The 910578-nt window shown below is 60.5% G+C and carries 813 protein-coding genes, 19 tRNA genes, 1 other RNA gene, 62 pseudogenes and 3 riboswitches (1 of these 898 cut by a window edge); of the genes and pseudogenes, 493 read left to right on the top strand and 402 right to left on the bottom strand.

Going from position 1 to position 910578, the window contains the following annotated elements:
* The first annotated feature begins 134 nt into the window (after positions 1 to 134).
* From acs to argR, 7 genes are all read left to right on the top strand, one after another.
* Positions 135 to 2090: an acetate--CoA ligase gene (gene acs / locus GJU48_RS18365; RefSeq protein ID WP_056861684.1), complete on the top strand. Its 1956-nt coding sequence runs from the start codon at positions 135 to 137 to the stop codon at positions 2088 to 2090.
* A 678-nt stretch (positions 2091 to 2768) separates the two neighbouring features.
* On the top strand, positions 2769 to 3554 hold the full coding sequence (locus GJU48_RS18360; protein WP_094950486.1) for an ABC transporter substrate-binding protein: 786 nt from the start codon (positions 2769 to 2771) through the stop codon (positions 3552 to 3554).
* A 91-nt stretch (positions 3555 to 3645) separates the two neighbouring features.
* Positions 3646 to 4335 carry an ABC transporter permease gene (locus GJU48_RS18355; RefSeq protein ID WP_094950487.1) on the top strand — a complete coding sequence of 230 codons (690 nt, stop codon included), beginning with the start codon at positions 3646 to 3648 and terminating at the stop codon, positions 4333 to 4335.
* The gene (locus GJU48_RS18350; RefSeq protein ID WP_094950488.1) at positions 4332 to 5030 is read left to right on the top strand and encodes an ABC transporter permease; all 699 of its coding nucleotides are present in this window, start codon (positions 4332 to 4334) and stop codon (positions 5028 to 5030) included. Before GJU48_RS18355 ends, GJU48_RS18350 begins: the two co-directional genes overlap by 4 nt.
* A 1-nt stretch (position 5031) precedes the next feature.
* Positions 5032 to 6144: a succinylglutamate desuccinylase/aspartoacylase family protein gene (locus GJU48_RS18345; RefSeq protein WP_094950489.1), complete on the top strand. Its 1113-nt coding sequence runs from the start codon at positions 5032 to 5034 to the stop codon at positions 6142 to 6144.
* A 27-nt stretch (positions 6145 to 6171) separates the two neighbouring features.
* Positions 6172 to 6936, top strand: coding sequence for an ABC transporter ATP-binding protein (locus tag GJU48_RS18340; RefSeq protein WP_003214336.1), 765 nt, complete (start codon positions 6172 to 6174; stop codon positions 6934 to 6936).
* A 247-nt stretch (positions 6937 to 7183) separates the two neighbouring features.
* Positions 7184 to 8164 (top strand): transcriptional regulator ArgR, encoded by a 981-nt coding sequence (argR, locus tag GJU48_RS18335; RefSeq protein WP_094950490.1) that lies wholly within the window; start codon positions 7184 to 7186, stop codon positions 8162 to 8164.
* Here argR and GJU48_RS18330 read toward each other — a convergent pair whose 3' ends face one another.
* Positions 8165 to 13210 (bottom strand): dermonecrotic toxin domain-containing protein, encoded by a 5046-nt coding sequence (locus tag GJU48_RS18330; RefSeq protein WP_094950491.1) that lies wholly within the window; start codon positions 13208 to 13210, stop codon positions 8165 to 8167.
* A 305-nt stretch (positions 13211 to 13515) separates the two neighbouring features.
* On the opposite strand from GJU48_RS18330, the gene GJU48_RS18325 reads away from it, so the two are divergent.
* From GJU48_RS18325 to astE, 7 genes are all read left to right on the top strand, one after another.
* The gene (locus GJU48_RS18325; protein WP_094950492.1) at positions 13516 to 14736 is read left to right on the top strand and encodes an aspartate aminotransferase family protein; all 1221 of its coding nucleotides are present in this window, start codon (positions 13516 to 13518) and stop codon (positions 14734 to 14736) included.
* Between the two features lie 257 nt (positions 14737 to 14993).
* A complete protein-coding gene (aruF, locus tag GJU48_RS18320; protein WP_094950494.1) occupies positions 14994 to 16013 on the top strand; it encodes an arginine/ornithine succinyltransferase subunit alpha in 1020 nt (339 codons plus the stop codon).
* Positions 16014 to 16061: 48 nt separating this feature from the next.
* A complete protein-coding gene (astA, locus tag GJU48_RS18315) occupies positions 16062 to 17087 on the top strand; it encodes an arginine N-succinyltransferase (RefSeq protein ID WP_094950495.1) in 1026 nt (341 codons plus the stop codon).
* Positions 17084 to 18553: a succinylglutamate-semialdehyde dehydrogenase gene (gene astD / locus GJU48_RS18310; protein WP_176462923.1), complete on the top strand. Its 1470-nt coding sequence runs from the start codon at positions 17084 to 17086 to the stop codon at positions 18551 to 18553. Before astA ends, astD begins: the two co-directional genes overlap by 4 nt.
* A gap of 173 nt (positions 18554 to 18726) precedes the next feature.
* Positions 18727 to 20073 (top strand): N-succinylarginine dihydrolase, encoded by a 1347-nt coding sequence (astB, locus tag GJU48_RS18305; protein WP_094950498.1) that lies wholly within the window; start codon positions 18727 to 18729, stop codon positions 20071 to 20073.
* 23 nt (positions 20074 to 20096) lie between these two features.
* Positions 20097 to 20387, top strand: coding sequence for a hypothetical protein (locus GJU48_RS18300; protein WP_003214319.1), 291 nt, complete (start codon positions 20097 to 20099; stop codon positions 20385 to 20387).
* Between the two features lie 11 nt (positions 20388 to 20398).
* Positions 20399 to 21403 carry a succinylglutamate desuccinylase gene (gene astE, locus GJU48_RS18295; RefSeq protein WP_094950499.1) on the top strand — a complete coding sequence of 335 codons (1005 nt, stop codon included), beginning with the start codon at positions 20399 to 20401 and terminating at the stop codon, positions 21401 to 21403.
* A 162-nt stretch (positions 21404 to 21565) separates the two neighbouring features.
* Here astE and GJU48_RS18290 read toward each other — a convergent pair whose 3' ends face one another.
* Positions 21566 to 22075 (bottom strand): 6,7-dimethyl-8-ribityllumazine synthase, encoded by a 510-nt coding sequence (locus tag GJU48_RS18290; protein WP_032879834.1) that lies wholly within the window; start codon positions 22073 to 22075, stop codon positions 21566 to 21568.
* 113 nt (positions 22076 to 22188) lie between these two features.
* Positions 22189 to 22358: riboswitch (FMN riboswitch) on the bottom strand.
* A 191-nt stretch (positions 22359 to 22549) separates the two neighbouring features.
* Between GJU48_RS18290 and ltaE the strand changes: the two genes are divergently transcribed.
* The 8 genes from ltaE to mgtE all read left to right on the top strand — a co-directional run bounded on the left by ltaE (position 22550) and on the right by mgtE (position 30290).
* On the top strand, positions 22550 to 23554 hold the full coding sequence (ltaE, locus tag GJU48_RS18285; protein WP_094950500.1) for a low-specificity L-threonine aldolase: 1005 nt from the start codon (positions 22550 to 22552) through the stop codon (positions 23552 to 23554).
* 146 nt (positions 23555 to 23700) lie between these two features.
* A complete protein-coding gene (alaS, locus tag GJU48_RS18280; protein WP_094950501.1) occupies positions 23701 to 26319 on the top strand; it encodes an alanine--tRNA ligase in 2619 nt (872 codons plus the stop codon).
* 97 nt (positions 26320 to 26416) lie between these two features.
* Entirely contained in the window at positions 26417 to 27658 is a 1242-nt protein-coding gene (locus GJU48_RS18275) for an aspartate kinase (RefSeq protein ID WP_094950502.1), read from the top strand.
* A 175-nt stretch (positions 27659 to 27833) separates the two neighbouring features.
* Positions 27834 to 28022 (top strand): carbon storage regulator CsrA, encoded by a 189-nt coding sequence (csrA, locus tag GJU48_RS18270; RefSeq protein WP_003175645.1) that lies wholly within the window; start codon positions 27834 to 27836, stop codon positions 28020 to 28022.
* 62 nt (positions 28023 to 28084) lie between these two features.
* Positions 28085 to 28175: transfer RNA gene (locus tag GJU48_RS18265), tRNA-Ser, on the top strand.
* A 108-nt stretch (positions 28176 to 28283) separates the two neighbouring features.
* Positions 28284 to 28360, top strand: a tRNA-Arg gene (locus tag GJU48_RS18260).
* 72 nt (positions 28361 to 28432) lie between these two features.
* Positions 28433 to 28509 (top strand) — tRNA-Arg (locus tag GJU48_RS18255).
* A 338-nt stretch (positions 28510 to 28847) separates the two neighbouring features.
* Positions 28848 to 30290 (top strand): magnesium transporter, encoded by a 1443-nt coding sequence (mgtE, locus tag GJU48_RS18250; RefSeq protein ID WP_094950503.1) that lies wholly within the window; start codon positions 28848 to 28850, stop codon positions 30288 to 30290.
* Between the two features lie 102 nt (positions 30291 to 30392).
* Here mgtE and GJU48_RS18245 read toward each other — a convergent pair whose 3' ends face one another.
* The 3 genes from GJU48_RS18245 to GJU48_RS18235 form a co-directional block, all read right to left on the bottom strand.
* A complete protein-coding gene (locus GJU48_RS18245; protein ID WP_003193592.1) occupies positions 30393 to 30719 on the bottom strand; it encodes an Arc family DNA-binding protein in 327 nt (108 codons plus the stop codon).
* A gap of 393 nt (positions 30720 to 31112) precedes the next feature.
* A complete protein-coding gene (locus GJU48_RS18240) occupies positions 31113 to 31292 on the bottom strand; it encodes a PA3371 family protein (RefSeq protein WP_094950504.1) in 180 nt (59 codons plus the stop codon).
* A 10-nt stretch (positions 31293 to 31302) separates the two neighbouring features.
* Positions 31303 to 31527: a hypothetical protein gene (locus GJU48_RS18235; RefSeq protein WP_094950505.1), complete on the bottom strand. Its 225-nt coding sequence runs from the start codon at positions 31525 to 31527 to the stop codon at positions 31303 to 31305.
* Between the two features lie 323 nt (positions 31528 to 31850).
* On the opposite strand from GJU48_RS18235, the gene GJU48_RS18230 reads away from it, so the two are divergent.
* A tRNA-Arg gene (locus GJU48_RS18230) sits at positions 31851 to 31925 on the top strand.
* Positions 31926 to 32201: 276 nt separating this feature from the next.
* Positions 32202 to 33587: an MFS transporter gene (locus GJU48_RS18225; RefSeq protein WP_094950513.1), complete on the top strand. Its 1386-nt coding sequence runs from the start codon at positions 32202 to 32204 to the stop codon at positions 33585 to 33587.
* 61 nt (positions 33588 to 33648) lie between these two features.
* Here the strand turns inward: GJU48_RS18225 and GJU48_RS18220 are convergent, their stop codons facing one another.
* From GJU48_RS18220 to flgA, 4 genes are all read right to left on the bottom strand, one after another.
* Positions 33649 to 34398, bottom strand: coding sequence for a flagellar brake protein (locus GJU48_RS18220; RefSeq protein WP_094950514.1), 750 nt, complete (start codon positions 34396 to 34398; stop codon positions 33649 to 33651).
* Between the two features lie 96 nt (positions 34399 to 34494).
* On the bottom strand, positions 34495 to 34965 hold the full coding sequence (locus GJU48_RS18215) for a flagella synthesis protein FlgN (RefSeq protein ID WP_094950515.1): 471 nt from the start codon (positions 34963 to 34965) through the stop codon (positions 34495 to 34497).
* A 48-nt stretch (positions 34966 to 35013) separates the two neighbouring features.
* Positions 35014 to 35340, bottom strand: a complete 327-nt coding sequence (gene flgM / locus GJU48_RS18210) for a flagellar biosynthesis anti-sigma factor FlgM (protein ID WP_094950516.1) — start codon at positions 35338 to 35340, stop codon at positions 35014 to 35016.
* Between the two features lie 142 nt (positions 35341 to 35482).
* A complete protein-coding gene (flgA, locus tag GJU48_RS18205; RefSeq protein WP_094950517.1) occupies positions 35483 to 36241 on the bottom strand; it encodes a flagellar basal body P-ring formation chaperone FlgA in 759 nt (252 codons plus the stop codon).
* Between the two features lie 80 nt (positions 36242 to 36321).
* Here flgA and GJU48_RS18200 point away from each other — a divergent pair, with 80 nt between their 5' ends.
* Together GJU48_RS18200 and cheR are read left to right on the top strand one after the other, a co-directional pair.
* Entirely contained in the window at positions 36322 to 37254 is a 933-nt protein-coding gene (locus GJU48_RS18200) for a chemotaxis protein CheV (protein WP_094950518.1), read from the top strand.
* A 44-nt stretch (positions 37255 to 37298) separates the two neighbouring features.
* Positions 37299 to 38126 carry a protein-glutamate O-methyltransferase CheR gene (gene cheR, locus GJU48_RS18195; protein WP_094950519.1) on the top strand — a complete coding sequence of 276 codons (828 nt, stop codon included), beginning with the start codon at positions 37299 to 37301 and terminating at the stop codon, positions 38124 to 38126.
* A 358-nt stretch (positions 38127 to 38484) separates the two neighbouring features.
* On the opposite strand, the gene GJU48_RS25390 is transcribed toward cheR, so the two are convergent.
* A complete protein-coding gene (locus GJU48_RS25390) occupies positions 38485 to 38679 on the bottom strand; it encodes a hypothetical protein (protein WP_256671160.1) in 195 nt (64 codons plus the stop codon).
* 318 nt (positions 38680 to 38997) lie between these two features.
* On the opposite strand from GJU48_RS25390, the gene flgB reads away from it, so the two are divergent.
* Genes flgB through flgE form a run of 4 tightly spaced genes read left to right on the top strand, consistent with a single transcriptional unit; the run spans position 38998 to position 41942 of the window.
* The gene (gene flgB, locus GJU48_RS18190) at positions 38998 to 39405 is read left to right on the top strand and encodes a flagellar basal body rod protein FlgB (RefSeq protein WP_016973699.1); all 408 of its coding nucleotides are present in this window, start codon (positions 38998 to 39000) and stop codon (positions 39403 to 39405) included.
* A 3-nt stretch (positions 39406 to 39408) separates the two neighbouring features.
* Positions 39409 to 39852: a flagellar basal body rod protein FlgC gene (gene flgC, locus GJU48_RS18185; protein WP_016973698.1), complete on the top strand. Its 444-nt coding sequence runs from the start codon at positions 39409 to 39411 to the stop codon at positions 39850 to 39852.
* Positions 39853 to 39868: 16 nt separating this feature from the next.
* Positions 39869 to 40594, top strand: a complete 726-nt coding sequence (gene flgD, locus GJU48_RS18180; protein WP_094950521.1) for a flagellar hook assembly protein FlgD — start codon at positions 39869 to 39871, stop codon at positions 40592 to 40594.
* Positions 40595 to 40625: 31 nt separating this feature from the next.
* Positions 40626 to 41942, top strand: a complete 1317-nt coding sequence (flgE, locus tag GJU48_RS18175; RefSeq protein ID WP_094950522.1) for a flagellar hook protein FlgE — start codon at positions 40626 to 40628, stop codon at positions 41940 to 41942.
* Between the two features lie 462 nt (positions 41943 to 42404).
* Here the strand turns inward: flgE and GJU48_RS18170 are convergent, their stop codons facing one another.
* A complete protein-coding gene (locus GJU48_RS18170) occupies positions 42405 to 45299 on the bottom strand; it encodes a ribonucleoside-diphosphate reductase subunit alpha (RefSeq protein ID WP_094950524.1) in 2895 nt (964 codons plus the stop codon).
* Positions 45300 to 46147: 848 nt separating this feature from the next.
* On the opposite strand from GJU48_RS18170, the gene GJU48_RS18165 reads away from it, so the two are divergent.
* Entirely contained in the window at positions 46148 to 46873 is a 726-nt protein-coding gene (locus tag GJU48_RS18165; protein ID WP_094950525.1) for a response regulator, read from the top strand.
* Positions 46870 to 48480, top strand: coding sequence for an ATP-binding protein (locus GJU48_RS18160; protein WP_094950526.1), 1611 nt, complete (start codon positions 46870 to 46872; stop codon positions 48478 to 48480). The genes GJU48_RS18165 and GJU48_RS18160 overlap by 4 nt, the downstream gene beginning before the upstream one ends.
* A 90-nt stretch (positions 48481 to 48570) precedes the next feature.
* Here GJU48_RS18160 and GJU48_RS18155 read toward each other — a convergent pair whose 3' ends face one another.
* Positions 48571 to 49287, bottom strand: a complete 717-nt coding sequence (locus GJU48_RS18155) for a 4'-phosphopantetheinyl transferase family protein (RefSeq protein ID WP_094950527.1) — start codon at positions 49285 to 49287, stop codon at positions 48571 to 48573.
* A 138-nt stretch (positions 49288 to 49425) separates the two neighbouring features.
* Here GJU48_RS18155 and GJU48_RS18150 point away from each other — a divergent pair, with 138 nt between their 5' ends.
* The 3 genes from GJU48_RS18150 to GJU48_RS18140 are packed head-to-tail and all read left to right on the top strand — an operon-like array spanning position 49426 to position 51773.
* Positions 49426 to 49734 carry a hypothetical protein gene (locus tag GJU48_RS18150; protein ID WP_094950528.1) on the top strand — a complete coding sequence of 103 codons (309 nt, stop codon included), beginning with the start codon at positions 49426 to 49428 and terminating at the stop codon, positions 49732 to 49734.
* A gap of 18 nt (positions 49735 to 49752) precedes the next feature.
* A complete protein-coding gene (locus tag GJU48_RS18145) occupies positions 49753 to 50430 on the top strand; it encodes a response regulator (protein ID WP_017138377.1) in 678 nt (225 codons plus the stop codon).
* Complete coding sequence (locus GJU48_RS18140) at positions 50427 to 51773, top strand: ATP-binding protein (protein WP_094950529.1); 1347 nt, start codon at positions 50427 to 50429, stop codon at positions 51771 to 51773. Before GJU48_RS18145 ends, GJU48_RS18140 begins: the two co-directional genes overlap by 4 nt.
* Before the next feature lie 1100 nt (positions 51774 to 52873).
* Here the strand turns inward: GJU48_RS18140 and GJU48_RS18135 are convergent.
* A pseudogene (locus tag GJU48_RS18135) lies at positions 52874 to 53857 on the bottom strand (AraC family transcriptional regulator); the annotation flags it as partial.
* A 339-nt stretch (positions 53858 to 54196) separates the two neighbouring features.
* On the opposite strand from GJU48_RS18135, the gene GJU48_RS18130 reads away from it, so the two are divergent.
* The 3 genes from GJU48_RS18130 to GJU48_RS18120 all read left to right on the top strand — a co-directional run bounded on the left by GJU48_RS18130 (position 54197) and on the right by GJU48_RS18120 (position 57243).
* The gene (locus GJU48_RS18130) at positions 54197 to 55531 is read left to right on the top strand and encodes a dicarboxylate/amino acid:cation symporter (protein ID WP_094951985.1); all 1335 of its coding nucleotides are present in this window, start codon (positions 54197 to 54199) and stop codon (positions 55529 to 55531) included.
* Between the two features lie 138 nt (positions 55532 to 55669).
* Positions 55670 to 56656: an XdhC family protein gene (locus tag GJU48_RS18125; protein ID WP_094951986.1), complete on the top strand. Its 987-nt coding sequence runs from the start codon at positions 55670 to 55672 to the stop codon at positions 56654 to 56656.
* Positions 56653 to 57243 carry a nucleotidyltransferase family protein gene (locus tag GJU48_RS18120; RefSeq protein ID WP_094951987.1) on the top strand — a complete coding sequence of 197 codons (591 nt, stop codon included), beginning with the start codon at positions 56653 to 56655 and terminating at the stop codon, positions 57241 to 57243. The genes GJU48_RS18125 and GJU48_RS18120 overlap by 4 nt, the downstream gene beginning before the upstream one ends.
* 177 nt (positions 57244 to 57420) lie before the next feature.
* On the opposite strand, the gene rne is transcribed toward GJU48_RS18120, so the two are convergent.
* Positions 57421 to 60594, bottom strand: coding sequence for a ribonuclease E (gene rne, locus GJU48_RS18115; RefSeq protein WP_155296064.1), 3174 nt, complete (start codon positions 60592 to 60594; stop codon positions 57421 to 57423).
* A 759-nt stretch (positions 60595 to 61353) separates the two neighbouring features.
* Between rne and rluC the strand changes: the two genes are divergently transcribed.
* The 3 genes from rluC to GJU48_RS18100 are packed head-to-tail and all read left to right on the top strand — an operon-like array spanning position 61354 to position 63967.
* Positions 61354 to 62313: a 23S rRNA pseudouridine(955/2504/2580) synthase RluC gene (gene rluC, locus GJU48_RS18110; RefSeq protein WP_032886795.1), complete on the top strand. Its 960-nt coding sequence runs from the start codon at positions 61354 to 61356 to the stop codon at positions 62311 to 62313.
* On the top strand, positions 62300 to 62962 hold the full coding sequence (locus GJU48_RS18105; RefSeq protein WP_094952761.1) for an HAD-IA family hydrolase: 663 nt from the start codon (positions 62300 to 62302) through the stop codon (positions 62960 to 62962). Before rluC ends, GJU48_RS18105 begins: the two co-directional genes overlap by 14 nt.
* Positions 62963 to 62983: 21 nt before the next feature.
* On the top strand, positions 62984 to 63967 hold the full coding sequence (locus GJU48_RS18100) for a S49 family peptidase (protein ID WP_094952762.1): 984 nt from the start codon (positions 62984 to 62986) through the stop codon (positions 63965 to 63967).
* Between the two features lie 133 nt (positions 63968 to 64100).
* Here GJU48_RS18100 and GJU48_RS18095 read toward each other — a convergent pair whose 3' ends face one another.
* A complete protein-coding gene (locus tag GJU48_RS18095) occupies positions 64101 to 64679 on the bottom strand; it encodes a Maf family protein (RefSeq protein WP_094952763.1) in 579 nt (192 codons plus the stop codon).
* A 105-nt stretch (positions 64680 to 64784) separates the two neighbouring features.
* Here GJU48_RS18095 and GJU48_RS18090 point away from each other — a divergent pair, with 105 nt between their 5' ends.
* The 21 genes from GJU48_RS18090 (at position 64785) to GJU48_RS17990 (ending at position 83316) form a co-directional block, all read left to right on the top strand.
* Positions 64785 to 65315 (top strand): YceD family protein, encoded by a 531-nt coding sequence (locus GJU48_RS18090; protein ID WP_032886799.1) that lies wholly within the window; start codon positions 64785 to 64787, stop codon positions 65313 to 65315.
* A 13-nt stretch (positions 65316 to 65328) separates the two neighbouring features.
* Positions 65329 to 65511 carry a 50S ribosomal protein L32 gene (rpmF, locus tag GJU48_RS18085; protein WP_008152339.1) on the top strand — a complete coding sequence of 61 codons (183 nt, stop codon included), beginning with the start codon at positions 65329 to 65331 and terminating at the stop codon, positions 65509 to 65511.
* Between the two features lie 4 nt (positions 65512 to 65515).
* Entirely contained in the window at positions 65516 to 66526 is a 1011-nt protein-coding gene (gene plsX, locus GJU48_RS18080) for a phosphate acyltransferase PlsX (protein ID WP_094952764.1), read from the top strand.
* Positions 66527 to 66644: 118 nt separating this feature from the next.
* The gene (gene fabD / locus GJU48_RS18075; protein WP_094952765.1) at positions 66645 to 67583 is read left to right on the top strand and encodes an ACP S-malonyltransferase; all 939 of its coding nucleotides are present in this window, start codon (positions 66645 to 66647) and stop codon (positions 67581 to 67583) included.
* 32 nt (positions 67584 to 67615) lie between these two features.
* Positions 67616 to 68359, top strand: coding sequence for a 3-oxoacyl-ACP reductase FabG (gene fabG, locus GJU48_RS18070; protein WP_015885432.1), 744 nt, complete (start codon positions 67616 to 67618; stop codon positions 68357 to 68359).
* A 191-nt stretch (positions 68360 to 68550) separates the two neighbouring features.
* Positions 68551 to 68787, top strand: coding sequence for an acyl carrier protein (gene acpP / locus GJU48_RS18065; protein ID WP_094468504.1), 237 nt, complete (start codon positions 68551 to 68553; stop codon positions 68785 to 68787).
* Positions 68788 to 68930: 143 nt separating this feature from the next.
* Positions 68931 to 70175: a beta-ketoacyl-ACP synthase II gene (gene fabF, locus GJU48_RS18060; protein WP_094952766.1), complete on the top strand. Its 1245-nt coding sequence runs from the start codon at positions 68931 to 68933 to the stop codon at positions 70173 to 70175.
* A complete protein-coding gene (gene pabC / locus GJU48_RS18055; protein WP_094952767.1) occupies positions 70175 to 70990 on the top strand; it encodes an aminodeoxychorismate lyase in 816 nt (271 codons plus the stop codon). Before fabF ends, pabC begins: the two co-directional genes overlap by 1 nt.
* Position 70991: 1 nt before the next feature.
* On the top strand, positions 70992 to 72188 hold the full coding sequence (gene mltG / locus GJU48_RS18050; protein WP_155296063.1) for an endolytic transglycosylase MltG: 1197 nt from the start codon (positions 70992 to 70994) through the stop codon (positions 72186 to 72188).
* A gap of 19 nt (positions 72189 to 72207) precedes the next feature.
* Positions 72208 to 72840, top strand: a complete 633-nt coding sequence (tmk, locus tag GJU48_RS18045) for a dTMP kinase (RefSeq protein ID WP_094952769.1) — start codon at positions 72208 to 72210, stop codon at positions 72838 to 72840.
* Positions 72833 to 73822, top strand: a complete 990-nt coding sequence (locus tag GJU48_RS18040) for a DNA polymerase III subunit delta' (protein ID WP_094952770.1) — start codon at positions 72833 to 72835, stop codon at positions 73820 to 73822. The genes tmk and GJU48_RS18040 overlap by 8 nt, the downstream gene beginning before the upstream one ends.
* 77 nt (positions 73823 to 73899) lie before the next feature.
* Positions 73900 to 74685, top strand: coding sequence for a TatD family hydrolase (locus GJU48_RS18035; RefSeq protein WP_094952771.1), 786 nt, complete (start codon positions 73900 to 73902; stop codon positions 74683 to 74685).
* A gap of 445 nt (positions 74686 to 75130) precedes the next feature.
* On the top strand, positions 75131 to 75799 hold the full coding sequence (locus GJU48_RS18030) for a TetR/AcrR family transcriptional regulator (protein WP_094952772.1): 669 nt from the start codon (positions 75131 to 75133) through the stop codon (positions 75797 to 75799).
* 139 nt (positions 75800 to 75938) lie between these two features.
* A complete protein-coding gene (locus GJU48_RS18025) occupies positions 75939 to 76907 on the top strand; it encodes a GTP 3',8-cyclase MoaA (RefSeq protein ID WP_094952773.1) in 969 nt (322 codons plus the stop codon).
* Positions 76908 to 77026: 119 nt separating this feature from the next.
* Complete coding sequence (locus tag GJU48_RS18020; protein WP_094952774.1) at positions 77027 to 77632, top strand: DUF4823 domain-containing protein; 606 nt, start codon at positions 77027 to 77029, stop codon at positions 77630 to 77632.
* 16 nt (positions 77633 to 77648) lie between these two features.
* Positions 77649 to 78209, top strand: coding sequence for a DUF1285 domain-containing protein (locus GJU48_RS18015; protein WP_094952775.1), 561 nt, complete (start codon positions 77649 to 77651; stop codon positions 78207 to 78209).
* A 70-nt stretch (positions 78210 to 78279) separates the two neighbouring features.
* Positions 78280 to 78993 carry a GntR family transcriptional regulator gene (locus GJU48_RS18010; RefSeq protein ID WP_094952776.1) on the top strand — a complete coding sequence of 238 codons (714 nt, stop codon included), beginning with the start codon at positions 78280 to 78282 and terminating at the stop codon, positions 78991 to 78993.
* Positions 78990 to 79991 carry an ADP-ribosylglycohydrolase family protein gene (locus tag GJU48_RS18005; RefSeq protein ID WP_094952777.1) on the top strand — a complete coding sequence of 334 codons (1002 nt, stop codon included), beginning with the start codon at positions 78990 to 78992 and terminating at the stop codon, positions 79989 to 79991. The genes GJU48_RS18010 and GJU48_RS18005 overlap by 4 nt, the downstream gene beginning before the upstream one ends.
* Before the next feature lie 194 nt (positions 79992 to 80185).
* A complete protein-coding gene (locus tag GJU48_RS18000; protein ID WP_094952778.1) occupies positions 80186 to 81652 on the top strand; it encodes a purine-cytosine permease family protein in 1467 nt (488 codons plus the stop codon).
* Positions 81645 to 82562 (top strand): PfkB family carbohydrate kinase, encoded by a 918-nt coding sequence (locus GJU48_RS17995; protein WP_094952779.1) that lies wholly within the window; start codon positions 81645 to 81647, stop codon positions 82560 to 82562. Before GJU48_RS18000 ends, GJU48_RS17995 begins: the two co-directional genes overlap by 8 nt.
* Positions 82563 to 82587: 25 nt before the next feature.
* Positions 82588 to 83316 (top strand): class I SAM-dependent methyltransferase, encoded by a 729-nt coding sequence (locus tag GJU48_RS17990; RefSeq protein WP_094952780.1) that lies wholly within the window; start codon positions 82588 to 82590, stop codon positions 83314 to 83316.
* A 257-nt stretch (positions 83317 to 83573) separates the two neighbouring features.
* Here the strand turns inward: GJU48_RS17990 and GJU48_RS17985 are convergent, their stop codons facing one another.
* From GJU48_RS17985 to GJU48_RS17975, 3 genes are all read right to left on the bottom strand, one after another.
* Positions 83574 to 83840 (bottom strand): hypothetical protein, encoded by a 267-nt coding sequence (locus GJU48_RS17985; RefSeq protein ID WP_094952801.1) that lies wholly within the window; start codon positions 83838 to 83840, stop codon positions 83574 to 83576.
* A gap of 51 nt (positions 83841 to 83891) precedes the next feature.
* Positions 83892 to 84236, bottom strand: a complete 345-nt coding sequence (locus GJU48_RS17980) for a hypothetical protein (RefSeq protein ID WP_094952800.1) — start codon at positions 84234 to 84236, stop codon at positions 83892 to 83894.
* A gap of 85 nt (positions 84237 to 84321) precedes the next feature.
* On the bottom strand, positions 84322 to 85518 hold the full coding sequence (locus GJU48_RS17975; protein ID WP_094952799.1) for an MFS transporter: 1197 nt from the start codon (positions 85516 to 85518) through the stop codon (positions 84322 to 84324).
* Positions 85519 to 85706: 188 nt separating this feature from the next.
* Here GJU48_RS17975 and GJU48_RS17970 point away from each other — a divergent pair, with 188 nt between their 5' ends.
* From GJU48_RS17970 to GJU48_RS17945, 6 genes are all read left to right on the top strand, one after another.
* Positions 85707 to 86186 carry a GNAT family N-acetyltransferase gene (locus GJU48_RS17970; RefSeq protein WP_094952803.1) on the top strand — a complete coding sequence of 160 codons (480 nt, stop codon included), beginning with the start codon at positions 85707 to 85709 and terminating at the stop codon, positions 86184 to 86186.
* 238 nt (positions 86187 to 86424) lie between these two features.
* A complete protein-coding gene (locus GJU48_RS17965) occupies positions 86425 to 87246 on the top strand; it encodes an SDR family oxidoreductase (RefSeq protein ID WP_094952798.1) in 822 nt (273 codons plus the stop codon).
* Positions 87247 to 87278: 32 nt separating this feature from the next.
* Entirely contained in the window at positions 87279 to 88259 is a 981-nt protein-coding gene (locus GJU48_RS17960) for a substrate-binding domain-containing protein (RefSeq protein ID WP_094952797.1), read from the top strand.
* Positions 88256 to 89755 (top strand): L-arabinose ABC transporter ATP-binding protein AraG, encoded by a 1500-nt coding sequence (gene araG, locus GJU48_RS17955; RefSeq protein WP_094952796.1) that lies wholly within the window; start codon positions 88256 to 88258, stop codon positions 89753 to 89755. The genes GJU48_RS17960 and araG overlap by 4 nt, the downstream gene beginning before the upstream one ends.
* A gap of 17 nt (positions 89756 to 89772) precedes the next feature.
* Positions 89773 to 90738, top strand: coding sequence for an L-arabinose ABC transporter permease AraH (araH, locus tag GJU48_RS17950; protein WP_094952802.1), 966 nt, complete (start codon positions 89773 to 89775; stop codon positions 90736 to 90738).
* 186 nt (positions 90739 to 90924) lie between these two features.
* Positions 90925 to 91728: an IclR family transcriptional regulator gene (locus GJU48_RS17945; protein ID WP_094952795.1), complete on the top strand. Its 804-nt coding sequence runs from the start codon at positions 90925 to 90927 to the stop codon at positions 91726 to 91728.
* On the opposite strand, the gene GJU48_RS17940 is transcribed toward GJU48_RS17945, so the two are convergent.
* Entirely contained in the window at positions 91729 to 92781 is a 1053-nt protein-coding gene (locus GJU48_RS17940) for an NAD(P)-dependent alcohol dehydrogenase (protein ID WP_094952794.1), read from the bottom strand.
* 213 nt (positions 92782 to 92994) lie between these two features.
* Here GJU48_RS17940 and GJU48_RS17935 point away from each other — a divergent pair, with 213 nt between their 5' ends.
* Positions 92995 to 93885, top strand: coding sequence for an AraC family transcriptional regulator (locus tag GJU48_RS17935; RefSeq protein ID WP_094952793.1), 891 nt, complete (start codon positions 92995 to 92997; stop codon positions 93883 to 93885).
* 192 nt (positions 93886 to 94077) lie between these two features.
* On the opposite strand, the gene GJU48_RS17930 is transcribed toward GJU48_RS17935, so the two are convergent.
* Positions 94078 to 95742 (bottom strand): electron transfer flavoprotein-ubiquinone oxidoreductase, encoded by a 1665-nt coding sequence (locus GJU48_RS17930; protein WP_094952792.1) that lies wholly within the window; start codon positions 95740 to 95742, stop codon positions 94078 to 94080.
* A gap of 507 nt (positions 95743 to 96249) precedes the next feature.
* Between GJU48_RS17930 and GJU48_RS17925 the strand changes: the two genes are divergently transcribed.
* From GJU48_RS17925 to GJU48_RS17860, 14 genes and pseudogenes are all read left to right on the top strand, one after another.
* Complete coding sequence (locus tag GJU48_RS17925; RefSeq protein ID WP_094952791.1) at positions 96250 to 96999, top strand: electron transfer flavoprotein subunit beta/FixA family protein; 750 nt, start codon at positions 96250 to 96252, stop codon at positions 96997 to 96999.
* Between the two features lie 16 nt (positions 97000 to 97015).
* The gene (locus GJU48_RS17920; protein ID WP_094952790.1) at positions 97016 to 97945 is read left to right on the top strand and encodes an electron transfer flavoprotein subunit alpha/FixB family protein; all 930 of its coding nucleotides are present in this window, start codon (positions 97016 to 97018) and stop codon (positions 97943 to 97945) included.
* 79 nt (positions 97946 to 98024) lie between these two features.
* A complete protein-coding gene (locus tag GJU48_RS17915) occupies positions 98025 to 98834 on the top strand; it encodes a substrate-binding periplasmic protein (protein WP_094952789.1) in 810 nt (269 codons plus the stop codon).
* Between the two features lie 9 nt (positions 98835 to 98843).
* Positions 98844 to 99206 carry a DUF4398 domain-containing protein gene (locus GJU48_RS17910; protein ID WP_083357227.1) on the top strand — a complete coding sequence of 121 codons (363 nt, stop codon included), beginning with the start codon at positions 98844 to 98846 and terminating at the stop codon, positions 99204 to 99206.
* Positions 99203 to 100018, top strand: coding sequence for an OmpA family protein (locus tag GJU48_RS17905; RefSeq protein WP_094952788.1), 816 nt, complete (start codon positions 99203 to 99205; stop codon positions 100016 to 100018). The genes GJU48_RS17910 and GJU48_RS17905 overlap by 4 nt, the downstream gene beginning before the upstream one ends.
* A gap of 239 nt (positions 100019 to 100257) precedes the next feature.
* A pseudogene (locus GJU48_RS17900) lies at positions 100258 to 101679 on the top strand (aminotransferase-like domain-containing protein); the annotation flags it as partial.
* A gap of 104 nt (positions 101680 to 101783) precedes the next feature.
* Positions 101784 to 102275, top strand: coding sequence for a translation initiation factor 2 (locus GJU48_RS17895; protein ID WP_094952786.1), 492 nt, complete (start codon positions 101784 to 101786; stop codon positions 102273 to 102275).
* A 160-nt stretch (positions 102276 to 102435) separates the two neighbouring features.
* Complete coding sequence (locus GJU48_RS17890; protein WP_094952785.1) at positions 102436 to 102690, top strand: YkgJ family cysteine cluster protein; 255 nt, start codon at positions 102436 to 102438, stop codon at positions 102688 to 102690.
* A 54-nt stretch (positions 102691 to 102744) separates the two neighbouring features.
* Entirely contained in the window at positions 102745 to 103350 is a 606-nt protein-coding gene (locus GJU48_RS17885; RefSeq protein ID WP_094952784.1) for an START domain-containing protein, read from the top strand.
* Between the two features lie 103 nt (positions 103351 to 103453).
* Positions 103454 to 103690, top strand: coding sequence for a hypothetical protein (locus GJU48_RS17880; RefSeq protein WP_025854180.1), 237 nt, complete (start codon positions 103454 to 103456; stop codon positions 103688 to 103690).
* 213 nt (positions 103691 to 103903) lie between these two features.
* The gene (locus GJU48_RS17875; RefSeq protein WP_003193463.1) at positions 103904 to 104245 is read left to right on the top strand and encodes a ribonuclease E inhibitor RraB; all 342 of its coding nucleotides are present in this window, start codon (positions 103904 to 103906) and stop codon (positions 104243 to 104245) included.
* Between the two features lie 422 nt (positions 104246 to 104667).
* Entirely contained in the window at positions 104668 to 106077 is a 1410-nt protein-coding gene (locus GJU48_RS17870; RefSeq protein ID WP_094952783.1) for a circularly permuted type 2 ATP-grasp protein, read from the top strand.
* A gap of 4 nt (positions 106078 to 106081) precedes the next feature.
* A complete protein-coding gene (locus tag GJU48_RS17865; RefSeq protein WP_094952782.1) occupies positions 106082 to 107032 on the top strand; it encodes an alpha-E domain-containing protein in 951 nt (316 codons plus the stop codon).
* Entirely contained in the window at positions 107029 to 107832 is an 804-nt protein-coding gene (locus tag GJU48_RS17860) for a transglutaminase family protein (protein WP_094952781.1), read from the top strand. The genes GJU48_RS17865 and GJU48_RS17860 overlap by 4 nt, the downstream gene beginning before the upstream one ends.
* Positions 107833 to 107970: 138 nt before the next feature.
* Here GJU48_RS17860 and GJU48_RS17855 read toward each other — a convergent pair whose 3' ends face one another.
* On the bottom strand, positions 107971 to 108777 hold the full coding sequence (locus GJU48_RS17855) for a c-type cytochrome (protein WP_094950384.1): 807 nt from the start codon (positions 108775 to 108777) through the stop codon (positions 107971 to 107973).
* A 648-nt stretch (positions 108778 to 109425) separates the two neighbouring features.
* Between GJU48_RS17855 and GJU48_RS17850 the strand changes: the two genes are divergently transcribed.
* The 3 genes from GJU48_RS17850 to GJU48_RS17840 all read left to right on the top strand — a co-directional run bounded on the left by GJU48_RS17850 (position 109426) and on the right by GJU48_RS17840 (position 113736).
* A complete protein-coding gene (locus tag GJU48_RS17850) occupies positions 109426 to 110631 on the top strand; it encodes an acetyl-CoA C-acetyltransferase (RefSeq protein WP_094950381.1) in 1206 nt (401 codons plus the stop codon).
* A 16-nt stretch (positions 110632 to 110647) separates the two neighbouring features.
* On the top strand, positions 110648 to 112795 hold the full coding sequence (locus tag GJU48_RS17845; RefSeq protein ID WP_094950380.1) for a 3-hydroxyacyl-CoA dehydrogenase NAD-binding domain-containing protein: 2148 nt from the start codon (positions 110648 to 110650) through the stop codon (positions 112793 to 112795).
* A gap of 215 nt (positions 112796 to 113010) precedes the next feature.
* The gene (locus GJU48_RS17840) at positions 113011 to 113736 is read left to right on the top strand and encodes an amidotransferase (protein WP_094950379.1); all 726 of its coding nucleotides are present in this window, start codon (positions 113011 to 113013) and stop codon (positions 113734 to 113736) included.
* Here the strand turns inward: GJU48_RS17840 and GJU48_RS17835 are convergent.
* The 3 genes and pseudogenes from GJU48_RS17835 to GJU48_RS17825 form a co-directional block, all read right to left on the bottom strand.
* On the bottom strand, positions 113733 to 114704 hold the full coding sequence (locus tag GJU48_RS17835; protein WP_094950378.1) for a magnesium and cobalt transport protein CorA: 972 nt from the start codon (positions 114702 to 114704) through the stop codon (positions 113733 to 113735). The genes GJU48_RS17840 and GJU48_RS17835 overlap by 4 nt on opposite strands.
* Positions 114705 to 114787: 83 nt before the next feature.
* Positions 114788 to 115486: pseudogene (locus tag GJU48_RS17830) on the bottom strand (lysophospholipid acyltransferase family protein); the annotation flags it as partial.
* 212 nt (positions 115487 to 115698) lie between these two features.
* Positions 115699 to 116391, bottom strand: a complete 693-nt coding sequence (locus tag GJU48_RS17825) for a crotonase/enoyl-CoA hydratase family protein (protein ID WP_094950376.1) — start codon at positions 116389 to 116391, stop codon at positions 115699 to 115701.
* A gap of 336 nt (positions 116392 to 116727) precedes the next feature.
* Between GJU48_RS17825 and GJU48_RS17820 the strand changes: the two genes are divergently transcribed.
* Positions 116728 to 116817, top strand: a tRNA-Ser gene (locus tag GJU48_RS17820).
* 133 nt (positions 116818 to 116950) lie between these two features.
* Here the strand turns inward: GJU48_RS17820 and GJU48_RS17815 are convergent.
* The 8 genes and pseudogenes from GJU48_RS17815 to GJU48_RS25380 form a co-directional block, all read right to left on the bottom strand.
* Positions 116951 to 118144 (bottom strand): Arm DNA-binding domain-containing protein, encoded by a 1194-nt coding sequence (locus GJU48_RS17815; protein ID WP_094950375.1) that lies wholly within the window; start codon positions 118142 to 118144, stop codon positions 116951 to 116953.
* 463 nt (positions 118145 to 118607) lie between these two features.
* Positions 118608 to 119018: a hypothetical protein gene (locus GJU48_RS25385; RefSeq protein WP_256671159.1), complete on the bottom strand. Its 411-nt coding sequence runs from the start codon at positions 119016 to 119018 to the stop codon at positions 118608 to 118610.
* On the bottom strand, positions 119015 to 119605 hold the full coding sequence (locus GJU48_RS17805; protein ID WP_094950372.1) for a hypothetical protein: 591 nt from the start codon (positions 119603 to 119605) through the stop codon (positions 119015 to 119017). Before GJU48_RS17805 ends, GJU48_RS25385 begins: the two co-directional genes overlap by 4 nt.
* Positions 119606 to 120060: 455 nt before the next feature.
* Positions 120061 to 120252 carry a hypothetical protein gene (locus GJU48_RS24955; RefSeq protein WP_178119778.1) on the bottom strand — a complete coding sequence of 64 codons (192 nt, stop codon included), beginning with the start codon at positions 120250 to 120252 and terminating at the stop codon, positions 120061 to 120063.
* Positions 120253 to 120277: 25 nt separating this feature from the next.
* Complete coding sequence (locus GJU48_RS17800; RefSeq protein ID WP_176462921.1) at positions 120278 to 122995, bottom strand: toprim domain-containing protein; 2718 nt, start codon at positions 122993 to 122995, stop codon at positions 120278 to 120280.
* A gap of 12 nt (positions 122996 to 123007) precedes the next feature.
* Complete coding sequence (locus GJU48_RS17795) at positions 123008 to 123241, bottom strand: hypothetical protein (protein WP_094950367.1); 234 nt, start codon at positions 123239 to 123241, stop codon at positions 123008 to 123010.
* A gap of 76 nt (positions 123242 to 123317) precedes the next feature.
* Entirely contained in the window at positions 123318 to 123689 is a 372-nt protein-coding gene (locus GJU48_RS17790; RefSeq protein ID WP_094950366.1) for a hypothetical protein, read from the bottom strand.
* Positions 123689 to 123784, bottom strand: a pseudogene (locus tag GJU48_RS25380) (ogr/Delta-like zinc finger family protein); the annotation flags it as partial. The gene GJU48_RS17790 and the pseudogene GJU48_RS25380, both read right to left, overlap by 1 nt.
* Positions 123785 to 123820: 36 nt before the next feature.
* Between GJU48_RS25380 and GJU48_RS17785 the strand changes: the two are divergent.
* Positions 123821 to 123958: a hypothetical protein gene (locus GJU48_RS17785; protein WP_155296062.1), complete on the top strand. Its 138-nt coding sequence runs from the start codon at positions 123821 to 123823 to the stop codon at positions 123956 to 123958.
* A 10-nt stretch (positions 123959 to 123968) separates the two neighbouring features.
* Here the strand turns inward: GJU48_RS17785 and GJU48_RS17780 are convergent, their stop codons facing one another.
* The 25 genes and pseudogenes from GJU48_RS17780 to GJU48_RS17670 all read right to left on the bottom strand — a co-directional run bounded on the left by GJU48_RS17780 (position 123969) and on the right by GJU48_RS17670 (position 136661).
* The gene (locus GJU48_RS17780) at positions 123969 to 124442 is read right to left on the bottom strand and encodes a YmfL family putative regulatory protein (RefSeq protein WP_094950363.1); all 474 of its coding nucleotides are present in this window, start codon (positions 124440 to 124442) and stop codon (positions 123969 to 123971) included.
* Positions 124443 to 124471: 29 nt separating this feature from the next.
* Complete coding sequence (locus GJU48_RS17775) at positions 124472 to 124687, bottom strand: DNA-binding protein (RefSeq protein WP_094950362.1); 216 nt, start codon at positions 124685 to 124687, stop codon at positions 124472 to 124474.
* Between the two features lie 75 nt (positions 124688 to 124762).
* Positions 124763 to 125407: pseudogene (locus tag GJU48_RS17770) on the bottom strand (phage late control D family protein); the annotation flags it as partial.
* Positions 125404 to 125568: pseudogene (locus tag GJU48_RS17765) on the bottom strand (phage tail protein); the annotation flags it as partial. The pseudogenes GJU48_RS17765 and GJU48_RS17770, both read right to left, overlap by 4 nt.
* Positions 125569 to 125649, bottom strand: a pseudogene (locus GJU48_RS25375) (GpE family phage tail protein); the annotation flags it as partial.
* 70 nt (positions 125650 to 125719) lie between these two features.
* Positions 125720 to 126073, bottom strand: a pseudogene (locus GJU48_RS17760) (phage major tail tube protein); the annotation flags it as partial.
* Positions 126003 to 127235 carry a phage tail sheath protein gene (locus GJU48_RS17755; RefSeq protein ID WP_155296060.1) on the bottom strand — a complete coding sequence of 411 codons (1233 nt, stop codon included), beginning with the start codon at positions 127233 to 127235 and terminating at the stop codon, positions 126003 to 126005. The pseudogene GJU48_RS17760 and the gene GJU48_RS17755, both read right to left, overlap by 71 nt.
* A 91-nt stretch (positions 127236 to 127326) precedes the next feature.
* Entirely contained in the window at positions 127327 to 128070 is a 744-nt protein-coding gene (locus tag GJU48_RS17750; protein WP_155296059.1) for a phage tail protein I, read from the bottom strand.
* The gene (locus GJU48_RS17745; RefSeq protein WP_094950349.1) at positions 128070 to 128981 is read right to left on the bottom strand and encodes a baseplate J/gp47 family protein; all 912 of its coding nucleotides are present in this window, start codon (positions 128979 to 128981) and stop codon (positions 128070 to 128072) included. Before GJU48_RS17745 ends, GJU48_RS17750 begins: the two co-directional genes overlap by 1 nt.
* On the bottom strand, positions 128978 to 129322 hold the full coding sequence (locus GJU48_RS17740; RefSeq protein ID WP_094950348.1) for a GPW/gp25 family protein: 345 nt from the start codon (positions 129320 to 129322) through the stop codon (positions 128978 to 128980). Before GJU48_RS17740 ends, GJU48_RS17745 begins: the two co-directional genes overlap by 4 nt.
* Positions 129319 to 129897 (bottom strand): phage baseplate assembly protein V, encoded by a 579-nt coding sequence (locus tag GJU48_RS17735; protein WP_094950347.1) that lies wholly within the window; start codon positions 129895 to 129897, stop codon positions 129319 to 129321. Before GJU48_RS17735 ends, GJU48_RS17740 begins: the two co-directional genes overlap by 4 nt.
* Positions 129898 to 130107: 210 nt before the next feature.
* Positions 130108 to 130338, bottom strand: a pseudogene (locus GJU48_RS17730) (phage virion morphogenesis protein); the annotation flags it as partial.
* Complete coding sequence (locus GJU48_RS17725; RefSeq protein ID WP_094950344.1) at positions 130328 to 130810, bottom strand: phage tail protein; 483 nt, start codon at positions 130808 to 130810, stop codon at positions 130328 to 130330. The gene GJU48_RS17725 and the pseudogene GJU48_RS17730, both read right to left, overlap by 11 nt.
* Positions 130807 to 130989 (bottom strand): annotated as a pseudogene (lysC, locus tag GJU48_RS25000) (Rz1-like lysis system protein LysC); the annotation flags it as partial. The gene GJU48_RS17725 and the pseudogene lysC, both read right to left, overlap by 4 nt.
* The gene (gene lysB, locus GJU48_RS25370; protein WP_094950383.1) at positions 130907 to 131350 is read right to left on the bottom strand and encodes an Rz-like lysis system protein LysB; all 444 of its coding nucleotides are present in this window, start codon (positions 131348 to 131350) and stop codon (positions 130907 to 130909) included. The pseudogene lysC and the gene lysB, both read right to left, overlap by 83 nt.
* Complete coding sequence (locus GJU48_RS17715; protein WP_094950343.1) at positions 131347 to 131550, bottom strand: hypothetical protein; 204 nt, start codon at positions 131548 to 131550, stop codon at positions 131347 to 131349. The genes lysB and GJU48_RS17715 overlap by 4 nt, the downstream gene beginning before the upstream one ends.
* The gene (locus GJU48_RS17710; protein ID WP_094950342.1) at positions 131547 to 132392 is read right to left on the bottom strand and encodes an N-acetylmuramidase domain-containing protein; all 846 of its coding nucleotides are present in this window, start codon (positions 132390 to 132392) and stop codon (positions 131547 to 131549) included. Before GJU48_RS17710 ends, GJU48_RS17715 begins: the two co-directional genes overlap by 4 nt.
* Positions 132389 to 132667 carry a phage holin family protein gene (locus GJU48_RS17705; protein ID WP_094950341.1) on the bottom strand — a complete coding sequence of 93 codons (279 nt, stop codon included), beginning with the start codon at positions 132665 to 132667 and terminating at the stop codon, positions 132389 to 132391. The genes GJU48_RS17710 and GJU48_RS17705 overlap by 4 nt, the downstream gene beginning before the upstream one ends.
* 1 nt (position 132668) lies before the next feature.
* A complete protein-coding gene (locus tag GJU48_RS17700) occupies positions 132669 to 132977 on the bottom strand; it encodes a putative holin (protein WP_155296058.1) in 309 nt (102 codons plus the stop codon).
* Positions 132978 to 133004: 27 nt separating this feature from the next.
* Complete coding sequence (locus GJU48_RS17695; protein ID WP_094950340.1) at positions 133005 to 133217, bottom strand: tail protein X; 213 nt, start codon at positions 133215 to 133217, stop codon at positions 133005 to 133007.
* Entirely contained in the window at positions 133217 to 133678 is a 462-nt protein-coding gene (locus GJU48_RS17690; RefSeq protein ID WP_094950339.1) for a head completion/stabilization protein, read from the bottom strand. The genes GJU48_RS17695 and GJU48_RS17690 overlap by 1 nt, the downstream gene beginning before the upstream one ends.
* Positions 133675 to 133971 (bottom strand): hypothetical protein, encoded by a 297-nt coding sequence (locus GJU48_RS17685; protein WP_094950338.1) that lies wholly within the window; start codon positions 133969 to 133971, stop codon positions 133675 to 133677. Before GJU48_RS17685 ends, GJU48_RS17690 begins: the two co-directional genes overlap by 4 nt.
* A gap of 98 nt (positions 133972 to 134069) precedes the next feature.
* The gene (locus tag GJU48_RS17680) at positions 134070 to 134768 is read right to left on the bottom strand and encodes a phage terminase small subunit (RefSeq protein ID WP_094950337.1); all 699 of its coding nucleotides are present in this window, start codon (positions 134766 to 134768) and stop codon (positions 134070 to 134072) included.
* Positions 134769 to 134779: 11 nt separating this feature from the next.
* On the bottom strand, positions 134780 to 135787 hold the full coding sequence (locus GJU48_RS17675; RefSeq protein WP_094950336.1) for a phage major capsid protein, P2 family: 1008 nt from the start codon (positions 135785 to 135787) through the stop codon (positions 134780 to 134782).
* 43 nt (positions 135788 to 135830) lie between these two features.
* Positions 135831 to 136661, bottom strand: coding sequence for a GPO family capsid scaffolding protein (locus GJU48_RS17670; RefSeq protein WP_094950335.1), 831 nt, complete (start codon positions 136659 to 136661; stop codon positions 135831 to 135833).
* Positions 136662 to 136816: 155 nt separating this feature from the next.
* Here GJU48_RS17670 and GJU48_RS17665 point away from each other — a divergent pair, with 155 nt between their 5' ends.
* From GJU48_RS17665 to GJU48_RS17655, 3 genes are all read left to right on the top strand, one after another.
* Positions 136817 to 138574: a terminase ATPase subunit family protein gene (locus tag GJU48_RS17665; RefSeq protein WP_069551523.1), complete on the top strand. Its 1758-nt coding sequence runs from the start codon at positions 136817 to 136819 to the stop codon at positions 138572 to 138574.
* Positions 138574 to 139596: a phage portal protein gene (locus GJU48_RS17660; RefSeq protein WP_094950334.1), complete on the top strand. Its 1023-nt coding sequence runs from the start codon at positions 138574 to 138576 to the stop codon at positions 139594 to 139596. The genes GJU48_RS17665 and GJU48_RS17660 overlap by 1 nt, the downstream gene beginning before the upstream one ends.
* Before the next feature lie 1325 nt (positions 139597 to 140921).
* Positions 140922 to 142481 carry a diguanylate cyclase gene (locus tag GJU48_RS17655; RefSeq protein WP_094950332.1) on the top strand — a complete coding sequence of 520 codons (1560 nt, stop codon included), beginning with the start codon at positions 140922 to 140924 and terminating at the stop codon, positions 142479 to 142481.
* Between the two features lie 359 nt (positions 142482 to 142840).
* Here the strand turns inward: GJU48_RS17655 and GJU48_RS25365 are convergent.
* Positions 142841 to 143002, bottom strand: a pseudogene (locus GJU48_RS25365) (short-chain dehydrogenase); the annotation flags it as partial.
* A gap of 344 nt (positions 143003 to 143346) precedes the next feature.
* Here GJU48_RS25365 and GJU48_RS17650 point away from each other — a divergent pair.
* Together GJU48_RS17650 and GJU48_RS17645 are read left to right on the top strand one after the other, a co-directional pair.
* On the top strand, positions 143347 to 144321 hold the full coding sequence (locus GJU48_RS17650; RefSeq protein ID WP_094950327.1) for a hypothetical protein: 975 nt from the start codon (positions 143347 to 143349) through the stop codon (positions 144319 to 144321).
* Positions 144322 to 144711 carry a hypothetical protein gene (locus GJU48_RS17645; RefSeq protein ID WP_155296057.1) on the top strand — a complete coding sequence of 130 codons (390 nt, stop codon included), beginning with the start codon at positions 144322 to 144324 and terminating at the stop codon, positions 144709 to 144711.
* A gap of 33 nt (positions 144712 to 144744) precedes the next feature.
* Here the strand turns inward: GJU48_RS17645 and GJU48_RS17640 are convergent, their stop codons facing one another.
* The 5 genes from GJU48_RS17640 to GJU48_RS17620 form a co-directional block, all read right to left on the bottom strand.
* Positions 144745 to 145785, bottom strand: coding sequence for a DMT family transporter (locus GJU48_RS17640; protein ID WP_094950325.1), 1041 nt, complete (start codon positions 145783 to 145785; stop codon positions 144745 to 144747).
* A 68-nt stretch (positions 145786 to 145853) separates the two neighbouring features.
* On the bottom strand, positions 145854 to 146189 hold the full coding sequence (locus tag GJU48_RS17635; protein ID WP_094950324.1) for a hypothetical protein: 336 nt from the start codon (positions 146187 to 146189) through the stop codon (positions 145854 to 145856).
* Between the two features lie 101 nt (positions 146190 to 146290).
* Positions 146291 to 146644 (bottom strand): gamma-glutamylcyclotransferase family protein, encoded by a 354-nt coding sequence (locus tag GJU48_RS17630; RefSeq protein ID WP_094950323.1) that lies wholly within the window; start codon positions 146642 to 146644, stop codon positions 146291 to 146293.
* Positions 146645 to 146966: 322 nt separating this feature from the next.
* A complete protein-coding gene (locus GJU48_RS17625; RefSeq protein ID WP_094950322.1) occupies positions 146967 to 147545 on the bottom strand; it encodes a DUF4337 domain-containing protein in 579 nt (192 codons plus the stop codon).
* Between the two features lie 54 nt (positions 147546 to 147599).
* Positions 147600 to 148484: a LysR family transcriptional regulator gene (locus tag GJU48_RS17620; protein WP_094950321.1), complete on the bottom strand. Its 885-nt coding sequence runs from the start codon at positions 148482 to 148484 to the stop codon at positions 147600 to 147602.
* A 92-nt stretch (positions 148485 to 148576) separates the two neighbouring features.
* Here GJU48_RS17620 and GJU48_RS17615 point away from each other — a divergent pair, with 92 nt between their 5' ends.
* Positions 148577 to 149545 (top strand): NAD(P)H-binding protein, encoded by a 969-nt coding sequence (locus tag GJU48_RS17615; protein ID WP_094950320.1) that lies wholly within the window; start codon positions 148577 to 148579, stop codon positions 149543 to 149545.
* Here the strand turns inward: GJU48_RS17615 and GJU48_RS17610 are convergent.
* Complete coding sequence (locus GJU48_RS17610) at positions 149532 to 149888, bottom strand: DUF2784 domain-containing protein (protein WP_094950319.1); 357 nt, start codon at positions 149886 to 149888, stop codon at positions 149532 to 149534. The genes GJU48_RS17615 and GJU48_RS17610 overlap by 14 nt on opposite strands.
* A 105-nt stretch (positions 149889 to 149993) precedes the next feature.
* Positions 149994 to 150089, bottom strand: a pseudogene (locus GJU48_RS17605) (helix-turn-helix domain-containing protein); the annotation flags it as partial.
* 238 nt (positions 150090 to 150327) lie between these two features.
* Between GJU48_RS17605 and GJU48_RS17600 the strand changes: the two are divergent.
* Positions 150328 to 151017, top strand: coding sequence for an HAD-IA family hydrolase (locus GJU48_RS17600; RefSeq protein ID WP_094950317.1), 690 nt, complete (start codon positions 150328 to 150330; stop codon positions 151015 to 151017).
* 75 nt (positions 151018 to 151092) lie between these two features.
* On the opposite strand, the gene GJU48_RS17595 is transcribed toward GJU48_RS17600, so the two are convergent.
* Positions 151093 to 151839 carry a 3-oxoacyl-ACP reductase family protein gene (locus GJU48_RS17595; RefSeq protein WP_094950316.1) on the bottom strand — a complete coding sequence of 249 codons (747 nt, stop codon included), beginning with the start codon at positions 151837 to 151839 and terminating at the stop codon, positions 151093 to 151095.
* A gap of 106 nt (positions 151840 to 151945) precedes the next feature.
* On the opposite strand from GJU48_RS17595, the gene GJU48_RS17590 reads away from it, so the two are divergent.
* Positions 151946 to 152869 carry a LysR family transcriptional regulator gene (locus tag GJU48_RS17590; RefSeq protein WP_094950315.1) on the top strand — a complete coding sequence of 308 codons (924 nt, stop codon included), beginning with the start codon at positions 151946 to 151948 and terminating at the stop codon, positions 152867 to 152869.
* Positions 152870 to 152916: 47 nt separating this feature from the next.
* On the opposite strand, the gene GJU48_RS17585 is transcribed toward GJU48_RS17590, so the two are convergent.
* The 3 genes from GJU48_RS17585 to GJU48_RS17575 form a co-directional block, all read right to left on the bottom strand.
* The gene (locus GJU48_RS17585; RefSeq protein WP_094950314.1) at positions 152917 to 153645 is read right to left on the bottom strand and encodes an aspartate/glutamate racemase family protein; all 729 of its coding nucleotides are present in this window, start codon (positions 153643 to 153645) and stop codon (positions 152917 to 152919) included.
* A gap of 13 nt (positions 153646 to 153658) precedes the next feature.
* Complete coding sequence (locus GJU48_RS17580) at positions 153659 to 155188, bottom strand: NCS1 family nucleobase:cation symporter-1 (RefSeq protein ID WP_094950313.1); 1530 nt, start codon at positions 155186 to 155188, stop codon at positions 153659 to 153661.
* A 466-nt stretch (positions 155189 to 155654) separates the two neighbouring features.
* Complete coding sequence (locus GJU48_RS17575) at positions 155655 to 156389, bottom strand: phosphoadenylyl-sulfate reductase (RefSeq protein ID WP_003214958.1); 735 nt, start codon at positions 156387 to 156389, stop codon at positions 155655 to 155657.
* A 151-nt stretch (positions 156390 to 156540) separates the two neighbouring features.
* Here GJU48_RS17575 and thrH point away from each other — a divergent pair, with 151 nt between their 5' ends.
* Positions 156541 to 157158 (top strand): bifunctional phosphoserine phosphatase/homoserine phosphotransferase ThrH, encoded by a 618-nt coding sequence (gene thrH, locus GJU48_RS17570; protein WP_094950312.1) that lies wholly within the window; start codon positions 156541 to 156543, stop codon positions 157156 to 157158.
* 119 nt (positions 157159 to 157277) lie between these two features.
* Here the strand turns inward: thrH and GJU48_RS17565 are convergent, their stop codons facing one another.
* The 6 genes and pseudogenes from GJU48_RS17565 to rloA form a co-directional block, all read right to left on the bottom strand.
* The gene (locus tag GJU48_RS17565) at positions 157278 to 157634 is read right to left on the bottom strand and encodes a helix-turn-helix domain-containing protein (RefSeq protein ID WP_094950311.1); all 357 of its coding nucleotides are present in this window, start codon (positions 157632 to 157634) and stop codon (positions 157278 to 157280) included.
* Positions 157634 to 157936 (bottom strand): type II toxin-antitoxin system HigB family toxin, encoded by a 303-nt coding sequence (locus tag GJU48_RS17560; RefSeq protein WP_094950310.1) that lies wholly within the window; start codon positions 157934 to 157936, stop codon positions 157634 to 157636. The genes GJU48_RS17565 and GJU48_RS17560 overlap by 1 nt, the downstream gene beginning before the upstream one ends.
* A 226-nt stretch (positions 157937 to 158162) precedes the next feature.
* Positions 158163 to 159506, bottom strand: a complete 1344-nt coding sequence (pabB, locus tag GJU48_RS17555) for an aminodeoxychorismate synthase component I (protein ID WP_094950309.1) — start codon at positions 159504 to 159506, stop codon at positions 158163 to 158165.
* A 95-nt stretch (positions 159507 to 159601) separates the two neighbouring features.
* Positions 159602 to 160576, bottom strand: a pseudogene (locus tag GJU48_RS17550) (alpha-L-glutamate ligase-like protein); the annotation flags it as partial.
* Positions 160576 to 162108 (bottom strand): osmotic stress tolerance membrane protein RloB, encoded by a 1533-nt coding sequence (gene rloB, locus GJU48_RS17545; RefSeq protein WP_094950307.1) that lies wholly within the window; start codon positions 162106 to 162108, stop codon positions 160576 to 160578. The gene rloB and the pseudogene GJU48_RS17550, both read right to left, overlap by 1 nt.
* Positions 162109 to 162113: 5 nt before the next feature.
* Entirely contained in the window at positions 162114 to 162650 is a 537-nt protein-coding gene (rloA, locus tag GJU48_RS17540; protein ID WP_094950306.1) for a retropepsin-like aspartic peptidase RloA, read from the bottom strand.
* A gap of 271 nt (positions 162651 to 162921) precedes the next feature.
* Between rloA and GJU48_RS17535 the strand changes: the two genes are divergently transcribed.
* The 6 genes from GJU48_RS17535 (at position 162922) to prpD (ending at position 171380) form a co-directional block, all read left to right on the top strand.
* Entirely contained in the window at positions 162922 to 163644 is a 723-nt protein-coding gene (locus tag GJU48_RS17535) for a GntR family transcriptional regulator (RefSeq protein ID WP_064453641.1), read from the top strand.
* Positions 163641 to 164534 carry a methylisocitrate lyase gene (gene prpB, locus GJU48_RS17530; protein ID WP_021491517.1) on the top strand — a complete coding sequence of 298 codons (894 nt, stop codon included), beginning with the start codon at positions 163641 to 163643 and terminating at the stop codon, positions 164532 to 164534. Before GJU48_RS17535 ends, prpB begins: the two co-directional genes overlap by 4 nt.
* 41 nt (positions 164535 to 164575) lie before the next feature.
* Entirely contained in the window at positions 164576 to 165703 is a 1128-nt protein-coding gene (gene prpC, locus GJU48_RS17525; RefSeq protein ID WP_094950305.1) for a bifunctional 2-methylcitrate synthase/citrate synthase, read from the top strand.
* A gap of 183 nt (positions 165704 to 165886) precedes the next feature.
* On the top strand, positions 165887 to 168481 hold the full coding sequence (acnD, locus tag GJU48_RS17520; RefSeq protein WP_094950304.1) for a Fe/S-dependent 2-methylisocitrate dehydratase AcnD: 2595 nt from the start codon (positions 165887 to 165889) through the stop codon (positions 168479 to 168481).
* A 10-nt stretch (positions 168482 to 168491) separates the two neighbouring features.
* Positions 168492 to 169682, top strand: a complete 1191-nt coding sequence (prpF, locus tag GJU48_RS17515) for a 2-methylaconitate cis-trans isomerase PrpF (protein WP_094950303.1) — start codon at positions 168492 to 168494, stop codon at positions 169680 to 169682.
* Between the two features lie 213 nt (positions 169683 to 169895).
* On the top strand, positions 169896 to 171380 hold the full coding sequence (prpD, locus tag GJU48_RS17510) for a 2-methylcitrate dehydratase (protein ID WP_094950302.1): 1485 nt from the start codon (positions 169896 to 169898) through the stop codon (positions 171378 to 171380).
* A gap of 122 nt (positions 171381 to 171502) precedes the next feature.
* On the opposite strand, the gene GJU48_RS17505 is transcribed toward prpD, so the two are convergent.
* Both GJU48_RS17505 and GJU48_RS17500 read right to left on the bottom strand, forming a co-directional pair.
* On the bottom strand, positions 171503 to 172822 hold the full coding sequence (locus GJU48_RS17505) for an ABC transporter ATP-binding protein (protein ID WP_094949553.1): 1320 nt from the start codon (positions 172820 to 172822) through the stop codon (positions 171503 to 171505).
* Between the two features lie 14 nt (positions 172823 to 172836).
* Positions 172837 to 174582: an ABC transporter permease gene (locus tag GJU48_RS17500; protein WP_094949554.1), complete on the bottom strand. Its 1746-nt coding sequence runs from the start codon at positions 174580 to 174582 to the stop codon at positions 172837 to 172839.
* A 340-nt stretch (positions 174583 to 174922) separates the two neighbouring features.
* On the opposite strand from GJU48_RS17500, the gene GJU48_RS17495 reads away from it, so the two are divergent.
* Positions 174923 to 175135 carry a hypothetical protein gene (locus tag GJU48_RS17495; RefSeq protein WP_155296056.1) on the top strand — a complete coding sequence of 71 codons (213 nt, stop codon included), beginning with the start codon at positions 174923 to 174925 and terminating at the stop codon, positions 175133 to 175135.
* 69 nt (positions 175136 to 175204) lie between these two features.
* Here GJU48_RS17495 and GJU48_RS17490 read toward each other — a convergent pair whose 3' ends face one another.
* The 5 genes and pseudogenes from GJU48_RS17490 to GJU48_RS17470 all read right to left on the bottom strand — a co-directional run bounded on the left by GJU48_RS17490 (position 175205) and on the right by GJU48_RS17470 (position 180676).
* Complete coding sequence (locus GJU48_RS17490) at positions 175205 to 175933, bottom strand: alanyl-tRNA editing protein (RefSeq protein WP_094949556.1); 729 nt, start codon at positions 175931 to 175933, stop codon at positions 175205 to 175207.
* Positions 175934 to 175935: 2 nt separating this feature from the next.
* Entirely contained in the window at positions 175936 to 176928 is a 993-nt protein-coding gene (locus GJU48_RS17485; protein ID WP_094949557.1) for a serine O-acetyltransferase, read from the bottom strand.
* Positions 176929 to 176965: 37 nt separating this feature from the next.
* The gene (locus tag GJU48_RS17480) at positions 176966 to 177880 is read right to left on the bottom strand and encodes a PLP-dependent cysteine synthase family protein (protein WP_094949558.1); all 915 of its coding nucleotides are present in this window, start codon (positions 177878 to 177880) and stop codon (positions 176966 to 176968) included.
* Positions 177881 to 177895: 15 nt separating this feature from the next.
* A pseudogene (gene moeB, locus GJU48_RS17475) lies at positions 177896 to 179747 on the bottom strand (molybdopterin-synthase adenylyltransferase MoeB).
* Positions 179748 to 179782: 35 nt separating this feature from the next.
* Entirely contained in the window at positions 179783 to 180676 is an 894-nt protein-coding gene (locus GJU48_RS17470; RefSeq protein ID WP_176462902.1) for a DMT family transporter, read from the bottom strand.
* A 160-nt stretch (positions 180677 to 180836) separates the two neighbouring features.
* Here GJU48_RS17470 and GJU48_RS17465 point away from each other — a divergent pair, with 160 nt between their 5' ends.
* Positions 180837 to 182261: an aminotransferase-like domain-containing protein gene (locus GJU48_RS17465; protein WP_094949634.1), complete on the top strand. Its 1425-nt coding sequence runs from the start codon at positions 180837 to 180839 to the stop codon at positions 182259 to 182261.
* A gap of 99 nt (positions 182262 to 182360) precedes the next feature.
* Here the strand turns inward: GJU48_RS17465 and ppsR are convergent, their stop codons facing one another.
* Positions 182361 to 183179: a posphoenolpyruvate synthetase regulatory kinase/phosphorylase PpsR gene (gene ppsR / locus GJU48_RS17460; RefSeq protein WP_094949561.1), complete on the bottom strand. Its 819-nt coding sequence runs from the start codon at positions 183177 to 183179 to the stop codon at positions 182361 to 182363.
* A gap of 178 nt (positions 183180 to 183357) precedes the next feature.
* Here ppsR and ppsA point away from each other — a divergent pair, with 178 nt between their 5' ends.
* The 8 genes from ppsA (at position 183358) to GJU48_RS17420 (ending at position 191497) form a co-directional block, all read left to right on the top strand.
* A complete protein-coding gene (gene ppsA / locus GJU48_RS17455; RefSeq protein WP_094949562.1) occupies positions 183358 to 185733 on the top strand; it encodes a phosphoenolpyruvate synthase in 2376 nt (791 codons plus the stop codon).
* Positions 185734 to 185839: 106 nt separating this feature from the next.
* A complete protein-coding gene (locus GJU48_RS17450; protein WP_094949563.1) occupies positions 185840 to 186829 on the top strand; it encodes an alpha/beta fold hydrolase in 990 nt (329 codons plus the stop codon).
* 230 nt (positions 186830 to 187059) lie between these two features.
* The gene (rraA, locus tag GJU48_RS17445) at positions 187060 to 187551 is read left to right on the top strand and encodes a ribonuclease E activity regulator RraA (RefSeq protein ID WP_094949564.1); all 492 of its coding nucleotides are present in this window, start codon (positions 187060 to 187062) and stop codon (positions 187549 to 187551) included.
* Between the two features lie 25 nt (positions 187552 to 187576).
* On the top strand, positions 187577 to 188572 hold the full coding sequence (locus tag GJU48_RS17440) for a zinc transporter ZntB (protein ID WP_094949565.1): 996 nt from the start codon (positions 187577 to 187579) through the stop codon (positions 188570 to 188572).
* An 86-nt stretch (positions 188573 to 188658) separates the two neighbouring features.
* Positions 188659 to 188904, top strand: a complete 246-nt coding sequence (locus tag GJU48_RS17435) for a hypothetical protein (protein ID WP_005790375.1) — start codon at positions 188659 to 188661, stop codon at positions 188902 to 188904.
* Positions 188905 to 188906: 2 nt separating this feature from the next.
* On the top strand, positions 188907 to 189731 hold the full coding sequence (locus tag GJU48_RS17430) for a mechanosensitive ion channel family protein (RefSeq protein ID WP_003175519.1): 825 nt from the start codon (positions 188907 to 188909) through the stop codon (positions 189729 to 189731).
* Positions 189732 to 189818: 87 nt separating this feature from the next.
* Complete coding sequence (gene sigX, locus GJU48_RS17425) at positions 189819 to 190409, top strand: RNA polymerase sigma factor SigX (protein ID WP_094949566.1); 591 nt, start codon at positions 189819 to 189821, stop codon at positions 190407 to 190409.
* 107 nt (positions 190410 to 190516) lie between these two features.
* A complete protein-coding gene (locus GJU48_RS17420; protein WP_094949567.1) occupies positions 190517 to 191497 on the top strand; it encodes an OmpA family protein in 981 nt (326 codons plus the stop codon).
* 60 nt (positions 191498 to 191557) lie between these two features.
* On the opposite strand, the pseudogene GJU48_RS17415 reads toward GJU48_RS17420, so the two are convergent.
* From GJU48_RS17415 to GJU48_RS17400, 4 pseudogenes are all read right to left on the bottom strand, one after another.
* Positions 191558 to 192016, bottom strand: a pseudogene (locus tag GJU48_RS17415) (SAM-dependent methyltransferase); the annotation flags it as partial.
* Between the two features lie 170 nt (positions 192017 to 192186).
* Positions 192187 to 192348, bottom strand: a pseudogene (locus GJU48_RS17410) (MFS transporter); the annotation flags it as partial.
* Between the two features lie 203 nt (positions 192349 to 192551).
* Positions 192552 to 193127, bottom strand: a pseudogene (locus GJU48_RS17405) (ANTAR domain-containing response regulator).
* Between the two features lie 13 nt (positions 193128 to 193140).
* Positions 193141 to 194363 (bottom strand): annotated as a pseudogene (locus GJU48_RS17400) (CmpA/NrtA family ABC transporter substrate-binding protein).
* Between the two features lie 261 nt (positions 194364 to 194624).
* On the opposite strand from GJU48_RS17400, the gene sctC reads away from it, so the two are divergent.
* The 4 genes from sctC (at position 194625) to GJU48_RS17380 (ending at position 198241) form a co-directional block, all read left to right on the top strand.
* Positions 194625 to 196088: a type III secretion system outer membrane ring subunit SctC gene (gene sctC, locus GJU48_RS17395; protein WP_155296055.1), complete on the top strand. Its 1464-nt coding sequence runs from the start codon at positions 194625 to 194627 to the stop codon at positions 196086 to 196088.
* 198 nt (positions 196089 to 196286) lie between these two features.
* Positions 196287 to 196688, top strand: a complete 402-nt coding sequence (locus GJU48_RS17390) for a winged helix-turn-helix domain-containing protein (protein WP_094949569.1) — start codon at positions 196287 to 196289, stop codon at positions 196686 to 196688.
* On the top strand, positions 196681 to 197136 hold the full coding sequence (locus GJU48_RS17385; RefSeq protein WP_094949570.1) for a transglycosylase SLT domain-containing protein: 456 nt from the start codon (positions 196681 to 196683) through the stop codon (positions 197134 to 197136). The genes GJU48_RS17390 and GJU48_RS17385 overlap by 8 nt, the downstream gene beginning before the upstream one ends.
* Before the next feature lie 85 nt (positions 197137 to 197221).
* Complete coding sequence (locus GJU48_RS17380; protein ID WP_094949571.1) at positions 197222 to 198241, top strand: quinone-dependent dihydroorotate dehydrogenase; 1020 nt, start codon at positions 197222 to 197224, stop codon at positions 198239 to 198241.
* Positions 198242 to 198367: 126 nt separating this feature from the next.
* On the opposite strand, the gene rmf is transcribed toward GJU48_RS17380, so the two are convergent.
* A complete protein-coding gene (gene rmf, locus GJU48_RS17375) occupies positions 198368 to 198583 on the bottom strand; it encodes a ribosome modulation factor (RefSeq protein ID WP_002553055.1) in 216 nt (71 codons plus the stop codon).
* A gap of 532 nt (positions 198584 to 199115) precedes the next feature.
* Between rmf and rlmKL the strand changes: the two genes are divergently transcribed.
* Entirely contained in the window at positions 199116 to 201386 is a 2271-nt protein-coding gene (gene rlmKL / locus GJU48_RS17370) for a bifunctional 23S rRNA (guanine(2069)-N(7))-methyltransferase RlmK/23S rRNA (guanine(2445)-N(2))-methyltransferase RlmL (protein ID WP_094949572.1), read from the top strand.
* Positions 201387 to 201536: 150 nt separating this feature from the next.
* Positions 201537 to 203966: a sensor domain-containing diguanylate cyclase gene (locus GJU48_RS17365; RefSeq protein WP_155296054.1), complete on the top strand. Its 2430-nt coding sequence runs from the start codon at positions 201537 to 201539 to the stop codon at positions 203964 to 203966.
* Between the two features lie 57 nt (positions 203967 to 204023).
* On the opposite strand, the gene dacB is transcribed toward GJU48_RS17365, so the two are convergent.
* Positions 204024 to 205484 carry a D-alanyl-D-alanine carboxypeptidase/D-alanyl-D-alanine endopeptidase gene (gene dacB, locus GJU48_RS17360; RefSeq protein WP_094949574.1) on the bottom strand — a complete coding sequence of 487 codons (1461 nt, stop codon included), beginning with the start codon at positions 205482 to 205484 and terminating at the stop codon, positions 204024 to 204026.
* Between the two features lie 236 nt (positions 205485 to 205720).
* On the opposite strand from dacB, the gene GJU48_RS17355 reads away from it, so the two are divergent.
* Complete coding sequence (locus GJU48_RS17355) at positions 205721 to 206077, top strand: YggL family protein (protein ID WP_155296053.1); 357 nt, start codon at positions 205721 to 205723, stop codon at positions 206075 to 206077.
* 37 nt (positions 206078 to 206114) lie between these two features.
* Here the strand turns inward: GJU48_RS17355 and GJU48_RS17350 are convergent, their stop codons facing one another.
* Entirely contained in the window at positions 206115 to 207305 is a 1191-nt protein-coding gene (locus GJU48_RS17350) for a benzoate/H(+) symporter BenE family transporter (RefSeq protein ID WP_094949576.1), read from the bottom strand.
* A gap of 226 nt (positions 207306 to 207531) precedes the next feature.
* Between GJU48_RS17350 and GJU48_RS17345 the strand changes: the two genes are divergently transcribed.
* Positions 207532 to 208296 carry a GntR family transcriptional regulator gene (locus GJU48_RS17345; RefSeq protein WP_094949577.1) on the top strand — a complete coding sequence of 255 codons (765 nt, stop codon included), beginning with the start codon at positions 207532 to 207534 and terminating at the stop codon, positions 208294 to 208296.
* 140 nt (positions 208297 to 208436) lie between these two features.
* Here GJU48_RS17345 and guaD read toward each other — a convergent pair whose 3' ends face one another.
* The 4 genes from guaD to xdhA are packed head-to-tail and all read right to left on the bottom strand — an operon-like array spanning position 208437 to position 214547.
* On the bottom strand, positions 208437 to 209741 hold the full coding sequence (guaD, locus tag GJU48_RS17340; RefSeq protein WP_094949578.1) for a guanine deaminase: 1305 nt from the start codon (positions 209739 to 209741) through the stop codon (positions 208437 to 208439).
* Between the two features lie 14 nt (positions 209742 to 209755).
* Complete coding sequence (xdhC, locus tag GJU48_RS17335; RefSeq protein WP_094949579.1) at positions 209756 to 210595, bottom strand: xanthine dehydrogenase accessory protein XdhC; 840 nt, start codon at positions 210593 to 210595, stop codon at positions 209756 to 209758.
* A gap of 12 nt (positions 210596 to 210607) precedes the next feature.
* Positions 210608 to 213106: a xanthine dehydrogenase molybdopterin binding subunit gene (gene xdhB / locus GJU48_RS17330; RefSeq protein ID WP_256671158.1), complete on the bottom strand. Its 2499-nt coding sequence runs from the start codon at positions 213104 to 213106 to the stop codon at positions 210608 to 210610.
* Positions 213099 to 214547: a xanthine dehydrogenase small subunit gene (gene xdhA, locus GJU48_RS17325; protein ID WP_094949581.1), complete on the bottom strand. Its 1449-nt coding sequence runs from the start codon at positions 214545 to 214547 to the stop codon at positions 213099 to 213101. Before xdhA ends, xdhB begins: the two co-directional genes overlap by 8 nt.
* 280 nt (positions 214548 to 214827) lie before the next feature.
* On the opposite strand from xdhA, the gene GJU48_RS17320 reads away from it, so the two are divergent.
* From GJU48_RS17320 to GJU48_RS17285, 9 genes and pseudogenes are all read left to right on the top strand, one after another.
* A complete protein-coding gene (locus tag GJU48_RS17320; protein WP_094949582.1) occupies positions 214828 to 215487 on the top strand; it encodes a GntR family transcriptional regulator in 660 nt (219 codons plus the stop codon).
* Positions 215488 to 215489: 2 nt separating this feature from the next.
* Positions 215490 to 218978, top strand: a complete 3489-nt coding sequence (smc, locus tag GJU48_RS17315; protein WP_094949583.1) for a chromosome segregation protein SMC — start codon at positions 215490 to 215492, stop codon at positions 218976 to 218978.
* 274 nt (positions 218979 to 219252) lie between these two features.
* Complete coding sequence (gene zipA, locus GJU48_RS17310) at positions 219253 to 220116, top strand: cell division protein ZipA (RefSeq protein WP_094949584.1); 864 nt, start codon at positions 219253 to 219255, stop codon at positions 220114 to 220116.
* 87 nt (positions 220117 to 220203) lie between these two features.
* Positions 220204 to 222564 (top strand): annotated as a pseudogene (ligA, locus tag GJU48_RS17305) (NAD-dependent DNA ligase LigA); the annotation flags it as partial.
* A gap of 57 nt (positions 222565 to 222621) precedes the next feature.
* Entirely contained in the window at positions 222622 to 223788 is a 1167-nt protein-coding gene (locus GJU48_RS25360; RefSeq protein WP_094949586.1) for a zinc-binding metallopeptidase family protein, read from the top strand.
* Positions 223789 to 224008: 220 nt separating this feature from the next.
* Positions 224009 to 224105, top strand: an RNA gene (ffs, locus tag GJU48_RS17300) — signal recognition particle sRNA small type.
* A 426-nt stretch (positions 224106 to 224531) separates the two neighbouring features.
* A pseudogene (locus tag GJU48_RS17295) lies at positions 224532 to 225461 on the top strand (N-acetylmuramidase family protein).
* Between the two features lie 156 nt (positions 225462 to 225617).
* Positions 225618 to 226664, top strand: a complete 1047-nt coding sequence (locus GJU48_RS17290) for an N-acetylmuramidase family protein (protein WP_094949589.1) — start codon at positions 225618 to 225620, stop codon at positions 226662 to 226664.
* A 1-nt stretch (position 226665) separates the two neighbouring features.
* Positions 226666 to 227256, top strand: a complete 591-nt coding sequence (locus GJU48_RS17285) for a hypothetical protein (protein ID WP_094949590.1) — start codon at positions 226666 to 226668, stop codon at positions 227254 to 227256.
* Positions 227257 to 227332: 76 nt separating this feature from the next.
* On the opposite strand, the gene GJU48_RS17280 is transcribed toward GJU48_RS17285, so the two are convergent.
* Together GJU48_RS17280 and GJU48_RS17275 are read right to left on the bottom strand one after the other, a co-directional pair.
* Positions 227333 to 228235 (bottom strand): DUF2167 domain-containing protein, encoded by a 903-nt coding sequence (locus GJU48_RS17280; protein WP_094949591.1) that lies wholly within the window; start codon positions 228233 to 228235, stop codon positions 227333 to 227335.
* A 60-nt stretch (positions 228236 to 228295) separates the two neighbouring features.
* Positions 228296 to 229159: a LysR family transcriptional regulator gene (locus GJU48_RS17275; protein WP_094949592.1), complete on the bottom strand. Its 864-nt coding sequence runs from the start codon at positions 229157 to 229159 to the stop codon at positions 228296 to 228298.
* Between the two features lie 102 nt (positions 229160 to 229261).
* Between GJU48_RS17275 and GJU48_RS17270 the strand changes: the two genes are divergently transcribed.
* A complete protein-coding gene (locus tag GJU48_RS17270) occupies positions 229262 to 230221 on the top strand; it encodes a DMT family transporter (RefSeq protein WP_094949593.1) in 960 nt (319 codons plus the stop codon).
* Here the strand turns inward: GJU48_RS17270 and GJU48_RS17265 are convergent.
* Entirely contained in the window at positions 230135 to 230506 is a 372-nt protein-coding gene (locus GJU48_RS17265; protein ID WP_094949594.1) for a VOC family protein, read from the bottom strand. The genes GJU48_RS17270 and GJU48_RS17265 overlap by 87 nt on opposite strands.
* Before the next feature lie 54 nt (positions 230507 to 230560).
* Positions 230561 to 231322 carry a substrate-binding periplasmic protein gene (locus tag GJU48_RS17260; RefSeq protein ID WP_094949595.1) on the bottom strand — a complete coding sequence of 254 codons (762 nt, stop codon included), beginning with the start codon at positions 231320 to 231322 and terminating at the stop codon, positions 230561 to 230563.
* 133 nt (positions 231323 to 231455) lie between these two features.
* On the opposite strand from GJU48_RS17260, the gene dnaX reads away from it, so the two are divergent.
* The 5 genes from dnaX (at position 231456) to GJU48_RS17235 (ending at position 237227) form a co-directional block, all read left to right on the top strand.
* Positions 231456 to 233534 (top strand): DNA polymerase III subunit gamma/tau, encoded by a 2079-nt coding sequence (gene dnaX, locus GJU48_RS17255; protein WP_094949596.1) that lies wholly within the window; start codon positions 231456 to 231458, stop codon positions 233532 to 233534.
* Between the two features lie 44 nt (positions 233535 to 233578).
* On the top strand, positions 233579 to 233917 hold the full coding sequence (locus tag GJU48_RS17250) for a YbaB/EbfC family nucleoid-associated protein (protein WP_094949597.1): 339 nt from the start codon (positions 233579 to 233581) through the stop codon (positions 233915 to 233917).
* Between the two features lie 167 nt (positions 233918 to 234084).
* Positions 234085 to 235119, top strand: a complete 1035-nt coding sequence (locus GJU48_RS17245; protein WP_094949598.1) for an NADP-dependent oxidoreductase — start codon at positions 234085 to 234087, stop codon at positions 235117 to 235119.
* A gap of 66 nt (positions 235120 to 235185) precedes the next feature.
* On the top strand, positions 235186 to 235788 hold the full coding sequence (gene recR / locus GJU48_RS17240) for a recombination mediator RecR (RefSeq protein WP_094949599.1): 603 nt from the start codon (positions 235186 to 235188) through the stop codon (positions 235786 to 235788).
* A gap of 290 nt (positions 235789 to 236078) precedes the next feature.
* Positions 236079 to 237227, top strand: coding sequence for an acyl-CoA dehydrogenase family protein (locus tag GJU48_RS17235; RefSeq protein ID WP_094949600.1), 1149 nt, complete (start codon positions 236079 to 236081; stop codon positions 237225 to 237227).
* Positions 237228 to 237350: 123 nt separating this feature from the next.
* Here GJU48_RS17235 and GJU48_RS17230 read toward each other — a convergent pair whose 3' ends face one another.
* Together GJU48_RS17230 and fnr are read right to left on the bottom strand one after the other, a co-directional pair.
* Positions 237351 to 237899 (bottom strand): adenine phosphoribosyltransferase, encoded by a 549-nt coding sequence (locus tag GJU48_RS17230; RefSeq protein ID WP_094949601.1) that lies wholly within the window; start codon positions 237897 to 237899, stop codon positions 237351 to 237353.
* Positions 237900 to 237980: 81 nt separating this feature from the next.
* Positions 237981 to 238715, bottom strand: coding sequence for a fumarate/nitrate reduction transcriptional regulator Fnr (gene fnr / locus GJU48_RS17225; protein WP_094949602.1), 735 nt, complete (start codon positions 238713 to 238715; stop codon positions 237981 to 237983).
* A gap of 69 nt (positions 238716 to 238784) precedes the next feature.
* Between fnr and GJU48_RS25760 the strand changes: the two genes are divergently transcribed.
* Together GJU48_RS25760 and GJU48_RS17215 are read left to right on the top strand one after the other, a co-directional pair.
* Positions 238785 to 239051, top strand: a complete 267-nt coding sequence (locus GJU48_RS25760) for a hypothetical protein (RefSeq protein WP_155296051.1) — start codon at positions 238785 to 238787, stop codon at positions 239049 to 239051.
* On the top strand, positions 239032 to 239346 hold the full coding sequence (locus GJU48_RS17215) for a hypothetical protein (RefSeq protein WP_371923427.1): 315 nt from the start codon (positions 239032 to 239034) through the stop codon (positions 239344 to 239346). The genes GJU48_RS25760 and GJU48_RS17215 overlap by 20 nt, the downstream gene beginning before the upstream one ends.
* Before the next feature lie 6 nt (positions 239347 to 239352).
* On the opposite strand, the gene hemN is transcribed toward GJU48_RS17215, so the two are convergent.
* From hemN to ccoN (GJU48_RS17140), 15 genes and pseudogenes are all read right to left on the bottom strand, one after another.
* On the bottom strand, positions 239353 to 240735 hold the full coding sequence (gene hemN, locus GJU48_RS17210) for an oxygen-independent coproporphyrinogen III oxidase (protein ID WP_094949603.1): 1383 nt from the start codon (positions 240733 to 240735) through the stop codon (positions 239353 to 239355).
* Between the two features lie 103 nt (positions 240736 to 240838).
* On the bottom strand, positions 240839 to 241522 hold the full coding sequence (locus GJU48_RS17205; RefSeq protein WP_094949604.1) for a sulfite exporter TauE/SafE family protein: 684 nt from the start codon (positions 241520 to 241522) through the stop codon (positions 240839 to 240841).
* The gene (gene ccoS, locus GJU48_RS17200; protein ID WP_017735332.1) at positions 241515 to 241727 is read right to left on the bottom strand and encodes a cbb3-type cytochrome oxidase assembly protein CcoS; all 213 of its coding nucleotides are present in this window, start codon (positions 241725 to 241727) and stop codon (positions 241515 to 241517) included. The genes GJU48_RS17205 and ccoS overlap by 8 nt, the downstream gene beginning before the upstream one ends.
* A gap of 22 nt (positions 241728 to 241749) precedes the next feature.
* On the bottom strand, positions 241750 to 244200 hold the full coding sequence (locus GJU48_RS17195) for a heavy metal translocating P-type ATPase (protein ID WP_094949605.1): 2451 nt from the start codon (positions 244198 to 244200) through the stop codon (positions 241750 to 241752).
* A gap of 103 nt (positions 244201 to 244303) precedes the next feature.
* Positions 244304 to 244843 (bottom strand): FixH family protein, encoded by a 540-nt coding sequence (locus GJU48_RS17190; RefSeq protein ID WP_094949606.1) that lies wholly within the window; start codon positions 244841 to 244843, stop codon positions 244304 to 244306.
* Positions 244844 to 244874: 31 nt separating this feature from the next.
* Positions 244875 to 246290, bottom strand: coding sequence for a cytochrome c oxidase accessory protein CcoG (gene ccoG, locus GJU48_RS17185; protein WP_094949607.1), 1416 nt, complete (start codon positions 246288 to 246290; stop codon positions 244875 to 244877).
* Positions 246291 to 246497: 207 nt separating this feature from the next.
* Positions 246498 to 246611 (bottom strand): annotated as a pseudogene (locus tag GJU48_RS25355) (VapC toxin family PIN domain ribonuclease); the annotation flags it as partial.
* A gap of 106 nt (positions 246612 to 246717) precedes the next feature.
* Entirely contained in the window at positions 246718 to 247695 is a 978-nt protein-coding gene (gene ccoP / locus GJU48_RS17175) for a cytochrome-c oxidase, cbb3-type subunit III (RefSeq protein WP_094949609.1), read from the bottom strand.
* Positions 247692 to 247877, bottom strand: coding sequence for a CcoQ/FixQ family Cbb3-type cytochrome c oxidase assembly chaperone (locus tag GJU48_RS17170; protein WP_003183474.1), 186 nt, complete (start codon positions 247875 to 247877; stop codon positions 247692 to 247694). Before GJU48_RS17170 ends, ccoP (GJU48_RS17175) begins: the two co-directional genes overlap by 4 nt.
* A gap of 5 nt (positions 247878 to 247882) precedes the next feature.
* Positions 247883 to 248491: a cytochrome-c oxidase, cbb3-type subunit II gene (gene ccoO, locus GJU48_RS17165; protein WP_003193167.1), complete on the bottom strand. Its 609-nt coding sequence runs from the start codon at positions 248489 to 248491 to the stop codon at positions 247883 to 247885.
* Positions 248491 to 249928 (bottom strand): annotated as a pseudogene (gene ccoN / locus GJU48_RS17160) (cytochrome-c oxidase, cbb3-type subunit I). The gene ccoO (GJU48_RS17165) and the pseudogene ccoN (GJU48_RS17160) overlap by 1 nt, the downstream one beginning before the upstream one ends.
* Before the next feature lie 467 nt (positions 249929 to 250395).
* Positions 250396 to 251343, bottom strand: coding sequence for a cytochrome-c oxidase, cbb3-type subunit III (ccoP, locus tag GJU48_RS17155; RefSeq protein WP_094949611.1), 948 nt, complete (start codon positions 251341 to 251343; stop codon positions 250396 to 250398).
* On the bottom strand, positions 251340 to 251540 hold the full coding sequence (locus tag GJU48_RS17150) for a cbb3-type cytochrome oxidase subunit 3 (protein WP_094949612.1): 201 nt from the start codon (positions 251538 to 251540) through the stop codon (positions 251340 to 251342). Before GJU48_RS17150 ends, ccoP (GJU48_RS17155) begins: the two co-directional genes overlap by 4 nt.
* A gap of 3 nt (positions 251541 to 251543) precedes the next feature.
* On the bottom strand, positions 251544 to 252152 hold the full coding sequence (ccoO, locus tag GJU48_RS17145; protein ID WP_094949613.1) for a cytochrome-c oxidase, cbb3-type subunit II: 609 nt from the start codon (positions 252150 to 252152) through the stop codon (positions 251544 to 251546).
* Between the two features lie 10 nt (positions 252153 to 252162).
* Entirely contained in the window at positions 252163 to 253587 is a 1425-nt protein-coding gene (ccoN, locus tag GJU48_RS17140) for a cytochrome-c oxidase, cbb3-type subunit I (protein ID WP_094949614.1), read from the bottom strand.
* 79 nt (positions 253588 to 253666) lie between these two features.
* Here ccoN (GJU48_RS17140) and GJU48_RS17135 point away from each other — a divergent pair, with 79 nt between their 5' ends.
* Positions 253667 to 254353 carry an alpha/beta family hydrolase gene (locus tag GJU48_RS17135; protein WP_094949615.1) on the top strand — a complete coding sequence of 229 codons (687 nt, stop codon included), beginning with the start codon at positions 253667 to 253669 and terminating at the stop codon, positions 254351 to 254353.
* A 114-nt stretch (positions 254354 to 254467) separates the two neighbouring features.
* Here GJU48_RS17135 and GJU48_RS17130 read toward each other — a convergent pair whose 3' ends face one another.
* Together GJU48_RS17130 and GJU48_RS17125 are read right to left on the bottom strand one after the other, a co-directional pair.
* Entirely contained in the window at positions 254468 to 256033 is a 1566-nt protein-coding gene (locus tag GJU48_RS17130; RefSeq protein ID WP_094949616.1) for a methyl-accepting chemotaxis protein, read from the bottom strand.
* Positions 256034 to 256039: 6 nt separating this feature from the next.
* Positions 256040 to 256885 (bottom strand): CPBP family intramembrane glutamic endopeptidase, encoded by an 846-nt coding sequence (locus tag GJU48_RS17125; protein ID WP_256671157.1) that lies wholly within the window; start codon positions 256883 to 256885, stop codon positions 256040 to 256042.
* A 412-nt stretch (positions 256886 to 257297) separates the two neighbouring features.
* Here GJU48_RS17125 and GJU48_RS17120 point away from each other — a divergent pair, with 412 nt between their 5' ends.
* The 5 genes and pseudogenes from GJU48_RS17120 (at position 257298) to rfbA (GJU48_RS17100) (ending at position 262335) form a co-directional block, all read left to right on the top strand.
* The gene (locus GJU48_RS17120) at positions 257298 to 258158 is read left to right on the top strand and encodes a DMT family transporter (protein WP_094950236.1); all 861 of its coding nucleotides are present in this window, start codon (positions 257298 to 257300) and stop codon (positions 258156 to 258158) included.
* Between the two features lie 681 nt (positions 258159 to 258839).
* Positions 258840 to 259736 (top strand): dTDP-4-dehydrorhamnose reductase, encoded by an 897-nt coding sequence (gene rfbD, locus GJU48_RS17115; RefSeq protein WP_094950237.1) that lies wholly within the window; start codon positions 258840 to 258842, stop codon positions 259734 to 259736.
* Between the two features lie 2 nt (positions 259737 to 259738).
* On the top strand, positions 259739 to 260596 hold the full coding sequence (rfbA, locus tag GJU48_RS17110) for a glucose-1-phosphate thymidylyltransferase RfbA (protein ID WP_155296097.1): 858 nt from the start codon (positions 259739 to 259741) through the stop codon (positions 260594 to 260596).
* Positions 260587 to 261448: pseudogene (rfbD, locus tag GJU48_RS17105) on the top strand (dTDP-4-dehydrorhamnose reductase). Before rfbA (GJU48_RS17110) ends, rfbD (GJU48_RS17105) begins: the two are co-directional and overlap by 10 nt.
* A gap of 2 nt (positions 261449 to 261450) precedes the next feature.
* A complete protein-coding gene (rfbA, locus tag GJU48_RS17100; RefSeq protein ID WP_094950238.1) occupies positions 261451 to 262335 on the top strand; it encodes a glucose-1-phosphate thymidylyltransferase RfbA in 885 nt (294 codons plus the stop codon).
* 305 nt (positions 262336 to 262640) lie between these two features.
* Here rfbA (GJU48_RS17100) and GJU48_RS17095 read toward each other — a convergent pair whose 3' ends face one another.
* Together GJU48_RS17095 and GJU48_RS17090 are read right to left on the bottom strand one after the other, a co-directional pair.
* On the bottom strand, positions 262641 to 263537 hold the full coding sequence (locus GJU48_RS17095) for a DMT family transporter (protein ID WP_094950240.1): 897 nt from the start codon (positions 263535 to 263537) through the stop codon (positions 262641 to 262643).
* A 64-nt stretch (positions 263538 to 263601) separates the two neighbouring features.
* The gene (locus GJU48_RS17090; RefSeq protein ID WP_371923426.1) at positions 263602 to 265164 is read right to left on the bottom strand and encodes a methyl-accepting chemotaxis protein; all 1563 of its coding nucleotides are present in this window, start codon (positions 265162 to 265164) and stop codon (positions 263602 to 263604) included.
* Between the two features lie 452 nt (positions 265165 to 265616).
* On the opposite strand from GJU48_RS17090, the gene aceK reads away from it, so the two are divergent.
* From aceK to GJU48_RS17065, 5 genes are all read left to right on the top strand, one after another.
* Entirely contained in the window at positions 265617 to 267332 is a 1716-nt protein-coding gene (gene aceK / locus GJU48_RS17085; protein ID WP_094950242.1) for a bifunctional isocitrate dehydrogenase kinase/phosphatase, read from the top strand.
* A gap of 99 nt (positions 267333 to 267431) precedes the next feature.
* Entirely contained in the window at positions 267432 to 271343 is a 3912-nt protein-coding gene (gene hrpA / locus GJU48_RS17080; protein ID WP_094950243.1) for an ATP-dependent RNA helicase HrpA, read from the top strand.
* Between the two features lie 338 nt (positions 271344 to 271681).
* Positions 271682 to 272803 carry a beta-ketoacyl-ACP synthase III gene (locus GJU48_RS17075; protein ID WP_094950244.1) on the top strand — a complete coding sequence of 374 codons (1122 nt, stop codon included), beginning with the start codon at positions 271682 to 271684 and terminating at the stop codon, positions 272801 to 272803.
* Between the two features lie 61 nt (positions 272804 to 272864).
* Positions 272865 to 273479, top strand: a complete 615-nt coding sequence (locus tag GJU48_RS17070; protein ID WP_094950245.1) for an RNA polymerase sigma factor — start codon at positions 272865 to 272867, stop codon at positions 273477 to 273479.
* Positions 273473 to 273706 carry an anti-sigma factor family protein gene (locus GJU48_RS17065; protein ID WP_094950246.1) on the top strand — a complete coding sequence of 78 codons (234 nt, stop codon included), beginning with the start codon at positions 273473 to 273475 and terminating at the stop codon, positions 273704 to 273706. Before GJU48_RS17070 ends, GJU48_RS17065 begins: the two co-directional genes overlap by 7 nt.
* 68 nt (positions 273707 to 273774) lie before the next feature.
* Here GJU48_RS17065 and GJU48_RS17060 read toward each other — a convergent pair whose 3' ends face one another.
* On the bottom strand, positions 273775 to 275097 hold the full coding sequence (locus tag GJU48_RS17060) for a putative porin (protein ID WP_094950247.1): 1323 nt from the start codon (positions 275095 to 275097) through the stop codon (positions 273775 to 273777).
* A gap of 282 nt (positions 275098 to 275379) precedes the next feature.
* Here GJU48_RS17060 and GJU48_RS17055 point away from each other — a divergent pair, with 282 nt between their 5' ends.
* Entirely contained in the window at positions 275380 to 276504 is a 1125-nt protein-coding gene (locus GJU48_RS17055) for a GNAT family N-acetyltransferase (RefSeq protein ID WP_094950248.1), read from the top strand.
* 25 nt (positions 276505 to 276529) lie between these two features.
* Here the strand turns inward: GJU48_RS17055 and GJU48_RS17050 are convergent, their stop codons facing one another.
* The 4 genes from GJU48_RS17050 to GJU48_RS17035 form a co-directional block, all read right to left on the bottom strand.
* The gene (locus GJU48_RS17050) at positions 276530 to 278362 is read right to left on the bottom strand and encodes an ABC transporter ATP-binding protein (protein WP_094950250.1); all 1833 of its coding nucleotides are present in this window, start codon (positions 278360 to 278362) and stop codon (positions 276530 to 276532) included.
* Positions 278363 to 278456: 94 nt separating this feature from the next.
* Positions 278457 to 279020 (bottom strand): peptidylprolyl isomerase, encoded by a 564-nt coding sequence (locus GJU48_RS17045; protein WP_094950251.1) that lies wholly within the window; start codon positions 279018 to 279020, stop codon positions 278457 to 278459.
* Positions 279021 to 279023: 3 nt separating this feature from the next.
* Entirely contained in the window at positions 279024 to 279827 is an 804-nt protein-coding gene (locus GJU48_RS17040; RefSeq protein WP_094950252.1) for an alpha/beta fold hydrolase, read from the bottom strand.
* A gap of 14 nt (positions 279828 to 279841) precedes the next feature.
* Positions 279842 to 280765, bottom strand: a complete 924-nt coding sequence (locus GJU48_RS17035; protein ID WP_094950253.1) for a LysR family transcriptional regulator — start codon at positions 280763 to 280765, stop codon at positions 279842 to 279844.
* A 49-nt stretch (positions 280766 to 280814) separates the two neighbouring features.
* Here GJU48_RS17035 and GJU48_RS17030 point away from each other — a divergent pair, with 49 nt between their 5' ends.
* The 3 genes from GJU48_RS17030 to GJU48_RS17020 all read left to right on the top strand — a co-directional run bounded on the left by GJU48_RS17030 (position 280815) and on the right by GJU48_RS17020 (position 282950).
* Complete coding sequence (locus tag GJU48_RS17030; protein ID WP_094950254.1) at positions 280815 to 281129, top strand: 3-phosphoglycerate kinase; 315 nt, start codon at positions 280815 to 280817, stop codon at positions 281127 to 281129.
* A gap of 151 nt (positions 281130 to 281280) precedes the next feature.
* Positions 281281 to 281880 (top strand): FMN-dependent NADH-azoreductase, encoded by a 600-nt coding sequence (locus GJU48_RS17025; RefSeq protein ID WP_094950255.1) that lies wholly within the window; start codon positions 281281 to 281283, stop codon positions 281878 to 281880.
* 203 nt (positions 281881 to 282083) lie between these two features.
* Positions 282084 to 282950 (top strand): carboxylate/amino acid/amine transporter, encoded by an 867-nt coding sequence (locus GJU48_RS17020; protein WP_094950256.1) that lies wholly within the window; start codon positions 282084 to 282086, stop codon positions 282948 to 282950.
* 45 nt (positions 282951 to 282995) lie between these two features.
* Here GJU48_RS17020 and GJU48_RS17015 read toward each other — a convergent pair whose 3' ends face one another.
* Positions 282996 to 284294, bottom strand: coding sequence for a mechanosensitive ion channel family protein (locus GJU48_RS17015; RefSeq protein ID WP_094950257.1), 1299 nt, complete (start codon positions 284292 to 284294; stop codon positions 282996 to 282998).
* 193 nt (positions 284295 to 284487) lie between these two features.
* On the opposite strand from GJU48_RS17015, the gene GJU48_RS17010 reads away from it, so the two are divergent.
* On the top strand, positions 284488 to 285834 hold the full coding sequence (locus GJU48_RS17010; protein WP_094950258.1) for a DEAD/DEAH box helicase: 1347 nt from the start codon (positions 284488 to 284490) through the stop codon (positions 285832 to 285834).
* 50 nt (positions 285835 to 285884) lie between these two features.
* On the opposite strand, the gene GJU48_RS17005 is transcribed toward GJU48_RS17010, so the two are convergent.
* Positions 285885 to 286160 (bottom strand): hypothetical protein, encoded by a 276-nt coding sequence (locus GJU48_RS17005; protein WP_094950259.1) that lies wholly within the window; start codon positions 286158 to 286160, stop codon positions 285885 to 285887.
* Between the two features lie 155 nt (positions 286161 to 286315).
* Here GJU48_RS17005 and GJU48_RS17000 point away from each other — a divergent pair, with 155 nt between their 5' ends.
* On the top strand, positions 286316 to 286705 hold the full coding sequence (locus GJU48_RS17000) for a transcriptional regulator (protein ID WP_094950260.1): 390 nt from the start codon (positions 286316 to 286318) through the stop codon (positions 286703 to 286705).
* 54 nt (positions 286706 to 286759) lie between these two features.
* On the opposite strand, the gene GJU48_RS16995 is transcribed toward GJU48_RS17000, so the two are convergent.
* From GJU48_RS16995 to GJU48_RS16985, 3 genes are all read right to left on the bottom strand, one after another.
* A complete protein-coding gene (locus GJU48_RS16995; protein WP_155296049.1) occupies positions 286760 to 287671 on the bottom strand; it encodes a DUF6279 family lipoprotein in 912 nt (303 codons plus the stop codon).
* A gap of 66 nt (positions 287672 to 287737) precedes the next feature.
* Positions 287738 to 288460, bottom strand: coding sequence for a TorF family putative porin (locus GJU48_RS16990; RefSeq protein WP_094950262.1), 723 nt, complete (start codon positions 288458 to 288460; stop codon positions 287738 to 287740).
* Positions 288461 to 288680: 220 nt separating this feature from the next.
* A complete protein-coding gene (locus tag GJU48_RS16985) occupies positions 288681 to 288860 on the bottom strand; it encodes a hypothetical protein (RefSeq protein WP_003193095.1) in 180 nt (59 codons plus the stop codon).
* Between the two features lie 322 nt (positions 288861 to 289182).
* On the opposite strand from GJU48_RS16985, the gene GJU48_RS16980 reads away from it, so the two are divergent.
* The 3 genes from GJU48_RS16980 to GJU48_RS16970 all read left to right on the top strand — a co-directional run bounded on the left by GJU48_RS16980 (position 289183) and on the right by GJU48_RS16970 (position 292111).
* Complete coding sequence (locus GJU48_RS16980) at positions 289183 to 290019, top strand: CvfB family protein (RefSeq protein WP_094950263.1); 837 nt, start codon at positions 289183 to 289185, stop codon at positions 290017 to 290019.
* A gap of 52 nt (positions 290020 to 290071) precedes the next feature.
* On the top strand, positions 290072 to 290470 hold the full coding sequence (locus GJU48_RS16975) for a DUF2177 family protein (protein WP_094950264.1): 399 nt from the start codon (positions 290072 to 290074) through the stop codon (positions 290468 to 290470).
* Positions 290471 to 290668: 198 nt separating this feature from the next.
* Entirely contained in the window at positions 290669 to 292111 is a 1443-nt protein-coding gene (locus GJU48_RS16970; protein ID WP_094950265.1) for an NCS1 family nucleobase:cation symporter-1, read from the top strand.
* Here the strand turns inward: GJU48_RS16970 and GJU48_RS16965 are convergent.
* Positions 292023 to 292546 (bottom strand): annotated as a pseudogene (locus GJU48_RS16965) (YbfB/YjiJ family MFS transporter); the annotation flags it as partial. The gene GJU48_RS16970 and the pseudogene GJU48_RS16965 sit on opposite strands and share 89 nt — an antisense overlap.
* 342 nt (positions 292547 to 292888) lie before the next feature.
* On the opposite strand from GJU48_RS16965, the gene ptrR (GJU48_RS16960) reads away from it, so the two are divergent.
* Both ptrR (GJU48_RS16960) and GJU48_RS25500 read left to right on the top strand, forming a co-directional pair.
* Positions 292889 to 293782, top strand: a complete 894-nt coding sequence (gene ptrR / locus GJU48_RS16960; protein ID WP_094950266.1) for a putrescine utilization regulator PtrR — start codon at positions 292889 to 292891, stop codon at positions 293780 to 293782.
* A gap of 142 nt (positions 293783 to 293924) precedes the next feature.
* The gene (locus GJU48_RS25500; RefSeq protein ID WP_256589246.1) at positions 293925 to 294047 is read left to right on the top strand and encodes a PA1414 family protein; all 123 of its coding nucleotides are present in this window, start codon (positions 293925 to 293927) and stop codon (positions 294045 to 294047) included.
* Positions 294048 to 294413: 366 nt separating this feature from the next.
* Here GJU48_RS25500 and GJU48_RS16955 read toward each other — a convergent pair whose 3' ends face one another.
* From GJU48_RS16955 to speB, 4 genes are read right to left on the bottom strand one after another with little or no spacing between them, the layout of a single operon-like run.
* Complete coding sequence (locus GJU48_RS16955) at positions 294414 to 295796, bottom strand: sodium:solute symporter (RefSeq protein ID WP_094950267.1); 1383 nt, start codon at positions 295794 to 295796, stop codon at positions 294414 to 294416.
* A gap of 35 nt (positions 295797 to 295831) precedes the next feature.
* Positions 295832 to 297343 (bottom strand): purine-cytosine permease family protein, encoded by a 1512-nt coding sequence (locus GJU48_RS16950; RefSeq protein WP_094950268.1) that lies wholly within the window; start codon positions 297341 to 297343, stop codon positions 295832 to 295834.
* Positions 297344 to 297364: 21 nt separating this feature from the next.
* A complete protein-coding gene (locus GJU48_RS16945) occupies positions 297365 to 297787 on the bottom strand; it encodes a YybH family protein (RefSeq protein ID WP_094950269.1) in 423 nt (140 codons plus the stop codon).
* Entirely contained in the window at positions 297787 to 298737 is a 951-nt protein-coding gene (speB, locus tag GJU48_RS16940) for an agmatinase (protein WP_083357426.1), read from the bottom strand. The genes GJU48_RS16945 and speB overlap by 1 nt, the downstream gene beginning before the upstream one ends.
* Positions 298738 to 298942: 205 nt before the next feature.
* Here speB and GJU48_RS16935 point away from each other — a divergent pair, with 205 nt between their 5' ends.
* From GJU48_RS16935 to GJU48_RS25755, 8 genes are all read left to right on the top strand, one after another.
* Positions 298943 to 299836, top strand: a complete 894-nt coding sequence (locus GJU48_RS16935) for a LysR family transcriptional regulator (protein ID WP_094950270.1) — start codon at positions 298943 to 298945, stop codon at positions 299834 to 299836.
* Between the two features lie 5 nt (positions 299837 to 299841).
* Complete coding sequence (locus GJU48_RS16930; RefSeq protein ID WP_094950271.1) at positions 299842 to 300447, top strand: tRNA-uridine aminocarboxypropyltransferase; 606 nt, start codon at positions 299842 to 299844, stop codon at positions 300445 to 300447.
* Positions 300448 to 300664: 217 nt separating this feature from the next.
* Entirely contained in the window at positions 300665 to 301567 is a 903-nt protein-coding gene (cysM, locus tag GJU48_RS16925; protein ID WP_094950272.1) for a cysteine synthase CysM, read from the top strand.
* Positions 301567 to 302919 carry a 23S rRNA (uracil(1939)-C(5))-methyltransferase RlmD gene (rlmD, locus tag GJU48_RS16920; protein ID WP_094950273.1) on the top strand — a complete coding sequence of 451 codons (1353 nt, stop codon included), beginning with the start codon at positions 301567 to 301569 and terminating at the stop codon, positions 302917 to 302919. The genes cysM and rlmD overlap by 1 nt, the downstream gene beginning before the upstream one ends.
* A 150-nt stretch (positions 302920 to 303069) precedes the next feature.
* On the top strand, positions 303070 to 305313 hold the full coding sequence (gene relA / locus GJU48_RS16915) for a GTP diphosphokinase (protein ID WP_094950274.1): 2244 nt from the start codon (positions 303070 to 303072) through the stop codon (positions 305311 to 305313).
* Positions 305314 to 305468: 155 nt separating this feature from the next.
* Positions 305469 to 306302, top strand: a complete 834-nt coding sequence (gene mazG, locus GJU48_RS16910) for a nucleoside triphosphate pyrophosphohydrolase (protein WP_094950275.1) — start codon at positions 305469 to 305471, stop codon at positions 306300 to 306302.
* Between the two features lie 25 nt (positions 306303 to 306327).
* A complete protein-coding gene (locus GJU48_RS16905; protein WP_003230516.1) occupies positions 306328 to 306873 on the top strand; it encodes a DUF2058 domain-containing protein in 546 nt (181 codons plus the stop codon).
* A gap of 43 nt (positions 306874 to 306916) precedes the next feature.
* Positions 306917 to 307036 carry a DUF2058 family protein gene (locus GJU48_RS25755; RefSeq protein WP_155296048.1) on the top strand — a complete coding sequence of 40 codons (120 nt, stop codon included), beginning with the start codon at positions 306917 to 306919 and terminating at the stop codon, positions 307034 to 307036.
* Positions 307037 to 307133: 97 nt separating this feature from the next.
* On the opposite strand, the gene GJU48_RS16895 is transcribed toward GJU48_RS25755, so the two are convergent.
* The 4 genes from GJU48_RS16895 to purM form a co-directional block, all read right to left on the bottom strand.
* The gene (locus tag GJU48_RS16895) at positions 307134 to 307322 is read right to left on the bottom strand and encodes a hypothetical protein (RefSeq protein WP_064453511.1); all 189 of its coding nucleotides are present in this window, start codon (positions 307320 to 307322) and stop codon (positions 307134 to 307136) included.
* Between the two features lie 376 nt (positions 307323 to 307698).
* Positions 307699 to 308412 carry a DUF3108 domain-containing protein gene (locus tag GJU48_RS16890; protein WP_094950276.1) on the bottom strand — a complete coding sequence of 238 codons (714 nt, stop codon included), beginning with the start codon at positions 308410 to 308412 and terminating at the stop codon, positions 307699 to 307701.
* An 8-nt stretch (positions 308413 to 308420) separates the two neighbouring features.
* Complete coding sequence (purN, locus tag GJU48_RS16885) at positions 308421 to 309071, bottom strand: phosphoribosylglycinamide formyltransferase (protein WP_094950301.1); 651 nt, start codon at positions 309069 to 309071, stop codon at positions 308421 to 308423.
* Positions 309072 to 309082: 11 nt separating this feature from the next.
* Positions 309083 to 310141, bottom strand: a complete 1059-nt coding sequence (gene purM, locus GJU48_RS16880; RefSeq protein WP_094950277.1) for a phosphoribosylformylglycinamidine cyclo-ligase — start codon at positions 310139 to 310141, stop codon at positions 309083 to 309085.
* 355 nt (positions 310142 to 310496) lie between these two features.
* On the opposite strand from purM, the gene GJU48_RS16875 reads away from it, so the two are divergent.
* From GJU48_RS16875 to GJU48_RS16855, 5 genes are all read left to right on the top strand, one after another.
* Complete coding sequence (locus GJU48_RS16875) at positions 310497 to 311537, top strand: DUF2066 domain-containing protein (protein ID WP_094950278.1); 1041 nt, start codon at positions 310497 to 310499, stop codon at positions 311535 to 311537.
* Positions 311538 to 311579: 42 nt separating this feature from the next.
* The gene (locus GJU48_RS16870; protein WP_094950279.1) at positions 311580 to 312653 is read left to right on the top strand and encodes an AI-2E family transporter; all 1074 of its coding nucleotides are present in this window, start codon (positions 311580 to 311582) and stop codon (positions 312651 to 312653) included.
* 203 nt (positions 312654 to 312856) lie between these two features.
* On the top strand, positions 312857 to 313561 hold the full coding sequence (hda, locus tag GJU48_RS16865) for a DnaA regulatory inactivator Hda (protein ID WP_017134884.1): 705 nt from the start codon (positions 312857 to 312859) through the stop codon (positions 313559 to 313561).
* A gap of 213 nt (positions 313562 to 313774) precedes the next feature.
* A complete protein-coding gene (locus GJU48_RS16860) occupies positions 313775 to 314419 on the top strand; it encodes a C40 family peptidase (protein ID WP_094950280.1) in 645 nt (214 codons plus the stop codon).
* Positions 314420 to 314563: 144 nt separating this feature from the next.
* Positions 314564 to 315103 carry a C40 family peptidase gene (locus GJU48_RS16855; protein WP_094950281.1) on the top strand — a complete coding sequence of 180 codons (540 nt, stop codon included), beginning with the start codon at positions 314564 to 314566 and terminating at the stop codon, positions 315101 to 315103.
* A gap of 64 nt (positions 315104 to 315167) precedes the next feature.
* Here GJU48_RS16855 and GJU48_RS16850 read toward each other — a convergent pair whose 3' ends face one another.
* Positions 315168 to 316481 carry a PQQ-dependent sugar dehydrogenase gene (locus GJU48_RS16850; RefSeq protein WP_094950282.1) on the bottom strand — a complete coding sequence of 438 codons (1314 nt, stop codon included), beginning with the start codon at positions 316479 to 316481 and terminating at the stop codon, positions 315168 to 315170.
* Positions 316482 to 316580: 99 nt separating this feature from the next.
* A riboswitch (cobalamin riboswitch) is annotated at positions 316581 to 316828 on the top strand.
* A gap of 79 nt (positions 316829 to 316907) precedes the next feature.
* On the opposite strand from GJU48_RS16850, the gene cobO reads away from it, so the two are divergent.
* The 13 genes from cobO to GJU48_RS16785 all read left to right on the top strand — a co-directional run bounded on the left by cobO (position 316908) and on the right by GJU48_RS16785 (position 328231).
* Positions 316908 to 317519, top strand: a complete 612-nt coding sequence (gene cobO, locus GJU48_RS16845) for a cob(I)yrinic acid a,c-diamide adenosyltransferase (RefSeq protein WP_094950283.1) — start codon at positions 316908 to 316910, stop codon at positions 317517 to 317519.
* Positions 317516 to 318904 carry a cobyrinate a,c-diamide synthase gene (locus tag GJU48_RS16840; RefSeq protein ID WP_094950284.1) on the top strand — a complete coding sequence of 463 codons (1389 nt, stop codon included), beginning with the start codon at positions 317516 to 317518 and terminating at the stop codon, positions 318902 to 318904. Before cobO ends, GJU48_RS16840 begins: the two co-directional genes overlap by 4 nt.
* On the top strand, positions 318901 to 319551 hold the full coding sequence (gene bluB, locus GJU48_RS16835) for a 5,6-dimethylbenzimidazole synthase (RefSeq protein ID WP_094950285.1): 651 nt from the start codon (positions 318901 to 318903) through the stop codon (positions 319549 to 319551). The genes GJU48_RS16840 and bluB overlap by 4 nt, the downstream gene beginning before the upstream one ends.
* On the top strand, positions 319548 to 320456 hold the full coding sequence (cbiB, locus tag GJU48_RS16830) for an adenosylcobinamide-phosphate synthase CbiB (protein ID WP_094950286.1): 909 nt from the start codon (positions 319548 to 319550) through the stop codon (positions 320454 to 320456). The genes bluB and cbiB overlap by 4 nt, the downstream gene beginning before the upstream one ends.
* Entirely contained in the window at positions 320449 to 321438 is a 990-nt protein-coding gene (cobD, locus tag GJU48_RS16825; protein WP_094950287.1) for a threonine-phosphate decarboxylase CobD, read from the top strand. The genes cbiB and cobD overlap by 8 nt, the downstream gene beginning before the upstream one ends.
* On the top strand, positions 321435 to 322886 hold the full coding sequence (locus tag GJU48_RS16820) for a cobyric acid synthase (protein WP_094950288.1): 1452 nt from the start codon (positions 321435 to 321437) through the stop codon (positions 322884 to 322886). Before cobD ends, GJU48_RS16820 begins: the two co-directional genes overlap by 4 nt.
* A gap of 64 nt (positions 322887 to 322950) precedes the next feature.
* Positions 322951 to 323472 (top strand): bifunctional adenosylcobinamide kinase/adenosylcobinamide-phosphate guanylyltransferase, encoded by a 522-nt coding sequence (gene cobU, locus GJU48_RS16815; protein ID WP_094950289.1) that lies wholly within the window; start codon positions 322951 to 322953, stop codon positions 323470 to 323472.
* Complete coding sequence (gene cobT / locus GJU48_RS16810) at positions 323469 to 324524, top strand: nicotinate-nucleotide--dimethylbenzimidazole phosphoribosyltransferase (RefSeq protein ID WP_094950290.1); 1056 nt, start codon at positions 323469 to 323471, stop codon at positions 324522 to 324524. Before cobU ends, cobT begins: the two co-directional genes overlap by 4 nt.
* Positions 324521 to 325096, top strand: a complete 576-nt coding sequence (cobC, locus tag GJU48_RS16805) for an alpha-ribazole phosphatase family protein (protein ID WP_094950291.1) — start codon at positions 324521 to 324523, stop codon at positions 325094 to 325096. The genes cobT and cobC overlap by 4 nt, the downstream gene beginning before the upstream one ends.
* Before the next feature lie 2 nt (positions 325097 to 325098).
* The gene (locus GJU48_RS16800; protein WP_094950292.1) at positions 325099 to 325827 is read left to right on the top strand and encodes an adenosylcobinamide-GDP ribazoletransferase; all 729 of its coding nucleotides are present in this window, start codon (positions 325099 to 325101) and stop codon (positions 325825 to 325827) included.
* A 42-nt stretch (positions 325828 to 325869) separates the two neighbouring features.
* The gene (locus GJU48_RS16795; RefSeq protein ID WP_083357456.1) at positions 325870 to 326274 is read left to right on the top strand and encodes a MarR family winged helix-turn-helix transcriptional regulator; all 405 of its coding nucleotides are present in this window, start codon (positions 325870 to 325872) and stop codon (positions 326272 to 326274) included.
* A 52-nt stretch (positions 326275 to 326326) separates the two neighbouring features.
* Positions 326327 to 327532, top strand: coding sequence for an MFS transporter (locus GJU48_RS16790; protein ID WP_094950293.1), 1206 nt, complete (start codon positions 326327 to 326329; stop codon positions 327530 to 327532).
* A gap of 150 nt (positions 327533 to 327682) precedes the next feature.
* Positions 327683 to 328231, top strand: a complete 549-nt coding sequence (locus GJU48_RS16785; RefSeq protein ID WP_094950294.1) for a glutathione peroxidase — start codon at positions 327683 to 327685, stop codon at positions 328229 to 328231.
* A gap of 64 nt (positions 328232 to 328295) precedes the next feature.
* Here the strand turns inward: GJU48_RS16785 and GJU48_RS16780 are convergent, their stop codons facing one another.
* The 4 genes from GJU48_RS16780 to GJU48_RS16765 form a co-directional block, all read right to left on the bottom strand.
* Complete coding sequence (locus tag GJU48_RS16780) at positions 328296 to 329600, bottom strand: OmpP1/FadL family transporter (protein ID WP_094950295.1); 1305 nt, start codon at positions 329598 to 329600, stop codon at positions 328296 to 328298.
* Positions 329601 to 329746: 146 nt separating this feature from the next.
* On the bottom strand, positions 329747 to 330229 hold the full coding sequence (locus tag GJU48_RS16775; RefSeq protein ID WP_094950296.1) for a hypothetical protein: 483 nt from the start codon (positions 330227 to 330229) through the stop codon (positions 329747 to 329749).
* Positions 330230 to 330509: 280 nt separating this feature from the next.
* Positions 330510 to 330734, bottom strand: coding sequence for a hypothetical protein (locus tag GJU48_RS16770; RefSeq protein WP_071482924.1), 225 nt, complete (start codon positions 330732 to 330734; stop codon positions 330510 to 330512).
* 443 nt (positions 330735 to 331177) lie between these two features.
* On the bottom strand, positions 331178 to 331483 hold the full coding sequence (locus GJU48_RS16765; protein ID WP_094950297.1) for a hypothetical protein: 306 nt from the start codon (positions 331481 to 331483) through the stop codon (positions 331178 to 331180).
* Positions 331484 to 331940: 457 nt separating this feature from the next.
* On the opposite strand from GJU48_RS16765, the gene GJU48_RS16760 reads away from it, so the two are divergent.
* Positions 331941 to 332264, top strand: coding sequence for an SEL1-like repeat protein (locus GJU48_RS16760; protein WP_094950298.1), 324 nt, complete (start codon positions 331941 to 331943; stop codon positions 332262 to 332264).
* A gap of 175 nt (positions 332265 to 332439) precedes the next feature.
* Entirely contained in the window at positions 332440 to 333804 is a 1365-nt protein-coding gene (gene rmuC, locus GJU48_RS16755) for a DNA recombination protein RmuC (protein ID WP_176462920.1), read from the top strand.
* 96 nt (positions 333805 to 333900) lie between these two features.
* Here rmuC and GJU48_RS16750 read toward each other — a convergent pair whose 3' ends face one another.
* The 3 genes from GJU48_RS16750 to GJU48_RS16740 form a co-directional block, all read right to left on the bottom strand.
* Positions 333901 to 337371, bottom strand: coding sequence for a hybrid sensor histidine kinase/response regulator (locus GJU48_RS16750; RefSeq protein ID WP_094950300.1), 3471 nt, complete (start codon positions 337369 to 337371; stop codon positions 333901 to 333903).
* A 198-nt stretch (positions 337372 to 337569) separates the two neighbouring features.
* Positions 337570 to 337953, bottom strand: a complete 384-nt coding sequence (locus GJU48_RS16745; RefSeq protein ID WP_094951587.1) for a YbaN family protein — start codon at positions 337951 to 337953, stop codon at positions 337570 to 337572.
* Positions 337954 to 337973: 20 nt separating this feature from the next.
* Positions 337974 to 338561, bottom strand: a complete 588-nt coding sequence (locus GJU48_RS16740) for a UPF0149 family protein (RefSeq protein WP_094951588.1) — start codon at positions 338559 to 338561, stop codon at positions 337974 to 337976.
* A gap of 275 nt (positions 338562 to 338836) precedes the next feature.
* Between GJU48_RS16740 and recQ the strand changes: the two genes are divergently transcribed.
* Positions 338837 to 340963, top strand: coding sequence for a DNA helicase RecQ (recQ, locus tag GJU48_RS16735; RefSeq protein WP_094951621.1), 2127 nt, complete (start codon positions 338837 to 338839; stop codon positions 340961 to 340963).
* A gap of 121 nt (positions 340964 to 341084) precedes the next feature.
* Positions 341085 to 341519 (top strand): MarR family transcriptional regulator, encoded by a 435-nt coding sequence (locus GJU48_RS16730; RefSeq protein ID WP_094951589.1) that lies wholly within the window; start codon positions 341085 to 341087, stop codon positions 341517 to 341519.
* A gap of 94 nt (positions 341520 to 341613) precedes the next feature.
* Here the strand turns inward: GJU48_RS16730 and GJU48_RS16725 are convergent, their stop codons facing one another.
* On the bottom strand, positions 341614 to 343803 hold the full coding sequence (locus GJU48_RS16725) for a patatin-like phospholipase family protein (RefSeq protein ID WP_094951590.1): 2190 nt from the start codon (positions 343801 to 343803) through the stop codon (positions 341614 to 341616).
* A gap of 84 nt (positions 343804 to 343887) precedes the next feature.
* Here GJU48_RS16725 and GJU48_RS16720 point away from each other — a divergent pair, with 84 nt between their 5' ends.
* A complete protein-coding gene (locus GJU48_RS16720; protein WP_094951591.1) occupies positions 343888 to 344175 on the top strand; it encodes a SelT/SelW/SelH family protein in 288 nt (95 codons plus the stop codon).
* On the opposite strand, the gene GJU48_RS16715 is transcribed toward GJU48_RS16720, so the two are convergent.
* Entirely contained in the window at positions 344108 to 345055 is a 948-nt protein-coding gene (locus GJU48_RS16715; protein ID WP_256671156.1) for a DMT family transporter, read from the bottom strand. The two genes, GJU48_RS16720 and GJU48_RS16715, sit on opposite strands and share 68 nt — an antisense overlap.
* A gap of 109 nt (positions 345056 to 345164) precedes the next feature.
* Positions 345165 to 345914, bottom strand: a complete 750-nt coding sequence (locus GJU48_RS16710; protein ID WP_094951594.1) for an AraC family transcriptional regulator — start codon at positions 345912 to 345914, stop codon at positions 345165 to 345167.
* 152 nt (positions 345915 to 346066) lie between these two features.
* On the opposite strand from GJU48_RS16710, the gene GJU48_RS16705 reads away from it, so the two are divergent.
* On the top strand, positions 346067 to 346876 hold the full coding sequence (locus GJU48_RS16705) for a UDP-2,3-diacylglucosamine diphosphatase (RefSeq protein ID WP_094951595.1): 810 nt from the start codon (positions 346067 to 346069) through the stop codon (positions 346874 to 346876).
* A 112-nt stretch (positions 346877 to 346988) separates the two neighbouring features.
* On the opposite strand, the gene GJU48_RS16700 is transcribed toward GJU48_RS16705, so the two are convergent.
* The 3 genes from GJU48_RS16700 to phhA form a co-directional block, all read right to left on the bottom strand.
* Complete coding sequence (locus GJU48_RS16700; protein WP_094951596.1) at positions 346989 to 348182, bottom strand: amino acid aminotransferase; 1194 nt, start codon at positions 348180 to 348182, stop codon at positions 346989 to 346991.
* Positions 348182 to 348538 carry a 4a-hydroxytetrahydrobiopterin dehydratase gene (locus GJU48_RS16695; protein ID WP_017134918.1) on the bottom strand — a complete coding sequence of 119 codons (357 nt, stop codon included), beginning with the start codon at positions 348536 to 348538 and terminating at the stop codon, positions 348182 to 348184. Before GJU48_RS16695 ends, GJU48_RS16700 begins: the two co-directional genes overlap by 1 nt.
* A gap of 99 nt (positions 348539 to 348637) precedes the next feature.
* Positions 348638 to 349429, bottom strand: a complete 792-nt coding sequence (gene phhA, locus GJU48_RS16690) for a phenylalanine 4-monooxygenase (protein WP_094951597.1) — start codon at positions 349427 to 349429, stop codon at positions 348638 to 348640.
* A gap of 257 nt (positions 349430 to 349686) precedes the next feature.
* Between phhA and GJU48_RS16685 the strand changes: the two genes are divergently transcribed.
* The 36 genes and pseudogenes from GJU48_RS16685 to GJU48_RS16515 all read left to right on the top strand — a co-directional run bounded on the left by GJU48_RS16685 (position 349687) and on the right by GJU48_RS16515 (position 383402).
* On the top strand, positions 349687 to 351249 hold the full coding sequence (locus GJU48_RS16685) for a sigma-54-dependent transcriptional regulator (RefSeq protein ID WP_094951598.1): 1563 nt from the start codon (positions 349687 to 349689) through the stop codon (positions 351247 to 351249).
* A gap of 311 nt (positions 351250 to 351560) precedes the next feature.
* The gene (locus tag GJU48_RS16680) at positions 351561 to 352301 is read left to right on the top strand and encodes a flagellar basal body rod protein FlgF (protein ID WP_094951599.1); all 741 of its coding nucleotides are present in this window, start codon (positions 351561 to 351563) and stop codon (positions 352299 to 352301) included.
* Positions 352302 to 352372: 71 nt separating this feature from the next.
* Positions 352373 to 353158: a flagellar basal-body rod protein FlgG gene (gene flgG / locus GJU48_RS16675; protein ID WP_094951600.1), complete on the top strand. Its 786-nt coding sequence runs from the start codon at positions 352373 to 352375 to the stop codon at positions 353156 to 353158.
* Between the two features lie 53 nt (positions 353159 to 353211).
* Positions 353212 to 353907: a flagellar basal body L-ring protein FlgH gene (gene flgH / locus GJU48_RS16670; protein ID WP_094951601.1), complete on the top strand. Its 696-nt coding sequence runs from the start codon at positions 353212 to 353214 to the stop codon at positions 353905 to 353907.
* A gap of 27 nt (positions 353908 to 353934) precedes the next feature.
* Entirely contained in the window at positions 353935 to 355023 is a 1089-nt protein-coding gene (locus tag GJU48_RS16665) for a flagellar basal body P-ring protein FlgI (RefSeq protein WP_094951622.1), read from the top strand.
* Positions 355024 to 355027: 4 nt separating this feature from the next.
* Entirely contained in the window at positions 355028 to 356296 is a 1269-nt protein-coding gene (flgJ, locus tag GJU48_RS16660) for a flagellar assembly peptidoglycan hydrolase FlgJ (RefSeq protein WP_094951602.1), read from the top strand.
* A gap of 10 nt (positions 356297 to 356306) precedes the next feature.
* Complete coding sequence (flgK, locus tag GJU48_RS16655) at positions 356307 to 358352, top strand: flagellar hook-associated protein FlgK (RefSeq protein WP_094951603.1); 2046 nt, start codon at positions 356307 to 356309, stop codon at positions 358350 to 358352.
* Positions 358353 to 358366: 14 nt separating this feature from the next.
* Positions 358367 to 359406: pseudogene (flgL, locus tag GJU48_RS16650) on the top strand (flagellar hook-associated protein FlgL).
* A 276-nt stretch (positions 359407 to 359682) separates the two neighbouring features.
* The gene (locus GJU48_RS16645) at positions 359683 to 360612 is read left to right on the top strand and encodes a ketoacyl-ACP synthase III (RefSeq protein ID WP_094951605.1); all 930 of its coding nucleotides are present in this window, start codon (positions 359683 to 359685) and stop codon (positions 360610 to 360612) included.
* 266 nt (positions 360613 to 360878) lie between these two features.
* Positions 360879 to 361777, top strand: a pseudogene (locus GJU48_RS16640) (flagellin domain-containing protein).
* A gap of 71 nt (positions 361778 to 361848) precedes the next feature.
* Positions 361849 to 362061: pseudogene (locus tag GJU48_RS16635) on the top strand (flagellar protein FlaG); the annotation flags it as partial.
* Positions 362061 to 362213 (top strand): annotated as a pseudogene (locus tag GJU48_RS25350) (flagellar filament capping protein FliD); the annotation flags it as partial. The pseudogenes GJU48_RS16635 and GJU48_RS25350, both read left to right, overlap by 1 nt.
* A 139-nt stretch (positions 362214 to 362352) precedes the next feature.
* Positions 362353 to 362742 (top strand): flagellar export chaperone FliS, encoded by a 390-nt coding sequence (gene fliS, locus GJU48_RS16630; RefSeq protein WP_094951609.1) that lies wholly within the window; start codon positions 362353 to 362355, stop codon positions 362740 to 362742.
* Between the two features lie 25 nt (positions 362743 to 362767).
* The gene (gene fliT / locus GJU48_RS16625) at positions 362768 to 363064 is read left to right on the top strand and encodes a flagellar protein FliT (RefSeq protein WP_094951610.1); all 297 of its coding nucleotides are present in this window, start codon (positions 362768 to 362770) and stop codon (positions 363062 to 363064) included.
* Positions 363065 to 363234: 170 nt separating this feature from the next.
* Entirely contained in the window at positions 363235 to 364710 is a 1476-nt protein-coding gene (locus GJU48_RS16620; protein ID WP_094951611.1) for a sigma-54 dependent transcriptional regulator, read from the top strand.
* 110 nt (positions 364711 to 364820) lie between these two features.
* Positions 364821 to 366032: a sensor histidine kinase gene (locus tag GJU48_RS16615; RefSeq protein WP_094951623.1), complete on the top strand. Its 1212-nt coding sequence runs from the start codon at positions 364821 to 364823 to the stop codon at positions 366030 to 366032.
* A 7-nt stretch (positions 366033 to 366039) separates the two neighbouring features.
* Positions 366040 to 367419, top strand: a complete 1380-nt coding sequence (locus GJU48_RS16610; protein WP_094951612.1) for a sigma-54-dependent transcriptional regulator — start codon at positions 366040 to 366042, stop codon at positions 367417 to 367419.
* Positions 367420 to 367549: 130 nt separating this feature from the next.
* Positions 367550 to 367879, top strand: a complete 330-nt coding sequence (fliE, locus tag GJU48_RS16605) for a flagellar hook-basal body complex protein FliE (protein WP_017134937.1) — start codon at positions 367550 to 367552, stop codon at positions 367877 to 367879.
* A 16-nt stretch (positions 367880 to 367895) separates the two neighbouring features.
* Complete coding sequence (fliF, locus tag GJU48_RS16600) at positions 367896 to 369671, top strand: flagellar basal-body MS-ring/collar protein FliF (protein WP_094951613.1); 1776 nt, start codon at positions 367896 to 367898, stop codon at positions 369669 to 369671.
* Complete coding sequence (fliG, locus tag GJU48_RS16595; protein WP_094951614.1) at positions 369664 to 370680, top strand: flagellar motor switch protein FliG; 1017 nt, start codon at positions 369664 to 369666, stop codon at positions 370678 to 370680. The genes fliF and fliG overlap by 8 nt, the downstream gene beginning before the upstream one ends.
* A gap of 10 nt (positions 370681 to 370690) precedes the next feature.
* Positions 370691 to 371455 carry a flagellar assembly protein FliH gene (fliH, locus tag GJU48_RS16590; protein ID WP_094951615.1) on the top strand — a complete coding sequence of 255 codons (765 nt, stop codon included), beginning with the start codon at positions 370691 to 370693 and terminating at the stop codon, positions 371453 to 371455.
* Entirely contained in the window at positions 371445 to 372803 is a 1359-nt protein-coding gene (gene fliI, locus GJU48_RS16585) for a flagellar protein export ATPase FliI (protein ID WP_094951616.1), read from the top strand. Before fliH ends, fliI begins: the two co-directional genes overlap by 11 nt.
* A gap of 3 nt (positions 372804 to 372806) precedes the next feature.
* Positions 372807 to 373256: a flagellar export protein FliJ gene (fliJ, locus tag GJU48_RS16580; protein ID WP_094951617.1), complete on the top strand. Its 450-nt coding sequence runs from the start codon at positions 372807 to 372809 to the stop codon at positions 373254 to 373256.
* 210 nt (positions 373257 to 373466) lie between these two features.
* Positions 373467 to 373772 (top strand): STAS domain-containing protein, encoded by a 306-nt coding sequence (locus GJU48_RS16575; protein WP_094951618.1) that lies wholly within the window; start codon positions 373467 to 373469, stop codon positions 373770 to 373772.
* Positions 373769 to 375487 (top strand): fused response regulator/phosphatase, encoded by a 1719-nt coding sequence (locus GJU48_RS16570; RefSeq protein WP_094951619.1) that lies wholly within the window; start codon positions 373769 to 373771, stop codon positions 375485 to 375487. The genes GJU48_RS16575 and GJU48_RS16570 overlap by 4 nt, the downstream gene beginning before the upstream one ends.
* A gap of 30 nt (positions 375488 to 375517) precedes the next feature.
* Positions 375518 to 375850, top strand: a pseudogene (locus GJU48_RS16565) (Hpt domain-containing protein); the annotation flags it as partial.
* Positions 375851 to 375942: 92 nt separating this feature from the next.
* Positions 375943 to 377265: a flagellar hook-length control protein FliK gene (locus GJU48_RS16560; RefSeq protein ID WP_094953910.1), complete on the top strand. Its 1323-nt coding sequence runs from the start codon at positions 375943 to 375945 to the stop codon at positions 377263 to 377265.
* A 213-nt stretch (positions 377266 to 377478) separates the two neighbouring features.
* The gene (fliL, locus tag GJU48_RS16555) at positions 377479 to 377979 is read left to right on the top strand and encodes a flagellar basal body-associated protein FliL (RefSeq protein ID WP_094950747.1); all 501 of its coding nucleotides are present in this window, start codon (positions 377479 to 377481) and stop codon (positions 377977 to 377979) included.
* Positions 377980 to 377988: 9 nt separating this feature from the next.
* Positions 377989 to 378957 carry a flagellar motor switch protein FliM gene (gene fliM, locus GJU48_RS16550; protein WP_094950748.1) on the top strand — a complete coding sequence of 323 codons (969 nt, stop codon included), beginning with the start codon at positions 377989 to 377991 and terminating at the stop codon, positions 378955 to 378957.
* A gap of 55 nt (positions 378958 to 379012) precedes the next feature.
* Positions 379013 to 379480, top strand: coding sequence for a flagellar motor switch protein FliN (gene fliN, locus GJU48_RS16545; protein ID WP_094950749.1), 468 nt, complete (start codon positions 379013 to 379015; stop codon positions 379478 to 379480).
* Between the two features lies 1 nt (position 379481).
* Entirely contained in the window at positions 379482 to 379922 is a 441-nt protein-coding gene (fliO, locus tag GJU48_RS16540; protein WP_094950750.1) for a flagellar biosynthetic protein FliO, read from the top strand.
* Positions 379922 to 380665 carry a flagellar type III secretion system pore protein FliP gene (fliP, locus tag GJU48_RS16535; RefSeq protein WP_094950751.1) on the top strand — a complete coding sequence of 248 codons (744 nt, stop codon included), beginning with the start codon at positions 379922 to 379924 and terminating at the stop codon, positions 380663 to 380665. The genes fliO and fliP overlap by 1 nt, the downstream gene beginning before the upstream one ends.
* Before the next feature lie 4 nt (positions 380666 to 380669).
* Positions 380670 to 380939: a flagellar biosynthesis protein FliQ gene (fliQ, locus tag GJU48_RS16530; RefSeq protein ID WP_003214552.1), complete on the top strand. Its 270-nt coding sequence runs from the start codon at positions 380670 to 380672 to the stop codon at positions 380937 to 380939.
* Positions 380940 to 380943: 4 nt separating this feature from the next.
* The gene (gene fliR, locus GJU48_RS16525) at positions 380944 to 381729 is read left to right on the top strand and encodes a flagellar biosynthetic protein FliR (protein ID WP_094950752.1); all 786 of its coding nucleotides are present in this window, start codon (positions 380944 to 380946) and stop codon (positions 381727 to 381729) included.
* A 3-nt stretch (positions 381730 to 381732) separates the two neighbouring features.
* Positions 381733 to 382869 (top strand): flagellar biosynthesis protein FlhB, encoded by a 1137-nt coding sequence (gene flhB / locus GJU48_RS16520; protein ID WP_094950753.1) that lies wholly within the window; start codon positions 381733 to 381735, stop codon positions 382867 to 382869.
* Between the two features lie 329 nt (positions 382870 to 383198).
* A complete protein-coding gene (locus GJU48_RS16515) occupies positions 383199 to 383402 on the top strand; it encodes a cold-shock protein (RefSeq protein WP_094950756.1) in 204 nt (67 codons plus the stop codon).
* A 46-nt stretch (positions 383403 to 383448) separates the two neighbouring features.
* Here GJU48_RS16515 and GJU48_RS16510 read toward each other — a convergent pair whose 3' ends face one another.
* Positions 383449 to 383712, bottom strand: coding sequence for a DUF6124 family protein (locus tag GJU48_RS16510; protein WP_094950757.1), 264 nt, complete (start codon positions 383710 to 383712; stop codon positions 383449 to 383451).
* A 404-nt stretch (positions 383713 to 384116) separates the two neighbouring features.
* On the opposite strand from GJU48_RS16510, the gene flhA reads away from it, so the two are divergent.
* The 14 genes from flhA (at position 384117) to GJU48_RS16440 (ending at position 398213) form a co-directional block, all read left to right on the top strand.
* A complete protein-coding gene (flhA, locus tag GJU48_RS16505) occupies positions 384117 to 386231 on the top strand; it encodes a flagellar biosynthesis protein FlhA (protein WP_094950758.1) in 2115 nt (704 codons plus the stop codon).
* A gap of 11 nt (positions 386232 to 386242) precedes the next feature.
* A complete protein-coding gene (gene flhF, locus GJU48_RS16500; RefSeq protein WP_094950759.1) occupies positions 386243 to 387559 on the top strand; it encodes a flagellar biosynthesis protein FlhF in 1317 nt (438 codons plus the stop codon).
* Positions 387560 to 387664: 105 nt separating this feature from the next.
* Positions 387665 to 388498 (top strand): flagellar synthesis regulator FleN, encoded by an 834-nt coding sequence (gene fleN / locus GJU48_RS16495; protein ID WP_094950760.1) that lies wholly within the window; start codon positions 387665 to 387667, stop codon positions 388496 to 388498.
* Complete coding sequence (fliA, locus tag GJU48_RS16490; protein WP_094950761.1) at positions 388495 to 389235, top strand: RNA polymerase sigma factor FliA; 741 nt, start codon at positions 388495 to 388497, stop codon at positions 389233 to 389235. Before fleN ends, fliA begins: the two co-directional genes overlap by 4 nt.
* Positions 389236 to 389403: 168 nt before the next feature.
* Positions 389404 to 389778, top strand: a complete 375-nt coding sequence (locus GJU48_RS16485; RefSeq protein ID WP_005790040.1) for a chemotaxis response regulator CheY — start codon at positions 389404 to 389406, stop codon at positions 389776 to 389778.
* Between the two features lie 18 nt (positions 389779 to 389796).
* Entirely contained in the window at positions 389797 to 390585 is a 789-nt protein-coding gene (locus GJU48_RS16480; RefSeq protein WP_094950762.1) for a protein phosphatase CheZ, read from the top strand.
* An 11-nt stretch (positions 390586 to 390596) separates the two neighbouring features.
* A complete protein-coding gene (locus tag GJU48_RS16475) occupies positions 390597 to 392825 on the top strand; it encodes a chemotaxis protein CheA (RefSeq protein ID WP_094950763.1) in 2229 nt (742 codons plus the stop codon).
* Positions 392826 to 392873: 48 nt separating this feature from the next.
* Positions 392874 to 393986, top strand: a complete 1113-nt coding sequence (locus tag GJU48_RS16470; protein WP_094950764.1) for a protein-glutamate methylesterase/protein-glutamine glutaminase — start codon at positions 392874 to 392876, stop codon at positions 393984 to 393986.
* The gene (locus GJU48_RS16465; RefSeq protein WP_094950765.1) at positions 393986 to 394726 is read left to right on the top strand and encodes a flagellar motor protein; all 741 of its coding nucleotides are present in this window, start codon (positions 393986 to 393988) and stop codon (positions 394724 to 394726) included. Before GJU48_RS16470 ends, GJU48_RS16465 begins: the two co-directional genes overlap by 1 nt.
* A gap of 15 nt (positions 394727 to 394741) precedes the next feature.
* Entirely contained in the window at positions 394742 to 395629 is an 888-nt protein-coding gene (motD, locus tag GJU48_RS16460; protein ID WP_094950797.1) for a flagellar motor protein MotD, read from the top strand.
* Between the two features lie 51 nt (positions 395630 to 395680).
* A complete protein-coding gene (locus tag GJU48_RS16455; protein WP_017134961.1) occupies positions 395681 to 396469 on the top strand; it encodes a ParA family protein in 789 nt (262 codons plus the stop codon).
* Complete coding sequence (locus GJU48_RS16450) at positions 396469 to 397257, top strand: CheW domain-containing protein (RefSeq protein ID WP_094950766.1); 789 nt, start codon at positions 396469 to 396471, stop codon at positions 397255 to 397257. The genes GJU48_RS16455 and GJU48_RS16450 overlap by 1 nt, the downstream gene beginning before the upstream one ends.
* 80 nt (positions 397258 to 397337) lie before the next feature.
* On the top strand, positions 397338 to 397820 hold the full coding sequence (locus tag GJU48_RS16445; protein WP_003236843.1) for a chemotaxis protein CheW: 483 nt from the start codon (positions 397338 to 397340) through the stop codon (positions 397818 to 397820).
* Complete coding sequence (locus GJU48_RS16440; RefSeq protein ID WP_094950767.1) at positions 397821 to 398213, top strand: DUF2802 domain-containing protein; 393 nt, start codon at positions 397821 to 397823, stop codon at positions 398211 to 398213.
* 9 nt (positions 398214 to 398222) lie between these two features.
* Here the strand turns inward: GJU48_RS16440 and GJU48_RS16435 are convergent, their stop codons facing one another.
* Complete coding sequence (locus GJU48_RS16435) at positions 398223 to 398456, bottom strand: hypothetical protein (protein WP_178119792.1); 234 nt, start codon at positions 398454 to 398456, stop codon at positions 398223 to 398225.
* A gap of 125 nt (positions 398457 to 398581) precedes the next feature.
* On the opposite strand from GJU48_RS16435, the gene GJU48_RS16430 reads away from it, so the two are divergent.
* The 3 genes from GJU48_RS16430 to yegS all read left to right on the top strand — a co-directional run bounded on the left by GJU48_RS16430 (position 398582) and on the right by yegS (position 400500).
* Positions 398582 to 398908: a hypothetical protein gene (locus GJU48_RS16430; protein ID WP_094950770.1), complete on the top strand. Its 327-nt coding sequence runs from the start codon at positions 398582 to 398584 to the stop codon at positions 398906 to 398908.
* 33 nt (positions 398909 to 398941) lie between these two features.
* A complete protein-coding gene (locus GJU48_RS16425; RefSeq protein WP_094950798.1) occupies positions 398942 to 399487 on the top strand; it encodes a hypothetical protein in 546 nt (181 codons plus the stop codon).
* Between the two features lie 92 nt (positions 399488 to 399579).
* Positions 399580 to 400500 carry a lipid kinase YegS gene (gene yegS / locus GJU48_RS16420; protein ID WP_094950771.1) on the top strand — a complete coding sequence of 307 codons (921 nt, stop codon included), beginning with the start codon at positions 399580 to 399582 and terminating at the stop codon, positions 400498 to 400500.
* On the opposite strand, the gene GJU48_RS16415 is transcribed toward yegS, so the two are convergent.
* The 3 genes from GJU48_RS16415 to GJU48_RS16405 all read right to left on the bottom strand — a co-directional run bounded on the left by GJU48_RS16415 (position 400459) and on the right by GJU48_RS16405 (position 402843).
* Positions 400459 to 401118 carry a response regulator transcription factor gene (locus GJU48_RS16415; protein WP_094950772.1) on the bottom strand — a complete coding sequence of 220 codons (660 nt, stop codon included), beginning with the start codon at positions 401116 to 401118 and terminating at the stop codon, positions 400459 to 400461. The genes yegS and GJU48_RS16415 overlap by 42 nt on opposite strands.
* On the bottom strand, positions 401115 to 402008 hold the full coding sequence (locus GJU48_RS16410; RefSeq protein ID WP_094950773.1) for a sensor histidine kinase: 894 nt from the start codon (positions 402006 to 402008) through the stop codon (positions 401115 to 401117). The genes GJU48_RS16415 and GJU48_RS16410 overlap by 4 nt, the downstream gene beginning before the upstream one ends.
* A gap of 385 nt (positions 402009 to 402393) precedes the next feature.
* The gene (locus tag GJU48_RS16405; protein WP_176462928.1) at positions 402394 to 402843 is read right to left on the bottom strand and encodes a hypothetical protein; all 450 of its coding nucleotides are present in this window, start codon (positions 402841 to 402843) and stop codon (positions 402394 to 402396) included.
* Between the two features lie 534 nt (positions 402844 to 403377).
* Between GJU48_RS16405 and GJU48_RS16400 the strand changes: the two are divergent.
* Positions 403378 to 404304, top strand: a pseudogene (locus GJU48_RS16400) (chemotaxis protein CheV); the annotation flags it as partial.
* Positions 404305 to 404344: 40 nt separating this feature from the next.
* A complete protein-coding gene (locus tag GJU48_RS16395; protein WP_094950775.1) occupies positions 404345 to 405151 on the top strand; it encodes an MOSC domain-containing protein in 807 nt (268 codons plus the stop codon).
* 64 nt (positions 405152 to 405215) lie between these two features.
* Here GJU48_RS16395 and ppnP read toward each other — a convergent pair whose 3' ends face one another.
* From ppnP to GJU48_RS16355, 8 genes and pseudogenes are all read right to left on the bottom strand, one after another.
* Complete coding sequence (ppnP, locus tag GJU48_RS16390; protein ID WP_094950776.1) at positions 405216 to 405500, bottom strand: pyrimidine/purine nucleoside phosphorylase; 285 nt, start codon at positions 405498 to 405500, stop codon at positions 405216 to 405218.
* Between the two features lie 63 nt (positions 405501 to 405563).
* On the bottom strand, positions 405564 to 406106 hold the full coding sequence (locus tag GJU48_RS16385; protein WP_094950777.1) for an exonuclease domain-containing protein: 543 nt from the start codon (positions 406104 to 406106) through the stop codon (positions 405564 to 405566).
* A 79-nt stretch (positions 406107 to 406185) separates the two neighbouring features.
* Positions 406186 to 408114, bottom strand: coding sequence for an acetyl/propionyl/methylcrotonyl-CoA carboxylase subunit alpha (locus GJU48_RS16380; RefSeq protein ID WP_094950778.1), 1929 nt, complete (start codon positions 408112 to 408114; stop codon positions 406186 to 406188).
* A gap of 110 nt (positions 408115 to 408224) precedes the next feature.
* Positions 408225 to 408992 carry an enoyl-CoA hydratase/isomerase family protein gene (locus tag GJU48_RS16375; protein WP_094950779.1) on the bottom strand — a complete coding sequence of 256 codons (768 nt, stop codon included), beginning with the start codon at positions 408990 to 408992 and terminating at the stop codon, positions 408225 to 408227.
* Positions 408989 to 410146, bottom strand: a complete 1158-nt coding sequence (atuD, locus tag GJU48_RS16370) for a citronellyl-CoA dehydrogenase (RefSeq protein ID WP_094950780.1) — start codon at positions 410144 to 410146, stop codon at positions 408989 to 408991. The genes GJU48_RS16375 and atuD overlap by 4 nt, the downstream gene beginning before the upstream one ends.
* A 37-nt stretch (positions 410147 to 410183) precedes the next feature.
* A pseudogene (locus GJU48_RS16365) lies at positions 410184 to 411770 on the bottom strand (acyl-CoA carboxylase subunit beta); the annotation flags it as partial.
* 3 nt (positions 411771 to 411773) lie between these two features.
* Positions 411774 to 412646 (bottom strand): SDR family oxidoreductase, encoded by an 873-nt coding sequence (locus tag GJU48_RS16360; RefSeq protein ID WP_094950782.1) that lies wholly within the window; start codon positions 412644 to 412646, stop codon positions 411774 to 411776.
* Between the two features lie 12 nt (positions 412647 to 412658).
* Entirely contained in the window at positions 412659 to 414437 is a 1779-nt protein-coding gene (locus GJU48_RS16355) for an acyclic terpene utilization AtuA family protein (RefSeq protein WP_094950783.1), read from the bottom strand.
* A gap of 153 nt (positions 414438 to 414590) precedes the next feature.
* On the opposite strand from GJU48_RS16355, the gene GJU48_RS16350 reads away from it, so the two are divergent.
* Together GJU48_RS16350 and GJU48_RS16345 are read left to right on the top strand one after the other, a co-directional pair.
* Positions 414591 to 415214, top strand: coding sequence for a TetR/AcrR family transcriptional regulator (locus GJU48_RS16350; protein WP_094950784.1), 624 nt, complete (start codon positions 414591 to 414593; stop codon positions 415212 to 415214).
* A gap of 93 nt (positions 415215 to 415307) precedes the next feature.
* Positions 415308 to 416096, top strand: a complete 789-nt coding sequence (locus tag GJU48_RS16345) for a substrate-binding periplasmic protein (RefSeq protein ID WP_094950785.1) — start codon at positions 415308 to 415310, stop codon at positions 416094 to 416096.
* A gap of 32 nt (positions 416097 to 416128) precedes the next feature.
* Here the strand turns inward: GJU48_RS16345 and GJU48_RS16340 are convergent, their stop codons facing one another.
* Positions 416129 to 416680 carry an RNA polymerase factor sigma-70 gene (locus GJU48_RS16340; protein WP_027603895.1) on the bottom strand — a complete coding sequence of 184 codons (552 nt, stop codon included), beginning with the start codon at positions 416678 to 416680 and terminating at the stop codon, positions 416129 to 416131.
* Between the two features lie 300 nt (positions 416681 to 416980).
* Here GJU48_RS16340 and GJU48_RS16335 point away from each other — a divergent pair, with 300 nt between their 5' ends.
* Together GJU48_RS16335 and GJU48_RS16330 are read left to right on the top strand one after the other, a co-directional pair.
* Positions 416981 to 417733 carry a thioesterase II family protein gene (locus tag GJU48_RS16335; RefSeq protein WP_094950786.1) on the top strand — a complete coding sequence of 251 codons (753 nt, stop codon included), beginning with the start codon at positions 416981 to 416983 and terminating at the stop codon, positions 417731 to 417733.
* 51 nt (positions 417734 to 417784) lie between these two features.
* Positions 417785 to 430681 (top strand): non-ribosomal peptide synthetase, encoded by a 12897-nt coding sequence (locus GJU48_RS16330; RefSeq protein WP_094950787.1) that lies wholly within the window; start codon positions 417785 to 417787, stop codon positions 430679 to 430681.
* Between the two features lie 95 nt (positions 430682 to 430776).
* On the opposite strand, the pseudogene GJU48_RS24945 reads toward GJU48_RS16330, so the two are convergent.
* A pseudogene (locus tag GJU48_RS24945) lies at positions 430777 to 430923 on the bottom strand (IS5/IS1182 family transposase); the annotation flags it as partial.
* A gap of 736 nt (positions 430924 to 431659) precedes the next feature.
* On the opposite strand from GJU48_RS24945, the gene GJU48_RS16325 reads away from it, so the two are divergent.
* Together GJU48_RS16325 and GJU48_RS16320 are read left to right on the top strand one after the other, a co-directional pair.
* The gene (locus GJU48_RS16325; RefSeq protein ID WP_094950788.1) at positions 431660 to 432295 is read left to right on the top strand and encodes a lytic polysaccharide monooxygenase auxiliary activity family 9 protein; all 636 of its coding nucleotides are present in this window, start codon (positions 431660 to 431662) and stop codon (positions 432293 to 432295) included.
* Positions 432296 to 432335: 40 nt separating this feature from the next.
* Positions 432336 to 433334, top strand: a pseudogene (locus GJU48_RS16320) (chitinase); the annotation flags it as partial.
* A 267-nt stretch (positions 433335 to 433601) separates the two neighbouring features.
* Here GJU48_RS16320 and dsbG read toward each other — a convergent pair.
* The 3 genes from dsbG to dsbD are packed head-to-tail and all read right to left on the bottom strand — an operon-like array spanning position 433602 to position 436917.
* Positions 433602 to 434363 (bottom strand): thiol:disulfide interchange protein DsbG, encoded by a 762-nt coding sequence (gene dsbG, locus GJU48_RS16315; RefSeq protein WP_094950790.1) that lies wholly within the window; start codon positions 434361 to 434363, stop codon positions 433602 to 433604.
* On the bottom strand, positions 434339 to 435184 hold the full coding sequence (locus GJU48_RS16310) for a TlpA disulfide reductase family protein (protein WP_094950791.1): 846 nt from the start codon (positions 435182 to 435184) through the stop codon (positions 434339 to 434341). Before GJU48_RS16310 ends, dsbG begins: the two co-directional genes overlap by 25 nt.
* Positions 435184 to 436917 carry a protein-disulfide reductase DsbD gene (gene dsbD, locus GJU48_RS16305; protein WP_155296046.1) on the bottom strand — a complete coding sequence of 578 codons (1734 nt, stop codon included), beginning with the start codon at positions 436915 to 436917 and terminating at the stop codon, positions 435184 to 435186. Before dsbD ends, GJU48_RS16310 begins: the two co-directional genes overlap by 1 nt.
* 176 nt (positions 436918 to 437093) lie before the next feature.
* Between dsbD and GJU48_RS16300 the strand changes: the two genes are divergently transcribed.
* The 5 genes from GJU48_RS16300 (at position 437094) to GJU48_RS16280 (ending at position 441909) form a co-directional block, all read left to right on the top strand.
* On the top strand, positions 437094 to 437789 hold the full coding sequence (locus tag GJU48_RS16300; RefSeq protein ID WP_094950793.1) for a response regulator: 696 nt from the start codon (positions 437094 to 437096) through the stop codon (positions 437787 to 437789).
* Entirely contained in the window at positions 437789 to 439108 is a 1320-nt protein-coding gene (locus GJU48_RS16295; RefSeq protein WP_094950794.1) for an ATP-binding protein, read from the top strand. The genes GJU48_RS16300 and GJU48_RS16295 overlap by 1 nt, the downstream gene beginning before the upstream one ends.
* A gap of 124 nt (positions 439109 to 439232) precedes the next feature.
* Positions 439233 to 440000: an N-acetylmuramoyl-L-alanine amidase gene (locus GJU48_RS16290; protein ID WP_094950795.1), complete on the top strand. Its 768-nt coding sequence runs from the start codon at positions 439233 to 439235 to the stop codon at positions 439998 to 440000.
* Positions 440001 to 440188: 188 nt separating this feature from the next.
* A complete protein-coding gene (locus GJU48_RS16285) occupies positions 440189 to 441601 on the top strand; it encodes an aspartate aminotransferase family protein (RefSeq protein ID WP_094950796.1) in 1413 nt (470 codons plus the stop codon).
* An 83-nt stretch (positions 441602 to 441684) separates the two neighbouring features.
* On the top strand, positions 441685 to 441909 hold the full coding sequence (locus tag GJU48_RS16280) for an MbtH family protein (RefSeq protein WP_028617283.1): 225 nt from the start codon (positions 441685 to 441687) through the stop codon (positions 441907 to 441909).
* 105 nt (positions 441910 to 442014) lie between these two features.
* On the opposite strand, the gene GJU48_RS16275 is transcribed toward GJU48_RS16280, so the two are convergent.
* From GJU48_RS16275 to minC, 8 genes are all read right to left on the bottom strand, one after another.
* Positions 442015 to 443361 (bottom strand): amidohydrolase, encoded by a 1347-nt coding sequence (locus tag GJU48_RS16275; RefSeq protein ID WP_094951469.1) that lies wholly within the window; start codon positions 443359 to 443361, stop codon positions 442015 to 442017.
* Between the two features lie 16 nt (positions 443362 to 443377).
* The gene (locus GJU48_RS16270; protein ID WP_094951468.1) at positions 443378 to 445543 is read right to left on the bottom strand and encodes a mechanosensitive ion channel family protein; all 2166 of its coding nucleotides are present in this window, start codon (positions 445541 to 445543) and stop codon (positions 443378 to 443380) included.
* 72 nt (positions 445544 to 445615) lie between these two features.
* Positions 445616 to 445783: a hypothetical protein gene (locus GJU48_RS24940; protein ID WP_178119777.1), complete on the bottom strand. Its 168-nt coding sequence runs from the start codon at positions 445781 to 445783 to the stop codon at positions 445616 to 445618.
* 222 nt (positions 445784 to 446005) lie between these two features.
* Positions 446006 to 447295 (bottom strand): M18 family aminopeptidase, encoded by a 1290-nt coding sequence (locus GJU48_RS16265; protein WP_094951467.1) that lies wholly within the window; start codon positions 447293 to 447295, stop codon positions 446006 to 446008.
* A 98-nt stretch (positions 447296 to 447393) separates the two neighbouring features.
* Positions 447394 to 448029: an RluA family pseudouridine synthase gene (locus tag GJU48_RS16260; RefSeq protein ID WP_094951466.1), complete on the bottom strand. Its 636-nt coding sequence runs from the start codon at positions 448027 to 448029 to the stop codon at positions 447394 to 447396.
* A 96-nt stretch (positions 448030 to 448125) separates the two neighbouring features.
* The gene (gene minE / locus GJU48_RS16255; RefSeq protein ID WP_003175252.1) at positions 448126 to 448380 is read right to left on the bottom strand and encodes a cell division topological specificity factor MinE; all 255 of its coding nucleotides are present in this window, start codon (positions 448378 to 448380) and stop codon (positions 448126 to 448128) included.
* A gap of 3 nt (positions 448381 to 448383) precedes the next feature.
* Entirely contained in the window at positions 448384 to 449196 is an 813-nt protein-coding gene (gene minD, locus GJU48_RS16250; RefSeq protein WP_057011745.1) for a septum site-determining protein MinD, read from the bottom strand.
* 200 nt (positions 449197 to 449396) lie between these two features.
* Positions 449397 to 450134: a septum site-determining protein MinC gene (minC, locus tag GJU48_RS16245; protein WP_094951465.1), complete on the bottom strand. Its 738-nt coding sequence runs from the start codon at positions 450132 to 450134 to the stop codon at positions 449397 to 449399.
* A gap of 118 nt (positions 450135 to 450252) precedes the next feature.
* Here minC and GJU48_RS16240 point away from each other — a divergent pair, with 118 nt between their 5' ends.
* Together GJU48_RS16240 and GJU48_RS16235 are read left to right on the top strand one after the other, a co-directional pair.
* Positions 450253 to 451188, top strand: coding sequence for a lipid A biosynthesis lauroyl acyltransferase (locus GJU48_RS16240; RefSeq protein ID WP_094951464.1), 936 nt, complete (start codon positions 450253 to 450255; stop codon positions 451186 to 451188).
* A 30-nt stretch (positions 451189 to 451218) separates the two neighbouring features.
* Complete coding sequence (locus tag GJU48_RS16235) at positions 451219 to 452340, top strand: patatin-like phospholipase family protein (RefSeq protein ID WP_155296045.1); 1122 nt, start codon at positions 451219 to 451221, stop codon at positions 452338 to 452340.
* Positions 452341 to 452450: 110 nt separating this feature from the next.
* On the opposite strand, the gene GJU48_RS16230 is transcribed toward GJU48_RS16235, so the two are convergent.
* The 7 genes from GJU48_RS16230 to puuE all read right to left on the bottom strand — a co-directional run bounded on the left by GJU48_RS16230 (position 452451) and on the right by puuE (position 459708).
* Entirely contained in the window at positions 452451 to 453236 is a 786-nt protein-coding gene (locus GJU48_RS16230) for an outer membrane protein OmpK (RefSeq protein WP_094951462.1), read from the bottom strand.
* A 440-nt stretch (positions 453237 to 453676) separates the two neighbouring features.
* The gene (locus GJU48_RS16225) at positions 453677 to 455020 is read right to left on the bottom strand and encodes a nucleobase:cation symporter-2 family protein (protein WP_094951461.1); all 1344 of its coding nucleotides are present in this window, start codon (positions 455018 to 455020) and stop codon (positions 453677 to 453679) included.
* Between the two features lie 194 nt (positions 455021 to 455214).
* Entirely contained in the window at positions 455215 to 456516 is a 1302-nt protein-coding gene (locus GJU48_RS16220; RefSeq protein ID WP_094951460.1) for a urate hydroxylase PuuD, read from the bottom strand.
* 51 nt (positions 456517 to 456567) lie between these two features.
* Positions 456568 to 457071, bottom strand: coding sequence for an ureidoglycolate lyase (locus GJU48_RS16215; RefSeq protein WP_094951459.1), 504 nt, complete (start codon positions 457069 to 457071; stop codon positions 456568 to 456570).
* Between the two features lie 124 nt (positions 457072 to 457195).
* Positions 457196 to 458191, bottom strand: coding sequence for an allantoicase (gene alc / locus GJU48_RS16210; RefSeq protein ID WP_094951458.1), 996 nt, complete (start codon positions 458189 to 458191; stop codon positions 457196 to 457198).
* Between the two features lie 78 nt (positions 458192 to 458269).
* Positions 458270 to 458785: a 2-oxo-4-hydroxy-4-carboxy-5-ureidoimidazoline decarboxylase gene (uraD, locus tag GJU48_RS16205; RefSeq protein WP_094951457.1), complete on the bottom strand. Its 516-nt coding sequence runs from the start codon at positions 458783 to 458785 to the stop codon at positions 458270 to 458272.
* Positions 458782 to 459708 (bottom strand): allantoinase PuuE, encoded by a 927-nt coding sequence (gene puuE, locus GJU48_RS16200; protein WP_094951456.1) that lies wholly within the window; start codon positions 459706 to 459708, stop codon positions 458782 to 458784. The genes uraD and puuE overlap by 4 nt, the downstream gene beginning before the upstream one ends.
* A gap of 389 nt (positions 459709 to 460097) precedes the next feature.
* Here puuE and uraH point away from each other — a divergent pair, with 389 nt between their 5' ends.
* A complete protein-coding gene (uraH, locus tag GJU48_RS16195; protein ID WP_094951455.1) occupies positions 460098 to 460451 on the top strand; it encodes a hydroxyisourate hydrolase in 354 nt (117 codons plus the stop codon).
* Positions 460452 to 460912: 461 nt separating this feature from the next.
* On the opposite strand, the gene GJU48_RS16190 is transcribed toward uraH, so the two are convergent.
* The 3 genes and pseudogenes from GJU48_RS16190 to GJU48_RS16180 all read right to left on the bottom strand — a co-directional run.
* The gene (locus GJU48_RS16190) at positions 460913 to 461548 is read right to left on the bottom strand and encodes a LysE family translocator (protein ID WP_094951453.1); all 636 of its coding nucleotides are present in this window, start codon (positions 461546 to 461548) and stop codon (positions 460913 to 460915) included.
* A 67-nt stretch (positions 461549 to 461615) separates the two neighbouring features.
* Positions 461616 to 462977 (bottom strand): NCS2 family permease, encoded by a 1362-nt coding sequence (locus GJU48_RS16185; protein ID WP_094951452.1) that lies wholly within the window; start codon positions 462975 to 462977, stop codon positions 461616 to 461618.
* Between the two features lie 197 nt (positions 462978 to 463174).
* Positions 463175 to 463582 (bottom strand): annotated as a pseudogene (locus tag GJU48_RS16180) (MarR family winged helix-turn-helix transcriptional regulator); the annotation flags it as partial.
* A gap of 81 nt (positions 463583 to 463663) precedes the next feature.
* On the opposite strand from GJU48_RS16180, the gene GJU48_RS16175 reads away from it, so the two are divergent.
* Both GJU48_RS16175 and GJU48_RS16170 read left to right on the top strand, forming a co-directional pair.
* On the top strand, positions 463664 to 464830 hold the full coding sequence (locus tag GJU48_RS16175; RefSeq protein WP_094951450.1) for an aminotransferase-like domain-containing protein: 1167 nt from the start codon (positions 463664 to 463666) through the stop codon (positions 464828 to 464830).
* 10 nt (positions 464831 to 464840) lie between these two features.
* Positions 464841 to 465443, top strand: coding sequence for a glutathione S-transferase family protein (locus GJU48_RS16170; RefSeq protein WP_094951449.1), 603 nt, complete (start codon positions 464841 to 464843; stop codon positions 465441 to 465443).
* 298 nt (positions 465444 to 465741) lie between these two features.
* Here the strand turns inward: GJU48_RS16170 and GJU48_RS16165 are convergent, their stop codons facing one another.
* The 6 genes and pseudogenes from GJU48_RS16165 to GJU48_RS16140 form a co-directional block, all read right to left on the bottom strand.
* Positions 465742 to 466113: a glutathione S-transferase N-terminal domain-containing protein gene (locus GJU48_RS16165; protein WP_094951448.1), complete on the bottom strand. Its 372-nt coding sequence runs from the start codon at positions 466111 to 466113 to the stop codon at positions 465742 to 465744.
* Between the two features lie 102 nt (positions 466114 to 466215).
* The gene (gene folE / locus GJU48_RS16160; protein ID WP_024076633.1) at positions 466216 to 466761 is read right to left on the bottom strand and encodes a GTP cyclohydrolase I FolE; all 546 of its coding nucleotides are present in this window, start codon (positions 466759 to 466761) and stop codon (positions 466216 to 466218) included.
* An 86-nt stretch (positions 466762 to 466847) separates the two neighbouring features.
* Positions 466848 to 466949, bottom strand: a pseudogene (locus GJU48_RS16155) (GTP cyclohydrolase I FolE); the annotation flags it as partial.
* Positions 466950 to 467027: 78 nt separating this feature from the next.
* Positions 467028 to 467585 carry a Smr/MutS family protein gene (locus GJU48_RS16150; protein WP_083357563.1) on the bottom strand — a complete coding sequence of 186 codons (558 nt, stop codon included), beginning with the start codon at positions 467583 to 467585 and terminating at the stop codon, positions 467028 to 467030.
* Between the two features lie 75 nt (positions 467586 to 467660).
* Positions 467661 to 467981, bottom strand: a complete 321-nt coding sequence (locus GJU48_RS16145) for a hypothetical protein (protein WP_094951447.1) — start codon at positions 467979 to 467981, stop codon at positions 467661 to 467663.
* Positions 467982 to 468123: 142 nt separating this feature from the next.
* Positions 468124 to 468714, bottom strand: coding sequence for a cysteine hydrolase family protein (locus tag GJU48_RS16140; RefSeq protein ID WP_094951446.1), 591 nt, complete (start codon positions 468712 to 468714; stop codon positions 468124 to 468126).
* A gap of 239 nt (positions 468715 to 468953) precedes the next feature.
* Here GJU48_RS16140 and prmB point away from each other — a divergent pair, with 239 nt between their 5' ends.
* Positions 468954 to 469862, top strand: a complete 909-nt coding sequence (prmB, locus tag GJU48_RS16135; protein ID WP_094951445.1) for a 50S ribosomal protein L3 N(5)-glutamine methyltransferase — start codon at positions 468954 to 468956, stop codon at positions 469860 to 469862.
* Positions 469863 to 469997: 135 nt separating this feature from the next.
* Here the strand turns inward: prmB and GJU48_RS16130 are convergent, their stop codons facing one another.
* On the bottom strand, positions 469998 to 470804 hold the full coding sequence (locus GJU48_RS16130) for a hypothetical protein (protein ID WP_094951444.1): 807 nt from the start codon (positions 470802 to 470804) through the stop codon (positions 469998 to 470000).
* Positions 470805 to 470903: 99 nt separating this feature from the next.
* Entirely contained in the window at positions 470904 to 471590 is a 687-nt protein-coding gene (locus tag GJU48_RS16125; RefSeq protein WP_256671155.1) for an alpha/beta hydrolase, read from the bottom strand.
* A gap of 417 nt (positions 471591 to 472007) precedes the next feature.
* Here GJU48_RS16125 and aroC point away from each other — a divergent pair, with 417 nt between their 5' ends.
* The 4 genes from aroC (at position 472008) to GJU48_RS16105 (ending at position 475275) form a co-directional block, all read left to right on the top strand.
* The gene (gene aroC, locus GJU48_RS16120) at positions 472008 to 473099 is read left to right on the top strand and encodes a chorismate synthase (RefSeq protein WP_094951442.1); all 1092 of its coding nucleotides are present in this window, start codon (positions 472008 to 472010) and stop codon (positions 473097 to 473099) included.
* A gap of 6 nt (positions 473100 to 473105) precedes the next feature.
* Positions 473106 to 474266, top strand: a complete 1161-nt coding sequence (locus GJU48_RS16115; RefSeq protein WP_155296044.1) for an MFS transporter — start codon at positions 473106 to 473108, stop codon at positions 474264 to 474266.
* Complete coding sequence (locus GJU48_RS16110) at positions 474263 to 474793, top strand: 1,2-dihydroxy-3-keto-5-methylthiopentene dioxygenase (RefSeq protein WP_094951441.1); 531 nt, start codon at positions 474263 to 474265, stop codon at positions 474791 to 474793. Before GJU48_RS16115 ends, GJU48_RS16110 begins: the two co-directional genes overlap by 4 nt.
* Before the next feature lie 212 nt (positions 474794 to 475005).
* Complete coding sequence (locus GJU48_RS16105) at positions 475006 to 475275, top strand: response regulator transcription factor (protein WP_094951440.1); 270 nt, start codon at positions 475006 to 475008, stop codon at positions 475273 to 475275.
* Positions 475276 to 475354: 79 nt separating this feature from the next.
* Here the strand turns inward: GJU48_RS16105 and GJU48_RS16100 are convergent, their stop codons facing one another.
* Positions 475355 to 475633 (bottom strand): DUF3509 domain-containing protein, encoded by a 279-nt coding sequence (locus GJU48_RS16100; RefSeq protein WP_048721059.1) that lies wholly within the window; start codon positions 475631 to 475633, stop codon positions 475355 to 475357.
* Positions 475634 to 476029: 396 nt separating this feature from the next.
* Here GJU48_RS16100 and GJU48_RS16095 point away from each other — a divergent pair, with 396 nt between their 5' ends.
* From GJU48_RS16095 to GJU48_RS16075, 5 genes are all read left to right on the top strand, one after another.
* A complete protein-coding gene (locus GJU48_RS16095) occupies positions 476030 to 477865 on the top strand; it encodes a long-chain-acyl-CoA synthetase (RefSeq protein ID WP_155296043.1) in 1836 nt (611 codons plus the stop codon).
* Positions 477866 to 477950: 85 nt separating this feature from the next.
* A complete protein-coding gene (locus GJU48_RS16090) occupies positions 477951 to 478466 on the top strand; it encodes an ankyrin repeat domain-containing protein (protein ID WP_094951437.1) in 516 nt (171 codons plus the stop codon).
* A 41-nt stretch (positions 478467 to 478507) separates the two neighbouring features.
* On the top strand, positions 478508 to 479038 hold the full coding sequence (locus GJU48_RS16085) for a hypothetical protein (RefSeq protein ID WP_094951436.1): 531 nt from the start codon (positions 478508 to 478510) through the stop codon (positions 479036 to 479038).
* 68 nt (positions 479039 to 479106) lie between these two features.
* Entirely contained in the window at positions 479107 to 479298 is a 192-nt protein-coding gene (locus tag GJU48_RS16080; protein WP_094951435.1) for a PLDc N-terminal domain-containing protein, read from the top strand.
* A gap of 417 nt (positions 479299 to 479715) precedes the next feature.
* Positions 479716 to 481803, top strand: a complete 2088-nt coding sequence (locus GJU48_RS16075; protein ID WP_094951434.1) for an LTA synthase family protein — start codon at positions 479716 to 479718, stop codon at positions 481801 to 481803.
* A gap of 53 nt (positions 481804 to 481856) precedes the next feature.
* Here GJU48_RS16075 and GJU48_RS16070 read toward each other — a convergent pair whose 3' ends face one another.
* The gene (locus GJU48_RS16070) at positions 481857 to 482009 is read right to left on the bottom strand and encodes a DUF3309 family protein (protein ID WP_015885095.1); all 153 of its coding nucleotides are present in this window, start codon (positions 482007 to 482009) and stop codon (positions 481857 to 481859) included.
* 328 nt (positions 482010 to 482337) lie between these two features.
* Here GJU48_RS16070 and GJU48_RS16065 point away from each other — a divergent pair, with 328 nt between their 5' ends.
* Entirely contained in the window at positions 482338 to 483153 is an 816-nt protein-coding gene (locus GJU48_RS16065; RefSeq protein ID WP_094951433.1) for an SDR family oxidoreductase, read from the top strand.
* A gap of 231 nt (positions 483154 to 483384) precedes the next feature.
* Positions 483385 to 483576, top strand: a complete 192-nt coding sequence (gene csrA / locus GJU48_RS16060) for a carbon storage regulator CsrA (RefSeq protein ID WP_094953534.1) — start codon at positions 483385 to 483387, stop codon at positions 483574 to 483576.
* Between the two features lie 7 nt (positions 483577 to 483583).
* Here the strand turns inward: csrA (GJU48_RS16060) and GJU48_RS16055 are convergent, their stop codons facing one another.
* The 5 genes from GJU48_RS16055 to mnmC form a co-directional block, all read right to left on the bottom strand.
* Complete coding sequence (locus GJU48_RS16055; protein WP_053257215.1) at positions 483584 to 483811, bottom strand: YheU family protein; 228 nt, start codon at positions 483809 to 483811, stop codon at positions 483584 to 483586.
* A gap of 74 nt (positions 483812 to 483885) precedes the next feature.
* A complete protein-coding gene (locus tag GJU48_RS16050) occupies positions 483886 to 485070 on the bottom strand; it encodes an osmoprotectant NAGGN system M42 family peptidase (RefSeq protein ID WP_094953533.1) in 1185 nt (394 codons plus the stop codon).
* 174 nt (positions 485071 to 485244) lie between these two features.
* Positions 485245 to 486990, bottom strand: coding sequence for an N-acetylglutaminylglutamine synthetase (gene ngg / locus GJU48_RS16045; protein ID WP_094953532.1), 1746 nt, complete (start codon positions 486988 to 486990; stop codon positions 485245 to 485247).
* A 3-nt stretch (positions 486991 to 486993) separates the two neighbouring features.
* A complete protein-coding gene (locus GJU48_RS16040) occupies positions 486994 to 488766 on the bottom strand; it encodes an N-acetylglutaminylglutamine amidotransferase (protein WP_094953531.1) in 1773 nt (590 codons plus the stop codon).
* A 143-nt stretch (positions 488767 to 488909) separates the two neighbouring features.
* Positions 488910 to 490901: a bifunctional tRNA (5-methylaminomethyl-2-thiouridine)(34)-methyltransferase MnmD/FAD-dependent 5-carboxymethylaminomethyl-2-thiouridine(34) oxidoreductase MnmC gene (gene mnmC / locus GJU48_RS16035; RefSeq protein ID WP_094953530.1), complete on the bottom strand. Its 1992-nt coding sequence runs from the start codon at positions 490899 to 490901 to the stop codon at positions 488910 to 488912.
* Between the two features lie 304 nt (positions 490902 to 491205).
* Here mnmC and pap point away from each other — a divergent pair, with 304 nt between their 5' ends.
* The 3 genes from pap (at position 491206) to GJU48_RS16020 (ending at position 495170) form a co-directional block, all read left to right on the top strand.
* A complete protein-coding gene (pap, locus tag GJU48_RS16030; RefSeq protein WP_094953529.1) occupies positions 491206 to 492720 on the top strand; it encodes a polyphosphate:AMP phosphotransferase in 1515 nt (504 codons plus the stop codon).
* A gap of 81 nt (positions 492721 to 492801) precedes the next feature.
* Positions 492802 to 493986 (top strand): thiolase family protein, encoded by a 1185-nt coding sequence (locus tag GJU48_RS16025; RefSeq protein ID WP_094953528.1) that lies wholly within the window; start codon positions 492802 to 492804, stop codon positions 493984 to 493986.
* A gap of 227 nt (positions 493987 to 494213) precedes the next feature.
* Positions 494214 to 495170, top strand: coding sequence for a DMT family transporter (locus tag GJU48_RS16020; RefSeq protein ID WP_094953527.1), 957 nt, complete (start codon positions 494214 to 494216; stop codon positions 495168 to 495170).
* 307 nt (positions 495171 to 495477) lie between these two features.
* On the opposite strand, the gene GJU48_RS16015 is transcribed toward GJU48_RS16020, so the two are convergent.
* A complete protein-coding gene (locus GJU48_RS16015; protein ID WP_094949883.1) occupies positions 495478 to 496866 on the bottom strand; it encodes a class II fumarate hydratase in 1389 nt (462 codons plus the stop codon).
* Positions 496867 to 497058: 192 nt separating this feature from the next.
* On the opposite strand from GJU48_RS16015, the gene GJU48_RS16010 reads away from it, so the two are divergent.
* From GJU48_RS16010 to GJU48_RS15980, 7 genes are all read left to right on the top strand, one after another.
* Entirely contained in the window at positions 497059 to 497577 is a 519-nt protein-coding gene (locus tag GJU48_RS16010) for a DUF2059 domain-containing protein (protein WP_094949882.1), read from the top strand.
* Between the two features lie 6 nt (positions 497578 to 497583).
* Positions 497584 to 497877 (top strand): BolA family protein, encoded by a 294-nt coding sequence (locus tag GJU48_RS16005; protein WP_094949881.1) that lies wholly within the window; start codon positions 497584 to 497586, stop codon positions 497875 to 497877.
* 111 nt (positions 497878 to 497988) lie between these two features.
* Positions 497989 to 498930 (top strand): oxygen-dependent tRNA uridine(34) hydroxylase TrhO, encoded by a 942-nt coding sequence (gene trhO / locus GJU48_RS16000; protein WP_094949875.1) that lies wholly within the window; start codon positions 497989 to 497991, stop codon positions 498928 to 498930.
* Between the two features lie 37 nt (positions 498931 to 498967).
* Positions 498968 to 499570 carry a DsbA family protein gene (locus GJU48_RS15995; RefSeq protein WP_176462909.1) on the top strand — a complete coding sequence of 201 codons (603 nt, stop codon included), beginning with the start codon at positions 498968 to 498970 and terminating at the stop codon, positions 499568 to 499570.
* Complete coding sequence (locus tag GJU48_RS15990) at positions 499563 to 501398, top strand: ABC transporter ATP-binding protein (protein ID WP_094949873.1); 1836 nt, start codon at positions 499563 to 499565, stop codon at positions 501396 to 501398. The genes GJU48_RS15995 and GJU48_RS15990 overlap by 8 nt, the downstream gene beginning before the upstream one ends.
* A 71-nt stretch (positions 501399 to 501469) precedes the next feature.
* The gene (locus tag GJU48_RS15985) at positions 501470 to 503944 is read left to right on the top strand and encodes an EAL domain-containing protein (protein ID WP_094949872.1); all 2475 of its coding nucleotides are present in this window, start codon (positions 501470 to 501472) and stop codon (positions 503942 to 503944) included.
* A gap of 78 nt (positions 503945 to 504022) precedes the next feature.
* The gene (locus GJU48_RS15980; protein WP_371917655.1) at positions 504023 to 504802 is read left to right on the top strand and encodes a TenA family transcriptional regulator; all 780 of its coding nucleotides are present in this window, start codon (positions 504023 to 504025) and stop codon (positions 504800 to 504802) included.
* A gap of 22 nt (positions 504803 to 504824) precedes the next feature.
* Here GJU48_RS15980 and GJU48_RS15975 read toward each other — a convergent pair whose 3' ends face one another.
* Both GJU48_RS15975 and lldD read right to left on the bottom strand, forming a co-directional pair.
* Positions 504825 to 505751 carry a GGDEF domain-containing protein gene (locus GJU48_RS15975; protein ID WP_083357601.1) on the bottom strand — a complete coding sequence of 309 codons (927 nt, stop codon included), beginning with the start codon at positions 505749 to 505751 and terminating at the stop codon, positions 504825 to 504827.
* Between the two features lie 251 nt (positions 505752 to 506002).
* Positions 506003 to 507160, bottom strand: a complete 1158-nt coding sequence (lldD, locus tag GJU48_RS15970; protein ID WP_155296042.1) for an FMN-dependent L-lactate dehydrogenase LldD — start codon at positions 507158 to 507160, stop codon at positions 506003 to 506005.
* Positions 507161 to 507261: 101 nt separating this feature from the next.
* Here lldD and GJU48_RS15965 point away from each other — a divergent pair, with 101 nt between their 5' ends.
* The 3 genes and pseudogenes from GJU48_RS15965 to GJU48_RS15955 all read left to right on the top strand — a co-directional run.
* A complete protein-coding gene (locus tag GJU48_RS15965; protein ID WP_094949868.1) occupies positions 507262 to 508146 on the top strand; it encodes a LysR family transcriptional regulator in 885 nt (294 codons plus the stop codon).
* Positions 508147 to 508233: 87 nt separating this feature from the next.
* A tRNA-Asn gene (locus tag GJU48_RS15960) sits at positions 508234 to 508309 on the top strand.
* 134 nt (positions 508310 to 508443) lie between these two features.
* Positions 508444 to 508557 (top strand): annotated as a pseudogene (locus GJU48_RS15955) (sigma-70 family RNA polymerase sigma factor); the annotation flags it as partial.
* A gap of 59 nt (positions 508558 to 508616) precedes the next feature.
* Here GJU48_RS15955 and GJU48_RS15945 read toward each other — a convergent pair.
* Complete coding sequence (locus GJU48_RS15945) at positions 508617 to 509321, bottom strand: TetR/AcrR family transcriptional regulator (RefSeq protein WP_094949863.1); 705 nt, start codon at positions 509319 to 509321, stop codon at positions 508617 to 508619.
* 120 nt (positions 509322 to 509441) lie between these two features.
* On the opposite strand from GJU48_RS15945, the gene GJU48_RS15940 reads away from it, so the two are divergent.
* Positions 509442 to 510659 carry an MFS transporter gene (locus tag GJU48_RS15940; RefSeq protein WP_094949862.1) on the top strand — a complete coding sequence of 406 codons (1218 nt, stop codon included), beginning with the start codon at positions 509442 to 509444 and terminating at the stop codon, positions 510657 to 510659.
* 269 nt (positions 510660 to 510928) lie between these two features.
* A complete protein-coding gene (locus tag GJU48_RS15935) occupies positions 510929 to 511795 on the top strand; it encodes a DNA/RNA non-specific endonuclease (RefSeq protein WP_094949861.1) in 867 nt (288 codons plus the stop codon).
* A gap of 33 nt (positions 511796 to 511828) precedes the next feature.
* On the opposite strand, the gene GJU48_RS15930 is transcribed toward GJU48_RS15935, so the two are convergent.
* The 4 genes from GJU48_RS15930 to GJU48_RS15915 form a co-directional block, all read right to left on the bottom strand.
* Positions 511829 to 512008 carry a DUF1289 domain-containing protein gene (locus GJU48_RS15930; RefSeq protein WP_094949860.1) on the bottom strand — a complete coding sequence of 60 codons (180 nt, stop codon included), beginning with the start codon at positions 512006 to 512008 and terminating at the stop codon, positions 511829 to 511831.
* 32 nt (positions 512009 to 512040) lie between these two features.
* Positions 512041 to 512949, bottom strand: coding sequence for a CDF family Co(II)/Ni(II) efflux transporter DmeF (gene dmeF / locus GJU48_RS15925; protein WP_094949859.1), 909 nt, complete (start codon positions 512947 to 512949; stop codon positions 512041 to 512043).
* On the bottom strand, positions 512946 to 513221 hold the full coding sequence (locus GJU48_RS15920; RefSeq protein WP_083357626.1) for a metal/formaldehyde-sensitive transcriptional repressor: 276 nt from the start codon (positions 513219 to 513221) through the stop codon (positions 512946 to 512948). The genes dmeF and GJU48_RS15920 overlap by 4 nt, the downstream gene beginning before the upstream one ends.
* Before the next feature lie 76 nt (positions 513222 to 513297).
* A complete protein-coding gene (locus GJU48_RS15915) occupies positions 513298 to 514515 on the bottom strand; it encodes an MFS transporter (RefSeq protein WP_094949858.1) in 1218 nt (405 codons plus the stop codon).
* Positions 514516 to 514859: 344 nt separating this feature from the next.
* On the opposite strand from GJU48_RS15915, the gene GJU48_RS15910 reads away from it, so the two are divergent.
* From GJU48_RS15910 to GJU48_RS15890, 5 genes are all read left to right on the top strand, one after another.
* Positions 514860 to 516071, top strand: coding sequence for a YeeE/YedE family protein (locus tag GJU48_RS15910; protein ID WP_094949856.1), 1212 nt, complete (start codon positions 514860 to 514862; stop codon positions 516069 to 516071).
* Between the two features lie 22 nt (positions 516072 to 516093).
* Entirely contained in the window at positions 516094 to 516969 is an 876-nt protein-coding gene (locus tag GJU48_RS15905) for a LysR family transcriptional regulator (protein ID WP_094949855.1), read from the top strand.
* A 110-nt stretch (positions 516970 to 517079) separates the two neighbouring features.
* Positions 517080 to 517505, top strand: a complete 426-nt coding sequence (locus GJU48_RS15900) for a VOC family protein (RefSeq protein ID WP_094949854.1) — start codon at positions 517080 to 517082, stop codon at positions 517503 to 517505.
* Positions 517506 to 517644: 139 nt separating this feature from the next.
* Positions 517645 to 518187, top strand: a complete 543-nt coding sequence (locus GJU48_RS15895) for a cysteine hydrolase family protein (protein ID WP_094949853.1) — start codon at positions 517645 to 517647, stop codon at positions 518185 to 518187.
* Positions 518188 to 518191: 4 nt separating this feature from the next.
* A complete protein-coding gene (locus GJU48_RS15890; protein WP_094949852.1) occupies positions 518192 to 519175 on the top strand; it encodes a GlxA family transcriptional regulator in 984 nt (327 codons plus the stop codon).
* Here GJU48_RS15890 and GJU48_RS15885 read toward each other — a convergent pair.
* Positions 519146 to 519313 (bottom strand): DUF2986 domain-containing protein, encoded by a 168-nt coding sequence (locus GJU48_RS15885; protein ID WP_094949851.1) that lies wholly within the window; start codon positions 519311 to 519313, stop codon positions 519146 to 519148. The two genes, GJU48_RS15890 and GJU48_RS15885, sit on opposite strands and share 30 nt — an antisense overlap.
* 349 nt (positions 519314 to 519662) lie before the next feature.
* On the bottom strand, positions 519663 to 520541 hold the full coding sequence (gene cynR / locus GJU48_RS15875) for a transcriptional regulator CynR (RefSeq protein ID WP_094949892.1): 879 nt from the start codon (positions 520539 to 520541) through the stop codon (positions 519663 to 519665).
* 111 nt (positions 520542 to 520652) lie between these two features.
* Between cynR and GJU48_RS15870 the strand changes: the two genes are divergently transcribed.
* The 4 genes and pseudogenes from GJU48_RS15870 to GJU48_RS15855 form a co-directional block, all read left to right on the top strand.
* Positions 520653 to 521294, top strand: a complete 642-nt coding sequence (locus GJU48_RS15870; protein WP_094949846.1) for a carbonic anhydrase — start codon at positions 520653 to 520655, stop codon at positions 521292 to 521294.
* Between the two features lie 179 nt (positions 521295 to 521473).
* Entirely contained in the window at positions 521474 to 521944 is a 471-nt protein-coding gene (gene cynS / locus GJU48_RS15865) for a cyanase (RefSeq protein ID WP_094949845.1), read from the top strand.
* 77 nt (positions 521945 to 522021) lie between these two features.
* Positions 522022 to 522261 (top strand): DUF2790 domain-containing protein, encoded by a 240-nt coding sequence (locus tag GJU48_RS15860; RefSeq protein ID WP_094949844.1) that lies wholly within the window; start codon positions 522022 to 522024, stop codon positions 522259 to 522261.
* Between the two features lie 69 nt (positions 522262 to 522330).
* Positions 522331 to 523512: pseudogene (locus GJU48_RS15855) on the top strand (amidohydrolase family protein); the annotation flags it as partial.
* A 36-nt stretch (positions 523513 to 523548) separates the two neighbouring features.
* On the opposite strand, the gene GJU48_RS15850 reads toward GJU48_RS15855, so the two are convergent.
* Positions 523549 to 524583: an alpha/beta hydrolase family protein gene (locus GJU48_RS15850; RefSeq protein WP_155296041.1), complete on the bottom strand. Its 1035-nt coding sequence runs from the start codon at positions 524581 to 524583 to the stop codon at positions 523549 to 523551.
* Positions 524584 to 525220: 637 nt separating this feature from the next.
* On the opposite strand from GJU48_RS15850, the pseudogene GJU48_RS25345 reads away from it, so the two are divergent.
* Positions 525221 to 525358, top strand: a pseudogene (locus tag GJU48_RS25345) (GNAT family N-acetyltransferase); the annotation flags it as partial.
* Between the two features lie 61 nt (positions 525359 to 525419).
* Here the strand turns inward: GJU48_RS25345 and GJU48_RS15845 are convergent.
* The 4 genes and pseudogenes from GJU48_RS15845 to GJU48_RS15830 form a co-directional block, all read right to left on the bottom strand.
* Positions 525420 to 525752: a DUF6124 family protein gene (locus tag GJU48_RS15845; protein ID WP_094951521.1), complete on the bottom strand. Its 333-nt coding sequence runs from the start codon at positions 525750 to 525752 to the stop codon at positions 525420 to 525422.
* A 546-nt stretch (positions 525753 to 526298) separates the two neighbouring features.
* A pseudogene (locus GJU48_RS15840) lies at positions 526299 to 526397 on the bottom strand (DUF1028 domain-containing protein); the annotation flags it as partial.
* Between the two features lie 10 nt (positions 526398 to 526407).
* Entirely contained in the window at positions 526408 to 526818 is a 411-nt protein-coding gene (locus GJU48_RS15835; protein ID WP_003207327.1) for a RidA family protein, read from the bottom strand.
* Positions 526819 to 526842: 24 nt separating this feature from the next.
* A pseudogene (locus tag GJU48_RS15830) lies at positions 526843 to 526995 on the bottom strand (FAD-dependent oxidoreductase); the annotation flags it as partial.
* A 68-nt stretch (positions 526996 to 527063) separates the two neighbouring features.
* Between GJU48_RS15830 and GJU48_RS15820 the strand changes: the two are divergent.
* Both GJU48_RS15820 and GJU48_RS15815 read left to right on the top strand, forming a co-directional pair.
* Positions 527064 to 527717, top strand: a complete 654-nt coding sequence (locus GJU48_RS15820) for a DUF1028 domain-containing protein (RefSeq protein ID WP_155296039.1) — start codon at positions 527064 to 527066, stop codon at positions 527715 to 527717.
* Positions 527714 to 528379: pseudogene (locus GJU48_RS15815) on the top strand (M20/M25/M40 family metallo-hydrolase); the annotation flags it as partial. The gene GJU48_RS15820 and the pseudogene GJU48_RS15815, both read left to right, overlap by 4 nt.
* Positions 528380 to 528556: 177 nt before the next feature.
* Here GJU48_RS15815 and GJU48_RS15810 read toward each other — a convergent pair.
* Positions 528557 to 529795, bottom strand: a complete 1239-nt coding sequence (locus tag GJU48_RS15810; RefSeq protein WP_094953249.1) for an acyl-CoA dehydrogenase family protein — start codon at positions 529793 to 529795, stop codon at positions 528557 to 528559.
* A 271-nt stretch (positions 529796 to 530066) separates the two neighbouring features.
* Between GJU48_RS15810 and GJU48_RS25340 the strand changes: the two genes are divergently transcribed.
* From GJU48_RS25340 to GJU48_RS15795, 4 genes are all read left to right on the top strand, one after another.
* Positions 530067 to 530492: an ABC transporter substrate-binding protein gene (locus GJU48_RS25340; protein ID WP_256589313.1), complete on the top strand. Its 426-nt coding sequence runs from the start codon at positions 530067 to 530069 to the stop codon at positions 530490 to 530492.
* Positions 530493 to 530513: 21 nt separating this feature from the next.
* Entirely contained in the window at positions 530514 to 530990 is a 477-nt protein-coding gene (locus GJU48_RS25335; RefSeq protein WP_256589314.1) for a type 2 periplasmic-binding domain-containing protein, read from the top strand.
* A 138-nt stretch (positions 530991 to 531128) separates the two neighbouring features.
* The gene (locus GJU48_RS15800) at positions 531129 to 531431 is read left to right on the top strand and encodes a type II toxin-antitoxin system RelE/ParE family toxin (protein WP_094953251.1); all 303 of its coding nucleotides are present in this window, start codon (positions 531129 to 531131) and stop codon (positions 531429 to 531431) included.
* A gap of 1 nt (position 531432) precedes the next feature.
* Positions 531433 to 531813 (top strand): addiction module antidote protein, encoded by a 381-nt coding sequence (locus tag GJU48_RS15795; RefSeq protein WP_094953253.1) that lies wholly within the window; start codon positions 531433 to 531435, stop codon positions 531811 to 531813.
* Positions 531814 to 532062: 249 nt separating this feature from the next.
* Here GJU48_RS15795 and gudD read toward each other — a convergent pair whose 3' ends face one another.
* Both gudD and GJU48_RS15785 read right to left on the bottom strand, forming a co-directional pair.
* Positions 532063 to 533388, bottom strand: coding sequence for a glucarate dehydratase (gene gudD / locus GJU48_RS15790; RefSeq protein WP_094953254.1), 1326 nt, complete (start codon positions 533386 to 533388; stop codon positions 532063 to 532065).
* Between the two features lie 19 nt (positions 533389 to 533407).
* The gene (locus tag GJU48_RS15785; RefSeq protein WP_094953255.1) at positions 533408 to 534769 is read right to left on the bottom strand and encodes an MFS transporter; all 1362 of its coding nucleotides are present in this window, start codon (positions 534767 to 534769) and stop codon (positions 533408 to 533410) included.
* Positions 534770 to 535118: 349 nt separating this feature from the next.
* On the opposite strand from GJU48_RS15785, the gene GJU48_RS15780 reads away from it, so the two are divergent.
* The 6 genes and pseudogenes from GJU48_RS15780 (at position 535119) to GJU48_RS15755 (ending at position 540822) form a co-directional block, all read left to right on the top strand.
* Positions 535119 to 535829 carry a FadR/GntR family transcriptional regulator gene (locus GJU48_RS15780; protein WP_094953257.1) on the top strand — a complete coding sequence of 237 codons (711 nt, stop codon included), beginning with the start codon at positions 535119 to 535121 and terminating at the stop codon, positions 535827 to 535829.
* A 24-nt stretch (positions 535830 to 535853) separates the two neighbouring features.
* A pseudogene (locus tag GJU48_RS15775) lies at positions 535854 to 536531 on the top strand (tRNA (adenine(22)-N(1))-methyltransferase); the annotation flags it as partial.
* A gap of 288 nt (positions 536532 to 536819) precedes the next feature.
* Positions 536820 to 537365: an ATP phosphoribosyltransferase regulatory subunit gene (locus tag GJU48_RS15770; RefSeq protein WP_094953262.1), complete on the top strand. Its 546-nt coding sequence runs from the start codon at positions 536820 to 536822 to the stop codon at positions 537363 to 537365.
* Between the two features lie 92 nt (positions 537366 to 537457).
* Positions 537458 to 537748, top strand: coding sequence for a DUF3144 domain-containing protein (locus GJU48_RS15765; protein ID WP_094953264.1), 291 nt, complete (start codon positions 537458 to 537460; stop codon positions 537746 to 537748).
* Positions 537749 to 537975: 227 nt separating this feature from the next.
* Positions 537976 to 540033 carry a methyl-accepting chemotaxis protein gene (locus tag GJU48_RS15760; RefSeq protein ID WP_094953268.1) on the top strand — a complete coding sequence of 686 codons (2058 nt, stop codon included), beginning with the start codon at positions 537976 to 537978 and terminating at the stop codon, positions 540031 to 540033.
* Between the two features lie 162 nt (positions 540034 to 540195).
* The gene (locus tag GJU48_RS15755; RefSeq protein ID WP_094952124.1) at positions 540196 to 540822 is read left to right on the top strand and encodes a glutathione S-transferase family protein; all 627 of its coding nucleotides are present in this window, start codon (positions 540196 to 540198) and stop codon (positions 540820 to 540822) included.
* Between the two features lie 57 nt (positions 540823 to 540879).
* Here GJU48_RS15755 and GJU48_RS15750 read toward each other — a convergent pair whose 3' ends face one another.
* The 4 genes from GJU48_RS15750 to GJU48_RS15735 all read right to left on the bottom strand — a co-directional run bounded on the left by GJU48_RS15750 (position 540880) and on the right by GJU48_RS15735 (position 542742).
* Positions 540880 to 541041 (bottom strand): hypothetical protein, encoded by a 162-nt coding sequence (locus GJU48_RS15750; protein ID WP_155296037.1) that lies wholly within the window; start codon positions 541039 to 541041, stop codon positions 540880 to 540882.
* A gap of 134 nt (positions 541042 to 541175) precedes the next feature.
* A complete protein-coding gene (locus tag GJU48_RS15745; protein ID WP_094952126.1) occupies positions 541176 to 541526 on the bottom strand; it encodes a hypothetical protein in 351 nt (116 codons plus the stop codon).
* A 326-nt stretch (positions 541527 to 541852) separates the two neighbouring features.
* Positions 541853 to 542218: a LysE family translocator gene (locus tag GJU48_RS15740; protein ID WP_094952129.1), complete on the bottom strand. Its 366-nt coding sequence runs from the start codon at positions 542216 to 542218 to the stop codon at positions 541853 to 541855.
* A gap of 68 nt (positions 542219 to 542286) precedes the next feature.
* The gene (locus GJU48_RS15735) at positions 542287 to 542742 is read right to left on the bottom strand and encodes a VOC family protein (protein ID WP_094952130.1); all 456 of its coding nucleotides are present in this window, start codon (positions 542740 to 542742) and stop codon (positions 542287 to 542289) included.
* Positions 542743 to 542753: 11 nt separating this feature from the next.
* Between GJU48_RS15735 and GJU48_RS25750 the strand changes: the two are divergent.
* A pseudogene (locus GJU48_RS25750) lies at positions 542754 to 543000 on the top strand (BPL-N domain-containing protein); the annotation flags it as partial.
* A 255-nt stretch (positions 543001 to 543255) separates the two neighbouring features.
* Here GJU48_RS25750 and GJU48_RS25905 read toward each other — a convergent pair.
* The 3 genes and pseudogenes from GJU48_RS25905 to GJU48_RS15725 form a co-directional block, all read right to left on the bottom strand.
* Positions 543256 to 543960 carry a methyl-accepting chemotaxis protein gene (locus GJU48_RS25905; protein ID WP_408003437.1) on the bottom strand — a complete coding sequence of 235 codons (705 nt, stop codon included), beginning with the start codon at positions 543958 to 543960 and terminating at the stop codon, positions 543256 to 543258.
* 387 nt (positions 543961 to 544347) lie between these two features.
* Positions 544348 to 544911 (bottom strand): annotated as a pseudogene (locus tag GJU48_RS25900) (MCP four helix bundle domain-containing protein); the annotation flags it as partial.
* 600 nt (positions 544912 to 545511) lie between these two features.
* Entirely contained in the window at positions 545512 to 545739 is a 228-nt protein-coding gene (locus GJU48_RS15725; RefSeq protein ID WP_155296036.1) for a hypothetical protein, read from the bottom strand.
* Positions 545740 to 545949: 210 nt separating this feature from the next.
* Here GJU48_RS15725 and GJU48_RS15720 point away from each other — a divergent pair, with 210 nt between their 5' ends.
* Together GJU48_RS15720 and GJU48_RS15715 are read left to right on the top strand one after the other, a co-directional pair.
* Positions 545950 to 546183: a hypothetical protein gene (locus GJU48_RS15720; RefSeq protein ID WP_034136025.1), complete on the top strand. Its 234-nt coding sequence runs from the start codon at positions 545950 to 545952 to the stop codon at positions 546181 to 546183.
* Positions 546184 to 546269: 86 nt separating this feature from the next.
* Positions 546270 to 546569, top strand: a complete 300-nt coding sequence (locus tag GJU48_RS15715; RefSeq protein ID WP_094952132.1) for a hypothetical protein — start codon at positions 546270 to 546272, stop codon at positions 546567 to 546569.
* Positions 546570 to 546648: 79 nt separating this feature from the next.
* Here GJU48_RS15715 and GJU48_RS25330 read toward each other — a convergent pair.
* Positions 546649 to 546920 (bottom strand): annotated as a pseudogene (locus GJU48_RS25330) (DUF6124 family protein).
* Between the two features lie 345 nt (positions 546921 to 547265).
* Between GJU48_RS25330 and GJU48_RS15710 the strand changes: the two are divergent.
* From GJU48_RS15710 to GJU48_RS15690, 5 genes are all read left to right on the top strand, one after another.
* Complete coding sequence (locus GJU48_RS15710; protein ID WP_094952133.1) at positions 547266 to 547835, top strand: nucleotidyltransferase family protein; 570 nt, start codon at positions 547266 to 547268, stop codon at positions 547833 to 547835.
* A 223-nt stretch (positions 547836 to 548058) separates the two neighbouring features.
* Entirely contained in the window at positions 548059 to 548499 is a 441-nt protein-coding gene (tspO, locus tag GJU48_RS15705; RefSeq protein ID WP_094952134.1) for a tryptophan-rich sensory protein TspO, read from the top strand.
* Positions 548499 to 549416 (top strand): alpha/beta hydrolase, encoded by a 918-nt coding sequence (locus GJU48_RS15700; protein WP_155296035.1) that lies wholly within the window; start codon positions 548499 to 548501, stop codon positions 549414 to 549416. Before tspO ends, GJU48_RS15700 begins: the two co-directional genes overlap by 1 nt.
* A gap of 73 nt (positions 549417 to 549489) precedes the next feature.
* Positions 549490 to 549714, top strand: coding sequence for a hypothetical protein (locus GJU48_RS15695; RefSeq protein ID WP_094952138.1), 225 nt, complete (start codon positions 549490 to 549492; stop codon positions 549712 to 549714).
* Complete coding sequence (locus GJU48_RS15690; RefSeq protein ID WP_094952139.1) at positions 549711 to 550208, top strand: GNAT family N-acetyltransferase; 498 nt, start codon at positions 549711 to 549713, stop codon at positions 550206 to 550208. The genes GJU48_RS15695 and GJU48_RS15690 overlap by 4 nt, the downstream gene beginning before the upstream one ends.
* Before the next feature lie 49 nt (positions 550209 to 550257).
* Here GJU48_RS15690 and GJU48_RS15685 read toward each other — a convergent pair whose 3' ends face one another.
* The 3 genes and pseudogenes from GJU48_RS15685 to GJU48_RS15675 all read right to left on the bottom strand — a co-directional run bounded on the left by GJU48_RS15685 (position 550258) and on the right by GJU48_RS15675 (position 553031).
* Complete coding sequence (locus GJU48_RS15685) at positions 550258 to 551022, bottom strand: ABC transporter ATP-binding protein (protein WP_094952140.1); 765 nt, start codon at positions 551020 to 551022, stop codon at positions 550258 to 550260.
* Positions 551019 to 552023 (bottom strand): FecCD family ABC transporter permease, encoded by a 1005-nt coding sequence (locus GJU48_RS15680; RefSeq protein WP_094952141.1) that lies wholly within the window; start codon positions 552021 to 552023, stop codon positions 551019 to 551021. Before GJU48_RS15680 ends, GJU48_RS15685 begins: the two co-directional genes overlap by 4 nt.
* Positions 552020 to 553031, bottom strand: a pseudogene (locus GJU48_RS15675) (ABC transporter substrate-binding protein). The gene GJU48_RS15680 and the pseudogene GJU48_RS15675 overlap by 4 nt, the downstream one beginning before the upstream one ends.
* A 117-nt stretch (positions 553032 to 553148) precedes the next feature.
* Positions 553149 to 553342, bottom strand: a riboswitch (cobalamin riboswitch).
* 116 nt (positions 553343 to 553458) lie between these two features.
* On the opposite strand from GJU48_RS15675, the gene GJU48_RS15670 reads away from it, so the two are divergent.
* The 3 genes from GJU48_RS15670 to GJU48_RS15660 are packed head-to-tail and all read left to right on the top strand — an operon-like array spanning position 553459 to position 556385.
* Complete coding sequence (locus GJU48_RS15670) at positions 553459 to 553893, top strand: hypothetical protein (RefSeq protein ID WP_242151280.1); 435 nt, start codon at positions 553459 to 553461, stop codon at positions 553891 to 553893.
* Positions 553890 to 555356 (top strand): ATPase domain-containing protein, encoded by a 1467-nt coding sequence (locus GJU48_RS15665; RefSeq protein ID WP_094952143.1) that lies wholly within the window; start codon positions 553890 to 553892, stop codon positions 555354 to 555356. Before GJU48_RS15670 ends, GJU48_RS15665 begins: the two co-directional genes overlap by 4 nt.
* Positions 555357 to 555365: 9 nt before the next feature.
* On the top strand, positions 555366 to 556385 hold the full coding sequence (locus tag GJU48_RS15660) for a sensor histidine kinase (protein ID WP_094952144.1): 1020 nt from the start codon (positions 555366 to 555368) through the stop codon (positions 556383 to 556385).
* A 193-nt stretch (positions 556386 to 556578) separates the two neighbouring features.
* On the opposite strand, the gene GJU48_RS15655 is transcribed toward GJU48_RS15660, so the two are convergent.
* Entirely contained in the window at positions 556579 to 557970 is a 1392-nt protein-coding gene (locus tag GJU48_RS15655; protein WP_094952145.1) for an aldehyde dehydrogenase family protein, read from the bottom strand.
* 76 nt (positions 557971 to 558046) lie between these two features.
* Between GJU48_RS15655 and ptrR (GJU48_RS15650) the strand changes: the two genes are divergently transcribed.
* Positions 558047 to 558943, top strand: a complete 897-nt coding sequence (gene ptrR / locus GJU48_RS15650; RefSeq protein ID WP_306109965.1) for a putrescine utilization regulator PtrR — start codon at positions 558047 to 558049, stop codon at positions 558941 to 558943.
* Between the two features lie 106 nt (positions 558944 to 559049).
* Here the strand turns inward: ptrR (GJU48_RS15650) and GJU48_RS15645 are convergent, their stop codons facing one another.
* Complete coding sequence (locus GJU48_RS15645) at positions 559050 to 559259, bottom strand: hypothetical protein (RefSeq protein WP_094952147.1); 210 nt, start codon at positions 559257 to 559259, stop codon at positions 559050 to 559052.
* A gap of 110 nt (positions 559260 to 559369) precedes the next feature.
* A complete protein-coding gene (locus tag GJU48_RS15640) occupies positions 559370 to 560566 on the bottom strand; it encodes an amino acid aminotransferase (protein WP_083357714.1) in 1197 nt (398 codons plus the stop codon).
* A 343-nt stretch (positions 560567 to 560909) separates the two neighbouring features.
* On the opposite strand from GJU48_RS15640, the gene uvrB reads away from it, so the two are divergent.
* The 10 genes from uvrB (at position 560910) to GJU48_RS15590 (ending at position 568441) form a co-directional block, all read left to right on the top strand.
* Positions 560910 to 562925 carry an excinuclease ABC subunit UvrB gene (gene uvrB, locus GJU48_RS15635; RefSeq protein ID WP_083357715.1) on the top strand — a complete coding sequence of 672 codons (2016 nt, stop codon included), beginning with the start codon at positions 560910 to 560912 and terminating at the stop codon, positions 562923 to 562925.
* 217 nt (positions 562926 to 563142) lie between these two features.
* Positions 563143 to 564624 (top strand): glutamate--tRNA ligase, encoded by a 1482-nt coding sequence (gltX, locus tag GJU48_RS15630; RefSeq protein WP_017737872.1) that lies wholly within the window; start codon positions 563143 to 563145, stop codon positions 564622 to 564624.
* Between the two features lie 147 nt (positions 564625 to 564771).
* Positions 564772 to 564847 (top strand) — tRNA-Ala (locus GJU48_RS15625).
* A 78-nt stretch (positions 564848 to 564925) separates the two neighbouring features.
* Positions 564926 to 565001, top strand: a tRNA-Glu gene (locus tag GJU48_RS15620).
* Between the two features lie 50 nt (positions 565002 to 565051).
* Positions 565052 to 565127, top strand: a tRNA-Ala gene (locus GJU48_RS15615).
* 78 nt (positions 565128 to 565205) lie between these two features.
* Positions 565206 to 565281 (top strand) — tRNA-Glu (locus GJU48_RS15610).
* A 284-nt stretch (positions 565282 to 565565) separates the two neighbouring features.
* The gene (locus tag GJU48_RS15605; protein ID WP_094953198.1) at positions 565566 to 566105 is read left to right on the top strand and encodes a TetR/AcrR family transcriptional regulator; all 540 of its coding nucleotides are present in this window, start codon (positions 565566 to 565568) and stop codon (positions 566103 to 566105) included.
* 15 nt (positions 566106 to 566120) lie between these two features.
* Positions 566121 to 566954, top strand: coding sequence for an alpha/beta hydrolase (locus GJU48_RS15600; RefSeq protein WP_094953200.1), 834 nt, complete (start codon positions 566121 to 566123; stop codon positions 566952 to 566954).
* Positions 566955 to 566991: 37 nt separating this feature from the next.
* Complete coding sequence (locus tag GJU48_RS15595) at positions 566992 to 567426, top strand: acyl-CoA thioesterase (protein WP_094953202.1); 435 nt, start codon at positions 566992 to 566994, stop codon at positions 567424 to 567426.
* Positions 567427 to 567481: 55 nt separating this feature from the next.
* Complete coding sequence (locus GJU48_RS15590; protein ID WP_094953204.1) at positions 567482 to 568441, top strand: tRNA dihydrouridine synthase; 960 nt, start codon at positions 567482 to 567484, stop codon at positions 568439 to 568441.
* Between the two features lie 36 nt (positions 568442 to 568477).
* On the opposite strand, the gene GJU48_RS15585 is transcribed toward GJU48_RS15590, so the two are convergent.
* Positions 568478 to 571756: an EAL domain-containing protein gene (locus GJU48_RS15585; protein ID WP_094953209.1), complete on the bottom strand. Its 3279-nt coding sequence runs from the start codon at positions 571754 to 571756 to the stop codon at positions 568478 to 568480.
* A 66-nt stretch (positions 571757 to 571822) separates the two neighbouring features.
* On the bottom strand, positions 571823 to 572713 hold the full coding sequence (locus tag GJU48_RS15580) for a LysR family transcriptional regulator (protein WP_094953211.1): 891 nt from the start codon (positions 572711 to 572713) through the stop codon (positions 571823 to 571825).
* A 147-nt stretch (positions 572714 to 572860) separates the two neighbouring features.
* Here GJU48_RS15580 and leuC point away from each other — a divergent pair, with 147 nt between their 5' ends.
* The 19 genes from leuC (at position 572861) to GJU48_RS15485 (ending at position 591961) form a co-directional block, all read left to right on the top strand.
* Positions 572861 to 574279 (top strand): 3-isopropylmalate dehydratase large subunit, encoded by a 1419-nt coding sequence (gene leuC, locus GJU48_RS15575; RefSeq protein WP_094953213.1) that lies wholly within the window; start codon positions 572861 to 572863, stop codon positions 574277 to 574279.
* Positions 574280 to 574289: 10 nt separating this feature from the next.
* Positions 574290 to 574934, top strand: a complete 645-nt coding sequence (gene leuD, locus GJU48_RS15570; RefSeq protein ID WP_094953214.1) for a 3-isopropylmalate dehydratase small subunit — start codon at positions 574290 to 574292, stop codon at positions 574932 to 574934.
* A 137-nt stretch (positions 574935 to 575071) separates the two neighbouring features.
* Positions 575072 to 575836 carry a class I SAM-dependent methyltransferase gene (locus GJU48_RS15565; RefSeq protein WP_094953215.1) on the top strand — a complete coding sequence of 255 codons (765 nt, stop codon included), beginning with the start codon at positions 575072 to 575074 and terminating at the stop codon, positions 575834 to 575836.
* Positions 575837 to 575888: 52 nt separating this feature from the next.
* Entirely contained in the window at positions 575889 to 576971 is a 1083-nt protein-coding gene (gene leuB, locus GJU48_RS15560; protein ID WP_094953216.1) for a 3-isopropylmalate dehydrogenase, read from the top strand.
* A gap of 64 nt (positions 576972 to 577035) precedes the next feature.
* Complete coding sequence (asd, locus tag GJU48_RS15555; RefSeq protein ID WP_094953218.1) at positions 577036 to 578148, top strand: aspartate-semialdehyde dehydrogenase; 1113 nt, start codon at positions 577036 to 577038, stop codon at positions 578146 to 578148.
* 236 nt (positions 578149 to 578384) lie between these two features.
* The gene (locus tag GJU48_RS15550) at positions 578385 to 579395 is read left to right on the top strand and encodes an aspartate-semialdehyde dehydrogenase (protein WP_094953103.1); all 1011 of its coding nucleotides are present in this window, start codon (positions 578385 to 578387) and stop codon (positions 579393 to 579395) included.
* Positions 579396 to 579556: 161 nt separating this feature from the next.
* Complete coding sequence (locus tag GJU48_RS15545) at positions 579557 to 582178, top strand: FimV/HubP family polar landmark protein (protein ID WP_155296034.1); 2622 nt, start codon at positions 579557 to 579559, stop codon at positions 582176 to 582178.
* 231 nt (positions 582179 to 582409) lie between these two features.
* Positions 582410 to 583234 carry a tRNA pseudouridine(38-40) synthase TruA gene (truA, locus tag GJU48_RS15540; protein WP_094953101.1) on the top strand — a complete coding sequence of 275 codons (825 nt, stop codon included), beginning with the start codon at positions 582410 to 582412 and terminating at the stop codon, positions 583232 to 583234.
* A gap of 64 nt (positions 583235 to 583298) precedes the next feature.
* Positions 583299 to 583931, top strand: a complete 633-nt coding sequence (locus GJU48_RS15535; RefSeq protein WP_094953100.1) for a phosphoribosylanthranilate isomerase — start codon at positions 583299 to 583301, stop codon at positions 583929 to 583931.
* Positions 583932 to 584176: 245 nt separating this feature from the next.
* The gene (gene accD / locus GJU48_RS15530) at positions 584177 to 585097 is read left to right on the top strand and encodes an acetyl-CoA carboxylase, carboxyltransferase subunit beta (RefSeq protein WP_094953099.1); all 921 of its coding nucleotides are present in this window, start codon (positions 584177 to 584179) and stop codon (positions 585095 to 585097) included.
* Positions 585094 to 586401 (top strand): bifunctional tetrahydrofolate synthase/dihydrofolate synthase, encoded by a 1308-nt coding sequence (folC, locus tag GJU48_RS15525; protein WP_094953098.1) that lies wholly within the window; start codon positions 585094 to 585096, stop codon positions 586399 to 586401. Before accD ends, folC begins: the two co-directional genes overlap by 4 nt.
* Complete coding sequence (locus tag GJU48_RS15520; RefSeq protein WP_094953097.1) at positions 586385 to 587050, top strand: SPOR domain-containing protein; 666 nt, start codon at positions 586385 to 586387, stop codon at positions 587048 to 587050. The genes folC and GJU48_RS15520 overlap by 17 nt, the downstream gene beginning before the upstream one ends.
* 258 nt (positions 587051 to 587308) lie before the next feature.
* Complete coding sequence (locus GJU48_RS15515) at positions 587309 to 587866, top strand: CvpA family protein (RefSeq protein WP_003192538.1); 558 nt, start codon at positions 587309 to 587311, stop codon at positions 587864 to 587866.
* Between the two features lie 41 nt (positions 587867 to 587907).
* Positions 587908 to 589413, top strand: coding sequence for an amidophosphoribosyltransferase (purF, locus tag GJU48_RS15510; RefSeq protein WP_094953096.1), 1506 nt, complete (start codon positions 587908 to 587910; stop codon positions 589411 to 589413).
* Positions 589414 to 589478: 65 nt separating this feature from the next.
* On the top strand, positions 589479 to 590690 hold the full coding sequence (locus tag GJU48_RS15505) for an O-succinylhomoserine sulfhydrylase (protein WP_094953095.1): 1212 nt from the start codon (positions 589479 to 589481) through the stop codon (positions 590688 to 590690).
* An 11-nt stretch (positions 590691 to 590701) separates the two neighbouring features.
* Positions 590702 to 591466: an SDR family oxidoreductase gene (locus GJU48_RS15500; RefSeq protein WP_094953094.1), complete on the top strand. Its 765-nt coding sequence runs from the start codon at positions 590702 to 590704 to the stop codon at positions 591464 to 591466.
* Positions 591467 to 591573: 107 nt separating this feature from the next.
* Positions 591574 to 591649: transfer RNA gene (locus GJU48_RS15495), tRNA-Val, on the top strand.
* A gap of 54 nt (positions 591650 to 591703) precedes the next feature.
* Positions 591704 to 591780, top strand: a tRNA-Asp gene (locus GJU48_RS15490).
* 104 nt (positions 591781 to 591884) lie between these two features.
* A tRNA-Asp gene (locus GJU48_RS15485) sits at positions 591885 to 591961 on the top strand.
* A gap of 232 nt (positions 591962 to 592193) precedes the next feature.
* Here the strand turns inward: GJU48_RS15485 and GJU48_RS15480 are convergent.
* A complete protein-coding gene (locus GJU48_RS15480) occupies positions 592194 to 593477 on the bottom strand; it encodes an NAD(P)/FAD-dependent oxidoreductase (protein ID WP_094953093.1) in 1284 nt (427 codons plus the stop codon).
* 184 nt (positions 593478 to 593661) lie between these two features.
* On the opposite strand from GJU48_RS15480, the gene GJU48_RS15475 reads away from it, so the two are divergent.
* From GJU48_RS15475 to pcp, 5 genes are all read left to right on the top strand, one after another.
* Positions 593662 to 593738 (top strand) — tRNA-Val (locus GJU48_RS15475).
* A gap of 735 nt (positions 593739 to 594473) precedes the next feature.
* Positions 594474 to 594899 carry a GNAT family N-acetyltransferase gene (locus tag GJU48_RS15470; RefSeq protein WP_094952254.1) on the top strand — a complete coding sequence of 142 codons (426 nt, stop codon included), beginning with the start codon at positions 594474 to 594476 and terminating at the stop codon, positions 594897 to 594899.
* A 240-nt stretch (positions 594900 to 595139) separates the two neighbouring features.
* Positions 595140 to 595856: a DUF969 domain-containing protein gene (locus GJU48_RS15465; RefSeq protein ID WP_094952256.1), complete on the top strand. Its 717-nt coding sequence runs from the start codon at positions 595140 to 595142 to the stop codon at positions 595854 to 595856.
* A complete protein-coding gene (locus tag GJU48_RS15460) occupies positions 595853 to 596803 on the top strand; it encodes a DUF979 domain-containing protein (RefSeq protein WP_094952253.1) in 951 nt (316 codons plus the stop codon). The genes GJU48_RS15465 and GJU48_RS15460 overlap by 4 nt, the downstream gene beginning before the upstream one ends.
* Positions 596804 to 596810: 7 nt before the next feature.
* Positions 596811 to 597449 (top strand): pyroglutamyl-peptidase I, encoded by a 639-nt coding sequence (gene pcp / locus GJU48_RS15455; RefSeq protein ID WP_094952252.1) that lies wholly within the window; start codon positions 596811 to 596813, stop codon positions 597447 to 597449.
* A 15-nt stretch (positions 597450 to 597464) separates the two neighbouring features.
* On the opposite strand, the gene GJU48_RS15450 is transcribed toward pcp, so the two are convergent.
* The 5 genes from GJU48_RS15450 to GJU48_RS15430 all read right to left on the bottom strand — a co-directional run bounded on the left by GJU48_RS15450 (position 597465) and on the right by GJU48_RS15430 (position 601153).
* Positions 597465 to 597689, bottom strand: coding sequence for a hypothetical protein (locus GJU48_RS15450; RefSeq protein WP_094952251.1), 225 nt, complete (start codon positions 597687 to 597689; stop codon positions 597465 to 597467).
* A gap of 209 nt (positions 597690 to 597898) precedes the next feature.
* Entirely contained in the window at positions 597899 to 599299 is a 1401-nt protein-coding gene (locus tag GJU48_RS15445; RefSeq protein ID WP_094952250.1) for a heavy metal sensor histidine kinase, read from the bottom strand.
* Positions 599296 to 599967, bottom strand: coding sequence for a heavy metal response regulator transcription factor (locus GJU48_RS15440; RefSeq protein ID WP_094952249.1), 672 nt, complete (start codon positions 599965 to 599967; stop codon positions 599296 to 599298). The genes GJU48_RS15445 and GJU48_RS15440 overlap by 4 nt, the downstream gene beginning before the upstream one ends.
* Before the next feature lie 42 nt (positions 599968 to 600009).
* Positions 600010 to 600270 carry a DUF2790 domain-containing protein gene (locus GJU48_RS15435; protein ID WP_094952248.1) on the bottom strand — a complete coding sequence of 87 codons (261 nt, stop codon included), beginning with the start codon at positions 600268 to 600270 and terminating at the stop codon, positions 600010 to 600012.
* A gap of 112 nt (positions 600271 to 600382) precedes the next feature.
* Positions 600383 to 601153, bottom strand: coding sequence for an alpha/beta fold hydrolase (locus tag GJU48_RS15430; protein WP_094952247.1), 771 nt, complete (start codon positions 601151 to 601153; stop codon positions 600383 to 600385).
* 217 nt (positions 601154 to 601370) lie between these two features.
* Here GJU48_RS15430 and GJU48_RS15425 point away from each other — a divergent pair, with 217 nt between their 5' ends.
* The gene (locus tag GJU48_RS15425; protein ID WP_094952246.1) at positions 601371 to 602048 is read left to right on the top strand and encodes an HAD family hydrolase; all 678 of its coding nucleotides are present in this window, start codon (positions 601371 to 601373) and stop codon (positions 602046 to 602048) included.
* 18 nt (positions 602049 to 602066) lie between these two features.
* Here GJU48_RS15425 and GJU48_RS15420 read toward each other — a convergent pair whose 3' ends face one another.
* The 3 genes from GJU48_RS15420 to csrA (GJU48_RS15410) form a co-directional block, all read right to left on the bottom strand.
* Positions 602067 to 602363, bottom strand: a complete 297-nt coding sequence (locus GJU48_RS15420) for a hypothetical protein (RefSeq protein WP_094952245.1) — start codon at positions 602361 to 602363, stop codon at positions 602067 to 602069.
* 93 nt (positions 602364 to 602456) lie between these two features.
* On the bottom strand, positions 602457 to 602720 hold the full coding sequence (locus GJU48_RS15415) for a hypothetical protein (RefSeq protein ID WP_094952244.1): 264 nt from the start codon (positions 602718 to 602720) through the stop codon (positions 602457 to 602459).
* Positions 602721 to 602927: 207 nt separating this feature from the next.
* Positions 602928 to 603122, bottom strand: coding sequence for a carbon storage regulator CsrA (gene csrA / locus GJU48_RS15410; RefSeq protein ID WP_003192511.1), 195 nt, complete (start codon positions 603120 to 603122; stop codon positions 602928 to 602930).
* A 262-nt stretch (positions 603123 to 603384) separates the two neighbouring features.
* On the opposite strand from csrA (GJU48_RS15410), the gene GJU48_RS15405 reads away from it, so the two are divergent.
* Positions 603385 to 603750 carry an SPOR domain-containing protein gene (locus tag GJU48_RS15405; RefSeq protein WP_094952243.1) on the top strand — a complete coding sequence of 122 codons (366 nt, stop codon included), beginning with the start codon at positions 603385 to 603387 and terminating at the stop codon, positions 603748 to 603750.
* A 27-nt stretch (positions 603751 to 603777) separates the two neighbouring features.
* On the opposite strand, the pseudogene GJU48_RS15400 reads toward GJU48_RS15405, so the two are convergent.
* From GJU48_RS15400 to GJU48_RS15390, 3 genes and pseudogenes are all read right to left on the bottom strand, one after another.
* Positions 603778 to 604461 (bottom strand): annotated as a pseudogene (locus GJU48_RS15400) (endonuclease); the annotation flags it as partial.
* 4 nt (positions 604462 to 604465) lie between these two features.
* Complete coding sequence (locus GJU48_RS15395) at positions 604466 to 604717, bottom strand: DUF1654 domain-containing protein (RefSeq protein WP_094952241.1); 252 nt, start codon at positions 604715 to 604717, stop codon at positions 604466 to 604468.
* A 169-nt stretch (positions 604718 to 604886) separates the two neighbouring features.
* Positions 604887 to 605975: an asparaginase gene (locus GJU48_RS15390; RefSeq protein ID WP_094952240.1), complete on the bottom strand. Its 1089-nt coding sequence runs from the start codon at positions 605973 to 605975 to the stop codon at positions 604887 to 604889.
* A 553-nt stretch (positions 605976 to 606528) separates the two neighbouring features.
* On the opposite strand from GJU48_RS15390, the gene GJU48_RS15385 reads away from it, so the two are divergent.
* The 7 genes from GJU48_RS15385 to GJU48_RS15355 are packed head-to-tail and all read left to right on the top strand — an operon-like array spanning position 606529 to position 613496.
* The gene (locus GJU48_RS15385; protein WP_094952239.1) at positions 606529 to 607488 is read left to right on the top strand and encodes a sugar ABC transporter substrate-binding protein; all 960 of its coding nucleotides are present in this window, start codon (positions 606529 to 606531) and stop codon (positions 607486 to 607488) included.
* Positions 607489 to 607545: 57 nt separating this feature from the next.
* Positions 607546 to 609099: a sugar ABC transporter ATP-binding protein gene (locus tag GJU48_RS15380; RefSeq protein ID WP_094952238.1), complete on the top strand. Its 1554-nt coding sequence runs from the start codon at positions 607546 to 607548 to the stop codon at positions 609097 to 609099.
* Positions 609096 to 610073, top strand: a complete 978-nt coding sequence (locus GJU48_RS15375; protein WP_094952237.1) for an ABC transporter permease — start codon at positions 609096 to 609098, stop codon at positions 610071 to 610073. Before GJU48_RS15380 ends, GJU48_RS15375 begins: the two co-directional genes overlap by 4 nt.
* 3 nt (positions 610074 to 610076) lie before the next feature.
* Positions 610077 to 611099: a LacI family DNA-binding transcriptional regulator gene (locus GJU48_RS15370; RefSeq protein ID WP_094952236.1), complete on the top strand. Its 1023-nt coding sequence runs from the start codon at positions 610077 to 610079 to the stop codon at positions 611097 to 611099.
* A 23-nt stretch (positions 611100 to 611122) separates the two neighbouring features.
* Positions 611123 to 612040: a ribokinase gene (gene rbsK / locus GJU48_RS15365; RefSeq protein WP_094952235.1), complete on the top strand. Its 918-nt coding sequence runs from the start codon at positions 611123 to 611125 to the stop codon at positions 612038 to 612040.
* The gene (gene rbsD / locus GJU48_RS15360; RefSeq protein ID WP_094952234.1) at positions 612037 to 612441 is read left to right on the top strand and encodes a D-ribose pyranase; all 405 of its coding nucleotides are present in this window, start codon (positions 612037 to 612039) and stop codon (positions 612439 to 612441) included. The genes rbsK and rbsD overlap by 4 nt, the downstream gene beginning before the upstream one ends.
* Before the next feature lie 26 nt (positions 612442 to 612467).
* Entirely contained in the window at positions 612468 to 613496 is a 1029-nt protein-coding gene (locus tag GJU48_RS15355; RefSeq protein WP_094952233.1) for a nucleoside hydrolase, read from the top strand.
* A gap of 34 nt (positions 613497 to 613530) precedes the next feature.
* Here the strand turns inward: GJU48_RS15355 and GJU48_RS15350 are convergent, their stop codons facing one another.
* On the bottom strand, positions 613531 to 613743 hold the full coding sequence (locus GJU48_RS15350; RefSeq protein ID WP_015884938.1) for a hypothetical protein: 213 nt from the start codon (positions 613741 to 613743) through the stop codon (positions 613531 to 613533).
* 172 nt (positions 613744 to 613915) lie between these two features.
* Between GJU48_RS15350 and GJU48_RS15345 the strand changes: the two genes are divergently transcribed.
* Both GJU48_RS15345 and GJU48_RS15340 read left to right on the top strand, forming a co-directional pair.
* Entirely contained in the window at positions 613916 to 614221 is a 306-nt protein-coding gene (locus tag GJU48_RS15345) for a hypothetical protein (RefSeq protein WP_094952232.1), read from the top strand.
* 144 nt (positions 614222 to 614365) lie between these two features.
* Complete coding sequence (locus tag GJU48_RS15340; RefSeq protein WP_094952231.1) at positions 614366 to 614686, top strand: I78 family peptidase inhibitor; 321 nt, start codon at positions 614366 to 614368, stop codon at positions 614684 to 614686.
* Positions 614687 to 614760: 74 nt separating this feature from the next.
* Here GJU48_RS15340 and GJU48_RS15335 read toward each other — a convergent pair whose 3' ends face one another.
* Both GJU48_RS15335 and GJU48_RS15330 read right to left on the bottom strand, forming a co-directional pair.
* Entirely contained in the window at positions 614761 to 614973 is a 213-nt protein-coding gene (locus GJU48_RS15335) for a cold-shock protein (protein ID WP_003234260.1), read from the bottom strand.
* A 289-nt stretch (positions 614974 to 615262) separates the two neighbouring features.
* The gene (locus GJU48_RS15330; RefSeq protein WP_094952230.1) at positions 615263 to 615577 is read right to left on the bottom strand and encodes a hypothetical protein; all 315 of its coding nucleotides are present in this window, start codon (positions 615575 to 615577) and stop codon (positions 615263 to 615265) included.
* A gap of 368 nt (positions 615578 to 615945) precedes the next feature.
* On the opposite strand from GJU48_RS15330, the gene thrS reads away from it, so the two are divergent.
* The 9 genes from thrS to GJU48_RS15285 all read left to right on the top strand — a co-directional run bounded on the left by thrS (position 615946) and on the right by GJU48_RS15285 (position 623401).
* Entirely contained in the window at positions 615946 to 617868 is a 1923-nt protein-coding gene (gene thrS / locus GJU48_RS15325; protein WP_024076468.1) for a threonine--tRNA ligase, read from the top strand.
* Complete coding sequence (gene infC, locus GJU48_RS15320; protein ID WP_172979313.1) at positions 617868 to 618419, top strand: translation initiation factor IF-3; 552 nt, start codon at positions 617868 to 617870, stop codon at positions 618417 to 618419. The genes thrS and infC overlap by 1 nt, the downstream gene beginning before the upstream one ends.
* A 60-nt stretch (positions 618420 to 618479) precedes the next feature.
* On the top strand, positions 618480 to 618674 hold the full coding sequence (gene rpmI, locus GJU48_RS15315) for a 50S ribosomal protein L35 (RefSeq protein WP_002553160.1): 195 nt from the start codon (positions 618480 to 618482) through the stop codon (positions 618672 to 618674).
* Positions 618675 to 618703: 29 nt separating this feature from the next.
* On the top strand, positions 618704 to 619060 hold the full coding sequence (gene rplT / locus GJU48_RS15310) for a 50S ribosomal protein L20 (protein WP_053257052.1): 357 nt from the start codon (positions 618704 to 618706) through the stop codon (positions 619058 to 619060).
* A gap of 109 nt (positions 619061 to 619169) precedes the next feature.
* Positions 619170 to 620186 carry a phenylalanine--tRNA ligase subunit alpha gene (gene pheS / locus GJU48_RS15305; protein WP_094952229.1) on the top strand — a complete coding sequence of 339 codons (1017 nt, stop codon included), beginning with the start codon at positions 619170 to 619172 and terminating at the stop codon, positions 620184 to 620186.
* 26 nt (positions 620187 to 620212) lie between these two features.
* The gene (pheT, locus tag GJU48_RS15300) at positions 620213 to 622591 is read left to right on the top strand and encodes a phenylalanine--tRNA ligase subunit beta (protein ID WP_094952228.1); all 2379 of its coding nucleotides are present in this window, start codon (positions 620213 to 620215) and stop codon (positions 622589 to 622591) included.
* A 3-nt stretch (positions 622592 to 622594) separates the two neighbouring features.
* Positions 622595 to 622897 carry an integration host factor subunit alpha gene (gene ihfA, locus GJU48_RS15295; protein WP_002553164.1) on the top strand — a complete coding sequence of 101 codons (303 nt, stop codon included), beginning with the start codon at positions 622595 to 622597 and terminating at the stop codon, positions 622895 to 622897.
* Entirely contained in the window at positions 622878 to 623234 is a 357-nt protein-coding gene (locus tag GJU48_RS15290; RefSeq protein ID WP_003219935.1) for a MerR family transcriptional regulator, read from the top strand. Before ihfA ends, GJU48_RS15290 begins: the two co-directional genes overlap by 20 nt.
* Before the next feature lie 90 nt (positions 623235 to 623324).
* A tRNA-Pro gene (locus GJU48_RS15285) sits at positions 623325 to 623401 on the top strand.
* Between the two features lie 16 nt (positions 623402 to 623417).
* Here the strand turns inward: GJU48_RS15285 and GJU48_RS15280 are convergent.
* From GJU48_RS15280 to GJU48_RS15255, 6 genes and pseudogenes are all read right to left on the bottom strand, one after another.
* Positions 623418 to 623834: a hypothetical protein gene (locus GJU48_RS15280; RefSeq protein ID WP_155296033.1), complete on the bottom strand. Its 417-nt coding sequence runs from the start codon at positions 623832 to 623834 to the stop codon at positions 623418 to 623420.
* Positions 623835 to 624033: 199 nt separating this feature from the next.
* Positions 624034 to 624513 (bottom strand): hypothetical protein, encoded by a 480-nt coding sequence (locus tag GJU48_RS15275; protein ID WP_094953493.1) that lies wholly within the window; start codon positions 624511 to 624513, stop codon positions 624034 to 624036.
* A gap of 262 nt (positions 624514 to 624775) precedes the next feature.
* Positions 624776 to 624922, bottom strand: a pseudogene (locus GJU48_RS15270) (IS66 family transposase); the annotation flags it as partial.
* 263 nt (positions 624923 to 625185) lie between these two features.
* On the bottom strand, positions 625186 to 625395 hold the full coding sequence (locus tag GJU48_RS15265; RefSeq protein WP_094953858.1) for a hypothetical protein: 210 nt from the start codon (positions 625393 to 625395) through the stop codon (positions 625186 to 625188).
* Between the two features lie 752 nt (positions 625396 to 626147).
* Positions 626148 to 626510 (bottom strand): annotated as a pseudogene (locus GJU48_RS15260) (IS3 family transposase); the annotation flags it as partial.
* Positions 626504 to 627266 (bottom strand): annotated as a pseudogene (locus GJU48_RS15255) (IS3 family transposase); the annotation flags it as partial. The pseudogenes GJU48_RS15260 and GJU48_RS15255, both read right to left, overlap by 7 nt.
* Positions 627267 to 627447: 181 nt before the next feature.
* On the opposite strand from GJU48_RS15255, the pseudogene GJU48_RS15250 reads away from it, so the two are divergent.
* A pseudogene (locus GJU48_RS15250) lies at positions 627448 to 627579 on the top strand (ATP-binding protein); the annotation flags it as partial.
* Positions 627580 to 627614: 35 nt separating this feature from the next.
* On the opposite strand, the gene GJU48_RS15245 reads toward GJU48_RS15250, so the two are convergent.
* The 9 genes and pseudogenes from GJU48_RS15245 to GJU48_RS15210 all read right to left on the bottom strand — a co-directional run bounded on the left by GJU48_RS15245 (position 627615) and on the right by GJU48_RS15210 (position 638621).
* Complete coding sequence (locus GJU48_RS15245) at positions 627615 to 629867, bottom strand: fimbria/pilus outer membrane usher protein (protein ID WP_256671153.1); 2253 nt, start codon at positions 629865 to 629867, stop codon at positions 627615 to 627617.
* An 85-nt stretch (positions 629868 to 629952) separates the two neighbouring features.
* On the bottom strand, positions 629953 to 630684 hold the full coding sequence (locus GJU48_RS15240; RefSeq protein WP_094953714.1) for a fimbrial biogenesis chaperone: 732 nt from the start codon (positions 630682 to 630684) through the stop codon (positions 629953 to 629955).
* Positions 630685 to 630758: 74 nt separating this feature from the next.
* Positions 630759 to 631361 carry a fimbrial protein gene (locus tag GJU48_RS15235; RefSeq protein ID WP_094953713.1) on the bottom strand — a complete coding sequence of 201 codons (603 nt, stop codon included), beginning with the start codon at positions 631359 to 631361 and terminating at the stop codon, positions 630759 to 630761.
* Between the two features lie 194 nt (positions 631362 to 631555).
* Positions 631556 to 632203 (bottom strand): response regulator, encoded by a 648-nt coding sequence (locus GJU48_RS15230; RefSeq protein WP_094953712.1) that lies wholly within the window; start codon positions 632201 to 632203, stop codon positions 631556 to 631558.
* 23 nt (positions 632204 to 632226) lie between these two features.
* Entirely contained in the window at positions 632227 to 635400 is a 3174-nt protein-coding gene (locus tag GJU48_RS15225; RefSeq protein WP_094953711.1) for a hybrid sensor histidine kinase/response regulator, read from the bottom strand.
* 83 nt (positions 635401 to 635483) lie between these two features.
* Positions 635484 to 636074, bottom strand: a pseudogene (locus GJU48_RS15220) (EAL domain-containing protein); the annotation flags it as partial.
* A 45-nt stretch (positions 636075 to 636119) separates the two neighbouring features.
* Positions 636120 to 636284, bottom strand: a pseudogene (locus tag GJU48_RS25325) (IS3 family transposase); the annotation flags it as partial.
* Between the two features lie 27 nt (positions 636285 to 636311).
* Positions 636312 to 637133, bottom strand: a pseudogene (locus GJU48_RS15215) (ATP-binding protein); the annotation flags it as partial.
* A 411-nt stretch (positions 637134 to 637544) separates the two neighbouring features.
* On the bottom strand, positions 637545 to 638621 hold the full coding sequence (locus GJU48_RS15210; RefSeq protein WP_094951523.1) for an aldo/keto reductase: 1077 nt from the start codon (positions 638619 to 638621) through the stop codon (positions 637545 to 637547).
* A 131-nt stretch (positions 638622 to 638752) separates the two neighbouring features.
* Here GJU48_RS15210 and GJU48_RS15205 point away from each other — a divergent pair, with 131 nt between their 5' ends.
* Both GJU48_RS15205 and GJU48_RS15200 read left to right on the top strand, forming a co-directional pair.
* The gene (locus tag GJU48_RS15205; RefSeq protein WP_094951524.1) at positions 638753 to 639430 is read left to right on the top strand and encodes an ABC transporter ATP-binding protein; all 678 of its coding nucleotides are present in this window, start codon (positions 638753 to 638755) and stop codon (positions 639428 to 639430) included.
* Complete coding sequence (locus GJU48_RS15200; RefSeq protein WP_094951525.1) at positions 639427 to 640218, top strand: ABC transporter permease; 792 nt, start codon at positions 639427 to 639429, stop codon at positions 640216 to 640218. The genes GJU48_RS15205 and GJU48_RS15200 overlap by 4 nt, the downstream gene beginning before the upstream one ends.
* Here the strand turns inward: GJU48_RS15200 and GJU48_RS15195 are convergent.
* The gene (locus GJU48_RS15195; RefSeq protein WP_155296032.1) at positions 640175 to 641269 is read right to left on the bottom strand and encodes an L-idonate 5-dehydrogenase; all 1095 of its coding nucleotides are present in this window, start codon (positions 641267 to 641269) and stop codon (positions 640175 to 640177) included. The two genes, GJU48_RS15200 and GJU48_RS15195, sit on opposite strands and share 44 nt — an antisense overlap.
* Positions 641270 to 641282: 13 nt before the next feature.
* Positions 641283 to 642056, bottom strand: coding sequence for a glucose 1-dehydrogenase (locus GJU48_RS15190; RefSeq protein ID WP_094951527.1), 774 nt, complete (start codon positions 642054 to 642056; stop codon positions 641283 to 641285).
* Positions 642057 to 642203: 147 nt separating this feature from the next.
* On the opposite strand from GJU48_RS15190, the gene GJU48_RS15185 reads away from it, so the two are divergent.
* From GJU48_RS15185 to GJU48_RS15155, 7 genes and pseudogenes are all read left to right on the top strand, one after another.
* A complete protein-coding gene (locus tag GJU48_RS15185; RefSeq protein ID WP_094951528.1) occupies positions 642204 to 643088 on the top strand; it encodes a LysR family transcriptional regulator in 885 nt (294 codons plus the stop codon).
* Between the two features lie 104 nt (positions 643089 to 643192).
* Positions 643193 to 643825, top strand: a complete 633-nt coding sequence (locus tag GJU48_RS15180; protein WP_094951529.1) for a glutathione S-transferase family protein — start codon at positions 643193 to 643195, stop codon at positions 643823 to 643825.
* A gap of 34 nt (positions 643826 to 643859) precedes the next feature.
* Positions 643860 to 644777: pseudogene (locus GJU48_RS15175) on the top strand (LysR family transcriptional regulator); the annotation flags it as partial.
* A 10-nt stretch (positions 644778 to 644787) separates the two neighbouring features.
* Positions 644788 to 645654, top strand: a complete 867-nt coding sequence (locus tag GJU48_RS15170; RefSeq protein ID WP_155296031.1) for a LysR family transcriptional regulator — start codon at positions 644788 to 644790, stop codon at positions 645652 to 645654.
* 79 nt (positions 645655 to 645733) lie between these two features.
* Positions 645734 to 646663, top strand: a complete 930-nt coding sequence (locus GJU48_RS15165; protein WP_094951532.1) for a pyridoxamine 5'-phosphate oxidase family protein — start codon at positions 645734 to 645736, stop codon at positions 646661 to 646663.
* A 63-nt stretch (positions 646664 to 646726) separates the two neighbouring features.
* Positions 646727 to 646864, top strand: a complete 138-nt coding sequence (locus GJU48_RS15160; RefSeq protein ID WP_155296030.1) for a hypothetical protein — start codon at positions 646727 to 646729, stop codon at positions 646862 to 646864.
* Positions 646816 to 647091 (top strand): annotated as a pseudogene (locus GJU48_RS15155) (Rid family hydrolase); the annotation flags it as partial. The gene GJU48_RS15160 and the pseudogene GJU48_RS15155, both read left to right, overlap by 49 nt.
* An 80-nt stretch (positions 647092 to 647171) precedes the next feature.
* Here the strand turns inward: GJU48_RS15155 and GJU48_RS15150 are convergent.
* From GJU48_RS15150 to GJU48_RS15140, 3 genes and pseudogenes are all read right to left on the bottom strand, one after another.
* A pseudogene (locus GJU48_RS15150) lies at positions 647172 to 647471 on the bottom strand (fumarylacetoacetate hydrolase family protein); the annotation flags it as partial.
* Between the two features lie 83 nt (positions 647472 to 647554).
* Entirely contained in the window at positions 647555 to 648976 is a 1422-nt protein-coding gene (locus GJU48_RS15145) for an efflux transporter outer membrane subunit (RefSeq protein ID WP_094951552.1), read from the bottom strand.
* Positions 648976 to 649770 (bottom strand): helix-turn-helix transcriptional regulator, encoded by a 795-nt coding sequence (locus tag GJU48_RS15140; RefSeq protein ID WP_094951535.1) that lies wholly within the window; start codon positions 649768 to 649770, stop codon positions 648976 to 648978. The genes GJU48_RS15145 and GJU48_RS15140 overlap by 1 nt, the downstream gene beginning before the upstream one ends.
* A 491-nt stretch (positions 649771 to 650261) precedes the next feature.
* Here GJU48_RS15140 and GJU48_RS15135 point away from each other — a divergent pair, with 491 nt between their 5' ends.
* Complete coding sequence (locus tag GJU48_RS15135) at positions 650262 to 656531, top strand: non-ribosomal peptide synthetase (protein WP_094951536.1); 6270 nt, start codon at positions 650262 to 650264, stop codon at positions 656529 to 656531.
* Between the two features lie 315 nt (positions 656532 to 656846).
* Here GJU48_RS15135 and GJU48_RS15130 read toward each other — a convergent pair whose 3' ends face one another.
* From GJU48_RS15130 to pmrG, 3 genes are all read right to left on the bottom strand, one after another.
* Complete coding sequence (locus GJU48_RS15130) at positions 656847 to 658364, bottom strand: ArnT family glycosyltransferase (RefSeq protein WP_094951538.1); 1518 nt, start codon at positions 658362 to 658364, stop codon at positions 656847 to 656849.
* A gap of 25 nt (positions 658365 to 658389) precedes the next feature.
* Positions 658390 to 660045, bottom strand: a complete 1656-nt coding sequence (gene arnT / locus GJU48_RS15125; RefSeq protein WP_094951539.1) for a lipid IV(A) 4-amino-4-deoxy-L-arabinosyltransferase — start codon at positions 660043 to 660045, stop codon at positions 658390 to 658392.
* Positions 660046 to 660231: 186 nt separating this feature from the next.
* Complete coding sequence (gene pmrG, locus GJU48_RS15120) at positions 660232 to 660909, bottom strand: lipopolysaccharide core heptose(II)-phosphate phosphatase PmrG (RefSeq protein WP_176462958.1); 678 nt, start codon at positions 660907 to 660909, stop codon at positions 660232 to 660234.
* A gap of 276 nt (positions 660910 to 661185) precedes the next feature.
* Here pmrG and GJU48_RS15115 point away from each other — a divergent pair, with 276 nt between their 5' ends.
* The 4 genes from GJU48_RS15115 to GJU48_RS15100 all read left to right on the top strand — a co-directional run bounded on the left by GJU48_RS15115 (position 661186) and on the right by GJU48_RS15100 (position 666872).
* Positions 661186 to 661854, top strand: coding sequence for an ABC transporter ATP-binding protein (locus GJU48_RS15115; protein WP_094951541.1), 669 nt, complete (start codon positions 661186 to 661188; stop codon positions 661852 to 661854).
* A 1-nt stretch (position 661855) separates the two neighbouring features.
* Positions 661856 to 664318, top strand: a complete 2463-nt coding sequence (locus GJU48_RS15110) for an ABC transporter permease (protein WP_094951542.1) — start codon at positions 661856 to 661858, stop codon at positions 664316 to 664318.
* Positions 664308 to 665372, top strand: coding sequence for a lipocalin-like domain-containing protein (locus GJU48_RS15105; RefSeq protein ID WP_094951543.1), 1065 nt, complete (start codon positions 664308 to 664310; stop codon positions 665370 to 665372). The genes GJU48_RS15110 and GJU48_RS15105 overlap by 11 nt, the downstream gene beginning before the upstream one ends.
* A gap of 132 nt (positions 665373 to 665504) precedes the next feature.
* The gene (locus tag GJU48_RS15100; RefSeq protein ID WP_371923424.1) at positions 665505 to 666872 is read left to right on the top strand and encodes a hypothetical protein; all 1368 of its coding nucleotides are present in this window, start codon (positions 665505 to 665507) and stop codon (positions 666870 to 666872) included.
* A gap of 51 nt (positions 666873 to 666923) precedes the next feature.
* Here the strand turns inward: GJU48_RS15100 and GJU48_RS15095 are convergent, their stop codons facing one another.
* A complete protein-coding gene (locus GJU48_RS15095) occupies positions 666924 to 667595 on the bottom strand; it encodes a sterol desaturase family protein (protein ID WP_094951545.1) in 672 nt (223 codons plus the stop codon).
* A gap of 330 nt (positions 667596 to 667925) precedes the next feature.
* On the opposite strand from GJU48_RS15095, the gene GJU48_RS15090 reads away from it, so the two are divergent.
* From GJU48_RS15090 to GJU48_RS15065, 6 genes are all read left to right on the top strand, one after another.
* Positions 667926 to 668849, top strand: coding sequence for a substrate-binding domain-containing protein (locus GJU48_RS15090; RefSeq protein WP_094951546.1), 924 nt, complete (start codon positions 667926 to 667928; stop codon positions 668847 to 668849).
* Between the two features lie 64 nt (positions 668850 to 668913).
* A complete protein-coding gene (locus tag GJU48_RS15085; protein ID WP_094951547.1) occupies positions 668914 to 670422 on the top strand; it encodes a sugar ABC transporter ATP-binding protein in 1509 nt (502 codons plus the stop codon).
* Complete coding sequence (locus GJU48_RS15080; RefSeq protein ID WP_094951553.1) at positions 670388 to 671380, top strand: ABC transporter permease; 993 nt, start codon at positions 670388 to 670390, stop codon at positions 671378 to 671380. The genes GJU48_RS15085 and GJU48_RS15080 overlap by 35 nt, the downstream gene beginning before the upstream one ends.
* Positions 671381 to 671406: 26 nt before the next feature.
* The gene (locus GJU48_RS15075; RefSeq protein WP_094951548.1) at positions 671407 to 672486 is read left to right on the top strand and encodes an alcohol dehydrogenase catalytic domain-containing protein; all 1080 of its coding nucleotides are present in this window, start codon (positions 671407 to 671409) and stop codon (positions 672484 to 672486) included.
* Position 672487: 1 nt separating this feature from the next.
* A complete protein-coding gene (locus GJU48_RS15070) occupies positions 672488 to 674020 on the top strand; it encodes an FGGY-family carbohydrate kinase (protein ID WP_094951549.1) in 1533 nt (510 codons plus the stop codon).
* Positions 674021 to 674150: 130 nt separating this feature from the next.
* Complete coding sequence (locus GJU48_RS15065) at positions 674151 to 674876, top strand: SDR family oxidoreductase (RefSeq protein WP_083357830.1); 726 nt, start codon at positions 674151 to 674153, stop codon at positions 674874 to 674876.
* Here the strand turns inward: GJU48_RS15065 and GJU48_RS15060 are convergent.
* The 15 genes from GJU48_RS15060 to GJU48_RS14990 form a co-directional block, all read right to left on the bottom strand.
* Positions 674873 to 675877, bottom strand: coding sequence for a LacI family DNA-binding transcriptional regulator (locus GJU48_RS15060; protein ID WP_094951550.1), 1005 nt, complete (start codon positions 675875 to 675877; stop codon positions 674873 to 674875). The genes GJU48_RS15065 and GJU48_RS15060 overlap by 4 nt on opposite strands.
* 58 nt (positions 675878 to 675935) lie before the next feature.
* Complete coding sequence (locus tag GJU48_RS15055; RefSeq protein WP_094951551.1) at positions 675936 to 676799, bottom strand: LysR family transcriptional regulator; 864 nt, start codon at positions 676797 to 676799, stop codon at positions 675936 to 675938.
* A gap of 238 nt (positions 676800 to 677037) precedes the next feature.
* Positions 677038 to 677313, bottom strand: coding sequence for a hypothetical protein (locus GJU48_RS15050; protein ID WP_176462947.1), 276 nt, complete (start codon positions 677311 to 677313; stop codon positions 677038 to 677040).
* A gap of 92 nt (positions 677314 to 677405) precedes the next feature.
* Positions 677406 to 678806, bottom strand: a complete 1401-nt coding sequence (locus GJU48_RS15045; RefSeq protein WP_094951317.1) for an amidase — start codon at positions 678804 to 678806, stop codon at positions 677406 to 677408.
* Positions 678803 to 680071, bottom strand: coding sequence for a Zn-dependent hydrolase (locus tag GJU48_RS15040; protein WP_094951318.1), 1269 nt, complete (start codon positions 680069 to 680071; stop codon positions 678803 to 678805). Before GJU48_RS15040 ends, GJU48_RS15045 begins: the two co-directional genes overlap by 4 nt.
* A 13-nt stretch (positions 680072 to 680084) precedes the next feature.
* On the bottom strand, positions 680085 to 680780 hold the full coding sequence (locus tag GJU48_RS15035) for an ABC transporter ATP-binding protein (protein WP_094951319.1): 696 nt from the start codon (positions 680778 to 680780) through the stop codon (positions 680085 to 680087).
* A complete protein-coding gene (locus tag GJU48_RS15030; RefSeq protein ID WP_094951320.1) occupies positions 680780 to 681529 on the bottom strand; it encodes an ABC transporter ATP-binding protein in 750 nt (249 codons plus the stop codon). The genes GJU48_RS15035 and GJU48_RS15030 overlap by 1 nt, the downstream gene beginning before the upstream one ends.
* A complete protein-coding gene (locus GJU48_RS15025) occupies positions 681526 to 682536 on the bottom strand; it encodes a branched-chain amino acid ABC transporter permease (RefSeq protein WP_094951321.1) in 1011 nt (336 codons plus the stop codon). Before GJU48_RS15025 ends, GJU48_RS15030 begins: the two co-directional genes overlap by 4 nt.
* A 1-nt stretch (position 682537) precedes the next feature.
* The gene (locus GJU48_RS15020) at positions 682538 to 683398 is read right to left on the bottom strand and encodes a branched-chain amino acid ABC transporter permease (protein WP_094951322.1); all 861 of its coding nucleotides are present in this window, start codon (positions 683396 to 683398) and stop codon (positions 682538 to 682540) included.
* A gap of 58 nt (positions 683399 to 683456) precedes the next feature.
* Positions 683457 to 684659, bottom strand: coding sequence for an ABC transporter substrate-binding protein (locus tag GJU48_RS15015; protein WP_094951323.1), 1203 nt, complete (start codon positions 684657 to 684659; stop codon positions 683457 to 683459).
* Between the two features lie 229 nt (positions 684660 to 684888).
* On the bottom strand, positions 684889 to 685656 hold the full coding sequence (locus GJU48_RS15010) for a FadR/GntR family transcriptional regulator (protein ID WP_094951324.1): 768 nt from the start codon (positions 685654 to 685656) through the stop codon (positions 684889 to 684891).
* A 109-nt stretch (positions 685657 to 685765) separates the two neighbouring features.
* Entirely contained in the window at positions 685766 to 686527 is a 762-nt protein-coding gene (locus GJU48_RS15005) for an alpha/beta fold hydrolase (protein WP_094951325.1), read from the bottom strand.
* A gap of 102 nt (positions 686528 to 686629) precedes the next feature.
* On the bottom strand, positions 686630 to 688045 hold the full coding sequence (locus GJU48_RS15000) for an efflux transporter outer membrane subunit (protein ID WP_094951326.1): 1416 nt from the start codon (positions 688043 to 688045) through the stop codon (positions 686630 to 686632).
* Positions 688038 to 690011 (bottom strand): MacB family efflux pump subunit, encoded by a 1974-nt coding sequence (locus GJU48_RS14995; protein WP_094951327.1) that lies wholly within the window; start codon positions 690009 to 690011, stop codon positions 688038 to 688040. Before GJU48_RS14995 ends, GJU48_RS15000 begins: the two co-directional genes overlap by 8 nt.
* 1 nt (position 690012) lies before the next feature.
* Complete coding sequence (locus tag GJU48_RS14990) at positions 690013 to 691185, bottom strand: efflux RND transporter periplasmic adaptor subunit (protein ID WP_094951328.1); 1173 nt, start codon at positions 691183 to 691185, stop codon at positions 690013 to 690015.
* Positions 691186 to 691441: 256 nt separating this feature from the next.
* Between GJU48_RS14990 and GJU48_RS14985 the strand changes: the two genes are divergently transcribed.
* The 4 genes from GJU48_RS14985 to GJU48_RS14970 all read left to right on the top strand — a co-directional run bounded on the left by GJU48_RS14985 (position 691442) and on the right by GJU48_RS14970 (position 695513).
* Positions 691442 to 691924: a sigma-70 family RNA polymerase sigma factor gene (locus GJU48_RS14985; protein WP_094951329.1), complete on the top strand. Its 483-nt coding sequence runs from the start codon at positions 691442 to 691444 to the stop codon at positions 691922 to 691924.
* Positions 691925 to 692043: 119 nt separating this feature from the next.
* Positions 692044 to 693381: a lysine N(6)-hydroxylase/L-ornithine N(5)-oxygenase family protein gene (locus GJU48_RS14980; RefSeq protein ID WP_094951330.1), complete on the top strand. Its 1338-nt coding sequence runs from the start codon at positions 692044 to 692046 to the stop codon at positions 693379 to 693381.
* A gap of 66 nt (positions 693382 to 693447) precedes the next feature.
* On the top strand, positions 693448 to 694668 hold the full coding sequence (locus GJU48_RS14975; protein WP_094951331.1) for a putative DNA modification/repair radical SAM protein: 1221 nt from the start codon (positions 693448 to 693450) through the stop codon (positions 694666 to 694668).
* On the top strand, positions 694665 to 695513 hold the full coding sequence (locus GJU48_RS14970) for a TIGR03915 family putative DNA repair protein (RefSeq protein WP_094951332.1): 849 nt from the start codon (positions 694665 to 694667) through the stop codon (positions 695511 to 695513). The genes GJU48_RS14975 and GJU48_RS14970 overlap by 4 nt, the downstream gene beginning before the upstream one ends.
* A gap of 81 nt (positions 695514 to 695594) precedes the next feature.
* Here the strand turns inward: GJU48_RS14970 and GJU48_RS14965 are convergent, their stop codons facing one another.
* The 8 genes from GJU48_RS14965 to ctlX all read right to left on the bottom strand — a co-directional run bounded on the left by GJU48_RS14965 (position 695595) and on the right by ctlX (position 702042).
* On the bottom strand, positions 695595 to 696035 hold the full coding sequence (locus GJU48_RS14965; protein ID WP_141240559.1) for a hypothetical protein: 441 nt from the start codon (positions 696033 to 696035) through the stop codon (positions 695595 to 695597).
* A 114-nt stretch (positions 696036 to 696149) separates the two neighbouring features.
* Entirely contained in the window at positions 696150 to 696647 is a 498-nt protein-coding gene (locus GJU48_RS14960) for an Lrp/AsnC family transcriptional regulator (protein WP_029296543.1), read from the bottom strand.
* A gap of 4 nt (positions 696648 to 696651) precedes the next feature.
* A complete protein-coding gene (locus tag GJU48_RS14955) occupies positions 696652 to 697491 on the bottom strand; it encodes an ABC transporter ATP-binding protein (RefSeq protein ID WP_256589264.1) in 840 nt (279 codons plus the stop codon).
* Between the two features lie 3 nt (positions 697492 to 697494).
* Positions 697495 to 698208, bottom strand: a complete 714-nt coding sequence (locus GJU48_RS14950) for an ABC transporter permease (RefSeq protein WP_094951334.1) — start codon at positions 698206 to 698208, stop codon at positions 697495 to 697497.
* A complete protein-coding gene (locus GJU48_RS14945; protein ID WP_094951335.1) occupies positions 698205 to 698906 on the bottom strand; it encodes an ABC transporter permease in 702 nt (233 codons plus the stop codon). Before GJU48_RS14945 ends, GJU48_RS14950 begins: the two co-directional genes overlap by 4 nt.
* A 124-nt stretch (positions 698907 to 699030) precedes the next feature.
* A complete protein-coding gene (locus GJU48_RS14940; protein ID WP_094951336.1) occupies positions 699031 to 699810 on the bottom strand; it encodes an ABC transporter substrate-binding protein in 780 nt (259 codons plus the stop codon).
* Between the two features lie 247 nt (positions 699811 to 700057).
* Positions 700058 to 701104, bottom strand: coding sequence for an ornithine cyclodeaminase (locus GJU48_RS14935; protein WP_094951337.1), 1047 nt, complete (start codon positions 701102 to 701104; stop codon positions 700058 to 700060).
* A gap of 11 nt (positions 701105 to 701115) precedes the next feature.
* Complete coding sequence (ctlX, locus tag GJU48_RS14930) at positions 701116 to 702042, bottom strand: citrulline utilization hydrolase CtlX (RefSeq protein ID WP_094951338.1); 927 nt, start codon at positions 702040 to 702042, stop codon at positions 701116 to 701118.
* Positions 702043 to 702327: 285 nt separating this feature from the next.
* On the opposite strand from ctlX, the gene GJU48_RS14925 reads away from it, so the two are divergent.
* Entirely contained in the window at positions 702328 to 703221 is an 894-nt protein-coding gene (locus GJU48_RS14925) for a GNAT family acetyltransferase (protein WP_094951339.1), read from the top strand.
* A gap of 136 nt (positions 703222 to 703357) precedes the next feature.
* Here GJU48_RS14925 and GJU48_RS14920 read toward each other — a convergent pair whose 3' ends face one another.
* The 5 genes from GJU48_RS14920 to GJU48_RS14900 form a co-directional block, all read right to left on the bottom strand.
* Complete coding sequence (locus GJU48_RS14920; protein WP_094951340.1) at positions 703358 to 704377, bottom strand: branched-chain amino acid aminotransferase; 1020 nt, start codon at positions 704375 to 704377, stop codon at positions 703358 to 703360.
* 224 nt (positions 704378 to 704601) lie between these two features.
* A complete protein-coding gene (gene lpdA, locus GJU48_RS14915; RefSeq protein WP_094951341.1) occupies positions 704602 to 705981 on the bottom strand; it encodes a dihydrolipoyl dehydrogenase in 1380 nt (459 codons plus the stop codon).
* 3 nt (positions 705982 to 705984) lie between these two features.
* A complete protein-coding gene (locus GJU48_RS14910) occupies positions 705985 to 707250 on the bottom strand; it encodes a dihydrolipoamide acetyltransferase family protein (RefSeq protein ID WP_094951342.1) in 1266 nt (421 codons plus the stop codon).
* The gene (locus GJU48_RS14905; protein ID WP_053256985.1) at positions 707251 to 708309 is read right to left on the bottom strand and encodes an alpha-ketoacid dehydrogenase subunit beta; all 1059 of its coding nucleotides are present in this window, start codon (positions 708307 to 708309) and stop codon (positions 707251 to 707253) included.
* 1 nt (position 708310) lies between these two features.
* Positions 708311 to 709546, bottom strand: coding sequence for a 3-methyl-2-oxobutanoate dehydrogenase (2-methylpropanoyl-transferring) subunit alpha (locus tag GJU48_RS14900; RefSeq protein ID WP_094951343.1), 1236 nt, complete (start codon positions 709544 to 709546; stop codon positions 708311 to 708313).
* Between the two features lie 194 nt (positions 709547 to 709740).
* On the opposite strand from GJU48_RS14900, the gene GJU48_RS14895 reads away from it, so the two are divergent.
* The 4 genes from GJU48_RS14895 to GJU48_RS14880 all read left to right on the top strand — a co-directional run bounded on the left by GJU48_RS14895 (position 709741) and on the right by GJU48_RS14880 (position 713658).
* Positions 709741 to 710223, top strand: a complete 483-nt coding sequence (locus GJU48_RS14895; RefSeq protein WP_083357856.1) for an Lrp/AsnC family transcriptional regulator — start codon at positions 709741 to 709743, stop codon at positions 710221 to 710223.
* Positions 710224 to 710369: 146 nt separating this feature from the next.
* Positions 710370 to 710606, top strand: a complete 237-nt coding sequence (locus GJU48_RS14890; RefSeq protein ID WP_141240560.1) for a hypothetical protein — start codon at positions 710370 to 710372, stop codon at positions 710604 to 710606.
* A 177-nt stretch (positions 710607 to 710783) separates the two neighbouring features.
* Positions 710784 to 712409 (top strand): methyl-accepting chemotaxis protein, encoded by a 1626-nt coding sequence (locus GJU48_RS14885; RefSeq protein WP_094951344.1) that lies wholly within the window; start codon positions 710784 to 710786, stop codon positions 712407 to 712409.
* 25 nt (positions 712410 to 712434) lie between these two features.
* Positions 712435 to 713658 carry an HD-GYP domain-containing protein gene (locus GJU48_RS14880; protein WP_094951345.1) on the top strand — a complete coding sequence of 408 codons (1224 nt, stop codon included), beginning with the start codon at positions 712435 to 712437 and terminating at the stop codon, positions 713656 to 713658.
* Here GJU48_RS14880 and GJU48_RS14875 read toward each other — a convergent pair.
* A complete protein-coding gene (locus tag GJU48_RS14875; protein ID WP_094951346.1) occupies positions 713655 to 714518 on the bottom strand; it encodes an MBL fold metallo-hydrolase in 864 nt (287 codons plus the stop codon). The two genes, GJU48_RS14880 and GJU48_RS14875, sit on opposite strands and share 4 nt — an antisense overlap.
* Positions 714519 to 714613: 95 nt before the next feature.
* Here GJU48_RS14875 and GJU48_RS14870 point away from each other — a divergent pair, with 95 nt between their 5' ends.
* From GJU48_RS14870 to GJU48_RS14850, 5 genes are all read left to right on the top strand, one after another.
* Entirely contained in the window at positions 714614 to 714949 is a 336-nt protein-coding gene (locus GJU48_RS14870) for an ArsR/SmtB family transcription factor (RefSeq protein ID WP_017136253.1), read from the top strand.
* Positions 714950 to 714997: 48 nt separating this feature from the next.
* On the top strand, positions 714998 to 716242 hold the full coding sequence (locus tag GJU48_RS14865) for an NAD(P)/FAD-dependent oxidoreductase (RefSeq protein WP_094951347.1): 1245 nt from the start codon (positions 714998 to 715000) through the stop codon (positions 716240 to 716242).
* Positions 716243 to 717049, top strand: a complete 807-nt coding sequence (locus tag GJU48_RS14860) for a sulfite exporter TauE/SafE family protein (protein ID WP_094951348.1) — start codon at positions 716243 to 716245, stop codon at positions 717047 to 717049.
* Between the two features lie 191 nt (positions 717050 to 717240).
* Positions 717241 to 718887: an MFS transporter gene (locus tag GJU48_RS14855; RefSeq protein ID WP_094951350.1), complete on the top strand. Its 1647-nt coding sequence runs from the start codon at positions 717241 to 717243 to the stop codon at positions 718885 to 718887.
* Positions 718884 to 720038: an HlyD family secretion protein gene (locus tag GJU48_RS14850; protein ID WP_094951351.1), complete on the top strand. Its 1155-nt coding sequence runs from the start codon at positions 718884 to 718886 to the stop codon at positions 720036 to 720038. The genes GJU48_RS14855 and GJU48_RS14850 overlap by 4 nt, the downstream gene beginning before the upstream one ends.
* 74 nt (positions 720039 to 720112) lie before the next feature.
* Here the strand turns inward: GJU48_RS14850 and GJU48_RS14845 are convergent, their stop codons facing one another.
* From GJU48_RS14845 to GJU48_RS14815, 7 genes are all read right to left on the bottom strand, one after another.
* Entirely contained in the window at positions 720113 to 720970 is an 858-nt protein-coding gene (locus tag GJU48_RS14845) for an aldose 1-epimerase (RefSeq protein ID WP_094951352.1), read from the bottom strand.
* Positions 720971 to 720983: 13 nt separating this feature from the next.
* On the bottom strand, positions 720984 to 721859 hold the full coding sequence (locus tag GJU48_RS14840) for an SMP-30/gluconolactonase/LRE family protein (protein WP_094951353.1): 876 nt from the start codon (positions 721857 to 721859) through the stop codon (positions 720984 to 720986).
* A gap of 30 nt (positions 721860 to 721889) precedes the next feature.
* Positions 721890 to 722714, bottom strand: coding sequence for an NAD-dependent epimerase/dehydratase family protein (locus GJU48_RS14835; RefSeq protein WP_094951354.1), 825 nt, complete (start codon positions 722712 to 722714; stop codon positions 721890 to 721892).
* 199 nt (positions 722715 to 722913) lie between these two features.
* Positions 722914 to 724176, bottom strand: coding sequence for an OprD family porin (locus tag GJU48_RS14830; protein WP_094951355.1), 1263 nt, complete (start codon positions 724174 to 724176; stop codon positions 722914 to 722916).
* Positions 724177 to 724354: 178 nt separating this feature from the next.
* A complete protein-coding gene (copD, locus tag GJU48_RS14825) occupies positions 724355 to 725212 on the bottom strand; it encodes a copper homeostasis membrane protein CopD (RefSeq protein ID WP_094953588.1) in 858 nt (285 codons plus the stop codon).
* Positions 725213 to 725215: 3 nt separating this feature from the next.
* Positions 725216 to 725581, bottom strand: coding sequence for a copper homeostasis periplasmic binding protein CopC (gene copC, locus GJU48_RS14820; protein ID WP_094953587.1), 366 nt, complete (start codon positions 725579 to 725581; stop codon positions 725216 to 725218).
* A gap of 18 nt (positions 725582 to 725599) precedes the next feature.
* Positions 725600 to 726043 carry a GNAT family N-acetyltransferase gene (locus GJU48_RS14815; protein WP_094953586.1) on the bottom strand — a complete coding sequence of 148 codons (444 nt, stop codon included), beginning with the start codon at positions 726041 to 726043 and terminating at the stop codon, positions 725600 to 725602.
* A 293-nt stretch (positions 726044 to 726336) separates the two neighbouring features.
* On the opposite strand from GJU48_RS14815, the gene GJU48_RS14810 reads away from it, so the two are divergent.
* Entirely contained in the window at positions 726337 to 726957 is a 621-nt protein-coding gene (locus tag GJU48_RS14810; RefSeq protein ID WP_094953585.1) for a TetR/AcrR family transcriptional regulator, read from the top strand.
* 118 nt (positions 726958 to 727075) lie between these two features.
* Here GJU48_RS14810 and preA read toward each other — a convergent pair whose 3' ends face one another.
* From preA to hydA, 3 genes are all read right to left on the bottom strand, one after another.
* Complete coding sequence (gene preA, locus GJU48_RS14805) at positions 727076 to 728350, bottom strand: NAD-dependent dihydropyrimidine dehydrogenase subunit PreA (protein WP_094953584.1); 1275 nt, start codon at positions 728348 to 728350, stop codon at positions 727076 to 727078.
* On the bottom strand, positions 728350 to 729717 hold the full coding sequence (locus tag GJU48_RS14800) for an NAD(P)-dependent oxidoreductase (protein WP_094953589.1): 1368 nt from the start codon (positions 729715 to 729717) through the stop codon (positions 728350 to 728352). Before GJU48_RS14800 ends, preA begins: the two co-directional genes overlap by 1 nt.
* A gap of 153 nt (positions 729718 to 729870) precedes the next feature.
* The gene (gene hydA, locus GJU48_RS14795; RefSeq protein WP_094953583.1) at positions 729871 to 731310 is read right to left on the bottom strand and encodes a dihydropyrimidinase; all 1440 of its coding nucleotides are present in this window, start codon (positions 731308 to 731310) and stop codon (positions 729871 to 729873) included.
* 590 nt (positions 731311 to 731900) lie between these two features.
* Between hydA and GJU48_RS14790 the strand changes: the two genes are divergently transcribed.
* On the top strand, positions 731901 to 733388 hold the full coding sequence (locus tag GJU48_RS14790) for an NCS1 family nucleobase:cation symporter-1 (protein ID WP_094953582.1): 1488 nt from the start codon (positions 731901 to 731903) through the stop codon (positions 733386 to 733388).
* Between the two features lie 174 nt (positions 733389 to 733562).
* On the top strand, positions 733563 to 734846 hold the full coding sequence (locus tag GJU48_RS14785) for a Zn-dependent hydrolase (RefSeq protein ID WP_094953581.1): 1284 nt from the start codon (positions 733563 to 733565) through the stop codon (positions 734844 to 734846).
* Between the two features lie 323 nt (positions 734847 to 735169).
* Here the strand turns inward: GJU48_RS14785 and GJU48_RS14780 are convergent, their stop codons facing one another.
* From GJU48_RS14780 to GJU48_RS14770, 3 genes are read right to left on the bottom strand one after another with little or no spacing between them, the layout of a single operon-like run.
* Positions 735170 to 736588, bottom strand: coding sequence for an efflux transporter outer membrane subunit (locus GJU48_RS14780; RefSeq protein ID WP_094951476.1), 1419 nt, complete (start codon positions 736586 to 736588; stop codon positions 735170 to 735172).
* Entirely contained in the window at positions 736572 to 737738 is a 1167-nt protein-coding gene (locus GJU48_RS14775; RefSeq protein ID WP_094951477.1) for an efflux RND transporter periplasmic adaptor subunit, read from the bottom strand. The genes GJU48_RS14780 and GJU48_RS14775 overlap by 17 nt, the downstream gene beginning before the upstream one ends.
* Positions 737728 to 740949 (bottom strand): efflux RND transporter permease subunit, encoded by a 3222-nt coding sequence (locus GJU48_RS14770; RefSeq protein ID WP_094951478.1) that lies wholly within the window; start codon positions 740947 to 740949, stop codon positions 737728 to 737730. Before GJU48_RS14770 ends, GJU48_RS14775 begins: the two co-directional genes overlap by 11 nt.
* Positions 740950 to 741163: 214 nt before the next feature.
* Here GJU48_RS14770 and GJU48_RS14765 point away from each other — a divergent pair, with 214 nt between their 5' ends.
* Positions 741164 to 741574 carry a PA0061/PA0062 family lipoprotein gene (locus GJU48_RS14765; protein ID WP_094951479.1) on the top strand — a complete coding sequence of 137 codons (411 nt, stop codon included), beginning with the start codon at positions 741164 to 741166 and terminating at the stop codon, positions 741572 to 741574.
* Here GJU48_RS14765 and GJU48_RS24935 read toward each other — a convergent pair.
* On the bottom strand, positions 741571 to 741732 hold the full coding sequence (locus GJU48_RS24935) for a hypothetical protein (RefSeq protein WP_176462951.1): 162 nt from the start codon (positions 741730 to 741732) through the stop codon (positions 741571 to 741573). The two genes, GJU48_RS14765 and GJU48_RS24935, sit on opposite strands and share 4 nt — an antisense overlap.
* A gap of 211 nt (positions 741733 to 741943) precedes the next feature.
* Here GJU48_RS24935 and GJU48_RS14760 point away from each other — a divergent pair, with 211 nt between their 5' ends.
* Positions 741944 to 742606 carry a peptidase C39 family protein gene (locus GJU48_RS14760; RefSeq protein ID WP_094951480.1) on the top strand — a complete coding sequence of 221 codons (663 nt, stop codon included), beginning with the start codon at positions 741944 to 741946 and terminating at the stop codon, positions 742604 to 742606.
* 136 nt (positions 742607 to 742742) lie between these two features.
* Here GJU48_RS14760 and pbpG read toward each other — a convergent pair whose 3' ends face one another.
* Together pbpG and folD are read right to left on the bottom strand one after the other, a co-directional pair.
* On the bottom strand, positions 742743 to 743666 hold the full coding sequence (pbpG, locus tag GJU48_RS14755) for a D-alanyl-D-alanine endopeptidase (protein WP_094951481.1): 924 nt from the start codon (positions 743664 to 743666) through the stop codon (positions 742743 to 742745).
* Positions 743667 to 743875: 209 nt separating this feature from the next.
* Positions 743876 to 744730 carry a bifunctional methylenetetrahydrofolate dehydrogenase/methenyltetrahydrofolate cyclohydrolase FolD gene (gene folD, locus GJU48_RS14750; RefSeq protein WP_094951482.1) on the bottom strand — a complete coding sequence of 285 codons (855 nt, stop codon included), beginning with the start codon at positions 744728 to 744730 and terminating at the stop codon, positions 743876 to 743878.
* Positions 744731 to 745004: 274 nt separating this feature from the next.
* Between folD and GJU48_RS14745 the strand changes: the two genes are divergently transcribed.
* The 4 genes from GJU48_RS14745 (at position 745005) to GJU48_RS14730 (ending at position 745484) form a co-directional block, all read left to right on the top strand.
* Positions 745005 to 745081: transfer RNA gene (locus GJU48_RS14745), tRNA-Arg, on the top strand.
* 32 nt (positions 745082 to 745113) lie between these two features.
* Positions 745114 to 745189: transfer RNA gene (locus GJU48_RS14740), tRNA-His, on the top strand.
* Between the two features lie 57 nt (positions 745190 to 745246).
* Positions 745247 to 745331: transfer RNA gene (locus tag GJU48_RS14735), tRNA-Leu, on the top strand.
* Between the two features lie 77 nt (positions 745332 to 745408).
* A tRNA-His gene (locus GJU48_RS14730) sits at positions 745409 to 745484 on the top strand.
* Positions 745485 to 745541: 57 nt separating this feature from the next.
* Here the strand turns inward: GJU48_RS14730 and GJU48_RS14725 are convergent.
* Positions 745542 to 745907: a hypothetical protein gene (locus GJU48_RS14725; RefSeq protein WP_141240565.1), complete on the bottom strand. Its 366-nt coding sequence runs from the start codon at positions 745905 to 745907 to the stop codon at positions 745542 to 745544.
* Between the two features lie 144 nt (positions 745908 to 746051).
* Here GJU48_RS14725 and tig point away from each other — a divergent pair, with 144 nt between their 5' ends.
* The 7 genes from tig (at position 746052) to GJU48_RS14690 (ending at position 755635) form a co-directional block, all read left to right on the top strand.
* Entirely contained in the window at positions 746052 to 747362 is a 1311-nt protein-coding gene (gene tig / locus GJU48_RS14720) for a trigger factor (RefSeq protein ID WP_094951483.1), read from the top strand.
* 91 nt (positions 747363 to 747453) lie between these two features.
* On the top strand, positions 747454 to 748089 hold the full coding sequence (clpP, locus tag GJU48_RS14715; protein WP_094951484.1) for an ATP-dependent Clp endopeptidase proteolytic subunit ClpP: 636 nt from the start codon (positions 747454 to 747456) through the stop codon (positions 748087 to 748089).
* 112 nt (positions 748090 to 748201) lie between these two features.
* On the top strand, positions 748202 to 749485 hold the full coding sequence (clpX, locus tag GJU48_RS14710) for an ATP-dependent Clp protease ATP-binding subunit ClpX (protein WP_017136464.1): 1284 nt from the start codon (positions 748202 to 748204) through the stop codon (positions 749483 to 749485).
* Between the two features lie 192 nt (positions 749486 to 749677).
* On the top strand, positions 749678 to 752074 hold the full coding sequence (lon, locus tag GJU48_RS14705; protein WP_094951485.1) for an endopeptidase La: 2397 nt from the start codon (positions 749678 to 749680) through the stop codon (positions 752072 to 752074).
* Between the two features lie 148 nt (positions 752075 to 752222).
* Positions 752223 to 752495 carry an HU family DNA-binding protein gene (locus tag GJU48_RS14700; protein WP_003174819.1) on the top strand — a complete coding sequence of 91 codons (273 nt, stop codon included), beginning with the start codon at positions 752223 to 752225 and terminating at the stop codon, positions 752493 to 752495.
* 231 nt (positions 752496 to 752726) lie between these two features.
* Entirely contained in the window at positions 752727 to 754601 is a 1875-nt protein-coding gene (locus GJU48_RS14695) for a SurA N-terminal domain-containing protein (RefSeq protein WP_094951486.1), read from the top strand.
* A 143-nt stretch (positions 754602 to 754744) separates the two neighbouring features.
* Positions 754745 to 755635 carry a DUF2242 domain-containing protein gene (locus GJU48_RS14690; protein ID WP_256671151.1) on the top strand — a complete coding sequence of 297 codons (891 nt, stop codon included), beginning with the start codon at positions 754745 to 754747 and terminating at the stop codon, positions 755633 to 755635.
* A gap of 289 nt (positions 755636 to 755924) precedes the next feature.
* Here GJU48_RS14690 and GJU48_RS14685 read toward each other — a convergent pair whose 3' ends face one another.
* Together GJU48_RS14685 and GJU48_RS14680 are read right to left on the bottom strand one after the other, a co-directional pair.
* A complete protein-coding gene (locus tag GJU48_RS14685; protein ID WP_094951492.1) occupies positions 755925 to 756959 on the bottom strand; it encodes an AraC family transcriptional regulator in 1035 nt (344 codons plus the stop codon).
* Between the two features lie 4 nt (positions 756960 to 756963).
* Positions 756964 to 758094, bottom strand: coding sequence for a carbon-nitrogen hydrolase family protein (locus GJU48_RS14680; protein WP_094951493.1), 1131 nt, complete (start codon positions 758092 to 758094; stop codon positions 756964 to 756966).
* Positions 758095 to 758305: 211 nt separating this feature from the next.
* Here GJU48_RS14680 and GJU48_RS14675 point away from each other — a divergent pair, with 211 nt between their 5' ends.
* Complete coding sequence (locus tag GJU48_RS14675) at positions 758306 to 760345, top strand: NADPH-dependent 2,4-dienoyl-CoA reductase (protein ID WP_094951494.1); 2040 nt, start codon at positions 758306 to 758308, stop codon at positions 760343 to 760345.
* Positions 760346 to 760402: 57 nt separating this feature from the next.
* Positions 760403 to 761293 (top strand): 1-aminocyclopropane-1-carboxylate deaminase/D-cysteine desulfhydrase, encoded by an 891-nt coding sequence (locus GJU48_RS14670; protein ID WP_094951495.1) that lies wholly within the window; start codon positions 760403 to 760405, stop codon positions 761291 to 761293.
* On the opposite strand, the gene GJU48_RS14665 is transcribed toward GJU48_RS14670, so the two are convergent.
* The 3 genes from GJU48_RS14665 to GJU48_RS14655 form a co-directional block, all read right to left on the bottom strand.
* The gene (locus GJU48_RS14665) at positions 761283 to 761840 is read right to left on the bottom strand and encodes a cytochrome b (protein WP_094951496.1); all 558 of its coding nucleotides are present in this window, start codon (positions 761838 to 761840) and stop codon (positions 761283 to 761285) included. The two genes, GJU48_RS14670 and GJU48_RS14665, sit on opposite strands and share 11 nt — an antisense overlap.
* A gap of 94 nt (positions 761841 to 761934) precedes the next feature.
* Positions 761935 to 762774: a phosphonoacetaldehyde hydrolase gene (phnX, locus tag GJU48_RS14660; RefSeq protein WP_155296029.1), complete on the bottom strand. Its 840-nt coding sequence runs from the start codon at positions 762772 to 762774 to the stop codon at positions 761935 to 761937.
* 29 nt (positions 762775 to 762803) lie between these two features.
* Positions 762804 to 763913: a 2-aminoethylphosphonate--pyruvate transaminase gene (locus GJU48_RS14655; protein ID WP_094951500.1), complete on the bottom strand. Its 1110-nt coding sequence runs from the start codon at positions 763911 to 763913 to the stop codon at positions 762804 to 762806.
* A gap of 113 nt (positions 763914 to 764026) precedes the next feature.
* Between GJU48_RS14655 and GJU48_RS14650 the strand changes: the two are divergent.
* Positions 764027 to 764866 (top strand): annotated as a pseudogene (locus GJU48_RS14650) (LysR substrate-binding domain-containing protein); the annotation flags it as partial.
* A gap of 116 nt (positions 764867 to 764982) precedes the next feature.
* The gene (locus tag GJU48_RS14645) at positions 764983 to 765690 is read left to right on the top strand and encodes a YebC/PmpR family DNA-binding transcriptional regulator (protein WP_034120341.1); all 708 of its coding nucleotides are present in this window, start codon (positions 764983 to 764985) and stop codon (positions 765688 to 765690) included.
* Between the two features lie 121 nt (positions 765691 to 765811).
* On the opposite strand, the gene GJU48_RS14640 is transcribed toward GJU48_RS14645, so the two are convergent.
* Both GJU48_RS14640 and zapE read right to left on the bottom strand, forming a co-directional pair.
* A complete protein-coding gene (locus tag GJU48_RS14640) occupies positions 765812 to 767107 on the bottom strand; it encodes a protein kinase (RefSeq protein ID WP_094953336.1) in 1296 nt (431 codons plus the stop codon).
* A gap of 39 nt (positions 767108 to 767146) precedes the next feature.
* Positions 767147 to 768256 carry a cell division protein ZapE gene (zapE, locus tag GJU48_RS14635; protein ID WP_094953332.1) on the bottom strand — a complete coding sequence of 370 codons (1110 nt, stop codon included), beginning with the start codon at positions 768254 to 768256 and terminating at the stop codon, positions 767147 to 767149.
* A 215-nt stretch (positions 768257 to 768471) separates the two neighbouring features.
* Here zapE and GJU48_RS14630 point away from each other — a divergent pair, with 215 nt between their 5' ends.
* From GJU48_RS14630 to GJU48_RS14600, 7 genes are read left to right on the top strand one after another with little or no spacing between them, the layout of a single operon-like run.
* On the top strand, positions 768472 to 768972 hold the full coding sequence (locus GJU48_RS14630; protein ID WP_446033294.1) for a Csu type fimbrial protein: 501 nt from the start codon (positions 768472 to 768474) through the stop codon (positions 768970 to 768972).
* Positions 768966 to 769511 carry a spore coat protein U domain-containing protein gene (locus tag GJU48_RS14625; RefSeq protein WP_094953328.1) on the top strand — a complete coding sequence of 182 codons (546 nt, stop codon included), beginning with the start codon at positions 768966 to 768968 and terminating at the stop codon, positions 769509 to 769511. The genes GJU48_RS14630 and GJU48_RS14625 overlap by 7 nt, the downstream gene beginning before the upstream one ends.
* Positions 769512 to 769529: 18 nt before the next feature.
* Entirely contained in the window at positions 769530 to 770063 is a 534-nt protein-coding gene (locus GJU48_RS14620) for a Csu type fimbrial protein (RefSeq protein WP_094953334.1), read from the top strand.
* A 5-nt stretch (positions 770064 to 770068) separates the two neighbouring features.
* The gene (locus tag GJU48_RS14615) at positions 770069 to 770566 is read left to right on the top strand and encodes a Csu type fimbrial protein (RefSeq protein WP_094953326.1); all 498 of its coding nucleotides are present in this window, start codon (positions 770069 to 770071) and stop codon (positions 770564 to 770566) included.
* A gap of 27 nt (positions 770567 to 770593) precedes the next feature.
* Entirely contained in the window at positions 770594 to 771379 is a 786-nt protein-coding gene (locus GJU48_RS14610) for a fimbrial biogenesis chaperone (RefSeq protein ID WP_094953324.1), read from the top strand.
* A gap of 41 nt (positions 771380 to 771420) precedes the next feature.
* Positions 771421 to 773814, top strand: a complete 2394-nt coding sequence (locus GJU48_RS14605; RefSeq protein WP_094953322.1) for a fimbria/pilus outer membrane usher protein — start codon at positions 771421 to 771423, stop codon at positions 773812 to 773814.
* A 16-nt stretch (positions 773815 to 773830) separates the two neighbouring features.
* Positions 773831 to 774820, top strand: coding sequence for a Csu type fimbrial protein (locus tag GJU48_RS14600; protein WP_371917712.1), 990 nt, complete (start codon positions 773831 to 773833; stop codon positions 774818 to 774820).
* Here the strand turns inward: GJU48_RS14600 and GJU48_RS14595 are convergent.
* On the bottom strand, positions 774817 to 775554 hold the full coding sequence (locus GJU48_RS14595; RefSeq protein WP_094953321.1) for an anti-sigma factor family protein: 738 nt from the start codon (positions 775552 to 775554) through the stop codon (positions 774817 to 774819). The two genes, GJU48_RS14600 and GJU48_RS14595, sit on opposite strands and share 4 nt — an antisense overlap.
* The gene (locus GJU48_RS14590; RefSeq protein ID WP_094953320.1) at positions 775551 to 776057 is read right to left on the bottom strand and encodes a sigma-70 family RNA polymerase sigma factor; all 507 of its coding nucleotides are present in this window, start codon (positions 776055 to 776057) and stop codon (positions 775551 to 775553) included. The genes GJU48_RS14595 and GJU48_RS14590 overlap by 4 nt, the downstream gene beginning before the upstream one ends.
* 145 nt (positions 776058 to 776202) lie before the next feature.
* On the opposite strand from GJU48_RS14590, the gene GJU48_RS14585 reads away from it, so the two are divergent.
* Both GJU48_RS14585 and GJU48_RS14580 read left to right on the top strand, forming a co-directional pair.
* The gene (locus GJU48_RS14585) at positions 776203 to 777285 is read left to right on the top strand and encodes a catalase family peroxidase (protein WP_094953312.1); all 1083 of its coding nucleotides are present in this window, start codon (positions 776203 to 776205) and stop codon (positions 777283 to 777285) included.
* A complete protein-coding gene (locus GJU48_RS14580) occupies positions 777282 to 777830 on the top strand; it encodes a cytochrome b (RefSeq protein WP_155296028.1) in 549 nt (182 codons plus the stop codon). Before GJU48_RS14585 ends, GJU48_RS14580 begins: the two co-directional genes overlap by 4 nt.
* On the opposite strand, the gene GJU48_RS14575 is transcribed toward GJU48_RS14580, so the two are convergent.
* Positions 777827 to 778978: a M14 family metallopeptidase gene (locus tag GJU48_RS14575; protein WP_094952523.1), complete on the bottom strand. Its 1152-nt coding sequence runs from the start codon at positions 778976 to 778978 to the stop codon at positions 777827 to 777829. The genes GJU48_RS14580 and GJU48_RS14575 overlap by 4 nt on opposite strands.
* 464 nt (positions 778979 to 779442) lie before the next feature.
* On the bottom strand, positions 779443 to 779793 hold the full coding sequence (locus tag GJU48_RS14570; RefSeq protein WP_094952524.1) for a DUF6124 family protein: 351 nt from the start codon (positions 779791 to 779793) through the stop codon (positions 779443 to 779445).
* A 130-nt stretch (positions 779794 to 779923) separates the two neighbouring features.
* Here GJU48_RS14570 and GJU48_RS14565 point away from each other — a divergent pair, with 130 nt between their 5' ends.
* Positions 779924 to 780559 (top strand): LexA family protein, encoded by a 636-nt coding sequence (locus GJU48_RS14565; RefSeq protein ID WP_094952525.1) that lies wholly within the window; start codon positions 779924 to 779926, stop codon positions 780557 to 780559.
* Here the strand turns inward: GJU48_RS14565 and GJU48_RS14560 are convergent.
* Genes GJU48_RS14560 through GJU48_RS14545 form a run of 4 tightly spaced genes read right to left on the bottom strand, consistent with a single transcriptional unit; the run spans position 780556 to position 786083 of the window.
* The gene (locus tag GJU48_RS14560) at positions 780556 to 782481 is read right to left on the bottom strand and encodes an acetyl/propionyl/methylcrotonyl-CoA carboxylase subunit alpha (protein WP_094952526.1); all 1926 of its coding nucleotides are present in this window, start codon (positions 782479 to 782481) and stop codon (positions 780556 to 780558) included. The two genes, GJU48_RS14565 and GJU48_RS14560, sit on opposite strands and share 4 nt — an antisense overlap.
* The gene (locus GJU48_RS14555; RefSeq protein ID WP_094952527.1) at positions 782478 to 783284 is read right to left on the bottom strand and encodes a gamma-carboxygeranoyl-CoA hydratase; all 807 of its coding nucleotides are present in this window, start codon (positions 783282 to 783284) and stop codon (positions 782478 to 782480) included. The genes GJU48_RS14560 and GJU48_RS14555 overlap by 4 nt, the downstream gene beginning before the upstream one ends.
* 15 nt (positions 783285 to 783299) lie before the next feature.
* The gene (locus GJU48_RS14550; RefSeq protein WP_094952528.1) at positions 783300 to 784907 is read right to left on the bottom strand and encodes a carboxyl transferase domain-containing protein; all 1608 of its coding nucleotides are present in this window, start codon (positions 784905 to 784907) and stop codon (positions 783300 to 783302) included.
* Between the two features lie 12 nt (positions 784908 to 784919).
* Positions 784920 to 786083 carry an isovaleryl-CoA dehydrogenase gene (locus tag GJU48_RS14545; protein WP_094952529.1) on the bottom strand — a complete coding sequence of 388 codons (1164 nt, stop codon included), beginning with the start codon at positions 786081 to 786083 and terminating at the stop codon, positions 784920 to 784922.
* Positions 786084 to 786233: 150 nt separating this feature from the next.
* Here GJU48_RS14545 and GJU48_RS14540 point away from each other — a divergent pair.
* Positions 786234 to 787316: pseudogene (locus GJU48_RS14540) on the top strand (AMP-binding protein); the annotation flags it as partial.
* A gap of 45 nt (positions 787317 to 787361) precedes the next feature.
* Complete coding sequence (locus tag GJU48_RS25320; protein ID WP_371923446.1) at positions 787362 to 787814, top strand: AMP-binding enzyme; 453 nt, start codon at positions 787362 to 787364, stop codon at positions 787812 to 787814.
* A gap of 888 nt (positions 787815 to 788702) precedes the next feature.
* Here GJU48_RS25320 and GJU48_RS14535 read toward each other — a convergent pair.
* The 3 genes from GJU48_RS14535 to GJU48_RS14525 form a co-directional block, all read right to left on the bottom strand.
* A complete protein-coding gene (locus GJU48_RS14535; protein WP_094952540.1) occupies positions 788703 to 789602 on the bottom strand; it encodes a hydroxymethylglutaryl-CoA lyase in 900 nt (299 codons plus the stop codon).
* Positions 789603 to 789618: 16 nt separating this feature from the next.
* Entirely contained in the window at positions 789619 to 790011 is a 393-nt protein-coding gene (locus tag GJU48_RS14530; RefSeq protein ID WP_094952532.1) for a MerR family transcriptional regulator, read from the bottom strand.
* Positions 790012 to 790099: 88 nt separating this feature from the next.
* Entirely contained in the window at positions 790100 to 791035 is a 936-nt protein-coding gene (locus tag GJU48_RS14525) for a LysR family transcriptional regulator (protein WP_094952533.1), read from the bottom strand.
* A 165-nt stretch (positions 791036 to 791200) separates the two neighbouring features.
* Between GJU48_RS14525 and GJU48_RS14520 the strand changes: the two genes are divergently transcribed.
* The gene (locus GJU48_RS14520; protein ID WP_094952534.1) at positions 791201 to 792430 is read left to right on the top strand and encodes an acyl-CoA dehydrogenase; all 1230 of its coding nucleotides are present in this window, start codon (positions 791201 to 791203) and stop codon (positions 792428 to 792430) included.
* Between the two features lie 130 nt (positions 792431 to 792560).
* Here GJU48_RS14520 and GJU48_RS14515 read toward each other — a convergent pair whose 3' ends face one another.
* Positions 792561 to 793889 carry a substrate-binding domain-containing protein gene (locus tag GJU48_RS14515; protein WP_094952535.1) on the bottom strand — a complete coding sequence of 443 codons (1329 nt, stop codon included), beginning with the start codon at positions 793887 to 793889 and terminating at the stop codon, positions 792561 to 792563.
* Positions 793890 to 794005: 116 nt separating this feature from the next.
* Entirely contained in the window at positions 794006 to 794818 is an 813-nt protein-coding gene (xthA, locus tag GJU48_RS14510) for an exodeoxyribonuclease III (protein WP_094952536.1), read from the bottom strand.
* A 170-nt stretch (positions 794819 to 794988) separates the two neighbouring features.
* On the opposite strand from xthA, the gene GJU48_RS14505 reads away from it, so the two are divergent.
* The 7 genes from GJU48_RS14505 to GJU48_RS14475 all read left to right on the top strand — a co-directional run bounded on the left by GJU48_RS14505 (position 794989) and on the right by GJU48_RS14475 (position 806012).
* Positions 794989 to 795639: a GNAT family N-acetyltransferase gene (locus GJU48_RS14505; protein ID WP_094952537.1), complete on the top strand. Its 651-nt coding sequence runs from the start codon at positions 794989 to 794991 to the stop codon at positions 795637 to 795639.
* 64 nt (positions 795640 to 795703) lie between these two features.
* Positions 795704 to 797431 carry an autotransporter assembly complex protein TamA gene (locus GJU48_RS14500; protein ID WP_094952538.1) on the top strand — a complete coding sequence of 576 codons (1728 nt, stop codon included), beginning with the start codon at positions 795704 to 795706 and terminating at the stop codon, positions 797429 to 797431.
* Positions 797431 to 801114 carry a translocation/assembly module TamB domain-containing protein gene (locus GJU48_RS14495; RefSeq protein WP_094952539.1) on the top strand — a complete coding sequence of 1228 codons (3684 nt, stop codon included), beginning with the start codon at positions 797431 to 797433 and terminating at the stop codon, positions 801112 to 801114. Before GJU48_RS14500 ends, GJU48_RS14495 begins: the two co-directional genes overlap by 1 nt.
* Before the next feature lie 232 nt (positions 801115 to 801346).
* Positions 801347 to 801820: a MarR family winged helix-turn-helix transcriptional regulator gene (locus tag GJU48_RS14490; RefSeq protein WP_094952918.1), complete on the top strand. Its 474-nt coding sequence runs from the start codon at positions 801347 to 801349 to the stop codon at positions 801818 to 801820.
* Positions 801817 to 803268, top strand: coding sequence for an efflux transporter outer membrane subunit (locus tag GJU48_RS14485; protein ID WP_094952917.1), 1452 nt, complete (start codon positions 801817 to 801819; stop codon positions 803266 to 803268). Before GJU48_RS14490 ends, GJU48_RS14485 begins: the two co-directional genes overlap by 4 nt.
* Positions 803269 to 803283: 15 nt before the next feature.
* Positions 803284 to 804483: an HlyD family secretion protein gene (locus GJU48_RS14480; RefSeq protein WP_094952916.1), complete on the top strand. Its 1200-nt coding sequence runs from the start codon at positions 803284 to 803286 to the stop codon at positions 804481 to 804483.
* Positions 804483 to 806012 carry a DHA2 family efflux MFS transporter permease subunit gene (locus tag GJU48_RS14475; protein ID WP_094952915.1) on the top strand — a complete coding sequence of 510 codons (1530 nt, stop codon included), beginning with the start codon at positions 804483 to 804485 and terminating at the stop codon, positions 806010 to 806012. Before GJU48_RS14480 ends, GJU48_RS14475 begins: the two co-directional genes overlap by 1 nt.
* A 124-nt stretch (positions 806013 to 806136) precedes the next feature.
* Here GJU48_RS14475 and lpxH read toward each other — a convergent pair whose 3' ends face one another.
* Positions 806137 to 806886: a UDP-2,3-diacylglucosamine diphosphatase gene (lpxH, locus tag GJU48_RS14470; RefSeq protein WP_094952914.1), complete on the bottom strand. Its 750-nt coding sequence runs from the start codon at positions 806884 to 806886 to the stop codon at positions 806137 to 806139.
* Positions 806883 to 807386 (bottom strand): peptidylprolyl isomerase, encoded by a 504-nt coding sequence (locus tag GJU48_RS14465; RefSeq protein ID WP_016977438.1) that lies wholly within the window; start codon positions 807384 to 807386, stop codon positions 806883 to 806885. The genes lpxH and GJU48_RS14465 overlap by 4 nt, the downstream gene beginning before the upstream one ends.
* Positions 807387 to 807648: 262 nt before the next feature.
* Here GJU48_RS14465 and GJU48_RS14460 point away from each other — a divergent pair, with 262 nt between their 5' ends.
* Both GJU48_RS14460 and cysS read left to right on the top strand, forming a co-directional pair.
* Positions 807649 to 809349: a glutamine--tRNA ligase/YqeY domain fusion protein gene (locus GJU48_RS14460; RefSeq protein ID WP_094952913.1), complete on the top strand. Its 1701-nt coding sequence runs from the start codon at positions 807649 to 807651 to the stop codon at positions 809347 to 809349.
* A gap of 21 nt (positions 809350 to 809370) precedes the next feature.
* A complete protein-coding gene (gene cysS / locus GJU48_RS14455; RefSeq protein WP_094952912.1) occupies positions 809371 to 810759 on the top strand; it encodes a cysteine--tRNA ligase in 1389 nt (462 codons plus the stop codon).
* A 661-nt stretch (positions 810760 to 811420) separates the two neighbouring features.
* On the opposite strand, the gene GJU48_RS14450 is transcribed toward cysS, so the two are convergent.
* Positions 811421 to 811963 (bottom strand): dihydrofolate reductase family protein, encoded by a 543-nt coding sequence (locus tag GJU48_RS14450; protein ID WP_094952910.1) that lies wholly within the window; start codon positions 811961 to 811963, stop codon positions 811421 to 811423.
* 239 nt (positions 811964 to 812202) lie between these two features.
* On the opposite strand from GJU48_RS14450, the gene GJU48_RS14445 reads away from it, so the two are divergent.
* Positions 812203 to 812661, top strand: a complete 459-nt coding sequence (locus GJU48_RS14445; RefSeq protein WP_094952909.1) for an HIT family protein — start codon at positions 812203 to 812205, stop codon at positions 812659 to 812661.
* A gap of 363 nt (positions 812662 to 813024) precedes the next feature.
* Complete coding sequence (locus GJU48_RS14440; RefSeq protein WP_155296027.1) at positions 813025 to 816693, top strand: hypothetical protein; 3669 nt, start codon at positions 813025 to 813027, stop codon at positions 816691 to 816693.
* 22 nt (positions 816694 to 816715) lie between these two features.
* Here the strand turns inward: GJU48_RS14440 and GJU48_RS14435 are convergent, their stop codons facing one another.
* From GJU48_RS14435 to GJU48_RS14405, 7 genes and pseudogenes are all read right to left on the bottom strand, one after another.
* Complete coding sequence (locus GJU48_RS14435) at positions 816716 to 817078, bottom strand: Na+/H+ antiporter subunit G (protein WP_094952907.1); 363 nt, start codon at positions 817076 to 817078, stop codon at positions 816716 to 816718.
* Positions 817075 to 817353 carry a K+/H+ antiporter subunit F gene (locus GJU48_RS14430; protein ID WP_094952906.1) on the bottom strand — a complete coding sequence of 93 codons (279 nt, stop codon included), beginning with the start codon at positions 817351 to 817353 and terminating at the stop codon, positions 817075 to 817077. Before GJU48_RS14430 ends, GJU48_RS14435 begins: the two co-directional genes overlap by 4 nt.
* A complete protein-coding gene (locus tag GJU48_RS14425) occupies positions 817350 to 817838 on the bottom strand; it encodes a Na+/H+ antiporter subunit E (RefSeq protein ID WP_094952905.1) in 489 nt (162 codons plus the stop codon). The genes GJU48_RS14430 and GJU48_RS14425 overlap by 4 nt, the downstream gene beginning before the upstream one ends.
* Positions 817835 to 819517, bottom strand: coding sequence for a monovalent cation/H+ antiporter subunit D (locus tag GJU48_RS14420; protein WP_094952904.1), 1683 nt, complete (start codon positions 819515 to 819517; stop codon positions 817835 to 817837). Before GJU48_RS14420 ends, GJU48_RS14425 begins: the two co-directional genes overlap by 4 nt.
* On the bottom strand, positions 819514 to 819858 hold the full coding sequence (locus GJU48_RS14415; RefSeq protein ID WP_094952903.1) for a Na+/H+ antiporter subunit C: 345 nt from the start codon (positions 819856 to 819858) through the stop codon (positions 819514 to 819516). Before GJU48_RS14415 ends, GJU48_RS14420 begins: the two co-directional genes overlap by 4 nt.
* Positions 819858 to 822779, bottom strand: a complete 2922-nt coding sequence (locus GJU48_RS14410; protein WP_094952902.1) for a monovalent cation/H+ antiporter subunit A — start codon at positions 822777 to 822779, stop codon at positions 819858 to 819860. The genes GJU48_RS14415 and GJU48_RS14410 overlap by 1 nt, the downstream gene beginning before the upstream one ends.
* Positions 822780 to 822990: 211 nt before the next feature.
* Positions 822991 to 823918, bottom strand: a pseudogene (locus GJU48_RS14405) (DMT family transporter).
* Positions 823919 to 824010: 92 nt separating this feature from the next.
* Here GJU48_RS14405 and GJU48_RS14400 point away from each other — a divergent pair.
* The 11 genes and pseudogenes from GJU48_RS14400 (at position 824011) to GJU48_RS14350 (ending at position 834998) form a co-directional block, all read left to right on the top strand.
* Positions 824011 to 824574, top strand: coding sequence for a helix-turn-helix domain-containing protein (locus tag GJU48_RS14400; protein WP_094953129.1), 564 nt, complete (start codon positions 824011 to 824013; stop codon positions 824572 to 824574).
* A gap of 154 nt (positions 824575 to 824728) precedes the next feature.
* The gene (locus tag GJU48_RS14395) at positions 824729 to 825925 is read left to right on the top strand and encodes an SfnB family sulfur acquisition oxidoreductase (RefSeq protein ID WP_094953128.1); all 1197 of its coding nucleotides are present in this window, start codon (positions 824729 to 824731) and stop codon (positions 825923 to 825925) included.
* A 12-nt stretch (positions 825926 to 825937) separates the two neighbouring features.
* Positions 825938 to 826300 (top strand): acyl-CoA dehydrogenase, encoded by a 363-nt coding sequence (locus GJU48_RS14390; RefSeq protein ID WP_155296025.1) that lies wholly within the window; start codon positions 825938 to 825940, stop codon positions 826298 to 826300.
* A pseudogene (locus GJU48_RS14385) lies at positions 826300 to 827678 on the top strand (LLM class flavin-dependent oxidoreductase). Before GJU48_RS14390 ends, GJU48_RS14385 begins: the two are co-directional and overlap by 1 nt.
* A 174-nt stretch (positions 827679 to 827852) precedes the next feature.
* Positions 827853 to 828755, top strand: coding sequence for an acyl-CoA synthetase family protein (locus GJU48_RS14380; RefSeq protein WP_094953125.1), 903 nt, complete (start codon positions 827853 to 827855; stop codon positions 828753 to 828755).
* Positions 828752 to 829522, top strand: a complete 771-nt coding sequence (locus GJU48_RS14375) for an ABC transporter ATP-binding protein (RefSeq protein ID WP_094953123.1) — start codon at positions 828752 to 828754, stop codon at positions 829520 to 829522. Before GJU48_RS14380 ends, GJU48_RS14375 begins: the two co-directional genes overlap by 4 nt.
* A complete protein-coding gene (locus tag GJU48_RS14370; protein ID WP_094953122.1) occupies positions 829522 to 830403 on the top strand; it encodes a branched-chain amino acid ABC transporter permease in 882 nt (293 codons plus the stop codon). The genes GJU48_RS14375 and GJU48_RS14370 overlap by 1 nt, the downstream gene beginning before the upstream one ends.
* Positions 830404 to 830407: 4 nt before the next feature.
* The gene (locus GJU48_RS14365; protein WP_094953120.1) at positions 830408 to 831457 is read left to right on the top strand and encodes a branched-chain amino acid ABC transporter permease; all 1050 of its coding nucleotides are present in this window, start codon (positions 830408 to 830410) and stop codon (positions 831455 to 831457) included.
* Positions 831458 to 831479: 22 nt separating this feature from the next.
* Positions 831480 to 832820 (top strand): ABC transporter substrate-binding protein, encoded by a 1341-nt coding sequence (locus GJU48_RS14360; protein WP_094953118.1) that lies wholly within the window; start codon positions 831480 to 831482, stop codon positions 832818 to 832820.
* 3 nt (positions 832821 to 832823) lie between these two features.
* The gene (locus GJU48_RS14355) at positions 832824 to 833591 is read left to right on the top strand and encodes an ABC transporter ATP-binding protein (RefSeq protein WP_094953116.1); all 768 of its coding nucleotides are present in this window, start codon (positions 832824 to 832826) and stop codon (positions 833589 to 833591) included.
* A 12-nt stretch (positions 833592 to 833603) separates the two neighbouring features.
* Positions 833604 to 834998 (top strand): FAD/NAD(P)-binding protein, encoded by a 1395-nt coding sequence (locus GJU48_RS14350; protein ID WP_094953114.1) that lies wholly within the window; start codon positions 833604 to 833606, stop codon positions 834996 to 834998.
* Positions 834999 to 835104: 106 nt separating this feature from the next.
* Here the strand turns inward: GJU48_RS14350 and GJU48_RS14345 are convergent, their stop codons facing one another.
* The 4 genes from GJU48_RS14345 to GJU48_RS14330 are packed head-to-tail and all read right to left on the bottom strand — an operon-like array spanning position 835105 to position 839716.
* A complete protein-coding gene (locus tag GJU48_RS14345; protein ID WP_094953112.1) occupies positions 835105 to 836355 on the bottom strand; it encodes an efflux RND transporter periplasmic adaptor subunit in 1251 nt (416 codons plus the stop codon).
* Positions 836345 to 837823, bottom strand: a complete 1479-nt coding sequence (locus GJU48_RS14340; RefSeq protein WP_094953110.1) for a TolC family protein — start codon at positions 837821 to 837823, stop codon at positions 836345 to 836347. Before GJU48_RS14340 ends, GJU48_RS14345 begins: the two co-directional genes overlap by 11 nt.
* Positions 837816 to 839015 carry an ABC transporter permease gene (locus GJU48_RS14335; protein ID WP_094953108.1) on the bottom strand — a complete coding sequence of 400 codons (1200 nt, stop codon included), beginning with the start codon at positions 839013 to 839015 and terminating at the stop codon, positions 837816 to 837818. The genes GJU48_RS14340 and GJU48_RS14335 overlap by 8 nt, the downstream gene beginning before the upstream one ends.
* Positions 839012 to 839716, bottom strand: a complete 705-nt coding sequence (locus GJU48_RS14330; RefSeq protein ID WP_094953106.1) for an ABC transporter ATP-binding protein — start codon at positions 839714 to 839716, stop codon at positions 839012 to 839014. The genes GJU48_RS14335 and GJU48_RS14330 overlap by 4 nt, the downstream gene beginning before the upstream one ends.
* A 360-nt stretch (positions 839717 to 840076) precedes the next feature.
* Between GJU48_RS14330 and GJU48_RS14325 the strand changes: the two genes are divergently transcribed.
* A complete protein-coding gene (locus GJU48_RS14325) occupies positions 840077 to 840829 on the top strand; it encodes a TetR/AcrR family transcriptional regulator (protein WP_094953104.1) in 753 nt (250 codons plus the stop codon).
* Positions 840830 to 841475: 646 nt separating this feature from the next.
* Here GJU48_RS14325 and GJU48_RS14320 read toward each other — a convergent pair.
* Together GJU48_RS14320 and GJU48_RS14315 are read right to left on the bottom strand one after the other, a co-directional pair.
* Positions 841476 to 842537: an FUSC family protein gene (locus tag GJU48_RS14320; RefSeq protein WP_094950587.1), complete on the bottom strand. Its 1062-nt coding sequence runs from the start codon at positions 842535 to 842537 to the stop codon at positions 841476 to 841478.
* Positions 842538 to 842711: 174 nt separating this feature from the next.
* Complete coding sequence (locus GJU48_RS14315; protein ID WP_094950588.1) at positions 842712 to 844328, bottom strand: NADP-dependent glyceraldehyde-3-phosphate dehydrogenase; 1617 nt, start codon at positions 844326 to 844328, stop codon at positions 842712 to 842714.
* A 148-nt stretch (positions 844329 to 844476) separates the two neighbouring features.
* Between GJU48_RS14315 and GJU48_RS14310 the strand changes: the two genes are divergently transcribed.
* The 5 genes and pseudogenes from GJU48_RS14310 to GJU48_RS14295 all read left to right on the top strand — a co-directional run bounded on the left by GJU48_RS14310 (position 844477) and on the right by GJU48_RS14295 (position 848821).
* Positions 844477 to 845340, top strand: coding sequence for a Dyp-type peroxidase (locus GJU48_RS14310; protein ID WP_094950589.1), 864 nt, complete (start codon positions 844477 to 844479; stop codon positions 845338 to 845340).
* A 51-nt stretch (positions 845341 to 845391) separates the two neighbouring features.
* Positions 845392 to 845536 (top strand): annotated as a pseudogene (locus GJU48_RS25490) (EscU/YscU/HrcU family type III secretion system export apparatus switch protein); the annotation flags it as partial.
* The gene (locus GJU48_RS25485) at positions 845521 to 845655 is read left to right on the top strand and encodes an OprD family outer membrane porin (RefSeq protein ID WP_306109971.1); all 135 of its coding nucleotides are present in this window, start codon (positions 845521 to 845523) and stop codon (positions 845653 to 845655) included. The pseudogene GJU48_RS25490 and the gene GJU48_RS25485, both read left to right, overlap by 16 nt.
* 604 nt (positions 845656 to 846259) lie before the next feature.
* The gene (locus tag GJU48_RS14300) at positions 846260 to 847636 is read left to right on the top strand and encodes an MFS transporter (protein ID WP_094950592.1); all 1377 of its coding nucleotides are present in this window, start codon (positions 846260 to 846262) and stop codon (positions 847634 to 847636) included.
* Positions 847637 to 847693: 57 nt separating this feature from the next.
* Positions 847694 to 848821, top strand: coding sequence for an MFS transporter (locus tag GJU48_RS14295; protein ID WP_094950593.1), 1128 nt, complete (start codon positions 847694 to 847696; stop codon positions 848819 to 848821).
* 5 nt (positions 848822 to 848826) lie between these two features.
* Here GJU48_RS14295 and GJU48_RS14290 read toward each other — a convergent pair whose 3' ends face one another.
* Positions 848827 to 849348, bottom strand: a complete 522-nt coding sequence (locus GJU48_RS14290) for a DUF3087 domain-containing protein (RefSeq protein ID WP_094950594.1) — start codon at positions 849346 to 849348, stop codon at positions 848827 to 848829.
* Between the two features lie 118 nt (positions 849349 to 849466).
* Between GJU48_RS14290 and GJU48_RS24920 the strand changes: the two genes are divergently transcribed.
* Together GJU48_RS24920 and GJU48_RS14285 are read left to right on the top strand one after the other, a co-directional pair.
* A complete protein-coding gene (locus GJU48_RS24920) occupies positions 849467 to 849643 on the top strand; it encodes a hypothetical protein (protein ID WP_176462926.1) in 177 nt (58 codons plus the stop codon).
* 15 nt (positions 849644 to 849658) lie between these two features.
* Positions 849659 to 849856 (top strand): DUF6021 family protein, encoded by a 198-nt coding sequence (locus tag GJU48_RS14285; protein WP_094950595.1) that lies wholly within the window; start codon positions 849659 to 849661, stop codon positions 849854 to 849856.
* Between the two features lie 64 nt (positions 849857 to 849920).
* On the opposite strand, the gene GJU48_RS14280 is transcribed toward GJU48_RS14285, so the two are convergent.
* Positions 849921 to 850157, bottom strand: a complete 237-nt coding sequence (locus tag GJU48_RS14280) for a DUF6555 family protein (RefSeq protein WP_094950596.1) — start codon at positions 850155 to 850157, stop codon at positions 849921 to 849923.
* A gap of 120 nt (positions 850158 to 850277) precedes the next feature.
* Between GJU48_RS14280 and GJU48_RS14275 the strand changes: the two genes are divergently transcribed.
* Complete coding sequence (locus GJU48_RS14275) at positions 850278 to 851111, top strand: arylamine N-acetyltransferase family protein (RefSeq protein ID WP_094950597.1); 834 nt, start codon at positions 850278 to 850280, stop codon at positions 851109 to 851111.
* 369 nt (positions 851112 to 851480) lie between these two features.
* Here GJU48_RS14275 and nuoN read toward each other — a convergent pair whose 3' ends face one another.
* The 22 genes from nuoN to GJU48_RS14160 form a co-directional block, all read right to left on the bottom strand.
* Entirely contained in the window at positions 851481 to 852944 is a 1464-nt protein-coding gene (gene nuoN, locus GJU48_RS14270; protein ID WP_094950601.1) for an NADH-quinone oxidoreductase subunit NuoN, read from the bottom strand.
* 7 nt (positions 852945 to 852951) lie between these two features.
* On the bottom strand, positions 852952 to 854484 hold the full coding sequence (gene nuoM, locus GJU48_RS14265; protein ID WP_064452906.1) for an NADH-quinone oxidoreductase subunit M: 1533 nt from the start codon (positions 854482 to 854484) through the stop codon (positions 852952 to 852954).
* 46 nt (positions 854485 to 854530) lie between these two features.
* A complete protein-coding gene (gene nuoL / locus GJU48_RS14260; RefSeq protein WP_094950602.1) occupies positions 854531 to 856384 on the bottom strand; it encodes an NADH-quinone oxidoreductase subunit L in 1854 nt (617 codons plus the stop codon).
* Positions 856381 to 856689, bottom strand: a complete 309-nt coding sequence (gene nuoK, locus GJU48_RS14255) for an NADH-quinone oxidoreductase subunit NuoK (protein WP_003174727.1) — start codon at positions 856687 to 856689, stop codon at positions 856381 to 856383. Before nuoK ends, nuoL begins: the two co-directional genes overlap by 4 nt.
* Positions 856690 to 856691: 2 nt before the next feature.
* Positions 856692 to 857195: an NADH-quinone oxidoreductase subunit J gene (gene nuoJ, locus GJU48_RS14250; protein ID WP_003219561.1), complete on the bottom strand. Its 504-nt coding sequence runs from the start codon at positions 857193 to 857195 to the stop codon at positions 856692 to 856694.
* Positions 857196 to 857204: 9 nt separating this feature from the next.
* Positions 857205 to 857753 carry an NADH-quinone oxidoreductase subunit NuoI gene (gene nuoI, locus GJU48_RS14245; RefSeq protein ID WP_094950603.1) on the bottom strand — a complete coding sequence of 183 codons (549 nt, stop codon included), beginning with the start codon at positions 857751 to 857753 and terminating at the stop codon, positions 857205 to 857207.
* Positions 857754 to 857764: 11 nt separating this feature from the next.
* Positions 857765 to 858772 carry an NADH-quinone oxidoreductase subunit NuoH gene (gene nuoH, locus GJU48_RS14240; protein WP_083357964.1) on the bottom strand — a complete coding sequence of 336 codons (1008 nt, stop codon included), beginning with the start codon at positions 858770 to 858772 and terminating at the stop codon, positions 857765 to 857767.
* A complete protein-coding gene (gene nuoG, locus GJU48_RS14235) occupies positions 858769 to 861483 on the bottom strand; it encodes an NADH-quinone oxidoreductase subunit NuoG (protein WP_094950604.1) in 2715 nt (904 codons plus the stop codon). Before nuoG ends, nuoH begins: the two co-directional genes overlap by 4 nt.
* Positions 861484 to 861618: 135 nt before the next feature.
* Positions 861619 to 862974, bottom strand: coding sequence for an NADH-quinone oxidoreductase subunit NuoF (nuoF, locus tag GJU48_RS14230; protein WP_094950605.1), 1356 nt, complete (start codon positions 862972 to 862974; stop codon positions 861619 to 861621).
* Positions 862971 to 863468, bottom strand: coding sequence for an NADH-quinone oxidoreductase subunit NuoE (gene nuoE / locus GJU48_RS14225; RefSeq protein ID WP_094950606.1), 498 nt, complete (start codon positions 863466 to 863468; stop codon positions 862971 to 862973). Before nuoE ends, nuoF begins: the two co-directional genes overlap by 4 nt.
* Before the next feature lie 2 nt (positions 863469 to 863470).
* On the bottom strand, positions 863471 to 865255 hold the full coding sequence (nuoC, locus tag GJU48_RS14220) for an NADH-quinone oxidoreductase subunit C/D (protein WP_094950607.1): 1785 nt from the start codon (positions 865253 to 865255) through the stop codon (positions 863471 to 863473).
* Between the two features lie 72 nt (positions 865256 to 865327).
* The gene (locus GJU48_RS14215; RefSeq protein ID WP_094950608.1) at positions 865328 to 866002 is read right to left on the bottom strand and encodes a NuoB/complex I 20 kDa subunit family protein; all 675 of its coding nucleotides are present in this window, start codon (positions 866000 to 866002) and stop codon (positions 865328 to 865330) included.
* Positions 866003 to 866012: 10 nt separating this feature from the next.
* Positions 866013 to 866426 (bottom strand): NADH-quinone oxidoreductase subunit A, encoded by a 414-nt coding sequence (locus GJU48_RS14210; RefSeq protein WP_003219575.1) that lies wholly within the window; start codon positions 866424 to 866426, stop codon positions 866013 to 866015.
* Positions 866427 to 867075: 649 nt separating this feature from the next.
* Positions 867076 to 868401 (bottom strand): isocitrate lyase, encoded by a 1326-nt coding sequence (gene aceA / locus GJU48_RS14205; protein ID WP_094950621.1) that lies wholly within the window; start codon positions 868399 to 868401, stop codon positions 867076 to 867078.
* Positions 868402 to 868910: 509 nt separating this feature from the next.
* Positions 868911 to 869648: a secretin N-terminal domain-containing protein gene (locus GJU48_RS14200; protein WP_094950622.1), complete on the bottom strand. Its 738-nt coding sequence runs from the start codon at positions 869646 to 869648 to the stop codon at positions 868911 to 868913.
* Positions 869649 to 869853: 205 nt separating this feature from the next.
* Positions 869854 to 870276: a GNAT family N-acetyltransferase gene (locus tag GJU48_RS14195; protein WP_094950623.1), complete on the bottom strand. Its 423-nt coding sequence runs from the start codon at positions 870274 to 870276 to the stop codon at positions 869854 to 869856.
* A complete protein-coding gene (locus GJU48_RS14190) occupies positions 870269 to 871435 on the bottom strand; it encodes a ribosomal protein uL16 3-hydroxylase (RefSeq protein WP_094950624.1) in 1167 nt (388 codons plus the stop codon). The genes GJU48_RS14195 and GJU48_RS14190 overlap by 8 nt, the downstream gene beginning before the upstream one ends.
* Positions 871436 to 871520: 85 nt before the next feature.
* Positions 871521 to 872891 (bottom strand): adenylosuccinate lyase, encoded by a 1371-nt coding sequence (gene purB / locus GJU48_RS14185; protein ID WP_094950625.1) that lies wholly within the window; start codon positions 872889 to 872891, stop codon positions 871521 to 871523.
* 123 nt (positions 872892 to 873014) lie between these two features.
* Positions 873015 to 873638 carry a high frequency lysogenization protein HflD gene (gene hflD, locus GJU48_RS14180; RefSeq protein WP_094950626.1) on the bottom strand — a complete coding sequence of 208 codons (624 nt, stop codon included), beginning with the start codon at positions 873636 to 873638 and terminating at the stop codon, positions 873015 to 873017.
* Positions 873635 to 874759, bottom strand: coding sequence for a tRNA 2-thiouridine(34) synthase MnmA (gene mnmA / locus GJU48_RS14175; protein ID WP_094950627.1), 1125 nt, complete (start codon positions 874757 to 874759; stop codon positions 873635 to 873637). Before mnmA ends, hflD begins: the two co-directional genes overlap by 4 nt.
* Positions 874760 to 874818: 59 nt before the next feature.
* Positions 874819 to 875265 carry an NUDIX hydrolase gene (locus GJU48_RS14170; RefSeq protein ID WP_094950628.1) on the bottom strand — a complete coding sequence of 149 codons (447 nt, stop codon included), beginning with the start codon at positions 875263 to 875265 and terminating at the stop codon, positions 874819 to 874821.
* A 226-nt stretch (positions 875266 to 875491) separates the two neighbouring features.
* Complete coding sequence (locus GJU48_RS14160) at positions 875492 to 877717, bottom strand: NADP-dependent isocitrate dehydrogenase (protein ID WP_094950629.1); 2226 nt, start codon at positions 877715 to 877717, stop codon at positions 875492 to 875494.
* A 493-nt stretch (positions 877718 to 878210) separates the two neighbouring features.
* Between GJU48_RS14160 and icd the strand changes: the two genes are divergently transcribed.
* Positions 878211 to 879467: an NADP-dependent isocitrate dehydrogenase gene (icd, locus tag GJU48_RS14155; protein ID WP_094950630.1), complete on the top strand. Its 1257-nt coding sequence runs from the start codon at positions 878211 to 878213 to the stop codon at positions 879465 to 879467.
* 75 nt (positions 879468 to 879542) lie between these two features.
* Here the strand turns inward: icd and cspD are convergent, their stop codons facing one another.
* Complete coding sequence (gene cspD / locus GJU48_RS25480; protein WP_094950647.1) at positions 879543 to 879845, bottom strand: cold shock domain-containing protein CspD; 303 nt, start codon at positions 879843 to 879845, stop codon at positions 879543 to 879545.
* Between the two features lie 224 nt (positions 879846 to 880069).
* On the opposite strand from cspD, the gene clpS reads away from it, so the two are divergent.
* On the top strand, positions 880070 to 880438 hold the full coding sequence (clpS, locus tag GJU48_RS14145; RefSeq protein ID WP_060755656.1) for an ATP-dependent Clp protease adapter ClpS: 369 nt from the start codon (positions 880070 to 880072) through the stop codon (positions 880436 to 880438).
* Between the two features lie 29 nt (positions 880439 to 880467).
* Positions 880468 to 882738 carry an ATP-dependent Clp protease ATP-binding subunit ClpA gene (gene clpA / locus GJU48_RS14140; protein ID WP_094950631.1) on the top strand — a complete coding sequence of 757 codons (2271 nt, stop codon included), beginning with the start codon at positions 880468 to 880470 and terminating at the stop codon, positions 882736 to 882738.
* Positions 882739 to 882965: 227 nt separating this feature from the next.
* Here the strand turns inward: clpA and infA are convergent, their stop codons facing one another.
* The 3 genes from infA to aat form a co-directional block, all read right to left on the bottom strand.
* The gene (gene infA / locus GJU48_RS14135) at positions 882966 to 883184 is read right to left on the bottom strand and encodes a translation initiation factor IF-1 (RefSeq protein WP_002553999.1); all 219 of its coding nucleotides are present in this window, start codon (positions 883182 to 883184) and stop codon (positions 882966 to 882968) included.
* A gap of 100 nt (positions 883185 to 883284) precedes the next feature.
* Positions 883285 to 883992 carry an arginyltransferase gene (locus tag GJU48_RS14130; protein ID WP_094950632.1) on the bottom strand — a complete coding sequence of 236 codons (708 nt, stop codon included), beginning with the start codon at positions 883990 to 883992 and terminating at the stop codon, positions 883285 to 883287.
* 56 nt (positions 883993 to 884048) lie between these two features.
* On the bottom strand, positions 884049 to 884729 hold the full coding sequence (aat, locus tag GJU48_RS14125) for a leucyl/phenylalanyl-tRNA--protein transferase (protein WP_094950633.1): 681 nt from the start codon (positions 884727 to 884729) through the stop codon (positions 884049 to 884051).
* Positions 884730 to 885226: 497 nt separating this feature from the next.
* Between aat and GJU48_RS14120 the strand changes: the two genes are divergently transcribed.
* The 6 genes from GJU48_RS14120 to cysG are packed head-to-tail and all read left to right on the top strand — an operon-like array spanning position 885227 to position 892726.
* Positions 885227 to 887632 (top strand): DNA translocase FtsK, encoded by a 2406-nt coding sequence (locus tag GJU48_RS14120; RefSeq protein WP_094950634.1) that lies wholly within the window; start codon positions 885227 to 885229, stop codon positions 887630 to 887632.
* 54 nt (positions 887633 to 887686) lie between these two features.
* The gene (gene lolA, locus GJU48_RS14115; protein ID WP_094950635.1) at positions 887687 to 888310 is read left to right on the top strand and encodes an outer membrane lipoprotein chaperone LolA; all 624 of its coding nucleotides are present in this window, start codon (positions 887687 to 887689) and stop codon (positions 888308 to 888310) included.
* 27 nt (positions 888311 to 888337) lie between these two features.
* Entirely contained in the window at positions 888338 to 889660 is a 1323-nt protein-coding gene (locus GJU48_RS14110; protein ID WP_094950636.1) for a replication-associated recombination protein A, read from the top strand.
* The gene (gene crcB / locus GJU48_RS14105) at positions 889660 to 890034 is read left to right on the top strand and encodes a fluoride efflux transporter CrcB (RefSeq protein WP_034120232.1); all 375 of its coding nucleotides are present in this window, start codon (positions 889660 to 889662) and stop codon (positions 890032 to 890034) included. Before GJU48_RS14110 ends, crcB begins: the two co-directional genes overlap by 1 nt.
* A gap of 16 nt (positions 890035 to 890050) precedes the next feature.
* Complete coding sequence (gene serS, locus GJU48_RS14100; RefSeq protein WP_094950637.1) at positions 890051 to 891331, top strand: serine--tRNA ligase; 1281 nt, start codon at positions 890051 to 890053, stop codon at positions 891329 to 891331.
* On the top strand, positions 891332 to 892726 hold the full coding sequence (gene cysG / locus GJU48_RS14095) for a siroheme synthase CysG (protein ID WP_094950638.1): 1395 nt from the start codon (positions 891332 to 891334) through the stop codon (positions 892724 to 892726).
* Between the two features lie 121 nt (positions 892727 to 892847).
* On the opposite strand, the gene GJU48_RS14085 is transcribed toward cysG, so the two are convergent.
* The 6 genes from GJU48_RS14085 to tusD form a co-directional block, all read right to left on the bottom strand.
* A complete protein-coding gene (locus GJU48_RS14085) occupies positions 892848 to 893843 on the bottom strand; it encodes a glutathione S-transferase family protein (RefSeq protein ID WP_094950639.1) in 996 nt (331 codons plus the stop codon).
* An 88-nt stretch (positions 893844 to 893931) separates the two neighbouring features.
* Positions 893932 to 894933, bottom strand: coding sequence for a glycosyl transferase family protein (locus tag GJU48_RS14080; protein WP_094950640.1), 1002 nt, complete (start codon positions 894931 to 894933; stop codon positions 893932 to 893934).
* A complete protein-coding gene (locus tag GJU48_RS14075; protein ID WP_094950641.1) occupies positions 894930 to 895265 on the bottom strand; it encodes a TusE/DsrC/DsvC family sulfur relay protein in 336 nt (111 codons plus the stop codon). The genes GJU48_RS14080 and GJU48_RS14075 overlap by 4 nt, the downstream gene beginning before the upstream one ends.
* The gene (tusB, locus tag GJU48_RS14070) at positions 895262 to 895540 is read right to left on the bottom strand and encodes a sulfurtransferase complex subunit TusB (RefSeq protein WP_094950642.1); all 279 of its coding nucleotides are present in this window, start codon (positions 895538 to 895540) and stop codon (positions 895262 to 895264) included. Before tusB ends, GJU48_RS14075 begins: the two co-directional genes overlap by 4 nt.
* Entirely contained in the window at positions 895540 to 895890 is a 351-nt protein-coding gene (tusC, locus tag GJU48_RS14065) for a sulfurtransferase complex subunit TusC (RefSeq protein ID WP_094950643.1), read from the bottom strand. Before tusC ends, tusB begins: the two co-directional genes overlap by 1 nt.
* A gap of 1 nt (position 895891) precedes the next feature.
* Positions 895892 to 896284 carry a sulfurtransferase complex subunit TusD gene (gene tusD, locus GJU48_RS14060; protein ID WP_094950644.1) on the bottom strand — a complete coding sequence of 131 codons (393 nt, stop codon included), beginning with the start codon at positions 896282 to 896284 and terminating at the stop codon, positions 895892 to 895894.
* Positions 896285 to 896441: 157 nt separating this feature from the next.
* Here tusD and GJU48_RS14055 point away from each other — a divergent pair, with 157 nt between their 5' ends.
* Positions 896442 to 897623, top strand: coding sequence for a CaiB/BaiF CoA transferase family protein (locus tag GJU48_RS14055; protein ID WP_094950645.1), 1182 nt, complete (start codon positions 896442 to 896444; stop codon positions 897621 to 897623).
* A gap of 100 nt (positions 897624 to 897723) precedes the next feature.
* Here the strand turns inward: GJU48_RS14055 and GJU48_RS14050 are convergent, their stop codons facing one another.
* Both GJU48_RS14050 and GJU48_RS14045 read right to left on the bottom strand, forming a co-directional pair.
* The gene (locus tag GJU48_RS14050; RefSeq protein WP_056861886.1) at positions 897724 to 898218 is read right to left on the bottom strand and encodes a SprT family zinc-dependent metalloprotease; all 495 of its coding nucleotides are present in this window, start codon (positions 898216 to 898218) and stop codon (positions 897724 to 897726) included.
* 128 nt (positions 898219 to 898346) lie between these two features.
* Complete coding sequence (locus GJU48_RS14045; protein ID WP_094953776.1) at positions 898347 to 898949, bottom strand: Yip1 family protein; 603 nt, start codon at positions 898947 to 898949, stop codon at positions 898347 to 898349.
* A gap of 265 nt (positions 898950 to 899214) precedes the next feature.
* Between GJU48_RS14045 and ttcA the strand changes: the two genes are divergently transcribed.
* Together ttcA and GJU48_RS14035 are read left to right on the top strand one after the other, a co-directional pair.
* Entirely contained in the window at positions 899215 to 900039 is an 825-nt protein-coding gene (gene ttcA / locus GJU48_RS14040; RefSeq protein WP_094953775.1) for a tRNA 2-thiocytidine(32) synthetase TtcA, read from the top strand.
* 67 nt (positions 900040 to 900106) lie between these two features.
* On the top strand, positions 900107 to 900778 hold the full coding sequence (locus GJU48_RS14035) for a DNA-3-methyladenine glycosylase I (protein ID WP_094953774.1): 672 nt from the start codon (positions 900107 to 900109) through the stop codon (positions 900776 to 900778).
* Positions 900779 to 900874: 96 nt separating this feature from the next.
* On the opposite strand, the gene GJU48_RS14030 is transcribed toward GJU48_RS14035, so the two are convergent.
* The 3 genes from GJU48_RS14030 to arsC are packed head-to-tail and all read right to left on the bottom strand — an operon-like array spanning position 900875 to position 902230.
* Positions 900875 to 901282: a DUF2069 domain-containing protein gene (locus GJU48_RS14030; RefSeq protein WP_094953773.1), complete on the bottom strand. Its 408-nt coding sequence runs from the start codon at positions 901280 to 901282 to the stop codon at positions 900875 to 900877.
* Complete coding sequence (wrbA, locus tag GJU48_RS14025; protein ID WP_094953772.1) at positions 901266 to 901880, bottom strand: NAD(P)H:quinone oxidoreductase; 615 nt, start codon at positions 901878 to 901880, stop codon at positions 901266 to 901268. Before wrbA ends, GJU48_RS14030 begins: the two co-directional genes overlap by 17 nt.
* Positions 901877 to 902230: an arsenate reductase (glutaredoxin) gene (gene arsC, locus GJU48_RS14020; protein WP_094953771.1), complete on the bottom strand. Its 354-nt coding sequence runs from the start codon at positions 902228 to 902230 to the stop codon at positions 901877 to 901879. Before arsC ends, wrbA begins: the two co-directional genes overlap by 4 nt.
* 116 nt (positions 902231 to 902346) lie before the next feature.
* Here arsC and GJU48_RS14015 point away from each other — a divergent pair, with 116 nt between their 5' ends.
* Positions 902347 to 902808 carry a TlpA disulfide reductase family protein gene (locus GJU48_RS14015; protein ID WP_094953770.1) on the top strand — a complete coding sequence of 154 codons (462 nt, stop codon included), beginning with the start codon at positions 902347 to 902349 and terminating at the stop codon, positions 902806 to 902808.
* Between the two features lie 130 nt (positions 902809 to 902938).
* Here GJU48_RS14015 and GJU48_RS14010 read toward each other — a convergent pair whose 3' ends face one another.
* From GJU48_RS14010 to GJU48_RS13995, 4 genes are all read right to left on the bottom strand, one after another.
* A complete protein-coding gene (locus tag GJU48_RS14010; RefSeq protein WP_094953769.1) occupies positions 902939 to 903343 on the bottom strand; it encodes an META domain-containing protein in 405 nt (134 codons plus the stop codon).
* Positions 903340 to 903780 carry a hypothetical protein gene (locus GJU48_RS14005; RefSeq protein ID WP_094953768.1) on the bottom strand — a complete coding sequence of 147 codons (441 nt, stop codon included), beginning with the start codon at positions 903778 to 903780 and terminating at the stop codon, positions 903340 to 903342. Before GJU48_RS14005 ends, GJU48_RS14010 begins: the two co-directional genes overlap by 4 nt.
* A 71-nt stretch (positions 903781 to 903851) precedes the next feature.
* A complete protein-coding gene (locus GJU48_RS14000) occupies positions 903852 to 904841 on the bottom strand; it encodes a 2-hydroxyacid dehydrogenase (protein WP_094953767.1) in 990 nt (329 codons plus the stop codon).
* Between the two features lie 40 nt (positions 904842 to 904881).
* A complete protein-coding gene (locus GJU48_RS13995; RefSeq protein WP_094952297.1) occupies positions 904882 to 907635 on the bottom strand; it encodes a response regulator in 2754 nt (917 codons plus the stop codon).
* A 205-nt stretch (positions 907636 to 907840) separates the two neighbouring features.
* On the opposite strand from GJU48_RS13995, the gene GJU48_RS13990 reads away from it, so the two are divergent.
* Together GJU48_RS13990 and GJU48_RS13985 are read left to right on the top strand one after the other, a co-directional pair.
* A complete protein-coding gene (locus tag GJU48_RS13990) occupies positions 907841 to 908566 on the top strand; it encodes a response regulator transcription factor (RefSeq protein WP_094952296.1) in 726 nt (241 codons plus the stop codon).
* Complete coding sequence (locus tag GJU48_RS13985; RefSeq protein WP_094952295.1) at positions 908553 to 909923, top strand: sensor histidine kinase; 1371 nt, start codon at positions 908553 to 908555, stop codon at positions 909921 to 909923. Before GJU48_RS13990 ends, GJU48_RS13985 begins: the two co-directional genes overlap by 14 nt.
* Before the next feature lie 3 nt (positions 909924 to 909926).
* Here the strand turns inward: GJU48_RS13985 and GJU48_RS13980 are convergent, their stop codons facing one another.
* Positions 909927 to 910442: a DUF2062 domain-containing protein gene (locus GJU48_RS13980; RefSeq protein WP_094952294.1), complete on the bottom strand. Its 516-nt coding sequence runs from the start codon at positions 910440 to 910442 to the stop codon at positions 909927 to 909929.
* Between the two features lie 135 nt (positions 910443 to 910577).
* On the opposite strand from GJU48_RS13980, the gene GJU48_RS13975 reads away from it, so the two are divergent.
* Position 910578, top strand: partial view of a DNA internalization-related competence protein ComEC/Rec2 gene (locus GJU48_RS13975; protein WP_094952293.1) — a 1-nt sliver only. The gene runs 2225 nt beyond the window's last position; a 1-nt sliver of its 2226-nt coding sequence is all that appears in the window; its start codon straddles the right edge of the window (only 1 of its three bases is visible, at position 910578); its stop codon lies beyond the right edge, outside the window.

The raw sequence follows: 910578 nt of genomic DNA, 5'->3' as shown, positions 1-910578 counted from the left end.
GGGCCAGAGCCGCATACGGGCATAGCAGGGCAATGTGTAGGGGCTTGTTACTACCATCGTCGAATGGTTCTATGGGGCAGCCCCGGCTACAACAGGGGCCATACAACAACAACTATGTCACCGAGGTAAGAAAGATGAGTGCGGCTTCCCTGTACCCCGTTCGCCCCGAAGTAGCAGCCAACACGCTGACCGACGAGGCGACCTACAAGGCCATGTACCAGCAGTCGGTGGTCAACCCCGATGGTTTCTGGCGTGAGCAAGCCAAGCGCCTTGACTGGGTCAAGCCTTTCACCGCGGTCAAGCAGACCTCTTTCGACGACCACCATGTCGACATCAAATGGTTCGCCGATGGCACCCTGAACGTTTCCTACAACTGCCTGGACCGTCACCTCGCCGAGCGTGGCGATCAGGCGGCGATTATCTGGGAAGGCGATGACCCTTCCGAAAGCCGCACCATCACCTACCGCGAACTGCATGAAGAAGTCTGCAAGTTCGCCAACGCCCTGCGCGGCCAGGATGTGCACCGCGGCGACGTGGTGACTATCTATATGCCGATGATCCCCGAAGCCGTGGTCGCCATGTTGGCGTGTACCCGCATCGGTGCGATTCACTCCGTGGTGTTTGGCGGCTTTTCGCCGGAAGCCCTGGCCGGTCGCATCATCGACTGTAAGTCGAAGGTGGTAATCACCGCTGACGAAGGCATCCGCGCGGGTAAGAAAATTCCGCTGAAAGCCAACGTCGACGACGCGCTGACCAACCCGGAAACCAGCAGCATCCAGAAAGTCATCGTGTGCAAGCGCACCAATGGCAACATCAAGTGGAACCAGCACCGCGACATCTGGTACGAAGACCTGATGAAAGTGGCGGGCACCGTGTGTGCACCCAAAGAGATGGGCGCCGAAGAGGCGCTGTTCATCCTGTATACCTCCGGCTCAACCGGCAAGCCTAAAGGTGTGCAGCACACCACCGGCGGCTACCTGCTCTACGCAGCCCTGACCCACGAGCGTGTGTTCGACTACCGCCCGGGCGAAATCTACTGGTGCACCGCCGACGTCGGCTGGGTCACCGGCCACACCTATATTGTCTACGGCCCACTGGCCAATGGCGCGACCACGCTGCTGTTCGAAGGCGTGCCGAACTACCCGGACATCACCCGTGTCGGCAAGATCGTCGACAAGCACAAGGTCAATATCCTCTACACCGCGCCCACTGCGATCCGCGCGATGATGGCTTCGGGCACCGCTGCTTGCGAAGGCGTGGATGGCAGCAGCTTGCGCTTGCTCGGTTCTGTCGGTGAGCCGATTAACCCGGAAGCGTGGGACTGGTACTACAAGAACGTCGGCCAATCCCGTTGCCCGATCGTCGACACCTGGTGGCAGACCGAAACCGGCGCCACCCTGATGAGCCCGCTGCCGGGTGCTCATGCACTCAAGCCGGGTTCGGCGGCGCGGCCATTCTTCGGTGTGGTGCCGGCGTTGGTGGACAACCTCGGTAACATCATCGAGGGCGCTGCCGAAGGCAACTTGGTGATCCTCGATTCGTGGCCAGGCCAGGCGCGTACGCTGTACGGCGACCATGACCGTTTCGTCGATACCTACTTCAAGACCTTCCGTGGCATGTATTTCACCGGTGACGGTGCTCGTCGCGATGAAGATGGTTACTGGTGGATCACCGGCCGTGTGGATGACGTGCTTAACGTGTCCGGCCACCGCATGGGCACCGCCGAGATTGAAAGCGCCATGGTTGCCCACCCGAAAGTCGCCGAAGCGGCGGTGGTGGGTGTGCCGCATGACATCAAGGGCCAGGGCATCTATGTGTATGTCACGCTCAAAAATGGCGAAGAGCCGAATGAAGCGCTGCGCCTGGAGCTGAAAAACTGGGTGCGCAAAGAGATCGGGCCGATTGCTTCGCCGGATGTGATCCAGTGGGCGCCGGGCTTGCCGAAGACGCGTTCGGGGAAAATCATGCGCCGTATCTTGCGCAAGATCGCTACGGCTGAGTATGACGGGTTGGGGGATATCTCCACGCTGGCGGACCCAGGTGTGGTGGCGCATTTGATTGAGACGCACAAGACCATGAACGTCGCGTAAGGCGAGGTTGATGGGACAGGGCCCCATTCGGCGTGAGCTGGATGGGGCTTTTTTGTGGAATTCAGAGTGTGGGAGCTGGCTTGCCTGCGATAAGGGTGGGTCAGGCAACAATGGGCTAGCTGACAGGCCGCTATCACAGGCAAGCCAGCTCCCACAGTTGGAATGTATTTGCAGGCTGGCTGAAGCCGTGGTCTGACAGACCTGCATAACCCTCAAGCCAATAAATATCGACTTACCTGGTTGGATATTTCTGAATGTTACCGAGCACACTAAATGTGTAACCCCACGCCCAAACATGAGGCAAAGTGCTACGCCCATGCCCCGAAAACCCACGGTTTAGACACCCTCAGAAATAAGATTAAACGCCAGACTTGCCGTGCTAGAAGGGTTTGCGAATAATAGGCCCGCAATTTGCAGCATCAATAGGTTTAATGTCTTTTGTCTCTGCATAAAAAGCGGGGGCTGTCAATGTGCTGGAACCGCTTTCTCGGTGCTTCTGTAAATTGTTGTCGCATTGAGGAAATATCGGCTTCCGGCCTGTCGTTAGAATGCCGATCACTCGCTCGTCGTCTCCTGTATCAATTCGGGGTAGGACGCAGCACCGCTATTCGGTTTCACTTAAGTCGCATCGTGGGCCACGGCTCATTCTGCTTTTTGCCCTACCGATGGAGTCCCAAGATGAAGAAACTTGTGCTGTTGGGCGCCCTGGCGCTGTCCGTGTTGTCCATGCAGGCCTTCGCTGATGAAAAGCCCCTGAAGATTGGTATCGAAGCGGCTTACCCTCCGTTTGCCTCGAAGGCGCCGGATGGCAGCATCGTCGGTTTTGACTACGACATCGGCAACGCCTTGTGCGCAGAGATGAAGGTCAAGTGCGTCTGGGTTGAGCAAGAGTTCGACGGCCTGATCCCTGCGCTTAAAGTGCGCAAGATCGATGCGATCCTGTCGTCCATGTCCATCACTGACGACCGCAAGAAGTCCGTGGACTTCACTTCCCGCTACTACCTGTCCCCAGCGCGCCTGGTGATGAAGGAAGGCACCACCGTCAGCGACAGCCTGGATGAACTCAAAGGCAAGAAGATCGGTGTGCAGCGCGGTTCGATCCACGATCGTTTCGCCAAGGAAGTTCTGGCCCCTAAAGGCGCCACCGTGGTTCCTTACAGCTCGCAGAACGAAATTTACCTGGATGTGGAAGCCGGTCGCCTCGACGGCACCGTGGCTGACGCTACCTTGCTGCAAGACGGTTTCCTGAAGACCGACGCAGGCAAAGGCTACGCGTTTGTGGGCCCACAGTTCACCGACGTCAAATACTTCGGTGAAGGCATCGGTATCGCGGTACGTAAAGGCGACAAGGCCGACCTGGACAAGATCAACGCTGCTATTGCTGCGATCCGTGCCAACGGCGAATACAAGAAAATCCAGGACAAATACTTCGACTTCGATATTTACGGCGCTGACCTTAAGTAACTCGTCCTAGCTGTCTGTCCAGAATGGCGCAAGCAACAGAATTCCTGCGGTTTGCGCCATTTTTTCATCCCCCTTTTCGAGGACCTGAATCATGTTGAAAGGCTACGGGGCCGTCATCCTCGATGGCGCATGGTTGACGCTTCAGCTCGCCTTGTCGTCCATGGCCTTGGCGATCGTTCTGGGTCTGATCGGGGTCGCGTTACGCCTGTCGCCGGTGCGTTGGTTGGCCTGGCTGGGTGACTTGTACTCCACGGTGATCCGCGGGATCCCTGACTTGGTGCTGATCCTGCTGATTTTCTACGGCGGTCAGGACTTGCTGAACCGCGTCGCGCCGCTGCTTGGCTATGACGACTATATTGACTTGAACCCCTTGGCCGCCGGTATCGGCACCCTGGGTTTCATCTTTGGCGCCTACCTCTCGGAAACCTTCCGTGGCGCCTTCATGGCCATTCCCAAGGGCCAGGCCGAGGCCGGCCTTGCGTATGGCATGAGCAGTTTTCAGGTGTTCTTCCGGGTGATGGTGCCGCACATGATTCGGCTGGCGATCCCTGGGTTTACCAACAACTGGCTGGTACTCACCAAGGCCACCGCGCTGATTTCAGTGGTGGGCCTGCAAGACATGATGTTCAAGGCCAAGCAGGCGGCAGATGCCACCCGCGAGCCTTTTACCTTCTTCCTCGCAGTGGCGGCGATGTACCTGGTGATCACCAGCGTGTCGTTGCTGGCCCTGCGCTATCTTGAGAAGCGCTACTCGGTAGGCGTAAGGGCGGCTGATCTATGATCTTCGACTACAACGTCATCTGGGACGCCATGCCGCTGTACCTCGGCGGCTTGGCAACCACCCTGAAATTGCTCGCCATTTCGCTGTTCTTCGGCCTGCTCGCCGCCTTGCCTCTGGGCTTGATGCGTGTGTCCAAGCAGCCGATCGTCAACGGCTCGGCCTGGCTCTACACTTATGTGATTCGCGGCACGCCGATGCTGGTGCAGCTGTTTTTGATCTACTACGGCCTGGCCCAATTCGAAGCCGTGCGCGAAAGCTTCCTCTGGCCGCTGCTGTCCAGCGCCACGTTCTGCGCGTGCCTGGCCTTTGCGATCAACACCAGCGCCTACACCGCCGAGATCATTGCCGGTAGCCTCAAGGCCACCCCTAATGGCGAGATCGAAGCGGCCAAGGCCATGGGCATGTCGCGCTACAAGCTGTACCGCCGCATCCTGCTGCCGTCGGCCCTGCGCCGCGCGCTGCCGCAGTACAGCAACGAAGTGATCATGATGTTGCAGACCACCAGTCTGGCGTCCATCGTCACCTTGATCGACATAACCGGTGCCGCGCGCACGGTGAACGCCCAGTTCTACCTGCCGTTCGAAGCCTATATCACGGCCGGCGTGTTCTACCTGTGCCTGACCTTTATCCTGGTACGCCTGTTCAAGTTGGCCGAGCGCCGCTGGCTGAGCTACCTGGCGCCACGGAAGCACTGATATGGAACGTATCGATCACCGGTTGCCCTGGGGCCACCTGGGCTGCGAGCGCCAACTGAGCGTGTTTCGTTTCGGCAAGGGCGAGCGCAAGGCCTACATCCAGGCCAGCCTGCACGCCGACGAGTTGCCCGGCATGCGCGCGGCCTGGGAGCTGAAAAAACGCCTGAGTGAACTGGAACAGCAAGGCGCCCTCAACGGGGTGATCGAGCTGGTGCCGGTGGCCAACCCAATGGGCTTGGGCCAGCTGTTGCAAGGCAGCCACCAGGGGCGTTTCGAGGTCGGCAGCGGCAAGAATTTCAACCGTGATTTCGTTGAGTTAAGCGAGCCGGTTGCCGCGCTGCTCCAAGGCAAGCTGGGCGATGATCCGCATGCGAATGTGCGCATGATCCGCCAGGCGATGAGCGATGCGCTCAGTGCATTGCCCGAGCCGAGCAGCCAGTTGCAAGGCATGCAGCGCGTTCTGCTGAGCCACGCCTGCAGCGCCGATATCGTTCTGGACCTGCATTGCGACGCCGAAGCCGCGCTGCATATGTACGCGCTGCCCCAGCATTGGCCGCAGTGGCGCTCGCTGTCGGCGCATTTGAATGTGAAAGTCGGCCTGCTGGCCGAAGACTCCGGCGGCAGCTCGTTTGATGAGGCGTGCTCGCTGCCGTGGTTGCGTCTGTCTCGGGCGTTCCCCGAGGCGCAGATTCCGCTGGCGTGCCTGGCGACGACCCTGGAACTGGGTGGCCAGGCCGACACCGGCCGCGATGAGGCGATCTTCCACGCTGAAGGCATCTTGGCGTTCCTGGCCGAGCAAGGCTTGATCAAAGGTGAATGGCCCGCGCCGCAGCACGAACCTTGCGAAGGCTTGCCCTTTGAAGGCACCGAATTGTTGTTCGCCCCCCATGCCGGCGTAATCAGTTACCTGCGTAAAGCCGGTGACTGGGTGGAGGCCGGCGAGCCGATTTTTGAAGTAATTGACCCTCTGGAAGACCGCGTGAGCATCATCCGCGCGGGCACCTCGGGGGTGTTGTTTGCCGTTGAACGGCTACGTTATGCCCAAGCGGGTTTCTGGCTGGCCAAGGTGGCGGGGCGCGAAGCGCTGCGTCACGGGCGCTTGCTCAACGACTGACCACCTGTTTTTGTGAGAACCGACCGCATGTACAAACTTGAAGTCCAAGACCTGCATAAACGCTATGGCAGTCATGAAGTGCTCAAAGGTGTGTCCTTGGCCGCCGCGGCCGGTGATGTGATCAGCATCATCGGTTCCAGTGGTTCGGGCAAAAGTACCTTTTTGCGCTGCATCAACCTGCTCGAGCAACCCCACGCCGGCAAGATTTTGCTCAACAACGAAGAGCTGAAACTGGTGGCCAACAAGGACGGCGCCATGAAGGCCGCCGACCCCAAGCAACTGCAACGCATGCGTTCGCGCCTGTCGATGGTGTTCCAGCATTTCAACCTGTGGTCGCACATGACTGCGTTGGAAAACGTGATGGAAGCGCCGGTGCACGTGTTGGGCATGTCGAAGAAAGACGCGCGAGAGAAGGCCGAGCACTACTTGGCCAAAGTCGGCGTGGGCCATCGTAAGGATGCGTTCCCCGGCCACATGTCCGGCGGCGAGCAGCAGCGCGTGGCGATTGCCCGTGCGCTTGCGATGGAGCCTGAGGTAATGCTGTTCGACGAACCGACCTCGGCGCTCGACCCGGAGCTGGTTGGCGAAGTGCTCAAGGTCATGCAGGACCTGGCCCAGGAAGGCCGCACCATGGTGGTGGTGACCCACGAAATGGGCTTTGCTCGTGAAGTGTCCAACCAACTGGTGTTCTTGCACAAAGGCATCGTCGAAGAACGTGGCAACCCGCGCGAAGTGCTGGTGAACCCGCAATCGGAGCGGTTGCAGCAGTTTCTGTCCGGCAGCCTGAAATAATCAAGACTGCTTTTGTGCACCGAGTTAGTGCATGCTTGGCAGCTCGGAAGTTGACTTCGGTCCCTGTGGGAGCTGGCTTGCCTGCGATAGCGGTGTATCAGTAACCGATGTGCCAACTGCCCCACCGCCATCGCAGGCAAGCCAGCTCGCACATTTTGATCTTCATTAGCTTTAGAGATTTGTGTTGGTTTCCGGGCTAGCATTGGCCTTTGTCTTCATTACCGTTCTTCGCTTCGGATAGCATTCCATGACCGCCCACAAAATTGGTTTCCTGATTTGGCCCAGCACAAAAGCCCTGACGCTTGCGCTGGCTGAGGAGGCCTTGCGCGTTGCTCAGCGGGTGCATCCGGACGTGGTCTACGAGTTGTCGTTTCTGCTCGCAGAGCCTGCCATTGAAGGCGCCTGGCAATTGCCGGGCGAGCCGTGGGCCGGCAAGCTTGAAGGCTTCCAGAAACTCTTCCTGCTCGCGGACGAACCGCCCACCGTCATCGCCTCCCAGCTAAGCACTGCGCTCAAGCAGCTTGTGCGGGCAGGTTGCGTGATCGGCGGCTTGTCGGCCGGGGTGTATCCGCTGGCTCAGTTGGGCTTGCTCGACGGCTACCGCGCCGCCGTGCACTGGCGCTGGCAGGATGACTTTGCCGAGCGTTTCCCCAAGGTTATCGCCACCAGCCATCTGTTCGACTGGGACCGTGATCGCCTGACCGCCTGTGGCGGCATGTCGGTACTTGACCTGTTGCTGGCGGTATTGGCCCGTGACCACGGTGCTGAGCTGGCCGGCGCGGTGTCCGAAGAGCTGGTGGTGGAGCGCATCCGCGAAGGCGGCGAACGCCAGCGTATCCCGCTGCAAAATCGCCTGGGTTCCAGCCATCCAAAGCTGACCCAGGCGGTTCTGTTGATGGAAGCCAACATCGAAGAGCCGCTGACCACCGACGAAATCGCCCAGCACGTGTGCGTGTCGCGACGACAGCTTGAACGGATCTTCAAGCAATACCTCAACCGCGTTCCCAGCCAGTATTACCTGGAACTGCGCCTGAACAAGGCGCGCCAGATGCTCATGCAAACCAGCAAGTCGATCATCCAGATCGGCCTGTCGTGTGGCTTCTCTTCGGGGCCGCACTTCTCCAGCGCCTACCGCAACTTCTTCGGCGCCACCCCACGTGAAGACCGCAACCAGCGACGCAGCAGCAGCCCCTTCGAGCTGTCGTCAGTGCCTTCCGAGCGCGGCTGATTACTCCTCCATCGGCGTCGGGCCCACGAACACCAAGGGCACGCCTTGATCATCCACTGTGGCGGCCTCTACCTGAAAATCGATGCCGGTGCGCAGGTAGTGTTGCCTCAGATACTGCAGGCTTTGCGGTGACAGCGGGTTGCCGCTGAAATCGCTGTCCTCGCCATAGGCCGCTGTCGATTCCAGCAGGTCGGCCGGAATGTCGCTGATCAAATTGTCGCTCAGGTCCACCGTTTCCAGTTCCTGAAGACTGAACAGGCCGTGAGGTACCGCGCTGATCCCGCTATTGCGTAGATGAAGCGCCTTCAATTCATGCAGTTTGCTGACGTCAGGTGCCATGCCCAGTGGGTTATTGCTCAGGCTGATGTACTCAAGCTGGGTCATGTCGCTGAGCATATTGATGTCTGGCGCGGTCAACGTGACCCGGCTGTCTTCAAGGTTCAGGATGGACAGCCTCGGCAGGTGCGCGAGTGTTTGCGGCAGCTTGCCGAGCATGCATTGGTTGAGGGTCAGTGTTTCCAGGTGAGGGAAGCATCTGAGCGTGCCATCAACCCCGTTGGTGACGCCGCTGCCGTTGATTTCGAGGTTGGTGACATGCTCGAACCTTGCGCTCAGTTCAGGCAGCGGGCCCAGGGTCGATGTTTCAATGGCCACTGAATGGGTGAATTCACTGTCCAGGCTTTCTTGGTCCTCCTCACTTTCGCGACGCCAAGCGTCTTCAAGCAAGGTCTTGAAGTTCTGGCGTGCCAGTTGCTCCAGCGCGGCAGTCTGTTCGTCAAGCGGGATGCCTAGGGTGGGATGGCGCGCGGGGATGTTCAGGGCCCATTGCTGAAGGTCGGTGCCCAGTTGCGCGTATTCGGCTTCAAGGCGCGTGAGTGTCGGGGCGACGGCGTCCATGTCGCCGGGCATACGAAAGATGAACCGGTCCGCTTCAGTCTCCAGAAAGGTCGGGTACAGGTTCATGACCCTGGCACGCTCCGCGCTGGGCGCCTGGGCGGCGAAAAACGCGCCCTGGTTTTGGCAGTAGGCCTTGACCCGCTGCAGGGTGGTCCGAGTGAGTGGGTTACCGGACAGGTCGAACTTTTGGGCGGTCTCGGGCGTCACGCTGAACAGGCTCTGGGGTAGCTCGGCGATTTGGTTGTCGCTCAGCAAGATGGCCTGCAACTGCGGGTGATCCAATACGCCATTGGGCAGGCGGTCGATGTCGGTGGACGACAGGTCCAACAGGCTCAGGTTGGGCATGGCCTGCACATCGGGTACCAGGCCCAGCGGATTGTTGTGCAGGTCCAGCGCGTGCAGGCCGGTCATGGCGTTCAATCGGGCCTGGCTTTGCCCGGTGAGGGTAATGTTGCAGTCGCTCAGGATCAGGCTGTTCAGATCGGGCCGCGTGCTGATGTAGGGCGGCAAGTCTTCCAGCGCAATCGAGCGCAGTTCCAAGTGGCGAAGCCAGGGAAAACGCTGCAAAAACCCTTCGATTCCTTGCAGGTGGGGGCCGCCGATCACGGACAACAGTGACACATGCTTCAAGGTTGAGCCGGGGTCCGGCAGGTCGGTTAAGCCCGGGGCATTGAGCCTCAGGGTATAACCATTGGGCGAGCCATCCGTAAAGTACTGGTCGCGCGGGGTTTCCTGACGCCAGCACTCTTCCAGTTGTGCGGCTATCAGGTGGCGGGTCCTTTGCTCGTAATCCCGTCGCTGAGGCGTCATTGCAAGCTGGGTTTCGGGGTCGATAGCGGGGATGGCTTGCTGCCAGGTTTGCAGGTTTTGGCGCAATACCTGGCGCTCCGCGCGTAGGAGGGCGAGCTCATTGCTGGCGCCGCCTGGTTGCGCTTGCATGTGTTCGAGTGCGTTCTGTATTTGCGCATCGTCAAGCGTGGGAAACAGATCGCGTACCTGCGCAAGCAGCGACGGCGGTCCATCAGCGTGCTCAGCCAGGACCGGGTAGCCCTCCATGCCGCCCAGCAGCTTCATGATGCCCGGGTCGTAAGTCGGTTTGCGAAGGGGGTCTGCACTGAGCAGTTCGCGCAATTGATTGCGTGCCAGGGCGTGTTCTCGAATACGCCGGCGCAGGCGTACGCCTTGATCAATGCCCAGTTGAAGGGTTTGGCGTTGCGCCTCGGGCAGTGCGCCGAGGATCGCCGAGTAAAGATCGGTGGGCTTGGTGAGTGCGCCGTTGTCGTCAGGCCATGTGTATTCGCCGGTTTCGCTGCGTACCAACGTGCGCACGATCGGCGCCTGGGCAGTGCCGACCTGATCGCGCAGCAGGCCGTTGGCCGAATAGTCCCTGACCTGAAGGCGCACCTGCGCAGGCCATCCCGGCAGTTGGGGCAGCGAATGCAGGGCCAGGCGCTCGGTGTCCCAGGTGGCCGCGCCAAAGTGCAAGCCTTCGTAGGCGCGGCAAACGCGTACTTCGGCCCACGCATCGCGTGCCGACTGGTTCAGGCGTTGGGGCGTGCGTTGGTTGTCCAGTTCTGCCAGCTCCTCGGCTGTGGCGTGGTCCAGCAGTTTTTCCGCGACGCTGGCCGGCAGCCCAGGGGCGGCATCCATCAGGCGCTGTGCCCTTGGATTACGGGTGGCTTGCAGGGGCGCGTAGTGTGATTCGAACAACGACATGCGCTTTTCTTGGGCAATCGCCGCAAGTTTTTTTCGCAAGTGGGTGGCGCGTGTGTCCAGGCTCAGGCGCGAATCACCCACGTCTGCGCCAAACGCTTGAGCGGCATCTTGCGGGGGCAGTTGGGTGAGTATCGCCTTGAGCAGATCGCCATTGTTCAAATGGCTTTCGAGGATCCGGATGGAGGGCAGTTGGTTGTCGCCAAACGTCCAGGCGGTTTGCCCTTGGGCGTCGATAAATTGCAAGCTGCGGGTTTGCGGCCAATAGCCCTGGCCGGTCAATAACTGCAGGTTGGCCTGTGGGTCGACCTTGCCGTACACCTGCGGGTCATCGCTGTTGAGCTGGTCGATCTGGGTTTGAAGCGCGCGGTCGACGCGCAAGCGGTCCAGGGTATCAATCAGCAGGGCCGGGGGCTTTTCACTGTTGACGTGCATCTTGCGTAGCGCCGCTTCGTCGACACCGCTGATGTTCAGCGCCACCGTCTGGTCAGCCTCGCTGATGCCTTCCACGCTGTGCCCCAAGCGCCGCAAAAGGGTTTGTCGGCCCCATTGCAGCGGTTGTTCCAGCTCCGTGTGCCAGGCGCCATGGCCGTTGTGACGCACGTGCGGGCGGTAGGCGTGAGGGCGCGAAGGATGCGCGATGCGCTGGGTGTTGGACGCGGGGTCTGTTTCCACGTTGTAGACCTTGTTGTCCAGTTTCAGCAGGTTTGCGCGCGGGTGTTGGAACAGCCCCGATGGGTCGCGGTAGCTGCCCTGCGGCACGCTGATCGGTTGTTCGTAAGCGCTGAGGTCGGGTTTCCAGTAGAGGGTGCGGCCGTTGGCGAGTTTTACCGGCTTGAAGCGGTCGATGAAGTCGATGACGCTCTGGGGCAGGACCTTGCGAAACTCGGCGATGGCAATCGTACCGCCCACGGCGAAACCACCCAGTTGCACCAAGGCGTCGACCGCCCCCAGCAGGTGCCCGACGGCCTCACTGTGCACGCCTTCGCTCCAGTCGATGATCCCTTCGAACACCTCATCCAGCAATTGGTAGGCCATATAGCCGAGCATCAATTCGCCGGCAAACGGCACGAAGGGCGCAATGATCAAGGCAGCGGCTTGCAGGATTGAGGAGGCGACGTTGACGAATGAATCCCAGAGTACCCAACGGGCATTGCGGTCCACGGTTGCCGTGGCGACGGCGGTGGTGCGGCCGTCGTTGAGGATCTGATTGAGTGTGCGCTGGTATTGATGTCGCTCCAGCCCGCCGCTGCGGGGTGTGGCGACAAAGCGCACGCGTGGGTTGTCTGTGGGCGCTTCATACCAGGTCGGCAAGCTGCTGCCGTGTACATGGGGGTGCCAGGTGACTTTGGCCAGCAGTTGGCCCAGGTTGGCGAAAAAATGCCCGCGTTGGTCATGGGCGACAAACCGGCTGAAAAACCGTTGGTAGCCTTCATCGCGCAACTGGCGCACCAGCTCTTTTTGCATCGCCTGGGAGGAGGCATATTCCTTGATCGGGTGCTTGGGGTCGCCGGGCACATAGGCGACCACCCGCGCCGCCGAACGGCTGGTCTCAAGGTCAGGCGCAAACACGATGATGCCGGGCAGGTCGGCGCCCATCAGGCTCAGGTCGTGATAGCGCAGTGCCTGGCCGTCGAGGCGCATGCCGGCCAGGCCGTCGAGCAGGCCTTGGATCAAGCGAAAATAGTCCAGCTGGATGTCGCCGGTGATCAAGGCCCAGTGCAGTGCGGCTTGCAGCTCGGCCTTGTGGCTGTTCTCAACCTTCAGGCGCAAGGCGGCTTCGGCGACCGGTTCGTTCAAGCCCAGTTGCTCTCGCAGGTAGCTCGCATACAGCGCGCCGATGTCGAGGTCGCGGCACAGCTGGGTAAAGGCGTGGATCGACAGCCCCTTTTTGATGGCTGGCAAGGTGTCGAAGTGGCCCCTGGCGTCGGGGCGGGTGATGAAGGTCGACACCGCTTCATAGGCGTCTGCCTGGGTTTCCTTGGCTTCAAAGTTGTGCAGCACGGCCTCCAGCAGTGACACGGTCCAGGTGCGCGCGGCTCCCGAGTGGATCGGCAGACCAGGCAGTGTTTGCGGGACATAGAGGCGCAAGAAGGTATTTTTGACGTCCAGGTCCAGGCCGAACTGCGTCTTGAGGGCCAGGGTGAGGATCGGTTCGGCAAAGTCTTGGGCATTGAGCACGTTGGCCAGGGCGTGTTCGACGGTGTTTTGGGCGCTCCAGTGGGCGGTGGCCAAGCGCTTGAGTTCGCCCAGGTTGTCGGGGCTGGCGCTGCGCACCGATTGAGGCAGGCGCACAACACTGTTGCCCAAGGCTTGGCGGCGGCGCAGGGAGGTTTCGCCGAGCCAGCGCGGTAGCGCGTTTTTCAGCGGGGCGTAGTGGTTGTCGGGCTGGTTCGGGGGCGCGGCTTGCAGCGTTTGTTCAGTAGCGTCGGGCATGGTGCCAATCCTTGAGCGTGATGAAAGGGCTCCAGTTAATCGGCGCACGACCCTTTCGGGGCGCTACAGGTTTATCGCAATCGACAGGGGTTGATCTGATCCCGGCGCGTTGTGCCGAAACATCCGCCGCTGGTTTACACTGCGCCATTGCGACGCAATATGTCGCATTGCCGTAAACCCGCGTAAAACCGGGGTTGGCGCTATAAGAAGTTGTCGCTTGGCGACAAGGTGGCGCTGAAAACTGTCCTTACAATCCCTGCATCGCCCGCCAGTTCCAGGCAGGCGTTCCTCTTCAGGAGACTCCGATGTCCGTTGAGCAAGCCCCGGTGCAACGTGCCGATTTCGACCAGGTCATGGTTCCCAACTATGCACCTGCCGCCTTTATCCCCGTGCGTGGCGCAGGTTCGCGCGTCTGGGACCAGGCCGGCCGCGAGCTGATCGACTTTGCCGGCGGCATCGCGGTTAACGTATTGGGCCACGCGCACCCGGCGCTGGTCGGTGCGCTGACCGAGCAGGCCAACAAGCTGTGGCACGTTTCCAACGTCTTCACCAATGAGCCGGCCCTGCGCCTGGCACATAAGCTGATCGACGCCACCTTTGCCGAGCGCGTGTTCTTCTGCAACTCCGGCGCCGAAGCCAACGAGGCCGCGTTCAAGCTGGCTCGTCGTGTGGCGTTCGACCGTTTCGGTACTGAGAAGTACGAGATCATCGCCGCGCTGAACAGTTTCCACGGTCGTACCCTGTTCACCGTCAACGTCGGTGGCCAGTCGAAGTACTCCGACGGTTTCGGGCCTAAAATCACCGGCATTACGCACGTTCCTTACAACGACCTGGACGCGCTGAAAGCCGCCGTGTCTGACAAGACCTGCGCCGTGGTGCTGGAACCGATTCAGGGCGAAGGCGGCGTGCTGCCGGCCGAGCTGGCTTACCTGCAAGGTGCCCGCGAGCTGTGCGACGCCAACAACGCGCTGTTGGTGTTCGACGAAGTGCAAACCGGCATGGGCCGCAGCGGCCACCTGTTCGCTTACCAGCACTACGGCGTGGTGCCGGACATCCTCACCAGCGCCAAGAGCCTGGGCGGCGGTTTCCCGATTGCCGCCATGCTCACCCGTGAAGACCTGGCCAAGCACTTGGTGGTCGGCACCCACGGCACCACCTACGGCGGTAACCCGCTCGCGTGCGCGGTGGCAGAAGCGGTGATCGACGTGATCAATACCCCAGAAGTGCTGGCCGGCGTGAATGCCAAGCACGACCTGTTCAAGGCGCGCCTGGAACAGATCGGCGAGAAGTACGGCATCTTCACCCAAGTGCGCGGCATGGGCCTGCTGATTGGTTGCGTGCTCAGCGATGCGTTCAAAGGCAAGGCCAAGGACGTGTTCAACGCGGCCGAGAAAGAAAACCTGATGATCCTGCAAGCCGGCCCCGACGTGGTGCGTTTCGCCCCGAGCCTGGTGGTGGAAGAGGCGGACATTCAGGAAGGCCTGGACCGTTTTGAACGTGCTGTGAAGACGTTGACGCAAGCCTGATTGACCGTTCGGCGCCTGAGTGATCGGGCGTCGAGCAAAAATTCTATATGCCGGACCGAATCAAATGTGGGCGCCAATTTCTGTGGAAGCTGGCTTGCCTGCGATGCAGACAACTCGGTGCATTTGTTAAACCGAGTTGATGCTATCGCAGGCAAGCCAGCGCCCACAAAAGACTCCCCACATTGGATCTGTGTGAGCCCAGATCCTGTGTCCGGCATTTTTCCCTCTGTGAGTTTTTCGAGTTAAGGAGTGACACCATGCTGGTGATGCGCCCCGCGCAAATGGCTGATCTGGGCGAGGTACAGCGTCTGGCTGCGGACAGCCCGATTGGTGTCACCTCCTTGCCGGATGATGTGGAACGCCTAAGCGACAAGATCTCCGCCAGCGAAGCGTCCTTCGCGGCCGAGGTCAGTTTCAACGGTGAAGAAAGTTATTTCTTCGTGCTCGAAGACACCTCAACCGGCAAGCTCGTCGGCTGCTCGGCCATTGTGGCCTCGGCCGGTTACTCGGAGCCGTTCTACAGCTTTCGTAACGAAACCTTCGTGCACGCCTCCCGCGAGCTGAAGATCCACAACAAGATCCACGTGCTTTCCCAGTGCCACGACCTCACCGGCAACAGCCTGCTCACCAGCTTCTATGTGGAGCCTGCGCTGGTCGGTTCGCCGTGGTCGGAACTCAACTCCCGTGGCCGCCTGTTGTTCGTCGCCAGCCACCCCGAGCGCTTTGCCGACTCGGTGGTGACCGAGATTGTTGGCTACAGCGACGAGAACGGTGATTCGCCGTTCTGGGACGCCATCGGCCGCAATTTCTTCGACCTCAACTACGCCGCCGCCGAACGGCTGTGCGGGCTGAAAAGCCGCACGTTCCTCGCCGAACTGATGCCGCATTACCCGATCTACGTGCCGCTGCTGCCGGACGAAGCCCAGGAAGCCATGGGCCAGGTGCACCCGCGTGCGCAGATCACCTTCGACATCCTGATGCGTGAAGGTTTTGAAACTGATCATTACATCGACATCTTCGACGGCGGCCCAACGCTGCATGCACGGGTCTCGGGCATTCGCTCGATTGCCCAGAGCCGCGTGGTGCCGGTGAAGATCGGCGAGATGGTCAAGGGGGCCGGCCGTCAGTACCTGGTGAGCAATGCGCAGTTGCAGGATTACCGCGCGGTGATGCTGGACCTGGACTACGCACCCGGCAAACCGGTGACGTTGGACCTGGAAACGGCCGAAGCCCTGGGTGTTGGCGAAGGTGCCAGTGTGCGCCTGGTTGCTGTTTAAAAAAGAGTTTCGCGGGTGGCTGCAAAGCGGCCCGTTTGAGGAGATAGCATGATCGTTCGTCCCGTACGCAGCAGCGATTTACCGGCCCTGATTGATCTGGCGCGCAGCACCGGCACCGGCCTCACCACCTTGCCGGCCAACGAAGAGCGCCTGACCCACCGAGTGGGCTGGGCCGAGAAAACCTTTCGCGGCGAAGCCGGGCGCGGCGATGCCGACTACCTGTTCGTGCTGGAAAACGACGAAGGCCGTGTGGTGGGTATTTCTGCCATTGCCGGTGCCGTCGGCCTGCGCGAGCCTTGGTACAACTTCCGGGTCGGGCTGACCGTCAGCGCCTCCCAGGAGCTGAATATCTACCGCGAGATTCCGACGCTGTTTTTGGCCAACGACCTCACCGGTAATTCCGAGCTGTGCTCGCTGTTCCTGCACGCCGATTACCGCAACGGCCTCAATGGCCGCATGCTGGCCAAGGCGCGCATGTTGTTTATCGCGGAATTCCCGCAGCTGTTCGGCAACAAGATCATTGCCGAGATGCGCGGCGTGTCCAACGAGGCCGGGCGTTCGCCGTTCTGGGAAAGCCTGGGCCGGCACTTCTTCAAGATGGAATTCAGCCAGGCCGACTACCTCACCGGTGTGGGCAACAAGGCCTTTATCGCCGAGCTGATGCCCAAGTTTCCGCTGTACAGCTGCTTCCTGTCTGAGGACGCGCGCAATGTGATCGGCAAGGTGCACCCGGATACCGAGCCGGCGCTGAGCATGCTCAAGAGCGAAGGGTTCAGCTACCAGGGCTATGTCGATATTTTCGACGCTGGCCCGGCGGTGGAGTGTGAGACCAGTAAAATCCGTGCGGTGCGCGACAGCCAGTCGCTGGTGTTGGCCATCGGCACGCCGGGGGACGACGCCACGCCGTTCCTGATTCATAACCGCAAGCGCGAGGAGTGCCGCATCACGGCCGCTCCGGCCCGGCTGGCGGCAGGCACCTTGGTGGTCGATCAGCAGACCGCCAAACGCCTGCAACTGGTGGTGGGTGATCAAGTGCGTGCTGTTGCGTTGTCTGCTGCTCGGGAGTCGAAATAATGAATTCGCTGTATATCGCAGGTAGCTGGCTGGCTGGCCAGGGTGAACTGTTTGAATCGCGCAACCCCGTCACCCAGCACGTGCTGTGGGCCGGCAATGGCGCCACTGCCGAACAGGTCGAGTCGGCGGTGCAGGCCGCGCGCCAAGCGTTCCCCGGCTGGGCCCGGCGCCCGCTGGAAGAGCGCATCAGCGTGCTGGAAACCTTCGCCGCCACGCTGAAAAGCCGCGCCGATGAAATCGCCCGCTGCATCGGTGAAGAAACCGGCAAGCCGCTGTGGGAGTCGGCCACCGAAGTCACCAGCATGGCCAACAAGATCGCGATCTCGGTGCAAAGCTACCGCGAACGTACCGGCGAGAAGAGCGGCCCGCTGGGCGACGCCACTGCCGTGTTGCGCCACAAGCCCCACGGTGTGGTGGCGGTGTTCGGCCCTTACAACTTCCCGGGCCACTTGCCGAACGGGCATATCGTCCCGGCGTTGCTGGCGGGCAATACCGTGCTGTTCAAGCCGAGCGAGCTGACCCCTAAAGTCGCCGAGCTGACCGTGCAGTGCTGGATCGAAGCCGGTTTGCCGGCGGGCGTGTTGAACCTGCTGCAAGGCGCGCGCGAAACCGGTATCGCCCTGGCGGCCAACCCAGGTATCGACGGGTTGTTCTTTACTGGTTCCAGCCGCACCGGCAATCACTTGCACCAACAATTCTCCGGGCGCCCGGACAAGATCCTTGCGCTGGAAATGGGCGGCAACAACCCACTGGTGGTCGACGAAGTGGCCGACGTGGATGCGGCGGTCTACACCATCATCCAGTCAGCGTTCATTTCTGCCGGCCAGCGTTGCACCTGTGCGCGTCGCTTGCTGGTGCCGGAAGGCGCCTGGGGCGATGCGTTGCTGGCGCGCCTGGTGGCGGTGAGCGCGACGATTGCAGTCGGTGCGTTCGACCAGCAGCCGGCGCCGTTCATGGGCTCGGTGATTTCCCTCGGTGCGGCGAAAGCCTTGATGGACGCCCAGCAATTGATGTTGGCCAATGGCGCCGTGGCGCTGCTGGAAATGACCCAGCCCCAGGATCAGGCCGCGTTGCTGACCCCAGGCATTATCGATGTGACCGGCGTGACCGAGCGCGAAGATGAAGAGCTGTTCGGCCCGCTGTTGCAGGTCATCCGCTACGCTGACTTTGCTGCGGCCATCGCTGAGGCCAACAACACCCAGTACGGTTTGGCCGCGGGTTTGTTGTCCGATTCCGAATCGCGCTACCAGCAGTTCTGGCTGGAAAGCCGCGCCGGGATCGTCAATTGGAACAAACAACTGACCGGCGCCGCCAGTACTGCGCCGTTCGGTGGGGTAGGGGCCTCGGGCAACCACCGCGCCAGTGCTTATTACGCGGCGGATTATTGCGCGTACCCGGTGGCCTCGCTTGAGACCCCGAGCTTGGTGGTCCCAGCAACGCTGACCCCAGGTATAACGCTGAAGTGAAGGTGACACTGATCTAATGTGGGAGCTGGCGTGCCTGCGATGGCATCACCTCGGTCCAGTTGAAAGACCGAGTCGTCTGCATCGCAGGCAAGCCAGCTCCCCCACTTGATCGGGTTACAGATAGAGATCTGCACTAGATGCCTATAAAAACAGATGTTCGTGGAGCCTCGCCGATGAAATCCTATGAAGTCAATTTTGACGGTCTAGTGGGGCCGACCCATAACTACGGCGGTTTGTCCTACGGCAACGTCGCGTCCCAGAGCAACAGCCAGCAGTCTTCGAACCCGAAGGAAGCGGCGTTGCAGGGCCTGCAAAAAATGAAAGCGCTGATGGACATGGGCTTTGTGCAAGGCGTGCTGGCACCGCAGGAACGTCCTGACGTAGCCGCCCTGCGCAACCTCGGCTTCAGCGGCAGCGATGCCCAAGTCATCCAGCAAGCCGCCAAGCAAGCCATGCCGCTGCTGGTCGCCAGCTGCTCGGCGTCGAGCATGTGGGTGGCCAACGCCGCCACGGTCAGCCCGAGCGCCGACACGGCGGATGGTCGCGTGCATTTCACTGCCGCCAACCTCAACTGCAAATACCACCGCAGCATCGAGCACCCGACCACCAGCCGCGTGCTGGGGGCGATGTTTGCCAATGGCAAACACTTCGCCCACCACGCCGCATTGCCGGCGGTGGCGCAGTTCGGCGACGAAGGCGCGGCCAACCACACGCGTTTCTGCCGTGACTATGGCGAGGCGGGCGTCGAGTTCTTCGTGTTCGGCCGCAGTGCGTTCGACACCCGTTACCCGGCGCCGCAGAAATACCCGGCGCGCCAGACCCTTGAAGCCTCCCAAGCCGTCGCGCGCTTGCACGGCTTGAAGGACGACGGCGTGGTCTACGCCCAGCAGAACCCATCAGTGATCGATGCCGGTGTGTTCCACAACGACGTGATTGCGGTGGGCAACGGCGAGGTGCTGTTCTATCACGAGGACGCCTTCCTCAACACCGAGCAGATGCTCGCTGAGTTGCACGGCAAGTTGGGCAAGCTGGGCGGCAACTTCCAGTCGGTGTGCGTGCCGCGCGCCCAGGTCAGCGTCGAGGACGCAGTGCGTTCCTACTTGTTCAACAGCCAGTTGCTGACCCGCGCCGACGGCTCGATGCTGCTGATCGTGCCGGAAGAATGCCGTGCCAACGAGCGCGTCTGGCAGTACCTGCAAGGCCTGACAGCGTCCGGCGGGCTGATCCGCGAAGTAAAGGTGTTCGACCTCAAGCAAAGCATGCAGAACGGCGGTGGCCCGGCGTGCCTGCGCTTGCGCGTAGCGTTGAACGAAACGGAACTGGCGGCGGTGAATCCAGGCGTTATCATGACGGCGCCGTTGTACGACACGCTGACCCAATGGGTCGACAAGCACTACCGCGACAGCCTGCGCGAAAGCGACCTGGCTGACCCGCAATTGCTGCTTGAGTGCCGGACGGCACTGGATGAACTGACGCAAATCCTTAAACTGGGCTCGGTTTATCCTTTCCAGATCAATTAATTCCGCACGGCTGAGAACTATTTATGACCACCGACACCCTGAAACTGATCCTTGAAGACACCGACGGCACCCAGCTGGAAACCTCCTGCACCCGCGTCGCCGTGGTCTGGCAGGGCAAAGAGATCTGGATCCAGCACGACGGCCGCGGCCAACTGCTGATCGGTGTAGACGTGGAAGAAGGCGACGCCGAGTACGCCAACCTGCTGATGCGCCCACTGGCCACCAATCTGATGAGCCTGCAACTGGAAATGGAACCGGCTGATGTCGAAGGTGATGACGACGATCACGTCCACGGCCCTGGCTGCAACCACTAAGGAAGCTGCTTATGCTCGCCCTCGGCAAACTGCTTGAACTGACCCTCGCCGGTCGCGAACCGGCGCAAAAAATTCAACTGACTGTCGACGGCGTGCAGATGCGCTGGCTCAGCGAGGGCGCGCTCGCAGTGCGCCCGCCTGAAGTGAAGGACAACGGCGGCGACCTGCTGCTGTCGTCCGGCATCCATGGCAACGAAACGGCGCCGATCGAACTGCTCGATCGCCTGTTGCATGGCATCGCCCGTGGGGAGATTAAACCCCGCTCCCGTATTCTGTTCCTGTTCGGCAACCCCGAGGCCATGCGCCGCGGCGAGCGTTACCTCGAATTGGACGTCAACCGGCTGTTCAACGGCCGCCATGAACAAAACATCGGCCCGGAGGCCATGCGCGCCGCCGAGCTTGAGCAACTGGCCCGCACCTTCTTCAGCCTGCCTGGCCGTTCGCGCCTGCATTACGACCTGCACACCGCCATTCGCGGCTCGAAGATCGAGCAGTTCGCCCTGTACCCGTGGAATGAAGGCCGCCAGCACTCACGCCACGAACTGGCGCGCCTGTGCGCCGCCGGCATGCAAGCGGTGCTGTTGCAGAACAAGACCTCGATCACCTTCACCGCGTTTACCTACGAACAACTGGGGGCCGAAGCCTTCACGTTGGAATTGGGCAAGGCGCGGCCGTTCGGGCATAACCAGGGCGTGGATGTTTCCCGCCTGGAGGCGCGCCTCAAGCACATCATCGAAGGCTCTGAGCCTGCGACCGAGAGCCTGGATGGCCTGCAGCTGTTTGCCGTGTCGCGTGAAGTGATCAAGCACAGTGATGCGTTCTTGCTGCACCTGCCGGCGGATGTGGAAAACTTTTCGCCATTGGCCAAGGGCTATCTGCTGGCTGAAGACGTGGCCAAGACGCGTTGGGTGATCGAAGAGGAGGGCGCGCGCATCATTTTTCCCAACCCTAAGGTGAAGAATGGTTTGCGTGCTGGGATATTGATTGTGCCGACCACGGACGCTGGCCTGGCATAAATCTCAAGGCTTGATCGGATCCAACTGTGGGGGCGGGCTTGTGTAAGAGCTGGCTTGCCTGCGATAGCATCACCGCGGTGTGACTGACACACCGAGGTGACTGCATCGCGGGCAAGCCCGACTCCCACACAAGCCCCTCCCACATTTTTTTTGCGGTGTTGCTTAAACCGCTACAGCGCGCGGTTCACTGCGACGGATAGCGCGGACCTTGTGCAGCGTATCGGCGCAGGTGCGTGCAGCTTCCTGGCCCTTGTGCACAAAGTGCTCGTAGAAGAACGTGGTGTGCTCGCTGCCGGCGTGGAAGTGATGCGGGGTCAGGGACACCGAGAACACCGGCACTTCGGTTTCCAACTGCACCTGCATCAGGCCGCTGACCACCGATTGGGCGACGAATTCGTGGCGGTAGATGCCGCCGTCCACCACTAGCGCGGCGGCAACGATACCGGCGTAACGGCCGGTCTTAGCCAGCAGCTTGGCGTGCAGGGGCAGTTCAAAGGCGCCGCCGACTTCGAAGAAGTCGATGTCCGATTCCTGGTAGCCCTGGGCGATCATTTCGGCGAGGAAGCCTTTACGCGATTGGTCGACAATATCCTTGTGCCAGCAGGCCTGGATAAACGCGACACGCTCGCCGTGATGGTTTTTGCTTTTGCTGTCGATTGCGGTGGGTTGCATGTTCTGACTCCTGTTTAAGAAAAAAACAGGGCGTTATGAATCGAATGGGATTTAAGGGTACGAAGCGCTGCGTCATGCAAGCATGAACCCGGCGCGCGGCCCTTAGGTGCCAATCCCGTTCTCTCTTCATCCGGACTATGACCGTCGGCCCCGGGATCACACCGGGTCTGCTGACCTTGTCGCCGTCCTGCGTGAGCAGTTCGAGGCGCCAAGCGCTCGCGGGCTATGCACATTGCGTGCAATTACCGCCGGTGGGGAATTGCACCCCGCCCTGAGAACGTTGCCGCCAGAACCCTGGTGGCGGAGAGTTTTTAACATGGTTTTTCAAAAACTGCACGATTGCCGCATCGATAACCTATATCGGTTTGTTTGGTTGGTATTCGATTGAAGTAACGTGGGGCTTGATATTGCGTGGCTTTGCCCGCAGTAATCATCCATAAAAGGAACTTATTTAACCCATTAGAGGCTTGTTTCATGTCTGTGATCGACCTGCGTAGCGACACCGTGACCCAACCCACCCCCGGCATGCGTGACGCGATGGCCAGTGCCGCCAGCGGCGACGACGTCTACGGCGAAGACCCGAGCGTCAACCACCTGGAGGCCGAACTGGCCAAGCGCCTGGGGTTCGAGGCGGCGTTGTTCGTGCCCACCGGCACCATGAGCAACCTGTTGGCGTTGATGGCTCACTGTGAGCGCGGCGAGGAGTACATCGTCGGGCAGCAGGCTCATACCTACAAATACGAAGGCGGTGGCGCGGCGGTGCTGGGCTCGATCCAGCCGCAGCCGCTGGAAGTACAGGCGGACGGCTCGCTGGATCTGGACCACGTGCTGGCAGCGATCAAACCCGACGATTTCCACTTCGCCCGCACCCGTCTGCTGGCGTTGGAAAACACCATGCAGGGCAAAGTGTTGCCGCTGGAATACTTGGCGAAGGCGCGTGCGTTTACCCGTGAGCATGGCCTGTCTTTGCACTTGGATGGCGCGCGAATCTACAACGCGGCGGTCAAGCTTGGGGTGGATGCGCGGGAAATCGCCCAGCATTTCGACTCGGTGTCGGTGTGCCTGTCCAAAGGCCTGGGTGCGCCGATCGGCTCAGTGTTGTGCGGCTCGGCGGCGTTGATCGCCAAGGCGCGTCGCCTGCGCAAGATGGTCGGTGGCGGTATGCGCCAGGCCGGCTCCCTGGCGGCGGCGGGGCTGTATGCGTTGGATCACCAGGTGCAGCGCCTGGCCGATGACCACGCCAATGCGCAGTGGCTGGGCGATGCGTTGCGCAAAGCCGGCTTTGAGGTGGAACCGGTCCAGACCAACATGGTGTATGTGCAGGTCGGTGATCGGGCGCAGGCCTTGAAGGCATTTGCTGCTGAGCGCGGGATCAAGCTGAGCGCCGCGCCGCGTCTGCGCATGGTCACGCATCTGGATGTCAGCCGGGCGCAGATTGAGCACGTCGTGCAGGCATTTGTCGATTTTTCGCAGAAATGACCGTGCCCGCCGTCTAATTGAGCGTTTCTATCGTATAAACACGCTGTACCACCGGCAAAGGGCCGATATAATGCGGCCCTTTGCCGTCGCTCCGTCTGATGATGTTGCGCACTGGCCTTTGGCCGCAGCCTCCGTGGAAGAACCTAATGAAAAGCGCAGAAATCCGTGAAGCCTTCCTTCGCTTCTTCGAAGAGCAAGGCCACACCCGTGTAGCCTCCAGCTCCTTGATCCCAGGCAATGACCCAACCCTGCTGTTCACTAACGCGGGGATGAACCAGTTCAAGGACTGCTTCCTGGGCCAGGAAAAGCGCGCGTATACCCGCGCGACCAGCAGCCAGAAGTGCGTACGCGCCGGGGGCAAGAACAGCGACCTGGAAAACGTCGGCTACACCGCTCGCCACCACACTTTTTTCGAGATGCTGGGTAACTTCAGCTTCGGCGACTATTTCAAGAAAGATGCGATTACGTTCGCCTGGACCTTCCTGACTGGCGTGCTGAAGCTGCCGAAAGAAAAGCTCTGGGTCACCGTCTACGCGACGGACGACGAAGCGTATGACATCTGGACCAAAGAAATCGGCGTTCCAGCTGAGCGCATGATTCGCATCGGCGACAACAAGGGCGCCCCTTACGCCTCCGATAACTTCTGGACCATGGGCGATACCGGCCCGTGCGGCCCGTGCACCGAAATTTTCTACGATCACGGCGCCGACATCTGGGGCGGCCCACCGGGCTCGCCGGAAGAAGATGGCGACCGTTACATCGAAATCTGGAACAACGTGTTCATGCAATTCAACCGCACCGCCGATGGCGTGTTGCATCCGCTGCCGGCACCGTCGGTTGACACCGGCATGGGCCTGGAGCGGATCAGTGCGGTGATGCAGCACGTTCACTCCAACTACGAAATCGACCTGTTCACCAACCTGTTGAGCGCGTCTGCCGCAGCCATTGGTTGCGCCAACGAAGGCCAGTCTTCGCTCAAGGTGGTGTCGGACCATATCCGTTCCTGTGGCTTCCTGATCGCCGACGGCGTACTGCCGTCGAACGAAGGCCGTGGCTATGTGTTGCGCCGTATCATTCGTCGCGCCTGCCGTCACGGTAACAAGCTGGGCGCTACCGGTAGCTTCTTCTACAAAATCGTTGCCGCGCTGGTGGCCGAGATGGGCGATGCCTTTCCGGAACTCAAGCAGCAGCAGGCCAACATCGAGCGTGTGCTCAAGGCTGAAGAAGAGCAGTTCTCCAAGACCCTGGAACACGGCTTGAAGATTCTCGAGCAGGACCTGGCTGAGCTCAAAGGCACTGTGGTGCCGGGCGACGTGGTGTTCAAGCTGTATGACACCTACGGTTTCCCGATGGACCTGACCGCCGACATCGCCCGTGAGCGCGAGCTGACCGTCGATGAGGCGGGTTTTGAGCGTGAGATGGAAGCCCAGCGTGTACGCGCGCGTTCCGCCAGCTCCTTTGGTCTGGACTACAACACCTTGGTCAAAGTTGATGTGCCGACCGCGTTCACCGGTTATCAGGCCACGGCAGGCTCGGCCAAGATCGTGGCTATCTATAAAGATGGCAAGTCGGTTGACGTGTTGAGCGAAGGCGAAGAGGCGGTGGTGGTGCTTGACCAGACGCCGTTCTACGCCGAGTCCGGTGGCCAGGTGGGTGATTGCGGCTTCCTGAGCTCGACGTCCGGTCGTTTTGAAGTGCGCGACACCACCAAGACCGGCGGTGCGTTCCTGCACCACGGTGTGTTGGTGTTGGGTAACCTGACGGTCGGCGCGCCAGTCGACACGCAGGTTGATGCCGACGTGCGGCATGCAACTGCTTTGAACCATTCTGCCACTCACTTGCTGCACGCCGCGTTGCGTCAGGTGTTGGGTGAGCACGTGCAGCAGAAGGGTTCGTTGGTCGATAGCCAGCGCCTGCGCTTTGACTTCAGCCACTTTGAAGCGATCAAGCCTGAACAGATCAAGGCGCTGGAAGAGATCGTCAACGCTGAAATCCGCAAGAACACCCCGGTGGAAACCGAAGAAACCGATATCGAAACCGCCAAGAACAAAGGCGCCATGGCGCTGTTTGGCGAGAAGTACGGCGACGAAGTGCGTGTACTGAGCATGGGCGGCAGCTTCTCGGTGGAGCTGTGTGGCGGTATCCATGCCAACCGTACCGGCGACATCGGCCTGCTGAAAATCATCAGCGAAGGCGGTGTGGCCTCCGGCGTACGTCGTATTGAAGCGGTTACTGGTGCTGCGGCCCTGGCCTACCTCAATGCGGCCGAAGAACAACTCAAGGAAGCGGCCGGCCTGGTCAAGGGCAGCCGCGACAACCTGATCGACAAGCTGTCCGCCGTACTGGAACGCAACCGCGCGCTGGAGAAACAGCTGGAGCAGTTGCAGGCCAAGGCAGCCAGCGCGGCGGGCGACGATCTGTCGGCCTCGGCGCTGGACGTCAAGGGCGTGAAAGTCCTGGCCGTACGCCTGGACGGTCAGGACGGCAAGGCGCTGTTGGCCTTGGTCGATCAGTTGAAGAACAAGCTCGGCCGCGCAGTGATCCTGCTCGGCGGTGTCCATGAGGAAAAGGTCGTTCTGGTTGCCGGTGTAACCAAAGACCTGACTGGCCAACTCAAGGCCGGTGATTTAATGAAGCAAGCCGCTGCGGCAGTGGGCGGGAAGGGCGGTGGTCGTCCGGACATGGCGCAAGGCGGTGGTGTAGACGCCGGCAGCCTGGACGCGGCCCTGGCCCTGACCGTGCCGTTTGTCGAAGCCGGTATTTAAGGCGCTATGGCTGAGCCCGTGGTCTAGTCATGGGCTCGTTCGGTTGCTGGAATATTTGTTTATTGGGCGCCCCTTTACGGGCTGAGGCGGCTTAGAAATGGCTTTGATCGTACAGAAATTTGGAGGCACCTCGGTCGGCTCTGTCGAAAGAATCGAGCAGGTCGCCGACAAGGTTAAGAAATTCCGCGACGCCGGCGACGACTTGGTGGTGGTGCTGTCAGCCATGAGCGGGGAGACCAATCGCCTGATCGATCTGGCCAAGGCAATCAGCGGTGATCAACAGCCGCTGCCGCGTGAGTTGGATGTGATCGTGTCCACTGGCGAGCAGGTGACTATCGCCTTGCTGGCTATGGCGCTGAATAAGCGCGGTGTGCCGGCAGTGTCCTACACTGGCAGTCAGGTGCGCATCCTCACCGATAGCGCACATACCAAGGCGCGCATCCTGCAGATTGATGATCAGAAAATTCGTACTGATCTCAAGGCTGGGCGCGTGGTAGTTGTAGCAGGCTTCCAGGGTGTGGACGAACACGGCAACATCACGACCCTTGGGCGTGGTGGTTCGGACACCACCGGTGTGGCGCTGGCAGCGGCCCTCAAGGCGGATGAATGCCAGATCTATACCGATGTGGACGGCGTGTACACCACCGATCCGCGCGTGGTGTCCGTGGCCCAGCGCCTGGACAAGATCACCTTTGAAGAGATGCTGGAAATGGCCAGCCTCGGTTCCAAGGTGTTGCAGATCCGCGCGGTGGAGTTCGCCGGCAAGTACAACGTTCCGCTGCGCGTATTGCACAGCTTCAAAGAGGGTCCGGGCACCCTCATTACTATTGATGAAGAGGAATCCATGGAACAGCCGATCATTTCCGGCATCGCTTTCAATCGCGATGAAGCCAAGCTGACGATCCGTGGCGTGCCGGATACCCCGGGCGTGGCCTTCAAGATCCTCGGCCCTATCAGCGGTGCGAACATTGAAGTCGACATGATCGTGCAGAACGTTTCGCACGATAACACCACCGATTTCACCTTCACCGTGCACCGTAACGAGTACGATGCGGCGGAACGGATCCTGCAGAACACCGCGAGCGAGATCGGCGCCCGTGAAGTGGTCGGCGATACCAAGATTACCAAGGTGTCGATCGTGGGTGTGGGCATGCGTTCCCATGCCGGCGTTGCCAGCCGCATGTTCGAGGCGCTGGCCAAGGAAAGCATCAACATCCAGATGATCTCCACGTCGGAAATCAAAGTCTCGGTGGTGATCGAAGAGAAGTACCTGGAACTGGCTGTACGCTCGCTGCATACCGCTTTTGAGCTGGATGCTCCGGCCCGACCGGGCGAGTGATGCGATGCCAGGAAGGCGCGGCTTACCGCGCCTTTCATTTTTTTGCCGGGCGCATGTTCTTTTTGGTGCGCTCGACAATACTTAGGCGAGTAGGGCTGTGACCTTTGGGTTGCAGTTCGAAGGCCTTTTTTTTGCAGACTGTTGTTCCTGAACTGAAATGCGTGAGGAGAAAGGTATGCTGATTCTGACTCGTCGTTGCGCAGAAAGCCTGATTATCGGTGATGGCGAAATCACCGTGACCGTGCTCGGCGTCAAAGGCAATCAAGTACGTATAGGGGTTAACGCTCCGAAAGAGGTAGCGGTCCACCGCGAGGAAATCTACCTGCGGATCAAGAAAGAGAAGGACGAAGAACCAAGCCTTTAATTTTTATCGTTTTTTATGTTTGCAAACGGGGATGAACGTGGTTAATATACGCCCCGTGTTGCGGAGAGCTGGCCGAGTGGCCGAAGGCGCTCCCCTGCTAAGGGAGTACACCTCAAAAGGGTGTCGGGGGTTCGAATCCCCCGTTCTCCGCCATTATTTGCTTAGTACGTTGCAATCTGGTTTTTTCGGTAAGTTGTTGAAATTGCTCGAAAAAATAGCTTTACATAGAGATTGAACGGCCTATAATGCGCGGCAACAAATGCACTCGTAGCTCAGCTGGATAGAGTACTCGGCTACGAACCGAGCGGTCACAGGTTCGAATCCTGTCGAGTGCACCATTTAAGAGTCAGTTGCAGCGATGCAGGTGACTCAGCTTCAACCAGTTGTGATCTGGTCTAAAAACACAATCTGCACTCGTAGCTCAGCTGGATAGAGTACTCGGCTACGAACCGAGCGGTCACAGGTTCGAATCCTGTCGAGTGCACCATACAAACAAAAAGCCCGCCTAGTGCGGGCTTTTTGCCGTCTGGGGTTTGTGTAGGGTTTCATCTTTTTCTCCAGCGCCATGTGTTTTCCTTTCAGCCTGCGTCGTCGCAATTCTATATGCAGCCGATGTTCAGCTTTGGCTCGCAAGCGCTTGTTCTTTCCAGTTTTTTAACGTTTAAAACGGACGCAAGGTGTATCATTGCGCCCGTCAGCCCCGCCGGGGCTTGTGGAATACCTCCATGGACTTACCCAGTAGTTACTCAGTACCCCGTTTTTCCAATCATGAATTGACTGATTGATCCTTCCGGCGTGCCCCGCTGCTGGGAGTGGAGTTCGCCTATGACCGAAGTAGAAGTAAAGAAAACACAAGACAGCCTGCAGGATCGTTTGGCTCAAGTTATCGAGCTGCTGCAGCGCCAGCGCGTGGTCGAAGACCTCACGCACCGCCAGGAAGGTCCGCATCACGACCGCGTCGAAAACCTGGTGCACCGGCAAAACCTCGTCGAGTTGCAGCGCAAGCTCGACGACCTGCACTCCGCCGACGTCGCCTATATCCTCGAAGCCTTGCCGCTGAATGATCGACTGACCCTTTGGCAGTTGGTCAAGGCTGACCGCGATGGCGATATCCTGCTCGAAGTGTCCGACTCGGTCCGTGAAACCCTGATCGCCGACATGGACGATCACGAGCTCCTCGCTGCGGCCAGGGAAATGGACGCCGACGAGTTGGCCGACTTGGCCCCCGAGCTGCCCCGTGATGTTGTCCATGAGCTGATGGAGGCTCTCGATAGCCAGCAGCGTGAGCGTGTGCGTTCAGCGCTGTCCTACGATGAGGATCAGGTCGGCGCGTTGATGGACTTCGAGATGGTCACCATCCGCGAAGACGTCAGCTTGGAAGTGGTATTGCGTTACCTGCGCCGCCTCAAAGAATTGCCCGGTCACACCGACAAGCTGTTCGTGGTCGACTACGAAGGCATTCTTAAGGGTGTGTTGCCGATCAAGCGTTTGCTGGTGAATGATCCTGACAAGAAAGTTGCGGATCTGATGGCCAGCGATACCGTGAGTTTTCACCCGGATGAAGACGCCTATGAGGCGGCGCAGGCATTTGAGCGTTATGACTTGATCTCCGCGCCGGTGGTCGACAAGAACGGCAAGCTGATCGGCCGTTTGACCATCGATGAAATGGTCGACTTGATCCGTGAAGAGAGTGAAACCGAAGTCCTCAACATGGCGGGTCTGCGTGAAGAGGAAGATATTTTTGCGTCGGTCTGGCGTTCCCTGCATAACCGCTGGGCGTGGCTTGCGATCAACCTGATCACCGCCTTCATAGCTTCACGTGTGATCGGGCTGTTTGAAGGCTCCATCGAGAAGCTGGTGGCCCTCGCAGCGCTGATGCCGATTGTGGCCGGTATCGGCGGCAACTCCGGTAATCAAACCATCACCATGATCGTGCGCGCGATGGCGCTGGATCAGGTGAGTACCGCTAATTCCTCGCGCCTGCTGCGCAAAGAGTTGGCCGTGGGCCTTATCAACGGCCTGGTGTGGGGTGGTGTGATCGGTGTGGTCGCCTATTTGCTCTATGGCAGTTGGTCACTGGGCGTCGTGATGACGGCCGCCATGACCCTCAACCTGCTATTGGCGGCGCTGATGGGGGTGCTGATCCCCATGACCCTGGCGCGCCTTGGGCGCGACCCGGCGATGGGCGCCAGTGTGATGATCACCGCCATGACCGACAGTGGTGGCTTCTTCATCTTCCTGGGCTTGGCGACGATCTTCCTGCTCTGATCCCTTCCCGCGGGAGCAAATCTGCTCCCGCTTTGCTTCTTCTACTCAAATCCCAAGCAAAAAAAAGCCAGCACAGGGCTGGCTTCGGCTTTCAGTTGCAGATCAATTGGCTTCTGCGGCCGCCTCAACGTCGTGCGCAATAAGCGAGACGAGAGCATTTTGCTGGCGGTGGGAGAGCTGACGAAAACGCTGCAGCAGTTCGCGTTCGTGCAGTGACAGCTCTGGGCTGTCCAGGCGCATGCTCAACTCTTCTCCCAGCGCACCTTCCTGAATGAGGCTTTGTTCGAGGCGCGCGATGATTTCGGAGTTCATGCTGCGGTGATGATTGCGAGCCACCTCGGCAATGCGTTCCCGCATTCCGTCTGGCAGACGTACGACGAACTTGTCAGCCGTACGGCTGGAATAAATTGCCTGTTTCAATGGGCGCATATATTTAACCGGTTAGTTCAGGGGAGCGGTTTTTGGAATTGGCCGCAAGATGAGTGTTAAGACAAGGCTCACGACCAAAGTTCAACCCGAATTGCAAAGAGGCCGCATCATGCCTCAGATTTGACATTTCCTTGGCGTCAATTCTGTGACAAATATTGAACCGACTAAAGGCTTTATGCCAGCACTCATTTGCATTTTTGCGGACTGGTTTGAAAACTTTTCAACGAGTGATTCCGCGACGGAACTTCTCGTAAGTCCAGGCCACAACAGGGTTTGAGGCCGCACATCCTATAGCAATATGGCCTTTTGCCCTCGCATTTAAGACTAGTGGCAATTTGCCGATTTGCTAGGGCGTTGCGACATAAGGTAGGAAGGGGTGACGCGAGGAGGTTCTTAGCGCAGCACAGGATCGAATTTGATACGGCGCCCAACGATCAGCGTCAGAACCAGCAAACCAGCGAAGACGCCGGCGGCTATGAGGGCTGTTGTTTGGCCGTCTTGAGAGGGTGTGCTCAGGCCAAATAGGCCGGCTGCCAGGGTCAGGCACAGGAATAACCAGGCGGGTTTCGTCATAAAGGCTTCCTCAGAAAACCCAGTGTTCAGAGACGGGGGCTGCCTGAGTGTCTTGGGCCACACGAATCGGCGACTGCACAGTGGGGTTCATCACCGCCAATTGCGGACGCTGTTGCAGGTGGTGAGGCACCGGCTGGCTGATTTGCGCGACGTCATCTTGGGTTGCTTGAAAATGGAACATGACCAGTGCAGCCAGGGCCACAGCGTTGAGGCTTAACAGTAGGGCGCTGTTCATGTTCTTGTTCTCCGCAGTGGCTGGGCCGAATGGTTTTGTAGGATAAGTATTGCAGGTCCCGTGCCAATCTTTTATATCAATAAAAGCAATAAGTTAGGTGTTATTTTTAGTCATGCTACGTTGCAATTTGCAATGCGGCTATTTTGCAGGAGTGCAATTTGCACGATAGCGCCAAGTGCCCGGGTTTACTCGGCGAAACTGTAATCCCCACGACAAGGATCGGCCTACACTCAAAAAGCCAACGGACGACATGACAAAACCGACCTCGGCCGTTAACATGCACGCCGTCCGTCGCTGCGCTTTTGGCCCGATGGCTGTCATTTGTCCCAGTAGCTCAATTGGATAGAGCATCCCCCTCCTAAGGGGAAGGTGGCGTTCGAACCGGCCCTGGGACACCAAATTCAACGCTGAAAAGCCCCGTACAGATTGCTCTGGCGGGGCTTTTTTGTGGGTGCTCGTCAAACACCGGTCGAACCTTGCCGGCGATCGGTGTTCACAGCAGGTGCGCGATGTATTTATCGCCATCTTTGTACCTTGCACGCGGCCAGGCAACGTCTGAGCTATTAAGCAAAATATTCCCCGGATACCGATTTATCGCCTGTCCGGACCCGGCAACCCCGGACTATCATGCCGATAGCCCTGTCACCCACTGCAAGGAGCCGCTCGGAACGCCGATGCGCCAAATCTGGAAATCTTTTCGAGCCCTTTATTTCGCCTCCTTGATGATGCTGATCGGCTCCGGCCTGCTCAGTACTTACCTGGCCCTGCGCCTCGCTGCCGACCATGTCGACAGCCTGTGGGTGGGTGCGCTGATGGCGGCCAACTACTTTGGCCTAGTGCTGGGCGGCAAGATCGGGCACCGCCTGATCGCCCGGGTCGGGCATATTCGCGCGTATGCCACCTGTGCCGGGATTGTCGGTGCGGCGGTGTTGGGCCATGGCCTGATTAACTGGCTGCCGGCCTGGATCGTGCTGCGGATGATCGTGGGCCTGGGGATGATGTGCCAGTACATGGTCATCGAAAGCTGGCTCAATGAGCAGGCGGACGCCAAGCAGCGTGGCGTGGTGTTCAGTGGCTATATGATCGCGTCCTATCTCGGCCTGGTACTGGGCCAGTTGATCCTAGTGATGCACCCCGAGCTCGGTCTCGAGTTGCTGATGCTGGTCGCCCTGTGTTTTGCGCTGTGCCTGGTGCCGGTAGCCATGACCCGGCGGATTCACCCGGCGCCCCTGCATCCTGCGCCGATGGAGCCGCGCTTCTTTATCAAACGTGTGCCGCAGTCACTGAGCACGGTGTTGGGCGCAGGGTTGATCGTCGGTTCGTTCTACGGTTTGGCGCCGCTCTATGCCTCGCAGCAAGGCCTGACCACCGAGCAAGTCGGTCTGTTTATGGGTAGCTGCATTTTTGCTGGGCTGTTGGTGCAGTGGCCGTTGGGTTGGTTATCGGACCGCTATGATCGAGCCTTGCTGATTCGTTGCTTTGCCTTGTGCCTGGCGGTGGCTGCATTGCCGTTGGCGGTGTTGACCAAAGTGCCTTTGGAAGTGCTGTTTGTGGCCGGGTTCCTGTGTTCCCTGGTGCAGTTCTGCCTGTATCCGCTGGCGGTGGCGTTTTCCAATGACCATGTTGAAGGCGATCGTCGGGTCTCGCTGACCGCCATGTTGCTGGTGACCTACGGCATCGGCGCAAGTATTGGGCCGCTGTTGGCCGGTGTGGTCATGAAGCTGTTCGGCAGCCACATGCTGTATGCGTTTTTCAGCCTGTGTGCGTTGATCCTGGTGTGGCGTATCCGGCCGAAGGCGGTGACCAACCTGCATCAGGTGGACGATGCGCCGCTGCACCACGTGGCGATGCCCGACAGCATGTCCAGCTCGCCGCTGGTGGCGTGCCTGGACCCGCGAGTAGACGAAGCCGTGGTACAGGAGCAAATGCAGACCGTTGTCCCGGACCCAGAGCCTGAAGCTGATCCGCAACAACCGGCGGATGAGCCGGCTTTTGAAGGTCCGCCGGAGCCTCTGGGGCCGGACGAGCATCCTCATGACTTGAGCAGGGCACGCCCCTGAAAGCAAAAACGGGCAGATCCCATCAGGATCTGCCCGTTTTTTTTGCCGCGACCTTTAAGGCTTAAAGGTCGTCGTCTTTGTCAAAGCGCCGCGCTTCACGCTGCAACTGGTACACAAACCGCTCCACCTGCCGTTGCACCAGGCCGCTCATGTTGTGGAAGCGCACACCGGCGAATGTGGTGTTGATCTTGTCTTCGAGGTGCAAGTAACGCAGCTCGACGGAGGTGGTCATGCTGCCGAAGGGCAGGGCGGCGATAAAGCGATCGTAGACCTGGCCCAGTTGCAGGCGCTCGGAAATATCGCCCTCAAAGCGCAATTTGCAGCCGGTGGCGGAGATATCCAGCAACTTGCCGCTGATCGGCGCCTTGAGTTTCTCGCCACCCAGCTCGATGTTGACCAATTGCGCCAGCTTCAAGGCGGCGCGAAAAGCATTGCGACGCTGATGGTAGACCACTTCGTCGGGCATGCTGCCGGTGTAGATGCGATGGCCGTCTTTTTCGCTAATGGTCAGCGTGCCATTGCTTTCCCAGGCGACGCGTACGCCGTCATGAAAGCCTTCGATGCGGAACGGTTCGCCATTCTCAAGATAGCGTTCACCGTCGCGGGGGATCATTTCGTCCAGGGCCAGCGTCTTGCTGTCCCGGTCAACGTCCACCAAGTAGCTTTGGAAGCGCTGGCTGCGTTCGTGGAAAGTGATGATCAGCGGATCATGGCTTTCTTGCAGCATGCGCAACGTGCTGGCGATTTCCAGAGGCGTGGTGAGCACCTTGGGTGGCTGCGGGGCATCTTCCGCATTAAGGGCGTTGAACACGGTTCTTCCATCTCCAGACAAAATACGACTACACGCAAGAACCGGCATTTTGCCAGCATGTAGCGCGCCTTGGATAGGGCGCGCTGTAAACCAGTGTCAGGCCTGGCTGCGGGTGCTTGGCTTGACCAGGCGCGAGGTTGAGCCTTGGGCGTTGTAAAGGGCCGGAGGCTCTCCGCCGTGAAGTATGCGCAACTGGTTGGCGGTCGTGGCTTGCTGCAGCTGGATCGACTGACCGTTGAGCAGGTTGGCGTCCTGGCACTCGGTGAGCAATTGGTTCAGTGCGGTGCTCTGCGCCAGCAACTGATCGCCGACTGAGGAGTGGCTAGCCAGTTGTGCGAGGCCGTCGTGATCAGCCGGTAGGCCGAGGCTGATGAGAATCTCGCTGCGCTTTTTGCCATGCTGCTCCAGCAGCACAATCAGCGACTGCTTGCGCGCCAGAATTTCTTCCAGCAAGCGCATGTCCCGGCCATAGAGTGCCAGGGATTCTTCTTTCAGCAGCTCGAGCAAATGTTGCGTCGGCGCCAGATCATCAATGATCAGTTCAAGCAAATGTTCGTCGTGGTGCATGGCTGGCCTTGGGTTTTAAGCGTCCAAAAGCCCTGCGCAGGCCTTTGCCTAGCGCTCGGCTTCGAAGTTAAGCAGCTTGCTGGCTACACGGTTGCTGTCGACTTTATAGCTGCCATCGGCGATTGCCTGTTTCAACTCGGCCACGCGGGCTTTATTGACAACCGGTTGGTCGCGCAGCGAGTCAGTGACCTTCTGCAACTGTTGAGCCTCATTGCTCAGGTGTACCGATTCCCCGCTTTGGCTGGCGCTGGCCTGTTCGGTCTTGGCGGCGGGCGCTGGCTGGGCCTTGGCTTCTACGCTGTCCTTGGCACCGCTGGTGCGCGTATTGCCGGGCAATGCCGGGGTGTTATTCAAACGACTGAAATCGATGACCATGATAAAAAAACCTCTGGGTATTTGGACGCTTGCCATGTTTTCGGCCATACCCGAACAAACTTTAGGCTCGAATGACAATAAACCTGTACAGGTCGACATCCAACGCACAGTGTAGGAAAACCTGACGCTTGATACCAGTGATCTATAAAGCTACCTCGACTTGGCCCGGCGCGGTAACTTGAGCCTTGATCACGCGATTGGAGTTGAGGTTCTTGACTCGTATCTGTTCGCTCATCCCTCCGTTGGACAGCGCTTCGCCCGGCATCTTTACCATCAGCCCGCCACTGCTGGCCGAAATCACCACTTGGTCACCCTTGCGAATCACTTCAGCCTGTTCCAGGTGGACGAGCGTTATCACCTGGTCGGTGACCATTGGTCGGGTTAGTTTTTGCCCGACGGCTTGGTCCACAGAGGTGAGGTAGCCCTGGCTGATCAGGCTTATGTCCCGTTCGCGCAGCGCAACGTCTTCAAAACCGATGATACCGGTGCGTTTGAGCGGGCGTGTGACGACCACTACATCGCGGAACAGCTTGACCTGGGCCGGTACGAATACGGTCCAGGGCGAAGCGCCGTCGCAACGCACTTTTACCGTCACGCGGCCGATCGGCTGGGCGGGGCTTTCCAGGGTGGCTGTCAATTCCTTGTCGCACATTGGCATGCGTAGGCGCGGGTCCAATTGGCTGACCTGGATTTCATAACGGCCAGGCGTCTGAGTGGTCGCCAAATAATCTTCTACAGTGAACTCAAGAAAGCCTTGAGTGACGCCGATAAGGAGATCAGGCAAGGTGACATTATCTGCACGGGCCGCCGTGCCCGAGCTCAAGGCGAGCAACGCCATCGTGACGCAGAGCAATCTGCGGTACCGTGGCAGGCGTCGGGAAACTGTCGTTTTAAAGTTCATAAATCAATAAATAGCAAAGCTCGTGCCGTTTTGTGTTGGGTACGCTTCGTACCTCTAGGTTTTGGCGTAGGAGTCTGGGCATGGCAGGAGTAATGGATTCAGTAAACCAGCGCACACAGCTGGTAGGGCAGAATCGCCTGGAGTTGTTGCTGTTCCGCCTCGATGGCAAGCAGCTGTATGGCATTAATGTGTTTAAAGTGCGGGAGGTGCTGCAGTGCCCCAAACTGACGATCATGCCCAAGTCCAGTCCGGTGGTATGTGGCGTGGCCAACATCCGTGGTGCGACCATCCCCATTCTTGATCTGGCCTTGGCCACCGGTTCTGCAGGTTTGCAGGACCGCCAGAGCCCGTTCGTGATCATTACCGAATACAACACCAAGACCCAGGGTTTCCTGGTGCGCTCGGTGGAACGCATCGTCAACATGAACTGGGAGGAGATCCATCCGCCGCCCAAGGGCACCGGCCGCGATCACTACCTCACGGCGGTGACGCGGGTCGATAACCAGTTGGTCGAAATCATCGACGTGGAGAAAATCCTCGCCGAAGTGGCGCCGACCTCGGAATCCATTTCGGTGGGTGTCGTCGACGCTGAGACGGCGCACAAGGCGATCTCGTTGCGCGTGCTGACCGTGGACGACTCCTCGGTCGCGCGCAAGCAGGTGAGCCGTTGCCTGCAAACCGTGGGTGTGGAAGTGGTGGCCCTCAACGATGGTCGCCAGGCCTTGGATTACCTGCGTAAGCTGGTGGATGAAGGCAAGAAGCCGGAAGAAGAATTCTTGATGATGATCTCCGACATCGAGATGCCGGAAATGGATGGCTACACGCTCACGGCCGAGATTCGCAACGATCCACGCATGCAAAAGTTGCATATCATCCTGCATACTTCGTTGTCGGGTGTATTCAATCAGGCGATGGTCAAGAAGGTCGGTGCTGATGACTTTCTGGCCAAATTCCGCCCTGATGACCTGGCATCCCGGGTAGTCGACCGGATCAAGGCAGCAGATCATGGCTAAGGGGCTTTTTCCCTGGCGGTCTTACGATTTTAGAGGCGGTATCAGTGTCTACGGGTAATTTGGATTTCGAACAGTTCCGGGTCTTCCTGGAAAAAGCCTGTGGCATATTGCTTGGTGAAAACAAGCAGTACCTGGTATCCAGTCGTCTCAACAAACTGATGGAGCAGCAGGGCATCAAGTCCCTGGGTGAGTTGGTACAGCGCATCCAGGGCCAGCCGCGCAGCGGGCTAAAGGAAATGGTGGTGGATGCCATGACCACCAACGAAACCCTGTGGTTTCGCGACACCTACCCCTTCGAAGTGCTCAAGAACAAAGTGCTGCCGGAAGCCATCAAGGCCAGCCCGGGCCAGCGCCTGCGCATTTGGTCGGCCGCCTGTTCCTCAGGGCAGGAACCGTACTCGATCTCGATGTCCATCGACGAGTTCGAGCGCACCAACATGGGCCAGCTGAAGGCTGGGGCGCAAATTGTCGCCACTGACTTGTCGGGCTCTATGCTCACCAACTGCAAGACCGGCGAGTACGACAGCCTGGCCCTGGGCCGTGGTTTGTCACCGGAACGCCTGCAACGTTTCTTCGACCCGAAAGGGGCCGGGCGTTGGGCGGTCAAGGCGCCGATCAAGAGCCGAGTGGAGTTTCGCTCGTTCAACCTGCTCGATAGCTATGCCAGTCTGGGCAAGTTCGACATGGTGTTTTGCCGCAACGTACTGATTTACTTCTCGGCTGAAGTGAAGAAAGACATCCTGTTGCGTATCCACGGTACGCTCAAGCGCGGTGGTTACCTGTTCCTCGGTGCATCCGAAGCACTGAATGGTCTGCCGGATCATTACCAAATGGTGCAGTGCAGTCCCGGTATCATTTACCAAGCCAAGTGATCGGCGCTGGAGCATAAAAAACGGGAGGCCCGCAAAGGCCTCCCGTTTTTTATGCGCTCAAAGTGTTGACGACACCTGGTCGTCGTCACTCAGGGCCTGAGCGTCATTCGGATATTTCCCAGGGAAAGACGATGAACACCGCTGGGAACCGCCTCATTGAAAATACCTAGCCGCCCGGCTGTGTCGGAGGCGGAGGCGGTGAAGGTTGCTCGCCCGGTTTGCGGCGAGGCTTGGGTAATGTTCTGGACATTGACGGTGCTTATCCGCAGACCGTTCATCGTCATATATAGGCTCGAACCATCGGAGGTTGGGCCGCCTCCAATCACATCAAAGCTGAAATCATACGTGCGCCCTGCAGTCACCTGCACGGGACGGGTAATGATTCGCCGCCGAGGACGCTGCTGCTCAATGTCAGATAGATCATGTCGCCGGCTTGGACGGGGAAATCGAGCGTCAACTTGGCGCTGTCGCCGAGAATAAGCAGGGTGTTCAGATTCGGGATGGGGACCACTGAATCTTGTTCGTTAAATTTTGGAGGCGGAATGTTCAACATTTTTAACCTCTGCCAGGCACGGTGGGACGTCTGCTAATAAGGCATTCGAGGCGACGTACAGCGCAACTGTCAGAAATGACAGTGCAGACAAGTGGTCACTCAACAACCTCGACGTTCGCCTCTCACCGTTGCCGCCGCCAGTAAAGCGGCAACCGCCATTGCCGCTTTACTGGCGCCACGCGGAAGACCGTTGCCGCTTTTCTGGCATTGCCGCTGGCAAACATCCCGCAACCCCTTGAATTACGGGCCTTAAGGGAATTGGCATGCGCCTTGCTATAACCCAGATACGAAAAGCAGGTCAGCCTAAAGGTTTCCGCCATGAGCATCAGCTTCGATAAAGCGCTCGGTATCCACGAACAAGCCCTGGGCTTCCGCGCCCAGCGTGCTGAAGTCCTGGCCAACAACATTGCCAACGCCGATACCCCGAACTACAAAGCTCGGGACTTGGACTTCTCCGCCGTGCTCGCCGCACAGCAGGACAAGAACAAGAACGGCACCTTCGCCTTGAATATGACCAATAGCCGTCATATCGAAGCGCAAGGCCTGAGCAGTGGCGACGAGTCGCTGCTGTATCGCACGCCGATGCAGCCATCGATCGACCAGAACACCGTCGACGCCCAGCTGGAGCAATCGGCCTACGCCGAGAACTCGGTGAACTTCCAGGCCAGCTTCACCCTGCTCAACAGTAAATTCAAAGGGCTGATGTCAGCCCTGCGTGGAGAGTAAGCCATGTCTTTAGCCAGTGTTTTCAATATTGCCGGCAGTGGCATGAGCGCGCAGACCACGCGCCTGAACACCGTCGCCAGTAACATCGCCAACGCCGAGACCGTGTCTTCGAGCATTGACCAGACCTACCGCGCCCGTCACCCGGTGTTTGCCACCATGTTCCAGGGTGGCCAGAGCGGCGGTAGCGATTCACTGTTCCAGAACCAGGATGCGGCGGGCCAAGGCGTGCAGGTGCTTGGTGTGGTCGAAGACCAGAGCAACCTGGAAGCCCGTTATGAGCCTAACCATCCCGCCGCGAACGAAAAGGGTTATGTCTACTACCCCAACGTCAACGTGGTCGAGGAAATGGCCGACATGATTTCCGCCAGCCGCTCGTTCCAGACCAACGCGGAAATGATGAACACCGCCAAAACCATGATGCAGAAGGTCCTGACCCTGGGTCAGTGATAAGGGGCGCCAAATAATGGCCATCGTTGATACCACTAACAACACGGCAGTCCAGAACCTTTTTAACGCCAAGGTCAAGACTGCGACGGACAACAGCGGTGTCGGTGCTGCTTCCAAGGCCGCGACGGGTAACCAGTCGCTCGGCAAGGACGCATTCCTGCAACTGCTGGTGACCCAGCTCAAAAACCAGAACCCGCTGTCGCCTCAGGACAACGGTGCGTTCGTGGCGCAACTGGCACAGTTCAGCAGCCTGGAAGGCATCAACACCCTGAACGACTCGGTGAATGCGATCTCCAGCAACTTCAGTTCGTCGCAAGCGCTGCAAGCGTCGTCGCTGGTGGGGCGTTCGATCATCACCCAGACCGACAAGGCCATGGTTGATACCAGCAAGAGCATGACCGGCTCAGTGGCGGTGACGGCGGCGACGGGCAACGTCTCCGTGAAGATCACCGACAAGGACGGCAACGTGGTACGCACCCTCGACATGGGTGCGCAGAGTGCCGGCGATGCCAGCTTTATCTGGGATGGCAAGAACGACAAAGGTGAGGTCGCGCCTGCTGGCACTTACACCTTCAATGCCACCACCAAGAGCGACAAGGGCGACTCGGTTGCCCTCGCTACTTCGCTGCCAGCCACGGTAACCAGCGTGACTTTGAGCAAGACCGGCGGCGAAATGCTGCTCAACCTTGCTGGCGGCATGGGCAGCGTCAAGCTGTCGCAAATTCAGACTATCGGTACATAGAGCCGGCTAAATACGGCAGAGGGAGAGAAACATGTCTTTTAATATCGGCCTTAGCGGCCTCTATGCGGCCAACAAACAACTGGACGTGACCGGCAACAACATCGCCAACGTTGCGACCACTGGCTTCAAGTCGTCCCGTGCGGAATTCGCGGACATTTACGCGGCCTCCAAGCTGGGCACCGGCCAGAACAGCATCGGCAATGGTGTGAACCTGGCGGCGGTGTCTCAGCAGTTCACCCAGGGCGACGTTAACGGCAGTGGCGGTATTCTGGACATGGCGATCCAGGGTGGCGGCTTCTTCGTACAGAAGGGCAGCGACGGTTCGCTGGAATACACCCGCAGTGGTGCTTTCCGTGCTGACAAAGACGGCTATATCACCAACAACACCGGCACCTCGCGTCTGCAGGGTTATGCCGCGGATGAGAATGGCAAGATCACTAAGGGCGGCCTGGTCGACCTGCAACTGAACCTGTCGAACCTGCCACCGAAGGCCTCCACCAAGGTGGACTCCAGCAGTAACCTGAACTCCTCGTCGCCGGTGATCGATCAGACCAAGAACCCGTTTGATCCAACCAAGTCCGAGACCTTCACCACGCAATACAGCACCACATTGTACGATTCCCAGGGCAACGCACACCCGATGGTGCAGTACCTGGTGAAAACCGATGCCAACCAGTGGCAGGCCTACACCTTGATCGATGGCCGCAATCCTGATGGTTCGGCCCCTACCGGTACTGGTGCTGGCGTGACGGCGCCTGTGCCGTCGACCTTGAGCTTCGATGGTGCCGGTAATCTCAAGAGCATCGTGACCGGGGGGGTTGCCGGTAACACCTTGACCATCAAGGATTGGGTGCCTGGCACGGTGACCGATGGCGTATGGAAGGCTAACGATGCGACGGCGAACAAAGACGGCATCGCCATTAACATGGGCACCGTCACCCAGTACAACTCGGCCAGCTACCGTAACCCACCGGTTACCGATGGCTACGCCACCGGCCAGATCACCGGCCTGAAGATCGATGGCAGCGGTGTGCTGTTCGCCACCTTCAGTAACCAGCAGAGCAAGGCTATCGGCCAGATCTCCCTGGCCAGCTTTAACAACGAGCAGGGCTTGCAGCCAGCCGGCGGCACTACCTGGAGAGAGACTTTCGCGTCGGGCCAGCCGGGTTACGATTCCCCGCAATCCGGTACCCTGGGTTCGATCGTGGCCAACTCCCTGGAGAACTCCAACGTCAACCTGACCAGCGAGCTGGTGGACCTGATCAAGGCCCAGAGCAACTACCAGGCGAACGCCAAGACCATCTCCACCCAGAGCACCATCATGCAGACCATCATTCAGATGACCTGATATCGTCGCTCAAGTACCAGCGCACACAAAAAAGGCCCCTCGATCGAGGGGCCTTTTTTGTGTGCGCTACTTAGTCATTTACTGCTTGTTTCACCTTACCCCGATGCGGGAACGCGTAACGCCAATTTCGCCACTTATGAGCCAACGGACGAACGTCGTCCAGCGACTATAGGGGTAAGTAAATGGCGGGCTATGCACTGTGGGAGGGAAGCGCGCGTGGAGCGCGTGGTTTCGACGCGGCTGGCGAGCGGTAAGCTCGGTGTCGTGGCCTATGATCGCCACTCGATGGCGGTCATCGATGGGCGAGTGGAGTTGTGGGGAAGACGAGGTGGCGCGCCGAAGCAGGGTATTGCGTACGCGTTCCTCTAGGGGCGAGAAACGAAAAAGCCCGATAAGCCCCATGCAATCAGGGTCTATCGGGCTTTTTCAATCCAGGGCGTTCAAGCCCTGGATTGGCTCAGCTTATTGGCAAGCTTCGCAATCCGGCTCATCAATCGCGCAGGCCTTTGGCACAGGTGCCGGGCCGGCTGGCGCTGCGAGTACCGAATCATCACCGTGGTTGCCGCTGGACACTGCGTTCAGCTTACCGGTGTTGATGGTCGACTTCTCGGTGCTGGTCGCGGCCAGGGCACGGAGGTAGTAAGTGGTTTTCAGGCCACGGTACCACGCCATGCGGTAGGTCACGTCGAGCTTCTTGCCCGAAGCGCCGGCGATGTACAGGTTCAGCGACTGAGCCTGGTCGATCCACTTCTGACGACGGCTGGCGGCGTCAACGATCCACTTGGTGTCCACTTCGAAGGCAGTTGCGTAGAGCTCTTTGAGTTCTTGCGGGATGCGCTCGATCTGTTGCACCGAACCGTCGTAGTACTTCAGGTCGTTGATCATGACCGAGTCCCACAGGCCGCGGGCTTTCAGGTCGCGAACCAGGTACGGGTTGATCACGGTGAATTCGCCCGACAGGTTCGATTTCACATACAGGTTCTGGTAGGTCGGTTCGATCGACTGCGATACGCCGGTAATGTTGGCGATGGTCGCGGTCGGTGCGATGGCCATGATGTTGGAGTTACGAATGCCTTTCTGCACACGGGCACGTACCGGCGCCCAGTCCAGGGATTCGTTCAGGTCAACGTCGATGTACTTCTGGCCACGTTGCTCGATCAGGATCTGTTGCGAATCCAGCGGCAGGATGCCTTTGGACCACAGTGAACCCTGGAACGTCTCGTAGGCACCGCGCTCGTCGGCCAGGTCGCAGGAAGCCTGGATCGCGTAGTAGCTGACCGCTTCCATGGACTTGTCGGCGAACTCGACCGCAGCATCCGAACCGTAAGGAATGTGCTGCAGGTACAAAGCGTCCTGGAAGCCCATGATGCCCAAGCCAACCGGACGGTGCTTGAAGTTGGAGTTCTGCGCCTGTGGTACCGAGTAGTAGTTGATGTCGATAACGTTATCGAGCATGCGAACGGCGGTGTTCACGGTGCGTGCAAGCTTCACGGTGTCCAACTTGCCGTTGACGATGTGGTTCGGCAGGTTGATCGAGCCCAGGTTGCAAACGGCGATCTCGTCCTTGTTGGTGTTCAAGGTGATCTCGGTGCACAGGTTCGAGCTGTGGACCACGCCGACGTGCTGCTGCGGGCTACGCAGGTTGCACGGGTCTTTGAAGGTCAACCATGGGTGGCCGGTTTCGAACAGCATGGACAGCATTTTGCGCCACAGGTCTTTGGCCTGGATGGTCTTGAACAGCTTGATCTTGCCCGGGTACTGGGACAGCGCTTCGTAGTACTCGTAACGCTCTTCGAAGGCCTTGCCGGTCAGGTCGTGCAGGTCTGGCACTTCGGATGGCGAGAACAGGGTCCACGGGCCGTCATCGAAGACGCGCTTCATGAACAGGTCAGGGATCCAGTTGGCGGTGTTCATGTCGTGGGTACGACGACGATCATCACCGGTGTTCTTGCGCAGCTCGATGAACTCTTCAATGTCCATGTGCCAGGTTTCCAGGTAGGCACACACAGCGCCTTTACGCTTGCCACCCTGGTTAACCGCAACGGCGGTGTCGTTGACGACTTTCAGGAACGGTACAACGCCCTGGGACTTGCCGTTGGTGCCCTTGATGTACGAACCCAGTGCACGCACCGGGGTCCAGTCGTTACCCAGGCCGCCGGCGAATTTGGACAACATGGCGTTGTCGTGGATCGCGTGGTAGATGCCCGACAGGTCATCCGGCACGGTGGTCAGGTAGCAGCTCGACAGCTGTGGACGCAGGGTGCCGGCGTTGAACAGGGTCGGGGTCGACGACATGTAGTCGAAGGACGACAACAGGTTGTAGAACTCGATGGCGCGGTCTTCTTTGTTCTTCTCTTCGATCGCCAGGCCCATGGCCACACGCATGAAGAACACTTGCGGCAGTTCGAAGCGGATACCGTCCTTGTGGATGAAGTAACGGTCGTACAGGGTTTGCAGGCCCAGGTAGGTGAACTGCTGGTCGCGCTCGTGGTTGATCGCTTTACCGAGTTTTTCCAGGTCGAAAGTGGCCAGGATCGGGTTCAGCAATTCGAATTCGATACCCTTGGCGATGTAGGCAGGCAGGGCCTTGGCGTACAGGTCGGCCATTTCGTGGTGAGTGGCGCTGTCGGCCACGCCCAGGAAGCCCAGGCCTTCGGCACGCAGGGTGTCCATCAGCAGGCGCGCGGTCACGAACGAGTAGTTCGGCTCACGTTCAACCAGGGTACGGGCGGTCATCACCAGGGCGGTGTTGACGTCGGTCAGGGCCACGCCGTCGTACAGGTTCTTCAGGGTTTCGCGCTGAATCAGGTCACCGTCAACTTCTTCCAGGCCTTCGCAGGCCTCGGTGATGATGGTGTTCAGGCGGCCCAGGTCCAGCGGTGCAAATGTACCGTCAGCCAGGGTGATGCGGATCGACGGGTGAGCTTGTACGGCAGCTTCTTCGGCCGGGGAGCGCACGGCGCGTTCTTTGGAACGGGCGTCACGGTAGATCACGTAGTCGCGGGCTACTTTCTGCTCGCCGGCACGCATCAGGGCCAGTTCAACCTGGTCCTGGATTTCTTCGATGTGGATGGTGCCGCCCGATGGCATGCGACGCTTGAAGGTTGCGCTGACTTGTTCAGTCAGGCGGGCAACGGTGTCGTGGATGCGCGACGAGGCAGCAGCGGTGCCGCCTTCAACTGCAAGAAACGCTTTGGTGATGGCGACGGTGATTTTGTCATCGGTGTAAGGAACGACAGTGCCGTTACGCTTGATCACGCGCAGTTGGCCCGGTGCGGTGGCGGACAGATCCAGGTTCGAATCAGCGGCCTGCGGCACGGAGCCTTGCGGGTTCTCGCGAGTTGTGTCGGTTTGCATGGGGGGTTGTCTCCACATTCTATATTTATTTGGGCACCATCACGGTGCCCACCGTTCCGTCCTGAAGCACTTACAGCAGGCCTGGGCCTGGCATAACAACTTCGGGACAGGAGGAAGGGAGCTCATCGCGCCGCTTCCATGCCGAAGTCTTCGGTTCGGGCCTTGAAGCACCCTTCGCCGTATTCCTGGTGGGTGACAGTTGCTCGCTTCGAACACTGCAACACCCGTACCGCTTTCTGCCGTTGAGGCTGGAAAACGGCTGCCATCCGCGTGCGCGGTTTGGGCTTTGAAAAAATGTTTTGGTTCAACCAAACGGGAGCAAGAAAGCACTTGAGTTTCTTGTCTGATCTGTGTTTGGTTTTTCGCTTAAAACCCTACATGTAGGGTTTTTTTAGCGCCGAGCTACAAGATAATGCGTTTTCAGGGGCTTAGCAACGCACTACCTGTGGATAACGCTGTGGGTAAAATGTGTATGAAACGTGGAACGCCCGTGTAGGCCGCAGTACTGCTGGATTGCGCCGTTTGTCACCGAATATTCCAAGGTAAAAACAGTCGATTGGAATTTTGAGGGCGCGAACCCTACCACAAAAAAACCTGATCACCGAATGGATTTCCCGGCTTGTGCTGGAGGGTTGGCCCATGGCTACAATCGGACTACTGACAGGCGTTGTTATGCCCTCAAAACATTACAAATAAGGTGCGGCGGGTGAGCGAGTTGGCCAACCAATCCCTTTATAAAAATGAGGATCACCCGTGCAGGCGTTGTTATGCCCTCAAAACATTACAAATAAGGTGCGGCGGGTGAGCGAGTTGGCCAACCAATCCCTTTATAAAAATGAGGATCACCCGTGGAGCAAGAAGCCTGGCAAATATTGATTGTCGAGGACGACGAGCGATTGGCCGAGTTGACCCGTGATTATCTGGAGAGCAACGGCCTGCGGGTGTCGGTGGAGGGCGACGGCGCCCTGGCGGCGGCGCGCATCATTGCGGAGCAGCCTGATCTGGTGATCCTCGACCTGATGCTGCCCGGCGAAGACGGCCTGAGCATTTGCCGCTCAGTACGCGAACGCTATGACGGCGTGATTCTGATGCTGACCGCGCGCACCGACGACATGGACCAGGTGCTGGGCCTGGACATGGGCGCCGACGACTACGTGTGCAAACCCGTGCGCCCGCGCTTGTTGCTGGCGCGTATCCAGGCCCTGCTGCGGCGCAGCGAGCCGGCGTTGCCCGTCGCCGTGGAAAACCAGCGCCGCCTGCAATTCGGCCCGCTGGTGGTGGACAACGCCCTGCGCGAAGCCTGGCTGCACGAGGGTGGCATCGAGCTGACCAGTGCCGAGTTCGACCTGTTGTGGCTGCTGGTGGCGAACGCCGGGCGCATCCTGTCCCGCGAGGAAATCTTCATTGCGCTGCGTGGCATCGGCTACGACGGCCAGGACCGCTCCATTGATGTGCGCATCTCACGCATTCGCCCAAAAATTGGCGACGACCCGATCCACCCGCGCCTGATCAAGACCATTCGCAGCAAAGGCTACTTGTTCGTCCCCGAAGCCGCTGCCGACATGCCGTTGTGAACTCGATCTTCCTGCGCATCTACGGCGGCATGTGCGCGGCGCTGATCCTGGTCGCGCTGCTCGGCGTGCTGGCCTTGCACCTGCTCAATGAGGTGCGCAGTGGCCAGTACCGTGAGCGCTTGGCCCACGGCACCTTTGCGCTGATGGGCGACAACCTGCAACCCATGAGCCCCATCGAACGCCAGCGCGCGCTGGCAGTGTGGGAGCGCTTACTGGGTATCCCGCTGGAGTTGCGCACACTGGCTGATGCCAAGTTGGACCTGAGCCAACGCAACCGCCTGCAACGCGGCCAGGTGCTGGTGGAGCAGACCGGGCCGCATGCGGCGCGCGTGTTGCGCCTGGTCAGCGAACCGGAGCAGTTGGTACTCGCGGGCGAAGTGCAGCAGATCAGCGAACAGCTGGCCCGCGCGACGATTTACCTGCTGGCTGACGAACTGGTGCGCTTCCCGGTCGCCGAGCAGCCGCAAACGCTGGCCGACATTAAGCAGGCCAAGGGCTTTGGTTTTGACATGCACCTGATCACCCTGGATCAGGCCGACATGGACGATGACCAGCGCCGCCGGGTTGCGGAAGGCGACACGGTGATGGCCTTGGGCAAGGGCGGCGATTCGATCCGCGTGTTTGCCGGCATGGTCGGCACGCCGTGGGTGCTGGAAATCGGCCCGCTTTACCAAATGAACCCTTACCCGCCGCAGTGGTTGATCCTGATTGCCTTGATCAGCCTGACCCTGATCGGCTTGATCGTGTATTTATTGGTGCGCCAGCTCGAGCGGCGCCTCAAGGGCCTGGAAGCGGCGGCCACGCGCATTGCCAAAGGCAACCTGGAGGTGCGCGTACCGGCGCGCGGCGCCGACTCGGTGGGGCGCCTGGCCGCTGCTTTTAATGGCATGGCCGAGCACCTGCAGCAATTGCTGGCGATCCAGCGTGAACTGGTGCGCGCGGTGTCCCACGAACTGCGCACCCCAGTGGCGCGCCTGCGCTTTGGCCTGGAGATGATCGGCGACGCCGCCACCCCCGAGGCGCGGCGCAAATACATGGACGGCATGGACAGCGACATTCAAGACCTGGATGGCCTGGTTGACGAAATGCTTACTTACGCACGCCTGGAGCAAGGCGCGCCGGAGCTGAGTTTCCAACGGGTCGACCTCAACGCGCTGCTCGATCAGGTGATCGGCGAATTGTCACCACTGCGCCCGCAGGTCACGGTGACTCGCGGCGTTTGTTTGTCTTCCGCGCATTGGGATGACGCCTGGATCGACGCCGAGCCGCGCTACCTGCATCGCGCCCTGCAAAACCTGGTGAGCAATGCGATGCGCCATGCTCAGGGCCACGTGTTGATCAGTTATCAGGTGGGCCAGGTGCGTTGCCGCATCGACGTGGAAGACGACGGCCCCGGCGTGCCGGAAAGCGCCTGGGAGCGGATCTTCACGCCGTTCCTGCGCCTGGACGACAGCCGCACCCGCGCCTCGGGCGGGCATGGCCTGGGCTTGTCGATTGTGCGGCGGATTATCTATTGGCACGGCGGGCGGGCGTTGATCAGCAAGAGCAACAACCTGGGTGGGGCGTGCTTTAGCCTGAGTTGGCCCAGGGATCAGGAGAAACCCTGACACCGCTATCGCAGGCAAGCCAGCTCCCACAGTTTGAAAGTGTGAACCCAATCAAATGCGGCAGCCGGGCTTTCCCGCGATGGCGGTAAATCAGGCGCCGATAGCCACCAGGCTCAACAACTGCTCCCCATCCACCACAAACTGCCCCTCTAATTCGGTGCCATGGCACCACTGCGCCGACAGGTCGGTCAGCAACCGCAACCGCACATGCCCAGCCACCGACCACTCCAACACCTCGGCATGCTCAAAGTAAAAACGCTTCTGCACAATCGGGTAGAGCGCCTTGAACAGGCTTTCCTTGACCGAAAACGTCAGCGTCACCAACAAGGCGAGCTGCTCGCGCGGCACGCTTGCCATGCGCTGCATTTCCTCAGCCGTAAGAATTTCCCCGGCCAGGCGTTCCGCCCGTTCCAGTGTCAGCACATTCTCCAAGTCTATTCCCAGCCCACGCCATTGCGTCTTGTGCCCGACAATCGCCGCCGCATGCCCGGTGCTATGGGTGATGGAGCCGCTGATGTGCCCAGGCCATACCGGCGCACGGTCTTCGCCGATGGCCGGCACGCAGTCCAAGTGGTCGAGTTGTTGCAATGCCGCACGGGCGCACAGGCGGCCAGCGAGGAACTCGGCCTGGCGCTTGGCCACCGAACGCTGGATGCTGGCCGGCGGCGGCACCGCGCAGCGCTGGAAATCACCGGCCTCTAATAAAGCTGGATCGAATCGGGTGCTCAGAAACACCGTGCCCGGTAACGGGACGGGCAGCGGCCAATGGGCATCGAGTGGGGTGCAGCAAGCAGGTAGGGGCGTCATGCGCGGTATTTTGCGTCAGTTGGCGCGCCAGTGGATAGCCCGTAACGGTTCAGGCCAGGTTCAGAGCCTGTTCAGGGGGAGTTCAGGGGCGCTTGCGTAGTCTGGCTTCAACAGCCAAAACGCGTAGAGGTAAGCACCATGACTGCGATCAAACAGCTGATGTTGGCGTTAACCATGCTCAGTGCCACTGCCGGGGTCCAGGCTTCGGACAGCGCTTTTGCAGGCTTTGGTGGCGAGAAAACCAAGAAGTCCAGCAACCTGATCCAGCGTGTCAGCTTCGAAGACGCGGGCAGCCAGGCCGCACCGTGGGGCCAGTCCCTGGGGCTGACCAGTCCGCAGCCAGGCTACCGCACCGGCTACGAACACCTGACGAGCCAATACAATGGCATTAAACTGCGCCCGCAAGACTTGCAGGGCCGCTATGATATCCCCCTGTCGGACAGTTGAATTGCCTTGGAGAGCCTTATGAAATTGCTGGTCGTGGAAGATGAGGCGCTGTTGCGTCATCACCTGTTCACCCGCCTGACCGACAGCGGGCACGTGGTCGAGGCCGTGGCCAATGCCGAGGAAGCCCTGTACCAGACCGGGCAGTTCAACCATGACTTGGCCATCATCGACCTGGGCCTGCCCGGCATGGGCGGCCTGGACCTGATCCGCCAACTGCGCAGCCAGGCCAAGACCTTTCCGATCCTGATCCTCACCGCGCGCGGCAACTGGCAGGACAAGGTCGAAGGCTTGGCGGCCGGCGCCGATGACTACGTGGTCAAGCCGTTCCAGTTCGAAGAGCTGGAAGCGCGCATGAACGCTTTGCTGCGCCGCTCCAGCGGGTTCACCCAGTCGACCATCGTCGCCGGGCCCTTGCTGCTGGACCTCAATCGTAAGCAGGCGTCCCTGGATGAGCAGCCTTTGGCGCTGACCGCCTATGAGTATCGGATTCTCGAATACCTGATGCGTCACCATCAGCAAGTTGTCGCCAAGGACCGCTTGATGGAACAGCTCTACCCCGATGACGACGAGCGTGATCCGAATGTGATCGAAGTGCTGGTCGGGCGCCTGCGCCGCAAGCTGGAAGGCCCGGCCGGGTTCAAGCCGATCGACACCGTGCGCGGCCTGGGTTACCTGTTTAATGAGCGCTGCCGTTGATACGCTCGTTACGTGTGCGCTTGATGCTGGCGGCCACCACCCTGGCCGTGCTGTTTATGCTGGGCTTATTGCCCGCGATGCAAGGTGCGTTCAGCCTGGCGCTGCAGGATTCCATCGAGCAGCGCTTGGCCTCGGACGTTACCACGCTGATTTCCGCCGCGCGGGTCGACAACAACCGCCTGCTGATGCCGGCGCAGTTGCCGGATGAACGCTTCAACCTCACCGACAGTCGCCTGCTCGGCTATATCTACGACCGTGAAGGCCATCTGGTCTGGCGTTCGCGGGCGACCCAGGAAGAAAACATCAACTACAAGCCGCGCTATGACGGGCGCGGGAATGAGTTTGCGCGGATCCGCGAGGCCAATGGCCAGGAGTTTTTCGTGTATGACGTCGAGGTCAGGCTGCTGGGCGGCAAGAGCGCGGCGTTCAGTATCGTCGCCCTGCAACCGGTACGCGAATACCAGCTGACCCTTGAAGGCCTGCAAGAAAACCTCTACCTGGGTTTCGGCGCCGCCTTGCTGGTGTTGCTGACGCTGCTGTGGCTGGGCCTCACCTGGGGCCTGCAGGCCCTGCGGCGCCTGAGCCAGGAACTTGACCAGATTGAAGGCGGCACCCGCGAAAGCCTGACCGAAGAGCACCCGCGCGAACTGCTGCGCCTCACCGGTTCTCTGAACCGTTTGCTGCACAGCGAGCGTGAGCAGCGGGCGCGCTACCGCGACTCCCTCGACGACTTGGCCCACAGCCTGAAAACCCCGCTGGCGGTGTTGCAGGGCGTGAGCGAAGACATGGCCCAGCGCCCCGAAGAGCGCGGCCAGGCCTGGGTGTTGCAATCGCAGATCGAGCGCATGAGCCAGCAGATCGGCTATCAATTGCAGCGCGCCAGCCTGCGCAAAAGTGGCTTGGTGCGCCACCAGGTGCGCCTGGAGCCGGTGCTGCAAAGCCTGTGCGACACGTTGGACAAGGTCTACCGCGACAAGCGCGTGACGGTGACCTTCGATTTGCCGCCAGAGTGTGATTTGCCGATCGAGAAGGGCGCCTTGCTCGAGATGCTCGGCAACCTGCTGGAAAACGCCTACCGCCTGTGCCTGAGCGAAGTGCACATCAGCCTGACGGAAAACCTCGAAGGCACTGAGCTGTGCATTGAGGATGATGGCCCTGGCGTGCCGCCCGATCAGCGTGCACGGATTCTGCAAAGGGGCGAACGGCTTGACCGTCAGCACCCGGGGCAGGGCATTGGTTTGGCGGTGGTCAAGGACATCATCGAAAGCTACAGCGCGCGGCTGACCCTTGGGGATTCGCCACTGGGTGGCGCGGCGTTCAAGATTCACTTTCCGGCTGTTTGATCTTTATTGCCTGGGCGGGCCTCATCGCAGCATGGGTATCTACGCAACTTTTTGTGTTGGGCAGTTTTGGGGGCTGGCTTGCCTGCGATGGCATGGTATCTACGCAACTTTTTGTGTTGCGCTAAGCTTTTGACGGGGTTTTTAGGTAGATATGAGTACATATCCGTTGCTGCGGTAACGGCGGCTATTGGTTCCGCCCTTACGGCGGGTCACTTTTGGAAAAGAGCCCCAAAAGTAACCAAAAGGGCTCTTGCCCCACCACTCGGTGCCTCGCCTAGGCTCGGCATGCCCTCACTCCGGCTTGAATCCGTGGGCCGCCGCCATGGGCCATCCTTGGCCCATCGCGGCTAACCCGGCGTCCTGCCGGGTTACCCACGGATTCAAGCCTGCGTTCGGCCATCGTGGTTTAACGGGGCGCCTCAGATCAAGATCAAGATCAAGATCAAAAGCAAGAGCACGGCGGCCTAGTAGCCGACCTGAGTGGTAGAAGCAAAAGCAGGCAAACAGAGCAGAAGCAGAGCAGAAGCAGAGCACCACCATACTGATGTAATGAATCCCAATGTGGGAGCGGGCTTGCTCGCGAAGGCGGTGTGCCCAGTGAAGTGTCTGCATCGCAGGCAAGCCAGCTCCCACATTAGATTGAGTTCAGTTTCAAATATCAGGTCGGCTGTCAGGCCGCCTCGGTTTTGCTTTTGATTTAACCACTCAGGTCGGCTACTAGGCCGCCGTGCTCTTGCTTTTGATCTTGATCTTGATCTTAGGCGCCCCGTTAAACCACGCTGGCCGAACGCAGGCTTTGGAGCGGGGTAAACCGGCAGGACGCCGGTTTAGCCGCGATGGGCCAAGGATGGCCCATGGCGGCGGCCCACGGTCCAAAGCCGGAGTGAGGGCACACCGAGCCTAGGCGAGGTGCCGAGTGGTGGGGCAAGAGCCCTTTTGGTTACTTTTGGGGCTCTTTTCCAAAAGTGACCCGCGTAAGGCGGAACCCATAGCAGCCGTTACCCAAATAACGGATATGTACCCAGCGCCCCCGCGACAACCAAAGAATCAACCCATAAAAAGATGTGTAGATACCTATGCTGCGATGGGGCCCCATCCCCCCGATACGCCCCCGGCGTCAATCCAGTCCACTTCTTGAACGCCCGATGAAACGCCGACGGTTCGGAAAACCCCAACTGTTCGGCAATCTCCTGCAATGACAAATCCGCCCGCCCCAAATGGTAGATGGCGATGTCCCGCCGCAACTCATCCTTGAGCGCCTGAAAGCTGGTGCCTTCTTCACGCAAATGCCGGCGCAGGGTTTGTGGGCTGATGTGCAGGTGCTGCGCGACGGCTTCCAGGTCCGGCCAGGGCGTGCGGTCGCGGCTCAGCAAGCGGCGCAGTTGGCTGCTCAGGCTGTCGCCTTCATCCGGCCGCGACAGCAGGTCGGCGGGCGAGCGCTCAAGAAAGTGCTTGAGGGTGCGTTCGTCCTGCAATAGCGGCAGGCTCAGGTAGCGCGCCGGAAACACCAGGCTGCTGTGCGGCGCGCCGAACACCTGAGGGCAGGGGAAGAGCAGGTCATATTCGCCAGCATGCGCCGGCATCGGGTAGCTGAAAGTGGCCTGGTGCAGCCGAATACGCTGGCCGATCAGCCAGCTGCCCAGGCGATGCCAGATCACCAGCAGGCATTCGCTGAGGAAATGATCCGGGTCCCACAGCTGCGAATCGTCCAGGCTCAGGCGGGCCATGTCGCCTTCTCTTGTCAGCTGCCAGCGCGGACCCTGTGGGAATAGGCTATAAAATAATAAGCCGCGTTCCAGAGCCTTCTCCAGGGTGCGGCAGTGAATCAGCGCGTGGCACATCATGGCGAAGGTGCCGCGTTTGCTTGGGCCTTCGGCAAACCCCAGGTATTCGTCGTCCAGCGCCAGCCAGAGCATTTGCAACAGCCGGGTAAATTGCTCGGGGGCGATGCGGGCGCGTGGCTCGGTCAACAGTTCCGGGGTGATACCGGCCTGCAACAGCAGGGGCGAGTAATCGTAGCCCGCCCGACGCGCCCCGCCGAGGGCGGCCCGCGCGTAGTGACTGGCGATGGTACGTTCACGCATGTGAGGGCCTCGTCCATGGAGTGGCGGATGGTAGCCACCCGAGGGCGGGGCGACAAGGCGGATATCCGCCAAATTGTAGGACGAGATCAGAGAGCGTGGCGGGTTTCCGCCAGCTTCTTGGTAGCCCTGACGGGGGCATTCAACCCCTCAGCCCTGATGTCTAAAGGCCTTCAGGGTTTTTAAGCAAAGTGGCACGGCGTTTGCGATAAAGATCACAGCGCAGGAATGTTCTTACAGACCTCGCAAACAACAAATCCCTCCAGTGCAGGAGGGTTCGCAATTCAAGTGTCGTGGGCAATGGCGGATCTTTGCCACACGGTGCGATTGAGGAACTTTGCAATGACGACTCGTCAGCCAATCTACAAATCCCTGTATTTCCAGGTGATCGTTGCAATCGTTATCGGTATTTTGCTCGGTCACTTCTACCCGCAGACCGGCGTGGCCCTCAAGCCACTGGGTGACGGGTTCATCAAACTGATCAAAATGGTCATCGCCCCGATCATCTTCTGCACCGTTGTCAGCGGCATCGCTGGCATGCAAAGCATGAAATCGGTCGGCAAAACCGGCGGCTACGCGCTGCTGTACTTCGAAGTTGTTTCCACCATCGCCCTGCTGATCGGCCTGGTCGTGGTCAACGTTGTGCAACCGGGCGCCGGCATGCACATCGACGTGGCTACCCTGGATGCCTCCAAAGTCGCTGCCTACGTGACTGCCGGTGCAGACCAGAGCGTGGTTGGCTTCATCCTCAACGTGATCCCGAACACCATCGTCGGCGCCTTCGCCAACGGTGACATCCTGCAAGTGCTGATGTTCTCGGTGATCTTCGGTTTCGCCCTGCACCGCCTGGGCGCCTATGGCAAGCCGGTCCTGGACTTCATCGATCGCTTCGCTCACGTGATGTTCAACATCATCAACATGATCATGAAGCTCGCGCCAATCGGTGCCCTGGGCGCCATGGCGTTCACCATCGGCGCCTACGGTGTAGGTTCCCTGGTGCAGCTCGGCCAGTTGATGATCTGCTTCTACATCACCTGCATCCTGTTCGTGGTCGTGGTGCTGGGCGCTATCTGCCGCGCACACGGTTTCAGCGTGTTGAAGCTGGTTCGCTACATCCGTGAAGAGCTGCTGATCGTTCTGGGTACTTCCTCCTCCGAATCCGCACTGCCACGCATGCTGATCAAGATGGAGCGTCTGGGCGCGAAGAAATCCGTAGTAGGCCTGGTGATCCCGACCGGCTACTCGTTCAACCTCGACGGTACTTCGATCTACCTGACCATGGCTGCCGTGTTCATCGCCCAGGCGACTGACACCCACATGGACATCACTCACCAGATCACCCTGCTGCTGGTGCTGCTGCTGTCCTCCAAAGGCGCTGCTGGCGTGACTGGTTCGGGCTTCATCGTACTGGCTGCTACCCTGTCGGCTGTCGGCCACCTGCCGGTTGCTGGCCTGGCGCTGATCCTGGGTATCGACCGCTTCATGTCTGAAGCCCGCGCACTGACCAACCTGGTGGGTAACGCCGTTGCCACCATCGTTGTGGCCAAGTGGGTCAAGGAACTGGACACCGACAAGCTGCACAGCGAGTTGGCATCCGGCGGTACTGGCATCTCCGACACCCGTCCGGAAGATGACCTGGGTGTGGCCGAAGGCCCTGCTCCTGCTGCTGTGAAGTAAGGGGCTGATGGCGTGAACTGACGCCGAAGTTACCCACAAACGCCCCGACTTGTTCGGGGCGTTTGCGTTTCTGCTGGGTCACTTTTTGCATGTTTTGATTTACATTCAGTGAGTAGTTCATTTGCTGCAGGAGTCTTGATGGACAGTGTGGATCTGAATGTCTTGCGCAGCGTGCTCGACTGGCGCCGTGCCGGGCACCGCGTGGTGCTCTACAGCGTGGTCCAGACCTGGGGCAGCGCGCCGCGTCCGCCGGGGGCGATGTTGGCCTTGCGTGGCGATGGCGTGGTGATTGGCTCAGTGTCCGGTGGCTGCATCGAGGATGACTTGATCGCACGCTTGCAGGATGGCCGCTTGCCTGAGGATGGGCCGCCGGTGCAGTTAGTGACCTATGGCGTTACCCGCGATGAGGCGGCGCGTTTTGGCTTGCCTTGCGGTGGCACTCTGCGCCTTACAGAGGAGCGGGTGGATGACTGGCGTTGGGTCGCGCAATTGCTGGAGCGTTGCGAAGCGCATGAAATCGTCGCCCGAGAGCTGGACCTGGTCACGGGCCGCGTGAGCTTGGTCGGTGCGAGCAAAACCGATGTCGTGACCTTCGACGGCGAACGCCTGCGGGCCATTTACGGGCCGCGTTGGCGACTACTGTTGATCGGCGCCGGGCAGCTGTCGCGCTACGTGGCTGAGATGGCGCGGCTGTTGGATTTCGAGGTGCTGATCTGTGACCCGCGCGAAGAGTTCGTCTATGGCTGGGAAGAGCAACACGGCCGCTTTGTGCCGGGCATGCCGGATGAGGCGGTCTTGAATATCCAGACGGATGAGCGCACGGCCATCGTCTGCCTGACCCACGACCCACGCCTGGATGACATGGCGCTGCTGACGGCGTTGAATTCCACCGCGTTCTACATCGGTGCCCTCGGTTCGCGGGTCAATACGCAAAAGCGCCGGGAAAACCTGACGGCGCTGGGTTTGTCGGCGGAGGCGATTGCACGTTTGCATGGGCCGATTGGTTTGCACATCGGCAGCCATACTCCGTCCGAGATTGCGTTGTCGTTGATGGCGGAAATCGTCGCCATCAAGAATGGCGTGGCACCGACGCAGAAAAAGCCGCTGCCGGTAGTGGCTGAATGACCGTTACCGCGATTGTGCTGGCGGCCGGGCAGGGCAGTCGTTTTCGTGCCGAAGCGGGGGCTGATAAGGATAAGTTGTTGGCCGACTGCGTAGGCTTGGATGGCGTGACGCGACCGGTGATCGAGCAGGTGCTATTGAATTTACCTGAGCGTGTTGTAACGCGCTGGTTGGTGACCTCGCCGGACCGGCCCGAAGTGATTCGCCTGGCGCGGGCCTACGGTTGTGAGGTGTTGCTGCTGCACTCAGTTGGGATGGGCGATAGCATTGCGGCGGCGGTCGCAGCCAGTGGTGAGTCTGATGGCTGGTTGGTGGTGTTGGGGGATATGCCGTTTATCCAATCTTCTAGTATCGAAAGGGTGGTTGATGCGCTGGCAGCAGATGGCATCCGTGTGCCGGTGCAGGCGGGTGAATACGGGCATCCAGTGGCGTTTGGCCGGGCGCTTGGGCCATCCTTGATGGCGCTGAACGGGGATCGCGGCGCCAAGCCGTTATTTGCCTGTGCGACGGTGAGTGAGGTCCAGGTTAGCGATCCTGGCGTGCTTTGGGATGTGGACCTACCGCAGATGCTAAGTTTCCACGTGGACTGAATGTGGAGCTTGCGAAAGCGGTGGGTCAGTCAACATCAATGTTTGCTGGGCCGACGTCATCGCGGGCAAGCCCGCTCCCACAGTTGAGTGCATTTCAAATCAATATAGCGGTGTGTTCAGCCCCATAAAAAAGCCCCGCCTGATCACTCAGGCGGGGCTTTTTAGTGGCTGATGGAATCAGACGAGGGGTTTAGGCTCGTGTTCTGCTTCCAAAGCCTTTGGGGCGTGTTCAACCACTGTTTCAGCAACCGGGGCTGGTGCCTCGATTACTTCGACAGCGGCCGGTGCTGCTGCGGCAGCTGCTGCGGCTGCCTCAGCTTCCTTGCGACGGCGACGCACTTCACGTGGGTCGTTCGGCGCGCGGCCGTTTTCGGTCAGGGCGCTGGCAGGTGCTGCTTCGACCACCGGGGCGGCGACTTCGGCAACCACTGGCGCTTCAACCACTGGCGCAGGCTCGGCAACCACAACCGGAGCGGCTTCAACCACTTCGGCAACCGGTGCCGGCGCTTCTTCTACCACGGGGACAGCGGCTGGCGCTTCAACTGCAGCGGCTGGTTCGGCAGTCCACTGGAAGGCGGTCTGTTCTTCGCGAACTTCACGCACTGCCGGGGCGGCTTCTTCAACAACCGGCGCTTCAACCACGGGCTGAGGCTCAACCACCGGTGCAGGCTCGACAGCAGCCACTTCCACTTCTGGTTGGGTTTCGCGAACCGGTGCAACTTCCACTTCCGTAACCACTGGGGCTTCGATTGGGGTAGTTGCTTCAACAACCGGCGCTTCTACCACTGGGGTTTCAGCCACCGGTGCTTCTGGGGCTTCTACCGCAACAGTTTCTTCAACGGCAGCTGTGGCGCGTTCAGCTTGCTCGTGCGCCTGGGCTTCAGCCGGTGCGCTGATGACCGAGCTGGCAACGGCAGCCGTTACCGCCAGGCCGGCAGCCAATTCGGTGCCAGTTGGTTCGGTGGTGGCGGCTTCTGCGTTTTCGCCGGTCTCTTCCGAGCCTTCGATCACGTTACCGTTGGCATCACGTTGACGCTCGCGACGGTTGCTGCGACGACGCTGGCCACGGGAGCGGCGGCGTGGACGATCGCCTTCGGCGTTGTCCTGGCCATCTTCCTGCAGTTGCTCTTCGCCGGTCAGCACTTCGTCTTCTTCGCTGGCAGCAGCTGCTTGCTCGGCGCGTGGTTGACGCTCTTCACGCGGTGGGCGCGGTTGGCGCTCTTCACGTGGGTCGCGTTCTTCACGCGGCTGGCGAGCCGGGCGTTCTTCACTGGCAGCTTCGCCAGCTACGGCAGGCGCTGCGTCCAGTGGCTCGCGCAGTTCACGTACACGTTCTTCACGCTCGCCACGTGGCTTGCGGTCTTCACGGGGTGCGCGTGGAGTGCGTGGTGCGCGCTCTTCACGCGGTGCACGTTCTTCGCGGGCTACGGTTGGGGTTTCTTCACGGGCTTCGCGAGGTGCGCGTTCTTCACGTGGTGCACGTTCTTCACGGGGCACGTTCTTCCGCGGCTTGCGCTCTTCGTCACGGCGACCGTTGCGGTTACGGCTTTGCTGACGGCCGTTGCGACGCTCTTCGTTGCGCGCCGGGCGCTCGGTGGCTGGTTTTTCAACCACAACCGGAGCCGCGGGCTCTTCTTTAGTTGCGAACAGGCTAACCAGAGACTTCACCAGGCCTTTGAACAGGCTTGGCTCAGGCAGGGCGGCCGGCGCGGCAACCGGGGCGGCGACTTCAGCAGGCACCGGTGCGTTGGCGCGAGCTGGCGCCGTCTTCACCGCGGCTTCCTGGCGAACCAGAGTGCGGGTCGCGGCGGCTGGCTGGACTTCTTCGACTTCGGCAGCGGCAGCCGCGATTTCGTAGCTGGACTGGCCGCTGTGAGCTTCCGGGCTGTCATCACGCAGGCGCTGCACTTCGAAGTGCGGCGTCTCGAGGTGATCGTTCGGCAGGATGACGATACGGGCACGGGTGCGCAGTTCGATCTTAGTGATCGAGTTGCGTTTTTCGTTAAGCAGGAAGGCTGCAACCGGGATCGGCACTTGCGCGCGGACTTCGGCAGTGCGGTCTTTCAGGGCTTCTTCTTCGATCAGGCGCAGGATCGCCAGGGACAGCGATTCAACGTCACGGATGATACCGGTGCCGTTGCAACGCGGGCAGACGATGCCGCTGCTCTCGCCCAAGGATGGGCGCAGGCGCTGACGGGACATTTCCAGCAGGCCGAAGCGCGAGATGCGGCCAACCTGTACGCGGGCACGGTCAGCTTCCAGGCATTCGCGGACTTTCTCTTCCACGGCGCGCTGGTTCTTGGCCGGGGTCATGTCGATGAAGTCGATCACGATCAGGCCGCCGATGTCACGCAGGCGCAGCTGGCGGGCGATTTCTTCAGCCGCTTCCAGGTTGGTCTGCAGGGCGGTTTCTTCGATGTCGCTGCCTTTGGTCGCACGCGCCGAGTTGATGTCGATGGACACCAGGGCTTCGGTCGGGTCGATCACAATGGAGCCGCCGGAAGGCAGTTCGACCACGCGCTGGAAGGCGGTCTCGATCTGGCTTTCGATCTGGAAACGGTTGAACAGCGGAACGCTGTCTTCGTACAGCTTGATCTTGCTGGCGTACTGCGGCATCACCTGGCGGATGAAAGTCAGGGCTTCGTCCTGGGCTTCAACGCTGTCGATCAGCACTTCGCCGATGTCCTGGCGCAGGTAATCGCGGATGGCGCGGATGATCACGTTGCTTTCCTGGTAGATCAGGAACGGCGCGGAACGATCCAAGGACGCTTCTTTGATAGCGGTCCACAGTTGCAGCAGGTAGTCGAGGTCCCACTGCATTTCTTCGCTGCTGCGGCCAAGGCCGGCAGTGCGAACGATCAGGCCCATGTCGGCCGGTGCGATCAAGCCGTTCAGCGCTTCACGCAGTTCGTTGCGCTCTTCGCCTTCGATGCGACGGGAGATGCCGCCGGCACGCGGGTTGTTCGGCATCAGGACCAGATAACGGCCAGCCAGGCTGATGAAGGTGGTCAGGGCGGCGCCCTTGTTGCCACGTTCTTCTTTTTCGACCTGAACGATAACTTCCTGGCCTTCGCTCAGGACGTCTTTGATGTTCACGCGGCCTTCAGGGGCTTTCTTGAAGTATTCGCGGGAGATTTCTTTGAGGGGCAGGAAGCCGTGGCGCTCGGAGCCGAAATCGACAAAGGCAGCCTCAAGGCTCGGTTCGATGCGAGTAATACGGCCTTTATAGATGTTGGCCTTCTTTTGCTCGCGTGCACCGGATTCGATGTCCAGGTCGTAGAGGCGTTGGCCATCTACCAGTGCAACACGCAACTCTTCGGGTTGAGTTGCGTTAATCAGCATTCTTTTCATGTTGTACCGTCGGTTTCCGGGCTGCCGGAAACGGCGTTCGGCACACACGACTTCTCACGGTCGGTGTCAGGTGCGTCAAGAGTGGTTGGCCACTCCAGTGTCCAGCAATAACGAGCCAATTGGGCCGGTATCGCGACGGACGCGTCCTGCTTGTTAGCGGTGGTGACAAAGGCACCACTTCAACAAAAGCTAAGGTCAGGAGGAGGAATCAACCGGCGACTGTGGACGAGATGAAGCGTCTAAATATAAGCCTAGTGCTACACGGTCCGACGGTTGTGCATCTCCACCCTACACGTATCCCTGATAATTCGGGTGCTGCCGCGCGCAGAATCCGCAGCGGGTTGGCATTTACCGTGTTCTCCAATGGGGAGTCCACGCTCATGGCTAAACAAGACTAGGTGTGGGCGACTGCGCTCTCACTCAGCTCTTAACAGGCGTTGTTTCCGAAGCATTCGCCATGGTCTGGCTCAAGACTGACTGCACTTTGTGAACTGGCCGTAAATATCGGCGCAGAACGCGAGTATTCACTCTGCTTTCTGCACTCGCTTCAGGCCTCATGTCACCTGCGCTTGTTACAATCTCGAGCCTTTCACGATGGCGAAAGCCCCGTAGGACGGCCTCGCGTCCTGATGAATTGCGATGGTCAGGGCCGGCAGTTTGCCGCAAGTCCTCTGTCCAGGCCGCTTTTGGCGGCGTTCGCGACTATAGCAGCAATGATTAAGTGCTTCAATTCCATAAAAAATTGTTATCATCGCCGCCATGACGACTACCGCCCCCCAGACCCCCAGCGTCCAGCTGCTCGAGGTCTCGCCGGAATATGCCGGCCAACGCATCGACAATTTTCTCCTGGCCAGGCTCAAAGGCGTGCCCAAGACCCTGATTTACCGCATCTTGCGTAAAGGCGAAGTGCGCGTGAACAAGGGCCGGATCAAGCCCGAGTACAAGCTGCAGGCGGGCGATATCGTTCGCGTGCCGCCGGTGCGCGTGCCTGAGCGTGACGAGCCCGTGCCGCTGGCCCAAGGCCTGTTGCAGCGCCTTGAAGCCTCGATTGTCTTCGAAGACAACAAGCTGATCGTGATCAACAAGCCGTGCGGCATTGCCGTTCACGGCGGCAGCGGCCTGACGTTCGGCGTGATCGAAGCCTTCCGCCAGTTGCGCCCGGATGCCAAGGAACTGGAGCTGGTCCACCGCCTGGACCGCGACACTTCCGGCCTGCTGATGATCGCCAAGAAGCGCAGCATGTTGCGTCACCTGCACACCGCCCTGCGTGGCGATGGTGTGGACAAACGCTACATGGCGCTGGTGCGTGGCAACTGGGCCAGTTCGATCAAGAGCGTTCGCGCGCCGTTGCAGAAGAGCAACCTGCGCTCCGGCGAACGCATGGTCGAAGTGGACGAGGAGGGCAAAGAAGCCCTGACCCTGTTCAAGGTGCTGCGCCGCTTCGGCGATTTCGCCACCCTGGTCGAGGCCAAGCCGGTGACCGGCCGCACCCACCAGATTCGCGTGCACACCTTGCACGCAGGCCACTGCATTGCTGGCGATACCAAATACGGTGACGAGGATTTCTCCAAGGAAATCCGCGACCTGGGCGGCAAGCGCCTGTTCCTGCATGCCTACATGCTGACGGTTCCACTGCCGGATGGCGGTGAGTTGAAACTGCAGGCGCCGGTCGATGAGATGTGGGCCAAGACCGTGGAGCGATTGAGTGTCGCACCTTGATTACAAGCTGCTGATCTTCGACTGGGACGGCACCCTGTGTGATTCCATTGGTCGGATCGTTGAATCAATGCATGTCGCCTCGACCCGGTCGGGCTTCGCGTTGTGCACTGATCTGGCGGTGAAAGGCATTATCGGCCTGGGCTTGCCTGAGGCGATACGTACCTTGTACCCCCAGATCAGCGACGCTGAACTGGTGACCTTTCGTGACCATTACGCTGACCACTACATTGCGCTGGAGGCCACACCTTCGCCGTTATTCGACGGTGTAGTGCAGTCGCTGGAAGCGTTCCGCGCCGAGGGTTATCACCTGGCCGTGGCCACCGGTAAGGCCCGTCGCGGGCTGGACCGGGTGCTGAAGGCTCACGGTTATGAAGATTATTTCGACATCACCCGTGCAGCGGATGAAACCGCCAGCAAACCCCATCCTCTGATGCTGGAGCAGATCCTGGCGCACTGCGGCGTAGCGCCGCGCCAGGCCTTGATGGTGGGCGACGCCTCCTTTGACCTGATGATGGCGCGCAACGCCGGCATGGACAGTGTCGCGGTCAGCTACGGCGCCCAGGCTGCCGAGGCCTTGCAGCAGTACGAGCCGAGGCTGACGATTGATCATTTTTCTGAACTGCAGGCCTGGCTAAGCCGGGCCCAATAAGTCTTTGCTGGGGTTAATGGCATGAGTGACGAGTGGAAAGCGCCCGAAAAGGCCGAGAGCGGTGATGACAAAAGCTGGAAGCTGCTGGAGAAGACTCTCCTGGCCGGCGTCCAGGAGCAGCGTCGTTCGCGGCGTTGGGGGATTTTCTTCAAGCTGCTGACCTTTGTTTACCTGCTCGGCATGCTGGCGCTGTTCAGCCCGCTGATGGACATGGAAAAAAGCGCCACCCGTGGCAGCAACTACACCGCCTTGATCGAAGTGCGCGGGGTGATTGCCGACAAGGAGTCCGCCAGTGCCGACAATATCGTCAGCAGCCTGCGCGCCGCGTTTGAAGACCCCAAGGTCAAAGGCGTTATTCTGCGTATCAACAGCCCGGGTGGCAGCCCTGTGCAGTCGGGCTATGTGTATGACGAGATTCGCCGTCTGCGCGCATTGCATCCGGATACCAAGCTTTACGCGGTGATTTCCGACCTCGGCGCCTCAGGTGCCTATTACATCGCCAGCGCCGCTGACCAGATCTATGCCGATAAGGCCAGCCTGGTTGGCTCCATCGGTGTGACGGCGGCCGGTTACGGCTTTGTCGGCACCATGGAGAAGCTCGGTGTGGAGCGTCGCACCTACACCTCGGGCGAGCACAAGTCCTTCCTCGACCCGTTCCAGCCGCAAAAGGCTGATGAAACCCAGTTTTGGCAGGGCGTACTCGATACCACCCATCGTCAGTTCATCGCCAGCGTGAAGCAGGGGCGCGGCGATCGTCTGAAGGACAAAGACCATCCGGAGTTGTTCTCCGGTCTGGTGTGGTCGGGCGAGCAGGCGTTGCCGCTGGGTTTGATTGATGGCCTGGGCAGTGCCAGTTCGGTGGCGCGGGATGTGATTGGCGAGAAAGAATTGGTGGATTTCTCGGTTGAGGAGTCGCCGTTTGATCGCTTCTCCAAGAAGCTTGGCGCCAGCGTGGCGGAGAAATTGGCCCTGTACATGGGCTTTCAGGGCCCGACCTTGCGCTGAGATCCAGCAGGCGCAGAGTTTCAAGTGTGGGAGCGGGCTTGCCCGCGATAGCGGTTTGTCAGCTGGCATTTATAGCGGCTGGCCGAGCGCTATCGCAGGCAGGCCAGCTCCCACATTTGGTTTTGTGGTGGGTTTAAGGGATCTGCACGCCTTCAGCCAGCAACATATCCACTAGGCGAATCAGTGGTAAGCCTATGAGGCTGGTGGCATCCGGCCCTTCAGTGCTCTGAAACAGGCTCACGCCCAGCCCTTCAGCCTTGAAGCTGCCGGCACAGTCATAAGGCTGCTCGGCGCGCAGGTAGCGCTCAATGCGCTCCACGTCCAATACGCGCATGTGTACCGTAAACGGCACGCAGTCGACCTGGCAGTGCCCGGTCTCGCTGTTAAGCAGTGCCAGGCCGGTGAGGAAGGTCACGCGCTTGCCGCTGGCTGCCAACAATTGTTCGCGGGCATTTTCGAAGGTGTGGGGCTTGCCGATGATCCGGCCGTCGAGCGCGGCCACCTGGTCCGAGCCAATAATCAGATGCCTTGGATGGCTGTGGGCAAGGGCGCGGGCTTTCTCTTCGGCCAGGCGTTTGACCAGCTCGATGGCGGACTCATTTTCGCGGTGGCTTTCGTCGATGTCCGGCGAGCTGCAGATGAACGGCAGGTGCAGGCGGCTCAGCAATTCCCGGCGGTAAACCGAGCTGGATGCGAGTAATAAAGGCAGCATGGGCGTCTCCTTAAGGCAGTTGGAGATTCTAGCGAGGCGACCCGCTGACGCACAGGGCTGAATTTCCTTTGACATGGCTGGGTGCATCCCTATAATGCTGCGCCTATGTTGAATGACCCGATTCCACCTCACGTTGACCCGCGCAAATTGGCAGATCGTGGCACTTCCCTTCAAGGTGAATTGCTGCTGGCCGATTTGGAGAGACTCTGCGACCCGCTTTCCGACACTGTCGGTACGGTGCAGGCCAAATTCGTTTTTGAACGAGATGAACGTAAGTCTGTGGTAATCCACAGTTTTATCGACACCGAAGTCAAAATGGTTTGCCAGCGTTGTCTTGAGCTGGTCACCCTGCCGATTCACAGCGAATGCAGTTACGCTGTGGTGAAGGAGGGTGCGAATACCCAGTCGTTGCCGAAAGGTTATGACGTGCTGGAACTGGGCGAAGATCCTTTGGATCTGCATGCACTGATCGAGGAAGAGCTTCTGCTCGCCTTGCCCATTGTGCCTGCTCATCATCCGGAAGAATGCCAGCAGCCGGAGGGTCTCGATGACGAGGCCGAGCCGAGCGAGGACGAGGTAACGCGGTCCAACCCGTTCAGTGTATTGGCGCAGTTAAAGCGTGACCCAAACGTTTAGGAGTTAATCAATTATGGCTGTTCAGCAGAACAAAAAATCCCGCTCTGCCCGTGACATGCGTCGTTCGCACGACGCCCTGACGGCGAGCACTCTGTCTGTAGAAAAAACCACCGGTGAAATTCACCTGCGTCACCACGTATCGCCAGAAGGCGTATACCGTGGCCGTAAAGTGATCGACAAGGGCGCTGACGAGTAATCACTTGTCTGCTCAAGTCATCGCGATTGACGCAATGGGCGGGGACTTCGGTCCCCGCAGCATTGTTCAGGCTTGCATTGCCAGCCTGGCTGCTACGCCCTCGCTGCACCTGACCCTCGTCGGTCAACTCTCCCTTCTTGAAGAACTGATTGCCAGCCATCCGGCGGTGGATCGCGCGCGCCTGACGATTACGCCGGCCAGCGAAACCATCAGGATGGACGACAAGCCGGCGACAGCCCTGCGTGGCAAGCCTGACTCTTCAATGCGGGTGGCCCTTGAGTTGCTGCGTGATGGCAAGGTGCAAGCCTGTGTCAGTGCGGGCAATACCGGGGCGTTGATGGCGTTGTCGCGGCATGTGCTCAAGACGTTGCCCGGTATTGATCGGCCGGCGATGGTCGCGGCGATTCCTACGCAGAAAGGCTACTGCCAACTGCTGGACCTGGGCGCGAACGTCGATTGCAGTGCCGAGCATTTGTTTCAGTTCGCCGTGATGGGCTCGGTGGCTGCCGAGGCGCTGGGCGTGAACCGACCGCGGGTGGCGTTGCTGAATATCGGCACTGAGGACATTAAGGGCAACCAGCAGGTCAAGCTCGCCGCCACCTTGTTGCAAGGTGCGCGGGGCTTGAACTACATCGGCTTTGTCGAAGGTGACGGCTTGTACCGGGGCGAAGCCGATGTGGTGGTGTGCGACGGGTTTGTCGGCAATATCCTGCTCAAGTCCAGCGAAGGCCTGGCGACCATGATTGCCACGCGTATCGAGGCCTTGTTCAAGCAGAACCTGGCCTCACGCCTGGTCGGCGCCCTGGCGCTGCCGTTGATGCGTCGCTTGCAGGCTGACCTGGCGCCGGCGCGGCACAACGGTGCGAGCTTTCTGGGGTTGCAGGGCATTGTCGTTAAAAGCCACGGTTCGGCGGGCGTGCAAGGCTTTCAAAGTGCGATTGCGCGGGCGTTGATCGAGATCCAGGAAAACCTGCCGCAACGCTTGCACGGCCGTCTTGAGGACTTGTTGCCTTAGGCGAATCGGCCCGGGAGTGCTTAAATGTGACCGGCCAGTTCAATTGACCATCCAATCTGTTTTCTCTCAAAATCGGGAGTGCGCATTTTTGACGACCAGATCATTAGGGGCTTGTTACATGTCTACATCCCTCGCATTCGTCTTTCCAGGGCAGGGTTCGCAGTCCCTCGGCATGTTGGCCGAGCTGGGCGCGCAACATCCGCTGATCCTGGAAACTTTCAAGGAAGCTTCCGATGCCCTGGGTTACGACCTATGGGCGCTGACCCAGCAGGGGCCGGAAGAGCAACTCAATCAAACCGATAAAACTCAGCCGGCCATCCTGACCGCTTCGATCGCCCTGTGGCGCTTGTGGCTGGCCGAAGGCGGCGCGCGCCCGGCTTACGTGGCCGGTCACAGCTTGGGCGAATACAGCGCCCTGGTGGCCGCAGGCAGCCTGACCTTGGGTGAAGCGGTCAAGCTGGTCGAGCGTCGTGGCCAACTGATGCAGGAAGCCGTGCCGGCCGGGCAGGGCGGCATGGCCGCTATCTTGGGCCTGGACGATGCTGTGGTGATCGAAGCTTGCGCCGAAGCGGCCCAAGGCGAAGTGGTCAGCGCGGTGAATTTCAACTCCCCTGGCCAGGTGGTGATCGCCGGTGCCAAGGCGGCGGTTGAACGTGCCATCGAAGGCTGCAAGGCCCGTGGCGCCAAGCGCGCCCTGCCATTGCCGGTCAGCGTGCCGTCCCACTGCGAGCTGATGCGCCCGGCCGCTGAGCGTTTTGCCGAGTCCATCGCCGCCATCAACTGGCAGGTGCCGCAGATCCCGCTGGTGCAGAACGTCAGCGCGGCCGTTGCCGCCGACCTCGACACCCTCAAGCGCGACCTGCTCGAGCAACTCTACAAGCCTGTGCGCTGGGTTGAGTCAGTGCAGACCCTGGCCGCCAATGGCGCTACCACGCTTGTCGAGTGTGGCCCGGGCAAAGTCCTGGCTGGCTTGAACAAGCGCTGCGCCGACGGCGTGTCGACTGCCAACCTCAATACCCCGGATGCCTTTGCTGCCGCTCGCGCGGCACTGGCCTGAATCCCTGATCCCCGAACTTAGGAGAAGCCTGCATGAGTCTGCAAGGTAAAGTTGCACTGGTTACCGGCGCCAGCCGTGGCATTGGCCAGGCGATCGCCCTGGAACTGGGCCGTCAGGGCGCCGTTGTTATCGGCACTGCCACGTCCGCCTCGGGTGCCGAGCGTATCGCCGCCACCTTGAAGGAAAACGGCGTTCAGGGCACCGGCCTTGAGCTGAACGTGACCAGCGATGAGTCGGTTGCCGCTGTCCTGGCTGAAATCACTGCACAGTTCGGCGCGCCGGCTATTCTGGTGAACAACGCCGGTATTACCCGCGACAACCTGATGATGCGCATGAAAGACGACGAGTGGTACGACGTGGTCGATACCAACTTGAACAGTCTGTTTCGCCTGTCCAAGGGTGTTTTGCGTGGCATGACCAAGGCGCGTTGGGGTCGAATTATCAATATTGGCTCCGTAGTGGGTGCCATGGGCAACGCAGGCCAAGTAAACTACGCGGCGGCTAAAGCCGGTCTGGAAGGTTTCAGCCGTGCATTGGCCCGTGAAGTCGGCTCGCGGTCGATTACGGTCAACTCGGTGGCCCCAGGGTTCATCGACACTGATATGACCCGCGAACTGCCCGAAGCACAGCGTGAAGCGCTGCTGACGCAGATTCCGCTGGGCCGTCTGGGCCAGGCTCAAGAGATCGCAAATGTGGTCACTTTCCTGGCATCCGACGGTGCGGCATACGTGACTGGGGCTACAATCCCGGTGAACGGCGGGATGTACATGAGTTAAATTGTGACGGATCGCTTCAAAAAAATGTCATACGAGCTGTCTAAAATCCGTTATAAAGCTGCAACTTAATTTATAGGCAGGTGGCGGACCGGGTACAGGGTGAAGCTTTCAGTTGAAAAGCTGAAATGGCTTTCTATACACTTACCCACTGGCCAGCTGCCTGAATTTGTCCATTAGGAGTTAAACAAGGTATGAGCACCATCGAAGAGCGCGTCAAGAAAATCGTTGCCGAGCAACTGGGCGTCAAAGAAGAAGAAGTGACCAACACTGCTTCCTTCGTAGAAGACCTGGGTGCCGATTCCCTTGACACCGTTGAGCTGGTGATGGCTCTGGAAGAGGAATTCGAGACCGAAATCCCGGACGAAGAAGCTGAAAAAATCACTACTGTTCAAGCTGCTATCGACTACGTTACGAACCACCAGGCGTAATAGTTTGTAGTCGTCGCTTGCTGTTAGGGAAAAACCGCACTGCTGTAACGGCGTGCGGTTTTTTCTTTAGCTCTGATGAGACTTTTGCTCTGATGAAGCGTGAGCGCTAGCGAAGTGTCGTCATCAAGAAAAAGGAGAGTGCTGTGTCGCGTAGACGCGTCGTAGTCACCGGTATGGGTATGTTGTCGCCACTGGGTACGGATGTGCCAAGCAGTTGGCAGGGCATTCTGGCTGGCCGCAGTGGTATCGGTCTGATCGAACACACGGACCTTTCTGCCTATTCCACCCGTTTTGGCGGCTCGGTAAAGGGCTTCAATGTCGAGGAATATCTCTCGATCAAAGAGTCCCGCAAACTCGACCTGTTCATTCAATACGGCCTGGCCGCCGGTTTTCAGGCGGTGCGTAATGCCGGCCTGGAAGTCACCGACGCCAACCGTGAGCGCATCGGCGTGGCCATGGGTTCGGGTATTGGCGGTTTGACCAATATCGAAGAAACCAGCCGCACGCTGCACGATTCCGGCCCCCGTCGAATTTCACCGTTCTTCGTCCCGGGCTCGATCATCAATATGATTTCCGGTTTCCTGTCCATCCACCTCGGTGCACAGGGGCCTAACTACGCCATTGCGACGGCGTGCACCACGGGTACGCACTGCATCGGCATGGCAGCACGCAACATCGCCTATGACGAAGCTGACGTGATGATCGCCGGTGGTGCCGAGATGGCCGCCTGCGGCCTGGGCATGGGCGGCTTCGGCGCGTCCCGTGCGCTGTCGACGCGCAACGACGAGCCGACCCGTGCCAGTCGTCCGTGGGACAAGGGCCGTGACGGCTTTGTACTGTCCGACGGCGCCGGTGCGCTGGTACTGGAAGAGTTGGAGCACGCCAAGGCGCGTGGTGCCACGATCTACGCGGAGCTGATCGGCTTTGGCATGAGCGGTGATGCCTACCACATGACCTCGCCACCGTCCGACGGTGCCGGTGCTGCGCGTTGCATCACCAACGCCTTGCGCGATGCGAAGGTCAACGCCGACCAGGTGCAGTACATCAACGCCCACGGCACCTCGACCATGACCGGCGACCTGGCGGAAGCCGAAGCCATCAAGTCGGTGTTCGGTGAGCACGCCTATAAGCTGGCGGTCAGCTCCACCAAGTCCATGACCGGCCACCTGTTGGGTGCGGCGGGCGCGGTCGAGGCAATCTTCAGTGTGATGGCCATCAAGGATCAGGTCGCTCCGCCGACCATCAACCTTGATGAGCCGGACGAAGGCTGCGACCTGAACTTCGTGCCTCACGAAGCGCAGCCGATGCCGATCGACGTGGTGATCTCCAACTCGTTCGGTTTTGGTGGCACCAACGGTTCCCTGGTGTTCCGCCGGTTCACGCAGTGATGCACAGCTGGGTCGACGGTCAGCCAGCGGACAACGTGCCCCTGAAAGATCGCGGCCTGGCGTACGGTGATGGGGTGTTTGAAACCATCGCCGTCAAGGCCGGGCAGCCTGTGCTGCTCGACCGTCACCTGCAACGCCTTGACGAGGGTTGCAGGCGCCTAGCCTTGGTTACGGACCCAAAGCTTGTCCGTAACGAAGTGCTGGCGTATGCCGCCGCCCTTGGCGACGGTGTTCTCAAATTGATCCTCACCCGCGGCGACAGCTTGCGCGGTTATGGCATCAACCCAGGCGCCCCGGTGCGCCGTCTCTTGCAGGGCAATCCGCCCGCTACTTATCCCCCCGCGTATGGAACCGACGGCATCCGCCTGTTTCCGTGCGCCACCCGCTTGGCCGAGCAGCCGTTGCTCGCCGGTCTCAAGCACCTTAATCGCCTGGAACAAGTGATCGCCCGCGCCGAGTGGCAGGACGTTGAGCACGCCGAAGGATTGATGCTGGATATGTCCGGGCGCGTCATCGAGGGCGTGTTCAGCAACCTGTTCCTGGTGCGCAACGGCGTGTTAACGACCGCCGATCTGAATCGTTGCGGGGTCGCCGGAGTCATGCGCGCCGAGATTCTGGCCCAGGCTCAAGCACTTGGCATGCCGCTGGACGTGGCCGACATTAGCCTTGAGCAGTTGCAGCAGGCCGACGAGGTTTTTGTTTGCAACAGCGTCTATGGCATTTGGCCGGTGCGTGGCTGTGCTGCGATGAGCTGGCCGGTTGGGCCGCTCACCCGTAAACTGCAGGCCATTGTTCGCGCGCTATTGGATATTTGAGTTGATACGAAAACTGGTTTTACTGCTGCAGATCGGCCTGGTCTCGGCAGGCTTGCTGCTGGGCTTCTCGGCCTGGAAGCTTGACTCTGCCTTGAAGCAGCCCCTGAATCTGACCCAGGAACAATTGCTCGATGTACCGGCGGGGTCGACCCCGACGGGGACTTTCAATCGCCTCGAAGCCGAAGGCGTGCTTGATGATGCCTTCTGGTTGCGCCTGTACTGGCGTTTCAACCTCGACGGCCAGCCGCTGCACAGCGGCGAATACCGCATGACCCCCGGCCTCACCGCCGAAGGCCTGATCGGCCTGTGGCAGCGCGGCGAAGTGGTGCAATACAGCCTGACGTTGGTGGAGGGCTGGAACTTCCGCCAAGTGCGATCGGCCCTGGCCAAGCATGAAAAGATCGTGCAGACCCTGTCTGGCCTGAGCGACAGCGAAGTGATGGATAAGCTCGGCCACCCTGGCGTGTTCCCCGAAGGGCGGTTCTTTCCTGATACCTACCGCTTCGTGCGCGGCATGACCGACGTCGAATTCCTGAAAAAAGCCTACAACCGCCTGGACGATGTGCTCGCTCAAGAGTGGAGCAAGCGCGCCGCTGATGCGCCCTACACCGACCCTTACCAAGCGCTGATCATGGCTTCCCTGGTCGAGAAAGAGACCGGCGTGCCGCAAGAGCGCGGGCAGATCGCGGGCGTCTTTGTGCGGCGGATGAAGATCGGCATGCTGCTGCAAACCGACCCAACGGTGATCTACGGCTTGGGTGAACGCTACAACGGCAAGCTGACCCGTGCGCACCTCAAGGAAGCCAACCCCTACAACACCTACATGGTTGCCGGCTTGCCGCCGACGCCGATCGCGATGGTCGGCCGCGAGGCGATCCATGCCGCGTTGAACCCGGTGCCGGGCAGCAGCCTGTATTTCGTCGCCCGTGGCGATGGCAGCCATATTTTCTCCGATGACCTGGATGCGCATAATGCCGCCGTGCGTGAGTTTCAGCTCAAGCGCCGCGCCGATTACCGTTCCAGCCCGGCGCCAGTGGTGAAACCACCGGAAGACGCGTCGCCCCCTGCTGATGCACCGGCGCAAGCACCGGTGAAACCCCGGGACGCGTCGCCCCCTGCTGATGCACCGGCGCAAGCACCGGGTGAAACGCCCGCCGAGCCTGCGCGGGACACCGCCGCGCCGCAAAGCCCGCAATGACTCTGACTAAGGACCGCCTGTGACTGGCTTGTTTATTACCCTGGAAGGCCCGGAAGGCGCCGGCAAAAGCACCAACCGCGATTACCTGGCCGAGCGCTTGCGTTCGCAGGGCGTCGAGGTGGTGTTGACCCGTGAGCCCGGCGGCACGCCGCTGGCCGAGCGCATCCGTGAAGTGCTGCTGGCCCCAGGTGAAGAACAGATGAACCCGGACACCGAGCTGCTGCTGGTGTTTGCCGCCCGCGCCCAGCACCTGGCCGAAGTGATCCGCCCAGCCCTGGCACGTGGCGCCGTGGTGATCTGTGACCGTTTTACCGATTCGACCTACGCCTACCAAGGCGGTGGCCGCGGCTTGTCCCTGGCGCGCATCGCCACCTTGGAAACGTTCGTCCAGGGCGAATTGCGCCCTGACCTGACGCTGTTGTTCGATCTGCCGGTGGAAGTGGGCATGGCTCGCGCCAGTGCCCGGGGGCGCCTGGACCGTTTCGAACTGGAAGGCCAAGTCTTCTTCGACGCCGTGCGCACTGCGTTCCTCCAGCGTGCCGAGGCTGAGCCTGCGCGTTATCACCGGTTGGACGCGTCCCAGCCCCTGACGCAGGTACAGCAGGCCATCGACGCCCTATTGCCGACTCTGCTGGAGCGTGCCCGTGGCTGAAGCCTATCCGTGGCAGGACAGCCTCTGGCAGCAACTGGCCGGCCGTGCTCAGCACGCCCACGCCTATCTGCTGCATGGGCCGGCGGGTATCGGCAAGCGTGCCTTGGCCGAGCGCTTGATGGCCAGCCTGCTGTGCCAGCGCCCGGTCAGTCTGGAAGCCTGCGGTGCTTGCAAATCCTGCCTGCTGCTCAAGGCCGGCAGCCACCCTGATAACTACCTGCTGGAACCCGAGGAAGCCGACAAGGCGATCAAGGTCGACCAGGTGCGTGACCTCGTCAGCTTTGTGGTGCAGACCGCGCAGATGGGCGGGCGCAAGGTGGTGCTGATCGAGCCGGTGGAGGCGATGAACATCAATGCCGCCAACGCCTTGCTCAAAAGCCTCGAAGAACCGTCGGGCGATACCGTGCTGTTGCTGGTCAGCCACCAGTCCAGCCGCTTGTTACCGACCATTCGCAGCCGCTGCGTGCAGCAGGCTTGCCCGTTGCCTAGCGAAGCCATGAGCTTGCAGTGGCTGGCGCAGGCGCTGCCGGAGTGCTCCGAAGACGAACGGGTTGAACTGCTGATCCTGGCCGCAGGTTCACCGCTCGCGGCCGTGAAGCTGCAAGCCCAAGGCGTGCGCGAGCAACGGGCTTTGGTCGTGGATGGCGTGAAAAAGCTGCTCAAGCAGGAGTTGTCCGCGACACAACTGGCCGAAAGCGCCTGGAAGGATATTCCGTTGCTGCTGCTGTTTGACTGGTTCTGTGACTGGTCGAGCCTGATCCTGCGCTACCAGTTGACCCAGGATGAAAGCGGCCTGGGCCTGCCGGACATGCGTAAGGTGGTGCAGTACCTCGCGCAGAAAAGCGCGCAAGACAAAGTGCTGAACATCCAGGACTGGATTCTGGCCCAGCGCCAGAAGGTCCTGGGCAAAGCCAACCTCAACCGCGTGCTGTTGCTCGAAGCATTGCTGGTGCAGTGGGTCGGCTTGCTCGGCCGGCGTTAATTTCCGTGGCCGACGGTTGTATCGTTGGCCAGACACGTTCCGTGGCTCACCTTTACCGGACTAAGTTGTAACTTCCTATGCTCGTAGATTCCCATTGCCACCTTGATCGCCTCGACCTTGCCCAGCACGGTGGCTCCCTTGACGCTGCCCTTGAAGCGGCGCGCCAGCGTGGAGTAGGGCACTTCCTGTGCATCGGCGTGAGCGCCGAGAACGCCGCCGACGTCAAAGCGCTGGCTGATCGTTATGCCGATGTCGATTGTTCGGTGGGCATCCACCCGCTGGATCTCAAACCCGGTGAAGCGCCGGCCCTGGATTGGCTACTGGGTGAACTCAACCACCCACGCGTGGTGGCGATTGGCGAAACCGGCCTGGATTACCACTACGAGCCCGAAGCCGCCCAATTGCAGCAGGCATCCTTCCGCCTGCACCTGCAAGCCGCCCAGCAAACCGGCAAGCCGGTGATTGTCCACACCCGGGGCGCCCGCGCCGACACGCTCACGCTGCTGCGCGAAGCCGCATTGCCACAGGCTGGCGTGCTGCACTGCTTCACCGAAGACTGGGACATGGCCAAGGCCGCGCTGGACCTGGGCTTCTACATTTCCCTGTCGGGTATCGTCACCTTCCGCAACGCCGACGCCCTGCGTGACGTGGCGCGCCAGGTGCCGGCCGACCGCCTGCTGGTGGAAACCGATTCGCCGTACCTGGCGCCCATCCCCCATCGTGGCAAGCCGAACCTGCCGGAATACGTGCGGGACGTGGCGGATTACCTGGCGATGCTGCGCGGCGAATCCTACGAGCGCTTTGCCGAGCAGACCACCGAGAACTTCAAGCGCCTGTTCCCGCTCGCCCACGTTGCCGGCTGATAAGGCCTAATCGCAGGCAAAAAAAACCCGGGTTCTGGGGGGGGAATCCGGGCTAAGACCATTAGGAGTAAAACAAGAGTACGCAGTCCGTCGGTACCCAGGTCGACGCGTCACTTGGGGGAGATGTCACGTCGACAGTTCAAGTATTGATCAGTATCCCGTTCAGTCCAGTCGCATCTGATCGTTTTTTAAACAGATTTGGAATACGCGCGCTTCGCTTGAGTTCTCATTGAGCAGGTGCACGGCGCCCTTGGGCACGTCTCGTTTCTGACTGATATCAATGAAATCGTTGGCGTGCTGAAGCTAAAGTGCGTGACGGGTTCACATAGACGTTGCCCAACGACTGTTCAGTCGGGATAATCCCTCGTACTGGGTAAATCGTATCGTCATGTAGCCGTGGCCATGCACAACCCTCCTAATATTCACCTCTGCAGACCTCTCCCTCATGCAAAAAGAACCCCGTAAGGTCCGTGAGTTTCGCCGCCGTGAGCAGGAAATTCTCGACACCGCACTCAAGTTGTTCCTCGAACAAGGTGAAGACAGCGTCACCGTCGAGATGATTGCGGATGCCGTGGGTATCGGCAAAGGCACGATCTACAAGCATTTCAAATCTAAGGCCGAGATCTACCTGCGCCTGATGCTCGACTACGAGCGCGACTTGAACGAGCTGCTGCATTCGGCCGATGTCGACAAGGACAAGGAAGCCCTGTCCCGGGCCTACTTCGAGTTCCGCATGCGTGACCCGCAGCGTTACCGCCTGTTCGATCGCCTGGAAGAGAAGGTGGTCAAGGGCCATCAGGTGCCGGAAATGGTCGAGGAGCTGCACAAGATCCGCGCCTCGAACTTCGAGCGCCTGACTCTGTTGATCAAAGGCCGCATCAGCGAAGGCAAGCTTGAAGACGTGCCACCGTATTTCCACTACTGCGCTGCCTGGGCCTTGGTGCATGGCGCCGTGGCGCTGTACCACTCGCCGTTTTGGAGCAATGTGCTGGAAGATCAGGAAGGCTTCTTCCAGTTCCTGATGGACATCGGCGTGCGCATGGGCAACAAGCGTAAGCACAGCGCCGAGCTGCCAAGTGCTGAGCCCAAGAGTGGCGAAACCCCCGCGACTTAAGCCGTTCCCGACACTACTGGCGCAATGATTTACTGCCAGTTGCAGTACCCCAGGAATATACTCAGGCAAGGACCTTGCTAAAAGTTGATTTATAAGTCAGCTTTTAGCGCGCCCGAACAATCCTCTGCCGGAGTGATCCATGATCGTTGATCGTCAAGGCAGGCGGTTTCGCAATTTGCGGATCAGCCTGACCTCAGCCTGCAATTACGCGTGTACCTACTGCGTGCCTAACGGCAAGCGGCTGGTGGCTGCCCAGGACGAGCTCTCGGCCGAAGCCATGGCCCGTGGCGTGGCGTATCTGATCGAAGCGGCGGGCATCGAGCGCCTGCGCATCACTGGCGGCGAGCCGCTGGTCAGTCCTAAATTGGAAGCCTTCATGCGCGCGGTGGGTGGGATGGGCCTCAGTGATATCAGCCTGACCACCAACGGCCAATTGCTCGCACGCAAGCTGCCATTGCTGGTAGAGGCCGGCATCCGCCGCATCAACGTCTCCCTCGACACCCTGGACGCCGACGCCTTCCGCACCATTGCCCGTGGCGGCGACCTGGCCACCGTGCTCGATGGCATGGACCAGGCCCGCGCTGCCGGGATCAAGATCAAAGTGAACATGGTGCCGTTGCGCGGGCAGAACCTCGACCAGGTCATGCCGCTGCTCGACTACTGCCTGGAGCGTGGCTACGAGCTGCGCTTTATCGAGCTGATGCGCATGGGCCATCTGGCCAAGGACTCCAACGCGTTCCTGCAGCAATTCGTCAGCTTGCAGCAACTGCTCAGCCTGATCGGCGAACACCACGAATACCTGCAAGCCAATGCGCCGGTCGACGCCACGGCAGTGCGCTACGAAGTGCCGGGCAAGGGCTTCTTTGGTGTGATAGCCAACGAAAGCGTGCCGTTCTGTCGTACCTGTTCGCGGCTGCGGCTGTCGTCCACGGGTTGGTTGCATGGTTGCCTGTCGTCGAGCAACCGTCACTACGTCGGCGACCTGCTCGACCAGCCGCGCCACCAGGCGCTGCCGGCCTTGCAGGGTTTGTTGATGAAGGCGCTGGGTGACAAACAGGAAGTGGCCTTCTCCGGCGGTGCGACCATCATGAAAATCATTGGCGGCTGACGCCGAGTCTAATGTGACGCCGAGTCTCAAGCTTGAAGCTAATATCTGCTCCGCTGGCGCGGATTCTGCATCTCACGCCCATTCGCCGGTTTTCCGTCACCGGCTTCTGGAGGATTAGGATGCGAAGTCTGGTTTTGTTGCTGGCGTCATTGACGCTGAGTGGTTGCATGACCGTCAGCGATATGGCCGAAGGCACCCGCTATCAGATGAGCGACGCCGGGTTGCTGGACCACAGTGATACGCGCCGCACCGCGTCGATTCGCATACAGCCGGACTCTTTTGTGTTTATCGCCCAGGGTGTGTTTGTGCCGCCGGGCAGCGCCTATCCGCGCCCTAACGTGGTGGCTGAGGAAGCCTTCAACGGTTTCGTCGAATATTTCCCGATGGTGCGTCGCGCCCACAAGCCTGAAGGCCTGGAACAGGCCATGTCCGAAGCCCGCGCGGCGGGTGCGCATTACCTGCTGTATTGCCGCTTCGCGGCAGCCGATGACCGTATCGGCAATACCGACGAGTGGACCGATCAACAGGCCCTGGACCGCGTCGGGATCGACACTGGCGTCATTCAGATCATGTTGATCGAGACCAGCACCCAGTATTTGATTGATACTGCACGTATTCGCAGTCGTGGCGGTTTACTGACGTTCCACGACAACAAGCCAGAAGATCTGATTGCCCGCCCACTGGCGCAGTACGCCCGGAGCCTGCTGGGTATGAGTAATCAGTAAGCCAGAGGAGCGCCCGATGACCGATTCCGCCAAGGCCAATGACCTATTGGCCCAACTGCCCAAGGGCAAGGGGCCGGCACCGGTACACCTGTGGAACCCGGATTTTTGCGGCAACATCGACATGCGCATCGCCCGCGACGGCACGTGGTTCTACCAAGGCACGCCGATCGGGCGTAAGTCGATGGTCAAGCTGTTCTCCAACATCATCCGCCGCGATGGCGATGATTACTTCCTGGTCACGCCCGTGGAAAAGGTCGGCATCAGCGTCGATGATGCGCCGTTTGTCGCGGTGACCCTGGAGGTCGAAGGGCAGGGCGAGAGCCAAGTACTGCGCTTCAGCACCAACGTTGACGATCAAATCGAAGCCGGCCTCGAACACCCGCTGCGTGTCGTCATCGACCCAGTCACCCAGGAACCGGCGCCGTACCTGCGGGTGCGCACCAACCTTGAAGCCCTCGTGCACCGCAACGTGTTCTACCAACTGGTGGAGCTTGCGGTCAGCCGTCCGATCAACGGTCAGAACTGGCTGGGCGTCTGGAGCGGCGGTGAGTTTTTCCGCATCGGCCTGGAACCCTGAGGCCGGCTTTTTCATCCTCCTGAAATAATGTGCTTGCTGTCATTAGGCGCTTTCGGTTATCAGTTTGTACATGATTAGACATGTCCGATTTGATAAGAAAAAACGCGTCGTCGACGAGCTCATCCGCCGTATCGAGGGTGGAGTGATGGCCGACGGGTTCCTGCTGCCGGGCGAGCATCAGTTGGCCGAGGAATTCGCGGTCAGCCGTGGCACCCTGCGCGAAGCCTTGGCTGAGCTCAAACGCCGCAACTACATCGCCACCCAGAGCGGCGTAGGTTCCATCGTCACCTTTGACGGCATGGTCCTCGACCAACGCAGCGGCTGGGCCCAGGCTTTGGCTGACACCGGCGCGCAGGTGACCACCGACATCCTGCGCCTGGACGCCGTGACCCGTCCGGACCTGTTCAGCCGTTTCGGCAGCGACCAGTTCATCGCCCTCGACCGCCGTCGGCGCACCACTGACGGCACGGCCGTGTCGCTGGAGCGCTCGCTGATGCCCGCCACCGGTGGCCTGGAAAGCCTGCCCCGCGTCGGCCTGATCGACAACTCCCTGACCATCACCCTGGCGGCCTACGGCTACATCGGTGCCGAAGGTGACCAATGGATCGGCGCCGAGCCGCTGAGCGACGAAGACGCCGAGTTGCTAGGCCGTCCGGCCGGCACGGTATTTCTCAAGGCCTCGCGCACCACCTACGACCGTCGCGAGCGCTTCATGGAGTACGTCGAAAGCCTGCTCGACCCTCTGCACTTTCGTCTGCATCTGCAGTTTGGAGCTTCAAAATGACCGCGGAAAATCGCGCGCTTGGCGCCTTCTACGGCTTGGCCTTGGGCGACGCTCTGGGCATGCCCACCCAGTCCTTGAGCCGCGAGCAGGTGCAGCAGCGCTTCGGGGCCATCACCGGCCTGGAGGACGCCGATGGCGACCAACCGATTGCGCCGAATATGCCGGCCGGTTCGATCACCGATGACACTGAACAGGCGATCCTGGTCGGCGAGTTGCTGGTCGAAGGCAAGGGCAAGATCGAACCGACCGTGCTCGCCCAACGCCTGATCGACTGGGAAGCGGTGATGCGCGCCAAGGGCTCCCAGGATTTGCTCGGGCCATCGACCAAGCGCGCCATCGACATGATCCTCGCCGGCCACACCCCGGAAGAATCCGGGCGCTACGGCACCACCAATGGCGCCGCGATGCGTATCACGCCGGTGGGGATCGCCGCCGATGTCAGCGACCCGGCGCAGTTTATCCAGGCCGTGATTCAGGCCTGCCAGGTCACCCATAACACCACGCTGGGTATCTCCAGTGCGGCGGCGGTGGCCGCGGTGGTCTCGGCCGGCATCAACGGCGTGGACCTGGGCGAAGCACTCAACATTGGCACCCAGGTTGCCCAGCAGGCCGAACGCCACGGCCACTGGATTGCCGGTGGACGCATTTCCACGCGAATCAGTTGGGCACGGACCTTGAGCGTCGGCAGCGGCGACAAGGCCTTGTTTGCCGACCTGCTCTACGAATTGATCGGCACCTCCGTCGCGTCCCAGGAATCGGTAGTGGTCTCGTTTGCCCTCGCGCAACAAGTGGCGGTGGGTGCGATGAATGCCTTTGAGGCCGTGTGCCTGGCCGCCAGCCTTGGCGGCGACACCGACACCATCGCCGCGATCCTCGGCGCGATGTTGGGCGCGTGTTTGGGCATGCAGTGCTGGCCTGAGGCGATGATTGAACAGGTCAAGCAGGTCAATGGCCTGGATTTGCAGGCGCTGGTGCAAGGGCTGCTCGAAATTCGATAAGCGCCGCAGGCAAACAGGTGGGAGCGGGCTTGCTCGCGAAATCGGTGTATCAGGTGGCCTATCAGTTGGCTGAACCACCGCTATCGCAGGCAAGCCAGCGCCCACATTGAGCCCAGTTTGAGTCAGGACGACCGATTGAAGCTTTGACTATCTGCCACAACCACAACAATACAGGCACCAGGAGCATCTCCCTCATGAGCACCCCGTCTAGCGGCCAAAGCGCCGGGCAATTGGAAACACGCGGTATCGAACCGGTCCCTGAAGGCGAGTGTAACGGCCATCCGCTGCAGCTGTTCTGGGTGTGGTTCGCGGCCAACATCAGCATCCTCGGCTTGCCGCTCGGCGCGACCCTCGTGGCCTTTCGTGGCCTGGCGATCTGGCAGGCGATCATCGTCGCGATCCTCGGCGCCGCCGGCTCTTTCGCCGTGGTGGGTATCATCTCGATTGCCGGTCGTCGCGGGCGTGCACCAAGCCTGACGCTGTCGCGCGCCATCTTCGGCGTGCGCGGCAATATCGGCCCCACCTTGGTCTCGCTGATGTCGCGCCTGGGCTGGGAAACCGTCAACACCACCACCGCCGCGTTTGTTTTGCTGTCGTTGTGCTCGATCCTGTTCGGTTCGCCGGTCGAGGCAAAAAGCGCACCGGTGCTGACGCTGATCTTCATTGCCATTTTCGTGCTGCTGACCCTGTCCGTCTCCGGCCTCGGCCACGCCACCTTGTTGGTCATCCAGAAGTGGGCCACCTACGTGTTCGGCGCGCTGAACATTCTGGAGGGCGGCTTCCTCTGCGCCACCATCGACTGGAGCGCGGTGTTCAATGCCACCCCGGCGCCGTTGAGCGCAATGATCATCGGCGTCGGCACCATGGCTGCCGGCACCGGCATCGGCTGGGCCAACGCCGGTGCCGACATGTCGCGCTACCAGCACCGCAGCGTCAAAGCCGCACGCCTGGTGGCATCTGCCGCGTTTGGCGCGGGCATTCCGCTGGTGCTGCTGATCACCCTCGGCGGCCTGCTGTCGGTGGGCAACAACGACCTGGCCTCGGCCACTGACCCGATCATCGCGATCCGCGACATGCTGCCCACCTGGATGGCCGTGCCGTACCTGATCACCGCGTTTGGCGGGCTGTTGCTGTCGAATAACCTCTCGGTGTACTCGGCGGGCCTTACCACCTTGACCCTCGGCTTGAAGGTCAAGCGCGTGCACGCGGTGATCGTCGACATCGTGGCGATCTTCGCCGGCTCGATTTACTTCATGCTGATCGCCGACAGTTTCTACGGCCCCTTCATCACCTTCATCTCGCTGCTGGCCGTGCCGATCACCGCGTGGGTCGGCATCTTCGTGGTCGACCTCATCCACCGTCACTACTACAGCCCCCAAGACCTGCTGGACGTGAGCCCCAGCAGCGCCTACTGGTATCGCGGCGGTGTGGAATGGCGTGCATTCGGCGCCTGGGCGATAGCGATTGTGCTGGGTTTTTGTTTCACCACCATCGGCACCACCGCCGAAAATATCTGGTTCGCCGGGCCGTTGTCCTACTCGTGGCTGGGCCATAACGGCCTGGGCTGGATCGTCACCTTCCTGGTGGCCGGCGGGATTTATGCGCTACTGGGCGGCGCGGCTGACCGTCGTCCGGCTTTAGTCGAGAGCCCTAATGTCTAGATTGCTGCACACCGGCCAGGTCATCGTCGACCTGGTGATGGCCCTCGACACACTGCCTGCGACCGGCGGCGACGTGCTGGCGCAATCCGCCAGCTTCGAAGCCGGCGGCGGCTTCAACGTAATGGCTGCTGCCCGGCGCAATGGTTTGCCGGTGATTTACCTCGGCCGGCATGGCAACGGCCGTTTCGGCGACCTGGCGCGCGCAGCGATGCAGGCTGAAGGCGTGGAAATCGCGCAGGCGGCCAGCGACGGCAAGGACACCGGTTTGTGTGTGTCGCTGACCGAGGCCACCACCGAACGCACGTTCATTTCGCATATCGGCGCTGAAGGGGAGTTGAGCGCCGAGGATTTGGCCCGCGTGGTGCCGCGCGCGGACGACTATGTGTACGTCAGCGGCTACAGCCTGTTGCTTGAAGGCAAGGCGCAGGCGTTGCTCGATTGGCTGCTGGCGCTGCCGCGTGAAATCACGGTGGTGTTCGACCCGGGGCCGCTGGTCAAAGCGCCGGATTCGGCGTTGATGGTTGCCTTGCTGCCGCGTATCGACATCTGGACCAGCAATGGCCCCGAAGCCCTGGCGTTTACTGGTGCGAGGACGTTGGCCGAGGCGCTGCTTGAACTTAATCGCCACCTGCCGGCTGAGGCACTGCTGGTGGTGCGCGATGGGCCGAATGGGTGCTGGGTGAGCCACCAAGGCCAGGCCGAGCATGTGCCGGGTTTCAAGGTGACAGCGGTGGACAGCAACGGCGCGGGGGATGCCCATGCCGGTGTGTTTCTTGCGGGGTTGGCCAAGGGGTTGCAACCTTCACAAGCAGCGCGTCGCGCGAATGCTGCCGCGGCGTTGGCGGTGACACGCTGGGGGCCGGCGACATCACCGGGTACTGACGAAGTGGATGCGTTGTTGGCAGAATAGGGCCTTCTTAGCAGGGAATGAGCCCATGACCCAGAATATCTACGACACCCCGGCCTTCTTCGAGGGCTACAGCAAGATGGGCCGCTCGGTCGAAGGCCTGGCCGGTGCGCCGGAGTGGCCTGCCTTGCAGGCACTGCTGCCGCCGATGCGTGGCTTGAAAGTGGTGGACCTTGGCTGTGGCTACGGCTGGTTCAGCCGCTGGGCCGAGGAGCAGGGCGCCGCGCAGGTGCTCGGGTTGGACGTGTCGCACAAGATGCTGGCGCGGGCCAAAGAGATGACCTCTGCGCCGACCATCACTTATGCAATCGCCGACCTGGAACAGCTCGACCTACCTGCCGGCGCATTCGATCTGGCCTACAGCGCCCTGGCCTTCCATTACATCGTCGACCTCAAAGGGCTGTTTGCGCGCATACACCAGGCGCTGGTGCCCGGTGGGCGGCTGGTGTTTTCCATCGAACACCCGATCTTCATGGCGCCGCGCAATCCTGGGTGGCTGGTGGATGATCAGGGCCGTAAGAGTTGGCCGGTGGATGGTTACCAGTTGGAAGGGCCGCGGGTGACCAACTGGCTGGCCGATGGCGTGATCAAGCAGCATCGTACCTTGGGCACGTTGCTGAATTTGTTGATTCAGGCGGGGTTTACGCTGAGTCATGTGCAGGAGTGGGGGCCAAGCGAAGCGGACCTGATTGCTCGGCCCGAACTGGCGGAAGAGCAAGAGCGCCCAATGATGCTGCTGGTGTCGGCTCAACGCTGATTTGGGCCTCAATGTGGGAGCGGGCTTGCGCGAGGBTGAAGTGCGCCCCAGAAGTTGGACACTCGTCCAACTCCTGAGGCTTTTCATGAGCAAATACACGACGCAGTTCAAGCTTTCCGCCATTACCACTTTCCTTGAGCAGGGCCGAGGCTTTCGCCGCATAGCCGCTCAATTCCAAATGGATCCCACCTTGCTTCGTCGTTGTTAGCCAGCTTTGCGCAGCGCTTCAATCAACGGGCCAGACCAGACAAAATGGATCACTGAGAGCCTTCACCGTCCAGCTTGCGTGCCTCGTCAACGCCCGAGGCGGTCAGCTTGATCGGCAGGTTTAACGAATATTCACCGGCGTCGTCGGTGGTCACATGCCCATCCTTGATAAACCCACGGTCCTGCAGGAACGCCAAGACACTGGCCACCTCCTTCTCGCCGCGGTAGTTATCCAGCACCTCCTTGCCCAGGCCGTTAGGGTGGGCGTGCAGCAGGCGGGTGAGGACTTCTTTCTCAAGGTTTCTATCGACGTTCATGCGTACCTCTTCACTGGGAAATGATCGGGTGTTCGTCTTGCGTTCGATGTATCAAGGCGCAGGTTGTTTTGGCGAGCCAGGAACATTGGAGTCGTCACCGGTGTTGATTTTTGGCTGGTTAACACTCGGCCCCATTTTGCCGTTGCCGACCGCAGCGGGCGCCTGGCGTTGGGTGTCATTGCCCTGGGTGCGAGGGTCAGCGCCGGGTTGGATGATCGCGCCACCATTGGTATCCATGCCGGTGCCCATCGAATCCTGAGATTCCTGGGTGGCAGGATTCGGTGGGCTGCCGACCGGGTCAGTCTTGCCGGTCGAGGAAGTGGCCGCAAACGCGTTCAGCGAGGCGGCAGACAACAGGCCCGTGAGGGCGAGGGCGGCAAACTTGGAATTCTTCATGAGGGTGTCTCCATATGATTAATGTCCTTACCCTTTATTGGTCCGCCCGGCCTTCGCGTTCGTGCCTTGATGGCGACGAACGGTATTAGCTCACCTGTAAGATTTTATGTGCTGAAAGATGGCGCCTGATCAGGCGGGCCGCGGTGATTAGCCAGTTCAACGCGGCGATGACCAATAGGCTGAGCATCAGCACGGGCATGCCGTAGTCGACGATGATCTTGCCCGCCAGCCAGGGAAACCCGAACACGCCGACAAAGTACGCCAGGCTGAACAGCAGCAGCGCTTGTGACGTGGTTCCGGCTGGCGCTTCGTTGGCTACCAACCCATTGATCACCGAATACGTCAGGCCGTATCCAATCCCCAGCGTGGCAGCGGCCAGCAAGTAGCTGAGATTACCGCTCACGCCAAACGCAAACAGTGCGATGGCCCCGAGCATGATCCCGGACAACACACAGGCGGCCCGGTAGGCATCACGCTTGACCACGAACCCCGCGATCAACAGGCGGCTGGTGATCGCAGCACTCAGGAACCCCGCGAAGAACAGCGAATAGTCCAACCCGTGCGCGGCCGCGTAACTGGTCTGGAACGACGAAAGCCCACCAAACACGCAACCTCCCAGGCCGACCATCAAGATCGCGAACCCCGCCTTGGAGGACAGCACGCGACGGCTGGCGGCCCAGGAAATCCTCGACGCCGGCACATTCGCGTGCTGCTTGAGTTGAGCGCCCATGCGCCAGAACATCACCACCCCGGCAAGGCTGGCCACCCCGGCGATGTAGAACGCCGTGGTCAGGGGCAGGTCCAGCGCACTGGCAGCGCGCCCGAGCAGCGGGCCGGAGCCGATCCCGCTCAACATGCTGCCCGACAGCAGGGCAAAGTACTTGGCTCGCTGCTGGGGCTCCACCAACAGGCTCACGATGATCGGGCCCAAGGTGTAGAACACGCCCCAGCCCAACCCCAGGGCCAGCCCGAACACCATTAAGCCTTGGCCAAACCCCGGCATCAGGGCAAAACCCAGGCAGGCCACCACCAGCAATACACCCATCCCCGCAATGGCTCGCGCCGCGCCCAATGCATCGGCCAAATGCCCGGAGAACACCACCGCCACGAAGGTGCTGAGCATCGCCATGGAAATCACACTGCCGGCGTCGTGCTCATTACCGCCGCGCGAATGAATCAGCAGCGACAGCAGAAACGTCGAGCCGTAGGACAGTGACAGCAGGAAGCTGGCGAGGCAGAACAGGGCGAAGGTCTTCGCGCCCACCGTAGACGGGGTGTGCATGAGCGAGTCTCGAATTGTTGGATTTATGCCCTCTGTTTACCACGCGTGGCCAAGCGGATTGTTCTGTGGTTGGTGGTGCTCGGATTACTGTTCGACGGAGTAAAGCGCGCGGGCCCCGCGAAAATGCACTGCAATCAGTCATCAAAGCGCCTTAGTATGTGGCCTTTGAAATTGCCCAAGGCCCGCCCATGACCATCGAGATTCGCCCTGCCGTGCCCAGCGATGCTGCGCAGATCCTGACGTTCATCACCGAGCTTGCCGAATACGAAAAAGCCCGGCATGAAGTGATCGCCAGTGTCGTGGACATCGAGCGCAGCCTGTTCAGCGAGGGCGCCACTGCCCATGGCCTGATCTGCTCGCGAGACGGTTTGCCGATTGGTTTTGCGGTGTTCTTTTTCAGTTACTCCACGTGGCTGGGCAGCAACTCCCTATACCTCGAAGACCTGTACATCAACCCCGAGCAACGCGGCGGCGGGGCGGGCAAAAAGTTGCTGCGCCACCTGGCGAAGATCGCCTGCGACAACGGTTGCGGGCGTTTTGAGTGGAGCGTGCTGGACTGGAACGAACCGGCGATTGCGTTCTACAAATCCATCGGCGCGCAGCCGCAGGAAGAGTGGGTGCGTTACCGCATGGAAGGGGATGCACTGCGCGATTTCGCCCAGGGCTGAATTCACCCTTCCACGCACACCGAAGATCAAATGTGGGCGCTGGCTTGCCCGCGATAGCGGTGGTTCAGCCAATGATTTATTGCCTGACCCGCCGTATTGGCGAGCAAGCCCGTTTCCACATTTTTTTTGGCTTTGTTTCACTATATGGGATGCAAATTTATATATTGAGATATTTCAAATGATGGGTTTATAGTCGGCAGCATCAGCACTCACTACCAAAAATAAAACAGGTGAAGCGATGCAGCCCCAACCGTTGTCATTACCCGCCGTGCCCGAACCTACCTACGGCGAGCGGCTGAAGAACAAAGTGGTGATCATCACCGGTGCTGCCCAAGGCATTGGCGAGGCGATCGTCGCCTGCTTCCAGGCCCAGCAGGCGCGCTTGGTCATCGCGGATATTCAGGCTGAAAAAGTCGAAAAAGTCGCCGCACACTGGCGCGAACGCGGCGCCGAGATCGTCGCGCAAGCCGTCGATATCACCTCTAAAGAGCAATGGCAGTCGCTGGTCAACCTGGCCATCGAGCGTTTTGGCCGTGTGGATGTGCTGGTCAACTGCGCTGGGGTCAATGTGTTCCGCGACCCGTTGGAAATGACCGACGAAGATTGGCGCCGTTGCTTCGCCATCGATCTCGACGGCGCCTGGTTCGGTTGCCGCACAGTGCTGCCGCACATGATCGAGCAGGGCATCGGCAACATCATCAACATCGCCTCCACCCATTCCAGCCACATCATCCCCGGCTGCTTTCCCTATCCGGTCGCCAAGCATGGCCTGCTCGGGCTGACCCGCGCCCTCGGCATCGAATACGCGCCCAAGGGCATCCGCGTGAATGCCATCGCCCCGGGCTATATCGAAACCCAGCTCAACGTCGATTACTGGAACGGTTTCCCCGACCCCCACGCCGAACGGCAACGCGCCTTCGACCTGCACCCGCCCAAGCGCATCGGCCAGCCGGTTGAGGTGGCGATGTCGGCGCTGTTCCTGGCGACCGACGAGGCGCCCTTTATCAATGCAACCTGCCTGATGATCGATGGCGGGCGTTCTGTGATGTACCACGACTAAAAACGTTTCCAATAACAAGAAGGAGGTGGTTCATGTTCAAGAAAACACTCGGCGCCTTGGCGCTCGCTGTTGCCTTTAGCGGCTTTGCATCTGCCGAAGAAGTGAAGATCGGCTTCCTGGTCAAGCAAGCCGAAGAACCTTGGTTCCAGACCGAATGGGCTTTCGCCGAAAAAGCCGGCAAGGACCAGGGCTTCACCGTGATCAAGATCGCCGTGCCGGATGGCGAGAAAACCCTTTCCGCTATCGACACCCTCGCGGCCAACGGCGCCAAAGGCTTCGTCATCTGCCCACCGGACGTGTCCCTGGGCCCGGCGATCATGGCCAAGGCCAAGCTCAACGGTTTGAAAGTGCTGGCGGTGGACGACCGTTTCGTCGACGCCAAAGGCAAGCCCATGGAAGACGTGCCTTACGTCGGCCTGGACGCCTACAAGATCGGCCAGAAACAAGGCGAAGCCATGGCCACCGAAGCCAAGCGTCGCAACTGGGACTGGAAAGACACCTACGCCGTCATCAACACCTTTGACGAGCTGGAAACCGGTAAGAAACGCACCGACGGTTCGGTAGAGGGCCTCAAAGCTGCCGGCCTGCCCGCCGACCACATCTTGTTCAGCGCACAGAAAACCCTCGATGTGCCGGGCAGCATGGACTCCACCAACTCGGCGCTGGTGAAACTGCCGGGCACCGCGAAAAACCTGATCATTGGCGGCATGAACGACAGCACCGTATTGGGCGGCGTGCGCGCCACCGAGAGCGCCGGTTTCAAGGCGGCCAACGTGATCGGCGTCGGCATCAACGGCACCGACGCCATCGAAGAGCTGAAGAAAACCGACACTGGCTTCTACGGCTCGATGCTGCTGAGCCCGGACGCTTCGGGCTATAAAACCGCCAGCGCGATGTTCGAGTGGGTGACCAAAGGCACTGAGCCGGCCAAGTTCACCGCCTTGGACAACGTGACCCTGATCACCCGCGCCAACTTCAAGGAAGAGTTGAGCAAAATCGGTCTGTGGAAATGAGCGGCGCAGCCCTGCGTTTCAACGGCATCGGCAAGGATTTTCCCGGGGTCAAAGCCTTGGCGCAGATCAGCTTTGAAGCGCGGCCGCACTCGGTACACGCGCTGATGGGTGAGAACGGCGCGGGCAAGTCGACGCTGCTGAAAATCCTCGGCGGCGCCTACATTCCGAGCAGTGGCACGGTGCAGATCGGCGAGCAGACCATGGCCTTCAAAAATGCCGCCGACAGCATCGCCAACGGTGTCGCGGTGATCCACCAAGAGCTGCACTTGGTGCCGGAAATGACCGTGGCCGAGAACCTGTTCCTCGGGCATTTGCCATCGCGTTTCGGCGTGGTCAATGGCGGCCAGCTGCGCAAGCAGGCGCTGGCCTGCCTCAAAGGCCTGGCCGATGAAATCGACCCGCAGGAGAAGCTCGGGCGCCTGTCCCTGGGCCAGCGCCAACTGGTGGAAATCGCCAAGGCATTGTCCCGTGGCGCCCATGTGATTGCGTTCGATGAACCCACCAGCAGCCTGTCGGCACGCGAAATCGACCGCTTGATGGCGATCATCACGCGCCTGCGTGACGAGGGCAAAGTGGTGCTGTACGTGTCGCACCGTATGGAAGAAGTGTTCCGCATCTGCGACGCCGTCACCGTGTTCAAGGACGGCCGCTTCGTGCGCACCTTTGACGACATGGCCGCGCTGACCCATGACCAGTTGGTGACCTGCATGGTCGGTCGCGATATTCAGGACATCTACGATTACCGCCCACGTGAGCGCGGCGAGGTGGCGCTCAAGGTCGAGGGTTTGCTCGGCCCGGGCTTGCGTGAAGCGGTCAGCTTGCAAGTGCACAAAGGCGAGATTCTCGGCCTGTTTGGTTTGGTGGGTGCCGGGCGCACTGAGCTGTTTCGCTTGCTCAGCGGGCTGCAACGCGCCACCGCCGGGCAGTTGGAATTGTTTGGGCAAACCCTGCAACTGCATTCGCCCCGCGATGCCATCGCCGCCGGCGTGCTGCTCTGCCCGGAGGACCGCAAAAAGGAAGGCATCATCCCGCTGTCCAGCGTGGCTGAGAACATCAACATCAGTGCGCGCGGTGCCCATTCCACCTTTGGCTGGCTCCTGCGTGAAGGCTGGGAGAAGGGCAACGCCGACCAGCAAATCAAGGCCATGAAAGTCAAAACGCCGAACGCCGAACAGAAAATCATGTACCTGTCCGGCGGCAACCAACAGAAAGCCATTCTCGGCCGCTGGCTGTCGATGCCAATGAAGGTGCTGCTGCTCGATGAGCCGACCCGTGGCATCGATATCGGCGCCAAGTCGGAGATCTACCAGATCATCCACAACCTAGCGGCCAGTGGCATTGCGGTGATTGTGGTGTCCAGCGACCTGATGGAAGTGATGGGCATTTCCGACCGTATCGTGGTGATGAGCGAAGGCGCGCTGACGGGCGAGTTGAACCGCGACCAGGCGGATGAAGCACGGTTATTGCAACTGGCCCTTCCGCGCACGCGGGCTTGAAGAATTCGAGGTGAATGATGTCCCAGGTAAAAACAGCAAAAGGCTTCTGGCCAGGTTTCAACCAGCGCAAGTTTTTGGATGAATGGGTGATGCTACTCGCTGCGTTGAGCATCTTTGTGCTCAGCGCGTTGTTTATCGATAACTTCCTCTCGCCGCTGAACATGCGCGGGCTGGGCCTGGCGATTTCCACGGTCGGGATTGCCGCGTGCACCATGTTGTTCTGCCTGGCGTCGGGGCACTTCGACTTGTCGGTGGGCTCGGTGATCGCCTGTGCCGGCGTGGTGGCGGGGATTGTGATTCGTGACACCGACAGCATGGTGCTCGGCGTGTCGGCGGCGTTGGCCATGGGCCTGGTGGTGGGGCTGATCAACGGCATTGTGATCGCCAAGCTGCGCATCAATGCGTTGATCGCCACCTTGGCGACCATGCAGATCGTGCGGGGCCTGGCCTACATCTTCTCCAACGGCAAGGCCGTCGGTGTGATGGACGAACGCTTCTTCGTGTTCGGTAACGGCCAACTGTTGGGCGTACCGGTGCCGATCATCATCACCGTGCTGTGCTTTGTGTTCTTCGGCTGGTTGCTCAACTACACCACCTACGGGCGCAATACCATGGCCATCGGTGGTAACCAGGAAGCCGCGTTGCTGGCTGGGGTGAACGTTGATCGCACCAAGATCATCATCTTTGCCGTGCACGGTTTGATTGGTGCTTTGGCTGGGGTGATCCTCGCCTCGCGCATGACCTCGGGCCAGCCGATGATCGGGCAGGGCTTTGAGCTCACGGTGATTTCCGCCTGTGTGCTGGGCGGTGTCTCGCTGAGCGGCGGCATCGGCATGATCCGCCATGTGATTGCCGGGGTGTTGATTCTGGCGATCATCGAGAACGCGATGAACCTGAAGAACATCGACACCTTTTACCAGTACGTGATCCGCGGTTCGATCCTGTTGCTGGCGGTGATTATCGACCGTATGAAGCAACGTTAAAGTCTGCCCTGTGGAGATCAAAATGTGGGAGCTGGCTTGCCTGCGATGAGGGCGTATCAGCCGGTATATGGGTTGGCTGACACGCCGCTATCGCAGGCAAGCCAGCTCCCACAATGGATCTCCTCTGTTCAGGAAGGCTGCATTTGCCATAATGGCGCCGTTTTCGTACTTCCCAATAGGCCCGATATGCAGGAAAACGCCCACACTCCCGTCAAAGACGCCGCGCCCACCGGCACCCAGACCCTGCTGCGTGGCCTGGGCGTGGTGCAAGCGGTGGCGGCCGGTGCGCGGGATCTGAAAGAGATCGCCCGGCGCATCGGCACTACCCGCAGCACCACACACCGCCTGGCCAGTTGCCTGGTGGAGGAGCGTTACCTGCGCGTGGTGCCGCAAGTCGGTTACCTGCTGGGGCCCAAGCTGATTGAGCTGGGCTTCCAGGCCCGTGAAGAACTGCCGCTGGTCAGCCTAGCCGTGCCTTACCTGGATGAGCTGTCGGCGCTGACCGGCGACACCATCCACTTGGCGATTCGCGAATACGACGACGTGCTTTACCTGCACAAGAACCCCGGCCGCAACGGCCCGGAAATGCGCTCGCGGGTCGGTCATCGCATGCCGCTGGCGCGCACGGGTGTGGGCAAGGCAATGTTGCTGGATGACTCGGTGCAGGAGTGGCAGCGCCTGTATGAAGCCAGCCTGCCGGCCGCAGGCAAGAGCCAGCAATGGCCTCAGCACCCGGAGCAATCCTGGGCGCAGTTCGAGCAGCGCATGCGCGAATACGTGGTGGGCGGTTATGCGTTCGATCTGGAGGACAACGAACCGTCGATCCGTTGTGTGGCGGCACCGGTGCGCGATGCCAGCCGGCGAATCGTCGCCGGCATCAGCATCGCCAGTACCGTGCCCTACATGCCGCTGGAGAAAATGGCCGAGCTGATCCCTGTGATCAAACAGGTCGCAGCGCGGCTGTCAGCGGAGTTGGGCGCGAAGGCCTGATCAGGCCTTCAAGGTCGCCATGTCGATGACAAAGCGGTACTTCACATCACCAGCGATCATGCGGGTGTAAGCCTCGTTGATCTGGCGAATATCGAGCATTTCGATGTCGCAGGTGATGTTGTGCTCGGCGCAGAAGTCCAGGACTTCCTGGGTTTCGGCAATGCCGCCGATCAACGAACCGGCCAGCATTTTACGCCCCAACACCAGCTTGGCCGCGTTGACCGGTGGATCGACCGGCTCGATCAGGCCGACCAGGATGTGCACGCCGTCAAAGCGCAGCACATCGAGGTAGGGGTTCAGATCGTGCTGCACCGGAATGGTGTCGAGCAGGAAGTCAAAGCTGCCGGCGGCGGCTTTCATCTGGTCGGCGTCGGTGGACACGATCACGTGGTCGGCGCCCTGGCGACGGCCTTCCTCAGCCTTGCTCGCGGAGCGGGTGAACAGCGTGACTTCCGCGCCCATCGCCTTGGCGAACTTGATGCCCATGTGGCCCAGGCCGCCCATGCCCAGCACGCCGACTTTGTCGCCCGCTTTCACGCCGTAGTGCTTGAGTGGCGAGTAGGTGGTGATGCCTGCACACAGGATCGGTGCGGCGCTGGCCAGGTCGAGCTTGGCCGGGATCTTCACCACGAAGTGCTCGCTGACCACGATGCTGTCGGAGTAGCCGCCCATGGTGTTGCTGCCATCAACCCGGTCCGGGGTGGCGTAGGTCATGGTCGGGCCTTCGAGGCAGTATTGCTCCAGGTCTGCATGGCAGGCGTCGCAGTGGCGGCACGAGTCAACCATGCAGCCTACGCCGACCAGGTCGCCGACTTTGTGCGCGGTGACGCTGGCGCCGACGGCGGTGACTTTGCCGACAATCTCGTGGCCCGGCATCAGCGGGTACACGGCAATGCCCCACTCGTTGCGTGCCTGGTGGATGTCGGAATGGCACACGCCGCAGTAAAGGATCTCGATGGCCACGTCATCGGCGCGCGGGCTGCGGCGTTCGAAGGACATGGGGGCGAGGGGAGTGGTCGCCGACTGGGCGGCATAACCGATGGCGGTGTACATGGTGAAAACCTCGCAAAAGCAGTGACAGGTAAGGCGGGCCATTCTCCGCGCCACCCCCTGACGCGGCCATGGCGATTGCTCCGAACCTCATGCCTATTCGTCCGGCAGTGCCCCTGGATTGGATTCATCCGCCCCAAGACCTGCGATGATGCTCCTTATCCGCCCCAAGACCTGCGATGATGCTCTCATCCCTTTTTCGCGAAGTTTTTTGCCATGTTGTTGACCCGCCATCTCGACGCCAACGCCACGCTGGTGGCCTTGATAAAAGGGCTTACGCCCCGCGACGGTTTTTCCCCGACCCACCTGCCGGGTGTGAAGGTCTTGCGCGCCAGTTGCGACGTGGCGCGTGGGCCGCAGATCTATGAACCAAGCCTGATGATCGTCGCCCAGGGCAGCAAAGTCGCCTACCTGGGCCCGCGTACGCTGGAGTATGGCGCTGGGCATTACCTGATCCAGGCGATGCCGGTGCCGTTTGAATGCGAGACGTTTGCCCTGCCGAATGCGCCGCTGTATGGCGTGACGGTGGGCATCGACCGTGTGGTGCTGGGCGAGTTGGTCATGGCCATGGGCATCCAGGCCGGGCCGCCGCCGACCGCGCAGACCCTGGAGTCGATGAGTTCGGTGGTGTTGGATGAGGCGATGCGCGGTTGCGTCGAGCGGCTGTTGCAGTGCCTGCACGATCCGCTGGAAAGCCGGATCATGGGCCCGGCGCGGGTACGCGAATTGTTGTTCACCGCGTTGCGCGGGCCGCAGGCCGATGTGCTGCGGGCGTTGGTGGAACAGCAGGGGCAGTTTTCGCGGATTGCCACGTCATTGAATCACCTGCATGCCCATTACGCCGAGCCGCTGAATATCGAGACCTTGGCGGGTTATGCGCACATGAGCGCGTCGACGTTTCATGAGCACTTCAAACGCTGCACGTTGTTGTCGCCGGTGCAGTACCTCAAGCGTTTGCGTTTGCTCAAGGCGCAGCAGTTGTTGCTGGTGGACGGCCAGAGCGTGGCGCAGGCGGCGCACAGCGTGGGGTATCAGAGTACGTCGCAGTTCAGTCGCGAATATAAGCGCTATTTCCTGCGTAATCCGGGTGAAGAGCGCGCGGCCTAGGTTCTGTTGATACAACTCGGTCAATCTGGGAGCTGGCTTGCCTGCGATGGCATCAGCTGAGTTTTACTGACAGACCGAGTCGCCTGCATCGCGGGCAAGCCCGGCTCCCACAGAAAGCGGGTCCCACATTCGATTTATGCCGACCATAAAAAAGGCTCCCGGTCTGGGAGCCTTTCAGGTCAAGCAATCGACTTACATATTCGGGTAAGTCGGCCCACCCGCGCCTTCCGGCGTCACCCAGGTGATGTTCTGCGAAGGGTCCTTGATGTCACAGGTCTTGCAGTGCACGCAGTTCTGGGCGTTGATCTGGAAGCGCTTCTCGCCGTCTTCCTTTGTGATCACTTCATACACGCCGGCCGGGCAGTAGCGCTGCGCCGGTTCATCGTAGAGCGGCAGGTTGGTGCCGATCGGGATGCTCGGGTCTTTCAACTTCAAGTGGCACGGCTGTTCTTCTTCGTGGTTGGTACCGGAGATGAACACCGAGCTGAGCTTGTCGAAGCTCAACTTGCCGTCGGGTTTGGGGTAGTCGATCTTGGTGCTGTCCTTGGCGAGCTTCAGGCAGGCGTAGTCCGGCTTGGTGTCGTGCAAGGTGAACGGCATTTTGCCGCCGAGGATGTTCTGGTCGAACCAGTTGAAGCCGGCGCCGATGATCGGGCCGAATTTGTGCATCGCCGGGCCGAAGTTGCGGCTGGCGAACAGCTCTTCGTAGAGCCAGCTGGCTTTGAAACTCTCGACGTAGTTGGTCAGTTCGTCGCCGCCTTCAGACTCGGCGAACAGGCGCTCGGCCACGGCGTCGGCAGCGAGCATGCCGGACTTCATCGCGGTGTGGCTGCCTTTGATCTTGGCCACGTTCATGGTGCCCAGGTCGCAGCCGATCAAGGCGCCGCCTTTGAAGACCATTTTCGGCAACGAGTTGATGCCGCCTTTGGCCAGGGCCCGCGCGCCATAGCTGATACGCTTGCCGCCTTCCAGGTACTGGGCCAGTACGGGGTGATGCTTGAGGCGCTGGAACTCATCGAACGGCGACAGGAAGGTGTTGCTGTAGGACAGGTCGACGATCAAGCCCACGACCACTTGGTTGTTTTCCAAGTGATAAAGGAAAGAGCCGCCGGTGTTCTCGTTGCTCATGATGTCCAGCGGCCAACCGGCGGTGTGCACCACCAGGCCAGGTTGGTGCTTGGCGGGGTCGATTTCCCAGATTTCCTTCAGGCCGATGCCGTAGTGCTGGGCATCGGCGTCGCTGTCCAGGTTGAAGCGCTGGATCAGTTGCTTGCCGATGTGGCCACGGCAGCCTTCGGCGAACAGCGTGTACTTGCCACGCAGTTCCATGCCCGGCGTGTACACGCCTTCTTTTGGATGGCCTTCACGGTCGACGCCGAGGTCGCCGGTGATGATCCCGCGCACCACGCCGTTTTCGTCGAACAGTGCTTCTTGAGCGGCGAAGCCTGGGTAGACTTCCACACCCAGGTTCTCAGCCTGTTGGGCCAGCCAGCGGCACAGGTTGCCCAGGGAGATGATGTAGTTGCCTTCGTTGTGCATGGTCTTGGGCACAAAGAAGTCAGGCACCTTGGTGGAGGTGTCGGCGCTGCGCAGTACATAGATGTCATCACGCACTACAGGGGTGTTGAGCGGGGCGCCGAGTGCTTTCCAGTCCGGGAACAGTTCGTTCAGGGCGCGGGGTTCGAACACCGCACCGGAGAGGATATGCGCGCCGACTTCGGAGCCTTTCTCGACCACGCAGACGCTGATTTCTTTACCGGCTTCGGCGGCCTTCTGCTTCAATCGGCAGGCGGCAGACAGGCCTGCCGGGCCAGCGCCGACGATGACCACGTCGAATTCCATGTATTCGCGTTCCACAGGCTATCTCCTACTCAAGGCTCAACAGGCTTTTTTTTCTAATGGGTGGAGGTTCGGTGTCGCCTCGCAGCAACGGCAAGACCCACCTTTCTCTCTAGGTGGCGCATTATATCTACACCACTGGCAGCGTCCAATACAAACGTTTGTTTGAATTGCTTGGAAGCTAGGTAAATCAAAGCAACGCGGCTTATGACTGGCTATTTTGGCGTATTGACCAGAATAGGTGTTCCGGTCAATATACGGTCGGTTTTGCGCTTACCGTAGGCAGACAGCAGGTTTCAAGAGCACGTCCAAAAGCAAGACAGGTGACGCGCGCCTAAACGATGGCGCGCAGTTTACACGCTGCGATAAAGAATGACCCCTCAGTCACCCCTGACGAACGGTCATCATTTCCCCATCGCTGAGTCACTTGCCGAGGTTTTTGGAGGTGCCCTTGTGTGCCGATGAGCATCAACCGCCAGGTTCGCCTAGGCGACTTTCTTTTCACCGGAGAGTAACGAGGAATCCATGAAGGTTCTTGTAGCTGTCAAACGCGTTGTCGATTACAACGTGAAAGTTCGCGTCAAGGCGGACAATTCCGGCGTCGACCTCGCTAACGTCAAGATGTCGATGAACCCGTTCTGCGAAATCGCTGTGGAAGAAGCCGTACGCCTGAAAGAGAAAGGCGTGGCGACTGAAATCGTCGTGGTTTCCATCGGCCCTACCACTGCTCAAGAGCAGTTGCGTACTGCCCTGGCACTGGGCGCCGACCGCGCTATCCTGGTTGAGTCGGCTGAAGAGCTGACCTCCCTGGCCGTTGCCAAGCTGCTCAAAGCCGTTGTCGACAAGGAACAGCCTCAACTGGTGATCCTCGGCAAACAGGCGATCGACAGCGACAACAACCAGACTGGCCAGATGCTGGCTGCGCTGACCGGTTACGGCCAGGGCACCTTTGCCTCCAAAGTCGAAGTGAGCGGCGACAGCGTAGCTGTTACCCGTGAAATCGACGGCGGCGCACAAACAGTTTCGCTGAAACTGCCGGCCATCGTGACCACCGACCTGCGTTTGAACGAGCCGCGCTACGCGTCCCTGCCAAACATCATGAAAGCCAAAAAGAAGCCGCTTGAGTCGGTTACTCCAGAAGCTTTGGGCGTTTCTACCGCCTCTACCAACAAGACTGTGAAAGTTGAAGCACCGGCTGCACGCAGCGCGGGCATCAAGGTCAAGTCTGTTGCTGAGCTGGTCGAGAAACTGAAAAACGAAGCGAAGGTGCTTTGAATTGGGGAGCCTAACCATGACTATCTTGGTAATCGCAGAACACGACAACAAAGTGTTGGCCCCGGCCACACTCAACACCGTAGCCGCTGCCGCTAAAATCGGTGGCGACATTCACGTGCTGGTAGCCGGTCAAGGCGCTGGCGCCGTGGCTGAAGCCGCTGCGAAAGTCGCTGGCGTGAGCAAAGTACTGCTGGCCGACAACGCCGCTTACGCTCATCAACTGCCGGAAAACGTTGCTCCGCTGGTTGCAGAGCTGGGCGCTGGCTACAGCCACATCCTGGCAGCTGCCACGTCCAACGGCAAAAACATCCTGCCACGCGTTGCCGCGCAGCTGGACGTTGACCAGATCTCCGAGATCATCTCGGTTGAAAGCGCTGACACCTTCAAGCGCCCGATCTACGCCGGTAACGCCATTGCCACCGTGCAATCGACTGCTGCGATCAAAGTCATCACCGTGCGTGCCACCGGTTTCGACCCGGTTGCTGCTGAAGGTGGTTCGGCTGCCGTTGAAGCCGTCTCCGCTGCCCACGACGCTGGCACTTCCAGCTTTGTTGGCGAAGAGCTGGCCAAGTCGGATCGCCCAGAGCTGACCGCTGCCAAGATCGTCGTTTCCGGCGGTCGCGGCATGCAGAACGGTGACAACTTCAAGCACCTGTACGCCCTGGCCGACAAGCTGGGCGCTGCGGTCGGCGCTTCCCGCGCGGCCGTCGACGCAGGTTTCGTACCCAACGACATGCAGGTCGGCCAGACCGGCAAAATCGTTGCGCCACAGCTGTACATCGCCGTCGGTATCTCCGGCGCGATCCAGCATTTGGCCGGTATGAAAGACTCCAAAGTGATCGTAGCGATCAACAAGGACGAAGAAGCACCGATCTTCCAGGTGGCTGATTACGGCCTGGTTGCGGACTTGTTCGAAGCCGTACCTGAGTTGGAGAAGCTGGTCTAATCCAGCGGCTTCACTTATAAAGAGCCCGGTCTTTGGACCGGGCTTTTTTTTGCGCCTTTTTTAACCTGGAGAAACCGCCATGGACCTGCGTCCCGTATTGCTAGCCCTGTCGCTACTGCCGAGCCTGACGCTGGCCGCCGGCAAATGTGAGCGCCTGGTGATCACCGGCAGCCCGGACGCACCGCCCTTGCTATGGCGCGACCCGCAAGACCCGACCCACCTGATCGGCGCCACCGCTGATGTATTGCAACAAGTGGCCAAGGACCTCGGGCTTAAACTTGACCTGCTCTACGGCGGAAAACGCTCCCTGGCCCTGGATGAAGTGCGCAGCGGGCGCATGGACATCCTCGCCGATGCGCCGCTGAACCTGGGCGAGTTGGAAACCCTCGACTATATCCACCCGGCGTTGATGCAGATCGACTATCTGGTCTGGACGCGCAAGGATTCGGCGCTGGTCTACACCTCGGCCGCCGACCTGCACGGCCACAAGGGCGCGGTCTCGGAACGTGCACGTTTGAGTGCCGACTTCGAAGCGTTCGCCGGCCTGCAACTGAGCCTGCAACGCCTGCCCAGCCTCACGCCAGCCTTCCAAAAACTGTTGCTCGGCGAAGTGGACTACGTCCTCGCCGGGCGTTATTCCGGCATGGCCATGGCCCAGACCTTGGGCATGAGCAATGACCTGATCGCGCGCGAAGTACCCATTGATCAGCCCGGCCTGTACCTGGCGATTTCCCACAACTCCGCCTGCAATGACCCATGGCTGCGCGGACAGCTGGCTAAAAAGATGACAGAATTGGCCGCGTCCGGTGTGGTGCAAGCGGCAACGCAGCGCAACCTCGAGCGCTGGAAGGCGCAATTGCAGCAACCCGTCGGCACCCCAGCAAAGTAAGGATCTACAGTGACTATTCGACCTCTTTTCGCGGCCCTCGCCGTTGTCGCTTTGGCGGGATGTGCAGCCGATCCTGCGCCGAATGAACAAATACGCCTCACCCAGCAAGCCTTGGAGCAAGCCAGCGCCGTGGGTGCCAGCACCGATGATTCGCCAGAGCTGAAACTGGCCGAAGACAAGTTCGCCAGGGCCAAGGCCAACATGGCCGACGAATCCTATAAGCGTGCGCGCATGCGGGCCGAACAAGCTGAGCTGGATGCGCGCCTCGCCGAAGCCAAGATTCTGACCCAGAAAAGCCAGGAGCAACTGAACGTGCTCAACACCCGCATCACCCGCCTGCGCAAGCAATTGCAGTTGGGAGAAGCCCAATGAGCCCGATGATCCGTGGTTTGAGCTGTGTGTTGCTACTGAGCAGCGCCGCCTTGGGCGGTTGCGCCAGCCAGGCCAATAGCGAGCAAGCGTTGGAGCAGGCCGGCAATGACTTCCAGGCGGTCAAGGAAGACGCCAACGTGTTGCGCTTTGCGCCCAAGGATGTGATTCGCGCCGGTGAATCCCTGGCCCGCGCCGATCGCTTGTCCAGCTATTGGGGCAGCGGCGCCGACGTGGTGCATTACGCTTACCTGAGCCAGCGCTACAGCGCGATCGCCCGCGAACACACCGAACAGGGGCTTAATGCCGAGCGCGGCACCAAGCTCGAACTGGAACGCCAACGCCTGCAACTGGCCCTGCGTGAAAACAAGCTGGCCAGTGTGCAGCAGCAGGGCAAGTGGCTCGAAGAGCAAATCGCTAGCCTGACCACCACCCAGACCAATCGCGGCTTGGTGATGACCTTGGGCGATGTGCTGTTCGACACCGGTGAGGCGGAACTGGAAAACTCGGCCAACCGTACTGTGCTGAAGATCGTGCAGTTTTTGCAACTGAACCCCAAGCGCGTAGTGCGCATTGAGGGTTACACCGATAACACCGGTGGTGAGCAGGAAAACCTCAAACTGTCCCGCGACCGCGCGCAATCGGTGGCCGATGTGCTGATGGACCTGGGGATCGACGAAAAACGCATCCAGGTCGAAGGCTATGGCGACCAGTACCCGGTCGAAGCCAACGCTTCCGAACGTGGCCGTGCGCAGAACCGTCGGGTGGAAATTGTGTTCTCCGATGAGAAGGGCCAGCTGGGCGCCGCGCGCTAAGGCCCGGCACGGTCTTGTGTGGGAGCTGGCTTGCCTGCGATAGCATCACCTCGCTGAGCCACAGTCCACCCAAAGCAAACCCGATCGCTGATCGGGTTTTTCATGTTCAACACCCCTACAGTTTTTTCTATCACTGCCGCTCGTGCTCGACTATTCTCGCAACTGTCCCCGTACACTTCTAAACTGTGCCGGTATGTTTCACACAAAAATAAAATACCCGTGAAATCGAGTGCTGCGTCATGACCAATCTGTTGCTCTACCAACGTATCGCCCAGCAACTGGCTGAGGACATCCGGCGTGGTGTCTATCAGCCCGGTGAGCGTGTGCCCTCGGTGCGCAAAATGAGCTCCCAGCTCAACGTCAGCCACGCCACGGTGTTGCAGGCTTACGCCAACCTGGAAGACCAGGGGCTAATCCGGGCGCGGCCGCAATCGGGCTACTACGTGCACCAGACGCCTGCGCTCACGGCGCCGACGCCGGACATCGCACGGGTCGAGCGCCCGGGCTTGGTCACCCGCAGCAGCATCATCCAGCAAGTTTTGGTCGAGTCGCGCCGCGAAGGCGTCTTCCCGTTGGGCGCCGCCGTGCCGAGTGTGGATTACCTGCCGGTACGCGCGCTGCACCAGCAACTGGCCAAGGTCACGCGCTTCCAAAGCCCGCGGGCATTCAGTTACATGTTCAGCCCCGGTTTTGAGCCGCTGCGCCGCCAAGTGGCGATTCGCATGCGCGACGCCGGCGTGGTGGTCGACCCCTCCGAAGTGGTGATCACCCACGGCTGTGTCGATGCGTTGCAGATGTCGTTGCGCGTGCTGACGCGTCCGGGTGATTTGATCGCCGCAGAATCACCCACCTATTACGGCTTGCTGCAACTGGCCGACTTGCTGGGCCTCAAAGTCATCGAGATCCCCAGCGACCCGTCCACCGGCATGAGCCTTGAGGCCCTGCAACTGGCGGCCAACCAGTGGTCGATCAAAGCGCTGGTGTTGACCACGCGCCTGAGCAATCCCCTGGGCGCGACCATGCCTGAGGAGCGGCAGAAACAGTTGCTGCGCCTGGCCTCGGATTTCGATATCCAGATCGTCGAGGACGATATCTACGGTGAGCTAATGTTCGAGTTGGGCCGCACTAAGGCCCTGAAAGCCTATGACCGCCTGGACCGGGTGATCTACTGTTCGAGTTTCTCCAAGACGTTGTCACCCGGCGTGCGCATCGGCTGGATGATCGCCGGCAAGTACCAGCAGGAAATCCAGCGATTGCAGATGTTCAGCACCCACTCGGCGTGCAGCGTCACCCAGATGGGCGTCGCGGCCTATCTGGAAAATGGTGGTTATGACCGCCACCTGCGCTACATCCGCCAGGAATACCGCAAGAACCTCAGCGCTTTCCAGCTGGCGGTGCAGCAGTACTTCCCCGAAGGCACACAGATGACCCGCCCGAACGGCGGCTTTATCTTGTGGGTCAGTTTGCCCGGGCGCGTCAATACCCAGGAACTGCACGTGCGCGCATTGCAGCAGGGCATCAGCATTGCACCGGGGGTAATTTTTAGTAACACAGAACAGTTCAACCACTGTATTCGCCTCAACTGCGGCACGCCGTGGAACCGCGAGGCAGAACGGGCCCTGATGACGTTGGGGATGCTCGCCAGCCAACTGTGCCAAGAGACAGCGGTAAAGGGACAGTATCGATCGCTGGCTGATCTCCAGGCTTGTCAGGCCGCGCACAACAAGCGAGCATATGGCCCTCTGCCGTTAATGCTGTAGGCGATATGACCTCTATTTTTCGCGCTGCTGTGGTGATTGGCCTGTTAAGCCTGTGTAACGTTGGCACCGTGCTGGCGGCGGCTCCCGTGACCAAAAGCACGCCCGCGGCCAGTACCGAGCAAAAGACCCCAGCGAAGAAACCGGCCCCGGCTAAAAAAGCCCCGGTCGCCAAGAAGAAAGCCGCGAAGGTCAAAAAGCGCGCACCGATTGCGAGCAAATCCAAGTCGGCCCGTGAAGTGGCCCAGACTAAACTGCCATCGGCCCAGTTGGACCTGTCTTTGCCCTCTGAGATGGTCAGGCACTTGCAGCCCATCGGCACCATGCCCAAACCCAAGAGCGTGCCGTTGTTGCCGCCCATGTTTGGCGAAAAGCCTACCGACGACAGCGCGTTCCAGATCAACGGGCGCCTGCTCAGCAACGAGATGAAGCTGCAACTGCGTAACGAAGAGCGGCGCGATATCGAAGGCGCCGCGCTGGATTTCGAATTCAAGCAATAATTTTCCCGCAAAGGTGACGTCGCCCACTGACCATCTGTCGCAGACTGGTCGGTCACTTTTGTTTTGTGCGAAAAACCCCTGTTAGACCATTTTAAAACGGCTGTTTAAGGGCGTACTCTAGCCCGGCCATCCACATTGAGTCGTCGAGGACCTGCTGGTCATGAAATGCCGTGAAGGCTGTGGCGCATGCTGCATCGCCCCCTCCATCAGTTCGCCATTGCCGGGCATGCCCCATGGCAAACCGGCGGGCGAACGCTGCTTGCACCTGTCGGTCGAACAGCTATGCCAGCTGTTTGGCCAACCGGAACGCCCAGCGGTGTGCAGTGATTTCAAGGCGGATCTGGATGTCTGTGGCACCGACCAAGCCGATGCGATCCGGTTGATCGGCTGGTGGGAGCAGATGACGGCGGCTTGATGGGCTTTACTTTCGGAACTTACTTTCAGAACGTCGACAATAAGGAATACAACAATGGGTTCGCTGAAACGAATGGCTGTGCTGTGCGGTTTTACGGTGTTGTTTGCTGCCACTGCCCAGGCTGAGGATTGGCAAGTCGCCAAGGACGAAGACGGTATCAAGGTGTCCCTGAGCGAAATTGCCGGTTCCAAATACAAGGCGTATCGCGGTGTCACCTTGATCAAGGCGCCAGTGGCCAAGATCCAGGCCCTGCAGGAAGACGTGGCCGGTGCCTGCTCCTGGATCCACGAATGCAAATCGCAAAAACTGCTCAAGACCGAAGGCGACAAGAGCTGGACCTACACCCAGTTCAAGGCACCGTTCCCGGTGACCGACCGTGATTCGATCCTCGAAATCACCACCTCCAAGGCCGCCGACGGCACCGTGACGCGCAAACTGCTGGAAGTGCCGACCTACCAGCCGGAAGTCAAAGGTTACGTGCGAGTGGCCCAGGTAGACGGTTATTGGAAACTGGTGCCCAAAGGCGACAACCAGACCGAAGTGACCTACCAGGTGCACACCGAGCCAGGCGGCAGCGTGCCATCGTGGCTGGCCAACAAGTTTGTGGTGGACGCGCCGTTCAACACCTTGAAAGCCTTGAAAGAACACGCTGAAAAATAAGCGCAGTTGATCCGGTGCCTCCGGACATGAGTGGAACGTTTGCCGAGCCCTCAAGGTCCAGATAGTTGTAAGCCCACACACGGGTTTTATCGAGGAGGCACCGATGCAAAAGTGGCAGATTACCTTCGTTGATGATCACGGCGTAAAGTCCGTCGAGCAGTTCACCTGCGACCAGAAGCCCAGCCTCGAAGATGCGGCGCACATGATTCGCAACAAGCTTGTACCTGTGGCCGCCGAACTTGACCTCAATGACCTGGAAGGCCGTAAACCCGAGCCTACGGTCAAGATTCTGAAAGACCAGAACAGCATTCAAATCCTCGACATATCGCCTGCCGCCTGAACATTCTCTGTATGCCCTTCAAGCGCCTCTGGTGGAGGTGATAGCTTCGCGCTACTCTGCAAGTGAGATCAGCGAATGAATCGCTAAGGTCTGGTCTTGTCAGCTACATGCTTGTTTTCCCACGGTGTCGTTAATGCCGTAGCACCGGCGCCAGCAGGGCGCGGTCTTCGGGAAGCACGGAAAGTCTATCCATCAGTTTGAGGAGGACGTTTCATGAGCACAGCCTATCAAGAAGACATCAGCACCAACGTATTGCGCCGCATGAAAGAGGGCGGCTTTGACTTCTCACGTTTTCACCCCATCGAGTTCTACGCCATATTCCCGGATGAGGAACGGGCGCGCAGGGCTGCGGGTCGATTTCGTGGGGAATCCCTGAATGCCCAGGTCAGCGCGCGCGATGATGGCGCCTGGTACCTGGAACTGAGCAAAATCATGTTCGCAACCTACGACGGCATAGGAGACTTCGAGCAAGACTTTGAGGCGGTGGTCGAGCCTTTGGGCGGGATCATCGAGGGATGGGGCGTCAAGCAGGAGGTGCGTGGGTTACCGATGTAATTCACTGCACAGAGCAGAATGAGAAACGCAGCGTATCGGCTGACCTTTGGGTCGGCCGATTTTGTTTGTGCTGTAGGAAAACTCTCGGAACTTGCAGCGTGTTTTCTCGCACCAAAAAAAAGCCACCCAAAGAGGGTGGCCTAAAGGGAAGATCGGTTCGCTGAAGCTGTAGGACGCATCCTGTTCAGCCGATGGGGATGATTATCCGCAGGCGTGGGCGGGCAGTGAAATCAACTCTGACTATGCTGTTGATAGTCAAAGCCCGCATTGTGATGAAGCGCGGCACACGACGGCGGGCATTCTGCGCACCAGGACGGTGCGTATAGATCCCGATGGCAATTCAACTCACTGATTTTTAAGTGTTTATGCCGATGGCACGGGCTTTGCGATAGTTCAAACGCCCGGGTGACAAGGAGTACGGCATGACCCGCACTTATTACGATGAAATGTACGACGGGGCAGGGCAGGTCCGCCCCCATTACCGCGAGTTCGCCCGCTGGTTGGCCGAAACACCGGCCGAGCTGCTGGCTCAGCGCCGGCGCGAAGCCGATTTGCTGTTCCATCGCGCCGGCATCACCTTCACCCTTTACGGGGACGAGCAGGGCACCGAGCGCCTGATTCCTTTCGACACCATCCCGCGCAGCATTCCGGCGAGCGAATGGCGGATCGTCGAGCGCGGCTGCATTCAACGGGTCAAGGCGCTGAACATGTTTCTGGCCGACCTGTACCACGAGCAACGCATCATCAAGGCCGGGATCATCCCTGCCGAACAGGTGCTGGCCAACGAACAATACCAGCTGGCCATGCAGGGCCTGGACTTGCACCGCGGTCTGTATTCCCACATCTCCGGCGTCGACCTCGTACGTGATGGCGACGGCACCTACTACGTGCTGGAAGACAACCTGCGCACGCCGAGCGGCGTCAGCTACATGCTCGAAGACCGCAAGATGATGATGCGCCTGTTCCCCGAACTGTTCGCCGCCCAGCGCATCGCGCCCATCGACCACTACCCCAACCTGCTGCTCGACACCCTGAAAAGCTCAAGCCCGCTGGATAACCCCAGCGTGGTGGTGCTGACCCCGGGGCGTTTCAACAGCGCGTTTTTCGAGCATGCCTTCCTGGCCCGGGAAATGGGCGTGGAACTGGTGGAAGGCGCCGACCTGTTCGTGCGCGATGACCGCGTGTTCATGCGTACCACCGACGGCCCCAAGGCGGTCGATGTGATCTACCGTCGCCTCGACGACGCGTTCCTCGACCCGCTGGCCTTCAATCCGGACTCCATGCTCGGCGTGCCCGGCCTGCTGGCGGCGTATCGCTCGGGCAATGTGGTACTGGCCAACGCGATTGGCACCGGGGTGGCGGATGACAAATCGGTGTACCCCTTCGTCACCGAGATGATCCGTTTTTACCTGGATGAAGAGCCGATCCTGAAGAACGTTCCTACGTTTCAATGCCGCAAGCCCGACGAACTGTCTCACGTGCTGGCCAACCTGCCAGATCTGGTAGTCAAGGAAACCCAGGGTTCCGGCGGCTACGGCATGCTGGTCGGCCCCGCGTCCACCCAAGCGGAAATCGAAGCCTTCCGTGCGCGTATCAAGGCCAAACCTCACGCCTACATCGCGCAGCCGACCCTGTGTTTATCCACCTGCCCGACCTTCGTCGAAAATGGCATCGCACCACGCCATATCGACCTGCGGCCGTTCGTGTTGTCCGGCAAGGAAACCCGCGTAGTGCCCGGTGGTTTGACCCGCGTGGCCTTGCGCGAAGGCTCGCTGGTGGTCAACTCCTCCCAGGGCGGCGGTACCAAAGACACTTGGGTGGTCGAGGACTGATGCCATGTTGAGTAGAACTGCCTCGGATTTGTACTGGATGTCGCGCTACCTGGAGCGCGCGGAAAACCTCGCGCGCATGCTCGATGTCAGCTATTCGTTGTCGCTGATGCCGCAGGATGGGCGCGGTGATGGCCTGCATGAATTGGCGATGCCGCTGCTGATCACCGGCACCCTCGATGATTACCACGAACGCCACGGCGAACTGCATGCCGAGCGCCTGCTGCACTTCTTTGCGTTGGACGCGGCCAACCCGGCGAGCATCTACAGTTGCCTCGGCGCCGCGCGGGCCAGCGCCCATGCGGTGCGTGGGCGAATCACCGCCGACATGTGGGAAAACATTAACGCCACCTGGCTGGATATTCGCGATATCGCCCAGCAGGGCCTTAGCCGCTACGGCATGAGCCGGTTCTGTGAATGGGTCAAGGAACGTTCGCACCTGTTCCGTGGCGCCACCTACGGCACCATCATGCGCAACGACGCTTTTCGTTTTATTCGTCTGGGCACCTTCATCGAGCGCGCCGACAACACCCTGCGCCTGCTGGATGCGCGCTACGAAATGGCCGGCGACCAAGCCGCCGCCGTCAGCGACGGCACGGCCCACGCCTACTATCAGTGGAGCGCCTTGTTGCGCGCGTTGTCATCGTTCGAGGCCTACACCGAGATCTACCGTGACGCGCCGGGCGCCAGGCAAGTGGCGGAACTGCTGTTGTTGCGCGCCGACGTGCCGCGCTCGCTACGGGCGTGCAGCGAAGAGATCGATCAGATCCTCGCCAGCCTGCCCGGCCTCAACGGTCGCCCGGCCCAGCGCCTGGCCGCCGAGATGGACGCGCGCCTGCGCTTCACCGCCATCGATGAAATCCTCGAGGAAGGCCTGCACGCCTGGCTGACCGACTTTATCCCCTTGGTGCGCCAGCTCGGCGACGCCATCTACAGTTCCTACCTGGAGGCCGCATGAGACTCTCCATCAGCCACGAAACCACCTACCACTACGAAGACCAAGTGCGCGCCAGCATCCAATACCTGCGCCTCACGCCTCACGACAGCGAACGCCAGCACGTGCTCAGTTGGCAGCTGGACTTGCCGCGCCCGGTGCGCGCCCAGGTCGACCCGTTCGGCAACATCCTGCATGTGCTGACCCTCGACGAACCCCACGACGCCATCATCATCGGCGCCCGTGGCCAGGTGGATATCGATGAATTGCGCGAGGCCGAACACGAGAGCCAGTCGGCGTTTCCGTTCTTGCGCAGTACGCGCCTGACCGAGCCCGATGAGGCCTTGCGCCTGTTCGCCGAGCTGCATTGCCATCAACGTCGCGACCGCAGCGCGTTGATCGACCTGATGCACGCGCTCAACCAGTCGATGGTCTACACGCCCGGCGCCACCGAAGTTGACACTTGCGCCGCCCAGGCCTTCGCAGGGCGCGCGGGCGTGTGCCAGGACCACACCCACGCGTTCCTGGCCTGTGCACGCAGCCTGGGCATTCCTGCGCGGTATGTGTCGGGGTATTTGTACACGGAGGACAGCACCCACCTGGCCAGCCACGCCTGGGCCGAAGCCTGGCTGGATGACGCGTGGTACAGCTTTGATGTGACCAACCAACTGGCGCGGCCCGAGCGGCATCTCAAACTGGCAGTGGGCTTGGACTACCTCGACGCCTGCCCGGTACGCGGCATGCGCCGTGGCGGTGGGCATGAGCAGATGCATGCCAAGGTGTTCGTGGCGCCGACGCCGGTGCTTTCGGTGCAGCAGCAATAACCGTCTTTACCGGCGAAGTTGATCGAGGGTGGGAGCTGGCTTGCCTGCGACGCCTGCCCATTTGTAGCTGACCCACCGCCATCGCAGGCAAGCCAGCTCCCACAGTGAGCGGTGGTGTTTTCAGAACGTTTGCAAGGCTCACGGCTGCTGTTTACGCCCCGCCATATGCTTCAAATACCCCACCAGCAGGTCCAGCTCGCCATCCGGCAACACACTGGCAGCAAACGCCGGCATCTTCGCCTGTGGCCAATGCCGCATGCTTTGCGGGTCGCGGATATAACGCTTGAGGAAATCCCCGCTGAAATACTCAGTCGGGTTATAGGGAATATTCAGGTCTGGCCCCACCTGCGCATCGCCTGCGCCATTAAGGCGGTGGCAGGCCAGGCAGTTTTTCTGGAACAACGCAAAACCCTGGTTGACCGGGTCATTGGCGGCCAACTTCGGGTCTGGCAACAACGCCGGAAAGCGCTCGGCCACGGTCTTCAATTGCTTAATTCCAGAGATCTGGAACGGCCACTGCTCAGGGCTGATATGGCCGGCCTGCGGATCGGTCCACACCAGGTAAAACGGCCCGGCACTCGGCTTGCCCGCCGCCAACGCAGGCCATGGATGGGCAGGGTCTTCCACCGCCAACCAAGCACGGGCGCCACGATTTTCAAGCAAGGGCGCAGCCGTCAGCTCAGCGGCGAAGCCATCCAGGGCCACGGCTTGCAGGTGGTTTTCAGGCTTCAAGCCTGGAAGCAGAGACGCCAGTGGCACCGCGCGATAAGTCATGTTGCGCTTGTAGGAAACGTCATCAACGACCTGCACCGTCTGCGCATCCGGGTGCTTGAGTAGATCAGCGGTCTGCCAGGTCTTGTTGGCGTGATCCAGCTCTATAGTCAATTGCGCAGCCGAAGCGGGCAAGGCGAGCAGCAGGGCGAGGACGGCAAGGATTGGTTTCAAGAAGAGAGCCCGATGGTGGGTGGCGATGCGGCCCACGATACCGGAAATCCGCATGTAAAAAGACAGCCCCTGTAACAGGATCGCTATACGCAATGTCCCGGCAGGTGCTGCCAAAAGCTGTAGTCCTGGTGCAATGAGTGCCCGGAATGTGTGGATCGAGTCGTCACCCAATAATCTTGGTTAAATTGGGCAAGATCAGAATCAGTGTGGTGGCGAAGAGAATAAGTCCCGCCTGACGTACTTTCGAATGTTTGAACATGGCTGACTGCCTTTTGTTGTTATTCCTGAGCGTCAAATGCGGGCTGGTAATTTTCAGTATCGCAACGTGACGTGTCGCTTTTCTTACAGCTGCTCCAGCAAAACCCGGCAGCAACTTCCTACTAAGTGAACCTTAGAGCCCTCGTTCTTATTGCCTTAGATCCATTTCATATCAGCTAATCAGCATTTCTACTTAAAAAGGCATGAGGCATACCGCCATCTTGGCGCCAATGCCTTGGCTAGACCGCTAAAACGATTAACCCGAGGTATCCCATAGCACCCTACCGTTCGTCCGAGCGTGAGGGTCAAAAGCAATGAGCGCATCGGTCATTGAAACCGTGTCAATCGGGCCTAAGGTAGGGGCACACACGCACAGCGTTCGAGGATGTCATGACTCAAGCTTTGATCTTTGATGCGATACGCACGCCCCGGGGCAAAGGCAAGGCCGACGGCGCCCTGCACAGCGTCAAACCGGTAAACCTGGTGGCGGGCTTGCTCACCGCGCTGGCCCAGCGCAGCGACCTTGATACACGCCAGGTGGATGACATCGTCCTCGGTTGCGTGACCCCGGTGGGCGACCAGGGTGCCGACATCGCCAAAACCGCCGCGCTGGTGGCCGACTGGGACGTCAGCGTTGCCGGCCTGCAGATCAACCGCTTCTGCGCCTCAGGCCTGGAAGCGTTGAACCTCGGCGCGATGAAAGTGCGTTCCGGCTTTGAAGACTTGGTGGTGGTCGGCGGCGTTGAATCCATGTCGCGGGTGCCCATGGGCAGCGATGGCGGCGCCTGGGTGCTCGACCCGCACACCAATATGCACAGCCACTTCACGCCCCAAGGCATCGGCGCGGATTTGATCGCGACCCTGGAAGGTTTTACCCGCCAAGACGTCGACGCCTTCGCCCTGCATTCCCAGCAGAAAGCGGCCAGGGCACGCGCAGACGGTGCCTTCAACAAGTCGCTGATCGCGGTGCAGGACCAGAACGGCATCGTGCTGCTGGACCACGACGAATTCATCCGTGGCGACTCCACCCTCGAAGGCCTCGGCAAGCTCAAGCCAAGCTTTGAAATGATGGGGCAGATGGGCTTCGACGCGACGGCGTTGCGGGTCTACAGCCATGTGGAGCGCATCAATCACGTGCACACACCCGGCAACAGCTCCGGCATCGTCGACGGTGCCGCGCTGATGTTGATCGGCTCCGAGGCCCGTGGCCGCGAACTGGGCCTGCAGCCGCGAGCGCGGATTGTCGCCACAGCGGTGACCAGCACCGACCCGACCATCATGCTCACCGGCCCGGCACCGGCCACGCGCAAAGCCTTGGCCAAGGCCGGTTTGCGTGTGGAAGACATCGACCTGTTCGAAGTCAACGAGGCGTTTGCCTCAGTCGTCCTCAAGTTCATCAAGGACATGGGCATCGACGCCGCTCGGGTCAACGTCAACGGCGGCTCCATCGCCATGGGCCACCCGCTGGGCGCCACGGGCTGCGCGATCCTCGGCACCCTGCTCGACGAACTGGAAGTGCGCCAGCAGCGCTACGGCCTGGCCACCCTGTGTGTCGGCGGTGGCATGGGCATCGCCACCATCATCGAACGCCTCTGAGCCCAAGGAACCTGTCATGACCGAAGCCATTCGTTACGAAAAAGGCCAGGACCAGATCGTGGTGCTGACCCTCGACATGCCCGGCCAGAGCGCCAACACCATGAACGCCGTGTACCGCGAGGCCATGGCGGCCACCGTGGCGCGCCTGGAAGCGGAAAAGGATGACATCGCCGGTGTGGTTATCACCTCGGCGAAGAAGACCTTTTTTGCCGGCGGCGACCTCAATGAATTGATCAAAGTCGATAAGGCCCATGCAAAAGTTTTCTACGACAGCGTGTTGGTGCTGAAGGCACAATTGCGCCGCCTGGAAACCCTCGGCAAGCCGGTGGTGGCCGCGATCAACGGCGCGGCACTCGGTGGCGGCTGGGAGATTTGCCTGGCATGCCATTACCGCGTCGCACTGGACGACAAGTCGACCCAGCTCGGCTTGCCGGAGGTCACCCTAGGCCTGTTGCCGGGCGGCGGCGGGGTCGTGCGTATGGTGCGCATGCTGGGGCTGGAAAAGGCCTTGCCGTATTTGCTGGAAGGCAAAAAAGTGCGGCCGCAGCAGGCGTTGCAGGCGGGATTGATCCATGAATTGGCGGCGGATCGCGATGAGCTGCTGGCCAAATCTCGGGCCTGGATTCTGGCCAATCCTGAGGCCAAACAACCGTGGGACAACAAGGCCTATCAGATCCCCGGCGGCTCGCCCTCACACCCAAAAGTAGCGCAGATGCTGGCGATTGCACCGTCGATTTTGCGCAGCAAAACCCATGGCTGCTTCCCGGCCCCGGAGAAAATCCTCTGCGCCGCCGTGGAAGGTGCCCAGGTGGATTTCGACACCGCGCACCTGATCGAAACCCGCTACTTCACCGAACTCGTCACCGGGCAGGTGGCGAAAAACATGATCGGCACCTTCTGGTTCCAGCTCAACGAAATCAACGCCGGCAGCTCGCGGCCACAAGGTTTTGCGCCGTACATCACGCGCCAAGTCGGTGTGCTTGGCGCGGGGATGATGGGCGCGGGCATTGCCTATGTCAGCGCCTGTGCGGGCATCGAGGTGGTGCTCAAGGATATTAACGTGGCGGCGGCAGAGAAGGGCAAGGCACATTCGGCCGCGCTGCTGGATAAGAAAGTCAGCCGTGGGCAATTGACCGCCGAACAGCGGGAAATCACTTTGGCGCGGATTCATCCTACGGCGTCTGATGCTGACCTGGCCGGCTGCGACCTGATCATCGAAGCCGTATTCGAAGACCGCGAACTTAAGGCCAAGGTCTCGACCGCCGCTCAAAGCGTGGTCGGCACCGACGCCGTAATTGCCTCCAACACCTCGACCTTGCCCATCAGCGGCCTGGCGAAAGCGGTGCCTGATCAAGGCAAGTTCATCGGCCTGCATTTCTTCAGCCCGGTCGACAAGATGCCGCTGGTGGAAATCATCAAGGGCGCCCACACCCGTGACGAAACCCTGGCTCGGGGTTTTGATTTCGTACTGCAAATCAAGAAAACCCCGATCGTGGTAAACGACAGTCGCGGCTTCTTCACCTCGCGCGTGTTTGGCACCTTCACCAACGAAGGTATCGCCATGCTCGGCGAAGGCGTGGCCGCGCCGATGATCGAAACCGAAGCGCGCAAGGCCGGCATGCCGGTGGGGCCGTTGGCGGTGTCGGATGAAGTGTCGCTCAGCTTAATGAGCCACATCCGACAGCAAACCGCGAAGGATCTGCAGGCCGAAGGCAAGCCGCTGCCGACGCATCCGGCGACAGTGGTCATTGACCTGTTGGTGAACGAATACAAACGCCCCGGCAAGGCGGCGGGCGGCGGCTTTTACGACTACCCCGTCGGTGGGCAGAAACACCTGTGGCCCGAGTTGAAAACGCGGTTTGAACAGCCCGAGAAACAGATTTCGCCACAGGATGTACGCGACCGCTTGCTGTTTATTCAGGCTATCGAAACCGTGCGCTGCGTGGAGGAGGGCGTGTTGATGTCCACGGCTGACGCCAACGTCGGCTCGATCTTCGGCATCGGCTTTGCCGCGTGGAGTGGCGGCGCGCTGCAGTTTATCAATCAGTACGGCCTGAACGACTTTATCGCCCGGGCGCGGTACCTGGCTGAGCAGTATGGGGAACGGTTCTCGCCACCGGCATTGCTACTGGAAAAAGCGGCACAAGGAGAAATATTCGGCTGACCGAAACGCCCTATCCTGCCCGATAGAGAACCACTGTGGGAGCGGGCTTGCCCGCGATAGCGGTATGTCAGCCACTGCATAGGTCGGCTGATATGACGCCATCGCAGGCAAGCCCGCGCCCACCGTGAGTCACTTGGCGGGACTTGCTTTGCAGGTACATTTCAAGGCAGGCTCTGGGGTGTGCATTATTCCCATCACCGTGTCAGGTATTTTTTATGTCGCTACGCGTCTGTATCCTGGAAACCGATATCCTGCGTCCAGGCTTGATCGATCAATACCAAGGGTACGGGCAGATGTTCAAGCGCCTGTTCTCCAAGCAACCGATTGCCGCCGAATTTGTCGTCTACAACGTGGTGCAGGGTGAATACCCGTCGGATGAAGAAGTGTTTGACGCCTACCTCGTCACCGGCAGCAAAGCCGATTCCTTCGGCACCGACCCGTGGATCCAGACCCTCAAGACCTACCTGCTCCAACGTTACGAGCGCGGCGACAAGTTGCTCGGCATCTGCTTCGGCCACCAACTGCTGGCACTGCTGCTGGGCGGCAAGACCGAACGCGCCGGGCAAGGCTGGGGCATCGGCATCCACGACTACAAACTTGATGCCAAGGCGCCATGGATGAGCCCGGAAGTGGACGAGTTGACGCTATTGATCAGCCACCAGGACCAGGTGACCACCTTGCCGGAAAACGCCACGGTCATCGCTTCCAGCGCTTTTTGCCCGTTCGCTGCGTACCACATCGGCGACCAGGTGCTGTGCTTCCAGGGCCACCCGGAATTCATCCACGATTATTCCCGCGAGCTGCTGGAGATTCTTCAGACAACGCTGGGCGAAAAGGTCTACACCAACGGCGTCGCCAGCTTGGCACGTGACCACCACGGCGTCACCGTGGCGGAATGGATGATGCGCTTTGTCGCGCACAAGCCGCAGGCTTCAGCTTAAAGCCAGCCCGAACGCTTGAAGCTGGCCCACAAACTGGTGCAGCCCACGGCGATAAACCCGAGCACCGCAAAATAGCCGTAGTGCCATTGCAGCTCGGGCATATTCTGGAAGTTCATCCCATAAATCCCCGCTACTGCGGTGGGGAATGCCAGGATCGCCGCCCACGCGGCGAACTTGCGCTGCACCACGCTTTGGCGCGACGCCTCCAGCAACACACCAATCTCAATGGTCTGGCTGGCGATATCGCGCAGGGTGGTGAGGTCTTCCATCTGCCGCGTCACGTGGATCTGCACGTCACGGAAATACGGGCGCATATTCTTGTCGATAAACGGGAAGCTCAGCTTCTGCAGCTCCTGGCTGATCTCCACCATCGGTGCCACATAACGTTTGAGCCGCAGCACGTCGCGGCGCAGGCCGTGGAGGTTCTGGATATCGCGCTCGCTCAGCGAGCTGCACAGCACGTTACGCTCCAGCTCATCAATTTCGGCGTGGATTGCTTCGCTCACCGGCTGGTAGTTTTCGGTGACGAAATCCAGCAGCGCATAGAGTACGAAATCTTCACCGTGCTCGAGCAGCAGTGGCCTTGCCTCACAGCGTTGGCGCACAAAGCCGTAGGACGCCGAATGACCGTTGCGGGCAGTGATGATGTAGCCGTTGCCGGCGAAAATATGGGTTTCGATAAACACCAGCTTGCCGTTCTCGCGCACTGGTGAATAGGTGACGATAAACAGCGCATCGCCGAAGGTTTCCAACTTCGGGCGGCTGTGTTTTTCCAGCGCGTCTTCGATCGCCAGTTCATGCAAGTTGAACTGGCGTTGCAGGTTGGCCAGCTCCTGGGCGTTGGGCTCTTCCAGGCCGATCCACACAAAGTGGTCGGGTTTGGCAGCCCAGGCTGCGCCTTCGTCGAGGGTGATATCAGTGACTTTCTTTCCGGCGCTGTAAACGGCCGCCGCAACAACTCTACCCATGGTGCTGATCGCTTCTTATTAGGAGGACAGGTGTTGGGCAGCTTAGCTCGAATGGCGTTCCATTGTTGCTCTTGCAGTGCCGTCATCTGCGCAATGCATTCATCCATCTGCGCCTGACACGCCTGCATCAACGCCGGGATGTCATCCGGAGTCAGTCCCACGGTAGGAATCGGCGGCAACGAACGTATGAGCACATCACCACTGTTCCAACGATTAAGCTGCATATGCGTGACGTAATTGCTGACACACACCTGCACGATCGGCACACCTGCAGCAATCGCCATATGGAACGCGCCTTTCTTGAACGGCAACAACCCTTTGCCCAAGTTGCGCGTGCCTTCCGGGAACACCCAGATCGAGGTGTCTTCGTGCTGCAAGGTATGCGTGGTCGTGAGCATCGCGCGGCGCGCCTTTTGCGCATTGCCACGGTCGATCAGTACATTGCCCGCCAGCCAGAACAATTGGCCGAACAGCGGCACCCATTTCAGGCTCTTCTTGGCGATACACACCGTGCGATGCGGCACCACAGTGCCCAACACAAACAGATCGTAGTTGGACTGGTGGTTAGCGAGGATCACGCACGTGCCCGGTTTGTTACGCAGCGAGTCGATATCCGCCTTCACGTTCAGCCGCAATATCCACATCGCAGGCAGCCCGTAGAGGCGAGCACACAGGCGACTGTTGTCCGGATTGAACGGCCGACAGATACCCAGCAACACGCCCAGCACACCCGCGACCATAAAGTGCAGGCCCATCAACAACATACGTAACAGAAAAAGCATCGACACGGCCCATCTGGACAAAAGGTGGCGCAGTGTACGGATGTGCACTGTATTCGGCAATTGCCCCTACAGACGTAGGAGATAGGCGATGTTTAAGCACATGTTTCAACGTGTGCCGGCAAAGCCCGGCTAGAGCGGTTAAGGATGTTTCCGAATTTTTTGTAAGAAAAGCCCGACTCATGGTCGGGCTTTGGCGCAGCAGCTATAAAGCATCAGCTTAGGTTGTGGCCCTGATCCTGAATGATTGCATCATCCAAGGCTTCCAGCAGCGCCTTACGTACCTTCAACTTGGTGTGCTTGTGGGCGTTCATGTTGATCTTCTTCAACTGACGCGCCGCTGCCAGGGCCGCCGCGTGCAATTCCTCCGGTGCTACCACCTTATCCAGGAAGCCAGCGCCCAAGGCGCCTTGCGGGTCAAACATCTCGGCATTGATCACCGAACGATGAAACGCCGACTTACGCAGCCGATCCCGCGCCAGCTCAATACCGGCGTGGTGCATGGTCATGCCGATCGCCACTTCATTCAGGCCGATGCTGAACGGGCCTTCCACGCCAATCCGATAATCGGCCGACAACAGCAGGAACGCACCCTTGGCCACCGCATGCCCAGGGCACGCCACAATCACCGGGAACGGGTGCGACAACAGGCGACGCGCCAACGTCGAGCCCGACGTCACCAGGCTGATAGCCTCTTTAGGGCCGGCCGTCATCACCTTCAAATCATAACCACCGGACAGAATCCCCGGCGTCCCGGTGATGATCACCACCGCCCGATCCTTCTCGGCCTGATCCAGTGCCGTATTAAACTCACTGACCACCGCCGGAGAAATGGCATTCACCTTGCCGTTGCTCAAGGTCAGGGTCGCGATACCGTCTTCGAGGTGGTAGGCAATCAACTCACTCATGACGCGGTTCCTTGTAGGACTTGTTATAGATAGGCTGTTTATAGAAGCGCATGCGCAGACGTTACCCACCACGCCCGCCCCGGTAAAGCGCCGTGACTGACTACCCAGTCAGGCTTTTGCCGCATCCCCAAGGGTAGACGGCCCGGAGCCGGGCGCAGCCGCCGCCCCGAACGCGTACCGCCGATGCCCGAGAATGGCAGATTCACCGCCCCTTGCTGGGTGGGTAATGGCATAACCGTCTAACCGCATGAAAATTCTGAAAAAAACCTTTGCCATCAGAAAGGCTTTCGACTACATTGGCGCGCCTCGACAGACTGAACTAGTTTGACGAGATACGGTGAAGTGTCCGAGTGGCTTAAGGAGCACGCCTGGAAAGTGTGTATACAAGAAATTGTATCGAGAGTTCGAATCTCTCCTTCACCGCCAAATTTTAAAAGACTAAACCCCTGAAAACGTTAAAGTTTTCAGGGGTTTTGTGTTTTCAGAGGGTCAAAAAAGGCCCATATGGGAACATCCATGGGAACACGGGCTGCTGGAATACCCGCGTTGGAACCCCGCTTTACGGGGCTTCGTCTCCACCTGGTGGCTGTATGCCCAGAGCGTGTTGCAGCATGCCGATGACGTCCGGCCCGTCTTCGTTGATCCACATGCCGTAGTGTTGTCGGATCATGTTTGCGCTGGTGTGGCCCATCTGCTCTGCAATCCAGTCGACTGAGGCCACACCCGTGGTCAGCAGCTGGCTCGCGTAGGTGTGTCGGCATTGACCAGGGCCGCGATAGCGAACACCGGCCGCTCTCAAGTGCGCTTTGAAGAACCTGTCCCTCACGACAAAGTCGCTGACGTGCGGCAGGCCACTCTTGGTGTTCAGGAATACGAAGTGCAGCTTGTGCTTGCGGATTGTCTTGTTGTCCCGCTCGACGACGTCGACCGTGTCCACGGTCTTGAGCTGGTTGATCGCGTCCAGCTTGCGTAGGGCATCCCACGCAGGTTCCAGCAGACGCACCTTGCGCGTAGAGCGTCGAGTTTTCGTCACGCGATAAGCCCCGCGCACCTTGGACCGGCGGAAAGTCACCGTCCCCTGTTTCAGATCGACGTCCTCCCAGGCCAGCGCGATGGTCTCCGACACCCGTGGGCCTGCCCAAATCATGAACTGCACCATCAGCAGCTCCTGGGTACGGCTGGTGTGCGTTTCGAGGATTTGCTTGATCTCCGCTCTGGTGAACGGGTCCGGTGCCTCTGGATCGGGAAGGCGAACGAATAACCCCTCAGTTGGGTCGTGTGCGACCTTCTTCCGGGTGCGGTAGAGCCGGAACACTTGGCGCACATTGCTGATGATGTCACGGATGGTCTTGTTCTTCAGCCGCTTCGACAGCGGTCCCTGAATCCACTCTTGCAGGTCCAGATGGTCAATCTGATCGATCTGAACGTCTCCCCAGCGCGGCCGTACATGCACCTCGGCCTTGTTCTTGTATCCGCGAAAGGACGTCGCGGCCACGCTGTTGCTCTTGATCGTCAGCCAAAGGTCCAAGTAATGCCCGAAGCTGTTCTCGGCCAGCTTGGTCGACTCGGGAAAATGCCGGCGGTAATCGAAGGTGCCAGCCTGTATTTCGTACTCGATCACCGTCACCAGGCGCTTTGCATGCTCCCTGTTGGCCGGCGTGTTGCCGCCGGGCACCAGCTCCCGGCACAGCTCGCCATTGAAACGAAAATAGACCCGTACCGAATTGCCACGGGCCTCTACGCCATCTGCCATATGCGTCCCCACGCGATGTATTGAAAGATCCAGCGTGCTGGAAGAAAAAAGGCCCGTCGCCGGGCCTGATGTATTGCGGTTTTAGTGTTGCCGATCACTGCTGGCGAAGTAACCAGAACAAGTTGGCACTTTTTCTAGGTGGCGGTGTGACCCCGGCTAGGGCCTCTTCGGCCCTACGCTTGGCGTTCGCAGCCTGGCGCGCTTTGCTGCACTTCTGGTGGTTGCCGTGGGCGCGGGACCTGCCGCACTGGTCACAGACGCCGGTTAGTTCGAGGTTCCAGGGGAAGGATTTACCGTTGTTCATGGAAAACCCCGTCACATCCTAAACGATTGGTGAATGAGCTCCGGCCGGGCCGTATGCTCTGCCGATTTCGCGCCGTCAGCCTGAATCTCGCAAACGAACCGGTGCCGCTCCCGGTTGGGCTCCAGGGGAAGGATTTACCGTTGTTCATGGAAAACCCCGTCACATCCTAAACGATTGGTGAATGAGCTCCGGCCGGGCCGTATGCTCTGCCGATTTCGCGCCGTCAGCCTGAATCTCGCAAACGAACCGGTGCCGCTCCCGGTTGGGCGCAGTCAGTGCATTGGTCAGGCCTGGCACGACTCCTGCGCATCGTTCGTTGGCGTAAGGGCCGCTCCAGCTATCAGCCTTCACCACCTGGCAATCTGTGCGGGTCGAATCCGTGCACAGGTAAAGCAGCAGGAAAACAGTCATGACCGTTGCTCCAGCTTCGCCACGCGTGCGGCCTCGTATTCGCTCGTCAGTATCTCTACCGCGCCTGGCGTAAGGGCCGCTCCAGCTATCAGCCTTCACCACCTGGCAATCTGTGCGGGTCGAATCCGTGCACAGGTAAAGCAGCAGGAAAACAGTCATGACCGTTGCTCCAGCTTCGCCACGCGTGCGGCCTCGTATTCGCTCGTCAGTATCTCTACCGCGCCGTCTATCCACCCGCAGGATGGTTTTCCAGCGGCTACGTTGGCCAGGTGCTCGGCTTCATTGATTTGAAAGCCCAGGTGAAAATACGCGGTGCCGTCGAGTTCAAATTTGATCCCGCCACTCATGAGCAAGTTCCCAGTGTTAACCCCCAACCGCTGCCAATATTCATGGGAGCTGAGGCGTTTTGGGCAGTGCTCTGCCCACAAGGCAACCAGGCGTTCATGCTCAGCCCGAATTGCTGCGCGATCCTCCTTGGACATGCCTTTGGCAAGCTTGGCGGTGCTGCGCAGTGAGCGGTAACCGTAGTCATCAGGACGGCACCAGTGCGCATCCAGCTCAGCACCACCGCTGAGTTTCACGCCACCAGCGAAGTGGGAGGTAATGTCTCGCATTGGTGCGACCTTACCGCCGAAATGCACGCCCAGCGCGGTCAGTAGAGCGCTGAAAGCATCCTTCATGACGTAAAAGCTCCGAACAATAGCGACGGTCGAAGGCTCGCTGGACTTGTAGAAGAAGTCAGACATGATCACTAACTCCTTCATTACGGCCATCCGCTGCCACCGACAGGGGAGTTCCGCGACATACCGCCAGGCGCTGCACTGGGTCGAGTTCCAAATTCGTTCATGCCTGCCAGCTCATGGCCGCGACTCCACGAGATAACTTCACCGCCATCTACTTCTTTCGGCACAGCAGAACCTTGGGTACCACGGATCACAATGGTGTCGTATCGCGGTGTGGTAGCCTCTGCATTGCCGCCTTTGGGTTGATTCACTTGCATGGTGCTTCTCCTTTGGGTGGTCGGTGTCGGGGGTTGCAGCCCCTCGACACCACCTTCTTACTGGCTTTCGCCGGTTGGGTTTTGCTTCCGCACCAGGTGCAGTAGCAGGTTTTCAAACTCGACAACTTCATCTGTTGCTGACTGCCATTCCAGGACTGCCTGTATTTGTTCTCGGCTGCACCCCAGCACTAGAAGCTCCTGTTAGCTCATCAAGAAGGTTTTGCCGGCACCTGCTTCGCCTTCGATATGCAGGAACGGGAAGCTGTGATGTTCCGCGCGGATTCGGTCGGCGTGCAGTGCACCGAGCCACCAGGCCATTGCGACAACCCCTTTCGTGCCAAATACGGTGTAAAAGTCATCAAATTGAATCGCTGTTTTCAGTTCGTTTTGCATCGTGCTGCTCCTGTTGTTGCGGTGGTTACACGCCCTGGAAAACCCAGCAGCGAATGGTTTTCGGTTTGTCGAATGCGTCGACCTGGCGCGCCGAGTTGACGGGCTTGTTCGATTCCAGAAACTTGGGTGACTTGCTGGTCTTCAGCAGGCGTTTCAGGTCGCTCAGCGGCGGCACTTGCTGGCGTTTATTGGCGGCCATTTCCACAAACTCGTTGAGGTTCACGGCGATCAGCCCATCGCGGCGCGCATGGTTCAACGCGGCTTTCTCATCCATGCCATTGAGGAATTCGTACAGGTCCCAAAACTCGCGCACGGTCGGGTGGTCGGCATTGATTGCCTGCTGCCGCTCCAGGGCCATGCGGTTAATTTCGGCGTGGGCGAGGGCCTTGCGGCGATCGCCGAGCGGCACGACGCCGGCCAATGCGTCCACCAGGCTGCGCAGTTGGGCGTGGTTCTTGGCGATACGCACGGTGCGCACGCCAGGCAGGGCCAGTAACTCCTGTTCGTAGCCGGAGGTGTTTTCCTCCAGCAGCCGCATGGTTTCGGCTTCGCGTTGCAGCGCCTTGACCAGGAAGCCGCTGATGCTGTCCATCGGCATGCGCTCCAACTGCTCGGCGTACTGCTTGGTCTCCGGCGTGTGGTGCTCGCGTGTCAGGTGGACGTGGCAGATACGCTGCAGGATGGGTTCTGACGCGTTTACCGGGTTGTTCTGCGCGATCAGCAGGGCGGCGCGGAACGGTGGTTCGTGGGTGTCGTTGCCGTTGTTTTTCACGCCGGTTGAGCGAACGCTGCGGCCGTTGTAGGCAGTTTTAAGTTCGTCCCAGTCGAAGTGTTTAACCGGCTGGCCTTCCTTCTGTTCACGCTCTGACTCGATCAGCACCACCGGCAAGTTGCTGACCTGCGAGAAGTTGCGCGCACGGCTGGCGGCGGTCGCTTTGGACGGGTCGAAGCCTTCGTAATCAGTACGCCCGACTGCCTTCCACAGCAGCTCCACCAGGGTGGTTTTGCCCGAGCCGGCTTCGCCAACCAGTTCCAGGAACATCAGTGACTTGTGGATCTGGCGGATCTGCTCGGCGTGCAGCGCGCCCAGCCACCAGGCCAGCACTACCAGCCCCTGCACACCAAAGCAGCGCCAGTAGATGTCGAACCAACCTTCGTTGTAGGTATTGAGGTCGGTGTTGATGTGCAGCACCGGCGACTGGCTCTGCGACTTGATGCTCAGCTTGCCGAGGTCAAAAAAGTCTTCCTTGTTGCGCACCTGTACCTTGCCGCCGTGAAAGGCCAGGTCGTTGAAGACATAGGCTCCATGGTCGCGGCTGTAGCCAATCCATTCGATGGTATTGACGGTTTTGAGGTTGTCGAGCTGGGGCGCCAGAATCCGCTTCAGCTGCTGGGCGCTGCCTTCAAACATAGCGCCGTTGGAGACGTTAAGGAGGCGATTTGCGAACTCGGGTGCCGACGTGAGTTGCTTGGCCGTGAACGTGCTTTTGATGGCCGGCCCCTGTGGGCGCTCGATACGGAAGTAGTACCAGGCTTCATCTGTCAGGTCGTTACGCATGTAATACAACGCCTGGAAATTGCAGTTGGCGATGCTGGTCACCGATCCCGACTGGCGCAGAGCCTTGTAGCGCCTCTGTTCATCCGTGAGCAGCTGATCCTCATGACGATCTGAGCTTTCTAGATCGCCCATGGCGCGGTCGTACTTATCAAGGTCCAGCCGAAACCAGTACAGGCGCTTGCGGAATGAAAAGTTAAATTCCTTGCGCTCGTCGCGCAGGTAGATGAGAAACCCCTTTTCCTCAGCCGAGTCAGCCAGGAGCAAATCGCCGTGGTGGCGGGCCTCTCCACGGTCGTGCTCAATCAGCTCGGCGCGCTTGTCGTCACCCTCGATCGACTTCCACCGCAGGTGCAGGTCGTTCCAGTCAACCTTTTTACCATTGGGTTGCGGGATCACCGCCGCCTTGCAGGTGAAGCCCAGGTCGCGCGCTTCCTTCGCCCAGCGGCGCATGTTGGCCTTAGCGACAGGCTCGTTATCCAATGCCCACACAAGTACCGGTAGGCGCCTGTCGGCGTCGTGGCGCAGCTTGGCCAGGGCCTTGAGTGAGTCGATAGGGCAGGGGGCGCTGGACATCATCGACACGGCTGGCACTTCGTTGTGCACCAGTGCGATGGAGTCGAAAATCCCCTCTACGATGAACAGCTCGTCGACTTCCAGCAGGTCGACGCTCGGCGGACACCACCAGACGCCTTTGTATCCAGTCAAGCCTTCACCGGTTGGGCGGAAGCGCGCTTTCATCTTGCCGAATCGGTCTGGCCGATCTATCAAACGCTCCCAGTAGCCACCTTTCTCCAAGGCGAAACGCACCGTGGCGCTACCGATGTTTAGCCGGCCATCCCAGTAGTTGTCCTGGGTGAACCAACCGGCGATCAGCTCAAACTTGAAGCCCCGCGCAAACTCAAGGTAGGCGCGTGCCGTCGCAAGCGGGTTATCCGGCGTCGACTGGGCAGTCTTGCTCCAGTCGTTGAACAAGTCGTCGTAGACGTCCTTCACGTGAACACGGTGGTCGCACTTTTCCGGTCGTCCGCAGATCAGTGTCCAGGGCGAATCGTAGAAGGTGTACAGGGTCTTCTGGCCGCAGGCAGGGCAAACACCCTTACGCATGTAATTGGTGTTGGCCATGTGCTTGAGCTGGTAGTCCCGCTCAATGCGTTGAATGACGTCGGCTCGCAGCCTTTGTTCCATTTCCATCGTGGCTTACTTCGCTTCGTCGAGACTGTGTTTAAGGGCGCCAATCAGGCTTTTTCGTGCAGCCAACCCAGGGAAAGCCACCAGCAACGAGCCATGCCGCAAACCCTCGGGGATCAAGCGAAAGCGGTCGTCATACCAATGCTCGTTGAACAGCAACGCGTACTGCGCACGGAGCTCAACGAGTAGTGCCTCGGCCTGGTCGCGGGGCAGTTTTGCGGTGATGGCGATGTCGATTTCCATGGTCCACCTCGGATTGCGGGCAAAGCTCACCCAAACCCATTGGGGATGGGGCAGGGCGGGGGGTTAAAAGGGAGCGTTACTGAGGGTGTGGCTTGTGTACGGCGTTGCGCTGGTCGAGCAGTTTCTGCGGCAGAAACCTAGCCGACATCGGGAAGGCTTTGCCGGCGAGAACGTCCACTAAGAGGACACGAGTGCTGTCAGCCCCACTGGCCCAGTCGATGCCGATCCAACGGCGCTTCTTGATCACCTGCAATTCAGTCCAGGCGTTGTGGACAAGTTTTGGTGCCATGAATACGGGCACTTCCAATGCAAGGGTCAGGTGGCGAATACAACGATCGAACAACAGATCGGAATCCACCAGGTGTTCTGCCTCATGGCGTTGCAGGTAAGCGAAAGCAGCGTGTTGCATGCTGCTGCGGTAGTCATGAGTCTGTTGATCGAGGTTCATCACGCACGCTCCATTTCCAGTTGGTCCAGCAGATCGGGCTGATCGTTTGCCGTTTTCATTGCCTGGCGACGAATGACCACATCTGCCTGCTGCAACGTCTGCAGGAGCGGCATGAAGCACTGGAGAAAGTCATGCGTGGTCGAGACGCGACATTGCTGACCGACAGAGGGGCGCCCGCACTGGTAGTGAGTGCCGAAGACATCCGCTTTGCTGTTGACGACGTAGCGACCGCGTTGAAAGAGATCAAGGCGCGGCTTGGCAAGGGCTGATGGCAAGAACTCACTGGACGGCTCCTTGGCTATAAAGCTGGATCGTCGCGAACACTTCTGCGTAGCGGGCCGACATGTAGGTGATTAGGGCAGCGATGATCGCGTCGGCTTCACGCCTTTCGATCACTCCGTCATCCAGGGCGGCAGACATGATCTGGTCTACCTTGCCCCGCTGGGCCGAGGCCTTGAGCGAGCGGCTGTACAACTCCACGTTGTCCAGGTTCTCCGGGACGCTCAGGGGTACGAACATGCCGCCGTACATTGAAGCGATGTAATCGGCCAAGAACGTGGTGCCAGCGACTTGTTCCAGGCGGTGGATGTGTTCGTCGGTCAGCGGGCGACTGCCGGCGTTTTCGTAGGCCTGGTTGTCGAATTTCTTCAGCGGCATACCGAGGTCAGCCGAGGCGTAAGACCGACCGCCTGGGTAGGCGCCGATAACGGCCATAACTACGCTCTTTCTGCTGTCTAGAACTGGGCGTTTCATCTTCTGGTTTCCCCTTGGAGCCAGAGGCCCTAGTTTGTAATCACGCCATCTTTTTTGATGCCGAGCAAAACGGCGGCGCGATGAGCTTCACCGCGCAGACATTTCTTCTGCCCGTTCAGCACGGCGTAAACGGTTGAAGGGTGAAGGTCGTATTGAATGGCAAAGTCCTTGACGGACATGCCTCTCAATTCCAGGCGGGTTCTAGCGGCCTGGCATGCTTGCTCGGGTGCGTAGGTGGCGTGCATAGTTCGGATTCGTGTGATTTCGCGTGATGATGTGGCGATTTTGTCCCTGATAATTGGGATAGCCTAAGGTGGTACAAGGTCCAGGCCGCTGGCCGTCTTGCCGCCACCCGCCGGCAGGCACAACAGGCAACCCGCTTTCACGCTGGCCACCGCGTCGAATTCCTCGCCCAGACGGCTGATCAAGTTGGCGTCGGACTCGTTGGCCTGGTCGAGCTGCAGGATGGGCAATCCGTCGAGGGCGCCTGCGATGGTCGCGGTCAGACCGTTGCCTACGGCGATATCGCCCAGGACGTCGCCGAGTGTGGTGTTGCTCCAGCTACGCTCCCGTTTGGTTTTCAAGCCCTTGCGCAGGTCTGCCGATCGAGCACGGATGCTGAGTACGTCCGGCGCGCCACTATGTTCGGTTTCGTCGACGGTGTAGGTGCCCTTGTCCACCAGTCCGGTGTCGCTCCAACCCAGCCACAACCGCAACACCGCGCCCTTGGGGGGAATCGCCAGCAGGCCGTCGTGGTCGCTGAGGGTGATGCTGAGTTGGTCTGCCTCAACGCCGCGGTTGTCGGTCAGCTCCAGGCCCATCAGACGAGGGCTGATCAGTTGGGCGATGTCCAGACCGTCGACGGTGAGCCGGAAGGCGGGCACCGGGTAGGCCGCGTCACGAACGTACCGCTCGGCCGTGCTGCGCACGTAGCCTGTGACCTTGGAGATTACCGATTCGATCACAGCAGGCCTCGCAGAATGTTGACGCCGATGCTGGTACCGGCACCGAGAAGGTCGATGCGGTCATCGTCGGTGCGCTTCAGGCTCAGGGTGAACTCGATACGCCGTGGCGTGCCGTCGCTGAAAAAGATTGTCTTGTTCTCGCTCAGGCTCTCGATCACCCAGCGCCAGTCCATCAGTTCTTGCAGGCCCAACTGATCCATGTCAGCCGGTGCCCAGTGAAAAATCACGGCCAGGTCGGCCATGGCGTCCTCTACGCAACGAGGGATGCGTCCGTCTTCATCGATTTCTGTAGCAAAAAACCGGACACCTTGTGGCGTCGCCCATTTCAATGGTCTCGTGACGGCCACGCACGACGACTTCCACGGCGCTGACTTCGCCTGTGTCGTCCTGCTCAAATGCGCCGGTAAAGCGCAATGCCACGCCCGACGCATTCACCATGGCGAACTGTTTCAGGCTGATCAGATCCAGGCCGCCGGTTTTCCATTCGAACTGGATACCGTCGTCGGAGAAGCCCAAGTCAGCTTTGACCGGGCCGTTCATGCCGCCGCCGCGATAGGCTTCCATCTTGCGGCCAAGGGCGGGCAGGGTGACGGACTTAACCACGCCTCTGTAGATGTTGGCGTCGTTGAAGAGCATGAGGTTTTTCAGTTTGCGTGGCATAGCCATAGCGGTGTTCTCCGGGTGTTTGGCATGGGGTTAACTCCCCTTGCGGGGAGACCCGGTTCAGCTGTTGATCTGGCTGGCGAACGTCATCAGATAGCGGTCGGTGATCCTTGAGGGTGTCTTTATCGTTGATGTCCTCCGGGTACCAGCAACTGCCACCGATCAGGTAGCCCTGGGCAATCAATTCGCGGAACTTCGCGTTGATGCCTTCGATGATGTCGCGCACCAGGGAGGCGTGCATGGGCTTGTCCACAGCCCACATGTGCGCCTCGGCCATGGTGTCGGCGAGGATCTGCGCGGTTCGGGTGTAATTTTCGAAGGCGAACAACGGATCGTCGCTGCACGTACGGCTACCCCAGAAGCGAAACCCGCCCTCGTTGATGAGGGTGGTGACTTCATTGCTGTTGAGGTAGTTGGCGTCGGTGGCCGGGTTCTGCAGATCCCAGAACACGTCGGCGCTGATGCCGGTGACGCCGTTGACTGCGACGTTGGAGAGAGTCTTGTGCCAGCCGGTTTCCTGATCGATCTTCGCTCGCAGGCCGAGGGCGCGCGCCACTGCCGACGCGGCAACAGTCTTGCTGATGACGGTGTCCCAGTTGAGGAAGTCCGGCCAGATCACCATCAGCTCGCGAGCGCCGAAGTTCTCGCGGTAGGCGACCACCTCTTCCTTGGTTTTGCAGTTCCAGGCATGGACGTAGGCGAAGGCGCGCAGGTCCTGGGCAACGGATACCAGGGCGGTGGCCACCGGCAAACTGTCGAGACCTGGCACACCGAGGATGCGCGGCGTCATGCCCACGCGGGCCTTGGCAGCAAGCAGGGCTTTCATGCCGGTGTATTTGCCGTCGGCAGTGGTGGTACCGATCAATGCGCTGATGGTGGTCGCTTCGTCAGCGCCTTCCTTGACCCGCACCACGATGGCGTAGGGCTTTGTCTGGTCGTCAATGGCTTGCAGACTGGTCGCCAGGGTACCTTTGACGCCGGCTTTGCCAATCGCGGCTCGAACACTGGTCAGCAGGACAGGCGTGTCCAGCGGGAACATAAGTGGGTCAGCATCTTCAGCCGTGCAAACCAGGCCGATGACTGCGGTGGGGATGGTGCGAATGGGGCGGGTGCCGTCGTTGAGTTCGATGACCCGCACGCCGTGGAGATAGTCTGAACCGGCCATGGGTGGTTGCCTGCGCTGTGATGGAATGACAGTGCACAGGCTGCCGCGCGCGCGCCGGTTGGGCGAGCGCGCAGGCTTGTAACGGGTGGCCCTACAGGTTGATGCGCGGTGACGTTACTGACGCTGCTGCATTTATGCCGACAGCCAAGAGTGTGTCGATGGAGTGTTCCCGCCCGGCAGCGCCGATGTAGCAGGCAAGGTCGATGACGCCGGGGCTCGGCGGGTAAACGTTGACGGTGTCGATGGATTCTTCTCGGCCGGCCGCGCCGATGACGCCCGTGGTGACGATGTCCCGCAGTACTGGCGGGTAGACGTCGATTTCATCGCCCTCGTAAACGCTGGCGAAGACGTTCATCACTCCGGTGGTTTCAAGGCTGATAGCCAGGCCGGTCAGGTGGCGGGTGACTGGCCTGGCGTCATCGATCAGCCAGGTCAGCTCCTGGTACATCTCTTCGGTGATACCGGTTTCCAGAACGCCGACTTTGATGGCGAAGGTGCCTGGCACACCGAGTGGGGTGGTTTGCCACCATTCCAGTACTTCGATCAGATAACCGAGCGGCTCAACCACGCGGCGCAGGGCGCCGATGGTGCCCTTGCGAGAGTGGATGAAGTGGGATGAGCGAATGGCAGACCGTTTCGCGGCCTCGGTCCATTTGCTATCCCAGCGATCAACCGAAAAAGCCCAGGCCAGATATGGCAGCAGTGCAAGCGGGCAAGTGTCGGGGTTGCAGAGCTGGCGCAGAGGGATGGGCACGCGCTGAATTTGCGCGAGTGCTTGCGCTGCTTGGCGTTCCAGTGGCGTGGCGTTTCCCGGCAGCAGCTGCTGGGCGCCCATTACTCGATACCTCGCGTGACAGTCGTGCCGGTGCAATACGGCGCCTGAGCTTTGGTCGCAACGATATCAACCCAGTCTTCCAGCTCGACCTTGCGGACACCTTCAACGTGCAAGGCCGCGTGAATGGCCGACTCTGACACTTCCATACCGAGGCGACGGCGTTGGCTGACGTAAGCCTGCAAGCGTGTTTCGGCTGCGGCAAGAATCGGTTCCGACTCAGGCCCGCTGGACAGGAGGTAAAGTTTTGCTTTGACCTGGTAACGGACGATTTCAGCGCCCTGGACGGTCAAGCGGTCGGCCACCGGGCGGCGGTCATCGTCGCTGACATAGGCGCTGACGGCGGCAAGCAGATCCGCAGACGCCGTGCCATCGCCGAGCAACGATTGCACGGTGATGACGGCAACGGCAGGCGAGGGGCTTTCTGCGGTGGCGTCAGCAACCCGGCCATCTGCCCCACGCGCGTGGAAAATGTAGCTGTTGCGCGGGCCGGCGGTGCTCAGGCCTTCCCATGCCATTTGCGCCCGCTCGCGTAGGCTGTCGTCGGCCTCCATGAGCCTGGGCACGGGCGGCACCGCCGATGCCTTGCCTTCCTGGATGACCAGCCGCTTGACGTTGAAGTTGGCAGCCAGCTGTTCTAGATCAGCATCACGGGCGGTGGCGAGCAGGTTGGCCAGGGAGGCTTCATTGACACGCTGCCGCCACACGGTTTCGCGGTAGGCGTTCTCTTGCAGCAGCTTCGCCAGCGGCTCCGACTCCATGTCGAGGCGCGCGGCGATCATAGGCTGTTCCTCAACCGGCCACAGGCTGATCATGTAGGCCTTACGCTCGGCCAGGATCAGCTCGAAGTCGATCTGCTCGACGATCTGCGGCGGTGGCAGTTGGCTGAGGTCGATGGCTGCGAAGCTGTTCATACACTGCCTCCCAGTTGCAGCGGAATGCTCATGCTGAACGCTTCATTGCTGTCCACTACGCTGCCCTCCAGATCCAGCTCCGACTTGCCTTGAAGGCTGGCACCGCGAAACTGAACACGGCTGAGGCTGATACGAGTCTCCCAGCGCATCAATGCCATGACCGTGGCCGAGTATGCCCGTAGGCGGGTGACGTCGTTGAAAGGATGGTCAATCAGCTCGGGCAGTAGGCTGCCGTATTCGCGGCGCATTACGCGGGTGCCAATACGGGTGGTGAGGACGTCGGGAATGGACTGGGCGATATGGTCCAGAGTGCCGATGGCGCCGCCGGTTTCTCGGTTCATGTTGGTATAGGCCTCCCGGACTGGTCGGTGCCCTGTTTGACGCCAGAGGTCAGGTGATTGACCAGGCTGACGCCCGCCGCGACCACGTCTTCCGAAACGTCTACCCGGCCGACTACGTTCTGATTGCCGGTCTGGTTGTAGTCACCCAGGTGATTGATGGGGCCGATGATGTTGATTCCGCCCTTGCTCACCAGGCTGGTGGTTCCGCTGCTGGGTAGTGTTGCGTTGAGGTGATGAGCGACGCTGTCGTACTCGATCACGGCGCCATCGGCGTAGGTGCGGCGATGCAGACCGGCGCGGTCGCCGTTAGCCGGGATGTGTTCGCTGAATACGCCGGTTACGACGATACCGTTGGCGAGCTGGCCGGAGGGACTGAACAGCATCACCTGTTCGTCGAGTGTTGGCGGGTCCCACTCACGATCAGAACCGGCGCGCAGGGCAAGCCATGGCAGCCAGGCGGTGGTCAGCTCTCCGGTTTTTACTTTCACGCGCGGGGGCTTCATCTGCACGGCGGCGATGACGCCGAAGCGGATGAGGTTTTCAAGCATGCGAGAGAGGGCGGCGAAGTCGTTCATGGCGCCGATGGTGTAGAGTTCGTCGCGCGCACGAAAGAGGTAACGACTTGTAGCAAGTCGTATTACAAGGTTGAAAGTCTAACGGACTGATGGGGGAGTTATGAAGGGATATATTAACGAGAGAAAGTTCAAAACGGCTCAAGGCTTTTTAGAGGCACTTGCTCCCTGGTCCAAAAGTATAAAGAGTGATGACTATATTTTTGTGGGCACTTTGAACATCGCTAACTTTCGACGAACCCGGCCCTGCTTTCCGCGCAGGTTCCGCTGCTTACGTGGCGCAAACTTGCTCCCGTCCGGGTTTTCCTGCGCCATCACGCGCTTCTGCTGATTGCGGCGCAGCACCTGGCCGATGCTCCGCGCCAGCTTGCTGCGTTCGCCTGGCTCCAGCCGATCCATCAGCACCGCCGCCCAGGTCTCCAGTGCTTCCAGTTTATTCGCCATCCGGCACTCTCCACTCACTGGTGTTGCCCTGTGCCCCAGGCCTCCAGTTCGGATCGAGGTAGCCCGCTACGTACTGTGGTTCGTTCGGGTGCTTCACGGTGGTGTTGCCCTGGTCATCCTTGCCGACCACAACCTTCTCTGTCAGTGGCAGGGTGATGCTGAGGTCCACTTTGCTATTGTCGAGGATGTCGGCTTCGAACTGAATGCCGTCTTTGACCTTGTCTAGGTTTTCCAGCAGCTCAGACTGATTGACGCTGAGCCAGCCCAGGATGGGCAGAATCACGCTGTCGGGGTGACCGGCGAACTCGGTGAGGATGATCTGCAGATCAAAGCTGTATTCAAACGACAGGGTATGTGCGGCCGTGCAACGGACCTTGCCGTTGTCGATGAATATCAACAGACGGTCGGGGTCGTGCTTGAAGTCGGCGACGGTGGCCAGCAGGTGAGCACGCAGGCTTTCGGGTTTGTTCATGGTTGTGCCTGCTGGTGTTTGTAGACCATGTCGACCTGGGCGGCGCAATCAGCCCAAGCCGTTTCGGCGCGGTCCTGGTCGGTGAGCTGGTCGCCGTTACTGCGCGGGCTGGTCGCGGGGAGGACGCACGGCACCACGGCCGGACAGCCAGTCACGGTAAGCTGCGGCGCCGGTGAGGGCGGGGCGCTCGCGCAGCCGGCGAGCAGCGTCAGGCAAAGGCTGATCAGCCCATTTCTGAAGGTCGTCATTTTCAAGTTTCAGTTCCTCTATGGTTCTCTCGCGCTTCGCCAGACCCAGGCGCAGTTGGTCTTGCTGGCTGCGTAGGAGGCTCTGTGCATTACGTTCTTGTTTCAGGGTGTCGGTGAGTGTGTTGACGGTCACCAGGTTGCGGTCGGCGTCCTTGCGGGCCGTGTTGGCCGTATCCTTTTCACGTTCGGCTTGGCCTTCGGCAACGTCGATGCGCTGTTGCTGACCCCATATCAGCAGCACCAGGGCACCCAGCAGAGCGAAGCCGTATAGGGCCTGGCGCAGGGTGCTCACGCGCGGTACCAACCGAGTTTGTTCATGGCGGCGGTGTCGAGCTGCTTGATGGGGCCGCGCACGATCACGGCCCGGGCGCCGTTCATTATTTGGATGGATTCAGCCAACAATTCCATGTCGTCCTGTTCGGTCGACTCCGGCACCACTAGTAGGTCACCGTCCTGCACGCGTAATTTCTGCAACGCTTCGAAGTCGATCATGCCGCCACCCCTTGCCCGCACTCGCAGCCGGCGTGCCGCTCGTAGGCGCGCTGGAGCTTGGTGTCGTAGAGATTGCGCAGGTAATCCGGCCCGTTGTAGAGCTTGGCGAACTCGGCCCATTTGCGGGCTTTGAGGGCCTTGTGTAGCACCGGGTCGGTTTCGATGAAGCGGGTAAAGGCGTCGAGCTGCTGCGATTCGCCGGCACTCATCGCCGCCACAAATTCCTGCACGCTGGCATAGCCGAGTCGCTTCCAATGGAACCCCATGATCTGGAAGGCACCCCAGGAAGCCGACTCCAAGGCGGCGGTGTCATCGATCAGGCGGGCCATGGCCAGCCGCTGGTGTTCGGCCGTACCGCCGATGTATCCACCCGGCTTTGGGTTGACCAGGGCAGGATTGGCGGTGGCGAGTTGATCGGCGTGACGTTTGAGTTCTGCCGGGTCATCGCCTGCGTTTCGAGCGGTGGCGAGCTGGCGGTACATGATGTGCCTTTCGAACAGGATCACTGGCTTGCCGTTGTCGAGGAAGCCCTTGCCCTTGGATTCCACCTCATTGACCGTGTAGATGCTCGCCAGCGGTACGCCGAGACGTTCTGCAGCGACCACCAGGTCGTGGTTGCGCAGCAGCTGGGCGCAGTCGCCGCCGGCAAGGCTGGTCTGGGTTTTGGTGCCGGCGACTCCATCGGCGACTAGGCCGACTTTTACCTGGTATGCGCGCACGGCGGATTCAGTGGCATCGCCGTAGTGCCCATCCGGTATCAGGTTGGCGCCGTTCTTTACGAGGTTCTTTTGCAGCATCAGCACCGCTTGCGAGCGGTCGCCGTGGCGTAGGGTGGTGGTCATGCGCTGGGCCTCAACAGGGCGGCGACGTTGCCGCCTGAACGGAAAATAAGGATGCAGAGCAGCACGATGGCAGCTGTCTGCCCGAGGCTGGTGGGCTGACGCTCCAACAGGATCTCCAAACCGCAGATGCACAACGTGGCGCCAAACAGGCTTGCCAGCAGCGAGATACTGCGCCGGTACCGCGCATCACCTCGGGTGTAGCAGGCCAGGCGCAGGGCACTCAGCAGGTAGGCGATTGCCGCGATCAACTGCACGGCCAGTTCGATGTTCTGCATATCAGGTGCCCCCTCTGATGCGACGCCAGATGTCCCAGATGTCCGCCTTTTCCACCCAAACCATCAGTTTGATGCTGATCGGGATGACCACCAAGGCACAGACCATGGGCGCGAACAAATAGCCCACGCCGGCCGACAGGAACAGTGAGCCCAGCCGTTGCCAGACTTTGAGATCACGCTTGGTACTGGTAACAAGCCAGGCGCCGAGGATGGCGCCGAATAGCGCCCCGTCGTCGATGACGGGCGTCACGGTGGACAGGCCCAAACCAATGAGCAGACCAGTCACAACGCTGGAAGTCGGATCAGCCATGGTGTGGGTTTCCTTGATTGCAGAGGGTCAGTTCCATAGCTGCACCATCTGCCGCTGAGGCGCGCTGGTTTGGGCTTCGGGCATATTGACGACAAGGCCTTGCGGCAGGATTGGGCCGTGGTCGGCCAGGCCGGGGTTGGCCTCAAGCACTGTCTCGGTGACGCCCGCGGTGCGTCCGTAGAACCGCCAGCAGAGGGCGTCTACGGTTTCATTTTGATTGGTGCGAATGGATGTGGGCATTAGATCAGCTCCACGGTGGTGCGGCTCAACCCGAGGAAGTCACGGACTGCCCAGCGCAGATCGCGGCGGTAGTCGTCGATGGTCGGTGTGACTTCCTCAGCTTTGCTGTTGCCAGTGTTGGTCGCGCTGTAGTCGCGGTAGCGCTCGCAGACTTCGGCGCCGGTACCGGCTTCGATAGCGCGGCGGTAGAGGTGTGCTTTTACTGACACATCCTTGATGCGGTCACCTGGAACGTCGTCCAGCGTGGCGTAGCCAGCAGCCTGTTGAGTTGCACGCCATTCGCCCAGTTCGCGGTTGAGGTTGATGGCTGCGGCGATCACGGCAGTTTCAAGACGCGCTGGCGTGACACTATTGTCGATGCGCAGAGTGGCACGCAGCTGCTCAAGATCAATTGAGGGCCAGAACGGGTCGGTGTTGATGTGACCGCCGGTAACTGGGCCACTGGCTACGAAGGCACTCAAGAGGAAGGGCCTCGGATGTCTGCGAGGGTAACTTCGCGCAGGATCTGCTGCCGTGTGAATTCGGGGTGTTGCGTACAGAGACGGTCCATCGCTCGCAGGGCGTTGCGGTTCACCAGCCCACGTTCTTGCGAGTCGGCCGGCATGATGGAGCCTTTCACAATAGTGCCGGTGCAGACGGTGCGGTCGTAAGCCTCTGTCTCGGCCACGTACTGTTCAGCCGCAGCAGCCAAGCGCCGTTCAGATTCCGTTGGAGTGAAAACACTCTGGTAGAGGTTGGCAAAGGCGGTGTTCATGACTGCTCCGATAGATCGCCGGTGATCGGGGCTTCACGTTCAGGAGGAGCGGCCTGGCCGATCCGCCCCGAGCCGGCGGGGTGCGTGGGGACGCTCGGTTAGCTGCTAGTGGCAGCGAGTTTGTTTAGCAGGCGGTCTGCCCGCTCCAGATCTTTCTTGCCGCCGCATGCATCGTGCAGGGCGATGGCTTGTTTTAGCAGGTCGACACCAGCCTGAACCTGACCAGGTTGGCCGGGTTTTTCTTCGGTGATGCCCTCCAGCGTGGCGCGACCAAGAGCCAGGAACAGCTTGGCGCGGGCCTGGTCGGGCATGTCTTCGGATTCGGTCAGCTCGGCCGTGCGGTGCAGGATTGCCAAGTCGAACGGCTCATTGACCTTCTGAGCCTTAAACGCCGCCGTGGCGACTTCTTCGGCTACCAGGCACCCCAGTGTGCGAGCGAAACGGTCAGGCATGACCATCTTGTGTTTCAGCACGTAGGTTGCGATATCAAGGCCGCCCGTAAAGTCGCCGGCATCGAAGCGCCATACCATGACCGTGGTCATCACCTCGTCTTGCGCGCCCTGACCGGCCTCCAGCACTCCCTGAACGTAAGGGATGTAGTCGGGCAGCAACTGGCGCTTGAGTTCGGCTTTGCCCTGGTTTGACTGCACCTGTTTCAGGCGCAGGCGATCCTGTAGCAATTGGTTGAGCTGGTGCTCGTAAGCCGTGGCGCCGGCCATGGTTTGAGTCGGCTCAACGGCTGCCGCCTCCAGGGCGGCAGTGACACGTTGAAAGTGACGACGGCAAGGATTGGTCATGGTCGGTCGCCTTATGCCAGTTCGATGTTTTCAGCGAGCGAGGCACATTCCAGGTCTTCAATGACGTAGGCGTCATTCACCGACTCGTAGTTTTCGATGCGGTCGCGTTTGGCATTGTCGACGACGGTGCGGCGACGGCTGCCTTCCTGCCAGTAGATCGAGAGGTTTTCCAGCTTGGTGACCAACAACCCGCGTGGTGGGAAGTAAGGCACGCGGACTGCCGGCAGGTTGCCGATGCGTTTCTGGCTGGTGACGATGTCAGCGGCCAGCATTTCGGTCGGGGCATGGTCTTTGTTGATGATTGGGAAGTACTTGTCGGCCAGCAGTTGGCGACCGCAGATCACCACCAGGTCGGGATCTTCCTGGTACCACGGGGCAATAAACTCCTGGACCATGCTGAATACCAAGGCGTCAAGGTTCGCGAAGTCCTTGCCGGCGCCGATGGTGATTTTGCCGGAGCCTTCGACCACCTCTTTCATGACGCGGGCAGCGTTTTCGGCGCGCATTTTTTGCAGCCAACCAATGTTGACGTCCTGGCGCAGCGGATTGGTGGCGGGGTTGGAGGTCGCGGCGCGACTGGCGCCGTTCCAGCCGATCAGAATGCGGTCCAGCGCCTGGCGTTTCAGGATGGCGTCACGAATACGGGCCTGGAAGTCAGGGAACTTGGCCCAGGCATCGAGCTTGCTGTAGCGCAGGTGGGTGTCAAAGTTGGTCTGCGAGCAGAAGTAACCACGGTCATCGAGCGTACTGATGTCGCTGGTTTCGCGATCTTTGGTGTTGGTGTCAGTGGTGCCTGCGTTCGGCCCGCCAATGCCCATGCCGATCTTTTCGCCCATCTGCTCGGCGACGCCGTAGATGTTGATGGCGCTCAAGAACTGACTGGATTCTTGCATTCGAGTTTCCAGGGTCTGGGTGACGCTGGGAGCAGTGGCAAATTTGGTGGTGACATCAGGTACGCCGTGGAGCTTGGCCAGTTGGCCCAGATAGGCGTTGAAGACGGTACGGGTATCGTTGCGCATGGTGGCTGTCCTTCGTTATTCGGGGGCTGTGGTGGGCTGACTGTCAGCAGTCGGTCACGACCTGGTTATCGCCGCCGGATACCTGGGGGCGTTCCTTTTGGCTGTGGTCTTGGGTGCTGGAGAGCTTGGTTTTCAGGTCGCCCAAGTCTTTGCTGAGCTGATCAACCTTGGTTTTCAGCTCCCCGGAGAACTTCTTCTCGGCGGCCAATTGCTCCGGCAGATCCTTGACGTGTTCGGCCAGGGTTTGCACGGCTTCGCCGATCTGGCTGAATTCGGAGTCGTCTTTGGCTTGTTTGCCGGTGAGCAACGCCTTGACGGTGCTGAGCAGTTGGGTGCCGATGCCTGGTTTTTCTTCGAACTCTTCGAAGGTCAGTTCGGTCTCGACCGCCTCGGTGAACATGGAGGTCGCGGAGTAGTGGCGATCCTTGAACGGGCTGGAATCTGGCTTTTGCGCGGAGAAGGCCAGCACATCGGTTCCCAGGCTGGCGGGTGAGTCAGTTACCGCCAGACCTACGATGTAGGCTTCCCCGGTATCGGAGAAGCTGTCGTCGATCTCAATCGAGGTGTAGATCTTCTGCCTGGCCTTGTTCATGGCGATCAGGTCGGGGGTTGGCTCAACCTGGGCGAACAGGGCCAGTTTTTTCTGGCCGTTGACTTCTACTTCTTCGGTCTTGACCGCCAGCACGTCGCCGTATGCTTTGAAAGGGCTATCGGGCAGCAGGCTGCGGAAGTGTTCCAGCCAGATGCGGGCGCCATAGGTCGCTGGATTGAAGTTCCTGGCAGCCTGTTCCAGCCAGCTGCGTTTGATGGTGCGTTTGTCCGAGGTAGCGCCCTCGACGGCGACACGGAACCAATTACTGCGAAATTTCTTCATGCCGGGAATCCTCAATGCGTTGGGCGCTAAGTGCGTTGCAATGAGGGGCATGGTCGTGACGCGCGCGAGTTGCGGCAACGGGACGGGTTTGTAAGGAGGGCAGCTACAAGGGCCGGTGCTACTGACTCGCAGGCGCGGGCGGCAGCATCGCGGCCATGACTACGACTGAACTGCTCCCTATCGATCCCCGGCGCCAATCCAAGTTTCTGTATTGGATGGGCTGGCGTATCTGCGAGATTGCCGAGGCTACGGGCGAGAAGGAAAAAACGCTACACAGCTGGAAGGCCCGCGACGAATGGGACCGGGCTGATAACGTCGAGCGTATCGGCGGGGCGCTGGAAGCGCGGCTGGTGCAGCTGATTCTCAAAGAGGGTAAGAGCGGCGGTGACTTTAAGGAAATTGACCTGCTGCACCGTCAGCTGGAACGCCAGGCCAGAATCCAGCGCTTTCAGGGTGGCGGTACCGAAACCGAACTCAACCCGAACCTGGCTAAGCGAAACGAAGGCCCGAAGAAAAAGACCCCGAAAAACGACATTAGCGAAGAGCAGATCGAGCTGCTGCGCGAAGCGTTTATCGACGGCTGTTTCGACTATCAGAAAGACTGGTACCGGGCCGGCAACCAGCGCACCCGCGTCATCCTCAAAAGTCGGCAGATCGGCGCGACTTACTACTTCGCTCGCGAGGCGTTTCTTGATGCGCTGGAAACCGGGCGCAATCAGATCTTCCTGTCTGCGTCGAAAAACCAAGCCTATCTGTTTCGCGGGTACATCCAGGCATTTGCCCGCGAGGTCATCGGTGTCGAGCTGACGGGCGATCCCATCGTATTACCCAACGGCGCCGAGCTGTTTTTTCTCGGAACCAATGCGCGTACCGCCCAGGGCTACCATGGCAATTTCTACTTCGACGAATTCTTCTGGACGTTCAAGTTTGAGGAGCTGAACAAGGTTGCCTCGGGCATGGCGATGCACAAGAAGTGGCGCAAAACCTACTTCTCGACGCCGTCCAGCATGGCCCATGAGGCCTATACCTTCTGGACTGGCGAGCGCTTCAACAAGGGCAAGCCAGCGGCTCAACACACCAAGGTCGACGTTTCCCACGGGGCGCTCCAGCAGGGGCGGTTCTGCGAGGACCGCTTGTGGCGGCAGATCGTCACCATCCTAGACGCTGAACACGGCGGCTGTGACCTGTTCGACATTGAGGAGCTGCGCCGGGAGTACAGCCCCGAGGCGTTCGCCAACCTGCTGATGTGCGAATTTGTGGACGATGGGGCGAGCATTTTCCCCCTGGCGTTGTTGCAGAGCTGCATGGTCGACAGCTGGGTTGAGTGGGCTGAGGACTACAAGCCGTTCGCCATGCGTCCGTTCGGCGACCGCCAGGTCTGGATCGGCTACGACCCCGCCGAAACCGGCGATTGTTCCGGCCTGGTGGTGGTCGCGCCTCCCCTGGTACCGGGTGGCAAGTTCCGCGTGCTGGAGCGGCATCAGTTCCGGGGCATGGACTTTGCGGCCCAGGCGGCATTTATCAAAAGCGTTTGCGACCGCTACTGGGTGACCTACATCGGGATAGATGTCACCGGGTTGGGTAGCGGCGTGGCGCAGCTGGTGCGCCAGTTCTTCCCGGCGGTGACCACCTTCAGCTATTCGCCCGAAGTCAAAACGCGTCTGGTGCTCAAGGCCTATGACGTGATCCACAACGGCCGGCTGGAGTTCGACGCCGGATGGACCGACATGGCGCAGTCGCTGATGGCGATCCGTAAGACCGTCACCGCAGGCGGGCGCCAGTACACCTACACCGCAGGGCGCAACGACAACACCGGCCATGCCGACCTGGCCTGGGCGCTCTTTCACGCATTGCACAACGAGCCGCTTGAGGGGCAGACCGCCTCCAACACTGGGCGGATGGAGATTTTTTGATGACCGAACTACACGCAAACTCTGGCCTGGTGCCAACCACAGCAGCGCCAGGGCAGGGCATGCAAGTGTTCAGCTTTGGCGAGCCGACACCCGTGCTGGGCAGTCGCGAGGTCTTCGACTACCTGCAATGTTGGTACAACGGGCGGTGGTACGAGCCGCCCTTGTCGCTTGATGGCCTGGCCCGTTCTGTCGGGTCTAGTGTTCATTTGCATTCGGGCCTGATGTTCAAGCGCAACCTGTTGAGCAAGACGTTTATTCCGCACCCCATGTTGTCACGGGCTGCGTTCGAACAGTTCGCCCTGGACTGGCTTTGCCTGGGAAATGGGTACCTTGAAGCGCGGCGCTCGGTGCTCGGCGGCACCCGGCAACTGGTGCCACCGCTGGCGAAGTACATGCGGGCCGGCCCGGAAGGGCGTTATTACCAGGTGCAAGGCTGGAAGGATGAACACCAGTTTGAGCCGGGCAGCATTTTTCACCTACGAGAAGCGGATCTGCACCAGGAGATTTATGGCTTGCCGGAGTGGATCAGTGCCTTGCAGTCGGCCTTGCTCAACGAGTCGGCCACGTTGTTCCGCCGCAAGTACTACGAGAACGGTAGTCACGCCGGCTTCATTCTCTACATGACCGACGCCGCGCAGACGGAAACCGATATCGACGCTTTGCGCAAGGCGCTCAAAGACTCAAAGGGACCGGGGAATTTTCGCAACTTATTTGTGTATTCACCCACCGGCAAGAAGGACGGAATTCAACTGATCCCGGTCAGTGAGGTCGCGGCCAAGGATGAATTCAATTCGATCAAAAACCAGACCCGTGACGATGTACTGGCCAGCTTGCGCATTCCGCCGCAGTTGATGGGGATCGTTCCGCAAAACGCAGGGGGCTTTGGATCGATCAGGGAAGCGGCACAGATTTATGCAGCGAATGAGATAGAACCGATTCAGACACGTATGCAGCAACTGAATGACTGGATCGGGGAGAACGTCATCCGCTTCAAGCCCTACGAAATTGGCGGGGAGGCTTAAAAGCCCCCCTGCGCAGTAAACGAGGCGACGAACCTGTGCGCTAACACAGGTCCGACGCTGAATCTGAAGCCCAGAATGAGACCAAGGAAATTTGCTTTTGGTTGTTTTCTACCATTTATGGATATGCAGCGTGTTTGACTAATCCGTGTCGGGTGATGCGATCTCGCATGGAGGCGATGAGGCGCAGTAGGGCAAGCAGGCTAGCGCTGCACCAGATTGGTGCGATGACCTGTCAGGCGCAACGTTTCCACCTGGCGCGCGCCGTCGTCCCCCCACCTCGCCTGCGGGCTAAATGGGTCGTTTTTTCTGCGCACCTGCGGACCACTCGCGGCGGTTCAGGCTGGGCGCTTGCTTGGCGTTGTGGGGTGGTCAAAAGCCTGCGGAACCCTGCACCAAGGGGGTGTTTCTTCGAAAGGTCTGGTGGCTTTGCTGTGCCGGTAGAGGGGGGGGTATCTCAAAAAGAGTAATTTCGGTAATCACCTATTGGAAATGCGCTGGAGGCCGCGTATTCCGTGGGGTTTGGTATTACAAAAAGGAGTAACAGAGAAGTAATTGAAAAGGTAATTTTTTGACAAGTAATTGTTTTTAAAGGGTTTTTATAAAGGTGAGAATTACATTTATAAAGAGTAATCAGATTACTTCAATATTACTTAAAGATTACTTTTTGCTCTAAACACAAAACCCTTTATTTTCAATGGCTTGAGAGATAAAAACGGTCAAGATTACTTATGTTACTCTTTTTTTGCCCCCTCCATACCCAGAGGCTAAGCCCCCTATACGTGTGATGCGCACGCGTACTGAGGTGCTTGCTGATGCTCGTGGGAATGGCGTGGGAACACTTTTGCGCGACTGGCACCGCTGGAGCCCTTGTATTCCGGGGCCTCGGCTGCGAGATTGCGGGTGCGGGTACTTTCGAATCTCTCCTTCACCGCCACATTAAGTAAACACAAACCCCCGGTTTTCCTAGAGAAAGCCGGGGGTTTGTGGTTTCTGGCACCTGAAAAAAAGGCCATAAAGGCTCAATGTGGGGACTGGCGGTATTTCTTCTGAACTGTCCTCAGACATGTCTGCGCGATAGGTCCAGAATGGGTTAACAGCCTTCCTTACTAAAGGCCATAAAGGCTCAATGTGGGGACTGGCGGTATTTCTTCTGAACTGTCCTCAGACATGTCTGCGCGATAGGTCCAGAATGGGTTAACAGCCTTCCTTACTTGTTGAGCGGGCTGTCCGTCAAAACTGATTGACCCCCCCACCTACACATTCAAGGGCGATTCACACAGCATCGAAATCGTTTGTAATCCATCCGCCTACCCGGACTGCGTAAAATGACCACTCGACCGAAGCCTAAGCTCAATCTACGCATTCTGATTCTTATCTTTGTACTGCTTGCTGCAATCGCGACCCTCGCCAACAGCTTCTGGGTGATGTTCAAGATTCAGAAGCAGGAGTTGATTGAGAATGCGCTGCAAGTGAACAAAGCCTACGCCTCTCGGATCGCCAAGAGTGTCGAACAGGTGCTCAATTCCGACCTCGACAAATTGAAGTATGGCTCAGTCGTCATCGGCAAAGCGTTTGAAGATAAGCACGCTTTGGCAGAAGAAACGCAGCGGTTGTTTGGGCAGGATGCCAGTTTCAACTCCGTACTTGTCGCCGACTCAACGGGAACTATTATTGCGTCAGCTCCCGAAAGCTTTCGCCTCAATGGCCGGGTTTTGCAACACAAGGAGCCACTCAACCTTCGCGTGCCGAGAATCAGCAACGCCTTTAAGTCCATAGCAGGCAATCTGGTGATCTTTATCAACCAGCCCGTATTTGGCACGAAAGGAGAGTACTTGGGCCTGATAGGGGGCAGTGTTCAACTTGAGCAAAAAAATACGCTCCAGGCCATGATGGACACAAATGTGCGTAAGGATGGCGCGAATGTCTATCTAGTCGACAGCAGCCGTCGGGTGCTTTATCACAGCCGTCCCGAACAAATCGGAGACATCACTGGAAAGAGCGTGATCGCCGATGCGGCACTTAGCCAGGACGCAGGTGTTTTACAGGCTGCGGATGAAAATGGAGTGGAAATGCTCGCGGGCTTCGCCAAAGTGCCGAGCAGCGGCTGGGGGGTGATCTCGCAGCAGCCACTCGAAAATATACACGCTGTTCTACGTCAGACAATGGTCAAGGTTGCGTTGGGCACAGCCCCACTTGCCTTTTTCGGAATCGTTTTGATCTGGTGGCTGGGAGCGCGGATCTCAGCGCCGCTGTCCAGGCTCGCCGATTGTGCCAAGCGACTGGACACCCCCGACAGCTACGACCTTATCAGTGCAGTACCGGCGCACTATTTCGAGAGTTGGCAGATTCGCAGGGCGTTGCTGCTTGGCGCCACCCTGTTACAGGAGAAGATCGGCAAGCTTAACCTGCAAGCACAAACCGATGCGCTGACCGGGCTGGCCAACCGCCGGGCGATGGAAGATGTCCTGTTGCGTTGGCAAGATGCTGACAGAGCGTTCGCAGTTGTTTCCATGGACATCGACCACTTCAAACGGGTGAACGATACATTTGGCCATGGTGTGGGCGATCAAACGCTGAGGGCTATCGCAGAACTGATGCAGCACAACTCAAGGTCTAACGACTTGCCCTGCCGGGTCGGTGGGGAAGAGTTCGTATTGTTATTGCCCAATAGTTCGCTTCAAGCGGCAACGGATGTCGCAGAGCGGCTGCGTGCCTCGATCGAAGCCGCAGAGATCGTTACTGTCGGGCACATCACTGTTTCGCTGGGCGTCGCGCTATGGCAACCGGGAGGAGATTCGGTATCCGTTGTGCTTGAGAGGGCTGACAAGTTGTTGTACCAGGCCAAGCAGGGCGGTCGTAATCGCGTGGTGGCGCAGCAGCCTTGATGGCGCGCGTGATCTGCAGGGGAGCACGCTGTTTTGGAAAAGCGGCACTATTACCTCTCGACACGACGGCCACCGACTCGCCCGTCTTCAGCAAGAGGCTGGAATGGGTTTGCCGGCAATGGCTGGCCCTCACCATCATCGACTTTGTGCAATCACACCACTCATGTAGGTCTTGTTGTATGAGTCAGGTCTGAATCGAGGGCAGGCCCCAGCAGGTGTACGCAGGCTAGTGTATAGACGAGCCGTTGAATTCTAAAGCGGGTGCTGTGGCATCAAATGCGAGACAAACAAAACCCCTGGTTTCGGGAGAGGCCAGGGGTTTTGTGATTTCTTTGGTTTGAAAACGTGGTGTTCTTAGATCATGCGCGCGGCATATCCATCCGCCGCGCTATGACATCCAGCAAGTCGCAACCGTCTCGCAGGGGAATTGAACACAGCAGGGCAAAGTCACTGAGCACAACCACATCACTACTTATTTCACTACGTAGTGCAAGATTCTCCATAACTTGAGTAACAGATTTGAACAATCTCGCTCAGATCCACGCAATTCCCTTGAATGATGGGGGGGAGGTGGTCAGCCGGAACCTGCAATCAAGTCACTGAGCACAACCACATCACTACTTATTTCACTACGTAGTGCAAGATTCTCCATAACTTGAGTAACAGATTTGAACAATCTCGCTCAGATCCACGCAATTCCCTTGAATGATGGGGGGGAGGTGGTCAGCCGGAACCTGCAATCGTAGGCATGCGCCTCGATTGAAGTAGTCTCTTTCTGAAACGTCAAAACCACCCCTGTACGCGTCTTACCTCCGCTATGGCGCCTTCTTATAGTCGTGCGCCTCAGTCACTTGGAGGTGCACGCATGCAGGGACCCTACGCATTTATCAATGAACGACCGCAGCCTTATCCGCTGCTCAAACTAAGCCTGGCGCTTGATCCGCATACACAGACCAAATTCGACACCCTCAACCAGCACATCCGTAACACGCTGGTGTTGCCTGGGCAGTTGGTGATCATCGGGGATAGCCGAACTGCCGCTTGCACCGCTGAAGAGGCGCAGCTGACGCGTTCGGCGCTGAATATAAAACTCGCCCTGTTGGCATACTCCGCAACCGACCAGTTCCTGATCAAAAACTATGATCAGTTGCAGGCCATCTTGTCCTATTCGTCCGTTGGTATCGGCAGTGCCAGCAGTGCTTGGAGCAAGCACTTGGCGCAAGTGGAGAAGACCCTTATGGAAATCGAGGATTTGCATCAGCAGTACTTGAGAAAGGGCACCACGCGGGCGCGGGAGGAGTTTCTGGTTAAGCGTAGAGCGCTGTTTGCGAGGTTGGATAGCCAACTCTCGGGGATGGCGCGCTTTGGTACGGGGTTGAGAAACCAAGGTTCGATTAAAAAGATGCTGGGGATTTCCAGTAAAAGCTACTGGCAGCATGGAGAAATTCGGGGGTATGAGGAGCGGGTCAAGCGATTAGCCAAGGCTTCGCAGGTGTTGAAGACGGGGACTTACATTGGTATAGCGCTGGATGTTGGGGCGACGGCGTTGGAGTTATCGGAGGCGTGTTCCACTGGGCGTGAGCAAGCGTGTATGCAGGCGAAGTATGTTGAAGGGGGTAAGTTGGTAGCCGGAGTTACCGGTGCTGCCGTTGGCGGGAGCGTTGGGGCCGGTATCGGTATAAGCGCCTGTGCGATTGTTTTTGGCATACCTACAGCTGGTGCTGGAGCCTTGGCATGTGCAATCGTAGGAGGTGCAGCAGGTGGGTTCGCCGCGGGGGCGCTCGGAAGCGGACTGGCGGAAAGCGCAGGCAAGTTTCTCTACAAAACTGTGAGGAATTAAATGGTCTGGCTATATCTGGGCATGTGTTCCCTTATCCTCATGCTGCTTAGCATCCCGCTCACCTTTTACGTCATGTTCAAAAAACTCGATGCAGCAGAGCGCTACGTGCAACACAGCGACTATGTAATCGGGCACAGGCACACTTTTCGTAATGCTCATTTTGAGGGGCGGCACGTACGTGTAGTCGCCATGGCTATCATTATTCTTATCCCCAAAGTGCTTCAGTGGCGGCATTTGGTACAGAAAGTGCTTCAGTGGCGGCATTTGGTACAGGTTGAGGATGTTGAAAAAATCCCACGACACCTCAAGTTTTGGATGGTCATTGCGCCAGTTGTCGCGGTTATATCAATCATAGGTATGGCTATCAGCTGGTTCTTTATAGAAAACTAATCCGCCCTGTATACGGGCGACGCTCTGTCGCCCTCAATGCCTATGCCGATGATGCACATCTGGAAAATGCGCATGGCTATGCCGCATCACACTATGAACATGCACATGACTATGCGGCTGCGCCGGGTCCCACTCAAACCCATGCTCATGCTGATGATGCTCATCATGCACATGCCGGTGCCCGTGTTCCGTCGCCTCATGCAGATGCTCATGGGCATGCCGCTCCGTCAGGTGCAGCCACACGCCCACGGCCATTAACGCCGATGCAATCCAGAACGCCAGCGTCACTGACTCCCCGAAGGCCAGCAAGGCCACCGCAGCGCCGAGGAACGGCGCCGTCGAGAAGTACGCCCCGGTGCGCGCACTGCCCAGCCCGCGCAGCGCCAGCACAAACATGACCAGGCTGATGCCATACCCCAAAAACCCCACCAGCAAGATAGGCGCGAGCTGCGCCGCGCCCGGCATCTGCGCCCCGAGGTACAGCGCCAAACTGCAATTCACCGCCCCGGCAATCAACCCTTTGGCGCCAGCGATAAACAGCGCGTCCGACGCAGACACTTTGCGCGTCAGGTTGTTATCAATCCCCCAGCACAAACAGGCCACTGCCACGGCAACCGGGCCGATCCAGTCCTGGCTTACGCCGCCGCCGTCGGACCATGACAGCACCACGCCGCCCACTACTATCGAGATCATCCCAAGGATGATGCGCCGGTCGGCGTTTTCTCTGAACACCAGCCAGGCGATAACGGCGGTCAGCACCGATTCAAGGTTGAGCATCAGGGAGGCGGTCGCGCCTGCGGTGCGGGTCAGGCCGAACATCAATGCAACCGGCCCGAGGATGCCGCCGAACGCGATGGCGCCGATCAGCCACGGCCATTCAGATTGCGTCAGCCCGGTGGGTTTCCAGCCGCGATCACGAATAAGGCGCACAGTGGCAAGGCCGATGCCGCTACCGAGGTAGAGCAGGCCAGCGAGCAACACGGGCGAGAGGCCCAGGCCGAGGCTTTTGGCGAGCGGGGTGCTGGCGCCGAAAAGGGCGGCTGCGGCGAGTGCGTAAACAATGCTGAGGTTCATGGGCCGTCCTCGGAAGTCAGGCCCATGATACGTCGCTTGCCAGGGTCAGCGCCCTGACAACTTCCTACTTACTGCGCGTTTTTCAGCTTGATCACATCACCCGAGATCTTGGTGGTGTAACCATTCAGTACCCAGGCCCAGAACCATTTTTCCTGCACTTGGGTGTTGATCAGCGCGTCGCCGCCTTTGGCCTTGATGGCCGCATCCTGGGCGCGCACGAAGCGGCTGTTCTGACCGATCGGGATGATGCCGAGCAACATAACGCCGGTGGCGCTGCCTTCACTGTGGCCCAAAACGGTGTATTGGCTGCTGTCGTACTGCGGGGATTTGATGGCGGTGCCGGTGCAGCCTGAGAGCGCGAAACCGAGAACAGCTGCTGCAACCACTTTACTGACGTACTTCACTGGGTAACTCCATGGGCAAAAATCGAGATCCAATTCTCGAAGGGGCGCCACTCTAATCGCCGTACTGGCAGATTGAAATAAATTACCTGCAAGTTTCATCTTCAAGCCTGCACGTACACCCAAGCCGTCAGGCCCGAAGCCAACGCCACTGACACGCGCTTGTAGTCCGACACTTCATACGCATCCGCCGCCGCCAGTTCCTGCTCGTTGATCTGAAAGACCATGCCTTCAACACTGGCGGCTTTTTCCTCAGTCGGCGCGACAATCGGGTGGTGGGTCTTGCCGCTGGTGGCCAGCACTTCGGGGTCGGTGATTTCTACCCAGCTTTGCGAGTAGCCGAGCATCGCGTCGTGCTGGCCGACTAATTCGCGGCCGAAGTTGGCGAGTTGCACGGCTTTGTCCTGCAGGGTGCCGTAGGAAAATAACAGCACGGGGAATTGGGTGGAGTGTTCCATGGGTATTCCTTGAGAGGGGCTGTGCTGGACGTTAGGCGTTTTACTATATAGCGATGTGATGGCAGAGCCCAACGTTGAAAACACCGAAGAGCACATGTGGGAGCTGGCTTGTTGTGGCAAGCCCGCTCGCCACAACAGGCCTGCTCACACATTTTTGACCGCGTTCGGTCTGTGCTGGACGTTAGGCGTTTTACTATATAGCGATGTGATGGCAGAGCCCAACGTTGAAAACACCGAAGAGCACATGTGGGAGCTGGCTTGTTGTGGCAAGCCCGCTCGCCACAACAGGCCTGCTCACACATTTTTGACCGCGTTCGGTCAGTTAGAGGTGCAGCCAGGCTAGGCTGCCTAGGGCCACTGCGACGGTGCCGGCGGTGTAGGACATGCGTTTGAGCCATTCCTTGCGCGTGAGCAACGTAATCGCCGCCAACGAAATCGCGATCTGAATCGCGGTCATCGCCTGGGCCCAGCGGTGGTGCTGGTGCAGGGCTTCCTCGGATTTCTGATCCCACTCCTTGGAGGTGGCCTCAAGCCTCTCGGCCTGTTTGCGCACTTCTTCCTTCTGGCCCTTGTAACGCTCGATCTCATCCTTGTAATGCGCGGCATCCACGCCGGGAATGTGGGTGGCCAGTTCAGCCAGGTTTTGTCGGCTGGATTTGGCCTGGTAGTAATTCCACTGGTTGGCGGCTTCGGTCTTGCTGATGGCGGCGTTGTTCTTGTCCATCGCCGCTTCGCTTTCGGTGGAGCCGGCCTGGTAGCTGAGCATGGCGCCAAGGGTGGCCATCAGGGCGGTCATCACGGCGATACGACTGGCGAAATTGTCACCGCGCCCGTGCGCATGTTCGGTGGTGTGTTCGATGTGTTTTTCGTGGGGGCTGGGGACTTCGAAGGCTTCGGACATGGGGGCGTCTATGAAGGGGCTGAGGGAGTCTGATTCTTCACCAGCGAAGCTGTCTCAAGCCTGTACGTAACGCTGCAAACCTGCCACCAGCGCATCAAAGGTCACGCGGCAGCGCGGGCTGTTGCGCAGGTCTTCGTGCATGGTGACCCAGGTGTCCATCTTGAACGCAAAACCGTCCGGCAATACCCGGTGCAGGCGCGGGTTCTGCTTAGCCAGTTGCACCTGGCAGCCGCCGATACCGGCACCGGCGCGGATCAGCGCCAGTTGCGCCAGGTCGCTGTCGCTGCTGATGGCGAAGGCGCTGCGTTCAAAGCCCTTGATGGCCAGGCTGCGGATGAAAGCGCTTTCCTGGTCGAAGCCGATCACCGAATGGTTAACCAGGTCCTGCATCTGAAGCGGCATGCCATGCTGTTGCAGGTAATCATCGCGGGCATGCAGGCCCACTTCAATCAAGCCGACACGCCGCGCCAGCAGTTGCTCCTGGCTGGGCCGGACCATGCGCACGGCGATGTCGGCTTCCAGTTGCAGCAGGTCGATCAGGCGGTTGGTCAGGATCAGTTCAACCCGCAGGTGCGGGTGTTGGCGGCGCAGTGCGGTGATGATCGGCGGCAGCACTTCCACACCGACGACTTCACTGGCGGAGACCCGCACTACACCGCGCACTTCATCGCCTTGGGCGGAAGCCGCGCGTTCCAGGGCGGCGGCGGTGCGCTCCATGGTTTCGGCATGGGCGCGCAAAGTGTGGGCGACGGCGGTGGGCAGCAAGCCTTGCGGCGAACGGGTGAACAGCACCACGCCCAGCGACGTTTCCAGCGCAGCAATATGCCGACCGACCGTAGGCTGTGTGATGCCGAGCTGGCGTGCGGCCCCCGACAACGATCCTTCCTTGAGTACGCCGAGGAACGACCGGTAAAGCTCCCAACCAATATTCGTTGCCATGCATAAATGTATAGCGGCTGGATGCTCTTCGGTAATTTATCTATAGCAGTGCCGCACACAAAATGGCCTCACCAACAACGTGGGAGAAGGTCATGAGCAAGGTTCTGGTATTGGGTGCAACCGGCGGGATTGGCGGCGAAGTGGCCCGGCAGTTGAGCGCGGCAGGCTGGGAGGTGTGTGCACTGACCCGGAATGTGGACAAGGCTCGCCGTGAGAATGCGGCGTTGTCCTGGCTCAAGGGCGATGCGCTCAATCGTCAGGAAGTGCTCGCCGCCGCCCGTGGCTGTGAGGTGATCGTGCATGCCGTCAACCCGCCGGGCTATCGCAATTGGGCCGAACTGGTGATGCCGATGATCGACAACACGATTGCGGCGGCCATCGCCGAAGGCGCAACCATCCTGTTGCCCGGCACGGTCTACAACTTCGGGCCGGATGCATTTCCTGTGTTGCACGAGGGCTCGCCGCAACACCCTCAGACCCGCAAGGGCGCGATCCGTGTGCAACTGGAGCAGCGTTTAGAGCAGGCTTCTCGGCAGGGCGCGCGGGTGTTGATCGTGCGGGCGGGGGACTTTTTTGGCGCCAGGGTGGCCAACAACTGGTTCGCCCAAGGTTTGGTCAAACCCGGCAAACCCGTGCACGCCATCAGCTACCCAGGCGCGCCCGGTGTGTTGCATCAATGGGCGTACCTGCCGGATGTGGCGCGCACGATGGTCGAGTTGATTGAGCGCCGGGCGACCCTTGAGGCGTTTGCGCGCTTTCATATGGCGGGGCATGAGGACGTGGATGGCGCGCAGATGGTTCAGGCGATCCAGCGGGTGGTGTTGCGTAGGTCTGGCCATCAGCCCCGCGTAGGTCGTTTCCCGTGGTGGCTGATGAAATTGATAGCGCCCTTTGTCGTGACCGTCCACGAGATGCAGGAAATGCGCTACCTGTGGCAAACCCCGTTGCGCCTGGATAACCAGCGCCTGGTGGACACCTTGGGCCGTGAGCCCCACACACCACTGGATCAGGCGGTAGAAGCTACATTGGCCGACCTGGGCTGCCTGCCTACGCCCGCCTGATCAAGCGCACATACACCGCGATGTTGATCAGCAACACCAGCGCCCCAAGTGCCAATTGAATGTTCGGGGTCAGCCCAGCCGGGTAGATCAGCGTGAGGATGTAATGCTCGATAAACCCGCCGCCATAACCGTCTTGCCCTGCGAGGTGACGCAGCAGGTTTTCCCAGCGGGTCAGCGGGCAGGGCAGGTGGAACACTTCCACGGCCACACCCCAGGCTGCAGCGGGCACGTGCAGCCACATGACCGGCCGCCATTTGAGCGCCAGCAATCCGCCGAACAGCACGAACAGGATGAAACACAGGTGAAACAGCACCAGGCTGTCGGCGGCTACGCGATAGAGCATGTGTGGGTTCGCTTTTAAGGTTGGCAGGCGTCAGGCGCCAAGTGGTTCCCGCTGATTTTAACGCGTGGGCAGCGATAATGAGGGCGCCGATTGGCTTGAGTAACGCTATAGCTCCAGTTGAGTGGCGTTGATGCCAAACGCTTTGGCTATCTTTTCCCGCGTTGCCCGGCGAGGTTTGTTCACTGCCTCTTGTTGGGCGAGCGGGTGCTTCCCAACGTTAGCCGGTCTCCCGAGGCCCACTGATCGAAGCTGTTGCTGCATGTAAGCTTTACTTCGTAAACGTCTTCGGCGCTCGCCTTTGTCGCGCGCGTTTGCCCACCGCTGCTTTGGCGTAGTTGATCAGTGTGGGTATCAATACCGAGCCGCAAAGGTTGCTTGCAGGTAACCTGGGCCGTTATTGTGCTGAAACCTTTTAGTCCTTCCCCAAGGTTCTGTTGTGATGAATGCACCGCGTACCGCAGTCGGTCCAATCAAGGCCGTGATTTTTGATATGGACGGGTTGTTGCTGGATACCGAAGGCATCTACACCGAAGTCACGCAGATCATCGCCGAACGCTACGGCCGCACCTATGACTGGGGCATCAAGCAGCACATCATCGGGCGTGGGGCCCAGGACTTGGCCGACTACGTGGTCAAGGCGCTGGACCTGCCGATTACGCCGGCTGAGTTTCTGGAAATCCGCGAACCGCTGATGAGCGAGCGTTTCCCCAAGGCCCTGGGCATGCCCGGCGCCGAAGCGCTGGTGCGGCACTTGAAGGCGCATAACATTCCGATTGCGGTGGGCACCAGTTCGTCGCGCAACTCGTTTGGCCACAAGACCACATTGCACCGCGAATGGTTTGGCCTGTTCGGTACCATCGTCACCGCTGACGACCCGGAAGTCGGTGCCGCCAAGCCTGCGCCGGACATCTTCCTGACCGCCGCACGCCGCCTGGGCGTTGCGCCAGAAGACTGCCTGGTGTTCGAAGATTCGCCGTTCGGTGTCACCGCCGCAAAAGCCGCCAACATGACCGCCATCGCCGTGCCCGATGAAGCCATGGCCGACAGCAAATACCACCACGCCGACCAGATCATCCGCAAACTCGCAGACTTCGACCTGGCCGCGTATGGCTTGCCACCCATGGCCTGACAAATGTGGGAGCTGGCTTGCCTGCGATGGCGCTCTTGAGGACGCTATCGCAGGCAAGCCAGCTCCCACATTGGGTTATGCGCTGAAGCCACCATCAATGGTCAAGCTGGCCCCAGTGATATACCCCGCCTCAGGTCCCACCAGATAAGCCACAAAACTCGCAATTTCCTCCACCTGCCCATAACGCCCCACCGCCATCAACCCGATCAACGTCTCGGCAAACTCACCGCTCGCCGGGTTCATGTCCGTGTCCACCGGCCCAGGCTGCACATTGTTAATGGTGATGCCGCGCGGCCCCAAGTCCCGTGCCAGGCCCTTGGTCAACCCCACCAGCGCCGCCTTGCTCATCGCATACGGCCCGCCCCCGCCAAACGGCATGCGCTCGGCATTGGTGCTGCCGATGTTGATCACTCGGCCACCTTCACCCATATGCTTGGCCGCTTCCTGAGTGGCGATAAATACACTGCGCACATTGATCGCCAGAGTCTGGTCGAAGTCTTCCAGCTTGAAATCTTCCAGTGGCGCGATGGCCAGCACACCGGCGTTGTTCACCAGGATATCCAGGCGCCCAAACGCTTCGACGGTGGCGTTGACCGCATTGCGGATCGCCGTGGCATCCGCGCTGTCGGCCTGGATCGCCAAGGCTTTGCCGCCGGCGCTGATCACGCTGTTCTGCAGCTCTTCGGCTTTTGCGGCCGAGCTGACGTAGGTAAAGGCGACGGCTGCGCCTTGCGCGGCGAGGCGCTTGACGATGGCAGCGCCAATGCCGCGGGAACCGCCTTGGATCAAGGCGACTTTGCCAGTGAGGTTGTGTGTGGTCATGTCGATCTCCAAGTAGTTGATGGGTCGAGTATCGACTTCACCCACCCAACCCGGTAGACCGTGATTGCTATAGTCTGTGTAAACCAAAAGTTTAGAATGAGCTGATATGGAAAGCTTTGGCAGTATCGAATGTTTCGTGCGCAGCGCCGAAGGCGGCAGCTTTGCCGAAGCCGCCCGGCACCTTAGCCTGACCCCGGCGGCGGTGGGTAAAAGCGTCGCCAAGCTGGAAGCGCGCCTGGGTGTGCGCCTGTTCCAACGCAGCACCCGACGCCTGACCCTGACCGAAGCCGGCAAGCTGTTCCTCGAAGAAGTCAGCGCCAGCCTCACCACCATTCAGAATGCCGTAGCTAACCTTGCCAGCGCCGAAGGGCGGCCGGTGGGCACGCTCAAGGTCAGCATGGGCACGGTGTTCGGCAATCGTTATGTGGTGCCGTTGCTGGCGGAGTTCATGCGGCGCTTTCCGGATATCAGCCCCGACTGGCATTTCGATAATCGCCAGGTCGACCTGATCGGCCAAGGCTTCGATGCCGCCATCGGCGGTGGTTTTGAACTGCCCCAAGGCGTGGTGGCGCGCAAGCTGTCCCCCGCGCATCGGGTCTTGGTGGCGTCCCCGGATTACTTGGCGCGACGCCTGCCGGTACACGCGCCCGAAGATTTATCGCGGTGCCTGGGCATCCTGATCCGCTCTCCGCAAACTGGCCGCGTGCGTACCTGGCAGCTCACCGGCCCGGAACGTGAACAACGCCCGCTGGTGCTCAAGCCGCGCATGACCATGAGCGATTCCGAAGCCGCCTGCTGCGCCAGCGCCCAAGGCCTGGGTATCGCGCTGGTGAGCATGCCGATGGCCATGCCGTTCTTCGACAGCGGCGCATTGGTACGGGTGTTGCCCGACTGGTACGTCGACGACGGCAGCATCTCTCTCTACTACGCCGAACACAAACTGCTGCCCGGCAAGACCCGCGCGTTCGTGGAGTTCATCATCGAGCAGTTTGTCGAGCAGAAACTGGGGCAACGGTTCAGCGCGATTTGATCACGGCGCCCCGGAGCCGGGCTTGCCCGCGATGCAGACGCCTCGGTCTACCTGCCGAACATACCGGGCCAACCAATGACCTTCTTTGGCCTCGGCGCCGCATACGTCCTGATCTTCGACGTCGACAACCCCAGCCGCACCAGCGATTCAGCAATCGTCACCGCCGCCGTCACCCCATCCACCACCGGCACGCCGGTGCGCTGGCGAATCTGCTCATCCAGCCCGGCCATGCCGCCGCAGCCCAGGCAGATCACCTCGGCCTTGTCCTCACGGATAGCCAATTGCGCCTGGCGCACGATGGCTTCCATGGCCGCCAGCGGGTCTTCTTCCAGCTCCAGCACCGCCATGCCGCTGGCGCGCACCGAGGCGCAGCGCTCATACAGGCCCGCAAGTTTCAGCCGGTCTTCGATCAACGGCACGGTGCGGTCCAGCGTGGTCACCACCGAATAGGCATGGCCCAAAAACATCGCTGTGCTGGCCGCCGCTTCGGTGATGTCCACCACCGGCACGCTCAATAACTCCTGCAAACCTTCACGGCCATGTTCGCCATAGCCGGCCTGGATCACTGCATCAAACGGCTGATCGTAGGCCATCACCCGATCCATCACGGCGATAGCGGCCAGGTAGCTTTCAAAATTGCCCTCCACCGACTCGGCGCCAAAGTACGGAGTAAGCCCGACGATCTCAGTGCCCGGCGAGGCCACGGCCCGTGCCTGCTGGGCGATGGTTTCGGTGATGGATTCGGTGGTGTTGACGTTGACCACGAGGATGCGCATGGAATGTCCTTGATTAATGACTGACGTTATCGACTGCAATGCTTTCGCCGCTGACATCGGCGTAGAACGCTTGGCGCTTGGCAATCAGCCGGTACAACAGCCCTGCAATACCGGCGCCAAACAACCAGGAAAACGGTGCCACACTGGCAAAGCCGGGCAGCAGCGCCAACAGAATCGCGATCACTGCCGCAGGCACAAACGCCGCTACCGCGCGCAAATTGACGCCGCGGCTGTAGTAATAAACCCCCTTCGGGTCTTCGCTATACAACTGCAGCACGTCCACCTGATTTTTACGGATCAGCCAGTAATCGACCATGATCACCCCGTACAACGGCCCCAGCAGTGCGCCCAGGCCGGAGAGGAAATACACGATCACCAGCGGGCTGTTGTAGAGGTTCCACGGCAGGATCAGCACCGCCAAGGTGGCGCTGATCAACCCGGCGCGACGGAAGTTCAGGTACTTGGGCGCCAGGTTGCTCAGCACAAACGCCGGGGCAACGAAGTTGGCCATGATGTTCACCGCCACGGTGACGATCAGGAACGCCAGGCAGCCCAGCACCAGGAAGAAGGTGTTGGGGATGGCCGCGATGATTTCGGTCGGGCTTTCGATGACCCGGCCATTGAGTTGGAACTGCCCGCCGCACAGCAGCACGGTAATTGCGGCAAACACCAGGATATTCACCGGCAAGCCCCAGAAATTGCCGACCAGGATGGTCTTGCGGCAGGGCGAGGAGCGGGCGAAGTCGCAAAAGTTGAGGATCAGCGTGCCGTAGATGGTCAGCCACAACGCGCCACCGGCAAAGATATTGCGCCACATCTCGCCGCCGCTCAGCGGCTCGCGTATTGACCAGGCAATGTTGCCGTCGACCTGCAAGTACATCCAGCCGGCCAGCGACGCGACGGTCACTAGAATCACCGGCCCGGCGAACGCTTCATAACGGCGCACCATTTCCATGCCGTAAGCCAGGATCGCCAACTGCACCAACCAGATCGCCACGAAACACGCCCAGCCCAAGGTGGATAAACCCAGGATCGAGTTGTGGTCATACTCGGCAAACCCCGGATGAATCGCCGACAACAACACGCGAAAAACCACCGAGGCCAAGTAGGTCTGGATACCAAACCAGGCAATCGCAATCACCGCGCGAATCAACGCCGGAATCTGCGCGCCGTGGATGCCGAAACTGATGCGGCTGATCACCGGGAATGGCACCCCGGTCTTCTGGCCCATAAACCCCGACAAGTTCATGAAGAAGTACACCAGCGCCGCGCCAATCCCCAGCGATAACAGAATTTGCCAGCCGCCAAGCCCCAATGCATACAGGCCGATGGCAAATGAATAGTTGGCGATGTTGTGCACGTCGTTGGTCCACAACGCAAAGATGCTGTAGCGCCCCCAACGTCGGCCTTCGGTCTTGGTGGGCGCCAGGTCCTTGTTGTGCAGGCGCGGGCTGAGCACCAGCGGGCCGGGGCTTGCCGGCTCGGGGTTCAGGGCGGAGGAGGGCAGATCCAGTGCGATGTTATTCGAGAGGCGTGTACGCATTCCGGCAGGCTCCGGCGCATCTTCGGCAGCGCCTCAGATGGCAAAGTGTATGTATGTTTTGTATTTATTGTATACAAGACGCGCTTCACCTTAAGCCACATGCGTGCCAGTTTTCGGTCTATCAAAACCGTGAGTAATTTCCTTTTTGTTAGATGTTCAAATAACTGACTGAATTAAAAGCGATATAAATTGACCGTTTGAACAGGTATTTATTTTTCGCTGGAAAAGCGCTCTATTCAAGAGGCAAAAAGCATGCGGGGATGGGTGTTACGTTTTGGTGCGAAAGAACATGGATTGCACACATAAATGGCACCGATGGTTACATTGATGTGTACAAGATTTACATCCACCACAAAGCAAATGTGGGAGCGGGTGCCCGCGATAGCGGTGTATCAGCCAACTCCTCATTGACTGACACCCCCTCATCGCGGGCAAGCCCGCTCCCACATTTTTACTGCACTCAATCTCAGGCCTTGCTGATGATATTCCCAGCGTGCAACCCGCATTCCTTCTGCGTAGCTTCTTCCCACCACCAGCGGCCCTCACGCTCGTGCTGGTTCGGCAATACCGGGCGGGTGCAGGGCTCGCAGCCGATGCTGATAAACCCGCGTTCATGCAAGCTGTTGTACGGCAACTCGAGCATGCGGATGTAACCCCAGACTTCCTCGCTGGTCATCTGCGCCAGCGGGTTGAATTTGTACAGGGTGCGCTCGGGCGTGGAGAACGCCGTATCAATTTCCAATGCCGCCACCTGGCTGCGGGTGCCGGGGCTCTGGTCACGGCGTTGGCCGGTGGCCCAGGCGCTCACGCCGGACAGTTTGCGTCGCAGCGGTTCGATCTTGCGCACGCCACAACATTCGCCATGGCCGTCCTTGTAGAAACTGAACAGGCCCTTTTCCTTGACGAAAGGTTCCAGCTTGCTCTGGTCCGGCGAAATCAGCTCGATGTCGATCTTGTAAAACTCACGCACCTGCTCGATGAACCGGTAGGTTTCCGGGTGCAGGCGGCCCGTGTCGAGGCTGAACACCTTGACGTTCTTGTTCAGCTTCCAAGCCATGTCTACCAGCACCACGTCCTCGGCACCGCTGAAGGAAATCCACAGGTCATCGCCGAACTGGCTGAACGCCAGCTTGAGAATGTCCTGGGCGGATTTGTTGGCATAAGTCGCGGCGAGTTCAGCGACGTCGAAGGCTTGGTTCATCAGGACGGTTCCTACAGGTCAGTGGCGCTGAGCGCTCTATAGGGGAGCGATGGTATCAAAATCCGCCCTGCGTTGCGGCGGCCAGCTTGAATCGCTAGAGTTCGGCAGTCCTTTTGCTCGCTCAACTAACAACATCTAATGGGAGTGTCTTGTGGAAATTGCCTGTCTCGACCTGGAAGGGGTGCTGGTTCCGGAAATCTGGATCGCCTTCGCCGAAAAAACCGGTATTGAATCCCTGCGGGCCACCACCCGCGACATTCCCGACTACGACGTGCTGATGCAGCAGCGTCTGCGCATCCTCGACGAGCACGGGCTGAAGCTCGCTGACATTCAGGAAGTGATCGCCACCCTCAAGCCGCTGGACGGCGCCATCGAGTTCGTCAACTGGCTGCGCGAGCGCTTCCAGGTGGTGATCCTGTCAGACACCTTCTACGAGTTCTCCCAACCGTTGATGCGCCAGCTGGGCTTTCCGACCTTGCTCTGTCACCGCCTGATCACCGATGAAAACGATCGGGTGGTGAGCTACCAACTGCGCCAGAAAGACCCGAAGCGCCAATCGGTGCTGGCGTTCAAGACCCTCTACTACCGCGTGATCGCCGCTGGCGACTCCTACAACGACACCACCATGCTCGGCGAAGCTGACCGTGGGATCTTGTTCCATGCGCCGCAGAATGTGATTCGCGAGTTCCCACAATTCCCGGCAGTGCATACGTTTGAGGACTTGAAGAAAGAGTTCATCAAGGCGTCGAATCGGGCGTTGAGCCTTTAGAGCATCAGTGCTACTGATGGCCCTATCGCAGGCAAGCCAGCTCCCACCTTGGGATCGTGTTCACACAGTTCAAAATGTGGGAGCTGGCTTGCCTGCGATGGGGCCAGCTCAGGCGCCGCCTAAACCCCTGCCAGCAACCGATCATAAGGAATACTTAAACCTTCATGCAGGCGCTTGATCATCGCCAAGCTCAACTTGCGCTTGTGATTCAGCACTTCGGACACTCGCCCGCTTGTACCTATAAAGGGCTCAAGGTCACGGGCGGTCATACCCAATTGCTCCATGCGAAATTTAATCGCTTCCACCGGGTCCGAAGCCGGCATTGGATAGTGCTCGGCCTCGTACTTCTCAATCAGGACTGCGAGTATTTCCAGCTCGTCACCCTCAGGCGAGCCGATTTGCGCGCCCCATAGCTGCTCGACGCGTGCGAGCGCCGCAGTCAGGTCTTCCTGGGTATGAATAGGTTTGATGTTCATCACACGGTCTCCGCGTTGATCTGGTCGTATTGCACATGGGTTCCCGCAAAACGTATGAACCCCAGCTGTCGCTGATAATCGATCGCCATGACCACTCGATACTTGTTGCCACCCACGTTGAACACCACCCTGCCACCTTTGAGAATACTCGCGGTTCTGAGCTCTGCCTTGAGGGCTTGTGGTGTTTGGTAAGTGGTTTTCTCCATATGACGATACAGCTCGACCATCGGCGTTTTGGCATCGCCATAAGCTGGGTGGCTTTCCCAGAATATTCGTAAGGTAGAGAGAGCGATTATGCGCATCGCTTTAATCTCCCATTTTGGGAGATCATAGGTGCGGTTGGGTGGATATGCAATCGCGGAAATAATTTCTGACGAGTAGGCAGTCGCTTCATGTGATCCTTCACAAACGGCGGGGGGCGGTAGGGGCTGGACGCTATCCTGCAGCCCACGCGTCGTCCACGACCCTTCTGATTCAGGTTTTTTCGGCTGCTCGGTTCTGCGTCTGAAAGTCAGGAAGGGCTGGGTGCTACAAGCCTTCCAAAGTTTGTAACAACACCCGCACCTTCGTCAGCGATTCCTGATACTCCGCCTCCCACTGCGAATCCGCCACGATCCCGCCGCCGCCCCAGCAGCACACCTGGCCATCCTTGACCAGCAGGCTGCGAATCGCGATGGAGCTGTCCATCTCGCCGCGCACGTCCAGGTACACCAACGAGCCGCAGTACAAGCCGCGTCGAGTCGGCTCCAGCTCGTCGATGATCTGCATGGCACGGATCTTCGGCGCGCCAGTGATGGAGCCGCCGGGGAAGCTGCCGGCGATCAGGTCGAGGGCGTCTTTGTCGTCGGCCAAGGTGCCGGTGACGCTGCTCACCAAGTGGTGCACGTTGGGGTAGCTTTCCAGGCTGAACAACTCCGGCACTTTTACCGAGCCGGTGCGGCAGGTGCGGCCGAGGTCGTTGCGCAGCAGGTCGACGATCATCAGGTTCTCGGCGCGGTCTTTGGGGCTGGCCAGCAGTTCGGCGGCGTTGGCTGCGTCTTCTTCGGGCGTCAAACCGCGCGGGCGGGTGCCTTTGATGGGGCGGGTTTCGACGCGGCGCTGGCTGATGTGTACAAAGCGCTCCGGCGACAGGCTCAGCACTGCACCGTCGTCCGGCAGGCTCTGGAACCCGGAAAACGGCGTAGGGCAGGCCTCACGCAAGGCGCAGTAAGCCGCCCACGGATCGCCGACGCACGGCGCACGAAAGCGCTGGGCAAAGTTGACCTGGTAGCAGTCGCCGGCCTGGATGTAATCCTGAATGCGCACGATGGCTTGCCGGTAAGCTTCGGCGGTCAGGTCTGGGGCCATGGGGCCGTTCAGTTTGAAACTCGCCGGGAGGTTGGCAGCTTCAGCGTTGAACAGCGCAATCAGGCGTTGTCGCTCGCTGTCAGCAAGCGAGGGGTGAAACACCAACTGGCTGGTTTGCGCCTGGTGATCGCTGATCAGCGCCCAGGCATACAGCCCAAAGCGTGCATCCGGCAGGTGCAGGTCATCCACCGCCAAGTGCGGCATGTGTTCCAGGTGGCGGCCGAAGTCGTAGCTCAGGTAACCGATCAAGCCGCCAGCGAACGGCAACTCATAACCAGCAGGTAAACCCGCTTCACCCAACTGCGTGAGGTTTTCGCGTAGGCGTTGCAGGAAATCACTGCCGTTTTCGTCAGACCGAACCGTTAGCGTTTCCACCGGCCAGGCGCTGAGCAGGTCATAACGACCGCGCTCGGCAGTCGGGCGGCCGCTGTCGAGCAGCACCGCGCCGGGGGCGTGGCGAATCGCCGTAAAATACTCGGCGGGGTTGGCCCGGTAGGGCAGCGGGTGTACGGAACAGGTCGACATGCGGGGTGGATCAGCCGTTGGCGCGAGGGAGGCGATTGTAGTCCCCCGTAGGCCTTGGTCCTAGAGGGGATGTCGACGATAGGCAGATTGAGGGCCTGTCGTGGGGTTCCAAACATCGCCTGCACGAATTTAACCCGTTCTTCCGGCGTTTCTGTCACGCCCGCAGCCTTCAATTCTTCCAACCGCGCTTCCACCGCATGGGTACGCAACGTCAGGCCGCAGTCGTTGGCAATCTGGATATTCAGCCCCGGCCGCGCATTCAGTTCGAGGATCAGCGGGCCTTTTTCCTGGTCCAGCACCATGTCTACGCCGATATAACCCAGCCCGCACAGTTCATAGCAACTGGCCGCCAGCTTCATGAAACCGTCCCAGTTGGGCAGTTGCACGCCATCCACGGCGTTGGTGGTGTCGGGGTGTTTGGTGATGATGTTGTTCAGCCAGGTGCCGCGCAACGTCAGGCCGGTGGCCAGGTCGACACCCACGCCAATCGCGCCCTGGTGCAGGTTGGCCTTGCCGCCGGACTGGCGCGTCGGCAAGCGCAGCATGGCCATCACCGGGTAGCCCATCAGCACAATGATGCGGATGTCCGGCACGCCTTCGTAGCTGATGCTCTTGAAGATCTGGTCGGGCACCACGCGGTATTCGATCAGCGCACGATCGCGGTGGCCGCCCAAAGAATACAGGCCGGTGAGGATGCTGGAGATCTGATGTTCGATTTCTTCATGGCTGATGATCTTGCCGGACACCGTGCGATAGCGCCCTTCAAAACGGTCGGCCACCACCAGGATGCCATCGCCGCCGGCGCCTTGGGCCGGCTTGATCACGAAGTCGCTGCGCCCACCGATGATCTCGTCGAGCTTGTCGATTTCCTTCTCGGTGGAAATGATCCCGTACATCTCCGGTACATGGATGCCGGCCGCCATGGCACGTTCCTTGGTGATGATCTTGTCATCCACAATCGGATACAGGCTGCGCTTGTTGTACTTGAGCACGTAGTCGGCGTTACGCCGGTTGATGCCCATGATCCCCCGCGCTTCGAGAGCCTTCCAGGTCTTCCAGAAGCCGAACATTACGAGTCAGCCTTGAGGAAGGCCTTGAAACGCACCAACTCGGTCAGGCGGTAGCCGCGATAACGCCCCATGGCCAGCATGAAACCCACCAGGATCAACAGGATCGCCGGGAAGGTGAACACAAAGTAGATCAGTTCCGGCACGCTCATGATGATGTGCGCCAGCGACGCGGCGAACAGCGTACCAATCGCCACTTTCAGCGCATGGTTGGCGCCGCGTTCTTCCCAAGTGATCGACAGGCGTTCGATGGTCATGGTCAAAATCACCATTGGGAACAGTGCCACCGACAGCCCACGCTCCAGGCCCAGCTTGTGGCTGAACAGGCTGATGGCGGCAATCAGCACCACCACGAAGGTCAGCACCACCGAAAGCCTGGGCAGCATCTGCAGCTTCAAGTGTTCCAGGTATGACCTGAGGGACAGCCCCAACGCCGTAATAATGGTGAACAGCACAATCCCGAAGCCCAACTGCGTCTCTCGGAACGCCAGGGCGATCAGCACTGGGGTAAAGGTGCCGAGGGTCTGCAGGCCGATCAGGTTGCGCAGAATCAGGATCACCAGCACGCCAATCGGGATCATCACCATGATCATGAAGGTCTGCTGGGTTTGCAGCGGCAGGCCGTACAGCGAGTATTCGAGGAAATTGGCGTCGGTATTTTCGTCGGTCAGCTTGGCCAGACGAATGGCGTTCATTTCGCTGTTGTTCAGGCTGAACGTCACCATGGCTTTCTTGCCGCCATCGACCGTGATCAGGTTTTCATCGCCGGTCCACCATAGCAGGCGGTCGGCGGGCAGGCCTTGCTCACCGGTTTCCGGGTTGAAGTACAGCCAGTCATTGCCGTTGAAGCTGCGCAGCCACAGTTCTGGGGTTTGCGGCTGGTCGGCGACGAGGCGGATGGTGTGGACTTTTTCCACCGGCACGTGGGCGATGGACAGCAGCAACTCGACGATTTTGGCTTTGTGTGGCGTCGACGGGTCGCCCGCCAGCAGCAGTTTCACATTGTCGTCGTTGAGGTTGTTGGTGCGCTTGATCGCTTCGGTAATAAACGTCTCGACGTCAGCCGAGTGCTGGCGGATCGGCGCCAGCAGGGCTTCGGCGGCGATCTTTTCCGGGCCTTCCACGGCGATGCTGTCGCGGAAGGTCGGGCCTTTGACTTTGACCTTTTCGCCGCTGTAACGCTTGGTCAGCACCAGGCGGTAATACAGCGTCTGGTTGCCCTTGGCGCGGCGGGCCGACCAGGTGACCTTGCGGTTGCCGTCGGTGCGGTTGACGCTCACGCCGTAGTTATTGGAGATGAAACTCTCGTTGAGGCTGACGAAGTCGCGGCTCAGGGGCGGCACGAACATCGAGACCTTCACCGGGTCTTTGGGGTTGGCGACGAACTCGACTTTGGCGTCGATGTTCCACAGGTCGTCGGTGGCGTCCTCGGTGACGGGAATCCCCAGCACGAAAATCTGGTAGGCGGTGACCGAAATACCCAACACCACCAGGATGGTGATCAGGATTTTCAGGTGCAGGGTCAGAGAGCGCATTCGGTTTACTCGGCGGTATGAGCGTCAGCGGCGCAGGCAGGTTTGCCCGCTGCGTATTTAAGACTGGGGTCGACCAGCGCATCAAAGCGTTTCAAGGCTTCGGAGCCGATCAGCAGCGGGTATTGGAATGCGCTGCGGTCAGTCAAGTTCACTTCGATGCTGCGTAAAGCAGTGCCCATGCAGATGTCCAGGGCGATCACTGGGCGGGCGGTGTAGTTCTTGTCCTCATCGGGGTCATAGTCACCGGCGCGGCGCTTGATCTTGCTGACGCGGGCCAGGGGGCGTTCGATGGGGTGGGAATGGGCGGTGTCGATGGCCAGGTAGAAGCGTACCCAGGATTCACCGTTGCGCTTGAAACGCTTGATATCGCGGGCGCTCAGCGAGGCGGTCTTGGCGCCGGTGTCGAGTTTGGCCGCGACTTCCAGGTCAATGCCCGCCAGTTTCGCGTATTCATTCAGGCCATACACGGTCTTCTCGGCGGCAACGCCAAGGCTCGGTAGGCACACTAGGCAAAACACTAGAAGGAAGGGCTTGAGTCTCATAGATCCTGAGGCGGTGCAGTGCGATGTTTATTCAAGGCGACTGGCATTGCTGCGCAAACTCCCTCGTGCGCCGTTTCATCAAGTGATGTCAGGCAAAAGCGGCGGGCATTCTAACATGATGCTTTTTTGGCGCCAGCGCTGGCAGGCGGCCATGCCCCGATGAGGTGCAGACGGGGTTATTAGACGATTGTCGACAATGTGTATTTATTCTTTGACTAATAGGGGCTGATTGGCTAGTTTTTGCCACATTGCTTTTAAAGGTGTCGACAATATGCTGGATCAGCTGGAAACCCCAGTGGTGGCGCAAGACGATTCCCAGACCATGTCCGAGAACGTCTTCCGGCGTATCCAGGCCGCGATCGTCAAGGGCGAGATCGCCCCCGGCAGCAAGATTTCCGAGCCGGAGTTGGCGCGCACCTACGGCATCAGCCGCGGGCCGTTGCGCGAAGCGATCCACCGCCTGGAAGGCCAGCGCCTGCTGGTGCGCGTGCCTCACGTTGGCGCGCGAGTGGTGTCCTTGAGCCACGCCGAGCTGATCGAGCTCTATGAAATCCGCGAATCCCTGGAAGGCATGGCCTGCCGTTTGGCCGCCGAGCGCATGACCGACGCGGAAATCGAAGAGCTGCGCCAGGTGTTGCACACCCACGAACGTGACGAAGCGTTCCAAGCCGGCCTGGGCTACTACCAGCAGGAAGGCGACTTCGATTTTCATTACCGGATAATTCAAGGCGCCGGTAATCGCACCCTGACCCAAATGCTTTGCGGTGAGCTGTACCAATTGGTGCGCATGTACCGCATCCAGTTCTCCGCCACCCCTAATCGTCCACGCCAGGCCTTTGCCGAGCATCACCGCATTCTTGACGCGATCGCCGATCGCGACGGTGAACTGGCCGAACTGTTGATGCGCCGCCATATCGGCGCCTCCAAACGCAATATCGCCCGTCACTTCCCGGACGGTGCCCCCCAGACAGCCACTCAGCGAGGTGAGTCATGAGTTCCAACAATAAAACCACTCCAGGCCAGCGTTTCCGTGATGCAGTCGCCAGCGAACATCCATTGCAAGTGGTGGGCGCGATCAACGCCAACCACGCGCTGCTGGCCAAACGCGCCGGTTTCAAGGCGATTTATCTGTCGGGTGGCGGTGTAGCCGCGGGTTCCCTCGGCGTGCCGGACTTGGGGATTACCGGCCTGGATGACGTACTCACCGACGTGCGCCGCATCACCGACGTGTGCGACCTGCCGCTGCTGGTGGACGTGGACACCGGCTTCGGCTCCTCGGCCTTCAACGTGGCGCGCACGGTCAAGTCGATGATCAAGTTCGGCGCCGCCGCCATTCATATCGAAGACCAGGTCGGCGCCAAGCGCTGCGGTCATCGCCCGAACAAAGAAATCGTGTCCCAGCAGGAAATGGTCGACCGCATCAAGGCCGCCGTGGATGCGCGCACCGATGACAGCTTCGTGATCATGGCTCGCACCGACGCCCTCGCCGTCGAAGGCCTGGAGTCCGCCCTGGAACGCGCCGCCGCCTGCATCGAAGCCGGCGCCGACATGGTCTTTCCGGAAGCCATCACTGAGCTGGAGATGTACAAACTCTTCGCCTCCCGCGTGAAGGCGCCGATCCTGGCCAACATCACCGAATTCGGCGCGACCCCGCTGTACACCACCGAACAGTTGAAATCTGCCGATGTTTCCATCGTGCTGTACCCGCTCTCGGCCTTTCGCGCCATGAACAAGGCCGCCGAGAACGTCTACACCGCGATCCGTCGCGACGGCACCCAGCAGAACGTGATCGACACCATGCAAACCCGCATGGAGCTTTACGATCGCATCGACTACCACACCTTCGAGCAGAAGCTCGACGCGCTGTTCGCCGCGAAAAAGTAAAGAACGGCTTCCCTGAATAACTACAAAATTGGAGAAGAACCATGGCTGAAGCAAAAGTATTGAGTGGTGCCGGCCTGCGTGGCCAGGTGGCCGGGCAGACCGCACTGTCGACCGTGGGCCAGGCCGGTGCCGGCCTGACCTATCGTGGTTATGATGTGCGCGAACTCGCCGCCGATGCGCAATTTGAAGAAGTCGCCTACCTGCTGCTCTACGGCGAGCTGCCGACCAAAGCCGAACTGGCCGCCTACAGCAACAAGCTGAGCAAACTGCGCGACCTGCCCCAGGCGCTGAAAGAAGTGCTGGAACGCATCCCTGCCGACGCCCACCCGATGGACGTAATGCGCACCGGTTGTTCGTTCTTGGGCAATATCGAGCCCGAGAAAGACTTCAGCGTGCAACGTGATGTCACCGACCGCCTGCTCGCCGCCTTCCCGGCGATCATGTGCTACTGGTACCGCTTCAGCCACGACGGCCAGCGCATCGACTGCGTGACCGACGAGCCGAGCATCGGCGGCCACTTCCTGCACCTGCTGCATGGCAAGAAGCCGAGCGAGCTGCACGAGAAGGTCATGAACGTGTCGCTGATTCTCTATGCCGAGCACGAATTCAACGCATCGACCTTTACCGCTCGCGTGTGTGCCTCGACCCTGTCCGACCTGTATTCCTGCGTCACCGCCGCCATCGGCTCGCTGCGCGGCCCGCTGCACGGCGGCGCCAACGAGGCGGCGATGGAAATGATCGAGCGTTTCGGCTCGGCTGAAGAAGCCGTCGAAGGCACCCTCGGCATGCTGGCGCGCAAAGACAAGATCATGGGCTTCGGCCATGCGATCTACAAAGACAACGACCCGCGTAATGAAGTGATCAAGGGCTGGTCGAAAAAGCTCGCTGACGAAGTGGGCGACACGGTGCTGTTCCCGGTCTCGGAAGCCATCGACAAGACCCTGTGGGAGCAGAAGAAACTGTTCCCCAACGCTGACTTCTACCATGCCTCGGCGTACCACTTCATGGGCATCCCGACCAAGCTGTTCACACCGATCTTCGTGTGTTCGCGCCTCACTGGCTGGGCCGCGCATGTGTTCGAACAGCGCGCCAACAACCGCATCATCCGTCCAAGCGCCGAGTACATCGGCGTAGAGCAGCGCAAGTTCGTGCCAATCGAACGTCGCTGAATGGGATGAGCTGAGCACTTTGGCAAATGTGCTGTTCTGTGGGAGCTGGCTTGCCTGCGATCGAATCACCCAGGTGTACCTGTCACACCGCAGTGATGCCATCGCAGGCAAGCCAGCTCCCACAGAAAGCCAGGCCAGTGTCGACAGTCCACCCTGTGAACCTACCGTGACCGAGTCCTGACGATGAACACTGAATTTCGCAAATCGCTCCCCGGCAGCCGCCTGGATTTCTTCGACGCCCGTGCGGCTGTCGATGCAATCACCCCAGGCGCCTACGCCACCTTGCCTTACACCTCACGCGTACTCGCGGAGAACCTGGTGCGCCGCTGCGACCCGGCCACGCTCAATGCGTCCCTGAGCCAACTGATCGACCGCAAGCGCGACCTCGACTTCCCATGGTTTCCGGCGCGCGTGGTGTGCCACGACATCCTCGGCCAGACCGCATTGGTCGACCTCGCCGGCCTGCGTGATGCCATCGCCCTGCAAGGCGGTGACCCGGCCCAGGTCAACCCGGTGGTGCCGACCCAACTGATCGTCGACCACTCCCTGGCCGTCGAAGCCGGTGGTTTTGACCCCGACGCGTTCGAGAAAAACCGCGCCATCGAAGACCGTCGCAACGAAGACCGTTTCCACTTTATCGAGTGGACCAAAAAGGCCTTCAAGAACGTCGACGTGATCCCACCGGGCAACGGCATCATGCACCAGATCAACCTGGAGAAAATGTCCCCGGTGATCCAGGTGCGCGATGGCGTGGCCTTCCCTGATACTTGCGTCGGCACCGACAGCCACACGCCGCACGTAGACGCCCTGGGCGTGATCGCCATCGGCGTCGGCGGCCTCGAAGCTGAGAGCGTGATGCTCGGCCGTGCCTCGTGGATGCGCCTGCCGGAAATCATCGGCGTGGAGCTCACCGGCAAGCTGTTGCCCGGCATCACCGCCACCGACATGGTGCTGGCGCTGACCGAGTTCCTGCGTAAACAAAAAGTGGTCGGCGCGTGGCTGGAGTTCTTCGGCGAAGGCGCCTCCAAACTGACCCTGGGCGACCGCGCGACCATCTCCAACATGGCCCCGGAATACGGCGCCACGGCGGCGATGTTCTACATCGACCCGCAGACTATCGCCTACCTGAAACTCACTGGCCGCGAAGACGAACAAGTCACCCTGGTGGAGCAATACGCGCGTCACACCGGCCTGTGGGCGGATGACCTCAAGGGCGCGCAGTACGAGCGTGGCCTGACCTTCGACCTGTCCAGCGTCGTGCGCAACATGGCGGGGCCGAGCAACCCGCACGCCCGCGTCGCCACCAGCGACCTGGCGGCCAAGGGCATCAGCGGCCAGTGGGACGAAGTGCCGGGGCAAATGCCCGACGGCGCGGTGATCATTGCCGCCATCACCAGCTGCACCAACACCAGTAACCCGCGCAACGTGATCGCTGCCGGCCTGCTGGCGCGTAACGCCAACAAGCTTGGGCTGACGCGCAAGCCGTGGGTCAAATCCTCGCTGGCACCGGGTTCGAAAACCGTGGCGATGTACCTCGACGAAGCGGGCTTGACCCACGAGTTGGAGCAGCTGGGTTTTGGTGTCGTGGCATTCGCCTGCACCACCTGCAACGGCATGTCCGGCGCACTCGACCCGGTGATCCAACAAGAAATCATCGACCGCGACCTGTACGCCACCGCCGTGTTGTCGGGTAACCGCAACTTCGACGGACGCATTCACCCGTACGCCAAGCAAGCGTTCCTCGCTTCGCCGCCATTGGTGGTGGCCTACGCGATTGCCGGCACCATCCGTTTCGACATCGAAAAAGACGTGCTTGGCCTCGACGCCAACGGCAAGGAAATCCGCCTGCAAGATATCTGGCCGAGCGACGAAGAGATCGACGCGGTGGTCAAGGCCTCGGTCAAGCCGGAGCAGTTCCGCGCGGTCTACATCCCGATGTTCGCGATCCACGAAGACACCGGCCCCAAAGTCGCGCCACTGTACGACTGGCGCCCGCAAAGCACCTACATCCGCCGCCCGCCGTACTGGGAAGGCGCGTTGGCCGGTGCGCGCCCGCTCAAGGGCATGCGCCCGCTGGCGGTGCTGCCGGACAACATCACCACCGACCACCTGTCGCCGTCCAACGCGATCATGCCGGGCAGCGCTGCCGGTGAATACCTGGCGAAAATGGGCCTGCCGGAGGTCGACTTTAACTCCTATGCGACCCACCGTGGCGACCACTTGACCGCGCAGCGCGCGACCTTTGCCAACCCGAAACTGTTCAACGAAATGGTCCAGGAAAACGGCAAGGTCAAGCAGGGTTCCCTGGCGCGTATCGAGCCGGAAGGCCAGGTCACGCGCATGTGGGAAGCCATCGAAACCTACATGGAGCGCAAGCAGCCGCTGATCATCATTGCCGGCGCCGACTACGGCCAGGGTTCGTCCCGCGACTGGGCGGCCAAGGGCGTACGCCTGGCCGGTGTGGAGGCGATTGCCGCCGAAGGTTTTGAGCGTATTCACCGCACCAACCTGGTGGGCATGGGCGTGTTGCCGCTGGAGTTCCTGCCGGGTACCGACCGTCACACACTGAACATCGATGGCAGCGAAACCTATGACGTGGTCGGCCAACGCACCCCGCATGCGCAGCTGACCTTGGTGATCAACCGCAAGAATGGCGAACGTGTCGAGGTGCCGGTGACGTGCCGCCTGGACACCGCCGAAGAAGTGTCGATCTACGAGGCGGGCGGCGTGTTGCAACGTTTTGCCCAGGACTTCCTGGAATCGGCGGCGACCGCCTGAGAGGTTAACCATGGCACATGCAGCGCAAATTAAGATCCCCGCCACCTACATGCGTGGCGGCACCAGCAAGGGCGTGTTTTTCAGCCTCAAGGACCTGCCCGCTGCCGCGCAGGTGCCGGGTGCCGCGCGCGATGCCTTGCTGTTGCGGGTGATTGGCAGCCCCGACCCCTACGACAAGCAAATCGACGGCATGGGCGGCGCCACTTCGAGCACCAGCAAAACCGTGATCCTGGCCAAGAGCACCCGCGCCGATCATGACGTGGACTACCTGTTTGGCCAGGTCTCGATCGACAAGCCTTTTGTCGACTGGAGCGGCAACTGCGGCAACCTGTCGGCAGCGGTGGGGTCGTTCGCCATCAGCGCCGGCCTGGTCGACCCGGCCCGAGTGCCCCGCAACGGCGTGGCCGTGGTGCGGGTCTGGCAGGCGAATATCGGCAAGACCATCATTGCTCACGTGCCGATCACCGACGGCACGGTGCAGGAAACCGGCGACTTCGAACTCGACGGCGTGACCTTTCCCGCCGCCGAAGTGCAGCTGGAGTTCATGGACCCGGCGGCGGAAGAAGAGGGCGGCGGTGGCTCGATGTTTCCCACTGGCAACCTGGTCGATGACCTTGAAGTGCCCGGTGTCGGCACCTTCAAGGCGACGCTGATCAACGCCGGCATTCCGACGATTTTCATCAACGCTGAAGACCTCGGCTACACCGGCACCGAGCTGCAAGGCGCAATCAACAGCGACCCCAAAGCCCTGGCGATGTTCGAGACTGTGCGGGCCTATGGCGCATTGCGCATGGGCCTGATCAAGCACCTCGACGAAGCCGCCCAGCGTCAGCACACGCCGAAGGTCGCGTTTGTGGCCAAACCTGCCGATTACGTGGCGTCCAGTGGCAAGGCGATCAAGGCCGGTGATGTGGATTTGCTGGTGCGCGCGCTGTCCATGGGCAAGTTGCACCACGCCATGATGGGCACGGCGGCGGTGGCGATTGGCACAGCGGCGGCGATATCCGGCACCTTGGTGAACCTCGCCGCCGGTGGTGTTGAGCGCAATGCGGTGCGCTTCGGGCATCCGTCGGGCACCTTGCGTGTCGGTGCTGAAGCGACTCAAGTGAACGGTGAATGGGTCGTTAAAAAAGCCATCATGAGCCGCAGCGCGCGAGTCCTTATGGAAGGCTTCGTCCGCGTCCCAGGCGACGCCTTCTAACAGCTTGCACCGACCCCATGTGGGAGCGGGCTTGCCCGCGAATGCGGTGGACCAGTCACCTTATGTGCGACTGACAGATCGCCATCGCGGGCAAGCCCGCTCCCACACGCAATGGTGGTATCCGCACGACCAAGGCAGGCAATCAGACCTGCCACACCACGATCAACCCTGACCCTGAGGATGGAACAACCCCTAACTGTTTGGAGAACTGCCATGAGCGCCAACGTCGACCAGAACAACCGCCCCGACTACGACCAGGTCCTGCAGGACATCGCCGATTACGTCCTCAATTACCGCATCGAGTCCCGGGACGCCTTGGACACTGCCCGCAACTGCCTGATGGACACCCTCGGCTGTGGCCTGCTGGCCCTGCGTTTCCCGGAGTGCACCAAGCACCTGGGGCCGATCGTCGAGGGCACCGTCGTCCCGTTCGGCGCGCGCGTGCCCGGCACCTCGTTCCGCCTGGACCCGGTCAAAGCCGCGTGGGACATCGGCTGCATTGTGCGTTGGCTCGACTACAACGACACCTGGCTCGCCGCCGAATGGGGTCACCCTTCGGATAACCTCGGTGGCATCCTCGCCGTGGCTGATCATCTTTCGCAAAAGCGTGTGGCCAATGGCGACGCACCGCTGACCGTGCGCGCGGTGCTGGAAGCGATGATCATGGCCCACGAAATCCAAGGTGTGATTGCCCTGGAAAACGCCTTCAACCGCGTCGGCCTTGACCATGTGCTGCTGGTGAAAGTCGCCTCCACGGCGGTCACGGCCAAGCTGATGGGCGCCAACCGCGAGCAGTTGCTGGCTGCGTTGTCCCACGCGTTTGTCGATGGCCAGGCACTGCGTACTTATCGGCATGCGCCGAACGCCGGCTCGCGCAAATCCTGGGCGGCAGGCGATGCATCCAGCCGTGGCGTGCGCCTCGCGGATATCGCCCTGCGCGGCGAGATGGGCATTCCTGGTGTGTTGAGCGCGCCGCAGTGGGGTTTCTACGACGTGCTGTTCAGCCACACCAACAAGGACCTGGCGCTCAAGCCTGAAGACAAACGCGCGTTCAGCCTGTCCCAGCCCTACGGCACCTACGTGATGGAAAACGTGCTGTTCAAGATCAGCTTTCCCGCCGAGTTCCATGCACAAACCGCCTGCGAAGCGGCGGTGACGTTGCACCCACAGGTCAAAGATCGCCTGGCTGACATCGAACGCATCGAGATCACCACCCACGAGTCGGCGATTCGCATCATTTCAAAGGTCGGGCCACTGGCCAACGCCGCCGACCGCGACCACTGCCTGCAATACATGACCGCCGTACCGCTGGCCTTTGGCAATCTGGTGGCCGAGCAGTACGAGGATGAATTCCACGCCGCGTATCCGATCATTGATGAGTTGCGCGACAAGATGGTCATCGTCGAAGACCCGCGCTACAGCCGCGAATATCTGGAGGCGGACAAGCGCTCTATCGCCAACGCGGTGCAGGTGTTTTTCAAGGATGGCACTCACACCGAGCAGGTCGCGGTGGAGTACCCGATTGGGCATCGTCGGCGTCGGGTGGACGGCATTCCGTTGCTGGAAGACAAGTTCAAGGCCAACCTGGCCACGCGGTTTACCGCGCAGCGCAGTGGGGAGATTTTTGCGTTGTGCAAGGATCAGGCGCGGCTTGAGGCCACGCCGGTTAACCGGTTTGTAGATCTGTTCGTTATTTAGAAGGCACTACAAAACTAATGTGGGAGCGGGCTTGCTCGCGAAAGCGGAGTGTCAGGCAATTCTGAAGTGCGCAAGCCACACAAGCCTGTTCCCACCTTTGGATGGGTGGTGGCCTCAGGTAATTACATACTGCCTTCCACATCATCCAGGCTAAATGTCTCGGTGTGGTCGTCATACGAAAAAATCTCCGCATACCGCCCCCACGCCACCACGCTTTCCAGGGTTTTTTCCACAAAAGCTTCGGTCATCGAGTCTTCCAATTCCTGCTCGAAGCGTACCCGTGGCGCCCGATGCCCGCTGCGTTCCAGCAGCACGTGATGAATGCGCGCGGCCAACGGCACGTGCCGGATCAAGTGCTCGGCAAACAGGGTTTTGCGTTCCTGGGTGCCGTAGTCGGCGAACAGCTTGCCGGCGTCGGTGAGGGTGATGTCGGCGCCCTTGAGTTCGGCAAACCCCAAATGCTCAAGCATCTCCGCCACTGGGAACAGGTCGTCCACTTCCAGCAGGCGCCGTTCGGCAACCGTCGGCAAACCGGCGTGGCCGTTGTAAGGCTCGGCGGCCAGGGTTTCGATCAGGCCGGCCATCAGGTTGGTGGACACTTCCGGCAGCAGGCTGCCCATTTTCAACTCGGGTATGCCTTTGGCATCTGCGCTGCGCCGGTCGGTCATCAGCGCATAGATGTCATCGACCATTTGCCGGAAGGTCGGGTCCAGGCGGTTGCGCGGGTGCGCGAACGGCACTTTGATTTCGGCGACCACACGGCCGGGGTTGGACGACAACACCAGGATGCGGTCGCACATCAGCACCGCTTCTTCGATGTTGTGGGTCACGATCAGGATGGACTTGATCGGCAGCTGTTTGCCGCTCCATAAATCCAGCAAGTCGGTACGCAGGGTTTCGGCGGTGAGCACGTCCAGGGCGGAGAAGGGTTCGTCCATCAGCAGCAAGGTCGGGTTCACCACCAGGCCGCGGGCAAACCCCACGCGCTGGCGCATGCCGCCGGACAACTCACGCGGGTAGGCGTTTTCAAAGCCGTCTAGGCCGATCAGGTCGATGGCGGCCAGGGCGCGGCGGCGGCTTTCCTTGCGTTCGACCTGCAAGGCTTGCAGGCCGGCCTCGACGTTTTCCAGCACGGTCAGCCAGGGGAACAGCGCAAAGGTCTGGAACACCATGGCCACGCCTTCGGCCGGGCCGTGCAATGGCACGCCGTTATAGAGGACTTCGCCCGACGACGGCTGAATCAGCCCGGCGATGATGCGCAACAGCGTGGACTTGCCTGAGCCGGAGCGGCCGAGCATGCCGACGATCTCGCCTTCGTGCAGGCTCAAATCCACGCCGCTGAGTACTTGCAGTTCGTCTTTGCCTTTGCCGAAGACGCGGTTGACGTTTTTCAGCGAGTAGATTTTCGGCGTATCAGCAGCGTGTTCGGTAGAGGTATTCATCACAGCGAATCCCATCAATTCAGACGAAGTTTGTTTTCAGCCAAGGCGTACATCGGCCGCCACACGGCGCGGTTGAAGGCCACCACGAAGATCGACATCACCACCACGCCCAAGGCGATCTTGGGGAAGTCGCCGGCGGCGGTGGTCTGTGCGATGTAGGCACCCAACCCGTGGGCGACCACGTTGTCCTGGCCCCAAGACACGTACTCGGAAACGATACTGGCGTTCCACGCGCCGCCCGAGGCGGTAATGGCACCGGTGACGTAGTAGGGGAAGATCCCCGGCAGCATCACCTTGCGCCACCACAGCCAGCCGCGAATGCGGAAGTTGGCGGCGGCTTCCTTGAAGTCATTCGGGAACGCGCTGGCCCCGGCGATCACGTTGAACAGGATGTACCACTGGGTGCCCAGCACGATCAGCGGGCTCAGCCAGATGTCGGGGTTGAGCTTGTAGTGCAGGATCACGATGACGAACACCGGGAACAGCAGGTTCGCCGGGAACGCGGCAAGGAACTGCGCCAGCGGCTGGATTTTTTCCGCAAGGCTTGGGCGCAAACCGATCATTACACCCAAAGGCACCCAGATCAGCGAAGCGATCAGGATCAACCCGGTGACCCGCAGCAGCGTGATCAAGCCCAGTACAAACACGTGGCCGACCTCGGCGAAGGTCACCTCGGTGCCGACGTACAGCACGATGTGGTACAGCGCATAGGCGGCCATCAGCGCAATCAGTGTGCCCCACACCCAATCGATCACTTTCGAGGTTGCCGGTGTTTGCGCCGGCAGCGCCTTGAGTGCACCGCCCGCGAGGCTGAAGCGTTTGTTGCCGAGGCGGCTGATGGCGCGCGTGATCGGGCGCAGGATGCGCTGGACCACGCGCGTGCGTTGGATCAGGTTCAGCACCCAAGACTGCGGCGCGGCGCCCTGGGAGGCGGTGTTTTCCATGCGGAATTTGTCCGCCCAGGCCACCAAGGGGCGAAACAGGAACTGGTCGTACAGCAGGATCACCACCACCATCGCCAGAATCACATACCCCACGGCGTGCAGGTCTTTCTGGGCAATCGCCAGGGCCAGGTACGAACCCACGCCCGGCAAGGTGATGGTCTTGTCGCCGACGGTGATGGCTTCGGAGGCGACCACAAAAAACCAGCCGCCGGACATGCTCATCATCATGTTCCACACCAGCCCAGGCATGGCGAACGGCACGTCGAGCTTCCAGAACTTTTGCCAACCGGAGAGGCGCAGGTTGGTCGACACTTCCACCAGGTCATGGGGCAGCATGCGCAGCGACTGGTAGAAGCTGAACGTCATGTTCCAGGCCTGGCTGGTAAAAATCGCAAAGATCGCCGCGAACTCGGCGCCCAATACACGCCCGGGAAACAGCAGCAGGAAAAACGTCACAGTAAAGGAGATGTAACCCAGCACCGGCACTGATTGCAGGATGTCGAGCACCGGCACCAGCAGCTTCTCGGCGCGCCGGCTTTTGGCCGCCAGGGTGCCGTACAACAGCGTAAAGATCAGCGCCGCGACCATCGCCGCGAGCATGCGCAACGTGGTGCGCATCGCGTACTCCGGCAGGTTGGCCGGGTCGAGGGAAATGACTTCACTTTGCAAGGTGGCGATAGGCGCCCAAGTCTCGCGGGCGGTGATGGAAAAAAACAGTAGAAAGCCGATCACCAGGGGCAGGGCGACCAAGTCCCAGCGGTTGGGCAGCAAGCGCAGCGTGGACGCCGGTAAATAGTGACGGAACACTCTGTTCATAGGCAGTCAGTCCTGCAGCGTTCAGGTTCAGGGGCGTGGTGGGGAGTGAGCTTAGCTGCCGCACGAATGCCCCACCGAGAAGGATGGGCGCTGTTTTCGTGAGTCAGGGGCAACGCGGCGTTGCTGGCGGGATTGTACGTTTCTGAATGTTACAAGCACATAAATTTGCTGTCAGTTCCCTGTACGAACTGCGTCTAAGGCGTGGGTGTTTCAGCTGCGCGCCCGTTACGCAAGCCGCCAGACATAGCCGTTTTTTTGCCTATGAAACAAATAGCTACTCACACTTCCTACAGCCTCGGAACCCTCTTTCAGATATATGCCAATCAGGTAAGCAGACGGCTTGCAACTGCAGGCCTCTGGTAATCGGCAATTGCGAATTCACCCGAGCAATGAGCCAGAAGCGTCTGCTCCTCGCGGTATTGAAGAACTCATGCAGGAGAACGTACAGCTTCAGGCCGGGCTTGATCAGATGGACGTTCAGTTCAAAGCAGTGGTTTCGCAGCTCCAAGAGCAGATCAAGGCGTTGAGTAAGAAAATCAGCGAGCAGAAGTAGTAGGGCTTGGCATCGCATCAGCCAGCATGGGGCACCCTCCCCATGCTTGAGCGTGCTGGCATCAAGCTTTCACTCAAACCGCAGAATCACCCGGCGGTTGTGTTTGCTCTTCTTCTCGATCTTCTCGCAGAACACTCGGCCGATTTCCTCGGTATTGATCACATGGGTGCCGCCGCAGGGTTGGATATCAATCCCGGTAATGTCGATCACCCGTACCGAGCCTTGGATCACCGGCGGTGCAACTGCCTGGGTGCGCGTGATCTGCAACAGGGTTGAATACTCCGAGGCCGGCATCGACAGCGTTTTTACTGCGTGGGCCTGTTCGATCAATGCATTGAGGTCGCGGGTGATGCTGTCTTTGTCGAGGGTCATTTCCGGTAGGTCGAAATCCAGTCGACCCTTGTCCGCGCTGATGCTGCAGCCGGTGACGGGCGCATCAATGATCGAGCACAGCAAGTGCAGGCAGGTGTGCATCTTCATGTGCTGGTAGCGGCGCTCCCAGTCCAGGCTCGCATCCACCTGCACCCCGGCGGTCAACTGCTCAGGGCAATGTTCCACCTGATGCCAGATGATTGAGCGCAGCACCGGGTCGCGCACGGTGCCGACCACCTCGACACGCGTGCCATCGGCCAGGGTGAGGTAGCCGGTGTCTCCCGGCTGGCCGCCGCCGGTGGGGTAAAACAGCGTGTGCTCTAGGGCGATGCCGTGTTCGCTGATGGCAATCACCCGGGCGCTGAAGGCGTTCTGGTAGGGCGCGCTGTCGAACAGCGCCAGGGTTTCCATGGTGTGCACGGACATGTTCAACCTCCGACAATCAGTGGGCTGGCTTGCAGCAGGTGGCGCACCATCGCGCTCAAGCCAGGGGGGGAGAGCAGGGTGATTTCAAATTCCGGCCCGCAGACTTTCAGGTTCAGCGGCAGGCGTGGCAGCTGTTCGCCGATGTCGAGGCGACACAGGCGAAATTGCAGGTGGTGGCGCTCTTTCACCGTGGGTTCGAGCATCAGCCCCTTCAAAGGGTGAAAGTCGGCGTCCAGCACCGTGACCTTGTGGCTGGCGCTGACTTCGCCGACTACGTGCAAACGCTCATCCAGGGCGAAGGCGCCGAGGTAGTTGCTGTGGTCGGTTTCGGCGTTTTTCTGCAGCTGGACCTGGTTGACCACCTTGACCTTGGTGCCTGCCGGCACGTCCTGGGTGATGACACACGAGGGGCTGATAAAGACGTTGTCGCCGATCAGCACATACCCCAGCACCCGGGCGCCGGAGCCGACTTCGACATTGTTGCCCAAGCGAGGGTGGCGTTTGCCGTCCGGGTTGTTGGCAATGCCCCGGGCGCCGAGGGTGACGCCGCAGAGGATGTAGCAGTCGTTGCCGATCTCGCAGGTTTCGCCGATCACCGTGCCGTAGCCATGGTCCAGCACAAAGCGCCGGCCGATACGCGCTGCGGGGTGAATCTCGGCGCCGGAATGGATTTTGCCCTGGTTGCTGAGCTTGAGGGCGATGCGCGAAAACACGCCGTTGGTCTGGTCAGGAAAATTCCACACCAAGTGCGCGAGGCGGTAAAACAGCACCGCCTTGAACGAGGCGTAGGATTCCAGGATCAACTCGCCGCGCCCGCGTGATGCCGGGTCGCGATAGGCGTAGGCGATCAAGTCTTCAGCCACCGCTTGGGCGGCGTTCTGGATCAGCGGCGCCAAGTGCGGTTCCAACTGCTTCATCTGCGCCGGCGTCAGGGTCTTGATGAGGTGGGTGAGCAACTCATCGTGCAGCTGTTGCATGTCGATAAAGCCTCCCATGGAGGCACCCCCGCATTCTGGATGGTTGGGAAACCGGTTATTCGAAACTGGGCAGGTAGCTGTCAGCATTGTCATAGACCATGGTCAACACCACCGTTTCGGGCGGCAGTTCGGGGGCGAGTTGGGCGATGGCGACCATGTTGGCGGCCGAGGACAAGCCCAGGCTGATGGCGTCGGTACGCATGATGCGTTTCATCATGTCGATGCACGCCTGGCGCGAGACCTTGAGCATGCCGTCGATCACGTTCACGTTGAGAATGCTCGGGATCAAGCCAATCGACAGGCCCTGGATATGGTGCGGCGCGTGCTGGTCTTTCAGCAGGTCGCACTCCTCTGGCTCCACGCCCATGACGCGCATGGCCGGCCAGGCGGCCTTGAGGGTTTCGCCTATCCCGGTGATGTGGCCGCCGGTGCCGATGCCGCTGACGAAGTAGTCCACGCGCCGCTCACCGAAGGCGCTGAGGATCTCCGGTGCGGTGGTGTCGCGGTGGGTTTGCGGGTTGGCGCGGTTGCGTTGCTGGTTGAGCATCACGTAGCTGGGGTTTTCCAGCTGCAGTTCCATGCACTTTTCGCCGTGGGAGTTGTTCCCCAGGCGGCTGTCCGACAGCACCACCTTGGCGCCGTACAGGCGCAGCAGTTTCTGCTTTTCGGGGCTGTAGTTGTCGGGGATCACCAGTACCACTTTGTAGCCCAGTACGTTACCGGCCATCACTAGGCCGATACCGGTGTTGCCACCGCTGGGTTCGATGATGGTTTGCCCGGAATCACGCATCAACACGCCCCGGCGCTCGGCGTCGAGGATCATGCCCAGAGCGATGCGCGCCTTGTGGCTGCCTCCGGGGTTGAGGGATTCCAGCTTGGCGTAGACCTCGATGCCGAGGTCTTCGGAAAACTGCGCCAGACGCACAATCGGCGTATGGCCGATGACGTCGAGAATGGAGTTATGCAACATCGGTCAGCCCTCGGCTCAGTACAACGGCATGTCGGGTTCGACGTCGCGAACCCAATGTTTCATGCCACCCTGCAGGACCTTGGTGTTGGCAAAACCGGCGGCCAGTAAGGTACTTGCGGCTTGCTCGGCACGGGTGCCGGCGTAGCAGATCAGGTAGTGGGTGTTGTCGCGGCTGAGGCTGTCGAGTTGCCCATCCAGTTCGGCCAGGGGGATATGCACCACGCCCGGCAATTTGCACACTTCCAGTTCGCTGGCATCGCGCACATCCAGCAACACGTCGGCGCTGCGGTGGTGGTCGAGCACTTGCTTGAGCACGCGGGGCTTGATGTAGCGTTCTTCGGCCAGGGTAGGTTGGCTCGGGATGGCATCGGCGCAGACCGCTGGCGCCACGGTTTCGCTGTGGCGCAGCTCCGAGCAGCACGGGCAGTCGGCGCGGCGCTTGAAGCGCACTTCGCTGAACTTCATCGCCAGTGCATCAAAGCGCATCAGCCGACCGGACAACGGCTCGCCAATACCGATCAGCAACTTGATGGCTTCGGTGGCCTGGATCATCCCGACCACGCCCGGCAATACGCCGATCACGCCACCGGCGCTGCAGTTGGGCGCCAGTTCGGCCGGCGGCGCTGATGGGAACAGGCAGCGGTAGCACGGCCCACCCTTATAGTTGAGCACGCTGATCTGCCCGTCGAAGCGGTAGATGGCGCCGTATACCAAGGGCTTGCCGAGTTGTACGCAGGCGTCGTTGACCCGATAACGGGTGTCGAAATTGTCGGTGCCGTCGATCACCAGATCGTAGGCGCCGACCAATTCCAGGGCGTTGTCGGCATTGAGCGCGGTGTTGTGCGCGTTGATCTGGATGTGCGGGTTGAGGTCTTGCAGGCGCTGCTTGGCGGACTCGACCTTGGGCATGCCCAGGGTGCTGTTGCCGTGGACGATCTGGCGTTGCAGGTTGCTGCTTTCCACCACATCAAAGTCCACCAGGCCCAGGGTGCCGATGCCGGCCGCCGCCAGGTACAAGCTGATGGGCGAGCCCAGGCCGCCGGTGCCGATGATCAATACCTTGGCTTTTTTCAGGTTCAACTGACCTTCGCGGCCAACACCTGGCAGGGTGATGTGGCGTACGTAGCGTTGTACCTCTTCGTTGCTAAGCCCGTTCGCCGGAGGTAGCGAGCAGCACTTCGATTTTGGCCTTTGCCGGCAAGGGCTCGTCGGCGCCGATCAGTTCTTCCTCGGCAGTGAACAGGAAGTGTTCCTTGAGCTGGTTGTTCTTCTCGTGAAACAGATGGGCTCGTAACTGTGGGTGGCTGCTGCAGAGGTTTTCAATGACTTCGCGCAATGTCGATCCGGTGCTCTCAAGGGTCGATTCCGGCAGCTTGGCCACGCGAACCAGAATATCGGGGAAAGAGACAGCGTTCATGGACAACTCCGTGTGCAGGTCGTTGAAGGGTTGAGGAGCGAAATGCTTGCCATCCCAGGCAAACAGCTTTGAGCCCAGGGCGTGGCCCTGGCGAACGTCCACCACCAAATAGCTGACGGGGTAGATCGGCTCACCCAGGAACAGTGCCTTGTCCTGGTCTTCGTCACTGAAATAGGCGCCCACATCCGGGTGCGAGTGATAGATCACCATCACCGGGTTCTCACTGCGAAACGCCTTGTTCATCAGTAGGGTGTCAGCCACGGAAAAGGTGTAGCCGTTGGCCGCGCTGCGCGGGTACATCTCGGGGTTCTTGCGGTGCAGCTCGTTCTGAATATTGCTGCCCAGGTACACGCTGCCGTCGGCGAAGACAAAACCACAGCACTCCTCGGGGTAGCTGCGGCTGGCGTGGGCGTAGATCTGTTCCAGGGCTTCGGGGCGGAGGACGTCCATGTTTCTCTCGCGTTGCTGGGTGAGGGGTGAAAGGGTCAATTTTTCTTGGCCAGGAGTTTTTCAACCGGCAACTTGGTGATCGCAAAGCCGGCCAGCAGGATGGCCGAGTACAGCATCAAGTCGCGGGAAATTTCCACGCCTTCGTACCAGGCGCCGATGATCACCGCGAACACCGGGAAGATGATGAATACGAACGACAGAATGATCGGGCTCAAGCGCTTGAGGAGCATGAAGTACACGATAAAGCCGCCCACCGATGCCACCAGCCCCAGGTAGAACAACGCGCTCCAGGACCGCAGGGTGATGTTTTCGAAGGTCGGCGTTTCAAACCACAGGCCGGCCACGAACAGCATCAACCCGGCAATGCCGATGGGCAGGGTGTTGTAGGTGATCACGCTGATGGCGCTGCCTTTTTGCTTGGTGATGACATAGCACAAGGCATGCATGATCGCGGCGGTCAGAATCGCCAGTACTCCGAAGAACTCGGCGTGGTCCAGGTGCAGGCCCTGGCTCTTGATGATCATGTAAAGGCTGCCGAAACCGATGCCGATGCCGACCACCTGGGAAAAGTAGATGCGCTCACGCAGGAACAGCGCGGAAAAGATCAGGATGAACACCGGCATGCAGCTGAACAGCAGCGCAGTCAGGCCGGACGAGACATGCATCTCGCCGTAGTTGAGCAGGTAATAAGGAACGCTGAAGTAGGAAAGGGTCACGAAGACGAAAAACCAGCGGCTTTCTCGCGGGAACAGAATCGGCTCGCGTCGCACCAGGGCAAAACACAGGAATAGCGGGAAGGCGATCAAGAAACGCAGGCCCGCCGATGTCAGCGGTGGCACGCTTTCGACGGCGATCTTGATCCCCAGCCACGTGGTACCCCAACTCAGGCACACGATAAGAAACATCATGCTGGTGACCAAGCCGGCCAACCACTGTTTCTGAGTTTTTGTTTTTGTTGTGTTTTCAAGAACGGCGGACATTGGCATCGTTTATTGCTTCCCTGAGCCGGAATTGAACTCTATATTGACTGTGTATTAAGTTGTTTCATTCGGTGATTGAACCCGTAAAAGCACACTATTAGGGCGAATGATGACTGTCAAAACAAATATTGACATGGTGTCAATTATGCGTGAGGGGTTGTCCAGCGGTCAGGGCGTGAAGTACAAGCGCCTGTCCGATGTGATGGAGCGGGGCATCCTCGAAGGCTTGATTGAACCCGGACGAAAACTGCCGCCCCACCGGGTGCTTTCCGACAATCTGGGTGTGACCATTGGCACCATCAGCCGCGCCTACGGTGAGTTGGAACGCCTGGGGTTGGTGGTGGCGCGGGTGGGTGACGGCACATTCGTGCGCAAGCGTGGGATGGAGCGCCAACGCGATGAAGGCTTTCGCAACGTCAGCGAGGAGCCACGCCATTACTTCGACATGAGCCGTAACATGCATATTCCTGGGCTGGAGACGGTGTTTCTGGCCCAGAGCTTCCAAACCTTGTCGACCAATACCAAGTTCCTCCAGGACATCAGCGCCTACACCCCGGATGCCGGGTTGCCGCGCTACCGTGAGGCTGGGGCGCAATGGCTGGTACAGCGTGATTTTCATCCGATTCCGGAGCAGGTTATCTGCGTCAATGGCGGCCAGCATGGCTTGCTCTGCGCGATGATGGCGTTGCTGCGGGCGGGCGATACGGTGGTGACCGAGCAGCTTACCTATCCTGGGCTGATCACGGCTGCGCGCATGCTCGGCGTGCGGCTGATCGGCCTGGAGATGGATGACGAAGGCGTGCTGCCGGGCGCGCTCGATGAAGTCTGTCGTAATCATCGGGTGTCGGCGTTGTACTGCACGCCTACCATCCAGAACCCGACCACGGCCGTATTGTCGGTCGCGCGCCGGGAAGCCCTGGTTAAAGTGTGCCGCGAGCACAACCTGCTGATTCTTGAGGATGAAGCCCACGGCGTATTGGTAGAAGACCGGCCGCCGCCCCTCAGCCATTTCGCGCCTGAGCGTACGATTTTGATCAGCAGCCTGAGCAAGGCAGTGTCCGCCGGCTTGCGGGTGGGCTATGTGCATGCGCCACCGGCGCTGGTCAGCCGCATTTCGGCGGCCTTGCGCTCGACCTGTTGGATGGCCACGCCGGTCACCCTGGAACTGGCGACCCAGTGGATCGAAAACGGCACGGCAGAGTACCTGCTACGCCAGCAGATCAGCGAAATCAGCCGCCGTAAAATCTTGGTGCAGGACCTGTTGGCGGGCCTGGAATACCGCACTCACCTTAATAGCCCGCACTTCTGGATTGAAGTACCGGAGCCTTGGCGCGCGTCGGAAATCGAGGCGGAGCTCAAGCAGAATAATTACCTGATCGCCACCGCCGAAGCGTTTGCCGTAGGGCAGACGGCAGTGCCGCAATTTATTCGGGCGAGTATCTGTAATACGTCGGGGGATGATCAGTTGTTGCGGGCGGGGTTTGATGCGCTGGCGACGGCGTTGGGGCAGGGTGGGGACAGGTTTCACCTGTAGACGCTGGCTCTTTGTGACGAACGGGCTTGTCGTGGCAAGCCCGCGGGCCACAAATAAGTTGCTCAGCCCGCTTGCCACAGGAAATTCATAGTCGTTGGCTTATTTGAAGCGCCGCTCCACGCCTTTCTCCACCAAAATCTTCGCCGAAATCTCTTCCACCGAAAAATGCGTGGAATTGATGTGCGCAATATTCTCGCGACGGAACAGATTTTCCACCTCGCGTACTTCGAACTCGCACTGGGCGTAGCTCGAATAGCGGCTGTTGGGCTTGCGCTCGTTACGGATGGCGGTGAGGCGGTCCGGGTCGATGGTCAGGCCGAACAGCTTATGCTGGTGCGCGCGCAGGGCGGCCGGCAGCGTCAGGTGTTCCATGTCGTCCTCGGTCAGCGGGTAGTTGGCCGCGCGAATGCCAAACTGCATGGCCATGTACAGGCACGTCGGCGTCTTGCCGCAGCGGGACACGCCCACCAGGATCAAATCGGCTTTGTCGTAGTAGTGAGTGCGGGCGCCGTCATCATTGTCGAGGGCGAAGTTCACCGCCTCGATACGCTCCATATAGTTGGAGTTGTGCCCTATGGAATGGGACTTTCCTACGGAATAGGAGGAGTGTTCACTCAGCTCCTGTTCCAGCGGCGCCAGGAACGTGGAGAAAATGTCGATCATGAAACCATTGGAGGTTGCAAGGATCTCACGGATGTCTTGATTGACGATGGTGTCGAAAATGATCGGTCGAAAACCGTCTTTTTCAGCCGCCAGATTGATTTGTTGTACCATGGCCCGCGCTTTATCCACGTTGTCGATATAGGGCCGCGTGAATTTGGCGAAGGTAATGTTTTCGAACTGTGCGAGCAGGCTCTGACCCAATGTTTCGGCTGTGATGCCGGTGCCGTCGGAGATAAAGAAAGCAGATCGTTTCATTTGAGCCCTAGGCCTTAAGCTGATGGCGAATCTTGGATATGATAGGCGCGATTTTGCCGTCCCGCAGTGGGCCGCATTCTCACTTATTTTCCAGGTCCAGGCCACAAGCGCTGGCGTTTGCTCCTACTGAGCCGCCGGCGTCCTGAGCTTTTCCAACACAGAAAGTGGAGAGATCACCTTGGTAGAGTACGTAGTTTCCCTCGATAAGCTCGGCGTCCATGATGTAGAGCATGTGGGGGGCAAGAACGCATCCCTCGGCGAGATGATCAGTAATCTTGCAGGCGCTGGTGTCTCGGTGCCTGGTGGTTTCGCCACCACGGCTCAGGCTTACCGCGATTTCCTCGAACTCAGCGGCCTCAATGCTCAGATCCACGCCGCGCTGGACGCCCTGGACGTCGATGACGTCAATGCCCTGGCCAAGACCGGTGCCCAGATCCGTAAATGGATCATGGACGCCGAGTTCCCCGAGAAGCTCAACGAAGAAATCCGCACCGCCTTCGCCACGCTGTCGGCCGGTAACCCGGACATGGCCGTCGCCGTGCGCTCCTCGGCCACAGCCGAAGACTTGCCGGACGCCTCTTTTGCCGGCCAGCAAGAAACCTTCCTGAATATCCGTGGCGTCGAAAACGTAATCCGCGCCGCCAAGGAAGTGTTTGCCTCGCTGTTCAACGACCGCGCCATTTCCTACCGCGTACACCAAGGTTTCGACCACAAACTGGTGGCTTTGTCTGCCGGCGTGCAGCGCATGGTGCGTTCGGAAACCGGCACCGCCGGCGTGATGTTCACCCTGGACACCGAATCGGGCTTCCGTGACGTGGTATTCATCACCGGCGCCTACGGCCTGGGCGAAACCGTCGTACAAGGCGCGGTCAACCCGGACGAATTCTACGTCCATAAACACACCCTTGAGGCTGGCCGCCCGGCCATCCTGCGCCGCAACCTGGGCAGCAAAGCCATCAAGATGATCTACGGCGACGAGGCCAAGGCCGGTCGCTCGGTTAAAACCGTTGAAGTCGACAAGGCCGAGCGCGCGCGTTTCTGCCTGACTGACGCTGAAGTCAGCGAATTGGCCAAACAAGCGATGATCATCGAAAAGCACTACAAGTGCCCGATGGACATCGAGTGGGCCAAGGACGGTGACGACGGCAAGCTGTACATCGTGCAGGCGCGGCCTGAAACCGTGAAAAGCCGCACCTCGGCCAATGTCATGGAACGTTACTTATTGAAAGAAACCGGCACCGTGCTGGTGGAAGGCCGTGCCATCGGCCAGCGCATCGGCGCCGGCAAGGTGCGGATCATCAAGGACGTGTCCGAAATGGACAAAGTCCAGCCAGGCGACGTGCTGGTCTCCGACATGACCGACCCGGACTGGGAACCCGTGATGAAACGCGCCAGCGCCATCGTCACCAACCGTGGCGGGCGTACGTGTCACGCGGCGATCATCGCCCGTGAGCTGGGCATTCCGGCGGTCGTCGGTTGCGGCAATGCCACCCAGCTGTTGAAAGATGGCCAGGGCGTGACGGTATCCTGCGCTGAAGGCGACACCGGTTTCATCTTTGAGGGTGAACTGGGCTTCGACATCAAGCAAAACTCCATCGATGCCATGCCTGACCTGCCGTTCAAGATCATGATGAACGTCGGTAACCCGGACCGTGCCTTCGATTTCGCGCAGTTGCCGAACGCTGGTGTGGGCCTGGCCCGTCTGGAGTTCATCATCAACCGCATGATCGGCGTGCACCCCAAGGCCCTGCTGAACTACGACGGCCTGCCGCCGGACATCAAGGAAAGCGTCGACAAGCGCATCGCCGGTTACAACGACCCGGTGGGCTTCTACGTCGAGAAACTGGTGGAAGGCATCAGTACCCTGGCGGCGGCGTTCTACCCGAAAAAGGTCATCGTGCGCCTGTCGGACTTTAAGTCCAACGAATACGCTAACCTGATCGGCGGCAAGCTTTACGAGCCGGAAGAAGAAAACCCGATGCTGGGCTTCCGGGGCGCCTCGCGTTACATCAGCGAAGCCTTCCGCGATTGCTTCGAGCTTGAGTGCCGTGCCCTCAAACGCGTGCGCAATGAAATGGGCCTGACCAACGTCGAAATCATGGTGCCGTTCGTACGCACCCTGGGCGAAGCGAGCCAGGTGGTCGACCTGTTGGCGGAAAACGGCCTGAGCCGTGGCGAAAACGGCCTGCGCGTAATCATGATGTGCGAACTGCCGTCCAACGCCATCCTGGCCGAGGAGTTCCTGGAATTCTTCGACGGCTTCTCCATCGGCTCCAACGACCTGACCCAGCTGACCCTGGGCCTGGACCGTGACTCAGGAATCATCGCCCACCTGTTTGATGAGCGTAACCCTGCGGTCAAGAAGCTGCTGGCCAACGCCATCCAGGCCTGTAACAAGGCCGGCAAGTACATCGGTATCTGCGGCCAAGGCCCTTCCGACCACCCTGACCTGGCCAAATGGCTGATGGAGCAGGGCATCGAAAGCGTCTCGCTGAACCCCGACTCCGTACTGGAAACCTGGTTCTTCCTCGCAGAAGGCCAAGCGTCCGCCTAAGGTCGACGCGTCAAAAGTGCCGGTCACTCGCCAAGGGTGACCGGCATTCTTATCTGTACTGGGCGGAACTCCTTACGGACGCCGCCCTTTTTTGTGCAAGAGCATTATGCAAAGCAGCAGCAACCTGTTTCCCGTCGCCCTGATCAGTGCTGAACGTCGCGGCGACCTGAGTGAAGATGTTTACCGCCTCAAACCCGGTAACAGCCCAGACGGCACCGTCGAGTTGGCCGTGACCCGTTTGGGCCTGGCCGATGTCCCGGAAAACCGGGGCGCGCCGGTCATTTTGTTGCACGGCAGTTTTTCCAATCGGCGTTTCTGGTACTCGCCCAAAGGCATCGGCCTGGGCGCTTACCTGGCGCGCCAGGGGTTTGATGTGTGGATCCCGGAAATGCGCGGGCATGGTCTTTCCAAGCGTAACAAGGACTACGCCAGAAATCGTGTCGCCGACTACGCGCGTTACGATTTACCGGCGATTGGTGCGTTTGTGCGTGAGCAAAGTGCGCAAATTCCGCATTGGATCGGGCATTCCCTGGGCGGCACCGCCTTGGCGGCGGCCCTCGGTGGTCAACACCTTGGCGCGCCGGCAGTGGCCTCGGTGGCGTTGTTTGGCTGCCAGGTCAGCCGTACCCATTGGCCGTTGAAAATTCCACCGGTGGAGTGGACCAGCCGTTTGCTCTTGAAACGCTTTGGCGAAGTGTCGGGCACGCGGCTTAAGCGCGGTCCCGAGGACGAGCCGGCGGGCGTGATGATTGAAGCCATGCGCTGGAATGGCCTGTTCGGTCGCTTTGGCGATGGAAAGCAAGATTGGTGGAAAGGCCTGGCCGACGTCGACGTGCCGCTGTTGGCGGTGAGCGCGGCGGGCGACCGGCAGGATCCGGATTGGGCGTGCCGCAAGTTGTTTGAGCAGGTCGGTTCCGAGCATCGCCAATACCTGTGCCTGGGGCGCCAGCAGGGCTTTAGCGGTGATTTCGGGCATGTCGAGATGCTGGTCAGCAAAGCCGCCCAAGCTGAGGTGTGGCCGATGGTGGCGCGATGGTTGAAAGATCCGCTGACACCTTTAACCGGGGCACACGCCGAAGTACTTGCAGGGGTTTGAACAAGCGCTCTACCAAGGGCGTTTCACTCGGGAGTGGTTGCGGCTAAGATATGACGCGTTAAACGCTTCTGGTCATATTTAGTCGCGCAGTGCCTATTGCGTTGCGCCGAGGTGAGTCTGATCATGGCGGCCGCCAACGGGTGAACCCTTAAAGAATGCCTGTTGCGCCACGTTTTTCTGATGTACACCGTGGGATGTTCGACCTCTTTTTTGACGACAGGAGTTTCTCGATGAACCATTACGTGACGCCCGACTTGTGCGACGCCTACCCCGATCTGGTGCAGGTGCTTGAGCCGATGTTCAGTAATTTCGGCGGCCGAGACTCCTTTGGCGGCGAAATCGTCACCATCAAATGCTTCGAGGACAACTCCCTGGTCAAGGAGCAGGCCGACCAGCCGGGCGCAGGCAAGGTGCTGGTGGTCGATGGCGGTGGTTCCCTGCGTCGCGCGTTGCTGGGCGACATGATCGCCGAGAAAGCCGCCAAAAACGGTTGGGAAGGGCTGGTGATCTACGGTTGCATCCGTGATGTCGATGTCATTGCCCAGACCGACCTGGGTGTGCAAGCGCTGGCGACGCACCCGATGAAAACCGACAAGCGCGGTATTGGTGATTTGAACGTGGTAGTGACCTTTGCCGGCGTGACTTTCCGCCCGGGTGAGTACATCTACGCCGACAATAATGGCGTGATCGTCTCGCCAAGCCCGCTGAAAATGCCTGAATAAACCGCAGTAACCGATAGGGGTGAGGATGTTCGAGGAAGAAAACGCGCAATGGGGGCTGGTGCATGCCCTGGTGCTGGACGGTAAAGGCGGTGCGCGTTCGATTGCCCGGACTGAGCTCGACGACTTGCAACTGCAGCCCCAGGAAAGCCTGTGGCTGCATTGGGATCGCAGCCATCCTCAGACCCAGACCTGGCTGCGCAAATCCAGTGGCTTGAGTGAATTCGCTTGCGACTTGCTGCTGGAGGAAAACACCCGCCCGCGCCTGTTGCCGCTGCCGGATGCGCAATTGCTGCTGTTTTTGCGTGGGGTCAACCTCAACCCGGGCGCCGAGCCCGAAGACATGGTTTCGGTGCGTATCTTTGCTGCGGCCAGTCGCGTGATTTCTCTGCGCTTGCGCCCGCTGCGCGCCACTGATGAGCTGCTGGTGCAACTGGCAGACGGCAAGGGGCCAAAAACCGCGTCGGAACTCATCCTTTATATGGCGCAGTACCTGACCAACAAAGTGCAGGATCTGGTCACTGATTTATCCGAAATCGTCGATTTTGAGGAAGAAAAAATTGATACCGACGAACGGTATACTCCGGAGCATGGCAGCGTTTTGCAGATCCGTCGGCGAGCGGCGGGCCTCAAGCGTTTCCTGGCGCCACAGCGGGATATTTTTGCCCAACTGACGCGGATCAAATTGCCGTGGTTCTGTGACGACGATGCCGACTATTGGAATGAATTACACAACAGCCTGACCCGCTACCTGGAAGAGCTCGAATTGGCTCGGGAGCGCGTGGGGCTTGTACTTGAGGCCGAAGACCGGCGCTTGAGCGTGCGCATGAATCGCACCATGTACCGCTTCGGGATCATCACTGGGATCTTCCTGCCGATGAGTTTTCTCACCGGTTTGCTGGGTATAAATGTGGGCGGTATTCCGTTCTCCGCCAGCCCGTATGGCTTCGTGATTGCGTGCCTGATGATGGTGGCCGTTGCGTTGGGGCAGTGGTGGTTATTTCGACGATTGCGCTGGGTTTGACCTGAATGTGAGCTGAACGTACCAAGGGGCCCATGTGACCCCAAGAATTTAACCCTCGTCTTTTAAATCACTTGCGAGAGGTCTTTATGCACGATCCGTTCGAACAGTCTTTGCGTGACATGCTGAATGCTTCGCCGTCCAACCGGGACGACGATGCCTGCCTGGGCCGCGTGTTGAAAACCGCCAACCGTCAGGTAGGGGCGGGAGACCTGTTCGGTCTGCTCGGTCGTTGGTTGCCGGCGTTGATGATGGCCCTGAACAATGGTTCGGCCCACGTTTCGCCGGTTTCCCGTCGTAAACCTCTTGCTCGCACTGCTGATAAGGCTGATTGAATATGGAACTTGATCTCTGGACCCAGAGCCTGGTCACTGCGATGACCGCATTGTGGACCAAGGTGGCGAATTTCATTCCAAACCTGTTTGGTGCTCTAGTCTTGGTATTGCTGGGCTTTGTCGTGGCCAAGTTGCTCGACACCCTGCTGTCCAAATTACTCGCCAAACTCGGTCTGGACCGCTTGATGGCAGGCACCGGCCTGACCAAGTTGTTGGGCCGTGCCGGGTTGCAAGTGCCGATCTCGACCCTGATCGGGAAGATCGTCTACTGGTTCGTTCTACTTATTTTTCTGGTTTCTGCGGCTCAGTCCCTTGGACTTGAGCGAGTTTCAGCTACGCTCGATATGCTGGCGCTGTATTTGCCGAAAGTGTTCGGCGGCGCGCTGGTGTTGCTGGTAGGCGTTTTACTGGCGCAATTAGCCAATGGGCTGGTGCGCGGGGCGGCTGAAGGCGTGGGTCTGGACTATGCTGCGGGCCTGGGGCGAATCGCCCAGGGGCTGGTGATCATCATCAGTATTTCCGTCGCGATCAGCCAGTTGGAGGTCAAAACTGACCTGCTCAACCACGTGATTGTGATTGTTTTGATTACCGTTGGTCTGGCCGTTGCGTTGGCCATGGGGTTGGGAAGCCGGGAAATTGCCGGTCAGATTCTTGCGGGAATCTATGTGCGTGAGCTGTATCAGGTTGGGCAACAGGTGCGTGTGGGCGAGGTCGAAGGGCAAATCGAAGAGATCGGTACCGTGAAGACAACGGTGCTGACCGATGACGGTGACCTGGTGTCACTGTCCAACCGGATTCTCCTCGAGCAGCAGGTCAGTAGCCGCTAACCCGGAAAATCCTGCTAATGTACGCCGCCGCAAACCCGGGTGACCGGGCTGTAGCGGACATTGACCTGACTGTCGGCACGACTTGTTTTGAATAAAGCCCAAACGCTGTCCACGCGCTATGACCCCCGTGAGCTCTCTGATGAGGAGTTGGTCGCGCGCGCGCACACGGAGCTGTTTCACGTAACACGCGCGTACGAAGAATTGATGCGCAGATATCAACGCACTCTGTTCAACGTTTGTTCAAGGTATTTAGGGAACGATAGAGATGCGGATGATGTCTGTCAGGAAGTGATGCTCAAGGTGCTGTACGGCCTGAAGAACTTCGAGGGCAAATCGAAGTTCAAAACATGGCTCTATAGCATCACGTACAACGAGTGCATCACGCAGTATCGTAAGGAACGGCGAAAGCGTCGCTTGATGGACGCTTTGAGTCTGGACCCCCTTGAGGAAGCGTCTGAAGAAAAGGCGCCGACACCCGAGGAAAAGGGCGGACTTGATCGCTGGTTGGTGCATGTGAATCCGATTGACCGTGAAATTCTAGTGCTACGATTCGTCGCAGAGCTGGAGTTTCAGGAAATTGCTGACATCATGCGCATGGGTTTGAGTGCTACAAAAATGCGTTACAAACGTGCTCTTGATAAATTACGTGAGAAATTTGCGGGCGAGACTGAAACTTAGTGCGTGGCAAATATCTCTTACGTGTAGGCAAGTTCTGTTAGACTTGTCGCCGAGTTGTCCCCCGGTTTGTGGGACTGCTTTACAATCACCAGATGGGGATTTAACGGATGAAACTGAAAAACACCTTGGGCTTGGCCATTGGTACTCTTATTGCCGCTACTTCTTTCGGCGCACTGGCACAAGGCCAAGGCGCAGTTGAAGGCCAGCTGTTCTACAAAAAGCAGTTCAACGATAGCGTCAAGCACATCGAAGACGGCTACAACCCTGGCGCCAGCATCGGTTACTTCATTACCGACGACGTGTCGGTTAACCTGAACTACGACACCACCAACCACACCCGTTCGAACGACGGTACTGGTAACCAGAAGATCAAAGGTGACACTGGCAGCGTGACTGCTCAGTACCACTTCGGTCAGGCCGGTGTTGACTCCCTGCGTCCATACGTAGAAGGTGGTTTCGGTCACCAGAGCCGTACCAACGTTAAGGTCGACGGCCACAGCGGTCGCGATCAGTCGACCCTGGCTATCGCTGGCGCTGGTGTGAAGTACTACTTCACCAACAACCTGTTCGCACGTGCTGGCGTTGAGTCTGACTACAACCTGGACAACGGCAAGTGGGATTACTCCGCACTGGTCGGCCTGGGCGTAAACTTCGGCGGTAACGCTGGCGCAGTTGCTCCAGCTCCTACCCCAGCACCAGCTCCAGAGCCAGTTCCAGAGCCAGAAGCTCCGGTTGCTCAGGTTGTTCGTGTTGAGCTGGACGTTAAGTTCGACTTCGACAAGTCGGTTGTTAAGCCTAACAGCTACGGCGACGTGAAAAACCTGGCCGACTTCATGGCTCAGTACCCAACTACCAACGTAGAAGTTGCTGGTCACACTGACTCCATCGGTCCAGACGCCTACAACCAGAAGCTGTCCCAGCGTCGTGCTGACGCTGTTAAGCAAGTCCTGGTTAAAGACGGCGTAGCTCCTAGCCGTGTTACTGCGGTAGGTTACGGCGAATCCCGCCCAGTTGCTGATAACGCAACTGAAGCTGGCCGCGCTGTTAACCGTCGCGTAGAAGCGTCGGTTGAAGCTCAAGCTCAGTAATTACTGAGTGGTAGAAAAAAGCCCGGCTTAGGCCGGGCTTTTTTTCGTCTGCAATTTGTCTCAAGCGCTGGCTGACACCGCAACCCGGGCCGCCTGATCAGTGGCGGCCACACGGCCGATCACCAGGATAGCCGGGCTCTTCAAGGCAAACGCCTGCGCATCCGTATGCATGTGTGCCAGTGTGCTGCGGCATTCGCGCTGCTGGGGCAGCGATGCATTTTCGATCATCGCCACCGGCATATCCGCTGCCATTGCGCCATCGAGCAGTTGCTGACGAATCTCCTCAAGCTTCGCCACGCCCATATACACCACCACCTTCGTTCCGCCCTCGGCCAGTGCACGCCAGTTCAGGCTGCTGTCGTCTTGGGTATGTGCCGTGACCAGCGTTACGCCTCGGCTGATACCGCGCAACGTCAGTGGAATGTCGCAATTTGTGGCCCCCGCCAGGCCCACCGTAATCCCGTTGACCCACTCCACCGACACACCGCGTTCGCGCAGCCACATGGCCTCTTCGCCACCACCAGGCCGCGCTGCTGAGTGGTCAAGTGCAGGTCGGCGGCAATCTGCACCGCCAGTGGGCCCACGCAACGTCAGTGGAATGTCGCAATTTGTGGCCCCCGCCAGGCCCACCGTAATCCCGTTGACCCACTCCACCGACACACCGCGTTCGCGCAGCCACATGGCCTCTTCGCCACCACCAGGCCGCGCTGCTGAGTGGTCAAGTGCAGGTCGGCGGCAATCTGCACCGCCAGTGGGCCCAACAGGTACCAGACCATGAAGCTCAGGTCGAAATACAGGAACTCGGCAAACAGGGTCGGGGTGTGCCCGGATTTCCAGAAGCTTGATTTCATCACGCACCTCAACGGTTGGGAGTCTTGTAAGAAGGCCGGCTGATGGAACCGCCGGTTCAGGCCGCCCCACCGGCCCCATGCGCTGGGGCCAAAACGAAAAAACGCCGCCACCGGGTTTGCGGGGGCAAACCGGATGGGCGACGTCTTTGTCGTAGAAGGGGCAACCGCCGTTGGTTACCTGTGGTGAATGTGGCTGCGCCAGATCAGCCTAGCAACTCACTCATGGCGATAATCTGCTCCGCCACCTGGATCAGTTTCTGTTGGCGGCTCATGGCCTAGCGGCGCATCAGCGTGTAGGTTTCTTCTTCATTGCAGTGCTTCATTTTCATCAGCATGCCTTTGGCCTGCTCGATGCGTTTGCGCTCGGCGAGTTGCTGATCACGGGCCTGGAGCTGGGCGCGCAGAGCCTGGTCGCTTTCAAAGCGGGCCATGGCCACGTCCAGGATCGGCTGCAGACGCTGGGCCTGGATGCCTTCGAGGATGTAGGCACTGACGCCGGACTTGATCGCCCGGCGCTTTACGTTCGGGTCGTGCTCGTCGGTAAACATCACGATCGGCCGTGGTTGATCGCGGCTGACCAGCACCACTTGCTCCATGACGTCGCGCCCGGGTGACTCGGTATCGATCAGGATCACGTCCGGATGCACCGTTTCGACGTGCGCGGGCAGGTCGATGGTCAGGCCGGACTCATCGATGACCTCGAACCCGGCCTCGGTCAGCGCGGCTTTGAGGCGTCCGACTTTGCGCGGGGTATCGTTGATCAACAGGATTCGCAACATATCATTCTTCCTGTCAGCGCAGCGCCTGGCGGTTGGCGTGGTCCGCCATGGCGTGCAGGCGGAAGCTGCGGGCGTAGGCGGCAGGGTTGGAGCCGTCCCAAATTTCGCCGTCGATCAACTGGCTGCTGCGCATGTCCTGGGCGTTTGCTGCAACCCCGACGGCGGCGGCTTGGCGATACAGGTCCAGTTGCTGCACCTGACGCGCGACGCCCAGGTAGTCCGGGTCTTCGCGCAGCAAGCCCCAACGTCGAAACTGGGTCATGAACCACATGCCGTCGCAGAGGTAAGGCAGGTTCACCTCGCCATCACCGAAAAACCTCAGCGCGTGCGGGTCTTGCCACTGGTTGCCGAGGCCGTCGTCATAGGCGCCCAACAGGCGTGGCTCGATGCAGTCGAGCGGCGCATCGAGGTAGTCGCGGGCGCTGAGTAATTGCGCGGTGGAGCGCCGGTTCTCCTGGCTTTCTTCGATAAAACGGCTGGCTTCGAGAATCGCCATTACCAACACGCGCGCGGTGTTTGGGTATTGATCGACGAAGGCCTGGGTGCAGCCTAGAACCTTTTCCGGATGGTTCGGCCAGATCGCCTGGGTGGTCGCCAGCGTGAACCCTTGGTTTTGCTTGACCGCGCTGGCACACCAAGGCTCGCCGACACAAAACCCGTCGATGCGCCCGGCTTGCAGGTGCGCGACCATCTGCGGTGGCGGCACCACCACGCTGTCGACGTCCTGCAAGGGGTGAATGCCTTGGCTCGCCAGCCAGTAATACAGCCACATGGCGTGGGTGCCTGTGGGAAATGTCTGGGCGAACGTCAGTTTTGTTCGGCTTTGGTGCACGTGGCGGTCCAATGCCTCAGGAGTGGTCACGCCTTGCTGTTGCAGGCCGTGGGACAGGTGATGCTCTGGCCGTTCTGGTTGAGCCCCATCAGCACGGCCATGTCGGTCGGCGCAACGCCGCCGATGCCCAGGTGCACGGCATAAACCAAGCCATACAGGCTGTGGGCGGCGTCCAGTTCACCGCTGACCAGTTTGTCGCGCAGGTTGGCCCAGGAGGATTGGCGCTCGAGGTTCAGTGTCAGCCCGTAGGGTTGCGCGAAGCCTTGGGTGGCGGCGACCACCAGTGAGGCGCAGTCGGTCAGCGCCATGAAACCCAGGTCGAGGCTGCTCTTTTCCGGGGCGTCACTGCCGTTTACCCAGGCCAGCGGATTATTCACCGGGCTGTTGCCGACCGAATCGTTCATCAACACCTACCGTTTCTCAAAAAAAAGCGTCGTTACCGTTGATGGGCTGCGCTGGGATAGCGATGCAGGCCATTGCAGGGTACGACGCCTTTGTCTGTAGGCCTGCTTCGAGGTTGATGCAGGCTTTGATACTGAGTCCGTAGCAAAGCACATGCCACGGGCAGGCTGGCGCGGGCTGCCGTCAACTTTCCATCAAGATTGAAACTCGGCTGCCTCCCAGTATGGCCGCCTCTTTGCGCCAGACTGTCAGGAACACCCACGGTGTCTATCGATTCTACAGCCATGATCAGCTACCACGGGTTGCATCGCTGGTTGCTGTGTTTGGCACTGTTGTTGGCAATCACGCCCGCGTTGGGGGAGAACTACCAGGCGCGGGATGAGAGCTTGCACACCTTTTTCACTGCGCTGTCGGTGCCTTTGGGCGTACCCATCGTGGTCAGTCGCGAGGTGGCGCGTAGAACCCTCTCCGGGTCATTCGACCTGGAGGCGGCGCAGCAGACCCTGGAGGCGGTCGCCGAGCAGCAAGGCCTGATTTGGTACAGCGACGGGCAGGTGCTTTACCTCTATGGCGCCGGCGAGGCAAAAAGCACGGCGGTGGCGCTGCGGCATATCTCGGTCGACAGGTTGCGTGGGTTCATGCGCCGTTCGGGCCTTGATGAATCACGCTACCCGCTCAGGGAGAGCGGGGCGCGGACGTTCTATGTGTCCGGGCCACCGAACTATGTGGACCAAGTACTGCACCTGGCTCAACTGATGGACAAGCAGCGCGCGCAGATGCGCGTCGGCAAACAAACCTTCGGCGTGGTGCAGGTATTCAACACCCATGTGGCAGATCGTCAGTACGCCATGGGCGGCGACAAGGTCAATGTACCGGGCATGGCCTCGATGATCGAAACCGTGTTAGCCAGTGAGCAGAAAAATGACAAACAACGCCCGCCAAGCCTGCTGGCCGACAAAAGCTTGGTGGTGATGGCTTACCCTGACTCAAACAGCCTGTTGATCAAGGGAAAACCTGACCAGGTGAAGGTCATTGAGGAGCTGGTGGCGGAGCTCGACAAGCCGAAGCGCCCGATTGAGGTGTCGTTATGGCAGGTCGATGTTTACCGTAGCGAATTCGAGAAGATGGGCGCGGCCTGGGCTCAGGAAACCAACACCGGTGCTTCGGTAACGCGCGTTATGGAACCGTTGGACGATAACCGCTTGATGGCACAGCTCGGTGTGCTGGAGCGCCGGCGCAAAGCCAGGGTTACGGCGTTTCCCGTGACCCTGACCCAAGAGAATGTCCCGGCGGTTTTCCAGGATAACCATACGTTTTACCTGCCTGGGCCTGGAGAAAAAAGCGCTGAATGGCAGCCTTTACGTTATGGCACCGAAGCCAGTGTGCTACCGCGTTTTGCCGAAGCGAATCAGATCGAAATGCAGCTGACCATCAAGGATGACCGTCAGTTGGACCGCAAGCTCAAGCCCGGCTCAGCAGGGGCGGTGGGGCGAGTGGGAATCAGCACGGTGGTTCGTGTGCCTCCGGGCAGGCGTCTTTGGCTGGGTGGTTTTCGACGAGGGGACGAGGTGGCCAGCGGCAGTCGACGCGCTGAGGTGCGGCTGTTTGTGATCCAGGCACGGGCGATTGGGAGCGAATTGAAGATGCTCGCCGGCGCCGTCGGGCCGCCGCCATTGACGCAGAGCCAGTACGAGCGTGTGCAACGTGCGTTTGTGGTGAAACCTTGAGCCGCTTCTGAACGATTTCCTGAGCCCTTGTTGTTTCTGGTGATGAAAAATCCTACGCGGTGCGTGCCGAAAGCCTCGATTACATCGGCCTTTTCCTACCGCCGTTTGCGGCTCTGGTTTTTATAGTCGTGAGGTTGCCGTATCGGCCGTTTCTGGAAACAGGGAATTCAATGTCAGTAGTCGGATGCAGAGGTGTGTATGACCCTCGTGAATGATGGGCCGACGGCCTCACGGGTTTTTGCCGGATGGACCTTGTATGGCGATGGCCGGTTGACCGGTGAAGGCGTGGATACTCAGTTGCCGCCCAAGGAGTGGCATGTGTTGCGGCTGCTGTTGGCGTCCGATGGCGTACTGATGACCAAGGATCGTTTGCTTGAGTTGGGCTGGCCTCGTGGGGATGTCGCAGAGGAGTCACTCACTCGCTGCATCTATGCGCTGCGTAAGCACCTTAGGAAGGACAAGGACTTTATCAAGACGATCTATGGCAGAGGCTATCGCTTTACGTGTGCCGTGAAAGTCGAGCAGCACGAACCGCACCAGTCTGAACGGGCGCGCGCGCAGTACATCTGTTCGGCGTGTGGCCAGGTGGCCCATGATTAAGCGATTGGGCAAAGGGTTACTGTTGAGTGTGCTGGTGGGCAGCCATCAAGCCTGGGCCAGTTGCTGGGATGAGGTGGCCAGCCGCTACGACATCGAGCCGGAGCTGTTACAAGCCATCGCTGTCGTGGAGTCGGGCGCTCGTGCGCAGGCGATCAACCATGGCAACAGCGATGGCTCCCGAGATATCGGCCTGATGCAGATCAACAGCATGCACCTGCCCCGTCTGGCCAAACAGGGCATTACCGAGGAGCGGCTGCTGAGTGAGCCGTGTTTATCGGTCGAAGTGGGCGCCTCGATCCTTGCCGAGTTTATCCAGCGCTTCGGTTACAACTGGACAGCCGTAGGCTCCTACAACGCGGGGCCGGCACCTGAGCGTGAGGCGCTGCGCCTGCGTTATGCAGAAAAAATCTGGGCGCAGTATGAGGCGTTGGTTGCACAACGGCATTGACGATTGGACGGCGCACCTCGCACCTGGCGCGCCACCCCGGCTATAATCGGCGCCACCTTTCGCCGCCTCCGAGTCTAGCCCGCCCATGTATACCCTGGCCCGCCAGCTGTTGTTCAAACTCTCCCCGGAAACCTCTCACGATCTGTCCCTGGACTTGATCGGTGCCGGTGGCCGCTTGGGGCTCAATGGGCTGGTATGCAAGGCCCCGGCGAAGATGCCGGTGTCGGTGATGGGGCTCGATTTTCCTAACCCCGTCGGGCTGGCTGCCGGCCTGGACAAGAACGGCGCGGCCATCGACGGCTTTGCGCAATTGGGTTTCGGTTTTGTTGAAATTGGCACCGTGACGCCACGGCCGCAGCCCGGCAACCCTAAACCTCGGATCTTCCGCTTGCCGGAAGCCGAGGCGATCATCAACCGCATGGGCTTCAACAACCTGGGCGTCGATCACCTGCTGTCGCGGGTTCACGCCGCGAAATACAAAGGCATTCTGGGCATCAATATCGGCAAGAACTTCGATACACCGGTAGAGCGTGCCGTTGATGACTACCTGATTTGCCTGGACAAGGTCTACGCCCACGCCAGCTACGTTACCGTCAATGTCAGCTCGCCGAACACCCCGGGCCTGCGCAGCCTGCAGTTTGGCGACTCCCTCAAGCAGTTGCTCGAAGCGTTGCGCCAGCGCCAGGAAGACCTGGCCGTGCGCCATGGCAAGCGTGTGCCGCTGGCTATCAAGATCGCCCCGGACATGAGCGACGAAGAAACCGTGCTGGTCGCCCAGGCCCTGGTGGATTCGGGCATGGACGCGGTGATCGCCACCAATACGACCTTGAGCCGAGTCGGCGTTGAAGGGCTCGCCCATGGTGATGAAGCCGGCGGGCTGTCGGGCGCCCCGGTGCGCGACAAGAGCACCCACACCGTCAAGGTGTTGGCGGCTGAGTTGGCGGGGCGCTTGCCGATCATCGCCGTGGGCGGCATCACCGAAGGCAAGCACGCGGCTGAGAAGATCGCTGCCGGCGCCAGCCTCGTGCAGTTGTACACAGGCTTTATTTACAAAGGCCCGGCGTTGATTCGCGAATCGGTGGACGCGATTGCAGCCTTGCGCTGATTGATCAGCCAATAAAAAGGGCTCCCTAAAGGAGCCCTTGGGCCGAAGCCCGCCGCCCTGATGGGGCGTGCGTGGTTAAGTCGTTACATAATCTTCAAGGTGGTGTGTCGGATTAAGTGCCCTGTATTAGCCGACGGCGTGAAGTTCGTTGAGTCTGTGGATCCCCGCAGTGCCGGTCATACCGTCCCAATTGTCGCCGCGTCCTTCTCGCCAGCCATTGATCCAGGCTTGGCGTACCGACGGTAGAGTAAATGGGCAAAGCTCACGGGACTTTCCATGAACGCCATACTGATATCCGCGTAAAAATGCTCTTTCCAACGGATCACGCTTAAGTCTTCTCATAGGGTGTTTCCCTCACTTGTTGACTGTGTAGATATCCTTCGGCCTCGTCCGAGGCCGGGCAGAGTTTTTCTGCCGTTGGTGGGCTCGCTGCCGGCGTGGCGAGCCTATGTGTCGGCGCCGTTACGGCGCCAACCTGTGTTGAGTTCTAACCAATAGGTCACATGGATTCAATGATCGTTTTGTCATAAGCACGTAACGATAACGATGCTATAGCCATAAGCTGGGATGGCTTTTCGCCCCTTTTATTGGGCAAACCCAGCTATGATGTGCCCTGCAAAGAGGATGGGTTTAATCCTTTAGTGAGAATGCCCGCTCGTTGCAGTCGGTTATTATTCGACGAAGGGTCGGAATATTTCTTTTTGTTGCAACCAATTATTTATCTGCCCCGGAAATTTTGGCCCAAGGGCCCGGCAGCCGGGGTGGAACGGCACATTCGTGCCACGCGAGCACTCTTCAAGAAAAGTGCTTGATTGAAAACCGAGCCGGCGATGCGTCGCCCGTTCATTTATTGCTGAAAAGCCTGGAATGCCCCATGTCGGACCGTTTTGAACTCTTCCTCACCTGCCCCAAGGGCCTCGAAGGCCTGCTGATCGAGGAAGCCGTCGGGCTTGGCCTTGAGGACGCCCGCGAGCACACCTCGGCCGTGCGCGGCATGGCCGACATGGAAACCGCCTACCGCCTGTGCCTCTGGTCGCGCCTGGCCAACCGCGTGTTGCTGGTGCTCAAGCGCTTCCCGATGAAGGACGCCGAAGACCTCTACTACGGCGTGCTGGACATCGAATGGGCCGACCACATGGTCTCGGACGGCAGCCTGGCGGTGGAATTCAGTGGCCATGGCTCGGGCATCGACAACACCCACTTCGGCGCGCTGAAGGTCAAGGATGCGATCGTCGATAAGCTGCGCACCCCGACCGGCGAACGTCCGTCCATCGACAAGATCAACCCGGACCTGCGCATCCACCTGCGCCTGGACCGAGGCGAAGCGATTCTGTCCCTCGACCTGTCCGGCCACAGCCTGCACCAGCGCGGTTACCGCCTGCAGCAGGGCGCGGCACCGTTGAAGGAAAACCTGGCAGCGGCAATCCTGATCCGCGCCGGCTGGCCGCGCATTGCGGCCGAAGGCGGCGCGCTGACTGACCCGATGTGCGGCGTCGGCACCTTCCTGGTCGAAGGCGCGATGATTGCCGCCGACATGGCGCCTAACCTCAACCGCGAACTGTGGGGCTTCACCACCTGGCTCGGCCACGTCCCGGCGCTGTGGAAGAAGCTGCACACAGAGGCCAGCGAGCGTGCCGCCATCGGCATGAACAAGCCGCCATTGTGGGTCCGTGGCTACGAAGCCGACCCGCGGTTGATCCAGCCCGCCCGTAACAACATCGAACGCGCAGGCCTGAGTCACTGGATCAAGGTGTACCAAGGTGAAGTCGGCACCTTCGAGCCGCGCCCGGACCAGAACCAGAAAGGCCTGGTGATCTGCAACCCACCTTACGGCGAGCGCCTGGGTGACGAAGCCAGCCTGTTGTACCTCTACCAGAACCTCGGCGAGCGTTTGCGCCAGGCGTGCATGGGTTGGGAAGCCGCCGTGTTCACCGGCGCACCGGACCTGGGCAAGCGGATGGGCATCCGCAGCCACAAACAGTATTCGTTCTGGAACGGCGCCTTGCCGTGCAAACTACTGCTGATCAAGGTCAACCCGGACCAGTTCGTCACCGGCGAGCGTCGCACCCCGGAACAGCGCCAGGCCGAACGTGAGCAAGCCGCTTACGACCAAGCCCCGGTTGAGCCGCAAGAGCGTCAGTACAACAAGAACGGTAACCCGATCAAGCCAGCCCCGGCCCCGGCCCCGGTAGTCGAACAGGCACGCTTGAGCGAAGGCGGGCAGATGTTCGCCAACCGCCTGCAGAAGAACCTCAAGCTGCTGGGCAAGTGGGCCAAGCGTGAAGGCGTGGATTGCTACCGTGTGTACGATGCCGACATGCCGGAGTACTCCATGGCCATCGACCTCTACCACGACTGGGTGCACGTGCAGGAATACGCCGCGCCGAAGTCCATCGACCCGGAAAAAGCCTCCGCACGCATGTTCGATGCCCTGGCCGCGATTCCCCAGGCGCTGAACATCGACAAGAGCCGCGTGGTGGTCAAGCGTCGCGAACGCCAGAGCGGCACCAAGCAATACGAGCGCCAGAGCGCCCAGGGCAAGTTTACTGAAGTGAGCGAAGGCGGCGTGCAGTTGCTGGTCAACCTCACCGACTACCTGGACACCGGCCTGTTCCTCGACCACCGCCCGATGCGCATGCGCATCCAGAAAGAAGCGGCCGGCAAGCGTTTCCTCAATCTGTATTGCTACACCGCCACCGCCAGTGTGCACGCAGCCAAAGGCGGCGCGCGCAGCACCACCAGCGTCGATTTGTCCAAGACCTACCTGGACTGGGCGCGTCGTAACTTCTCGCTCAATGGTTTCTCTGACAAGAACCGTCTGGAGCAGGGTGACGTGATGGCGTGGCTGGAAGCCAGCCGCGATGAGTTCGACCTGATCTTCATCGACCCGCCGACTTTCTCCAACTCCAAGCGCATGGAAGGTATCTTCGACGTGCAGCGCGACCACGTGCAGTTGCTCGACCTGGCCATGGCCCGCCTGGCACCGGGCGGCGTGTTGTACTTCTCGAACAACTTCCGCAAGTTCGTGCTTGAGGACAACCTCAGCGAACGCTATGCGGTCGAGGAAATCAGCGACAAGACCCTGGACCCGGATTTCGCGCGTAACGCGAAGATCCACCGGGCCTGGAAAATCACCGCACGCTGATCGCTGCACCAAGTTGAAACAAAAAAGCCGCAGGCCTGGTGTATTCCAGTCTTGCGGCTTTTTTACGCTGGTCAAACCGTGGCCTCATGGCTATAACTTAACGCCTAGCCAAAGTGACAGCCCCGCACGCTGGCGTTGTGAGTGTTGCCTATGCCGATGCATGCCGTACGCCCGAAAATCCTTGGCTTTATCAGTGAACAGGCGTCAGCTTGGCTGGTGGCATTGGTGGTGTTACTGGCAGGTGGCGCGCTGACGCTCATCGTCGCCTGGGCCACTGCTAACCTCCACCAGCAACAGGTTCGCCAGCGCTTCCAGTTGCTGGTCAACGAGCGCTACACCCGTCTTCAGGAACGCTTTGAAGACCAGGAACAACGCCTGGCGAGCCTGCAGCGTTTCTTCGTCAACTCCAGTGACGTGTCCCGTGCAGAGTTTGATGGGTTTGCCCAACCCTTGCTGCTGCGCGCCCGCGCCTATGCCTGGGCGCCGCGGATATCGCGCGATCAACGTAGTGCGTTTGAACAAGAGATCTCGCGCCAGCGCGGCGCCCCTTTCGCCATCCGTGAATTGAACGCGTCAGGCGAATTGGCGCCGGCCCCCGAGCGCGATGAATACGTGCCTGTGCTGTACAGCCAGACCCAAAGCCTGCTGGGCTCGCCGCTGGGCTTTGACCTGCTGGCTCAGCCGCTTCGGCGCTCGGCCCTTGAGCGCGCGCAAAAAAGTGGCAAGCCTGCGGTGTCCCAGCCCATGCAACTGGTGGGCGTGGAGCCGGCGTATGCTGCCGGCGTTTTGCTGGTGGCGCCTGTCAGTAAGCTACCCACGGCTGAACCCGGCGGCTTTGTGATGGCGGTGATCAGCATGCGCCAACTGATGGCCGATGGTTTGCCCAACCCCAACCGCGACAACTTGGTGATGCAGATCGTCGATACCTCAGACACCCAGCAGCGCGTGCTGTATGCGTCGAGCAATGCGGTCGGCGCCAGCGATCTCACTGCTGCGCGCCGTCTCACCCTCGGCGACCACGTGTATGCCCTGACTGTGCAAGCCAGCCGGGTCTTCGACCAGGCCAACCACTCCTCGATGAGTACTATCCTGACCATGGGCGGGTTGCTCAGCCTGCTGCTCAGCGCGTTGCTGTATGTGTTGGTCAGCCAACGCCAGCGCGCACTGAAACTGGTGGAGCAGCGCACCGAGCAGTTGCGCCTGCGTGAGCAGGAGCTGCGCGGGGCCCATGGGCAATTGCGCAGCGTGCTGAATGCGGCCACCCAGGTCGCGATCATTGCCACCGATTTGCGCGGTGTGATCAATACGTTCAATGCCGGCGCCGAGCTGATGCTGGGCTACAAGGCCGAGCAGGTACTGGGTTGCATGACCCTGGAGAGCCTGCACTTGGGCGCTGAACTCGAAGCGCGCTCCGCCACTTTAAGTGTGACCATGGGCAAGCGCATCCCGCCGAGCCAGGCGATGCTGGTGGAGAGCCCAGACAACCTGCACGAGGCCCGAGAGTGGACGCTGTTGCGCGAAGATGGCAGCCGGTTGACGGTGAACATGCTCGGCACCGTGTTGCTCGATGACCATGGTTTGTGGGTCGGGCACTTGGCGATTTACCTGGATGTCACCGAGCAGAAACGTGCCTACGAGGCCCTGGCGGCGCGGGATCGTCTGCTGAAAAAACTCAGCGCCCACGTGCCCGGCGGGATCTTCCAGTTCACCCTCGAACCCAAGGGCAACGGGCGCTTCATCTATGCCAGCGATGGCATGCGCGATATCTATGAAATTGAAACCGGCCTGTTGCAGCAGGACGCAAGCAAGGTCTTCGAGCGCATCCATCCGCAGGATGTGGAGCGGGTTCGCTTGTCCATTCGCTTGTCGGCGTTGCAGTTGAGCCACTGGCGCGAAGAGTACCGCGTGTTGTTGCCGCAACGCGGCCTGCGCTGGATTCGCGGCGAAGCCACGCCGGAAGAATTACCTGGGGGCGGTACGCTGTGGTATGGCTACGTATCGGATATTTCTGATCTCAAACGGGTGGAGGAAGAGCTGCGCGCGCTGTCGATCACCGACTCGCTGACGAGCATCCATAACCGGCGTTATTTCCAGGATCGCCTCAAGGCCGAGATACTCAGGCTCAACCGCACTTCTGGGATGCTGTCGTTGATCATGTTCGATATCGACCACTTCAAGCGTATCAACGACCAGTACGGGCACGCCGTGGGCGATGGGGTGTTGCAGGAGGTGTGCAATCGCATCAGTCAGCGTTTGCGGCGCACCGATGTGTTTTGTCGCCTGGGTGGCGAAGAGTTCGTGGTGCTATGCCCGCACACCGATGGTGACCAGGCATACAGCCTGGCGGTGGAGTTGTGGCAATCGCTGCGCAGTGCACCGATGGACGCGGTCGGCACCGTGACCGCCAGCTTCGGTGTGGCCAGTTGGCGGGTCGATGAAGGCATTGATGGGCTGCTGTTGCGCGCGGACTCGGCGGTGTATGTGGCCAAGCAGGCGGGCAGGGATCGGGTGGAAGCGGAGCGACTTAGGGCTTGGGAGCTGGCTTGCCTGCGATTGCAGCGTGTCAGTCAACGCATCTGATACTGATACACCGCTATCGCAGGCAAGCCAGCTCCCACCTTTGATCTGTGTTGCCTTTTAAAGCACCGGTGCCGCCGCCGTCAGCTTCGGCTGGCGATACACGTCTAGCAGCACCTGATCCAGCACCGACGACGCACCCCACGGTTTCGAATCGTTGAGGATCGCCACCACCACCCAGGTATTGCCGTTGTTGTCGCGGCTGAACCCGGCGATGGCGCGCACGGTGTTCAGGGTGCCGGTTTTGACGTGGGCTTCGCCGCGCATGGCGGTGGTCTTCAGGCGTTTACGCATGGTGCCGTCGGTGCCGGCAATCGGCAGCGAGCTGATGTATTCGGCGGCGTACGGGCCTTTCCAGGCGGCTTGCAGCATGGCCGCCATCTCGCGGGCACTGACCCGTTCGGCGCGCGACAGGCCGGAGCCATTCTCCATCACCAGGTGCGGCGCGGTGATGCCTTTCTTCGCCAGCCACTGACGTACCACGCGTTGCGCCGCCTTGGCATCGTCGCCATCGGCATCGTTACGGAACTGCGCGCCCAGGCTCAGGAACAGCTGCTGGGCCATGGTGTTGTTACTGTATTTGTTGATGTCGCGGATGATTTCCGCCAGGTCCGGGGAAAACGCCCGAGCCAGCACTTTGGCGTCCTTGGGCACTGGCGCCTGGATATCACGGCCTTGGATAGTGCCGCCCAATTCCTTCCAGATCGCACGCACGGCGCCGGCGGTGTAGGTGGCGTGATCGAGCAGTGACAGGTACGTCTGCGAACTGCAGCCATCGCCCAACTGGCCGCTGACTGTCACGGTGACGCTGCCATCGGCGGCGGTAACCGGGCTGTAGCGCACGTCGCCGGTGCACTGCTTGGCGTTGGAGACTTTGACTTGGTTGTCGATGCGGATGCTCGCAATCGGCGGTTCGACCGACACAATCACCCGGCCAGAGTCATTGCGGGTCACGAAGCGCAGCGCCTTGAGGTTGACCAGCAGGGCGTCGGGCTTGACCAGGAACGGTTTGTTCTCGTCGTTGCCGTCGTCATTGAATTCGGGCAATTGCGGCTGGTTGAAGAAGCTGCGGTCCAGCACCAGGTCGCCGGTGACTTGCTGCACGCCATTGGCGCGCAGGTCGCGCATCAGCAGCCAGAGTTTTTCCATATTCAGCTTGGGGTCGCCGCCGCCCTTGAGGTACAGGTTGCCTCGCAACACGCCACCGTTGAGGGTGCCGTCGGTGTAGAACTCGGTTTTCCACTGGTGGTTGGGGCCGAGCATTTCCAGGGCCGCGTAGGTGGTGACCAGCTTCATCGTGGAGGCCGGGTTCACCGACACGTCGGCGTTGAACACGGTTGGCGTGCCGGGGCCGGTGAGGGGCAGCATCACCAGAGACAGTGCGGTGTTTTGCAGCTTGGCTTTCTGAAGAGCCTGCGCAACGTTGGGTGGCAAGGTGTTGTTGATCGGGGCGGCAGAGACGGAAAGGGCCAGTGGTAGAAAAAAGCCGGCCAGTAGTGCTGAGCGAAAAGATTTGATCATAAAGAATAAAACCCTACTGCTGAGGAGGGTGAAAAAGGCGAGGGGTATGGAAGAAAATCCCTCATTGGTCACGAAAGTGTCGGCATTATGCCCCAAGGTGGTTCCAGTTGTAGCTGAACGATAGCGGGTATTACGCGTTTTTTTGCAGACAGATAGCCGCCTGTCCCAGAGAGTCGGGCAAACCTTGCCTTAAACTGCTAAAGTGCCGCCCGTTATTACTTATGAGGATTGTTCCAATGGCGACTAACCGTTCCCAGCGTCTGCGCAAAAAACTGTGCGTTGATGAATTTCAAGAGCTGGGTTTCGAACTGAACCTGGACTTCAACGAAGGCCTGAGTGAAGAAGCTATCGACGCTTTCCTCGAAGCATTCATCAAAAAAGCCATGGAAGCCAACGGTCTGGGCTATGTCGGCGGCGATGACTTCGGTCTGGTTTGCCTGCAGAAGCGTGGCTCGGTTTCCGAAGAGCAGCGTGCTGCTGTCGAAGCTTGGCTGAAAACCCGTTCCGAGCTGACCAAGGCTGAAGTCAGCCCGTTGCTGGACGTGTGGTATCCGGAAAAGCCGATCAACGCGGCAAACAACGCGGCTAAGTGATACTGAAAAAAACGGCGACCTGAGGGTCGCCGTTTTTTTATGCCTTGCGCCAGTTCAGAATCAACAGCGTCAACACCCCCGCCACAATCCCCCAGAACGCCGAACCGATGGAAAACAGCGTCAAGCCTGACGCGGTGACCATAAAGGTGATCAGCGCCGCTTCCCGTTCCTTCGGCTCATTCATGGCGATGCTCAAGCCATTGATGATCGAGCCAAACAACGCCAAGGCCGCAATCGACAGCACCAGCTCCTTTGGCAGTGCTGCGAACAACGCCGCCAACGTCGCGCCAAATACGCCCGCAATCCCGTAGAACACCCCGCACCATACAGCCGCCGTATAGCGTTTGTTGCGGTCTTCGTGGGCATGCGGCCCGGTGCAGATGGCGGCGCTGATCGCTGCCAGGTTGATGCCGTGGGAGCCGAACGGCGCGAGCACCAGCGAGGCCAGGCCGGTGGCGGTGATCAGCGGCGAGGCGGGCACGTTGTAGCCGTCGGCGCGCAACACGGCGACGCCGGGCATGTTCTGTGAGGTCATCGCGACCACGAACAACGGGATGCCGATACTGATGGTCGCCGCCAGCGAGAAGTGCGGGGTGGTCCACACCGGCGTTGCTACTTCGAGGTGAAAGCCGCTGAAATCCAGCAGCCCCATCAGGCCCGATAGCAGCGTGCCGATCACCAGCGCGGCCAGTACCGCATAACGCGGCGACAGGCGCTTGATGATCAGGTAGGTGAAAAACATCCCCAGGACCAGCCCGGTGCGATGTTGCGCGGCGACGAATATCTCACTGCCGATCTTGAACAGAATCCCCGCCAGCAACGCCGCCGCCAGCGACGACGGAATGCGCTTGACCATTTTTTCGAAGCTGCCGGTCAGCCCGCAGAGTGTCACCAGCACCGCGCAGGTGATGTAGGCGCCAATCGCCTCGCCGTAACTCACGCCGCCCAGGCTGGTGATCAGCAGCGCCGCGCCAGGCGTAGACCAGGCGACGGTGATCGGCGTGCGATAGCGCAGGGACAGGCCGATGCTGCACACCGCCATGCCGATGGAGAGGGCCCAGATCCACGAAGAAATTTGCGCAGTGGTCAAGCCGGCGGCTTGCCCGGCCTGGAACATCAGGACCAGGGAGCTGGTGTAGCCGGTCATCATGACGATGAAGCCGGCGACGACGGCCGACGGGGAGGTATCGGCCAGCGGGCGCAAAGGCGCTTGGGTGGCGTCGGTCATGAGGCGCTGTTCCTTTTACCTGGGTGTTTGCCGGTGAAGGCGCAGATTCAAGCCTAAACTCAAACGTAACTACTCATTGCAATACAGCCGACGCCGCAAACAGCCGTACAGTGTGTTGGCGCACTGGGTTGTGTACAATGTGCCGTGTTTTTAGGTGATACTTGCCAGCGACACGCGCTTGCCGTATTACCGTTAATTCGCCGCCGTTCTCCAAACCCGAGTGCCCATGAACGAACAGTTGCAACCTCTCAAGAAACAACCGCGAGCCGGCAAGGCCGGTCGCACCGGAATCCAGGACGATATCGTCTACGCGCATATCTTCGAGGCCATCCTTGAACAACGCCTGGCGCCCGGAACCAAATTGAGTGAAGAGGCACTGGGCGAAATCTTCGGCGTCAGCCGCACCATCATTCGCCGCGCGCTGTCGCGCCTGGCCCATGAAGGCGTGGTATTGCTGCGGCCCAATCGTGGTGCGGTGGTGGCGAGCCCAAGTGTCGAAGAAGCACGTCAAGTGTTCCTGGCTCGGCGCCTGGTTGAGCGGGCGATCACTGAATTAGCGGTGCAGCACGCCACGGCTGAACAACTGGCCGAATTGCGCCAGATGGTCAACGACGAGCGCGACAGCTTCTCGCGCGGCGACCGTGGTGCGGGTATCCGCCTCTCCGGTGAGTTCCACCTCAAGCTGGCCGAAGCGGCGAAGAACGCGCCACTGATCAGCTTCCAGCGCAGTTTGGTGTCCCAGACCTCGTTGATCATCGCCCAGTACGAAAGCGGCAACCGCTCGCACTGCTCCTACGATGAACACACCCAACTGATCGACGCGATCGAAGCACGCGACGCGGTGCTGGCGGTGAATTTGATGATGCACCACATGGATCACATCGACAGCAAGCTCAACCTCGATGAGGAAAGCGCGTCGGATGATTTGCATGCGGTGTTCTCGCATCTGTTGCAGACCAAGAAGCCCGGGCGTTCTTCGGTAAAACTGTAACCCCGATCAAAAATGTGGGAGCTGGCTTGCCTGCGATGGCATCACCGCGGTGTACCTGATACACCGCGGTGCCTGCATCGCGGGCAAGCCCGGCTCCCACACAAGCCAGCTCCCACAATTGTTTTGTGTTGTGGCTGAAATTAGCGTTGATGCACGAGATTGCCGGCTGCGTAGGTCTGCAGAATCGCCCGATCATCCCCCAACGTCATCAACACAAACAACGTCTCGGCAATGTTATTGGCCTGCTTCAAGCGATAGCTGAGCAGCGGCGTGGCGTTGTAATCCAACACCAAAAAGTCCGCATCGGTGCCCGGCTGCAACGTGCCGATCTTATCTTCCAATCGCAGTGCCCGCGCGCCGCCCAAGGTGGCCAGGTACAGCGACTTGAACGGGCTCAACCGCGCGCCCTGCAACTGCATGACCTTGTAGGCTTCGTTCAGGGTTTGCAGCAGCGAGAAGCTGGTGCCGCCGCCCACGTCGGTGCCCAGGCCCACATTCAGCTTGTGCTTCTCGGCCATCGGCAGGTTGAACAAGCCACTGCCGAGGAAGAAGTTCGAGGTCGGGCAGAACGCCACCGCCGAACCGGTCTGCGCCAATCGCGCGCATTCGTCGTCGCACAGGTGCACGCCGTGGGCAAACACCGAGCGTTCGCCCAGCAGTTTGTAGTGGTCGTACACGTCCAGATAGCCTTTGCGCTCCGGGAACAGCTCTTTCACCCACTCGACTTCCTGCAGGTTTTCACTGATGTGAGTCTGCATGTACAGGTCCGGGTATTCGCCCAGCAGTTGCCCGGCCAGGGTCAGTTGTTCCGGCGTGCTGGTCGGTGCGAAACGTGGCGTCACCGCATAGTGCAAACGGCCTTTGCCATGCCAGCGTTCGATCAGCGCTTTGCTTTCCTGGTAGCCGGATTCGGCGGTGTCGGTCAGGTAGTCTGGCGCGTTGCGGTCCATCATCACCTTGCCGGCGATCATGCGCAGGTCGAGTTTCTCGGCCGCTTCAAAAAACGAATTGACTGACTGCGGGTGCACGCTGCCGAACACCAGCGCGGTGGTGGTGCCGTTGCGCAGCAGTTCCTTGATGAAGATATCCGCGACTTCTTCGGCGTGGGCCTTGTCGGCGAACTGGCTTTCGCACGGGAACGTGTAAGTGTTGAGCCAATCCAGCAATTGCTCGCCATACGCACCGACCATGCCGGTTTGCGGCAGGTGGATATGGGTGTCGATCAGGCCTGGGGTGATCAACGCATCCTGGTAATGGGTGACCTCGATGTCGGCGGGCAGCGTCGGCAGCAAATCGCTGGCGTGGCCCAAGGCGCTGATCTGACCGTTATCGATCACCAGCAGGCCGTCTTCGAAGTATTCATAGGACGCTTCGATCCCCACTTCAGCAGGGTCGGCGATGCTGTGCAGGATGGCGGCACGGTAGGCTTTGCGAGTCAAAGGCATGGTGATCTCAATGTTTAGATAGCTTGGCTGCGGCGCGAGGCCGGCAGCAGTTTGGCAATGGGTTCGGCGCTCGCGGTGTGCTGGCCGAAGTTCGCGTTATAGGTGGCGATGATTTCGCCGGCGATGGAGATGGCGATCTCCACCGGTAATTTGCCCTTCACCTCGGTGAGGCCCATCGGGCAGCGCATGCGTTGCAGTTGTGCGGCGTCGAAGCCGCGATCACGCAAGCGGTGTTCGAACTTGACCCGTTTGGTCTTGGAACCGATCAAGCCGAAGTAGGCAAAGTCATTGCGTTTGAGCAGGGCGGCGGTGAGTTCCAGGTCCAGCGCATGATTGTGGGTCATGACGATGCAGTAACTGCCCACCGGCAAGTCGGCAATTTCATCGACCGGCTCTTCGCTGACGATTTTACGCACGCCCTGGGGGATATGTTGCGGAAACTCGAGGTCTCGGGAATCGATCCAGCGTACCCGGCACGGCAGGCTCGCCAACAGCGGTACCAGCGCACGGCCGACATGGCCGGCGCCGAACACCGCAATCTGCGCCTGCACCTGGCCCATGGGTTCGAACAGCAGCACGGTCACACCGCCACAGCACTGGCCCAGGCTTGCGCCGAGGCTGAAGCGCTCCAGGTGGGTGTTCTGCTGGCCGCGCACGAGCATGTCGCGGGCAATCTGCATCGCCTTGTATTCCAAGTGCCCGCCACCGATGGTGTCGAAGGTCTGCGCGGCGCTGATCACCATCTTCGAGCCGGCATTGCGCGGCGTGGAGCCGAGCTCTTCGATGATGGTCACCAGCACGCAGGGTTCACCCTGGTTCTGCAGGTCGGCGAGGGCGCTGATCCAGTTGTTCATAGTCACCTCCAGTCAGATCGTTCCCACGCTCCGCGTGGGAATGCATACCGTGACGCTCTGCGTCACAAGAGCGGACGCAGAGCGTCTCAGCGGACGCAGAGCGTCCATGGCGGCATTCCCACGCAGAGCGTGGGAACGATCGACCGCCTTCGCAGCGGTCAACTGCCGCATCTGCTCACACCCCCACAACACCCTTTCCGGTGTCGCCGGCGCATCAATCTTGGGCTGATGGCGATACTCACCCAAACTCGCCACGGCATCCTTGATCGCGCACCACGAGGCAATCCCGAGCATAAACGGCGGCTCGCCCACGGCCTTGGAGTGGAACACCGTGTCTTCGGGGTTCTTGCGGTTTTCCACCAGCTTCACGCGCAAATCCAGCGGCATGTCAGCCACGGCCGGGATCTTGTAGCTGGCCGGGCCGTTGGTCATCAGCTTGCCTTTGTTGTTCCACACCAGCTCCTCCATGGTCAACCAGCCCATGCCCTGGATAAAGCCGCCTTCGACCTGGCCGATGTCGATGGCCGGGTTCAGCGAGGCGCCTACGTCATGGAGGATGTCGGTGCGCAGCATCTTGTATTCACCGGTGAGGGTGTCGACGATCACTTCGCAACAGGCCGCGCCGAACGCGAAGTAATAGAACGGCCGCCCTCGCGCCTGGCTGCGGTCGTAGAAGATTTTCGGGGTCTTGTAGAAGCCGGTGCTCGACAATGAGACCTGGGCGAAATACGCCTGCTGGATCAGGCTCTCAAAGGTCAGGATCTGATCGCGCACGCGCACATGGCCGTTGTGGAATTCCACGTCCGCTTCGCTCACGTCGTACTTGCGCGCGGCAAATTCCACCAAGCGTTGCTTGATGGTTTCGGCGGCGTTCTGCGCAGCCTTGCCGTTCAGGTCGGCACCGCTGGAAGCCGCCGTTGGCGAGGTGTTGGGCACCTTGTCGGTGTTGGTGGCGGTGATCTGTACGCGGTCGATTTCGACTTGGAACACTTCGGCCACCACCTGCGCAACCTTGGTGTTCAGGCCCTGGCCCATCTCGGTGCCGCCGTGGTTCAGGTGGATGCTGCCGTCGGTGTAGATGTGGATCAGCGCGCCGGCCTGGTTCAGGAAGCTGGCGGTAAACGAAATACCGAACTTCACCGGCGTCAGCGCCAGGCCTTTTTTCAGGATCGGGCTATGGGCGTTGTACAGGCGGATCGCTTCGCGGCGCTCGGCGTATTGGCTGCTGGCCTCAAGCTCGGCGGTCATTTCCTCGAGCATGTTGTGCTCGACGGTTTGGTGGTAGTGGGTGACGTTGCGCTCGGTCTTGCCGTAGTAGTTGGCCTTGCGCACCGCCAACGGGTCCAGCGCCAGGTGGCGGGCGATGGCGTCCATGACTTCTTCGATGGCGACCATGCCTTGCGGGCCGCCGAAGCCGCGATAGGCGGTGTTGGACGCGGTGTTGGTCTTGCAGCGATGGCCGTTGACCGTGGCGTCACCGAGGTAATAAGCGTTGTCGGCGTGGAACATCGCGCGGTCGACAATCGAGTTCGACAGGTCGGGCGAGCAGCCGCAGTTACCCGCCAGTTCCAAGTTAATGCCGTGCAGGCGGCCGCTGTCGTCGAAGCCCACGTCGTATTCGATATAGAAGGGGTGACGCTTACCGGTCATCAGCATGTCTTCGACGCGCGGCAGGCGCATTTTGGTCGGCTGGCCGGTGAGGCGCGCGACCACCGCGCACAGGCACGCGGGGCTGGCGGCCTGGGTTTCCTTGCCGCCGAAACCACCGCCCATGCGGCGCATGTCGACCACGATTTTGTTCATCGACACGTCGAGCACTTCGGCCACCAGCTTCTGCACTTCGGTGGGGTTTTGCGTGGAGCAGTAGACGATCATGCCGCCGTCTTCAGTGGGCATCACCGACGAGATCTGGGTTTCCAGGTAGAAGTGTTCCTGGCCGCCGATGTGCAGCGTGCCCTGGATACGGTTTTTTGCCGTTGCCAGCGCGCCCACCGAATCACCGCGTTGGTGGGTGTGGCTGTCGAGCACAAAGTGCTTGTTACGCAAGGCCTCGACCACGTCCAGCACCGGCTCCAAGTCTTCGTATTCGATCACCGCAGCCATGGCGGCTTTGCGCGCGGTTTCGAGGTCGCGGGCGGCCACGGCCAGCACCACTTGGCCGACAAACTGCACGGTGTCGATAGCCAACAACGGGTCGCCTGGCATCAACGGGCCGATGTCTTTCAGGCCCGGCACGTCTTCATGGGTGATAGCGATGCGCACGCCATCAAAGGCGTAGCAGGGCGCGGTGTCGATGCTGATGATCCGGGCGTGGGCACGGTCGGACATGCGCGCATACAGGTGCAACTGATTGGGGAATTCCAGGCGGTCATCGATGTACTGCGCCTCACCGCTGACGTGCTTGGCGGCGCTGTCATGCTTGACGCTGCGCCCGACTCCGGAGGTCAGGTCCTGGGCAAACAGCTCGGCCAGTTCGGCCTGGGTTTTAACGACGGCGTGATGGTTAGACATAAGCAGTCACCCGAGTCTCGATGTGCGGCGTTTGCAGTTCGATGAAGTATTTGCGTAGCAGGTTCTGTGCGCTGAGCAGGCGGTATTCCTTGCTGGCGCGGAAGTCTGACAGCGGGGTGAAATCCTCGGCGAGGGCGGCGCAGGCTTTTTCCACGGTGGCGGCGTTCCAGGTGGCGCCGACCAATACTGCTTCGCAGCTTTTCGCGCGTTTGGGCGTGGCGGCCATGCCCCCGAAGGCGACGCGTGCCTCGTTGATCACGCCGTTCTCGATCTTCAGGTTGAAGGCCGCGCACACGGCGGAAATGTCATCGTCCAAGCGCTTGGAAACCTTGTAGGCGCGGAACAGCGAATGGCCCTTGGGCACGATGATTTTCTCGATGAACTCGCTGTCCTGGCGTGCCGTGACGCGGTAATCGATGAAGTAGTCTTCCAGCGCCAAGGTACGGCGCACATTGCCCTTGCACAGCACGATCTGTGCGCCGAGCGCGATCAGCAGTGGCGGCGAATCACCAATCGGCGAGGCGTTGCCGATGTTGCCACCCAAGGTGCCCTGATTGCGGATTTGCAGGGAGGCGAAGCGGTGCAGCAAGTCGCCGAAGTCCGGGTATTCGTGGTGCAGCGCGCTGTAGCAGTCGGACAGCACAGTGGCGGCGCCGATTTCCAGGCGGTCGTCGAAGTTTTCGATGCGCTTCATCTCGTCGATATTGCCGACGTAGATCATCACCGGCAGCGTGCGGTGGAACTGCGTGACTTCCAGCGCCAGGTCGGTGCCGCCGGCCAGCAGCCGGGCTTGCGGGTAGGCGTCGTAGAGGTCGGCCAGGTCGGCGACGGTCAGTGGCACCAGGCAGCGCTTGTCGCCGCTATTGAGTTCGCCGGTTTGCGTCGGCGCGATGGCTTTGAGGCGCGCGATGGTGTCGGCCTGGCGGCTGTCGAACTGGTCCACCGGTTTGTTGCAGCAAGCCTGTTCGGCGGCGGCGAGGATCGGGCGGTAGCCGGTGCAGCGGCACAGGTTGCCGGCGAGGGCTTCGTGGGCTTTTTGGCTGTCGGGCGCGTCGCTGTTCTTTTGCAGGGCGAACAGCGACATCACGAAACCTGGGGTGCAAAAACCGCATTGCGAGCCGTGGCACTCGACCATGGCCTGTTGCACGCTGTGCAGTTGGCCTTGATGCTTGAGGTCTTCGACGCTGATCAATTGTTTGCCGTGCAACGACGACACAAACGTCAGGCACGAGTTGAGGCTGCGGTAACGAATCTGCTCCGCGCCTTGCGCGTCAGTGTGCAACTCACCGACCACCACGGTGCACGCGCCGCAGTCGCCGCTGGCGCAGCCTTCCTTGGTACCGGATTTGCCCAGGTGCTCACGCAAATAGTTGAGCACGGTCAGGTTGGGGTCCAGGGCGTGCTCACTACGGAGTTCCTGGTTAAGTAAAAACTGGATCACGGAAGGCCTCGCAGACTCATTATTGTTGTTAACCGCTTTGCGCCGAATCTAGTCATGTCTGACTTTTCGGTCAATGATTTTCTGACCGTAAGGTCAAGAAATTGCGATCGCAACACTTTCAATTATGGTTCAGTCTTCTGGAACCGGCGTTTTTGGCGGTGTGTGGGTTTTCAGCGTTGCTTATTTCATGCCAAATTCGCCCTGGTGGGCGTAGCGCCATCAGCCAGCCAATGCGCTACACTGCCGCGCTTGTATAGATAGAAGATTCTGAAGGGAAAACATGACGTTCAAGGCGCCGGACAGTCTCGCCGAGCAAATTGCTCACCACCTCGCCGAACGTATCATTCGCGGCGATCTCAAGCCTGGGGAACGGATCCAGGAACAGAAAGTCACGCTGGCATTGAATGTCAGCCGTGGTTCCGTGCGTGAAGCCTTATTGATCCTCGAACGCCGCCACCTGATCGCGATTCTGCCGCGCCGTGGCGCCCATGTGACCGAGCTGACCGCGCACAAGGTGCAGAGCCTGTGCACGTTGATGGGCGAGTTGTACATCCTGCTCGGTAACGCCGTTGCCGACGGCTGGCAGACCCAGGCCGACATGGCGCCGTTCCTGCAGATCCAGCAGCGCTTGATCGCCAGTTTCGAACGCCAGGACATCCGCGCCTTCGTCGAAGAAAGCTTCAACGTGATGCGCGCCGCTTACCCCTTCGCGAATAACCCGTATTTGCAGGAAACCGTCGAGAACCTGCAGCCGGCGATGAACCGTGCCTATTACCTGGCGCTGGATCAACGCAAGGCCGAGATGAGCGAGTACCTGGCGCTGTTCGCGCAGCTGCTCGCCGCCGTGCTGGCGCGTGACCTGGTGCAGATTCGCCAGGTACTGTCGGCCTATGGCCAGCGCAGTTGCTCGCTGGTGATTGCTGCGTTGGCGGACGCCTAAGCGTGCGGCTCAAGTGCATCAAACTGGCGGGGTTCAAATCCTTCGTCGACCCCACCACGGTGAACTTCCCCAGTAACATGGCGGCAGTGGTGGGGCCCAATGGCTGCGGCAAGTCGAACATCATCGACGCCGTACGCTGGGTGATGGGCGAGAGCTCGGCAAAAAACCTGCGCGGCGAGTCGATGACCGACGTCATCTTCAACGGCTCCACCAGCCGCAAACCCGTGAGCCAGGCCAGTATCGAGCTGGTGTTCGACAACTCCGACGGCACGCTGGTCGGCGAGTACGCGGCCTACGCGGAAATTTCCATTCGCCGCAAAGTGACGCGTGACAGCCAAAACAGTTATTTCCTCAATGGCACCAAGTGCCGCCGTCGCGACATCACCGATATCTTCCTTGGCACAGGGTTAGGCCCGCGCAGCTACTCGATCATCGAGCAGGGCATGATCTCCAAGCTGATCGAAGCCAAGCCCGAAGACCTGCGTAACTTTATCGAAGAAGCCGCCGGCATCTCCAAGTACAAGGAGCGCCGCCGCGAAACCGAAAACCGTATCCGCCGCACCCACGAAAACCTTGCCCGCCTGACCGACCTGCGCGAAGAGCTGGAGCGTCAACTTGAACGCCTGCACCGCCAGGCCCAGGCCGCCGAGAAGTATCAGGAATACAAAGGCGAAGAACGCCAGCTCAAGGCGCAACTCTCGGCCCTGCGTTGGCAGGCGCTGAATGATCAGGTCGGCCAGCGCGAAGCGATCATCGGTACCCAGGAAATCAGCTTTGAAGCGCTGGTGGCCGAACAGCGCAATGCCGACGCCAGCATTGAGCGCCTGCGTGACGGCCATCATGACTTGTCCGAGCGCTTCAACTTGGTGCAGGGGCGCTTCTATTCGGTGGGCGGCGATATTGCCCGGGTCGAGCAGAGCATCCAGCACGGCCAGCAGCGCCTGCGCCAGTTGCAGGATGATTTGAAGGAAGCCGAACGCGCGCGCCTGGAGACCGAGTCGCACCTGGGCCACGACCGCACCTTGCTGCTGACCCTCGGCGAAGAGCTGGATATGCTCACCCCCGAGCAGGAAGTCACCAACGCCGCCGCCGAAGAAGCCGCCGCCGCCCTGGAAGAATCCGAAACCACCATGCACGGCTGGCAGGAGCAGTGGGACGCTTTCAACCTGCAATCCGCCGAGCCCCGCCGCCAGGCTGAGGTGCAGCAGTCGCGCATCCAGCAGTTGGAAACCAGCATGGAACGCCTGGCTGAACGTCAGCGCCGTCTGCAGGAAGAGCGCGTATTGCTCGCCGCCGACCCGGAAGACGCAGCGATCATGCAGCTGAGCGAGCAACTGGCTGAAAGCGAAATGACCCTGGAAGAGCTCGAAGCCAGTGAAGAACAGCAAGTGGAGCGCCTGGAGCAATTGCGTCAGCAACTGCAGCAGGCGAGCCAGGGGCAGCAGCAGGCCCAGGGCGATTTGCAGCGGTTGAATGGGCGCTTGGCGTCCCTTGAAGCCTTGCAGCAAGCCGCGTTGGACCCGGGCACCGGCACGGCTGAGTGGCTGCGCGACCAACATCTGGCCGAGCGCCCACGCCTGGCCGAAGGCTTGAAGGTTGAGGCCGGTTGGGAGCTGGCGGTGGAAACCGTGTTAGGCGCCGACCTGCAGGCCGTGCTGGTCGATGATTTTGGCGGCTTTGACCTGGCCGGCTTTACTCAGGGCGATCTGCGTTTGCTCAGCCCGGCGGCCGATGGCACTCGGGTGCCGGGCAGTTTGCTCGATAAAGTTGACGCGGCGATTGATCTGTCGCCGTGGTTGGGCCACGTCAAACCGGTGGATTCCCTGGAACAGGCCCTGGCTCAACGCGGTCAGCTGGCGGCCGGCGAAAGCCTGATCAGCCGAGATGGCTACTGGGTTGGCCGGCACTTTTTGCGCGTGCGCCGTGCCAGCGAAGCGGAAAGCGGCGTATTGGCGCGTGGCCAGGAAATCGTCAGCCTGATTGCCGAGCGTGAAGAACGCGAAGCGACCCTGGAAAGCCTGGAAACCGAACTGCAAACCCTGCGCGCCACCCAGCGCCAGCAAGAGACCGGCCGCGAACACCTGCGCCGTCTGTTGCAGGACGAAGCGCGCCAGCAAGGCGAACTTAAAGCCCAGCTGTCGGCGAGCAAGGCCAAGGTCGAGCAACTGTCCCTGCGCCGCACCCGCCTCGACGAAGAAGTGGCGGAGATGGGTGAGCAGCGCGCTCTGGAACACGAACAAATCGGCGAAGCGCGCCTGCAATTGCAGGAAGCGCTCGACAGCATGGCGCTCGACACCGAGCAGCGCGAACTGCTGCTGGCCCAGCGCGACAGCCTGCGCGAACGCCTCGACCGCGTGCGCCAGGAAGCCCGCCAGCACAAGGACCATGCCCACCAACTGGCAGTGCGCCTCGGCTCGCTGCAAGCTCAGCACACGTCCACGCGCCAAGCCCTTGAGCGCTTGGAGATGCAGTCCGAGCGCCTCACCGAAAAGCGCGAGCAACTGAGCCTCAACCTGGAGGAGGGCGAAGCGCCGCTGGAAGAGTTGCGGCTCAAGCTTGAAGAGTTGCTCGACAAGCGCATGACCGTCGACGAAGAACTCAAGACCGCGCAGATCGCCCTGGAAGATGCCGACCGTGAACTGCGTGATGCAGAAAAACGCCGGACCCAGGCCGAACAACAATCCCAGTTGATTCGCGGCCAGCTCGAACAACAGCGCATGGAATGGCAAGCCCTGACCGTGCGCCGCAAGACCCTGCAAGACCAGTTGCTGGAAGACGGCTATGACCTGCACGGCGTGCTCAATACGCTGACCGCCCAGGCCAACGAGAAAGACGCCGAAGAAGAACTTGAGCGCATTGCTGCACGTATCCAACGGCTCGGCGCGATCAACCTCGCCGCCATCGATGAGTACCAGCAGCAGTCCGAGCGTAAACGTTATCTGGATGCCCAGAACGCCGACTTGGTGGAAGCCCTGGACACCCTGGAAAACGTGATCCGCAAGATCGACAAGGAAACCCGTAATCGATTCAAAGATACCTTTGATCAGATTAATGGCGGTTTACAGGCGTTATTCCCGAAAGTTTTTGGTGGTGGCAGCGCTTACTTGGAACTGACAGGCGAAGATCTACTCGATACAGGGGTAACGATCATGGCGCGGCCTCCAGGTAAGAAGAACAGCACCATCCATTTGCTGTCCGGCGGCGAGAAGGCACTGACGGCATTGGCCCTGGTATTTGCGATCTTCAAGTTGAACCCCGCACCGTTTTGCATGCTCGACGAAGTTGACGCCCCGCTGGATGACGCTAACGTTGGACGCTACGCTCGGTTGGTTAAAGAGATGTCCCAGACGGTGCAGTTCATCTATATCACCCACAACAAGATCGCCATGGAAATGGCTGATCAGCTGATGGGTGTCACGATGCACGAACCGGGTTGTTCGCGTTTGGTGGCGGTGGATGTCGAAGAAGCGATGGCGATGGTCGACGCCTAGCAGCAGGTTGTGAGCGCAAAGCTGCAAGTGAGTTGGCTTTGAGCTTGAGGCTTGTAGCTTAGGGCTCGTAGCTCACAGTTATTAAGATGGCAGATCCACACATTTCGCGCCAACTGTGTAAAGTTATCTTAGGTCGTGCTAGTTTATTGTCAATTCCTCGTATACGTGGGCAAAACGTCAGTCAGAACATAGAGTTGGCGCCACGTTTTAAAGCGGTTTGCACGGTGCTAAACCCCTTATTTTTCAGCATTTTTTTATAGAGGCACGGGATTACATGGAAATCGGTCTGCGCGAGTGGCTGATCGTCATCGGCATTATTGTCATTGCCGGTATTCTTTTTGATGGCTGGCGCCGCATGCGCGGTGGCAAGGGCAAGCTCAAATTCCGTCTGGACCGCAACCTGTCCAACCTGCCCGACGATGACGGCAGCGCCGAGTTGCTGGGGCCGCCTCGTGTGCTGGATACCCATAAAGAGCCGCAACTGGACGAACACGACTTGCCGTCGATGAGCGCGCCGGTGCGTGAAGCCCGTGAACCCTCGTCCAAACGTGGCAAGCGCGGTAGCGCTGCGGTGGCCGAGCCGCATCAAGGCGACCTGAACCTGGGCGTCGATGACGGCCCGAGCTTCAGCAGCCGTGATGACGACTTTCCCGATGAAACCCCGACTAAGAGCGCGCCGCGCCAATCGGTCAACGATCAGCCGGCCGCCCAAGAAGTCTTGGTGATCAGTGTGATCTGCCGCGACGCCGCCGGTTTCAAAGGCCCGGCTCTGTTGCAGAACATCCTGGAAAGCGGCCTGCGGTTTGGCGAGATGGATATTTTCCACCGCCACGAAAGCATGGCCGGTAACGGTGAAGTGCTGTTCTCCATGGCCAACGCGGTCAAGCCGGGCACCTTCGATCTGGACGATATCGACCTGTTCAGCACCCCGGCCGTGAGCTTCTTCCTCGGCCTGCCAGGGCCGCGTCACCCGAAACAAGCGTTCGACGTGATGGTGGCCGCGGCCCGCAAGCTGTCGCAGGAATTGAACGGCGAGCTCAAGGACGACCAACGCAGCGTCCTGACTGCCCAGACCATCGAACACTACCGTCAGCGCATCGTTGAGTTCGAACGTCGCGCCCTGACACAAAAACGCTGAGGCTTGGTCTTCAGCGTTGTCAGTAGAATAAGCGCATTAACATATTGAGCAGCTTCGGCTGCTCTTTTGCTTTCTGAGAGAACACCCATGACCGCCGCCCATACCCGCATCCTCCAATTGCGCGCTGAACTGGATCAGCACAACTACCGTTACCACGTCCTCGACGAGCCGAGCATTCCGGACGCCGAGTACGACAGGCTGTTCCATGAGCTCAAAGCCCTCGAAGCCGAGCACCCGGAGTTGGTAACGCGTGAATCACCGACGCAGCGGGTTGGCAGTGCGGCGCTGTCGGCGTTCACTCAGGTGAAGCACGAAATTCCGATGCTCAGCCTGGGCAACGCGTTTGATGAAACCACCCTGCTCGAATTTGATCGCCGGGTGACCGAAGGGCTCGACTTGCCGGTGGGCGATCTGTTTGGCGGTGGCGCGGTGGTGGAGTACAGCTGCGAGCCCAAGCTGGATGGCCTGGCGGTCAGCCTGTTGTATCAAGACGGCGAACTGGTGCGTGGCGCCACGCGTGGCGACGGCACCACCGGTGAGGACATCAGCGTCAACGTGCGCACGGTGCGCAATATCCCGCTGAAGCTGCACGGCACGGGCTGGCCTGCGACCCTGGAAGTGCGCGGCGAAGTGTTCATGTCCAAGGCCGGTTTCGAGCGGCTGAACGCCTCGCAGCTGGAAGTCGGCGGCAAGACCTTTGCCAACCCACGTAACGCCGCCGCCGGCAGCTTGCGCCAGTTGGATTCGAAGATTACCGCCAGCCGCCCGCTGGAATTCTGCTGCTATGGCATTGGCCAGGTAACGGCGGATATCAGCGATACCCATATCGGCAACTTGAAGCAGTTGCAGCAGTGGGGCATGCCGATCAGCCACGAGTTGAAGCTGGCCAAGGGCATTCAGGAATGCCTGGACTACTACCGCGATATCGGCGAACGGCGTAATAGCCTGGGTTATGAAATCGACGGCGTGGTATTCAAGGTCAACAGCATTGCCTCCCAGCGTGAACTGGGCTTTCGCGCCCGCGAACCGCGCTGGGCCATTGCGCATAAATTCCCGGCCATGGAAGAGCTGACCGAACTGCTCGACGTGGAATTCCAGGTCGGCCGTACCGGCGCCGTAACGCCGGTGGCGCGCCTCAAGCCGGTCAAGGTCGCCGGTGTGACGGTCTCTAACGCCACCTTGCACAACATGGATGAAGTCGCGCGCCTGGGCCTGATGATCGGCGACACGGTGATCATCCGCCGCGCCGGTGATGTGATCCCGCAGGTGGTGTCGGTGGTCACCGAGCGCCGCCCAGAAGACGCTCGCGCGGTGCAGATCCCCGAGCGCTGCCCGGTGTGCGGTTCCCATGTGGAGCGCACGCAACTGGTCAAGCGCAGCAAGGGCAAGGAAACCGTCAGCGAAGGCGCGGTGTACCGCTGCGTCGGGCGTCTGGCCTGTGGTGCGCAACTCAAGCAGGCGATTATTCACTTCGTCTCGCGCCGTGCCATGGACATCGACGGCTTGGGCGACAAGACCATTGAGCAGTTGGTGGATGAAAAACTCATCGGCTCGCCGGCGGATCTCTACACGCTCAAGTACGAGCAGATCATCGACCTGGAAGGCTTCGCCGACATTTCCAGCAAGAAGCTGATCACCGCCATCGAAAACAGCAAGACCCCGACCCTGGCGCGCTTTATCTACGCCCTGGGCATTCCGGACGTGGGCGAGGAGACCGCCAAGGTGCTGGCACGCTCCCTGGCGTCCCTGGAACGCGTGCAGAAGGCCTTGCCTGAAGTGCTGACGTACTTGCCGGACGTGGGTTTGGAAGTGGCACACGAGATTCACAGCTTCTTCGAAGACAGCCACAACCAAGAGGTGATTGGCGCGCTGTTGTCGCCGGATGAATGCGCGCTGCAATTGCAGGATCAGGGCGACCTGAGCGCCGAGTTCGCTGCCAGCACCACCTTGGGCGGCCTGCTCGACAAGCTGCACGTGCCCAGCGTCGGGCCGGGTGCCGCGCAGAAACTCGCGGACAAGTTTGGTTCCCTGGAAGGCGTGATCAAGGCCGACTGGCTGGACATGCGCCAGGCGCTGCCTGAGAAGCAGGCCAAGGCGGTGCGCGATTTCTTCGATAACCCCGACAACGCCAACCACGCCCTGGCCATCGAGCAGCAGCTTAAGGACTTCGGCATGCACTGGCAGAGCGAGAAGAAGGTCGTCGAAGGCTTGCCGGAAGCCGGGCATACCTGGGTGCTGACCGGCTCCCTGGAACTGATGAGCCGCGATGTGGCCAAGGACAAGCTCGAAAGCCTGGGCGCCAAGGTGGCGGGTTCGGTGTCGGCGAAAACCCATTGCGTGGTGGCCGGGCCGGGCGCGGGTTCTAAACTGGCGAAGGCCACCGAGTTGGGGCTCAAGGTCCTCGACGAAGAAGCGTTCGTCGCGTTCCTGGCCCAGCACAACATCACCGCACCGCGATTGCGGGCGGAATATGATCTAGTCTTGGTCACCCAGGGAGAGATCGCCATGTTCCGCTACTTCGAGCAACTCAGTTCGCGCATCGCCGCACCGTTCATGGCCGAGTCTTCGCGCAACAGCAAGGTGTGGCAATGCCGTTGCGGCCAAGCCCTGTTCTTTCGCAACAGCCAGTGCCTGGCCTGCCAGGCGCTGCTGGGCTACCAGCCACAACAGAGCCGATTATCGTCCCTGCAACCTGGCCCGGTCGCCGACACCTGGCTGGCGGACGACAACCTTGCTGCCGGCGCCTTCCGTCGCTGTGCCAACCTCGACACCCCGGCAGCCTGCAATTGGCTGATTCCGGCCCATAGCACCGCACCGCTGTGCGTGGCCTGCAGCCTCAATCGCACCATCCCCGACCTGTCCGTCCCGGAAAACCCCGATCGCTGGCGCAAAGTCGAAACCGCCAAGCGCCGGCTGGTGGCGCAACTGATCAGCCTGGGCCTGCAAGTGGTGCCCAAAAGCGTTGACGAAGACACTGGCCTGGCCTTCGACTTCGTCGGCATTGACCTTGGGGGCAACGCGCCCACCACTGGGCATGCCAACGGCTTGATCACCCTCGACATCAAGGAAGCCGATGACGCCCACCGCGAAAAAATCCGTGTGCAAATGCGCGAACCCTACCGCACCTTGCTGGGGCATTTTCGGCATGAAGTTGGGCATTACTACTGGGACCGGCTAATTGCCAATAGCCATTGGCTTGAGCCCTTTCGCAACCTGTTCGGCGACGAACGCGCCAGTTATGCCGAGGCGCTCGAGCGCCACTACCAGAACGGCCCGCGCCCGGATTGGCAGCAAACCTGTGTCAGCGCCTACGCCACCATGCACCCGTGGGAAGACTGGGCCGAAACCTGGGCCCACTACCTGCACATGATGGACGCCGTCGACACCGCCCTGGGCTTTGGCATGAGCGCCCGTGAGATGGACCTGGATTACCAGCCGTTTCCCCTCAGCACCCTTTACGATCCCGAACACCCCGGTGGCGCGGCGTTCCTGTCATTCGTCAATGCGTGGATCGAACTGGCCGGCATGCTCAACGAGCTGTCGCGCAGCATGGGCCAGCCGGATTTCTATCCCTTTGTGTTGCCGCCGGCGGTGATTGCCAAGCTGCACTTCATTCACTTGGTGATCCAGGAAGAGGGCGGCAGGGCGGATGAGGTATTACAGGCCCAGTGATCAAAATGTGGGAGGGGTGACATTCAAGGCTATGGCAAGTGCTGAAGGGCGGATGAGGTATTACAGGCCCAGTGATCAAAATGTGGGAGGGGTGACATTCAAGGCTATGGCAAGTGCTTGAGCCCCTTCATATTTTAATCCGGCATCAACGGTTGTAACTTCCGATCAGATCGGTACAATGGCGCGGCTTGCCGAGAGGCTAGCGTCGTTATGGTGACCCCATCGGTCCCCCCGCAACGATTACCCGTGAACCTGGTCAGAGCCGGAAGGCAGCAGCCACAGCGGGAACATTGTGTGCCGGGGTGTGGCTGGTGGGGTTGCCTCCATAACGCTCTCCTTGCAGATCCCCCTATTCCATTTCTTATAGTTTTTGCCGGCATTCACTGCCTGCGAATCGATTTGTGCTGTGCGCTCAAGAACGATCACCTGCGCTGAAGGGTGGCATACTTCGGGTTCGGTCTCTGAAACGACGTATGCGTCAGATGAAAATCTCTAAATGAATGAAGCGTGGCCCCGTCTTCACTGGCTTTCGAGGATGTATGCACCCTGAACATTTTGATTTAGCCAGCCCCGTTTTCCAATACGTTGTGGAAACCTTGGCGCTTTTCACAACGTTCAATCTCATTGCTGGACAACGCCGAGCCACCTGCTAGCGTCAGTCATGCGTATTTTTTAAAAATGACTGTGATGCTGGAGTAGTAAAGAAGTGATGGCACTCACTTTCCTTAACAAGGATGATTGCCATGCCCAGCCTCCAAGCTTTACCCAGTCTTATCAGTGCTTCCGTTGGCACGCCAGGCAAGGCCCGCAATGTGCCTGCTGATGTTCAAAACATTCAACGCCTGTTTAATCTGATCACGCCCCAATCCGCTTCGCGGTTAGTGGAGGACGGCAAGTGCGGCCCCTTGTTGGTCCAGCGCATCAGCGAATATCAGTTAAATCGTATCAAGGTTGCCAAACCCGACGGGGTGATTGACCCGGCAGGCCGAACGTTCAACAGCTTGGTTGAGGATGCGCGCAAGGCGAGTCTTGATACCCAAACCAGTGAAACGCCCGCTGCCAAGGTTAATCAGGGCCTTGAGCGCACCTCGGCGCCGATCCAAGCTGTTCCAGACAAACAGCAGTTGGTAACGCAGGCCACGTGCGATGGTGGCGTGAACCTGACTGACGCTGACTAGCCTGGGCGTTCCGGGTTCGGGCCAGCGGGAATGCCGATGATCGCGTATGAGCGGCACATCTTTCACAAGTACACCAAGAATAAATACGACAGGAGCCATCCCCATTTGTCGGCCCCTTATCTGACCAAGGCCGACATGCAATGGCGGACCAATAACAAGGACCAGGCGACAGCATGGCGGACACTGGTCGATGCGTTTAAGTTGGATCAGCAGGCGGCGCTGATGTCGGCCTCCTATGGCATGTTTCAGATCATGGGTTTTAACTATGCCGCTTGTGGTTACAAGAACGTGTTCGATTTTGTCACCGCGATGAAGCTCAATGCCAGCCAGCAATTGAAGGCGTTCGTCGGGTTTTGCAGCAAGAACCCGGCCTTGTTCAAAGCCATGAAGAGTAAGAACTTTGCTGGCATGGCCAGCAACTACAATGGGAGCGACTATGGCGATTACGACAAGCGAATCCAAAAAGCTTTTGAGGCGTTTGAACGAAAAAAATAGCCGCGCATGCTGGCTGTCTCACAACGCTCGACACCCCTACTGGACAACTTAAAAGCATCTTGTTAGCGTGCGCCGGCCACTTGTTTCAAGGTGTAACAAGTGTGCTGGCTTGATATTGAAGTGCCATCACTTCTTTAACTAACAAGGATGTCTGTGATGAAAAGCCTGCAAGGGTTGCCCCGTCTTATCAGTGCATCGGTAGGCGCGCCCGGTAAAGCGCGCAACTTGCCTGCCGATGTTCAGTGCATCCAGTATTTATTCAATTTGATCATTCCCAAGATGGGCTTTACGCTCGCCGAAAACGGCAAGTGCGACGGCCAGCTGGTGCAATGCATCAGCCAATATCAGTTTCGCCATCTCAAGTACGCGCACCCCGATGGGGTGATCGACCCCACGGGTCGGACCTTCAACAGCCTGATCGAAGAAGCGGTGAAGGTGCCGGTGAAAGCCTTCCCGACGATGCGCATCCCGAGCTTTCTCAACGTGTTCGGCAATAACAATGGCGACGCCGTGCAGGCCACGGTCAATGTGTACCTGGACCGCATGCGCGCGATGGTCGAGGCCGAGCGGCGTAACCGGCAATTGATGCTCCAGGCCACGTGTGACGGGGGGATGATGCTCACCGAGAGCGACTTCCAGAACGCTGCCACGCAGTTGGGCAGCGGTATTTCGGTGAATATCATCAAGGCCTTCGCGACCGTGGAATCCGGCGGGCGCTCCGGTTTCGGGCCGGCCAAGTTGCCGGTGATCGCTTTTGAAGGGCACCTGTTTCGCAAATACACCAAGCATATCTACGACCAGGCGCACCCGTTGCTGTCCTACCCTTACGTGAAAAAGGCCGGCCCGCAGTGGCAGGCGAATAACAAGGATCAGACCAAGGCGTGGGAAACCATGGCTACCGCGTTTGCCCTGGACCAGGAAGCGGCGTTGATGTCGGCGTCCTGGGGTATGTTTCAAATCATGGGGTTCAACTACACCTCCTGTGGTTACAAGACGGTGTTTGAGTTCGCGGCGGCATTAAAGATTAATGCCGGTAATCAACTAAAGGCTTTCCTCGGTTTTTGCAGCAAAAGCCCGGCGTTGATAAAGGCTATGAAAGACAAAGACTATGTCGCCATGGCGCGTAACTATAACGGCAAGGATTACGGCGACTATGACAGCCGTATCAAAAAGGCCTACGAAGCACTGGAAGGGAAGAAATAAGATGACCCGTTTTTTAGCGATTGGTGTGTTGTCGTTATGTGCCGTGGCGCCCGTGTTTGCCGACGCCACCGCGTTGCACTCGGGTAAGTACGAAGGGTTGATGCTGGCGGTCACGCCGCAGCATCAGGTCGAAGGTTATTACGCCGAAGAGCTGGGCGAGGGCGTGACTCGCAGCTGCGCGTTCTACCTGCAAGGCCCGCCCGAAGCGCTCACCACCTGGCTCGATGAGGCTTACCCCGGCAGCGTCGCGCCTTCCTCCGACGGCGTGATCCTGACCGTGGAGCAGGGCCGTCAGCATCCGGGCTGCCTGAGCGTGCTGATGCCGGAAATCGCCACCGGCCTGGACCTGACTCAAACCGCCAGCAACCCATGGATCGGCCTGGTGACGGTGACTGCCGAAAAGGCCTCCCTGCTGGAAAAGCCTGGCGAGACTGCGGGCAAACACCCGTACATCGTCAAGGATGATGTGGTCGGGGTGCTGGCCTTCAAGGATGGCTGGGCTCAGGTTGAGTTCACCAATGCCAAGGACCATACGTTTACCGGCTGGATCAGCCAGGATCAATACAGTCGCTTGTCTGCACCAAAAAACTGAGCCAACCCTCTGCCAATGAGCCAACCCTCTACGCCGCAACGTGTTATGCACGTTGCGGCGTTTTTATATCCGGGGTTCAGGCCTTGTTGCGGTTGAACAGCTTGCGGATCACAGCGAGCAGCGCCACCACGCCGATCACCAGAAACTTCTTCGCCGCCAGCAGGAATATGCCGATCTTGGCAAACAACCCGGCCTTGGCCGCTATCCCGCCCGCGACCAAAGCCGCCAGACCGTAAGTGGCAAGTTTGTCGGTCTTCGGGTTGAAGTCCGTGTACAGGTTGCCATCGGTAAAGTTGGTAAAGGCCAAGACCTTGGGCATTTCCTGCTGGATGGTGGCCAGGTCGGCCATGGCGGCGACGGCGTTGAGTTCCAACACGCCTTCACGGCCCAGCACGCGGATGCTGTAGTTGAGGGTGGTCTGCTGGGCGTCGTCGGCCTTAAGCTCGCGTGCCCAATACATCTTGTGAGTGGTGTCGTCGTAGCGCGGCGGCTCGGCCCAGCCGAGCAGGTGCAGGCCCGCGTAGCCTTGTTTCTGGCGCTGTTTGTTGTCTTCTTCGTCTTCTTCCTGCATTTGCTGGAGCAGTTCGGCGTAGTCGATTTTCGCCGCGTCCTCGTCGGAAACGTGCCCGTCAGCCTTATAGCTGACGATCACACCCCAGCCGCGTTCCGACAACGGGCTGACGGCTTTTGGCACGATCATGCCCAAGGTCTTGAAGCCGGGCGGGTTACCCCAACCATCGGTCAGCAAGCGCTCGGTGTCGGCGGGGTCGAGGTAGTAGAACTCATTGTTGAGCTTGAGGGTTGCAATGCCACTGGGCAGCGTGACTGTGCCGGTCTTCTGCTTGAGAGAGGCGAGGAAGTGTTCGGCCGTTTCGGCGGGTGCGCTGGCTTCTTCGGGCACAGGCGCTGGGGCAGCCAAAGCGGGTATGGCAGACAGGCTCAGCGCGGCCGCCGCCATCAACGTGCGGAGGTAATTCATGGTAGTCCCTTACATTTTGAATTAATTTCGCGGGAGAATATCTGAAATTCGCTGCGTGAGTTAGCCAAACGTCTCGCGCAGCAGCCCGGCAAACGCATCCCGTGCCAAGTGCCGCTGGGTGTCCTTGTGCCAGAACAGCAGGTTATCCACGGCCTGCAGTTCCTCAAATCGATAAGACGCCAACTGATTCGCCTGCTCATAGCGGGCCAGGATGCCTTCCGGCGCCAACGCTACGCCAATCCCGGCGCTGACGCAGCCGATGATCGTGCCCCAGCTGGCATAGCTGGCGATGCTTGGCTTGAAGTCATGGGGCTTGACCCAGTTTTCCAGCGCCGCGCGATAGGGGCAGCCGGGCGGCCAGACCAGCAACGTGCGCCCGGCCAGGTCTTCGGCGTTGTTGATCGGTGCACTGGACGCGCTGGCGATCAGCACCAGGCGTTCGCTGTAGACCACGCTGTGTTCGAGTTTGGCGCGTTTGCCACCCGAGGCCACCAGCGCCACGTCGAGGCGGTGATGTTGCAAGTCGTCCAGCAGTTGTGCCCAGGCGCCGGTGACCAGTTCGAGCGAGACGTCCGGGTAACGCCGATGGTATTCCGCCAGCAGCGGCGGCAGGCGGCCGCTGGCGCTGGACTCGACGGCGCCGATGCGCAAGGTGCCACGGGGAATGGCGTTGGCGTCCACGGCGCGTTTGGATTCGTCCACCAGTGCCAGGATGCGTTCGCAATAATCCAGGAAGATCTCACCGGCGGCACTGATCGCCAGCCCGCGGCCCGCACGAATAAACAGCGGCGTGCCCAACTCACTTTCCAACTGCTTGATCCGCGTGGTGATGTTGGACGGCACGCAATGCAAGTGCAGGGCGGCCTGGGCCACGCTGCCGGTTTGCGCCACGGCTCGCACCATTTTCAGTTGGGCCAGTTCCATTGCTCAGTTCCAGTGATTTCAGAAGTCAGAAACGCTTAATTGTCCTGCGCCGTGCCCGGGCCAAGACTGGCGGCATTCCTTCTCAGTTGCCGGACGCCGTCGATGAATACCCCGTCACCCGTAAAGCTTACGCTAGTCATCGCCAGCGTCATCCTCTGTTGGGCCTATTCGCCGATTGGCGTGCACATAGGCTTGCACAGCTACAGCCCCGGCCAGCTGGCGCTGCTGCGGTTTCTGATTGCGTCGGTATTCATGGGCGGCGTGGCCTTGGTGGTGGGCATCGGCCGGCCGCGCTGGCGGGACATGCCGTGGCTACTGGTGCTGGGTTTCTTCGGCGTTTTTTTGCACCACACCAGCCTCAATTACGGGCAGCAGTGGGTGACGGCGGCGGCGTCGAGTGTGCTGGCGCAGTCGGCGCCGCTGTTCAGCGTATTAATCGCGTTTTTCTGCTTGAAGGAGCAGGTCAGTGCCTGGCGTTGGGGTTGTGTGTTGCTGGGCCTGCTCGGCGTGTTGGTGGTGATCTGGGGTGATCATGGCGTGGCGGATATGGACCCGCGCGGTCTGCTGATTCTGGTGGCGGCAGTGTCGTGGAGCCTGTACTTCGTGATCCAGAAACACTACGCCCATCGCTATAGCCCGCTGACCATGGCGTGTTACATGGTGTGGGCGGGCACGCTGATGCTGTGTGTGAACCTGCCAGGCTTGCCAGCCGCCGTAGCGCGGGCACCGCTGCCGGAAAACCTGTCGGTGTTGGTGCTCGGTATCTTTCCCAGCGCCTTGGCGTATGTGGCCTGGGGGTATGTGTTGAAGCATGTCGAGGTCAGCCGCGCATCGGTGGCGATGTACCTGATTCCGCCAGTGGCGATGGTGATGGCTGCGACACTGTTGGGTGAGCACATTGCCGTGCAGGTGATGCTCGGCGGTGTGATGGTGCTGGCCAGTATCGCGGCCATCAGCCTGGAAGGCCGTTGGCGGTCAATCGCTCAGGCTGAACGCGCGCAGCCGGTGGCCGTCGAGGTCCTGGGCGACAAAGGTGTAGCCGAAATCCACAGGGGCCGGTGACTGAATAATCGTCGCGCCGCATGCTGCCCATTGATCATACAGCGCATCGACACCAGCCTGGTCTGGCAGTAAGAAGCCCACTTCGCTACCGCCGCCGGTCATTTGCGCCGCCGGCTCCACGGTGTGCCGCGACCACAGCCCCAGCTTCACGCCGTTGTCGAGGATGAACAGGGCAAACGTCGGGTTGAGCTCCACCGGCGGCTTGCCCAGCAGGCGGCTGTAGAAGTTGGCGCTGGTGGCCGGGCTGTCGACATACAGCAGGAAGTAGTGGGCGACGGTGTTCATGCAGGCTCCTTGAGAACAGGCGGTTAAGTGCGCCCAGTCTATAAGGCGGTGCTGTCAGTTCTTGTCAGGAGTCGGCAGGGGTTGCGGATCTTCCCCGGTGTAAAGCTTGATGATGTCATCGATTTCGCCGGACATTTTCATCCGCAACAGCGTGCGCAAGATCCGCTGCACCGGCACGTTCGGGTCATTGCGCACGATGCAGCCCAGGCTTTGCTCGTCGATCACTGCAACCTTGTGCAGCCGCTTATCCTGGGGCATCTTCAGGTTGAAGCGGTCCAATATCCATTCGTTGATCACCGCGTATTCGAAACGCCCGGCCACCAGCTTGTGCAGCACCAGCTCTTCGCTGCGCGAGTCGTCGCGGGTCAGTTGGCCTTGGGCGAAGAGGGGGGCGAGGGCGGCGTAGTGGTAATTGAGTACGGTGCCGATTGGCTGAGGGGCCAGCAAGGTGACCTCTACTGGCTGCTCACGAGCGCTGACCAGCACATTACGCAGCACCATCAGCGGCACGCTCCAGGTGTAATCACCGGACAGGTTGTCGACCCAGGCCTGGGCGACATAACAGCGCACATCAATGTCGCCGTGCTCCATGGCATTGGCGATCCGCGCGCGGGCCAGGACGTGGAACTCGGCCGGGCGTTCGACCTGAGTGGCCAGGCTTAACATCACGTCATACAAAATGCCCTGGGTCGGCCGGTTGTCCTCAATCTGGGCCATGGGCATCCCCCAGCTGTCGGAAACCGAGAAGCGCAACGGCGCGGGTGCCGCGAGGCTGGCAAGGGAAATCATCCATAAGGCGCCCAGGACTACGCGCATACACTCTCCGGGTTCAGGCCTTTGTGGGGCCATTCAGGCAAGCTTAGTCAGATTAGACGAGCGTGCCGGATGCAATTTCCCCCTTGCTCCGCTAGCATTACCGGCTTCCGCTTCCCAGTTGCGACGGTTTTCGATGAGTTATCAGGTTCTTGCACGTAAATGGCGTCCGCGCTCGTTCCGCGAAATGGTCGGCCAGACCCATGTGCTCAAGGCTCTGATCAATGCCTTGGACAGCCAACGGCTGCACCACGCCTACCTGTTCACCGGTACTCGGGGGGTGGGCAAGACCACCATTGCACGCATCATCGCCAAATGCCTGAACTGTGAAACCGGCATCACCTCCACGCCTTGCGGCACCTGTTCGGTGTGCCGGGAAATCGATGAAGGGCGTTTCGTCGACCTGATCGAGATCGACGCCGCCAGCCGCACCAAGGTCGAAGACACCCGCGAGCTGCTCGACAACGTGCAGTACGCGCCGAGCCGTGGCCGCTTCAAGGTCTACCTGATCGACGAAGTGCACATGCTCTCCAGCCATTCCTTCAACGCCTTGTTGAAAACCCTGGAAGAGCCGCCGCCCTACGTCAAATTCATCCTGGCCACCACTGATCCGCAGAAACTTCCTGCAACGATTTTGTCGCGGTGCCTGCAGTTCTCCCTGAAAAACATGACCCCCGAGCGTGTGGTCGAGCATTTGACCCACGTGCTGGGTGTCGAGAACGTGCCGTTCGAAGACGACGCCCTGTGGTTGCTCGGCCGCGCTGCCGATGGTTCGATGCGCGATGCCATGAGCCTCACCGACCAGGCCATCGCCTTTGGTGAAGGCAAGGTCATGGCCGCCGATGTGCGCGCTATGCTCGGCACCCTCGACCACGGGCAAGTCTTCGACGTGCTGCACGCGCTGATCGAAGGCGACGCCAAGGCGTTGCTCGAGGCCGTGCGCCACTTGTCGGAGCAAGGCCCGGACTGGAACGGCGTGCTCTCGGAAATTCTCAATGTGCTGCACCGCGTCGCCATCGCCCAGGCCTTGCCTGAGGGTGTCGACAACGGCCATGGCGACCGCGATCGCGTATTGGCGTTGGCCCAGGCATTGCCGGCCGAAGACGTGCAGTTCTACTACCAAATGGGCCTGATCGGTCGCAGGGACTTGCCCCTGGCACCGGACCCGCGCGGTGGCTTTGAAATGGTCCTGCTGCGAATGCTGGCGTTCCGGCCGGCTGATACGGCAGACGCACCGAGACAGCCGCTAAAGCCAGTGGGGATCAGCCAGGCCACAGTTGATTCCGCCAAACCAGTGGCTGGCGCGGCGGTGGTTGCGCCAGTAGTGGCTGCGCCTGCGCCGGTTGCGCCGGTTGCGCCTGAGCCTGAGCCTGAGCCCGAGCCTGTAGCTGTCGCGCCTGTGGTCGCACCGGAACCGGTGATCGAGCCCGAGCCCGAGCCCGAGCTGGCCGCGGTGGTCGATTTGCCGTGGAACGAGCCTGTAGAGGCTGAAGCCGAACTGCAGCCTTTCGTCGAGCCGGTGCTTGAGACAGCCGGTGAACAGCCCGACTTGACGCCAATGCCAACGCCGACGCCGGACAGTGTGGTGCCCGCCGCGCCCGAGTGGGTGTCCGCCCCAGTGCCGGAGCCGACCGTTGCCCAAGTCGAAGCCGCCACCCCAGGTATTGACCTCGACGACGAGCCGCCGCTGGACGAAGACTACATCGAGCCGGACATGGATTCGGCCTACAGCTACCTGGACGACCTGGCCAGCGAGCACACCGCTGAACCGGCGCCTGAGCCCGAAGCCGAACCCGCTGCGGCCCCGGCCACCGGCCTGGCGTTGCAGTGGCTGGAGTTGTTCCCGAAACTGCCGATCTCCGGCATGACCGGCAGCATCGCGGCCAACTGCACCTTGATCGCCATCGAAGGCGACCACTGGCTGTTGCACCTGGACCCGGCTCACAGCGCACTGTTCAACGCGACCCAGCAGCGCCGGCTCAACGACGCGCTGAACCAGTACCATGAGCGCACGCTGACCGTCGCCATCGAGTTGATCAAGCCTGAGCAGGAAACCCCGGCCCAGGCCGCGTCACGCCGACGCATCAACCGCCAGCGTGACGCAGAAAATTCGATCCAGGCGGATCCGCTCATCCAGCAAATGATGCAACAGTTCGGTGCGGTCGTCCGTCACGATACTATTGAACCTGTCGAAGCCCCGGTGGCAGCGTCATAACACCGGGCTACTAACTTGATCCACGTACTTTTGAGGTGATTCCCATGATGAAAGGTGGCATGGCCGGCCTGATGAAGCAGGCACAGCAGATGCAGGAAAAGATGGCCAAGATGCAGGAAGAACTGGCCAACGCCGAAGTCACCGGTAAAGCCGGTGGCGATATGGTCAGCGTGGTGATGACCGGCCGTCACGACATCAAGCGCGTGAGCATCGACCCGAGCGTGTTGCCAGGCACCAGCGAAGATGACCTGGAAATGCTTGAAGCGCTGTTCGCCGCGGCCGTCAACGATGCCGTGCGCAAGATCGAAGCCAACAGCCAGGACAAAATGTCCGGCGTGACCGCTGGCATGCAACTGCCGCCGGGCATGAAGCTGCCGTTCTGATCGGCTGCCAATAGCTAGACTCAAATGCCAGGCCTCGCGCCTGGCATTTTTGTCTCTGGCGAGCGGGCTTGTCGAATCGGCGCACCGCCTCGTCACTCGAGCTGAACCTCGGTCGAGTCAGCGTGGTCTGCACCCTATACCGATGGATTCGATAAAGGAGCCTCCTCATGCCTCAAGAACCAATTCTCAACCAGCGCATCGTCCTGGTCTCGCGCCCGCAAGGTGCGCCGACCCCGGAAAACTTTCGCCTGGAGCGTGTGAATCTGCCGGAGCTGGCAGACGGCCAGGTCCTCTTGAAAACGCTGTACTTGTCCCTCGACCCGTACATGCGCGGCCGTATGAGCGACGCACCGTCCTACGCCGCGCCGGTGGAAATCGACGAAGTGATGACCGGTGGCGCTGTCAGCCGTGTCGAGCAGTCGCGGTCTCCGAAATTTGCAGTGGGCGACCTGGTGGTCGGCTCCACCGGCTGGCAAAGCCACAGCATTTGCGATGGCCGCAACCTGATGCCGGTGCCCAAGGGCCTGCTCAGCCCGTCGATGGCGTTGGGTGTGCTGGGTATGCCGGGCATGACCGCGTACATGGGCCTGATGGACATCGGCCAGCCCAAGGCCGGGGAAACCCTGGTGGTCGCGGCGGCGTCCGGTGCAGTGGGTTCAGTGGTGGGTCAGGTGGCCAAGCTCAAGGGCTTGCGTGTGGTAGGGATCGCCGGTGGCGCGGACAAGTGCCGCTACGTGGTGGACGAGCTGGGGTTTGACGCCTGCATCGATCACAAGAGCGCCAACTTCGCCAATGAGCTGGCCCTGGCGTGCTTCGAAGGCGTGGATATCTATTTCGAAAACGTCGGCGGCAAGGTGTTCGACGCGGTGCTGCCGCTGCTTAACCCCAAGGCTCGGGTGCCCCTGTGCGGCTTGATCGCCGGCTACAACGCCCATGAAGCGCCCAGCGGGCCTGACCGCTTGCCGGCGCTGCAACGCACCTTGCTGACCAAGCGCGTGCGCATCCAGGGCTTTATCGTGTTTGACGACTATGGCGATCGCCAGCCGGAATTCCTCAGCGCCATGGCGCCATGGGTGCGCGATGGCAAGATCAAGTTCCGCGAAGACGTGGTCGACGGCCTGGAGCAGGCGCCCGAGGCCTTTATCGGTTTGCTCGAGGGGCGCAACTTCGGCAAGTTGGTGGTACGCGTCGCGCAGGATTGACCATTTGACGCTAATCCGAGGCGCGGGTATAAACCGCGTCTCGTTGTTTTGTCGGACCATTCGCTCATGAGCTTCAGCCCCCTGATTCGCCAACTGATCGACGCCCTGCGCACCTTGCCAGGCGTGGGCCAGAAAACCGCCCAGCGCATGGCGCTGCAACTGCTGGAGCGTGATCGCAGTGGCGGCACACGGTTGGCCCAGGCCTTGAGCCAGGCCATGACCGGTGTGGGCCACTGCCGCCAGTGCCGCACCCTCACCGAAGAAGACCTTTGCCCGCAATGCGCTGACACACGCCGCGATGACACGCTGCTGTGTGTGGTCGAAGGGCCGATGGACGTGTACGCGGTGGAGCAAACGGGTTATCGCGGGCGCTACTTTGTGCTCAAAGGGCACCTGTCGCCGCTGGACGGCCTGGGGCCAGAGGCGATCGGCATTCCGCAACTGGTGGCGCGTATCGAAGAACAGGGCACGTTCACCGAAGTGATCCTGGCGACCAACCCGACCGTGGAAGGTGAGGCAACCGCGCATTACATCGCCCAGTTGCTGAGCAATAAAGGCTTGATTACCTCGCGTATCGCCCATGGCGTGCCGTTGGGTGGTGAGCTGGAGTTGGTGGATGGCGGGACGTTGGCGCATTCGTTTGCGGGTCGCAAACCGATCGCGCTTTAAAGAACAACACAGTCCAAAATGTGGGAGCTGGCTTGCCTGCGATGGCGGTGGATCAGGGACATTGATGTCGCCTGACACGCCGCTATCGCAGGCAAGCCAGCTCCCACATTGGTTTTGTGTTGCAAGTGGCCTGGTGCCTGCGATGGCGGTGGATCAGGGACATTGATGTCGCCTGACACGCCGCTATCGCAGGCAAGCCAGCTCCCACATTGGTTTTGTGTTGCAAGTGAGCTCTTGAAAACCAAGCAAGCGCTTGGTAAGTTCGCTCTACCTCACCGTGGAGCTTGCCGATGTCTGCCTATCAGGACTACTTCGACCCCGGCCACCAATTGGTCCGCGACAGCGTGCGCCGTTTTGTCGAGCGCGAGATGTTGTCGGGCATTGAGCAATGGGAGGAGGCGGAAAGCTTTCCCCGTGAGCTGTACCTCAAGGCCGGTGCGGCGGGGATCCTGGGCATCGGTTACCCCGAAAGCCTGGGCGGCAGCCATGAAGGTGATCTGTTCGCCAAGGTCGCCGCCAGCGAAGAATTGATGCGCTGCGGTTCCGGCGGTGTGGTAGCCGGCCTGGGTTCGCTGGATATCGGCCTGCCGCCGGTCGTCAAATGGGCGCGCCCCGAGGTGCGTGAGCGTGTTGCGCCCCAGGTCTTGGCCGGCGAAAAGATCATCGCCCTGGCCGTGACCGAACCCGGCGGCGGCTCCGATGTGGCCAACCTGCAAACCCGCGCCACCCGTGACGGTGAGCATTACCGCGTGAGTGGCAGTAAAACCTTTATCACCAGCGGCATCCGTGCCGATTTCTACACCGTGGCTGTACGCACCGGCGGGCCGGGCTTTGGCGGCATCAGCTTATTGCTCATCGAAAAAGACACGCCGGGTTTTACTGTCGGCCAACCGCTGAAGAAAATGGGCTGGTGGGCGTCGGACACGGCTGAACTGTTCTTCGATAATTGCAAGGTGCCAGTGGGCAACCTGATTGGCGTCGAGAACATGGGCTTTGCCTGCATCATGGGCAACTTCCAGAGCGAGCGCCTGGCCCTGGCGTTGATGGCCAATATGACCGCGCAGCTGGCGCTGGAGGAAAGCCTCACGTGGGCCGCCCAGCGCGAAGCCTTCGGCAAGCCCATCGGCAAATTTCAGGTACTCAAGCATCGGTTGGCGGAAATGGCCACTGCGGTGGAGGTCTCGCGGGAATTTACCTACCGCCAGGCGGCGAAGATGGCGGCCGGCAAGAGTGTGATCAAGGAAATTTCCATGGCCAAGAACCTGGCCACCGACACCGCTGACCGCGTGACCTACGACGCCGTGCAGATTCTCGGCGGCCAGGGCTATATGCGCGGCAGTCTGGTGGAGCGGCTGTACCGCGACAACCGCATCCTCTCCATCGGCGGCGGGACGCGTGAGGTGATGAATGAAATCATCAGTAAGCAGATGGGGCTTTGATCGGTGGTGCTCTTTCGAACGCTATCGCAGGCAAGTCGAATCGTCGCACCTCAGCTCCCACAGGTGGCCGGGTTCCAATGTGGGAGCCGGGCTTGCCCGCGATAAGGCCCTAACAGACGACCTTTAACGCTCAGTCAGCGCAAACTGCGTCAGGCAAAACGTCGGAATCCCCATGTCTTCCAGGCGCCGCGAGCCACCCAGCTCCGGCAAATCGATAATTGCCGCCGCTTCGAAGATCTTCGCCCCCATGCGCCGCACCAGATTTGCCGCGGCGATCAAAGTACCGCCCGTGGCGATCAGGTCATCGAACATCAATACCGAGTCGCCTTCACACAAGCTGTCTGCGTGCACTTCAAGGAAGGCTTCGCCGTATTCGGTCTGGTAACCCTCGGCTAGCACGTCAGCTGGCAACTTGCCCTGTTTGCGGAACAGGATCAGCGGTTTGTTCAGTTGGTAGGCGATGATCGAACCGATCAGGAAGCCACGCGCATCCATCGCGCCGATATGGGTGAAGTCGGCTTCGACATAACGCTGGGCAAAACTGTCAGCGACCAGGCGCAGGGCGCGCGGCGATTGGAACAGCGGCGTGATATCGCGAAAGATCACCCCTGGCTTGGGGAAGTCGATGACAGGGCGGATCAGGGATTTGATGTCGAACGAATCGAAGGTCATCGTCGAAGAGTCCTGGGAGCGGAAAACGGACTCGAAGTATACCTGCGGCCTCGCCGATTGGCGCGGCCGCAAGCGTCTGGATCAGACCTCCAGCGAGCCCCCGGCCAGCGCACACAGCTGGATCGGGTCAAGGATGTGTACTTCCTTGCCTTCGGCGGCAATCAGCTCGTTCTGCTGAAAACGGGTGAATACGCGGGACACGGTTTCCACCGCGAGGCCCAGGTAATTACCGATTTCATTGCGCGACATGCTCAAGCGGAACTGGTTGGCCGAGAACCCACGGGCACGGAAACGTGCCGACAGGTTGACCAGGAACGTGGCGATGCGCTCGTCGGCGGTTTTCTTCGATAACAGCAGCATCATCTGCTGGTCGTCGCGAATTTCGCGGCTCATCACGCGCATCAGTTGGCGACGCAACTGTGGCAATTGCAGGGCCAGTTCATCCAGGCGCTCGAAGGGGATTTCGCACACCGAAGTCGTCTCCAGCGCTTGGGCCGACACCGGGTGAACCTCGGTGTCCATGCCCGACAGCCCAACCAGTTCGCTGGGCAGGTGGAAACCGGTGATCTGCTCTTCGCCGCTGTCGCTCAGGCTGAACGTCTTTAATGCCCCCGAACGCACTGCATAAACGGAATCGAATTTGTCGCCCTGGCGGAACAGAAACTCGCCTTTTTTCAGCGGGCGGCCGCGTTTAACGATGTCGTCCAGCGCTTCCATGTCTTCCAAATTCAACGAAAGTGGCAGGCAGAGGGGAGCCAGGCTGCAATCCTTGCAGTGAACCTGGCTGTGAGCGCGCAGTTTAGCTGGCTCGGACATTTCTTAAATCCTTGTGGGAAAACACACATAAGACGTAAGGGTAACGCACTGGGGGGCGATCAGGCCAGCGTGTACAAAAAAGCAGCAGGGTATAAAGATTTTGAGAAAATAGTCGATAAGGAGCTATCGATCATGAACTCGGAGGTTCAAGAGATGCTTCCCCTTAGTACTGAACTCGCCTCTCGCACTTTGATTCAGAAGCTGCCCGAGACGACCAAAAAAGAGCCAGCTCAGAGCGACGCGATCAAGCCCGCTGCTGAAGAGTCCAACCCCGCAGTGTCGGGCCACCGGGTCGGTGACCATTTCCGGTGCGGCGATGAAAGCGGCAGCGGCTGAAAAAACGTCTAACAGTGATATTGACGACAGCGGCCTGTCTGACACCGTCAAAAATCTGCTGAAGATGATTCGCGAGATCAAAAAACAGATTGCCGAGAAACAAGCCGAAATGGCTGCGGTGATGGCTGACAGAAGTCTTAGCCCTGAGCAGGCCCAGGCCAAGGCGGCCAGCCTGCAATCTGCCTTGGCTGGGCTGCAGAGCGCGCTGGGCACTGCCCAGGCGTCCCTGTCCAAGGCGATGAAAGACATGAGCGCTGAGACTGCGGCCAAGACCGCCAGCCTGGCAATGAAGTAACTGCCCTCAGATCACCCGCGAGAAGCGCTGCCTGTTCTGATGCTCCAGGTAGGCATCGAACACCATGCACACCGAGCGCACTAACAAGCGCCTGGCGGGCAGTACGCGAATGCCCTGTGCGTCCAGTTCGATCAGCCCGTCTGCGGCCATTGTCTCCAGTTGCGGCCATAGTTCGTCGAAATAGCCGCGAAAATCGATATTGAAAGTCTGTTCGACCTGCTCGAATCTCAGGCTGAAATTGCAGATCAACTGCTGAATGACCTCACGCCGTAACCGATCGTCCGTGGTGCACACCAGGCCACGGCTGGTAGCCAGTTGCGCGCCGGCCAAGGCGTTCTGGTAATGGTTGAGGTCGCTGCTGTTCTGGCAGTACAGGTCGCCGATCTGGCTGATCGCCGACACGCCCAGGCCAATCAAGTCGCAATGCCCGTGGGTGGTATAGCCCTGGAAGTTGCGTTGCAGCGTGCCTTCTTCCTGGGCGATGGCCAGCTCATCATCCGGCAGGGCGAAATGGTCCATGCCGATGTAGCGATAGCCGGCGCGGGTCAACTGCTCGATGGTGGTTTGCAGCATCAACAGTTTTTCCGCCGGGGAGGGCAGGTCGTCGGTGTTGATGCGCCGCTGCGGCATGAAGCGTTCCGGCAGGTGTGCGTAGTTAAATACCGACAAACGATCCGGTTGCAGGTTGATCACTTCTTCAACGGTGCGCGCGAAGTTGATCGGCGTTTGCTTGGGCAAGCCGTAGATCAGGTCGATGTTGATCGAGCGAAATTGCAGGGTGCGCGCCGCATCAATCACTGCGCGGGTTTCTTCCAGGCTTTGCAAGCGGTTGACGGCGCGCTGGACCTCGGGGTCGAGGTCCTGCAGGCCGATGCTCACGCGGTTGAAGCCTAGCTCGCGCAGCAGGCCCATGGTTGCCCAGTCGGCTTCACGTGGGTCGATCTCGATGCCGTAGTCGCCCGAGTCATCGTCGAGTAAGTTGAAATGCTGACGCAGGCTTGCCATCAACTGGCGCAGTTCGTCGTGGCTGAGAAAGGTCGGCGTACCACCGCCGAAGTGCAACTGCTCCACCGGTTGTTTCGGGTCGAGGTGGCAGGCTACCAGCTGGATTTCCTGCTCCAGGCGTTGCAGATAGGCCTGGGCGCGGCCACGGTCCTTGGTGATGACCTTGTTGCAGGCGCAGTAGTAGCAAATGTTCGCGCAGAACGGCACGTGCACATACAGCGACAAGGGGCGCACGGCCTTGCGGCTGTCGCGCAGGGCATGGAGCAGGTCGAAAGTGCCGACCTGGCTGTCGAATTGTACGGCGGTGGGGTAGGACGTGTAGCGCGGCCCCGCCAAGTCGTAACGGTGAATAAGATCTGTGTCCCAACGAATGGCGTCGAGCATGCGGGCGGTCCCCGGGATTGGCTAGTGGGCCGAGTCTAGGGGCGTGGCGGGTATGGCATCTTGATTTGCATCAACGGGGAGCGGCGCTATGCCACATGGCCTTTTAATGGCCCATTAGCCAGTGCTGGTGTGGACCTGGCAACGTCCAGATACCGAACAGGATCACCAACAGTCCCCCGGCCACGCGCACACTGCGTTTGCGCAACAACGCCGTAACGCGCTCGGCGGCCAGCCCGGTAGCCAGCAACACCGGCCATGTGCCGAGTCCGAACGCCAGCATCAGCAATGCACTGTCCAATGCATTCCCCTGGCTCGCGGCCCACAGCAGCGTGCTGTAGACCAACCCGCACGGCAGCCAGCCCCACAGCGCGCCCAGCAGTAACGCGCGCGGCAGGCTGGACACCGGCAGCAAACGGTTGGCGACGGGCTGTATGTAGCGCCACAGGCCGCGCCCGAGGCTTTCAATACGGGTGAGCCCGCTCCACCAGCCGGCCAGGTACAGGCCCATGCTGATCAGCAGCAAGCCGGCGAGCACGCGCATGAACATCGCCGCCGGGCTGTTGGCCACCGCCCAGCCGGCCAAGCCTATCAATAACCCGGCAGCGGCATAGCTGAGGATGCGACCCAGGTTGTACGCCAGCAGCAGGCGAAAGCGGCGGCTGCGTTGCTCCTTGGGGATCGCCAGGGTCAGCGCGCCCATCAGCCCACCGCACATGCCCAGGCAGTGGCCGCCGCCCAGCAGGCCGAGGATGAGTGCGGAGACCAGCAGCGGCGCCAGTTCAAGCATGGGGCGGGTCTTTGGGCGGTTGCTCTGGCCCGTTGGCTTCGTCGACAGCCGCCAAGTGATTCGGGTCCTGGTCGTCGAACAGCACGCTGTGGGCAGGGCCGTCGAGGTCGTCGTACTGGCCGCTGTCCACTGCCCAGAAGAAGATGTAAATGGCCACGCCCACTAACAGCAGTGCCGCCGGAATCATCACGTATAGAGCTGGCATCTGCACTCCATGCCCGCGCGGCTCAAGCCGGCAACGGGCGGTTTACTAAAGTGGCGCTTTTAGCCGGCGCGCTCGGCAGGCGAGTCAGGCGTAAGGCGTTGAGCACCACGGTCAACGAGCTGAGGGACATGCCGATCGCCGCCCAGATCGGGGTGATCCAACCGAGCGCGGCAAACGGCAGCATAAGGCCATTGTACAGCCCGGCCCACAGCAGGTTTTCGATGATTACCCGCCGCGTGCGCCGCGCCAGGGTAAACGCCTGCACCAGCGCGTCGAGGCGGTTGGACAGCAGCACGGCATCGGCGCTGGTTTTTGCCAGGTCGGTGGCCGAACCCATCGCCACGCTGATATCGGCGGCGGCGAGCACCGGCACATCGTTGACGCCATCGCCGAGCATCAGCACCTTGCGGCCTTCCTTGTGCAGTTGTTGCAGCACCTGCAGCTTGTCGTCGGGGCGCAGGCCGCCGTGAGCTTCGTCGATGCCCAATTCGGCGGCGACACTGGCGACCATCGGCGAGCTGTCCCCCGACAGCAGCAACGTGCGCCAGCCCCGCGCCTTGCACGCGGCCAGCAGGGCAGGCGCGTCGCTGCGCAGGCGGTCATCGAGCACAAACCAGGCGAGGGCGCCGTTACGGTCGCCGAGCAGCAGCCATTGGCCGGCCTCGTCCGGTGACGCGGGGATCGGGCAACCGCTCAGTTCGCAGACAAAACCGGGCTGGCCGATACGCAACGGGCGCTCACCCACGCAGCCTTCCAGGCCCAGGCCGGGGAAACTCAGAACCTCTTCAGCCGCCAGCGGCGCTCGGCCGAAGGCGCGGGCAATCGGGTGTTCGGAGCGGTTTTCGAGGGCGGCGGCGAGGCCCAGGCATTCATCGCTGTTCAGTGCGCTCAAGGGCCGGATCGCACGTAACGCCAGGCGGCCTTCCGTCAGCGTGCCAGTCTTGTCGAAAATCACCGTATCGATCTGGTTCAAGCCTTCCAGCACATGGCCACGGGTCAGCAATAGCCCGAGGGTGTGCAGGGTGCCGGTGGCGGCGGTGAGGGCGGTCGGCGTGGCCAGCGACAGCGCGCACGGGCAGGTCGCTACCAGCATCGCCAGCACAATCCAAAATGCCCGCGACGCGTCCAGTTCCCACCACAACAGGCCGATCAATACGGCGGCGATCAGCGAACACAACAGGAACCACTGCGCGGCACGGTCGGCGATTTGCGCCAGGCGCGGTTTCTCGGCCTGGGCGCGTTCCAGCAGGCGCACGATGGCGGACAGGCGTGTGTCATGGCCCAAGGCGCGCACCTCGACGGTCAGCGCGCCTTCGACATTGAGCGTGCCGGCGGTGACCGCATCGCCCACGTGGCGTGGTTGCGGCAGGTACTCGCCGGTGAGCAGCGATTCATCAACGCTCGACTGGCCATCGAGGATCACCCCGTCCGCAGGCAATACCGCGCCGGGATGCACCAATACGCGATCACCCACGGCCAATTCGCTGAGCAGAATGCGTTCGCTCTGGCCATCCTGTTTGAGGCGTAGGCACGAGGCGGGTAACAGGTTGACCAACTGCGCGGTGGCGGCGGCCGTGCGTTCCCGCGCTCGGCGCTCCAGGTAGCGGCCGGCCAGCAGGAACAGCGCGAACATGCCCACTGCGTCGAAATACAACTCGCCGACGCCGGTGATGGCGGTCCAAATGCCCGCCAGGTACGCGCCGCCAATCGCCAAGGACACCGACACATCCATGGTCAGGTGGCGCGTGCGCAAGTCACGCAGGGCACCTTTGAAGAAGGGTGCACAGCTGTAGAAGACGATGGGCGTGGTCAGAAACATCGCCACCCAGCGCAGGATCACGTGCAGCTCGGGGCTCAGGTCGACATTGAATTCCGGCCAAGTGGCCATGGTCGCCATCATCGCCTGGAACCACAGCAACCCTGCCACACCCAGTTGGCGCAGGGCCAGACGGTTCTCGCCAGCCAGTTGCTCGGCGGCGCGATCCGCCTGGTAAGGGTGGGCGGCATAGCCGATGTGGCGCAGCTCGCTGAGCAGTTGGCTCAACGGCAATTGCCCGTCGGCCCAGCGCACGTGCAGGCGGTGGTTGGACAGGTTCAGCCGCGCCTCGGCCACAGCGGGCAGGCTGCGCAGGTGTTTCTCGATCAGCCAGCCACAGGCGGCGCAACTGATGCCTTCCATCAACAGGATGGTTTCGGCAAGGTCGCCGTCGTGGCGCACAAAGGGTTTTTGCACGTCGGCGCGGTCGTACAGCGCCAGTTCATCGACCAGTTGCACCGGCAGCGCCTCGGGGTTGGCTGAGGCTTCGCTGCGGTGTTGGTAATAGCTGTCCAGCCCACCGGCCACGATGGCCTCGGCCACCGCCTGGCAACCCGGGCAGCAGAGTTCGCGGCGCTCGCCGAGGATTACGGCGGTAAACCGGCTGCCGGGCGGCACGGGCAGGGCGCAGTGGTAGCAGGGGGTTGGGGTGCTCATGGGTATAGATCTTAGTCGGCTGTCCGATGATCGCTCCCACGCTCTGCGTGGTAACGCCCGGCTCTTCCACGCAGAGCGTGGGAACGATCTAAGCGCAGGCTGTTTAATTCTTCAGGTCTTCAGCGCCCTGCAACGGCTCATCACCCAGCAGCAAGTCCTTGTCGTGGCTGACCTGTTCTTCTTCGAACATGCGCCAGGTTCTATCGCCCTCGACACCGAGCAGTTCCACGAAGCGCCGACCTTCGACTTTGTCGGTGACCTGGCCGATGTAGCGGCCGGGTTCGCTGTCACTGCGGGCCAGGTTGATCTTGCGATCCTTCTCTGGCTGGGTCGGGGAAATCAGGTTCAGCTCCAGGGTCGACGGGTTGCTGTTGCCGGTCAGGTGCAATTCGACTTCACCGGTCAACTCGTCCAGGTGCACCTTGGCGCGCAGTTGCAGGGTCTGGGCCAGCAGCTCGCGGTCCAGAGAGCGGTTGATACCTTTGCCGGCCTCGTAGTAGTTGTCGTTGACCAGGTTGTCCGGGTTCTTCACTGCAATGGTCACCATGGACAAGGTCAAGGTCACCGAGCAGGCCAGGATCCCAATGATGATCCAAGGCCAGAGGTGTTTGTACCAAGGGCTTGCGGCAGTGGCTGCGGGCATTGTTGTGCTCTCTAGTTAACGGAGTTTTTTATTAACGAACCTGGGGGCCGATGAATCGGCTCTTGGCTTCAATGTGGACGCTGTCGTCGTCGGCATCCCTGAGGATGAATTGCACCTCGTTGGTGCTCGACGGTAATTGTTCCGGTGCGCTGGAAAGCTCCACCGGCATGCTGAAGATTTCTCCGGCGGCGACCTTGATCTCGCGACGGCCTTGCAGCTTGAGGTCCGGCAGGCCCGAGGCGTCTAGCACGTAGGTGTGGTCGCGCTGGTCCTTGTTCATGATCTTCAGGCTGTAGACGTTTTCGATCCGGCCTTCGGCGTTTTCGCGGTACAGCACACGGTCCTTGCTCACATCAAAGCCCACCAGTGAGCGTATGAAAAATGCGCCGGCCAACAAGCTGATCATCGCCAGCAACACCAACGCATAACCGATCAGGCGCGGGCGTAGCTTGTGGGTTTTCTGCCCGGAAAGGTTGTGCTCGGTGGTGTAGCTGATCAGGCCGCGCGGGTAGTCCATCTTGTCCATGATGTTGTCGCAGGCGTCGATACACGCGGCGCAGCCAATGCACTCGATTTGCAGGCCGTCGCGGATGTCGATACCGGTGGGGCACACCTGCACGCACATCGTGCAATCGATGCAATCGCCCAGGCCTTGGGCTTTGTAGTCGATGCCTTTTTTGCGCGGGCCCCGCACCTCACCACGGCGCGGGTCGTAGGACACGATCAAGGTGTCTTTGTCGAACATCACGCTTTGGAACCGGGCATACGGGCACATGTAGATGCACACCTGTTCGCGCAGCCAGCCGGCGTTGCCATAGGTGGCGAGGGTGAAAAAACCGACCCAGAAATACGACCAGCCATCGGCCTGGCCGGTGAAGAAATCGAACACCAATTCACGGATCGGCGAGAAGTAACCGACGAAGGTCATGCCGGTGACAAACCCGATCAACAACCACAGGGTGTGCTTGCTGAATTTGCGCAGGAATTTATTCGCGCCCATCGGCGCTTTATCCAGCTTGATGCGCTGGTTACGGTCGCCTTCGGTGACCTTTTCGCACCACATGAAGATCCAGGTCCACACGCTTTGTGGGCAGGTATAGCCACACCATACGCGCCCGGCGTACACCGTGATAAAGAACAGGCCAAAGGCAGCGACGATGAGAATGCCCGACAGCAGGATGAAATCCTGGGGCCAGAAAGTCGCGCCAAAAATGAAGAATTTACGCTCCGGCAGGTTCCACCACACGGCCTGATGGCCACCCCAGTTCAGCCACACAGTGCCGAAGTAGAGCAGGAACAAGCCAGCGCCACCGAGCATGCGTAAATTGCGGAACAGGCCGGTGAAGGCACGGGTGTAGATCTTCTCTCGCGACGCATAGAGGTCGACGGATTGGCTCGAGTTTTTGGCAGGCGGGGTAACGTCATGTACCGGTATTTGGTTGCTCATCATTGCATCCCACGGCGGTGGAGATTTGCCTCGGCCAGTACGTGCCAACCGGGGTCAAAAATAGGCTGTTGCAGTGGCGTAATGATACGCCCCTGATACTGCTGAAAGGGTGCGACCTTTGGTCGCGTTGGGGGAAATCAATTGATGGTGTAGGTGACGTGGATCAATTGACTTGTGAACTATGGCTGGTTTTTGCGCGCAGGCTGGTCATTCGCCCCACGGATTAAGCAATGGAACGCCGCTCGATTTGAAGTCACTGACATTGCGCGTGACGACAGTAAGTCCATGAACCAGAGCAGTGGCAGCAATCAGCGCATCACTTCGCGGCATCAAGCTCGTCGTTACCAGCGGTCATGCGTCCATTGAATCGCTCAGGCGTTAGAAACGAAAAAGCCCCGCAATGCGGGGCTTTTTCGTTGCCGAGGCCTTACTGCTCCTCAGCTTGCTTATCGCCATGGGACAAGCTGTAAACATACGCCGCCAGCAAGTGCACCTTGTCATTGCCCTGCAACAACTCCTGCGCAGGCATCTGACCCTGACGGCCGTAACGAATGGTCTGCTGCAGTTGCGCGAAGCTCGAGCCGTAGATGAATGCGCCCGGGTGTGTCAGGTCGGGGGCGCCCATCGCGGGTGTGCCTTTACCGGCAGGGCCGTGGCAGGCCACGCAGTTGGCGGCGAAGAGTTTCGCGCCGTTGGCCACATCGGCCTTGGCACCTTCCGGCAGTTTGCGGCCGTCGAGGTTGGTCAGCACAAAGCCTGACACGTCGGCCACGCCTTGCTCGCCAATGACTTCGGCCCAGGCCGGCATCACCGCGTGGCGGCCTTTCATGATGGTTTCCTTGATGGTCGCGGGTTCACCGCCCCAGCGCCAGTCGGCATCGGTCAGGTTGGGGAAGCCGTAGGCGCCCTTGGCGTCGGAACCGTGGCACACCGAGCAGTTGGAGGCGAACAGGCGGCCACCCATCTTCAAGGCTTTCGGGTCCTTGGCGACTTCTTCAATCGGCATCGAGGCGAACTTGGCGAAGATCGGCCCGAACTTGGCGTCCGACTTGGCCATTTCCTTTTCCCACTCGTGCACGCCGGTCCAGCCGGTCTGGCCGTTGGCGAAGGCCGTTTGCTTGTCGTTGTCGAGGTAGTTGTAGCCCGGCAGCAGGCCTTTCCAGTTGCCCAAACCTGGGTACAGCACTAGGTAGCCGAGGGCGAAAATGATGGTGCCGACGAACAGCATGAACCACCATTTTGGCAGCGGGTTGTCGTACTCCTCGATGCCGTCGAACGAGTGGCCGACGGTCTCGTCCGTTTGTTCGGTGCGCTGGCCCTTGCGGGTCGACAGCAGCAGCCAGGTCAGGGCGAAGATGGTACCCAGACTGAGGACTGTGACGTACAGACTCCAGAACGTAGTCATTCTTTGTTACTCCTAGACGCTTGCTCGACGTGCTTGATGGCTTCGGGGTCATCCGCAAAGGGCAACAGGGTTGCGTCGTCAAACTCCGACTTGCGCTTTGGGCTGAACACCCACAGTGCCAGGCCGATAAAGGCCACCATCACCACAACGGTGCCCAGGCCACGAATCATCCCGATATCCATGTAGGTCACCGTTTGCTTTTGATGATGGTGCCAAGGCCTTGCAGGTAGGCCACCAATGCGTCCATTTCGGTCTTGCCCTTGACGGCTGCGGCTGCACCGGCGATGTCTTCGTCGGTGTAGGGCACGCCCAGCGTGCGCAAGACTTCCATCTTCTTCGCGGTGTCCTTGCCGTCGAGCTTGTTTTCCACGAGGAACGGGTACGCCGGCATTTTCGACTCCGGCACCACGTTGCGCGGGTTGTACAAGTGCGCACGCTGCCAGTCATCGGAATAACGCCCGCCGACACGGGCCAAGTCCGGGCCGGTACGTTTGGAACCCCACAGGAACGGGTGGTCCCACACACTTTCACCGGCGACCGAGTAGTGGCCGTAGCGTTCGGTTTCGGCGCGGAACGGGCGGATCATCTGCGAGTGGCAGCCCACGCAACCGTTGGCGATGTAGACGTCGCGGCCTTCCAGTTCAAGCGCGGTGCGCGGCTTCATGCCTTCGACCGGCTTGTTGGTCACGTCCTGGAAAAACAGCGGAACGATCTGGGTCAGGCCGCCGATACTCACGGCGATAACCATGAAGAAGGCCAGCAGGCCGATATTCTTCTCGACTACTTCATGCTTCATCAGTGAGCTCCCACAACGGCGATCTTGGCGGCGGCTTCAGCCTCTACAGGGTCGGAGGCACGCACGGTGCGCCACACGTTGTAGGCCATGAACAGCATGCCGCTGGCAAAGAATGCACCACCGATGGCGCGGACGATGTAGCCCGGGTGACTGGCTTGCAGCGCTTCGACGAAGGAGTAGGTGAGGGTGCCGTCATCGTTGATCGCACGCCACATCAGGCCTTGGGTGATGCCGTTGACCCACATCGAGGCGATGTAGAGCACGGTGCCGATGGTGGCCAGCCAGAAGTGCGCATTGATCAGCCCGACGCTGTGCATCTGCGCACGGCCGAACAGTTTAGGGATCATGTGGTACAGCGCGCCGATGGAGATCATCGCCACCCAACCCAGAGCGCCGGCGTGGACGTGGCCGATGGTCCAGTCGGTGTAGTGGGACAGCGAGTTGACGGTCTTGATCGCCATCATCGGCCCTTCAAAGGTCGACATGCCGTAGAACGCCAGCGACACCACCAGGAAACGCAGGATCGGGTCGGTGCGCAATATGCCAGGCGCCCGACAGGGTCATCATGCCGTTGATCATGCCGCCCCAGCTTGGGGCCAGCAGGATGATCGACATCGCCATGCCCAGCGACTGGGCCCAATCGGGCAGCGCGGTGTAGTGCAAGTGGTGAGGGCCGGCCCAGATGTACAGGGTGATCAGCGCCCAGAAGTGCACGATGGACAGGCGATACGAGTAGATCGGACGCTCGCCTGTTGGGCACAAGTAATACATCATCCCCAGGAAGCCGGTGGTGAGGAAGAAGCCCACGGCGTTGTGGCCGTACCACCACTGAATCATTGCGTCCGTCGCCCCGGCGTAGGCCGAGTAGGACTTGAATAGGCTGACCGGCAACGACGCGTGGTTGACGATGTGCAGCATCGCCGTGACCAGGATGAAGGCACCGTAGAACCAGTTGCCCACATAAATGTGCTTGGTCTTGCGCTTGACGATAGTGCCGAAGAACACCACGGCGTAGGTCACCCAGACGATAGCGAGCAAAATCGCGATCGGCCATTCCAGCTCGGCGTATTCCTTGGTGGTGGTGTAGCCCAGCGGCAGGGTGATGATGGCGCCGAGGATCACGGCTTGCCAGCCCCAGAAGGTGAAGGCGGCCAGGCCATCGGAGATCAGTCGCGTCTGGCAGGTTCGCTGCACGACATAGTAGGAGGTGGCAAACAACGCACAGCCACCGAAGGCAAAAATCACCAGGTTGGTGTGCAGCGGGCGCAGGCGGCCGAAGGTCGTCCATGGCAAACCGAAATTCAACTCCGGCCAAACCAATTGCGAGGCGATGAACACCCCGAGCCCCATGCCAAGGATCCCCCAGACCACCGTCATGATGGCGAACTGGCGGACTACCTTATAGTTATAAGCAGTCGGACTGATTGCTGTGCTCATTCTAAGGTTCCACGGTTTAGGTTTTTTTATAGGTAAAATCGGCCGCAAGTATGTAGAAAGCGAGGGGTCATTGCAACGCAATGGCTGACCTGTATCAATACGTTCCACGCCAGATTCTGCGCCCTTTCCATGTTTGGTGTAAGGACAAAACCAGAAATAAAAAGCTGATCGAGTAGACAGGAAAAATTTCAGGTCGCAATGCCAGCAGCTACGTGCGCCAAAACCGGCCCGCTGTTGGGCAAGCGTAGACCCGAATGGCAGGAGGGGAAAGTGGATGTCAAGCTGATCGAGTAGACAGGAAAAATTTCAGGTCGCAATGCCAGCAGCTACGTGCGCCAAAACCGGCCCGCTGTTGGGCAAGCGTAGACCCGAATGGCAGGAGGGGAAAGTGGATGTCGGGAAGGGTGCGACACTTGGTCGCTTAGAAAGGTAGTGCTGCCGCCCCACATTGGGGCGGCAGTCACCGGTTACTGCGGTTGGCTTTCTGGCGTTGCGCCATCAGCGTTGTGGGACAGGCTGTAAACATAGGCTGCGAGCAGGTGCACCTTGTCATTGCCTTGCAGCACTTCCTGCGCTGGCATCTGGCCTTGGCGGCCGTGGCGGATGGTCTGCTGCAGTTGCGCCAGGCTGGTGCCGTAAATGAAACCGGCGGGCTCGGTCAGGTTCGGCGAGCCCATCGCTTCCATGCCGTGGCCTTGTGGGCCGTGGCAGGCGACGCAGGTGGTGTTGAAAGCGGCTTGACCGGCCGCCAGATCGGCGGTGCTGTCGGCGGGTAATGGCAGCTTGGCCAGGTCGTGACGCACAAAGGCGGCGACGTTCTTCACACCGTCTTCGCCCAGTATTTCACCCCAGGCTGGCATTGCCGCGTGTCGACCATTGAGGATGGTCGTCTTGATCGCTTGCGCCGAACCGCCCCAGCGCCAGATGTTGTCCGCCAGGTTTGGGAAACCGTAGGCGCCCTTGGCATCCGAGCCGTGGCACACCGCGCAGTTGGAGGCAAACAGGCGGCCACCCATTTTCAGCGCTTGCGGGTCTTTGGCGACTTCTTCCACCGGCATGGCCGCGAATTTGGCGAAGATCGGCCCGAACTTGGTATCGGCCTTGGCCATTTCCTTGTCCCATTCCTTGGCCGAGGTCCAGCCGTCTTCATAGCCCGGCAACACGCCTTTCCAGTTGCCCAGGCCCGGGTAGAGGATCAGGTAGCCAACGGCAAACACCAACGTGCCGGCGAACAACATGAACCACCACTGCGGCAGCGGGTTGTCGTATTCCTCAATGCCATCGAAGGCGTGGCCCATGGTCTGGTCGACGCTGCCCTTGGTCTCGCCCTTGCGGGTGCCGACCAATAGCCAGGTCAGGCCGATCAGGCTGCCGAGGGTCAATACGCAGATCCATGTACTCCAGAAGGTAGTCATGGGCGAGTGCTCCTTGTTACAGGCTCTTCTTGAGCGTCGGATGGAGAAGGTTCATCGGCGAAGGGCAGCAGGCGGGCCTGCTCGAATTCCTCATTGCGCCGGTTGTTGAACACCCACAGCGACAGGCCGATAAAAGCGATGGCGACCACCAGCGTGCCAAGGCCGCGGATGGTGCCTGCATCGAATTCAAATCCCATGGCTCACCTCTTGCTCTTGATGGCAGTGCCGAGCACTTGCAGGTACGCAACCAGCGCGTCCATCTCGGTCTTGCCCTTGAGGCTGGCGACGGCGCCACTGATGTCGTCGTCGGTGTACGGCACGCCGAGGGTGCGCATCACTTTCAACTTGGTCTCGGTGTGGCTGTTGTCGACCTGCGCGGTGACTAGCCATGGGTACGCCGGCATTTTCGACTCCGGCACCACGTTGCGCGGGTTGTACAAATGCGCGCGGTGCCAGTCGTCCGAGTAACGCGCGCCGACGCGGGCCAGGTCCGGCCCAGTGCGCTTGGAGCCCCACAGGAACGGGTGGTCCCACACGCTTTCGCCGGCGACCGAGTAGTGGCCGTAGCGTTCGGTTTCGGCGCGGAACGGGCGGATCATCTGCGAGTGGCACTGTACGCAGCCTTCGCGGATGTAGATGTCGCGGCCTTCCAGTTGCAGCGCGGTGTAGGGCTTCATGCCTTCGACCGGTTTGTTGGTCACGTCCTGGAAGAACAGCGGGACGATCTGGGTCAGGCCGCCGATGCTCACGGCGAGCACCATCAGCAGCATCAGCAGGCCGACGTTCTTTTCAATCGTTTCGTGTTTCATCACAGACTCCTCAGGCCATCTGCGCGGCGGTGGCGACTTCAGCGGGTTGCGCCGAACGCACGGTGCGCCAAGTGTTGTAAGCCATCAGGAACATGCCGCTGAGGAAGATCGCTCCGCCCACCAGCCGCACGATGAAGCCTGGGTGGCTGGCCACCAGGGTTTCGACGAAGGAGTAGGTCAAGGTGCCGTCTTCGTTGACCGCACGCCACATCAGGCCCTGGGCGATGCCGTTGACCCACATCGAGGCGATGTAGAGCACGGTGCCGATGGTGGCCAGCCAGAAGTGCGCGTTGATCAGGCCGAGGCTGTACATCTGCTCGCGGCCGAAGATTTTCGGGATCATGTGGTACAGCGCGCCGATGGAAATCATCGCCACCCAACCGAGCGCCCCGGCGTGTACGTGGCCGATGGTCCAGTCGGTGTAGTGGGAGAGGGCGTTGACCGTCTTGATCGCCATCATCGGCCCTTCGAAGGTCGACATGCCGTAGAAGGCCAGGGACACGACGAGGAAGCGCAGGATCGGGTCGCTGCGCAACTTATGCCAGGCGCCCGAGAGCGTCATCATGCCGTTGATCATGCCGCCCCAGCTTGGCGCCAGCAGTACCAGCGACATCACCATGCCCAGCGACTGTGCCCAATCGGGCAGCGCGGTGTAGTGCAGGTGGTGAGGGCCGGCCCAGATGTACAGGGTGATCAGCGCCCAGAAGTGCACGATGGACAAGCGATAGGAATACACCGGCCGCTCGGCCTGTTTCGGCACGAAGTAATACATCATGCCAAGGAAGCCGGCGGTGAGGAAAAAGCCTACCGCGTTATGCCCATACCACCACTGCACCATGGCATCTGTCGCACCACCGTAGAGGGAGTAGGACTTGGTCAGGCTGACCGGGATTTCCAAGTTGTTGACGATGTGCAGGATGGCCACGGTGATGATGAACGCACCGAAGAACCAGTTGCCGACGTAGATGTGCTTGGTGTTGCGCTTCATGATCGTGCCGAAGAACACGATGGCGTAGGCAACCCAGACGATGGTGATCAGGATGTCGATCGGCCATTCCAGCTCGGCGTATTCCTTGGAACTGGTGTAGCCCAGCGGCAAGCTGATCGCGGCCAACAGGATGACCAGCTGCCAGCCCCAGAAGCAGAACGCGGCGATTTTCGGCGCGAACAGCTGTGTTTGGCAGGTACGCTGCACCGAGTAAAACGAGCTGGCGAACAGCGCGCAGCCGCCGAAGGCGAAGATCACCGCGTTGGTGTGCAGCGGGCGCAAGCGGCCGAAGCTGGTCCAAGGCAAATCGAAGTTGAGTGCAGGCCAAACCAATTGAGCGGCGAGAAAAACCCCGAGCCCCATGCCGACGATGCCCCACACCACCGTCATAATGGCGAATTGGCGGACCACCTTGTAGTTATAGGCGGTACTTAAAGTAGTGTTCATGGTTCCCCATCCACGGTTCAACCCAAGCAAATGCGGCACTTGGGCTGGAGTTATAGGCAGACTAAAAAGCGAGGCAAGCATGGGCAAAGAGCACAAGGCCAGTATTGACGGGGATCAATGGGCGCAGTGTGTGCGGGAACGTGGCTGGTTGTGGGATGCGGCGACGGGGTCTATCGCGCGCGAACCTGTGACGTTGATCCTGGCCCACGGTGCAGGCGCACCGATGGACTCAGCCTTTATGAACGACATGGCTGCACGCCTTGCCGGGCATGGCGTGAACGTGTTGCGCTTCGAGTTTCCATACATGGCTCAACGCCGTCTGGACGGTGGTAAACGCCCACCGAACCCGGCGCCGAAACTGCTGGAATGCTGGCGTGAGGTGTATGCCGAGGTGCGACGTCATGTCGCGGGGAAACTGGCCGTTGGCGGCAAGTCCATGGGCGGGCGCATGGCGAGCATTTTGGCTGATGAGTTAGGCGCTGATGGGCTGGTGTGCCTGGGTTATCCGTTTTACGCGGTGGGCAAACCGGAAAAGCCACGGGTCGAGCACTTGGCCGGGCTGAAGACGCCGACGTTGATTGTACAGGGCGAGCGCGATGCCCTGGGTAATCGGGCGGCGGTGCAGGGCTATGACTTGTCGCCGAGCATCGAGGTGATGTGGCTGGTGGCGGGGGATCATGACTTGAAACCGTTGAAGGCTTCGGGGTTCACGCATGAGCAGCATTTGGAGGCGGCGGCGGTGGAAGTGGCTGGGTTTCTCCACTGATCATTCCCACGCTCCGCGTTGGAATGCAGCCTGGACGCTCTGCGTCCGCTTCTAAAGTCGTAACGCAGGGCGTCACGGGAGGCGTTCCCACGCAGAGCGTGGGAACGATCTGTATCAGCGGTTAAAACGTTCCACCAGCGAATACTGGGTATTCGCCGTATGCGTCAGCTCTTCACTCAACTGCGCCGAGTTCATCGCCTGTTCCGAGGTCTGGTCCGCCAACAGCGCAATCGTGCTGATATTGCGGCTGATCTCTTCGGCCACCGCGCTTTGCTCTTCGGTGGCAGCGGCAATCTGCGTGGTCATGTCGGTGATATTGGCCACTGCTTCACTGATGCCTACCAACGCCTGATCCGCCTCCAGCACCCGCGCCACACCTTCTTCGGCCTGGCGATGCCCGGCGTCCATGGCTTGCACGGCAACGGAGGCCGTCTGCTGCAGCTTGGCGATCAAGGCATGGATCTGCCCGGTCGATTCGGCCGTGCGCTGCGCCAGTTGGCGAACTTCGTCAGCCACCACCGCAAAACCACGGCCCATCTCCCCGGCACGGGCCGCTTCGATGGCGGCGTTCAGTGCCAGCAGGTTGGTCTGGTCGGCGATGCCCTTGATCACATCCACCACGCCGCCGATTTCGTCGCTGTCTTTGGCCAGTTGGGTCACGGTCACACCGGTTTCACCCACGGCAACCGACAGCCGCTGGATCGCTTCGCGGGTTTCCCCGGCGATATCGCGGCCACGGCCCGTCAGGCGATTGGCTTCCTGGGTGGCGTCAGCCGTGCGCTGCACATGGCTGGCCACTTCCTGGGTTGTCGCCGCCATCTGGTTGACGGCGGTGGCCACCTGCTCGGTTTCCACGCGCTGGCGTTCCAGGCCGCTGGAGCTGTTATGCGCCAGGGTATTGGACTGCGCCGCTTGGGCGTTGAGGTGTTCAGCAGTGTCCTGCAAGCGCGTAAGGCAGGTCTTCAAGCGCGCTTCCTGGCTGAGAATCGACATCTCCAAGCGTGCTTGTGCACCCCGGCTGTCGGTGTACATCTGCGCGATCAGCGGGTCGGAAGTGGTCTGCTCGGCCAAGCGCAGCAAACGCTTGAGCCCACGCTGCTGCCAGCTCAGGCCCAGCAGGCCCAACGGCACCGACAACCCTGCAGCCAGGGCAAAGCCCCAGTGAGAGTTGAGTGACGCACCGATCATGAAGCTCAACTGGCTGACCAGGATAAACGGCAGCCAGTCCTGCAACACCGGCAGCCACTTATCACGCCGAGGAACAGCCGACTTGCCTTGGTTGATACGTTGATAAAGCGCTTCGGCCCGGCGGATCTGCTCGGCGGTGGGCTTGATGCGCACCGATTCATAGCCGACCACCTGGGTGCCATCGAAAACCGGCGTCACATAGGCGTTAACCCAATAGTGATCGCCGGTCTTACAGCGGTTCTTAACGATGCCCATCCATGGCAAGCCTTGTTTGAGCGTGGACCACATATGCGCGAACACCGCCGGAGGCACATCCGGGTGACGCACCAAGTTGTGCGGTGCCCGGATCAGTTCTTCACGGGTGAACCCACTGATATCGACAAACGCGTCGTTGCAGTAGGTGATGACCCCTTTGGCATCTGTGGTGGAGATCAACCGTTGCTGAGCGGGGAAGGTACGTTCGCGCTGGGTAACGGGTTGGTTATTACGCATGGTTGTTCAATCCGCAAGGCTTTCAGGGGGTATCGGCAGGTGCTGGAAATTGTTGAGGAAATTTCTGAAGGTTATTTGTATCAGGGATTTATTCCGGAATTGCGGCAGCTTCCTTGGGTAGCACACAACCGCCGCCCCCAACCCGCCAAGCCGGTACGCCAAGCCATACCCCACCCCCGCAACCCCCGCCAACAACGTCCACTGCCACCCAGCGCCGACATGCACCAGCCCAAACAACAGTGAAGCCAATAGCAGCGCCAGGTTTTCCCCATAAGGCAGTTGTTTAAAGCGCCGGCTCAATCCGCCCTGGATGTAGCCCCGAAACAGTGCCTCTTCCACCAGTGTCACCAGCAACAGATTATTAAGCACCCAAATCCACGCCTGTTCCGGCCATTTCGGTGCCCAGCTGGTAATCCCCAGCAATAGCGCGCCGCCCAGTGCGGCGATGGCCGTGAGGCTCAAGGCCAGGGCCGTAACACAAATAGTCAGGCGCAATGAGCGCCGCGCCACAATCCATGGGCAGGCCAGCAACAGCCAAAAGCCAATCAGCGGTTTGTCTTGGTTCAGGTACATCGAGAACGGTACGGCGTCTGGTGTAAAGCGCTGGGGGTCAATCCCGCGCCCATTGTAGAAACCCGGCAGCCAGTGCATCGCCAGGCCCAGGGCCAGTACGATGAACAGCCCGTGACCGACGTAACGCGCCCAAGGTGTACGTTGCTGGCGCACGGCGTATCCGGCGATCAGCAGCAGGGCGACCGACACCGCCGCCAGCGCGCCGAGTTGCCCATAGGTCAAGGCCAGTACATAGCCAATGGAGAGAAGCGCCAGGTACAGCCAGGGTAGAGCGAGCATGTGAAATCCTTGGATAAAAACTGGTCGGCATTATAACGACCGTGTCTTTGTCTCAAAGTAAAAACTCCTCCGCGCGAATTGAGTCGATTGCAAAACCGGTCGACGGCTGGTTATAGTCATCGCCTCTACATCCCTTCACACAAGATCAGCCCATGCCAGCTTCCCAATGCATAGCGGTAGTCGATTCAGCGGTCAACGCTGTGGTCGTGCCGTGTGGGAATCAGCAGCCTGCGCAGATCGGTCAATACCCCCCACCTGTCAGTAGCACGCCGGTGTACGCAGTCGTATCACCGCCGGGTGTTGGCATTCCGGGCTGATCAGCGAATAGCTGTTGCCCTGTGCCCGCCTGAAAAACCTATTGAGTTTCAGCCTTGGCTGAATTGGCTTTTTTGCCTGATTACAGGTGGTATCCATGTCTGTTTTTTCGAAACAATCCGTGGCCGCGGCGGCCTCGACGAGCCTGTTTGTCTTGCTGTGGAGCAGCGGGGCGATTTTCTCCAAATTGGGCTTGGCCCATGCTTCGCCCTTCGCCTTTCTGTTGATTCGTTTTGCTATTGCCCTGGCGGGCCTAGTGATCCTGGTGCCGATCCTGAAGTTGAAACTGCCACGTCCCGGCAAGCCCATGTTGTATGCGGCGGCGACCGGGTTGGTGTTGTTGGGGGCGTATCAGATTTTCTATCTGCTGGCCCTGGACCTGAAAGTGACTCCCGGTGTGATGGCAACCATCATGGGCGTGCAGCCGATCCTCACGGTGGTGCTGATGGAGCGCCAGCGCTCCTGGCGCCGGATGTTCGGCCTGGGGCTCGGGTTGGCGGGGTTGATCATGGTGGTCTACCAAGGCATTGGCCTGGCGGGGATGTCCCTTGCGGGGATGCTGTTTGGGCTGCTGGCGCTGGTGAGCATGACCTTCGGCTCCATCATGCAGAAGCGCATCACCGACAACCCTTTGGGTACGCTGCCGCTGCAGTACTTGGCTGGGTTGCTGCTGTGCTCGGTATTTGTACCGTTCCAACCCTTTCACTTTGAGCACAGTGCCGGCTTTTACCTGCCGGTGCTGTGGATGGGGCTGGTGGTGTCATTGCTGGCGACGTTGCTGCTGTACCGCCTGATCGCCCGAGGCAATCTGGTGAATGTCACCAGCTTGTTTTACCTGGTGCCAGCGGTGACGGCCGTGATGGACTATCTGATCTTTGGCAATCGGCTCGCGGTATTGAGTGTGCTGGGGATGGTTTTGATCATCATCGGTTTGGCGTTTGTTTTCCGTAAACACTAGAAGGTGAGCGCCAAGGGGGCGGTAGATCGCACGCCGAAACGCCCCCTTGGTCATCAGAGGGTCATGTTGTACCTGTAGGGCAATGCTGTAATAATTCCGGCCTTTAGAATGTAAGTTATTATTTTATATGGGGTAATCGGTACGTCTGCAGGAGGCGGTGGGCAAAGTCGTGGTTGCAGGCCGTATTTGTTTAAAATCCGTCTCTATACTGTCGTCGTACTCAATGTGGCGGTTTCGTTGGTGCAACGCCTAATTTTCCCTCGTTTCGCCGACCTCTTCGCGTTTCAAGCGCGCTCATTCAGCGTGTTGCTTGCCTGTTAATTGGCGAGGCGGTTTTATCAGACGAGTGCTAGGGTTTCGGTTGGCCGGTGTGAATCGGCAGACGTTGATGGGAAACTTCGGGCCCATCCTTGCGACATTACTGAAAAGATTTAACTCAATGACTATCTTAGTAACCGGCGGTGCAGGCTTTATCGGTGCAAACGTGGCATTGGGCCGGGTAGCGAAGCACTACTCCGAGCGTTCGGTATGAGAATCTTGCTGCTTGGCAAAAATGGCCAAGTAGGCTGGGAACTCCAACAGATTTAACTCAATGACTATCTTAGTAACCGGCGGTGCAGGCTTTATCGGTGCAAACGTGGCATTGGGCCGGGTAGCGAAGCACTACTCCGAGCGTTCGGTATGAGAATCTTGCTGCTTGGCAAAAATGGCCAAGTAGGCTGGGAACTCCAACGTAGTCTGGCCCCTTTGGGTCAAGTTCTGGCGTTGGACTCCAAAAGCCGGGACTACTGCGGTGACTTGAACGATCTGCAAGGGTTGGCAGCTACCGTGCAGCGGTTTGCGCCTGAGGTCATCGTCAACGCAGCGGCTTACACCGCCGTCGACAAGGCCGAAAATGCGCCGGATCAGGCGCTGCGCGTGAACGCTGAAGCCCCCGCAGTGCTGGCAACAGAAGCCCGAAAGCTGAATGCCTTGCTGGTGCATTACTCCACGGACTATGTGTTTGACGGCCAGGGTGATACGCCGTGGCAGGAAAGCGACCCAGTGGGCCCGCTGAGTGTCTATGGCGCGACCAAACTGCAAGGTGAGCAGGCGATCCAGGCTTCCGGTTGCGCGCACCTGATCTTGCGCACCAGTTGGGTGTATGCGGCGCGCGGTAATAACTTCGCCAAGACCATGCTGCGCCTGGCAGCAGAACGTGACAGTCTGAATGTGATCGACGACCAATTCGGCGCCCCCACCGGGGCGGACCTGCTGGCGGACGTCACCGCACATGCTATCCGTGCGATACGTTTGAACCCTCAATTGCAAGGCATCTACCATCTTGCGGCAGCCGGTGAGACCACTTGGCACCGCTATGCCTGCTTCGTGCTCGAACAGGCGCAGGCGGCAGGCGTGGTGCTCAAAGTCCCTTCGGCATCCGTCGGCGCGATAACCACGGCCGCTTATCCCACGCCTGCCAAACGTCCTGGCAACTCTCGACTCAATACTCAAAAACTGCAGAATGCCTTCTCGCTGCGCTTGCCTGAATGGCAGGACGGTGTGGCACGGATGCTTAAAGAAATTCTAGAGAAATGACTATGCTAAAACGCAAAGGAATTATTTTGGCCGGCGGTTCGGGCACGCGCCTGCACCCTGCAACCTTGGCTATTTCCAAACAGTTGCTACCGGTTTACGACAAGCCGATGATCTACTACCCGCTGACCACGTTGATGCTGGCGGGTATTCGCGACATTCTGATCATTTCCACGCCACAGGACACCCCGCGTTTCGAGCAACTTTTGGGCGATGGCAGCAACTGGGGTTTGAACATTTCCTACGCTGTACAGGCATCTCCGGATGGCCTTGCGCAGGCGTTCATCATCGGTGAGGACTTCATCGGTAATGACCTATCTGCACTGGTGCTGGGTGACAACATCTATCACGGTCATGATTTTAATGAGCTGCTCAAGAGTGCAATGTTGCGTCAGGACGGCGCCAGTGTCTTCGCGTATCACGTGACCGATCCGGAGCGTTATGGCGTTGTAGAATTCGATACCCAGGGCAAAGCGATCAGCCTGGAAGAGAAGCCGCTGCAACCCAAGTCAAACTACGCGGTTACCGGTCTGTATTTCTACGACCAAGACGTGGTTGAAATGGCTAAAAGCATCAAGCCATCGCCGCGTGGCGAACTCGAGATTACCGACCTCAACCGTCTCTACATGGAGCGGGGCAAGTTGTCGGTTGAGATCATGGGGCGTGGCTACGCATGGCTGGATACAGGCACGCATGACTCACTGCTACAGGCCAGCCACTTCATTGCAACGCTTGAGCATCGTCAGGGGCTTAAAGTGGCCTGCCCTGAAGAAATTGCGTTTCGCCAGAAGTGGATTGACGCCGAACAGTTGGAGAAACTTGCGGTGCCGCTTTCCAAGAATGGCTATGGCCAATATCAGTAGGCTGGGAACTCCAACGTAGTCTGGCCCCTTTGGGTCAAGTTCTGGCGTTGGACTCCAAAAGCCGGGACTACTGCGGTGACTTGAACGATCTGCAAGGGTTGGCAGCTACCGTGCAGCGGTTTGCGCCTGAGGTCATCGTCAACGCAGCGGCTTACACCGCCGTCGACAAGGCCGAAAATGCGCCGGATCAGGCGCTGCGCGTGAACGCTGAAGCCCCCGCAGTGCTGGCAACAGAAGCCCGAAAGCTGAATGCCTTGCTGGTGCATTACTCCACGGACTATGTGTTTGACGGCCAGGGTGATACGGGAAAGCGACCCAGTGGGCCCGCTGAGTGTCTATGGCGCGACCAAACTGCAAGGTGAGCAGGCGATCCAGGCTTCCGGTTGCGCGCACCTGATCTTGCGCACCAGTTGGGTGTATGCGGCGCGCGGTAATAACTTCGCCAAGACCATGCTGCGCCTGGCAGCAGAACGTGACAGTCTGAATGTGATCGACGACCAATTCGGCGCCCCCACCGGGGCGGACCTGCTGGCGGACGTCACCGCACATGCTATCCGTGCATTGGGTTTGAACCCTCAATTGCAAGGCATCTACCATCTTGCGGCAGCCGGTGAGACCACTTGGCACCGCTATGCCTGCTTCGTGCTCGAACAGGCGCAGGCGGCAGGCGTGGTGCTCAAAGTCCCTTCGGCATCCGTCGGCGCGATAACCACGGCCGCTTATCCCACGCCTGCCAAACGTCCTGGCAACTCTCGACTCAATACTCAAAAACTGCAGAATGCCTTCTCGCTGCGCTTGCCTGAATGGCAGGACGGTGTGGCACGGATGCTTAAAGAAATTCTAGAGAAATGACTATGCTAAAACGCAAAGGAATTATTTTGGCCGGCGGTTCGGGCACGCGCCTGCACCCTGCAACCTTGGCTATTTCCAAACAGTTGCTACCGGTTTACGACAAGCCGATGATCTACTACCCGCTGACCACGTTGATGCTGGCGGGTATTCGCGACATTCTGATCATTTCCACGCCACAGGACACCCCGCGTTTCGAGCAACTTTTGGGCGATGGCAGCAACTGGGGTTTGAACATTTCCTACGCTGTACAGGCATCTCCGGATGGCCTTGCGCAGGCGTTCATCATCGGTGAGGACTTCATCGGTAATGACCTATCTGCACTGGTGCTGGGTGACAACATCTATCACGGTCATGATTTTAATGAGCTGCTCAAGAGTGCAATGTTGCGTCAGGACGGCGCCAGTGTCTTCGCGTATCACGTGACCGATCCGGAGCGTTATGGCGTTGTAGAATTCGATACCCAGGGCAAAGCGATCAGCCTGGAAGAGAAGCCGCTGCAACCCAAGTCAAACTACGCGGTTACCGGTCTGTATTTCTACGACCAAGACGTGGTTGAAATGGCTAAAAGCATCAAGCCATCGCCGCGTGGCGAACTCGAGATTACCGACCTCAACCGTCTCTACATGGAGCGGGGCAAGTTGTCGGTTGAGATCATGGGGCGTGGCTACGCATGGCTGGATACAGGCACGCATGACTCACTGCTACAGGCCAGCCACTTCATTGCAACGCTTGAGCATCGTCAGGGGCTTAAAGTGGCCTGCCCTGAAGAAATTGCGTTTCGCCAGAAGTGGATTGACGCCGAACAGTTGGAGAAACTTGCGGTGCCGCTTTCCAAGAATGGCTATGGCCAATATCTCAAGCGTTTGCTGAGTGACAAGATTTTTTGATGGCCTGAGTGGAGCGCGGCATCCCCAGTTGCTGCCTTAAGGTCGAGCCGTGGCGCCGCCAAGCTGGCCCGATAACATGTTGGAGACACCGTAAAGATGAGAGCCACTTCCCTCGTTATCCCGGACGTTATTCTGTGTGGAATGACGCCGACGTGGCTATCGATTGGCCGATTTCCGAGCCGCCCACGCTGTCGGCCAAAGATACCAATGCCACCCGTTTTGCTGATGCTGAAACCTTCGCCTAGTTGACCTTCCTGTCAGGCACTTCAGCGTGCCCACACCTGTCCTGGTGTGGGCACGATCTCCTACAACGCTTTAGCCAATTTCCCCACCCGCAACACCAACCACAACGCCCCCGCAATCAACACCCCGCCATACACATGCGCCATCGACAACGGCTCATCCAACAGCAACGCCCCCCACAGCACCCCAAACGGCGGAATCATAAACGTCACCGTCATCGACTTAACCGGCCCTATGGACGACAGCAAGCGGAAGTACAGGATGTAGGCAAACGCCGTACACACCAATCCCAATCCCAGCAAAGACGCCCACACCTGCCAGCCACCCCAGCTCGCTGGCGGATGGCTGATGGCGCTATAGGCGAAGAAGGGCAGCAGAAACAAGGTGGCGCCGAGCATGCTGCCCAGCGCCGCGAGTCGGCTGTCCAGCCCGCCGCGTTGATCCAGCCAGCGCCGCGCGAGGAACCCGGCAAAGCCATAGCAGGTGGTCGCCAGCAAGCAGGCCAGCGCGCCCATCAACAGTTGCAGGTCAAACGCCACTGGTCCGGCGCGAGTCAGTACGCCCACGCCGAACAGGCCCAGGCTCACCCCGGCGATTTTCGACGGCGTCAGGCGCTCACTGAAAAACAGCCCGCCGATCAGCACGCCCATCAGCGGTGTGGTGGCGTTGAAGATCGCTGAGTAACCCGCCGGCAGTACTTGGGCTGCCACCGAGTACATGGTCGCGGGGATGCCGGAGTTGATCACGCCTAGCAGCAGTACGGTCTTGAATTTGCCCTGGAAGTCCCAGTTCACGCGCATTGCGGTCAGGATCACCAGCAAACCGGCGGCGGCGATCGACACGCGGAAAAACGCCGTCGGTACGCTGCCGATTTCCGGCGCGATGATGCGCATGAACAGGAAGCTTGCGCCCCAGATGGCAGCCAGCCCCAGCAGGTACAGGGTGTCGACAGGTCTCACGGAATACTCCTACATCAATAAGGCGGCGAGTGTTGCGCAGAGGCCTGTTCGACACAATTGCTAATTACAGTACAAACCGCGTCACCATGCCGTTGAGGTCCACGGCCAGGCGCGAGAGTTCCTGGCTGGCCGCTGAGGTCTGGGTGGCGCCGGCGGCGGTTTGGGTGGACAGGTCGCGGATGTTGACCAGGCTGCGGTCGACGTCACGCGCCACCAGTGCCTGTTGCTCGGCGGCACTGGCGATCACCAGGTTGCGCTCGCTGATCTGCGAGATGGCGGCGGTGATTTTCTCCAGGGCGCTGCCCGCGCTGTTGGCGCGTTGCAGGGTTTGGCCGGCATGTTCGGCGCTGCTGTTGAGGGCGTCGACGGTGTCTTGGGTGCCTTGTTGGATGCCGGTGATCATCTGCTCGATTTCTTCGGTGGAGTCCTGAGTGCGTTGCGCCAGCGAACGCACCTCATCGGCCACCACCGCAAACCCACGCCCGGCTTCGCCTGCACGCGCAGCTTCGATGGCGGCGTTGAGGGCCAACAGGTTGGTTTGCCCGGCGATGCCGCGGATCACTTCCAGTACCTTGCTGATGTCCTGGGCCTGCACCGCCAGGCCTTCGGCTTTGTTCGAGGCGCCGAGCACTTCGTCCACCAGGTTCTGGATCGAGCTGATGGTTTCGCTGATCTGATAGTGGCCGTGCTTGCTGTCTTCGTCGGATGCCTTGGACGCCTCGGCGCTGGACACCGCATTGCCCGCCACTTCGTCTACCGCTGCGCTCATTTCGGTCACGGCAGTCGCGGCTTGTTCGATTTCATCGTTCTGCGCTTGCAGGCCACGGGTGCTCTGTTCCATCACCGAGCTCATCTCTTCGGTGGCGCAGGCCAGTTGCTGCGCTGACTCGCTGATGCCGCGGACAGTGGTCTGCAGCTGCGCTTGCATGGTGGCCAGGGCGCTGAGCAATTGCGCCGCTTCGTCGCTGCCGTGCACCTTGATCGGTTGGCTCAAGTCGCCACCGGCGATGGTGCGCGCTACGGTCAGGGCCTGGCCGATGGGGGTTGTGATGCTGCGGGTCAGCAGCCAGGCCAGTAATAAGGTGGCGATCAACGCGCAAACGATGATCAGGCCGACCACCCATTGCGCGCGGGAATACATTTGTGCGGCTGAGCTGGCTGCGTCTTCCACGCCTTTTTGATTGAAGGTGATCATGTCCTCCAAGCGCTTGTTGAGGACGCTACCTTGTGGCGCAAGGCGGCTGGTGAGCAGGTCGATGGCGTCTTGCTGCTGATCCTTGTCCACCAGGGCAACCATCTGGCCAACGATCGTGAGGTAGGTGGCTACGTCGCCTTTGAGCTTTTTCAGCAGGTCGGCTTCTGCCTCGCCACTGGTCAGGCCTTCGTGATGGGTCAGCAGCGTTTGCAGCTCGTTGCTCTGGCGGCTGATCAGGTTTTTGCTGTTGTCGCGAATCCGCGACTCGTCGGTGCTCGCCAGGCGCAAGGCTTCCAGGCGAATACTGGCCACAGAGGCTGCGGCGTCGTGGATATTCTCGATGCTCGGCATCCACGATTCCTCGATAACCAGCGCGCTTTCGCGCAACTTGGCCATCTGCCCCAGGCCAAACAATCCGACAACGACCAACATACTGGCCAAAACCGCAAAACTCAGACTGGCACGCAGTCCGATCGGCATATTCCTCAATGACATCTCAATGCTCCTTAGGCGATTAGAACCTGTTCCCGGATCGGTCTTCAGACCTTGTTAGGATGGGAGAGGGCGCGCTGTATATCAAAGTGCCACTAAGGTGGTAATCAGGGTTTCCCCTACGCTGTATCAATTCGGTTGCACATGTTGTGAAAGGCCGGTTTCGCAGGTTTTTTCGGCGTAAAGCGCCAGGCCACGCGGTTGCGGGCCTGTAAGTGATGGCAGTGCGACGTGTTGCTGTGTTTATTGACCGTACGGTCGAATTATGGAATCTGAAAATAAATCTGCGATGTGTACAAACTTGTACAAAGTGACCCGAAAAATCCTCCTTCTCCTGCCCCCGTTCACTGGCTAAGCTCAGGGCTTCCAGATGCCCGCTAGAGGTTTCCCGCATGTCGCAATCCGCCCTCGCTATCGCCCGCATGATCCTCGACGGCTTCGACGATTACCGTGAGCACTTCCGCCAGATCACCGACGGCGCCGGTGAACGGTTCGAAAAGGCCCAGTGGCAGCAGGGGCAGGCGGCTTCGGCGGCGCGCATCAACTTGTATGAGGAAAAAGTCGCTGAAGTGACGGCGCACCTCCAGGCCAGCTTCGATGAGGCTGCGTTGCTGGAGATCGACATGTGGCCGGTGGTCAAGAGCGCCTATATAAGCCTGATTGACCTGCGCTTCGACGATGAACTCTCCGAGACTTGGTACAACTCGATCTTCTGCGGCCTGTTCAGCCATGACTTGATCAGCGACGGCTGCATGTTCATCCACACCACCCGGCCGAGCCTGCGCCGCGCGCGGGCGGCGCAAACCCGCACCTATAAACCAGCCGGCGACCTCGCAGCGATGCTGGCGCAGGTCTTCGCCGATTACGCGTTCAGCGAGCCCTACGCCGACCTGGCGGCCGACCTGCGCCGCCTCGAAACCCAGCTGCGCGAGAACCTGCCCGACTGGGTGTGCAAAGACCCGGACCTCAACGTCGAGCTGTTTTCCTCGGTGCTCTACCGCAATAAAGGTGCCTATCTGGTAGGGCGCATCTACACCCGCGACGAACAATGGCCCTTGGTGATTCCGCTGCTGCACCGTGAAGGGCGCGGCATCCAGATCGATGCGCTGATCACTGACGAAGCCGATGTGTCGATCATTTTCTCGTTCACCCGTTCCTATTTCATGGTCGACGTGCCGGTGCCGGCGGAGTTCATCGGCTTTCTCAAGCGCATCCTGCCGGGCAAGCACATCGCTGAGCTCTACACGTCCATCGGCTTCTACAAGCACGGCAAGTCGGAGTTCTACCGCGCGCTGATCAACCATCTGGCGACCACCGATGATCAGTTCATCATGGCGCCCGGCGTACGCGGCATGGTCATGAGCGTGTTCACGCTGCCGGGCTTCAACACGGTGTTCAAGATCATCAAGGACCGTTTTTCGCCGTCGAAAAACGTCAACCGCGCCACGGTGATCGAGAAGTATCGCCTGGTCAAAAGTGTCGACCGCGTAGGGCGCATGGCCGACACCCAGGAGTTCGCCGACTTCCGCTTCCCCTTGAGCAAGTTTGAACCCGAGTGCCTGGCCGAGCTGCTGGAAGTCGCTGCCGGCACCGTCGAAGTGGAAGGTGACACGGTGCTGATCCGCCACTGCTGGACCGAGCGGCGCATGACCCCGCTCAACCTCTACCTGGAGAACGCCAACGACGCTCAGGTGCGCGAAGCCTTGGACGACTACGGCCTGGCCATCAAGCAACTGGCGGCGGCGAATATCTTCCCAGGCGACATGTTGCTGAAGAACTTCGGCGTCACCCGCCACGGCCGCGTGGTGTTCTACGACTATGACGAGATCTGCTTTCTCACCGAAGCCAACTTTCGCCACATCCCTGCACCGCGCACGCCGGAGGATGAAATGGCGTCGGAGCCCTGGTATTCCATCGGCCCGCTGGATGTGTTCCCCGAAGAATTCCCGCCGTTCCTGTTTGCCGACGCCGGCCAGCGCAAGCTGTTCAATGAGCTGCATGGTGAACTGTACGACGCGAACTACTGGAAAGGCCTGCAGGAAGCGATTCGCGCCGGCAAGGTCATCGACGTGTTCCCGTACCGGCGCAAAGACCGCGATAACGAATGAGGGGCGCGCGCGTTGGCGGCGACGAATGAGGGGCGCGCGCGTTGGCGGTTTTCTGCGACAATCCGCCCCCTGCATAAATAGACGACCCATACGTACCTGATGACTGACCAAGCGCCCGCTATCGACCCACTGCTGAAAAACCTCGATCACGCCATGCTCGCCGACCGCCACCGCTTGCGGCGCCAGTTGCTCGAGCTGCGCAAGAAGCCCGATGAGGACAAGCTGGCGCAGTGGGTTACGCGCATGCAGGCGTCCTGCGCCCAGGTCACGGCGCGGCGTGCCAGCCTGCCGGTGATCCGCTATGACGACAGCCTGCCGATTGCCGCCAAGCGCGACGAGATCAAAGAAGCGTTGCTCAAGCATCAGGTGCTGATCATTGCCGGCGAAACCGGCTCGGGTAAAACCACCCAGCTGCCGAAAATCTGCCTGGAAATCGGCCGTGGCCAGTACGGCCTGATCGGCCACACCCAGCCGCGCCGAATTGCCGCGCGCAGCGTCGCCAGCCGCGTCGCCGAAGAACTGGCCACGCCGTTGGGCGCATTGGTCGGCTATCAGGTGCGTTTCGAAGACCAGAGTGATTCCAACACCCTGATCAAGTTGATGACCGACGGCATCCTGCTGGCGGAAACCCAGAACGACCGTTACCTGGAACGCTACGACACGATCATCGTCGACGAAGCCCACGAACGCAGCCTGAACATCGACTTCCTGCTCGGCTACTTGAAAACCCTGCTGCCGCGTCGCCCGGACCTGAAAGTCATCATCACCTCGGCGACCATCGACTTGGAGCGCTTCTCCAAGCACTTCGACGATGCGCCGATTGTCGAGGTCTCGGGCCGCACGTTCCCGGTGGACACGTGGTATCGCCCGCTGACCCTGGAGCAGGACGAGGAGGGCAACCGCGTCGAGGACGACTTGACCGTTGACCAGGCGATCCTCGCCACCCTCGATGAAATCGCCGCTTACGAGCGCAGCGAACGCCGCAGCCCCGGCGATGTGCTGGTGTTTTTGCCGGGTGAGCGCGAGATTCGCGACGCCGCCGAAATGCTGCGCAAGGCCCAGCTCAGGCACACTGAAATTCTGCCGCTGTACGCGCGCCTGTCACCGGCCGAACAGCAGCGTATTTTCCAGTCCCACCCAGGCCGTCGCGTGGTGCTGGCGACCAACGTCGCGGAAACCTCGCTGACCGTGCCGGGCATTCGTTATGTGATCGACAGCGGCACTGCGCGCATCAGCCGCTACAGCTACCGCGCCAAGGTGCAGCGCCTGCCGATCGAGGCGATTTCCCAGGCCAGCGCCAACCAGCGTAAAGGTCGGTGCGGGCGGGTCGAACCGGGCATTTGCATCCGCTTGTACAGCGAAGAAGACTTTATCGGCCGCCCGGAATTTACCGACCCGGAAATCCTGCGCACCAACCTTGCCGCCGTGATCCTGCAGATGCTGCACCTGCGTCTGGGTGAGATCACCGATTTCCCGTTTATCGAGCCGCCGGACGGCAAAGCCATCAGCGACGGTTTCAACTTGCTGCAAGAGCTCTCGGCGGTGGACCGCAACAGCCAGCTCACGCCGTTGGGCCGCCAGCTGGCGCGCCTGCCGGTGGACCCGCGCATGGGCCGCATGCTGCTCGAAGCCGCCAAGCTCGGCAGTTTGCAGGAAGTGCTGATCGTCGCCAGCGCGATGTCGATCCAAGACCCGCGCGAGCGCCCGCCCGAGCGTCAGCAGGCAGCCGATCAGGCTCACGCCCAGTGGAAGGATGCGGATTCCGACTTCGCCGGTTTGGTTAACCTATGGCGCGGTTTTGAAGAGCAGCGCCAGGAACTGACGGCCAGCCCGTTGCGTAACTGGTGTCGTAAGAACTTCCTGAATTACTTGCGGCTGCGCGAGTGGCGCGACTCGCATCGCCAGTTGAGCCTGATCTGCCGCGACATGCAGTTGACCGTCAATAAAGAGCCGGCGGACTTTGCCAAGCTGCACAAGGCCGTGTTGTCCGGCCTGCTCAGTCAGATCGGGCAGAAAACCGAAGACGGTGATTACCTTGGCGCGCGGCAGCGGCGCTTCTGGATTCATCCGTCCTCGGGCATCGGCAAAAAGCGCCCGCAATGGCTGATGGCCGCCGAACTGGTGGAAACCACCAAGCTGTATGCGCGCATGGTGGCGAAGATTGATGCCGACTGGATCGAGCCGTTGGCTGGGCACCTGATCAAGAAAAACCATTTCGAACCGCACTGGGAAAAGAAGCGCGGCCAAGTGGTGGCGTTTGAGCAGATCACCCTGTTCGGGTTGATTGTGGTCGGGCGCCGCCCTGTGCATTACGGGCCGATTGACCCGGTGGTGTCCCGCGAGCTGTTTATCCGCGAAGGCTTGGTGCGTGGCGAGATTCAGTCCCGGGCCAAGTGCCTGACGGCCAACCAGCAACTGCTGGAGCAGCTCGACGAACTGGAAGCCAAGGCGCGCCGCCGCGACATCCTGGCGGACGAAGAAACCCTGTACGCCTTCTACGATGCGCGCCTGCCGGCAGAGATCCACCAGACCGCCACGTTCGACAGCTGGTACAAGGTCAACAGCCAGAAAGACCCGCAACTGCTGATCATGCGCGAGGAAGACGTGCTGGCCCGCGAGGCCAGCGAAGTCACCGCCGCGCATTACCCGGACACCTTGCACTTGGGCGATTTGGCCCTGGCCTTGAGTTACCACTTCGAACCCAACCACCCGCGCGACGGCGTGACCCTGCGCGTGCCGGCGCCACTGCTGCCGGCATTGCCGCCGGAGCGCCTGGAATGGCTGGTGCCGGGTGTGATCGAGGCCAAGTGCATCGCGCTGGTGCGCAACCTGCCTAAAGCGTTGCGCAAAAACTTTGTACCGGTGCCGGATTTCATCAAGGCGGCGCTGCAACGCATCGAATTCGGCCAGGGCTCGCTGCCCCAGGCGCTGGGGCGCGAACTGTTGCGCATGACCGGCGCGCGGGTCAGCGATGAAGCCTGGGCGGAAGCGGCGCAGCAGGTGGAAAACCACTTGAAGATGAACCTGGAAGTGGTCGACGGTCAGGGCAAGTTCCTCGGCGAAGGCCGTGACCTGGCCGAGCTGACGGCACGTTTTGCCGAGGCCAGCCAGGCCGCATTGGCCGTACCGCAGACCGCGAAAAGCCAGCAGCCGGTGGAGGCTAAGGTGTTTGCGGCGGTGGCCGAGAAGACCCAGCAAAAGATCGCCGGCCTGTCGATGACGGTCTACCCGGCGCTGGTCGAAGAGAATGGCACGGTCAAGGAAGGGCGGTTCTCGACGGCCGCCGAGGCCGAGTTCCAGCACCGCCGCGCCTTGCAGCGTCTGCTGATGCAGCAATTGGCCGAACCGGCGAAATTCCTGCGCGGCAAATTGCCCGGCCTGACTGAGCTGGGCCTGATGTACCGCGAATTGGGGCGCATCGATGCGCTGGTCGAAGACATTCTGCTAGCCAGCCTGGACACCTGCGTGCTGGAAGGCGAAGCCAGCTTGCCGCGTGACGGTGCGGGTCTGGCCGCTTTGGCCGAACGTAAGCGCGGCAGCTGGACTGAGCACGCCGAACGCCTGGCACGCTTGACCCTGGAAGTGCTGAAGCTGTGGCATGGTTTGCAAAAACGCTTCAAAGGTAAGATCGATCTGGCCCAGGCCGTGGCCTTGAATGACATCAAGCAGCAGCTGAGTCATTTGGTGTACCCGGGTTTTGTGCGCGAAACCCCGGCGCAGTGGTTCAAGGAACTGCCGCGTTTCCTCAAGGCCATCGAGCTGCGCCTGGAGAAACTGCCAAGCCAGGTGCAAAAAGATCGGGTGTGGAGCGCCGAGCTGAGCGGCCTGTGGGCGCAGTACCAGAACCGCCTGAACAAACACACCCAGGAAGGCAAGCGCGACCCGCAGTTGGAGCTGTATCGCTGGTGGCTGGAGGAATATCGCGTGTCACTGTTTGGCCAGCAATTGGGCACCAAAGTGCCGATTTCTGACAAGCGATTGAGCAAGCAGTGGAGCCTGGTGGAGGCCTGACGTGGTGCTTGGCTCCCCAGACAAAACCCATCCAATGTGGGAGCTGGCTTGCCCGCGATGGCATCACAGTGGTTTGACTGATACACCGCGGTGTCTGCATCGCAGGCAAGCCAGCTCCCACAGGTGTACGGGGTTTATCCGGGAAATGGCGCCAAATCCTTGGGGTTGTGGCAAACTTCGCGGTTATAAATGCCGGGATCGCCGTGAAGGGCTGTTGCAACCACGGTGCGATGGAATAAAGCGTTGCCAGTTTGATGCCCGCTGGACGGAATCGAACGACTTAAAGTTTGGTACGACGGTACCAATATCTTCTGCCTGACAGATTTAGAGGAACGACCGTGCATAACGTCGTCATCAGCGGCACTGGCCTGTACACCCCGGCCAACAGCATTTCCAACGAAGAGCTGGTGCAGTCTTTCAATGCCTATGTGCAGCAGTTCAATACCGATAACGCCGCCGCCATTGAGCGCGGTGACGTGCAGGCACTGACCGAGTCCAGTGCGGCCTTTATTGAAAAGGCGTCGGGCATCAAGAGCCGTTTTGTCATGGACAAAGATGGCATTCTCGACCCGCAGCGCATGGCCCCGCGCCTGCCCGAGCGCAGCAATGATGAATGGTCGGTACTCTGCCAGATGGCCATCGGTGCTGCCGAACAAGCCCTGCAGCGCGCCGGCAAGACCGCCGCCGACATCGACGGCGTGATCGTCGCCTGCTCCAACCTGCAGCGCGCCTACCCGGCCATCGCCATTGAAGTCCAGGAAGCCCTGGGCATCGAAGGTTTCGGTTTTGACATGAACGTGGCCTGCTCGTCGGCGACCTTCGGTATCCAGAACGCCGCCAACAGCATCAAGCTGGGCCAGGCGCGGGCGATCCTGATGGTCAACCCGGAAGTCTGCACCGGCCACCTGAATTTCCGCGACCGTGACAGCCACTTCATCTTCGGTGATGCGGCCACGGCGGTGATTCTTGAGCGCGCTGACCTGGCGACCTCCGAGCACCAGTTCGATGTGGTGAGCACCAAGCTGCTGACCAAGTTCTCCAACACCATCCGCAACAACTTCGGCTTCCTCAACCGCGCGGCGGAAGAGGGCATCGGCGCGCCGGACAAACTGTTCGTGCAGGAAGGCCGCAAGGTATTCCGTGATGTTTGCCCGATGGTTGCCGAACTGATCGGTGTGCACCTGGAAGAAAATCAGTTGAATGTGGCCGATGTGAAGCGCTTCTGGCTGCACCAGGCCAACCTGAGCATGAACCACCTGATCGTGAAAAAACTGCTCGGCCGCGAAGCCTCGGTGGAAGAGGCTCCGGTGATTCTCGACACCTACGCCAACACCAGCTCGGCGGGCTCGGTGATTGCGTTCCACACCTACCAGGACGATCTGCCCAAGGGCTCTGTGGCGGTGCTCAGTTCGTTCGGTGCGGGTTACTCAATCGGCAGCGTAATCCTGCGCAAACGCTAAACGCGGTCAATGTGGGGGGTTGCCACTTGATTGGGTTTGCATTTTGAAATCGAGGTTCTGAATGGCAGTAGCGGACGACGCGCACCTGCTCGAACGGCTGCTCAAGGGCGAGCAGCGGGCTTATAAAGAATTGGTTACCACCTACCAGAGCGCCATGCGCGCGGTGGCCTATGCCATCGTCGGCCAGCGCCACGCCGACGAAGTGGTGCAGGACGCCTGGCTGTCGGTGGTGCGCAACTTGGCCAAGTTCGAAGGGCGCTCCAGCCTCAAGACCTGGCTGCTGACTATCACCGCCAACTCTGCCAAGGGCCGCTATAAACGCAATCGCCGGGAAGTATTGCTCGACGATTTGCCCTCACCCCACGGCACCATTGGCGATGACCGCTTCGTGCCCGACGATGGCCATTGGGCCGTCGCGCCGTACGCCTGGCACCAAGACACCCCGGAAGCCTTGCTGACCGAGGATGAATTGCGCAAATGCCTGGAGCATACGTTGCTGAGTTTGTCGGAGTTGCAAAGCAGCGTGCTGGTGTTGCGTGAACGCCAAGGATTGGAGTTGGAAGAGATCTGTAATCTTCTGACGCTCTCGCTCTCCAATGTTCGTGTGCTGTTGCATCGAGCACGGCTTAAAGTCTTCGCGACGGTGGAGCATTTTGAGGAAACGGGCGAATGTTGACCTGTAAAGAGCAAGTGGCGCGTTCCAGTGATTACCTCGACGGGCAATTGACCTTTCGTGAGCGCCTGCTGGTGCGTCATCACCTGATGTTTTGCCCTAACTGCCGGCGATTTATCCGTCAGATGCGCCTGATGCAGGCGACATTGAAGCTCATGCCGGAGGAACCGGTAAGCGACGCTGATGATTTGGCTACACGGTTGGCAGCCGAGCGGTTGAAGGATCAGTAAAGTCTGCGAAGGGCCCGGGTTAAAAACGACCTCGGGCCGTCCTGGCCCAAGGCTTATTGCATGCACATTTAGAACTTGGCTTCGGCATCCAACTGCAGGGTGTTGGTGTTGGCATCACGCTGCGTGCGGCTGGCGTAGTCAGCCTTGGTCAGGAAGTACGTGGCGCCGAGGGCGAAGTTCTTGTCGATGTCGTAGCTGACCTTCATCTTATGACCGCGCGAACCGGTGGTGCCGTTGGCGAAGTCCGAGTCAGTGAAGGCGCCAACCACAGCGTTACGCTGGATATCGCGGTAGTTGTAGTCGAGGTTGAAGCCAAACACTTTGGACTTGGCACCGATCAACCAGGCCGTGTCCTGGTCGGTCACAGCATCGTTGTTTTTCACGTACTGGCCGTAGAACGCCAGCGGTACCGCCAGGCCACCGATGTCCGCCTGGGCAAACCCTTCATACAGGCGGAATTGGTTGTCGGCCGAGTTGCCGTTAACCGCCAATGCGCAAGGCGTGGTGGTGGTTGTGCAGCGGCTGTCTTTGTCGTTCTGGTAGGCGTAGACACTGCCGCCCAGGGTCATTTTCAGGTTGTCGGTCACCGAGAAACGCGTGCCCAACTGGCCGGACGTCAGGCGCAGGTCGTGGCGAAATTGCACGCCGTCGCCGTCAACGTTGTCCTTGAGGTTGTAGTTACCCAGGCTACCAAACAGCTCCGCGCTGCTACCCAGTGGGTATTTGTAGGTCAGGGCCAGACCTTCCGGGTTGATGTCGCTATCCCAGATCACGTCGCCCATGTTGACCCACGGCTGGAGCATCTTGCCGCCGATCACGTGCAGGTTTTTGATCTGGTCCGGGTGGTAGTCGATGTAGCCGAGGTCCAGCCAGATCGACTTCTTGTCGAAGTAGTTGTCCTGGTCCTGGTTGGTGGAGCGCGCGTCGTCGCTGCTGCCGGTGGCGATACGAATGCCGGTGTCGACTTGCGAGTTGATCTCGGTGTAGGCACCCAGGCGGGCACGGATGCGCTGACGGTCTTTGTCACGGCCGCCGTTGTTGGATTCGCCCTGGATCTTCACGGTTTCCTGACGGAAGCGTACGTCACCCTTGAACTGGGTCTTGGCAGCCCAGGCCAGCTTCTGGTCGAACACGCTCAAGTCATTGGTTTTTTTCGCGGTGGCCGCGATCTGCTCGTTGGTCTCTTGTTGAGCTTGCCGTGCGATCTGCTTTTCTTTCTGGTCCTTGGCCAATTCCGCTTGCAGTTCGGTGTACTGCGCAGCGGTGATCTGGCCGTTGGCCTTGAGCATGTCGAGCAACTTAGCGTCGACTGCGGCGCTGGCCGGAACGCTCAGGGCCAGCAACAGGCCGCCACACAGGAGCGCCGCAGTTTTAGTGGAAGCAAGACGCATATCAATCTCCGAAAGTGAGGAGGGATGGCAAACCATCCAGGACACAACCGACCGATGACGGACGGAAAATAGCTGCCTGGTAGAACCTGGCGCTCTAAAAACAAGCGTCAGTATCGCGATCACTTATGACGAAAGAGTGGCTAAGTGATGTCATCTAGATGACAAAATATTTAGAAACGGAACTATTGGTTTTGGCCCTTGTCCCGCGATTTGAAGATGTGTAAAGCCCGTCGATAAGCGATACTCGCCAGGCTTTCACGCCCCGAAGTAGTGAGGATGCCGATGCCGTTGCAACGCCTGGATAACCTGTCCGAAATCGCCCCCGAGGTATGGGACGCCCTCGTGCCGCAGGCCCAACCGTTTGTGCGGCATGCGTTCCTGAGCGCGCTGGAAGACAGCGCCAGCCTGGGCCCGCACTCGGGTTGGCAGCCGGAGCATTTGCTGCATTGGGAAGGCGATCGTCTGGTGGCGGCGTTGCCCAGTTATCGCAAATGGCATTCCTACGGCGAGTACGTGTTTGATCACGGCTGGGCGGATGCCTGTGAGCGCGCCGGTATCGATTACTACCCCAAGTTGCTGACGGCGGTGCCGTTCAGCCCGGTCAGTGGGCCGCGCTTGCTGGCGAGAACGGTTGAGGACGGTTTCGAGTTGCTGAACAGCTTGCCGGGCTACCTGGAAATCGAAGGGCTCTCCAGCGCTCATATCAATTTCACTGACCCTTTGGCCGATGCGGCGCTGGCGGAGCAAGCGGGCTGGCTGCAGCGCTTGGGCTGCCAGTTTCATTGGCAGAACCGCGGTTATCGCGACTTTCAGGACTTTCTCGACGCCTTGAGCTCACGCAAGCGCAAACAGATGCGCAAAGAGCGCGAACAAGTGGCGGGGCAGGGCATCGAGTTCGAATGGCTGCAAGGCCATGAGCTGAGTGAAGCGCAGTGGGATTTTGTCTACGCCTGCTACGCCAACACCTACGCCGTGCGCCGCCAGTCACCCTACCTGACCCGCACCTTTTTCAGCCTGCTGGCCGAGCGCATGCCCGAGGCGATCCGCGTGGTGCTGGCTAAACAAGGCACACGCCCGGTGGCCATGGCCTTCAGCCTGATCGGTGGCGATAGCTTCTACGGACGTTATTGGGGCTGCCTGGCGGAGTTCGACCGCCTGCATTTCGAAACCTGCTTCTACCAAGGCATGGACTACGCCATCGCCCATGGCCTGCAACGCTTCGACGCCGGCGCCCAGGGCGAGCACAAATTGATTCGTGGGTTTGAGCCGGTGATTACTCGTTCATGGCATTACCTGCGCCATCCAGGGTTAAAGAGTGCCGTAGAGGACTTCCTGGAGCGCGAGCGCGTGGGGATTCTGGCGTATGCCGAAGAGGCGAGGGCAGCCCTGCCTTATCGGCAGGGCTGAACCATCGGTCTGGCGACAGTGACTTTTAATCGATGCCGACAAAACCCCCGGTCTGGTGTTGCCACAACCTTGCATACAACCCGCCATGGGCCAGCAACTCGGCGTGGTTGCCGGTCTCGGCGATTTGCCCTTTCTCCAGCACCACCAATCGGTCCATCCGCGCAATCGTCGACAACCGGTGCGCGATCGCAATCACCGTCTTGCCCTGCATCAGCGTTTCCAGGCTTTCCTGGATCGCCGCTTCCACTTCCGAGTCCAGCGCCGAGGTGGCCTCGTCCATGATCAGGATCGGCGCGTCCTTGAGCAGCACCCGCGCGATGGCGATGCGCTGGCGTTGTCCGCCGGACAGTTTTACTCCGCGCTCACCCACATGGGCATCCAGCCCGGTACGCCCTTCGGCGTCCGACAGCAACGGAATGAACTCATCGGCGCGTGCCTTGCGGATTGCGCCGGTGAGTTCCTCGTCGGTGGCATCCGGCTTGCCGTACAGCAGGTTGTCACGGATCGAACGGTGCAGCAGCGAGGTGTCCTGGGTGATCATGCCGATCTGTGCGCGCAGGCTTTCCTGGGCAACCTCGGCGATGTTCTGGCCATCGATCAGGATGCGTCCGCCTTGCAGGTCATACAGGCGCAACAGCAGGTTGACCAGGGTCGACTTGCCCGCGCCGGACGGGCCGATCAGGCCGATCTTTTCCCCGGCCTTGATGTTCAGGTTCAAGCCGCCAATGATCCCGCTTTTCTTGCCGTAGTGAAAATCCACCTGCTCGAAGCGCACTTCGCCATGCGGCACGTTCAGGCGCGGGGCATTCTCGCGGTCGGTGACCGCCAGCGGCGCAGCGATGGTTTTCAGGCCGTCTTGCACGATGCCGATGTTTTCGAAAATGCCGTTGACCACCCACATGATCCAGCCGGACATGTTGACGATGCGAATCACCAGGCCGGTGGCCAGGGCAATCGCGCCCACGGAGATCAGCGACTGGGTCCACAACCACAACGCCAGGCCGGTGGTGGTGACGATCAGCAGGCCGTTCAAGATGGCAATCGTCACGTCCATGCTGGTCAGCACGCGGGCGGCCAGTTGGGTTTTTTCGGTCTGCTCGATGATCGCTTCCTTGGCGTATTCCTGCTCATTCTGCGTATGGGCGAACAGCTTCAAGGTGGTGATGTTGGTGTAGCCGTCGACGATGCGGCCCATCAGCTTGGAACGCGCTTCGGAGGAGATCACCGAACGTTCTTTCACCCTTGGCACGAAGTAGCGCAGGGCCAGGCTGTAGAAGATGATCCAGGTGATCAGCGGGATCATCAGGCGCCAGTCGGCCTCGGCAAACAAAACCAGGGCGCTGATGGAGTAGATCGACACGTGCCAGATGGCTTCCGCCGTCGCCACCGCCGAGTCACGCAGTGAGTTGCCGGTTTGCATGATGCGCTGGGCGATACGCCCGGCGAAATCGTTCTGGAAGAAATTTAGGCTCTGCTTGAGCACGTAGCTGTGGTTCTGCCAGCGAATCAGGCTGGTCATGCCGGGGTTGATGGTCTGGTGCACCAACAAGTCATGCAGGCCGTTGAAAATTGGGCGCAGCAGCAGGGCCACCACGGCCATCCAGATCAGCTCGGTGCTGTGAATTTGGAAAAAGTTGGCGGGCGGCGTGCCTTGTGCCAGGTCGATGATGCGGCTCAGGTAGCTGAACAACGCCACTTCGATCAACGCACCGATCAGGCCCACCACCAGCAAGGCGGCAAAGCTTGGCCACACCTGGCGCAGGTAGTAGAGGTAGAAGGGCAGGACTTTGTCGGGAGGGGCGTCGCTGGGGGCGGCGCGGAAAATATCGATCAGTTGTTCAAAACGACGATAGAGCATTAGGTTGACGCCCGCCTGGCGGGCTCTCCTGTTCAAATGCGCGCGGTGCCTTGTGGGCGCCGCGCGGGGCTACCTGAAGAACGCCCTGCAGACCTCAGTCGATGCGCTTGGCCGACTTGATCAGAACAGGATCGATAGGCACGTTCTGCATGCCCTGCTTGGTGGTGGTTTGCGAGTTGACGATGACGTCGACCACGTCCATGCCTTTGACTACTTTGGCGAACACGGCATAACCGGCGTCACGGCCTGGGTCGAGGAAAGCATTGTCGGCGACGTTGATGAAGAACTGGCTGGTGGCCGAGTTCGGGTCATTGGTGCGTGCCATCGACAGGGTGCCACGCACGTTATGCAGGCCGTTGCTGGCTTCGTTCTTGATCGGTGCTTCGGTTGGCTTCTGCGACATCTGCGCGTTGAACCCGCCGCCCTGGACCATGAAGCCCGGAATGACGCGGTGGAAAATCGTGTTGGTGTAGAAACCTTTGTCGACATAGGCCAGGAAGTTCTTGGTGCTGATCGGCGCCTTGACCGGGTCCAGTTCGATTTCAATGTCGCCGTTGGTGGTGGTGATCAGTACGTGAGGCGCCTTGACGGGCTCGGCGGCCATCAGGTTGGCAGCGAACAAAACAGAACCGGCAAAGAAGGCGATTTTTTTCAACATAGGTCAGTGATCCTGGGTAGTGGTTTCGACTGTCTTTAGAAAATCGAGCAAGGTAGCGTTAAAGACTTCGGGTTGATCCAAGGGCGTGGCATGGCGGGAATCTTCGATCACCACCAGTCGCGCATCGGGCAGCAGTTTTACATAGTTTTCTTTCTGCGCCACGGGCGTGTAGTCGTGGTCGGCGCTGATGACCAGCGTAGGACAGGTAATCCTGGAAAGTTGTTCCTGCACGCCCCAGCCTACAATCGCGTCGAAGCTGGCGAGATAAGCACGTTTGTCGTTTTTTGCCCAGCGTTCTGCCATCTTGCGACGCAGGTCGGCCTGATGCGGTTTGGGGAACAATCGCTCGCCCAACGCCTTGCCGATGGTGGCCAGGCTGAGCAATCGCGCCAGGCTCCAGCGCTTGGCCCACTGCCAATAGTCATCGGCACTGCGCACCTTGACCTCGGGCGCGCTGTTGACGATGCACAGACTCTTGACCAGGCCAGGCTCGTCCACCGCCAACTGAAAGGCGATCATGCCGCCCATGGACAAGCCCACCACATGGGCGGGCGGCAGGTTCAGGTGTTCGATCAGGGCCAGCAGGTCGAAGGTGAAGCCCTGGATGCTGTAGCGCTCGCGGGGTTTGTCCGAGCGCCCATGGCCGCGTACATCCACCACGATCAGGCGGTAGTGACGGGCCAGCACCGGGATCTGCAACTCCCAATCCTGGCTACTGGAGCCCAGGCCATGGATCAGGATCAGCGGAATACCGTGGCCGTATTCCTCGTAATGCAGGTTGCAGCCTTCATGGTCGAACCAGGCCATGCATGAACTCCGTTTCAGGCTTGCTCGGGGGCGGCGAAAGGCGCGTCCAAGGGAGCGGTGTCAAAGGTGCGCAGCAATTCCACGAGGATCTGTGTGGCTGGGCCCAGGGGTTTGTCCTTGTTCGCGTACAGGTAGAACGTCGGGTTGCGGCTGCCGCCCTTTTCCAAGGGTAGCTGCTTGAGCAGACCTTCGTTGAGTTCGCGTTCGATCATGTGCCGGGGCAACCACGCAAAGCCCAGGCCGCTGCTGACGAAGGTCGCGGCGGTGGGCAGGCTGCCGACGGTCCAACGCTGTTCGGCGCCCAGCCAGCCCACGTCCCGCGGCTGCTGGCGGCCGGAGTCGCGGATCACCACCTGCATCTGGCTTTCCAGGTCCTGGAAGCTCAGCTCGCGGTTGAGGCGATGCAGCGAATGGTCGGGATGGGCCACGGCGATAAACTCCACGTCGCTCATTTCCGTGCCCAGGTAGCCGGGTATGATGAAGCCGCTGATGGCGAGGTCGGCCATGCCATCAATCAACAACTCTTCTACGCCCGACAACACTTCTTCGCGCAGGCGCACGCGGCAACCACGGCTTTGCGGCATAAAGGCGGTGAGGGCACGCACCAGGCGCGCATTCGGGTAGGCGGCATCCACCACCAGCCGCACTTCGGCTTCCCAGCCCTGTTCCATATGGTGGGCGAGGTCTTCCAGTTGGCTGGCGTTTTTCACCAGTTGCCGGGAGCGGCGCAACAGCACTTCACCGGCGTCGGTGAGCACCGCCTTGCGCCCGTCGATGCGCAGCAGCGGCACGCCGAGCTGGTCTTGCATGCGCGCCACGGTGTAACTCACCGAGGACTGCGAGCGGTGCAGCGCTTCAGCCGCCTGGGCGAAGCCGCCATGGTCGACTACCGCTTGCAGCGTGCGCCATTGATCGAGGGTAACGCGGGGCGCTTTCAAGATGAGCTCCTCTTGTCCTAAGCTGGCGGTCCTTATTGGAGACTGCCGAATGAGAAAATTCTGTTGTGTGTTGCTGGCGCTGCTGCCGATGAGCGCGTTTGCCTACCCCATCGACGTGACGAAAAAGATCGACGGCGTGAAAGTGGACTACATCGCTTCCGACGTGGACGGCGACATCAGTTCGATCCGACTAAACAACTACGGCACCAACGACGCGCAGTGTTCGGTAACCTTCAGCAATGGCCCGGAATCGCCGCGTACTCGCAAGGTCACGGTCCAAGCGGGCAAAAGTACCAACACCACGGTCAAGTTCAGCCGCGCCATTATCAAGATGCGTATCGCGCTGGCGTGTGCCCCAAAATAAAGCGGTAGCGGAGCATGCCTACAGCAATACTCCGCTTATAAACAAATTTCTAGATGGGTTGTAGCAGTTTTTTGCGCTTTTTTATCGAATGAGCCATGGTTAATCTTTTCTCCATCGTCTTACAGCACTTACAGATGGAGCCTACCTAGCCATGTCCAACGTTCTGATCATTGAAAGCAGCGCCCGCCAGCAGGATTCGATCTCCCGCCAGCTGACTCAACAGTTCATCAGCCAATGGCAGGCCGCCCATCCGCTGGATCAAATCACCGTGCGCGACGTGGCCCTTAACCCGGTCCCGCACCTGGATGCCAACCTGCTCGGTGGCTGGATGAAGCCCGCCGAACAGCGCAGCGGCATTGAACAGGCTTCTTTGGACCGCTCCAACGAATTGACTGACGAACTGCTGGCTGCCGACGTGCTGGTGATGGCCGCGCCGATGTACAACTTCGCCATCCCCAGCACCCTCAAAGCCTGGCTGGACCACGTGTTGCGTGCCGGTGTGACCTTCAAGTACACACCCACCGGCCCTCAAGGGTTGCTCACCGGCAAGCGCGCTATCGTGCTGACCGCGCGTGGCGGTATACACTCCGGCGCGACCTCTGATCACCAGGAACCCTACCTGCGTCAGGTCATGGCGTTTATCGGGATTCACGATGTCACCTTCATTCACGCCGAAGGGGTGAACCTGAGCGGGGACTTCCAGGAGAGGGGCATCAATCACGCGAAAGCGCTGCTGGCCCAGGTTGCTTGATCGTTTAATCGCCACATAATCGCGTGGTGTTTATATCGCCCCACGCAAACCCTTCAAGTACGCGTATCGAACCTCCCTTTGCACTTGTTGCTCCTGAGTGCTCCTGCCCGACTGCCGCTTTAGCGAGGTCGGGTTTTTTTTGCCTCGAGTTTCGTCAAACACCGAAAACCCTTAAAGTCGCGCCCATTCGAAATGAGGCGCGCATGGGCTATCTACTGGTTGTCACCCTGATTCAGGCATTTTCTTTCAGCTTGATCGGCGAATACCTCGCCGGTCACGTCGACAGCTACTTCGCCGTGCTGGTGCGCGTGGTGCTAGCCGGGCTGGTCTTTATCCCGCTGACGCGCTGGCGCTCGGTAGAGCCAAGGTTCATGCGTGGCATGCTGGTGATCGGCGCGCTGCAGTTCGGCGTGACCTACGTGTGCCTGTACCTGAGCTTTCGTGTGCTCACCGTGCCGGAAGTGCTGCTGTTCACCATTCTCACACCGTTGCACGTGACCCTGATCGAAGACGCGCTCAACCGACGCTTCAACCCTTGGGCGCTGATCGCTGCACTGGTGGCGGTGGGCGGCGCGGCGGTGATCCGCTTCGACCAGATTACCCCGCACTTCCTCGGCGGCTTTTTGCTGCTGCAACTGGCCAACTTCACCTACGCGGCCGGGCAGGTGATGTACAAGCACCTGGTGGCGCGTTATCCGAGTGATTTGCCGCATTACCGGCGCTTCGGCTATTTCTACCTGGGCGCCTTGATCGTGGTGTTGCCGGCATTCGTGCTGTTCGGCAAGGCCGACTTCCTGCCGCAAGCGCCACTGCAATGGGGCGTGTTGGTGTTCCTCGGGTTGGTCAGCACCGCGCTGGGCATGTACTGGTGGAACAAGGGCGCCTGCCTGGTCAACGGCGGCACCTTGGCGGTGATGAACAACCTGCATGTGCCGGTGGGGTTGTTGCTGAACTTGCTGATCTGGAACCAGCACGAGCCGCTGGGGAGGCTGGCGTTGGGCGGGTTGGTGATTTTGGGCGCGGTTTGGATCAGTCGGCTGGGCGTGCGCAAGGAGGCGATCAGCCGTTGAACTCTTGCGGGCGCGGGCGCCCGCTCCCACAGGGGGAGGGTGGTGTTAGATAGCGCTGCGTTCGGGCGCCGGCAAATGACTGGCCCCCAACACCGCCGGCAACATCCCCGCCCGCAAGTCATTGCCACTCGGCTGCTGATACAGGCTCAAGCCGAACTCCGGCAGCACCGCCAGCAAATAATCAAAAATATCCCCCTGAATGCGCTCGTAATCGGCCCACGCCGTGGTGCGCGTGAAGCAGTAGATCTCCAGCGGCACGCCTTGGGCGGTGGTTTGCATCTGGCGCACCATGCAGGTCATGTTCGGCTGGATGTCTGGGTGGCTTTTCAGATAGGCCAGGGCATAGGCGCGGAAGGTGCCCAGGTTGGTCATACGGCGGCGGTTGGCCGACAGTTGCGCGCTGTTGCCCTGGGCTTCGTTCCAGGCCTTGAGTTCGGCTTGTTTGCGGCTGATATAGTCGGTGAGCAGGTGCACCTGGGTCATGCGCACTTCTTCGTCGTCGCGCAGGAAGCGCACGCCGCTGGCGTCGATGTACAGGCTGCGTTTGATGCGACGCCCACCGGACGCCTGCATGCCGCGCCAGTTCTTGAACGACTCGGACATCAAGCGCCAGGTAGGAATGGAGACGATGGTCTTGTCGAAGTTCTGCACCTTGACCGTGTGCAGGGTGATGTCCACCACGTCACCGTCGGCGCCGACCTGGGGCATTTCGATCCAGTCACCGACCCGCAGCATGTCATTGCTGGTCAGTTGCACGCTGGCGACGAACGACAGCAGGGTGTCCTTGTACACCAACAGAATCACCGCCGACATGGCACCCAGGCCCGACAGCAGCAACAGCGGCGAACGGTCGATCAGGGTGGCGACGATGATGATCGCTGCGAATACGAACAACACCATCTTCGCCAGTTGCACATAGCCCTTGATCGAGCGGGTGCGGGCATGTTCAGTGCGCGCGTAGATATCCAGCAGCGCATTGAGCAGGGCGCTCACGGCCAGCGTCATGAACAGGATGGTGAACGCCAAGGCCACATTACTGATAAACAGCGTGGCGGTCTTGCTCAGCTCTGGCACCAAATACAGGCCGAACTGAATCACCAGGGATGGGGCCATCTGCGCCAGGCGGTGGAAGACTTTGTTGTGCCGCAGGTCATTGAGCCAGTGCAGCGCCGGTTGCCGGCCGAGCAATTTGACGGTGTGGAGGATGAGGTAGCGTGCGACCCGTCCGAGCAGCAGGGCCACCACCAGCAATACCACCAAACCTAAGCTTGCATGCAGCAGCGGGTGTTGATCGAGGGCGCCCCAAAGGTCTTGGACGTTGAGCCAGAACTGTTTGATATCCATGGATGAAACCGATTCTTCTGTAAGACAACACGGACCGATTAGAGCATTTAAGTGCGACAAAGTTGACGTTGTAGACAAATGTCCTGACAAAAAAGCAGCTGATTAGCGCCGTTCGCGTAAAGAAACTCGGTTTGGACGCCCGAAACCGTTACCCTATGCAGCTGATATTTTGTATTTCTTCGAGGTAGCACCCGTGTTTTCCCAATTCGCCCTGCACGAACGCCTGCTCAAAGCCGTGGCCGAGCTTAAATTTGTCGAGCCTACGCCTGTGCAAGCAGCGGCCATCCCGCTCGCGCTCGAAGGGCGTGACCTGCGGGTGACGGCTCAAACCGGGAGTGGCAAAACCGCCGCTTTCGTCCTGCCGATTCTGCACCGCCTGATTGGCCCGGCCAAAGTCCGCGTCAGCATCAAAACCCTGATCCTGCTGCCGACCCGCGAGCTGGCCCAGCAGACCTTGAAAGAAGTGGAGCGCTTCTCGCAGTTCACGTTCATCAAGTCCGGCCTGATCACCGGCGGCGAAGACTTCAAGGTCCAGGCCGCGATGCTGCGCAAGGTGCCGGATATTCTCATCGGCACCCCAGGGCGCATGATCGAGCAACTCAACGCCGGCAACCTCGACCTCAAGGAAGTCGAAGTGCTGGTGCTTGATGAAGCCGACCGCATGCTCGACATGGGTTTTGCCGATGATGTGCAGCGTCTGGTAGCTGAATGCGTGAATCGCCAGCAAACCATGCTGTTCTCCGCCACCACCGGCGGCTCGACGCTGCGCGACATGGTCGCCAAGATCCTGAACAACCCTGAGCACCTGCAGGTCAACAACGTCAGCGACCTGAACGCCACCACGCGTCAGCAAATCGTCACCGCCGACCACAACGTGCACAAAGAACAGATCCTTAACTGGCTGTTGGCCAACGAGACCTATCAAAAGGCCATCGTGTTCACCAACACCCGGGCTGCAGCTGACCGCATCTACGGTCGTCTGGTGGCACAGGACTACAAAGCGTTCGTGCTGCACGGTGAGAAGGACCAGAAGGACCGCAAGCTGGCTATTGACCGCCTTAAGGCCGGCGGCGTGAAGATCCTGGTTGCCACCGACGTTGCCGCCCGCGGCCTGGACGTGGATGGCCTGGACATGGTGATCAACTTCGACATGCCTCGCAGCGGCGACGAATACGTGCACCGTATCGGCCGTACCGGGCGCGCCGGCAACGATGGCCTGGCGATCTCGCTGATCTGCCACGGTGATTGGAACCTGATGTCGAGCATCGAACGCTACCTGAAGCAGTCGTTCGAGCGCCGCACCATCAAGGAAGTCAAAGGCACCTACACCGGGCCGAAGAAGGTCAAAGCGTCGGGCAAGGCCGTTGGCGTGAAGAAGAAAAAGGTCGACGCCAAGGGCGACAAGAAAAAGGCCGGTGCCAAGTCGCCGACCAAGCGCAAGATTGCCAACCGGCCGAAGACCGACAACCTGTCGCTCGTCAGCAAGGACGGCATGGCGCCGCTCAAGCGTCGCAAGCCAGAAGCGCCAGCTGCCGAGTAAGGCTGCGCGGGTATGAAAAAAACCGGACGATGTCCGGTTTTTTTATGCCTTCAGTTTTTTGTCTCGGCAGCCGCTTTTTTGAGATCTTTAAGGCGCTGATCGATCAACTGGCATTTATCGGGTAAATCAGCGGCCGTCGTGTCCATGTCCATTTTCTGCAGCTCTGCATTCATTTCCTTGGCCTTGGTCGGGTTCTGCTCAGTGAGTTTGGTCACTTCCTGTGCCAGTTGTTCGCGCTTCGCCGTGGCCTCCTCCGGCGTGCACGCCCAGGCGGGCAGGGCAGTCAGCAGCGTGGCGGCAATGGCCAGGTTCATCAGGGTTTTCATGATCGGTCCTCCTTGGCAGTGGTGTTCAGTTGAGGTGGCGAACGTCTGGAAAGTTCAGAGAAATGACGCCGGTCTATTCGGCTGAACGCCCGGTGACGGGGCATGTCACACCACTAGACAGGCTACTTTTCCATCGGCCTGCAGGAGGAATCAGGATGACGACTTACAACTGGGATTTGATCGAACGTCTGCTGCATGAAGTGCAGAACGGCGAAGGCAGCTTTGCACCGCGTAAATATGCCGAGCAGGAAGCTGCCGAGAAGGCCACCGCGGGCGAGTCCACTGGCAATCTGGATACGTTGAAAGAGACCGCTGCGGATTACGAAGCGCTGCTGTTCAAGCGTGGGTTTATTGAATCGCGGCCTGAGGAAGAGGGCGGAAACGGTGAGAACTTCATCTTGACCGCTCGCGGTGCGCAACTGCTGGCGCTGATTGACAGCTCCATCCCGGGCAACGATCACCCGCGCCAGGTGTTGGATGACCAGCCGGATGCGCTGGAGCCGGCGACGTTTGATGAAGTGGCCTCAAAGGCGCAGATTGCTTGATCTAACAGGCGCTGTATGACCCTGTGGGAGCGGGCGTGCTCGCGATGCGGAGTGTCAGGCAATCAATCTGCCGGCTGATCTACCGCTATCGCGGGCAAGCCCGTCTATTGCCGCCTTTAGGCATTTGAGTGCCTTGAAGTCGCTGCGCACACCGCCAATCTTCTGCGTCAGCTTCATGCGCTGCTGCACCGTGCTTTCGGCCATCAGGTCGACAATCAGGCTGCGTGCCGCCGTTTCCGTCTGGGCATAGGCGACCTTGTATTGCGCGGGCCACAGGCTTTCACGGTCCACCAGTAACTGCTGCATTTTCTGCGCGAAGTCCGCGCTCTGACGCTGCTGCACCGCGTCGATAAACTGCGCCTGCCAACGGGCGCGGTTGCCGATCCACTGCTCGTTTTGCTCCCCGAGGCTAATTGACCAGGCGGTGACCCGATTCTGCTGGCTGGCACTGAGCGGGCCCATCCAAGCGTCCAGGCGTTTGCTCATGCGTTGGGCGCGTTCCTTGATTTGCTGCTCCAGGGGCGGCTTGAGGTATTCGTCCTGACGCTTGCGCAGGTCCTTGGCCAGGGCGTCGCTCATGTCCTTGACCTGCTGATCATCCAGGCCTTGCAGCAATTGAATGGCCGACGGCGTGATTTCCCGTGCGACTTCGGCAATCGCCTGCTTGGCTTCCACAGTGCGCGTTTGCAGCGCGTCGTCAGTGACCTGGTTGTTGTCGACCATCTGTTGCAGGCGATCAAGCCAATCCAGATAGCCCGGCAATTGCGTGGTGCAGTGCCAGGCCAGGTGTTCCTTGAGTGTGTCGTTGAACCAGCTCTTCTGCCCGGCGTGCATGTCCAGGTAGTCGTTGAGGCTCCAGGGGATGATGATATCCAGGTTGCGGTAGGCCAGGCCCACGCGACTGCAGCCGCTGAGCAGCAAGCTCAGGCTCAGCAATACGATTAATAGTTTGAGCCGACGCAGCATGGGCGAGTCCTTGCGCAAAGGGAGTTAATGCATGTGAACTCGTGCTGTGGGCGACAGTTCAGCCCATCAATAAAACGATCGCGCAGCCTTTAAGGTCAAGAGACCGTCGCATTGCGAATTGTGTCCGGAGTAGGCCGAGCAGTCACCGCCGCTGAGGCTGGAGTCGCTGTAGATCAGGTCCAGGTCGACGCCCTTCCACGCGCGGGAAAGTTGTATCGACCAATCACTGAAGCTGCTGATGGCACCGCCTTCCACCGAGGCCGGGGAGCCCAGTTGGTGCGTGGTGTACTTCATGCTGACGCCGATGCCGAAAGGCTGCGTGCCGCCAAGGTCGGCAAACAGGGTGCTGTCCTGGCGGTCCGGGTCGTTGCTGAAGGAGGCGCCGAAGCGATTGCCCAACAGGTTCAAGCCGCCGTAGAACTCTTGGCTGTTGAGTGGGCTGAGCTTGGGGTAGCTGTAATGAATCAGTCCCACTTCATAACCCAGGGTCTTGTCGAAAGGGCGTTTGAAGCCCATGTAGGAGTCGACTTCGAGGTTATTGGCGGGTGAAAGCCCCATGTTCGGTGAGAATTGGCCGAAATACAGGCCGCTGTCGTGGCTCAGGTCGAGGCCGCCGTGGAATGAGTCGCTGCCCGGAGCGGTAGGCTTTACAAGGCCCTGGGCCATGCTACGGCTTGGCGTAGTGCCCAATTTCAGGTCGAAATCGCCCAATTCACGCTGAAAAATCTGCGCTTGCGCAAAGGGGCTTGCCGCAAGGGCAGTTATCAGAAAAATGCAGGGCTTGAGCAAGCTTCACTCCATGAAAAGCGAGGAGCAGTGACAGGGAAAATTGGGCAGATGCCCTTGCTAGACGTGTGCAAGCATACCGGCGAAAACCTGCAGGTGAGGCCCGTTCGTCGATTAGCGCACTATGGTGTGATGCAGTGAGGGTATTTCGGGCTCTAGTCCTGGCGCCTTGAGGGCAAGACGCTTAGGGACTAGATGCAACGCAGGGGGTGTTGCGCGAATTTTACTTTTTGCCCAGGCTGATCTGCTTGGACGGGCCGAAAGTCTGGCCGCTCACGCCCTTGGCAATTTGCTGGATTTCGCCGCCGGACTTGAGGAAAGCAGCAATCTGGCTGTTGATCGATTCGCTGGTTTCAACGGCTGGAGCTGGCTTTGCTTTGCTGTTGGATGCTTTTACGCGCATGGCGGCCACTAACCTGTAGAAAATTAACTTGGCCATGCATCGTACAGGAAACACTTGACAATTGCTTGGCAAATATCCCCCAGGAATAATGGGTGTGGCCGCAATTAGCCGAAGTTTACCGTTGAAATAACCCCTAACTTACTGTTTTAACTAGAAAGCCCGGGAGATGGCCGCCACTGGCCAGCGGCAAAATTCAGTGACCTGATCAGACGAGCGGGGCGATGCCATCGGGACACCACGTCAGCCCGTGATTTTTCAGGTGCGCGCGCGTGCGGGGCGCAACTCGGGTAGAATGCCGCCCACGTAACGAGGGTATTTGGAAATGGCTTTAGTCGGGCGCTACAACAGCTTGCAAGTGGTTAAACACACTAACTTTGGTTTGTACCTGGACGGTGCGCAAGAGGGCGAAATCCTCTTGCCTAATCGGTACATTCCTAAAGATATTCCCAGTGAAGATGAAGACTGGCTTAACGTTTTCATTTATCTGGACAGCGATGACAAACTTATCGCGACGACCGAGAAGCCGAAAGTACAAGTCGGCGAATTCGCCAGTTTGAAAGTCGTTGAAGTCAACAGCATTGGCGTGTTCCTTGACTGGGGTTTGCCAAAAGATCTGTTGCTGCCGTATTCGGAAGAAAAACGTCAGATGACCGCCGGTGAATATTGCGTCGTGCACGTCTACCTCGACAAGCACACCAAGCGCATCACCGCCACCGCACGTCTTGACCGCTACCTGGACAAGACGCCTGCCAACTATCAGGTGGGCCAGGAAGTCGACCTGCTGGTGGCTGAAGCCACGGACATGGGCTTCAAGGCGATCATCAACAACAAGCACTGGGGCCTGATCCACAAGAACGAAGTGTTCAAGTTCCTGCGCCCGGGCAAGGAAGAGAAAGGCTTTATCAAAGAGATTCGCGCCGATGGCAACATCAGCCTGAGCCTGCAACCGGTCGGGCAGGAAGCGGCCTCCAGCCTGAACTCGAAGATCCTCGCCAAGTTGCGTGAAAACAACGGCACCCTGCCGGTCAGCGACAAAAGCGACCCGGCAGTGATCAGCAACTTGTTCGGCGTGAGCAAAGGCAACTTCAAAAAGGCCATTGGTGCGCTCTACAAGCAAGGTCAGATTGTGATTCACGCGGATCGCATTGAACTAAGCTGAGTGCGGTTTGCTCTTCTGTAGGAGCAATTGGGCTCCTGCAGAGGTTGCGTAAATGACCAAGAAAACACTGTTCGCTTACCTCGCCACCTTGCTTGCCTTCCTGGTGCTCGACGGCCTCTGGCTCGGTGTCCTTATGGGCCCGACCTACAAATCCCTGCTCGGCCCATTGATGCTTGACCAACCCCGCCTGTTGCCCGCGGTGTTGTTCTATCTCCTGTATGTGATCGGTTGCGTGGTGTTCGTGGTGCTGCCAAGCGGCAGTTGGCAACGCGCCGCACGCCTGGGTGCCTTGCTCGGGCTGGTGGCCTACGGCACGTATGACCTGAGCAACTGGGCCACGCTGCAAGGCTGGTCCGCTGGGTTGGCCATCATGGACATGGCGTGGGGCACCTTCCTGACAGCGGCGTGCTGCACGGTTGGCTACCTGTGTGCAGATCGGGTGCACCACTGATTGTGTACAGGATTTATGTGCACCGTTGCTGAGCGTAGTGCCTGAATTTAGCCCTGCATAAACCCCTTTGGAGCGCCGATCCAGAGGGATTGTGTGCCATTGGCACGCATTCTGCTGAAAGCCTCGTATACAAACCATGCCGCGTCCCGTATGCATCCCGTTACGGCAGCGCAGGCCGGTATTTCGAGGAGCCAAGTGATGACCGATCAATTGCCCAAAGGCTACAGCCCGCGCCTGTACAACCAGGACCTGGGCCCACTGCCGCAAAAGTGGACCTGGTACAACATCTTCGCCTTCTGGATGAGCGACGTGCACAGTGTCGGCGGCTACGTGTTCGCCGCCAGCCTGTTCGCCCTCGGGCTGGCCAGTTGGCAGGTGCTGATCGCCTTGCTTGCGGGTATTTGCATCGTGCAGTTGATCGCCAATCTGGTGGCCAAACCGAGTCAGCAAGCGGCGGTGCCGTATCCGGTTATTTGCCGGCTGGCCTTTGGCGTGTTTGGGGCCAATATTCCGGCGGTGATTCGCGGCCTGATCGCCGTGGCCTGGTACGGGATTCAGACCTACCTGGCGTCGAGTGCCTTGATCATCGTGGTGCTGCGCTTCTTCCCACAGATGGCGGTGTATGCAGAACCGCATTTTGCCGGCCTGTCCTACCTGGGCTGGTTTGGTTTCTTAAGCCTTTGGGCGTTGCAGGCTGCGGTGTTCTGGGCCGGCATGGAATCCATCCGGCGTTTTATCGACTGGGCGGGGCCGGTGGTCTATGCGGTGATGTTCGCCCTGGCCGGCTGGATTGTGTGGAAAGCCGGCTGGGCCAACATCAGCTTTACCCTGGCGGAAAAATCCTTGTCGGGCTGGCAGGCTTTCGGCCAGGTGATCGTGGCAACGGCGCTGGTGGTCTCGTACTTCTCCGGGCCTACGCTGAATTTCGGCGATTTCAGCCGCTACTGCCGCAGCATGCGGGATGTGCGTCGCGGTAATTTCTGGGGGCTGCCGGTGAATTTCCTGGCGTTCTCGCTGGTCACCGTGGTGATCGTTTCGGGCACCTTGCCGGTGTTCGGCGAAATGCTGCATGACCCGATTGCCACCGTCTCGCGAATCGACAACAGCATGGCCGTACTGCTCGGCGCCTTTGCCTTTGTCACGGCGACCATCGGCATCAACATTGTCGCCAACTTCGTGTCGCCTGCGTTTGACTTCGCCAACGTCGCGCCGAGCAAAATCAGCTGGCGGGCCGGAGGGATGATCGCGGCGGTGGCTTCGATCTTCATCACTCCGTGGAACCTGTTCAATAACCCGCTGATGATCCACTACACCTTGGACATCCTCGCGGCGTTTATAGGGCCACTGTTCGGGATTCTATTGGTGGACTTCTACCTGATCAAAAAACAGCAGGTCGATGTGGACGCGCTGTTCGATGACAGCCCAAGCGGGCGCTATTACTTCGACGGCGGCGTGAACTGGACGGCCGTCAAAGCCTTGGTGCCGGCGACGCTGGTGGGCGTTGCGATCACCTTCACCCCGGCGTTGCAGGGCGTGGCCAACTTTTCCTGGTTTACCGGGTGCTTCCTGGGAGGGCTGTTTTTCCTGGTTCTTTCGCGACGAGAACAGGTTCGCGTACCGGCGCCGATGGTTGCTGGCTGACAGCAGCGCCAGGGCGCAGTGACACCGCACCTGCCAACACCAGGCCTGCACCTGCGATCACCAACGCCGGTTGCAGGCCGCCGCTAAGGTGGCTGCTTATCGAGGCCAGCAGCGGGCCACTTAATTGGCTGATGCAAGGCCACGGCCACTTAATTGGCTGATGGCAAAGCAGGCAGTCAACAGGCCAGCGCTGCATCACCAGCATCATGCACGCCAGGAACGGCGTCCCGCACAGCAATACCCCAGCGCCAGGCCCCAGCCATTGCCCAGCAAGCAGGCGAACACGCCGGCCGCTTGTAGCCACAAAGTGCTCATCAACCCACGACGGGGGGTGTGCGGGCTATGACGGCGCACGCTCACCACCACGACCCCGAGAGCGGCAGCCAGACCAAAACAGGGCCAGAACAGATCGGCCTGCCAGGCGCCCTTGAATTGCGGCATCTGCGGGGTGAGGGCGAAGCGGCCAATGCCCATGGCCATCATCAGGGGCTATGACGGCGCACGCTCACCACCACGACCCCGAGAGCGGCAGCCAGACCAAAACAGGGCCAGAACAGATCGGCCTGCCAGGCGCCCTTGAATTGCGGCATCTGCGGGGTGAGGGCGAAGCGGCCAATGCCCATGGCCATCATCAGGGCAATAGAGCTGGCGAGTCAGCGAATGAGCGGTGACATGTTCAGGTTTCCTGCAAGGACGCGAAGACCTTCAGGCTAAAGTGAATTGACTTTCTGTAAAAATGAATAATAGTGAGTAACTTGTTCAGTTTTGGAGAAAGGTATGGAGTTCAGTCAATTGCGGATTTTCCAAGCCGTAGCGCAAGAGGGCTCCATTACCCGTGCGGCCGAGCGCCTGCACCGTGTACCGTCGAACCTCTCGACCCGGCTCAAACAGATGGAAGAGCAGCTCGGCGTGGAACTGTTCGTGCGCGAACGCCAGCGGTTACAGCTTTCTCCTGCTGGCAAAGTGTTGTTGGACTACAGCACTCGCCTGATCGCGCTGCATGACGAAGCCCACGGCGCCGTTCAAGGCGGGCAACCGGCCGGCGACTTTGTGCTGGGTAGCATGTACAGCACCGCCGCGATTCACTTGCCGAAGCTGTTGGCGCGCTATCACAAGGCGTATCCGAGGGTGAACCTGCAGGTGCAATCGGCGCCCAGCGGTGAATTGCTGGAAGGCCTGATCACCGGGCGTTTGGACGCGGCGTTGGTGGACGGCCCGCTGACCATCGCTACGTTGGACGGCGTGCCGCTGTGTGAAGAGCGCCTGGTGCTGATCTGTGAAGCCGATCACCCACCAGTGCGTGGGCCGCAGGACGTAGCGGGGCGTTCGGTGTTCACCTTCCGCCGCAGTTGCGCCTATCGTACACGCCTGGAAACCTGGTTTTCCCATGAGCGTGTGGCCATGGGCCGGGCAATCGAGATTGAGTCCTATCAGGGCATGCTTGCCTGCGTGATCGCGGGTTCCGGGGTGGCATTAATGTCCGAATCGATGCTCGACAGCCTGCCGGGCAAGGACAGCGTGTCCGTTCATCCCCTTACAGGGCCTTTTGCTACTGCAACGACCTGGCTGATGTGGCGAAAGGGTATGCTCGGCGCTAACCTCAATGCATGGATCGAGCTGCAGCAAGAAGGCAACGCCGGGTTCTTGCAGGACGCGCGCTATATCGCTTGAACGATCCGTCAGCATTTGGATCAATTCAGTAATAGTTCGTTGTGGTTTCGTTCAAGCATTACGTAGGACTTAGGGCTACTATCACTGTAGGAAAGGGCGATAAAACTCTCGCCAACTCGCATTACCCGCAAAGGGAGCAACCATGAAAGAGAAAATTCAAACCTGGCTCCATGACGTTGGAGTCGCGCTCGGCTTGATCGAGCCTCCGCTGCAACCTGTGCCGATTCGCACAGATGATGAGCAGCGCCGCCCGCGTCGCCGCTAGAGCTGGTAGCGCCGCAGAATTAATGTGGGAGCGGGCTTGCTCGCGAAGACGGTGCGTCAGTTAACGAAATATTGACTGACACACCGCTTTCGCGCACCCCCGCTCCCACAGTTGTTTTTGTGTCAGGCAAAAAAAACGGGCGCGATATCCGACGTCGCACCCGCTGAAGAAACTGCTCTAGATTCTTTTATAGCTCAAATCGCCCGATGCTCGCGAAGACGGTGCGTCAGTTAACGAAATATTGACTGACACACCGCTTTCGCGAGCAAGCCCGCTCCCACAGTTGTTTTTGTGTCAGGCAAAAAAAACGGGCGCGATATCCGACGTCGCACCCGCTGAAGAAACTGCTCTAGATTCTTTTATAGCTCAAATCGCCCGAGCCGCCACCGTCTCTGGCCGGGGCGACAACACACTCACCACTACAAAACTCACCAGCCCAATCGCTAGGCTGTAGTAGATCGGCGTGTTCGCATCCAAGCCATCCTTGAACATAAACACCAGTGCGGTCACGAAGCCCAAGGTCATCGACGCAATGGCGCCCGACGTGGTCGCCCGTTTCCAGAAAATCGCCCCCATCAGCGGGATCAGCATGCCGCCCACCAACAGGTTGTAAGCCAGGGTCAGGGCGCTGATCACATCGTTCACGACCAATGCGATACCCAGCACGGCAATGCCGGTGAGCATCGTGAACAGACGGTTGATGTTCAGGCTCGACTGCTTGCCCCCGCGCAAACGCGGCAGCAGGTCTTCGGTCAAGACGGTGGAGGCGGCGAGCAAACCGGCGCTGGCGGTGGACATCATCGCGGCCAGTGCGGCGGCAATCACCAGGCCGCGAATGCCGTCCGGCAACGAGGCTTTGACGATGGCGGCGAAGGCATTGTTGACGTTGTCCAGGTCCGGTAGCAGCACGTGCGCCGCCATGCCGATCAAGGCGCACGCCAGGCCGTAAAGGATGCAGTAGAAACCGGCGAAGGTGCCGGCGTACTGGGCAACGTTTTCGTCACGGGCGGTGAACACCCGTTGCCAAATGTCCTGGCCGATCAGGATGCCGAAGAAGTAGATCATGAAGTAGGTGATGATCGTGTCCCAGCCGATTTCGGTGAAGCTGAAATTCGACGCTGGCAACTTGGCCACCAGTTGGTCCCAACCGCCGACGCGGTAGAGGCAAATCGGCAGCAGGATGAACATCAGGCCGACGGTCTTGATCACGAACTGCACGATGTCGGTCAGGGTCAGTGACCACATGCCGCCGATGGTCGAATACACCACCACCACGCCACCGCCCAGCAGCACCGAGACCCAAAATGGCAGGCCGAACAGTACTTGCAGTACGGTGCCGATGGCCAGGATCGAGGTCACGCCGATCATCAGCGCGTAGGCCAGCATGATCACCGCGCTCGCCTGGCGGGCCATGGGGTTGTAGCGTTTTTCCAGGACCTGGGTGACGGTGAAGATCTTCAGCTTGAGCAGCGGTTTGGCCAGGAACAGGTTCAGCGCGATGATCCCGGCGCCCAGTGCGGCGCACAACCAGAAGCCGGAGATGCCGTGCACATAACCCAGGCGCACGGTGCCGACGGTGGATGCACCGCCCAGTACCGTGGCGGCCATGGTGCCCATGTACAGCGACGGGCCTAGGTTACGTCCGGCTACCAGGTAGTCTTCGTGGGTCTTGGCGCGGCGCATGCCGTAATAGCCGAGCACGAGCATGCCGGCGGCGTAGATGAGTACGACGAATAAATCCAAAGCCATGACGGCGGGTCTCCGATTATCGTTTTTATGGGCGATCAGGCGGCTTGTTGCAGCGCCGGTTTAATGCGCGCATCCGTGCGCTGGCTGCGAGGGTCGGCCGGGCCGTAGACGGCGGCCGGTTCCGGGAACACGCGAAGCAAGGTCAGGTACACCACCGAGGCCAGCCCCAGCGTCACTGGCAGGCTGATATCGATGCCATCGGCCAAGTTGCCCAGTGGCCCGACAAACTGCCCCGGCAAGTTGACGAAGCACAGGCCCACCAGCGCACTCGGGATCCAGGCGCCCAGGCCGCGCCAGTTCCAGCCATGGCTGAACCAGTAGCGCCCGCCGGTTTCACCGCGGGTGAACACTTGCAGATCATCCGGGCAGTAAAATCCTCGGCGTACGATCAGGCCGATGATCATCATCACCATCCACTGCGTGGTGCAGGTGATGATCAGCACGGCGAAGGTCGACACGCTTTGCACCAGGTTGGCGGCGAAACGTCCGATAAAGATGAAGGCAATCGACATCACCCCAATCAGCAGCGTGGCCTTGACCCGCGACAGCAGGCGCGGGAACACGCTGGACATGTCCAACCCGGTGCCATACAGCGACGTGGTGCCAGTGGACATGCCGCCGATCACCGCGATCAGGCACACCGGCAGGAAGAACCAGCTCGGCGCGACTGCCAGCAAACCGCCGACGTAGTTGTTGGCTGCGATGTAGTCCGGAGCCTTGACCGCCACGATGGTCGCGGTGGCCAGGCCGAACAAGAACGGAATCAAGGTGGCGATCTGGGCCAGCACCACCGCCAGCATGATGCGTATTTTCGGCGTCTCACGTGGGATGTAGCGTGACCAATCACCCAGGAACGCGCCGAAGGAAATCGGATTGCTCATGGCTACCAGCGCCGCACCGATGAAGGCGGCCCAGAAGCCGGTCTGGCCAATGGCGACGGTGCCGGCAAAGTGGCTGTCGAAGGCCGGCGCAAACGCGAAGATCCCCAGCAGGAACAGCAGGCTCGCCGCCCACACGGCAATGCGGTTGACCCACAGCATGAAGCGAAAGCCATAGATGCACACGGTGAGCACCAGCAGGGCGAACAGGCCGTAGGCCAGGCCTAACGTCAGGTCGGTTTCTGGCAAACCAATCAGGCGTTTCGCACCACCGACCAACGCATCGCCTGAACTCCACACCGACAGTGAGAAGAAGGCAATCGCCGTCAGCAGCGACAGAAACGAGCCGACAATCCGCCCGTGCACACCAAAGTGCGCACCGGAAGACACGGCGTTGTTGGTGCCGTTGATCGGCCCGAACAGGCCCATCGGCGCCAGGATCAGCGCGCCCACCAGCACGCCCAACACAATCGCCCAGACACCGGCCTGGAACGACAAGCCGAACAGCACCGGAAACGCGCCCAGCACAGCGGTGGCAAAGGTATTGGCTCCGCCGAAGATCAGTCGAAACAGATCCTTGGGGCTGGCGGTACGTTCGTGGTCCGGGATCTGCTCGACCCCGTTGGTTTCTATCTTTCGAATACTTTTATCGTTGTTTTTATTATTCATGATCAGCTCCGATCACATTGGCTAAGGGGGCGGCAGCCCTTCCGGCATAGCGGACAAATGTTCGTGACAGGCCAGCCACAGGCCTTGTTTTTGTTGTGCGTCTGACCCTTGTCGGGTGAAGACAATGGTCTCGCGTTCCTGGCTAAAAAATTGCTCCCCGTTCATGCGCAGCTCGGTGGCCACGTCATGCATAAAAATCGCCACGTCACCCTGCAGGCTGACAAAGGCGTTGCTTGAAGTGCAGGACAGCACCTCAAACCCCTCGTCCCGGCGCCAGCGGTCCCACAGCGCCTGGTAGGCATCGCGACTGAGCAGCGGCTGGGGGAGGGTGTAGAACACGAAGCTGGCATCCACCGTGAACGCGCCGAAATAGGCGGCGCGGTCATTGCGGGCGAAGGCCGACACCAGGTCGGCCGCCGCTTGCAGCACGGCTTGCGTGCTCATCAGCGATGCGCCACGCCGGGCAGTACGCAGAGCATCTCGTACAGCAGGTTGGCGCCGAGCAGCGAGGTGTTGCCGGTGGTGTCGTAAGGCGGCGAAACTTCTACCAGATCGCAACCAATCAGGTCGAGGCCTTGGCAGCCACGGATGATCTCGATCGCCTGGATGGTGGTCAGCCCGCCGATTTCCGGGGTGCCGGTGCCAGGCGCCCAGGCCGGGTCGATACCGTCGATATCGAAGCTCAAATACACCGGGCCGCCGCCGACTTTTTCACGCACTTCAGCCATCAATGGCGCCAGCGAGTGGTGCCAGCATTCTTCGGCCTGGACCACACGAAAGCCCTGTTTGCGGCTCCAGTTGAAGTCTTCGGCGGTGTAGCCCTGGGCGCGCAGGCCGATCTGCACCACGCGGTCGCAATCGAGCAAGCCTTCTTCCACGGCGCGGCGGAAGGTGGTGCCGTGGGCGATTTTCTCGCCGAACATATGGTCGTTGACGTCGGCGTGGGCATCAATGTGCACCAGCCCGACCTTGCCGTGTTTCTTGTGAATCGCCCGCAGGATCGGCAGGGTGATGGTGTGGTCGCCGCCCAGGGTCATCGGGACGACGTTGTGCTCGAGGATCTCATCGTAAGCTTCTTCGATGATGCGCACAGCGTCCAGCAGGTTGAAGGTATTGATTGCCACGTCGCCGATGTCGGCAACCGACAGCGAGTCGAACGGCGCGGCGCCGGTGGCCATGTTGTAGGGGCGGATCATCACCGACTCGGCGCGGATTTCACGCGGCCCGAAGCGGGTGCCGGCGCGCAGCGAGGTGCCGATGTCCAAGGGCACACCGACAAAGGCGGCGTCGAGGCCTTTGGCCGACTGCAGATGGGGGAGTCGCATCATGGTGGCGATGCCGGCGAAGCGCGGCATTTCGTTGCCGCCCAGTGGTTGGTGAAAAATCTTGTCCACGGGATTGCCTCATCGTTGTTTTGTTTATTAGAGGCCGATTCTGCGAAAAGCCCGGGACGGGAAGAATCGGCAGGGGCAAATACTTAGTTCAGATTTTTCTAAACTAATGCCTGAGGTAAACTCGGTTCAAATGTGGGAGCGGGCTTGCTCGCTCCCACAGGTTTTGGCTGCGCTCCCACAGGTTTTTGTGTTATCTGGAGAACCCATGGCCAACGCCTTGCCCGACCTGAAACTCCTGCGCATCTTCGTCAGCGTCGTGCGGCACGAAGGGTTCGCCAATGCCCAGCACGAACTCAACTTGTCGACGTCGGCCATCAGCACCTACATGAGCCAGCTGGAAGCAGCTTTGGGCCTGGTGCTGTGCCATCGCGGGCGCGGCGGGTTCAGCCTGACCAGCAAAGGCGAGTTGTTCCACCAGGAAACCCTGCGTCTATTAGGCGAGCTGGAAGGGTTCGAGCAATACGCCGCCGCGTTAAAAGGTGAGTTGCGCGGCACCCTCAAACTCGGCGTGCTCGACTCCACCGTCAGCGACAAGGCCCTGCCGTTCGCCGAAGTGATCGGCGCCTACAGCCTGGAACACCCGGCTGTGCACTTGAATTTGTCGGTGATGAGCCCTTATGAGCTGCAATTGGGCGTGCAGGACAACCGCCTGGACCTGGCCATCGGCGCGTTCTCCAACCGCATGAGCGGGTTGATCTACATGCCGCTGTACCGCGAGCAACACTGGCTGTATTGCAGCACGCGGCATCCGTTGTTCAGCGAACGGCGCATCCCCGAACAAGTGATCACCCAGCAGCGTATGGTCGGGCGCGGCTACTGGAGCCAGGCAGAACTGGCGCGCCACGGCTTCAAACACAGCGCCGCCACGGTGGAAAGTATGGAGGCGCAGTTGATCCTGGTGCTGTCCGGCGCCTATATCGGCTACCTGCCTGAGCACTACGCCCAAGCCTGGGCCGACAAGGGCGACTTGCGTGTGCTGCTGCCGGCGACCTTCGGCTATCAGGCGCCGTTCTCGATGATCATGCGCCGTGGCCGTAGCCGCGAGCCGCTGATCCAGACCTTTCGCGACTTACTCAAAGCCCAGCTCAACCAGGCCTGAAAAACATGTCCAGACCCCAATGTCCAACTTGCCAGCGGCCCGCCACTCATTGCCTGTGCCCGCTGATCCCCAGCCTCGACAGCCGCACCCGTGTGTTGCTGCTGCAGCACCCGAGTGAGGTCAACCATGCGCTCAATACCGCGCGGTTGGCGGCGTTGGGGTTGAGCAATGCGCAGTTGGTGGTGGGTGAGGTGTTTGACGATTTGGCGACCTTGTTAAACCCGCCCGGTTATCAAGCGCGCCTGCTGTTTCCCGCTGATGACGCCCAGCCTTTGCAGGTGTATGCGCCCGACGACCAACCGCTGTTGTTGGTGGTGCCCGACGGCACCTGGCGCAAAGCGCGCAAATTGCTGCACCTCAATCCTTTATTGGCCGCATTGCCCCGGGTGACCCTGGCCGAGGGTGGCGTTTCTCGCTACCGGTTGCGCAAAGCACCGGGGCCAGGGGCTTTGTCGACGGTAGAGGCAATTGTGCAGGCGTTGCAGGTGCTGGAAGCGCCGACCTCTTTTGAGGCGCTGCTTAAACCGTTCGAGGCACTGATTGACGGGCAGATTTCGGCGATGGGGGACGAGGTGTTTCGTAAGAATCATGGCGACGGGCAATTGGGTTAGTCGGTTTACCGAGGTGCGGCTTTTGCAGGCAAGCCAGCTCCCACATTGATCTGCACGCTGTCCTCTGTGGCGGCGGGCTTGCCCGCGATAGCGCCCTCACAGGCCACACGCCACTCGCTTATTCCTGTAAGCCATAAGCACCACACTTTGCGTGATATGGCCCGCCAGCCTTTCCCGGTATGATGGTCGCCCCCGCAGTCTGGATTGCGAATACGCCATGACCTTGCAGTACCCTACAATCGCCGATTGCGTCGGCAACACGCCTCTGGTCCGCTTGCAACGCATGGCGGGTGAAACCAGCAATATTCTGCTTCTCAAGCTTGAAGGGAACAACCCGGCCGGCTCCGTCAAGGACCGCCCGGCGCTGTCGATGATCACCCGCGCCGAGCTGCGCGGGCAAATCAAGCCCGGCGACACCTTGATCGAAGCCACCTCGGGTAACACCGGGATCGCCCTGGCCATGGCCGCGGCAATCAAGGGTTACAAGATGGTGCTGATCATGCCCGACAACGGCAGCGCCGAACGCAAGGCGGCAATGACCGCCTATGGCGCCGAGTTGTTGCTGGTCACCCAGGAAGAAGGCATGGAAGGCGCGCGCGACCTCGCCGAGCGCATGGCCGCCGAAGGCCGTGGCGTGGTGCTGGACCAGTTTGCCAATGGCGATAACCCAGAGGCGCACTACACCAGCACAGGCCCGGAAATCTGGCGTCAGACCCAAGGCACCATCACCCATTTTGTCAGCTCCATGGGCACCACCGGCACCATTATGGGCAACTCGCGCTACCTCAAGGAGCAGAACCCGGCGATCCAGATCGTCGGCCTGCAACCGATGGAAGGCGCGGCGATTCCCGGTATTCGCCGTTGGCCCGAAGAGTACCTACCGAAGATCTACAACGCCACGCGCGTGGACCGCATCATCGACATGGCCCAGCGTGAAGCCGAAGACACCACCCGCCGCCTGGCGCGCGAAGAAGGCATCTTCTGCGGCGTGTCCTCCGGCGGCGCCGTGGCCGGTATGTTGCGGTTGTCCAAAGAAGTGGAAAACGCGGTGATCGTCGCGATCATCTGTGACCGGGGCGACCGTTACCTGTCGACCGGCATCTTCGACGAACCCAACTGATGGCCAAGCACGAGAGAGGCCTGCGCTTCCAACCGACAGGCGGCAGCCGGGCCCCGCAGATTCCGGTAGGCAAGAAACAACGCCTGACCATCGAGCGCCTGGCCAACGATGGCCGTGGCATCGTGTTCTTTGAAGGCCGTACCTGGTTTGTAAACGGTGCGCTGGCCGGCGAAGAAGTCGAAGCGCGGGTATTGGGCGCCCACGGCAAAGTGGTAGAAGCGCGCACCGAGCGTGTGTTCAAGGCCAGCGAACTGCGCCGCCCGGCGCCGTGCGCGCATTTTGGCCGCTGCGGCGGCTGCAGCGTGCAGCACTTGCCCCATGACGAACAGCTCGCCCTGAAACAGCGCATGCTCGCCGAACAACTGTCGCGTGTGGCCGGTGTCGAACCGCAAGCGTGGGCCGCCCCTTTGAGTGGGCCGGAGTTCGCCTACCGTCGTCGCGCCCGCGTGGCCGTGCGCTGGGACGCCAAGGCGAAAAAGCTTGAGGTGGGTTTTCGCGCCGTGGCCAGCCAGGACATCGTCGCCATCGATGATTGCCCGGTGCTGGTACAGGCCTTGCAACCGATCATGCAGCGCTTGCCGAACATGCTGCGCCGCCTGAGCAAACCGCAGGCGCTGGGGCATGTGGAGTTGTTCAGCGGCTCATCCATCGCCGTGTTGCTGCGGCATATGGCGCCGTTGTCCGAGGCGGACCTGCTGATCCTGCAAGAATTTTGCACCTTCCATGAAGCGCAGTTGTGGCTGCATGGCGAGGGCGAGCCGGAGCCCGTCGAGGCGAACTCGGCGTTGGGTTATCGGTTGGAACAATGGGATCTGGAACTGGCTTATCGGCCCGGGGACTTTGTGCAGGTCAACGCTGGCGTCAACGCCGCGATGGTCGCCCAGGCCCTGGAATGGCTGGCGCCACAGCCCGAGGAACGGGTACTGGACCTGTTCTGCGGGCTGGGTAACTTTGCGTTGCCGCTGGCCAAACACGTGCGCGAAGTGGTCGCGGTAGAAGGTGTACAGACCATGGTGGACCGCGCGGCGCAGAACGCTGTCAGCAACAATTTGCATAATGTGCAGTTTTTTCAGGCTGATTTATCCCAGCCTTTGACTGACGCGGAATGGGCCAAACAGGGCTTTTCTGCGGTACTCTTGGACCCACCCCGCGATGGTGCCCTGGAGGTTGTGCGTAAGCTCGCCACGCTGGGAGCCAAGCGTTTGGTGTATGTGTCCTGCAACCCGGCCACGCTGGCGCGGGACACGGTTGAGTTGGTCAAGCAAGGCTACCGGCTAAAACGTGCCGGGATCCTCGACATGTTTCCACAGACATCTCATGTCGAGGCCATGGCGTTATTTGAAGCGGGCTAGGATGCCCGTTTAATCCGACTGGCCTGTAGTCTCCTGGGCCGTGACCTGTCAGGGAGTTGCACGTAGCCTTGGTTGCAGAGCTAGGGTTACGCAGCAGGTCAGCGATGATTTTTGGCGCATCAAAGGTGCGTCGTAGGGAAGGTAAGCAAGATGGTACAGGTGAGAGCACACCAGCCGATCAACACCGACGGCAGTATCAATCTCGAGGCATGGCTGGATCATGCCGTCAGTGTCGACCCGGCACTGGACCGTGAAGCCTTGAAAGCAGCCTGCGAGTTCGCTCGTGAGTCTGAACAGCAAGACAATGCGGCCAAGAACCTGTGGGCGGAGGGCACATCAAGCTTTCGCACCGGGTTGGAAATCGCCGAGATCCTCGCCGATCTCAAGCTGGACCAGGATTCGCTGATCGCCGCCGTGCTCTATCGCGGCGTGCGCGAAGGGCATATTGCGTTGCCGCTGGTCAGCCAGCGCTTCGGCGCCGTGGTCGCTAAGTTGATCGACGGCGTACTGCGCATGGCCGCCATCAGCGCCAGCCTCAGCCCACGCCAGTCGATGGTGCTGGGCACCCAGGGCCAGGTCGAGAACCTGCGCAAGATGCTGGTGGCGATGGTCGACGACGTGCGTGTCGCGCTGATCAAGCTGGCCGAACGCACATGCGCGATCCGTGCGGTAAAAACCGCCGACGACGAAAAGCGCAACCGCGTTGCCCGCGAGGTGTTCGACATCTACGCGCCGCTGGCGCACCGCCTGGGTATCGGCCATATCAAGTGGGAGCTGGAGGACTTGTCCTTCCGCTACCTCGAACCCGATCAATACAAACAGATTGCCACGCTGCTGCACGAGCGGCGGCTTGACCGTGAGCGCTTTATCTCCGATGTGATGGGGCAGTTGCGTTCCGAGTTGCAGGCCACCGGCGTCGATGCCGATATCAGCGGCCGGGCCAAACACATCTATTCCATCTGGCGCAAAATGCAGCGCAAAGGCCTGGCATTCAGCCAGATCTACGACGTACGCGCCGTGCGTGTGCTGGTGCCGGAAATGCGCGACTGCTACACCGCGCTGGGTATCGTGCACACCTTGTGGCGGCACATTCCCAAGGAATTTGACGACTACATCGCCAACCCCAAGGAAAACGGCTATCGCTCGCTGCACACCGCAGTGATCGGCCCTGAGGGCAAGGTGCTGGAAGTGCAGATCCGCACCCACGCCATGCACGAAGAGGCTGAGCTTGGGGTGTGTGCGCACTGGCGTTACAAGGGCACCGACGTCAAGGCCGGGTCCAACCAGTACGAAGAGAAAATCTCCTGGCTGCGCCAAGTGCTTGAGTGGCACGAAGAACTCGGCGACATCGGCGGCCTGGCCGAACAGCTGCGCGTGGATATCGAGCCGGACCGCGTCTACATCTTCACCCCCGACGGTCACGCCATCGACTTGCCCAAAGGCGCTACGCCGCTGGACTTTGCCTACCGCGTGCACACCGAAATCGGCCACAACTGCCGGGGCGCCAAGATCAACGGGCGCATCGTGCCGCTCAACTACAGCCTGCAGACCGGTGAACAGGTCGAGATCATCACCAGCAAGCACGGCACGCCGAGCCGCGACTGGCTGAACCCGAACCTGGGCTACATCACCACGTCGCGGGCACGGGCGAAGATCGTCCATTGGTTCAAATTGCAGGCGCGCGACCAGAACGTCGCCGCCGGTAAAACCTTGCTTGAGCGCGAATTGGCGCGCCTGGGCTTGCCGCAGGTGGACTTCGACAAGCTGGCCGAAAAGGCCAACATGAAGATCGCCGAGGACATGTTCGCAGCCCTGGGGGCCGGCGACCTGCGCCTGGCGCAGCTGGTCAACCTGGCCCAGCAACTGGTCGAGCCGGAGCGCGGCAGCGAGCAGCTGGAGCTGATCCCACGCAAAGCCACCGGCTACAAACCGGGCAAGCGCGGCGATATCCAGATTCAGGGCGTGGGCAACCTGATGACGCAAATGGCCGGCTGCTGCCAGCCGTTGCCGGGCGACGCCATCGTCGGTTATATCACCCAGGGCCGTGGCGTGAGCATTCACCGCCAGGATTGCGCCTCGGTGCTGCAACTGGGCGGGCGCGAGCCGGAACGCATCATCCAGGTCAGCTGGGGCCCGGTGCCGGTGCTCACCTACCCGGTGGACATCATCATTCGCGCCTACGACCGTTCCGGTTTGCTGCGTGACGTGTCGCAAGTGCTGCTCAATGAGCGGATCAACGTGCTGGCGGTCAACACCCGCTCGAACAAAGAGGACAACACCGCGTTGATGTCCCTGACCATCGAGATTCCGGGGCTGGACGCGTTGGGGCGGTTGTTGGGGCGGATTTCCCAGTTGCCGAACATCATCGAAACCCGGCGTAATCGCACACCATGATGCGGTCTGAAAATATGTGTGGACTGCTTTCTGGGGGCGCCGGGCTTGTGTGGGAGCGAACAGAGATTGACTGATGTATTCACTTGAACCTGAAATATGTGTGGACTGCTTTCTGGGGGCGCCGGGCTTGTGTGGGAGCGAACAGAGATTGACTGATGTATTCACTTGAAGACCTGCTGCACCTGATGAACCGCCTGCGCGACCCCAAATACGGGTGCCCGTGGGACATCAAGCAAACCTACGCGACCATCGTCCCGCACACCCTGGAAGAAGCCTACGAAGTCGCTGATGCCATCGAGCGTGGCGACTTTGATCACCTGCAAGGTGAGCTGGGCGACCTGTTGTTCCAGGTGGTGTATTACAGCCAGTTGGCGCGGGAGGAGGGCCGTTTTGAGTTCGCCGGGGTGGTCGACAGCATTACCCGCAAGTTGATCCGCCGCCATCCTCACGTGTTTCCTACGGGCGATTTGTATGCGCCCTTGGATGTTCCTCAGTTGAGCGAAGAGCAGGTCAAGGTGCGTTGGGAGCAGATCAAAGCTGAGGAACGCGCGGAAAAGTCCGACGCACCGCAGCAATTGTCCCTGCTGGATGACGTGCCCACGGCTTTACCGGCGCTGTCCCGTGCCGCCAAATTGCAAAAGCGCGCCAGCCAGGTCGGTTTCGACTGGCCATCAGCCTTGCCGGTGGTGGATAACGTGCGCGAAGAGCTCGATGAAGTGCTCGAAGCCATGGCCGATAACGACTCGGTGGCGATTGCCGATGAAGTCGGTGACCTGCTGTTTGCGGCGGTCAACCTGGCGCGTCACCTCAAGGTTGACCCGGAGACTGCGCTACGTGGCGCCAATGCCAAGTTCGAACGACGTTTCCGATTTATCGAACAGGCATTGCGCGATACGCACCAATCCATAGAAGATTGCACCCTCGAAGAGTTGGACGCCCTGTGGGGCGAAGCCAAACGTCAGGAAAAGAATGTGTCCAGCTGCGGTTGAGCAGTTGCCTAAGTGAGTAAGCACCATGAGCCTTTCCCTTCGCGACCAGTTGCTTAAAGCAGGTTTGGTCAACCAAAAGCAGGCCAAGCAGGTCGGCAAAGAGAAGCAGAAGCAGCAGCGCCTGGTCCATAAAGGCCAAGCCGAAGTTGATGACACCCAGGCGCGTTTGGCTGCCGAGGCGCACGCCGAGAAGGTCAAGCGTGACCAGGAACTGAACCGCCAGCAGCAGGAAAAAGCCGAGGCCAAGGCCCGCACGGCCCAGGTCAAGCAACTGATCGAGACCTCGCGCCTGCCTAAGCTGACGACTGAGGACTACTACAACTTCGTCGACGACAAGAAGGTCAAACGCCTGTCGGTCAACACGTTGATGCGTAACAAACTGAGCAACGGCTCCCTGGCGATCGTGCACCACGGTGGCAGTTACGAGGTGATCCCGCGTGAAGCGGCGCTGAAGATCCAGGAGCGTGCGCCGGAGCGTATCGTGCAGCTCAACATCCTGACTGAAAGCCAAGTGCCGGATGAAGATGATCCGTACGCTGCCTACCAGATCCCGGATGACCTGATGTGGTAATGCGGTAAAAACGAAAAACCCCGCTCAAAAGGCGGGGTTTTTTTTGCAGGTAATCCAGCTGCTGTGTGGGGCCGGATGCCTGCGCGATATCAGAGTTTCAGGAGCTTTGGATGAAGATGATCCGTACGCTGCCTACCAGATCCCGGATGACCTGATGTGGTAATGCGGTAAAAACGAAAAACCCCGCTCAAAAGGCGGGGTTTTTTTTGCAGGTAATCCAGCTGCTGTGTGGGGCCGGATGCCTGCGCGATATCAGAGTTTCAGGAGCTTTGTGCCTGGCGCTTCATCTCAAGAGTTTCGAGCTCGTTTTTATAATTGTGGGCTTCGCTCTCGTCGTGGAACATGCCGACCAGTTGGTCTTGTTGATGTACATCCCAGATGTGAATCCCATGGCCCAGTGCTTCGTGAGACATGTGTGCATCGTCGCGTTCAGTTACTTTTACAGTCATCTGCTTGCTCCAATCTCTGGTTGATCTGCGGCAAGTCGTCGCAGGCCTCTTTTATATGTTTTGTTAGCTTGCTAAGTAAACTGGTTTTGCACGCAACAATTCATTGCACAAAACGCAACAGTGCCACAGGCCCCGTAAACCGTGACATTGCGTCGCAGGCTGCTGAGTTTTATGACAAAAGTTTCATGTTTGAGTGGGGTTTCAAGCTGGGTTATCTGGGCTGACGTCATCGCGGGCAAGCCAGCTCCCACCGTTGAAATGCATTCCAATGTAGGAGCTGGCTTGCCTGCGATAGCGGTAGAGCGTCCAGCACAAAACCTGCAGGCGAAAAAAAGCCCCGCATTCAGCGAGGCTCTTTTTTCAGCTCATCAGCCCATCAGCTACCTTTGACAGCCTTGCCGTCAACGGTGCCGTCCAACAGCATGATGTTGTATTCCTTGCCGTCGGTTTCCACCTGACGCAGGGCAACCAGGATGCCGCCCCAGTCCTTGGCAAACCACATCTGAGTGATGCGCTTGCTCTGCGACGGGTCGCGCACGCGCTCGACCTTGATAGCATCGATAGCGCCGGCTTTGGTCTGGACCTTTTCCGGGCCGATCACGCGGAAGTCGTAGGTATCGACATCGGTGCCTTCAACCACGCGGTAGCTCATGCTTTTCTTGCCGGCGGCAACATCGCGCTGCAGGGCAAGCTGGTAGGTCGATTTGTCGAGCATGCCACTTTCGAGGGTGACGTTGACCGGGTCTTTGTTTTCGAAACCAGTTACTTTTTTGCTCGTCTGGTCGAAGTCCAGGTTGATCTTTTTCGCCTTGCCCAGACCGCCGCGTTCGAAGCTGTAGCTCTTCGGTTGCAGGGCGTCCTTGTCGAACAGGATCACACTGGTCTCGGTGAGGCTGGCGATCATCATGGAAGCCTTGAAGTTCAAGGTCCAGGAGCCATTGTCATTTTTGGTCAGGCTGCGTTCGGCCGAACCACTCATGGGCAACTGTTTCCAGTCGGCGGTGTAGCTGGCGGAGAAAGGGTGAAGGTCTGCTGCTTGCACGGCGGGCAAGGCGAACAGCGCAAAAGCGAAGAGCAAGGCGCGACGCATAAAATCTCCTAGGTTCGAATCAAGTGGCCGCTGGCCGCGAGTAACTGACCGTCCAATAATGCACCCTGTTCGCCAAGAATCAATCGCCCCTCGGCAAACCAGCGAACAGCCAGTGGGTAAATCCTGTGTTCCTGGGTGTGAACCCGTTGCGCAAGTGTCTGCGCTGAGTCTGCAGACTCTACCGGAACCACAGCCTGTACGACCAGAGGCCCGCCATCGAGTTCCTCGGTGACGAAGTGCACACTGCAGCCGTGCTCGGTGTCACCGGCCTCGAGGGCGCGTTGGTGAGTATGTAACCCTTTGTATTTGGGCAACAGGGACGGGTGGATATTCAGCAGGCGCCCTTGGTAGTGCCGCACGAAATCAGCGCTGAGAATGCGCATGAAACCGGCGAGGACCACGAGCTTGGGGTTGAAGGCGTCGATCAGTTCGATCAAGGCGCTATCGAAGGCCTCGCGGCCTTCGAAAGCCTTGTGATCCAGGGCGCGGGTAGCGATACCCGCGTCCGTGGCGCGTTGCAGGCCGTAGGCGTCGCTACGGTTGGAGATCACCGCAGCGATGCGCACCGGGCTGTCGCCGATGCGCGCGCTGTCGATCAAGGCCTGCAAATTACTGCCGGTGCCGGAGAGCAGCACCACGACATCACATGTAGCGGGCATCCGCTCTTGCATCAATGTGCCTTAAGGTTCTTCAGTTCAACTTGAGCCGCGCCTTCGGCAGCGGTGGCGATCTGGCCGATGACCCACGGCTGCTCGCCTGCTTCGCGCAGTACGTTCAGTGCGCTTTCAACGTGCTCTTGAGCCACGCAGATCACCATGCCCACGCCGCAGTTCAGCACGCGGTGCATTTCGGTTTCGTTGACGTTGCCTTGCTCTTGCAGCCAGTCGAAGACTGCCGGGCGCTGCCAGCTGGCCACGTCGACGATCGCCTGGGCGCCTTTTGGCAGAACACGCGGAATGTTGTCCAGCAGGCCGCCACCGGTGATGTGGGCCATGGCTTTGACCGCGCCAGTGTCCTTGATCAGCTTGAGCAGTGGCTTGACGTAAATGCGTGTCGGGGCCATCAGCAGGTCGGTCAGCGGCTTGCCGTCGAGTTGGATGGTCTCGATGTCGGCGCCGGACACTTCGATGATCTTGCGGATCAGCGAGTAGCCGTTGGAGTGCGGGCCGGAGGATGGCAGGGCGAGCAGGGCGTCACCGGCAGCGACTTTGGAGCCGTCGATGATTTCGGATTTCTCTACAACACCGACGCAGAAACCAGCCAGGTCGTAGTCTTCGCCTTCGTACATGCCTGGCATTTCAGCGGTTTCGCCGCCGACCAGAGAGCAACCCGACAGTTCGCAGCCCGCGCCGATGCCAGTCACGACCTGGGTCGCGGTTTCGACGTTGAGTTTGCCGGTGGCGTAGTAGTCGAGGAAGAACAGCGGCTCGGCGCCGCACACCACCAGGTCGTTGACGCACATGGCAACCAGGTCGATGCCGATGCTGTCGTGCTTGTTCAGGTTCAAGGCCAGGCGCAGCTTCGTGCCCACGCCGTCGGTGCCGGAGACCAGTACAGGCTGTTTGTAGCCGGCCGGGATTTCGCAGAGGGCGCCAAAACCGCCCAGGCCGCCCATGACTTCGGGGCGCGCAGTGCGCTTGGCGACGCTCTTGATGCGTTCGACCAATGCTTCACCGGCGTCGATGTCTACACCGGCGTCCTTGTAGCTCAGGGAGGGTTGCTTGCTCATGATCCAGGCCTTTAGGGGGGATTTCTGGGTAACGACCGAGCGGCGGGCGCTTTTGATAAAAGGCCCAGCCGTTGACGGTCTGCGAAGGCGCGCGATTTTATCAGGCTTGAGAGGCAGCGGCCATCCTCGGGCCGACGGGCAGGGCCATATAGGTTAAAAAAGCCGGTTAAAAAAATGCTAATGGGGTCTGCTTTGGCGTGTATTAAGGTATAGCCTTTAACCCGCTACTGTTATGACGTTGCGAAAACTTACCAAGACCCTGTGAATGTTTTACCGGCTGCTGTGGTCACAGCCATGCTAAGCCGAGTTCACGCGGTCTGTTCCAGCCGCTAAATTTGTTGTTCGGGAATCTTCCATGCGTCTGTGTAAATTCTTCTTTGTAGGCTGCTTGTCGTTGGTCAGCCTGGCGAGTCATGCCGAAACCCTCAATGGCCTGTATCAAGTACTTGAACCTGTCAGCAGCCAGTCGCCGCAGGAGCGCGACCAAGCCACCCAGCGCGCCGTGCAAACCCTGGTGATCCGCCTGACGGGAGACGCCAAGGCCGCCGATGGCCCGGGCCTGGCGGCGATTCGCAAGGATCCGCAACAAATCATCAGCCAGTACGGCTACGACGCTGGCCCACCGGAAAGCCTGCAAGTGGATTTCGACCCGGTGAGCACCGATCGCGCGCTGCGTGAGGCGGGCTTGTCGATCTGGGGCAGCAATCGGCCGTCGATCCTCGGCTGGTGGCTGAACGACTCCACCGAAGGCAGCAGCCTGGTCGGTGATGGCCAAGCCGTCGCCGGCGCGCTGCGTCGGGCGGCGCAACACCGTGGCTTGCCGTTGCGCCTGCCGCTGGGTGATCTGGACGAACAGGTAGTCGCCACGGCACCGAATCTGGAAAGCGCCGACGCCACGCCACTGCGCGCAGCTTCTGAGCGCTACGGTGCCGACGCATTGCTCGCCGTGCACGCGCGCCAGGAAGGTAACCAGTGGCAGGCCAAATGGCGCCTGTGGCTGGGCGACAAGAGTGAGCAGGGCACCGCCCAAGGTGCCGACACCGCCGCCGTGGCCGATGCCGTATTGCTCGCCGTCAGCCAAAAGTTGGCGCCACGTTTTGCCGTCAAACCCGGTGTGAGCAGTGAGCAGTTGCTCGAAGTGCAGGGCATGACCCTGGAGCGCTACGCCGCACTGGGCCATCTGCTCGAGCCTTTTGGTGGTCAGCCGCAGCGCGTGGATGGCAACCGTATTGTGTACCGCGTCAACGGCAGTGCCGATCAGTTGCGTACCCAGTTGAGCCTGGCCAAGTTGCAGGAAGTGCCTGCGGGTGAGGTGCCGGCCCAGCAGCCGGTGGTGGACGCTACACAGCCCGCTGTTGCGCGTGAACCTCAGGCACAGCTGCGTTTTCGCTGGTAATTGTTCTTCCTTTATAGATAGAAGCAAATAATGGAGTGGTTTATGGCGGATACGCGTCGTTGGGTGTGGCTTGGCGGGATTGTCCTGCTGTGCGTTTTTGTGTTCTTACTGCATTCGATCCTGACGCCGTTCCTGGTGGCGCTGCTGCTCGCCTATCTGTTCGATCCGGTGGTGGATCGCCTGGAGAAAGCCGGCCTGTCGCGGACCTTGGGTGTGGTGGCGGTGTTTGCGCTGTTCACGTTGGTCATCACAGCATTGGTACTGGTATTGGTGCCGATGCTGGCCAAGCAGCTGTTTCGCTTGTATGAACTGGCGCCGCAGATGCTCGATTGGTTGCAGCACACGGCAATGCCGTGGGCCCAGGCCAAGTTGGGCCTGGCTGATGGCTTCTGGAAGTTCGACAAGGTCAAGGCGGCGATCAGTGAGCACATGGGCCAGACCACCGATATCGTCGGTGTCGTGCTCAGCCAGGCCACGGCATCCAGCCTGGCGTTGATTGGCTGGTTGACCAACTTGGTGCTGATCCCAGTGGTGGCGTTCTACCTGCTGCGTGACTGGGACCTGATGATGGCCAAAATCCGCAGCCTGCTGCCGCGCAACAGCGAAGAGCGCATCGTTTCCCTGGCCGAAGAGTGCCATGAGGTACTGGGCGCGTTCGTGCGTGGTCAGTTGCTGGTGATGCTGGCCCTGGGGATTATCTACGCCGCCGGCCTGATGGCGATTGGCTTGGAGCTGGGCCTGTTGATCGGCTTGATCGCCGGCCTGGCCGCTATCGTGCCTTATATGGGCTTCGTGATCGGCATTGGCGCGGCACTGGTGGCCGGGTTGTTCCAGTTTGGCGGCGACCTGTACCCGATGCTCGGGATTGTCGCGGTGTTCATGGTCGGCCAGGCCCTTGAAGGCATGGTGTTGACGCCGCTGCTGGTGGGTGACCGGATCGGCCTGCACCCGGTGGCGGTGATCTTTGCGATCCTGGCGGGCGGTGAGCTGTTTGGTTTCACCGGCATCCTGCTGGCGCTGCCGGTGGCGGCGGTGATCATGGTGCTGGTGCGCCATGTGCACGATTTGTATAAAGATTCGGATGTGTATACCGGGGCTGAAGACCCCGATCTGTAACCGCTTCGTCACAAACCCGGCCCAGGCCGGGTTTGTTGTTTTTGGAAGGTGGTGTCAAACTATTTGCGCAAATCGCCCCAAGTTAACGCAAACCTTTGATTTTGCTTGTGGTCTGCTGCATTGTGCGCCCGGCGTCACGGGTATAAACTTTGCAAACTTTACACAGAGGCCACTAACGGTTCGTTTGGAGCCGTTCAGTCAGCATGAAACCGATTCAGCTGCCCTTGGGTGTGCGTCTGCGTGACGACGCCACCTTTATCAATTACTACCCAGGCGCCAATGCCGCTGCACTCGGCTATGTCGAGCGGCTCTGCGAAGCCGACGCCGGGTGGACTGAAAGCCTGATCTACCTGTGGGGCAAGCACGGCGTGGGGCGTACCCACCTGTTGCAGGCCGCGTGCCTGCGCTTCGAGCAAATGGGTGAGCCGGCGGTGTACCTGCCATTGGCTGAGTTGATGGACCGGGGTATCGGGATCTTCGACCACCTGGAGCAATACGAGTTGGTGTGCCTGGATGATCTTCAGGCGATTGCCGGTAAGGCGGATTGGGAAGAGGCGCTGTTTCACCTGTTCAATCGCTTGCGTGACAGCGGCCGGCGCCTGTTGATCGCCGCGTCCACCTCGCCACGTGAGCTGCCAGTGAAGCTGGCCGACCTCAAGTCGCGCCTGACCCTGGCGCTGATCTTCCAGATGCGCCCGCTGTCCGACGAAGACAAACTGCGCGCCTTGCAATTGCGCGCATCCCGTCGCGGCTTGCACCTCACCGATGAGGTCGGGCACTTTATCCTCACCCGTGGCACCCGCAGCATGAGCGCGTTGTTCGATTTGCTCGAACAGCTCGATCAGGCCTCTTTGCAGGCTCAGCGCAAGCTCACCATTCCTTTCCTCAAGGAAACCCTCGGCTGGTAGCCAGCCCTTGTATTACGGGGCTTTCGGCAAATTTCAGGCGCCAGAAAACCTGCGTTTGGGCCGCTTTGGCCACGCAAAAGGCGCGTATAGGGTATTAAGGGCTTAGATGTCATAGTCCAAACAAGAAGTCACATAGATCACGATTGAATTTGCAAATCGATGTGATAGAGGGCATAGTCTCGGCTTCTTTACACATCAGCCACGGTCGTGCCCATGCTAAATCGCTTCGCACCCCTCGTGCCTCTCGCACTCGTTTCCCTGTTGTTTGGTTGTGCCACCCACACTCAAAACGTGGCTGAGCAGCAAAAACCAGCACAACAGTCTCAGGCAAAATTCGTTGCAGCGCAGTCTTCCACTGTCTATCAGGAAGCTCTCTATAAAGAAGAGCAGGCAACTGAGAAAGAACTCGCCGCCTTCGCCGGCAGCAAGCCTTACCAGCTTCCAGTTCTGGCCGACAGCATCCTCGAACGCGGCATGTCCCTGATCGGTACCCGTTACCGTTTCGGCGGCACCTCCGAAGCCGGTTTCGACTGCAGCGGCTTCATCGGCTATCTGTTCCGTGAAGAAGCGGGCATGAATCTGCCTCGCTCCACGCGCGAAATGATCAACGTGGATGCACCGTTGGTCGCACGCAAGAACCTCAAGCCCGGTGATCTGCTTTTCTTTAGTACGGCTGGCCGTGGTCGTGTGAGCCATGCCGGTATCTACTTGGGCGATAACCAGTTTATCCACTCCAGCAGCCGTCGCAGTGGCGGTGTTCGAGTCGACAACCTGGGTGACAGCTACTGGAGCAAAACCTTCATCGAAGCCAAGCGTGCACTCGCCATGGCCCCGACTACGGTTACCGCTAGTAAGTAAAGTTAAAGTGATACTTGAAGTTTGACGTGTAAGCGCTAGAATCCCTGGACATTGTTGTAATCCGTTCGCGCGAGCTTTGCTTGCGCGTTCTGGTTTTCAGCGCTCGGCAGCGAAAGCCGCATCCAGACCAGGATTGTTCTGCCCATGTCGACCTCAGCCCGCCTCATTCTTCTGGTGTGCGCCGCGCTTCTCAGCGCCTGCGCAAGCCGACCACCGCCGCCCGCCCCTGTAGCGGTCAAGCCTAAGCCGGTGTTCAACTACTCCACGCAAAATTTCTCGCCGGCAGCCGAAGACGTGCTCTTCCGTGCGCTGGGCCTGGTCGGCACGCCTTATCGTTGGGGCGGTAATACGCCGGACTCCGGGTTTGATTGCAGCGGCTTGATCGGGTTTGTCTACCGTGACGCTGCGGGCATCAGCCTGCCGCGCACCACCCGTGAATTGATCGTGATGCGTGCCCAGGATGTGAGCGAAAACAACCTGCAGACCGGTGACCTGATCTTCTTCGCGACCGGCGGCGGCTCACAGGTAAGCCACGCGGGTATCTACGTGGGCGAAGGGCGATTCGTACATGCACCGCAAACCGGCGGTACGGTGAAGCTCGATACCCTGTCCAAGGCCTATTGGCAGAATGCTTATTTGAGCGCCAAGCGTGTATTGCCTGCGAATCTGGCGCGCAACCCCTAGAAATCAAAATGTGAGCCAAGCCAACCCCCACAAAAGCCCGCTCCCACATTGGTTTTATGGCGTCTTACTTAGCCGCCGACACCCGCCACACCTTATTCCCCACATCATCGGCCACCAGCAAATCCCCCTGCTGATCAATCACCACGCCCACCGGCCGGCCCATGGCTTTCTCATCACTGTTGAGGAACCCCGTCAGCACATCCACCGGCTGCCCTTTAGGCTGACCACCCTCAAACGGCACGAAAATTACCTTGTAGCCACTGTGCGGCTTGCGGTTCCACGAACCATGCTGGCCGATAAACGCGCCGTTGCTGAACTGCGCCGGGAGTTTGCTGCCCTCAGCGAAGGTCAGGCCTAAAGACGCAGTGTGCGGGCCCACCGCATAGTCCGGGGCGATGGCCTTGGCGACCAGGTCCAGATTCTGCGGTGAAACGCGTATATCCACATGCTGCCCGTAGTAACTGAACGGCCAGCCATAAAACGCGCCGTCCTTGACCGAAGTGATGTAGTCCGGCACCAGGTCGCTGCCGATTTCATCGCGTTCATTCACCGCCGTCCACAGCTTGCCACTCTGCGGTTCCCAAGCCATGCCGTTGGGGTTACGCAAGCCGGAGGCAAAAATGCGGTGCTGGCCGGTGGCGCGGTCGACTTCCCAGATCGCCGCGCGACCTTCTTCCGCCGCCAAGCCGTTCTCGCCGACGTTGCTGTTGGAGCCGACACTCACATACAACTTGCTGCCGTCCTTGCTGGCCACCACGTTTTTCGTCCAGTGGTGGTTAATGCTGCCGCCGGGCAAGTCGACCACTTTGGTGCCGGCGGCCTTGATTGCGGTTTCGCCCGGCTGATAAGGAAAGCGCAACAGCTTGTCCGAGTCGGCGACATACAAGTCGTTGCCGACCAAGGTCATGCCGAACGGCGAGTTGAGGTTCTCCAGGAACACCGTGCGCGTTTCGGCGACGCCGTCGTGGTTGGCATCACGCAGCAGCGTGATGCGGTTCGGGCTCGGCACGCCGGCGCCGGCGCGGCCCATGACCTTTTCCATCACCCAGCCGCGAATGCCCTTGGAGTCATCCGGCTTGGGCGGGGCGTTGGTTTCTGCCACCAGTACATCACCGTTGGGCAACACATACAGCCAGCGCGGGTGGTCCAGGCCTTCGGCAAATGCCGCGACCTGAGTACCGGCTGCGGCTGTCGGCTTCGCGCCCTCTGGCCAGCCAATCGCCGGGGCGATATTCACGGTGGGGATCAGGGTTTTGTTCGGCTCCGGCAGCTTAGGCGAGGGCCCGGTGCCGTCTGAGACCTTCAGAGTAGAGCTTTCACCGCAGGCGGCGAGGGTGCCTGCCAGCATGATCAGTAGGGCGAGTCTGGTTTTATGCATGGTTTTCTCCTTAATACCTGTAAGGGTAGAGGTGTTTGCCGGTCAGATCGTTCCAGTACAAGGCCAGCTTTAATTGACGCTCCACCCCCAACCCACTAACCTTCGCGGCTTGTTCCAGGTGCTCTGTGACCGGTGGGTCGACAGAGTGAAACAGGGAAGCCGGTGAGTGAGCGCACTTCTACACAGTGCTGCCGCAATTCCGGCGCTGCCCCCGCAACGGTAAATGAGTGAAAACGGTGCCTTTTGCCACTGTATCTACGTGATATGGGAAGGCGCACCGTTGGCCTGCTTTCTATAAAGGGAGGCCACTCATGAGTCCGGAGACCGGCCTGAAACATCCAACAGCATCACGGTGGGCGATGCTTGGCTGTCTGTTATTTCTTTTTCCTGCCCGCCGTTTTTGTCCAGCCCCAACGGAGAGCTGTCATGACCGATTCCCCCGACCGCGACGAACGCCACCTGGCGCGCATGCTGCGCAAAAAAGCCGTGATCGATGAACGTATCGCCAATTCCCCGAGCGAATGCGGCTTGCTGCTGGTATTGACCGGCAACGGCAAAGGCAAGAGCAGCTCGGCGTTTGGCATGCTCGCCCGCGCCATGGGCCACGGCATGCAGTGCGGCGTGGTGCAGTTCATCAAGGGGCGCAACAGCACCGGTGAGGAACTGTTCTTCCGCCGCTTCCCCGAGCAAGTGCGCTTTCACGTGATGGGCGAAGGCTTCACCTGGGAAACCCAGGACCGCCAGCGCGACATCGCCGCCGCCGAAGCCGCCTGGACAGTTTCCCGCGAACTGCTGCAAGACCCTTCCATCGGCCTTGTGGTGCTGGATGAACTGAACATCGCCCTCAAGCACGGCTACCTTGATCTGGACCAGGTACTCAGCGACCTGCAAGCCCGCCCGCCGATGCAGCACGTGGTGGTCACCGGCCGTGGCGCTAAGCCTGAGCTGATCGAAATGGGCGACACCGTCACCGAAATGGGCATGCTCAAGCACGCGTTCCAGGCCGGTATCAAGGCACAGAAGGGCGTCGAACTTTGAATCAGCCCCGTCATTGCCCGGCCGTCCTGATCGCCGCACCGGCGTCCGGCCAAGGCAAAACCACCGTCACCGCCGCGCTGGCGCGTTTGCACCGCAACCTGGGGCGCAAGGTGCGCGTGTTCAAATGCGGGCCGGACTTTCTTGACCCGATGATCCACGAACGCGCCAGCGGTGCGCCGGTGTATCAATTGGACATGTGGATGGTCGGTGAGCAGGAAAGTCGTCGTTTGTTGTGGGAAGCGGCGGGCGAGGCCGACCTGATCCTGATCGAAGGCGTGATGGGCCTGTTCGACGGTACGCCTTCCAGCGCCGACCTGGCGCGGCACTTTGGTGTGCCGGTGCTCGCAGTGATCGACGGCACTGCCATGGCCCAGACCTTTGGTGCGCTGGCCTTGGGCTTGGCGCGCTATCAGCCCGACCTGCCGTTCGCCGGCGTGCTGGCCAACCGCGTCGGCACCCTGCGCCATGCGCAATTGCTCGAAGGCAGCCTCACCGAAGGCCTGCGCTGGTACGGCGCGCTGTCGCGGGAAACTGGGATCGAATTGCCCAGCCGCCACCTGGGTCTGGTGCAAGCCAGCGAATTGAATGACCTCGACGTGCGCCTGGACGCCGCCGCCCAAGCCCTGGGCAGCAGTTGCGAAGTCGCCTTGCCGCCACCGGTGACCTTCGCCGCGCCTGAAGTGATCGAAGCCGAGCCGTTGCTGGCCGGTGTGCGCATCGCCGTAGCTCGTGACGAAGCCTTTGCCTTCACCTATGGCGCCAGCCTCGACCTGCTGCGGGCGATGGGCGCCGAGTTGTGCTTCTTCTCGCCGATTCACGATAGCGAATTACCTGACGCCGACAGCCTCTATTTGCCCGGTGGTTACCCGGAATTGCACCACCAGGCGCTGTCGGAAAACACCCCGATGCTCGACGCGATCCGCGCCCATCACGCCGCCGGTAAACCCATGCTCGCCGAATGTGGCGGCATGCTCTACCTGCTGGACTCGCTGACCGATGTCGACGGCACCCGTGCCGAACTGGTCGGCCTGCTGCAAGGGGATGCGGTGATGCAAAAGAAACTCGCAGCCCTGGCCCTGCAAAGCGTCGAGTTGCCGGAAGGCGTACTGCGCGGTCACACCTATCACCATTCCCTGACCAGTACTGAGTGGCAGCCAATTGCTCGTGGGCTTAGCCCTAACGGCGGGCGCGGTGCTGAGGCGGTTTACCGACAGGGGCGGATGACGGCTTCCTACGTGCACTTTTACTTTCCCTCCAACCCTACGGCGGTGGCTGCTTTGTTTGCGCCGAGCCTTGAGAGTGCTATCGCAGGCAAGCCAGCTCCCACATCGACAGCGTTCGCAAATCAAAATGTGGGAGCGGGCTTGCCCGCGATAGGGCCATGACTGACAACGCCTACCCCCAAGCCGAACGCGACGCCGTCTACCGCGCCATCGCCGAACGCCGCGACATGCGCCACTTCACAGGTGGCAGCGTGGCCCCCGACTTGCTGCACCGCCTGCTCCAGGCCGCGCACCAGGCGCCCAGCGTCGGCTTGATGCAGCCCTGGCGGTTTATCCGCATCAGCGACCGCCCATTGCGCGGGCAGATTCAGCAACTGGTGGAAGAAGAGCGCGTGCGCACCGCCGAGGCGCTGGGCGAGCGCTCCGATGAATTCATGAAGCTCAAGGTTGAAGGCATCCACGACTGCGCCGAAGTGCTGGTGGCGGCGCTGATGGATGACCGCGAACGCCATATCTTCGGCCGTCGCACCTTGCCGGAAATGGACATGGCGTCGTTGTCCTGCGCGATCCAGAATCTGTGGCTGGCGGCTCGTGTCGAAGGCCTTGGCATGGGCTGGGTCTCGTTGTTCGAACCGCAAGCCCTGGCCGACCTGCTGGGCTTGCCGCCCGGTGCCAAACCCCTGGCGGTGTTGTGCCTGGGCCCGGTCGCCGAGTTCTACCCGGCACCGATGTTGCAGCTCGAAGGCTGGACCGAACCACGGCCGCTGAGTGACATGTTGTATGAGAATGTGTGGGGAGTGAGTCAATGAGTGTGGCCTTGCTGTGTGTCGCTGCCGTGGCGCTGGATGCGCTGCTGGGCGAGCCCAAGCGCTGGCATCCGCTGGTGGCGTTCGGCAACTTCGCCGGGCGCATCGAGCAGCGTTTCAACAGCGGTGGCCGCGGCTGGCGCAGCCACGGCGTCACCGCGTGGTTTGTCGCGGTGGTGCCGCTGACCCTGCTGGCCACCGCGTTGTCATGGGCGCCGTATATCGGCTGGGCGTTGGAGATTCTGGCGTTGTACCTGGCGCTGGGCATGCGCAGCCTTGGCGAACATGTGATCCCGGTCGCCCAGGCGTTGCGCAGTGATGACCTGGATGAAGCGCGTAAGCGCGTGAGTTACCTGGTCAGCCGCCAGACCAGCGAACTGGACAGCACCGAAGTCGCGCGTGCCGCCACCGAATCGGTGCTGGAGAACGGCAGCGATGCGGTGTTCGCAGCACTGTTCTGGTTTGTCGTCGCTGGCGTGCCGGGCGTGGTGCTCTATCGCCTGAGCAACACCCTCGACGCCATGTGGGGCTATCGCAACGAGCGCTTTGAGCGTTTCGGCTGGGCGGCGGCAAAGATCGACGATGTACTCAACTATATTCCCGCGCGCTTGGTGGCTTTGACCTACGCCGTACTCGGCAAAACCCGCCTGGCGCTCAAATGCTGGCGCACCCAGGGCCCGACGTGGGACAGCCCTAACGCAGGGCCAGTGATGGCCGCCGGTGCGGGCGCATTGGGGGTGGAACTGGGTGGCGCGGCGATTTATCACGGTGAGCTGCATCAGCGCCCGCAACTGGGCGAAGGCCCGGCGGCGGATGCCGACGCTATCGACCGCGGCTGGCAACTGGTGCAGCGCGGTGTGTGGTTATGGCTGTTGATCCTCTGCGCGGGGGCGCAATTCTATGCTTGAACACGGTGGCCGGCTGCGTAAGGCAGTGATTCAGTACGGGATTGCCGAGGCGGATTGGCTCGACCTGTCCAGCGGCCTGGCGCCCTGGCCGTGGCCGATCCCTGAGATCCCGTTGCGGGCCTGGGCGCGCTTGCCGGAAACCGATGACGGCCTGGAGAAGGCCGCCAGCGAATACTACGGCGCTGCTCACGTGCTGCCGGTGGCGGGTTCCCAGGCAGCCATCCAATTGCTGCCGCGCTTGCGTCGTTCCGGCAAGGTCGGCGTGCTGTCGCCGTGTTATGCCGAGCACGCCGAAGCCTGGCGTCGCGCCGGTTACGTGGTGCGCGAGGTGCAGGAGCAGGAAGTCGACTTCTTTCTCGACAGCCTCGATGTGCTGGTGGTGGTCAACCCCAACAACCCCACTGGCCTGAGGCTGCCCCCGCAGCGCCTGCTGGAGTGGCACTCGCGACTGGCCCAGCGCGGCGGCTGGCTGGTGGTGGACGAAGCGTTTATGGACGTCACCCCGCACTTGAGCCTGGCCAGCCAGACCCACCAAGTCGGCCTGATTGTGTTGCGCTCGTTCGGCAAATTCTTCGGCCTGGCCGGTGTGCGCCTGGGCTTTGTGCTGGCGGAGCGCAAGCTGCTCAAATTGTTGGCCGAACAGCTCGGCCCGTGGACGGTCAGCGGGCCGACGCGGGTGCTCGGCCAAGTGTGCCTGCGCGATACGGCGGGGCATGCCCATCAGCGTAATCGCTGCATCGAAGCCGGCCAGCGCCTATTTGAACTGCTGGAGCGCCACGGCTTTCAACCCCAAGGCGGCTGCGCGTTGTTCCAATGGCTGATCACGCCGCACGCCGAACGCCTGCACGAATTCATGGCCCAGCGCGGCATTCTGTTGCGTCTGTTTATCCACGACAGCAGCCTGCGTTTCGGCCTGCCCGACACTGAGGCGGATTGGCTTCGACTTGATGAGGCCCTGGCCGCCTACAAGGACGCCGCATGAGTACGCTGATGGTGCAAGGCACCACCTCCGACGCCGGTAAAAGTACCCTGGTGACCGCGCTGTGCCGCTGGCTGGTGCGCCAGGGCGTGGCGGTGGCGCCGTTCAAGCCGCAGAACATGGCGCTCAACAGCGCCGTGACGGCTGAAGGCGGCGAGATCGGCCGCGCCCAGGCCGTGCAAGCCCAGGCCGCTAACCTCGCGCCGCACACAGACATGAACCCGGTGCTGCTCAAACCCAACAGTGACACCGGCTCCCAGGTGATCATCCATGGCCGCGCCGTGACCAGCATGAACGCCGTGGCCTATCACGACTATAAAGCCATTGCGATGCAGGCAGTGCTGGCCTCCCACGCGCGGTTGAGCGAGGCCTACCCGGTGGTGATGGTGGAAGGCGCGGGTTCCCCGGCAGAGATCAACCTGCGCGCCAATGACATCGCCAATATGGGCTTCGCCGAAGCGGTGGATTGCCCGGTGCTGCTGATCGCCGATATCAATCGCGGTGGCGTGTTTGCCCATCTGGTCGGCACCCTGCAATTGCTTTCGCCGACCGAGCAGGCGCGGGTCAAGGGCTTCATCATCAACCGCTTTCGTGGCGATATTGCGCTGTTGCAGCCAGGTTTGGATTGGCTGGAAGCGCGCACCGGCAAGCCAGTGGTGGGCGTGTTGCCTTACGTCATGGACTTGCATCTGGAAGCCGAAGACGGCATCGACCAGCGCCAGATCGACAAGGCCGCGCAGGTGCTCAACGTGGTGGTGCCGGTGTTGCCGCGTATCAGCAATCATACGGATTTTGATCCGTTGCGCCTGCATCCGCAGGTGGATTTGCAGTTTATCGGCCCGGGCCAGCCCATTCCGGCGGCTGACCTGATTATCTTGCCGGGTTCGAAAAGTGTGCGCAGCGATTTGGCGTACCTGCGCGCTAATGGCTGGGACACGGCCGTGGCGCGGCATTTGCGTTATGGCGGCAAGGTGTTGGGGATTTGCGGTGGGTTGCAGATGCTCGGTGAGCAAGTGCATGACCCGCTGGGGTTGGAAGGGCTGGCCGGGTCCAGCGATGGGCTGGGGTTGCTGGCGTTCAGCACGACGCTGGAGCAAGAGAAGCAGTTGCGCAATGTGCGTGGGCGGTTGTTGCTGGAGGATGCTGAGGTCAGTGGCTATGAGATCCATGCGGGTGTGACCTCGGGCAGTGGCTTGTCGCGTGCCGCGGTGTTTTTGGATGATGGCCGAAGTGATGGCGCGCAGAGTGAAGACGGGCAGATTCTTGGCACCTATCTGCATGGGTTGTTTGAGACGCCGGCCGCTTGCAGCGCCCTATTGCGCTGGGCTGGTTTGGAGTCTGTGCAGGAAGTGGATTACCACGCTTTGCGCGAGCGTGATATTGAGCGGTTGGCGGACTTGGTGGAGAACCATCTGGATACCGGCTTATTGCGCAAGCTGTGCGGGATTTGACGGTGTACACATGGACTTTAGGTGGGAGGCCCCGCGACCGGCCGGCCAATAAAGGTGCCTTCCCATGTATCAGTTGATCCTCGGCGGTGCCCGTTCCGGTAAGAGCCGTCTCGCCGAAAAGCTCGCCAGTGAGAGCGCTTTGCCCGTTACCTATATCGCCACCAGCCAGCCGCTGGACGGTGAGATGAACGAGCGCGTCGCGCTGCATCGCCAGCGTCGCCCCGATCACTGGGGCTTGATCGAGGAACCCATCGAATTGGCGCGCGTTCTGCGTGAAAACGCCGCCGCCGAGCGCTGCCTGTTGGTGGATTGCCTGACCTTGTGGCTGACCAATCTGCTGATGCTCGAAGACCCGGCGCGTCTGGCGCTTGAGCGTGACCAACTGCTGGAAACCCTGGCTTCGTTGCCAGGTGAAATCATTTTTGTCAGCAACGAGACCGGTCTGGGTGTCGTGCCGCTGGGCGAATTGACTCGCCGCTATGTGGATGAAGCCGGCTGGCTGCATCAAGCCTTGGCTGAGCGCTGTCAGCGTGTTGTCCTGACCGTCGCCGGCCTGCCCCTGACTTTGAAAGGTACTGCGTTATGACTGACACTTGGTGGCTCAACCCCTGCAAGGCCGTCGACGCTTCGGCGCATGAACACGCGCTGGCTCGCCAACAGCAACTGACCAAACCGACCGGTTCTCTCGGTCAGCTGGAAGCCGTGGCGGTGCAGTTGGCCGGCTTGCAAGGCCAGGTCAAGCCGTTGGTGGACCGCGTGTGGATCGCGATTTTCGCCGGTGATCATGGTGTGGTCGCAGAAGGCGTGTCGGCGTTTCCCCAAGAAGTGACCGGGCAGATGCTGCACAACTTTGTCACCGGCGGCGCGGCCATCAGCGTATTGGCGCGGCAGTTGGATGCGCAGCTGGAGGTGGTCGACCTGGGGACGGTAACGCCGTCGCTGAACCTGCCGGGTGTGCGTCACCTGAACATCGGCGCGGGCACGGCCAATTTCGTCAACGGCCCGGCGATGACTGAGGCTCAGGGTCGCTTGGCCCTGCACGCCGGTCGCGACAGCGCGCGCCGTGCCTTGGAGAGCGGCGCGCAGTTGTTTATCGGCGGTGAGATGGGCATCGGCAACACCACCGCTGCCAGCGCCTTGGCGTGCGCGTTGCTCGACTGCCAGGTCAGCGACCTGACCGGTCCGGGCACCGGTTTAAATGCCCAAGGCGTCAGTCACAAGGTGGCCGTCATCGAGCGCGCATTGGCGTTGCATGCCGGGCAGCGTGGCGACGCGTTGCAGACCTTGTTCAACCTCGGCGGGTTTGAAATTGCCGCGCTGGTCGGTGCCTACCTGGCCTGCGCCCAGGAAGGCATCGTGGTGCTGGTGGATGGGTTTATCTGCACGGTTGCGGCGTTGGTTGCCACCCGCTTGAACCCAGCGTGCCGTGGGTGGCTGGTGTTCGGCCATCGCGGCGCTGAGCCGGGTCATCGTCATGTGCTGCAACGCCTTGACGCACAACCGTTGCTGGAATTGGGCCTGCGCCTGGGTGAAGGCAGCGGTGCAGCGCTGGCGGTGCCGTTGTTGCGCCTTGCGTGCGCATTGCACGGGCAGATGGCGACCTTCGCCGAAGCCGCCGTGGCGGACCGCCCGGCATGACCTTGCACCTGGACCTGCTGCGCCACGGCGAAACGGAGCTGGGCGGTGGCCTGCGCGGCAGCCTGGACGACGCACTCACCGCCAAGGGCTGGGAGCAGATGCGCGCCGCTGTGGTGGAGCAGGGGCCGTGGGACCGGTTGGTCAGCTCGCCACTGCAACGCTGCGCGCTGTTCGCCCAAGAGTTAGGTGCTCGGCTCAAGCTCCCCATGAGCCTGGAAAAGGATCTGCAAGAGCTGCACTTCGGCGCCTGGGAAGGGCAGAGCGCGGCCGCGCTGATGGAAACCGATGCCGAAGGGTTGGGCTTGTTCTGGGCCGATCCCTATCGCTTCACACCGCCTGAAGGCGAGCGTGTCAGCGACTTTTCCGACCGTGTTCTCGGCGCTGTCTCACGTTTGCATCAAGCTTATGCCGGCGAGCGCGTGTTGCTGATCAGCCACGGTGGCGTCATGCGTCTGCTGCTGGCGCAAGCGCGCGGTTTGCCCCGCGAGCAACTGCTGAATGTCGAAGTCGGCCACGGTGGGCTGTTCAGCCTGCAGGTGGCGCCCGACGGCGTGTTGAAGGAAGGACGCTGACGATGCTGCCATTCTGGATCGCCCTGCAATTTCTCAGCAGCCTGCCGATTCGGCTGCCGGGCATGCCACAGCCTCAGGAGCTGGGGCGTTCGCTGCTGTTTTATCCGCTGGTCGGGTTGTTGTTCGGGCTGCTGCTGTGGGCCCTGAACACGGCGTTGATGGGCGCCCCGTTGTTGCTGCACGCCGCGCTGTTACTGACGGCGTGGGTGCTGCTCAGTGGCGGCTTGCACCTGGACGGCCTGGCCGACAGCGCGGATGCCTGGCTCGGTGGTTTCGGCGATCGCGAGCGCACCCTGACCATCATGAAAGACCCGCGTAGCGGACCGATTGCCGTGGTCACCTTGGGCTTGGTGTTGCTGCTCAAGTTCACGGCATTGGTGGCCTTGATCGAGCAACACAACAGTGCCGCGCTGATCCTCGCGCCACTGATCGGGCGTGCATCGATGCTGGCGCTGTTCCTCACCACGCGCTATGTGCGTGCAGGAGGTCTGGGGCAGGCGTTGTCAGATCATTTACCGCGGATCGTCGGCCAACAGGTGCTGATCCTCAGCGGCCTGGCCTGCATCCTGATCGGTGGTTTCAGCGGCGGGATCGCTGTTTTACTCGCGGCCCTGTGCTTTATCGGCCTGCGCCAACTGATGGTCAATCGGCTCGGCGGCACCACCGGCGACACGGCCGGCGCACTGTTGGAGCTGTTGGAAGTCGCGGTGTTGGTCGGCTTGGCGTTGTAACACTTTCTTGCATTTCCATAATCGCGGGTATATACACCTTCCATGCTTGCCTCCCAATGTTTATGCACCAACCTGCGACGCGCCGCCCGTGGCGTCAGCAGGCACTACGACGGCGCTCTCGACGGCTTCGGGATCAACGTCGCCCAGTATTCTTTGCTGTGTAACTTGCAACGCCTGGATCAACCGAGCATTTCCAGCCTGGCTGAAGCCATGGGCCTGGATCGCAGTACCTTGGGGCGTAACCTGCGGGTATTGGAAGGCGAAGGCCTGGTGCAGTTGGTCGAGGGTGATGACTTGCGCAACCGCCTGGTGGTGTTGACCGTCGCCGGCGAGCAACGTCTGGCCGCCGCATTGCCGGCATGGGAAGCGGCGCAGCAGAAATTGATTGATCAGTTAGGCGCCGAAAAGCGCGAAACCTTGTTGGCCTTGCTGGACGAACTCGCCTGAGCGCGAGTTTATTCGAATACAAGCGGGTATATACCCGCGACGGAGAATAAGAATGACCTCGATGTGGCGCACCAGTGGCTGGGTTCTTGTGGGGAGTGCGCTGATCCTGGCGTTGTCCTTGGGTGTGCGGCACGGCTTTGGCCTGTTTCTGGCGCCGATGAGCAGCGAATTCGGCTGGGGCCGTGAGACGTTTGCCTTCGCCATTGCACTGCAGAACCTGATCTGGGGCCTGGCACAGCCGTTTACCGGGGCCCTGGCCGATCGTTTCGGTGCGACCAAAGCCGTGTTTGTCGGCGGTGTGCTGTACGCCGTGGGGCTGGTGTTGATGGGCATGTCCGATTCGGCGTGGTCGTTGTCACTCAGTGCAGGCTTGTTGATCGGGATCGGCCTGTCGGGCACCTCGTTTTCGGTGATTCTCGGGGTGGTCGGCCGCGCGGTGCCGCCGGAAAAACGCAGCATGGCCATGGGCATTGCGAGCGCCGCAGGTTCTTTCGGCCAATTCGCCATGGTGCCCGGCACCTTGGGCCTAATCGGCTGGCTGGGCTGGTCGGCTGCATTGCTGGCGTTGGGCCTGATGGTGGCGCTGATCCTGCCGCTGGTGGCGATGCTCAAGAACAAACCGCTGCCGGTTATTGCCGGTCAGCAAACGCTGCGCGAAGCGTTGAAAGAGGCCTGTTCCCACTCTGGGTTCTGGCTGCTGGCCATTGGTTTTTTTGTCTGCGGTTTCCAGGTGGTGTTTATCGGCGTGCACTTGCCGGCGTATCTGGTCGACCAGCATCTGCCGGCCACGGTGGGCACCACGGTGCTGGCCTTGATCGGGCTGTTTAACGTGTTTGGCACCTACACCGCCGGCTGGCTCGGCGGGCGCATGTCCAAGCCGCGCTTGCTCACCGGCTTGTATCTGCTGCGCGCGGTGGTGATCGTGCTGTTCTTGTGGGCGCCGGTGACCGAAGTCACGGCCTACCTGTTCGGCATGGCGATGGGCTTTTTGTGGCTGTCCACCGTGCCGCTGACCAACGGTACCGTCGCCACCTTGTTTGGCGTGCGAAACCTCTCGATGCTGGGTGGGATTGTGTTCCTGTTCCACCAACTCGGTTCGTTTCTCGGCGGCTGGTTGGGCGGGGTGGTCTATGATCGAACCGGCAACTACGATTTGATCTGGCAGGTGTCGATCCTGCTGAGCCTGCTTGCAGCGGCCCTGAACTGGCCAGTGCGTGAGCGGCCAGTGGCGCGCCTGACGCAAATGGAGGCGGCATGAGTGTAACGGTACGCGGGTTGGCCCTTTCGGCAGGCCTGGTTTTGTTGTGGCTGGCCTGGTGGGGCTGGCAACAGGGTGGGCTCGCGTTGATGCAACTGGGTATGTCCATCTGTTAAGTTCTGTGTCTGAACTGAATTAAGGACTTTCGACATGCTGATGCGCTGGCTCGCTGTACCCGTCCTGATGGCTGCTGGCAGTGTAGCAATGGCTGCCAACTGCCTGCCGTTGCTGGAGGGCCAATTGCCCAAGTTGCGGGCCAAGGAATCCATTGATCTGTGCCAGCGCTTTGCCGGCAAACCCCTGGTGATCGTCAATACCGCCAGCTTCTGTGGCTTCGCGCCACAGTTCAAAGGCCTCGAAGCCCTGTATCAACGCTATAAAGAACAAGGGTTGGAGGTGATCGGCGTGCCGTCCGATGACTTCAAGCAGGAGGCCAAGACCGGCGAAGAGACCGCCAAGGTGTGTTACGTGAATTACGGCGTGACCTTCACCATGACCGAGCCGCAGAAGGTCAAGGGGCCGGATGCGGTACATTTGTTCAAGGTCCTGGCGCAGCAGACCAACGCGCCGAAGTGGAATTTCTATAAGTACGTGGTCGACCGCCAGGGTAAGGTGATCGCCAATTTCTCCAGCCTGACCAAGCCGGACAGCCCGGAGCTGATCAAGGCGGTTGAAGAGGCGATTGCGTCTAAACCCTGATCATCGCCGACTAAAAAGCCCCGCCTCCTTTGCAGGAGAGCGGGGCTTTTTTATACGGTTTGAATCAGAACTTGTACGTCATGCCCAGGCCGAAGCCGTTGGCGCTGTTTTCGTACTTGGACGCATAGGTCTGGCCCAGCGCGTTCTGTTTGTTCACCTTGACCGGCTCTTCCTTGAGGTAGGAGTAAGCCAGGTCGATGGTCATGTTATCCATCACCGCGTAGCCCAGGCCGACACTGAAGATAGTCCGGTCACCGGTAGGAATACGCGGCGAACGGTCAGTGTTGTTGGTCGGCGACTGGTCGAAGGTCAAGCCGGTACGCAGGACCACTTGCTTGGTCACTTGGTACGAGGTACCCAGGGCGTAGGCCCAGGTGTCGTGCCAGTTTTGCGGCTCTTGGATCTGGCCGACGATCCGCGGTGCGAGTGCACCACCGGTCGTTGCCGTCACACCTTCGTTGTTGACGGTAATGTCTTTCAGGCGGCTCCAGCGCGTCCAGGTCGCACCACCGTAAACCTTCCAGGCATCGCTCAGGTCTTGAGTAACCGAAGCGTCCCAGGATTCAGGGGTGTCGACTTTCAGCGAAGCGTCGTAGCGGTTGGCACGCAGGTAACCGCCAGGAACGCCGGCGCCTGGCGTCACGTCGGTGTGGCCTTCGAGCTTGTATTTCACTTTCGAGTGGTAAGTCAGGCCGACACGGGTGGTGTCGGTGGCTTGCACCAGGATACCGGCGTTAAAGCCGAGCGCGGTGTCGTCGCCCTTGACTTTGATTTTGTTGTCGCCGGTGCCTGCCAGACCTGGGAGCGGCAGCCCCGCGAGGCTTGGTTGCGACTCCAGGGTGCCGGAAATGCGGTTAATGGTCGGACCAAAACCGATCGACACCTTGTCGTTGAAGGCGTAGCTCACAGTCGGCTGGAAGGTGATAACAGCCACTTCACTCTTGTTGCCGAATGCGCGGCCTTGGAAGCCACGTTCGTAGTCAGTCTTCAGGCCGAACGGTGCGTAAACACCGAAGCCGACTGCCCACTGGTCGTTAAGTTTGTTGGTGTAGAAACCAAAAGGAACAGCGGTGAACGGCACCATGTCCCCTTTGTTACTGCCGCGTGAGCGGCCGCTGGCGTCTTTGATGTCGGTCGATGCATCGATAGCGGCGACGCCGCCGGTGATTTGCTGGCCTTCGAGGCGAGCCATACCGGCAGGGTTACCAAAGACAGTGCTGGCGTTTTCGGCAGAAGAAGACCGGCCTGCGAAACCCGTACCCATACCGGCGACGTCTTGTTCGTTGAGGGCGAAGCCGCTTGCGAACAGTTGGGAGGAAGCCATGGCAACGGCGAGGCTAAGTGTGGTCTTGAGCATTACTTTTTTCATTATTAGAACTCCGTGGTGATCACCGCTGCGGAAAGTATCAATAAATTTAAGTTAGCGCTATAGGCTGTAATGTAGGAGATAGAGCGGTTTTGTAGGACAATCAGACCAAAATCAGCGTTTTTAGCCGAATCTTGCAAAACGCCTGATCAACAAGTGACCTGATTCATGGGTGAAACACAGGTTTGCCAGGCTTGGGTGAAATCCCGCAGCCGACCTTGAGGGTGAAATATTTCTTTCCAGATACGCGCCATGGCAAGTACGTCGCCCGGTGGCGGCAGGGCAGGGCGGTGTTGCTCCACCAGCAGCCAGGCGATGGCGGTGGCGTAACGCAGGTTAACCGTGAGTTCCAGTTGGGGCGCGCTGAGGAAGGCGTGTTGGCTGGCCAGGCCGCGCACCAGGCTGGCGCGTTCGGGGTCGCGTGCAAGGTAATCGTCCCATAGGGCGCGGTGGCGTGGCTCGGTGATGCTGTACAAACCGTGGCCGCGGCGGTCATGCAGGGCCGAGCCGAGTTCCGATTGGCTGGCGGCAATGCCCAACAGCAGGGCTTCAGCTGCAGGGTTATGGCGGCCGAGGTAAATCAACGTCGGCCTGATCACATAACGACACAATTCGCTGGCGGCGATACCCATACAAGCCTCAGTCCATGAAAGTGGTCGACGATGCCTGAGACGGTGGGGGCTTGGCAGCAGTGGATCGGATCTCAGGCTCGTCGCAAGCGGATCATGCCGCTTGAGTTGAAGTGTAGTGTCATATTTGTGATGTAAAGGACTGTTTTTAAAACATCTTCTTCATTTAGTTATAACGTTTATATCTATTCGTACTGAGTACTTGTGTTCCGATGCTGAATTTCAGGCAATAAAAAACCCTGCGTTTTAAGCAGGGTTTTTGTGTTTCAGCGACTCGGGTCGATCAGGCAGTCAATGCCTGACGGGTACGCTCGATCACGGCCTGCAGCGGTTCTGCGCTGGAGTATTGATCGGGGTACAGGCGTTCGCTGTGACGAGCGATGCCGTGTTCGTTGACCAGGGTGAAGCTGAAGCAGCCTTTGCGAGCGGCCATGATCAGGCAGTTCATTGGTGCAAAAGCGTTAGTGAGGGTGCGAATGGCATCCTGAGTGTGGATTTGAGTGGACATATTATTGGTGTTCCTACAAATGACACGGATAAGAACCGTGCAACGTTAAAACGTTCCAGTGACGCTGATCACCATTGATCAAACGAAGAACCCGACTGGAACAAAGCAGCCAGTTTGAAGCGCTAATAAGTTAGGCGCGCTTGGGCTGGCAGGTAGGTACTTAGGAGGGCAGGCAACACAACATGGGCAAAGGTTCTGGGCCCGGGGTGAAGATCCTGATCAATTTGCAGGCTGGTTCGGTCAGAGTATTGAAACTTCGCGACACCCTTTGCTTGTTCAAAGGCAGTGTCGTCGCAAGAAATACCTGGAAACCATCGAGGTGGTCGATCCCGTGTTGTTCAGGGGAGTTGTTCGACCAGAATTGACTTTCAGCTTGGTACTAACGTTGCGGATAGTAACGGATTGAAGCACGCAAGGGAAGTGTGCTAACCCAAAAACTTCAATCAGCCGCCCAGCAGCCCGCGATACACCAGCACCGTCGCGGCCGCCACCAGTGAGCAGCCCAGCCCGTAGGCCGCCAGGGTCAGGCGCCAGGAGCGGCCGGTTTCGATTACCTTCATCACGTCGCGCATGTCATTGATGCGGCCATCGCCCAGTTCGATGCACAGGCTCACGGCGGTAAACGCTGCCGATAGCAGGATCGCGATGGCAAACAGTGCACCGTCGGGTGAGGGCAGCGCTGCGTTGATGCCCAATGAGATCGCACAGATGGCCAGCAGCAACATGGCGAATAAGAGAATTCCTTTCATCGAGCCTTACAAGGTTGCGTGGAGGTCAGGCAGTGTGGCGAGCCGAAGCAATTTTGAAAAGGCCCCCGGTTTGTACCGCCGGTAACATTTTTCGGACGCATTGAAGTAAAAAACGGCGGAGATATAACCAGTGGATGGGTACTTGTGCACATTAGTTGCGAGGTGTGTAACCCCGCCGGCAACCGCCTGGAAGCAGCGCTGTTTGCCTGCGATGAAAATTTAAGTCAATGAAAAATATCGCTTTTTTTTATTGGTGAAAAAATCGTCAGTTTGACTGCAGCCCCCGTTCCATGGGGCTTTGCGCGAGTTAAAGGCGGGTTGTCCACTGAGTTATCCACAGCTTCTGTGGATTGTCCCAAGCGCTTGCTCTAGGACGGGCGTGCTGAGATTTTTCAGCTTTACCTGTAGGAAAAAAAGAGTAGAGTGGCGCGCCTTCCGTTCTGTCCCGCAGTGCTTTATGAAGTTTCGCTCAGTACCACCTTCTGTTACCGACACCCCTCAAACTGTTACCGCACCCAAGCGTTTCTCCTTGAAAGTCGCCTTGTGGCTGCTCGACAGCCCGCACCTGGGGCACAACACCAACATCAAGCATTTCGCCGGGCGTTTACTCAAGCAGCCGGCCCGTGAAGGCGTGGTCGCCGCGCAGAGCCGCCTGGGCCAGTTGATGTGCCGTGAGTGCGGCAACGCCCGCGACCGCCGTATCGGCCACGACCTGTTGCGCCTGGCCGCCCGTGCCGGCGACCACCGCGCCCAGCGCGAATTAGGGCAGGTCGAAGACTGAGCTGTCCTCAAGCCCTATGCTTGGTTAACCTTGCTCTTTTTCGGTGATGGCAGAAATGGCTATGGTGTTTGACTGGACCAGCATTGCCTTGGGCCTCGCTGGCGCTGCAGTGCCGTTATTGGCCGTGTGCTGGCAGATCCAACGGCGGCTGAGTGCGCGCATGAGCGGTTGGGAGCTGCTGGAAGAGCGCCTGGCCACCGCGCAACTGGCCCAGGAGGGCTTGGCCGCGCAACTGGATGCCAGCCGCGATGAAATCAGTGACCTGAGCCAGGCCAACGCCGCCAAGCAAGCGGACCTGGCCGCGGTGCGCCGTGAAGTCGAACTGCTGCAGATCGACCGCGATAACGCCCGCGACGCCGCCCACGCCTGGAACCTCGACCGCAGCGCCAAAGAAACCGAGCTGCGCCGCCTTGATGCGCTGTCGGCGTCACTGCGCGCCGAACTGCGTGAGCAGCAGGAAAGCCATCAACAACGCCTCGCCGACCTGCAAGGCTCGCGGGACGAGCTGCGCGCGCAATTCGCCGAGCTGGCCGGGAAGATCTTCGACGAGCGTGAACAGCGTTTTGCCGAAACCAGCCAGGAACGCCTGGGCCAGTTGCTCGACCCGCTCAAAGAACGCATCCAGTCCTTTGAAAAGCGCGTTGAAGAAAGCTACCAGAACGAAGCGCGCGAACGCTTTTCCCTGGCCAAGGAGCTTGAACGCCTGCAGCAACTGAACCTGCGCCTGTCGGACGAAGCCACCAACCTCACCCGCGCGCTCAAAGGCCAGAAAACCCAGGGCAACTGGGGTGAACTGATCCTTGAGCGCGTGCTGGAACATGCCGGGCTGGAGAAGGGCCGCGAGTACCAAACTCAGGTGAGCCTTAAAGGGCCGGACGGCGAGCGCTTCCAGCCTGACGTGTTGATCATGTTGCCCGGCGACAAACAGGTGGTGGTCGACTCCAAGGTCAGCCTCACGGCCTATCAACAATACGTGGCGGCGGATGATGACGTGATAGGCCAGGCGGCGCTCAAGCAGCATGTGCTGTCCCTGCGCAATCACGTCAAAGGCCTGGCCGGTAAGGATTACAAACGCCTGGAAGGCTTGCACAGCCTCGATTTCGTACTGTTGTTCGTGCCGATAGAGGCGGCGTTTTCCGCCGCGTTGCAGGCTGAGCCGAACCTGTTTCAGGAAGCGTTCGACCGCCATATCGTCATCGTCAGCCCCACCACCTTGCTGGCCACCCTGCGGGTGATCGACAGCCTGTGGAAGCAGGAGCGCCAGAGCCAGAACGCGCGGGAAATCGCCGAGCGCGCCGGTTGGCTGTATGACAAGTTTGTGCTGTTTATCCAGGACCTGGATGAGGTGGGCAACCGTCTGCAACAGCTGGATAAGGCTTACAGCGCGGCACGCAACAAGCTGACGGATGGACGCGGAAATCTGGTCAGTCGTACCGAGCAATTAAAGTTGCTGGGTGCGCGCGCCAGTAAAAGCCTGCCGGCGGATTTGCTTGAGCGTGCCATGACCGATTCAGACGGTGTGGCGCATCTACCGGAATAAACGCAATCCAAAATATGGGAGCTGACAAGCCAGCTCCCACAGGGCATGTCTGGGAGCTGACAAGCCAGCTCCCACAGGGCATTGTGCTCAGCCGTCCTACAGCGGCAAATGCCGACTCAACAGCGCCCGCAACGCCGCAGGTTTCACCGGCTTGGCCAAATAATCCAACCCCGCCGCATGCACCTCGGCCACCATCTCCGGCCGGCCATCGGCGCTGATCACCACCCCGGGAATCGGCTCGGCCAATTGCGCCCGCAGCCAGCCCATCAGCTCAGTACCCGTTTCGCCATGGTCCAGGTGGTAATCCACCAGCGCCAGTTGCGGGCGCATGCCTTCGGCCAGCAATGCTGCGCACTGCGCCTGATCGGTGGCGGTCCACACCTCGCAGCCCCAGCGCGTCAGCAGGCTGCGCATGCCGATCAGGATGCTCTCTTCATTGTCTACGCACAGCACCTGCGCGCCACTCAATGGCAGCCCATTGTCTAGCGTCGGCTTGACCTTTGGGCTGGCCTGGTTGCGCGCCAACGGCACGCGCACGCTGAACACGCTGCCTTTGCCCGGCCACGAACGTACGCTTAAGCGATGGCCCAGCACTCGGCACAAGCCGTCGGCGATCGCCAGGCCCAGGCCCAGGCCTTTTTCGGCGCGGGTCTGGTGGCTGTCGAGGCGCTTGAACTCTTCGAAGATTACCTGCTGTTTATCCAGTGGAATGCCCGGGCCGCGGTCCCACACTTCCAGGCACAGCTCACCCTTGCGCCGGCGTACGCCAAGTAGCACTGGGCCGTCGGCATAGCGGAAGGCGTTGGTCAGAAAGTTCTGCAGGACTCGCCGCAGCAACTTGATGTCACTGTCCACCCGTAAACGGCTGCCACGCAGGCGGAAACGCAGGCCTTGTTCGTGGGCCAAAGCCTTGAATTCGGCGCCCAGGGTGTCGAACAGCTCGTTAAGCACAAAGGGCTGGCGCTGTGGGTTGATCTTGCCGTTTTCCAGGCGCGAGATATCCAGCAGGTCGCTGATCAGGTCTTCGGCGGAACGCAGCGAGCTGTCCAAGTGCTGCACCAACTGGCGGGCTTCGGCAGACAGACCGTCGTTCTGGTGGGAGAGGGCGGCGGAGAACAGCCGTGCCGCGTTCAGCGGTTGCATCAGGTCATGGCTCACCGCTGCCAGAAAGCGCGTTTTCGACTGGCTCGCGGACTCGGCCACGCCTTTGGCATCGGTGAGCGCCACATTCAGTTGCGACAGTTCATGGGTGCGCTCGGTCACCCGTTGCTCAAGGCCCTCGTTGGCCTCGGTCAGCGCCTGCTCGGCTTCACGGAACGCGGTGATATCGGTGAAGCTCATGACAAACCCACCGCCGGGCATCGGGTTGCCGATCAGCTCGATCACGCGTCCATTCGGGAACAAACGTTCGGAGGTGTGCGCGCGGCCCTGGCGCATCCAGTGCAGGCGCCGTGCCACGTGCACTTCAGCTTCGCCCGGCCCGCACAGGCCGCGCTCGGCGTTGTAGCGAATGATGTCGGCAATCGGCCGGCCGACGCTGATCAAGCCGTCGGGGTAGTTGAACAGTTCCAGGTAGCGCCGGTTCCAGGCCACCAGTTTCAGCGACTGGTCGACCACGCTGATGCCCTGGGTGATGTTTTCAATCGCGCCTTGCAGCAGCGCGCGGTTGAACTGCAGCACCTCGGAGGCTTCGTCGGCGATGCGTACGACGTCCTCCAACTGCATTTCCCGCCCTTCAATCGCGGCTTTTACTACAGCGCGCGTCGAAGAAGCGCCTAGCACACCGGCCAGCAGGCGTTCGGTGTGGGCGATCCAGTCGTTATCGGCATTCTGATTCGGGTTAAAGCCTTTGCCCTGACGATAGGCGAAGCGGATAAAGCTCTGCTGCGCGCGCTCTTCACCGACAAAGCGTGCGGCCAGGCTGAGCAGGTCGCTGATCTGTACCGACAACATTGAGCGCGCGCTGGCGCGTTGGCTGGTCTCTTGACCGATAAAACGTCCGGCCTGCCAATGCTCGGAAACCCTTGTGCGCGACAGCATCGAGACCCACACGAACAGCGTGAAGTTACCCGCCAGCGAGAACACGGTGCCCAGGGTCAGCGAGGTGACGGAAAAGCCAAAGGGGTGTGAATGCATCCACGTCAGGCCGGGGAAAAGGCTGAGCGACCAGCCAAGACTTTTCGCGGTCACTGGTAGGACCAAGGTGTAGAACCACAAAAAGGTGCCTGCCGCTAACCCAGCAAATACACCCCGCCGGTTGGCCTGCTTCCAGTACAGCGCGCCGAGCATCGCCGGGGCTAGTTGGGTGACGGCGGCGAAGGCAATCTGGCCGATGGTCGCCAGGCTTGCGGTGGAACCGAGCAGCCGATAACTCACGTAGGCCAGCAGCAGGATGATCACAATGCTGACCCGGCGTACCGACAGCATCCAGTGGCGGAACACTTCGAACGGCCGCTCGGCGCCGGAGCGGCGCAGCAACCACGGCAGCAACATGTCGTTGGACACCATGGTCGACAAGGCAATGCTGGCCACGATCACCATGCCGGTTGCCGCCGACGCGCCGCCGATAAACGCCAGCACGGCGAGGGCCGGATGCGATTGGGCCATGGGCAGGCTGATCACGTAGGAGTCGGGCAATACCGAACCGGGCAGCAGCATTTTGCCGCCCAGGGCAATGGGTACGACGAACAGCGCGGCCAGGATCAGGTAGGCCGGGAATACCCACTTGGCCAGGCGCAAATCCTGCGGGTCGATGTTTTCTACTACGGTGACGTGAAACTGGCGAGGCAGGCAGATAATCGCCATCATTGCCACGCCGGTTTGCACCACCATCGACGGCCAGTTGATGGTTTCTTTCCAGTACTCCTCAAGGCGCGGCGCCAGCATCGCCTGGCTGAACAGGTCACCGAAACCGTCGTACAGGCCGTAGGTCACGAACGCACCGACGGCGAGAAAGGCGAACAGCTTGACCAGTGATTCAAACGCAATCGCCAGCACCATGCCGCGGTGGTGTTCAGTGGCGTCGAGGTTGCGTGTACCGAACACGATGGTGAACAGCGCCAGCACCAGCGACACGATCAGCGCGGTGTCCTGGGCGCGGGTGCCGGTGGTGTCGGGGCCGGAGCCGATCAGCAGGTTCACGCCCAGCACGATGCCTTTGAGCTGCAGGGCGATGTAGGGCAGCACGCCGACCAGGCAGATTAGCGCCACCACCACCGCCAGGGACTGGGATTTGCCGTAGCGCGCGGCGATAAAGTCGGCGATCGAGGTGATGTTTTCCTGCTTGCTGATCAGAATCATCTTCTGCAGCACCCAAGGTGCCAACACCAGCAGCAGTACCGGTCCTAAATAGATCGGTAAAAATGCCCACAGTTGTTCGGCGGCCTGGCCTACTGCGCCGAAGAACGTCCAGCTGGTGCAGTAGACGGCCAGCGACAGGCTGTACACCCACGCACGCACCTTCGGCGGCAACGGCGCGTGGCGGCGGTCACCGTAAAAGGCGATGGCAAACATAATGGCCATATAGGCCAGGGCAACGGCGGCGATCAGCCCGCTGGACAGCGTCATGGTAACTCCGAGCATAAGAACACCCAGGCATTCCAGGCCCGGTGAGACAGTCTCGCATGATGCTTGGGGTTAGTCAGTGTCGACCAAGGTCGTGTGGGAGCTGGCTTTCCTGCGATGCGCATGGGTCAGCGTCTATCAGTGGCACCCGGTTGATGCGATCGTAGGCAAGCCAGCTCCCGCAGAATTCAGCCTCCATCGCTACCTCGGTGGCAAGGTCTTCTGACGCAAGATATAGATCGTCACCAGCACCGCACTGGTCAGCATAAACCCGCGTGCCCACGGCAGCGGCACCAAGTAGCAGGAGACGCCAATACTCAGCCACATCAAGCCGATTGCATAGACTTTGCCCTTGAGCGGGATACCGTTGCCGTCCAGGTAGTCTTTGATCCACGGGCCCAGGCGCGGGTGTTCCACCAGCCAGTGGTAGAAACGCGGGGAGCTTCGAGCGAAGCAGGCGGCGGCGAGAAGCAGGAAGGGTGTGGTCGGCAACACCGGTAGGAAAATGCCGATCACCCCTAGCGCCACGCTCAGCCAGCCGATGGCCAGGAGTGCGTAACGCAGGAGCGGCGAGCGGTTGCCCATGGGTGTCACGGGCAAACGACTCAGTGGTGACGTGGCTTGAGGATCGCCGGTTTTTCGTCAGGCGCGTTGCACAGCAGGTACAGCGCAGTCAGGGCTTCCGGGATCTGTACGATCATGTCATCCATCAGGTTGGCATCGGCAGCGATGTCGGAAAACTCCGGCTGGTCGTCGAACAGGCCCGAACCGACCATGATCGGCAGCAGCATTTCGCTGACTTCTTCCTCGGCGGTCTCAAACCAGGCGGCTTCGCGCAGGAACACGCCTTCCATGAAGCCGATGCACCAGCCGCGCAGGTCGGAGTCATCCGGCTCTTCGCCGAGGTCCAGGTCGCACGGCAGCTCGAATTCCTCATCGGAGGCCAGTTGGCGACCGATGTGGGCTTTGAGGGCCAGCAGGGTGGATTCGATTTCTTCGCGCTGGGCGGCATCGGCGTAATGCGGTTCTTCGGCGAACAAGGCGTCGATCCACTCACGGTCCGGCACGATGTCGGAAGAGATCGACAGGGCGGTCAGGTAGCCGTGGGCGGCCACGTAGTCCAGCGCCTCGTCATGCAGCTCATCGGCGTCGAGGAAGGCTTGCAGGCGGGTTAGTTGCTCAGCGAAGGACATTACGGGATACCTTGGGAATAAACGATGCGCAATTCTAGGCTTTCTTGAGCGCCCAGGCCAGCCACACGGCATATTTGCCAGGTTTTAGATAGCGCTCGCAATTCGTCGGTGGCGCCCTTTGCACAGTAACGCTCGGGTATACTGCCGCGTTTTGTGATGCCCCTGCAGGCCAAGCGCCAACCCGTGAAAACTTCGCTTACGGATTATTTCCCGTGAAGCCGGGTTTTTTCGGCCAGCCTGTACAGAGGGATTTCGGCACCATTTTGGAGTTTTACATGCTCGAGCAGGCTCAACGCGTCCTCAAGGACATCTTCGGCTACGACAGTTTTCGTGGCCGCCAGGGTGCGATCATTGAGCGCGTGGCCAATGGCGGCGACGCCCTGGTATTGATGCCTACCGGCGGCGGCAAATCCCTGTGCTTCCAGGTGCCGGCGTTGTTGCGCAACGGCCTGGCCGTGGTGGTGTCGCCGCTGATCGCGCTGATGGACGACCAGGTCGCCACCCTTGAAGAGCTCGGCGTCGCCGCCGCGGCGTTGAACTCCACCCTCAGCGCCGAGCAGCAACGCGACCTGGCCGCACGCATCAAGCGCGGTGAAGTGAAGATGCTCTACCTCGCCCCCGAGCGCCTGGTGCAGCCGCGCATGCTGGCGTTTTTGCAGAGCCTGGAAATCGCATTGTTCGCCATCGACGAAGCCCACTGTGTGTCGCAATGGGGCCACGACTTCCGTCGCGAATATTTACAGTTGGGCCAGTTGGCGGAATTGTTCCCCGACGTACCGCGTATCGCCTTGACCGCCACCGCCGACAAACGCACCCGTGAAGAAATCGTCGAGCGCCTGCATTTGCAGAACGCCGAGCGCTTCCTGTCGAGCTTCGACCGGCCGAATATTTTCTACCGCATCGTGCCCAAGGAGCAGCCGCGCAAGCAGTTGCTGGCATTCCTGTCCGAGCGGCGCAGCGACGCGGGCATTGTCTATTGCCTGTCACGCAAGAAGGTCGATGAAGTCGCGGCGTTCCTCTGCGAGCAAGGCTACCCGGCGCTGCCGTACCACGCCGGCCTGCCCAATGAAACGCGCTCTGCCCACCAGAAACGCTTCCTCAACGAGGAAGGCCTGATTATGGTGGCCACCATTGCGTTCGGCATGGGCATCGACAAATCCAACGTGCGCTTTGTGGCGCACATGGACCTGCCCAAGTCCCTCGAGGCGTATTACCAGGAAACCGGTCGCGCCGGCCGTGATGGCCTACCGGCGGATGCCTGGATGGTCTACGGCCTGCAAGATGTGGTGATGCTCAAGCAGATGCTGCAGAACTCCGAAGGTGACGAGCGCCACAAGCGGTTGGAACAACACAAGCTCGACGCCATGCTGTCGCTGTGTGAAGAGACCCGCTGCCGCCGTCAGACCCTGCTGGCGTATTTCGACGAGGACATGCCCGAGCCGTGCGGCCACTGCGACAACTGCGTCGACGGCGTGCAGACCTGGGATGCCACCGAGCCGGCGCGCCAGGCGTTGTCGGCCATCTACCGCACCGGCCAGCGTTATGGCGTGGGCCATCTGGTGGATGTGTTGCTGGGCAAGGACAACGAAAAAGTGCGCAGCTTCGGCCATCAGAAGCTCTCGGTCTATGGCGTCGGTAAAGCCCGCGCCGAAGGCGAGTGGCGTTCATTGTTCCGCCAGATGGTCGCGCGCGGCCTGGTGGACATCGACCTTGAAGGATATGGCGGCCTGCGCCTGAACGACAGCTGCCGGCCATTGCTCAAAGGCGAAGTGAGCCTGGAGCTGCGTCGTGACCTTAAGCCGCAAACCACGGCCAAGAGCAGCACCAGCCAGGCCAGCCAGTTGGTGCGTGGCGAAGAACGCGAGCAGTGGGAAGCCTTGCGCACCCTGCGCCGCAAGCTCGCGCAGGAACACAGCGTGCCGCCTTACGTTATTTTCCCCGACTCCACCTTGCTGGAGATGCTGCGCGAGCAGCCCACCACCATGGCCGAAATGGCCCGGGTCAGTGGCGTCGGTGCGCGCAAGCTGGAACGCTACGGGCAGGCCTTCCTCGAAGTGCTCGGCGGCCAGGTCGAAGCGCCGAAGGAAGTCGCCGATATTCGCCACGAACTGATCAGCCTGGCGCGTGCTGGCATGACCCCGATCCAGATCGCTGGCCAGCTGCAATGCTCGGAAAAAAACGTCTACACCTTGCTGGCTGAATCCATCGGCAAGCAGCAGCTGTCTTTAGAGCAGGCCCTTGATTTGCCGGAAGATCTGCTCGGTGAAATCCAGGACGCATTCCTCGACGGGGAAGGCGAATTGCCACCGGTTGCGGAGATCGCGCCGCTGTTTACCGGGCGTGTTCCAGAGGGCGTTTTGTACTGTGTGCGTGCCGCTTTGCAGTCTGAATTCGAAATTTAGTGTGCTAATTGCGCCAATGTAACGAATCAGTACATAGCGGTGCTTGCCTCATGGCATGGCTCATGCTTAGCTGACTAATAATTAGCCACACTTTATTTTCAGTCTAAACCACGAGTTTTTTATGCCGTTAACCGATCAACACCGCTTTGGCATGCAATTGGCGCAAATGTCCCGAGGTTGGCGCGCCGAGCTGGACCGCCGTTTGGCGGGGCTGGGTTTGTCCCAGGCGCGTTGGCTGGTGCTGTTGCACCTGGCCCGTTTCACCGAAGCGCCCACCCAGCGTGAGCTGGCGCAAAGCGTCGGGGTAGAAGGGCCGACGCTGGCGCGTTTGCTCGACAGCCTCGAAGGCCAAGGCCTGGTGCAACGCCAGGCCGTGCTGGAAGACCGGCGTGCCAAGCGTATCTTGCTGTGCGACACCGCCTGCCCTTTGATCGAGCAGATCGAAACCATCGCCACGGCGTTGCGCCATGAGCTGTTTGTGGGCGTGGATGAAGAAGATTTGCGCGTGTGCATGCGTGTGCACGGGCATATTTTGGCGAATCTGGAAAAGCCCTAAGGTAGCGCCTGATTAATGTCGAGCGGGTTGTTGTGGCGAGGGAGCTTGCTCCCTCGCCACAAAAGCCAGCCCCCACAGTTGTTTTGTGTACTGTCTAGAAGGTTTGGCCCAGGTTCAGGTACACCGCCTGCTGCTTATCATCATTGAACCCATAGCTGAAATTCAGCGGCCCCAGCGGCGTATCAAACCCCAGGAAAACACTCGCAGCGTTGATGTAGCCACTGTCGAATTGATTGTCGTTGTTCCACGCCCGGCCGCGTTCTAACGAGGCGCCCAGGTACAGCGGAAAATCCAGCGGCAGGTACGAGCGCGGCGTCAGGCGGCGATAGTACACCGCGCGCATCAAGGCAATGTTCTGCCCCGAGATCGAATCTTCGCGAAAGCCCGACAGCTGCCGCGCACCGCCCAGCAGGAAGCTGGAAATCACCACGTCGGATTTATCCAGGGTGCGTCCGTAACGCCCGCCCAGTATGAGTGTGTCCGGGCCATGGCTCATGGCCTTGTCCAGCTTGAACTCCCACTGCCGGTAGCGCTGGTCCGAGCCTAGGCCAGGTTCGAATTCGCGGAAGGCCAAGCTGATGTCTTCGCCGGTATGGGGGAAGTACACGTTGTCCAGGGAGTCGAAGGAGTACTTCAGCTCATAGAAGCCTTCATTGAAGTTCACGCTTGGCAGGTCGCGCTCGCCAATGCGCACGTCCGCCTTGCCCCAGGCTTCGCCCACGCCGAAGCGGATCTCGCCGCTGTTGCCGATCTGGCGCCCCACATTCAAGCCAAAACCGTAGCGCTCCAGCCGATACTCGGCGATGGGGTCGTTGTCCAGAACCAGGTCAACGTTCTGCGCCTGGGCACTGATATAGGGCGCGACGAAGTAGCGAGAGCCGACATCCAGCGGTTGGTAGAACTCGCTGTACAGCTCTTGGCGATCACCGATCTGCACCCGCGTCAGCCATTCGGCGCCGAGGCGGTTGATGCCGTTCATGCGGTAGCTGGCGCCGAGGTTGAAGGCGCTCTCGCCGCGCATGTCATCCGACAGGTTCAAGCCCAGGCGTAAGTAATCGGTGCCGCTGCGCTTGCCGCGTGCGCTGATCACCAAGGTGTTGTCCTGGCCCTTTTTCACCACGCGGTATTGCACCTGCTCGAAGTAATCCAGGCCGTACAGGGTGCCCATGTCGGTTTGCAGGCGATCCAGGTTCAACGGCTCGCCCAGGTTTTGGCGGATGTAGTAACGGATCACGTCATCGCTGACTTTCGAATCGTTCTCCACCTTGATCGCAGTGATCACCGGGGTACGTTCGCCCGGCGTACGCGCGGCGAGCAGTTGCGGGTCTACCGGTTCCGCGGGGCGCAGATGCGCCAGGCGCACATCGAGGGCGCGGGTGGCGCGGTAGCCGGCGTCGATCATGTCCTTGGCGCGGCCGAAATCCGTCACGCCGTAGGCGGCCAGCGGCGGCTGGATCAGTACGTCTTTGGGGTGCAGGGCCTTGAGTTGCTCCTCGGAATTGCGCCGGGTCATCAGGGTGATGGACTGGTTGAGCACGTCGACCACGGTGGCCAGTTGTTTGCGCGTGCGCAGCGGGGTGCCGATGTCGACGACGATGGCAATGTCGACGCCCATCTCGCGCGCCACATCCAGCGGGATGTTGTCGGTCATGCCGCCGTCCACCAGCAGCCGGCCGTCTATTTCCACCGGGGCGAACACCGCCGGGATCGACATGCTGGCGCGGATCACCTGGGGCAGGTGGCCTTTGTTGAACACCACTTTTTCGCCGGTGGTGATATCGGTGGCGACCGCGCGGAACGGGATCGGCAGCTTGTCGAAGTTACGCGTGTTACTGCTGTGGGCGAACATGCTTTCCAGCAGCAGTGCCAGGTTCTGGCCCTGGATCACACCGAGCGGCAAGCCGAGGCTGCCGTCGTCGCGAAAACTGAGCTTCTGCTTGACCAGGAAATCGCGGTCATCCTGCTTGCGCCGAAACGGCACGTCTTCGCGTGGCGGTGCGTCGGACAGGGCCTGTTGCCAATCAATATCCAGCGCGAGCTTTTCCAGCTCATCGATCTTGTAGCCCGACGCGTACAGCCCGCCAATCACCGCGCCCATGCTGGTGCCGGCAATCGCATCGATGTGAATGCCTTGTTCTTCCAAAGCCTTGAGCACACCTATATGCGCCAGGCCACGCGCGGCGCCGCCAGACAGCACCAGGCCGATTTTGGGGTGCGGTGTTTCAGCGGCGTCGGCTAGGAGAGGGAGCAGGCACAGGAACAGGCAGGACAACAGGCGGCGCATCACGAATCTCAGGGCTGGGCGATAAAGGTCGGTATTATAGCCACTCGAACCTCCGAGCCTGTCATACCTGGAACCTCTCAAATTATGTCGCTGAGCAAACCCGAGATCGTCATCACCTATTGCACCCAGTGCCAGTGGCTGTTGCGCGCCGCGTGGCTGGCCCAGGAATTGTTGAGTACGTTCGCTGACGACGTGGGCCGTGTGGCGCTGGAGCCGGCCACCGGCGGCACGTTTCGCATCACTTGCGACGGTGTGCAGATCTGGGAGCGCAAGGTCGACGGTGGTTTTCCGGAAGCCAAGGTGCTTAAACAGCGCGTGCGTGATCAGATCGACCCACAGCGGGATTTGGGCCACAACGATCGGAGGCAATAAAGGCCACCGCCGCTTGCGGGCCTGCGCTGGCGCTGCCCATCAAGCCGGAGAGCACGATGGCGACGATAATCAGCGCGCCACCCAGCAGCATGCGCAAGGTTGGGGTTTCGGCAAACAGCAGCCAGGCCACGGTGATGCCATAGACCGGCTCCATGGCGAACACCACCGAGGCGGTGCGCGCCTTGATCACTGCGAGGCTGGCGACAAACAGGCTGTGGGCCAGGCCGGTGCAGAACACCCCCAGCAGGCCGATCCACAACCAGTCGATGGCGCGCACCTCTGCCAGCCCGGGTGCCGCCACGGGCAACAGGCAGGCCGCGACCACCACGTTTTGGCACAGGGCGGCCTGCACTGCTGGAATCCGCCCGGAACTGGCGCGATTGTTCAGCGATAACAACGAAAACAGCAGGCCGGAAACAATGCCCCAGAGCAGGCCGCCCGTAGCCGCGCTGGCGAGGTCGAAGTCTGGCGTCACCAGTATCAGGCCGATGCTGACCAGCACCACCAACAGCACTTCATTGGCGCGAATGCGCTCGCGGAAGATCAGGCCTTCGAGAATCACGGTAAACGCCGGGAACGCAGTAAACCCCAGAGTGGCGACGGCAACCCCGGCGACTTTGACGGCAATAAAGAAGGTCACCCAATGCGCCGCGAGCAGCACGCCGCTGATTAGCAGGCGACGCCAGTCGCGCATCTCGAGTTTTTTCCAAGTGGTGTTGCTGGCGAATCGCGCGAATACGGCGAGGGCCAGCACGGCAAAAGCGGCGCGGCCAAATACGATGATGGCGGGCGAGGCGGCCGCCAGCTTGCCGAATACGCCGGTGAGGCCAAACATCAATGCGCCGATATGCAGGGCGCCGAGGGCTGAGCGGGGAGTCATTGCGATCCTTGAACCAACGGGAGTGACAGAATCGCAGTCTAGAGGGTGGAAGGTGCGGGCGTCTGTCGCCCGGCTCGAGATTTTTATCGCAGGGCTCTTCTTGCGGTTCTTACGACGAGCGCCGCAATGCGCCGGGGGATGCGCCAAATTCGCGCAACATCGCAGCGGCAAACGCACTTTGCGAACTGTAGCCGACGCGCTCGGCGATTTCACCGATGGGCAGCGGCGTTTCGCGCAACATGCCCAAGGCCATCTGCAGGCGACGGCTGCGGATATAGTCCATCGGCGTCTGCCCGCACTCAGCGATAAAGCGCGCATGCAAGCGCGCTACCGACAAGTCGGCAATGCGCGCGAGGTCCGCGACCTGTAACGGGTGCGCAACATGCCGCTCGATATGTGCATTGAACGCCGCATACGGCAGGCGCCGGCCCGGCACCGGTTGGGTAATCGGGTGATTAAGGCTGGCCAACAACAGCACCGCACCTTGCTGCACGATCAACGGGTCATCCACCGGGCTGTGGGCCAGCCATTGCACCAACTGGCTTTGCCGGGAATCCAGGGCCAGGCGCGCCGGTTGGTCGAGCAAGCGCCGGCTGGCCTCGGCATGCTCGCCCAAGGATTGCAGCACCCAGTGCTCGGTGGGCACATCCAGCACCAGGCAACGGCTGCCATCGCGACTGCCACAGGCGTGGTGGGCAGAGAAGGGCAGCACCATCACGCTGTTCTCGCGCACCTGGCTGCCACGGCCATCCACTTCCAGATCCAAATGCCCCGACAGGCCGAACACCAGTTGTGCGTGGTCATGGCTGTGGGCGAGGGGTTCTTCGAGGTAGTGGCGCAGCGTGAGGGTTGGGCTCATCGCGGTCTCCTGGGCGAGCAGGCTCCTGGCCTAGTCGCGCCAGTCTACAACGCTTCAAGGGCGCCAGGCGCTGTCATCAGATTGACGCACAGTTGTCATGGGCTATTAACCGCCAGGGCGCAAGCTCGCGAAAACACCGTTGAGGGATGCCCATGACCCGTGCCGAGTTCGCCAAACCCAGCCGTAAACAACGGGTTCGTACCCTGTGGATTTCCGACGTGCACCTAGGCACGCGCGATTGCCAGGCCGAACACTTGTCGCAGTTCCTCAAGGGCTACCACGCCGACAAGGTGTACTTGGTTGGCGATATTATCGACGGTTGGAAAATGCGCGGCGGCATGTATTGGCCCCAGGCCCACACCAACGTGATTCGCCGCCTGCTGACCATGGCCAAGCGCGGCACCGAGGTGATCTACGTCACTGGCAACCATGACGAGTTTCTACGGCGCTATTCCAAGCTGATTCTGGGCAATATCCAACTGGTGGACGAAGCCGTGCACGTCACCGCCGATGGCCGTCACCTGCTGGTGATCCACGGCGACCAGTTTGATGTGATCACCCGTTACCACCGCTGGCTGGCGTTCCTCGGCGACTCGGCCTACGAGTTCACCCTCACGCTGAACCGCTGGCTCAACCACTGGCGAGCGCGGTATGGCTATGGCTACTGGTCGCTGTCGGCGTACTTGAAGCACAAGGTGAAGACGGCGGTGAGTTTTATCAGCGATTTCGAAGAGGCGATCGCCCACGAAGTGACCAAGCGCGAGTTGCACGGCGTGGTCTGCGGGCATATTCACCATGCGGAGATTCGCAAGGTGGGCGAGGTGGACTACCTCAACTGCGGGGATTGGGTGGAGTCGTGCACGGCGTTGATCGAGCACTGGGATGGGCATATCGAGTTGTATCGGTTGGCAGATGCGCAAGCCAAAGAGGCGCAGTTGAAAGCCGAGATGGTCGCAGGCTAGCCGCCAACACACTCCAAATGTGGGAGCAGGCAAGCCAGCTCCCACAGTTTGATGTCCCACACTCCAAATGTGGGAGCAGGCAAGCCAGCTCCCACAGTTTGATTCGGTTTCTTCAGTTGCAGACGTCAGCGATGGCTTGGGCCAACAGCGTCAAGCGCGTGGCATCAATGCCAGCCACGTTAGCCCGCCCCGAACTGACCATGTACACGCTGTGCTTCTCGCGCAGTTGCTTGACCTGCTCGGCACTTAGGCCGGTATAGGAAAACATCCCACGCTGCGCACCAATATGCGCAAACCGTTCGGCCAGCCCGTGGGGCGTAAGCGCTTCCACCAGCCCGGAGCGCAGTTGCGCAATCCGCGAACGCATGGCTTCGACTTCGTCGCTCCAGCGCTTTTTCAGCTCGGCATCGCCGAGGATGGTCGCAACCACGGCTGCGCCATGATCCGGCGGGGTCGACCACAAATTACGCGCCGTGTTTGCAAGCTGGCTGCGCACATCGATGAGCTTCTCGGCATCCGCCGCGCACACGATCAACGCGCCGACACGATCACGGTACAGGCCGAAATTCTTCGAGCAGGAGCTGGTGATCAGCACTTCCGGCAGTTCGGCTGCAAACAGCCGCACCGCCCAAGCGTCTTGCTCCAGGCCGTCGCCAAAGCCCTGGTAGGCGAAGTCGATAAGCGGCAGCAGTTGGCGTTCGCGGACGATCTTCAGCACCTGGCGCCAGTCATCCTGGGACAGGTCGAACCCGGTCGGGTTGTGGCAGCAGGCATGCAGCAATACCACGTCGCCCTTGGGCACGTTGGCGAGTGTTGCCAGCATCGCGGCCACGTCCAGGCGGTTGTCAGTACCTACATAAGGGTAGTGGCTGACGGTGAGCCCAGCCTTGGCGAAGATGGTTTCGTGGATCGGCCAGGTTGGGTTGCTCAGCCATACGCCACGGCCGGGCAGGGTGTGGGCGATAAAGTCGGCGCTCAGGCGCAGGGCGCCGGTGCCGCCTGGGGTTTGCGTCGCGCCGGCACGGCGGTCGCGGATCAAGGCGGAGTCGGCGCCGAGCACCAGTTCGCTGATCAACGCACCGAACGCTGCATCGCCGTGGCCGCCGATGTAGGTCTTGGTGGTCTGAGTGTCCACCAGGCGCTGCTCGGCCAGCTTCACCGAGTACGGAATCGGCGTCAGGCCTTGGTCATCCTTATAGACGCCCACGCCGAGGTCGAACTTGTTCGGGTTGCTGTCCTGGGCATACAGGTCCATCAGCCCGAGAATCGGGTCGCCGGGCACGCGGCCAATAGCATCGAAATGCATTACTTGCGGCCCTCGGCGTCCTTGGCCACTTCGTCAGTGCGCGCGGCCATGATGAAGTCGTTGCGATGCAAGCCTTTGATCGAGTGGCTCCACCAGGTCACGGTGACTTTGCCCCACTCGGTGAGCAGGCCTGGGTGATGGCCTTCGGCTTCGGAGATTTCACCCATGGCATTGGTAAAGGCCAGGGCGAATTTGAAGTTCTTGAACAGGAAAACCTTTTCCAGCTGCATCACGCCATCGCGTACTTCGATGTTCCAGTCGGGAATCTGCTTGATCAGTACCGGCAGCTCTTCGTCGCTGACTTGCGGGGCATCGGCGCGGCAGGCTTCGCAGTGGGCTTGGTTCAAGGTGGTCATGTGGGGTGTCCTGAATTCGAGTGATTGAAGATCAGTGGGCGTTACCCTAAAGCAACGCGCGGCCAGGGAACAGACTCACCTGGCCTCAAAACGTAAGTGTCACGCAGCTTTGGGTTTGGGTGGAAACGTCGGCGCGTGCAGACCTAGCTGCATACCGCGCTCGACCATGCCCATGATGTCTTCCTGCGCCACGTCGAACAGGCGCTTGAGCTCAGGCAGGACGAAATACAGCGGTTGCAGGATGTCGATGCGGTACGGCGTGCGCATCGCTTCCAGCGGGTCGAAGGCTTGGTGCTTGGGCTCATCCGACAGGCAGTACACGCTCTCTTTGGGCGACGACAAAATGCCGCCACCGTAGATGCGCCGACCTTGTGGCGTGTCCACCAAGCCAAACTCGATGGTCATCCAGTACAAACGCGCCAGGTACACGCGCTGTTCCTTGGTCGCGGCCAGGCCGAGCTTGCCATAGGTGTGGGTAAATTCGGCGAACCACGGGTTGGTCAGCAGCGGGCAGTGGCCGAAGATCTCGTGGAAAATATCCGGTTCTTGCAGGTAGTCCAGTTCTTCTCGAGTACGAATAAAGGTCGCCACCGGAAACTGCTTGCTGGCGAGTAATTCGAAGAAGGTCTGGAAGGGGATGAGTGCGGGTACACGGGCGACTTGCCAGCCGGTAGTTTCAGCCAGCACCTGGTTGATTTCGCCCAGTTGTGGAATGCGGTCCAGGGGCAGGCCGAGCTTGTCGATGCCGTCCAGGTATTCCTGGCAGGCGCGACCCTCGATCACTTTCAGCTGGCGCGTGATCAGCGTGTTCCACACCGCGTGTTCTTCCGGCGGGTAGTGGATAAAACCTTGCGCATCGGGCTCGCGGGCCACGTAGTGCGTCTGCTTCATACGGCTCTCCTGCTAGGCATTCGTTCTTGTTATGTGCGGCGTATGGCCTATTGATAACCCGGAAGGCGGAGGATTCCATCGGGCCTTGGCTTGGACTTGTAGGAAAAATTACCGATATTCGTAAAGTATTCGTTACGATCCTGCGGCTCTGCGATGTATTGGGCTGTGAAAAGGTCACGTACTGTCACATAATCTTGACGACTATCTGCGCCCAGCGGCAAAAAGACGCGGCGCTTTCCCACTTTTCGGGCCTTTTCATGCGTATTAAAGTGCACTGCCAGAACCGCATCGGCATCCTGCGGGACATTCTCAACCTGTTGGTGGAGTACGGCGTCAACGTCGCCAAGGGCGAGGTCGGCGGCGAACATGGCAACGCGATTTACCTGTTTTGCCCGAACCTGGTGAACATGCAATTCCAGGCGCTGCGCCCGCAATTTGAAGCAATTGCCGGTGTGTTTGGCGTCAAGCGGGTAGGGCTGATGCCCAGCGAACGTCGGCATATGGAGCTGAATGCGCTGCTTGGCGCGCTGGAGTTTCCGGTGCTGTCGATCGACATGGGCGGCTCCATCGTCGCCGCGAACCGGGCGGCGGCGCAGTTGCTCGGGGTGCGCGTGGACGAAGTGCCGGGCATTCCGTTGTCGCGGTATGCCGAGGATTTCGACTTGCCGGAGTTGGTGCGCGCGAGCAAGTCGCGGATCAACGGCTTGCGGGTCAAGGTTAAGGGCGACGTGTTCCTGGCGGATATTGCGCCGCTGCAATCCTCCGAGCACGACGACAGCGAAGCCATGGCCGGCGCCGTGTTGACCTTGCACCGCGCCGACCGCGTCGGTGAGCGCATCTACAATGTGCGCAAGCAGGAACTGCGCGGCTTCGACAGTATCTTCCAGAGCTCCAAGGTGATGGCGGCGGTGGTGCGCGAGGCTCGCCGCATGGCGCCGCTGGATGCGCCTCTATTAATAGAAGGCGAAACCGGCACCGGTAAGGAGCTGTTGGCGCGTGCTTGTCACCTGGCCAGCCCGCGCGGGCAATCGCCGTTGATGGCGCTTAACTGCGCAGGCCTGCCGGAATCGATGGCCGAGACCGAGCTGTTCGGCTACGGCCCAGGCGCGTTTGAAGGCGCGCGGGCCGAAGGCAAATTGGGCCTGCTGGAACTGACGGCGGGCGGTACGTTGTTTCTCGATGGCGTTGGGGAAATGAGCGCGCGCTTGCAAGTGAAGTTGCTGCGGTTTCTGCAGGACGGTTGCTTTCGCCGGGTGGGCAGTGATGAAGAGGTCTACTTGGATGTGCGGGTGATCTGTGCGACCCAAGTGGACTTGTCGGAGCTTTGCGCCCGAGGGGAATTTCGCCAGGACCTTTATCACCGGCTGAATGTGTTGTCGTTGCATATACCGCCGCTGCGCGAATGCCTGGATGGTTTGGCGCCGTTGGTTGAGCACTTTCTTGATCAGGCCAGCCGGCAGATTGGTTGCCCATTGCCCAAGTTGGCGCCGGCGGCGATGGATCGGCTTAGCCACTATCACTGGCCGGGCAATGTGCGGCAGTTGGAAAACGTGCTGTTTCAGGCGGTGTCGTTGTGCGAGGGCGGGACGGTCAAGGTTGAGCATATTCGTCTGCCGGACTACGGCGTGCGTCAGCCGCTTGGCGATTTTTCTCTGGAGGGTGGGTTGGAGGCGATCGTCGGTCGGTTTGAGAAGGCGGTGCTGGAGAGCTTGTATGCCGAGCACCCGAGCAGCCGACAGCTGGGTAAGCGGCTGGGGGTGTCGCATACCACCATCGCTAATAAGTTGCGTGATTACGAGATTCTCAAGGGCGATAAATAATCACAGGCACACTGCAGTTAAAACTGTGGGAGCGAGCAAGCGCTATCACAGGCACACTGCAGTTAAAACTGTGGGAGCGAGCAAGCGCGCTCCCACATTTGATCTTTGTCATTTTCAAGACCGATGCTTGCCGCAGGCGGCAGTAGTCCGCCGTTTTTTCGACTCTTACCCATCCCTTAAATCCTCGCGCCTGTCAGCAAACCCCCGCCCCGCCTGGATTTTGCCCTCTTTTAAAAAGTTGGTTCGCAAATTGCTTAAGCCTCATCAGTACAACGGTGGGCGGCAAGCGTCCGTCAGAAAGAGGATAGAGCGTGGACAAGTACCTTTATGTGGCAATGACCGGCGCCAGCCAGAATGCACTGGCGCAGAAGGCCCATGCCAACAATCTGGCGAACATCTCCACCAACGGTTTCCAGCGCGACCTGGAGCAGGCGCGTTCGATGCCGGTGTTCGGTGACAGCTTTCCGGCGCGTGCCTTTGCCATGACTGAGCGGCCGGGTACTGATTTTTCCCCGGGCGCCATGATCGAAACCGGTCGTGACCTGGATGTGGCGGTCAACGGCAACGGTTGGATCGCCGTGCAAACCCCCGATGGCAGCGAGGCCTACGTGCGCAGCGCCAGCATGAACGTTGACGCGCTGGGTGTGCTGCGCGCCGGCAACGGCATGCCGGTGATGGGCAACGGTGGCCCGATTGCCGTGCCGCCCCAGCAGAAAATCGAAGTGGGCGCCGACGGCACCATCAGCATCCGCGCCATGGGCGAAGGCCCACGGGTGATGGCTGAAGTGGACCGCATCAAGATGGTCCAGCCGGACCTCAAGAACATGAACAAAGGGTTGGACGGCACCATCCACACCAAGGATGGCCAGCCCGCCCAGGCGGATGCGAACGTCAAGCTGACCTCGGGCTTCCTGCAGGCGAGCAACGTCAACGCCGTGGAAGAAATGACCGCAGTGCTGTCGCTTTCCAAGCAGTTCGAGCTGCACATCAAGATGATGAACAGCGCCAAAGAAGACGATCAGGCTATGACTCGCGTTCTGTCGATGAGCTGATAGCGGCCTCACTGAACCAACACTAATTTTGCAACACGGCGCCAACAAACAGGCGCACGAAGGAGAACAGCATGCTTCCGGCTCTATGGGTTGCCAAAACAGGTTTGTCCGCCCAGGACACTAACCTGACCACCATTTCCAACAACTTGGCGAACGTGTCGACCACGGGTTTCAAACGTGACCGCGCTGAGTTCCAGGACTTGCTCTATCAGATCAAGAAGCAGCCGGGCGCCCAGTCGACACAGGACAGCGAACTGCCGTCGGGCCTGCAATTGGGTACCGGTGTGCAGATCGTCGGCACCCAGAAGAACTTCAGCGCCGGTAACCTGCAGCAAACCGGCCAGCCGTTGGACATGGCCATCAACGGCCGTGGTTTCTTCCAGATCCTGCAACCGGATGGGACTACGTCCTACACCCGTGACGGTACTTTCCACCTCGACTCCAATGGCCAAATCGTCACGGCCAACGGTTTCGCCCTGGAACCGGCTGTCGTCGTGCCTGCGGATGCTAAGACCTTCACCGTCGGCAACGACGGCACCGTGTCGATCACCGTGGCCGGCAGCCCGGCGTCGCAAGTGATCGGCAACCTGCAAACCGCTGACTTCATCAACCCGGCCGGCTTGCAGGCCATGGGTAACAACCTGTTCCTGGAAACCGCCTCCAGCGGCGCGCCGCAGATCGGCACCCCTGGCCTGAACGGTTTCGGTACCACCCTGCAAAGCACCCTGGAAACGTCCAACGTGAGCACGGTTGAGGAGATGGTCAACATGATCACCACCCAGCGCGCCTACGAGATGAACTCCAAGGTGATTTCCACCGCCGACCAGATGCTTTCGTTCGTAACGCAGAATCTGTAATCAAGTCTATGGGGCGCCGTTGACGGCGCCTGCAGCACCGTGAGGTAAGGGTCATGAATCGCTATGTTTCTGTTCTGGCATTGAGTGGGATCGCCGTGCTCGCGGGCTGTGTCGCCCCGACGCCAAAACCCAATGACCCGTACTACGCGCCGGTGTTGCCACGCACGCCGCTGCCTGCGGCGGCCAACAATGGCTCGATCTACCAGGCCGGTTTCGAACAGAACCTGTACAGCGACCGTAAGGCGTTCCGAGTGGGTGACATCATCACCATCACCCTGAACGAAAAGACCCAGGCCAGCAAGAACGCCAACTCCCAAGTGGGCAAGACCAGTAAGGCCGGCATTGGCTTGACCTCGTTGTTTGGTGCTGTACCCAATGTCAACAACCCGCTGGGCAATGGTGATCTGAGCTTGAATGCCGGCTACAGCGGCGACCGTGCCACCAACGGCAAGAGCGCGGCGGGGCAGGGCAACAGCCTGACCGGTTCGATCACCGTAACCGTGGCCGATGTATTGCCCAACGGCATCATCGCGATACGCGGTGAAAAGTGGATGACCCTCAATACCGGTGATGAGTTGGTGCGTATTGCCGGGATGGTGCGGGCCGATGACATTGCGACTGACAACACCGTACCGTCGACGCGGATTGCCGATGCGCGCATTACCTACTCGGGTACGGGTTCGTTTGCTGATGCGAGTCAGCCAGGCTGGTTCGACCGTTTCTTCCTTAGCCCGCTGTTCCCTTTCTAGGTGGCCACTTTGAAACTCAAACAGCTGATGGCTGCCGCGTTATTGCTGGCCTTGAGCGCAGGGGCCTTTGCTGAGCGGTTGAAAGACATCGCCAGTATTTCCGGCGTGCGCTCCAACCAATTGATCGGGTACGGCCTGGTGGTGGGGCTCAACGGTACGGGTGACCAGACCACCCAGACCCCGTTCACCCTGCAGACCTTCAACAACATGCTCTCGCAGTTCGGCATCAAAGTGCCGGCGGGTTCGGGCAACGTGCAGTTGAAGAACGTCGCGGCCGTGTCGATCAGTGCCGACTTGCCAGCGTTCTCCAAGCCGGGCCAGGTGGTGGACATCACCGTGTCGTCGATCGGTAACTCCAAAAGCCTGCGTGGCGGTACGCTGTTGATGACGCCTCTTAAAGGTATCGACGGCAACGTCTACGCCATCGCCCAGGGCAACCTGGTGGTGGGCGGTTTTGACGCCGAGGGCCGCGACGGCTCGAAAATCACCGTTAACGTGCCATCGGCCGGGCGTATTCCGGGCGGTGCCATGGTGGAACGGACCGTGCCCAGCGGTTTCAACCAAGGCAACAGCCTGACCTTGAACCTCAACCGTTCGGACTTCACCACCGCCAAGCGCGTGGTCGACAAGATCAACGACATGCTCGGCCCTGGCGTGGCCCAGGCCATCGACGGCGGTTCGATCCGTGTTACTGCGCCATTGGACCCAAGCCAGCGCGTCGACTACCTGTCGATCCTGGAGAACCTTGAGGTCGACCCAGGCCAGGCGGTGGCCAAGGTCATCATCAATTCGCGTACCGGCACCATCGTGATCGGCCAGAACGTCAAGGTGTCGCCGGCAGCGGTGACCCACGGCAGCCTGACCGTGACCATCACCGAAGACCCGATCGTCAGCCAGCCTGGGCCATTGTCCAACGGCCAGACGGCGGTGGTTCCACGCTCGCGTGTGAATGCTCAGCAAGAAGCCAAGCCGATGTTCAAGTTCGGCCCCGGCACCACGCTGGATGAGATTGTCCGCGCGGTGAACCAGGTGGGCGCCGCCCCAGGCGACTTGATGGCGATCCTCGAAGCTCTGAAACAGGCCGGCGCCTTGCAAGCCGACCTGATTGTGATCTGAGGCCATGGCCATGGATATGCGCAAGAGCGGGATCAGCAGCACAGCGGACTCGGGGTCTTACTCCGACCTGAATCGGCTTAACCAGCTCAAGGTCGGTGCCGACAAGAACAGCGAAGGCAACATGCGCAAAGTGGCGCAGGAGTTTGAGTCGCTGTTTTTGAGCGAGATGCTCAAGTCCATGCGCTCGGCCACCGAGGCGCTGGGCAAGGACAACCCGATGAACACCCCGGCCGCCAAGCAGTACCAGGAAATGTACGACCAGCAGTTGGCGGTCTCGATGTCCCGCGAGGGCGGCGGTATCGGCTTGGCCGACGTGCTGATGCGCCAGATGCAGAAGAACAAACCGGTGGACGCCCAGGCGGCCACCTTGCAAGGCCCAGAGGCGGCGCAGGCGCCCGCGAAAAAAGTCGATGTGCCGACTGAAATTGCTGCAGGCACCACAGCCGAAGGGCCGTTGGGCCGCTCCAATGGCCAGCGCCCGCTGTGGGCTTACCGCGTGGCCGTGCCTGAAGGCGCCAGTGCTCACGCCAACGATATGGAGCTGATGAACCAGCGCCGTATCGCTTTGCCAAGCAAGCTGACTGACCGTCTGTTGGCCGGCATTGTGCCTAACGCACCGGTCGCCATCGATGCCAAGAGTGCGCCGCTGCGTAATAGCGCCGCCGCCGACAACGTGATCAACAGCACCGCGCACAGCTTTGCCGTGCCGAGCGGGCGCATGCAGGTGTATGGCCGCGCCATCGCCCAGCCACCGCTGGCACCGGCGAAGAAAGCCTTCAGCTCGCAGGATGAGTTCGTTGCCACCATGTTGCCGATGGCCAAGGCCGCCGCAGCGCGTATCGGCGTCGATCCGAAGTACCTGGTGGCCCAGGCCGCCCTGGAAACCGGTTGGGGTAAATCGGTGATGCGCGCCGAAGACGGCAGCAGCAGCCACAACCTGTTCGGCATCAAGGCCGGGCAGAGTTGGCAGGGCGGCCAGGCGCGTGCAATCACCAGCGAGTTTCGTGATGGGTCGATGGTCAAGGAGACGGCGCACTTCCGCTCCTATAACTCCTATCAGGACAGCTTCCACGACCTCGTGACATTGCTGCAAAGCAATGATCGCTATAAAGAAGTTGTGAAATCAGCCGATAACCCGGAGCAGTTTGTACGCGAGTTGCAAAAAGCCGGATATGCAACCGACCCGGACTACGCCAGCAAGATTTCGCAGATCGCCAAAACGATGAACAGTTACCAGAACTACGCTGCCGCTGGCGCGACCACTCATTTATAAGGTCTGAACCATGAGTTTGCTCAATATCGGGATGTCGGGGCTTAACGCCGCTCAAGGATCGTTGTCGGTCCTGAGTAACAACATTGCCAACGTCAACACCCCGGGATACTCGCGTCAGCAGACCACCCAGAACGCCAGCGCCAATAACCAGTACGGTGGTGTGTTTATCGGCACTGGCACCACGCTGGCGGACGTTCGCCGGGTGTACAACGAATACTTGGACACGGCGTACCAGAACAGCACGGCGCTGAATAACGACGCCAAGGCTTATCAGGATCAGATCAGTGCGGTCGATAAGGTGCTGTCGGACAAGACCACGGGCCTGTCCTCGGTGCTCAGTTCTTTCTTCGCTACCTTGCAGACATCGGCGTCCAACCCCAGTGATCTGTCGGCCCGCCAATTACTGGTGACCAACGCCCAGACCTTGAGCAGCCGGTTTAACGCGATCTCGACGCAGTTGACTCAGCAGAAAGAGACCATCAATAACCAGTTGGGCAGCATGAGTGAGCAGGTCAATCAATTGACCGCCTCGATTGCCTCGCTCAATAAGCAGATTTCCCAGGTGCAGGGCGCTTCGGGCAATGCCCCGGCCAACCTGTTGGACTCGCGTACCGAGGCCGTACGCTCGCTCAATGAATTGATCGGCGTGACGGCTACCGAGAAGAATGGGCAGTTCAGCGTGACTACCGGCAGCGGTCAGTCTTTGGTCGAAGGCGGGATTTCCAACACCATTTCCGCAGTGCCGAGCAAGACCGATAACAGCCAGTACACCATCCAGTTGGACATGAACGGTACTACCATGGACCTGGGCGGGGTGATCAGTGGCGGTAGCATTGGTGGCCTGTTGCGTTATCGCAGTGATGCCTTGATGCCCGCCATCAATGATCTGGGGCGCATCGCTATCGCGACCGCAGACACGATCAATAATCAGCTGGGCCAAGGCCTGGACCTGAATGGCGACTTTGGTATTTCGCTGTTCAAAGACATCAACAGTGCCGCCGCCATTGCCTCGCGCAGCCAGGGTGCGGCGGGTAACAGCAGCGGTGCGGGCAACCTTAATGTGTCGATCAGCGACAGCAGCAAGCTGACGACCTTCGACTACAAGGTGACCTTCAGCGATAGCGCCAACCCTAACAAGGTCACGGTACTGCGCTCGGATGGCAAGGCCATGGGCACCTTTGATATGAGCTCCACACCCCCGCCGACGATGGATGGCTTTACCCTCGCGCTGGATGGTAAAGGCACAATGGCGTTTGGCGACAGCTTCAAGGTCAGCCCGACCGCGACCGGGGCCAGCGGTATTGGCGTGGCGATCACCGATCCGAACAAACTAGCGTTTGCCGGCCCGTTGGCGGGTACCAGCGGCAAGACCAACAGCGGCACGGGCACCTTTACCCAGCCGTCCTTGACCGTGCCACTGGATATTCATGGCGGTGCTGACACGGCCCAACTGCGCACGGGCATCGAAAACTCGATGCCGGTGAAAATGGTCTTCGGCAAAGCGGCTGCTGACGGCACGCAGCCTTATACCCTCAACGATGCGCAGGGTAACCCGATCGGCACCGGCAGCATCATTCCGGGGCAGGGCAACAAGATCACCGTCAATGTGCCGATGCGTGATGCCAGCGGTGCGGTCATCCCCGGCAAGAGCTTCAGTTTCGACACCACCGTCAACGGCTCCCCGGCTGACGGCGACAACACGACCTTTGCCTTTAACAGTGGCGGCAAATCCGATGGCCGTAATGCCCAGGAACTGCTGAACCTGCAGACCAAGGCCAGCGTGGGCATGAGCGACGGCAACGCGGGTGTCAGCCTGGTGGGGGCTAATAGCAAACTGGTTTCGACCGTGGGCTCCAAGACTAGCCAGGCTAACGTCGACAGTGCGGCCACCGGCGCTTTACTCAGTGCGAACAAAGAGGCGCGCAACTCAGTGTCGGGCGTCAACCTGGATGACGAGGCGGGCGACATGATCAAGTTCCAGCAGTACTACACCGCGTCGTCGCAGATCATCAAGGCTGCGCAGGAAACCTTCACCACACTGATTAATGCCCTTTAAAGGAGGCTGGGACGATGCGTATTTCTACACAGCAATATTTCGAGACCAGCTCCGCCAAGTATCAGAGTAACTATTCCAGTGTGGTGAAAGCCCAGGATCAGGCAACCACCGGTGTACGCGTGCAAACGGCTGCGGATGATCCGGTCGCGGCGGCGCGGTTGTTGATGCTCCAGCAGCAGAAAGACATGTTGGGGCAGTTCAACGGCAATATCGACACGCTGAAAAACTCGCTGACCACGCAAGAAAGCGTGATGGAAAACATCAATATTGCGATTCAGAGGGCCAGTGAACTGGCGCTGAAGGCGGGTAACGTTGGCATCAGTGACGCTGACCGCACATCGATTGCCGCCGAGGTTGGCGCCATTGAGGACCAAGTCCTGGGTCTGCTCAATACCAAGGATGCCAGCGGTAACTATTTGTTCTCGGGGAGCAAGACCGACACCCCTCCTTATGCGCGCAACAACGATGGTACCTACAGCTATCAAGGCGATGACACGCCGTTGAGCCTGAAGGTTGCGGAGAATTTGTCCTTTATGCGCAGCCTTACACGGCAGACAGCAAATCCATCGCCAGCGGTACCTTGGCTGCTGGCGCCACGTCGATTACGGCGGCAGGTGTGACGTTTGATGTCACTACCGCGCCGGCGCCGGCAGCCGGCGACCAGTTTTCGATTGGTGCCACCAGCAACAAGAACGAGAACGTACTCGACACCCTGAGCCATTTGCGCAAAACCCTGGAAACGCCGTCAGACGGCAACCCGGCGGCGCAGAAGGAACTTAAGGATGTGGTGGCCAGGTCCATTGGCAACCTGACCAATGCTTACACTCAGATCGACCAGGCGCGGGGCTCCATTGGTGCGCGCCTGAATACCCTGAGCATCCAAAGCCAGGAAAACACTAGCTTGGATCTGGCAAACACCACGACCATGTACGCGCTGGGCAATGTCGACTTCGCAGAAGCCGCCATCAACTTGAGCCTGCAGCAAACCATGCTGCAGGCCTCGCAGCTGGCCTTCGTGAAAATCTCCCAGTTGAGCCTGTTCAACAAGATGTAATCGGCGTCACCCCAAACGGCCCACCCTGGAAACACGGTGGGCCGTTGTCGTTTCTGCGACTTAATTGTTTGAAGGTTTTGCATAAAGCACACAAAATTGAGTGACCTGTGAGTCATAAAGCGCATCTTCACTGTATCGTGTGAAAAGGATAAGTCGTCGCCAGGTCGTTGCGCGCAGGCTTTCAGCGAGATTTTTGCGGGGTTATCCCCTTTATTGTCAGCGCCCCCGAGGCAGTTCGCGGGGTGTTCTCCAGCTATTTAGTATTGGGAAGCCACAATGATTGGCATAAAAAGCATCGCCAGTTACGTGCCGGCAGACGGGATCGATAACTACGCCCAGGGTGCCAAATTCGCCAAGGATGAAGAATTCATCATTGGCAAGATCGGATCGGCGTTCCTGCCGCGCAAGGAAGCTGCACAGGAAACCTCTGATCTGTGTGTCGAGGCGGTCAACGCTTTGTTTGCCAACAACCCGAATTTGAAGCGCGAGTCGATTGACGCGCTGATCGTCGTCACCCAGAACGGCGATGAAGAGGGTTTGCCCCACACCGCCGCCATCGTCCAGGACAAGCTGGGCCTGCCGACCCACGTCGCGGCGTTCGATATTTCCCTGGGCTGCTCCGGCTACGTCTACGGCATCTACGCGATGAAGGGCTTCATGGAAGCCACGGGCCTGAAAAACGGCCTGCTGATTACCGCCGACCCGTATTCGAAGATCGTCGACCCGGAAGATCGCAACACCACCATGTTGTTCGGCGATGCCGCCACCGCCACCTGGATGGGCGAAGACGCGCCGTGGTTGCTGGGCAATTCCAAATTCGGCACCGATGGTTCCGGCGCACCGCACCTGAAGGTCAGCGACGGCGTGTTCTTCATGAACGGCCGCCAAGTGTTCAACTTCGCCTTGCTCAAGGTGCCGGCGCATTTACACGAACTGCTCAATGAGTCGGACCTCAAGGCTGACGACATCGATGCGTTCTGCATTCACCAGGGCAGTGCGGCGATTGTCGACGCCGTGGCGCGGCGTTTCGAAGATGCGCCGGTGGACAAGTTCATCAAGGACATGGTCGAGACTGGTAACACCGTGTCGTCGAGCATTCCGCTGCTGCTGGAAAAGCACGTGATGGATGCCACCTGGAAGCGCGTGGCAATCAGTGGTTTTGGTGTGGGCCTGTCGTGGGGCTCGGCGATTCTCTATCGTCCGTGAGATCTTAATAGGCTGAACAACAAAACGCCGATGATCAAACGATCATCGGCGTTTTTTTATTGGCGCCAGAAAAGCCAATGAAACCGGGGTTTTAAGCCGCGCTAAAGCCTTGAATTGCAAGGGGTGGCACGGTGCTAGTAAAAAATTTCAAAAAAACCCTCAAGCAACCGCGCGACACGACGATAACTATTACGAAGGTTCTCTAGGCCACACCCGGCGGTTGCCAGGGCCGGAAGCCGCAGTATCCAACTCACGAGGATTTCGTCATGGCATTATCAGTAAACACCAACATCACTTCCCTGGGTGTCCAGAAGAACCTGAACAAAGCTTCCGACGCTCTGAGCACCGCGATGAACCGTCTGTCGACCGGCAAGAAGATCAACAGCGCCAAAGACGACGCCGCCGGCATGCAGATCGCTAACCGTCTGGGCAACCAGGTTAAAGGCTTGAACGTTGCAATTGCCAACGCCGCCAACGGTACTTCGATCGCCCAGACTGCTGAAGGCGCGATGCAAGAATCCACCAACACCCTGCAGCGTCTGCGTGAACTGGCCCTGCAAGCGGCGAACGGTGATAAAAGCGACGCTGACCGTGTTTCCCTGCAGCAAGAATTCACCGCGAAAGTGGGTGAGCTGACCCGTATCGCCAACACCACTACTTTCGGTGGTCGTAACCTGCTGGACGGTTCGTTCAACAACGTTGCTTTCCAAATTGGTGCCAACGCCAACGAAACGATTTCGTTCGGCATGGGTGACCCAAGAAAGACATCGTTATCGCCGACGGTAGCGCAGGTACTGGCCTGGTTGCACTGGGCCTGACTGCTGGTTCGAGCAAAGCCACTACTCTGGAAACCACCGTTTCCAACCTGAGCATCCTGAGTGCGTCCAGCTCGCAGCAGGCGATCCAGGCTCTTGACGGCGCCATGCAGCAGATCGACAGCCAGCGTTCGCAGCTGGGTGCCGTACAAAACCGCTTCGACAGCACCACTGCTAACCTGCAGAGCATTTCGCAGAACTCCAGCGCTGCCAAAGGCCGCGTAGAAGACGCTGACTTCTCTGCAGAAGCTGCTGAACTGACCAAGCAACAGACCCTGCAACAGGCGTCCACTGCGATCCTGGCACAGGCCAACCAACTGCCATCTGCTGTACTGAAGCTGCTTCAGTAATAGCCTAGCGGTTAACTAACGGAAGGGTGCGTTTACGTGCCCTTTCGTTTTTTCAGTTTTGAGGTGATGACATGGACATGAGCATCAAGCTTAACCCGTCTTACCCGGCTGGCGCAGCTCAGGCCAGTGGTGCAGTGGCCGCCCAGGCCAAGCCCGCGAAAGAGGCTGAATCGGCACCTGCCGCTGAGCCGCAGCGCGCGGCACTGGAAAAGGCCGTCACTGATATTCGTGAGTTTGTGCAGGCGAGCCAACGCAACCTGGACTTCTCCATTGACGACACTACCAGCAATCGGCCCTGGATCGGAGAATGGAGGATTTGCAGACATCTCTGACGGCCAAATATGCCGCAATGGATGCAATGATTGCGAAAATCAACAACACCAGCTCCAGCATCATGACCACCCTTAATGCACTGAACAATCCGAAGTCGAGCTGATTGAAGGGGCGTCCTGCGCCCCGTCAAAGAGCGTTTGTGAAAGTGGGCAGCTAAGGTCCTGAATTAAAGTTTTTGCCATTACAGTCGAAAGACTGGGTAGATCAACACTTTTCGCGCGTGTCCTGTTCGAGGTAGCAAGATGAACCCTATGAGAGCCCTTCGCCAATACCAGAAGGTTAATTCCCATGCTCAAGTGTCCGAAGCCAGCCCTCATCGCTTGATCCAGATGCTGATGGAGGGCGGGCTTGAGCGCCTTGCTCAGGCCAAGGGCGCAATGGCGCGCGGTGATATTCCGCAAAAGGGTTTGTTGTTGACCAAGGCTATCGACATTATCACGGGCTTGCGTCAGGGCCTGGACGAAACCAAGGCGGAAGATCCTGCCACGATCCAGCGTTTGGCTAACTTGTATGACTATATGAATGTGCGCCTGCTGAAAGCTAATGCCGACAACGATCCGGAAATCATCGACGAAGTTGCCCGTCTGCTGATTACCGTAAAAGAAGGCTGGGATGCCATCGCTCCACAATAAGGCGGATCGCCTTGAGGTACACATCATGAGCCACGCACTGCAACGCATCGACGAAACCCGCGAAGCCCTGATCGGCGCGCTGGCGGAGCGCAACTGGGAGGCCGTTGGCGAGTTGGACCTGGGTTGCCGCGCGGTGATTGATGAGGTGCTCAGCGAGGCGCCGGAAGATGAAGACGCGCTGCGGGAAAAGCTGGAAAGCCTGCTGGCGGTTTATCAGCAGTTGCTTGAGGTGACGATGGGCGAGCGTCAGGCGATTTTCGAAGAGATGTCGCAGATCAACCAAGCTAAAAATGCGTCAAAGGTTTACCATCTGTTCGGCTGAATGGGCTCAGTTAATCCGAACGGCGCGTCATATATTTGACTGTGCTCGCATTTTTGACTTAACTAGTGCTGTTTTCAGATTTCAGACGTCTAGTAAGGTAATAAGTCTTACGGGCGTCTTGATTGCCCTCACTCTGGGGCAGGAAGTTTTACTAGGGAAGTTGCTATTGCATGTGGCGTGAAACCAAAATTCTGCTGATCGATGACGATAGCGTCCGCCGCCGCGATTTGGCGGTGATTTTAAATTTTCTTGGTGAAGAAAATTTTCCCTGCGGCAGCCATGATTGGCAGCAGGCGGTCAGCTCTTTGTCATCGAGCCGTGAAGTCATTTGTGTGCTGATCGGGACGGTAAACGCTCCTGGCGCAGTTCAAGGCCTGTTAAAGACACTGGCGACCTGGGATGAGTTCCTTCCCGTGTTGCTGATGGGCGATATTTCTTCCGTGGACCTGCCGGAAGACCAGCGCCGCCGCGTGCTTTCCACCTTGGAAATGCCGCCCAGCTATAGCAAATTGCTCGACTCGCTGCACCGTGCCCAGGTCTACCGCGAGATGTACGACCAGGCCCGCGAGCGCGGCCGTCACCGTGAACCCAACCTGTTCCGCAGCCTTGTCGGCACCAGCCGTGCGATCCAGCACGTGCGCCAGATGATGCAGCAAGTGGCCGACACCGACGCCAGCGTGCTGATCCTCGGCGAGTCGGGCACCGGCAAGGAAGTGGTCGCGCGCAACCTGCACTATCACTCCAAGCGCCGCGACGGGCCTTTTGTGCCGGTCAACTGCGGGGCGATCCCGGCAGAGCTGCTCGAAAGCGAATTGTTCGGCCACGAGAAGGGCGCCTTTACCGGGGCGATCACCAGCCGTGCCGGGCGTTTCGAGCTGGCCAACGGCGGCACCTTGTTTCTCGACGAAATCGGCGACATGCCGCTGCCGATGCAGGTTAAGCTGCTGCGCGTATTGCAGGAGCGCACCTTCGAGCGCGTGGGCAGCAACAAGACCCAGAGCGTCGACGTGCGCATCATCGCGGCCACGCACAAGAACCTCGAAAGCATGATCGAGGTCGGCACTTTCCGCGAAGATTTATACTACCGCCTCAACGTATTCCCCATCGAGATGGCCCCGCTGCGTGAGCGCGTGGAAGACATCCCGTTGCTGATGAACGAACTGATTTCGCGTATGGAACACGAAAAGCGCGGCTCGATTCGCTTCAACTCCGCTGCAATTATGTCGCTGTGCCGCCACGGCTGGCCGGGCAACGTCCGCGAGCTGGCCAACCTGGTGGAGCGTATGGCGATCATGCACCCCTACGGTGTGATCGGCGTGGTCGAGCTGCCGAAGAAGTTTCGCTACGTCGATGACGAAGACGAGCAGTTGGTAGACAGCCTGCGCAGTGACCTGGAAGAACGCGTGGCCATCAACGGCCATACGCCGGACTTCGGTTCCACCGCCATGCTGCCGCCCGAAGGCCTGGACTTGAAAGACTACCTCGGTAGCCTTGAACAAGGCTTGATCCAGCAGGCGCTGGACGATGCCAATGGCATCGTTGCGCGTGCCGCCGAACGCTTGCGTATCCGCCGAACCACTCTGGTTGAGAAGATGCGCAAGTACGGCATGAGCCGTCGAGAAGGTGATGAACAGGCAGATGATTGACGCCTGTTTTTTAAGTCACTGAAATCTGGATAGTTTTTTTTCGGCACGGGTATTGCTACAGCCCTCGCAACGTTCCGTTTAACTGACGGTCAGCCAAGCGAGAGAGCATGATGCCCCACGCCGCCCAACTTTCTTCAGGCCCTGCTATCCCAGGGCTCGTTCCGTCCGCAGAGCCGCTTACCCGGCAAGGTCTTGAACAGGCGTTCTCGCAGTTCAGCCAGATGTCGAACCAGCTCACCGACTCTTACAGCCTTCTCGAAGCCCGGGTTTCCGAGCTTAAAGGCGAGCTGGCGGTGGTCAGTGCCCAGCGCATGGAAGAGCTGGCCGAGAAAGAGCGCCTGGCCAACCGCCTGCAAAACCTCCTCGACCTGTTGCCCGGTGGCGTGATCGTCATCGATGAAATGGGCCGTGTCCGTGAAGCCAACCCGGCCGCGAGCGACTTGCTCGGCGAACCGCTTGAAGGCGAGCTATGGCGCCATGTCATTACCCGCTGCTTTGCGCCGCGCGAAGACGATGGCCACGAAATTTCCCTCAAGGACGGCCGCCGACTTTCGATCGCCACCCGTTCCCTGGACGCTGAGCCCGGCCAACTGGTGCTGCTCAATGACTTGACTGAAACCCGTCACCTGCAAGACCAACTGGCGCGCCATGAACGGTTGTCGTCACTGGGGCGGATGGTCGCTTCTTTGGCGCATCAGATCCGCACGCCGTTATCGGCGGCACTGATCTACGCCAGTCATTTGACTGATGAGCAATTGCCCGCGGCCACCCACCAACGATTTGCTGGCCGCCTCAAGGAGCGCCTGCATGAATTGGAGCACCAGGTGCGCGACATGTTGGTGTTTGCCCGCGGCGAATTACCGCTGACCGATCGCGTCACGCCGTGCGCACTGATGCAGTCGCTGCAAGCGGCCGCCGCCACGCATATTCAAGAGGCGAATGTGCGCTGGCAGTGCGACAGCCACCAAGGCGAGTTGCTGTGCAACCGCGACACGCTGGTCGGCGCCTTGCTCAACCTGATCGAAAACGCCACCCAGGCCAGCGGCCCGGGTGCACAGCTTAAAGTGCACCTGTACTGCCGTGAGCAAACCCTGCGCCTGTGCATCAGCGACAACGGCAGCGGCATCGACCCGGCGGTGTTGCAGCGCCTGGGCGAACCTTTTTTTACCACCAAGACTAACGGCACTGGCCTGGGCCTGACCGTGGTCAAGGCAGTGGCGCGTGCTCATCAGGGAGAATTGCAACTGCATTCCCGATTGGGGCGTGGCACCTGTGCATTGATGACCTTGCCGCTGTTTTTCGGCGCGGCAAGCGCGGAGTAAAACGACTATGGCTATCAAGGTTTTATTGGTGGAAGACGATCGCGCCCTGCGTGAAGCATTGGCTGACACGCTGCTGTTGGCGGGCCATGACTACCGGGCGGTCGGTTCTGCCGAGGACGCCTTGGAGGCCGTGGAGCAGGAGCCCTTCAGCCTGGTGGTCAGCGACGTGAACATGCCCGGCATGGACGGCCATCAGTTGCTCAGCCTGCTGCGTGCGCGCCAGCCGCAACTGCCGGTGCTGCTGATGACCGCCCATGGCGCCGTGGAGCGTGCGGTGGACGCCATGCGCCAAGGGGCGGCGGATTACCTGGTTAAACCGTTCGAGCCCAAAGCCTTGATCGAGCTGGTCGCCCGTCACGCACTCGGCGTGATTTCGAGCGTCGAAGGCGAGGGTCCGATTGCCTTCGAGCCGGCCAGCGCGCAACTGCTGGACCTAGCGGCCCGTGTGGCGCGCAGTGATTCCACTGTGTTGATTTCCGGCGAGTCCGGCACCGGTAAAGAAGTGCTGGCGCGGTATATCCACCAGCAATCCGGCCGTGCCAAACAACCGTTTATCGCGATCAACTGCGCGGCGATTCCCGACAACATGCTCGAAGCCACGCTGTTCGGCCATGAAAAAGGCTCGTTCACTGGCGCCATCGCCGCCCAGGCCGGCAAGTTCGAACAGGCCGACGGCGGCACCATCCTGCTCGACGAAATCTCGGAAATGCCCTTGGGCCTGCAAGCCAAGCTGCTGCGGGTATTGCAGGAGCGCGAAGTCGAGCGCGTGGGCGCGCGCAAGCCGATCCAGTTGGACATTCGCGTGGTCGCCACCACCAACCGTGATTTGGCGGGCGAAGTGGCGGCGGGGCGCTTCCGTGAAGACTTGTTCTACCGACTCTCGGTGTTCCCGTTGGCCTGGCGCCCTTTGCGCGAGCGCCCGGCGGACATCATCCCGCTGGCCGAGCGCCTGTTGAACAACCACGTCAAGAAAATGAAGCATGCCCAGGCGCGGCTGTCGGCTGAGGCTCAGGCCTGTCTGATCAGCTACCCATGGCCCGGCAACGTGCGTGAATTGGATAACGCCATCCAGCGCGCGCTGATTTTGCAGCAAGGCGGGCTGATCCAGCCGCAAGACTTCTGCCTGGCCGTTGGTAGTGGCGCAGCACCGTTGCCGAGCCTGGCGCCGGCGCCTGTGGTGGTCGCCGAAGCCGAGTCCGCTGGCGCCTTGGGCGACGACCTGCGCCGCCGCGAATTCCAGATGATCATCGACACCCTGCGCGCCGAGCGCGGCCGCCGCAAAGAGGCCGCCGAACGCTTAGGCATCAGTCCGCGCACCTTGCGCTACAAGCTGGCGCAGATGCGCGACGCGGGAATGGATGTGGAAGCCTACCTTTTCGCCACCTAAAAAATGTGTAGGCCGACAGGGTTTGTCGCCTTTTCTTACAAGCTGCCCTGGAGCTGGCACCCTTGTTGCACTACCCCCAGTAACCGCTGCGTAGTGTCAAAAAATTGCGGGTCGTCGGAGAGAGAAGGTCATGAGCCAGGGTATTGAGTTCAATCGGTTGATGTTGGATATGCGCTCCATGCAAATGGATGCCATGGCTCAACCGAAATCCGTCGCGCCAGCGCCGGAATTGGGCCAAAGCAGTTTTGCCGACATGCTCGGTCAGGCAATCAACAAAGTCAGTGATACCCAGCAAGCCTCGAGTCAGTTGGCCACCGCCTTCGAGATCGGCAAAAGCGGCGTGGACCTCACCGATGTGATGGTGGCCTCGCAAAAGGCCAGTGTTTCCTTTCAGGCCTTGACCCAAGTGCGTAACAAGCTGGTTCAGGCTTATCAAGACATCATGCAGATGCCGGTTTAAGGACGAGATTTAAGTCATGGCAGAAGCAGTCGTGGACAACGTACCCGCCAAGGCAGACGGCAAGCCGCCGCTGTTTGGCCTGTCGTTCCTGGAAAACCTTTCCGAAATGACCATGTTGCGTCAGGTGGGCCTGATGGTCGGCCTGGCTGCCAGCGTGGCGATTGGTTTTGCCGTGGTGCTGTGGTCGCAGCAACCTGATTACCGCCCGCTGTACGGCAGCCTGGCCGGCATGGATTCCAAGCAGATCATGGAAACCCTGGCCGCCGCCGACATCGCCTACACCGTGGAACCCAACTCCGGTGCCTTGCTGGTCAAGGCCGATGATGTGGCCCGTGCACGGATGAAACTGGCCGCCGCCGGCGTAACGCCGTCCGACAGCAATATCGGTTTTGAAATCCTCGACAAGGACCAAGGCCTGGGCACTAGCCAGTTCATGGAAGCCACCCGCTACCGTCGTGGCCTGGAAGGCGAACTGGCGCGCACCATCTCCAGTTTGAATAACGTCAAAGGCGCCCGCGTGCACCTGGCGATTCCGAAAAGCTCGGTGTTCGTGCGTGACGAACGCAAGCCAAGCGCCTCGGTATTGGTCGAGCTGTTTTCCGGCCGCTCCCTGGAGCCTGGCCAGGTCCTGGCGATCATCAACCTGGTGGCCACCAGCGTTCCCGAATTGAGCAAGTCGCAAATCACCGTGGTCGACCAGAAGGGCAACCTGCTGTCCGACATGGCGGAAAACTCCGCGCTGACCCAGGCCGGCAAGCAGTTCGACTACAGCCGCCGTATGGAAAGCATGCTCACCCAGCGCGTGCACAACATCCTGCAACCGGTATTGGGCAATGACCGCTACAAAGCTGAAGTGTCCGCCGACGTCGACTTCAGCGCCGTCGAGTCGACGTCCGAGCAGTTCAACCCGGACCAGCCGGCCCTGCGCAGCGAGCAGTCGACCAGCGAACAACGCACCGCTAGCAATGGTCCGCAAGGTGTGCCGGGTGCCTTGAGCAACCAGCCACCAGCTCCGGCCTCGGCGCCGCAAACCACCGGTGGCGCCGCCGCGGCCGCAGGCGCGATTCAGCCTGGCCAGCCACTGTTGGACGCCAACGGCCAGCAGATCATGGACCCGGCCACCGGCCAGCCGATGCTCGCGCCGTACCCAGCCGACAAGCGTAACCAGTCGACCAAGAACTTCGAGCTCGATCGCTCCATCAGCCACACCAAGCAGCAACAGGGCAAAATCAATCGCCTGTCGGTGTCGGTGGTGGTCGATGACCAAGTCAAGGTCAATGCCGCTGACGGTGCAGTGACCCGTGCGCCATGGAACGCCGACGAATTGGCGCGCTTCACGCGTCTGGTGCAGGACGCCGTCGGTTTTGACGCCAGCCGCGGTGACAGCGTCAGCGTGATCAACATGCCGTTCTCCGTCGAGCGTGGTGAAGTCATCACCGACCCGGCCTTCTACACCCAGCCGTGGTTCTGGGACATCGTCAAGCAAGTGCTGGGTGTGTTGTTCATCCTGGTGCTGGTGTTTGGCGTGCTGCGCCCGGTGCTCAACAACATCACCGGGCATGGCAAGAAACAGCTGGCCCTGGCCGGCAGCGACGTCGAGTTGGGTGGCATGGGCGGCCTGGATGGTGAACTGGCCAACGACCGCGTCAGCCTCGGTGGCCCGCAAAGCATTCTGTTGCCAAGCCCGAGCGAAGGCTATGACGCTCAGTTGAACGCAATCAAGAGTCTGGTGGCAGAAGACCCGGGCCGTGTGGCCCAGGTCGTGAAAGAGTGGATTAACGCAGATGAATGATCGAGCCGCTGTTGCCAAGCTCACCAAAGTCGACAAAGCCGCAGTGTTGCTGCTGTCTTTGGGTGAGACCGACGCCGCACAAGTGCTGCGCCACATGGGCCCCAAAGAGGTTCAACGCGTAGGCGTGGCCATGGCGCAAATGCGCAATGTGCACCGTGAGCAAGTCGAGCAGGTGATGAGCGAGTTCGTCGAGATTGTCGGCGACCAGACCAGCCTGGGCGTCGGCTCCGACAGCTATATCCGCAAGATGCTCACCTCGGCCCTGGGCGAAGACAAAGCCAACGGCCTGATCGACCGCATCCTGTTGGGCGGCAACACCAGCGGCCTCGACAGCCTCAAATGGATGGAGCCGCGCGCCGTCGCCGACGTGATCCGCTACGAGCACCCGCAGATCCAGGCCATCGTCGTCGCTTATCTGGACCCGGACCAGGCCGGTGAAGTGCTCGGCCACTTTGACCATAAAGTGCGCCTGGACATCATCCTGCGCGTGTCGTCGCTGAACACCGTGCAGCCGGCGGCGCTGAAAGAACTCAACACGATTCTCGAGAAGCAGTTCTCGGGTAATTCCAACGCCTCGCGCACCACCTTGGGTGGCATCAAGCGCGCGGCCGATATCATGAACTTCCTCGACAGCTCGGTCGAAGTCCAGTTGATGGACTCGATCCGCGAGATCGACGACACCCTGTCCGGCCAGATCGAAGACCTCATGTTTGTGTTCAACAACCTCTCCGATGTCGACGACCGTGGCATCCAGGCGTTGTTGCGCGAAGTCTCCTCCGATGTGCTGGTACTGGCACTCAAGGGCTCCGACGAAGGCGTCAAGGAAAAGATCTTCAAGAACATGTCCAAGCGTGCTTCCGAACTGTTGCGCGACGACCTGGAAGCCAAAGGCCCAGTGCGCGTCAGCGACGTGGAAACCGCCCAGAAGGAAATCCTCACCATTGCCCGCCGTATGGCCGAAGCCGGAGAAATCGTTCTCGGCGGGAAGGGCGGCGAAGAAATGATCTAAGGCGCTGCCCATGTCGAACAAAGATGAGACGCCCAGCGATCTGATTCGCGCACGGGATGTCGGCGGGTTCGACATCTGGTCGTTGCCCAGCTTCGACCCGCACGTGCCGGAGCCTGAGCCTGAGCCGGTGGTTGAAACGCCTGCTGAGATGGAAGAAGTGCCGCTGGATGAAGTCCAGCCACTGACCCTCGAAGAATTGGAAGCTATCCGCCAGGAGGCCTACAACGAAGGCTTCGCAGCGGGCGAAAAAGACGGTTTTCGCAGCACCACCCTCAAGGTCCGCCAGGAATCCGAGGCGGCGCTGGGCCTCAAGCTGGGCAGCCTGGAACGCTTGATGCGCAGCCTGTTCGACCCTATTGCCGAACAAGATTCGCAACTGGAAAAATCCATGGTCGGCCTGGTCGAGCACATCGCCCGCCAGGTGATCCAGCGCGAACTGGCGCTCGATTCCAGCCATATCGAAAGCGTGATGCGCGAAGCCCTCAAGCTGCTGCCTTTGGGCGTTGGCAATGTGCGGCTGTACATCAACCCGCAGGATTTCGAACAGGTCAAAGCCCTGCGCGAGCGCCATGAAGAAACCTGGCGCATCGTCGAGGACGCGGCGCTGCAGCCCGGTGGTTGCCGCGTCGAAACCGAACACAGCCGTATCGATGCCACCGTCGAAACCCGCATCAGCCAGATCATGGCCAAACTGTTTGACCAGCTCCACGAACAAGTCCTGCACCCGGCCGAGCCCGACCTGAGCGTGGACCTGGACGCCCCTGATGCGCCTTGATCGCACCAGCTTCGCCAAGCGCCTGAGCGGCTACGCCGAGGCCACTGAGCTGCCCGGCCAGCCCATCCTCGAAGGGCGCCTGTTGCGTATGGTCGGCCTGACCCTCGAAGCCGAAGGCCTGCGCGCCGCCATGGGCAGCCGTTGCTTGGTGATCAACGACGACAGCTACCATCCGGTGCAGGTCGAAGCTGAAGTGATGGGCTTCTCCGGCAGCAAGATTTTCCTGATGCCGGTGGGCAGCCTGGCGGGTATCGCGCCCGGTGCCCGGGTGGTGCCGCTGGCCGATACTGGCCGCCTGCCGATGGGCATGAGCATGCTCGGCCGCGTGCTCGACGGTGCCGGTCGCGCGCTGGACGGCAAAGGCGGCATGAAGGCTGAAGACTGGGTGCCGATGGACGGCCCGACCATCAACCCGCTTAACCGCAACCCCATCAGCGTGCCGCTGGACGTGGGCATTCGCAGCATCAACGGTTTATTGACGGTCGGTCGCGGCCAGCGTCTGGGCCTGTTTGCCGGTACCGGCGTGGGTAAATCCGTGCTGCTGGGCATGATGACGCGCTTCACCGAGGCCGACATCATCGTGGTCGGGCTGATCGGTGAGCGGGGCCGTGAGGTTAAGGAGTTCATCGAGCACAGCCTCGGTGAAGAAGGCCTCAAGCGCTCGGTGGTCGTCGCGTCCCCGGCCGATGACGCGCCACTGATGCGCTTACGCGCCGCCATGTATTGCACGCGCATCGCCGAATATTTTCGCGACAAGGGCAAGAACGTCCTGTTGCTGATGGACTCGCTCACACGTTTCGCCCAGGCCCAGCGGGAAATTGCCCTGGCCATCGGCGAGCCGCCCGCCACCAAAGGCTACCCGCCGTCAGTGTTCGCCAAGCTGCCCAAGCTGGTGGAGCGCGCCGGTAATGCCGAGGCCGGCGGCGGTTCGATCACCGCGTTCTATACCGTGTTGTCCGAAGGCGATGACCAGCAAGACCCAATTGCCGACTCGGCGCGGGGCGTGCTCGACGGCCACATCGTGCTGTCGCGACGCTTGGCCGAAGAAGGGCACTACCCGGCCATCGACATCGAAGCGTCGATCAGCCGGGTAATGCCGGCGGTGGTCACGCCGGAACACATGGCTCGCGCGCAGCATTTCAAGCAGCTGTGGTCGCGTTATCAGCAGAGCCGTGACCTGATCAGCGTCGGCGCCTATGTGGCCGGTGGTGATCGCGAGACCGACCTGGCGATTGCCCTGCAACCGCAGTTGGTGACCTACCTGCGCCAGGGCCTCAACGACAAGATCAGCATGGGCGAAAGCGAAGCGCACCTGGGTTCGATTTTCGCCCCGGCGCCAGGCGGTTAAGCCATGGCCAGTACGCGTTCTTCACGCTTGGCACCGGTGGTGGACATGGCCGAAAAGGCCGAGAAAACTGCGGTCCAGCGCCTGGGTTATTTCCAAGGCCAGGTGCGCCTGGCGCAAAGCAAACTCGGCGACTTGGAGCGCTTTCGTGGTGAATACCAGCAGCAGTGGATCGAACGCGGCAGCAAAGGTGTGTCCGGCCAATGGCTGATGGGCTACCAAGGCTTCCTCAACCAGCTGGAAACCGCTGTCGGCCAACAGCGCCAGAGCCTGGCCTGGCACCAGAACAACCTCGATAAAGCCCGTGAAAGCTGGCAAGCGGCGTTTGCTCGAGTCGAAGGCTTGCGCAAGCTGGTGCAGCGCTATATCGACGAAGCGCGGGCGATTGAAGATAAACGCGAGCAAAAGCTGCTCGACGAGCTCTCACAGCGGCTTCCACGCCAATCACCGTACTAACGGCCACCACCGGCCCACTGTGGGCGTCGGGCTTGCCCGCGATACAGGCACCGAGGTGGATCGCCGGATACAGGCACCGAGGTGGATCAGGCACACCGCAGTGATGCTATCGCAGGCAAGCCAGCTCCCACATTTGGTCGTCTGTGTTGCCCATACCCGGTTCACCTGCTAAACCTTGTTGCATATTGCCAATGACAAGGAAGCAGTCGTATGTCAGTCGAATCAGAAGTATCCCTGGATGGGACGAAGTTGATGATCACCGTCACGGGGCGGTTCGATTTCGGTAGCCACCAAGCCTTTCGTGATGCCTACGAGCGGTTCTACAAGGTGCCCGAGGTCTACGTGGTGGACTTGAAAGACACCACTTACATGGACAGCTCCGCCTTAGGCATGCTCCTGCTGTTGCGTGACCATGCCGGTGGCGATAATGCCGAAGTGCAGGTGATCAACAGCAACTCCGATGTGCGTAAGATTCTCGCCATCTCTAACTTCGACAAACTGTTCGACATCAGTTGAGCACCCTGGCCCCGGTTCTCGAACCGCTGACGATCCTGATCGCCGAAGACAGCGCTGCCGATTTGCTGTTGCTGTCGACCATCATTCGGCGCCAGGGTCATCAGGTGCTCACCGCCGCCGACGGCGCGCAGGCCGTCGAGGTGTTTACCCGCGAGCGCCCGCAACTGGTGTTGATGGACGCGCTGATGCCGGTGATGGACGGCTTTGAAGCCGCGCGGCGCATCAAGCAGCTTGCCGGGGAAGCACTGGTGCCGATCATCTTCCTCACCTCGCTGCGCGAGAGCGAAGCCCTGGCCCAATGCCTGGATGCCGGCGGCGATGACTTCCTGCCCAAGCCCTACAACCAAGTGATCCTGGCGGCGAAGATCAACGCCATGGACCGCCTGCGCCGCCTGCAAGCCACGGTGTTGCAGCAGCGTGACCTGATCGCCAAGCACCACGATTACCTGCTGCATGAGCAGCGCGCGGCTAAGGCGGTGTTCGACAAGGTGGCGCATTCGGGCTGTATCAACGCGGCGCCGAACATTCGCTACCTGCAATCGCCCTATGCGCTGTTTAACGGCGACCTGCTGCTGGCGGCATACACGCCCTCCGGTGACATGCACGTGCTGCTTGGTGACTTTACTGGGCACGGCCTGCCTGCCGCCGTCGGTGCCATGCCCCTGGCGGAAGTGTTCTACGGCATGACCGCCAAGGGCTACGGCCTGGCGCAGACCCTGCGCGAGATGAACGCCAAGCTCAAGCGCATCCTGCCGGTGGACATGTTCTGCTGCGCCACCCTGATAGGCCTGAGTGCCCAGCGGCGTGTGGTGGAGGTGTGGAACGGCGGCATGCCCGAAGGTTATGTGCATGAAGTCGCCACGGGCAAGCGTACGCCGTTGGTGTCGCGGCACTTGCCGTTAGGTGTGCTCTCGGCCGAGAGGTTTGATGACAGCACCGAAGTCTGGCCCATGGCCTTGGGCGACCGTGTGTTTTTGCTCTCCGATGGCGTGCTGGACACCGCTAATGCCAATGACCAGCTGTTCGGCGCCGAGCGCTTGCAGCAGGTGTTCGCGGCCAACCGTGAGCCTGATCGCTTGTTCGAAGATATCGAACTGGCACTGGCGGCGTTTCGTGGCCAGGCGCGGGATGACGTCAGCATGGTCGAGATCACCTTGCAGGCCGGCCAGCCGTTGCGGGCGGCCGAGCCGATATATGCCGACAGCGGGCAGTCGTGCCCGCTGGACTGGTCGGTGAGTTTCGAGTTCCGCGCGCAGACCCTCAAAAGCTACAACCCGTTGCCGTATCTGCTGCAATTGTTGCTGGAAATTCATGGCATGCGTGAGCAGAGCGGGGCGCTTTACAGTGTGATGGCCGAGTTGTATTCCAATGCACTGGAGCATGGGGTACTGGGGTTGGATTCGCGGCTCAAGCGCGATGCACAGGGGTTCGCCGACTATTACCGCCAGCGCAATGAGCGGCTGGGGCAATTGAGCAGCGGTTATGTGCGTGTGCATGTGCAGGTCGTGCCGACGGGCACTGGCGGCACAATGACGCTGCGTATCGAGGACAGTGGTCTTGGGTTTGACGTGGAACAGGTGTTGGCGCGGCCGCTGGATATCGACCGTCTGTCTGGCCGGGGCTTGAGCCTGGTGCGGCAGTTGAGCAGCAATGTACGCTGGTCGGATGGCGGGCGTAGCGTATGCGTGGAGTTTTGCTGGGGGGCTCTGGCATAATCCGCCGATTCTTGATCAAGGAGCGAACAAGTGGCAGAGATTCATTTGGACCCTGATGTGTTGTCGGGTTTGCAGGAGGTTATGGAGAGCGAGTATCCCAAGCTGCTCGATACCTTTCTGGACGATTCGCAGAAGCGTGTCGAGGCGTTGCGCAAAGCGCGCGATGATGCCAAGGCGTTGGGGCAGATTGCGCACAGCTTCAAAGGCAGCAGCGGCAACCTTGGGGCGGTACGGTTGGCACAGTTGTGTCAGCGCTTGGAAGCTGAATCGGGCCAGTCGACGGCGGACCTTGGGGCGTTGGTTGATCAGATTGATCATGAGTTTGCTTTGGTGCGGCCGTTGTATGAGTCGGCCATTAAGCGAGTCATTTGCCTGCGAAGTGTAATCTGGCCCGACTCTTGCTCTATCTCCCAATACTGCATCCCCGACCCCCAATGCAGTGGAGACCTTTACCTATGCCAGTCGCCCCGAATTCGCTCCTTCAGGCTGCCCCTGCGGCCAAGCCTCAAGCGTCTGTCTCTACGCCCCCAGTAGCGGCTGCGAGCCCGCGAGACAAGGGGCCTGGCTTCGCTCAAGTGTTTGCAAATCAAAGCCCGAAACCGACGCTGAAGATCGACGACGCCCCGGCCAAAGTCACGCGTGACAAGTCGCCGGACACCAACTCCAAGCCCGTTTCCAGCAACGACAAGCCTGCCGCCAGTAAGCCAGCCGTTGCCGATAGCGGCAATCCCTTGCCTGCCAAATCGCCGACTAAATCCGACGACGCCAGCAGTGACGACGACAAGCCCACCGACCCATCCCTGGCGCAACAACCCCCGGTTGACCCCGTCGTCGACCCGGCAGTGATTGCCACCGTCACCCCGGTTGCCGTGCCTGTCCCCGTGGAAACGCCGGCACCTGTAGCCGCCAAGGACGACAAGGCGTTGCCGGTTGTTGTGGCGACGGATGAGGTCAAGCAGCCTGCCTTCGACCCTGACGCCGACCCGCTGGACTCGATGCCGGCCGTGCGCCTGGCGATGGAGCAGGGCGGTCACGTCTCGGCCAGCAGCCAGACGCCGCAGAAGGCCGCCCCGACGTCTCAGGACCAGCCGACCGCTGCACAGAGCTTCGCTGCCGGCCTTGCCAATATGGTCGACCAGCAAGCCACCAAAGACAGCACTGACCAGGGCGGCGACAAGGCCTTCAGCGGGCTGATCGAAGGCGGCCTCAAGGATCTGAAAGACGCCAGGAGTGACACCCGCGTCGATGATTTCGCCAACCGCCTGGCTGCGCTGACACAGGCCGCCACGCCGAAAACCGCGAATGCCTTGCCGCCGGTGGCGAATGCGCCGTTGGCCATGCACCAGAGCGGCTGGACCGAAGAAGTGGTCAACCGCGTGATGTACCTGTCCAGCGCCAACCTCAAGTCGGCAGAGATCCAGTTGCAGCCGGCTGAGCTGGGGCGCCTGGATATCAAGGTCAACATGGCGGCGGACCAACAGGCCCAGGTCACCTTCATGAGTGGCCACGCCGTGGTGCGTGAAGCGCTGGAAAGCCAGTCCGGCCGCCTGCGCGAGATGTTTGCCCAGCAAGGCATGGGGCAGGTTGACGTGAATGTGTCCGACCAGTCCCGTGGCTGGCAGGGGCAAGGTCAGGAGCAACAGCAGCAGAACCAGGCGCGCGGTGTGAGTGGTGGCGGTGGGCGGGGTGATGGCGGTGATCATGCTGAAGTGGCAGCGGCCGTCGCGCCGGTGACCCAGACCGTCGTGGGCTCCAGCGCGGTTGATTACTACGCCTGATTTCAGCCTTATGAAGATCAAAATGTGGGAGTTCTGCGATACGGTGTATCAGTCACAGAAATTCCAACTGACCCACCGCTATCGCAGGCAAGCCAGCTCCCACATTTGTTTTGTAGTGTTCGCTCTTCCCGAATTACCAGACAACTCTGGCATAACACTTGCTCTTGCCTTTCCGTAGATCTATGAATCCCCGAATAGTGACGGATTATTGGCATGGCGAAGAGCGACGACGCAGCAACACCACCCGCAAGCAAGGGCAAGCTCAAGCTTATCCTGTTGATTGTGCTGGGCCTGCTCCTGGCCATCGGCGCCTCGGTTGGCGGCACCTGGTACATCATGCACAGCAGCGCGAGCAAACCGGCACCCGCCGCCGAAACCGCCAGTAACGTCAAGCAACCGGCAATCTTCGAGCCGATGCTTCCGGCCTTTGTGGCCAACTTCAACCAAAATGGGCGTCAACGCTACCTGCAGGTGAGCATCACCTTGCTGGCGCGTAACCAGGCGGACCTGGATGCGCTCAAAGTGCACATGCCGGTGATTCGCAACAACCTGGTGATGCTGTTCTCCGGGCAGAGCTTCGACAGCCTGGCCACCCCGGTCGGCCAGGAAATGCTGCGCCAGAAGGTCACTGCCAGCGTGCAGGAAGTGTCCCAGAAAGAGCTCGGCAAAGTCGTGGTCGAGCAGGCGCTCTTCACTAACTTCGTATTGCAGTAGGATCACGACATGGCCGTGCAAGACCTGCTGTCCCAGGATGAAATCGACGCGCTGTTGCATGGTGTCGACGATGGTCTGGTACAGACCGAAATGGCTGCCGAGCCCGGCAGCGTCAAAAGTTATGACCTGACCAGCCAGGATCGCATCGTCCGTGGACGCATGCCGACGCTGGAGATGATCAACGAACGTTTCGCCCGCTACACCCGTATCAGCATGTTCAACATGCTGCGCCGCTCGGCGGACGTGGCGGTGGGCGGTGTGCAGGTGATGAAGTTCGGCGAGTACGTGCACTCGCTGTACGTGCCCACCAGCCTCAACCTGGTCAAGATCAAGCCGTTGCGCGGCACCGCGCTGTTCATCCTCGACGCCAAGCTGGTGTTCAAGCTGGTGGACAACTTCTTCGGCGGCGACGGCCGTCACGCCAAGATCGAAGGCCGTGAGTTCACCCCCACCGAGTTGCGGGTGGTGCGCATGGTGCTGGAGCAGGCCTTCATCGACTTGAAGGAAGCCTGGCAGGCGATCATGGAAGTCAATTTCGAGTACATCAACTCGGAAGTGAACCCGGCCATGGCCAACATCGTTGGCCCCAGCGAAGCCATTGTGGTGTCCACCTTCCACATCGAACTCGATGGCGGTGGTGGCGACCTGCACGTGACCATGCCGTACTCGATGATCGAGCCGGTGCGCGAGATGCTCGACGCCGGTTTCCAGTCCGACCTGGACGACCAGGACGAACGCTGGGTCAAGGCCTTGCGCGAAGACCTGCTCGACGTCGACGTACCCCTGAGCGCCACCGTGGCCCGTCGCCAGCTGCGTTTGCGCGATATTTTGCATATGCAGCCGGGGGACATCATTCCCGTCGAGTTGCCGGAAGAACTGATCATGCGTGCCAGCGGCGTGCCGTCGTTCAAGGTCAAGCTGGGTTCGCACAAAGGCAACCTGGCGTTGCAAGTGATCGAACCGATTAACCGTCGCTGAAACGCCGCTACTGTTGCACCCCTATTTATGAAAGCTGCTTCGCCGAGGACATGTAATGGCTACCGAACACGAAAACACTTCCGCCGAAGACCAGGCCCTGGCTGACGAATGGGCTGCGGCCCTGGAAGAAACCGGCGATGTCGGCCAAGACGATATTGACGCGCTGTTGGCCGCCGATGCCGCCACCGCGCCGGCCGGTAACCGCATGCCGATGGAAGAATTCGGCAGCGTGCCGAAGAACAACGACCCGGTGTCCCTCGACGGCCCGAACCTGGATGTGATCCTCGACATTCCGGTGTCGATTTCCATGGAAGTGGGCAGCACCGACATCAACATCCGCAACCTGTTGCAGCTCAACCAAGGCTCGGTGATCGAGCTGGATCGCCTGGCGGGTGAGCCGTTGGACGTGCTGGTCAACGGCACGCTGATCGCCCATGGCGAGGTGGTGGTGGTCAACGAGAAGTTCGGCATCCGCCTGACGGACGTGATCAGCCCGAGCGAACGCATCAAGAAGCTGCGCTGATATGAAGTATTCGATGGCGGGACTTTTTCTGGCGCTGCCATTGAGCGCCCTGGCGGCTGAGCCGATTGCGCAAGCGACGGCTGCGGCGCCTGTCGTCAGCAGTGGCATCGGCGGGCAACTGACCCAGCTGGTGCTGGGGCTGTTGCTGGTGGTCGGGTTGATTTTCGTGCTGGCCTGGTTGATGCGCCGCGTGCAGCGCATCGGCCCGGGCGATGGCCAGGTCATCGAGATGATCGGTTCGCGTGCCCTTGGCCCGCGTGATCGGCTGGTGCTGGTGCAAGTCGGTGAGGAACAGATTCTGCTGGGTATCACGCCCGGCCGCATCACCCCGCTGCACGTGCTCAAGTCGCCGGTGGAGGTGGCCAAGACCGAGGGTGCCACGCCAGAATTCGCTCAGCGCCTGATGGAATTGCTGGGCAAGGATCAGAAGGATAAGAAGTAATGCGCGTTTTATTGACGCTCATGCTGTTGCTGGCCGCGCCGTCGGCGTTTGCGGCCGACCCGTTGTCGATCCCGGCGATCACGCTGGGTACCAACGCTGCCGGCGCTCAGGAATACTCGGTCAGTCTGCAGATCCTGCTGATCATGACCGCGCTGAGTTTTATCCCGGCGTTTGTCATGCTGATGACCAGCTTTACGCGGATCATCATCGTGTTCTCGATTCTGCGTCAGGCTTTGGGCCTGCAGCAGACGCCGTCGAACCAGATCCTGACTGGCATGGCCTTGTTTTTGACGCTGTTCATCATGGCGCCGGTGTTCGATAAGGTGAACCAGCAAGCCCTGCAACCGTACCTGGCCGAGAAACTCAGCGCCCAGGACGCGATCGACAAGGCCCAAGGCCCGATCAAGGACTTCATGCTGTCGCAGACCCGTTCCAGCGACCTTGAGCTGTTTATGCGCCTGTCCAAGCGCACCGACATCGCCACCCCGGATCAGGCGCCGCTGACCATCCTGGTGCCGGCGTTTGTCACCTCCGAATTGAAGACCGCGTTCCAGATCGGCTTTATGATCTTCATCCCGTTCCTGATCATCGACTTGGTGGTGGCGAGCGTGCTGATGGCCATGGGTATGATGATGCTGTCGCCGCTGATTATTTCGCTGCCGTTCAAGATCATGCTGTTTGTGCTGGTGGACGGTTGGGCGCTGATTATCGGCACGCTGGCCAGCAGTTTCGGCGGAGTGTAGCGCCATGACTCCAGAAGTAGCCGTCGACCTGTTCCGTGAAGCGCTGTGGCTGACCACCATGATGGTCGCCGTGCTGGTGGTGCCGAGCCTGTTGGTCGGCCTGCTGGTGGCGATGTTCCAGGCCGCCACCCAGATCAACGAACAGACCTTGAGCTTCCTTCCGCGTTTGCTGGTGATGCTGATCACTCTTATTGTCGCTGGCCCGTGGCTGGTGCAAACCTTTATGGAATACATCCTGCAGCTGTACGGCAGTATTCCGCAGTTGATCGGCTGAGCCGATGCAGTCTTTGTTGGCGTTGACCGACACCCAGATCAGTACCTGGGTGGCGTCTTTCATCCTGCCGATGTTCCGCGTCACGGCGGTGCTGATGACCATGCCGGTGTTCGGTACAACCTTGGTGCCACGGCGCATTCGTCTGTATTTCGCCTTCGCGATTACCGTGGTGATCGTGCCCGGACTGCCGCCGATGCCGCCGGTAAACGCCCTGGACTTGAGTGCATTGCTGCTGATTGCCGAGCAGATCCTGATCGGCGCGCTGTTGGGCTTCTCGCTGACGTTGTTCTTCCAGGCGTTTGTGATTGCCGGGCAAATCATCTCGGTGCAGATGGGCATGGGCTTCGCCTCTATGGTCGACCCCACCAACGGCGTGTCGGCGGCGGTGATCGGGCAATTCCTGACCATGCTGGTGACCTTGCTGTTCCTGGCCATGAACGGCCACTTGGTGGCGTTCGAGGTGATGACCGAAAGCTTCACCACCTTGCCGGTCGGCTCAGGGTTGGTGGTCAGTCATTTCTGGGAACTGGTAGGGCGTCTCAGTTGGGTCATGGGCGCCTCATTGTTGCTGGTGCTGCCGGCGATCACCGCGCTGCTGGTGGTCAATATCGCGTTCGGGGTGATGACCCGTGCGGCGCCGCAGCTGAACATTTTTTCGATTGGTTTCCCGTTGACCCTGGTGTTGGGCATGGGGATTTTCTGGGTCGGCTTGGCTGACATTCTCAATCAGTATCAACCGCTGGCGACCGACGCCTTGCAGTTCTTACGTGATCTGGCACGGGCGCGCTAAGCCATGGCCGAGAGCGAGAGTGGTCAGGACAAAACAGAAGACCCCACGGAGAAACGTAAAAAGGACTCCAGGGAAAAGGGCGAGATTGCGCGCTCTAAAGAACTCAATACCTTCGCGACCATGATGGCCGGTGCCGGTGCCTTGCTGATTTATGGCGGTGGTTTGGCGCTGGACCTGATGGAGTTGATGAAACACAACTTCGCCTTGCCGCGTGAGGTGTTGCTCAACCCCGACGCCATGGGTCAATACCTGCTGCATTCGGGGAAAATAGCGCTCCTGGCGGTACAGCCGATCCTGATCACCTTACTGCTGGCGGCGCTGATCGGCCCGGTCGCCCTTGGCGGCTGGCTGTTTGCTGCGGGCAGCATGGCGCCCAAATTCAGCCGTATGAACCCGGGCGCCGGCCTCAAGCGCATGTTTTCGGCCAAGGCCCTGATGGAATTGCTCAAGGCGCTGGCCAAATTCATCCTGATTCTGTTTGTGGCCATGGTGGTGCTGACCTCCGACATCGACGACCTGCTGCGCATCGCTCATGAGCCGCTGGAGTCAGCAATCATTCATAGCGTGCAAGTGGTGGGCTGGAGTGCGCTGTGGATGGCCCTCGGGCTGATCCTGATTGCCGCTGTGGATGCGCCGATCCAGCTGTGGGAGAGCCACAAGAAGCTGCTGATGACCAAGCAGGAAGTGCGCGATGAGCACAAGGACCAAGAGGGCCGCCCGGAGGTCAAGCAACGCATTCGCCAACTGCAGCGGGAAATGTCCCAGCGCAAGATGATGGCGGCGGTGCCGGACGCCGACGTGGTCATCACCAACCCGACCCACTACGCCGTGGCGCTCAAGTACGACCCGGAGAAGGGCGGCGCGCCGATGTTGCTGGCTAAGGGCAGCGACTTTACCGCGCTGAAAATCCGCGAAATTGCCGTGGCAAACGACATTCTGTTGCTGGAGTCTCCGGAACTGGCGCGGTCGATCTTCTATTCCACTGACCTGGACCAGGAAATTCCTGCCGGGTTGTACTTGGCGGTGGCGCAGGTGTTGGCGTACGTCTATCAGATCCGCCAATACCGCGCGGGCAAGGGCAAGCGGCCTGACCCCCTGAAAGACCTGCCGATTCCGCCGGATTTACGTCGCGATTCCTGAGCCATCCTGCGCCAACGCTATCGCGGGCACGCCCGGCTCCCACCCTTGAGCGCATTCCCCTGCGGGCGCAGGGCTTGCCCGCAATGGCGGCATAACAGCCAGCGGGATACCCAGGGTTTGCCCCTACCATTTGTCTAAAGTCTGGCCTTACCTGGTAACTTTGACAGTACCCATTGCACGGCCTTCACTGCGGGTGAGCGTTGGCTGAAAAATGGCCAGCGCGTGCAATTCGCGAGGATTCATCGGCCCACGGGCATCTTCGCGTTCCATATCAAGATTATTTAGCGACGTGCGTACGGGGTCTCGAACGCGAAGTCAGGAGAACGGCAATGGCAAAAGGCAAAGTGAAGTGGTTTAACGCGGAAAAGGGCTTTGGTTTTATTACGCCTAACGATGGGAGCCCGGATGTTTTCGTCCATTATTCGGCAATCACAGCGGCTGGGTTCAAAACGTTGGAAGAGCAACAAGAGGTAGAGTTCGACACTGCCCAGGGGCCAAAAGGGCTGCAGGCTGAGAATGTGAAGGCTCTATGATCATTTCCACGCTCCCGCGTGGGAACGATCAGTCTGTTGATCCTACCTAGAGTTTGCCCGGTTGGGCCTCGCGTGACGGCTCCCTGTCATCCAGCAATCGCTCAGCCAACAATCGCCCCACTTCAATCAACTGCGCAATGCCCAGCGCGCCTTCTCGCTGTGTGCCTTCCAGGTCAAAGGCGAAGTCGCAGGTCAGGGCGTGGGCGGAAGCCAGGGTTTCGGTGAGGTTGACCAGCAGGTCTTCGCTGCTGATGTTGTCGATGAGGGTGAAGAGTACGGTGGGCGGGGGATTTGGGGTGGGTTTGATCATTGTGAAGCTGAAGGTGCTTTTGCTCCGTAGTAAACCGGGCCGCGACGCCCGGCCGCTGCGGTTGCAGCGGTGTACGGAGACTAGAGAGCGAGTTTCCTAGGGGCAACCTTAAAACCCTGTCGGAAATTTCCTCAATGGCAGCAGATGTACACAGATCCAAATGTGGGAGCTGGCTTGCCTGCGATGACTGACTCATGGCTGGCCCTTGAGGTGACTGGCACACCGCATCGGCACACGCAATCGCAGGCAAGCCAGCTCCCACCCTTGAATCGGTTCCCACGCGACGATCGTCGGCCTGAATCCAAAGTTGGAAGGCTTCTTGCAATACCGCTTCCAGGACGCCTCACAGCGTCAAAACTTTGCTTCAAGGAACACGAGGAATACCGGTGGTAGATCGCTCTCAAATGCTCAACACGGCCCGTGGCACCCTGACTGACTTGTCGCGGGGCAACCTGGGTGTGCCGTTGTTGCTGCTGGTGATGCTGGCAATGATGATGTTGCCGATGCCGCCGTTCCTGCTCGACGTGTTTTTCACCTTCAACATCGCCCTGTCTGTCGTCGTGCTGCTGGTCTGCGTCTACGCCCTGCGGCCGTTGGATTTCGCGGTGTTCCCCACCATTCTGTTGATCGCAACCCTGCTGCGCCTGGCGCTGAACGTGGCGTCCACGCGGGTGGTCATGCTCCACGGCCAGGACGGCCACGCCGCCGCCGGTAAGGTGATCCAGGCCTTCGGTGAGGTGGTGATCGGCGGTAACTACGTGGTCGGTATCGTGGTGTTTGCGATCCTGATGATCATCAACTTCGTGGTGGTGACCAAGGGCGCCGGGCGGATTTCTGAGGTGAGCGCGCGGTTTACCCTCGACGCCATGCCCGGCAAGCAAATGGCGATCGACGCCGACCTCAATGCCGGCCTGATCGACCAGAACCAAGCCAAATCCCGTCGCCTGGAAGTCGCCCAGGAAGCCGAGTTCTACGGCTCCATGGACGGTGCCAGCAAATTCGTACGCGGTGATGCCATCGCCGGCCTGTTGATTCTGTTCATCAACTTGATCGGCGGGATAGCCGTCGGCATCTTCCAACACGGCATGACCTTCGGCGATGCGGGCAGGGTGTACGCCTTGCTGACCATCGGTGACGGTTTAGTGGCGCAATTGCCATCACTGTTGTTATCCACAGCGGCGGCCATCATGGTCACCCGTGCTTCGGGCTCCGAAGACATGGGCAAGCAGATCAGCCGGCAGATGTTCGCATCGCCCAAGGCCCTGGCCGTGGCGGCCGGCATCATGGCGATCATGGGCATCGTGCCGGGCATGCCCCACGTATCATTCCTGACCATGGCGGCCCTGGCCGGTGGCGGCGCCTACCTGTTCTGGAAAAAGCAAAACGCCGTCAAGGTTCAAGCGTTGCAGGAGGTCGCGCGTCAGCAGGAGTTGCTGCCATCCCCGGCCCGCACCCAGGAAACCAAGGAGCTGGGCTGGGACGACGTAACCCCGATCGACATGATCGGCCTGGAAGTCGGCTACCGCCTGATTCCGCTGGTGGACCGCAACCAAGGTGGGCAATTGCTCGCGCGGATCAAGGGCGTGCGTAAGAAGCTGTCCCAAGACCTGGGCTTCTTGATGCCCACCGTGCATATCCGCGACAACCTCGACCTGGCACCCAGCGCCTACCGCCTGACCCTGATGGGCGTGATCCTCGCCGAAGCCGAGATTTACCCCGACCGCGAACTGGCGATCAACCCCGGTCAAGTCTTCGGCACGCTCAACGGCATCACCGCCAAAGATCCGGCTTTTGGCCTGGAAGCGGTGTGGATCGAAGTCAGCCAGCGCAGCCAGGCGCAATCGCTGGGGTACACCGTGGTCGACGCCAGCACGGTGGTCGCCACCCACCTTAACCAGATTCTGTACAAGCACTCCCACGAGCTGATCGGCCATGAGGAAGTCCAGCAATTGATGGGTTTGCTGGCCAAAGCCTCGCCAAAATTGGCCGAAGAGCTGGTGCCGGGTGTGTTGTCGCTGTCGCAATTGCTCAAGGTGTTGCAGGCGTTGCTCGCCGAACAGGTGCCGGTACGCGACATTCGCAGCATTGCCGAGGCCATCGCTAACAATGCCGCTAAGAGTCAAGATACTGCCGCGCTGGTGGCGGCGGTGCGCGTCGGGTTGTCCCGCGCAATCGTGCAAAGCATTGTAGGGGTTGAGTCTGAGCTGCCTGTGATCACCTTGGAGCCAAGGTTGGAACAGATATTGCTCAATAGTATTCAGAAGGCCGGACAAGGCCAGGAAGAAGGCGTTCTGCTGGAGCCAAGCATGGCTGAAAAGCTGCAGCGTTCGTTGATCGAAGCCGCTCAGCGCCAGGAAATGCAGGGCCACCCAGTGATTCTGCTGGTGGCAGGCCCGGTCCGCGCGATGTTGTCGCGGTTTGGACGCCTGGCAGTGCCGAATTTGCACGTTTTGGCTTATCAGGAAATTCCTGACAACAAGCAAGTGACTATCGTCGCGACAGTAGGGCCCAACGGCTGAGGTAGTGGGATATGCAAGTTAAGCGTTTTTTCGCCGCCGATATGCGTCAGGCCATGAAACTGGTACGTGATGAGCTGGGCGCCGATGCCGCGATTATCGGTAACCGTCGTATTGCCGGCGGTGTCGAGCTGACGGCTGCCCTGGATTACACGCCCTCGGCGCTGGCGCCGCGCGTGCCGAACATGGAACTCGAAGACGAGTTGCGCAAGACCGCCTCGCGCATTGTCTCGGCCCAGGCTGAGCTGAGCATGCGTGGCGACAGCGACGCCACCACCAATCGCCAGCTGTTCGCCGGCCTGCCGCTTACTGCTTCCGAGCCGCTGGTGGAACCAACATTCAAAGAGCCGCCACGTCCTGCAGCGCCGGCACCGGCCGCCGCAGTCGACCAACGCGTGTTTGATTCGATGCGTTTTGAACTCAATGGCCTGCGTGAGCTGCTCGAAGTACAGTTGGGCTCCTTGGCGTGGAACCAGTTGCAAGGCAGTAAGCCGCAACAGGCTAACCTGTGGCGTCGCCTGCAACGGATCGGCCTGTCCGGCCCGTTGTCCCGTGACTTGCTGGCGCTCACCGCCGAGGTCGAAGAACCTCGCCAAGCCTGGCGCATGTTGCTGGCGCACTTGGCGCGCATGATCGTCACCCCGGAAATCGAACCCCTGGAAGAGGGCGGTGTGATTGCCATGGTCGGCCCTGCCGGCATGGGCAAGACCACCACCCTGGCCAAGCTGGCGGCGCGTTATGTGCTCAAGTACGGCGCGCAGAACATCGCGCTGGTGAGCATGGACAGCTACCGCATCGGCGCCCAGGAGCAGCTCAAGACCCTGGGCCGCATCCTCAATGTGTCGGTGACCCACGTCGACCCGGGCCAGTCCCTGGCCAACGCCCTCGACCCGCTGCTGCGCAAGCGCGTGGTGCTGATCGACACCGCCGGCCTGCAAGCCAGTGACCCAGCGCTGCGAATGCAGCTGGAAAGCCTGGCCGGGCGTGGCATCAAGTCGAAGAATTACCTGGTGCTTGCAACCACCAGCCAGAAACAGGTTCTTACCGCTGCCTACCACAGCTACAAGCGCTGCGGCCTGGCCGGTTGCATCCTCACCAAGCTCGACGAAACCGCGAGCCTGGGCGAAGTGCTGAGCCTGGCTATCAGTCATGAATTACCGGTTGCTTACCTGACCGACGGGCCGCGGATTCCGGATGATCTGCATCTGCCGCGCCGTCATCAGTTGGTCAGCCGTGCTGTCAGCGTGCAAATGCAAGAAGAGCCTAGCGAGGAAGCGATGGCCGATATGTTCGCCGACCTTTACCACCACCCGGCAAAACGGGTCGGTTGAGGCCGGATGAACACCGTGAAATGTACCTACATCGATGGTCTGCAAGCGATTCACGCGGCCAAGCCATGTAGCCTGCGTCTAAGCAAGACAAGGTAAAGAAATAAAATGGGCAGCATGCATCCCGTACAGGTGATCGCGGTGACCGGCGGCAAAGGTGGCGTCGGGAAAACTAACGTGTCAGTGAATTTGTCCCTGGCCCTGGCAGAGCTTGGCCGTCGCGTCATGCTGCTGGATGCTGACCTGGGCCTGGCGAACGTCGACGTTCTGCTGGGGCTGACACCCAAACATACCCTTGCCGATGTGATCGAAGGCCGCTGCGAGCTGCGCGATGTGCTGCTGCAGGGCCCCGGTGGCATTCGTATCGTGCCCGCCGCCTCGGGCACCCAGAGCATGGTGCACCTGAGCCCGGCGCAGCATGCCGGCCTGATCCAGGCGTTCAGCGATATCGGCGACAACCTCGACGTGCTGGTGATCGACACCGCCTCCGGGATCGGCGAGTCGGTGGTCAGCTTTGTGCGCGCCGCGCAAGAAGTGTTGCTGGTGGTCTGCGACGAACCTACGTCGATCACCGACGCCTACGCCCTGATCAAATTGCTTAACCGTGACTACGGCATGAATCGCTTTCGCGTGTTGGCCAACATGGCCCAAAGCCCGCAAGAAGGGCGAAACCTGTTCGCCAAGTTGACCAAGGTCACGGATCGCTTCCTCGATGTCGCCCTACAATACGTGGGCGCAGTTCCCTATGACGAGTGTGTACGCAAGGCTGTGCAAAAGCAGCGTGCAGTCTACGAAGCGTTCCCTCGTTCCAAATGCGCATTGGCGTTCAAGGCTATTGCTCAGAAGGTCGATACTTGGCCGTTGCCCGCTAACCCTCGGGGGCATCTGGAGTTTTTCGTCGAGCGATTGGTGCATCAGACGAGCGCAGGACCGGTGCTATGACAGCCAGCGGCTACAACCTTTACAAAAAGTCGGCACGTGACAGCCAGGGCGAGTTGATCGAGCGCTATGCGCCGCTGGTCAAGCGCATTGCCTACCACTTGCTGGCACGCCTGCCCGCCAGCGTGCAGGTCGAAGACCTCATCCAGGCCGGCATGATTGGTTTGCTCGAAGTGTCGACCAAATACGACGCGAGCAAAGGCGCGAGTTTCGAGACGTATGCGGGTATTCGTATACGTGGCGCGATGCTCGATGAGGTGCGTAAAGGGGATTGGGCGCCGCGTTCGGTACACCGCAACACGCGAATGGTCAGTGACGCAATTCGCTCAATTGAAGCAAAAACCGGTCGTGACGCTAAAGATCATGAAGTTGCGGCCGAACTCCAATTGAGTCTCGACGATTACTACGGGATTTTGAACGATACCTTGGGCAGCCGCCTGTTCAGTTTCGACGACCTGTTGCAGGACGGCGAACACGAAGGGCTGCACGAGGATGGCGCGAGTGCACATCTGGAGCCGTCGCGCGACCTGGAAGACGAACGTTTCCAGGGGGCGTTGGCGGACGCGATTGCCAATTTGCCGGAGCGTGAGCGACTGGTGTTGTCGCTGTACTACGACGAAGAGCTGAACCTCAAGGAAATCGGTGAGGTCCTGGGGGTCAGCGAATCGCGTGTCAGCCAGTTGCACAGCCAGTGCGCAGCCCGCTTGCGGGGGCGATTGGGAGAGTGGCGCACGCGCTGACAGGCAGTGTGGGGACACTGCAGACGCTACCGCGAAGGCTGCATGCTTTCGCGGGTTCGTTGCGTGGTGCCCTGGGCAGTCCTTTTTGTGTAACGCCTGTTGATTGAAATGGCGCGTCCAGGTGCTGGGCGCGTTTAAGACTGCTTGGAGGTCGAATTGGACAAGAACATGAAAATCCTCATCGTTGATGACTTCTCAACGATGCGGCGGATCATAAAAAACCTGTTGCGTGACCTTGGGTTCACTAACACGGTCGAGGCGGATGACGGCATTACGGCGATTCCGATCCTCAACAGCGGGAGCATCGACTTTCTGGTAACCGACTGGAACATGCCGGGCATGACCGGCATCGACTTGCTGCGCCACGTGCGCGCCGATGAAAAACTGCGCAGCCTGCCTGTGTTGATGGTGACCGCCGAAGCCAAGCGTGAACAGATCATCGAAGCCGCCCAAGCTGGGGTAAACGGCTACGTGGTCAAGCCATTCACTGCACTGGCCTTGAAAGAGAAGATCGAAAAAATCTTCGAACGCATCGGTCATTGATGCTGCCACGGGGGAGCTATGGAGCATAAAGAAACGTCACAGGGAGACTTTGAGTCGACCCTGAAAAAGCATGCTCACCAGTTGGTTGAAAGCCTTGAAAAAGGCCAATTCGGCGACGCGGTGCAGTTAATCCATGAGCTTAACCAGACCCGTGACCGCGGCCTGTACCAGGAAGTGGGCAAGCTCACACGCGAGCTGCACAGTGCGATCGTCAATTTTCAGATTGACCCGCACATGCCCCAGGCCGAAGAAATTTCGCAAATTACCGATGCCACCGAACGCCTGTCCTATGTGGTCAGGCTGACAGAGGCGGCGGCCAACCGCACCATGGACCTGGTGGAAAACGCAACGCCCTTGGTCAATGGCATGACCACCGAAGCACAAGCCCTGAGCGTTGACTGGGGCCGCTTCATGCGTCGCGAAGTGGGGGCCGAAGAGTTTCGTGATTTGGCGCGTCGGGTCGACGGCTTTTTGTCGCGCAGCGAGCAGGACAACCGTACGGTTGCCAGCAACCTCAATGACATTCTGCTGGCCCAGGATTACCAGGACCTCACCGGTCAGGTGATCAAACGCGTGACCCAGCTGGTCACCGAAGTGGAAAGCAACCTGCTCAAATTGGTGCTCATGGCCGGCCAAGTTGATCGTTTTGCCGGCATCGAACATGACCGCGAAGCGATCCTCTCGGAAAAAGATCCACAAAAACATCTCGCCAAGGGTGAAGGTCCGCAGATTCATGCCGATAAACGTGAAGACGTTATGTCAGGTCAGGATGACGTAGATGACCTGTTATCCAGTTTAGGCTTCTAAGGAGCACCCACATGAGCTTCGGCGCCGATGAAGAAATCCTTCAGGATTTCCTTGTAGAGGCCGGCGAAATTTTAGAGCAACTGTCCGAACAACTGGTCGAGCTGGAAAGTCGACCGGATGATGCGAACCTGCTCAATGCAATTTTTCGCGGTTTTCACACTGTAAAAGGGGGCGCCGGCTTCCTCCAGCTCCATGAGCTGGTGGAGTGCTGTCACATCGCCGAGAACGTGTTCGACATCCTGCGTAAGGGTGAGCGCCACGTCGACTCGGAACTGATGGACGTGATTCTGGAAGCATTGGATGCGGTCAACGGTATGTTCAGCGAAGTGCGCGAACGTGCCCCGATCACAGCGGCCACGCCGGAACTGCTGGCCGCCCTGGCGCGCCTGGCAGAACCTGCCGCCACCCCGGCTGCGCCGGTGGTGGAAGCAGCGCCTGCTGCGGTTGCTGAGCCGGAAGCGGATGTGACCGACAGCGAGTTCGAGCAGTTGCTCAACTCCCTCAGTGCGGTGAAGGCCGAGGCTGAGGCGCCGCAAGCGCCGCAAGCGCCTGCTGCGCCCGCAACGCCGACCAGCGAAGACATCACCGACGCAGAGTTCGAATCCCTGCTCGACCAGTTGCATGGCAAAGGCCAGTTCGCCGCTGACGTGGTGGCACCCGCCGCCGAGTCGAAAGCGCCGGCGGCCCCGGCCAGCAACGACATTACCGACGACGAATTCGAAGCGTTGCTCGACCAACTGCATGGCAAAGGCACGTTTGTCGCTGAAGCCTTGCCGCAAGTTGCCGCGACCGCCGCATCCCCAGTCGCCGGTGCAGCACCTGCCAGTGCGGCACCCGCGGGCGACGGGCTGATCTCTGATCACGAGTTCGAAGCCCTGTTGGATGATTTGCACGGCAAAGGCAAGTTCACCGAAGTGGCCCCGGCCGCTGCGGCGACTGCCGCCCCGGTAGCGGCGAAACCCGCACCGGCCGCCATCCCGGCTGCCGCCAAACCCGCTCCAGCCCCTGCAGCCGCCCCGGCACCTGCGCGAGCTGCGGCGGCGCCGGTGGCCGACAAGCCTGCCAGTGAAGCCGAAACCACCGTGCGCGTTGATACCGCGCGCCTGGACGACATCATGAACATGGTCGGCGAGCTGGTGCTGGTGCGTAACCGCCTGGTGCGCTTGGGCTTGAACAGCGGCGATGAAGCCATGCAAAAGGCTGTGTCGAACCTCGACGTGGTCACCGCTGACTTGCAGACCGCAGTGATGAAAACGCGGATGCAGCCGATCAAGAAAGTCTTCGGCCGCTTCCCACGTCTGGTTCGCGACCTGGCACGCCAGCTCAAGAAAGAAATCAACCTGGAACTGGTGGGTGAAGAAACCGACCTCGACAAAAACCTTGTCGAGGCCCTGGCCGACCCGCTGGTCCACTTGGTTCGCAACGCCGTTGACCACGGCGTGGAAACCCCGGAAGAACGCGAAGCCTCGGGCAAGTCCCGCAACGGCAAGGTGATTCTGGCGGCCGAGCAAGAAGGCGACCATATCCTGCTGTCGATCACCGATGACGGCAAAGGCATGGACCCGGCGATTCTGCGCAATATCGCGGTCAAGCGTGGCGTGATGGACAAAGACGCCGCCGACCGCCTGACCGACACCGAGTGCTACAACCTGATCTTCGCCCCGGGCTTCTCGACCAAGACCGAGATTTCCGACGTGTCCGGCCGTGGTGTGGGCATGGACGTGGTGAAGACCAAGATCAGCCAGCTCAACGGCTCGATCAATATTTACTCGACCAAGGGCCAGGGCTCGAAAATCGTCATCAAGGTGCCGTTGACCTTGGCGATCATGCCGACCCTGATGGTGATGCTGGGCAACCAGGCGTTCGCCTTCCCGCTGGTCAACGTCAACGAGATCTTCCACCTCGACCTGTCACGCACCAACGTGGTGGACGGCCAGGAAGTGGTGATTGTGCGCGACAAGGCGTTGCCACTGTTCTACCTCAAGCGCTGGCTGGTGGCATCGGCCAAACATGAAGAGCAGCACGAAGGCCATGTGGTGATCTTGTCCGTGGGCACCCAGCGCATCGGCTTTGTCGTCGATCAGTTGGTGGGCCAGGAAGAAGTGGTCATCAAGCCTTTGGGCAAAATGCTGCAGGGAACCCCGGGCATGTCGGGTGCGACCATTACCGGTGACGGTCGGATCGCGCTGATTCTTGATGTTCCGAGCATGCTAAAGCGTTACGCCGCACGGCGTATTTGATTCTGGTGGGGCAGGGCGGTATTGCCCGCCCCGCCTAACGGAGTGTTTATGGCAGTCAAGGTCCTGGTGGTGGACGATTCGGGTTTCTTCCGCCGCCGCGTCTCGGAAATTCTTTCCGCCGATCCAACGATCCAGGTGGTCGGCACGGCCACTAACGGCAAAGAGGCGATTGATCAAGCCATTGCGCTGAAGCCGGACGTGATCACCATGGACTACGAGATGCCGATGATGGATGGCATCACGGCAGTTCGACACATCATGCAGCGCTGCCCTACGCCGGTGTTGATGTTCTCCTCGCTCACTCATGAAGGCGCCCGGGTCACCCTGGATGCGTTGGATGCGGGTGCGGTGGACTTCCTGCCGAAGAATTTCGAAGATATCTCGCGCAACCCCGAGAAGGTCAAGCAGATGCTGTGCGAGAAGGTGCACAGCATTTCGCGCAGTAACCGTCGCAGCCTGTTCAGTGCGCCGGCGCCTGCACCGGTTACGCCGCCGCCCGCAGCCCCGAGCACCTTTGGTCGCCCGGCACCTGCGCCGGTTGCGCGTCCGGCCGCCGCTCCTGCGCGTGCAGCTGCGCATTCGCCTGCACCCAAGCGCAAAGCCTACAAGCTGGTGGCCATCGGTACGTCCACGGGCGGCCCGGTTGCCTTGCAGCGGGTGTTGACCCAGCTGCCAGCCAACTTCCCGGCGCCGATCGTGTTGATCCAACACATGCCGGCTGCGTTCACCAAGGCATTTGCCGAGCGTTTGGACAAACTGTGCCGCATCAGCGTCAAGGAAGCCGAGGATGGCGACATCCTGCGTCCTGGCCTGGCGCTGCTGGCCCCGGGCGGCAAGCAGATGATGGTGGATGGCCGTGGTGCGATTAAAATCCTGCCGGGCGACGAGCGTTTGAACTACAAACCGTGCGTGGACATCACCTTCGGTTCGGCAGCCAAGTCCTACGGCGACAAAGTTCTGGCGGTGGTGCTCACCGGCATGGGCGCCGACGGCCGTGAAGGCGCACGTCTGCTCAAGCAGGGCGGCAGCGCGATTTGGGCCCAGGACGAAGCCAGCTGCGTGATCTATGGCATGCCCATGGCCATCGTCAAGGCTGACCTGGCCGACGCCGTCTACAGCCTGGACGACATCGGCAAGCATCTGGTGGAGGCCTGCCTCTGATGGATGTCTTGAGCCTGATTGGCATCACCATGGCGTTTGTCGCGATTATCGGCGGCAACTACCTTGAAGGCGGCCACCTTGGCGCCTTGGCCAACGGCCCGGCGGCATTGATCGTGATTGGCGGCACGGTGGGCGCAGCGTTGTTGCAATCACCGATGAGCTCGTTCAAACGTGCGATGCAGATCCTGATCTGGATTATCTTCCCGCCGCGCGTCGACCTGCCCGGTGGCATCGATCGCGTGGTCAATTGGAGCCTCACCGCGCGCAAGGAAGGCCTGCTGGGCCTGGAAGGCGTGGCCGATGCCGAGCCCGACAGCTACGCGCGCAAAGGTCTGCAGTTGCTGGTGGACGGCGCCGAGCCGGAAGCGATTCGCAGCATCCTGGAAGTGGACTTTCTCACCCAGGAAAGCCGCGACATCAACGCCGCCAAAGTCTTTGAAAGCATGGGCGGCTACGCGCCGACCATCGGCATTATCGGTGCGGTGATGGGCCTGATCCACGTGATGGGTAACCTGGCCGACCCGTCGCAGTTGGGCAGCGGGATTGCCGTGGCGTTTGTCGCCACCATTTACGGCGTGGCGAGTGCCAACCTGGTGTTGTTGCCGGTGGCCAGCAAGCTCAAGTCGATTGCCATGCGCCAGTCGCGTTACCGCGAAATGTTGCTGGAAGGCCTGTTGTCGATTGCCGAGGGTGAGAACCCGCGCTCCATCGAATTGAAGCTCCAGGGCTTCATGGATTGATGGGAGGGATTGAGTGTGAGCCGTCGCCGCCGCGAGCCTGAAGAACACGTCAACCATGAACGCTGGCTGGTGTCCTACGCCGACTTCATTACCTTGCTGTTCGCGTTTTTCGTGGTGATGTACTCCATCTCATCGATCAATGAAGGCAAGTACAAAGTCATTTCCCAGGCGCTGGTCGGCGTGTTCAACGACACCGACCGTGCCCTCAAGCCGATTCCAATCGGCGAAGAACGACCCAAGACCGTGACTCCGGCCAAGCCGCTGGTCAACGACAGCGATGAAACCGCCGCTGGCATCGGTGGCACCAGCGACCCTCTGAAAAGCATCGCCGACGACATCAGTGCCGCGTTTGGCGACCTGATCAAATCGAACCAGATGACCGTGCGCGGCAATGAGTTGTGGGTGGAGATCGAGCTTAACTCCAGCCTGCTGTTCGCCAGCGCCGACGCGATGCCGAGCGACCAAGCGTTCACCATCATCGATAAGGTGGCGGCGATCCTCAAACCGTTTGAAAACCCGATCCACGTCGAAGGCTTTACCGATAATTTTCCGATTGCCACCGCGCAGTACCCGACCAACTGGGAGCTGTCGTCGGCACGTGCCGCGAGCATCGTGCGCATGCTTGCGATGCAGGGCGTGAACCCTGGCCGGTTGGCGTCGGTGGGCTATGGTGAGTTCCAGCCGGTGGCCAATAACGCCACGGCGGAAGGCCGCGCGCGTAACCGTCGCGTGGTGCTGGTGGTGTCGCGCAACCTGGATGTTCGCCGCAGCCTGACCGGTACCGGCACCGCTAATGCAACACCGGATGCGGCCTTGAAGCGGGCTGGCACACAAACTGCACCGCCAACCGTTAAGCCGTCGGTTCGTCAGAGTGCCGTCAATTCTCCGTCACCGGCTCAATAACTTTATGCATTGTCTCGGTCGCGCTTTAGCCCACCGGGAGGAATCAACCGAATGAGAGTCTGGGCAGTTGCCAATCAAAAGGGTGGGGTCGGCAAGACCACCACCTCCATCGCCTTAGCCGGCTTGCTGGCTGAGGCGGGCAAGCGTGTGGTCGTGGTCGACCTCGACCCGCATGGCTCGATGACCAGCTATTTCGGCTACGACCCTGATGCGCTGGAGCACAGCTGCTACGACCTGTTCCTGCACAAGGGCAGCGTGCCTGCCGACCTGCCTGGGCAACTGCTGCTGCCCACCAGTAACGAAAGCATTTCCCTGCTGCCGTCCAGCACCGCGCTGGCCACCCTTGAGCGCCAGTCGCCGGGGCAGAGCGGCTTGGGCTTGGTGATCGCCAAGACCCTGGCGCAGCTGTGGCAGGACTTCGACTACGCCATCATCGACAGCCCGCCGTTGCTCGGCGTGCTGATGGTCAACGCCTTGGCGGCCAGCCAGCAACTGGTGATCCCGGTGCAGACCGAGCACCTGGCGGTCAAAGGCCTGGAACGCATGGTCAGCACCTTGGCGATGATCAACCGTTCGCGCAAACAGGCGCTGCCGTTCAGCATCGTGCCCACCCTATTCGACCGTCGGACCCAGGCGTCTCTCGGCACTTTACGTGTGTTGCGTGACGCTTACCCCGAGACCATCTGGAATGGCTATATTCCGGTGGACACGCGCCTGCGTGACGCCAGCCGCGCGGGCCTCACGCCTTCGCAGTTCGACGGCAAAAGCCGTGGTGTGCTGGCCTACCGTGCGTTGCTCAAGCATTTGCTGTCGCAGCAACTTGTGGCGCAGGTGGCGTGATGAACCGTCCCGTTCAACTCAAGACCCGGCCGCAACTGGCACTGGAATCCTACCTGGATGCGTTGCTGCAGGACGCGACCGAGGAGGAACTGCCGGAACCGATTCTGGTACTTGAACCTGCCGTCGTAGAGCCCGAAAGCACGCTGGATGAATTCCAGTTGGCGGTGCTCGAAGAACAAGCCCGCGATGCGCACGTCGTGCCGGTTGTTGTGCCGGTTGCGCCGGTTGTTGTGGCGCCTGTTGTGGTCGAGCCTGTGGTGGAAGTCCATCTGCCACCGAGCATCACGCCGCCGCCGGTGACCGGTGATGGCCGACCGTCGTGGGCCGCCGAGCCGTTCGAATGCCTGCTGTTCGACGTCGCCGGGTTGACCCTGGCGGTGCCGCTGGTGTGCCTGGGTTCGATCTATTCGCTGGAAGGCCAGGAGCTGACGCCACTGTTCGGGCAACCGGAGTGGTTCCTCGGCATCCTGCCAAGCCAAGCCGGCAACCTCAAGGTGCTGGACACCGCGCGTTGGGTCATGCCCGACCGTTACCGCGATGACTTTCGCCAGGGCTTGCAATACGTGATCTCGGTGCAGGGCTACGAGTGGGGGCTGGCGGTGCATCAAGTCAGCCGCTCGTTGCGCCTGGACCCAAATGAAATCAAATGGCGCAGCCACCGGGGCCAACGGCCGTGGTTGGCCGGCACCGTGATTGAACACATGTGCGCGTTGCTGGACGTCGCTGAGCTGGCCGAGTTGATCGCCAGTGGTGCCGTCAAGGCGATGGCGCCGAACACACATAGTTGATTGAATAATAAGGCCCGCATGCGAGTGCGGTCAGCGAAGTACACACGCCGAGTAAAACGGCATTTGAAGGGGTCAGTGGTATGAATAAGTCAGCGTCCGCACAAGGTTTGGATGATCCGATCCTGCAATGGGTTACCTTCAAACTGGACAACGAGTCCTATGGCATCAACGTGATGCGCGTGCAAGAAGTGCTGCGCTACACCGAGATCGCTCCGGTTCCGGGTGCTCCAAGCTATGTGCTGGGCATCATCAACCTGCGCGGCAACGTCGTGACCGTGATCGACACCCGCCAGCGTTTTGGCCTGGTGCCGACCGAAGTCAACGACAACACCCGTATCGTTATCATCGAAGCCGACAAGCAAGTGGTCGGGATCATGGTCGACAGCGTGGCCGAAGTGGTTTACCTGCGCCAATCGGAAGTGGAAACCGCGCCGAACGTCGGTAATGAAGAGTCGGCCAAGTTCATCCAGGGCGTGTGCAACAAGAACGGCGAGCTGCTGATTCTGGTTGAGCTGGACAAGATGATGAGCGAAGAAGAATGGTCGGATCTGGAGAACATCTGATTGTTTCTTGAAGCAGCGGTGATTGTCCTGGCCCTGTTGTGGGCTGGGACGGTGGCGTTCCTGCTGCGCTATATGCGCCAGCAACGGGAATTGGCCTTGCAACAGGCCGAGCGCGATGCCGTGCGCGACCGGCGCATCCTCGACCTGGTCAAGCGTGTGGATCACTTCCAGCAGAGTGCGGTGAAGGTCGGGGACGAGGTGCATGAACTGCGCGCGGTCCTGGCGCCGTTGCCGGACAAGCTGGCGCAGATCGAACAGCGCGACCCTTCGAGCCTGTCGTTTGCCCAGGCGGCGAAGCTGGTGGGCATGGGCGCGACCGTGGATGAGCTGACCCAGTCGTGCGGGTTGACCCAGGCTGAGGCGCAGTTGATGAGTAAGTTACACAAGAGCTGATGTGCTTGTTTAGCGGATTTTCCCGGTCAACTGGAGCCCGATACAGTCCTTGTAGCAAGGTTGCTCGCTGACATCGGGCCTGTCGTCGACGTAGAAGCCATCGCGATTGGGCATCTCCAAGTGGGTGAGGGTGGCCGCATCAACGGTGGCGCTCGCTTCCAGTAGCTGGTTCTGGTTCAGGATATACCCCACCACCACTTTTGCGTCTTTGTGCTGACCAAGCCTGTACGAAGTTTTACGCACAAGGATTTGAAATGTCTTTCCACGCTTTTGTTGGCATAAAACTGTCTGGTTTGCGGCGGCCCTGTGCCGCCGTCTGCGCTTGTATGGGCGCTATTTTTCTCGCGGGCTATTAAAAGGACACAGGGATGAACGCCACACGTAATGGAGTGTACGGCGCCGCTTTGATGCTGGCGGCAGCAGCGCTGGGCGGTTGCGCCTCGTCGATGAGCGTCACCAACGAGCCCGGGGTGAAAATGGGCGACAGCTATGCGCAGGTGCTCGCCGTAGTGAGCCGCAACAATACCGTGACCAAGCAGGTCGAGGGTCAAGGCTTCCGAGCGCAAGGCTACTCGAAGATGTTCCAAGATTGCCGCACCAAGTACTTCATCTTCCAGGGCGCCGATGGCTTGCAGATGGTGAGTTTTGAGCCGGCGCCGCAGTTGTCGGTCGAGCAAAATTGCCGCCAGCCGTAACCGGCCCTTTCTTCCCCTGCGAGTTGAATGCTGATGACTGTTTTGCGTGTTATTCCCGTGGCGCTTCTGGTGCTGCTGACGGGGTGCGGCCAGGTGGCGAACATCCGTTCCCTGTCCACCGGCTACGCCCCACCGCAGTCAGGCGAGACCGCTCGTGTGCGGTTGATCACCGACGGCCTGGTGCGCGCAGTGCCGGGGCGCGATTGCCTGGACTGGAATGTGCCGGGCGCCGGGGTGATGGCGTCGACCAAATCCGGCTTCCCTGACCACAACGGCGAAAGCCTTGGCATGCCCGGGCCGATTTATACCTGGAACGGCGCGGTGACCACGGAGCTGGTGGTGCCGGCGAACAAGCCCATCGCGCTGCATTACCTGGGGCAATTGCAGTATTCCCGACAATGCTTCAGCAGCATGAGCTTCGTGCCGCGCCCCGGAGTGGATTACATGGTGCAGGCGACTATCTACGCGAACTGTTCCATCCAACTGCATGAACTGCCTGCGCACGGTCAGCAATGGGAGCCTGTAGAGCCCACGCCCAAGGGCAAGCTGTCGATGTGCAACGCGATGGATAACTTCTAGCGGGGCAATTAATTTGCAACCTCGATGGCTTTTTTTCCCACCGCAAAGGTCCACATCCTTCAAGCATCTTTGACTCCAGGAGTAAGCCCACCATGACCACCCCCAAGGCACTGTTGATTCTGCACGGCAAGCAAGCCCTCAACGAGGACGTGCGCGCCGCCGTGCAGGCCCGGCGCGAACAGGGCTGGGAACTGGCGGTGCGGGTGACATGGGAGGGCGGTGACGCCCAGCGGCTGGTCAACGAAGCCTTGGCCGATGGCTATACCCACCTGATTGCCGGTGGCGGCGACGGCACCTTGCGCGATGTGGCCGAGGCGATGGCATTGGCCAAAACCGACGCCAGCCTGGTGCTGATGCCACTGGGCACTGCCAATGACTTCGCGCGCGCCGCCGGTGTGCCGCTTGAGCCTGCCCAGGCGCTGGCGCTGCTGGATGTGCCGCCAAGGGCCATCGACCTCGGCCAGGCCGGTGGGCAAATATTCCTCAACATGGCCACGGGCGGCTTCGGCAGCCAGGTCACCGCCAACACCTCCGAAGATCTGAAGAAAGTGCTGGGTGGCGCGGCCTACCTGTTCACCGGGTTGACGCGTTTCAGTGAATTGAAGGCCGCCTATGGCGAGCTGGAAGGGCCGGGCTTCCATTGGAAAGGCGACTTACTCGCGCTGGGTATCGGCAACGGTCGTCAGGCGGGCGGTGGGCATGTGCTATGCCCCGGCGCGTTGGTCGATGATGGCTTGCTGGATATCAGCATTCTGCCCGCGCCCCAGGAGGTGGTCGGCACGCTGATGACCCTGATGAGCCAGGGCTGGGGCCTGGACACTATGTTTGTGCGGGCGCGCCTGCCCTGGGTCGAGATCAAGGTGGCCGAAGGGCTGTACATCAACCTCGATGGCGAACCGTTGAAGGGCGATGACCTGCGTTTTTGCGCACTGCCCAAAGCCTTGCGCGTGCACCTGCCGCTGGGTTCGCCGTTAGTCGTCCAAGCTGATGATCTGCTCGCGAACGGCGAATAACACCAGGCCCGCCACGTCGAAAATCTGCAGGCGCTTCATGATCTGCGAGCGGTGCGCTTCCACGGTCTTGATGCTCAGGCCCAGGCCGTGGGCGATTTCCCGGGTGGACTTGCCGCGCACGATCAAACGCAGGATTTCCAGCTGGCGCGCCGTCAGGTTATGGCTGTGGGCGACAGGGGCGCTCTGGCCCTGGTTGCGAATCAGCGCCTGATTGATCACCGTGTGGGCAATCGCGGGGCTCAGGTAACGCTCGTTGTTGCGCAAGGCCTGCAGGGCGTGTTCCAGCTCGCTGGCGGTGGTGTCTTTGAGCAGGTAGCCATGGGCGCCGGACTCCAGCGCACGCATGATCAGCTCCGGGTCGGTGTTCATCGACAGGATCAGCACCTTGCTCTTGGGGTAGGCCGCCTTGAGTTGCTGCAAGGCATCCAGGCCACCGACGTGCTTCATTGACAGGTCCAGCAGCACGATGTCTGGCTGCAGGGTGCTGAACTTCTCCAGCAACTGCGCGCCATCGCTGGCTTCGCCGATCACTGTGTAGCCGGGCGTATCTTGGATCAGCGCACGTACGCCGGCCCGAATCAGTGCGTGGTCATCCACCAAGAGTAAATTGCAGGTCACTGGAGAACCTTAGGGGAACTGGCCCGTTCGAGGGCGCGCGGCGCCCAGGGGAAAAGCGCGTCGATCCGGGTCCCTTTGCCAGGCTGGCTGGTGACGGACAAGGTGCCCCCCAACTGATCTATCCGCTCGGACATACCGGCCATGCCCCGTTGGCCTTCTAGCCCTGGGTTGATGGCAGGCGAGAAGCCCAGGCCGTCATCGCAGATCATCAGCGACAGGCCTTCGGGCAGGCGTTGCAGGCGTACCAACAAATTGTGTGCCTGGGCGTGGCGAAGCATATTGGTCACCGCTTCCTGGGTGATGCGAAAGGCCGCCACGGCCATTTCTTCCGGGATGCCGGTCAGCCGTTGCTGGCATTCGAGGCTCCAGTGCACTGGGGTGTTTTCCAAGGTCTTGAGCAGGTGCGCGCGCAGGCTCGCCTCCAAACCCAGGCTGGCCAGCTGCCTTGGGTTGAGGATGGCGGACACGTCGCGCACCTTCGCCAAGGTTTCATTCAGGGTGTTGCACAGCACAGTACATTGGCTTTGCAGGTCGTCAGGCAGGCGGCGTTTGAGCCATTCGCTTTGCAGCTTGGCGGCGGTGAGCAATTGGCCGATGTCGTCATGCAATTCGCGGCTGAGGCGATGGCGCTCGTTTTCTTGCACTTGCAGCAAGCGATCGGCCAATTCCTGCGGCTGGAATTTTATCGATTTGCGCGAACTCCACTGTTGCAGGCCCACCACCAGCAACGTGGCCAGGTTCAGCAGCAGGACCGATAACGGCAACGGCGCGGATTGGGTGTAGGCCCACAGGCTGACCAGCAATGAGCAAAGGCACAGGGCGAGAACGATGCGGCGGGCATTGCTGCGGGACACGGATCTGGCGATGAGTGACTTTAGGCTGGCGTACATAGCGGATGGAGCCAATGAAGGTTCGCTGCGGGAAGACCGGTCACGGCAGCTGACAGGGCTCTGTTTGGAATACGGGGCCGAAACATTTGCATACTTTATGAAGTTGAGTCACTTCGAGCGGTGCATAGTACCACCACTATTACCGTTGGTCGCCTGGCGCCTCGCGTGACCGGTTTATTAACCACACGGACACGCCCTGGGCCTAATTCTAGAGTTAGAGAATCCCAGAGTTCAAAGAGGGCAGATATAGAGGGTGTAATTGTATTTATTAAGTTGCTTTGTAGCGTTATAGCGTTGATGGCTAATTGATATGCGTTGATGGCTAATTGATATGTCTTGCGTCGTTTTTAGATAACTCGCCGATTAAAGACGACCTCGCCAACACTCAAGACGTGTGATGCAGGCGCTGCTGCGGTTTAAAGCCGTAGTCTTTCTGCGGGATCTGCAACGTGACTGTCGCGATCAATTTAGTTTGCTCGCTTTCATCCAGGGTCAACTCACCGGTCCGGGAGTCGATCAATTCCAGTTGCCAGGCCAGCAGCGTCAAGCAGTCATGCAGGGCATTCAACGCCTGGTCATGCAGTTCCATAGGGCTTACGGCATTGGCAATCAGGTACTGAATATGCCGGGAGAATTCGCTGATGGCCTGCAGCGCCTGGCCTTCGGCCTTTTCAGCCAGCTTGGCCAGGCTGGCTTTCATGCAGTCGATGGCATCGCTGTCGTTGCGGATCAAATGCAAGTGGTTCAAGCACTCCTGCGACTTGGCCAGGAGCGTCTCGGCTTCGAGCAGGAATTCGGGAAGTGCTGTTTGCCATTCGTTAGCATTATTCATCATGCAAGTCTCCGCAACATAAGGCCGGGTGATGAGATGCCGCACCGGGTGAATGGCGTAAAACTACCGCTGAAATATGACTGGAATCTGTAGCCCGTTTCTGAGATTTCAGTAGGACCGATACTTGATTGATTACGATTGCCGCGCGAGGCTCTGGGTATCAGGGGCGACTGCACAACTTCAGCTGCCGCCACGTGAATCACTGGAAGACCCGTGGGCCGAGGGCTTGGGATGGCAAACAAAAGCCTGACTCCATTCATGCAATGAGAATGGTGTCACATTAATGGCTATTAGATATTGCGAATATCAGGTTGGGCCTGATTGTGCATAGGGGAATCCCTTACGCAGCGGAACCTTGCGTCTATTTGCGTGTCGCGTAGCGTTGCTATAGAGCCGTTTGGAGAGGCCGTTGCAGTAAAGCATGATGTCAGTGTGACATCAATGCATTTGCGTGGCAATTTATCAGGGTCAAGGTCTGGCGCTTGCCGCCGATAACAGCCTTAAGTGAGCAGCACAATCCCATATCAGGAGCTTTCAATGGCCGGCATTCTCGACACGGTAGATCAACGCACGCAACTGGTGGGTGAGAATCGCCTGGAGATTCTTATGTTTCGCCTGGCCGGGCGGCAGCTGTTTGCGATCAACGTGTTCAAGGTGCAGGAGGTCTTGCAACTGCCCAAGCTGACCCTGATGCCCCAGCGCCACCCGTTCGTATGCGGCGTGGTCAACCTGCGCGGCCAGACCTTGCCGGTGATTGACCTGTCCCAGGCCATTGGCATGCGCCCGCTGGTGCCGGGGCCCAACAGCACGATTATCGTCACCGAGTACAACCGTTCGGTGCAGGCGTTCCTGGTGGGCGGCGTGGACCGCATCGTCAACATGAACTGGGAAGCCATCCTGCCACCGCCGGTCAGTGCCGGTCGTCAGCATTACCTCACCGCCATCAGCAAGGTCGATGACCAGTTGGTGGAAATCATCGACGTGGAAAAAGTCCTCGCCGAAATCGTGCCGTACAACGCCAAGGTTTCCCGCGAAAAACTCGAAGACCCAGTGCTGGAACGCGCCCGTGGTCGCGAAGTACTGCTGGTGGACGACTCCAATGTGGCCCTGTCGCAACTGCGCGACACCCTTGGCCAACTCGGGGTGAAGATGCACATCGCCAGCGACGGCCTCAAGGCGCTGAACATGCTCAAAGCCTGGGCCGACAGCGGCCAAGTCATGACCGACAAACTGCTGATGATCTTTACCGACGCCGAAATGCCTGAGATGGACGGCTACCGCCTCACCACCGAGATCCGCAACGACCCGCGCCTGCGTGGGCTGTATGTGGTGCTGCACACCTCGCTGTCGGGCAGCTTCAACGATTCGATGGTCAAGAAGGTCGGTTGCGATAACTTCCTGTCCAAATTCCAGCCCGACAAACTGGTGGATGTGGTGCGCCAACGGCTGATGCTGGACGTAGTGGGCCTAGGTGACGCTTCGTCCCCTTCAGGAAAGCAGGCCCATGCTTCGTCTCAGCGCGCTGTACCGTTACCCCTTGAAGTCCGGCAAGGCCGAAGTCTTGCAACACATCGGCCTGGATAAACTCGGGCTGGACGGGGATCGACGCTGGATGCTGGTGGACGAAGCCAGCGGGCGCTTTCTCACACAACGGGCCGTGGCGAAAATGAGCCAACTGGCGGCGTTGTGGAACAGTGCCGGTGGCCTGACCCTGAGTTCGCCGGGTTTCGCGCCGCTGGACGTGGCGCTGCCCGGCAATGATGCCGAGTTGCGCGGCGTGACCATCTGGCGCGATACCTTGCGGGTGCCGGATGCAGGCGATGCAGCCGCCGCCTGGGTCAGCGACTTTATCGGCAAGCCTACGCGGCTCGTGCAAATGCCGCTTGAGCGCGCGCGTACCACCGAGGCCGGTTTCGGCAACGATGATGACCAGGTGGCGTTTGCCGACGGTTACCCGCTGTTACTAATCGGCCAGGGCTCTCTGGACGACCTTTCCCAGCACGTTGGGCGGCCCATGGAAATGCTGCGTTTTCGTCCCAACCTGGTGATCGAAGGCGCTGAGGCATTCGCCGAAGACGGCTGGAAGCGCCTGCGTATCGGCGATGTCGAGTTGCGCGTGGTCAAGCCTTGCTCACGCTGCATTCTCACCACCATCGACCCCGCCACCGGCGAACGCAGTGCCGACCGCGAACCCCTCGTCACGCTCGATGCCTATCGTAAGACGGAAAATGGCGCGATGTTCGGCCAGAACTTGGTCAACGATGGCCCGGGGCGCCTGGAAGTCGGCATGCCGGTGACTGTTCTCGAGTAATTTGCGCTGCCCACAAAAAATGCCCGTCTCCTGCGAGACGGGCATTTTTTTGACCGAGGCAAACTTAGCCGCGGTATTCGCACAGGTAAGCCGTATCCACCGCGACCTTCAGCTGGAACTTGCTGTTGGCCGGTACGTTGAACTGGCTGCCGGCGGCGAAGGTTTCCCACTCGCTGGCGTCAGGCAGTTTGACGCTCAGGGCGCCGGACACCACGTGCATGATTTCACGCTGGGCGGTGCCGAATTCGTATTCACCCGGAGCCATCACGCCGATGGTCGCCGGACCTTCTGCGGTGCCGAAAGCGATCGACTTGACGGTGCCGTCGAAGTATTCGTTGACTTTAAACATGGGTGAATCCTCGGAAAAGGGTCTGGAAAGGTTGGCCAGTATGCCCAAGGCCAGGGGAGCTGCCTAGACCGGCAAAATCAACGGCAGCAGGCGTGCGGTGTTGCGTGCATCCTCCAGCGCCCGGTGTTGCTGGCCATGGAACTGCATCCCGGCCAATTGCAGGGCGCCGTTAAGCCCCAGTGGCTTATCCAGGCGCCGCGCCTTGGCGAAGCGCTGCTTGAGGTTCACATGCGGCGTTTGCGCGAGCGCGCTGGCCAGGCCATGGCGTTGCCATTCCAGCTCTAGCTGCTTGCGGTCGTAGTCACCCCAGCTGGCCCAGCCTTCCAGGCGGGTTTGATGCTGGCCCAGCCAGCGCTCAAACAACGGCCACACCTCGGTCATCGGCGCAGCGCCGTCGATGTTGGCCTGGGTGATATGGGTTAATTGGCGGCAGAAGGGCGTCAGCAAAGGCCGACGCAGCGGCCGCACAAAGCGCTGGAAGTGATCCAGCTCACGGCCCTGGCGGTTTACCAGGCTCGCGCCGATCTCGATGACTTCCATCTCCGTCACGGGCCAGCCGCCTTCATCCGTTGTGGCTTCCAAGTCAATAATCAGCCAATGAGGCATCGCGCAGGTTCCCGTACTCTTCCCGTCCTGATGGGGATAGAGCGTAGCCCGGCCTTGTAGTTCCGCTAGGGCTTATCGCCTAGGGCTTTTCAATCTCCAACAAAACCTGGCGATTACGCACCTGATCGCCTGCAGTCACCTGCACGCCTTTGATTACCCCATCGATGCCGGCCGTCAGCGGGTGTTCCATTTTCATCGCTTCGAGCACCAGCAGCAGTTGGCCTTTAGTGACCGTCTCACCGGTGCTCACGCGTACATCGACGATGGCGCCGTCCATCGGCGCCTTGACGATGCCGCTGCCGGCGTCGGGCTGGCGGCTGGCGACTTGCTGGGTGCGGTCGATCACCTTTACGCCGGGCAGCCAAAGCTGGGTATCGTCGAGGTGGTAGGCGACGCGGCGGCGGATGCCGTTGATCACCAGCGTGGCCCAGTGGCCGTCGGTGCTGAGGCTGCTGATGTCGATGCCGTTGGCCTGCAGGCGATTATCTTCCAGCACGCTGACGGCGATGTGGTGGGTCTGCTCGTTAATCTCCAGGCGATAGGTCCAAGGCACGCTGGCGTTGTTGCGCCAGCCCGCTAAACCTTGGCGGTGCGCGCGGGCGCTGTGTTGATAAAACAGCGCGGCGGCCAAGGCGATCTGCTCGTCCGTCGCGGCCTGGCGGGGGATTTCGTTGAAGTGTTCGGCGATAAACCCGGTGCTGAAGTCGCCGGCGATAAAGTCTTCTTGCTTGAGCAGGTCAATCAACAGCCGCTGATTGGTGGTCACGCCCAGCAACACTGTGTCCTCGACCGCCCGCAGCAATTTGCGCCGGGCCTCTTCGCGAGTGGCGCCATGGGCGATGATCTTGCCCAGCATCGCGTCATAGAACGGGCTGATGCGTTGGCCTTCGAGTACGCCGTGGTCAATTCGCACGCCGGCGGCGGGTTCCCAGCGCAGTACGTCACCGGTTTGCGGCAGGAAACCTTGGGCCGGGTCTTCGGCGTACACGCGTACTTCCATGGCATGGCCGTGCAAGGTTACGTCCGCCTGGTTCAGTGGCAGCGGCTGGCCCGCGGCGATTTGCAGTTGCCAATCCACCAGGTCGAGGCCGGTGATCAGTTCGGTCACCGGGTGCTCTACTTGCAGGCGGGTGTTCATTTCCAGGAAGTAGAACTGCCCGTTGCGGTCGAGCAGGAACTCCACGGTGCCGGCGCCGACGTAATTGACCGCGCGCCCGGCCTCTAACGCGGCTTCGCCCATGGCTTGGCGCAGCTCGGCTGTCATCACGGGGCAGGGGGCTTCTTCGATGACTTTCTGGTGGCGGCGTTGGATCGAGCAGTCGCGTTCGCCCAAGTAGATGAGGTTACCGTGGCTGTCGCCGAACAGTTGGATTTCCACATGGCGTGGGTCGATCAGGGCGTGTTCGAGGATCAGCTCGTCGCTGCCGAAGGCGTTCATCGCTTCAGAGCGCGCGGTGCGCAGTTGGTCGAGCAATTGCGTGCTGTCGTGCACCAGGCGCATGCCGCGCCCACCGCCGCCGGCACTGGCTTTGATCATCAGGGGGTAGCCGATGCGCTGGGCTTCTTGTTGCAGGGTGGCGTCGTCTTGCTGGCTGCCTTGGTAGCCGGCGATGCAGGGCACGCCCGCCTCGAGCATGGCCAGTTTGGACTGGCGTTTGCTGCCCATCAGTTCGATGGCCTCGGGGCTGGGGCCGATGAAGGTAATGTTCGCGTGTTGGCAGGCGCGGGCGAACTCGGCGTTTTCGGAGAGGAAGCCATAGCCGGGGTGGATGGCGTCGGCGCCTGTGATTCTAGCGGCTTTGAGGATGGCCGCGATGTTGAGGTACGACTGCTGGACCGGGGCTGGGCCGATGTTGACGGCTTCGTCGGCCATCTGCACATGCAGGGCTTGGGCGTCGGCGTCGCTATAGACGGCGACGGTGCGGTAGCCCAAGCCTTGAGCGGTGCGCTGGATGCGGCAGGCGATTTCGCCGCGGTTGGCGATCAGGATTTTGCTGAATGTGGGCATTGGTTTATCCCTGGGTAATCGGGTGTTTGTTCTGGCCCCATCGCAGGCAAGCCAGCTCCCACTTGTTGAAATGCGTTCTCCCTGTGGGAGTTGGCTTGCCTGCGATGGCGTCACTTGCACCAACTCGGCTTACGCTTCTGCACAAAAGCCTGCGTCCCCTCTATCCCTTCCACGCCAGTCACGGCCTCAGCAAACCACTGCGCCCCGCGATCCAATACGGCCTCAAGCGGCTCATCGGCACTGGCCAGTAACAAGGCTTTCGTCCGTCCATTCGCCCCCGGCGCGCACTGCAACACTTGCCCCAGCACCTCATCCAGGCGCTCCGCCAATGCCTGCGCATCGCTCTCGGCAAAATGCACCACCCCCAACCGGTGGGCCTCAACCCCATCAAATCGCGCTGCCGTCAGCGCCAGCCGTCGTGCCTGGGTCAGGCCGATACGCTTGACCACAAACGGCGCAATCTGCGCTGGCAACAAGCCCAGGCTGGTCTCCGGCAGGCCGAACTGCGCCTTATGATCGGCAATCGCAATATCACTCACACACGCCAGCCCAAACCCGCCGCCCAGCACGGCGCCTTGCAGCACGACGATCACCACCTGCGGCACGGCCTCGACTTCTTGCAGCAAGGTGCCGAACGCGCGGTTCAGCGCCTGTAACTGTTGCTTGCCGCCTGCGGTGACCATGTCCTTCACATCCGCCCCGGCACAGAAATGCCCGCCGGCGCCGCTGATCACCAACGCGCGCACTTGGCTGTCGAGCTGCGCCAATACCGCGCGCAGTTCATTAACCATCTCAAGGCTCATGGCGTTACGGTTTGCCGGGCGGTTGAGGGTGATGTGCAGCACGCCGTTATGCGGTTCGAGCAGCAAGGTGTTCATGATTTTTTCCCAGGCAAGGTGCCCATCAATTTGCAGATGATGCCCAGCATGATTTCGTCGGCGCCGCCGCCAATCGAGACCAGCCGCACGTCGCGGTAGGCGCGGGCTACGGGGTTGTCCCACATGAAGCCCATGCCGCCCCAGTATTGCAGGCAGCTGTCGCTGACTTCGCGGCCCAGGCGCCCGGCTTTGAGCTTGGCCATGGAGGCCAGGCGGGTCACGTCCTGGCCTTTGATGTATTGCTCGGTGGCCTGGTAGACCAGCGCGCGCAGGCATTCGATTTCGGTGGCCAGTTCTGCCAGGCGAAAGTGGATGACCTGGTTGTCGATCAGCGCCTTGCCAAAGGTCTGGCGCTCTTTGCAGTACTCAATGGTGCTGTCGATGCAGTACTCCAGGCCCTTGATCATGTTGGCCGCGCCGAATAGGCGCTCTTCCTGGAACTGCAGCATTTGCATCATGAAGCCCGCACCTTCATGGCCGATGCGGTTGCGCTGCGGCACGCGCACGCCGTCAAAGAACACCTGGGCGGTCTCGGAGCTGTGCATGCCGAGTTTTTCCAGGGGTGGGCTGACGCTGATGCCTGGCGTGTTCATCGGCACCATGATCAGCGACTTGTTGATGTGCGGCTTGTCGTCCGAGGTGTTGGCCAGCAGGCAGATAAAGTCGGCGCTGGGCGAGTTGGTGATCCACATTTTGCTGCCGTTGATCACGTAGTCGCCACCGTCCTTGCGTGCATGGGTTTTCAGCCCGGCCACGTCGGAACCGGCGCCGGTTTCCGAGACGCCGATGCAGCCCACTTGCTCGCCGCTGATGGCCGGGCGCAGGAACTCGTCGCGTAGCTCATCGCTGCCGAAGCGGGCGAGGGCGGGGGTGCACATGTCGGTCTGCACGCCGATGGACATCGGGATGCCGCCGCAACGAATGGTGCCGAACTCTTCGGCCGCGACGATGGAGTAGCTGTAGTCGAGGCCCATGCCGCCGAATTTTTCCGGCTTGGAAATGCCCAGCAGGCCGAGGTCGCCGGCCTTGCGGAAAATAGCGTGGATGGGAAAGCGCCCGGCTTTTTCCCATTCGTCCGCATGCGGGTTGATTTCGCGGTCGACGAAGGCGCGGACGGTGCGGCGCAGTTCCTGGTGTTCTTGGGTGAAGATCATTGTTCTTGTTCTCCCTGTGGGGCGCGCCGAGTTTGGGCTGCAACTGCCGCACCTCGGCTTCATGGCAAATATCCAGCAGGTAACCCAGCAGCGTGCGGGTATCGCGTGGATCGATCAGCCCGTCGTCCCACAGATTCGCGCTGCCATAGAGCGCGGTGGACTGGCTGTCGAGCTTCTGCGCAGTGACCTGCTCGAGCATGTCCAGCACCTTGGGGTCGGGCACCAAACCCTCCTTGAGTTGCTTGGCCTCGGTGACGATACGCAGCACCTTGCCCGCTTGCGCGCCGCCCATCACCGCCGTGCGGCTGTTGGGCCAGGCGAAGATAAAGCGCGGGTCCAGGCCACGGCCGCACATCGCATAGTTGCCGGCGCCGTAAGAACCGCCAACCACCACCGTGAGTTTAGGCACCCGCGCGTTGGCCACCGCCTGGATCATCTTCGCGCCGTGCTTGATCACGCCTTGCTGCTCCGACTCGGTGCCCACCATAAAACCGGTGGTGTTGTGCAGGAACAGCAGCGGCGTGCGGCTCTGGTCGCACAGCTGGATAAACTGTGCGGCCTTGCTTGCGCCTTTGGGTGTGATCGGGCCGTTATTGCCGATCACGCCAACGGCACGGCCTTGTATATGCAAATGGCCGCAGACGGTGTGGGCATCGAACTCGGCCTTGAATTCGAGAAAGTTGGAGCCGTCCGCCAGGCGCGCGAGGATTTCGCGCACGTCGTAGGGTTTTTTCGGGTCGTCGGGGATCAGCCCCAGCAGCTCTTCGATGGGATACAGCGGCGCGGTGTAAGCCCGTTGCGGCGCAGATGGCTTTCGATCATCCCAAGGCAACAGGCTGACGATTTCGCGCACGATGCGCACGCCATCAGCATCGTTTTCGGCCAGGTATTCGGCCGTGCCGGCGGTTTGCGCATGCATCTCGGCGCCGCCCAATTCTTCATCCGTCGCCACTTCACCAGTGGCGGCTTTGAGCAGCGGCGGCCCGGCGAGGAACAGCTTGGCCTTGCCGCGCACCACCACCACGTAATCCGACAGCCCCGGCTGATACGCACCGCCCGCCGTGGCCGAGCCGTGCACCACGGTGATCTGCGGCAGGCCCATGGCCGACATGCGCGCCTGGTTGGCAAAGCTGCGCGCGCCTTCGACGAAAATCTCGGCGGCATAGTTGAGGTTGGCGCCGCCGCTTTCGGCGAGGGTCACCACCGGCAGTTTGTTTTCCATGGCGATCTGTTGCAGGCGCAGGGATTTTTTCAGCCCCGTGGGGGAAATGGTGCCGCCCTTGATCGCGCTGTTATTGGCCACCACCAACATGCGCACGCCGCTGACGTAGCCGATGCCGGCGATCAAGCCGCCGCCGGCCGCGCTGCCATCTTTGTCGTCGTGGAGTTTGTAGCCGGCCAGGCTCGCCAGTTCCAGGAACGGCGCGCCGGGGTCCAGCAGCAGGTTGAGGCGCTCGCGCGGCAGCAGTTGGCCGCGCTTGTCGAACTTGGGTTTAGCTTCCTGTGCCTTGCTCAGCAGGGTGTGTTCCAGCTGGCGCAGCTGCGCGATGGCAGCCAGCATCGCTTCGCGGTTTTGCGCGAACTGCGGGCTGTGGGCGTCGATCAAGCTTTCAATCACCGGCATGCTTTATTGCTCCACCTTGAGTACATCCGGCAGGTAAGCGCGGTGAAAACCATTGAAAGGTTCACTCGGCGGCTGCGCTTTGGGCAATGGCCAGGCGCGGCTGCCCAGGCTGGCGGCGCCGTCGATGCGCAAGGTGCTGCCGCTGATGAAGGCGGCGGCGGGGCTGAGCAGAAACACGATGGCCGCGCTGACTTCCGATTCGGTGCCGATACGCTTGAGCGGCACGTGTTCACGCAAGGTCGGGATCACCGCCTTGAACGCGCCTTCGTAGGTGTCCATGCCGCTTGAGGCAATCCAGCCTGGCGCCACGGCGTTGACGCGCACCCCGGCATAGCCCCATTCGAACGCGGCGGTCTTGGTGAAGTTGTCCATGCCTGAGCGCGCCGCGCCCGAGTGGCCCATGCCGGGCATGCCGCCCCACATGTCGGCGAGCATGTTGACGATGGCGCCGCCGTGCTTGCTCATCGACTGGTTGAACACTTCCCGCGCCATCAGGAACCCGCCGACCAAGTTGGTGCGCAGTACGGTTTCAAAGCCCTTTTGGTTGATCGAGGCCAGGGGCGATGGGTATTGGCCGCCCGCGTTATTCACCAGCCCGTGAATCGGCCCGTGTGCGTGAATGACCTGTGCCACCAGCGCTTTTACCGCCTCTTCATCGCGAATATCGCACGCCTGCCAATGGGCCGTGCCACCGTCTTCGGCAATTTCCGCCGCCACCGCTTGCAGTTTTTCCGGCTTGCGGCCCACCAGGATCACACGGGCGCCGAGGGCCGCCAGTTCATGCGCGGTGCAGCGGCCAATGCCGCTGCCGCCACCGGTGACGATCACGGTTTGCCCTTGGAACAGGTCGCTTTTGAAGATTGAGGCGAAGGCCACGGCAACGCTCCTTTATTTGAATTGATCGGCGATGTGTTGCGGCACAGCAATGGGGATTTCCAGCAGTTGCTGGGCGAAGGCTTTGCCCTGCGGGTCGATGCGCAGGCTGGCGATACCGCCGCCGCCCAGGGCGTTTTCCAGCAGAAAGTTCAGGCTGTGGCTGCCGGGCAAGTACCAGCGCTCGACGCGGCCGTGGACGGGGTCGAGCACGTGGCTCATCCAGTCGACGATCACTTGCGGGGTCAGCACTTCGGCGATCCACGGCAGGTAGTCGGGGTGGCGGGCGATCACGCCGATATTGCTGTGGTTGCCCTTGTCGCCGGAGCGTGCCACGGCCAGTTTCACCAGCGGCACGCTGGCATCGGCGCGGCCTTGGGGCTTGGGCGGGTCAATCGGCGCGGCCGGGGTGCACAGTGCATCGGCCACTGGCAGTTCACAGCGGTGGTGCTGGCCTTGGAGGTCGATCACCAGCTCGCAGGAGGATTTATCAACGAGGAACGAAAACAGCCGAATCAGCGGATACACTGTCGGCCGTCCACCGACGATCCCGGTCAGCCCGGGCGCCATGCCGGTCGCCGCCTGGGCGATCTCGCGGGCGAATAGCACCAGCGCCTGTTTGCTCGGGTGGCGCACCGCGAGTTTGACCACCACTTCGCGGCAGTCCTGGCGTTGGGCGTGGGCGCCGTAGGTGGCTTCGCTGCCGAGCAATTCAATGTTCACTTCGGTGTAAGGCGCCCAGCCGCGCTGGCTGAACAGTTCCGAGGTCTTGTTGATGATCGCCTGGCTGACCCGCTCGGCCTTGGCCACCGCGTCGATCCCGGCGATCAGGCAACTGGCGGTGCAACGAAAGCCGTCCGGGTAGGTGGCGCTGACCTTGTATTGATTGGTCGGCGGCAAACCCTTGGCCCCGTGCAGGCGCACGCTGTGTTTACCTTGCTGCTGCAATTTGACCTGGCTGAAATCGCAGATCACGTCGGGCAGCAAGTAGGCGCGCGGGTCGCCGATCTCATACAGCAACTGCTCGGCCACGCTGAGTTCGCTGATCAGCCCACCCGTGCCGTCGACCTTGTTGACGGTGAACTGGCCGTCGGCGCTGACCTCGACGATGGGGAAACCGATGTGCTCGTAGTCCGGCACGTCGCGCCAATCGGTGAAGTTGCCGCCGGTGCACTGCGCGCCGCATTCGATGATATGCCCGGCGAGTGCGGCCTGGGCGAGGCGGTCGTAGTCTTGCCACGACCAGTTGAATGCATGCACCAGCGCGGCGCTGACCACGGCGCTGTCGACCACGCGGCCGGTGATGACGATGTCCGCGCCCCGTTCCAGCGCGGCGGCAATGCCTGGCGCGCCGAGGTAGGCGTTGACGGAGACGCACATCGGCGGCAGCGGCGCGCCATTGAACATATCGGTGACGCCGTGCAGGTGCTTGAGCTGCGGTTGCAGGTCATCGCCCAACAGTACGGCGATTTTCAGCGGGATTTGCGCCTTATCGCAGGCCGCTTGCAGGGCGGCGGCGCAGGCCTGCGGGTTGATGCCACCAGCATTGCTGATCACGCGGATGCCCTGGCGTTGGATATCGCCCAGCAGCGGCGTGAGCACCTCGACAAAATCGGTGGCGTAGCCGGCCTGGGGATCTTTCATCCGCGCACCGGCGAGGATCGACATCGTGACTTCTGCCAAATAGTCGAACACCAGGTAATCCAGCGCGCCGCCGTGCACCAATTGGGCGGCAGCGGTGCAGGTATCACCCCAGAAGGCGCTGGCGCAGCCGATACGAACCGTCTTGCTCATGAGAAATCCTTCCTCTAATGGCTGGTGCCGAGACTACCAAGCAAGCGCTTGGTTTGTAAACTAGGCGCATAAGTTTTGCCCAAGCGCTTGCTTGGCTGGCGGCCACGGCCTAAATTGCCGCCCAAGACGTCAGCACACGTGAAGGAGAGAGGCATGGATGAGCAGAAAGCCCTACGGGTGATGCGCACCATGGTCGACGGCGGCCAATTGACCGACCCCGACAGTGCCCGGGGCAAATTGCTGCAAACCGCAGCTCACCTGTTTCGCAACAAAGGCTTTGAGCGTACCACCGTACGTGATCTGGCCAGCGCGGTGGGCATTCAGTCCGGCAGCATCTTTCATCACTTCAAGAGCAAGGACGAGATCCTGCGCGCGGTGATGGAGGAAACCATCCACTACAACACGGCGATGATGCGAGCATCGTTGGAAGAAGCGAACACCGTGCGTGAGCGTGTATTGGCGCTGATCCGCTGCGAATTGCAGTCGATCATGGGCGGCAGCGGCGAAGCCATGGCGGTGTTGGTCTACGAATGGCGCTCACTGTCGGCCGACGGCCAGGCCCAGGTGCTGGCGCTGCGTGACGTGTATGAAGAGATCTGGCTGCAGGTGCTGGGCGAGGCCAAGGCCGCCGGTTACATCAGGGGCGATGTGTTTATCACCCGGCGCTTCCTGACCGGTGCGTTGTCTTGGACCACCACTTGGTTTCGCGCCCAAGGCAGCCTGACTTTGGAGCAATTGGCCGAAGAAGCCCTGCTGATGGTGCTGAAGGCCGATTGAGGTGCAAGCCATTAATTTGCCGATGGAAAGTTGTCTCACCTGACAAAAACGCCTAGCTTATCGCCATCAGAGTATTAAACGGTGTGTGTCTCAATGTTTTCGCCATCGCGGCTGGCTGCAGGACTAACTATATGGGCACTGGGCACCGCGTGGGGTGTGCCGGCTTCGGCTGCGCAATTGGTGAGGATCGGCGCCGCGCATTTCCCGCCCTACACCGTACGCCCTGAGCAAGGCGCCGACACCGGTTTACTGCCGCAACTGGTCGAAGCCCTGAACGCCTCGCAAACCGACTACCAGTTTGTGCTGGTGCCGACCTCCATTCCACGGCGCTTCCGCGATTTCGAGCAAGGCCGGGTCGACATGGCGATCTTCGAAAACCCCGACTGGGGCTGGCAGAACATTGCGCATACCGCGGTGGACATGGGCCTGGAAGACGCGGAAATCTTCGTCGCCCAGCGTGGGGCCGGTCGCGACCAACACTATTTCGCCGACCTCAACGGCAAGCGCCTGGCCTTGTTCAGCGGTTATCACTACGCCTTCGCCAACTTCAATCCTGACCCCAAGTACATGGCCGAACACTTCAACGCCACGTTGACTTATTCCCATGACAGCAACTTGCTGATGGTGGCGCGTGGGCGTGCCGATATCGCGCTGGTCACGCGTTCGTACTTGAGTGATTTCATGGTGCGCAATGCGGACATGGCCGGGCAGTTCCTGGTCTCGGAGCGTATTGACCAGGTGTATCACCACTACGCGTTGCTGCGGCCCAAGGCACCGATTACCGGGGCAGCGTTTGCCGAGTTGCTCAAGCGCCTGCGCGATAATGGGCAGATGTTGAAGATCTTCGAGCCGTATCGCATTGATGTGACGGCGATGCGCTGAGGTCTATGTGAGGCCTGTTACTCTTTGATCAATCAAACCCTGCGCGCAAACGTATCGCTGTGGTTGCCCGACACCTTGCGGCAATGCACCAGCGCATCACGAATCATGAAGTTCACCAGGGTCGGTGACACACCGAGTTCCTTGGCGATGTCCTTTTGCGGTACGCCGTGCAGGCGGTACATCTCGAACGCATAGCGGGTGCGTTGTGGCAGCTCCGTCAGGGCGTCGGCGATGTTTTCCAGGGTGTTGAAGTTGATGTGGGAGGTTTCCGGTGATGCGCCGTGAATAACCACATTCAAGCCTTCCTCTTCCGTCCCGGAGTATTTGAGCTCCAGGGCCTGCTTGCGGTAGTGATCGATCGCCAGGTTGCGCACGATCTGGAACAGATAACTCAATTGGGCCTTGAACGATGACGTGATCGTCGGCGCCGATTGCAGCCGGAAGTAGGCGTCCTGCACGACGTCTTCGGCACGCGAGCGGCAGCCGGTAATGCGTGCCGCGATCTTCACCAGAATCAAACGATTGTCGACGAATGCTTGGAGAAGCGGTGAGTCGCACCTGCCTGTGGATACTTGTTCCGTCATGGAAATCACCTTGTCGCAAAAGAGTTAGGGGAGGGCATCCTTGCTGAGGCCTCCTACACATCGGGCAACAAATTATGCTTAATGATAATGATTGTCAAATGAGAAGGCGAACTAATCTTATGCCTGTTTGGAAGGTGTGAACCGCGTCTCGCTCCTCTCCCGCGACTAATTATTTGCCCGCTCCGTCCGTTCTCATGGGTGACAGGTCCGTTAACAAACGGCCAAGGATCAGCGCCCGCAGGAGGACGACATGGGTTTGTATCGTGCATACAGCGTGTTTTTGTTTGGAGACCTAAATTGATGAGTGCCTCCACGCGACTGCGCCTGTTTTGCCTGCCCTATTCGGGGGCCAGCGCCATGGTTTATGCGCGTTGGCGCCGGGCTTTGCCGGATTGGTTGCACGTGTGCCCGCTGGAGTTGCCGGGGCGTGGCATGCGCATGGATGAACCGTTGCAGCGCGATATCAAGGCCTTGGCAGCGCAGCTTGCGGATGAGATCAGCCGTGACCTGAGCGACCCCTATGCTCTGTTCGGCCACAGCCTCGGCGGCTTGCTGGCATTTGAGCTGGCCCACGCACTGAATGAGCGCGGCGTGCCTGCGCCACTGGCGTTATTCGCCTCTGGCACCGCCGGCCCGGCGCGCCGTGATGTGAGCGAATACGCCATCGCAAAGACCGACCAACAACTGATCGCCCGCCTGCGCGAACTGCAGGGCACCGCCGAAGAAGCCCTGGCCAACCCCGAGCTGATGCAGTTGATGCTGCCGATTCTGCGCGCCGACTTCCTGCTCTGCGGCAGCTTCACCTACGGCCAGCGCGAGCCGCTGGGTATGCCGATCCATGTGTTCGGCGGCAAGCAAGACAGCGTGCGCGCCGAGCAGTTGCTCGACTGGCAGGCCGACACCGCCAGCGGCTTTTCCCTGGACATGTTTGATGGTCACCACTTCTTCCTCGTGCAGCACGAAAGTGCCGTGCTGCGCTGCCTGCGGCGCTATGCCGACGAACACCTGGCGCGCTGGCGCAATGGCGCGGCGCGGCCACTGGCCGCCGGCTAAGCGCTCTCTAATTCTCGATTTTCCCGTAAGCCGATTTCAGGCAGGAACCCCATGATGGACGCCTTCGAACTTCCCCGCACATTGGTCCAGTCCCTTCAACGTCGTGCCGCGCAGACCCCGGATCAGGTAGCCCTGCGCTTCCTCGCCGAGTCGGCCGAGCACAGCGTCGTGCTCAGTTACCGTGACTTGGACCAACGCGCCCGCACCATCGCCGCCGCCTTGCAGGCCAACGCGGCGTTGGGCGACCGCGCGGTGCTGTTGTTCCCCAGCGGCCCGGACTACGTCGCGGCGTTCTTTGGTTGCCTGTACGCCGGGGTCATCGCGGTGCCGGCTTATCCGCCCGAATCCACGCGTCGGCATCACCAGGAGCGCCTGCTGTCGATCATCGCCGATGCCGAACCGCGCCTGCTGCTGACCATCGCCAGCCTCGGCGGCGGCCTGTCACAGATCGACAACGCACCGCCGGTGCTGAGCGTCGACACCCTGGATGCGCAGATCGCCGACGGCTGGGTCGAACCCGAACTACACGCCGACGACATCGCCTTCCTGCAATACACCTCCGGCTCCACCGCATTGCCCAAAGGTGTGCAAGTCAGCCACGGCAACCTGGTGGCCAACGAAGTGCTGATCCGTCGCGGCTTCGGCATCGACCTCAACCCGGATGACGTGATCGTCAGCTGGCTGCCGCTGTACCACGACATGGGCCTGATCGGCGGCCTGCTGCAACCGATCTTCAGCGGCGTGCCGTGTGTGTTGATGTCGCCGGCTTACTTCCTCGGCCGGCCATTGCGCTGGCTCGAAGCGATCAGCGAATACGGCGGCACCATCAGCGGGGGGCCGGATTTCGCTTATCGCCTGTGCAGCGAGCGGGTCAGCGAATCCGCCCTGGAACGCCTGGACTTGAGCAAGTGGCGCGTGGCGTATTCGGGCTCCGAACCGATCCGCCTCGACACCCTGGAACGCTTCGCCGAGAAGTTCGCAGCCTGCGGGTTCACCTCGAACAATTTTTTCGCCTCCTACGGCTTAGCCGAGGCCACCCTGTTTGTCGCCGGCGGCACCCGTGGCCACGGCATCCCGGCCTTGCGCCTGGACGAACAAGCGCTGGCGGCGAATCGTGCCGAGCCGGGGCAGGGCAGCGCGATCATGAGCTGCGGCACCTGCCAGCCGGAACACGCGGTGTTGATTGCCGACCCGCACACGTTGAACGAGCTGCCGGATAACCGTGTCGGCGAGCTGTGGGCCACCGGCCCGAGCATCGCCCACGGCTACTGGCGCAACCCTGAGGCCACTGCCAAGACGTTCGTAGAACAGGCCGGCCGCACCTGGCTGCGCACCGGCGACCTGGGTTTTATCCGCGAGGGCGAGGTGTACATCACCGGTCGCCTGAAAGACCTGCTGATCGTGCGCGGCCACAACCTGTATCCCCAGGACATCGAACAGACCATCGAGCGCGAAGTGGAAGTGGTGCGCAAGGGCCGCGTCGCCGCCTTTGCCGTGAATGATCAGGGCCTGGAAGGCATCGGCATCGCCGCCGAAATCAGCCGCAGCGTGCAGAAAATCCTGCCACCCGAAGCGCTGATCAAAGCTATCCGCCAGGCCGTGGCCGAGGCCTATCAACAAGCCCCGAGCGTGGTTGTATTGCTCAACCCCGGCGCCTTGCCCAAGACGTCCAGCGGCAAGGTGCAGCGCTCGGCGTGTGCCCTTCGCCACGCCGACGGCAGCCTCGACAGCTATGCGCAGTTCCCCGACCTGCACGTGCAAGCGAGCGATGCGGCGTTGGAAACCGAACTGCAAAGCCAGATCGCAGCGATCTGGTGCGAGCAGTTGCAGGTCGCAACTGTCGCGGGCGATGACCACTTCTTCCTGCTCGGCGGTAACTCCATCACCGCCACCCAAGTGGTTGCGCGCCTGCGAGAAACCCTGGGCCTGGAGCTGAACCTGCGCATGCTGTTCGAAGCGCCGACGCTTGCGAGCTTTGCCGCAAACGTCGCGCAATTGCAGCAGGACGGCGGCATCGCTCAAGGCGCGATTCATGCCTTGTCGCGCCAAGACGACCTGCCGCAATCCCTGGCACAAAATCGCCTGTGGATCACCTGGCAACTCGACCCGCAGAGCAGCGCCTACACCATCCCCGGCGCCTTGCGCTTGCGCGGTGAGCTGGACGAAGACGCGGTGCGCGCCAGCTTCCAGCGCCTGATCCAGCGCCACGAAGCCCTGCGTACCCGCTTCTACGAGCGCGACGGCCAGGCCTTCCAGCGTGTGGACGCAAGCATCGAATTCGACCTGCACGTCATCGACCTCAGCGACCTGCCCGCCGCCGAGCGTGAAGCGCGCGCGCAACAGATCCGCGAAGACGAAGCGCGCACCCACTTCGACCTGGAAAAAGGCCCGCTGCTGTGGGTGACCCTGGTACGTCTGGACGATGAAGAGCACCAATTGTTGGTCACGCTGCACCACATCATCGCCGACGGTTGGTCGCTGAATATCCTTATCGATGAATTCTCGCGCCTGTACGCTGCCGCGACCCAGGGCCAAACCCTGGCGCTGCCGCCATTGGCCCTGCAATACGCCGACTACGGCAACTGGCAGCGCCAATGGCTGGCAGAAGGCGAAGGCCAGCGGCAATTGGCGTATTGGAAAGCGCAGTTGGGCGAGGAGCATCCAACCCTGAGCCTGGCCACCGACCACCCGCGCTCGGCGCAGCAACGCAACAGCGCCTCGCGCCATAGCGTGCGCCTGGATGCAGGCCTCAGTGCCGCGATTCGCCAGACCGCCCAGGCCAACGAATCCACACCGTTCATGTTGCTGCTGGCGGCGTTCCAAAGCCTGCTCTACCGCTACAGCGGCCAGCGTGATATTCGCATCGGCGTGCCGAATGCCAACCGCCCGCGCCAGGAAACCCAAGGCCTGGTCGGCTTCTTCATCAACACCTTGGTGCTGCGCGCCGAGCTGGATGGGCGACTGCCGTTCAACCAGCTGTTGGCTGCAACCCGCCAAACGGCGTTGGGTGCCCAGGCCCATCAGGACCTGCCGTTCGAACAACTGCTGGAAGCCTTCCCGCAAGCCCGTGAACAAGGCCTGTTCCAGGTCATGTTCAACCACCAGCAGCGCGACTTGAGTGCCTTGCGCCGCCTGCCGGGGATGCTCGCCGATGAGCTGGCGTGGCACAGCCGCGAGGCCAAGTTCGACCTGCAACTGCACAGCGAAGAAGACCGCAACGGGCGCCTGAGCCTGTCGTTCGACTACGCCGATGAATTGTTCGACAGTGCAACCATTCAGCGTCTCGCCGAGCACTTCATCAACCTGCTGCACGCCGTCTGCGAGCAACCGCAACAGGCCATCGGCGACCTGAAGCTGATGCAAACCGACGAGCAGCAGCCGTGGAGCGAAGCGCCGTGCGTGCCCGCGCAGCAGTGGTTGCCCGAGTTACTTAACCGGCACACCTCGGACAGCACCGCACTGGTCTGGCAGGGCGCCAGCCTGACCTTCGCTCAACTGCACACCCAGGCCAACCGCCTGGCCCATTACCTGCGTGACAAAGGCGTCGGCCCGGATGTGTGCGTGGCCATCGCCGCCGAGCGTTCGCCGCAACTGTTGATCGGCTTGCTTGCGATCATCAAGGCCGGTGGCGCCTACGTGCCGCTGGACCCGGATTACCCCGCCGACCGCCTGGCCTACATGCTTCAGGACAGCGGCGTACACCTGCTGCTGACCCAAACCTCGCTGCTGGAGCTGTTACCGGCCACCGAAGGCGTGTGCGTGATCGCGATGGACAGCCTGCACCTCGACAGTTGGCCGACCCAGGCGCCGGGTCTGCACTTGCACGGCGATAACCTCGCCTACGTGATCTACACCTCCGGCTCCACTGGCCAGCCCAAAGGCGTGGGCAATACCCATGCGGCACTGGCCGAGCGCTTGCAGTGGATGCAGGCCACGTATCAACTCAACGAAACCGATGTGCTGATGCAAAAGGCGCCGATCAGTTTCGACGTGTCGGTGTGGGAATGCTTCTGGCCGCTGATCACCGGTTGCCGGTTGGTGCTGGCCGGCCCCGGCGAGCATCGCGACCCGCACCGCATCGCGCAGTTGGTGCAGGAGCACGGCGTGACTACCTTGCACTTTGTGCCGCCGCTGTTGCAGCTGTTTATCGATGAGCCGTTGGTGGCCGAATGCACCAGCCTGCGCCGCCTGTTCTCCGGCGGCGAAGCCTTGCCCACCGAGTTGCGCAACCGCGTATTGGCACGCCTGCCGGCAGTGCAACTGCACAACCGTTATGGCCCGACCGAAACCGCGATCAACGTCACCCATTGGCAATGCAACGCCGAGGATGGCGAGCGCTCGCCGATTGGCCGGCCGCTGGGCAATGTGACCTGCCGTGTGCTGGACGAACACCTCAACCCACTGCCCGCCGGTGTGCCGGGCGAACTGTGCATCGGCGGCATCGGCCTGGCGCGTGGTTACCTCGGCCGCGCCGGGCTGACCGCCGAACGTTTTGTCGCCGACCCACTGGGCGAGGCGGGCGCACGCCTGTATCGCACCGGTGACCGTGTGCGCTGGAGCGCTGACGGCGTGCTCGAATACCTCGGCCGCCTTGATCAGCAGGTCAAACTGCGTGGCTTTCGTGTGGAACCGGAAGAAATCGAAGCGCGCCTGCTGGCCATGGACGGCATCGCCCAGGCCGTGGTGCTGGTGCGTGAGCAGCAGTTGATCGGTTACTACACCGCCGGTACCGAGTTGGACGAACAAGCGGTAAAAACCGCCTTGGCCGCCGAGCTGCCGGAGTACATGGTGCCCGCGCAACTGATGCGCCTGGACGCCATGCCCCTGAGCCCCAGCGGCAAACTCGACCGTCGCGCATTGCCCGAACCGGTGTGGCAAACCCGTGAACACATCGAACCCGAAACGCCGTTGCAGCATCAGATTGCGGCGATCTGGCGCGAAGTCCTCGGCCTGCCACGCATTGGCTTGAGCGACGACTTCTTCGCCCTCGGCGGCCACTCGTTGCTGGCCACGCAAATCATCTCGCGCACCCGCCAGGCCTGCGACGTCGAGTTGCCATTGCGCACCTTGTTCGAAGCCAGCGAGTTGGGCGCGTTTGCCGAGCAAGTCGGGCTGATCCAAGCCTCGGGCCAGCGCAACCAGCAAACCGCCATCGCCAAAGTCGACCGCAGCGCGCCGGTGCCGCTGTCCTATTCGCAGCAGCGCATGTGGTTCCTCTGGCAGATGGAACCGGACAGCCCGGCCTACAACGTCGGCGGCATGGCGCGCCTGCGCGGCGTGCTGGATGTGGGGCGTTTCGAGGCCGCGTTGCAAGCCTTGATCATGCGCCACGAAACCCTGCGTACAACGTTCCCGAGCGTCGACGGCGTGGCTTATCAAAAGGTCGCGCCGCAAACCGGCCTGCGCATGGACTGGCAGGATTTCTCGGCGCTGAACGACACCGAGCGCCAGCGGCGTCTGCAACAGCTTGCCGACCACGAAGCCCACACGCCCTTCAACCTGGAAACCGGGCCACTGCTGCGCGCATGCCTGGTCAAGGCCGGCGAGCAGGAACACTACCTGGTGCTGACCCTGCACCATATCGTCACCGAAGGTTGGGCGATGGACATCTTCGCGCGTGAACTCAGCGCGCTGTACGAAGCCTTTATCGACGAGCGCGACTCGCCGCTGGCGCCGTTGCCGGTGCAGTACCTCGACTACAGCGTGTGGCAGCGCCAGTGGCTTGAGTCTGGTGAGCGTCAGCGCCAACTCGACTACTGGATCGCACAGCTTGGGCATGAGCATCCACTGCTCGAACTGCCCGGCGATCGCCCACGCCCGCCGGTGCAAAGCCATCAGGGCGAGCTGTACCGCTTCGACCTGAGCGATGAACTGGCCGCCCGCGTGCGCGCCTTCAATGCCGAGCGTGGCTTGACCCTGTTCATGACCATGACCGCCACCCTGGCCGTGTTGCTCTACCGTTATAGCGGCCAGACCGATCTGCGCATCGGCGCGCCGGTGGCCAACCGGATTCGCCCGGAAAGCGAAGGGCTGATCGGCGCCTTCCTCAACACCCAGGTGCTGCGTTGCCAGCTCAATGGGCAGATGAAAGTGGGGGAGTTATTCGAGCACGTGCGCCACACCGTGATTGAAGGCCAGTCCCACCAGGACCTGCCGTTCGACCACGTGGTGGAAGCCCTGCAACCCCCGCGCAGCGCGGCGTACAACCCGCTGTTCCAGGTGATGTGCAACGTGCAGCGCTGGGAATTCCAGCAGAGCCGCCAACTGGCCGGCATGACTGTCGAGTACCTGGCCAACGATGCACGTGCAACCAAGTTCGACCTCAACCTGGAAGTCACCGACCTCGACCATCGCCTGGGTTGCTGCCTAACCTACAGCACCGACCTGTTTGACGAACCGCGCATTGCGCGCATGGCCGAGCATTGGCGCAACCTGCTGGAGGCGTTGATCGCCAACCCGCAACAGCGCCTCAGCGAACTGCCGCTGCTGACGGCGACCGAGCAGCGTGCGCTGCAAAACAGTTTGGGTGTCGAGGCCGGTGAGCATCGCCTCGATCAGTGCATCCATCCGCTGTTCAGCCAGCAGGCGAATAATCGTCCCGATGCGCCTGCGCTGACCTTCGCCGGTGAGACGCTGACCTACCGCGAACTGGACGCCCGCGCCAACCGCCTGGCCTGGATGCTGCGCGAGCGCGGCGTCGGCCCTCAAGTACGTGTTGGCCTGGCGCTGCCGCGTTCTTTGGAAATGGTGATTGGCCTGTTGGCGATCCTCAAAGCCGGCGGTGCCTATGTGCCGCTGGACCCGGAATACCCGCTGGACCGCTTGCACTACATGATCGAAGACAGCGGCATCGGCCTGCTGCTCAGTGACGCGGCGATGTTTGAAGCGCTCGGTGAACTGCCGGCGACGGTGGCGTGTTGGTGCCTGGAAGATGACCTTGCGGTGCTCGCCAATTACCCGGCCAACGAGCTGCCCTTCATCAACCTGCCGCAACACCAGGCGTACCTGATCTACACCTCCGGCTCCACCGGCAAGCCCAAAGGCGTGGTGGTGTCCCACGGTGAAATCGCCATGCATTGCCAGGCGGTGATCGAGCGTTTCGGCATGCGCCCGGATGACTGCGAACTGCACTTTTATTCCATCAACTTCGACGCCGCCACCGAGCGTTTGCTGGTGCCGCTGCTCAGCGGTGCGCAGGTGGTTCTACGAGCCCAGGGCCAGTGGGATGCCGAAGAAATCTGCGCGCTGATCCGCACCCATCGCATCAATATTCTGGGCTTTACCCCAAGCTACGGCAGCCAGTTGGCGCAATGGCTGGCGACCCAGCACCAGACCTTGCCGGTGCGCATGTGCATCACCGGCGGTGAGGCGCTGACCGGCGAACACTTGCAGCGTATCCGCGCGGCGTTCAACCCCGAGGTGTTTTTCAACGCCTACGGCCCGACCGAAACCGTGGTCATGCCGCTGGCCAGCCTGGCGCCGGAGCAGTTGGAAGAGGGCGCCGCCAGCGTGCCGATCGGCAGCATCATCGGCGCGCGTGTGGCCTACATTCTCGACGCCGACCTGGCGCTGGTGCCGCAAGGCGCGACCGGCGAGTTGTATGTAGGCGGGGCCGGTCTGGCGCAGGGTTACCACCAGCGCCCGGGCATGACCGCGGAGCGCTTTGTCGCCGACCCGTTTGCCACGAAGGGTGGGCGTTTGTACCGCACCGGCGACCTGGTGCGCCAACGCGTCGATGGCCTGGTGGAGTACCTGGGCCGTGTCGACCATCAAGTGAAGATTCGCGGTTTCCGTATTGAGCTGGGCGAAATCGAAACCCGCCTGCTGGAACACCCAGCGGTGCGCGAAGCGGTGGTGCTGGCGTTGGAATCACCCAGCGGCAAACAGCTGGTGGCCTATCTGGTCAGCGACGCCGACCACGGCACCCTGCGCGAGGCGCTGAAGGCACACCTCAAGGCGCAACTGCCGGACTACATGGTGCCCGCGCACTTGATCGTGCTGGACAGCATGCCGCTGACCGCCAACGGCAAGCTCGACCGTCGTGCCTTACCGCAGCCGGACCCGGAGGCGAATCGCCAACAATACGTGGCGCCACGCAATGAGCTGGAGCACACCCTGGCCGCGATCTGGTGCGCCGTATTGAACGTGCAGCAAGTCGGCCTGGACGATAATTTCTTTGAACTGGGCGGCGACTCAATCCTGTCGATCCAAGTAGTCAGCCGCGCGCGGCAAGCTGGAATTCACTTCAGCCCGCGCGATTTATTCCAGCACCAGACCGTGCAAACCCTGGCTGGCGTGGCCACGCGTTCCGAGCAGGTTACCGCCGAGCAAGGCGTGCTGACTGGCAGCTCAGGGCTTACGCCGATTCAGCATTGGTTCTTCGATACCGAGATGCCTAATCGTCAGCACTGGAACCAGGCGTTGCTGCTAAAACCGCTGCAACTGCTCGAACCTCATCGCCTGGAGCAAGCGCTGTTGGCGGTGCTGGAGCACCACGACGCCCTGCGCTTGAGCTTCACCCCGCGCGACGCCCAATGGCACGCCGAGCATTTGGCCGTGCCGCAAGGCGGCGTACTGATGCAGGCGCAAGTGCGCGATATGCAGCAGTGCAGCGCGCTGTTCACCGACACCCAACGCAGCCTCGACCTTGAACACGGCCCGCTGCTACGCGCGTTGCTGGTGGACGGCCCGCAAGGTCAGCAACGCCTGCTGATCGCGATTCATCACCTGGTGGTGGATGGCGTGTCGTGGCGCGTGTTGCTGGAAGACCTGCAAACGGTTTACCGCCAGTTGAGCGATGGTCAGTCCGTGAGCCTGCCGGCCAAGACCAGCGCCTTGCGCGATTGGGCTGCGCGCTTGCAGGCTTATGCGAGCAGCGAATCCCTGCGCGAAGAGTTGGCTGTGTGGCAAGACCAGTTGGCCGGCCCGCAGGTGGTATTGCCGGTGGATCGCCCGAACGGCGCGCGGCGCAATCGCGATGCCGACACCGTCAGCGTGCGCCTGGATGCCGAACACACCCGCCAGTTGTTGCAACAGGCGCCAAGCGCCTACCGCACCCAGGTCAACGACCTGCTGCTGACGGCCTTGGCCCGCGTGCTGTGCCGCTGGAGTGGGCACGATTCAGCGCTGATTCAGCTGGAAGGCCATGGTCGTGAAACCTTGTTTGATGACATCGACCTGACCCGCAGCGTCGGCTGGTTCACCAGTGCTTATCCGCTGCGTCTTACACCGCAAGCAGAGCAGGGCGCGTCGATCAAGGCGATCAAGGAGCAACTGCGCGGCGTGCCGCACAAAGGCTTGGGCTACGGCGTGCTGCGTTACCTGGCGGACGATCTGTGCCAGCAGACCATGGCCGCCCTGCCAAGCGCCGACCTCACCTTCAACTACCTCGGCCAATTCGACCAGAGCTTCGGCGCCGATGCGCTGTTCCATCCATTGGATGAGTCGGCCGGCCTGGCCCATGACCCGGATGCGCCGCTGCCCAACGCGTTGAGCGTCGACAGCCAAGTGTATGGCGGTGAATTGGTGCTGCGCTGGACCTTCAGCCGCGAGCGCCATGATCAGCAGACCATTAGCGAGCTGGCCGATGCCTACCTCGCCGAACTGCAAAGCCTGATTGCCCACTGCCTCAAGGACGATGCCGGCGGCCTCACGCCTTCCGACTTCCCGCTGGCCCACCTGAGCCAAGCACAACTCGACAGCCTGCCGATTGCGGCCGGCACCATCGAAGACGTCTACCCGCTGACGCCGATGCAGGAAGGCTTGTTGCTGCACACCCTGTTGGAACCGGGCACCGGCCTTTACTACATGCAGGACCGTTACCGCATCCACAGCGCGCTGGACCCCGAGCGTTTCGCCCAGGCCTGGCAGGCGGTGATCGCCCGTCACGAAGCCTTGCGTGCGTCGTTCTGCTGGAACGTCGGCGAAGACATGCTGCAAGTGATCCACAAACCGGGCAGCACGCCGATTGAGTACCTGGACTGGAGCGCCGATCCGGAAAGTGAACAGGAGCCGCGTCTGCAAGCGCTGCTCAAGGCCGAGCGTGAAGCCGGTTTCGATCTGCTCAACCAAGCGCCGTTCCACCTGCGCCTGATCCGCGTCGGCGAAGCGCGCTACTGGTTCTTGATGAGCAACCACCACATCCTCATTGATGCCTGGTGCCGTTCGCTGCTGATGAATGACTTCTTTGATATCTACATGGCCCTGAGCGAAGGTCGCGAAGCGCAACTGGCCACGCCGCCGCGCTACCGCGACTACATCGCCTGGCTGCAACGCCAGAACCTCGCCGAAGCGCGCCAGTGGTGGCAGCAGAACTTGCAAGGTTTCGAGCGCACCACGCCGATCCCGAGCGACCGGCCGTTTCTGCGTGAACACGCAGGTCACAGCGGCGGCATGGTGGTGGGCGACTGCTACACCCGCCTGGATGCCCGCGACGGTGCGCAACTGCGTGAATTGGCGCAGGCCCATCAACTGACCGTCAACACCTTCGCCCAAGCGGCCTGGGCGTTGGTGCTGCGTCGCTTGAGCGGGGAGCGTGACGTGTTGTTTGGCGTCACTGTGGCCGGGCGCCCGGTGGAAATGCCCGAGATGCAACGCACCGTCGGCCTGTTCATCAACAGCATTGCGCTGCGGGTGAAACTGCCTGAAGACGATCAGCACTGCAGCGTACGCCAGTGGTTGAGTGGCTTGCTCGACAGCAACATGCAGCTGCGCGAGTACGAATACCTGCCACTGGTGACTATTCAGGAACACAGCGAGTTGCCCAAGGGCCAGCCGCTGTTCGACAGCCTGTTCGTGTTCGAGAACGCGCCGGTGGAAGTCTCGGTGCTGGACCGCGCGCAACGCCTGAACGCCACCTCGGATTCCGGCCGCACCCACACCAACTTCCCGCTGACCGCGGTGTGCTACCCGGGCGATGACCTCGGTTTGCACCTGTCCTACGACCAGCGTTACTTCGACGAAACCACCGTGCAAGGCATGCTCGGTGAGTTTAAGCGGCTGTTGCTGGCGTTGGTGCAGGGCTTCCATGGCGACATGGCCGACCTGCCGCTGATCGGCGAGCAAGAGCGTGAATTCCTGTTGGACGGCTGCAACCAGAGTGAGCACGCCTACCCATTGGAGCGCAGCTACGTCGAGCTGTTTGAAGCGCAGGTGGCCGAGCATCCGCAGCGCATCGCCGCCAGTTGCCTTGACCAGCAATGGACCTATGACGAGTTGAACCGGCGCAGCAACGGCCTGGGTTACGCGCTGATTGCGGCGGGTGTCGGCCTGGATCAACCGGTGGCGTTGCTGGCCGAGCGCAACCTGGATCTGCTGGGCATGATCATCGGCAGCTTCAAGGCCGGCGCCGGTTACTTGCCGCTGGATCCGGGCCTGCCAAGCCAGCGCCTGAGCCGCATTATTGACCTGAGCCGCACGCCGTTGCTGGTGTGCACTGAAGCGTGCCGCGAGCAGGCGATTGAGTTGTTGGAAGGCACCGACTGCCAGTTACTGGTGTGGGAGGAAGTGCCGGGCCGTGGGGAAAATCCAGGGATCTACAGCGGCCCGGACAACCTTGCCTACGTGATCTACACCTCGGGTTCTACCGGCCTGCCCAAAGGCGTGATGGTCGAACAGCGCGGCATGCTCAATAACCAATTGAGCAAGGTGCCGTACCTGGACCTGAGCCCGGCGGATGTAATCGCCCAGACGGCTTCGCAGAGCTTCGATATTTCCGTGTGGCAATTCCTCGCCGCGCCGCTGTTCGGCGCGCGGGTGGATATCGTGCCGAACACTATTGCGCATGATCCGCAGGGTTTGCTGGCGCATGTGCAGGCCCAAGGCATAACCGTGCTGGAGAGCGTACCGTCGCTGATCCAGGGCATGCTCGCCCAGGAGCGCATGAGCCTGGACGGCCTGCGCTGGATGTTGCCGACGGGCGAAGCGATGCCGCCGGAGCTGGCACACCAATGGTTGCTGCGTTATCCAGAAATTGGTTTGGTCAACGCGTACGGCCCGGCGGAATGTTCGGACGACGTGGCGTTCTTCCGTGTCGACCTGGCGTCTACCCGTGGCACTTATCTGCCGATTGGTACGCCGACCGACAACAACCGGTTGTACGTGCTCGATGGCGCACTGGAGTTGGTGCCACAAGGTGCTGTGGGTGAGTTGTGCGTGGCGGGTACCGGTGTGGGCCGTGGTTACGTCAGCGATCCGCTGCGTACAGCGCAGGTGTTTGTGCCCAACCCGTTCGGCGAGCCGGGCGAGCGTCTCTACCGCACCGGCGACCTGGCACGTCGGCGCAGCGATGGCGTGTTGGAATATGTGGGCCGTATCGATCATCAGGTGAAGATTCGCGGCTACCGCATCGAGCTGGGTGAAATCGAAGCGCGCCTGCATGAACAGCCCCAGGTGCGTGACGCGGCGGTGGGGGTGCAGGAAGGCGTCAACGGCAAGCATCTGGTGGGTTACTTGGTGGCGGCGGACGACGTGTTGAACCCAAGTGATCGCCTCGACCGCATCAAGCAACGCCTGCGCGCTGAACTGCCGGAATACATGGTGCCGCTGCACTGGTTATGGCTCGAGCGCCTGCCGCTGAACGCCAACGGCAAACTCGACCGCAAGGCCCTGCCAGCCCTGGAGATCGGCCAGTTGCATAGCCAGGACTACCTGGCACCGCGCAACGAGCTGGAAACCACCTTGGCTGCCATTTGGGCTGAGGTGCTCAAGGTTGAGCGAGTAGGCGTGCAGGACAACTTCTTCGAGTTGGGCGGGCACTCGTTGCTGGCCACGCAGATTGCCTCCCGCGTGCAGAAAAACCTGCAGCGAGATGTACCGTTGCGGGCGATGTTTGAGTGCAGCACGGTGGCGGAGTTGGCCGAGTACATCGAGGGGTTGGCGGCGAATGAAATCAGCGCCGAGAAGGTGGATCGGTTGAGTGATTTGATGGCGGAGTTGGAGGGGCTTTAAGCAAACGTGGAACAACTGGCGGTGAGCGTGCTGTTAGTCGAAACGCAAACGACTTTCAGCGTTGCTTAACGCAGAATCCACATCGGCGCTGATAGGGCCTTTATTCCAAAGTGGCACGGGTTACCTTTTTGGGTCTGATGCCTCTCAGGATCACGCTGGCCTCCCTCGTTCTTGGTTGAACTGGGAGCATGAATAATCGTGGCATCGACGAGGGTGCCCTGGCGCGGGGACAGATCTTTTTCCTGTCAGTAACCGTTGAAGTCGCGAGCCGCVGCATAGGTATCGACACAACGTTGAAAGGCCGCCACATCCCCGCGAAAGCGGTGGGTCAGTCAACATCAATGTTTGCTGAGCCGACGCCTTCGCGGGCAAGCCCGATCCCACATTGATGAGTTCAGCTTCAGAGATCAGGCTGGCTGTCAGGCCGCCTCAGCTTTGCTTTTGATCTGCTTTTGAGCTTGATCTGAGGCGCCCCGTTAACCTTGCCTTTCAAAAGTGAGCCGCCGTAAGGGCGGAACCCATAGCAGCCGTGATCCAAATAACGGATATGTACCCAGCGCCCCCGTCAACCACAGTCTACCGTAAGTCGCAGAAGCCCATCGGGCTCATGCGTGGCTCGGGCCAGGTGGTGAGGGTGGCTTTCAGCACATCTGATTGATTGAGAACGCTCCCTAGAAATTCTTTCTCGCCGCCAGGCCAATGCCTCATCACGTGCAGAGGGCCATCACTTACGAACGGGCTAAGGCGATTTGCGAGAGACGCTGTGTCTATTTGCGCCTTGAATTGTAGGAAATTGACCCCTGGTAGCGTAGGTTATTGCCATTATACTGTTTTTATATACAGTGTTTGCGGGTCTATCGTCTCATGAGAAGAAAATGAGTGAAAAACGGGCCTGTGGAAAAAAAAAGCAACTCCGTTAGTTTGAGGTTCTCTCCTTAAGGAAAGGAGAGTTCTTAATCAATATCAATGGAGTAACAAATGAACAAACCACAAACCCAGACACCTCTTCGCCATGGTCGTGTCACGTCCCCTTCCAGCCGTGGCGCAGTCGCCGTGGATCTCGGCCTGCTGGCTACCTGGCAGGTCAATGAAATGGAAGGCGGCAAGAACTTTCCGGCACTGATTGCCGGTCCGTTCCCGGCGCCTTATCAAACCGACACTGACAGCGTCACTCCACCAGCCGACGGCTTCATCCTCAGCGGCGGCAAGACCGATGCCCGTGACTGCATCAACTTCACCAACGAGGAAATGGCCAAGAAACTCAGCCGCGACTTCACCTGGCCGCTGCTCAATGTCGACCCGGGTCAGACCTTCAAGGTCACCTGGGAATACACCGCGCCGCACACCACCCGTGGCTATCGCTGGCTGATCACCAAGGATGGCTGGGATCCGAAACAGCGCATCACCCGCGCACAACTGGAAACCCAGCCGTTCGCCGAAGACTTCTATACCCAGGTGCCGTACTTCAGTCATGCAGGTGAACTGAAGGCCAAGGTCAATCACGAAGTGAAACTGCCGGCCAACAAAAAGGGCAAGCATGTGATCGTGTTGATGTGGATCGTCGCCAACACCGGAAACGCCTTCTATCAAGCCTTCGACGTGGACTTCAAATAAGCCCACGCCGTTAAACCCATACGTTCTGAAGGATTAGAACATGTCAAAGATTGACTTCACCTTACTGAAATCGCCGCTGAACGATGTCGCCTCGCTGATGCCGAGCATTGCCGGCAAAAAGATCCTCATGGGCTTCTGGCACAACTGGCCTGCCGGCGCGAGCGACGGCTACCAGCGTGGCCAATTCGCCAATATGAGCCTGGCGGACGTGCCGAGGGATTACAACGTGGTGGCCGTGGCCTTCATGAAAGGCAACGGTATCCCAACGTTCAAGCCGTACAACCTGTCCGACGCCGAGTTCCGCCGCCAGGTGGGCGTGCTAAACAGCCAGGGCAGGGCGGTGCTGATTTCCCTTGGCGGCGCCGATGCGCACATCGAGTTGCATAAAGGCAACGAACAGCCACTGGCCAACGAGATTATCCGCCTGGTGGAAACTTATGGCTTTGATGGCCTGGACATCGATCTTGAACAGAGCGCGATTGATTTCGCCGACAACAAGACTGTCCTGCCCGCCGCGTTGAAACTGGTCAAGGACCATTACGCCGGTGAAGGCAAACACTTCATTATCAGCATGGCGCCGGAGTTTCCTTACCTGACCACCGCCGGCAAATACGTCGGTTACCTCCAGGCGCTGGAAGGCTATTACGACTTCATTGCCCCGCAGTATTACAACCAGGGGGGCGACGGGATCTGGGTGCAGGAGGTCAACAACGGCAACGGTGCCTGGATTGCCCAGAACAACGACGCGATGAAAGAGGATTTCCTGTTTTACCTGACCGAAAGTCTGGTGAGCGGAACGCGAGGGTTTACCAAGATTCCGGCGGACAAGTTCGTCATTGGCCTCCCGGCCAACGTCGACGCAGCCGCCACCGGTTATGTGATCAACCCCGCAGCCGTGACCAATGCATTCAAGCGTTTGTACGACAAAGGGTTGTCGATCAAGGGCCTGATGACATGGTCGGTGAATTGGGATAACGGGATCAGCAAAGACCACGTGCCCTACAACGGGGAATTCAGCCGCCGTTATGGGCCGTTGATCAAAGGCACTCATCTCTCTGGCCTCGGTGAGGATGAGGCGGATCTCGAAGTCGCCAATCGGCAGTAGCGCAAAGAGACATCTGGCAGACGTGCCTGATCTCAAGCCGCTATGTTTATGATCTGATCGTTGGCTTTATGAAACAAAATCCGATGCCTGTTTGGGCATCGGATTTTTTGCGTCAAGCTCAAATCTTCATGCGGTTTTCTATGAATTTGCTTTGCTCGTTTTCTGTTGGGCAAGCCTGAAACAGTCTTAGGGAAACGCCGATTACTTCGGCCCCAGAATCTTCGCCAGCTTGTCCGGCGATGGTGCGCCTTGCTGCTGCTGCAACCCACCCTTGTCATCCAGGTAGAAAATCGCCGGCGTTGCCGACAATTCCAGCTCTTCCATCAACTTCATGTTGGCATCGAGTTTGGCTTCGATATCCGCCGGGATCTTGTCCAGCGCCTGCAATTTGCTGCCTTTGCCGGCGGCTTCGTGTTCTTCCAGGGCTTTTTGCGGGTCTTTGGCGGCGAACAGGGCGGCCGACTTGCCTGGGCTGTCTTCGCGGATGATGCCGACCATGATGTGGCGCAACTGCACCTTGCCGGCTTTTACCCACGGCCGCGCCTGTTCCCAGAACATGTTGCAGTACGGGCAGTTAGGGTCGCTGAACAGGTAGACGGTGCGCGGCGCGTTTTTATCGCCGTCCTGAATCCAGTTGCTGTGTTCCATCTTGGCCCAGACTTCCTTGGCCATCGGCGCGTACACCAGTTTTTCCAGGGGCGCGGTGCTCAGGTCTTTACCGTCGGCGTCGTACAGGTTGCCGGCGATCACGCTTTTGCCGTCGGCGGTCAGGTACAGGGCCATGCCCCGGTTCTGGTACTGCGCGGCGTAGCCGGTGAGGCCGCTGGGGGCATCGAACTTGCCGAGGATCTTGGCGCCTTTGGCTTCGATCTGTTTGATCGGTGCCGGCCAGTCTTCGGCCTGGGCCAGGGTGGCCGCGAGCGTCAGCGGCAGCAGGGTCAGCAGTTGGCGGAGGCGAGGCATGTCGGTTTCCTTTCAGGGGCGGTGTCGAAGGGTTCCATGGCACGGGCCAGGCTGGCTTGGGACAGCTCACCGAGGTGGCTGTTGATCAGGCGCCCGTCGGCTTGGTAGAACAACGTGGTCGGCAAGGCCATGGAACCCACGGCCTGGCCGAGGCGGCCGCTGGCGTCAAACAGCATGTTGTCGAGAGTCAGGCCTTGGGTCGCGAGGTAGGTGCTGACGCTTTGCATGCTTTCGGCCTGGTTGACGAACAGGAAGGTCACGTCGGGGCGTTGTTGCTGTGCGCGTTCCAGCACGGGCATTTCCCGTCGGCACGGCGGGCACCAGGTGGCCCAGAGGTTGATCACCAGCGGGCCGCCTTTGTAATCGGCCAGTTGCACCACGTCGCCATTGGCATTGCGCAAGGTGATATCCGGCAGTTGCGCGCCCTTGTCGTAAAGGCTCAGAGATAAACTGGTCATGCCCCAGAACAGCAGCCCGGTGATCACCCCGGCGCTCAGCGGTTTGCGCAGCGCAGGGCGGCGCCAGCCGTACAGCAGTGCACCGAGCACCAGCGCGATCACGCCGGGCCAGGCGAGAAAACCGCCGTCGCGCAGGTCGACCATTTGCAGCGGGTCGTGGCGGTAGTCGCTCCAATACATCAATACAAAGCTAATGCGCGCCACCAGCATGCCCAGCAGGAACAGGCTGAAAAGCACTGACTCCGGGTTTTCACCGCCGTGCTTGGCCACGCGCCAACCCACCACGGTGGCGAGAATCAGCGCGCTGATCAGCAGGATGTGATTTAGGGCGATGGCGAAGGTGCCGATGGTCAGGGTCAGCATCAGCGCGCGTCCCGGGTCTGTAACCAACGTTGCAGGAAGGCGGTGGCATCCACTTCGCCGGTGATGCGTTGGGCGCGGCGTTCTTCACCGTCCGGGCCGATCCACACGAAGCTCGGTGGCCCCGGCACCTTGTAGCGGCCGAGCAGCTCGCGGCTGGCGGCGTTGTCGGCAGTGACGTCCAGGCGCAGCAGGCGCACATCTTTGAGGGCGTCCATCACTTCGGGTTTGCCGAACACCTGTTTTTCCATGATTTTGCACGACACGCACCAGTCGGCGTAGTAATCCACAAGCACCCATTGGCCCTGAGCCTTGGCGCTGTCGAGTTGGCTTTGCAGCGCGGCCGGGTCGTTGATGGTCATGAAGGCGTCATGGGCACTCGGTGCAGCGCCCACCTGCGAGCCGCTGTAGACCTTCAGCGGTTGCCACAGGTCGTCGCTGCCTCCGGCTGCGCCCACCACCAGCACGGCGCCCCACAGGCCCAGCACCAGGGAACCAGCGCCAAAAACCTTGGCCGCCAAGCCATACTCGCGGGCCAGGCTCCAGCCGCAGTAGGCCATCACCAGCGCCAATGCGCCCCACAGGCCGAGCCACAGGCTTTCGCCGACGACCGGGCGAATCATCAGCACCGCCGTGCCCAAGAACAGGAAGCCGAAAACGCCCTTGAGCACATTCATCCAAGTACCCGGTTTAGGCAGGAAGCGGTTGCCCACGGTCACCAGCAGCAACAACGGAATACCGATGCCGATGCCCATCGCAAACAGGATCAAGCCGCCGTGCAGCGCATTGCCGCTCTGGGCGATATACAGCAGGGCGCCGGCCAGCGGCGCGGTCATGCACGGCCCCACCAACAAACCGGACAGTGCACCGAGAATGCCGGCGCCCACCAAACTGCCGCCGCTTTGCTGGCGGCTGACGTTGTCCAGGCGGTCACGCAGGAAGGTCGGCAGTTGCAGTTCAAAGAAACCAAACATTGGTAGCGCAAGGATTACAAACAGCGCGGCGAAGCTGCCCAGAATCCACGGCGTTTGCAGCAGTGCGGCGAGGTTGCCGCCGAGTAACGCGGCCAATACGCCAAGGGCCGCATACACCAGCGCCATGCACACCACATAGCTGCTGGCCAGGGCAAAACCACGGCGCGGGCTGGCGCCACTGCCGACCACCAGGCCTGCGAGGATTGGCAGCATCGGCAACGAGCACGGGGCAAATGCCAGCAACAGGCCGAGGCCAAAGAATACCAATAGACTCCAACCCAGGCTGCGCTGCTGCAGGCCGCTGGCCAGGCTCTCGTCCTGGGCTTGGGCGCCGCGGGGTGCGGCAACGGCCGGGTTGCCACCCAGGTCCACGGTGGTCGACTGCGGCGGGTAGCACAGCCCCGCATCGGCGCAGCCCTGCCAGCTCAGTTTGACCTGGCCGGTAGCGCCGGCCGGAATCTTCACTTCCAGGCCTTGGCGATACACTTGCTGCTCACCGAAGAACTCGTCGCTATGAGCTTCACCCTGCGGCAATACGGGCTTCTCGGCCAGGCCCTCGAACTTCATGCGCTGCTGGTAGAGGTAATAGCCGTCGGAAATCTGCCAATACAGCTGGGTCTCGCCACTTTCAAGACGCTCGGAGGTAAAGGTGAAAGCTTTGCCCACCGGGAGGAAGTCGGGTTTGGTCTCGAATGGATTGCCCGGCGCGGCCTGGGCGAATCCCGCGAATAACACCAGCAGAAAGGTAAACAAATACCGCATGGACACGCCTTAGTTTGATGCAAGTTAGGCACACAATGTGTGGCGTTGATTAACCGATGATTAACCGGGCGCTATTCTAAAGTGAGGGAATGCCCGAGTGCGCCTGTTTTCACGGCATAATCGGCGCTTAATCCGCCGCACCTTTAATTCTCCCCATCTTTCATGAAGGGTTAACCATGCACGTACTGGTCTGTGAAGACGACGAACTGATCGCCAGCGGCATTGTTGCTGGCCTCGGCGCCCAAGGCTTTACCGTCGAGCGCGTGGCTACGGCCGCTGCCGCGCGGGCGATGCTCAGGGCTGCCACGTTCGACATCATGGTGCTCGACCTCGGTTTGCCCGACGAAGACGGCCTCAAGTTGCTGCAGCAACAGCGCAGCCAAGGCCTGGAAATTCCGGTGCTGATCCTTACCGCGCGCGACTCGGTAACTAATCGCGTCGACGGCCTGCAAGCCGGCGCCGACGACTACCTGCTCAAACCCTTCGACTTGCGCGAGCTTGCTGCACGCCTGCAAACCCTGCTGCGGCGGGTGGCGGGGCGCAGAATCAACTTGATCGAACACGGCCGTCTGGCCTATGACCCCAGCAGCCGCGAAACCTTCCTGGCCGGCGAGCCGGTGGACCTTTCCCGTCGCGAACAAGCGTTGTTGCAGGCACTGCTGCACAACAAGGGCCGGGTGCTGTCCAGCGAACAGCTCAAGGACAGCGTCTACGGCTTCAACGACGAGCTGGAAAGTAACGCCCTCAACGTGCATATCCACCACCTGCGGCGCAAATTGGGCAACGGCATTGTCGAGACCGTGCGTGGCCTCGGTTATCGCCTGGGCGTGGCGGACGGTGGCGTGCTGGATGATGGAGAAAATGCTTCGTGATGAGCCTGCGCCTGCGCCTGACGTTCAAGCTGGGCGCTGCCTTTGTGCTGATTTGGCTGCTGGCGGCAGCCTGGATGCTCAACGACCTGCGCAACCAGATGATGTTTTCCCTCGACCAGCGTCTGGTCGCGTCGGCACGCATGGTGGCGGGTCTGACCGAGCAGATGCCGGGCCTTGCCAGCGTGAGCGGCGGTACGCAGTTGCGCACCGAACAACTGAATGTGCCGGGTGGCATGGCCTGCCAGGTCAGCTCCTTGCGCGGGGAGGTCCTGGCGCGCAGCCATACCACCCCGGATGAAGGCTTGGAGTCGCGCAAGAGCGGCTTTCGCGATCAGGTCATCGACGGCGTGGGCTGGCGCAGTTTCACCCTGTCCCGTGGCGACCTGCTGATCACCACTGCCGATCGCCAAGTGGAGCGTGAGGCGCTGAACCTGTCGATCCTGCTGGCGGCTTCGGTGCCGGTCGGCGTGGCCTTGCTGGGTTGCCTGTGCCTGCTGTGGCTGGGCATCGGCCAGAGCCTGGTGCCGCTGAACCGCATGCGCGATGCGTTGATGCGCCGCAGTGCTGACTCCCTCGAACCCCTGCAGATTCACCCGCTGCCCAGCGAGCTGAAGCCGCTGCTCGACACCCAAAACCAACTGTTGCAACGCATCGCCAAGGCCATCGAGCGTGAGCGCCGGCTCACCGGCGATGCCGCCCATGAGCTGCGCAGCCCGCTGACGGCGATCAAGACCCACCTGCAAGTAGCGCGCATGACCGACGGTGCGGCCCGCGACCAATCCCTGGCTCATGCCGAAGAGGGCGCCGACCGCTTGCACCGCACCCTGGAGCAATTGCTGCTGTTGGCGCGGGTGGAGGGCAGCCTGTCGTTCGACGATGGCTTGCAATCCAGTGCTGAACAAGTCGCACGGCTGGCGATCCAGGACGCCAATGCCGGCGATAACCGGCGTATCGACCTGATCCTGGCGGACAACCTCACGCAAACCCCGGTAGAAATGCCGGTGGCCTTGGCCGTCGCTGCCTTGCGCAACCTGCTGGATAACGCCCTGCGCCACACCCCGGGCGACACGCGCGTGGAGCTGGATGTATTCACCAGCGCCGACACGGTGGTGTTCCGCGTGCGTGACCATGGCAAGCAGATTTCCAGTGATGACCTGCAATACCTGACCCAGCGTTTCTGGCGCAATGGCAGCAGCGAGGGGTGTGGACTGGGCCTGGCGATTGTGCAGGCTATCGTGCAGCGCTGCTCCTGCTCGTTGAAATTCGACAGCCAGCCGGATGGCCTGCGGGTTGACTTGGGCATGCCGCTGCGGCGCTGATCACGTTCTTTTAAGGTGCCAAACAATTACCGCCTTTTTGAAGTTCAGCACTTCAGGATGGCGGTAATTTTTTTGCGCTTGAACGGGCTGAATGACTCGGCCTGTACTGAAAAGGACGGTTCTTATGTTGGTGATCGATAGCAGTTTCCCTTCCAGGGATTTCAATGAACGCATGGGCGAGCCCGTGCGGCAGGTGGTCCTGCATTACACCGCGTCGCCTTTCGCTTCATCCCTGCTTACGCTTACTCAAAATGGCGTCAGCGCTCACTATCTGCTGCCGGACCCTGATGAGCTCGGCTACCGTGCCGCCGGGTATGACGAATTGCGCGTGTTTCGGTTGGTGGACGAGGATAAGCGTGCCTGGCATGCCGGGGTGAGCCATTGGGGTGGTCGGGATAATCTCAATAGCCGGTCGATTGGTGTCGAGATTGTTAATTTGGCGCGGGAGGATGGCGGGGTGTTTACCTTTCCAGCGTACGGCGAGGAGCAGGTTGATGTGTTGATTGCGTTGGTTCGCGACATTCTTGAGCGGTATCCGCAGGTTGAGCCCGTCGACATTGTTGGGCATTCGGATGTGGCGTATTGGCGCAAGAGTGATCCTGGGCCTCGGTTGCCTTGGCGGCGATTGTTCGAGGCTGGGATTGGGGCCTGGTTTGATGAGTCGACGCGGGCCATGTATCAGCGGCGCTTTTGTCTTGGGTTGCCGCCGGAGGTTGAGGTGGAGCGGGCGTTTCAGCGGTATGGGTATAAGCCGGCTTGGAATCGCCAGGCGTTTGAGCTGAGAACGCGGGCGTTTCAGATGCACTTTCGGAGTCGGGATTATGGTGGGGTTTTGGATGGCGAGACGTGTGCGATTTTGTATGCGTTGAATGAGCGGTATCGGGAGCTTTGACTGACGGAATGATCGTTCCCACGCTCGGGGATGACCACGCAGTCCCCGTGGGAACGATCATGCCCCCACTCAAAAAACCACAACAAGCCTAAATCCCCCCACCCCTGGTGCGTCTCCAGAACATGAAATCCGCGCGCACGCGGATCGGCAGTTTGGTCACCCCCACCAGCGTATTGAGGGATCGAGAGATGTCAGTCGCTACCAGCCGTATCGAAGACGGCCCGGTGCACGCCAGCCCGGCACCCGTGGAAACGCTCTACCAGTTCGAAGAAACCCCGTTACTGGCCCGCCAACGCCAGCAGGAGTCCAACGCCCGCAGCTATCCCCGGCGTATCCCCCTGGCGCTCAAGCGCGCTAAGGGCATCTACGTGGAAGACGTCGAAGGCCGAAGCTTCATCGACTGCCTGGCCGGCGCCGGCACTCTGGCGTTGGGCCATAACCACCCAGTGGTGATCGACGCCATCCAGCAGGTACTGAGCGACGAACTGCCACTGCACACCCTCGACCTGACCACACCGGTGAAGGACCAGTTCGTACAAGACCTGTTTGGCCTTTTGCCGATGGAGCTGGCGCGGGAAGCGAAAATCCAGTTCTGCGGCCCCACCGGCACCGATGCGGTCGAAGCCGCGCTGAAGCTGGTGCGCACGGCCACCGGTCGCAGCACGGTGTTGTCGTTCCAGGGCGGTTACCACGGCATGAGCCAAGGCGCGCTGAGCCTGATGGGCAGCCTGGGGCCGAAAAAACCTTTGGGCGCCTTGCTCAGTAATGGCGTGCAATTCCTGCCGTATCCCTACGACTACCGCTGCCCTTTCGGCCTGGGTGGCGCAGAGGGCGTGCGGGTCAACCTGCATTACCTGGAAAACCTGCTCAACGACCCGGAGGCCGGGGTGTTGTTGCCGGCGGCGGTGATTGTCGAAGTGGTGCAGGGCGAGGGCGGCGTGATCCCGGCCGATCTCGACTGGCTGCGTGGCCTGCGCCGTATCACCGAGCAAGCCGGTGTGGCGCTGATCGTCGATGAAATCCAAAGCGGCTTCGGTCGCACCGGCAAGATGTTTGCCTTCGAACACGCGGGCATCATCCCGGATGTAGTGGTGATGTCCAAGGCCATCGGCGGCAGTTTGCCGTTGGCGGTGGTGGTGTACCGCGACTGGCTCGACACCTGGCTGCCGGGCGCGCATGCCGGGACATTCCGGGGCAACCAGATGGCGATGGCGGCGGGGTCGGCGGTGATGCGCTACCTCAAGGAGCACGACCTGGCCGGCCATGCCGCGGCCATGGGCGAGCGCCTCGGCGAGCACCTGCGCATCCTGCAACGCGACTTCCCGCACTTGGGGGATATTCGTGGGCGTGGGCTGATGCTCGGCGTGGAACTGGTGGACCCCAGCGGCACCCTTGATATCCAGGGCCACCCACCGGTGCATCGCCAACTGGCGCCGCTGGTGCAGCGCGAATGCCTCAAGCGCGGCCTGATCCTCGAACTGGGCGGCCGCCATGGGAGTGTGGTGCGCTTCCTGCCGCCGCTGGTGATCACCGCCGCCGAAATCGACCGGGTTGCCGAGATCTTCGGCCGTGCCTTGGCGGCAGCGGTCGCCAGCCTCTAATTTTTCGTACCCTTGGTACGTTTCTACAGATATCAGCGCTGCGCGTGGTGCGCAGCCAGCCTTATTTTTGATGGAGAACAGCAATGACCTCAGTATTTGACCGCGACGACATCCTGTTTCAGGTAGTGGTCAACCACGAAGAACAGTATTCCATCTGGCCCGACTACAAAGCCGTACCGGAAGGCTGGCGCACCGTGGGCAAGAGTGGCATGAAGAAAGAGTGCCTGGCTTACATCGAAGAAGTCTGGACCGACATGCGCCCGCTCAGCCTGCGCCAGAAGATGGATGGCGCAGCGTTGGCTGGCTGACACACCGCAAACCCAATGTGGGAGCGGGCTTGTCTGCGATAGCCATGGGTATCTGCGCATTTTCTACACCGCCATCGCGGGCAAGCCCACTCCCACATAAAAGCGTTATTGCGGTGGGTGGGTATAGAGATAATCCGTCGCCAACGACGCCAACGTCCTGACCCCCACCACCAACGCCGACTCATCCACAAAGAAGCCCGGATTGTGATTCGGTGCCGCCTTGCTCATCTCCTGATCCCTCGGCGTCACCCCCAGGAACACAAACAGCCCCGGCGCTTCCTTGGCGTAAAACGAGAAGTCTTCGGCACCGCCGACCAGCGGCCCCTGCACCACATCATCCTTGGCCGCCCAACGCAGGCTTGGCAGCATTTTCTCGGTCAGCGCCGGGTTATTGATGGTTGGGTCGTACTTTTCGATGATGGTGACTTCGGCCTTGGCACCGCCACTTTCAGCGATTTTCTCCACGGTCTGGCGCACGTCCGCGTGCAGTTTCTGGCGGATGCCGTAGTCGTAGGAGCGGATGGTGCCGGTCATATCCACCGATTCGGGGATGATGTTGTAGCGGGTGCCGCCGTTGATGGTGCCGATGCTCACCACCGACGGGAATGACGAAATGTCGGTGCGGCGGCTGACCACGGTCTGCAGGCCGACAATGGTTTGTGCGCCCACGGTGATCGGATCGATGCCGTCCCAAGGGCGGCCGGCGTGGGTCTGTTTGCCGAGGATCTTGATGCGCAGGTCATCGGAGCTGGCCAGGGTCGGGCCCGGACGGTAGGCGATCTGCCCGGCGGGGACACCGGCCCACACGTGCAGGCCGAACACCGCGTCCGGCTTGGGCGCTTTCATCACGCCTTCCTGCACCATCATCTTCGCGCCCCAGGTGTTCTTACCGTCGGGGACAAAGTCGCTCGGGCCTTCTTCGGCCGGTTGGAAGTAAAACACCACGGTGCCGGGCAAGCGGTCGCGCATGCCGGTGAGGATTTTCGCCGTGCTCAGTAGGATGGCGGTGTGGGCGTCGTGGCCGCAGGCGTGCATCACGTCGACCTCTTTGCCCAAGTAGGTGCCTTTGGCTTTGGAGGCGAAGGGCAGGTCGGCGACTTCCTTGACCGGCAATGCATCCATATCCGCACGCAAGGCGACGGTCGGGCCGGGCAGGGCGCCCTTCAAGATGGCGACGACGCCGGTGCGGGCCACGCCGGTTTTGACTTCAAGGCCCAGGTCGCGCAGTTGCTTGGCGACCAATTCGGCGGTGCGGGTTTCGGTGTTGCCCAGTTCAGGGTGGGCGTGGATATCGCGGCGGGTTTCCAGCAGGGCCGGTTCAAGGATTTTGGCCTGGGCGGCGATTTCCTCCCGGGCACTGTCCTGGCCGCTGCTGGCGGCTATGACCACCCCGCTGGCGGCGCCGCATAGCAAGCCCAAAACCCATTGGTGTGTCAGACCGTTTAAACGCATAAGCACCTCTCCCTAATTATTGTTGTGGATCTTTCTCCAGCACGGAGCCTGCGGTCACTACCTGCACGCTCAGGCGCGGCGTCGCCAGGTCCAGCCCGGCCTCATCCAGATGGCGCTTGAGCGACAGGTTGAATGCCCGCGAGACTTCCCACTGCTTGATCGGCGCGGTCTTGAACCGCGCCCGAAGAATCGCGCTGCCGGACTCAAAGCTTTCCACGCCCTGAATCTCCAGCGGTGACCAGATGTTGCGGCGTTGCAGTGGGTCGTTGCGCATTTTCTGGCCGACGTCGCGCATCAACTTGATGGCGTCGTCGATTTCCATGTTGTAGGGGATCGCCACCCGGAAGATCGCGTAGCCGAACTCCCGCGAGTAGTTCTTGATACTTTTGATTTCGCTGAACGGAATGGTGTGCACGATGCCGTCGATGTCGCGCAGGCGCACGGTGCGGATGGTCAGGCCTTCGACGGTGCCGAGGTGGCCGCCGACGTCCACGTAATCATCAATCGCCAGGGAGTCTTCGATGATGATGAACAGGCCGGTGATCAAGTCGGCCACCAGCGACTGCGCACCAAAACCGATGGCGATACCGATCACACCGGCACCGGCCAGCAGTGGCGTGACGTTCATGCCCATGTTCGCCAGGGCCACGATGGCGGCGATGATAAAGATGGTCACGAACAGCACGTTGCGGATCAACGGCATCATCGTCTGCGCACGCGCATTCGCCATGCCTTTGCGCGAGCGGGTCAGGGCATGGTGGATCGCGGTGTCGCTGAGGATCCAGATTAGCCAGGCAAACAGCAGCGTGCCGCCCAGGCCGAACAGCTTGACGCTGACTTCATGGCCGTCACCTTCGGTGAAGCGAATCATCGACAGCCCCCAAACCCGCAGGCCCAGCTCGATAAACACCAGCCACACCACCAGATGGATCAAGGTGTAAACGAAGCTTTTCAGGCGGTCGGAGTACAGCGCATGGCGTTTGTGCCCGCGCTGTGGCTTGAGTGCATGGCGGCGCACCAGGCCGTTGATCACCATGCACAACACCAGCAACACCGTGCACAACAATGATTGGCGCAGCGCCGTGCTGGTGTCGCCGGCCGACAGGAAGGTGGCGAACAGCGAGATGCCCACCAGCAACAGCGCCGGCAAGTACCAGAAGGTGCCGATGATCGAAAGGGTATCGGTGAGGGCGCGGCGGGTAAGGCGGCGCGACAGCGGCTGGTTGCGGATCAGGTGCGCGATCGGACGGCGGAAACGCAGGATAAACACGCCGGTGGACAGCGCGGCCATCACATTGGCGACCGTCGCGGCGGTATGGGCAAGGTGTTGGCCGAGTGCCGCGATCAGTCTTGGGTCGCTCAAGGCTTCACCAAACGCGGCAAAACTGCCGATCCACCACAGTGGGCGGAAGGCTTGGCGGCGCAGGATGTACAGCGCGCGGTGGCGATGCGGGCCATCGAGCACGGAGAAGGCAATCACGCAGATGGCCGAGAAACAGGTGCCGACCACCAGCGCATAGGCCAGCACCATCGCCAGGGACTTACCCAGGGACGAAGGCAAGGCGTAGCTCAGGTACACCGTGATCACCAGGGCGATCAACCAAGGGCCCAGTTTGCGCAGGGCGAAACGCAGCATGTCCCAGGTGCGCGGGTGTTGCGGCAGTTCCTCGGGCAGGCCGAACCGTTCGCGCACGCGGTGGCTGAGCCAGATCAGCGCGGCGGCCAGCAGGCTCCACAAGGCCAGGATCACGGCAAAGCCGAAAATGATCGGCAACCATTCGCGTGCTGGCAGCATCAGGGCGCTGAGTTCGTCCTTGGCCAGGTCGACTTCATTGGACCAGCGTTGCACCGGGCTGTCGGCGCCGGAGAACTGCTGCTCAAGGTCGGACAGCGTACTGCCGATCAAACCAAGCACGCCTTGTTCGGCGGCCGGTTGGGCTTTTTGCGTGGCTTCGCGCAGCTTTTTCAGGTCGCTCAGCAGTTGAGTACGCTGCTTGTCGTTTTCCAAGGTTTTGATCACCTCGTCCAGCGACTGCCCCAGCGGCACGTCGGCCTGGGGTTGGGTCTTGGTGGTGCTGCCGAGCAGGCCGGGCAAGCCCGCGGCGTGGGCAGGCGTGAGCGGCAGCAGCATCAGCAGGGCGAACAGGCAGTAGCAGGGCAGAGCAAACAGACGGGAGAGCACGAGGCGGTCAACCTTGAAAACGACGAATTGACCGAGTGTACGAGGCCGCTATGCCCAATGCGAGTGCATTTGTCATTCCGCCAGTTTGGCGAGGATTTTGTACACCACGGTGCCCAGGATCAACAGCATGCCGACCCACATGCCAAACACGCCCACAGGTTTGTCACGAAAGTTGAAACCGGTCGCGAGCAGGATCATGCCGATGATGATGGGAATGAGCATGGTGTGGAAAGAGGACATGGAGATCATGGTGCGACGGCCTTGTCGGAGTGGGAATACTGACAAGTCTAGGTCGGATTACGAGAAGTGGAGTTGATGTGAGTCAGATAGCGTTGGGTGTCAGTGAAATTGTCATCGCGGGCAGGCCCGCTCCCACAGGAAAATGCATTCCAAAGTGGGAGCGCCCAGGAAAATGCATTCCAAAGTGGGAGCGGGCCTGCCCGCGATGGCCGCGCCTCGGTCTCAGGGCAGATCGCGACTCGCATAGAACGCGCCCAACACCTTCACCAAATGCGCCAGGTCATGGCTGCCGCACAGCTCACGGATGGAGTGCATGGCGAATGTCGGCAGGCCGATGTCCACGGTGCGCACGCCCAGGTGGCTGGCGGTGATCGGGCCGATGGTCGAGCCGCAGCCCATGTCGCTGCGCACCACGAAGCTCTGTACCGGCACTTCCTGGGCCATGCACAGGTGGCGGAAGAAGCCGGCGGTTTCGCTGTTGGTGGCGTAACGCTGGTTGCTGTTGACCTTGATCACCGGGCCAGCGTTGAGTTTCGGGCCGTGGTTGGCGTCGTGTTTCTCGGCGTAGTTGGGGTGCACGCCGTGGGCATTGTCCGCCGACACCAACAGTGATTTCTGAATGGTACGTACGAATTCGTCACCTTCGGGCAACAGGCGGCGCAGGGTCTGTTCCAGCATCGGGCCATCGGCGCCGCACGCCGAGCAAGAGCCGACTTCTTCGTGGTCGTTGCACACCAGCACGCAGGTTTCGTCGGTTTCGCTGGTGAGCAAGGCTTGCAGGCCGGCGTAGCACGACAGCAGGTTATCGAGGCGCGCACCGGCGATGAAGTCGCCATTGAGGCCGATCACCGCAGCGCTTTGGGTGTCGTAGAAGCTCAGCTCGTAGTCGAGCACCACATCCGCGTTCAGCCCGTGCTCCCTTGCCAGCTGCTCGGTGAGCACGGCGCGGAAGTCCACGCGTTCGTCACCGGCAAATTGCGCGAGGATCGGCGGCAGTTCGGTCTGCGCATTGATCGCCCAACCCTGGTTGGCTTCACGGTTCAGGTGAATGGCCAGGTTGGGGATGATGGCGATGGGCAGCTTGAAGTCGATCAGTTGGCTTTCGACCTTGCCGTCGCGGCGGAAGGTCACGCGGCCGGCCAGCGACAGGTCGCGGTCGAACCACGGCGCCAGCAGTGCGCCGCCGTAGACTTCCACACCTAACTGCCAGAAACCCTGGCGCTGCAGCTCCGGCTGGGGCTTGACGCGCAGGCACGGGCTGTCGGTGTGGGCGCCGACCAGGCGAATGCCGCCTTGCAGCGGTGAGTGGCGGCCGAGCTTGAAGGCGATGATCGAGGAGTCGTTACGAGTGACGTAATAGCGCCCGTTGGCCTCGGTGGTCCAGGTTTCGCGCTCGTCGAGGCGCTGGTAACCCGCCGCTTCCAGGCGCTGGGCGAGGGCGGCAGTGGCATGAAAAGGAGTAGGGGAGGCCTTGAGGAAGTCGATCAGGCCTTGATTCAACGCTTCGCGCATAAATAGCTCCAGACAGCAATGCGCGGAGTTTACCGTATTGGCTCCACATTTGAAGTGAACTCGTTGCACCGGCTCCCATATTTGACCGTGTTCGCAGCTTAAAAGGGCGCGGGGCACTCGAAGCGAAGCCGTTTGCCACTCTGCGGATGCGTGAAGCTCAACATGCTCGCATGCAGGCACAAACGCGGCCAGGCGGCCAGGGCTTGTTCGTGGGCGTACAGGCCATCACCGAGTAACGGGTGGCCGATCGACAACATGTGCACGCGCAACTGGTGCGAACGCCCGGTGATCGGCGTCAGCTCGACGCGGCACCAGTCGCCGCAACGTTCCAGCACTTTCCAGAAGGTCAGCGCGTGTTTGCCGAATTCGTGGTCGACCACGTGGCGTGGCTTGGTCGGCGGGTCGTAGCGCAGGGGCAGGTCGATGCTGCCGCTGTCCAGTGCCGGCTGGCCCCAGGCCAGGGCGGTGTAGGCCTTTTCGGTTTCGCGGTCATGAAACTGGCGCGACAGTTCGCGGTGGGTATCGGCGTCCCGCGCGAGCAGGATGATGCCCGAGGTTTCCCAGTCCAGGCGATGGACAATGCGGGCTTCGGGGTAGCCGTTTTCCTGCAGACGGGTGATCAGGCAATCCTTGTTGTCATCGGCGCGGCCTGGCACCGAGAGCAACAGGGTCGGCTTGTTCACCACCAGGACAGCGTCGTCCTGATGCAGGATATGGATATTGGACAGCGGCATTAAACAGCCTCGTAACAAACGCCAACGGCGGCTCGCTCACCCGGTCCCATAAAAGGGATCAAGGTGCCCGAGCCGCCGTGGCGACCGCCTGTTCGATCAACGATCAGGCAGGGTGATATTGAGTTCCAGGATCGAGCAGCTGCCGTCATTTTCCAGGGCGACATGCACGTCATCGTTGCCGATATTGACGTACTTGCGGATCACCTCGACCAGTTCCTTCTGCAAGGCTGGCAGGTAGTCCGGCGTGCTGCGTTGGCCGCGTTCGTGCGCCACGATGATCTGTAGACGCTCTTTCGCTACCGACGCGGTACTTGGCTTTTTGTTGGCGCGAAAGAAGTCGAGAAATTTCATTGTTTAGTTGCCTCCAAAGATACGCTCGAAGAATCCCTTCTTCTTAACATCGAGGAAGCGATGTTCCACGGTCTTGCCCAGCAAGCGATCGACGGCATCGCTGTACGCCTGGCCGGCGTCGCTCTGGTCGTCAAGAATCACCGGTACGCCTTGGTTGGAAGCCTTCAGCACGGCCTGGGATTCCGGGATCACGCCCAGCAGGGTCACTGCGAGGATTTCTTTCACGTCTTCAACGCCAAGCATTTCGCCGTTGCTGACGCGCTCCGGGTTGTAACGGGTCAGCAGCAGGTGTTCCTTGATCGGGTCCTGGCCGTCTTCGGCGCGCTTGGATTTGCTGGCCAGCAGGCCGAGCATACGGTCCGAGTCACGTACCGAAGACACTTCCGGGTTGGTCACAACGATCGCTTCATCGGCGAAGTACATTGCCAAGTGAGCACCGGTTTCGATGCCGGCCGGGGAGTCGCACACCACGTACTCGAAGGTTTCTTTCAGCTCGGCGAGTACTTTGCCTACGCCTTCTTTGGTCAGCGCATCTTTGTCGCGCGTCTGGCTGGCGGCCAATACATACAGGTTCTCAAGGCGCTTGTCCTTGATCAGGGCCTGTTGCAGGTTGGCTTCACCGTTGACCACGTTGACGAAGTCATACACCACGCGGCGTTCGCAGCCCATGATGAGGTCGAGGTTACGCAAACCGACGTCGAAGTCGACGATGACTGTCTTGTGGCCGCGCAGAGCGAGGCCGGTACCGATAGCGGCGCTGGTGGTGGTCTTACCCACACCACCCTTGCCGGATGTAACCACGAGAATCTTGGCCAAGGTGTTTCACCCCTAAGGAAAAAGGACTTTTCGGTCCCTGAAAAACATCTCTTGGAACTCGCCGCAGGCGGACAGCCTTTGTAGGAAAAAGATGTGGTTTCCACGGGGGAACGCCAACTTCCAAATAGTCCTACGCAAGTCTTGCCGGTTTCGCTTTGCTATCAGAGTCTAGAGATGCTTGGAAAATGCGGCAGTATCCGTTAAAGACGGATGATGTTCAACACATCGCCCGACAGGCTGACTTGTACCCCGGCCCCCCACAGCGGATCACGGCGCAAATCTTCTGAAACCTTGTACTGGCCTGCGATGGACACTAGTTCAGCGGTCAACTGCTGGCAAAAAATACGGGCCTTGGTATCACCCTTGATGCCGGCGAGGGCACGTCCGCGCATCGGGCCGTATACATGGATGTTGCCATCGGCGAGAAGTTCCGCGCCCGGGCTTACCGGAGCGATCACCACCAGGTCGCCGCCCTGGGCGTAAATTTGCTGCCCGCCGCGTACGGGGGAGGTGATGATTTTTGTAGGCTTGATCATCGGTTCCGGCGGCTTTTCCGGTTTTTTCTTCACTTCACCTTCGGTCGGATCGAGCGGACGCTCGCGTGCACCGGACGGCGGCAGTACTGGCAGTTCAATGGCGATTGCGGCAGCGATGTCTTCGATACGGCTGGCGCGAATCGCCAGGGTGCGCAAACCATGGGAGCGGCAGACGCGCATCAGGCCGGGCAAATCAATCACACCCTGGCCAGCCGGGAGTTTGTCCAGGGCCAGCACCAGCGGGGCATTGTTGAAAAAATTCGGCGCCAAGGCGACCTTGGCGGCCAGTTGGCGGTCCAGGGCGTCGAGGTCATTGCGGGCCAGTTCCAGCACGGTGATGGCGAGCATGCTGCCTTTCAGCTGGAACACGGGATCTTGGTCTAGCGGTTCGGTTTGGCTCATGGTCGGCGAAAGCGGCTTGTCACGAAAAGTGTCGAGACTTATAACGAGAACATCCACGGGCCGCAAGCCGAGTCGAACCGTTGTAGAATGCGCGGCCCTGTCTTTACCGGAATCTGTAATGGATCGCCCGCGTTTTCGAGCTGTATTTCTTCACCCGCGTTTCTGGCTGCTATGGCTGGGCCTCGGCCTGCTGTGGCTGATTACTCAGTTGCCGTACCGCGCGCTGTTGACCATTGGTCGCGTGCTTGGCGCGGGCATGTACCGCGTGGCTGGCGAACGCCGCCGCATCGCCGCGCGCAACCTGGAACTGTGCTTCCCCGAAAAATCCGCCAAGGAGCGTAAGAAGCTGCTCAAGGAAAACTTTGCCTCCACCGGCATCGCCTTCTTTGAAATGGCCATGAGCTGGTGGTGGTCGCGTCAACGCCTGGCGCGCCTGGCCCATGTCGAAGGGCTTGAGCACCTCAAGCAGGCGCAGTTGGATGGCAAGGGCGTGATCCTTATGGCGCTGCACTTCACCACCCTGGAAATCGGCGCGGCCCTGCTCGGGCAGAAACACACCATCGATGGCATGTACCGCGAACACGGCAACCCGTTGTTCGACTTCGTCCAGCGCCGTGGCCGCGAGCGGCATAACCTCGACTCCCTGGCCATCGAGCGCGAAGACGTGCGCGGCATGCTCAAGCTGCTGCGCGCCGGCCGGGCCATCTGGTACGCGCCGGACCAGGACTACGGCGCCAAGCAGAGCATTTTTGTGCCGCTGTTCGGCATCCAGGCCGCCACCGTGACCGCCACCAGCAAGTTTGCGCGCCTGGGCAAGGCGTTGGTGGTGCCGTTCACCCAGGAGCGCCTGGCCGATGGCAGCGGTTACCGGCTGGTGATCCACCCGCCGTTGACCGACTTCCCCGGCGAAACCGATGAGATCGACTGCCTGCGCATCAACCAGTGGGTCGAAGCCTCGGTACGCGAATGCCCCGAGCAATACTTGTGGACCCACCGGCGCTTCAAGAGCCGGCCACCGGGCGAGGCTAAGCTGTACGAGAAACGCCGCCGATAAGCCTTACTTTTCTGCACATGGAGTGACGCAATGCGCCCAGCTGAACCGGTCACAGGCTTGATTCTTTCCGGCGGCGGGGCGCGAGCGGCGTATCAGGTGGGGGTGTTAGCAGCGATTGCCGAGCTGCTGCCGCCAGGGGCACCGAATCCATTTCCGGTGATTGTCGGCACCTCGGCGGGGGCGATCAATGCGGTGAGCCTGGCCAGCGGGGCCACCGACTTCACGGCCGCCATCCAACGTCTCACGGCGTTCTGGCAGGGCTTTCGCAGCCACTTGGTGCTGCGCAGCGACTGGCCCGGTGTGATCCGCCAGGCCAGTCGTTTTACCTTCCACAGCCTGCTGGGTATCGGCGCCCAGGTGCCGGTGGCGTTGCTCGACAGCACGCCGTTGCGCGCGCTGCTCAACGACAAGCTGAACCTGGACGGCATCGATGTCGCCATCCGCAACAAACACCTGCATGCGGTCGCCGTCACCGCCTTTGGCTACGAGTCCGGGCACGCGGTGACGTTCTATCAGGGTGGCGGCACCATCGATGCTTGGCTGCGCCATCGACGTATCGGCATGCCCACCCAACTGACGGTTGAACACTTGCTGGCCAGCTCGGCAATTCCCTTGCTGTTTGCCCCGGTCAAACTCGACCAGGAGTACTTCGGCGATGGCGCAGTGCGCCAATCCGCGCCGATCAGCCCGGCCCTGCACCTGGGCGCAAGCCGCGTGCTGGTGGTGGGCGTGAGCGGTAACCCACGGGGCAATGAGCCGGCAGCGCAACGCACGTTTACCGGCCAGCAACCGACCCTGGCGCAGATCGGTGGGCACATGCTCAACAGTACGTTCATTGACAGCCTGGAAAGCGACATCGAATTGCTCGAGCGTCTCAACCAGTTCAGTCATGCGGTGGCGCCGGTGGAAGTGCTGGTGATTGCGCCGAGTCAGCCGATCGATGAAATCGCCGCGCGTCATCGCCAGGAACTACCGGCGGCGTTGCGCCTGTTCTTGCGCGGGCCGGGAGCGACCAAAACCAGCGGGGCAGGGGTGCTGAGTTACTTGCTGTTCGAGGCGGGGTATTGCAGCGAGTTGATTGAGTTGGGCAGGAAAGATGCGTTGGCCAAGCGCGAGGAGTTGTCGAGGTTCCTGGGCTTGTCGTCGATCTAAAAGTGTGGGAGCTGGCTTGCCTGCGATAGCGGTGTGTCAGCCAATATAGTTGGCACAGATATAACGCTGTCGCAGGCAAGCCCACTCCCACAGGGGTATTGCCGTGTCTGTTAGAAGTGGTACTTCACCAGGAAGCTCGCTGTGTCCTGGTTAGTCTTGAACGCACCGGAATCTTCAATCCCGTACTTGTTCTTCCAGTAGTCGTATTCAAAACCCACATACAACTGCTTCTCGCCCCAGTGCAGCGCCTTGCCCAGGTCATATTTGACCTGCGGGTTGAAGTGCAGGTTGGCGTGGTAAGTGCCACGGGCGTTCTTATCGTTATCCACCACCCAGTCCATGAAGCCGTCGATCAGCACGTTGGAGTTGCCCACGGGAATGGTGTACGACCAGACCGGGGTGATCTGCCAGACGCCGTCACCCGGGCGATTGCCTTCGGTCTGGCGCTGGTAGAAGTTCAACTGGAAGTAGTCGAAACCCGGGATGTTCAAGTCAAAGCCCGGGCCCAGTAGGTACGACTCGTTATCGCCTTCGCCGAACTCGTAAGTGAAGGCCAGCAACACATCTTTGATCGGGCCGAATGACAGGTCTTTGTCGAAAATCTTGCCGAACGACAAACGCGGGCTGATCTCACCGTAGTAAGTACTCGGGCCGACGTTGCCGTCTTCCTTGCCGTTGTAAAAGATGCGGTCGACAAACAGGAAGTTGTCGCCGTACTTCCAGGCATCGGCATGTTCGAAGGTGACGGTTTGCTGGATCTGCGGGTTGACGGTGAAGTTCTTGCCCCACAGGTACGTCAGGCTGTTGGTCTGCCACTGCAACAAATCGCCGGCCATGGCTTGGCCGCCGGCCAGCAGGGATCCCGCCAACATCAGGCCTTTCAACATAGGTTTCATTCGGTTGCTCCCGAGTCAAAGTTTTATGGTTGTTTTTCTACGCAGGCGCTCTGGTGTGGCGCCTTTTGGTTCGCTGCAAAAATCGTCTGTTTGGTCAGCTTTAATGCTTTTAGCAAGAGCTGCGCCAAGGTGTTTAAAAAGCCAATAAAACGCCTTCGGCTGCACTTGATGCAGTCGAATACGCAGGTTCTTTTGTGCACGTTGGCCGCAGACACGGGGCCAGGATAAGTTGGCCCTGCAGTCAGCTTTTACATTCGCTGTTTTTTTTTGAGTCGATTTGAGCGGGCGCGGAGAATACTGGCTCCCAGGCCTTGGCTCAAGTGCGCTGTTACAGAGCGCGTGGGGCAAGAATGGGGCGCGGCTTGTGGCCAGCCCCAGGTGAAGGGTGTGCATGGTGTTGTTCTCTGTTCGTTATTATTTTTGTTTGGAGCAGGAACGCATCAGTGTGTAGGGGCGACGACGGGGCGTTCAGCACCGCCGAGGATGTTGAACAGTACATTCAGCGACAACGCGCTGAGCGTGGCCATGGCAATCCCACTGTGGGTAATCGGGCTCATCCATAAGGGCAACTGCGCGAAGAACTCCGGACGCACCACCGGGATCAGCCCCATGCCAATGCTCACCGCCACCAGCAACTGGTTACGGCGGTCGGCGATGTCGGCTTCCTGCAGGATCTTGATCCCGGTCGCCGCGACCATGCCGAACATGGCAATCGCTGCGCCGCCGAGTACCGCCGGCGGAATCGAGGCGACCAAATACGCCGCCTTGGGCAACAGGCTGAGCACAATCAAAAACGCTCCGGCCATGATCGTCACCGAGCGGCAACGCACGCCGGTCATCTGCACCAAGCCGATATTTTGTGCGAACGAGGAGTGGGTAAAGGTGTTGAAGACACCGGCAAAGAACGACGCGCCGGCATCACACAGCAAGCCACGGCGCAGCATCTTCGGCGTGACCTCCTGGCCGGTGATTTTGCCCAGGGTGAGGAACATGCCGGTGGACTCGACGAAGATGATCACGACCACCAGGCACATCGACAGGATCGGCGCCAATTCGAACTTAGGCATGCCGAAGTGCAGCGGTGTGACCACCTGCACCCATGGCGCCTGGGCCAGGCCGCTGAGGTCGACCATGCCGAGCATGCCGCACAAACCGTAGCCGAGCGCCATGCCGATCAGTACCGAGATGTTCACCCAGAAGCCGCGCATGAAGCGGTTGATCAGCAGGATAGTGCCCAGTACTAGCGCGGCAATCGCCAGGTAAACCGGCGAGCCGAACGAGGCGGCGGCGCTGCCACCACCGGCCCAGTTCACGGCCACCGGGAACAGCGACAGGCCGATGGCAGTGATCACTGTGCCGGTCACCAGCGGCGGGAAAAAACGCACGACCTTGGACATGAACGGTGCGATCAACAGGCCGAAGAACCCGGCGGCGATGGTCGCGCCGAAAATCCCCTGCAAGCCGATGCCGGGCATCCCGGCCATGGCCACCATGCTGCCGACGGCGGCAAAACTGGCGCCCATCATCACCGGCATGCGAATGCCCACCGGGCCGATGCCGAACGACTGCACCATAGTCGCGACGCCAGCCACCAGCAGGTCGGCGTTGATCAGAAAGGCGATTTCTTCACGGCTCAGGCCTGCGGCCTGGCCAATAATCAGGGGCACGGCGACGGCGCCGCCGTACATCAGCAGGACGTGTTGCAGGCCGACCAGAATCAATTGCAAGAGGGGCAGCCGCACCATGGCGGGCGCGGCAGGAGTCTGCGTTTCTAACGGGGACATGCAACACCTCGGATCTTTTTATTTTTGTGTTGTTTGGCATTCAATTGCCATTTGGAACGCGATCTTTCAAACACTGCATAACCCCTGTGGGAGCGGGCTTGCTCGCGAATGCGGTAGTTCAGTCACTGATTGATTGAATGACACACCGCTTTCGCGAGCAAGCCCGCTCCCACATGGGGTTCTGTGTGAATCAGTTAATTTGTGCGGGCTCCTTGGTTGATCCAAGTACCTATCAAATCCCGTTCCTGCTGGGTCATCTGGGTGATGTTGCCCAGCGGCATGATCTGGCTGGCCACAGCCTGCGCCTGGATCCGTGGGGCCATTTGCTGGATCTGCTGCGGCGTATCAAACATCACGCCCGCCGGTGCCGTACTGAACAGCGGGCTGGTGGGCTTGGCCGAATGGCACACGGCGCAGCGTTCCTGGATGACCCCGTGCACCTTGTCGAAATCAATCGATGCCTGGGCAGGCGCAGGTGCCGGCGCAGGTGCTGCCGGGGCGGCTGGCGCGGCCGGTTTCAGGCCGCCACCCAATGCGGTTTCCGGCAATGGTTGGTACTCGATGGCGGCAGGCGCCTTGGCCACATCTGGGGCAGTCGACACCGGTTTCGGGCCGGTCACGTACGCCAGGCAAATCATCGCCAACGCGCCAACCGGCAAGGTCCACGCATACTTCTGGCTGTTGTGCCGGGTGTTGAAGTAGTGCCGCACCAACACCGCCGCCACCGCGATCCCAGCCAGGATCAGCCAGTTGTATTGGCTGCCGTAGGTGCTCGGGAAGTGGTTGCTGATCATGATGAACAGCACCGGCAAGGTGAAGTAGTTATTGTGGCGTGAACGCAGCAAGCCTTTGGCGGGCAGCGCCGGGTCCGGCGTGCGGTTCTCGGCGATGGCGGCCACCAGTGCGCGCTGGGCGGGCATGATGATGCGGAACACGTTACCGACCATGATGGTGCCGATCACTGCACCCACGTGCAGGTAAGCGCCACGGCCGCTGAACACTTTGCTGAAGCCGTACGCAGCGCCAATCAACAGCACGAACAGGATCAAACCGAGCAGGGCAGGGCGCTTGCCCAGGGCCGAATCGCACAGGAAGGAGTAGATGAACCAGCCGGCGAACAGCGAGCCGATGCCCAGCAAGGCGCCTTCGGTGCCGCTGAGCGTGCTGCCGGGGGCGAGCAGGTACAGCGTCGGGTTGAGGTAGAACACCACGCACAGCAGCGCGACGCCCGACATCCAGGTGAAATAGGCCTCCCATTTGAACCAATGCAGGTTGTCCGGCATGGTCGGTGGGGCCAGTTTGTATTTTTCCAGGTGGTAGATACCGCCACCGTGGATCGCCCACAAGTCACCGGCCAGGCCGTCCTTGGGGTTGACGCGGTTGAGGTTGTTTTCCAGCCAGACGAAATAGAAGGAAGCGCCGATCCACGCGACGCCAGTGATCATGTGAACCCAGCGCACGCTAAGGTTCAGCCATTCCAACAGATGTGCTTCCACAGTCTTTACCTCTCGCCTGTCACCCTTGTTGTCGGGTGATCCGGCCTTCTCTTATTGGTGGGGGGCGAGGATCAACCGCTCATCCTCTTTGAAAAAATGCTCATCGCAGTTATTGCCGGTGCCACTGCGATCAACCACCAGGAAGTCATCCCGCTTTTCGATCGTCAGCACCGGGTGGTGCCAGACGCCGCGATGGTAATTAATGCCCTGCCTGCCGTTGGTGACGAAGGCGCGGACCAAGCCTGATACAGGTGCATCGCCAAGTGGCGCGACCACGATCAGAAAGGGGTTGCCGAGCAGCGGTATGAAAGCCTGGCTGCCCAGCGGGTGTCTCTCCAGCATGCACACGGTCAACGGCATGTCCTGCGCGTCGGCGCGGAAGATGCTGATGATCGCGTTGTCTTCAGGCTGTGCGGTTTCTACCGTTGCCAGCTTGTGAAAGCGCATGGTCGACCCGTTGTTGATCATGAAGTGATCGCTGCCATCGGTTTCGATAACGTCTCCGAAAGGCGCGAAGGCTTCTTTGGTCAGGGGTTCGATCATCAGTGTGCGCATGGCTGTCTTCTTAAGTTTTCGAATTTGATGTTGTCTGGTCTACCGCTATCGCGGGCAAGCCCGGCTCCCACATTTGACCGCGTACCCCTGTGGGAGCCGGGCTTGCCCGCGATTGGGCTCACCCTTATTTCGCTACCTTACCGAGAACCCGCAGGCGGCTCACACCACCGTCCGGGAATACGTTCAGGCGGATGTGGGTAATCGGCCCCAGTGCCTTGATCTGCTCGGCAAACGCGTGTTCGGCGTGCATTTCCAGTTTCTGTGCCGGCAGCAGTTCGCGCCAGAACAGCGATTGGGTTTCGATCTGGCTGTCGGTGCCGCCTTTAACGAACGCGCCCTGGATCGAGCAGGTGTCCGGGTAGTTACCCTTGAAGTGCAGGGTGTCGACGATGACTTTCTCGATCTCGCCTGGGTGCCCCAGTGCGACGATCACCCAGTCATTGCCTGGCGTGCGACGACGTGCGGTTTCCCAGCCGTCGCCCATGTTGATGCCACGGCCCGGGTTAAGGATGTTGCTCATGCGGCCAAAGTGTTCATCGGAGCAGGCCAGCGCGCGACCGCCGTTCAGGGCTGCTGCCAGGTCGACTTGTTCGTTGTCACCCACAGCCGACCAGTCACGGAACGGCACACCGTACACACGCAGACGGGCCACGCCGCCATCCGGGTAGATGTTGAAGCGCAGGTGGCTGAACGCCTGGGCATTGTTGATCTCGTGGTAGTGGTGGCTGTTGCCTTGCAGCTCAACGGCCGACAGCACTTCAACCCACTGGGTGTTGTCGTCAGGTTCGCCCGAGGCCAGGAAGCAGGCTTCCAGGGACGCCGACGGCGGGTAGTTGCCGGTGAAGAATGAAGTGTCGATGTCCACGCCTTTGATCGAACCGAGCACGCCCAGACGAATCACTGCGCTGTCGTAGCCTTCGAAGCGCTTGCGGCGCGACTCCCAGCCGTCCATCCACTTGCCGTTGTCATCGAAAACGCCCTCCTTCCACACAGCCGGGGTCGGCTGGAACAGGCGGTTGGCGTCAGCGAACCAGTCATCGGTCACCGAAATGATCTTGGTGCCCAGGCGGGCGTCGGCCAGGTTGACGAACTTCTCGAAAGGTACGGGTTGCGCTTTCATTCTTCTTGTCTGCCTTAGATTAAGTGGCTTGGGATGCTCGCCAGGCCCTGGGCGTCATGAGTGCTCGGGCCAGGTCTGCTAAAGGGTCAGTAATCGGAACAACGCGATTTTATTGATCTCGGCCAGCGCGCATTTGAACTCGGCGTCTGCCGAGTTGTGGATGCGCGTTTCGAACGCGGCGAGAATCTGATGCCGGTTGCTGCCTTTTACCGCCATGATGAAGGGAAACTTGAACTTGGCCTTGTAGGCGTCGTTCAGCTCAGTGAAGCGTGAGAACTCTTCACTCGTGCACTGGTGAATACCGGCGCCAGCTTGTTCATTGGTGCTGGCTTCGGTCAATTGGCCCTGGACGGCAGCTTTGCCAGCCAGGTCCGGGTGAGCGTTGATCAGCGCCAGCTGGCTGGCGTGATCGGCACTCAACAGGATATCGCTCATGCGCTGGTGCAGGGTTTCGATCTCATCGATCGAGTTGTCCTGGCCCAGGTCGAAGGCCTTTTCGGCCACCCATGGCGAATGTTCGTAGATGTCGGCAAAGGCGTTGACGAATGCGTCGCGGCTCAGGCTCGACGGTTTCAAGGTTTGGAACGCAGTCATTTCGCCGCTCCCGTGTACGGGTGGGTTTCGTGCCAGTGGCGGGCAATGTCGACGCGGCGGGTGAACCACACCTGTTCATGACCTTTGGCGTACTCGATAAAACGCTTCAGCGCGGCGAGGCGCGCCGGGCGGCCGATCAGGCGGCAATGCAGGCCGATCGAGAGCATCTTCGGTGCCTCGGCGCCTTCGGCATACAGCACGTCGAAGGCGTCCTTGAGGTATTCGAAAAAGTCATCGCCCTTGTTGAACCCCTGCACCTGGGTGAAGCGCATGTCGTTGGTGTCCAGGGTGTAGGGGATCACGAGGTGCGGCTTGCCGGTGGGGTTGTTGGGTTCCCAGTAGGGCAGGTCGTCGTCGTAGGTGTCGCAGTCGTAGAGAAAGCCGCCTTCCTCCATCACCAGCCGCCGCGTGTTGGGGCCGGTACGGCCGGTGTACCAGCCCAATGGGCGCTCGCCGGTCAGTTCGGTGAGGATGCGGATGGCTTCGAGCATGTGCTCGCGCTCCTGGGCCTCGTCCATGTACTGGTAGTCGATCCAGCGATAGCCGTGGCTGCAGATCTCATGGCCGGCGGCGACCATCGCGCGGATCACGTTCGGGTGGCGCTGGGCGGCCATGGCCACGGCGAAGATAGTCAGCGGAATGTCGAATTCTTTAAACAGCCTGAGGATGCGCCACACGCCGGCACGGCTGCCGTATTCGTACAGCGACTCCATGCTCATGTTGCGCTCGCCTTGCAGTGGCTGGGCCGAGACCATTTCCGATAGAAAGGCTTCGGACTCTTTGTCACCGTGCAAAATATTGCGCTCGCCGCCTTCTTCGTAGTTGAGTACGAAAGACAACGCGATGCGTGCCTTGCCCGGCCAGTGCGGGTGAGGAGGGTTACTGCCGTAACCGATCAGGTCGCGTGGGTAGTCAGCGCTCACTGCAGTCTTCCTTCTTGTTCGTGGTAGCAAGTGTGTGTGGCGGCCGGGCAGTGAAAAGACTGGGTGGCGTCACAGCGATGAGTGATTGTATACAACTTATCGGCAAGTTTGTAAGCCTGAATTTCTGCATTTTTTCGGTAGAGTACTGTGCATCTGGCTTAGCAAGAAACTTGCCCAACTGGTCAGCTAATGGACAAAAGGTCGTTTGAAAGCAAGGATTACCCGGTCATTGCCCTGCCGATTAACATAGTCGGGAGGATCGCTGAGTTTGTGATTTTTATTGTGTACAATTTTTTTAAAAAGTGTCTTAATCAGCCATCGCCGACTTTTTGATGCCCTGAAAAAGTGCGGTCTTCTTATTTACTGACTTCGGGAGGCGCGCAGACGCCATGGGACGCTTGACCACACACGTTTTGGACGCCGCACACGGCTGCCCCGGCAGCGCAATCACGGTTGAGCTGTACCGCGTCGAAGGCGCGCAGCTGGAGCTGGTTGCCAGCGCCATCACTAACAGCGACGGCCGTTGCGATGCGCCGCTGCTGCAAGGCGATGACTACCGCAGCGGCGTGTACCAACTGCAATTCAGCGCCGGCGACTACTACCGTGCGCGGGGGGTGCAGTTGCCTGCACCTGCGTTCCTCGACGTGGTGGTGCTGCGCTTCGGCATCAGTGCCGAACAGGATCACTACCATGTACCGCTGCTGATTTCGCCTTACAGCTACTCCACCTATCGCGGTAGCTGAGCGTCACCTCGCTTCATACCCCCAAAGCTCTTCGTTGGTTTTTCGCCCGCCCACACTGCGGGCTTTTTTTTGGCGCGCGGTTGGGCCGCGCAGGGTTCTACTATGTAACGCACCCTTGTGAGGCGAGGTACTTAGGCTGGGCTTTTGCGCACGGAACAGTCCGCCATGAGTACAGACAGCAGCTCTTTTGCCCCACTGGCCAGTGACACACGCTGGGCCGACACGCTGGATTTCGCTGACCCGCAAACCTCCCAGGTGCGGCGTGAGGAAGCGACGCTCCAGGGTGGCGCCAGAGCTTTCCGATCCATGGTTTCGAAACCGTATCAGCTCAAGCGTGCCATTCTCAGCGGAGTTTGCCGCCATCGAAATCGCCATGGACGAAAACCGCCTGGTCAGGCTGGTGGCGGGTATTCAATGGCCGGTACGTTTTGCCGAGCCGGCCACTGTGTATTTTGTCAAAGTTATGCCGGCAAGCTTTTGAGTAGCGCCGCCGTCGCCGCGCCGCCAAACAGCAGGGCACTGACCCGGTTGAACCAGCTCTGGCCCGTGCCGCTGCGCAAATACCGCGCAGCACCGTGAGCGCCGAGGCCGTACGCCAGCTTGCACAGCAGGTCGAGCACGGTCCAAGTGGCGATCATGATCAGCAATTGCGGCAGGAAGGCTTGCTCAGCGCTGAGAAACTGCGGCAGGAAGGCGGCGAAAAACAGGATGTCTTTGGGGTTGCTGGCGCCCAGCACAAAGGCCCGGCCAAACAGTGTGCGAAAGCGCGGGGTGGCTGCCATGTGCGGCACGTCGGCGCGATGGGCCGGTTGCCGCGATTGCTGAAAGCTTTGCCACGCCAGATAAAACAGGTACAGCGCGCCGACGATTTTCAACGCACTGAACAGCTGTTCCGACGCCAGCAGCAGGGCGCCGAGGCCCAAGGCCGAGGCGCTCAGCAGGCAAATCGAGGCAAACACCCCGCCGAGAAACGCCGGGTACGAACGGCGCAGGCCGTAGTTGAGGCTGTTGCTGATCATCAGCAGCGACAGCGGGCCGGGGATCAGGATCACGATCAATGCAGCACCGCTGAACAGCAGCCAGGTTTCCAGGGTCATTTACAGTCCTCCATTCGTGCAAAAGCCCCACCCGGAGGTGAGGCGGTTTTCGGCCGTTTCCTGCGAACTACAGGAAGATGAATTTCGCGATGAAAATCACGCACAGCACCCACAAGCTGATGGAAATCTCACGGTACTTGCCGGTGCCGGCCTTCAGCGCCACGTACGTGATAAAACCCAGGGCGATACCGTCGGCGACCGAGAACGTCAGCGGCATCATGATCGCCGTGACAATCGCCGGAATGCTGTCGGTGGCCTCATCCCAGTTGATATGGGCCATGCTCGCCATCATCAGCATCGCCACGTAAATCAACGCACCGGCGGTGGCATACGCCGGAATCATGCCGGCCAACGGTGCAAAAAACATCGCCGCTACAAACAGCACGCCCACGGTCACGGCGGTCAGCCCGGTGCGCCCGCCAGCAGCAACACCGGCAGCACTTTCCACATAGCTGGTCACTGGCGGCACGCCGACCATGGCACCGAATACACTCGATGCACTGTCAGCCTTCAACGCACGGGACAGGTTATGAATCTTGCCCTCGGCATCGACCAGCCCGGCGCGTTGCGCAACGCCCATCAGTGTACCGGCGGTATCAAACATGTGTACAAACAAAAAGGCAAAAACCACGCTGATCATGCTGACATTGAATACACCTTTTATGTCCATCGCCATCCAGGTTGGCGCCAGGCTGGGTGGGGTGGAGAGAATGCCGTTGTAGTGCACCAGGTCCAGGCCCCAGCCGGCCAGGGTTACGGCGATGATGCTGATGAGGATCGCGCCGAATACGCGGTGGTAGCTGAGGATCGCGATCAGCAAAAAGCACACCGCCGCCAGCAATGGCGCGGGCTCGTGCAGCGAACCGAGTTTGATCAAGGTGGCCGGGCTGTCGACGATGATGCCAGCGGTTTTCAGGCCAATCACCCCGAGGAACAAACCCACACCGGCGCCCATGGCATGGCGCAGGCTCACAGGAATACTGTTGAGCAGCCATTCACGCACGCGTGACAGGGTCAGGCCCATAAACAGCACGCCGGAGATAAACACCGCACCCAACGCCGTTTCCCAGTGGTAGCCCATGGTGCCGACCACGGTGTAGGTAAAAAACGCGTTCAGGCCCATGCCCGGCGCCAGGCCGACCGGCCAGTTGGCGTACAAGCCCATCAACAGGCAGCCCAGCGCAGCGGCGATACAGGTGGCGACAAACGCCGCGCCGTGATCAATGCCGGCGTCGGCCATGATGTTGGGGTTGACGAAAATGATGTAGGCCATGGTGATGAAGGTGGTGAGGCCGGCAATCAGCTCGGTCTTCACTGTGGTGCCATGTGCGCTCAGTTTGAACAGGCGTTCCAGCCAGCCATGCTTTGCGGGGGTGAGGCTGGGCGGGGAGAGGTCCAGCGTCGGGGCTTCGGATTTTCGGCTTTCCACAGCAAGTACTCCTCAAGAGTTTTATTGTTATTTCCAGCGCCGGTCACAAAAGTGGGCAACAGCGCTTTGAGGTACTGGCGGGCTTTGTTGACCAATAGGTCAGGAACTCGCACGAAGCGAATTATGCTTTTGTATACAAATAAAGCAAATAATGTTTTCGATTGTTTGTGCGAAAGTGGATGAAAGGCTAGCGGGGTCACCGCCAACCATCCCGCCACCGCTGCTTCACCGGCTTCGTTGAAGGCACGTTGCAGCAGTTTCACCTGCTCGCGGCGCAGCGACTGCTCGAAACGCTGGCCTTCTTCGCTCAGCTCCAGCAGGCGTTTGCGCTTGTCGGTCTCGGCCGCGACGCTGTTGACCAAGTGCATTTCCTGCAATTGGCGCAGCGGGATGTTCAGCGCCTGCTTGCTCACGCCGAGCAATTCCAGCAGTTGCTTCACGCTCAAGGCCGGGTAACGCGCGATAAAAAATACGATGCGCTGGTGCACGCGGCTCAGGCCACGGCGCTCAAGCATTTCGTCGGCCTTGGCGGTGAAGGCCTGGTAGCCGAAGAAGAAGGCTTCCATCGCCTGTTGCTGGCTGTTCTGGTTTTTAAGGTCAAGCATATTGACGTATCTACTCAAGCCGTCGTAATTTCGGTCAAGTAGTTTGACGTATTTCCCACGTGCTTTGCCACCGGTGACCTTATGGCCTTCTCTGAACGTGTTACGCGCCTCAAAAGCTCCTTGATTCGTGAAATCCTCGCCGCGGCCCAGCGCCCGCAGGTGATGTCGTTCGCCGGTGGCCTGCCGGCCGAAGCCATGCTGCCCACATTGAACTGGGACGGCATGCCGCTCAACATTGGCCAATACGGCATGAGCGAAGGCGAACCACAGTTGCGCGAACTGCTCGCCGACCAAGCACGCGCGTTGGGCGTGGCGTGCCAGGCCAGCCAGGTGCTGGTGGTCAGCGGTTCTCAGCAAACCCTGGACCTGGCGGCCAAGCTGTACATCGACAAGGGCACCCCAGTCCTGCTGGAAGGCCCGACTTACCTGGCGGCCTTGCAGATCTTCCAACTGTTCGGCGCCGAGTGCCTGACCGTGCCACTGGAAGCCGATGGCCCGGACCTGGCCACCCTGCGCGCCAGCCTCGAACGCCATCGCCCGGCGTTCATCTACCTGATCCCGACCTTCCAGAACCCCTCGGCCGTGCGCTACAGCGAGGCCAAGCGCGCAGCCGTCGCGGCCTTGCTCGACGAGTTCGGCGTGACCCTGATCGAAGACGAACCCTACCGCGAGATGACCTTCGACGGCGCCAGTGCGCAGCCCATCGCTGGCCGCCTGAAGAAGGCCAGCTGGATCTACACCGGCACCGTCTCCAAGACCTTGCTGCCCGGCCTGCGCGTCGGCTACCTGATCGCCAGCCCGGATTTATTCCCGCATTTGCTCAAACTCAAGCAATCGGCCGACCTGCACACCAACCGCGTTGGCCAGTGGCAGGCGATGCAGTGGATCGGCAGCGAAAAATACCAACAGCACCTGGCTGAACTGCGCAGCTTTTACCGCGAGCGGCGTGATGCATTCCAGGCCGCGCTGCAGCGCCATTTCGGTGATTTGGCCGACTGGCAAACACCTCAAGGCGGATTATTCTTCTGGCTGACCTTGAAACAGCCGCTCGATACCCGCACCTTGTTGGCGCAAGCATTAGATCAGGACGTTGCGTTCATGCCCGGTGAGCCGTTCTTTTCCGAGCCTGACCAGCACCATGGCTCGTTGCGCCTCAATTTCAGCCATATCGACCCGGCCCGTTTGGACGAAGGTCTCAAGCGCCTGGCCGCGGTGGTTCGGCAAGCACAGCACGCGCAAGCGGCATAAGGGGAGCCCCATGTACAAGGTTTATGGCGATTACAAGTCGGGCAACTGCTACAAGGTCAAATTGATGCTCAGCCTGCTGGGCATCCCGTATCAATGGATCGATGTCGACATCCTCAAGGGCGACACCCAGACTGCCGAATTCCTGGCCAAGAACCCCAACGGCAAGATCCCGGTACTGGAACTCGAAGACGGCACCTGCCTGTGGGAATCCAATGCGATCCTCAACTTCCTCGCCGATGGCAGCGAGTTCCTGCCGTCCGAACCACGCCTGCGTACCCAGGTGCTGCAGTGGCAGTTTTTCGAGCAGTACAGCCACGAGCCTTACATCGCAGTGGCGCGGTTTATTCAGTTTTACCTGAACATGCCGCAAGACCGTTTGGAGGAATACAAAACCACCCATAAAGGCGGCTACAAGGCCTTGAAGGTCATGGAGCGTCAGCTGCAAGCCACGCCCTACCTGGTGGGCGAGCAATATTCAATTGCCGACATCGCGCTGTATGCCTACACCCATGTGGCCCATGAAGGTGGTTTTGACCTGACGCCTTACCCAGCGGTGCAGGCGTGGCTTAAGCGCGTGGCTAGCCATCCTAAGCATGTACTGATGCTGGATTAAACACAGGTTCATATGTAGGCGCTGGCTTGCCTGCGATGCAGGCAACTCGGTTGCTCAGGTACTGCGCGCTGATGCTATCGCAGGCAAGCCAGCGCCCACACCGGTTAACCAGTGTTTGTCAGACCGCAGCAAACTAAGCGCGTGGCTAGCCATCCTAAGCATGTACTGATGCTGGATTAAACACAGGTTCATATGTAGGCGCTGGCTTGCCTGCGATGCAGGCAACTCGGTTGCTCAGGTACTGCGCGCTGATGCTATCGCAGGCAAGCCAGCGCCCACACCGGTTAACCAGTGTTTGTCAGACCGCAGCAAACCGCTTGTCCAGGTAATCAATGATCACCTTGGAGTCATACATCCAGGTCGTCTGGCCATTCTCTTCGATGCGCAGGCACGGCACTTTGATCTTGCCTCCTTGCTCCAGCAGGGTCTGGCGGTCTTGCGCGTTGTTCTTCGCATCCTTCAATGCCACCGGCACATTCAGACGGTGCAGCGTACGACGGGTCTTCACGCAAAACGGGCAGGCATGAAACTGATACAGCGTCAGGTCCTTGGCCGCAGCGTTCACCTGCGCCTGTTGTTCGGCGGGGCGCTGCTTTTTGCGTGGGCGGGTAATGAAGTCGCCCGCGATGATGACGTGGCCGAGGCCCACTCGAAGTGCTTTGACGAACATGGCTGAAAACCTCTTGCCCATGAAGAAGGGGCCGCAGCTTACCTGATTTCTGCAGGCGAAAAAAAACCGGCGATGAACGCCGGCCTTTTCCTACGCAGCCTGTTACTTGATCAGGCTGAGGAATTCGCTGCGGGTGGCCGCGTTTTCGCGGAACTCACCCAGCATCACCGAAGTGATCATCGACGAATTCTGTTTTTCCACACCGCGCATCATCATGCACATGTGCTTGGCTTCGATCACCACCGCAACGCCCAGTGCACCGGTCACCTGCTGGACCGCGTCGGCGATCTGGCGGCTGAGGTTTTCCTGGATCTGCAGGCGACGCGCATACATGTCGACGATCCGCGCGACCTTGGACAGGCCCAGCACTTTGCCGCTCGGGATATACGCGACGTGAGCCTTGCCGATAAACGGCAGCAGGTGGTGTTCGCACAGCGAGTACAGCTCGATGTCCTTCACCAGCACCATTTCGCTGTTGTCGGAGCTGAACAAGGCACCGTTGGTGACTTCTTCGAGTGTCTGTTCATAGCCGCGGCAAAGGTACTGCATCGCCTTGGCGGCACGCTTTGGCGTGTCGAGCAGGCCCTCGCGGGAGACGTCCTCGCCGAGCTGGCCGAGGATCTCTGTGTAATTCTGTTCCAGGGACATGAAACTACCTGTGGGATTTTCGCAAAGCGCAAGGTTACGGTGGCGGACACATCGCTGCAAGCCTGACGATGGCACTTGTTACTCGTCATCGCCTTGGCGGCACGCTTTGGCGTGTCGAGCAGGCCCTCGCGGGAGACGTCCTCGCCGAGCTGGCCGAGGATCTCTGTGTAATTCTGTTCCAGGGACATGAAACTACCTGTGGGATTTTCGCAAAGCGCAAGGTTACGGTGGCGGACACATCGCTGCAAGCCTGACGATGGCACTTGTTACTCGTCGCGCCCCTCCATCATGGTGCGCTTGAGCATCACATACACCGCGCCCGCGCCGCCGTGGCGGGCCTGGCATGAGGTAAAGCCGAGCACCTGGGCATGCTGGCGCAGCCAGGTGTTGACGTGGCTCTTGATCATCGGCCGCTTGCCATCCAACCGCACGGCCTTGCCATGGGTGACGCGTACGCAGCGGATTTCGAATTTGGTCGCTTCGGCCAGGAAGGCCCAGAGGGTTTCGCGGGCTTTTTCCACGTTCATGCCGTGCAGGTCAAGGCTGCCTTCGAATGGGATCTGGCCGACCTTGAGCTTGCGCATCTGGCTTTCCTGCACGCCGTCGCGGGCCCACATCAGCTCGTCTTCGGGGCCTACATCGATCACGAACTGGTCTGACAGGCCATCCACGGTGGTGGCATCGGTGCGCACGGTCGCGGCCTGGCGCAGCTTGGCAATCTGCGCCCGGTCGGTCTTGGGTTTGCCGGTGTCGGCGCGGTCGTGCTTGATCGGCTTGACGCCGCGCAGCTCGTTTTTGAACAGGGAAAAATCGTCGTCTTGCATGTCAGCCTCCGCGAAGGGCGGGCAGTTTACCTAAATCGCGGCGGCCAGGGCGCAGGAAACGCTATCCAAGCGCCATCAGTCGTGCTTTTTCATCAGGTGCGACGCAATGTTCAGCGACAACGGCTGGCGCATCCGTCGACGGCTGCGACGCCATAACCACACGCCAAACCAGAGCACCAACAGCCCGATCCCTAACAGGATAGCCGAGCCGCCCGGGCTGGCATTCAGTTCGCCGAGCGCCGGCGAATGACCAAACAAACCGGCGCCACCGGCACCTGCCAGCAGCACACCAACAATGGCCAGCAGCGCGGCAAAGCCGGCTACCAGGCGCAGACGCCAATTGCTCGGGCCCTTGGGGCGCAAGCGACGAGCATCAAAACCATCGGATATCTTCATTCCGACCTTTCCTCCAGGGTATCGGCCCTTCGACCGGAAGATACACAGGTTGTTCCTGTGCCTGAGGCAATTGCAGAAAATGAAAAGCTTTTGCAGATGAGCGGGGCAATAAACATTGCCGCGCCGCTCATCAGAAGGACGATCAGATCAGATCTTTGGTCAACGCGAGGGTCGCGAAGTTATCGGCCATGATGGCCATTTCGGTCTGCTGTACGTGTTCAGCACTCAGGATGCCGCCTTTGTAAGGCAGGTCGCGCGTGGCGCAGGCGTCTTCCACCAGGGTGCAGCGAAAGCCCAGGTTCTTGGCAGCGCGCACGGTGGTACTGACGCTGGAGTGGCTCATGAAGCCGCTGACGATCAGGTCCAGGGAGCCAAGGTCTTGCAGGTGTTTTTCAAGGCCGGTGCCGTGGAACGCGCTGGGCAGCAGCTTGCCGATGATGGTTTCATCGCCCAGGGGTTCCAGGCCGGGAATGAATTCGCCACGCTCGCCCTGCGGGTCAAACAGACCGCCGACGGTGCCGAGGTGGCGCACATGCACGATGGGCCGCCCAGCGTTGCGCGCTGCCGCGACCAGTTGCTTGATGTTGTCGACCGCCGCGTCCATGCCTGAGAGGGCGAGTGGGCCGCTGAGGTATTCCTTCTGGGCGTCGATGATCACGAGGGTCGCATGGTTCAGGTTGGCTGCTGCGTAACCGCGACCGCTGAGTTGAAACATCGTCTTTGGAACGGACATTCTGGGGCTCCTGTGAGGGGGGCTTTTGTGACATTGTCCACTGGCTGAGCGGTTCTGTGAATCGCTACCATCGTAAGGTACGCCGTTGTTGACGTGCAGCCATGTCAAGTGGGCGGCTTGTTTAGCGCAATGATGGCAAATAGGATGAAATCCGACGGATGGTGAAGGGCTTTCGTACATCGTCGGTACAGGCGAAGGCTGTTAGAATCGCCAGTCGTTTTTTCCAGGAGCTTGCCCCCGTGATCACCTCCCGCCTGCGCACACTGCGCGACCACATCCGTTGGGCTGTCAGCCGTTTCCATGGGGAAGACCTGTTTTTCGGCCATGGTACCGACAATGCCTGGGACGAAGCCCGGCAATTGGTACTCGGTGCCTTGCACCTGCCTTGGGAAATTGCCGACAGCTACCTGGACTGCAATCTGGAGGAAGAGGAAATCTCCCACGTGCAGCGCTTGCTGCACCGGCGCATCCACGAGCGCGTGCCTACGGCTTACCTGCTGAAAGAAGCCTGGTTCTGCGGCATGTCGTTTATCGTCGATGAGCGCGTGTTGATCCCGCGTTCGCCGATTGGCGAGCTGATCGAAAACCGCTTCGAACCTTGGCTGGCCCAGCCGCCGGCACGCATCCTCGACCTGTGCACCGGTTCCGGTTGCATCGGCATTGCGTGCGCCTATGAGTTCCAAGACGCCGAAGTGGTGTTGGGCGACTTGTCCTTCGAAGCGTTGGAGGTGGCCAACCAGAACATCGAGCGCCACGGCGTCGACGAGCGCGTCTACACCGTGCAGGGCGACGGCTTCGATGGCCTGCCGGGCCAGCGCTTTGACTTGATCGTGTCCAACCCGCCGTATGTGGATGCTGAAGACTTCGCCGACATGCCGGACGAATACCAGCACGAACCGGAGCTGGGCCTGGCCTGCGGCGATGATGGGCTGAACCTGGTGCGGCGCATGCTGGCCGAGGCGGCGGACCACCTGACCGAGAAGGGCTTGCTGATTGTCGAGGTTGGCAACAGCCAAGTGCACGTCGAGGCGTTGTACCCCGAAGTCGACTTTGCCTGGCTGGAGTTCCAGCGCGGTGGGCATGGCGTGTTCATGTTGACGGCTGAGCAGTGCCGGGAACATCAGGCGGTGTTTGCTGCCAGGGTTTAACCAGAACTCAAAGTAAGCATGCGGTCAGTGTGGGAGCTGGCTTGCCTGCGATGGCGGTCTATCAGTTGCGCGGTCTATCAGTTGCCCGCCATCGCAGGCAAGCCAGCTCCCACATTTTTGATCGCATTGCACCCGCTATCGGTGTGTCGCAATCCAGATCAACAGCCCCGCCTGAAACACCGTAAACGCCACCAGACAGGTGATGGTAAAGCGCAACCCGCTGTCCTCACGCTTGAACTTGGTGACCTTTTCCTCTTCCTTGCGCAGCTTCACTTCCTGCTCGGCCAGGTTCTGCTCAGCCTGTTGCAGCATCTGTGCGGCTTCGAGGATTTCCACGAACTGCACCTTCTCGGTGTTCCAACTGTCCAGCACTGCGCTGACTTTGCCGGGTTGTACATTGCCTTTCAAATGCTGCACATCGGCATACGCCACATCAAAACCCTGGATGCGCAGGAAGTGATCGCGGCGCAGGCGCGTGGCTTCGTTAAGGGCGTCTTTGTTGGCCAGGTCCACGCCGTCGACGCGGTAGTGTGACCACGTCTTTTTCGCCCACGCTGCGCCTTGGGCGACGAGGAAGCGACCGATGCCACGGTTGGCCGGTTCGATTTCCAGGCTGTTGCCCGGGCCGAAGTGCACGCGGTGTTTATCGTGATCGACCCAGATATCCAAGTGGTTCTGCTCGCGCCGTACCCGTTGGCCCGGCAACTGGATGACCATGCGCAACAGGCTCTGGTGTTTATCGTGGCGCTCGGCATAGCCGAACTGCACAAACCGCAACTGCCGCACGCCGGTGGCGCGGTCCGTGGTCAGGGGCGCCAGGCGCAGCATCTTGAAATGTTCGGCTTGCACGTCCGCCCACGGCAGCGCCGCCGCCTCGACGGCCTCGGGTTTTTCGGCCGGGGTGTCGGCGATGGGTTCTGGTGTAGCTTCTGTGGTTGTCATGCGGTGCGATCCTGTCCAAGCCCTGCGAGTCGACAGTCTTTTTACTGTCGACCCTGGGCTTATCGGCCGCTTTCTTGAGGACTGGAGGTAAATAGTCGCTTAACGGGCTTGAAGTCCGTCGATAAAGCGCACGATGCGCTCGCCCAGTTCGGCGGCGAGGGGCAGTTTCGGGTCGTTGTAGGAGGCCAATTGCTGCTGCACATTGTTGGGCACGATGCGCATCACGTGGTTCATGCCTTCGATCACCGTCAAGTGTGCATCGGGCTTGGCGTTTTTCAGTTGCCGGGCATCCGCGACGCCGACCTGGATATCGTTAGTGCCCTGGATGATCAACGCCGGCATGCGCAGTTTGGCGAAAGCGGCTGACGGATCGGCGCGAAACAGGCTGATCAGGTACGGCTGCACGCTGGGTCGGAAAATACCTTCCAGCGGGGCAGGTACATCGGCATCCACCTGGCCGGCCTTGAGGTGGTCGAGGATCTCGTTGCTGCGCAGCAACAGGGCAGGGGGCAGGTGATTGGCCAATTGCTGGCGGATCACTTGGTCCACCGGCCGGGCGCTGCCGGACAGGGAAATAACCCCGGCCGGCTCCAGCTGCGGTGCGGCGAGGGCGGCGACCAGCGCGCCTTCACTATGGCCCAGCACAATCAGCGGGCCCATGCGGTTGTCGGCCTTGAGCAGCTTGCCCCAGGCCACGGCGTCGGCCACGTAGGCGTCCAGCGTGAGGTTGCGTTCGTCGGGCGTGGCCGCCGGCGGCGGCCACGCCGCGCTTGTCGTAGCGCACACTGGCAATGTTGTGCCGGGCAAGTACCCAGGCCAGGCGCTTGAGGCTGTCGTTGCGCGCGCCGTCGGCACTGTTGCCGTTGCGGTCGGTGGGGCCGGAGCCGGCGATGATCAACACCACCGGCACCGGTTTGTCGGATTTGGGCAGTAAAAGTGAGCCAAACAGCTCGCCGCTGCCGGTGTCCAGGCTGATGGGCCGTTGCAGCACGACAGGGGAGGCGGCGAAGCCAAGGCTGGAAAACAGGGTGAGGGTCAAAAGCAGAACTCGCAGCATCATCGCGCCATCATGAGGAAGGTGCCGGTTGGACCAACGTCTACCGGTAAGGTTTCGAGGATGAACTAGTCGGTTAGCCTGCGTATACTGGCTGCCTTAAGTTATTACGGTTGACTTGATTCAACTGATTTCACGGAGCGCCCTGCATGTCCGGCAATACCTTCGGCAAGCTGTTCACTGTCACCACCGCGGGCGAAAGCCATGGCCCGGCGTTGGTCGCCATTGTCGACGGCTGCCCGCCAGGGCTCGAGTTGTCCCTGGACGACCTGCAGCGTGACCTCGACCGCCGCAAGCCCGGCACCAGCCGCCACACGACCCAGCGCCAGGAGCCCGACGAAGTCGAGATCCTCTCCGGCGTGTTCGAAGGTCGCACCACCGGTTGCGCCATCGGCCTGTTGATTCGCAACACCGACCAGAAGTCCAAGGACTACTCGGCGATCAAGGACCTGTTCCGCCCGGCTCACGCCGACTACACCTACCACCACAAATACGGCGAACGCGACTACCGTGGCGGTGGCCGCAGCTCGGCCCGCGAAACCGCCATGCGTGTGGCCGCCGGTGCAATCGCCAAGAAATACCTGGCCACCCAGGGCATCGTGGTCCGTGGCTACATGAGCCAACTGGGCCCGATTGAGATCCCGTTCAAGACCTGGGACAGCGTGGATGACAACGCTTTCTTCAGCCCTGATCCGGACAAAGTGCCGGAACTGGAAGCCTATATGGACCAGTTGCGCCGCGATCAGGACTCTGTGGGCGCGAAGATCACCGTCGTGGCTGAAGGCGTGAAGCCAGGCCTGGGCGAGCCGATCTTCGACCGCCTCGACGCCGAGCTGGCCCACGCGCTGATGAGCATCAACGCGGTGAAGGGCGTGGAAATCGGCGCCGGTTTCGCCTGTGTGTCGCAGCGCGGCACCGAGCACCGTGATGAGCTGACGCCGGAAGGTTTCCTCAGCAACAACGCGGGCGGCATCCTCGGGGGTATTTCCTCCGGCCAACCGATCGTTGCGCACCTGGCCCTCAAGGCCACGTCGAGCATCACCACCCCGGGCCGTTCGATCGATGTGCACGGCAACGCAATGGACGTGATCACCAAGGGCCGCCACGACCCATGCGTCGGCATCCGTGCCACGCCGATTGCCGAGGCGATGATGGCCATCGTGTTGATGGATCATCTGCTGCGCAACCGTGGGCAAAATGCTGATGTGCGCGTGAGTACCCCGGTACTGGGCCAGCTGTGACAGCCTGTGGCGACAGCCTCCCGCTGGCGCCTCTCCAGCTTCTACCTCTTCTACTTCGCCCTGCTCGGGGCGACGGCGCCGTTCCTGGCGCTGTATTTCGATCATTTGGGGTTCTCCAGCGCGCGCATTGGCGAGCTGGTGGCCATCCCCATGCTGATGCGCTGCGTGGCGCCAAACCTGTGGGGCTGGCTCGGCGACTATACCGGTCGGCGGCTGGCCATCGTGCGCTTTGGCGCGGTGTGCACCCTGGCCAGCTTCTCACTGATCTTCGTGAGCAAGACCTACGCCTGGCTGGCCCTGGTGATGGCGCTGCACGCATTCTTCTGGCACGCCGTGTTGCCGCAGTTTGAAGTGATCACCCTGGCTCACCTGCAAAAGCAAACCTCACGCTACAGCCAGATCCGCCTGTGGGGCTCCATCGGGTTCATCCTCACTGTGGTGATCATGGGGCGCCTGTTCGATTGGCTGAGCCTGGACATTTATCCGGTGGTGGTCGTGGTGATCATGGCCGGTATCATCGGCGCCAGCCTGTGGGTGCCCAACGCGCAGCCTGTTACCCACGGCAATCGCCTGGCCGGTGCCGGTTTTCTCAAGCAATTGCGCAGCCCCGGCGTTCTGGCGTTTTATGCCTGCGTGGCGCTGATGCAAATGAGCCACGGCCCGTATTACACCTTCATCACCCTGCACCTGGAACACCTGGGCTACAGCCGTGGCGTGATCGGCATGCTCTGGGCCATCGGGGTGGTGGCGGAGGTGCTGATGTTCCTGGCCATGAGCCGCATCCTCACACGCTTTTCGGTGCGTCGGGTGCTGCTGGCCAGTTTCCTGCTGGCGGCCGTACGCTGGTTGCTGTTGGGCTCATTCGCCGAATTTTTCTGGGTGCTGCTGCTGGCGCAAGTGATGCACGCGGCCACCTTCGGCAGCTTCCACGCGGCGGCGATTGCCTTTGTTCAACGCAGCTTCGATGATCGCCAGCAAGGCCAGGGCCAGGCGCTGTATGCCGCGTTGGCCGGCACCGGTGGCGCGGTGGGCGCGCTGTATGCCGGCTATAGCTGGAACCTGCTGGGCCCGACCCTGACCTTCAGCATCGCCAGCGTCGCGGCGCTGGCCGCCGCCATTATCATTGGCCTTCGATTGCAAGAGCCGAATAAAGGAGACGAGCAATGAGTTATGTCGCTGTTTACCACGTTGCTACACCCGATACCCCGAACAAGGTCCTGACCCACTTCGACGATATCGCCAAGACCCTGGCCGAACACGGCGTACGCTTTGAGCGCTGGCAACCTAGCCCTATCGAGAAGGGCGCCAGCAATGCTGAAATGATCGCTGCATACCAACCGCAGATCGATAGCCTTGGCTACGCGGCTGTGGAGGTGCTCAGCGTGAGCGGCGAGCATCCGCAGAAAGCAGAGCTGCGTGCGCAGTTCCTCGATGAGCGCCGCTACAGCGAAGACGAAGTGCGTTTCTTCATCGCGGGCCAAGGCCTGTTCAGCGTGCACGTGGGCGACTACGTATACGCGGTGCGCTGTGAGAAAAATGACCTGCTGGTGATTCCGGCCGGTATGCCGCATTGGTTCGACATGGGTGAGAATCCACACTTTGTAACCCTGCGTTTGTTCAACACCGCCCAAGGCCGGGTACCTGAGTTTACCGGCGCTGATATTACCGGTGGTTTTCCAGGCCTGGACGACTAAGCACAAGTATTTAACTGTTCAACTCAGGCGGGTTGGAAGTTGTTGTAGGAATAAGCCTAATTTCCTGTAGGGCGTAGCTGTTTATGCTGCGCCTTGTGCTTTCATCCCATTCGTTATGTAACTCTCTCTTTCGTTTTTGATGTTTGCGCCACCTGTCAATAGGAGCAATCCGAATGATGGCAGGGCATCCGCTAATACAAGGAGAGAGATCAATGAGTGGCCCAGAGGAGTCGTGTCGTACGCTGGTTACCGTGCCCGTGGTGGTTAGAAGGCGGCTGAGCTTAGGCGGCAAGCCTCTCACGCCGACTGAGCTGGAAATCCTGCGCTGGGCCTCGGAGGGCAAGACCGTCTGGGAAATCAGCCAGATTCGCGCCACCTCCGAAGCCACGGTCAAATTCCATCTGCGTAACATCTACGGCAAGTTGGAAGTCACCAATCGCGTACAGGCGATGAATGAGGCTACCCGCCAGGGGCTGTGCTGACCGCCATAGGTGCTGACACGCCATAAAAAAAGGGCCGCGACGCTTAATGGCGTCGCGGCCCTTTTTGCACAGCAGTTGCTTAGGCCGAATGGTAAGTCGGCAACGCAAAGCGGTTCTGGCTTTGCAGCATCGAAATTTGCGGCAGGTCGCTGGCTTGTTCGGCCAGGTCGCGGCGGATGGCGCTGATCACCCACGTCAGTTGGTCGGCGGTGTGCAGCTGTTGATACGAAATCGAGCGCTTGACCTGTTTGCCTTCGCTGTTGCGCAGGGTCAACAGGATGCCGCCGTCTGGGCGTGGCTGAGTGGTGACGTCGTATTGGGAGAATACAGAAGCGAATTTATCTTGGATCAGGCTCATGTCTATCAGCTCCGTTGGCTCAAGTTGGCAAGCGTGGAGTGATAGGTGCAGTGATTGTGCCAGTATTCGTATTTGTAAAAAAGCGTTATAAAACAATTACTTAAAAAATATCCTTATTTTCAGTTTCGTGCAAATTGCATGAATGGCCATCGTGCATCCTGCATTTTGCGCTATCGAGGTTGACCGTTTCAGGTCGCCCTTACTGATAATGACTGCCCAGAGGCCGCACAATTCCATTTTTGTGGCGGCGCTGCGTTGGGATACAAAACTTTTCAAATCCTGCGTGTACAGCCAAAGAACGGCAGGCGTATTTTCCTGCAAGGCGCTCGGCCTCCTGGCGACAGGATTGCCGGTGTTCCTGGCTCATACGAAGAATAAGAAAAAGGACGTTCCGCCATGACCCATCCGCAAGACGACATGATCACCTGGGGCAAGATGCTGCGTAAGGTGCCCGCGATTGTTCGAGCCCTGCCACGCGTGGTACGCGGCATGCGCGCCGCGAATGTCACCGACCCCCAGCAACCCTGCGGCCTGGGTTGGCACTTCGAACAGGCCACCCTGCGCAACCCTGACGGCGCGGCGTTGTTGTACGCCGACAGGGTGCTCAGTTACCGCGAAGCCAACCAGTGTGCCAACCGTATTGCCCATCACCTGCACGCGCAGGGCATCGGCAAGGGTGATGTGGTCGCGCTGTTTATCGAAAACCGTCCCGAATTGCTGCTCAACGTATTGGCCGTGGCCAAGCTGGGCGGCATCTGCGCCATGCTCAATACCTCGCAAACCCAGGCGGCGCTGGTGCACAGCCTGAACCTGGTCAGCCCGGTGGCGATTGTGGTGGGTGCGGAGTTGGTGGCTGCCTACGCTGCGGTGCGCGATCAAGTGGCGATCACTGCGCAAAGAACCTGGTTTGTCGCCGACCAGCAGTCAAGCACAGTGCCCGATGGCTATATCGACCTGATGGCCGCCGTTGCCGAATGCCCGGTGGACAACCCCGCCAGCACCGGGCAAATCTTCTTCAACGACCCGTGCTTCTATATCTACACCTCCGGCACCACGGGCTTGCCCAAGGCCGGCATCATGAAGCACGGGCGCTGGACTAAAACCGCCGTGAGCTTCGGCAGCATCGCCCTGGACATGGGCCCCGAAGACATCCTGTATTGCACCTTGCCGCTGTACCACGCCACTGGCCTGTGCGTGTGCTGGGGTTCGGCGATTGTCGGGGCGTCGGGGTTCGCCATCCGGCGTAAATTCAGCGCCAGCCAGTTCTGGGACGATGCGCGCAGATTCAACGCAACCACCCTGGGTTATGTCGGTGAGTTGTGCCGCTACCTGCTCGACCAGCCCGCCAGCGCGCAGGATCTCGATAACCGCGTGACCAAGATGGTCGGTAACGGCCTGCGCCCCGGCGTCTGGGCCCAGTTCAAGCAACGCTATGGCGTTGAACACATCTGCGAACTGTATGCCGCCAGCGACGGCAATATCGGTTTCACCAATGTGTTGAATTTCGACAACACCATCGGCTTCTGCCTGCAGCACTGGGCACTGGTGGACTACTCCCACGAAGCGGGTGAGCCGGTCCGTGGCAGCGACGGTTTCATGCGCAAGGTGCAAACGGGCGGGCAGGGGTTGCTGCTGGCCAGGATCGATGAAAAATCGCCGTTTGACGGCTACACCGACCCGGAAAAGAACCGCAAGGTGGTCCTCAGCGACGTGTTCGAGAAGGGCGACCGCTACTTCAATACCGGCGACTTGTTGCGCAGTATCGGCTTCGGCCATGCGCAATTTGTCGACCGCCTTGGCGACACCTACCGTTGGAAGGGCGAAAACGTCTCCACCACCGAAGTGGAGAATGTGCTGTTGCAACACCCGCAGATCGCCGAAGTGGTGGCCTACGGTGTCGAGATCGAAAACACCAATGGCCGCGCCGGCATGGTCGCCATCACCCCAAGTGAGTCCCTGGCCTCCCTGGATATGCGTGAATTGCTGCAGTTCGCTCACGGCCAACTTCCGCCTTACGCGGTGCCGTTGTTCCTGCGGATCAAGGTGAAGATGGAAACCACCGGCACCTTCAAGTACCAGAAAGTGCGGCTCAAGGAGGAGGCCTTCGACCCGGACAAAGCGGGTAATGACCCGGTGTATGCGTGGCTACCGGGGTCGGACTGCTATGTACCGGTGACCGGCCAATTGTTGGCGCAGCACGCTATTGATTGTGCCTATGGCGGCTTTTGGTAAAAAAGCCATGACAGTGGGGAACTCCATCGCGACACTGGGCGCCTATTCTTTATTCCAGAAGCAGCACTCAGTTAAGGAGCCCCACATGTCAGACCAGCCTAAACAAATGACCGAAGACGAAGCCGCTGAATTTGCCGAGCAAGTCTTCGACGTGGCCCGCAAAGGCGATGCCGCCATGCTCGCCGCACTGCTGGCCAAAGGCTTGCCACCCAACCTGCGCAACCACAATGGCGACACCTTGCTGATGCTCGCGGCCTATCACGGCCACGCTGACGCGGTAAAAGTACTGCTGGAATTCAAGGCTGACCCGCAAATCGCCAACGACAAGAACCAACTGCCAATGGCTGGTGCGGCGTTCAAAGGCAACCTGCCGGTGGTTAAGGCGCTGATCGACGGCGGCGCGCCGGTAGACGCGGCCTCCTCGGACGGCCGTACGGCGTTGATGATGGCGGCGATGTTCAACCGTGTCGACATGGTCGACTACCTGCTCGGCCAAGGCGCCAACCCCAAGGCCACCGATGCCCAGGGCGCGACTGCACTGGCGGCGGCTCAGACCATGGGCGCGGTGGATACGACGGCGCAGTTGCAGAAACTGGTGTAGGCTACGCGCCCTCAAAAACCAGCTCGCCACAGGATCACCCCATGAAAACCGCCCTCGTCGAACTCATCAGCAAAATCAGCGCCGGCGTCATGGGCGAGGACGAAGTGGCGCGCATCGCCGAGGAAGCGGCCCAGGCCTACGCCGACCCTGCAGCCTTTCTGGCAGCCAACCCGGATATCAACTACGACGACAGCTTCCCGATTGCGCTGGGAGAGTGGGTCGTAGTCGGTAGCCTACCGGAGACCGTGCTGTTCCAGGCCGACACCTATGCCGACCTGTTCGCGCAGATCGTCGCGTCGTTTGGCCCGGGCGTAGCGTTCAATCTCAAGCCCAAGCAGTTGGCCAAGACCGAAGACCTCACTGCGCTGAACCGCATCCAGATCCAGATGAGTGCCTTAAGCCCCGAAGATGGCGGTTATGTGCTGCTCAACTTCAGCCAACTGCTGGACGACGAAATCCAGGCGGTGCTGGTCTACGGCAACGACCTGCCGCGTGTGCTGCAACTGTGCGCTGAAGTCGGCATCAAGGCCGAGCCGTCCCTGGAAGCGCTGCGCGTCGCCTTACACGTCTGAAATAAAACGGAACCCCTGCCAGGGCTGACTATCCTACAAGTGCATGCCGCTCACTTAGGAGCGACACCATGGGTTCCACTTTTAATAGCCTGATTGGCCTGATCATCCTGGCGTTGGATATCTGGGCGATCATCAACGTGTTCAAAAGCGGCGCAAGCACGGGTGCCAAAGTGCTGTGGATTCTGCTGATCCTGGTGTTGCCGGTGCTGGGCCTGATCATCTGGGCAATCGCCGGGCCACGGGGCAACGTGCGGATCTGACGCCACCAGCGCTCACTCTTATCCTGAGTGGGCACAGTAAATGTGGGAGTGGGCTTGCCCGCGATAGCGGTTTATCAGCCACAGTTCTGCTGGCTGACATACAGCTATCGCGGGCAAGTCCGCTCCCACATTGGTTTTTAGCGTATTTAAAGTTTTGTGTGTCGAAAGTATTCGCTGCACGAAATTTTCACATCTTTTCCAAGACAATTCTCCGGCTTTATGACGCTGCCACGGCTCTATCTCGAGTGCCGTTAAAGGCGCAAGGGCGGCGCACGTTCAGTAATTAATAGCGTTGCTGCCATTGATCGGGCACCATTTGCGCCACCGCGTTAACCGCCTACCCCAGCCAGCCTGGGCGAGGGACGGACGCCACTGCATTTTTTCGTAACTTAAACTTCCAATGGGTCCTGAAACGACATGGCAAACCCGGACGCCCTGAGTCAGCAGCGAGCTTCTAATCGCCTGCTGCAACCGACCGTCAAATCCCATCTGGCGTACACACTGCTCTGCGCACTGGTCATGATGGTGATGTTCTCCCTGCTGCGCCTGGCGCTCCTGGCCTATAACCGCGAGATGATCCTCGACACGCCTGCCTCGACCTTCCTGGAAGCGTTCGTCAACGGCACGCGCTTCGACATACGCTTTGTGATGTACGCGCTGGTCCCGCTGCTGCTGGCGTTGTTCAGCGTAAGGGCCATGGCGGCGCGCGGGTTCTTCCGTTTGTGGCTGACCGTGGTGTCCAGCATTGCCCTGTTCCTGGGCTTGATGGAAATGGACTTCTACCGCGAGTTCCACCAGCGCCTCAACGGCCTGGTCTTCCAGTACGTGAAGGAAGACCCGAAAACCGTGATGAGCATGCTCTGGTACGGTTTCCCGGTGGTGCGCTACCTGCTGGCCTGGGCCGTGGGCACACTGATCCTGAGCATCGCCTTCAAAGGCGCCGACCGTGCGACGCGCCCACGTGGCCCGTTCAGCGGCGGCAGCATCGGCACCCGCCAAGTGGCGCCGTGGTACAACCGCATCGCGGTGTTCGTGGTCTGCCTGTTGATCGCCGTGGTCGCCATCCGTGGCACCCTGCGCCAGGGCCCGCCGCTGCGTTGGGGTGATGTCTACACCACCGAATCGAACTTCGCCAACCAACTGGGCTTGAACGGCACCTTGTCGCTGATCGCCGCGGCCAAGTCGCGTTTCTCCGAGGAGCGTTCCAACATCTGGAAGGCCACCCTCGATCAGCCGCTGGCTACCCAAACCGTGCGTGACATGCTGGTGCTACCGCAAGAGAAGCTGGTGGATACCGACACCGCAGCGGTGCGCCGTGACTACACGCCACCGGCCGAGAAGACCCTGCCGATCAAGAACGTTGTAGTGATCCTGATGGAAAGCTTCGCCGGTCACTCGGTCGGTGCGCTGGGCCGCCCAGGCAACATCACACCGTACTTCGATAAGTTGTCCAAAGAAGGCTTGCTGTTCGACCGCTTCTTCTCCAACGGCACCCACACCCACCAGGGTATGTTCGCCACCATGGCCTGCTTCCCGAACCTGCCGGGCTTCGAATACCTGATGCAGACCCCGGAAGGCAGCCACAATCTGTCGGGCCTGCCGCAGTTGCTCAGCGCGCGCAAGTTTGACGACGTGTATGTCTACAACGGCGATTTCGCCTGGGACAACCAGTCGGGCTTCTTCAGCAACCAGGGCATGACCAACTTCATCGGGCGTAATGACTTCGTCAACCCGGTGTTCTCCGACCCGACGTGGGGTGTGTCCGACCAGGACATGTTCACCCGTGGCCTGGAAGAGTTGAAAGCCCGCGAAGGCGGCAAGCCGTTCTACGCGCTGCTGCAAACCCTGTCCAACCACACGCCGTACGCATTGCCGACGCCATTGCCGGTAGAGAAAGTCACCGACCGTGGCAGCCTCAACGAGCATTTGACGGCCATGCGTTACTCCGACTGGGCCCTGGGCCAGTTCTTTGAAAAGGCTCGTAAAGAGCCGTACTTCAAAGAAACCCTGTTCGTGATCGTGGGTGACCACGGCTTCGGCAACGAACAGCAGATCACCGAAATGGACCTGGGCCGCTTCAACGTGCCGATGCTGATGATTGCACCGGGCATGCAGGAGAAGTTCGGCGAGCGTGACCACACCGTGGGCACCCAGATCGACATCGTGCCGACCATCATGGGCCGCCTCGGTGGCGACACCCTGCACCAGTGCTGGGGCCGTGACCTGCTGAACCTGCCGGAAGGCGACAAGGGCTTTGGCGTGATCAAGCCGTCGGGCAGCGACCAGACGGTGGCCTTGGTCACCGCAGACCGTATCCTGGTACTGCCAAAGGAAATGCCACCCAAACTGTGGGAATACGAACTGGGCGCTAACCCGACCGGTAAAGTGATCCCAGAATCGCCGGACGAAGCGGCGCTGAAGCAGAAACTCGAATCGTTCCTGCAGACAGCGACCAAGAGCTTGTTGGATAACACCGCCGGTGTTATCGACGGTAAGCCGGACTAATTTAACGGCAATAAAAAAGAGGCCTCAATGAGGCCTCTTTTTTTGTCCGGTGTTTATATCCGACCGAGCAACAACAGCACCAGCAGGACGACCAGGACAACGCCCAGAATACCCGACGGGCCATAGCCCCAGTTACGAGAGTGCGGGAATACTGGCAGGCCGCCTACCAGCAATAGGATCAGGATAATGATCAGAATGAGGCTCATAGTTTTTTTCCTTATAGGCCTTCTGCAAAGACCGGTTATTAAACGCTAGGCCGTCATCTTAATACAGACGCCTTATTAACTCCGACTGTACCGGTCGGCAGAAAATTCCCTGGTTTTTTAAAGCATTTTGCAAACTTGCTTATTTCTTTTAATGCGTTCGCAAATACGCCGTATTAGTTGAAAAAGATTGAACTTACGCTATACGTAGCTCTCCCACCCGGCCCCAGGTTTGCCCGAGGCATTCATCAATTGGATGGTGCGTGGGTGTGGGAAAAACCTTCGCTACACTGCCGATCACTTCTTCCGTGAACCACAAGGCTACTTTCCTATGCAAAATCGCATGATGATCACCGGCGCCGGGTCCGGCCTGGGTCGCGAAATCGCGCTGCGCTGGGCCCGTGAGGGCTGGCAGTTGGCCTTGTCGGATGTCAGTGAGCCTGGCTTGCAGGAAACCCTCAGGCTGGTGCGCGAGGCGGGTGGCGATGGGTTTATCCAGCGTTGTGATGTGCGCGATTACAGCCAGCTCACCGCGTTTGCCCAGGCCTGCGAGGTCAAGCTGGATGGGGTTGATGTGATCGTCAACAATGCCGGCGTCGCCTCGGGTGGTTTTTTCGCCGAGTTGTCTCTGGAGGATTGGGACTGGCAGATCGCGATCAATCTGATGGGCGTGGTCAAGGGCTGCAAGGCGTTTCTGCCGCTGTTGGAGAAGAGCAAGGGCCGGATCATCAACATCGCCTCAATGGCAGCACTGATGCAGGGGCCGGCGATGAGCAACTACAACGTGGCCAAGGCGGGTGTGGTGGCGTTGTCGGAGAGTTTGCTGGTGGAACTCAAGCAGCAGGAAGTGGGTGTGCATGTGGTGTGCCCGTCGTTTTTCCAGACCAACTTGCTGGATTCGTTTCGCGGGCCTACCCCGGCGATGAAGGCGCAGGTGGGTAAGTTGCTCGAGAGTTCGCCGATTTCGGCGGCGGACATTGCTGACTATATTTACCAGCGGGTGGCGGAGGGGGAGTTTATGATTCTGCCGCATGAGCAGGGGCGTATGGCTTGGGCGTTGAAGCAGAAGACTCCGCAGTTGCTGTATGACGAGATGGCTTCGATGGCGGATAAGATGCGGGCTAAGGCGCAGGCGGTTAGGGGGTGAGGTTTTGGTGGGGGGCATATCCGTTGCTGCGGTAACGGCGGCTATTGGTTCCGCCCTTACGGCGCGCAGCAACGGATATGTACTCAACAACCCCAACCCCCCTAATCAACCCATGTCTGTCAGGCAAATTACCTATAAATGTAGGCCCCGTCTGATTTAACGGCAAGCCATTGTCGCCCCCCACCCAAGCGCGCATGGTCAAGGTCCTGTCACTCCAAAAGGACAACCGCCATGCTGGTCTTAAGCCGCGCCATAGGCGAAATCATCTCTATCGGCGATGACATCACCTTGCACATCCTCGAACTAAACGGCACCCAAGTAAAATTTGGTATCCAGGCTCCAATAGGGGTCAACATACACCGCGCCGAGGTGTATCAGAAAATCCTCGAACGCCAAGCCACACAAGCCCAAACCAACCCGTAAAACACCCTCAATCGAACAGATGCTTGGGCACATCGTGCTTGAGCATCAACTGGCATTGCTCACTGTCAGGGTCGAACACAATCAGCGCCTGGCCCTTGGTCAGCGCCTGTCGCACACGCAATACGCGGGTTTCCAGGGGCGTCTCATCGCCATTGTCCGTGCCGTCGCGGGTCACGAAGTCTTCGATGAGGCGCGTCAGGGTGTCGACTTCAAGTGCGTCGTAGGGAATCAGCATAAAAGCCTCAGAGGTAGAATCCCGGCGATGCTACTGCGCCGGGATCCGTCTTGCCAGTATCCGGTGTGCCCGTGTCAGGACTTCTGGCCCACCAAGCTGTCCACCGACGGCACGCGAGTGTCGCTCTCCATCTGCGTTTCATGCTCGATCTGATGACTGAAGCGGTCCAGCGAACCTTGGGCCGGTTGCGCGTCGCTGGCGAATACCGGCGGGCTGAGGATGTACGCGCCCAACAGGCGACTCAACGCCGCCAGGCTGTCGATGTGCGTGCGCTCGTAGCCGTGGGTCGCGTCGCAACCAAACGCCAGCAGCGCGGTGCGAATGTCGTGGCCGGCAGTCACCGCCGAATGCGCGTCGCTGAAGTAATAGCGGAACAGGTCGCGCCGCACTGGCAGGTCATTGTCCGAGGCCAGGCGCAGCAAGTGCCGGGACAGGTGATAGTCATACGGCCCGCCGGAATCCTGCATCGCCACGCTCACGGCGTGCTCGCTGGAGTGCTGGCCGGGTGCGACCGGGGCGATGTCGATGCCAACAAACTCACTCACGTCCCACGGCAGGGCAGCAGCGGCGCCACTGCCGGTTTCTTCGGTGATGGTAAACAGCGGGTGGCAGTCGATCAGCAAGGGTTCGCCGCTGTCGATGATCGCCTTGAGCGCGGCGAGCAGGGCGGCGACACCGGCTTTGTCGTCCAGGTGACGCGCGCTGATATGCCCGCTCTCGGTGAACTCGGGCAGTGGGTCAAAGGCCACGTAGTCACCGATGCTGATGCCTAAGGAATCGCAGTCGGCGCGGGTGGCGCAGTAAGCGTCGAGGCGCAATTCCACGTGGTCCCAACTCACTGGCATTTCATCCACGGCGGTGTTGAAGGCGTGCCCGGAGGCCATCAACGGCAACACGCTGCCACGGATCACGCCGTTGTCGGTAAACAGGCTGACGCGGCTGCCTTCGGCAAAACGGCTGGACCAGCAACCGACCGGAGCGAGGGTCAGGCGGCCGTTGTCTTTGATTGCACGTACGGCGGCGCCGATGGTGTCCAAGTGCGCGGACACTGCGCGGTCGGGGCTGTTTTTCTGGCCCTTGAGGGTGGCGCGAATGGTGCCGCGCCGGGTCATCTCAAAGGGGATGCCCAGTTCTTCCAGGCGTTCGGCGACGTAGCGCACGATGGTGTCGGTAAACCCGGTAGGGCTGGGAATGGCGAGCATTTCCAGCAGCACTTTTTGCAGGTAGTTCAGGTCCGGTTCGGGGATGGTTCGAGTCATGGAAACTCCTGATGAGGTGAGGGCATCGATGGTTTCGATGAGGGGAACAGGTCAGCTGGAAATCCATCGCCTGTACTGACCTCATCGCGGGTAAGCCCGGCTCCCACATTGGAGTGCATTCAACTGTGGGAGCCGGGCTTGCCCGCGATAGCGCCGGTGCAGGCGACACATTTCTCAAGCGGTCGGCTGGCTATGCGGAAACAACAAATCCACAAACTTCTCCGCAGTCGGTTGCGGCTCGTGATTGGCCAGGCCGGCCCGTTCGTTGGCTTCGATAAACACATACTCGGGCTGGTCGGCGGCGGGCACCATCAGGTCCAGGCCGACCATGGGAATGTCCAGCGCGCGGGCGGCGCGTACGGCGGCGTCGACCAGGGTCGGGTGCAGAATCGCCGTGACGTCTTCCAGGCAGCCGCCGGTGTGCAGGTTGGCGGTGCGGCGTACCGCCAGGGTTTCGCCACGTGGCAGGATGCTGCTGTAGTCGTAACCGGCGGCATGCAGGGTGCGTTGGGTTTCGGCGTCCAGCGGGATTTTGCTTTCTCCGTCGGTGGCGGCTTGGCGCCGACGGCTTTGGGCTTCGATCAAGGCGCCGATGGAATGCTGGCCGTCGCCGGTCACTTCGGCCGGGCGACGGATGGCGGCGGCGACCACTTCAAAACCGATCACCAGGATGCGCAGGTCGAGGCCTTCGTGAAAGCTTTCGAGCAGCACACGGCTGTCGAACTGACGCGCCGCTTCGACAGCTTTCTGCACGTCCTCGATGGTCTGCAGATCCACCGCCACGCCTTGGCCTTGCTCGCCATCGAGCGGCTTGGCCACGATGCGCTGGTGTTCGTCGAGGAACTCCAGGTTGTCGTCGGCATTGCCCGCCAATTGCTGCGAGGGCAGGTTCAAACCGGCCGCTTTGAGCACTTTGTGGGTCAGGCTTTTGTCCTGGCACAGGGTCATGCTGATGGCGCTGGTCAGGTCGCTCAGGGATTCACGGCAGCGCACGCGGCGCCCGCCATGGCTGAGGGTAAACAGGCCGGCATCGGCATCATCGACGTGCACATCAATGCCGCGTCGGTGAGCCTCTTCGACAATGATCCGCGCGTATGGGTTGAACCCGGCCTGCGGGCCGGGGCCGAGAAACAGCGGCTGGTTGATGCCGTTCTTGCGCTTGATCGCAAAGGTGGTCAGCGCGCGAAAACCCAGCTTGGCGTAGAGGCTCTTGGCCTGGCGGTTATCGTGCAACACCGACAGGTCGAGATAGCTCAGGCCACGGCTCATAAAGTGCTCCACCAAGTGGCGCACCAGCACCTCGCCCACGCCAGGGCGCGTGCACTGCGGGTCGACGGCCAGGCACCACAGGCTGCAACCGTTTTCCGGGTCGTGAAAGGCTTTTTGATGATTGAGGCCCATCACGCCGCCGATCACCGCGCCGCTGTCTTCGTCCTCGGCCAGCCAATACACCGGGCCACCTTGATGGCGCGGGGTCAGGCGCTCGGCGTCGACCGGCAGCATGCCGCGGCCTTGATACAGCTGGTTGACTGCCGCCCAATCGGCTTCAGTTTGCACCCGGCGAATACGAAAGCCGCGAAACACGCGGGTGGCGGGCCGATAGTCGCTGAACCACAGGCGCAACGTGTCGGACGGGTCCAGGAACAGCTGCTGCGGATCAATCCCGAGGATCTGCTGGGGCGCGGCCACGTACAGCGCGATGTCGCGTTCGCCAGGCTGCTCATGCAGCAGTTCCTGAGCCAGGCTCGCCGGGTCCGCAAACGTGTGGCCGATCAACAACCGGCCCCAGCCGCAATGCACGGCAATCGGTTCGGCGCCAAGCGGGCTGCCATCTTCCGCCAGGCGGGCTTGCAGGCGCTCGTAGGTCGGCGCCTGGCCCTTGAGCAAGCGTTGGCTGTAAGCCGCTGCGAGAGGTTTCATCAATCAGATTCCTTGTTCGCTGAGCCACAGGTTCAGCGCCGCCAGTTGCCACAGCTTGGAGCCACGCAGCGGGGTCAGTTGGCCCTGCGGGTCGGTCAACAGGCGGTCAAGCATGGCCGGGTTGAACAGGCCGCGATCCTGGCTCGGGTCCAGCAGCAGTTCTCGCACCCAGTTCAAGGTGTCGCCCTGCAAATGCTTAAGGCCCGGCACCGGGAAGTAGCCTTTCTTGCGGTCGATGACTTCGCTCGGGATGACGCGGCGCGCGGCCTCTTTGAGCACCTGCTTGCCACCGTCGGGCAACTTGAACTTGCCGGGTACGCGGGCCGAGAGTTCGACGAGGCGGTAATCCAGAAACGGCGTGCGCGCTTCCAGTCCCCAGGCCATGGTCATGTTGTCGACGCGTTTGACCGGGTCGTCCACCAGCATCACCGTGCTGTCCAGGCGCAGGGCCTTGTCCACGGCGGCGTCGGCGCCCGGCATGGCGAAATGTTCGCGCACAAAGTCACCGGCTGCGTCATTGGCGGTCAGCCATTTCGGCGCGACGGTGGCGGCGTAATCGTCGTAGCTGCGGTCGAAAAACGCGTCGCGGTAGGCGGCATACGGGTCGCTGGCGCCGTCCACTTGTGGGTACCAGTGGTAACCGGCGAACAGCTCATCGGCGCCCTGGCCGCTTTGCACCACCTTGCAATGCTTGGCCACTTCCCGCGACAGCAGGTAGAAGGCGATGCAGTCGTGGCTGACCATCGGCTCGCTCATGGCGCGGAATGCCGCCGGCAGTTGCTCGATGATTTCGCTTTCGGCGATGCGCAGTTGGTGGTGACGGGTGCCGTAGTGCTTGGCGATCAGGTCCGAGTACTGGAACTCGTCGCCGCGCTCGCCACCGGCGTCTTCAAAACCGATGGAGAAGGTCGATAAATCCTGCACGCCGACTTCACGCAGCAGGCCGACGAGCATGCTCGAATCGACACCGCCGGACAGCAGCACGCCGACGTCCACGGCGGCACGTTGGCGGATCGCCACGGCTTCGCGGGTGCTGTCGAGCACGCGGTCGGTCCAGTCTTGCAGCGTGAGGTTTTTTTCATCCTCATGGGGGCCGTAGGGCAGGGTCCACCAGGTTTTCTGCTCGGTGTCGCCATGGGCGTCGATGCGCATCCAGCTCGCCGGCGGCAGCTTTTCAATGCCCGCCAGCAAGGTGCGCGGCGCCGGTACTACGGCGTGGAAGTTCAGGTAGTGGTTAAGCGCGACCGGGTCGAGGATCGGGTTGATATCGCCGCCCTTGAGCAGTGCCGGCAAGGCCGAGGCGAAGCGCAGGCGCTGGCCGGTACGCGACAGGTACAAAGGCTTCACGCCCAGGCGGTCACGGGCGATAAACAGGCGCTGAGCGTCGCGCTCCCAGATGGCAAACGCGAACATGCCGTTGAGCTTGGGCAGCAGTGCTTCGCCCCAGGCGTGGTAGCCCTTGAGCAGCACTTCGGTGTCGCCGCCGGAATAGAAGGCATAGCCCAGGGCTTCCAGTTCTTGCCGCAATTCCGGGAAGTTATAGATGGCGCCGTTGAACGCCAGCGACAGCCCAAGCTGGGCGTCGACCATCGGCTGGGCCGAGCCGTCCGACAGGTCCATGATTTTCAGGCGCCGGTGGCCCAGGGCAATCGGCCCTTGGGCGTGGAAGCCCCAGGCGTCGGGGCCGCGAGGGGCCAGGTGATGGGTGATGCGCTCAATCGCTGCCAGGTCGGCAGGTTGGGCATCGAAACGTAATTCTCCAGCTAATCCGCACATAAATTCCTTACCGGTTTTTCCGTTGGGGAGGGTCAATACTCAATACGCCCGAAGGGCGCGTACCCAGAAACTGACCCAGTGCTATGCGTGGAGTTTTAGACCGATAAGTTATAAGGCAAATTGCCGCGACGCCTGCAATCCCGCTATTTCTGTGTCGCTGCCTTGCCTCTGACCAGTGCGCGCAGGGCAAACCGATTCGGGTGGCAGGCCTCTGCCACGCTGGCCGGAACGGGCAGCGGCTCGTCGCTGAGCCAGGCTGCCAGCAACTCGCCGCACAGTGGCGCGGTAATCAGCCCGCGTGAGCCGTGGCCGCTGTTGATGTACAACCCTGGCAGCCACGGGCAAGGCGTGTCCGGCACTTGGCGGGCGTCTTTGCTGAGTACGGCATAGGCGTGTCGGAAGGCGTCCTGGTCGGCCAACGGCCCGACGATCGGCAGGTAGTCAGGGCTGGTGCAGCGGAAAGCAGCGCGGCCTTCCAACTGTTCGGGAGCCAGTGCGTCGGCGCCCAGGCGATGCAGCAGGTCTTCAGAAATCTCCCGCAGCATTTCGAGGTTGCCGGCATGTTCGGCGACGGTGGGCGTGAGGTCTTCATTGTTGAAATCAAAACTGGCGCCCAAGGTGTGCTCGCCAAGCCGGGCGGGCGCGACGTAGCCTTCGGCGCAGACCACCGTGGCCAAGGCCGTACTCGCCGTCGTTTGCGCCAGCCGGGTGATTTGCCCGCGGATACGCTTGAGCGGCAAGTCGGCGCTCAGTGGGAACCGCTTGATGTCGGCGGCTCCAGCGAGCACCACCACACTGGCGCTTACCAGCACGCAGTCACCGTCGCGGGCCTGCCACTGATCGTCGACCCGGTGCAGCTCCAGGGCATCGTGATGGGTGAGCACCTCAATCAGCGGATGCGCCGCTTGCCAGTGGCACAGCGCGGGCGGATGCACCCAACCGCCTTGCGGCAAAAACAGGCCGCCCTGGGCCAGGTCGATGCCGGCCTGTTGTTGCGCGTGTTCACGGTCCAGCAGGTGCAGCAACTCGGGCGCAAACGCCTCAGCCAGTTGTGCCTGGCGCTGGGCTTCCTTGGCGTCGAACGCCAGTTGCAGCACACCGCAGCCATCCCAATCGACACCTCGGTGCAGGTGCTCCAACAGACGTCGCGTGTGGCCGAAGCCGCTGAGGATCAGTTGCGACAACGCCGTGCCATGGGCCGACAGCTTGAGGTACAGCACGCCCTGAGGGTTGCCGGACGCTTCCTGGGCCAGGGCGGCGTGGCGCTCCACCAAGCTGACGCGCCAACCGCGCGCGGCCAGGCTGGCGGCAGTGGCGCAACCGGCCAAGCCGCCGCCGATGACCATGGCGTGGCGCTCGCCTTCGACAGTTGCCGTGCGGGCGAACCAGGGTTTGGCTTTGGCCGGCGGTGTCGCGTCCTCGGGCCAGCCGAGAAACTCACCGCGCAGGATCTCCCATTTATGCCCGATGCCCGGCGTGCGCTTCATCTTGAACCCGGCGGCATTGATCAGGCGCCGTACCCAGCCGGTGCTGGTAAAGGTGCTGATGGTTGAAGCCGGTGCGGCCAAGCGGGCCAGTTCGGCAAACAGTTCGGCGGTCCACATGTCGGGGTTTTTCGCCGGGGCGAAGCCGTCGAGAAACCACGCGTCAACCTGTGCATCCAGCTGCGGCAGTTGCTCCAGGGCGTCACCGATCAACAGCGTGAGGGTCACACGGCCATTGTCCAGCACCAGGCGTTGGAAGCCTGGGTGGATGGCAATGTACTGGGCCAACAATTGCTCGGCGAAGGGCGCAAGTTCCGGCCAGAGGGCGAGGGCGCGTTGCAGGTCGGCGTGGCTCAGTGGGTACTTTTCCACGCTGACAAAATGCAGGCGTGCACCGGCCACCGCGTGTTGCTCAAACAGCTGCCAGGCGCAGAGAAAATTCAAGCCGGTGCCGAAACCGGTCTCGCCAATCACCAATCGTCCGCCCGCCGGCAAGGCGGCAAAACGCTCCTGCAAACGGTTCTGTTTGAGGAACACATAGCGGGTTTCTTCAAGGCCGGATTTGTCGGAAAAATACACATCGTCGAAGACCCGCGAGTGCGGGCGACCTTGGTCATCCCAGTCGAGCTGGGCGTGGGTGATGGGGTTCATGGGCGGCTCGGTAAAGACAAGGCGGCCATTCTAGCTGATCAATAGACGTTGAATTGACCCAAGGCAACTACGTGTGGAATTTCCTCCCGCGCATTGTTGCCCAATCCGCTAGTCTTGAACCTTGGTCATCCCAGTCGAGCTGGGCGTGGGTGATGGGGTTCATGGGCGGCTCGGTAAAGACAAGGCGGCCATTCTAGCTGATCAATAGACGTTGAATTGACCCAAGGCAACTACGTGTGGAATTTCCTCCCGCGCATTGTTGCCCAATCCGCTAGTCTTGAGCCATCTTGAAACGGAGCTGCCCATGTTCGAATCCGCCGAAATCGGTCACGCCATCGACAAAGACACCTACGACGCCGAAGTGCCGGCCCTGCGCGAGGCCTTGTTGGAGGTGCAGTACGAGCTGCAACAGCAGAAGCGCTTCCCGGTGATCATCCTGATCAACGGCATTGAAGGCGCCGGCAAGGGCGAGACCGTCAAGCTGCTCAATGAATGGATGGACCCACGCCTGATCGAGGTGCGCACCTTCGACCAGCAGACCGACGAAGAACTGGCGCGCCCGCCGGCCTGGCGCTACTGGCGGCAACTGCCCGCCAAAGGCCGCATGGGCATCTTTTTTGGCAACTGGTATAGCCAGATGCTGCAAGGCCGGGTGCACGGCCAGCTCAAGAACGCCCGCCTGGACCAGGCCATCGCCGGTGCCGAGCGCCTGGAAAAGATGCTCTGTGACGAAGGCGCGCTGATCTTCAAGTTCTGGTTCCACTTGTCCAAGAAGCAGATGAAAGCGCGGCTCAAGGCCTTGGCCGATGACCCGCTGCACAGCTGGCGCATCAGCCCGCTGGACTGGCAGCAATCGGAGACCTACGACAAGTTTGTGCATTTCGGCGAGCGCATTCTGCGCCGCACCAGCCGTGACTACGCGCCGTGGCACGTGATCGAAGGCGTTGACGCTAATTACCGCAGCCTCACCGTGGGCAAAATCCTGCTTGAGAGCCTGCAAAATGCCTTGAAACTGCCCAAGGGCAAGGCCAGCGGCATGAACCCGGCGCCGTTGTTGGCGTCGGTGGACCGCAAGAGCCTGCTCGACAGCCTCGACATGACCTTGCACCTGGACAAGGACGATTACGAAGAACAGCTGATCACCGAACAGGCGCGCTTTTCCGGCCTGATGCGCGACAAACGCATGCGCAAGCACGCGCTGGTCACCGTATTCGAAGGCAACGACGCGGCGGGCAAAGGCGGGGCGATCCGGCGGGTGGCAGCGGCGCTGGACCCGCGCCAGTATCACATCGTGCCGATTGCCGCGCCGAGTGAAGACGAGCGTGCCCAGCCTTACCTGTGGCGGTTCTGGCAGAAGATCCCGGCACGCGGCATGTTCACTGTGTTCGACCGTTCGTGGTACGGCCGCGTGTTGGTGGAGCGCATCGAAGGCTTCTGCACCCCGGCGGACTGGATGCGCGCCTACGGCGAGATCAATGACTTTGAAGAGCAGCTGCGCGACGCGGGGGTGATCGTGGTCAAGTTCTGGCTGGCCATCGACAAACAGACCCAGCTGGAGCGCTTCCAGGCCCGTGAGGAGATCCCGTTCAAGCGCTTCAAGATCACCGAGGACGATTGGCGTAACCGCGACAAGTGGGACGACTACCGCGCCGCCGTGGGCGATATGGTCGACCGCACCAGCACGGAAGTCTCGCCGTGGACCCTGGTGGAAGCCAACGACAAGCGCTGGGCGCGGGTCAAGGTGCTGCGCACCATCAACCGCGCGCTGGAAGAGGCGTTCGATAAGACTGACAAGCACGATAAGAAGACAAAGAAATAGCGTTCTGGGGATCATCGCAGTCAGGAGGGCCCGGTTCTATCCTCGATCCATCTCCCAACAACGACAAGATCGAGGTAGCCCATGCGTGAAGTAGTGATCGTCGACAGCGTGCGAACCGGCCTGGCCAAATCCTTTCGCGGCAAGTTCAACCAGACCCGTCCCGATGACATGGCGGCCCATTGCGTCAACGCCCTGCTGACTCGCCATGGCATCGACCCGGCGACGGTCGAGGATTGCATCGTCGGTGCCGGCTCCAATGAAGGTGCCCAGGGCTACAACATCGGGCGCAATGTGGCGGTGCTCTCGCAATTGGGCGCCGGTACCGCTGGGATGACCCTTAACCGCTTCTGCTCCTCAGGCTTGCAGGCGATTGCCATTGCCGCCAACCAGATTGCCTCGGGTTGCAGCGACATTATCGTCGCCGGTGGCGTTGAGTCGATCAGCCTGACCATGAAAAGCGTCAACACGGACAACCTGATCAACCCGCTGCTTAAAGAGCAGGTGCCGGGCATCTACTTCCCCATGGGCCAGACGGCTGAGATTGTCGCGCGCCGTTATCACGTCAGCCGTGAGGAGCAAGACCTGTACGCCCTGCAAAGCCAGCAGCGCACCGCCCAGGCCCAGGCTGATGGTTTGTTCAGTGATGAGATCGTGCCGATGGCGGTGAAGTACAAGGTCGAGGACAAGCACACCGGCGAAGTGCAGGTGCTGGAGGGCGTGGTTGATCGCGACGACTGCAACCGACCTGACACCACGCTCGCCAGCCTGCAAGGGTTGAAACCGGTCTTCGCCGAGGATGGCTCGGTGACAGCCGGCAACTCCTCGCAGCTCTCCGACGGCGCCTCGATGACGCTGGTGATGAGCCTGGAAAAAGCCCTGCAATTGGGCCTCAAGCCCAAGGCGTTTTTCCGAGGCTTTACCGTGGCCGGTTGTGAGCCGGACGAGATGGGCATCGGCCCGGTGTTCTCGGTGCCCAAGTTGCTCAAGGCCAAGGGCTTGCAGGTGGCGGATATCGACCTGTGGGAACTCAATGAAGCGTTTGCCTCGCAGTGCCTGTATGCGCGTGACCGGTTGGAAATTGATAACGCCAAGTACAACGTCAACGGCGGCTCGATCTCGATTGGGCACCCCTTCGGCATGACCGGTTCGCGGCAAGTCGGGCATTTGGTTCGCGAGCTGCAACGACGCAATCTGCGTTACGGCATTGTCACCATGTGCGTGGGCGGCGGCATGGGCGCCACCGGCCTGTTTGAAGCCGTACGCTAAATCTCACTGGAAAAACATGGGCCCATGTGGGCGCTGGCTTGCCTGCGATGGCGGTGTATCAGTCGAGATTTGTGTATCAGTCGAGATTTTTTTGTCTGACCCACCGCCATCGCAGGCAAGCCAGCTCCCACCTTTGATTTGGGGTGTTGTGGAAAATATCGCTCGCCAAGGCCCCCCTTGGTCCACCTAGAATGCCCGTTCCACTTCCTCAGGCATTCGGGGCACTCATGCACATCTCTTCCGGCCGCTGGGTCTATGGCTTCGGCTTGACCCTGCTGACCGCGTTTCTGTGGGGCATTCTGCCGATCAAACTCAAACAAGTGCTACAGGTGATGGACCCGGTGACCGTCACCTGGTTTCGCCTGATCGTCGCCGGCAGCTGCTTATTTATCTACCTGGCCCTCACCAAACGCCTGCCCAGCCGCAAGGTCCTGGGTCCCAAGGGCGGCTGGCTGGTAGCCATGGCGGTGTGCGGGCTGGTGGGCAACTACGTGCTGTATCTGGTCGGGCTGAAAATGCTCAGCCCTGGCACGGCGCAGTTGGTGGTGCAGATGGGGCCGATCTTTCTGATGGTCGCCAGCGTGTTTGTGTTCAAGGAGCGTTTCAGCCTGGGGCAAGGCATGGGCCTGGTGGTGCTGATCATTGGCTTCGGGCTGTTTTTCAACCAGCGCCTGGTAGAAATGCTGACCTCCTTGGGCACCTACACCGCCGGGGTGTTGACGATTCTGCTCGCTACGACCATTTGGGTGTTTTATGCCTTGGGTCAGAAGCAGTTGCTGACGGTGTGGAATTCGCTGCAGGTGATGATGGTGATTTATCTGTCGTGCGCCGTGCTGCTCACGCCGTGGGCGCATCCGCTGGAGGCGTTGCAGTTGAGCCCGCTGCAGGGCTGGCTGTTGCTGGCGTGCTGCATGAATACGCTGGTGGCTTACGGTGCGTTTGCCGAAGCCCTGGCGCATTGGGAGGCTTCGCGGGTCAGTGCGACGTTGGCGTTGACGCCGTTGGTGACGTTTGTGGCGGTGGCGTTGGCGGCGTGGTTATGGCCGGATTTTGTGCAGGCCGAAGAGATTAATGCTCTGGGTTACGCCGGGGCGTTGGTGGTGGTGTTGGGGTCGGCGACTGTGGCGCTGGCGCCGTCGTTGCTGGCTGGGCTCAGGGCGCGGCGGGTGCGGCTGGCGTCTTAATGGCCGGCGAGGCGGCGGCGAAGCTTTATTTTTTGTAAACCGGTTCAAATGTGGGAGCTGGCTTGCCTGCGATGGCGGTATGTGGGTTGGCTGGGGTATCTATTCGGAGTACATATCCGTTGCTGCGGTAACGGCTGAGTATGGTTCCGCTCTTACAGATGGGCCATCCTTGGCCCAGCGCGGCTAACCCGGCGTCCTGCCGGGTTACCCACGGATTCAAGCCTGCGTTCGGCCATCGTGGTTAACGGGGCGCCTTAGATCAAGATCAAGATCAAAAGCAGATCAAAAGCAGATCAAAAGCCTGAGCTTAATGACCGGCTTCCAGCATGTTTTCCGGGCGTACCCACTGGTCGAACTCTTCATCGGTGAGGTAGCCCAGGTCCAGCGCAGCCTCGCGTAGCGTCAGGCCTTCGGCGTAAGCCTTTTTGGCGATCTGCGCCGACTTGTCGTAGCCGATGTGCGGGTTGAGCGCTGTCACCAGCATCAGGCCGCGCTCCAGGTGCTCGGCCATTTGCTCGGCGTCGGGCTCAAGGCCGGCGATGCAGTGTTCCTGGAAGTTGTTGCAACCGTCGGCCAGCAGGCGGATCGACTCCAGCAGGTTGTGGATGATCACCGGCTTGTACACGTTCAACTGCAAGTGGCCTTGGCTGGCGGCAATGCCGATGGTCACGTCATTGCCCAGCACCTGGCAGGCCAGCATCGACAGCGCTTCGCACTGCGTGGGGTTGACCTTGCCCGGCATGATCGAGCTGCCCGGCTCGTTGGCCGGCAGTTTCACTTCTGCCAACCCGGCGCGTGGGCCGGAGCCGAGCAGGCGCAGGTCGTTGGCGAGTTTCATCAGGGCCACGGCCAGGGTTTTTAGGGCGCCGTGCAGGGTTACCAGCGGCTCATGGCCGGAGAGGGCGGCAAATTTGTTCGGTGCGGTGACGAATGGCAGCCCTGACAGCGCGGCCAGTTCGGCGGCAATCGCCTCGCCAAAGCCGTGGGGCGAATTGAGCCCGGTACCGACGGCGGTGCCGCCTTGGGCCAGTTCGCAGACTGGGGGCAGGGCGCTGCGGATCGCGCGTTCGGCGTAATCGAGCTGTGCGATAAACGCTGAGACTTCCTGGCCAAAGGTGATCGGCGTGGCGTCCATCATGTGGGTGCGGCCGGTCTTGACCAGCTTCATGTGCCGCGCCGACAGTTCCGCCAGCCCACCCGACAGGTGGGTGATCGCCGGCAGCAGCTGTTTGTTCACCGCCTGCACCGTCGCGATGCTCATGGCGGTGGGGAAGCAGTCGTTGGAACTCTGGGAGCGGTTCACATGATCGTTAGGGTGCACCGGGCTCTTGCCGCCGCGGGTCTTGCCCGACAGCTCGTTGGCACGGCCGGCGATCACTTCGTTGGCGTTCATGTTGCTCTGGGTGCCGCTGCCGGTCTGCCACACCACCAGCGGGAACTGGTCGTCATGTTGACCGTCGAGCACTTCATCGGCGGCCTGTTCGATCAGGCGGGCGATGTCGGCGGGCAAATCGCCATTGCGGTCGTTGACCCGCGCCGCAGCTTTCTTGATCAGGGCCAGGGCGTGCAGTACCGCCAATGGCATGCGTTGCTCGCCGATGGCGAAGTTCACCAGTGAACGTTGGGTCTGCGCGCCCCAGTAAGCGTCATCCGGGACATGGACTTCTCCCAGGCTGTCGGTTTCGATACGGCTCATCGGGCACACTCCTTCAGGTTCGTTTGCGCAGTTTAGGCCGTGATGGGCTTTGGGGGTTCCCTAAAAGACTTTTCATCGGATGCAAGTCCCGCAAAACCAGGCCCAACAGGGCCTGGGGTTGAGCCGGGAGGTTTTTTAGGCGCAGAATGGGCGCCCTTGGGGTCTTACCTCGCCTGCTAGAAAGGAAACTCGATGACTCGTCTTCGTGCCATCTGTACCGCGGTTGCTCTGGTTTGCGCCAGCGGCCAAGTCTTTGCCGATACCGCCAGCCATAACGCCAGTGCCGAAGCCTTCCTTACCCTGGCCCACGCTGACAAGCTGGGTACCCCGGTGTACATGCAAGTGCAGCAAATGTTCGCCCAGCGTTTCGAACAGACCAAGGCGCCTGCCGCCAAGCAGTCCGTACTGGACACCTACCAGGCCAAGGCTAACGCCGCCCTAGACCAGGCTATCGGCTGGCCGAAGCTGAAACCGGACATGGTCAAGCTCTACACCACTAACTTCAGCGAATCCGAGCTCAAGGACCTGGTTGCGTTCTACCAGTCACCACTGGGCAAGAAAGTCCTGGAAAAAATGCCGCAACTGACCCAGCAATCGGCGCAGATGACCCAGGCCAAGCTGGAAAGCGCCGTGCCGGTGGTGAACAAGCTGTTGGAAGACATGACCAACGAGCTGACGCCTAAAGCTGCTGCACCGGCCAAGAAGAAGTAAGCAGGAATGACCATGCAACAGCGTATCGAAACGGCGCTCGCCGCCCTGAGCCCGCAACACATGAGCGTGCTGGATGAAAGCCACATGCACAGCCGTGGGTTGCAGACCCACTTCAAGGCCGTGCTGGTCAGCCAGCAGTTCGAGGGGCTTAACCGCGTCAAGCGCCACCAGACGGTCTACGCCACGTTGGGTGACCTGATGAGCGAATTTCATGCGTTGGCGCTGCATACCTACACGCCTGAAGAATGGGCGAGAATCGACGCAGCCCCGGCCTCGCCGACCTGCGCCGGCGGGCATTGAATATCGTTCGACGCGTCGCGGTTTTGTTAGAATGCGCGCCGCGCGGCTTGGCCTGCATTTTTCTAAATCCGGTTCACCCCTTACGAGGGTAGCCACCTGGAGATAACACCGATGACTCAACCGATCGTCGTGGCGGCACTGTATAAGTTCGTCACCCTCGAAGATTACGTCGCCCTGCGCGAGCCACTGCTGCAGGCAATGGTCGACAACGGCATCAAAGGCACCTTGCTGATCGCCGAAGAAGGCATCAACGGCACCGTTTCCGGCAGCCGCGAAGGCATTGATGGCCTGATGGCCTGGCTGAAGAATGACCCACGCATGGACGATATCGACCACAAAGAGTCGTACTGCGATGACCAACCGTTCTACCGCACCAAGGTCAAGCTCAAGAAAGAGATCGTGACCCTGGGCGTCGAAGGCGTCGACCCGAACAAAAAAGTCGGCACCTACGTCAACCCGCAAGACTGGAATGCGCTAATCAGCGACCCCGAAGTGCTGTTGATCGATACCCGCAACGATTACGAAGTGTCGATCGGCACCTTTGAGGGCGCAATCGACCCGAAAACCACCAGTTTTCGCGAATTTCCCGACTATATCAAAGCCAACTTCGACCCCGCCAAGCACAAGAAAGTCGCCATGTTCTGTACCGGCGGCATTCGTTGCGAAAAGGCGTCGAGCTACATGCTCAGCGAAGGCTTTGACGAGGTTTACCACCTCAAGGGCGGCATCCTGAAGTACCTCGAAGAGGTGCCGCAGGCAGAAACCAAGTGGCAGGGCGACTGCTTTGTGTTCGACAACCGCGTGACCGTGCGCCACGACTTGAGCGAAGGCGACTACGATCAATGTCATGCCTGCCGCACACCGGTCAGCGTAGAAGACCGTGCGTCCGAGCACTATGTGGCTGGCATCAGTTGCCCGCATTGCTGGGATAAGCTGCCGGAGAAGACCCGTCGCAGCGCCATAGACCGGCAAAAGCAGATTGAGCTGGCCAAGGCCCGCAACATGCCGCACCCGATTGGTTTCAACTATAAGCAAACCCCTTCCGAGGCCTGACCCAATGCCCGCGCGCCTGCTCTATGTGATGGACCCGATGTGTTCCTGGTGCTGGGGCTTTGCTCCGGTGGCCGAGGCGTTGGTGGAGCAGGCCCAGGCCGCAGGCGTGGAGCTGCACCTGGTGGTGGGCGGCTTGCGCACCGGCAGCGGCGCGGCGTTGGAGCCGACCACCCGGCGCTACATCCTCGAACACTGGCAGGCGGTCACCGAGGCCACCGGCCAGCCGTTCAAGCATGAAGGCGCCTTGCCCGACGGCTTTGTCTATGACACCGAGCCTGCGTGCCGCGCCATCGTTACGGCGCGCAGCCTGGCACCGGATTGTGCCTGGAAACTGCTGGGGCTGATCCAGCGCGCGTTTTATGTCGAGGGCCGCGATGTGACCCTCGCCAGCGTGCTGGTAGAGCTGGCCGAGGCGGCGGGCATCCCGCGCATCGAGTTCGCCGGTGCGTTCGACCGCGCCGAGCAACACGCCGCAACAGCCGCCGACTTCACGTGGGTGCAGGATTTGGGCATTGCCGGCTTCCCGACGCTGTTGGCCGAGCGTAATGGCCAGCTTGCGTTACTGACCAACGGCTACCAGCCGCTGTCCGAGCTGTCGCCCTTGCTCGCCCGTTGGTTGGAGCGCGCCACCTGTGCATGACGAGCCTGGGCATGACCAGCCCGACCTTTCTGAGCAGCCCAAGCGCACCGATCGACTGACCTGGGCGGAAATTCGCCGCCTGGCCCTGCGTCACAAAAAAGCCCTGTGGATCGCCAATGGCGTCGCCGTGCTGGCGACTCTGTGCAGCGTGCCCATCCCCTTGCTGTTGCCCCTGCTGGTGGACGAAGTGCTGCTGGGCCATGGCGATGCCGCGCTCAAGGTGATGAACAACGCATTGCCTCTGGGGTGGCAGAAGGCTGCCGGTTATATCGGCTTGATGCTGCTGGTGACGCTGTTCCTGCGCTGTGGCGCATTGGTGTTCAACGTGGTGCAGGCGCGGCTGTTTGCGCGGCTGGCCAAGGACATCGTGTACCGCATCCGCGTACGCCTGATCGAACGGCTCAAGCGCATTTCCCTCGGCGAATACGAAAGCCTGGGCAGCGGCACGGTCACCACGCACTTGGTCACCGACCTGGACACGCTGGACAAGTTTGTCGGCGAAACCCTCAGCCGCTTCTTGGTGGCCATGCTCACGTTGGTCGGCACCTCGGCGATTCTGGTGTGGATGCACTGGCAGTTGGCGCTGCTGATCTTGCTGTTCAACCCGCTGGTGATCTACGCCACAGTGCAGTTGGGCAAGCGCGTCAAACACCTGAAGAAGCTCGAGAACGACAGCACCTCGCGTTTCACCCAGGCGTTGACCGAAACCCTTGATGCCATCCAAGAAGTGCGCGCCGGCAACCGCCAGGGCTTTTTCCTCGGGCGCCTCGGCCAGCGTGCCCAGGAGGTGCGCGACTACGCCATTCACTCACAATGGAAAACCGACGCCTCCAGCCGCGCCAGTGGCTTGTTGTTCCAGTTCGGCATCGACATCTTTCGCGCGGCGGCGATGCTCACGGTGCTGTTTTCCGACTTGTCCATCGGCCAGATGCTCGCGGTGTTCAGCTACCTGTGGTTCATGATCGGCCCGGTGGAGCAACTGCTGAACCTGCAATACGCCTACTACGCCGCGGGCGGGGCGTTGACGCGGATCAACGAGCTGCTGGCGCGTGCCGACGAGCCGCAATACGCCGGTGGCGCAGACCCGTTCACCGGGCGTGAGACGGTCGGCATCGAAGTGCGCGGCCTCGATTTCGGCTACGGCGAAGAGCTGGTGCTCAACCAACTGAACCTGGTTATCGCGCCGGGCGAGAAGGTGGCGATTGTCGGCGCCAGCGGCGGCGGTAAAAGTACCTTGGTGCAACTGCTGCTGGGGCTTTATACGCCGCAGGCCGGCAGTATTCGTTTCGGCGGCGCCACCCAGCAGGAAATCGGCCTTGCGACCATCCGCGAGAACGTCGCCGTGGTGTTGCAACACCCGGCATTGTTCAACGATACCGTGCGCGCCAACCTGACCATGGGCCGTTCGCGTTCGGACCAGGCGTGCTGGCAGGCGCTGGAAATCGCCCAGCTGGATGCTACCGTCAAGGCGCTACCTTTGGGCCTGGACAGTGTGGTGGGGCGCTCCGGCGTGCGTTTCTCCGGCGGTCAGCGCCAACGCCTGGCCATCGCGCGAATGGTGCTGGCCGAGCCTAAAGTGGTGATTCTGGATGAGGCCACCTCCGCCTTGGACGCCGCCACCGAGTACAACTTGCACCAAGCGTTGGCGCGGTTTCTCAGTGGGCGTACTACACTGATCATCGCTCACCGGCTTTCAGCGGTGAAACAGGCTGACCGGGTGTTAGTGTTTGATGGTGGGCATATCGCCGAAGATGGCGACCATCAGCAATTGATCGCGGAGGGTGGGTTGTACGCCAAACTTTACGGGCACCTGCAACAAGTGCGTTGAGTTAGCCTAAGCTGTGCTATCGGGAGCGGATTTTCGCGTGCGTATTAAGCTGTGCATGTGCAAGGGACTTCATGAAGCAGAAGCGGACTCTCGGAGCGACGTTAATCAGACCTCGGCTGCTGGGCATCGTCTGGCCCTTTATTGCCGTTGTACTGTTCCAGGCATTGTTAGGCAGCGTCAGTCTGTACGTGCTTTCAGCGGTGCGGGGTTATGTGGCGGGTGAGAGCTTATGGTCCAAGGGCCAGAAAGACGCTATCTACTACCTGACCCTCTACGCCGATAATCGCGACCCTGCCACTTACCTCAAATACCAGCAAGCCATCGCCGTGCCCCAGGGCGGGCATGAGTTACGTGTCGCCCTGGATCGCGTCAGCCCCGACCTTCCCGCCGCGCGCCTGGGCATCCTCAAGGGCGGCAACCACCCTGATGACGTGTCCAGCCTGATCTGGCTGTACCTCAATTTTCGCCATTTCAGCTACTTGGAAAAAGCCATTGAACTGTGGACTGTGGGCGACGGTTATCTGGTGCAGTTGGATGACTTGGCTCAGGCGATGCACCAAGCGATCCGCACCAATCAAGTCAACAGCAACGATGTACGGGACTGGAAGACGCGCATCACGGCCATTAACGATGGCGTCACACCGGCGGCGAAGGCGTTCAGCGATGCCTTGGGCGAGGGCTCGCGGGTCATCCTGCGGCTGTTGTTGATCACCAATCTGGCCACGGCCTTGGGCCTGATCGCCCTGGCGCTGCTGCGCACGCACAAGCTGCTGACCCAGCGCCATGAGTTTGCCAGCGCGCTTCAAGCGGAGAAGGAGCGGGCGCAGATTACCCTGGAGTCGATTGGTGACGGCGTGATCACCACCGATGTCGACGGCGCTATCGCCTACATGAACCCGGCGGCCGAGGCGCTGACCCACTGGAAGACCGCCCAGGCTCAAGGCTTGCCCTTGGCCGCGTTGTTCAGCCTGCTCGATGAAAATGCCGAGCCTGACGGCTTTACCCTGATCGAGCACATCATCAAGGGCGAACTCAGTGGCGGCAGCGAGCATTCCAAGCTGATCCAGCGCGTGGACGGCAGTACGGTCTCGGTGACGCTGGTGGGCGCGCCGATCCGCAGTGCCGGTAAGGTCAGTGGCGCGGTGCTGGTGCTGCACGACATGACCCAGGAGCGCCAGTACATCGCCAACCTGTCGTGGCAAGCGACCCATGATGCCTTGACTGGCTTGGCCAACCGGCGCGAATTCGAGTTCCGCCTGGAGCAGGTGCTGCAACGGGTAGCACGGCAGAAAAATGCTCGGCATGCGTTGATGTTCCTCGACCTGGACCAGTTCAAGCTGGTCAACGATACCTGCGGCCATGCTGCCGGTGACGAGTTGTTGCGGCATATCTGCGCGCTGCTGCAATCGGACCTGCGCGAGGGTGACACCCTGGCACGTCTGGGCGGCGACGAGTTTGGCATCCTCTTGGAGAATTGCCCGGCGCCGGTTGCGGAGAAGATCGCTGAGAGCCTGCGCCATACCGTGCAAAACCTGCATTTCGTGTGGAAAGGCCGACCGTTCATGACCACCGTCAGTATTGGCCTGGTGCATATCTCGCAAACCCCGACCACGTTGGAAACCTCGCTGCGCGCCGCCGACATGGCCTGTTACATGGCCAAGGAAAAGGGCCGCAACCGCGTGCAGGTCTACCATGCCGATGACTCGGAGTTGTCCCTGCGGTTTGGAGAAATGGCTTGGGTGCAGCGCCTGCACATGGCCCTGGAGGAAAATCGGTTTTGCTTGTATGCGCAGGAAATTTCGCCTTTGGGCCACACCGAAGGCGGCAATGGTCATGTGGAAATTCTGCTGCGCCTGCACGACGAGGCCGGTCGGATCATTTTGCCGGACAGTTTTATCCCCGCCGCCGAGCGTTATGGCCTGATGACATCGCTGGACCGCTGGGTGGTAGAGAACGTGTTCAAGATTATTGCCAACTGCATGCTTGAGCGGCCAGACCGGCCAATGGCGATGTGTGCGATTAATCTGTCAGGTATTACTATTGGCGATGACGACTTTCTCGGATTTTTGCGTGAGAAATTCGCGGTTTATAACATTCCGCCAGAAATGATATGTTTTGAAATAACAGAGACCAGTGCTATCGCAAATTTGGGTAGTGCGATTCGTTTTATTAATGAACTCAAAGCGTTAGGTTGCTATTTCTCACTGGATGACTTTTGTGCCGGAATGTCCTCATTCGCCTATCTCAAACATTTACCTGTAGACTTCCTGAAGATCGATGGAAGTTTCGTAAAGGATATGCTGGACGACCCGATTAACCGCGCGATGGTCGAAGTGATCAACCACATCGGCCACGTCATGGGTAAGCGCACCATTGCCGAGTTTGTTGAAACACCGCAAATCGAACAGGCTTTACTTGAGATCGGTGTGGATTACGCTCAGGGCTACCTGATTGAACGCCCGCAATTGTTTACCTTTGATAGCTTGCAGTGTCGACCTGTGCGGCCGCAGCCTCTGTTATTCAAGGCGCCCGGCACATTCCGTTGAAACATTTGCTGGTCTGTACTATCACACTAAAAAAGGAGCCTTACAGTGATCGACACCTTCAACAGAACCGGCCCGCTTATGGAAGCCTCAAGTTACCCTGCCTGGGCGCAACAATTGATCCAGGCCTGTAGCGAGAGCAAGCGCCGAGTTGTCGAGCACGAACTGTATCAGCGCATGCGCGATAACACGCTCAGCGCCAAGACCATGCGCCACTACCTTATCGGTGGCTGGCCAGTGGTGGAGCAGTTTGCCTTGTACATGGCACAAAACCTCACCAAGACCAAGTTTGCCCGCCATCCTGGGGAGGATATGGCGCGCCGGTGGCTGATGCGTAATATTCGCGTGGAACTGAACCATGCCGACTATTGGGTACATTGGGCCCGCGCCCATGGCGTGAGCCTGGAAGAGTTGCAAGCGCAGAACGTACCGCCGGAATTGCACGCACTGAGCCATTGGTGCTGGCACACCAGCTCGGCCGATTCGTTGATCGTTGCGATTGCCGCGACCAACTACGCGATCGAGGGGGCGACCGGGGAGTGGTCTGCCGTGGTGTGTTCGACCGGTGTGTACGCGGCAGCCTTCCCTGAGGAAGAGCGCAAGCGCGCCATGAAATGGTTGAAGATGCACGCGCAGTACGACGATGCCCACCCGTGGGAAGCGCTCGAAATAATCTGCACCCTGGCAGGGATGAATCCGAGCAAAACCTTGCAGGAAGAACTGCGTCAGGCCGTGTGCAAAAGCTATGACTACATGTACCTGTTTTTGGAAAGCTGCATGCGTTTGGAGAAGGAGAAAGACAAGGAAAAGGCGCCCCTAGCGATTCGCGAGCGTCAAGCACGCGTCGCCAGCGAGGCGTGATGTAAAGGTGATGGCGGGGTGCTTACCCCGCCATTGCCAAGCGGTTGCGGCCTTCGCGCTTGGCCACGTACAAGGCGTTGTCGGCGCGGCGTAATAGGCTTTCGGCCGACTCGGCGGCCAGCAAGGTCGAGCAGCCCAGGCTCACCGTCAATTCGATCTTGGTGTCATCTGCCCAGTAATCCTGAGCGTGTGCAGCCCGGCGCAAGCGCTCGCCGACCATGCCTGCCGCATCCCGGCCGGTGTTCGACAGCAGGATTAGAAACTCTTCCCCGCCAAACCGAAACACCATGTCCACGTTGCGCAGTTGGCTTTTGATCGAGCCGGCCACGGCGCGCAGTACTTTGTCGCCGGCCGCATGACCGTGGGTGTCGTTGATGTTCTTGAAGTGATCGATGTCCAGCATCAGCAAGGACAGCGGGCTCAGGTGCCGCCGGGCCATGTCGATTTCCCGTTGCAGGGTCTGGTCCATGGCAATGCGATTGCCGGTTTCGGTCAATGGATCGCGCAGCGCGCTGCGGGTGGCGGTACGGTAGAGCAGGGCGTTGCGCATCGGGTACAGCAAGCTCGCCAGCAGCGCCTCCAACTGGCTCAGTTCGTCGTCCATTAAGCGCTGGTTGCGACGGAATATCAGCTCGCCCAAATGCTCGCCTTCATGGCTCAAGGTGTAGCTCACCGAGTGGTGGCCGCGATGGCCGAATTCCAGGCGCAGGTCGCTGGGTTCATGGCGGTAGTGCAACGCGTCCAGGGGCACCAGGCGTTGCACCTCGCGAAAGAACAGGCCAAGGATGCGCTCCGGCTCCAGGCTGGTCTGCAATTGCTGGCCCAGTTGCTGGCGCAGTTCGTTAAAAGTGACGGGACGGCGGGGACGAAGGGCTGGTTGACCAAACCCCAGGCGTTGCAATTTTGCACTGTCGAAGTCAATTGCGTTGGTCTGGGTTGGTGATTTCATAAGCTAACGGCCTCTAAGCACTTAACTGTCTTACAGGCTCGATGAGAGTGGCGAATGCCAAGCGTCTTACTGCTCCTTCAGTTCTGTAAAACATCGGAAACAGTCTAAACCGCTTTGCCCGGGGTTATAACCCCTAGGCCCTGCCACACGTCTTGTCATCGCTTAACCTGCTTGAAAGGGCTTAGAGCGATATTCGTGCCACTTTGTTTAACTTAATAAAACTCCGTATAAATCAACGACCATTTTTAAAGTCAAAAAAGGTCGTTGCGTAATGACGTCAGTAGGGTTAGTGTGGCGTCGATCTGCTCGATTGAGGTGACGCCGGTCAAGGTCATGGCCACGCGCATTTCCTTAGCGAAAATATCCAGCAGGTTCTCCACCCCGCGCTGGCCATCGGCAGCCAGTGCATAGGCGTTGGCGCGGCCCAGCAGGCAGCCCTTGGCACCCAGGGCAAGCATGCGCACCACGTCGAGCCCGGAGCGAATGCCGGAGTCCACCAGCACCGTGAGGTCATCGCCCACCACCTCGGCAATCGGTGGCAGCGCTTTGGCGGTGGACAGCACGCCGTCCAACTGACGGCCGCCGTGGTTGGAGACGACGATACCGTCGGCGCCGAAACTCACGGCATCCTTTGCGTCCTGGGGGTCGAGTATGCCTTTGATGATCATCGGGCCTTTCCAGAACTCGCGGATCCACTCCAGGTCTTTCCAGCTGATCGAGGGGTCGAAATTGTTCGCCAGCCAGCCGATGTAATCTTCCAGGTGGGTCGGCTTGCCGAGGTATTTGGAGATATTGCCCAAGTCGTGCGGGCGGCCCATCAACCCTACATCGAAGGCCCATTGCGGCTTGGTGATGGCCTGCAGCATGCGTCGCGAAGCCGCGAACGGCCCGGACATGCCCGAGTGCGCATCGCGGTAACGCGCACCCGGCGTGGGCATGTCGACGGTGAACACCAGCGTGGTCACCCCGGCGGCCTGTGCCCGCTCCAGGGCGTTGCGCATAAAGCCGCGGTCCTTGAGCACATACAGCTGGAACCAGATCGACTGCGGGCTTTGCGACGCCACTTCTTCAATCGAACACACCGACACCGTCGACAGGCAGAACGGGATGCCCTTGTTCGCCGCGGCCTTGGCCGCCTGCACTTCACCGCGCCGTGCGTACATGCCGGTCAGGCCGACGGGGCTGAGGATCACCGGCATGGCCAACTCCTGGCCGAACAGGGTGGTTTTCAGGCTCAGGTTGTCGACATTGCGCAGGACGCGCTGGCGCAGGCTGATCTCGGCCAGGTCCGAACTGTTGGCACGCAGCGTGTGCTCGGCGTACGCGCCACCGTCGATGTAATCGAACAGAAAGCGCGGCAGCTTGCGCTTGGCGGCGGCACGGTAGTCGGAGGCGGACGAGATGATCATGAACGGGTTCTCCACAGAGCAAGGTTGCTCCACGATAAGCAAAAAGCTGGCATGATAAAAACAACTTTTATTACTAGCATCCAGTCGCTAAGGGAATACCGATGAACCTGCGAACATTGCGTGCCTTTGTTGAGGTGGTGCGCCAGGGCGGCTTCTCCCAAGCGGCTGACGTAGTGGCGTTGACCCAATCCACGGTGAGCAAGGCGGTCAAGACGCTGGAAGATGAATTGGGCACGCCGCTGCTCAATCGCCTCGGCCACAAGAATGAACTGACCGCCGCCGGCGAAATTGCCTACCGCCGCGCACTGGTGTTGCTCGCCGAGCACAACGACCTGGTGGCCGAGATCAACGACCTGCGCGGCCTCAAGCGCGGCGTGCTGCGCATCGGCTTGCCACCGGTCGGCTGCGGCGTATTGTTTGCGGCGATGTTCGCCGCCTATCGCACGCGCTACCCCGACATCGACATCGAACTCACCGAATACGGCAGCAAACGCCTGCGCGAATGCCTCGAGGCCGGGGAGGTCGACCTGGCGGCCTTGCTACTGCCGGCGGACGAAGGCTTCGACTACCAACCCGTGCGCAATGAACCGCTGATGGCCGTGTTGCCCATGAGCCACCCACTGGCCCGACGCAAACGCATCGACTTCACTGACCTGGCCGATTCACCGTTCATCTTGTTCGAAGCCGGTTTTGCCCTGAACGCCAAAATCCTCGCCGCCTGCGAACGCAAAGGCGTCACGCCTCGGGTCACCGCCCGCAGTGGGCAAATCGACTTTATCGTCGACCTGGTTTCCGCAGGGTTGGGCGTCGCCTTCCTGCCACGCATGCTCGCGCACAAATACCAACACCCCGGCATCGCCCTGATCCCCTTGGACGAACCCCACACCGATTGGCACATCGCCCTGGTCTGGCGCGCCAGCGCGCACCTGCCGCCGGCGGCCCGCGCCTGGCTGGATCTGGCCAAGGAAATGGCCAGCCCGGTGTAGAAGGTTGCAGCGGTCATTTGTAGGAATTCGGCTGAGTGCACCTTCAGTGCTTGACTTCTTCTTTTTAATCAGTAACATACGGCGCATTCCGCGATAGCTCAGTTGGTAGAGCAAATGACTGTTAATCATTGGGTCCCTGGTTCGAGTCCAGGTCGTGGAGCCAGATAGAGAAAAGCCTGCAGAGATGCAGGCTTTTTTTTGCCTTGGATTTGGCCCATGGCAGCGATCCCAGCCCCTATACAACGCCCACCATAAAGCCATAAAATGAGAAGCATTATCATTTAATGCGGATCTGACATGCACGACGACAGCATCGCCTCGCCGGTCGCCCAGTTGTATGCGAATCACCATGGCTGGCTTCGGGGCTGGCTGCATCGGCGTTTGGGGCACAGTGCCGATGCCGAAGACCTGGTTGGCTGACGGCACACTCGTGGAAGTGCTGAAACCCTTTGGTGGGCGCTCGCGACCGTTTACCTTGCTGTACCCCCATGGGCGCTATGTGCCGCATCGGGTGCGGGCGTTTGTGGATTTTTTACTGGCGTGTCGTGACGAATGGGCGGCGCCGTAGACGCGGCGATATCCCACGTCAGCAAAATTTGGCTGATCGCCGCGTCGATCACTGTGTAGGGCACATCATCGCGCGCCAGGATCGAAACGCCCTGCAGGAAGCTGTCAAACACGGTCGCCATTGCCGGTGCATGAAGCGTGTCCGGCAGTTGACCGGCACGGATGCCTCGCTCAACACACGCCACAATCCCCGCCCGCGTTCGCGCGCGCGATTGCGTCAATGCCTGCGTCACCCGCGCGTTCTCCGGGCTGGGTGCGCTCATCACGCCCAGCGCCACCATGCAGCCCTTGGGATGCCCATCGTCACACTGCATGCGCGCCGATTGGCGCAGCGCGGTTTCGAGGGCCTTACGCGGCAGCAGGGTGCCGTCCCACAGGCATTCGGTGACCCGGGCGTAGGTCGCCAAATAGCGTTGCACACACTCATCGAACAGCGCCTCTTTGGAGCCGAAGGCTGCATAAAAACTCGGCGCGGAGATACCGCCACCCAGGCCGGCCTTGAGCTGGGCGAGTGAGGTGGCGTCGTAACCGTGCTGCCAGAACAGGTGCAGGGCCTGTTCCACGGCCTGGTCGCGGTCGAAATTACGCGGGCGGCCCATTTGTGCCATGTCCAGTCTCCTGTGCAGAACGAGATAAATACTAGTCGATACATAAGTCGTTGACAATATGTCGATGTTGCTTCCAATATTTGTATCGATCAGTATTTAAGTCGCCTCAAGGAGTTACCCATGACCCCCTCACTCAGCTTATCCGCGTCGTCCGAGCGCTTGCCCATCGGCGCCTTGCTCGCCCTGGCCATGACCGGTTTCATCTGCATCGTCACCGAAACCCTGCCCGCCGGCCTGTTGCCGTTGATCAGCGACGGCCTGGCGATTTCGCCGTCGATGGCCGGGCAGATGGTCACCGCCTACGCGCTGGGTTCAGTGCTGGCGGTAATTCCCATGACCATCGCCACCCGTGGCTGGCGTCGGCGCAATGTGCTGTTGCTGACCATCGTCGGTTTTCTGCTGTTCAATTCCATCACGGCGCTGTCGTCCCATTACGGTTTGACCCTGGTGGCGCGGTTCTTCGCCGGGGTCGCGGCGGGGCTGGCCTGGAGCCTGCTGGCCGGTTACGCCCGGCGCATGGTCGCGCCGCATCAACAGGGCAGGGCGCTGGCGTTGGCGATGGTCGGCACACCGATTGCGCTGTCACTGGGCGTGCCGCTCGGTACTTGGCTGGGTGGCCTGGTGGGCTGGCGCACCACGTTCGGCCTCATGTCGGCGCTGACGCTGGTGTTGATCGTGTGGGTGCTGGTGAAAGTCCCGGACTACGCGCCGCAGGCTGCGCATCAGCGTGTGTCGTTGGCCAAAGTGCTGACCACGCCTGGCGTGCGGCCGGTGCTGGCGGTGGTGATCAGCTGGATGCTGGCGCACAACATTCTGTACACCTACATCGCCCCGTTTTTGCTGCCGGCAGGCCTGACGACTCGCGTGGATCTGGTGCTGTTGGTGTTCGGCATCGCGGCGTTGGCCGGGATCTGGCTGACGGCCAGGTTGGTTGAGGCGATGTTGCGCAAAACCGTTCTGGTGAGCCTGGCGAGCTTTGCATTGGTGTCTGTGGTGTTCGGTGTGGCGGGCAGCGTGCCTTGGGTGGTTTACCTTGGCGTGGCCGTGTGGGGGCTGAGCTTCGGCGGCGCTGCCACGCTGCTGCAAACCGCCCTGGCGGATGCCGCTGGCGACGGTGCGGATGTGGCGCTGTCGCTGAACGTGGTGGCGTGGAACAGCGCGATTGCCGGCAGCGGCGTGGTCGGCGGCGTGTTGCTCGACACATGGGGCGTCGCGTCGTTTCCCTGGGCGATGGCACTGTTGATCGCCATGGCGTTTGCTATTGCCTGGAGCGCTCATGCCCATGGATTCAAGCCGGGCGCACGTGGCACAGAAAAACCCTTCGTGGCCGGGCACTAATAGGCCTTGGTCAGGTCAATAACCCCTGCAATATCATCCACTTGGCTCCGTTTTGTTTCCCTGGGCGATGGCACTGTTGATCGCCATGGCGTTTGCTATTGCCTGGAGCGCTCATGCCCATGGATTCAAGCCGGGCGCACGTGGCACAGAAAAACCCTTCGTGGCCGGGCACTAATAGGCCTTGGTCAGGTCAATAACCCCTGCAATATCATCCACTTGGCTCCGTTTTTCGGAGCCTGACGCCTTACTCCCTTTCAAAGAAGTCATGCATGCACCTGCGCAAAATTGCACTCGGGCTATCAGCTCTCGTTCTGCTCTCCACCGGGGCAGATGCCCGGGGGTTGCTGGACTTTATCAAGCCCCCCGCACAGGAACACACCTCCCGCTCAAGCTCGATCAGCCAGCGCGCGGCGCTCGGCCTCTATTCCAGCCAACAACAGCAACCCTCGTTTGCCAGCTGCGCCGATCTGTTCCCTGGCGCCAGGCCAATCAACACCGCCACCGTGCCCACTTCGATGAAGCCCATGGCGTTGTGTTCGGACAATTTTGCGGTGCTTTACTCGCAGACCAGCAAGACACCACTGGTAGTGGTCGAACGCTTGAATGCGGCCCAACTGAAAAACGCCAAGGGTGAAGAGCGCACCAACCAGTTCTACCCGGACCCGCGCATCCCTAAAGGCGCTCGCGCCGAGTTGAGCGACTACCGCAGCCAACACCCGGCCGTGGACCGTGGCCATCAGTCCCCGGCTGCCGACGCCCCGAGTGCGAATGCCATGGCGCAATCCTTCGCGCTGTCGAACATGGTGCCGCAAGACCCCACCAACAACCGCAAGATCTGGAGCAAGGTCGAGGCGGACGTGCGCAAGTTCGCCGTGCGTGCCGGCGGCAATGTGTTTGTGTTCACCGGCCCACTGTTTGATGCGGGTTACAGCACCGTCGGTAACAACAAGGTCTGGGTGCCCACGCGTCTGTTCAAGCTGGTCTACGACGCCTCGTCGAAACGCGCCTGGGCCTATGTGCTGCCCAACGCTGAAACGCGCATCCAGAAGCCGATGGACTACGACACCTTTGTGAAGAGTACCGGGCTTAAGCTGCTGGGTGATTTGCCGGTTACCGGCTCGGTGGGGCGCACCTGATGTGAGCCCCGAAGGCTGGCGGCAGCGCCAGCCCTATTGGGTCTTTTTCAACGCCTTTAACCGCAATGTCGCACGCTGCACGGCGGCCATCTTTTCCGGACGCTTCATGCGTTTCCATTTGCGAATGTCGTCCTTGCTCCGCCCGCAACTGACGCATAGATCGCCGCTGAGTTGGCAGGTGGAGATGCACGGGTTTTCGATATCTTTAGCCAAGGTCTCACCTGGGTTTGATCAAGGGCGCGCAGCTAGGCCGCACGAAATTCAACGGTGAGGTGGCTCACTTCATGGACCGGTTTGAGGCGCTCGCGAATGCTCTCGGCGTCTATGGTCGAGCGGCCAACGACGCTGACGATGGCGGCATGTGCGTCCGGGCCCACGCGCCACACGTGCAGATCGGTAATCGTCGCATCGCCAGGTTGTTCGACGAGTTCGCGGATCTCGGCGGCGACGTGTTCATCGGTTTGGTCCAGCAACACGCCGGCGGTGGTGCGCATCAAGCTCCAGGACCATCGCGCAATCACCACGGCGCCGACGATGCCCATCGCCGGGTCCAGCCACACCCAGCCCAGATAACGCCCAGCCAGTAACGCGGCGATGGCGAGCACGGAGGTCAGCGCATCGGCGAGCACATGCACGTAGGCTGAGCGCATGTTGTTGTCGTGACCATGATGGTCGTGATCATGATCGTGCCCATGGCTGTGACCGTGGCCCAGCAACAGCGCGCTGACGATGTTCACCGCCAACCCCACCACCGCAATCAGCGTGGCGGTACCGAACTGTACTTCGGTAGGCTGCAGCAAGCGCATCACCGACTCGACACCGATACCCAGCGACACCAGCGCCAGGATAAGCGCCGAGGCGAACCCGCCCAGGTCGCCGACTTTGCCGGTGCCAAAGCTGTAGCGTGAGTTGCTCGCATTGCGTTTGGCGTAGGCGTAGGCCGCAGCGGCAATGCCCAACGCGCCCGCGTGGGTGGCCATGTGAAAGCCGTCCGCCAGCAACGCCATGGAACCGGTCAAGGCCCCGGCGGCAATTTCCGCGACCATCATCACCACCGTCAACATCACGACCCACAGGGTGCGTTTGGCGTTTTCGTCGTGGGCCGAGCCGAGGAACACATGTTCGTGGGTGTGAGCGCTATGGGCGGCGTTCATTTGGAATACCGCCGAATGGCTTCCAGCAGCTCTTCGACGCCACGGGCGCGGGCTTCCTCGCTGAGGGCGGGGTCGGCCACATGGGCTCTGGCGTGGTCTTCGATGATTTCTTCCATCAAACCGTTGATGGCGCCGCGTGTGGCGGCCACCAGGTGCAGGGTTTTGGCGCAGTCGAGGTCCGACTCCAAGGCTTTTTCAACCGCCTGTAGCTGCCCGGCGATGCGTTTGACGCGCTTGATCAGGCTGTCTTTGTTTGCGGCAATATGGCCCACAATATACCCCCCCTACCTATGATGGGGCGCATCATTGCATACCCCACCCCCCTATACAAGGCGGTGTGTGCAGGCGCTATTTGGGCCGGTCCAGCTGACGCTTCAGGGTGTAGAGCGCCACGCCAACCGCCAGGATGCCCGACACCGCGCCAACCACCAGCGCCCAGCGCGGGCCGAGGTGGTCGGCCACCCAGCCGACGATGGGCGCACCAATCGGCGTGCCACCGAGGGCGACGGCGACGCGCAGAGCGATCACGCGTCCGCGCATGGCGGGCTCGGTGGTGAGTTGCATCAGGCTGTTGGTGGTGTTGCTGAAGGTCATGGCACCCACGCCGATGATCACCAGCGCAATCGCGAACATCCAGTAGTTCGGTGCCAACGCTGCGAGTATGCAACCAAAGCCAAACACCGCCGCGCCGGTCAGCAGTGACTTGAACTGCGGTCGCTCACTGCCGGCGGCAATCAGCGCGCCGGCGATGGTGCCGATGGCCAGGGTCGAGGTCAGCAGGCCGTAGCCACGTGCATCGGCATGGAATTCGGTGACGGCCATGGTCGAGATGAAAATCGGGAAGTTCATGCCGAAGGTGCCGATTAGAAACAGCATCAGCAAGATCGCCTTCAGGTCCGGCCGCGCCCACACATAACGCATGCCCTCGGTGAGGCTGCCTTTGGTCCGCAGCGCGCGCACCTTGATGTGTTGGCTGGACACGCGCAGGAAAAACAGCGACGCCAGCACCGCAAAAAAGCTCGAGCCATTAAGCAGGAACGCCCAGCCGGTGCCGACTGAGGCGATGGTCACGCCCGCCACGGCCGGGCCGATCATGCGCGCCATGTTGAACGAGGTGGAGTTGAGCGCGATGGCGTTGGACAAATCTTTCTCGCCCACCAGTTCGGCCACGAAAATCTGCCGCACCGGCGCATCGAATGCCGAGGCGCAGCCGGATAAAAACGCAAACACGTACACGTGCCAGAGCTGCACGAAGCCTGTGATGGTGAATACCCCCAGCGTCAGCGCCAGCAGGCCCATGACCGCCTGGGTGGCGATCAGCAGCTTGCGCTGGTCGTAGTGGTCGGCGGCAAACCCGGTCCACGGCAGCAACAACAACTGCGGCCCGAACTGCAGTGCCATGACGATCCCCACGGCGGCGGCGTTGTGCGGAGTGAGTTGGGTGAGCACCAGCCAATCCTGGGCGGTGCGTTGCATCCAGGTGCCGACGTTGGACACCAGCGCACCGGCGGCCCAGATGCGGTAGTTGGGGCTGCGCAGGGAACGGAACGTGCCGAGGACACTCATGAGGGCGTTAGTTCCTCCGGTTGTCGGGCCACTCGATGATGGCCGGTTCGCTAAAAGATCACTTGATTTCAAACAGCCGCAAAATCGCGGCCTTCGCTTTCTCTCCATCGCTGCCATGGAGTGCGCAAATGGACGCCTGATCGTTGAGTTTGTGCAGTTGGAAATGGTTGTAGAACGCTTGGCCAAGCCGCGGTACGCTCGATTTCCAGTTTCGGTGTATTGCCCATGTGAACTCGTTCTATTCATTCAGAAAACACGCAAGACTCCCACACTCGACCTGTTGGCCTTGGCGTCCGGATTCCATGCCATCATACCTACCCCATTCAAACACACCGAGACTCCCCATGAGCACCTCCCTTTCCCTGCCCCCCGCGCGTAAGCCCATCGCGCCACTGCTGGCGTTTATCATCCTGGTGGTGGGCGCCGTGTTCCTGCAGAACAGCGTCGGCTCGCGCCAGGTGCTGTTGCTGGTGGTCGGCGCGGCGCTGGGCTTGACCCTGTACCACGCCGCCTTCGGCTTCACGTCGGCCTGGCGTGTATTCATCAATGATCGGCGCGGCGCTGGTTTGCGCGCACAGATGGTGATGCTGGCGGTGGCGGTCGTGCTGTTTTTCCCAGCGCTAGGGGCGGGTACATTGTTTGGCCAGCCGGTGGTCGGGCTGGTGGCGCCGGCCGGGGTATCGGTGGTGTTTGGTGCGTTTATTTTCGGCATCGGCATGCAGTTGGGCGGCGGTTGCGCCTCGGGCACTTTGTTCACCGTGGGTGGCGGCAATGCGCGCATGTTGGTGACGTTATTCTTCTTTATCTGCGGCTCGTTGATTGCGACCCACCATGTCGATTGGTGGTTCGCATTGCCGTCGTTCCCAGCGGTTTCCATCGTCAAAAGCTTCGGCGTAGTGCCGGCATTGCTCTTGAGCTTGGCCGTGTTCGCGATCATCGCAGCGGTCAGCGTTCGCATCGAGAAGGGTCGTCATGGCCAGCTTGAAGCGCGCGTCACCAGCGAACACACAGGCTGGCGCCGTTTCTTGCGCGGGCCCTGGCCGTTGGTGTGGGGCGCGATTGGCCTGGCGCTGCTCAACTACGCGACCCTGGCACTGGCCGGGCGGCCGTGGGGCATCACCTCGGCGTTCGCGCTGTGGGGCGCCAAAGTCGCCAGCGGTCTGGGTGTGGATGTGGCCAACTGGGCGTTCTGGCAAATGCCGGGCAATGCCAAGGCCCTGGCCGCGCCGGTGTGGGAAGACATCACCAGCGTCATGGACATCGGCATCGTCCTCGGTGCGCTGTTGGCGGCAGGCCTGGCCGGGCGTTTTGCGCCGAGCCTGAACATTCCGGCGCGTTCGCTGGTGGCGGCGGTGATCGGTGGCTTGTTGCTGGGCTACGGCTCGCGCTTGGCGTACGGTTGCAATATCGGCGCGTACTTCAGTGGCATCGCCTCGGGCAGCCTGCATGGCTGGGTGTGGTTGGTGGCGGCGTTTATCGGTAACAGCGTGGGCGTGCGGCTGCGTCCGTTGTTCTTTGCGGGCGAGCGCCCGCAGGTGGCGTTGAACGGCTGCTGAGTGAACCAGTGAGGTAACCGGCATGATCAGAGAGTTGAGAACCTTCGTGAGCGCGGCGCGGCGCGGCACCTTTGCCGCCGCCGGCCAGCAGGTGGGGCTGACGCAATCGGCCGTGAGCGCACAAATCAAACACCTTGAAGACGCGCTCGGGGTAAAGCTGTTCGACCGCACCGGCCGCTCCGCCACCCTCAACTCAGCGGGGCAGCGCGCGGTGCCGCTGGCGGAGGAAATCCTCGACATCTTCTCGCGCATGGGTACCCCCGACAGCGCCAACGACTTCCACGGTTCGTTGCGCATCGGCGCCATCGGCAGTGTGCAAACCGGCCTTCTGCCCCAGGCGCTGGTGGCGCTTAAGCGCCGCGCGCCGTTCATCGAGGTCAACCTGGTGCCGGGGGTTTCGCTGAACCTGCTCAGCCAGGTCGATGCCGGCGAGCTGGACCTGGCGATCATGATCCACCCGCCGTTCAACCTGCCCAAGGACCTGAATATCGAGGTCATCGCCCGCGAGCCTTTTGTGCTGATCACCGCCAAAGACGTACCGGGCGATGACCCGTTGCAGATCCTGCGTGAGCAGCCCTTTGTACGTTACGACCGCGGTTCATTCGGCGGGCGCCAGGTCACGCAGTTTCTCAAGGAACACAAGATCCAGACGCAACAGGCACTGGAACTCGACGAGCTGGACGCCATCGTCAAGATGGTCCAAAGCGGCCTCGGCGTGTCCCTGGTACCGATGGCCGGCTTGTGGTTGGAACACGGCAGCGACGTGCGGGTTTTGCGATTGGACACGCTCACGTTCTATCGTGAAATCGTGCTGCTGACCAAGTACACCCAGCGCCAACTGCCGCTCTTCGCGTTATTCCGGGCGTGCGTCATAGAAGTGCTGGGGGCGCCGAAGTAGGGCGCGAGCATCAAAAAAATTGAGGCTCAGGGCGAAAGATATGCGCTTTATCGCAGGGGCTTTCTGGTGAAGAATCGCGTTCTGAATAACAGAACCTGCAGGTAGCCACCGTGAGCCTTTCGCCCTTTCATTTAGCTATTCCCGTCTACGACCTCGCTGCCGCTCGCCACTTCTATGGCGAGGTGTTTGGGCTCTCCGAGGGCCGCTCCAGCGCGCAATGGGTCGATTTCGACTTTTACGGCCACCAGTTCGTCATCCATCAACACCCCAAGACTGACACTCAGGAATCGGTGCACTCAAACCCCGTCGATGGTCACGATGTACCGGTCCCGCATTTCGGCATCATCCTGCAATGGGAGCAGTGGGAAGCCTTGGCCGATCGGCTCAGGGCACGTGAAACCCAGTTTGTGATCGAACCCTACATCCGCTTCCAAGGCCAGGTCGGCGAGCAAGCCACGATGTTTCTGTTTGACCCGTGCGGCAACGCGCTGGAGTTCAAAGCGTTCAAGGACATGAGCCAGCTGTTCGCCAAGTGATTGCACCCTGTGCCTGGCCATGCTGAAACGCATGTCCGAATCCGTCCTGAAGTGGTCCGGCATGAGCCTGTTGCTCACCTGTCTGAGTGCCTAGTATGGCTTGCATCATTCACTGATCAGCCAGCCAGAAGGCCCCCTCATGAACCGCAAAGCCCTTATCGTTATCGATGCCCAACATTCGTTCCGCCATTCAACCTACTGGTCCGAAAATGACCTGCCGGCTTACCTGGAAAAACAACAGGCGCTCATCGATGGGTGTGTTCAACACGGCATCCCGGTGATACAAGTCTTGCATGTCGAGGACCAAGGGCATTTTTCCCTGGCCTCCGGCAACGTGCGGGCGTTGAGCGAATTGTCGATCAACCCCGACTTGATCATTCACAAGCGCTACCACAGCGCTTTTGCCGGCACGCCCCTGGCTGCGCGGCTCACGGAGATGGGCGTGACGACGGTGATCATCAGTGGCATTCGCACCGAACAGTGCTGTGAAACCACCACACGGCAGGCCTCGGACAGCGGCCTCAATGTGGATTTTGTCAGCGAGGCGACCATGACCTTCCCGATGACCCACGCACGCAGTGGCCGGGTCTACACCGCAGCCGAGATCCGCGAGCGTACGGAGTTGGTGCTGGAAGGGCGTTTCGCGCGCATTGCCAGCGTGGCCCAGGCACTGGAAGGTTGAACCTATGAGCGTGCCGGTGCTGTTCGTGCTGTTGCCCAACGTGCTGATGCTCGACCTGGCCGGCCCCGCCGAAGTGCTGCGCCTGGCGGCTCAAGCCGAAGCCCCGGCGGCCATCGACTTCGACTTGCAGTACGTCAGCCCGGTGGAGTCGCTGCAAACCTCTATCGGCTTGCCCTTGAGCGGGTTGGCGCCATTGCCGCCAAGCCTGGCGCCCGGCACGTTGGTGGTGTTGGTGGGCTCCACCTCGAAGGTCACCCGGGCACGTCAGCAGGTGTTCGAGTCGGCCAGCAATAAACTGACCCAGTGGCTGCAAACCGTGTTCGCGCCCTCCGGCGAACGGCTGGTGTGCGTGTGTGCCGGTGCCTTGAGCGCCGCCCGTGCAGGGTTGCTCGACGGGCGCCAGTGCACCACTCACCACGCGCTGTGCCCTATTTTGCAAACCATGGCGCCAAAGGCCCGGGTATTGGAAAACCGCCTGTACGTCACCGATGGCAATATCAGTTGCAGCGCTGGCGTTACAGCGGGCATCGACTTGATGCTGCATTTGGTCGCCGAACTGGCCGGGCCACGGCTGGCCTGCGCGGTGGCGCGGGACATGGTGGTGTACATGCGCCGCAGCGGCGCCGACCCGCAGTTGTCGCCATGGCTGGCCGGGCGCAACCACCTGCATCCCGCCGTGCATCGGGTGCAGGACGCCATCGCCGCATCCCCGTGTGAGCCGTGGACCGTCACACGTATGGCCGGCCTGGCCTACACCAGCAGCCGCCACCTGGCGCGGTTATTTCACGAGCACGTCGGCATCAGCCCGCTGGATTACCTGCACCAACTGCGGTTGACCGTGGCGCGTGAATTACTGGTTGAATCGACCCTGGACATTGAAACCGTTGCCGAGCGCGCCGGCTTTGGTTCGGCGCGGCATCTGCGGCGTATCTGGGGCAAATATGAAGCGGGGACGCCTTCAGCTGGACGTGTCAGCAGCGCTGGTTGAGGCTTGATCGGCCTCAGCTTCGAGTTTGGCGCGGTCGGCTTTGCTGATGTAGATGTCTTTGCTTTTCGGCGCCAATTTGGCACTGGCTTTTTTCGCTTTGGCCTTGAAGAGCTGCTTGAGTTTTTTCTGGCGGTTCATTTCTTTTTGCCTGATCGGTGAAGGTTTGGATGATACCAGTTTAAAAACCTGGGTCGCTTTTTAGCGCCGATCTGTGCATTGAATCGCCGTGCGTTCTGCCAATAATCGGGCCGGGTATTCAGCGCAAACGGAAGACCCTCGATGAGCATCCACACCCGCACTAAACGCATCACTGTCCCGCAATTGGTCGCGATGAAGCGCTAGGCGGAACCTACTATCTGCCGTACCAGCTGCATGCGACGCCGGAGCAATTCTCACGCGCCTACCCGAACGCCCGGCGCCTGTTCGCACTCAAGGCGCAATTGGACCCAGGCAAACGATTTCGAAACAAGCTCTGGGATAAATATTCCTAGGCTCCCGCCACGTGCTTCGCTACGTCCATAAACGCCCGTGCAGCCGCAGACTGATAAACCCCTTTGCGCTGCATCAACACCGCAGTGCGCTCTAACCGCTGCGGCCCCAACTCAACGGCCACCAACTCTGGATGCGCCCGCGCAATGGCGGCCGGAAGTAAGGTCGACAGCGTGGTCCTGCGCACCACCTCAATCAACGCACTGATCACATTGGCCTCCATCACCACGCGCGGGCGGATGCCGTGTTGGTTGCAGTAGCGGTCGATTTGCTCGCGGGTGGCGAATTCCTTGCTCAGTAAAATCAATGATTCGCCATTCAGCGCCTCCAGCCCAATGGCCCGCTCCCCCGCCAGTGGGTGCTGTTGACCGACTACCAGCGCAAGGGTTTCGACCAGCAGGGGAAAGGTCTCGATGTCTTGCGCATGCACCTCATCAAACGCAATACCCACGTCCAGTTCGTCGGCCAGCAGTTGGTTCTCCATCTGCTCCTGGGCGACCTCACGCACGTTCAGCGTGATGTTCGGGTAGCGCTGGTGAAAGGCTTCCACCAGCGGCCCAACCAGATAAGTGGTGAAGGTCGGCGTTACTGCAATCCGCAGCGTTCCCCGGCTCAAATCGCCCACGTCATGGATCGCACGCTTGCCTTCCTGCAGTTCCTGCGCCGCCCGCAGCGCATAGCGTAGGTAAACCTCCCCGGCATCGGTCAGGCGCGTCTTGCGTCCTGAGCGATCAAACAACTGTGCGCCGAGGCTCTCTTCCAGCTGCCGCACTTGCTGCGACAGCGCCGGCTGCGAGACATGCAGGGCCGTCGCCGCCTTGGTGAAGCCCTGATGTTCCGCGACCGCAAGGAAGTATTGGATATGTCGTGCCAGCATGGTTGAACCCATAAGATTATCTAATGCTATTGATCATATATGAGACTTTTACCTTATTGCACCAGCTCCGTAACCTTTGCTTCATCGCATCGCGAACCAATGGAGTCACCCATGCAAGACATCATCGACGGTTTCCTGAAATTTCAACGCAGCGCCTTCCCCGAGCGTGCCGGCCTGTTTAAAGACCTGGCCAACCAGCAGAGCCCACGGGCGCTGTTCATTTCTTGCTCCGACAGCCGGCTGGTGCCAGAGCTGGTCACGCAGCGCGAGCCGGGCGACCTGTTCGTCATTCGCAACGCCGGCAACATCGTGCCGTCCTACGGCCCTGAGCCGGGCGGCGTGTCGGCCTCGGTGGAATACGCCGTCGCCGCTTTGCAAGTCAGTGACATCGTGATCTGCGGGCATTCCGACTGCGGCGCCATGACTGCCATCGCCACCTGCAAATGCCTGGACCACATGCCCGCCGTGGCCGGCTGGTTGCGCTACGCCGATTCCGGCCGGGTAGTTAATGAGGCCCGCAAGCATGTTGACCAGCCCGCCAAGGTCGCCTCGATGGTGCGCGAAAACGTCATCGCTCAGTTGGCCAATATCCAAACGCATCCCTCAGTGCGCCTTGCACTCGAAGAAAAGCGCGTAACGCTGCATGGCTGGGTTTACGACATCGAAAGCGGCTGCATCCAGGCCTTCGATGGCCGCACCGGCAAGTTCGTGCCGCTGGCCGACAACCCAACTGTACGCGCTGTTTCGCACTAACCCTTATTTTTACCCACGGAGATACCACCATGATCCAGTCACAAATCAGCCAAAACACTCGCCTTCTGCTGCATCCAGGCCTTCGATGGCCGCACCGGCAAGTTCGTGCCGCTGGCCGACAACCCAACTGTACGCGCTGTTTCGCACTAACCCTTATTTTTACCCACGGAGATACCACCATGATCCAGTCACAAATCAGCCAAAACACTCGCCTTGCCCTGGCCGACGTCATCCTCCTGGCCAAGGCCCGCAAAGACCTGTCGTTCGCCCAGATCGCCGAAGGCACCGGCCTGCACGAAGCTTTCGTCACCGCCGCCTTGCTTGGCCAGCACCCACTGCCGGCCAACGCCGCCCAAGTGGTTGCCGACACCCTGGGCCTCGACGCTGATGCCGTGCTCCTGCTGCAAAGCATTCCGGTGCGCGGCAGCATCGGCAACGGTATCCCGACCGACCCGACCATCTACCGTTTCTACGAAATGATTCAGGTCTACGGCACCACGCTCAAGGCCCTGGTTCACGAGAAATTTGGCGACGGCATCATCAGCGCCATCAACTTCAAACTGGACATCAAGAAGGTCGATGACCCGGATGGCGGCTCCCGCGCAGTGATCACCCTGGATGGCAAGTACCTGCCGACCAAACCGTTCTGATCACGCTACTAATGGGCCCGGCGCTGCACAGCTGCCGGGTTCCACTTTCCTGCAGATTTGGAAGAGGTCATCTGAACATGAAAGGGTTACTTGTACTGATATTCGGCGTGTTTTCCGCTGCGGCGATGGCCGACGAGCCACTGCCGGTCGAGCAATACAGCTATGCCCAGCACCTGGACATCGCCCACGTCATTTCCACCAGCGACGTTGCGGACGTCTGCGCCGTGGTGCCCGTGCGTATGACCTACGAAGACTCCAAGGGCCAGCGGCACATTCTTGAGTACCACGTGATGGGTAACGGCTGCTCAAACGGTTGAGCCACCCATTGTTGTTTTCTACCGTTGCGCCCGCTGTGCCTGAGGGCAGCAACATTGAGGGCCATCGTCATGGATTTAATCTTTCGTAACGTACGCATCGACGACGCACAACCACTGATGGATGTGGCGGTGCACAGCGGCAAAATCATCGAGATTTCGCCGCACATTTCAGCGCACGCCCAGCAGGAAATTCAAGGCCACGGCAACGTGCTGATCCCGGGGTTTGTCGAAGGGCACCTGCACCTGGAAAAAGCCAATGTTATGCACCGCAAGGCCAATCGTTCCGGCACATTAAAGGAGGCGATAGCGGTCACCGCCGAACTCAAACCCACACTGACCCGTGACGACATTCTTGAGCGTTCCACCCAAGTACTGCGTGCACTGGTGCAGTCCGGCACCACCCACGTACGCGCTCACGCCGAGTTTGACCCGGTGCAAGGCTTCACCGGCTTTGATGTGGTACTGGAGTTGCGCGACAGGTTGTGCGACGTCATCGACATCCAGGTGGTCGCCTTCCCACAGGAAGGAATCCTGAAACTGCCGGGCATGCAGGCAATGATGGTCGAGGCCATGGAAAAAGGCGCCGATGTAGTGGGCGGCATTCCCTACAACGATAACTCAGCGCATGAACACATCGACTACGTATTTAACCTGGCCAAGCGCTACGGCAAGGACATCGACTTCCATCAGGACTTCGCCGACAACGCCGACCACATGAGCATTGAATACCTCGCGCGCAAGACCCTCGAGGAAGGCTATCAAGGGCGCGTGTGTGTCGGCCACCTGACCAGCCTGGGCGCCGTGCCGCCGCACAAACAGCGCGAGATCATTGCCCTGATTCGCGAGGCCGGAATCAGCGTCATGTGCCTGCCCGCCACCGACTTGCACCTCGGTGCGCGCGGCGACGACCATAACGTGCGCCGCACCCTGACGCCGGTGCGAGCACTGCGCGATGGCGGCGTGAATGTGTGCCTGGCCACCAACAACATCCGCAACGCGTTTACCCCGTTTGGCACCGGCGATTTGCTCAACATTGCGCAACTGGCAATTCCTGCCTGCCACCTGGGCGGGGCGGATGACCAGGCCACGGTGTTGTCGATGCTCACCACGAGTCCGGCGAAAGCGCTGAGGCTGCAGGATTATGGGTTGGCGCCGGGTAAGGCTGCTGATTTGGTGTTGCTGGATACGCGCTCGGTGGGTGATGTGATTCTCGACTTGCCGGCGCGGTTGATGGTGCTTAAACGTGGGAAGGTTGTGGCGACGTCGGTTTGTCAGCGTTCGGTGGTGTTACGGCGTCCGCCCCAGAAACCCAGTAATCAGCTCCACCACCTGCTGCTGAATCACCGCCCGTGGCCGAGCCCCTTCACCATCCCGGCAAATCATGCCATCGCCGGGCGAGCTCTCTTCAATCAACGCCATACCTCCCGGCTTGCAGATCGACATAAAGCTGAAGTGCGTGGCGTCGCCTATCTCCACGTACTGCGTCGAAGCTTTTGGCAGCCGCTTGACCATGTCGGCGGACTCCAATTCCGGTGACATATCCTCCGTTGGCACACCCCCCGCGATCACCAGCGCCGGCACTGGCAGTACACCCAGGCTGGCGCTGGTGAAGCCGCGCGACAGGCCCAGGTCCAGTGACACAACTGCGGTGACGCGCTTATCGCGCAAGTCAGCGGCCAGTTGGGCCTTGCCAACTGGCGTGCCGGCGGGGTTCATCTTCTGGTAGCCAATGCAGCCGCCCAACTTCGGGTGTTCGGCGCAGTCCTTGCTGAACAGGTCAGGGTCGAAACGCGCCCCGGCGATTTCCATCACGGTCCAGCCACCCAGGGAGTGGCCCACGGCAGCAATCTGGTGGTTCGCGACCGCGCCAAACTGCTTCGGCTGAGCCAGTACCGCGTCGATAGCGCGGCTCAGGTCGGCCGGGCGTTGCCATAACTGTGCGGCAGCGTGCGGGCTGCGGTCTTTGGTGGTGGTGCCAGGGTGGTTGACCGCCGCCACGATGTAACCCTTGTGCGCCAATGCGCTGGCCAGCCACACCTGTTTACCCCAATTGCCGCCGTGGCCGTGGGACAGCACCACCAGCGGATGCTCACCGGCAGCTGGCGCAGCATCGGGCACGCCGAGGGCGCCGATGAACACCGTGTTGTCGGCGATCAGCTCGGGTTTGGCAGTGGTGGTGGCGGGGTACCAGACGACCAGCTCCAGAGGGCGGTGGTTCTGGGCATCGGGCAGCGTGGCGGTTTTGAACCCGACCGGGCTTTCGGCGGCGAAGGCGGGCGTGGAAAGGCAGAGCAGGAACAGGGCGCGGGAAGCGGTTTTCATTGTTGTTATCTTCCTTGAATTTGGTGGCGCATCATTACCTAAAATCCTATCGGCGGCTGATAAGCTGGCAAAATCGACCAATCAGACGTTCATGTCGATCAGTCCGCTAGTCCCTCTCATGAGAATATTTTTAGAATGTATTGCATCAGGAAAATTCAGCGGCCCAGAGCTCTGATTATTTCAAGCGGGCAACTCGGCCGGTTGTAAAAAAATAGCGTTATTCAGCTTCACCGTTCGACTCGTGATGTCGAGTCGCAGAGTCAGTCAACAGCTGGTTTTGACCAACTTCCGCTGATCGCGATGGGCTGCAATGGGTCGACTGCTGCCGGTCACGAGCGAAAAACATCAGCCTTTTCGGTGATGGATTGGAACAACTAATCCTGTAGACCATGTATTACTTGCCTTACAGAGCCGGCATGAAAGCTGCGTACCACTTTTGTACCAACACTGCTCCATGCAGTGATGCCCTCCCCCTCGCGATAGGCGGCAATCGGCCAATTGCAGACCTTGGATGTGTCTGGAAAACTGAGGGCGATTCACACTGCCGTCTTCCAGATATCTGTTTATAGCCAGGAGCAAAGTTCCCATGAGCGGGCTGTATGAGAAAACTGAGTCCGCTTTGCGGGCCAAAGACGGTGCGGCCTATGAACGAGCGATCCGGTTTTATCGCAGGGCAGGCTGCGTTGAGGATGCGGGGAGTGAGCGCACGCTTGAGCGCGGTGGTGTGAAGCTGGTCGAGGTGAGGTATCGGTTGCCGTGTATTCGGTTGGGTTAGGCGAGATGGGAGGCAGGCCACTTTTTTGAATGTGGCCTGCGCCCGGTCATACCGTTGAACGCTAAGTACCCGCTACAGCCGCCTCCCGCTCCATCAACCTATCCATCAACAAAACCCCCAACTCACTCAACTGGTGAATCGCCAGCGCCACATCGCGCTGTTTCCCGGTCAGGTCCTCCGACAGGTCAAGCAGCAAGGCGGTCACCGAGGAAAAGGTTTCGTAGCTGTTGGTGATCAGTGTTTCGTTGCTGGCGTCGGCGGCAACGCTGAACAAACCCGGCGGTGGTGAAGGTGGGTCAGATTCTGGATTGAGATAGCGATCAATGGTGCGATGCGCAGCCTGATTTAGCTTCAGGTCCGGCTCGCTCGGAGGGTTAGGCGTTATTTTGAACATGCTTGGAATTTCCTACTTTAGGGCCGCCACCTCTGAGCTACTAAACAAAGGGGTGGCAGCTGTGCGCAGGTTAGTAGACCGGGGAATTCCAAAAAAGCCGGCGCGCCCGAGGACGCCCTGCACACAGCCACCATCAAGCACGGACTAGACCGTCCGACAGATGAAGCTTATGCACTGACTGGAATAACCCCAGGCTACTAAACCCGATCACTGAGTTTTCAGCGACCGAGCAACCTTAGAGACGCCCACCCCAGCGCACAAGCCGGCGGATTCTGACGCAAGCGTAGGCAAGGGAGCAAGGCGCTGTCGCCTCGGACTTTCCTGTTTCAGGGCTTGTTGTAGGACATGTCCTTATTGCCCTTTATCCCTGCATCAGTCCTGACACATTTTTATACGTTTAATTGACGCCAGCATTTCGCCATCCTATTATCGCCGCCAATTAGTGGCTCAGTGCCATATAGAGGGATCTAGAAATGTGGCGTTTGGAACGCCGGACCAGGCTTGGCCTGCTGTCCGCTTTTTTTTGCCTGGGCTTTCCCGGCGTGGCAGCCACGGGCAGCGGGCGCCCACGGCGATGCTCGATGAGCTGATGGCGATGCCCAGCTGGCCGGTGTCTGCGCAACGGCCGACGATTGAAAAGGTCATGTGCAGCTCCTTATTCGGGAATAACGGCGATCACGTCAATTTCCATCAGCCATTGCGGCTGGCCGAGGGCCGAGACCACCAGCCCGGTGGAGATCGGGAACACGCCTTTGAGCCACTTGCCGACTTCCTGGTACACCGGCTCGCGGTAGCGCGGGTCGATCAGGTAGGTGGTGGTCTTGACGATATGGCTCAGGTCGGAGCCTGCTTCCTCAAGCAGCTGCTTGACGTTTTTCATCGCCTGTTCGGCCTGGGCCCGTGGGTCGCCAAGGCCAATCAGGTTGCCGTCGAAATCAGTGCCGACCTGGCCGCGTACATACACGGTGTTGCCGGCGCGCACGGCCTGGCACAGGTCGTTGTCCAGGCTCTGGTTGGGGTAGGTTTCTTTGGTGTTGAACATGCGGATGCGAGTGTGAGTAGGCATCAAAAAAACTCCAGAAAAAGGTGATCAGGCGCTGACAGGTGCTTTGTGAACAACCGGTGCGGCTTCGCGGTACTCGAGGTATTGGCGCTGGATGGCGATGTGGTCGGCCACGTACTTGGCGTCGTGCCACACGCCCCAGATAAACGACGAGCCCCGGCGCGATTGCCACGGCAAACCCCTCGGCCAGCCGCAATGGCTGATGGAAATTGACGTGATCGCCGTTATTCCCGAATAAGGAGCTGCACATGACCTTTTCAATCGTCGGCCGTTGCGCAGACACCGGCCAGCTGGGCATCGCCATCAGCTCATCGAGCATCGCCGTGGGCGCCCGCTGCCCGTGGCTGCGCCCCGGGGTGGGCGCGGTCTCGACCCAAAATATCACGTTGCCGGCCCTGGGCCCGGACGTGCTCGACCTGTTGGAACAAGGCCTGTCGCCAGCCGAGGCTGTCGACAACGCCCTGACCCGCAACGGCTACAGCCAATACCGGCAACTGACGGCGATTGATCACCTGGGCCGCAGCGTGCATTTCAGCGGCAGCGAAACCCTCGGCACCCACAATGCCGTCTCGGGCGAACAGTGCGTGGCCGCCGGCAATATGCTCGCCGACCGCGCGGTGATCGAGGCGATGGTCACAGCCTTCGAACACGGCGAAGGCCAACTGGCCGACCGCCTGCTGGCCGCGATGCACGCCGGCCCGGTGCATTCCGCCGCCTTGGTGGTGGTGGGCGAACTGACCTGGCCGATCATCAACCTGCGCGTGGATTGGGCCGAGGAACAGCCGATCGCCGCACTGCAAAAGCTCTGGGACGCCTACCGCCCGCAAGTGCAGGACTACCTCGACCGCGCCCTCGCCCCCGACCGCTCGCCCGGCTACGGCGTGGCCGGAGACGACCGATGAGCAGCAGCCGCGAGTGGCTGCAGACGCTGGTGGGGTTTGACACCACCAGCCGCGAATCCAACCTGCAGTTGATCGAGTGTGCGCGCGATTACCTGGCGGGTTACGGCGTAGCCAGTGAGTTGGTCTACAACGAGGAACGCAGCAAGGCCAACCTGTTCGCCAGCATCGGCCCGGTGGAATTGCCGGGCATTGTGCTGTCGGGCCATACCGATGTGGTGCCGGTGGATGGGCAGCCGTGGACAGTGCCGCCGTTCGAGCTGACCGAGCGCGACGGCAAGCTGTTTGGCCGGGGCACGGCGGATATGAAGGGTTACATCGCCTGCGTGCTGGCGCTGGTGCCCGCGCTGGTCAAGGCAGACCTGCGCCTGCCGGTGCACATCGCCCTGTCTTACGACGAGGAAGCCGGCTGCCTGGGCGTGCGTTCGTTGCTCAAGGTATTGGAACAGCGCCCGGTAAAACCGATGCTGTGCATCATCGGCGAGCCGACCGAGCTGAAACCGGTGCTCGGCCACAAGGGCAAGCTCGCGATGCGTTGTGATGTGCAGGGCGAAGCGTGCCACTCGGCGTATGCGCCGTATGGCGTGAATGCCATCGAACACGCGACGGAGTTGATCGGTGAACTGGGGCGGATTGGGCAGCGGCTGCGCGAGCAGCAAGACCCGGTTGTGGTCTGGCAGGTGCACTGCGGTGATCCCTTCGCAGCCTCGCTGAAGCTCGACAGCTCCCACATTTGGCCTTGGTGGTCTCGATCATTGTGTTGGCGGCCACTCGGCGGAGGCTGTAAGCGCCCGCTCGGAACCCAATCTCCAACTCGGCAACACTGCTCCAGTGTTGTTTCATCAAGCTTTGGCCACACCCACTCGCCACTGCGCTGGCGGCAACTCTCCATTCACCAGGTAATTGCCGACGATCCGCGACTTGTACACCCGTGGATTATGGTTCGCCAACGTGCGCGCATTGCGCCACAACCGGTCCAGTGCCTTGTTGCTCGCCGTGGCGCTCGCCCCCAGCGCATCAAACAGTGCGGTGGTCGCGGCAAGTGTCGCATCCACCACCGGGTTCACCGCCAGGCACACTTCCAACTCCGCCAATGCCACCTGCGGGTCGTCGTCATGCAGCGGCTGGTCGTGGGCGATCACATACTGCGCCGTGTGCTCCAGGCGCTGCGCCGCTTGTTGGGTGATGGCGTGTGCGGCGTAGGCCTGGCTGGCCACTTCGCCGATGACTTGCAGCAGTTGCACGTCTTGCGCGGCGGTGTCGGCGTTGCCGGTGGTGAAGGTCCGGGCGCGTTGGCTGAGCTCTTGCGCACCACTCAGCGCCGCACGGCGGGCGATGCCGGCGAGGGTGCTGAGGTGGTAGATCTGGTAGAAGGATTGGCCGTAGCCGAAGCGTTGGTGGGTGGGGCGCAGGTCGTCTTCCACCGGGGCATTGTTAAAGAGGCAGGTGCCGCTGGCGGTGAGGCGTTGGCCGAAGCCGTTCCAGTCATCGATGATCTGCACGCCGGGCGCCTTGAGGTCGACGACCACGCTGTAGACCGTGCCGTCTTCGCCGGTGGCGACGGTGTTGATCAGGTCGCTGTAGAGCGCGCCGGTGGTGTAGAACTTTTTGCCGCTGATGCGCAGGGTGCCGTCCGCATCGCGGTGCAGGCGGGTTTCGAAGTCGCCGCGCGTCTGGTTGCCGACTTCGGTGCTGCCGGGGGAGAGCAGGGCGCCTTGGCCGAGTCGCTCGAGCCACTTGGCGCGCCAGTCGAGGTCTTTGGCGCAGAGCACGTCCTCGCAAAAACCAAAATGCCCGCGCAGGGCCTGGGTGATGTTGGAGTCGGCGGCGGACAGCTCTGTGAGCAGCGCGAGCAGTTCAGCTAAGGTTGCGTCCTGGCCGCCGTAACTGACGGGCAAGCGCCAGCGCGGCAAGCCCAGCGCGTTCAGTTGCTGGATGACGGGCGCCAGGCTGGCGCGAGTCTGATCAGCCTCAGCGGCGTGCGCAAGGATGTGGGCAAAGAGTGGGCGAAACGGTGCGGCCAGTTGTTCATAACGGGACGAGGGCGCAGTGCCCCAGATATTCAACGCGGGAATCGACATGCAATGGACCTTGCAGAAAGTGGCTCAAGTGCTGGGGTCCAGTGGTCTGGTGACGCCACCCTAACCCACGGGTGGCAAAGTTTTTAATACGAAAAATAGCTATCGAACTGCGCAGCGGTTCTATCGATAGTGCGCAACAGTATTAAACCCCGCGCTTTTATTGCGTTAGCTTCTACGGGCGCCACGCTCGGCGACCTTCAAACCTCTTCTCTCATCACCAGACTGCATGCACACAGATGGTTGAGTCAGCCATAAACTGTGTGGATTCCTCATGATCAATCGTCGAAATGTACTCGCCCTGCTGGGCCTGGCTTCTCTTGCGCTGCATGGCAGTTCGGTAGGCGCGGCAGAGCCACTGACCCTGGTGGTGGGTGACCAGTTCTTCTCCAACCGTATCGTCCTGGAATTGTCGGGTGAGTTGAAGGACTTGCCGTATAAAATCGATTTCAAACGCTTCAACACCGGCTCCCCAGTGGCCTCGGCGGTCGCCAGCGGCGCGCTGGACGTGGGCATTGTCGGCGACACGCCGGTGATCAGCCTGGCCGCCAATGGCGCGCCAGTGAAGGTGGTCGCCAGCACCCAGACCAGCCTCGATGGCGTAGGCATCGTGGCACGCAAAGGCATTCAGTCGGTGGCCGATCTCAAAGGCAAAACCGTGGCGATCTGGAACGGTTCGTGGAGCCAGCAATTGGCGTAAAAAGCCCTGGACGAAGCCGGCGTGCCGCGCAGCAGCGTAACCTTCAAATACCTGCTGCCGGCCGAAGCCAGCCTGGCGCTGACCCAGGGCGACATCGATGCCTTCGGCACCTGGGAACCCTACGTGTCGCTGCAAGAGAAAGAGGGCAGCACGCTGATTCGCAACGCCAAGGGCCTGATGAGCGCGCCGACCTACATCGTTGCGTATGAACCGGCGCTGGCGCAAAAAGGCGCAATCATCAAAGACTTTGTCGCGCGTCTTACCCGCGCTCGGGTGTGGAGCGGCAGCCATGTCGATGAGTACGCCGAGGCATGGTCGAAGGCCAACCAATCCGCACCGGAGATTGCCAAGGTGTGGTTCAAGCGTGACGCGATCAAGGTGCTGCCGATCTCGCCGACGATCGTCAGCGAGGCCCAGGCCACGGCGGATTTCCTGGTGGATGCGCAGATGTTGAAGCAGCGGTATGACGTGACGCCGTTGTTTGATCGGGCGCTTTAAATGTGAAGGAAACAAGCGCTAATAGTATCGACAGCTTGATTATGCGGGGGCTGGGCTAGGGTTTTTGTTCCGGATCGCGCCGGAACAAAAAATTAACTAGCATCGGCAAGGAGTAGCCAGTAGGCTACATTTGAATCTGTGACTAACTTGATCGGCAGGACGCCGGAGTTCGATACAGGGCTCGACGGTATGCAGGATATTTGGGGCAAAACGGCTGTGTTGGCGCGTTTGGACCGCGCCGAAGACAATAACTTTGGTGATTGCGAGCCCGTCGGTGAAGGCCTGAGTGAAATGCGTGTTTTTGTCGGGCCCGGCTACAGGATCTACTTTGTGCGCACTGGTATCACCGCTTACCTGATGCTTTGGGGCAGCGATAAAACCGACCAGAAGCGAGGAATCAATCGGGCAAAAGAGATCCTCGATGCCCTGAGAGGTCAATGAAATGAGCGAATCGAAATTCAAACCCGAGGACATGCCGATCCTCGACCTTGATACATCCGGCACCAGTGTCTATGAAGCCTCGCGCTTTCTCGACAGCCCTGAAACCATCAGCGCTTACCTGGCGCAAAGCATGAAGTCGCAAGACCCGCAGGTGCTCATGAAGGCGCTTGCCGAGGTCGTTAAAGCCCAAGGTGTGAACAAGGTTGCCGAGGCTGCGGGGGTTAATCGGGAGAGCCTGTACAAGACGCTCAAAGGCGGCTCGAAAACGCGCTATGAGACGGTCCAGAAGCTGATGCTGGCGTTAGGGGTTGAGCTCACTGTGCAGCCGTTGGCTGTCAATCAGGCGGCAAGGGCTAAGCCAGCAGCCGTCGGTAAGCCCTGATCAGCGATAACAACGCCGATCAAATGTGGGAGCTGTCGAGCTTTAGCGAGGCTGCGAAGACGGCGGCAGAGCCAATAGATATATCGCCTGAACCACTGCTTTCGCAGCCTCGCTAAAGCTCGACAGGTCGAGCTTTAGCGAGGCTGCGAAGACGGCGGCAGAGCCAATAGATATATCGCCTGAACCACTGCTTTCGCAGCCTCGCTAAAGCTCGACAGCTCCCACATTGACCTCCGTTGCCCTTAAGCCTTAGCGCACCAGGCACGGCTGCTTGTTATTGAAGCGCCACCCCGGAACCAAGAACTGCATCGCCACGCTGTCATCCCGCGCCCCAAGGCCCATGCCTTTGTAGACTTCATGGGCTTTCGCCACGGCGTCCATATCGATCTCAACGCCCAGCCCAGGCTTGGTGGGCACCTTGACGTAGCCGCCTTCGATTTTCAGCGGCTCTTTGGTCAGGTGCTGGCCGTCCTGCCAGATCCAGTGGGTGTCGATGGCGGTGATTTCCCCCGGTGCGGCGGCCGCGACCTGGGTAAACATCGCCAGGGAAATATCGAAGTGGTTATTGGAGTGCGAGCCCCAGGTCAGGCCCCATTCATTGCACATCTGCGCAACGCGCACCGAGCCTTGCATCGTCCAGAAGTGTGGGTCGGCCAGCGGAATGTCCACCGATTGCAGTTGGATCGCGTGGCCCATTTCGCGCCAGTCGGTGGCGATCATGTTGGTCGCGGTTTTCAGGCCCGTGGCACGGCGAAATTCAGCCATGACTTCGCGGCCCGAGTAGCCGTTTTCTGCGCCACACGGGTCTTCGGCATAGGCGAGTACGTGGTGTTGGTCGCGGCACAAGCGGATGGCTTCTTTGAGTGACCACGCGCCGTTCGGGTCGAGGGTGATGCGCGCATCCGGGAAGCGTTCGGCCAGGGCGGTGACCGCTTCGATTTCTTCATCGCCACTCAAGACACCGCCTTTGAGCTTGAAGTCATTGAAACCATATTTGGCCTTGGCGGCTTCGGCCAGACGCACCACGGATTCGGCAGTCATGGCTTGCTCATGACGCAAGCGGAACCAGTCGTCATCGGCGTCAGCCTCGTTGCGATAAGCCAGGTCAGTGGCCGTGCGGTCGCCGACGTAGAACAGGTAACCGAGCATTTTCACCGCATCGCGCTGCTGCCCTTCGCCGAGCAGGGCCGCCACCGGCACGTCGAGGAATTGCCCCAGCAGGTCGAGCAGGGCGGCTTCCATGGCGGTGACGGCATGAATGGTGATGCGCAGGTCAAAGGTTTGCAGGCCTCGCCCGGCGGCGTCGCGAGAGGCAAAGGTGCTGCGCATCTGATTGAGGATGCGCTGGTACTGGCCGATAGGCTGGCCGACCACCAGGCTACGCGCGTCTTCCAGGGTTTCGCGGATGCGTTCACCGCCGGGTACTTCGCCCACGCCGGTATTGCCGCTGCTGTCCTTGAGAATCACGATATTGCGGGTAAAGAATGGCCCATGGGCGCCGCTCAGGTTGAGCAGCATGCTGTCGTGGCCCGCCACCGGGATGACGTGGAAATGGGTGACTACGGGAGTGTTCATGGCAAGTTCCTAAATAGGCTCAAAGAGGTTTGCTGATGGCGGCGCCCGTCGGCACAGCGCTTGGCGAGGCCAGCGCGGCAGCGGGCGAAGTCTTGGCAAAGAACACCAGGATCGCCGCCAGCACCGAGGTGCCGGCCAGGCCGTAGAGGCCGCCCTGGATCGAACCGGTGGTCTGTTCCAGGAAGCCAAAGGTGGTTGGCGCGACGAAGCCGCCCAGGTTGCCGATGGAGTTGATCAACGCGATCACGGCGGCGGCGATGCGCACGTCCAGGTAGCCCTGGGGGATTGGCCAAAACAGTGACGAGGCGGACTTGAAACCGATGGCTGCAAAGCAGATCGCCACAAAGGCGAAAATCGGCCCGCCGGTGGTGGACATGAACATGCCCGCGGCGGCAATCAACAGCGCGGCGGCGACCCAGGCCTGTTGGAACTTGAACTTGCCCGACAGTGATGCGAAGGCGTACATGGCGATGATCGAGATCAGCCATGGGATCGAGTTGAAGAACCCGACCTGCACGTCGCTCAGGTCGCCCATCTTTTTGATGATGCTCGGCAGCCAGAACGTCGCGGCGTAAATCGTCAGCTGGATGCAGAAGTACAGGGCGCAGAACAGCAGGATCTGGCGGTCTTTGAGTAGCTTGCCGATGGTCGGTTTGACCGTGGTCAGCGCTTCCCGCTCGCGCTGTTCCTGGTCGATGGCGCCGACCAAAGTGTCCTGTTCTTCGCGGGTCAGCCATTTGGCGTCGTGGGGTTTGGAGTCGAGCCAGAACCACACAAAGAACCCCAGCGCCACGGAGGCCAGGCCCTCGATGGCGAACATCCATTGCCAGCCGTGGAAGCCGAAGCCTTCGATCTGCAACAGCACGCCCGACAATGGGCCGGAAATCAGTGACGCGACCGCCGAACCACTCAGGAAGATCGCAATGGCTTTACCGCGCTCCACGCCAGGCAACCAGCGGGTGAAGTAATAGATCACACCCGGGAAGAACCCGGCTTCGGCCACGCCGAGCAGGAAGCGCAGGACGTAGAACTGGGTTTCGTTCTGGATGAACGCCATCAAGGTCGCGACGATGCCCCAGGTGAACATGATGCGGGTCAGCCAGATACGCGCGCCGACCTTTTGCAGCAGCATGTTGGAGGGCACTTCGAACAGCGCGTAGCCAATGAAGAACAGCCCGGCACCCAGGCCGTAGGCCGCCGCGCCGATGCCCAGGTCATGCTCCATGTGCGTGCGTACAAAGCCGATGTTGACCCGGTCGATGTAGTTGAGGATGAACATGATCACGAACAGTGGGAGCACATGGCCCTTCACTTTGCTCACGGCACGCGCGAGGACTGAATCACTGTGTGGAGCGACAGATGCATGGCTTGAATTGTTCACAATTCAAAACTCCCCCTGATTATTTTTATGCGGGTTTGCGTGTTTTGTTGATAGACATCATACAAGTGGTTTTTTGTGCTGCGCAATGTGGGGCGGCGTGTATTTGTTCTTATAAGCACGATGGTTGAATAGCTATTTTGGTTATTTACTCAGTGTTTGCTTGGGTTTGTTGATGTTTAAGGCATGTTGATGGAACCTGAATATCCCCGCCAGAGCGATCGCGGCATGCAGTGGGTGATGGGTTGATCAGATTGGTTGTCATACAAGTAGAGCGTTTTTTCAATCAACCCAACGTCGCCGCCAAGCGCGGTGTTAAGCTCCCTCCAGCCCAACCCCGTGGACCCTCGCGATGCCCATTGAAAACGGAACCCTTGTCCGTCGACGTTCCAACAACCTGGCCCAAGGCGTAGTCGATACGCTGACCCAGCGCATCCTGCTCGGCCAGCTCAAACCCGGTGAAAAACTGCCGTCCGAATCCACCATCGTGCTTGAGCACGGCGTGAGCCGGACGGTGGTGCGCGAAGCCATCTCCAAGTTGCAGGCGTCAGGTTTGGTCGAGACGCGCCACGGCATCGGCACCTTTGTGCTGGCGCAACACGCCCAGCAAGGCTTGCGCTTGCATGTGGACACGGTCGCCAGCGTGCGCAACATGCTCGAGCTGCGCCTGGGCCTGGAAGTGCAAGCCGTGGCGCTGGCCGCCTTGCGCAGGTCTGATGGGCAACTGGTGCGCATGCGCGAAGCGCTGGACGACTACCAAGCTTCGCTGGCCAACAACGACAGCTGCGTGGAAGAAGACCAGCGCTTTCATCAGCTGATCGCCGAGGCCACCGGTAATACCTTCTTTACCGAAATCATGCTGCACCTGGGCAGTGCGATGATCCCGCGCACCCAGGTCAAAGGCGCCGAACGCGGCGGCGCGGACTTCGCCAAGCTGGGGCAATTGGCGAACCTGGAGCATGAGGCGATCTTCAATGCGATCAAACGCCAGGACCCGGACGCCGCACGGGCGGCCATGGTGTTGCACCTGACCAACAGCCGGGATCGTTTTTCGGGTGAGTAATGTTGTGCTGATAAGGAACAAACGGTGAACGAACACACATTGTCCATGCGCCTGGAGCGTGTGGCGGCGCATGTGCCGGCCGATGCGCGCCTGGCCGATATCGGCTCGGACCACGGCTACCTACCCGTGGCATTGATGCGCCGTGGCGTGATCGCTGCGGCGGTGGCGGGGGAGGTGGCGACCACGCCCTTTCACGCGGCCGAACGCACCGTGCGTGACAACGGCCTGGAGCAGCACATCAGCGTGCGCCTGGCGGATGGGCTGGCGGCGATCAAGCCTTGTGATGGGATCACCGCGATCAGCCTCTGCGGTATGGGCGGCGAGACCATCCGCGACATCCTCGACAGCGGCAAAGCGCACCTGAGCGGCCAGGAACGCCTGGTCCTGCAACCCAACGGCGGCGAGCAACCGCTGCGCCAATGGTTAATGGAAAACGGCTACCGCATCCTGCTTGAAGAGCTGCTGCAGGAGAATCGCTTCTATTACGAAATCATCGTCGCCGAGCGTGCTACGCCTGTGACCTACACCGATGAGGAACTGTACTTCGGCCCGCTGCAAATGCAGGCGCGCAGCCCGGTGTTCCTGGCCAAATGGCAACGCATGCTGCGTCAGAAGCACAAGACCCTGGCCAGCTTCGAGCAGGCGCGCCAGGCAGTGCCGCAGGCGAAGGTGCAAGAGATTGAACAGCAGGCGCGGTGGATTGGGCTTGATGCTTCGTCTGACTGTGCAAGGATCGCCCATGACTCAATTTTCGCAAAGCAACCGCCACCACCACCACGGACCTTGCCCAAGGTGCCGCGGTTGCTTGCGCTCACTGATTGACCAGAACCTCTGATCACTCAATGAACCATCACCTAAGGCGCCCACGGCGCCTTTTTTATTGCCTGTAAATAATGGAGATACAACACATGACTATGCTACGTGGAACCCAAATAGTGACGGGTAAAGAAGCCGCAGCGATGCGTGAGATAGAGGGCCGTTTTCGGAGCTATCTTCATCGAAGCGGGCGCTGAAGAAGCCATCGTGCCGGCCCTGTGGGGCCAGGATACGTTTATCGAAAAAGCCGGCGGCAGTGAAATCATCGGGCAGATGTGGGCCTTTGATGACAAGGCGGGCCGACCCTGCTGCCTGATCCCGGAAGCCACTGCGCTGTTCCAGGAGCGCAACGCGCAGTTACTGGGCGGGCGAGAGGAGGCGATGTTTTTCTACGTGGCGCGGTGTTACCGGTATGAGCGGCCGCAAGCCGGTCGTTATCGTGAATTCACCCAGTTGGGGGTCGAGATTCTCAGCCCTGACCCGGTGTCGGCGTTGCAGCGCAGCCAGGCGCTGTGCAGCGGTTTTCTGGACACGCTGGGGCTCGATTACGAGCTCAACCTGGCGGTGAAACGCGGGCTGAGTTACTACCTGGAGGGCAATGGCTTCGAGGTGCGTTGCCCCGCGTTAGGTGCGCAGCAGCAAGTGGTTGGCGGCGGCGCTTACCGAGAAGGCGCGGGGTTCGGCATCGGGCTTGAGCGGGTGGTGCTCGCACTGGCTTGATGTTCAAGGCGCCTCCACCCGGGGGCGTCTCCTCTACGGCGGCCGGATATGCTCCAATAGCCGCCATTATTCGATCACCCAGGAACCCCACCATGGCCGAAGCCACCGACCAAGCCTTCTACGACCGTGCGGATGCACACATCGAACTGTCGAACGAGCAGCTCAAGACCTGTGAAAACCTCGGCGAGGTCAGCGCCTCGATGATGTTCGGCACCACGCGCTTTAACGCCTGGGCCAGTGCGCGCAACTTCAAGTCCGGCGCCGAAATGGCCGATGCGCGGGAAGCGATGCTGAAGTATTTCTGTGACCAGTACCGGATGATGCTTGAGGATAATCTGGATGATCACATTAATAATTTCAGTCAGTACATGCTCGTCAAATAGTTCGCCGGCACCGACGCCACCAACCACACCCCATTGTCCGCTTGAAGTACTCTACGCACTGAGTGCTTTTGCCCCATTTTCGCGCATGCCACTGCGCTTTCAAGTCGCCAAGCCGCCTATTTCGCGGCCCGGTACCAACGGCCCGTATCTTGCTAGTGCCTTCCCAATCAATGACATGGCATTTTGCTTCTAGTCATATCCAGGTTGTTTGGGGGAGTGGGTCGGCCATGCACAGTCTTTTATCACCGGGTATCCGCCTGCTTGGCCGTTTCGGTTTTGCGCGCAAGTTCCAGATCCTGTTTTTCCTGTTTATGCTGCCCCTGGCCGGGAGCCTATGGCTGATCGGCCAGGACTATCGCGACAAATTAGCGGTGATTTCCAGCGAGCAGTCCGGCGTTCACCAACTGCTGGCCCTGGACACGCTGGATGGCCAATTGACGGCGCAGCGCAACCAGGCGGCGCGCTGGAAAGCGCTGGATATCCTGCACACCCCAACCGCTGCGGCCCAAGCGGCGATGGACAAGGTCGATGCCGGCAGCCCAATCATCGTGCACAGCCTGCAAGCCCTGGGCGATGCGCTCAAGACCCAGAACGCCAGCGCCGACACCTTGGCGCGTTTTGAAGCATTGCAGGCGACGGTCAAGGGCATGGACACCCAGTCACTGCGCACGGTGGGTTGGTGGCCGGACGGTTACGACCGCTTCACCGCCGCCTTGACCGCCATGCAAACCCTGCGCGAGCAGATCACCCAGGACGCTGGGCTGATCCTCGACCCGTGGCTGGAAACCTACTTGTTGATGCAGATCTCCACCCAGCACACGCCGGACCTGATCGAGCGCATCGGCCGCACGGCCAGCGTTGGGCAGTCGTCGATTGCGTCGGGCCAGTTCACTTTGCAAAGTCGTTTGCAGATGCGCGACCTGCGCGGCCGTATCGGCGATGCGCGGGAGCAGTTGGTCAAGGCCGCCGCTTCGCTCAAAGCCAAGCAGTACCCCGGAATTGAACCGTGGGCGGCGCAATACGACACCAGCCTGCAATTGCTCGACAGTGAACTCAAAACCCTGGACGACGGCGTATTTGGCGGCACCATCAAGCTCGACACCACAGCGTTTGATCGCAGTGTCGACAGCATCCTCGGTGCATTGGGCGCGTTGCGCAGCCAGTCGCTGCATTCGCTGGACGAGCGCTTGAGTTATTACCGCGACCGCTCACTTAAACAGTTTATTCCGGTGGTGGCGACGTTCAGCCTGCTGGCGCTCGCTGCACTGTACTTGTTCATCTGCCTGCAAGCCTCGATCCGCCGCAGTGCCAGTGGCATCACCACGCTTGCCGAGTCCCTGCGCGACGGCAACCTGTGCGTCGAAGTGGCGGTGGAAGGCCGCGATGAGCTCGCGGCGATCAGCACGGCACTCAACGTCGCCGTGGTGCAGTTGCGCACCAGCTTGTTGGGCGTTAACCACGAGACCCAGCAGCTCGGCTCGGCGGTGCACACCCTCAACGCGCAATCGGGCAGCACCCTGACCGAAGTCGAAGACCAGCAATACCAAATCAGCCAGATTGCCGCCGCCGCCACGCAACTGGCCGCCACTTCGATGGGCGTCGCCAAAAGCTGTGAGCAGGCCTCGGGCAGTGCGCAGCAAACCCGGCGCATCGCCGAAGACAGCAGCCGTGACAGCCAGCGCACCACGGCGAGTATTCAGCAACTCAACCAGCGCCTGACCGACACCGCCAATGCCCTGGAGCAAGTGAGCCAGCAAGGGCAGCAGATTCAGTCGGTGGTCGACACCATTCGCGGCATTGCCGAACAGACCAACCTGCTGGCGCTCAACGCCGCCATCGAAGCCGCCCGCGCAGGCGAGCAGGGCCGTGGGTTTGCTGTGGTCGCGGACGAAGTGCGCAGCCTGTCGCAACGCACCCAGGCCTCCACGGCGCAAATCGCCAGCACGGTGGACAGCCTGCGTGCGACGGTCAGCCAGGCGGTCACGCTGATGGGCGCCGCGTGTGACCAGGCGCTGACCGATGCCGAGTCCGTCACCGGCCTGGGCACACGCCTGGGCGAGATTGCCGGCGCGGTGCAAAACGTCACCGACACCCTGGCGCAGATTGCGGCGGCGGTGGAGGAACAGGCGACGACGGCGGATGAGGTCAGCGGCAATATCCAGCAGGTCGATCAGGCCGCAGGGCGCTTGCTCGACGGCGCGCGCGCGGTGAACCAGGCGGCGGATACGTTGAGCAAAGGCAGCCGGGCATTGAGCGAAAACACTGCGCGTTTTCGGCTGGGCTGATCCATTTTCTCAGTTGAACTGCTCATACTTCCTTGGGGCGAGCGGGCATTCAAAGACGGCTGGCGCGTCGCTGTGGGCGATGGTTGCGAATTAATCCATGGCACTCCAGCGCGACAGCGTAGTCTCTTACCTTAATACCCACTCGTGTACAGCGGAGCCCTTATGATCACCGTCCACCACCTCAACAACTCGCGTTCGCAACGCATCCTATGGCTGCTCGAAGAACTCGGCCTGCCTTACGAGATCAAGCGCTACCAGCGCGACCCGAAAACCAACCTTGCTCCGCCTGAACTCAAGGCCATCAACCCACTGGGCAAATCCCCGGTGATCGAAGACGGCGCGCTGGTGCTGATCGAATCCGCCGCAATCATCGACTACCTGATCCGCCGTCACGGCCAAGGCCGCCTGCAACCCGATCCGGCCACGGCCACCTACGACAAATACGTGCAATGGCTGCACTTCGCCGAAGGCTCGGCCATGCTGCCGCTGATGCTCAACCTCTACGTCGGGCGCCTCGGTGAAGCGGGCGCGCCGTTGCATCCGCGTATCGAATCGGAAGTGGCTAACTACCTGGGCTACCTGAACGATGTGCTGGCGGATACGCCGTACCTGATGGGTGACGAACTCAGCGGTGCGGATATCCAGCTGAGCTTCATCGGCGAAATCGCCAAGGCCCAAGGCAAGTTGCAGGCCTACCCGAACCTTGCCGCATGGGTGCAACGCTTCCAGGCGCGGCCGGCTTATCGCAAGGCGGTGGAGCAGGGCGGCGAGTACGCGTTCGCCAAATAAAAGCGCAGGCGTCCCCTCCTGCTCGCCACAAGGGGGGCGCCAGTGCTGACTAACCGACTAGCGCACCACCTCTAACGCCGTTATCTCATTCACATAATGCGATTCGCTCGACGTCAACTCCAGCGTCAGCGCCACGCCCAGGTCCTCGATAAACACGCGGGAGGTCTTATAGTCGCCCTGGTCGCACGCCGCAGCCAGGAGGAGGGCGGGCAACTTCATTACGGGGGATGTCCTTATCGGAGAAAGGCGAGGCGGCATTATCCAGTAGATGGGGGGCGGCTTCTAGGAAAACACGGCAAGCCCGCTCGCCACGAAAGCAAGCCAGCTCCCACAGTTGAACAGCGTCGCGTCCCTCAACCGAGGCGTCGGCGCCAATCGCCGCCATGCTGGGCGCTGCATGCTTGCTCGGAGTCGAAGCGCACGCAGCGATCAATGTTCACCGCCGTCACCTCGGCCTCGTGCAGCGCCGCCGCAGTCAGCTCACGCATGCGTTGGTCGGCGCCAGTTGCCAGGGCGTGGTCCTGATTGGCGCGGGTATCGAACACCCAGGTCACCCGCAGGCTTTGGGGGAAGGCGGCGTAGTCGACGGTGTGGGTCAGCCAGTCGAAGCCTGGAATTTCGGCTTTGGCGGTTTCACAGGCTTCGGTGAGTGTGGCGACCAGGCGGCGTTCGAGGCGGGCGATGTCGCGTTTTGGGGAAGGCATTAAGGGGTTCCAATAAGTTAGCGCTTAATCATCTGTTTCTTGGGTGTTTTTAATAAAAGTCATAGTAAAGCGCCCATTCGCCAGTGACGACGTTCTTCCAGAACATCAAGCTCCCGCTGTCCACGACGTTGAGGTTTATTTTCGCGTCAGACGATAGCTCGTAATGGATGGCGCGGGCAACATAAAAATTGTGCAGGTCGCATGCCCGACCCTCGACCTCAACTTCTATATGCCCGAGTGCGAAACCATGAAACTTCATCGTGCCGTCCTATCGCTGTTGAAACGCCACTTTCAGCCCCAGCCCCATAAACAGCGTGCCGATGATTTTACCTTCCCAGCGACGCAGCCTGGAAGAACGCCTGGCGTGGCGTGACCGCAGGCAGTTCAAGCCGCGCGTGTGTGCCGGTTTTGGCCATAAACGCCCGCACGCCTAAATAAATCAGGTACGACGCGCCCACCCACTTCACTGCGTTAAACGCCGCCGCCGAGGTCATCAAGATCGCCGACAAACCCAGTGCCGCGCACAGCGTATGAATCAGGTCGCCTGTTGCCACCCCCCAACCCGGTGGCGATGCCGACCTTACGCTCGCCTTGCAGCGTGCGAGTGAGTACCAGCAATACCGAGGGCCGGGGATCAGGAACAGACCGATCACCACGGCGAGGTAGGTGAGGAGGGAGGCGAGTTCAAACATGGCGGGCTATCTCGGAACAGGCCGCGGCTTACAGTAATCCCCATGTCGGCGCTCAATGCAACGCCGTTTCAGGCGAATGCGTCTTCGATAAACGCCTCCAACGCCTTCTCCTCCAGAATCTCGATAGAGAAATACCCGAAGCGCTTGGGCAACCAGATGATGCGTTTCCCATCCGGCGACCGCAGGTCCTCAAGGGTCAACGGCTTGCCGTTTTCATCCTCCGGTTGCACCCCGGTGGCGATCAATTCGGCGTAGGCTGTTTCGATGTCCGGTGTGGTGTAGCAATGCCGGTAGATCATCCCTTCGCCGTGTGCGTCCAACAGCTCGCGCAAGTTGCCCGTCAATGGCTGAACCAGCATGAAACGCTCCTGGCCCATCAGTGCAATCGCAAAACGTACCTGCAGGCCGCCGCGATCCCAGACCTGGGTTTTGGAAATTTTGGCGTTGAGAATCTTTGCGTAGTAGGCGCACACCTCTTCGAGGTTCTCGACCAAGACGTCGACGTGGCTGAACTTTAAATCCATTGCAGGGCTCCTGGCGAGTGGCGGGTATTGCTGATGCGGCGGTGCGGGGGGTGTGGCAAGCCTGACAGCGTGTTTTATCAGGATGGGCCGTACTTCCCTGAAGCTGGCTCGGCTTCACCTTATACAACCATTGCGACGGATCGCAACGGCGATGTGGTGGCGCAGGAGTGGTTTGAAACGTGTCGATGGGAGAGGGTGGAAGGCTTGTCTCCAACACTTTCGCCATACGGTAGACTCTATTTCATTGATGCTGACTAGCATTACTTTTGGCCGACCTCTGCCGGATGCGAAGGGCTGCAATGGGTCGATTGCTGCCTGTCATGAGGGGCAGCATTCGGCCAAAAGCAGACACTCAAAAATGGCAGGTATTGCAAAATTGGGGTCAGGCCATAGGGTTGCGAAGGAAATAGCCCCTGATGTTTTTTGCAGGACTCGGACCATTACCTGCGTCCTGCGCCTAACCGGGGGCCATTTCTCGCAGCAACGCGGCTCGCGATGAAACGGCAACAGCCCCTAGAGCTGAAAGCGCGAAATGTTCTCTCGCAATGTCACGCTGGTGCGTGCCAGCCCTTCGCTTTCCTGCTGAGCGCTGCGGAAGGCTGCAGCGGATTGCTCGGCGCTTTCGCTGACGGTCACGATGCCCCGGCTGATCTGCTCGGCAACGGTACTCTGCTGCTCGGCGGCAGCGGCGATTTGGTGGTTCATGCCGTTGATCCGCTCGATCATGGTGACGATCGTGCTTACCGCGTCACCGGCCTCGGAAACGCCGGACACCGACTGCGCACTGGAGCGCTTGCAGCGTTGCATATGCTGCGAGGTCTCGTCGGCAATTTTCTGCAGACTGGCGATCAGTCCCTCAATCTCTGAGGTGGCCTTCTGGGTACGCTTTGCCAGGCTGCGCACCTCGTCGGCTACCACCGCGAAGCCGCGTCCGGCCTCGCCAGCACGGGCAGCTTCGATGGCTGCATTGAGGGCCAGCAGGTTGGTCTGGTCGGCCACCGACTTGATCACTTCAAGTACGCCGCCGATATTGCCGGTTTCATCCTTCAACCGGACCATGGCCATGTTGGACTGTTCGATTGTCTCGGCCAGCTCGCCGATCATGTTGACGGCATCTTTGGCCTTCTGCTGGCTGTGCAGGGCCGCGCTATCGGCCTCGCTGGCGGCACTGGCGGCGGATTCGGCATTGCGCGCGACATCCTGCACGGTGGCGGCCATTTGGTGAACGGCGGTGACGATCTGCTCGACCTCGCACTGTGCCATGGCCACGCTTTCGGCGTTTCTCAGGCTCGATTGGCTAAGCTCCTGGCTGGAATCGGCCACGGTCTGTGAGGACAGGTTTATGCCCTTGGTCATGTCCCGCAGGTTCTCCTGCATGCTCAGCAGGGCGGCCATGATGCTGGCTTGTGGTGGCTCAATCGTGCGCTCGCTAACGCGCAGATCGCCCTGGGCAACCCGTTGGGCGAGCTGGTTGAGCTCACTCGGTTCGGCACCCAGCGCGCGCAGCAGGTTGCGGCTGATGAGGTAGCCCAGTACCGCTGCTAGTAAGACGGCTAGCGCAGTAATGGCGAGCAGCAGGTTGCGTTGTGATAGATAGTGCGCGTCATTTTCGCTGACCTGCAGGTCTGCCTTCTGGTTGGTGTAGCGCAGGTATTCGCCAATTGCCTGGGTCAGCTCGGCCAGTAATGGTGTGCACTGCTCGCTGACCATGCGCAGGGCCTCGTCGTTTTCACCCTTGAACAGGTGTTCGGCAATGGTGTGCGCTACTGGTTCGTAGCGGCTCTCGACCTGCTCGATGGTTGAGAACAGTTCACGTGCTTTGGGCGACAAATCATCATGGCTATCAATTGCCTGGCGTAGCGCGGCGAGGCTGCTGGCCACCATTTGTTCGTTGACGGCAATCGCACCCCGCTGCTGTCCTCTCGCGGTGACATTGCTGTTCAAGGCGATGTTACGCAGGGCAATCGCGCGCTGGGCGGCGGCGTCGTTTAGTGTGTTGGCCAGGCGGGTGCGTGCATCAATGCCATTAACGTAGCGAGAAAAGTCCTTATTGCTGTTAGCCAGGGCGTACAGCGAGATAGCGGCGATCAGCAACATAAACGCGAGCAGGCTGGCATAGCCGGCATAGAGAGTGGTCCGTGTAGAGAGCCGGGGAGTGTGCGATGGCATGGTGTACCTGCGTAATGGGAGGAACAATTTAGGGACACCTGCAAGGGTATGTATTCGCCCTTGGTCCGCATCCTGCGCAGGTATTCTTTGTTCGACAGCAACGAGTAGCGACGTTATATCCTGGCTAGCCGAAACTTGTACAAGCATTTATTCTTGTACAAGTCTTGTACAACTATATTGATGCGATGTCTTTATGACATCACTCAATCCCGATGAACGGTCAGTAACCTCCGATTTCTGGCAAGCGCCAGAAATAGAGGCCTGGCTATCGGGCTGACGACTGTTTGGCGGCGATACAGCCCAAGGCCATCTTGGGGCCGATAGAATCCTGCGAACGCTGTAAAAATGCGTAGCGCTATTTCTGTACAGGTATTTTGTAGGGGGGTGAGCTAGGGCGCGCTAATTGTGAGCATGCGCTGCGCTAGTGGCAGTTGCCGTTTCATCGCGAGCCGCGTTGCTGCGAGAAATGGCTCCCGGTTATGGGGGGCGAGCTCATTCTCGGATCTCCATGCGAGATGGCGGCGCAGGTTTGCCCAACGTTCGGCGAGGGGGTTATGCAAATGGCGAGCGACGGCGTTGACTGCCCCACTTGCGGGACATTCATGCCGGCTGGCCGAGCATGAGAGGGACTAGCGGACTGATCGACATGAACGTCTGATTGGTCGATTTTGCCAGCTTATCAGCCGCCGATAGGATTTTAGGTAATGATGCGCCACCAAATTCAAGGAAGATAACAACAATGAAAACCGCTTCCCGCGCCCTGTTCCTGCTCTGCCTTTCCACGCCCGCCTTCCAATTGATCTTCGCCCTCAAGGCAGGAAAGGGCATTTACCCGCCTTCTAATCGCTTGACCCACTTTGGCCCTGGCCCTGCATCTTGTGCGGGCAGGGCTTTTTAACCGTCGATGTGGCGCTGTCTGTTTGATAAGCAACTGAGGCGTTGAGCTGAAAACAGCCCGTCGATGTGCATACCGGTCTACCATGGGGGCCCGGTAGTGGTTCCACGCACTACCGACCTCTCTTCTCAAAGGTATCGCTGATGTCCATCGACCAAATCTCCCTCCCCAAAGGCGTAGGCCCTCACGCGGCCAAGCTCCTCGACGCCATCACCGGCGCCTCCACCCATGAAGAACTCAACCGCGCAGGCGGCAAAGCCGAAGGTTTTGTGTTGGGGCTGGAATCCACTAAGGCCATCAAAAGCCAGATCGCTGAGTCGCTGTATGTGGCTTACGACGACGCGGCGAGTAATCGGGCGGGTGAGTTGAAGGGTTGAGCATTAGCTAGATAGGGCGTTTTGCGGTGCAATTTGCGCGCAGGTCGTTAGACTGGGCACCTTTGATTTCTCAGGATGAGGCTGTCATGTTTAAAGTTTCTCTGGCGTCACTGCTGCTGACCTGCACCTTCTGCGCTTCGGCGGCTTCGGGTGTCGATGTGTCGAAAATTTACGGCAACATCCAGTTCGTCGATCACTATCCCGACTACAAGGTTAAGGTTGTTGACCACTACCCTGACCTCAAGGTACAGCGGGTAGATCATTACCCTGACTCAGCCGGCAAATGGAAAATGGTCGATCACTACCCGGACTACAAGATCCAGATCGTCGATCACTACCCCGACTTCACCATTCAGTACGTGGATCACTACCCTGGCGCTAATTGAAGGCAGCGCCATCAGCGCGCTGGCGCTCACACAGCTCTCCAAAAAGCAAAATTGGGCGGGTGCGTTGAAGGGCTGATAATCAGCCAGGGCAGGGCGCTTCGTGGTCCAGAAGTCTGGCCGTGAGCAGTACGCCCAGTTCGCTCAGTGGGTGGATAGCCAGTGCGATGGCGCGGTGTTTGCCGCACAGGTCTTCGGACAGGTCGAGCAGTAGTGTGCTGACGCAGGTGAAGGTTTCGTAGCTGTTGGGCTGGCGTCGGGGACGACGGTGAAGAGGGTGGTTGAATCCTGTGTGACGTTAACCGTCGTTAAGTTCCTTGCTTGGGCTACAACCCCATCGCTACTAAACCCGATCAGCCTTGAGACGGCCACTCCAGCGCATCCGTGACCCGGCGCGCCACGAGGGCGCCCTGCGCACAGCCACCATCAAGTACAGACAAATAAGTCCTACTGATGAAGCTCATGCACTTTTGGTGAGGGGGCTCGGGCTACTAAACCCGATCGCCGAGAAATTCAGCGACCGGCCAACCTTAGAGACCACCACCCAAGCGCACAAGCCGGCGGATTCTGACGTAAGCGTAGGCAACCGGGCAAGGCGCTTACCGCTCAGCGTGTATAGAAACATTGCAGTAACGAAACCCACTCCACACGTGGTGTAGCGTCGGAGGTTCTAACGGCGCTGAATACACAGGAACGCTCATGACATTGACCGTCAAAACCCTGCTTGAACTGGCCATGGTCAACCCCATCAACGCCGAAATCACAGCGCGCCTGCCCGCCCTCGGCGTTGACCAGTGCATGCTCACGGCCGGCTGCCTGTTCCAGGCGGTGTGGAATCATCAGTCGAACCTTCCTGTCGCCCAAGGCGTAAAGGACTACGACGTTTTCTACTTCGATACGGACCTGTCCTACGAGGCTGAGGACAGAGTCATCCGCTCGGCCGAGCAGTTGTTTCAGGATTTGGGCGTCAACGTCGAGGTCAAGAACCAGGCGCGGGTGCACCTTTGGTACGGCGAGCGCTTTGGTCGGCCTTATCCGCAGTTGCACACGGCTAAACAAGGCGTTGATCGCTACTTGGTGGCGGGCACGTGCATCGGGCTGGAGATTGAAACGGGTGAAGTGTATGCGCCGTATGGGTTGGAGGATGTGGCGCAGGGTGTGCTGCGGATTAATCCTCATCACCGCGAGCCGGAGTTGTTTGCGGCCAAGGCCAGGAGTTATCAGGCGCGCTGGCCGTGGCTGAAGATTGTGGCGCCTGATTCTGTGTGAACTTTTACCCACTCCCCAGGCGTCTTATCCTGAAATGAACCCTGACCGCTGACACCAGCCAAGGACAGCTCATGATCTTGCTTATTTTCCTCATCGCCTGCGGCGAGGCGCGCTGGCCGTGGCTGAAGATTGTGGCGCCTGATTCTGTGTGAACTTTTACCCACTCCCCAGGCGTCTTATCCTGAAATGAACCCTGACCGCTGACACCAGCCAAGGACAGCTCATGATCTTGCTTATTTTCCTCATCGCCTGCGGCGCTGCCGCCAGCACCGGCATCATTTTCAAACCCGGCCAGTGGTACGAAGCCCTGGTCAAACCCAGCTTCACACCGCCTAACTGGCTGTTCCCGGTGGCCTGGACGGTCATCTATCTGCTGCTCGCCTGGGCCGGTTACCGCTTGACCATGATCCCCGGCAGCCAACTGGCTTTGGGCTTGTGGGCCGCGCAGATTGCGTTGAATACGCTGTGGACGCCGGTGTTTTTCGGCGCGCATCGCATCTTCGCCGCGATGGTGGTGATAGTGCTGCTGTGGCTGGTGGTGGCGGCGCTGGTGGTGATGGCGTTGCGTTTGGACGTGATCACCGGGCTGATCCTGTTCCCCTACCTGGCGTGGCTGAGTGTGGCGGCGGCGTTGAATTTCTCGATTCTTCGCAATAACCGCTGATGGCGCACACCCCCTGGCCTGCCAGCGAGCCGGAGCTGGCCGAGATGCGCGGCTTTAATAAAAAGCTCGCCTGGTTGCCGCGCTTTAAAATCCGCAACCGCATCACGCCGCGTGTGATCCAGGCGCTGCTGCGCGTCAGTCAAACGCTCAAGAAGGCCCCGGCGGCGCAAACCCATCTGGTGGGCTCGGTACCCGTGCGCATCCTGCGGCCGGCGGGTAAACCCAAAGGCGTGGTGCTGGATATCCACGGCGGTGGCTGGGTGATCGGCAATGCGCAGATGGACGATGACCTGAACCTGGGCATGGTGCAGGCGTGCGGCGTGGCGGTGGTGTCGGTGGATTATCGGCTGGCGGTCGATACGCCGGTCGAGGGGTTGATGGAAGACTGCTTGGCCGCCGCTCGCTGGCTGTTGGGCGACTGTCCTGAGTTTGCCGACCTGCCGGTGATCATTGTTGGTGAATCAGCGGGCGGCCATCTGGCGGCGGCGACGTTACTGGCGCTCAAGCAATGGCCGCAGTTGCTCGCGCGGGTGAGCGGGGCGGTGTTGTATTACGGGGTTTATGATTTGACCGGCACGCCGAGCGTACGCGCAGCCGGGCCGGACACGTTATTACTGGATGGCCCGGGGATGGTCGAGGCCTTGCGTATGCTCACGCCGGGGTTGAGTGATGAGCAAAGGCGGCAGCCGCCGGTGTCACCGTTGTATGGCGACTTTACGGGGTTGCCGCCGGCGTTGATGTTTGTCGGCGAGCTGGACCCGCTGAAGGATGACACGCTGTTGCTGGCAGAGCGGTGGGGGGCGGTGGCGCAGGTTGAGGCGCACTTGCTGCCGGAAGCTGCCCATGGGTTTATTCATTTTCCGGTGGCGCTGGCGAATAGTGTGCTGGTCTACAGCAGGGCGTGCCTACGATTGTGAAGTGGTTGAACTTAAAACCTGATCAATAAGTCAGGATAAGCAGCTGCTTCTCTCCCCTCACAAGGATGCCACCATGCGCGAATACACCCTGAACTACCTGTTCAACGACGAGCCCCGCACCCACGTGTTTGAACTCAAACAGCCTGAACTGCCATTGCATGAGGCGGCGATGCATGTGTTGCAATTGCATTTTGGCGATGCGGAGAATGGACTGATCCTGCCGCCTGCGGATGCGACGCCCGAGGAGATTCTGGAGCAGGCAGAGGTGGTGGGGATCACCCAGATCAAGGTTTTATGAACCAACGGCCCGTCCTCCAGGCAGTCACTGCCGCGGACAGTACTGCGGTGCTGGCCTTCGTGCTGGAGGCCCGCGCCGAGCTTTTCCCCAAGCTCAGCGCCACGGGAATGCCGGACGACCTGGCACGGTTTGAAGCGACCTACCTTCAAGGCGACGGCCAGTTCCTGATCGCTCGCGCCGAGGGCCAGATCGTCGCAGCCATTGGCTACTTGCCCTACGACGGCCGTTTTCCGCAGTTGGATTACCAAGGCCTCAAGACGGTGGAGGTGGTGCGCCTGTTCGTACTTCCAGCGTTTCGCCGTTCTGGTCTGGCAGGCGAGTTATACCGCGCACTGGAGGCCAAGGCGCGGGCGGATGGAGTGGAGGTGGTTTACCTGCATACCCATCCGTTTCTTCCTGGGGCGATTGATTTTTGGCTGCGGCAGGGGTTTGAGATTGTCGATGTCGAAGCCGATCCGGTGTGGCAGACGACGCATATGCATCGGTATCTATAGCGCCGAAGACCTGATGTGGGAGCTTTGTGTGAGGTCCGCTGTTAGCTCATCAGTTCGAGCGCAGCCGCAAGATCTGCGCCCCATCAAACGGGTCTGTCAGGTAATGCGCCTGCACGCCAAACGTGTCTTGCAAACGCTGCGGCGTCAGCACTTCCAACGGCTTGCCCAGTGCCACCAACTGCCCGCGATCCAGCACCGCCAGCCGATCACACGTGAGCGCCTGGTTCAGGTCATGCAGCGCAATCAGGGTGGTCACCGGCAGCGCCTGCACGCCTTTCAAGATCGCCAGTTGATGCTGGATATCCAAGTGATTGGTCGGCTCATCCAGCAGCAGAATCTGCGGGCGTTGCGCCAGGGCGCGGGCGATGTGCACGCGTTGGCGTTCGCCGCCGGAGAGGCTGCGCCAGGCGCGGTGGCTCAGGTGGGTGGCGTCCACGTCATGCAGGGCCTGGTTGACGATGGCGTCGTCTGCGCCGGCCCACGGGCTCAGCGCCGACAGCCAGGGCGTGCGGCCCAACGCCACGGCGTCGAACACGCGGATGGCGTCGTCGGTGTCGGCCTGTTGTTCCACCACCGCCAGCTGTCGTGCAATGGCGCGCCGGGACAGGTCGCCCAGGCGTTGGCCGCCCAGGCGCACTTCACCGCTGGCAGGCGTGCGTAACCCGGCCAGCAGTTTGAGCAGGGTGGATTTGCCGGAGCCGTTTGGGCCGACGATGCCGAGGGTTTCGCCTAAGGCCACGTCCAGGTGAACATCACGCAGTAACTCGGCGTCGCGCACCTTAAAACCCAGGCCCGTGCAACTGAGTACCGTCATCGCGCATTCCTCCGGCCGATCAGGATCAACGCAAACACCGGCGCGCCGACCAATGCCGTGACCACGCCGACCGGAATCACCTGGCCCTTGATCAAGGTGCGCGACAGCACATCGGCGGCAATCAAAAACAACGCGCCGCCCAAGGCGCTGGCCGGCAGCAACCGCGAATGCCCGGTGCCGACCAGCAGGCGTACGGCGTGGGGGATCACCAGCCCGACAAAGCCGATAGAGCCGACCAGCGACACCATCACCGCCGTCACCAGCGCCGCGCAGCCCACCAGTACAAACTGCACGCGGCGCACTGGAATGCCCAGCGACGCTGCCGAGTCGGTGCCGAAAGTGAACGCATCCAGCGCGCGGCGGTGCCACAGGCATACCGCCAAGCCTGCGACCGCCACCGGCACCGCCAGCCACACCGACGGCCAGCGCACGCCGCTGAGGTTGCCCAGCAGCCAGAACAGAATGCCGCGCGCCTGTTCGGAGCTGGCCGACTTGGTGATCAGGAACGCGGTGAGGGCATTGAACAGCTGCGAGCCGGCGATGCCCGCGAGGATGATCTGGCCGGTGCCGCTGGAAGAACCGCTGGCGCGCGCCAGCAAAATCACCAGTGCAAACGCCGCCATCGCCCCGACAAAGGCACCTGCAGAGAGTGAAATCAGCCCGCCGCCCACGCCGATCAGTGCCACCAAGACCGCGCCGGTCGAGGCGCCGGCGCTGATGCCCAGCAAGTAAGGGTCGGCCAGCGGGTTACGCAGCAACGATTGCAAGATCACCCCGCAGGTGGCCAACCCCGCACCGCACGCGGCGGCGACCAGGGTGCGGGTCAGGCGGTAGTTCCACACCACGCCTTCGTCGATCGGGTCCAGCACGTAGCCGGCGGCCAGCAGTTTATTGGCGAGTACTTGCAACACCACCTGCGGCTCGATGGCGGTTTCGCCGATGGCCACGCCGGCGAGTACGGCGAGCAACAGCAGTGTCAGGGCGAGTAGGGAGCGGATCATTTGTGCAGGTCGTAGCCGTCGATGGCGCCGGCCAGTTGTTCCAGGCCGTCGAACATGCGAATGCTGGCTTGCAGCGCCAGGGCGTCAATAATGATGATGCGGTTGTTTTTCACCGCGTCCATGTTGCGCGTGACGGGGTCGCTGCGCAGGAAGGCGAGTTTCTTTTCATGGTCGTCGGCCGGGTAGCGGCGGCGGTCCATGCGGGCGATCACCAGGAAGGTCGGGTTGGCCTTGGCGAGGGTTTCCCAGCCGACGGCTGGCCACTCTTCATCAGACTGTACGACGTTGCGCAGACCGAGGGTTTGCAGCATGAATTCGGGAATGCCCTTGTGACCAGCCACGTACGGGTCGCTGGCCATTTCGGCGCTGGAGAACCATACCAGCGCGCTGGCCTGCTTGAGGCCTTTGCCTTGGGCTGTGGCGACGGACTTGGCCAGGCGCGCCTTGAGTGCGTCGTTCAACTGCTGGCCGCGCGCTTGTACGTCGAAGATCTCGGCCAGTTGGCTGATGCTCTTATAGGACAGTGTCGATGCGAAACGGCTCCAGCCGCGTGCCGTCGGCGCCGACGAGGTTGTCCTTGCCTTCGCAGTCGGAGGGCAGCAGGTAAGTGGGGATTTTCAATTCGTGGAATTGCTCGCGGGTGCCGACCACGCCCTGCGGGCCGACCACCCATTCCAGCTCTGCGGCCACCAGTTGCGGGCGCTTGGCGATCACCGCTTCGAAGCTCGGCTCGTTGTCGGCCAGGCGCTCGATGTTGTCGTTCTGAGCCTTGAATTGCGGCAATACGCTGTTGAACCACAGTGAAGTGCCAACCACGGTGTCGGCGACGCCCAAGGCATAGAGCATCTCGGTGGCGGCCTGGCCGATGGTCACGCTGCGCGCGGGCGCTTGCTGAAAGGTGAGGGTGCTGCCGCAGTTCTGCACCGTCAGCGGGTAAGCAGTCGGTGTGGCGTGGGCCAGGCCACAGAAGGCGAGGCCGGTGATCAGGGCGGTAACGCGTGGCAGCATGGGGCAATCTCCGGGAGAACCGTACGTGACAACAGGGGAGGTACGGCTCGGAAATACACCCACGGACGCTGCAGGTTTTGCAGGGCACGGATGGCCTTCCCGGACACCCCGCCGGTCAGTGATGTAGCTGGGCCGGCAGGTCTCCTGACTGATGCGTCGTCGCCTCGCTCCGGCCTTCCCGGGCAATGCCCAGTGGCGATGTGGAGCAGGCTCAGCACCTACAGTTGCGGGGGCAGTTTCGATTGGCGCGATGGGCTGCGCTTCGAATTCCCTATTAGTCCCGTTTGGGAACCGGCGCGGTATGGTAGTCGATCATGGCAACGAGGGGGAGCCTGATCCGCGCAATTGGCCTGTTGCAGCCACTGGGGTCTCTATCCCTTGGCATAGGGTGTACCATCAGTCTCTGTTCATCAGATATTAGTCAGACATGCCCACGCATAGCGAAGAGAGCCGCCGGATCGTAGCTTCTCTGGCGCACCGTGTTGGTCCGCACGCTGACACTGCAAGCATCGCCACGGCGATTGTTTCCATTTTGCAGGATATGGGCGCAGCACTGGCGCCCATTATCGGCCAGCAAGGCGTCGCCGCGCTGTACCGCCGCAGCTTCCATCTGTGCGTCTCGCCCCGTCCACGCCTGGCCGGCACCTATGACAGCGTGCCGGCCGCGATGGACCTGATTGCCCTCAAATCCGTACTCGTCGAGCAGAACGAAACCGATGCGCTGTTTTTCGGTGAGGTGTTGCTGACAACCCTCTACGAGCTTCTGACCACGCTGATCGGGCCTTCACTCACCGCACGTCTGCTGGTTGACGTGTGGAAGCCTTCTTCGAGCGACACCTCTTCGCAGGAAATTTCGCCATGAGCACCAAAGTGACTATCAACCGTCTGGCCACGGGTGTGCCAGGACTGGACGAGGTCCTGGGCGGAGGCCTGCCGGAGTTTTCGTTCAACTTGATCGCAGGCCCTCCTGGGTGTGGCAAAACCACCCTGGCGCACCAGATGATGTTTGCCCTGGCCACACCAGAGCGCCCAGCGCTGTTCTTTACCGTCCTCGGGGAGCCGCCGCTGAAGATGCTGCGTTATCAGCAGCAGTTCGATTTTTTCGACAGCGAAGCGATCAACCAGTCGATTCGCTACATCAATCTGGCCGACGACACCTTGGCCGGCGACCTGGACGAAGTGTTGCGGCGCATTGTCAGCGAGGTCGAGGCGCATTCGCCGTCGCTGGTGTTTGTTGACTCGTTTCGCTCCGTGGTGCTGGCCAGCCAGACTCAGCACAACCCGAACAACAACCTGCCGCAGTTCATCCAGCAACTGGGCATGTTGATGACCACGTGGCAGGCGACGACCTTCCTGATCGGGGAATACTTCACCGAAACCGACACCAACCCGATTTTCACCGTGGCCGACGGCCTGATCTGGCTGCGCCAGAGCGTCGAGCGCAACTCGATGGTGCGCAAGATGGAAATTATGAAGATGCGTGGCCAACCGACCTTGCCGGGGCTGCACACCTTCCGTATTGCCACTTCGGGCGTCAAGGTGTTCCCGCCGGCTGCTATCAATCGCGCAGTTGACGCGCCATCGACGTTCCCGATCACCCGCCTGAAAATGGGCGTGCCGGCACTCGATGAGATGCTCGGTGGCGGCCTGCCTCGCGGGTATTCGCTGTTGGTGGCCGGGCCATCAGGCTCGGGCAAGAGCATCCTGGCGGCGACCTTCCTGGCCGAAGGCGCGCGCAACGGCGAAACCGGGGTGATTGCGGTGTTTGAGCAACGGCCCAACCATTCGCAAAACCCTAAATTGGCCGAGTTGATCAAGCGCGACAAGATTGGCTTGGTGGACAGCCGCTCGCCGGACCTGTCCATCGACGAAATCGTGCAATTGCTGCTCGGCGAAATCAGCCGTTTGAACGCCACCCGCGTCGTCATCGACTCGCTGTCGGGCTTTGAACTGGCGCTGGCGCCGACCTTTCGCGCGGACTTTCGCGAGTCGCTGTCACGCATGGTGACTGCGCTGACCGCTGTGGGGGTCAGTGTATTGATGACCTCGGAGCTGGAAGACCGCTACACCGACCTGCGTTTCAGCCCTTACGGCACCGCGTTCCTGACCGACGCGATCATTGTGCAGCGCTATATCGAAGTCGAGAGCCGTTTACTGCGCATCATGGCGGTGGTCAAGGTGCGCGCCAGTGCCCATTCCGATCAACTGCGCCAGTACCACATCGACGATAACGGCCTGCAGATCCGCGACATGCTGCCCGAGCAGGAAGGGTTGCTGGGCGGGCGGCCGACCAAGAAAATTTCGACGGGAGCCAAACATGTGTGAGCCCGACTCATGAGTGACGGCGGCCGTAAGAATGACAGTGAGCTGAAGAATGCTGCTCACGAACTGTTCCTGCTTGGGCAAAAAAACGTGGAGGCGCGCGCCGTACTCGCCGCCCTGCAACAGCAATTGACTGACGCCAGCAGCCGTCTGGTGGATACCCAGCACGTCGAGCAGGTGATCGAGGCCAATCAGCAATTGGTGCTGGCGATTCTTCTCGCGCAGTCAGACGCGGTCAATCTGCCGCGTGTGGAGGAGCAGCGCCTGTACCAGGAGCTTCGCGAGGCGAATGCGCAATTGGTGATCGCGGCACTCAGCGCCCAAGACCTGCAGGCGACCGCCGAGCGTGCGCTGGGCCAACAGAAAAGCATCCTGGCGATGGTCGCGCATGAGCTGCGTAACCCGTTAACACCGATCAGCATGATCGCCGAGCGCATGGTCCGGCTGCCCAGCGACCAGCTGCCGCGCATGCGTGAGCTGATCGAAGGCCAGGTGCAGCATATTTCACAACTGGTGGACGATTTGCTGGACGTGTCCCGCGTCAGCACGGGCAAGCTGCACATCGAACGCAGGGAGGTCGACATGCTGCAGATTCTGAGAAGCGCCATTGATGCGTGCGGCCCGGTGATGCGCGCGAAAAATCAGCGGTTCGATGCCCACCTGCCTGACGGCAGCTTGATGCTCATGGGTGACGCGGGGCGCCTTGCGCAAATTCTGCATAACCTGCTGGCGAATGCAGCCAAATACACGGCGGTGGGCGGTACCATTGTGATGTCTGTCAGCGTGGCGGATGAGTTGAGGATCAGCATTGCTGACAACGGCATTGGTGTGTCGGCCAAGGCGCTACCGTTTATCTTTGATCCTTACGTGCAGGATGAGCACGCCATCGGCTTTAACGGCTCTGGCTTGGGGATTGGCTTGACGGTGGTTCGCGAGCTGGTGGAGGCGCATGGCGGCAAGGTCACCGCCATCAGCGAGGGCAAGGGCTGTGGCAGTGAGTTTGTGGTGACGTTGCCGTTGTTGAATGCCTGATTAGCGCCATTCTTTTGGCGAGCGGGCTTGCCACAACAATCCGCTCGCCACAGAAGGATTTGACTTACTTGCGATCCAACCCCAGGTGGCAGTGAGTTTGTGGTGACGTTGCCGTTGTTGAATGCCTGATTAGCGCCATTCTTTTGGCGAGCGGGCTTGCCACAACAATCCGCTCGCCACAGAAGGATTTGACTTACTTGCGATCCAACCAAACCGTCTGTGCATTGCAGAATTCCCGCACGCCAAAGTGCGACAACTCTCGCCCGAACCCACTCTTTTTCACACCGCCAAACGCCACCCGAGGGTCGGACACGCTGAAGGCGTTGACGAAGATCCCGCCGGTTTCCAGCTGGTTGGCGATATCCCGTGCCTTGGCCGAGTCGGTGGTGAAGATGCTGGCGGTCAGGCCGAACTCGCTGTCGTTGGCCAGGGCCACGGCGTGGTCGGCATCGCGGGCGGTGATGATCGAGGCCACGGGGCCGAACAGTTCCTGTTTGAACGAGGTCATTTGGTCGGTGACGTTGGCCAGCACGGTCGGCTCATAGTAGTTGCCGGCGCCGGGGACTTTGTTGCCGCCCAGCAACAGGGTCGCGCCTTCTTCCAAGGTGGCCTGGACCTGGCCATGCAGCTCGTCGCGCAGGTCGAAGCGGGCCATTGGGCCGACGTAGGTGCTGGTCGCAGTCGGGTCGCCCATCACCAGCGCGCGGCTGGCTTCGAGGAATTTGGCGGTGAAGGCGTCCACCACGCCTTCTTCGATAATCAGGCGCTTGGCGGCGGCGCAGACTTGGCCGCTGTTCTGGAAGCGCCCGATCACAGCGGCCTGCACGGCGGCGTCGAGGTCGGCGTCATTGAGCACGATGAACGGGTCGGAGCCGCCCAGTTCCAGCACGCATTTCTTCAGCGCCGCGCCAGCCTGTGAGCCGATGGCGATGCCGGCGCGTACGCTGCCGGTGAGGGTGACGGCGGCGATGCGTGGGTCGGCGATGGCCTGGGAGACGCCGTTGTTCGTCACGTTGACCACTTCAAAAATGCCTTCGGCGAAACCGGCTTTCTGGAACGCTTGCTGGATCAGGTAGGCGCTGCCCATCACGTTGGGTGCATGTTTGAGCACGTAGGTATTGCCGGCCAGCAAGGTCGGCACGGCACCGCGCAGCACTTGCCACACCGGGAAGTTCCACGGCATTACGGCGAAGATCGGGCCCAGCGGGCGGTATTCGATCTGCGCGCTGCCGTTGTCCACCAACGTCGGTTCTGGCGCCAGCATGGCCGGGCCTTGGGCGGCATACCACTCGGCGAGTTGCGCGCATTTTTCGATTTCGGCACGCGCCTGGGCTATGGGTTTGCCCATTTCCAGGGTGATCATCTGCGCCATGTCCTCGGCTTGATCACGCAGGGCAGCGGCCAAGGCCAGCAGCCATTCGGCGCGTTGGCTCACCGGCTGGCGGCGCCAGGTGCGGAAGGCAGCGGTGGCGCGGTTGAGCGCGGCGTCCAGTTGCGCCTCGGTTTCATAGGGGTAGCTGGCGACTGTTTCGCCGTTGGCGGGGTTGATCGACAAGGCGTGGGTCTGGTGAGTGATAGCGTTCATGGCACCGTCCGGCTGAATGAGTGGAATGGATTGAGCCTACGGGGATGTATGTTTTCTGGAAACTGAATAATATTGAGTGGTTCGTTCTCAAATTGAGAATGATGACTTGGTGCAGCTGGAAATCTTCAAGGCCGTTGCCGAGCAAGGCAGCATCAGCGCGGCCGCGCAGTTGATTCATCGCGTGCCGTCGAACCTGACCACGCGCATCAAGCAGCTGGAGCAGGACCTGGGCGTAGAGCTGTTTATCCGCGAGAAGAGCCGCCTGCGCTTGTCACCGGCCGGGTGGAATTTCCTCGGCTATACGCGGCGTATTCTTGATTTGGTGCAAGAAGCCCGCGCCACGGTGGCGGGGGATGAGCCCCAGGGCGCTTTTGCCCTGGGGTCGCTGGAGAGCACGGCGGCGGTGCGTATCCCCGCGTTGCTCGCGGCGTACAACCAGAAGCACACCAAGGTCGAGCTGGACCTGAGCACCGGGCCGTCGGGCACGATGATCGAGGGCGTGTTGTCCGGGCGCCTGGCGGCGGCGTTTGTCGATGGGCCGGTGCTGCATGCGACGCTGGAGGGCGTGGCAGTGTTTGAGGAAGAGATGGTGGTGATCGCACCGCTGCACCACGCGCCGATCACGCGCGGGCAGGATGTGGCGGGGGAGAGCATCTACACCTTTCGCTCGAACTGCTCGTATCGGCATCACTTCGAACGCTGGTTCTCACAGGACGGCGCGGTGCCGGGCAAGATCTTCGAGATGGAGTCCTACCACGGCATGCTCGCCTGCGTCAGCGCCGGGGCCGGCCTGGCGCTGATGCCGCGCAGCATGCTGGAGAGCATGCCGGGGTTTACCGCGGTGAGTGTGTGGCCGTTGAGCGACGCGTTCCGCATCCTGAATACCTGGCTGATCTGGCGCCGGGGCACGGTGTCGCAGAGTTTGAACAGTTTTGTGAAGTTGTTGGAGGAGAGCGTTCTGCAGGCAAAGTAGATCCCGTGTGGGAGCTGGCTTGCCTGCGATAACGGTGTATCAGTGATAGCGGTATCAGCAGGCCTGACGCTATCGCAGGCAAGCCAGCTCCCACCGTTGATCTTTGTTAACCGCCGAACTGGAAGGTGCCCATCGCCAATTTGGCCATGATCGCCGTCGCACCCAACTGCACCAGCCACAAGGCCAGTCCACCGAGGAACACGCCGAGGGCCACTTGCAGCACCAGGCTTTTCTCGCGCTTGGCTTGCGGGGCGCGCGGGGTGTAGTCATGCAGTTCGTCGCGGTCAGCGCGCAGGTCCAGGTCGTCGTTTCTCATAGGGCTCTCACAGCAAAGGGGCAGTCGGGGTTCAGTCTAGGGCTGGTTGCGGCAAGCAGCGAGGTTTTCTTCCTGTGGCAGGCTTCCCCTTCATCACAACCATTACAGGCTTACAGCACCTGAACAATCGCCTTTGTCACGGCACCAATGTTCGCCTGGTTCAGCGCCGCCACGCAGATGCGGCCGGTGTCGAGTGCGTAGATACCAAACTCAGTGCGCAGGCGGGTGACTTGCTCAACGGTCAGGCCGGAGTAGGAGAACATCCCGCGCTGGCGGCCGACGAAGCTGAAGTCGTGGCCCGGGGCTGCCTTGGCCAGTTCCGCCACCATCTGCTCACGCATGCCACGGATGCGCAGGCGCATTTCGGCCAGTTCCGCTTCCCACTGGGCGCGCAGCTCAGGGTTGTTCAGCACGGCAGCCACGATTGCTGCGCCGTGGGTCGGCGGGTTGGAGTAGTTGGTGCGGATCACACGCTTGACCTGGGACAGGATGCGCGCGCTTTCTTCCTTGGATTCGCTGACGATCGACAGCGCGCCCACGCGTTCGCCGTACAGCGAGAACGACTTGGAGAACGAGCTGGACACAAAGAAGGTCAGGCCCGACTCGGCGAACAGGCGAACTGCGGCGGCGTCTTCGTGGATGCCGTCGCCAAAGCCCTGGTAGGCCATGTCGAGGAATGGCACCAGGTTTTTCGCCTTGACCACGTCCAGCACTTGTTGCCAGTCGGCTGGGCTCAGGTCGACACCGGTCGGGTTATGGCAGCAGGCGTGCAGTACCACGATGGACTGTGGCGGCAGGGCGTTGAGGTCTTCGAGCAGGCCGGCACGGTTTACGTCGTGGGTGGCGGCGTCGTAGTAGCGGTAAGTCTGCACCGGGAAGCCGGCTTTTTCGAACAGTGCCTGGTGGTTTTCCCAGCTTGGGTCGCTGATGGCAACCACGGCATTGGGCAGCAGTTGCTTGAGGAAGTCAGCGCCGATTTTCAGCGCGCCGGTGCCGCCGACCGCTTGTGCGGTGATGACACGGCCGGCGCTCAGCAGCGGCGAGTCAGCGCCAAACAGCAGCTTTTGCACGGCCTGGTCGTAGGCGACGATCCCGTCGATCGGCAAGTAGCCACGGGCGGCGTGTTGCGCCACGCGAATGGCTTCCGCTTCGGCAACGGCACGCAAGAGTGGAATCTTCCCCTCTTCGTTGCAGTAAACGCCCACGCCAAGGTTGACCTTGGTGGTTCGTGTATCGGCGTTGAATGCTTCGTTGAGGCCCAGGATTGGATCGCGTGGTGCCATTTCGACAGCGGAGAACAGGCTCATTTTTGCGGCAGCTCTATGGGGGAATGGAGGGACGTGTCGCGCTCCAGCCGAATGCACTAGAGCGGTGCACAAACGGGGAGCTAGTATAGAGGCCATCCAGGCTGAGGGCGACAGCCGAAACGGCTTTTCGGCCAAGTTTTTCGGTTTATTTGCCGACCATTAGTCTTATTGCAACATGGGGCCACGACGGCAGGTAGGACGATTACCTTGAAACCCGTGACATTCGGCACCACTTCTACAGCTATCATGGTTTTTTCCTGCAACCTGCGATGACTATTCGCGGGTTGCTGAGCTTTTTCGTCCCTGGCGGTTTCGAGTCTGGGGTGACTTCACGAGGTACGTTATGTCGGATTTCCAGCTCGTCACCCGCTTTGAACCCGCCGGCGATCAACCCGAAGCTATTCGCCTGATGGTTGAGGGCATCGAGGCCGGCCTGGCGCACCAGACGCTGCTCGGGGTGACCGGTTCAGGCAAGACCTTCAGCATCGCCAACGTGATTGCGCAGATCAATCGTCCGACCTTGGTGCTGGCGCCGAACAAAACCCTGGCCGCGCAGCTGTACGGCGAGTTCAAGGCGTTCTTCCCGAACAACGCGGTGGAGTACTTCGTTTCCTACTACGACTACTACCAGCCCGAAGCCTACGTGCCGTCGTCCGATACCTTCATCGAGAAGGATGCGTCGATCAACGACCATATCGAGCAGATGCGGCTGTCAGCGACCAAGGCGCTGCTGGAGCGTAAGGACGCGATCATCGTCACCACGGTGTCGTGCATCTACGGTCTGGGTAGCCCCGAAGCCTATTTGAAGATGGTGTTACACGTTGATCGCGGCGATAAACTCGACCAGCGCGAGCTGTTGCGTCGCCTGACGAGCTTGCAGTACACCCGCAATGACATGGACTTCGCACGCGCCACCTTCCGTGTGCGCGGCGACGTGATCGACATCTACCCGGCCGAATCCGACCTGGAAGCGATCCGCATCGAGCTGTTTGACGATGAAGTCGAGAGCCTGTCGGCCTTCGACCCGTTGACCGGTGAGGTGATCCGCAAGCTGCCGCGCTTCACCTTCTACCCGAAAAGCCACTACGTGACCCCGCGCGAAACCCTGATGGGCGCCATTGAAGGCATCAAGGGCGAGTTGGTTGAGCGCCTAGAGTATTTGCGCGCCAACAACAAGCTGGTGGAAGCCCAGCGCCTGGAGCAGCGCACGCGTTTCGACCTGGAGATGATCCTGGAGCTGGGCTACTGCAACGGCATCGAAAACTACTCGCGCTACCTTTCGGGCCGCGAATCCGGGCAGGCGCCGCCCACTCTGTTTGATTACCTGCCGGACGACGCTTTGTTGGTGATCGACGAATCCCACGTCAGCGTGCCGCAGGTCGGTGCGATGTACAAAGGTGACCGCTCGCGTAAAGAAACCTTGGTGGAGTACGGCTTCCGCCTGCCGTCGGCGCTGGATAACCGGCCGATGCGTTTTGACGAGTTTGAAAGCATCAGCCCGCAGACGATTTTTGTCTCCGCCACGCCGGGTAACTACGAAGCCGAACACGCGGGGCGCGTGATTGAGCAACTGGTGCGCCCGACCGGCCTGGTGGACCCGCAAATCGAAATCCGCCCGGCACTGACCCAGGTCGATGACTTGCTTTCGGAAATCACCAAGCGCGTGGCTTTGGAGGAGCGGGTGCTGGTCACCACGCTGACCAAACGCATGTCCGAAGACTTGACTGACTACCTGGCCGACCACGGCGTGCGCGTGCGCTATTTGCACTCGGACATTGACACCGTGGAGCGTGTGGAAATTATCCGTGACCTGCGCCTGGGCACCTTTGATGTGCTGGTGGGGATCAACCTGCTGCGCGAAGGCCTGGACATGCCGGAAGTGTCGCTGGTGGCGATCCTGGATGCCGACAAGGAAGGCTTCCTGCGTTCCGAGCGCTCGCTGATCCAGACCATCGGCCGTGCGGCACGTAACCTCAATGGTCGCGCGATTCTGTACGCGGACCGCATCACCGGCTCCATGGAGCGGGCGATTGGCGAGACCGAGCGCCGCCGTGACAAGCAGATTGCCTACAACCTGGAGAACGGCATCATCCCCAAAGGTGTCTTCAAGGATGTCGCCGACATCATGGAAGGCGCCACCGTGCCCGGCTCGCGCAGCAAGAAGCGCAAGGGCATGGCCAAGGCGGCCGAAGAAAGCGCCAAGTACGAGAACGAATTGCGCTCGCCAAGTGAGATCACCAAGCGCATCCGGCAGTTGGAAGAGAAGATGTACCAGTTGGCGCGCGATCTTGAGTTTGAAGCGGCGGCGCAGACGCGCGATGAGATCGGCAAGCTGCGGGAGCGGTTGTTGGCTGTTTGATATGTAGAGGCTGTGATGGCTTCTTCGCGAGCAAGCCCGCTCCCACATTCGACCGCATTCTCATGTTGGAAATCGGTCAACTGTGGGAGCGGGCTTGCTCGCGAATGGCAGCGCCGCGGTCTACCAGATTCACCCAGGCTGGAGCCCAAGCACCCCAGGCTGTTACCATTCGCCCCTTGTTTCAATTTTCAGCTTTATCGCCCACTCGAGACCTGCCATGACCACCGTCCGCACGCGCATTGCGCCATCGCCTACTGGGGATCCCCACGTCGGCACTGCCTACATCGCCTTGTTCAACTACTGCTTCGCCAAGCAGCACGGCGGTGAATTCATCCTGCGGATCGAAGACACCGATCAAGTGCGTTCGACCCGTGAGTCGGAACAGCAGATTTTCGATGCGTTGCGCTGGTTGGGCATTACCTGGGCAGAAGGCCCGGACGTTGGTGGCCCGCACGGCCCGTATCGCCAGAGCGAGCGCAGCGACATCTACAAGCAATACACCCAGCAATTGGTCGACATGGGCCATGCCTTCCCGTGCTTCTGCACCGCGGAAGAACTGGACCAGATGCGCGCCGAGCAACAGGCGCGTGGCGAAACCCCGCGCTACGACGGCCGCGCGCTGCTGCTGTCCAAAGAAGAAGTGGCCCAGCGCCTGGCCGCCGGCGAGCCCCACGTTATCCGCATGAAAGTGCCGAGTGAAGGCGTGTGCGTGGTGCCGGACATGCTGCGCGGTGACGTCGAGATCCCGTGGGACCGCATGGACATGCAGGTGCTGATGAAGACCGATGGCCTGCCGACGTACTTCCTGGCCAACGTGGTCGACGACCACCTGATGGGCATCACCCACGTGCTGCGCGGCGAAGAATGGCTGCCGTCGGCGCCGAAACTGATCCTGCTTTATGAGTACTTTGGCTGGGAACAGCCGCAGTTGTGCTACATGCCGCTGCTGCGTAACCCGGACAAGAGCAAGTTGTCCAAGCGCAAGAACCCGACCTCGGTAACCTTCTACGAGCGCATGGGCTTTATGCCCGAAGCGATGCTCAACTACTTGGGCCGCATGGGCTGGTCGATGCCGGACGAGCGCGAGAAGTTCTCGCTGCAGGAAATGGTCGATAACTTTGACCTGTCCCGCGTCTCCCTGGGCGGGCCGATCTTCGACATCGAGAAGCTGTCGTGGCTCAACGGCCAATGGCTGCGTGACCTGCCGGTGGAAGAATTCGCCAGCCGCGTGCAGCAGTGGGCGTTGAACCCCGAGTACATGATGAAGATTGCACCGTTGGTGCAGGGCAGGGTGGAGACGTTCAGCCAGGTCGCACCGTTGGCGAGCTTCTTCTTTGCCGGTGGCGTGAACCCGGACGCCAAGCTGTTTGAATCCAAGAAGCTCTCGGGCGATCAGGTTCGCCAGTTGATGCAGTTGATCCTGTGGAAGCTCGAAAGCCTGCGTCAGTGGGAGAAGGATGCGATCACCGCGACGATTCAGGCGGTGGTCGAGTCCCTGGAACTGAAATTGCGCGATGCCATGCCGCTGATGTTTGCTGCGATCACCGGGCAGGCCAGTTCGGTGTCGGTACTCGATGCGATGGAAATTCTCGGCCCAGACCTGACGCGTTTCCGTCTGCGCCAAGCCCTTGATTTGCTTGGTGGTGTGTCGAAGAAAGAAAACAAAGAGTGGGAAAAGCTGCTGGGTGCTATCGCCTAAGCAACCTGCGGTAACGATAAAACCCCGGTTTTCCGGGGTTTTAACGGTAAGTGATTGTTATCCCGGCAAAAAATTTTGGAAATTGTTGAAAATAAATTTGACAGCCTTTCAAACCGCCATTAAGATTCGCCCCGTCCTCACCGATGAGGGGCTATAGCTCAGCTGGGAGAGCGCTTGCATGGCATGCAAGAGGTCAACGGTTCGATCCCGTTTAGCTCCACCAATTTACAGGTTCAAGGTCTGGCCACACCGTCCTTGAATTGATCAGGTCTCGGCTCTGATCGGTTGTACAGAAGGTTTTGTCCCCTTCGTCTAGTGGCCTAGGACACCGCCCTTTCACGGCGGTAACAGGGGTTCGAGTCCCCTAGGGGACGCCAGTTTCAACAAGCAGCTCGAAAGGTCTGCTGCGTCGCGAGACGAAAAATCTGGGGCTATAGCTCAGCTGGGAGAGCGCTTGCATGGCATGCAAGAGGTCAACGGTTCGATCCCGTTTAGCTCCACCAATTTTACAGGTTCAAGGTTCTGGCCACACCGTCCTTGGATCGACCAGTCTCAGCCTGGTCAGTGTATAGAAGGTTTGTGTCCCCTTCGTCTAGTGGCCTAGGACACCGCCCTTTCACGGCGGTAACAGGGGTTCGAGTCCCCTAGGGGACGCCACGATTACCCGCTCTGCGGGATTTTTAAGGGTCATTCAATTATTGAATGGCCCTTTTGTTTGTCTGGCGTTTGGCCAATCCTCTCCTCAATTCCAATTTTCTGTCCTGACCAGTGGTCATGCCTGTCGCTTGCTAAATATATTATTGAATGGCCCTTTTGTTTGTCTGGCGTTTGGCCAATCCTCTCCTCAATTCCAATTTTCTGTCCTGACCAGTGGTCATGCCTGTCGCTTGCTAAATATTATTATGGTAATAATATTCAACCCATGAGAGACGGAGGCAACCATGAGCGATAAAAAAGCGCAAACCCGCGAACGCATTTTGCGGGCCGCCAGCGCGGCGTTGATCCAGCGCGGCCCGGCCGAGCCGAGTGTCGGCGAAGTCATGGGCGCGGCAGGGCTTACGGTCGGTGGTTTCTACGCGCACTTTGAAAGCAAGGACGCGTTGATGCTGGAGGCCTTCACCCAATTATTGGCTCGGCGGCGCGCGTCCGTCGACGACATGGACGCGCAACTGACCGGTGAGGAGCGCAGAGGCCTGGTGGCGGCGTTTTACCTGTCGCGCAAGCACCGTGACTCTACGGATCAAGCCTGCCCGATACCGGCCACTGTGGGCGAGATGAGCCGCCTGCCGGATGAGTTTCGCCAGGCACTCAACGAGCATACGGAGTTGATGGCTGCCCAGTTGGCTGCCAGCCCCGAAGACACCGACAAGGCCCTGGCCGACATGGCGTTGATGATCGGTGGCCTGGCCTTGGCCCGCGCCCTTGGGCCGTGTGAGTTGTCCGACCGTGTATTGCGTGCTGCCAAGTCGGCGGTGCGCTGAAAAAGGAGGCGCATGATGGGCGCATTAACCTGGATCCGTGGCTTTAATGGCACCGTCGGCCGCTTGGCGCCGCGCATGGTGGCCAGCAAGTTGCGCCGTACCTTCATGACGCCTCGTAACCTGCCGCTGCGTGAGTGGGAGCTGTCGTCGCTGGCGCAATCGGAGCGCATCACCCTGCGCTTTGGGTTGTCGGCGTTGCGTTGGGGCCAAGGCCCTGCGGTGCTGCTGATGCACGGCTGGGAAGGGCGTCCCACGCAGTTCGCCAGCCTGATTACAGCGTTGGTGGATAACGGTTATTCAGTGATTGCCTTGGATGGCCCGGCTCATGGTCGTTCGCCGGGGCGTGAAGCACATGTGCTGCTGTTCGCACGCGCTATGCTCGAAGCCGCCGCTGAGCTGCCGCCGTTGCGCGCGGTGGTGGGGCATTCCATGGGCGGCGCCAGTGCGATGCTGGCGGTGCAACTGGGGCTGCGTACCGAGGCCTTGGTGAGTATTGCCGCGCCGTCGCGCGTCCTCGATGTGCTGCGCGGTTTTGCCGGCATGGTCGGTTTGCCGCCACGGGCGCGCTCGGCGTTCATCCAAGAGGTCGAGTTGACCCTTGGTATCCCGCTTAAGCACTTGGATGTGGCGCACTACCAGATGAATATCCCCGGCCTGATCGTGCACGCCGAAGACGACACCTTCGTTCCGGTCAAAGCCTCGCAAGCCATCCATGACGCTTGGTTCGACAGCCGCCTGCTGCGCTTGGAGCAGGGTGGCCACCAACGAGTCCTGGCTGACCCTCGGGTGATCGATGCCGTGTTGGCGCTGCTGGCGGGCCGCCGTTTACAGGAGCGGCAGACCGCCTGATACACTTCCCGTCGACATTAAGCGACGGGAGCAAGGCATGGGCTGGGATTTGGCAACGCCGTTTATTATCGACCTGCAGGTCGGCGCTGAAGACATCGACGGCCTGGGGCACGCCAATAACGCGGTGTACGTGTCCTGGTTGGAGCGTTGCGCCTGGCGCCATTCTCAGCGCCTGGGGTTGGACCTTACCGAGTACCGCCGCCTCGACCGCGCCATGGCCGTCGTTCGCCATGAGATCGACTACCTGGCGGCGGGTTACGAGGGCGATGAGTTGCAACTGGCCACCTGGATCGTCGACTGGGATCAGCGTTTGAAAATGACGCGTCGCTTCCAGTTGGTACGCCCTCGCGACGGCGCGACATTGCTGCGCGGGCAAACTACTTTTGTCTGCATCGAGCTGTCCACGGGTAAGCCCAAGCGTATGCCGGCCGAATTTCTCGACGGCTATGGCCCTGCGCTGACGGGGGGTTAACGTTTACTGTGGGAAACCCAGTAAACTGCGCCACGATTTTTGTTGAGTGTTTTCCATGCAAATTGCTTTGGCGCCCATGGAGGGGTTGGTCGACAACATCCTGCGCGATGTGCTGACCCGCGTGGGCGGTATTGACTGGTGCGTGACCGAGTTCATTCGCGTCAACGACCGCCTGCTCACCCCTGCCTATTTCCACAAGCTCGCCCCGGAACTGCTGCACGGTGCCCATACCGCAGCGGGCGTGCCGCTGCGCGTGCAGTTGCTGGGCTCCGACCCGGTGTGCCTGGCGGAAAACGCCGCGCTGGCTTGTGAGTTGGGGTCACAAGTGATCGACCTCAACTTCGGTTGCCCGGCCAAGACCGTCAACAAGTCCCGTGGCGGCGCAGTATTGCTCAAGGAACCGGAGCTGCTTAACCAGATCGTCGAGCATGTGCGGCGTGCCGTCCCGGCGCATATCCCGGTGACCGCCAAGATGCGCCTGGGCTTCGATAGCCCCGACGGTGCGCTGGTGTGCGCCACGGCCCTGGCCGAAGGCGGCGCAGCGCACATCGTGGTGCATGCGCGCACCAAGGCCGATGGCTACAAGCCGCCGGCGCATTGGGAGTGGATCCCACGGGTGCAGGACGTGGTTAAGGTGCCGGTATTCGCCAATGGCGATATCTGGAGCGTCGAAGACTGGAGGCGCTGCCGTGAAATCAGTGGCGTCGAAGACATCATGCTCGGCCGTGGTCTGGTGGCACGCCCTGACCTGGCGCGGCATATCGCGGCGGCGCGGGCGGGCGAAGAGGTGGTGGAAATGACTTGGGCGCAGATGCAGCCGATGCTCCACGAGTTCTGGCGCCAATCGGTGGCGCAACTGACGGAAAAGCAGGCGCCGGGCCGTTTGAAGCAGTGGTTGGCGATGCTGACGCGCAATTACCCCGAGGCGGTGGAGCTGTTTACCGCGATGCGCCGGGAAACCGAGTTGGAGCAGGTCAGCCGTCTGCTCGGCATGCCGCACCCCATCGCGGTCTGACGCGTTAAGTTTTCTTAATTGAAACTGGTGTGACGCTTACCCCAGCAAGCGCCTGAACCCCTCGATCGACAGTGGCCGACTGTGCAAATAGCCCTGGTACAAATGGCAGCCCAGCTTCTGCAGGAACGCCAGTTGTTCCGGGGTTTCCACGCCTTCGGCAATCACTTCCAGGTTCAAACTGTGGGCCATGGCCACAATGGCGCGGATGATTTCGGCGTCGTTGGGGTCGTGGGTTGCATCGCGCACAAAGGACTGGTCGATTTTCAGCGCATCCACCGGCAGGCGCTTGAGGTAGGTCAGCGACGAGTAGCCGGTGCCGAAATCATCCATAGCAAAACTCACGCCGAGCTTTTTAAGGCGGCGCATCTTAGCCACGGTTTCGTCCAGGTTCTGGATCACAATGCCTTCGGTGATCTCCAGTTTCAGCAAGTTATAGGGCAGCTTATGGTGTGTGAGGCTGTGTTCCACCCGTTCCACGAAGTCGCTCTGGCGGAACTGCCTGGGGCTGATATTCACGCACAAGCTGAAATTCAGTGGGTCCACCAGGCCCTCGGCGATCAACTGCGCGAATGCGCCGCACGCTTCATCAAGAATCCAGGTGCCGACTTCCAGGATCAGGCCGCTGTCCTCCAGCACCTTGATAAATTCCGTGGGTGACTGCGCGCCCAGTTGCGGGTGCTGCCAGCGCACCAAGGCTTCGGCGCCGATGATACGGTTGCCACGCGCATCCACCTGGGGTTGGTAATGCACGCTGAACTCACCGCGCGACAGCGCCAGGCGCAGGTCGGTCTCCATGCGCAGGCGCTCGCTGGCGGTTTTTTGCATGCTGTTGTGAAACATCTGCGTGGTGTTACGCCCCGAGTCCTTGGCCCGATAGAGCGCAATGTCGGCGCGTTTGAGCAGGTCCGCCGGGGTGGAGCCATGGTCCGGGATCAGCGCCACGCCAATGCTCGGCGTGACCTGCAAGCGTTGGCCATCGAGAAACATCGGTTCCGAGAGCAATTCGCGCAGGGTGTCGGCCAGTTCCTGCACCTGGGCGCTGACTTGCGCCCGCGTACCGTCCAGGCCGCTAAGTAGCACCACAAACTCATCGCCACCCAGGCGCGCCACCGTGTCCTCCATGCGCACGCTGGCTTCCAGGCGCGCGGTGACGATTTTCAGCACGGTGTCGCCCACCGGATGGCCGAGGGAGTCGTTGATGTGCTTGAAATGGTCGAGGTCGAGAAACAACAGGGCGCCGCGCAGGTTATGGCGTTTGAGCAGGGCGATTTGCTGGCTCAGGCGGTCCATCAGCAAGGCGCGGTTGGGCAGGTTGGTCAACGGGTCGTGATAAGCCAGGTGGCGAATCTGCGCCTGGGCGTTTTTCAGCAGGCTCACGTCTCGCGCGGTCAGCAGCAGGCACGGCGTTTCATTCAGCGTAATCGGCTCTACCGAGACCTCCACGGCCAACAACTCGCCGCGTTTGTTGTGCCAGAGCATTTCCAAGTGATGAATGCGGCCCTTGATCTGCAGCTCGGCCAACAGCGCGGTGCGCTGGTTTTCATCGGCCCAGATGCCGATCTGGTACAGCGTCAGGCCGATGGCCTCTTCGGCGCGATAACCGGTCAGGCGGCAGAAGCCGTCGTTGACCTCCACATATCGGCCGGTGTCGCGCTCGGTGATAGAAATGGCGTCGGGGCTGGAGTGGAAGGCCTTGGCGAATTTCTCTTCACTGGCCTTCAGCGCGGCCTCCGAGCGCTGCTGTTGGGTGATGTCGCGAAGCGTGGTGACGATGCATGGCTGGTCGCCGACCTTGATCAAGCGGCTAGAGATCATGCAGGTCAGGCTCTGGCCGTTTTTGTGACGCGCCACGATGGCCACGTTGCTCAGTGCCTGCTCGCGAATCACCTGTTCGATACGTTGCAGGCGTTTGCTGGAGTCGTCCCATAAACCGATCTGCTCGGCGCTCTTGTTGATGACCTCGGCGGCGCTCCAGCCAAAGGTCTGGGTAAAGGCCGGGTTGATTTCGATAAAGGTGCCGCCGTCCAGGCAGGTGACGCAGATGGGGTCGGGGCTGGCCTGGAACAGGCTGGCGAATTTCTCTTCGGACGCGGTGATCCGCTGTTCGCGTTCCACTTGGTCGGTGATGTCGAGCAAGGTGCCGGCCATGCGCAGAGGTTTGCCGGCCTCGTCACGATACAGGCGCGCGCGGCTTTCCAGGTAGCGAGGGCTGCCGCATTCCGTCAGCACGCGGTAGGTCAACTGGTAGTTACCGTCCGAGCCTTCACGCAAGCTGCGATAGGCGTTGCGCATGCCCTCGCGATCTTCATCGGACATGCCCTCAAAAAACGCGTCGAAGGATTCGTGGAATTGCTCCGGCGGCAGGCCATGCAGTTGGGCGGCGCGGGCCGAGCCGTAGAGCATGCCCGTGGGGATGTGCCAGTCCCAGGTGCCCAGTTGCGCCGAGTTCAGGGCCAGGTCGAGGCGTTCCTGGCTGTCTTTCAAGGCTTGCTCGGCGTTTTTACGTTCGGTGGTGTCGAGGAACGTGCTGATCAGGTAGGCCTCGCCCTCCAGCTCGACTTTCTGCGCGCTGAGGGTGCCATCGTGAATCTGGCCGTTACTGGCGCAGAACTGCACCTCCATGGTGATCGGCTCGCCCTTGCGCTGGGTGGCCTTGACCAGCAGCGCGCGCTGTTCGGGGTCGCGCCACAGCCCGAGGTCCAGGGTGGTGCGGCCGATGACATCGGCCACTGACCAGCCGAAGAGCATCTCGAAATACTGGTTGGCTTCGCTGATCCGGCCATCAGATTGGCGCGTCAGTAGAACCATATTGGGGCACAGGTGAAACAACGTGGCGAAGCGTTTTTCCGAGTGGCTGAGGGCGTGCTCGCGCTCGCGCTGGCGGGTGGTTTCGCGGATCACCCCGATCATGCGGCGCCGACCGGTCTTGTCCGGTGCCAGGCTGCCATTGATTTCCAGCCAATGATGGCTGCCGTCCGGCCATTGGATGTGGTGGTGCGTGGCTTGCTCGAACGGCTCGCCCGCCAGCACGGCGTGAAAGGCCCGCACCACTCGCGCACGATCTGACGGTGCCAGCAGGTCCAAGTAGTCCAGGTCGGTGGGTAAAGGTTGGCGGGGGTCGAAACCGAACAGCGCTTGGGTGCCGCGTGACCAACTTATCCGCCCGGTATCGATTTCCCACCACCACGCGCCCAGGCGGGCAGCATTGAGGGCTGCCAGCAATTGCGGGGCGCTGTCCCAGCTTTGTTCCGCCTCTTGAGGGTCCAAGGCGTAAATACGGGGCAGGGGTGGCACGGAATCGACGGGGTTGCGCATTATCAATGGGCCTTGGCTCAATGGGCGTTCGGCGCGGCTTTAATCAGACCTTGAGGCCGCACAGCTTCATGCCGGTATCGCTGGCAGATCGACCTGTGCATCCAGTAGGCTCATGAAAGCCCGCGCAGCGTTCGACAGCGTCCTTTCGGTGTGCACGATATAGCCTAGCTGGCGACTGAGTTGTATGCCCGGCAAAGCGATACTTGCCACCTGATCATCGAGCATGGTGCGCGGCAACACGCTCCAGGCCAGGCCGATGGATACCATCATTTTTATAGTTTCCAAGTAGTTAGTGCTCATCGCGATGTTCGGCGTCAGGCCCTGGGCTTCGAACAAGCGCCTGACAATATGGTGGGTAAAGGTATTGCCGCCCGGGAACACCGCCGGGTGCTTGGCAATATCGGCCAAGTTGACCGTGCCATTGCCGGTCAAGCTGTGTTCCGGCGCGACCACGAAATCCAGCGGGTCGTCCCACACCGGCGTGGCGCGGACCAGGTTGTGCGGGTCGGGCGCCAAGGTGATCACTGCCACTTCGGCGCGGCCGTGGAGGATTTCCTCGTAGGCCACTTCCGAGTCGAGGAACTGAATATCCAGCGCCACATTGGGGTACTCGCGCGTAAAGGCGCGCAGGATCGGCGGCAGGCGATGCAGGCCGATGTGATGGCTGGTGGCCAATGTCAGGCGACCGCTGACTTCGCCGCTCAGGTTGGTGAGGGCGCGGCGGGTGTCGTCCAGCACATTGAGGATCTGATACGCACGTGGCAGCAGGGCGCGCCCGGCCTCGGTCAGGCCGACTTCACGGCCCAGACGGTCGAATAAACGTACCTTTAATTGTTGTTCCAGCCCGGCAATGCGCTTGCTGATGGCCGGTTGTGTCAGGTGCAGGCGTTCACCTGCACCGGAGAAGCTGCCGGTCTCGGCGATGGCAATAAAGGCATTGAGGTTGGCCAAGTCCATGGTGGTATTCCAGTTGGTAATCCAAAGCATAAAAAATATGAATTTGAGTTATTTAATGTAGCGCCATACCATCAGCCTCACAAGCCAAAGGGTTATTGAATCGCTCAAGACCCGGGGCATAGAAAGACCGATGATGAGGACCGACTGATGGCCGGCAAAACGCTTTACGACAAGCTTTGGGATTCCCATGAAGTGAAACGGCGCGACGATGGCTCGTCGCTGATCTACATCGACCGTCACATCATCCATGAAGTGACCTCGCCCCAAGCGTTCGAAGGCCTGCGACTGGCCGGGCGCAAGCCTTGGCGCGTCGACTCCATCATCGCCACCCCGGACCACAACGTGCCGACCACGCCTGAGCGTAAAGGCGGCATCGACGCGATCGTCGACACCGTGTCGCGCCTTCAGGTGCAGACCCTCGACGACTATTGCGATGAATATGGCATCACCGAATTCAAGATGAATGACGTGCGTCAAGGCATCGTTCACGTGATCGGCCCGGAGCAGGGCGCGACCTTGCCGGGCATGACCGTGGTCTGCGGCGACTCCCACACCTCCACCCATGGTGCGTTCGGCGCCTTGGCCCATGGCATCGGCACTTCCGAGGTGGAGCATGTGTTCGCCACCCAGTGCCTGGTCGCCAAAAAGATGAAGAACATGTTGGTGTTGGTCGAAGGCCAACTGCCCTTCGGCGTGACCGCCAAAGACATCGTGCTCGCCGTGATCGGCAAGATCGGCACCGCCGGCGGTAACGGCCATGCCATCGAGTTCGCCGGCAGCGCGATTCGCGACCTGTCTATTGAAGGCCGCATGACCATCTGCAATATGTCCATCGAAGCCGGTGCCCGCGTAGGCATGGTAGCAGCGGACGAAAAGACCGTTGAATACGTCAAGGGCCGTCCATTCGCGCCGAAAGGCGCCGATTGGGATACCGCCGTCGAAGCCTGGAAAGACTTGGTCTCCGACGCCGATGCGGTGTTTGACACCGTGGTCGAGCTCGACGCTGCCCAGATCAAGCCGCAAGTCAGCTGGGGCACCTCGCCCGAGATGGTTCTGGCCGTTGATCAAAACGTGCCGGACCCGGCCAAAGAAGCCGACCTGGTCAAGCGTGGCTCCATCGAGCGCGCCTTGAAATACATGGGCTTGAAAGCCAATCAGGCGATTACCGACATCCAGTTGGATCGCGTGTTTATCGGTTCCTGCACCAACTCGCGGATTGAAGACTTGCGCGCTGCGGCGGTGATCGCCAAGGGCCGCAAAGTCGCCTCGACCATTAAGCAAGCCATCGTGGTGCCAGGTTCGGGGTTGGTCAAAGCTCAAGCCGAAGCCGAAGGCCTGGACAAGATCTTCCTCGAAGCCGGTTTTGAATGGCGCGAGCCGGGCTGCTCCATGTGCCTGGCGATGAACCCGGACCGTTTGGAGTCGGGCGAGCATTGCGCGTCCACCTCCAACCGTAACTTCGAAGGGCGTCAGGGCGCCGGTGGGCGTACCCACTTGGTCAGCCCGGCCATGGCCGCTGCCGCTGCCGTCAACGGTCGTTTCATCGACGTTCGCGAATTGATCTGAGGAAAACCCGATGAGAGCTTTTACCCAACACACAGGTTTAGTCGCGCCGTTGGACCGTGCCAACGTCGACACCGACCAGATCATCCCCAAGCAGTTCTTGAAGTCGATCAAACGCACCGGTTTCGGCCCAAACCTCTTCGACGAGTGGCGCTACCTGGACGTGGGCTACGCCTACCAGGACAACTCCAAGCGCCCGTTGAACAAGGATTTTGTGCTCAACGCCGAGCGTTACCAAGGCGCCAGCGTGTTGCTGGCCCGGGAAAACTTCGGCTGCGGCTCCAGCCGTGAGCACGCGCCGTGGGCCCTGGAAGAATACGGCTTTCGCAGCATCATCGCGCCGAGCTACGCCGACATCTTCTTCAACAACAGCTTCAAGAACGGCTTGCTGCCGATCATCTTGAGCGACGCCGAAGTGGACGAGCTGTTCAAACAAGTCGAAGCCGATGTGGGCTACCAGCTCACGGTTGACCTGGCAGCGCAGACGGTGACCCGTCCGGACGGCAAGGTGTACCACTTTGAAGTCGACGCGTTCCGTAAGCACTGCCTGATCAACGGCCTGGACGATATCGGCCTGACCTTGCAGGACGGCGATGCGATTGCCGCCTTTGAAACCAAGCACCGGGCCAGCCAGCCTTGGTTGTTTCGCGACGCCTGATTTGCGGTAGGCCGTGCGGGCCCCATCGCGGGCAAGCCCGGCTCCCACATGTTGACCTGTGAACACGGTCAACTGTGGGAGCTGGCTTGCCTGCGATAGCGCCCGTACCAACACCACAAAACCCAAGGAAGCTCACCATGACCAACACCGCCCACACCCAAGTCGTGCAAAAACAATTCGGCGAGCAAGCCTCGGCTTACCTGAGCAGTGCCGTGCACGCCCAAGGCACCGAATTCGCGCTGCTGCAGGCCGAACTGGCCGGGGCCGGTGCGGCACGCCTGCTGGATTTGGGTTGCGGTGCCGGGCATGTGAGTTTTCATGTGGCACCGCTGGTGAAAGAAGTGGTGGCCTACGACCTTTCCCAGCAGATGCTCGACGTGGTCGCGGCCGCTTCAAAAGACCGTGGGCTGGACAACATCCGCACCGTGCACGGCGCCGCCGAACGCTTGCCGTTCGCCGATGGCGAGTTCGACTTCGTGTTCAGCCGTTACTCAGCCCACCACTGGAGCGACCTGGGCCTGGCGCTGCGTGAAGTCCGTCGAGTACTCAAGCCGGGCGGTGTGGCGGCATTTGTGGATGTCTTGTCACCGGGCAGCCCGCTGTTGGACACTTACCTGCAAACCGTCGAAGTGCTGCGCGACACCAGCCACGTGCGCGATTATTCCGCCGGCGAGTGGATGCGCCAGCTCAGCGAGGCCGGCCTGCACGTGCGCAACAGCAGCCGTCAGCGTTTGCGCCTGGAATACACCTCGTGGGTCGAGCGCATGCGCACGCCAGAGGTATTGCGTGCTGCAATCCTTGAGCTGCAAAAGGCGATGGGCCAGGAAGTACGCGATTACTACGAGATTCAAGCCGACGGCACCTTCAGCACCGACGTGCTGGTGGTCTTTGCCGAACGCTGATTAATTTTCCCGACCTGCCTGCGGGCGGGTCGCTTGATGAAATGAGGAACGCATGAGCAAGCAGATTCTGATTCTTCCTGGCGACGGTATTGGTCCGGAAATCATGGCCGAGGCGGTCAAGGTCCTGGAATTGGCCAACAGCAAGTACAGCCTGGGCTTCGAATTGAGCCACGACGTGATCGGCGGCGCCGCCATCGACAAGCACGGCGTGCCCCTGGCCGACGAGACTCTGGACCGCGCCCGTGCGGCTGACGCGGTGCTGCTCGGCGCCGTGGGCGGCCCGAAATGGGACAAGATCGAACGCGACATCCGCCCTGAGCGCGGCCTGCTCAAGATCCGTGCGCAACTGGGCCTGTTCGGCAACCTGCGCCCGGCGATCCTCTATCCGCAACTGGCCGATGCGTCGAGCCTCAAGCCGGAAGTGGTTGCAGGCCTGGACATCCTGATCGTGCGTGAACTGACCGGCGGTATCTACTTCGGCTCGCCACGCGGCGTGCGCACGCTTGAGAATGGCGAGCGCCAGGCCTACGACACGCTGCCGTACAGCGAGAGCGAAATCCGCCGTATCGCCCGTGTCGGTTTCGACATGGCCCGTGTGCGCGGCAAAAAGGTCTGCTCGGTCGATAAAGCTAACGTACTGGCCTCCAGCCAGCTGTGGCGCGAAATCGTCGAAGAAGTCGCCAAGGACTACCCCGACGTCGAACTAAGCCACATGTACGTCGACAACGCCGCCATGCAACTGGTGCGTGCACCCAAGCAGTTCGACGTGATCGTCACCGATAACCTGTTCGGCGACATCCTGTCCGACCAGGCCTCGATGCTCACCGGTTCTATCGGCATGCTGCCGTCGGCGTCCCTGGACACCCACAACAAAGGCATGTACGAGCCGTGCCACGGTTCGGCGCCGGACATCGCAGGGCAGGGCATTGCCAACCCGTTGGCGACGATTTTGTCGGTGTCGATGATGTTGCGTTACAGCTTCAACCTGAGTGACGCGGCCGATGCCATCGAGAAGGCTGTAAGCCTGGTGCTGGATCAAGGTTTGCGCACCGGTGACATTTGGTCACAGGGTTGCACCAAAATCGGCACGCAAGAAATGGGCGACGCAGTAGTCGCCGCGCTGCGGAATCTGTAATCTCTCCGGCCCGCTTGCAGTTGTTGCTGCAAGGCGGCCCACTTTTTAACAAGGTGTAGTTGCGATGAAACGTGTAGGTCTGATCGGTTGGCGCGGTATGGTCGGTTCCGTGCTCATGCAGCGGATGCTGGAAGAGCAGGATTTCGATCTTATTGAGCCGGTGTTTTTCACCACTTCGAACGTAGGTGGCCAAGGGCCGTCCGTGGGCAAGGATATTGCTCCGCTCAAGGACGCCTACAGCATTGAAGAGCTGAAAACCCTCGACGTGATTCTGACCTGCCAGGGTGGCGACTACACCAGCGAAGTCTTCCCCAAGCTGCGTGAAGCCGGCTGGCAGGGTTACTGGATCGACGCCGCCTCGAGCCTGCGCATGCAGGACGACGCGGTGATCATCCTCGACCCGGTGAACCGCAGGGTCATCGACCAACAGTTGGACGCCGGCACCAAGAACTACGTGGGCGGCAACTGCACCGTCAGCCTGATGCTGATGGGCCTGGGCGGCTTGTTCGAAGCCGGTCTGGTCGAGTGGATGAGCGCCATGACCTATCAGGCAGCCTCCGGCGCCGGCGCGCAGAACATGCGTGAACTGATCAAGCAGATGGGCGCGACCCACGCAGCCGTCGCCGATCAACTGGCGGACCCTGCCAGTGCGATCCTCGACATCGACCGTCGTGTGGCCGAAGCCATGCGCAGCGATGCCTACCCGACCGAGAACTTCGGCGTGCCATTGGCCGGTAGCCTGATCCCGTGGATCGACAAAGAGCTGCCGAACGGCCAGAGCCGCGAAGAGTGGAAGGCCCAGGCTGAGACCAACAAGATCCTCGGTCGCTTCAAGAGCCCGATCCCGGTGGACGGCATTTGCGTGCGCATCGGCGCCATGCGCTGCCACAGCCAGGCGCTGACCATCAAGCTGAACAAAGACGTGCCGATCGCCGATATCGAAGGGTTGATCAGCCAGCACAACCCTTGGGTCAAACTGGTGCCGAACAACCGTGACATCAGCATGCAGGAGCTGAGCCCAACCAAGGTTACCGGCACCCTGAATGTACCGGTCGGCCGTCTGCGTAAGCTGAACATGGGGACTCAGTACCTGGGCGCGTTCACTGTTGGTGACCAACTGCTGTGGGGCGCGGCTGAACCGCTGCGTCGTATGCTGCGGATTTTGCTGGAGCGTTGATCGCTTAATGCTGTACGAAAAACCCGCGACTGGTGAAAGGCGCGGGTTTTTTGTTGCCCTTGAGGCCCTCATCGCGGGCAAGCCCGCTCCCACATTTTGATTTGTGAATACATTCAAGGGGTAGATACCTATGCCGCGATGAGGCCATCAGCCCCACCACAAAAACCAGGTTAATTGCCTCACTCCCAACCACCCGTTAAAGTGCCGCTCCCCCCGCAATGCCCGAGGCAGCCACCATGACCCAGACCTTTGAAATCGCCGTGATCGGCGCCACCGGAACCGTTGGCGAAACCCTGGTGCAGATTCTCGAAGAACTGGATTTCCCGGTAGGCACCCTGTATCTGCTGGCGGGCAGTAACTCGGCCGGTGCATCAGTGCCGTTTCGCGGCAAGAACGTGCGGGTCAAGGAAGTCGATGAGTTCGACTTCAAAAAAGCGCAGTTGGCCTTCTTCGCGGCAGGCCCGGCGGTAACCCAGAGTTTCGCCCCGCGCGCCATCGCTGCCGGTTGCTCGGTGATCGACCTGTCCGGCGCTTTGCCGGCCGATCAGGCGCCTCAAGTGGTGCCGGAAGCCAATGCGCATATCCTCAAAGGTTTGAAAAAGCCCTTCCAACTCGGCAGCCCAAGCCCATCCGCTACCAACCTGGCCGTCGTCCTCGCGCCGTTGCGCGGGTTGCTGGACATCCAACGCGTCAGCGTCACTGCCAACCTGGCCGTATCCACCCAGGGTCGCGAGGCTGTCAGTGAACTGGCCCGGCAGACCGCCGAACTGTTAAACGTACGCCCGCTGGAGCCCAAGTTCTTTGATCGGCAGATGGCCTTCAACCTGCTGGCACAAGTCGGCACGCCAGACGCCCAGGGGCATACAGCCCTGGAGAAACGTCTCGTGCACGAGCTGCGCGCAGTGCTGGAAACTCCTTTGCTAAAGATTTCCGCAACTTGCGTTCAAGCCCCGGTGTTTTTTGGCGATAGCCTGACAGTGTCATTGCAGTTGGGCGCGCCGGTCGACCTTGCGGCGGTCAACCGCGCACTTGAGGCGGCGCCAGGTATCGAGCTGGTGGAAGAGGGCGACTACCCTACGCCGGTTGGGGATGCGGTCGGCCAGGATGTAGTCTACGTCGGCCGGGTGCGTGCGGGCGTGGACGACCCGGCGGAACTAAATCTGTGGCTGACGTCAGATAACGTACGCAAGGGGGCGGCACTCAACGCGGTGCAGCTGGCGCAGTTGTTGATAAAAAGCCTTGCGTAAAAGATACTTGGCGGCAATTTGTAGATTGATTCTAACCAGGCGCTATGCTTGGTCCAAAGCGGAACAGAAGCGCGTCGGTGACCTATCGGCTCGCCATGCCTAATGGCAGCGGTTACCAACCTTCTCGCAGGTCGGGGAGTGTTCAGACAAAGGATGAGGCTATGGTTCAAGTTCGCAAACTGGTGTTAGCAATAGCGGCCGCCTCGGCGCTGTCCTCCGGTATGGCGCAGGCGCTGCAGCTTGGGGAGATGACCCTCAAGTCGAAGTTGAACCAGCCGTTGTCAGTGGAAATCGAATTGCTCGATGTCGGTGGCCTTACGGCTTCCGAGATCACGCCCAGCCTGGCGTCTGACCAGGCATATGTGGATGCGGGCGTGGATCGCCAGGCGTTTCTCAATGACCTGACATTTACCCCAGTGGTCAATCCAAGTGGCCGCAGTGTGGTGCGCGTTACCTCCAGCAAGCCGCTGCCCGATTCCTACGTACGTTTCTTGTTGCAGGTGCAATGGCCTAACGGCCGCCTGATGCGCGACTACAGTGTGCTGCTCGACCCGGCGAAGTTTGAGCAATCGACGCCCGCCGTCAGCGCGCCTGCACCGCGCTTGAGTGCGCCGTCTGCTACAACGCCCGCCCGCACTGCACCGACTGTCAGCAAGGCTGCCCAGCACACCACGACGCCTCACGACACCTTGTGGGAAATTGCCGCGAAGAATCGCAACGGCGCCTCGGTCCAGCAAACCATGCTGGCTATTCAGGCGCTCAACCCTGATGCGTTTCTAGACGGCAATATCAACCGCTTGAAAACCGGCCAGGTATTGCGCCTGCCGGATCGCGTGCAAGCGACCAGCCTGCCGCAGCCTGAGGCAATTGCCGAAGTGACCGCGCAAAACGCGGCCTGGCGCGAAGGGCGCCGCACGGCTAAAAATCAAGCCGCTGGCAAGCAGCAACTGGACGCGACCAAGCGCACCCAGGCGGGCAATGCGCCGGCGAGCACCAGCGCCAAGGATAATTTGAGCCTGGTCTCGGCCGAATCCGCCAAGCCGGGCGCGAAGGGCAAGGCCGGTGATAGCCGGGCGCTAAACGACAAGCTGGCGATGACCCAGGAAGAACTGGACACCACGCGCCGCGACAATGCCGAGCTGAAAAGCCGTGCGGCGGACCTGCAAAGCCAACTGGATAAGCTGCAAAAACTGATTCAGCTGAAAAATGATCAGTTGGCTAAGTTGCAGGCTGAAAACGGTAACCCGGCAGCGGCGGCAACAGCGGCGATGCCCGCTCAGTTGGCCGGTGAGCCTGCGGCAACTGCGCCGGCAGCGCAGCCCTTGGCCGGTGAGCCTGCGGCAACTGCGCCGGCAGCGGATACCACGCCGACTGCAGCAGCGCCTGCGCCCGAGCCAATCAAGCCGGATGCCGCGCCTGCCGCCACCACCGAAGGCAAATTCAACGAGCTGCTGACCAACCCGGTTGTGCTTGGTGTCATTGGCGGCGCGGCCGGTCTGTTGGTGTTGTTGCTCCTGCTGCTGTGGGCGCGTCATCGCAATGCCCGCCTCGAAGAGGAAAAGCACCTGCGGATGGCGCGGGCGCTGGCTGAAGAGCCGCAATTCTCCCCGAACGTAGAGCACGATCTGCCACCGGACAGCTTTGAAGGTCTGGAAGTGGTGGCGCCGAACGTCAAGATGGCTGCCGCTCCTGCGCCCGCACCTGCTGCGGTTGCCGAGCCGGTGGTGGTGCCGTCGGTTGCTTCCGTGCTTTCGCCCTTGGCCGCTGCAGTGGCTCCGCAAAATTCCAGCGATTCGCTGGCACAAGCTCAATCCCATATTGATCGCGGTCATTTGAACCAGGCTGCCGACGTCCTTCAGCAGGCGATCAAGCACGAGCCAAAACGCAGCGACCTGCGTTTGAAGTTGATGGAGGTTTACGGCCTGCAAGGCGATAAGGACGGCTTCATCAGCCAGGAGCGTCAACTGGTGGCCACGGGTGAAAATCACGCCCAGGTTGAACAACTAAAAGGCCGCTTCCCGGGCATGGCTGTGTTGGCAGCGGGCGTCAGTGCTGCGGTTGCCGCGGCAGCCTTGGACGCGCAATACGTCAAGAACTTGCTGGAAGACAAGCCGGCCGCGCCGGCTCCAGTACCAGACGCTTTCGACACCGATTTTGACTTGAGCCTGGACGATCTGGAAGCCGCTTCACCTGCCGTGGTTCGCCCGGAGGATGAGCTGAGTTTTGAATCTGTCCTGCAGCGCCAGACCGAAGCCAAGACTGCCCCGGACGATCTGTCGGACTTCGACCTGGACCTGCAACTGGAAGCGCCGTCTTCCACCCAAGCTGACGACGATTTCCTTTCCGGCCTTGAAGAGCAGATGAAGGATGTGCAGGCGGCTCAGCCGCCGACGCTCACGCCCGCCGCGTTGGACGACTTGGACCTGCCGGAAGACTTCGACTTGTCCCTGGCTGACGAGCCGCAAGCACCGGCTGCAACCAAGCCGGATGCCTTCGCGTCTGAGTTGGATGACGTCAACGCCGAGCTGGATCGCCTGTCCCAGAGCCTGGAGCATCCGCCGATCGAGCCTTCGTTCACCGCTGAAGACGCCGCGTCGGGCGGTGATGAGCCGGAATTTGATTTCCTCTCCGGCACCGACGAGGTCGCCACCAAGTTGGACCTGGCCCAGGCCTACATCGACATGGGCGATGCCGACGGTGCGCGCGACATCCTTTCCGAAGTGCTGACCGAAGGCGATGAGGCCCAGCGTGGTGAGGCCAAGGAAATGCTCGGCAAAATCTAAGGTGCAACGCAGAACCAATGTGGGAGCTGACTTGCCTGCGATGCGGGCAACTCGGTTTATCTGTTACACCGCATTGATGCAATCGCAGGCAAGCCAGCTCCCACACATCAGGCCTTCGCATGGCTTGCAACAAAAGCGCCCCTCATATCTGCTCCGCCTTTATAATGGCCGCCTTTGCGCAACTCATCGGGCTCTCAGTTCTTGGCAAATATAGATAACGCGGCCGCCGAAATGGCAGCCGCAGGCTTTAATCGCATCGCCCTGGGCGTGGAATACAAAGGCTCGCGCTATCGCGGCTGGCAGCGCCAGGCCTCTGGTGTGCTGACGGTGCAGGAAACCCTCGAAAACGCGTTATCGAAGGTCGCCGATTCGCCGGTGTCGCTGATGTGTGCCGGGCGTACCGACGCCGGTGTGCACGCCTGCGGCCAAGTGGTGCACTTCGATACCCAGGCCGAGCGCACGATGAAGGCGTGGGTGATGGGCGCAAATATCAATTTGCCGCATGACGTCAGCGTCACCTGGGCCAAGGTCATGCCTGCGGATTTTCATGCGCGCTTCAAGGCCATCGCCCGGCGCTACCGCTATGTGATCTACAACGATCAGATCCGCCCGGCGCACCTCAATCAAGAAATCACCTGGAATCACCGCCCGCTGGACGCCGAGCGCATGGCCGAGGCCGCGCAGCATTTGGTCGGAGTGCATGATTTCAGTGCGTTCCGTGCCGGCCAGTGTCAGGCCAAGTCGCCGATCAAGGAAGTGCATCACCTGCGCGTGACCCGTCACGGCAAGATGATCGTGCTGGATATTCGTGCCGGCGCTTTCCTGCACCATATGGTGCGCAACATTGCCGGCGTGTTGATGACCATCGGCACCGGCGAGCGCCCGGTGGAGTGGGCGAAGGAAGTGTTGGAAAGCCGTGTTCGTCGTACCGGCGGGGTGACCGCGCACCCGTTCGGCCTTTATCTGGTGGATGTGGAGTACCGCGACGAGTTCGAATTGCCCGATCGTTTCATCGGGCCACACTTCCTCACAGGTTTCAGCGAACTTGGCGGCTGACGCCCGGAAAAGCTTTTGTTACCATCCGGGACTTTCTCGGTTCAACCCCTGAGGTTTCTACGATATGGCAGCCGTTCGCAGCAAGATTTGCGGGATTACCCGCATAGAAGACGCGCTGGCGGCTGTCGAGGCGGGGGCGGACGCCATTGGTTTGGTGTTTTATGCCAAGAGCCCACGGGCTGTGAACGTGTTGCAGGCGCGGGCGATCATCGCCGCGCTGCCGCCGTTCGTGACCACCGTGGGCTTGTTCGTCAACGCCAGCCGTTGCGAACTCAACGAAACCCTGGATGCCGTGCAGCTCGACATGCTGCAGTTTCACGGTGACGAAAGCCCTGACGAATGTGAAAGCTACCAGCGCCCGTATATTAAGGCGTTGCGCGTCAAGTCCGGGGATGACATCGCTGCCGCATGTGCTGCCTATACTGGCGCTCGCGCAATCTTGTTGGACACTTATGTCGAAGGTGTGCCCGGTGGTACGGGTGAGGCGTTTGACTGGTCGTTGATACCCGAGGGCCTGAGCAAACCGATCATCCTGGCCGGTGGGCTCAACCCCGCGAATGTCGGGGCGGCCATTGAGCAGGTCCGGCCGTATGCCGTGGATGTCAGCGGTGGGGTAGAGCAGGGCAAAGGCATCAAGGATCACCACAAGATTCGCGCGTTCATGCAAGCCGTGCGCAACAGCAGTGGCGCGATGTGACGGCTGGCAGTCTGCCGCCGTCCATAACTACCACTGTGTAAAACAGCACCGGCGCCGCCTGCGGGAGGCCCGGAAATGAAGTGGCAACCCTGCGCTGGCAGGTTGTCTGGAAGGCTGAGGGTACAGGCAGGAAATGGCCGGTCGAGCGTCTGACCCCGTCCAGTCTGTGTCATCGCCACATATGAATTTAGCTCAAGGGCATACGCGGGGCTGTGTTCAAGCCACCGGTACTGGAGAAAGAAAGCATGAGCAACTGGTTAGTAGACAAACTGATCCCTTCGATCATGCGTTCCGAGGTGAAGAAAAGCTCGGTTCCTGAAGGTCTGTGGCATAAGTGCCCCTCCTGCGACGCGGTGCTGTACCGCCCGGAGCTGGAAAAGACTCTGGATGTTTGCCCCAAGTGCAACCACCACATGCGTATCGGCGCCCGCGCCCGCATCGACATCTTCCTCGACGCCGATGGCCGTGCCGAGTTGGGTGCTGAGCTGGAGCCGGTTGACCGTCTCAAGTTCCGCGACGGCAAGAAGTACAAGGACCGCCTGACCGCTGCGCAGAAGCAGACCGGTGAGAAAGACGCGCTGATTTCCGTCAGCGGCAAGTTGCTGGGCATGCCGGTGGTGGTTTCCGCGTTTGAATTCTCCTTTATGGGCGGCTCCATGGGTGCCATCGTTGGTGAGCGTTTCGTACGTGCCGCCAATTACGCCCTGGAAAACCGTTGCCCGATGATCTGCTTCGCCGCCTCCGGTGGCGCGCGTATGCAGGAAGCGCTGATCTCCCTGATGCAAATGGCCAAGACCTCCGCGGTGCTGGCGCGTCTGCGTGAAGAAGGCATCCCGTTCATCTCCGTGCTGACCGACCCGGTCTACGGTGGTGTTTCCGCCAGCCTGGCGATGCTGGGTGATGTGATCGTCGGCGAACCTAAAGCCCTGATCGGCTTTGCCGGTCCGCGCGTGATCGAGCAGACCGTTCGCGAAAAACTGCCCGAAGGTTTCCAGCGCAGCGAGTTCCTGCTGGAGCACGGCGCCATCGACATGATCATCGCCCGTGGCGAGCTGCGTCCACGCCTGGGTAACCTGCTGGCGCAAATGATGGGCCTGCCGACACCTGTGTACGTCGCGCCTAAAATCGAACCGATTGTTGTGCCGCCGGTGCCTGCAAACCTATGACCCAACGTACCCTGGGCGAATGGCTCGCCTACCTTGAGCAGTTGCATCCGTCAGCCATCGACATGGGCCTGGAGCGCTCGCAACAGGTAGCGGCCCGCCTTGGGTTGGGCCGGCCGGCGCCGCGTGTGATCACAGTGACCGGCACCAACGGCAAAGGCTCTACCTGCGCCTTTGTCGCTGCGCTGCTGCAAGCCCAAGGGCTGAAAGTCGGCGTCTACAATTCCCCGCACCTGCTGCGTTATAACGAGCGGGTGCAGCTCAATGGCGTCGAAGCCACAGACGAGCAGCTCTGCGAAGCCTTTGCCGCACTGGATGCCGGGCGGGGTGAGATTTCCCTGACTTACTTCGAAATGGGCACCCTGGCGGCGTTCTGGCTGTTCGAGCGTGCGCAATTGGACGTGGTCGTCCTGGAAGTCGGCTTGGGTGGGCGGCTGGACACGGTCAACGTGGTGGATGCCGACCTGGCGCTGGTCACCAGCATTGGTGTTGACCATGCCGACTACCTGGGCAATACCCGTGAGTCGGTGGCCTTTGAAAAGGCCGGGATCTTGCGCCAAGGTAAGCCTGCGCTGTGTGGTGACCTGGACCCGCCGCAGCCCTTGCTCGACAAGGTGCGCGAGCTGGGTTGCCCGTTTTACCTGCGCGGCCGCGAATTCAATCTCGAGATCGGCGCTCAGCATTGGCAATGGCGTGGGCATGACACGCGTGGCCAAGTGGTCGAATTACGCGATCTGCCGCTGCTGAACCTACCGATGGAAAACGCCGCGCTCGCGCTGCAAGCCTACCTGCTGCTGGATCTGCCTTGGCATGCCGAGCAGATTGCTGCCACATTGCTGGCAACCCGTGTAGTTGGGCGACTGGATCGTCGCACCTTCGAGTGGGAAGGCAAGCGCCTGAACCTGTTGCTGGATGTGGGGCATAACCCCCACGCCGCTGAGTACTTGGCGCAACGCCTGTCACGCACGCCGCCGGTCGGTCGTCGCCTGGCGGTGTTCGGGTTGTTGGTGGATAAAGACTTGGGCGGCGTAGTTGCGCCGTTGTTGGGCAATGTCCAGGCTTGGGCGGTCGCGCCGCTGGATACGCCGCGCAGTCGCCCGGCTGCTGAGTTGGAAGTGGCTTTGCAGAACCTTGGTGCGCCGGTGGCGTCGTATGCAAGCGTCACCGCTGCGCTTGAAGCGCAGTGCGCGGTGGCCACGGCCGAGGACGAGATTCTGTTGTTCGGATCATTTTATTGTGTTGCCGAGGCGCTAGAGTGGTTGGCCCGGCGCTCCACGGAGGAAGCTGCACATGGCATTACTGGATAGCGCGTACAAGCAGCGAATGGTTGGAGCCCTGGTGTTGGTGGCATTGGCGGTGATTTTCCTGCCGATGCTGTTTTCCCGCCAGGACGAACAGCGCCAGGTAGTGGTTGAGGCTCCGGCTACGCCCCAGGCACCGACGGTGCCTCAGGTTCAGGTTGAGCCGGTGGTGGTGCCCGATCCGCAAGCATTGCCTGAAGAGCCTGTGCCGAGCGATGAGGAGGTGGCTGCGCAGCAGGCGCCGACCATGCCGGTGCAGCCGAGTGTTCCGGTGGTCAAGCCGGCGCCTGCCCCAGCCGCCCCCGTCGTCGCTGCCAAGCCGGCCGCGCCAGCCCCTGCGCCCAAACCGGTGGCGCCGCAACCTGCCGCGCCGGGTAAGCCGGATGTGGGCCAAAGCCGCATCGACCCGAATGGCTTGCCGATCAGTTGGTCGATCCAGCTCGCCAGCCTGGCCAATCGTGATAGCGCCGAAGCCTTGCAGAAAAAACTGCGTACTCAGGGCTACAACGCCTATATCCGCAGTGCCGATGGCAAAAACCGGGTGTTTATCGGGCCGTTGATCGAGCGTGCCGAGGCGGACCGCCTGCGAGACTTGCTGGGTCGCCAGCAGAATCTGAATGGTTTTGTGGTGCGTTTCCAGCCTGAGCGCGGCTGAATAGCTGCCAGCTTCTGATTGGAATGCAGGCCGAATGTGGGAGCTGGCTTGCCTGCGATAGCGGTGGCTCAGTCAACAGTGATGTTGGGTGTACCTGCCTCGTCGCAGGCAAGCCAGCTCCCACATTGTTTTTTGGTGGTCTTGAAAGCGCGTTCGCTCTACGCAACCCATTGATTTGCAAAGCACCCGCAATCACAGCTTACCGATAGCCCGGCGCTCTGCTAAAATGCGCCGCCTTATCCGTACGTAGGCTGCACTGTGCCATTTACCTGGGTTGATTGGGCGATCGTTGCAATAGTCGCCATCTCCGCATTGATCAGTCTAAGCCGCGGCTTCGTAAAAGAAGCACTGTCGTTGCTGACCTGGATCATCGCAGGAGTCGTAGCCTGGATGTTCGGTGGTTCACTGTCGGTTTACCTGGCCGGTTACATCGAGACACCTTCGGCTCGCGTCATCGCGGGCTGCGCCATCATGTTCATCGCCACGCTGCTGGTGGGGGCAATGGTCAATTATCTTATTGGCGAGTTGATACGTGTCACCGGCCTCTCAGGGACCGATCGATTTCTCGGCATGGCCTTCGGCGCCGCGCGTGGCGCATTGCTGGTGGTTGTGGCGGTTGGGCTGTTGAGCCTGGGGCCGGTACAGCAGGATTCGTGGTGGCAGGAGTCGGTACTCGTGCCAAAATTTCTATTGGTTGCAGATTGGTCCAAGAACCTCATTTTGGGGTGGAGCAGTCAGTGGCTGGCCAGCGGAATCAGCGTACCCGCTGATCTTCCGTTCAAGGAACACCTCTTACCGGCCAAAACGCCTCAGTAAGCTGTGTTCAGTCAAGATTCATTAAGTAGGGGTTGCGTCGCATGTGTGGCATCGTCGGTATCGTCGGTAAGTCGAACGTCAATCAGGCGCTGTATGACGCGCTAACCGTCCTCCAGCACCGCGGCCAGGACGCTGCCGGTATTGTGACCAGCCACGACGGCCGGTTATTCCTGCGCAAGGACAATGGTCTGGTGCGTGACGTGTTCCATCAGCGTCACATGCAGCGCCTCGTCGGGCACATGGGCATTGGCCATGTGCGTTACCCGACTGCTGGTAGCTCGACCTCGGCCGAAGCTCAACCGTTTTACGTCAACTCGCCTTACGGCATCACCCTGGCGCACAACGGTAACCTGACCAACGTTGAACAGCTGGCCAAGGAGATTTACGAATCTGACCTGCGCCACGTCAACACCAGCTCCGACTCGGAGGTGCTGCTCAACGTGTTCGCCCACGAGTTGGCCCAGCGCGGCAAGCTGCAGCCGACCGAAGAAGACGTGTTCGCTGCCGTGACTGACGTGCACAACCGTTGCGTCGGTGGTTACGCGGTCGTGGCCATGGTCACCGGTTACGGCATCGTCGGTTTCCGCGATCCGCACGGCATCCGCCCGATCGTGTTCGGCCAGCGTCACACCGACGAAGGCGTCGAATACATGATCGCCTCCGAAAGCGTGTCCCTCGACGTGCTGGGCTTCACCCTGATCCGCGACCTCGCGCCGGGCGAAGCGGTCTACATCACCGAAGACGGCAAGTTGCACACTCGTCAATGCGCTGTGGCACCAAAACTCACCCCGTGCATCTTCGAGCACGTCTACCTGGCGCGTCCGGATTCGATCATCGACGGCGTTTCGGTGTACAAGGCGCGCCTGCGCATGGGCGAGAAGCTGGCCGAGAAGATCCTGCGCGAGCGTCCTGAGCACGATATCGACGTGGTGATCCCGATCCCGGACACCAGCCGTACCGCTGCGTTGGAACTGGCCAACCACTTGGGCGTCAAGTTCCGCGAAGGCTTCGTCAAGAACCGCTACATCGGCCGCACCTTTATCATGCCCGGCCAGGCGGCGCGCAAGAAGTCGGTACGCCAGAAGCTCAACGCCATCGAACTGGAATTCCGCGGCAAGAACGTGATGCTGGTGGACGATTCCATCGTACGCGGCACCACCTGCAAGCAGATCATCCAGATGGCCCGCGAAGCCGGCGCCAAGAACGTGTACTTCTGTTCTGCTGCACCTGCCGTGCGCTACCCGAACGTGTACGGTATCGACATGCCGAGCGCCCACGAACTGATCGCCCATAACCGTTCGACCCAGGACGTGGCTGACCTGATTGGCGCCGACTGGCTGATCTATCAGGACCTGTCGGACCTGATCGAAGCGGTCGGTGGTGGCAAGATCAAGATCGAGCAGTTCGACTGCGCCGTGTTCGATGGCAAGTACGTGACCGGTGATGTCGATGAGGCTTACCTGAACAAGATCGAGCAGGCGCGTAACGACTCGTCGAAGATCAAGACCCAGGCGGTCAGCGCGATTATCGATCTGTACAACAACTGAGTAAACACCGGCCCTGAGGGGCCGGTTTTGTATCTTAAATAAAGAATTGAGTAAGGAGTCGCAGCATGAGTCAGGAATGGGATGCCGGTCGCTTGGACAGCGACCTCGATGGCGTAGCTTTCGATACCCTGGCTGTGCGCGCTGGCCAGCACCGCACCCCGGAAGGTGAGCACGGTGACCCGATGTTCTTCACCTCCAGCTACGTGTTCCGCACCGCCGCCGACGCCGCCGCGCGTTTTGCCGGTGAAGTGCCGGGTAACGTGTATTCGCGCTACACCAACCCGACCGTGCGTGCGTTCGAGGAGCGTATCGCGGCTCTGGAGGGCGCTGAGCAGGCGGTGGCCGCGGCGACCGGCATGGCTGCCATCCTGGCCGTGGTGATGAGCCTGTGCAGCGCTGGCGACCATGTGCTGGTGTCGCGCAGCGTGTTCGGTTCGACCATCAGCCTGTTCGAGAAGTACTTCAAGCGTTTTGGCATCGAAGTGGATTACGTGCCCCTGGCGGACCTGTCCGGTTGGGATGCGGCGATCAAGGCCAACACCAAATTGCTGTTTGTCGAGTCGCCGTCCAACCCGTTGGCCGAGCTGGTGGATATCGCCGCATTGTCCGAAGTGGCGCACGCCAAGGGCGCGATGCTGGTGGTCGACAACTGCTTCTGCACGCCTGCGTTGCAGCAGCCGTTGAAGCTGGGTGCGGACATTGTTGTGCACTCGGCCACCAAGTTCATCGATGGCCAGGGCCGTTGCATGGGCGGTGTAGTTGCTGGCCGCAGTGAGCAGATGAAAGAAGTGGTGGGCTTCTTGCGCACCGCCGGCCCGACTTTGAGCCCGTTCAATGCCTGGATTTTCCTCAAAGGCCTGGAAACCCTCAGCCTGCGCATGAAGGCCCATTGCGCCAATGCCCAGGCCCTGGCCGAGTGGCTGGAGCAGCAGGACGGTATCGAGAAGGTCCACTACGCAGGCCTCAAGAGCCACCCGCAACACGAATTGGCCCAGCGCCAGCAGCGTGGTTTCGGCGCCGTGGTCAGCTTCGAAGTGAAGGGTGGCAAAGAGGGCGCCTGGCGCTTTATCGATGCGACACGCTTGATCTCCATCACCGCCAACCTGGGTGATAGCAAGACCACCATTACGCACCCAAGCACCACCTCCCATGGTCGCCTGGCCCCGCAAGAGCGCGAGGCAGCCGGCATTCGTGACAGCCTGATCCGCATCGCGGTGGGCCTGGAAGATGTGGCTGACTTGCAGGCTGATCTGGCCCGCGGGCTGGCTGCCTTGTGATCGAGTGGTCCATGGAAGCTGCCGCGGCTGGTAACGGCCGTGTCGCACTGGTGACGGGCGCGGCGCGGGGCATTGGCCTGGGCATTGCCGCGTGGTTGATCAGCGAAGGCTGGCAGGTGGTGTTGACCGACTTGGACCGCGAGCGCGGCTCCAAGGTGTCCAAGGCGCTAGGTGACAACGCCTGGTTTATCACCATGGACGTGGCCGACGAAAAACAAGTCGCCCAGGGCGTTGCCGAAGTGTTGGGGCAGTTTGGGCGCCTCGACGCGCTGGTGTGCAACGCGGCGGTAGCCGACCCGCGCAATATCACCCTGGAAAGCCTCGACCTGGCGTATTGGAACCGCGTACTGGCGGTGAACCTCAGTGGGCCGATGCTGCTGGCCAAGCACTGCGCGCCGTACCTGCGTGCCCACGGCGGTGCCATCGTCAACCTGGCATCGACCCGGGCGCGTCAGTCGGAGCCCGACACCGAGGCCTATGCGGCGAGCAAGGGCGGCCTGCTGGCCTTGACGCACGCGTTGGCCATGAGTCTGGGGCCCGAGGTGCGTGTCAACGCTGTGAGCCCTGGCTGGATCGATGCGCGTGATCCGGCGGCGCGGCGTGCCGAGCCTTTGACCGATGCCGACCATGCCCAGCATCCCGCGGGCAGGGTGGGCACGGTTGAGGACGTGGCGGCGATGGTGGCGTGGTTGCTGTCGCGCCAGGCGGGGTTTGTCACCGGGCAAGAGTTCGTGGTGGACGGCGGCATGAGCAAGAAGATGATTTACACCGAGTAGGGCGGGTAGCCGCCTTGAAGCTATTTTGTCTTTTTCAGAAAAACTTCAAGCAGGCTATTGACTTAGGTCTGCTACCTGCGTAAATTTCGCGGCCTCAAAGAAGCAAAGGGTGATTAGCTCAGCTGGGAGAGCATCTGCCTTACAAGCAGAGGGTCGGCGGTTCGATCCCGTCATCACCCACCACTTCTTGAGAGTTTTGCCTTAGGGTAAGACGCAACGTTAAGGTTGCACCGACGCGCAGCGGTAGTTCAGTCGGTTAGAATACCGGCCTGTCACGCCGGGGGTCGCGGGTTCGAGTCCCGTCCGCTGCGCCATATTTCCAGGTTCGACATGTCGAGCTTGAGATTGAATAGCCAAGGCTGATCGATCAGATGTTTAAAGACGGTTGAGGGTTTACGCTCAACTGGTCAAGCGATACGCAGCGGTAGTTCAGTCGGTTAGAATACCGGCCTGTCACGCCGGGGGTCGCGGGTTCGAGTCCCGTCCGCTGCGCCATATCTGCATCAAGGCCCACTGAACGCCTTGAAGCACAAAGAAAGCCACTGGCTGACTTTGATCCGATAGCAAAGACCCTGGTCGAGAGACCGGGGTTTTTTGTCTCTGCGATTTGATAATGAGAGCTGTGTGGGTCGGTTGCCGGCGATGACGTCTTCAAGATCGCCATCGCCGGCAGTGCCGGCGATGACGTCTTCAAGATCGCCATCGCCGGCACCGACTCCTACAGGTTTTAAAATCCTAATTTATCCCGCAAACCGTAATACCACGCGCCTAGCGCTGCGAACGGCGTGCGCAACAGTTGCCCACCTGGGAACGGGTAGTGCGGCAGGTCGGCAAACGCATCAAAACGCTCTGCCTGGCCTCTCAGCGCCTCCGCCAGTACCTTGCCTGCCAAGTGCGTGTACGTCACGCCATGGCCGCTGCAGCCCTGTGAGTAATAGATGTTGTCGCCCAGTCGACCGACCTGCGGCAGGCGCGACAGGGTTAGCAGGAAATTACCGGTCCAGGCGTAATCGATTTTCACATCCTTGAGCTGCGGGAAGGCCTTGAGCATCTTCGGGCGGATGATCGCTTCGATATTGGCCGGGTCGCGCGCGCCATACACCACGCCGCCGCCAAAGATCAGGCGCTTGTCGCTGGTGAGGCGATAGTAGTCGAGCAGGTAGTTGCAGTCTTCGACGCAATAATCCTGCGGCAGCAACGTCTTGGCCAGCTCATCGCCCAGCGGTGCTGTGGTGATGACCTGGGTGCCACAAGGCATAGATTTGGCCGCCAGCTCCGGTACCAGGTTGCCCAGGTAGGCGTTGCCCGCGACGATGATGAACTTGGCCCTGACTTTGCCTTCAGCGGTGTGCACCACCGGGTTGGCGCCGCGCTCGATGCGTATGGCGGCCGATTGCTCGTAGATCGTGCCGCCCAGGGACTCCACAGCCGCCGCTTCACCCAGTGCCAGGTTGAGCGGATGAATGTGCCCGCCACTCATGTCCAGCAGGCCGCCGACATAGTTGTCACACGCTACAACTTCACGAATACGGCGTTCATCCAGCAACTCAAGCTGCGTATGGCCGTAGCGTTCCCACAGGCGCTGCTGCGACTCCAGATGGCCCATGTGCTTGCTGTTGAGGGCGGCGAACACGCCGCCGTCCTTCAAGTCGCACTGGATCTGATACTTGGCCACACGCTCACGAATGATTTTGCTGCCCTCAAACGCCATTTGCCCTAGCAACTGTGCCTGCTTTGGGCCAACGCTGCGTTCGATCACATCAATGTCGCGGCTGTAGCTGTTGACGATTTGCCCACCGTTACGGCCCGACGCGCCAAACCCCACCTTGGCGGCTTCCAGCACCGTGACGCGAAAACCGTTCTCCAGCAGAAACAGCGCGCTGGAAAGACCGGTGTAGCCGGCACCGATCACGCACACATCGGTTTCGACTTCACCTTGCAGTACCGGGCGCGGTGGAACCGCATTCGCGGACGCGGCGTAATACGACTGGGGGTAGGGGGTGTTCGCCATCCTGGAACCTCTGTTTTATATTTTTTACGAGTGCCCAGATCCTACCTGAGTTGAAAATTGCCTGCCAGCCACCCGAAAACGACGGGCGTACCCCCGGCAAATAAATAATTCGCATATTCATAGGGTTAGCTGCAAAAAAGATGTTGACACCCCTCCATAATTCCGTAGAATGCCGCCTCACAGCAGGCACGTAGCTCAGTTGGTTAGAGCACCACCTTGACATGGTGGGGGTCGTTGGTTCGAGTCCAATCGCGCCTACCAAACAAAATCCGCTCTGCTGGGCGGTGTGAAGGGGAATCCGAAAGGGTTCCCCTTTTTCTTTGCCTAAGAAAACGTTCACAAATTATAGGCTTCGTTCACACAAGGCAATGTGAACGTGGATTCATGCCTGCCTCTGTTCACACTCAGATTTGTGAACGACTCTACCTAACCCGTTGATATGCATGGCTCGTTCACTATCTTGTCTAGGTGGTGGTACGTTCGCAGGCTCACTCCCTTGCCCGTTAAAATCCGCTCTGCTGGGCGGTCTAGAAGGGCTCACCGAAAGGTGGGCCCTTTTTTGTTGTCTGGAACTCAAGCAAAGCTTCGCCAAGCCGCTTTACGGCTCGCTTTAACGCGGGGGATTTGCTCAACAGAACAGCGTAGCCACCGATAACAGGCAGATGATTTGCACCACCATCTGGCAGCGTATCTCACCATTCGTTGTCGCCATATACATTTGTCCGGCGTACATAGTGGCTACCTCATTGTCGGCAATTCTTCATCGGCATTAGTGCCGTGCTCGATGCGCAGAAACGCGCAGTGGCTCTATTGAGTATAGGTCCGTAACAGGATTCGTCAGCGAACGCCGACGCCTCGCTCGTGCGCGCTTTGGGCTCATCGGCGAAGCCAATCCGGGTCAGTCTTGGGCTCGCACGTTCCAATCACCGTGCCTGCATTGCCGGCGTCGGATTGGGCATACTGGCGGGCAGCTGAATTCAACCCAGGGAGCTTGCAATGGAATTGGCAATGGAGGTGTCGTTCGACGTGACGGCAGAGGAGCGTGAGGCCATCCTCAAACCGCTGAGGGCCTATAACCTCAGCCATACCGGCGACATGGCGCTTGAAACGGTCGGGCTTTTCTTGCGCGACCCCGCCACCCAGGAAGTGGTCGGTGGCCTCTACGGGAAGATTTCCTACGGGTGGCTGTTCATTGAGCTCTTGAGCATCCCCGACCAGATGCGCACACAAGGTACCGGCACGCGTTTGATGCGCGCCGCTGAAGACCTGGCCCGTCAGCGGGGATGTGTCGGGATCTGGCTGGACACCTTCAGCTTCCAGGCGCCGGGGTTCTATCGAAAGCTGGGCTTCAGCGAGGTTGGCCACATTGCCGATTACCCACCGGGTCACCAACGGTATTTTTTCCAAAAACGCCTGGCCTGAATCCCGCGCGGCGCCAGATCACCTGGCGCCATTCATCCACAAAATTTATTGGTTTGCAGCAACAATTTTTCTTGTTGGACACCTCCCGCCCCCAAGCAGCACAGTTGCCGCCACTGACGCTCGACCTTCAAGGTCAACAATAAAAACCGCGCCGGGCTGCACGCCACTTTCATGCTGTGAACGCTTTGTTCACATCCTGCTGCAATGGCGCCGCAACGCGCATTCAAGGACCTCATCGTCATGCAAACTGTTGTGAACCTATGGCCGTTGATCGGCGTGCTTGTCATCGTGGTTGGCTTCGTCTTGCGCTTCAATCCGCTGCTGGTGGTCACCGCTGCTGCCATCGTCACCGGGCTCGCCGCGCACTTTCCGTTGGAAAAAATCCTCGCCAGCATGGGCGATGGTTTCCTTCAGACCCGTGCCTTGCAACTCATCCTGTTATTGCCCCTGGCGGTCATCGGCCTGCTGGAGCGCCATGGCCTGCGCTTGCATGCGCAGAACTGGATTGCGCGCTTCGAACGCGCCACGGTCGGGCGTTTGTTAATCATCTACCTGTTTGTGCGCGAGTCCACGGCGGCCATGGGCCTGACCAGCCTGGGCGGACATCCGCAGATGGTACGGCCACTGCTGGCGCCGATGGCCGAAGGTGCAGCAGAAAAACGCTACGGCAAGTTGCCGGACAAGGTGCGCCACAAGGTGCTGGCCATGTGTGCGGCGACCGATAACGTCGGGCTGTTTTTCGGTGAAGACATCTTTGTCGCCTTTGGCGCGATTGCACTGATGCACACCTTCCTGTTGGGCTCGGGAATTGATGTGGAGCCGTTGCACATTGCGGTGTGGGGCATCCCGACGGCGATTTGTGCGTTTATCATCCATGCGATTCGCCTGCATCGATTTGATCGAAGGCTCACCCGTGAGATGACACCTGCTGCCGCCCCAGTGGAGGCTGCGCAATGATCATCTCTATCCAATACCTGTACTGGCTGGCCGGCGTTTTGTTGCTGATTACCGCGGGCATGATTCTGTTCGACCGAACCCATCCAAAACGCTGGTCCACCGCCTTGTTCTGGTTGCTGTTTGCCATCCCGTTCTTGGTCGGTGAGCGCCTGCCATCGGTGGTGATTGGTGCCGGCGTGGTAGTGATGGCATTGATTGCGGGCCTGGGTGGCGTTGGCCGTGGCAAGCATATCGAACTGCATGACAAAGCATCCCGTGCGAGTGCCGCCCGCCTGGGGCACAAATTGTTTATTCCGGCGTTGGCGATTCCCCTGACCACGGTGATTGGTTCGGTGCTGCTCAAGCACACTGAAATTGGCGGCGTGCCGCTGCTGGACCCCAAAAACACGACGTTTGTATCCTTGGGCATCGGTTGCCTGATCGCGCTGGGCCTGGCGTGCTGGCTGACCCGCGACACTCCTGTGCAAGCCTTGCGCGAATCCCGACGTCTGACTGAAGCCCTGGGCTGGGCCATGGTGTTGCCTCAAATGCTGGCAATGCTCGGGTTGTTGTTCAATGAAGCCGGCGTCGGCACGGCTGTCGCCCATGTCACCACCACCTACATCAATCTGGATTTCAAGTTGGTAGCGGTGATGGTTTACGTACTGGGCATGGCGCTGTTCACCGTGATTATGGGTAATGGTTTCGCGGCTTTCCCAGTCATGACCGGCGGAGTCGGTGTGCCGGTGCTGGTAGGTATCTATGGGGGTAACCCGGCGGTGATGGCGGCGATCGGCATGTTCTCCGGCTACTGCGGTACGCTGATGACGCCAATGGCCGCCAACTTCAATATCGTCCCGGCGGCGTTGCTGGAGTTGCCGGATAAGAACGCGGTCATCAAGGCTCAACTGCCGACTGCGTTGATGATGCTGGTGGTCAATATTGTCCTGCTCTATCTGTTGATGTGAGGCCAAGATGCAAACTGTGTTGTTGACGGGCTTCGAGCCCTTTGATCAAGACCTGATCAACCCCTCCTGGGAGGCCGCGCGCCAGTTGGATGGCGTGCAATTAGGCGGGGATGTGCAAATTGTTGCGCGTCGACTGCCCTGTGCATTTGCCACGGCGGGAGACTGCCTGACGCAGTTCATCGCCGAATTGCGCCCGGTGATGGTGATTGCCACGGGGCTAGGGCCCGGGCGTGGTGATATTTCGATTGAGCGGGTGGCGATCAACGTGAACGATGCCCGCATCCCCGACAATTTAGGGGCGCAACCTATCGACACAGCGGTGATAGTCGGAGGGCCGGCGGCCTACTTCACTACGTTGCCGATCAAGGCGATGGTCAAGGCGGTGCGCGAGGCAGGCATTGCTGCATCGGTGTCGCAGACGGCCGGGACATTCGTGTGTAATCAGGTGTTTTACCTGTTGCAGCATGCGCTTGCCGGTACGGCTATACGCAGTGGTTTTATCCATGTGCCACCCAGCCCGCCGCAAGAGGTTTCGGCGCAACCTTCGATGGCGCTGGTGACGTTGGTTGAAGGTTTACGTGTTGCGGTACAGGCGGCCTGGGACACGCAGGTCGATATTCTGCAAACCGGTGGGCAGGTCAGTTGACCTGCCGAACTGATCTTAGCTGGCCAACAGTCGGGTCAGGCCAAAGGTAATGGCGCAGGCCAGCCCCGTCATTGCGAACGCAGTGGCCACGTACCATTTGATCAGATTCAGCTCCGTTGTCGCCAGGTCCGCTCGGGTGGCGAAGTGCTTTTCAAACGAGTCTGCTTTGCTTGAAACGGCGAATAGCTTCTCTTTCATGTCAGCCAGCCCCTTCTCCAATAAACCCAAGCGTTTTTCCATACCTGAACCTCCGTCATTGCCTCCGCCGGCTCTACCTTGAGCCGGGATGTTCAGCGCTTTCGTCCCACCGAGTTGATAGTGTTTTCTCTCCAAAGCATTACACCTGTTCAAAATGTGAGATAGCGCTTGGGAAAGAAGAATAGTCGGAGTCGACGCTCATTGTGAGCGACAATTTTTTGCAAAATAACACACGGTTCTGGTCGGGGCTTTCAGGCTTCCCGCCTCGGGAAAAACAACTCAAAACAGGTCACCCCCGCCTGGCTGGTGACGCTGTAACGACCGTTATGCAATTGCATGATGGTGGCAACAATCGATAACCCCAGCCCATTGGACTGGGCTGAACGTTCCCGTGATTCGTCTACCCGGTAGAATCGCTCAAACAACCTGGGCAGATGCTCGGCGGGGATGGTTTCGCCCCTGTTGCTGACGCTCAGGCTGATGCCTTCTGCAGTGGGCGTCGCTCGAATGACCAGCTCCGAACCCGGCGCGCCGTACTTGATGGCGTTGGCACACAAGTTTGCCAGCGCCCGGCGCAACAGCATCGGTTCGGCCCAGATCAACCCTTCGCCCTGCGCGAGAATGCTGATACCCACATCGCTCGCCAACCCGTCGAAGTAGTCAGTCATCCGTTGCACTTCATCCGCCGCACTGAGTTCCTGGCGCTGGCGCAGGGCGCTGGCCGGGTCGGTGCGGGCAAGGAACAGCATGTTGTCGAGCATCCGCGCCAATCGTTCGAGCTCTTCGACGTTGGAAGCCAGCAGTTGCTGGTAGCTCTCGATAGTGCGGCTCTGCTGCAAGGCGACTTGGGTTTCGCCCAGCAGGTTGTTGATCGGCGTGCGCAGTTCGTGAGCCATGTCGGTGGACACCTGGCCCAGTTGCACAAAACCCTTGGCCAGCCGCTCGAGCATGGTGTTGAACGAGTCGATCATCGGCAGCAGCTCTTTCGGCGCGCCGTGGCTGTCGAGGCGTTCGGCCAGGTTGCCTACGCCGATGCCTTGGGCGTGTGTGGCCAGGCGCCGCAATGGCAGCAGCCCACGGTACACCAGCAGGTAACCGACTAAGGCGAGGATGACCGCTGCGATGCTGGCCAGGACAAACACGCTCAAGCGATAGTTGGCGAGCATCGCGGTGCGTTCGGTCATCAAGCGCCCGGTGGTGACCTGCAGGCTGCCAAGGTCGCCCGAGTCGATGGAGGCGGCCACGGTGGCGAAGGGTACGCCGTTAACGCCGGGTAAATGGTGCACGTCGGAAAAGCCCAGTTCATGGTCTTTTGGCACAGGAGGCACGGACGGCATGTCGATGTTGCCTGGGTTAACCAGCAGCAATGGCTTCTGGCCGGGCGCCGCGATGCTTAGCACCGACTCGCTGTTGCCCAGCATGTTCTGGAACAGCTCCGGCTTGGTCTTGATCAGGTCCAGGGTGTTGCTGTCGTTGAGTAGGTTGCGCAACTGGTCGGCGCGATAGATCAGCGCCGCGTCGTCACGCTTGATCAGTTCACGCTCAAGCTCGCGGTACAGCGCCACGCCCAGGGTGGCCAGCAGGGCGAAGGCGAGCAGGGCGAAGATCAGCGCCAGGCGCAGGGTCAGCGAATAGTGGCGGCGAGTGTTCATGGCTGCGTGTCGAAGCGGTAGCCAATGCCGCGCACGCTGTGGATCAACTTGAGCTGGAACGGGTCATCGATTTTCAGGCGCAGTCGCCGCACGGCGACATCGACCACATTCGTGTCGCTGTCGAAATTCATGTCCCAGACGCGCGAGGCAATCATCGAGCGTGACAGCACTTGGTCTTGATGGGTGGCGAACAGGTGCAGCAGGGCGAACTCCTTATTGGTCAGGGTGATGCGCGTACCGGCGCGGGTGACGCGACGTTTGAGTACGTCGATTTGCAGGTCGGCGATGTGAAGGTGTTCTTCTTCGCGGCTCGGGCCGCGACGGGTCAGGGTGCGCAAGCGCGCGACCAGCTCGGCGAAGGAGAACGGCTTGATCAAGTAATCGTCGGCGCCCAGTTCCAGGCCTTTGATGCGGTCGGCGATGTCGTCACGGGCGGTCAGGAACAGCACCGGCGTGTCGGCTTCTTTGCGCAGGCGGCGCAGCACTTCCCAACCGTCCATTTTTGGCATCATTACATCCAGCACGATCACGTCGAATGGCGTTTCCAGCGCCTGGTGCAACCCGTCCACGCCATCACGGGCAAGGCTCACGGAGTAACCCAGTTCCTGCAGGCCGTTGAGTAAGTAATTGCCGGCCTTGGGTTCGTCTTCGACTACGAGGATGTTCATGGGAAATGCCCTGGTGCTGTGCGTGGCGCAAGTGTAGCCCGATCAATTGTCACTGGCGCAACCGGTGCCCTGTACCTGGTAGTCCAGCACATGTTCACGGCCTTGGTGGTCGAGGTAGTCGAGGCGGGCGGGGACGATGCCGCATTGGCCGTAGGTGTCGGTGCTCGACAGCACTTTATCGACGTCCAGGTGCACGAAAAAACCGGTCTTGTCGTGGATCACGCTCGTGGCAGGGGTTGTGTCGGCGGCAAACGCGGAACCGCTGGCAAGCAAAGCGGCAAAGCCTAAGGTAAACAGTTTCATGGCAGTAGCTCTCTTTAAGGGTTGGCTGCCGGGTCTTGGCAGTGAGTTCACAGTAACCAGGCGCCCCAAACAGCCAACCAACAGGATCATGACAAGTTCGTAATGAAGGGATTTAAGGTTGTCGACCGGACGCTTCGAGGATCAGGTCGGTGATTTCCTTGGCGTGGGACACCAGCGACAAGTGGCTGGACGGCAGCTCGAGGGTGGTGGCGTTCATGCGTTTGGCGAGGAAGCGTTCCAGGTCTGGGCTGATGGTCTGGTCGTTGCTCGACACGGCGTACCAGGACGGCTTGGTGTGCCAGGCGGCGTTGACGGTGCGGCCGCTGAACAACGTCTTGGTGATCGGTTGTTGCACGGCGTACAGCTCCAGCGCCTTGGCGCGCGGCACGTCGGCGGCGAAGTACTTGAGGAAGGCGTCCTGGTTCAGGGTGAGGTAGCCGTTGTGATCCTCCACGCCGGCACGCACTGGCATGGTCGGGTATTGGGCGGAGAGTGCGACGAAGTCTTCGTTGGCGTCCGGCGCGCGGGCGGCGACGTACACCAGTGCGCTGACCTTCGGGTCGACCCCGGCGTCGCTGACCACGGTACCGGCGTAGGAATGGCCGACCAGCACGGTAGGGCCGTCCTGTTGGTCCAGCACGCGGTGGGTGGCGGCGACGTCATCGGCTACCGAGGTCAGCGGGTTTTGTACGGCGGTCACGTGCAGGCCGGCAGCCTGGAGCCGGGTGATCACCTCGGACCAGCTTGAACCGTCAGCCCAGGAGCCGTGGACCAGCACTACGTTGTTGGCTTTGACCGGCGAGACCGTGCTGGCCATGGCGGTACCGGTGCCCAGTATCAACAGGCTGGCGGCGATCAGGCAGAGTTTGCTGGCAGGTTTCATGGCTTGGACCCTTTTCATCAGTGGGAAGCGGCGTCAACCGGTGTAGGTGACTGAGGACTCCACTGTATGAAGTGAGGGTGCTGATGAGACTTACAGCTTCATTACAAGCGTGTAATGGATTGGAATGGGTATTCGTGCTCAGCGTTTACAAGCACGGAGGGGAGCCGTAGATTGCATCGGGGTCAGCATCTGTTACCGATTAAAAGGAAGCCAAGCAGTGTCCAGTCCCGGTCCAGCCGTATTTACCCAACGTTTCCGCGCCTTCCTGTTCGATATGGATGGGACCCTGCTCAACTCTATCGCTGCTGCTGAGCGGGTATGGAGCATCTGGGCTGAACGCCACGGCCTGGATGTGGTGGCCTTCTTGAGCACTATTCATGGTGCACGGGCCATCGATACCATTACCCGTCAAGCGCTTCCCGGCGTCGATCCTGAGGCTGAAGCGCAGTGGATCACCGAGGCGGAGTTGAATGATGTCGAGGGTGTTGTTGCGCTTCCCGGCGCCATCGAATTTTTAAACCGTTTGCCCGGCGATCAATGGGCGTTGGTGACCTCTGCGCCCAAGGAGCTGGCCTTACGCAGGCTGCAAGCTGCGGGTATTTCCCCGCCGGCGGTGCTGGTCACGGCCGAAGATGTGGGGCGCGGCAAGCCGGACCCGGCCTGCTATGTGCTGGGCGCGCAGCGTCTGGGCGTACCCGTGCAGGACTGCCTGGTGTTCGAGGATGCGCCGGTGGGCATTCGAGCAGGGGAGGCGGCGGGAGCGACGGTAGTGGTGGTGACTTCGACGCACCTGACGCCGATGGTCACACAGCATGCTGCTATTAATGGGTATGAGCAGGTGCAGGTCCTGCGCGATGGTGACGGCATGCTGTGTTTGCAGAACGTCGCGGGCTGAAACGAAAAAGCCGAGCCGTTACCGGTCTTTGCCTTCTTGCGAAGAGGTGTGATCAGGTGAAGTTTGCAGCCGGTTGCTGCGCATTCCCTGGCGCGACATCACCCTCTCCCTGAGGATTTCATTGGCAAGCCGGGCAATCGCTTCGACGCCGTGATAATGCGCGCGCACGGTTCCGGTAATCGCAAAATGGTCGGTCTGCGGGCCACTCAGGATGGCCGAGAGTGTGCTGTCGGCGTGGAGCGTACAGGTGATTTTGTAGCTGGGCAGACGGGCTGCCAGTGCAGATTCGATCTGGGATTTGCTGAGGGTATCCATCTGCTTAATGCCTATGACTGATCGTGCAAGCCCAAGCACAGATCTTGCTACGGGGCTGTAAATACCGGCGATTTGATAGCGTGTTACCGCCCATCAGCCTACAGACTTTTGATGTGTGCGGTGATCTGCTCGCTGGCACAATTTGCGTTGGATGGTCACCTGTATTGGCTTTAAACAGAACACAAACAGGTAGCCGCACAAGAACAGCGTCAGGTCCAGCCAGGGGGGAGCGTCACTGGCACTTGTACCTTCAATCTCGTACCTCAAGCCATATTCCAGGCCTGCAAAAACCAGCGCGATCAGCAGTGCGATCATCCAGGAATGGGTGACAAAGTGTTGCATTGAGGTGCGCCTCATCGACGTACTCCTGAGTGCGCTCAGATGTCGGCAGAATGGGTCACAAGATTTGGCTGTGCAGCCCGCCACAAGTTTCAGGAGTGAAGAAGGTTTCATCTTGTACTGACGATGAAGAGACGAGGCTCTGGGCGCAAGAAAGCGCTAAGAGGCCGAAAGGGTCTTCGCCAGCCGTTACAGTGAACGAAAAGGCTGGCTACTGAGGGCGCTTCAAGGCGTCTGGTTTTTGTCCGGTGCAGTCAGGCCGGCCTGGATGCGCTGGTAAATCTCCTCGCGATGCACGGCAACGTCCTTGGGTGCGTTGATGCCGATTCGTACTTGCTGGCCGCTAACGCCCAGGATGGTGATCGTAATGTCATCACCGATGTTTATGCTTTCACCGACTTTGCGGGTGAGTATAAGCATGGACTTCTCCTTGATTACTTTTAAGGACACATGTTTCAGACAGGGCAGGTGTCGGATGTGTGTAGCTTACTGCTAAGCGCTTCCCTGTGACTGCCTCTTTTAGGACGCATAGAGGCGACATTAATTCCCATGCCGGCATCATACAGGTCTGCGATACATCATTCGCATTGTTTAAGCCAACGTTTATGACGGCCAGAATAGACAGTGAATGATAAAGTTGCCTCTTTATCCTTAAAGGAGCAGCGCAGTGCGTAAAGTAGCGATGGCAATGGCGGTGTTGGCATTGGCTGGTTGCGGTGAAGGCAAACCTGTCGAAGCGCCCAAGGCCAAGCCTGCCGTGACTGAAAGCCAGCCACAAATCGGTGCGATTGCCGCTCAGGAATGGGACGTTTGGGTCGGGCCGCCGGACCACAAGCTGCAGGCACTCACTGACCTGACCGCCTGGTTGCTGGAACATGGGTTCAATTTTTACATCGTAAAGGTAGACGGCAAGGATGAGGTATTGCTGGGGCCGTTCGCCAGCAAGGCCGAGGCCGAAGCCAAGCAGGCGCTATTGACCGAAAAGCTGGCCCGCGCCAAGAAAAACGACACCGAGTCGCAGGTTATCGAGCACAAGACTGCGCAGTAACGTAGGGGCTGGCGAGCCACCTCCGCCGCAGGCCTTCAGGTTCACTGCGCCGACAAACTCATTGCCACGCCCCATTACACAAGCCACCGTTTGGTTGCGCTGGCGTTCCCAGGCTTGCACCGGGTAAGTCTTGTTCCAAGCCTCGTACAGTTGGCGATCCTGTTTGGACAGGCGCAGGCCGTATTGTTTGCTCATGTAGAAATACGTTCGGGCAATCATCCCGCGAATGGATGGGCGCGGCATGACCTTCTTGGCCTTGAAGTCCACCTGGGTCAGGCATGAGCCGTACTGACCGCGTTGAACCGGCAGCCAGCCAAAACTGAAGTTGTTACGGTCGCCATTAACCTCACCGATGCTCGGCACCAAGTTGTGCAAGTCCGCTTCGGCGCGCTTGAACACGTCATCAACGCGCGTACAGTTTTTGCGCCCACCGTTCTGCCAGCACTGGCGCTGGTGCCCGATCTGCCAGGCCGGGACGATATGCTCCCATTCGATACGTGCGGCGCGGTTGGCATTTTTGCGTGGGATGTAACCGCAGGCTTTCAAATTCACCCGGTTGCCGGTGTATTTGCAGCCGCAGTAAAACTCCGTGGATTGTGGGGCGTAGAGCTTCCAGGCGACTTTCTTGGCTTCGCTGAAGGTTCGAGGCGCCTGGGCGTTGGCGCTAATGGCAAAAAACAAACAAAACAAAGCAGTCAAGCGGGCACTCATTGAATCAATCTTCCTTCGGCACAACCCAGAAAATTTGCACGCCGCCGTCGTCCCGATAGGCGAGGGTGACGTTGTCGTTCTCTGCAATTTCTTCCAGCAAGCGCGCCCATTCCTCTTCCGGTTCCTCCGGCAAACGGAAGATCAACGCTGCCTTGGCTTTCTGGGCATTGGTCGAATTGATGATTTTTTGCACGCGAACGGCCAGGCTTGCGTAGGCATCAGGTGGGGTTGGTGCTGCGGAAGAGGACTTTGCCACGGAGCATTCCTTAGTTTGCTGTATGTGTATACAGTATTTAACTATGAGGAATTTCGCAACTGCTTAAAATTCAAGGCATTCGAGGGCGTAGGCATTCGAGGGCGGCTGTAGCGGGGCGGTGTGGGGAGATAGAGGCGAGTAAACTCGCCCCTACAGGTGTCACCAGGAATCAATATTCCCAGAACATCCGTTGCAGCTCTTTGCTGTCCTGGGTCTTGGTCAGGGCAACCATCGCCAGAATCCGCGCTTTCTGCGGGTTCAAGTCATGGGCAGCCACCCAGTCGTACTTGTCGTCAGGCTGTTCGGCATTGCGCAGTACGAAACCGCCGGCATTCACGTGGGAAGAGCGAATGATCTGCACGCCTTGCTTGCGCAGTTCCTGCAGGGCAGGCACTACCTTGGAAGACACCGAACCGTTGCCGGTACCCGCATGGATGATGGCTTTGGCGCCGGCCTGGGCCAGGGCCTTGACGGCGGTGTCACTCACGTTGCCGTAACCGTAGGCGATTTCCACGTCCGGCAGGCTCTTGATGGTCTTGATGTCGAATTCAGAATCCATGGTGTGGCGCTTGGCAGGCAGGCGGAACCAGTAGGATTTGCCTTCAACCACCATGCCCAGTGGGCCCCATGGGCTCTTGAACGCTTCGGTCTTGATGTTGATCATCTTGCTGACGTCGCGACCCGATTGGATCTCGTCGTTCATGGTGACTAGCACGCCCTTGCCGCGTGCGTCTTTGCTGCTGGCCACGGCCACGGCGTTGTACAGGTTAAGCATGCCGTCTGCCGACATCGCGGTGCCTGGGCGCATCGAGCCGACTACCACGATTGGCTTGTCGGTTTTTTCCACCAAGTTCAGGAAGTAGGCGGTTTCTTCCAGGGTGTCGGTACCGTGGGTGATGACGATGCCGTCCACGTCCTTGTTGTCGGCCAGTTCAGCAACACGGCGACCCAGTTGCAGCAGGTTTTCATTGTTGATGCTTTCGGAAGCAATTTGCATCACTTGCTCGCCGCGCACATTGGCGATCTGGCTAAGCTCAGGAACACCGGCGATCAACTGCTCGATGCCGACTTTGGCCGCCTGGTAGGTAGCGCTGTTGGCGGCGCTGGCGCCGGCCCCGGCAATTGTGCCGCCGGTGGCGAGAATCACCACATTGGACAGTTTGGTCTTGGTTTCAACGTCCTTTGCCTGGGCGGCAACGGGGAACAGCAGCAGGAGGGCGAGGGCGCCCGGAACAAAGGTCTTCAGTGCAGATTTCATTATTTTTCTCTCTGGCTTTTGATGAGTGCTGTAGCCGGTTCATCTAGAACACCCGGGCAGTTCTGAACGCCGCCGAGGTGCTGAGAAAGAGCAGGATTTGTACCAAGCCGATTGTGTCTGTAAATATAATTTAACGTGTTGATTTAAAACAATTTATGTTGATTTTTCAGATTGATCGGAAAGACGCCTGTCCGGCTTTCCGAACGACAAGACAGTATTACGTTCGGTTGTCCGAAAACCACGATGGAATATCGACAGGTTGTGTATGACCTGGGTGTCACGGCCTGTCGCTTTAGAGAACGACTGGGGGAGGGCGATGTTTAATCAGATCAATGGTAGGGCGTAGGTGCAGAGGCCAAAGGGCTTGGATGAAAGACGTTTTTCACCCGTTGACAAATCTCGGCAAGGTTCTCATAGTTTGAACAACGGTGAGACGTTTTTCACCCGTTGACAAATCTCGGCAAGGTTCTCATAGTTTGAACAACGCAAACGTTTGCGAGATGTTTCATTGTGCAAGCGTTGCTCACAATAATCATAAGATCGGAGTGAACCCATGAAGCTGCCATTTGCTGGACGTCTTCTTGCTGTCGCTGTGCTTGCTGCCGCATCCGCTGCTCTACCTATTTCCTCTGCATTTGCTGATGACGCCGCCGCCAAACCCAAGGTCGGCCTGGTGATGAAATCCCTCGCCAATGAATTCTTCGTCACCATGCAGGACGGCGCCAAGTCCTATCAGAAAGAACACGCCGCCGACTTTGACATGATCACCAACGGTATCAAGAACGAAACCGATACCAGTGCACAGATCGATATCGTCAACCAGATGATCCTCGCCAAAGTAAACGCCATCGTGATCGCCCCTGCCGACTCCAAGGCATTGGTGACCGTGCTGAAGAAAGCTTCCGATGCCGGCATCAAGATCGTCAACATCGACAACCGCCTGGATCCGGACGTACTGAAAAGCAAAAACCTCAATATCCCGTTCGTAGGCCCGGACAACCGCAAAGGCTCCAAGCTGGTGGGTGACTACCTGGCCAAACAACTGGCCTCGGGCGATAAAGTCGGCATCATTGAAGGTGTACCGACCACCACCAACGCCCAACAGCGCACCGCAGGCTACAAGGATGCGATGGACGCCGCGGGTATGAAGATTGTCTCCACCCAATCGGGCAACTGGGAAATCGACCAGGGCCAGAAAGTCGCGTCTGCCATGTTGAGCGAATACCCGGACCTCAAGGCACTGTTGGCCGGTAACGACAACATGGCGCTGGGCGCTGTCTCTGCCGTACGTGCAGCGGGCAAGGCCGGCAAAGTGCTGGTCGTGGGCTACGACAACATTGAAGCCATCAAGCCGATGTTGCAGGACGGCCGGGTCTTGGCGACCGCCGACCAGGCCGCTGCTCAGCAGGCCGTGTTCGGTATCCAGAACGCGCTCAAGCTGGTCAAGGGTGAGAAAGTCGATGCCAAAGATGGCGTGATCGAAACCCCGGTCGAACTCGTTCTCAAGAAGTAATCCTGGCAGTACCCAACAGCGCCCGCTCGTCCTGAGCGGGCGCCTGGAGATTTTCCTATGTCATCTTCCGCCCCGAACGCTGTCCTCTCGGTCAGCGGTATCGGCAAGACCTATGCCCAACCGGTTCTATCCGACATCACCCTCACGCTCAATCGCGGGGAAGTGCTGGCGCTGACCGGTGAGAACGGTGCAGGTAAAAGTACGCTGTCGAAAATTATCGGCGGGCTGGTCACGCCGACCACCGGGCACATGCAGTTCAATGGTCAGGATTTCCGCCCCGGCAGCCGCACCCAGGCTGAAGAGCTGGGCGTGCGCATGGTCATGCAGGAACTCAATCTGCTGCCAACACTGACCGTGGCCGAAAACCTGTTCCTGGATAACCTGCCCAGCAAATGTGGTTGGATCAGCCGCAAGCAATTGCGCAAAGCCGCGATCGAGGCTATGGCCCAGGTCGGCCTGGATGCGATCGACCCGGACACCCTGGTTGGCACCTTGGGCATTGGCCATCAACAAATGGTCGAAATCGCCCGCAACCTGATCGGCGACTGCCATGTTCTGATCCTCGACGAGCCCACGGCGATGCTGACCGCGCGTGAAGTCGAAATGCTCTTTGAGCAAATCACCCGCCTGCAGGCCCGAGGCGTGGCGATCATTTATATTTCGCACCGGCTGGAAGAACTGGCCCGTGTCGCCCAGCGTATTGCGGTATTGCGCGACGGCAAGCTGGTCTGCGTCGAGCCGATGGCCAATTACAACAGTGAGCAACTGGTCACCTTGATGGTTGGTCGCGAGTTGGGTGAAAAAATCGACCTGGGCCCGCGCACCATCGGCGGTCCCGCCTTGACCGTGAAAGGGTTGACCCGCTCGGACAAGGTTCGCGATGTGTCCTTTGAAGTGCGCGCCGGTGAGATCTATGGCATCTCCGGCCTGATCGGCGCTGGCCGCACTGAGTTGTTGCGACTGATCTTCGGCGCGGACCTGGCGGACAGCGGCACTGTCGCCTTGGGTTCGCCGGCCAAGGTGGTGAGTATCCGTTCCCCGGTGGATGCGGTCGGCCATGGCATCGCCCTGATCACCGAAGACCGCAAGGGCGAAGGCCTGCTGCTGACCCAGTCCATCAGCGCCAACATTGCCTTGGGCAACATGCCGGAAATCTCCGGCGGCGGAGTGGTGAACAGCCGCGACGAAACCGCCTTGGCCAAGCGTCAGATCGATGCCATGCGCATTCGCAGCTCCAGCCCGGCGCAGCTGGTGTCCGAGCTGTCGGGGGGCAACCAGCAGAAAGTCGTGATCGGCCGTTGGCTGGAGCGCGATTGCGCGGTGATGCTGTTCGATGAACCGACTCGGGGTATCGACGTCGGCGCCAAGTTCGACATTTATGCCTTGCTCGGCGAATTGACTCGCCAGGGCAAAGCGCTGGTGGTGGTCTCCAGTGATCTGCGGGAACTGATGCTGATCTGCGACCGCATCGGTGTGTTGTCCGCCGGGCGCCTGATCGAGACCTTCGAGCGCGACAGCTGGACCCAGGACGAATTGCTCGCCGCCGCCTTTGCCGGCTACCAAAAACGTGACGCGCTGCTCAATGACGCAGTGCTTAGGGAAACCCCATGAAAACCACAACTTCCCCCGGTAAAACCGGCGGTAACTTCTACGGCCTGGGCACCTACCTGGGGCTGGCCGGCGCTTTGTTGGCGATGATTGCGCTGTTCTCGGTGCTGAGCGACCACTTCCTGTCCTATGACACCTTCAGCACCCTGGCCAACCAGATTCCGGACCTGATGGTGCTGGCGGTGGGCATGACGTTCATCCTGATCATCGGCGGCATCGACCTGTCGGTAGGTTCGGTGCTGGCATTGGCCGCATCGGCGGTCAGTGTGGCGATTCTCGGCTGGGGCTGGAGCGTTCTGCCGGCAGCGCTGCTCGGCATGGGCTGCGCCGCGTTGGCTGGCACCATCACGGGCTCGATCACCGTGGCTTGGCGCATTCCGTCGTTCATCGTGTCGCTCGGTGTGCTGGAAATGGCGCGTGGCGTGGCCTACCAGATGACCGGCTCGCGCACCGCCTATATCGGTGACTCGTATGCCTGGCTGTCGAACCCGGTTGCCTTCGGGATTTCACCGTCGTTTATCATCGCCCTGCTGGTGATCATCGCCGCTCAGTTGGTGTTGACGCGCACGGTGTTTGGTCGCTACCTGATCGGTATCGGCACCAACGAAGAGGCCGTGCGCCTGGCCGGGATCAATCCAAAGCCCTACAAGATCCTGGTGTTCAGCCTGATGGGCCTGTTGGCCGGTGTGGCGGCGCTGTTCCAGATTTCGCGCCTGGAAGCGGCGGACCCGAATGCCGGCTCCGGCCTTGAACTGCAGGTGATCGCCGCTGTGGTCATCGGCGGTACCAGCCTGATGGGCGGGCGCGGTTCGGTCATCAGTACGTTCTTCGGTGTGTTGATTATTTCGGTATTGGCCGCCGGCCTTGCGCAGATCGGTGCCACCGAGCCCACCAAACGCATCATCACCGGTGCTGTGATCGTGATTGCTGTAGTCCTCGACACCTACCGCAGCCAGCGCGCCAGTCGGCGGGGCTAAACCATGGCAACGATCAAGGATGTGGCAGCGCTTGCAGGTATTTCCTACACCACCGTGTCGCATGTGGTGAACAAGACGCGGCCGGTCAGCGAACCTGTGCGGATCAAGGTGGAGGCGGCGATCAAGCAGCTCGACTACGTGCCGAGTGCGGTCGCGCGATCGCTCAAGGCCAAGACTACCGCCACCATCGGCTTGTTGGTGCCCAACAGTCTGAACCCGTATTTTGCGGAGTTGGCCCGGGGGATCGAGGATTACTGCGAGCGTAATGGCTATTGCGTGATCCTCTGCAACTCCGACGACAACGCTGAAAAGCAGCGCAGTTATTTGCGCGTGTTGCTGGAGAAACGCATCGACGGCTTGATCGTCACCTCGGTGGGGGGCGACGACAGTGGCCTCGCCGCTGGCTTGAGTGCGGTGCGCACGCCCATGGTGATCGTCGACCGTGCGCTGGACGGCATTGATGTCGACCTGGTGCGCATCGACCACGAGGAGGGCGCTTACCTCGCGACCCGGCACTTGCTCGAACTCGGTCACCGCGACATCGCCTGTATCGGTGGCCCCGGCCACACCCGCGTGGCGCAGATGCGTTTGGCGGGGTATCACCGCGCGCTGCGTGAGGCGGGCGTGGAAGTGGCGGCGAATCGCACCTTGGAAAGCGACTTCACCAGCACCGGCGGATATGCGGCGGCGGTGCAGTTGCTGTCGGAAAATCCGCCCAGCGCGATATTCGCCAGTAACGATATGATTGGTTTCGGCGTGTTACGTGCCGCGGCCGAGCGCAATATTCGCGTGCCTGGCGAGCTGTCGGTGATCGGGTTCGATGATATTCAAATGGGCCGTTACGTGTACCCCGCGTTGACCACGGTCGGGCAGTCGATCGTGCAACTGGGCGAGACGGCCGCCGAGCTTTTACTGCGACGAATTGCAACACCCCAACTGCCGATCGATCAACGCATCGTGACGCCGAGTATTGTTTTGCGTGAGTCGACGGCGCCCTTTGCCGGTGTGTTCGCCCAATACCGCTGAACCGAATTGATGAGTAATGATGTATGCCCGCAAAAGTAGTGGTAATAGGCAGCTTGAACATGGACCTGGTCACCCGCGCCAGCCGGTTGCCACGCGCCGGTGAAACCCTGATCGGCCAAACGTTTTCCACCGTCCCCGGTGGCAAGGGCGCTAACCAGGCGGTGGCTGCGGCGCGTCTTGGGGCGGATGTGGCGATGGTCGGCTGCGTCGGCACGGACGCCTACGGCACCCAGTTGCGCGAGGCTTTATTGGTTGAGGGCATTGATTGCCAGGCTGTGAGCACCGTCGACGGTTCCAGCGGCGTGGCGCTGATTGTGGTGGATGACAGCAGCCAGAACGCGATTGTGATCGTGGCTGGCAGTAACGGTGAGCTGACCCCCGACTCGTTGCAAGTCGCTGACGCGGTGTTACAAGCCGCCGAGGTGATTGTCTGCCAGTTGGAAACCCCGCTGCACACCGTAGGCCATGCCCTGAAACGCGGTCGTGAATTGGGCAAAACGGTGATCCTTAACCCGGCGCCGGCCAGTGGCCCCTTGCCTGCCGAGTGGTACGCCTCGATCGATTACCTGATTCCCAATGAAAGTGAAGCCAGCGCATTAAGTGGCGTGACGGTCGACTCCCCCGACAGTGCCAAGGTCGCCGCAACGCAGCTGATCAAGGCGGGTGCCGGCAAGGTCATCATCACCCTCGGTGCTCAGGGCGCGTTGTTTGCCGATGGCCAAGGTTTTGAGCATTTGGTGGCGCCCAAGGTCAAGGCGGTGGATACCACGGCTGCCGGCGACACCTTTGTCGGTGGTTTTGCCGCAGCGCTCGCCAATGGCAAGAGCGAAGCCGAGGCCATCCGCTTTGGCCAGGTGGCGGCAGCCTTGTCCGTGACTCGCGCCGGTGCGCAACCCTCTATTCCTACGCTGCACGACGTGCAAGGTTTTGTGCCCTCATGAAAAAGACACCTCTGCTCAATATTGCCCTGTCGCGCGTGATCGCATCTCTCGGTCACGGCGACATCCTGGTGATCGGCGATGCCGGCCTGCCTGTGCCGCCAGGTGTCGAGCTGATCGACCTGGCGCTAACCCAGGGCATTCCCGACTTCATCAGCACCCTGCGCATTGTGCTCAGCGAAATGCAGGTGGAAAGCCATGTGTTGGCCGAAGAAATCCTGCTCAAGCAACCGCCTGCGCTCGCCGAACTCAACAGCCTGACTGAGCAGGCAGCCCTCGGCGAGCGCCGTCTGGTCAGCCATGAAGAATTCAAGCAACTGAGCCGCAAGGCCCGCGCCGTGGTGCGCACTGGCGAGTGCCAGCCTTATTGCAATATCGCGCTGGTGTCCGGCGTAACCTTCTAGAGTTCCCCTACGACAAGGAGTGTTTCATGCAACGTGGTCTTCCAACCCTGAAAAACCTGTTTCGGAGTGTCCTGCTTTTGTCCGCGCTCACTGCAGCCAGCGCCCATGCGGCGGAAAAAATCGACCTGATCATCGACACCGACCCAGGCGCCGACGATGTGGTGGCGTTGCTGTTTGCAATGGCCTCACCCCAGGAATTGAGCATTCGTGCACTGACCACCGTCGCCGGTAACGTGCGCCTCGACAAAACCTCCCGTAACGCGCGACTGGCCCGTGAGTGGGCAGGGCGCGAGGATATTCCGGTGTACGCAGGCGCACCCAAACCGATGCTGCGCACGCCGATCTACGCCGAGAACATTCACGGTAAGGAAGGTATCTCCGGCGTTGCCGTGCACGAGCCGAAAAAAGGCCTGGCTGAGGGCAATGCCGTTGATTACCTGATCAAGACCCTCAGCACCGCCAAGCCGCACAGCATTACCATCGCCATGCTCGGCCCACAGACCAACCTGGCATTGGCGCTGACCCAGGCGCCGGAAATCACTCAAGGCATCAAAGAAGTGGTGGTGATGGGCGGTGCGCACTTCAACGGCGGCAACATCACGCCGGTGGCTGAGTTCAACTTGTTCGCGGACCCTATCGCGGCTGAGATCGTGCTCAAAAGTGGCGTCAAGCTGACTTACCTGCCGCTGGACGTGACCCACAAGGTGCTGACCAGCGACGCGCGGATGAAACAGATCGCCGACATCAAGAACAACGCGAGCAAAGTCGTTGGCGATATCCTGAATGAATACGTCAAAGGCGACATGGAGCACTACGGCATCCCAGGCGGCCCAGTGCACGATGCCACCGTCATTGCCTACCTGCTCAAGCCTGAGCTGTTCAGCGGGCGTGAAGTGAACGTGGTGGTGGACAGCCGTGAAGGCCCGACCTTCGGCCAGACCATCGTCGATTGGTACGATGGCCTGAAACAACCGAAGAACGCGTTCTGGGTTGAGAACGGCGACGCCCAAGGCTTCTTCGATCTGCTGACCGAGCGCCTGGCGCGTCTGAAGTAATGAGTTTGCCGGTCGGCGTTCGCCGGCCGGTTCTTTATTCGCGCTCGGGGTTGTGAGCGCCCATGTGATCGGCCGGGTATTTCTCGAATATCTGGCCGATGAACGCCTGAGCGGCCTGAGTGCCGAGCTCTTTGACCAGCAGATCGATTCCAATGATTGCCAACTCCTCCGGGCTTCCGGGGCTGTAGGAGCTTTGTCCTTGGGGCCACTTGGCTTTGATGTCGGCTTGGAGGGTAACAGTGGTCATGGGTGTCTCGCGGAGTTGGAAGTACTGGGCAGTGCGCTAAAACGCGGTTCTTACCGGGGCAGTTAACCATTTTTGGCGGGCGTATGGCACTGCTACTTAGGCATGAGATGCTTCGGGATGAGGCAGACGCTGTGCGACACTGTGCCTCAATTTAATTGCCGGGGAACGCTAGGTGCAGATCGATTTGAAAAACCCCGAGAACCTGACGCTGGACGCTGTCCGTCAGCTGCTGGCCAGTGCCAGTGACGATGAACATACGCAGTTGCGGGTCACTAAGGCCGGTGTCGCCTACATTTCTTCAGGGGTGGTGGGTGGCACTGATATTGGAGGCTTGCTGTTTCGTCTTGAAACCTGGGCCAAAGGTTCTGGTTACGTCGGTAACGTCGCGGCCAGCGATGAAGTCTGGGTCATGCAGATTTTCAACGCGCTCAAGCAGAACTGGCCAACACCGCCGTTCGACTACATCGACATCTACTGAATACGTTCATATCTGGTGACGATTGACTGAGCGAATGCTCGTCCTGAGTCAGGCAGACTTGCCTACGGGCGATTTACGTCTTGAAACCAATCTGCCAGATCGCTGTCGCACGATCTCTGTCCATTTTTAATCATAGGAGGCTTCATGCCTTGGAAGCTCGCATCATTCGGTACTTTGTTGGCAGCACTCGCGTTGGCGGGTTGCAGCACCCCAGGTGCCTCTGAGCCAGCCAAAGACGCCGCCGTGACCGATGCCGGTCATAGCCGCTGTGAGTCGAAAGCCGCCGAGTTCGTGATCGGCCAGAAAGCCTCGCCTCAACTGCTGGATCAGGCGCGTACCCGTGCCGGTGCGCAGAACGCGCGGATCCTCAGGCCTAGCGACATGGTCACCCTGGAATACCGCTCAGACCGCCTGAACCTGAGCACCGACGATAACTTGGTGATCACGCGGGTCAACTGCGGCTGAGCACCTCGCGGCTTTTGCAACGCGCATAAAAAACCCCGTCACATGGACGGGGTTTTTTTTAGCTCAGCGGAGAATTACTCGCCGCGAACCTGTGCAGCTTGCATACCCTTTTGGCCTTTCTCAGCCACGAAGGAAACGGTTTGGCCTTCTTTCAGGCTTTTGAAACCGTCGCTTTCGATAGCTTTGAAGTGTACGAACAGGTCGTCACCGCCACCTTGAGGAGTGATGAAGCCGAAGCCTTTTTCATCGTTGAACCATTTAACGGTGCCGGTTTGGCGATTAGACATGGTGTATCTCCAAGAAACATATATTTTCAGTAGTGCTGTGCTGCTCAGGCCAACTGGGCACACCGAGCTATCATAGTCGAAATGTTCGACTTGGGAGCCCCCCCAAGGCATTGTTTGCTAATCAATAGCGTTGCGTTTAGTGCTTTGGTCGGCTGAAAGCCCCGATCTACGGGGCTTTCGCGCGAAATATCAGCTGTTAAAAAAAGCCGTAAAAGCTGCGTAATTTGTGAGAAATAGCAGTTTTCAGGCGGTTTTTTCAGCACGGCGACCGTCTGATCAGTGGTCGATCTTACTTTTTCTTCACCACTTTGCAGGACGAAATGGCCGCGACAGCTTTGTTTTTAAGCTGCGGGCTGGCGTTCTGGTTGGTCATGAGCTCTTTGATTTCTGCAGTGCTCAATTCGGCGTTGATCTTGTCCGCGCCACATTCGCAATGGTCTTTGGCGGTTTTGGCGTCTACGTTCTGGCTGGCAGCTGCGCTGCAGTCTTTGACGAAGCTGTCACGTGCGCCCGCTGGCCAGTTCGACGGGGCAGCGGCCTGCGCGCCGAGGGAAAGAATAGTCAGGGATGCGGCGAGAGCGAGGGATGAGGTGAAACGCATCATGTGGATGCTCCTTTGGGTCGAGGACGAACGGCGATTCTCGGGGTGTTTGAGGCGTGGCGTACAACTCAAGTTCACTTTTGCAGCTATAAAGCCTGGAATTTGTCTTTACACAAGATAGCGTCGGCGCGATGACCGTTCATCTGTGCTAGGATCTTGCGCTTGGCTAAATCCGGGCGTGCCAATTGCCGCCTTGCCATGTTTCTTATTAGCTCACTCCAGTCACTCTGGTTCGATTATCGGTTGGCCGAAAGGCTCCTGCCGCTGTAAGGCAGGCGTTCAGCAATGAACGGCCTGGTGTTGGATCTTGTACTGGCTCATCCCAACCCACGTGACCTTTGGTAGGGGTCACCACTAGGAGAGGAGGCGCCATGCCAACTATTACTCTTCCCGACGGCAGTCAACGTTCATTCGATCATTCGGTTTCAGTCGCCGAGGTCGCCGCATCCATTGGTGCAGGCCTGGCCAAGGCCACCGTGGCCGGCAAGGTCGACGGCAAGCTGGTTGACGCCAGCGACCTGATCACCTCAGACGCCAGCCTGCAAATCATCACGCCCAAGGATCAAGAGGGGCTGGAGATCATTCGCCACTCTTGCGCGCACCTGATTGGCCATGCGGTCAAGCAGCTGTACCCGACGGCGAAAATGGTCATCGGCCCGGTCATCGATGAAGGCTTCTATTACGACATCGCCTACGAACGTCCTTTCACGCCGGACGACCTGGCCGCGATCGAGCAGCGCATGCACGCGCTGATCGAAAAAGATTACGACGTGATCAAGAAGGTCACCCCGCGGGCTGAAGTGATCGACGTGTTCACTGCTCGTGGCGAAGACTACAAGCTGCGTCTGGTGGAAGACATGCCGGACGAGCAGGCCATGGGCCTGTACTACCATGAAGAATATGTCGACATGTGCCGCGGTCCGCACGTGCCGAACACACGCTTCCTCAAGTCGTTCAAGCTGACCAAGCTGTCCGGTGCCTACTGGCGCGGCGACGCAAAGAACGAGCAACTGCAGCGGATCTACGGCACTGCCTGGGCTGACAAGAAGCAGCTGGCGGCCTACATCCAGCGCATCGAAGAAGCCGAGAAGCGCGATCACCGCAAGATCGGCAAGCGCCTGAACCTGTTCCACCTTCAGGAAGAAGCGCCGGGGATGGTGTTCTGGCACCCGAACGGCTGGACCCTGTACCAAGTGCTCGAGCAGTACATGCGCAAAGTGCAGCGCGAAAACGGCTACCTGGAGATCAAGACTCCCCAGGTCGTTGATCGCAGCCTGTGGGAGAAATCCGGGCACTGGGCCAACTACGCCGACAACATGTTCACCACTCAGTCGGAAAACCGCGACTACGCCATCAAGCCAATGAACTGCCCGTGCCACGTGCAGGTGTTCAACCAGGGCCTGAAGAGCTACCGCGAGTTGCCGATGCGCCTGGCCGAGTTCGGTGCCTGCCACCGTAACGAGCCATCGGGTGCACTGCACGGTATCATGCGTGTGCGCGGCTTCACTCAGGACGACGCCCACATCTTCTGCACCGAAGAGCAGATGCAGGCTGAATCCGCCGCGTTCATCAAGCTGACCATGGACGTTTATCGCGATTTCGGTTTCACCGAAGTCGAAATGAAGCTGTCCACTCGTCCGGAAAAACGCGTCGGTTCCGACGAGCTGTGGGATCGCGCCGAAGCTGCACTGGCCGCCGCCCTAGACAGCGCGGGCCTTGCGTACGATTTGCAGCCGGGTGAGGGCGCCTTCTACGGTCCTAAAATCGAGTTCTCGCTGAAAGATTGTCTTGGCCGTGTCTGGCAATGTGGTACTTTGCAGCTCGATTTTAACCTGCCGATCCGTTTGGGAGCCGAATACGTCTCCGAAGACAACAGCCGTAAACACCCGGTTATGCTGCACCGGGCGATCCTCGGCTCGTTCGAACGGTTTGTCGGGATCCTGATCGAGCACTACGAGGGTGCATTCCCCGCGTGGCTGGCTCCGACCCAGGCAGTGATCATGAATATCACTGATAAACAGGCCGATTTTGCTGCTGAAGTTGAAAAAACTCTCAACGAAAGCGGATTTCGTGCCAAGTCCGACTTGAGAAATGAAAAGATCGGCTTTAAAATCCGTGAGCATACTTTGCTCAAGGTTCCCTATCTTTTGGTTATCGGAGATCGGGAAGTCGAGATGCAGACTGTCGCTGTGCGTACTCGTGAAGGTGCTGACCTGGGCTCGATGCCCGTCGCCCAGTTCGCTGAGTTCCTCGCGCAAGCGGTTTCCCGGCGTGGTCGCCCAGATTCGGAGTAATTATTATTAAGCGTGAAATGAGACAAGATAAACGAGCTGCACCGAAAGCCCCGATCAACGAGAATATCTCGGCACGCGAGGTTCGGTTAATTGGCGCTGACGGCGAGCAGATTGGCATCGTCTCGATTGATGAAGCGCTTCGTATTGCTGAAGAGTCCAAATTGGACCTGGTGGAAATCTCCGCCGACGCAATCCCACCCGTTTGCCGGGTGATGGACTACGGCAAGTCGATCTTCGAGAAGAAGAAGCAGGTTGCCGCAGCGAAGAAGAACCAGAAGCAGATTCAAGTAAAAGAAATCAAGTTTCGTCCAGGGACGGAGGAAGGGGATTACCAGGTAAAACTGCGCAACCTGGTACGTTTCCTGAGTGATGGGGACAGGGCCAAGGTATCCTTGCGATTCCGCGGCCGTGAGATGGCCCACCAGGAGCTGGGGATGGAACTCCTCAAGCGGGTTGAAGGTGACCTGCTGGAGTACGGTTCCGTCGAGCAGCATCCTAAGATGGAAGGACGCCAGCTGATTATGGTCATCGCCCCGAAAAAGAAGAAGTAATCAACAGGGCACGGCAGGCCTTCTGATTATGTTTATCAACTGAATGCGGAGTATCCGAACATGCCAAAGATGAAGACTAAAAGTGGTGCTGCTAAGCGGTTTCTGAAAACTGCTAACGGTATCAAGCACAAGCACGCTTTCAAGAGCCACATCCTGACCAAAATGTCGACCAAGCGTAAGCGTCAATTGCGCGGTAGCAGCTTGCTGCATCCGTCTGACGTGGCAAAAGTCGAGCGCATGCTGCGCCTTCGTTAATTTTGGATCAAGAATAGAGGAAGTAACTCATGGCTCGTGTAAAGCGTGGCGTCATTGCCCGTAAACGTCACAAAAAAATTCTGAAACTCGCTAAAGGCTACTACGGCGCACGCTCACGCGTATTCCGTGTTGCCAAGCAAGCGGTAATCAAGGCAGGCCAATACGCCTACCGTGACCGTCGTCAGAAAAAACGTCAGTTCCGCGCTCTGTGGATCGCTCGTATCAACGCTGGTGCACGTGTTAACGGTCTGTCCTACAGCCGTTTCATCGCTGGCCTGAAAAAAGCGTCCATCGAAATCGACCGTAAGGTTCTGGCTGAACTGGCCGTGAACGATAAAGCGGTGTTTGCTGCGATTGTCGAGAAAGCTAAAGCCACCTTGGCTTAAGTACCCCCGACAGTCACCTTGGGTTACTCCTGTAGCCCAAGGTGGTAAACGTCATAAATAGGGGAAGAGCCTTCAAGCTCTTCCCCTATTTTGTATCTGGAGTCTGTACATGGAAAACCTGGACGCGCTCGTCGCTCAAGCTCTCGAGGCTGTGCAAAGCGCTGAAGATATCAATGCCCTGGAGCAAATCCGGGTTCACTACCTTGGCAAAAAAGGTGAATTGACTCAGGTGATGAAGACCCTGGGGAATTTGCCGGCTGAAGAGCGTCCGCAAGTCGGTGCGCTGATCAACGTCGCCAAGGAGCGTGTCACTGAGGTTCTCAATGCGCGCAAGGCGTCGCTCGAGGAGGCCGATCTTGCGGCCAAGCTCGCCGCCGAGTCCATTGACGTGACCTTGCCTGGCCGTGGCCAGGCCTCGGGCGGTCTGCATCCGATTACCCGGACTCTGGAACGTATCGAGCAGTTCTTCACCCACATCGGCTACGGCATTGCCGAAGGCCCTGAGGTCGAAGACGACTATCACAACTTCGAGGCGCTCAACATCCCAGGCCATCACCCGGCCCGGTCGATGCACGACACCTTCTATTTCAACGCGAACATGCTGTTGCGCACCCATACCTCGCCGGTACAGGTCCGCACCATGGAAGCGACCAAGCCGCCGATCCGCATCGTCTGCCCAGGCCGTGTGTACCGTAGCGACTCCGATATCACCCACTCGCCGATGTTCCACCAGGTTGAAGGCCTGCTGGTTGATCGCGACATCAATTTCGCCGACCTCAAAGGCACCATCGAAGAATTCCTGCGGGTGTTTTTCGAGAAAGAGCTGGCGGTGCGTTTTCGTCCATCGTTCTTCCCGTTCACCGAGCCGTCCGCTGAAGTCGATATGGAATGCGTGATGTGCAGCGGTAAAGGCTGCCGTGTCTGCAAACAGACCGGCTGGCTGGAAGTGATGGGCTGCGGCATGGTTCACCCCAACGTACTGCGCATGTCCGGGATCGACCCGGAAGAGTTCTCGGGCTTTGCCTTCGGCATGGGCGTTGAGCGTCTGGCCATGCTGCGTTACGGCGTGAACGACTTGCGTCTGTTCTTCGACAACGACTTGCGGTTCCTCGCGCAATTTCGCTAGTCGTAACGAATCTTTAGGAGAGCAGGATGAAATTCAGTGAACAATGGCTGCGTGGCTGGGTAAGCCCGCAGGTAGGTCGCGACGAGCTGGTTGCTCGTCTGTCGATGGCCGGTCTTGAGGTCGATAGCGTTACGCCGGCCGCCGGTGTTTTCAGTGGTGTGGTCGTGGGCGAGGTGCTGAGCACCGAGCAACATCCCGATGCCGACAAATTGCGTGTGTGCCAGGTCAGCAATGGCGCGCAGACTTTCCAGGTCGTGTGCGGTGCGCCAAACGTGCGCCCGGGCCTGAAGATTCCGTTCGCCATGATCGGCGCCGAACTGCCGGGCGACTTCAAGATCAAGAAAGCCAAGCTGCGTGGCGTTGAGTCCAACGGCATGCTCTGCTCACAGGCTGAGCTGCAAGTGGGCGAGGGCAACGATGGCCTGATGGAGCTGCCGGCCGACGCGCCAGTGGGCCAGGACGTTCGTGTCTACCTGGAACTGGAAGACGCCAGCATCGAGGTCGACCTGACCCCGAACCGTGGCGACTGCCTGTCCCTGGCGGGTCTGGCGCGTGAAGTGGGTGCGCTGTACAACGCCCCCGTCACTCGTCCCGTGGTTGCCGCCGTACCCGCTGTGCACGACGAAGTGCGCTCTATCGAAGTGCTGGCACCCAACGCTTGCCCACGTTACCTGGGCCGCGTGATCCGCAATGTCGACCTGTCCAAGCCAACCCCACTGTGGATGGTTGAGCGCCTGCGTCGCGCCGACGTACGCAGCATTGACGCCGCCGTCGATATCACCAACTACGTGATGCTCGAGTTGGGCCAACCGCTGCATGCGTTCGATCTTGCCGAAATCAACGGCGGCATCCGCGTACGCATGGCCGAAGAAGGTGAGAAGCTGGTACTGCTCGACGGCCAGGAAGTAACCCTGCGCGCTGACACGCTGGTGATCGCCGACCATTCCCGCGCACTGGCCATTGCCGGCGTGATGGGGGGCGAGCACAGCGGCGTGTCCGCGACCACGCGTGACATTTTCCTTGAAAGTGCGTTCTTTGATCAGATCGTCATCGCTGGCAAGGCCCGTTCCTACGGCTTGCACACCGATGCTTCGCACCGCTATGAGCGTGGCGTGGACTGGAAGCTGGCCCGTGAAGCCATGGAGCGCGCCACTGGCCTGCTGCTGGAAATCACCGGCGGCGAAGCTGGCCCGATCACTGAAAGCGTGAGCGAGCAGCACCTGCCGTCCGTTGCACCGATCACCCTGCGCGCCAAGAGCGTCGAGCAAATGCTCGGTCTGGTGATCGAGCCTGCTCAAATCGAGCAACTGCTGTCGGCGCTCGGCCTGGGTATTTCCGCTGGCGGGGAAGGGCAGTGGCACGTTGAAGTGCCAAGCTATCGTTTCGACATCAGCCTGGAAGTCGACCTGATCGAAGAGCTGGCCCGCCTATATGGCTACAACCGCCTGCCGGTTCGCTACCCGCAAGCGCGTCTCGCGCCGCAGCCTAAAGCAGAAGCGCGTGCGCACCTGCCTGAACTGCGTCGTTTGCTGGTTGCCCGTGGCTATCAGGAAGCGGTGACCTACAGCTTCATCGACCCGAAACAGTTCGAACTGTTCAACCCGGGCGTAGAACCGCTGCTGTTGGCCAACCCGATCTCCAACGACATGGCGGCCATGCGTTCGTCGCTGTGGCCGGGCCTGGTGAAAGCACTTTCCCACAACTTGAACCGTCAGCAAGACCGCGTGCGCATGTTCGAAAGCGGCCTGCGTTTCGTCGGCCAACTCGACGGCCTGAAGCAAGAGCCGATGCTGGCTGGCGTGGTGTGCGGCAGCCGCCTGCCGGAAGGCTGGGCACAGGGCCGTGACGGCGTGGATTTCTTCGACGTTAAAGCGGATGTGGAAGCGGTATTGGGCTTCGCCGGCGCACTCGACGATTTCACCTTCGTGCCAGGCAGCCACCCGGCGTTGCACCCGGGCCAGACCGCGCGTATCGAGCGCGAAGGGCGTTTGGTAGGCTTCGTCGGCGCCATCCACCCGGAGCTGTCGAAAACCCTAGGTCTGGACCGTCCAGTGTTCGTTTTTGAGCTGGTCTTGGCTGAAGTTGCATCGGGCAAAATGCCTAAATTCAGCGAGTTGTCGCGCTTCCCTGAAGTGCGTCGTGACTTGGCCCTGATCGCCGACCGTGAAGTGGCCGCCACTGCCGTTCTGGATGTAATCCGTGAAAATGCAGGGGAATGGCTGACAGACCTCAGGCTATTTGACGTCTATCAGGGTAAAGGCATTGATCCGCATAGAAAAAGCCTTGCAGTTGGCTTGACCTGGCAGCATCCATCGCGCACTCTTAATGACGATGAGGTGAATACCACGACACAAAATATCCTCACCTCGCTCGAACAAAGGTTGAACGCCACGTTAAGGAAGTGACGTATGGGGGCTTTGACGAAAGCTGAGATGGCGGAACGTCTGTACGAAGAGCTGGGTCTGAACAAACGCGAAGCCAAGGAATTGGTCGAGCTGTTTTTTGAAGAAATCAGGCACGCTCTGGAAGACAACGAGCAGGTCAAATTGTCCGGTTTTGGAAACTTTGACCTGCGTGACAAACGCCAGCGGCCTGGCCGCAATCCAAAAACGGGAGAAGAAATCCCGATCACGGCTCGCCGTGTGGTCACCTTTCGTCCAGGGCAGAAGTTGAAGGCCCGAGTTGAGGCTTATGCTGGAACCAAGTCATAACGACGAGCTACCCGTCATCCCAGGCAAACGCTACTTCACCATTGGTGAAGTCAGCGAGCTCTGTGCGGTCAAACCGCACGTGCTGCGCTATTGGGAGCAGGAGTTTCCTCAACTCAACCCCGTCAAACGCACCGGGAACCGTCGGTATTATCAGCGCCAGGATGTGCTGATGATCCGACAGATCCGTGCGTTGCTGTACGACCAGGGGTTCACCATCAGCGGCGCACGCCAGCGTATGTCCGGTGATGAAGCCAAAGACGACACCACCCAATACAAGCAAATGATCCGTCAGATGATCTCCGAACTCGAAGATGTGCTGGTTGTTCTGAAGAAGTGATACAAGCTTTTAAAATACTTCCACATTTCAAAAGCTTGCGGTATATTCCGGATCGCTTCGTAGCGAAGCGAACCCAGTAACACGCCTAGTCGGGGCGTAGCGCAGTCCGGTAGCGCACTAGCATGGGGTGCTAGGGGTAGAGTGTTCGAATCACTCCGTCCAGACCATTATTCCTGAGTAAAATCAGACACTTGAGCCGATCAGATAGATCGGCTTTTTTGTGTCTGCGCCACCGCCCTCTGCTGTCTTGAGTGCGGCGTCGATCTTTGCGTCAAGCTGCCAGCCCAAGAACTCGCCATACGGGTCAGGCGCAACAACTTCACGCAACAACCCCTCCAGCACATCCACCCGCCGCTCCAAGGCCTTGCGACGAGTTCCACATTCCAAAAGGCTGGCTGTGCGCTCACAAACCAGCTCATCCGCTGCGGTCAGGCGCTGTTGCATATCCTGCCCGTTGCGCAATTCTGCCTCGCGCTGCTGCTCCAGGCTTTCGACCTGTTCGTCGCGCTGGTTGAGCAGCAGTTGCAGGGCGTCACGCTCGGCGGTTACGCGGTCGTGATCGGCGCCCAGAACTACGTTGATTCGGCCCAGGGTTTCCAAGATATTTCCGCTGGATTTCCGTACTGGGCGTCCTCGCTGCAGTTGTTGTCTTCGTATTTGCTAGCCTGCAAATTTTTACCGGCATGGCGCCAGCGACAGATCTGATTCGACCACTCATCGCAGCGGTCGCATTTGGGTGGGCTTTCACGCAGTCGACTAAGGTCTGAGCCTGACCAAGGTTTTACTCAGATTTGTTGGGTTATTCGTCTTCTTCGGCGTTCATTTGGAGCGATTCGGCGAAGCCTGCTTGCCGTAATTTGCGCGCCACGTTTTCCGATATCTCGAATCCGTGGCGCTTAATTTCGAAGTAAGTGGCGGAATTCTCGGCGCCCAGCGAGTGTGCATTGGCGATCAGTCGCCAGATAGTAGATCGGTCCTTCGTTTCGCCCATTTCGGCGGTGAGCACTGCCAGCCGGTCACGCATTCCCTTGCGGAAGTAGTGTCGGATGATGTCGGACGGCCCTTTTACTTTCGGCGGCACCGGCGGCAGATCCTCGGCCCGGCCATTCAGCACCAGCAGTTGCACCGCCTCGCTGACCTCTTCGATTTCATGCCAGCGCATCAGCTCTTCGATCATCTGCCGGGTGCCGTACGGGACCGTGTGCCGCAATTCCTGCTCGCCCAGTTCCTGCCGCTTCTCGGCAAGCTTGGCTGTGCGTTCCTTCTGTTCGGCAGCCATGGCCTACCTCTTCTATTCCGCTGGCCGGCAGTGCGAGCCAGGTTTGACGTTTGCGTTGCTGGATGCGGGTCATGCGGCGCATTTGGTCCGGCCCGGCTTTGCCTTTGGGTAGTCGATGCCATGGGCCGCAATAATCCGCTCAAATGCTTTCGCGCCCATGGCCAGCCTCCCCAGGCACTGGCGTCGGGTCAGGCCAAGCTCCAGAAATGCTCGAATTCGCTCAGCGTATTTTGCATCGCTGGCTTCATCCGCTCGCCGGGGCGGAACGTCCAAGTGCCCACGGCCGAATCTGATTCTCGACTGGGTTGTTATCTATGGGTACAGCCCCATCGTCCAGGTAGCGCGTCAGCGCTACCCAGCGTTTAAGGCTGTAATCCAAGGCTTTGGCCGTTGCTGAGCCGTTGGGTAAGTGGCAACCGGTTTAATCACGCAAGGCGTGATGGCCGGATGCATACGATGTTCTTCCGTGCCCTGCGCAGCAGTGCCTGTGTCTCGGTAAGTTCATCCTCGAGCAGAGAGCATTGGTGCTTGTACATTTCCAGGGGCGTAGGGCATCCAATCCACGCAGAGGTGTCTTCGTCAATGTGGTGCATGTTGAGGTAATCAGAGCGCTGTATGCACGCACAGTAATCGAGGTTTGACCTTGGCGCGATTTGAGGCGACGAGAGGCGGTCAGTCAGGAGTCATGAGGACGGCTAGGGTCAGCTTGATGAACTCTTCGTTCTCGTCGATTGTGTGCAGCGCGCCGCGGACGTTCTCTGCCACATCAGCAGAGCCGCGCTGCTCAACCCAATTCGAGAGTTCCATGATGGAGGCCTCAAGGGCGAGTTGGTTTTCGTAGAGTTTTGAAAGTAGGGAAGGGATCAAATCTGAGTTCGGCATTGGTGTTCCTCCAGAGAGTGAACAGCGTAGCATTTGGTACTGCTAACCCCGCTCTAAAATTATGAATGTCCGCCCTCGTCCAAAAGCAGTCGCTCGCCATTAGCTCCTTCGGACCCGTTATAGCCGTTCGCACTCTGTGAGAGATCTGACTTAGCGATGGCCTGCTTTTGTTTAAATGCGCCCTCAATCTTGCAGTCCGGTAGCGCACTAGCATGGGGTGCTAGGGGTAGAGTGTTCGAATCACTCCGTCCAGACCATTATTCCTGAGTAAAATCAGACACTTGAGCCGATCAGATAGATCGGCTTTTTTGTGTCTGCGCAAAATTGGCGCAAAACTACCCGGTGATTTCGCTGATATTCAGGTCCGGAATCGCCTCCGACCAGATAATTTTCTCGTGGTCTCGCTGGTAGTACAGACATTACCAATGGGGACAACGACGGCAAACCAGAGTCGACCCGATACCTGTGGCGCTCGGGGATCCGCAAGACGCTGGATGACCAGGTGAGTGGGGCGCTGACAGTGGCACAGGAACTGCTTGATGCAGAGTGAAACCTTTGCTGCGTAGCACGTTGCTGTAGCAGCGAAATAGGTGTAAACCTATTTCAGGACTAGACAGCCTAAAAATATTCACCGCTTTTTGGATGCCTACCCACTTTCGAGAAAATGTGCCGTATGTTTTCATAGAACGTGAGGGTCAGTCATCTGAAGCTTCGCTGAGGCTTCTTCATATATCTGAATCGCCCCGTATTCTCTAGACACCTTGCAAGCTCATTGCGTAACGCTTTTCAAACTCTACCGGTGACAGCTGATTGTTTAAACCATGGCGGCGTTTTACGTTGTAGAACATCTCGATGTAATCGAACACATCACTACGAGCATCTTCCCGCGTGGTGTAGATTTTTCGCTTGATCCGTTCCCGTTTCAGAAGCTGGAAGAAGCTCTAGGCCACGGCGTTGTCATGACAGTTGCCTCGGCGACTCATACTGGCAACCAAATTGTTCGCCTTCAAAAAACTGCGCCAATCGGAGCTGCTGTACTGGCTACCTTGGTCGGAGTAAACCATCACCTCCTGCTTCGGTTTACGCCTCCAAACCGCCATCAATGACGATGACAGTTGCCTCGGCGACTCATACTGGCAACCAAATTGTTCGCCTTCAAAAAACTGCGCCAATCGGAGCTGCTGTACTGGCTACCTTGGTCGGAGTAAACCATCACCTCCTGCTTCGGTTTACGCCTCCAAACCGCCATCAATGACGCATCAATGGCCAAATCACTGGTCATCTGCGACTTCATTGACCAGCCGACGACCTGACGAGAAAACAGATCCAGCACCACCGCCAAATACAGCCAACCTTCATACGTTCGAATGTAGGTGATATCGGTGACCCAAACTTTATTGGGTTCTACGACATCGAACTGGCGCTTCAGTAAATTGGGTGAAGCGACCGCTGGCTTACCGCCGTACTTGCCAGGGCGGCGTCGATAGCCTGTCTGAGAGCGCAGACCTTCAAGACGCATCAGCCTCGCCACACGGTGCCGACCACAATCCTCACCGACCTCGCGCAGATCGTCATGGATTTTGCGATAGCCATAAACGCCGCCTCTTTCCAGCCACGAATGCTTGATCAAACCTAGCAGTCTCTGGTCGTCTTTGGCGCTTGCAGATTGCGGCTCAGACATCCAGGCGTAATAACCGCTGGGATAGACTTTCAGCGTCAGGCAAAGCCGTCGAATCGAATAGTCGCCAACGCGCTGCTTGATAAAGGCGTACTTCAGCCGCACTCCTTGGCAAAGTACGCGGCGGCCTTTTTAATATGTCTCGCTCTTCAGTGACGCGCTTGAGTTCCGCTCGCAGGCGACGCAGTTCAGCGGTAAGCTGCCAGCGAACACACCTTCAGAAATCCGGAATTAAGGGCGATGGTGTCCGCCTATTTTTAAGCGGACGATCACCCCTATAGCCAGGATTTCCATGCGCCAACGAAGCTCCTATCCCCAACCCTTCAAGGCCCAGGTCGTGCAGGAATGTCTGAAACCCGGTGCCTCAGTTTGGGTCAGGCGTTTTCGGCGATGCCAAGATGACCACCGCGCTGCTCGACCGCATCACCCACCACTGCGAAATCCTAGAAACCGGCAATGACTCGTTCCGCTTCAAACAGCGCAAGAAACAGATGAAAACCACGTAGCCGACTGGAAAGTTTTGGACGCTGTTACCTGGAAACTATTGGGCGCTGATTGACACCCAGTGGCCACGGCGCGGCACCACTTGTTGGGTGGCGTTGGTGATTTCCACATCGCCGCCCAGGTCGCGGGTGTCCAGGCTCACCCAGTTCACCCGGTAGGGCTGGGCGTTGGGGATTACCGCGTAGCCGTTGTAGCCGGTCTCTACACCGCTGTAGCTGCTGATTTTTGCCCCGGAGATACCCGGCACTTCGGCCAGCGCGAAGGTCTCGCTGACGGTCTGCCCCAGGTTGATGCCGCCTGCGTGAGCGACCACGGAGCCTGCGAGGTTGAGGTTCTGTGAGTTGTAGCCCTGGCCCTGGCTGTAGCCGAGGCTGACGTCCGCTACCGAGGTGCGGCTGTTGATATTCGCCGAGCCGGAATCGCCGCTGGTGTCGCTGTGGCCGGCCTGTACCGAATAGAACGTGTCGCTGGTGTCGGCGACGTAACCATTGATGCCCGCCTGGGTGGTGGTGTCGCCATGCTGCCGGCTGGTGGTGACAAACGCCCGTGGCGCGCGGGCCTGGCTGCCCAGCGGGAAGGAAATCGACAGGTTCACCTGGGTGTCGCTGCTCGGCTGGCCAAAGGTGACGATTTGCTTGGTGCGCGTCACGCCGAGGTTGTAGCTCAGGTCGCCCCAGTTGCTGGTGTAGCCGGCGGAAAAACTCTGCGAGCCGCCGCGGTTCCAGTAGCGCTGGTCGCTGGCGTTCACGTACACGCTGCCGAACTCGCTGTTGCGCCCGATACTCTGGTTGATGGTCAGGTCGGTGCGGGTTTTCGAATGGCCGGTGCGCACGCGCACATCCTGGCTGCTGTCTTCGACATGGTCGGTGAGGGTGCGGTAGCCCTCGGTGGAGTAGCGGTACGCGGCCAGGGTGAAGTTGGTGTCGGTGCCGGTAAAGGTTTTTGCATACAGCGCCCGCACGCTGCTGCCCTGGGTGGTTTTGCCCTGCGCCTTGCTGGAGGAGTGAGTGGTGTCCAGCGAGAAGGCGCCGAACGAGGTGTTCTTACCGGCGCCGATGGACAGCGCGTTGTAGTCCTCGCTGGTCTGCAAGCCGACAATCGCGCTGAGGTTGCTGGTCAAGCCGTAGGCCAGGGTGCCGCTGAGAAAACGCGGAGTCGCCAGGCCGTCCGCGTTGCTTTTGAACGTGCCCGCCGAGAGGCTGTACTTCACCTGACCTTCACGCACCATGATCGGCAAACTGGAAAACGCCTGCATCGTCACGCGGCGCGTGCCGTCGGCTTCGATCACGGTGATTTGCAGGTCGCCGTTGGAGCCGCTGGGGTAGATGTCGTTGATCTCGAACGGCCCCGGTGCGACGTTGGCGGTGTAGAGGATGTAGTCGTTCTGGCGGATTTCCACTGTCGCGTTGGTCTGCGCCACGCCACGGATCACCGGCGCATAACCGCGCTCGCTGTCGGCACGCATGCCGTCATCGGAGGCGAGCTTGAGGCCGCGATAACGCACGCTGTCGAACAGGTCGGTGTCGGAGAAAATCTCACCGGCGCTGAACTGGCCCTTGATCGCAGTCACGTCGTGCTGCAAGTAAGTGCGGTTGCTGGTGTAGGTGTTCGAACGCCCGGTGCCGCCGCTCAGGTTCGACTCGTTGCGCAAGCGCCAGGCACCCAGGTTGATGCCGTTGCGCAGGCCGAGGTTATTCGAGATGCGGGTTTTGTAGTCGCCTGCAGTGCGGCTGCTGTTGAGCTGGTAGTTGACGAACGCGGCGGGCACGCCTTCATCCCATAACTGCGGGTCGACGTAACCGCGCAGGCCACGCTGCATGGCCACTTGCGGGATGCTCGCCATCAAGCGCAGGCGGCTGCTGTCGTAGCGCACGCTGGCGTCCTCGATCATCTCAGCGAGGGCGTAGCAATCCTGCGGCTGCTGCGGGTCGATTTTGCCTTCGGCCTGCAAACGGTGCATGTCAACGCCCAACTGCTTGAGCAAATCGAGGGTCAGGCAGGCTTCGACCCGGCCGTTTTTCGGGTTGCGCTTGAAGTCGATGTCGCGCCGGCCCACCAGTACTTCGTTGCTGTACAGGTCGACGCGGTAGTTGCCCGGCAGCACGCTGTTGGCCGAGAGCAACTGCTGCAAATCGACCGATGACTGCGAGCCTTGCAAAAAGGTGGTGTTGAAGGTTTCCGCAGCCTCGTCCGCCATTGCCCAGGCCGGCAGGCTGGCGGCAATCGCAAGCGACAGCGTCTTCAACTTCAGTGCGCCACGCGCGGGCCTGTTACTGGAAAGAAAAGACATGCGAAGACCTGTGACATCCCTGATTGGCGAACAGGCGGGCACGCAAACACGCACGCGAAGTGAGCCTGTGGGTTAGAGAAAAGGCTTAGGGTTTGAGGCGTGATTCAGTCGCGTGCGCGGCGACGCCTGACAGGGGCGCGGTGTAGTGGTTCTGCGCGCCGTAGTCATTGATGCTGGAAAACGACAGTTGCACCGAGCCAGCCGCGGGTGGCGTCTTGAGCGGGAACTGTTTTTCCTCGCCGGGCGCGATCATGGTCGAATCGCTGGCCAGCTGCGCCTGCACCTTAATGTCGGCCATGGACACGTGGTACAGCGTCGGGTTTTTCACCTGCAACAGGGTCTGTGCGCCGTGCTTGGCCAGCGACCATTCAAGCTGTGCAGGGGCCTGCAACGCACTGCCGGTGAGGCCAGCAGGGCGGTAAAAAATCTTGATGCGTTGGCGGATGGCCAACTGCAAGGTGTTCTCGGCCTCACTGGCCTTGGGGATTTCCTGCACATTCAGCCACACCACCGACTCGCGGTCCGTGGGCATGCCGGTGCCTTCGTACAAGATGCGCAGCAGTTGCTGTTCCTTGACGAATACGCGGGCCAATGGCGGGGTGACGGCAAACGGTGCGCGGCTGGCGCTGGCGTCGTTCATGTCGACCCAGGATTGAATCAACACATCCTGGTTGCCGTTGCGCACGGTGATGTTGGCTTCTTTGTGGTCGCCATCAAATACGATACGGGTGGCGTTCAATGAAATGCTGGCGGCGGCCTGGGTAGCCATAAGCATGCCCAGCAGCCCCAGGCTTGCGGCGATATAACGAGGCAGCATGAGGGTTATCCGGTGTAATCAAAGAGAATGGCGAGGCCGTTTGGCCTCGCGCGATCGGTGCTCGGGGCGCCGAGTTACTCGTATTGCAGGATGAACGGCAGGGTGGCATCACCGCGACCGGCGGTGGATGCACCGGCGGCACCCGTGGTGACGTAGGCAGCCGCGAAGCTCAGGGTGGCGTCGCCGCCCGCAGTGCCTTGGCCGTGCATGGCGCTTTCAATGCGTGCGGTGCTTGTCGAGCTGAGGTCGATCAAGGTGCCTGTGCTGTCGAGCAGGGCGATACCGACGTTTTGCGCGGTAGCCGAACCTGGGTTCAGGGCCAATACTTTCTTGCCGTTGACCAGACCCGAACCGCCATTGTTGGCATCAAAGATCATCGCGACTTTGGTGCCCTGGTTGCAGTTGACGTTCAGGTTGAAGTCTTTGGCGGTCACACGGCCGGCGGTTGGGTTTTCCGCAGTGCCCATGTCCTTGATCGAAACGTTGCCCATGTCCACCGAAATAGTGCGGTCAGAGTTGGCGCCGTCTACCGAGCAGGCGTCGTTGTTGATCACGCCGGTGAAGGTGATTTTACCGCTGCCGCCCAGGGTAGGCGTCGGTACCGGATCAACGGCAAATGCACTGCCGGAAGCGGCGATAATGGCCGAGGCGATAACAGCCAGGGAAAACTTCTTCATGATGATGTCCGTAAGTGTTAGTTGGAAAATGCTGTTGTTGAACTGCGAGGAAAGAATAAGAGGCGAGGCGCTGCGAGCGAATAAGACGATTCTTATAAGCCGCGCTATAGACGGGTTAGTTGCACCGCAAGGCAGGTGGGGAACCAGCAAATAAAGGGCCAAGCCATTGCCTGGGAATGGCTTGCACGTTGTGCTTAGTTGAAGATGTTGCGCGCCAGGCAATAGGCGAGAAGGTCCTGGTCGCTGCTCACTTCCAGTTTGCGCATGGCGGATATTTTTTGTGCACTGATGGTCTTTGAACTGCGGTTCTGGCTGCGTGCAATATCACTCACGCTCATGCCGGAAATAAACAAACGCAGGATCTCGAACTCTTTGGGCGACAAGCTGGTAAAACGCTCGTCGATGGCCGTGAGGGTCTCGATCACCGAGGTCTTGGGCGGCTCCAGGCTGCGATAGGCGCTCTGTTGTGCAATGGCCTTGAGTGCCAGTTGAATCTCGGTGTGCAACTGGCTTTTCTGGATGATGCCGACCACGCCCAGCTCTTGCAGGCGAGTGAGGATAAGGTGATTGGAGATCATCGTCAGGATCAGGATCTGCACCTGCGGAAAATGCCGTTTCAGGTACTCCACCAGCTTCAGGCCATCACCATAGGGCGAGTCGCCCGGCATGTTGTAGTCGGTGATCACAATGTCGGCGCCCTGATGCTGCAACAGCTCGATCAGGCCCGCCGAACATACCGCTTCGCCCACGACTTGAAAGCGTGTGTCGCGCTCCACCAGCTCGCGTACCCCAAGCAGCACGATTGGGTGATCGTCCGCGATAACCACGTTGAATTTTTTCATAAAGGGCCGTCCGTAGTGCCAGTTCAAGTGAGGGAAGTGTGCCCGGGCTGGAGAGTTTCCAGGACGGCCGACAGTCGCTGCATCACAGTCTTCACCTTGAGCTCAAGTGAAGTGTCGAGGCTGCCGCGGTTCAATGCGCTTTCCAGTTCGATGCAGGCCTGGGCCAAGTCGAGCGCCTGCACCGCGCCCAAAGCGCCGGAGGCCGAATGCAGCAGCTGGCCGAGGGTGCGCGCGTCGCGCTGCGCCAGTGCCGCGCCGATCCGCTGCAAATCCTGCTGCACGCTGCTGATGAACAGCGGGCGCATCTTGTCCGACAGCTGCACGCTGTCGTCGAACGTCTCGGGCGGTGGTTCCACCGGTGGCTTGACTTTGCACTGCTTGACCAACTGCGCGCGCAAGGTTTGCAGACTCAAAGGTTTGACGATCCAGGCATTCATGCCCACCGCCAGGCAGCGCACGCCTTCTTCGCGCATGGCGTTGGCGGTTACGCCGATAATCGGCAACTGCCGGTCATGCGCCCTGAGGGCCTTGGTCAGTTCATAGCCATTCATCAAGGGCATGTTCACGTCAGTCAGCACCAGGTCGAACGCCTGAGGTTGCCACAGCTGCAGCGCCTGTTCACCGTTGGCCGCAAGGGTCACCGAGCAGCCGAGCGCCTCCAGTTGTTCCTTGATGATCGCCTGGTTGACTGGATTATCCTCCGCCACCAGGATGCGCAGCCCCAGCCGCCCTGCGCTTTGCGGTAGGGCGGCCGGCGGATGCTCGTGCTTGTCGTGCTGCGCCAACGACACGGTGGCGGCAATGGCGCGCACGTCGTGCATGTCCACAACCCAGCCCTGTTTCGTGTGCCGTGGCGGGGTGTGTGCGCCCGGCAGGCACAGCACGCGTTGGCCGGGCCAGGGGCGGGCGGGCTCATTGGGCAGCACATCGACCAGCACCGCGTGGCGGCTGTCCTGTTCGGGCGTGGACGCCGCCAGGGCTGCCGTAATACCCAAACGATTGAGCCAGTCACACAGCGACTGCGCCAACTCACGCACCGGCGCCTGCACATACACAGGCGTTGGGCTGGGTTCGATCAGCGGTGTGTTGGTCAGGGCACCGCTGCACAACGGCAGGCGTATTTTCAGGGTAAAGCTGCTGCCCAGGCCCGGTTCGCTGACCACCTTGATTTCACCGTCCATCATCTGCGCCAGCCAGCGGCAAATCGACAGCCCCAGCCCGGCGCCGCCTTCACTGGCGGTGTCCGGTGCCTGGTAAAACACGTCGAACAGCTTGGCCTGCTGCGTTTCGGGAATGCCCACACCGGAGTCTGTGACCTGCCATTCGAGGTCGACGTTGTCGGCGTCGAATGTGGTCACTCTGGCGCGAATGACCACGCGTCCGATATCGGTGAACTTGATGGCGTTGCTCACCAGGTTATTGAGGATCTGGCGGATACGCATCGGGTCGCCCATTACACAGTCCGGCAGCTGCGGATCGATGCAGCTATAGAGTTGCAAACCCTTACGCTGGGCGAAGGCGGCGTAGGTGTGCAACGTGTCTTCGAGCATGTCCAGCGGGCAGAACTCCACGGCTTCAATCGCCATTTGCCCGGCCTCGATTTTCGATACGTCCAGCACATCGCTGATCAACTGGAACAGCGTGGCGGAGGAACGCTGGATCGTATGCAGGTAAGTTTGCTGATGGGGGTCCAGGTCGGTCAGGCCGAGCAGTTCCAGCGTGCCGAGCACGCCATACAACGGGGTGCGAATTTCATGACTCATGGTCGCCAGGAACAGCGTCTTGGCCTTGTTGGCGGCATCGGCGGCGCGGCGGGCGTCCTCCAAGGTCTGGGCGTCGTCGATATGCCGAGAGATGTCGTTGAACGCATACAGGCGCACGTCCTCGGCCTGATAACGGGTGGAGACAAAGCCGACTTGCAAGTGCCGGCCTTCGATCTCAAGGTGCGTTTCGCCGCTCTCGGCGCTGTCGTGCATACCGGCCAGGGTGGCCACCAGGTGTGCAGTGCCCGGCCATTGCTGGGCGCGTTGGTTCTCGATCAACACCTTGGCGTCGCTGCGCCGTACCACACACAAACCGGTGGGGGCGGTGTCGATAATCACGCGGCTGAACGCCACGCTTTCGGCAATCCGTTCGTGGGCCAGGCGCGCCGGCGCGATAACCTGGCGCCGGTACCAGCGGCTGCCGGCCCAGCCCAGGGTAATCAGGCTGCCGAGCAGCAGCGCCAGGGTGCTCAACGGCCACAAAGCCGAATGAAAGAAGTGTGAGTAGTTCAGGCCATAGATCGCGCTCCAGGGCTGGGCGCCCGCCTGGGTAATCTTGAATTCAAAGCCGTCTGCGTTGAAGTGCACGCCATCGCTGAGCGGCGCTCCCACTTCGGGGCCGATCAACCGGTTGCCATCGGGGGCAATCAGGGTAAAGCGGTCAAATGCCGAGTGTTCCAGGGCGCGTTGCACGTCGTCGACCTGAGCCATGTCGAGCAGGGTGCCGACCACCGCCTGGCCCTGGCCGTCGAGGGGCAGGCCGATGTAAGCCAGCAGGTGCTCGGACCCGGGGCCTGCCTGCCAGTAAACGCGGTTCTGTTCCAGTGGTTGTGGCGTCTGCTCAAGGGTTTGTTGCACTGCGTTAACCAGCGCCACCAAGTTGCCGGTTTCCTCGGTGCTTTCCCGGCGCTGGTAGCCCACCGACGGTACGGTGATGGCGTAGTTCGCCTGGCGATTGAGCAGAAAGGTTTGCGGCGCCTCATACGGCGATGACGACCAGAAGGCGCTGAAATAACTAGTTAGGTGCGCGCCCAGGGCAAATATCTGCGGCCGGGTGGCGGGGCTGACCTGTTGTTCATCGAATTTGACGCTGAACGGTACCGAAAACGAATACTTCTGGCCTTCGTACAGCGTGCGGTGGTTGTCGACCATGCGGCTTTTCAGGCTGACATGAACCTTGGTGGCGCGCAGCAGTTCGGCCTGGATGCCCGGGTGTGTCAGGCTCTTGAGGTACGACTCCTGTTCCGCCAGGTTCTCCATCAGGCGCGCGAAATGAAAGCGTGTCGCGCCGTAGCGGGTTTCGACCCCGCGTTGCAGTGACCAGTAGTTGGTCAACACCAACAGTAACGCGATACCGAGCAGCACCATCAGCCCTTTGTTCAGGCGCAATGAGCTGCGGGTAAAGGCTTCGAGGACCGCATTGTTGTGCTTCATCAGGGGTTTCCGCAAGCGCAGGATAAATCGGCACAGGATGGAGCTTACTCCTTACTATCGAACAGATAATCCCTGGCCGCCAACTAGTGAGATGTCGCGGGGCCATCATTGTTCAGTAGTTGTTGAAATTGTTCAGAAGAAACCGCGTGAGAAATCAGGAAACCCTGCACCTGATTGCAGTCAATCTTGCGCAGCAGGGCCAGTTGCTGCGGTGTCTCGACACCTTCGGCGACCACGGTCAGGCCGAGTTTGCGGCCCAGCGCGATAATGCTCGCCAACGCCTGGGCCATCCCTTCGTTGTCGTGGCAGCCCTGCACCAGCGACTGGTCGATCTTCAATTCGGTAAACGGCGTGGACACAAGATTCAGGTACGAGCTGTAGCCCTTGCCGAAATCATCCTGCGACAGGCCGAAGCCCTTGATGCGCAGGCGGCAGGCGCCGGCGTAGAAGTTGCTGATGTCCTGGGGCACCGAGCATTCCATCAGCTCGAAGCAGATCATTCCCGGGATGCCGTCGTGGTGCAGCACAAATTCCAGCAGGCGGTCGGCCAGGTCGTGGCTGTTGAGCAGGTGGGTGGGCAGGTTGATCGATACCGGGATTTCGTAGCCACGCTGGCGCCAGCGTTCCTGGGCGTGGATCGCCTGCTTGAGCACCACCCACAATAGTCGCTCCTCAGCTGAATGCGATGAAGTGCGCCCCAAAAGTTGGACAGCTAATGGTTAGGCTACCGCGGACCGGGTTCTGTAAGCCACAGGGCTCAGTCCGCCAAGCTTCGTTTTGATTCGCTTATGGTTGTAGTAATGGATGTACTTATCCAGCCCGGCCTGCAGCTGAGCAACGCTGTCGAAGCTTTCCCGATAGTAAAACTCCGACTTCAGGGTACCGTCGTCGTTGACTTGCTCCAGCGGCAAAGTGAAGGAAAAGCTGCTGCCCAGGCCCGGTTCGCTGACCACCCGCAAGGTGCCGTTCATCAAGTGCATCAGGCGCTTGCAGATCGACAAACCCAGGCCGCTGCCGGCGACCACATTCGCATTACCGCTGACCTGGAAGAACGGCTCGAACAGGTACCGCTGGTCCTCCTCGGCGATGCCCTTACCGGTGTCGACTACCTGCCACTGCAACATCGTGCGCTCGCCTTCACGGCTTTCCAGGCGCACACGCAAGACAATCCGGCCGCTTTCGGTGAATTTCAGCGCGTTGTTCAGCAGGTTATTCAGGATCTGGCGGATGCGTGTGACATCCCCGCGCACGTGGTCGGGCAACTGCGGGTCGAGGCAGGCGAACAACTGCAGGCCCTTGCTTTGGGCGGCGCCTGCGTAGCCCTGGATCACTTCCTGCACCAACTCGATCGGTGAGAACGTGCTGAACTCAAGGGACAGTTGCCCCGCCTCGATTTTCGACACGTCCAGCACATCGCAGATCATTTGCAGCAAGTTCGCCGACGAGCCTTCGATGGCATTCAGGTAGCCGCGCTGCTGGCTGTTAAGGTCGGTGCGCGCAAGCAATTCCAGTGTGCCCAGCACGCCATACAACGGCGTGCGGATCTCATGGCTCATGGTTGCCAGGAACAGGGTCTTGGCCTCATTCGCCGCGTCCGCCAGCGTGCGCGCCTGCTGCAAGGCCAACTCCACCTGCTTGCGTTCGGTGATGTCGCTGAAGGCGCAGATCAGCACCTCCTCACGCTGGTAACGGGTTGGCGCGAAACTCAGGTACAGGTGACGACCGTCGGCCATTTTCAGCTCGTCGGTGCTGCTTTGTTCCGACTCATCGAACGCGCGGCGAATCCAGCCGTGGCACAGTTGCTGGCGCTCGTGGCCGTTGCCCAGCCATTGTCGGGACAGGGGGTTTTCCAGCACCACCTCGCCGTCGCTGCGGCGCAGCACGCACAAGGCCACTGGCGCGATGCGAATCACCGCGCTGCTGAATGCCTCACTCTCCACCAGCGCTTCGATGCGATTGGCTGCCGGGATAATCAAACGCTGATCGATGGGAAATACCCGAGCCGAGCACTGCTCGTCGTGTATTTGCTCATGAAAAGCCTCAGGAGTTGGACGAGTGTCCAACTTCTGGGGCGCACTTCACAGTGCTTGGCTTTTCTGTGGGAGCAGGCAAGCCAGCACCCACATTTAGCTATGTATAGTCCCTTACTTATCTGTTCTGGCATCCATGGTCTTTTGATGCTCAGCCAGGAACGGTTGCTCCGCCGGGTCAAAGCGGTCAATCCCGGCGGTAAAACGATGCCAGTATGGATACAACGGCTGGCGACGGGTCACCGCTTCGATACGTGAAGACTGTTCTTCTGTGAGTTTCAGTTCGGTCGCCGCGAGGTTGTCGCGCAGGTGTTCTTCGGTGCGAGCGCCGACGATCAGCGAGGTAATGCCCGGGCGATCCTTGAGCCACGCCAGGCACGTGCGCGCGACCGACACGCCATGCTCATCGCCCACGGCGGCGAGAGTTTCGATGATGTCCAGCGCACGTTCCTGGTCATGCACATAGGGTTCCGGCCAGCCGCTGCCCTGGCGGGTATTGGCCGGTGGCTTGTGCCCGCGCCGGGTCGAGCCGGTCAGCAGGCCTTCGCCCATCGGGCCCCACACCAGCGTGCCGATGGACTGGTCGAGCGCCAGCGGCAGCAATTCGTACTCGGCCTCGCGGGATTCGGGCGTGTAGTAAATCTGCTGGGTGATGGGTTTGAGCATGCCGTGAAGCTCAGCCTTGCCCAGGGTTTTCATCATCTGCCAGGCGGTGAAGTTGCTGGTGCCGAAGTAGCGAATCTTGCCCGAGCCAACTAACAGCCGCAGCGCTTCGAGGGTTTCCTCGATCGGCGTCAGGCCGTCCCAGTTGTGCAATTGGTAGAGGTCGATGTGGTCGGTGCCCAGGCGCTTCAAACTGGCTTCGCAGGCGCGGATCAGGTGGTAACGCGAGGAGCCGGAGTTGTTCGGGTTGTTGTCCAAGGGGCTACGGCCCTTGGTGGCCAGCAGGATGTCGTGGCGCTTGTCGCCCAAGGCTTTTCCCACCACTTCTTCGGCCAGGCCGTGGGAGTAGAGGTCGGCGGTGTCGACCATATTTACCCCGGCGTCGAACGCGATGTCGAACATGCGCTTGGCCTGGGGCACGCCCACCGAACCGCATTTTTCGAATTCGGCGCGACCGCCGAAGGGCACGGTGCCCAGGATGATTTCGGATACCAGCAGGCCCGAATGGCCCAGTTGTCGGTAGAGCATGTCGCCTCCTGTTTTACGTTGCACGTGAAGGTGTGAACGACATGAAGGGCGATAGTTTGAATTTTTTCATGAAATCTTCGTGCACCTGCCGCACCATTGCACCAACAGGATTTAAGAGGAACACCGCGTCCATGAGCGCACTGATAGAAACCCGCGCCCTCACGCGCCGGGATGAGCGCCGCCAAGTGGCCTTGCTCCACCCCACGGATTTCACCCTGAACCGCGCCGACCGCGTGTCGATCACCGGCTCCTCCGGCTCGGGTAAAAGCGTGTTCCTGCGCGCGCTGGCGCTGCTGGATGCGCCCAGCGCCGGGCAGATTTTGTGGAATGGCCAACCAATCGCCAATGCAGAGATTCCCCACTACCGCAGCCACATCAGCTACTTGTCGCAACGCCCGGCGCTGCTTGAAGGCACGGTGGAAGACAACCTGCGTTTTCCCTTCAGCCTCAAGACCCTGCGCAAGCGCAGCTTCGATTTGCAGGCCGTCACCACGCTGTTGGAGCATGCCGGTAAAGCCCCGGACTTTCTGCAGAAAAACGCCGGTGACTTGTCGGGCGGTGAGTCCCAGGTGGTCTCGTTGATTCGCACCTTGCAACTGAACCCCGAAGTGCTGTTGCTCGATGAACCTACTGCCGCCCTCGATCCCACGTCATCGCGTGATGTGGAAGCGCTGATCGACGCCTGGTTTGCCGGCGATAACTCGCGCGCTTTCATCTGGGTGTCCCACGACCTCGACCAGGCCCAACGCATGAGCGCCATCCACCTGCACATGAGCGCGGGCGTGCTGAGTGGAGCGGCACAGCCATGAACTATCAAAACCTCACCGCGCTGGACATGGGCATCGCTGCCTCGCTGATCCTGATCAACGGCGCGCTGTCATTGCTGTTGCGCCTGGGCCTTGGTCGACAATTGCTGTGGGCGGCGGTGCGCACTGTGGTGCAACTGTTGGCCATCGGTTATCTGCTGGGCTGGGTGTTCGAGTTCGCCTACTGGTACGTGGTGCTGCCGCTGATGTGCGCAATGACCTTGATCGCCGGCCTGTCGGCGGCGGGGCGTGGGCGCAGGACCTATCGCGGGCAACGGGTCGACAGCATCCTGTCGGTGTGGGGCAGCTCGTGGCTGGTCACGGCGGTGGGTTTGTTTGCGGTGATCCGCATCCACCCGTGGTACGAGCCGCAATATGCGATTCCGATTTTGGGGATGATCCTTGGCAACACCCTGACCGGTGTGTCCTTGGGGATTGAGCGCATGACCCAGGAACTGACCTCCGGGCGAAATACCATCGAGATGATCCTGGCGCTCGGCGGTTCACGCTGGGAAGCCGCCCAGGAAGCGATTCGCCAGGCGGTGCGCGCCGGGATGATCCCCACGTTGAACCAGATGACCGTGGTCGGCATCGTCAGCCTGCCCGGCATGATGACCGGCCAGGTGCTGGCGGGGGAGAGCCCGGTGGACGCAGTGCGGTATCAGATCGTGATCATGTTTCTGATTGCCGCGTCGTCGGCGCTGGGTACGGTGGGAGCGGTGCTGCTCACGTACCGGCGGCTGTTTTCTACGAGCCACCGGTTTTTGCGCGATCGTCTCGAAGAACGCTGACAGAGCAGCCAATCGCACCAAAATCCAGCACCACTTTCATCGCCTGAGTCTTATCCGCCGCCAACTCAAACGCCTTGACCGCCTCGCCAAACGGCACGGTATGGGAGATCACCGGGCGCACATCCACGATCTGACGATTGAGCAAGTCCACCGCCTGGGCAAACTCCGAATGGAAGCGGAACGTGCCACGCATATCAATCTCGCGGCTGACCAGCAGATTCAACGGCAACGACACATCACCGCCCAAGCCCACCGTCACCAGGACGCCACGTGGGGCGATGCACTCCAGGCCGTTGCGCAGGGCCTGGGCGCTGCCGGAGACTTCGAACATCACGTCGAAGTAGCCCTTTTCGGCGCTGTAGCGCTTAAGCGCATCGGCGCCGTCGGCAAGGTTGTGAGTGCGTGTGGCGCCCATTTTTTCGGCGCAGGCGAGGGCGCTGGCGGACAGGTCCACGGCCACGATTTCACCGGCACCGGCGGCGCGCAGGCTGCCAATCAGCAGGTTGCCGATGGGGCCGCAGCCGGTCACCAACACTCGTTTGCCGAACACCGCGCCGGCACGTTGAATCGCGTGCAAGCCCACTGACAAGGGCTCGGCCAGTGCACCCTCGGCGAGGCTGACGTGGTCGGCCAGTCGATGGGCCTGATGGGTCTCGATCACCAAGCTCTGGCGAAACGCGCCCTGGATATGCGGAAAGGGCATCGCGCTGCCGTAGAAACGCATGTTCAGGCAATGATTCGGCAGGCCCTGGTGGCAATACCGGCAACCGCCGCACGGGCGTGATGGCGACACCGCAATGCGCTGGCCAGCCTTGAACAACCCGGCCTCGCTGCCCACGGCGTCGATCACCGCCGACACTTCATGGCCGAGCACCATCGGCTCGCGCAGGCGCACGGTGCCGAAACCGCCGTGCTGGTAGTAGTGCAAATCCGAACCGCAGATACCGCCACGGGCGATGCGTACGCGCAGTTGGTCGGGGGCGAGGGTTTGCGGTTCGTCCAGGGGATCGAGGCGCAGGTCTTTTGAGGCATGACAAACGATAGCGTGCATAAGGCTCTCCGGGTTACAGCGACGCGGTAATACCACCGTCGACGTACAGAATATGACCGTTGACGAAGCTGGCGGCGTCGCTGGCCAGGAAGACGGCAGCGCCGGCCAACTCGGCCACGTCGCCCCAACGGCGGCTTGGCGTGCGTTGCTCCAGCCAGTCGCTGAACGCGGGGTTGGCCACTAGGTTGGCGTTGAGTTCGGTCTTGAAATAGCCAGGGCCGATGCCGTTGATCGTTAACCCATGCGGGCCCCAATCGATGGCCATGCCCTTGGTGAGCATTTTTAACGCGCCTTTGCTCGCCGCATACGGTGCGATCCCCGAGCGGCCCAATTCACTTTGCACCGAGCAGATATTGATGATGCGCCCACGTTTGCGCGGGATCATCACCCGTGCCACGGCCTGGCCAACGAAGAATGCGCTGTCGAGGTTGGTGCTGATCAGCTCGCGCCAGTGCTGCTCGCTGTAGTCTTCCAGCGGGCCACGGCGTTGCATGCCGGCATTGTTGACGAGGATTTCCAGTGGCCCCAGGCGCGCTTCGATATCGGCCACAGCGGCCTGGGTCGCCGCGCTGTCGGTCACGTCAAACGCCTGGGTGTGCACCTCCAGGCCCTCCAACGTCAGCGTGGCCGCTGCATCGCGCAAGGTGCTGCGGTTGCGCCCGTTAAGCACCACCCGCGCACCGGCCTGCGCCAGGCCACGGGCAATCGCCAGGCCGATACCGGCGCTGGAACCGGTGACCAGCGCGAGCCGGCCATCGAGGCGGAAAGTGTCTAAAACGCTGTGCATGAGGCGTCTCTCCTGGCGTGCTTAGTGTTATAAGCAAAACCGCTTTAGGGTTGCTTGGATGGGCTTCACTTCACTCCAGCGAGGGCTGCAGGTCCAATGTTCATTTATGATTGAGTGATCAAATTCTGTGATAACCAGGAAGGCTTTATGGAGCTAAAGCACTTGCGCGCCTTTGTGGTGCTCGCCCAGGAGCTGCATTTCGGCCGCGCGGCGGTGCAGCTGTCGATCGTGCAACCGGCGCTGAGCATGCAGATCAAGTTGCTGGAAAGTGGCCTGGGTGTGCGCCTGCTGGATCGCAATCGCCACTCGGTGACGCTGACTGAAGCGGGGCGCGCGTTCCTGCCTGAAGCCCAGGCCACGTTGCACCAGGCTGCGCGGGCGGCGGATGCGGCGCGGGCGTCCAGCCGTGGCGAAATCGGCCGGGTGCGCCTGGGGTTTGTGTCTTCGGTGCTGCCGCAGCTGTTGCCGGCGTTGATCCGCGCGGTGCATCAGCGCTACCCGCGTATCGAGCTGGAACTCAAGGACATGCCCGGCCCCGATCAAGCCGCGGCCTTGAAAAACGGCCAGCTGGATTTCGGCCTGATGCGCCTGCCCGCCGCGCACCCCGCCGCGCACCCTGGCGTGCAGACCCGCGCCGTATTGCACGAAAGCTTTTGCGTGGCCTTGCCCATCGATCATCCCTTGGCGGCCCAGGAAACACTCCAGCCCACGGATTTGCTCAACGTGCCGGTGTACATCCTCGCGCGGCGTTACGCGCCGGGGTTTTACGACGAGTTTATCCACGCGTTGGGCATCACCCTGGACATCGCCTCGGAACTGAGCGAGTTCACCACCATGCTTGCGCTGGTCTCGGCAGGGCTGGGCGTTGGAGTGTTGCCGCAGCAAGCGGCGCGGGCATTGCCGGCCAATTGTGTGTCGCGGCACTTGGAACTGGGGGCGTATCAGGCCAGCACCGGGCTGGCCTGGACTGAGTTGGACAGCGCAGTGAAAACCACGTTGTTTAATCTGATCGTGGAATTATTTGGCGAATGATTGTTTCACCCGGTGAAATACTGGATTGTAAATCCTGGTGATTCCATCGATCAGGGCGGCGGTAGACTATGCCAGGCCTCGATCCCCCACCTTTGGAGCCTTTCATGTCTCAGCCTGCGATCAAACTCTATGGTTTCCCGCTGTCCGGCCACTCTCATCGGGTTGAGCTGATGCTGTCGTTGTTGGGCTTGCCCAAGGAATTTATCTTGGTGGACCTCAAGCAAGGCGCCCAGAAATCCCAGGATTTTATCGCCAGCCTCAACAGCTTTGGCCAGGTGCCCGTGATTGACGACAACGGCACCGTATTGGCCGATTCCAATGCGATCCTAGTCTACCTGGCGAACACCTATGGCAACGGCCAGTGGCTGCCGACCGATCCTGTCGGCCAAGCATGCGTGCAGCGCTGGCTGTCGGCCGCTGCCGGGCAACTTCACGCTGGGCCGGCTGCGGCGCGACTGGCCGTGGTGTTTGGCGCCGATGTTGATACCGTCACCGCGATCAACCACTCTCACGCCCTGTTGAAGTTGGTGGAGCAGCAACTGAGCCAAAGCCGCTTCCTGGCCAGCGAACACCCGAGCATTGCCGATATCGCCTTTTACACCTACGTGGCCCACGCGCCGGAAGGCAATGTGTCACTGGCCGACTACCCTCAAGTGCGCGCCTGGCTTACCAGCATTGAAGCATTGCCGGGCTTCGTGGGCATGCCGCGCACGGCCGTTGGCCTGCAAGCACAGTAATGTGAATACCCTGTAGCTATTAGAGTGAACGCCGATGGACCGATTTCATGAAATGCAGGTGTTTCTCGCGGTGGCCGAGGAGGAGGGCTTCGCCGCTGCTGCGCGCCGCCTGAACACTTCGCCGCCGAGCGTGACCCGGGCCATCGCCGCCATGGAACAACGCATCGGCACTCAACTGCTGGCACGCACCACCCGCAGCTTGCACTTGACCGAGGCCGGTCAGCGTTACCTGGAAGATTGTCGGCGTATCCTCGCCGAATTGGATGAAGCTGAAGAAGCCGCGGCAGGCAGTTATTCCATCCCCTGTGGGCACTTGACGGTGACCGCGCCGGTGCTGTTCGGCGAGCTGTATGTGGCGCCAGTGCTGGGCGATTACCTGGACCGCTTTCCCCTGGTGAATATCAACGCCTTGCTGGTCGACCGCGTGATCAACATGACCGATGAAGGCGTCGACGTGGCCGTGCGTATCGGCCATTTGCAGGAACCGGGGCAGCAGGCGATCAAGATCGGCGAAGTGCGCCGAGTGGTGTGCGCCGCGCCCGGTTATCTCGACCAGCACGGGCGCCCGTCGCGGCCTGAGCAGCTGCGTGAAGCGAAGGTCGTCACCCCGTCCTCCAGCCAGTTGGTGAGTGAATGGCGGTTTGTCGACGGCGGCCAGCCGCTGACGGTGCCCATCGAACCGCGTTTGGTAGTCACGGCGAACAATGCCGCGATTAACGTGGCGCGGCTGGGTTGGGGCGTGACGCGGGTGCTGTCCTACCAGGTCGCGGCTTCGGTGGCGGCAGGGGAGCTGGAGATCGTGCTGGAGGATTTTGAACCGGCGCCGCTACCGATCCAGGTGGTGTTCCTCAAGAGCGGCCGCGTACCGGCCAAGGTCCACACCTTTGTCGACTTCCTCACCCATCGCCTCGGGCAGGACGCGGCCCTGAACCCGGCGATGAAGCAGCGCGCTATGGACGCACATGCAGCTGTTTGCGGCGCTTGCCGGGCAACCCAGCCTGGCTTCGGCGGCGCGTTATGCGCAGGTCTCTGGCCCGACTTTGGCCCGCGCGATTGCCCGCCTGGAAGCACGCCTGCACGTGCCTTTGCTGCTGCGTACGACGCAGGGTGTGAGCCTGACCGAGGCGGGCAACGCCTACATGACCGACTGTGTGCGCCTACTGGCCGCCGTGGACGCCGCCGAGGCCTCGGCCAAGGGCTTGCACGTGCGGCCCCAGGGCAATCTGCAGGTATTTTTGCCGGTGCTGTTCAGCCGCTACGTGATGGCGCCGGTGTTGGCGGCTTACATGGACCGTTACCCTGACGTGCGTCTCGTCGCCCGCTATCACGACTATTACCCCAACCTGCACGAAGAGGGGCTGGACGTGGCGGTACTGGTGGGCGAACTGCCCAGTTCGTCGCTGATCGCCCGGTCGGTGGGGCAGGTGCGGCCTATCCTTTGCGCCAGCCCCGGCTACCTCGCCACTCATGGTGAGCCGATGCACCCCGATGACCTCAAGCGTCACCACCTGATCGCCAACGCCGATCGGGTGCACTGGGACTTTCAAGGTTATTCACTCAAGACCCGCGCGCGCCTGAGTTGCGCCACGGTGCAAGGCACGATCAATGCGGCCGTGCACGGTGCAGGGTTGATTCGCTGCCTGAGCTACCCGGTTCACGAACATCGGGTGAGCGGCCAATTGCGCCGCGTGTTGCCAGCCTTTGAAGGGCCGCCGTTGCCGGTGCACGTGGTCTACCGCGAGGGCCGCAATGCGCCGATGCGCGTGCGCAGTTTTGTCGACCACTGCGTGGCGGCGCTGCGTGAACATCCGGCATTTCAGTTGGCGTAATAGTGGATTGCCTGGCGTGGGTATTCTCTCGATGGGCGGCTGAGCTTAGCCTGGGCCCATCCACTATGAGGTGATCGCCATGAACCTGATCGAACAATCCCCCTGGCATGCCGGCGAACGGCAGATGCAGGAAAGTGCCGGCGTTGCCGAGCGCATGGCAGTGGTTGGGCCCAAGGTGATCCGTGATCATTTGCCGGAACAGCATCGGGATTTTTATCCGTTGCTGCCTTATCTGGTGCTCGGTGCGGTGGATGCACAGGGCATCCCGTGGGCGACACTGCTGGAAGGCGCGCCGGGGTTTGCCCATTCACCGGATCCGCAGACGTTACAGGTCGACAGCATGCCGTCCAAGGGTGACCCGGCGCTGCCTGCAATACTCCGTGGCGGGTCTGTGGGCCTGCTGGGCATCGACCTCAACACCCGGCGCCGCAACCGCATGAATGGCCGCATCGGCCGCCTCGATCACGAGGGTTTCTCGGTCGACGTGGTGCACACGTTCGGCAACTGCCCCAAGTACATCCAACTGCGCCCGGTCGATGCGATTGCGCGTAAACCCGGCACCCTGGCCGAGCGTTCCAACAGTCTGGATGATACGGCACAGGCCATGATCCGAAACGCCGACACCTTCTTCGTCGCAAGCTTCGTTGACGTGCAAGGCCAACGTTCGGTAGACGTCTCCCATCGCGGCGGCAATACCGGTTTTGTGCGCGTCGACGGCAACGTGCTGACCATCCCTGACTTCGCCGGCAACCTGTTCTTCAATACCTTGGGCAACCTGTCGGCGAACCCGGTGGCGGGGTTGTTGTTTATCGATTTCGAGTCGGGCGACGTGCTGCAGATTGCCGGGCGCACCTCACTGATCCTCAGCGGCCCCGAAGTGGCGGCGTTTGAGGGCGCGCAGCGGTTGTGGACGGTGACCGTTGAACATATGGTGCGCCGCACGGCGGCATTGGCGTTGAGGTGGCAGTTTGCAGGGTTTTCGCCCCATAGCTTGGCGATGGGGAATTAATGCCAGGCCAGCGAACACGCTCGATCTAGTGTCTCATCCACCCCTGTCTGCGCGCGCCGATCAGTGCTTGTCAGCGGCAAAGTCGAAGACCAGTACGCCCTGTTGGCCTTCGGCAAGCAGTGGGCCGACAAACGTTTTGAATTCGGCATGGTGAGCGAACCGTCGGGCCTGGTATCGCCGAGCAAACCGCCACCGCGTTAGACAATATCGAAAAGGTGCTGGCCGAGGTCGGCGGCGATCTGGCCCATGTGATCATGCTGCGGCTGTACATCGCCGAGCCTGCGCGTGATCAGCAGGAGCCGATCGCGCAAGCCCTTCGCCAGCGTTTCCCGCATAACCCGCCGCCGTCTTCATGGATCATCGTCAGCGGGTTGTCGTTGCCGCAGTGGTTGATCGAGATTGAAGCGGAGGCGGTGATTGCGCATTAATCACCTCAGCGCCGTGACAGCACCGACGCATCCCCCCATGCGCCACCCAACGCCGTATACAGGTTCACCTCCGCCACCAACTAAAAGAATTCCGCCTCGCTGACAATTCGGTTGACCAGGCGGCCCACGCCTTCGACTTCCACCACCACTTCGTCACCCGGCACCACATCGGCCAGGCCTTCGGGCGTGCCGGTGGCGATCATGTCGCCGGGTTGCAGGGTCATGAAGCTGGGCACATCCGCCACATCGACGATCCACGGGCCGACCGGGGTGGTGGCGTCGCGGTTTTTAACGCGCAGGTTGGGGCGGTAGTAGTTTTCCAGGTAGTCGCGGATCGCGTAGTCGTTGCACACCGTGTAACCGGCCAGGTAATCCAGGGCGTATGGATCATCGTCAGCGGGTTGTCGTTGCCGCAGTGGTTGATCGAGATTGAAGCGGAGGCGGTGATTGCGCATTAATCACCTCAGCGCCGTGACAGCACCGACGCATCCCCCCATGCGCCACCCAACGCCGTATACAGGTTCACCTCCGCCACCAACTGCGCCAGCCGGTCCACAATCAGCGCCTGTTGTGAACTGAACAACGAACGCTGTGCATCGAGAAACGTCAGGTTGCTGTCCACGCCGCTGCGGTAGCGGTGTTGGGCCAGGTCGTAATAAGCCTGGTTGGCGGCGACGAAATCGCGTTGCGCCTCCAACTGGTCGTTGAAGGTTTGGCGGGCAGCGAGGCCGTCGGCGACTTCCTGAAACGCTGTCTGGATCGACTTTTCGTACTGCGCCACGCTGATGTCTTTTTGCAGTTTCGCGTAATCGAGGCTGGCGCGCAGGCTGCCGGCGTTGAAGATCGGCAGGTTGATCTGCGGCTGGAAGGTCCAGGTGCCCGAACCACCCTTGAACAGCCCCGACAGCTCCTTGCTCGCGCTGCCGGCATTGGCGGTGAGGGTGACCGAAGGAAAGAACGCCGCGCGGGCCGCACCGATATTCGCGTTGGCCGCCTGCAGTTGATATTCGGCCTGGAGGATATCCGGGCGCCGTTGCAGCAGGTCTGAGGGCAAACCGGCTGGCACGCGCGCCACCCAGTCAGCGGCGAGTGGCCGCGATGGCAGGTTTTCATCCACCGGGCCGCCCACCAGCAGGGCGAGGTTGTTGAGGTCTTGGGCGACTTGGCGTTCGTATCGGGCCACGCTGGCGCGGGTGCTTTCCACGGCCGTGCGCGCTTGCACCACGTCCAGCGCTGAAGCCTTGCCCGCGTTTTTGCTGCGGCTGGTGAGTTGCCAGCTGTGGTCGTTGGCTACCAGCGTCTGCTGGGCCAGGGCCAGCAGTTCCTGGTCGGCGCGCCAGGTCAGGTAGGCATTCGCCACATTGGCCACCAGGCTCAGTTGCGTGCTGCGCCGTGCTTCTTCGGTGCCAAAATACGTGAGCATCGCCTGTTCGCTGAGGCTGCGCACACGGCCGAACAGGTCCAGTTCATACGCGCTGAGCCCCAGGGTGGCGGAATAGTTGGAAGTGATCGCGGACTTGCCCGTGCCAGTCACGCCCCCCGGCAACTTCTGGCGTTTGCCGGCACCGCTGGCCGACACGGCCGGAAACAGGTCTGCACGTTGGATCCGGTACTGCGCCTGGAAGGCCTGCACATTCAGCGCCGCGACACGCAGGTCGCGGTTGTTGACCAGTGCCGCGCCAATCAGCTGTTGCAAGGCCGTGTCGTGGAACAGCTGTTGCCAGTCCGGTGTAACCGCCACGGCACCGGCCTGCGCCAGGCTGTAGACCCCGCCTTGGGGGTACTGCACAGGCACCGGCGCCGCCGGCCGTTGGTACTCGGGGATCAACGAACAGCCGCCGAGCATCCAGGCCATGCTTACGCTGGTGAGCATCCATTTATTCATCAGGCGCCAACCATCCATTTGGCCAAACCATGCCGGCCACTCACGCCCAACTTGGCAGCAGCGCGCTTGAGGTAGGTTTCGATCGAGCTGTTTTTCACGCTGAGTTTTTCCGCCATTTGCGGCACGGTGCCGCCGGTCAACAGGCCCAGGCACACCTCCTGCTCGCGCGCCGACAGGGTGATATCGCTGAGGGACAAACGCTTGTAGAACTCGCGCTGCAACTGCGATTGCTCAAGTGGGTTGTGGGCCGGCTCAATCTCGTTGTGCGACGCCTGGCGCAGGATCTGCGCATGCCGCTCCATCAGCGGCAGCAGGGTGTCTGACAGGCATTTGAGAAACGACAACTCGGCCAGGGAAAACCCCTGCTGGGTCGGCAGGCGATAGAACGAAATCACACAGCGGCGATTGCCCTGGCGCGAAACCAGGTTGCACTGGTGCGAACTGCCACGCGGGTGTTCGCTGTTGGTCTTGGCCTTCAACTGGATCAACAGCGGGTCCTGCATGCGCAGCATTTGCCGCAGCAGTGGGTGGTCCCTCAGCGGGTGTACAGCCTGCGGCGCAGACACATCCTTTTTCAGCCCGGCACTGCCTAGCAGCTTGATCTCGCGCACGCTGTCGCGCAGTTCATCCAGGGTCCATTCACTGAGGTCAACCAGATGAATGGGCACCCACTTGTCCACCAAATGCAGCATGTTGGCAGCGAAGTCTTCGTGGCCGCTGTTTGAAATCAACTCTCCCATTTCGGCATAAAAATGCGGGCTGTGGGTGTCGCCAATACTACGGGTCAGACTCATAGCCATCTCATCCTTGATGTCGAAAACCGTCAACGGGCACCCTGGGTCCGCGTCGGGTCGCTCCGTACTGCTTGAACGTTACTCGGCGTTCGAGATTTTATTTAGCCATAGGGATTTGTCCTACGTATGTAGCGGAAACGAGGGACACAAGTTGACATAAAAACCACGTCATTAATTCGACGTTTCTGACGGGGTATTCCGCCTACGAAAAGCGCAGTGGATTTTTTATAGTGAATTAACTAGTTGATTAATAATGAGAAAATAATTTAATGGCAATCGTTCGGCGAGCTGGACATCGGCCAGATATAGCCAATCTCCTACAGCCCTTTAATCGTTTCAGCAATGAACCTTCAGCCAAGCCCATTTCCATCCGTTTGGATGTCCGGGTTTCGGGTGACAGACAGCCCCCGACCCCCATGCTCAAATCCGGCACATTCGTCGTAATGGGCCACCCTGCGCGGCCAGTGCCTGACACCCATGAGAAGGATCTTATGCAGCATTCCGCAAGCTTGCCGGCCAGCTTCCCCCTCACCGCCGCCCAACAGGACATCTGGCTCGACCAGATGCGTGTGGGCGACTCGCCGCTGTACAACATTGGTGGTTATTTGGATATTGCCGGTGCCATAGCACCGGACTTGATCCAACGCGCCGTCGAATTGCTGGTGGCCAAGCACGACGCGTTGCGTACCCAGCTGCACACCGACGCCCACGGCTTGCCCCGGCAAACCTTCGCCCCGGCGTTGGCGGTAGAGGTGACGCAGCACGACTTCTCCACCCGGCCCGACCCGCAGGCGGCAGCCCAGGCATGGATACAGGTGCAAATGGCCCGGCCCTATGCCATGGCCGGCGAGCCGCTGTTTGATTGTTTCCTGTTCAAGCTCGACGAAGACCACTACCGCCTCGGCATCCAGGCCCATCACCTGATTCTCGACGGCTGGGGCTTTGGCCAAATGGTGCAATCCCTGGCGCGCCTCTACACCGACCTGCAACACGGTCGGCAACCGGAGCCGCAGGCGCCGTCCTATATCGACTTTATCGACTCCGACCAGCACTACCTCCAATCCGCCCGTTACGCCCGCGACCGCGCCTATTGGCTGGACAAATACCAGCAACTGCCCGAGCCGTTATTGACGCCCCGGCACACCGCCCAAGCGCCGAGCAACACCTTCGTAGAAGCGTTCCCGGTGGCGCTGCTCAACCGCATGGAGCAAGTGGCCAACCGTTACCAAGCCTCGGCGTTTCATGTGTTGCTGGCGGCGATGTACGTGTATTTCACCCGCACCAGCCAGCGTGATGAGTGGGTGGTGGGGCTGCCGATTCTTAACCGCTCCAACGCGCGGTTTCGCGCCACTGTGGGCTTGTTCACCCAGGTCAGTGCGGTGCGTTTTCAATTCAGCGAACAGCTGTCGTTCAGCGCATTGGTGCGCGGCGTGCGCGACCAGCTCAAACAGGATTTGCGCCATCAGCGTTTTCCTTTAAGCGAGATGAACCGGGAGCTGGGCCTGCGCCGCAGCGGGCGCGGCCAGTTGTTCGATCTGTCGGTGTCCTTCGAGCAGGACGACCACGACCTGCGTTACGGCCAGGTGCAGGCCCGGGCGATCAAGGTGTCCAACCACCATGAACCGCTGCCGATTGCTATCCACCTGCGCAGCAACCGTTACCAAGCCACCGCGTGCCTGCACTGCGTGTACAACGAGGCGTACTTCAAGCACGACGAAGTGCAGGCGTTGGCGCAGCGCTTTAGCTGGCTGCTGGAGCAAGGGCTGGAAAATACTGCGTTGACAGTCGCTGAGTTTTGCCTGGTGACGCCGGCCGAACAGGCGCAGTTGCAGCAGTGGAACGCCACCGCGCAGCCCAACGCTGCGACGCAAACCCTGCACGGGCGGATCGAAGCCCAGGCCACGCGTACACCGGATGCCGTAGCGGCGGTGTTTCAGGGCCGGCAACTGACCTACACCCAACTCGACCAACAAGCCAACGCCTTGGCCCAGCAACTGCTGGAGCACGGCGTACAGCCGGATGACCGCGTGGCGATTGTGGCCCGGCGCGGGCTGGACACTTTGGTCGGGCTGTTGGCGATCCTCAAGTCCGGCGCCTGCTATGTGCCGGTGGACCCGGCCCATCCCGCCGAGCGCCTGAACTATTTGCTGCACGACAGCGCCCCCGTGGCGGTGCTGACCCAGCAGGATTTACTGCATCGCCTGCCTGCCTTGGATGTTCCGGTGCTCCGCCTGGGCGGCCCGGCCGTGTACCTCGCCAACAGCCCGCGCGTCGCGGTCACGCCGTCCAACCTTGCCTATGTGATCTTCACCTCCGGCTCCACCGGGCTGCCCAAGGGCGTGATGGTCGAGCACCACAGCGTGTTGAACCTGGTGGACTGGCACTGCCAGGCGTTCAACCTGCACGCGGGCAGCCACACCGCCAGCCTGGCCGGGTTTGGTTTTGATGCGATGGCCTGGGAAGTCTGGCCGGCGTTGTGTGTAGGCGCGACGCTGCACTTGCCGCCGGCACAGGATGACGCGCTGGACCTTGATGCACTGCTGAGCTGGTGGCGCGCGCAGCCGTTGGAGGTGTGCTTCCTGCCGACACCGGTGGCCGAGTACGCGTTCAGCCAGCGCCTGGATCACCCGACCCTGCGCACCTTGCTGATCGGCGGCGACCGCCTGCGCGCCTTTCCTCGGGCGCAGACCTTCGAGGTGATCAACAACTACGGCCCCACCGAAGCCACGGTGGTCGCCACTTCCGGGCGTGTCGAGGCGGGCCGGCCGCTGCATATCGGCGCGCCTGTGGCCAATGCCAAGGTCTACTTGCTGGATGAGCACCAACGGCCGGTGCCCATCGGCGTGGCGGGGGAGTTGTACGTCGGTGGCAAGGGTGTGGCGCGAGGTTACCTGAATCGGCCTGAACTGAGTGCCGAGCGTTTCCTTGAAGATCCCTTTAATGATGGCCGCATGTACCGCACCGGCGATCTGGCGCGGTGGCTGCCGGACGGCAACCTTGACTACTTGGGGCGCAATGACGACCAAGTGAAAATCCGTGGCGTGCGGATCGAGTTGGGCGAAATCGAAGCCGCGTTGGCCACCCATCCGGCGCTCAAGGAAGCCGTGGTGCAGTGTCGCGAAGGGCAATTGCTGGCCTGGTTTATCGAGCAGCACAGCGTTGATATCGAAGCGCTGCGCGCTCATCTGCAAGCCTCGTTGCCGGACTACATGCTGCCCGTTGCCTATGTGAGGCTGGACGTGTTGCCCCTCACCGCCAACGGCAAACTCGACCGCAAGGCTTTGCCTGCACCCACGCAAGCCGCGTTCGTCACGCGCCTGTTTGAAGCACCGCACGAGGGCGCGGAAACCACCCTGGCGCAGATCTGGACCGAGCTGCTGCAGGTTCAGCAGGTGGGGCGCCACGACCATTTCTTCGAACTGGGCGGGCACTCGCTGCTGGCCGTGCAACTGGTGCAGCGCATGCGTGATGCCGGGTTGCGCGCCGACGTGCCGGTATTGTTCGGCCAGCCGACCCTCGCGGCGCTGGCAGCAGCCAGTGTCGGCCGCGAAGAGCAGGTGCCAGCCAATCGAATTCCGCTGGGTTGCACTCACATCACGGCAGATAAGCTCGCGCTGGCCGAGCTGGATCAGGCCAGCCTTGATCGCATCGTCGCCGGCATTCCAGGAGGGGCCGCCAATGTGCAGGAGATCTACCCGCTGGCGCCGTTGCAGGAAGGCTTGCTGTATCACCACCTCACCGACGAACGCGATCCGTACCAGCAACACGCGATGTTCAGCTTTGCCAGCCGCGAGCAGTTGGATGCGTTTGCCCAAGCCTTGCAACAGGTGATCAACCGTCACGACATCCTGCGCACCAGCCTGGTGTGGGATGCCCTTGAGCAGCCGATGCAAGTGGTATGGCGCGAAGCGCAGTTGCGGGTTGAACCACTGCGCACACAGCCTGCACCGCTGGATTTGCGCCAGGCGCCCTTGATGGCCCTGGACTACGCCGAAGAGCCGCAGAACCAGCGCTGGATTGCTAAATTACGCTTTCATCACCTGGTCAACGACGCCACCTCGACCACCGTGCTGGTGGATGAAATTCGCGCCCACCTGCTCGACCAGCAGGCGCAACTGCCGGCGCCGGTGCCGTATCGCAATGTGGTCGCGCACGCTCGTTCATCCGCGCGTCAGGCTGCGCACGAGGCATTCTTCCGCGAGCGCCTGGCCGATATTGACGAGCCGACTCTGGCGTTCGGCTTGCAGGACCGCCAGGTGGATCGGGCTGAAATTGAAGCGTTCGAACAGCCGCTCAGCGAGTCCCTCAACCAACGCTTGCGGGCGCAGGCGCGAGCCTTGGGTGTGAGTGCGGCCAGCCTGTTTCACCTGGCCTGGGCGCACGTGCTCAGCCGCGTCGCGGGCCGCGATGACGTGGTGTTCGGCACCGTACTGCTGGGTCGTTTGCAGGCGGGCGAGGGCGCCGACCGCGCGTTGGGCATGTTCATCAACACCTTGCCGTTGCGCGTGCGCCTGGCCGGGCAAACCGTGCTCGATGCACTCCACGACACCCACGTGCAGCTCAGCGCCTTGCTCGCCCATGAACAGGCCTCGCTCGCGTTGGCTCAGCGTTGCAGCAGCGCGTCGCCGCTGTTCAACAGCCTGCTCAACTACCGCCACACCTCTGCCGACACAGACTTGAACCTGGTGCCGGGCATTGCCTTGCTCAGCAGCGAAGACATCCTCAGTTACCCGCTGATGCTCACCGTTGACGACATTGCCAGCGGCTTTCGCCTCAAGGCCAAGGCGCCGCGCAAGGTCGGCGCAGAGCGCCTGCTGGGCTACCTCGACACGGCCTTGCACGGCCTGGCGCATGCACTTGAACGCGCACCCAGCACGCCATTGCGCGCCGTGCAGGTGCTGCCTGCCAGCGAACTGCACAGGCTATTGGTGGACTTCAACGCCACCGACACTGACTATCCCGAGACCCTCACGCTACCGGCGTTGTTCGAAGCCCGCGCGCGGCACATCCCGCATGCCATCGCGGTGCAGGCTGGCGAGCAACAACTGACTTACCGCGAGCTGAACGAACGCGCGAATCAGCTCGCCTTCCACCTGCGTGAGCGCGGGGTGCAGCCGGATTCGCGGGTGGCGCTGTGCGTCGAGCGCGGGTTGGATCTGGTCGTCGGTTTGCTGGGGATTCTCAAGGCGGGCGGCGCCTATGTGCCGCTCGACCCAGGCTACCCACGCGAGCGCCTGGCCTACATGCTCAACGACAGCCAACCGGTGGCGCTGCTGGTGCACGCCGCCACCCGCGAGCTGCCAGGCGAGGTGTTTATCCCGGTGATCGATTTTGACCACAACGGCTGGAGCCAGGCGCCCATCGGTAATCCTTCGGTGCCCGGCTTGACCGTCGCCAACCTGGCCTACGTGATGTACACCTCGGGCTCCACCGGCACGCCAAAAGGCGTGATGATCGAACACCGCGGCCTGGGCAACCTGATGCGCTGGGGCTCCCAGCTGTGCCCAAATGCCGAAGGCGGCGCCTTGTTGCAGCGTGCGCCGTTCAGCTTCGACGGCTCGGTGTGGGAACTGTTCTGGCCGCTCGCCAACGGTATGCGCCTGGTGCTTGCACGGCCCGATGGGCATCGTGAACCGGCTTACCTGGCGCAGGTGATTCGCGAGCAGCAGGTCACGGTAATCAAGTTCGTGCCGGCGATGTTGCAGCAGTTCCTCGAGCTGGAAGAGTCGGCCTTGTGCACCAGCCTCACTGACGTGCTGTGCGGCGGCGGCGAACTGACCCAAGCCCTGGCCCGTGGCGTGCAGGCGCGCTTGCCCAAGGTGCGTTTGCACAACGTCTATGGCCCTACCGAAGCCACGGTGGACAGCAGCGCCTGGACCTTGGAACCCGGCGAGCCTGTGCCTGCCCTGCAACTGCCGATTGGCCGGGCGATTAACAACACGCGTCTGTATGTGTTGGACGACCACGACGCGCCAGTGCCGATGGGCGTCAGCGGCCAATTGCACATCGGCGGCGTTGGCGTGGCCCGGGGTTATTTGGGCTTGGAGCAGATGACCGCCGAGCGCTTTATCGACAGCCCGTTTGTGGCCGGTGACCGGCTGTACCGCACCGGCGACTTGGTGCGTTACCTGCCGGACGGCAACCTGGAGTTCTTGGGGCGCAATGACTTCCAGGTCAAGCTGCGCGGCGTGCGGCTGGAGCTGGGTGAAATCGAGTCACGCCTGGCGGCGCACCCGGCATTGCGTGAAGTGGCGGTGCTGATTCGTGATGAGCGTTTGGTGGCGTACTTCACCCTGCGTGGGCAAGCGCCGGGCCTGGATGCCTTGCGCGCCTATGTGCTGGAGCAATTGCCGGAATATATGGTGCCGGCGGCCTTTGTGCAGCTTGATGTGTTGCCGCTCAACCCGGCGGGCAAACTCGATCGTAAGGCACTGCCCGAACCTGGGTTGGATGCAGTGGTCAGCCGGGCTTATGAAGCGCCCGTGGGCGAATTGGAAACCTTGATGTCAGGCATTTGGGCGGATGTGTTGAAGTTGGAGCGGGTAGGGCGGCATGACCACTTCTTCGAGCTGGGTGGGCATTCCTTGCTGGCGGTGAATCTGGTGGCGCGGATGCGTAAGGCTGGGTTGGAAGTGGATGCGCGGACTTTGTTCAGCCAGCCGACACTGGCGCAGCTCGCGGCTTGCACTGCGACACAGGTGCAACAGGTGGAAGTGCCTCAAACCGCCATCCCTCAACTCAACCGACGCCGCCGAATTTGAGTACTGGGCATGGCCAATGTGGGAGCTGGCTTGCGTGCGATGCAGGCACCTCGGTGTATCAGTGACACACCGTTGATGCCATCGCAGGCAAGCCAGCTCCCACATTTTTTTACAGTGTTTAGGTAGCAGCTCACCACAATTTCTGACACTGCCAGCTGCCGCGTGCAGAAATTCGGCGGTGCGTGCGTAGTGGGCGTCGTGTTCGCGAAGGTCGCCCTGGGCGCGTACGGCCACCCACTGAGGCTGGAAAAACCGCAGGCGGTGCTGGCGGCGTTCCACACACTGATGAATGCCCGCGGCCTCTGATGGGGCCTGTCAGCGTGGCACAGGAATGAATGCCACGCTGCCGCCTGAACGTTTCTGAAACAGCCGCTCGCCATTGTCCGGCTGCGTGGTAATCACCTTGTGATCCGCGCCCAGGTAGGCCAACGGCGTCGGGTCGTCCTTGGAGTACTGCGCGACGATGATGGTGTGCTGCGGGTCAAACCCCTGGCCGCTGGTTTTTACCAGCCAGGCCATGAGTGCGGCGCTGTCGCCCTGGCGCGGGAAGTCTTGGTTCTCGCTCACGTAATAGAACGGTTTGCCGCCATTTTGCAGGTACATCGGCAACTTGTTATCGACCTCCACCAGCACCATCTGCCATTGATTCCACGGCGCGCTTTTCACCGCCTCGGCTTGCACATCCTCGGCAAAGCGGGTTACGCCGCCATTGCCGGTGGTCCAGGGGTAGAGCACGCCCAGCACCAACAGCAACAACCCGGCGGTGATGCCAAAACCCTTTTGCCAGCGCGGCCAACTGGCCGGTTTTTTCTGCAGGCGTTCACTCAGCCACCAGGCGCCCAACAATTGGGAAAACGGTACCAGCGGCAGCACGTAGTAACTGCGGCGGCTGCCGCTGGCGGTAAAGAACACAAACAGCAGGCCCAGGCCCCATACCAGCCAGCGCACGTTGGGTGGCGTTTGGCGCCAGTGACGCAGCGCCAGCCACACGCCGAGCAGCCAGCACGGCGCCCAGGGCAGGGTGTAGGCGGGCAGATAGATCAGGTAGGTGTAGATCGGCCCCATATGGTCGAACGGGTCGAAAAAACGCACCACGTTTTCCTTGAACACCAGGTCAAGGCCGCTCTCGCCGTAGGTCGGCGCCCCATACACATGCGACAGCACGAAGGGAATCGCATAGAACGCCGCGGCAATCAGCATCGCCAGCAGCAGGCGCAGGTTGAGGTGGCGTTTGTAGCGGTGTTCGCTGAGCAGGTGCGGCAACAGCACCAGGCCCGGCAGCACAAAGCCGATCAAGCCTTTGAACAGTGACGTCGCCGCCAGCAGCAGAAAAAACACTGTGTAGCGCCCCAGCCGGGTGTCATCCGGCCCGCGCCAATACCACCACACCGACGCCAGCACGCCACACACAGTCAGTACATCGGCGGTGGCGACCCGCGCCCAGAACAGAAAGTAGAAGGTGGTGGCCAGCATCCAGCCGGCGATCAGCCCGGTGCCTTTACGAAACAGGCGTTCGCCGATCAGGTACACCAGCCAGACGCTCAACCACGCCGCGATCACCGACGACAGGCGCAGCGACCACGGGCCAAGCCCGCCCATCAGGTTGGCAGAGGCGGTGATCAGCCAGTAGGACGGCAGCGGCTTGTCGTAGTACGGCGCGCCTTTGAGATAAGGGTCGAAGTAGTCGCCACTCTGCAACATCTGCAATGCGATGTTGGCCCACCGAGTTTCCGGCCCCCACAGGTCGCGACTGCCCAGCCCCAGCAGCAGAAGCAGCGCCGAGGCGCCCAGCAGCAGCACCAGGGCGCCGCGTTCGGTTTTCCAGAAACTCATGGGCTTACTCGCCGTGGGCGTAACGTTAAGGAATTTTCGGGTAGATGATCAGTAGCATGGCGCCTTTGCGATAGCGCTTGCCTCCCGGCGGCAATTGCCCTTCTTCGCGATGCTCGCTGGTGCTTCTGACGCGCATCAGCACCCCGACCGAACCTTGCTGGCGCGCATCGGCGAGCCAGGTCTGAATGCTGTCCAGATCGACTTTGCGGTGCACCGAATCCGCATATTTGAGGCCGTAGCTCAGTTCGCCCCGGGTGTCATAAAAAGCCACTTCAGGCCGCCGCAGTCGCCAGGACAATGCGGACGCCGAGCCCAGTTCATTGCTGATAAGAGCATGGGTTTGTTGCAGTTCATCCAGATGCTGGAGGACGAACTGATCGGGCATTGCGGTATCCGTGACTTCTTCCGGCATGCCAGCCGGCAGTAGGGCGACCAGCAAGCCGATGCCCAGTGCGGGCATGGCCCACAGCGTCAGCGGGCGGAAGGCTTGCAGCACGTTGGCCAGGATCCAACCCAGCAGCACGATGAAGGTCAGGGACAGGCTGTACATCTCAGCGTGGCTGTTGCTGTACAGCGGGTCATCGATTTGCAGGTAAATCAGTGCCGCCATCGCAGCCACGCCGATGGCGAGGTTGAGCAGGCCGTTGACCCGCAGGGCGCGGATTTTGCCGCGGTTGATCAGGTCGGTCACGGCATGGCCCATCAGCAACGCCAGCGGCAGCAGGCACGGCATGATGTAGGTGGGCAGCTTGCCGTTGCTCAGGCTGAAAAAAACCAGGGGCAGCAGCAACCACAAGCCGAGGAAAATAATCGCCGGTTGGCCTTTGTCTTTCCAGGCCTTGAGCGCTGTGCTTGGCAACAACGCCGCCCACGGCAGGCACGCCACGACCATGATCGGCAGGAAGAACCACCAGGCCCGCGCATGCTGTGCTTTGTCGGAGGAAAAGCGGCGGATGTGCTCGTGCCAGAAAAAGAAGCGCCAGTAGTCCGGTTCCTGCAGATGAATCGCCCACACCCACGGCAGGCACAGCAGCAGCGCGACCCCAATGGCGATCGGGCCGTAGCGCAGCAATTCACCCAAGCGTCGCTGCCAAAGCATGTACGGCACGGCAATCAGCACGGGCAACAGCCAGGCCAGAAAGCCCTTGGTCATAAAACCCATGGCGCAGGCCACGCCCAGCACTGCCCAGGCGCCCATCCGGCCACGCGAGGTGCGGTTGTCCAGCGCAAACCACAGCGCAACCAGGCTGAGGTTGACCCATAAGGTGAATTGCGGGTCGAGGTTGGAGTAACCCGCTTGCCCGGCCACCAGCCCAAAGCTCATGTAGAGCAGGGCGCAGGCGAAGCTCTTGCGTGGGTCGTTCCACAGGCGGCGTGCGATGAGGTAAGCCAGTATCACGCTCAGGCCGGTGGTCAACGCCGAGGCGATGCGCACGCCGAACAGGTTTTCGCCAAACACTGCCTGGCCAAGGGCGATCAGCCAATAGCCGGCAGCGGGTTTTTCGAAATAGCGCACACCCATGAAGTGCGGTGCGACCCAGTTGCCGCTCAGGAGCATTTCCTGGCTGATCTGGGCGAGGCGGGTTTCATCCGGGGTCCATAAACCGTGCAGGCCCATGGGCAATAGATAAAACACGGCGAAGGCCAGTAACAATAGCGGTAAGGGTTTCAGGCGGGTCATGAAAACGTCGCTCCTTGACGTTTAAAGGTGAAGTAAGGGGGCAGGTTAGTAAGAGTAGAAAGGATCACAAAGTTCACTAAGTCGATGAAAGTATTCATGACGTCCAGAAGTAACAGGTGCAACTAAACTTGCCAGAGCAGGCCTGTCGTATTCCTGAACATGGGACGTGATATATGTAAAAAAGTGTTAGAGCTTTTTCAGTACGGCGGCCCAGGCTTGGCTGTTCATGATGCCCAGTGTCTCGAACTTACCGTTGGCTTTTACGCGTATGAACAGGGCGCTGCCGTACTGAGGGAACGCCGCGCGGGGGAAGCCCAGCGTGGTTTCGAAATCGGCGATACAGCCACTGTGGGTGACAAAAACCAGGTTGCGTGCGGGCTGTTTGTGGCTGAGCAGTTCTTCGCCCATGTCCTTGCCGCAGATAGCTTTTTCGCTGGTAGTCAGATCGGCTGCTTTGCCGAACATAAACTGCGAGGTCTGAACGGTGCGCAGGGCGGGGCTGGCAAGCACATCGCTGTAGCCCATGCCCAGCTTCGTAAAGGCCTTGCCCAGCTCTTGGGCGCGTTGAGTGCCTAAGACTGTCAGGCCTTCAGGTGAACCGAAGCAGGGGTTTGTCGAGCGGTCGCATCGCTCTTCGTGGCGCACCAGCACAATCAGGTCGCCGTCGCGCCAGGCGGGCAGCACTTGTGAGGTCAGCAAGCGATTGCCGACGCCCAGGTCACGCGGCGATGACGGCCACATCAGGAAAGCGGTGAGCAGCAGGGCAATGACGGCGAGACCCGCCCACCACTTTTGCATTTTTTTGAAATAGCCCCGGCGTGAGCGCGGTTTGGTCAGAGTAAGGTCAACCACATCATTCACCATGGGCACTGTCAGCAGTGTTTTTTATTAAGTAGGCGCAACGCATTGACGAATTCCCATAAGGGAATGGGAGGCTGTCACAGGGCTGCTGTCTTTTTGCTGAACATCTGGCGGTTAAAAGTTGCCGTGGCTGGCAACTAATAAGTTGCCGAGTATCGGCGCGTGGCGGGCAATTTAGAGGGGCGAGGGTGGGCAAGCAGTGAAATCCATGTCAAAAATTTGCGTAGGGCCGACGGTCAGCCGTTATGCTCGTTCGGAGTCCTTCGAACGAGCGTTCTTATGTTGCAGGTGCAAGGTGTCCTAAAAAGCTACGCCACCCCGCAGGGCCCGCTTGCAGTGCTGGCGGGCGTTGACTTGTTCCTGGGTGAGCGTAGCAGCCTGGCGCTGATGGGCGAGTCCGGCAGCGGAAAAAGCACATTGCTGCATCTGGTGGCCGGGCTTGATCAGGTGGATGGCGGCAGCATTCAGGTGGGCGAGCAGCGCCTGGACCAACTCAGCGAAGCGCAGCTGGCCCACTGGCGGCGGACTGAAATCGGCCTGGTGTTCCAACAGTTCAACCTGATCGGCAGTTTGCGCGTGGACGACAACCTGGCATTCCAGGCGCGGTTGGCGGGGCGCTTTGATCCGCAGTGGCAGGCGCATTTGGTGGAGCGCCTGGGGTTGGGCGATTTGCTCAGGCGCTATCCCGAGCAACTGTCCGGCGGCCAACAGCAACGGGTTGCGGTGGGGCGTGCGTTGGCGTCGCGCCCTGGCTTGCTGCTGGCCGATGAGCCGACCGGCAATCTCGACGAAGCCACCAGCGATGAAGTGCTGCAACTGTTGCTCGACCTGTTGCGCGACAGCCCCACCAGCCTGTTGATGGTCACGCACAGCCCGCGCATCGCCGCGCGCCTGGACCAGCAAGTGGTGTTGCACCGCGGCCGTGTCGTGCCTGCGGACGCGCGCTGAGATGGCGGTGTTTTATTGGGCGTTGCGTGCGCTGATCAGCCATTGGCGGCGCCACCCGGTGCAGTTTTTCAGCGTGCTGACCGGCCTGTGGCTGGCGACCGCGCTGTTGACCGGTGTGCAGGCCCTCAACAGCCAAGCGCGGGACAGCTATGCACGCGCCAGCCAACTGATCGGCGGTGAGCCGCAAGCCAGCCTGAGTGCGCCAGACGGCGCCAGCTTCCCCCAAGCACTGTTTGCCGAGCTGCGCCGCGCTGGTTGGCCGGTGTCGCCGGTGGTGCAGGGCCGGTTGCTGCTCAAGGGGCATGAAGCACAACGCCTGCAGCTGATGGGCATCGACCCGCTGTCGTTGCCCGGCGGCGGCGCGGTGGCGGGGCAGCGCTTGAGCCAGGCGCAAATGCTGGCTTTTTTCAACCCGCCGGGGCGTACCTGGATCGCGCCGCAGACCTTGGTCGCCTTGGGGTTGCACGAAGGTGAGCAACCGCTGACCGCGAGCGGGCAGGCCTTGCCGCCGTTGCAGGCTCAACCGGACATGGCGCCGGGCCTGTTGCTGACCGATATCGGCTTCGCCCAGTCGCTGCTGGAAATGCCCGGCCAACTGTCGCGCCTGCTGCTGGACAAGGCCTTTGCCGCCCGCCATCCCACACCGCCTGCCGCGCTGCAACTCAAGCACGGCGAGGACAACAACCTTGCGCGCCTCACCGAAAGCTTTCACCTGAACCTCGACGCCCTGGGCTTTTTGTCGTTTGTGGTGGGCTTGTTTATTGTGCACGCCGCCATCGGCCTGGCACTGGAGCAACGCCGTGGATTGCTGCGCACCTTGCGTGCCTGCGGGGTCAGTGCGCGCATGCTGATCCTGAGCCTGGGCGTCGAACTCGGCGTGTTGTCGTTGCTCGGTGGCGTGCTCGGCGTCGCCAGCGGTTACCTGCTGGCCAGCCTGTTGCTGCCGGATGTGGCCGCCAGTTTACGCGGCCTGTACGGCGCCGAGGTGCCGGGCCAATTGAGCCTCAGCCCATGGTGGTGGATGGCCGGCTTGGGCCTGAGCCTGCTCGGCGCATTGCTCGCAGGTGGCAGCAGCCTGTGGCGGGCGGCGCGTTTGCCGCTGCTGGCGCTGGCCAATGCCCAAGCCTGGCATGACGCGCACGGGCGCTGGCTGCGGCGCCAGGGTTGGGTGGCGGCGACCGCGCTGGTGATCGCGCTGCTGGCGCTGTGGCTGGGCGACAGCCTGGCTGCCGGGTTTGTGTTGATGGCGGCTTTGCTGTTGGGGGCAGCGCTCGGTTTGCCGGTGGTGCTCAACGGCCTGCTGACGGCGGTGCTCGGGCGTAGCCGTTCAGTACTCGGTCAGTGGTTTTTGGCCGACTGCCGCCAGCAGTTGCCGGCCTTGAGCCTGGCGCTGATGGCGTTGCTGCTGGCCTTGGCGGCGAACATCGGTGCAGGTTCGATGACCTCGGGCTTTCGCCAGACCTTCAATAACTGGTTGGAGCAACGTCTCACGGCCGAGCTGTACCTCAACCCGCAAACCCCGGCCCAGGCCGAGCAGCTCAGCACCTGGTTGGCGCAGCAACCGCTCGTGCAAGCGGTGCTGCCCACCTGGCAGGTCGCGGTGCAGTTGCAGGGCTGGCCGGCGGACGTGTTCGGCGTGGTCGACGACCCCACTTATCGTCAGCACTGGCCGTTATTGGAGCGCGTGAGCGAGCCTTGGGACCAGTTGCTGCAAGGCGACACGGTGATGCTCAGCGAACAACTGGCGCGGCGCTTGAAGGTGCGACTCGGCGATGCGGTCGTTATTCCCACGCCTGAGGGCGTTTGGTCCCCCAAGGTGGTGGGGGTTTACGCCGACTACGGCAACCCCAAAGGCCATCTGCTGGTCAATGCCAAGCACCTGCTGGCGCACTGGCCGGGGCTGACACCGGCCCGCTTCAACCTGCGGGTGCTGCCGCAGAATGTGCCGCCGCTGGTGCGCGAGGTGCAGCGTGCGTTTGCATTGGAAGACAGCCGCATCGTCGATCAACAGCAACTCAAAGGCTGGTCGAGCCAGGTGTTCGAACGCACCTTTGCCGCAACGGCTGCGTTGAACAGCCTCACCCTCGGCGTCGCCGGGGTGGCGTTGTTTATCAGCTTGCTGACCCAGAGCCAAAGCCGCCTGGGCCAACTCGCGCCGCTGTGGGCGCTGGGTGTGACGCGTCGGCAATTGATGCTGCTCAACCTGGGCCAGACCTGGCTGCTGGCGGTGCTGACCTTGGTGTTGGCGTTGCCATTGGGCCTGCTGCTGGCGTGGTGCCTGGACGCGGTGATCAACGTGCAGGCATTCGGCTGGCGCCTGCCGTTGCAGGTATTCCCGTGGCAGCTTGCGCAATTGTTGGGGCTGGCGCTGCTGGCCACCTTGCTGGCCTCGGCCTGGCCGCTGTGGCAGTTGTACCGCAGCCGCCCGGCGGATTTGCTGAGGACGTTTGCCAATGAAGATTAAAGCGCTGCTGTGGGCTGCTGTGTTGCTGCTGACGGCCTGTGACAAGGCGCCAGCGCCGCCAGAAAGCTTCGCAGGCCTGGGCAACGATGCCGCGGACTTTGCCCAGGTGGTGCCCGGTAAAGTGTTCAGCTTTCCTGAGGATCACGGCCCCCATGATGGCTTTCGCATCGAGTGGTGGTACGTCACCGCCAACCTCAAGGACGCCCAAGGCAATGTGTTCGGCGTGCAATGGACGCTGTTTCGCAACGCGCTGAAGGCGGGGCCGACGCAGCCCGGCTGGCACGACTCCACCATCTGGCTTGGCCACGCCGCCGTGACGTCCGCCACCCAGCACTACGCCGCCGAACGCTTCGCCCGTGGCGGCATCGGGCAAGCGGGGGCCCAGACCGTGCCATTCAATGCCTGGATCGACGACTGGAATTTCGTCACCCGCCCCGGCGCCGTGAGCGCCTTGGCGGATATGCAACTCACTGCCTGCGGCCCGCAGTTCGCCTACGACTTGCACCTGACCTCCAGCCGCCCGTTGGTGCTGCAAGGCGATAACGGCTACAGCCGCAAGTCCGATCAGGGGCAAGCGTCCTACTACTACAGCCAGCCATTTTTTACCGCGACCGGCAGCGTCAGCATCGACGGCAAGACCTACCAGGTCAGTGGCCCCGCCTGGCTCGACCGCGAATGGAGCAGCCAACCTCTGGCGGCCAGCCAAACTGGCTGGGACTGGTTTTCCCTGCACCTGGACCGTGGCGAGCAGTTGATGCTGTTTCGGGTGCGGCAAAAAGACGGCGCGGGTTACCTGACCGGCACCTGGATCGACCCGCAGGGCCACACCCAGACCCTGCGCAATGAAGATATTCAGCTCACACCCTTGTCCACCACCGCCATCGACGGGCGTCCTGTTCCTACGCGCTGGTCGCTGAAAATCCCAAGCAAACACCTGGATATCACCCCCCAGGCCGTCAACCCGAAGGCGTGGATGAACCTGAGCATCCCGTACTGGGAAGGGCCCGTGCAGTTTGAAGGTGGCGTGGGCTATCTGGAGATGACGGGGTATTAAACGCTTTTCTTTTCCAGGCGACTATTTTTTTCAAAAAAATCACTGTTCATTTATCCAGTAGCGTCCTACATTTCACCCTAGGTGACCGGATGTCACCTGAGCTTCAATTTTTTAACTATGGATGGATAAAAAATGAAATTGAAAAAAGCCTTTATGCTGGGCGCGGCCATGGCGGCCTCCTGCTTCGTTTCGGCCTTCGCCCTGGCCGAACCAAGCCTCCCGAAACTCAGCGCAGAAACGCTCAAGCAGGCCGTGGGTAACGCGCTGAACCCCGGCGGTACGCTGGAGTCGATCCAGGTCTCGGACGCGCTCAAGCAAAAGCTCAACGCGGCGAAGGCCGGCAAGGCCAAGGCGCCTGCGAGCAAGGCGGCCCCCAGCAACGTGGCGGTCGACACCAAGGTTGGCGAGTTGAAGAAACCCGACCAGGCGCAAATGAAAGACGCTGCGATTGCTGCATTCACGCCGCTGTTTCCAACCCTGGATATCAACAAGCTGTACACCCTTACCGGGGTGGAGACCGGTGCGCAAATCGCCTACCACTTCAACCTGCCGAAAAACGCGCGGATCCAGGTACAGTTGCTGAACCAGAGCGCCGGTACCGACATGTCATTGACCCTGTTCCACGATGATGGCCAGGGTAACCTGACGCCATTGGGCACCTCCGATAACGCTGGCAATGCCGATGAATACCTCAACGGTGTGCTGGCGGCCGGTGACTATTACTGGTTCATGGTGGCCAATACCGCGAGCAACTCGCAGTTCAGTTTCGGCGTGGCGGTGGATAGCAATATCGATGCTTATGAACCCAACGACACCCCGCAAACCGCATTTGCGCTGCCGGATGGGTTGAACCAGGTGTCGGGCAACCTCGATAGCGTCAACGATGTCGATTACTTCGACTTCACCTCGTTGCGCGGCCAAGGCGTGGGTATGTTCCTCGGCGATGACGGCGCGGGCACACGCAACCAGTGGATTTTCGAGCGCTTTGATGGCAATAACTGGGTGGAAGTCCCGCAAGGTTCCACCTCGACTTACCCGAACTTGACCCCGGGCTACACCGTCAAGGTGCGTGTGCGGGCCAACCCGGCGGTAGCACTGAACCCGCAGGCGCAATATAAGTTGAGCCTGGGTTCGGCGCCACGCCTGGACCAGTACGACGTAAACGGCGACAACGTGGTGCGCATCCCCAGCTCGATCTACCAACTGGCCACCCAGGCGGCGCGCAGCCTGAGCTGGAGCACCCGATGGTCTGACAGTACCGGTGCACCCTTGCGCGGTGTCACCCCGGTACTTCGGGTCGACAAGCGCTTCAGTGGCCCCTACAACTGGGTCAATTACGAGGCCAGGACCGGCATCACTGGGATACCTGGTTCAACGAGGGTGGCTGGCGCATCGAGCTCAAGGAGTTTCCGGGTGTGGGCGTGGGCGGCAATATCTCGCAGTACGTCAGCCTGGGTCATATCTGCAGCCAGCGCATCGTGCGCTGATCGATTGACTTGAGTGAGGCAGGGGGCAGTCCATTTGGACTGCCCCTTTTTCGTTGGTGAGCGCCTACTTTGAGTTGTCGCGTGGGGCAGGCTCCCAGTGCAGGGTGCCGAACAGGTAATCCATCAGCGGTAGCACGATATTGAAATTGCGCCCCTGCATCAGCTCGCGCCGATGATGCAGGGCGTGCAGTTGGTGCATCTGGCGAATCCACGGCAGGCGAGCCACGCGGTGTTCGGCGGGCAGGTGTTCGCAGGCGTGGAACACTTCGTAAAGCAGATAGCCCAGGATCATGCACCCGGCAAACAGCCCGGCGACGTTCGGGCTCAGGTGTTTGAGCAGCCACCAGGCGGGGAAGGTGATAGCCAGGCTGTGCAGCACGATCAGCCAGGCGGGGAACAGGATCACGCGCCAGTCCCGGGGGCTGTCGTAGGTCATATGGCCGGGGGTGAAGAAGCTGTGATGGTCGCCGGTGTGGCGCGCGTAAAACAGTTTGGCGAGGGCGTGTTTGTGGTGGCCGAGGTGGCGGTGGACGAGGTAGATACACAGGTTGAAGAACACCAGGGTCAGGGGCACCGTCAGCCACTGGAGTGGGGTGATGTGTTCGGTGGAGGACCAGGCCAGGGTGATGCAGAAAATGCCGTAGCCGAGCACGAAACAGGCGTGGAGCCATGGGTTGTAATGGGGATTCACGTTGGCGCGATAACGGGCGCGGAAGGTCTCGGTAGGGTGGGCCATGGCGGTCAGCTCGGTGTTTTTTGTTAGAGGGTGAGCTTAGTTGGTGGTGGGGAATGTGCGAGTTTTTGCCGGCTACGCGATCAAAGGTGGGAGCTGGCTTGTCGGGTCGCCGCACCGCTGCGATGCAGGTACGTCGGTGTACCAGGCATAGCGAGTGGATGCCATCGCAGGCAAGCCAGCTCCCACATTTGATCAGGGTGGGCCAGGAAGGGTATCCAGCCCCGGGCGACCAATGGGGGCTTGCACAGCTTCCATTTACTTGCTAGTTTCTCGCAAAATGTTATCGATAACATTTGCTCTAAAAATAAAAACAAAACAGAGAACTACGCCATGAAAATGCTCCCGAAGACCCCGTGTTTACTGGCTGTTAGCATCACCCTCGGCTCTACCTCCCCAGCGTTCGCCGACGCCGCCAAACCCATCCGTATCGGCGCCTCCTTCCAGGAAATCAACAACCCCTATTTCGTCACCATGAAAAACGCCCTGGAAGAAGCCAGTGCAACCATCGGTGCAAAACTGATCATCACTGACGCTCGCCACGACGTTTCCAAGCAAGTCAGCGACGTCGAAGACATGCTGCAAAAAGGCATCGACATCCTGCTGATCAACCCCACCGATTCGGTCGGCGTGCAGTCGGCGGTCAAATCCGCCCACGCCGCCGGTGTGGTGGTGGTCGCGGTAGACGCCCAGGCCGACGGCCCGCTGGACTCCTTCGTCGGTTCGAAGAACTTCGACGCCGGCTTCCAGGCCTGTGAATACCTGGCCAAGAATATCGGCGACAAAGGCAACATCGCGATCCTCGACGGCATCGCCGTGGTGCCGATCCTCGAGCGTGTGCGCGGCTGCAAAGAGGCCGTGGCCAAGCACCCGGACATCAAAATCGTGAGCATCCAGAACGGCAAGCAGGAACGTGACCAGGCGCTGACCGTCACCGAAAACATGCTGCAGGCCCAGCCCACGCTCAAAGGCATTTTCAGCGTGAATGACAACGGCTCCCTCGGCGCGCTCTCGGCCATCGAAGCCAGTGGCCTGGACGTGAAACTGGTGAGCGTCGACGGCGCGCCGGAAGCGATCAAGGCGATCCAGAAACCCGGCAGCAAGTTCATTGCCACCTCGGCGCAATACCCGCGCGACCAGATCCGTCTGGCCCTGGGCATCGCCCTGGCCAAGAAGTGGGGCTCGCAAGTGCCCGCCACCATCCCGGTGGACATCACCTTGATCGACCAGGCCAAAGCCAAGGACTTCAGCTGGTAAATCGCCCAGGCCCCACGTGATCCGTGGGGCCTAGGTCATTCCTTCTGAATACGAGGTCGGTGGTATGAGCAGTCTTCTCAAGCTGGAAAATATCTGTAAGCGTTACCCGGGCGTACAGGCCCTCAAGGCCATCAACTTGCAAGTGGAACGTGGCGAGATTCATGCCTTGCTCGGCGAAAATGGCGCGGGCAAGTCGACCCTGATGAAGATCCTCGGCGGTGTCGAACATCAGGACGAAGGGCAGATCCTGATCGACGGCCAGGCGCAGCAGTTCGCGACCTACCGCGATGCGATTGCCGCCGGTATTGGCATCGTGTTCCAGGAGTTCAGCCTGATTCCCTACCTCACGGCGGTGGAAAATATCTTCCTCGGCCACGAGTTGAGCAATCGCTTCGGCCTGCTGCGCAAGCGCGAGATGGTCGAGGCGGCCGAGGCTTTGTTCAAGCGTTTGGGCGTGAGCATCGACCTGCAATGCGCGGTCAAGCACCTGAGTGTGGCCGAGCAGCAGTTTGTCGAAATTGCCAAGGCCCTGGCCCTGGATGCGCGCCTGCTGGTGCTTGATGAACCGACCGCGACGCTGACGCCCAGCGAAGCCGAGCTGCTGTTTGAGATCATGCGCGAACTCAAGCGCCAAGGCGTGGCGGTGATTTTTATCTCCCATCACCTGGAGGAAATCTTCCAGGTTTGCGACCGCATCAGCGTATTGCGCGACGGCGGCAATGTCGGCGTAACCGATGTGGCTGACAGTGACATCGACCGCCTCGTCGAGATGATGGTCGGCCGTCGCCTGGAAAGCAGTTTTCCGCCCAAACCGACCACAGCGCGTGGCCCGTTGTTACTGGAGGTCAAGGACATCCAACTGGTGCGTAACGGCCCCCACAACAGCTTCCAACTGCACAAAGGCGAGATCCTCGGGTTTGCCGGTTTGGTCGGTTCCGGCCGCACTGAACTGGCACTGGGCATGATGGGCGCGCTGCCCTCAGTCAGCAAAGAGGTGTGGCTGCGTGGCGAAAAAGTCACCCTTGATGACCCGGCCCAAGCCCTGGCCCACGGCATCGGCCTGCTGCCCGAAAGCCGCAAGAGCGAAGGCTTGATCACCGATTTCAGCATTCGCGAAAACATCTCCCTGAACAACCTGCCCAAATACCAGAACGCCTCGGGGCTGATCGACAAGGCCAAGGAGTGCGCCAGCGTCGAAGACCTGATGCGCCAGCTGTCGATCAAAGCGCCCAGCGGCGAGAGCCGAGTGTTCAACCTCAGCGGCGGCAACCAGCAAAAGGTTGTGATTGCGCGCTGGATCAACCACCACTGCGACGTGCTGGTGTTCGACGAACCCACGCGCGGCATCGACGTCGGCGCCAAGGCGCAGATCTACGCCTTGATGCGCAGCCTCACCGAACAGGGTTACGCCATCATCATGATTTCCTCTGAACTGCCCGAAGTCATCGGCATGTGCGACCGCGTCGCCGTGTTCCACAAAGGCGCCATCGTCAAGGTACTCGAAGCGTCTGCCGTCAACCCACAAGAGGTCATGCGCCATGCAACAGGGGGCTCAAGTGAATACGTCCATTAACACCGGCGACACCGGCCGGCTGCGCCTGCACCTGGCGCGGCTGGTGCGCTCGCCGGCCTTCTATCCATTCGTGGGTCTGGTGGTGGTGACCCTGGTAATGATCCTCGCCAGCGACACCTTCCTGACCACCAGCAACCTGTCGAACATTGCTCGCCAGGTGTCGATCAACGCGATTATCGCGGTGGGCATGACCTGCGTGATTCTCACCGGTGGCATCGACTTGTCGGTAGGGCCGGTGATGGCGCTGTCCGGCACCTTGACCGCCGGTTTGATGGTCGCGGGCCTGCCGCCGGGCCTGGCGATTGGCGCCGGGATGCTGATTGGCGTGGCCTTCGGCATCGGCAACGGGCTGTTCGTCGCCTACCTGCACATGCCGCCGATCATCGTCACCCTGGCGACCATGGGCATCGCCCGTGGCCTGGGCCTGATGTACACCGATGGTTACCCGATTTCCGGGTTGCCGGAGTGGTTCGGCTTCTTCGGCCGCCAACGCCTGTTCGGCATCGAAGTGCCGATCCTGATCATGCTCATCACCTACTTCGCCGCCTACGTGCTGCTGCAGCACACGCGCATCGGCCGCTACATCTATGCCATCGGCGGCAATGAAGAAGCGGTGCGTTTGTCGGGCGTGCGCGCGGCGCGCTTCAAGCTGCTGGTGTATGGCATCAGCGGCCTGACGGCGGCGATTGCCGGGTTGGTGCTGACCTCACGCTTGATGAGCGGCCAGCCGAATGCCGGCGTGTCGTTCGAGCTGGATGCGATTGCTGCCGTGGTACTCGGCGGCGCCTCGATTGCCGGCGGGCGCGGGGTCATCGTTGGCACCTTGCTCGGCGCGATGTTGCTCGGCGTATTGAACAACGGCCTGAACATGCTCGGCGTATCGCCCTACGTTCAGAGCGTGATCAAAGGCGCAATCATTTTGCTGGCGATCTTTATCAGCCGTCAGCGCCATAAATAAACTCATCTGACTACAGGACTGCACCCATGGACAAGCACACCGAAATGCAAGCCGTCGTCTGCCACGGCCCCAAAGACTATCGCCTGCAGCGCATCAGCAAACCCCAGGCGCGCCCCAATGAACTGGTGATCCGCATCGCCGCCTGCGGCATCTGCGCCAGTGACTGCAAATGCCACTCGGGCGCGGCGATGTTCTGGGGCGGCGATAACCCGTGGGTCAAAGCGCCCGTAGTGCCGGGCCATGAGTTTTTCGGCTATGTGGTTGAAGTGGGCGAGGGCGCCGAGGAGCACTTTGAAGTCGCCGTCGGCGACAAAGTGATCGCCGAGCAGATCGTGCCGTGCGCCAAGTGCCGCTTCTGCAAGTCGGGCAAATACTGGATGTGCGAAGTGCACAACATCTTCGGCTTCCAGCGTGAAGTGGCCGAAGGCGGCATGGCCCAGTACATGCGCATTCCCAAGACCGCCATCGTGCACAAAATTCCCGAATCGGTGTCGCTGGAGGACTCGGCGCTGGTGGAGCCGATGGCCTGCTCGATCCACACCGTCAACCGCGGTGAAATCCAGCTCGATGACGTGGTGGTGATTGCCGGTGCCGGCACGCTCGGGCTGTGCATGGTCCAGGTCGCCGCATTGAAGACGCCGAAAAAACTGGTGGTGATCGACATGGTCGACGAGCGCCTGGAGCTGGCCAAGCAATTCGGCGCCGACGTGGTGATCAACCCATCGCGCGACAACGCCCGCGAGATCATCAACGGCCTCACCGATCATTACGGCTGCGACGTGTACATCGAAACCACCGGCGTGCCGGCCGGTGTGACCCAAGGCCTGGACCTGATCCGCAAGCTCGGGCGCTTTGTCGAGTTCAGCGTGTTCGGCGCCGAAACCAGCGTCGACTGGTCGATCATCGGTGACCGCAAGGAGCTGGACGTGCGTGGCGCGCACCTCGGCCCGTATTGCTACCCGATCGCCATCGACCTGTTCGAACGCGGCCTGGTCACCTCCAAAGGCATCGTCACCCATGACTTCCCGCTGGATAACTTTGCCGAAGCGTTCGAGCTGGCCAACTCGACCAAGTCGATCAAGGTGCTGTTGAAACCGGTGATTTGAAATGAATTATGTGATGGGTGTGGACATAGGAACCCAGAGCACCAAGGCGCTGCTCGTGGATGCTCAAGGCACGATCATCGCCCAGCACAGCCAGGGGTATCGCGTGGATACCCCGAAAGTGCGCTGGGCCGAACAATGGCCGCAGGTCTGGCTGGAGGCCGTCGAGGCGTGCGTGGCGCAGTGCATGGCCAAGGCCGGCGTGGCCGCGCAGCAGGTCAAGGCACTGTGCATCAGCAGCCTGTACGGCGGCTCGGGGATTGCCGTGGATGCGCAGATCACGCCGCTGCACCCGTGCCTGATCTGGATGGACCGCCGCGCCGGCGAGCAGGTGGCGTGGGTGCGTGAGCATGTGGACCTGGAACGTTTGTTCGCGGTCACGGTCAACTCGGTGGACAGCTACTACGGCTTCACCAAGATGCTCTGGCTCAAGCAGCATCAGCCGCAAGTGTGGGCAGAAACACGTTACCTGCTGCCGCCCAACAGCTATATCAACTGGTGCCTGACCGGTGAGCTGGCGGTGGACCACAGCAGCGCCGGCAATATTGGCGGCGTCTACGACGTGGCGCAACGGCGCTGGTCCGAGGAGATGCTGGCGGCACTCGAGATTCCGTTGGCGATGATGCCCGAGCGGCTGGTGTATTCCGGTGAAGTCGTAGGCGGGCTGCTGGAAACCTGGGCTACGCGCCTTGGTTTACAGGCGGGGACGCCGATTCTTGCCGGTGGCGTCGATGCGGCCATGGCAACGTTGGCGGCCGGTGTCACGCAACCGGGCAACCACGTGGCGATGATCGGCACCAGTATGTGCTGGGGCTACCTGAACCAGCAGGTGGACGCGCGTCACGGGTTGGTGAGCATGCCGCATGTCTACAACGGCCACCGGGACCTGTACATCTTTGGCGGCGCGATCACCGCCGGGGCGTCGGTCAGTTGGTTTCGCGAGCAGTTCTGCCAGGCCGAGGAGCAGCAGGCCAAAGCCACCGGGCAGGACAGCCTGGTGTTGCTGGAGCAGAGCGCGATGAAGGTGCCGGCGGGCAGCGAAGGCTTGTTGTTCCTGCCGTACTTGATGGGCGAACGCAGCCCGGTGTGGGATGACCGCGCCAGCGGCAGTTTTGTCGGGCTGAACCTGTACCACAGCCGCATCCACCTGTACCGCGCGGTGCTCGAAGGCGTGAGTTTCGCCCTGCGCCACAACATCGACGCCGGCACGCAAGGCGCCCACTCGCTGGACCCGCGCCTGATTGTGGTGGGTGGCGCGAGCCATTCGGATTTGTGGATGCAGATTATTGCGGATGTCACCCGCTACCCGGTCTACACCATTGTGCAGGAGGTGGAAGCGGCGCTGGGCGCGGCGTTGCTGGCGGCGCATACGGTGGGGTTGGTGAGTGACGGGCAGATGGAGACGGGCTGGGTGCAGTTGGAACTGCGCGCGCAGCCCAAGCGCGAGAATGTCGCGGTCTATGACCAGGCGTTTGCGGCGTATCTAAAGCTGTATCCAGCCCTCAAACCCATCATGCACAGCCTGCAAAACAACTGAAACAACGCGGTCCAGAAATGTGGGAGCAGGCAAGCCAGCTCCCACAGGAATGAAACAACGCGGTCCAGAAATGTGGGAGCAGGCAAGCCAGCTCCCACAGGGGATCTTCATTGCCTATGGAATAGTGACCATGAACGCAGCCTTCAACTTCACCCACCAGCGCATCCTCGTCACCGGCGCGAGCAGTGGCATCGGCCACCAAATCGCCCTGCAACTGATCGCCAGCGGCGCCGAGGTCTTTGCCCTCGGCCGTGACGCCGAGGCCTTGGCCAAACTGGGCTGCAACACGGTCTGTGTGGACATCGCCGACAGCGCCGCGCTCGACAAAGCCCTGCATGACCTGCCGCCACTGCACGGCCTGGTCAACTGCGCCGGCATCTCGCGCTTGGAACCCGCCGCGGCGATCAGCGCTGATGCTTTCGACCCGGTGATGCAGGTCAACGCCCGCGCCGCCGCCCAGGTCGCCAGTCGGGTGGCGGCCAAGATGATCGAAGCGAAAGTCGCCGGCAGCATCGTCAATGTCTCCAGCCAAGCCTCATTGGTCGCGCTGGACGATCACCTCGCCTACTGCGCCTCCAAAGCCGCACTGGACGCGATCACCCGCGTGCAATGCGCCGAATGGGGCCGTTTCGGTATACGCGTCAACAGCGTTAACCCCACCGTCACGCTCACACCCATGGCGACCAGGGCCTGGTCCGACCCGGCCAAGCGCGACCCAGCGCTGGCGGCCATTCCGTTGGGGCGTTTCGCTGAAACCGTGGAAGTCGCACTGCCGGTGCTATTCCTGCTCAGCGACGCCGCGAGCATGATCAGCGGCGTAAGCCTGCCGATTGATGGCGGCTACACCAGCCGCTAGCCGTTTTCCAAAACGCCTGTGATCACCACTTTGTCCCGTGGTTTGTACGGATCTTCCAGGCGATCAAGCAGCAGGCGTACCGCGCTGCTGCCGGCCAAGGAGGCGTCGTGGGCCACGCAGGCGATGGGCACACCGAAGATATCGGCGAAGGGCAGGCGGTCAATGCCGCAGATGGTCAGGCTGTCGTGGGGGATGTTGTGCATGCGCAAGGCGCGCAACGCGCCGAGGGTGATCAACTGGTTGAAGCCCATGATCGCGTCCGGCGCCGTGTGTTCGGCCAGGTAGTCGAGGGTGTGCAGGTACGACGGCATCAGCGTGTAGTCGCCGGCCTGCACTTCAACCTGAATATGCGGATGGTCGGCGAGCACTTCGCGCAGGCCCTTGAGGCGCTCCACAGTGATACGCGAATGCGCGGGCCCGGTCAGCACCAGCAGGCGCTTGAGCTCGGGTGTCTGGCGCAGCAGGTAGTGCGCGGCCTGGATGCCGCTGTGGTAGTTGTCGAGCACCACACGGCTGAACGGGCTGTCGTGAATCGTACGGTCGAGCAGCACCACCGGGGTTTTGCCGTTGCCCAGGCGCTCCAGGTAATCAGGCTGGTAGCTCGGCTCATCGGAGACCGGCGACAAGATGATCCCCGCCACGCGGTAGCCCAGCAGGGTGTCGACGGCTTTGCTTTCCAGTTCTTCGAGCTCGTCGGTGTCCACCAGCATGATGGTGTAGCCGTGCTGTTTGGCCTCGCGGGAAATCGCCTTGATCATTTCGCTGTAGAACGGGTTGTCCACCGACGCTGTGATCACACCGATGATCAGGCTTTCACTGCGCTTGAGCCCACGGGCAAAGGCGTTCGGCACGTAATCCAGCTCCCGCGCGACTTCGAGAATGCGCGCCAGGGTGGCGGGTTTGACCAGGTCGGGCTTGCTCAGCGCGCGGGACACCGTGATGGTGGTCATGCCGACCCGTTTGGCGATGTCGCTGATGGTGACGGACTTTTTCTTGTTCATCGCTAAGGCTGCAAAAGGAAACATCCGCAGGCTAGCATGCGCGCAGGTGTAGGGTGATTCAAATCAGCGGGTCCCAGCGTTGTGACCAGTCACTTTCGGCTTTGACCACATCGCGCAGCAACGCCAGTGCCTGTTGCAACACCGCCGAATCCCGCGCCCGTGAGTACACCAGGTAAGTCGGGAAACTGAACTCCGGCGCCTTCGGCACGCGCTGCATCACGCCGCTGTCCAGGTAGCTTTGCACCACGCGCGTGCGGAAATAACCGGCGCCGCCGTTTTCCAGGATGTACTGCAAGGCTAGCGGCCCGAGGTTGAAACTCAGCGCGGCGCGGGCCTTGTCGGGTAGGGCGGCGTCATGCTGCTGGCGAAACCCTGGGCCCCAGTCGATGTAGACGTACGGGTCGGGTTTGCTCACCAACTGCACCAGGATCAGTTTTTCTTCCAGCACCTGCTCTACCTGCAACCCTGGCCAGTATTGGGGTTGGAACACTAGGGCGGCGTCGAGCACGCCCAGTTCCAGTTGGCGCAGCAGGTATTCGCCTTCGCGTACTTCGGTACGCAAGGCGTGCCCCGGGATATGTTCGCGCAGGGCTTGGGCCCAGCCGAGCATCAGTGGGTTGCACAGGCTGACCTCACCGCCGATATGCAACACATTGCGGTAGCCGTCGGGCAGCGGTAGGTCACGTTTTGCGGCTTCCCAGGTTTGCAGCAGCTGGTTGGCGTAGACCACAAAGGCCTCGCCGTCGGCGGTCAGGCGTGCACCGGCGCGGTTGCGGATGAACAGCGTGCTGTTGAGTTGGCTTTCGAGGTTTTTCACGCGTGCGGTGATGGCGGTCTGGGTGACGTGCAGTTTCTCGGCCGCTGCGGCCAGGCTGCCGCTGCGGGTTATTTCGAGGAAGGTGCGTGCCAGTTCGATGTCCATGAAGCCCCCGGGGATGAATGGGGGGCATTGTAGTGGAATGTGTTCAACGCTGTGGGAGGTGGGTTGCCTGTGATGGTGCTTCTTTAGGCGGATTGAGTACATATCCGTTGCTGCGGTAACGGCGGCTATTGGTTCCGCCCTTACGGCGGGTCACTTTTGGAAAAGAGCCCCAAAAGTAACCAAAAGGGCTCTTGCGTACTCAATCTACCCAAAAATTCAGCTAAAGATTACCTGACCGTCACTGAAAACCGACGGACCAGCTTTGCGTCGTCTGGTCTTCATGACGCTGCTCCAGGTCATGTTCATACGTGCAGCGTGGGCCCTTGCAGTTGTACTCGAATGTCACCGGCGGCTGGGTCGTAACCGGGAACAACGATTTGGCCGTCGCCGGTGCAGCCTGTGGCGCAGCCTCGGTGGCAGGGGCTTCGTAGGTCAGGTCCAGCGCTGTGGCGTGGGCCATGGCCGGCAGGATGGCGAGCACTGCACTCGCCAGAACGGTCCTAGTGAATAGCATCAGAAACAATCCGCGCAACAAAATTGAAGCGCGAATTATAAGCCAGATCCAACCACAGATGCACAGCGCAACCCGCGGTCGAAAGCCACAGTTCAGAGCACGCACGGTGCTTCAAGGTGGTCGGCGGGGAACGCCTTTGCATAGGCCTGGCACACCCGCAGCACCTGTTCATCCGCAAACCGCGCGGCCACCACATGCAGGCCCACCGGCAAGCCATTCTCCGCCAGCCCGCACGGCACCGACGCCGCCGGTTGCTGTGTGAGGTTGAAGGGATAGGTAAACGGCGTCCATTGCATCCACTCAGTCATACCCGAACCCGGCGGCACGTTGTGCCCAGCCTCGAACGCGGTGATCGGCATCATCGGCGAAACCAGCACATCGTAATGCTCGTGGAACGCGGCCATCCGCGCGACCAGTGCAGCACGCGCTTCGAGGGCGTCGTTAAAGTCGCCCAGGCTCAGGTGCTCGCCGCGTTGTGCAATGCGCAGCAGGCCCGTGTCCAGCAGCTGTTTTTGCGCCTCGCTCATCGTGCTGGTCAGGCGTGCGGCGCCGGCGGCCCATAAGGTACTGAACACCTGCAGAGGGTCGCTGAACCCCGGGTCGATCTGCTCGACATGTGCGCCCAGTTGCACCAAACCGTCAACCGCTTGGGCGACGACTTTGGCCACTTGCGGATCGACATCCACATAACCGAATGTGGGGCTGTAGGCCACACGCAAGCCTTTCAAATCTGTACCTGGGGTGAGCCATGGCGTGGTCCGTGGCGCGCCGATCAGGCCATCGCGCGCATCCGGCTGCGCGACGGTTTGCAGCATCAGCACGGTGTCTTCCACCGTGCGGGTCATCGGCCCCAGGTGCGACAGAATGGTCATGGAACTGGCTGGCCATTGCGGCACATAGCCGAAGGTCGGCTTGATGCCGAAAGTGCCGGTAAACGCACACGGAATCCGAATCGAGCCGCCGGCATCGCTGCCCTGGTGCAGCACGCCCAGGTTCAACGCCGCCGCCGCCCCCGCGCCACCGGATGAGCCACCCGCCGTGGTGCGCGTGTCCCACGGGTTGCGGGTGATGCCGTACAGCGGGTTGTCGGTGACGCCTTTCCAGCCGAATTCCGGGGTGGTGGTCTTGCCCAGCAACACCGCGCCGGCCTTGCGCATCAAGGCTGAGAAGGGCGCATCCACGTTCCACGGCCCGTCGGCGGATGATGTGCGCGAGCCCTTGCGGGTGGGCATGCCGAGCGTCAACGTCAGGTCTTTGATGGATGCAGGCACACCGTCCAGCGCGCCGCAGGGTTGACCCTTGAGCCAACGTTGCTCCGAGGCGCGCGCAGCGTTCAATGCGCCTTCCGGATCGACATGGCAGTAGGCGTTCACCACCGGGTTGTAGCGCTCGATACGCAGCAAAGCGTCTTCGGTGACCTCCACCGGCGACAGGCTCTTGTCACGAAAATGCTGCAGCAGTTGCACCGCTGTCAGTTGCCCCATCTCACTCATGCCAGCTCCCCCTGTGCCGCGTTGACCATGGCGCGCAGCAACACCGCGCAGCCTGCCGCCAGGTCATCCGGCGCAGCGTTTTCGATTTCGTTGTGGCTGATGCCGCCTTCGCACGGCACAAAAATCATCCCGGCTGGGCCGAGTTCGGCGACGAAAATCGCGTCATGCCCGGCGCCGCTGACGATGTCCATATGGCTCAAGCCCAAAGCTGCTGCGCCATCGCGCACCGCGTTGACGCAGGCCGGGTTGAAGTCCAGCGGCGGGAAGTCGGCGGTGGGCGTCAGTTCAAACGTCAACCCATGCCGGGCAGCGGTGGCTTCGATCACGCCGCGCACTTCATCGACCATGGCCTGCAGCTTGTCGGCATGCAGGTGACGCAGGTCGAGGGTCATGTGCACCTGGCCGGGAATCACGTTGCGTGAACCGGGGTGCAGGCTCAGGCAGCCAACGGTGCCGCAAGCGTGCGGTTGTTGCTGATGGGCGATACGGTTCACCGCGCTGACCACCTCGGCGGCGCCGACCAGCGCGTCCTTGCGCAGGTGCATGGGCGTGGGGCCGGCGTGGGCTTCGACGCCGGTGAGGGTCAGGTCGAACCACTTCTGGCCCAGGCAACCCATGACCACGCCGATGGTGGTGGCCTGGTCTTCCAACACCGGGCCTTGCTCGATGTGTGCCTCGAAATATGCGCCCACCGCGTGGCCGAGCACCGCGCGCGAACCGGCATAGCCGATGCGCTGCAGTTCGGCTCCTACCGACAGGCCTTGCTCGTCGAGTTTGTCGAGGGTGTCCTGCAAGTCGAACTGACCGGCAAAGACCCCGGAGCCCATCATGCACGGCGGGAAGCGCGAGCCTTCTTCGTTGGTCCACACCACCACTTCAATCGGCGCTTGGGTCTCAATGCCGAGGTCATTCAAGGTGCGGATCACTTCCAGCCCGGCCATCACCCCGTAGCAGCCGTCAAACTTGCCGCCGGTGGGTTGGGTGTCGATATGGCTGCCGGTCATCACCGGGGGCAGGGCGGGATTACGCCCTGCGCGACGGGCGAAAATATTGCCGATGGCGTCGACACTCACGCTGCACCCGGCCGCCTCGCACCACTGCACAAACAGGTCGCGGGCCTGGCGGTCCAGATCGGTGAGCGCCAGACGGCACACGCCGCCTTTGACGGTAGCGCCGAGTTGGGCCAGGTCCATCAGCGATTGCCACAGGCGGTCGCGGTTGATCAGCGGGGCGTTGCTCTGGAGCGGTTGCGCAAAACTATTCATGGGCAGTCTCCGGTCAGGCGCTCAGCGCCAAGTAGCGGTTCTTGATCGTCGGGTCGGCGCGGAACGCAGCAGCACTGCCCTCGTAGACCACGCGGCCTTGTTCGAGTACGTAATGGCGGTCGGCGAGCTTGTCGCAGACCATCAGGTTCTGTTCCACCAGCAGCACCGGCAGGCCGTCGTCCTTGACCTTGCGCAGGATCTTCACCAGCTCGTCGACGATTACCGGTGCCAGGCCTTCGGTGGGCTCATCGAGGATCAGCAGCTTGGGGTCGTTGAGCAGCGCGCGGGCGATGGCTAGCATCTGTTGCTCGCCGCCGGAGAGGGCGTGGCCGGCGTTTTTGCGCCGCTCCTTGAGGCGCGGGAACATGCCGTACACATCTTCCAGCTGCCAGCGGCTGGTCTTACGCACGGCGATGCGCAGGTTTTCTTCGACGGTGAGCAGGCGGAAGATCCCGCGATTTTCCGGCACCAGCGCCAAACCCCGGCGGGCGATTTCAAAGATCTTTTGCCCCACCAGCGCCTGGCCGTTGAAATGAATCTGGCCCTGGCGCGGGCAGATAATCCCGAGGATGCTGCGCAGTGTGGTGGTCTTGCCGGCGCCATTACGCCCCAGCAACGTCACCAGCTCGCCGGGGTTGACGGTCAGCGACACGCCTTCCAGCACATGGCTCTTGTCGTAGTAGGAATGGATGTTTTCGACGATCAGCATCAGGCAGCCTCCCCAAGGTATGCAGTGCGCACGCGCTCATCGGCGCGCACAAATTGCGGCGTGCCTTCCACCAGGATCTGGCCGTGGCTCATCACGGTGATGCGTTGGCTGATGGACATGACAATGCTCATGTTGTGTTCGATCAACAGCACCGTGTGGTCGCGGCCCAGGTCGCTGATCAGTTGGGTCATGATCGGGATGTCATCGATGCCCATGCCCGAGGTGGGCTCGTCGAGCATCAACAGTTTGGGCTTGGAGCAGATCGACATGCCCACCTCCAGCACGCGTTGCTGGCCGTGGGACAACTCGCCAGCCAGGGTGTCGGCGCGGGCGGTGAGCTGCAGGCGCTCCAGTACCTGGTCGGCCATCTCCAGGTGTTCGCGTTTGCTGTCGACCCGGCGCCAGAAATTCAGGGCGCGCGCACCGTCGCGGCCTTGGGCGGCCAGGCGCAGGTTCTCGCGCACGCTGAGGTTCTGGAACAGGCTGGTGAGCTGGAACGAGCGCGCCATGCCCAGGCCGACGCGGGCGTGAGCCGGTTTGCGCATCAGGTTCTTGCCGTCGAAATGAATCGCCCCGGCGGTGGCCTGGCGTTCGCCGGTGAGGCAGTGGAACAGGCTGGTCTTGCCCGCGCCGTTGGGGCCGATGATGGTGTGGATGGTGCCGGCTTCGACCTTGAGGTTGACGCCGTTCACCGCATGGAACGCGCCGTAGGCCAGCGCCAGGTTTTTAGTTTCCAATAGGATGCTCATAGCCCTTGCTCCTTGGCGACGACGGCGGTTTTGCGACTGCCACGTACGCGTTCGAACAGCGACGACAACCCGCCCCACAAGCCACCGCGCATGAAGATCACCACCAGGATCAGGATCACCCCCAACAGCATCAGCCAGCGCGGCCACAGGTCGGAGAGGAAATCCCCCAGCAGCACAATGGAACCGGCGCCCAGCAAGGAGCCGAACAGCGAGCCGGTGCCGCCGACGATGGTCATGATCAGGATGTTTTCGGACATCGCCAGGTCGATATTCGACAGCGGCACAAAGTGCAGCAGCATCGCGTACAACGCCCCGGCAATCCCCGTGACCGCGCCGGACAGCACGAACACCAGGATCTTGAAGTGGCGCGTGTCGTAGCCGATCGCCGAGGCGCGGGTTTCGTTTTCGCGGATCGCCATCAAGGTGCTGCCGAACGGCGAGGCGATCACCCGGCGCGCGCCGATAAAGATCAGCAGGAACAGCACCGCGACAAAGCCGTAGAACGCGCGGGCGTCGGCCAGCGACAGCAGCACTGTTTCACCGATACGGATTTCCGGGCGCGGCACGCTGAGCAGGCCGTTGTCACCGCCGGTCCAGTCGCTCAAGGTGTAGGCGACGAAGTAGGCCATCTGGCTGAACGCCAGGGTCAGCATCACGAAGTAAATGCCGGTGCGCCGAATCGCCAGGGCGCCCACCAGCAACGCCAGGAACCCACCGGCCACGGCGGCGCCGAGCAGGGCGGTGAACAGGCCCAGTTGCAGGTGGATCATCAGCAGCGCTGCGCAGTAGGCGCCGGCACCGAAGAAGATGCCTTGGCCGAAAGACAACAGGCCGGTGTAGCCCAGCAACAGGTTGCAGGCCAGGGCGGCCATGGCGAAGATCAGGATTTCGGTGGCCAAGGTTGCCGAGGGCAAGATCAACGGCAAGCCGATCAGCACCGCCAGCACCCACAGCAACATGGCTTTGGACTGGGTTTTAGCAAAGGGCAGGGGGTTTTTCTCGCTCATGTCAGGCTCTCCCAAACAGGCCGTAAGGGCGTACCAGAATCACCACGGCCATTGCGCCGTAGATCATCAGGCTCGCGCCTTGGGGCCAGAGTGTGGTCATCAGGCTTTGCACCACGCCCACCAGTAAACCGCCGACCAGCGCGCCGCTGAACGAACCCATGCCGCCGATTACCACCACCACGAAGGCCACGCCGAGAATCTCCGGGCCGACGAAGGGTTGCGCACCGCGCAAGGGCGCAAACAGCACACCGGCAACGCCGGCCAGGGCCACGCCGAGGGCGAAGGTCATGGAGAACAGGCGCAAGATATTGGTGCCCAGCAGCGACACGGTTTCAGTGCTTTCACTGCCGGCCCGCACCAGGGCGCCAAAGCGCGTGCGTTCCAGCAGCAGCCACAGGCCCAGGCCGACCAGCCCGGAGAACACAATGAGGAACAGGCGGTAGTAGGGGTAGACGAAGTCGCCGACCACTAGCACGCCGCGCAGCAGTTCCGGCACGGCGACGCTTTTACCGACCGGGCCCCAGATCATCACGCTGGCTTCCTGGATGATCAGTGCGATCCCCAGGGTCACCAGGATCTGGAACATGTGCGGCAGGTGGTAAATTCGCTGGATCAACACGCGCTCGATCACCCACGCCAGTGCGGCCACCACCAGCGGCGCGATCAGCAGCGCCAGCCAGAAGTTGCCGGTGAGGCTTACGGCGGTGTAGCAGATGTAGGCGCCCAGCAGGAAGAACGCGCCGTGGGCGAAGTTGACGAAGTTGAGCAGGCCGAAAATGATCGTCAGCCCGACCGCGATCAGGAAGTAGATCATCCCCAAGCCAAGGCCGTTGAGAATCTGGAACAGGTAAAGATTAAGCATGCAGGAACCCTCAGCAGGACGCTGCTCGCGCAGCCCTGCGGTGCACTGTTTCAGGGGATCAGGCGAGCGTGCAGCCCGTCGCCTCGACCGGCGGGAACGACTGGCCGGCGCTGAGCACTTTGGCCAGGTCGTCCTTGTCGGCCATGTCGCCGGCGGCTTTGCCGATCATCAGGTAGTAATCCTTGATCACCTGGTGGTCGCCGGCACGGATTGATTCCTTGCCGGTCGGGCCGTCGAAGCTCAGGCCTTGCATGGCCTTGGCCACGGTCGGGCCATCAACGCTGCCGGTGGCGATGATGGTGTCGAGCATGACCTTGGTGCTGATGTAGTCAGCAGCCAGCGGGTAGGTAGGGTTGATGCCATATTTGGCCTGGGTCAGCTTGACCAGTTCGCGGTTGAGCGGGCTGTCGACCTGGTGCCAGTACTGCGCGCCGAGGTACACGCCTTCGAGCACGTCGCTGCCCAGCTCCTGGAACTGGTCGAGGCCGGCAGACCACACCAGCAGCACTTTCATGCGCTCCTTGATGCCGAAGTTCACTGCCTGGCGCAGGGTGTTGGACGACTGGCTGCCGAAGTTGAGCAGCACCAGCACGTCAGGCTTGGCGGCGATGGCGTTGGTCAGGTAACCGGAGAACTCCTGCTCTTGCAACGAGTGGTAGCTGTTGCCGACGTGCTCCAGGCCGCTTTCCTTGAGCACGGTCTTGGCGCCTTCGAGCAAGGCCTCGCCGAACACGTATTGCGGGGTGATGGTGTACCAGCGCTTGGCGTCCGGCAGCAGCTTGATCAGCGGCACGATGGTTTCGCGAATCGCGCCGTAGGTGGGCACCGACCAGCGAAACGTCGCGCTGTTGCAGTCCTTACCGGTGACTTCATCGGCACCCACCGGGGTCATGAACACGCCGCCGACCTTGCTGACTTCCTTGGCCACCGCCAATGCCGATGACGACAGCGTGCAACCCTGGAAGAACCGCGCGCCGTCCTGCTGGATGGCCTCCTGCACCTTGCGCACCGCCCTGCCGGCGTTGCCTTCGGTGTCGATGACTTTGTAGTTCAGCGCCCGCCCGAGAATCTGCGGGTGTTGTTCCACCGCCAGGCGCGAACCCATGTCGGCAAACTTGCCATAGCTGGCAAAGGCGCCGGACATGGACTTGAGGCCGTAAAAGGTAAAGGGCTCGGCGGCGAATGCAGAGCGCACACTCAGCGGAAGGCTGAGCGCGGCGGCGGCGGTGAGACTGGCTTTCAACAACGTACGACGCTGCATGGGGTGACTCCCTGGTTTAGTTATTGGCAGGAGCGGCAATGGCGATACGGTGGAGCAGGGCCTGTGGGCAGGCCTTTTATTGGATAAGGCGATTTATTGGGCGACTCGGTCAAATGTGGGAGCTGGCTTGCCAGCTCCCACATTGATTGGGTTTGGGGTCGTCAAATGTGGGAGCTGGCTTGCCAGCTCCCACATTGATTGGGTTTGCACAGGTGGATCTGTGGTGTTCTTAAGAGTGATCAAACTCCAGCAAAAAGTGCGGGCTGACCTCGCCTTCCAGCGCAGTCATGTGGTGTTCGGCATCGCACATGTGTTCGTGCATCAAGCTGCGCACCGCGCATTCATCACCCGCGCGAAAGGCGCTCAGCAACTGCTTGTGGTAGTCGAGGTTGGCCGCGTCGAACTGCTTGCGCTTGGGTTTGTAAGCTTTTTTCAGCACCACCAGATCGCGCAGCAAGTCGTTGAGAAACTGCGCCATGAAACTCAGCAGCGGGTTGGGGCAGGCCTTGGCCAGCAGGTTGTGGAACTCCAACTCTGCCAGGCGTTGTTCGCGCTGGCCGGCTTCGCTGTCTTCCGGCGCGCTGCAAAAATCCACGTTGTCTTGCAGGGCCTGGTAATCCTCTTCGCTCAGGCGCCCGAGCACCGACACCGCCAGTTCCACTTCGATGACCTTGCGCAGCTGGTACACCTGCTCGCCATCCAGATGTTGGAAGTGCAGGTAGTTACGCAACGCGCGGCTGGCGGGCTCGGTGCCGGCCTGGTTCAAGTAAGCCCCGCCACTGGGGCCGGTGCGCGTGCTCACCAAACCTTCCACTTCCAGGGCCTTGAGCGCCTCACGGGCTGAGCCTTTGGAGCACTGGAAGCTTTCCATCAGCTCGCGCTCCGTGGGCAGGCGATCGCCGGGTTTCAAGGCGTCGGTGACGATCGAGCGCTTGACCGACTCCACAATCACATCGGAGAGCTTCTGGCGTTTGCGGCGCAAAGGGCGGCTGAGCATGGTGGTCTATTGATCCTATTAATGCGGATTAATAGCACTTAATAACGATTGGGCGAGAGCGTCAACGCAGGGTGTCGTTTTCGGCATTAAGAGGTCGTAAACGCGGTGACTATTCCCAGCTGCCGAGGTCGAGGCAGCGTGTGGAGGCGGGTGGCTGTTTGCCGGACACCAGGAAATCGCCCACCCAGCGGTTGACGCACCCGGCGGTGGCGGTGCCGGGCTTAGTCGAGTCCTTGAGCAGCAATTGCTCGACGCCGGTGGGCGGTGGCTCAGCTCGCCCGGCGTTGACCAAGACCATGCGTGCGACGCGCTCGGGAAACAACGCCGTATAGCGGCTGCCGAGCCGGGTGGCATCGGCGTTGCCGAGGTAGTTGAGCTGCGCCTCGCCCAGTTGTGCGCGTACAAATTCCATATCTCGCGCAGCTTGCTCGACTCCGGATTCCTCGCTCAGGTCGCGGGCGCTCAGTTCAATCACGTCATAACGGTTGGTCAAGGTGCGATAGGCCTGGGTGGCGTAGGACTCCCAGCGGCTGACCAAATGGATGGCAAAGGTAACGCCTTGGCCTTTTTGCGGCTCGCCGGCCTGGATGAACACCACGCCTTCGCGGTTGAGCGGGTGCCGGGCGCCGACACGGGTCAGGGCCAGGCGCACGTTGCCGCGCTTGGGCGCGGCATAGTCGCGGGGCACGCTCACGCTGCCGCATTGGGTGCGATCCAGCACCTCGGGGTCCGGTTGGTGAAAGGCGGGGAAGGGGCAATCCAACAGCCAGTCAATCGCGGTGGGCGCGATCAGGGGCTCGGCAAACCCCCGGCCTGCGATCAGCCAGAGGCAGAGGCACGCCAGGCTTTTTACAAAAACGCTGGGTTTCATCTAGAGGTACCGGGCAGACGTCTGAGGACGGCTTTTTACCAAGTACCAGGGGTAGACGAATGTAGGTTTATTAAACGGTTTGTGTAGGAAATCGGAGTTTTGTTATCGGGTGTCGGCGTTCCAGCCGCCGCCTAATGCTTTGTACAGCGCAATGCTGGCTTGCAGGCGTGACAGCCGCAGTTGCACGTTCAAGTCCTGGGCCGCGTACAGCGTGCGTTGGGTTTCCAGCACAGTCAGCAAATCTTCGGCACCCGCCTGGTAGCGGCTTTCGGCGATCTGGAAGGCGGTCTGGGCCTGCAGCAATTCTTCGGCTTGCCATTGGCGCTGCTCATCCAGGCGCGTGATGCTGCTGAGGGATTTCTCCACGTCGGCAAAGCCATTGATGATTGCGCCGCGATAGGTTTGCAGCAGCTCGTCCTGGCGCGCGCGAGCCTTGTCGCGTTCGGCGCTTAAACGGCCATTGTTGAAAATCGGCGCCACCAGGCCCGAGGTCAGGGTGTAGAACGGGCTGCGTAAAATGTCTGCGGCCTTGTCCGAACCTGAGCCCAGGGTCGCGCCCAAGGTCACTGTGGGCAGCATCGCCGCGCGTGCCACCGTGACGTCGGCACTGGCCGCGGCCAGCTGTGCTTCGGCCTGGGCCAGGTCAGGGCGACGGCTCAGCAGTTGGCTGGGCACGCCCGGGCCAATGGTCGGCCAAGTCAGCGCCTGGAACGGCTCGGTACCCAGGTTGAGGGCTTGCACGGGCTGGCCGAGCAGGGCGGCCAGCGTGATCTGCGATTCTTGCGCCACTTGCTGAATCAGCGGCAGTTGCCGTTGCTGGCTGGCCACCAGGCTTTTCTGTTGGGCCAGTTCCAGGGCAGTGGCGGAGCCGGCATCGAAGCGGGTTTGCACCAGGTCGAGCACATTGCGCGCGTTCGCCAGGTTCAACGCGGCGATCTGTAGTTGTTGGCGTGCAGCGAGGGTTTGCGCGTAGCGGTCGGCCACGTTGCTGAGCAGGGTTAGCTCTACCGTGGCCTGGTCGAATTCGCTGGCGCGCAGGGTTTGCACGGCGCTATCGCGGGCGGCGGCGCGGCCACCCCAGAAATCCACTTCATAGCTGGCCGTCAGATTGGCGCCGAAGCTGTCGACGGTCTTGTCGCTTTGCGTGGCATCCAATGTCGAGTTGCCGCTGCCGCGCAGCAGCTTTTGACGGCTGGCGGTGAGGTTGAAATTCACCTCGGGTAACAAGGGCGCGCCGGCAATCACGGCACTGGCCTGGGCCTGGCGCACCCGCGCCATGGCGGCGGCCACGTTATAGCTGTCACGCCGCGCCTGATCGATCAGGCGGTTGAGTTGCGGGCTGCCGAATTGTGTCCACCAGCGCTGGTTGGTCGCCTGGGCTGCCTCTCGCTCGGCGTATTGCCACGCAGCAGGCGGCGCAATGCCGCTGTCGACGGCAGGCGGGTTACCGGCGCAGGCGTTGAGCAACAGGCACAGGCTGAGCACCGACAAGCGCGGTGTGAGGGTTTGTTTATTCACTGGTCAACGCCTTAACCGGATCGAGCCGGGCAGCTTTACGGGCCGGCATAAAGCCGAATACGACACCGGTGACCAGCGCACAGCCAAATGCGCCCAATACCGCCACCAGGGAAAACTGCACGGCCACTTCGGCCAGCACCAGCACGCCGCCGACCAGCAGCGCCAATGCGACGCCGCACAGACCGCCGACCACCGAGAGCATTACCGCCTCGGTGAGAAACTGGCGCAGGATGTCGCGCTGACGCGCACCGGTGGCCATGCGAATGCCAATTTCGCGGGTGCGTTCACGCACGGTCATCAGCATGATATTCATCACGCCGATCCCGCCCACCAGTAGGGAAATTGCCGCAATCGAACCGAGCATCAACGACAGCGTGTTCGCCGTGCGCGCCTCGGCCTGGATCATCGCCGCACTGTTGGTCAGTTGGTAGTCACGCTTGCCGTTGTGCAGTTTGAGCATCAACTGGTCGATAGCCTGTTCGGCCTCATGCACCTTGCGCGCATCGGCGGCGGCAATTACCACGTATTCGGGGTTATAGGTGCCGAACAGGCGCACGCTGGCGGCGGTGTAGGGGATGGCGACACGGTCGTCGCTGTCTTCACTGCCGGAGCTGGAGCCTTTTTCCGCCAGCACGCCAATGATCTGGAATGGCACGTTTTCGATCAAGATGTATTGGCCAAGCGGGCTGGCGACGTTCTTGAACAGTTTCTCGCGGATACGATGGCCGATCACCGCGACCGTAGCCCCGGCCCGTTCGTCGGCCGCAGTGAAGTAGCTGCCCTCAACCACCGGCCAGTTGAAAATCTCCGGGAAGTTGACGTCATTGCCGCCCACGTACGCCAGGTAGTCCAGGTTGCCGAAGCGCACCCCGGCGTAGCTACCGTTGACCGGCATGATGCGCTTGACCTGGGGCAGTTCCGCCAAGGCCGCGACGTCGTTGAGGGTTACGATGCCCGGCGGCGTACGCGGGTTAGGCGATGAACCACTGAGGTAGATGATGTTGGAACCGAACGCGCCCATCTGCGCCATGACCTGGCGTTTGCTGCCTTCGCCCACCGCCAGCATCACCACCACCGACGCCACGCCGATGATGATCCCCAACAGCGTCAGCGCGGTGCGGAAGCGGTTGATCCACATCACCCGCCAGGCCGCTTGCACCGCGTCCAGCAGTTCGGCTTTCCAGGCGCCGTTGTGTTCGGCCCCGTCGGCCAGGCGCTGGCGCAGGTCCACGGCTTGCAATGCGTCGCTGTTGGCCGTGACGGGCACGTGGGTGTCACTGCGCGCTGAGTCGCTGATGATCAGGCCATCGCTGATCTCGATGATGCGGTTGGCGTGCGCCGCGACTTCGCGGTCGTGGGTAATCAAAATGACCACGTGGCCCTGGTTTGCCAGTTCATCCAGCAGCAGCATCACCTCGGCGCCGCTGTGGCTGTCGAGGGCACCGGTGGGTTCGTCGGCGAGGATGATATGCCCACCGTTCATCAGTGCGCGGGCAATCGAGACGCGCTGTTGCTGGCCACCGGAGAGCTGGTGCGGGCGGTTGTTGGTACGGTCAGCCAGGCCCAGGCGGGTGAGCAGGGCCTTGGCGCGGGCGTGGCGTTCGGCGGCGCTGATGCCGGCATAGATCGCCGGCATCTCGACGTTTTCCTGGGCCGAGCCCGACGGGATCAGGTGGTAACCCTGGAACACGAAACCAAAGGCTTCGCGGCGCAGCCAGGCCAGTGCGTCGCTGTCCAAGTGCGCGACGTTTTCCCCGGCGAACAGGTAGTCGCCCACGGTGGGGCGGTCGAGGCAGCCGAGGATATTCATCAGCGTGGATTTGCCGGAGCCCGAGGCGCCGACGATGGCGACGAACTCTCCGGCATGGATCGACAGGTCGATCCCGCGCAATACATCGACCTGCGGGCTGTCGCCGCCGCCGTAAGATTTGCAGATGTTCTTGAGTTCAATCAGCGGCGTGGTCAAATCAACCTCCGCTGCCGTCGGCCGGGCCGATCAGCAGGTGATCGCCTTCGTTCAGGCCGTCCAGCACTTCTACCCGCAGGCGGTCGCTGATGCCCAGGCGCACTTCGCGTTCCTGGATGGCGCCGTTTTTGGCCACGACCCGGGCGATCTGCTTGTCGCTGCCTTGGCTGCCGAGCAGGGCGGCGACCGGCACAGTAAGGGCGTCCTTGACTTGGCTGGCGACGAAAAACACCTGGGTGGTCATCTCGGCCATCAACGCGTTGTCGCTGTTGTCCACGTCCAGCAGCACGGTGTACAGCACTACGCGGCCGCTGCCAGTTTTGCTGGTGCTGTTGGGGCTACCATTGCCCTGGCTGGCTTCATTGAGCGGCTTGGGCGGGATCGGCAGGATCTGGCGCACGGTGCTGGTCCAGCGCCGTTTGCCGCCGGCGAGGGTGGTGAAATAGGCGCTCATGCCTGGTTTAACGTGGCCGATGTCGGCTTCGGACACCTCGGCCCACACGGTCATCGGCGACAATTTGGCGATGCGCAGGATCAGCGGCGTCTGTTGCTGGGCGTTGAGGGTCTGGCCGACCCGCGCGTCCACCGCCACCACGGTGCCGCTCATGGGCGCGTAGATGCGTGTATAGCCCAGCTCAGCCTCGTCACTGCGCAGGCTGGCCTGGGCCTGGCGGATCTGCGCCTGGAACATGTCGACCCGGGCCTGGGTGGCAGTTAGTTCGGCCCTGGCGGTTTGCACGTCCTCTTCGCGGGTGGCGTTGCCTGCAACCAGGCGTTGCTGGCGCTGGTATTTCTGGCGGGCGAGTTCGTGCTGGGCTTTCTGCTCCTGCAACTGGGCCTTGAGGTTTTCAATGGCGTAGCGGCTGGCATCGAGCTTGGCCTGTTGCGTGGCGGGGTCAATTTCCACCAGCAGCTCGCCTTCCTCGACGTGGTCACCCGCTTCCACGTGGATCTTGCGGATCTGCCCGGACGCCTGGGCGCCCACGTCGACATACCGGCGTGGTTGCAGGGTGCCCAGTGCGGTGACGCTGTTTTCAATGTTGCCGCGGGTTACGGTGACCGTGGGCAGGCTGTCGCGGCCCGGCGGCAGCACTTGCCAGGCCACCACCGCAAGGATGGGGAACAGGCACGCGACAACAAGCAGGGCGCGTCGGGCGGGGCGAGGGCGTTTCATGCGTTGGTTCCAGCCAGGAAATTGAGGCCGCATTGGCGGAGGGCTGACAGTTATACGAGAAAATTGCCCGAGAATTTAGGTGTTTACATACGCGGTAACAGCTCTATCGAATAAAAAAATCGTACGTTAATGCAAGACTTCTTTAAAACTAGATGAGAATTACTATAAATTGCACGTACTCAAACTGCCATCATTCATGGCCTGCCTTCTTTAGCACTCAAGGATTAGATGCCGCCTGCCCTGGCGGCCGGGAGTCATGTTGGAAAACTACTATCGCGAGCTGGTGTGTTTCCTCAACGCCAAGCTGGGCAACCGTCAGGTGGCCGAGGATGTGGTGCATGACGCTTATGTCCGGGTGCTGGAGCGCGCAAGCGACACGCCGATCGACCAACCGCGCGCGTTTTTGTACCGCACGGCACTTAACCTGGTGATCGACGGCCACCGGCGCAACGCTTTGCGCCAGTGCGAACCCCTTGAGGTGCTCGATAACGAAGGGCGTTTCGCCCCCAGTTCACCGCATGTCAGCCACGATCAGGGCCAACGCCTGGAAATGCTCGAACGTGCCCTGGCCGAACTGCCGGCGGCCTGCCGCGACAGCTTCCTGCTGCGCAAACTCGAGGGCCTGTCCCACCTGCAAATCGCCGAGCGCCTGAGTATTTCCCGCAGCGTGGTGGAAAAACATATCGTCAACGCCATGAAGCATTGCCGGGTGCGCATGCGTGAGTGGGAAGCGCACTGATCAACGATCAGTTAAATTTTATTTCATTGTCCTCGTTTCCTATCAACACATGACCTGTTGTTCAGGTCTTGAAGGTATTCCCGCCCCACCGCCAAGGGGCTTATCCAGAGGACACTGGAATGACACAGGCAATTGCTTCGCCCGCGGTTCACGACCTGATCGGTATCGGTTTCGGCCCTTCGAACCTGGCGCTGGCCATCGCCCTGCAGGAGCGCGAAAAAGCCCAGGGCAAACTGGACGTCCTGTTTCTCGACAAACAGGCCGACTACCGCTGGCACGGCAATACCCTGGTGACCCAGAGCGAGCTGCAGATTTCGTTCCTCAAGGACTTGGTGACCTTGCGCAACCCCACCAGCCCGTACTCCTTCGTCAACTACCTCAAAGCCCACGACCGGCTGGTGGACTTCATCAACCTCGGCACCTTCTACCCGTGCCGCATGGAGTACAACGACTACCTGCGCTGGGTCGCGGGGCAGTTCCAGCCGCAGGCCAGCTATGGCGAGGAAGTGCTGGCCATCGAGCCGATCCTGCATCAGCAACAGGTTGAAGCGTTGCGCGTGATCTCCCGGGATGCGCAGGGTGACCAGCATGTGCGCACCACCCGTTCGGTGGTGGTCAGCGCCGGCGGCACACCGCGTGTACCCGAAGCGTTCAAAGGCCTCAAGGATGACGGCCGGGTGTTCCACCATTCCCAATACCTGGCGCGTATGGCCCAACAGCCGTGCGTTGAAGGCAAGGCGATGCGCATTGCAATCATCGGCGGTGGTCAGAGCGCGGCTGAAGCCTTTATCGACCTCAACGACAGCTTCCCATCGGTGCAGGTCGACATGATCCTGCGCGGTTCGGCGCTCAAGCCCGCCGATGACAGCCCGTTCGTCAACGAAGTGTTCTCGCCGGCGTTTACTGACCTGGTGTTCCAGCAAGTCGGCGCCGAGCGCGAGCGCCTGGTGGCTGAATACCAGAACACCAACTATTCGGTGGTGGACCTGGACCTGATCGAGCGCATCTATGGCATTTTCTATCGCCAGAAAGTCTCCGGCGTTGCTCGCCAGGCTTTCCGCACCATGACCGTGGTCGAGAAAGCCAGCGCCAGCCCGCTGGGCATCGAACTGGCCTTGCGCAACAACGCCAGCGGCGAAACCAGTGTCAGCCATTACGATGCCGTGATCCTGGCCACCGGCTACGAACGCCAGATGCACCGCGAACTGCTGGCACCCTTGGAAGCCTACATGGGCGACTTCGAGGTGGCGCGCGACTACCGCATCGTCACCGACGAGCGCTGCAAGGCCGGCATCTATATCCAGGGCTTCAGCCAGGCCAGCCATGGGTTGAGCGATACCTTGCTGTCGGTACTGCCGATTCGCGCGGATGAGATTGCGGCGTCGTTGTATGAGCATGACCGTCACCGTGGCAAAGCGCGTTCGGTGCAGGACGTGTTGCTCGCCACTGCGAGCTGACAGGCAACACTTGTGACATCGGGGGCTCGCTGATACTGTACAAAAAACCAGTATCGGTAGCCCTCCATGCAATTGATCGAAAAACTCAGCATCCTCGCCGACGCCGCCAAGTACGACGCTTCCTGCGCCAGCAGTGGCGCGCCCAAGCGCAGCTCCGAGGGCAAAGCCGGCCTGGGTTCGACCGATGGCATGGGGATCTGCCACAGCTACACCCCGGACGGCCGTTGCGTGTCGCTGCTCAAGGTGTTGCTGACCAATTTCTGCCTCTACGACTGCCAATACTGCGTCAATCGCCGCTCCAGCGACGTGCCCCGTGCACGTTTCAGCCCGGAGGAGGTGGTCACCCTGACCCTGGATTTCTACCGGCGCAATTGCGTCAGCGGGCTGTTCCTCAGTTCCGGCATCATCCGTTCGGCCGACTACACCATGGAACAGTTGGTGCGGGTGGCGAAACTGCTGCGCGAAGAGCATGACTTTCGCGGCTACATTCACCTCAAGACCATTCCCGAAGCCGACCCGGCGCTGATCGCCGAGGCCGGGCGCTATGCTGACCGGCTCAGCGTGAATATCGAACTGCCCACCGATGCCAGCCTGCAAACCCTGGCGCCGGAGAAGCAGATCGTTTCGATCAAGCAAGCCATGCAGACCATTTATACCGGCGAGCAAACCGTCCTCAACGAGCCACGCGCGCCGCGTTTCGCTCCGGCCGGGCAGAGCACGCAGATGATTGTCGGCGCCGACGACACCGACGACAGCACCATCTTGCATGGCGCCGAAGCGCTGTATGGCAACTACAAGCTGCGCCGCGTGTATTACTCGGCGTTCAGCCCCATCCCCAACAGCCCGAAAAGCGTGCCCCTGGCCGCGCCGCCGTTGATGCGCGAACACCGCTTGTACCAGGCGGACTTTCTGCTGCGTAGTTACGGCTTCAGTGCCAACGAACTGTTCCAAGGGCCGGGCCATCTGGCGCTGGATATCGACCCCAAGCTGGCCTGGGCCCTGGAGCATCGCGAGGTGTTTCCCCTGGATCTGAACCGCGCCGAACCGACCTTGATCGCGCGAATCCCCGGCATCGGCCTGCGCACCACTCAGCGCCTGGTGGACCTGCGCCGCGAGCGCAAGATCCGTTTCGAAGACCTGGCGCGCATGCGCTGCGTGCTGGCCAAGGCCAAGCCGTTTTTCATCACCAGCGACTACCACCCGCAACAGGCCGAGAGCACCAGCGTGCTGCTGCGCGAGCAACTGCGCGACCGCCCGCAGCCGCAGCAAATGGGGTTGTGGGGATGATCAGCCTGGAATGCGACAACCTGTTCAGCACCTGGCGTGAGCAGGCGCGCTGGCTGCTCAGCCATCAGGTCGACCCCAGCAAAGTAAGCTGGGGTGAGGTGCACGTGGCGGACCTGTTTGCCACCGACGAGTCCATTCCTGAACAGCTTGGGCCGTTCCAGGCGCGGATTCCCAAAGCCTTGTTGGAACTGCTGGAATCGGCGGCTTGCTATCACGGCGATCAGCGTTGGAGTTTGCTCTACGAGGTGTTGTGGCGGGTCAGTCATGGCGACCGTACGGCCATGCTGGCAGGTGACAAACTGGGCAGCGAGTTACAGCGGCGGATCAAGCAGGTCAGCCGCGAAGCCCATCACTTGCATGCATTTGTGCGGTTTATTGCCGTGCCCGCAGAGGCTGGCCCTGAGCTGCCGGAGTACGTGGCCTGGCATGAGCCGGCCCACGACATATTGAAATCAGCCAGCCAGCACTTTATCGGGCGCATGGGCCGCCATCGCTGGATGATCGCCACGCCGTTGGATGGGGTTTACTACGATGGTGAGCAGTTGATTCATCAACGGCAGTGCCCCGAGGCGTGGCAGCAACTGGCGCAAAATGTCGAAGACCCGCATAGCGCCATGTGGCTGACCTACTACAGCCACATCTTCAACCCGGCGCGCTTGAACCCCAAGGTAATGGAGGGGCACTTGCCCAGCCGGTTCTGGAAGAACTTGCCGGAGGGTAAGTTGATCCCGGGGTTGATCAGTGAGGCGCGGACGGGCAAACAGAAGGATGGGCAGGCGAAGCTTGTAGGCGCCAAGCCTGGTAAGCGAATTGCGAACCCTATCAATGCGGGAGCTGTTGTTTAGTTCGTGCGCGGGGTGGGGCTTTGCGCGGGAGGGCTGATGAACTGCTTCAGCGGCGAACCCTATCAATGCGGGAGCTGTTGTTTAGTTCGTGCGCGGGGTGGGGCTTTGCGCGGGAGGGCTGATGAACTGCTTCAGCGGCGAATCCAGGTCATCGGTTTTAACCGGCGGGCGAAAGTCTTGAGTGCTGGCAGGTATCACATTCTTCAATGCGTAATCGGCGCCGGAAGGTTGAGTGCCTGAAGGGGTGGGTTGGCTTGCAACGCCAGGCAGCTCTTTCAGGCAGTTCTCTTTCTCGATGCCCTCCGGGAAATCACGACAGGCCTGTTCGCGGTTTTTGCGAATACACCGTTCTCGTTCTGCAGGCACCAGGCGATTCTGACAAGAAGCCCCCGACAATATCCCGACGACTACCTTAAACCACGCGGCTGAAGCGTCGCTGCCGGCTGGGGCTGCCTGAGCGGCAGGCGAGAGGAGGCAAGTGAACAGTGCGCAAATCAATAATGACGTTTTGATGGTGTTCATCCTTGAAACGGCCAATCAGCAGTAAGCTCGGTATAGCATCGTGGTGTTTCAAACTGCAACATGATGGTCGTTCCCACGCTCTGCGTGGGAGCGATTTATAGCGATGGACGGTGTTCAGGCCAGCTCAGTCGCGGTGTTTTTGACCACCGCCAACTCTGGATGCGCCACCAACTTATCAATGTGCAACTCGTCATTATTCAACCACGTCTCCGTCAGCACCCGGTAATGCTCCATATCGCGGCAGCGCATGCGCAGGCTGTAGTCGAACGGCCCGCTGATCAGTTGGCATTCGAACACCTGCGGGCAAGCTTTGACGCACGCCTCGAAAGCCTTCTGCGCCGAGCGCCCGCTCTGATTGGACAAGGCCACCAGCACCAGCAGCGACAGCCCCGGCGAGACCATCTGCACATCGATGATCGCCCCGTAACCGCGAATCACGCCGCGTCGTTCCAATTTGCGCACCCGTTCCAGGCAGGGCCTGGGCGTCAAATGCACCAGCGACGAGAGTTTTTCGTAGGTGATACGCCCTTGGTGCCGCAACACGTCGATGATGGCCTCATCGATGCGGTCCAGCGCAGGGGAAGAGTGGGGTCCGTTGGCCTTGGTATCCATGAGTTCACTTCAAACGATTGGAAAGAAATTGCTGCAAGCGCTCGCTGCTGGGGTGGTCGAGAATCTCGGCGCCGCCTTGCTCCTCGACACGGCCCTGGTGCAAGAACAGCACTTGGCTGGACACCTGGCGGGCAAAGCCCATTTCGTGGGTGACCATCAGCATGGTACGACCTTCCTCGGCCAACGTCTGTATGACTTTGAGGACTTCTCCTACAAGTTCAGGGTCCAGCGCTGACGTTGGTTCGTCGAACAGAATGATTTCCGGCTCCATCGCCAGCGCCCGTGCGATGGCCACGCGCTGTTGCTGGCCGCCGGAGAGAAACGCCGGGTATTGGTCTGCCACACGGCCCGGTAAGCCGACTTTGTCCAGGTACATGCGCGCGCGTTTTTCTGCCTCGGCCGCGCTGACATTCAGCACGCGGCGCGGGGCCATGGTGATGTTTTCCAGCACGGTCATGTGGCTCCATAGGTTGAAGTGCTGGAACACCATGGCCAGGCGCGTGCGCAGGTTCTGCAATTGCGCCTGCTGCGGCGCGCGGGTGCCGGCGCGGCCTGGCTGCATTTCGATGCTGATGCCGTCGAGAGTAATCACCCCGGCGTCTGGCTGTTCGAGGAAGTTGATGCAGCGCAGCATCGTGCTTTTGCCCGAGCCGCTGGCGCCGATCAGGCTGATCACATCGCCCTGGCGCGCATTGAGGGACACGCCCTTGAGCACTTCGTGGTCGCCGTAGCGTTTGTGAATGCCTTCGACCTGGAGCTTGATCGCGGCCGTGTGGGCGAAGGTTTGTGCAGAAGGCGCTACATCAACAGGATAAGTAGCCAGAGCCTGCGCGGACTGATTCATGGGTTAGCCTCGGGTAGGAACAAGAAAACGCATCCAGCGACGTTCGGCCAGTCGAAACAGGCCCACCAGTGCAAAGGACAGCAGCATGTAGAGCAGGGCGGCGATACCGAACGCCTGGAACGTCAGGAACGTCTCGGCGTTGGCGTCGCGGGCCACCTTGAGGATGTCGGCGACGGTAGCGGTGAATGCCAGGGAAGTGGCGTGCAGCATCAGGATCATTTCATTGCTGTAGGCCGGCAACGCTCGGCGCAACGCGGCGGGCACCACCACAAACAGGTTCAGCCGCCAGCCGTGTAGACCGTAGGCGCGCGCCGCCTCGATTTCGCCATGGGGAATATTGCGGATCGCCCCGGCGAAGATTTCCACGGTGTAGGCACAGGTGTTCAGCACAAACGCCAGCAGCGTGCAGTTCAGCGCATTGCGGAAAAACTGGTTGAGCAGGGCGTTGTCCTGCACCACTTCCAGGCTGTACAGCCCGGTGTAGCAAATCAGCAATTGGATATACAGCGGCGTGCCACGAAACAGGTAGGTGTAGACCTCCACCGGCCAGCGCAGCCAGAAGTGCTCCGACACGCGGGCCAGCGCCAGTGGGATCGACAGGGCAAAGCCTGCGACCACCGAGATGATAAACAGCCATAAGGTCATGGCCACACCGGACAACCCCGCGCCATCGCTGAACAGGTAGGCCAGGCCGTATTGCTGGAACAGTTCGATCATCGTGCCATCCCCTTGATGCCGAGGTTATAGCGCCGCTCGAGGCGCTTGAAGATGCGGTTGGAGAGGGTGGTGATCACCAGGTACACCAGGCCGGCAAGGATCAGGAAATACAACGGTTCGTTGGTGCTCTTGCCGGCGTTTTGCGCGGCTTTAACCAGGTCCGACAGGCCGATGATCGACACCAGTGCGGTGGACTTGAGCAGCACCAGCCAGTTATTGCCCAGGCCCGGCAGGGCAAAGCGCATCAGTTGTGGGAACAGCACCAGGTGAAACCGCTGCCAACGGCTCAAGCCGTAGGCGGTCGCGGCTTCCAGTTGGCCGACCGGCACGCTGAGGATCGCGCCACGGAAGTTCTCGGTGAAATACGCGCCGTAGATAAAGCCCAGGGTGATCACCCCGGCGGTAAACGGGTCGATTTCAAAGTAGTCCCAGCCGAACACTTCGCTCAGGTCGTTGAGCCACAGTTGCAGGCTGTAGAAAATTAGCAGGATCAGTACCAGGTCCGGCACGCTGCGGATCAGTGTGGTGTAGAGCGTGGCCGGCACGCGCAGCCAGTTGACGCTGGAGAGCTTGGCGCCGGCGGCGATCAGGCCCAGGGTGAGGCTTAGGGCCAGCGCCAGGAACGCCAGCTTGACCGTCATCCAGGCACCCTGGGCGAGCATCGGGCCGTAGCCTTGCAGGTTGAGGAGTTCGTTCATGGGGGGTATCTCTAAAGGACGCAGATATTCCCCTGTGGGAGCGGGCTTGCTCGCGAAGGCGGTTTATCAGGCACACATTCAGCGACTGACACTGCGCATTCGCGAGCAAGCCCGCTCCCACAGGTTACTCGTTGTAGATATCTTGATCGCCGAAGTACTTCTTCTGGATCTGCGCATAAGTGCCATCGGCCTGGACGGCGGCGATGCCTTTGTTGATCAGCGCGCGTAGCTCAGCGTCGTTCTTGCGCAAGCCCATGGCGATGTCCAGGGGCAGGGTCGGGTCCTTGAAGGCCGGGCCGGTCTTGAAGTCGGCGCCTTCAGGCTTGGACAGGAAGTTGAGCTGCGCTTCGAGCTTGTCGGTGAGGGTGGCATCGAGGCGGCCGTTCTGCAGGTCGGCGTAGTTCTGCTCCTGGGACTGGTACGCCTTGATCTGGGCGCCGAGCTTGGCCAGGTGCGCCCGCGCGTAGGCTTCTTGCAGCGAACCTTGCAGCACGCCGACTTGCTTGCCTTTCAGGGATTCGGGGGTGTCGCCGAAGTCGGCGCTTTTACGGGTGATCACCGAGGTGGGGCTGAGGAACAGCCGGTCGGTGAAGTCGATGACTTTTTCGCGCGCCGGCGTCACGGCCATGGAGGACATGATCGCGTCGAACTTGCGCGCGCGCAGGGCCGGGATCATGCCGTCGAATTCGTTGTGCACCCAGGTGCATTTGACGTCGAGCTTGACGCAGATGGCGTTGCCCAACTCGATATCAAAACCTTGCAGGCTGCCGTCGGCGGCTACGGATTCGAAGGGAGGGTACTCGGGGAATACGCCGAAGCGGATTTCTTTCCAGTCTTGGGCGTGGGCGGCGCTGGCGCACAGTGGCAACAGCAACGCAGCGAAGAGTGATCGCAGTGGAGTCATGGGGCGTCCCTATATTTTGTAATTGATGTCAGGGCAGTTATTGGATAAAGCAACGTTCTTTCGGTGTGGCTTGTGAAGAATGCTTCATGGTGGTGCGTTTTTTGTGTCGTTTACCCCGTGCATAAAGCGCGAATTGCGCTGTTAAAAAGCGCAATGCAGCGGAATCGGCTGCGACATGCGCTGAATCGGCTTTTCAAGGTGTAAGTTGTGGCCCGCCCTGGGCGCAAAGCGGCAGGCCAGAGCGGTCTCAGGCGCGCTTTTTCTGCTGTGCGCGCGGTTGTTGCGCCAGGCGTGCGAACAGGTCTTTCGGGTCGGCCAGGTCCGGCACCAGCTCAAGCGTGCTGCCGATATCCAGTGCCTTGGCCACGTCGAGCACGTAACGCAGCGCCGAGTAGTCTTCGATGGCAAAACCCACCGAGTCGAACAGGGTGATCTGGCGCGCGTTTTCGCGGCCGGGTTGCTGGCCGTTGATGACTTGCCACAGCTCGGTCACCGGCGAATCTACCGGCATGTGCTGGATCTCACCTTCGATGCGGCTTTGCGGTTCGTACTCGACGATCACCCGGGCGCGTTCGACGATACGTCGGTCCAGCTCGGTCTTGCCCGGGCAGTCACCGCCCACGGCGTTGAGGTGCATGCCGGGTTCGATCATTTCATCCGTCAGAATGGTCGCGTAGGCCTTGTCCGCCGTCACGGTGGTGACGATATCCGCACCTTTCACCGCTTCGGCCACGCTGCCGGCCAGGAACACCTTGATCGCCGGGAACGCCTTGAGGTTGGCCGCCAGCTTGGCGGTAGCCTTGGCGTCGATGTCGAACAGGCGAATCTCGTTGATGCCGAGCATGGCGTGGAAAGCCAGGGCCTGGAATTCACTCTGCGAGCCGTTGCCGATCAGCGCCATGCTGCGGCTGTTGTCGCGCGCCAGGTAGCGGGCGACCAAGGCTGAAGTGGCTGCGGTGCGGATCGCGGTGGTCAGGGTCATTTCCGCCAGCAGCACCGGCTTGCCGGTGTCCACATCGCCCAGGGCACCGAAGGCCATCACGGTGAGCATGCCAGCCAGGGTGTTTTTCGGGTGGCCGTTCACGTATTTGAAGGCGTACAGCGAGGCGTCGGACACCGGCATCAGCTCGATCACGCCGTCCGGCGAGTGGTTGGCCAGGCGCGCGCATTTTTCGAAGTCCTGCCAGCGCAGGTAGTCGGCGCGGATGTACTCGGCCATTTCCGTGATGCAGGTTTGCAGGCCTTTTTGCGAGACCAGGTAGCAGAGGTCGTTGACGTCGATATAGCGGGTCATGGCAAGACTCCTTATTGAAATGAGGGGCGGGCGGGCAGGTGCACTTCCGCCAGCATGCAGCGGGCACTGCCGCCGCCGATGCGTTCGATGTTGTCGATGTTCACCACCACCGGCTGTGTGTGGCGTTCCACATGCTGGCGCTGGGCTGGTTGCAGGGCCCCCCAGGCGCTGGCGGACATGACCAAAAGCGGCTGGCCGTCGCGGTCATGGACTTCGAGCATGTTGCCGGCGAAGGCTTCCAACTGGTCGAAGTCGAGGGCGAGGATGTCTTTGCCGGTATCGCGCAGGGAGCGTTCCAGGCCCAGGCGTTCGTCGGCGTCAGGCAGGGCTTGCAGGCACACCACCGAGAGGTCACGGCCGACGCTCATCATCACGTTACTGTGGTAGATCGGCGCGTGATGGCGGTCGACGGCGTGGAACACGCAGAGTTGGTAGTCGAGGCGGTCGGCGAACTGGCGCAGGGCGTCCTGGTGGGTGCGCCCGGAGTGGCAGGCGTAGCTGATGCGGTGTTGGCGGTCGAGCACCATGCTGCCGGTGCCTTCGAGGAAGATGTTCTGTTGTTCGAGGTGGCTGAGGTCGATGGTGTCTTTGATCGCAAAGCGCTGCTCCAGTACGTGCAGCACACCTTTGTTGCGCTCCAATCGTCGGTTCTGGCCTTCCATCGGGTACAGCACCAGGCTGCCGTCGGCATGGCTGCTCCACCAGTTATTGGGGAAGATCGAGTCGGGCGTGTGAGGCGCCGGGGTGTCCTGCACCACCAACACTTCCACGCCGTGTTGGCGCAGGGTGTCGACATAGCGGTCGAATTCTTCCAGCGCTTTGTGCTGTGCGCTTAGTGGGTCCAGGGGCGGGCGTTGGAAGCGGTTGTTGATCGCGGTGTCCGGGTTGAAAGCAAAGCGCGCCGGGCGAATCATCAGGACGGTGTTTGTTGTTTGCATGGGTGCACGGGTCCATGGGGGCTGAGCTGTGGGGGTATTTTGTGCGTTGTGATGGGGGAATCCCGGCTGAAACAGCGGGGCGGCTCAGCCGGGAAAGCTGAAAAGTGGGGTGGGGCAGCCGAATCGGCTGTCAGGGTTGGAATGAGGTCAACTGTGGGAGCTGACTTGCCTGCGATAGCGGTGTATCAGTGCCATATTCTTGGCTGGCACACCGCCATCGCAGGCAAGCCAGCTCCCACATTGGTATTGTTGGGGCTGTTATAGCGCTGTCCGTCAGGAGGAATCATGTCTACCGCCGTTCGTCTCGCCCAGGCAGCCGATGCCGAGGGGATCAGCCAGGTCATCCTGGCGGCCTTGCACAGCAGTAATGCGCGGGATTACCCGGCGGATGTGATTGCGCGGGTGGCGAGCAACTTTACCCCGGACGCCGTGCAGGCCTTGCTCCAGCGGCGGGTGGTGCTGGTGGCGACTCAGGGTCAGGTGATCGTCGCCACTGCCGCGCTTGATGGCAATGTGGTGCGCTCGGTGTTTGTGAACCCGGCGCTGCAAGGGCAGGGCATTGGGCGGCTGCTGATGATTGAGATCGAACTGCGTGCCCGGGAAGCCGGGGTGACGGTGTTGAGTGTGCCGTCTTCGCTGACCGCCGAGCCGTTTTATACAAAGATGGGCTTCCACACGGTGCGCGATGTCTATCACGGTAACGAGCGCACGCTGGTGATGGAGAAGGCGCTGTTATCCCGCCACCCCATCGGGCCGTATCGTGATCGTCAGCACCGTGCGCAAGTGGTGGCCCTGTGGCAGGAGGCGTTTGGGTACGACACCGCGCACAACCTGCCGACGTTGGCGATTGATAAGAAGCTGGCGGTTAACGATGGGTTGTTTTTCGTAGCGACGGATAAAAAAGCCGTGATCGGCACCCTTCTCGCAGGCTACGACGGGCATCGTGGTTGGCTGTATTCGGTGGCGGTGCACGCTGACTATCGGCGTCACGGCCTGGGCTCCTCGCTGGTGCGGTATGCCGAGCAGGCGTTGACGGCGTTGGGGTGCATGAAGATCAATTTGCAGATTACTGGCGGCAATGATGGGGTGGCGGGGTTCTATGAGGCGTTGGGATATGGAGTGGAGCCGAGGATTAGTATGGGTAAGAAGATAGCCGTGAACATCCCCAAGGATGTGTGAGAACACCGAAATCAACTGTGGGAGCTGGCTTGTCTGCGATGGCGGTGCATCAGTCAACTTATTGAGTCACTGATAGACCGCCATCGCAGGCAAGCCAGCTCCCACATGGGTTTTGTGGTGTTGCTGGCGTTTGGGCTTAGACCTTGACGATCCAGCCTGCTGGCGCTTCGACGTCACCGGTTTGCACGCCGGTCAGCTCTTTGTAGAGCTTCTGGGTGATCGGGCCGACTTCAGTTTCGCTGTGGAACACGTGCAGTTTGCCGTTGTACTGGATGCCGCCGATGGGCGAGATCACAGCGGCCGTGCCGCAGGCTCCGGCTTCCTTGAAGTGATCCAGTTTGTCGATGAACACTTCGCCTTCGACCACTTTCAGGCCCAGGCGGGACTGGGCCAGTTCGATCAGCGACAGGCGGGTGATGCCTGGCAGCACCGAAGGCGACTTCGGCGTGATGAACTGGTTGTCGTGGGTGATCCCGAAGAAGTTGGCCGAGCCGACTTCTTCGATTTTCGAATGGGTCATCGGGTCCAGATAGATCGCATCGGCGAAACCGGATTTTTTCGCTTCGGCACCCGGCATCAGGCTGGCGGCGTAGTTACCACCCACTTTGGCGGCGCCGGTGCCTTGTGGCGCGGCGCGGTCGAAAGTGGAGATCTGGAAGTTATGCGGCACCAGCCCGCCTTTGAAGTAGGCGCCGACCGGGATGGCGAAGACCGAGAAGATGAACTCCGGCGCGGTACGCACGCCGATGTTGTCACCGGTGCCGATCACGAACGGGCGCAGGTACAGCGCGCCGCCGCTGCCGTACGGCGGGATGAACCGCTCGTTGGCCTTGACCACTTGTTTGCAGGCTTCGATGAAGTCTTCGGTGGGCACGTGCGGCATCAGCAGGCGTGCACAGCTGCGCTGCATGCGGGCGGCGTTCTGGTCCGGGCGGAACAGGTTAATTGAACCGTCCTTGCAGCGGTAGGCCTTGAGGCCTTCAAAGCATTGCTGGCCATAGTGCAGGGCCGTGGAGCCCTCGCTGATGTGCAGCACATTATCGTCGGTCAGGGTGCCGGCTTGCCATTCGCCGTTTTTCCAGACTTGGAGAAACCGCTTGTCGGTCTTGATGTAGTCAAAACCCAGCTTGTCCCAATTGATGCTTTCGTTACCCATGACACCCTCTATCTCTGGTCAACCGCCTGGTCGAAGGCAGGCTTGTCGGTTTTTTTCTGGATGGGCGCAACAATACTGCATTATTGGCCGGTGTGGGAGCAGGTGGGTGGGCCGTTCAGTCTGTGTGTTGGCTGATCCACCGCTATCGCAGGCAAGCCAGCTCCCACATTTGGAATGCATTCCCGTGTGGGAGCTGGCTTGCCTGAGATGGCCTCACTGTAGTTTTACAGGTGCAGCGCGTGGCCCAGGGCCCTTAAGGCCGCCTCTTGTACAGCTTCGCCGAGCGTTGGGTGGGCGTGGATGGTGCCGGCCACGTCTTCCAGGCGCGAGCCCATTTCCAGGCTCAGGCCAAAGGCCGTGGACAGTTCGGACACGCCAACACCTACCGCTTGCCAGCCGACGATCAGGTGGTTATCACGGCGAGCGACCACACGCACGAAGCCGGTTTTCGACTCCAGCGTCATCGCCCGGCCGTTGGCCGCGAACGGGAAACTCGACACGATGCAGTCCAGGCCCGCCGCCTTGGCTTCATCCGGGGTCTTGCCGACCACCACCAGTTCCGGGTCGGTAAAGCACACGGCTGGAAAGGCTGCCGGGTTGAATTCGCGGGTTTTACCGCTGATCAGTTCGGCGACCATCTCGCCCTGGGCCATGGCCCGGTGCGCCAACATCGGCTCGCCACTCAGGTCGCCAATCGCCCAAACATTGCGCATGCTGGTCTGGCAACGGCTGTCGATCTTGATCGCCGCGCCGTTCATGTCCAGGTTCAGCGCTTCGAGGTTCCAGCCTTGAGTGTTGGGTTTGCGACCGACGGCCACCAGCACTTGATCAGTTTCCAGCGACAAGGTGTCGCCATTCGGATCGCGCACTTGCAGGCTGTTGTTCTCGAAACCGGTCACGCTGTGCTTGAGGTACAGCTTGATCCCCAAGTGCTTGATGGATTCAGCCACCGGCAGCGTCAGTTCGCCGTCGTAAGCCGGTAGGATGCGCTCCTGCGCCTCGACCACACTGACCTCAGCGCCGAGCTTGCGGTAGGCAATGCCCAGCTCCAGGCCAATATAGCCGCCGCCCACCACAACCAGGCGTTTGGGCACGCGGGTGGGTGCCAGCGCTTCGGTGGAGGAGATGATCGGCCCGCCAATTGGCAGCATCGGCAGGTTGACGCTTTTCGAGCCGGTAGCCAGCAGCAGGTGTTCGCACTGGATACGCTGGTCGCCGACATCAATGGTCTTGCCATCGACAACCTTGGCCCAACCGTGAATCACCTGCACTTTGTGTTTTTTCAACAGTGCGGCAACGCCGCTGGTCAGGCGGTCGACGATGCCGTCTTTCCATTCCACGCTTTTGCGGATGTCCAGGGTCGGCACGTCCACTTCGATGCCCAACTGCGAACCCTGGCTGTGGTGCACGGTTTGCTGGAACTGCTCGGCCACATGGATCAGGGCTTTCGAGGGGATGCAGCCGATATTCAGGCAGGTGCCGCCCAAGGCCTGGCCTTCCACCAGAATGGTCGGGATGCCCAACTGACCGGCGCGAATCGCCGCCACATAACCGCCAGGGCCGCCGCCGATAATCAGCAACGTGGTGTGTAGTGTCTGAGACATGCCTTACTCCAAAAACAGGCTGGCGGGTTGTTCGAGCAGGCCGCGAATGGCCTGGATGAATTGCGCCGCGTCCATGCCATCGACCACGCGGTGATCGAAGGAGCTGGAGAGGTTCATCATCTTGCGGATTACGATCTGGCCCTTGATCACCATCGGCCGCTCAACAATGCGGTTGACGCCGACGATGGCCACTTCCGGCAGGTTCAGCACGGGTGTGCTGACGATGCCGCCCAACGCGCCCAGGCTGGTCAACGTAATGGTCGACCCCGACAGCTCATCGCGGCTGGCCTTGCCATTGCGCGCGGCGCTGGCCAAACGGGTGATTTCCTCAGCATTGCCCCACAGGCTGCGGGCTTCGGCGTGACGCACCACCGGCACCATCAGGCCCACGTCGCTCTGGGTGGCGACCCCCACATGCACCGCGCCGAGGCGGGTGATGACCTGGGCTTCGTCGTCATAGCGCGCGTTGATCTGCGGGAAGTCCCGCAGCGCCACGACCATGGCGCGCACGATAAACGGCAGCAATGTCAGCTTGCCGCGTGCAGCGCCGTGTTTCTCATTGAGGTGCACGCGCAGCTCGTCGAGGGCAGTGACGTCGATTTCTTCCACATAGCTGAAATGCGCGGCGCGCCGGGTCGCGTCCTGCATGCGCTGGGCGATCTTGCGGCGCATGCCGATCACCGGGATCTGTTCTTCGTCGTTGCGTTCGGCGTAGGGGTTGGCAGCGGTTTTAGTTTGCGCCGGACTCTGGAGCAAGAAAGCCTCCAAATCTTCGTGCAGAATCCGGCCCGCAGGACCAGAGCCCTGCACCAGGCGTAACTGAATGCCAGCATCCAGCGCGTGTTTCCGCACGGCAGGCGAGGCCAATGGGCGTTCGTCGGCTTCACGGGCCACGGGTGCTTGAGCCGCCACCACTGGCGCGGGCTTGCTTGGCGCCGGTGCGGGTTTGGCTTCAGCAACCAGAGCGGGTGCAGGCGCAGCTTTTACCGGTGCAGCCACCGCCGGTACATCTTTGGCGTTACCCGCGCCTTCCACTTCAATGCTGATCAAAATACTGCCCACGGCCATGACTTCACCTGGCTCGCCGCCGAGGGAAATCACCTTGCCGTGCACCGGCGAGGGAATGTCCACCATCGCCTTGTCGGTCATCACATCCGCCAGCACTTGGTCTTCAACCACCAGGTCGCCAACCTTTACATGCCATACAGACAGTTCAACTTCTGCGATGCCTTCGCCAATGTCCGGCATCTTGATAATGTGCGTGCCCATTCAGACCTCCATGACCCGTTTCAACGCCGCGCCCACGCGGGACGGCCCTGGGAAATACGCCCACTCTTGCGCGTGCGGGTAGGGGGTGTCCCAACCGGTGACGCGTTCGATCGGCGCTTCCAGGTGGTGGAAGCAATGCTCTTGCACCAGCGCCACCAGCTCGGCGCCAAAGCCGCAGGTGCGGGTGGCTTCATGCACCACCACGCAACGGCCGGTCTTTTTCACCGACTTGACGATGGTTTCCAGGTCCAGCGGCCACAGGCTGCGCAGGTCAATAACTTCGGCGTCGATGCCGGTTTCTTCGGCGGCAACTTGCGACACATACACGGTGGTGCCGTAGGTCAGCACGGTGACGGCCGAGCCCGGGCGCACGATGGCGGCCACGTCCAGCGGCACGGTGTAGTAACCGTCCGGTACTTGCGCTTGCGGGTGCTTCGACCACGGGGTTACCGGGCGGTCGTGATGGCCGTCGAACGGGCCGTTGTACAGGCGCTTAGGCTCTAGGAAAATCACCGGGTCATCGTTTTCGATCGAGGCGATCAGCAGGCCCTTGGCGTCATACGGGTTGGACGGCATCACCGTGCGCAGGCCGCAGACCTGGGTGAACACTGCTTCGATACTCTGGCTGTGGGTCTGGCCGCCATAGATACCGCCACCGCAGGGCATGCGCATGGTCAGCGGCGCAGTGAACTGCCCGGCCGAGCGATAACGCAAGCGCGCCGCTTCCGAGATGATCTGGTCGGTAGCGGGGTAGACGTAGTCGGCGAACTGGATTTCCGCCACCGGGCGCAGGCCGTAGGCACCCATGCCCACCGCGACGCCGACGATGCCGCTTTCCGAGATCGGCGCATCAAACACCCGCGAGCTGCCGTATTTGTTCTGCAAACCTTCGGTGCAACGGAACACACCGCCGAAGTAACCGACGTCCTGGCCGAACACCACCACGTTATCGTCACGCTCAAGCATCACATCCATGGCCGAGCGCAGGGCCTGGATCATGGTCATGGTGGTGGTGGTCATGGCGGTTTCCAGTTCAATACTGTTGTTGTGATCGTTCATGTCAGATCCCCAACTCTTGACGCTGGCGCTTCAAGTGCTCCGGCATCTCTTTATAGACGTCCTCGAACATGGTCGCGGCGCTTGGAATCTGGCCGCCGGCAAGGGTGCCGTACTGTTCGGCTTCTTTTTGCGCCGCAATGACTTCGGCTTCAAGTTCGGCACTGACCGCCACGTGTTCCTCTTCGGACCACTGGCCAATCTTGATCAGGTGCTGCTTGAGGCGGGTAATCGGGTCACCCAACGGGAAGTGGCTCCAGTCATCGGCGGGGCGGTATTTGGACGGGTCATCGGAGGTGGAGTGCGGGCCGGCGCGGTAGGTGACCCACTCGATCAGCGTTGGCCCCAGGTTGCGGCGCGCACGCTCAGCAGCCCAGGCGGAGGCGGCGTACACCGCGATAAAGTCGTTGCCGTCCACACGCAGCGAGGCGATGCCGCAACCCACGCCGCGTCCGGCGAAGGTGGTGGCTTCACCACCGGCAATCGCCTGGAAGGTGGAGATCGCCCACTGGTTGTTGACCACGTTGAGAATCACCGGCGCGCGGTACACGTGGGCGAAGGTGAGGGCGGTGTGGAAGTCGGATTCGGCGGTAGCGCCGTCGCCGATCCAGGCCGAGGCGATTTTGGTATCGCCCTTGATCGCCGAGGCCATGCCCCAGCCCACGCCTTGTACGAATTGGGTGGCGAGGTTGCCGGAAATGGTGAAGAAGCCGGCGTCTTTGACCGAGTACATGATCGGCAGTTGGCGACCCTTGAGCGGGTCGCGCTCGTTGGACAGCAGTTGGCAGATCAGGTCCACCAGCGGCACTTCGCGGGCCATCAGGATGCTTTGCTGGCGGTAGGTGGGGAAGCACATGTCGTCGATGTTCAAGGCCAGGGCCTGGGCGCTGCCGATGGCTTCTTCGCCAAGGCTTTGCATATAAAACGACATTTTTTTCTGACGCTGGGCGACGACCATGCGGTTGTCGAATATCCGCGTCTTGAGCATGGCGCGCATGCCTTTACGCAGAATCTCGACGGGAACGCCCTCGGCCCACGGGCCAAGGGCCTGGCCCTGGTCGTCGAGCACGCGAATCAGGCCCTTGGCCAGGTCGGCGGTGTCGGCAGGTTCTACGTCGATGGCGGGTTTGCGCACCAGGCCGGCGTCAGTGAGGCGCAGGTAGGTAAAGTCGGTCTTGCAGCCTGGGCGGCCCGAGGGTTCGGGAACGTGCAGGCGCAGTGGTTCGTACTGCTGAGTCATGGCTTCTACGCTCGATCTTGTGAATTTCTTGTAGTGGGCGCGCTAGCTGACAGTCAGTCTCCGGGTAAGAGAAATCTTGTCCTACAAACATCATAGGCGTGGCGTAGAAGAATATTTATCTCTGTTTCATTGCGCTCGCGATCATTTGAGGATAAAAAAACTGCATAACCATAATAAACAGGTGATTTTGTCTCATGCGCAAACTGGACCGTACCGACATCGGCATTCTTAACGCCCTGCAGGAGAACGCCCGCATCACCAACGCCGACCTGGCCCGCTCGGTCAACCTATCGCCCACGCCGTGTTTCAACCGGGTCAAGGCGATGGAGGAATTGGGCCTGATTCGCGACCAAGTCACGCTGCTTGACGCCGACTTACTCGGGCTGCACGTCAACGTGTTCATCCATGTGAGCCTGGAGAAGCAGAACGAACTGGCGTTGCAGCAGTTTGAAGGCGCGATCTCGGACCGGCCCGAAGTGATGGAGTGCTACCTGATGGCCGGCGACCCGGATTACCTGATCCGCGTGCTGGTGCCGACGATTCAGTCGCTGGAGCGCTTCATGATGGACTTTTTGACCAAGGTGCCGGGCGTGGCCAATATTCGCTCCAGCTTTGCGCTCAAGCAAGTGCGCTACAAGACGGCGCTACCATTGCCGCCAGGTGGCTTGATGGTCTGAGCGGCAGTAGACGGCGGCGGCGCCAGGGCTGCCGTGGCCGCTCTTGCCGTGCCCATTTTTAATTGACCTTAGTCAATATAAGTTGGCGTTTGTCCGAGTGTTCCCCTGCGCCTGCTAAGCTCTACTTTTAAAGGGCGGGACACGTCATGAACAATCAGCAATTAATATGCCGCGCGCTCTACGACTTTAATCTAACTCAGCTTTCCATTGTCGCAGCACTGGAAGACATGGCTGCGCTCATTGAAAATATAAGTTGCGTTTCGCCGCCGATCAGCGCCTCTTTAAAACGTCATCTGGAAACGGTCGGGCGAAACTGTGATCGGTCCTGTAATGCGATGTATTCGCTGCTCCACGAAGAAGCCAACGTCGAATTACCCAGCTGAAAACGCGCTTGGGTTGGGCGAGTTTAGTTTGTTAGCTAATTAACGGAAGTGTAAGAATTATTCTCATCCGAATAATAAAATTCTACGTGGACAGTCACATATTTTTCACACATGCTTCCCCACGATAGTAGCCATAGGCCATTTAACTAATTGAGCCCGGGCAAGAGGTGAGTAGAGATGTCCATGAGATCCTTGAAGTTAAACTTTCGTGCTGCCCTTTGTTTTGGCGTGGTGTGCATTCTGCTATTAATTCAGGGGGGCATGACGCTGGTAAAAATCGATACTGTTTATGCATCGACGGTTGAAATTGAAACCAACTGGCTGCCGAGTATTCGTCTGGCCGGGAAAATCGACTCGGCGCTGTATAAGCTGCGCCTGGAGCTGCGCAATTTTGCGATGGACGCCGCCCGGCAGAACCCAGGTTCACTGGAAAAAATACGAAGCCTGCGAGCAGACCTGATCAAGGTCGCTGAGAGCTATGCGCCCATGGTGTCGAGTCCCGAGGAGCAGGCCAAATATGACCAAGCCCTCAGTAGTATTCGAAGTTACGACCAGAAGGTCGACGCATTTCTTGGGTTCTCTTCCACGGCGTCCACTGAGCAGCTCGCGGTCTTCATGCGCGACACCCTGAGCCCCATTGCCTCAAAGGCGCAAGACTCGATCAACGAGCTGATCCAGTTGAATGAACGCGGGTCGCAGCAAGCGGTGCAGGTGGCCGCCAGCGAGCACAACGCGACGCGCCTGTTTACCTGGGCGCTGATGGCTGTTTCAGTGCTGCTGACGGTTGTAGTCGCCGGTCTGTTTGCCCGCAGTATTATTACCCCGGTACGTGAACTGCTGGTGTCGACCTCAAAGATCGCTGAAGGGGATCTACGCGTGGCCATTACCGTAGACGGCCAGGATGATCTGACGGCGCTGCAGCAATCCACAGCTGCCATGCAGGTGAACCTCAAGAACACCCTGCAGCAAATCAGCGATGCATCCGGGCAATTGGCGTCGGCTGCCGAAGAGATGAGTTCGATCACCCGTGAGTCCAGTGCCGGCATTGAGCGCCAGAGCCACGAAACCGACCAGGCTGCCACGGCGGTTAATCAGATGACCGCCGCAGTGGAGGAGGTGGCCCGCAATGCCGTCTCGGCCTCCCACTCGACTCAGGACTCCCAGCGCTCGGCGAAAATCGGCCAGGAGCGTGTTACCCAGACCATTGCCTCGATCGAAAAACTCAGCGCCACGGTGCAGCAGACCGGTGTGGAAGTTGAAGGCCTGGCCAAGCAGGCGCAGGACATTGCACGGGTGGTGGAAGTGATCCGCTCGATTGCCGAACAGACCAACCTGTTGGCGCTGAACGCTGCCATAGAGGCGGCGCGGGCCGGTGAGCAAGGGCGCGGCTTTGCGGTAGTGGCCGATGAAGTGCGGGCACTGGCCCACAGGACTCAGACCTCGACCCAGGAAATCGAGCAGATGATTGCGAAGATACAAACCTGTTCCAGCGAGGCCGTAGCGTCCATGAGCATGAACCGCAATGAAGCGGTGGACTCACTGAAAATCGCCCACGAAGCCGGCCATGCCATCATTCAGATTACCGAGGCCATTGCCGATATCAATGAAAGGAACCTGCTGATCGCGACGGCTTCCGAGGAACAGGCCCACGTGGCCCGCTCGGTGGATCAGAACCTGATCAGTATTCGCGACCTGTCGATCCAGAGTTCGTCAGCCGCCGGACAGACCTCCATCGCCAGCCACGAGCTGTCGAAACTGGCGATAGACCTCAAGCAGATCGTGGCCCGTTTTTCGATAGCCTGAACCTGCACACAGTGAGGCATGGCCTATGTTGAAACGCATTCTCGTGTCGCAAGTGATCCTGGGCATGTACATCCATAAACTTGAGGGCGCCTGGATCAAGCATGGCTTTTGGAAAAGCCGTTTTCTCCTCAAACAAACCGAGGACCTGCAGCGTCTGCGGGACTCGCCGGTTCAAGGCGTATGGATTGATACACTCAAAGGCTGCGACGTAGCGCCGAGCGCTACGGTCGCGGTGACACCAGCGCCCACGGCGGGCAAGCCCCGCGAGGTACTGACCCGCCACGAGATGAAGGCGGAAGTGGCTCGCGCGGTAAAGTTGTGTGGGGTTGCCAAGCGCGCGGTGATCACCATGTTCGGCGAGTTGCGCATGGGCAAGGCGGTCGACCCCACCGAAGTCACTCAACTGGTGGACGATATTTCCCAATCACTGCTGCGTCATCCTCACGCCTTCATCAGCCTGGCACGCCTGAAGACCGCCGATGAATACACCTACATGCACTCGGTGGCCGTGTGTGGGTTGATGATTGCAATGGCGCGCCAGCTGCAATTGGAGCCCGCCCTGATCCAGGAGGCAGGGCTGGCAGGGCTGTTCCACGATGTCGGCAAGATGGCGGTTCCCGAAGCGATCCTGAGTAAGCCCGGCACGTTGACAGCGCTTGAGTTTGCCTCGGTGCGTCTGCATCCGGTACAGGGCGCAGACATGCTTCGCCAGTGCCCGCACATCAGCGCACTGGTGCTCGATGTGTGCTTGCATCACCATGAAAAATGCGATGGCAGCGGCTACCCCCACGGCCTGGTTCAGGACCAGATCAGCCTGTTTGCGCAAATGGGCGCAGTGTGTGACGTGTACGATGCGATCACCTCGGAGCGCCCCTACAAACATGGCTGGGGGCCTGACGAGGCGATACAGAAAATGGCGGAATGGAAAGGCCATTTTGATGCCCGGGTGTTCCAGGCGTTTGTCCGGTGCGTGGGCATTTATCCGGTCGGCGCCCTGGTTCGACTGGAGAGTGGCCGTATCGGCGTGGTCATCGAACAAAACCCTGGCGCATTGCTGACGCCGATCGTGAAAGTGTTCTTTTCCACGCGTTCCCGCTTGCCGATTACCCAGGTGGTGGTCAACCTGGCCAAGCGGCCCGACAAGATCGTCGGCCGAAAAACTGCTGAAGCGTGGGGCTTCAAGCACCTCGACGAATTGTGGTCAGGGCTTGCGCGCGTCAAAGGGTCCTATTTCGATCAGCCGACTTAAAGTTGATTGAGCGGAATTTTCAGGTAGACCACGCCATTTTCCTCCGCCGGCGGCATATTCCCGGCCCGCACGTTCACCTGTATCGCCGGCAACAGCAGCGTCGGTATCCCCAGCCCGGCATCACGTGTGGTGCGCATTTCAACAAACGCAGCCTCATCCACACCGTCATGCACATGGATATTCCCCGCGCGCTGTTCCGCCACGGTGGTCAGGCACTTGGCCTCACGGCCTTGCGGCGGATAGTCATGGCAGACATACAGCTGGGTTTCATCCGGGAAGGCCAGCAACTTGCGCATCGACGCATATAACTGCCGGGCATCCCCGCCAGGAAAGTCGCAACGCGCAGTGCCCACATCGGGCATGAACAGCGTGTCGCCCACCAGGATCAACCGGCCGTCGATCAAGTAAGCCATGTCCGCCGGCGTATGCCCGGGTACATGCAGCGCCTGGGCCTTCACGTTGCCGATATGAAAGATCTCATCCGGCGCAAACAAATGGTCGAACTGCGAGCCATCGACGCGAAATTCGGGCTCCAGGTTGAACAGATTCTTGAATACCCCTTGAACCTTGCTGATCGACTGACCAATGGCAATCTTGCCGCCCAAGGTGCGCCGCAGGTACGGCGCGGCAGACAGGTGATCAGCATGCGCATGGGTTTCCAGCAGCCATTGCACCTGCAAGCCGTGCTCACGCACAAAGGCTGTGACCTTGTCCGCCTGGGCCGTATGGGTGCGCCCGGAGGCTGGGTCGTAATTGAGCACCGAGTCGACGATAGCGCAGGGGCCGCCGTCAGTTTCATAGATGACATAGGTGAAGGTCGACGATGCCTCGTCCAGAAAATCTTGAATCAACGCTGGCATGGCGGCTGTCCCTCGGTGGTGAAAAAAATGGTTACAATCAATTTACGTTTACACATAATGTTTTGAGCTTAAGTGACAGAAAGGACCCGAAGCAAATGGAATCTACTCTGAGTGAAGGCGAAGTCGCCCAACTGCGCGCCTCGGCGTCCAAGGCCTGCTCCTTGCTCAAGGCATTGGCCAATGAGGACCGTTTGTTGATCCTGTGTCAGTTGACCCAGGGTGAGCGCAACGTTGGTGAATTGGAAACCATGACCGGCGTAAGACAGCCTACGCTGTCACAACAGTTGGGCATTTTGCGCGACGAAGGGTTGGTCGCTACCCGTCGGGAAGGCAAATACATTTTCTACGGGCTGGCCAGCCATGAAGTGATTCAAGTAATGAAGACCCTCTCCGGGCTGTACTGCGGTGCGGTCATCAAAAGCTGGGCGTGACGCCATCCGGCAGCGACCCTTGTGTGCATGTATAAAAAGGCGATTGACATGAACGACCAACACTGTGGCCCCACCATCAGTGGCGACATCGTAGTCATTGGCGGCGGTTCGGCAGGCATCGGCCTGCTGGCCAGCCTGCTCAAGCGTGATCCGCACCTGAACATCACCCTGATCGAGCCGAGTGAATACCACTGCTACCAGCCGGCCTGGACCCTGGTCGGCGGCGGCGCCTACGACGTCAAAAAGACCCGGCGCCCATTGGCCGACGTACTGCCCAATGGCGTCACCTGGGTACAGGCCGCCGTCACCGAACTGCTGCCCGACGAGCAAACCCTGGTGCTCGACAACGGCCAGCGCGTCACCTGGAACAACCTGATCGTGTGCCCCGGCCTGCGCCTGGCCTGGGAGAAAGTCGAAGGCCTGCAAGCCACCCTCGGCCAGCACGGCGTTACCTCCAACTACAGCTACGAGCACGCCGCCTACACCTGGCAGCTGGTGCAGCAACTCAAGAGCGGCAAGGCGATCTTTACCCAGCCTGCGATGCCGATCAAATGTGCCGGTGCGCCGCAAAAAGCCATGTACTTGTCCTGCGATCACTGGCTCAAGCAAGGCAATCTGAAAAACATCGATGTCGAGTTCGATCTTGCCGGCGCCGCACTGTTTGGCGTGGCGACCTTTGTGCCGCCATTGATGAAATACGTCGAGAAGTACAACGCGCGCCTGGCGTTCAACTCCAACCTGATCAGGGTGGATGGCCCGGCACGCAAGGCTTGGTTCGAGGTGAAGGACGCAGCGGGCAATGTCAGCGTTGAAGAGAAGTCCTTCGACCTGCTGCACGTGGTGCCGCCGCAAGTCTCCCCGGACTTTATCCGCCAAAGCCCGCTGGCCGACGCCGCCGGCTGGTGCGAGGTCAACCCCCACAGCCTGCAACACCTGCGCTACCCGCATATCTTCGGCCTGGGTGACGTGTGCGGCACCACCAACGCAAAGACCGCCGCCGCCGTGCGCAAGCAGATTGTGGTGGTGGCCGAAAACCTATTGGCCCTGCGCAAACAGGCGCCGCTGCCGCTCAAGTACGACGGCTACGGTTCCTGCCCGCTGACAGTGGAGAAGGGCAAGGTGGTGCTGGCCGAGTTCGGCTATGGCGGCAAACTGCTGCCGACCTTCCCGCTGGACCCGACCCAGGCGCGCCGTTCGATGTGGTTCCTCAAGGCCACGTTGCTGCCGTGGTTTTACTGGAACGGCATGCTTAAGGGCCGTGAGTGGCTGACCCGCCTGAGCAAGGTGGATTAAATGCTGCTGGCAAGTCTGTTGGGCGTATTGATGGGCCTGGTCATGGGCCTCACCGGCGCGGGCGGTGGCATCCTCGGGGTGCCGGCGCTGGTGTTGGGCTTGGGCTTGACCATGACCCAGGCGGCGCCGGTGTCGCTGCTCGCCGTGGGCGCGGCGGCAGCGGTGGGTGCAATCGACGGGTTGCGCCATGGCCTGGTGCGTTATCGCGCCGCGTTGCTGATCGCCTTGCTCGGCGCGCTGTTCTCGCCACTGGGGGTGTTCATTGCCCACCAACTGTCGGAGCCCGTGTTGATGGGCCTGTTCAGCGCGCTGATGGTGCTGGTGGCCTGGCGTATGTTGCAGCGCGAAAAGGTCGAGGCCGGGCCGAGTGACCATGGCGCCGCGTCCTGGGGCCAGAAGAACTGCATGCTCGATCAGCAAACCGGGCGCTTTGCCTGGACCGCCAAGTGCAGTACTACGTTAGCCGCGCTGGGTGCGGTGACCGGCGCGGTGTCGGGTTTGCTCGGCGTGGGCGGTGGTTTTCTGATCGTGCCCGCATTCAAGCAACTGACCGATGTGCAGATGCGGGGGATCGTCGCCACCTCGTTGATGGTGATCAGCCTGATCTCGCTCATTGGCGTGGCGGGTGCGATGCATGCCGGTGTGAGTATTGAGCCTGTAGGCTGGGTGTTTATCGCTGCGAGCATTGTCGGCATGTTGGTTGGGCGGCGCCTGTGTTCGGTGATCAAGGCGCGAACCTTGCAGGTTGGGTTTGCCAGCCTGTGTGTGGTGGTGGCCGTCGGCATGTTGGTCAAGGCGTTGCTCTGAAACAAGGTCTGAAACAAGGCGGTATGCATGCGGCTGGATCTGACCTGTAATGTGCTACGCAAAACAAAGGTGATCTCAAGCGGAAGGGGCGGTGCCCGCTTGAGACATGGCAAGATGAACGTCTCTCAGGTTTACTAGTCCCTGAGTAACGGCTTCACCGACCTTGCACGTCGGCTCATCAAGGTCATCGAATGGATAAATACACTCCCCACACCTGGCAGCTCCACGAGCGCCCGAGCCTGCCCGGCTCGCCGTCGACGCCGCTGCACCCCACGCACAAGCGCTGGCTGTTCGCGTTGGTCGGCGTGCTGGTGGCAATCACCGGCGGGCTCGGCAACGCGCTGGTAATCGCCAACCTGCAATACCTGCAAGGCGCCTTGGGCGCGACCACCGCCGAGATGGCGTGGCTGCCCGCCGCCTATGTAATGACCAACGTGTGCATGAACCTGCTGCTGGTGAAGTTTCGCCAGCAGTTCGGCCTGCGCGCGTTTACCGAAGTGTTCCTGGTGTTGTATGCGCTGGTGACCTTCGGCCACTTGTTCGTCAACGACCTCAGTTCGGCCATCGCGGTACGGGCGGCCCACGGCATGGTGGGTGCGGCGCTGAGTTCGCTGGGCTTGTACTACATGATCCAGGCGTTCCCAGCCAAGTGGCGCTTGAAAGCCCTGGTGCTGGGCCTTGGCACTGCGCAGTTGGCGCTGCCGCTGGCGCGGTTGTTCTCTGAAGACTTGCTGCAAATTGCCGAATGGCGCGGGCTGTACCTGTTCGAGCTGGGCCTGGCGCTGATCTGCCTGGGCTGCGTATTCCTGCTCAAATTGCCGCCGGGCGATCGCTTCAAGACCTTTGAAAAACTTGACTTCCTCACCTTTGGCATCCTCGCCACCGGCGTGGCGCTGTTGTGCGCAGTGCTGTCCCTGGGGCGCATCGACTGGTGGCTGGAAGCGCCGTGGATCGGCGTGGCCTCGGCCTGTTCCCTGGTGTTGATCATGGCCGGCCTGGCCATCGAGCATAACCGTGCCAACCCATTGCTGATGACGCGTTGGCTGGGCAGCGGGGTGATGATTCGCCTGGCGCTGGCGGTGGTGCTGATTCGTATGGTGCTGTCAGAGCAGTCCACCGGCGCTGTGGGGTTCATGCAGATGTTGAACATGAGCTACCAGCAGATGCACACGCTGTACGTGGTGATGCTGGCCGGGGCGATTGCCGGGCTGGTGGTGAGTGCGCTGACGATCAACCCGGCGCACCTGCTGATGCCGCTGATCATCTCCCTGGCGTTGATGGCCACCGGCTCGGTGATGGACAGTTTCTCCAGCAACCTGACCCGCCCGGAAAACCTGTACATCAGCCAATTCCTGCTAGGCTTTGGCGGCACCTTCTTTCTGGGGCCGACCATGGTGCTGGGCACGAAAAACGTGTTGACCAACCCGCGCAACCTGGTGAGTTTCTCGGTGATGTTCGGTATCTGCCAGAACCTCGGCGGCCTGATTGGCGCGGCCTTACTGGGCACCTTCCAGATCGTGCGCGAGAAGTACCACTCCAGCATGATCGTCGAGCACCTGACCTTGCTTGACCCGCGTGTGGCCGCACGCGTGCAGAGCGGCGGTTCGGCGTATGGCGGCGTGATCGCCGACCCTGAACTGCGCAACCTGATGGGCATTCGCAGCCTGGCCACGGCGGCCACGCGTGAGGCGAATGTGATGGCCTACAACGATGTGTTCATGCTGATTGCGATTATCGCGATCCTCACCATGCTCTGGATCTTCACCCGCAGCCTGTGGCTGATGAGTACTACCAAGGCAGCAGCCCCTCCCGTTCAACCCAGCGGCGTTACTTCATGACCGAACCGACTACCCGTACAACGACTACTACCAACGCCATCGCCTCGACCCCGGAAGGCACCACGCCGCCGGGTGCCTCGGTCACCGAGCCGCGCTCGCTGCGGGTGCGCATCATCTCGTCCCTGGGCTTTGCCGCGATTGCTATCGTCGGCGTGCTGATCGTGCTGTATGCCTGGCAATTGCCGCCGTTCAGCAGCGCGGTGGAAACCACCGAGAACGCGCTGGTGCGCGGCCAAGTGACGATTATCGGCCCGCAACTCGCCGGCTACGTGCACGAAGTGCCGGTGCAGGACTTCCAGTTCGTCAAGGCCGGCGACCTGCTGGTGCGCCTGGATGACCGTATCTACAAGCAGCGCCTCGACCAGGCGCTGGCGCAACTGGCGGTGCAGAAGGCAGCGCTGGCCAATGTGGTGCAGCAACGCAACAGCGCCGAAGCCACCATCAAACTGCGTCAGGCCGCGCTGGTCGACAGCCAGGCCCAGGCGCGCAAAAGCACCGCCGACCTGCGCCGTAACGAAGAGCTGATCAGCGATGGCTCGGTGTCCAAGCGTGAGCTGGACGTGACCCGCGCTGCCAATGCACAGACCATCGCCGCCGTGGCCCAGGCCCAGGCCAACCTCGAAATTGCCCGCCAGGACCTGCAAACGGTGATCGTCAATCGCGGTTCATTGGAAGCCGCTGTGGCGAGTGCCGATGCGGCGGTGGAGCTGGCACGAATCGACCTGTCCAATACGCGCATCATCGCGCCGCGTGACGGCCAACTGGGGCAGATCGGTGTGCGCCTGGGGGCCTACGTCAACTCCGGCGCGCAGTTGATGGCGCTGGTGCCGCCGCAGCTGTGGGTGATCGCCAATATGAAAGAAACCCAGATGGACAATGTGCAGGTCGGCCAACCGGTGACCTTCACGGTGGATGCGCTGAATCACCGCACGTTTCACGGCACGGTGCAGCATATCTCCCCGGCGACCGGCTCGGAGTTCAGCCTGTTGCAGGCGGACAACGCCACCGGCAACTTTGTGAAGATCGCCCAGAGGGTGCCGGTGCGCATTACGGTGAACCCGGAACAAGCTGAGATTGAGCGGTTGCGGCCGGGGTTGTCGGTGGTAGTCAGTATCGACACCGCCGGGCGCCTCAAAAACACTGCGCCCTGACACAACACAGATCACAAAAGTGGGAATGCTCTCTGTGGCAAGGGAGCACGCTCCCTCGCCACAAAAGCCTGCCCCTACAACGGACGGTATTTCAGAGTGAAATCCAGGTGGGTTGACTGGTTTTGTTCCAGCAGTTTGAGACCCGGCCTGCCGGGCAGGTGATGCGCATTCACCGGATGACTCACCGGCTCAACACAAAAGAACCCCAACCCCGGCGGGCAGTACAGCAGGAAATAATCGGCACCTGTGGCCTGGCATTCCAGCGCATAGCCCAACTCCGGCTGCTCGATCCGGCAATGCCCATCCCACTGGCAGAACCCATTGTCCACCAACCCTTCGGGCAGGTTTTTCAAGACCTGAAAGTCCCAAGCCTGCGGCACCGGCGCCAATCCCGTCGGCAACTTGGCCGCATCACTCATCCACACCTGCGCAGCCTTGGCCTGTAAGCGCGTACCCGCTCGACGCGGCAAATAGGGATGCAACCCCAGGCCATGCCACGCCGCCGTTTCGGCCAGATGCGTCACGCGTAATGCGATGCTCAGCTCACCGTCGTGCAACCGAAAACGCTGCTCGGCGCGGTAGGCGAACGGCGTGTCGCAGACCACCTCCAGCACCACTTCGTGCGCCGTCTGGCTAACCACCTGCCACGCCTGCTGCCAGGCTGAACCATGAATCGGCAACGGATCTGTGAGGCTGTTCGGCGCCAGCGCCAGCCAGCCGTGAGGGTTATCGAAACCGCCTTGGGCTATGCGGTTGGACCACGGCACCAGCGGGTAACAGCCCAGCTTGCCCGGCAAGCCGGTGTTCATCGCCTGCTCATCACTGTGCCGCAGCAGTGGCTGCCCGGTGGCGCGCACCGCCCAGTTGACGATGCTGCCACCTACGGCCGGGGCCAGGGTGAGGTGGGTCAGGGTGTCTTTGAGTTCAATCATCACAGCACCGCGGCTAGAGGATGAAGTGGGGTTCGGGCAGCCCTTGGACGCCAGGGTTGAGGGCGAACACGCCGCCTGCCAGCGACTGGTCACTCTTGTCATCACGGATCGAGGTGACGAACAGCGTGTCCAGGCGACTGCCGCCGAAGGCGCACATGCTGGGCTTTTTTACCGGCACGCTGAGGGAGCGGTCCAGGCGACCGTCGGGGGTAAAACGGTGAATCAGCCCGGCGTCGTTGGCGCAGATCCAGTAACAGCCATCGGCGTCGACTGCTGCGCCGTCGGGGCGGCCGGGGAGTGGATGCATATCGACGAACACTCGGCGGTTGGACGGGGTGCCGGTCTCGATGTCGTAATCGAAGGCCCAGATCTGTTGCACCAACGGGTGTGAATCCGAGGCATACATCGTGCGGCCGTCGGGACTGAAGGCCAGGCCATTAAGGGTGATGAACCCGTCCAGCTGGGCATGCAGCGCCGCGCCCGATGCGTAGCGGTACAGCGTGCCCTCGGCCGCATTCAAACCCATGTTCAGCACCATGCTGCCGGCCCAGAAACGGCCCTGGCGATCACAGCGGCCGTCGTTCAAACGCATGTCCGCGCGTGGGTGCTCAACACTGGCCAGAGGCGTGGTGTCGAGGCTGCCGTCGTGGTGCGGGGTGAGTTGGAAAAAGCCGGTTTCCATTCCGGCAACCCAGTTGCCCGCCGTGGTGCGGGCAATACCGGCGAGCATCTGCGGGGCTTTCCACGCGGCGACGTGCCCGCTGGCGGCGCTCCAGCGTTGCAGGCCGCCGTTGGGAATATCCACCCAATACAGCGCGTTTTCCTCGGGCACCCACACCGGGCATTCGCCCACGGCATTACGGGCGTCGACGATCAATTCAGTCGTCATGGTCACTCATTCCCTTGGGTTGCTGTGTGCTCAGTCACCGAACGGCCCCGCCGCGCAGAATGCGCCGCCCTGATAGACCTTGGCCGGGTCATCGGCGGCGACTGGTGGCAGGGTTTCGACCTGGGCGCGGAACACCTCGGAGCTGTCCTTGGGCGCAAAACCCAGGTGCGCGGCGTAGCGATTGTCCCACCAGGTGTCGAGGTTGTCCGACATGCCATAGACCACGGTATGGCCGACATTCGGCGTGTACAGCGCGCGTTCGAGCAGCTGGGTGAGGTCGTCGAAGCTCAGCCAGGTGTGCATCATGCGGCGGTTCTGCGGCTCGGGGAATGAGGAGCCGATGCGGATGCTCACGGTCTCGATGCCGTAGCGGTCGAAGTAGAAACTCGCCATGTCTTCGCCGTAAGACTTGGACAGGCCGTAGTAGCTGTCCGGGCGGCGCGGCGAGTGGGCGTCAAGCTTTTCACCCTGTTTATGGAAGCCGATCACATGGTTGGAACTGGCGAAAATCACGCGTTTCACGCCGTGGCGGCGCGCGGCTTCGTAGAGATGGAAAATTCCGCAGATGTTGGCGCCGAGCACTTCTTCAAAGGAACGCTCCACCGAAACGCCGCCAAAGTGCAGGATGGCGTCAACGCCTTCCACCAGGTGGTGCACGGCGTGTTTATCGGCGAGATCGCAAGGTTGTATTTCTTCGGAAGCATCGGCAGCCGGGGCCATGCTGGCGATGTCCGACAGGCGCAGCACCTGAGCGTAAGGGCGCAGGCGTTCGCGCAAGACTTTGCCCAGGCCGCCGGCGGCACCGGTGAGCAACAGGCGGTTGAATGGAACAGGCGTGGTTGGGGAGGTGGTCATGAGGGTTCCATTGTTGTTGTAGGTTGTCGTATGACTTGGTGGAAGTATCGTTAGGGAGTCCCTGGCTTGTCAACGCTCTTCCTGACGAGTGAAGATCAAAATGTGGGAGTGGGCTTGCTCGCGAAGGCGGTGGGTCAGTCGGCTTATCTGGGTCTGATACACCGCCTTCGCGAGCAAGCCCGCTCCCACATTGACCGAGTCAGAGCAAGGAAATTGGATAACTGACGAAGATCCGATTCTCATCAAACTCATTGTTGCTGAAGTCCCGACGCATCGTCGAATGCCTCCAGCGCACATTCAAATCCTTCAGCGCGCCACTCTGTACCGTGTAGGCCAGTTCTGATTCGCGGCCCCATTCCTTGCCGTCGGTAATCGCCCCGGTGTGCACATTACTGCCGCTGATATAGCGGTTCATCAGGGTCAGCCCCGGGATGCCGAGCACCACGAAGTTGAAGTCATGGCGCACCTGCCAGGATTTTTCCTTGGCGTTATCGTAGCTGGCGTTGTAGCTGTCGTTGGCCAAGGTGCCGCCGCTGGTGCCGTTGACGCGCATCCACAAGCTGTCGCCGCTGAGTTTCTGCAGGCCGACGTAGAAGGTGTTGCCGTTGTAGCGGGCCGAGAGCAGGGCAGAGAGGGTCTTGTTGTCGAGCTCACCGGCCAGGGCGCTGCCGTCTTCCTTGCCGTTGAAGTAACCGAGGTTGGCGCCCAGGGTCCAGTCGCCCACCGGCTGGCTGTGGGTCAGGTTGAAATACTGCTGCTGGTAGATATCCGCCAACTCGGCGTACCACACGCCGACCTGGGTGCGTTTGTCATTGAAGCTGTATTCGCCGCCGCCGAAGTTGAAACGGTCGGAGGTGAACGCGGCTTTGCCGTTCATGAACATGGCTTGCATGCTCGCGTCGTTACGCGGGCTGTTACCGCGAAACTGCCCGCCGTAGAGGGTTAGGCCGGCGATTTCATTGGAGGTGACCTGGCCGCCACGAAAGGTCTGGGGCAGCGAGCGGCCGTCGTCGGAGCGCAGGATCGGCAACACCGGCATCCACTCGCCGACCTTCAGTTCGGTCTTCGACAGTTTGGTTTTCAGGGCCACGCCCAGGCGCCCGAAATTGTCGGCGGGGCGGCCATCGCTGTGGATCGGCAGCAACTGAGTGCCCCCCGTGCCTTTGCCGCCGTCGAGCTTTTGCGAATACAGGCCCAGCACATCAAGCCCAAAACCCACAGTGCCTTGGGTGAGGCCGGATTTGGCATCGAGGATGAAGTTCTGCGTCCACTCTTCGGCCTTGGCTTGCGGGTAAGTGGGGTTGGTGAAGTTGCGGTTGAAGTAGGCGTTACGCAGGTTCAGCGTGGCCTTGGCGTCTTCGAGAAAACCATCGGCATGGGCGCTGAGGGGAAGGGTGAACGCCAGGCTGCCGAGACCGAGAAGGCCGATACGCGAGGAGGAATTGCGGGCGAATTGACTCACAGTGAAGCTCCCTTGTGATTTTGTTGTTTTTATTATTTGTTGTGCGTTGTCGTACAACATTTTTCGGGATGTTTACGGGGTTTTGTTGGGGTGTCAAGCGGAAGTTGTACGACGACAGCAGGCGTTTCGATCAAAAGTGGGCACGGTCAATGTGGGAACTGGCTGTGCTCAGAGATTTTTAGTTGGCCATGACCATCGGCGCAAGTGTGCCAAGCAGCGAAACGGCGGCGACCGCGCAAACACCCAATACCCACTCCAGCATCACACTGGCCTTCAAACTGCCCCGGCGCTCTTCGCATCGTTCAATACGTAGCCGGTTCAGCAACGCCAGCGCCAACATGCCCAGCACCAGCAGCACTTTGATCAACAGAATCAGGGCAAAGCCATTGAACAAGGGCGTGGGCCACAGTTGCCCGGTCAGCACGCGCACGTTGATCAAGCCAGTCACCAGCAACCCCGCGACCAAGCCATAACCCACGCCGCTGAAGCGCCGGAGGATCGGCTCCAGTGCGAAGCGCTCAGGCTGCCTGAGGATTAACACCAGCAACAGCAACCCACCGAGCCAGGCGCCGACGCACACCAAGTGCACCACCTGGTTGAGGATCAGCAACTGCCCGCTCAACCCATTGAGCATGGCGCCGTGGCCGACCGGTGCTAATGTCGCCAGCAGCAGGGCGATCAACGGCAGGCGCAGCGCCGGCCAGGGTTTGATCAGCACGATCACCAGCAACAGGTTCAGCAACAGATGCCAGACCCACACCTGGCCAAAGAAGGTTTTGCCCAGCACCAGTTGCACGGTCGCCGGTTGCAAGGCCGCCTCCCAGCTGCCGGCCATGCTGGCGGTAATCAATAACAGCCAGGCCACGCCGGAGATCAGCCCCAACCAGGCCAGCATGCGGGTGATGCGGTGCAGTTGCCGGTCCAGCGCGGGGTGCGGTTCAGCGCCCAACAGCCAGGGCCTGAACACACAGGCCCCGAACATCAACAACACGACGATGAAATGCAGGAAGCGGCACAGCACCAGCAGGGTCGCCATGGGTTATTGGCCGACCTTGAAGCTGTATTCACCGTTGCTCTTGTGAGTGTCGACTGACACCGCATTCCACACCACTTTGTAGTTGCCGGCGGCCAGTGGCGCGGCCGGCGTGACTACCAGGGTTTTCTTGTCGGCGTCTGGGGTTTCCAGGCCTTTGATCGCGATTTCGGTGCCGTCCTTGCTCAGGGACACCTTGGTGAAGGTCGCTTCGACGCCTTCGCTGAAGGTCAGGCGCAGGTCGGCGGGCGCGGCGACAGTGCTGTCGGCGGCGGGCGTTTCGCTTTTCAAGTGGGCATGGGCAAAGGCGGCCGAAGCACCCAGCAAGGAGGCGAGCAGGGCGACGGTGGTCAGGGTTTTCTTGATCAACATTGTTCAATACCTTCAGGTTTAGAGAGTCGGTAAAGCCATGTGCAGCAAGGGAAAGGGTCTGCCTTCGCCATCCAACGGCGAACGCGCGACCTGGATAAAACCATAGTGCAGGTAGAAACCCACGGCCTGCGGGTTTTGTTCGTTGACGTCCACCGTCAGCGTGTCGTGGCGCGCGCGGGCGTGGTCGAGCAATTGGCGGCCGACGCCCTGGCCACGGCGGTCGGGGTCGATAAACAACATTTCCACGTTGTGCCCGCCAGTGCCGATAAACCCGGCGATACCGTTCTGGTCTTCATAGACCCAAACGTCGAGGGCCGGCATCGGCAGGTAGGCGTCGCGCACCACGGGCAGCAAACGTTGAATGTCATCCTCGGGGAGGAAGTCATGGGTGGCCCGTACCGAGCGCTCCCACAGTGCTCCCAGCACTGGGTCGTCGGCGGCCACACGCAGTCGAATAGTCATGGCAATGATCCTTCAAGGGGACCGCGATCCTAACCAATCCGTTTTGCGGGGGAAAGCTTCGCGTAAGAAGTTTCACTATGGGCTGTCGCCGCGATCTAGAGCGGATGGTAGTCTTTAATCCAAGTTGTTGTCAGGGAGCCCTTATGGGCAATCACAAGATCGGAATTCGTCGGGTCAACGTCGAAAATCCGTTTTGCGGGGGAAAGCTTCGCGTAAGAAGTTTCACTATGGGCTGTCGCCGCGATCTAGAGCGGATGGTAGTCTTTAATCCAAGTTGTTGTCAGGGAGCCCTTATGGGCAATCACAAGATCGGAATTCGTCGGGTCAACGTCGAAAAAATCCTGCTGGCGGCGGAGAAAATCTTCGCCGAGAAGGGCTACGGCAGCACCGCCATGGCCGATATTGCTGAAGAAGTGCAACTGCCGCGCTCCAACCTGCATTACTACTTCACCACCAAAAGTGAGCTGTACAGCGCGGTGCTGTTCGACTTGCTGGAGCTGTGGAAGCAGGATGCCCTGAGCTTTGAAACCTTCGATGACCCGCGGGTGGTGCTCAGCAGCTACATCCGCGCCAAGATGCAGCGCTCGCGTACGCGGCCGTATGGCTCGAAAGTCTGGGCCAACGAAATCATCCACGGCGCGCCGACACTCGGTGAGGCGCTGGATGAAAGCCTGTACGACTGGGCCAAGATGAAGGAAGCGAAAATTCGCCAATGGGTGGAAGATAAACGCATCCTGCCGGTGGAACCGTCGAGCCTGCTGTACATGATCTGGGCGTCGACCCAGCACTATGCGGACTTTGATCACCAGGTGATGATTTTGAATGATCACCAGCCGTTGTCGGACATGCAGTTCGAGAAGGCGATTCAGACGGTGACCGCAGTGATTTTGCGTGGGATTGGGTTGGAGCCTTAAAGGTGTGGTGAGGCTTAGGGCCCCATCGCAGGCAAGCCAGCTCCCACAGGGGAATGCATTCCAAGTGTGGGCGCTGGCTTGCCGGGCCGCCGCATCGCTGCGATAGCGGTCTAAAGGACTACACAGCCTCCCGATACGGATTACGCGGATCCTGTGTCCAATTCAAAAACGGCTTGCCCGTCTCCACCGGCACCATCTCGATGCAATCGGCCACCGGGCAGGTGATCTGGCACAAATTGCAGCCCACGCACTCATCGTCAATCACCTCGTATTTGTGCGTGCCGTCTGCCTGTTTCAAACTCGAGATGGCCTGGTGCGAGGTGTCCTCACAGGCAATATGGCAACGCCCACAGCCAATACAGGCCTCCTGATCGATCTTGGCGATCACCTGATAGTTGATATCCAGGTACTTCCAATCGGTCGTGTTGCCTACCGCGCGGCCGGAAAACTCCTGCAAGCTTTTGTAGCCTTGGCTGTCCATCCACCGCGACAGCCCATCCTTCATCTCTTCCACAATCCGAAACCCATGCAACATGGCCGCCGTGCACACCTGCACCGCGCCGCAACCCAGTGCGACGAATTCCGCCGCGTCGCGCCAGTTGCCGATGCCGCCAATCCCGCAGATCGGCAGGCCTTGGGTCTGCGGGTCGCGGGCGATTTCCGCGACCATGTTCAGGGCAATCGGCTTGACCGCCGAGCCGCAATACCCGCCATGGGTACTTTGGGTGCCGACCACCGGCAGGGCGACCATGCGCTCCAAGTCCACGCTGGTGATCGAATTGATGGTGTTGATCAGCGACACCGCATCCGCACCGCCGCGATACGCCGCACGTGCCGCCACGCGGATGTCAGTGATGTTTGGCGTGAGCTTGACGATCACCGGCAGCGAGCAATAGGTCTTGCACCAGCGCGTCACCTGTTCCACGTACTCCGGCACCTGGCCGACGGCCGCGCCCATGCCGCGCTCCGGCATGCCGTGGGGGCAGCCGAAATTCAGTTCGATGCCGTCGCAGCCGGTGGCTTCCACCAGCGGCAAGATGTTTTTCCACGACTCTTCAACGCACGGCACCATCAGCGACACAATCAGCGCGCGGTCCGGCCAATCCTTTTTCACCTGGGTGATTTCCCGCAGGTTGATCTCCAGGGAGCGGTCAGTGATCAGCTCGATATTGTTGATGCCCAGCACTTCGCGGTTGGCGCCGTAGTGCGCCGAGTAGCGTGACGACACGTTGACCGCCGCCGGGTCTTCACCGAGGGTTTTCCACACCACGCCGCCCCAGCCGGCCTCGAAGGCGCGGACTACGTTGTAGGCCTTGTCGGTAGGCGGCGCCGAGGCCAGCCAGAACGGGTTGGGGGCTTTGATACCGGCGAATACAATCGAGAGATCGGCCATTACGCAGCCTCCACATTCAGCATGAGTTGGGCGTGCATGGCTTCAGCTGCCAGCTTGCCGTGTTGCACCGCCTGCACGGTGAGGTCCTGGCCGAGGCTGACGCAATCGCCGCCGGCATAGACGCCTGGGATGCTGGTTTGCAGGTGTTCGTCGACAAAGATGCGTTCGCCCACGCGGTGCAGTTGTTGAGCCAGCGGGTCGTGCAGGGCCTCGTTATCGAAACCTTGGCCGATGGCCTTGAAGATCGCATCGGCGGCCAGTTCGAAGGTCTCGCCAGTGGGGTGCAGGCGACCATTTTCCATGCGCGTACGGGCGAAGCGCATGCCGCGCACGCGGCCTAGATCATCCAGCAACACTTCTTCGGGTTGTGCCCAGGTCAGCAGGCGCACCTGGTTGGCCTTGGCAATGTCCTGCTCATGCCCGGTGGCGCCCATGTCGGCCAAGCCGCGGCGGTACACCAGGTTCACATCGCGGGCGCCGAGGCGGGCCATTTGCACGGCCATGTCGATGGCGGTGTTGCCGGCGCCGAGCACAATGCAACGGTCGGCCAGCGGCAGTTGTGTGAGGTCATCGGCCTGGCGCAGTTCGCGGATGTAGTCGGTGGCGGCGAGCAGGCCGGGGGCGTCCTCAAAGGGCAGGCCAAGCTGTTTGCTCGCGGCCAGGCCGACGCCGAGGAACACGGAGTCGAATTGCTGGTGCAGTTCGCTCAAGGTTAGGTTGTCACCCAGGCGCTGGCCGTGGCGGATTTCAATGCCGCCGATCTGCAGGAGGAAATCCAGCTCCTTCTGGGCAAAGTCATCCACCAGTTTGTACTTGGCGATCCCGTATTCATTCAGGCCGCCGGCCTTTTCCCGTGCTTCGAACATCACCACGTCATGGCCGTGCAAGGCGGCGCGATGTGCACAGGCCAAGCCTGCCGGCCCGGCGCCGACCACGGCGATGCGCTTACCGGTCGGCGCAGCGCGCTGGAACGGGTGCTCGCTGAAGTGCGCGTTGTCGATGGCGTAGCGTTGCAACAGGCCGATCAGCACCGGCGCGCATTCTTCGGCGTTGTTACGCACGCAGGCTTGCTGGCACAGGATTTCGGTGGGGCAAACCCGCGCGCAGCTGCCGCCGAGGATGTTGGCCGAGAGAATCTTCTGCGCCGCACCTTGCACGTTTTCGGTGTGGATATTGCGGATGAACGAGGGGATATCAATCTCGCTGGGGCATGCAGTCACGCACGGCGCGTCGTAGCAGTACAGGCAGCGCGAGGCCTCCAATTGCGCCTGGCGGGCGTTGAGCGGCGGCGCCAGGTCGGTGAAATGGCTGGCGAGTGTCGGCCCATCTTCTTGGGGATGGGGGAGGTGGGTCAGGGTCTGGATCACGGTTTTGGCCTCACGGTTATTGAGGTGCTGCCTCTGATGGGCGATCGTTCCCATGCTCTGCGTGGGAATGCCTCACCGGACGCTCTCAGGGCGCGGAGCACCCCCGGCTGCATTCCCACGCAGAGCGTGGGAACGATCATGTGCGCTGTATGTTCAGCGCTTTACAGCAGTGGGCCTGGAATGCTCCGCCCGCTTGCTCAGCTGCTCAAACACCGACGGGTACGCCGGGCGTTCCACATACCGCCCGGCCCCACGTTCGGCGCGCAGGTCGCCATCGGCCCAGACCAGTTTGCCCTGGCTGATGGTGTGGCTCGGCACGCCGCGCACGGTCTTGCCTTCGAAGATGTTGAAGTCGACTTTTTGATGGTGGGTCTTGGCCGAAATCGTGCGCGTACCGGCGGGGTCCCACAGCACCAGATCCGCGTCCGCGCCTACGCGGATCGCACCTTTACGCGGGTAAAGGTTGAAGATCTTCGCGGTGTTGGTGGAGGTCAGCGCGACGAATTCCTGCATCGACAGGCGCCCGGTGTTGACGCCTTCGTCCCACAGCAGCGCCATGCGGTCTTCAATGCCGGCGGTGCCGTTGGGGATCTTGCTGAAATCGTCACGGCCGGCGGCTTTTTGCTCAGCGCAGAAGCAGCAATGGTCGGTGGCGGTGGTGTGCAGGTTGCCCGATTGCAGCCCGTGCCACAGTGCTTCCTGGTGCCCGCGTGGGCGGAACGGCGGGCTCATCACGTAGCCGGCGGCGGTTTGCCAGTCGGGGTGTTGGTAAACGCTGTCGTCAAGCAGCAAGTGGCCGGCGAGCACTTCGCCGTACACCGGCTGGCCCTTGCCACGGGCGTAGGTGATCTCATCCAGCGCTTCCTTGGTGGACACGTGCACCAGGTAGAGCGGCGTGCCGATGGTCTCGGCGATGCGAATCGCGCGGCTGGCCGCTTCGCCTTCCACCTGGGAGGGGCGTGACAGCGGGTGCGCTTCCGGCCCGGTGATGCCCTGGGCCATCAGCTTGCGTTGCAGGTGATACACCAACTCGCCGTTTTCTGCGTGCACGGTGGGCACCGCGCCGAGTTCCAGGCAGCGCTCGAAGCTGGCGACCAGCGTGTCATCGGCGGCCATGATCGCATTCTTGTAGGCCATGAAATGCTTGAAGCTGTTGATGCCGTGGTGGCTGACCAACTCGGCCATTTCCTCGCGCACTTGCTCGCTCCACCAGGTGATCGCCACATGAAAACCGTAGTCGGAGGCGGACTTTTGCGCCCAGCCGCGCCACTGGTGAAAGGCTTCCATCAACGACTGCTGCGGGTTGGGAATCACGAAATCGATGATCGAGGTGGTGCCGCCCGCCAGGCCCGCGGCCGTGCCACTGAAAAAGTCTTCACTGGCCACGGTGCCCATGAAGGGCAGTTGCATATGGGTGTGGGGGTCGATGCCGCCGGGCATCAAGTATTGGCCGCTGCCGTCGAGTACTTCAGTGCCGGCGGGAATATCCAGATCCGTGCCAATAGCGCGAATTAGACCGCCTGCGCATAAAACATCGGCGCGGTAACTTTCATCATGGGTAATAACGGTGGCGCCACGGATCAACAGCGACATGTCGAGTTCCTCACAGGCTTGACCGGCTTGTGCCAGTTCTAAGTGTTGTAATGCTGCTTGCCGATAGTTGGTTAAAACCTGTCATCGGTGACAGGAATAGAAACTAGCCCGAGTTTTTCGAATGAGCAAGAAGATTTTTATTAAGCTTATAACGTATTTAACTTTATGATTTAAAACAATAAAAACTGTAAATCACCAAAATGTAGCGACCGCTCACCATTTTGACGCACTTGACAGGTTCTGGTTTTGAGCAACATTTCTTATTGCAAATCAGACGCTTGAGACATGCCTCTTGACGGGGCCGGTAAATAAAAATAATTGTGTTGCACCAGATTGAGTCCTGACGGTTCGGGAACTTGCGCGTTATTTAGCCTGAGTAACGCGCCAAGTACCGAAGGCTCAATCGCAAAGCTGATAAACATCAGCGAGTTATAGATGCGGTGCGGGTTCAAGGTGGGTGGTCGGCACGGTTATTGAGTGCAGTGGCGGCTGGCCGGGCCCGTGATGTCATGTTGTTTACGAGGTACTCCGGCCATTCTGCGCAACGCGTGGGATGAGCAAAAATAATTCGAAAAAACCGTGGAGCGGCCATGCAACAGAACAGATCGCAAGTCATTGAGCGTAACGGCCTGTACGAACTCGACGCCGGCCCCGACGTCCTCGACAGCCCTCGCTATAACCACGACATGGCACCGACCAAGGTGCACGAACGCACCTGGAACAAGTGGCACATCACCGCGCTGTGGGTCGGCATGTCGATCTGCGTGCCCACCTACACGCTCGGCGGGGTGCTGACCGCGTACTTCGGCTTGTCGGTGGGCGAGGCGCTGATGGCGATTTTGCTGGCCAATATCGTGGTGCTGATCCCGCTGACGCTTAACGCGTTCCCTGGCACCAAGTACGGCATTCCGTTTCCGGTACTGTTGCGTTCGTCGTTTGGCATCCTCGGTTCCAACGTGCCGTGCCTGATTCGCGCGCTGGTGGCGTGCGGCTGGTTTGGTATCCAGACGATGTTTGGCGGGCTGGCAATTCACTTGTTCCTGGGCTCGATTTTCGACGGTTGGAAATCCCTCGGCGGCACCGGTGAAGTGATCGGTTTCATGATTTTCTGGTGCCTGAATTTGTGGGTGGTGCTGCGCGGCGCCGAGTCGATCAAGCGCCTGGAAACCTTGTCCGCGCCCTTGCTGGTGGCGGTGGGGATTGGCCTGTTGGTGTGGGCAATGCCGAATGTATCGCTCAGCGAGCTGATGGCGATTCCACCCAAGCGGCCCGAAGGTGCGAGCCTCACCGGGTACTTCATGGCGGGGTTGACCGCGATGGTGGGGTTTTGGGCGACCTTGTCGCTGAACATTCCCGATTTTAGTCGTTGCGCCAAAAGCCAGAAGGACCAGATTCTCGGGCAGATTTTCGGCCTGCCGTTGACCATGTTCCTGTTCGCCGCCCTCGGCGTGATCATGACCGCCGCGTCGGTGAAACTGGTGGGCGTCAGCGTCTCCGACCCGGTGACCTTGATCGGGCATATCCAGAGCCCGGTAGGGGTCGCCATCGCCATGCTGCTGATCATCATCGCCACCTTGTCCACCAACACCGCCGCCAACATCGTCTCGCCCACCAACGACTTCCAGAACATTGCGCCCAAGCTGATCAACCGCACCACTGCGGTGATCCTCACCGGCCTGGTTGGGCTGGCGCTGATGAGCCATGAACTGCTGAAAAAACTCGGGCTGATCGTCTCGGACGTGAGCCTGGAGACCGTGTATTCGAATTGGTTGCTGGGCTATTCAAGCCTGCTGGGGCCGATTGCCGGGATCATGGTGGTGGACTACTTCATCACCCGCAAACAGCAGTTGGACCTGGGCGGATTGTACCGTGATGACGTGTACCCGGCGTGGAACTGGAGCGGCTTTGTCGCCTTCGGCGTGCCGGTGGTGCTGACTTTGTTGTCACTGGGTAGTGATGCGTTCAGCTGGTTCTACAGCTACGGTTGGTTCACCGGTTCGGCGTTGGGTGGCGTGTTGTATTACGGCCTGAATGCCAAGCGCGGCGTCAGCCCAGTCACCGCCAAATCACCTTTGTAAATACGGTCAATGTGGGAGCTGGCTTGCCTGCGATGGCATCACCTCGGTTCGGCAGAAATACCGCGCATGCACACCTCGGTTCGGCAGAAATACCGAGCCGCCCGCATTGCAGGCAAGCCAGCTCCCACCGTTGAGCGAGTCAATTCATAAGAAACGTAGCCTGAGGAGATCCCCATGAACGCTGCCCTGGACGTTCTGCAATCCACCCATCAGCACATCAACCGCGACCGCTTGTGGCAGTCCCTGATGGACCTGGCCAAACTCGGCGCCACGCCCAAAGGTGGTGTGTGCCGCCTGGCCCTCACCGACCTCGACCGCAAAGCCCGTGACCTGTTTGTGAAGTGGTGCGAGGGCGCCGGCTGCACCGTGACCATCGACGGCATCGGCAATATCTTCGCGCGTCGCCCAGGCCGTAATCCCAACCTGCCGCCGGTGATGACCGGCAGCCATATTGACACCCAACCCACCGGCGGCAAGTTCGACGGCTGCTTCGGCGTACTGGCGGGTGTGGAAGTGTTGCGCACGCTCAATGACCTTAAGATCGAAACCGAAGCACCGCTGGAAGTGGTGGTGTGGACCAACGAAGAAGGCTCGCGCTTCCCGCCGTGCATGATGGGCTCAGGCGTGTTTGCCGAGAAATTTACCTTGGCGGACACCTTGGCCAAGGTGGACGTGGACGGCGTCAGTGTAGGCGATGCATTGAATGCGATCGGCTATGCGGGCACACGTCCTGTGAGTGGGCATAAAGTCGGGGCTTACTTCGAAGCGCACATCGAACAAGGGCCGATTCTTGAGGACGAGAAAAAAACCATCGGTGTGGTGCTGGGCGCCCTTGGGCAGAAGTGGTTTGACCTAAAACTGCGTGGCGTTGAAGCCCATGCGGGGCCGACGCCGATGCACCTACGCAAGGACGCCCTGGTAGGCGCCGCAGCAGTGGTGGCGGCGGTGAATGCGGCCGCGTTGGGGCATCAGCCGCATGCGTGTGGCACTGTCGGTTGCTTGCAGGCCTACCCCGGCTCGCGCAACGTCATCCCCGGTGAAGTGCGCATGACTCTGGACTTGCGTCACCTGGAACCGGCGCGCTTGGATTCGATGATTGCCCAGGTGCGTAAAGTGATCGACGAGACCTGCGCTAAACACGGTTTGAGTTTTGAAATGGAGCCCACCGCCGACTTCCCGCCGCTGTATTTTGACAAAGGCTGCGTGGACGCTGTGCGGGATGCGGCGAATGGGTTGGGCTTGTCGAACATGGACATCGTCAGCGGGGCAGGGCACGACGCGATTTTCGTTGCCGAACTCGGCCCGGCGGGGATGATTTTTGTGCCGTGTGAGGGAGGTATCAGCCATAACGAAATCGAGAACGCCGCACCGGATGACCTGGCCGCCGGGTGTGCGGTGTTGTTGCGGGCGATGGTGGCCGCTTCGGCTGCGATTGCCAGCGGCAAACTCGCTGCCTGAAACGCGAGATCGTTCCCACGCGCAGTGGGAGCGATAATCTGTTTGTGTTGCGCTAAGTTTTTGACGGGTTTTTTAGGTAGATATGAGTACATATCCGTTGCTGCGGTAACGGCTTCGTAGGGTTCCGCCCTTACGGCGGGTCACTTTTGGAAAAGAGCCCCACAATTCTGCTACGCAGTAAATGGGCCAAATCTGAATACTTTGCCACTGATCCCTCGCCGCTGCTTCGCTACCCTTGCCATGGGCGCATAGTCCTCCGCGGCACCGTCTGTGGCAAGGGCCGCAGCAGCAGTGACGTGCCTGTGGTTGGTAGTGCTTGTGGTTCACGCATTCGGGCGCCAACCGCCGCCCAATGCCGTCACCAACCCCACGCTTGCCTGCAACTGCCGCGTCTGCACGGCCTGCAACGCCCTTTGCGCCTGCAACGCCGCCGTCTGTGCGGTCACCACGTCGAGGTAACTCACGGCCCCCGCTTGATAGCTATTCATCGCCAGCGACTGCGTATGTTGCGCCGCATCCGCCGCCGCCTGTTCATCCTGGGCTTGCTGCTGCAAATCCCTTAGCTGCGCCAGGTTGTCCTCCACTTCGCGCACGGCTTTGAGCACATGGCTGCGGTACTGCGCCGAAGCCTCCTCAAACTCGGCTTTGGCCTGACGCTCATTGGCACTCAAGCGCCCGCCATCAAAGATCGGCAAGTTCACCAACGGCCCAAGCGCCCAATACCGATTGCCGGCGGACAGCAAGTTACCCACCCCTTGCGTCTGCCCGCCTATCAGCCCGGTCAAGCTGAAGTCCGGATACCACGCTGCCTTCGCCACACCGATATTGGCATTGGCGGCAAACACCCGCCGTTCCGCCGCCGCAATGTCCGGACGGCGTTGCAGCAGGTGGCTCGGCAGCTGCGAAGGAATTCCCGGCAGCGCAATCAACTGTTGGCTCGCAGGCACGCTGAAGTTGCTGGCCGCCACACCCACCAACTCACCAATGGCATGCTCGGTGAGGTTGCGTTGCCCGCGCACTTCATCCAGTTGCGCCTTGGCTTCGGCCAGTTGGTTTTGCGCCCGGGTCAGGTCGAGTTCAGACGCAATCTGGCCTTCGTAACGGCTGCGTGTCAGTTGCAACGCCTGGCTGAAATCATCCAGCGAGCTGTTGAGAATCCGGCTCTGCGCATCCAGCCCATTGAGCTGCACATACAGCGTCGCCAACTGATGTTGCAGGCTCAGGCGCGCCACGGCCAAATCATCGCCGGATGCTTGCGCTTGGGCGTCACCCGCCGCGACCTGGTTGCGGATCTTGCCCCACAGGTCCAAGTCGTAGCTCAACGAAAACCCGGCGGTATTGCTGTTGTACTCCGACGGCTGCGTGTCCCCACGCAGCGGTCGCGAGTCCGATTGCCGCTGGCGCAATGGCTGTGCACTGGCGGTGATCTGCGGGAACAAACCCGCGTGCAATTGGCTGGCATACGCCTGGGACGCATCGAAATGCGCCAGCGCCGCCGCCAAATCCGGGTTGGCCTTGAGCAACTGCTGTTGCAGGTCATTCAGGTGCGAGTCGTTGTAGAGTTTCCACCATTCGGGCGCGAGTTGGTCGCAGGGTTGCGCGCTGTGCCACGGGCCGTCGCTGGTCTGTTCGCGATAGCCCGCCGGCAGGTCAACCGACGGCACCTTGTAGGTGGGCGCCATTGAGCAGCCCTGCAATAGCAGCAGCACCAACGCCGCCAGGGGTTTAAGCCTTGGGCGCATGTACACCTCCGGCGTCGGCCAGTTGCACGGGGTCGCCTTCGCGCAGGGCGTCCGGCGGGTTGTCGACCACGCGGTCGGCGGGTTTCAGGCCTTGGTCGATCACCAGGCGTTCGCCGAGGTCGAGGCCGATGTGGATGTCTTGCAGGTGCACGTGGTTCTGCGTATCGAGCACCGCGACTTGGGTGCCTTGGGCACGGAAGATCAGCGCGCTGGCGGGGATACTCACGCCGTGGGTGTCCGCCGGAATCGGCAAGGTCGCTTCGGCGTAATCACCGGGCAGCAACTCGCCGTTGGGGTTGTCGACGACGAACTGCGCGAGCAGCGTGCCGGAGCGGCGGTCGATGGCGGTGGAGTCGCCGATCAGGCGCGCCTTGAAGTGCTCGCCGGGGTGTTCGGGCACGGTCAGTTCAGCCTCCAAGCCTGGGTGGATCACCGCCGCGTAGTTCTGCGGCACCGGCACGTAGAGACGCAACTGGTGGGTGTCGGCGATGTTGAACAGTTCCGGGTCGCTGTCGGTGTCGGCCTTAATCAACTGACCGATATCGGTGTTGCGTGCGGTGATGGTGCCGGCGAATGGCGCGCGAAGGGTCTTGTAGCTTTCCAGTGCCGACAGCCGTGCATAGTCGGCCGCGGCCGCTTCGGCATTGGCTTTGGCAGCGGCGGCGTTGGAGGTTTTTTCATCGGCTTCCTGACGCGACACCGAGTGGCTGGCCAACAGGTTTTGCCAGCGTGTGGCGGTGGTCTCGGCCAGGCGTGCGTTGGCCTGTTCCTGCACCAGGCGCGCGTGGGTCTGCGCCAGTTGCTGGTCAAGGTCCGGGGTGTCGATTTCGGCGAGGATTTGCCCGGCTTTGACTTGGGTGCCGATGTCGGCTTTCCAGTCTTTCAAGTAGCCGCTGACGCGGGCGTGAATCGGCGCCTTGCTCCAGGCTTCAAGGTGCGCGGGCAGGCGCAAAGTGTCGCCGGCCACGTTCTGTTTCGGCTGGAACACCATCACTTGCGGGACGGCGGCGGTCTCGGTCCAGGCGGTGACCGATTGTTCGTGCATCGTGCGGGCGTGCAGGCCGTTGGCGACCAACAGGGCGGCCAGTGTCAGGCCGCCGATACCCATGAGCATCAGACGCTTGCGCGAGGGTGTGTGATCAGACGACATGTGAAGTTTCTCCAGCAGCTGCGCGAGTAGGGTGACGACCGTGGACCAGGCTGAAGACCACGGGTACAAATAACAGGGTGGCGACGGTGGCGAAGATCAAACCGCCGATCACCGCCCGGCCAAGGGGTGAGTTCTGCTCTTCGGACAAGGCCAGCGGCAACATGCCGATGATCATCGCCAGGGCCGTCATGCACACCGGCCGGAAGCGGGTGTAGCCGGCTTCCATCGCGGCCTTCAACGCGTCGCCATGTTCGGCCAGGCGTTCACGGCAGAAGCTCACCACCAGGATCGAGTTGGCGGTGGCCACGCCCATGCACAAGATGGCCCCGGTCAGCGCGGGCACCGACAGCGAGGTGCCGCTGAGGAACAGCATCCACACGATCCCCGCCAGCGCCGCCGGCAAGGCAGTGATGATCACGAACGGGTCGGCCCAGGACTGGAAGTTGACCACGATCAGCAGGTAGATCAGCACCACGGCGCCGAGCAAGCCGAAGCTCAAACCACTGAAGGCTTCATGCAGCGCATCGATCTGCCCATGCAGGCTGATCACTGCACCTTTGGGGCGCATGGTGGCGGTGTCATCCAGCACCTTTTGCACGTCGCGGGCTACGCCGCCAAGGTCGCGGCCTTGCACGTTGGCGTACAGGTCCAGGGTCGGTTCGATGTTGTAGTGGGTCACCACCGCCGGGCTTTGCACACGAGAGATGGTGGCCACACCGCCGAGGATCTGCGACTGGCCATCGGCACCGGTAACCGGCAGGGCTTCCAGCGACGGCAGGCTGTCGAGGCGGTATTGCGGCGTTGCCGCGACGATCGAATACGACACGCCGTTGGCTGGGTTGAGCCAGAAGGTCGGGGCGGTTTGCGAGCTGCCGGCAAGGGAGGCGACCATGCTGTTGGTCACGTCCCGCTCGGTGATACCCAGGCCGTTGGCGCGCATGCGGTCGACGTTAACTTGCAGCGATGGGTAGCCGGTGGACTGCTGGATGCGCAGGTCGGCAATGCCCGGTACGTGTTGCAAGCGACGTTCAAGTTCCACCGCATAGGCGCGGTTTTCTGCATCGCTGCGCCCGGAGATTTTCACGTCCAGCGGGGCTGGCGCGCCGAAGTTGAGGATCTGGCTGCTGATGTCCGCCGGCAGGAACGCGAAGTGGCTGCCGGGGAAGCTTTCCGGCAAGGCTTCACGCAGTTTTTTCACGTAGTCGGCGGTGGGCGCGTGGTCCTTTTTCAGGCTGACTTGAATGTCGCCATCCTGCGGGCCGATGGTGCCGCTGCTGCTGTAGGCCATGTCGATGCCGCTGAGCGGAATGCCGATATTGTCGACGATGGTGTCGAGTTCTTCGGCGGGGATCACTTCGCGAGTCCGCGCTTCAATCCGGTCGAACGCCGCCGCGCTTTCTTCAATCCGCGTGCCCAGTGGCAGGCGCACGTGAAGGGCGAGGGCGCCGGCGTCGGTGGCCGGGAAAAAGTCCTGGCCCAGGCTTGGCAACAGCAGGAACGAGGCGAGCACGCAGGCCAGGAAGCCGACGATAAAGCGCTTGCGATTGCCCAGCGCGAGCATCAGCAAGCCATGGTAGGTGTCGCGGATATTCGAGAAGTGGCGCTCGAACCCTTGCTGAAAATTCAGCACCGATTGCAGCACGGCATTGCGTGGTTTTTTGTGCTGCTCACCCTCGTGGTGGTTGATGAATTCATCTTCCGGGTGGTGCCCTGCGCCCGGTTCCGGTGTGTGCGGCTTGAGCAGGAACATCGCCAGCGTCGGCACCAAGGTGCGCGAGAGGATGAACGAGCTGGCCATGGCAAAAATCACGGCCAGGGCCATTGGCCGGAACAGGTAACCGGCGATGCCTTGCAGCAGGAACATCGGCACGAACACGATGCAGATGCACAGCAGCGAGACGAACGCCGGGCCGACGATTTGCGCGGCGCCGTCGAGGATCGCGGTCTTCACCGCCTTGCCTTGTTCCAGGTGCCAGTTGATGTTTTCGATGGTGACCGTGGCATCGTCCACCAGAATCCCCACCGCCAACGCCAGCCCGCCGAGGGTCATCACGTTGAGGGTTTGCCCACTGACCGCCAGCAGCGCAATGGCCGAGAGCACTGCCAGCGGAATTGAGGCGGCGATGATCAGGGTGGAACGCCAGCTGCCGAGGAACAGCAGGATCATCGCACTGGTCAGCAGTGCGGCGATGATGCCTTCTTGGGCCACGCTGCCCACCGATTGTTTGACGAACACCGAGGCGTCACCCAGCAGCGAGGTCTTCAGCGACGGTGGCAGGGTTTCGTTGATGCGCGGCAGCATCTGATGGATACCGTCGATGATCGACAAGGTGGAGATGCTGCCGTTTTTCAACGCCGGCATCAGCACCGCGCGGTGGCCGTCGACGCGCACGATATTGGTCTGTGGCGGCGAGCCGTCACGCACGTGGGCCACTTGGCCGATGGTGATCAGCGCGCCGTCGACGGTCTTGATCGGCAGGTCGTTGAGCTCATCAATCGCCTTGGGGCTGTTGTTGAGCAGGATCGTGTATTCGTAGGGGCCGAGTTTGGCGGTGCCCACCGGGATGATCTGGTTTTGCAGGGCCAGGGCGTTGCCTACGTCTTGGGCCGACAAGCCTTTGGCGGCCAGGGCTTGCGGGTCGAGGTCGAGGGTGATCTGGCGCTGCTTGCCGCCCATGGGCGTGGGCATGGCCAGGCCGGGCAGGGCGCTCAGCGGCAGGCGGATGTTGTTCTGCACCAGGTCGCGGATCTTGGCTTCCGAGAGGCTGGGGCTGGAGAACGCCATTTGCAGGATCGGCACCGTGGAGGCGCTGTAGTTGAGGATCAGCGGCGGCGTGATGCCCGGTGGCATTTGCTTGAGCACGGTTTGTGACACGGCGGTCACTTGCGCGTTGGCGGTGCGGATGTCCACGCCGGGCTGGAAGAAGATCTTAACGATGCCCATGCCGGGCAGCGATTGCGATTCGATGTGTTCGATGTCGTTGACGGTGGTGCTCAGGGAGCGTTCGTAGGTGTAGATCACTCGACCGGCCATGGCGTCCGGCGACAGGCCGTTGTACTGCCAGACCACGGCGACGACTGGGATGCCGATGTCGGGGAAAACATCCGTCGGGGTTTTCAGGGCCGCCATCGGCCCGACGATACAGATGAATATGGCCAACACGATAAACGTGTACGGCTTTTGCAGTGCGGTCTTTACCAGCCCGAGCATGCGTGAACCTCCGAGGGAGCAGAATTGCAAACCCCGGCAGTCTTGCCCGACCCACCTAACACGCGCCTTTCAGCCAGGTGAAGGAACATTTAGTTAACGGCTGAAGATCGTTTCATATGTATTCATTTGTTCTACAAAGGGCTGCTCTCCAAGCTTGTCTCCATCGGACGCGACACATTTGAGATCCGCACATTGTTAATTTTGGAGCCCTGCCATGTCACTGAAACCCCTGTTGTTGATTCCCGCCCTCGGCGCTGTTGTGTTGTTGTCGGCGTGCGCCGGCCCCATCCCCAAAGCGGACCCGAGCGAAGCGTGGATTGGTTTGAAAGAAGAGGCGCCGAACGACCTGATGGCCGAGCGCGTGGATGGCAAGCGGGTGGATGACGGGCGCTTTTTTGAAGTGACGCCGGGGGATCATCGTCTGGATGTGACGTTATTCGAAGAAGAGCCGGGCGACGATAACCAGCAGGACTGCCAGGGCCGGGTCGAGTACAAGCACTTCCAGGCCGGTGAGCACTACACATTGATTGAATCGAGCCTGGGCACCACCGTGCGCGCCGTCCTCAAGGACGGTCACGGCAAGGAAGTCGCGGCGACTCGAGACTTCAATTGCATGCCTGGCTAAGCATGGTGCACCGCGGCCTTATGCGGCTTGGCCGGTGCGCAGGGGTTGACGTGGGGGTGATGGTGCCGCCGGGTCACGCGCATGACCCCCCACAGCATGGCGCCGGCGACCGCCAGCCAACCGCAGACCAACAGGAAAATCGTTGTTGCAAGGCTCATTCGGGCCTCCTTTCGCCCCGCACGGGGCACACACAGTCTTCTCAATGGACAGTCTAGCTACCCGGCGGTTGCCTGCTATTGACCAATGGTCGAGTGCATCCAACTTGTTTGCTCTATCCAGCGCATTTTACTAACGCCTCGGGCTATACCCGCGTGGCTGAGCATCCTATGATCAGGGCCCTTACCGGCAGTTGATCAAGCGAGTAAAACATTGCGGTTACGGTCGAACGTTAAAACCTCCCTGCTGCTGGCGTGCGCCCTGGGGCTCGCGGCGTGTTCCGGGCACCCCTCGAAATTGGCGGGCCTGCCGGAGCGTGTCGAACTCAATGGCGTGCCGACCTTTCGCAGCGAGGCTTACCTGAGTGGCCCCTCGGCGTTAGCCAGCATGCTGTCGCAACAAGGCATTGTGATGACACCCGGCTTGCTCGATAAGCCCCTGCAGTTGCCGGGCGGCGAGGCGGACCTTGAGCGCAACATGCAGGTGCTGGCGCGTGAATACGGGCTGATGGTGTATCCACTGGATACCCAGCTGACGGCGGTGCTGGCGCAGGTGGCGGCGGGTTACCCGGTGATGGCGCGGATCAACCCGAGCGTCTGGTCCGGGACGCGCTACGTCGTGGTGGTGGGGTTCAATCAGCAGAAAAGTACAGTGCTGCTGCGCTCAGGCATGGAGCGGCGGCTGTTGATGAGCTTCAGCGATTTTGAGTCGGCCTGGAAGAGCGCCGGCCACTGGGCAATCCTGACCCAGCGCCCGAGCCAATTGCCGGCCAATGTCGATGCGCAGCGCTGGCGCGAGGCAGCCAATGCTACCGCGCAAGCCGGGCAGGAGCAGGCGGCGGCGCAGGCGCTCAAGGTGTTGGCGGAAAGAAAATAATGTGCGAGTGGGCTGGTGTGGGAGCCGGGCTTGCCCGCGATGCCGGCAACTCGGTTTTTCAGGTGGACCTAGTTGATGCCATCGCAGGCAAGCCAGCTCCCACAAAAGCCAGCTGCCAGATTAGATCTGCGTTGTTTTAGCGACTTACCTGCGCCGCATTCGGGCGATTCTTCAAGTTCTTATCAGCCTTGTAGCGCAGTGCGACGTCCGGCACCGAACCGCCCTTGCCGGTCTCGACCCAGCTGCGAATGCGGCTGGCATCGGCAAAGTGGGTGAACTTGCCGAAAGCATCCAGGATTACCAGCGACACCGGACGGTTACCCATGCTGGTCACCAGCACCAGGCAGTGGCCGGCTTGGTTGGTGAAACCGGTCTTGGTCAGCTTGATATCCCAGTTGTTGCGGTTGATCAGGTGGTCGGTGTTGGAGAAACCCAAGGTGTAGTTGGGCTTGCGGAACGACACGGTCTTTTCCTTGGTGGTGCTCAACTGGCTCAGCATCGGAAACTTGCGCGCATAGGCCAGCAACTTGCTCAGGTCACGGGCGGTGGACACGTTGTGAATCGACAGGCCGGTAGGCTCGACATAGTGCGTGCTGGTCATGCCCAGCGCCTTGGCCTTGGCGTTCATCGCCGCGATAAACGCTGGGTAGCCGCCCGGGTAGTGGTGGGCCAGGCTGGCGGCGGCGCGGTTTTCCGACGACATCAGGGCAATCAGCAGCATTTCTTTGCGCGGCATTTCACTGCCGATTTTCACCCGGGAGAACACGCCTTTCATTTCCGGCGTGTCCTTGATGTTGATGTCGATGTATTCGTCCATGTTCTGCTTGGCTTCCAGCACGATCAGGCCGGTCATCAGCTTGCTCACCGAGGCGATCGGCACCACGACGTCGGGGTTGCTGGAATAGATGACTTTGTTGGTCTGCAGGTCGACCAGCATGGCGCTGCCGGAAGCGATTTGCAGTTTGGAGGTATCACGCGGCGCCAGGGTGGTTTCGGCGGCGTGCGCAAAGGTGCCTGTGAATGCAAAAAATAGGCTGACGATAGAGAGACGAATTTTCACGCGGATGAACTCGCTAAAATAGTAAGGAAATACCGTTGGGAAACGGGTTATATGAAAAATGCCGTTACATTTTATGAGTATGGATGAAGAACTGTCGAATGTTCTTCTAGAACCAGACGAAAGTGCTTAAAAACTAACAAAAAACAGTTTTTTTTGCGGGCAATAAAAAACCCTGCGATAAGGCAGGGCTTTTTCAGTACCGCTGGTTATTAGCCGTGTAGGGTCTCTGCCGCATACAGCGTATTTTCCAACAGGCACGCGCGGGTCATCGGGCCGACACCACCTGGCACTGGAGTGATCCAGCCGGCGCGGGGCAGGGCGGTTTCGTACACGACGTCGCCGACCAGTTTGCCGTCTTCCTGGCGATTGATGCCGACGTCGATGACGATGGCGCCTTCTTTAATCCACTCACCTTTGACCAAACCGGGTTTGCCGGCGGCGACGACTACCAGGTCGGCGCGGCCGACGTGGCCGGCCAGGTCTTTGGTGAAGCGGTGGGTGACGGTCACGGTGCAGCCGGCCAGCAGCAGTTCCATGGCCATTGGGCGACCCACGATGTTGGAGGCACCCACCACCACGGCATCGAGGCCGTACAAGTCGACGCCGGTGCTTTCCAGCAGGGTCATGATGCCTTTCGGCGTGCAGGGGCGCAGCAGCGGGATACGCTGGGCCAGGCGGCCGACGTTATAAGGATGGAAACCGTCGACGTCTTTGTCCGGGCGGATGCGCTCCAGCAATTTGGAGGCATCGAGGTGCTCGGGCAGTGGCAGCTGCAGCAGGATGCCGTCGATGCTCGGGTTGTCGTTGAGGCCGTCGATCAGGTCGGTCAAGTCTTTCTGGGTGGTGCCTGTAGGCAAGTCGTAGGCTTTGGAAATAAAGCCGACCTCTTCACAGTCTTTACGCTTGTGCGAGACATAAACCTGAGAGGCAGGATCGCTGCCGACCAGGATCACCGCGAGGCCAGGCGTGCGCAGGCCTTGCTGGCTACGCTCGGTGACTCGTTTGGCGATCTGCTGGCGCAGGCTGGCGGCGATTGATTTGCCGTCGATAAGTTGTGCAGTCATTACGCGTGATTAACCATCGAGAGGGGGAAGAAAAGTGCGCGCATTCTCGCACGCCATGACGTGAGGGCAAAGGCGCTTGGTCTGCAAATTGCCCTAACCCCTTAAATAAAATCAGTTTTTTCAAAAAAGATTTGACGGGTATCAAGGCCCTCTATACTATTCGTCGCACTTGTCGGGCACAGCCTAGCACTGGTTAAGAAGGTCGAGCAGAATTGTTGTACTGCAAGGCTGGAAGCATTTAGTTTGTAATCTTCAAAGAGTGCAGATTAATAAGGCGCCCGTAGCTCAGCTGGATAGAGCATCCGCCTTCTAAGCGGATGGTCGCAGGTTCGAGTCCTGCCGGGTGCGCCATTAGGCAGCTTTGGCACAAGTAGCGCTAGATGGTGGGCGTAGCTCAGTTGGTAGAGCACGGGATTGTGACTCCCGTTGTCGAGGGTTCGATCCCCTTCGTCCACCCCATATTTTTAAAAGGCGCCAGATTAATCGTCTGGCGCCTTTGCTTTAAGAGCTTCAAGCGCGGATGTGGTGGAATTGGTAGACACACTGGATTTAGGTTCCAGCGCCGCGAGGCGTAAGAGTTCGAGTCTCTTCATCCGCACCAATTAAAACGTTGTGCCGCCGTCAGGTGGTGCAGGGTTAAACAAAGAAGATGTTTGAGTTCTTTGTTAATGCAATATGGTGGGCGTAGCTCAGTTGGTAGAGCACGGGATTGTGACTCCCGTTGTCGAGGGTTCGATCCCCTTCGTCCACCCCATATTATTAAAAAGCGCCAGATCAATGATCTGGCGCTTTTTTTTGTGTCGGATATTTCCTATCGCTTGTGCGGTGGATCTTGACGCCAAGAAAAAACAAGCATTCTCAATGCCTTGGCGTTAGAATCGTCGCCGGTTTTGAGCGTGTAGAACTGATCCGAGGCTATATGAGGGTCAGTGCAGCTATTTAATAGCGAATAACGGCGCAGTACCTGAAAAAGGGCTGTGCCGTTTTTGTTTAAGTGTTTTGAGTTTCGAGGGTGGGGCGTTTCGTCGTATTTGTGTTTCTCGATGCTGCTGCCGTGCCCTACGGCCTTGCCTGCAAGGCCGGTCGCCGAGGGTGTGTGTCCACGCCCTTCTATATAGAAGGGTTGATGCAGAGCCCTGGCGTGATGAGCTGTATTTGCTAACGGGATGAGGTGCATGCGTGCACTTGAACCTATAAATGGTCTGCTGTTTTTCCACCCGTTTTCAGTAGGGTGACTTCTTGAGTTTGACCCACTAGAATGCATGCCCTTGATTCTGGGGTCGGAAACGGCCGGCTAACGTCTGTGCAACGAGGAATATCCATGCAAGTTTCTGTTGAAAAACCTACTTCTATCGAGCGCCGCCTGAGCATCACCGTGCCGGCAGAGCGTATTGAGACTGCGGTCAACAAGCGTCTGCAGCAGACTGCCCAAAAGGCCAAAATCGCTGGTTTCCGTCCAGGCAAAGTGCCAATGAGCGAAATCAAGCGTCGTTTTGGTGCCGATGCGCGTCAGGAAGCGATTGGTGACGTGATCCAGGCTTCTTTCTATGAAGCGGTTGTCGAGCACAAGCTGAACCCAGCCGGCTCGCCTTCGATCGAGCCTAAGTCTCTGGAAGCTGGTAAAGACCTGGAATACGTCGCTGTATTCGAAGTGTTCCCAGAGTTCACCGTTGCCGGTTTCGAAGGCATCGCTGTTGAGCGCCTGAGCGCTGACGTGGCGGATGCCGATCTGGACAACATGCTGGAAATCCTGCGCAAGCAGAACACGCGTTTCGAAGTGGCCGATCGCGCTGCCCAGAACGAAGACCAACTGAACATCGATTTCGTTGGCAAGGTTGACGGCGAAGTATTCGCTGGCGGCTCCGCCAAGGGCACTCAGCTGGTGCTGGGTTCCAACCGTATGATCCCAGGCTTTGAAGATGGCCTGGTTGGCGCCAAAGCCGGCGAAGAGCGCGTTCTGAACCTGACGTTCCCTGCTGACTACCAGAACCTGGACCTGGCTGGTAAAGTCGCCGAGTTCACTGTGACTGTCAACAGTGTGTCCGAGCCTAAGCTGCCAGAACTGAACGAAGAGTTCTTCGCTCAATTCGGTATCAAGGAAACCGGTATCGAAGGCTTCCGCACCGAAGTTCGCAAGAACATGGAGCGCGAGCTGCGTCAGGCCATCAAGTCCAAGGTCAAGAACCAGGTCATGGACGGTCTGCTGGCCGCCAACCCGATCGAAGTGCCTAAGGCCCTGCTGTCCAACGAAGTGGATCGCCTGCGCGTTCAAGCGGTTCAGCAGTTCGGTGGCAACATCAAGCCTGACCAACTGCCGGCCGAGCTGTTCGAAGAACAAGCCAAGCGCCGCGTTGTGCTGGGCCTGGTTGTGGCTGAAGTGGTCAAGCAATTCGACCTCAAGCCTGACGAAGACCGTGTTCGCGAAATGATCCAGGAAATGGCTTCGGCCTACCAGGAGCCTGAGCAGGTTGTGGCTTGGTACTACAAGAACGACCAGCAGCTGAACGAAGTGCGTTCGGTTGTGCTTGAAGAACAAGTTGTGGATACTGTTCTGCAGAAGGCTAAGGTGACCGATAAAGCGGTCTCTTACGAAGAAGCAGTCAAACCGGCGGAAGCAGCACAAGCCGACTGATTGTCCAACTCGTTGGAAATACAACCATAAGCCAGCCTCGCGCTGGCTTATGCGTTTTCAAGACATGACTATTTGGGAGTAACTGCAGAGCATGTTCCTTAATTCCTATATTCAGCAGAACTCTGATGTCCAGGCCGCTGGCGGCCTGGTCCCGATGGTTGTCGAGCAATCTGCTCGTGGCGAACGCGCCTATGACATCTACTCGCGCCTGCTCAAGGAGCGAGTTATCTTTCTGGTCGGCCCTGTAGAGGACTACATGGCCAACCTGATCTGCGCGCAACTGCTGTTCCTTGAAGCGGAAAACCCGGACAAGGACATCCATCTTTACATTAACTCTCCGGGCGGTTCGGTAACGGCGGGCATGTCGATCTACGACACCATGCAGTTCATCAAGCCAAACGTATCGACCACCTGCATTGGTCAGGCCTGCAGCATGGGCGCGTTCCTGCTCACCGCAGGTGCCGAGGGCAAGCGTTACTGCCTGCCTAACTCGCGCGTGATGATTCACCAGCCTCTGGGCGGTTTCCAGGGCCAGGCGTCGGACATCGAGATTCACGCCAAGGAAATCCTGTTTATTCGTGAGCGCCTCAACACATTGATGGCCAAGCACAGCGGGCACACCCTGGAAGAAATCGAGCGTGACACCAATCGTGACAACTTCATGAGCGCCGAAGCTGCGCGCGACTATGGGTTGATCGACGCAGTGATCGAAAAGCGCCCCGCTTAATATAAGCACCTCAAAATAGGGCTGGTCGGCATGTCCGACCACCGGCGGGCTTGAAAAAGCCCGCATAAGCCTTCATCTTGTGTTGCAAGCCTATCGGATTTGGATCGAACGAATGACTGACACCCGCAACGGCGAGGACAACGGCAAGCTGCTCTATTGCTCCTTCTGCGGCAAAAGCCAGCATGAAGTGCGCAAATTGATTGCCGGCCCCTCGGTGTTTATCTGCGACGAGTGCGTCGACCTGTGCAATGACATCATCCGCGAGGAGGTGCAGGAAGCCCAGGCCGAGAGCAGCGCGCATAAATTACCTTCGCCTAAAGAAATCAGCGGCATCCTTGATCAGTACGTGATTGGTCAAGAGCGTGCAAAGAAGGTTCTGGCCGTAGCGGTGTACAACCACTACAAGCGCTTGAACCAGCGTGACAAGAAAGGCGACGAAGTCGAACTCGGCAAGAGCAACATCTTGCTGATCGGTCCTACAGGCTCGGGTAAAACCTTGCTTGCAGAAACCCTCGCTCGTCTGCTGAACGTTCCGTTCACCATCGCCGACGCCACCACCCTCACCGAGGCTGGCTACGTGGGTGAAGATGTCGAGAACATCATTCAGAAACTGCTGCAGAAGTGCGACTACGACGTAGAGAAAGCCCAGATGGGTATTGTCTACATCGACGAAATCGACAAGATTTCGCGCAAGTCCGACAACCCGTCGATCACTCGGGACGTTTCCGGTGAAGGCGTGCAGCAAGCTCTGTTGAAACTGATCGAAGGCACGGTTGCTTCCGTACCGCCACAAGGCGGTCGCAAGCACCCGCAGCAGGAATTCCTTCAGGTTGATACGCGCAACATCCTGTTCATCTGTGGCGGTGCGTTCTCCGGTCTGGAGAAGGTTATTCAGCAGCGTTCCACGCGTGGCGGCATCGGTTTCGGTGCGGAAGTGCGCAGCAAGGAAGAAGGCAAGAAGGTGGGCGAGTCCCTGCGTGAAGTCGAGCCTGACGATTTGGTCAAGTTCGGTCTGATCCCGGAATTCGTTGGCCGTCTGCCGGTCCTGGCCACGTTGGACGAGCTGGATGAGGCTGCGTTGATTCAGATCCTCACCGAGCCGAAAAACGCCCTGACCAAGCAATATGCCAAGTTGTTCGAGATGGAAGGTGTAGACCTCGAGTTCCGTACCGACGCACTCAAATCAGTGGCCAAGCGGGCACTGGAGCGCAAGACCGGTGCACGTGGTTTGCGTTCGATCCTCGAAGGCGTGTTGCTCGACACCATGTATGAAATTCCCTCGCAGTCCGAGGTGAGTAAAGTGGTGATCGACGAAAGCGTTATTGAGGGCAAGTCCAAGCCACTGTATATCTACGAAAACAGTGAGCCGGCTGCCAAGGCTGCACCCGACGCGTAAGCGTTTAGTCGTCGCAGTACAAGCAAGGGGCCTTTCGGGGCCCCTTGTTTTTTTGTGGTCGGTTTTTTTCGGCAGTTATTTTAAATTCGCGTTTATTCATGCGTTTAACTGCTGGCATTGAGCTTGTTTTTTTTGCAAGCAGCCCCCATCTTGGTTTCAAGCTTACTTTTCAACTGTCATAGAGGCGAAATCATGAAGACAACCATCGAATTGCCTCTCCTGCCGTTGCGTGATGTCGTCGTCTATCCGCACATGGTTATCCCGCTGTTCGTGGGGCGCGAGAAGTCTATCGAAGCCCTCGAGGCTGCGATGACGGGCGACAAGCAGATTCTGCTGTTGGCCCAGAAGAATCCAGCTGATGATGATCCAGGCGAAGACGCCCTGTATCGCGTCGGTACCATTGCTACTGTCCTGCAATTGCTCAAGTTGCCCGATGGCACCGTCAAGGTGCTGGTAGAAGGCGAGCAGCGCGGCGCGGTGGAACGTTTTATGGAGGTGGATGGCCACCTGCGCGCCGAAGTGGCGCTGATCGACGAAGTCGAAGCCCCTGAGCGCGAATCCGAAGTGTTTGTGCGCAGCCTGCTCTCGCAGTTCGAGCAGTATGTGCAGTTGGGCAAGAAAGTCCCGGCTGAAGTCCTGTCGTCCCTCAACAGCATTGATGAGCCAAGCCGCCTGGTTGACACCATGGCTGCGCACATGGCGCTGAAAATTGAGCAGAAGCAAGACATCCTCGAAATCATCGACCTGTCGGCCCGTGTCGAACACGTGCTGGCACTGCTGGATGGCGAGATCGACCTGCTGCAGGTTGAGAAGCGCATCCGTGGTCGTGTGAAGAAACAAATGGAGCGCAGCCAGCGCGAGTACTACCTGAATGAGCAGATGAAGGCCATTCAGAAAGAACTCGGCGACAGCGAGGAAGGCCACAACGAAATCGAAGAGCTGAAAAAGCGCATCGACGCCGCCGGCCTGCCGAAAGACGCCCTGACCAAGGCTAACGCCGAGCTGAACAAGCTCAAGCAAATGTCGCCGATGTCGGCCGAAGCCACCGTGGTGCGTTCCTACATCGACTGGCTGGTGCAAGTGCCGTGGAAGGCCCAGACCAAAGTGCGCCTGGACTTGGCTCGTGCCGAAGATATTCTCGACGCCGACCATTATGGCCTCGAAGAAGTCAAAGAACGCATCCTCGAATACCTCGCCGTGCAAAAGCGTGTGAAGAAGATTCGTGGCCCGGTGTTGTGCCTGGTGGGTCCTCCTGGTGTCGGTAAAACGTCCCTGGCTGAGTCGATTGCCAACGCCACCAACCGTAAATTCGTGCGCATGGCCCTCGGTGGTGTGCGCGATGAAGCGGAAATTCGCGGCCATCGTCGGACTTACATCGGTTCGATGCCGGGAAGATTGATTCAAAAGATGACAAAAGTGGGTGTGCGCAACCCGCTGTTCCTGCTCGATGAAATCGACAAAATGGGCAGCGACATGCGTGGCGATCCGGCCTCGGCATTGCTCGAAGTCCTCGACCCTGAGCAGAACCACAATTTCAACGACCATTACCTGGAAGTCGACTACGACCTGTCCGACGTAATGTTCCTGTGCACCTCCAACTCCATGAACATTCCGCCAGCCTTGCTGGACCGGATGGAGGTGATTCGTCTGCCGGGTTATACCGAAGACGAGAAGATCAACATCGCTGTCAAATACCTCGCGCCCAAGCAAATTTCGGCCAACGGCCTGAAAAAGGGCGAGATCGAATTTGATGTCGAATCTATCCGTGACATCGTGCGTTACTACACCCGCGAGGCCGGTGTACGGGGCCTTGAGCGCCAGATCGCGAAGATTTGCCGTAAGGCGGTCAAAGAACACGCACTGGAAAAACGCTTCTCGGTGAAGGTGGTTGCCGACTCCCTGGAACACTTCCTGGGTGTGAAAAAATTCCGTTACGGCCTGGCTGAGCAGCAGGATCAAGTAGGGCAGGTGACTGGCCTGGCGTGGACCCAGGTGGGCGGCGAATTGCTGACCATTGAAGCCGCGGTGATCCCGGGCAAAGGCCAACTGATCAAAACGGGTTCGCTGGGCGATGTGATGGTCGAATCCATCACGGCCGCGCAGACCGTGGTGCGCAGCCGCGCGAAGAGCCTGGGGATCCCCCTGGACTTCCACGAGAAGCACGACACCCACATCCATATGCCGGAAGGGGCAACGCCCAAAGACGGCCCTAGCGCTGGCGTAGGCATGTGCACGGCCCTGGTGTCGGCATTGACCGGCATCCCTGTGCGCGCCGATGTGGCAATGACTGGCGAAATTACCCTGCGTGGTCAGGTATTGGCCATCGGTGGTCTGAAAGAGAAATTGCTCGCTGCGCACCGGGGTGGAATCAAGACCGTGATCATTCCTGAAGAGAATGTTCGCGACTTGAAGGAAATTCCGGACAATATTAAGGCGGATCTTCAGATTAAACCGGTTAAATGGATTGACGAGGTCCTGCAAATTGCGCTGCAATACGCGCCGGAGCCCTTGCCGGATGTGGCTCCGGAGATTGTCGCTAAGGACGAAAAACGTGAGTCTGATTCCAAGGAAAGAATTAGCACGCATTAATGCGAATAAGCCTGGGGGCTTCCTTGACAGCTTTTTAGAGCCCTTGTTATAAAGCGGCTCTTAAGTGTCTGTAGGCCATTCAGCACTGGTTTTTGCTTTCACCAAAAAACTTAGAATCATACTCAATAGATATATAAGGGGACTTAGAGTGAACAAGTCGGAACTGATTGATGCTATCGCCGCATCCGCTGATATCCCGAAAGCTGCTGCTGGCCGTGCGCTGGACGCAGTAATCGAATCCGTCACTGGCGCTCTGAAGGCCGGCGACTCCGTAGTGCTGGTAGGCTTCGGTACTTTCTCTGTGACTGACCGCCCAGCGCGTACTGGCCGTAACCCACAGACTGGCAAAGCACTGCAAATCGCTGCTGCCAAGAAACCAGGTTTCAAAGCCGGTAAAGCCCTGAAAGAAGCCGTTAACTAAGCTTCGTTCAAGCCTTACCTACCCGGGTCGGACGCAGGTCTGGCCTGGCAGCGGAGCGGCAGCCGACCCAAGTATCCATCGGGTCGCCACGCCGGGGGTGTGGGTTCAAACCCCCGTCCGCTCCGCCAGTTACGAGAAGGCGCATCCTCGGATGCGCCTTTCTTCTATCCGGACTCTACCCACGCTCCACGGTTGCCTAATTCTTGAAGATCAACCGTTTCTGGGGGACGCATGCTGCAGAATATCAGGGACAATTCACAAGGCTGGATTGCCAAAACTATTATCGGGATCATCGTCGCATTGATGGCGTTCACCGGTATCGAGGCTATTTTCCAGGCTTCGACCAACAACACGCAGGACGTGGCCAAGGTCAACGGTGAAGAAATCACCCAAACCGAATTGAGCCAGGCCGTCGACATGCAACGTCGCCAGCTGATGCAACAGCTGGGCAAGGATTTCGATGCTTCTCTGCTGGACGAAAAACTGCTGCGCGATGCGGCCCTCAAGGGTCTGATCGATCGCAAGCTGTTGCTGCAAGGCGCGGCTGATTCCAAGTTCGGCTTCTCTGAAGCGGCCCTGGATCAGGTGATCCTGCAGACTCCGGAATTCCAGGTGGACGGCAAGTTCAGCGCCGAACGCTTTGACCAGGTGATCCGTCAACTGGGCTACAGCCGCATGCAATTCCGTCAGATGTTGACCCAGGAAATGCTGATCGGCCAGGTTCGCGCAGGTATCGCCGGCAGCGGTTTCGTCACCGACGCCGAAGTGCTGGCATTCGCCCGTCTGGAAAAACAGACCCGCGATTTCGCCACCGTCAACATCAAGGCCAACCCTGCGGCGGTGAAGCTCACCGACGACGAGGTCAAGGCTTACTACGACCAGCACGCCAAAGAGTTCATGACCCCGGACCAGGTGGTTATCGACTATCTGGAACTGAAGAAGTCTTCCTTCTTCGACCAGGTCACCGTCAAGGACGAAGAGCTGCAGGCTGCCTATCAGAAAGAAACCGCCAACCTCGCTGAACAGCGTCGTGCCGCGCATATCCTGATTGAAGTCAACGACAAGGTCACCGAGGCGCAAGCCAAGGCCAAGATCGAAGAAATCCAGGCACGCCTGGCCAAGGGTGAGAAGTTTGAAGCCCTGGCCAAGGAGTTCTCCCAGGATCCAGGTTCGGCCAACAATGGCGGCGACCTCGGTTTTGCCGGCCCAGGCGTCTACGACCCGGACTTCGAAACGGCGCTGTACGCGTTGAACAAGGATCAGGTTTCGACGCCGGTACGCACCACGTTCGGTTGGCACTTGATCAAGCTGTTGGGCGTTGAAGCACCCCAAGTGCCATCGTTTGCCAGCCTGAAAGACAAGCTGACCCGCGAGCTCAAGACCCAGCAAGTTGAGCAGCGCTTTGTCGATGCCTCCAAGCAATTGGAAGATGCGGCATTCGAAGCTTCCGACTTGGCCCAGCCGGCGTCTGACCTGAAGCTGACCGTGCACACCTCCGCGCCGTTCGGTCGTGAAGGTGGCGAAGGCGTTGCAGCCAACCGCGCCGTGGTCACCGCAGCGTTCAGCCCGGAAGTGCTGGATGAGGGTGCCAACAGCACCGCCATCGAGCTGGACCCTGAAACCATCATCGTGCTGCGAGCCAAAGAGCACCTGAAGCCTACGCAACTGCCACTGGAAAGCGTCTCTGCCGCGATCCGTGCGCAGATGACCAAGGAACGCGCCAGCGCGGCTGCCAAGGCTCATGCTGACGAGTTGATCGCCAGCCTGCGCGATGGCAAGACCCCGCTGAACCAGCCGATCGACGGCCAGGCGTGGAAAGTCACTGAAGCGGCTACCCGTAGCGCCGAAGGGGTCGAACCTGCCGTGCTGCAAGCCCTGTTCCGCATGCCTAAGCCTGCGGCCAAGGACAAGCCGACCTTCACCACCGTGACCCTGGCTGACGGTAGCCTGGTGATCGTGCGCTTGAACGGCGTGAACGAAGCGGCTGCGCCGACGGACGAAGAAAAGGCGCAATACCGCCGCTTCCTCGCTTCGCGTATCGGCCAGCAAGACTTTGCTGCGTTCCGCAAGCAGTTGGAAACCAAGGCTGACATCAAGAAATTCTGATGTTGGTGATCGCTCCTTGGTGCCGGGCTTTTTCCTGCAGGCGCTGTCCTGTAGGCCTGTGACGTTTTACCGACAGGAATGCGCGCGCCAAGGCCTCGTTCTGTTGCACAATACCGCCCGGACTGTTTTCCTCAGGATTTTCGATGTCGACATCATTTCACTTGCGTAGCCTCGGGCTGGCGCTGGTGCTGGCGGGCGCCGCGGGCTGCTCGTCACCCAAGACCGCTATTTACGAACATGAGAATTTCGACGACTCCGGTACGTTCTCCCGTGATTACCCGGTCAGCGACGTGGCGGCCTGTGAAGCGGCGCGCCGTGCGCTGTTGAGCCAGGGCTACATCATCACCAGCAGCGATCCGAAGCTGGTGGTCGGTAACAAGAGCTTCCAGCAGACGGGCGAAACCCACCTGCAGATCAGCTTCAACGTGGTGTGTGCCGATGATGGCAAAGGCGCTAAGCATTCGACGATGTTTGCCAATGCCTTGCAGGATCGCTACGCGCTGAAGAAGGTCAACAACTCCGCGAGCCTGGGTGTCGGCGTGTTGGGTTCGGTGTCGATGCCGATTGGCTCCACCGATGACTCGATGGTGAAGGTCGCGAGCGAGACGGTCTCAGCGCCAAAGTTTTATGAGCGTTACTTCGCGCTGGTGGACGTGTTTCTGCCGCAGGAAGTGAAGAAGGCCGAGCATATTCCTGAGAAGCCCAAGGCTGAACTCGGTGTGCCGGAACCCAAGGCGGCTCCGGCCGCCGAGAAGGTCGAGGCACCGAAAGAAGCACCGGCAGCGCCTGCCGCCTCCGAACCCCTGGCACCGCCAGTGGAGGCGGCGCCGATTGCCCCGCAGGCAGAACCTTCACCTGCACCTGCACCTTCACCTGCACCTGCACCTGCACCAGCGGCAGCGCCGACCAATCCGGTCTTGCCGGCGCCAACAGAAGCCATTCCACCTGTGAGTGCGTCGATGCACAGCTGCGCGGCGTTTGCGGTAGAGGCGGGCATGGGGCGAGGCTCCTGGCAGCAGAAGTTCGTACCCTAATGGAAAAGTAATTGCACTTGCAATGATTGCAATCGCGCATCAACACCCAAATGCTAAATCAACCCAACGTTGCTACGTTTAATCAGCACGTGCAGGAACGTCATGGCGCAGACATTTTTTTGTCATCGCGGCACTTTAGGCTGGCTGTGCAGGTCATTTATTGGCAGCCGCTTTAAACCCACAAGGAGTCCACCATGGACGATTACCAAGAAGAACTGCTGGAGTACCACGCGTTTGAACTGGATCCGCTGGATCCGGTCGATGACGCAACTGAGCTGTAATACCGACTTCAGGCGGAATGCCGCTGACTGCGGCGAAATTCCCCTGGGGTCTGGTTGTTCCAGCGCCTGAACGCCCTTTGAAAGGCTTGGGCTGAGGCAAAACCGAGCAAGTAGGCGATCTCGCCGAACGCCAGTTCCGTATCGCGAATGTAGGTCATGGCCAAATCGCGGCGGGTATCGTTGAGAATCGCGCGAAACTGAGTGCCTTCTTCGGCCAGTTTGCGGCGCAGCGTCCAGGTTGGCAGCTTCAAGCGTGCCGCCACTTCTTCCAGGTCGGGTTCCCGGCCGCCATTGAGCATCGGCCCCAGCAACCGGGTAATGCGCTCGCGCAGGCTGCGGGTGCGGGTCAACTGCTCCAACTCGTGTTCACACAACTTCAACAACAGCTGCCAGGTACTCGGGCAATGCTGCGGGTTACGCAGTGCCAACGTCTGTTGGCTGAGGCGCAATTGATTGGCCTCGGCGCCGAAGTGCACCGGGCTGTCGCCCAGTACGCTGTACTGCTCGCTGTACTCGGGGGCTTGGAATTCGATGTCGATGCGCTGCGCTTGCAGCGGTTGCTGAGCCAGGCTGGACAATTGCTGCAACCAGCCGGCGATAATCGAATCCACCACAAAACGGTTGTAGGCGTTGTACGGACTGATGGAATAAAAGCGCAGCCAGGCGCCTTCGGCATCCTCATGAAAACTTGACTGCCCGCGATAGTTGGAGCCGTACAGCGCTTCAAAGCGGGTCAGCGTGCGCGCGGCTTCACGCACAGTGGGGGCTTGGGCGGCGGTGACACCCGCGAGGCCTGCCTGGCTCAAGCGGCTGAGCTGGCCCATGCGCAGGCCCAGGCTGGGGTCGCCGGTCAGTTGGATGGCCGCGTGGCCCAGGCGCATATAGCGCGGGATCGACAAACGCGCGCCGGCTTCGGCAAGGCGCGCCGGGTCGAGACCGTATTGCAGCAAAAGCGGTTGCGGGTCCAGGCCATGACTTTGAATAGCATCCGCCAGGGTGTGCACGAAGCCCACCGACAGATCGCCAAGGCGCACCGGCTTCAAGGCGCTACAGCCAGATATTCAGCAGGCGCGCACCACGGGCACCGCTGTCGGCGTTGATTTGCCCGTTGCTGCTGAGGAAGCTGTGCCCGGCGGTGCCCAAATCCCAGAATTGCCCGCGCAGGAACACGCTCATGCCGGCGGTCGCCTGGCTGATCGGCTGTTGGCTGATCAGGGTCAGGCGGCGCCAGGCTTCGCCTTCGCTGAGTTCTTCGGGCTTGAGGCTGATTTCGGGCGGTGTCGAGACGCTTTTGAAACCGCGCCATGGGCGGTCCCAGGTGTCGCGGCCAATGACAAAGGCCGGCACCGCGACCAATTGCGCGCCTTGCTCATTGAGTTTGCGGTAGTTGTCCGGGTACCAGCTGTCGCTGCCGATCAGGATACCCAGACGCCCGGCCGGGGTATCGACCACGCTGACGATGTTTTCATCGCCCGGTTCGATAAACCCGCGCTCATCGTAGATCGGATAGAACTGGCGCTGCGGCTGGCCCACCGGCAGGCCGTCGGCACCAAACACCAGGCTTGCGTTGTACAGCGCGCCATGGCCGATGTGCAGTTGCCCTTGTTCGACACTCGGGTTGGGCAGGGCAATGGAGCCGGCCACCAGCGTGACGCCAAATTCCTTGGCCAGGCCGCCGAACAGCACTTGATAGTCGCGGGCCATGGCGGGGGCTTTCATGCGCAGGTACGCGTCGTCCATGCGGTTATCGCCCTTGGCGCTGATCCACGCACGTGCGAACTGCAGCGGGTTACTCGCCGAGAGCCAGTTCATTGCATCCTTCAAATGCACTGCCTGGTACAGCTCGTTTTTTTCGCCGCTGAGCATCAGCCAGGTGCCGATATGTTCCGGCAGCACCACGATGGTTTTTTCATTGATCAGCCCTTGGTCCTGGGCCTTTTGCAGGTAGGCCGCAAGCTTCAGGTGCAGGCGTTCCAGGCTCTGGTAATCGGCGGGGAACAGCTCCGGCTGGATGCCCAACAAGTTGCCGCGATCGGCAGGCTCGCCTTCATTGACGGCCAAGGTGATGCGCAAGTCCGACAGGTAGTGCGCCACGGGGCGCTCCTGGGTCCAGACCAGATAGGCAGAAACGGCGGCAACCAGGGCCATGATCAGAGTGAATGCTAGAAGTTTACGCATGGGGCAACAGACAACAGACCGTGTGCAGGGTTCGCGACTAGGGTAGGGCCCATGTGCCCGCTTGCCAAGGGGCGCTGTACATTTCGATCAATAAGTTGTCAGTTTAGGTCATTGAGCGGTAGTCCATCGCCTCTTAGTCTGTGGGACATAAACCGATGGCAGGCCATTCGAGCCTTCCACGTCCCGTGATGATCCGTTGTGGAGCTGTACCATGACCGCTGCTGCCTACCCGCACCTACTGGCCCCGTTGGACCTGGGTTTTACCACGTTGCGCAATCGCACCCTAATGGGCTCGATGCACACCGGGCTTGAAGAAAAACCCGGCGGCTTCGAACGCATGGCCGCGTATTTTGCCGAACGTGCCCGTGGCGGCGTCGGCCTGATGGTCACCGGCGGTATTGGCCCGAACGATGAAGGCGGCGTGTACGCCGGTGCTGCCAAGCTGACCACCGACGAAGAAGCGCAGAAGCACAAGATCGTCACCCAGGCCGTACACGAAGCCGGCGGCAAGATCTGCATGCAGATCCTCCACGCCGGCCGGTATGCCTACAGCCCCAAGCAGGTTGCACCGAGCGCGATCCAGGCGCCGATCAACCCGTTCAAGCCCAAGGCGCTGGACGAAGAAGGCATCGAAAAGCAGATCCAGGATTTTGTCACCTGCTCGCTGCTGGCCCAGGTCGCCGAGTACGACGGCGTCGAAATCATGGGCTCCGAAGGCTACTTCATTAATCAGTTCCTGGCCGCCCACACCAACCACCGCACCGACCGTTGGGGCGGCAGCTACGAAAACCGCATGCGCCTGGCGGTGGAAATCGTACGCCGCGTACGCGAAGCGGTAGGCCCGAACTTCATCATTATTTTCCGCCTGTCGATGCTCGACCTGGTCGAAGGCGGCAGCACCTGGGAAGAGATCGTGCAGTTGGCCAAGGCCATCGAGCAGGCCGGTGCGACCCTTATCAACACCGGTATCGGCTGGCACGAAGCGCGCATCCCGACCATCGCTACCAAAGTGCCGCGTGGCGCGTTCAGCAAAGTCACCGCCAAGCTGCGCGGTGCGGTGCAGATTCCGCTGATCACCACCAACCGTATCAACACCCCGGAAATTGCCGAGCAGATCCTCGCCGAAGGCGATGCCGACATGGTCTCGATGGCGCGGCCGTTCCTTGCCGACCCGGAGTTCGTCAACAAGGCCGCAGCCGGCCGCGCCGATGAAATCAACACCTGCATCGGCTGCAACCAGGCCTGCCTGGACCACACCTTCGGCGGCAAGCTGACCACCTGCCTGGTCAACCCGCGCGCGTGCTACGAAACCGAGCTGAATTACCTGCCGGTGAAGCAGATCAAGAAAATCGCCGTGGTGGGCGCTGGCCCCGCGGGCTTGGCGGCGGCCACTGTGGCGGCAGAGCGCGGTCACCAAGTGACCTTGTTCGACTCCGCCAGCGAGATCGGCGGCCAGTTCAACATCGCCAAGCGTGTGCCGGGCAAAGAAGAATTTTTCGAAACCCTGCGCTACTTCAAGCGCAAATTGCAGACCACCCACGTCGAGCTGTGCCTCAACACCCGCGTGGATGTTGCGCAACTCGCGGCAGGTGGTTACGACGAAATCATCCTGGCCACCGGCATTGCGCCGCGCACGCCAGCTATCCCGGGTATCGACAACGCCAAGGTGCTGAGCTACCTGGACGTGATCCTCGAGCGTAAACCGGTGGGCAAGCGCGTGGCCGTGATTGGCGCCGGCGGCATCGGTTTCGACGTGTCCGAGTTCCTCGTGCACGAGGGCGTGTCCACCAGCCTGGACCGCGACGCGTTCTGGAAAGAGTGGGGCATCGACACCCAGCTGCAAGCCCGTGGTGGCGTGGCCGGCATCAAGCCTGCGCCGCATGCCCCGGCGCGTGAAGTGTTCCTGCTGCAACGCAAGACCTCCAAGGTCGGCGACGGCCTGGGCAAGACCACCGGCTGGATCCACCGCACGGGCCTTAAGAACAAGCGCGTGCAGATGCTCAACAGCGTCGAGTACCTGAGCATTGATGATCAAGGCCTGCATATCCGCATCGGCGCCGAGGGCGAGCCGCAGGTGCTGGCGGTGGACAACATCGTCATCTGCGCCGGGCAAGACCCGCTGCGCGAACTGCAGGACGGCCTGGTCGCCGCCGGCCAGAACGTGCACCTGATCGGCGGCGCCGATGTAGCGGCCGAGCTGGATGCCAAACGGGCCATCAACCAGGGCTCGCGCCTCGCTGCCGAGCTGTAAGACGAAAGAAGGGGCGGTGTTAGACTACCGCCCCTTTTTTCATTCAGATGCCTCCCGATGGGCCCTTTCGACTGGCTTCCCCACGCGCCCCTTGAACCCTTGCAGCTGGACTGCCTGAACGGCGTCGAGGTGGCCGTGTTGCGCCTGGATTGCATCGACCCGCTGATCAGCGGCAACAAGTGGTTCAAGCTCACCGAACACCTGGCCCAGGCGCAAGCCTCCGGTGCCAGCGGGGTCATCAGCCTGGGCGGTGCTCACTCCAACCACCTGCACGCACTCGCGGCAGCCGGCAAACGCTTTGATTTCCCCACCGTGGGCCTGCTGCGCGGCCACCCTCAAGACACGCCCACCGTCCTTGATCTGAAAGCCTTCGGCATGCAGCTGTATTGGCTGGGCTATGGCGGCTATCGTGCACGTCACGAGCCAGGTTTCTGGCTGCCATGGCGCGAACAGTATCCGCAGTTGTACCCCGTGCCCGAAGGCGGCGGTGGCATAACCGGTGCAGTGGGTTGCGCGGTGCTGGTCGAGCAAGCGCGCGGGCAGTTGAGCAACCTCGGTTGGGCCGATTACGACGCGTGGTGGCTGGCGGCGGGCACCGGCACCACGTTGGCCGGGCTGGCGCTGGCAGAGGCGGGGGCACATCCGGTATACGGCGCAATGGCGGTGCCGGAGGATCACGGTGTTGCACAGAACGTGCAGGCTATCGTGCAGCAGGGGTATGAATTGTTGGACGCAAGCCGAGGCGGTTTCGCCAAGGTAGACCCGCTATTGCTTGAGTTCATGCACGCCACGGAACAGGCCTGCGGTTTACCGCTGGAACCGCTTTATACCGCCAAGGCGTTGCTGGCGCTCAAGCAACAGATCGAGGCCGGGCGTTTTACTCCCGGCACTCGCCTGATCTTCGTGCATACCGGCGGCCTGCAAGGCCGCCGAGGGTTTATGGGATAGCCTTCTTGCCCGGCATCATGCGCAGCGCCGTGTTGTCTCGCAGGATGTAGTGGTGAATGATCCCGGCCAGCGCATGCAGCCCGATCAGCCAGTAGCCGACCTGGCCGAACAGCACATGCCAGTGCTCAATCTCTTTGGCCAGCGCCTTGTTTTCAGCGATCAACGGCGGCAACTCAATCCCGTAAAACATCACCGAATGGCCCTCGGCACTGACGATCAGCCAACCCGCAATCGGCATGCCGATCATCAGCGCATACAACGCCACATGCATCAGGGTCGCCAGCAGGCTTTGCCATTGCGGCGGTGTCGGCACGATCTTCGGCGCCACGCCCAGGCTGCGGGCAAACAGGCGTAGCCACACCAGCACAAATACGGTGAGGCCGAACATAAAGTGCATTTCGACAATCAGTGTTCGCGCGCCACTGCCTTTGGGGAACTGGCCGCGTAACTCTATGCAGGCGTAAACCACTGCCAGCAGCAGCACCATCAACCAGTGCAACGCAATCGACATGGTGCTGTAGCGCGTATCGGAGTTTTTCCACGGCATCGCTTTCTTCCTCACTCATCAGGGCAAACCTCCGTTCTTTAGCGACGGAGTCCTGTAACTGTAAGCCGGTTTCTCAGGAACTGCCTGCGGTAAATCAATTTTTCACTGGGTTAGGCTCAGGCATTTCTCCTTTTTTCAGGCGCTGGTTGATATCCGCGATGACATCCGGCAAGTCGTTGATGGTGTCGATCAAGTAGTGCGGGCGCGAGTCTTTGAACATCGCTTCGATACGCTTGCGCTCGCGGGCCAAGGTGCTGCTGTCCAGGGCACGGAACTGCTCGTACGTCAGGCCCAGCGCGTTGCCCGAGCAGGTCAGCGCCACGGTCCACATGCCGGCGCGACGGCCTTCGAGAATGCCTGGCACGGTGTCGTCGACCTTCACGCAGGCCGCCACATCATCGACGCCCAGCGCGATCACGTTGGCCAACGCCTGGGCTGGCCACGGGCGGCCGTTGGGTACTTCGTCGGTGGCGACCACGTGGTCGGCGATGTAGCCATTGGTGGCCGCCAGGGCGACAACTTTGTCCATCACTTGCTTGGGGTAGCCGGAGCAGGAGCCGATCTTGATGCCTTGCACACGCAGCCGGGCAATGGTGTCGAGGGCGCCAGGGATCAGCGCCGAGTGTTCGGCGATTTTCTCGATTTGCAACGGCATGAAGCGCTGATAGATGGCAGTGACGTCGTCGTCGGTCGGTGTGCGGCCGAAGGCCTTGCGGTAGCGCTCGGCGACTTCTGGCTGGTTGCAAAGGGTGCGGATATGGTCCCACTTGCCCATGCCCATCGGGCCACGGGCTTCTTCGATCGAGACTTGTACGTCGAACTCGGCGAAGGCTTCGACAAAGATTTGCGTGGGGGCGAAGGAGCCGAAGTCGACCACGGTGCCGGCCCAGTCGAGGATAACGGCCTGGAGGGTGTTGGGGTTTTGATAGTTCATGGTTCAGATCCTGTGGGTAATGGGGGCAGTCAAACGTCCAACACTTCCATTGCTTGCAGCACCTCGGCGATCGCCTTGACCGCTGCGCGCATGCCGGGCGCATCGACGTGGCCGATGCAGCCCACGCGGAAGGTTTCCACTTGGGTCAATTTGCCGGGGTAGAGGATGAAACCCTTGGCCTTGACCCGCTCATAAAAGTCCTTGAACTGGTAGCGCGGGTCTTTTGGGGCGTGAAAGGTCACGATGATCGGGGCCTGGATCGCCGCCGGCAGAAAACTGCGCAGGCCCAGTTCGGCCATGCCGTCCAGCAGTGCCTGGCAGTTGCGGGCGTAGCGTTGGTGACGCGCGGGCAGGCCGCCTTCTTCTTGATATTGCAGCAGTGCTTCGTGCAGGGCCGCGACCACATGGGTGGGTGGGGTGAAGCGCCATTGGCCGGTCTTGGCCATGTAGCTGTGTTGGTCGAACAGGTCCATCGCCAGGGAATGGCAGTTGCCCTGTGCGGCGGCCAGTGCCTGTTTGTCGGCGAAGACGAAACCCATGCCCGGCACGCCTTCCAGGCATTTTCCGGAGGCTGCGATCAGTGCGTCGAACGGCACTTCGCTAGCATCGATCGGCAGTGCACCGAAGGAGCTCATGGCATCGATAATCAGGCGTTTGCCGTGGCTTTTCACTGCATCGGCGATCTGCGGCAGCGGGTTGAGAATGCCAGTGCTGGTTTCGCAGTGGATCAGCGCCACGTGGGTAATGGCCGGGTCGGCGTGCAGCAGGCGGTCGACGTCAGCGGCGGTGGTGGGTTCATCCTCGGCGGTTTCGAAGGTGCTGAAATCGCGGCCGAGCACTTCGCAGATCTTCGCCAGGCGCTTGCCGTAGGCGCCGTTGATCAGCACCAGTACCTTGCCGTCGCGCGGCACCAGGGTGCCGATGGCGGCTTCGACGGCAAAGGTGCCGCTGCCTTGCAAGGGCACGCAATGGTGGCTGCCTTGGCCGTTGAGGATCGCCAGCAACTGCTCGCAGACACTCGCGGTGAGTTGGTTGAAACGGTCATCCCAGGAGCCCCAATCCACCATCATTGCCTGACGGGTGCGGTTCGATGTGGTCAGTGGGCCAGGGGTCAGCAGGATCGGCGCGGCAGGGCTCATCTCAATTCCTCGCAAGGTATCGGGGGTTGAATCTACGGCGCCTAAATTGCAGTTTGGCTTGTCATCAATCAAATTGTTTGTTGTTATGCGAGCTATCAGTGAGGCCGATAGCTATGAACTTGTTCCAACTGCGTGCATTCGATGCGGTGGCCCGCGAGGGCAGCTTTACCCGAGCGGCGGCGCGGCTATTCATCAGCCAGCCGGCGGTGACCGGGCATATCAAGGCGCTGGAAGAGCACTACCAGATCCCGCTGTTGCGCCGCACAGCTCGGCGCGTGGAGCTGACCGAGGAGGGCATTCGCCTGGCCGCGATCACTCGGGCGATCTTCGGCCTGGTGGACGAGGCGCAGACGCTGTTAGAGGCCAATCGCCAGTTGCTTACCGGGCGCCTCGAAGTCGCGGCGGATGGCCCACACCTGGTGATGCCGATGATCGCCAGCCTGCGCGCCTGCTATCCCGGCATTACCGTCAACTTGCGGCTGGGCAATGCCCAGGAAACCTTGGCGGCGCTATTGTCCGAGCATGCGGACGTGGCGGTGCTCACTGAGGTGGAACCGCGTAACGGCCTGCACCTGCAACCGCTGAGTGAGTCGCGCATCTGCGCGTTGGTGCCCGTCAGTCACCCGTTGGCTGCGCAGCCCGACGGCATTCGTCTGCAACAGCTGCACGAGGTGATCATGGTGCTGCGCGAACCGACTTCCATCACCCGCCGCACCTTCGATGACGCCTGCCGGGTGGCCAAGGTGCAACCCAAGGTGTTGCTGGAGCTGGACAGCCGCGAGGCGGTGACCGAAGCCGTCGCCGCCGAGCTGGGCGTGGGCGTGGTCTCATCGATGGAGGTCAGTCCGGACCCACGGGTGCAAGCGATTGCGATCCAGGGCGATGGGTTGCTCAACCGGCACATGCTCGGCTGCATGGAGCGGCGCCGCTCGTTGCGGCTGATCCAGGCGTTTTCGAGAGGGGCATGGCCGGTTTTTTGGTGGATTAGCGCGTTTTTGCGCTATAAACTCTGCCCCCAAAGCGCCGGCCAGTAGACGTCTCGGCGCCATGGATATGAAGAGAGTGAGTCATGGGCGCACAGTGGAAAGTCAAACATAAAGAAGCGGCATCCAATGCCAAGGGCAAAATCTTTGGCAAGCTGGTGAAAGAAATCACCATCGCCGCCCGTAACGGTGCCGACACCGCGACCAACGCCCACCTGCGTCTGGTAGTAGAGCAGGCCAAAAAGGCCTCGATGCCCAAGGAAACCTTGGAGCGCGCCATTAAGAAAGGCGCCGGTCTGCTGGGTGAAACCGTGCAGTACCACCGCGTGACCTACGAAGGTTTCGCCCCGCACCAGGTGCCGCTGATCGTTGAATGCGTGACCGACAACATCAACCGCACTGTGGCGGAGATTCGTGTGGCGTTCCGTAAAGGGCAATTGGGTGCTTCCGGCTCCGTGGCCTGGGACTTTAACCATGTCGGGTTGATCGAAGCGTCGCCGGACACGCCGGACGCTGATCCGGAAATGGCCGCCATTGAAGCTGGGGCCCAGGATTTCGAAGACGGCGAGGAAGAAGGGACCACCCTGTTTATTACCGAAACCACCGACCTGGATGCTGTGCAGAAAGCGTTGCCGGAGCAGGGTTTTACCGTGTTGTCGGCCAAGTTGGGTTACCTCTCGAAGAACCCGGTGAGTGGTTTGACTGATGAGCAGATGGCTGAAGTCGAGGCCTTCCTGGAAGGGTTGGACAACCATGATGACGTGCAGGATATGTTCGTTGGTCTGGCTGGCTAAGGCGCGGTTCAAAAAAGTGGGCGCGGGGTTGCGTGCGATGGTGGTTTTTGAGGGGGGTTCCCAAGCGCCACCCCAAAATCCACCATCGCAGGCAAACCAGCCCCCACATTTGTATCGAGTTTCACTCCAAGTCGAGCAGTGCTTCGATCTCTTCGAACCCCGGCCGCGCCAACACATCAGGCTGACAGCAGCGTTTGTGCAGCGCTACCAGCCCCTCGTCATTAAACTCAGTCTCAACCCGCTCCAACAATTCCCCCAGCAACACCCCAAACGCGCGCACTTCAATGCGCTGCAACGCCCTGGTTTCCAAGGTGTCCGCCGTGGCATGGAACGACGCCGCGCCGAAGTCCCCGAGCAAGCAGTCGCCAGCGGCATTCCACAAGATATTGTGGCCGTACAGGTCGCCATGGGTGATGCCCTGCCGATGCAAGTGCGCCGCGACCGACGCAACCCCCCGCGCCATGCGCAAGGCCACTTCAACGCTGAAACGCGTGCTCGGCTCGTAGATGTCGCGGGTGCACGACGCCAGGCTCGGCAGGGCCGCGAGGTTGCGGTAGCTCGGGTCGATCAGGTCCATCACCAGCGCAGCCTGGTCATCGGGGTGGCCCACCACGCGACCTTCCACCTTGATCAGGTTCGGATGCAGCCCCGCGGCGATGCAGGCCTGCATTTCATGCAGTGGTGAACCGTCGCTGGTGATCGTGCCTTTGTACAGCTTGACCGCGACAGGCAGCGCCTGTGGCTTCCACAACGCCCTGCGAATGATCCCCGAGGCACCTTCGCCCAGCACGTCGCCCAGCTCCAGTTCAGACCAGGGAATGTTCGGCGTCGCGTCATCGGCGGCCACGTCCACTGCCATTTCCACCGGGTTACCGGCGTAGGCCAACCACGTCAGGCTCGGCAGCGTCAGCAGCCACTCCGGCAGGTGGGTCAGGCGGTTGGAGGCGATGCGGATCAGCTCGAGGTTGTAGCAGTTCGCCAGGCTTTGCGGCAGATCCGTCAGTTGGTTGCCGGCGAGCATGAGTTTTTGCAGCAGCGGCCGCTCGCCCAATTCGCTGGGCAATTGGCTGATGCAGTTATCGGTGAGGATCAGCCAGCGCAACTGCGGCGGCAGGGCGGCGGCGGGCACGTGGCTGATCTGGTTGGCCTTGAAGCCGATCATGCTCAAGTTGGCGCACTGGCCTAGGCATTGCGGCAGCTCGGTAAAGGCGTTGTCCGAGCAGAACAGCACGCGCAAATGCGACAGGCGATGCAGGTCGTCGGGCAGGCTGCTCAGGGCGTTGCCCGTGAGGTTGAGGATTTCCAGGGTGTCGGCCAGCTCGAAGATTTCCCGCGGGAATTCGGTCAGCCCGCAGGCCAGGTCCAGGCGTTTGATACCGGCCAGTTGGCCGGCCTTGAGTTGGGCAAGGGTATTCATGAACGGCGCGGTCACTCGGCAAGAGGGCGTAAAAGGCGCTCATGATACCGGGTCGGGTGCGGGTTGCGGGCAGTCCGTTTGCAACTCGGCTTTTTGTAATTGATGCAGACGGCTGGCGGTGCGGGCGAGGTCGATGGCCTGGCCTTCCAGGGATTCAGCCAAGGGCTGGTGGCCGATCAGGGTCAGGCGTTTGTCCTGGTCGTAAAGCACGTCCACCAGGTTGATAAAACGCTGCTGTACGGCGATCGGGCATTCGGCCAGTTGCGGCAGCCCGTCGATGATCCAGTGGTCGAAGTCCTGGCATAGCAGCAGGTAATCCATCACGGCGGTGAGCTGTTCGCAGAGGTCGTTGAAAGTAAAGGCGATAGTCGGCGCCTGATGGCTGCGGCAAACCAACTGGCGGTTGCCGACCTTGAGGGTCTGCGCCGGGCAATCCGTGGCGGGCAGCCCGAGCGCTTGACGCTGAGCGGGCGTCCCCGGCCACACATACTGGCCGGCGCTGAAGCGCTGCTCGGCATGCGCCTGGGGCAGGCTGCGAAAGTCTTGGGGGGAGCTGACTTCCAGCACGTCCATGCGCGCGGCGATCAGGTCGATCACCGGCTTGAAACGCTCGTGGTACAGCGGGTTGGGCAGCAACCCTGCGGGCGCATAGTTGGAGGTCACCAGCACCAGCACACCGCGCTCGAACAAGGCTTTGAACAGGCGGCTGATGAGCATCGCATCGCCGATATCGTGGACGTGGAATTCGTCGAAGCACAGCACCCGGCAGCCTGCGAGCAGCTCGTCCAGGGTCACGCCCAGGGCGTCGTCGTGCTCACGGTGCTGGAACATGCCGCGATGCAGGCGGGCAAAAAACGCGTGGAAGTGCACGCGTTGCTTTTCGGCAATCGGCAACGCCTGGAAAAACCCATCGAGCAGCCAGCTTTTGCCGCGCCCCACTGGGCCGTGCAGGTACAGGCTGCGCGTGGCAAGGCCCGCGAGCAGGTGCTGGGTCTGACGGGCGAGGGCGGTAATCGCCTGGGTTTGGCCGGCACTCAGGGTGTAGCCCTGTTGTTTGGCCTTTTGGGCAAAAAACGCCGGGATCGGCGAGGCGTTCTGTACGTCGGTCTTTTTGCCAAGCAGGCGCTGGATCACGGAAAGCACGGCCAATGCGAGTCACTCTGTAGTGCGGTGGTCGCCTACTTTAGGGCGCTCGCCGCGGTTTGACCAATAGAGAAGGGCGTCGCCAGCTATCGCGAAAAAGCATGGCGTGGGGGCAATGCTGACCAAACTGGCAGTTTCTCTTTAAATGGCTAACCTCATACACAGTTGTCAACCCTATATAAGGAATTGGGGCTGTGAAGGGACGAGCAGTATTGGCAGTTATGGGCGCCATGCTCTGTAACACGGTTTACGGCACGCAACTCCAAGTGGAGGTGCGCATCGACGTGCAGCGCGGCTGCCAACTGGTGGGGACCACCCGCAGTGCCGGCATCGAGCAGCTTGGCCTATTGGATTTCGGCGGCGGCCCGCGTCTGGATGACCCCGCCGGCCCCTTGAGTGCGGCCCTGATCAGCCAGCGCCAGCCGCGCCTGGAATGTAACCCCGGCACGCCGTATCAAGTGCGTGTTGACGGCGGCCTGCATGGCGGCGTCGGCGAAGTGCGCTACCTGAGCGCCGCGACCTCTTCGAGTCAACCCATTCCCTATCGCATTTACGCCGACGCCGCGCGGCGGATTCCGTTGCCCGTCAATCAACCGCTGAGCGGCCGTGTGCCGGACTCGGGCTCGGTCGACTTACCTCTGTATGGCCGCATCGAACCGCTCAAGGACATCCCCGCCGTCGGCCGCTACACCGACCTGCTCAAGGTCACAGTCACGTGGTAAGCCGGGGCTGGGCCCTCGTGGCCATGGGCAGTCTGTTGCTGCTGGCGGATGACGCCCAGGCCGCAGCGGTCAATGGCCAGGTCCACGCGCGCTTGGTGATCACCGCCAGTTGCGAGGTGAGTAAAGGTGTCGAGAGCGCGCCGGTCAGCCCTACGGGCGGCAGCATGTTGCTCGACTTCGGCAGCCAGGGGCCGACGTGGAACAACCTGTTGGGCGCAGCGGTGACTGATGTCGACAAGGCGCCGCTGTCGGTGTCCTGCAACCCCTCGGTGGTCAGCAGTTTCACCGTGACCATCGACGGTGGCGCCCATGGCGACGGCGCTACCCGACGCCTGAGCAACGGCCTCCACACCATTCCCTATCGGCTATCCGCCGACCCGCTGGGCCGCAGCGCCTACAGCATCGGCCAGCAACGCAATTTCGTCGTGACCAAGGGCACACAAGTACCGATCCCGGTATTCGGCTTGGTGGTGGCGAATACCAAGGCCCTACCGGCCGGCATCTATACAGACACCCTGACGGTGACTCTGGATTGGTAAACCCTGAGGATGAACATCATGCATGCACGTGTATTGAAGGCGGTTTTTCCATTGATGGCGCTGGTGTGGGTGGCGGGCGCGCAGGCGGCCACCGTGGCCGGCACGGTCAGCGCGACCCTGGTGCTGACCAGCAGTTGCCAGGTCAATGGCGCGGCGGCAACCGGCGGGATGAGCTTCGGTAACTTGAACTTCGGCACGGCCAACAGCCTGTTCACTGAAGCCGACGGCCAGGTGCTGGGCGGTGGCGGTGGCGCGTTGTCGATCCTGTGTTCTGCGGGTACTTCGCCGACGCTGACCGTGTCTGCCGGCGCCAATGACGGCAAGTCCACTGGCGGTGCACGCGCGCTGTACGACGGCGTTGCCAACTACGTGCCGTACGACCTCTACACCGACAGCGGCCATTCGAATTTGCTGGCCATCGGTGGCGTTATCAACCTGGCGCCAAGTACCGGGGTGGCCCAGGCCGTGAATATTTACGGTAAGGCCAATGGCAAGGCCGGGCTGCCCGCCGGTACTTATACCGACACGGTTAACGTGACCCTGACGTTCTAAGTGCCATGAGCCGGGCAGCGTGGGCGTTGGCAGTGTGCATCGGCTGGGGCATGCCGGTGTCGCTGTTGGCGGTGACCAGTCAATCGTTCCAGGTCAGCGCGACGATCACGCCCGGGTGCCTGGTGGTCGGTGGTGGCACGAACTACGGCAGCCTGGCTTTCGGCACGTATTCGGCACTGGCGACCAGCACAGCGTCGGTCGCGCTCACCGGTGGCGTGACCTTGCAATGTACGCCGGGTGTCGCGCTGAACATGAGTGTCGACGGCGGTTTGCACAACAACAGTGGTCGGCGGATGCAGCTCAATAGCGGCAGTGCCCAAGTGGCCTATCAGCTGTTTCAGGACGCGGCGTTCAGCCAGAGCCTGGGGGTCAGCCAAAGCGTGAGTGTGGCCTACAGCAACGCGGCCAGTATCACCTTGCCGATTTATGGGCGAGTGCAGTTACCGGGTAATACGCCTGGGGGGACGTACAGCGACACGTTGCAGGTGCAGCTGTCGTGGTAAGGCGATTGGCAATGAGGAGTGAGACTTATGTATGCAGCTTCCCGGCTTGGGTGGGCAGCGGGTGTGAGCGCGTTATTGGCGTTGACGGCAGGGCAGGCCCAGGCGGCCAGCTCGGTGCTGATCTGGCCGATTGATCCGGTGCTGGAGGCCGATCAACAGGCCAGCGCACTGTGGCTGGAAAACCGCGGCACGGAGACCGCCAACCTGCAAATCCGTGTGTTTGCCTGGACCCAGAGCGGCTTCGATGAGCAGTACCAGAACCAGCGCGACGTAATTGGCAGCCCGTCGGTGGCGAAAATCGAGCCGGGGCAGAAACAGTTGGTGCGTTTGACCCGCACCAAGGACGTGCCGCCGGGCCAGGAATTGGCCTATCGCATCATCATCGATGAGATCCCATCGGCCACGCCCCCCGCAGCCCCTGCCGATGGCAAGACCGCCGCCGCGGTGCGGTTCCAGATGCGTTATTCGGTGCCGTTGTTTGCCTATGGCCCAGGCCTTTGGAGCAAGGTCGACGGCACCCGCGACCGCGACCCAAAGGGGGCCGGCAAGCCGGACCTGAGCTGGAAAAAAGTCAGCGTGGGTGGGCGTAATTACGTCGAAATGCGCAACCAGGGCGCCGTCCACGCGCGCTTGACCGATGCCACGTTCAAGCAGGGCGGCCAATCTCGGCCCCTGGTGGAAGGCTTGATGGGCTATGTGCTGCCGGGCGCGACCATGCGCTGGCCGGTGCCGGACGGGTTGCCGGCTGATCAGCCGTTGCAGGTCCGCGTCAATGGCGCAACGCAATTGGAGAGCCTCGCACCGGGTCGATAAAACAGTGCGATAGGGCAGGGAGTAGCCCCGGGTGTTAGCGGATGGAGATGTCCATTGAAGGACACAAAGCCTTGGTGAGCCACAAGAGGGCTCGATGTCTATGGCGATTGGTGTGGGTGGTGAGTGGCCTGTCGGGCCTGGTGCTTGCGGCACCGGGCGTGGCGGCTCCATTGCCGCCCCCTCCCAACAGTATGGAGGCTGTTGCCGATGCACAGTTGTTCCTGGAACTGGTGGTCAACCAGCGGGACACCGGCCGCGTGGTCGCCGTTAATCAGCGCGCTGGGCAGCTGTTTTTGCAGGCTTCGGTGTTGCAGGAAACGGGTATGAGGCTGCCGGGTGAAGTGCCCACCGAGGTCGCGCTGGAAAACCTGCCAGGCCTGCACACCGATTACGACAGCCAGGGCCAGCGCCTGGTGCTCACGGTGCCGCCTGCCTGGTTGCCGGAGCAGTTTATCGGCAACCGCAACAACTACCCGCGCACCCAGGCGCTGACCAGTTTCGGCGCGCTGCTCAATTATGACGCCTACCTCAATGACACCGATGATGCGGGCACCTACCTTGGCATCTTCAACGAAGTCAGGCTGTTCGATACGTGGGGCACGTTGTCCAACACTGGCCAGTACCGCACCACCCTCGGCCGGGAAACGCTCGGCAGCAGCCTGGACAATGGCTATCGGCGCTATGACACCACCTGGCGGTTTTCCGACGACGAGCGCCTGTTGACCTATGAAGCGGGCGACGTGATCAGTGGCGCGTTGCCCTGGAGCACGTCGGTGCGCCTGGGCGGGGTGCAGGTGTCGCGGGACTTTGGCGTGCGCCCGGATCTGGTCACCTACCCGTTGCCACAGTTTGCCGGGGAGGCGGCGGTGCCGTCGTCGGTGGACCTGTTTATCAACGGTTACAAATCCAGCAGTGCCAACCTGCAGCCGGGGCCGTACACGCTGACCAACGTGCCGTTTATTAACGGCGCGGGGGAGGCGGTGGTGGTGACCACCGACGCCCTCGGCCGGCAGGTGTCGACCACGGTGCCGTTCTATGTCACCAGCACCCTGCTGCAGAAGGGCTTATCGGACTTCTCGGTGGCCGCCGGTAACCTGCGCCGCGATTACACCGTGCGCGATTTCGGCTATGGGCCCGGCGTGGCCAGCGGCACCTTTCGTTATGGGCTGTCGGACGCGTTCACTCTGGAAAGCCACGCCGAAGCCTCGGGTGACCTGGCCTTGGGCGGTGTGGGCGGCAACCTGCGCGTGGGTAACTTCGGTGTGCTCAACACCGCCGTCAGCCAAAGTCAGTTCGACGGCCGCACCGGCCAGCAACTGAGCCTGGGTTACCAATACAGCAACCCGCGTTACAGCCTGTCTTACCAGCGGGTGGAGCGGCGTGACGCGTACGCGGACCTGAGCCTGGTCGACACGCCCTATGCCAGCCTCAGCAAGCGCAGCCAGCAAGCCACGGTGAGCGTGAACCTAAATGATTTCGGCAGCCTGGGCGTGGGCTATTTTGATGTGCAGGCGGCGGATGACTCGCGCACGCGCCTGGTGAATATGACCTGGAGCAAAGCACTGTGGCGCAACAGCAGTTTTTACCTGTCGGCCAACCATGAGGTCGGCGACAGCAGTTGGGCGGTGCAAGCGCAAGTGGTGGTGCCGTTCGACGTGTACGGCAGCCTCAGCGTGGGCAGTGAGCGCAGCAAAACCGGGCAGAGCCAGCAGCGGGTCAACTACAGCCGTGCGGTACCGGCCGAGGGCGGGGTGGGCTTTAACCTCGGTTACGCCAGCGGTGATGGGCCGGCGTATCGCCAGGCCGACCTGACCTGGCGCTTGCAGTCGGTGCAATTGCAGGTGGGCGCATACGGCAACAGCGACGCGCAAACCCGTTGGGCCGATGCCAGCGGCTCGCTGGTGTGGATGGACAACCACGTGTTCGCCGCCAACCGTGTCGACGATGCGTTTGTGGTGGTCAGCACCGATGGCGTGGGTGGCGTGCCGGTGCGCTACGAGAACCAGGTGGTCGGCGAGACCGACCGCAACGGCCACCTGCTGGTGCCATGGACCAGCGCCTACTACCGCGCCAAATACGAAATCGACCCGCTGAACCTGCCCTCCAACGTGCAAGTGCCCAACGTCGAGCAACGCGTTGCCGTGCGCCGGGGCAGCGGCTATTTGCTGGCGTTCCCGGTACGCCGGGTGCTGGCCGCGAGCATCACTTTGGTGGATGCCCAGCATCAGGACTTGCCCCTGGGCAGCCAGGTGCGCCACGCGCAAAGCGGCGCACTGGCGGTGGTCGGCTGGGACGGCCTGGTCTACCTGGAAAACCTGGCGGCGCATAACACCTTGCAGGTCACGGTCGGCGACGGCCAGACCTGTCAGGCCAGGTTCGAGCTGGATACCACGCAGGAGCAGGTGCCGCTGATCGGGCCACTGGTGTGCCAATGACATAAGGAGTGTGCGTGTGCGGGTCAAGGAATGGCTGTTGCGGTGGCTGCTGTTGGCGAGCTTGGGTGTGTCGGCGCAGGTGCAGGCCGTGTGCTCGGTGGTCACCACCGTGCCGGCCAGTTTTGGCACGACGGTGAGTTCGATGACCGTGCGCATCACCTCCCAGCCCAGTTCGACCACTAACGGTGGCTTGAGCTGCACGCCGGCGCTGCTGTCGGTCTTGACCTCCAATGACCATTTCTACGCGACTGTTACCGGCTCGTCACAAGGCGGTTTGGTCGGGCCAACCGGGGATGTCATCAACTATACGGTCTACGCCAACAACACCAGCGCATTCCCGATGACACGTGGCACCGCGTTCGATTTTGGCGGCAGTGGCGGCATTGCCGCGTCCCTTGGCCTGGTATTCGGGCCCGGCACCAAAGTTGTACCGCTGTATTTCGCCACCACCATCGGCAGTAACGTGGCTGCGGGTGTGTACAGCGAAACCCTGAGTATCTTCTGGAACTGGAACTACTGCTCGGGCATTGGCATTGGCGGGATCTGCGCGGGCCGCGAGATCAACAACGGCACGACTACGCTGACCGTGAGCATGACTGTGGTCAATGACTGCCAGATCACCACGCCGCCGATCGCGTTCGGCAGCGCCCCGGTGGTCAGTGCATTTTCCACCGTCAGTGGGCAGGTCAGCGTCGCCTGCACCAAGGGCAGCGCCTACACCGTTGGCCTCAGCGACGGGCAGAACCCGGTGAGTGTAGGCGGCCGCCGGCAGATGGTGTCCGGGAGTAATGTGCTCGCGTACGACATCTTCAAGAGCGCCGGCACCACGCGCTGGGGCAGTGTGGGCGCGGCGCGGCGGGCCAGCTCCACGGCCGAGGTCAACCCTGGCAATGGCTTGGGCACCGGCAGCCAGGTGTTCAACTACAACGCCAAGGTCTACACCGACCAGGCCACGCCGCCGGGCGGCACCTACATCGACAACGTGGTGCTGGACGTGGGCTTTTAGAACTTCATCGTCTGCGCGGTCGACTGACCCTCGGGGCTGACCATCGCGTAGTTGTAGCCACTGCCGGACCAGTATTCGGCCTGCAAGCCATCGGCACTGCGGCTGCCGCGCGGCAGAAAACCGTTCTCCGGGCCGGGTGGGCGGATATAGAAACTCATGCGCCGCCCTTGCGGGTCTTCGTACAGCACCATGGCGGCAGCGCCTTGCTCAGTGGTGAGCAAACGCCCGCTGACCGGTTTGAACCCCGACGGGCTCAAGTCGGGCAGGCGGTGCGCCTGGCTGAAGTAACGGTCGAGCCAGGCCTGCATGGTGCCGCTGTCCTGGGCGTTGTAATCGGCGGGCATGATGCCGTCCTGGGCAAACAGGCGGAACGCTTGCATCGCGTCGGCCATCGGCAACATCGGCGGCTGGGTGGCCTCGCGGGCATGCCAGCCGCCCAAACCGCCGAGGCTGACAGCGATCAGTAGCACGGCGGCGCTAGCCAAATGGCGGCGCGACTGATGCTTGATGCGCTGGCGAATCAGCGTCGGGTCCAGCGCGGGGTTGGCCGGTTGCTGCAAGGCCCCGCTTAATGCCGCGCGCAGCAGGTGCGCATCCTGTTGCCAGGCATGCACCTGGGCCGCGACGTCGGGGTGGGCCGCCAAGTAGCTTTCAAGCACGCGACGATCGCTCTCCAGCAGTTGGTGATCGACGTAGGCATGCAAATCGCGTTCGCTGGGGGGCAGGCTGATCATTTGAGTATCCGCAGGGAAGGGCTGGCGATTTCGCCATCGCTGAGTTGACGCAAGGCCTGGCGCGCCCGGGACAGGCGCGACATTACGGTGCCGACGGGTACCTCAAGGATAACGGCAACCTCCTTGTAGCTTAAGCCTTCGACCGACACCCAGAGCAGCAGGGCGCGCTGTTCGGTGTTGAGTTGGTCGAAGGCTTGCAAGGCCGATTGGGCCATCACCGTGCGCTCCACCGAAGGTTGCGCGTCGTCACGGCCAGTGAAGAATTCGAGCATGCGTGCGTAGCGCCGGCTGCGACGGTGGGCGTCGAGGAACTGCCGGTAGAGGATCGAGAACAGCCAGGCGCGCAAGTCGCCCTCGATGCGTTTGTCGGCCCAACGGATGATCGCCCGTTCCAGGGTCGCCTGCACCAAGTCGTCAGCGCTGCTGGCGTTACGCGTCAGGGACACGGCAAAGCGCCGCATCCTGGGAATGAGTTCACGTAACTGTTCGTCGAGCTCGTGCATGGGCGTGGGTTCTGAGCGATTGTGCAGAGGAAGACGCTGGCCGACGTAGCTTATTCCATCAACAGCAGTACGAATGTTGCGCGATAGTACGTGGGACTCGTCTCATAGTTCATTTTCCTTTCGGCCACGTGCCCTGGAGTTTTGCATGGTAGATCACTCATCGCCGCCACGTGCGCCACTCAGTACCGCCAGTTTGCTTGTCAGGCTGGCGTGTATTGGCGGGGTAGTAGCGGTTGTTGCTGGGGCGTTTGCCTACGTCAACGGCACGCTCGACCCACAGCGCCTGCGCCCCAAAACCCTGGTCAATGCCCTGGAAACCAATAACGGCCTGCACCCGGGCTTGCGACGTAACCATGCCAAGGGCGTGTGTGTGGCCGGTTACTTCCAGAGCAGTCCCGAGGCACGTGCGTACTCGAGTGCCCAGGTGTTCAGCGAAGCGAAAACCCCGGTGATCGGCCGATTTGCCTTGCCCAGCGGCAACCCTTACGCGCCGGACAGCAGTGTGCCGATCCGCAGTTTCGCCGTGCAATTCAGCCAGGCCAACGGCCAGCAGTGGCGTACGGGGATGAACAGCATGCCGGTGTTCCCGGTGGGCACGCCTGAGGCGTTCTACCAAATGCTCAAGGCCGGCGCGCCAGACCCGGCCACCGGCAAGCCGAACCCAGCGAGCATGCCGGCGTTTTTTGCCGCGCACCCGGAGACGGCGCCGTTCCTGGCGTGGGTCAAGACGGCCAAGCCGTCGGCCAGTTATGTGACAGAAACCTACAACGGCATCAATGCCTTCTACCTGGTGAGCGCTGATGGCAAGCGCCAGGCGGTGCGCTGGGGCGTGGTGCCACAAAGCCAGGATGCGGCAGGTGATACCGCGCCGTCGGGCGGTGATTTCCTCGAAAAAGACTTGGTACAGCGCCTGGCTTCAGGGCCACTGCGTTGGCAGTTGAACATGACCCTGGCCAACCCCGGCGACCCGCTGGACGATGCGAGCAAAACCTGGGCCGGCGAACACAAAGTGCTGAACGCCGGCACGCTGGTGCTGCAAAGCAGCCAGCCGCAAGCGGACGGCGATTGCCGCGATATCAACTTTGACCCGCTGATTTTACCCAGTGGTATCCAAGCCTCTGACGACCCACTGCTGGCCGCACGTTCGGCCGCCTATGCCAGTTCGTACTTACGCCGCGCCGGCGAAGTCAGCCCGCTGCACAGCGCCCCTCAGGAGTCAAAGCCATGAATGTTCAACCAGGCTATTTTGCGCCGCTGGCCCGCCTGCTGCATTGGCTGATGGCATTGATGGTCATCGCCATGCTGTTTATCGGTGCGGGCATGGCGGCGTCTGTGTCGGAGCGTCATGAGTGGCTGATTCACCTGCACAAGCCGCTGGGCATTGCGATTCTGGCGCTGGTGATTGTGCGGTTGGTGGTGCGTTTTTCTACCCGGCAACCGCCGCTGCCTGCTGATTTGCCGTTGTGGCAAGTGCTGGCAGCCAAGGCGTCCCATGTGCTGTTGTACGCGCTGATGCTGGTGTTGCCGCTGCTGGGTTGGGCGATGATTTCGGCGGCCGGGGACCCGGTGATGCTCAGCAGCTCGGTGCAGTTACCGGCGTTGCTGGGAGCGAATGCGCCGCTGTTTGCGGTGTTGCGCAAGGCTCATGGGTATTTGGCTTATTTGCTGTTTTTGACGGTGTTGGTGCACTTGGCGGCGGCGTTGTTTCATGGGTTGATACGCCGGGATGGGGTGTTGCAGAGCACCCAGGTCGCCATCGTCGGCAACGCTTAGCGCAAGACATCCACAATATCAGCAACCGTGCTCAACACATCCTTGCCCAGCTGTTTCGAGCGCTCACCCGACCAACCGGTTTTCAGGTTGGGCGCGTCGTCGTTGTCCTTGAACGGCATCTCCAGGGTCAGCGACAGGCAGTCGTACTTCTCACCGACCGCATTGCAGGCCAGGGTCAGATTAGCCTCGCCCGGCAGGTCACGGGCGTATCCATGGGTAGTCTGGAAGTCACGGGTCAGTGCGCTTAAGTGGCCGCGGAAGTGCTTTTCCAGCGCTTCCAGACGCGGGGTGTAGCCCGGGTTGCCTTCGCAGCCGGCGGTGAACACGTAGGGGATTTCTTCGTCGCCGTGGATATCGAGGAACAGGTCAACGCCGTACTCTTCCATCTGCTGTTGGGCGAACAGTACTTCCGGGCTGATCTCCTGGCTGGCGCTCTGCCAGGCACGGTTGAGGTCCTGGCCCACGGCGTTGGTGCGCAAGTGGCCGTGGAAGGCGCCGTCGGGGTTCATGTTGGGTATCAAGTACAGGTCAGCGACGGCCAGGAGCTTTTTCAGCTCGTCGTCACCGTCCTGCTGCAGGCGTTCGATGATGCCTTCCATAAACCATTCGGCCATGTGTTCACCGGGGTGTTGCTGGGCGATGATCCAGACCTTGCGCTGGCCTTCGCCACCTTTGCCGCGGCGCAGCAGTTGGATGTCACGGCCTTCGGCGCTTTTGCCGGTTGCGAGCAATTGCGTGCCGGCGCGGTTTAAGGCCTGGTCGATCAGCCAGTCGTGACGCTCACGGCTGTAGGGTTCGAAGTAGGCGATCCAGGCTTGTTTTTCACGGGTCTCCAGGCTGATGTGCAAGGTTTCGCCATCAAAGCGCGTGGGCACGCGGAACCAGTTGATATGGTCGTAGGACGCCACGGCGTTGTAGCCGCTCCAAGCGTTTTTATAAGAGGACTGGCTCGCATTGCTCAGGCGAAAGGTGTGGGTGTGGCCCACGTGCATGCCTTCGGCCTTGAAGTGGAACCATTGGAAATGCGCGCTGCGGGTATCCGGTTTGATCGCCAGCAGCAACTGATAGGCATCGCTGGCATCCAGGACCTGGATATTGCCGCTGTCGAAGTCGGTGCTGATCTTAATGGAGGTCAAGGCCACGGTCATAGTCTGGTTGCCTGAATATGAGAGTTGTGGCGGATATCTTACAAGGAGTGAGGCTAAATTCTGATGCAAAATTGTTGCAGAGGGGAGGGGGCGTCGTCCTTGACGCCGCAGCAGCTTAGAGTCTATGAGATTGATTCTCAAGCGCTATTTCGCAAAGATCCGGGTTAGAGCGTTCGCCCGGCCTTCTTTTGGCGATAGTCTTTTGCTACCATGCGCGCCATCGAGCAACACACAGTCTTCATTAGCCTGAAGCCATGCCAGGGAAACTGGCAAAAAAAAGACCCGGCCAAAGAGCCGGGTCAAAAACCGTGATTAGCCTGATGAGGAGATATTCCAAGAGTCCGACCTAAGGTCCCTTGGTCTATCGACTGATCTCGCGATCAGCTGGGTCCAATAATAATCATTATCATTTGCAAGTCAAATGTTTTTATCCGTGAGATAGAAATATTTTTGCTGCATACCTGTCAGGCGCTCGCCTGACCGGCTGGTGCCTGCAACGTCTGCTCCACCATCGCCTTTGCCATATCAATCAAATACACCACCGAAAACGCCAGATCCCGCTGGTTGCCCTGGCGGCTGCTTGCCGATTCGTAGGCCGCTGCCGCCGCGCTGCGCAGCAGGTCGGACGCGTGAACCAACGCGTCTTCATGGCTGATGCCGGGATTGATGTCGAAAAATATGTCATCAGGGATCGGTGCTGACACATTCTCTTTCAAGTAATAGTCGAGTGCGCGCTGGGCAGCGCCGCTGTTGCGCATCACCAACAGTTCGTCGGATTCAGGTGTGTCGGGCAGGGGATACGGGCTGGTCATCATGAGGGTAGGTACTCTGAGTGGATGTCGAAAACCTGTACCTGATAATAGTACGAATCGTATTTATGTCATTTGATGGATTACTACAAACTGTTTATTGTTCTGGCAAGTACGCAACGTATTGTCACGGCCCATGGATAACTGGATAGCGTTGGTCAAAGCCAACATGAAAGACCGCAAGGTCACGCAGGATGAACTGGCCGAACGCTTGGGCATGTCCCAGGGCGGTGTCGGCCATTGGCTCAACAAGCGCCGCGTGCCGAGCCTGGCGGATATGAACCGGGTGCTCGCTGAGTTAGGCCTTGAGTACCTGGAAGTTGCGTTGGAAATCCGCGAGAAAGCCATTGACGCGCCAGCCTTGGAACACCACTACAACCCGTATTTCCGCTACCCGGTCAGCGACTGGAAAGGCGTCTGCGAAATACGTGAAGAGCGCCCGACCTACGGTGCGGCGCGTTTCGAATTGACGGATTACCACGCCCGCGGCGAAGCGTTCTGGCTGCCGGTGACGGGCGACGCCATGACGGCCCCCAGCGGCCTGAGCATTGGCGCTGGCATGATGATCCTGGTGGACCCGGCCATTGACGCCGAACCCGGCAAACTGGTGGTCGCCCAATGGGCCGATAGCACCCAGGCGACCTTTCGCCAGTTGCTGGAAGAGAGCGGCCAGCTTTACCTGGTGCCGCTCAACCCCACTTACCCCAAGCTACTGTTCAGCGACGATTGCCGAATCCTCGGCGTTGTCGTGCAAGCCACCGCGAAGTTTTAGTTCGCCGTTTCAAGCTCGACCAAGGCGCTGCCTTCGGCAACCATTTCGCCTTCCAGGCAGAACAGTGCCTTGACCACCCCGGCCTGGGGCGCGCGGATGCTGTGCTCCATCTTCATCGCCTCAAGCACCACCAACTGCGCACCGGCTTCGACCGCCTGGCCGACTTCCACCAGCACCCGCACGATGCTGCCGTTCATCGGCGCCGTGAGGCCACCCTGATGGGATTGGTTGGCCTCGACCGCTGCAATTGGATCGAACAGGCTCACCGCCAGCATTTCGCCGTCCCAACGCAGGTACACGCTAGCTGCGCCGCGCACCGCCAGATGGGTGCGACGCACGCCGTCGTGTTCGATCACCAACTGCTCGCCTTGCAGTTGCGCGGCGGCGCCTTTCAACGTCACCAGCCGATCCTGCCCCGCGCAGCTCAAATGCAGCGATACCTCGGCAGGCAGCCCCGCGCGAAAACCCCGCGTGTCCGCCCACGGCCCACTGCCGGGCGGCAAACTCTGCATAAACGCAGCGCCCGCCGCCTGCCAGAACTCATCGCTCAATTCCCCCGGCACCGGCAACAGCTCCTCCTGATAGCGCGGGATAAACCCGGTGTCCAGTTCAGCCGCCGCAAAGGCCGGATGGCCGATGATGCGCCGCAAAAAGCCCAGGTTGGTCTTGAGCCCGCCGACGGCAAACTCATCGAGCATGCTCAACAACCGCAGGCGCGCCTGTTCACGGTCTTCGCCCCAGGCAATCAACTTGCCGAGCATTGGGTCGTAGAACGGCGAAACGTCGTCGCCTTGCTCTACGCCGCTGTCCACACGACGGCCCGGGCCCGGCGCAGATTCGCGGTACAGCGCCAGATGCCCGGTGGCCGGCAGGAAATCATTGGCCGGGTCTTCGGCATACAAGCGCACTTCAATGGCATGACCGATCAGTGGCACCTGTTCTTGCGTGATCGGCAGCGGCTCGCCTTGGGCGACACGGATCTGCCAGGCGACCAGGTCGAGCCCGGTAATCGCCTCGGTCACTGGATGCTCCACCTGCAGCCGCGTGTTCATCTCCATAAAGAAAAACTCGCCGCGCGCGTCCAGCAAGAACTCCACTGTGCCCGCGCCGACATAACCGATGGCCTGGGCCGCGCGCACCGCGGCTTCGCCCATGGCTTTGCGCTGTTCAACACTTAGGCCGGGCGCCGGTGCTTCTTCCACGACTTTTTGATGGCGACGCTGAATCGAGCAATCGCGCTCATTCAGGTACAAGCAGTGGCCGTGCTGGTCGGCAAACACCTGGATTTCCACATGGCGCGGTTTGAGCAGGTATTTCTCCACCAGCATCTGTTCGTTGCCGAAGGACGACAGGGCTTCACGCTGGGCCGACGCCAAGGCTTCGGCCAGTTGGCTGACGTCCTCGACCACTTTCATGCCCTTGCCACCACCGCCGGCCGTGGCCTTAAGCAGCACTGGGTAGCCGATACGCTCGCAGGCGGCGCGGAAGGTTTCCAGGTCCTGGGCTTCGCCGTGATAACCCGGCACCAGCGGAACACCGGCTTTTTCCATCAACGACTTGGCCGCCGATTTGCTGCCCATGGCATCGATGGCCGAGGCGGGTGGGCCGAGGAAAATCAAACCGGCCGCTTCAATCGCGCGTGCAAAGCCGGCGTTTTCCGACAAAAAACCATACCCCGGATGGATCGCCTGAGCGCCGCTGGCCTGGGCGGCGGCAATCAGCTTGTCGATCTGCAGGTAGCTCTCGGAGGCTTTGCTGCCACCCAGGTCGACACGGATATCCGCCTCGCGGCTGTGGCGCGCATCGCGGTCGATGGCGCTGTGCACGGCCACGGTGGTCAGGCCCATGGCCTTGGCGGTGCGCATCACGCGGCAGGCGATTTCGCCGCGGTTGGCCACCAGTACGGTGGTCAGTGTGCTCATGAACGCGGCTCCTGCGATTGCCAGCTGGGCGGGCGTTTTTGCAGGAAGGCGCGCAGGCCTTCCTGGCCCTCGGCGCTGACGCGAATCCGCGCGATGGCGTTTTCGCAATAGCGGCGCAGGGCCGGGGTGAGGGCGCCGTTGCCCACTTCACGCAGCAGGTCCTTGCTGGCGCGCATCGCCGCCGGGCTGTTGAGCAGCAGGTTGGCGATCCAGTGTTCGACCTGTTGGTCCAGCTCGCTGGCCGGGTAACTTTCCGCCAGCAGGCCGATGTCCCGCGCACGTTGGCCGCCAAAGCGTTCGGCGGTCAGCGCATAACGCCGCGCGGCGCGCTCGCCGATCGCCTGCACCACGAACGGGCTGATCACCGCCGGTGCCAGGCCAATGCGCACTTCCGACAGACAGAACTGCGCGTCATCCGCGCCAATCGCCATGTCACAGCAACTGATCAAACCCAACGCGCCACCGTAGGCGGCGCCTTGCACCACCGCCAGGGTCGGGATTTTCAGCTTGGCCAGGTTGTACATCAGCTCCGCCAGCTCGCGGGCGTCGTCCAGGTTGGTGTGGTAGTCCAGCTCGGCGGATTGCTGCATCCACGCCAGGTCAGCACCGGCGCTGAAGTGTTTGCCGCGTGCGCGCAGCACCAGAAAACGTAGAGACGGATCGCCCTGCACGTGGTCGAGGGCGATGATCAGTTCGCGGATCATCTCGGCGTTGAACGCGTTGTTCTTGGCTTCACGACTGAGCCACAGCGTGGCAAAGCCACGGCTGTCGGTGATCAGTTCGAGGGTGTTGAAATCGCTCATGGGGTACGGCTCCATTTACATGCGGAACACGCCGAAGCGGCTCGGCTCGATGGGGGCATTCAACGCGGCGGACAAGGCCAGGGCCAGCACGTCACGGGTCTGCTGCGGGTCGATGACACCGTCATCCCACAAGCGTGCGCTGGAGTAGTAGGGGTGGCCCTGGGTTTCATACTGGTCGAGGATCGGCTGCTTGATCGCGGTTTCTTCCTCGGCGCTGAAGTGTGCGCCGGCACGTTCGGCCTGCTCACGCTTGACCTGCACCAGCACGCCGGCCGCCTGTTCGGCGCCCATCACGCCGATGCGCGCGTTCGGCCACATCCACAAAAAGCGCGGGTCGTAGGCGCGGCCGCACATGCCGTAGTTACCGGCTCCAAAACTGCCACCAATGATCACCGTGAATTTCGGTACCTTGGCGCAGGCCACGGCGGTCACCAGCTTGGCGCCGTGCTTGGCGATGCCGCCGGCTTCGTACTTCTGGCCGACCATAAAGCCGGTGATGTTTTGCAGGAACAGCAGGGGAATCCCGCGCTGGCAGGCCAGCTCGATAAAGTGCGCGCCTTTTTGCGCGGCTTCGGCGAACAGAATGCCGTTGTTGCCCAGGATCGCAATCGGGTAGCCGTGCAAGTGCGCAAAACCACACACCAGCGTGGTCCCAAACAGCGCCTTGAACTCATCAAACACCGAGCCGTCGACCAGCCGCGCGATCACTTCACGCACATCGAATGGCTGCTTGGCGTCGGCCGGGATCACCCCGTAAAGCTCTTCGCTGCTGTACAGCGGCGCTACCGGTGTGCGTTGCAGCAGCTCGCCTTGCTTGCGCCAGTTGAGGTTGGCCACGCTGCGTCGGGCCAGGGCCAGGGCATGTTCGTCGCTGTCGGCATAGTAGTCGGCCACGCCGGAGATCTTGCAGTGCACATCGGCGCCGCCCAGGTCTTCGGCGCTGACCACTTCGCCGGTCGCCGCTTTCACCAGCGGCGGGCCTGCGAGAAAGATCGTGGCCTGGTTGCGCACCATGATCGCCTCGTCGGCCATGGCCGGCACATACGCGCCACCTGCGGTGCACGAGCCCATCACTACGGCGATCTGCGGGATGCCCTGGGCGCTCATGTTGGCCTGGTTGAAGAAGATCCGCCCGAAGTGCTCACGGTCAGGAAACACTTCGTCCTGACGCGGCAAGTTGGCGCCACCGGAGTCGACCAGATAGATGCACGGCAAGCGGTTCTGCTCGGCGATGGTCTGCGCGCGCAGGTGTTTTTTCACCGTGAGCGGGTAGTACGAGCCGCCTTTAACTGTGGCGTCGTTGGCGACAATCATGCATTCGACGCCTTCCACGCGGCCGATCCCGGCGATCACTCCGGCAGCGGGTACATCTTCGCCATACACCTGATACGCGGCCAATTGGCTGAGTTCGAGGAATGGCGAGCCGGGGTCGAGCAGGCGATTGATTCGCTCGCGAGGCAGCAGTTTGCCGCGTGACGTGTGGCGTTCCTGAGCCTTGGCGCCGCCGCCTTGCTGCACGTGGGCGAGCAGGGTGTGCAGGGCGTCGACCTGTAGGCGCATCGCCGCGCTGTTGTCGGCAAATTCTGCCGAGCGCGGGTTGAGCTGGGTGTGCAAGGTGGCCATGGGCGCGCTCCTTCAGCGGGTTTCGTTGAAGAGTTCGCGACCGATCAGCATCCGCCGAATCTCACTGGTGCCGGCGCCGATTTCATACAGCTTGGCGTCACGCAGCAGGCGGCCGGCGGGGAATTCGTTGATGTAGCCGTTGCCGCCCAGAATCTGGATCGCGTCGAGGGCCATTTGCGTGGCGCGCTCGGAACTGAACAGGATCACCCCAGCCGCATCCTTGCGTGTGGTCTCACCGCGCTCGCACGCCTGGGCCACTGCGTAGAGGTAGGCGCGGCAGGCGTTGAGTTGGGTGTACATGTCGGCGACTTTGCCCTGGATCAGCTGGAATTCGCCGATGCTCTGGCCGAACTGCTTACGGTCGTGGATGTACGGCACGATCAGGTCCATGCACGCCTGCATGATGCCGATCGGGCCGCCGGCCAGCACCACGCGTTCGTAGTCCAGGCCGCTCATCAGCACTTTCACGCCGCCATTCAGCGCGCCGAGGATGTTTGCTTCGGGCACTTCAACGTCATCGAAAAACAGCTCGCAGGTGTTGGAGCCGCGCATGCCGAGCTTGTCGAACTTGGTGCTGCGGCTGAAACCTTTCCAATCGCGCTCGACGATAAACGCGGTGATGCCGTGAGGGCCTTTTTCCAGGTCGGTCTTGGCGTAGATCACGTAGGTGTTGGCGTCGGGGCCGTTGGTGATCCAGGTCTTGCTGCCATTGAGCACGTAGTGGTCGCCGCGTTTGTCGGCGCGCAATTTCATTGAGACCACGTCGGAGCCGGCATTCGGCTCGCTCATGGCGAGGGCGCCGATGTGTTCGCCGCTGATCAGCTTGGGCAGGTATTTGAGCTTCTGTTCGTGGCTGCCGTTGCGGTTGATCTGGTTGACGCACAGGTTGGAGTGGGCGCCATAAGACAAGCCTACCGAGGCCGACCCTCGGCTGATTTCTTCGAGAGCCACTACGTGGGCCAAGTAACCCAGGCCAGCGCCGCCGTACTCTTCCGGCACCGTAATGCCCAGCAAACCCATGTCACCGAACTTTTGCCACATATCGGCGGGGAACAGGTTGTCGCTGTCGATCTGGGCTGCGCGCGGGGCAATTTCCTTGGCCACGAAGGACTGCACCTGGTCGCGCAGCATGTCGATGGTTTCACCGAGGGCGAAGTTCAGGGACGGGTAACTCATGGACAGGCACCTTAATGTGAGCTTTGTTGTTGTGTGGGGAGCGCGCCAGGGAAGGGCGCTCACCTTTACGTTAACGTAAGCTTGCGTTACGGCGCTGTCAATCGTAGTTTACGTTTACGTCAACCTACAAAAAAGACAACAGGGGTCGTTATGGATCAACCGAATCAGAGCTACAGCCGTGGCGCTCAGGACAAGACCTTGCTGGCGATGACCATTGGCCAGGCCTTCGATCACACCGTTGCGCAACATGCCGATGGCGAAGCCTTGGTGGTACGCCATCAGCAATGTCGCTACACCTGGCGGCAACTGGCCGCGACGGTTGATTTGCACGCCCGTGCGTTCCTGGCCCTGGGCATGCAAACCGGCGACCGCCTGGGTATCTGGGCGCCCAATTGCGCCGAGTGGTGCATCAGCCAGATCGCCAGCGCCAAGCTCGGCGTGATCCTGGTCAATATCAACCCGGCCTACCGCACCAGTGAATTGGACTACGTGCTCAAGCAATCCGGCTGCCAATGGCTGGTGTGCGCCGGGTCGTTCAAGGGCTCCGATTACCACGCCATGTTGCAGGCGCTGAACCCTGACCTGCGCGCCATGATCAGCCTCGACCCCAGCCCGCCCACGGGATTTTTGCCCTGGTCGCAGCTGGTGGCCCTCGGCGCCGGCGTCCCGCCCGAACAACTGCACAGCCGCCAGGCCAGCCTGCACTTCGATCAAGCCGTCAACATCCAGTACACCTCCGGCACCACCGGTTCCCCAAGGGCGCCACCCTCAGCAACAACATCTAAAACGGCTACATGGTGGCGAAAGCCTGGGCTCCGCAGGACCGTGGTGATCCCGGTGCCGCTGTATCACTGCTTCGGCATGGTCATGGGCAACCTCGGCTGCATCACCCACGGCACCACCATGATTTACCCATGACGGCTTCGACCCCTTACTACCGTCGCCGAAGAGCCACGCTGTACGGTGTGCCGACCATGTTTATCGCCTGCTCGATCACCGGCCGGTGATCGACTGCGACTGCGCACCGGCATCATGGCCGGGCATGCCCATGAATATGCGCCGGTCATCCGAGTGCACATGGGCGAGGTGCAGATTGCCTACGGCATGACCGAAACCAGCCCGGTGTCACTGCAGACCGGCGCGAATGACGACTTGGAACGCCGCGTCACCACCGTCGGTCGCACCCAGCCGCAGTTGGAAAACAAGATCATCGACACCGATGGCAATACGGTTGCGCGTGGTGAAATAGGCGAGCTGTGCACCCGTGGCTACAGCGTGATGCTCGGCTACTGGAACAACCCCGAAGGCACCCGCGACGCCATCGACGACGCCGGCTGGATGCACACCGGTGACCTGGCGACCATGGATGAGCACGGCTACGTGTGCATCGCCGGGCGCAACAAAGACATGATTATTCGCGGCGGCGAAAACGTGTACCCGCGTGAGCTGGAAGAGTTTTTCTTCACTCACCCGGCGGTGGCCGATGTGCAGATCATCGGTATTCCGGATACGCGTTACGGTGAAGAGATCGTCGCTTGGGTCAAGTTCCATCCCGGCCATGTGGCCAACGAACTGGAGCTGCAAACCTGGTGCAAGGGCCGCATTGCGCACTTCAAGACGCCCAAGTATTTCAAGTTCGTGGACGAGTTTCCGATGACGGTAACCGGCAAGGTCCAGAAGTTTCGCATGCGTGAGATCAGTATCGAAGACTACAGGCCTCACCGTTCCTGATGAATTGTCAGCCTTGGCCCGCTTATTTCCGGCAGGGCTGACGGTCTTTATATACCCCTTCGCTGGCGCTCGAATGTCACATATTGACCGTTCAAACGGTTAATTAGAGTTCGCCACATGGCATGCCTTGAACAAAATGAAAGTACTCCAATAAACCCACGCTGCTCGGCAAGCAACGCGATGACATACTGGTGGATGATGCGATGCAGAGCGGTTTCTTCGAGAAACAATTGCAGGCGCTTAGCTCTGCGCGAAACGTGCAGGAGAGAATCGCACTCAAGGCATTGACGCGTCAGGTGCTGGGCACACACGACGCAGCGCAAGTGGCTCAGGTCTGATTCCTTAAGCGTCAGAAAGCACAAAGGGGACCCGAAGGTCCCCTTTAATTTGTCGTTGCGTGCTCTTTTCTTATTATTGAGGGGCGGTCTATTGTTGTTTTTGGCAACCGTTACCCTTTACCGCTGTTTTTGGCGACCCCCATCCGGGGTCAAGAGCAAACGTATTTTTTTGAACGCTGATCTGCTTCTTCGTTATCGATCCAACCAGTGGGTAGCTACCTGAGGTAGTTTTATTTTTCTCTAACCGGTTGCGGGTTTCGGCATGCCGTACCCTGCGAAGCACATCTTCTCCAAAAAAATCTGTTAACTGCGTCTCTGCCGTGTTGTTTTTGTTATGTCAGAGTCGTTTCGTCTTATTTTTATTAGGTTTGGCGCTTTTTATTCTTGTTATGCAATAGAGATAGCAGAAGCCGTGCCAACTTTTAAAAGTCCTTTAAAATCAATGGTTTGATTTTTTGATGGGCAATGGCACACGGCAAATCAGACAAAATATGTTCCCGTGTTACTCGTTACGTAAGCGTGCGGTAACACATTGTCACAGCGATGCTACTCAACGGGCGTTACGCGCCTTCGCGACGCGCGACCCGGTAGGTCGGCCGAGCACGTTGCTGATTTGCTGGCCCGCGCGCATCAATTGCTCCAGGTCGATACCGGTGTCGATACCCAGGCCATTGAGCAGGTACACCACATCCTCGGTGGCGACGTTACCGCTGGCGCCCTTGGCGTAAGGGCAACCGCCGAGGCCTGCGATAGAGCTGTCGAACACTTGGACCCCTTCGAGCAGGCTGGCGTAGATATTCGCAATCGCCTGGCCGTACGTGTCGTGGAAGTGCCCGGCCAGCTTGTCCCGTGGCACCTGCGCGCCGACCACTTCAAACAGCCGCCGTGTGGCGCCCGCCGTGCCGGTGCCGATGGTGTCGCCCAAGGACACCTCATAACAGCCCATGGCATACAGCTCGCGCGCGACCGCCGCGACCTGTTCGGGGGCGATGTCACCTTCGTAAGGGCAACCCAACACACACGACACATAACCACGCACGCTGATGCCATGCTGTTTGGCTGCCGCCATGATCGGCGCAAAACGCGCCAGGCTTTCGCTGATCGAGCAGTTGATATTGCGCTGGGAAAACGCCTCGGACGCCGCCGCGAACACCGCGACTTCCTTCACGCCGGCAGCCAGCGCGTCTTCAAAACCGCGCAGGTTCGGCGCCAGCGCGCCGTAGGTTACGCCGGGCTTGCGCTGGATCTGCGCAAACACCTCGGCCGACCCGGCCATTTGCGGCACCCATTTGGGCGAGACAAAACTGCCAACTTCGATATAGCTCAAGCCTGCGTCGGTCAGGGCATCCACCAACTGGACCTTGTCGGCCACGCTGATGGGCTGGGCTTCGTTCTGCAAACCGTCGCGCGGGCCTACTTCCACCAAGCGTACGTGTGAGGGGAGGGACATGAAGGCTACCTTCTGGTTAATGGCCAACCTGGCTCATGGTCTGCGCCAGGGCCTGGGTGCAGCGCTCTTCGGCGGTGTCCAGTTCCAGTTTCATCTGTTCGATATCCAGCAACTGTTGCTCAAGCTGCTCACGGCGCTCGGCGATCTTGGCGAGCATGCTGTTGAGCTGGATGTGGTTGCCGCTGGTGGGGTCGTAGAGTTCGATCAGCTCGCGGCATTCGGCCAGGGAAAACCCGATGCGCTTGCCGCGCAGGATCAGCTTGAGGCTGACCTTGTCCCGCGCCGAGTAAATGCGCTCCTGGCCCCGGCGTTCCGGGGCCAGCAGGCCTTGTTCTTCATAGAAGCGAATGGCGCGGGTGGTGATGTCGAGCTCGCGGGCGAGGTCGGAGATGCTGTAGGTCGTGCTCATGGGGGCGCTCAAGAAGGTCTTGGCGCTAAGCTAATGTCAGGTTGACGTAAACGTCAAGCAAATAGCCTGGGGTCGCCACAAAAGCTGTTCAGGCTTGCAGCTTGTCGAGTTTCTTTTCATGTGCCGTCACCTGCTGGCACAACTCAATCATCTGCTCACGCATCCAACGGTTGGCCGGGTCCTGGTCGGTGCTTTCGTGCCAGTACAGGTGGGTTTCCACGGGCGGTACATCGTTAACCGGCAGGTTGAACCAATGCAACTCATGACGGCGGGCGAAACGCTCAGGCACGGTCATGACCATGTCGGTCTGCTGCAACACTTGCGAGGCCATCAGGTAATGCTGGGAGCGCAGGGCGATCTTGCGTTGGATGCCCATCTTGCCCAGGGCCAGGTCGACGTGGCCCAGGCCGTTACGGCGGCTGGAGATATGGATGTGGGTCAGCGACAGGTAGTCATCCAGGCTGAACTTGTCCTTGCCCGCCATCGGGTGGCCCTTGCGCATGGCGCACACGTAGCGGTCTTCCATCAGCTTGACGTGGCGCACTTGCGGGTCCGTGTTCAGCGGCGCATCCACGGCAAAGTCCAGGCGCCCGGCGGCCAACTCCTTGGTGGTTTCGCGGCGTTTGGACAGGAAACTCTCGATCACCACGGTCGGCGCCAGGCGGCGCAGGCGCTGGAACAGCAGCGGTAAAATCACCGCTTCGGTGAGGTCGGTCATGCTGATGCGGTAGGTCTTGGCCGCCTGTTGCGGGTTGAAAATCCGGCTTTCCTGCACCGACACCCGCAACAACGACAACGCATTGCGCACTGGGCCGATGATGTTCTGCGCCATGGGCGTGGGCACCATGCCTTGGGCGGTGCGCACGAACAGCGGGTCGTTGAAGGTCTCGCGCAAGCGCGCCAGGGCGTTGGACACCGCCGGCTGGGTGATACCGACAATCTGCCCGGCGCGGGTCAGGTTGGCTTCGGTGTAGATCGCGTCGAAGACGATAAACAGGTTGAGGTCGACCTTGCTCAGGTTCATGTCGTTGCGCTCTTATTGTTAGGTAGCGATTGTTAAGTGCTCAGGCGCCGATCATATATCGGTGATGAATGTTAATACACGCCGAGAATAGGCTAGGTAAATTATCAGCGCTGTTCTAGCATCGATTGCATGACCTAAACAACCTCTCAGAGAAGGGAGCTGCTCATGGATTTCGCCTATTCGCCCAAGGTTCAGGAACTGCGTGAACGTGTCACTGCGTTCATGGACACGTACGTTTACCCGGCCGAGCCGGTGTTCGAACGCCAGGTCAGCGAAGGCGACCGCTGGCAGCCCACCGCCATCATGGAGGAGCTGAAAGCCAAGGCAAAAGCTGAAGGCCTGTGGAACCTGTTCCTGCCCGAATCCGAACTGGGCGCCGGCCTGACCAACCTTGAATACGCGCCGCTGGCCGAAATCATGGGCCGCTCCTTGTTGGGCCCGGAGCCGTTCAACTGCTCCGCACCCGACACCGGCAACATGGAAGTGCTGGTGCGCTACGCCAACGCCGAACAGAAACAACGTTGGCTGGAACCGCTGCTGCGCGGCGAGATCCGCTCGGCGTTCGCCATGACCGAACCAGACGTCGCGTCCTCAGACGCCACCAACATGGCCGCCCGCGCCGAGCGCCAGGGCGACGAATGGGTGATCAACGGCAAAAAATGGTGGACCTCCGGCGCCTGCGACCCGCGCTGCAAAATCTTGATCTTCATGGGCCTGAGCAACCCGGATGCGCCACGTCACCAGCAGCACTCGATGATTCTGGTGCCGGTGGATGCCCCAGGCGTGAAAATCGTCCGCCCACTGCCGGTATTCGGCTACGACGACGCACCCCACGGCCACGCCGAAGTGCTGTTCGACAATGTGCGCGTGCCCTACGAAAACGTCTTGCTCGGTGAAGGTCGCGGCTTTGAAATTGCCCAGGGCCGCCTTGGCCCTGGCCGTATCCACCACTGCATGCGCTCCGTCGGCATGGCCGAGCGTGCGCTGGAATTGATGTGCAAACGCTCCGTCAGCCGTACCGCGTTCGGCCAACCATTGGCGCGCCTGGGCGGCAATATCGACAAGATCGCCGACTCACGGATGGAAATCGACATGGCGCGCCTGCTGACGTTGAAGGCGGCGTACATGATGGACACCGTCGGTAACAAAGTCGCGAAAAGCGAAATCGCCCAGATCAAGGTGGTGGCGCCGAACGTGGCGTTGAAAGTGATCGACCGCGCGATCCAGATTCATGGCGGCGCTGGGGTTTCCAACGATTTTCCGCTGGCCTACATGTATGCCATGCAACGCACCTTGCGCCTGGCCGACGGCCCGGATGAAGTGCACCGTGCGGCGATTGGCAAGTTTGAGATTGGCAAGTATGTGCCTAAAGAACTGATGCGCGGCGGGCAGTAAGACCGAGTTGTCCCCATCGTGGGCAAGCCCGACTCCCACAGTTGCCCGTGTTCTCCAGAACAACTCGGTCAACTGTGGGAGCCGGGCTTGCCCGCGATGAGGCCAGTGTTTACAACACACAACCCAGGGGTCAGTACACCCAAACCTCCACCCGTCGATTCTTGATCCGCCCCTCATCCGCCGTATTCGCCGCCACCGGCATCTGCGCACCCAACCCGCGTATATCACGCAGCACCACACCGCTCTTGACCAGTTCACGCCGCACCGCCATCGCCCGCAACTTCGACAACAGCGCCGCGCGCTGCGGATCACTCTTGGCATCGCCAAACCCCACCAGCGTGACCTGCTTGTCGAGCTTGCCGTGGCTGTTGATATACGCCACCACCCGCTGCAAATCCTGGCGCGCCTTGTTGTCCAGGCTTGCACTGCCTTCCTCGAAACGAAAGTTCACGGTCAAACGCTGGGCGTCACGGGCGATGGCTTGATAATCCTCGGGCATTGAGGGGCGCGACGCCACGCTGATCGCCTGCACTTGCTGCGCAATAAAGCCATTGGCTGCCACAATCGCCTGGCCCTTACTGCTTTGGGTGAAGTCCACGAGTGCCTTGGCCCAAGGATTACGCCCCGACGGCGGCAGGTAAAAGTACAGCCGGCGTGACAGCGGGTAATCTTCGGTAGCAATCAGGCGGGTCACGGGCAACATGGGCTGAGAGTCGCCATCGACAATGGCTACCGCCTTGGCCTCGCGCACCGATGGCAGGCCGATAAACCCAATGCCTTGAGGGTCATGGCTCACGGCATCGGACAAGGCTTCGCTGGACTCGAAACGTTTGGCCGACCCGGCCAGGGGCTTGCCGCGCAGGCGCAGCACCAGTTCCTTGAAGGTGTCGTAGGTGCCGGATTGATCATCGCGCGCATATAAATGAATGGCGCCGCCGCTCCCGCCGAGCGCCTCCCAGGTGCTGATCTCACCGTTGAAGATCTGCGCCAGCTGTTCGGTGTTCAGCGTGTCCAGCGGGTTGCGCGGGTGGAGGATGATGGCCAGGCCGTCGATGGCGATCACCTGTTCGGCCTCTGGGCTTTTCAGGTCGCCGAGGGGTTCAAGGTCTACGAGTTCGTTGTCCTTGATCGGGCGCGAAGACGCGGCGAGGTCGGCACTGGCTTTTTTCAGCGCGCTAAACCCGGTGCTGGAGCCGTGGGCGGCCACCTCAACAATCACCGATTTGCCCTGGCGCGTCTTGCCGATCACCCGCTGTTCATTGGCGCCTTCGCCAGGCTCGCTGTGCACTGCCTGCAGGCCCTGGTGTTCCATCAGGCCTTTGACCAATGCGGGCCCGAGCGCTGCGCCAATGGTGTTGGAGCCCTGAATGCGTAGAGCAGGGCCTTGGTCGGGAACGGGCAGGGGAGCAGCCACTGCGCACAGGGGCAGGATCAACAGGAGCAGAACGCGCAGCATCATGCCGGCACCTTCTTAAGCCAAAGGGGGTGCCGGGAGATTAAGTCAATTGGATTTCAATATTGTGACTGGCGCACAACAAACCCAAAGGTGGGAGCTGGCTCCCACATTGAGTCGAGTCAGCTCAATTCCAGCCAGATCGGCGCATGGTCCGACGGCTTTTCCAAACCGCGCAAGTCGTAATCCACGCCCGCATCCTTGACCCGCGGCAGCAAGCCGTTGGACGCCATGATCACGTCAATGCGCAGCCCACGCTTGGGCTCATCCTCAAACCCCCGGCTGCGGTAGTCGAACCAGCTGAAACGGTCAGTCACGTCCGGGTTGAGGTGGCGGAAGCTGTCCACCAGGCCCCAGTTTTTCAGGCGCGCCATCCACTCGCGCTCCTCGGGCAAAAAGCTGCACTTACCGGTTTTCAGCCAGCGCTTGGCGTTGTCGGCGCCGATGCCGATGTCGCAATCTTGCGGGGAGATGTTGATGTCACCCATCACCACCAATGGCTGGTCATTGCTGAACTGGCTTTCCAGCAGGTGCTGCAAATCTTCGTAGAAGCGTTGCTTGGCCGGGAACTTGGTCGGGTGGTCGCGGCTTTCGCCCTGGGGGAAGTAGCCGTTCATGATGGTCACGGGGTTGCCGTTTTCATCGGCGAAGGTGCCCCAGATAAAGCGGCGCTGAGCGTCTTCTTCGTCGGTGGCAAAACCTTTGTGCAGGCTCAATGCCGGCTTGCGCGAAAGCAGGGCCACGCCGTAATGGCCTTTTTGCCCGTGGTAGTACACGTGATAGCCCAAAGCCTGCACTTCGGCGAGCGGGAACTGGTCATCGTGAACCTTGGTTTCCTGCAAGCCGATCACGTCGGGTTGATGCTTTTCAATCAGCGCCGCCAGCTGATGGGGGCGGGCGCGCAGCCCGTTGATATTGAAGGAGACGATTTTCATGGTCGGCAGTCCAGTCTGGCAAAAGGGCGATGCTAGCCGACAAGTCAGGCGGGAGCCAGCGTGGCGGTAGGGCGCATGCACTGCTACTGTCTGGGAACGACTGGTGCTGCGTAGGTTCGTACCCATAAGAACGCCATCTTTTTTGAATGGTGCCCAGGGAGATTCACTGTATGCCTGACACTTCGACTGCCATTGCCGAGATTCGCCTGCTCAACAGCGGCTATTCCCGCGAGGCGCGCTCCATGCTCTACCAGGCCTATCGGCATGAGCCGACATGGGCCTACATCTTCGAAGCTGAACGCGCAGGCTATGAACAGCGGGTTCGCGCCACCGTGCGTGAACTGGTCAAGCAGCATTTTTTCCAAAAGCTTCCCGCCATCGGCCTGTTCGTCACCGACCGGCTGATCGGCATCGCCCTGATCGCGCCACCGCAGCGGCGCCTGGGCATTACCGAGAGCTGGGCCTGGCAATTGCGCATGTGGCTGAGCACCGGCGTGCGCGGCACGCGGCGTTACCTGGATTACCATCACGCAGTGCTGGCGTGCCTGCCGAGCGAGTCGGTGCATGTGTTGCCGCTACTGGGCATTCACCCGCAGTTCCAGGGCAAACACTACGGCGAGCAACTGTTGCAGGCCGTGCACAATTGGTGCGCCGAAGACCCGCATTCAAACGGCGTGGTACTCGATACCGGTAACTCACGTTACCTGGATTTCTATAAGCGCCAGGGCTATGAGGAAATCGGTGAAGTGGCCGTAGGACCCGTCCTGGAACATGTGTTTTTTCACCCAAATCCCCAGGCGTTACAGGCTGCAACAGCTTAAGACAGAATTATTCAGATAAATCCGGGTTCAAAGAGTCTCCCTAGCTCGTGTAGCATCCGCGCCTATGAAGTTTCCAGGAAGATTTACCAGCGGCTTGATTCTGCTGTTCACAAGCTGCGGCGCCTTGGCGCAAAGCGAATTGGACGTGCGGGTCAAACCCTCAAACGACGCGTTGAAAGCCAACATTGAAGGCTATATCGGCGGGGTCGGCGATCGTGACGAAGAAGCCTTGCAGCGCTTCAGCCGTGGCGCTGAAGAACAGGCGCGCAAGGCGGCCCAGGCGCTGGGCTTCTATCAGCCACAGATCGCCAGTGATGTGAAAGGCGGCAAGAACCCGCGCCTGATCCTCACCATCGACCCCGGCGAGCCGATTCATTTGCGCAACGTGACCATTCGGGTTGACGGCCAGGCCGCGAGCCTCAAGGCCTTTCGCGTGCCTGAAAGCAGCGAACTCAAATCCGGCGCCGTGCTCAACCACGGCAATTACGAAGACGCCAAGCGTCTGATCCAGAACCAGGCCTCACGCTACGGCTTTTTCAGTGGGCGCTTTACCAGTCAGAAACTTTTGGTCGATCCCCAGGCGGGCGTCGCCGATATCGAACTCATCTACGACAGCGGCGCGCGTTACACCATGGGCAAGGTCAGCTTCGCCGGCGACACGCCCTTTGATGAAGACCTGCTGCAGCGCATGGTGCCGTTCAAAAACGGCGCGCCTTACGATTCCGAACTCATCGCCGAACTCAACCAGAACCTGCAATCGAGCGGCTTCTTCGAGGCTGTGCGCGTGGACGCCACGCCCGCCGCCTCGGCCAATGATGTGATTCCGGTGGCGGTGCAACTGGAAACCCGCAAACCACGCACCATGGGCCTGGGCCTCGGTTACTCCACCGACGTCGGCCCGCGTGGCAAAGCCAACTGGACCCGCCACTGGGTCAACCCCCAGGGCCACAGCTATGGCTGGGAAGCCGAATTGTCGGCGCCACGGCAAAACGTCGGCCTGTGGTACGACATTCCGTTGGACCCGCCGCTGACCGACAAACTGCGCTTTGCCGGTGGTTACCAGAATGAAGAAATCGCCAATACCGACACCCTGAGCAAGCTGCTCACCCTGGGGCCTGAATGGCACAGCAAATTGCCCAGCGGCTGGACACGCGTCATCTCGCTCAAGTACCAGCGCGAAGAATACCGCCTGGGTAATGACTCGGGCCTCAGTAATCTGGTGATGCCTGGGATCAACTATTCCTACCTGCGCAGCGACAACCGTATCGACCCTCACCATGGCTATCGTTTGATGTTCGATACCAAAGTTGCCAAAGAAGGCCTGGGTTCCGACACCAACCTGCTGTACGGCACAGCGACGATCAAAGGCTTGACCACCCTGTGGGATAACCACCGCTTCCTGGGCCGTGCGCAGTTCGGCGGCAGTGCCACCAACGGCTACAGGTCCGTGCCACCCTCGCTGCGCTTCTTCGCCGGTGGTGACCAAAGCGTACGCGGTTACGAATACCAGACGCTGTCGCCCGAGAACGACCGTGGTGACCGCATCGGTGGTCGCTACATGATGGCCCTGAGCGCCGAGTATCAATATTCCATCGCCGAAAAATGGCGGATCGCGACCTTTATCGACCAAGGCAATTCCTTCAACACCCTGGAAATGCCCAGCTTGAAAACCGGTGTGGGCGTGGGTGTGCGCTGGGTGTCGCCGGTCGGGCCGATTCGCCTCGACCTGGCCCATGCCCTCGAAGATCCGGGCGGCATTCGTTTGCACTTTTCCATGGGGCCTGAGCTGTGATGCGTGGTTTGAAAATAGCGGGGCTGGCCATTGTGGCGGTCCTTGCCTTGGTGTTGTTGGCGCTGTGGACCGTGCTTGGCACTCAAGCAGGCAGCCGCTGGGCCTTGGGCCAGGTGCCGGGTTTGAGCGTTGAGAATTTCCAGGGGCACCTGGGCGGTCAGTGGAGCGCCGACCATCTCCTGTGGCAGCAAGACACCAGTCGGGTCGAGCTCAATGCACCGAAGTTTGATTGGTCACCGGGCTGCTTGCTGCGCATGACGTTGTGCATCAATCAGCTGGATGTGGAGCAGGTCAGCCTGCAATTCCCGCCGAGCAATGAGCCGAGCAGCGGCCCCATCTCCTTGCCGGATTTGAAGTTGCCGGTTGCCATCCAATTGGGCGACGTTCGCGTCGGTAGCCTGCTGTTTAACGGCAGCGAAGAACTCAAGGGCTTGCAACTGGCGGCGCATTGGACGGCGGCGGGCATGCAGATCGACTCGGTGCATTTGCAGCGTGATGATCTGGTGCTGGACCTGGCCGGCTTGCTGCAGCCTACTGGCAACTGGCCGTTGAGTGCCACCGGCAACCTGAGCCTGCCGTATGCGCCCGGCAGCGCGCCGTGGAAGGTTGCGCTCAAGGTCGACGGCGACTTGCTCAAGACCCTCACGCTGGATGCCGACAGCAGCGGCTACCTGCCCGCCAAACTCAGCGGCGAGCTGCAACCGCTGGTGGAGAACCTGCCTGCCCAATTACGCATCACCGCCGACGGCTTCAAACCCAGCGCCGATTTGCCCGATACCCTGCAACTCAATCAACTGGACCTCACCGCCAAGGGCGACCTGAGCAACGGCTATCAACTACTGGGCAAGGCCGTGCTACCTGCGCAAAAAGGTCCGGTGGACTTGCTGCTGCAAGGCAAGGTCGACGCCAAAGGTGCGCAGATCGCTGGCCTGGATTTGACGGCCGGCGACAAACAAAGCCTCAAGCTCAGCGCCAATCTGGACTGGCAACAAGGCTTCAGTGCCGACGCCAAGATCGACTGGCTGGATTTCCCCTGGCACCGCCTCTACCCACTGATCGACGAGCCGCAGGTGGCATTGCGCACCTTTAATGGTGAAGTCTTCTACAAAGACGGCAACTACCTGGGCAACCTCAAGGCCGACCTCGACGGCCCGGCCGGCAAGTTCAATGTGGTCACGCCGTTCAGTGGCGACCTCAAGCAAGTCTTCCTGCCTGAGCTTAAATTGACGGCGGGCCAGGGCAAGGCCGAAGGCCACCTGAACCTGCAATTTGCCGACGGCATTGCCTGGGACACCGCGCTGGATCTGTCGGCGTTGAACCCGGCGTACTGGGTCGCTGAGTTGCCTGGCACCTTGGCTGGTCCCCTACGCAGCAAAGGCGAGTTCAAAAATGAACAGCTCAAGCTCAATGCCGACCTCGATCTCAAGGGCCGTTTGCGCGGCCAAACCGCCGTGCTGGCGGCCAAGGCCGAAGGCGCGGGTGAGCAATGGACGCTGGCCAACCTGGATATCCGCCTAGGTGATAACCGCATCAACGGCAGTGGCAGCCTGCAACAGCGCCTGGCCGGGCAGATCGACATCAAGCTGGCGCGCCTAGCCCAGCTGTGGCCGCAGTTACGTGGGCAAATCAATGGGCGTGTGGATGTCGCCGGCACATTGAAGGCGCCACAGGGTAAGCTCGACCTCAAGGGCCAGCAACTGGCGTTCGCCGATAACCATCTGCAAAGCCTCAACCTCGGCGCCACGCTCGACAACGCCCAGCGCGCGAAGATCGACCTCAAGGGCAGCGGCATCCAAGCCGGTGAGACCCAGGTTGGCACCCTGACCGCCAGCGCCCAAGGCGATATCAAGAGCCAGAAAGTCCAGCTGGACCTGGCTGGCCCCTTGGTCAAACTGGCCCTGGCCTTGGACGGTAACCTCGACAAAGGCAACTGGCGCGGGCGCCTGGCCAGCGGTGATGTACAAGCCGGCGGCCAGGACTGGAAGCTGCAAGCCCCGGCAAAAATCGAGCGTTTGGCCGACGGCAAGCTGACCTTTTCCGCCCACTGCTGGGTGTCCGGCCCTGCAAGCCTGTGCGGTGAAGACCAACGCCTGATGCCGGAGCCGAAGCTGCGCTACCACCTCAAGCAATTCCCCATCGACAGTCTGGCGGCCTTTTTGCCTAAAGATTTTGCCTGGCAGGGTAAGCTCAATGCCGATGTTCAACTGGACCTGCCCGCCAGCGGCCCTAAAGGTGTGATCGCGGTGGATGCCGGCGGTGGCACCTTGCGCGTCAAGGACAAGGACCAGTGGCTGGACTTCCCCTATGACACTCTGAAACTGGAAACCACCCTTAATCCCCAGCGCATCGACACCCAGCTGAATTTCCGCGGCGGCAAGCTTGGCGAGTTGCTGTTGCATGCACAGATCAACCCGTTGCCGAAGAACAAGCCGATCACCGGGACTTTCAGCCTCAACGGCCTGGACCTCGCCGTGGCGCGGCCGTTTGTGCCGATGGTGGAAAAACTCAACGGCAAGCTCAACGGCAACGGCCGCATCTCCGGTGGGTTGCTGGCGCCGCAGGTCAACGGCAGCGTGAACCTGGTGGGCGGCGAGGTCTCCGGGCCTGAGTTGCCGATCAGCCTTGAAGGCTTGAACGTGCAGGCGTTGATTGCCGGCGAAAGCGTGCAGTTGAACGGTGCTTGGCACAGCGGCAAGGCCGGGCAGGGCAGCCTCAAGGGGCAGATCGACTGGGGCCAGGCCCTGGTGGTGGACCTTAGCCTGCAAGGCTCGAAACTGCCGGTTACAGTGGAGCCTTATGCGGCGCTGGAAGTGGCGCCGGACCTGAAAATCAGCCTTAAAAACGACAAGTTGGCGATTGCCGGCAAGGTGCACATCCCGCGTGGCGATATCACTGTGCGTGAACTGCCACCGTCGACGGTCAAGGTGTCGGATGACACGCTGATCGTCGGCAGCCAGACCGAAGAGGGCAAGCCGCCGATGGCAATGGCCATGGACATCGACGTGGTGGTGGGCGAGGACCAGCTCAACTTCGCCGGCTTCGGCCTCACCGCCAAGGTGCAGGGCCAGGTGCATATCGGCGACAACATGGACACCCGTGGCGAGCTGTGGCTCAACGACGGTCGTTACCGCGCTTATGGGCAGCGGCTCAACGTGCGGCGCGCTCGGCTGTTGTTTGCAGGGCCGCTGGACCAGCCGTTCCTGGATATCGAAGCGATACGCGTGGTCACCGAGCCGTCCAGGACCGTGACCGCCGGTATTCGCCTGAGCGGCAGTGCCGAACAGCCGACAACGCAGATCTTCTCCGAGCCAGCCATGCCCCAGGAGGATGCGCTGTCGTACCTGGTGCTGGGGCGTTCGCGTAACAACACCGGTGAAGACAACAACATGCTCGCCGAAGCCGCCTTGGGCCTGGGCTTGATGGGCAGTGCCGGGGTGACTTCGGATATCGCCACTAAGCTGGGGATTCAGGACTTCGACCTCGACACCCAGGGCTCCGGCAATAACACTTCCGTGGTGGCCAGCGGCAAGATCACCGAGAAGCTCAGCCTGCGTTATGGGGTTGGGGTGTTTGAGCCGGCGAGCACCATTGCCTTGCGCTACTTGTTGAGCAAGAAGGTGTATCTGGAGGTGGCCAGTGGTGTGGCCAGTTCGCTGGATATTTTCTACAAGCGGGATTTCTAAACCCTTACCCTAAAAAATGTGGATACCTATGCTGCGATGACCGTACATCAGTCGATGATTTATTGACTAACACACCGCCATCGCAGACAAGCCAGCTCCCACATTTGTTTGGACTACAGCCCACCTGCCGCCAAATTAGCAAGCAAGCTAATAATTCCATTTGACATTCGCTGCCTAAGCAGTAACATCTTGTCACACATTCACTGCCTAGGCAGTAATAAGGTGACTTTCGATGACCCACTTCACCCCTGACAGCTTTCGCAACTGCCACCTCGGCCTGTTGCTGGGCCGGGCGGCGCTGCTCAAAGACCGCATTATCGATACCCACATGGAACCCCACGGCGTCACCGCCGCACAGTTCAAGGTGTTGATCATCATTGCCCAGTTTGACGTCGACACCCCGGCCGAGCTGTGCCGCAACCTGTCGCTGGACAGCGGCTCCATGACCCGCATGCTCGACCGCCTGGAGCAAAAGGGCCTGCTGGCGCGCAGGCGTTCCGAGCAAGACCGGCGTCAGGTGCAGTTGGTACTCACCGAAGACGGCCAACGCTTGGCGGACATGCTGCCGCACATCGGCGCGCAGTCGATGAACGAACTGGCCGGCGCCCTGGAGCCCGGCGAGTTGCAAACCCTGGAAAAAATCCTCACGAAAATTCTGGTAGCTGCCGGTGACGCCATCGTCATCCAGCGGGTAGGTAATCAATGAACACACGCGCAGTTAGCCTGGTGCTGGTGGCGATGAGCATGGCCGGTTGTGCCAACTTCAGCGGCCTCGACACCCAAGGCCAACGCCTCGACGCTAACACGCTGCAAACCGGCAAATCCTTGAGCGGCGTGACCTTGTCCAGCGCCGCCTGGCCCACTGCTGATTGGTGGAAAAGCCTCGGTGACCCACAGCTCGACGGCCTGATCCACGAAGCCCTGCAAAACAGCCCGGACATGCAAGTCGCCAGCGCCCGTGCCCATCAGGCGCAAGCGGCGGCCTATGCTGCCGATGCCGCACGCATGCCGACCCTGGATGCCAGCGCCGGCGTGAGCCGTTCGCGCCTGGCCAAAGACCAGGACCCGCTGGGGCAGGGCGATGCCTACGCCACCGTGCGTAACATCGGCGCCAGCTTCAACTACAACTTTGACCTCTGGGGTGGCCAGCGCGCCGCCTGGGAAGCGGCCTTGGGCCAGGCGCGTGCCGCCGAAGTCGATCAGCAAGCCGCGCGCCTGACTCTGGCCGCCAACGTGGCCAAGGCCTACAGTGACTTGGGTCAGGCGCACATCGTGCGGGACCTGGCCACCGACGACCTCAAGCGCACCCGCCAGATGCTCGAGTTGAGTAAGCGCCGCCTGAGTTCCGGCATCGACAGCCAGTACCAGTACCAGCAGACCGAAAGCCTGGAAGCCAGCTCCCAGTCGCAATTGATCGATGCGGAAAAACAACTGCAAAGCGCCAAGATCGCCCTCGCCGTGTTGCTCGGCAAAGGCCCCGACCGTGGCAACGAGCTCAGCCGCCCGAATGTGTTGAAGCCCAGCGCCGTCGCCGTGCCTTCGGTGCTGCCGGCCGAGCTGTTGGGCCGTCGCCCGGACTTGATCGCCGCACGCTGGCGGGTGGAGGCGGCGAGCAAGAACGTCGCCGCGAGCAAAACCCGTTTTTACCCCAACCTCAACCTGAGCGCGAGCGCCGGGGCCGAGTCGTTGCTGGGCGATGCAATGTTTGGTTCGGCCAGCCGGTTCTTCAGCATTGCACCGACCATTTCGTTGCCGATCTTCGATGGCGGCCGCCTGCGCGCCGACCTCGATGCGCGCGACGCTGATTACGACCTGGCCGTGGCCCAGTACAACAAAACCCTGGTGCAAGCCTTGGGCGATATCGGCAACACCCTCTCGCAATTGCGTGATACCGGTCGGCAGATCCAGGCCCAGCAACACGCTGCGGACATTGCCCAGCAGTCCTACGATACCGGGGTTCAGCGCTATAGCTCAGGGATCGGGAATTACCTGGATGTACTCAGTATCGAGCAGCAATTGCTGCAGGCCCAGCGTCAGTTGGCGACCCTGAATGCTGCGCAGATCGACCTGTCGATTCAATTGATGCAAGCCCTGGGTGGCGGGTTCAACGCCGATAACGTGGCCGTAACCACCCCCGCTACACGCACGGAATAATTTGAGGTATTTGTGATGGCCACTGCCGAAAACACTAACGCAACAGAGCAACCCAAAGACAACAACCCGCGCAAACGCAAAATCATGCTGCTCAGCCTGGCGCTGATCGTCATTCTCGGCGTCATCGGCGTGTGGGCCTGGTATGAGCTTTACGGGCGTTTCAACGAAAGCACCGACGATGCTTATGTGAACGGCAACGTGGTGGAAATCACCCCGCTGGTCACCGGCACCGTGGTCAGCATCGGCGCCGACGATGGCGATTTGGTCCACGAAGGCCAGGTGCTGATCAACTTCGACCCGAATGACGCCGCGGTCGGCCTGCAAAGTGCCAAGGCCAACCTGGCGCGCACCGTGCGCCAAGTGCGGGGCTTGTACAGCAACGTGGATGGCATGAAAGCCCAAGTGCTGGCCCAGCAGGCCAACGTGCAAAAAGCCCAGGACAACTACAACCGTCGTAAGAACCTCGCCGCCGGCGGCGCGATTTCCCAGGAAGAACTGTCCCATGCCCGTGACGACCTGACCTCGGCGCAAAACGCCCTGGCCAACGTACAGCAGCAATTGAAGACCTCCAGCGCGCTGGTGGACGACACGGTGATTTCGTCGCACCCGGACGTGCAGGCCGCCGCCGCACAACTGCGCCAGGCTTACCTGGCCAACGCGCGCAGTACCTTGATCGCACCGGTCACCGGTTACGTGGCCAAGCGCACCGTGCAACTGGGCCAACGCGTGCAGCCGGGCACCGCGTTGATGGCGGTGATCCCGCTGGACCAGCTGTGGATCGATGCCAACTTCAAGGAAACCCAGCTGCGCGATATGCGTATTGGTCAGCCGGTGGACATCGAGTCGGACATCTACGGCAGTGACGTGAAGTTCAGCGGCACCGTGGACAGCCTGGGCGCCGGTACCGGCAGCGCGTTTGCCCTGCTGCCGGCGCAGAACGCCACCGGTAACTGGATCAAGATCGTGCAACGGGTGCCTGTGCGTATCCACATCAACGCCGACGAACTGGCCAAGCACCCGCTGCGCGTAGGCTTGAGCACCCTGGTCAATGTGGACCTGCACGATAAGAGCGGCCCAGTGCTGGCGCAACAGGCGCCGCAAAAGGCCTCGTTCACCACCAACGTGTATGACCGCCAATTGGCCGAAGCCGATGCCATGATCACCCAGTTGATCCATGACAACAGCCTCGCCGCGCCTAAGGCTGTGCAACGCTGATGAGCAATAACGCCTCGTTCACGCCACCCAGCCTCTTGATGGCCACTATTGGCCTGTCGCTGGCGACCTTTATGCAGGTGCTCGACACCACCATCGCCAACGTGGCGTTGCCGACCATTTCCGGCAACCTCGGCGTGAGTTCGGAGCAGGGCACCTGGGTGATCACCTCGTTTGCGGTGAGCAACGCCATCGCCTTGCCACTCACCGGCTGGTTGAGCCGGCGCTTTGGCGAGGTGAAGCTGTTTTTGTGGGCGACCATCCTGTTTGTGCTGGCATCGTTCCTCTGCGGTATTTCCACCTCGATGCCCGAGCTGATCGGCTTTCGGGTACTGCAAGGTTTGGTCGCCGGGCCGTTGTACCCGATGACCCAGACGTTGCTGATCGCGGTCTACCCGCCTGCGAGGCGCGGCATGGCCCTGGCGTTACTGGCGATGGTCACGGTGGTGGCGCCGATTGCCGGCCCGATCCTCGGCGGCTGGATCACCGACAGCTACAGCTGGCCGTGGATCTTCTTTATCAACGTGCCCATCGGCATCTTTGCGGTGATGGTGGTGCGTTCGCAACTGAAGAAACGCCCGGTGGTCACCAGCTACCAGCCGATGGATTACGTCGGCCTGCTGAGCTTGATCGTCGGTGTCGGTGCCTTGCAGATCATCCTCGACAAGGGCAACGACCTGGGCTGGTTCGAATCCAACTTCATCATCATTGGTGCAGTGATTTCGGCGATAGCCCTGGCGGTGTTCGTCATTTGGGAAATGACCGATAAGCACCCGGTGGTCAACTTGCGGTTGTTTGCCTACCGCAACTTCCGCATCGGCACCATCGTGTTGGTGCTGGGTTATGCGGGGTTCTTCGGCATCAACCTGATTCTGCCGCAATGGCTGCAAACCCAGATGGGCTACACCGCCACCTGGGCCGGCCTGGCGGTGGCGCCGATCGGCATTCTGCCGGTGCTGATGTCGCCGTTTGTCGGTAAGTACGCGCACAAGTTCGACCTGCGCTTGCTGGCGGGCCTGGCGTTCCTGGCGATTGGCTTGAGCTGTTTCATGCGCGCCGGTTTCACCAACGAGGTGGACTTCACCCACATCGCCTTGGTGCAGTTGTTCATGGGTATTGGCGTGGCGCTGTTCTTCATGCCGACCTTGAGCATCTTGATGTCCGACTTGCCGCCGGCCCAAATTGCCGATGGCGCGGGTCTTGCGACCTTCCTGCGGACCTTGGGCGGTAGTTTTGCGGCGTCGTTGACCACCTGGATCTGGATTCGCCGCGCGGACCAGCACCATGCGTACATGAGCGAGAACATGACCACCTATGACTCGGCGACCCGCGATGCTTTGCAGGCGCTCGGTGGGGCAGGGCACAAGGCCTATGCGCAGCTGGACCAGATCCTCACCAGCCAGGCGTACATGATGTCCACCGTGGATTACTTCACGTTGCTGGGGTGGATGTTCATGGGCTTGATCGTGATTGTGTGGCTGGCCAAGCCGCCGTTTGCGGCGAAGGCGGGGCCGGAGGCGTCCGGGCACTGATCTGCAAAGTGTGAAATGCAATCAAGTGTGTGAGCTGGCTTGCCTGCGATGCAGGCACCTTGGTACATCAGATACACCGGGTCCCACAAAAGCCTGCTTGCACATTTGATGTGTGTTGTGGGATTCAGGCCCCGGGCAACGCCAGCTGCGGGTTGACGAAGTCAAACGCCGCCAACTGAAACCCTTGCTCATCCACCTGCAACGCCCAGCCCTGCTTGTCCCAATCCCCCAGCACAATACGCTTGGCCGCCTGGTCACCAATCTGCAACTTATGAATGGCGGGGCGGTGCGTGTGGCCGTGGACCAGGGTGCGTACGCCAAATTGCTGCATCACCCGCGGCACTTCCTCGGGTGTCACATCCACAATGTCGTTGGCCTTCATGCGTACTTGGGCGCTGCTCTCGCTGCGCAGCTTGCGCGCCAGCGCGTGCCGGGTGCGCAAGGGCAGGTGCCGCAGGATAAACAGCACTATCGGGTTACGCAGGACCCGCCGCAGCTTCATATAGCCGACGTCGCGGGTGCAGAGGCTGTCGCCGTGCATCAACAGCACAGGCTCGCCTGCGAGCTGCACGACACTCGGGTCCTTGAGCAAGGTGGCGCCTGCGGCTTTGCAGAACGCCTTGCCGATCAGGAAGTCGCGGTTGCCGTGCATGATGAAAATGGGGGTGCCGCTGTCGCTCAGCTCACGCAGCGCCGCGCAAATCGAACGCTGGAACGGTGTCATCCCATCGTCGCCAATCCAGGCTTCAAAAAAGTCCCCCAGAATGTACAACGCCTGGGCGCCACGGGCGCGGCCGTGGAGCAAATCCAGAAACGCCCGGGTTATATCCGGGCGCCCCTCTTCCAGATGCAAATCTGAAATCAGCAATATCACCCAACGATCTCGGCTTTCTCGACGATAACGTCTTCTACCGGAACATCCTGGTGACCGGCTTTACCGGTGGTCTGCACGCCTTTGATCTTGTCAACGACGTCCTGGCCTTCGGTGACTTTACCGAACACGGCGTAGCCCCAACCCTGCACGTTCTTGCCGCTGTGGTTCAGGAAGGCGTTGTCGGCCACGTTGATGAAGAACTGTGCGGAGGCCGAATGCGGCTCCATGGTACGGGCCATGGCGACAGTGTATTTGTCGTTGGAAAGGCCGTTGTCCGCTTCGTTCTGGATGCTTGGACGCTTGTCTTTCTTTTCTTTCATGCCAGGCTCGAAACCGCCGCCCTGGACCATGAAGTTGCCGATGACACGGTGGAAAACGGTGTTTTCGTAGTGGCCAGCATTCACGTATTCGATGAAGTTGGCGACGGTGATCGGCGCTTTCTCGGCGTTCAGCTCGATGACGATGTCACCGTGGTTGGTGGTCAGTTTGACTTGAGTCATGTTCACTACTCTTTTCAGGGAATTCGTGGGCCCAGGACGCCTGGGCGCCGCTACCGGTTTGGCTGAATGTGTGCCAAGGCGCGCAGTTTAGCGTGACCAGCAGGAATTTCGAGGTGGTTTTTTACCGCCCCTGTCATTAAAGCAGTAATTAAAGCAGCAGTTTTTGGTCATGGCCTGTCAGTGTCTTGACTGCTTCGGCTATTATGAGCCCTTTGTTTTATCTGGCCCCACCCGGCCACGAACCTGTCTGTTCAAGGATCCTATGAGCAAGCCCACTGTCGACACTACCTCGAATTCCAAGGCCGGACCTGCCGTCCCGGTCAATTTCCTGCGCCCGATCATCCAGGCGGACCTGGATTCGGGCAAGCACACGCAGATCGTCACCCGCTTCCCGCCAGAGCCCAACGGCTACCTGCACATCGGTCACGCCAAGTCGATCTGTGTGAACTTCGGCCTGGCCCAGGAGTTCGGTGGCGTTACGCACCTGCGTTTCGACGACACCAACCCGGCCAAGGAAGACCAGGAATACATCGACGCCATCGAAAGCGACATCAAGTGGCTGGGCTTCGAATGGTCCGGTGAAGTGCGCTATGCGTCCAAGTATTTCGACCAGCTGTTCGACTGGGCAGTGGAGTTGATCAAGGCTGGCAAGGCCTACGTTGACGACCTGAGCCCGGAACAAGCCAAGGAATACCGTGGCAACCTGACTGAGCCTGGCAAGAACAGCCCGTTCCGCGACCGTTCGGTCGAAGAGAACCTGGACTGGTTTGCCCGCATGCGCGCCGGTGAGTTCCCGGATGGCGCCCGTGTACTGCGCGCCAAGATCGATATGGCCTCGCCGAACATGAACCTGCGCGACCCGATCATGTACCGCATCCGCCATGCCCACCACCACCAGACCGGTGACAAGTGGTGCATCTACCCGAACTACGACTTCACCCACGGTCAGTCGGACGCCATCGAAGGCATCACCCACTCGATCTGCACCCTGGAGTTCGAAAGCCATCGCCCGCTGTACGAATGGTTCCTTGACAGCCTGCCGGTACCGGCGCACCCGCGTCAGTACGAATTCAGCCGCCTGAACCTGAACTACACCATCACCAGCAAGCGCAAGCTCAAGCAACTGGTCGATGAAAAACACGTGTTTGGCTGGGACGACCCACGCATGTCGACGCTGTCGGGCTTCCGCCGCCGCGGCTACACCCCGGCGTCGATCCGTAACTTCTGCGACATGGTCGGCACCAACCGTTCCGACGGCGTGGTCGATTTCGGCATGCTCGAGTTCAGCATCCGCCAGGACCTCGACGCGAACGCCCCGCGCGCCATGTGCGTGCTGCGGCCGTTGAAAGTCGTGATCACCAACTACCCGCAAGACAAGGTCGACAACCTCGAATTGCCGCGTCACCCGCAGAAAGAAGAACTCGGCGTGCGCAAGCTGCCGTTCGCGCGTGAAATCTACATCGACCGCGATGACTTCATGGAAGAGCCGCCAAAAGGCTACAAGCGCCTGGAGCCGAATGGCGAAGTGCGCCTGCGCGGCAGCTACGTGATCCGTGCCGATGAAGCAATCAAGGACGCCGATGGCAACATCGTTGAACTGCGCTGCTCGTACGACCCAGAAACATTGGGCAAGAACCCTGAAGGCCGTAAGGTCAAGGGCGTGGTGCACTGGGTGCCGGCCGCTGCCAGCATCGAGTGCGAAGTACGTCTGTACGATCGTCTGTTCCGCTCGCCGAACCCTGAGAAGGCCGAAGACAGCGCCAGCTTCCTGGACAACATCAACCCTGACTCGCTGCAAGTTCTCACAGGTTGTCGTGCCGAGCCATCGCTTGGCGACGCACAGCCGGAAGACCGTTTCCAGTTCGAGCGCGAAGGTTACTTCTGCGCGGATATCAAGGACTCCAAACCTGGTCAGCCGGTATTCAACCGTACCGTGACCTTGCGTGATTCGTGGGGCCAGTGATTAAGTCTTAAGGGATTCAACGTGCTAACGATCTACAACACGCTCAGCAAGACCAAAGAAGTCTTCAAGCCCCTGGATGGCAACAAGGTGCGCATGTACGTGTGCGGCATGACCGTGTACGACTACTGCCACATCGGCCACGGCCGCAGCATGGTTGCCTTCGACCTGGTGACCCGCTGGTTGCGTTTTAGCGGCTATGACTTGACGTATGTGCGCAACATTACCGACATCGACGACAAGATCATCAACCGTGCCAACGAAAACGGCGAGTCGTTCGACGCGCTGACCGAGCGCATGATCGCCGCCATGCATGAGGACGAGGCGCGCCTCAACATCCTCAAGCCGGACATGGAACCGCGCGCCACGGATCATATCCCTGGCATGCACGCGATGATCCAGACCCTGATCGACAAGGGTTACGCCTACGCCCCGGGCAATGGCGACGTGTACTACCGCGTCGCTAAGTTCATGGGCTACGGCAAGCTGTCGCGTAAGAAAATCGAAGACTTGCGCATTGGTGCGCGTATTGAAGTCGACGAAGCCAAGCAAGACCCGCTCGACTTCGTGCTGTGGAAAGGCACCAAGCCCGGCGAGCCGAGCTGGGAGTCGCCATGGGGCGCCGGGCGTCCGGGCTGGCACATCGAATGCTCGGTGATGTCGACCTGCTGCCTGGGTGACACCTTCGACATTCATGGCGGCGGCAGCGACCTCGAGTTCCCGCACCACGAAAACGAAATCGCCCAAAGCGAAGCCGCCACCGGCAAGACCTACGCCAATGCCTGGATGCACTGCGGCATGATCCGCATCAATGGCGAGAAGATGTCCAAGTCCTTGAACAACTTCTTCACCATTCGCGACGTGCTGGAAAAGTACCATCCGGAAGTGGTGCGTTACCTGCTGGTGTCCAGCCACTACCGCAGCGCGATCAACTACTCGGAAGACAACCTCAAGGACGCCAAAGGCGCCCTGGAGCGTTTCTACCATGCGTTGAAAGGCCTGCCGGCCGTGGCGCCTGCGGGCGGTGAAGCGTTCGTTGCGCGGTTTACCCAAGTCATGAACGACGACTTCGGCACACCGGAAGCCTGCGCGGTGCTGTTTGAGATGGTGCGTGAGATCAACCGCTTGCGTGAGACTGATCTCGACGCAGCGGCGGGGCTTGCGGCGCGCTTGAAAGAGCTGGCTAGCGTCTTGGGTGTTCTGCAGATGGAAGCCGATGACTTCCTGCAAGCGGGCGCTGAAGGGCGTGTGGATGCGGCTGAGGTTGATGCGCTGATTCAGGCGCGTTTGGCTGCTCGGGCTAATAAAGATTGGGCGGAGTCCGACCGGGTTCGTGACCAACTGACCGCGATGGGTGTGGTGTTGGAAGACGGCAAGGGTGGGACGACGTGGCGGTTGGCTGATCAAGCCTGATTTACCCGCTGAATAAAAAACGCCCCGACTGGTTCGGGGCGTTTTTTTTGGATCGTTCCCACGCTCTGCGTGGGAATGCCGCCCCGGACGCTTTGTGTCGCGCTTTCAGCGAACGCCTCAAACCCTGAATACGGTGACGCGGAGCATCACGGGATGCATTCCCACGCGGAGCGTGGGAACGATCAACCGCTTCACTATCGCTATCGGAGTGTCAGGTACGCTAACGGGAAAGGCGTGTAGCGAGGCTGGAGTTGGCGTGTAAAGCGGCGAGAGCCATTGCTCGATGAGCGGCGGCGCGAATTTTGGACGGATTGAGGGCGGGCATAGGTGACACTCCAAGTTTGAAGATGGAGCTGCCACTGATCGTCGCCAAACGATTTAGGGTGGCAGCTGTGCGCAGGTTGGCGAACCGGGAACTTGGAACCCGGCAGACCCGAAGGCCTCCCACGCACAGCTGCCATAACACGAAACGGCGGGCACAAAAAAAGCGCCTGCTGTCGGATGGGGCGCCTGTGCGCCAAGTATCTCGGGTCGCCAAACCCGGTCGCTGAATTTGCAGCGACAGCCAGAGAGTAACGCCCGTGAGCACCTAACAATGATGTGCTTATCCACGGTGGCCTCCGGTTGTCTTGAGCTGCCCGAATCTGAGCGTCAGGCTGATTCAGGCGACCTGATACGTGCTCTGCACAAACCCATTGTCCGACACATACGTGCCGACATGGCGCAGTTCACGCTCACTGCCGACCTGGCTGAACAAGGGCAGCCCTTGGCCCAACAACACCGGAATACGGGTGATGATCAACTCATCGATCAGGCCTGCTTCAAGAAACGCCTGGATCGTTTGGCCTCCGTCGATATAGAGGTGTTTCATACCGCGCTCGGCTAACTGTTCCACTAGGGTGGTTACGCCCGCTGACATCATCTCAACCTTGCCTCGCACATGCGCAGGTAGCTCGAATGATTGGTGCGAGAGGGCGATGACAGGCGTGCCTTCATAGGGCCATTCCGGGAAGGATAAGACTTTCTCCAGGGTTTTACGGCCCATCACCAGCGCATCGACCGTGGCGATGAAGCTTTCATACGTCACGCCGTTCAGCTGCGCAGCTTCGTACTCCGGCCGGTGCAACCACTCGATGTCACCGTCTGGCCGAGCAATAAAACCGTCGAGGCTTACTGCGATAAAGACGGAGCATTTGATATCCATTAGACGTAGACCTCCTTAAACACATAGCCATTGGCAGCTTTGCACCCACCGACTGTATCCCAAACGCTGCAATACCCGCCAACTGCTCAACCGTCGCACCGCCTTTGATGGCGATTCATGCCGCTGAGGGGGCTATTTCCTAGGGGCTTGCAGAAAATACATTTGTTTTGACGCCCGCCGAACCATGGTTTTAGATGTCCGCCACGACCAAACTCATGAAGAAACCGGCGGATATCTAAATGGATTGTATTTTTTGCAGCATTGTCCGAAAGACCTCTCCAGCCCACATTCTATGGGAGGACGAACACCACATGGCGTTCCTGTCGATCTTCCCGAACACACCGGGTTTCAGCGTGGTGATCCCCAAACAGCATGACGGCAGCTACGCGTTCGCGCAGTCGGATGCGGTGTTGTCGGCGCTGATCGTGGCCTCCAAGAAGGCGGCGCTGCAGATTGACCGGGCGTTTCCTGACGTGGCACGCACGGGGATGATGCTGGAAGGCTATGGGGTGGATCACTTGCACGCGAAGCTGTTTCCCATGCATGGCACGGGGCAGGACAGTGCGTTCAAGCCTATCAGTTCCAAGGTGGATAAGTTTTTTGAGGCGTATGAGGGTTACATCTCATCCCACGATTTTGTGCGGGCCGATGATGCCGAATTGGCGCAGCTGGCGGCGCATATTCGATCGTTCGGCTGAAGATCATCCAGTGGTATTTGCCATTTTTGAAACTGTAGACCTACAAAAAACGGTGGGCGGTCTTCTGCTGCCTGGATTTTTCAATGGGCGGATCGGAACTTTCTTATAGAGGGTGCGGGATTTTTTTCCTAGTTTGGCTGCAACGGTTCTTAGGACGAGGACACTTTTCAGTGGCTCTGTTGCAGAGGATTGATGATGCCAATTTCCCTTATGCCGTACGCCAAGCCTCAGAGTGGGTACCCATCGACCGCGGATAACTCACCTTCCACATTCGCTCCATCCTCCGCGCCTCCCCAACCTGCAAGCCAAAGCCTGGGCGGCTCCCCGTCGCTTGCACCGACAGACGATCAAAAACGACTGCCCGTGTTCCCGTCCATCGAAACACGTGGAGGCCTGAGATCGCCCGGGCGATTCGGGGAACCTTCTGATGACGCCGACCCTGTCGCTGCCCGGCGCGAGAAACGCGCGATTGTGAGCACGTCTGACAAACCTGCGCGCAACACGCTGGGCATGTGGGCGGGCCCGCACTCTCATTCCGCCGATACCGATAAAACCCTTCAGGCGCAGTTGATTGCGAAGATGGGCAGTGTGTCGGATTCGCTGGTGACCGTGCCCGAGCAGTCTCTGATTTCTCAGCCGTTCGAAATCTACAAGCGCGTGGTGAATCAGCCCGAGGTTTTAGCCTGGCTGAGGAGCAAGGGTTTTTCCCTGGACTCGGTGACTATCGGCAAAAACAGCGTATCGGGCCTTGTTACCCAGAATGGAGTGACCTCTCCTCAGACATTCACCCTGCAAGACACTTCCGGCTGGTGGCAGGTGTCGGCGCGCGTGATGCAAGCGCTTGAGGCGTTAGACCCCAAGCACAAGGGTGTGCCTTATGTGTCTATGAACAGCCAGCAAGTTTCGCGGAATGTGGCGAGCTTGTTTTATGGCGTCAGTGCGCCTTATACCGAGGATCAGGCGAGTGCGCTTGTGACAAGTCTGGTGGCAGGCTGGCCCGCGCTGTCTGCAGCAGAAACACGCAATCACCAACTCAGGTTTGAATGGTCAAAGCGGGGTATCAATGAGCTCGATGATCGAGAAAATCTCGCAGACGCTTTGGAGCGCGCGGCGAAGGGCGTTGCGGACAATGGGCCATTATCGTTAGCGGGTACCGAGTTCGAGGTCTCACGAACAAACCCCTTGAAGAGCGATCAAGAGGCCCGCAGGCGCTTGGCCGAGCTGATGGCACTTCCTGAAATGCAGGGTGTGCTGGCGGAGCTGGGGCAAACATTGCCGGACCAGACGGTTCGTATCAGCGAAGGTCGCCTGCAAGTGCTGCAACTGACCCCAAATCAGTGGCTGGATGTAGCTGTCAGTGATAGTTGGAGCCAGCCGTTGAAAGACGCATTGGCGGCAGTTGTCGTGCTGAGCGAACAGACGGGTAACGCGCTCTACTCAGACGATCGCCACGATCTGCGGCAAGTCGCGAGGTCGATGGGCCTGGATGCACTCGACACAGCAGGGCAGGCTCGCGCCGCTGCCAAATGGTTGCGCACCCAATTCGCCCCGACGACGCCTGTCGGCAATTATGCGAAATTACTTCCTCAGGAGTGGGCTGCGGGCACCTTGTCGGCTAGCGACAAAAGTACGTTGATTTCGTTGGCGACGAATCAGAAGTATGGAGCTAATACGATAGGGATCGAATTGGGTCGTCGGATCGTGACTCAAGTCGACCCGCAGGAAGCAGCAGCCAAGGCAGACCAGATCTGGGACGAATTACTCAACACCCCGCAGGCCCAGCAGTGGGGGCGGGAACTCGCCCAGGCGTTGGGTTGGTATAAGGGGGAGGGTGATGACGATATGGATGCCGCGGAGCGAAAAAGTCTGCTGACCTCCGCCATCATGCTCAGTGTTGACCCTAATGTTCCCGCTGCCCCGGGAAGTGCCGCCGGTTATCAATTTTACACCCCGGCCAATATGGGCCGTGAGATGGGGGCTGTACGCAAAGACTTTGAAAAACACTTGATCGAGAAAAAAGGCGTGAGCGTACGTGCTGCGCCGTTGGTGGCTCATCTGTTCCTGGCACACGCCGCACCTGAGTTTCTGGTGAAACCGGACCAGCAGGCGTCAGCAAAACTCCCTGTGCCGCTACTTCAGTCTCCAGAAAAAATACGTATAGGCAGCCCGGCGTGGATGACGGTTAGCCTGGGCAGTGCATTGGCCGACGTGTGGGGCGGCGCTGGAGCCAGTCGCGGCATGAGCCTGAATGAGCTTGAAGCACTGACCACCCAGGAGGCCGTTCTGCCGCAACAACAAGCTCTGGCTATAGCGCTTGGTGCTAAGCGGGTGCTCGATGTGGGGGTCATGACCGGTACTGTGCCCCGACGCAGCGACGGTAACTATACGCCCGGCGATTACCAGTTGGCGTCTGACGGCATTACTCGTCGTTCCGAGGCGGTCGAGCAATCCGTGGTCACCCTGGGGACTGCACCTCCCACCCGTAGCAGTCTGGCAATCAAGGCGCTGAAACGGGCGTTTCCTGAGTTGACTGACAGTGAGATAGAAACTGTCGAAGTGAAGAAGCCCCCAACTAAATACAGCCTCTCAGGTGTCGGCACAAATACTAAGTGGCTCACGTTGGTTGAGGCGTATGCAACGGGGGAACTGCATGAAAGTTGGCTTTCCTTCACCCATCCTCGGATTACACAAGCGCAATTTGACGCCCGCATAAAGACACTTGAGCCTATTGCCGGTCAGGTCGGGGGCGCAGTCAATCAATATCTAAGCGATGTCAAGGGAGCGATGCCCTCGCTTATGAAGATGACTCTTGCAGACTTACCTCTGGACGTTCGGCAGGCTATTGAGTGGGGGGATGTTCAGGTCTATAGGCTGCGTCGGGAAACCGGAGAGACGCAGAGCCAAGACGCTAACAAGGGAAATAAAGTAGCCCAGAATCGGGGGTGGTACGGGGTGCTGCTGCGGATCAAATACGAGGGAAAAACTCGGACGCTTGAGTATTTCCCAACGTCCGGGACGATTATTGATCGCACGGCCAGTTTGGCGGGAAAAAAATTGGACCTGAATGGGGGTGTCATTGAAGAAGATACCGTGTCCGCCTGGCGAAGTGGTACGAAGACACTTCGGTATTTGCGGGGCACTCAACAACCTTTTGATTTCAACGCACACCACACGGGGGAGGCCCCTCGTGACAAATACTCGTCGAAGGTCATCATTTCCAAAGTAGGGGTTTCCCTGGCAGGGTCGGCTTTGAAAGGGGCTGGTGACAACCGCAATGAGTGGGTGCCTGACACCTTTGGCTCCGCCAAAAGCCAGGCGATTATCGACGTTATACTTTCGGGTAATTACATAGGCAACTATAGCGGGCATCGCCAGGCACTCATTGATCATGCAAATGCAGTGCTGCCCAGTGAAGATAACGTCCGGGGCTACGTCAATCGTCTAATGAACAAAGAAAATGGTCGCGCGCTGGTGTCGATGATTTCGTTCATCGGCCCGTTGGTTGACATCTATGAGGGCAACATTAAGGACGGCTTGAAAGGCTTGGCAATTGATACGTTGCTGTTTATTGGCGCGGGAGGTTTACAGGCCGCCCGCAAAGCATGGAAGGCGATCAAGTTTGCATCACGCCTGAACAAGCAGGCATTTCGTGTCTCTGTTATTCAGGAAGGCACTGCATTGCTGCGTGGGATATTTAATCCGGGTGAAGGCTTCTTTGGTCTGCCGAACCACCCGAGTCGACTTGGAAATTTTCTAAGGCGTTCGCACAAGGGCGTTCCCGTCAGGATCGGGATGGGGGTGTTCGTACCTGTTGATCTTTTCGCAAAGGCTCGCTTTGCCAAGGATGCTGCTCCCACCGTATCCGAGATGCTCAAAAAGGCGAATGCCAAGCCTATGACGCCTGTAGAGGGCACGGTTAACGAGGTAACGCTGAAGGCTATCAAGGAGCAGGAAAAATGGTATGCGATCGATCCCGACAGCGGTTTGCCAGGCGGCTCGCCCCTGCCAGGCTTTACCCCTAAAACCCCTTAGTGCCGGCGGGTCGATGGAGTCGCTAGGCTGATTTTGATACGTCTTCAGCTCGGCGACTACTCACCTCGGCGGGTACGTCATCACCCGCCATACGCTTGCGAAACAGCCCCGTGCGCGCCAGCAGCAAGGTGGTCACCGGCACGGTGATCGCCAACAAAATCGGAATCAACCACCCGTGCAGCACCGGCGCGGACTTGAGCACCGAAAAGTAGATAATCGACGCCAGCGCCACACACCACGCGCCCAGCGTCGAGGCCAATGCCGGTGGGTGCATACGTTGGAAAAAGTCCTTCATGCGCAACAACCCAATCGCGCCGATCAGCGCAAACAGGCTGCTCAGCACCAGCAGCACCGCCACGATTACTTCAACCCATATCGGCATCATTCAATCACCTCGCCACGCAGCAGGAATTTCGCCAGGGCGAACGACCCGACAAAGCCAAACAGCGCAATCAGCAGCGCCGCTTCAAAGTAGGTGTCACTGGCGTAGCGAATGCCGAGCACCAGCATCATCAGCATCGCCAGGATGTACAGGTAGTCCAGCGCCAGTACCCGGTCCTGGGCCGAGGGGCCTTTGAACAGGCGCACCAGGGTCAGCGCCATCGCCAAGGAGAACAGGAACAGGCTGACCAGAATCGCATTGGAGAGCAGGGCGCTCATTCGAAGATCTCCATCAGGGGCCGTTCGTAGGCGTGTTTGAAGTGCTGGATAAACTGCGCTTCATCATCCAGGTCGAACACGTGGATCAGTAAAACACTGCGGTCCAGCGCCAGTTCCGACCAGACGGTGCCAGGCGTCACGCTGGTGATCATCGAGAGCACGGCCAGGCCATTGGCATTGCGCAGGTCCAGCGGGATCTTGATAAAGCGCGAGCGCGGTGCTCGTGAGCCGCACGTGAGCACGCCCCAGGCCACTTTCAGGTTGGAGATGATCACGTCGTGACCCACCAGGAAAAACAGGCGGATGATCACGCCAGGGCGGCGGATGCGAATCGGCAGCGGGCGCAGCGGCGCCATCAGCAGCGGCGCGAGAAAGCCCAGCAATGCGCCCAGCAGCAGGTTGCCGGGGCTGACCGACACGTTCAGTACCAGCCACAACAGCCACAACGCCAGCGACAGCCACGGGGCAGGGAGCAGACGCTTCATGGCTGCACCTCCAGGGCGGCGGCCTTGGCTTCAGGGCTCGGAATCGGGCGCGTCGCCATCACGGCCATCACGTAGTGTTCCGGGTTGTTCAGGCTATCGGCGGTGGCCTGGGTGTAGCGCATCAACGGTTCGGCCTTGAAGGTCAGCAGGATGCTCAGGCCGAGCAGGAAGAAGATCGGCAGGCACTCATAGCGGCGCAGCAGCGGCGAGGGGCGCTCTTCCGGGGTCCAGAAGCGCTGGATGCCCAAGCGTGCGAAGGCGATCAACGAGGCCAGGCCCGACAGAATCAGCAACGCCACCAAGCCCCAGGCAGCTGGGCGGATTGGCTCATCCACTGCGTTGCCCAGGCCCATAGGGTTAACCAGCGCACTTAGCAGGCTGAGCTTGCCGATAAACCCGGACAGCGGCGGCATGCCGATGATCAGCAGTGCACAGGCGACAAAGCTCAAGCCGAGGAAGGCCATGGTCCAGGGAATGACTTGGCCGACCACGGCTTTCTGCTCATCGTCCAGGTTCACGCCGGGACGCGGATGCAGGGATTCCATGGCTTTGGGCAGCGCATCGATTTCTTCATCCAGTGGCAGGTCATTGGCCGAACGCGAACGTTCGATCAATTCCGCCAGCAGGAACAGCGCGCTCAAGGCCAGCGTCGAGCTGACCAGATAGAACAACGCGCCGGCGGTCAGGCTGGGCTGGGCAAAACCCACAGCCGACAGCAGGATCCCGGCCGACACCAGAATGCTCAAACTCGCCATGCGTTCCAGCCGCTGCGCCGCCAGCATTGCCAGCGCCGCGCAGATGATAGTCGCCATGCCGCCGTACACCAGCCAGTCGCCGCCGAACAGCGCTGAGGCACCGGCCTGGCCGGAGAACAACAGGGTCCACAGGCGCAGCACGGTGTACACGCCGACTTTGGTCATGATCGCAAACATCGCCGCCACCGGCGCACTGGCCGAGGAATAGGCGGGCGCCAGCCAGAAGTTCAGCGGCCACATGCCGGCTTTGGCCAGAAAGGCTGTCGCCAGGATTGCCGCGCCTGCGTGCAACAGGCCGCGATCGGCTTCCGGCACCAGCGGGATTTTCAGCGCCAGGTCAGCAAAGTTCAGCGTGCCGGTGACCCCGTAGATCATCGCTGCGCCAATCAGGAACAGCGACGACGCCAGCAGGTTGATGGCGATGTAATGCAGCCCCGACGACACCCGCGCACGGCCCGAGCCGTGCAGCATCAGACCGTAGGACGCCGCCAGCAGCACCTCGAAGAACACGAACAGGTTGAACAGGTCTGCGGTGAGAAAAGCACCGTACAGGCCCATCATCTGGATCTGGAACAATGCATGGAAGCTGGTGCCCGCTCGGTCCCAGCGGGCCATGGCGAACAGCAGCGCACTCACGCCGATGATCCCGGTGAGCACCAGCATCATCGAAGACAGTTGGTCCACCACCAGCACAATACCGAACGGCACCTGCCAGTTGCCCGGCAGGTACACGCCAATCGAGCCGGGGCCGCCTTGCTGCGTCAAGTACAGCAGCAGGATAGCGATGCCCAGGCCGACGACGCTGGAGAACAGATTGATTTTGGCCTTCAGCGGGCGGCGTTTCTCGCCGAGCATCAGCATCAGCGCGGCGGTCAGCAACGGCAGCAGGATCGGCGCGACGATCAGTTGATTCATCCACGTCATTCCTTGGGCTCCCGGCCGTCTACATGGTCAGTGCCGGTCAGGCCCCGGGAGGCCAGCAGCACCACCAGGAACAACGCGGTCATGGCGAAGCTGATCACAATGGCCGTCAGCACCAGGGCCTGGGGCAGCGGATCGGTGTAGTGGAGCAGGTCTTGCGGCACGCCGTTCTTGATGATCGGTTCCTTGCCGATAAACAGGCTGCCCATGCTGAAAATGAACAGGTTGACCCCATACGACAGTAAGCACAGGCCCATCACCACTTGGAACGTCCGTGGCCGCAGGATCAACCAGACGCCGGAGGCCGCCAGGACCCCAATGGCAATTGCAATGACTTCTTCCATCAGGCGGCTCCTTCCGTTGCGGCAACCACTTTGGCCTGGTTGCTCGGTTTGTGGGCCCGCACGGATTGGTGACCGAGGGCGGTGAGCATCAGCAGCGTGGAACCGACGACCATGGCGTACACGCCGACGTCGAAGAACAACGCGCTGGCGACGTGGATGTCGCCGAGCACCGGCACGCTGAAATGCCAGGTGTGGGTGGTAAGGAACGGGTAACCGGCAAACAACGCGCCGAGCCCGGTGAGCGTTGCCGAGAGCAGGCCGAAGCCCATCCAGCGCATCGGGCGCAGGCTCATCTGCGCTTCTACCCACTGGGTACCGGCAACCATGTATTGCAGGATGAACGCCACTGACATCACCAGGCCTGCGACGAAACCGCCGCCCGGCTGGTTGTGGCCGCGCATGAACAGGTAGAACGACACCACCAGCGCGATCGGCAGCAGCAGGCGCACCAGCACCGCTGGCACCATCATGAAGCCCAGGGCCGTATCGCTGGCATGGCGTGGGTTGACCAGGTCGGTGGCCACGTCCGGCGCCAATTGGCGCTGTTGTGCAGGCAATTGCATGCTTTCTTTCGATGGGCGGAAGCGCCGCAGCAGCGCATACACCGTCAGTGCCACGGCGCCGAGCACGGTGATTTCGCCGAGGGTGTCGAAACCGCGGAAGTCCACAAGCATCACATTCACCACATTGCTGCCGCCGCCTTCGGGCAGGGCGCGGCTCAGGTAGAACGAGGAAATGTCGTTGGGCGTCTGGCGCGTCAGCATCGCGTAGGACAGCAGCGCCATGCCGCCGCCCACTACGGTGGACAGCAGGAAGTCACGCAGGCGACGAATGCGCGCCTTGCGCAGCGAGCTGGGCAGTGGCGAGACTTCTTCGATCCGCCGTGGCAGCCAGCGCAGGCCCAGCAGGATCAGCACGGTGGTCACCACTTCAACCACCAATTGCGTCAGCGCCAGGTCCGGCGCTGAGAACCACACGAAGGTGATGCAGGTCATCATGCCGCACACGCTGACCATGGTCAGGGCCGCCAGCCGGTGATACTTGGCTTGCCACGCGGCGCCGAGAGCGCAGGCGATTGCCAGCAGCCACAGGGTGACGAACACGATGGAACCCGGGATCTTCGGCCGGTCGCCCCAACTGATGCCGCTGTTGAGCATCGGGATCAAGCCGGCGACCACCGCCGCCAGCACCAGCAGGAACAGCTGGGTCTGCAGGCGCTTGGTGTTGATGCGTTTCTCGATCTTGCGCGCGCCACGCATCATCACCACCAGGCAGCGCTCGAACATGCGCTTGCCGTCGAAGTAACTGATGATCGGCGGATATTTGAAGCGGCCACGCTTGAGTTGCTTGCGCAGCAGCAGGTAGAGCACCACGCCACCGGACATGGCCACCAGGCTCATGATCATCGGCGCGTTCCAGCCGTGCCAAATCGCCAGGCTGTACTCGGGCAGTACGCCGCCCACCACCGGCAGCGCGGCGGCGGCGAGGATCGAACCGACCACCTGGGCCGGGAAGATGCCCACCAGCAGGCAGGTGAATACCAGCAACTCAACCGGTGCACGCATCCAGCGCGGCGGTTCGTGGGGTGTGTGGGGCAGGTCGGTCGCGGGCGGGCCGAAGAATACATCGACCGTGAAGCGCAAGGCGTAGGCCACGCTGAAAGTACCGGCGATGGTCGCAATGGCCGGCAGGGCGATTTCCACCCAGGCGGTCGACGAGATAAATACGGTTTCGGCGAAGAACATCTCTTTGGACAGGAAGCCGTTGAGCAACGGCACGCCAGCCATCGACGCACTGGCCACCATCGCCAGTGTCGCGGTAAACGGGATCAGCCGCACCAAGCCACTGAGCTTGCGGATATCACGGGTGCCGCTTTCGTGGTCGATGATGCCCGCGGCCATGAACAGCGAGGCCTTGAACGTGGCGTGGTTGAGAATATGGAATACCGCAGCGACGGCGGCCAGTGGGCTGTTGAGGCCCAGCAGCAAGGTGATCAGCCCGAGGTGGCTGATAGTGGAGTAGGCCAGCAGGCCCTTGAGATCATTTTGGAACATAGCGCAGTAAGCGCCGAGGAGGAGGGTGATCGCGCCGGCACCGCCGACGATCCAGAACCATTCTTCGCTGCCGGACAGCGACGGCCACAGGCGGGCCAGCAGGAACACGCCGGCCTTCACCATCGTCGCCGAGTGCAGGTAGGCTGAAACCGGGGTCGGCGCCGCCATCGCGTGGGGCAGCCAGAAGTGGAACGGGAACTGTGCACTTTTGCTCAAAGCGCCGATCAGCACCAGGGCCAGCATGACCGGGTACAGCGAGTGCGCGCGAATCTGGTCGCCCGCCGCCAGCACCTGGTCCAGGTCGTAGCTGCCGACGATATGCCCCAGCAGCATCACGCCCGCCAGCAGGCACAGGCCGCCCGCACCGGTGACCATCAGCGCCATATAGGCTCCGCGCCTGGCATCGGCGCGATGGTGCCAATAGCCGATCAACAGGAACGAGAACAGGCTGGTCAGTTCCCAGAAGAACACGATCTGGATCAGGTTGCCGGAAATCACCAGCCCGAGCATGGCGCCCATGAAGGCCAGGAAAAACGCGAAGAAACGCGGCACCGGGTCGTCCGGCGACATGTAGTAACGCGCGTACAGCGCCACCAGCGTGCCGATGCCCAGCACCAGCATCGAGAACAGCCAGGCAAAACCATCCATGCGCAACACGAAGTTCAGCCCAAGGCTGGGCAACCACATGAATTCTTCGCGGATCACGCCACCGTGGGCGATCTGGGGGTAGAGCAGGGCGACTTGAATGGTGCCGACCAGAGCTACAAGGCCGGCCAACAGGGATTCGGTGTTACGTGCATTGTGCGGCAGCAAGGCCGCCAGACAGCTGCCAATAAAAGGCAGAAGCAGTAGAACTATCAGGGACATAGGCTTCTAATCTGCGGGAGTTTGGGATGCATCATACGTGCCGCTTTCTCGATCACCAAACGGCAAGATGTGGCAGGATCCTACAAAGTAGGCTGAAAACCCCGATTTAGCATTGTTTCAGGTGAACCCATTCCAGCCAGCGACACCCCACACTGTGGGAGTCGGGCTTGCCCGCGATGGCGATCTGACAGCCATCGCCAGCAGTCTGACCTTACCCTTGCTGTTCCTGTTCCCTCTCAGCTTGAGTCGAGCGCCTTCTGCCCCTTCGTTTTCAATTCACTCACAATCACCGCCGCCACAATCAGCGCGGCCCCGACCATCGCAATCGGCGGGAAGCGCTCCCCGGCAATCCGCCCAACTACACCGGCCCACACCGGCTCACCGGCATAGATCAAGGTGGCACGTGTCGGTGAAACACTCTGCTGCGCCCAGTTCATCGCGACCTGGATCACCGCACTGGTCAAGCCCAGGCCCACTGCGCTGAACAGCAGAAGCCAGGAGAAACCCGGCAAGGCTTCACCCATCGGCACCACCATCAGGAACGACAGCAACGACGCCGTGGCCAGTTGCACCACGGTCACCCGGCGCACATCCACCTGCCCGGCAAACGCGCTGATCAGGATGATCTCGGCAGCCACCGCCACCGCACAGATCAGCGTGGCGATTTCGCCGGGGCTGAAGTTCAGCGATGCGCCGGCCGGGCCAGTGAGCAGCATCAACCCGGTAAACGCCAGCATGATGCCGATGGCCGGCATCAGCCCTGGGCGACGGCCCAGCACCAGCCACTGCAACAGCGGAACACAGGGCACATACAGCGCCGTGATAAACGCCGATTGGCTGCTCGGAATCGTCTGCAGGCCGATGGTCTGCATGCCGTAGCCGAACATGATCGAGGTGCCGATGAAAGCGCCCGCCTTCAATTCAAACAGGGTCAGGTCGCGCAGGGTACGCAAGGAAAAGAACCCAACCACAATCGCCGCCGCCGCAAACCGCAGGCCCACGAAAAACATCGGCCCACTGACGGTCAGCGCATGTTGCACCAGCAAAAAGGTGCCGCCCCAAATCATGGTGATCACCACCAGGATGCATTCGGCTTTGCTGAAACGGTTGAAACGTGAGGGCGTGTTCGTGGCTGTCATGGCGGCTCGGTCTTGCAAGGGAAAGGCACGGACCGCACAATGCGCCGCATGCTGGGCAGTATACTGCGCACACCTACCTCATGAGCAATATAGTGCACAAAGAAAATCCACAACGGGCATCGGTCCTGCAACACGTCAGCCAGAACGTCCGTCGTCTGCGGCATGCTGCCGACATGAGCCAGACCGCGCTATCGGAAAAGTCCGGGGTCAGTCGGCGCATGCTGGTGGCCATCGAAGCCGGGGAGAAGAACGTCAGCCTGTCGACCCTGGACCGCGTGGCCGAGGCATTGGACGTGGCCTTCAGCGACCTGATCCAGGCCCCCGATGCGCTCGACCATAGCCGCATCAACGAGCTGGCTTGGGCCGGTGACATCCCCGGCAGTAAAGCCGTGTTGCTGGCCAAGGCCACCGCTCGACGCGAAGTGGAATTGTGGGAGATGCGCCTGGAGCCGGGTGACCGCTACAGCCCGGAACCCGACCCGGACGGCTGGAGCGTGCAGCTGTTTGTGTTCGAAGGCCGCCTGACCCTGATCCTTGATGACGAAGAAAAACACGTCGCCGCCGGTGAGTTTTATATGTTCGCCAGTCGCCAGGCCCATGCCTATCGCAATGAGGGTGAGGTGGCGGTGCGCTTTGTGCGCAATGTGGTGATCTAACTGTTTACCCGGCAACAGTGGATGGACACTTTGCTGCTTTGAAGCGCGCCAAATAGCCTTATTTATTCAGCAACCTGCTGATTTTATTGGCGATTAAATTCAGGCACGACTCCTGCAAACACTCCAGTATCCCCTCGGAGCCTGGAGTCGGCCCATGTCAGCCCACCCTCAACACCCTGCCCATATCATCCGCTCGGATGCCGAAGCCATTGAGGTCGCCACGCGCTTGGCCGCCCGCTTCGCCATCGACGCCAGCGTGCGCGACCGCGAGCGGCGCCTGCCCGTGGACGAACTCGAGGCGTTCTCTGCCAGCGGCCTGTGGGGCATCACCATTCCCAAGGCCTACGGCGGCGCCGAGGTGTCCTATGTGACGGTGGCAGAGGTGATCAAATTGATCTCCGCCGCCGATCCCTCACTGGGGCAAATCCCGCAAAACCACCTTGGCGTCGTCGACATCCTGCTGCAAACCGCCAGCGAGGAACAAAAGCTGCACTACTTCGGCAAGGTCTTGGCGGGTTACCGCTTCGGCAATGCCTTCTCCGAAGCCAAGAGCAAAAACGCCGGCACTTTCGATACCCAGATTCGTTTTGACGGCGACACCGCACAAATCAACGGCGAGAAGTTCTACTGCACCGGCGCGTTGTTCGCGCATATCGTGCCCACCGTCGGCAATAACGAAAACGATCAGGCTTTTATTGCCTTCGTCGAGCGTGATGCGCCAGGCCTCACTGTGATTGATAGCTGGGATGGCTTCGGCCAGCGCACCACCGCCAGCGGTGGCGTGACCCTCGACGGCGTGACCGTGCCCCGCACGGCGGTGATTCCGGCCCACCTGGCCTTTGACCAACCCACCGCCAATGGCCCGATTTCGCAGATTATCCAGGCGGCGGTCGACACCGGCATCGCCCTTGGCGCGCTGGAGCAGGCAAAAATCTACGCGCGTCAGGCCCGCCCATGGATCGACAGCCAGCAGGAACACGGCTGGCAAGACCCGTTCACCATCGCCGCTATCGGCGATCTGCAATGGCGTGTGCACGGCACCGAAGCCATCCTCGCCAAGGCCGGCAAGGCGGTCGACCTCGCCTTGGCCGAACCGAATGAAGACACGGTGGCTCACGCTTCGCTGGTCGTTGCCCAGGCCAAAGTCTTGTCGGCCGAAACTGCCTTGCTCGCCAGCAGCAAGCTCTTCGAACTGGCCGGCACGCGCTCGGTGACCGGCAAGCACAACCTCGACCGCTTCTGGCGCAACGCGCGCACCCACACCCTGCACGACCCGGCCCGCTGGAAATACCACCTGATCGGCAACTTCGTGCTCAACGGCGTGAAGCCCGCGCGCCACGCCTGGAACTGAGGAGCCTGCCCCATGACTGCACTGAATCAAGCTCGCCAACTGCTGGAAGACACTCGCCGCACGGTTGAGAAAAGCGACGACCCCATGTCTCGCCGCACGGTTGAGAAAAGCGACGACCCCTACGTGATCAGCCGTTTCGGCGATTGGCAGATCCGCGTCGATGTGGCCGCCGCCTTGCTGGAGCGCGCCGACACTCACCCAAGCCCCGTCGCCTCTACCGAAGCGCAAATCGCTGCCGCCGAAGCGCTGATCTTCGCCAGCAACACCGAATTCGAACTCACCGGCCAACGCACCGCGCTGCCGCCCAGCCTTGATGATCCGTTGCGCTGGAAATACCAGATTGTCGGCAACTACCACCTCAACGGAGTGCTTTGATGTCCCGTGAAATCCGCTTGAATGCCTTCGACATGAACTGCGTCGGCCACCAGTCTCCGGGCCTGTGGGCGCACCCGCGTGACCGTTCGTGGCAGTACAAAGACCTCGAATACTGGACCGACCTGGCGAAAATCCTCGAGCGCGGCAAGTTCGACGGCCTGTTTATCGCCGACGTGCTGGGCATCTATGACGTGTACAACGGCAACGGTGACGCGGCGATTCGCCAGGCCGCGCAGGTGCCGGTCAACGATCCGTTGTCATTGATCGCGCCGATGGCGTTGGTCACCGAACACCTGGGGTTCGGCCTGACCGCCTCGTTGTCGTTCGAGCATCCGTATCCGTTCGCCCGCAGGCTTTCAACCCTCGACCACCTGACCAAGGCCGCGTCGGCTGGAACATCGTCACCTCGTATCTGGAAAGCGGCGCGAAGAACCTCGGCCAGAAAGCCCAAACCGAACACGACGCGCGCTACGACTACGCTGAGGAATACTTGGAGGTTTGCTACAAGCTCTGGGAAGGCAGCTGGGAAGAGGGCGCGGTAGTGCGTGATCGCGAACGCCGAATTTTCAGCGACCCGAGCAAAATCCACGAGATCCGCCATGTCGGCAAACACTTCCAGGTGCCCGGCATTCATTTGTGCGAACCCTCGCCACAGCGCACGCCGGTGCTCTACCAGGCGGGAGCGTCCAACCGTGGCAAGCAGTTTGCCGCCGAGCAAGCCGAGTGCGTGTTCGTCGCTGCGCCGTCCAAGGTGCTGCTGAAAAAGACCGTGGCCGATATCCGCCGCCGCGCGGCCGACGCTGGGCGTGACCCGAAGAAAATCCTCATCTTCAACTTGCAGACCGTGATCGTCGGCGAGACCGACGCGAAGGCCAAGGCCAAGTTTGAGGAATACAAATCCTACGTCAGCTATGAAGGCGCGATGGCGTTGATCTCCGGCTGGACCGGGATCGACTTCAGCCAGTTCAAACCGGATGAGCCGCTCAAGCACGTGCACACCAACGCCATTCAATCGGCAGTGGAAGCCTTCTCTACGGCCGACCCAAACAAGGTCTGGACGCCGAACGAGCTGGCCGACTGGGTCGGCATCGGCGGCTTTGGCCCACTGTTTGTCGGCGGCCCTGAGACGGTAGCGGACCAGCTGCAGGAATGGGTCGAAGAGACCGACGTGGACGGCTTCAACCTGGCCTATGCACTGACCCACGAAACCTTCATCGACGCCGTCGACCTGCTGGTGCCGGAGCTGCAAAAGCGCGGTGTGTACAAGACCGAAAACGCCCCGGGCACCTTGCGCGAGAAGCTGTTCGGCGACGGCGCGCGGCTGGGGGCGAACCACCCGGGCGCCGGTTATCGCGACCTCAAGGCCACCACCCTCTAACTGAAACACCTCGCTCAATGTGGGGCGGACGCTCAAGGCCACCACCCTCTAACTGAAACACCTCGCTCAATGTGGGAGCAGGCAAGCCAGCTCCCACAGTTGATCGGTATTGATCCAAATAACTCAGCCAGCGGACCACCGCACGCTTAACCACCCAATAGGAGCATTACCCCTATGAGCGTGCACGAACTCAAACGTCCGCTGGCCCTGGAATGGCCCGCCGAGCTGCTTGGCAATCTGCCCAAGGCCCTGGAACAACTGCACCACTGGGCGCAGATCACCCCGCTGCACACCGCCTTGCGCCATAAGCGCCAGGGCCAGTGGTACGCCTGGCGCTGGATCGACACCTTGCGCGATGTCGAGCGCCTGGCAGATGGCTTGCGTCAGCAGGGCTTCAACGAGCAATCGCGGTTGGCCCTCAGCGGCGCTTTCGAGCCGAACCTGTTGCTGTTGGCCTTGGCCGCTCAGTCCATCGGCGGGCAGGTACTGACCCTGGCCGATAACCTTGAGCCCGAGGTGCTGTACCAACAGCTGTGGCGCATTCCCCCCACCCATTCTTATGCGCAAGGCCGCCAGCAGGTGCGGCACTGGCAGTCCGCCAACCCGGTGGATTTCGCCCAACTGCTCGGCCCCGTAGACCCGGCGCAGCACCTGCATCGCTGGTGGCAACCCAGCGCTGAAACCGCGTTGTGGAGCGAGGAGGGCACCCATTGGCAAGGCGGGTTGGCGGTGGTGCTGGAACAGTGGCTGAACAGCGGCCACGGCCTGGCCTTTCCCGAAAGCTCTGGCTCGGCCCGGCGTGATCGCAGTGAAGTTGCACCGACGGGCTTGCTGCTGTCGCCCGAGCGTTTGCAGCACCTGGCCGACGACATCGAAAGCCGCCTCGCACCCCACGGCACGTGGCGCCGACGCCTGTGCGACTGGGCCATCGCCCACCCGCAAAGCGGCCTGCGCCAGTTGTTGAAAAACCGCGTGCGCAGGCTGCTCGGCTTTCAGCGTCTGTCGTATATCTGGCAACCGCTCAAATCCAAGGCCGAGCCGGTGTGGCTGGCTGAATTAAAACGGGACATCGCATGAGCCAGGCCATTCTCCAGGTGCGAGATATTTCGCTGTCGTTCAAAGGCGTCAAGGCCATCAATGCGTTGTCGTTTGACGTGCAGCGCGGCGAAATCTGCGCGTTGATCGGGCCAAATGGTGCGGGCAAGAGCTCGTTACTCAATGTGCTCAACGGCGTGTATCGCTTTGATGCCGGCGAGATCGTGTTTGAGCAACACCACTTCCACCGCATCGACCCGTTGGGCGCCGCGCGCCGAGGCATCGGCCGCACGTTCCAGAACAACGCGCTGTTCAAGAAGATGAGCGTGCTCGACAACATCCTCACCGGCCTGTCGCGGCATATGCGCAGCACCTTTATCGAACAGGCCCTAGGCTTGCCCCGCGCCCGGCGTGAGGCTGGAGCTTTCCGCCTGCGCGCCCAAGGCATCCTCGAATTCCTCGAGCTGCAAGCCCATCGCGACGTGCTGGTGGGCAACCTGTCCTACGGCCTGCAAAAGCGTGTGGAGCTGGGCCGGGCGTTGATCGCAGGCCCCAGCCTGTTGCTGCTCGACGAGCCCATGGCCGGGATGAATGCCGAGGAAAAGCAGGAAATGGCGCGCTTCGTCGCCGACGTGAACCGCGACCTCGGCACCACCGTGGTGTTGATCGAACACGACATGGGCGTGGTCATGAGCCTGTCCGACCACGTGGTGGTGCTCGATTACGGGCGCAAGGTCGGCGATGGCACGCCGGCCGAGGTACAGGCCAACCCCGAGGTGATCGCAGCCTACCTGGGCGTGGTGCACTGATGACCTTCTTCTTTGAAACCCTGCTCGGCGGCCTGCTCGCCGGCACCCTGTACTCGCTGGTCGCCATCGGCTTCGTGCTGATCTACAAGGCCAGCGGCGTGTTCAACTTCGCCCAGGGCTCGATGCTGCTGTTCGCCGCGCTGACCTTTGTCAGCCTGCATGACCAAGGCGTGCCGTTCGCCCTGGCGCTGCTGCTGACGGTGATCGTGATGATCGTCGGCGCCTTGCTCATCGAACGGCTGGTGTTGCGCCCGCTGGTCAACCGTTCGCAGATCACCCTGTTCATGGCTACCTTGGGCCTGTCGTTCATTATCGAAGGCCTGGCCCAAGGCTTGATGGGCTCGCAGGTGCGCGCGCTGGATTTGGGCATCGACGACGTGCCGCTGTTTGTCGGGCCGCTGATGCTCAGCCAGTTCGACCTGATCGCCACAGCGGCTGCGGTGGTGCTGGTCACGGTGTTGGCGCTGCTGTTCAACAAGACCCGCATCGGCGTGTCGTTGCGCGCGGTGGCGGATGACACCACGGCGGCGCTGTCCATCGGCATCAACCTCAACCGCATCTGGCAGATCGTCTGGGCCGTGGCCGGTGTGGTCGGGCTGGTGGCGGGGCTGTTGTGGGGCGCGCGCCAGGGTGTGCAGTTTTCGCTGTCGCTGGTGGTGCTCAAGGCCTTGCCGGTATTGATCATCGGCGGCTTTACCTCGATTGGTGGGGCGATTGTCGGCGGGCTGATTGTCGGCGCGGCGGAGAACCTCGCCGAGGTGTATATCGGCCCGTTGATCGGCGGCGGTATCACGCCGTGGTTCGCTTACGTATTGGCCCTGGCCTTCCTGTATATCCGTCCCGCCGGCCTGTTCGGCGAGCGCGCCATCGAGCGAGTCTGAAACCATGTCGATTCCCGTTGCTCAAGAAACCGCGCCGTTAGTGTTGATCCAGCGGCGCGTGCCGTGGGGCCTGCTTGGCCTGTTGGCGCTGGCTTTTATCGTGGTGCCGCTGTGGGGCAATGACTATTGGCTCAACGCGATCCTGATCCCGTTCCTAGTGCTGTCCCTGGCTGGGTTGGGCCTTAACCTGTTGACCGGCTACACCGGGCAAACCTCGGTGGGCGCGGCGGGTTTCATGGCCGTCGGCGCGTTTGCCACCTACGGCTTTCTGTTGCGTCTGCCGGAGTTGGGTTTGCCGGTGGCGCTGCTCGGTGGGGGCATTATCAGCGCACTGGTGGGGCTGTTGTTCGGTTTGCCCAGCTCGCGAATCAAGGGTTTCTACCTGATGGTCACCACGTTGGCGGCGCAATTCTTCCTGGAGTGGCTGTTCGTCAAATTTCCCTGGTTCTACAACTACGGCTCCTCGGGGACCATTTCCGCGCCAAAACTGGCGCTGTTCGGGCATGACCTCAACACGCCGTTGGGGCGCTACTTGCTGACCCTGATCACGGTGCTGTTGTTGACCTGGACCGCCGTGAATCTGGTGCGCAGCCAGGTCGGGCGCAACTGGATGGCGATCCGCGACATGGACACCGCCGCCGCCGTGGTCGGCATCCCAGTGGTGCGCTACAAGCGCCTGGCGTTCGCTGTCAGCTCGTTCTATTTAGGCATTGCCGGCGCGCTGTGGGCCTTCGCCTACCTGGGCACGGCCAGCGCCAGCAGCTTTGATATCAACCGCTCGTTCCAGATCCTGTTCATCATCATTATCGGCGGCATGGGCAGCATCGCCGGCAACTTTGTCGGCGCGGCCTTCATCAGTTTGCTGCCGATTTTTCTCAGCCATGCAGGCCAGGCGTTGCTCGGTGGCTCGGTGGATGCGGGGCAGTTGCAGAACCTGCAGAAAATCATCTTTGGCGTGCTGATCATCGTGTTCCTGATCAAGGAACCCGAGGGGTTGATTCGCCTGTTGCACAACCTGCGTGACCGTCTGCGGCAGTGGCCGCTGCGCTTCTAACATTCCCTCAAGAGAATCCAACATGCGTGCAACCTTGAAACGTTCCCTGGTCGGCGCCGCCTTCGCGCTGGCCGCATTGGCGGGCGCTGTGCCTCAGGCGATGGCCTCGCCCGACCAGCAATTCATTCCCCTGGCCACCTACCGTGTGGGCGCGTACGCGTCCAGCGGCGTGCAGGTGTGGGCCGGGATGATCGACTACCTGCGTTACATCAACGAGGTCGAAGGCGGCATCAATGGGGTGAAACTGGTGTGGCAGGAGTGCGAGACCGAGTGGACGGCGGAGAAGGGCATCGAGTGCTACGAGCGCTTCAAGAATGGCCTGGATGGCGCACCGGTCGCGGTGTATCAACCCAATGGCGCCCCGGCGGCGTACGCGCTGAGTGAGCGTGCCGAGGTGGACAAGATCCCGCTGATCACCCTCGGTTACGGCCGCACCGAGGCCACCGACGGCACGGTGTTCCCGTATAACTTTCCGGTGATGCTGACCTTCTACAGCGAAGCCTCGACCTTGGTGAACTACATCGCCCAGCGCGAAGGTGGCTTCGACAAACTCAAGGGCAAGAAGATCGCCACGGTTTATCACGACTCGGCCTATGGTCGCGAAACCCTCGGCCCGCTGAAGTTGCTGGCGGAGAAATACGGCTTTGAAAATATCCAGATTCCAGTGGCCGACCCGGGCAACGAGCAGTCGGCGCAATGGCGTCAGGTGCGCCAGGCGAATCCGGACTGGGTGTTCCTGCGCACCTGGGGCGTATCCACGCCCGTGGCGGTGAAAACCGCCGCACGCTTTGGCTTCCCGGTCGACCATATCATCGGCGATATCTGGGCCAGCTCCAGCGAAGACGTACTGCCCGCCGGCGCTTCCGCCAAAGGTTATCTGGCGCTGACGCCTTACCCGGCAGGCAGCGATTTTGAGATCCACAAACGCCTCAAGCAATACATCCTCGACAAGGGCCACAGCGACCTCAAGGACCTGAAAAACTTCGGCAGCGTCTACTACAACTCAGGCCTGGTGAATGCCGCCGTGGCCGTGGAAGCGATCCGCACCGGCCAGGCCAAATTCGGCAAGCGCCCACTCAACGGCGAAGAAGGCCGCTGGGGCCTGGAACACTTGAACATCGACGACGCTCGATTGAAGGGCATGGGTTACCTGGGCCTGATGCAGAACCTCAAGCTGTCGTGCCGCGACCATGAAGGCGGCGGCTCGGCGCGGGTGCAGCAGTGGGACGGCGCCAACTGGACGCTGATCAGCGACTGGATCGCCGCCGACCGCGCGCTATTGCGCCCGCTGATCGATGAGAAGTCCGCCGCGTTTGCGAAGGAAAAAGGCCTGACGCCACGCACCTGCACCGGGGATGAATAAACCATGAGCCAGCTCGCCGCTGAACCTGCGCAGCCGTCGCTGCTGACGGTCAATGATATTGAAGTCATCTACGACGGCGCGATCCTGGCGGTGGCCGGGGTGTCCTTGAGCGTGCCCAAGGGCGCCATCGTCGCCTTGCTCGGCGCCAATGGCGCGGGCAAGAGCACCACGCTCAAGGCAATCTCGGGGTTGGTGCGGGCCGAACGCGCCGAGGTCAGCCGGGGCGTGATCGAGTATGCGGGCCGCGACCTGGCTGGCATCGACCCCAGCCAGCGCGTGCGCCAGGGCATGGTCCACGTGCTGGAAGGCCGGCATGTCTTCGGCCAACTGAGCGTGGAAGACAACCTGCGCAGTGGCGGCTTTGTGCAGCGCCTGAGTCGCAAGGACCTGGAGCACGACCTGGAACGCATCTACTCCTGGTTCCCGCGGCTCAAGACCAAACGCCAGACCCGCGCCGGGCTGACCTCCGGCGGCGAGCAGCAGATGGTCGCCATCGGCCGCGCGTTGATGACCCGCCCTACGTTGGTGCTGCTCGACGAGCCCTCCATGGGGTTGGCGCCGATAATCGTGCAGGAGATTTTCGAGATCATCGCGCAGCTCAACCGCGAGCAGCAGGTGAGCTTCCTGATCGCCGAGCAGAACATCAACGTCGCGCTTAGCTATGCGTCCCAGGGTTACGTGCTGGATACTGGGCGCGTGGTCTTGAGCGGCAGCGCCGCTGAGTTGCTGGCACGCGGCGATTTGCATGATATTTATCTGGGTAAACAGTAAGGGCGAACGTGCATGACTGAATCCATCCGCGACGCTGATGTGTTGATCATCGGCGGCGGCCTGAGCGGCACGCTGCTCGCCGTGCAACTGCTGCGCCTGCCCGGGCAGCGTCGCATCCTGGTGATTGAGCCCCGCGCCGAACTGGGCCGTGGCGAGGCCTACAGTGCGGTCGAGCTGGGCCACACCTTGAACGGCAATGCCGCGCGCATGAGTGTCGACCCGGACAATGCCGATGACCTGACCCAGTGGCTCACTGACTACATCGGCGCCGGCGGTTGGCCGGAATCGGATCAGCAGCACGTACCGATCAGCGAACTGTTCCCGCCGCGCGGGATTTTTGGGCTGTACGCGCAGCAGCGGCTGGCCGAAGCCCGGGCGCTGTCAGCCTCCACTGTCGAGCATGTGTGTGGCGAAGGGGTCGACCTGCAAGTGGATGAGACGTCCACCGTGCTCACGCTCGATAACGGCCAGCAACTGCGCGGCGCCTATGCGGTATTGGCCACCGGCATGTTCCCGGCGGCACGTACGCCGCAGACTGAGTCCAGCGGATTGAACGCTGCGGCGGTGGACCCGTGGGATGTGCAGGCGATGACCCAGATCGACCCGCAATCGGCGGTGTTGATCATCGGTTCCGGGCTGACCATGGTGGACGCCGTGGTGTCGCTGGAGCAGGCGGGCCATCGTGGGCCGATCGAGGTGTTCTCGCGCCATGGTCTGCTGCCCCATGTACGCCGCCAGCCCCCGAGCTGGGAAGATTTTCTGGCTGCCGACCATAGTCTGCGCAGCCCGAGGCAACTGCTGCGCGAGGTACGCCGCCAGTGCCGGATTGCGCAGGCCCAGGGCATCGATTGGCAGGCGCCGCTGGACACCGTGCGTGCGCATATCGGCCGTTTGTGGAGCCAGGCCAGCGAAGGCGAGAAACGTCAGTTCGTGCGCCATGTACGGCCGTGGTGGGAAAGCCATCACCACCGTTCACCGCCATTGAGCGCGCAGCTGGTGGCGCGCTTGCAGGGGGAAGGGCGGTTGCGGATTCAGGCGGCGTCGTTCAAGGGCTTGGTGGGTTCGCCGGATGGCGTAACCATCCATTTACGGCGTCGGGGTGAACAGGTTGTGACCGAGGTGTCAGGGGCGGCGTTGATCAACTCCAGCGGCATTGAATACGACTGGCGTCGCGTGGCCCGGGCATTGCCGCAGCAATTGCTAAAGCGCGGGTTGATCCAGCCTGGGCCGCTGGCGTTGGGGGTTGCGGCGGATGTGTCGGGGGCGGTGGTGGATGCTGAAGGCAATGTCAGCGGGCGCCTGTTCGCCATGGGGCCGCCGTTGCGGGGGATGTGGTGGGAGAGCACGGCGGTGACCGACGTGGCGATTCAGGCTAAGGCATTGGCTGCCAAACTCACTTCAATCTAAATGTGGGAGCAGGCCAGCAAGGGCTGCCAAACTCACTTCAATCTAAATGTGGGAGCAGGCCAGCCAGCTCCCACATTGTTGATCTCCACTGATTTTGAGGAGGGGTTCAGCCCCCGGCTTTTACGAAACCCGGTTTGAGCCCAAACACTTCAACGCCTTGGGCGGTCGATTGCCCGGTGGTTACCTTCACCCGTTCCACCGGCAGGTCCATTGCCCGGCGATACTCCACGGTCATGTCATCGCGGTTGATCGCTTGGCTTGGGATCACAATCGCCTGTTCATTGTTGTAAGTGACGATGGTCAGCCGCGCACTCATCCCCAGTCGTACCCGTTGCAACTGCTGGGGCGTGAGCTTGGGAATCGACAACGTCACCGGAAACTGCGCGCTGCCCTGGCTGTCGCTGGCAATCGCCAGGCCACTGACCACGCTGACGGAACCGGTCAGGCGCTCGCCGTCGAAGCCATCGCCCATCACTTCCACCGCCTGGCCCTGGTGCAGTTGGTTGATGTCCAGCTCCGACACCTTGGCGACGATTTTCAGCCGTTCGATATTCGCCAGGCCAAACAGCACCTGGCCTTGGCTGACCTTACTGCCGGCCTGTACCGGCGCGTTGTTGTTGCCACCGCCCTGGGGCGAACTGTTGTTGCCGGGCGCGGGCACCACGATGCCGGAGAACGGCGCCTTGACCTCCTTGCCGTCGAGCAGCTTGTGCAGGGCGTCGTATTTCACCGTGGCATTGGTCAGTTCCATATCGGCGATCTGTTTATATTCGCCACGGCCTTGATCCTGCGCCTGCTGCAGGTCGCTGCGGGCAGAGGCGAGGTCCAGCTGTTGCTGCTGAGTCTGCTGTTTGAGGTCGTCCAACTCGTTACGCGGGATGATGCCGCGCTTGAACAGGTTTTCGCTCTCGGTGAGTTTGCGCTGGGTGTTGCCGGCGGTCATTTCCGCGGTGCGCAGGCTGCGGCGCGCGCGGCTGACGGCGGGGCTGCTGTCCCAGTCCTGCATCTCCTGTACGGTGCGCCGCGCCTTGAGTTGGGCGGACAGTGCGTCACGCAGTTGTACTTCGAGGGTGGCCGGGTCCATGCGCAACAGCACCTGGCCGGCTTCGACGCGTTGGCCTTGCTCCACCAGGTTGGCGAGCACGTTGCCGTCGAACGGCGCTGTGAGGGTGATGGTGGTGTCGGGTTCGATTTTGCCTACCAGACCGATCTGGTGCACCAGCGGGTCGGGTTTTACCGCCAGCCACTGTGCGGCGCTCGCAACGGGCGTGTCGGCGGGGGTGTACAGGGCAATCCCCGCGCCCGCCAGCAGCACGGTCAACACAGCACCCAGCAGGCGTTTTTTATTAGTAGTCATTGAGGGCGATTTCCCAACTTTCCAGCGTCATGCCCAGCGTCAAGTCGAGCTGGGTCTGGGCGTTCAAATAAGCGATCAGCGCGTTGAGCTGCGCGTTTTCGGCGTTGCGCAGGTCGGTCTCGAAACTCAGCACCTGGAAGTTGGTGGAGCGCCCGGCGCTGAGTTTTTCCCGCTCGATCTCGATCTTGCGCCGTGACAATCCCACCGCACGCTGGGCGATTTCATATTGGCGCCAGCGCGTGCCAAGGTCGCGCACCACGTCGTTGACGTTGCGTTCCAATTCCTGGCGGGCGTCGGTGATACGGATCTCCTGATCCTCCACATTGACCCGCGCGCGCACTTCGGCCTGGCGCGTGCTGATGTCGCCAATAGGGATCTGCACCTGCACCCCGGCGTAGCTGTTCCAGGTACGGTTATTGGTGTTGCCATTGTCGTTGTTGTAGGCGTCGCGTATCTGGTTGGCACCGGCCACCAGGTCCACCTGCCAGCGCCCGGAATCCTTGGCGATCACCAGGTTCAGGTCGGCCTGCTGGCTGCCGAGCAGGGCGGCGAGGTATTCCGGTTGCTGGGTTTGCGCCAGGTTGAAGGCCTGGCGTTTGTCGATGGTCATCGGCTGGGCCTCCAGGGCTTCGCTGGCGCGGATCGGCGTCGACAGGTCCAAGGCCAGCAGGCGCAGCAGGGCGAGGCGGCTCGTATCAAGCTGGTTCTGGGCTTCTTCCACACCGAGTTGCTGGGTGGCAATGTCGGCTTCGGTCTGCACGATTTCAAACTCGGCCATGCGCCCGGCGCTGATCAAGGCTCTGTTCACCTCGAGCAAAGTGCCGGAGCGCTTGAGGGCGTCCTGGACGATGCTCAACTGCTCCTGGGCACGCAGCAGTTCGCGATAGGTGGCGATGATCTGGCTGATGGTCTGCGCCACCGTGGCCTTGAGGTTCAGGCGGTTGGCTTGCTCAGACAGGCGTGACAGGCGCAGCGGCGCGGTGGTGGCGTCCCAGCCTGCGCCACGCATCAGCGGCTGGATGAGGGCCAGGTCCAGGCCGTCGCTGCGGTAGCGGCCGGCGCGGTCGGCGGTGTTCAGTTGCTGGGTCCAGGCCATGCTCAGCCGGGTGCCGTACTCGCCGAGCAAGGTCGCATTCGGCGCCAGGCTGGCGTTGCGCGCATTGTCGGCCGAGCCACGGCTGTTGCGGTAATAACTGTTGAGGGTGAGCTTGGGGTTGAACGTGTCTTCGGCCACGCGCAGGTCGAACTTCTGCGCCACCCGTTGCAGGTAGGCGCTGCGGATTGCTGGGTTGTTGCGCAAGCCCAGGTACACCGCGTCACCCAGGGTCATCGTGGTCACCTGGGCGTTCAACGACACCCCTCGGTCGTAACCGCTGCGAGTGGTGCTGGCAGCTGAAGGGTTGATCACCACGTCGGCGGCCGTGCCGGGCAGGCTGACCAGCGCGAGCAGCCATAGCCATTTATTCATCACGCAAGGCCTCCACCGGCTGCAGCCGCGAGGCCGACACCGCCGGATAGATGCCAAAGAACAAGCCCACCAGCAACGTGCTGCCCACGCCCAAGGGCAGGGCGGCGGCGGCCAGGGAAAAGACCCAGCCCGACAGCCAGGCGTAGAGCCAGGCGGCGGTCATGCCCAGCACGGCGCCGCAGAGCGCACCGACGGCCGTCAGGGTGACCGCCTCCAGCAGGAACAGGTTGCGAATGTCCCGTTGGCGTGCGCCCAGGGCCATGCGGATGCCGATTTCACGGCGGCGCTCCGAGACATTCATCAGCATCACGTTCATCACGCCGACACCGCCGCCCACCAGCGAGATGGCGCCCAGGGCCAGCAACAAATAGGCGAATGTGCGGCTTTGGCGGGTCATGCCATCGATCATTTGCTGGGGCACCTGGATGTCGACATCGTGGTCGGTGAGCTGGCTTTTCAGGGCGCTGGCGGCGTCGCGGGCGATGCGTTCCATGTCCTGGCCCGGCGCGGCGCGGATGATCACGTTGCCGATTTGCGGGGTCGGGTAGATGCGGCGCATGCCTTCGGCGGGGATGAACAGCGATTCGTTGGCTTGCACCGGCATCAGCATGGCCCGGGGTTGGTTGTGCAGGATGCCCACCACCAGGAACAGGTAGTCGTTGATGCGGATGCGATCCCCCAGTTTCAGCGGGTCGCCCGGTGTACTCAGGGCCTGGGCGACTTGGTCGCCAATCACGCCGTAGGTTTCGCCGGCGTCGAAACTCGATAAAAAACGCCCCTCGCGCACGGCCAGGCGCATGGCATCCTTGATATCCGGCGTAGTGCCGACAAAGTTGGCGTTGACGGTGCGGCCGTGAAACACGACGGGGCCGCCGAACACGCTGAGCGCGCCGATATGGGCAATGCCCGGTATTGCCTGGCGCACCGCCTCGAGGTCGAGGCTGGCGCGCATTGGTGCGCTGCTGTTGCCTTTGGGTGGGAACTGGGCGACCAAGGTGTCGGTGCCCATGTCCTTGAAAATCATCGCCGCATCCACGGAAGCGTTATGGCCGATATTGATCAGCGCCACCACGGATGAACTGCCGATCACAATGCCCAGCAGCGCCAGGACCGAACGTTTGCCAAGGGTACGCAGGCTCACAAACGCCTCGTGCAGCAGTTGGCTCAAGCTTTGTTCGACCCGCAGGCTCATAGGCGCCCGGCCTCATGCACCACGCCATTGCGCACCAGGATCTTGCGTTCCAGGCGCTCGGCGATATGCGCGTCATGGGTGACGATAATCAGCGTCACCTGCTGCTCGCGGTTGAGGGCCAGGAGCAAGTCCATGATCTCTTGGGCGGTGGTGCTGTCGAGGTTGCCGGTGGGTTCGTCGGCGAGAATCACCGAAGGCTTGCCGACCAACGCGCGTGCAATCGCCACGCGTTGACGCTGGCCGCCGGAGAGATCAGCCGGGCGGTGGTGGGCGCGCTCGGCCAGGCCGACTTGCTCAAGCATGCGCAACGCCTGCTCCACTGATTCATGGCGCGACACGCCGCGGTAACTCAGGGGTAGGGCGACGTTGTCCAGGGCACTGAGGCGCGGCAGCAGGTTGAAACTCTGGAACACGAAGCCGATTTGCTGGTTGCGAATCGCCGCCAGCTCATCCGGGCTGGCGCTGAAAATATCGTGGCCAGCAAAGTGGTACTGGCCGCAGTTGGGCAAGTCCAGCAAGCCGAGGATATTGAGCAGGGTACTTTTGCCGGAGCCGGAGGCGCCGAGAATGCCGCAGCTGTCACCGCTGGCAATCGACAGGCACACATCATTAAGAATGGACAGGTGCTGCCCGGCGAGCTGATAGCTTTTGCCGATGCCTTGCAGGGAGATCAAGCCTGGGTGCGCGGAGATGTCTGTCATCGTGACTACGCCTGCAGTCTTGACGGTACCGCTTGCCCCCGGTAAATGGTTGTAACAAGTTTGGGAGTTGCCTGGTACGCGTCACGGACTGGTTTTATTTCTTGTTTTTAAAATATTGTTTGAATAGTAACCGTGTTCCATGCGCTTCGCCAGCCACGGATGTAGAGCGGTTTTACCCTTTGAAACGAATTCTCAGTCAAGCGGATCGGGCAGGTCCCATTGCCCTCGGCTAGTCTCAGAGGGCCCGGTTACACGGGCTTTTAGATGCATACTGCAGTGGCAGTACTTGCTTTCGAAGGGCTGCCCCGGTATAAAAAATCAAATTATTTTTTAAAACAATATTTCCCCCGTGGAACTCCTATGGTCGCGAAGAAACTCAGCGCTCCAAACGTTACCAAGACTCGACTGCTGGATGCGACAGAGGCTCTCTTCATCAAATACGGTTATGACGCCGTTCTGCTCCGGCAGATTACCGAGCGTGCCCAGGTGAACCTGGCCGCTGTGAACTATCACTTCGGGGACAAGGACTCCCTGATGAAAACCTTGCTGATGCAGCGTCTGGAGCCGCTCAACGAGCAGCGCCTGGAACTGCTGGCGCGCTGTGAAGCCGAATCCAGCGGCCCTCTCGACTGCGATACCTTGCTCGGTGTGTTGTTCGCGCCGGCAATGGGTCTGGAGCGCAGTGACCCGGCCAGTGGGGAAGGGCGTTCATTCATTCGGTTCCTGGGCCGGGTTTACAGCGACACCTCGCCGTTTATCCAGGAATACCTCAAGGTGCATTACCAGCCGGTCTTCCAGCGTTTCTTCGAAGCCTTCGCTCTGGCCCTGCCGGACCTGCCCCGCAATGAGCTGGGCGTGCGCCTGCAATTTGCGCTCAAGGCGATTTCCGGGGTGATGGCGGGGACTGAGCTGCGCCTGCTGATGAACTCCATGAGCTTGGGCCGCCCGGCGACGGACGCCGAGGTGATGGCCAAGTTGATTACCCTGGTCTCGGCAGCGATTCGCGTGCCGCAGCAAAGCCCCGAAGCTGAAACCGCGCTGGCCAAGGTGCTCGATACCCAGCGCGCCATCCGTGAACAAGCCGCCACGCCCGCCACCAAAGCGGCGCGATAACTCACAAAACAAAAAAAAGCCCGCTGGGGCGGCGGGCTTGATGTACAACATTTGTAACGGATGAGGCTTCACCCTACGTCTCTGGATGTGAAGAAATCGTGAAAAAAATGTAAGAAAAAGACTGGGTAACGGCAGATTCATGATCACTGCGTTGTTTGTCAGATTCTTGCGTATATCTACCACTCGTCGCCACTGTCAATTTGACAGTAGATTCGGTTAATACCCCAAGCGCTCATTCACCTTGCCCTCCGCGGTTCCCGCGCGCCCTGAACCAGCAAGGTAATGATGATGACGACTCCAACCGGCTCAACCGTTGACATATCCCTGGATCCACCCACCGCGACCTTCGGCATCCAGCTTGATAAAACCGACCCGCCAGATAAGCTCGATTACCCTGAAAAAGCTAAATGGGCCTTGGGGCTACGCGCCAGCGACCCTTACGCAGGCCCAGGCCTATGAACCAATACATTGCCTATTATCTTTTTGAGGAACAGATCGATCCGACGATACGGTCTAATCCTTTTACGTCTTTCAGGTCAGCATAGAAACTCTGCGCAGTCGCTATATAGGTCCTGCTTGAAGCCACCGTAAGGAGTACTGAGTCGGGACAGTTCTACTCAACCGTAGACTGTTCTTTTTCCCTAACTCAAATCTTCCAATGGCTCGACGTTTTTGCCAACCGCTGACGCATGGCGTCGACGTTGCTCGCCAACTGCAACGTCAATAACCGATACCCATCCAGTGCACTCTGTACCGGCGCCTCCAACCCGGCTTCATCCGAGACCTGCGCGGCCGGTCGATCCAGCCGGTCGGTAAACCCCAACTTCAATGCCCGCGCCATCCCCACCAGATGCACCCGAATCTGCCGATGCTCGGCCTTCAACATCACCTGCATGCGCGCCATCGCCTGTTCATCGCGTGGATCGGGCCGAGTATTGCCGAGAATCTCCAGGGTGCTGATGCACATGCGCAAGTGTCGCTGGATGGCGTCCAACTCGGTCATGGAGATGCGCACTTCCTTGGACACCGACGGCATCAACGAGCGCAGTTGCAGCATCGCTGCATTCAGGCGGTTGAGCAGCTTGAAGTGCTCATCATCGGTGACCGACTGGCCGCTGATGATCCGGCTGTAAATCTCGGCACAGTCGCGCAATGCACTGGCCAGGTTGTAGCGCCACGAGTACACCGCGTACAGCGGCAGGGCGAAGGAGAACGCCAGCGCCAACACAATGCCGATCAGGATGTCCACGGTGCGCCACAAGCCATCCGAGATCGGGTTATCGCCGTGGCCGGCGACAATAAACACCGTGATCGCTGACAGCAGCGCGATGTAACCGCCCTTGCCGATGGCGTGATAGGAAAAGAACCCGCACACCACCGACATCAACAAGTAGGTCAGCAACGGCTGGCCGAAATAGGCCTGTTGCACCACCAGCAGCAAGCCGACGCTGGCGCCGATCAAGGTGCCATAGGCGCGCTCCACGGCTTTTTTGCCGATGTTGCCGTGGTGTTGCAAGCCGCCGATCACGATCAGCATGGTCACCGAAGCCCACTCACCGTGGGGCAGGTTAATGCCGGTGGTAAGCAGTATCGTCGCCAACAAACCGATGGACACGCGTACGGCGTGGATCAGCTTGGCATGGCGATAGCGCCGGTAGGGGTCGAGCAAGGGGCGCAACAGGCGCCGGGCGAAGAAGGGCAGGTTCATCGGTAGTTAAGTGGCCTCGGTAGTCAGGGCGAACGCGGTCTAAATTGTGGGAGCCGGGCTTGTGTGGGCGCTGGCTTGCCTGCTCCCACACAAGACTGCTTTCAGGACGGGTTTGTGGGCGCTGGCTTGCCTGCTCCCACACAAGACTGCTTTCACTCAGGAACTGAGGTGTTCTTAGAAAATGTAGTCAGTGGTCAAAAAGCTCGAATCACGGTTGCGCAAGATATCGCTGACCAGCGCCTTGTTGCTCTCTTGGAACTTGGTCGCCACCAGGGTGCGGATCGAGAACACGCGCAACGCGTCATGGACCGACAGCGTACCCTCGGCCGAGTTCTTGCGGCCGTTGAAGGGGAACGTGTCCGGCCCGCGCTGGCATTGGGCGTTGATGTTGATACGGCCGACCTGGTTGGCAAACACATCCACCAGCCGCCCGACTTCCACGGCGTTGGTGCCGAAAATGCTCAGTTGCTGGCCGAAATCCGAGTCCAGCACATAGTCGATCACCGTCTCCAGGTTACGGTAAGGCACGATCGGCACCACCGGGCCAAACTGCTCCTCGTGGTACACGCGCATTTGCGGGTTCACCGGGTACAGCACCGCCGGGTAGAAGAACGAACCACGGCTGATGCCGCCGTTGGCATTCACCACTTGGGCGCCGTGCTGCGCCGCATCGCCCACCAGCGCGTTGAGGTAATCGACCTTGCCCACTTCCGGCAGTGGCGTCAGCGACACGCCGTCTTCCCACGGCATGCCAGGCTTTAACGTCGCAAGCTTGGTGTTGAATTTTTCGATAAAGCTGTCGACCACGTCTTCATGTACAAACAGGATTTTCAGTGCGGTGCAGCGCTGGCCGTTGAACGACAGGGAACCGGTGACGGCCTCGTTGACCGCATTGTCCAGGTCCACCTGGGGCAGCACGATGCCAGGGTTCTTCGCATCCAGGCCCAATGCCGCGCGCAAACGGTGCGGTTTGGGGTGCAGTTTTTTCAGGTCGCTGGCGGCCTTGTTGGTGCCGATAAACGCGAAAATATCAATCTTGCCGCTGGCCATCAGCGCGCTGACGGTTTCGCGGCCACTGCCGTAGATCACGTTGATCACCCCGGCCGGGAAGCTGTCGCGGAACGCCTCCAGCAGCGGGCGAATCAGCAACACGCCGAGCTTGGCCGGCTTGAACACCACGGTGTTGCCCATGATCAGCGCCGGGATCAGCGTGGTGAAGGTCTCGTTCAGCGGGTAGTTATAAGGCCCCATGCACAGCGCCACGCCCAGCGGTACGCGGCGGATTTGCCCGAGGGTGTCCTGTTCCAGCTCGAAGCGGCTGCTGCGGCGGTCGAGTTCTTTGAGCGCATTGATGGTGTCGGTGATGTAGTCGCAAGTGCGGTCGAACTCTTTCTGCGAGTCTTTGAGGTTCTTGCCGATCTCCCACATCAGCAGCTTGACCACCGCATCACGCTGTTCGCGCATGCGCCGCAAGAAGGCTTCCACATGCTGGATACGTTCAGCCACGCGCATCGTCGGCCATTCGCCCTGGCCACGGTCATAGGCGCGCACTGCTGCGTCGAGGGCGGTGAGGGCGGTGTCGGCGTCCAGCAACGGCGTGCTGCCAATATGCACGCGCTCATCGCCCAGTTGCACCGGGCTCAGCACCTGAGCCAACGGCCCGTTCCACACCTGCAACTGGCCGTCGACCAAGTAATCACGCTGTTCAATGGGCGCTGCGAGGCGAAATTGCTCGGGAATATCGTTGGCGGAAGTCGGAAACAGCTGGGCGAGCAGGTTACTGGTGGTCATGTCGCTACCCCTGGAATAGTTGCAAAACATGACTAGAGAGTCGCCCAACAACCGGCTCTATGGCAAGGCTTGTGCGCTTTCTTGTACGCGCCGCTGTGTGTGTCACGCTCGTCGGAGTAAACTGCGCGGCTTTTCAGAAGGAGTTCACATGAGTCAGTACCAGCCGGGCATTCTTGCCGCACCGGTGCCGTTGCAGGCACGCCATCTGTTTTTTGCCGTGGATAGCCTGGCAGCCGTGCCCGCCGCATTGGACGCGCTGGTGCAGCTGGCGGATTCGGCCGCGGTGGTCGGTTTTGGTGAGCCGCTGGTAACCGCCTTGGGTGCAAAGGTTGAAGGTTTGCGCGCATTCCCGGCCGTCAGCGGCCCGGGCGCGCATAACCCCTCGACCCAGCAGGCGCTGTGGGTGTGGCTGCATGGCGTGGATCGTGGTGAGCTGCTGTTGCGTAGCCGCACCTTTGAAAAAGCCTTGGCCCCGGCGTTTCGCCTGGTGCAGATGACCGAAGGCTTCCGTTACAAGACCGGTTTCGATTTGACCGACTACGAAGACGGCACCGAAAACCCCCACGACGATGCAGCGGTTGAAGCCGCGATGACCGACAGTGGCGCCAGTTTTGCCGCGATCCAGCAATGGCAGCACGACCTCGACGGTTTTGCCGCGTTGCCTGCGCAAGAGCGCGACCACATCATCGGCCGCCGCCATGGTGATAACGAAGAGTTGCAAGACGCACCCGAGTCCGCCCACACCAAACGCACGGCCCAGGAAAGCTTCACCCCGGAAGCCTTCGTGGTGCGCCGCTCGATGCCTTGGGCCGAGAACGGTCAGGCGGGGTTGATGTTCCTTGCCTTTGGTCATTCCTTTGATGCGTTTGAAGCGCAACTGCGGCGCATGAGCGGGTTGGAGGATGGGATTGTGGATGGGTTGTATCGCATCAGCACGCCGTTGACCGGGGGTTATTACTGGTGCCCGCCGCTCAAGGATGGGCATCTGGACCTGAGTGCAATCTGCGTTTAGGCGCACATCTGAAACTGTGGGAGAGGGCTTGCCTGCGATGCAGGCAGCTTGGTATCCATGCAGCGCCGGCTATTGGGCCGCGACATGAAAATGACCCGCAGCGAAACCAAACGCGAACGCAAAGACATCGACGGCAACCCGCTGATCAAGCGAACGGCGGCGCAGATTGCCCGAAAAGCTGTGCCTGGCGACTCGGAGTCCGGGGCGCTGAAAGGGGTTTCGTTGCGGTGGCGCAATGGGTTCAGCAAGGCCAATTATCTGCGTGACATGAATGAAAACCGCGTGATCGTCGGTTATACCGTGGCGCTTTGGTGATGACCGTGTTCCGGGAGGAGTGTGCCGGGGTTAAATGTGGGAGCTGGCTTGCTCGCGAAAGCTATGTGTCAGGCGCTAGAGGTCTTGGGTCGGAGTACATATCCGTTGCTTCGGTTATGGCCGCTATGGGTTCCGCTCTTACAGCGGGTCACTGTTGGAAAGCCCGGAAGCCGGCCCAGCCAAAAGTAATCCAAAGGTCTTCGCCCACCACTCGGCACCTCGCCTAGGCTCGGTGTGCCCTCACTCCGGCTTTGGACCGTGGGCCGCCGCCATGGGCCATCCTTGGCCCATCGCGGCTAAACCGGCGTCCTGCCGGTTTACCCCCGCTCCAAAGCCGAGAGTGGACGCGGAGCGTCTATGGAGCGATCACACTGGCGGTGCTGGAAGCGGGGCAGGGAGGCGATGCGCAGCTTGGGCTCCTGCAACCGCGCCAAGTCCGTCGCAATCTGCGCCTGTCACAACAAGCCCGCTCTCCACAGAAAGCCTTCTGCTCACTATCGCTCCACAGTGAACATGAAAACTTTGACAGACAGGCAAACGGCCACTGAAAAATTTCCCGGCTGCCCGTAATCTAAACGCCTTTGTTACCAGCGCCAGGTTGTTCATGTCTTCTGTTGCCGATGGGTTGCCCGCCAATAAACGCCTGCCGGCAGTGATCGCCCTTTCTTTGGGGATCGGCATGGCCACCCTGGACACGGCTATCGTCAATACGGCGCTGCCGACCCTGGCCGAAGGCATCGGCACCGACTCCGCCTCGGTGATCTGGGTGGTCAACGCCTACCAGTTGGCGATTATCGCCACGGTGCTGCCGTTCGCGTCGTTGAGTGATGTGCTGGGGCACCGTCGGGTGTACCTCGGCGGGTTGCTGCTGTTTATTATCTCGTCGCTGTTTTGCGGGCTGGCCGGGTCGCTGCTGACGCTGACCGCCGCGCGCGTGGCGCAAGGCCTGGGCGCGGCGGCGGTGATGAGCGTCAACACCGCGTTGCTGCGGCATATCTACCCTTCAAAAATGCTTGGGCGTGGCCTGGGTTATAACTCGTTGGTGGTGGGGCTGGCGTTCACCCTCGGGCCGACCGCTGCGTCGGCGATTCTGTCGGTGGCGACCTGGCATTGGTTGTACCTGATCAACGTGCCGCTGGGGCTGCTGGCCCTGGGGCTGGGCCTGCGTTCATTACCCACGCTGCCCATGACCGGCCACGCCTTCGACCGTCTCGCCGCGTTGCTATGTGCCGGGTTGTTTGCCCTGCTGGTGCTGGGCCTGGGCACGGCGGTACACGGTGCCCAGGGCGCACTGACCTTGGGCCTGATCGCCGTGGCGCTGATGTGCGGCGCGGTGTTGCTGCGCCGCCAGGCCGGTCATCCGGCGCCGATGCTGGCTCTGGATTTGTTCAAACGGCCGGTGTTTGCGCTGTCTTCCCTCACCGCGATCTGCGCGTTCAGCGCCCAGGGCCTGGCCTTTGTGTCGCTGCCGTTCCTGTTGCAGGCGGTGCTCGGCCATAGCCAGGTAGAAACCGGGTTTCTGATGACGCCGTGGCCGGCAGTGGTCGCCGTCATGGCCTTGGTGGCGGGGCGCCTGGCGGATCGGGTGTCGCTGGGCGTGTTGTGCGGCGTCGGCTTGCTGATGCTCAGCGTGGGCATGGCCGCGTTGGCGAACTTGGGCAATGGCGCGTCAGCCTTTGATATTGGTTGGCGCATGGCCCTGTGCGGCGCCGGGTTTGGCTTTTTTCAATCGCCCAACCTCAAGGCGATCATGACCAGCGCGCCGTTGGCCCGCAGCGGTGGGGCCAGCGGCATCGTCGCGATTTCGCGGTTGCTGGGCCAGACGCTGGGGGCGTCGTTGGTGGCGTTCTGTTTTCATCTGTCCCTGGGCAGTGGCCCGCAATACGCGCTGTGGCTGGGTTGCGGGTTTGCACTGGTGGGCAGTGTGGCCAGCGGCCTGCGTTTACTGCCCTATGGAAAAAAGCCGGATAGATCGTTGTAAAACCCGGCGTGAGAAGGCTAACGTTGCGACCTGAATATTTCGGGATGTTTCAGATTTATGCCCAGCCTGGCCCAACGCACTGCTGATCTCACCTCCCGACGCGCCGCGCTGACCCTCGCGTTATGCCTGCCCAGTGACGTGCTGCTCTACTTGCTGCTGCCCATGCAATCCCAGGCCTTTGGCATCACGCTGGCCCAGGCCGGGGTGTTGCTGGCAGCCAACCGCCTGGTGCGGATTTTCGGTTACCGGCATGTGTTGAATTTCTACGCGCGCAACGGCGACCGGCTGACCTGCATGATCGCCGCCGGTGCTGCCACGGTGTGTGCCTTGGGCAACTCGCTGTTGTCGGGTTTCGCCGCATTGCTGGGGTTACGACTGATCTGGGGCCTGTGTTTTGCCGCGTTGAACCTCTCGACCCAAGTGTTGGCGACTTCCGAACCCGCTGGCGCAGCCCGCCGTGCGGGGCGTTCACGCGCGGTGATCGCCCTCGGGCCGATGCTGGCGTTGCCGCTGGGTGGCTGGCTGACCTTATGGGCCGGGCCGCGCCCGATCTTTGTGATTCTCGCCGGTTGCTGCCTGGTCGGCCTGTGGGTGGCGCGCGGCTTACCCACCGCAAGCCATGACTTGCACAGCACCGGGCGGCGCTTCAAGTGGCCTGACAGTGTGGCAACCTGGTCGTTTATCGAAGGTGTGGCGCTCGATGGGCTGTTTATCTTTGGCTTGTCGATCCAGGCACAGAAGCTTCTCGGCGGCGATGCGGTGCTGATCGCCGGTGGCCTGATGGCCCTGCGGTATGCCTCGGAGATGCTCCTGAGCCCGTTGGGCGGCCGGGCGGCGCAACGTTTTGGCGCGACCTCGATGCTGCTGCTGTTTTCGTTTTTGAGTGCACTGGCCCTGACCGCGTTCGGCAGTTATTGGGTGATCGTCGGCGCGGCGGCGGTGCTGGTGCTGCGCGCGCTACAACTGCCGCTGGTGACCACCTTGGTGGCCGAGCGAAACCCCGGTTCGATGCGCGTTTCAGCCCTGGCCTCCAACGCAGTGTGGCGCGACGTCGGCGCCGGCCTCGGGCCTTTGCTGGCCGGCCTGTTGCTGCCCGTGGCCTCGGCGCCCTGGGTGTTTGGCCTGGCTGGCGCGGCAATCGCGGTGAGCGCGGTGTTCTGCTGGCGAACCAAGCTTTCTAACTGACGCTGTCAGGCCTTTTTAACGCTGCCTAGCCAGGCGGGGTCGAGGCGGGTTTGCTCGGTGTCGATCCCCAAGGCCTGCATCTTCGCGGTGTGTACGTCGATCTCGCCGACCAATTGCGCCTGGGCGCTGGAGTTGGCGTCCAGTTCATGCATCTGCGTGAGCCCCAAGTGGTAAAAACGCAGCAGTTTGATCGCCGTCGGGTCGTTGGCTTGCACGCGTTCGGTGACCTTGTGCATCACGTTGGTGACGCTCATCAAGCTGCGCTTGAGCTGCCAGCCATACACCGCCGGCGCCAGCCAAGGCTGAGTCCAGAACGGGCCGCGCACCAGGGCGACGGTGATCAATACGCCGGCGAACACGCCGCCGACATTGAAGCGAAAGTTGTCACCGCCGGGCGTGCCAAACAGCATCACCGCCAGGCTCGACAGCAGCATTGCCAGGGCCACGAACAGCACGGCGATGATAAGCGTGCTGCGTCGGGTCTGTTGGCGGAAGGTGGCAGGGTCGCAGGGTTTGAGCTCGAACATCCGGGTCAGGTCTCAAGAAGGGGCGGGGTGGCATCTTCGCACGCTTTGCGCAATCAAGTTGAACGATGGCTCGCGGCGGTTTCTCTAAACCTGTGTAGCCACCGTGAGGTAGACCATCATGCCCGATTATAAACAGCCACCGCCTGGTACACCCAACCCCGACCGCACGCCCGGCGAAGAGGAACGTGACAACGATGCGTTGCGTCCCAATGACCCGGCCCAGCGTCATGACGACGATGTGGAGCGGGTCGAGGAAGACCTGGAAAACCTGCACGACAAAGCCCGCCCGCTTTAAGTTTAGGAGGTCACTGTGAGCAATCCCCCGAAAGGCCCGCGTTCAAGCGAGCATGCCAGCGGCAAGGACGAACTGGGCTTTGACCCGGATTCCCCCGACGTGTCCGACCCGCAGGTCGACCCCATCGGGCCTGCGATAGCCCCGCTGGACAAGGAAAAGCAGCCGAAAAAAAAGCCGCCCTACGATCCGTTGGGCGACTTGAAGACAACGTGAAGCACCCGCATCAGACCCGCCATCGCGGGGCTGATGTTTATGGGGCTTGTTTATGCGGCTGTGCTTACTTGGGCGGTACCCAAGTGACCTCGGTAATACCGAACTTCTCCGCCCAAGGCCGGGTGGTTTTTTTCACCTGTTCGTGACCTACACGCCCAATGCGGCTGACATGGGCGATGTCGGCATCCACCGCGGCCCAATGCCAGGCCTCGGCGTTGTTCATGACTTCTGCGCGCACCACAAAGGACTTCGGTTGACCGTGCAGCTGATAGTTGATGGTGTAGATTTTTGCGGTACTCATGTTGCCTCCCTGTCTTGTTATAGATGGATAGGCAAGTGTTCAAAAAGGTTCAGTCAAAATGACAAGTCGCAGGCTGGCACGGCATAGTGACGCCTTCGCCACGCGCTCAAGGATCGCGCCATGCCCCGATTGACTCACCGTCAGCTCTACCTGCAACGCCTGGGCTATGACTCGCCGCCACCGCCAACCTTGCAAACCTTACGCGAACTGCAGTTGCGCCATGTGTGCACCTTCGCCTTTGAGAGCCTGTCGACACTGCTGCGCACCCCGGTGCCAATCGACTTGCCGAGCATCGAGCAAAAGGTACTGCTCGACGGGCGTGGCGGGTATTGCTTCGAGCTGAACCACATGTTTCTGACGCTGTTGCAGGAATTGGGCTTCGAGGCGCGCGGCCTTACCGGCTGGGTGGTGATGGGCGGGCCAGCGGATGCGCGCACCGGTCGCACCCATCGCCTGAGCCTGGTCACCCTGGATGGCGTGCGCTACGTCACCGACGTCGGCTTCGGCGGCATGGTGCCGAGCAGCCCGTTGCAGTTGGACACGGACGCAACCCAGGCCACCGCCCATGAACCCTATCGCCTGACGTTCAATGGCGCCGATTACACCTTGTGGGCCCAGGTCGGCGAGGAGTGGCGTGGCTTGTATGTGTTCGACCTGCAAGAGCAGGCGGATATCGACTATGAAATCGGCAACTGGTACGTGTCGACGCACCCGGCTTCAACGTTTGTCGGTCAACTCAAAGCCGCGCTGCTCGCGCCGGGCAAACGCTACACCTTGAATAACGCCAACTATGCCGTCCACTACCTGGATCGGCCCAGTGAAAAGCGCGCAATCGAGAGCACCGATGAGCTGTTGACAGTGCTGCACGAGACCTTGGGCATTCGTCTGCCGGCCCATCCTCTGCTTCGCGAAGCCCTTGATGGCTTAGTAATGGCTAACTCGAAAGAGACTTGAGGTAGAGCCTTCACTGAATCGTTTTTGCTCCAAGTCGACGCAAATTAATTCGAACCTTTGGCGAAAGCCGGGGTTCGAACCGTTTCCTGAATAATTTGCTCACCAGACAAGGAGATGTAAAAGCATCCATGTTCTGTACTTAGCCTGCGTATAGTTTGGTGGCCCACTCGCCATGGGTCAAGTGACCTGGTTGTGGGAACTTTCCTAAAACGCAACCACCATACGGCGGCCTTCGGCGCGCAGATGCCAGATGCAGAGGCAGATAGAGAAGGAAATTTCGGCGAGTAGGGGAGGGTAAAACTACCTGCCCCCAGAAACGCAAAACGGCGCCCGAAGGCGCCGTTCTGTTTACCGCATGTTACTAAGCGATCAAACGCCCAGCACCGCGTGCTGCACCAGGGTGAGCAACGGTTGTGGGTACACACCCAGGAAGAACGCGAGCAGGGCGATAGCCAGCAGCATCACGCCACCGGCTTTCTGTTCCCAGTGCAGCTCGGCATCCACACGGCGCAGGTTTGGCTCGATCAGGTACAGGGTGACCATCACGCGCAGGTAGTAGAACACACCGATGGCGCTGCCCAGTACCAAGGACGCAACCAACCACCATTCGTGGGCTTCAACGCCGGTGGCAACGATGTAGAACTTGCCGATAAAGCCTGCGGTCAGCGGGATACCCGCCAGGGACAACATCATCACGGTGAGTACGGCGGTCAGGTACGGACGGCGCCAGAACAGGCCGCGGTATTCGTACAGAGCGTCGGCATCACGGCCTTTGAACGGCGAGGACATCAGCGTGATCACACCGAACGCGCCGAGGCTGGTGATCACGTAGGTGACCAAGTACACGCCCATGGCTTCCACGGCCAGGCCTTTGCTCGCCACCAGGGCGATCAGCAGGTAACCGAAGTGGGCGATGGACGAATAGCCCAGCAGACGCTTGAGGTTGTTCTGGGTCAGGGCCAGCAGGTTACCGAACAGGATCGACGCAATCGCGATAATGGTCAGCACGTTGCTCAGCACGCCGGTGTTGGCGGCAGGGGAGATCTGGAACAGACGCACCATCACCGCAAACACCGCAACCTTCGACGCGGTGGCCAGGAACGCGGCCACTGGCGCCGGGGCGCCTTCGTACACGTCCGGGGTCCACAGGTGGAAAGGCACCAAGGACAGCTTGAACGCCAGGCCGATCAGCATCATCGCCAGGCCCAGTTGGGCAATCGGTGCAGGGCTATTGGTAGTCGCCAGGGCGTGACCGATACCGGTGAAGCTCAGGCTGCCGGCTTCTGCGTAAAGCAGGGCCATACCGAACAACAGGAACGCGGAACCGGCGGCCGACAGCACCATGTACTTGATGCCGGCTTCCAGGGAGCGCTTGTTGAAGAAGGCGTAGGCCACCAAGCCGTAAGTCGGGATCGACAGCAGCTCCAGGCCGATGAACAAGCCGGCCAGGTGCTGCGCGCTGACCAGCACGATACCGCCGGCCGCAGCCAGCAGGATCAGCAGGTACAGCTCTTCCTTGTTGCCTGGGTAACCGGTGCCGCCTTCGCCGAGGTAGGCGTGGGCGAGGGTGACGCAGGCCAGGGTGGCGACGAGGATCAACGCGATATACAGCAGCGCGAAGTCATCGACCATCATCAGCGGGGTGACCGCCAGTGGTGCAACCTTGAGGGCCGGGATGATCGACAGCAGGGCCAGGTTCAAACCGGCACAGGACAGCAGGAACGTTTGTGAGTGATTGCGGCGCCAGGCGATCGCCAGCATCACCGCTACAACGGTGAGGCTGGTGATCAGCAGCGGCGCAAGCGCGATAAAGTGTTGGATCGTGAATTCCATAGCGCTCTTACCGTGCCGAAGCGAGTTGAGTGAAGGCGGTGCTGAACCACTGCTGCACGCCATGCATCGTCGCGGCAGAAGTGTCCAGGAACGGTTGCGGGTACACGCCGATGTAGATCAGCAGTACCGCAAGGCCGAGCACCATGATCAGTTCGCGAGCATCCATCCCTTGCAGAACGGTGTCGGACTTGGCCGGGCCGAAGTACGCGCGGTGGATCATGATCAGCGAGTAGACCGAACCGAACACCAGGCCGGAAGTAGCAATGGCGCTGATCCACGGCGTGTGCACGAACGAACCCATCAGGATCAGGAACTCGCCGATGAAGTTACCGGTACCCGGCAAGCCCAGGGACGCGGCGGCAAAGAACAGGCTGATCGCCGGCAGGTACGCGATCCGCGACCACACGCCACCCATCTCACGCATGTCACGGGTGTGCAGGCGCTCGTACAACTGGCCGCTGAGGATAAACAGCGCGGCGGCCGAAACACCGTGGGCCAACATCTGGATCACTGCGCCTTGCAACGCCAGCTGGCTGCCGGAGTAGATGCCGATCAGTACGAAACCCATGTGGGAAACGGACGAGAAGGCAATCAGACGCTTGATGTCGGTTTGGGCGAAGGCCAGGAACGCACCGTAGAAGATCCCGATCAGACCCAGGGTCATGGCGATCGGCGCAAACTCGGCCGAGGCATTCGGGAACAGCGGCAGGGCGAAACGCAGCAGGCCGTAGGCCGCGGTTTTCAGCAGGATACCCGCCAAGTCCACGGAGCCTGCAGTCGGCGCCTGGGCGTGCGCATCCGGCAGCCAGGAGTGGAACGGCACCACCGGCAGCTTCACCGCGAAGGCGATGAAGAAGCCCAGCATCAGGATGTACTCGGTGGTCAGGGACATCTTGGTTTTCAACAGGTCGGCGTAGTTGAAGGTAATCACGCCCGTGCTGTTGAAGTTGACCAATACCAGACCCAGGATCGCCACCAACATGATCAGGCCGGAAGCCTGGGTGAAGATGAAGAACTTGGTCGCCGCGTAGATCCGGGTTTTCTTGCCGTCCGAAGAACTGTGACCCCAGAGCGCGATGAGGAAGTACATCGGCACCAGCATCATTTCCCAGAAGAAGAAGAACATGAACAGGTCCAGCGCCAGGAACACGCCGACAACACCGCCCAAAATCCACATCAGGTTCAGGTGGAAGAAGCCCACGTGACGCTGAATCTCTTTCCAGGAGCAGAGTACCGAGAGGATACCCAGCAGGCCGGTCAGCAGGATCATCAACAGCGACAGGCCGTCGAGGGCCAGGTGCACGTTAATGCCGAAGCGCTGGATCCACACGTGCTTGAATTCAAGCGCGAAGGTTGGATCGGCACCCGGTGCCGGAGCGAATGAATAGTCACCATGGGCCCACAGCCAGAGGCCGAGCGCGAGTTCCAGGGACATGGTCAGCAACGCAATCCAGCGGGGCAGGGTGGCGCCGAAGCGTTCACCCATCCAGCAGAGCAGGCCGCCGATAAAGGGGATCAGGATTAGCCAGGGCAGAATCATGACGGGCTCGTTTCCTTTCGCAAGTTCGCAAAGTGCATAGACATAGTCAGACCGCTACCACCACGATGGCGCCGATCACCAGAACGGCACCGGCCGCCATGGAAGCTGCATACCAGCGCAGTTGGCCAGTCTCGCTGCGGCTCAGGGCGGTGTGACCGGCCTTGGCGGCGCGCGGGATCAAACCGATGGTCTGGTCGAGCGGGTCTTTGCGCAGTACATGGCTGATGGCTAGGTAAGGCTTGACGAACAGTTTGTCGTAGATCCAGTCGAAGCCCCAGGCAGCGAACCACCAGGCCGACAGGAAGCGCCCGATGCCGCTGTTGGCAACAGCCGTAACGAAGCGACGCTTGCCGAGGAACAGCAGGGCCGCCAGCAGGATACCCGCGATGGCGATGGCGCCCGAGGCGATCTCCAGGCTGTGCTTGGCGGCGCCACCGGCATGGCCGGCGCTTTCCGGCAGTACACCGGCCAGTGGTGGGGTGATCATGGCGCCGATGAAGGTCGACAGGATGATCAGCACCGACAGTGGCAACCAGTGGGAGATACCGTGGCCTGCGTGTGCTTCGGTCTTGGCTTCACCGTGGAAGGTGATGAAGATCAGGCGGAAGGTGTACAGCGAGGTCATGAAGGCACCCACCAGGCCTGCGTACAGCAGGTTCTGGTTACCGCTGGCAAAGGCTTCCCAGAGGATTTCGTCTTTGGAGTAGAAACCTGCGGTCACCAATGGCAGGGCAGCGAGTGCGGCACCACCGACGATGAAGCTGGCGTAGGCCAACGGCAGTTTCTTCCACAGGCCACCCATCTTGAAGATGTTCTGCTCGTGGTGGCAGGCAACGATCACCGCACCGGAGGCAAGGAACAGCAGGGCCTTGAAGAAGGCGTGGGTCATCAGGTGGAAGATCGCCGCGTCCCAGGCACCCACGCCCAGGGCCAGGAACATGTAGCCGATCTGGCTCATGGTCGAGTAGGCGAGGATACGCTTGATGTCGGTCTGCACCAGCGCGGCGAAGCCGGCCAGTACCAGGGTCACGCCACCCACCAGGCCGACGAGATGCAGAATCTCCGGCGCCAGGGTGAAGAGGCCATGGGTTCGTGCAATCAGGTAGACACCGGCAGTTACCATGGTTGCCGCGTGAATCAGTGCGGAAACGGGAGTAGGACCGGCCATCGCATCCGCCAGCCAGGTTTGCAGCGGCAGTTGCGCGGATTTACCCACGGCGCCACCCAGCAGCATCAGGGTCGCCAGGGTGATCCAGAAGTCACCGACCTGGAACTTCTGCGGTGCCAGCACCAGCAGTTCCTGGATGTTCAGCGTGCCCACTTGTTGGAACAGGATGAACAGGCCGATGGCCATGAACACGTCGCCGATGCGGGTGACGATGAACGCCTTGAGTGCCGCGTTACCGTTGTTGCGGTTGCTGTAGTAGAAACCGATCAACAGGTAGGAGCACAGGCCCACACCTTCCCAGCCGAAGTACAGGAACAACAGGTTATCGCCCAGCACCAGGAACAGCATGCTGGCGATAAACAGGTTGGTGTAGGCGAAGAAACGCGAGTAACCGGCTTCACCGCGCATGTACCAGGACGCGAACAGGTGGATCAGGAAGCCCACACCCACCACCACGCCGAGCATGGTGATCGACAGGCCGTCGACGTAGAGGGCGAAGTTGGGCTTGAAGCCTTCCACCGACATCCACTGCCACAGCACCAGGGTGTAGTGGCCGCCTTCCGGCGGCGCCACGTTGAATTGCCAGATGACGTAGGCGGCGACAATTGCCGACAGGCCAATGGAGCCCACACCCACCAGGGCGGACAGGTTTTCCGACCAGCGTCCACGGGAGAACGACAGCAGCAGGAAACCGATCAGGGGAAATACGAAAGTCAGAAAGATCATGTTCATCCGCGCATCTCACTGGCAGCGTCGATATCAAGCGTGTGGAAGCGACGATACAGTTGCAGCAGGATCGCCAGGCCAATACTGGCCTCGGCGGCTGCCAGGCTGATCACCAGGATGAACATGACTTGCCCATCCGGCTGGCCCCAACGTGCACCTGCAACGATGAAGGCCAGTGCGGCGGCGTTCATCATGATTTCCAGGCTCATCAACACGAACAAAATGTTACGGCGAACCATCAGGCCGACCAGGCCAAGGCAGAACAGGATGCCGGCGACCGCCAGACCATGCTCCAAAGGGATAGCAGGCATCGTCATTGCTCCTTGGCTTCGTTGCGGCCCAAGTGGAAGGCGGTGATGGCTGCAGCCAGCAGCAGCATCGAAGCCAGTTCGACCACCAGCAGGTACGGGCCGAACAGGCTGATGCCCACGGCCTTTGCGTCTACGGTGGTGTGGCCGATGGCCTGGCCGCTCTGGTGAGCGAACAGCACATACAACAGTTCACCCAGCAGCAGGGCTGCCAGGATGACCGGGCCGAGCCAGATGCCGGGCTTGAGCCAGACGCGTTCCTGGGCGACCGAAGCCGGCCCCAGGTTGAGCATCATCACCACAAACACGAACAGCACCATAATGGCGCCGGCGTAGGCGATCACTTCCAACACACCGGCGAACGGTGCGCCGAGGCTGAAAAAGGTCATGGCCACGGCGATCAGCGAAATGATCAGGTAGAGCAGGGCGTGCACGGGGTTGGTGTTGGTGATCACGCGAAGCGTGGACACCACTGCAATACCCGACGCGAAATAGAAAGCGAATTCCATCTTTCTTCCTTAAGGCAGCAAGCTCTTCACGTTGATCGGCTCGGCTTCGTTTTGTGCGGCGCCCTTCGGCTTACCGGCAACGGCCATACCTGCAACACGATAGAAGTTGTAATCAGGGTTTTTACCGGGACCAGAGATCAGCAGATCTTCTTTCTCGTACACCAGGTCCTGACGTTTGAACTCGGCCATCTCGAAATTCGGTGTCAGCTGGATCGCGGTGGTCGGGCAAGCTTCCTCGCAGAGGCCGCAGAAAATGCAGCGCGAGAAGTTGATGCGGAAGAAGTCCGGGTACCAGCGACCGTCTTCGGTTTCAGCTTTCTGCAGGGAGATGCAACCCACCGGGCACGCCACGGCGCACAGGTTGCAAGCTACGCAACGCTCTTCGCCATCGGGGTCGCGGGTCAGCACGATACGGCCGCGATAGCGCGGCGGCAGGTACACCGCTTCTTCCGGGTATTGCAGGGTGTCGCGTTTGCGAAAGCCATGGCCGAAAACCATCACCAGGCTTCGCAACTGGGTACCGGTACCCTTAACGATGTCGCCAATATATTTGAACATGGGTCAAATCCTCACTGAACCGCGCCGGCTGGCGTGTTCAACAACACAACAGCAGCCGTCACCAGCAAATTGATCAGGGTCAGCGGCAGGCAGAATCTCCAGCTGAAATCCATCACTTGGTCATAGCGTGGGCGCGGAATAGACGCGCGCAGCAGGATGAACAGCATGATGAAGAACGCCGTCTTCAAGAAGAACCAGAAGAACGCCAGTTGCGGCAGGATGTTGAAAGGGCCGTGCCAGCCGCCGAAGAACAGCGTGACCAGCAATGCCGAGATCAAGATGATGCCGATGTATTCACCGACGAAGAACATGCCCCATTTCATGCCGGCGTATTCAATGTGGTAACCGTCGGCCAGTTCCTGCTCCGCTTCCGGCTGGTCGAACGGGTGACGGTGAGTCACGGCGACGCCAGCGATGAAGAACGTACAGAAGCCAAAGAACTGCGGAATGATGAACCACAGGTTCTGCGCCTGGTACTCGACGATGTCGCGCATGTTGAACGAGCCAACCTGCACCACGATGCCCATCAGCGCCAGGCCCATGAACACTTCGTAGGACACGGTCTGGGCCGACGCCCGCAAGCTGCCCAGCAGGGCGAACTTGTTGTTACTGGCCCAACCGGCGAACAGCACCGCATAGACCGACAGACCGGCCATGGCGAAGAAGAACAGCAAGCCGATGTTCAGGTCCGCCACGCCCCAGGTCGGGGTGATCGGGATAACGGCGAAGGCAATCAGCAAGGCGCTCATGGCCACGACCGGTGCCAGGGTGAAGATCACCTTGTCGGCAAACGGCGGGGTCCAGTCTTCCTTGAAGAACATTTTGAGCATGTCGGCAGCGATCTGGAACATGCCGAATGGGCCGACGCGGTTCGGACCGTAACGGTCCTGCCACCAGCCCAGCAGGCGACGTTCGACGAAGCTGAGCAAAGCGCCCGCGACGACCACGGCCAACAGGATCACGATGGCCTTGACGACCGAGATGATCACGTCGATCACTTCAGGGGTGAACCAGGTCATTGCGCTGCCTCCTGCAGACCGTCAACGGTTTGGCCAAAGATCGCCGGTGGAATACCCGCGAGGCCTTTTGGCAGTGCAACCAGGCCGGCACCTAACTCATCGCTGATGCGCAGCGGCAGACGCAGGGTCTTGCCACCCACGTTCAAGCTGAGCAGGGCACCGTCGTTGACGCCCAGGCGGTCGGCTTCGGACTTGGCCACGGACACATAAGCGGCGGGGATGCGCTGTTGAACCGGTGCGGCTTTGGAAGAGGTCTCTTCGCTGCCGAACAGGTGGAAGAACGGCACAACCTGCCAGGTGCCCTGTGCCGGGTTGAATGGACGCGGTACGGCGGCAAACCAGTTCAGCGAGTCACCGGTGCTTTCGATCAGGCGGGTGCCCGGGTCGCCAGCGCGGATGTGACCACCGACTTCGTCCTGGAACTTGTTCCAGGCTTGCGGCGAGTTCCAGCCCGGCGACCAGGCAAATGGCACCTGCTGACGTGGCTCGACCGAACCCGAGTAACCTTCCATGGAGAAGGCGAACGCGGTGTCGATGTCTTGCGGCGTACGCGGTTCATGCACGCTGATATCAGCACGCATGGCGGTACGGCCGGAGTAACGCAGCGGTTCACGGGCCAGTTTCATGCCCTTGATGCGGAACGATGCAGACGGTGCAGCGTCGACAATCCGCGCCAGCTGCGGCGCGCTGGCAGCGGCGGCGGCTGTTACGTGGTCGAGCTGGGTCCAGTCGATCGGCTGGTTCAGCAAGGTTGCGCGCAGGGCATGCAGCCAGCGCCAGCCTTCGTGAACCAGAATGCTGGCGTCCATGTACTTCGGATCGAACACCTGGAAGAAGCGCTGGGCGCGACCTTCCTGGCTGACCAGGGTACCGTCGCCTTCGGCGAAGGTGGCGGCTGGCAGTACCAGGTCGGCGCGATCGCTGGTGGCGGTCTTCTGGTGGTCGGCAACGATCAGCACTTTGGCGGCATCCAGCGCGGCGTCGACCTTGGCCGAATCCGTGCGGGTGTACAGGTCGTTTTCCAGTACCACAATGGCGTCAGCGTTGCCGTCGATCACGGCTTGCAGGGCTGCGTCCAGCGATTCGCCACCGAGCATGGCCAGGCCGAGGCTGTTGGCTTCCGGCACGACCAAGCTGATGGAGCCGTTCTTGTCGCGCAGCTTCAAGGCTTTGGCGATGTTGGCGGCGGCTTCGATCAGCGCTTTGGAGCCCAACGAGGTACCGGCAATGATCAGCGGGCGCTTGGCGGCCAGCAGGGCGTCGGCGATGCGTTGGGCCAGTTCAACGGCTTCAGTGTCCAGGCCTTCGACGGCAGGCGCGCTGGCGTCCAGGGCGTGGGCCACGGCGAAACCGATGCGGGCCAGGTCGTCAGGTGCGGCGTGGACGCATTCTTCGGCGATGTCGTCGAGTTTGGTTTCTGCAAGGCTTGCGATAAACAGCGGGTTCAGCGCGTGCTGGCCGATGTTTTTCACCGCGGCGTCGAGCCAAGGCTGTACGCGCATGGCGTCGGCCATCTCTTCGGCCTTGCCTTTGACCGACTGGCGCAGCGACAGCGCGATACGCGCGGCGGTCTGGGTCAGGTCTTCGCCGAGCACGAAGATCGCGTCGTGGTCTTCGATGTCACGCATGTTCGGAACCGGCAGCGGGCTGTCGTTCAGCACTTGCAGGACCAGGCGGATGTGCTCCAGCTCTGCGGCTTCGATACCGCAGTAGAAGTGCTCGGCGCCGACCAGTTCGCGCAACGCGTAGTTGCTTTCGAGGCTGGCGCGTGGCGAACCGATACCGACGATGTTGCGGCCGCGCAGCAGGTCGGCGGCTTTATCCAGCGCGTCGTCCAGGCTCAGCTTGGCGCCATCGGCCAGCAGTGGCTGGCGCGGGCGGTCTTCGCGGTTGACGTAGCCGTAGCCGAAACGGCCACGGTCGCACAGGAAGTACTGGTTGACCGAGCCGTTGAAGCGGTTTTCGATGCGACGCAGTTCGCCGTAGCGCTCGCCCGGGGAGATGTTGCAACCGCTGGAGCAGCCATGGCAGATGCTTGGCGAGAACTGCATGTCCCACTTACGGTTGTAGCGCTCGGAGTGGGTCTTGTCGGTGAACACACCGGTCGGGCAGACCTCGGTGAGGTTGCCGGAGAACTCGCTTTCGAGCACGCCGTCTTCAACGCGACCGAAGTACACGTTGTCGTGGGCGCCGAATACGCCGAGGTCGGTGCCGCCAGCGTAGTCTTTATAGAAACGTACGCAACGGTAGCAGGCGATGCAGCGGTTCATTTCGTGGGAAATGAACGGGCCGAGGTCCTGGTTCTGGTGGGTACGCTTGGTGAAGCGATAACGGCGCTCGTTGTGGCCGGTCATCACCGTCATGTCTTGCAGGTGGCAGTGACCGCCTTCCTCACAGACCGGGCAGTCGTGGGGGTGGTTGGTCATCAGCCATTCGACAACGCTGGCGCGGAACGCCTTGGATTCTTCATCTTCGATGGAGATCCAGGTGTTGTCGGTGGCTGGGGTCATGCAGGACATGACGATACGACCACGGGTGTCGTTTTCGTCGGTGTACTGCTTGACCGCACACTGGCGACAGGCGCCAACGCTACCAAGGGCTGGGTGCCAGCAGAAATAAGGGATGTCGAGGCCTAGTGAGAGACATGCCTGTAACAGGTTGTCTGCCCCATCGACTTCGAGCGCTTTGCCGTCTACGTGGATAGTGGCCATGGTTCAAAGTTCTTCGTTGGCCCGTTGTCAGCGGGCGTGGCTAATGGAATCTTGTTATTCATGTGCATCAACACAGCCATAAAGGCGTCAGCACATGAGAAAGCGAAGGGCACGGACCCTTCGCCTTTTAAAGCGTTACGCGCCGACTACGATCGGCCTTGCCAGAGGCGGGACGGCGGCGCTGGTAGGCGCGATGCCGGCTTCGAACTCCGAGCGGAAGTATTTGATTGCGCTGCCCAATGGTTCCACGGCGCCCGGTGCGTGAGCACAGAAAGTCTTGCCTGGACCGAGGAAACCGACCAGACCCAGCAGGGTCTCAATGTCACCTTGCTGGCCTTCGCCTTTCTCGATCGCCATCAAGAGCTTCACGCTCCAGGGCAAACCGTCACGGCACGGGGTGCAGAAACCGCAGGATTCGCGGGAGAAGAACTGCTCCATGTTGCGCAGCAACGAGACCATGTTCACGGTGTTGTCCACCGCCATCGCCAGGCCAGTCCCCATACGGGTGCCGACTTTGCCGATGCCGCCGGCATACATTTGTGCGTCGAGGTGCTCAGGGAGCAGGAAACCGGTGCCGGCACCGCCTGGCTGCCAGGCCTTGAGGGTGTAGCCGTCGCGCATGCCGCCGGCGTAGTCCTCGAACAACTCGCGAGCGGTCACGCCGAACGGCAGTTCCCACAGACCTGGGTTCTTGACCTTGCCGGAGAAGCCCATGAGCTTGGTGCCCATGTCTTCGCTGCCTTCGCGGGCCAACGATTTGTACCAGTCCACGCCGTCGGCGATGATCGCCGGCACGTTGCACAGGGTTTCAACGTTGTTCACGCACGTCGGCTTGCCCCACACGCCCACGGCGGCAGGGAAGGGCGGCTTGGAACGCGGGTTGGCGCGGCGGCCTTCGAGGGAGTTGATCAGTGCGGTTTCTTCACCGCAGATGTAACGCCCGGCGCCGGTGTGCACGAACAGTTCGAAGTCAAAACCGGAACCGAGGATGTTCTTGCCCAACAGGCCGGCGGCCTTGGCTTCTTCCACGGCACGGGTGAGGTGCTTGGCGGCGGTGGTGTATTCGCCACGCAGGAAGATGTAGCCACGGTAGGTTTTCAGCGCGCGGGCGCTGATCAGCATGCCTTCGATCAGCAGATGGGGCAGTTGCTCCATCAGCATGCGGTCTTTCCAGGTGTTCGGCTCCATTTCATCCGCGTTGCACAGCAGGTAGCGGATGTTGATGGATTCGTCTTTGGGCATCAGGCCCCATTTGACGCCGGTGGGGAAGCCGGCGCCGCCGCGACCTTTAAGGCCGGCGTCTTTCACGGTCTGGACGATATCGTCCTGGGCCATGTCGGCGAAGGCTTTACGCGCAGCCGCGTAACCGTTCTTGGCCTGGTACTCGTCGAGCCAAACGGCTTCGCCGTCGTCACGCAGGCGCCAGGTCAGCGGGTGAGTCTCGGCCGAACGCTTGATCAGGTTGGCCGGGCCGAAGGAAGTCAGGGTCATGGGTAGCCCTCGAGCAATTGGGTCACGCCAGCAGGCTGCACGTCACCGAATGTGTCGTCGTCGATCATCAACGCCGGCGCCTTGTCGCAGTTGCCCAGGCAGCACACCGGCAGCAGCGTGAAGCGGCCGTCCGGGGTGGTTTCGCCGAGGCCAATGCCCAGCTTGTTCTGGATCTCGCTGACCACGGACTCGTGGCCGCCGATGTAGCAAACCATGCTGTCGCACACGCGAATGATGTGGCGGCCCACTGGTTGGCGGAAGATCTGGCTGTAGAACGTGGCCACACCTTCAACGTCGCTGGCCGGGATGCCGAGGATCTCGCCGATGGCGTAGAGGGCGCCGTCGGGCACCCAGCCACGTTCCTTCTGGACGATCTTCAGGGCTTCGATCGACGCCGCGCGCGGGTCTTCGTAGTGATGCAACTCGTGCTCGATGGCCGAGCGCTCGGTTTCACTCAGGGTGAAACGGTCTGTTTGGATAAGCGTGCTGTTCATGCTTAGCGGTCCACGTCGGCCATAACGAAATCGATACTACCCAGGTACGCAATCAAGTCCGCGACCATCTCGCCTTTGATCACCGAAGGGATCTGCTGCAAGTGCGGGAAGCTTGGGGTGCGAATCCGGGTGCGGTAGCTCATGGTGCCGCCATCGCTCGTCAGGTAATAACTGTTGATACCCTTGGTCGCTTCGATCATCTGGAAGGATTCGTTGGCCGGCATCACCGGGCCCCACGAAACTTGCAGGAAGTGCGTGATCAGGGTTTCGATGTGCTGCAGCGTGCGTTCTTTAGGCGGCGGCGTGGTCAGCGGGTGATCCGCCTTGTACGGGCCTGCCGGCATGTTGCGCATGCACTGCTCGATGATCTTCAGGCTCTGGCGCATTTCTTCGACGCGCACGATGCAACGGTCGTAGGCATCGCCGTTGGCCGCCAGCGGGACTTCGAATTCGAAGTTCTCGTAGCCGGAGTACGGGCGCGCTTTACGCAGGTCGAAATCGCAACCCGTTGAGCGCAGACCGGCACCGGTGACGCCCCATTCCAGGGCTTCTTTGGTGTTGTACTGCGCGACGCCGATGGTGCGGCCCTTGAGGATGCTGTTGTCCAGGGCGGCTTTCTGGTACTCGTCCAGACGCTTGGGCATCCAGTCGATGAACTCCTTGACCAAGCGTTCCCAGCCATTCGGCAGGTCGTGGGCCACACCGCCGATGCGGTACCAGGCCGGGTGCAAGCGGAAACCGGTAACGGCTTCGATGACCTTGTAGGCGCGCTGACGGTCGGTGAAGGTGAAGAACACCGGGGTCATGGCGCCGACGTCCTGGATGTAAGTACCCAGGAACAGCAGGTGGCTGGTGATCCGGAAGAACTCGGCCATCATGATGCGGATGGTGTCGACGCGGTCTGGCACCTTGATGCCGGCCAGCTTCTCGACCGAGAGCACGTACGGCAGGTTGTTCATCACGCCGCCGAGGTAGTCGATACGGTCGGTGTACGGGATGAAGCTGTGCCACGACTGGCGCTCGGCCATCTTCTCGGCACCACGGTGGTGGTAGCCGATGTCCGGCACGCAGTCGACGATTTCTTCGCCGTCCAGTTGCAGGATGATACGGAAGGCACCGTGAGCCGAAGGGTGGTTCGGGCCCAGGTTGAGGAACATGTAGTCCTCGTTGGTGCCGGAGCGCTTCATGCCCCAGTCTTCCGGGCGGAAGCGTGCTGCTTCTTCTTCAAGCTGTTGCTTGGCCAGGGTCAGGCTGAAGGGATCGAATTCGGTGGCGCGCGCAGGGTAGTCCTTGCGCAGCGGGTGACCTTCCCAGGTCGGCGGCATCATGATGCGCGTCAGGTGCGGGTGGCCGGGGAAGTCGATGCCGAACATGTCCCAGACTTCACGCTCGTACCAACTGGCGTTCGGCCAGATACCGGTGACGGTCGGCACGCTCAGGTCGCTCTCGGACAGGGCGACCTTGATCATCACGTCGCTGTTACGCTCGATCGACAGCAGGTGATAGAACACGGTGAAATCGGCGCCGCTCGGCAGCCCTTGGCGCTTGGTGCGCAGACGCTCGTCCACGCCATGCAGGTCATAGAGCATGACGTACGGCTTGGGCAGGTTGCGCAGGAAGCTCAGGACTTCGACGAGCTTGGCACGCGCCACCCACAGCACCGGCATACCGGTGCGCGTGGCCTGGGCGGTGAAGGCGTCAGGGCCAAAACGGTTATTGAGTTCGACAACCACATCCTGGTCGTCTGCCTTATAAGGCGGGATGCGTCGAGCACTGCCTGTAGTCATGGTTTTTTATCGCTTTCGGTCAACGTAAAGAATGAAGCCAGGTTTTCGTTCTATTTAAGAAGCGGTGCTGGATCAGACTTCGTCGGGGCTGCGCAGGTTGGTGACTGCGATTCGCTGTTCGCGGCGCGCATCCTTTTGCGAAGGCATCTCGGCGCGGTACACGCCTTGATCGCCGACGACCCAGGAAAGTGGGCGACGCTCCTTGCCAATCGATTCCTGCAACAGCATCAAGCCTTGCAGAAAAGCTTCAGGGCGGGGCGGGCAGCCAGGCACGTAGACGTCCACGGGCAGGAACTTGTCCACCCCTTGAACGACGGAGTAGATGTCGTACATGCCACCGGAGTTGGCGCACGAACCCATGGAGATGACCCACTTTGGCTCGAGCATTTGCTCGTAGAGACGCTGAATGATCGGCGCCATCTTGATAAAGCAGGTTCCGGCGATAACCATGAAATCCGCCTGGCGCGGTGATGCCCGGATAACTTCGGCGCCAAAGCGCGCGATGTCGTGGGGCGCCGTGAAGGCGGTGGTCATTTCCACGTAGCAGCACGAAAGACCGAAGTTGTACGGCCACAGGGAGTTCTTACGTCCCCAGTTGACCGCGCCACTCAGCACGTCTTCCAGCTTGCCCATGTAGATGTTTTTGTGGACTTGATCTTCTAACGGATCGGAAACGGTTTCCCGTTCGCCGATAGGGTACTGATCGTTAGGAGCATCCGGGTCGATCCTGGTGAGATTGTATTGCATCGCCAAAGCCTCATTGTTTCAGCTTCGCTTGCCGCTTGCGACGAGCTTCCGGAGCCCAATCAAGGGCGCCCACTCGAAATAGGTAGACAAGGCCTGCCAACAGAATTGCTATGAAAACGAGGGCTTCGACGAATCCGGTCCAGCCGCTTTCGCGGACGGACACAGACCAGGCAAAGAGAAAGAGGGCTTCGATATCGAAGATCACGAACAGCATCGCGACCAGATAGAATTTGGCTGAGAGCCGCAAGCGGGCGCCACCTGTAGGCAGCATGCCGGACTCGAACGGTTCATTTTTGCTGCGCCCCCAGGCTTTTGACCCGAGGAGGCTGGAGACACCGAGCATGAAGGCACAAAGGCCGACAACACCGAGGAGGAAAATGGCAAAGCCCCAGTTGTGGGCCATGAGTCCTGTCGCTTCGGTCATGCTGGAAATCCTTAACAGAGAGCAAAGGTCTCTGAGCTCGAATAAGTAACGATGCAGTGACGATATGTCGCACTGCAATCAATCGCGGTGATTTTATGGCTAAACACCGGGCAAGTAAAATTTCGATAGCGAAATTATTCGATGGAATAAGGACATAGTGCACCTCTTTGGGGCTGTAGCCCTTATGGGACGGGGATTAGCGGGCATTTAATCAATTCTGTTTTGTTTAATGAGTAACGAAGTTTTCATCCGCCAAATGATAATGAATATTGTTTGCGCGGAGTTTAAGCGAATGTTTCTCGTGTAGCGGGGGAAGTTGCCGTTACTTGCTTGAGTACCGCTAGTTGCTTGAAGGGACCTTTTAACCGATTTGATCCGAGCACATACCGCTCTGGATCAATGTTTTACGCAAATCGTCTTGGTTCACCGGATCATCAGGGGCGAGTCCCTTTCGCCGCAGCGATGAGCGCGCCCAGGTGAGGGCGCGCAGAGTGGCGCATCTGCACTATCCAGTGCCGTTTGACGCCGGTAGTACCGTGCTGGATAAAACTGTTGCAAAAAAAAACGCCCCGAACCAGTCGGGGCGTGATTGTTGTGCGGCACTGCGGTTAGGTCTTCCATGCGGCCGCAGTGGCCGTGTACTCGGTGCTTAGTGGAACTGCTCTTCTTCGGTCGAACCGGTCAGCGCAGTCACGGACGAGGTGCCGCCCTGGATCACGGTGGTCATGTCGTCGAAGTAGCCGGTGCCCACTTCCTGCTGGTGCGCCACAAAGGTGTAGCCTTTGGAGGCGTCGGCAAATTCCTGCTCCTGCAGCTTCACGTAGGCGGTCATGTCGTTGCGGGCGTAGTCGTGCGCCAGGTTGAACATGCTGTGCCACATGTTGTGAATGCCAGCCAGGGTGATGAACTGGTGCTTGTAGCCCATGGCCGACAGTTCGCGCTGGAACTTGGCGATGGTTGCGTCGTCCAGGTTCTTCTTCCAGTTGAAAGACGGCGAGCAGTTGTAGGACAGCAGTTGGTCCGGGTATTCCTTCTTGATCGCTTCGGCGAAGCGACGGGCTTCGTCCAGGTCCGGCTTGGCGGTTTCGCACCAGATCAAGTCAGCGTACGGCGCGTAGGCCAGGCCGCGAGCGATGGCCTGGTCAAGACCGGCGCGAACTTTATAGAAGCCTTCCTGGGTGCGTTCGCCGGTCACGAATGGCTGGTCGTACGGGTCGCAATCGGACGTCAGCAAGTCAGCCGCGTTAGCGTCGGTACGGGCCAGGATGATGGTCGGCGTACCGGCCACGTCGGCAGCCAGGCGCGCAGCAGTCAGCTTCTGTACGGCTTCTTGGGTCGGTACCAGTACTTTGCCGCCCATGTGGCCGCATTTCTTCACCGATGCCAGTTGGTCTTCGAAGTGCACGCCGGCAGCGCCAGCCTCGATCATGCTCTTCATCAGTTCGTAGGCGTTCAGTACGCCGCCGAAACCGGCTTCGGCATCAGCCACGATCGGTGCGAAGTAGTCGATGTAGCCTTCGTCGCCCGGGCCTTTGCCGGCTTTCCACTGGATCTGGTCGGCACGGCGGAACGAGTTGTTGATGCGCTTGACCACGGTTGGCACCGAGTCCACCGGGTACAGCGATTGGTCGGGGTACATGGATTCAGCGGAGTTGTTGTCCGCTGCCACTTGCCAGCCGGACAGGTAGATCGCCTGGATGCCGGCTTTCACCTGTTGGACTGCCTGGCCGCCAGTGAGGGCGCCCATGCAGTTGACGAAATCTTTCTCGGGACGGAAGGACGGCTTGGCACCCTGGGTGACCAGCTTCCACAGTTTCTCGGCGCCGAGTTTTGCAAAGGTGTGCTCAGGTTGAACCGAGCCACGCAGGCGGACGACGTCAGCAGCGGAATAAGCGCGGGTTACGCCTTTCCAGCGTGGGTTTTCAGCCCAATCTTTTTCAAGGGCTGCAATTTGCTGTTCGCGTGTCAGTGCCATGGGGAAAAACCTCGTCGCGTCTTTTATGGAAAATCTACTAGGTTGAAAATTCCGTTTGCCTACCACGTAATCAGTGCGTGGTTATGGCTGCTCGCTGACCAGAAGCTTAGGCGGTCAAGTCAGGTTTGGCGGGGAAGGCGACGGGATGAACGCGTTGCGAGAGGAGGAGTTGAGCAGGTAAGGGCGAACTGCGAACGGTCTTCGGGCATCGTGGGCCTTTGTACGGTTCATCAGTGTGTAGCCGGGTTACCTGGTTAGCTTCCGTCCCTCGGGACAACTTCGTTCCAGTCGCAACCTCGTCAAACACACCTTGTGGGCGGTACAGACACGAATCGGCTCAGGTGGGTAACGTTTAGAGCGGCGATCCGAAGGCCCTTGCCAGGGCCCCTGATTAGCGGGAGCGAGGCCATCATGCCCAGGCTTTTTGGGATCGTCAAATGTTTTGTAGTGCTTATTTTAAAGCACTACATCTTTAGTCTAAGACGACTCATCAGTCAGTTTTTGGTGCTTCAGTTCAGGGTGTCGACCTTGACCCGTAAAGTCAGGTCGTCGCGGCCCTGAGTAGAGTAGTTGCGGGTTGTAGAGGATTTGTCGGCTTGGGTCTCACGGTTGATGCCGGCCAGCGGGATCCACTCCCCCAGGCGGCCGCTGACTGTTGTGTCGGTGCTTTGCACGTTCACTACATCAGGACGTTCTTGGCTCATACGGTCACGGTTGGTGCTGATCGCCAAGTGTACGGTCTCGCCGGTAACGCTGGCGGTCACGTAAAAGCCCTGGGTGACGTTGCGATACTGGGTCTGGTTTTGCAGGCGGCCATAGCTGTCCTGCTGCGTCGTGGTTAGAGGTACGCTCTGGCCCACCTGGATCAGTGCGGGCACGCCTTCGCTGGCTTGGATCTGCTGGATGCCGCCATCGCGGCTGGCGGTGCCGTAACTGATGATGCGGGTCTGGCTGTCGCCGCTGTTCTGCTGATTGTTTTCGTTGGTGTCGACGGTGATCAGCAGGCGTTTGGCGGGCGTGTCCAGCTGCGCGAGCAGTGCGCGCAACCCCTCGATCTTGTCTGGGTCAGCTTTCACAATCAGCTGGTTGCCGTAGGCGCTGACGCTGCCGTCCTTGCCGATGAAGTTCTGCGCCACCGGCAGCAGGTCGGCGCTGGTGCGATTGCTCAGGTTGACGACTGCGGTGTCGGCGATTGCCCAGGTGCTGGCAGTCAGGAGGAGGGCGGTGAGCAGGGTGCGTAGGGACATGTCCGTTATCTCTGCGAGTCATTTAGCGTGATAGTGCCAGTTTGTCGGCCTGGCAGGTCGCAAGTTGAATCTTAGACGGCAAAATGCCCTGGCAGGCAGGGCATTTTGGGTGTTGCTGATGGCGCTATCGCAGGTCTCGGATCAGCCCTCGCGCACCATATCCACATGCGGAATCCCAACTTCAAGTCCTATCGCAGGTCTCGGATCAGCCCTCGCGCACCATATCCACATGCGGAATCCCAACTTCAAGAAACTCATCACTGACGATCTTGAAGCCTAGCCGCTCATAAAACGGCGCCGCATACACCTGCGCACTCAGGAACTGCTTGGTCTGGCCGCGTTGCTCGGCCAGCCCAATCACGGCTTCCATCAGCTTGTCGCCGACCTTCAGCCCGCGCCAGTCCTTGAGTACCGATACGCGGCCGATTTCGCCGCTGGGCAGCAGGCGCGCAGTGCCAATCGGAAAGTCGCCTTCGAACGCGAGAAAATGCACCGCGTCGGCGTCGTCCGAATCCCACTCCAGCTCAGGTGGAACCGATTGTTCGGCGATAAATACCGCTTCACGAATGCGCCGAATCTCAGCGATATCCTTTTGCCAGTCCGCGACACTTACGTGAATCTTATTCATCGGCAAATCCCAGGCTTCCTTGCTTGACCAGTTCGCACAGCAGGTCGCGGCCATCTTCGTCTGCGAGCCATGCGCCAAGGTTTTCGCTGTGCAATGCATCCGCCGAGCACACCAGCTTCAGCAACTCGCGCAGCTTGCCTGGCAGGTAACGGCTCTGGCCGCTGGCAAACAGCAGTACGTCGTCGTCGACTTCCGACCACGCCATGCGCGCGCTTGGGTTGCGCACCAGAATCGCGCCGCCTTCCAGGCTGCTGAGGAAGTCTTCTTCGCCCAATTCTTCGCCCGCCACCAGTTCCGGGTAGCGCGGCTCGGTCATGAACTGGCCGAACCAGGTCAGCAGCATGCGCTCATCGCTCATGTGCTCGGCCAGCAGGCTTTTCAGGCGGTCGAGCGCGTCGCCCAGGATCTGGTGCGGGTCGCTGACCGGCTGGGCGTCGGCGTCGGTGTAACGCTCTTCGTCCGTCAGGTATTGGCTGAGGAAGTCGGTGAAGTGGGTCAGCACTTCAGCGGCGCTCGGCGCGCGAAAGCCGACCGAGTAGGTCATGCAGTCATCTTCGGCAATGCCGAAGTGCGCCAGGCGCGGCGGCAGGTAGAGCATGTCGCCCGGTTCCAGCACCCATTCTTCACTTTGTTCGAATTCGGCGAGGATGCGCAGGTCGGCGTGTTGCAGCAACGGGCTTTCGGAGTTGCACATCTGGCCGATCTTCCAGTTGCGCTTGCCTTGGGCTTGCAACAGGAACACGTCGTAGTTATCGAAGTGCGGGCCAACGCTGCCGCCGGGTGCGGCGAAGCTGATCATCACATCGTCGATGCGCCAGCTTGGTAGGAAGCGGAAGTGCTCCAGCAGCTCGGCCACTTCCGGCACGAACTGGTCGACGGCCTGCACCAGCAGGGTCCACTCACGCTCCGGCAGGGTGCTGAAGGCGTCCTCGGCGAACGGGCCGCGGCGCAGCTCCCACGGGCGCTCGCCGTGTTCGATCACCAGGCGCGATTCGACTTCCTCTTCCAGGGCTAAGCCTGCCAGTTCGTCGGCGTCTATCGGGCTTTCGAAATCAGGGATGGCCTGGCGGATCAGCAGCGGTTTTTTCTGCCAATAGTCGCGCAGGAACTCGCGTGCCGTGATGCCGCCCAGAAGTTGAAGAGGAATATCAGGATTCATGTGTAACCTATTGAAAGAAAGCACTTTTAAGACAGGAATAAAAACGCCCGGCGCGGCCGGGCGTCTCAAGAGGGCTTGCGCTACATCAGATGCGTTTGGCTTGGGCCACCGCGTTGCCGATGTAGTTGGCCGGGGTGAGCAGTTTCAGCTCGGCCTTGGCGGCGGCTGGCATATCCAAGCCGTCGATGAAAGTTTGCAGTGCTTCAGGGCTGATGCCCTTGCCGCGCGTCAATTCTTTCAGCTTCTCGTAGGGGTTTTCGATGTTGTAGCGGCGCATCACGGTCTGGATCGGCTCAGCCAATACTTCCCAGCACGCATCCAGGTCAGCGGCGATTTTCTGCTCGTTGAGTTCCAGCTTGCTGATGCCTTTGAGGCTGGCTTCGTACGCGATCACGCTGTGAGCAAAGCCCACACCGAGGTTGCGCAGTACGGTGGAGTCGGTCAGGTCGCGCTGCCAGCGGGAGATCGGCAACTTGCTGGCCAGGTGCTGGAACAGGGCGTTGGCGATGCCGAGGTTGCCTTCGGAGTTTTCGAAGTCGATCGGGTTGACCTTGTGCGGCATGGTCGAGGAACCGATTTCACCGGCAATGGTGCGCTGCTTGAAGTAGCCCAGGGAGATGTAGCCCCAGATATCGCGATCGAAGTCGATCAGGATGGTGTTGAAGCGCGCAATGGCGTCGAACAGCTCGGCGATGTAGTCGTGCGGTTCGATCTGCGTGGTGTACGGGTTGAAGCCCAGGCCCAGCTCGTCTTCGATGAAGGCGCGGGCATTTTCTTCCCAGTCGATTTCCGGGTAGGCCGAGATGTGGGCGTTGTAGTTGCCCACGGCGCCGTTGATCTTGCCCAGCAGCGGTACAGCGGCCACTTGAGCGATCTGGCGCTCCAGGCGGTACACCACGTTGGCCAATTCTTTGCCCAGGGTGGTCGGCGAGGCCGGCTGACCGTGGGTGCGCGACAGCATCGGCACGTCGGCGAAACGGATCGCCAGTTCGCGGATGGCGTTGGCGGTCTGGCGCATCAGCGGCAGCATCACCTCATCACGGCCTTCGCGCAGCATCAGGGCGTGGGACAGGTTGTTGATGTCCTCGCTGGTGCAGGCAAAGTGGATGAACTCGCTGACCTTAGCCAGTTCCGGCAGCTTGGCCGCTTGCTCTTTGAGCAGGTATTCGATGGCTTTAACGTCGTGGTTGGTGGTGCGCTCGATCTCTTTCACACGCTCGGCGTGCTCCAGGGAGAAGTTTTCCGCCAGGGTGTTCAGCACGGCGTTGGCCTCGGCGGAAAACGCCGGCACTTCGCTGATGGCAGGGTGAGCGGCCAGGCGCTGGAGCCAGCGCACTTCAACCATAACACGAGCACGGATCAAGCCGTATTCGCTGAAAATAGGGCGCAGGGCCTGGGTTTTGCCGGCGTAGCGGCCGTCTACAGGGGAAACCGCAGTGAGCGAAGAGAGCTGCATGGGGTGTTCTCGGACAGTCGGGCAACGAAATGGGGCGCGTATCATACATGAAAAAATCCGCCGGTCCGTTGCCAACTGACCGGCGTATTACGCGTGAGGCTATAAAAATCGGGTTGCTGCGACTTATTCGTTGCGCATCAACGGGTAAAGCTCTTTAAGCAATTTGCGCCGGCTGATCACCAGCTGCCAGCGATGACCGCCCAACTGCCGCCACAACCGTGCCGAACGAATACCGGCCAGGAGCAGGGCGCGGATTTTCGAGGCGTTGTTAGGTTGCTGCAGGTTGCGCATGTCGCCGTGCACCTGGATCCGTTGGCGCAAGGTGCTCAAGGTGTCCTGGTACAGCGCGCCACAGGCGGCAATCACGTTTTCGTGAGCCGGACCGAAGTGTTCCACTTGGGATTGGATCTGCGGCAGGCGTTTGCCGATGGTTTCCAGCATGTCCTCGCGCTTGGCCAATTGGCGCTCCAGGCCGAGCATCGACAGGGCGTAGCGCAAGGGCTCGCGCTGCAGGGTGCTGGGGTCGCGCTCCAGCGCGCCAATCAGCGCGCGATAGCCTTCACGCAGTGTCAGATCGTCGCCGCCGTAGACTTCCAGGGTGTCCTTGGGGTCGCGGATCAGCAGGCTGCCGAGCATGCAGGTCAGGCCCGCCTCGGTGACCTGGCCGGTCTTGGCGATCTTGTCGACCAGCACCGCGGCTAGGAAAACCCCGCCCAGTGCGGTCAATTGCTCCTGGGTCGGGCTCATGCTGGGTTGCTCCAGGCTTCGGCGACTTCAATCACGCCGCCGCCCAGGCAAATTTCGCCGTCGTAGAACACCACGGACTGGCCAGGCGTGACCGCGCGTTGCGGGTCATCAAAGGTGGCGCGATAGCCGTTGGCAGTTTTTTCCAGGGTGCAGGGCTGGTCGCTTTGGCGATAACGCACTTTGGCGGTCAGGCGGCGTGGGGTGCTCAGGTCGATCGGGTTGACCCAATAGATCTCGGAAGCGAGCAGGGCGCCGGAAAACAGCAGCGGGTGTTCATTGCCTTGGCCAACGATCAGCACGTTGTTCTCAAGATCCTTAACCAGCACGTACCACGGCTCTTCACCGGCGTCTTTCAAGCCGCCGATGCCCAGGCCCTGGCGTTGGCCGATGGTGTGGTACATCAGGCCATGGTGGCGGCCGATGACGTCGCCTTCAGTGGTCTTGATTTCGCCCGGCTGTGCCGGCAGGTACTGCTTGAGGAAGTCGCTGAAGCGGCGCTCGCCGATAAAGCAGATCCCGGTGGAATCCTTTTTCTTGGCGGTGGCCAGGCCGTGTTTCTCGGCGATCTTGCGCACTTCGGGTTTTTCCAGCTCGCCCACCGGGAACAGGGTCTTGGCGATCTGTTCGCCGCCGACGGCGTGCAGGAAGTAGCTCTGGTCCTTGTTCGGGTCCAGGCCCTTGAGCAGTTCGGTGCGACCGTCGATGTCGCGACGGCGCACGTAGTGGCCAGTGGCGATCAGGTCGGCGCCGAGGATCATGGCGTAGTCGAGGAACGCCTTGAACTTGATTTCGCGGTTACACAAGATGTCCGGGTTCGGCGTGCGGCCGGCCTTGTATTCGGCCAGGAAGTGCTCGAACACGTTGTCCCAGTACTCGGCGGCGAAGTTGGCGGTGTGCAGCTTGATGCCAATCTTGTCGCAAACGGCCTGGGCGTCGGCCAGGTCGTCCATGGCGGTGCAATATTCCGTTCCATCGTCTTCTTCCCAGTTCTTCATGAACAGGCCTTCCACCTCATAACCCTGCTCCATGAGCAGAACGGCGGAAACGGAAGAATCCACGCCGCCGGACATACCGACGATGACGCGCTTCTTTTGTGTGTCAGAAGGGGCTGGATCACGCATAGGGTTTCAACGGGTGTCTTGAAAAAGGACGCGATTCTAGCAGGCTCGCGCCCGCAAGGCTAAAGAGAAGGGCGGATCAATTCCAGACTGTGGCGCACACCTGCCAGATAATCATCGATGCAGCGGATGATCAGCTCGCTGCGCCAGTCGTCGCGCAGGGCCATTAGCTCATCACGGGTCAGCCAGCGGGCGCGCACGATGCCTTCGTCGAGCTGGTAGTGCGGGTGGTGTTTCAGGGGCTTGCCGATGAAGCACACGCGCTGATAGGTCACGCCATTGCTGGGTGCGGTGTACAGGTAGATCCCGACGATGCCGGTGGCTTCCACGTCCCAACCGGTTTCTTCGAGGGTTTCACGCACGGCGGCCTCGGTCAGGGTTTCATGCGGGTCCAGGTGGCCGGCCGGCTGATTGAGCACGGCGCGCCCGCCCTTGAGCTCTTCGACCATCAGGAAGCGGCCGTTGTCTTCGACAATGGTGGCGACGGTGATGTGGGGTTGCCAGGTCATAAAGCGGCCTCAAGTTGGGGGTGGCTGGAGAAACCCAATCAAATCGGTGCTGGGCACAACAAGGAAGCGGCCGTTGTCTTCGACAATGGTGGCGACGGTGATGTGGGGTTGCCAGGTCATAAAGCGGCCTCAAGTTGGGGGTGGCTGGAGAAACCCAATCAAATCGGTGCTGGGCACAAACAGAAACCCCGGCACGGGGCCGGGGCTTCTTTGCATCCTTACAACCTTACTTCAACTTGGCAATCGCCGCGTTGAGGGTGTCGCTTGGGCGCATGGCTTTGCTGGTCAGCTCTGGGCTCGGCGCGTAGTAGCCGCCGATATCCACTGGCTTGCCCTGTACGGCGTTCAGTTCGGCAACGATGGTCGCCTCGTTGTCGCTCAGGGTTTTGGCCAGTTCGCCGAACTGCGCTTGCAGTGCAGTGTCTTCGGTCTGGGCGGCCAGGGCTTGAGCCCAGTACAGCGCCAGGTAGAAGTGGCTGCCGCGGTTGTCGATGTTGCCGACTTTGCGCGATGGCGACTTGTTGTTGTCGAGGAACTGGCCGGTGGCCTGGTCCAGGGTCTTGGACAGCACCAGGGCTTTCGGGTTGTTGTAAGTAACACCCAAATGCTCAAGGGAAGCTGCCAGGGCCAGGAACTCGCCCAGGGAATCCCAGCGCAGGAAGTTTTCTTCAACCAGTTGCTGCACGTGTTTCGGTGCCGAACCGCCGGCGCCGGTTTCGAACAGGCCACCGCCGTTCATCAGCGGCACGATCGACAGCATCTTGGCGCTGGTGCCCAGTTCCATGATCGGGAACAGGTCGGTCAGGTAGTCGCGCAATACGTTACCGGTCACCGAGATGGTGTCCAGGCCCTTGCGGGTACGCTCCAGCGTGAACTTCATCGCGTCGACCGGCGACATGATGCGGATGTCCAGGCCGTCGGTGTTGTGGTCTTTGAGGTAGGTCTGAACCTTCTCGACCACGACGCCGTCGTGCGCGCGCTGTGGGTCCAGCCAGAAGATGGCCGGGGTGTTGCTGGCACGGGCACGGTTGACGGCCAGCTTGACCCAGTCCTGGATCGGCGCGTCCTGGGTCTGGCACATGCGAAAGATATCGCCGGCTTCGACTTTCTGTTCCATCAGCAGGTTGCCCTTGCTGTCGGTGACGCGGACAACGCCGTCAGCCTTGACCTGGAAGGTCTTGTCGTGGGAACCGTACTCTTCGGCTTTTTTCGCCATCAGGCCAACGTTTGGCACGCTGCCCATGGTGGTTGGGTCGAAGGCGCCGTTGGCTTTGCACTCTTCGATCACCGCCTGGTAGATGGTGGCGTAGCAGCGATCCGGGATCACAGCCTTGGTGTCGTGCAGTTGGCCGTCGGTGCCCCACATTTTGCCGGAGTCACGGATCATGGCCGGCATCGAGGCGTCGACGATGACGTCGCTCGGCACGTGCAGGTTGGTGATGCCTTTGTCGGAGTTGACCATCGCCAGCGATGGGCGAGCGGCGTAGACCGCTTGAATGTCAGCTTCGATCTGCGCTTGTTGATCGCTAGGCAAAGCCTTGATGCGAGCGTACAGGTCGCCGATGCCGTTGTTCAGGTTGAAGCCGATCTGTGCAAGCAACGGGGCGTGCTTGGCCAGGGCGTCTTTGTAGAACTCGGCAACGATCTGGCCGAACATGATCGGGTCGGAGACCTTCATCATGGTGGCTTTCAGGTGAACCGACAGCAGCACGCCTTGTTTCTTGGCGTCTTCGATTTCAGCGGCGATGAAGCTGCGCAGGGCTTTTTTACTCAGCACGGCGGTGTCGATAATCTCGCCGGCCTTTACCGAGGTCTTTTCTTTCAAGACGGTCGCAGTGCCGTCTTTGGCGATCAGCTCGATCTTCACGGCGTCAGCGGCTTCGATCTGTACGGCTTTTTCGCTGCCGTAGAAGTCGCCGTTGTTCATGTGCGCGACGTGCGACTTGGAGTCGGCAGCCCAGGCGCCCATTTTGTGCGGGTGCTTGCGCGCATAGTTCTTGACCGACAGCGGTGCGCGGCGGTCGGAGTTGCCTTCGCGCAGTACCGGGTTCACGGCGCTGCCCTTGACCTTGTCGTAACGTGCGCGGGTTTCTTTTTCCGCGTCGGTGGTTACGGTTTCCGGGTAGTCCGGCAGGGCGTAGCCCTGGGCCTGCAGTTCCTTGATCGCGGCTTGCAGCTGCGGGGTCGAGGCGCTGATGTTAGGCAGCTTGATGATGTTGGCTTCAGGCGTAACGGCCAGGTCGCCCAGTTCGGCGAGGTGGTCCGGGATAGCCTGTGTACCCAGTTGCTCGGGGAAGCTTGCGAGGATGCGCGCGGCGAGGGAGATGTCGCGGGTTTCCACAGCAATATCAGCGGAAGCGGTGAAGGCCTCTACGATAGGCAGCAGTGAATAGGTGGCGAGGGCTGGGGCTTCGTCGGTGAAGGTGTAGATGATCTTCGAGCGGGTGGGCATATTCGGATTAACTCTCTTCTTTGCTGAAAGCGTGCGCAGAAACTCGAGATGCGCCGGGTGGAGCGCGTTCGTTCAAAGTCATCCATGAGCGAAATGTCGAGGTTTCTTCGCGGTGATGTTGGGTTGCATCAGTCGAGCGTCAAGCGGGTGGGCTATTGTAATAGCCCTGCTTTCTGGCTGAAGGCTACTGTCTAGAGCGGTCAGCGGTCGTGACTCTTGGGTCAGCGGCGGCATTATACATAGGTCGCTATGCTTACGCCGAGCCTTCATACAAAAGGTGTGTCGTCCATTGGTCTAAAGGTCGCAGGGGCCCAAGTGCTACCAAAGTCGCACGATGTGCTCAAGATTGGCGATTTTGCCTTTGCTTTCAGGCTTGTAGGCGACTAAATATGCTGTTTTCGATGCAAATGAGCATGGCGCGAGGTTTCAGTCGCCATTTATCTGGAGTAGGCTCGAACGCAGCCAGATGTTCAATCCATAGATGGAGTTCAGCATGGGATACAAGAAGATTCAGGTTCCGGCAGTCGGCGACAAAATCACCGTCAATGCAGACCATTCTCTCAATGTTCCTGACCAACCGATCATCCCTTATATAGAAGGCGACGGTATTGGCGTCGACATCAGCCCGGTGATGATCAAGGTGGTCGACGCAGCTGTTGAAAAGGCCTACGGCGGCAAGCGAAAAATCTCCTGGATGGAGGTTTACGCCGGCGAGAAAGCGACTCAAGTCTACGATCAGGATACCTGGCTGCCCCAGGAAACCCTGGATGCGGTCAAAGATTACGTGGTTTCCATCAAGGGGCCGCTGACCACACCGGTCGGTGGTGGCATTCGTTCGCTGAACGTGGCCCTGCGCCAACAACTCGACCTGTATGTTTGCCTGCGCCCGGTGCGTTGGTTTGAAGGCGTGCCCAGCCCGGTCAAGAAACCTGGCGACGTCGATATGACTATCTTCCGTGAGAACTCCGAGGATATTTACGCCGGTATCGAATGGAAGGCCGGCTCGCCGGAAGCGATCAAGGTGATCAAATTCCTCAAGGAGGAAATGGGCGTCACCAAGATCCGTTTCGACCAGGATTGCGGGATTGGCATCAAGCCGGTCTCCAAAGAAGGCACCGAGCGCCTGGTGCGTAAAGCCCTGCAATATGTAGTGGATAACGACCGTGATTCGCTGACCATCGTGCACAAAGGCAACATTATGAAGTTCACCGAAGGTGCCTTCAAAGAGTGGGCCTACGGTATCGCCGAGAAAGAATTTGGTGCGACCTTGCTCGATGGTGGCCCTTGGATGCAGTTCAAGAACCCGAAGACCGGCAAGAATGTGGTGGTAAAGGACGCTATTGCTGATGCCATGCTCCAGCAGATTCTGCTGCGTCCGGCCGAATATGACGTGATCGCCACCCTTAACTTGAATGGTGACTACCTCTCCGATGCCCTGGCGGCGGAAGTGGGCGGTATCGGTATTGCGCCGGGTGCCAACCTGTCGGATACCGTGGCCATGTTCGAGGCCACCCATGGCACGGCGCCCAAATACGCAGGCAAGGACCAGGTAAACCCGGGTTCATTGATTCTGTCGGCAGAAATGATGCTGCGTCATATGGGCTGGACTGAAGCGGCAGACTTGATCATTAAAGGCACGAATGGCGCCATTTCGGCCAAGACCGTGACCTACGACTTTGAGCGCTTGATGGAGGGTGCCAAGTTGGTGTCGTCGTCTGGCTTTGGCGATGCGTTGATTTCGCATATGTGAGTCTAAGGCTATAAAAAAACCGGCGATCCTGAAGAATCAGGACAGCCGGTTTTTTTTGAGTTGCTCAAGCGCTGATCAGGCCGTTTGTTTCTGTTTTGAAGGGGTAGCCTTTAGTTCCTTTTCGTGGGTTTCGTCGTGGGCCTTTCCAGGTTCGGCCGCGCATGCTGCGCAAATTTCGACAGCGTGCAGGCCTTTGGGGCCCTGAATGATGTCAAACTCCACCTTTTGACCCGCCTTCAGCGTCTTGTATCCCTCCATGGTAATCGCTGAGTAATGCGCAAAAAGATCCTCATCGGGATTTCCTTCGGCATTAATGAATCCATACCCCTTAGCATTGTTGAACCACTTGACCTTGCCGTTGATCTTGACGCCAGACATAACCATATCCCTCTGCACCAGACTCCATCACTGGAGTATCATCCAGTTTATCCGTCCTAACCCGAATAAATAAGGTTGACTGCGCGGACCTTTTTTACCCACTGTGGGCTCTATTGGTTGTAACACCGATTTGCCGATAGTCAAGGCGACCGTATAGTCAGAGTTGAAATTCCGGCAGGTCGCCCCCACCACTGTATTTGAACCACTGACGAACCTTTCTTTCCATGCATGCAAACAGCCAGATTCGACTAACATTCAATCAGGATCGCCCGGATCAGGAACATGACGAGGACGGCTCTGCAGGCATTGCTGTTCAGGAGGCGAAGCCCGCTCTACAGGCGCCGCCGATGTACAAGGTGGTTTTGTTCAATGATGACTACACACCGATGGATTTCGTGGTCGAAGTGCTCGAGGTGTTTTTTAACCTGAACCGCGAGTTGGCGACCAAGGTAATGCTGGCCGTTCACACAGAAGGACGGGCAGTATGTGGAGTGTTTACCCGTGACATCGCCGAGACAAAGGCAATGCAGGTCAACCAGTACGCCAGGGAAAGCCAGCATCCGCTACTCTGTGAAATCGAGAAGGACGGTTAACGCCGACCACTTGGGTATGAGGTGAAGCTATGTTAAACCGCGAGCTCGAAGTCACCCTCAATCTTGCCTTCAAGGAGGCTCGTTCGAAGCGTCATGAATTCATGACCGTCGAACACCTGCTGCTGGCACTTTTGGATAACGAAGCTGCCGCCACCGTTCTGCGTGCGTGCGGCGCCAACCTCGACAAACTCAAGCATGACCTGCAGGAGTTTATCGACTCCACTACGCCACTGATCCCCGTGCACGACGAGGACCGCGAAACCCAGCCAACCCTGGGCTTCCAGCGGGTATTGCAGCGCGCTGTGTTCCACGTACAGAGCTCCGGTAAGCGTGAAGTCACAGGCGCCAATGTGCTTGTGGCGATCTTCAGCGAACAGGAAAGCCAAGCGGTGTTCCTGCTCAAACAGCAGAGCGTTGCCCGTATTGATGTCGTCAACTACATCGCCCACGGTATCTCCAAAGTGCCTGGGCACGGCGATCATTCCGAGGGTGAGCAAGAGATGCAGGACGACGAGGGTGGTGAGTCTTCTTCTTCGGGCAATCCACTGGATGCCTATGCCAGCAACCTCAATGAACTGGCGCGCCAGGGGCGGATCGATCCGCTGGTGGGGCGCGAGCTTGAGGTTGAGCGTGTAGCGCAGATCCTCGCGCGTCGTCGCAAGAACAATCCGTTGCTGGTGGGTGAGGCGGGCGTGGGTAAGACCGCGATTGCCGAAGGCCTGGCCAAGCGCATTGTCGATAATCAGGTGCCTGACCTGCTGGCTAACAGCGTCGTCTACTCCCTGGACCTGGGCGCGTTGCTCGCCGGGACCAAGTACCGTGGCGATTTCGAGAAGCGCTTCAAGGCGCTGCTCGGCGAGCTGAAAAAACGCCCGCAGGCGATCCTGTTTATCGATGAGATCCATACCATCATCGGTGCCGGTGCGGCCTCCGGTGGGGTGATGGACGCCTCCAACCTGCTCAAGCCGTTGCTGTCGTCGGGTGATATCCGCTGCATCGGTTCGACTACGTTCCAGGAATTCCGCGGCATTTTCGAGAAAGACCGTGCCTTGGCGCGCCGCTTCCAGAAAGTCGACGTGTCCGAGCCTTCGGTAGAAGACACCATCGGCATTCTGCGCGGGCTCAAAGGGCGTTTCGAAGCGCACCACGGCATCGAGTACACCGATGAAGCGTTGCGTGCCGCTGCTGAGCTGGCATCGCGCTACATCAATGACCGGCACATGCCCGACAAGGCCATCGACGTGATTGACGAGGCGGGTGCCTACCAGCGCCTGCAGCCGGTCGAGAAGCGCGTGAAGCGCATCGACGTGCCTCAAGTCGAGGACATCGTGGCGAAGATCGCGCGTATTCCGCCAAAACACGTCAACAGTTCCGACAAGGAGCTGCTGCGTAACCTGGAGCGCGACCTCAAGCTCACCGTGTTCGGCCAGGATGCTGCCATTGACGCGCTGTCCACCGCGATCAAGTTGTCGCGTGCGGGCCTCAAGTCGCCGGACAAGCCAGTCGGTTCGTTCCTGTTCGCAGGCCCGACCGGCGTCGGCAAGACCGAAGCGGCGCGGCAGTTGGCCAAGGCCATGGGCATCGAGCTGGTACGCTTCGACATGTCCGAATACATGGAGCGTCACACTGTGTCGCGCCTGATCGGTGCGCCTCCGGGCTATGTCGGTTTCGACCAGGGCGGTCTGTTGACCGAGGCAATCACCAAGCAGCCGCACTGCGTATTGCTGCTCGATGAAATCGAGAAGGCCCACCCGGAAGTCTTCAACCTGCTGCTGCAGGTCATGGACCACGGGACCCTGACCGACAACAACGGGCGCAAGGCAGACTTCCGCAACGTGATCGTGATCATGACCACCAACGCCGGTGCCGAAACGGCCGCGCGGGCTTCGATTGGCTTTACGCATCAGGATCACTCATCCGATGCGATGGAAGTGATCAAGAAGAGCTTCACGCCGGAGTTCCGCAACCGCCTGGACACCATTATCCAGTTTGGTCGCCTCAGCCATGAGGTCATCAAAAGCGTGGTGGACAAGTTCCTTACCGAGCTTCAAGCGCAGTTGGAAGACAAGCGCGTGCAGCTGGACGTCACGGACGCGGCGCGCAATTGGCTGGCCGAAGGTGGCTACGACGCGGCAATGGGCGCTCGCCCAATGGCGCGACTGATCCAGGACAAGATCAAGCGGCCATTGGCCGAAGAGATCCTGTTTGGCGAGCTTGCCGACCATGGCGGCGTGGTGCACATCGACTTGAAGGACGGCGAGCTGACCTTCGAGTTCGAAACCACGGCTGAAATGGCCTGACAGCGGGCTGCAACAAAGCAAAAGGCGCCGAAAGGCGCCTTTTTGCTGTCTTGAAAACGATGGGGGTCAAATGTGGGGGCAGGCAAGTCAGCTCCCATTCTGTTGAAAACGATGGGGGTCAAATGTGGGGGCAGGCAAGTCAGCTCCCACATTGACACCTGAGGTGTTTGGGAAATAGCGCGCACACAAAAACGCCCGGCAGAACCGGGCGTTTTGTATTGACTTGATTAACGAGCGCGGTAAGTGATGCGCCCTTTGCTCAAGTCATAGGGCGTCAGCTCGACGCGCACTTTGTCGCCGGTAAGAATACGAATGTAGTTCTTGCGCATCTTGCCGGAGATATGCGCGGTTACGACGTGCCCATTTTCCAACTCCACACGAAACATGGTGTTGGGCAGGGTGTCGACGACAGTGCCTTCCATTTCGAAGCTGTCTTCTTTCGACATGCAGTAAAGCCCTCGGTATCCAGTGAATGGCCCGGTGCAACTGCGCCAGGCAAAAGCGGCGTGCATTGTGCCCGAAAAAGGGTGTTTAAGCCAAGGGGTTCTAGTTAAGCGTTACCCATCTTTGATTAATTAGTAGCTCGATGGGCCGATATTGGGTCTTGTAGTTCATCTTTTTGCAGTTTTTGATCCAGTATCCGAGGTACACCGCTTCCAATTCCTGGCGCAGGGCTTCGCCGATTTGCCACAAGATCGCAAAGCGTCCCAGGCTGCGGCGTTCTTCGGCCGGCTCATAGAAGGTGTAGACCGCCGACAGGCCATTGGGCAGCAGGTCGGTTACGGCTACCGCCAGCAGGCGCCCGTCCAGGCGGAACTCGTAGAAGCGCGAGAAGGGCAGGTCACGCACCAGAAACGTCGAAAACTGATCGCGGCTGGGCGGGAACATGTCGCCGTCGGCATGACGTTGCTCGATGTAGCGCTGGTAAAGGTCGAAATATTCTTCGCTGAAATGCGGCTTGGTGGCGGTGATTGTCAGGTCGGCATTGCGCTTGAGGATGCGTTTCTGATTGCGGTCCGGCAAAAATTGCGCAACCGGGATACGTGCCGGCACGCAGGCATTGCAATTCTGGCAATGGGGGCGGTACAGGTGGTCGCCGCTACGCCGAAAACCCATCTCGGACAGGTCGGAATACACATGCACATCCATTGGCTGGCTGGGGTCGAGGAACAGCGTGGTGGCCTGCTCGTCGGGCAGATAGCTGCAAGAGTGGGCTTGAGTGGCATAAAACTTCAAGCGCGCCAGCTCGGTCATGATCAACCCTCGGGGTAAGCTTTGAAATAAGTGTAAGCCACGTGCGCGGATGTCGCCTAGGAAACCCACGGTCCAGAGCTGGGTTGGTCCAAATGGTTATGCAAGAAAGCCGCGAACTCACTGCGTGGTATGGCGCGGGCGCCCAGGCTGTGCAGGTGGTCATTGGGCATCTGGCAGTCGATCAGCACGAAACCCCAGGCCTGCAACTGCCGCGTCAGTGTGGCGAAGCCGAATTTCGACGCGTTGTCGGCACGGCTGAACATGGATTCGCCAAAGAACAGTTGGCCCATCGCCAGGCCATACAGGCCGCCGACCAGCTCGCCCTGGTCCCACACCTCCACGGAATGCGCGTAGCCACGCTGGTGCAGCGCCAGGTAGGCGCTTTGGATGCCTTCGGTGATCCAGGTGCCATCGGCATAGCTGCGTGGCGCAGCGCACGCCTGGATGACGGCAGCGAAGTCCTGGTCGAAGGTGACGGTGTAACGCTGCTGGCGCAACAGTTTGCCAAGGCTGCGCGAGACATGCAGTTCGTCGGGAAATATCACCGTGCGTGGGTCCGGCGACCACCAGAGGATCGGCTGGCCTTCAGAGAACCACGGAAAGCAGCCGTGGCGGTAGGCCTGAACCAGCCGTTCGGCTGACAAATCGCCACCGGCGGCCAGCAGGCCATTGGGTTCACGCATGGCCTTGGCCAGCGGTGGAAAAGTCAGTGAGTCGCGTTGCAACCAGGTCAGCATGGCATCCAGGCTTACGGAAGGGGAGGGGAGTGGCGGGTATGTCACCTGCCGCGCGAGGGGTGATTATTGTCGACACAGCGCTGTGGGACCAGCCCGAATCGGGTATTCATCAGGATTAGCGTGAGCGCGTGTTGCTGCAACTCTGCCCCGTACACGCGGTCGTAATCGGGTCTGGCGCATGCAGGCCATTTGCCAAGCTTGCCTGGATTGCTAAAAACAGCTCATAAGCCTTTGTCAGCAAAGACAATGCATGCTCAAATTGAACATGCTGTGACACTTCAATTGTCCAGGCTGCTGGCTGATAGGCAAGGGCGTGGCATCGCGGGCGCAAACCCGTACAATGCGGCCATTGTGGCGTTATCGCCATTTCACCCAGTCATCACCCAGTGTTAAAAGTAGATTCAACGACGTTCGTTCATTTTTCAGCTGCTCGGATTGAGCAGTAGTGTGCAGTCATTCAACGATGGACGCGCTAAAGGCGCAGGAAAAGACCCGTTTTGAAGAAATCCGCCGCAACACCTAAAGCAGCAGTCGTGCCGGCCTGGCGCCAGCACCTGCACTACCGACTCAAGGAAGGGGCGCTGATCGCCATCGGCGCCCTGTGCCTGTTCCTGATGATGGCCTTGCTCACCTATGGCAAGGACGATCCGGGCTGGAGCCACAACAGCAAGATCGAAGACGTGCAGAACTTCGGCGGGCCTGCCGGCTCCTACAGCGCCGATATCCTGTTCATGGTGCTGGGTTACTTCGCCTACATCTTCCCGCTGCTGCTGGCGATCAAGACCTGGCAGATCTTCCGTCAGCGTCACGAGCCGTGGCAGTGGAGCGGCTGGCTGTTCTCCTGGCGCCTGATCGGCCTGGTGTTCCTGGTGCTGTCTGGCGCAGCGCTGGCGCATATTCATTTCCACGCACCTACCGGTTTGCCGGCGGGCGCAGGCGGTGCGCTGGGCGAAAGCCTGGGCGACCTGGCGCGCAAGACCCTGAACATCCAGGGCAGCACCTTGATGTTTATCGCGCTGTTCCTGTTCGGCCTCACGGTGTTCACCGACCTGTCGTGGTTCAAGGTGATGGACGTGACCGGCAAGATCACCCTCGACCTGCTCGAATTGTTCCAAAGCGCGGCCAACCGTTGGTGGTCGGCCCGCGTTGATCGCAAACGCATGGTTGCGCAACTGCGTGAGGTGGACACCCGCGTCAACGAGGTGGTGGCCCCGAGCACACCGGACCGGCGCGAGCAAGCCAAGGTCAAGGAGCGCTTGATCGAGCGCGAGCAAGCTCTGAGCAAACACATGTCGGACCGCGAGAAGCAGGTGCCGCCCGTGATCGCCCCGGCGCCGCCCAAAGCCCCCGAGCCGAGCCATCGCGTACAGAAAGAGAAACAGGCGCCGTTGTTTGTCGACAGCGCCGTGGAAGGCACCTTGCCGCCGATCTCGATCCTCGACCCAGCCGAAAAGAAACAGCTCAACTATTCCCCGGAATCCCTGGCGGCTGTCGGCCACCTGCTGGAAATCAAGCTCAAGGAATTCGGCGTCGAAGTTTCGGTGGACTCGATCCACCCAGGCCCGGTCATCACCCGTTACGAAATCCAGCCGGCAGCTGGCGTCAAGGTCAGCCGCATCTCCAACCTGGCGAAAGACTTGGCCCGTTCCCTGGCCGTGACCAGTGTGCGCGTGGTGGAAGTGATCCCCGGCAAGACCACCGTGGGCATCGAGATTCCCAACGAAGACCGTCAGATCGTGCGCTTCTCCGAAGTGCTGTCGACGCCGGAATACGACAACTTTAAATCCCCGGTCACCTTGGCCCTGGGCCACGATATCGGTGGTAAGCCAGTAATCACCGACTTGGCGAAAATGCCGCACTTGCTGGTTGCCGGTACCACTGGTTCGGGTAAGTCGGTGGGCGTGAACGCGATGATCCTGTCGATCCTGTTCAAGTCTGGCCCGGATGACGCCAAGCTGATCATGATCGACCCGAAGATGTTGGAATTGTCGATCTACGAAGGCATTCCGCACCTGCTCTGCCCGGTGGTCACCGACATGAAGGACGCCGCCAACGCCCTGCGTTGGAGCGTGGCCGAGATGGAACGCCGCTACAAGCTGATGGCGAAGATGGGCGTACGTAACCTGTCGGGCTTCAACGCCAAGGTCAAGGAAGCCCAGGACGCCGGTACGCCGCTGACCGACCCGTTGTACAAACGCGAAAATATTCACGACGAAGCGCCGCTGCTGGTCAAGCTGCCGACCATCGTGGTGGTGGTCGACGAATTCGCCGACATGATGATGATCGTCGGCAAGAAGGTTGAAGAACTGATCGCACGTATCGCCCAGAAGGCACGTGCTGCCGGTATTCACTTGATTCTCGCGACTCAGCGGCCGTCGGTGGACGTGATCACCGGTCTGATCAAGGCCAACATTCCTACGCGCATGGCGTTCCAAGTTTCCAGCAAGATCGACTCGCGCACCATCATCGATCAGGGCGGCGCCGAGCAACTGCTGGGCCACGGTGACATGCTCTACATGCCGCCGGGCACCAGCCTGCCGATCCGGGTTCACGGCGCGTTCGTTTCCGATGACGAAGTACACCGTGTGGTGGAGGCCTGGAAACTGCGCGGCGCACCGGAATACAACGACGACATCCTCGCCGGTGTCGAAGAGGCCGGCAGCGGCTTCGACGGTGGCAGCGGCGGTGATGATGACGCTGAAACCGATGCGCTGTACGACGAGGCCGTGGCCTTCGTACTCGAAAGCCGTCGCGCCTCGATCTCCGCGGTGCAGCGCAAACTCAAAATCGGCTACAACCGCGCCGCCCGCATGATCGAATCCATGGAAAACGCCGGCGTCGTGACTGCAATGAACACTAACGGCTCGCGCGAAGTCATCGCCCCCGGGCAGATGCGCGACTGATCACGTGCCGCGTGGCAACACGCGGCACGCCCTAACGACTCAATGAGGATTCCCATGCGTCTTATCCGCATGCTGTTGTTGCCAGCCCTGGCCCTGACCGCTGTTTCGGCTCACGCCGACCCCGCTTCCGTGGCCAGCCTGACCAACCTGTTGGACAAATCCAAGACCCTGACCGCGCGCTTCTCCCAGTTGACCCTGGATGGCGGCGGCACTCAGTTGCAGGAAACCGCCGGTGAAATGGCCGTGCAGCGCCCAGGCCTTTTCTACTGGAAAACCGACGCGCCGAACGAGCAGACCATCGTGTCCGACGGCCAGAAAGTCACCCTGTGGGACCCTGACCTGGAACAGGCGACCATCAAGAAACTCGACCCACGCCTGAACCAGACCCCGGCGCTGTTGCTGTCGGGCGATGTGTCGAAGATCAGCGACAGCTTCGAGATCACCTCCAAGCAAACCAGCAACGTGATTGAGTTCACCCTCAAGCCCAAATCCAAGGACACGCTGTTTGACAGCCTGCAACTGTCGTTTGGCAACGGTGTGATCAACAACATGCGCCTGATCGACAGCGTCGGTCAGCGCACCGATATCCTGTTCTCCGCGGTCAAGGCCAACGGCGTTGTGGATGCATCCAAGTTCAAGTTCGTCATCCCCAAGGGTGCCGACGTGATCCAGGAATAACCTGCCGAGAGGTTTCAAGCGCTGCCCATGGATTTGTTTCGAAGTGACCCGATTGCTCAACCCTTGGCCGCGCGTTTGCGTTCGACCAACCTGGATGAGTACGTCGGGCAAGAACACCTGCTCGCTCGCGGCAAGCCTCTGCGCGAAGCCCTGGAGCAGGGTGCGCTGCACTCGATGATTTTCTGGGGGCCGCCGGGCGTGGGTAAAACCACCCTGGCGCGGCTGCTGGCGAAAGTCTCGGATGCGCACTTCGAAACGGTGTCGGCCGTGCTGGCCGGGGTCAAGGAGATCCGCCAGGCAGTGGAAGTCGCCAAGCAGCAGGCCGGGCAATACGGCAAGCGCACCATCTTGTTCGTCGACGAAGTGCATCGCTTCAACAAGTCGCAGCAGGATGCGTTTTTGCCCTATGTCGAAGACGGCACGCTGATATTTATCGGCGCTACCACTGAAAACCCCTCGTTTGAACTCAACAACGCTTTGCTGTCGCGTGCCCGTGTCTATGTGCTCAAGAGCCTGGACGAAGCGGCGATGCGCAAGCTGTTGCAGCGTGCGTTGAGCGAAGACAAGGGCTTGGGCAAGCGCCAGTTGAGCTTGAGCGACGAAGGTTTCAAGATTTTGCTGAGCGCCGCCGATGGCGACGGTCGGCGCTTTCTCAACCTGTTGGAGAACGCTTCCGACCTGGCCGAAGACAACAGCGAGATTGGCGTCGACCTGTTGCAAAGCCTGCTCGGCGACACTCGCCGGCGCTTCGACAAGGGCGGCGAAGCCTTCTACGACCAGATATCGGCGCTGCACAAATCCGTACGCGGCTCCAACCCCGACGGTGCGTTGTACTGGTTTGCGCGGATGATCGACGGCGGCTGCGACCCGCTGTACTTGGCGCGCCGCGTGGTGCGCATGGCCAGTGAAGACATCGGCAACGCCGACCCGCGCGCGCTGAGCCTGTGCCTCGCTGCCTGGGAAGTGCAGGAACGCCTGGGCAGCCCGGAAGGCGAGTTGGCGGTGGCCCAGGCCATCACCTACTTGGCTTGCGCGCCGAAAAGCAACGCGGTGTACATGGGCTTCAAGTCGGCTCTGCGCGCCGCCGCCGAACACGGCTCGCTGGAAGTGCCGCTGCACCTTCGCAACGCCCCGACCAAGCTGATGAAGCAGCTGGGCTACGGCGACGAATACCGTTATGCCCATGACGAGCCGGACGCCTATGCCGCCGGCGAAGACTATTTTCCCGATGAGCTGGAACCACAGCCGTTCTACCAGCCGGTGCCCCGTGGCCTGGAACTGAAGATCGGCGAAAAGCTCAATCACCTGGCTCAACTCGATCGCCTCAGCCCCAAACAGCGGAGAAAGTAGTGCTCAAGACGATTCTTGCCGTGTCCGTAGCCGGCATCGCTGGTACATTATTGCGTTTCGCCACCAGTACGTGGGTGAGCGCCAACTGGCCAAAGCATTTTTATGCGGCGACCTTGGCGGTCAACTTGGTGGGTTGTTTGATTATCGGGCTGTTGTACGGCTGGTTCCTGTTGCGCCCGGAAGTGCCGATTGAGATTCGCGCCGGCTTGATTGTCGGCTTTGTAGGCGGTCTGACGACCTTTTCATCCTTTTCACTGGATACGTTGCGCCTGCTGGAAAGCGGGCAAGCTCTGGTGGCCTTCGGGTACCTGGGCATCAGCGTGTTCGGCGGGCTGCTCGCCACCTGGGCCGGCCTGTCCTTGACCAAACTTTGATAAACGAGAGACCGACATGCTCGATTCCAAACTGTTACGTAGCAACCTTCAGGACGTAGCGGACCGCCTGGCATCCCGTGGCTTTGCCTTGGATGTTGCGCGCATCGAAGCGCTGGAAGAACAGCGCAAGACCGTCCAGACCCGCACCGAAGCACTGCAGGCTGAGCGTAATGCGCGTTCCAAATCCATTGGTCAGGCCAAGCAGCGCGGTGAAGACATCGCGCCGCTGATGGCGGACGTCGAGCGCATGGGCACTGAGCTGTCTGACGGTAAAGTCGAGCTGGAAGGCATTCAGAGCGAGCTGGACTCGATCCTGCTGGGCATTCCCAACCTGCCGCACGAATCCGTACCGATTGGCGAAGACGAAGACGGCAACGTCGAAGTGCGCCGCTGGGGCACCCCGAAAGCTTTTGATTTCGAGATCAAGGATCACGTTGCGTTGGGCGAGCTGACCGGTGGCCTGGATTTCGAAACCGCCGCCAAAATGTCCGGTGCGCGCTTCGCTTTGCTGCGCGGCCCCATCGCGCGCATGCACCGTGCCCTGGCACAGTTCATGATCAACCTGCACACCGGCGAGCACGGCTACGAAGAAGCCTACACCCCGTACCTGGTGCAGGCGCCGGCGTTGATGGGCACCAGCCAGTTGCCGAAATTCGAAGAAGACCTGTTCAAGATCAGCCGCGATGGCGAAGCCGATCTGTACCTGATCCCGACCGCCGAAGTGTCGCTGACCAACATCGTGGCTGGCGAGATCCTCGACGCCAAGCAACTGCCGATGAAGTTTGTCGCCCATTCGCCGTGCTTCCGCAGTGAAGCCGGTGCTTCGGGTCGTGATACTCGCGGCATGATCCGCCAGCACCAGTTCGACAAGGTCGAGATGGTGCAAGTGGTTGAGCCGTCGACCTCCATGGAGGCCTTGGAAGGCCTGACCGCCAATGCCGAGCGCGTCCTGCAACTGCTGGAGCTGCCGTACCGCGTTCTGGCGCTGTGCACCGGCGACATGGGTTTCAGCGCCGTGAAGACCTACGACCTCGAAGTGTGGGTGCCGAGCCAGGACAAATACCGCGAGATTTCGTCGTGCTCCAACTGCGGTGATTTCCAGGCCCGTCGCATGCAGGCGCGTTTCCGTAACCCGGAAACCGGCAAGCCGGAGCTGGTGCACACCCTCAACGGTTCGGGCCTGGCCGTAGGCCGTACCCTGGTGGCGGTGCTGGAAAACTACCAGCAGGCCGACGGTTCGATCCGTGTGCCTGAGGTGCTTAAGCCGTACATGGCGGGCGTTGAGGTCATCGGCTAAATGGAATTTCTGCCGCTGTTTCATAACCTGCGCGGCAGTCGTGTGTTGGTCGTCGGTGGCGGGGAGATTGCCTTGCGCAAATCCCGGCTGCTGGCCGACGCCGGTGCGTTGCTGCGGGTGGTTGCTCCCCAGATCGAAGACCAGTTGCGTGAACTGGTGCTGGGCAGTGGCGGGGAACTGATTTTGCGCGGTTATCAGGAGCCCGACCTCGATGGTTGCACCCTGATCATCGCCGCGACCGACGACGAGCCACTGAACGCGCAAGTGTCCAGTGATGCCAAGCGTCGCTGCGTACCGGTCAACGTGGTGGATGCGCCGGCCTTGTGCAGCGTGATCTTCCCGGCGATTGTCGACCGTTCGCCATTGGTGATTGCAGTCTCCAGCGGCGGCGATGCGCCGGTGCTGGCGCGCTTGATCCGCGCCAAGCTGGAAACCTGGATTCCGTCCACCTATGGCCAGTTGGCCGGGTTGGCGGCGCGTTTTCGTGCCCAGGTCAAAGGTTTGTACCCGAATGTGCAGCAGCGCCGTGCGTTCTGGGAAGAGGTTTTCCAAGGCCCGATTGCTGACCGCCAGTTGGCCGGGCAGGGCGATGAAGCCGAGCGTCTGCTGATTGACAAGGTCAACGGCGCGCCGCCGCATGCGCCGGGCGAAGTCTACTTGGTGGGTGCCGGCCCAGGCGATCCTGACCTGGTGACCTTCCGTGCCTTGCGCCTGATGCAGCAAGCCGACGTGGTGCTGTATGACCGCTTGGTAGCGCCGGCGATTCTCGAGCTGTGCCGTCGTGATGCCGAGCGCATCTATGTCGGCAAGCGTCGCGCCGACCATGCTGTGCCGCAGGACCAGATCAACCAACAATTGGTGGACTTGGCCAAGCAAGGCAAGCGCGTGCTGCGTCTCAAGGGTGGCGATCCGTTCATCTTTGGCCGGGGCGGCGAAGAAATCGAAGAACTGGCGGCTCATGGCATCCCGTTTCAGGTGGTGCCGGGGATCACTGCGGCCAGTGGTTGCGCGGCGTATGCCGGGATCCCGTTGACCCATCGCGACTATGCGCAGTCGGTACGGTTTATCACCGGGCATTTGAAAAACGGTACCTCGGACTTGCCTTGGCATGATCTCGTTGGCCCGTCGCAGACCTTGGTGTTCTACATGGGGCTGATCGGTTTGCCGATCATCTGCGAACAGCTGATCAAGCATGGGCGTGCGGCGGATACGCCGGCGGCGTTGATCCAGCAGGGCACTACGTCCAACCAGCGCGTGTTCACCGGAACCCTGGCGGACTTGCCGCGCATGGTGGCGGAGCATGAAGTGCATGCGCCGACATTGGTGATCGTCGGTGAGGTGGTTATGTTGCGTGAGAAGCTGAAGTGGTTTGAAGGCGCTCAGTCCCAGGTCTGACATCGCTCGTTCCCACGCTCTGCGTGGTAATGCACCCTATGACGCTCCGCGTCATGCTTTTAAGAGCGGACGCAGAGCGTCCAGGGCGGCATTCCCACGCAGAGCGTGGGAACGATCATCATCAGTTCCAGACGCCTTTGCCACTTAATCTCTCACGATCATGCCCAACATCAAAACGCTGCAACGGCCCCTTCGGCACAACCCCCGTCGGGTTAATCGTGCGATGGCTCGCATAGTAATGCCCTTTGATATGGGCAAAATCCACTGTCTCGGCCACTCCCGGCCACTGATACATCTCCCTCAGCCAGTTCGACAAGTTCGAGTAATCGGCAATCCGCCGCAAATTGCATTTGAAGTGGCTGTAATACACCGCGTCAAAGCGAATCAGCGTGGTAAACAGCCGCACATCGGCTTCGGTCAGGTACTCACCGGCCAGGTAGCGATGCTCGCCCAGGTGCTGCTCCAGGTGATCCAGCTCGGCAAATACCTCATCAAACGCGCTTTCATAGGCCTTTTGCGAGGTGGCAAAGCCTGCGCGGTACACGCCATTGTTCACGGCTGGGTAGATGCGATCGTTCAGCGCGTCGATGCTCGGGCGTAACACCTCGGGGTAGAAGTCCAGGGTATTGCCGGTTAGTTGGTTAAACGCACTGTTGAACATGCGGATGATCTCCGCCGATTCATTACTCACGATGCGCTTGAGCTTCTTGTCCCACAGCACCGGCACGGTCACGCGCCCGGTGTAGTCGGCGGTGTCGGCGGTATAGCGTTGGTGCATAAAGTCGAAACCATCCAGCTTGTCGCCGGTAGAGCCGTGGGCCTTGTCGAAGGTCCAGCCGTTTTCCAGCATTAACCAGCTGACCACGGACACGCCAATCAGGCTTTCCAGGCCCTTGAGCTTGCGCAAAATCAGAGTGCGATGCGCCCAGGGGCAGGCGAGGGAAACGTACAGATGGTAGCGACCGGCTTCGGCCTGAAAGCCACCTTCGCCACTCGGCCCAGGTTGGCCGTCGGCGGTGACCCAGTGGCGGCGCTGGGCCTGTTCGCGCTGGAACGCGCCGTCTGCGCTACTTTCGTACCACTGGTCTTTCCAGTGTCCTTCGATCAGCAAACCCATGACTGGCTCCTTGGCTAATAAGCGTTGGAGCCCAGTCTAAAGGGATGAGTTCGAACTAAAAGCGCAAAGACCGGGCGTGAATAATCGATTAAATCGATTTGTCCCGTGCGTCCCAGTATTGCTGGGCCAATTCGAAGGCCTGCACGCGTGGGTGGCCGAGGCCGCGCAAGGCCAGGGCCATGGTGGCGATCAGGGCCAGTTGCGGGTAGCTGTCTTCGATATCGCCACGCCAGAGTGCCTTCAACTGTTCAGGCTCAAGGGTCGCGGGTTTAACATGGCGTTGAGCGGAGAGCGCAGGCCACTCTTCGTCCCAGCTTGCGCCGCCGGTGGTGCCATACAGGTGGCTGATCGTGTCCGGGTTGATCTCGACCTCGCCGCCATCGCCTTTGACCACAATCACGTTGTCGCCAAGCAGGCCGCTGGCATCGCGGTGCACGCCCTGGTAGCCAGGGTGGAAAATACTTTGCAGGCCGCAACGGGCGCTCAGCGGGTTGAGCAAGCGCGCCAGCGAGTGGATCGGCGAGCGCAGGCCCAGGGTGTTGCGCAGGTCGATCATGCGCTGCAATGGCGGCGCCCAGTCACCCAGCGGGATAAACGCCAGGTTGCCTTGCTCAAAAGCCGTCTCGACCTGCTGCCAGTTACGGCACAGCGGGATTTGCAAACCTTCCAGCAATTGCTCGGTGTACAACCGGCCAGCGGTATGGGCACCACCGCCATGCATAAGGATGCGTACACCGTTTTGCGCCAGGCACTTGGCTGCCAGCAAATACCACGGCAGGTGGCGCTTTTTACCGGCGTAGGTTGGCCAGTCGACATCCACGTTCAGCGCCGGCGCATTCAAACGCTCGCGCACGGCCTCGGTGAAACCGGCGAGTTCTTCCGGGCTTTCTTCCTTGTGGCGCAGCAACATCAGGAAGGCGCCGAGCTGGGTGTCTTCGACTTTTTCGTCGAGCAGCATGCCCATGGCTTCGCGGGCTTCCTCACGGGTCAGGTTGCGCGCGCCGCGTTTGCCTTTGCCCAGGATGCGCACGAACGGCGCAAACGGGTGCTCGGCAGGGGTTTCAAGGGTCAGCGGGGCAAAGTCGGTCATAAGCAATTCGTCGGCCTGGGCAGGCCCGCCAGCTTGGCGGCGAGTTTGGCGGGAGTGCCGTTAAACAGTTTGTTTAAGTGCAGGCTGTTGCCCTTTTCCGGGCCCAGCTTCAAGGCGGTGTACTTGATCAGCGGGCGCGTGGCGGGGGACAGCTGGAATTGTGCATAGAAACCGCGCAGCAGTTCGAGGATTTCCCAGTGCGCGGCGGTCAATTCCAAGGGTTCGGCTGCGGCCAAGGCTGTGGCGACCTCGGCGGACCAGTCATTCAGGTCGACGAGGTAGCCGTCCTTGTCCAGTTCGAGGGTGCGTGAACCTACGGTCAAGGTGTTCATAGCCAGGTGTTGACCTTGTCGTAATCGATCGACAGCTGCACAAAGCCTGGGTAGTCCACGCTGTCGGCCCAGTCCGGCAGCGGCAAGTTGCGCGCCTGCATGTCTTCGGCCAGCACAAAGACCTTCAGGCCCTTGGTTTGCAGGGCCGGGTTGTGCAGGCCATAGGCGCCGTCGCCGCACAGCAGGATCGCGTCGGCGGCGCCGCACACGCGCAGGCAACTGGCGAGGCGGCTGTCGGTAAACGGGGAGTGAGACACCACATGTAAAGTCGACATCAGAGGGTAATCACCTGGTCGTAACGGTCAATCAGCTTGGAAATATCGTTGCTGCTCATGGCTTGAGCGCTGGCGGGAGGTGTGAGCCCGCGCTCGGCCAGGCTGTGGCTGCAGGCGAACACTTCATCAATGCCGAACAGGCCCAGTGCCTGCAGGTTGGCGCTGAGGTCTTTTTGCTGCACGGCCTTGGCGTTTTGGTGCGGCGCCAGTTGAAACACGCCGTCGTCCATAAACAGCAGGCCAATCGGCAGATCGAACGCGCCACCGGCCAGCACGATATCCAGTGCTTCGCGCGCACTCGGCCCGGACCACGGCGCCTGGCGGCTGATCACCAATAAGGATTTGGACATGTCACGGCCCTCCAAAACAGATCAGGCGGTCGGCGGCCTGGGCGGCGTCATGCAACTGCCCAAGGCCCGACAGCGCCCACTGCGCAGCCAGGTTCACCGCGCTGCGTTGATAACGCGTGGCTTCTTCGTTGTTCAGCACGCCACGGCGCAAGGCCGCGGCGATGCACACCACGCCGTCGAGCTGGTGCTGGCTGACGAACTCGCGCCATTGCCGGGCGATGTCTTGCTCATCCTGGGGCGCAACGATGTTATTGGCGGCGCTGTACACGCCGTCCTGATAAAAAAACAGCCGCACAATCTCATGCCCACCGGCAAGCGCCGCCTGGGCGAACAGCAAGGCGCGGCGCGAGGAGGGCGCGTGGGCGGCGGAAAACAGCGCAATCGCAAACTTCATGGAGCACTCTGCAAATAAACGTGGGCCAATGATAAAGCCGCCGCCGCGAAAAAGCCCGCCGTGATCAAAACGGTCACTGTCGCTGATCGTTCTGACGATTGCCGGTAGCGCCAAGCCTGCCTACGCTGTGGGCATTCAAAACCGAATTGGAGTGCTCATGTCAGGTCCCTTGGCGTCCCTCAAAGTGCTGGATTTTTCCACCTTGCTGCCTGGCCCCTTCGCGTCCTTGATGCTGGCGGACATGGGCGCTGAAGTGTTGCGCATCGAATCGCCCACGCGCATGGACTTGTTGCGGGTCCTGCCGCCCCATGATCAGGGCACGTCGGCGAGCCATGCCTACCTCCATCGCAACAAACGCAGCTTGGCGCTGGACCTCAAGCAGGCCGAGGCGCTGGAGATTGTGCGGGCGCTGGTCAAGGACTACGACATCGTCCTGGAGCAGTTCCGCCCTGGGGTGATGGAGCGTTTGGGGTTGGGTTATGCGGCGTTGAAGGCGATCAATCCCAGGCTGATTTATGTGTCGATCACCGGCTACGGTCAGACGGGGCCTTATAAGGACCGCGCTGGGCACGATATCAACTACCTCGCGCTGGCGGGCATCGCCAGTCACACCGGGCGCCAGGACAGCGGGCCACTGCCGCTGGGCGTGCAATTGGCGGATGTCGGCGGTGGCTCGCTGCACGCGGTGGTGGGTTTGCTGGCGGCGGTGATTGCGCGGCAGCACAGCGGGGTCGGCCAATACCTGGACGTGAGCATGACCGATTGTTCGTTCAGCCTGAACGCCATGGCCGGCGCCGGTTACCTGGCCTGTGGGGTCGAGCCGGGTTGGGAAACCCATGTGCTTAACGGTGGCAGTTTCTATGATTACTACCGCTCCCGGGATGGGCGCTGGATGTCGGTCGGTAGCCTGGAACCCGCTTTTATGCAGCAAATGTGCGCGGCCTTGGGGCGGCCGGAGTTGGCAGCGCAAGGCCTGTCTCCCCAGCCGGAACAGCAAAAAGCCCTCAAGCGGGCGCTGCAGGTTGAGTTTGAAAAGCGCAGCTTTGATGAATTGTGCGAGCTGTTTGCCGGGGTGGATGCGTGTGTGGAGCCGGTGCTCCGTTTGAGTGAAGCGGTGGAGCATCCGCAGTTGAAAGCGCGGGAGTTGGTCAGCCAGGTGCCACGCGGCGATGGCTCGGCCCAGGCGCAAATCGCCTGCCCGTTGAAATTTTCAGAGGGGTTGCCAGAGCCTCGGCATATTGGTGCGGCGGTGGGGGCGCATACGGATGAAGTGTTGGCTGAGCTGGGGATAGATGCTCAGCGGATAGCCGAGTTGCGTCGTGCCAGGGTGGTTGGGTAGGGCCTGGGCATGGGTATCTACCAATAAAAACTCGTCATCGGCCTAGCACGACACAAAAAGGATACCGATGCTGCGATGGGGCCATCACAGACACCAGCAATCACTCCACCCGAGTTTCCCCGGTGTACACCAAGGTATGCCGGCAGCGCCGACACAAATACCGTCGCCCCTGGTTTACCAACCCATGGCGCTGGGCCGAAAACGGGAAATCACTGTCGGCACACGGGCAGCGGTAGATATACCGGGTCACTTGCCGACGTTTGATTTCATAGGTGTGGCAGCGATCCGGCGGCAGTTCGTAAACCCCACGCATGATCAATTGCCATTCCTCACCATGGGGCTGAATGCGCTCGCCAAACAATTGGTGGGCGATCAGGTGCGCCACTTCGTGGGCCACGGTCTGTTTAAGGAAATGTTGACTGTTTTCGCGGTACAACTGTGGGTTGAAGCGCAGCAGGTTCTCGTGCAAATGCGCGACACCGGCCTTCTGGCCCCGCAGCTTGAGACTGACCTGGGGGCGTTTGAAGCTTCGTTTAAAAAAGGATTCGGCTTGCAGGAAACAATCTTCGACGCGGGTATTGAGTTGCTCGGGCATGCTGACCATCTCTCCAGAGGCGTCCAGTATGCCGCAAAAGCCGGTGTTTCCGAATCTGTCAGGCGCCGAATGGTCATGCATAACGCACAAAGCCACCTTGCGGTGGCTTTGCCTACGGTTTTATCCGCCTAGTTGGTGTAAATCGGACCAACGCCCAAGCCCCAGACAATCACGGTAAACGCCATGATTGCCACCAGCACCACCAAACCTACAGCGAGCACTGAACTGGAAAACAGGAAGCCCTCGTCGGGGTCGATGCTCATGAACGTTGGCAGCCCGACATAGAGCAGGTACACCGTGTAACAGATAGCCGCTGTGCCCACGACCATCCCCAGCCACATATGCGGATAGAGCGCTGACAGCCCGCCGATAAACAGCGGTGTCGCGGTGTAGGTGGCAAACGCCACACAGCGCGCCATGCTGGGGCTGGCGTCGTAGGTACGGGCCATCCAGTGAATGAACGCGCCCATCACCGCCACGCCGCCGAGCATGGCTGCGTACGACATGATCGTCATCCACAACGCACTTTCCTGGGTCAACATGACCGGGGCACGGTTGCCGATGACCCAGCCGACCTGTGTGGTGCCGATAAACGCGGAAACGGCGGGGATCGCCGCCAGAATCAGGGTGTGAGTGAGGTACATGTGGCCGATACTTTCTTCTTTATCGCCACGAATTTCCCGCCATTCCTGGTCGGGATGGGTAAACAGCCCCACGACGTGATGGATCATGCCAGTCACTCCTGTCGTTATTACCATCGCCCCCCATCGGAGCGCCCACGGGCCAAATGGCCTCAAAGGTCCTGGATAGTTATATGCGACCTTAAGTCGCAGTATAGGAAGTGATGACCGGAAAAACTGTAGGGCTTTAGAGCAAATTGCGCTGTAAACAGTGGCGCTAATCGCGCTGAGGTCTGTCAGTAATGACTCGGTCGACTGGGGGCTGAAGGTAAAATAACCGGCTTTTCGTCACACACCTTTAGCGGATCCAAGCGCCATGGGCACTCTTACGGTCAACCAGAACAAACTGCAAAAACGCCTGCGTCGCCTGGCCGGTGAAGCGGTCGCCGATTTCAACATGATCGAGGAGGGCGACAAGATCATGGTCTGCCTCTCCGGCGGCAAAGACAGCTACACCCTGCTTGACGTGCTGCTGCACCTGCAAAAGGTCGCACCGATCAAGTTCGAGATCGTCGCCGTCAACATGGACCAGAAACAACCAGGCTTTCCCGAGCACGTGCTACCGGCCTATCTGAAAGCATTGGGCATCGAGTACCACATCGTCGAAAAAGACACCTACTCGGTGGTCAAGGAGCTGATCCCGGAAGGCAAGACCACCTGCTCGCTGTGCTCGCGCCTGCGCCGTGGCACGCTGTACACCTTTGCCGATGAGATCGGCGCGACCAAGATGGCGCTCGGTCACCACCGCGATGACATCGTCGAAACCTTCTTTCTCAATATGTTCTTCAACGGCTCGCTCAAGGCTATGCCGCCCAAGCTGCGCGCCGATGACGGGCGCAACGTGGTGATCCGCCCGCTGGCGTATTGCAACGAGAAGGACATCCAGGCCTACTCCGACCTCAAGCAATTCCCGATCATCCCGTGCAACCTGTGCGGCTCCCAGGAGAACCTGCAGCGCCAGGTGGTCAAGGACATGCTGGTGGACTGGGAGCGCAAGACCCCGGGCCGTACCGAAAGCATCTTCCGCAGCCTGCAGAATGTGCAGCCGTCGCAGTTGGCTGACCGCAACCTGTTCGACTTCACCCGCCTTAAAATCGACGAGACTGCCGCCTCGCGTTTCGTCAATGTTGTGAACCTCTAAGACGTTTCAACGCTCTGAAAGACGGCGCTCACGGGCGCCGTTTTCAATTCAATTGCCAGGAGAGGGCATGCGCGATTACAAGTGGCTGCACGAATATTGTCTGAACCGCTTCGGTTCAGCGGCCGAGCTGGAAGCCCACCTGCCTGTACCCAAGACCCCGGCGCAATTGCGCAAGATCAGTGATGATCGCTACCTCTCGACCCTGGCGCTGCGCGTATTCCGTGCAGGCTTGAAGCACAGCGTGGTGGACGGCAAGTGGCCGGCGTTCGAGCAGGTTTTCTTCGGCTTCGACCCGGAAAAGGTCGTGCTGATGGGCGCCGAGCACCTGGAGCGGCTGATGCAGGACACGCGCATCATCCGTCACCTGGGCAAGCTCAAGAGCGTGCCGCGCAATGCGCAGATGATCCTCGACATCGAGCAGGAAAAGGGCAGCTTCGGCGCGTTTATCGCCGAGTGGCCGGTGACCGATATCGTCGGGTTATGGAAATACCTGAGTAAGCACGGCCACCAGTTGGGCGGGCTGTCGGCGCCGCGTTTCTTGCGCATGGTGGGCAAAGACACGTTTGTGCCGAGCTATGACGTGGTGGCGGCGTTGAATGCGCAGAAGATTGTCGACAAGGCGCCGACCAGCCTGCGGGATTTGGCGACGGTGCAGGGCGCGTTCAACCAATGGCATGCCGAGAGTGGCCGGCCGATGTGCCAGTTGTCGATGATGTTGGCTTACACCGTCAACCATTGAGACCGAGGTGATGCCTTCGCGAGCAAGCCCGCTCCCACATCACAAAGTGGGAGCGGGCTTGCTCGCGAAGACTGACCATCAGGCGCCGAATCTCTATCAGGCCTCAGCCAACCGCCGATTCAACTGATGCCGCCACCGCACATACAACAACGCGGTGCAAAACACCGCCAGGCTCGCGAGCATTTCCAGCACCCCGAACCACTGTCGGTTCGGGTCATACGCGGCCAGCGCGCCCTTGATGAAATACAAATTCACCGCAAAGCACATCCACGAATGCCCGCGTGCGCTGCCCAGCAGCATCCCCGGCGCCAGCACCAGCAGCGGCACCAGTTCGATCAGCAGGATCACCCACGGGCGCGCGCCGTGCAGGTCGGCGATGAACAGGTAATACCCGCACAGCAACCCCACCAACCCAAGAAACGCCAGCAGGCTCAGCGCGCGTGCGACCTTGACCCGGGGTTCCAGCCACGCCTGGGGCGGTAGGACCTTAGGCTTTCTGGCCACGGCCGTTCTCCAACAGTGTGGCGGTGTTGGCCAGGCGCAGGCCGAGGGCGCGGCACAGGGTGATTTCGTGCGGGTCGAGCAGGCGCTTGCCGTCGGGCCCGGCGTGGTGGCTGGCGCCATACGGCGTGCCGCCGCCCTGGGTGTCGAGCAGCGCTTGTTCGCTGTAAGGCAGGCCAGTGATCAGCATGCCGTGGTGCAGCAACGGCAACAGCATCGACATCAGCGTGGTTTCCTGGCCGCCGTGCAAGCTGGCGGTGGAGGTGAACACGCCGGCCGGCTTGCCGACGAGGGCGCCGGTCAGCCACAGGTTGCTGGTGCCGTCGAGGAAATACTTGAGCGGCGCGGCCATGTTGCCAAAACGCGTCGGGCTGCCAAGGGCCAGGGCCGAGCAGTTTTTCAGGTCATCGAGCCTTGCATACAGCGCGCCTTCGTCCGGAATGCTTGGCGCCACGGCTTCGCACTCGGTAGAAATCGCCGGCACGGTACGCAGTCGCGCTTCCATTCCGCCCTGCTCGATGCCCCGGGCAATCTGCCGGGCCATTTCGCTCACCGAGCCATTGCGGCTGTAATACAACACCAGCACATACGGCGCGGTCACGGCAGCAGCTCCAGCACGTTTTCCGGCGGGCGGCCAATGACGGCTTTATCGGCGGTTTCCAGGATCGGGCGTTCCATCAGCTTGGGATGTTCGGCGATGGCAACAATCAGTTGCGTTTCACTGAGGCTGGCGTCGGCCAGGTTGAGGGTTTTGTATTCGTCTTCGCCGGTGCGCAGCAGTTGGCGCGCGCTGATGCCCAGTTTGGTCAGCAGGGCCTTTATTTGCGCGGCATTCAGCGGCGTTTCCAGGTAGCGCACGACGGTGGGATTCAGGCCGCGGGCTTCCAGCAGTTCGAGCGCACCGCGGGATTTCGAACAGCGCGGGTTGTGATAAAGCGTCAGATCGGTCATGTGCGGGTCGCATCTTGCGTAAGGTGGCGGGTATTCTACCTGCGCAGCGTCCCGTCCTTAAACCGTAAGAGGCGATAGGTCGCAGCCAACGTTCATTTTTTGCGAAGGATTACCCCATGACAAGGCGACTGATCGGTGCATTGGCGATCATCACAACCCTGCTGCTAAGCGGCTGCGGTAACGACTACGGCGTTGACCAGTACGGCAAGAAAGTCGCGTCCGAACGCTTGGACAAGCAATGGGCGGTGGTCAACTACTGGGCCGAATGGTGTGGCCCGTGCCGCACGGAAATTCCGGAACTCAATGCCCTGGCCGAGCAGTTGAAAGGGCAAAACGTCGGCGTGTTCGGGGTTAACTTCGACAATGTGCAGGGTGAAGAGCTCAAGGCCGCCAGCGAGAAGCTGGGAATCAAGTTCACCGTGCTGGCCCAGAACCCTGAAGCGATTTTTGATATTCCGCGCAGCGAGGCATTGCCGGTGACCTACATCATTGATGACAAGGGCAAGGTGCGGGAACAGTTGATGGGTGAGCAGACGGCGGAAGGGGTGCTCGCCAAACTTAAAGCCTTACGCGGTTAAAAGTGTTGGAGTGGGCTTGCCTGCGATGCGGGCGACCCGGTACGTCTGTGATACCGAGTCGGATCGAACCGAGTCGATGCTATCGCAGGCAAGCCAGCTCCCACAGAAAGCCAGTTTGCAATTAAGGCGATCAGCCTTCTTCAAGCCACAACCGAATAGGCTTGCCTTCAGCCGGCCAGAAGCGCGTCTGTTCAATCGGCGAGATATCCCAACGCTGCACGCCTTGCAGGGCCTGGAAGAAGCGGTGCTCCTGCTCCATCAAGGCCTCGGCGCAGAGTTTGCGGGTGCTGCCGATCTTGCCGAAGTTCAGCTTTTTACCCTCGACGGTGTACGGTGCAAACCAGTGGTTGCAGCCGCCATTGCCGTAGGCGCGACCATCGGCGCCGAGGGTGACGGTCAGGTGCGCGTAATCCATCAGCGGCCGTTCGCCAATCCATTCCACCACGTAGCTGTGGTCCTGCTTGAGCTTCACCGCATCGCCGGCGCAGCCGGTTAGGCCAACCCCGACGGCCGCGAGTAGAAGCAGGCCTTTCATTGCGCGGCCTGCTGGCATTTCGGGCAGCGGTGCTTGTCGCCTTCGCTGGCCCAGCCCAGTTCCTTGATGCGCGCGTTGGCAGCCGGCTGCAGCGGCTCTTTGGTCAGCTTGGTTTCCACCGCGAATTCAAACTCCAGCACGCTCTCGCAGCTGTCGCAATTGACCTTCCAGGTGTGAATCTCCAGCTCGCCGAACTTCGGCCCGTGGGCCATGGCGACCCATTGGCCCGCCGGGCGGATGGAGTAGCGCGCGTCACCTTCGACGGTCAGGCGCATCGACAGGGTTTTACTGCCGCGCAGGGTGACGATCAGCACGTCGCCGTGCTTGATCGAGCCACCGTTGCCAGTGACTTGATAACGGCCCGGCACCAGGGCGCGGCATTCGATCAGGGTGTGTTGCGGGCTCAGCAAGCTGAAGCGGAAATCGTGTTCGGCCATGGATCCTCCAAATAGGCGCGGCATCCTATCACGGGTGCCGGCCCATCATGAGCCTGGTATGTGACCGCTGATCAACCTTCGACTCGATTTTGCGGCTGGCCCAAGGCCCATGCGGCAATGTTGCTCAACGTGGTGCCGGCAATCGCCGCCAGGGCCTCGCGGGTAAGGAACGCCTGGTGCGCGGTGATGATTACGTTGGGGAAGGTCAGCAGGCGCGCGAGTACGTCGTCCTGCAGCGGCAGGTCGGAACGGTCCTCGAAAAACAGCTGGGCTTCCTCCTCGTATACATCTAACCCCAGGTAGCCGAGCTGGCCGTCCTTGAGCGCTTCGATCAAGGCCGGGGTGTCCACCAGGCCGCCGCGACCGGTGTTGATCAGCATCGCACCACGTTGCATCTGTGTCAGGGAACCGGCGTTGATCAGGTGTTTGCTGTCGGCGGTCAGCGGGCAGTGCAGGCTGATGATCTGTGCTTGCGCCAGCAGCTCGGGCAGGCTTACGTAGTGGGCGCCGAGGGCCAGGACCTGCGGGTTGGGGAAGGGGTCGTAGGCCAGCAATTGGCAGCCGAACCCGGCCATGATCTTGGCGAAGGTGGCGCCGATCTGCCCGGTGCCGACCACGCCGACCGTTTTACCCACCAAGTCGAAACCGGTCAGCCCGTGCAGGCTGAAATCGCCATCGCGGGTGCGGTTGTAGGCGCGGTGCAGGCGGCGGTTGAGAGCGAGGATCAGGGCCACGGCATGTTCGGCCACCGCGTGGGGCGAGTAGGCCGGCACGCGCACGATGGTCAGGCCTAGGCGCTGGGCGGCGGGCAGGTCGACATGGTTGTAACCGGCCGAGCGCAGGGCAATCAGGCGGGTGCCGCCTTTGGCCAAGTGCTCCAGCACCGGGGCGCTGAGGTCATCGTTGATAAAGGCGCAGACCACTTCGTGGTGTTCGGCCAGGGCCACGGTGTCGAGGTTGAGCCGGGCGGGCTGAAATTGCAGCTCAATGCCTGCCGGCAGCGGCTCGCCGAGAAAACTGTCGCGGTCGTAGGTCTGGCTGCTGAAAAGAATGACGCGCATGAAAAAAGCTTCCTGCTCTCACTGAATAAATCCGGAAGCTTTAGACGCTGACGCGCGCCTCACTGGCCAACCGGGCAATCGCCATGTCCAGCTCATCCAAGGCGGCCATGGCCTTGGCATCGTCTTGCTTGAGCAAGGTTTCCGCGCGTTGGCAGGCGGCGCGCAATTGCGGCACGCCGCAGTAGCGCGTGGCGCCGTGCAGGCGGTGGACACGTTCAATCAGAGCGTTGTTGTCATTGGCTTCGCGCGCAACGGTAATCGCCAGGCGGTCAGCTTCCAGAGACGCCAGCAACATGGCGAGCATATCGGCGGCCAGGTCGGCCTTGTTGGCAGCCAGGCGCAGGCCTTCCTCATGGTCCAGCACCAGCAGTTTTGTGCTGGCGCCCAGGCCGTCAGCCGCGCGATCCGGGCCTTGGTTGCGTAGGGCCAGGCCGGTCCATTTCAGCACCACTTGGGCCAGTTGGCGTTCGCTGATGGGTTTGGTCAGGTAATCGTCCATGCCGCTTTGCAACAGGGCGCGTTTTTCGTTGGCCATGGCGTGGGCGGTGAGGGCGACTACCGGCAACGGCGTGCCGTGGCGCTCGCTTTCCCATTGGCGGATTGCCTCGGTGCTTTGGCGGCCGTCCATGCCGGGCATTTGTACGTCCATCAATACCAAGTCGAACGTTTCCTGCTTCACGGCGTCGACAGCGGCATAACCGCTTTCCACCGCCTGGACCTTGGCGCCCATATCTTCGAGCAGGGTTTGCACCAGCAGCAGGTTGGCAGGGTTGTCGTCCACGCAAAGCACGCGTGGCGCACGGCTGGACAGTGGCTCGCCGGGTTCGTTGCGCGTAGGGCGTGGGCTGATCAGGTCGGCGAGGGCGCGACGCAGCTTGCGTGTGCACGCAGGCTTGGCCTGCAATTGGCTGTTGGGGTTGGGCACCGATTCGTTGAACAACATCTGTTCGGTGGTCGGGCACAGCACCAGCACTTTGCAGCCCAGGTGCTCAAGGTCCCACAGGTGCTGGTTGAGGCGCTCGGGCGGAATGTCATTGGCGGTCACGCCGAGTACCGCCAGGTCAATCGCCTGTTCTGTTTGATGCGCGCTGGTGATGCCGTTGGTCAGGCTTTCCAGGGTGTTGAACGACGTGACTTCCAGGCCGCAGTCTTCCAGCTGATGTTGCAGCGCCTGGCGTGCCAGTTCGTGGTTTTCCAGCACGGCCACGCGGCGGCCGAGCAGCGGCGGGGAGGGCAGATCGTCGACGTCGTCGCGGGTCTTGGGCAGGTTAAGGCTGATCCAGAATTCCGAGCCTTCGCCCGGTGTGCTGTCGACGCCGATTTCGCCGCCCATCTGCTCAATCAAGCGCTTGGAAATCACCAGGCCCAGGCCGGTGCCGCCCGGTTGGCGCGACAGCGAGTTGTCGGCCTGGCTGAAGGCTTGGAACAACGCGCGTACATCTTGGTTCGACAGGCCAATGCCGGTGTCCTGCACGCTGATGCGCAGTTGCACGCTGTCTTCCTGTTCGTCCTCGATCATCGCCCGGGCCACGATGGTGCCTTCGCGGGTGAACTTGATCGCATTGCTGATCAGGTTGGTGAGGATCTGCTTGAGGCGCAACGGGTCGCCGACCAGCGCCAGCGGGGTGTCGCGGTACACCAGGCTGACCAGTTCGAGCTGCTTGGCATGTGCCGCGGGTGCGAGGATGGTCAGGGTGTCTTGCAGCAAGTCGCGCAGGTTGAACGGCACGCTGTCGAGGACCAGCTTGCCGGCTTCGATTTTTGAGAAATCAAGGATTTCGTTGATGATGCCCAGCAGGTTGTCGGCGGACTTTTCGATGGTGCCCAGGTAATCCAATTGGCGCGGCGACAGTTCGCTTTTTTGCAACAAGTGAGTGAAGCCGAGGATGCCGTTGAGCGGCGTGCGGATTTCATGGCTCATGTTGGCCAGGAACTCCGACTTGATACGGCTGGCTTCCAGGGCTTCCTTGCGTGCCAGGTCCAGTTCGATGTTCTGGATTTCGATGGTTTCCAGGTTCTGGCGCACGTCTTCAGTGGCCTGGTCGATGCTGTGTTGCAGTTCTTCCTGGGCATTTTGCAGGGTCTCGGCCATGCGGTTGATGCCCGAAGCGAGCTGGTCCAATTCCTGGCTGCCCAACGGCGGCAAGCGGGTTTCCAGGTTGCCGTCCTTGAGTTGAGCCACGGCCTGTTTGATCTGGCCGATCGGTGAGTTGATCGTGCGGCTGATGCGCATTGCCAGCGCCGCGGTGCAGATCAGGCCGATGGCGATCAATAGCAGGCTGGCGAACAGGCTGCGATAGCCACGCAGCAGCATGCCATTGTGCGACAGTTCCACCTCGACCCAACCCAGCAGGCGGTCGGCTTCATCGGGAATCAACTCGCCCGCGAGGTTGCGATGGCGGCCAAACACCGGTAGCAGGTAGCGCGTAGCGTCATTGCCGGTGCGCTGCAGCAGGTGGGAACTGTTGCCGATGGGCGGCTGGTTGAGCATGGTCGGGCCGGCGTGGGCCAGGGGCGAGCGGTCCGGCGCCAGGAACGACACGGCGCGCACGTCCGGTTGTTCCAGGGATTGGGTGGCGATGCGTTCCAGCAAGTCCGTGTTTTTACTGCTCAGGGCCGGGGCCACCAACGGCGCCAGTTGTTCGGCGATCATTTCGCCGCGTTGCAGCAACTGGGTTTGCAACTCCGAGAGCTGCATCCAGGTGAAATAGCCCCCCAACAACAGGGCCATCAGGCTGGTCGGTAACAAGGTCAGCAACAGTACGCGGCCTTTTATCCCCATTCTTCTAAGCACGCCACTCTCCTGCTACCACATGGTTTTCAATTATCCACGCGGGCATCCGGCCCACGCCACCTGCGCAGTGTAGCCATTTGCGCAGTCTGGAATCTCGCAAATTAATCACAGAGCGCAATCTTCGGGCCATTGGGGGCCGGGTGGCGATTGCCTGTGGCCGTTTAATCTTGAATAATCGGCCATTGAGAATGACTTGCAGACGCTAATGAATCCCGCAGTTGGCTTACCCAGTATCCTGACAATCGAAGATGACCCTGTGCTTGGCGCCTACGTCCATGAGCACCTGGGTCGCTGTGGCTTCCAGGTTACTTGGTGCCAGGACGGCCAGCAGGGCCTGCAAATGGCCCGCGATCAGGCGTTTGACGTAGTGTTGATGGATATCCTGCTGCCGGGGTTGGACGGGTTGTCGATCCTCACGCACCTGCGCCAGAGCCATGCGACCCCGGTGATCCTGATGTCGGCCCTGGGCGCGGAAGCCGATCGCGTCAGCGGTTTTCGCCTCGGCGCCGACGACTACCTGCCCAAGCCGTTCAGCATGATCGAACTGCGGGTGCGCATCGAAGCCATCCTGCGCCGCGTGGCCCTCGACCGCCGTTCGTTGCCGAGCCTCTCGCCGCCACGCGACGACACCCGCACGCTGCGCTTTGACGATCAATTGTGCGACGTCTTTTATCAGGGCCACTTTGCCGGGCTGACTCGCAGCGAATATCGCCTGCTGGAAACCCTGCACCGTAATGCCGACGAAGTCCTCAGCAAAGCCTTCCTCTATCAGCACGTATTGCAGCGTGGTTACGCAGCCCACGACCGTAGCCTCGACATGCATATCAGCCAGATTCGTCGCAAGCTCAAGGCCATCGGCTACGTCGAGCAAGCAGTGCGCACGGTGTGGGGCAAGGGCTATGTGCTGAGCGGTCATGATGAAGCGCTTTGAGCGGCTGCTCAAACAGTTGCCCGGTAAGCATTCGTTATTCTGGAAGCTCGCCTGCCTGTTGATTGCCTTCTGTTTGCTGATGATCTGGCTCAGTTGGTCCTGGGGCCGGTACATGGAACAGCAAAATGCCTACCTGGCCGACGAGTCGCGCGAGATTCTGCGCAGCTATGCGGCCGGTGCCGAGCTGGCGTGGAGCACCCAGGGCAGTGCGGGCGTCGATGCCTGGCTGCAACTGATGGCCACGCGCGAAACCACGTGGATCGGTGTGATCGGCAATGACTTGCAATCGTTGAGCAGCACGCCGTTGAGTAACAAGGAAAGCCAGCGTTTGACCTTCTTGCGCGGACTGGAGTGGCCGGTCAGCCGGCATGTCAAAGGCCTGCCGTGGTTGAAAATCCCGTTTCCAGTGGACCCGGGCGTCGGCTCGCTAGTGATTGAATTGCCGCAACGCTTCAAGCCTGGGCGCTATCAACTGTTCTGGCGGGTGGTAACCAATGGCGTGATCCCCGGCCTGTTTACCTTGTTGCTGTGCGTGGGCCTCTATCGCCTGCTGATCATGCCCCTTAACCAACTGCGCGAGCAGGCCAATGCCTGGCGCGCTGATCAATTGCACACGCGCATGTCTCGCGAGGCCACCAGTCGCCAGGATGAGTTGGGCGAGCTGGGCCGCGCCTTTGATCACATGTCCGAGCGGTTGCAGGGCACGGTGGTGTTGCAGCAACAGCTGTTGCGGGACATGTCCCATGAACTGCGTACGCCGCTGAGCCGTTTGCGCGTGGCCTGTGACAGCGAGCAGGATCTGGCGCAGTTGCGCGAGCGGCTGGGGCGCGAAGTCGACGCCATGCAACGGCTGGTGGAAGACAGCCTGCAACTGGCCTGGCTGGACAGCGAAAGAACCCCGCTGCCCAATGAAGAGATTCAGCTCCAGGCGTTGTGGGACATGCTCCGGGAAAACGCCTGTTTTGAAAGTGGCTGGCCAGCCTCGCGCTTGCCTTGCCTGTTGGCGGGCGACTGCTGGGTGCGCGGCAACCTGAATGCACTGGCCCAGGCCGTGGAAAATATCCTGCGCAACGCCATTCGGCATTCTCCCGCGCACGGGCTGGTCACGCTGGACGGGTGCCGAGAAGGTGATTATTGGCACATCTGGCTGGAGGATCAGGGCGGCGGCATTGATGAGCAAGACCTGGAACGTATCTTCGCGCCCTTTACCCGTTTGGACGGCTCACGGCCCGGTGATGGCGGTTTTGGGCTGGGCCTGAGCATCGCGCGCAACGCCGTGCAGCGCCAGGGTGGCCGCTTGTGGGCGGAAAATACCGGGCAAGGTTTGCGGGTGCATCTGCGCCTGCTGGCCCGATAATCTTCAAGCACGGCGCTGTTTGCGTTTCTTCCACTGGTGCGCAACCCACCAACGCCAATAGCCCATGGTCAGGCAATAAGCCAGTGCGCCCAGCACCACCCCCAGCACCACCGAGCCCAGCAGAAACGGCTGCCACAGCGTGCTCAACTGGCTGCTGATCCATTCCCAGGTCAGGTGGTCGGGCAGGCTGCGCGGCGGCACATTCATCAGCCAGGCGCCGGTCATGTAGGTGCAAATAAACACTACCGGCATGGTGATCGGGTTGGTCAGCCATACCAGGCTGACGGCGATGGGCATATTGCCGCGCACCGCAATCGCCAGGAACGCCGCCAACAACATCTGCAAGGGAATCGGGATAAATGCCGCGAACAAACCCACCGCCATGGCGCGCGCCACCGAGTGCCGGTTCAGGTGCCAGAGGTTGGGGTCATGCAGCAGCGTGCCGAGAAATCGTAAGGACTTGTGTTCCCTGATACTCGTGGGATCGGGCATGTACCGTTTGAATAAGCGCCGGGGCATAAGGGGTCCAGGTCAGTTCGAGGGGCAAGTATGCCCGCATTCTATAAACAGAAAATTCAGACTTTGTTACAAAACATCATAGTCGGTGCTGGGTACCCGACTAAGACTGAGTGGACCACAGGAAAAGGATGATTCA

It is taken from the genome of Pseudomonas sp. IB20 (assembly GCF_009707325.1).
Lineage (GTDB): Bacteria > Pseudomonadota > Gammaproteobacteria > Pseudomonadales > Pseudomonadaceae > Aquipseudomonas.
Note: the sequence above shows the minus strand (reverse complement) of the source record. Positions and strands in the feature narration are given on the sequence as shown.

What these genes read in the sequence shown, in the direction of transcription:
- acs (WP_056861684.1), top strand. Translation starts at nt 135, where the DNA reads ATGAGTGCGGCTTCCCTGTACCCCGTTCGCCCCGAAGTAGCAGCCAAC.
- GJU48_RS18360 (WP_094950486.1), top strand. Translation starts at nt 2,769, where the DNA reads ATGAAGAAACTTGTGCTGTTGGGCGCCCTGGCGCTGTCCGTGTTGTCC.
- GJU48_RS18355 (WP_094950487.1), top strand. Translation starts at nt 3,646, where the DNA reads ATGTTGAAAGGCTACGGGGCCGTCATCCTCGATGGCGCATGGTTGACG.
- GJU48_RS18350 (WP_094950488.1), top strand. Translation starts at nt 4,332, where the DNA reads ATGATCTTCGACTACAACGTCATCTGGGACGCCATGCCGCTGTACCTC.
- GJU48_RS18345 (WP_094950489.1), top strand. Translation starts at nt 5,032, where the DNA reads ATGGAACGTATCGATCACCGGTTGCCCTGGGGCCACCTGGGCTGCGAG.
- GJU48_RS18340 (WP_003214336.1), top strand. Translation starts at nt 6,172, where the DNA reads ATGTACAAACTTGAAGTCCAAGACCTGCATAAACGCTATGGCAGTCAT.
- argR (WP_094950490.1), top strand. Translation starts at nt 7,184, where the DNA reads ATGACCGCCCACAAAATTGGTTTCCTGATTTGGCCCAGCACAAAAGCC.
- GJU48_RS18330 (WP_094950491.1), bottom strand. Translation starts at nt 13,210, where the DNA reads ATGCCCGACGCTACTGAACAAACGCTGCAAGCCGCGCCCCCGAACCAG.
- GJU48_RS18325 (WP_094950492.1), top strand. Translation starts at nt 13,516, where the DNA reads ATGTCCGTTGAGCAAGCCCCGGTGCAACGTGCCGATTTCGACCAGGTC.
- aruF (WP_094950494.1), top strand. Translation starts at nt 14,994, where the DNA reads ATGCTGGTGATGCGCCCCGCGCAAATGGCTGATCTGGGCGAGGTACAG.
- astA (WP_094950495.1), top strand. Translation starts at nt 16,062, where the DNA reads ATGATCGTTCGTCCCGTACGCAGCAGCGATTTACCGGCCCTGATTGAT.
- astB (WP_094950498.1), top strand. Translation starts at nt 18,727, where the DNA reads ATGAAATCCTATGAAGTCAATTTTGACGGTCTAGTGGGGCCGACCCAT.
- GJU48_RS18300 (WP_003214319.1), top strand. Translation starts at nt 20,097, where the DNA reads ATGACCACCGACACCCTGAAACTGATCCTTGAAGACACCGACGGCACC.
- astE (WP_094950499.1), top strand. Translation starts at nt 20,399, where the DNA reads ATGCTCGCCCTCGGCAAACTGCTTGAACTGACCCTCGCCGGTCGCGAA.
- GJU48_RS18290 (WP_032879834.1), bottom strand. Translation starts at nt 22,075, where the DNA reads ATGCAACCCACCGCAATCGACAGCAAAAGCAAAAACCATCACGGCGAG.
- ltaE (WP_094950500.1), top strand. Translation starts at nt 22,550, where the DNA reads ATGTCTGTGATCGACCTGCGTAGCGACACCGTGACCCAACCCACCCCC.
- alaS (WP_094950501.1), top strand. Translation starts at nt 23,701, where the DNA reads ATGAAAAGCGCAGAAATCCGTGAAGCCTTCCTTCGCTTCTTCGAAGAG.
- GJU48_RS18275 (WP_094950502.1), top strand. Translation starts at nt 26,417, where the DNA reads ATGGCTTTGATCGTACAGAAATTTGGAGGCACCTCGGTCGGCTCTGTC.
- csrA (WP_003175645.1), top strand. Translation starts at nt 27,834, where the DNA reads ATGCTGATTCTGACTCGTCGTTGCGCAGAAAGCCTGATTATCGGTGAT.
- mgtE (WP_094950503.1), top strand. Translation starts at nt 28,848, where the DNA reads ATGACCGAAGTAGAAGTAAAGAAAACACAAGACAGCCTGCAGGATCGT.
- GJU48_RS18245 (WP_003193592.1), bottom strand. Translation starts at nt 30,719, where the DNA reads ATGCGCCCATTGAAACAGGCAATTTATTCCAGCCGTACGGCTGACAAG.
- GJU48_RS18240 (WP_094950504.1), bottom strand. Translation starts at nt 31,292, where the DNA reads ATGACGAAACCCGCCTGGTTATTCCTGTGCCTGACCCTGGCAGCCGGC.
- GJU48_RS18235 (WP_094950505.1), bottom strand. Translation starts at nt 31,527, where the DNA reads ATGAACAGCGCCCTACTGTTAAGCCTCAACGCTGTGGCCCTGGCTGCA.
- GJU48_RS18225 (WP_094950513.1), top strand. Translation starts at nt 32,202, where the DNA reads ATGCGCCAAATCTGGAAATCTTTTCGAGCCCTTTATTTCGCCTCCTTG.
- GJU48_RS18215 (WP_094950515.1), bottom strand. Translation starts at nt 34,965, where the DNA reads ATGCACCACGACGAACATTTGCTTGAACTGATCATTGATGATCTGGCG.
- flgM (WP_094950516.1), bottom strand. Translation starts at nt 35,340, where the DNA reads ATGGTCATCGATTTCAGTCGTTTGAATAACACCCCGGCATTGCCCGGC.
- flgA (WP_094950517.1), bottom strand. Translation starts at nt 36,241, where the DNA reads ATGAACTTTAAAACGACAGTTTCCCGACGCCTGCCACGGTACCGCAGA.
- GJU48_RS18200 (WP_094950518.1), top strand. Translation starts at nt 36,322, where the DNA reads ATGGCAGGAGTAATGGATTCAGTAAACCAGCGCACACAGCTGGTAGGG.
- GJU48_RS25390 (WP_256671160.1), bottom strand. Translation starts at nt 38,679, where the DNA reads ATGTTGAACATTCCGCCTCCAAAATTTAACGAACAAGATTCAGTGGTC.
- flgB (WP_016973699.1), top strand. Translation starts at nt 38,998, where the DNA reads ATGAGCATCAGCTTCGATAAAGCGCTCGGTATCCACGAACAAGCCCTG.
- flgC (WP_016973698.1), top strand. Translation starts at nt 39,409, where the DNA reads ATGTCTTTAGCCAGTGTTTTCAATATTGCCGGCAGTGGCATGAGCGCG.
- flgD (WP_094950521.1), top strand. Translation starts at nt 39,869, where the DNA reads ATGGCCATCGTTGATACCACTAACAACACGGCAGTCCAGAACCTTTTT.
- flgE (WP_094950522.1), top strand. Translation starts at nt 40,626, where the DNA reads ATGTCTTTTAATATCGGCCTTAGCGGCCTCTATGCGGCCAACAAACAA.
- GJU48_RS18170 (WP_094950524.1), bottom strand. Translation starts at nt 45,299, where the DNA reads ATGCAAACCGACACAACTCGCGAGAACCCGCAAGGCTCCGTGCCGCAG.
- GJU48_RS18155 (WP_094950527.1), bottom strand. Translation starts at nt 49,287, where the DNA reads ATGACGCCCCTACCTGCTTGCTGCACCCCACTCGATGCCCATTGGCCG.
- GJU48_RS18150 (WP_094950528.1), top strand. Translation starts at nt 49,426, where the DNA reads ATGACTGCGATCAAACAGCTGATGTTGGCGTTAACCATGCTCAGTGCC.
- GJU48_RS18145 (WP_017138377.1), top strand. Translation starts at nt 49,753, where the DNA reads ATGAAATTGCTGGTCGTGGAAGATGAGGCGCTGTTGCGTCATCACCTG.
- GJU48_RS18130 (WP_094951985.1), top strand. Translation starts at nt 54,197, where the DNA reads ATGACGACTCGTCAGCCAATCTACAAATCCCTGTATTTCCAGGTGATC.
- GJU48_RS18125 (WP_094951986.1), top strand. Translation starts at nt 55,670, where the DNA reads ATGGACAGTGTGGATCTGAATGTCTTGCGCAGCGTGCTCGACTGGCGC.
- GJU48_RS18120 (WP_094951987.1), top strand. Translation starts at nt 56,653, where the DNA reads ATGACCGTTACCGCGATTGTGCTGGCGGCCGGGCAGGGCAGTCGTTTT.
- rne (WP_155296064.1), bottom strand. Translation starts at nt 60,594, where the DNA reads ATGAAAAGAATGCTGATTAACGCAACTCAACCCGAAGAGTTGCGTGTT.
- rluC (WP_032886795.1), top strand. Translation starts at nt 61,354, where the DNA reads ATGACGACTACCGCCCCCCAGACCCCCAGCGTCCAGCTGCTCGAGGTC.
- GJU48_RS18100 (WP_094952762.1), top strand. Translation starts at nt 62,984, where the DNA reads ATGAGTGACGAGTGGAAAGCGCCCGAAAAGGCCGAGAGCGGTGATGAC.
- GJU48_RS18095 (WP_094952763.1), bottom strand. Translation starts at nt 64,679, where the DNA reads ATGCTGCCTTTATTACTCGCATCCAGCTCGGTTTACCGCCGGGAATTG.
- GJU48_RS18090 (WP_032886799.1), top strand. Translation starts at nt 64,785, where the DNA reads ATGTTGAATGACCCGATTCCACCTCACGTTGACCCGCGCAAATTGGCA.
- rpmF (WP_008152339.1), top strand. Translation starts at nt 65,329, where the DNA reads ATGGCTGTTCAGCAGAACAAAAAATCCCGCTCTGCCCGTGACATGCGT.
- fabD (WP_094952765.1), top strand. Translation starts at nt 66,645, where the DNA reads ATGTCTACATCCCTCGCATTCGTCTTTCCAGGGCAGGGTTCGCAGTCC.
- fabG (WP_015885432.1), top strand. Translation starts at nt 67,616, where the DNA reads ATGAGTCTGCAAGGTAAAGTTGCACTGGTTACCGGCGCCAGCCGTGGC.
- acpP (WP_094468504.1), top strand. Translation starts at nt 68,551, where the DNA reads ATGAGCACCATCGAAGAGCGCGTCAAGAAAATCGTTGCCGAGCAACTG.
- pabC (WP_094952767.1), top strand. Translation starts at nt 70,175, where the DNA reads ATGCACAGCTGGGTCGACGGTCAGCCAGCGGACAACGTGCCCCTGAAA.
- GJU48_RS18035 (WP_094952771.1), top strand. Translation starts at nt 73,900, where the DNA reads ATGCTCGTAGATTCCCATTGCCACCTTGATCGCCTCGACCTTGCCCAG.
- GJU48_RS18030 (WP_094952772.1), top strand. Translation starts at nt 75,131, where the DNA reads ATGCAAAAAGAACCCCGTAAGGTCCGTGAGTTTCGCCGCCGTGAGCAG.
- GJU48_RS18025 (WP_094952773.1), top strand. Translation starts at nt 75,939, where the DNA reads ATGATCGTTGATCGTCAAGGCAGGCGGTTTCGCAATTTGCGGATCAGC.
- GJU48_RS18020 (WP_094952774.1), top strand. Translation starts at nt 77,027, where the DNA reads ATGCGAAGTCTGGTTTTGTTGCTGGCGTCATTGACGCTGAGTGGTTGC.
- GJU48_RS18015 (WP_094952775.1), top strand. Translation starts at nt 77,649, where the DNA reads ATGACCGATTCCGCCAAGGCCAATGACCTATTGGCCCAACTGCCCAAG.
- GJU48_RS18010 (WP_094952776.1), top strand. Translation starts at nt 78,280, where the DNA reads ATGATTAGACATGTCCGATTTGATAAGAAAAAACGCGTCGTCGACGAG.
- GJU48_RS18005 (WP_094952777.1), top strand. Translation starts at nt 78,990, where the DNA reads ATGACCGCGGAAAATCGCGCGCTTGGCGCCTTCTACGGCTTGGCCTTG.
- GJU48_RS18000 (WP_094952778.1), top strand. Translation starts at nt 80,186, where the DNA reads ATGAGCACCCCGTCTAGCGGCCAAAGCGCCGGGCAATTGGAAACACGC.
- GJU48_RS17995 (WP_094952779.1), top strand. Translation starts at nt 81,645, where the DNA reads ATGTCTAGATTGCTGCACACCGGCCAGGTCATCGTCGACCTGGTGATG.
- GJU48_RS17990 (WP_094952780.1), top strand. Translation starts at nt 82,588, where the DNA reads ATGACCCAGAATATCTACGACACCCCGGCCTTCTTCGAGGGCTACAGC.
- GJU48_RS17985 (WP_094952801.1), bottom strand. Translation starts at nt 83,840, where the DNA reads ATGAACGTCGATAGAAACCTTGAGAAAGAAGTCCTCACCCGCCTGCTG.
- GJU48_RS17980 (WP_094952800.1), bottom strand. Translation starts at nt 84,236, where the DNA reads ATGAAGAATTCCAAGTTTGCCGCCCTCGCCCTCACGGGCCTGTTGTCT.
- GJU48_RS17975 (WP_094952799.1), bottom strand. Translation starts at nt 85,518, where the DNA reads ATGCACACCCCGTCTACGGTGGGCGCGAAGACCTTCGCCCTGTTCTGC.
- GJU48_RS17970 (WP_094952803.1), top strand. Translation starts at nt 85,707, where the DNA reads ATGACCATCGAGATTCGCCCTGCCGTGCCCAGCGATGCTGCGCAGATC.
- GJU48_RS17965 (WP_094952798.1), top strand. Translation starts at nt 86,425, where the DNA reads ATGCAGCCCCAACCGTTGTCATTACCCGCCGTGCCCGAACCTACCTAC.
- GJU48_RS17960 (WP_094952797.1), top strand. Translation starts at nt 87,279, where the DNA reads ATGTTCAAGAAAACACTCGGCGCCTTGGCGCTCGCTGTTGCCTTTAGC.
- araG (WP_094952796.1), top strand. Translation starts at nt 88,256, where the DNA reads ATGAGCGGCGCAGCCCTGCGTTTCAACGGCATCGGCAAGGATTTTCCC.
- araH (WP_094952802.1), top strand. Translation starts at nt 89,773, where the DNA reads ATGTCCCAGGTAAAAACAGCAAAAGGCTTCTGGCCAGGTTTCAACCAG.
- GJU48_RS17945 (WP_094952795.1), top strand. Translation starts at nt 90,925, where the DNA reads ATGCAGGAAAACGCCCACACTCCCGTCAAAGACGCCGCGCCCACCGGC.
- GJU48_RS17940 (WP_094952794.1), bottom strand. Translation starts at nt 92,781, where the DNA reads ATGTACACCGCCATCGGTTATGCCGCCCAGTCGGCGACCACTCCCCTC.
- GJU48_RS17935 (WP_094952793.1), top strand. Translation starts at nt 92,995, where the DNA reads ATGTTGTTGACCCGCCATCTCGACGCCAACGCCACGCTGGTGGCCTTG.
- GJU48_RS17925 (WP_094952791.1), top strand. Translation starts at nt 96,250, where the DNA reads ATGAAGGTTCTTGTAGCTGTCAAACGCGTTGTCGATTACAACGTGAAA.
- GJU48_RS17920 (WP_094952790.1), top strand. Translation starts at nt 97,016, where the DNA reads ATGACTATCTTGGTAATCGCAGAACACGACAACAAAGTGTTGGCCCCG.
- GJU48_RS17915 (WP_094952789.1), top strand. Translation starts at nt 98,025, where the DNA reads ATGGACCTGCGTCCCGTATTGCTAGCCCTGTCGCTACTGCCGAGCCTG.
- GJU48_RS17905 (WP_094952788.1), top strand. Translation starts at nt 99,203, where the DNA reads ATGAGCCCGATGATCCGTGGTTTGAGCTGTGTGTTGCTACTGAGCAGC.
- GJU48_RS17895 (WP_094952786.1), top strand. Translation starts at nt 101,784, where the DNA reads ATGACCTCTATTTTTCGCGCTGCTGTGGTGATTGGCCTGTTAAGCCTG.
- GJU48_RS17890 (WP_094952785.1), top strand. Translation starts at nt 102,436, where the DNA reads ATGAAATGCCGTGAAGGCTGTGGCGCATGCTGCATCGCCCCCTCCATC.
- GJU48_RS17885 (WP_094952784.1), top strand. Translation starts at nt 102,745, where the DNA reads ATGGGTTCGCTGAAACGAATGGCTGTGCTGTGCGGTTTTACGGTGTTG.
- GJU48_RS17880 (WP_025854180.1), top strand. Translation starts at nt 103,454, where the DNA reads ATGCAAAAGTGGCAGATTACCTTCGTTGATGATCACGGCGTAAAGTCC.
- GJU48_RS17875 (WP_003193463.1), top strand. Translation starts at nt 103,904, where the DNA reads ATGAGCACAGCCTATCAAGAAGACATCAGCACCAACGTATTGCGCCGC.
- GJU48_RS17870 (WP_094952783.1), top strand. Translation starts at nt 104,668, where the DNA reads ATGACCCGCACTTATTACGATGAAATGTACGACGGGGCAGGGCAGGTC.
- GJU48_RS17865 (WP_094952782.1), top strand. Translation starts at nt 106,082, where the DNA reads ATGTTGAGTAGAACTGCCTCGGATTTGTACTGGATGTCGCGCTACCTG.
- GJU48_RS17860 (WP_094952781.1), top strand. Translation starts at nt 107,029, where the DNA reads ATGAGACTCTCCATCAGCCACGAAACCACCTACCACTACGAAGACCAA.
- GJU48_RS17850 (WP_094950381.1), top strand. Translation starts at nt 109,426, where the DNA reads ATGACTCAAGCTTTGATCTTTGATGCGATACGCACGCCCCGGGGCAAA.
- GJU48_RS17845 (WP_094950380.1), top strand. Translation starts at nt 110,648, where the DNA reads ATGACCGAAGCCATTCGTTACGAAAAAGGCCAGGACCAGATCGTGGTG.
- GJU48_RS17840 (WP_094950379.1), top strand. Translation starts at nt 113,011, where the DNA reads ATGTCGCTACGCGTCTGTATCCTGGAAACCGATATCCTGCGTCCAGGC.
- GJU48_RS17835 (WP_094950378.1), bottom strand. Translation starts at nt 114,704, where the DNA reads ATGGGTAGAGTTGTTGCGGCGGCCGTTTACAGCGCCGGAAAGAAAGTC.
- GJU48_RS17825 (WP_094950376.1), bottom strand. Translation starts at nt 116,391, where the DNA reads ATGAGTGAGTTGATTGCCTACCACCTCGAAGACGGTATCGCGACCCTG.
- GJU48_RS17815 (WP_094950375.1), bottom strand. Translation starts at nt 118,144, where the DNA reads ATGGCAGATGGCGTAGAGGCCCGTGGCAATTCGGTACGGGTCTATTTT.
- GJU48_RS25385 (WP_256671159.1), bottom strand. Translation starts at nt 119,018, where the DNA reads ATGACTGTTTTCCTGCTGCTTTACCTGTGCACGGATTCGACCCGCACA.
- GJU48_RS17805 (WP_094950372.1), bottom strand. Translation starts at nt 119,605, where the DNA reads ATGTCTGACTTCTTCTACAAGTCCAGCGAGCCTTCGACCGTCGCTATT.
- GJU48_RS24955 (WP_178119778.1), bottom strand. Translation starts at nt 120,252, where the DNA reads ATGCAAAACGAACTGAAAACAGCGATTCAATTTGATGACTTTTACACC.
- GJU48_RS17800 (WP_176462921.1), bottom strand. Translation starts at nt 122,995, where the DNA reads ATGGAACAAAGGCTGCGAGCCGACGTCATTCAACGCATTGAGCGGGAC.
- GJU48_RS17795 (WP_094950367.1), bottom strand. Translation starts at nt 123,241, where the DNA reads ATGGAAATCGACATCGCCATCACCGCAAAACTGCCCCGCGACCAGGCC.
- GJU48_RS17790 (WP_094950366.1), bottom strand. Translation starts at nt 123,689, where the DNA reads ATGAACCTCGATCAACAGACTCATGACTACCGCAGCAGCATGCAACAC.
- GJU48_RS17785 (WP_155296062.1), top strand. Translation starts at nt 123,821, where the DNA reads ATGCGTGGTCGAGACGCGACATTGCTGACCGACAGAGGGGCGCCCGCA.
- GJU48_RS17780 (WP_094950363.1), bottom strand. Translation starts at nt 124,442, where the DNA reads ATGAAACGCCCAGTTCTAGACAGCAGAAAGAGCGTAGTTATGGCCGTT.
- GJU48_RS17775 (WP_094950362.1), bottom strand. Translation starts at nt 124,687, where the DNA reads ATGCACGCCACCTACGCACCCGAGCAAGCATGCCAGGCCGCTAGAACC.
- GJU48_RS17755 (WP_155296060.1), bottom strand. Translation starts at nt 127,235, where the DNA reads ATGGCCGGTTCAGACTATCTCCACGGCGTGCGGGTCATCGAACTCAAC.
- GJU48_RS17750 (WP_155296059.1), bottom strand. Translation starts at nt 128,070, where the DNA reads ATGGGCGCCCAGCAGCTGCTGCCGGGAAACGCCACGCCACTGGAACGC.
- GJU48_RS17745 (WP_094950349.1), bottom strand. Translation starts at nt 128,981, where the DNA reads ATGAACAGCTTCGCAGCCATCGACCTCAGCCAACTGCCACCGCCGCAG.
- GJU48_RS17740 (WP_094950348.1), bottom strand. Translation starts at nt 129,322, where the DNA reads ATGAACCGAGAAACCGGCGGCGCCATCGGCACTCTGGACCATATCGCC.
- GJU48_RS17735 (WP_094950347.1), bottom strand. Translation starts at nt 129,897, where the DNA reads ATGAACGACTTCGCCGCCCTCTCTCGCATGCTTGAAAACCTCATCCGC.
- GJU48_RS17725 (WP_094950344.1), bottom strand. Translation starts at nt 130,810, where the DNA reads ATGAACAAACCCGAAAGCCTGCGTGCTCACCTGCTGGCCACCGTCGCC.
- GJU48_RS17715 (WP_094950343.1), bottom strand. Translation starts at nt 131,550, where the DNA reads ATGATCGACTTCGAAGCGTTGCAGAAATTACGCGTGCAGGACGGTGAC.
- GJU48_RS17710 (WP_094950342.1), bottom strand. Translation starts at nt 132,392, where the DNA reads ATGACCACCACCCTACGCCACGGCGACCGCTCGCAAGCGGTGCTGATG.
- GJU48_RS17705 (WP_094950341.1), bottom strand. Translation starts at nt 132,667, where the DNA reads ATGCAGAACATCGAACTGGCCGTGCAGTTGATCGCGGCAATCGCCTAC.
- GJU48_RS17700 (WP_155296058.1), bottom strand. Translation starts at nt 132,977, where the DNA reads ATGGCTGATCCGACTTCCAGCGTTGTGACTGGTCTGCTCATTGGTTTG.
- GJU48_RS17695 (WP_094950340.1), bottom strand. Translation starts at nt 133,217, where the DNA reads ATGCCCACATCCATTCGCACCAATCAAAATGAAACCGTAGACGCCCTC.
- GJU48_RS17685 (WP_094950338.1), bottom strand. Translation starts at nt 133,971, where the DNA reads ATGAACACCGCCTTTGCCAACCTCTACCAGAGTGTTTTCACTCCAACG.
- GJU48_RS17680 (WP_094950337.1), bottom strand. Translation starts at nt 134,768, where the DNA reads ATGACCAATCCTTGCCGTCGTCACTTTCAACGTGTCACTGCCGCCCTG.
- GJU48_RS17675 (WP_094950336.1), bottom strand. Translation starts at nt 135,787, where the DNA reads ATGCGCAACGATACCCGTACCGTCTTCAACGCCTATCTGGGCCAACTG.
- GJU48_RS17670 (WP_094950335.1), bottom strand. Translation starts at nt 136,661, where the DNA reads ATGAAGAAATTTCGCAGTAATTGGTTCCGTGTCGCCGTCGAGGGCGCT.
- GJU48_RS17665 (WP_069551523.1), top strand. Translation starts at nt 136,817, where the DNA reads ATGACTACGACTGAACTGCTCCCTATCGATCCCCGGCGCCAATCCAAG.
- GJU48_RS17660 (WP_094950334.1), top strand. Translation starts at nt 138,574, where the DNA reads ATGACCGAACTACACGCAAACTCTGGCCTGGTGCCAACCACAGCAGCG.
- GJU48_RS17655 (WP_094950332.1), top strand. Translation starts at nt 140,922, where the DNA reads ATGACCACTCGACCGAAGCCTAAGCTCAATCTACGCATTCTGATTCTT.
- GJU48_RS17650 (WP_094950327.1), top strand. Translation starts at nt 143,347, where the DNA reads ATGCAGGGACCCTACGCATTTATCAATGAACGACCGCAGCCTTATCCG.
- GJU48_RS17645 (WP_155296057.1), top strand. Translation starts at nt 144,322, where the DNA reads ATGGTCTGGCTATATCTGGGCATGTGTTCCCTTATCCTCATGCTGCTT.
- GJU48_RS17640 (WP_094950325.1), bottom strand. Translation starts at nt 145,785, where the DNA reads ATGAACCTCAGCATTGTTTACGCACTCGCCGCAGCCGCCCTTTTCGGC.
- GJU48_RS17630 (WP_094950323.1), bottom strand. Translation starts at nt 146,644, where the DNA reads ATGGAACACTCCACCCAATTCCCCGTGCTGTTATTTTCCTACGGCACC.
- GJU48_RS17625 (WP_094950322.1), bottom strand. Translation starts at nt 147,545, where the DNA reads ATGTCCGAAGCCTTCGAAGTCCCCAGCCCCCACGAAAAACACATCGAA.
- GJU48_RS17620 (WP_094950321.1), bottom strand. Translation starts at nt 148,484, where the DNA reads ATGGCAACGAATATTGGTTGGGAGCTTTACCGGTCGTTCCTCGGCGTA.
- GJU48_RS17615 (WP_094950320.1), top strand. Translation starts at nt 148,577, where the DNA reads ATGAGCAAGGTTCTGGTATTGGGTGCAACCGGCGGGATTGGCGGCGAA.
- GJU48_RS17610 (WP_094950319.1), bottom strand. Translation starts at nt 149,888, where the DNA reads ATGCTCTATCGCGTAGCCGCCGACAGCCTGGTGCTGTTTCACCTGTGT.
- GJU48_RS17600 (WP_094950317.1), top strand. Translation starts at nt 150,328, where the DNA reads ATGAATGCACCGCGTACCGCAGTCGGTCCAATCAAGGCCGTGATTTTT.
- GJU48_RS17595 (WP_094950316.1), bottom strand. Translation starts at nt 151,839, where the DNA reads ATGACCACACACAACCTCACTGGCAAAGTCGCCTTGATCCAAGGCGGT.
- GJU48_RS17590 (WP_094950315.1), top strand. Translation starts at nt 151,946, where the DNA reads ATGGAAAGCTTTGGCAGTATCGAATGTTTCGTGCGCAGCGCCGAAGGC.
- GJU48_RS17585 (WP_094950314.1), bottom strand. Translation starts at nt 153,645, where the DNA reads ATGCGCATCCTCGTGGTCAACGTCAACACCACCGAATCCATCACCGAA.
- GJU48_RS17580 (WP_094950313.1), bottom strand. Translation starts at nt 155,188, where the DNA reads ATGCGTACACGCCTCTCGAATAACATCGCACTGGATCTGCCCTCCTCC.
- GJU48_RS17575 (WP_003214958.1), bottom strand. Translation starts at nt 156,389, where the DNA reads ATGAACCAAGCCTTCGACGTCGCTGAACTCGCCGCGACTTATGCCAAC.
- GJU48_RS17565 (WP_094950311.1), bottom strand. Translation starts at nt 157,634, where the DNA reads ATGAACATCAAACCTATTCATACCCAGGAAGACCTGACTGCGGCGCTC.
- GJU48_RS17560 (WP_094950310.1), bottom strand. Translation starts at nt 157,936, where the DNA reads ATGCGCATAATCGCTCTCTCTACCTTACGAATATTCTGGGAAAGCCAC.
- pabB (WP_094950309.1), bottom strand. Translation starts at nt 159,506, where the DNA reads ATGTCGACCTGTTCCGTACACCCGCTGCCCTACCGGGCCAACCCCGCC.
- rloB (WP_094950307.1), bottom strand. Translation starts at nt 162,108, where the DNA reads ATGCGCTCTCTGACCCTGCACCTGAAAATCCTGATCACCATCCTGGTG.
- rloA (WP_094950306.1), bottom strand. Translation starts at nt 162,650, where the DNA reads ATGAGACTCAAGCCCTTCCTTCTAGTGTTTTGCCTAGTGTGCCTACCG.
- GJU48_RS17535 (WP_064453641.1), top strand. Translation starts at nt 162,922, where the DNA reads ATGCTGGATCAGCTGGAAACCCCAGTGGTGGCGCAAGACGATTCCCAG.
- prpB (WP_021491517.1), top strand. Translation starts at nt 163,641, where the DNA reads ATGAGTTCCAACAATAAAACCACTCCAGGCCAGCGTTTCCGTGATGCA.
- prpC (WP_094950305.1), top strand. Translation starts at nt 164,576, where the DNA reads ATGGCTGAAGCAAAAGTATTGAGTGGTGCCGGCCTGCGTGGCCAGGTG.
- acnD (WP_094950304.1), top strand. Translation starts at nt 165,887, where the DNA reads ATGAACACTGAATTTCGCAAATCGCTCCCCGGCAGCCGCCTGGATTTC.
- prpF (WP_094950303.1), top strand. Translation starts at nt 168,492, where the DNA reads ATGGCACATGCAGCGCAAATTAAGATCCCCGCCACCTACATGCGTGGC.
- prpD (WP_094950302.1), top strand. Translation starts at nt 169,896, where the DNA reads ATGAGCGCCAACGTCGACCAGAACAACCGCCCCGACTACGACCAGGTC.
- GJU48_RS17505 (WP_094949553.1), bottom strand. Translation starts at nt 172,822, where the DNA reads ATGAATACCTCTACCGAACACGCTGCTGATACGCCGAAAATCTACTCG.
- GJU48_RS17500 (WP_094949554.1), bottom strand. Translation starts at nt 174,582, where the DNA reads ATGAACAGAGTGTTCCGTCACTATTTACCGGCGTCCACGCTGCGCTTG.
- GJU48_RS17490 (WP_094949556.1), bottom strand. Translation starts at nt 175,933, where the DNA reads ATGTCCGTGCACACCATGGAAACCCTGGCGCTGTTCGACAGCGCGCCC.
- GJU48_RS17485 (WP_094949557.1), bottom strand. Translation starts at nt 176,928, where the DNA reads ATGGGAGGCTTTATCGACATGCAACAGCTGCACGATGAGTTGCTCACC.
- GJU48_RS17480 (WP_094949558.1), bottom strand. Translation starts at nt 177,880, where the DNA reads ATGTTGCATAACTCCATTCTCGACGTCATCGGCCATACGCCGATTGTG.
- GJU48_RS17465 (WP_094949634.1), top strand. Translation starts at nt 180,837, where the DNA reads ATGACTGTCAAAACAAATATTGACATGGTGTCAATTATGCGTGAGGGG.
- ppsR (WP_094949561.1), bottom strand. Translation starts at nt 183,179, where the DNA reads ATGAAACGATCTGCTTTCTTTATCTCCGACGGCACCGGCATCACAGCC.
- GJU48_RS17450 (WP_094949563.1), top strand. Translation starts at nt 185,840, where the DNA reads ATGCAAAGCAGCAGCAACCTGTTTCCCGTCGCCCTGATCAGTGCTGAA.
- rraA (WP_094949564.1), top strand. Translation starts at nt 187,060, where the DNA reads ATGAACCATTACGTGACGCCCGACTTGTGCGACGCCTACCCCGATCTG.
- GJU48_RS17440 (WP_094949565.1), top strand. Translation starts at nt 187,577, where the DNA reads ATGTTCGAGGAAGAAAACGCGCAATGGGGGCTGGTGCATGCCCTGGTG.
- GJU48_RS17435 (WP_005790375.1), top strand. Translation starts at nt 188,659, where the DNA reads ATGCACGATCCGTTCGAACAGTCTTTGCGTGACATGCTGAATGCTTCG.
- GJU48_RS17430 (WP_003175519.1), top strand. Translation starts at nt 188,907, where the DNA reads ATGGAACTTGATCTCTGGACCCAGAGCCTGGTCACTGCGATGACCGCA.
- GJU48_RS17420 (WP_094949567.1), top strand. Translation starts at nt 190,517, where the DNA reads ATGAAACTGAAAAACACCTTGGGCTTGGCCATTGGTACTCTTATTGCC.
- GJU48_RS17390 (WP_094949569.1), top strand. Translation starts at nt 196,287, where the DNA reads ATGACCCTCGTGAATGATGGGCCGACGGCCTCACGGGTTTTTGCCGGA.
- GJU48_RS17385 (WP_094949570.1), top strand. Translation starts at nt 196,681, where the DNA reads ATGATTAAGCGATTGGGCAAAGGGTTACTGTTGAGTGTGCTGGTGGGC.
- GJU48_RS17380 (WP_094949571.1), top strand. Translation starts at nt 197,222, where the DNA reads ATGTATACCCTGGCCCGCCAGCTGTTGTTCAAACTCTCCCCGGAAACC.
- rmf (WP_002553055.1), bottom strand. Translation starts at nt 198,583, where the DNA reads ATGAGAAGACTTAAGCGTGATCCGTTGGAAAGAGCATTTTTACGCGGA.
- rlmKL (WP_094949572.1), top strand. Translation starts at nt 199,116, where the DNA reads ATGTCGGACCGTTTTGAACTCTTCCTCACCTGCCCCAAGGGCCTCGAA.
- GJU48_RS17365 (WP_155296054.1), top strand. Translation starts at nt 201,537, where the DNA reads ATGCCGATGCATGCCGTACGCCCGAAAATCCTTGGCTTTATCAGTGAA.
- dacB (WP_094949574.1), bottom strand. Translation starts at nt 205,484, where the DNA reads ATGATCAAATCTTTTCGCTCAGCACTACTGGCCGGCTTTTTTCTACCA.
- GJU48_RS17355 (WP_155296053.1), top strand. Translation starts at nt 205,721, where the DNA reads ATGGCGACTAACCGTTCCCAGCGTCTGCGCAAAAAACTGTGCGTTGAT.
- GJU48_RS17350 (WP_094949576.1), bottom strand. Translation starts at nt 207,305, where the DNA reads ATGACCGACGCCACCCAAGCGCCTTTGCGCCCGCTGGCCGATACCTCC.
- GJU48_RS17345 (WP_094949577.1), top strand. Translation starts at nt 207,532, where the DNA reads ATGAACGAACAGTTGCAACCTCTCAAGAAACAACCGCGAGCCGGCAAG.
- guaD (WP_094949578.1), bottom strand. Translation starts at nt 209,741, where the DNA reads ATGCCTTTGACTCGCAAAGCCTACCGTGCCGCCATCCTGCACAGCATC.
- xdhC (WP_094949579.1), bottom strand. Translation starts at nt 210,595, where the DNA reads ATGAACAACTGGATCAGCGCCCTCGCCGACCTGCAGAACCAGGGTGAA.
- xdhB (WP_256671158.1), bottom strand. Translation starts at nt 213,106, where the DNA reads ATGTCTAACCATCACGCCGTCGTTAAAACCCAGGCCGAACTGGCCGAG.
- GJU48_RS17320 (WP_094949582.1), top strand. Translation starts at nt 214,828, where the DNA reads ATGACGTTCAAGGCGCCGGACAGTCTCGCCGAGCAAATTGCTCACCAC.
- zipA (WP_094949584.1), top strand. Translation starts at nt 219,253, where the DNA reads ATGGAAATCGGTCTGCGCGAGTGGCTGATCGTCATCGGCATTATTGTC.
- GJU48_RS25360 (WP_094949586.1), top strand. Translation starts at nt 222,622, where the DNA reads ATGTTCCGCTACTTCGAGCAACTCAGTTCGCGCATCGCCGCACCGTTC.
- GJU48_RS17290 (WP_094949589.1), top strand. Translation starts at nt 225,618, where the DNA reads ATGAAAAGCCTGCAAGGGTTGCCCCGTCTTATCAGTGCATCGGTAGGC.
- GJU48_RS17285 (WP_094949590.1), top strand. Translation starts at nt 226,666, where the DNA reads ATGACCCGTTTTTTAGCGATTGGTGTGTTGTCGTTATGTGCCGTGGCG.
- GJU48_RS17280 (WP_094949591.1), bottom strand. Translation starts at nt 228,235, where the DNA reads ATGAATTACCTCCGCACGTTGATGGCGGCGGCCGCGCTGAGCCTGTCT.
- GJU48_RS17275 (WP_094949592.1), bottom strand. Translation starts at nt 229,159, where the DNA reads ATGGAACTGGCCCAACTGAAAATGGTGCGAGCCGTGGCGCAAACCGGC.
- GJU48_RS17270 (WP_094949593.1), top strand. Translation starts at nt 229,262, where the DNA reads ATGAATACCCCGTCACCCGTAAAGCTTACGCTAGTCATCGCCAGCGTC.
- GJU48_RS17265 (WP_094949594.1), bottom strand. Translation starts at nt 230,506, where the DNA reads ATGAACACCGTCGCCCACTACTTCCTGCTGTATGTCGACAGCCCGGCC.
- GJU48_RS17260 (WP_094949595.1), bottom strand. Translation starts at nt 231,322, where the DNA reads ATGCGCGTAGTCCTGGGCGCCTTATGGATGATTTCCCTTGCCAGCCTC.
- dnaX (WP_094949596.1), top strand. Translation starts at nt 231,456, where the DNA reads ATGAGTTATCAGGTTCTTGCACGTAAATGGCGTCCGCGCTCGTTCCGC.
- GJU48_RS17250 (WP_094949597.1), top strand. Translation starts at nt 233,579, where the DNA reads ATGATGAAAGGTGGCATGGCCGGCCTGATGAAGCAGGCACAGCAGATG.
- GJU48_RS17245 (WP_094949598.1), top strand. Translation starts at nt 234,085, where the DNA reads ATGCCTCAAGAACCAATTCTCAACCAGCGCATCGTCCTGGTCTCGCGC.
- recR (WP_094949599.1), top strand. Translation starts at nt 235,186, where the DNA reads ATGAGCTTCAGCCCCCTGATTCGCCAACTGATCGACGCCCTGCGCACC.
- GJU48_RS17235 (WP_094949600.1), top strand. Translation starts at nt 236,079, where the DNA reads ATGTCTGCCTATCAGGACTACTTCGACCCCGGCCACCAATTGGTCCGC.
- GJU48_RS17230 (WP_094949601.1), bottom strand. Translation starts at nt 237,899, where the DNA reads ATGACCTTCGATTCGTTCGACATCAAATCCCTGATCCGCCCTGTCATC.
- fnr (WP_094949602.1), bottom strand. Translation starts at nt 238,715, where the DNA reads ATGTCCGAGCCAGCTAAACTGCGCGCTCACAGCCAGGTTCACTGCAAG.
- GJU48_RS17215 (WP_371923427.1), top strand. Translation starts at nt 239,032, where the DNA reads ATGAAAGCGGCAGCGGCTGAAAAAACGTCTAACAGTGATATTGACGAC.
- hemN (WP_094949603.1), bottom strand. Translation starts at nt 240,735, where the DNA reads ATGCTCGACGCCATTCGTTGGGACACAGATCTTATTCACCGTTACGAC.
- GJU48_RS17205 (WP_094949604.1), bottom strand. Translation starts at nt 241,522, where the DNA reads ATGCTTGAACTGGCGCCGCTGCTGGTCTCCGCACTCATCCTCGGCCTG.
- ccoS (WP_017735332.1), bottom strand. Translation starts at nt 241,727, where the DNA reads ATGCCAGCTCTATACGTGATGATTCCGGCGGCACTGCTGTTAGTGGGC.
- GJU48_RS17195 (WP_094949605.1), bottom strand. Translation starts at nt 244,200, where the DNA reads ATGAGCACCCCAACCCCCTGCTACCACTGCGCCCTGCCCGTGCCGCCC.
- GJU48_RS17190 (WP_094949606.1), bottom strand. Translation starts at nt 244,843, where the DNA reads ATGCCCGCAGCCACTGCCGCAAGCCCTTGGTACAAACACCTCTGGCCT.
- ccoG (WP_094949607.1), bottom strand. Translation starts at nt 246,290, where the DNA reads ATGAGCAACCAAATACCGGTACATGACGTTACCCCGCCTGCCAAAAAC.
- ccoP (WP_094949609.1), bottom strand. Translation starts at nt 247,695, where the DNA reads ATGACTACGTTCTGGAGTCTGTACGTCACAGTCCTCAGTCTGGGTACC.
- GJU48_RS17170 (WP_003183474.1), bottom strand. Translation starts at nt 247,877, where the DNA reads ATGGATATCGGGATGATTCGTGGCCTGGGCACCGTTGTGGTGATGGTG.
- ccoO (WP_003193167.1), bottom strand. Translation starts at nt 248,491, where the DNA reads ATGAAGCATGAAGTAGTCGAGAAGAATATCGGCCTGCTGGCCTTCTTC.
- ccoP (WP_094949611.1), bottom strand. Translation starts at nt 251,343, where the DNA reads ATGACTACCTTCTGGAGTACATGGATCTGCGTATTGACCCTCGGCAGC.
- GJU48_RS17150 (WP_094949612.1), bottom strand. Translation starts at nt 251,540, where the DNA reads ATGGGATTTGAATTCGATGCAGGCACCATCCGCGGCCTTGGCACGCTG.
- ccoO (WP_094949613.1), bottom strand. Translation starts at nt 252,152, where the DNA reads ATGAAACACGAAACGATTGAAAAGAACGTCGGCCTGCTGATGCTGCTG.
- ccoN (WP_094949614.1), bottom strand. Translation starts at nt 253,587, where the DNA reads ATGAACACTACTTTAAGTACCGCCTATAACTACAAGGTGGTCCGCCAA.
- GJU48_RS17135 (WP_094949615.1), top strand. Translation starts at nt 253,667, where the DNA reads ATGGGCAAAGAGCACAAGGCCAGTATTGACGGGGATCAATGGGCGCAG.
- GJU48_RS17130 (WP_094949616.1), bottom strand. Translation starts at nt 256,033, where the DNA reads ATGCGTAATAACCAACCCGTTACCCAGCGCGAACGTACCTTCCCCGCT.
- GJU48_RS17125 (WP_256671157.1), bottom strand. Translation starts at nt 256,885, where the DNA reads ATGCTCGCTCTACCCTGGCTGTACCTGGCGCTTCTCTCCATTGGCTAT.
- GJU48_RS17120 (WP_094950236.1), top strand. Translation starts at nt 257,298, where the DNA reads ATGTCTGTTTTTTCGAAACAATCCGTGGCCGCGGCGGCCTCGACGAGC.
- rfbD (WP_094950237.1), top strand. Translation starts at nt 258,840, where the DNA reads ATGAGAATCTTGCTGCTTGGCAAAAATGGCCAAGTAGGCTGGGAACTC.
- rfbA (WP_155296097.1), top strand. Translation starts at nt 259,739, where the DNA reads ATGCTAAAACGCAAAGGAATTATTTTGGCCGGCGGTTCGGGCACGCGC.
- rfbA (WP_094950238.1), top strand. Translation starts at nt 261,451, where the DNA reads ATGCTAAAACGCAAAGGAATTATTTTGGCCGGCGGTTCGGGCACGCGC.
- GJU48_RS17090 (WP_371923426.1), bottom strand. Translation starts at nt 265,164, where the DNA reads ATGTTGGTCGTTGTCGGATTGTTTGGCCTGGGGCAGATGGCCAAGTTG.
- aceK (WP_094950242.1), top strand. Translation starts at nt 265,617, where the DNA reads ATGTCGCAATCCGCCCTCGCTATCGCCCGCATGATCCTCGACGGCTTC.
- hrpA (WP_094950243.1), top strand. Translation starts at nt 267,432, where the DNA reads ATGACTGACCAAGCGCCCGCTATCGACCCACTGCTGAAAAACCTCGAT.
- GJU48_RS17070 (WP_094950245.1), top strand. Translation starts at nt 272,865, where the DNA reads ATGGCAGTAGCGGACGACGCGCACCTGCTCGAACGGCTGCTCAAGGGC.
- GJU48_RS17065 (WP_094950246.1), top strand. Translation starts at nt 273,473, where the DNA reads ATGTTGACCTGTAAAGAGCAAGTGGCGCGTTCCAGTGATTACCTCGAC.
- GJU48_RS17060 (WP_094950247.1), bottom strand. Translation starts at nt 275,097, where the DNA reads ATGCGTCTTGCTTCCACTAAAACTGCGGCGCTCCTGTGTGGCGGCCTG.
- GJU48_RS17055 (WP_094950248.1), top strand. Translation starts at nt 275,380, where the DNA reads ATGCCGTTGCAACGCCTGGATAACCTGTCCGAAATCGCCCCCGAGGTA.
- GJU48_RS17050 (WP_094950250.1), bottom strand. Translation starts at nt 278,362, where the DNA reads ATGCTCTATCGTCGTTTTGAACAACTGATCGATATTTTCCGCGCCGCC.
- GJU48_RS17045 (WP_094950251.1), bottom strand. Translation starts at nt 279,020, where the DNA reads ATGTTGAAAAAAATCGCCTTCTTTGCCGGTTCTGTTTTGTTCGCTGCC.
- GJU48_RS17040 (WP_094950252.1), bottom strand. Translation starts at nt 279,827, where the DNA reads ATGGCCTGGTTCGACCATGAAGGCTGCAACCTGCATTACGAGGAATAC.
- GJU48_RS17030 (WP_094950254.1), top strand. Translation starts at nt 280,815, where the DNA reads ATGAGAAAATTCTGTTGTGTGTTGCTGGCGCTGCTGCCGATGAGCGCG.
- GJU48_RS17025 (WP_094950255.1), top strand. Translation starts at nt 281,281, where the DNA reads ATGTCCAACGTTCTGATCATTGAAAGCAGCGCCCGCCAGCAGGATTCG.
- GJU48_RS17020 (WP_094950256.1), top strand. Translation starts at nt 282,084, where the DNA reads ATGGGCTATCTACTGGTTGTCACCCTGATTCAGGCATTTTCTTTCAGC.
- GJU48_RS17015 (WP_094950257.1), bottom strand. Translation starts at nt 284,294, where the DNA reads ATGGATATCAAACAGTTCTGGCTCAACGTCCAAGACCTTTGGGGCGCC.
- GJU48_RS17005 (WP_094950259.1), bottom strand. Translation starts at nt 286,160, where the DNA reads ATGAAAACCCTGATGAACCTGGCCATTGCCGCCACGCTGCTGACTGCC.
- GJU48_RS17000 (WP_094950260.1), top strand. Translation starts at nt 286,316, where the DNA reads ATGACGACTTACAACTGGGATTTGATCGAACGTCTGCTGCATGAAGTG.
- GJU48_RS16995 (WP_155296049.1), bottom strand. Translation starts at nt 287,671, where the DNA reads ATGCTGCGTCGGCTCAAACTATTAATCGTATTGCTGAGCCTGAGCTTG.
- GJU48_RS16985 (WP_003193095.1), bottom strand. Translation starts at nt 288,860, where the DNA reads ATGCGCGTAAAAGCATCCAACAGCAAAGCAAAGCCAGCTCCAGCCGTT.
- GJU48_RS16980 (WP_094950263.1), top strand. Translation starts at nt 289,183, where the DNA reads ATGGCTTTAGTCGGGCGCTACAACAGCTTGCAAGTGGTTAAACACACT.
- GJU48_RS16975 (WP_094950264.1), top strand. Translation starts at nt 290,072, where the DNA reads ATGACCAAGAAAACACTGTTCGCTTACCTCGCCACCTTGCTTGCCTTC.
- GJU48_RS16970 (WP_094950265.1), top strand. Translation starts at nt 290,669, where the DNA reads ATGACCGATCAATTGCCCAAAGGCTACAGCCCGCGCCTGTACAACCAG.
- ptrR (WP_094950266.1), top strand. Translation starts at nt 292,889, where the DNA reads ATGGAGTTCAGTCAATTGCGGATTTTCCAAGCCGTAGCGCAAGAGGGC.
- GJU48_RS25500 (WP_256589246.1), top strand. Translation starts at nt 293,925, where the DNA reads ATGAAAGAGAAAATTCAAACCTGGCTCCATGACGTTGGAGTCGCGCTC.
- GJU48_RS16955 (WP_094950267.1), bottom strand. Translation starts at nt 295,796, where the DNA reads ATGGCTTTGGATTTATTCGTCGTACTCATCTACGCCGCCGGCATGCTC.
- GJU48_RS16950 (WP_094950268.1), bottom strand. Translation starts at nt 297,343, where the DNA reads ATGAATAATAAAAACAACGATAAAAGTATTCGAAAGATAGAAACCAAC.
- GJU48_RS16945 (WP_094950269.1), bottom strand. Translation starts at nt 297,787, where the DNA reads ATGAGCACGCAAGCCGTGCTGCAAGCGGCGGCCGACCTGGTGTCGGCC.
- GJU48_RS16935 (WP_094950270.1), top strand. Translation starts at nt 298,943, where the DNA reads ATGGCCAACGCCTTGCCCGACCTGAAACTCCTGCGCATCTTCGTCAGC.
- GJU48_RS16930 (WP_094950271.1), top strand. Translation starts at nt 299,842, where the DNA reads ATGTCCAGACCCCAATGTCCAACTTGCCAGCGGCCCGCCACTCATTGC.
- cysM (WP_094950272.1), top strand. Translation starts at nt 300,665, where the DNA reads ATGACCTTGCAGTACCCTACAATCGCCGATTGCGTCGGCAACACGCCT.
- rlmD (WP_094950273.1), top strand. Translation starts at nt 301,567, where the DNA reads ATGGCCAAGCACGAGAGAGGCCTGCGCTTCCAACCGACAGGCGGCAGC.
- relA (WP_094950274.1), top strand. Translation starts at nt 303,070, where the DNA reads ATGGTACAGGTGAGAGCACACCAGCCGATCAACACCGACGGCAGTATC.
- mazG (WP_094950275.1), top strand. Translation starts at nt 305,469, where the DNA reads ATGTATTCACTTGAAGACCTGCTGCACCTGATGAACCGCCTGCGCGAC.
- GJU48_RS16905 (WP_003230516.1), top strand. Translation starts at nt 306,328, where the DNA reads ATGAGCCTTTCCCTTCGCGACCAGTTGCTTAAAGCAGGTTTGGTCAAC.
- GJU48_RS16895 (WP_064453511.1), bottom strand. Translation starts at nt 307,322, where the DNA reads ATGACTGTAAAAGTAACTGAACGCGACGATGCACACATGTCTCACGAA.
- GJU48_RS16890 (WP_094950276.1), bottom strand. Translation starts at nt 308,412, where the DNA reads ATGCGTCGCGCCTTGCTCTTCGCTTTTGCGCTGTTCGCCTTGCCCGCC.
- purN (WP_094950301.1), bottom strand. Translation starts at nt 309,071, where the DNA reads ATGCCCGCTACATGTGATGTCGTGGTGCTGCTCTCCGGCACCGGCAGT.
- purM (WP_094950277.1), bottom strand. Translation starts at nt 310,141, where the DNA reads ATGAGCAAGCAACCCTCCCTGAGCTACAAGGACGCCGGTGTAGACATC.
- GJU48_RS16875 (WP_094950278.1), top strand. Translation starts at nt 310,497, where the DNA reads ATGCGTCTGTGTAAATTCTTCTTTGTAGGCTGCTTGTCGTTGGTCAGC.
- GJU48_RS16870 (WP_094950279.1), top strand. Translation starts at nt 311,580, where the DNA reads ATGGCGGATACGCGTCGTTGGGTGTGGCTTGGCGGGATTGTCCTGCTG.
- hda (WP_017134884.1), top strand. Translation starts at nt 312,857, where the DNA reads ATGAAACCGATTCAGCTGCCCTTGGGTGTGCGTCTGCGTGACGACGCC.
- GJU48_RS16860 (WP_094950280.1), top strand. Translation starts at nt 313,775, where the DNA reads ATGCTAAATCGCTTCGCACCCCTCGTGCCTCTCGCACTCGTTTCCCTG.
- GJU48_RS16855 (WP_094950281.1), top strand. Translation starts at nt 314,564, where the DNA reads ATGTCGACCTCAGCCCGCCTCATTCTTCTGGTGTGCGCCGCGCTTCTC.
- GJU48_RS16850 (WP_094950282.1), bottom strand. Translation starts at nt 316,481, where the DNA reads ATGCATAAAACCAGACTCGCCCTACTGATCATGCTGGCAGGCACCCTC.
- cobO (WP_094950283.1), top strand. Translation starts at nt 316,908, where the DNA reads ATGACCGATTCCCCCGACCGCGACGAACGCCACCTGGCGCGCATGCTG.
- bluB (WP_094950285.1), top strand. Translation starts at nt 318,901, where the DNA reads ATGACTGACAACGCCTACCCCCAAGCCGAACGCGACGCCGTCTACCGC.
- cbiB (WP_094950286.1), top strand. Translation starts at nt 319,548, where the DNA reads ATGAGTGTGGCCTTGCTGTGTGTCGCTGCCGTGGCGCTGGATGCGCTG.
- cobD (WP_094950287.1), top strand. Translation starts at nt 320,449, where the DNA reads ATGCTTGAACACGGTGGCCGGCTGCGTAAGGCAGTGATTCAGTACGGG.
- GJU48_RS16820 (WP_094950288.1), top strand. Translation starts at nt 321,435, where the DNA reads ATGAGTACGCTGATGGTGCAAGGCACCACCTCCGACGCCGGTAAAAGT.
- cobU (WP_094950289.1), top strand. Translation starts at nt 322,951, where the DNA reads ATGTATCAGTTGATCCTCGGCGGTGCCCGTTCCGGTAAGAGCCGTCTC.
- cobT (WP_094950290.1), top strand. Translation starts at nt 323,469, where the DNA reads ATGACTGACACTTGGTGGCTCAACCCCTGCAAGGCCGTCGACGCTTCG.
- cobC (WP_094950291.1), top strand. Translation starts at nt 324,521, where the DNA reads ATGACCTTGCACCTGGACCTGCTGCGCCACGGCGAAACGGAGCTGGGC.
- GJU48_RS16800 (WP_094950292.1), top strand. Translation starts at nt 325,099, where the DNA reads ATGCTGCCATTCTGGATCGCCCTGCAATTTCTCAGCAGCCTGCCGATT.
- GJU48_RS16795 (WP_083357456.1), top strand. Translation starts at nt 325,870, where the DNA reads ATGCTTGCCTCCCAATGTTTATGCACCAACCTGCGACGCGCCGCCCGT.
- GJU48_RS16790 (WP_094950293.1), top strand. Translation starts at nt 326,327, where the DNA reads ATGACCTCGATGTGGCGCACCAGTGGCTGGGTTCTTGTGGGGAGTGCG.
- GJU48_RS16785 (WP_094950294.1), top strand. Translation starts at nt 327,683, where the DNA reads ATGCTGATGCGCTGGCTCGCTGTACCCGTCCTGATGGCTGCTGGCAGT.
- GJU48_RS16780 (WP_094950295.1), bottom strand. Translation starts at nt 329,600, where the DNA reads ATGAAAAAAGTAATGCTCAAGACCACACTTAGCCTCGCCGTTGCCATG.
- GJU48_RS16775 (WP_094950296.1), bottom strand. Translation starts at nt 330,229, where the DNA reads ATGGGTATCGCCGCCAGCGAATTGTGTCGTTATGTGATCAGGCCGACG.
- GJU48_RS16770 (WP_071482924.1), bottom strand. Translation starts at nt 330,734, where the DNA reads ATGTCCACTCAAATCCACACTCAGGATGCCATTCGCACCCTCACTAAC.
- GJU48_RS16765 (WP_094950297.1), bottom strand. Translation starts at nt 331,483, where the DNA reads ATGAAAGGAATTCTCTTATTCGCCATGTTGCTGCTGGCCATCTGTGCG.
- GJU48_RS16760 (WP_094950298.1), top strand. Translation starts at nt 331,941, where the DNA reads ATGAAGTTTCGCTCAGTACCACCTTCTGTTACCGACACCCCTCAAACT.
- GJU48_RS16750 (WP_094950300.1), bottom strand. Translation starts at nt 337,371, where the DNA reads ATGACGCTGTCCAGCGGGCTGATCGCCGCCGTTGCCCTGGCCTATATG.
- GJU48_RS16745 (WP_094951587.1), bottom strand. Translation starts at nt 337,953, where the DNA reads ATGGGCAACCGCTCGCCGCTCCTGCGTTACGCACTCCTGGCCATCGGC.
- GJU48_RS16740 (WP_094951588.1), bottom strand. Translation starts at nt 338,561, where the DNA reads ATGTCCTTCGCTGAGCAACTAACCCGCCTGCAAGCCTTCCTCGACGCC.
- recQ (WP_094951621.1), top strand. Translation starts at nt 338,837, where the DNA reads ATGCTCGAGCAGGCTCAACGCGTCCTCAAGGACATCTTCGGCTACGAC.
- GJU48_RS16730 (WP_094951589.1), top strand. Translation starts at nt 341,085, where the DNA reads ATGCCGTTAACCGATCAACACCGCTTTGGCATGCAATTGGCGCAAATG.
- GJU48_RS16725 (WP_094951590.1), bottom strand. Translation starts at nt 343,803, where the DNA reads ATGCGCCGCCTGTTGTCCTGCCTGTTCCTGTGCCTGCTCCCTCTCCTA.
- GJU48_RS16720 (WP_094951591.1), top strand. Translation starts at nt 343,888, where the DNA reads ATGTCGCTGAGCAAACCCGAGATCGTCATCACCTATTGCACCCAGTGC.
- GJU48_RS16715 (WP_256671156.1), bottom strand. Translation starts at nt 345,055, where the DNA reads ATGACTCCCCGCTCAGCCCTCGGCGCCCTGCATATCGGCGCATTGATG.
- GJU48_RS16710 (WP_094951594.1), bottom strand. Translation starts at nt 345,914, where the DNA reads ATGAGCCCAACCCTCACGCTGCGCCACTACCTCGAAGAACCCCTCGCC.
- GJU48_RS16705 (WP_094951595.1), top strand. Translation starts at nt 346,067, where the DNA reads ATGACCCGTGCCGAGTTCGCCAAACCCAGCCGTAAACAACGGGTTCGT.
- GJU48_RS16700 (WP_094951596.1), bottom strand. Translation starts at nt 348,182, where the DNA reads ATGCATTTCGATGCTATTGGCCGCGTGCCCGGCGACCCGATTCTCGGG.
- GJU48_RS16695 (WP_017134918.1), bottom strand. Translation starts at nt 348,538, where the DNA reads ATGACCACCTTGAACCAAGCCCACTGCGAAGCCTGCCGCGCCGATGCC.
- phhA (WP_094951597.1), bottom strand. Translation starts at nt 349,429, where the DNA reads ATGAAGCAGACGCACTACGTGGCCCGCGAGCCCGATGCGCAAGGTTTT.
- GJU48_RS16685 (WP_094951598.1), top strand. Translation starts at nt 349,687, where the DNA reads ATGCGTATTAAAGTGCACTGCCAGAACCGCATCGGCATCCTGCGGGAC.
- flgG (WP_094951600.1), top strand. Translation starts at nt 352,373, where the DNA reads ATGCTTCCGGCTCTATGGGTTGCCAAAACAGGTTTGTCCGCCCAGGAC.
- flgH (WP_094951601.1), top strand. Translation starts at nt 353,212, where the DNA reads ATGAATCGCTATGTTTCTGTTCTGGCATTGAGTGGGATCGCCGTGCTC.
- GJU48_RS16665 (WP_094951622.1), top strand. Translation starts at nt 353,935, where the DNA reads ATGGCTGCCGCGTTATTGCTGGCCTTGAGCGCAGGGGCCTTTGCTGAG.
- flgJ (WP_094951602.1), top strand. Translation starts at nt 355,028, where the DNA reads ATGGCCATGGATATGCGCAAGAGCGGGATCAGCAGCACAGCGGACTCG.
- flgK (WP_094951603.1), top strand. Translation starts at nt 356,307, where the DNA reads ATGAGTTTGCTCAATATCGGGATGTCGGGGCTTAACGCCGCTCAAGGA.
- GJU48_RS16645 (WP_094951605.1), top strand. Translation starts at nt 359,683, where the DNA reads ATGATTGGCATAAAAAGCATCGCCAGTTACGTGCCGGCAGACGGGATC.
- fliS (WP_094951609.1), top strand. Translation starts at nt 362,353, where the DNA reads ATGAACCCTATGAGAGCCCTTCGCCAATACCAGAAGGTTAATTCCCAT.
- fliT (WP_094951610.1), top strand. Translation starts at nt 362,768, where the DNA reads ATGAGCCACGCACTGCAACGCATCGACGAAACCCGCGAAGCCCTGATC.
- GJU48_RS16620 (WP_094951611.1), top strand. Translation starts at nt 363,235, where the DNA reads ATGTGGCGTGAAACCAAAATTCTGCTGATCGATGACGATAGCGTCCGC.
- GJU48_RS16615 (WP_094951623.1), top strand. Translation starts at nt 364,821, where the DNA reads ATGCCCCACGCCGCCCAACTTTCTTCAGGCCCTGCTATCCCAGGGCTC.
- GJU48_RS16610 (WP_094951612.1), top strand. Translation starts at nt 366,040, where the DNA reads ATGGCTATCAAGGTTTTATTGGTGGAAGACGATCGCGCCCTGCGTGAA.
- fliE (WP_017134937.1), top strand. Translation starts at nt 367,550, where the DNA reads ATGAGCCAGGGTATTGAGTTCAATCGGTTGATGTTGGATATGCGCTCC.
- fliF (WP_094951613.1), top strand. Translation starts at nt 367,896, where the DNA reads ATGGCAGAAGCAGTCGTGGACAACGTACCCGCCAAGGCAGACGGCAAG.
- fliG (WP_094951614.1), top strand. Translation starts at nt 369,664, where the DNA reads ATGAATGATCGAGCCGCTGTTGCCAAGCTCACCAAAGTCGACAAAGCC.
- fliH (WP_094951615.1), top strand. Translation starts at nt 370,691, where the DNA reads ATGTCGAACAAAGATGAGACGCCCAGCGATCTGATTCGCGCACGGGAT.
- fliI (WP_094951616.1), top strand. Translation starts at nt 371,445, where the DNA reads ATGCGCCTTGATCGCACCAGCTTCGCCAAGCGCCTGAGCGGCTACGCC.
- fliJ (WP_094951617.1), top strand. Translation starts at nt 372,807, where the DNA reads ATGGCCAGTACGCGTTCTTCACGCTTGGCACCGGTGGTGGACATGGCC.
- GJU48_RS16575 (WP_094951618.1), top strand. Translation starts at nt 373,467, where the DNA reads ATGTCAGTCGAATCAGAAGTATCCCTGGATGGGACGAAGTTGATGATC.
- GJU48_RS16560 (WP_094953910.1), top strand. Translation starts at nt 375,943, where the DNA reads ATGCCAGTCGCCCCGAATTCGCTCCTTCAGGCTGCCCCTGCGGCCAAG.
- fliL (WP_094950747.1), top strand. Translation starts at nt 377,479, where the DNA reads ATGGCGAAGAGCGACGACGCAGCAACACCACCCGCAAGCAAGGGCAAG.
- fliM (WP_094950748.1), top strand. Translation starts at nt 377,989, where the DNA reads ATGGCCGTGCAAGACCTGCTGTCCCAGGATGAAATCGACGCGCTGTTG.
- fliN (WP_094950749.1), top strand. Translation starts at nt 379,013, where the DNA reads ATGGCTACCGAACACGAAAACACTTCCGCCGAAGACCAGGCCCTGGCT.
- fliO (WP_094950750.1), top strand. Translation starts at nt 379,482, where the DNA reads ATGAAGTATTCGATGGCGGGACTTTTTCTGGCGCTGCCATTGAGCGCC.
- fliP (WP_094950751.1), top strand. Translation starts at nt 379,922, where the DNA reads ATGCGCGTTTTATTGACGCTCATGCTGTTGCTGGCCGCGCCGTCGGCG.
- fliQ (WP_003214552.1), top strand. Translation starts at nt 380,670, where the DNA reads ATGACTCCAGAAGTAGCCGTCGACCTGTTCCGTGAAGCGCTGTGGCTG.
- fliR (WP_094950752.1), top strand. Translation starts at nt 380,944, where the DNA reads ATGCAGTCTTTGTTGGCGTTGACCGACACCCAGATCAGTACCTGGGTG.
- flhB (WP_094950753.1), top strand. Translation starts at nt 381,733, where the DNA reads ATGGCCGAGAGCGAGAGTGGTCAGGACAAAACAGAAGACCCCACGGAG.
- GJU48_RS16515 (WP_094950756.1), top strand. Translation starts at nt 383,199, where the DNA reads ATGGCAAAAGGCAAAGTGAAGTGGTTTAACGCGGAAAAGGGCTTTGGT.
- GJU48_RS16510 (WP_094950757.1), bottom strand. Translation starts at nt 383,712, where the DNA reads ATGATCAAACCCACCCCAAATCCCCCGCCCACCGTACTCTTCACCCTC.
- flhA (WP_094950758.1), top strand. Translation starts at nt 384,117, where the DNA reads ATGCTCAACACGGCCCGTGGCACCCTGACTGACTTGTCGCGGGGCAAC.
- flhF (WP_094950759.1), top strand. Translation starts at nt 386,243, where the DNA reads ATGCAAGTTAAGCGTTTTTTCGCCGCCGATATGCGTCAGGCCATGAAA.
- fleN (WP_094950760.1), top strand. Translation starts at nt 387,665, where the DNA reads ATGGGCAGCATGCATCCCGTACAGGTGATCGCGGTGACCGGCGGCAAA.
- fliA (WP_094950761.1), top strand. Translation starts at nt 388,495, where the DNA reads ATGACAGCCAGCGGCTACAACCTTTACAAAAAGTCGGCACGTGACAGC.
- GJU48_RS16485 (WP_005790040.1), top strand. Translation starts at nt 389,404, where the DNA reads ATGAAAATCCTCATCGTTGATGACTTCTCAACGATGCGGCGGATCATA.
- GJU48_RS16480 (WP_094950762.1), top strand. Translation starts at nt 389,797, where the DNA reads ATGGAGCATAAAGAAACGTCACAGGGAGACTTTGAGTCGACCCTGAAA.
- GJU48_RS16475 (WP_094950763.1), top strand. Translation starts at nt 390,597, where the DNA reads ATGAGCTTCGGCGCCGATGAAGAAATCCTTCAGGATTTCCTTGTAGAG.
- GJU48_RS16470 (WP_094950764.1), top strand. Translation starts at nt 392,874, where the DNA reads ATGGCAGTCAAGGTCCTGGTGGTGGACGATTCGGGTTTCTTCCGCCGC.
- GJU48_RS16465 (WP_094950765.1), top strand. Translation starts at nt 393,986, where the DNA reads ATGGATGTCTTGAGCCTGATTGGCATCACCATGGCGTTTGTCGCGATT.
- GJU48_RS16455 (WP_017134961.1), top strand. Translation starts at nt 395,681, where the DNA reads ATGAGAGTCTGGGCAGTTGCCAATCAAAAGGGTGGGGTCGGCAAGACC.
- GJU48_RS16450 (WP_094950766.1), top strand. Translation starts at nt 396,469, where the DNA reads ATGAACCGTCCCGTTCAACTCAAGACCCGGCCGCAACTGGCACTGGAA.
- GJU48_RS16445 (WP_003236843.1), top strand. Translation starts at nt 397,338, where the DNA reads ATGAATAAGTCAGCGTCCGCACAAGGTTTGGATGATCCGATCCTGCAA.
- GJU48_RS16430 (WP_094950770.1), top strand. Translation starts at nt 398,582, where the DNA reads ATGAACGCCACACGTAATGGAGTGTACGGCGCCGCTTTGATGCTGGCG.
- GJU48_RS16425 (WP_094950798.1), top strand. Translation starts at nt 398,942, where the DNA reads ATGACTGTTTTGCGTGTTATTCCCGTGGCGCTTCTGGTGCTGCTGACG.
- yegS (WP_094950771.1), top strand. Translation starts at nt 399,580, where the DNA reads ATGACCACCCCCAAGGCACTGTTGATTCTGCACGGCAAGCAAGCCCTC.
- GJU48_RS16410 (WP_094950773.1), bottom strand. Translation starts at nt 402,008, where the DNA reads ATGTACGCCAGCCTAAAGTCACTCATCGCCAGATCCGTGTCCCGCAGC.
- GJU48_RS16405 (WP_176462928.1), bottom strand. Translation starts at nt 402,843, where the DNA reads ATGATGAATAATGCTAACGAATGGCAAACAGCACTTCCCGAATTCCTG.
- GJU48_RS16395 (WP_094950775.1), top strand. Translation starts at nt 404,345, where the DNA reads ATGCTTCGTCTCAGCGCGCTGTACCGTTACCCCTTGAAGTCCGGCAAG.
- ppnP (WP_094950776.1), bottom strand. Translation starts at nt 405,500, where the DNA reads ATGTTTAAAGTCAACGAATACTTCGACGGCACCGTCAAGTCGATCGCT.
- GJU48_RS16385 (WP_094950777.1), bottom strand. Translation starts at nt 406,106, where the DNA reads ATGCCTCATTGGCTGATTATTGACTTGGAAGCCACAACGGATGAAGGC.
- GJU48_RS16380 (WP_094950778.1), bottom strand. Translation starts at nt 408,114, where the DNA reads ATGCCCACATTCAGCAAAATCCTGATCGCCAACCGCGGCGAAATCGCC.
- GJU48_RS16375 (WP_094950779.1), bottom strand. Translation starts at nt 408,992, where the DNA reads ATGAACACCTTGCTGCTCGAACCGCATAACGGCGTGCTGCACATCACC.
- atuD (WP_094950780.1), bottom strand. Translation starts at nt 410,146, where the DNA reads ATGATCTTCACCCAAGAACACCAGGAACTGCGCCGCACCGTCCGCGCC.
- GJU48_RS16355 (WP_094950783.1), bottom strand. Translation starts at nt 414,437, where the DNA reads ATGAGCAAGACGGTTCGTATCGGCTGCGCCAGCGCCTTCTGGGGTGAT.
- GJU48_RS16350 (WP_094950784.1), top strand. Translation starts at nt 414,591, where the DNA reads ATGGATGAGCAGAAAGCCCTACGGGTGATGCGCACCATGGTCGACGGC.
- GJU48_RS16345 (WP_094950785.1), top strand. Translation starts at nt 415,308, where the DNA reads ATGTTTTCGCCATCGCGGCTGGCTGCAGGACTAACTATATGGGCACTG.
- GJU48_RS16340 (WP_027603895.1), bottom strand. Translation starts at nt 416,680, where the DNA reads ATGACGGAACAAGTATCCACAGGCAGGTGCGACTCACCGCTTCTCCAA.
- GJU48_RS16335 (WP_094950786.1), top strand. Translation starts at nt 416,981, where the DNA reads ATGAGTGCCTCCACGCGACTGCGCCTGTTTTGCCTGCCCTATTCGGGG.
- GJU48_RS16330 (WP_094950787.1), top strand. Translation starts at nt 417,785, where the DNA reads ATGATGGACGCCTTCGAACTTCCCCGCACATTGGTCCAGTCCCTTCAA.
- GJU48_RS16325 (WP_094950788.1), top strand. Translation starts at nt 431,660, where the DNA reads ATGAACAAACCACAAACCCAGACACCTCTTCGCCATGGTCGTGTCACG.
- dsbG (WP_094950790.1), bottom strand. Translation starts at nt 434,363, where the DNA reads ATGCCTCGCCTCCGCCAACTGCTGACCCTGCTGCCGCTGACGCTCGCG.
- GJU48_RS16310 (WP_094950791.1), bottom strand. Translation starts at nt 435,184, where the DNA reads ATGCTGACCCTGACCATCGGCACCTTCGCCATCGCCCTAAATCACATC.
- dsbD (WP_155296046.1), bottom strand. Translation starts at nt 436,917, where the DNA reads ATGCGGTATTTGTTTACCTTTCTGCTGGTGTTATTCGCGGGATTCGCC.
- GJU48_RS16300 (WP_094950793.1), top strand. Translation starts at nt 437,094, where the DNA reads ATGCACGTACTGGTCTGTGAAGACGACGAACTGATCGCCAGCGGCATT.
- GJU48_RS16295 (WP_094950794.1), top strand. Translation starts at nt 437,789, where the DNA reads ATGAGCCTGCGCCTGCGCCTGACGTTCAAGCTGGGCGCTGCCTTTGTG.
- GJU48_RS16290 (WP_094950795.1), top strand. Translation starts at nt 439,233, where the DNA reads ATGTTGGTGATCGATAGCAGTTTCCCTTCCAGGGATTTCAATGAACGC.
- GJU48_RS16285 (WP_094950796.1), top strand. Translation starts at nt 440,189, where the DNA reads ATGTCAGTCGCTACCAGCCGTATCGAAGACGGCCCGGTGCACGCCAGC.
- GJU48_RS16280 (WP_028617283.1), top strand. Translation starts at nt 441,685, where the DNA reads ATGACCTCAGTATTTGACCGCGACGACATCCTGTTTCAGGTAGTGGTC.
- GJU48_RS16275 (WP_094951469.1), bottom strand. Translation starts at nt 443,361, where the DNA reads ATGCGTTTAAACGGTCTGACACACCAATGGGTTTTGGGCTTGCTATGC.
- GJU48_RS24940 (WP_178119777.1), bottom strand. Translation starts at nt 445,783, where the DNA reads ATGTCCTCTTTCCACACCATGCTCATTCCCATCATCATCGGCATGATC.
- GJU48_RS16265 (WP_094951467.1), bottom strand. Translation starts at nt 447,295, where the DNA reads ATGCGCGAAGCGTTGAATCAAGGCCTGATCGACTTCCTCAAGGCCTCC.
- GJU48_RS16260 (WP_094951466.1), bottom strand. Translation starts at nt 448,029, where the DNA reads ATGCCGCTGTCCAATATCCATATCCTGCATCAGGACGACGCTGTCCTG.
- minE (WP_003175252.1), bottom strand. Translation starts at nt 448,380, where the DNA reads ATGAAATTTCTCGACTTCTTTCGCGCCAACAAAAAGCCAAGTACCGCG.
- minC (WP_094951465.1), bottom strand. Translation starts at nt 450,134, where the DNA reads ATGAGCCAAACCGAACCGCTAGACCAAGATCCCGTGTTCCAGCTGAAA.
- GJU48_RS16240 (WP_094951464.1), top strand. Translation starts at nt 450,253, where the DNA reads ATGGATCGCCCGCGTTTTCGAGCTGTATTTCTTCACCCGCGTTTCTGG.
- GJU48_RS16235 (WP_155296045.1), top strand. Translation starts at nt 451,219, where the DNA reads ATGCGCCCAGCTGAACCGGTCACAGGCTTGATTCTTTCCGGCGGCGGG.
- GJU48_RS16230 (WP_094951462.1), bottom strand. Translation starts at nt 453,236, where the DNA reads ATGAAACCTATGTTGAAAGGCCTGATGTTGGCGGGATCCCTGCTGGCC.
- GJU48_RS16225 (WP_094951461.1), bottom strand. Translation starts at nt 455,020, where the DNA reads ATGTCCCCGTTAGAAACGCAGACTCCTGCCGCGCCCGCCATGGTGCGG.
- GJU48_RS16215 (WP_094951459.1), bottom strand. Translation starts at nt 457,071, where the DNA reads ATGCGCACACTGATGATCGAACCCCTGACCAAAGAAGCCTTCGCGCCT.
- alc (WP_094951458.1), bottom strand. Translation starts at nt 458,191, where the DNA reads ATGAAAGCGCAACCCGTACCTTTCGAGAAGTTCGTCAACCTGGCCGAC.
- uraD (WP_094951457.1), bottom strand. Translation starts at nt 458,785, where the DNA reads ATGACTGCGTTCCAAACCTTGAAACCGTCGAGCCTGAGCCGCGACGCA.
- uraH (WP_094951455.1), top strand. Translation starts at nt 460,098, where the DNA reads ATGGGACGCTTGACCACACACGTTTTGGACGCCGCACACGGCTGCCCC.
- GJU48_RS16190 (WP_094951453.1), bottom strand. Translation starts at nt 461,548, where the DNA reads ATGACCCTGGAAACCTGGCTGCTGTTCAGCGGTGCTGCATTGATCGTG.
- GJU48_RS16175 (WP_094951450.1), top strand. Translation starts at nt 463,664, where the DNA reads ATGGCCTTCTCTGAACGTGTTACGCGCCTCAAAAGCTCCTTGATTCGT.
- GJU48_RS16170 (WP_094951449.1), top strand. Translation starts at nt 464,841, where the DNA reads ATGTACAAGGTTTATGGCGATTACAAGTCGGGCAACTGCTACAAGGTC.
- GJU48_RS16165 (WP_094951448.1), bottom strand. Translation starts at nt 466,113, where the DNA reads ATGTTCGTCAAAGCACTTCGAGTGGGCCTCGGCCACGTCATCATCGCG.
- folE (WP_024076633.1), bottom strand. Translation starts at nt 466,761, where the DNA reads ATGTCCCTGGAACAGAATTACACAGAGATCCTCGGCCAGCTCGGCGAG.
- GJU48_RS16150 (WP_083357563.1), bottom strand. Translation starts at nt 467,585, where the DNA reads ATGCAAGACGACGATTTTTCCCTGTTCAAAAACGAGCTGCGCGGCGTC.
- GJU48_RS16145 (WP_094951447.1), bottom strand. Translation starts at nt 467,981, where the DNA reads ATGAAGATATCCGATGGTTTTGATGCTCGTCGCTTGCGCCCCAAGGGC.
- GJU48_RS16140 (WP_094951446.1), bottom strand. Translation starts at nt 468,714, where the DNA reads ATGTCCGTTCCAAAGACGATGTTTCAACTCAGCGGTCGCGGTTACGCA.
- GJU48_RS16130 (WP_094951444.1), bottom strand. Translation starts at nt 470,804, where the DNA reads ATGACAACCACAGAAGCTACACCAGAACCCATCGCCGACACCCCGGCC.
- aroC (WP_094951442.1), top strand. Translation starts at nt 472,008, where the DNA reads ATGTCCGGCAATACCTTCGGCAAGCTGTTCACTGTCACCACCGCGGGC.
- GJU48_RS16110 (WP_094951441.1), top strand. Translation starts at nt 474,263, where the DNA reads ATGAGTTATGTCGCTGTTTACCACGTTGCTACACCCGATACCCCGAAC.
- GJU48_RS16105 (WP_094951440.1), top strand. Translation starts at nt 475,006, where the DNA reads ATGAGTGGCCCAGAGGAGTCGTGTCGTACGCTGGTTACCGTGCCCGTG.
- GJU48_RS16100 (WP_048721059.1), bottom strand. Translation starts at nt 475,633, where the DNA reads ATGAGCCTGATCCAAGATAAATTCGCTTCTGTATTCTCCCAATACGAC.
- GJU48_RS16095 (WP_155296043.1), top strand. Translation starts at nt 476,030, where the DNA reads ATGACCCATCCGCAAGACGACATGATCACCTGGGGCAAGATGCTGCGT.
- GJU48_RS16090 (WP_094951437.1), top strand. Translation starts at nt 477,951, where the DNA reads ATGTCAGACCAGCCTAAACAAATGACCGAAGACGAAGCCGCTGAATTT.
- GJU48_RS16085 (WP_094951436.1), top strand. Translation starts at nt 478,508, where the DNA reads ATGAAAACCGCCCTCGTCGAACTCATCAGCAAAATCAGCGCCGGCGTC.
- GJU48_RS16080 (WP_094951435.1), top strand. Translation starts at nt 479,107, where the DNA reads ATGGGTTCCACTTTTAATAGCCTGATTGGCCTGATCATCCTGGCGTTG.
- GJU48_RS16075 (WP_094951434.1), top strand. Translation starts at nt 479,716, where the DNA reads ATGGCAAACCCGGACGCCCTGAGTCAGCAGCGAGCTTCTAATCGCCTG.
- GJU48_RS16070 (WP_015885095.1), bottom strand. Translation starts at nt 482,009, where the DNA reads ATGAGCCTCATTCTGATCATTATCCTGATCCTATTGCTGGTAGGCGGC.
- GJU48_RS16065 (WP_094951433.1), top strand. Translation starts at nt 482,338, where the DNA reads ATGCAAAATCGCATGATGATCACCGGCGCCGGGTCCGGCCTGGGTCGC.
- csrA (WP_094953534.1), top strand. Translation starts at nt 483,385, where the DNA reads ATGCTGGTCTTAAGCCGCGCCATAGGCGAAATCATCTCTATCGGCGAT.
- GJU48_RS16055 (WP_053257215.1), bottom strand. Translation starts at nt 483,811, where the DNA reads ATGCTGATTCCCTACGACGCACTTGAAGTCGACACCCTGACGCGCCTC.
- GJU48_RS16050 (WP_094953533.1), bottom strand. Translation starts at nt 485,070, where the DNA reads ATGACTCGAACCATCCCCGAACCGGACCTGAACTACCTGCAAAAAGTG.
- ngg (WP_094953532.1), bottom strand. Translation starts at nt 486,990, where the DNA reads ATGAAACCTCTCGCAGCGGCTTACAGCCAACGCTTGCTCAAGGGCCAG.
- GJU48_RS16040 (WP_094953531.1), bottom strand. Translation starts at nt 488,766, where the DNA reads ATGTGCGGATTAGCTGGAGAATTACGTTTCGATGCCCAACCTGCCGAC.
- mnmC (WP_094953530.1), bottom strand. Translation starts at nt 490,901, where the DNA reads ATGAACCCCATCACCCACGCCCAGCTCGACTGGGATGACCAAGGTCGC.
- pap (WP_094953529.1), top strand. Translation starts at nt 491,206, where the DNA reads ATGTTCGAATCCGCCGAAATCGGTCACGCCATCGACAAAGACACCTAC.
- GJU48_RS16025 (WP_094953528.1), top strand. Translation starts at nt 492,802, where the DNA reads ATGCGTGAAGTAGTGATCGTCGACAGCGTGCGAACCGGCCTGGCCAAA.
- GJU48_RS16020 (WP_094953527.1), top strand. Translation starts at nt 494,214, where the DNA reads ATGCACATCTCTTCCGGCCGCTGGGTCTATGGCTTCGGCTTGACCCTG.
- GJU48_RS16015 (WP_094949883.1), bottom strand. Translation starts at nt 496,866, where the DNA reads ATGAGCCGTATCGAAACCGACAGCCTGGGAGAAGTCCATGTCCCGGAT.
- GJU48_RS16010 (WP_094949882.1), top strand. Translation starts at nt 497,059, where the DNA reads ATGACTCGTCTTCGTGCCATCTGTACCGCGGTTGCTCTGGTTTGCGCC.
- GJU48_RS16005 (WP_094949881.1), top strand. Translation starts at nt 497,584, where the DNA reads ATGACCATGCAACAGCGTATCGAAACGGCGCTCGCCGCCCTGAGCCCG.
- trhO (WP_094949875.1), top strand. Translation starts at nt 497,989, where the DNA reads ATGACTCAACCGATCGTCGTGGCGGCACTGTATAAGTTCGTCACCCTC.
- GJU48_RS15995 (WP_176462909.1), top strand. Translation starts at nt 498,968, where the DNA reads ATGTGTTCCTGGTGCTGGGGCTTTGCTCCGGTGGCCGAGGCGTTGGTG.
- GJU48_RS15985 (WP_094949872.1), top strand. Translation starts at nt 501,470, where the DNA reads ATGAAGCAGAAGCGGACTCTCGGAGCGACGTTAATCAGACCTCGGCTG.
- GJU48_RS15980 (WP_371917655.1), top strand. Translation starts at nt 504,023, where the DNA reads ATGGAAGCCTCAAGTTACCCTGCCTGGGCGCAACAATTGATCCAGGCC.
- GJU48_RS15975 (WP_083357601.1), bottom strand. Translation starts at nt 505,751, where the DNA reads ATGAAATCACCAACCCAGACCAACGCAATTGACTTCGACAGTGCAAAA.
- lldD (WP_155296042.1), bottom strand. Translation starts at nt 507,160, where the DNA reads ATGATCATCTCGTCCGCCTCCGACTACCGTGCCGCCGCCAAGCGCAAG.
- GJU48_RS15965 (WP_094949868.1), top strand. Translation starts at nt 507,262, where the DNA reads ATGAACCTGCGAACATTGCGTGCCTTTGTTGAGGTGGTGCGCCAGGGC.
- GJU48_RS15945 (WP_094949863.1), bottom strand. Translation starts at nt 509,321, where the DNA reads ATGGCACAAATGGGCCGCCCGCGTAATTTCGACCGCGACCAGGCCGTG.
- GJU48_RS15940 (WP_094949862.1), top strand. Translation starts at nt 509,442, where the DNA reads ATGACCCCCTCACTCAGCTTATCCGCGTCGTCCGAGCGCTTGCCCATC.
- GJU48_RS15935 (WP_094949861.1), top strand. Translation starts at nt 510,929, where the DNA reads ATGCACCTGCGCAAAATTGCACTCGGGCTATCAGCTCTCGTTCTGCTC.
- dmeF (WP_094949859.1), bottom strand. Translation starts at nt 512,949, where the DNA reads ATGAACGCCGCCCATAGCGCTCACACCCACGAACATGTGTTCCTCGGC.
- GJU48_RS15915 (WP_094949858.1), bottom strand. Translation starts at nt 514,515, where the DNA reads ATGAGTGTCCTCGGCACGTTCCGTTCCCTGCGCAGCCCCAACTACCGC.
- GJU48_RS15910 (WP_094949856.1), top strand. Translation starts at nt 514,860, where the DNA reads ATGAGCACCTCCCTTTCCCTGCCCCCCGCGCGTAAGCCCATCGCGCCA.
- GJU48_RS15905 (WP_094949855.1), top strand. Translation starts at nt 516,094, where the DNA reads ATGATCAGAGAGTTGAGAACCTTCGTGAGCGCGGCGCGGCGCGGCACC.
- GJU48_RS15895 (WP_094949853.1), top strand. Translation starts at nt 517,645, where the DNA reads ATGAACCGCAAAGCCCTTATCGTTATCGATGCCCAACATTCGTTCCGC.
- GJU48_RS15890 (WP_094949852.1), top strand. Translation starts at nt 518,192, where the DNA reads ATGAGCGTGCCGGTGCTGTTCGTGCTGTTGCCCAACGTGCTGATGCTC.
- GJU48_RS15885 (WP_094949851.1), bottom strand. Translation starts at nt 519,313, where the DNA reads ATGAACCGCCAGAAAAAACTCAAGCAGCTCTTCAAGGCCAAAGCGAAA.
- cynR (WP_094949892.1), bottom strand. Translation starts at nt 520,541, where the DNA reads ATGCTGGCACGACATATCCAATACTTCCTTGCGGTCGCGGAACATCAG.
- GJU48_RS15870 (WP_094949846.1), top strand. Translation starts at nt 520,653, where the DNA reads ATGCAAGACATCATCGACGGTTTCCTGAAATTTCAACGCAGCGCCTTC.
- cynS (WP_094949845.1), top strand. Translation starts at nt 521,474, where the DNA reads ATGATCCAGTCACAAATCAGCCAAAACACTCGCCTTGCCCTGGCCGAC.
- GJU48_RS15860 (WP_094949844.1), top strand. Translation starts at nt 522,022, where the DNA reads ATGAAAGGGTTACTTGTACTGATATTCGGCGTGTTTTCCGCTGCGGCG.
- GJU48_RS15850 (WP_155296041.1), bottom strand. Translation starts at nt 524,583, where the DNA reads ATGAAAACCGCTTCCCGCGCCCTGTTCCTGCTCTGCCTTTCCACGCCC.
- GJU48_RS15845 (WP_094951521.1), bottom strand. Translation starts at nt 525,752, where the DNA reads ATGTTCAAAATAACGCCTAACCCTCCGAGCGAGCCGGACCTGAAGCTA.
- GJU48_RS15835 (WP_003207327.1), bottom strand. Translation starts at nt 526,818, where the DNA reads ATGCCTACTCACACTCGCATCCGCATGTTCAACACCAAAGAAACCTAC.
- GJU48_RS15820 (WP_155296039.1), top strand. Translation starts at nt 527,064, where the DNA reads ATGACCTTTTCAATCGTCGGCCGTTGCGCAGACACCGGCCAGCTGGGC.
- GJU48_RS15810 (WP_094953249.1), bottom strand. Translation starts at nt 529,795, where the DNA reads ATGTCGATTCCCGCGTTGAATATCTGGGGCACTGCGCCCTCGTCCCGT.
- GJU48_RS25340 (WP_256589313.1), top strand. Translation starts at nt 530,067, where the DNA reads ATGATCAATCGTCGAAATGTACTCGCCCTGCTGGGCCTGGCTTCTCTT.
- GJU48_RS15795 (WP_094953253.1), top strand. Translation starts at nt 531,433, where the DNA reads ATGAGCGAATCGAAATTCAAACCCGAGGACATGCCGATCCTCGACCTT.
- gudD (WP_094953254.1), bottom strand. Translation starts at nt 533,388, where the DNA reads ATGAACACTCCCGTAGTCACCCATTTCCACGTCATCCCGGTGGCGGGC.
- GJU48_RS15780 (WP_094953257.1), top strand. Translation starts at nt 535,119, where the DNA reads ATGCCCATTGAAAACGGAACCCTTGTCCGTCGACGTTCCAACAACCTG.
- GJU48_RS15765 (WP_094953264.1), top strand. Translation starts at nt 537,458, where the DNA reads ATGGCCGAAGCCACCGACCAAGCCTTCTACGACCGTGCGGATGCACAC.
- GJU48_RS15760 (WP_094953268.1), top strand. Translation starts at nt 537,976, where the DNA reads ATGCACAGTCTTTTATCACCGGGTATCCGCCTGCTTGGCCGTTTCGGT.
- GJU48_RS15755 (WP_094952124.1), top strand. Translation starts at nt 540,196, where the DNA reads ATGATCACCGTCCACCACCTCAACAACTCGCGTTCGCAACGCATCCTA.
- GJU48_RS15750 (WP_155296037.1), bottom strand. Translation starts at nt 541,041, where the DNA reads ATGAAGTTGCCCGCCCTCCTCCTGGCTGCGGCGTGCGACCAGGGCGAC.
- GJU48_RS15745 (WP_094952126.1), bottom strand. Translation starts at nt 541,526, where the DNA reads ATGCCTTCCCCAAAACGCGACATCGCCCGCCTCGAACGCCGCCTGGTC.
- GJU48_RS15740 (WP_094952129.1), bottom strand. Translation starts at nt 542,218, where the DNA reads ATGTTTGAACTCGCCTCCCTCCTCACCTACCTCGCCGTGGTGATCGGT.
- GJU48_RS15735 (WP_094952130.1), bottom strand. Translation starts at nt 542,742, where the DNA reads ATGGATTTAAAGTTCAGCCACGTCGACGTCTTGGTCGAGAACCTCGAA.
- GJU48_RS25905 (WP_408003437.1), bottom strand. Translation starts at nt 543,960, where the DNA reads ATGGCCGCCACCGTGCAGGATGTCGCGCGCAATGCCGAATCCGCCGCC.
- GJU48_RS15725 (WP_155296036.1), bottom strand. Translation starts at nt 545,739, where the DNA reads ATGCCCTTTCCTGCCTTGAGGGCGAAGATCAATTGGAAGGCGGGCGTG.
- GJU48_RS15720 (WP_034136025.1), top strand. Translation starts at nt 545,950, where the DNA reads ATGTCCATCGACCAAATCTCCCTCCCCAAAGGCGTAGGCCCTCACGCG.
- GJU48_RS15715 (WP_094952132.1), top strand. Translation starts at nt 546,270, where the DNA reads ATGTTTAAAGTTTCTCTGGCGTCACTGCTGCTGACCTGCACCTTCTGC.
- GJU48_RS15710 (WP_094952133.1), top strand. Translation starts at nt 547,266, where the DNA reads ATGACATTGACCGTCAAAACCCTGCTTGAACTGGCCATGGTCAACCCC.
- tspO (WP_094952134.1), top strand. Translation starts at nt 548,059, where the DNA reads ATGATCTTGCTTATTTTCCTCATCGCCTGCGGCGCTGCCGCCAGCACC.
- GJU48_RS15700 (WP_155296035.1), top strand. Translation starts at nt 548,499, where the DNA reads ATGGCGCACACCCCCTGGCCTGCCAGCGAGCCGGAGCTGGCCGAGATG.
- GJU48_RS15695 (WP_094952138.1), top strand. Translation starts at nt 549,490, where the DNA reads ATGCGCGAATACACCCTGAACTACCTGTTCAACGACGAGCCCCGCACC.
- GJU48_RS15690 (WP_094952139.1), top strand. Translation starts at nt 549,711, where the DNA reads ATGAACCAACGGCCCGTCCTCCAGGCAGTCACTGCCGCGGACAGTACT.
- GJU48_RS15685 (WP_094952140.1), bottom strand. Translation starts at nt 551,022, where the DNA reads ATGACGGTACTCAGTTGCACGGGCCTGGGTTTTAAGGTGCGCGACGCC.
- GJU48_RS15680 (WP_094952141.1), bottom strand. Translation starts at nt 552,023, where the DNA reads ATGATCCGCTCCCTACTCGCCCTGACACTGCTGTTGCTCGCCGTACTC.
- GJU48_RS15670 (WP_242151280.1), top strand. Translation starts at nt 553,459, where the DNA reads ATGCCCACGCATAGCGAAGAGAGCCGCCGGATCGTAGCTTCTCTGGCG.
- GJU48_RS15665 (WP_094952143.1), top strand. Translation starts at nt 553,890, where the DNA reads ATGAGCACCAAAGTGACTATCAACCGTCTGGCCACGGGTGTGCCAGGA.
- GJU48_RS15660 (WP_094952144.1), top strand. Translation starts at nt 555,366, where the DNA reads ATGAGTGACGGCGGCCGTAAGAATGACAGTGAGCTGAAGAATGCTGCT.
- GJU48_RS15655 (WP_094952145.1), bottom strand. Translation starts at nt 557,970, where the DNA reads ATGAACGCTATCACTCACCAGACCCACGCCTTGTCGATCAACCCCGCC.
- GJU48_RS15645 (WP_094952147.1), bottom strand. Translation starts at nt 559,259, where the DNA reads ATGAGAAACGACGACCTGGACCTGCGCGCTGACCGCGACGAACTGCAT.
- GJU48_RS15640 (WP_083357714.1), bottom strand. Translation starts at nt 560,566, where the DNA reads ATGAGCCTGTTCTCCGCTGTCGAAATGGCACCACGCGATCCAATCCTG.
- uvrB (WP_083357715.1), top strand. Translation starts at nt 560,910, where the DNA reads ATGTCGGATTTCCAGCTCGTCACCCGCTTTGAACCCGCCGGCGATCAA.
- gltX (WP_017737872.1), top strand. Translation starts at nt 563,143, where the DNA reads ATGACCACCGTCCGCACGCGCATTGCGCCATCGCCTACTGGGGATCCC.
- GJU48_RS15605 (WP_094953198.1), top strand. Translation starts at nt 565,566, where the DNA reads ATGAGCGATAAAAAAGCGCAAACCCGCGAACGCATTTTGCGGGCCGCC.
- GJU48_RS15600 (WP_094953200.1), top strand. Translation starts at nt 566,121, where the DNA reads ATGGGCGCATTAACCTGGATCCGTGGCTTTAATGGCACCGTCGGCCGC.
- GJU48_RS15595 (WP_094953202.1), top strand. Translation starts at nt 566,992, where the DNA reads ATGGGCTGGGATTTGGCAACGCCGTTTATTATCGACCTGCAGGTCGGC.
- GJU48_RS15590 (WP_094953204.1), top strand. Translation starts at nt 567,482, where the DNA reads ATGCAAATTGCTTTGGCGCCCATGGAGGGGTTGGTCGACAACATCCTG.
- GJU48_RS15585 (WP_094953209.1), bottom strand. Translation starts at nt 571,756, where the DNA reads ATGCGCAACCCCGTCGATTCCGTGCCACCCCTGCCCCGTATTTACGCC.
- GJU48_RS15580 (WP_094953211.1), bottom strand. Translation starts at nt 572,713, where the DNA reads ATGGACTTGGCCAACCTCAATGCCTTTATTGCCATCGCCGAGACCGGC.
- leuC (WP_094953213.1), top strand. Translation starts at nt 572,861, where the DNA reads ATGGCCGGCAAAACGCTTTACGACAAGCTTTGGGATTCCCATGAAGTG.
- leuD (WP_094953214.1), top strand. Translation starts at nt 574,290, where the DNA reads ATGAGAGCTTTTACCCAACACACAGGTTTAGTCGCGCCGTTGGACCGT.
- GJU48_RS15565 (WP_094953215.1), top strand. Translation starts at nt 575,072, where the DNA reads ATGACCAACACCGCCCACACCCAAGTCGTGCAAAAACAATTCGGCGAG.
- leuB (WP_094953216.1), top strand. Translation starts at nt 575,889, where the DNA reads ATGAGCAAGCAGATTCTGATTCTTCCTGGCGACGGTATTGGTCCGGAA.
- asd (WP_094953218.1), top strand. Translation starts at nt 577,036, where the DNA reads ATGAAACGTGTAGGTCTGATCGGTTGGCGCGGTATGGTCGGTTCCGTG.
- GJU48_RS15550 (WP_094953103.1), top strand. Translation starts at nt 578,385, where the DNA reads ATGACCCAGACCTTTGAAATCGCCGTGATCGGCGCCACCGGAACCGTT.
- GJU48_RS15545 (WP_155296034.1), top strand. Translation starts at nt 579,557, where the DNA reads ATGGTTCAAGTTCGCAAACTGGTGTTAGCAATAGCGGCCGCCTCGGCG.
- truA (WP_094953101.1), top strand. Translation starts at nt 582,410, where the DNA reads ATGGCAGCCGCAGGCTTTAATCGCATCGCCCTGGGCGTGGAATACAAA.
- GJU48_RS15535 (WP_094953100.1), top strand. Translation starts at nt 583,299, where the DNA reads ATGGCAGCCGTTCGCAGCAAGATTTGCGGGATTACCCGCATAGAAGAC.
- accD (WP_094953099.1), top strand. Translation starts at nt 584,177, where the DNA reads ATGAGCAACTGGTTAGTAGACAAACTGATCCCTTCGATCATGCGTTCC.
- folC (WP_094953098.1), top strand. Translation starts at nt 585,094, where the DNA reads ATGACCCAACGTACCCTGGGCGAATGGCTCGCCTACCTTGAGCAGTTG.
- GJU48_RS15520 (WP_094953097.1), top strand. Translation starts at nt 586,385, where the DNA reads ATGGCATTACTGGATAGCGCGTACAAGCAGCGAATGGTTGGAGCCCTG.
- purF (WP_094953096.1), top strand. Translation starts at nt 587,908, where the DNA reads ATGTGTGGCATCGTCGGTATCGTCGGTAAGTCGAACGTCAATCAGGCG.
- GJU48_RS15505 (WP_094953095.1), top strand. Translation starts at nt 589,479, where the DNA reads ATGAGTCAGGAATGGGATGCCGGTCGCTTGGACAGCGACCTCGATGGC.
- GJU48_RS15500 (WP_094953094.1), top strand. Translation starts at nt 590,702, where the DNA reads ATGGAAGCTGCCGCGGCTGGTAACGGCCGTGTCGCACTGGTGACGGGC.
- GJU48_RS15480 (WP_094953093.1), bottom strand. Translation starts at nt 593,477, where the DNA reads ATGGCGAACACCCCCTACCCCCAGTCGTATTACGCCGCGTCCGCGAAT.
- GJU48_RS15470 (WP_094952254.1), top strand. Translation starts at nt 594,474, where the DNA reads ATGGAATTGGCAATGGAGGTGTCGTTCGACGTGACGGCAGAGGAGCGT.
- GJU48_RS15465 (WP_094952256.1), top strand. Translation starts at nt 595,140, where the DNA reads ATGCAAACTGTTGTGAACCTATGGCCGTTGATCGGCGTGCTTGTCATC.
- GJU48_RS15460 (WP_094952253.1), top strand. Translation starts at nt 595,853, where the DNA reads ATGATCATCTCTATCCAATACCTGTACTGGCTGGCCGGCGTTTTGTTG.
- pcp (WP_094952252.1), top strand. Translation starts at nt 596,811, where the DNA reads ATGCAAACTGTGTTGTTGACGGGCTTCGAGCCCTTTGATCAAGACCTG.
- GJU48_RS15450 (WP_094952251.1), bottom strand. Translation starts at nt 597,689, where the DNA reads ATGGAAAAACGCTTGGGTTTATTGGAGAAGGGGCTGGCTGACATGAAA.
- GJU48_RS15445 (WP_094952250.1), bottom strand. Translation starts at nt 599,299, where the DNA reads ATGAACACTCGCCGCCACTATTCGCTGACCCTGCGCCTGGCGCTGATC.
- GJU48_RS15440 (WP_094952249.1), bottom strand. Translation starts at nt 599,967, where the DNA reads ATGAACATCCTCGTAGTCGAAGACGAACCCAAGGCCGGCAATTACTTA.
- GJU48_RS15435 (WP_094952248.1), bottom strand. Translation starts at nt 600,270, where the DNA reads ATGAAACTGTTTACCTTAGGCTTTGCCGCTTTGCTTGCCAGCGGTTCC.
- GJU48_RS15430 (WP_094952247.1), bottom strand. Translation starts at nt 601,153, where the DNA reads ATGAAACCTGCCAGCAAACTCTGCCTGATCGCCGCCAGCCTGTTGATA.
- GJU48_RS15420 (WP_094952245.1), bottom strand. Translation starts at nt 602,363, where the DNA reads ATGGATACCCTCAGCAAATCCCAGATCGAATCTGCACTGGCAGCCCGT.
- GJU48_RS15415 (WP_094952244.1), bottom strand. Translation starts at nt 602,720, where the DNA reads ATGAGGCGCACCTCAATGCAACACTTTGTCACCCATTCCTGGATGATC.
- csrA (WP_003192511.1), bottom strand. Translation starts at nt 603,122, where the DNA reads ATGCTTATACTCACCCGCAAAGTCGGTGAAAGCATAAACATCGGTGAT.
- GJU48_RS15405 (WP_094952243.1), top strand. Translation starts at nt 603,385, where the DNA reads ATGGCAATGGCGGTGTTGGCATTGGCTGGTTGCGGTGAAGGCAAACCT.
- GJU48_RS15390 (WP_094952240.1), bottom strand. Translation starts at nt 605,975, where the DNA reads ATGAAATCTGCACTGAAGACCTTTGTTCCGGGCGCCCTCGCCCTCCTG.
- GJU48_RS15385 (WP_094952239.1), top strand. Translation starts at nt 606,529, where the DNA reads ATGAAGCTGCCATTTGCTGGACGTCTTCTTGCTGTCGCTGTGCTTGCT.
- GJU48_RS15380 (WP_094952238.1), top strand. Translation starts at nt 607,546, where the DNA reads ATGTCATCTTCCGCCCCGAACGCTGTCCTCTCGGTCAGCGGTATCGGC.
- GJU48_RS15375 (WP_094952237.1), top strand. Translation starts at nt 609,096, where the DNA reads ATGAAAACCACAACTTCCCCCGGTAAAACCGGCGGTAACTTCTACGGC.
- GJU48_RS15370 (WP_094952236.1), top strand. Translation starts at nt 610,077, where the DNA reads ATGGCAACGATCAAGGATGTGGCAGCGCTTGCAGGTATTTCCTACACC.
- rbsK (WP_094952235.1), top strand. Translation starts at nt 611,123, where the DNA reads ATGCCCGCAAAAGTAGTGGTAATAGGCAGCTTGAACATGGACCTGGTC.
- rbsD (WP_094952234.1), top strand. Translation starts at nt 612,037, where the DNA reads ATGAAAAAGACACCTCTGCTCAATATTGCCCTGTCGCGCGTGATCGCA.
- GJU48_RS15355 (WP_094952233.1), top strand. Translation starts at nt 612,468, where the DNA reads ATGCAACGTGGTCTTCCAACCCTGAAAAACCTGTTTCGGAGTGTCCTG.
- GJU48_RS15350 (WP_015884938.1), bottom strand. Translation starts at nt 613,743, where the DNA reads ATGACCACTGTTACCCTCCAAGCCGACATCAAAGCCAAGTGGCCCCAA.
- GJU48_RS15340 (WP_094952231.1), top strand. Translation starts at nt 614,366, where the DNA reads ATGCCTTGGAAGCTCGCATCATTCGGTACTTTGTTGGCAGCACTCGCG.
- GJU48_RS15335 (WP_003234260.1), bottom strand. Translation starts at nt 614,973, where the DNA reads ATGTCTAATCGCCAAACCGGCACCGTTAAATGGTTCAACGATGAAAAA.
- GJU48_RS15330 (WP_094952230.1), bottom strand. Translation starts at nt 615,577, where the DNA reads ATGATGCGTTTCACCTCATCCCTCGCTCTCGCCGCATCCCTGACTATT.
- thrS (WP_024076468.1), top strand. Translation starts at nt 615,946, where the DNA reads ATGCCAACTATTACTCTTCCCGACGGCAGTCAACGTTCATTCGATCAT.
- rpmI (WP_002553160.1), top strand. Translation starts at nt 618,480, where the DNA reads ATGCCAAAGATGAAGACTAAAAGTGGTGCTGCTAAGCGGTTTCTGAAA.
- rplT (WP_053257052.1), top strand. Translation starts at nt 618,704, where the DNA reads ATGGCTCGTGTAAAGCGTGGCGTCATTGCCCGTAAACGTCACAAAAAA.
- pheS (WP_094952229.1), top strand. Translation starts at nt 619,170, where the DNA reads ATGGAAAACCTGGACGCGCTCGTCGCTCAAGCTCTCGAGGCTGTGCAA.
- pheT (WP_094952228.1), top strand. Translation starts at nt 620,213, where the DNA reads ATGAAATTCAGTGAACAATGGCTGCGTGGCTGGGTAAGCCCGCAGGTA.
- ihfA (WP_002553164.1), top strand. Translation starts at nt 622,595, where the DNA reads ATGGGGGCTTTGACGAAAGCTGAGATGGCGGAACGTCTGTACGAAGAG.
- GJU48_RS15290 (WP_003219935.1), top strand. Translation starts at nt 622,878, where the DNA reads ATGCTGGAACCAAGTCATAACGACGAGCTACCCGTCATCCCAGGCAAA.
- GJU48_RS15275 (WP_094953493.1), bottom strand. Translation starts at nt 624,513, where the DNA reads ATGGCTGCCGAACAGAAGGAACGCACAGCCAAGCTTGCCGAGAAGCGG.
- GJU48_RS15265 (WP_094953858.1), bottom strand. Translation starts at nt 625,395, where the DNA reads ATGCCGAACTCAGATTTGATCCCTTCCCTACTTTCAAAACTCTACGAA.
- GJU48_RS15245 (WP_256671153.1), bottom strand. Translation starts at nt 629,867, where the DNA reads ATGTCTTTTCTTTCCAGTAACAGGCCCGCGCGTGGCGCACTGAAGTTG.
- GJU48_RS15240 (WP_094953714.1), bottom strand. Translation starts at nt 630,684, where the DNA reads ATGCTGCCTCGTTATATCGCCGCAAGCCTGGGGCTGCTGGGCATGCTT.
- GJU48_RS15235 (WP_094953713.1), bottom strand. Translation starts at nt 631,361, where the DNA reads ATGAAGAAGTTTTCCCTGGCTGTTATCGCCTCGGCCATTATCGCCGCT.
- GJU48_RS15230 (WP_094953712.1), bottom strand. Translation starts at nt 632,203, where the DNA reads ATGAAAAAATTCAACGTGGTTATCGCGGACGATCACCCAATCGTGCTG.
- GJU48_RS15225 (WP_094953711.1), bottom strand. Translation starts at nt 635,400, where the DNA reads ATGAAGCACAACAATGCGGTCCTCGAAGCCTTTACCCGCAGCTCATTG.
- GJU48_RS15210 (WP_094951523.1), bottom strand. Translation starts at nt 638,621, where the DNA reads ATGCTCTACCGACAACTGGGCCATTCGGGCCTGCTGGTATCCGAAATC.
- GJU48_RS15205 (WP_094951524.1), top strand. Translation starts at nt 638,753, where the DNA reads ATGAGCGCACTGATAGAAACCCGCGCCCTCACGCGCCGGGATGAGCGC.
- GJU48_RS15200 (WP_094951525.1), top strand. Translation starts at nt 639,427, where the DNA reads ATGAACTATCAAAACCTCACCGCGCTGGACATGGGCATCGCTGCCTCG.
- GJU48_RS15195 (WP_155296032.1), bottom strand. Translation starts at nt 641,269, where the DNA reads ATGCACGCTATCGTTTGTCATGCCTCAAAAGACCTGCGCCTCGATCCC.
- GJU48_RS15190 (WP_094951527.1), bottom strand. Translation starts at nt 642,056, where the DNA reads ATGCACAGCGTTTTAGACACTTTCCGCCTCGATGGCCGGCTCGCGCTG.
- GJU48_RS15185 (WP_094951528.1), top strand. Translation starts at nt 642,204, where the DNA reads ATGGAGCTAAAGCACTTGCGCGCCTTTGTGGTGCTCGCCCAGGAGCTG.
- GJU48_RS15180 (WP_094951529.1), top strand. Translation starts at nt 643,193, where the DNA reads ATGTCTCAGCCTGCGATCAAACTCTATGGTTTCCCGCTGTCCGGCCAC.
- GJU48_RS15170 (WP_155296031.1), top strand. Translation starts at nt 644,788, where the DNA reads ATGCAGCTGTTTGCGGCGCTTGCCGGGCAACCCAGCCTGGCTTCGGCG.
- GJU48_RS15165 (WP_094951532.1), top strand. Translation starts at nt 645,734, where the DNA reads ATGAACCTGATCGAACAATCCCCCTGGCATGCCGGCGAACGGCAGATG.
- GJU48_RS15145 (WP_094951552.1), bottom strand. Translation starts at nt 648,976, where the DNA reads ATGAATAAATGGATGCTCACCAGCGTAAGCATGGCCTGGATGCTCGGC.
- GJU48_RS15140 (WP_094951535.1), bottom strand. Translation starts at nt 649,770, where the DNA reads ATGAGTCTGACCCGTAGTATTGGCGACACCCACAGCCCGCATTTTTAT.
- GJU48_RS15135 (WP_094951536.1), top strand. Translation starts at nt 650,262, where the DNA reads ATGCAGCATTCCGCAAGCTTGCCGGCCAGCTTCCCCCTCACCGCCGCC.
- GJU48_RS15130 (WP_094951538.1), bottom strand. Translation starts at nt 658,364, where the DNA reads ATGAGTTTCTGGAAAACCGAACGCGGCGCCCTGGTGCTGCTGCTGGGC.
- arnT (WP_094951539.1), bottom strand. Translation starts at nt 660,045, where the DNA reads ATGACCCGCCTGAAACCCTTACCGCTATTGTTACTGGCCTTCGCCGTG.
- pmrG (WP_176462958.1), bottom strand. Translation starts at nt 660,909, where the DNA reads ATGGTGAATGATGTGGTTGACCTTACTCTGACCAAACCGCGCTCACGC.
- GJU48_RS15115 (WP_094951541.1), top strand. Translation starts at nt 661,186, where the DNA reads ATGTTGCAGGTGCAAGGTGTCCTAAAAAGCTACGCCACCCCGCAGGGC.
- GJU48_RS15110 (WP_094951542.1), top strand. Translation starts at nt 661,856, where the DNA reads ATGGCGGTGTTTTATTGGGCGTTGCGTGCGCTGATCAGCCATTGGCGG.
- GJU48_RS15105 (WP_094951543.1), top strand. Translation starts at nt 664,308, where the DNA reads ATGAAGATTAAAGCGCTGCTGTGGGCTGCTGTGTTGCTGCTGACGGCC.
- GJU48_RS15100 (WP_371923424.1), top strand. Translation starts at nt 665,505, where the DNA reads ATGAAATTGAAAAAAGCCTTTATGCTGGGCGCGGCCATGGCGGCCTCC.
- GJU48_RS15095 (WP_094951545.1), bottom strand. Translation starts at nt 667,595, where the DNA reads ATGGCCCACCCTACCGAGACCTTCCGCGCCCGTTATCGCGCCAACGTG.
- GJU48_RS15090 (WP_094951546.1), top strand. Translation starts at nt 667,926, where the DNA reads ATGAAAATGCTCCCGAAGACCCCGTGTTTACTGGCTGTTAGCATCACC.
- GJU48_RS15085 (WP_094951547.1), top strand. Translation starts at nt 668,914, where the DNA reads ATGAGCAGTCTTCTCAAGCTGGAAAATATCTGTAAGCGTTACCCGGGC.
- GJU48_RS15080 (WP_094951553.1), top strand. Translation starts at nt 670,388, where the DNA reads ATGCAACAGGGGGCTCAAGTGAATACGTCCATTAACACCGGCGACACC.
- GJU48_RS15075 (WP_094951548.1), top strand. Translation starts at nt 671,407, where the DNA reads ATGGACAAGCACACCGAAATGCAAGCCGTCGTCTGCCACGGCCCCAAA.
- GJU48_RS15070 (WP_094951549.1), top strand. Translation starts at nt 672,488, where the DNA reads ATGAATTATGTGATGGGTGTGGACATAGGAACCCAGAGCACCAAGGCG.
- GJU48_RS15065 (WP_083357830.1), top strand. Translation starts at nt 674,151, where the DNA reads ATGAACGCAGCCTTCAACTTCACCCACCAGCGCATCCTCGTCACCGGC.
- GJU48_RS15060 (WP_094951550.1), bottom strand. Translation starts at nt 675,877, where the DNA reads ATGAACAAGAAAAAGTCCGTCACCATCAGCGACATCGCCAAACGGGTC.
- GJU48_RS15055 (WP_094951551.1), bottom strand. Translation starts at nt 676,799, where the DNA reads ATGGACATCGAACTGGCACGCACCTTCCTCGAAATAACCCGCAGCGGC.
- GJU48_RS15050 (WP_176462947.1), bottom strand. Translation starts at nt 677,313, where the DNA reads ATGCTATTCACTAGGACCGTTCTGGCGAGTGCAGTGCTCGCCATCCTG.
- GJU48_RS15045 (WP_094951317.1), bottom strand. Translation starts at nt 678,806, where the DNA reads ATGAGTGAGATGGGGCAACTGACAGCGGTGCAACTGCTGCAGCATTTT.
- GJU48_RS15040 (WP_094951318.1), bottom strand. Translation starts at nt 680,071, where the DNA reads ATGAATAGTTTTGCGCAACCGCTCCAGAGCAACGCCCCGCTGATCAAC.
- GJU48_RS15035 (WP_094951319.1), bottom strand. Translation starts at nt 680,780, where the DNA reads ATGCTGATCGTCGAAAACATCCATTCCTACTACGACAAGAGCCATGTG.
- GJU48_RS15030 (WP_094951320.1), bottom strand. Translation starts at nt 681,529, where the DNA reads ATGAGCATCCTATTGGAAACTAAAAACCTGGCGCTGGCCTACGGCGCG.
- GJU48_RS15025 (WP_094951321.1), bottom strand. Translation starts at nt 682,536, where the DNA reads ATGAGCGAGAAAAACCCCCTGCCCTTTGCTAAAACCCAGTCCAAAGCC.
- GJU48_RS15020 (WP_094951322.1), bottom strand. Translation starts at nt 683,398, where the DNA reads ATGCTTAATCTTTACCTGTTCCAGATTCTCAACGGCCTTGGCTTGGGG.
- GJU48_RS15015 (WP_094951323.1), bottom strand. Translation starts at nt 684,659, where the DNA reads ATGCAGCGTCGTACGTTGTTGAAAGCCAGTCTCACCGCCGCCGCCGCG.
- GJU48_RS15010 (WP_094951324.1), bottom strand. Translation starts at nt 685,656, where the DNA reads ATGCTCAGCCGCCCTTTGCGCCGCAAACGCCAGAAGCTCTCCGATGTG.
- GJU48_RS15005 (WP_094951325.1), bottom strand. Translation starts at nt 686,527, where the DNA reads ATGAAACCCAGCGTTTTTGTAAAAAGCCTGGCGTGCCTCTGCCTCTGG.
- GJU48_RS14990 (WP_094951328.1), bottom strand. Translation starts at nt 691,185, where the DNA reads ATGAAACGCCCTCGCCCCGCCCGACGCGCCCTGCTTGTTGTCGCGTGC.
- GJU48_RS14985 (WP_094951329.1), top strand. Translation starts at nt 691,442, where the DNA reads ATGTTGGAAAACTACTATCGCGAGCTGGTGTGTTTCCTCAACGCCAAG.
- GJU48_RS14980 (WP_094951330.1), top strand. Translation starts at nt 692,044, where the DNA reads ATGACACAGGCAATTGCTTCGCCCGCGGTTCACGACCTGATCGGTATC.
- GJU48_RS14975 (WP_094951331.1), top strand. Translation starts at nt 693,448, where the DNA reads ATGCAATTGATCGAAAAACTCAGCATCCTCGCCGACGCCGCCAAGTAC.
- GJU48_RS14970 (WP_094951332.1), top strand. Translation starts at nt 694,665, where the DNA reads ATGATCAGCCTGGAATGCGACAACCTGTTCAGCACCTGGCGTGAGCAG.
- GJU48_RS14965 (WP_141240559.1), bottom strand. Translation starts at nt 696,035, where the DNA reads ATGAACACCATCAAAACGTCATTATTGATTTGCGCACTGTTCACTTGC.
- GJU48_RS14960 (WP_029296543.1), bottom strand. Translation starts at nt 696,647, where the DNA reads ATGGATACCAAGGCCAACGGACCCCACTCTTCCCCTGCGCTGGACCGC.
- GJU48_RS14955 (WP_256589264.1), bottom strand. Translation starts at nt 697,491, where the DNA reads ATGAATCAGTCCGCGCAGGCTCTGGCTACTTATCCTGTTGATGTAGCG.
- GJU48_RS14950 (WP_094951334.1), bottom strand. Translation starts at nt 698,208, where the DNA reads ATGATCGAACTGTTCCAGCAATACGGCCTGGCCTACCTGTTCAGCGAT.
- GJU48_RS14945 (WP_094951335.1), bottom strand. Translation starts at nt 698,906, where the DNA reads ATGAACGAACTCCTCAACCTGCAAGGCTACGGCCCGATGCTCGCCCAG.
- GJU48_RS14940 (WP_094951336.1), bottom strand. Translation starts at nt 699,810, where the DNA reads ATGACTCCACTGCGATCACTCTTCGCTGCGTTGCTGTTGCCACTGTGC.
- GJU48_RS14935 (WP_094951337.1), bottom strand. Translation starts at nt 701,104, where the DNA reads ATGACCCGCTATATCGACGTCAACGACCTCTGCTACCTGGTCTCGCAA.
- ctlX (WP_094951338.1), bottom strand. Translation starts at nt 702,042, where the DNA reads ATGCAAACAACAAACACCGTCCTGATGATTCGCCCGGCGCGCTTTGCT.
- GJU48_RS14925 (WP_094951339.1), top strand. Translation starts at nt 702,328, where the DNA reads ATGTCTACCGCCGTTCGTCTCGCCCAGGCAGCCGATGCCGAGGGGATC.
- GJU48_RS14920 (WP_094951340.1), bottom strand. Translation starts at nt 704,377, where the DNA reads ATGGGTAACGAAAGCATCAATTGGGACAAGCTGGGTTTTGACTACATC.
- lpdA (WP_094951341.1), bottom strand. Translation starts at nt 705,981, where the DNA reads ATGTCTCAGACACTACACACCACGTTGCTGATTATCGGCGGCGGCCCT.
- GJU48_RS14910 (WP_094951342.1), bottom strand. Translation starts at nt 707,250, where the DNA reads ATGGGCACGCACATTATCAAGATGCCGGACATTGGCGAAGGCATCGCA.
- GJU48_RS14905 (WP_053256985.1), bottom strand. Translation starts at nt 708,309, where the DNA reads ATGAACGATCACAACAACAGTATTGAACTGGAAACCGCCATGACCACC.
- GJU48_RS14900 (WP_094951343.1), bottom strand. Translation starts at nt 709,546, where the DNA reads ATGACTCAGCAGTACGAACCACTGCGCCTGCACGTTCCCGAACCCTCG.
- GJU48_RS14895 (WP_083357856.1), top strand. Translation starts at nt 709,741, where the DNA reads ATGCGCAAACTGGACCGTACCGACATCGGCATTCTTAACGCCCTGCAG.
- GJU48_RS14890 (WP_141240560.1), top strand. Translation starts at nt 710,370, where the DNA reads ATGAACAATCAGCAATTAATATGCCGCGCGCTCTACGACTTTAATCTA.
- GJU48_RS14885 (WP_094951344.1), top strand. Translation starts at nt 710,784, where the DNA reads ATGTCCATGAGATCCTTGAAGTTAAACTTTCGTGCTGCCCTTTGTTTT.
- GJU48_RS14880 (WP_094951345.1), top strand. Translation starts at nt 712,435, where the DNA reads ATGTTGAAACGCATTCTCGTGTCGCAAGTGATCCTGGGCATGTACATC.
- GJU48_RS14875 (WP_094951346.1), bottom strand. Translation starts at nt 714,518, where the DNA reads ATGCCAGCGTTGATTCAAGATTTTCTGGACGAGGCATCGTCGACCTTC.
- GJU48_RS14870 (WP_017136253.1), top strand. Translation starts at nt 714,614, where the DNA reads ATGGAATCTACTCTGAGTGAAGGCGAAGTCGCCCAACTGCGCGCCTCG.
- GJU48_RS14865 (WP_094951347.1), top strand. Translation starts at nt 714,998, where the DNA reads ATGAACGACCAACACTGTGGCCCCACCATCAGTGGCGACATCGTAGTC.
- GJU48_RS14860 (WP_094951348.1), top strand. Translation starts at nt 716,243, where the DNA reads ATGCTGCTGGCAAGTCTGTTGGGCGTATTGATGGGCCTGGTCATGGGC.
- GJU48_RS14855 (WP_094951350.1), top strand. Translation starts at nt 717,241, where the DNA reads ATGGATAAATACACTCCCCACACCTGGCAGCTCCACGAGCGCCCGAGC.
- GJU48_RS14850 (WP_094951351.1), top strand. Translation starts at nt 718,884, where the DNA reads ATGACCGAACCGACTACCCGTACAACGACTACTACCAACGCCATCGCC.
- GJU48_RS14845 (WP_094951352.1), bottom strand. Translation starts at nt 720,970, where the DNA reads ATGATTGAACTCAAAGACACCCTGACCCACCTCACCCTGGCCCCGGCC.
- GJU48_RS14840 (WP_094951353.1), bottom strand. Translation starts at nt 721,859, where the DNA reads ATGACGACTGAATTGATCGTCGACGCCCGTAATGCCGTGGGCGAATGC.
- GJU48_RS14835 (WP_094951354.1), bottom strand. Translation starts at nt 722,714, where the DNA reads ATGACCACCTCCCCAACCACGCCTGTTCCATTCAACCGCCTGTTGCTC.
- copD (WP_094953588.1), bottom strand. Translation starts at nt 725,212, where the DNA reads ATGGCGACCCTGCTGGTGCTGTGCCGCTTCCTGCATTTCATCGTCGTG.
- copC (WP_094953587.1), bottom strand. Translation starts at nt 725,581, where the DNA reads ATGTTGATCAAGAAAACCCTGACCACCGTCGCCCTGCTCGCCTCCTTG.
- GJU48_RS14815 (WP_094953586.1), bottom strand. Translation starts at nt 726,043, where the DNA reads ATGACTATTCGACTGCGTGTGGCCGCCGACGACCCAGTGCTGGGAGCA.
- GJU48_RS14810 (WP_094953585.1), top strand. Translation starts at nt 726,337, where the DNA reads ATGGGCAATCACAAGATCGGAATTCGTCGGGTCAACGTCGAAAAAATC.
- preA (WP_094953584.1), bottom strand. Translation starts at nt 728,350, where the DNA reads ATGGCCGATCTCTCGATTGTATTCGCCGGTATCAAAGCCCCCAACCCG.
- hydA (WP_094953583.1), bottom strand. Translation starts at nt 731,310, where the DNA reads ATGTCGCTGTTGATCCGTGGCGCCACCGTTATTACCCATGATGAAAGT.
- GJU48_RS14790 (WP_094953582.1), top strand. Translation starts at nt 731,901, where the DNA reads ATGCAACAGAACAGATCGCAAGTCATTGAGCGTAACGGCCTGTACGAA.
- GJU48_RS14785 (WP_094953581.1), top strand. Translation starts at nt 733,563, where the DNA reads ATGAACGCTGCCCTGGACGTTCTGCAATCCACCCATCAGCACATCAAC.
- GJU48_RS14780 (WP_094951476.1), bottom strand. Translation starts at nt 736,588, where the DNA reads ATGCGCCCAAGGCTTAAACCCCTGGCGGCGTTGGTGCTGCTGCTATTG.
- GJU48_RS14775 (WP_094951477.1), bottom strand. Translation starts at nt 737,738, where the DNA reads ATGTCGTCTGATCACACACCCTCGCGCAAGCGTCTGATGCTCATGGGT.
- GJU48_RS14770 (WP_094951478.1), bottom strand. Translation starts at nt 740,949, where the DNA reads ATGCTCGGGCTGGTAAAGACCGCACTGCAAAAGCCGTACACGTTTATC.
- GJU48_RS14765 (WP_094951479.1), top strand. Translation starts at nt 741,164, where the DNA reads ATGTCACTGAAACCCCTGTTGTTGATTCCCGCCCTCGGCGCTGTTGTG.
- GJU48_RS24935 (WP_176462951.1), bottom strand. Translation starts at nt 741,732, where the DNA reads ATGAGCCTTGCAACAACGATTTTCCTGTTGGTCTGCGGTTGGCTGGCG.
- folD (WP_094951482.1), bottom strand. Translation starts at nt 744,730, where the DNA reads ATGACTGCACAACTTATCGACGGCAAATCAATCGCCGCCAGCCTGCGC.
- GJU48_RS14725 (WP_141240565.1), bottom strand. Translation starts at nt 745,907, where the DNA reads ATGCACCTCATCCCGTTAGCAAATACAGCTCATCACGCCAGGGCTCTG.
- tig (WP_094951483.1), top strand. Translation starts at nt 746,052, where the DNA reads ATGCAAGTTTCTGTTGAAAAACCTACTTCTATCGAGCGCCGCCTGAGC.
- clpP (WP_094951484.1), top strand. Translation starts at nt 747,454, where the DNA reads ATGTTCCTTAATTCCTATATTCAGCAGAACTCTGATGTCCAGGCCGCT.
- clpX (WP_017136464.1), top strand. Translation starts at nt 748,202, where the DNA reads ATGACTGACACCCGCAACGGCGAGGACAACGGCAAGCTGCTCTATTGC.
- lon (WP_094951485.1), top strand. Translation starts at nt 749,678, where the DNA reads ATGAAGACAACCATCGAATTGCCTCTCCTGCCGTTGCGTGATGTCGTC.
- GJU48_RS14695 (WP_094951486.1), top strand. Translation starts at nt 752,727, where the DNA reads ATGCTGCAGAATATCAGGGACAATTCACAAGGCTGGATTGCCAAAACT.
- GJU48_RS14690 (WP_256671151.1), top strand. Translation starts at nt 754,745, where the DNA reads ATGTCGACATCATTTCACTTGCGTAGCCTCGGGCTGGCGCTGGTGCTG.
- GJU48_RS14680 (WP_094951493.1), bottom strand. Translation starts at nt 758,094, where the DNA reads ATGCGTAAACTTCTAGCATTCACTCTGATCATGGCCCTGGTTGCCGCC.
- GJU48_RS14675 (WP_094951494.1), top strand. Translation starts at nt 758,306, where the DNA reads ATGACCGCTGCTGCCTACCCGCACCTACTGGCCCCGTTGGACCTGGGT.
- GJU48_RS14670 (WP_094951495.1), top strand. Translation starts at nt 760,403, where the DNA reads ATGGGCCCTTTCGACTGGCTTCCCCACGCGCCCCTTGAACCCTTGCAG.
- GJU48_RS14665 (WP_094951496.1), bottom strand. Translation starts at nt 761,840, where the DNA reads ATGCCGTGGAAAAACTCCGATACGCGCTACAGCACCATGTCGATTGCG.
- phnX (WP_155296029.1), bottom strand. Translation starts at nt 762,774, where the DNA reads ATGAACTATCAAAACCCCAACACCCTCCAGGCCGTTATCCTCGACTGG.
- GJU48_RS14655 (WP_094951500.1), bottom strand. Translation starts at nt 763,913, where the DNA reads ATGAGCCCTGCCGCGCCGATCCTGCTGACCCCTGGCCCACTGACCACA.
- GJU48_RS14645 (WP_034120341.1), top strand. Translation starts at nt 764,983, where the DNA reads ATGGGCGCACAGTGGAAAGTCAAACATAAAGAAGCGGCATCCAATGCC.
- GJU48_RS14640 (WP_094953336.1), bottom strand. Translation starts at nt 767,107, where the DNA reads ATGAATACCCTTGCCCAACTCAAGGCCGGCCAACTGGCCGGTATCAAA.
- GJU48_RS14630 (WP_446033294.1), top strand. Translation starts at nt 768,472, where the DNA reads ATGGGCGCCATGCTCTGTAACACGGTTTACGGCACGCAACTCCAAGTG.
- GJU48_RS14620 (WP_094953334.1), top strand. Translation starts at nt 769,530, where the DNA reads ATGCATGCACGTGTATTGAAGGCGGTTTTTCCATTGATGGCGCTGGTG.
- GJU48_RS14615 (WP_094953326.1), top strand. Translation starts at nt 770,069, where the DNA reads ATGAGCCGGGCAGCGTGGGCGTTGGCAGTGTGCATCGGCTGGGGCATG.
- GJU48_RS14610 (WP_094953324.1), top strand. Translation starts at nt 770,594, where the DNA reads ATGTATGCAGCTTCCCGGCTTGGGTGGGCAGCGGGTGTGAGCGCGTTA.
- GJU48_RS14605 (WP_094953322.1), top strand. Translation starts at nt 771,421, where the DNA reads ATGGAGATGTCCATTGAAGGACACAAAGCCTTGGTGAGCCACAAGAGG.
- GJU48_RS14595 (WP_094953321.1), bottom strand. Translation starts at nt 775,554, where the DNA reads ATGATCAGCCTGCCCCCCAGCGAACGCGATTTGCATGCCTACGTCGAT.
- GJU48_RS14590 (WP_094953320.1), bottom strand. Translation starts at nt 776,057, where the DNA reads ATGCACGAGCTCGACGAACAGTTACGTGAACTCATTCCCAGGATGCGG.
- GJU48_RS14585 (WP_094953312.1), top strand. Translation starts at nt 776,203, where the DNA reads ATGGTAGATCACTCATCGCCGCCACGTGCGCCACTCAGTACCGCCAGT.
- GJU48_RS14580 (WP_155296028.1), top strand. Translation starts at nt 777,282, where the DNA reads ATGAATGTTCAACCAGGCTATTTTGCGCCGCTGGCCCGCCTGCTGCAT.
- GJU48_RS14575 (WP_094952523.1), bottom strand. Translation starts at nt 778,978, where the DNA reads ATGACCGTGGCCTTGACCTCCATTAAGATCAGCACCGACTTCGACAGC.
- GJU48_RS14570 (WP_094952524.1), bottom strand. Translation starts at nt 779,793, where the DNA reads ATGATGACCAGCCCGTATCCCCTGCCCGACACACCTGAATCCGACGAA.
- GJU48_RS14565 (WP_094952525.1), top strand. Translation starts at nt 779,924, where the DNA reads ATGGATAACTGGATAGCGTTGGTCAAAGCCAACATGAAAGACCGCAAG.
- GJU48_RS14560 (WP_094952526.1), bottom strand. Translation starts at nt 782,481, where the DNA reads ATGAGCACACTGACCACCGTACTGGTGGCCAACCGCGGCGAAATCGCC.
- GJU48_RS14555 (WP_094952527.1), bottom strand. Translation starts at nt 783,284, where the DNA reads ATGAGCGATTTCAACACCCTCGAACTGATCACCGACAGCCGTGGCTTT.
- GJU48_RS14550 (WP_094952528.1), bottom strand. Translation starts at nt 784,907, where the DNA reads ATGGCCACCTTGCACACCCAGCTCAACCCGCGCTCGGCAGAATTTGCC.
- GJU48_RS14545 (WP_094952529.1), bottom strand. Translation starts at nt 786,083, where the DNA reads ATGAGTTACCCGTCCCTGAACTTCGCCCTCGGTGAAACCATCGACATG.
- GJU48_RS25320 (WP_371923446.1), top strand. Translation starts at nt 787,362, where the DNA reads ATGCTCGGCTACTGGAACAACCCCGAAGGCACCCGCGACGCCATCGAC.
- GJU48_RS14535 (WP_094952540.1), bottom strand. Translation starts at nt 789,602, where the DNA reads ATGTCCCTCCCCTCACACGTACGCTTGGTGGAAGTAGGCCCGCGCGAC.
- GJU48_RS14530 (WP_094952532.1), bottom strand. Translation starts at nt 790,011, where the DNA reads ATGAGCACGACCTACAGCATCTCCGACCTCGCCCGCGAGCTCGACATC.
- GJU48_RS14525 (WP_094952533.1), bottom strand. Translation starts at nt 791,035, where the DNA reads ATGAACCTGAGCAAGGTCGACCTCAACCTGTTTATCGTCTTCGACGCG.
- GJU48_RS14520 (WP_094952534.1), top strand. Translation starts at nt 791,201, where the DNA reads ATGGATTTCGCCTATTCGCCCAAGGTTCAGGAACTGCGTGAACGTGTC.
- GJU48_RS14515 (WP_094952535.1), bottom strand. Translation starts at nt 793,889, where the DNA reads ATGATGCTGCGCGTTCTGCTCCTGTTGATCCTGCCCCTGTGCGCAGTG.
- xthA (WP_094952536.1), bottom strand. Translation starts at nt 794,818, where the DNA reads ATGAAAATCGTCTCCTTCAATATCAACGGGCTGCGCGCCCGCCCCCAT.
- GJU48_RS14505 (WP_094952537.1), top strand. Translation starts at nt 794,989, where the DNA reads ATGCCTGACACTTCGACTGCCATTGCCGAGATTCGCCTGCTCAACAGC.
- GJU48_RS14500 (WP_094952538.1), top strand. Translation starts at nt 795,704, where the DNA reads ATGAAGTTTCCAGGAAGATTTACCAGCGGCTTGATTCTGCTGTTCACA.
- GJU48_RS14495 (WP_094952539.1), top strand. Translation starts at nt 797,431, where the DNA reads ATGCGTGGTTTGAAAATAGCGGGGCTGGCCATTGTGGCGGTCCTTGCC.
- GJU48_RS14490 (WP_094952918.1), top strand. Translation starts at nt 801,347, where the DNA reads ATGACCCACTTCACCCCTGACAGCTTTCGCAACTGCCACCTCGGCCTG.
- GJU48_RS14485 (WP_094952917.1), top strand. Translation starts at nt 801,817, where the DNA reads ATGAACACACGCGCAGTTAGCCTGGTGCTGGTGGCGATGAGCATGGCC.
- GJU48_RS14480 (WP_094952916.1), top strand. Translation starts at nt 803,284, where the DNA reads ATGGCCACTGCCGAAAACACTAACGCAACAGAGCAACCCAAAGACAAC.
- GJU48_RS14475 (WP_094952915.1), top strand. Translation starts at nt 804,483, where the DNA reads ATGAGCAATAACGCCTCGTTCACGCCACCCAGCCTCTTGATGGCCACT.
- GJU48_RS14465 (WP_016977438.1), bottom strand. Translation starts at nt 807,386, where the DNA reads ATGACTCAAGTCAAACTGACCACCAACCACGGTGACATCGTCATCGAG.
- GJU48_RS14460 (WP_094952913.1), top strand. Translation starts at nt 807,649, where the DNA reads ATGAGCAAGCCCACTGTCGACACTACCTCGAATTCCAAGGCCGGACCT.
- GJU48_RS14450 (WP_094952910.1), bottom strand. Translation starts at nt 811,963, where the DNA reads ATGGATATCAAATGCTCCGTCTTTATCGCAGTAAGCCTCGACGGTTTT.
- GJU48_RS14445 (WP_094952909.1), top strand. Translation starts at nt 812,203, where the DNA reads ATGGATTGTATTTTTTGCAGCATTGTCCGAAAGACCTCTCCAGCCCAC.
- GJU48_RS14435 (WP_094952907.1), bottom strand. Translation starts at nt 817,078, where the DNA reads ATGATGCCGATATGGGTTGAAGTAATCGTGGCGGTGCTGCTGGTGCTG.
- GJU48_RS14430 (WP_094952906.1), bottom strand. Translation starts at nt 817,353, where the DNA reads ATGAGCGCCCTGCTCTCCAATGCGATTCTGGTCAGCCTGTTCCTGTTC.
- GJU48_RS14425 (WP_094952905.1), bottom strand. Translation starts at nt 817,838, where the DNA reads ATGAAGCGTCTGCTCCCTGCCCCGTGGCTGTCGCTGGCGTTGTGGCTG.
- GJU48_RS14420 (WP_094952904.1), bottom strand. Translation starts at nt 819,517, where the DNA reads ATGACGTGGATGAATCAACTGATCGTCGCGCCGATCCTGCTGCCGTTG.
- GJU48_RS14415 (WP_094952903.1), bottom strand. Translation starts at nt 819,858, where the DNA reads ATGGAAGAAGTCATTGCAATTGCCATTGGGGTCCTGGCGGCCTCCGGC.
- GJU48_RS14410 (WP_094952902.1), bottom strand. Translation starts at nt 822,779, where the DNA reads ATGTCCCTGATAGTTCTACTGCTTCTGCCTTTTATTGGCAGCTGTCTG.
- GJU48_RS14395 (WP_094953128.1), top strand. Translation starts at nt 824,729, where the DNA reads ATGTCAGCCCACCCTCAACACCCTGCCCATATCATCCGCTCGGATGCC.
- GJU48_RS14390 (WP_155296025.1), top strand. Translation starts at nt 825,938, where the DNA reads ATGACTGCACTGAATCAAGCTCGCCAACTGCTGGAAGACACTCGCCGC.
- GJU48_RS14380 (WP_094953125.1), top strand. Translation starts at nt 827,853, where the DNA reads ATGAGCGTGCACGAACTCAAACGTCCGCTGGCCCTGGAATGGCCCGCC.
- GJU48_RS14375 (WP_094953123.1), top strand. Translation starts at nt 828,752, where the DNA reads ATGAGCCAGGCCATTCTCCAGGTGCGAGATATTTCGCTGTCGTTCAAA.
- GJU48_RS14370 (WP_094953122.1), top strand. Translation starts at nt 829,522, where the DNA reads ATGACCTTCTTCTTTGAAACCCTGCTCGGCGGCCTGCTCGCCGGCACC.
- GJU48_RS14365 (WP_094953120.1), top strand. Translation starts at nt 830,408, where the DNA reads ATGTCGATTCCCGTTGCTCAAGAAACCGCGCCGTTAGTGTTGATCCAG.
- GJU48_RS14360 (WP_094953118.1), top strand. Translation starts at nt 831,480, where the DNA reads ATGCGTGCAACCTTGAAACGTTCCCTGGTCGGCGCCGCCTTCGCGCTG.
- GJU48_RS14355 (WP_094953116.1), top strand. Translation starts at nt 832,824, where the DNA reads ATGAGCCAGCTCGCCGCTGAACCTGCGCAGCCGTCGCTGCTGACGGTC.
- GJU48_RS14350 (WP_094953114.1), top strand. Translation starts at nt 833,604, where the DNA reads ATGACTGAATCCATCCGCGACGCTGATGTGTTGATCATCGGCGGCGGC.
- GJU48_RS14345 (WP_094953112.1), bottom strand. Translation starts at nt 836,355, where the DNA reads ATGACTACTAATAAAAAACGCCTGCTGGGTGCTGTGTTGACCGTGCTG.
- GJU48_RS14340 (WP_094953110.1), bottom strand. Translation starts at nt 837,823, where the DNA reads ATGAATAAATGGCTATGGCTGCTCGCGCTGGTCAGCCTGCCCGGCACG.
- GJU48_RS14335 (WP_094953108.1), bottom strand. Translation starts at nt 839,015, where the DNA reads ATGAGCCTGCGGGTCGAACAAAGCTTGAGCCAACTGCTGCACGAGGCG.
- GJU48_RS14330 (WP_094953106.1), bottom strand. Translation starts at nt 839,716, where the DNA reads ATGACAGACATCTCCGCGCACCCAGGCTTGATCTCCCTGCAAGGCATC.
- GJU48_RS14325 (WP_094953104.1), top strand. Translation starts at nt 840,077, where the DNA reads ATGGTCGCGAAGAAACTCAGCGCTCCAAACGTTACCAAGACTCGACTG.
- GJU48_RS14320 (WP_094950587.1), bottom strand. Translation starts at nt 842,537, where the DNA reads ATGAACCTGCCCTTCTTCGCCCGGCGCCTGTTGCGCCCCTTGCTCGAC.
- GJU48_RS14315 (WP_094950588.1), bottom strand. Translation starts at nt 844,328, where the DNA reads ATGACCACCAGTAACCTGCTCGCCCAGCTGTTTCCGACTTCCGCCAAC.
- GJU48_RS14310 (WP_094950589.1), top strand. Translation starts at nt 844,477, where the DNA reads ATGAGTCAGTACCAGCCGGGCATTCTTGCCGCACCGGTGCCGTTGCAG.
- GJU48_RS14300 (WP_094950592.1), top strand. Translation starts at nt 846,260, where the DNA reads ATGTCTTCTGTTGCCGATGGGTTGCCCGCCAATAAACGCCTGCCGGCA.
- GJU48_RS14295 (WP_094950593.1), top strand. Translation starts at nt 847,694, where the DNA reads ATGCCCAGCCTGGCCCAACGCACTGCTGATCTCACCTCCCGACGCGCC.
- GJU48_RS14290 (WP_094950594.1), bottom strand. Translation starts at nt 849,348, where the DNA reads ATGTTCGAGCTCAAACCCTGCGACCCTGCCACCTTCCGCCAACAGACC.
- GJU48_RS24920 (WP_176462926.1), top strand. Translation starts at nt 849,467, where the DNA reads ATGCCCGATTATAAACAGCCACCGCCTGGTACACCCAACCCCGACCGC.
- GJU48_RS14280 (WP_094950596.1), bottom strand. Translation starts at nt 850,157, where the DNA reads ATGAGTACCGCAAAAATCTACACCATCAACTATCAGCTGCACGGTCAA.
- GJU48_RS14275 (WP_094950597.1), top strand. Translation starts at nt 850,278, where the DNA reads ATGCCCCGATTGACTCACCGTCAGCTCTACCTGCAACGCCTGGGCTAT.
- nuoN (WP_094950601.1), bottom strand. Translation starts at nt 852,944, where the DNA reads ATGGAATTCACGATCCAACACTTTATCGCGCTTGCGCCGCTGCTGATC.
- nuoM (WP_064452906.1), bottom strand. Translation starts at nt 854,484, where the DNA reads ATGATTCTGCCCTGGCTAATCCTGATCCCCTTTATCGGCGGCCTGCTC.
- nuoL (WP_094950602.1), bottom strand. Translation starts at nt 856,384, where the DNA reads ATGAACATGATCTTTCTGACTTTCGTATTTCCCCTGATCGGTTTCCTG.
- nuoK (WP_003174727.1), bottom strand. Translation starts at nt 856,689, where the DNA reads ATGCCTGCTATCCCTTTGGAGCATGGTCTGGCGGTCGCCGGCATCCTG.
- nuoJ (WP_003219561.1), bottom strand. Translation starts at nt 857,195, where the DNA reads ATGGAATTCGCTTTCTATTTCGCGTCGGGTATTGCAGTGGTGTCCACG.
- nuoI (WP_094950603.1), bottom strand. Translation starts at nt 857,753, where the DNA reads ATGTTCAAATATATTGGCGACATCGTTAAGGGTACCGGTACCCAGTTG.
- nuoH (WP_083357964.1), bottom strand. Translation starts at nt 858,772, where the DNA reads ATGACCTGGTTCACCCCTGAAGTGATCGACGTGATCATCTCGGTCGTC.
- nuoG (WP_094950604.1), bottom strand. Translation starts at nt 861,483, where the DNA reads ATGGCCACTATCCACGTAGACGGCAAAGCGCTCGAAGTCGATGGGGCA.
- nuoF (WP_094950605.1), bottom strand. Translation starts at nt 862,974, where the DNA reads ATGACCCTGACTTCCTTCGGCCCGGCCAACCTGATCAAGCGTTCGGCC.
- nuoE (WP_094950606.1), bottom strand. Translation starts at nt 863,468, where the DNA reads ATGAACAGCACGCTTATCCAAACAGACCGTTTCACCCTGAGTGAAACC.
- nuoC (WP_094950607.1), bottom strand. Translation starts at nt 865,255, where the DNA reads ATGACTACAGGCAGTGCTCGACGCATCCCGCCTTATAAGGCAGACGAC.
- GJU48_RS14215 (WP_094950608.1), bottom strand. Translation starts at nt 866,002, where the DNA reads ATGCAATACAATCTCACCAGGATCGACCCGGATGCTCCTAACGATCAG.
- GJU48_RS14210 (WP_003219575.1), bottom strand. Translation starts at nt 866,426, where the DNA reads ATGACCGAAGCGACAGGACTCATGGCCCACAACTGGGGCTTTGCCATT.
- aceA (WP_094950621.1), bottom strand. Translation starts at nt 868,401, where the DNA reads ATGGCACTGACACGCGAACAGCAAATTGCAGCCCTTGAAAAAGATTGG.
- GJU48_RS14200 (WP_094950622.1), bottom strand. Translation starts at nt 869,648, where the DNA reads ATGTCCCTACGCACCCTGCTCACCGCCCTCCTCCTGACTGCCAGCACC.
- GJU48_RS14195 (WP_094950623.1), bottom strand. Translation starts at nt 870,276, where the DNA reads ATGAATAAGATTCACGTAAGTGTCGCGGACTGGCAAAAGGATATCGCT.
- GJU48_RS14190 (WP_094950624.1), bottom strand. Translation starts at nt 871,435, where the DNA reads ATGAATCCTGATATTCCTCTTCAACTTCTGGGCGGCATCACGGCACGC.
- purB (WP_094950625.1), bottom strand. Translation starts at nt 872,891, where the DNA reads ATGCAGCTCTCTTCGCTCACTGCGGTTTCCCCTGTAGACGGCCGCTAC.
- hflD (WP_094950626.1), bottom strand. Translation starts at nt 873,638, where the DNA reads ATGAGCCCGACCCAGGAGCAATTGACCGCACTGGGCGGGGTTTTCCTA.
- mnmA (WP_094950627.1), bottom strand. Translation starts at nt 874,759, where the DNA reads ATGCGTGATCCAGCCCCTTCTGACACACAAAAGAAGCGCGTCATCGTC.
- GJU48_RS14170 (WP_094950628.1), bottom strand. Translation starts at nt 875,265, where the DNA reads ATGACCTGGCAACCCCACATCACCGTCGCCACCATTGTCGAAGACAAC.
- GJU48_RS14160 (WP_094950629.1), bottom strand. Translation starts at nt 877,717, where the DNA reads ATGCCCACCCGCTCGAAGATCATCTACACCTTCACCGACGAAGCCCCA.
- icd (WP_094950630.1), top strand. Translation starts at nt 878,211, where the DNA reads ATGGGATACAAGAAGATTCAGGTTCCGGCAGTCGGCGACAAAATCACC.
- cspD (WP_094950647.1), bottom strand. Translation starts at nt 879,845, where the DNA reads ATGTCTGGCGTCAAGATCAACGGCAAGGTCAAGTGGTTCAACAATGCT.
- clpS (WP_060755656.1), top strand. Translation starts at nt 880,070, where the DNA reads ATGCATGCAAACAGCCAGATTCGACTAACATTCAATCAGGATCGCCCG.
- clpA (WP_094950631.1), top strand. Translation starts at nt 880,468, where the DNA reads ATGTTAAACCGCGAGCTCGAAGTCACCCTCAATCTTGCCTTCAAGGAG.
- infA (WP_002553999.1), bottom strand. Translation starts at nt 883,184, where the DNA reads ATGTCGAAAGAAGACAGCTTCGAAATGGAAGGCACTGTCGTCGACACC.
- GJU48_RS14130 (WP_094950632.1), bottom strand. Translation starts at nt 883,992, where the DNA reads ATGACCGAGCTGGCGCGCTTGAAGTTTTATGCCACTCAAGCCCACTCT.
- aat (WP_094950633.1), bottom strand. Translation starts at nt 884,729, where the DNA reads ATGCTGACCTGGTTGCAACGCGACTCACTGACTTTTCCACCGCTGGCC.
- lolA (WP_094950635.1), top strand. Translation starts at nt 887,687, where the DNA reads ATGCGTCTTATCCGCATGCTGTTGTTGCCAGCCCTGGCCCTGACCGCT.
- GJU48_RS14110 (WP_094950636.1), top strand. Translation starts at nt 888,338, where the DNA reads ATGGATTTGTTTCGAAGTGACCCGATTGCTCAACCCTTGGCCGCGCGT.
- serS (WP_094950637.1), top strand. Translation starts at nt 890,051, where the DNA reads ATGCTCGATTCCAAACTGTTACGTAGCAACCTTCAGGACGTAGCGGAC.
- cysG (WP_094950638.1), top strand. Translation starts at nt 891,332, where the DNA reads ATGGAATTTCTGCCGCTGTTTCATAACCTGCGCGGCAGTCGTGTGTTG.
- GJU48_RS14085 (WP_094950639.1), bottom strand. Translation starts at nt 893,843, where the DNA reads ATGGGTTTGCTGATCGAAGGACACTGGAAAGACCAGTGGTACGAAAGT.
- GJU48_RS14080 (WP_094950640.1), bottom strand. Translation starts at nt 894,933, where the DNA reads ATGACCGACTTTGCCCCGCTGACCCTTGAAACCCCTGCCGAGCACCCG.
- GJU48_RS14075 (WP_094950641.1), bottom strand. Translation starts at nt 895,265, where the DNA reads ATGAACACCTTGACCGTAGGTTCACGCACCCTCGAACTGGACAAGGAC.
- tusB (WP_094950642.1), bottom strand. Translation starts at nt 895,540, where the DNA reads ATGTCGACTTTACATGTGGTGTCTCACTCCCCGTTTACCGACAGCCGC.
- tusC (WP_094950643.1), bottom strand. Translation starts at nt 895,890, where the DNA reads ATGTCCAAATCCTTATTGGTGATCAGCCGCCAGGCGCCGTGGTCCGGG.
- tusD (WP_094950644.1), bottom strand. Translation starts at nt 896,284, where the DNA reads ATGAAGTTTGCGATTGCGCTGTTTTCCGCCGCCCACGCGCCCTCCTCG.
- GJU48_RS14055 (WP_094950645.1), top strand. Translation starts at nt 896,442, where the DNA reads ATGTCAGGTCCCTTGGCGTCCCTCAAAGTGCTGGATTTTTCCACCTTG.
- GJU48_RS14050 (WP_056861886.1), bottom strand. Translation starts at nt 898,218, where the DNA reads ATGCCCGAGCAACTCAATACCCGCGTCGAAGATTGTTTCCTGCAAGCC.
- GJU48_RS14045 (WP_094953776.1), bottom strand. Translation starts at nt 898,949, where the DNA reads ATGATCCATCACGTCGTGGGGCTGTTTACCCATCCCGACCAGGAATGG.
- ttcA (WP_094953775.1), top strand. Translation starts at nt 899,215, where the DNA reads ATGGGCACTCTTACGGTCAACCAGAACAAACTGCAAAAACGCCTGCGT.
- GJU48_RS14035 (WP_094953774.1), top strand. Translation starts at nt 900,107, where the DNA reads ATGCGCGATTACAAGTGGCTGCACGAATATTGTCTGAACCGCTTCGGT.
- arsC (WP_094953771.1), bottom strand. Translation starts at nt 902,230, where the DNA reads ATGACCGATCTGACGCTTTATCACAACCCGCGCTGTTCGAAATCCCGC.
- GJU48_RS14015 (WP_094953770.1), top strand. Translation starts at nt 902,347, where the DNA reads ATGACAAGGCGACTGATCGGTGCATTGGCGATCATCACAACCCTGCTG.
- GJU48_RS14010 (WP_094953769.1), bottom strand. Translation starts at nt 903,343, where the DNA reads ATGAAAGGCCTGCTTCTACTCGCGGCCGTCGGGGTTGGCCTAACCGGC.
- GJU48_RS14005 (WP_094953768.1), bottom strand. Translation starts at nt 903,780, where the DNA reads ATGGCCGAACACGATTTCCGCTTCAGCTTGCTGAGCCCGCAACACACC.
- GJU48_RS14000 (WP_094953767.1), bottom strand. Translation starts at nt 904,841, where the DNA reads ATGCGCGTCATTCTTTTCAGCAGCCAGACCTACGACCGCGACAGTTTT.
- GJU48_RS13990 (WP_094952296.1), top strand. Translation starts at nt 907,841, where the DNA reads ATGAATCCCGCAGTTGGCTTACCCAGTATCCTGACAATCGAAGATGAC.
- GJU48_RS13985 (WP_094952295.1), top strand. Translation starts at nt 908,553, where the DNA reads ATGAAGCGCTTTGAGCGGCTGCTCAAACAGTTGCCCGGTAAGCATTCG.
- GJU48_RS13980 (WP_094952294.1), bottom strand. Translation starts at nt 910,442, where the DNA reads ATGCCCCGGCGCTTATTCAAACGGTACATGCCCGATCCCACGAGTATC.